The organism is Microbacterium schleiferi (genome assembly GCF_015565955.1).
In the GTDB taxonomy this organism is placed as follows: domain Bacteria; phylum Actinomycetota; class Actinomycetes; order Actinomycetales; family Microbacteriaceae; genus Microbacterium; species Microbacterium schleiferi_A.
In genome coordinates this window covers 2630235-3296665 of record NZ_CP064760.1, presented here as the reverse complement: position 1 = coordinate 3296665, position 666431 = coordinate 2630235, and the positions used below count along the sequence as shown (strand labels likewise).

General features: G+C 67.6%; 634 protein-coding genes, 8 tRNA genes, 46 pseudogenes and 1 riboswitch (1 of these 689 only partly in view). Of the genes and pseudogenes, 392 read left to right on the top strand and 296 right to left on the bottom strand.

Going from position 1 to position 666431, the window contains the following annotated elements; genetic code table 11:
• The first annotated feature begins 206 nt into the window (after nt 1-206).
• The 9 genes from rpmH (at nt 207) to IT882_RS16075 (ending at nt 5831) form a co-directional block, all read left to right on the top strand.
• A complete protein-coding gene (gene rpmH, locus IT882_RS16115; protein ID WP_195692642.1) occupies nt 207-344 on the top strand; it encodes a 50S ribosomal protein L34 in 138 nt (45 codons plus the stop codon).
• Nucleotides 345-351: 7 nt separating this feature from the next.
• Nucleotides 352-687, top strand: coding sequence for a ribonuclease P protein component (gene rnpA / locus IT882_RS16110; RefSeq protein WP_195692641.1), 336 nt, complete (start codon nt 352-354; stop codon nt 685-687).
• Complete coding sequence (gene yidD, locus IT882_RS16105; protein WP_195692640.1) at nt 684-1034, top strand: membrane protein insertion efficiency factor YidD; 351 nt, start codon at nt 684-686, stop codon at nt 1032-1034. The genes rnpA and yidD overlap by 4 nt, the downstream gene beginning before the upstream one ends.
• A gap of 6 nt (nt 1035-1040) precedes the next feature.
• Nucleotides 1041-2192: a membrane protein insertase YidC gene (yidC, locus tag IT882_RS16100; protein WP_418887798.1), complete on the top strand. Its 1152-nt coding sequence runs from the start codon at nt 1041-1043 to the stop codon at nt 2190-2192.
• Between the two features lie 16 nt (nt 2193-2208).
• Nucleotides 2209-2721 (top strand): protein jag, encoded by a 513-nt coding sequence (locus IT882_RS16095; protein WP_195692638.1) that lies wholly within the window; start codon nt 2209-2211, stop codon nt 2719-2721.
• Nucleotides 2722-2745: 24 nt separating this feature from the next.
• Complete coding sequence (gene rsmG / locus IT882_RS16090; RefSeq protein ID WP_195692637.1) at nt 2746-3372, top strand: 16S rRNA (guanine(527)-N(7))-methyltransferase RsmG; 627 nt, start codon at nt 2746-2748, stop codon at nt 3370-3372.
• A gap of 132 nt (nt 3373-3504) precedes the next feature.
• On the top strand, nt 3505-4473 hold the full coding sequence (locus IT882_RS16085; RefSeq protein ID WP_324253899.1) for a ParA family protein: 969 nt from the start codon (nt 3505-3507) through the stop codon (nt 4471-4473).
• A complete protein-coding gene (locus IT882_RS16080) occupies nt 4473-5402 on the top strand; it encodes a ParB/RepB/Spo0J family partition protein (protein WP_195692636.1) in 930 nt (309 codons plus the stop codon). The genes IT882_RS16085 and IT882_RS16080 overlap by 1 nt, the downstream gene beginning before the upstream one ends.
• A gap of 48 nt (nt 5403-5450) precedes the next feature.
• The gene (locus IT882_RS16075) at nt 5451-5831 is read left to right on the top strand and encodes a tryptophan synthase subunit alpha (RefSeq protein WP_195692635.1); all 381 of its coding nucleotides are present in this window, start codon (nt 5451-5453) and stop codon (nt 5829-5831) included.
• Nucleotides 5832-5927: 96 nt separating this feature from the next.
• On the opposite strand, the gene trxA is transcribed toward IT882_RS16075, so the two are convergent.
• The 4 genes and pseudogenes from trxA to IT882_RS16055 all read right to left on the bottom strand — a co-directional run bounded on the left by trxA (nt 5928) and on the right by IT882_RS16055 (nt 11175).
• Nucleotides 5928-6251 carry a thioredoxin gene (gene trxA / locus IT882_RS16070; protein WP_195692634.1) on the bottom strand — a complete coding sequence of 108 codons (324 nt, stop codon included), beginning with the start codon at nt 6249-6251 and terminating at the stop codon, nt 5928-5930.
• Between the two features lie 75 nt (nt 6252-6326).
• A pseudogene (gene trxB, locus IT882_RS16065) lies at nt 6327-7309 on the bottom strand (thioredoxin-disulfide reductase).
• Nucleotides 7310-7399: 90 nt separating this feature from the next.
• A complete protein-coding gene (gene murJ / locus IT882_RS16060; RefSeq protein WP_195692633.1) occupies nt 7400-8998 on the bottom strand; it encodes a murein biosynthesis integral membrane protein MurJ in 1599 nt (532 codons plus the stop codon).
• Complete coding sequence (locus IT882_RS16055) at nt 8995-11175, bottom strand: DUF6049 family protein (RefSeq protein ID WP_195692632.1); 2181 nt, start codon at nt 11173-11175, stop codon at nt 8995-8997. The genes murJ and IT882_RS16055 overlap by 4 nt, the downstream gene beginning before the upstream one ends.
• 105 nt (nt 11176-11280) lie before the next feature.
• Between IT882_RS16055 and IT882_RS16050 the strand changes: the two genes are divergently transcribed.
• Both IT882_RS16050 and IT882_RS16045 read left to right on the top strand, forming a co-directional pair.
• The gene (locus tag IT882_RS16050; protein ID WP_195694473.1) at nt 11281-12825 is read left to right on the top strand and encodes a DUF7059 domain-containing protein; all 1545 of its coding nucleotides are present in this window, start codon (nt 11281-11283) and stop codon (nt 12823-12825) included.
• Nucleotides 12826-13255: 430 nt separating this feature from the next.
• Nucleotides 13256-14697, top strand: a pseudogene (locus IT882_RS16045) (CCA tRNA nucleotidyltransferase).
• Nucleotides 14698-14773: 76 nt separating this feature from the next.
• Here IT882_RS16045 and IT882_RS16040 read toward each other — a convergent pair.
• Nucleotides 14774-15808, bottom strand: a complete 1035-nt coding sequence (locus IT882_RS16040; RefSeq protein ID WP_195692631.1) for an NAD(P)-dependent alcohol dehydrogenase — start codon at nt 15806-15808, stop codon at nt 14774-14776.
• Between the two features lie 133 nt (nt 15809-15941).
• Nucleotides 15942-16934, bottom strand: a complete 993-nt coding sequence (gene cofD, locus IT882_RS16035; protein ID WP_195692630.1) for a 2-phospho-L-lactate transferase — start codon at nt 16932-16934, stop codon at nt 15942-15944.
• A 106-nt stretch (nt 16935-17040) separates the two neighbouring features.
• Between cofD and IT882_RS16030 the strand changes: the two genes are divergently transcribed.
• From IT882_RS16030 to IT882_RS16020, 3 genes are all read left to right on the top strand, one after another.
• Nucleotides 17041-18411, top strand: coding sequence for a GAF domain-containing protein (locus tag IT882_RS16030; RefSeq protein ID WP_195692629.1), 1371 nt, complete (start codon nt 17041-17043; stop codon nt 18409-18411).
• A gap of 151 nt (nt 18412-18562) precedes the next feature.
• Nucleotides 18563-20113 carry an aldehyde dehydrogenase family protein gene (locus IT882_RS16025; RefSeq protein ID WP_195692628.1) on the top strand — a complete coding sequence of 517 codons (1551 nt, stop codon included), beginning with the start codon at nt 18563-18565 and terminating at the stop codon, nt 20111-20113.
• Nucleotides 20114-20272: 159 nt separating this feature from the next.
• Complete coding sequence (locus IT882_RS16020) at nt 20273-20662, top strand: DUF779 domain-containing protein (RefSeq protein WP_195692627.1); 390 nt, start codon at nt 20273-20275, stop codon at nt 20660-20662.
• Between the two features lie 12 nt (nt 20663-20674).
• On the opposite strand, the gene IT882_RS16015 is transcribed toward IT882_RS16020, so the two are convergent.
• Nucleotides 20675-21193 carry a hypothetical protein gene (locus IT882_RS16015; RefSeq protein ID WP_195692626.1) on the bottom strand — a complete coding sequence of 173 codons (519 nt, stop codon included), beginning with the start codon at nt 21191-21193 and terminating at the stop codon, nt 20675-20677.
• A 72-nt stretch (nt 21194-21265) separates the two neighbouring features.
• On the opposite strand from IT882_RS16015, the gene IT882_RS16010 reads away from it, so the two are divergent.
• From IT882_RS16010 to rplI, 5 genes are all read left to right on the top strand, one after another.
• Nucleotides 21266-21925 (top strand): TMEM175 family protein, encoded by a 660-nt coding sequence (locus IT882_RS16010; protein WP_195692625.1) that lies wholly within the window; start codon nt 21266-21268, stop codon nt 21923-21925.
• Nucleotides 21926-22129: 204 nt separating this feature from the next.
• Entirely contained in the window at nt 22130-22507 is a 378-nt protein-coding gene (rpsF, locus tag IT882_RS16005; RefSeq protein WP_229382419.1) for a 30S ribosomal protein S6, read from the top strand.
• Between the two features lie 5 nt (nt 22508-22512).
• Nucleotides 22513-23010: a single-stranded DNA-binding protein gene (locus IT882_RS16000; protein WP_195692623.1), complete on the top strand. Its 498-nt coding sequence runs from the start codon at nt 22513-22515 to the stop codon at nt 23008-23010.
• Nucleotides 23011-23055: 45 nt separating this feature from the next.
• Nucleotides 23056-23310 carry a 30S ribosomal protein S18 gene (gene rpsR, locus IT882_RS15995; protein ID WP_195692622.1) on the top strand — a complete coding sequence of 85 codons (255 nt, stop codon included), beginning with the start codon at nt 23056-23058 and terminating at the stop codon, nt 23308-23310.
• Nucleotides 23311-23319: 9 nt separating this feature from the next.
• A complete protein-coding gene (gene rplI / locus IT882_RS15990) occupies nt 23320-23772 on the top strand; it encodes a 50S ribosomal protein L9 (protein WP_195692621.1) in 453 nt (150 codons plus the stop codon).
• A 67-nt stretch (nt 23773-23839) separates the two neighbouring features.
• Here rplI and IT882_RS15985 read toward each other — a convergent pair whose 3' ends face one another.
• Together IT882_RS15985 and IT882_RS15980 are read right to left on the bottom strand one after the other, a co-directional pair.
• Nucleotides 23840-25156, bottom strand: coding sequence for a hypothetical protein (locus IT882_RS15985; RefSeq protein ID WP_195692620.1), 1317 nt, complete (start codon nt 25154-25156; stop codon nt 23840-23842).
• Between the two features lie 87 nt (nt 25157-25243).
• Nucleotides 25244-26290, bottom strand: coding sequence for a hypothetical protein (locus IT882_RS15980; protein ID WP_195692619.1), 1047 nt, complete (start codon nt 26288-26290; stop codon nt 25244-25246).
• Nucleotides 26291-26837: 547 nt separating this feature from the next.
• Between IT882_RS15980 and dnaB the strand changes: the two genes are divergently transcribed.
• From dnaB to IT882_RS15950, 6 genes are all read left to right on the top strand, one after another.
• Entirely contained in the window at nt 26838-28211 is a 1374-nt protein-coding gene (gene dnaB / locus IT882_RS15975; RefSeq protein ID WP_195692618.1) for a replicative DNA helicase, read from the top strand.
• Nucleotides 28212-28540: 329 nt separating this feature from the next.
• Nucleotides 28541-29497: a hypothetical protein gene (locus IT882_RS15970; RefSeq protein ID WP_005054599.1), complete on the top strand. Its 957-nt coding sequence runs from the start codon at nt 28541-28543 to the stop codon at nt 29495-29497.
• A gap of 2 nt (nt 29498-29499) precedes the next feature.
• Nucleotides 29500-30006, top strand: a complete 507-nt coding sequence (locus IT882_RS15965; RefSeq protein ID WP_005054597.1) for a hypothetical protein — start codon at nt 29500-29502, stop codon at nt 30004-30006.
• 13 nt (nt 30007-30019) lie between these two features.
• On the top strand, nt 30020-31309 hold the full coding sequence (locus tag IT882_RS15960) for a ThiF family adenylyltransferase (RefSeq protein ID WP_005054595.1): 1290 nt from the start codon (nt 30020-30022) through the stop codon (nt 31307-31309).
• A complete protein-coding gene (locus tag IT882_RS15955) occupies nt 31306-31827 on the top strand; it encodes a Mov34/MPN/PAD-1 family protein (protein ID WP_052323164.1) in 522 nt (173 codons plus the stop codon). Before IT882_RS15960 ends, IT882_RS15955 begins: the two co-directional genes overlap by 4 nt.
• 165 nt (nt 31828-31992) lie before the next feature.
• Entirely contained in the window at nt 31993-32724 is a 732-nt protein-coding gene (locus tag IT882_RS15950) for a DUF6602 domain-containing protein (RefSeq protein WP_005054591.1), read from the top strand.
• Here the strand turns inward: IT882_RS15950 and IT882_RS15945 are convergent.
• Nucleotides 32721-33044, bottom strand: coding sequence for a hypothetical protein (locus tag IT882_RS15945; RefSeq protein ID WP_005054589.1), 324 nt, complete (start codon nt 33042-33044; stop codon nt 32721-32723). The genes IT882_RS15950 and IT882_RS15945 overlap by 4 nt on opposite strands.
• Nucleotides 33045-33376: 332 nt before the next feature.
• On the opposite strand from IT882_RS15945, the gene IT882_RS15940 reads away from it, so the two are divergent.
• Genes IT882_RS15940 through IT882_RS15925 form a run of 4 tightly spaced genes read left to right on the top strand, consistent with a single transcriptional unit; the run spans nt 33377 to nt 39703 of the window.
• Entirely contained in the window at nt 33377-34096 is a 720-nt protein-coding gene (locus IT882_RS15940) for a TnsA-like heteromeric transposase endonuclease subunit (RefSeq protein WP_005055286.1), read from the top strand.
• 56 nt (nt 34097-34152) lie between these two features.
• Nucleotides 34153-36306, top strand: a complete 2154-nt coding sequence (locus tag IT882_RS15935) for a DDE-type integrase/transposase/recombinase (RefSeq protein WP_005055284.1) — start codon at nt 34153-34155, stop codon at nt 36304-36306.
• Nucleotides 36303-37463 carry a TniB family NTP-binding protein gene (locus IT882_RS15930; RefSeq protein WP_005055282.1) on the top strand — a complete coding sequence of 387 codons (1161 nt, stop codon included), beginning with the start codon at nt 36303-36305 and terminating at the stop codon, nt 37461-37463. Before IT882_RS15935 ends, IT882_RS15930 begins: the two co-directional genes overlap by 4 nt.
• Entirely contained in the window at nt 37460-39703 is a 2244-nt protein-coding gene (locus IT882_RS15925) for a TniQ family protein (RefSeq protein WP_101305218.1), read from the top strand. Before IT882_RS15930 ends, IT882_RS15925 begins: the two co-directional genes overlap by 4 nt.
• Before the next feature lie 631 nt (nt 39704-40334).
• Here IT882_RS15925 and IT882_RS15920 read toward each other — a convergent pair.
• Together IT882_RS15920 and IT882_RS15915 are read right to left on the bottom strand one after the other, a co-directional pair.
• The gene (locus IT882_RS15920) at nt 40335-41141 is read right to left on the bottom strand and encodes a metallophosphoesterase (RefSeq protein ID WP_005054963.1); all 807 of its coding nucleotides are present in this window, start codon (nt 41139-41141) and stop codon (nt 40335-40337) included.
• An 80-nt stretch (nt 41142-41221) separates the two neighbouring features.
• Nucleotides 41222-41683: a hypothetical protein gene (locus IT882_RS15915; protein WP_005054965.1), complete on the bottom strand. Its 462-nt coding sequence runs from the start codon at nt 41681-41683 to the stop codon at nt 41222-41224.
• A 517-nt stretch (nt 41684-42200) separates the two neighbouring features.
• On the opposite strand from IT882_RS15915, the pseudogene IT882_RS16805 reads away from it, so the two are divergent.
• From IT882_RS16805 to IT882_RS15895, 5 genes and pseudogenes are all read left to right on the top strand, one after another.
• Nucleotides 42201-42345: pseudogene (locus tag IT882_RS16805) on the top strand (translation initiation factor IF-2 N-terminal domain-containing protein); the annotation flags it as partial.
• Nucleotides 42346-42485: 140 nt separating this feature from the next.
• Nucleotides 42486-44012, top strand: coding sequence for an AAA family ATPase (locus tag IT882_RS15910; protein WP_005054967.1), 1527 nt, complete (start codon nt 42486-42488; stop codon nt 44010-44012).
• A 500-nt stretch (nt 44013-44512) separates the two neighbouring features.
• Complete coding sequence (locus tag IT882_RS16800) at nt 44513-45112, top strand: hypothetical protein (protein ID WP_229382191.1); 600 nt, start codon at nt 44513-44515, stop codon at nt 45110-45112.
• 216 nt (nt 45113-45328) lie between these two features.
• Entirely contained in the window at nt 45329-46525 is a 1197-nt protein-coding gene (locus IT882_RS15900; RefSeq protein ID WP_165801300.1) for a hypothetical protein, read from the top strand.
• Complete coding sequence (locus tag IT882_RS15895; protein WP_005054973.1) at nt 46488-47744, top strand: hypothetical protein; 1257 nt, start codon at nt 46488-46490, stop codon at nt 47742-47744. The genes IT882_RS15900 and IT882_RS15895 overlap by 38 nt, the downstream gene beginning before the upstream one ends.
• 305 nt (nt 47745-48049) lie before the next feature.
• Here the strand turns inward: IT882_RS15895 and IT882_RS15890 are convergent, their stop codons facing one another.
• Nucleotides 48050-48484: a hypothetical protein gene (locus tag IT882_RS15890; protein WP_101305219.1), complete on the bottom strand. Its 435-nt coding sequence runs from the start codon at nt 48482-48484 to the stop codon at nt 48050-48052.
• 557 nt (nt 48485-49041) lie between these two features.
• Between IT882_RS15890 and IT882_RS15885 the strand changes: the two genes are divergently transcribed.
• From IT882_RS15885 to IT882_RS15870, 4 genes are all read left to right on the top strand, one after another.
• Nucleotides 49042-49878, top strand: a complete 837-nt coding sequence (locus IT882_RS15885) for an alpha/beta hydrolase (RefSeq protein ID WP_229382190.1) — start codon at nt 49042-49044, stop codon at nt 49876-49878.
• 44 nt (nt 49879-49922) lie between these two features.
• A complete protein-coding gene (locus tag IT882_RS15880; protein WP_195692615.1) occupies nt 49923-51536 on the top strand; it encodes a flavin-containing monooxygenase in 1614 nt (537 codons plus the stop codon).
• Nucleotides 51537-51586: 50 nt separating this feature from the next.
• A complete protein-coding gene (locus tag IT882_RS15875) occupies nt 51587-52042 on the top strand; it encodes an acyl-CoA thioesterase (RefSeq protein ID WP_229382189.1) in 456 nt (151 codons plus the stop codon).
• A 69-nt stretch (nt 52043-52111) separates the two neighbouring features.
• Nucleotides 52112-53827, top strand: coding sequence for a sigma-54-dependent Fis family transcriptional regulator (locus IT882_RS15870; RefSeq protein WP_135950163.1), 1716 nt, complete (start codon nt 52112-52114; stop codon nt 53825-53827).
• Between the two features lie 81 nt (nt 53828-53908).
• On the opposite strand, the gene IT882_RS15865 is transcribed toward IT882_RS15870, so the two are convergent.
• On the bottom strand, nt 53909-55279 hold the full coding sequence (locus tag IT882_RS15865; RefSeq protein ID WP_135950162.1) for an NAD-dependent succinate-semialdehyde dehydrogenase: 1371 nt from the start codon (nt 55277-55279) through the stop codon (nt 53909-53911).
• A gap of 212 nt (nt 55280-55491) precedes the next feature.
• On the opposite strand from IT882_RS15865, the gene IT882_RS15860 reads away from it, so the two are divergent.
• Nucleotides 55492-56244 carry an enoyl-CoA hydratase/isomerase family protein gene (locus tag IT882_RS15860; protein ID WP_135950161.1) on the top strand — a complete coding sequence of 251 codons (753 nt, stop codon included), beginning with the start codon at nt 55492-55494 and terminating at the stop codon, nt 56242-56244.
• Nucleotides 56241-57089 carry a 3-hydroxyacyl-CoA dehydrogenase family protein gene (locus IT882_RS15855; RefSeq protein ID WP_005054991.1) on the top strand — a complete coding sequence of 283 codons (849 nt, stop codon included), beginning with the start codon at nt 56241-56243 and terminating at the stop codon, nt 57087-57089. The genes IT882_RS15860 and IT882_RS15855 overlap by 4 nt, the downstream gene beginning before the upstream one ends.
• Before the next feature lie 28 nt (nt 57090-57117).
• On the opposite strand, the gene IT882_RS15850 is transcribed toward IT882_RS15855, so the two are convergent.
• From IT882_RS15850 to IT882_RS15835, 4 genes are all read right to left on the bottom strand, one after another.
• Nucleotides 57118-58140, bottom strand: coding sequence for an alcohol dehydrogenase (locus IT882_RS15850; RefSeq protein WP_228179553.1), 1023 nt, complete (start codon nt 58138-58140; stop codon nt 57118-57120).
• 281 nt (nt 58141-58421) lie between these two features.
• The gene (locus IT882_RS15845; RefSeq protein ID WP_135950160.1) at nt 58422-59828 is read right to left on the bottom strand and encodes an IS1380 family transposase; all 1407 of its coding nucleotides are present in this window, start codon (nt 59826-59828) and stop codon (nt 58422-58424) included.
• Between the two features lie 121 nt (nt 59829-59949).
• A complete protein-coding gene (locus tag IT882_RS15840; RefSeq protein ID WP_135950159.1) occupies nt 59950-60849 on the bottom strand; it encodes a LysR family transcriptional regulator in 900 nt (299 codons plus the stop codon).
• Nucleotides 60850-60945: 96 nt separating this feature from the next.
• Nucleotides 60946-61701, bottom strand: coding sequence for an SDR family NAD(P)-dependent oxidoreductase (locus IT882_RS15835; RefSeq protein ID WP_135950158.1), 756 nt, complete (start codon nt 61699-61701; stop codon nt 60946-60948).
• A gap of 130 nt (nt 61702-61831) precedes the next feature.
• On the opposite strand from IT882_RS15835, the pseudogene IT882_RS15830 reads away from it, so the two are divergent.
• The 14 genes and pseudogenes from IT882_RS15830 to IT882_RS15765 all read left to right on the top strand — a co-directional run bounded on the left by IT882_RS15830 (nt 61832) and on the right by IT882_RS15765 (nt 73280).
• Nucleotides 61832-63174: pseudogene (locus tag IT882_RS15830) on the top strand (CaiB/BaiF CoA transferase family protein).
• A gap of 3 nt (nt 63175-63177) precedes the next feature.
• Entirely contained in the window at nt 63178-64380 is a 1203-nt protein-coding gene (locus IT882_RS15825; RefSeq protein WP_135950157.1) for an acyl-CoA dehydrogenase family protein, read from the top strand.
• Nucleotides 64381-64410: 30 nt separating this feature from the next.
• Nucleotides 64411-65586: a thiolase family protein gene (locus IT882_RS15820; RefSeq protein WP_005055005.1), complete on the top strand. Its 1176-nt coding sequence runs from the start codon at nt 64411-64413 to the stop codon at nt 65584-65586.
• A gap of 578 nt (nt 65587-66164) precedes the next feature.
• On the top strand, nt 66165-67034 hold the full coding sequence (locus tag IT882_RS15815; protein WP_195692614.1) for an AfsR/SARP family transcriptional regulator: 870 nt from the start codon (nt 66165-66167) through the stop codon (nt 67032-67034).
• Nucleotides 67035-67037: 3 nt separating this feature from the next.
• Complete coding sequence (locus IT882_RS15810) at nt 67038-67640, top strand: A24 family peptidase (protein ID WP_195692613.1); 603 nt, start codon at nt 67038-67040, stop codon at nt 67638-67640.
• Between the two features lie 111 nt (nt 67641-67751).
• A complete protein-coding gene (locus tag IT882_RS15805; RefSeq protein WP_195692612.1) occupies nt 67752-68507 on the top strand; it encodes a hypothetical protein in 756 nt (251 codons plus the stop codon).
• The gene (locus IT882_RS15800; RefSeq protein WP_195692611.1) at nt 68501-69001 is read left to right on the top strand and encodes a hypothetical protein; all 501 of its coding nucleotides are present in this window, start codon (nt 68501-68503) and stop codon (nt 68999-69001) included. The genes IT882_RS15805 and IT882_RS15800 overlap by 7 nt, the downstream gene beginning before the upstream one ends.
• Before the next feature lie 19 nt (nt 69002-69020).
• Nucleotides 69021-69899, top strand: a complete 879-nt coding sequence (locus tag IT882_RS15795) for a hypothetical protein (protein ID WP_195692610.1) — start codon at nt 69021-69023, stop codon at nt 69897-69899.
• A gap of 45 nt (nt 69900-69944) precedes the next feature.
• Nucleotides 69945-71009 carry a PDDEXK nuclease domain-containing protein gene (locus tag IT882_RS15790; protein WP_195692609.1) on the top strand — a complete coding sequence of 355 codons (1065 nt, stop codon included), beginning with the start codon at nt 69945-69947 and terminating at the stop codon, nt 71007-71009.
• 276 nt (nt 71010-71285) lie between these two features.
• Nucleotides 71286-71564, top strand: a complete 279-nt coding sequence (locus IT882_RS15785) for a hypothetical protein (protein ID WP_062635317.1) — start codon at nt 71286-71288, stop codon at nt 71562-71564.
• The gene (locus IT882_RS15780; RefSeq protein ID WP_195692608.1) at nt 71561-71926 is read left to right on the top strand and encodes a hypothetical protein; all 366 of its coding nucleotides are present in this window, start codon (nt 71561-71563) and stop codon (nt 71924-71926) included. The genes IT882_RS15785 and IT882_RS15780 overlap by 4 nt, the downstream gene beginning before the upstream one ends.
• Nucleotides 71923-72075, top strand: a complete 153-nt coding sequence (locus tag IT882_RS15775; RefSeq protein WP_195692607.1) for a hypothetical protein — start codon at nt 71923-71925, stop codon at nt 72073-72075. The genes IT882_RS15780 and IT882_RS15775 overlap by 4 nt, the downstream gene beginning before the upstream one ends.
• 9 nt (nt 72076-72084) lie before the next feature.
• The gene (locus IT882_RS15770; RefSeq protein ID WP_195692606.1) at nt 72085-72231 is read left to right on the top strand and encodes a hypothetical protein; all 147 of its coding nucleotides are present in this window, start codon (nt 72085-72087) and stop codon (nt 72229-72231) included.
• Between the two features lie 2 nt (nt 72232-72233).
• Nucleotides 72234-73280, top strand: a complete 1047-nt coding sequence (locus tag IT882_RS15765) for a hypothetical protein (protein ID WP_195692605.1) — start codon at nt 72234-72236, stop codon at nt 73278-73280.
• Between the two features lie 482 nt (nt 73281-73762).
• Here IT882_RS15765 and IT882_RS15760 read toward each other — a convergent pair whose 3' ends face one another.
• The 3 genes from IT882_RS15760 to IT882_RS15750 are packed head-to-tail and all read right to left on the bottom strand — an operon-like array spanning nt 73763 to nt 75623.
• Nucleotides 73763-73945, bottom strand: coding sequence for a hypothetical protein (locus tag IT882_RS15760; protein ID WP_133177950.1), 183 nt, complete (start codon nt 73943-73945; stop codon nt 73763-73765).
• Nucleotides 73942-75147 carry a type II CAAX prenyl endopeptidase Rce1 family protein gene (locus IT882_RS15755; protein WP_165801280.1) on the bottom strand — a complete coding sequence of 402 codons (1206 nt, stop codon included), beginning with the start codon at nt 75145-75147 and terminating at the stop codon, nt 73942-73944. The genes IT882_RS15760 and IT882_RS15755 overlap by 4 nt, the downstream gene beginning before the upstream one ends.
• 8 nt (nt 75148-75155) lie before the next feature.
• On the bottom strand, nt 75156-75623 hold the full coding sequence (locus tag IT882_RS15750) for a DUF6326 family protein (RefSeq protein ID WP_195692604.1): 468 nt from the start codon (nt 75621-75623) through the stop codon (nt 75156-75158).
• An 86-nt stretch (nt 75624-75709) separates the two neighbouring features.
• Between IT882_RS15750 and IT882_RS15745 the strand changes: the two genes are divergently transcribed.
• The 5 genes from IT882_RS15745 (at nt 75710) to IT882_RS15725 (ending at nt 80057) form a co-directional block, all read left to right on the top strand.
• On the top strand, nt 75710-76366 hold the full coding sequence (locus IT882_RS15745; protein WP_195692603.1) for a TetR/AcrR family transcriptional regulator C-terminal domain-containing protein: 657 nt from the start codon (nt 75710-75712) through the stop codon (nt 76364-76366).
• Nucleotides 76367-76728: 362 nt separating this feature from the next.
• On the top strand, nt 76729-77931 hold the full coding sequence (locus IT882_RS15740; RefSeq protein ID WP_195692602.1) for an acyl-CoA dehydrogenase family protein: 1203 nt from the start codon (nt 76729-76731) through the stop codon (nt 77929-77931).
• A gap of 32 nt (nt 77932-77963) precedes the next feature.
• Nucleotides 77964-78539 (top strand): flavin reductase family protein, encoded by a 576-nt coding sequence (locus IT882_RS15735; RefSeq protein ID WP_228179300.1) that lies wholly within the window; start codon nt 77964-77966, stop codon nt 78537-78539.
• A 55-nt stretch (nt 78540-78594) separates the two neighbouring features.
• Nucleotides 78595-78981, top strand: a complete 387-nt coding sequence (locus tag IT882_RS15730; RefSeq protein WP_195692601.1) for a RidA family protein — start codon at nt 78595-78597, stop codon at nt 78979-78981.
• A gap of 146 nt (nt 78982-79127) precedes the next feature.
• Nucleotides 79128-80057, top strand: a complete 930-nt coding sequence (locus IT882_RS15725) for an alpha/beta hydrolase (protein ID WP_195692600.1) — start codon at nt 79128-79130, stop codon at nt 80055-80057.
• A 232-nt stretch (nt 80058-80289) separates the two neighbouring features.
• On the opposite strand, the gene IT882_RS15720 is transcribed toward IT882_RS15725, so the two are convergent.
• On the bottom strand, nt 80290-81120 hold the full coding sequence (locus IT882_RS15720) for a helix-turn-helix transcriptional regulator (protein ID WP_195692599.1): 831 nt from the start codon (nt 81118-81120) through the stop codon (nt 80290-80292).
• Between the two features lie 269 nt (nt 81121-81389).
• Here IT882_RS15720 and IT882_RS15710 point away from each other — a divergent pair.
• The 4 genes and pseudogenes from IT882_RS15710 (at nt 81390) to IT882_RS15695 (ending at nt 84786) form a co-directional block, all read left to right on the top strand.
• A protein-coding gene (locus IT882_RS15710) for an IS3 family transposase (RefSeq protein WP_370428832.1) occupies nt 81390-82786 on the top strand; the annotation gives its coding sequence in 2 pieces (ribosomal slippage) (nt 81390-81726 and nt 81726-82786; 1398 coding nt in all).
• Nucleotides 82787-82877: 91 nt separating this feature from the next.
• A complete protein-coding gene (locus IT882_RS15705) occupies nt 82878-83681 on the top strand; it encodes a polysaccharide deacetylase family protein (RefSeq protein WP_203225534.1) in 804 nt (267 codons plus the stop codon).
• A pseudogene (locus IT882_RS15700) lies at nt 83678-84238 on the top strand (isochorismatase family protein); the annotation flags it as partial. The gene IT882_RS15705 and the pseudogene IT882_RS15700, both read left to right, overlap by 4 nt.
• A gap of 155 nt (nt 84239-84393) precedes the next feature.
• Nucleotides 84394-84786, top strand: coding sequence for an SDR family oxidoreductase (locus tag IT882_RS15695; RefSeq protein WP_005050794.1), 393 nt, complete (start codon nt 84394-84396; stop codon nt 84784-84786).
• An 85-nt stretch (nt 84787-84871) separates the two neighbouring features.
• On the opposite strand, the gene IT882_RS15690 is transcribed toward IT882_RS15695, so the two are convergent.
• A complete protein-coding gene (locus tag IT882_RS15690; RefSeq protein WP_082157159.1) occupies nt 84872-85315 on the bottom strand; it encodes an SDR family NAD(P)-dependent oxidoreductase in 444 nt (147 codons plus the stop codon).
• Here IT882_RS15690 and IT882_RS15685 point away from each other — a divergent pair.
• A complete protein-coding gene (locus IT882_RS15685) occupies nt 85243-85461 on the top strand; it encodes an Lsr2 dimerization domain-containing protein (RefSeq protein ID WP_082157160.1) in 219 nt (72 codons plus the stop codon). The two genes, IT882_RS15690 and IT882_RS15685, sit on opposite strands and share 73 nt — an antisense overlap.
• 5 nt (nt 85462-85466) lie before the next feature.
• Here the strand turns inward: IT882_RS15685 and IT882_RS17000 are convergent, their stop codons facing one another.
• The 3 genes from IT882_RS17000 to IT882_RS15670 are packed head-to-tail and all read right to left on the bottom strand — an operon-like array spanning nt 85467 to nt 87176.
• Complete coding sequence (locus tag IT882_RS17000; protein ID WP_324253952.1) at nt 85467-85964, bottom strand: nucleotidyl transferase AbiEii/AbiGii toxin family protein; 498 nt, start codon at nt 85962-85964, stop codon at nt 85467-85469.
• Entirely contained in the window at nt 85925-86524 is a 600-nt protein-coding gene (locus IT882_RS16995; RefSeq protein ID WP_195692598.1) for a nucleotidyl transferase AbiEii/AbiGii toxin family protein, read from the bottom strand. The genes IT882_RS17000 and IT882_RS16995 overlap by 40 nt, the downstream gene beginning before the upstream one ends.
• Nucleotides 86517-87176, bottom strand: coding sequence for a type IV toxin-antitoxin system AbiEi family antitoxin domain-containing protein (locus tag IT882_RS15670; RefSeq protein WP_005050774.1), 660 nt, complete (start codon nt 87174-87176; stop codon nt 86517-86519). Before IT882_RS15670 ends, IT882_RS16995 begins: the two co-directional genes overlap by 8 nt.
• A 568-nt stretch (nt 87177-87744) precedes the next feature.
• Here IT882_RS15670 and IT882_RS15665 point away from each other — a divergent pair.
• The 4 genes from IT882_RS15665 (at nt 87745) to IT882_RS15650 (ending at nt 89982) form a co-directional block, all read left to right on the top strand.
• Nucleotides 87745-88212 carry a hypothetical protein gene (locus IT882_RS15665; RefSeq protein ID WP_195692597.1) on the top strand — a complete coding sequence of 156 codons (468 nt, stop codon included), beginning with the start codon at nt 87745-87747 and terminating at the stop codon, nt 88210-88212.
• Nucleotides 88212-88463 (top strand): hypothetical protein, encoded by a 252-nt coding sequence (locus IT882_RS15660; protein ID WP_005050769.1) that lies wholly within the window; start codon nt 88212-88214, stop codon nt 88461-88463. Before IT882_RS15665 ends, IT882_RS15660 begins: the two co-directional genes overlap by 1 nt.
• Nucleotides 88464-88756: 293 nt before the next feature.
• Nucleotides 88757-89233 (top strand): hypothetical protein, encoded by a 477-nt coding sequence (locus IT882_RS15655; protein ID WP_005050765.1) that lies wholly within the window; start codon nt 88757-88759, stop codon nt 89231-89233.
• Entirely contained in the window at nt 89230-89982 is a 753-nt protein-coding gene (locus tag IT882_RS15650; RefSeq protein ID WP_005050763.1) for an HNH endonuclease family protein, read from the top strand. The genes IT882_RS15655 and IT882_RS15650 overlap by 4 nt, the downstream gene beginning before the upstream one ends.
• Nucleotides 89983-89987: 5 nt before the next feature.
• On the opposite strand, the gene IT882_RS15645 is transcribed toward IT882_RS15650, so the two are convergent.
• Nucleotides 89988-90521 carry a helix-turn-helix transcriptional regulator gene (locus IT882_RS15645; RefSeq protein ID WP_005050761.1) on the bottom strand — a complete coding sequence of 178 codons (534 nt, stop codon included), beginning with the start codon at nt 90519-90521 and terminating at the stop codon, nt 89988-89990.
• A gap of 93 nt (nt 90522-90614) precedes the next feature.
• Here IT882_RS15645 and IT882_RS15640 point away from each other — a divergent pair, with 93 nt between their 5' ends.
• From IT882_RS15640 to IT882_RS15620, 5 genes are all read left to right on the top strand, one after another.
• Nucleotides 90615-90851 carry a hypothetical protein gene (locus IT882_RS15640; RefSeq protein WP_043340519.1) on the top strand — a complete coding sequence of 79 codons (237 nt, stop codon included), beginning with the start codon at nt 90615-90617 and terminating at the stop codon, nt 90849-90851.
• 100 nt (nt 90852-90951) lie between these two features.
• Nucleotides 90952-92580, top strand: coding sequence for a hypothetical protein (locus IT882_RS15635; protein ID WP_005050756.1), 1629 nt, complete (start codon nt 90952-90954; stop codon nt 92578-92580).
• Entirely contained in the window at nt 92580-93404 is an 825-nt protein-coding gene (locus IT882_RS15630) for a hypothetical protein (protein ID WP_047801722.1), read from the top strand. The genes IT882_RS15635 and IT882_RS15630 overlap by 1 nt, the downstream gene beginning before the upstream one ends.
• Nucleotides 93379-93801, top strand: coding sequence for a hypothetical protein (locus IT882_RS15625; protein WP_195692596.1), 423 nt, complete (start codon nt 93379-93381; stop codon nt 93799-93801). The genes IT882_RS15630 and IT882_RS15625 overlap by 26 nt, the downstream gene beginning before the upstream one ends.
• A gap of 35 nt (nt 93802-93836) precedes the next feature.
• Nucleotides 93837-94262: a hypothetical protein gene (locus tag IT882_RS15620; protein WP_005050749.1), complete on the top strand. Its 426-nt coding sequence runs from the start codon at nt 93837-93839 to the stop codon at nt 94260-94262.
• A 268-nt stretch (nt 94263-94530) separates the two neighbouring features.
• On the opposite strand, the gene IT882_RS15615 is transcribed toward IT882_RS15620, so the two are convergent.
• On the bottom strand, nt 94531-95664 hold the full coding sequence (locus IT882_RS15615) for an SAM-dependent methyltransferase (RefSeq protein ID WP_005050747.1): 1134 nt from the start codon (nt 95662-95664) through the stop codon (nt 94531-94533).
• 322 nt (nt 95665-95986) lie between these two features.
• Between IT882_RS15615 and IT882_RS17445 the strand changes: the two genes are divergently transcribed.
• Nucleotides 95987-96394: an AMP-binding enzyme gene (locus tag IT882_RS17445; RefSeq protein ID WP_005050745.1), complete on the top strand. Its 408-nt coding sequence runs from the start codon at nt 95987-95989 to the stop codon at nt 96392-96394.
• On the opposite strand, the gene IT882_RS15605 is transcribed toward IT882_RS17445, so the two are convergent.
• Nucleotides 96315-96869 (bottom strand): hypothetical protein, encoded by a 555-nt coding sequence (locus tag IT882_RS15605; RefSeq protein ID WP_005050743.1) that lies wholly within the window; start codon nt 96867-96869, stop codon nt 96315-96317. The genes IT882_RS17445 and IT882_RS15605 overlap by 80 nt on opposite strands.
• A gap of 569 nt (nt 96870-97438) precedes the next feature.
• Nucleotides 97439-97678, bottom strand: a complete 240-nt coding sequence (locus IT882_RS15600; RefSeq protein ID WP_194384079.1) for a hypothetical protein — start codon at nt 97676-97678, stop codon at nt 97439-97441.
• Between the two features lie 88 nt (nt 97679-97766).
• Between IT882_RS15600 and IT882_RS15595 the strand changes: the two genes are divergently transcribed.
• The gene (locus IT882_RS15595; RefSeq protein ID WP_039712028.1) at nt 97767-98549 is read left to right on the top strand and encodes an IclR family transcriptional regulator; all 783 of its coding nucleotides are present in this window, start codon (nt 97767-97769) and stop codon (nt 98547-98549) included.
• A gap of 99 nt (nt 98550-98648) precedes the next feature.
• Here IT882_RS15595 and IT882_RS15590 read toward each other — a convergent pair whose 3' ends face one another.
• The 7 genes and pseudogenes from IT882_RS15590 to IT882_RS15560 form a co-directional block, all read right to left on the bottom strand.
• Nucleotides 98649-99488: an aldo/keto reductase gene (locus tag IT882_RS15590; RefSeq protein ID WP_005050739.1), complete on the bottom strand. Its 840-nt coding sequence runs from the start codon at nt 99486-99488 to the stop codon at nt 98649-98651.
• Nucleotides 99485-100219, bottom strand: a complete 735-nt coding sequence (locus IT882_RS16990) for an FAD-dependent oxidoreductase (protein WP_267490532.1) — start codon at nt 100217-100219, stop codon at nt 99485-99487. Before IT882_RS16990 ends, IT882_RS15590 begins: the two co-directional genes overlap by 4 nt.
• Before the next feature lie 104 nt (nt 100220-100323).
• Nucleotides 100324-100722: pseudogene (locus IT882_RS17440) on the bottom strand (FAD-dependent oxidoreductase); the annotation flags it as partial.
• Nucleotide 100723: 1 nt separating this feature from the next.
• A complete protein-coding gene (locus IT882_RS15575; protein ID WP_005050734.1) occupies nt 100724-100918 on the bottom strand; it encodes a ferredoxin in 195 nt (64 codons plus the stop codon).
• 14 nt (nt 100919-100932) lie between these two features.
• Nucleotides 100933-101247 carry a hypothetical protein gene (locus tag IT882_RS15570; protein ID WP_005050731.1) on the bottom strand — a complete coding sequence of 105 codons (315 nt, stop codon included), beginning with the start codon at nt 101245-101247 and terminating at the stop codon, nt 100933-100935.
• Nucleotides 101244-101834 carry a 3-phenylpropionate/cinnamic acid dioxygenase subunit beta gene (locus tag IT882_RS15565; protein WP_100226817.1) on the bottom strand — a complete coding sequence of 197 codons (591 nt, stop codon included), beginning with the start codon at nt 101832-101834 and terminating at the stop codon, nt 101244-101246. Before IT882_RS15565 ends, IT882_RS15570 begins: the two co-directional genes overlap by 4 nt.
• Nucleotides 101834-103228 (bottom strand): aromatic-ring-hydroxylating dioxygenase subunit alpha, encoded by a 1395-nt coding sequence (locus IT882_RS15560; protein WP_005050729.1) that lies wholly within the window; start codon nt 103226-103228, stop codon nt 101834-101836. Before IT882_RS15560 ends, IT882_RS15565 begins: the two co-directional genes overlap by 1 nt.
• A gap of 145 nt (nt 103229-103373) precedes the next feature.
• On the opposite strand from IT882_RS15560, the gene IT882_RS15555 reads away from it, so the two are divergent.
• On the top strand, nt 103374-104102 hold the full coding sequence (locus IT882_RS15555; RefSeq protein ID WP_005050727.1) for a class II aldolase/adducin family protein: 729 nt from the start codon (nt 103374-103376) through the stop codon (nt 104100-104102).
• Between the two features lie 51 nt (nt 104103-104153).
• Here the strand turns inward: IT882_RS15555 and IT882_RS17435 are convergent, their stop codons facing one another.
• From IT882_RS17435 to IT882_RS16780, 4 genes are all read right to left on the bottom strand, one after another.
• Entirely contained in the window at nt 104154-104366 is a 213-nt protein-coding gene (locus IT882_RS17435) for a hypothetical protein (protein WP_195692593.1), read from the bottom strand.
• Nucleotides 104366-105013, bottom strand: coding sequence for an alpha/beta fold hydrolase (locus IT882_RS17430; RefSeq protein ID WP_418887762.1), 648 nt, complete (start codon nt 105011-105013; stop codon nt 104366-104368). The genes IT882_RS17435 and IT882_RS17430 overlap by 1 nt, the downstream gene beginning before the upstream one ends.
• 49 nt (nt 105014-105062) lie before the next feature.
• A complete protein-coding gene (locus IT882_RS15540; RefSeq protein WP_005050723.1) occupies nt 105063-105776 on the bottom strand; it encodes an alpha/beta fold hydrolase in 714 nt (237 codons plus the stop codon).
• Between the two features lie 420 nt (nt 105777-106196).
• Nucleotides 106197-106376, bottom strand: coding sequence for a LysE family transporter (locus tag IT882_RS16780; protein WP_005050722.1), 180 nt, complete (start codon nt 106374-106376; stop codon nt 106197-106199).
• A 483-nt stretch (nt 106377-106859) separates the two neighbouring features.
• Here IT882_RS16780 and IT882_RS15530 point away from each other — a divergent pair, with 483 nt between their 5' ends.
• Together IT882_RS15530 and IT882_RS15525 are read left to right on the top strand one after the other, a co-directional pair.
• A complete protein-coding gene (locus IT882_RS15530; RefSeq protein WP_195692591.1) occupies nt 106860-108485 on the top strand; it encodes a hypothetical protein in 1626 nt (541 codons plus the stop codon).
• The gene (locus IT882_RS15525) at nt 108386-109009 is read left to right on the top strand and encodes a hypothetical protein (RefSeq protein ID WP_418887761.1); all 624 of its coding nucleotides are present in this window, start codon (nt 108386-108388) and stop codon (nt 109007-109009) included. Before IT882_RS15530 ends, IT882_RS15525 begins: the two co-directional genes overlap by 100 nt.
• Before the next feature lie 96 nt (nt 109010-109105).
• Here the strand turns inward: IT882_RS15525 and IT882_RS15520 are convergent.
• Nucleotides 109106-110511 (bottom strand): annotated as a pseudogene (locus tag IT882_RS15520) (IS1380 family transposase).
• A gap of 485 nt (nt 110512-110996) precedes the next feature.
• Here IT882_RS15520 and IT882_RS15515 point away from each other — a divergent pair.
• Nucleotides 110997-112013: a mechanosensitive ion channel family protein gene (locus IT882_RS15515; protein WP_195692589.1), complete on the top strand. Its 1017-nt coding sequence runs from the start codon at nt 110997-110999 to the stop codon at nt 112011-112013.
• Between the two features lie 202 nt (nt 112014-112215).
• Here the strand turns inward: IT882_RS15515 and IT882_RS15510 are convergent, their stop codons facing one another.
• Both IT882_RS15510 and IT882_RS15505 read right to left on the bottom strand, forming a co-directional pair.
• Entirely contained in the window at nt 112216-113622 is a 1407-nt protein-coding gene (locus IT882_RS15510) for an IS1380 family transposase (protein WP_135950160.1), read from the bottom strand.
• Between the two features lie 120 nt (nt 113623-113742).
• Nucleotides 113743-114420 (bottom strand): formate/nitrite transporter family protein, encoded by a 678-nt coding sequence (locus IT882_RS15505; protein ID WP_324253951.1) that lies wholly within the window; start codon nt 114418-114420, stop codon nt 113743-113745.
• Between the two features lie 404 nt (nt 114421-114824).
• Here IT882_RS15505 and IT882_RS15500 point away from each other — a divergent pair, with 404 nt between their 5' ends.
• The 7 genes from IT882_RS15500 to IT882_RS15470 all read left to right on the top strand — a co-directional run bounded on the left by IT882_RS15500 (nt 114825) and on the right by IT882_RS15470 (nt 121771).
• The gene (locus IT882_RS15500; protein ID WP_195692588.1) at nt 114825-115868 is read left to right on the top strand and encodes a TerC family protein; all 1044 of its coding nucleotides are present in this window, start codon (nt 114825-114827) and stop codon (nt 115866-115868) included.
• 106 nt (nt 115869-115974) lie between these two features.
• A complete protein-coding gene (locus IT882_RS15495) occupies nt 115975-117243 on the top strand; it encodes a hemolysin family protein (RefSeq protein ID WP_195692587.1) in 1269 nt (422 codons plus the stop codon).
• A gap of 144 nt (nt 117244-117387) precedes the next feature.
• Nucleotides 117388-117858: a hypothetical protein gene (locus tag IT882_RS15490; RefSeq protein ID WP_195692586.1), complete on the top strand. Its 471-nt coding sequence runs from the start codon at nt 117388-117390 to the stop codon at nt 117856-117858.
• Between the two features lie 24 nt (nt 117859-117882).
• Nucleotides 117883-118644 (top strand): L,D-transpeptidase, encoded by a 762-nt coding sequence (locus IT882_RS15485; RefSeq protein WP_195692585.1) that lies wholly within the window; start codon nt 117883-117885, stop codon nt 118642-118644.
• Between the two features lie 18 nt (nt 118645-118662).
• Nucleotides 118663-120252: an RNA polymerase sigma factor gene (locus IT882_RS15480; protein WP_195692584.1), complete on the top strand. Its 1590-nt coding sequence runs from the start codon at nt 118663-118665 to the stop codon at nt 120250-120252.
• An 88-nt stretch (nt 120253-120340) separates the two neighbouring features.
• Nucleotides 120341-121084 carry an alpha/beta fold hydrolase gene (locus IT882_RS15475; RefSeq protein WP_195692583.1) on the top strand — a complete coding sequence of 248 codons (744 nt, stop codon included), beginning with the start codon at nt 120341-120343 and terminating at the stop codon, nt 121082-121084.
• 33 nt (nt 121085-121117) lie between these two features.
• Entirely contained in the window at nt 121118-121771 is a 654-nt protein-coding gene (locus tag IT882_RS15470) for a hypothetical protein (protein WP_195692582.1), read from the top strand.
• On the opposite strand, the gene IT882_RS15465 is transcribed toward IT882_RS15470, so the two are convergent.
• Complete coding sequence (locus tag IT882_RS15465) at nt 121768-122673, bottom strand: LysR family transcriptional regulator (protein ID WP_195692581.1); 906 nt, start codon at nt 122671-122673, stop codon at nt 121768-121770. The genes IT882_RS15470 and IT882_RS15465 overlap by 4 nt on opposite strands.
• A gap of 131 nt (nt 122674-122804) precedes the next feature.
• Between IT882_RS15465 and IT882_RS15460 the strand changes: the two genes are divergently transcribed.
• The 9 genes and pseudogenes from IT882_RS15460 to IT882_RS15425 all read left to right on the top strand — a co-directional run bounded on the left by IT882_RS15460 (nt 122805) and on the right by IT882_RS15425 (nt 129537).
• Nucleotides 122805-123833 carry an amidohydrolase family protein gene (locus IT882_RS15460; protein WP_195692580.1) on the top strand — a complete coding sequence of 343 codons (1029 nt, stop codon included), beginning with the start codon at nt 122805-122807 and terminating at the stop codon, nt 123831-123833.
• A gap of 10 nt (nt 123834-123843) precedes the next feature.
• Nucleotides 123844-124536: a 4-carboxy-4-hydroxy-2-oxoadipate aldolase/oxaloacetate decarboxylase gene (ligK, locus tag IT882_RS15455; RefSeq protein WP_195692579.1), complete on the top strand. Its 693-nt coding sequence runs from the start codon at nt 123844-123846 to the stop codon at nt 124534-124536.
• Between the two features lie 2 nt (nt 124537-124538).
• Nucleotides 124539-125183 (top strand): annotated as a pseudogene (locus tag IT882_RS17425) (amidohydrolase family protein); the annotation flags it as partial.
• A gap of 2 nt (nt 125184-125185) precedes the next feature.
• Nucleotides 125186-125473 carry an amidohydrolase family protein gene (locus IT882_RS17420; protein WP_418887797.1) on the top strand — a complete coding sequence of 96 codons (288 nt, stop codon included), beginning with the start codon at nt 125186-125188 and terminating at the stop codon, nt 125471-125473.
• 2 nt (nt 125474-125475) lie between these two features.
• Nucleotides 125476-125847, top strand: a complete 372-nt coding sequence (gene ligA / locus IT882_RS15445; RefSeq protein WP_195692578.1) for a protocatechuate 4,5-dioxygenase subunit alpha — start codon at nt 125476-125478, stop codon at nt 125845-125847.
• Nucleotides 125844-126833, top strand: a complete 990-nt coding sequence (locus IT882_RS15440) for a class III extradiol dioxygenase subunit beta (RefSeq protein ID WP_229382187.1) — start codon at nt 125844-125846, stop codon at nt 126831-126833. The genes ligA and IT882_RS15440 overlap by 4 nt, the downstream gene beginning before the upstream one ends.
• Nucleotides 126834-126905: 72 nt before the next feature.
• Complete coding sequence (locus IT882_RS15435; RefSeq protein WP_195692577.1) at nt 126906-127862, top strand: Gfo/Idh/MocA family oxidoreductase; 957 nt, start codon at nt 126906-126908, stop codon at nt 127860-127862.
• Nucleotides 127859-128833 carry an aldo/keto reductase gene (locus IT882_RS15430; RefSeq protein WP_195692576.1) on the top strand — a complete coding sequence of 325 codons (975 nt, stop codon included), beginning with the start codon at nt 127859-127861 and terminating at the stop codon, nt 128831-128833. Before IT882_RS15435 ends, IT882_RS15430 begins: the two co-directional genes overlap by 4 nt.
• Nucleotides 128830-129537, top strand: a complete 708-nt coding sequence (locus tag IT882_RS15425) for a substrate-binding domain-containing protein (RefSeq protein WP_229382186.1) — start codon at nt 128830-128832, stop codon at nt 129535-129537. The genes IT882_RS15430 and IT882_RS15425 overlap by 4 nt, the downstream gene beginning before the upstream one ends.
• A 28-nt stretch (nt 129538-129565) precedes the next feature.
• Here the strand turns inward: IT882_RS15425 and IT882_RS15420 are convergent, their stop codons facing one another.
• The 3 genes from IT882_RS15420 to IT882_RS15415 are packed head-to-tail and all read right to left on the bottom strand — an operon-like array spanning nt 129566 to nt 131272.
• Nucleotides 129566-130405 (bottom strand): FAD-dependent oxidoreductase, encoded by an 840-nt coding sequence (locus tag IT882_RS15420; RefSeq protein ID WP_324253897.1) that lies wholly within the window; start codon nt 130403-130405, stop codon nt 129566-129568.
• Nucleotides 130375-130857, bottom strand: coding sequence for an FAD-dependent oxidoreductase (locus IT882_RS17210; RefSeq protein WP_324253896.1), 483 nt, complete (start codon nt 130855-130857; stop codon nt 130375-130377). The genes IT882_RS15420 and IT882_RS17210 overlap by 31 nt, the downstream gene beginning before the upstream one ends.
• Nucleotides 130858-130882: 25 nt before the next feature.
• A complete protein-coding gene (locus tag IT882_RS15415) occupies nt 130883-131272 on the bottom strand; it encodes a TIGR03618 family F420-dependent PPOX class oxidoreductase (protein ID WP_195692575.1) in 390 nt (129 codons plus the stop codon).
• Between the two features lie 61 nt (nt 131273-131333).
• Between IT882_RS15415 and IT882_RS15410 the strand changes: the two genes are divergently transcribed.
• Nucleotides 131334-131741 (top strand): helix-turn-helix transcriptional regulator, encoded by a 408-nt coding sequence (locus IT882_RS15410; RefSeq protein WP_195692574.1) that lies wholly within the window; start codon nt 131334-131336, stop codon nt 131739-131741.
• Here IT882_RS15410 and IT882_RS15405 read toward each other — a convergent pair.
• Entirely contained in the window at nt 131719-132687 is a 969-nt protein-coding gene (locus IT882_RS15405) for a squalene cyclase (RefSeq protein ID WP_195692573.1), read from the bottom strand. The genes IT882_RS15410 and IT882_RS15405 overlap by 23 nt on opposite strands.
• 106 nt (nt 132688-132793) lie before the next feature.
• Here IT882_RS15405 and IT882_RS15400 point away from each other — a divergent pair, with 106 nt between their 5' ends.
• The 4 genes from IT882_RS15400 (at nt 132794) to IT882_RS15385 (ending at nt 135431) form a co-directional block, all read left to right on the top strand.
• A complete protein-coding gene (locus tag IT882_RS15400) occupies nt 132794-133207 on the top strand; it encodes a VOC family protein (protein WP_195692572.1) in 414 nt (137 codons plus the stop codon).
• Nucleotides 133208-133354: 147 nt separating this feature from the next.
• Nucleotides 133355-134158: an alpha/beta fold hydrolase gene (locus IT882_RS15395; protein WP_195692571.1), complete on the top strand. Its 804-nt coding sequence runs from the start codon at nt 133355-133357 to the stop codon at nt 134156-134158.
• A gap of 71 nt (nt 134159-134229) precedes the next feature.
• Nucleotides 134230-134607 carry a hypothetical protein gene (locus IT882_RS15390; RefSeq protein ID WP_195692570.1) on the top strand — a complete coding sequence of 126 codons (378 nt, stop codon included), beginning with the start codon at nt 134230-134232 and terminating at the stop codon, nt 134605-134607.
• A gap of 38 nt (nt 134608-134645) precedes the next feature.
• Nucleotides 134646-135431: a dienelactone hydrolase family protein gene (locus tag IT882_RS15385; RefSeq protein ID WP_229382185.1), complete on the top strand. Its 786-nt coding sequence runs from the start codon at nt 134646-134648 to the stop codon at nt 135429-135431.
• 10 nt (nt 135432-135441) lie between these two features.
• On the opposite strand, the gene IT882_RS15380 is transcribed toward IT882_RS15385, so the two are convergent.
• Nucleotides 135442-135891 carry a hypothetical protein gene (locus IT882_RS15380; RefSeq protein WP_195692568.1) on the bottom strand — a complete coding sequence of 150 codons (450 nt, stop codon included), beginning with the start codon at nt 135889-135891 and terminating at the stop codon, nt 135442-135444.
• A gap of 51 nt (nt 135892-135942) precedes the next feature.
• Nucleotides 135943-136398 (bottom strand): GNAT family N-acetyltransferase, encoded by a 456-nt coding sequence (locus tag IT882_RS15375; protein WP_195692567.1) that lies wholly within the window; start codon nt 136396-136398, stop codon nt 135943-135945.
• A gap of 71 nt (nt 136399-136469) precedes the next feature.
• On the opposite strand from IT882_RS15375, the gene IT882_RS15370 reads away from it, so the two are divergent.
• The 3 genes from IT882_RS15370 to IT882_RS15360 all read left to right on the top strand — a co-directional run bounded on the left by IT882_RS15370 (nt 136470) and on the right by IT882_RS15360 (nt 138559).
• Nucleotides 136470-137465, top strand: a complete 996-nt coding sequence (locus tag IT882_RS15370) for an aldo/keto reductase (protein ID WP_195692566.1) — start codon at nt 136470-136472, stop codon at nt 137463-137465.
• A gap of 90 nt (nt 137466-137555) precedes the next feature.
• A complete protein-coding gene (locus IT882_RS15365; protein WP_195692565.1) occupies nt 137556-138209 on the top strand; it encodes an acyl-CoA synthetase in 654 nt (217 codons plus the stop codon).
• A complete protein-coding gene (locus IT882_RS15360) occupies nt 138206-138559 on the top strand; it encodes an amino acid transporter (RefSeq protein WP_195692564.1) in 354 nt (117 codons plus the stop codon). The genes IT882_RS15365 and IT882_RS15360 overlap by 4 nt, the downstream gene beginning before the upstream one ends.
• 17 nt (nt 138560-138576) lie before the next feature.
• Here the strand turns inward: IT882_RS15360 and purB are convergent, their stop codons facing one another.
• Both purB and IT882_RS15350 read right to left on the bottom strand, forming a co-directional pair.
• Nucleotides 138577-139986 (bottom strand): adenylosuccinate lyase, encoded by a 1410-nt coding sequence (gene purB, locus IT882_RS15355; protein ID WP_229382184.1) that lies wholly within the window; start codon nt 139984-139986, stop codon nt 138577-138579.
• A gap of 55 nt (nt 139987-140041) precedes the next feature.
• A complete protein-coding gene (locus IT882_RS15350) occupies nt 140042-140548 on the bottom strand; it encodes a low molecular weight protein-tyrosine-phosphatase (protein ID WP_195692563.1) in 507 nt (168 codons plus the stop codon).
• Nucleotides 140549-140574: 26 nt separating this feature from the next.
• Between IT882_RS15350 and IT882_RS15345 the strand changes: the two genes are divergently transcribed.
• From IT882_RS15345 to IT882_RS15335, 3 genes are read left to right on the top strand one after another with little or no spacing between them, the layout of a single operon-like run.
• On the top strand, nt 140575-140982 hold the full coding sequence (locus IT882_RS15345) for a hypothetical protein (RefSeq protein ID WP_195692562.1): 408 nt from the start codon (nt 140575-140577) through the stop codon (nt 140980-140982).
• Nucleotides 140979-141680 carry a hypothetical protein gene (locus tag IT882_RS15340; RefSeq protein WP_195692561.1) on the top strand — a complete coding sequence of 234 codons (702 nt, stop codon included), beginning with the start codon at nt 140979-140981 and terminating at the stop codon, nt 141678-141680. The genes IT882_RS15345 and IT882_RS15340 overlap by 4 nt, the downstream gene beginning before the upstream one ends.
• Nucleotides 141668-142381, top strand: coding sequence for an alpha/beta hydrolase (locus IT882_RS15335; protein WP_195692560.1), 714 nt, complete (start codon nt 141668-141670; stop codon nt 142379-142381). The genes IT882_RS15340 and IT882_RS15335 overlap by 13 nt, the downstream gene beginning before the upstream one ends.
• A gap of 5 nt (nt 142382-142386) precedes the next feature.
• Here IT882_RS15335 and IT882_RS15330 read toward each other — a convergent pair whose 3' ends face one another.
• Nucleotides 142387-142782 carry a phage holin family protein gene (locus tag IT882_RS15330; RefSeq protein WP_195692559.1) on the bottom strand — a complete coding sequence of 132 codons (396 nt, stop codon included), beginning with the start codon at nt 142780-142782 and terminating at the stop codon, nt 142387-142389.
• 57 nt (nt 142783-142839) lie between these two features.
• Here IT882_RS15330 and IT882_RS15325 point away from each other — a divergent pair, with 57 nt between their 5' ends.
• From IT882_RS15325 to IT882_RS15245, 17 genes are all read left to right on the top strand, one after another.
• Complete coding sequence (locus IT882_RS15325; protein WP_195692558.1) at nt 142840-143943, top strand: histidinol-phosphate transaminase; 1104 nt, start codon at nt 142840-142842, stop codon at nt 143941-143943.
• A gap of 10 nt (nt 143944-143953) precedes the next feature.
• Entirely contained in the window at nt 143954-145084 is a 1131-nt protein-coding gene (locus tag IT882_RS15320; protein WP_195692557.1) for a thiamine pyrophosphate-dependent enzyme, read from the top strand.
• 62 nt (nt 145085-145146) lie between these two features.
• Nucleotides 145147-146112 carry an alpha-ketoacid dehydrogenase subunit beta gene (locus IT882_RS15315; protein WP_195694463.1) on the top strand — a complete coding sequence of 322 codons (966 nt, stop codon included), beginning with the start codon at nt 145147-145149 and terminating at the stop codon, nt 146110-146112.
• A 99-nt stretch (nt 146113-146211) separates the two neighbouring features.
• A complete protein-coding gene (locus IT882_RS15310) occupies nt 146212-147588 on the top strand; it encodes a dihydrolipoamide acetyltransferase family protein (protein WP_195692556.1) in 1377 nt (458 codons plus the stop codon).
• A gap of 79 nt (nt 147589-147667) precedes the next feature.
• Complete coding sequence (locus IT882_RS15305; protein ID WP_195692555.1) at nt 147668-148687, top strand: metal ABC transporter solute-binding protein, Zn/Mn family; 1020 nt, start codon at nt 147668-147670, stop codon at nt 148685-148687.
• Nucleotides 148684-149532: a metal ABC transporter ATP-binding protein gene (locus IT882_RS15300; protein WP_195692554.1), complete on the top strand. Its 849-nt coding sequence runs from the start codon at nt 148684-148686 to the stop codon at nt 149530-149532. The genes IT882_RS15305 and IT882_RS15300 overlap by 4 nt, the downstream gene beginning before the upstream one ends.
• Nucleotides 149529-150395 carry a metal ABC transporter permease gene (locus IT882_RS15295; protein ID WP_195692553.1) on the top strand — a complete coding sequence of 289 codons (867 nt, stop codon included), beginning with the start codon at nt 149529-149531 and terminating at the stop codon, nt 150393-150395. Before IT882_RS15300 ends, IT882_RS15295 begins: the two co-directional genes overlap by 4 nt.
• A 54-nt stretch (nt 150396-150449) precedes the next feature.
• On the top strand, nt 150450-150875 hold the full coding sequence (locus IT882_RS15290) for a Fur family transcriptional regulator (RefSeq protein ID WP_195692552.1): 426 nt from the start codon (nt 150450-150452) through the stop codon (nt 150873-150875).
• Nucleotides 150865-151899: a permease gene (locus tag IT882_RS15285; RefSeq protein WP_418887760.1), complete on the top strand. Its 1035-nt coding sequence runs from the start codon at nt 150865-150867 to the stop codon at nt 151897-151899. Before IT882_RS15290 ends, IT882_RS15285 begins: the two co-directional genes overlap by 11 nt.
• Complete coding sequence (locus tag IT882_RS15280) at nt 151892-152707, top strand: TIGR03943 family putative permease subunit (protein WP_195692550.1); 816 nt, start codon at nt 151892-151894, stop codon at nt 152705-152707. Before IT882_RS15285 ends, IT882_RS15280 begins: the two co-directional genes overlap by 8 nt.
• Nucleotides 152697-154151: a hypothetical protein gene (locus IT882_RS15275; RefSeq protein WP_195692549.1), complete on the top strand. Its 1455-nt coding sequence runs from the start codon at nt 152697-152699 to the stop codon at nt 154149-154151. Before IT882_RS15280 ends, IT882_RS15275 begins: the two co-directional genes overlap by 11 nt.
• Nucleotides 154121-154858: a DNA-3-methyladenine glycosylase gene (locus IT882_RS15270; protein WP_418887759.1), complete on the top strand. Its 738-nt coding sequence runs from the start codon at nt 154121-154123 to the stop codon at nt 154856-154858. The genes IT882_RS15275 and IT882_RS15270 overlap by 31 nt, the downstream gene beginning before the upstream one ends.
• A 141-nt stretch (nt 154859-154999) precedes the next feature.
• Nucleotides 155000-155236, top strand: a complete 237-nt coding sequence (gene rpmB, locus IT882_RS15265; RefSeq protein WP_195692548.1) for a 50S ribosomal protein L28 — start codon at nt 155000-155002, stop codon at nt 155234-155236.
• Nucleotides 155236-155406: a 50S ribosomal protein L33 gene (gene rpmG, locus IT882_RS15260; protein ID WP_195692547.1), complete on the top strand. Its 171-nt coding sequence runs from the start codon at nt 155236-155238 to the stop codon at nt 155404-155406. The genes rpmB and rpmG overlap by 1 nt, the downstream gene beginning before the upstream one ends.
• Before the next feature lie 2 nt (nt 155407-155408).
• Nucleotides 155409-155714, top strand: a complete 306-nt coding sequence (gene rpsN / locus IT882_RS15255) for a 30S ribosomal protein S14 (protein WP_195692546.1) — start codon at nt 155409-155411, stop codon at nt 155712-155714.
• Nucleotides 155715-156089: 375 nt separating this feature from the next.
• The gene (locus IT882_RS15250) at nt 156090-156377 is read left to right on the top strand and encodes an HU family DNA-binding protein (RefSeq protein ID WP_195692545.1); all 288 of its coding nucleotides are present in this window, start codon (nt 156090-156092) and stop codon (nt 156375-156377) included.
• Between the two features lie 74 nt (nt 156378-156451).
• Nucleotides 156452-158428 carry a bifunctional copper resistance protein CopD/cytochrome c oxidase assembly protein gene (locus IT882_RS15245; RefSeq protein WP_195692544.1) on the top strand — a complete coding sequence of 659 codons (1977 nt, stop codon included), beginning with the start codon at nt 156452-156454 and terminating at the stop codon, nt 158426-158428.
• A 12-nt stretch (nt 158429-158440) separates the two neighbouring features.
• Here IT882_RS15245 and IT882_RS15240 read toward each other — a convergent pair whose 3' ends face one another.
• Nucleotides 158441-159553, bottom strand: coding sequence for a hypothetical protein (locus IT882_RS15240; protein WP_229382183.1), 1113 nt, complete (start codon nt 159551-159553; stop codon nt 158441-158443).
• Between the two features lie 68 nt (nt 159554-159621).
• On the opposite strand from IT882_RS15240, the pseudogene IT882_RS15235 reads away from it, so the two are divergent.
• Nucleotides 159622-160997: pseudogene (locus IT882_RS15235) on the top strand (ATP-dependent DNA helicase).
• Nucleotides 160998-161004: 7 nt separating this feature from the next.
• On the opposite strand, the gene IT882_RS15230 reads toward IT882_RS15235, so the two are convergent.
• Both IT882_RS15230 and IT882_RS15225 read right to left on the bottom strand, forming a co-directional pair.
• Nucleotides 161005-161670, bottom strand: coding sequence for a heme oxygenase (biliverdin-producing) (locus IT882_RS15230; protein ID WP_195692543.1), 666 nt, complete (start codon nt 161668-161670; stop codon nt 161005-161007).
• A gap of 73 nt (nt 161671-161743) precedes the next feature.
• The gene (locus IT882_RS15225) at nt 161744-162052 is read right to left on the bottom strand and encodes a DUF2470 domain-containing protein (RefSeq protein ID WP_195692542.1); all 309 of its coding nucleotides are present in this window, start codon (nt 162050-162052) and stop codon (nt 161744-161746) included.
• 124 nt (nt 162053-162176) lie between these two features.
• Here IT882_RS15225 and IT882_RS15220 point away from each other — a divergent pair, with 124 nt between their 5' ends.
• Nucleotides 162177-163424, top strand: a complete 1248-nt coding sequence (locus IT882_RS15220) for a serine hydrolase domain-containing protein (protein ID WP_229382181.1) — start codon at nt 162177-162179, stop codon at nt 163422-163424.
• A 64-nt stretch (nt 163425-163488) separates the two neighbouring features.
• On the top strand, nt 163489-164352 hold the full coding sequence (locus IT882_RS15215) for an EamA family transporter (RefSeq protein WP_195694457.1): 864 nt from the start codon (nt 163489-163491) through the stop codon (nt 164350-164352).
• 21 nt (nt 164353-164373) lie between these two features.
• Here the strand turns inward: IT882_RS15215 and IT882_RS15210 are convergent, their stop codons facing one another.
• A complete protein-coding gene (locus IT882_RS15210) occupies nt 164374-165342 on the bottom strand; it encodes a nucleoside hydrolase (RefSeq protein WP_195692540.1) in 969 nt (322 codons plus the stop codon).
• 123 nt (nt 165343-165465) lie between these two features.
• On the opposite strand from IT882_RS15210, the gene IT882_RS15205 reads away from it, so the two are divergent.
• A complete protein-coding gene (locus tag IT882_RS15205; RefSeq protein WP_195692539.1) occupies nt 165466-166302 on the top strand; it encodes a PfkB family carbohydrate kinase in 837 nt (278 codons plus the stop codon).
• 3 nt (nt 166303-166305) lie between these two features.
• On the opposite strand, the gene IT882_RS15200 is transcribed toward IT882_RS15205, so the two are convergent.
• Genes IT882_RS15200 through IT882_RS15190 form a run of 3 tightly spaced genes read right to left on the bottom strand, consistent with a single transcriptional unit; the run spans nt 166306 to nt 168779 of the window.
• Complete coding sequence (locus IT882_RS15200; protein ID WP_195692538.1) at nt 166306-167103, bottom strand: ABC transporter permease subunit; 798 nt, start codon at nt 167101-167103, stop codon at nt 166306-166308.
• A complete protein-coding gene (locus tag IT882_RS15195; RefSeq protein WP_195692537.1) occupies nt 167103-168041 on the bottom strand; it encodes an ABC transporter ATP-binding protein in 939 nt (312 codons plus the stop codon). Before IT882_RS15195 ends, IT882_RS15200 begins: the two co-directional genes overlap by 1 nt.
• Nucleotides 168042-168086: 45 nt before the next feature.
• Nucleotides 168087-168779 carry a TetR/AcrR family transcriptional regulator gene (locus IT882_RS15190; protein WP_195692536.1) on the bottom strand — a complete coding sequence of 231 codons (693 nt, stop codon included), beginning with the start codon at nt 168777-168779 and terminating at the stop codon, nt 168087-168089.
• Nucleotides 168780-168979: 200 nt separating this feature from the next.
• On the opposite strand from IT882_RS15190, the gene IT882_RS15185 reads away from it, so the two are divergent.
• A complete protein-coding gene (locus tag IT882_RS15185) occupies nt 168980-169174 on the top strand; it encodes a hypothetical protein (protein WP_195692535.1) in 195 nt (64 codons plus the stop codon).
• Nucleotides 169175-169543: 369 nt separating this feature from the next.
• Nucleotides 169544-170950: an IS1380 family transposase gene (locus tag IT882_RS15180; protein WP_135950160.1), complete on the top strand. Its 1407-nt coding sequence runs from the start codon at nt 169544-169546 to the stop codon at nt 170948-170950.
• 96 nt (nt 170951-171046) lie between these two features.
• Here IT882_RS15180 and IT882_RS15175 read toward each other — a convergent pair whose 3' ends face one another.
• From IT882_RS15175 to IT882_RS15145, 7 genes are all read right to left on the bottom strand, one after another.
• A complete protein-coding gene (locus tag IT882_RS15175; protein ID WP_195692534.1) occupies nt 171047-171358 on the bottom strand; it encodes a hypothetical protein in 312 nt (103 codons plus the stop codon).
• Nucleotides 171359-172266: 908 nt separating this feature from the next.
• Nucleotides 172267-172950, bottom strand: coding sequence for a hypothetical protein (locus IT882_RS15170; RefSeq protein WP_195692533.1), 684 nt, complete (start codon nt 172948-172950; stop codon nt 172267-172269).
• Entirely contained in the window at nt 172947-173348 is a 402-nt protein-coding gene (locus IT882_RS15165; RefSeq protein WP_195692532.1) for a hypothetical protein, read from the bottom strand. The genes IT882_RS15170 and IT882_RS15165 overlap by 4 nt, the downstream gene beginning before the upstream one ends.
• On the bottom strand, nt 173345-173572 hold the full coding sequence (locus IT882_RS15160) for a hypothetical protein (protein WP_195692531.1): 228 nt from the start codon (nt 173570-173572) through the stop codon (nt 173345-173347). Before IT882_RS15160 ends, IT882_RS15165 begins: the two co-directional genes overlap by 4 nt.
• 3 nt (nt 173573-173575) lie before the next feature.
• Nucleotides 173576-174028 carry a helix-turn-helix domain-containing protein gene (locus tag IT882_RS15155; protein ID WP_195692530.1) on the bottom strand — a complete coding sequence of 151 codons (453 nt, stop codon included), beginning with the start codon at nt 174026-174028 and terminating at the stop codon, nt 173576-173578.
• Nucleotides 174029-174211: 183 nt separating this feature from the next.
• Nucleotides 174212-174760, bottom strand: a complete 549-nt coding sequence (locus tag IT882_RS17415) for a helix-turn-helix domain-containing protein (RefSeq protein ID WP_195692529.1) — start codon at nt 174758-174760, stop codon at nt 174212-174214.
• Nucleotides 174761-174894: 134 nt separating this feature from the next.
• Entirely contained in the window at nt 174895-175149 is a 255-nt protein-coding gene (locus IT882_RS15145) for a hypothetical protein (RefSeq protein ID WP_195692528.1), read from the bottom strand.
• Between the two features lie 321 nt (nt 175150-175470).
• Here IT882_RS15145 and IT882_RS15140 point away from each other — a divergent pair, with 321 nt between their 5' ends.
• Nucleotides 175471-176670 carry a tyrosine-type recombinase/integrase gene (locus IT882_RS15140; RefSeq protein WP_195692527.1) on the top strand — a complete coding sequence of 400 codons (1200 nt, stop codon included), beginning with the start codon at nt 175471-175473 and terminating at the stop codon, nt 176668-176670.
• Nucleotides 176671-176686: 16 nt separating this feature from the next.
• On the opposite strand, the gene IT882_RS15135 is transcribed toward IT882_RS15140, so the two are convergent.
• Nucleotides 176687-176760: transfer RNA gene (locus tag IT882_RS15135), tRNA-Gly, on the bottom strand.
• 60 nt (nt 176761-176820) lie between these two features.
• Between IT882_RS15135 and dcd the strand changes: the two genes are divergently transcribed.
• Nucleotides 176821-177426 carry a dCTP deaminase gene (gene dcd / locus IT882_RS15130; protein ID WP_195692526.1) on the top strand — a complete coding sequence of 202 codons (606 nt, stop codon included), beginning with the start codon at nt 176821-176823 and terminating at the stop codon, nt 177424-177426.
• 69 nt (nt 177427-177495) lie between these two features.
• Here dcd and IT882_RS15125 read toward each other — a convergent pair whose 3' ends face one another.
• Nucleotides 177496-178236 (bottom strand): hypothetical protein, encoded by a 741-nt coding sequence (locus IT882_RS15125; protein WP_195692525.1) that lies wholly within the window; start codon nt 178234-178236, stop codon nt 177496-177498.
• A gap of 365 nt (nt 178237-178601) precedes the next feature.
• Here IT882_RS15125 and IT882_RS15120 point away from each other — a divergent pair, with 365 nt between their 5' ends.
• Nucleotides 178602-178964, top strand: coding sequence for a MarR family winged helix-turn-helix transcriptional regulator (locus tag IT882_RS15120; RefSeq protein ID WP_229382180.1), 363 nt, complete (start codon nt 178602-178604; stop codon nt 178962-178964).
• A 404-nt stretch (nt 178965-179368) separates the two neighbouring features.
• Here the strand turns inward: IT882_RS15120 and IT882_RS15115 are convergent, their stop codons facing one another.
• Both IT882_RS15115 and IT882_RS16770 read right to left on the bottom strand, forming a co-directional pair.
• Nucleotides 179369-180484 (bottom strand): MFS transporter, encoded by a 1116-nt coding sequence (locus IT882_RS15115; RefSeq protein ID WP_229382179.1) that lies wholly within the window; start codon nt 180482-180484, stop codon nt 179369-179371.
• Entirely contained in the window at nt 180457-180822 is a 366-nt protein-coding gene (locus IT882_RS16770; protein ID WP_229382178.1) for a hypothetical protein, read from the bottom strand. The genes IT882_RS15115 and IT882_RS16770 overlap by 28 nt, the downstream gene beginning before the upstream one ends.
• 62 nt (nt 180823-180884) lie before the next feature.
• Between IT882_RS16770 and IT882_RS15110 the strand changes: the two genes are divergently transcribed.
• Genes IT882_RS15110 through IT882_RS15100 form a run of 3 tightly spaced genes read left to right on the top strand, consistent with a single transcriptional unit; the run spans nt 180885 to nt 183218 of the window.
• Nucleotides 180885-181373 (top strand): cation:proton antiporter regulatory subunit, encoded by a 489-nt coding sequence (locus IT882_RS15110; RefSeq protein WP_195692524.1) that lies wholly within the window; start codon nt 180885-180887, stop codon nt 181371-181373.
• Between the two features lie 3 nt (nt 181374-181376).
• A complete protein-coding gene (locus IT882_RS15105) occupies nt 181377-182585 on the top strand; it encodes a cation:proton antiporter (RefSeq protein ID WP_195692523.1) in 1209 nt (402 codons plus the stop codon).
• 15 nt (nt 182586-182600) lie between these two features.
• Nucleotides 182601-183218: a hypothetical protein gene (locus IT882_RS15100; protein ID WP_195692522.1), complete on the top strand. Its 618-nt coding sequence runs from the start codon at nt 182601-182603 to the stop codon at nt 183216-183218.
• A gap of 91 nt (nt 183219-183309) precedes the next feature.
• Here the strand turns inward: IT882_RS15100 and IT882_RS15095 are convergent, their stop codons facing one another.
• Entirely contained in the window at nt 183310-183876 is a 567-nt protein-coding gene (locus IT882_RS15095; protein ID WP_195692521.1) for a GNAT family N-acetyltransferase, read from the bottom strand.
• A gap of 176 nt (nt 183877-184052) precedes the next feature.
• On the opposite strand from IT882_RS15095, the gene dnaK reads away from it, so the two are divergent.
• The 5 genes and pseudogenes from dnaK to IT882_RS15070 all read left to right on the top strand — a co-directional run bounded on the left by dnaK (nt 184053) and on the right by IT882_RS15070 (nt 189168).
• Complete coding sequence (gene dnaK / locus IT882_RS15090) at nt 184053-185921, top strand: molecular chaperone DnaK (protein ID WP_195692520.1); 1869 nt, start codon at nt 184053-184055, stop codon at nt 185919-185921.
• Between the two features lie 11 nt (nt 185922-185932).
• A complete protein-coding gene (locus IT882_RS15085; RefSeq protein WP_195692519.1) occupies nt 185933-186568 on the top strand; it encodes a nucleotide exchange factor GrpE in 636 nt (211 codons plus the stop codon).
• Nucleotides 186569-186583: 15 nt separating this feature from the next.
• Nucleotides 186584-187575 (top strand): annotated as a pseudogene (locus tag IT882_RS15080) (DnaJ C-terminal domain-containing protein).
• Between the two features lie 20 nt (nt 187576-187595).
• On the top strand, nt 187596-188060 hold the full coding sequence (locus tag IT882_RS15075; RefSeq protein ID WP_195692518.1) for a heat shock protein transcriptional repressor HspR: 465 nt from the start codon (nt 187596-187598) through the stop codon (nt 188058-188060).
• 31 nt (nt 188061-188091) lie between these two features.
• Nucleotides 188092-189168: a DUF998 domain-containing protein gene (locus IT882_RS15070; protein WP_195692517.1), complete on the top strand. Its 1077-nt coding sequence runs from the start codon at nt 188092-188094 to the stop codon at nt 189166-189168.
• Here the strand turns inward: IT882_RS15070 and IT882_RS15065 are convergent.
• Both IT882_RS15065 and IT882_RS15060 read right to left on the bottom strand, forming a co-directional pair.
• Complete coding sequence (locus IT882_RS15065) at nt 189155-190438, bottom strand: ion channel protein (RefSeq protein WP_195692516.1); 1284 nt, start codon at nt 190436-190438, stop codon at nt 189155-189157. The genes IT882_RS15070 and IT882_RS15065 overlap by 14 nt on opposite strands.
• 10 nt (nt 190439-190448) lie before the next feature.
• Entirely contained in the window at nt 190449-192155 is a 1707-nt protein-coding gene (locus IT882_RS15060; RefSeq protein ID WP_229382177.1) for a SulP family inorganic anion transporter, read from the bottom strand.
• Between the two features lie 126 nt (nt 192156-192281).
• Between IT882_RS15060 and IT882_RS15055 the strand changes: the two genes are divergently transcribed.
• The 3 genes from IT882_RS15055 (at nt 192282) to IT882_RS15045 (ending at nt 194735) form a co-directional block, all read left to right on the top strand.
• The gene (locus tag IT882_RS15055; RefSeq protein ID WP_195692515.1) at nt 192282-192656 is read left to right on the top strand and encodes an SHOCT domain-containing protein; all 375 of its coding nucleotides are present in this window, start codon (nt 192282-192284) and stop codon (nt 192654-192656) included.
• A gap of 122 nt (nt 192657-192778) precedes the next feature.
• Nucleotides 192779-193537, top strand: a complete 759-nt coding sequence (locus IT882_RS15050) for a potassium channel family protein (protein ID WP_195692514.1) — start codon at nt 192779-192781, stop codon at nt 193535-193537.
• A gap of 37 nt (nt 193538-193574) precedes the next feature.
• Entirely contained in the window at nt 193575-194735 is a 1161-nt protein-coding gene (locus tag IT882_RS15045) for an AI-2E family transporter (protein ID WP_229382176.1), read from the top strand.
• A gap of 2 nt (nt 194736-194737) precedes the next feature.
• Here the strand turns inward: IT882_RS15045 and IT882_RS15040 are convergent, their stop codons facing one another.
• Genes IT882_RS15040 through IT882_RS15030 form a run of 3 tightly spaced genes read right to left on the bottom strand, consistent with a single transcriptional unit; the run spans nt 194738 to nt 196117 of the window.
• A complete protein-coding gene (locus tag IT882_RS15040) occupies nt 194738-195079 on the bottom strand; it encodes an SHOCT domain-containing protein (RefSeq protein ID WP_195692513.1) in 342 nt (113 codons plus the stop codon).
• A gap of 17 nt (nt 195080-195096) precedes the next feature.
• Nucleotides 195097-195525, bottom strand: coding sequence for a DUF6325 family protein (locus tag IT882_RS15035; RefSeq protein ID WP_195692512.1), 429 nt, complete (start codon nt 195523-195525; stop codon nt 195097-195099).
• A 43-nt stretch (nt 195526-195568) separates the two neighbouring features.
• Nucleotides 195569-196117, bottom strand: a complete 549-nt coding sequence (locus IT882_RS15030) for a GAP family protein (RefSeq protein ID WP_229382175.1) — start codon at nt 196115-196117, stop codon at nt 195569-195571.
• Nucleotides 196118-196483: 366 nt separating this feature from the next.
• Here IT882_RS15030 and IT882_RS15025 point away from each other — a divergent pair, with 366 nt between their 5' ends.
• From IT882_RS15025 to IT882_RS15015, 4 genes are read left to right on the top strand one after another with little or no spacing between them, the layout of a single operon-like run.
• A complete protein-coding gene (locus IT882_RS15025) occupies nt 196484-197572 on the top strand; it encodes an AI-2E family transporter (RefSeq protein ID WP_195692511.1) in 1089 nt (362 codons plus the stop codon).
• Nucleotides 197573-197628: 56 nt separating this feature from the next.
• Nucleotides 197629-197871, top strand: coding sequence for a hypothetical protein (locus tag IT882_RS16765; protein ID WP_229382174.1), 243 nt, complete (start codon nt 197629-197631; stop codon nt 197869-197871).
• On the top strand, nt 197811-200036 hold the full coding sequence (locus tag IT882_RS15020) for an arylsulfatase (RefSeq protein ID WP_324253950.1): 2226 nt from the start codon (nt 197811-197813) through the stop codon (nt 200034-200036). The genes IT882_RS16765 and IT882_RS15020 overlap by 61 nt, the downstream gene beginning before the upstream one ends.
• Before the next feature lie 11 nt (nt 200037-200047).
• Nucleotides 200048-200560, top strand: coding sequence for a hypothetical protein (locus IT882_RS15015; protein ID WP_195692510.1), 513 nt, complete (start codon nt 200048-200050; stop codon nt 200558-200560).
• Here IT882_RS15015 and IT882_RS17205 read toward each other — a convergent pair.
• Both IT882_RS17205 and IT882_RS15005 read right to left on the bottom strand, forming a co-directional pair.
• Nucleotides 200538-202361: a helix-turn-helix transcriptional regulator gene (locus tag IT882_RS17205; protein ID WP_324253895.1), complete on the bottom strand. Its 1824-nt coding sequence runs from the start codon at nt 202359-202361 to the stop codon at nt 200538-200540. The two genes, IT882_RS15015 and IT882_RS17205, sit on opposite strands and share 23 nt — an antisense overlap.
• Nucleotides 202358-202588 carry a hypothetical protein gene (locus IT882_RS15005; protein ID WP_195692509.1) on the bottom strand — a complete coding sequence of 77 codons (231 nt, stop codon included), beginning with the start codon at nt 202586-202588 and terminating at the stop codon, nt 202358-202360. Before IT882_RS15005 ends, IT882_RS17205 begins: the two co-directional genes overlap by 4 nt.
• A 130-nt stretch (nt 202589-202718) precedes the next feature.
• Between IT882_RS15005 and IT882_RS15000 the strand changes: the two are divergent.
• The 4 genes and pseudogenes from IT882_RS15000 to IT882_RS14985 all read left to right on the top strand — a co-directional run bounded on the left by IT882_RS15000 (nt 202719) and on the right by IT882_RS14985 (nt 207164).
• Nucleotides 202719-203992 (top strand): annotated as a pseudogene (locus tag IT882_RS15000) (glycosyltransferase).
• 2 nt (nt 203993-203994) lie between these two features.
• Complete coding sequence (locus tag IT882_RS14995; RefSeq protein WP_195692508.1) at nt 203995-205194, top strand: glycosyltransferase; 1200 nt, start codon at nt 203995-203997, stop codon at nt 205192-205194.
• Between the two features lie 239 nt (nt 205195-205433).
• The gene (locus IT882_RS14990) at nt 205434-206411 is read left to right on the top strand and encodes a GlxA family transcriptional regulator (protein ID WP_229382173.1); all 978 of its coding nucleotides are present in this window, start codon (nt 205434-205436) and stop codon (nt 206409-206411) included.
• 75 nt (nt 206412-206486) lie between these two features.
• Nucleotides 206487-207164, top strand: a complete 678-nt coding sequence (locus IT882_RS14985) for a hypothetical protein (RefSeq protein ID WP_195692507.1) — start codon at nt 206487-206489, stop codon at nt 207162-207164.
• A gap of 37 nt (nt 207165-207201) precedes the next feature.
• Here IT882_RS14985 and IT882_RS14980 read toward each other — a convergent pair whose 3' ends face one another.
• On the bottom strand, nt 207202-208437 hold the full coding sequence (locus tag IT882_RS14980; RefSeq protein ID WP_195692506.1) for a DUF2254 domain-containing protein: 1236 nt from the start codon (nt 208435-208437) through the stop codon (nt 207202-207204).
• A gap of 166 nt (nt 208438-208603) precedes the next feature.
• Here IT882_RS14980 and IT882_RS14975 point away from each other — a divergent pair, with 166 nt between their 5' ends.
• Complete coding sequence (locus IT882_RS14975) at nt 208604-210817, top strand: ATP-dependent Clp protease ATP-binding subunit (protein WP_195692505.1); 2214 nt, start codon at nt 208604-208606, stop codon at nt 210815-210817.
• Between the two features lie 66 nt (nt 210818-210883).
• On the opposite strand, the gene IT882_RS14970 is transcribed toward IT882_RS14975, so the two are convergent.
• Together IT882_RS14970 and IT882_RS14965 are read right to left on the bottom strand one after the other, a co-directional pair.
• Complete coding sequence (locus IT882_RS14970; RefSeq protein WP_195692504.1) at nt 210884-211450, bottom strand: nitroreductase family protein; 567 nt, start codon at nt 211448-211450, stop codon at nt 210884-210886.
• Nucleotides 211451-211537: 87 nt separating this feature from the next.
• Complete coding sequence (locus IT882_RS14965; RefSeq protein WP_195692503.1) at nt 211538-212365, bottom strand: LLM class F420-dependent oxidoreductase; 828 nt, start codon at nt 212363-212365, stop codon at nt 211538-211540.
• A 119-nt stretch (nt 212366-212484) separates the two neighbouring features.
• On the opposite strand from IT882_RS14965, the gene rraA reads away from it, so the two are divergent.
• Entirely contained in the window at nt 212485-212952 is a 468-nt protein-coding gene (gene rraA, locus IT882_RS14960) for a ribonuclease E activity regulator RraA (RefSeq protein ID WP_195692502.1), read from the top strand.
• Between the two features lie 29 nt (nt 212953-212981).
• On the opposite strand, the gene IT882_RS14955 is transcribed toward rraA, so the two are convergent.
• A complete protein-coding gene (locus IT882_RS14955) occupies nt 212982-214355 on the bottom strand; it encodes a glucose-6-phosphate dehydrogenase (RefSeq protein ID WP_195692501.1) in 1374 nt (457 codons plus the stop codon).
• Nucleotides 214356-214488: 133 nt separating this feature from the next.
• On the opposite strand from IT882_RS14955, the gene IT882_RS14950 reads away from it, so the two are divergent.
• The gene (locus tag IT882_RS14950) at nt 214489-216282 is read left to right on the top strand and encodes a glycoside hydrolase family 15 protein (protein ID WP_195692500.1); all 1794 of its coding nucleotides are present in this window, start codon (nt 214489-214491) and stop codon (nt 216280-216282) included.
• A gap of 2 nt (nt 216283-216284) precedes the next feature.
• Here the strand turns inward: IT882_RS14950 and IT882_RS14945 are convergent, their stop codons facing one another.
• The 5 genes and pseudogenes from IT882_RS14945 to IT882_RS14925 form a co-directional block, all read right to left on the bottom strand.
• The gene (locus IT882_RS14945) at nt 216285-216797 is read right to left on the bottom strand and encodes a nitroreductase/quinone reductase family protein (RefSeq protein WP_195692499.1); all 513 of its coding nucleotides are present in this window, start codon (nt 216795-216797) and stop codon (nt 216285-216287) included.
• A gap of 84 nt (nt 216798-216881) precedes the next feature.
• Nucleotides 216882-217985: an ABC transporter permease gene (locus IT882_RS14940; RefSeq protein ID WP_195692498.1), complete on the bottom strand. Its 1104-nt coding sequence runs from the start codon at nt 217983-217985 to the stop codon at nt 216882-216884.
• A pseudogene (locus IT882_RS14935) lies at nt 217982-218865 on the bottom strand (ABC transporter ATP-binding protein). Before IT882_RS14935 ends, IT882_RS14940 begins: the two are co-directional and overlap by 4 nt.
• A 104-nt stretch (nt 218866-218969) precedes the next feature.
• Entirely contained in the window at nt 218970-219611 is a 642-nt protein-coding gene (locus IT882_RS14930; RefSeq protein WP_195692497.1) for a response regulator, read from the bottom strand.
• Complete coding sequence (locus IT882_RS14925; protein WP_418887758.1) at nt 219608-220858, bottom strand: sensor histidine kinase; 1251 nt, start codon at nt 220856-220858, stop codon at nt 219608-219610. The genes IT882_RS14930 and IT882_RS14925 overlap by 4 nt, the downstream gene beginning before the upstream one ends.
• A gap of 185 nt (nt 220859-221043) precedes the next feature.
• Between IT882_RS14925 and IT882_RS14920 the strand changes: the two genes are divergently transcribed.
• Entirely contained in the window at nt 221044-221907 is an 864-nt protein-coding gene (locus IT882_RS14920; protein WP_229382172.1) for a UbiA family prenyltransferase, read from the top strand.
• Here the strand turns inward: IT882_RS14920 and IT882_RS14915 are convergent.
• From IT882_RS14915 to IT882_RS14900, 4 genes are read right to left on the bottom strand one after another with little or no spacing between them, the layout of a single operon-like run.
• Nucleotides 221888-223051 (bottom strand): FAD-dependent oxidoreductase, encoded by a 1164-nt coding sequence (locus tag IT882_RS14915; protein ID WP_195692496.1) that lies wholly within the window; start codon nt 223049-223051, stop codon nt 221888-221890. The two genes, IT882_RS14920 and IT882_RS14915, sit on opposite strands and share 20 nt — an antisense overlap.
• A 3-nt stretch (nt 223052-223054) precedes the next feature.
• Complete coding sequence (locus IT882_RS14910; RefSeq protein ID WP_229382171.1) at nt 223055-223771, bottom strand: methyltransferase domain-containing protein; 717 nt, start codon at nt 223769-223771, stop codon at nt 223055-223057.
• The gene (locus tag IT882_RS14905) at nt 223758-224921 is read right to left on the bottom strand and encodes a type III polyketide synthase (protein WP_195692495.1); all 1164 of its coding nucleotides are present in this window, start codon (nt 224919-224921) and stop codon (nt 223758-223760) included. The genes IT882_RS14910 and IT882_RS14905 overlap by 14 nt, the downstream gene beginning before the upstream one ends.
• Nucleotides 224922-224960: 39 nt before the next feature.
• Complete coding sequence (locus IT882_RS14900; protein ID WP_195692494.1) at nt 224961-225821, bottom strand: exodeoxyribonuclease III; 861 nt, start codon at nt 225819-225821, stop codon at nt 224961-224963.
• Nucleotides 225822-226186: 365 nt separating this feature from the next.
• Between IT882_RS14900 and IT882_RS14895 the strand changes: the two genes are divergently transcribed.
• Nucleotides 226187-226603 (top strand): hypothetical protein, encoded by a 417-nt coding sequence (locus tag IT882_RS14895; RefSeq protein WP_229382170.1) that lies wholly within the window; start codon nt 226187-226189, stop codon nt 226601-226603.
• A 111-nt stretch (nt 226604-226714) separates the two neighbouring features.
• Here the strand turns inward: IT882_RS14895 and pntB are convergent, their stop codons facing one another.
• Both pntB and IT882_RS14885 read right to left on the bottom strand, forming a co-directional pair.
• Nucleotides 226715-228124, bottom strand: coding sequence for a Re/Si-specific NAD(P)(+) transhydrogenase subunit beta (pntB, locus tag IT882_RS14890; RefSeq protein WP_195692493.1), 1410 nt, complete (start codon nt 228122-228124; stop codon nt 226715-226717).
• Entirely contained in the window at nt 228121-229659 is a 1539-nt protein-coding gene (locus tag IT882_RS14885) for a Re/Si-specific NAD(P)(+) transhydrogenase subunit alpha (protein WP_195692492.1), read from the bottom strand. Before IT882_RS14885 ends, pntB begins: the two co-directional genes overlap by 4 nt.
• Nucleotides 229660-229851: 192 nt before the next feature.
• On the opposite strand from IT882_RS14885, the gene pyrE reads away from it, so the two are divergent.
• Complete coding sequence (gene pyrE, locus IT882_RS14880) at nt 229852-230445, top strand: orotate phosphoribosyltransferase (protein ID WP_195692491.1); 594 nt, start codon at nt 229852-229854, stop codon at nt 230443-230445.
• 128 nt (nt 230446-230573) lie between these two features.
• Here pyrE and IT882_RS14875 read toward each other — a convergent pair whose 3' ends face one another.
• Together IT882_RS14875 and IT882_RS14870 are read right to left on the bottom strand one after the other, a co-directional pair.
• Entirely contained in the window at nt 230574-231146 is a 573-nt protein-coding gene (locus IT882_RS14875; RefSeq protein WP_195692490.1) for a YdeI/OmpD-associated family protein, read from the bottom strand.
• Nucleotides 231146-231954, bottom strand: a pseudogene (locus tag IT882_RS14870) (HAD-IIA family hydrolase). Before IT882_RS14870 ends, IT882_RS14875 begins: the two are co-directional and overlap by 1 nt.
• A 42-nt stretch (nt 231955-231996) precedes the next feature.
• On the opposite strand from IT882_RS14870, the gene IT882_RS14865 reads away from it, so the two are divergent.
• Entirely contained in the window at nt 231997-232944 is a 948-nt protein-coding gene (locus tag IT882_RS14865) for an SDR family NAD(P)-dependent oxidoreductase (protein WP_195692489.1), read from the top strand.
• A 31-nt stretch (nt 232945-232975) separates the two neighbouring features.
• Here the strand turns inward: IT882_RS14865 and IT882_RS14860 are convergent, their stop codons facing one another.
• Together IT882_RS14860 and IT882_RS14855 are read right to left on the bottom strand one after the other, a co-directional pair.
• Nucleotides 232976-233611, bottom strand: coding sequence for a metal-dependent transcriptional regulator (locus IT882_RS14860; protein WP_195692488.1), 636 nt, complete (start codon nt 233609-233611; stop codon nt 232976-232978).
• Nucleotides 233612-233646: 35 nt separating this feature from the next.
• Nucleotides 233647-234960, bottom strand: coding sequence for an Nramp family divalent metal transporter (locus tag IT882_RS14855; RefSeq protein ID WP_195692487.1), 1314 nt, complete (start codon nt 234958-234960; stop codon nt 233647-233649).
• 115 nt (nt 234961-235075) lie between these two features.
• Between IT882_RS14855 and IT882_RS14850 the strand changes: the two genes are divergently transcribed.
• Both IT882_RS14850 and IT882_RS14845 read left to right on the top strand, forming a co-directional pair.
• Nucleotides 235076-235714: a TrmH family RNA methyltransferase gene (locus IT882_RS14850; RefSeq protein ID WP_229382169.1), complete on the top strand. Its 639-nt coding sequence runs from the start codon at nt 235076-235078 to the stop codon at nt 235712-235714.
• Nucleotides 235715-236001: 287 nt separating this feature from the next.
• Entirely contained in the window at nt 236002-236493 is a 492-nt protein-coding gene (locus IT882_RS14845) for an FBP domain-containing protein (RefSeq protein ID WP_195692485.1), read from the top strand.
• Nucleotides 236494-236509: 16 nt separating this feature from the next.
• Here the strand turns inward: IT882_RS14845 and IT882_RS14840 are convergent, their stop codons facing one another.
• A complete protein-coding gene (locus IT882_RS14840) occupies nt 236510-237238 on the bottom strand; it encodes a pyridoxamine 5'-phosphate oxidase family protein (protein WP_195692484.1) in 729 nt (242 codons plus the stop codon).
• Complete coding sequence (locus IT882_RS14835; protein ID WP_195692483.1) at nt 237235-238578, bottom strand: MATE family efflux transporter; 1344 nt, start codon at nt 238576-238578, stop codon at nt 237235-237237. The genes IT882_RS14840 and IT882_RS14835 overlap by 4 nt, the downstream gene beginning before the upstream one ends.
• 226 nt (nt 238579-238804) lie before the next feature.
• On the opposite strand from IT882_RS14835, the gene IT882_RS14830 reads away from it, so the two are divergent.
• A complete protein-coding gene (locus IT882_RS14830; protein WP_195692482.1) occupies nt 238805-240166 on the top strand; it encodes a ClC family H(+)/Cl(-) exchange transporter in 1362 nt (453 codons plus the stop codon).
• Between the two features lie 23 nt (nt 240167-240189).
• Nucleotides 240190-242154: a M13 family metallopeptidase gene (locus IT882_RS14825; protein ID WP_195692481.1), complete on the top strand. Its 1965-nt coding sequence runs from the start codon at nt 240190-240192 to the stop codon at nt 242152-242154.
• Nucleotides 242155-242261: 107 nt separating this feature from the next.
• Here IT882_RS14825 and IT882_RS16755 read toward each other — a convergent pair whose 3' ends face one another.
• The gene (locus IT882_RS16755; protein WP_229382168.1) at nt 242262-242480 is read right to left on the bottom strand and encodes a hypothetical protein; all 219 of its coding nucleotides are present in this window, start codon (nt 242478-242480) and stop codon (nt 242262-242264) included.
• On the opposite strand from IT882_RS16755, the gene IT882_RS14820 reads away from it, so the two are divergent.
• Complete coding sequence (locus IT882_RS14820; protein WP_324253949.1) at nt 242397-243104, top strand: serine hydrolase; 708 nt, start codon at nt 242397-242399, stop codon at nt 243102-243104. The two genes, IT882_RS16755 and IT882_RS14820, sit on opposite strands and share 84 nt — an antisense overlap.
• Nucleotides 243105-243129: 25 nt before the next feature.
• Here IT882_RS14820 and IT882_RS14815 read toward each other — a convergent pair whose 3' ends face one another.
• From IT882_RS14815 to IT882_RS14785, 7 genes and pseudogenes are all read right to left on the bottom strand, one after another.
• A complete protein-coding gene (locus IT882_RS14815) occupies nt 243130-243723 on the bottom strand; it encodes a PadR family transcriptional regulator (RefSeq protein ID WP_195692480.1) in 594 nt (197 codons plus the stop codon).
• Between the two features lie 133 nt (nt 243724-243856).
• Nucleotides 243857-245269, bottom strand: a complete 1413-nt coding sequence (gene ligM / locus IT882_RS14810) for a vanillate/3-O-methylgallate O-demethylase (protein ID WP_195692479.1) — start codon at nt 245267-245269, stop codon at nt 243857-243859.
• A 34-nt stretch (nt 245270-245303) separates the two neighbouring features.
• The gene (gene purU, locus IT882_RS14805) at nt 245304-246176 is read right to left on the bottom strand and encodes a formyltetrahydrofolate deformylase (protein ID WP_195692478.1); all 873 of its coding nucleotides are present in this window, start codon (nt 246174-246176) and stop codon (nt 245304-245306) included.
• Between the two features lie 19 nt (nt 246177-246195).
• Nucleotides 246196-247071 carry a methylenetetrahydrofolate reductase gene (locus tag IT882_RS14800; protein ID WP_195692477.1) on the bottom strand — a complete coding sequence of 292 codons (876 nt, stop codon included), beginning with the start codon at nt 247069-247071 and terminating at the stop codon, nt 246196-246198.
• 146 nt (nt 247072-247217) lie between these two features.
• Nucleotides 247218-247727, bottom strand: coding sequence for a MarR family winged helix-turn-helix transcriptional regulator (locus IT882_RS14795; RefSeq protein ID WP_195692476.1), 510 nt, complete (start codon nt 247725-247727; stop codon nt 247218-247220).
• A gap of 243 nt (nt 247728-247970) precedes the next feature.
• Nucleotides 247971-249375 (bottom strand): annotated as a pseudogene (locus tag IT882_RS14790) (IS1380 family transposase).
• Nucleotides 249376-249496: 121 nt separating this feature from the next.
• Nucleotides 249497-250993 (bottom strand): aldehyde dehydrogenase family protein, encoded by a 1497-nt coding sequence (locus IT882_RS14785; protein ID WP_195692475.1) that lies wholly within the window; start codon nt 250991-250993, stop codon nt 249497-249499.
• A gap of 336 nt (nt 250994-251329) precedes the next feature.
• Here IT882_RS14785 and IT882_RS14780 point away from each other — a divergent pair, with 336 nt between their 5' ends.
• The 9 genes and pseudogenes from IT882_RS14780 (at nt 251330) to IT882_RS14740 (ending at nt 261274) form a co-directional block, all read left to right on the top strand.
• Entirely contained in the window at nt 251330-252205 is an 876-nt protein-coding gene (locus IT882_RS14780; protein ID WP_195692474.1) for a transketolase, read from the top strand.
• On the top strand, nt 252205-253167 hold the full coding sequence (locus tag IT882_RS14775) for a transketolase family protein (RefSeq protein WP_195692473.1): 963 nt from the start codon (nt 252205-252207) through the stop codon (nt 253165-253167). The genes IT882_RS14780 and IT882_RS14775 overlap by 1 nt, the downstream gene beginning before the upstream one ends.
• Nucleotides 253168-253215: 48 nt before the next feature.
• Complete coding sequence (locus IT882_RS14770; protein WP_195692472.1) at nt 253216-254277, top strand: zinc-dependent alcohol dehydrogenase; 1062 nt, start codon at nt 253216-253218, stop codon at nt 254275-254277.
• Entirely contained in the window at nt 254274-255812 is a 1539-nt protein-coding gene (locus IT882_RS14765; RefSeq protein WP_195692471.1) for a sugar ABC transporter ATP-binding protein, read from the top strand. The genes IT882_RS14770 and IT882_RS14765 overlap by 4 nt, the downstream gene beginning before the upstream one ends.
• Before the next feature lie 106 nt (nt 255813-255918).
• Nucleotides 255919-256803, top strand: a complete 885-nt coding sequence (locus IT882_RS14760; protein ID WP_195692470.1) for an ABC transporter permease — start codon at nt 255919-255921, stop codon at nt 256801-256803.
• 117 nt (nt 256804-256920) lie between these two features.
• Nucleotides 256921-257907, top strand: a complete 987-nt coding sequence (locus IT882_RS14755) for a sugar ABC transporter substrate-binding protein (RefSeq protein ID WP_195692469.1) — start codon at nt 256921-256923, stop codon at nt 257905-257907.
• A 106-nt stretch (nt 257908-258013) separates the two neighbouring features.
• Nucleotides 258014-258783: pseudogene (locus tag IT882_RS14750) on the top strand (SDR family NAD(P)-dependent oxidoreductase).
• 10 nt (nt 258784-258793) lie between these two features.
• Nucleotides 258794-259720 carry a sugar phosphate isomerase/epimerase family protein gene (locus tag IT882_RS14745; protein ID WP_195692468.1) on the top strand — a complete coding sequence of 309 codons (927 nt, stop codon included), beginning with the start codon at nt 258794-258796 and terminating at the stop codon, nt 259718-259720.
• A 69-nt stretch (nt 259721-259789) separates the two neighbouring features.
• Nucleotides 259790-261274 carry an aldehyde dehydrogenase family protein gene (locus IT882_RS14740; RefSeq protein ID WP_195692467.1) on the top strand — a complete coding sequence of 495 codons (1485 nt, stop codon included), beginning with the start codon at nt 259790-259792 and terminating at the stop codon, nt 261272-261274.
• A 27-nt stretch (nt 261275-261301) separates the two neighbouring features.
• Here the strand turns inward: IT882_RS14740 and IT882_RS14735 are convergent, their stop codons facing one another.
• From IT882_RS14735 to IT882_RS14710, 6 genes and pseudogenes are all read right to left on the bottom strand, one after another.
• Nucleotides 261302-262513, bottom strand: coding sequence for a CynX/NimT family MFS transporter (locus IT882_RS14735; RefSeq protein WP_229382166.1), 1212 nt, complete (start codon nt 262511-262513; stop codon nt 261302-261304).
• Nucleotides 262514-262564: 51 nt separating this feature from the next.
• Complete coding sequence (menE, locus tag IT882_RS14730; RefSeq protein WP_195692466.1) at nt 262565-264088, bottom strand: o-succinylbenzoate--CoA ligase; 1524 nt, start codon at nt 264086-264088, stop codon at nt 262565-262567.
• 79 nt (nt 264089-264167) lie between these two features.
• Entirely contained in the window at nt 264168-264620 is a 453-nt protein-coding gene (locus IT882_RS14725) for a MaoC family dehydratase (RefSeq protein WP_195692465.1), read from the bottom strand.
• A pseudogene (locus IT882_RS14720) lies at nt 264617-265434 on the bottom strand (amidohydrolase family protein). Before IT882_RS14720 ends, IT882_RS14725 begins: the two are co-directional and overlap by 4 nt.
• A 104-nt stretch (nt 265435-265538) precedes the next feature.
• A complete protein-coding gene (locus tag IT882_RS14715) occupies nt 265539-266456 on the bottom strand; it encodes an SDR family oxidoreductase (protein WP_195692464.1) in 918 nt (305 codons plus the stop codon).
• A 111-nt stretch (nt 266457-266567) separates the two neighbouring features.
• On the bottom strand, nt 266568-267734 hold the full coding sequence (locus IT882_RS14710) for an acyl-CoA dehydrogenase family protein (RefSeq protein WP_195692463.1): 1167 nt from the start codon (nt 267732-267734) through the stop codon (nt 266568-266570).
• Nucleotides 267735-267813: 79 nt separating this feature from the next.
• On the opposite strand from IT882_RS14710, the gene IT882_RS14705 reads away from it, so the two are divergent.
• Nucleotides 267814-268314, top strand: a complete 501-nt coding sequence (locus IT882_RS14705; protein ID WP_229382165.1) for a MarR family winged helix-turn-helix transcriptional regulator — start codon at nt 267814-267816, stop codon at nt 268312-268314.
• 15 nt (nt 268315-268329) lie between these two features.
• Here the strand turns inward: IT882_RS14705 and IT882_RS14700 are convergent, their stop codons facing one another.
• Together IT882_RS14700 and IT882_RS14695 are read right to left on the bottom strand one after the other, a co-directional pair.
• A complete protein-coding gene (locus tag IT882_RS14700) occupies nt 268330-269505 on the bottom strand; it encodes a 4-hydroxybenzoate 3-monooxygenase (RefSeq protein ID WP_195692461.1) in 1176 nt (391 codons plus the stop codon).
• Between the two features lie 96 nt (nt 269506-269601).
• Nucleotides 269602-270354 carry an IclR family transcriptional regulator gene (locus tag IT882_RS14695; RefSeq protein WP_195692460.1) on the bottom strand — a complete coding sequence of 251 codons (753 nt, stop codon included), beginning with the start codon at nt 270352-270354 and terminating at the stop codon, nt 269602-269604.
• A gap of 111 nt (nt 270355-270465) precedes the next feature.
• Between IT882_RS14695 and IT882_RS14690 the strand changes: the two genes are divergently transcribed.
• Entirely contained in the window at nt 270466-271380 is a 915-nt protein-coding gene (locus IT882_RS14690) for an NADP-dependent oxidoreductase (protein WP_195692459.1), read from the top strand.
• A gap of 14 nt (nt 271381-271394) precedes the next feature.
• On the opposite strand, the gene IT882_RS14685 is transcribed toward IT882_RS14690, so the two are convergent.
• The 4 genes from IT882_RS14685 to IT882_RS14670 form a co-directional block, all read right to left on the bottom strand.
• Entirely contained in the window at nt 271395-272771 is a 1377-nt protein-coding gene (locus IT882_RS14685; protein ID WP_195692458.1) for an NADP-dependent succinic semialdehyde dehydrogenase, read from the bottom strand.
• An 85-nt stretch (nt 272772-272856) separates the two neighbouring features.
• Entirely contained in the window at nt 272857-273735 is an 879-nt protein-coding gene (gene purU / locus IT882_RS14680; RefSeq protein ID WP_195692457.1) for a formyltetrahydrofolate deformylase, read from the bottom strand.
• Nucleotides 273736-273758: 23 nt separating this feature from the next.
• Nucleotides 273759-274724: a peptide synthetase gene (locus tag IT882_RS14675; RefSeq protein ID WP_195692456.1), complete on the bottom strand. Its 966-nt coding sequence runs from the start codon at nt 274722-274724 to the stop codon at nt 273759-273761.
• Nucleotides 274721-275008: a hypothetical protein gene (locus IT882_RS14670; RefSeq protein WP_195692455.1), complete on the bottom strand. Its 288-nt coding sequence runs from the start codon at nt 275006-275008 to the stop codon at nt 274721-274723. Before IT882_RS14670 ends, IT882_RS14675 begins: the two co-directional genes overlap by 4 nt.
• A 109-nt stretch (nt 275009-275117) precedes the next feature.
• Between IT882_RS14670 and IT882_RS14665 the strand changes: the two genes are divergently transcribed.
• The 7 genes and pseudogenes from IT882_RS14665 to IT882_RS14640 all read left to right on the top strand — a co-directional run bounded on the left by IT882_RS14665 (nt 275118) and on the right by IT882_RS14640 (nt 280327).
• Nucleotides 275118-275951, top strand: a complete 834-nt coding sequence (locus IT882_RS14665; protein WP_195692454.1) for an alpha/beta fold hydrolase — start codon at nt 275118-275120, stop codon at nt 275949-275951.
• Nucleotides 275948-276658: a GNAT family N-acetyltransferase gene (locus tag IT882_RS14660; RefSeq protein ID WP_195692453.1), complete on the top strand. Its 711-nt coding sequence runs from the start codon at nt 275948-275950 to the stop codon at nt 276656-276658. Before IT882_RS14665 ends, IT882_RS14660 begins: the two co-directional genes overlap by 4 nt.
• Before the next feature lie 124 nt (nt 276659-276782).
• A complete protein-coding gene (gene menC, locus IT882_RS14655; protein WP_195692452.1) occupies nt 276783-277916 on the top strand; it encodes an o-succinylbenzoate synthase in 1134 nt (377 codons plus the stop codon).
• Nucleotides 277913-278806 carry a hypothetical protein gene (locus IT882_RS14650; protein WP_195692451.1) on the top strand — a complete coding sequence of 298 codons (894 nt, stop codon included), beginning with the start codon at nt 277913-277915 and terminating at the stop codon, nt 278804-278806. The genes menC and IT882_RS14650 overlap by 4 nt, the downstream gene beginning before the upstream one ends.
• 42 nt (nt 278807-278848) lie before the next feature.
• Nucleotides 278849-279058, top strand: a pseudogene (locus IT882_RS16980) (LLM class flavin-dependent oxidoreductase); the annotation flags it as partial.
• 89 nt (nt 279059-279147) lie between these two features.
• Nucleotides 279148-279714 (top strand): LLM class flavin-dependent oxidoreductase, encoded by a 567-nt coding sequence (locus tag IT882_RS14645; RefSeq protein ID WP_267490531.1) that lies wholly within the window; start codon nt 279148-279150, stop codon nt 279712-279714.
• A 166-nt stretch (nt 279715-279880) separates the two neighbouring features.
• Nucleotides 279881-280327, top strand: coding sequence for a hypothetical protein (locus tag IT882_RS14640; RefSeq protein ID WP_195692450.1), 447 nt, complete (start codon nt 279881-279883; stop codon nt 280325-280327).
• Between the two features lie 25 nt (nt 280328-280352).
• Here the strand turns inward: IT882_RS14640 and IT882_RS14635 are convergent, their stop codons facing one another.
• On the bottom strand, nt 280353-282971 hold the full coding sequence (locus IT882_RS14635) for an MMPL family transporter (RefSeq protein WP_195692449.1): 2619 nt from the start codon (nt 282969-282971) through the stop codon (nt 280353-280355).
• Between the two features lie 129 nt (nt 282972-283100).
• Between IT882_RS14635 and IT882_RS14630 the strand changes: the two genes are divergently transcribed.
• The 4 genes from IT882_RS14630 (at nt 283101) to IT882_RS14615 (ending at nt 287136) form a co-directional block, all read left to right on the top strand.
• Nucleotides 283101-283682 carry a TetR/AcrR family transcriptional regulator gene (locus IT882_RS14630; protein ID WP_195692448.1) on the top strand — a complete coding sequence of 194 codons (582 nt, stop codon included), beginning with the start codon at nt 283101-283103 and terminating at the stop codon, nt 283680-283682.
• 101 nt (nt 283683-283783) lie between these two features.
• Entirely contained in the window at nt 283784-285169 is a 1386-nt protein-coding gene (locus tag IT882_RS14625; protein ID WP_195692447.1) for a glycine--tRNA ligase, read from the top strand.
• A 141-nt stretch (nt 285170-285310) separates the two neighbouring features.
• The gene (locus IT882_RS14620) at nt 285311-286321 is read left to right on the top strand and encodes an ATP-binding cassette domain-containing protein (RefSeq protein WP_195692446.1); all 1011 of its coding nucleotides are present in this window, start codon (nt 285311-285313) and stop codon (nt 286319-286321) included.
• Nucleotides 286318-287136, top strand: coding sequence for an ABC transporter permease (locus IT882_RS14615; RefSeq protein ID WP_195692445.1), 819 nt, complete (start codon nt 286318-286320; stop codon nt 287134-287136). Before IT882_RS14620 ends, IT882_RS14615 begins: the two co-directional genes overlap by 4 nt.
• 12 nt (nt 287137-287148) lie before the next feature.
• Here the strand turns inward: IT882_RS14615 and IT882_RS14610 are convergent, their stop codons facing one another.
• Together IT882_RS14610 and IT882_RS14605 are read right to left on the bottom strand one after the other, a co-directional pair.
• Complete coding sequence (locus tag IT882_RS14610; RefSeq protein ID WP_195692444.1) at nt 287149-289410, bottom strand: ATP-binding protein; 2262 nt, start codon at nt 289408-289410, stop codon at nt 287149-287151.
• A gap of 621 nt (nt 289411-290031) precedes the next feature.
• Nucleotides 290032-290598, bottom strand: a complete 567-nt coding sequence (locus IT882_RS14605; RefSeq protein ID WP_195692443.1) for an HhH-GPD-type base excision DNA repair protein — start codon at nt 290596-290598, stop codon at nt 290032-290034.
• Nucleotides 290599-290657: 59 nt separating this feature from the next.
• On the opposite strand from IT882_RS14605, the gene IT882_RS14600 reads away from it, so the two are divergent.
• The 5 genes and pseudogenes from IT882_RS14600 to IT882_RS14580 all read left to right on the top strand — a co-directional run bounded on the left by IT882_RS14600 (nt 290658) and on the right by IT882_RS14580 (nt 294180).
• Nucleotides 290658-292130 carry a protoporphyrinogen/coproporphyrinogen oxidase gene (locus IT882_RS14600; RefSeq protein ID WP_195692442.1) on the top strand — a complete coding sequence of 491 codons (1473 nt, stop codon included), beginning with the start codon at nt 290658-290660 and terminating at the stop codon, nt 292128-292130.
• Nucleotides 292127-292513, top strand: coding sequence for a hypothetical protein (locus IT882_RS14595; RefSeq protein WP_195692441.1), 387 nt, complete (start codon nt 292127-292129; stop codon nt 292511-292513). Before IT882_RS14600 ends, IT882_RS14595 begins: the two co-directional genes overlap by 4 nt.
• A 1-nt stretch (nt 292514) precedes the next feature.
• Complete coding sequence (locus IT882_RS14590; RefSeq protein ID WP_195692440.1) at nt 292515-292916, top strand: phage holin family protein; 402 nt, start codon at nt 292515-292517, stop codon at nt 292914-292916.
• Nucleotides 292906-293181, top strand: coding sequence for a hypothetical protein (locus IT882_RS14585; protein ID WP_195692439.1), 276 nt, complete (start codon nt 292906-292908; stop codon nt 293179-293181). The genes IT882_RS14590 and IT882_RS14585 overlap by 11 nt, the downstream gene beginning before the upstream one ends.
• A 199-nt stretch (nt 293182-293380) precedes the next feature.
• Nucleotides 293381-294180, top strand: a pseudogene (locus IT882_RS14580) (uroporphyrinogen-III synthase).
• On the opposite strand, the gene cofC reads toward IT882_RS14580, so the two are convergent.
• Genes cofC through cofG form a run of 4 tightly spaced genes read right to left on the bottom strand, consistent with a single transcriptional unit; the run spans nt 294153 to nt 299669 of the window.
• Nucleotides 294153-294809 (bottom strand): 2-phospho-L-lactate guanylyltransferase, encoded by a 657-nt coding sequence (cofC, locus tag IT882_RS14575; RefSeq protein WP_195692438.1) that lies wholly within the window; start codon nt 294807-294809, stop codon nt 294153-294155. The pseudogene IT882_RS14580 and the gene cofC overlap by 28 nt on opposite strands.
• Entirely contained in the window at nt 294806-295819 is a 1014-nt protein-coding gene (gene fgd, locus IT882_RS14570) for a glucose-6-phosphate dehydrogenase (coenzyme-F420) (protein WP_195692437.1), read from the bottom strand. The genes cofC and fgd overlap by 4 nt, the downstream gene beginning before the upstream one ends.
• Nucleotides 295816-297288 carry a flavin-containing monooxygenase gene (locus IT882_RS14565; RefSeq protein ID WP_195692436.1) on the bottom strand — a complete coding sequence of 491 codons (1473 nt, stop codon included), beginning with the start codon at nt 297286-297288 and terminating at the stop codon, nt 295816-295818. The genes fgd and IT882_RS14565 overlap by 4 nt, the downstream gene beginning before the upstream one ends.
• Nucleotides 297285-299669: a 7,8-didemethyl-8-hydroxy-5-deazariboflavin synthase CofG gene (gene cofG / locus IT882_RS14560; RefSeq protein ID WP_229382164.1), complete on the bottom strand. Its 2385-nt coding sequence runs from the start codon at nt 299667-299669 to the stop codon at nt 297285-297287. The genes IT882_RS14565 and cofG overlap by 4 nt, the downstream gene beginning before the upstream one ends.
• Before the next feature lie 104 nt (nt 299670-299773).
• Here cofG and IT882_RS14555 point away from each other — a divergent pair, with 104 nt between their 5' ends.
• Entirely contained in the window at nt 299774-300163 is a 390-nt protein-coding gene (locus tag IT882_RS14555) for a hypothetical protein (RefSeq protein ID WP_195692435.1), read from the top strand.
• Here IT882_RS14555 and IT882_RS14550 read toward each other — a convergent pair.
• Both IT882_RS14550 and IT882_RS14545 read right to left on the bottom strand, forming a co-directional pair.
• Nucleotides 300156-300974, bottom strand: a complete 819-nt coding sequence (locus tag IT882_RS14550) for an ABC transporter permease (RefSeq protein WP_195692434.1) — start codon at nt 300972-300974, stop codon at nt 300156-300158. The two genes, IT882_RS14555 and IT882_RS14550, sit on opposite strands and share 8 nt — an antisense overlap.
• Nucleotides 300971-302023, bottom strand: a complete 1053-nt coding sequence (locus tag IT882_RS14545; RefSeq protein ID WP_195692433.1) for an ABC transporter ATP-binding protein — start codon at nt 302021-302023, stop codon at nt 300971-300973. Before IT882_RS14545 ends, IT882_RS14550 begins: the two co-directional genes overlap by 4 nt.
• A gap of 226 nt (nt 302024-302249) precedes the next feature.
• On the opposite strand from IT882_RS14545, the pseudogene IT882_RS17195 reads away from it, so the two are divergent.
• A pseudogene (locus IT882_RS17195) lies at nt 302250-303199 on the top strand (enoyl-CoA hydratase/isomerase family protein).
• Nucleotides 303200-303244: 45 nt separating this feature from the next.
• Here the strand turns inward: IT882_RS17195 and IT882_RS14535 are convergent.
• Complete coding sequence (locus tag IT882_RS14535; protein WP_195692432.1) at nt 303245-304675, bottom strand: D-alanyl-D-alanine carboxypeptidase family protein; 1431 nt, start codon at nt 304673-304675, stop codon at nt 303245-303247.
• Nucleotides 304676-304713: 38 nt separating this feature from the next.
• A riboswitch (TPP riboswitch) is annotated at nt 304714-304824 on the top strand.
• Here IT882_RS14535 and IT882_RS14530 point away from each other — a divergent pair.
• The 4 genes and pseudogenes from IT882_RS14530 (at nt 304816) to IT882_RS14515 (ending at nt 308778) form a co-directional block, all read left to right on the top strand.
• Nucleotides 304816-305436 carry an ECF transporter S component gene (locus tag IT882_RS14530; RefSeq protein ID WP_195692431.1) on the top strand — a complete coding sequence of 207 codons (621 nt, stop codon included), beginning with the start codon at nt 304816-304818 and terminating at the stop codon, nt 305434-305436. Its footprint overlaps the riboswitch before it by 9 nt.
• 103 nt (nt 305437-305539) lie before the next feature.
• Nucleotides 305540-306912 (top strand): annotated as a pseudogene (locus IT882_RS14525) (ABC transporter ATP-binding protein).
• The gene (locus IT882_RS14520) at nt 306909-307694 is read left to right on the top strand and encodes an energy-coupling factor transporter transmembrane component T family protein (RefSeq protein ID WP_195692430.1); all 786 of its coding nucleotides are present in this window, start codon (nt 306909-306911) and stop codon (nt 307692-307694) included. Before IT882_RS14525 ends, IT882_RS14520 begins: the two are co-directional and overlap by 4 nt.
• Before the next feature lie 319 nt (nt 307695-308013).
• The gene (locus IT882_RS14515; RefSeq protein WP_195692429.1) at nt 308014-308778 is read left to right on the top strand and encodes an SDR family NAD(P)-dependent oxidoreductase; all 765 of its coding nucleotides are present in this window, start codon (nt 308014-308016) and stop codon (nt 308776-308778) included.
• Between the two features lie 5 nt (nt 308779-308783).
• Here the strand turns inward: IT882_RS14515 and IT882_RS14510 are convergent, their stop codons facing one another.
• Both IT882_RS14510 and IT882_RS14505 read right to left on the bottom strand, forming a co-directional pair.
• Entirely contained in the window at nt 308784-309230 is a 447-nt protein-coding gene (locus IT882_RS14510) for a hypothetical protein (protein WP_195692428.1), read from the bottom strand.
• The gene (locus IT882_RS14505) at nt 309158-310234 is read right to left on the bottom strand and encodes an LssY C-terminal domain-containing protein (RefSeq protein ID WP_195692427.1); all 1077 of its coding nucleotides are present in this window, start codon (nt 310232-310234) and stop codon (nt 309158-309160) included. The genes IT882_RS14510 and IT882_RS14505 overlap by 73 nt, the downstream gene beginning before the upstream one ends.
• Nucleotides 310235-310428: 194 nt before the next feature.
• Here IT882_RS14505 and IT882_RS14500 point away from each other — a divergent pair, with 194 nt between their 5' ends.
• A complete protein-coding gene (locus IT882_RS14500) occupies nt 310429-311244 on the top strand; it encodes an enoyl-CoA hydratase/isomerase family protein (RefSeq protein WP_195692426.1) in 816 nt (271 codons plus the stop codon).
• Nucleotides 311241-312079, top strand: a pseudogene (locus IT882_RS14495) (SDR family oxidoreductase). Before IT882_RS14500 ends, IT882_RS14495 begins: the two are co-directional and overlap by 4 nt.
• A gap of 34 nt (nt 312080-312113) precedes the next feature.
• Here IT882_RS14495 and IT882_RS14490 read toward each other — a convergent pair.
• On the bottom strand, nt 312114-312590 hold the full coding sequence (locus IT882_RS14490) for a GNAT family N-acetyltransferase (protein ID WP_195692425.1): 477 nt from the start codon (nt 312588-312590) through the stop codon (nt 312114-312116).
• An 85-nt stretch (nt 312591-312675) separates the two neighbouring features.
• Here IT882_RS14490 and rlmN point away from each other — a divergent pair, with 85 nt between their 5' ends.
• A complete protein-coding gene (rlmN, locus tag IT882_RS14485) occupies nt 312676-313950 on the top strand; it encodes a 23S rRNA (adenine(2503)-C(2))-methyltransferase RlmN (RefSeq protein ID WP_195692424.1) in 1275 nt (424 codons plus the stop codon).
• A gap of 7 nt (nt 313951-313957) precedes the next feature.
• Here the strand turns inward: rlmN and IT882_RS14480 are convergent, their stop codons facing one another.
• Entirely contained in the window at nt 313958-315406 is a 1449-nt protein-coding gene (locus tag IT882_RS14480; RefSeq protein WP_195692423.1) for a carboxylesterase/lipase family protein, read from the bottom strand.
• Nucleotides 315407-315474: 68 nt separating this feature from the next.
• Here IT882_RS14480 and IT882_RS14475 point away from each other — a divergent pair, with 68 nt between their 5' ends.
• On the top strand, nt 315475-316485 hold the full coding sequence (locus IT882_RS14475) for an aldo/keto reductase family protein (RefSeq protein WP_195692422.1): 1011 nt from the start codon (nt 315475-315477) through the stop codon (nt 316483-316485).
• Here IT882_RS14475 and IT882_RS14470 read toward each other — a convergent pair.
• Complete coding sequence (locus tag IT882_RS14470) at nt 316482-318017, bottom strand: carboxylesterase/lipase family protein (RefSeq protein WP_195692421.1); 1536 nt, start codon at nt 318015-318017, stop codon at nt 316482-316484. The two genes, IT882_RS14475 and IT882_RS14470, sit on opposite strands and share 4 nt — an antisense overlap.
• Before the next feature lie 114 nt (nt 318018-318131).
• Here IT882_RS14470 and IT882_RS14465 point away from each other — a divergent pair, with 114 nt between their 5' ends.
• Both IT882_RS14465 and IT882_RS14460 read left to right on the top strand, forming a co-directional pair.
• Entirely contained in the window at nt 318132-320096 is a 1965-nt protein-coding gene (locus IT882_RS14465) for an ABC1 kinase family protein (RefSeq protein ID WP_195692420.1), read from the top strand.
• Nucleotides 320096-320584: an NUDIX domain-containing protein gene (locus tag IT882_RS14460; protein WP_195692419.1), complete on the top strand. Its 489-nt coding sequence runs from the start codon at nt 320096-320098 to the stop codon at nt 320582-320584. The genes IT882_RS14465 and IT882_RS14460 overlap by 1 nt, the downstream gene beginning before the upstream one ends.
• Here the strand turns inward: IT882_RS14460 and IT882_RS14455 are convergent.
• Together IT882_RS14455 and IT882_RS14450 are read right to left on the bottom strand one after the other, a co-directional pair.
• Nucleotides 320577-321398, bottom strand: a complete 822-nt coding sequence (locus IT882_RS14455; protein ID WP_195692418.1) for a hypothetical protein — start codon at nt 321396-321398, stop codon at nt 320577-320579. The genes IT882_RS14460 and IT882_RS14455 overlap by 8 nt on opposite strands.
• 55 nt (nt 321399-321453) lie before the next feature.
• Nucleotides 321454-322293, bottom strand: a complete 840-nt coding sequence (locus tag IT882_RS14450; RefSeq protein ID WP_195692417.1) for a hypothetical protein — start codon at nt 322291-322293, stop codon at nt 321454-321456.
• A 129-nt stretch (nt 322294-322422) separates the two neighbouring features.
• On the opposite strand from IT882_RS14450, the gene IT882_RS14445 reads away from it, so the two are divergent.
• From IT882_RS14445 to IT882_RS14385, 13 genes and pseudogenes are all read left to right on the top strand, one after another.
• Nucleotides 322423-322797, top strand: a complete 375-nt coding sequence (locus IT882_RS14445; protein WP_195692416.1) for a VOC family protein — start codon at nt 322423-322425, stop codon at nt 322795-322797.
• 94 nt (nt 322798-322891) lie between these two features.
• On the top strand, nt 322892-323542 hold the full coding sequence (locus IT882_RS14440) for a GntR family transcriptional regulator (RefSeq protein WP_195692415.1): 651 nt from the start codon (nt 322892-322894) through the stop codon (nt 323540-323542).
• Complete coding sequence (locus tag IT882_RS14435) at nt 323539-325065, top strand: MmgE/PrpD family protein (protein ID WP_195692414.1); 1527 nt, start codon at nt 323539-323541, stop codon at nt 325063-325065. Before IT882_RS14440 ends, IT882_RS14435 begins: the two co-directional genes overlap by 4 nt.
• Nucleotides 325065-325979 carry a methylisocitrate lyase gene (gene prpB / locus IT882_RS14430; protein WP_195692413.1) on the top strand — a complete coding sequence of 305 codons (915 nt, stop codon included), beginning with the start codon at nt 325065-325067 and terminating at the stop codon, nt 325977-325979. Before IT882_RS14435 ends, prpB begins: the two co-directional genes overlap by 1 nt.
• 2 nt (nt 325980-325981) lie before the next feature.
• The gene (locus IT882_RS14425) at nt 325982-327172 is read left to right on the top strand and encodes a bifunctional 2-methylcitrate synthase/citrate synthase (RefSeq protein ID WP_195692412.1); all 1191 of its coding nucleotides are present in this window, start codon (nt 325982-325984) and stop codon (nt 327170-327172) included.
• Nucleotides 327169-328344 carry a thiolase family protein gene (locus IT882_RS14420; RefSeq protein ID WP_195692411.1) on the top strand — a complete coding sequence of 392 codons (1176 nt, stop codon included), beginning with the start codon at nt 327169-327171 and terminating at the stop codon, nt 328342-328344. Before IT882_RS14425 ends, IT882_RS14420 begins: the two co-directional genes overlap by 4 nt.
• A gap of 98 nt (nt 328345-328442) precedes the next feature.
• The gene (locus tag IT882_RS14415; RefSeq protein WP_195692410.1) at nt 328443-329231 is read left to right on the top strand and encodes an enoyl-CoA hydratase-related protein; all 789 of its coding nucleotides are present in this window, start codon (nt 328443-328445) and stop codon (nt 329229-329231) included.
• A gap of 45 nt (nt 329232-329276) precedes the next feature.
• The gene (locus IT882_RS14410) at nt 329277-330053 is read left to right on the top strand and encodes an electron transfer flavoprotein subunit beta/FixA family protein (RefSeq protein WP_195692409.1); all 777 of its coding nucleotides are present in this window, start codon (nt 329277-329279) and stop codon (nt 330051-330053) included.
• Nucleotides 330054-330063: 10 nt separating this feature from the next.
• The gene (locus IT882_RS14405) at nt 330064-331044 is read left to right on the top strand and encodes an electron transfer flavoprotein subunit alpha/FixB family protein (protein ID WP_195692408.1); all 981 of its coding nucleotides are present in this window, start codon (nt 330064-330066) and stop codon (nt 331042-331044) included.
• Nucleotides 331045-331048: 4 nt separating this feature from the next.
• A complete protein-coding gene (locus IT882_RS14400) occupies nt 331049-332797 on the top strand; it encodes a cytochrome b/b6 domain-containing protein (RefSeq protein ID WP_195692407.1) in 1749 nt (582 codons plus the stop codon).
• Between the two features lie 129 nt (nt 332798-332926).
• On the top strand, nt 332927-334192 hold the full coding sequence (locus IT882_RS14395) for a sensor histidine kinase (protein WP_195692406.1): 1266 nt from the start codon (nt 332927-332929) through the stop codon (nt 334190-334192).
• Nucleotides 334180-334856: pseudogene (locus IT882_RS14390) on the top strand (LuxR C-terminal-related transcriptional regulator). Before IT882_RS14395 ends, IT882_RS14390 begins: the two are co-directional and overlap by 13 nt.
• On the top strand, nt 334853-335719 hold the full coding sequence (locus tag IT882_RS14385) for a hypothetical protein (protein ID WP_195692405.1): 867 nt from the start codon (nt 334853-334855) through the stop codon (nt 335717-335719). Before IT882_RS14390 ends, IT882_RS14385 begins: the two are co-directional and overlap by 4 nt.
• 34 nt (nt 335720-335753) lie before the next feature.
• On the opposite strand, the gene cofE is transcribed toward IT882_RS14385, so the two are convergent.
• Entirely contained in the window at nt 335754-336545 is a 792-nt protein-coding gene (cofE, locus tag IT882_RS14380; protein ID WP_195694434.1) for a coenzyme F420-0:L-glutamate ligase, read from the bottom strand.
• A gap of 55 nt (nt 336546-336600) precedes the next feature.
• The gene (locus IT882_RS14375) at nt 336601-337107 is read right to left on the bottom strand and encodes a GNAT family N-acetyltransferase (RefSeq protein WP_195692404.1); all 507 of its coding nucleotides are present in this window, start codon (nt 337105-337107) and stop codon (nt 336601-336603) included.
• A gap of 131 nt (nt 337108-337238) precedes the next feature.
• Between IT882_RS14375 and IT882_RS14370 the strand changes: the two genes are divergently transcribed.
• On the top strand, nt 337239-337799 hold the full coding sequence (locus IT882_RS14370; RefSeq protein WP_195692403.1) for an acyl-CoA thioesterase: 561 nt from the start codon (nt 337239-337241) through the stop codon (nt 337797-337799).
• 523 nt (nt 337800-338322) lie between these two features.
• Complete coding sequence (locus IT882_RS14365; RefSeq protein ID WP_229382163.1) at nt 338323-341859, top strand: bifunctional proline dehydrogenase/L-glutamate gamma-semialdehyde dehydrogenase; 3537 nt, start codon at nt 338323-338325, stop codon at nt 341857-341859.
• A gap of 107 nt (nt 341860-341966) precedes the next feature.
• On the opposite strand, the gene IT882_RS14360 is transcribed toward IT882_RS14365, so the two are convergent.
• Nucleotides 341967-342707 (bottom strand): YidC/Oxa1 family membrane protein insertase, encoded by a 741-nt coding sequence (locus IT882_RS14360; RefSeq protein WP_195692402.1) that lies wholly within the window; start codon nt 342705-342707, stop codon nt 341967-341969.
• Between the two features lie 126 nt (nt 342708-342833).
• Nucleotides 342834-343106 carry a DUF6412 domain-containing protein gene (locus IT882_RS14355; RefSeq protein WP_195692401.1) on the bottom strand — a complete coding sequence of 91 codons (273 nt, stop codon included), beginning with the start codon at nt 343104-343106 and terminating at the stop codon, nt 342834-342836.
• Nucleotides 343107-343300: 194 nt separating this feature from the next.
• Here IT882_RS14355 and IT882_RS14350 point away from each other — a divergent pair, with 194 nt between their 5' ends.
• The 6 genes and pseudogenes from IT882_RS14350 to rocD all read left to right on the top strand — a co-directional run bounded on the left by IT882_RS14350 (nt 343301) and on the right by rocD (nt 348893).
• On the top strand, nt 343301-344548 hold the full coding sequence (locus IT882_RS14350) for an FAD-binding protein (RefSeq protein ID WP_195692400.1): 1248 nt from the start codon (nt 343301-343303) through the stop codon (nt 344546-344548).
• A gap of 214 nt (nt 344549-344762) precedes the next feature.
• Nucleotides 344763-345197 carry a hypothetical protein gene (locus tag IT882_RS14345; protein ID WP_195692399.1) on the top strand — a complete coding sequence of 145 codons (435 nt, stop codon included), beginning with the start codon at nt 344763-344765 and terminating at the stop codon, nt 345195-345197.
• Entirely contained in the window at nt 345197-345433 is a 237-nt protein-coding gene (locus tag IT882_RS14340; protein WP_195692398.1) for a helix-turn-helix transcriptional regulator, read from the top strand. Before IT882_RS14345 ends, IT882_RS14340 begins: the two co-directional genes overlap by 1 nt.
• Nucleotides 345434-345463: 30 nt before the next feature.
• Nucleotides 345464-346495, top strand: coding sequence for an NAD(P)-dependent alcohol dehydrogenase (locus IT882_RS14335; protein ID WP_229382162.1), 1032 nt, complete (start codon nt 345464-345466; stop codon nt 346493-346495).
• A 288-nt stretch (nt 346496-346783) separates the two neighbouring features.
• Nucleotides 346784-347671: a dimethylargininase gene (gene ddaH, locus IT882_RS14330; RefSeq protein WP_229382161.1), complete on the top strand. Its 888-nt coding sequence runs from the start codon at nt 346784-346786 to the stop codon at nt 347669-347671.
• A pseudogene (rocD, locus tag IT882_RS14325) lies at nt 347668-348893 on the top strand (ornithine--oxo-acid transaminase). Before ddaH ends, rocD begins: the two are co-directional and overlap by 4 nt.
• A 142-nt stretch (nt 348894-349035) precedes the next feature.
• Here the strand turns inward: rocD and IT882_RS14320 are convergent.
• The gene (locus IT882_RS14320; protein WP_195692397.1) at nt 349036-350598 is read right to left on the bottom strand and encodes a molybdopterin-dependent oxidoreductase; all 1563 of its coding nucleotides are present in this window, start codon (nt 350596-350598) and stop codon (nt 349036-349038) included.
• Nucleotides 350599-350698: 100 nt separating this feature from the next.
• Here IT882_RS14320 and IT882_RS14315 point away from each other — a divergent pair, with 100 nt between their 5' ends.
• Genes IT882_RS14315 through IT882_RS14305 form a run of 3 tightly spaced genes read left to right on the top strand, consistent with a single transcriptional unit; the run spans nt 350699 to nt 354143 of the window.
• Nucleotides 350699-352375 carry a circularly permuted type 2 ATP-grasp protein gene (locus IT882_RS14315; RefSeq protein WP_195692396.1) on the top strand — a complete coding sequence of 559 codons (1677 nt, stop codon included), beginning with the start codon at nt 350699-350701 and terminating at the stop codon, nt 352373-352375.
• On the top strand, nt 352369-353301 hold the full coding sequence (locus tag IT882_RS14310) for an alpha-E domain-containing protein (protein WP_195692395.1): 933 nt from the start codon (nt 352369-352371) through the stop codon (nt 353299-353301). Before IT882_RS14315 ends, IT882_RS14310 begins: the two co-directional genes overlap by 7 nt.
• Nucleotides 353298-354143 carry a transglutaminase family protein gene (locus tag IT882_RS14305; protein WP_195692394.1) on the top strand — a complete coding sequence of 282 codons (846 nt, stop codon included), beginning with the start codon at nt 353298-353300 and terminating at the stop codon, nt 354141-354143. Before IT882_RS14310 ends, IT882_RS14305 begins: the two co-directional genes overlap by 4 nt.
• 22 nt (nt 354144-354165) lie before the next feature.
• On the opposite strand, the gene IT882_RS14300 is transcribed toward IT882_RS14305, so the two are convergent.
• Nucleotides 354166-355659 (bottom strand): MFS transporter, encoded by a 1494-nt coding sequence (locus IT882_RS14300; protein WP_229382160.1) that lies wholly within the window; start codon nt 355657-355659, stop codon nt 354166-354168.
• Between the two features lie 109 nt (nt 355660-355768).
• Here IT882_RS14300 and IT882_RS14295 point away from each other — a divergent pair, with 109 nt between their 5' ends.
• Nucleotides 355769-356410, top strand: coding sequence for a TetR/AcrR family transcriptional regulator (locus IT882_RS14295; protein WP_195692392.1), 642 nt, complete (start codon nt 355769-355771; stop codon nt 356408-356410).
• 47 nt (nt 356411-356457) lie between these two features.
• Here the strand turns inward: IT882_RS14295 and budA are convergent, their stop codons facing one another.
• Nucleotides 356458-357174: an acetolactate decarboxylase gene (gene budA, locus IT882_RS14290; protein ID WP_195692391.1), complete on the bottom strand. Its 717-nt coding sequence runs from the start codon at nt 357172-357174 to the stop codon at nt 356458-356460.
• A 140-nt stretch (nt 357175-357314) separates the two neighbouring features.
• On the opposite strand from budA, the gene IT882_RS14285 reads away from it, so the two are divergent.
• Both IT882_RS14285 and IT882_RS14280 read left to right on the top strand, forming a co-directional pair.
• Complete coding sequence (locus tag IT882_RS14285; RefSeq protein ID WP_195692390.1) at nt 357315-358139, top strand: class II aldolase/adducin family protein; 825 nt, start codon at nt 357315-357317, stop codon at nt 358137-358139.
• A 32-nt stretch (nt 358140-358171) separates the two neighbouring features.
• Nucleotides 358172-359302, top strand: a complete 1131-nt coding sequence (locus IT882_RS14280) for a glycerate kinase (RefSeq protein ID WP_195692389.1) — start codon at nt 358172-358174, stop codon at nt 359300-359302.
• 26 nt (nt 359303-359328) lie between these two features.
• On the opposite strand, the gene IT882_RS14275 is transcribed toward IT882_RS14280, so the two are convergent.
• The gene (locus IT882_RS14275; protein WP_195694426.1) at nt 359329-360606 is read right to left on the bottom strand and encodes an MFS transporter; all 1278 of its coding nucleotides are present in this window, start codon (nt 360604-360606) and stop codon (nt 359329-359331) included.
• Nucleotides 360607-360611: 5 nt separating this feature from the next.
• Nucleotides 360612-361061, bottom strand: a complete 450-nt coding sequence (locus IT882_RS14270; RefSeq protein WP_229382158.1) for a MarR family winged helix-turn-helix transcriptional regulator — start codon at nt 361059-361061, stop codon at nt 360612-360614.
• Between the two features lie 111 nt (nt 361062-361172).
• Between IT882_RS14270 and IT882_RS14265 the strand changes: the two genes are divergently transcribed.
• Entirely contained in the window at nt 361173-362627 is a 1455-nt protein-coding gene (locus tag IT882_RS14265) for an MFS transporter (RefSeq protein ID WP_195692387.1), read from the top strand.
• 55 nt (nt 362628-362682) lie between these two features.
• Here the strand turns inward: IT882_RS14265 and IT882_RS14260 are convergent, their stop codons facing one another.
• Nucleotides 362683-364284 carry a DHA2 family efflux MFS transporter permease subunit gene (locus IT882_RS14260; protein ID WP_195692386.1) on the bottom strand — a complete coding sequence of 534 codons (1602 nt, stop codon included), beginning with the start codon at nt 364282-364284 and terminating at the stop codon, nt 362683-362685.
• A 79-nt stretch (nt 364285-364363) separates the two neighbouring features.
• Between IT882_RS14260 and IT882_RS14255 the strand changes: the two genes are divergently transcribed.
• The 4 genes and pseudogenes from IT882_RS14255 (at nt 364364) to IT882_RS14240 (ending at nt 368167) form a co-directional block, all read left to right on the top strand.
• Entirely contained in the window at nt 364364-365212 is an 849-nt protein-coding gene (locus IT882_RS14255; RefSeq protein ID WP_195692385.1) for an alpha/beta fold hydrolase, read from the top strand.
• 43 nt (nt 365213-365255) lie between these two features.
• Nucleotides 365256-366305 carry a lipoate--protein ligase family protein gene (locus IT882_RS14250; protein WP_195692384.1) on the top strand — a complete coding sequence of 350 codons (1050 nt, stop codon included), beginning with the start codon at nt 365256-365258 and terminating at the stop codon, nt 366303-366305.
• Nucleotides 366306-366340: 35 nt separating this feature from the next.
• Nucleotides 366341-367147 carry a DNA-methyltransferase gene (locus IT882_RS14245; RefSeq protein WP_195694424.1) on the top strand — a complete coding sequence of 269 codons (807 nt, stop codon included), beginning with the start codon at nt 366341-366343 and terminating at the stop codon, nt 367145-367147.
• 34 nt (nt 367148-367181) lie between these two features.
• A pseudogene (locus IT882_RS14240) lies at nt 367182-368167 on the top strand (LLM class F420-dependent oxidoreductase).
• Nucleotides 368168-368203: 36 nt separating this feature from the next.
• Here the strand turns inward: IT882_RS14240 and IT882_RS14235 are convergent.
• Nucleotides 368204-369694: a carboxylesterase/lipase family protein gene (locus IT882_RS14235; RefSeq protein ID WP_195692383.1), complete on the bottom strand. Its 1491-nt coding sequence runs from the start codon at nt 369692-369694 to the stop codon at nt 368204-368206.
• Complete coding sequence (locus tag IT882_RS14230) at nt 369691-370320, bottom strand: TetR/AcrR family transcriptional regulator (RefSeq protein ID WP_195692382.1); 630 nt, start codon at nt 370318-370320, stop codon at nt 369691-369693. The genes IT882_RS14235 and IT882_RS14230 overlap by 4 nt, the downstream gene beginning before the upstream one ends.
• A gap of 246 nt (nt 370321-370566) precedes the next feature.
• Here IT882_RS14230 and IT882_RS14225 point away from each other — a divergent pair, with 246 nt between their 5' ends.
• Both IT882_RS14225 and IT882_RS14220 read left to right on the top strand, forming a co-directional pair.
• Nucleotides 370567-371751, top strand: a complete 1185-nt coding sequence (locus tag IT882_RS14225) for an MFS transporter (RefSeq protein WP_229382157.1) — start codon at nt 370567-370569, stop codon at nt 371749-371751.
• A gap of 60 nt (nt 371752-371811) precedes the next feature.
• Nucleotides 371812-374093 (top strand): annotated as a pseudogene (locus IT882_RS14220) (glycoside hydrolase family 3 C-terminal domain-containing protein).
• 751 nt (nt 374094-374844) lie between these two features.
• Here the strand turns inward: IT882_RS14220 and galK are convergent.
• Together galK and galT are read right to left on the bottom strand one after the other, a co-directional pair.
• Nucleotides 374845-375990 (bottom strand): galactokinase, encoded by a 1146-nt coding sequence (gene galK / locus IT882_RS14215; protein ID WP_195694422.1) that lies wholly within the window; start codon nt 375988-375990, stop codon nt 374845-374847.
• Nucleotides 375991-376034: 44 nt separating this feature from the next.
• Nucleotides 376035-377198 (bottom strand): galactose-1-phosphate uridylyltransferase, encoded by a 1164-nt coding sequence (gene galT, locus IT882_RS14210; RefSeq protein ID WP_195692381.1) that lies wholly within the window; start codon nt 377196-377198, stop codon nt 376035-376037.
• Nucleotides 377199-377247: 49 nt separating this feature from the next.
• Here galT and IT882_RS14205 point away from each other — a divergent pair, with 49 nt between their 5' ends.
• A complete protein-coding gene (locus IT882_RS14205; protein ID WP_229382156.1) occupies nt 377248-378255 on the top strand; it encodes a LacI family DNA-binding transcriptional regulator in 1008 nt (335 codons plus the stop codon).
• Between the two features lie 27 nt (nt 378256-378282).
• Here IT882_RS14205 and galE read toward each other — a convergent pair whose 3' ends face one another.
• The 6 genes from galE to IT882_RS14175 all read right to left on the bottom strand — a co-directional run bounded on the left by galE (nt 378283) and on the right by IT882_RS14175 (nt 385860).
• Entirely contained in the window at nt 378283-379260 is a 978-nt protein-coding gene (gene galE, locus IT882_RS14200) for a UDP-glucose 4-epimerase GalE (protein ID WP_195692380.1), read from the bottom strand.
• A 25-nt stretch (nt 379261-379285) separates the two neighbouring features.
• Nucleotides 379286-381016: a glycoside hydrolase family 35 protein gene (locus IT882_RS14195; RefSeq protein WP_195692379.1), complete on the bottom strand. Its 1731-nt coding sequence runs from the start codon at nt 381014-381016 to the stop codon at nt 379286-379288.
• Nucleotides 381013-382554 (bottom strand): alpha-N-arabinofuranosidase, encoded by a 1542-nt coding sequence (locus IT882_RS14190; RefSeq protein ID WP_195692378.1) that lies wholly within the window; start codon nt 382552-382554, stop codon nt 381013-381015. The genes IT882_RS14195 and IT882_RS14190 overlap by 4 nt, the downstream gene beginning before the upstream one ends.
• A 78-nt stretch (nt 382555-382632) precedes the next feature.
• Entirely contained in the window at nt 382633-383976 is a 1344-nt protein-coding gene (locus IT882_RS14185) for an ABC transporter substrate-binding protein (protein WP_195692377.1), read from the bottom strand.
• 85 nt (nt 383977-384061) lie between these two features.
• Nucleotides 384062-384940, bottom strand: a complete 879-nt coding sequence (locus IT882_RS14180; protein ID WP_195692376.1) for a carbohydrate ABC transporter permease — start codon at nt 384938-384940, stop codon at nt 384062-384064.
• A complete protein-coding gene (locus IT882_RS14175; protein WP_195692375.1) occupies nt 384940-385860 on the bottom strand; it encodes a carbohydrate ABC transporter permease in 921 nt (306 codons plus the stop codon). The genes IT882_RS14180 and IT882_RS14175 overlap by 1 nt, the downstream gene beginning before the upstream one ends.
• Nucleotides 385861-386095: 235 nt before the next feature.
• On the opposite strand from IT882_RS14175, the gene IT882_RS16745 reads away from it, so the two are divergent.
• Both IT882_RS16745 and IT882_RS14170 read left to right on the top strand, forming a co-directional pair.
• Entirely contained in the window at nt 386096-386422 is a 327-nt protein-coding gene (locus IT882_RS16745) for a LacI family DNA-binding transcriptional regulator (protein ID WP_229382155.1), read from the top strand.
• Nucleotides 386423-386442: 20 nt separating this feature from the next.
• The gene (locus IT882_RS14170; protein ID WP_229382154.1) at nt 386443-387087 is read left to right on the top strand and encodes a substrate-binding domain-containing protein; all 645 of its coding nucleotides are present in this window, start codon (nt 386443-386445) and stop codon (nt 387085-387087) included.
• A 26-nt stretch (nt 387088-387113) separates the two neighbouring features.
• Here IT882_RS14170 and IT882_RS14165 read toward each other — a convergent pair whose 3' ends face one another.
• Nucleotides 387114-388130: a LacI family DNA-binding transcriptional regulator gene (locus IT882_RS14165; RefSeq protein WP_195692374.1), complete on the bottom strand. Its 1017-nt coding sequence runs from the start codon at nt 388128-388130 to the stop codon at nt 387114-387116.
• On the bottom strand, nt 388123-389670 hold the full coding sequence (locus tag IT882_RS14160; protein ID WP_195692373.1) for a sugar ABC transporter ATP-binding protein: 1548 nt from the start codon (nt 389668-389670) through the stop codon (nt 388123-388125). The genes IT882_RS14165 and IT882_RS14160 overlap by 8 nt, the downstream gene beginning before the upstream one ends.
• 281 nt (nt 389671-389951) lie before the next feature.
• Between IT882_RS14160 and IT882_RS14155 the strand changes: the two genes are divergently transcribed.
• The 5 genes and pseudogenes from IT882_RS14155 to IT882_RS17190 form a co-directional block, all read left to right on the top strand.
• Nucleotides 389952-390950: an ABC transporter substrate-binding protein gene (locus tag IT882_RS14155; RefSeq protein WP_195692372.1), complete on the top strand. Its 999-nt coding sequence runs from the start codon at nt 389952-389954 to the stop codon at nt 390948-390950.
• 134 nt (nt 390951-391084) lie between these two features.
• A pseudogene (locus IT882_RS14150) lies at nt 391085-392703 on the top strand (sugar ABC transporter ATP-binding protein).
• The gene (locus IT882_RS14145; RefSeq protein WP_195692371.1) at nt 392700-393791 is read left to right on the top strand and encodes an ABC transporter permease; all 1092 of its coding nucleotides are present in this window, start codon (nt 392700-392702) and stop codon (nt 393789-393791) included. The pseudogene IT882_RS14150 and the gene IT882_RS14145 overlap by 4 nt, the downstream one beginning before the upstream one ends.
• The gene (locus tag IT882_RS14140) at nt 393788-394834 is read left to right on the top strand and encodes an ABC transporter permease (RefSeq protein ID WP_195692370.1); all 1047 of its coding nucleotides are present in this window, start codon (nt 393788-393790) and stop codon (nt 394832-394834) included. Before IT882_RS14145 ends, IT882_RS14140 begins: the two co-directional genes overlap by 4 nt.
• Nucleotides 394835-394889: 55 nt before the next feature.
• Nucleotides 394890-395786: pseudogene (locus IT882_RS17190) on the top strand (FUSC family protein); the annotation flags it as partial.
• A 181-nt stretch (nt 395787-395967) separates the two neighbouring features.
• On the opposite strand, the gene pgm reads toward IT882_RS17190, so the two are convergent.
• On the bottom strand, nt 395968-397608 hold the full coding sequence (gene pgm / locus IT882_RS14135) for a phosphoglucomutase (alpha-D-glucose-1,6-bisphosphate-dependent) (RefSeq protein ID WP_195692369.1): 1641 nt from the start codon (nt 397606-397608) through the stop codon (nt 395968-395970).
• A 97-nt stretch (nt 397609-397705) separates the two neighbouring features.
• On the opposite strand from pgm, the gene pheA reads away from it, so the two are divergent.
• Together pheA and IT882_RS14125 are read left to right on the top strand one after the other, a co-directional pair.
• Nucleotides 397706-398662 carry a prephenate dehydratase gene (gene pheA, locus IT882_RS14130; protein ID WP_229382153.1) on the top strand — a complete coding sequence of 319 codons (957 nt, stop codon included), beginning with the start codon at nt 397706-397708 and terminating at the stop codon, nt 398660-398662.
• An 8-nt stretch (nt 398663-398670) separates the two neighbouring features.
• A complete protein-coding gene (locus IT882_RS14125; RefSeq protein ID WP_195692367.1) occupies nt 398671-399072 on the top strand; it encodes a hypothetical protein in 402 nt (133 codons plus the stop codon).
• Here the strand turns inward: IT882_RS14125 and IT882_RS14120 are convergent.
• Nucleotides 399056-400423, bottom strand: coding sequence for a cryptochrome/photolyase family protein (locus IT882_RS14120; protein ID WP_195692366.1), 1368 nt, complete (start codon nt 400421-400423; stop codon nt 399056-399058). The genes IT882_RS14125 and IT882_RS14120 overlap by 17 nt on opposite strands.
• Before the next feature lie 116 nt (nt 400424-400539).
• On the opposite strand from IT882_RS14120, the gene IT882_RS14115 reads away from it, so the two are divergent.
• Nucleotides 400540-401823 (top strand): serine hydrolase domain-containing protein, encoded by a 1284-nt coding sequence (locus tag IT882_RS14115; protein WP_195692365.1) that lies wholly within the window; start codon nt 400540-400542, stop codon nt 401821-401823.
• Nucleotides 401824-401913: 90 nt separating this feature from the next.
• Here the strand turns inward: IT882_RS14115 and IT882_RS14110 are convergent, their stop codons facing one another.
• The 4 genes from IT882_RS14110 to IT882_RS14095 are packed head-to-tail and all read right to left on the bottom strand — an operon-like array spanning nt 401914 to nt 406010.
• Nucleotides 401914-402963, bottom strand: coding sequence for an LLM class flavin-dependent oxidoreductase (locus IT882_RS14110; RefSeq protein ID WP_195692364.1), 1050 nt, complete (start codon nt 402961-402963; stop codon nt 401914-401916).
• 42 nt (nt 402964-403005) lie between these two features.
• Nucleotides 403006-404367, bottom strand: a complete 1362-nt coding sequence (locus IT882_RS14105) for an HNH endonuclease (protein ID WP_195692363.1) — start codon at nt 404365-404367, stop codon at nt 403006-403008.
• Nucleotides 404368-404370: 3 nt separating this feature from the next.
• A complete protein-coding gene (locus IT882_RS14100; RefSeq protein ID WP_229382152.1) occupies nt 404371-404907 on the bottom strand; it encodes a GNAT family N-acetyltransferase in 537 nt (178 codons plus the stop codon).
• Between the two features lie 20 nt (nt 404908-404927).
• Nucleotides 404928-406010, bottom strand: coding sequence for a diacylglycerol/lipid kinase family protein (locus IT882_RS14095; protein WP_195692361.1), 1083 nt, complete (start codon nt 406008-406010; stop codon nt 404928-404930).
• A 235-nt stretch (nt 406011-406245) separates the two neighbouring features.
• On the opposite strand from IT882_RS14095, the gene serS reads away from it, so the two are divergent.
• The 3 genes from serS (at nt 406246) to IT882_RS14080 (ending at nt 408580) form a co-directional block, all read left to right on the top strand.
• Nucleotides 406246-407511: a serine--tRNA ligase gene (gene serS / locus IT882_RS14090; RefSeq protein ID WP_195692360.1), complete on the top strand. Its 1266-nt coding sequence runs from the start codon at nt 406246-406248 to the stop codon at nt 407509-407511.
• Nucleotides 407508-408416: an HAD family hydrolase gene (locus tag IT882_RS14085; protein WP_195692359.1), complete on the top strand. Its 909-nt coding sequence runs from the start codon at nt 407508-407510 to the stop codon at nt 408414-408416. Before serS ends, IT882_RS14085 begins: the two co-directional genes overlap by 4 nt.
• A 76-nt stretch (nt 408417-408492) precedes the next feature.
• A tRNA-Ser gene (locus IT882_RS14080) sits at nt 408493-408580 on the top strand.
• Between the two features lie 193 nt (nt 408581-408773).
• Here IT882_RS14080 and IT882_RS14075 read toward each other — a convergent pair.
• Nucleotides 408774-410864, bottom strand: coding sequence for a DUF4012 domain-containing protein (locus IT882_RS14075; RefSeq protein WP_195692358.1), 2091 nt, complete (start codon nt 410862-410864; stop codon nt 408774-408776).
• 301 nt (nt 410865-411165) lie between these two features.
• Here IT882_RS14075 and IT882_RS14070 point away from each other — a divergent pair, with 301 nt between their 5' ends.
• Together IT882_RS14070 and IT882_RS14065 are read left to right on the top strand one after the other, a co-directional pair.
• Nucleotides 411166-412452 carry an LCP family protein gene (locus IT882_RS14070; protein WP_229382151.1) on the top strand — a complete coding sequence of 429 codons (1287 nt, stop codon included), beginning with the start codon at nt 411166-411168 and terminating at the stop codon, nt 412450-412452.
• 76 nt (nt 412453-412528) lie between these two features.
• Nucleotides 412529-412620, top strand: a tRNA-Ser gene (locus IT882_RS14065).
• A 64-nt stretch (nt 412621-412684) separates the two neighbouring features.
• On the opposite strand, the gene IT882_RS14060 is transcribed toward IT882_RS14065, so the two are convergent.
• Nucleotides 412685-412996, bottom strand: coding sequence for a DUF222 domain-containing protein (locus IT882_RS14060; protein WP_195692357.1), 312 nt, complete (start codon nt 412994-412996; stop codon nt 412685-412687).
• Between the two features lie 81 nt (nt 412997-413077).
• Here IT882_RS14060 and IT882_RS14055 point away from each other — a divergent pair.
• From IT882_RS14055 to IT882_RS14045, 3 genes and pseudogenes are all read left to right on the top strand, one after another.
• Nucleotides 413078-414069: pseudogene (locus IT882_RS14055) on the top strand (epimerase).
• Complete coding sequence (locus IT882_RS14050; protein ID WP_195692356.1) at nt 414059-414733, top strand: TetR/AcrR family transcriptional regulator; 675 nt, start codon at nt 414059-414061, stop codon at nt 414731-414733. Before IT882_RS14055 ends, IT882_RS14050 begins: the two are co-directional and overlap by 11 nt.
• Nucleotides 414734-414791: 58 nt before the next feature.
• The gene (locus tag IT882_RS14045) at nt 414792-416057 is read left to right on the top strand and encodes a MalY/PatB family protein (protein ID WP_229382150.1); all 1266 of its coding nucleotides are present in this window, start codon (nt 414792-414794) and stop codon (nt 416055-416057) included.
• Here IT882_RS14045 and IT882_RS14040 read toward each other — a convergent pair.
• The 10 genes from IT882_RS14040 to IT882_RS14000 all read right to left on the bottom strand — a co-directional run bounded on the left by IT882_RS14040 (nt 415957) and on the right by IT882_RS14000 (nt 424663).
• Complete coding sequence (locus IT882_RS14040; RefSeq protein ID WP_229382149.1) at nt 415957-416673, bottom strand: glycosyltransferase; 717 nt, start codon at nt 416671-416673, stop codon at nt 415957-415959. The two genes, IT882_RS14045 and IT882_RS14040, sit on opposite strands and share 101 nt — an antisense overlap.
• Complete coding sequence (locus IT882_RS14035; RefSeq protein ID WP_229382148.1) at nt 416670-418034, bottom strand: bifunctional PIG-L family deacetylase/class I SAM-dependent methyltransferase; 1365 nt, start codon at nt 418032-418034, stop codon at nt 416670-416672. The genes IT882_RS14040 and IT882_RS14035 overlap by 4 nt, the downstream gene beginning before the upstream one ends.
• Nucleotides 418031-419065, bottom strand: a complete 1035-nt coding sequence (locus IT882_RS14030) for an acyl-CoA dehydrogenase (RefSeq protein ID WP_229382147.1) — start codon at nt 419063-419065, stop codon at nt 418031-418033. The genes IT882_RS14035 and IT882_RS14030 overlap by 4 nt, the downstream gene beginning before the upstream one ends.
• 53 nt (nt 419066-419118) lie before the next feature.
• Nucleotides 419119-419289, bottom strand: coding sequence for a CsbD family protein (locus IT882_RS14025; protein WP_195692353.1), 171 nt, complete (start codon nt 419287-419289; stop codon nt 419119-419121).
• A 90-nt stretch (nt 419290-419379) separates the two neighbouring features.
• The gene (gene ppsA, locus IT882_RS14020; protein ID WP_195692352.1) at nt 419380-421776 is read right to left on the bottom strand and encodes a phosphoenolpyruvate synthase; all 2397 of its coding nucleotides are present in this window, start codon (nt 421774-421776) and stop codon (nt 419380-419382) included.
• Between the two features lie 38 nt (nt 421777-421814).
• Nucleotides 421815-422651, bottom strand: coding sequence for a pyruvate, water dikinase regulatory protein (locus IT882_RS14015; protein WP_195692351.1), 837 nt, complete (start codon nt 422649-422651; stop codon nt 421815-421817).
• 117 nt (nt 422652-422768) lie between these two features.
• A complete protein-coding gene (locus IT882_RS17410; protein WP_418887757.1) occupies nt 422769-422987 on the bottom strand; it encodes a flavin reductase family protein in 219 nt (72 codons plus the stop codon).
• Complete coding sequence (locus IT882_RS14010; protein ID WP_418887756.1) at nt 422936-423292, bottom strand: flavin reductase family protein; 357 nt, start codon at nt 423290-423292, stop codon at nt 422936-422938. The genes IT882_RS17410 and IT882_RS14010 overlap by 52 nt, the downstream gene beginning before the upstream one ends.
• Nucleotides 423293-423318: 26 nt before the next feature.
• A complete protein-coding gene (locus IT882_RS14005; protein ID WP_195692350.1) occupies nt 423319-423858 on the bottom strand; it encodes an NADPH-dependent FMN reductase in 540 nt (179 codons plus the stop codon).
• Between the two features lie 229 nt (nt 423859-424087).
• Nucleotides 424088-424663: a hypothetical protein gene (locus IT882_RS14000; RefSeq protein ID WP_195692349.1), complete on the bottom strand. Its 576-nt coding sequence runs from the start codon at nt 424661-424663 to the stop codon at nt 424088-424090.
• Between IT882_RS14000 and IT882_RS13995 the strand changes: the two genes are divergently transcribed.
• Nucleotides 424652-425341 (top strand): Pr6Pr family membrane protein, encoded by a 690-nt coding sequence (locus tag IT882_RS13995; protein WP_195692348.1) that lies wholly within the window; start codon nt 424652-424654, stop codon nt 425339-425341. The genes IT882_RS14000 and IT882_RS13995 overlap by 12 nt on opposite strands.
• 15 nt (nt 425342-425356) lie before the next feature.
• Nucleotides 425357-426055 carry a PhzF family phenazine biosynthesis protein gene (locus IT882_RS13990; RefSeq protein WP_229382146.1) on the top strand — a complete coding sequence of 233 codons (699 nt, stop codon included), beginning with the start codon at nt 425357-425359 and terminating at the stop codon, nt 426053-426055.
• 26 nt (nt 426056-426081) lie between these two features.
• Here IT882_RS13990 and IT882_RS13985 read toward each other — a convergent pair whose 3' ends face one another.
• Entirely contained in the window at nt 426082-426669 is a 588-nt protein-coding gene (locus tag IT882_RS13985) for a TetR/AcrR family transcriptional regulator (protein ID WP_195692347.1), read from the bottom strand.
• A gap of 212 nt (nt 426670-426881) precedes the next feature.
• Between IT882_RS13985 and IT882_RS13980 the strand changes: the two genes are divergently transcribed.
• Nucleotides 426882-427940, top strand: coding sequence for a hypothetical protein (locus IT882_RS13980; protein WP_195692346.1), 1059 nt, complete (start codon nt 426882-426884; stop codon nt 427938-427940).
• A 3-nt stretch (nt 427941-427943) separates the two neighbouring features.
• Here IT882_RS13980 and dacB read toward each other — a convergent pair whose 3' ends face one another.
• Nucleotides 427944-429506 carry a D-alanyl-D-alanine carboxypeptidase/D-alanyl-D-alanine-endopeptidase gene (gene dacB / locus IT882_RS13975; RefSeq protein WP_195692345.1) on the bottom strand — a complete coding sequence of 521 codons (1563 nt, stop codon included), beginning with the start codon at nt 429504-429506 and terminating at the stop codon, nt 427944-427946.
• Nucleotides 429507-429625: 119 nt separating this feature from the next.
• Here dacB and IT882_RS13970 point away from each other — a divergent pair, with 119 nt between their 5' ends.
• From IT882_RS13970 to IT882_RS13925, 10 genes are all read left to right on the top strand, one after another.
• Complete coding sequence (locus tag IT882_RS13970) at nt 429626-431485, top strand: ABC transporter ATP-binding protein (RefSeq protein WP_195694412.1); 1860 nt, start codon at nt 429626-429628, stop codon at nt 431483-431485.
• A 115-nt stretch (nt 431486-431600) separates the two neighbouring features.
• Complete coding sequence (locus tag IT882_RS13965) at nt 431601-431819, top strand: hypothetical protein (RefSeq protein WP_195692344.1); 219 nt, start codon at nt 431601-431603, stop codon at nt 431817-431819.
• A 52-nt stretch (nt 431820-431871) separates the two neighbouring features.
• Complete coding sequence (locus IT882_RS13960; RefSeq protein WP_195692343.1) at nt 431872-432879, top strand: LacI family DNA-binding transcriptional regulator; 1008 nt, start codon at nt 431872-431874, stop codon at nt 432877-432879.
• Nucleotides 432880-433004: 125 nt separating this feature from the next.
• Nucleotides 433005-433700, top strand: coding sequence for an L-ribulose-5-phosphate 4-epimerase (locus tag IT882_RS13955; protein ID WP_195692342.1), 696 nt, complete (start codon nt 433005-433007; stop codon nt 433698-433700).
• On the top strand, nt 433697-435310 hold the full coding sequence (locus tag IT882_RS13950; protein WP_195692341.1) for a xylulokinase: 1614 nt from the start codon (nt 433697-433699) through the stop codon (nt 435308-435310). The genes IT882_RS13955 and IT882_RS13950 overlap by 4 nt, the downstream gene beginning before the upstream one ends.
• 28 nt (nt 435311-435338) lie before the next feature.
• Complete coding sequence (gene araA, locus IT882_RS13945; RefSeq protein WP_195692340.1) at nt 435339-436841, top strand: L-arabinose isomerase; 1503 nt, start codon at nt 435339-435341, stop codon at nt 436839-436841.
• Between the two features lie 71 nt (nt 436842-436912).
• On the top strand, nt 436913-437875 hold the full coding sequence (locus tag IT882_RS13940) for an aldose 1-epimerase family protein (protein WP_195692339.1): 963 nt from the start codon (nt 436913-436915) through the stop codon (nt 437873-437875).
• Between the two features lie 44 nt (nt 437876-437919).
• On the top strand, nt 437920-438297 hold the full coding sequence (locus IT882_RS13935; RefSeq protein WP_195692338.1) for a DUF5684 domain-containing protein: 378 nt from the start codon (nt 437920-437922) through the stop codon (nt 438295-438297).
• A 66-nt stretch (nt 438298-438363) separates the two neighbouring features.
• A complete protein-coding gene (locus tag IT882_RS13930) occupies nt 438364-438984 on the top strand; it encodes an asparagine synthase (protein WP_195692337.1) in 621 nt (206 codons plus the stop codon).
• A gap of 88 nt (nt 438985-439072) precedes the next feature.
• Nucleotides 439073-439145 (top strand) — tRNA-Arg (locus IT882_RS13925).
• A 76-nt stretch (nt 439146-439221) separates the two neighbouring features.
• Here the strand turns inward: IT882_RS13925 and IT882_RS13920 are convergent.
• Nucleotides 439222-440064: a siderophore-interacting protein gene (locus IT882_RS13920; protein ID WP_229382145.1), complete on the bottom strand. Its 843-nt coding sequence runs from the start codon at nt 440062-440064 to the stop codon at nt 439222-439224.
• Between the two features lie 149 nt (nt 440065-440213).
• Nucleotides 440214-441025, bottom strand: a pseudogene (locus IT882_RS13915) (formylglycine-generating enzyme family protein).
• 294 nt (nt 441026-441319) lie between these two features.
• Between IT882_RS13915 and IT882_RS13910 the strand changes: the two are divergent.
• The 4 genes from IT882_RS13910 (at nt 441320) to IT882_RS13895 (ending at nt 445577) form a co-directional block, all read left to right on the top strand.
• Nucleotides 441320-442498: a CaiB/BaiF CoA transferase family protein gene (locus IT882_RS13910; RefSeq protein ID WP_195692336.1), complete on the top strand. Its 1179-nt coding sequence runs from the start codon at nt 441320-441322 to the stop codon at nt 442496-442498.
• The gene (locus tag IT882_RS13905) at nt 442485-443660 is read left to right on the top strand and encodes an acyl-CoA dehydrogenase family protein (RefSeq protein ID WP_195692335.1); all 1176 of its coding nucleotides are present in this window, start codon (nt 442485-442487) and stop codon (nt 443658-443660) included. The genes IT882_RS13910 and IT882_RS13905 overlap by 14 nt, the downstream gene beginning before the upstream one ends.
• A 167-nt stretch (nt 443661-443827) precedes the next feature.
• Nucleotides 443828-444289, top strand: coding sequence for an Hsp20/alpha crystallin family protein (locus tag IT882_RS13900; protein ID WP_195692334.1), 462 nt, complete (start codon nt 443828-443830; stop codon nt 444287-444289).
• Between the two features lie 262 nt (nt 444290-444551).
• Entirely contained in the window at nt 444552-445577 is a 1026-nt protein-coding gene (locus tag IT882_RS13895; protein ID WP_195692333.1) for a DUF2804 domain-containing protein, read from the top strand.
• Nucleotides 445578-445732: 155 nt separating this feature from the next.
• On the opposite strand, the gene IT882_RS13890 is transcribed toward IT882_RS13895, so the two are convergent.
• Entirely contained in the window at nt 445733-446176 is a 444-nt protein-coding gene (locus tag IT882_RS13890; RefSeq protein ID WP_195692332.1) for a MarR family winged helix-turn-helix transcriptional regulator, read from the bottom strand.
• A gap of 43 nt (nt 446177-446219) precedes the next feature.
• Here IT882_RS13890 and IT882_RS17185 point away from each other — a divergent pair, with 43 nt between their 5' ends.
• The 6 genes from IT882_RS17185 to IT882_RS13865 all read left to right on the top strand — a co-directional run bounded on the left by IT882_RS17185 (nt 446220) and on the right by IT882_RS13865 (nt 451726).
• Nucleotides 446220-447497: a DUF2207 domain-containing protein gene (locus tag IT882_RS17185; RefSeq protein ID WP_324253893.1), complete on the top strand. Its 1278-nt coding sequence runs from the start codon at nt 446220-446222 to the stop codon at nt 447495-447497.
• On the top strand, nt 447494-448057 hold the full coding sequence (locus IT882_RS17180; RefSeq protein ID WP_418887755.1) for a hypothetical protein: 564 nt from the start codon (nt 447494-447496) through the stop codon (nt 448055-448057). Before IT882_RS17185 ends, IT882_RS17180 begins: the two co-directional genes overlap by 4 nt.
• Nucleotides 448058-448115: 58 nt before the next feature.
• On the top strand, nt 448116-448574 hold the full coding sequence (locus IT882_RS16735; protein ID WP_324253946.1) for a MarR family transcriptional regulator: 459 nt from the start codon (nt 448116-448118) through the stop codon (nt 448572-448574).
• 62 nt (nt 448575-448636) lie between these two features.
• Complete coding sequence (locus IT882_RS13875; RefSeq protein WP_195692331.1) at nt 448637-449059, top strand: organic hydroperoxide resistance protein; 423 nt, start codon at nt 448637-448639, stop codon at nt 449057-449059.
• A 171-nt stretch (nt 449060-449230) separates the two neighbouring features.
• Entirely contained in the window at nt 449231-450451 is a 1221-nt protein-coding gene (locus IT882_RS13870; RefSeq protein WP_195692330.1) for an MFS transporter, read from the top strand.
• A 408-nt stretch (nt 450452-450859) separates the two neighbouring features.
• Nucleotides 450860-451726, top strand: a complete 867-nt coding sequence (locus IT882_RS13865) for a phospholipase (protein WP_195692329.1) — start codon at nt 450860-450862, stop codon at nt 451724-451726.
• Nucleotides 451727-451957: 231 nt separating this feature from the next.
• Here the strand turns inward: IT882_RS13865 and IT882_RS13860 are convergent, their stop codons facing one another.
• Entirely contained in the window at nt 451958-452257 is a 300-nt protein-coding gene (locus IT882_RS13860; RefSeq protein ID WP_195692328.1) for a YrhK family protein, read from the bottom strand.
• Nucleotides 452258-452388: 131 nt separating this feature from the next.
• On the opposite strand from IT882_RS13860, the pseudogene IT882_RS13855 reads away from it, so the two are divergent.
• A pseudogene (locus IT882_RS13855) lies at nt 452389-454106 on the top strand (long-chain-fatty-acid--CoA ligase).
• On the opposite strand, the gene IT882_RS13850 reads toward IT882_RS13855, so the two are convergent.
• A complete protein-coding gene (locus IT882_RS13850; RefSeq protein WP_229382144.1) occupies nt 454093-454752 on the bottom strand; it encodes an amino acid deaminase in 660 nt (219 codons plus the stop codon). The pseudogene IT882_RS13855 and the gene IT882_RS13850 sit on opposite strands and share 14 nt — an antisense overlap.
• Before the next feature lie 139 nt (nt 454753-454891).
• Here IT882_RS13850 and IT882_RS13845 point away from each other — a divergent pair, with 139 nt between their 5' ends.
• From IT882_RS13845 to IT882_RS13815, 7 genes are all read left to right on the top strand, one after another.
• A complete protein-coding gene (locus IT882_RS13845; protein WP_229382143.1) occupies nt 454892-455482 on the top strand; it encodes a hypothetical protein in 591 nt (196 codons plus the stop codon).
• A 108-nt stretch (nt 455483-455590) separates the two neighbouring features.
• On the top strand, nt 455591-456604 hold the full coding sequence (gene phnD / locus IT882_RS13840; RefSeq protein WP_195692327.1) for a phosphate/phosphite/phosphonate ABC transporter substrate-binding protein: 1014 nt from the start codon (nt 455591-455593) through the stop codon (nt 456602-456604).
• A gap of 89 nt (nt 456605-456693) precedes the next feature.
• A complete protein-coding gene (phnC, locus tag IT882_RS13835) occupies nt 456694-457485 on the top strand; it encodes a phosphonate ABC transporter ATP-binding protein (protein ID WP_195692326.1) in 792 nt (263 codons plus the stop codon).
• Complete coding sequence (phnE, locus tag IT882_RS13830) at nt 457482-458291, top strand: phosphonate ABC transporter, permease protein PhnE (protein WP_195692325.1); 810 nt, start codon at nt 457482-457484, stop codon at nt 458289-458291. The genes phnC and phnE (IT882_RS13830) overlap by 4 nt, the downstream gene beginning before the upstream one ends.
• Nucleotides 458292-458299: 8 nt before the next feature.
• Nucleotides 458300-459160, top strand: a complete 861-nt coding sequence (gene phnE, locus IT882_RS13825; protein ID WP_229382141.1) for a phosphonate ABC transporter, permease protein PhnE — start codon at nt 458300-458302, stop codon at nt 459158-459160.
• Nucleotides 459141-459998 carry a MurR/RpiR family transcriptional regulator gene (locus IT882_RS13820; RefSeq protein ID WP_195692323.1) on the top strand — a complete coding sequence of 286 codons (858 nt, stop codon included), beginning with the start codon at nt 459141-459143 and terminating at the stop codon, nt 459996-459998. The genes phnE (IT882_RS13825) and IT882_RS13820 overlap by 20 nt, the downstream gene beginning before the upstream one ends.
• Before the next feature lie 143 nt (nt 459999-460141).
• On the top strand, nt 460142-461188 hold the full coding sequence (locus IT882_RS13815) for an isopenicillin N synthase family dioxygenase (RefSeq protein ID WP_195692322.1): 1047 nt from the start codon (nt 460142-460144) through the stop codon (nt 461186-461188).
• Here IT882_RS13815 and IT882_RS16730 read toward each other — a convergent pair.
• Nucleotides 461182-461846: pseudogene (locus IT882_RS16730) on the bottom strand (TetR/AcrR family transcriptional regulator). The gene IT882_RS13815 and the pseudogene IT882_RS16730 overlap by 7 nt on opposite strands.
• A gap of 100 nt (nt 461847-461946) precedes the next feature.
• Here IT882_RS16730 and IT882_RS13800 point away from each other — a divergent pair.
• The gene (locus tag IT882_RS13800) at nt 461947-462933 is read left to right on the top strand and encodes an NAD(P)-dependent alcohol dehydrogenase (protein WP_195692320.1); all 987 of its coding nucleotides are present in this window, start codon (nt 461947-461949) and stop codon (nt 462931-462933) included.
• 54 nt (nt 462934-462987) lie between these two features.
• Nucleotides 462988-463812, top strand: a complete 825-nt coding sequence (locus IT882_RS13795) for a formate/nitrite transporter family protein (RefSeq protein ID WP_195692319.1) — start codon at nt 462988-462990, stop codon at nt 463810-463812.
• Here the strand turns inward: IT882_RS13795 and IT882_RS13790 are convergent.
• Complete coding sequence (locus tag IT882_RS13790; RefSeq protein WP_195692318.1) at nt 463781-464146, bottom strand: DUF2834 domain-containing protein; 366 nt, start codon at nt 464144-464146, stop codon at nt 463781-463783. The genes IT882_RS13795 and IT882_RS13790 overlap by 32 nt on opposite strands.
• Before the next feature lie 193 nt (nt 464147-464339).
• On the opposite strand from IT882_RS13790, the gene IT882_RS13785 reads away from it, so the two are divergent.
• The 3 genes from IT882_RS13785 (at nt 464340) to IT882_RS13775 (ending at nt 466417) form a co-directional block, all read left to right on the top strand.
• Complete coding sequence (locus IT882_RS13785; protein WP_324253892.1) at nt 464340-465197, top strand: Cof-type HAD-IIB family hydrolase; 858 nt, start codon at nt 464340-464342, stop codon at nt 465195-465197.
• 38 nt (nt 465198-465235) lie between these two features.
• Nucleotides 465236-466069 (top strand): aldo/keto reductase, encoded by an 834-nt coding sequence (locus IT882_RS13780; protein ID WP_195692317.1) that lies wholly within the window; start codon nt 465236-465238, stop codon nt 466067-466069.
• Between the two features lie 114 nt (nt 466070-466183).
• Nucleotides 466184-466417: a hypothetical protein gene (locus tag IT882_RS13775; RefSeq protein ID WP_195692316.1), complete on the top strand. Its 234-nt coding sequence runs from the start codon at nt 466184-466186 to the stop codon at nt 466415-466417.
• 14 nt (nt 466418-466431) lie between these two features.
• On the opposite strand, the gene IT882_RS13770 is transcribed toward IT882_RS13775, so the two are convergent.
• Nucleotides 466432-467382, bottom strand: a complete 951-nt coding sequence (locus tag IT882_RS13770; RefSeq protein WP_195692315.1) for a DNA-3-methyladenine glycosylase family protein — start codon at nt 467380-467382, stop codon at nt 466432-466434.
• 66 nt (nt 467383-467448) lie between these two features.
• Nucleotides 467449-468138 carry a winged helix-turn-helix domain-containing protein gene (locus tag IT882_RS13765; RefSeq protein WP_195692314.1) on the bottom strand — a complete coding sequence of 230 codons (690 nt, stop codon included), beginning with the start codon at nt 468136-468138 and terminating at the stop codon, nt 467449-467451.
• A gap of 524 nt (nt 468139-468662) precedes the next feature.
• Between IT882_RS13765 and IT882_RS13760 the strand changes: the two genes are divergently transcribed.
• From IT882_RS13760 to IT882_RS13710, 11 genes and pseudogenes are all read left to right on the top strand, one after another.
• The gene (locus tag IT882_RS13760) at nt 468663-469712 is read left to right on the top strand and encodes a LacI family DNA-binding transcriptional regulator (RefSeq protein ID WP_195692313.1); all 1050 of its coding nucleotides are present in this window, start codon (nt 468663-468665) and stop codon (nt 469710-469712) included.
• Between the two features lie 124 nt (nt 469713-469836).
• Nucleotides 469837-471153 (top strand): ABC transporter substrate-binding protein, encoded by a 1317-nt coding sequence (locus IT882_RS13755; protein WP_195692312.1) that lies wholly within the window; start codon nt 469837-469839, stop codon nt 471151-471153.
• Nucleotides 471154-471243: 90 nt separating this feature from the next.
• A complete protein-coding gene (locus tag IT882_RS13750) occupies nt 471244-472221 on the top strand; it encodes a carbohydrate ABC transporter permease (RefSeq protein WP_195692311.1) in 978 nt (325 codons plus the stop codon).
• On the top strand, nt 472221-473120 hold the full coding sequence (locus tag IT882_RS13745; protein ID WP_195692310.1) for a carbohydrate ABC transporter permease: 900 nt from the start codon (nt 472221-472223) through the stop codon (nt 473118-473120). The genes IT882_RS13750 and IT882_RS13745 overlap by 1 nt, the downstream gene beginning before the upstream one ends.
• Nucleotides 473120-475359, top strand: a pseudogene (gene yicI, locus IT882_RS13740) (alpha-xylosidase). The gene IT882_RS13745 and the pseudogene yicI overlap by 1 nt, the downstream one beginning before the upstream one ends.
• A gap of 17 nt (nt 475360-475376) precedes the next feature.
• Nucleotides 475377-476804: a GH1 family beta-glucosidase gene (locus IT882_RS13735; RefSeq protein ID WP_195692308.1), complete on the top strand. Its 1428-nt coding sequence runs from the start codon at nt 475377-475379 to the stop codon at nt 476802-476804.
• A gap of 65 nt (nt 476805-476869) precedes the next feature.
• Entirely contained in the window at nt 476870-477163 is a 294-nt protein-coding gene (locus IT882_RS13730; RefSeq protein ID WP_195692307.1) for a GNAT family N-acetyltransferase, read from the top strand.
• Between the two features lie 183 nt (nt 477164-477346).
• Nucleotides 477347-478441: a LacI family DNA-binding transcriptional regulator gene (locus IT882_RS13725; RefSeq protein ID WP_195692306.1), complete on the top strand. Its 1095-nt coding sequence runs from the start codon at nt 477347-477349 to the stop codon at nt 478439-478441.
• Nucleotides 478442-478482: 41 nt separating this feature from the next.
• Entirely contained in the window at nt 478483-479637 is a 1155-nt protein-coding gene (locus IT882_RS13720; protein WP_195692305.1) for an exonuclease SbcCD subunit D, read from the top strand.
• On the top strand, nt 479634-482612 hold the full coding sequence (locus IT882_RS13715; RefSeq protein ID WP_195692304.1) for an AAA family ATPase: 2979 nt from the start codon (nt 479634-479636) through the stop codon (nt 482610-482612). The genes IT882_RS13720 and IT882_RS13715 overlap by 4 nt, the downstream gene beginning before the upstream one ends.
• Nucleotides 482613-482669: 57 nt before the next feature.
• Nucleotides 482670-484196, top strand: coding sequence for an MFS transporter (locus IT882_RS13710; RefSeq protein WP_195692303.1), 1527 nt, complete (start codon nt 482670-482672; stop codon nt 484194-484196).
• A gap of 41 nt (nt 484197-484237) precedes the next feature.
• On the opposite strand, the gene IT882_RS13705 is transcribed toward IT882_RS13710, so the two are convergent.
• Nucleotides 484238-484795 (bottom strand): nucleoside phosphorylase, encoded by a 558-nt coding sequence (locus tag IT882_RS13705; RefSeq protein ID WP_195692302.1) that lies wholly within the window; start codon nt 484793-484795, stop codon nt 484238-484240.
• Between the two features lie 82 nt (nt 484796-484877).
• Between IT882_RS13705 and IT882_RS13700 the strand changes: the two genes are divergently transcribed.
• Entirely contained in the window at nt 484878-485471 is a 594-nt protein-coding gene (locus IT882_RS13700; RefSeq protein ID WP_229382140.1) for a hypothetical protein, read from the top strand.
• Nucleotides 485472-485475: 4 nt separating this feature from the next.
• Here the strand turns inward: IT882_RS13700 and IT882_RS13695 are convergent, their stop codons facing one another.
• Nucleotides 485476-487542 carry an NAD(+) synthase gene (locus IT882_RS13695; RefSeq protein WP_195694404.1) on the bottom strand — a complete coding sequence of 689 codons (2067 nt, stop codon included), beginning with the start codon at nt 487540-487542 and terminating at the stop codon, nt 485476-485478.
• A gap of 152 nt (nt 487543-487694) precedes the next feature.
• On the opposite strand from IT882_RS13695, the pseudogene IT882_RS13690 reads away from it, so the two are divergent.
• Nucleotides 487695-491275, top strand: a pseudogene (locus IT882_RS13690) (TM0106 family RecB-like putative nuclease).
• 27 nt (nt 491276-491302) lie between these two features.
• Here the strand turns inward: IT882_RS13690 and upp are convergent.
• Nucleotides 491303-491935, bottom strand: a complete 633-nt coding sequence (gene upp / locus IT882_RS13685) for a uracil phosphoribosyltransferase (RefSeq protein ID WP_195692300.1) — start codon at nt 491933-491935, stop codon at nt 491303-491305.
• Between the two features lie 29 nt (nt 491936-491964).
• Between upp and IT882_RS13680 the strand changes: the two genes are divergently transcribed.
• On the top strand, nt 491965-492432 hold the full coding sequence (locus IT882_RS13680) for a nucleoside deaminase (protein ID WP_324253891.1): 468 nt from the start codon (nt 491965-491967) through the stop codon (nt 492430-492432).
• A gap of 142 nt (nt 492433-492574) precedes the next feature.
• Here the strand turns inward: IT882_RS13680 and IT882_RS13675 are convergent, their stop codons facing one another.
• The 3 genes and pseudogenes from IT882_RS13675 to IT882_RS13665 all read right to left on the bottom strand — a co-directional run bounded on the left by IT882_RS13675 (nt 492575) and on the right by IT882_RS13665 (nt 495651).
• Nucleotides 492575-493504: an LLM class F420-dependent oxidoreductase gene (locus IT882_RS13675; protein WP_195692299.1), complete on the bottom strand. Its 930-nt coding sequence runs from the start codon at nt 493502-493504 to the stop codon at nt 492575-492577.
• An 11-nt stretch (nt 493505-493515) separates the two neighbouring features.
• Nucleotides 493516-494499, bottom strand: a complete 984-nt coding sequence (locus IT882_RS13670) for a cation diffusion facilitator family transporter (protein WP_195692298.1) — start codon at nt 494497-494499, stop codon at nt 493516-493518.
• A 40-nt stretch (nt 494500-494539) separates the two neighbouring features.
• Nucleotides 494540-495651 (bottom strand): annotated as a pseudogene (locus tag IT882_RS13665) (alpha/beta fold hydrolase).
• 159 nt (nt 495652-495810) lie between these two features.
• On the opposite strand from IT882_RS13665, the pseudogene proC reads away from it, so the two are divergent.
• From proC to IT882_RS13650, 3 genes and pseudogenes are all read left to right on the top strand, one after another.
• Nucleotides 495811-496646 (top strand): annotated as a pseudogene (gene proC / locus IT882_RS13660) (pyrroline-5-carboxylate reductase).
• 211 nt (nt 496647-496857) lie between these two features.
• Nucleotides 496858-498206, top strand: a pseudogene (locus tag IT882_RS13655) (TrkH family potassium uptake protein).
• Nucleotides 498199-498894 carry a potassium channel family protein gene (locus tag IT882_RS13650; protein ID WP_229382138.1) on the top strand — a complete coding sequence of 232 codons (696 nt, stop codon included), beginning with the start codon at nt 498199-498201 and terminating at the stop codon, nt 498892-498894. The pseudogene IT882_RS13655 and the gene IT882_RS13650 overlap by 8 nt, the downstream one beginning before the upstream one ends.
• Nucleotides 498895-498993: 99 nt before the next feature.
• Here IT882_RS13650 and IT882_RS13645 read toward each other — a convergent pair whose 3' ends face one another.
• Both IT882_RS13645 and IT882_RS13640 read right to left on the bottom strand, forming a co-directional pair.
• The gene (locus IT882_RS13645; protein ID WP_195692296.1) at nt 498994-499665 is read right to left on the bottom strand and encodes a potassium channel family protein; all 672 of its coding nucleotides are present in this window, start codon (nt 499663-499665) and stop codon (nt 498994-498996) included.
• A complete protein-coding gene (locus tag IT882_RS13640; protein ID WP_195692295.1) occupies nt 499658-501094 on the bottom strand; it encodes a TrkH family potassium uptake protein in 1437 nt (478 codons plus the stop codon). The genes IT882_RS13645 and IT882_RS13640 overlap by 8 nt, the downstream gene beginning before the upstream one ends.
• Before the next feature lie 92 nt (nt 501095-501186).
• Between IT882_RS13640 and IT882_RS13635 the strand changes: the two genes are divergently transcribed.
• The 3 genes from IT882_RS13635 to IT882_RS13625 all read left to right on the top strand — a co-directional run bounded on the left by IT882_RS13635 (nt 501187) and on the right by IT882_RS13625 (nt 502088).
• Nucleotides 501187-501594: an ArsR/SmtB family transcription factor gene (locus tag IT882_RS13635; protein ID WP_195692294.1), complete on the top strand. Its 408-nt coding sequence runs from the start codon at nt 501187-501189 to the stop codon at nt 501592-501594.
• Between the two features lie 111 nt (nt 501595-501705).
• On the top strand, nt 501706-501897 hold the full coding sequence (locus IT882_RS13630; RefSeq protein ID WP_195692293.1) for a helix-turn-helix domain-containing protein: 192 nt from the start codon (nt 501706-501708) through the stop codon (nt 501895-501897).
• A gap of 92 nt (nt 501898-501989) precedes the next feature.
• Nucleotides 501990-502088 (top strand): 30S ribosomal protein bS22, encoded by a 99-nt coding sequence (locus tag IT882_RS13625; RefSeq protein WP_003792170.1) that lies wholly within the window; start codon nt 501990-501992, stop codon nt 502086-502088.
• Between the two features lie 161 nt (nt 502089-502249).
• Here the strand turns inward: IT882_RS13625 and IT882_RS13620 are convergent, their stop codons facing one another.
• Complete coding sequence (locus IT882_RS13620; RefSeq protein ID WP_195692292.1) at nt 502250-503545, bottom strand: mechanosensitive ion channel family protein; 1296 nt, start codon at nt 503543-503545, stop codon at nt 502250-502252.
• A gap of 113 nt (nt 503546-503658) precedes the next feature.
• Between IT882_RS13620 and IT882_RS13615 the strand changes: the two genes are divergently transcribed.
• Together IT882_RS13615 and IT882_RS13610 are read left to right on the top strand one after the other, a co-directional pair.
• On the top strand, nt 503659-503949 hold the full coding sequence (locus IT882_RS13615) for a glutaredoxin family protein (RefSeq protein WP_195692291.1): 291 nt from the start codon (nt 503659-503661) through the stop codon (nt 503947-503949).
• Nucleotides 503946-504248: a Dabb family protein gene (locus IT882_RS13610; RefSeq protein WP_195692290.1), complete on the top strand. Its 303-nt coding sequence runs from the start codon at nt 503946-503948 to the stop codon at nt 504246-504248. The genes IT882_RS13615 and IT882_RS13610 overlap by 4 nt, the downstream gene beginning before the upstream one ends.
• A 19-nt stretch (nt 504249-504267) precedes the next feature.
• On the opposite strand, the gene IT882_RS16975 is transcribed toward IT882_RS13610, so the two are convergent.
• From IT882_RS16975 to aspS, 3 genes are all read right to left on the bottom strand, one after another.
• Nucleotides 504268-504786 carry a tyrosine-protein phosphatase gene (locus IT882_RS16975; protein WP_195692289.1) on the bottom strand — a complete coding sequence of 173 codons (519 nt, stop codon included), beginning with the start codon at nt 504784-504786 and terminating at the stop codon, nt 504268-504270.
• Nucleotides 504768-505085, bottom strand: a complete 318-nt coding sequence (locus IT882_RS16970; RefSeq protein ID WP_195692288.1) for a tyrosine-protein phosphatase — start codon at nt 505083-505085, stop codon at nt 504768-504770. Before IT882_RS16970 ends, IT882_RS16975 begins: the two co-directional genes overlap by 19 nt.
• Before the next feature lie 87 nt (nt 505086-505172).
• Nucleotides 505173-506516 (bottom strand): aspartate--tRNA(Asn) ligase, encoded by a 1344-nt coding sequence (gene aspS / locus IT882_RS13595; protein WP_195692287.1) that lies wholly within the window; start codon nt 506514-506516, stop codon nt 505173-505175.
• Nucleotides 506517-506573: 57 nt separating this feature from the next.
• Here aspS and IT882_RS13590 point away from each other — a divergent pair, with 57 nt between their 5' ends.
• The 7 genes and pseudogenes from IT882_RS13590 to ccsB all read left to right on the top strand — a co-directional run bounded on the left by IT882_RS13590 (nt 506574) and on the right by ccsB (nt 512637).
• Entirely contained in the window at nt 506574-507074 is a 501-nt protein-coding gene (locus IT882_RS13590) for a DUF6264 family protein (protein ID WP_195692286.1), read from the top strand.
• 126 nt (nt 507075-507200) lie between these two features.
• A complete protein-coding gene (locus IT882_RS13585) occupies nt 507201-507809 on the top strand; it encodes a DedA family protein (protein ID WP_195694400.1) in 609 nt (202 codons plus the stop codon).
• A gap of 52 nt (nt 507810-507861) precedes the next feature.
• Entirely contained in the window at nt 507862-508491 is a 630-nt protein-coding gene (locus IT882_RS13580) for a histidine phosphatase family protein (protein ID WP_195692285.1), read from the top strand.
• Nucleotide 508492: 1 nt separating this feature from the next.
• Nucleotides 508493-509113, top strand: a complete 621-nt coding sequence (locus tag IT882_RS13575; RefSeq protein WP_195692284.1) for a TlpA family protein disulfide reductase — start codon at nt 508493-508495, stop codon at nt 509111-509113.
• Nucleotides 509110-509787 (top strand): annotated as a pseudogene (locus tag IT882_RS16720) (cytochrome c biogenesis CcdA family protein); the annotation flags it as partial. The gene IT882_RS13575 and the pseudogene IT882_RS16720, both read left to right, overlap by 4 nt.
• Before the next feature lie 57 nt (nt 509788-509844).
• Entirely contained in the window at nt 509845-511572 is a 1728-nt protein-coding gene (resB, locus tag IT882_RS13570) for a cytochrome c biogenesis protein ResB (protein ID WP_229382409.1), read from the top strand.
• 9 nt (nt 511573-511581) lie between these two features.
• Nucleotides 511582-512637: a c-type cytochrome biogenesis protein CcsB gene (ccsB, locus tag IT882_RS13565; RefSeq protein WP_195692282.1), complete on the top strand. Its 1056-nt coding sequence runs from the start codon at nt 511582-511584 to the stop codon at nt 512635-512637.
• A gap of 189 nt (nt 512638-512826) precedes the next feature.
• On the opposite strand, the gene IT882_RS13560 is transcribed toward ccsB, so the two are convergent.
• The gene (locus tag IT882_RS13560; protein ID WP_195692281.1) at nt 512827-514911 is read right to left on the bottom strand and encodes a YhgE/Pip family protein; all 2085 of its coding nucleotides are present in this window, start codon (nt 514909-514911) and stop codon (nt 512827-512829) included.
• Nucleotides 514908-517784, bottom strand: a complete 2877-nt coding sequence (locus IT882_RS13555) for an MMPL family transporter (RefSeq protein ID WP_195692280.1) — start codon at nt 517782-517784, stop codon at nt 514908-514910. Before IT882_RS13555 ends, IT882_RS13560 begins: the two co-directional genes overlap by 4 nt.
• Nucleotides 517785-517922: 138 nt before the next feature.
• On the opposite strand from IT882_RS13555, the gene IT882_RS13550 reads away from it, so the two are divergent.
• The gene (locus IT882_RS13550; protein WP_229382137.1) at nt 517923-518594 is read left to right on the top strand and encodes a TetR/AcrR family transcriptional regulator; all 672 of its coding nucleotides are present in this window, start codon (nt 517923-517925) and stop codon (nt 518592-518594) included.
• Between the two features lie 19 nt (nt 518595-518613).
• Here IT882_RS13550 and IT882_RS13545 read toward each other — a convergent pair whose 3' ends face one another.
• Nucleotides 518614-519624: an o-succinylbenzoate synthase gene (locus IT882_RS13545; RefSeq protein WP_195692279.1), complete on the bottom strand. Its 1011-nt coding sequence runs from the start codon at nt 519622-519624 to the stop codon at nt 518614-518616.
• Between the two features lie 81 nt (nt 519625-519705).
• Between IT882_RS13545 and IT882_RS13540 the strand changes: the two genes are divergently transcribed.
• Nucleotides 519706-520509, top strand: coding sequence for an LLM class F420-dependent oxidoreductase (locus tag IT882_RS13540; RefSeq protein ID WP_195692278.1), 804 nt, complete (start codon nt 519706-519708; stop codon nt 520507-520509).
• Nucleotides 520510-520515: 6 nt separating this feature from the next.
• On the opposite strand, the gene IT882_RS13535 is transcribed toward IT882_RS13540, so the two are convergent.
• Entirely contained in the window at nt 520516-520923 is a 408-nt protein-coding gene (locus IT882_RS13535) for a glucose-6-phosphate dehydrogenase (protein ID WP_195692277.1), read from the bottom strand.
• Nucleotides 520924-521048: 125 nt separating this feature from the next.
• On the opposite strand from IT882_RS13535, the gene IT882_RS13530 reads away from it, so the two are divergent.
• From IT882_RS13530 to IT882_RS13520, 4 genes are read left to right on the top strand one after another with little or no spacing between them, the layout of a single operon-like run.
• Nucleotides 521049-521951 (top strand): 1,4-dihydroxy-2-naphthoyl-CoA synthase, encoded by a 903-nt coding sequence (locus IT882_RS13530; protein WP_195692276.1) that lies wholly within the window; start codon nt 521049-521051, stop codon nt 521949-521951.
• A gap of 22 nt (nt 521952-521973) precedes the next feature.
• On the top strand, nt 521974-522774 hold the full coding sequence (locus IT882_RS17175; RefSeq protein WP_324253890.1) for an AMP-binding protein: 801 nt from the start codon (nt 521974-521976) through the stop codon (nt 522772-522774).
• Nucleotides 522771-523112 carry a class I adenylate-forming enzyme family protein gene (locus IT882_RS17170; RefSeq protein WP_324253889.1) on the top strand — a complete coding sequence of 114 codons (342 nt, stop codon included), beginning with the start codon at nt 522771-522773 and terminating at the stop codon, nt 523110-523112. Before IT882_RS17175 ends, IT882_RS17170 begins: the two co-directional genes overlap by 4 nt.
• Before the next feature lie 11 nt (nt 523113-523123).
• A complete protein-coding gene (locus IT882_RS13520) occupies nt 523124-524104 on the top strand; it encodes a 1,4-dihydroxy-2-naphthoate polyprenyltransferase (protein ID WP_195692275.1) in 981 nt (326 codons plus the stop codon).
• Here IT882_RS13520 and IT882_RS13515 read toward each other — a convergent pair.
• On the bottom strand, nt 524051-524398 hold the full coding sequence (locus tag IT882_RS13515) for a DUF4229 domain-containing protein (protein WP_195692274.1): 348 nt from the start codon (nt 524396-524398) through the stop codon (nt 524051-524053). The genes IT882_RS13520 and IT882_RS13515 overlap by 54 nt on opposite strands.
• An 85-nt stretch (nt 524399-524483) precedes the next feature.
• Between IT882_RS13515 and IT882_RS13510 the strand changes: the two genes are divergently transcribed.
• From IT882_RS13510 to mgtE, 4 genes are read left to right on the top strand one after another with little or no spacing between them, the layout of a single operon-like run.
• Complete coding sequence (locus tag IT882_RS13510) at nt 524484-524912, top strand: PLD nuclease N-terminal domain-containing protein (protein ID WP_229382136.1); 429 nt, start codon at nt 524484-524486, stop codon at nt 524910-524912.
• On the top strand, nt 524881-526734 hold the full coding sequence (menD, locus tag IT882_RS13505) for a 2-succinyl-5-enolpyruvyl-6-hydroxy-3-cyclohexene-1-carboxylic-acid synthase (protein WP_195694394.1): 1854 nt from the start codon (nt 524881-524883) through the stop codon (nt 526732-526734). Before IT882_RS13510 ends, menD begins: the two co-directional genes overlap by 32 nt.
• Before the next feature lie 27 nt (nt 526735-526761).
• Entirely contained in the window at nt 526762-527625 is an 864-nt protein-coding gene (locus tag IT882_RS13500) for a PPK2 family polyphosphate kinase (protein WP_195692273.1), read from the top strand.
• Nucleotides 527626-527667: 42 nt separating this feature from the next.
• Complete coding sequence (gene mgtE / locus IT882_RS13495; protein ID WP_195692272.1) at nt 527668-529017, top strand: magnesium transporter; 1350 nt, start codon at nt 527668-527670, stop codon at nt 529015-529017.
• Nucleotides 529018-529032: 15 nt separating this feature from the next.
• On the opposite strand, the gene IT882_RS13490 is transcribed toward mgtE, so the two are convergent.
• Nucleotides 529033-530319, bottom strand: coding sequence for an isochorismate synthase (locus IT882_RS13490; RefSeq protein WP_195692271.1), 1287 nt, complete (start codon nt 530317-530319; stop codon nt 529033-529035).
• Between the two features lie 22 nt (nt 530320-530341).
• Between IT882_RS13490 and IT882_RS13485 the strand changes: the two genes are divergently transcribed.
• The 8 genes from IT882_RS13485 to IT882_RS13450 all read left to right on the top strand — a co-directional run bounded on the left by IT882_RS13485 (nt 530342) and on the right by IT882_RS13450 (nt 537866).
• Nucleotides 530342-530914, top strand: a complete 573-nt coding sequence (locus IT882_RS13485; RefSeq protein WP_195692270.1) for a hypothetical protein — start codon at nt 530342-530344, stop codon at nt 530912-530914.
• Between the two features lie 9 nt (nt 530915-530923).
• The gene (locus IT882_RS13480; protein ID WP_195692269.1) at nt 530924-531658 is read left to right on the top strand and encodes a demethylmenaquinone methyltransferase; all 735 of its coding nucleotides are present in this window, start codon (nt 530924-530926) and stop codon (nt 531656-531658) included.
• Between the two features lie 18 nt (nt 531659-531676).
• On the top strand, nt 531677-532732 hold the full coding sequence (locus IT882_RS13475; RefSeq protein WP_195692268.1) for a polyprenyl synthetase family protein: 1056 nt from the start codon (nt 531677-531679) through the stop codon (nt 532730-532732).
• A 57-nt stretch (nt 532733-532789) separates the two neighbouring features.
• Nucleotides 532790-534163 (top strand): FAD-dependent oxidoreductase, encoded by a 1374-nt coding sequence (locus IT882_RS13470; RefSeq protein WP_195692267.1) that lies wholly within the window; start codon nt 532790-532792, stop codon nt 534161-534163.
• Nucleotides 534160-535362: a multidrug effflux MFS transporter gene (locus IT882_RS13465; protein ID WP_195692266.1), complete on the top strand. Its 1203-nt coding sequence runs from the start codon at nt 534160-534162 to the stop codon at nt 535360-535362. The genes IT882_RS13470 and IT882_RS13465 overlap by 4 nt, the downstream gene beginning before the upstream one ends.
• A gap of 95 nt (nt 535363-535457) precedes the next feature.
• Complete coding sequence (locus tag IT882_RS13460; RefSeq protein WP_195692265.1) at nt 535458-536039, top strand: hypothetical protein; 582 nt, start codon at nt 535458-535460, stop codon at nt 536037-536039.
• A 33-nt stretch (nt 536040-536072) separates the two neighbouring features.
• Nucleotides 536073-537047 carry an alpha/beta hydrolase gene (locus IT882_RS13455; protein WP_195692264.1) on the top strand — a complete coding sequence of 325 codons (975 nt, stop codon included), beginning with the start codon at nt 536073-536075 and terminating at the stop codon, nt 537045-537047.
• 54 nt (nt 537048-537101) lie between these two features.
• A complete protein-coding gene (locus tag IT882_RS13450; protein WP_229382134.1) occupies nt 537102-537866 on the top strand; it encodes a type I restriction-modification system subunit M N-terminal domain-containing protein in 765 nt (254 codons plus the stop codon).
• A gap of 538 nt (nt 537867-538404) precedes the next feature.
• Here the strand turns inward: IT882_RS13450 and IT882_RS17165 are convergent.
• From IT882_RS17165 to IT882_RS13430, 4 genes and pseudogenes are all read right to left on the bottom strand, one after another.
• Nucleotides 538405-538671: pseudogene (locus IT882_RS17165) on the bottom strand (TOPRIM nucleotidyl transferase/hydrolase domain-containing protein); the annotation flags it as partial.
• Nucleotides 538672-539606: 935 nt separating this feature from the next.
• Nucleotides 539607-542996, bottom strand: coding sequence for a DUF499 domain-containing protein (locus tag IT882_RS13440; protein WP_195692263.1), 3390 nt, complete (start codon nt 542994-542996; stop codon nt 539607-539609).
• Nucleotides 542997-543001: 5 nt separating this feature from the next.
• Nucleotides 543002-545788 carry a DUF1156 domain-containing protein gene (locus IT882_RS13435; protein ID WP_228177893.1) on the bottom strand — a complete coding sequence of 929 codons (2787 nt, stop codon included), beginning with the start codon at nt 545786-545788 and terminating at the stop codon, nt 543002-543004.
• A gap of 44 nt (nt 545789-545832) precedes the next feature.
• Nucleotides 545833-547833 carry a helicase-related protein gene (locus IT882_RS13430; protein ID WP_195694482.1) on the bottom strand — a complete coding sequence of 667 codons (2001 nt, stop codon included), beginning with the start codon at nt 547831-547833 and terminating at the stop codon, nt 545833-545835.
• 63 nt (nt 547834-547896) lie between these two features.
• Between IT882_RS13430 and IT882_RS13425 the strand changes: the two genes are divergently transcribed.
• On the top strand, nt 547897-549504 hold the full coding sequence (locus IT882_RS13425) for a recombinase family protein (RefSeq protein ID WP_024476692.1): 1608 nt from the start codon (nt 547897-547899) through the stop codon (nt 549502-549504).
• 230 nt (nt 549505-549734) lie between these two features.
• Here the strand turns inward: IT882_RS13425 and IT882_RS13420 are convergent, their stop codons facing one another.
• The 6 genes from IT882_RS13420 to IT882_RS13400 all read right to left on the bottom strand — a co-directional run bounded on the left by IT882_RS13420 (nt 549735) and on the right by IT882_RS13400 (nt 555428).
• Complete coding sequence (locus IT882_RS13420) at nt 549735-550703, bottom strand: IS481 family transposase (RefSeq protein ID WP_101852925.1); 969 nt, start codon at nt 550701-550703, stop codon at nt 549735-549737.
• Nucleotides 550704-551385: 682 nt separating this feature from the next.
• Nucleotides 551386-552039: a helix-turn-helix transcriptional regulator gene (locus IT882_RS13415; RefSeq protein ID WP_175987534.1), complete on the bottom strand. Its 654-nt coding sequence runs from the start codon at nt 552037-552039 to the stop codon at nt 551386-551388.
• 581 nt (nt 552040-552620) lie between these two features.
• On the bottom strand, nt 552621-553475 hold the full coding sequence (locus tag IT882_RS13410) for a helix-turn-helix transcriptional regulator (protein ID WP_024476689.1): 855 nt from the start codon (nt 553473-553475) through the stop codon (nt 552621-552623).
• 49 nt (nt 553476-553524) lie between these two features.
• Complete coding sequence (locus tag IT882_RS13405; RefSeq protein WP_024476688.1) at nt 553525-554214, bottom strand: NAD(P)-dependent oxidoreductase; 690 nt, start codon at nt 554212-554214, stop codon at nt 553525-553527.
• Entirely contained in the window at nt 554211-554438 is a 228-nt protein-coding gene (locus IT882_RS16715; protein WP_197425747.1) for a hypothetical protein, read from the bottom strand. The genes IT882_RS13405 and IT882_RS16715 overlap by 4 nt, the downstream gene beginning before the upstream one ends.
• A 30-nt stretch (nt 554439-554468) precedes the next feature.
• On the bottom strand, nt 554469-555428 hold the full coding sequence (locus IT882_RS13400) for an MFS transporter (RefSeq protein ID WP_199732620.1): 960 nt from the start codon (nt 555426-555428) through the stop codon (nt 554469-554471).
• Nucleotides 555429-555533: 105 nt separating this feature from the next.
• Between IT882_RS13400 and IT882_RS16710 the strand changes: the two genes are divergently transcribed.
• From IT882_RS16710 to IT882_RS13370, 8 genes and pseudogenes are all read left to right on the top strand, one after another.
• Nucleotides 555534-555731: a helix-turn-helix domain-containing protein gene (locus IT882_RS16710; protein ID WP_229382133.1), complete on the top strand. Its 198-nt coding sequence runs from the start codon at nt 555534-555536 to the stop codon at nt 555729-555731.
• Between the two features lie 8 nt (nt 555732-555739).
• Nucleotides 555740-556117, top strand: coding sequence for a hypothetical protein (locus tag IT882_RS16705; protein ID WP_229382132.1), 378 nt, complete (start codon nt 555740-555742; stop codon nt 556115-556117).
• Nucleotides 556118-556344: 227 nt separating this feature from the next.
• On the top strand, nt 556345-559800 hold the full coding sequence (gene mobF, locus IT882_RS13390) for a MobF family relaxase (RefSeq protein ID WP_024476686.1): 3456 nt from the start codon (nt 556345-556347) through the stop codon (nt 559798-559800).
• A 103-nt stretch (nt 559801-559903) separates the two neighbouring features.
• Nucleotides 559904-560140, top strand: coding sequence for an addiction module protein (locus IT882_RS13385; protein ID WP_024476685.1), 237 nt, complete (start codon nt 559904-559906; stop codon nt 560138-560140).
• Nucleotides 560137-560454, top strand: a complete 318-nt coding sequence (locus tag IT882_RS13380) for a type II toxin-antitoxin system RelE/ParE family toxin (RefSeq protein WP_024476684.1) — start codon at nt 560137-560139, stop codon at nt 560452-560454. Before IT882_RS13385 ends, IT882_RS13380 begins: the two co-directional genes overlap by 4 nt.
• Nucleotides 560346-560678, top strand: a pseudogene (locus IT882_RS17160) (relaxase domain-containing protein); the annotation flags it as partial. The gene IT882_RS13380 and the pseudogene IT882_RS17160, both read left to right, overlap by 109 nt.
• Before the next feature lie 15 nt (nt 560679-560693).
• A complete protein-coding gene (locus IT882_RS16695) occupies nt 560694-560924 on the top strand; it encodes a hypothetical protein (RefSeq protein WP_082734078.1) in 231 nt (76 codons plus the stop codon).
• Nucleotides 560925-561046: 122 nt separating this feature from the next.
• Nucleotides 561047-562453, top strand: coding sequence for an IS1380 family transposase (locus IT882_RS13370; protein WP_195692261.1), 1407 nt, complete (start codon nt 561047-561049; stop codon nt 562451-562453).
• A 352-nt stretch (nt 562454-562805) separates the two neighbouring features.
• Here the strand turns inward: IT882_RS13370 and IT882_RS17155 are convergent.
• Nucleotides 562806-562937, bottom strand: a pseudogene (locus tag IT882_RS17155) (hypothetical protein); the annotation flags it as partial.
• A 46-nt stretch (nt 562938-562983) separates the two neighbouring features.
• Entirely contained in the window at nt 562984-563433 is a 450-nt protein-coding gene (locus IT882_RS13360) for an aldo/keto reductase (protein WP_024476682.1), read from the bottom strand.
• On the opposite strand from IT882_RS13360, the gene IT882_RS13355 reads away from it, so the two are divergent.
• From IT882_RS13355 to IT882_RS16960, 4 genes are all read left to right on the top strand, one after another.
• Nucleotides 563315-563764 carry an IclR family transcriptional regulator gene (locus tag IT882_RS13355; RefSeq protein WP_084423838.1) on the top strand — a complete coding sequence of 150 codons (450 nt, stop codon included), beginning with the start codon at nt 563315-563317 and terminating at the stop codon, nt 563762-563764. The two genes, IT882_RS13360 and IT882_RS13355, sit on opposite strands and share 119 nt — an antisense overlap.
• 161 nt (nt 563765-563925) lie before the next feature.
• Nucleotides 563926-564648 (top strand): alpha/beta fold hydrolase, encoded by a 723-nt coding sequence (locus tag IT882_RS13350; RefSeq protein ID WP_005054944.1) that lies wholly within the window; start codon nt 563926-563928, stop codon nt 564646-564648.
• Nucleotides 564649-564664: 16 nt separating this feature from the next.
• On the top strand, nt 564665-565579 hold the full coding sequence (locus IT882_RS13345) for an alpha/beta fold hydrolase (RefSeq protein ID WP_195692260.1): 915 nt from the start codon (nt 564665-564667) through the stop codon (nt 565577-565579).
• An 899-nt stretch (nt 565580-566478) separates the two neighbouring features.
• Nucleotides 566479-566601 carry a hypothetical protein gene (locus IT882_RS16960; protein ID WP_267189609.1) on the top strand — a complete coding sequence of 41 codons (123 nt, stop codon included), beginning with the start codon at nt 566479-566481 and terminating at the stop codon, nt 566599-566601.
• A gap of 14 nt (nt 566602-566615) precedes the next feature.
• On the opposite strand, the gene IT882_RS13340 is transcribed toward IT882_RS16960, so the two are convergent.
• Nucleotides 566616-566966 carry a winged helix-turn-helix transcriptional regulator gene (locus tag IT882_RS13340; RefSeq protein WP_024476679.1) on the bottom strand — a complete coding sequence of 117 codons (351 nt, stop codon included), beginning with the start codon at nt 566964-566966 and terminating at the stop codon, nt 566616-566618.
• A 71-nt stretch (nt 566967-567037) separates the two neighbouring features.
• On the opposite strand from IT882_RS13340, the gene IT882_RS13335 reads away from it, so the two are divergent.
• On the top strand, nt 567038-568045 hold the full coding sequence (locus IT882_RS13335; protein WP_024476678.1) for a zinc-binding alcohol dehydrogenase family protein: 1008 nt from the start codon (nt 567038-567040) through the stop codon (nt 568043-568045).
• 767 nt (nt 568046-568812) lie between these two features.
• On the opposite strand, the pseudogene IT882_RS16690 reads toward IT882_RS13335, so the two are convergent.
• The 6 genes and pseudogenes from IT882_RS16690 to IT882_RS13305 all read right to left on the bottom strand — a co-directional run.
• Nucleotides 568813-569400 (bottom strand): annotated as a pseudogene (locus IT882_RS16690) (DEAD/DEAH box helicase); the annotation flags it as partial.
• 367 nt (nt 569401-569767) lie between these two features.
• Nucleotides 569768-569950: a helix-turn-helix domain-containing protein gene (locus tag IT882_RS13325; protein ID WP_036294314.1), complete on the bottom strand. Its 183-nt coding sequence runs from the start codon at nt 569948-569950 to the stop codon at nt 569768-569770.
• A 48-nt stretch (nt 569951-569998) separates the two neighbouring features.
• On the bottom strand, nt 569999-570808 hold the full coding sequence (locus IT882_RS13320) for a hypothetical protein (protein WP_195692259.1): 810 nt from the start codon (nt 570806-570808) through the stop codon (nt 569999-570001).
• Nucleotides 570801-571208: a hypothetical protein gene (locus tag IT882_RS13315; protein WP_195692258.1), complete on the bottom strand. Its 408-nt coding sequence runs from the start codon at nt 571206-571208 to the stop codon at nt 570801-570803. The genes IT882_RS13320 and IT882_RS13315 overlap by 8 nt, the downstream gene beginning before the upstream one ends.
• Nucleotides 571209-571255: 47 nt before the next feature.
• Nucleotides 571256-571636 carry a hypothetical protein gene (locus tag IT882_RS13310; protein WP_195692257.1) on the bottom strand — a complete coding sequence of 127 codons (381 nt, stop codon included), beginning with the start codon at nt 571634-571636 and terminating at the stop codon, nt 571256-571258.
• Between the two features lie 72 nt (nt 571637-571708).
• Entirely contained in the window at nt 571709-571990 is a 282-nt protein-coding gene (locus IT882_RS13305) for a helix-turn-helix domain-containing protein (RefSeq protein ID WP_036295200.1), read from the bottom strand.
• A gap of 213 nt (nt 571991-572203) precedes the next feature.
• Between IT882_RS13305 and IT882_RS13300 the strand changes: the two genes are divergently transcribed.
• Complete coding sequence (locus IT882_RS13300; protein ID WP_036295197.1) at nt 572204-572845, top strand: NYN domain-containing protein; 642 nt, start codon at nt 572204-572206, stop codon at nt 572843-572845.
• A gap of 21 nt (nt 572846-572866) precedes the next feature.
• On the opposite strand, the gene IT882_RS13295 is transcribed toward IT882_RS13300, so the two are convergent.
• Genes IT882_RS13295 through IT882_RS13280 form a run of 4 tightly spaced genes read right to left on the bottom strand, consistent with a single transcriptional unit; the run spans nt 572867 to nt 578604 of the window.
• The gene (locus IT882_RS13295) at nt 572867-573283 is read right to left on the bottom strand and encodes a hypothetical protein (protein WP_195692256.1); all 417 of its coding nucleotides are present in this window, start codon (nt 573281-573283) and stop codon (nt 572867-572869) included.
• Complete coding sequence (locus tag IT882_RS13290) at nt 573276-575381, bottom strand: hypothetical protein (RefSeq protein ID WP_195692255.1); 2106 nt, start codon at nt 575379-575381, stop codon at nt 573276-573278. Before IT882_RS13290 ends, IT882_RS13295 begins: the two co-directional genes overlap by 8 nt.
• Nucleotides 575378-577192: a hypothetical protein gene (locus IT882_RS13285; protein ID WP_195692254.1), complete on the bottom strand. Its 1815-nt coding sequence runs from the start codon at nt 577190-577192 to the stop codon at nt 575378-575380. Before IT882_RS13285 ends, IT882_RS13290 begins: the two co-directional genes overlap by 4 nt.
• On the bottom strand, nt 577189-578604 hold the full coding sequence (locus IT882_RS13280) for a tyrosine-type recombinase/integrase (RefSeq protein WP_195692253.1): 1416 nt from the start codon (nt 578602-578604) through the stop codon (nt 577189-577191). Before IT882_RS13280 ends, IT882_RS13285 begins: the two co-directional genes overlap by 4 nt.
• 81 nt (nt 578605-578685) lie before the next feature.
• Between IT882_RS13280 and IT882_RS16955 the strand changes: the two are divergent.
• The 5 genes and pseudogenes from IT882_RS16955 to IT882_RS13260 all read left to right on the top strand — a co-directional run bounded on the left by IT882_RS16955 (nt 578686) and on the right by IT882_RS13260 (nt 581397).
• Nucleotides 578686-579269 (top strand): annotated as a pseudogene (locus IT882_RS16955) (HsdM family class I SAM-dependent methyltransferase).
• Complete coding sequence (locus IT882_RS16945; RefSeq protein ID WP_267490526.1) at nt 579236-579556, top strand: hypothetical protein; 321 nt, start codon at nt 579236-579238, stop codon at nt 579554-579556. Before IT882_RS16955 ends, IT882_RS16945 begins: the two are co-directional and overlap by 34 nt.
• The gene (locus tag IT882_RS13270) at nt 579553-580650 is read left to right on the top strand and encodes a restriction endonuclease subunit S (RefSeq protein ID WP_195692252.1); all 1098 of its coding nucleotides are present in this window, start codon (nt 579553-579555) and stop codon (nt 580648-580650) included. Before IT882_RS16945 ends, IT882_RS13270 begins: the two co-directional genes overlap by 4 nt.
• Before the next feature lie 94 nt (nt 580651-580744).
• Nucleotides 580745-581017: a hypothetical protein gene (locus tag IT882_RS13265; protein WP_195692251.1), complete on the top strand. Its 273-nt coding sequence runs from the start codon at nt 580745-580747 to the stop codon at nt 581015-581017.
• Nucleotides 581014-581397 (top strand): PIN domain-containing protein, encoded by a 384-nt coding sequence (locus IT882_RS13260; protein ID WP_195692250.1) that lies wholly within the window; start codon nt 581014-581016, stop codon nt 581395-581397. Before IT882_RS13265 ends, IT882_RS13260 begins: the two co-directional genes overlap by 4 nt.
• 73 nt (nt 581398-581470) lie before the next feature.
• On the opposite strand, the gene IT882_RS13255 is transcribed toward IT882_RS13260, so the two are convergent.
• Nucleotides 581471-581905: a hypothetical protein gene (locus tag IT882_RS13255; RefSeq protein ID WP_195692249.1), complete on the bottom strand. Its 435-nt coding sequence runs from the start codon at nt 581903-581905 to the stop codon at nt 581471-581473.
• 103 nt (nt 581906-582008) lie between these two features.
• Entirely contained in the window at nt 582009-582881 is an 873-nt protein-coding gene (locus IT882_RS13250; protein WP_195692248.1) for an Ltp family lipoprotein, read from the bottom strand.
• 148 nt (nt 582882-583029) lie between these two features.
• Between IT882_RS13250 and IT882_RS13245 the strand changes: the two genes are divergently transcribed.
• The 3 genes from IT882_RS13245 to IT882_RS16680 are packed head-to-tail and all read left to right on the top strand — an operon-like array spanning nt 583030 to nt 587828.
• The gene (locus IT882_RS13245) at nt 583030-584379 is read left to right on the top strand and encodes an HNH endonuclease (protein WP_229382130.1); all 1350 of its coding nucleotides are present in this window, start codon (nt 583030-583032) and stop codon (nt 584377-584379) included.
• 60 nt (nt 584380-584439) lie between these two features.
• The gene (locus IT882_RS16685) at nt 584440-586101 is read left to right on the top strand and encodes a DEAD/DEAH box helicase family protein (protein ID WP_229382129.1); all 1662 of its coding nucleotides are present in this window, start codon (nt 584440-584442) and stop codon (nt 586099-586101) included.
• Complete coding sequence (locus tag IT882_RS16680; RefSeq protein ID WP_229382128.1) at nt 586098-587828, top strand: type I restriction-modification enzyme R subunit C-terminal domain-containing protein; 1731 nt, start codon at nt 586098-586100, stop codon at nt 587826-587828. The genes IT882_RS16685 and IT882_RS16680 overlap by 4 nt, the downstream gene beginning before the upstream one ends.
• A 26-nt stretch (nt 587829-587854) precedes the next feature.
• Here IT882_RS16680 and IT882_RS13235 read toward each other — a convergent pair whose 3' ends face one another.
• The 12 genes from IT882_RS13235 to IT882_RS13180 all read right to left on the bottom strand — a co-directional run bounded on the left by IT882_RS13235 (nt 587855) and on the right by IT882_RS13180 (nt 593069).
• Nucleotides 587855-588346 (bottom strand): YajQ family cyclic di-GMP-binding protein, encoded by a 492-nt coding sequence (locus IT882_RS13235; RefSeq protein WP_195692246.1) that lies wholly within the window; start codon nt 588344-588346, stop codon nt 587855-587857.
• 77 nt (nt 588347-588423) lie between these two features.
• The gene (locus IT882_RS13230; protein ID WP_195692245.1) at nt 588424-588636 is read right to left on the bottom strand and encodes a hypothetical protein; all 213 of its coding nucleotides are present in this window, start codon (nt 588634-588636) and stop codon (nt 588424-588426) included.
• Nucleotides 588637-588688: 52 nt separating this feature from the next.
• Nucleotides 588689-588937, bottom strand: coding sequence for a hypothetical protein (locus tag IT882_RS13225; RefSeq protein ID WP_195692244.1), 249 nt, complete (start codon nt 588935-588937; stop codon nt 588689-588691).
• A gap of 89 nt (nt 588938-589026) precedes the next feature.
• Nucleotides 589027-589755 carry a DUF2786 domain-containing protein gene (locus tag IT882_RS13220; RefSeq protein ID WP_195692243.1) on the bottom strand — a complete coding sequence of 243 codons (729 nt, stop codon included), beginning with the start codon at nt 589753-589755 and terminating at the stop codon, nt 589027-589029.
• On the bottom strand, nt 589752-589943 hold the full coding sequence (locus IT882_RS13215) for a hypothetical protein (RefSeq protein ID WP_195692242.1): 192 nt from the start codon (nt 589941-589943) through the stop codon (nt 589752-589754). Before IT882_RS13215 ends, IT882_RS13220 begins: the two co-directional genes overlap by 4 nt.
• 14 nt (nt 589944-589957) lie before the next feature.
• A complete protein-coding gene (locus tag IT882_RS13210) occupies nt 589958-590179 on the bottom strand; it encodes a hypothetical protein (protein ID WP_195692241.1) in 222 nt (73 codons plus the stop codon).
• Nucleotides 590180-590267: 88 nt separating this feature from the next.
• Entirely contained in the window at nt 590268-590735 is a 468-nt protein-coding gene (locus tag IT882_RS13205; protein ID WP_195692240.1) for a hypothetical protein, read from the bottom strand.
• Nucleotides 590732-590995 (bottom strand): hypothetical protein, encoded by a 264-nt coding sequence (locus IT882_RS13200; protein ID WP_195692239.1) that lies wholly within the window; start codon nt 590993-590995, stop codon nt 590732-590734. Before IT882_RS13200 ends, IT882_RS13205 begins: the two co-directional genes overlap by 4 nt.
• A gap of 357 nt (nt 590996-591352) precedes the next feature.
• Nucleotides 591353-591559 carry a hypothetical protein gene (locus tag IT882_RS13195; RefSeq protein WP_195692238.1) on the bottom strand — a complete coding sequence of 69 codons (207 nt, stop codon included), beginning with the start codon at nt 591557-591559 and terminating at the stop codon, nt 591353-591355.
• Nucleotides 591560-591677: 118 nt separating this feature from the next.
• Nucleotides 591678-591896 (bottom strand): hypothetical protein, encoded by a 219-nt coding sequence (locus tag IT882_RS13190; RefSeq protein WP_195692237.1) that lies wholly within the window; start codon nt 591894-591896, stop codon nt 591678-591680.
• A complete protein-coding gene (locus IT882_RS13185) occupies nt 591893-592042 on the bottom strand; it encodes a hypothetical protein (protein WP_195692236.1) in 150 nt (49 codons plus the stop codon). Before IT882_RS13185 ends, IT882_RS13190 begins: the two co-directional genes overlap by 4 nt.
• A gap of 58 nt (nt 592043-592100) precedes the next feature.
• Complete coding sequence (locus tag IT882_RS13180; protein ID WP_195692235.1) at nt 592101-593069, bottom strand: DUF932 domain-containing protein; 969 nt, start codon at nt 593067-593069, stop codon at nt 592101-592103.
• Nucleotides 593070-593459: 390 nt separating this feature from the next.
• On the opposite strand from IT882_RS13180, the gene IT882_RS13170 reads away from it, so the two are divergent.
• The gene (locus tag IT882_RS13170; protein ID WP_195692233.1) at nt 593460-593894 is read left to right on the top strand and encodes a helix-turn-helix domain-containing protein; all 435 of its coding nucleotides are present in this window, start codon (nt 593460-593462) and stop codon (nt 593892-593894) included.
• Nucleotides 593895-593981: 87 nt separating this feature from the next.
• Here IT882_RS13170 and IT882_RS13165 read toward each other — a convergent pair whose 3' ends face one another.
• The 42 genes from IT882_RS13165 to IT882_RS12960 all read right to left on the bottom strand — a co-directional run bounded on the left by IT882_RS13165 (nt 593982) and on the right by IT882_RS12960 (nt 626733).
• Nucleotides 593982-594416: a hypothetical protein gene (locus tag IT882_RS13165; RefSeq protein ID WP_195692232.1), complete on the bottom strand. Its 435-nt coding sequence runs from the start codon at nt 594414-594416 to the stop codon at nt 593982-593984.
• Entirely contained in the window at nt 594413-594949 is a 537-nt protein-coding gene (locus IT882_RS13160) for a hypothetical protein (protein ID WP_195692231.1), read from the bottom strand. Before IT882_RS13160 ends, IT882_RS13165 begins: the two co-directional genes overlap by 4 nt.
• Nucleotides 594950-595467: 518 nt before the next feature.
• Nucleotides 595468-597897 carry a glycosyl hydrolase family 18 protein gene (locus IT882_RS13155; RefSeq protein ID WP_195692230.1) on the bottom strand — a complete coding sequence of 810 codons (2430 nt, stop codon included), beginning with the start codon at nt 597895-597897 and terminating at the stop codon, nt 595468-595470.
• Nucleotides 597898-597907: 10 nt separating this feature from the next.
• Nucleotides 597908-598378, bottom strand: coding sequence for a hypothetical protein (locus tag IT882_RS13150; RefSeq protein ID WP_195692229.1), 471 nt, complete (start codon nt 598376-598378; stop codon nt 597908-597910).
• A 181-nt stretch (nt 598379-598559) separates the two neighbouring features.
• Nucleotides 598560-601196, bottom strand: coding sequence for a phage tail protein (locus IT882_RS13145; protein ID WP_195692228.1), 2637 nt, complete (start codon nt 601194-601196; stop codon nt 598560-598562).
• 3 nt (nt 601197-601199) lie between these two features.
• Complete coding sequence (locus IT882_RS13140) at nt 601200-601976, bottom strand: phage tail domain-containing protein (protein WP_195692227.1); 777 nt, start codon at nt 601974-601976, stop codon at nt 601200-601202.
• On the bottom strand, nt 601973-604201 hold the full coding sequence (locus tag IT882_RS13135; RefSeq protein WP_195692226.1) for a phage tail tape measure protein: 2229 nt from the start codon (nt 604199-604201) through the stop codon (nt 601973-601975). The genes IT882_RS13140 and IT882_RS13135 overlap by 4 nt, the downstream gene beginning before the upstream one ends.
• Nucleotides 604202-604204: 3 nt before the next feature.
• Nucleotides 604205-604510 (bottom strand): hypothetical protein, encoded by a 306-nt coding sequence (locus IT882_RS13130; protein ID WP_195692225.1) that lies wholly within the window; start codon nt 604508-604510, stop codon nt 604205-604207.
• Nucleotides 604511-604569: 59 nt separating this feature from the next.
• The gene (locus tag IT882_RS13125) at nt 604570-604872 is read right to left on the bottom strand and encodes a hypothetical protein (protein ID WP_195692224.1); all 303 of its coding nucleotides are present in this window, start codon (nt 604870-604872) and stop codon (nt 604570-604572) included.
• A 100-nt stretch (nt 604873-604972) separates the two neighbouring features.
• A complete protein-coding gene (locus IT882_RS13120; RefSeq protein ID WP_195692223.1) occupies nt 604973-605560 on the bottom strand; it encodes a hypothetical protein in 588 nt (195 codons plus the stop codon).
• 64 nt (nt 605561-605624) lie between these two features.
• Entirely contained in the window at nt 605625-606020 is a 396-nt protein-coding gene (locus tag IT882_RS13115; protein WP_195692222.1) for a hypothetical protein, read from the bottom strand.
• A gap of 3 nt (nt 606021-606023) precedes the next feature.
• The gene (locus IT882_RS13110; RefSeq protein ID WP_229382127.1) at nt 606024-606287 is read right to left on the bottom strand and encodes a hypothetical protein; all 264 of its coding nucleotides are present in this window, start codon (nt 606285-606287) and stop codon (nt 606024-606026) included.
• Nucleotides 606275-606583 (bottom strand): hypothetical protein, encoded by a 309-nt coding sequence (locus tag IT882_RS13105; RefSeq protein ID WP_195692220.1) that lies wholly within the window; start codon nt 606581-606583, stop codon nt 606275-606277. The genes IT882_RS13110 and IT882_RS13105 overlap by 13 nt, the downstream gene beginning before the upstream one ends.
• 29 nt (nt 606584-606612) lie before the next feature.
• Nucleotides 606613-607167: a hypothetical protein gene (locus IT882_RS13100; protein WP_195692219.1), complete on the bottom strand. Its 555-nt coding sequence runs from the start codon at nt 607165-607167 to the stop codon at nt 606613-606615.
• A gap of 12 nt (nt 607168-607179) precedes the next feature.
• Nucleotides 607180-607533, bottom strand: coding sequence for a hypothetical protein (locus IT882_RS13095; RefSeq protein ID WP_195692218.1), 354 nt, complete (start codon nt 607531-607533; stop codon nt 607180-607182).
• A gap of 72 nt (nt 607534-607605) precedes the next feature.
• A complete protein-coding gene (locus tag IT882_RS13090; protein ID WP_195692217.1) occupies nt 607606-608829 on the bottom strand; it encodes a phage major capsid protein in 1224 nt (407 codons plus the stop codon).
• Between the two features lie 80 nt (nt 608830-608909).
• Nucleotides 608910-609677, bottom strand: coding sequence for an HK97 family phage prohead protease (locus IT882_RS13085; RefSeq protein WP_195692216.1), 768 nt, complete (start codon nt 609675-609677; stop codon nt 608910-608912).
• A gap of 12 nt (nt 609678-609689) precedes the next feature.
• Entirely contained in the window at nt 609690-611765 is a 2076-nt protein-coding gene (locus IT882_RS13080) for a phage portal protein (protein WP_229382126.1), read from the bottom strand.
• A gap of 15 nt (nt 611766-611780) precedes the next feature.
• The gene (locus IT882_RS13075; RefSeq protein WP_195692215.1) at nt 611781-613220 is read right to left on the bottom strand and encodes a terminase; all 1440 of its coding nucleotides are present in this window, start codon (nt 613218-613220) and stop codon (nt 611781-611783) included.
• Nucleotides 613221-613305: 85 nt separating this feature from the next.
• Nucleotides 613306-613905, bottom strand: coding sequence for a terminase small subunit (locus IT882_RS13070; protein WP_195692214.1), 600 nt, complete (start codon nt 613903-613905; stop codon nt 613306-613308).
• Between the two features lie 11 nt (nt 613906-613916).
• Complete coding sequence (locus IT882_RS13065) at nt 613917-615440, bottom strand: pyridoxal-phosphate dependent enzyme (protein WP_229382125.1); 1524 nt, start codon at nt 615438-615440, stop codon at nt 613917-613919.
• Nucleotides 615365-616231: a ParB N-terminal domain-containing protein gene (locus IT882_RS13060; RefSeq protein WP_195692212.1), complete on the bottom strand. Its 867-nt coding sequence runs from the start codon at nt 616229-616231 to the stop codon at nt 615365-615367. Before IT882_RS13060 ends, IT882_RS13065 begins: the two co-directional genes overlap by 76 nt.
• Nucleotides 616232-616528: 297 nt before the next feature.
• The gene (locus tag IT882_RS13055; RefSeq protein ID WP_195692211.1) at nt 616529-616831 is read right to left on the bottom strand and encodes a hypothetical protein; all 303 of its coding nucleotides are present in this window, start codon (nt 616829-616831) and stop codon (nt 616529-616531) included.
• A 99-nt stretch (nt 616832-616930) separates the two neighbouring features.
• The gene (locus IT882_RS13050) at nt 616931-617458 is read right to left on the bottom strand and encodes a hypothetical protein (RefSeq protein WP_195692210.1); all 528 of its coding nucleotides are present in this window, start codon (nt 617456-617458) and stop codon (nt 616931-616933) included.
• Nucleotides 617459-617492: 34 nt separating this feature from the next.
• Nucleotides 617493-617563: transfer RNA gene (locus IT882_RS13045), tRNA-Gln, on the bottom strand.
• A 52-nt stretch (nt 617564-617615) separates the two neighbouring features.
• Entirely contained in the window at nt 617616-617996 is a 381-nt protein-coding gene (locus tag IT882_RS13040; RefSeq protein ID WP_195692209.1) for a hypothetical protein, read from the bottom strand.
• An 82-nt stretch (nt 617997-618078) separates the two neighbouring features.
• Complete coding sequence (locus IT882_RS13035; RefSeq protein ID WP_195692208.1) at nt 618079-618486, bottom strand: hypothetical protein; 408 nt, start codon at nt 618484-618486, stop codon at nt 618079-618081.
• A gap of 125 nt (nt 618487-618611) precedes the next feature.
• Nucleotides 618612-619046, bottom strand: a complete 435-nt coding sequence (locus IT882_RS13030) for a hypothetical protein (protein WP_195692207.1) — start codon at nt 619044-619046, stop codon at nt 618612-618614.
• Between the two features lie 42 nt (nt 619047-619088).
• The gene (locus IT882_RS17405) at nt 619089-619373 is read right to left on the bottom strand and encodes an HNH endonuclease signature motif containing protein (RefSeq protein WP_195692206.1); all 285 of its coding nucleotides are present in this window, start codon (nt 619371-619373) and stop codon (nt 619089-619091) included.
• Nucleotides 619374-619585: 212 nt separating this feature from the next.
• Nucleotides 619586-619825, bottom strand: a complete 240-nt coding sequence (locus tag IT882_RS13020) for a hypothetical protein (protein ID WP_195692205.1) — start codon at nt 619823-619825, stop codon at nt 619586-619588.
• 309 nt (nt 619826-620134) lie between these two features.
• Complete coding sequence (locus IT882_RS13015) at nt 620135-620653, bottom strand: hypothetical protein (RefSeq protein ID WP_195692204.1); 519 nt, start codon at nt 620651-620653, stop codon at nt 620135-620137.
• A 385-nt stretch (nt 620654-621038) separates the two neighbouring features.
• Nucleotides 621039-621509: a single-stranded DNA-binding protein gene (locus IT882_RS13010; RefSeq protein ID WP_195692203.1), complete on the bottom strand. Its 471-nt coding sequence runs from the start codon at nt 621507-621509 to the stop codon at nt 621039-621041.
• 1 nt (nt 621510) lies between these two features.
• Nucleotides 621511-621750, bottom strand: a complete 240-nt coding sequence (locus IT882_RS13005) for a hypothetical protein (protein ID WP_195692202.1) — start codon at nt 621748-621750, stop codon at nt 621511-621513.
• On the bottom strand, nt 621731-622366 hold the full coding sequence (locus IT882_RS13000) for a hypothetical protein (RefSeq protein ID WP_195692201.1): 636 nt from the start codon (nt 622364-622366) through the stop codon (nt 621731-621733). Before IT882_RS13000 ends, IT882_RS13005 begins: the two co-directional genes overlap by 20 nt.
• A gap of 351 nt (nt 622367-622717) precedes the next feature.
• Nucleotides 622718-623110: a hypothetical protein gene (locus IT882_RS12995; RefSeq protein WP_195692200.1), complete on the bottom strand. Its 393-nt coding sequence runs from the start codon at nt 623108-623110 to the stop codon at nt 622718-622720.
• On the bottom strand, nt 623103-623507 hold the full coding sequence (locus tag IT882_RS12990; protein WP_195692199.1) for a hypothetical protein: 405 nt from the start codon (nt 623505-623507) through the stop codon (nt 623103-623105). The genes IT882_RS12995 and IT882_RS12990 overlap by 8 nt, the downstream gene beginning before the upstream one ends.
• Nucleotides 623504-624187: a hypothetical protein gene (locus tag IT882_RS12985; protein WP_229382124.1), complete on the bottom strand. Its 684-nt coding sequence runs from the start codon at nt 624185-624187 to the stop codon at nt 623504-623506. Before IT882_RS12985 ends, IT882_RS12990 begins: the two co-directional genes overlap by 4 nt.
• Nucleotides 624184-624882, bottom strand: a complete 699-nt coding sequence (locus IT882_RS12980; protein ID WP_195692198.1) for an ERF family protein — start codon at nt 624880-624882, stop codon at nt 624184-624186. The genes IT882_RS12985 and IT882_RS12980 overlap by 4 nt, the downstream gene beginning before the upstream one ends.
• A gap of 3 nt (nt 624883-624885) precedes the next feature.
• Nucleotides 624886-625806, bottom strand: coding sequence for a YqaJ viral recombinase family protein (locus IT882_RS12975; protein ID WP_195692197.1), 921 nt, complete (start codon nt 625804-625806; stop codon nt 624886-624888).
• Nucleotides 625803-626255 carry a hypothetical protein gene (locus tag IT882_RS12970; RefSeq protein WP_195692196.1) on the bottom strand — a complete coding sequence of 151 codons (453 nt, stop codon included), beginning with the start codon at nt 626253-626255 and terminating at the stop codon, nt 625803-625805. Before IT882_RS12970 ends, IT882_RS12975 begins: the two co-directional genes overlap by 4 nt.
• Nucleotides 626252-626425, bottom strand: coding sequence for a hypothetical protein (locus tag IT882_RS12965; protein WP_195692195.1), 174 nt, complete (start codon nt 626423-626425; stop codon nt 626252-626254). Before IT882_RS12965 ends, IT882_RS12970 begins: the two co-directional genes overlap by 4 nt.
• On the bottom strand, nt 626422-626733 hold the full coding sequence (locus tag IT882_RS12960) for a hypothetical protein (RefSeq protein ID WP_195692194.1): 312 nt from the start codon (nt 626731-626733) through the stop codon (nt 626422-626424). The genes IT882_RS12965 and IT882_RS12960 overlap by 4 nt, the downstream gene beginning before the upstream one ends.
• Nucleotides 626734-627246: 513 nt before the next feature.
• On the opposite strand from IT882_RS12960, the pseudogene IT882_RS12955 reads away from it, so the two are divergent.
• The 11 genes and pseudogenes from IT882_RS12955 to IT882_RS12910 all read left to right on the top strand — a co-directional run.
• Nucleotides 627247-627516, top strand: a pseudogene (locus IT882_RS12955) (helix-turn-helix domain-containing protein); the annotation flags it as partial.
• Between the two features lie 94 nt (nt 627517-627610).
• Nucleotides 627611-627973, top strand: coding sequence for a hypothetical protein (locus IT882_RS12950; RefSeq protein WP_195692193.1), 363 nt, complete (start codon nt 627611-627613; stop codon nt 627971-627973).
• The gene (locus IT882_RS12945; protein ID WP_195692192.1) at nt 627970-629445 is read left to right on the top strand and encodes a recombinase family protein; all 1476 of its coding nucleotides are present in this window, start codon (nt 627970-627972) and stop codon (nt 629443-629445) included. Before IT882_RS12950 ends, IT882_RS12945 begins: the two co-directional genes overlap by 4 nt.
• Nucleotides 629446-629728: 283 nt before the next feature.
• Nucleotides 629729-630964: a sugar ABC transporter substrate-binding protein gene (locus tag IT882_RS12940; protein WP_195692191.1), complete on the top strand. Its 1236-nt coding sequence runs from the start codon at nt 629729-629731 to the stop codon at nt 630962-630964.
• Between the two features lie 72 nt (nt 630965-631036).
• Nucleotides 631037-632659 (top strand): ABC transporter permease subunit, encoded by a 1623-nt coding sequence (locus IT882_RS12935; protein ID WP_195692190.1) that lies wholly within the window; start codon nt 631037-631039, stop codon nt 632657-632659.
• A gap of 1 nt (nt 632660) precedes the next feature.
• Nucleotides 632661-633650: a sugar ABC transporter permease gene (locus tag IT882_RS12930; RefSeq protein WP_195692189.1), complete on the top strand. Its 990-nt coding sequence runs from the start codon at nt 632661-632663 to the stop codon at nt 633648-633650.
• A 3-nt stretch (nt 633651-633653) separates the two neighbouring features.
• Nucleotides 633654-635153, top strand: a complete 1500-nt coding sequence (locus tag IT882_RS12925; RefSeq protein WP_195692188.1) for an alpha-amylase — start codon at nt 633654-633656, stop codon at nt 635151-635153.
• A gap of 751 nt (nt 635154-635904) precedes the next feature.
• Nucleotides 635905-636693 (top strand): annotated as a pseudogene (locus IT882_RS16675) (alpha-amylase family glycosyl hydrolase); the annotation flags it as partial.
• Nucleotides 636694-637161 (top strand): DUF3459 domain-containing protein, encoded by a 468-nt coding sequence (locus IT882_RS16670; RefSeq protein WP_324253945.1) that lies wholly within the window; start codon nt 636694-636696, stop codon nt 637159-637161.
• A gap of 19 nt (nt 637162-637180) precedes the next feature.
• A complete protein-coding gene (locus IT882_RS12915; protein ID WP_195692187.1) occupies nt 637181-637681 on the top strand; it encodes an FBP domain-containing protein in 501 nt (166 codons plus the stop codon).
• Nucleotides 637678-638589, top strand: coding sequence for a carbohydrate kinase family protein (locus tag IT882_RS12910; RefSeq protein WP_195692186.1), 912 nt, complete (start codon nt 637678-637680; stop codon nt 638587-638589). The genes IT882_RS12915 and IT882_RS12910 overlap by 4 nt, the downstream gene beginning before the upstream one ends.
• 277 nt (nt 638590-638866) lie before the next feature.
• Here the strand turns inward: IT882_RS12910 and IT882_RS12905 are convergent.
• Nucleotides 638867-638948 (bottom strand) — tRNA-Tyr (locus IT882_RS12905).
• 196 nt (nt 638949-639144) lie between these two features.
• On the opposite strand from IT882_RS12905, the gene IT882_RS12900 reads away from it, so the two are divergent.
• Both IT882_RS12900 and IT882_RS12895 read left to right on the top strand, forming a co-directional pair.
• Nucleotides 639145-640233 (top strand): hypothetical protein, encoded by a 1089-nt coding sequence (locus IT882_RS12900; RefSeq protein WP_195692185.1) that lies wholly within the window; start codon nt 639145-639147, stop codon nt 640231-640233.
• 20 nt (nt 640234-640253) lie between these two features.
• Nucleotides 640254-641054: an inositol monophosphatase family protein gene (locus tag IT882_RS12895; RefSeq protein WP_195692184.1), complete on the top strand. Its 801-nt coding sequence runs from the start codon at nt 640254-640256 to the stop codon at nt 641052-641054.
• A gap of 90 nt (nt 641055-641144) precedes the next feature.
• On the opposite strand, the gene IT882_RS12890 is transcribed toward IT882_RS12895, so the two are convergent.
• Nucleotides 641145-641324: a hypothetical protein gene (locus IT882_RS12890; RefSeq protein WP_195692183.1), complete on the bottom strand. Its 180-nt coding sequence runs from the start codon at nt 641322-641324 to the stop codon at nt 641145-641147.
• Nucleotides 641325-641386: 62 nt separating this feature from the next.
• Between IT882_RS12890 and IT882_RS12885 the strand changes: the two genes are divergently transcribed.
• The 3 genes from IT882_RS12885 to IT882_RS12875 all read left to right on the top strand — a co-directional run bounded on the left by IT882_RS12885 (nt 641387) and on the right by IT882_RS12875 (nt 643059).
• Nucleotides 641387-642805: a M23 family metallopeptidase gene (locus IT882_RS12885; protein ID WP_229382122.1), complete on the top strand. Its 1419-nt coding sequence runs from the start codon at nt 641387-641389 to the stop codon at nt 642803-642805.
• 73 nt (nt 642806-642878) lie between these two features.
• Nucleotides 642879-642950 (top strand) — tRNA-Thr (locus tag IT882_RS12880).
• Nucleotides 642951-642985: 35 nt separating this feature from the next.
• Nucleotides 642986-643059, top strand: a tRNA-Met gene (locus tag IT882_RS12875).
• A 358-nt stretch (nt 643060-643417) separates the two neighbouring features.
• On the opposite strand, the gene IT882_RS12870 is transcribed toward IT882_RS12875, so the two are convergent.
• The 3 genes from IT882_RS12870 to IT882_RS12860 form a co-directional block, all read right to left on the bottom strand.
• Nucleotides 643418-643954 carry a hypothetical protein gene (locus tag IT882_RS12870; RefSeq protein WP_195692181.1) on the bottom strand — a complete coding sequence of 179 codons (537 nt, stop codon included), beginning with the start codon at nt 643952-643954 and terminating at the stop codon, nt 643418-643420.
• A gap of 27 nt (nt 643955-643981) precedes the next feature.
• Complete coding sequence (locus tag IT882_RS12865) at nt 643982-644638, bottom strand: hypothetical protein (protein ID WP_195692180.1); 657 nt, start codon at nt 644636-644638, stop codon at nt 643982-643984.
• A 145-nt stretch (nt 644639-644783) separates the two neighbouring features.
• Entirely contained in the window at nt 644784-645371 is a 588-nt protein-coding gene (locus IT882_RS12860) for a Dps family protein (protein ID WP_195692179.1), read from the bottom strand.
• Nucleotides 645372-645506: 135 nt separating this feature from the next.
• On the opposite strand from IT882_RS12860, the gene IT882_RS12855 reads away from it, so the two are divergent.
• The 4 genes and pseudogenes from IT882_RS12855 to IT882_RS12840 all read left to right on the top strand — a co-directional run bounded on the left by IT882_RS12855 (nt 645507) and on the right by IT882_RS12840 (nt 648297).
• Nucleotides 645507-645872, top strand: coding sequence for a hypothetical protein (locus tag IT882_RS12855; RefSeq protein WP_195692178.1), 366 nt, complete (start codon nt 645507-645509; stop codon nt 645870-645872).
• Nucleotides 645873-645931: 59 nt separating this feature from the next.
• The gene (locus IT882_RS12850; protein ID WP_195692177.1) at nt 645932-646693 is read left to right on the top strand and encodes a DUF2510 domain-containing protein; all 762 of its coding nucleotides are present in this window, start codon (nt 645932-645934) and stop codon (nt 646691-646693) included.
• 84 nt (nt 646694-646777) lie between these two features.
• A pseudogene (locus IT882_RS12845) lies at nt 646778-647574 on the top strand (sulfite exporter TauE/SafE family protein).
• Nucleotides 647575-647601: 27 nt separating this feature from the next.
• Complete coding sequence (locus IT882_RS12840) at nt 647602-648297, top strand: hypothetical protein (RefSeq protein ID WP_195692176.1); 696 nt, start codon at nt 647602-647604, stop codon at nt 648295-648297.
• Nucleotides 648298-648306: 9 nt separating this feature from the next.
• Here the strand turns inward: IT882_RS12840 and IT882_RS12835 are convergent, their stop codons facing one another.
• The gene (locus IT882_RS12835; protein ID WP_195692175.1) at nt 648307-649611 is read right to left on the bottom strand and encodes a nucleotide disphospho-sugar-binding domain-containing protein; all 1305 of its coding nucleotides are present in this window, start codon (nt 649609-649611) and stop codon (nt 648307-648309) included.
• A complete protein-coding gene (locus IT882_RS12830) occupies nt 649608-651761 on the bottom strand; it encodes a glycosyltransferase (protein ID WP_195692174.1) in 2154 nt (717 codons plus the stop codon). The genes IT882_RS12835 and IT882_RS12830 overlap by 4 nt, the downstream gene beginning before the upstream one ends.
• Nucleotides 651762-651911: 150 nt before the next feature.
• Here IT882_RS12830 and IT882_RS12825 point away from each other — a divergent pair, with 150 nt between their 5' ends.
• The 4 genes from IT882_RS12825 to IT882_RS12810 are packed head-to-tail and all read left to right on the top strand — an operon-like array spanning nt 651912 to nt 655181.
• Nucleotides 651912-653099: a polysaccharide pyruvyl transferase family protein gene (locus IT882_RS12825; RefSeq protein ID WP_195692173.1), complete on the top strand. Its 1188-nt coding sequence runs from the start codon at nt 651912-651914 to the stop codon at nt 653097-653099.
• Between the two features lie 59 nt (nt 653100-653158).
• Entirely contained in the window at nt 653159-653608 is a 450-nt protein-coding gene (locus tag IT882_RS12820) for an FAS1-like dehydratase domain-containing protein (RefSeq protein ID WP_195692172.1), read from the top strand.
• A complete protein-coding gene (locus tag IT882_RS12815) occupies nt 653605-654030 on the top strand; it encodes a MaoC/PaaZ C-terminal domain-containing protein (RefSeq protein ID WP_195692171.1) in 426 nt (141 codons plus the stop codon). Before IT882_RS12820 ends, IT882_RS12815 begins: the two co-directional genes overlap by 4 nt.
• A complete protein-coding gene (locus IT882_RS12810; protein WP_195692170.1) occupies nt 654030-655181 on the top strand; it encodes a UDP-N-acetylmuramate dehydrogenase in 1152 nt (383 codons plus the stop codon). Before IT882_RS12815 ends, IT882_RS12810 begins: the two co-directional genes overlap by 1 nt.
• Nucleotides 655182-655352: 171 nt before the next feature.
• Here the strand turns inward: IT882_RS12810 and IT882_RS12805 are convergent, their stop codons facing one another.
• The gene (locus tag IT882_RS12805; protein WP_195692169.1) at nt 655353-656552 is read right to left on the bottom strand and encodes a pyridoxal phosphate-dependent aminotransferase; all 1200 of its coding nucleotides are present in this window, start codon (nt 656550-656552) and stop codon (nt 655353-655355) included.
• 148 nt (nt 656553-656700) lie between these two features.
• On the opposite strand from IT882_RS12805, the gene IT882_RS12800 reads away from it, so the two are divergent.
• The 5 genes from IT882_RS12800 to IT882_RS12780 all read left to right on the top strand — a co-directional run bounded on the left by IT882_RS12800 (nt 656701) and on the right by IT882_RS12780 (nt 662178).
• Nucleotides 656701-657597, top strand: a complete 897-nt coding sequence (locus tag IT882_RS12800) for an ABC transporter ATP-binding protein (protein ID WP_195692168.1) — start codon at nt 656701-656703, stop codon at nt 657595-657597.
• A complete protein-coding gene (locus tag IT882_RS12795; protein ID WP_195692167.1) occupies nt 657594-658439 on the top strand; it encodes an ABC transporter permease in 846 nt (281 codons plus the stop codon). The genes IT882_RS12800 and IT882_RS12795 overlap by 4 nt, the downstream gene beginning before the upstream one ends.
• A gap of 39 nt (nt 658440-658478) precedes the next feature.
• Nucleotides 658479-659645, top strand: a complete 1167-nt coding sequence (locus IT882_RS12790) for a sensor histidine kinase (protein WP_195692166.1) — start codon at nt 658479-658481, stop codon at nt 659643-659645.
• Entirely contained in the window at nt 659642-660265 is a 624-nt protein-coding gene (locus IT882_RS12785) for a response regulator (RefSeq protein ID WP_195692165.1), read from the top strand. Before IT882_RS12790 ends, IT882_RS12785 begins: the two co-directional genes overlap by 4 nt.
• 191 nt (nt 660266-660456) lie before the next feature.
• On the top strand, nt 660457-662178 hold the full coding sequence (locus IT882_RS12780; protein WP_195692164.1) for an acyl-CoA dehydrogenase: 1722 nt from the start codon (nt 660457-660459) through the stop codon (nt 662176-662178).
• Between the two features lie 129 nt (nt 662179-662307).
• Here IT882_RS12780 and IT882_RS12775 read toward each other — a convergent pair whose 3' ends face one another.
• Nucleotides 662308-663903, bottom strand: a complete 1596-nt coding sequence (locus IT882_RS12775) for an isocitrate lyase (protein ID WP_195692163.1) — start codon at nt 663901-663903, stop codon at nt 662308-662310.
• Nucleotides 663904-663946: 43 nt separating this feature from the next.
• The gene (aceB, locus tag IT882_RS12770) at nt 663947-665599 is read right to left on the bottom strand and encodes a malate synthase A (protein ID WP_195694384.1); all 1653 of its coding nucleotides are present in this window, start codon (nt 665597-665599) and stop codon (nt 663947-663949) included.
• A 248-nt stretch (nt 665600-665847) separates the two neighbouring features.
• Between aceB and IT882_RS12765 the strand changes: the two are divergent.
• Nucleotides 665848-666431, top strand: a pseudogene (locus tag IT882_RS12765) (helix-turn-helix domain-containing protein); it runs 876 nt beyond the window's last position.

The window sequence follows — 666431 nt, the reverse complement described above, 5'->3', positions numbered from 1 at the left end:
TCAGCGCAAAATCAACTGTAGAGCGTTGCGCGTGTCGGCTCCAGACGGTGGATGACGCTGGGGATAATGTACCTTCGCACCGGCTTGGTTTGAGTTCGTGCGCTCCGCGACGTACGCTTAGTCGGTTGACTTGTGCCCTCGTGGCCGTCCCCGATTCATCGTCCCGGTGTGAGCATCCCGGCGACACCACATCCGGAAGTGATCTCATGAGCAAGCGTACGTTCCAGCCCAACAACCGCCGCCGCGCCAAGAAGCACGGTTTCCGCGCTCGCATGCGCACCCGCGCCGGCCGTGCCATCCTGGCGGCTCGTCGCGCCAAGGGTCGCAGCGAACTCTCGGCCTGACCTCACAGTGCTTGCGCGCGCCCACCGGATCACCCGGGGCGCGGACTATCGTTCCGTCGTCCGCCGGGGCCGCCGGTGTGTGGCTGCGCACGTCATGAGTTATACGACGGTATCGGCGGATGCCGGCCCGTCGCGCTTTGGTTTCATCGTGAGCAAGCAGGTCGGTTCGGCAGTCACCCGCAATACGGTGCGGCGTCGGCTGAAGGCGATCAGCGCAGGACTCGTTGACGAGATCCGCCCGGGATCCCAGGTCGTCATCCGGGCCCTTCCCGCCGCGGCGGAGGCACCGTACGACATCCTCGCGGGTGAGCTCACGCGCTGCCTCACGGGAGAACGGCGATGAGCGAGCTTCCCTCGTACGCCCTCGGTCACGCTCACCTGGACTCCGCCGATGTCGCGCGCGCACTGCCGCTCGCGCCGCGCAACGCGGTTCTCGCCCTCCTGCATGGGTACCGTGCGACCATCTCTCACCTTTATGGCGACGTGTGCCGGTACTATCCGTCGTGTTCGGCATATGCGGTGGGCGCGGTGCAACAGCACGGTGCTCTCAAGGGCGCGGCCCTCGCGGCAGCACGGCTGGGCAGGTGCCATCCGTGGGCAAAGGGTGGCGTCGATGACGTTCCGCCCCACGAGCACTTCCGATTCGATCTCACCCGGCACGGGTTCGTCGTGCCACGCAGAAAGGACTGATCCTTGCTGGATCTCCTCGCCAGTGCGACACCGTCACCGACCCCGACAGCTGCGGGCGGCGGCGGCTTCGACCTTTTCGGCATCATCCTGTGGCCGCTGAAGTGGGTCGTTGAACTCGTCCTCGTCTTCTGGCACTGGCTGTTCACCTCGATCGGACTGCCCCCGGCCGACGGCATCACCTGGGTGCTGTCGATCGTCGGCCTGGTGGTCGTGGTTCGTGCCGCGCTGATCCCGCTGTTCGTCAAGCAGATCAAGTCGCAGCGCAAGATGATGGAGATCGCTCCCGAGCTCCGCAAGATCCAGGACAAGTACCGCGGCAAGAAGGATCAGCTCTCGCGGGAAGCCATGAGTCGCGAGACCATGGCGCTCTATAAGAAGCACGGCACGAGCCCCGTCTCCGGATGTCTTCCGCTCCTGGTTCAGATGCCCGTGTTCTTCTCGCTCTATTCGGTGCTGAGCGGTGTGAAGGTCAACGCCGAACTGGGACTGGGTGGCGTGGGCGTACTGAGCCCTGAGTTGACCAAGCAGTTCTATGACGCGTCACTCTTCGGGGTCGCGTCCCTGCACGAGACGCTGATCGACGCCTGGAACACCGGTAACACTCCCGCCGTGGCTATCCTAGTCGTCCTCGTCGTCCTGATGATCGCGTCGCAGTTCTTCACCCAGCTGCAGATCATCTCGAAGAACCTCTCCCCCGAGGCCAAGACCGGCCAGGCGTACCAGATGCAGCGGATCATGCTGTGGGTCCTGCCGTTCGCCTTCGTGTTCTCGGGCGTGTTCTTCCCGCTCGGCGTCGTGCTCTACTGGTTCACGAGCAACATCTGGACGATGGTTCAGCAGTTCATCGTCATCCGGGAAATGCCGACCCCCGGCTCTGAGGCGGCGAAGCAGCGCGAGGAGCGCCTCGCGCGCAAGGGCAAGGCGATCGACTCCAGTGGCAAGGTCGTCCCGATGGACAAGTACCTCGCCGAGCAGCAGCGACTGCTGGAGGAAGCGGAGAAGGCCAAGTCTCAGGCCCCCAAGCGCGAGCAGCCGATGAGTAAGCAGCGTGCGAAGAAGCAAGGTCAGCGCCCGAGTGGTGCTGCGAACCCTCGGCCTCCGCGCCCCCAGGGAAGTACCGGCGGTGGCTCGTCCCCGTCCCCAGAATCGAACAAGTAGAAGAGCGAGTGTGGAGATGACCACGACCCCTGACACCGCCTCCTCGCGGGCAGAAGCGACCATCGAAGAGTTGGAACAAGAAGGCGACGCCGCCGCCGACTTCCTTGAAGGACTCCTCGACATCGCTGACATCGACGGCGACCTCGCGCTGGATGTCCGCAACGGTCGCGCCTACGTGTCGATCGAGCAGGATGACGCCGACCGCTCGGGTGGGCTGTCCTCACTCTCGGACCCGACGACGGTGCAGGCCCTGCAGGAACTGACCCGCATTGCGGTGCAGAACAGCACGGGCCGCTTCTCGCGCCTGATTCTGGATATCGGCGGTTCGCGAGACACGCGCCAGCGGGAGCTTGATGCTCTGGTCGATCGGGCTGTCGCTCGCCTCGACGAAGGAGCATCGCAAGCCTCCCTGCCGGCCATGTCGAGCTATGAGCGCAAGCTCATCCACGACCTGGTCGCCGAGCGCGGCCTGGTGTCGGAGTCCTACGGCGAAGGTGCCGATCGACACACGGTGATCCGACGCGCCTGAGTGCGCGTTTCACGTGAAACATCGATGACCACCCTCGAGGCCGAGCCGGCCGCAGCCGCATCGCTCTTCGGTGACCGGATCGACCGGGCCCGAGCCTTCACCGCAGCATTGGCTGCGGAGGGTGAGACCCGCGGGCTGATCGGTCCGTTGGAGCTGCCGCGCCTGTGGAGGCGCCATATTCTCAACAGCGCGATCGCCGCTCCCCTCTTCGACGGTCATGCTGCTGACATCGGTTCCGGCGCAGGCCTCCCGGGGATCGTGCTCGCGATCGCCAGGCCCGATGTCGCATGGACCTTGGTGGAGCCGATGGAGCGCCGCGTCGCCTGGCTCACGGAGCAGGCGGACGCGCTGGAGCTTCGAAACGTGACCGTCGTCCGCGCTCGCGCCGAAGAATGGGTGCCCGCGGCATCCGTGGATATCGTCACCGCACGTGCGGTGAGCGCGCTTCGGACACTGATCCCGATGACGGCTCCCCTCGTTCGTCCGGGCGGCTCGCTCGTACTCTTCAAGGGGCGCGGCGCTGAGGCGGAGATTGACGCCGCGCAGAAGCAGATCCGGAAGTTCACGCTCTCGGATCTCGAGGTGCTCACGCTCGGTGAGGGTGTGCTGGATGAGACGACGCGTGTCGTTCGAGCTGTCGTCGGTGGCTGACTCGGCAGACACGGCGTTGCCGAGCGCGACCATGTTTCACGTGAAACAGTGTCCGGCGCCGGAACACCCGGGGGTCGCGTCGCATGCCGCGAATAGAGTAGAGAAGCCCACGACCCGATCGGAGCGTTTCACGTGAAACACGACGAGGATCCCGCGACGGACTCGTTCTACGACACCCCTCTGGCGCGCGAACTCGCTGATCTCACTGCACGGCGACGAGCGCTCGAGGCGATCCCCCTGCAGTACGAGGGCAGGCGCCGCGTCTTCACGGTGTCGAACCAGAAGGGCGGTGTGGGCAAGACGACCTCGACGGTCAACCTGGCTGCCGCCTTCGCGCACATGGGTGCGACAGTTCTCGTCGTCGACCTGGACCCGCAGGGCAATGCATCCACCGCCCTGAGCATCCCTCACAACGCGGAGACCCCGAGCGTGTACGACGTTCTCGTTGACGAGCGGCCCCTGTTTGAGGTGGTGCAGCACAGTCCCGAGTCGCCGCGGCTCTTCTGTGCTCCCAGCACGATCCACCTCGCGGGCGCGGAGATCGAACTCGTCTCTCTCGTTGCCCGTGAACGTCGCCTGCGGACCGCGCTCGAGAAGTACTTGTCGACCGAGGGCGCGGACATCGATATCGTGCTCGTCGACTGCCCGCCCTCGCTCGGTCTGCTCACGATCAACGCGTTTACCGCCGCCGACGAGGTGCTCATACCGATTCAGTGCGAGTACTACGCCCTCGAGGGACTCAGCCAGCTGATGGGCACCGTGTCGATGATCCAGAAGCACCTCAACCCGACTCTGTCTCTCTCGACGATTCTGCTCACCATGTATGACGGCCGCACACGGCTGTCGCAGCAGGTCGCCGACGAAGTACGCGCCCACTTCCCCGACCAAGTGCTCGCGACGGTGATTCCGAGGTCGGTGCGCATCTCGGAAGCGCCGAGCTTCGGGCAGACGGTGATCGCTTACGATGGGCAGTCGGTAGGAGCGGTGGCTTACCGTGAGGCCGCCGTCGAGATCGTCCGCCGCGACGAGCACCGCGACGACGAGAACACGGATGCCGGGCTATCGGCACCGACGACGGAAGCTGAAGAGAGAGAGCCCTGATGGCCAAGAGAACCGGACTGGGGCGGGGTATTGGCGCCCTCATTCCCACCGCCGACCAGGGCGAGAGTCGTCCTGTCGACGTGTTCTTCCCCGAGGCGCAAGCCGTCGAGGAGCTTGTCGCGGTGCCGGGGGCTCGGCTGATTCAGATCGACCCGAACACGATTGTTCCCAACCCCCGGCAGCCGCGGACGAACTTCGACCCGGACGAACTCGCTGAGCTCGTCCACAGCGTGCGCGAGTTCGGCGTGCTCCAGCCGGTCGTGGTCCGCGACCGGGGCGACGGAACGTACGAGCTCATCATGGGCGAGCGACGGACTCGGGCGTCTCGCGAGGCTGGGCTCGACTCGATCCCGGCGATCGTGCGGGACACGGCCGACGAGCACCTGCTTCGTGACGCTCTGCTCGAGAATCTGCACCGCTCGCAGCTCAATCCCCTCGAAGAGGCGTCGGCCTACCAGCAGTTGCTCGAGGATTTCGGCATCACCCAGGAGGAGCTTGCGGGACGGATCGGGCGCTCCCGGCCCCAGATCAGCAACACCATCCGCCTCCTCAAGCTGCCGATTCCCGTGCAGCAGCGCGTGGCAGCGGGAGTCATCAGCGCCGGGCATGCCCGCGCGATCCTGTCGGTCGACGGCGACGACGCGATGGCGCGGCTTGCTGACAAGATCGTGAACGAAGACCTCTCTGTGCGTGAGGCCGAAGCAGCCGCGAAGGGTGCAGCATCGGCGGGTCGCAAGCCCGTGAAGCCCCAGGCCGGCGGCCGTCGGGGTCAGCTCGATGACCTGGCAGAGAGGCTCGGTGACCGACTCGACACCCGCGTCAAGATCACGCTGGCGGCAAAGAAAGGCCAGATCAGCATAGATTTTGCGAGCATTCAAGATCTGAACCGGATCCTTGCCGAACTCGGCGTGGAGGGCTTCGGCTCCTGATCATCCACATCCGGGCGACGAGGGCTCACAGCGACGTACGCTGGAAGCATGACGCGCGAGAATTCGGCCCCGACCCGGCGGGCAAGTCTCGAGCTTCTGCGCGCTGAGGCCGCGGACGAGCTCTCGGTTCTGGTCGAAGAGCGGTTGCGGGCGGGCGAAGACCCGTGGGAGTTCATGGATGACTTGCCCACCGTGGACGAGCTCGTGGTCCTGATGCTGCGAGCTGAGAACGTCCTCACGACGGGATTGCCCTCCACCGGCATCCGGCACTACCGGCTGCTACGGCAGATTGCGCTCGACTACCCGCCGCTGACCCGCGCCGTCTGGCGCCTGCTCGGTTCGGCGCGGCATCGCACGTGGGATTCGCTGCTCCCCGACGTGCCCTGGCGCCTTCTGTGGTGGCCGCAGGTGCGTCACCGCTCCGGCTGAGTCGTGAGATTAAGCGCGACGCCGCCCAGACAGCCAGAAACGACACGGATGCCGCGGCCCGTGAGGGAACCGCGGCATCCGTGTCGAGGACGGGAATCAGCCGATGAACTCGGCGAGATCCTGTTCTAGAGCGTACTTCGGCTTCGCGCCGATGATGGTCGTCTTGACCTCACCGCCCTGGAACACCTTCATCGCGGGGATGGAGGTGATCTGGTACTTCATCGCGAGGTCGGGGTTCTCGTCGACGTTGAGCTTGAGGATCGTGATCTTGTCGGGGTGCTCGGACTGAATCTCATCCAGCACGGGCGCGACCATGCGGCACGGGCCGCACCAGGCCGCCCAGAAGTCGACAAGAACGGGGCCATCGGCCTGCAGGACATCCTGGTCCCACGTCGCCGAGGTGGTGGCAGCGGCAGTCATGTGTTCTCCTTCGTCAAAGCGTTCACTGGTGAAAACGTGATTAGGGGCGCGATTGTTCCGACAGAGCCGACCGGCTCAGGCCATCGCTTGGTCGGGGACGTCGACGGGCTCGTCTGGCAGCGGGTCGGTGGCGTCGTCGAGGAGGGCGGCGAGGTAGTGCTCGACGTCCAGGGCAGCGACCGCTCCCGATCCGGCAGCGGTGACGGCCTGGCGGTAGGTCGGGTCGATCACGTCGCCGGCTGCGAAGACACCCGGCACCGACGTGCGAGAAGAGCGGCCCTCAAGCTGAATCGTGCCCTCGTCGGTGAGGTCGAGGACCCCGTGGACGAGGTGCGTCCGCGGGTCGTGACCGATCGCCACGAAGATTCCGTCCAGTTCGAGCTCGGAGGTCTCACCGGTAACCGTGTCACGCAGTGTGGCGCCGGCGACCTGGTCGCCCCCGGTGATGTCGATGATTTCGCTGTTGAGGATGAACTCGATCTTCTCGTTCGAGAACGCACGATCCTGCATGATCTTGGACGCACGCAGTTCGTCGCGACGGTGGATGACGTAGACCTTCGACGCGAACTTGGTGAGGAACGTCGCCTCTTCCATGGCGGAGTCGCCGCCGCCGACCACGGCGATCGTCCGCTCGCGGAAGAAGAATCCGTCGCAGGTCGCGCAGTACGACACCCCGCGGCCCGAGAAGGTCTTCTCGCCCTCGATGCCGAGCTTGCGGGGGCAGAACCGGTCGCGAAGATCACCGCGTGAGCCTCGTGCACCGCGCCCGACCCGAGGGTGACAGACTTCACGGGACCGTCGAGCGACGCCGACACCACGTCGTCGTACACGATCTCAGAACCGAATTTTTCGGCCTGGGCCTGCATTTTTGCCATCAGGTCGGGGCCCATGATCCCGTCGGGGAAGCCGGGGAAGTTCTCGACCTCGGTGGTGTTCATGAGTTCACCGCCAGCCTCGACCGAGCTGGCGATGACGAGCGGCTGGTGTCCACCACGGGCCGCATAGATGGCTGCGGTGTACCCGGCAGGGCCGGACCCGATGATGATGACGTTGCGCATGAGCGACCCTTCGTTGCGGTTCCGGATGCTTCAACACATGCTAGCCGCGCAGCATTCCCCGAACACGGGGGCGTCCAGGCAGCGAAACACTTACCGCCGCGAGATCAGCCTGCGGACTGTCTGCCACGCTGTCGCCAGTTCGGGAACGCGCAGCAACGCAAGGATGCCGACATAGACCGCCAACGCCACGATGCCGATCAGCGCTGAACCCAGGGCGCCCGTGAGTTGGCTTTCGACCATCCAGCCGGTGTCGGCGCCGGAGAGCAGGTAGACGCCCCAGCCCACGATTCCGGCGGGCACGGCGGCGGCGGCAAAGAGCGCAAGCGACGGCATCCAGCGGCGTATGCCGATGCGCGAGAGGCGGCGGCGCAGGAACCAGGTCGCGAGGGCGAGTTGCACACACACCGCGAGGGATTGGCCGAGCGCGATTCCGGCGGTCACGAACGCGGTGGGCAGGTTCAGCGCGAGCGCCGCCGTGATCATGACGATGCCGGCCTGCACGAGGGTGAATAGGAACGGCGTTCGCGTGTCGTTGTAGGCGTAGAAGACGCGCCCGATGATGAACAGGACGGTCTGGGGGATGAGCCCGATGAGGAATGCCAGGAGCACCCAGGATGCGTCGACCGCGCCGTCGGCGGTCGTGGTGAAGATGCGGGAGGCGGGGACGGCCGCCGCGGCCAGGACCGCTGTCGAAATCACCATGAACAGGCCGAGAAGGCGGATGCTGCGCGCAATGTCGGCGCGCACGTCTTCGTCGCGGCCCGCGGCGGCGTGCTCGCTCAGCTGGGTGAAGTAGGTGGTGCCGATGGACAGCACGAACACCGAGAAGGGCAGCATGTACAGGAGCCAGGCGTTGGCGGCGACGGTGGCGGCTGGCGCCTCACCGGACACGACCGACATGACCTGGCTCTGGACGATTCCGGCGATCTGGCCGACGACCACCATGAGGAAGGTCCAGCCGGCCAGGCGACCGATGTTGCGCAGGCCGACGCCTCGCCACGCGAAGTCGGGACGCAGGTGGAGTCCCGAGCGCACCCAGAAGACCATCAGCACGACGGCCTGGACCACGATGCCGAGCGTGGCGGTGCCGGCGAGCAGGGCGATCATCGTCGGCGTCCAGTCAGTGACCTCGGTGACGGGGCCGCCGAAGATCGCGATGAAGGCGCCGAAACCCGCGATCGAGACGATGTTGTTCGCGATCGGTGCCCAGGTGAACGGTCCATACACGCGCCGGGCGTTGAGGATCTCGCCCAGCAGGGCGTAGAGCCCGTAGAAGAGCAGTTGCGGGATGCACCAGTAGGCGAAGGCTGTCGCGAGAGCGAACTGTTCGGGCGTGAACTGCGACGCGTACAGCTGCACGAGCAGCGGAGCGGCGATCGTGCCGATCGCGGTGGTGACGACGAGGGCTACCGTGCCGAGGGTGAAGAGCTTGGAGATGAACGCGCGTCCGCCGTCGGCGTGCGAGGCAGCCTGCACGATCTGCGGCACGACGACCGCTGTCAGCAGGCCTGTCGAGATGATCGCGTAGAGGTTGTTCGGCAGCTGGTTGGCGACCGTGAATGCGTCAGCTGCCCGACTTCCCACCGCTCCGACTGCCGCCACCAGCACGACAGAGCGAAGGAAGCCGGTGAGCCGCGACACGAGCGTGCCCGCGGCAATGAGGGTGCTCGCACGTCCGATAGAACTCACGACTGCTCCTTCGGCGGCTCGGTGGTGTCGGCATCCGTCGTGGTGTCGGGACCCGCGGTCTCGGGCTCTTCGGCCTCGGGGCGGCGTCTGATCCGGCGCACGGTGCGCACGGCGCCCAGGAGCAGGAACGCCGCCGCGAGCACCGATAGGACGATGAGACCGATCGTCTCCCAGTCGGCGCGAACGTTGACTTCGAGCGACTGCTCGGGTCCGATGCGCACACCCGTCGGGCTCGTGAGCGAGAGGTCCACCTCGACGGTGCCGCTACCGACGCGCGCCTTCACCGGGAGCGAGGCTCGAGTGCTCTGCTCCGGACCGATCTCGACGGGGATGTCCTCCGCGACCTCGAGGCGCAGATCGTCGCTGTGCGCATGCAGGGTCACGGTGACCGGGTAGGGCAGGTCGTTGCGGATGCCGACCGGAATCTCGGCGTCGGCGGCCACGAGCTGGATCGGGCTGGGGGGCAGGATCCCGACAGCCGAGAGGGTCGTCTGCGTCGCAGCAGCATGGGTGTCGAGAGCCTCAGCCCAGGCGGCATCCTGTCCGGTCCAGCCGAGGCTCAGCAGCTGCAGGATCTCTGCCCGCTCGACGCCCGTCAGCAGCGTCGGGTCGGCGATGACGCTGGCGAAGGTCTCGATGCGCTGTTCACCGTCCAGCAGTCGCGGCACCGCGTCGACCCGTGCCGTGGCCAGCGCCTCATCGCTGATCGACACCTCGCCCGGCTCGCCGCTGATGACGGTGCCGAGGGCGAGAGGCCGGGCGCCGGGAAAGGTCTGCGCCGCATCGATAGCCGCACGCAGCGCGACCGCGGTCCTGTCCGGGTTGCGATCGAGCGCGACGATCGTCGCGCCCCCGGTCGCGGGGAGTGCCTCGAGGGCGGATGCTTCGGCCAGCGCTGCCGAGCGGTCAAGGGCGTCGGGAGCATCGGCAGCCCTCGACAGCGCTGCACTCAGGTCGGCATCCGTCACCAGGAGGCCCGCTTCCCCGGCGCGCGCGCGGGCGGGAGGCGTCGGGGTCGCGATCGCGGTCGTCGCGGTGATCGTGAGAGTGCCGCCGGCGCCGAGGGCTGACAGGACGTCTGCCGTGACAGACTCGGGCCACCAGAGGGCCGTGGTCGCGCCGACGTCCATGAGTTCGTCGAGCGTCGGGAGCCCGGATGCGTCATCCGTGTCGGAATTCGAGGGCGTTGCAGTACCGGTGGGGGTGGGGGTCGGTGCGGGGTCGTCGCCCGCGAAGCCTGTCGGGTCGATGTAGGCGGCCAGCGACGTCGGCGCCAGGGGCGGGACGACGCCGGCGGCGACCTGAGCCGCCGGGTCAGCGTCGCCGAACTGCAGCGCGAATCGGTCGTTGGGGAGTGCCTCGAAGCGCGTGAGCCAGTCGCGGGCCGTGGCCGGTGCGGTGGTGCCGAGCACGCGGATCGCGGCGAGGATCGCGGGATCGACCGCGATGATCGCGTCAGTTCCCTGAACACCGGTCAGTGCCGCCGTCAACGAGCCGTCCTGGGCGGTGAGCCCGGCGAGGTCGTCTGTGCTGAGCAGCCCGCGCCCGGTCGGTGGCGCCGTGATGGGCACGATGACGGCGACGTCCGTCGTCGCCGCGGTGGGGATGACGAAGACGGATGCCGACTGCAGCGTGCGCCCCGCTGCCGTCACGGTCGTCAGAACGGGGTACACGCCCGGAGCGCGGTCGGTGAGGACGGGATCGCTCGCGGGAACGCGAACGATCGCGCTCGCCCGCTCGTCGGCCGCTGCCGGATCCAGCGACGCGGTACCGACGACCGTCGGGGCACGGTCCTCGGCCGGGGAAGCGAGCCAGTCGTCGATGTCTGACCGCGTGGCGAGCGGGTCGGTGCCCACCGAGACGGTCGCCTGGGTCGCCGGTAGTGCCGTGGTTCCTGCAGTGAGACCGATCGAGATGGCGAGGGAGTCGCCGGGCGAGACCACGCCGCCGGCAAGAGGCGCAGCCACCACCTGCGGGTCCGAGGCAGTGGGGCTCGGGCTCGGTGTCGTTGTCGCGGCGGCCGGGGCGACACCCGTGACACCGGCGCCGGCGGCCACGAGCACCGCGATCGCGAGGGTGGCTGACGCGCGCCGAACCAGTCCCGCAAGACCGCTCCAGCGGCGCGGCGCAGCGGTGCCGGGGGGCACGGATGCGGAGAGTGGGGTGGGCGCGGTCATGTCGTGTCGCGGGACGACCGCTGATCGTGCGGATCCCGCGGGAATTCTACGGTCCGCGCCTCGGAGCATCCCGCAGGCCGTCCGCGCTTGAATGGATCCGTGACGATGCCCCTTCATCCAGACCCCGCGATCTGTGCTTCCCTCGCGTCCGACCTGACCGCTGCCGGGTTCACGGCCCCGGCGCTCCGGAGCGCGTGGGGACCCGTCGGCGATGCCGCGATCGGGCGGGGGCTTCGGGGCCCCGCCGTGCGTGCGCTGTCGCACCGCGACGATGCCCTGGCGACCCTCGCTCGTCTGCTGGGTCTGGGGATGCCTCAGGCGGTCGCGGCCGTGGAGGCCGCGCTCCCGCGTACGGGTGTGGCGGGGCTCGTCTCGCTCGGCCTGGCCACGATGGAGGGCGACACCGTCGTGCCTGCGGCGCTGGTGCGCCCGCAGGAATGGGGCGGCGCGTCGGATGCCGACGACGGCGAGTGGTGGATCGCGAGTGATCTCGACGAAGCGGCCCTCGAGGGCGCGCTGCCGACCGACCACGTGCTCGGCGTCGGAGGGGCCTCGCTGACTCTCGCCTCCCTGCAGCTACCCACGCCCGCGCGACGCGTGCTGGACCTCGGCACCGGGTGCGGCATCCAGGCCCTTCGCGCGCGCCTGTACGCCGATGAGGTCGTCGCGACCGACATCTCGCTGCGCGCCCTCGGGTTCGCGCGTCTCACGGCGCTCCTCAACGGTGTCGAGGGCGTCGAGGTGCGCAGCGGGAGCCTGTTCGACCCGGTGGCGGGCGAGCGTTTCGATCGCGTCGTGTCCAATCCGCCCTTCGTCATCACCCCCCGCGGCACGACGGCTGAGGGGGCGGCTGCGCCGGCGTACGAGTACCGCGACGGCGGCGCAGTCGGCGACGATCTCGTGCGCCAGGTCGTGACCGGCGTCGCGGACGTGCTCACGGACGGCGGCGTCGCGCAGTTCCTGGGCAACTGGGAGTACCGCGAAGACCGTGACGGGCTTGAACGGGTGCGGGAGTGGGTGGCTGCGGCATCCGTCTCGATGGATGCGTGGATTATCGAGCGCGAGGTGCTCAGCCCGCTCGAGTATGCGCAGCTGTGGGTGCGGGACGGTGGAACGCAACCGGGCTCACCCGAGTACGCCGCGCTGATCGACCTGTGGCTTCAGGACTTCGAGGAGCGCGGGGTCACCGGCATCGGATTCGGGTACGTTCTGCTGCGCCGACCGGCGCCGGGCACCACGGCACTCTCGCGCTACGAGCGCGTGACCTCGTCAGCGCCGCAGGAGGGCCTCGGCGCGGACCTTGCCCGAGCCCTCGCGGTGCACGATGTGCTGGGTGCGCGAGACGATGCGGGGCTCGCGGCGTCCGTTCTCACCACCCCGTCCGACGTCACCGAAGCGCGTCACTTCGTGCCCGGGGCCGAGGATCCCACCGTCATCGAACTGCGCCAGGGCCGAGGGTTCGGACGGACCCTCACCGTTGACCCCGGACTTGCGGCGCTGGTCGGTGCGTGCGACGGCGACCTTCCGGTCGGGGTGCTCATCGATGCGATCGCTCAGCTGCTCGAGGTGGATGCCGCGGCCCTTCGCGCCGACCTCCTGCCCCGCGTGCGCGAGCTCGCGTTCCTCGGCTTCCTCGATCCCGTCGCCTGACCCGCGGAACGGCCCATCCGCCCGACACTGGCCTCGGGTCTCGCCAGAGCCGGCGCCAGCCGGCGAAGGCAGGTTCCGACGTTGAGGTGCCGAACGGCGGATGCGCCCAGATGCTGGGAGCGGAGCGGGGTACGGGTCAGGGGGCTGGCACCGGGTCTGGCGGGAGCCGGCGCAGCCGGCGAGGGCGGCGTGTCCTGGCCTCGAGGTGCGGAGTGAGGCATCCGCTCGAGAGCTGGGAGCGGAGCGGGGTGGGGGTCAGGGGGCTGGCACCGGGTCTGGCGGGAGCCGGCAAAGCCGGCGAGGGCATGTCCCCCTGACCCGCACCCCGCTCCGCGGACCCCAAGACGGTGCAGCGGACCAACAGGACAACCCCGCGCAGCGAACTGACCTCAGCTCGGGAACGCCGAAAGGCCGACGGTAGGCTCGATCCATGCTGAACATGGCTGAGGGTGTCGCGCGCCTGGGCTCTCTCGCCACCTCCCCCGTCGTGGCAACGGTTGCGGCGGCATTCGAGCAGGCGGGCTTCGAACTGGCCATCGTCGGCGGGCCCGTGCGCGACGCGCTGCTCGGCCGGAGCACGCACGACCTCGACTTCACGACGAACGCGCGGCCCGACGACATCCTGCGCATTGTGGCTCCGCTGAGCACCGCGCACTGGGACATCGGGCGGGAGTTCGGCACGATCGGAGCGCGGATCGCGCTTCCCGGTGGCGGTGCCGAACAGGTCGAGATCACGACGTACCGGGCCGACAGCTATGACGGCGTGACGCGTAAGCCGACTGTCGAGTTCGGCGAGACTCTCGAGGGCGATCTCGTGCGTCGCGACTTCACCGTCAACGCCATGGCGTTGCGGGTCCCGTCTCAGAAGCTCGTGGATCCCGCGGGCGGGGTCGAGGATCTTCTCGCGCAGCGGCTGCGGACTCCCGCCGACCCTGACGTGAGCTTCGGGGATGATCCGCTTCGGATGCTGCGCGCCGCCCGATTCGCGTCGCAGTTGTCGTTCGAGGTCGATGCCGACACGATCTCGGCCATGCACCGGCTGCGTGAGAGCCTGCAGATCGTGAGCGCCGAGCGCATTCACAGCGAGCTCGTGCGGCTCATGCAGACCGAGGATCCCTTGCGCGGCATCCGTCTGCTGGTCGAGACGGGCCTCATGGAGCAGTTCCTGCCCGAGGTTCCGGCGCTGCGTCTCGAGATCGACGAGCACCACCACCACAAGGACGTCTACGAGCACTCGTTGACGGTCGTTCGGCAGGCCATCGAGCTCGAACACGAGCGGCATCCGGATGCCGGGCCCGACGTTCCGCTGCGACTGGCGGCGCTGCTGCACGACATCGGCAAGCCGGCGACGCGTCGGCTCGAGCCGGGCGGCGGAGTCACGTTCCACCACCACGACATCAAGGGTGCGCGGATGGCGCGCAAGCGCCTCAAGGAGCTGCGGTTCGACGCGGCGACGATCGATACCGTCACGACGCTCATCGAGCTGCACCTGCGGTTCTTCGGGTACGCCGAGGGTGCGTGGACCGATTCCGCCGTCCGGCGATATGTGCGGGATGCCGGTGACGAACTCGAGCGTTTGCACATCCTGACCCGCGCCGATGTGACGACCCGCAACAAGCGGAAGGCATCGCGCCTGGCATCCGCGTACGACGACATCGAGCGCCGCATCGCGGAGCTTGCGGCGCAGGAAGAACTCAACGCGATGCGCCCCGAGCTCGACGGGAACCGCATCCAGGAGGTGCTCGGCATCCGTCCCGGCCGGGAGGTCGGTGAGGCGTACCGGTTCCTGCTCGATCTGCGGCTGGATGAGGGGGTGCTCGGGAGGCCGAGGCCGAGCGGCGCCTGAAGCAGTGGTGGGCCGCCCGAGCCTGAACCCCGAGGCTCGACTGTCACAAACCGCTGCGCCCGATCGCCGGAACGCGCGGTCTGTGACAGTCGAATAGGGTGACTACGGCACGATCACGGCGCGGCCTTGCACGGCGCCGTCGTGCAGTCGCTGATAGGCCTCGACCGCCTGGTCGAAGCCGTACCGCTCGACGTGCACGCCGATCGCGCCCGCGCGCGCCAGGTCCAGCACCTCGAGCAGCTCCGGTCGCGTCCCCCAGTAGGGAGCGCGAACAGCGGCGCCGTAGGGGGTCGAGAAGAAGCCGGTCGGCAGCGTTCCGCCGCCGATGCCGACGATGTGGATGAACCCGTCGGCGGCGATGGTCTCGCGGGCCAGATCGATCGTGGGTTGGATGCCGACGAAGTCGAATACCGCCACAGCACCCTCCCCGCCGGTCAGTTCGCGGATGCGTGCCACGGCGTCGTCGTCGGAGCGGAGCGTGTGATGGGCGCCGACTTTACGGGCAAGCTCCAGCTTGTCGTCAGAGACGTCGGCGGCGATCACGGTCGCGGCTGTCGTGGCGCGAAGGATCTGGATCCCGAGGTGGCCGAGGCCCCCGACTCCGATCACGACTGCCGTCGTTCCGGGGGTGAGCTTGTCTCGGGCCGCGGCGATCGCGTGGTAGGGCGTGAGTCCGGCATCCGTGAGCGACGCCGACTCGACCGGGTCGAGATCGCCGAGGGGAGCCAGGTGTCGCTTGTCGTCGACGATGACGTATTCGGCCATCGCCCCCGGCGCGCCCAGGCCCGGAGGGGCGATTCCCATCTCGGCCGCGTGCGGGCAGTAGTTCTCCTTGCCCTGTGCGCAGGCGTGACAGACGCCGCATCCCCAGGGCCCGTAGATCGCGTAGCGCTCGCCAACCTGCACGCCGTCGACGCCGTCGCCGAGCTTCTCGACCTCGCCGACTCCCTCGTGTCCGAGGGTCAACGGAAGCGGGTAGACGTACTGGTCCTCGGGCAGATCCATCAGGAACCAGTCCGAGTGACAGAGGCCTGCGGCGAGCACCTTGAGTCGGATCTCCCCGGGTCCCGGTTCGGGTACGTCGATGTCAACGACCTCGGGGCCTTTGCCGATCTCGCGGTATTGCACAGCTTTCATCGGGTCCTCCTTGTGGTGCGTGGTCGGGGCGGCGGGTTCCACCCAACCATCGCCACCATCGCTCACATCGCCGAGGAAAGCCACCCTCTTGACGTGTGGCCGCTGACCACTCAACCTGCGACCAGCGGCAGCCTCAGCGCACGTCGCGGGCCAGGGCGATCGCGTTGCCGGCGAGAGCGGCGGAGGTGTCGGCATCCCGCATCCACAGCGGAACCGCGCGGGTCAGGATGCCGTCCTGGGTGAGTCCATCAACGGATGCCGCGTCTTCCTCCGCGAGGAGCCAGCCATCCAGTACGCCATCTGCGCCGCGAGCAGCATAGTGTCGGGCGATGGCTGCGGCATCCGTCTCGACCCCGATAGCGGTGAGGCACGCGTCGGCCATGCCGCGCACGACCCTCCCGCCGATGACGGGCGCGACTCCCACGACAGGAGCGGACGTCGCGCGAACCGCGTCGCGCAGGCCGGGGATGCCGAGGATCGGTCCGATGGAGACGACGGGGTTTGACGGAGCGATCAGGACGACGTCGGCATCCGCGATCGCCTCGAGGGCTTCCGGGGAGGGCTGTGCCGTCTCGATCCCGGCGTTCTCGAAGCGCACGGCCGGGATGCCGGCGCGGTGCCTCGTCCACCATTCCTGAAAGTGCATGCGCTGGCCATCGGTGGTGTGCACGTGGGTGTCGACCTCGTCCTCGGTCGCGGGAATGAGCGTCGCCCCGAGCGGCCAGCGCTCCCCGAGTCGCCGGTAGACCTCGCTCAGCGGCACCCCGGCCCGCAGCCACGCGGTGCGGGCGATGTGCACGCCGAGGTCGAGATCACCGAGCGTGAACCAGGAGGGCGTCACGCCCCACGCCTGGAGCTCTGCCGCGACCCGCTCCGTCTCCTCGCGCCGGCCCCACCCGCGCTCCGTGTCGTTCTGACCGCTCAGTGAATACAGCAGTGAGTCGTGGTCAGGCGCGATCCGCAGTCCCGCGAGCCACCAGTCATCGCCCGTGTTCACGACCACACGGATGTCGTGAGCTGCATCCTCGGCAAGGCTCTGCGCTGCGGCATCCCGACGTGCCCATTCGCGCACGCCACTCACAAAGCGCGCGCCGCCGACACCACCTGAGAGCACCGTGATCCGCACGGGGCAACGCTACCCGGCGACAGCGCGCGCCGCCGCGCCTACACTGGAGCGCACCGGCGCGGGCAGACACTCGCGCCGATCACGATCAGCGCCGATCGGAGTCCGCATGCCCTCGCCGTGGTCCCCGGGGTCGGGTTCCACCCCCGACTCTTCGAGGCTGATCATCGAGCGCGCCCGCGAGGAGTTCGTGCTCGGCAACGACGGCGATGCGCGGGTCGCCGATGTGCGAGGGGTCGTGCGGGAGAGTTGGCGCCGCTCGCGTGAGGGGCGTGTGGGTGTCGAGGGCCTTCCGCCGCTGGCCCTGAGCGCCGAGGAACTCGAGCTGCTGCGGGCACAGCATCCGCTCGGGTCGGTCATGGACATGATCCGGGGGCTGCTGATCCCCGGTGCCGCCGAGGATTCCGGCGTCATCGTCGCCGTCGGGGATGCAGCCGGGCGACTGCTCTGGGTCGAGGGCGACCGCACGCTGCGCTCCTTGACCGGCGACATGGGGTTCGTCCCCGGGGCTGATTGGTCAGAGACGGCGGTCGGCACGGCAGCGCCGGGAACCGCGCTCGCCCTGGATCGATCCGTCCAGATCCGCGGCGCGGAGCACTTCAACCGGCTCGTTCAGCCGTGGTCGTGCACCGCGGCGCCCGTGCACGACCCCGAGACCCGCCGGCTCCTGGGCGTCATCGACGTGACCGGCGACGATCCGGCGGCATCCGCTCAGGCCCAGCTCCTGGTCGACGCGACGGCCCGCGCCGTGGAGGGAGAGTTGCTGCTCGCGCGCCTGCGGGAACGGGCGGCCGCCCCGCGCACGGCAGCGACGGCGGACCGGGCGGATGCCGACACGCCTCAGCCCCGTCGCATGCGGCCGGCCTCGGCATCCGTCGTCGCGACCCTGCGGGTGCTGGGCCGTGACCGCGCTCTCCTGGAGACCCTCGCAGACGGACACCTGCGAGTGAGCGAGCTCACCACCCGCCATGCCGAGATCCTGCTGTGCCTCGCCACCCACCGCCAGGGCGTCTCAGCCGACCTCCTCGGCGAGCTCGTGTACGGCGACCCGGAGGCCAGCACGACGCTGCGCGCCGAGATGGTGCGGCTGCGCAAGATCCTCGAGCGGGTCGCGCCCTCGCTCGCCCCCGAGTCCCGGCCCTACCGGCTCACGACACCGCTGGAAACCGACGCGCACCAGGTGCTCTCGCTGCTCGACCGCGGCGCGCATCGGGTCGCGCTCGCCGCCTACCGTGGCGACGTGCTTCCAGACTCGACGGCGCCGGGCGTGGAGGAGTTCCGCGACACGGTGCGGGTCACGCTGCGGGAGGCCCTGGTGGCCGAGGCGAGCCTGGACGTGCTGCTCGCGTTCGCTGACACGGATGCTGGAGCCGACGACGTCGAGGTGCTGCGGCTGTGTCTGTCAATGCTCCCGGCGCGGTCGCCGAAGCGGGCGGGGCTGGTCGCGCGGATCGAACTCCTCGAGCGCGCCGAGCCCTAACGCCGGAGCCCCCCGCCCAGGCGTGAGTGCGGCATCCGTTTCACGTGCAACGGATGCCGCGAGCCAGGCTGCAACGGAATGCAACCTTGCCTCACCTACCGTCGACCCATCGCGACGACGGCCGTCGCGACGCAGTCGAAGGAGACTCAGCATGACCATCGTCGAAGAAGGCGTTTCGAGCGTCTATGCCGCGCCAGGCGAGCGCGGCTCCGTCGCCACCTACCGTCCCCGCTATGGCCACTACATCGGCGGCGAGTTCGTCGAACCGCTCAAGGGCCAGTACTTCGAGAACATCACCCCCGTCACCGGCAAGCCCTTCTGCGAGGTCGGCCGCGGCACCGTCGAAGACATCGACCGGGCCGTGGATGTCGCGTGGAAGGCGTTCCAGAGCTGGAAGCGGACCACCCCCGCCGAGCGCGCGAACATCCTCAACAAGATCGCCGACCGTATGGAGGCGAACCTCGAGGCGATCGCGGTCGCTGAGACGTGGGAGAACGGCAAGCCCGTCCGCGAGACGCTGGCCGCCGACATCCCGCTCGCGATCGATCACTTCCGCTACTTCGCCGGCGTGCTGCGCGCTCAGGAGGGCTCGCTCAGCCAGATCGACGAAGACACCGTTGCGTACCATTTCAATGAGCCGCTCGGTGTGGTCGGCCAGATCATTCCCTGGAACTTCCCGATCCTCATGGCGACGTGGAAGCTCGCACCGGCGCTTGCCGCCGGCAACTGCGTCGTCCTCAAGCCCGCCGAGCAGACGCCCGCATCGATCCTGTTCCTGTTCGATCTCATCGGTGATCTGCTGCCGGCGGGTGTCGTGAACATCGTCAACGGCTTCGGGATCGAGGCCGGCGCCCCGCTCGCGCAGCACAAGGGCATCCGCAAGGTCGCGTTCACGGGCGAGACCACGACCGGGCGCCTCATCATGCAGTACGCGTCGCAGAACCTCATCCCGGTCACGCTCGAACTCGGGGGCAAGAGCGCGAACGTCTTCTTCGAGGATGTCGCCCGCGAACGCCACGACGACTACTACGACAAGGCACTCGAGGGCTTCACGTTCTTCGCCCTCAACCAGGGCGAGGTCTGCACCTGCCCGTCGCGGGCCCTCATCCAGCGCTCCATCTACGACCAGTTCCTCGGCGACGGACTCGAGCGGGTCGGCAAGATCATCCAGGGCAACCCGCTGGATCCGGCCACCATGATCGGCGCGCAGGCATCCAACGACCAGCTCGAGAAGATTCTGTCGTACATCCAGATCGGCAAGGACGGCGGCGCGAAGCTCCTCGCCGGGGGCGAGCGCGTCGACCTCGGCGGCGACCTGTCGGGCGGGTACTACGTCGCACCGACGGTATTCGAGGGCACGAACGACATGCGGATCTTCCAGGAGGAGATCTTCGGTCCGGTGGTGTCGGTCACGTCCTTCGACGGGTTCGATGACGCCATCCACATCGCCAACGACACGCTCTACGGCCTGGGCGCCGGAGTGTGGAGCCGGTCCGGTGACACCGCCTACCGGGCGGGCCGGGCAATCGAGGCCGGACGCGTCTGGACGAACACGTACCACCAGTACCCGGCGCACGCCGCGTTCGGTGGCTACAAGCAGTCGGGCATCGGCCGCGAGAACCACCTGAAGATGCTCGATCACTACCAGCAGACCAAGAACCTGCTGGTCTCGTACGCCGAAGGCCCGATGGGCTTCTTCTAAACCGGCGTCGTGGGGCGGCATCCGTCACGGGTGCCGCCCCCACACCCCCGCCGGCGAAGCATCGTGAAACGGAACCTGGCGCGATGGACGGGCGAACGTCTCGCGCGCCAGGTTCCGTCTCACGGATGACGTCGGCGGGGAGACAGGGAGAGGGAGAGCATGGTCAGTGTTGGAACCTATGGACGGGTTGCGGTCACCGAGGACGCCGCCGCGCTGTTGCGCGAACTCGCGGGGCAGCACGGCCCGCTCATGTTCCACCAGTCGGGCGGATGCTGCGACGGCAGCGCCCCCATGTGCTACCCGGTCGGGATGTTCATGACCGGGCCGAGCGACGTGAAACTCGGCACGCTCGAGGTCGAGGGAATCGATCCGATCGAGTTCTTCATGTCGGAGTCTCAGTTCGAGTACTGGAAGTACACGCACCTCACGGTGGACGTGGTGCCCGGCCGCGGCGCGGGGTTCAGCGTCGAAAGTCCCACCGGCAAGCGCTTCATCATCCGATCCCGGATGCTGAACGACGCCGAACTCGAGTACTTCGGGCTCAGCTGAACTCGCGTGCGGTCAGTGGTCCTCGTGCTCGTTGGCCGCAAGGAGGTCGAGCACCAAACGGTCACCGGTGGATGCCGGAGAGAGTCGTGACAGGCTCCCGTGGAGCCGCACGAACGTGTTCGATTCCGGATCCTTCAGGGTGAATGCAACGAATGATCCGGTCTTGCTGACGACGAATTGGGTGGCGGCGCGCGGGAAGCTCGCGTACTCGGATCTGAGCTCGCCCCCCGTATCGCGGTTGAGGACATGAATGTGGTCGGCGGTGATCGCAACGATGACCTCGGGGGTCGCACCCGCCGCCTTCGCGGCCTTCTTGGCGCCCATTGCCATGCCGATGACGGCGCCTACGGCATCAACGATGAGATTGTCGCTCAGGAAGATCGACGTATCCATCATGGCGTCACCGCCTCTGCGCGCGGCAGCCACCGTGAGCTCTCCGAGGCTGAAATAGCCCGCGGCGATCACGACCTCGTCGTTTCCGAGAATCGTTGACGCTTCACCCAGAAGCGCGTCTTCGTTGTACCTGTTCATCGACATCCCCCGGATCGGTCGTTCTGCCGAGGGTATCGAACGCCACGACCTGGCTCCCGGTAGGTTGTCGCCATGACCGAACCGCAGCGCGAGGATGCCGGGAAGGCTGTGGATGACGAGCTGCCGTCCGCCGAACGTCTCAAGGCGTTCACCGACGCGGTCGTTGCCATCGCCATGACGCTGCTGATCCTGCCCCTGATGGACAGCGTCAGCAGTGCGGAGCAGCCTACTGCCGGTGCGTGGATCGTGGCGGAATGGCCGAACCTGTTGACGTTCCTTCTGAGCTTCGTGCTCATCGCGGAGTTCTGGCTCAGTCACCACCGGATCTTCGCCCGCGTCGAACGCGTCGATGAGCGCCTCATCTGGCTCACGGTGCTGTGGATGCTCACCATCGTGTGGCTGCCGGTCGCGACGGCGATCACGGGAACTTTCGAACCCGACCCCATCCAGACCGTGCTCTATGTCGGATCGCTGACCCTGACGAGCCTCGTCCTCACGCTCACGCGGGTCTACGTGCTACGCCATCCGCGCCTCCACAACGAGAAGCCCGAGCGCCTTCGCGAGGGCATCACGGTGGGGATCATCCTGACGATCCTGTTCGCGACGGCGATGGTGCTCATGCTCCTGTTCCCCCAGGTCGGTTACTTCTGGTTGTTCGGCCTCTTCCTGGCGCGCCCCGTTCGCCACCTCATCAGACGAATTTCCGGTCGAGCGCCGCAACCGCGCAGCTGACCGGGCGGCGGGCGATCGGCGACGAAACCCGCTGTTGGGCGCCGGATGCCGCATCCGATACACTGTGAAGGTTGTCCTGTGCGACTTCCGACCCGGAAGCTCGCGAGGACACGTGCACACACCCTCCTGCTGCCGGGAAATGCCCGACAGCCGTTCTAGTCCGAAGGAGGTGGGTCAGTGACGCACACACACCAGTACGAACTCATGGTGATCATCAACCCTGAGATCGACGAGCGCCAGGTCCCCACGACCCTCGACAAGTTCCTCGCAGTCATCACCAACGATGGTGGCTCGATCGACAGTGTCGACGTCTGGGGTAAGCGCCGGCTCGCATACGAGATCCAGAAGAAGAACGAGGGCATCTACGCCGTCGTCAACTTCACCTCGACCAGCGACGCCGCGCAGGAGCTCGACCGTCAGCTCAAGCTGAACGAGCAGATCATGCGCACCAAGGTGCTTCGCGCCGAAGAGGCCATTGCGATGGTCGCGTCGGAGGCCAAGCGCTCCGAGGAGAAGGCTGCTCGCAAGGCTGCCGCTCCCGCCCGCGCCCGCCGCACCGAGACCGCAGACGCGAAGGCCTGACGATCATGGCCGGCGAAACCGTCATCACCGTTGTGGGTAACCTCACGGCTGACCCCGAACTGCGGTACACGCAGAACGGGCTTCCGGTCGCGAACTTCACGATCGCATCCACGCCGCGCACTTTCGACCGTCAGGCCAACGAGTGGAAGGACGGCGAAGCGCTGTTCCTCCGCGCAAGCGTTTGGCGCGACTTCGCTGAGCACGTCGCCGGCTCGCTGACCAAGGGATCCCGCGTCATCGCGACCGGGCGCCTCAAGCAGCGCAGCTACCAGGACCGCGAAGGCAACAACCGCACCGCTATCGAGCTGGAGGTCGACGAGATCGGCCCGTCGCTGCGCTACGCGACCGCTCAGGTCACCCGCGCCGCGAGTAGCGGTGGTGGCGGCGGTGGCGGTGGCCAGTCCCGCGGTCAGGTTGCCGACGAGCCCTGGTCCACTCCCGGTTCCTCGAACGCCGATGCCTGGGCTGCCCCCGGCACCTACGGCGACGACACTCCGTTTTAAGCACCACGGATGCCGCGGCATCCGTTTCACACGTAAGGAAAACCCATGGCTGGAAAGTCAAGCGGCGATCGCCGCAAGCCGCGCAAGGGCGGCAAGCCGGTCGCTCCGGCGAAGGCAATCCGGGTCGGCGTCATCGACTACAAGGATGTCGCCACCCTCCGCAAGTTCATCTCGGAGCGCGGGAAGATCCGCGCCCGTCGTATCACCGGGGTCTCGGTGCAGGAGCAGCGTCTGATCGCCCGCGCGATCAAGAACGCGCGCGAAATGGCGCTCCTGCCCTACGCCGGCGCTGGCCGCTAAGGAGTCCCCATGTCGAAGCTCATTCTCACGAACGAGGTCGCCGGGCTCGGTAGCGCCGGTGATGTTGTCGAGGTCAAGGACGGGTACGCCCGTAACTACCTCATCCCGCAGGGATTCGCCGTGGCGTGGAGTCGCGGTGGCGAGAAGCAGGTCACCTCGATCCGCGCCGCTCGCGAAGCCCGCGCGATCCACGACCACGAAGAGGCCGTGGCGTTGAAGAACACCCTCGAGTCGAACAAGGTCAAGCTCGCCATCAAGGCAGGCTCCGAAGGCCGTCTGTTCGGTTCGGTCAAGCCAGCGGATGTCGCAGACGCCGTCAAGGCTGCCGGTTTCGGTGACCTCGACAAGCGCAAGATCCACATCACGTCGCCGATCAAGTCGGTCGGCGAGCACGAGGCCACGATCCGTCTTCGCGACGACGTGACCGCCGTGATCACGCTGCAGGTTGTCGCCGCGAAGTAATCGCGCGATAGTCCTCCGCAGGGGCGGATGCCGCAGACCCAGAGTCTGCAGCATCCGCCCTTCTGCGTCAGCGGCGAGCCGCGCGACGGCTTGCCAGGAGCGCGGCGAGGCCGGCGATGAGCGCGGCTGCCGGGATGCCCCACAGCGGAGCGGTCCCGCCGGTGCTGGCAAGGCCCGTCACGCTCAGGGCCGCGGCCTGACCGCCACCGGTCGTCCCGCTGCCACCGGTTCCCGGAGTTCCCGGCTGACCGGGGTCAACGGGGTTGCCAGGGTCGCCGGGGTCGCCGGGGTTGCCGGGGTTACCGGGGTCACCAGGGTTACCGGGGCCGGCCGGGGTGGTGGACCCGCCCGTCTCCGAATCGCCGACGACCGAAACGGCGTTCCCACCCAGGGTTACCGGGATAGACAGCGGAAGCGCGACCTGCGTTCCGCCGAGGATCCCGCCCTGCCCCGAGGTCATCGGGGTGCCGGAACTGGTCCCGGCGGGTGCGGTGGTGTCGGCATCCGTGCTCGTGCTGTCTCCGAGGACGGAGATGGCGTTGCCGCCGGCCGTCACCGGGGCGGCGACGGGGGCGATCGCCTGGGTGCCGCCGAGGATGCCGTCGTTGCCGGTGGTTTCCGGCTCGCCCGGGTCACTGGTGCCGGCGGTGTCCGCGGGTGCGGTGGTGTCGGCGTCCGTGCTCTCGCTGTCACCGAGGACGGAGATGGCGTTGCCGCCAACCGTCACGGGGACAGCGACCGGTGCGATCACTTGAGTGCCCCCGAGGGTTGCGTCAGCACCCGAGGTTTCCGGTGCGCCCGGGTCACTGGTGCCACCGGTGCCGGTGGGTGCAGTGGTGTCGGCATCCGTGCTCTCGCTGTCACCGAGAACCGAGATGGCGTTGCCGCCGACCGTCACCGGAACCGTCGCGTCAACGAGGCCCTGAGTGCCGCCGAGGATGCCGTCCTCGCCGGAGGTCTGCGGGTTCACCGCGACCTCGGGCTCGGCCGGCTCCGCGGGGGCGCTGGTTGCGGATGTGCTGTCACTGTCACCGACGACCGAGATGGCGTTGCCGCCCACGGTGACCGGGACCGTGACGGACACGATGCCCTGCGTCCCCGACGCTGCGCCGTCGCTTCCGTCGGTGCTCGCCTCGGAGGTCTCGCCCGAAGCGTTACCGCTGGGGGCCGACGCCGCTGCGTCGTTGGTCGAGGAATCCCCGAGAACCGAGATGGCGTTGCCGCCGACCGTTATGGGCACCTCGATGCTCGGCAGGATCTGGGTTCCTGAGAGCAGACCGTCGTCGCCGTCGGTTTCGGCGGCCTGGGCCATCCCGGCCCCGGCGAGGGCGATTCCGCCCCCGACGACCACTCCGAGGAGTGCTCGCTTGATGAATGTACGCATGAGAAATTTCTCCTGATCGATGAGTGGGGAACGCGTGCCGGATGGCGCGCGCGGTCGTCTGCCGCGTGGGACGCGGCACGACCCCCGTCAATCAGGAGAGACGTCAGTGGCGTAAGTGGGCGGTGCCGGGACGGCATCCGACGACGCGGATATCGTGGTGCCGGCGTGCAGGGTTAGTGCGGCGTCGCCGGGAAGGGCGGCGTGAAGCGCGCCCGGGCCGGTGCCGGCCGAACCGGTTCCGAGGCTGCACGAGCCAGGAGGAGCGAGCGGACCGCCCGGCGGCGCGCCAGCGCGTGGCGAGTCGCCCACGTCGATGCCCGAGGCCGTGCTCAGCACGGGTGGGCTCGTCAGCGACACACCACGGGTCCCGTGGTGGCCGTCGGAAGCCTGTTTCAGGGAGGTCGACGCCGGCGCGACGGATGCTGCGCTTACGGCATCCGTGTCGCCGTCGGGATCGGGGCGGATGTCGGGCAGGGGGCGTGCCTCATCGGCCGCGGGAACAATGATCTGCACGACGCTATCGAGAACGCCGGTTGGCACCTCGGGGAGCGTGATCGCGGAGCTCGAGGAGTCTCCGACGACAGCCTGGAGAGTGGCATCGAGGCTGGTCGACACGCTCGCGACGGCGTCGTTGATCGACGGGGGCACGACCACGTCGACGACAGCGCCGACGGCGGGAATCCCCGATACGCCGGACACCACGGCATCGGTCACTGAGCTGACGGGATCTGCCTCCACGATCTGGTGGACGGCGTCAACCGCGGCATCCGTCGTGGCCTCGACGTGGTCGACGGTCGTCTGCGCGACCTCAGAAGCACCCTCCACGACGGACGGAACGGGTGCGACGACAGGGGCGGGCACGACGGCCTGCACAACCTCCGTGACGGGCGCGGCTGTCTCCGCCGCTTTCTCGACGACATCGCTGGCGGCGGTGTCGAGATCACCGACGGCTGAACTGACGGCGTCGGTGACAGTTGTCACGGCGCCCAGCAGCCCGCCGCCCTCCGCGTCATCCTCGGCCGCGCTCGCGGCGGTTGCGCCCGCGAGGGAGATCGCGAAGCCGGCGATGAGCGAGGCGCCGCTGAGCAGGAGCGCGCGACGGAGCGCGGCTAGCCGGTGGTGCTGCTCATCCATCGTTCACCCCCGCTCGCGGTCGTGTCGGTTTCGGACTCACCTTGGGCCGGGATCATACGCCGATGAGCGGCGCCCGCAACCCCCCTTGCCTGCGCGCGGGCGTTCGGTTTCTCTCGTCTCCACTTGCACCTTTGCGGTGCGCCTGGTAGGCAAAATGCCCGCCGCTTGTACACAGTGAAGCGCGAAAAAGCGAACCTTCAATCCCAGGTTCAACCACAACCTTGTCCACAGTCTGTGGGAAAGAGAAAAGGCTGATCAAGGGGATATTCAGGCTCAACAATCCGTGTTTCCCAAGCCTTTGTCCACAGGCAGTTCTCACAAGCGCAGCGGCGTTTCCCGCATCTTCTCCACAAAGTTATCCACAGGCTGTGTTGCGGGTGTCGGAACCCATCCCTAGCGTGGTCGTGCCCGGTGGGGAGGCGATCCGGATTCAGCGTGGAAGACCGGTTCGTCGCACGGCGGGAGCGGTGTGTCGCGGCGCTCGCTACGTCGGTCATCCGGCGGCAGCAGAACAGCGACTCACATCACAGATAGCGGAGGGGGATACATGTCGATTGCGGACATTTCGGAGGATCGGCTCGGCGGACCCCGCGAGCACGAGCGCACTCCGCCGCACGACATCCTCGCTGAGCAGAGCGCGCTCGGCGGCATGCTGTTGTCGAAGGATGCCGTCGCCGACGTCATCGAGACTCTCCGCGGCGCGGATTTCTACATCCCCAAGCACGAGCTGATCTTCGAGGCGATCCTCACGCTCTATTCGCACGGCGAGCCGACCGATGTCATCACCGTCACCGACGAACTCATCAAGACCGGTGAGTTGCAGCGCGCTGGCGGCGCCGACTACCTCCACACGCTCACCTCGATCGTGCCGACTGCGGCCAATGCGGCCTACTACGCGTCGATCGTCGCCGAGCGCGCCCTCCTGCGGCGCCTCGTCGAGGCGGGCACCCGCATCGTGCAGATGGGCTACGCGGGGCAGGGTGAAGCTGTCGACCTCGTCAACTCCGCTCAGGCCGAGATCTACTCGGTGACCGGCGCCGAGACTGCCGAAGACTACGTGCCGCTCGAGATCGCTGTGGATGCCGCACTCGAAGAGATCGAGGCGGCCCGGGGCCGCGACGGCAAGATGACCGGCATCCCGACCGGCTTCCAGGGCCTGGACCAGCTCACCAACGGTTTGCACCCCGGACAGATGATCATCATCGCTGCCCGACCCGCGATGGGTAAGTCGACGCTCGCCCTCGACTTCGCCCGAGCCTCGGCGATCAAGAACAACATGCCGACGATCTTCTTCTCGCTCGAAATGGGCCGTAGCGAGATCGCGATGCGCCTCATGAGCGCCGAGGGCGCCGTGCCGCTGCAGAACATGCGCAAGGGCACGCTCGACTCCCGCGACTGGACGACGATCGCCGCCACCCGCGGCCGGATCAATGAGGCGCCGCTGTACATCGACGACAGCCCCAACATGACGCTCGTCGAGATCCGTGCGAAGTGCCGCCGCCTCAAGCAGCGAGCCGGTCTGAAGATGGTCGTGATCGACTACCTGCAGCTGATGACCAGCGGCAAGCGCGTCGAGTCCCGCCAGCAGGAAGTGTCCGAGTTCTCCCGAGCCCTCAAGCTCCTCGCCAAGGAGCTCGGCGTTCCCGTCGTCGCCCTGTCGCAGCTGAACCGTGGCCCCGAGCAGCGCTCCGACAAGAAGCCGGCGCTGTCCGACCTCCGTGAGTCGGGATCGATCGAGCAGGATGCCGACATGGTCGTGCTTCTGCATCGCGAGGCCGCCTACGAGAAGGACTCACCGCGCGCGGGCGAGGCTGACTTGATCGTCGCCAAGCACCGTAACGGCCCGACCGACACCATCACCGTGGCCTTCCAGGGTCACTACTCGCGCTTCGCCGACATGGCCCCCGGCGACTTCGGGTAGATGTAGGTTCCACGTGAAGATGGCCGTTTCTGTGTCAACTTGGCCCGCACTTGGCCATTCGGCCAAGTGCGGTGGATGGATTTGGCATCGACGTGATCGGGCGGCTCATCTCCGTCGACCCGGTGTAGGTTCTCGGCGAAGATGGCGGATTCTCAGATGAAGTGGCGGACAAATGGCGGATCCGCCATGTTCCTGAGAACGCTGCATGTAGTCGGACGTGAGGGCGCCGAGTATGCGGGACGAGAGACGGCGACTCTTCCGCAAGATGTCCGAGGTCGGCCGTACGCTGAATCAGCGCCCGCACCCGGGCCGCTGGGGAGAGGTGCTCCATGACGGTTCTCGAGTCTTTCGCTACCCTGCAGTCGGTTGTCGACGCGGATGTGAAGGTCGTGCAGATTGCCCGTGACCGTCGCGACACCTTCACGTCCGCGTTGCTGACCGCGCCGGATGTGAAGGTGGTGTGGGGGTCGGGTTCGCTCGCCCGCAGCACCCAGCTGCAGCCGGTGCATGATGTGGATCTCGTGGTCGAGTTCGATCAGGACGAGCACCCGGACTGGGGCGAGGACGGGGGCTCTGCCGAAGAGGCGATCGAGCGTTGCCATGATCTGGTGAACGATCTCCTCTCCGTGTCCCACGGATCGCGCGCGCAGCTGGTGCGCCTGATCCGCACCGCCGACCGCAATCGCGCCGCGAAGTGTTTCGTCGATCCGCCGGAGCAGGACAACGCGTTCACTGTCGATGTGATGCCAGCGTTGCGACGTCCGGACGGGATCCTGATCCCGTTCAAGAAGGAGGAGCGCTGGTCGCTCGCAGACCCTGAGTACCTCATCAACGAGGTCGCACGGCGGCAGCAGGACTGGTCGTTGTTTCGCCCGCTGGTCCGGGTCCTCAAGTACTGGTCGCGTCAGCATGAAGATGTGACCGGCACGGTCAAGTCGCTCGTGATGGAGGTTCTCGCGTTGGACTGCCTGTCGGTGAGCAACAACCGACCCGAGGCGTTGAAGAACTTCTTCGTCAACGCCTCGACGCACTCCTTGCGCGTTGAAGATCCCGCGGAGCTCTCCGGGTTGATCCAGCCGAGTCTGGACGTGGCCGGTCTGCGCAGGTCCCTAGAGGATGCAGCAGCTGACGCCGTCGCGGCGCTTCGGGCCGTCGCCTCCAATGATCAGCCGGCCGCGACACGTCACTGGCAGTCCGTCTTCGGGACTGCGTTCCCGCTCGTACTGCCTCCCGGTGGAGCGGGAGAGACTGGGCCGCGTCCGGTTCGCGATTCCCCGCAGGGCTGACCTTGATCCTCCGCAGCTGGTGGGAGGATGACCCGGGTCGTCTCGCGCAGGAGATCGACGACATCGGTTCGGTGGCCCCCGCCCTCGAGTGGACGCCCGAAGGTGCCGGTCACTTCAGCGGCGCACTCCCGGTATGGCCATTCACACGACCCGAACCAGCCGGGCTGTCAAACCTCGTCGACCAGCCGCTGCGCGCGCGGGTCGCGTACGGGCACGGCTTCCCCGCGGTCCCACCAATCCTCTACCCTTTGGAACCGCAGCCCGACGTCACCCTGCGAAGCTTCACCCAGTACCACGTGCTCCCCAATGGCGGCCTCTGCCTGCTCCGTGATGCCGACCAGTGGGACCTCTTCTCGCGGACCAGCGATCTGATCCTGAAAGCGTCGGGATGGATGATCGAGTTCGCCCTGTTTCAGCGCGGCAAGATCCCGAACATGACAGTCAACGGCATCGTCACCGACGAGCAACTCGATCACTTGATCACCGCGACCGCGGAAGAGACAGCGTGACCGAGCACAGCGCATGAGTGGCGAGAACTGGCTGGTGCTGTTGCCCACCGAAGCGATGGAGGTCATCGACAAGTCGTACGCGTGGGGCAATCTCACCTGCCGTCTGTCCGCACCGGACAAGGCCGCCATAGTCGTCGCCCTCTCGAACGAAGACTCGGACCTCGTCCATCTCACGGAGGATCCCGACCACTTCCTCACGGTCGCCGACTTCAATCGCGTCGGCCACTGGTACCGAGTGCCGGCGGACGCCGCGTTTTGCGCGTACCTTCTCACCCACCAACACGCGACAATGCCCTTCGACGCCTTCCAGACCCTCGTCCCGCAGGCGATCGCACCGCTTCCCGGCCAATGGCACATCGCCGTGACCTTCTGTCCCGACCCTCCGGAGATCCGCGATGGGGAACGGCTTCCGGCCTGGTCGGCGTGGACGATCTCGAACGACACCGTCCGCCCCATTTCTTTGGACATCCAGGACGGAACCCAGCATGTGACCGCCCTTGGAAGCCTCTGGCCAACCAGCCTCCTCTCGACCTCGCGGGCGCTCCTGCTAGGCGCCGGCAGCATCGGAGGAGCCGCAGCCGAAGCACTCGCAAGCTACGGAGTTGGCCACATCGACCTGGTCGATCCTGACAAGATCCTCTTCCACAACGTTCCCCGGCACGTCCTCGCTGCCGCGAGCGTTGGAATGTCCAAAGTGGATGGATTAAAGGCATCCCTGAACAGGCAGTGGCCGGAAAGCAACATCAGCCCATGGCCCATCGACCTCACCGCCAACGCCAACATCACCCGACCCCTGATTGACGCCGCCGACATCATCATCTGCACCGTCGACGGAGTCGAACCCCGACGCGTCGCAAACTACCTTGCACGCCGTGCGGGCAAACCGATTGTGTTCGCCTGCGTCCTCGCCGACGGCAGATACGGAGAGATTCTGCGCATCCGTGCACTGCCCGAGGTCGGATGCCTCGACTGTCAGCGTCGATACATGCGCGACAACGGAATGATCGATCCCGAACCGAGCCTGGACCGAGGCTACGGGGACGGCACCCGACACAACCCGATGACCGCAATAGGTGGAGACCTTCACCTCGTTGGGAGCATCGCAGCGAAAGTCGCCGTCGCGACTCTCTTGCAAAACGCCGGTGAAGTCGATCAGACCCTCACCGATGACAACCTCGTCATCGCCCTCCGCCCATCACCCGGCTACGCCGCCCCCTTCGATGCGCGACGAGCACTCCACCCGCACTGGTCCTCCGCGACGCCCCCTTACCCGGACTGCCCCGCATGCCATCGCCACCCGTGAGCTGGACCGTCGGTATCACCCAGGGTGCGCTCACATCGATCAGAACGATCATCGCGAGAAGCGACCCCACGCTCGAAACCGGCGGTGCACTCTTCGGACACGAAAACGCCCTCGTCATTACATCCGCCTCCGCACCCGGTCCGAACGCCGTCCACCAACCCGGCTACTTCCTCCGTGACCTCGAATACACCCAACTCGCCGCGGACCGCGCCCACAAGGTCGACCGCTCACAATGGATCGGAGAATGGCACACCCATCCCAACGGTCCGCCAGAACCCAGCCCGCTGGATCTCAACACCTACATCTCCCACCTCGTCGACTTGGAACTTCGCTTCCATCGATTCATCGCGCTTATTGGGTCACCGAATCCCCGCCCGCACCTGAGCGTATGGGTGCTCGCGCAATCGCCAGACGGCATCGAACTCCACCGTGCCGCGCTCGCACTCACAGCAACCGATCAGGGCTCGCGGAACCAGATGCCACCCGGCGAAGCCACTGAAGTCCAACATCGAAGTTGAGGTTTCACCAGTACCGGCCGCTGCCCACATCATTGCTGACCGCTATGCGCGACGGGTAGAACTACGTCGTGGACCTACACAAAGCGCGTGGCGTCCGAACACGAACATTCGACACCATCCCCGCGGGCGATCTCCCAGCCGCGTCCATTGAAAGCGAGACCACCCATGTCCGAACCGTTCGACCTTGCCAAGGCATATACGGCGAAGCAGGACCACATGCTCACAGGGCTGGGGCTCATGCCGCAGTTCACAGATCATCCCGGCACCAAGGGTGACGCCACCGAGGAGCAATGGGTCAGCGTGCTCCGGGAGTTTCTTCCCCAGCGATACGGGGTCGGGCCAATCTTCGCAATCGACTCCCTCGGGCAACAGAGCGGACAGATCGACATTGCGATCTTCGATCGACAGTACTCGCCCCTTTTTTTCGAGCAGGGCGACGTCCGCTTCGTGCCGGTCGAGAGCTTGTACGCCGTTTGTGAGGTGAAGCCCAGAATGAACAAGGAGAACCTCGACTACGCCCGGGACAAGGTCGCCAGCGTTCGCCGACTTCACCGCACCTCAGCGGAGATCCGGCATGCAGGCGGTACGTATCCAGCTCAGGATCCGGAAGCCAAGCCGATCCTGGGTGTCTTTCTCAGCACGGATCTTGATTGGGGAGATATCCGCGGTGCTGCAGCTGTGGGCTCGATCACCGAGCCTCAGCCCACGGGGCTCGATCTCGGCATTGCTGTCCGAGGAGGCGCCTTCGATCAGACTGACGGGGTCGCGTACTCCCCAGGAGGACAGGAACTGATCTGGTTCGCGACGCGTCTGTATCGCGCACTTTCCCGGCTGGGAACAGCTCTAGCAATCGATCTGGATGCCTATTACGTTCCGCTGCAGTCCCCAGGCAGTTAGGAAGCCGTGCGCTCGGCCGATGCGGCTTCCCGGTCGGCGGCGTAGCGTCGCGCGGCTTCCCACCAGTAGTTGTCACGGATCCGGTAGAGCAGGGTCCGCTCTCCGGGCACGCGTCCGACGAACTCAAGGAAGTGTGCGTCGCGGAGCTTGTGGATCAGTGGGTGGACGATGCTCCCCAACAGTCCAGTCGCTTCGACGATCTGCTTGGGAGAGAAGGTGTCGCCTTCGAGGGCGGCGATCTCTATGACGACAGCGTTCATGTAGCTGTTGCCGAAGAACAGCCGCGACTCCGCTGGTGCGATCGGCTCCACTATCGTCATGCCCCGAGTTTCGCATACGTCACCGACGTCCGGCACGTGCGCGAGGTGATTCCGAGGCGACTTCCTTCCCGGTGTTGTCTATCTGACGTACACAACTTGATTCTGGTCGTTTCGAGAGTACAGTGAATGTGACATTCACTAGAACGTACGTCACGTAGTACGTAATTGACCGATTCGCAAGAGCAACTCGGTATGACGTGTGTTACGTATTCGTGGTGGTTTCGTGCATGGATGCACGCGTGTGTGGGCGCCCATGATGGCGACATGTTCACAAACCGCCGGACCGCAGGGGCTGGTTCGTTTCCGTTGTCGTACCAGGGAGCGTCGGGGCTGTGACCGGGCTGGCGTCGACGGTTCAGATTCGCAGGTCAGACGATCACGTCGATGTCATCGCCTTGAATGATGTTCGTCTTCGTCAGTTCGATACCGCGGTGCCGTGGCGGGAGTTTCGTTGGTACCGCAAGCAGCGACACTTCTCCGGCTCGTACTGGTCGGCGACGATGGAGGCCCCGGTGGGGTACGAGTCGCGGTTGGAGTATGTGAACCTGCTGCTGGCCGACTTCGACCCGCGGGTGGTGTGGATCCTCTCGCAGCCGTTTCTGCTCGACGGCGATGATCGCGGCACGCGCCGCAAGCACGTCCCGGATTACCTGTTCGTCCACGCCGATGAGTCGGGGTGCGTGGTTGATGTGAAGCCGGCTGAGAAGTTGTCACGCCCGAAAGTGCGCGATTCTCTGGGATGGTCGCGGCGCGTGATCGAGGGGCACGGCTGGGAGTACCGGGTGCAATCCGAGCCCGATCCTGTCGTGCTGGCGAACGTGCGGTTCCTCGCCGGGTATAGGCGGCGCTTCCAGTTCCTCGAGTCCGAAGTCGATGGCGCAGCAGAGTTGCTATCCACTCCGGTCACATTCGGCGAAGCGGTGCGAGCTGTCACGGCGATCACTGCCGATCCGCGATTGGCTCGGTCCGTTGTGTTGCACCTGATGTGGACGCGGCGCCTGCACACGGACCTCACCCGCGTGCTCGACATCACCAGCCTCCTGGAGACATGAGTGTCGAGCGCGACGATCCACACACCCGCAGATCAACGAGAAGGGAAACGCGTCCGATGAAGAACACCTGGAAGGTCAGCCCGGGGGCCCAGATTGCCTACGACGGAAAGATGTGCACGGTCGCGGAGATCGGTGATGGCGCCGTCATCGTCCGCACCGCGGATGGGCGCACTCGCCGTCTCCGCATGATCGATGTGCTGCAACCGGAGTCGGAAGGCGGCAGAGTGCACGTGCCAGGCAGGGTGGGCGACGACGAGCAGACGCAACCTTTGATGCTTGTCTGGTCGGACGCAACCCAGTCCGCTCAGGCGGGTGCTCACCATCGGGCGGATCACGTCCGTGAGGTGCTCACGGGATACCGGTCGGGCAGTCGTGAGGTCGCCCGAGAGGGCGAGCCACGACTGGAGTACCACCCGCAACGGCCGCTCCGAGAGCGACAGAAGGCCAAGGCCAAAGAGCTCGACATAGGCCTACGGACCCTGGAGCGATGGGTCTCCCGGTATCGAGACACCGGGGAAGCGGGTCTCATCGATACCCGGATGTCACGGACGGGTGCGGCACTGACAAACTTCGACCCGCGGTGGGTTGACGCCGCGCGAACGATACTCGATGAGCAGGACGATCAGTCCAAGGTGCAGAAGAAGATCATCCTCGCCCGGATCCGCGCACGCATCGAGAGACTTCACGGCCCCGACGTCGTCACATTCCCGTCCACCGCCAGCGCATACCGGGGCTTGGACGAGCTCACCCGCGGACGAGGCACTTTCGCGGGTTCCACGAAGGCAAAGAGATCGATCGCGAACCGGCCCGCCGCTCCCTACGGACGGTTGACCGCGTCACGTCCCGGTGAGTTCGTACTTCTTGACACCACCCCACTGAATGTGTTCGCCGTCGCTCCGGTGACGGGCAAGTGGGTCTGCGCGGACCTCACGGTCGCGATCGATCTCTACTCACGGTGCATTCTCGGGCTGCGCTTGACGCCAGGATCGACCAAGTCCATCGACGTGTCCGGTGTTCTCGTCGAAGCGATGCTGCCGTTCGACCTACCGGGCAGTTGGGATACCGCCGCTCGTGTCCCGTATCACGGCGTGCCTGACACGGTGCTCGTCGACCCCACCCGAACCGATGTCGCCCGTTTCACACGCGCCGGCATCTTGCCCGAGACGATCGTCGTGGACCACGGTCGCCCTTTCCTCTCCGAGCATGTCACCACCGCGTGCGCCCGACTGGGCATATCAATCCAGCCAGCCCGTATCTACCAGCCCACCGACAAGAGCCCGGTGGAGCGCTTCTTTCGCACTCTCGACTCTCTCCTGCAGGAGCTCCCCGGCTACAAGGGTGCGGACGTGTCGGGTCGTGGGGACGATGTTGAGGGTGAGGCGGTGTATACGGTTCCGCAGTTGGAGCAGATCATCCGCGAGTGGATCGCGACGGTCTATCACCTCCGCCCGCATGAGTCGCTCGCCGATCCCAGCCTCCCGGGTGTGAAGTTGAGTCCGGCGCAGAAGTATGACCAGGGGCTCGCTGTCGCGGGTTCGCTGCGGATGCCGACGGACCGGAATGTGCTGTTGGAGCTGCTGCCGGTGGTGAAGCGTCAGTTCAACCACTATGGGGTGGAGATTCACAATCTTCGCTACACGGGGGATTCGGTGGCGAAGTACCGCAACCGGGCCCGGTCGATCCACCGGGACACGGGCACGGAGTGGCCGTTCGTGGTGAACCCGGACGACCTGACGAAGATCTACTTCCACGACCCGGAGGATCACACCTGGCACACCCTGGAGTGGGAGCACAAGGACGCGTTCGACACCCCGTTCAGTTTGGACGCGTTGGAGTATGCGAAGAAGATTGCGATCCGGCAGGGCCGCCCCTCGCAGGTCGATGATGTTGCCGCGCAGTTGCTCGAGGACTGGGGCGCGGGCCGAGGGTTGACACCGTCGGAGCGGCGGATGAGCGCCCGGATGGCGGCCCGCCTGGATGAGAAGAACCCCGATCCGGAAGGGGTGTGGTCGTTGCGGACGGTGCAACGGATGCTGGACGCAGAACTCACGGCCGGGTCGGACCTGGCGACGGAGCTGACCGGCGGGGTGAGGGATCCGAGGACACGGGTCGATGTGCCGGAGACCGGAGATGATGACGACGAGGACGACATCGACGAGCCCACCATCCGTGGCGACTACCGCTTCGAGCCGATGGAGATGCTCCGATGACAACCACCCAGCCCCAGCCGCAGGCGGGAGCACGGCAGCGGAGCCTGTCCACCTACGAGGGGTGGAACGACTTCGCAGAACGCCCAGCCCGGACCCGTCCGGACACCCTCACGCTGAAGCGGCTGGCGGCGCTATCCACGCAGGAGCGTGTCGGGTATGACTTGGCGCGGCGTCAGTGGCACGCGAACATCCTGCTGCGCACCCGACAGGTGCAGGAGATCGAGTTGCAACTCGGCGACATCCTGGACTCGAACCTGCAAGACGCCGACCGGGTGAAGTCAGCGGCGGCGATCGACGCGCCGCCGGCGCTCGGGAAGTCCACGGTGGTGAACAACTTCGGTCGAGTGTTCCACCAGCAGCGGATCGCGGAGGCCGGGGAGTGGCTGGATCAGGACCGGGACGTGCGGCACCTGCCGGTGTGTCATGTGACGTTGACGGGCCGGCCGACGATCAAGGGTCTGCACATGATGATCCTCGGGTTCTACGCCCACCCCGCCACCGCCGGGATCCTGCACCGCTCGATGGCGGGTAGAGATCTTGCCCGGGCAGCCGCGGAGTGCATCGAACGCCACGACACGCGCCTGGTGATCGTTGATGATCTCCACTTCCTGCGGATGAATACCCGTGACGGGGTAGAGGTCGCGAACCAGTTGAAGTGGCTCTCGAATGAATACAACGCCACGTTCCTGTTCGCCGGTGTCGCCCTCCGCAAGCGGGGACTCGTCGGGGAGGGCCAGACCGGCGAAGGCGCAGCAATGGCGCAGACCTTCCGACGGTGGACAGTCCTCAGCCTGGAACCTTTCACCCTCGCCCACAAACGCGGCCGCGATGAATGGGACCGGCTGCTGTTCGGCATCGACCAGGCCCTCGTGCTGACCGACGGGAGAGACGGGATGCTCGTCGACCTCTCGCGGTACCTGTTCGCCCGCACGACCGGGAACATCGGGTCGCTGATGGACCTGATCCGCCGCGGCGCATCGCGCGCAATCCGCACCGGCAGGGAACGCATCGATCGGGAGCTGCTCGATGATATTCGCATCGACGAGGGCGCCGAGACGGAACGTCGTGAGCTGGAGGCGAAGCTGGAACGGCAGCTTCGAAGCCAGAGAGCGGGCCGCCGCCGAAAGACCCAGGGTGGCGAGGTGGCAGCCGCATGACCGGCAAGGCCGCGACGCGTTCCGACGAGGTGCGGGTGCTGCCGTTTCGGGTGCGGCCACTGCCGGATGAGCCGTTCGATTCCTGGCTGGAGAAGATGGCGGCCACCTATGGGGCGACGATGAACGAGATGGCATGCGCGCTCGGTCTCATCGAGCAGGAGAAGGGTTTGGCTGTATCGGCGACCGCGTGGATGGCGGACAAGTGGGCCACAACCCTCACCGAGGAGCAGGCTGCCCGGCTTGAGGCTTCCACGGGCATCCCTGCCGATCAGTTTCACGAGATGACGAGGATGCGCTTCGCCCGTCACGCGATCCGCTATACCCGGCAGGGTCGGATCAGCGCGCAATGCCCGGCTGCAGGGACCGCGGGACGATACTGCCCGGAATGCCTGGTCGATTCGGGTGGACGGTGGCGGATGTCGTGGCAGTTCCCGTTCGGGTTCGCCTGTGCCCGCCACCGCCGCCTTCTCGTGGATCGGTGCCAGACCTGTGATCTTCCTGCCCGACACCGCGCTCACCCGCTCGCACTTGTTCCCGTTCCCGGGCGTTGCCACAATCCCGTGCGGGGTCCGGGGAGGGGTCCGCAGGCCAACCGGTGTCGCGCGGACCTCACCGAGGACCGGACCCGCACGCCGGTGCCGCAGGCGGTGCTGGATGCGCAACGGGCGATGATGCGCATCGTCTCCACCGGTCAGGCGCAGTTCGGGATCTATGCTGATGCACCGCAGCCGGCCGTGCCTGTGTTGGAAGACATTCGGCTACTGTCCCGCACCGCGCGGGACGCAATCGTCGGCGGTCACAGCATCGACGCGAGCCCGCTGGGCCGGGAGCTCATTGGGCTGTTCGAGATGAGCGAGGACTGGACGAGGGCGATCCGGGCGCGACCAGACTCTGCCGTCGGGGCCGCTGTCGGCACCACCCTCGGTCACCGCGCACTGACCAATCCGGCCGCGATCATCTCCCTGCTGCAGGGGCGGCTGGCGCACAGCACGTCGTACACCGCGCACACACCACAACTACAGACCCTGATCGCGGCCGCGCTGGGTCGCCGCCGCCGCCCCACCGTGTTTCTGCAGTCCGCACCGCCGTCGGGCGTCAGCCCGGAAGAGCGAGCACGGAAAGTGCCGGCACAGTTGTGGGGGGACTGGATCGCCCAGTACGCCCCACTGCGGGTCGACAACGAGATCGCCGCGTCCGCGCTGGCAGCAGCGGTCGTGTTTACCGGCACGAGGCTCACACACTCCGCCGCGCTCGCGCTGCTCGATCCGCACGCACCGTCACGGCAGGTGACGCACGTGATGCGTGAGCTGGGCCGCAGCACTCACCACGTGACGACCCTGCACGCGGTCCTCCGCCTGGCAGCTCTATTGGACACGCAAGACGTGCCCATCGACTACGCCCGCCGCCGCCACCTCGACTACACCGATCTCCTGCCCGAATCACAGTGGGGGCAGCTCTGCCGGGACGCGGGCGTGTCCCCAGGGAGCGGACGACGCTGGGAGTTGGCGCGCGCAGCCCTGTACCAAGAACTCTCCGGGAACCCGCTGCGTGCGATGCCTACGGCGTGGCACACGACCAGGGCGAGCCCGCCCGCCGTAGCCCGCTTCGTAGAGGAGCTCCCGCCGGCGGTGCGGGCGGCGCTCGATCAGATCGCCGCAGAGTTCCTCGTCGCCAACGGCATTCAGGAGCCCGTCACCTGGACACCCGAACCCACCCCTCAGCTCCCGGAAGTCGGACCCCAGATCGCGCCGTCGTGGCCGCCCATCCGGCCGGCACGAGCGACAGCGACAGAAGCCATGCCACCAGACCGGCTGACGCAGGTGTACGCGGCGGGAGCTTCCACCTACACGATCGCCGCAGACACGAGGGTGTCTCGGCAGACAGTGGGTCGCATTCTCGCCGACGCGGGCACCCGGACTCGAAGGGGACGACCCCGCACCTTCGACCTCGACCCCCGTTGGCTCCGCGATCACTATGAAACGAAGCACTGGACCATCGCACAGATCGCGCAGCTCGCCGGCTGTAGCGAGATGACCATCAACCGGCATTTGCATAGCGCCGGCATCCCGGTCCGCCCACGCGGGGCGCGCATCAACGGGTCTACCTCGGACGCAGGCAGGCAACGATCTGACCCGCCCGCCCCGCGGGGCCCATCACAGGCTCACGGACTCCGTCGCAGCACTCCCGTCGAGCCATCGACGAATACTCGAATTCCAGACACGCGAAGGACGTCGGCATGACGCAGAAGAAACGAACTTCCAGTCGGCTGCGGCACGACGCGCGGGAACGCGTGAAGGTGACAGGAGAGAAGTACACCACGGCGCTGAAGGCAGTCATGGATGCGGGTTCATCCAGCAGCCGAGCTGGAGGACGAGATCAGGGCGAGGAGCCTGCGGGTCCCGCCGACACGCAACGCGCACCCGACGACACCCGTGACCGGAGCTGAGTCCGGGGTGGGATCTCTGCGATGACGGTCGAGGGCAAGGAATGCGTGGTGTCGGCCGACTCAGGCCGGGAGGACAAGCCGTGGTCGGCACCTCACCTCGCGCCGCTGTTCATTGAACTCACCGCTGACGAGACGGCGCCGGTGTGGGCGCGTCGCGCTGTGACATTCCTCCATCGCTACGCCCGCGAACACGGCCAATCCCCGACCTTCCGGGAAGTATTCCCGGAGCTCGCGTCGCACGATCTCAGCGCCGCGGAGCATCAGGCTGCCTGGACGTCGTCGTCGCCGCGGTACCTGACGATGGTGCACTGGCAGCGTTGTGGATGGATCCGCTTCCGACGAGAACCGCGGACCCTCCGATCCGGCCCCGCGGCAGGCGAACTGTTCATACCGTCGCCCGCGCCGAAAGCGCGTCCGAGGCAGTCCTAAGCCTTGGCGGTGTTCCCGGGGGAGTCGGGGTGGGAAGAGTAGAGCGCGCCGAGGAGTTCCTCCAGCGCGACGCGCAGTTCGTTGTAGCCCATCGTGTAGAACATCGCGTCGGAGTTCGAGGTTTCGGTGGCGTCGAGGTTGGCGAGGAGTTGACGGGCTTCACGGACCGCCACATCGAGCCACGGCTCGACATCCGGTAGGCCCCGGACCCACTCGTCGATGACGGTGAACGGGATGGGCGCGTATGCGTGGGCGTCGACGCCGACGTGGAACTGGTGCCCATTCGGGCCGTGGTCGCGTGCGTGCGTGTGACCGTGCAACAGCGGGATCCCATCGTCCCAGCGGGGCCGGTGCGACGTGTGTCGGTCCGACTCCTGCGAGTCGCCCTTGTACGGGTAGTGGGATGCGAGGATCCGGTAGCCGTGCCGGGTGCCTTCGATGACCTCCGGCAGAATCGTCCACCCGGCCGCCTCGTAGAGCGGCGCGAACCGTTCGATCGCCTTCCTGGACTGTGTCGCTGGTGAGACCCGGTCATGGTTCCCGGGGACGAGGTACCGGTGACCGTTCAGCTGCGCGGTGAGGGTGATCGATTCCTCGATCGGCCCGAGCGCGACATCCCCGAGATGTAGCACCACATCTGTCGGGGCGACCGTCTCGTTCCAGCGGCGGATGAGCTCGGTGTTCATCTCGTTGACGGTGGTGAATGGACGGTCCGCGAGTTCGCTGATCCGGGCGTGGCTGAAGTGGGTGTCCGCGGTGACGTAGTCGACTCGGTCGAAGTCGAACCACGGATACTCACTCACGGCTAACGCTCCTCGCATGTGACGGATGTCTAGCAGAATCTAGCGGTGTCTAGCGTTTCGGTAGACACCGCTAGATGTTCCTAGAGTTCGTCGAGATCGATCCCGAATTTCCGGGCGAGATCGGAGCGCGCCACCTCCGCACTGTCGGCGGGACGCTCCCGGGCGATACGGGCGATTTCCTCGTCTTCCGCCGCATCCTCCGTGGCGGCGACCGCTGCCAGCTCATCGATCAGGACAAGAACGGGTGTGCCGTCGGCGGTCGCGCGGCGGCGGATCTCGGCGGCGGCATGGCCGAGGGTGTACATCCGCTCCCACGGGTGCTCGCCGTGGCGAGCGATGGCCACGGTGTCGCGGGTGTAGCTGCGCTCATCGCCTGGGACGAGCCACCGTTCGGTGCCGTCCGAGGCGAGGAAGAAGTCGACGTAGCAGTTCCCACACGGCATCCGGTAGACCCCGGGCTCGGTGGGGGCAGAGTCGGTGCTACGCGCGATCATGTCGCGGATGATCCGCCCCCAGTCCGTGTTGCCGTCAGAGTGTGACATCGGCCAGACCCTTCGTTTGGCGAACGGAGTAGTCTCTCACACCGGTGAATTTGTGTCCACTGATTGGGTCAGAGCCTGTTCGAGTCGAGTGGTTGCTCTCGCTCAGGAAGTCTCGCCCGTCGTGAGATGCTCGCCTCATGGCATCGCACACTTCAAGCGGCTGAAAGCGGCCCCAGAAGACCTCATCGACATCCAGCGCTGCGTGACGTTCGTCGCGGGCATGGGCCTGGACCCCGTTTGGCCCGAGGCCCAGCAAGGCCTAGCAGCCGGTGGAAGGCCATTTCACTCGACGCGCTGGACCGATCACAACTCAATGGGTAGCCCACCCGAGGCACATGAACGTGCTGCTCAAGGCGCGCCGCCTCGGTGGGACGGCGGACGGCGACTGATATATCGAGCCGTGTCATCGCAGCCGGTGTCTGCAGCATGCAACAGACTGATCTGGCAACCCGGCTTCGCCGGTAATGCACAGCCCCTGGCAGACACAGCGGGCCAAGTGACCACGAGCGGAGAACAGATGGCGAAGATGCGAGTGCACGAGCTCGCCGCCGAACTGGGAGTCGACGCAAAGGCCGTCTTGGTCCGTCTGCGAGAACTTGGTGAGTTCGTCAAGAGCCCGTCTTCATCGATAGAAGCTCCAGTTGCTCGCAAGGTGAGGGCGTCGTTCGGTGCCCGACCCCCTCGACCCGGTTCGCCTCGGCCATCGCCGATGCGACGTGAGCACGTAGACCCGCATGTCGATCGGCCGGGATTCGATCCGACCGCACCATCCACTCGACAGTTCGGCTGGCGATCGGGCGCTGTGGCGGCGCCCCAGCACCCAGACCTGCTGGCAAACGTCGAGCGCGTTCGATACAAGTACCCGGTCCTGCGTGACCACATCGACGCTCTGCGAAGTCTTGGCTCCCAGGTGGTCTACGCGGGGTTCTGCCGTCAGGATGGCTTCAGGGACTGCGCGATCGTCCATGTGCGATTCAGTGGAGCGATCGAGGCCGGGTTTGGGTTTACCCGCGAGGTGATGATCTTCTACAGTCCGCATGAGGATCTCCAGGGCCGGACCTTCCAGGCTGCGGCCCGCGAGCTCGGTGGCGCCGATCGTTCCATCACTCCGGACATCTTCTTCATGTGGTCGCCCGATCGGCGTCTACAGATCAAACTGAACGACTGGTCGCGCCCCGCGAAACTAGCGATCCCGCTCTTGATTGACGACGAAGACGAACTCTCGCTAATTACCCTTCTTCGCGACTACATCTATGCCCGAGACCTCTTCTACATGACGACTCCCGTGTATGGCGCGAGCTTCTTCGGCCGCAGGACACTGCTGCAGTCGATGCGTGACGACGTGTTCAACCAGCGAGTCACAGGCGTCTTCGGACTGCGGAAGTCGGGCAAGACGAGCATCCTCATGCAGCTTAAGGAGGAGTTGCAAGAGGACAAAGTGGTGACCGTCCTCATGGACCTGGAGGCCTTCCCCTCTCCGCCGGAAGACCCCACCGACGACATCGTCAGCGATCTGCGTCGACGACTGATTGCTGAACTCAAAGCTCACAAGCTGCGCACCCAAGAGCTTTCGCAGCTGCAGGAACGCCCGAGCATCCTCGACCTGAAGAACGCTCTCCAGGCGATACTCAAGCATCTCCACAAAGACGGGCATAGGATCCTGCTCCTCCTGGACGAGATCGAGTACTTGACCCCAGCGGATCGCATCGATATCGCTGAAGGCGACATGCCACGCATTGCGCAGCTGCTATCGGCCCTCAGGAGCATCGTGCAGGAGTCTGAGAACTTCACCTTCGTGCTGTCCGGCCTTACAAGCGCCATCGTTGAAGGTGGACGACTGTATGGTCGACCGAATCCCCTCTTCTCTTGGGCGAAGGCCGTGTACGTGAAGCCGCTGGAGCGAGAAGAGGCGGACGATCTCGCGAGCACCGTCGGCGGCAAGATGGGCATCCAGATCGAACCTGGTGCGCTCGAGGCACTCCACGAGGCGTCCGGTGGTCACGCCTATCTGTATCGAAATCTGAGCTCAGCCGTCGTGCAGCACCTTCCGACCGACGTCTTCCAACGTACGATGACTCGCGCTTCCGTGCTCACAGAACTTGATGATTGGAAGAGTCGCGTCCAAGGCAACATTGAGGAGATGGTCCAACACGTCAAGCGCTACTACGCGAACGAGGCCGTCATGCTGGACGTGCTGATGGACAGTGCAGCCGACTTCAAGGAACTCGCATCCAGCGAGCACGTCGCAGTTCGTCGACTGAAGGACCTGGGTCTGATTCACGAACAGGACGGCGAGTTCGAAGTCAGCGTGATCCTGGAGCTCGTATGAGCGCGACCGACTACTCCGACTGGATACTGGGCGTTCACCGAAAAGCGGAGCAACTCCGCGTCGTGTTCCTGCAGCTGGGCTCGAGCAACGAGCCAGCCCGCCGCGCTCTGGGGGCTTCGCAGGTGAACGTGACGCGCGTCCGGGACTACTTGCAGCCAGATGGCCCACTTACCACCGGAACAGTCGTGATCGACGGGATGGAGTCGCTCACGATGCAGAGTGAGGCCACTCAGATGGGTGCGCTACGCGAGCGCGTCTTCAGCGACGTCGAGGCCGGCGGCAGGGTCATCCTCCTCTCCCGGGCGCCTCGGATTGCTTTCCCTCCAGTGGTCGGGAGTTCGCTCCTTGACGACGCCAGCCTGGCGCATGCTCCGGTCGTCAAGAGCACAGGCGCTCACGAGTGGCCAACGTGCGTTGAAGACGGCGCCTCCCCGGCCGACGTACTGTGCCGGGCGCTGACAGAACTCGGTATGGACCTGGCTGCGTCTCTCGATCGTGTCGTGTACGAGAGCCTGCTGATTGGCCAGAGCGCGCTGGGCCTGCTCAACGCGAGGGAGCTTGAGGCGCTGGATGGTTCCAGCCTTACAGCGCCCGACGGTGCGACTCGGACATGGAATTTTCCGAAGCATCTCGGACCGCTCAAGAAGGCGCTCGACGAGGTTCTCGCGGATGCCCTCGATCCTCAGCAGCAGCTTGCCGAGGTGAGTTCGGGACTCTGGAAGATCGAGCGGATCATCCGACGCGAAGTGCGTCGGCGCGCAATCGCCGCATGGGCGGAGAACTGGCGCACGCAGTGCCTGAACGGCGACCTTCCGGAAAAAGTGCTCGAGCGAGCGAGCGAATCGGCATACATGGGCGCCACGTCGGTCAAGCAATTGCGCGACCCTCTCGAATGGCTCTCACTCGGGGAGTTGCTCCAACTAAAGGACCGTTCCCAGATCGGCGACTTGGGGTTGAGCGCCGCTCACTGGCGACAGTTCAGCGCGCAGATCATGCCGATTCGGAATCGTCTGGCACACATGCGCAGTCTTCGGCCCGAGGACGCCGCCGACGTCGTCAAATGGCAGCGAGTGCTCGAAATGCGATTCCCCACAAATTGAGACGAGCGCACTGCGAGGAGCGTACGCCCGATCAGTAGGCTCATCTCGGTAGCGGGTGAGGAGATTCGAATGGCGGAGAGCACCACTGCCGATCTGGACGTCAACAGGTCCGACCGGCGACTCGGGCGCGCTGTGACGCGGGTTCATCAAGCCTCGCGCACAATCGACCCGGCTCTGAGACCCAGACTCGAGTCACTACTTCACGCAGGCGAAGCGATGGACTTCGTCGCCCGCATCCATGGATTCTCCGACCCCTTGAGTGCATCCGCCCTCGAGTCTTTCGCCGTCCAGGCAGGAATTGGAAGGCAATCACTTCACTCGACCGTGCTGCCGGCGCTGAAGGCTGCCAATGTTGCAGACTTCGCGCTGGACACACAAGGCGTTGTAATCGAGGTGCAGGAGTTTCTGGGCGTAACCGGGAACCTCATCGAACAGTCCTACCGCGTTCTACAGCAGCTCAACCCGACCATCGATGAGATCGTAACGCTGCACTCGATCGAAGTCGCATCGTTCGCCCCGTTGACGACCACCCAACATCTCGACCAACTCCACCGACGAGGATTCAACGACCAAGTCAGCGAAACCGGTCTGAACCTTGCACTGGCGACAGGCCTTACAAAGCGCGTCAACTCCGTCGATCTCGCCGAGGACGTAATTTATAGCCCTTACGTGTGGGAGTCAGGACAGATTGAGATCGCGTCGTTCCTCCGTGGCCTTCCCCCGGGCGAGCGCGACGCGCTTCTCGGCATATGTGAACAGGCAGCGCAACACCCCGGCCTCGCACTTCCACTCCTCGCGCAACCGACCCCCGGCGTGTTCGGCGCAGCACAGAAGGTCGGACTCGTCCAGGCCGCCACCGTCAAGTCGACGGGAGGATCCGGAGCGCAGACATATGTCTTTTCACCTACTCTCGAGTCGGAGGACGACCGGCTCACAACCACCGAGGCGCTGAATCAGCGCAAGCTTTTTGTCGCCCACATGCTCTTCGGGCATGAACGAGCGGAACGTAGCGGCGGTCGAATACACGATCCTGTGGTCCTCGTGCGGGCGCTCCTAAACCGCGGGAGCGTTGGGCCTGCGAGCAACATCAGCACCGACTACCACCTGCTTGAGGCGCACGGCATCGTTCGCGTCCGTGAAACGGACCACGGCCGGGCATACCTCGAACTTGTGAAGGAGGAGATCGTCGAAGGCGGGCTCGCGTGGCTTCAGAACTCATCAACGTCCGCAGGAACGACGGACCCGACGGTGAACCTCCTCCGAGCTCCAGGCGAGTTCACCAACCCAGAGCAAACACGTGCGGGCGCGGGCGACCTCGGAGCCGCTGACGAGATCGCGAGATCAGCGATCCTCGAGCTGAGAAAGGAACTGCAACGTGCCACCCGTCAAGACCGACCCGCTAACCCCCGGTGATCGACTCGAATGCCGCGTAGGCCAAGTGTGGTTCTGGGAGGGGTACTTCACTCGGGTAGGCATCGACCTCATCAGCTACTACGGCGCGGAACTCATCCAAGTCACCGACCTGGATCTACTCGCCATCGGGCTTGGTCCCGGGCTCGAGAGTCACCGGACCATTGGCGAGTCCAAGAGCGGGACGGGGAAGAGCGCGCCGAAACCACTCGACCGTATTGTGTGGCTACGCGGACTGCAAGAGTTGGTAGGCGCAGAGCGAGCGGAACTGACTGTTGCCTCGAGCGTGACGCCCAGAACCCGGGAGCTGGGCCGCCATTCCCGCGTCAGCGTCGAATCGATCAACGACCTCCAGGCGCGAGAGGCCGCACTTAATCTCTCGAAACTCACAGATCTTGGGGCCCACGGACCCAACGCCCTGCTTCTGCGGCGCACAGTCAAAGTAGTCAGCAAGGACGATCCCACGCTCGGACCTGCGTTCAAGTTCCTCACTTCCACCGTGTGGTTTCTAGATCCGTTCGCTGCACTGAAGCAGAGCCTGGGTCTACTTGAGACGCTTTGCCAGCGCTGGACGCCCGGCGTCAAGGATGACGAACAGCTCGCGGTACGGTGGCTCATTTCAGAGACCCTCAGTATCTGGGTACTCAACCTCGTAACGATCGTGGGATTTGTCCGCCCGATGGATCCGAGTGCATTCACAAGTTTTCTTCGCGAACGCCTCGCAGACGGAGTTGTGCCCGCTCAGCGCATGCGCCAGTTGTCGCGCGACTTCGACAAGTTCATCAGTGGACTGCTCGCGGCGGCGAAGGCCTCGCCCGAGGTGCGGACTGAGGCCATGGGCGCGTTTGAGCCCTCACCGCCGGAGTGGGCTGACTCTGCTGCAGAACTCGCAATCCGGCTAGGCCGTCAGCCCGCGCTCCGAGACTTGCCTCGACAGTTTGATCTCGTCGTTCACGAGCGGCTAGCTCGTGGGCGAGACATCTCAGAAGCTGCGGGGGCTCAGCTTCGACTCAATGATCCGGCGGCAAGATCAAGCGTGAGCCTCATTGCAGCGTTCCTGCGAAGCTTTGGCTCTCTGAAGGACGACATCAGCGAGCTTCTAATCGCAGGGTTCGGTAAGCCGGCGCAGGCGCCGCCCGAGCCTGCACCCCAGCAAGAGATCGAAGCGACTGCTCTCACACTGCCCGGCCTCGACGCCGCTGACAGCGTTGCCGAGGACTGACTGGCGTGGGGCTGTAGGGATTCGCCATTCCCCACGGAATCCTGAGCCTTCGGCCACTGCCAACTACCGGGGATTCCCGGCATCCTCGGCCATTTCCAACGGGAACCTACACGTCGTCGAGGTCGTCGTTGCAGTGAGCTTCCGATGGTCGGCGACATGCGCGGGTTCGTCGCGGGGGCCTTCGATCTCGAACCCGCAGACACCGCAGCTATGCAGCCCGATGCCGTCGACGTCGTCCGAGGGGATGTACATCGTGGTGGGCTCTTCGCACATCAAGCAGCGCATGGTGTCTCCGTTCGTGATTGTCAGGTGATCGGTTGGACGGTGGCGGAGTATCCGCGGTGGGAGCCCCAGGCCGCGGCGATGCGGTCGGCAATGTCGCGGTCCTCGCCGAGGTATGGCCGGTATCTCTTGCCGCGAGGGTCGGTGATCACGACCTGGACGACGCCGGCGGGCTCGCGCACGGTGACCCTGGCGGCGGGGATCGGATATGCCTGGACGCGACCGGCGATGATGAAAGTCGGGTACAGGTCGCGTGCGAGCTCCGGGGCACGGAACACGTCGTGAACCCACGCCGTGATGGCGAGCGCGCCGGCGGGGCTGAACCCGATGAGGCGGGCGGGGAGTTGCTCGAGCCCGGCGCGGACGAAGTAGTGCTCGTCGACGAGGATCGGCGTCGGCGGGAGCAGGGTTTGCTCGTCGTGGGCGGGGTAGATGGTGAGGCTGGTGCGGCTGTTCATGAGGCGCTCGTTCATGCGGTGCGGCGGATGCCGGCGGCGATGATGTGGGCCTTGGTGGGCCGGGAGTAGAAGCCGAAGCTGTCGTCGTCGTCGGAAGCGGAGACGGTGGCGGTGAGTAGATCTTCGCCGTCCGGCGTGTGCTGCCGTCGCTCTCCGTGGAGATGGAATCCCGGCTGTCGGTCTCGTCCTGGCGACGGTCTTCACGCAGAGCGGCTGGGTCGGAGCAATGGCGGTGACCGCCGCGACTCTCGTCGTGGCGGCGCTGATCGTCTGGCACCGTGCCCGATCCGGTCTCGTTCGTGCGCTGGATCCTGATCATGCCGTGCGCCGGAGCCGATCTCTGTCGTGGTCACCGGGCAACCCGGGTGAGCTGTTCCAAATCGGCACAGCGCTGTGGCGGAATCCTCCCTGAGAGTAGAGCTCATCCACCGAGTGGTCGCCTCGTTCCTGCAGGCGCCGAGCATCAACGAAGGAGTTATGCGATGTCCTCGTCATCCACCGCGACCGCAGTCGTCCCGAGCGCCCTGCGTGATCTGTATCTGGGCTGGTCCGAGCTCATGGCCACCCACGAGCTGGACATGCGGCTGTTCCGCAGCATCTTCGATGAATGGCACCAGCCGACCATCGAACCGGAAAATGTCACCTACAAGGAGGAGACGGTCGGCGGCGTGCCCGGCATCTGGGCGTTCCCGGCCGGAGCCGATCGCTCCAAGGTCCTCCTCTACACGCACGGCGGCGGGTTCGCCGTCGGCTCTGCGGCCAGCCACCGGAAGCTCGCCGCGCACGTCGCGAAGGCGGCCGGGGTAACAGCGTTCGTGCTGGACTACCGTCGCGCGCCCGAGCACCCGCACCCCGCCCAGGTAGACGACGGGGTCGCGGCGTTCGAGGCCCTGCTGGAGCGGGGGGTCCACCCCGAGGACGTCACCACCATCGGCGACTCGGCGGGAGGCAATCTCGCCATCGCCATCCCGTTGGCGTTGAAGGCGAAGGGACGGCCGCTGCCCGGGCACGTCATCGCGTTCTCCCCGTGGCTGGACATGGAGAACCGCGGCGCGACGCTGGTCACCAACGATGCGACCGACGCGCTGATCTCCGTGCCGCTCCTGGAGGGCATGATCGCCGGCGTGCTGGGGGAGACCACCAGCCCGTCGGCGCCGCTCGCGAACCCGCTCTACGCGGATTTCACCGGGTTCCCCCCGCTGTACGTCAACGCCGGTTCGGTCGAGTCGTTGGTCGACAATGCCATCCGCGTGGCAGAGCGCGCCAAGGGCGCCGGCGTTGACGTCACCCTGCATGTCGCCGAAGGACAGCAGCACGTCTACCCGTTCCTGGCTGGCCGCGACGCGGACGTCGACGCGGAGCTTGCGGCGATCGGCCAGTGGCTTCGCCACTGACCTGCAGCACCCCCACCCACCTCATTCAACGAAGGAGTTGCACCATGACATCCACACAGACCACGGACCTCGACGCGATCGTCGTCGGCGCCGGATTCGGCGGCATCTACCAGCTGCACACACTGCGCGACAAGCTCGGCCTGCGCGTCCGCGGGTTCGAGAAGGGCGCCGGCATCGGAGGCACCTGGTACTGGAACCGGTACCCCGGCGCCATGTCCGACACGGAGAGCCCCTTCTACCGATACTCGTTCGATGACGAACTGCTGCAGGAGTGGGACTGGGCCCGAAAGTACATCGACCAGCCCGACATCCTCCGCTACCTTGAGACCGTCGTCGACCGGTACGACCTCCGCAAGGACTTCCAGCTGAACACCGAAGTCACGTCGATCGTCTTCGACGAAGCCACCAACACCTGGACGGTCGGCACCTCCGCCGGAGAATCCTTCACGGCCCGATACGTGGTGACGGCGCTGGGACTGCTCGCAGCAACCAACATCCCCGACATCCCCGGGATCGACTCGTTCGAAGGCCGCCTCGTGCACACCGCGGAGTGGCCGGACGACCTGTCGATCGAGGGCAAGCGGGTGGGCGTCATCGGCACCGGCTCGACCGGAACCCAGTTCATCGTCGCCGCAGCCAAGCAGGTGTCGCACCTGACCGTGTTCCAGCGTTCCGCGCAATACAGCGTCCCCTCCGGCAACGGACCGGTCGAGCCGGGAGAGGTGGAGAACTACAAGTCCCGGTTCCCGGAGATCTGGGAGCAGGTCCGCAACTCGGGCGTCGCGTTCGGGTTCGAGGAGTCCACCGTCGCGGCCACCGATGTCGACGAGGCCGAGCGGGAGCGCGTGTTCCAGGCGGCATGGGACCGAGGCAACGGATTCTATTTCATGTTCGGCACGTTCAACGACATCGCCATCAACCCGGAGTCGAACGAGGCAGCCGCTGCGTTCATCCGCCGCAAGATCGCTGAGACGGTCAAGGATCCGGAGACGGCGCGACTGCTCACCCCGACCCAGCCGTATGCGAAGCGGCCGCTGTGCAACCAGGGCTACTACGACGTGTACAACCAGGACAACGTGAAGCTGGTGTCGATCAAGGAGAACCCAATCGTCGAGATCACCCCACGAGGGGTGAAGACCGCGGACGGCGTGGAGCACGAGCTGGATGTGCTCGTGCTGGCTACCGGGTTCGACGCGGTCGACGGCAACTACCGCCGCATCGACATCCGCGGGCGCGGAGGGGTGAGCGTCGACGAGCACTGGGCCGACGCCCCGACCAGCTTCCTCGGCATCATGACGGCCGGATTCCCGAACATGTTCATGATCCTCGGCCCCAACGGGCCGTTCACCAACCTGGTGCCCAGCATCGAGGCGCAGGTCGAGTTCATCACGACCCTGGTCACCGAGGCGGAGCGGAGAGGCGGGCTCATCGAGGTGTCGCAGCAGGTCGAGGACGAATGGACCGAGACCTGCACGACGATCGCGAACTACACGCTGTTCCCCAAGACCGACTCGTGGATCTTCGGGGCGAACATCCCCGGCAAGAAGCACGCCGTGATGTTCTACCTCGGCGGCCTAGGCGCCTACCGCGGCCTCCTCTCGGAGATCCAGGCGAAGGACTTCGAAGGATTCAGCATCGGACAGCCCATCCCGGCCTGATCGACGGTAACCGTAGGCCGGGAGTGTGCTTCCCGGCCTACGGTCGTCCTATGAGCGACAACATGTCAGCAGACGTCACATTCCGGTCACGCCGCTGGGTCCGTCCCGAGGACCTGAACGCGCACGGCACCCTGTTCGGCGGCAGCCTGCTGCGCTGGATCGATGAAGAGGCCGCGATCTACGCCATCATCCAGCTCGGAAACTCCCGGGCGGTCACCAAGTACATCTCCGAGATCGACTTCGTCAGTTCCGCGCGACAAGGCGATCTGATCGAGATGGGACTGCGCGCCACCGCGTTCGGGCGCACCTCCCTCACGATGCGCGCCGAGGTGCGCAACATGATCACTCGTGAACGCATTCTCACGATCGAGAAGATCGTCTTCGTCGGCCTCGATGACCACGGCCAGCCCATTCCTCACGGCTACACCGACATCACCTACGAACGCGACCGGCTTCCCCACCACCATGGACTCATGCGCACAGAGGATAGATCCACAGCGGATTAGGTATTGGCGGGTTCCAATAGGGAGGCGGATACTGGGTGTGACCACTTGCAGTGACGCGAGGTCCCAGCTATGTCCATCGACACCTATTCCGCCGCGAGCGTGCGGCAGGCTCGTGAACGCCTTCTCGAAGCTGGCGTCGGCGCGCACGGTCTCACTCCCCGAACACTGAACGTCCCCCCGGTGATCGAGCGCAGTTGGCGTCGCTCGATCACCACCGGTGGCGGCTGCGATCCGACTGCGACTCCTGCTTACCACCCGTTCTCCGAACTGGCGGGACGCTTCCAGGACACCGCTGAGACCGTCCTGGCGCGATGGGCGGAATCACTCGCTGACATGCGTGTCGCGCTGCTGGTCAGCGACCGATCCGGACGGATCCTCGCCCGAAAGGTAGGCGACCCGAGCCACGCGAGACGGCTCGACAAGGTGTCCGCCGCCGAAGGATTCGAATTCTCGGAGTCCGCGCTGGGCACGAACGGACTCGGAACGGCGATGGAGGAAAGATCCGCAGTGTTCGTGCGCGGCGCCGAGCACGTCAACGACCGGCTGCAGACCCTAGCCTGCGCCGGCGCCCCCATCCACGACCCCCTCTCGCAGCGTGTCATCGGCTCGCTCGCCCTCGCCTCTCCAGTCGGGGCATCCCATCCCGCGATGCTCGCGATCGCGAAGCAGGCCGCTCGTGACCTCCAGGACGCGCTCCTGAACACCGCACCGCTGGAGTTGCAGGCGCTGCTGGCCCGGTTCGCGGGCGGCACCGCCGGCCACCGCGTGCTGGCCATCGGTCGAGGAGGCGTGCTCGCCTCGACGGGCGCGTTGCCGATGCTCTCGGCCGAGCGGCACGTGACGCTGTGGGACGAGTTGCAGGCTCACCATTGGCAGGGGGATGTCGCATCCGTCCTGCTCGCGGGTCGGCCGAGCACTGCCCGCCGCATCGTGAATCGGGCAGGCGAGAGCATCTACCTCGTTGAACTGCCCGAGGACGAGCCGACCGCAGCGCCGGAACCCACCCGACTCTCCCGCCTTGCCGCGCACCTCGACGTGCTCGGTCGCACCAGCGGGTGCATCGCGATCCACGGTCCCCGCGACAGCGGGAAGACGCTTCTCGCCCAGCTCTGGCTGCGCGAACGCGACCGCCACGACCCGGTCGTCATCGACGCCCCGGCGCTTCGGGAACCGGGGGCCGTGGTCACGGCGGTGCAGGCGCTGAGCACAGGCACGTCGGTGGTCGTCCGCAGCGTCGAGTCTTTGACCGACGCTGACTTCCCGGTCCTGCAGCAATTGGCCGGCGCGGCAGATCCCGTCCGGTCCGCCCGGGTGGTGTTCTGTGTCGCAGACGACCTGACTGGCGTCGTCTTCAGTTTCCTGGGCCGCCTGGGGCCGCGACTCGACCTCCCAGCGCTGCGCGATGACCCAGACCGTGTCATCGGCCTGGCCGTGAGACTCGCTCAGGAGCACTCGGTGACACTGAGCCCTGCTCTGCTGCAGGCGCTTTCCCGGTGGGACTGGCCTGGTGGCGCCTCGGAGCTGCGGGTTCTGATTGCCGCGATGGTGGCGTACCGCCCCGTCGGCACCGTCCTGGACGTCGACCTTCTGCCCGTCGAGATGCGCACACGTGCCCGCCAGCTGCGCGGCATCGCCGCATCCGAGTACCGGGCGATCGATGCGGCGCTGCGGGAGGCGGACGGAAACCGTTCGCGTGCAGCGGAGATCCTCGGTATCGGGCGCACGACGCTGTACCGGAAACTGCGCGCGTACGGTCTCGACGGGCAGAACACCCTGATCTCCTGAAAACAGCGCCCCGCCTGCCGACCAGGGAGGCCTGGATTCGCAGTTGCGTACTCGGCGCGGCGGAGGCGTTACGCGGGGATATCAGGCGGGGGTTCGGATGAGCTTCTTGTTCGCGAACTCGTCCATGCCGTACCGGGCGAGCTCGCGTCCGATGCCGGAGCGCTTCACGCCGCCGAAGGGGAGGTCCGGTGCGCTGCGGCTGGTGCTGTTGATCCACACCATCCCGACCTCCAGTTCGCGGGCGATCTGCGCGGCCGCCAGAGGGTCCTGCGTGAAGACGCTGCTGGACAGCCCGAAGGGCGATTCGTTGGCCAGGGCGACCGCGGCCTGCGGGGAGGGCACCCGGTACACGACCGCGGTCGGTCCGAACAGCTCCTCCTCGTAGGCTCGCATCGGCGGGGTGACCCCGGTGAGCACGCTGGGCGGGTAGAAGGCGCCCTCTCGGCGTGCACCGGGGGCGATGTGCAGGGTGGCGCCCTTGGCGACCGCGTCCTCGACGAGCTCCTCGAGCTCCTTGCCGGCATCCGCGGACGCCAGCGGGCCGAGGAACGTGTCGGGGTCCGTGGGGTCGTCGGGGGTGATCTTCGTGATCGCGTCGATGAACTTCCGGGAGAACTCGTCGTAGACGGCATCCACGACGATGAACCGCTTGGATGCCGTGCACGCCTGGCCGCCGTTGGCGATGCGGCCGCGCACGCCGGCTGCCACGGCCGCGTCGACGTCAGCATCCTCCAGGACGATGAACGGGTCCGAGCCGCCCAGCTCGAGGACGACCTTCTTCATATGCCTGCCGGCCACCTCGCCGACAGCCGAGCCCGCCTTCTCGGAGCCGGTCAGCGACACCCCTTGCACGCGCGGGTCGGCGATGATGCCGGCGATCTGGCGGCTGTCTACGAACGCGTTGATGTACGCGTCGGCCGGAAGCCCGGCATCGTGGAGCACGCGTTCGATGGCGAGGGCGGACTGCGGGCAGTTGCGGGCGTGTTTGAGGATGATCGTGTTGCCCAGTGCGAGGTTGGGGGCGACAAACCGGGCCACCTGGTAGTACGGGTAGTTCCACGGCATGATCCCCAACAGCGGCCCGATCGGCTCGGTGCGGACGAGCGCTTCCCCTCCGCCGACGATGTCGAGGGTCTCGTCGGTGAGAAACGCTTCGGCGTGGTCGGCGTAGTACTGGTAGATCGAGGCGACCAGCTCGACTTCCCCGCGGGCCTGCGTGACGGGTTTGCCGACCTCGAGGGTCAGCAGCGCGCTCAGTTCATCGATGCGGTCCCGGTGCAGTTGCGCCGCGCGTGCCAGGATCCCCGTCCGTTCGGCGAGCGGCAGCTCCCGGTACCTGCGGTAGGCCGTGTGCGAGCGGGCGACGATGTCGGCCACGTCCGCATCGCCGATCACGGGGTACTCGGCGACCGTCTGGCCGGTGGCTGGGTTGATGGTCCGGTATGCACCCATCGTGGTCTCCTCGCTTCATTGCTGTCGTGCGTCTCTCGGGCCACGCCCGCCCAGATCGGCGGTCGTCTGGCGCGGTACTGCCCACTCAGCCTGTCGCGCCGTGGCCGAGTTCGTCCAATACCGATCCCGGCCGAGATTGATGACGATGGCGCATCAGATGTACGTGGATCGGGTATTGGACGCGCATTGATCGGTGATGGGAGGCTGGGACGGTGACCACTCTGATACTCCGCGAGGGCGCGGACCGGCTTCACGTCGAACTGAACCGTCCTGACGTGCGAAACGCGATCAACGACGACATGGTCGACGAACTTCACGCGGTATGCACGAGCCTGGAGCGAGAGCCCCGCATCCTGATTCTCACCGGAACCTCCACGCCCGAACGGGGTGTGTTCGCGGCTGGCGCAGACATCCGGCAGCTGCTCGAGCGCGGCCGTGACGAAGCGCTGGCCGGCATCAACTCCGGGCTGTTCACCCGTATCGCGCGGCTGCCTATGCCGGTGATCGCCGCGGTCGACGGGTTCGCGATCGGGGGCGGTGCGGAACTCGCGTACGCGGCCGACATCCGGATCGCGTCCACCCGCGCCGTGTTCGGCAACCCCGAGACGGCGATCGGAATCCTGGCCGCGGCCGGGGCGACCTGGCGGCTCGCCGAGCTGGTGGGGGAGCCGCTGGCCAAGGAGATCCTGTTCACGGGGCGCCGGCTGGACGCCGAGGAGGCGCTGCGGTGTGGGTTGGTGGCCTCGGTGCATGAACCCGACCAGTTAGCGGCCGCGGCGGATACCGTCGCCGATCGGATCGCTGGCCAGGATCCGCTCGCCCTCCGCCTCTCGAAGCGCGTGCTCGCTGCGCCGCGGGACGCCCACCCCCTTGTCGACGAACTCGCGCAGGCGATCCTGTTCGAGTCGGACGCCAAGACGCAGCTGATGACCCGATTCCTCAACCGTTCTCAGGAGACCCGATGATCACTGTTCCCTCCACCGTCGGCGTGATCGGGGGCGGCCGCATGGGCGCCGGTATCGCGCAAGTGTTCGCTCAGGCGGGCGCCCAGGTCACCGTGATCGAACGTGACCCGGCGGCGGCGGGCGCGGCCGCCGCGCGGTTGGCCGATGGGATCCGCAAGGCCGCGGAGCGGGATGCCTCGGTCGACGTCGACGCAATCGCCGGCCGCGTCGCGGCCAGCGCCGACTACGAGGCGCTGCGGAATGCCGAGCTCGTGATCGAAGCTGTCCCAGAGACATTCGCACTCAAGGTCGAGGCGATGCAGAGAGCAGAGGGGATCGTGGAGGAGTCGGCGTGGCTGGCCACGAATACCTCATCGTTGTCGGTGACAAGGCTCGCGGCGCAGCTGGCGAGGCCGGAGCGCGTGTGCGGACTGCACTTCTTCAATCCGGTGCCGCCCTCGTCACTCGTCGAGATCGTGCTGACGCCGTCGACCGACCCGGACCTGCGGCAACGGGCGGAGCAGTGGGTGACATCGCTGGGGAAGACCCCGATCGTCGTCAACGACGCGCCCGGCTTCGCGAGCTCCCGCCTGGGCGCGGCAATCGCGCTGGAAGCGATGCGGATGCTCGAAGAGGGGGTGGCCAGCGCTGAGGACATCGACACGGCGATGGTGCTGGGATACCGTCACGCGACAGGTCCGTTGCGCACCTCCGATCTTGTCGGGCTGGACGTGCGTCTCGGGATCGCCGAATACCTCTATGAGACGCTCGGCGAGCGGTTCGCCCCGCCGCAGATCCTCCGCGACAAGGTCGCGGCCGGGGAGCTGGGACGCAAGACGGGACGCGGCTTCTTCGACTACGCGTGAGTCGTGGCCGGCTGGACGCCCGGCGCGGTCACGCGCTGAGCACGATCCGGCCGGGCACGCCGCCCGCGGCGAGCCGGTCCAGCGCATCCTGCACCGCCGTCGCAGACAACTCCCCGTCGATGATCGGGAGATGCGGGAGCGCGCCGCGCCGCGCGAGCCCGACGAGCTCCTCGAGCTCGCCGAGGGACCCGACGAAGCTTCCGCGGATGGTGATGATCTTCAGAGTGAGCAACGCGGTGGGGATGACCAGCTCTCCGCCGAACAGCCCGACCTGAACCATCGTTCCGCCCTTGCGGAGCGCGGCGAACGCAGCGGGAGCTGTTGTGGAGTTGTTGACGAAGTCCACGATCGCCGCGACCGGCCCACCGGCGCCGGCGACGATGGCGGCGGCAAGGTCTTCCTGGCGGGCGGAGATCGTCGTGGTCGCTCCGAGCTGCCGCGCCAGTTCCAGATTGCGCTCCTGCAGGTCCACCGCGAGGACTGCTTCGTGGCCGAGCGCGCGCAGCGTGGCGATCGCCATCAACCCGACACCGCCGGCGCCTATCACCACGACCGGATCGGACGCGGTGGCCGGAAGGGCCTTGCGCGCGGCACTGTAGGCGGTCAGGCCGGAGCAGGCGAGAGTTGCGGCCCACCGCTCTTCGATCCCGGTGACGTCGAGGAGGTAACGGGGGTGCGGGACGAGGATAAACTCGGCATACCCGCCGTGGCGGGCGACGCCGAGGTTACGGGGCGAGGGGCACAGGTTCTCGTGACCTGCCTGGCATGCGTCGCAGGAGCCGTCGCCGATCCATGGGTAGACAAGGCGATGCTCACCCGGCGAGACCCCGTCGGCGTCGGGGCCGGCCGCTTCGACGACGCCGACGACCTCATGGCCGAGGACAAGCGGGTAGGTGACGCCCCGGTCGATCAGATTCAGACGCCCCCGGCTGCCGAGATCGTAGTACCCCTCACGCAGGTGCATGTCGGTGTGGCACACCCCGGACCGAACCACGCGCAGGAGGATTTCGGTGCCTTCGGGGGTCGGGGTCGGCAATTCCACATCGGTCACCGTGTGATCGTCTTGGAAGATCGCGAATGCGTGCATGGTTGTCCTCGCCGTTGATATACGCACAGTGGACTCCACGCTTCCACTTCGTTCTGATTCTCTCCAATACCAAATGGCAGGCGGATTGATACCTGGCGACCCTTAGCCTCGATCCACCGATGAGCCGTGGGTGTGCCGGGGCGGCATGATCGGGGCGCGGTGACGCGTCGAGGGCAGGGTTGAGTTCCGGGCGTCGCATCCCGGTCGTCCACTTGGTCCTCGGTCGTGCCGCGTTGCGGCGATGGTCAGGTGGTCACCGTTGGCGGTGGCGCGTGCGTGGCTGTGAAGAGCCGGTCGAACGCGGTCTGCCATGGCCAGGCCTCGGGCAGGTGCAGCGTGATTCGGCGCGCGGAGCGCGCCAGCCGTGCGGGGACGTGGATCAGGGTGCGGCGGATCGTCGCGGTCGTTGCTCTCGCGAGCCGTCCCGCTCGGTCGGCGACGAGACCGGCAGCGCGGGTGAGGTTGAATGCGATCACGGCGATGACGAGCCAGGCGCTGTTCGCGGTGAACACCCCGGAGGGCAGGTGCGCGAGCGGCCCCGCTTTGAGGTCGGCGTGGACCTGCTCGATGATCGCGTGACCGCGGTGGGTCTTGTCCGCGGCCACCGTGTCCATCACCTCCTTCGCTGTGGTGGTGAAGAACGCGTGATGCCGGTAGACGTCGAACAGGGTCGGCTGCTCCACCTGTCTCGGGTTCAGATCGGGGATGCGCCGCACCACCAACCGTCCGGCGACCTGTTCCGCCTTCTTCCTCGAGCGGAACGCGGTGAACGGGACCTCGGCGACCTCGGCTTTGGAGATCAGCTGCCCGGTGGTCTCGTCACGGATCGCGTCGGTGTACTCGATCATCTCCCACGCATCATCCGGGATGGTCGCGATCGCGGCCTTCACCGCCGGGTCCATCCTCACGGTCACCGACACGTCGGCGCCCGCCTTGATCGCGGTGCCGACGGTCGCGTGTCCGTAGAACGCGGAGTCCGCCCGCAGCAACGGCCTGGCCCCGGTCGCGGCGCGGGTGCGGCGCAGGGTGGCGAGAGCATCGCCGACGATCCGCGCGGCCCCCTTCGGGGACCCGGTCTTCCCCTGCCGCAACCGCTGGGCCAGGATCACCGGCGCCGACGAGGTGGTCGATGCCGTGGCGAGGAGGGCGTTCAGCCCCCGGACGCCGGAGTACCCGAAACCGGCGCCCTGCTTCTGGTATCCGTGGACCTCGATGATGGTGTCGTCCAGATCCACCATCACCCGCTCGCCATCGCCTGCTCGGAGCAGCGGCGCGTCGACAGCGAGATTCGCGAACACCCGGGAGGCGACGGCGTCGAGCTGGCGGACGTGTCCGAACCGGAACTCCCGCAGGAACGACCCGAGCGTCGACGGCGCATACGTCCGGTCGAACAACCGGCCCATTCCGCCATGGCGGAGCAGGTTCATGTCGTCGATCGAGTCCGCCCCGGCGAGCATGCCCGCGACCAGTGCCATCACCTTCGCACCCGCGTTGGCGCCCTTATCCGTCGGGACGCTCAACCGCTCACGCGCGAGCTCGTCCAACCCCGCGGAACGCGCCAGGCGGAGCATCGGCACCAGCCCCGCGGCCGACACGAGATTCGGATCATCGAACACCGCAGACACTGCGGCGGGGGCGTGCTTGAATTGCATCTACGAGATGCCTCTCCGACCAGACGAACAGAACCCTAAGCAAGCTCTATTCTTCCTGATCAGAGGGGCATTTCTACGTCACGACGCTCGCTCAACGCCCCGTCCATCGGTGGATCGAGGCTTAGTCCTGCGGCGTCGGGAGGACGGATTCGGACAACCGGAGCACGGCGTGCAAGGCACGGTCGTCGCTGTCGCGCAGCCACGCCATCCGCAGCTCGACAGGTGCGACGTCGTCGGTCAGGCGCAGGAAGCGCAAGTGCGGGTCGGCGATGCTGTCGATCACCGAGGACAGGGTCAATGAGCAGCCGATCTCGGCGGAGACGAGGGACATCAGCGTCCACGAGTCCGGTGCGTGCTGGACGACATCGGCGTTGAACCCGGCGGCTCTACTCATCTGTCGCAGCCGCTCCAGCAGCAACGTGCCGGTCTGCGGTTGGAGCGACACGAACGGCTCACCCTCGAACTGCGCGATCGACACGGCACCGGCGTCGGCTAGACGGTGGGTCTCCGGGACGGCGATGACGAGTTCCTCGACAGCGATCACGCGGGTGCGCACGGCGGCGGGAATGTGGTCCCACCTGCCGAGGGCGATGTCGATGTCGCCGCGGGTGAGCAGCTGCATCGCCGGTTGGGCGAAGTGCTGACTGAGCAGCTCGAGGTGGATGCCTGGGTGGTTCTGGTTGACTGCTCGGGCGAGCAATCCGACCATCACGTTGGAGGACGCACCCGCGTACGCCAGACGGACGTGACCGATCTCGCCCGTCCCGGCTGCGCGGGCGACCCTGCTCACCCGGTCCAGCGCGTCCAGGACCTCCTGGGCGGGGGCGACGAGGGCCTCGCCCACCGAGGTCAGCGTTACCTTGCGGGTGCTCCGCTCGAACAGCCGCGCACCCAACTCCCGCTCCAGCTGCTGGATGCCGCGGCTGATCGGCGGCTGCGCCATATGCAGGCGCTCGGCTGCCCGTCCGAAGTGCAGTTCCTCGGCGACGGCGAGGAAGGTGCGCAGCTGCTGCAGATCCATCCAGGGATTATTGCATAATCCGTACCGATGGAAGGTGGATTGGCATACAAGTCTGGATGAGTCGGCCGGGGTCGCGCAGACCCCGGCCGACCGAGATCACTGCGCGGTATAGCCGCCATCCACGACATACTCGGCGCCGGTGACGAAGGAAGCCTCGTCCGAGGCGAGGAAGAGTACGACGTTCGAGACTTCCTCGGGCTGGCCGGGCCGGTCGAGGATCGTCGTGGACAGCACGGCTTTCGTCGACTCCGGCGTCGCCAGCAGCCCCGTGGTCATGGGGGTGGCGATGACACCGGGATGCACAGAGTTCACCCGGATGCCGTACTTGGCCAGGTCCACCGCGCTGGCCTTGGTCAGCAGCCGGACGGCGCCCTTTGACGCCTCGTACGCGGCGGCGCTCGGTGCGCCGATGATGCCGTAGATCGACGAGATGTTCACGATCGATCCCCCGCCTGCGCGGACCAGAGCAGGCACCGCGGCCTTGGTGCCGAGGAAGACACCCTTGGCGTTGATGCGGAAGATGAGGTCCCACTCCTCCTCTGTGGTCTCCTCGACGGGCTTGAGGATGAGCACCCCCGCGTTGTTGACCAGAATGTCGAGCCGGCCGAAACGCTGCTCGGCTTCTGCCACGATCTCGTCCCACCTCGCCGCGATCGCGACATCCTGCTCCAGCCCCACGACCGTCCCGCCGTCACGGTTCGCTTCGGCGACGGTGTGCTCGAGCCCGGCCGAGTCGACGTCGGTGGCGAGGACGCTCGCCCCTTCCTGGGCGAGGCGGCGCACATGTGCGCGCCCCATCCCGTTCGCCGCGCCGGTGACGATCGCGACCTTGCCTGCAAGCCTGCTACCCATGGGTTCTCCTTAGCCTCATTGCTGATCACGCCCAGGCGCGGGCCGCTCCCGGCCCCATCGCCTCGACACCACCAGGGTGGCGTCGAAATGGGGAGCCTCGAGTGTGCCGTTCTGGAACAGCCCTCGTTTCATGAGATTAGAGCATCAATACGTGCCTGATCAGGTATTGGACGGACATAAACGGCTGCTGGGAGTCTGGACGAACACGACGACTGAGGTGTTCCCGATGATGAAGAGCTCGCTCCCGGATGGCCGGACGGTGCAGGACGTGGCCGGTGGTCCTTTCGAGGGTCTCCTGGTCGCGGATTTCGGCCGGGTACTCGCTGGCCCCTACTGCACGATGCTGCTCGCGGACCTCGGGGCGACGGTCATCAAGGTGGAGAGTCCGCTAGGGACGAGACACGCAGCTACCGGCCACCGGAGTACCGAGGCGAGTCGACCTACTTCCTCTCCATTAACAGGAACAAGCAGTCTGTGGTGCTGGACTTCCGCAACCCCGATGACCTTGTCCTCGCACAGCGTCTCGCGGCCCGAGCCGATGTGGTCACAGAGAACTTCAAACCCGGCGGGCTCCGGCGATTCGGCTTGGACTACGAGTCCGTCAAGCGGGAGAACCCCAGTGTGATCTATGCGTCGATCACCGGCTTCGGTACCGCGGGAGGCGCGGGGCTCGCCGGCTACGACCTGCTCGCACAGGCGCTGTCTGGACTGATGAGCGTGACCGGCGCGCCGAACACGGAAGGGTTCCGCGCGGGCGTCGCGGTGTTCGATGTGATCACCGGGTTGCACACGTGCATCGCGATCACCTCCGCCCTTTACCACCGACAGCGCTCGGGAGAGGGACAGCACGTCGAACTGAACCTGCTGTCCTCCGCATTGTCGGGCATGGTCAACCAGACCGGCGGGTTTCTGCTGAGCGGGCAGTCTCCGACCCGGATGGGCAATGACCACCCCAGTATCTACCCCTACGCACCGTTTCGCACCCATGACGGGGAACTGGTGCTCGCGATCGGCAACGACGCGCAGTTCGCTACGTTCTGCGACGCCATCGGGCTGCCGCAGCTGGCCGCAGACACTCGCTTCGCGTCCAACGCAGACCGCAGCGCGCACCGAGACGCCCTGCGCCCGCTGCTGACAGCGCGGCTGGTCACCAAGACCGCATGGGAGTGGTTCGACATCTTCAGCCCGTTGCAGGTCCCGTGTGCGCCGGTCCTGGATGTCCGTGGAGGCGTCGAGTTCGCTGCGAAGATCGGCCTGGAGCCCAGCGTCGCGGCCGGCACCGGCGACCACGCGGTGCCCACCATTCGCAACCCCATAACGTTCTCCCGCACCCCCGCGAGTTACCGCGCCGCGCCTCCTGCACTCGACCAGGATGGCGAGGCGGTCCGACGGTGGCTGCAAGTCGCGGAAGACGATGAAGACCACGTCGGCGATCGGGTTACCGTCCCGGCGATTCGGAAAGAGGGACGCTGAGAGATGACGATCACGAAGGCGGCACATCCGGTGGATACGGACTTTTATCAGATCGGTGATCTTCTCGGCGACGACGACCGCAATCTCATCACACGTGTGCGCGGATTCGTGGATTCCGAGGTCCTGCCAGTTATCAACGAGTACTGGGAGTTAGCGGACTTCCCTTACCAGATCCTCCCCGCACTGGGCGAGCTGGGAATCGTGGGCACCGCGATCCAGGGCTACGGCTGTCCGGGACTGACCCGACTGCAGACCGGCCTCGTCGCGATGGAACTGTCTCGTGGAGACGGGAGTGTGAACACGCTCAATGCCGTGCACTCGGGACTTGCGATGGGCAGCATCGCGTTGCTCGGCGACGACGAGCAGAAGCAGCGCTGGCTGCCCGAAATGGCAGCCCTCCGCAAGCTCGGCGCGTTCGCGCTGACCGAGCCCGATCACGGCTCCGACTCCGTCGCCCTGGAGACCACTGCCCGCCGCGACGGGAGCGCGTATGTCATAGACGGTGCCAAACGGTGGATCGGGCTCGGACACGTTGCGGACCTCGTCATCATCTGGGCCCGCGACACAGCGGATGCCAAAGTGAAGGCATTCGTGCTCGAGAAAGGCGCTGACGGACAGTATCCCGAGGGGTACTCTGCGGAGGCGATCACCGGGAAGATCGCTAAGCGCGCGATCCAGCAGGCGCACATCGAGATCTCCGGACTGAGGATCCCTGCCGGGAACAAGCTGGCGAAGTCGACCTCATTCCGTGACGTCTCCGCGATCCTCAACCGCACCCGCAGCACCGTCGCGTGGGAGGCGCTCGGGCACGCTCTCGCCGCGTACGAGGCAGCGGCGGTCTACGTCCAGGAACGTGTCCAGTTCGGCAAGCCCATCGCCAGCTTCCAGCTGGTGCAGAACAAGCTGGCCAACATGCTCGCCGATCTCACCGCGATGCAGTTGCTCTGCTTCCGCACAGCCACTCTGCAGGATGAAGGGCGACTGACGAACGAACAGGCCTCGCTCGCGAAGATGTTCACCGGCCAGCACGCGCGTGCACTCTGCCGGGATGCCCGCGACCTCCTCGGCGGCAACGGACTCCTTCTGGAGAACCACGTCGCCCGCCACCTCACCGACATGGAAGTCGTCCACACATATGAGGGGACCGACTTCATCCAGTCGCTCATCATCGGCCGCCAGATCACCGGAATATCGGCGTTCGCCTGACCCTCGGCCGACCACGGAAGGGAGCCCGCCATGACCGCGAGCTTTGTCTACGATGCTGTCCGCACCCCCTTCGGGCGGGCGGGTGGCGCGCTCAGCGGCATCCGGCCCGACGATCTCGCCGCAGTCGTCATGAAGGCGACCGTCGCGCGCATGGGCCTCGACCCCGCGCGCATCGATGACGTGATCTTCGGCGATGCGAACCAAGCAGGAGAGGACAACCGCGACGTCGCCCGTTTCGGGGCGCTGCTGGCAGGCTTCCCCACCAGTGTCACCGGCGTGACCGTCAACCGACTCTGCTCGTCGTCGCTGGAAGCGGTGATCCAGGCCGCCCGCGCTGTCGAGACCGGCGACGCCGGTCTCGTGCTCGCCGGCGGAGTGGAGTCGATGAGCCGGGCGCCGTTCATCGTGGAGAAGTCGCCGAGGCCGTGGCCGGCGGTCGGTAACCAGACACTGTGGAACACCTCCATCGGGTGGCGGATGACCAACCCGAAGCTGCCGAAGCAGTGGACCATCTCCAATGGAGAATCGGCGGAGAAGATCGCCCGAGAGTGGGGAATCTCCCGAGATGCCCAGGACGAGTTCGCCGTGCGCTCTCACCGGCTGGCAGCTAAAGCGTGGGCTGACGGGGTCTACGATGGCGAGATCGTGCACGTGCCAGGGGCCGACCTGGCACGCGACGAGGGCATCCGGGACGACACTTCCGTGGACAAGCTCGCCGGGCTTACTCCGCTGTTCGCGCGCGACGGCGAAGGCACCGTCACCGCCGGCAACTCCTCGCCGATCAACGACGGCGCTTCCGCCGTTCTGATCGCCGCGGAGGGTGCGCTGCCCGGCGAGCCACTCGCGCGGATTGCGGGACGCGGGGCGCATGGCGTCGATCCGCATCTGTTCCCGATCGCGCCGATCGAGGCGGCGAACAAGGCGCTCGCACGCGCCGGCCGGTCCTGGGCCGATGTCGACGTGGTCGAGCTCAACGAGGCGTTCGCTTCACAGTCGCTCGCATGCGTCGCCGGGTGGCCTGAACTTGATCCTGAGCGGGTCAACATCCACGGCGGAGCGCTGGCCATCGGCCATCCGCTGGGCGCTTCGGGGGGCCGCATTCTCGGGCATGCCGCGCATGAGCTTGCGCGACGCGGAGGCGGCGTCGCCGTCGTGGCGATCTGCATCGGCGTGGGTCAAGGCCTCGCCGTCGTGCTGGAACGGTGACAGTGAGACCGCGAGCATCCGTTCGTGGTGGGGTCATTGGCAGTCCCAGAGTCAACCGAAGCTTCAGCATTCCCCTCCGACGTTCTTCCTCGACGGTGAGATGCTCGAGCTCGGCCAGCTGCAGTGACCTCCAGCGCTCTCGCCGCCGTGACAGGCCGCTGACCAGACAGGGTCGGCGCGTCAGAGAGCGGTGTAGGAATCCGCCATTTCCCGTGGAATCCTGAGTCCGGGACCACCGCCAACTAGCGTGGAATCCCTGGGGTTATCCGCCATCTCGAGCGGGAACCTACAGTGATCTGGCCGGCGTGCGCGGGTGCGCGATCCTCGTCAGTGGGGCCGAGCCCTTCCCAGAGGTCGGGGCGGTTCTCGTGGATCCAGGCGCAGATGGTGGCCCAGTCCGCGACGCCGGACGGGTACTGGTTGGTGGTTGCCATGGTGTCCTCCCGGATCGTTGGTTAGTGAATGTGACATTCACAGCCTAGGGAGGGGGTCGGACATCGCACGGGGACATCGCGACTGCGTCGCTGGGGGCGACGGAGTCGCCGCCGCCCCCAGCTGGCTAGTGCATCTGTTTGGCGATGCCGGCGTATGCGGCCGATCACGACCTGGTCGACGTCGATGCCGCGGCAGGGCAGGATGAGGCTCTCGCGGCGGTCACCCCGCTGCACCGTGGCCCGTACCTGCAGATGCTCGGCCCGGTGGAGGTCCGCGGTGCGCGTGGCGAGGCGCCGGTGAACCCGAACACCGCCGCCCAATGGCGGTCCGCAGTGCGCCGCGGAACCGAGCTCGTCGCGTTCCTATCGGTGAACCCGAACGCCTCGGCCGAGCAAGTGCACTCCGTGTTCTGGCCCGGCCAGGTCGCCACCGGCAAGAAAGCCAACGACGACCGCAACGGCCTCCTGTCGAAGACGCGCCGCTGGCTCGGCCAGAACGACGCCGGCGAGCTCTACGTGCCACTCATCACGACCGGCGAGTACCGGCTGCATGAAGATGTCCGATCCGACTGGCAGGACTTCCTCGGTCTCGTCGGCGACGAGATCTCCGACACAGCCACGGATCGGCTGCTGGCTGCGCTCGAGCTCGTCAAGGGACAACCGATCAGTGGCGTCCCCGACAAGCGTTACGTGTTCGCCGACCGGCTCCGCAACGAGATGATCGCCGCGATCGGTGACGTCGCCCACGAGGTCTCCACGCGCAGTCTGAGCACCGGCAAGGTCCGCCACGCGAGGCTCGCGTCAGCGATCGGACGCATGGTCGACCCCGTCAACGAAGTCTTCTGGCGAGACGGACTGCGCGCCGAGCACCAGGCCGGCGACCACGCCGGCGTCGAGCGTCTCATCACGCAGCTCGAGCAGAGCCTTGCCGCCGTCGACGAGGACTACGAGCCCGAGCCCGAGACACAGACCCTGATCGCGCAGCTGCGACAGCGGCACGCGATCGCCAGCTGATCCATGACTACGACTCGTGAAGCCCCCCAGGGCGTGCGCGCGCGACGATTCCCGACGTTGCGGTACCCGCTCGCCGCCGTGGGGGGTTTCGCGCTGTCAGCGGCCGTCACAGCGCCTCTGAGCGCCGATCTGCGGCTCACGGTGGGCAGTTGGAGCATGATCGCCGTCTACGCCGTCTACGGGGCGTTCCTGACGCGCACGGACCTGCGGGAGCGTCGCCTGCCCGACACGCTCACCCTGACGCTCGCGGCGATCCTCGCCGGCGCCGTCCTGGCCCTCGCTCTCACCGCCGGCGCAGTCGGTCCCGCGATCGCCGCGATCAGCGGCGGCATCGGACTCGCAATCCTGCTGGCCGCGATCGGCCTGGCCGGGCAAGTCGGATTCGGGGATGTCAAGCTCGCGCTCAGCGTCGGACTGCTCACCGGATGGCACACCTGGTACTTCCCGTTCCTGGCGCTCGCGCTCGCCTACGTGATCGCGTTCCCGCACGCGATCATCGCAGCGGTGCGACGCAGCCGCGAGCATGACAGCACGGATCTCCCGTTCGGGCCGTACCTACTCGCCGCCGGCGCGATCGTCGCGATCGTCGCGATCGTTCCCTCGTGATCGGTCTGGACGGATGCACCGCGACCACCAGAGGCCGCGTCAAGCACTCATGAACCCGAAAGGCAGCTTGTGAAAACACGGACCCGCACCTGGCGTCTCACCCTGTCGGCGGTGACCGCGGCACTCATAACCGTCAGCTCTCTCCTCGTTGCAACACCGGCGCAAGCTGCAGGCTCGTTCTCTCTGAACAATGGCCATTTCTTCGTCGCTCCGTCTGTCGTCTACCCAGGGTTGATCGCACCCGTCAGCGTGGGCCTGGGCAACAACTCGAACGCCAGCGCAGCCACCGTCACCATCACCTTCGGTATCTTGTGCAACTCCCCAGGTCGGCCAGGTGCGGAAAGCTCAGCGCAGACCATCGTCATCCCGCCGGATCCGTCGCGCCCTGCGGGAGGAAGCCAGCTAACTCGGGTAGCAACGACGGTCGCCGTCCCCACCGCCTGCACCAAACCGACCGGGCCAATTCCGCTCTCACAAGACGGCTACTTCTGGGTCAAGATGACCCAGACCGGGATGCCGGACCAGCTGAAGATGGTTCCGATCTGGGTCGGGAAGCCGTTCACCGCAGCCAACTTCCGCGAGAACCTAGCCACCCTCACCAAGCAGAACAATCCCGACTATCAGGCCCACCATCAGCTGCCGCAGATGTATCGTGCCACGTTCGAGCAGGCAGGCCTGGTGATCGACGACCCGCGATACGGGCTCTGGTGGTGCTCGAAGGCAGGGGTTCCCACCAACCACTCGAGCCAAGCAGCGAACTACAACGCGAAATGGGAGCAGTTCTTCGCGACCACAGCGAGCCCATCCCAAGACGAGATATTGACTTACATGAAGTCACTCGTCGGCTTGTACGTCTACACATGCTGAACTCGGTCCTCATTCAGGCCCCTTCACGCCGGGGCTACGCCTGGGTAAACGTCAAGTCCTCGCCCCGTCTGAGTCCCGTCGACCGATCGGAGATGCTTCGCGCGCTCCAATGGGGACGGCTAGACGAGCTTCCGGCGGAGCCCCGGTTCGCTCGCCAGAACAAGGGTCGGAAGTTCGGAGACCTCCTCTGGACGACTGGCCCCACGAAGATCGCCAGCGCGCGATTCGTGAGCGTCCTCGACGAATCGCGCGCCACGGGTTACTCCACGTTCCCGGTGGAGGTCGAGAACCCGCCTGGCATCGTCCTGCCGCGGTATCACGGGCTCGTGGTGTTCGGGCGCCCCGGCGACGACTGCTTTTCCATCATGCCGGCGGAGCAGCATTGGAAGTTCGGCATAACCGGCGCCCTCCTGCGCGACCTGCGAGCTGCGGGAGCCGACGACTTCGAGATACTGGAAGACTCCTCAGCCAGCGCAGCTTCCTTGCCCCGTTAGCCTCCCCCAGGACGAGTGAGTGTCGGACGAGTACTACAGTGCCGAAGGGGAGTACCTTCGGCGCGCGCTGGATCGCAGGCACGCGCACCGCGAGGTCGCGGCCGCGGGCTGGTGGGGGCGCAGGCGCGCACGGGAACGGCTCCGCGAGCTCGAGGAGAGCGACGGCCTCGACGCGGCCGCGCAACGGTGGGCGCGCGAGATGCTGCGCACCGAGATCGCGAATGCCTGGGCGCGGACCTCCCGGCACGCCAACGAGTGGCACCCGCGACTACTCGAGCAGCTCCCCGGCCTCGCCGAGGAAGCCGCGGCCGAGGCAGTACTGCAAGCCGGTGACGACGAGCAACTCCACATACATCTCACCGCGGCGGCCGCGGAACAGATCGCGCGCGAGAACGTCGACCGGGTCAAGGCCGTCGTCAACGACCCCACGATCTACCTGCTGCGCACCACGACGCCTGATGGTGACCCAATGACCGTGCTGCAGCACGCCGCCAGCGGTCTCCGCGCACGGTTCGCCGTCGACCCCGTTGACGGGTTCGGTGACGTGTTCTCCAAGTCCTACGACATCCCCTCAATCAACCCCGACAACCCGCGTGACGACGGCAACCGCTGGGAGCTGTACGCCGGGCTGGGCCTCGGCCGACGCCTGTACCTCGCCGCGGGCGAGCTCCACCCGCACATCCGCTGGCGCGCCGGCATCCAGAGCCCCTACGCGGCGCCGCTGCGCACCAGGCTTCACAACGCCGATCCGTACCACTGGGCAGGGCACTGCACCTGGTGCAACGAGCGACGGATCATCTGGCGTGAAGCCGAGCCGGCAGAGTTCAGCGAGCACCCGATCACTCCGGCGCCGGCAGCGATCGAACCCCGTCTCGTCGAAGTCACGACAGGGGAGTAGCCCCGGTCGCCAGCGAGGTCCGCGGCCGCGGATACGCTTTCGATCATGGCATCCGGCGAGATCGAGCACCCAGACGGGTACGACCGCGTCCTCGCAGACCTCAAAGCCCGCGTGCGTGCGGCGCAGCGCAGCGCCCAACGTGCCGTGCAGAACGAGATGGTGGGGCTCTACTGGACCATCGGCAAGACGATCCTCGAACAGCAGCAGCAGGCCGGCTGGGGCGCCAAGGTCGTCACTCGCCTGGCTGAGGATCTGCGCACCGAGTTCACCGACACGACCGGATTCAACCGCCGCAACCTGCTCTACATGAGGGCCTTTGCGGCGGCGTGGCCATCAAATGTGCCACAGGCTGTGGCACAACTTCCGTGGGGGCACGTCAGGCTCCTCCTCGACAGGCTCGATGACCCGGAGGAGCGAGAGTGGTACGCGGTCGAATCCACCGCGAACGGGTGGACGAGGGCCGTGCTCGAGCACCAGATCATGAACCAGCTGCGCCCACGCATCGGCGCTGCGCCGACGAACTTCGATGCTCAGCTCGAGCCAGCTGACGCAGCCCAGGCCCAGGGCATGGTCAGAGACCCATTCGTGTTCGACTTTCTCGGGCTCAGCCGCGGCATCGCGGAACGCGACCTCGAGCAAGCACTCATGGACCGCATCGTCGACACGCTGCGCGAGCTCGGCCCGGGCTTCACCTTCGCCGGACGCCAGATGAGATTCGACGTCGACGGCGACGAGTACGTTCTGGATCTCCTGTTCTTCCACACCATCCAGCTGCGCTACGTGGTCGTCGAGCTCAAGATCGGGCGGTTCGAGCCTGAGTACGCCGGCAAGCTCGGCTTCTATGTCGCTCTCGTCGACGAGCGACTCCGTCAGCCTGCTCACGCTCCAACTGTCGGGATCCTGCTGTGCACGGGGAAGAACGAATCGGTGGTCCGCTACGCGCTTCGTGGGACGACTCAGCCGATGGCGATCTCCACGTACACCTACGATTCGCTGCCCACAGCCGAGCAAGAGGCGCTCCCTGACGCCGATCAGCTCACCCATGCACTGGGTGCCCTCGTTGAGCTCACCGAGCCCGAGGATGCCGCCAACCAACCCGAAAGCCTCTAGCCGCGGCCCAGAACATCCGGGATCACCCGCCGTAGAGGCTCGCCCCTACAAACACCGGGGAGCGGCAACGCGCGGCAGGGAGGCCTCACCGCCGCACACCACGCACACCAGAACGCCGGGGCGATCGCGCATCACTACGCCGCAGCAGTGCGGCTGAACGCCGATCGCCAATCCGTCGTCGACCATTCCGCGACGCTACGCCTCCGGCCCGATCGCGCGGGCCATCTCTCCACAGATGACCTTTCCTGGGTCTAAGTTTTGTGGCACAATACCTGTATGGGGATCGAGTGGCCGAAGTCAGCTGACAAGCACGACATTCCCCACGCCGATGCGCTCTACGCCATGCAGAACGCGATCTACACGAGCACCAAGGTCAAGATCAACGAGGGCGACTCCCGCAACCAGCGTCGCGTCTTCGTCGGCCCGCAACACGCGCAGACCGATCGGCTGATCGAAGTGCTCATTGAACTCAAGCCCGGCGGCAACTTCGTCGTCTATCACGTCATGCCGCTGGGCGCCTACTACCGCCGACAGATGGAGGAGGAGAACGGATGACCCTCAGCAAGAAGGACCAGGAGCGCTACGCAGCGCTCGCCGCGCTCGAGGAACAGCCCACCGGCACGTCGACGCCGGGGGAGAGCGCCCACGGGGCGGACGCCGCAGCCATCGGGCAGCAGATGCTTCTCGACGCCCTCGGAAGCACGCAGGCCGTCGCACGCGCGGTGGGAGGACGACCCCGCGTGGGGGGAACGGCCGCCGGCGCTGGCTCGTCCCCGACGATCCGCACCCGCGTCACCCCGACCCGCAAGCGCGAGGTCGATCAGCTGCGTGCGCAGCTGGGGATGAAGAGCGACTCCGACGTCGTCCGAGCCGCGCTCGACGAGTACGTGCAACGGCACCTACAGGCCAGCGCATGACCACGGAGCGAGGTTGGGCAGAGACGCCCGGTGGTGCGCTGCTGGGCAGCCTCATCGCCGACGCCTTCGCCCGCGCCTCACAGCACGACGACGAGCCAGCGCACAGCCCCGACGCCCCATCGCCGTCCAACGTCAGAGACCACCACTAAGGTCCGCACATGCGCGTCATCGGAACCATTCGCAGCACCGCCACCGAACGCATCACCGTCGAGGCTGATAGCTACCAGGAGGCTCGCGAGCTGCTCGAGGCGCAAGTCCCCGAAGGCCACGAGCTCATCGTCATCCGCACGGATACCGACACTTGACCATGGACGCACTCGCCACCGATCCGATCCCCGCAGCTCACGCGCGAGGCGCCTGGGCCGCGGGGATCGAGCCCTTGCGCGAAGCATTCCCCCTCCATGCCGACAAGCTCATCCGAGCGATCGCCTACTCGCACATCGAGCCCCTCCCCACCCCGATCTTCATCGTCGGCGGAACACGCCTCACGAGGGAAGCCCTCGCGAATGCACTCGCTGAGCTCGCCGGCGAGATCGAACGACCGCACATAGACCCGCCCACGCTCAACGGGATTCGCCGTGCCGTAACACCTGGCAGGCCGCTCGTCCTCGACGAGGTACCGCAGACCAGTCCCCGGTCGACCTTGAGCATGCTCGACGAGATCGAGATCGAGTCCTTCGTCTCGTTCTCGACCACACTCAGCGACGCTTCCGCTCTCATCGTCGCCAGCTCGCAGACCATCCAGCCACTCAGCGCCGGACGCTCCATCACGATCGAGTTGCCCCAGCGTCCCCGCAGTCTTCGACCGCTTCGCGCCATGGAGAGCGAACCGGCAGCCGCCGGCCGACGCATCATCGCGAGCTACCTGCAACAGAGCACACGCCACCTGGACCTCAACGAGCACGCGATCAATATCGCTCGCCATCCCGACTACGACAAGCCCCGCCGCCTCGACGCAGCGTTCTACCTCGGCGATACGATCCTGCGCACCCTCGGGCTCGACACCCTCGCTACCCCGGCGACCTCATGGCTCAGCCCCGACGATCAGATCGTCTGGGCTCTACGCGATGCCGTCAGGTATCTCCTCGCCAACGGCGGAGAGCTCACCGACAACGCCAGCGACAGCAAGGAGTGGGTGATCGGGCGCACCGATCGCGACTACCTATACATCCGCCCGACTGAGGCGCTGCCATTCATCCGCGCCGCACACGGCGACCCAACTCTCAGCACGAAAGCGATCACCGCGGCGCTGCGGCGCCTGCACCTGATCACATCCAAGACCGGAACCGTGACCGTGCGGATCGGCGGGGAACCCACCCGCGTCTGGAAGATCCCCACCGACCGCGAGATCTGACGCGACACGCCGACAGACCGGCCCCGTGTCGAACGCGCAGGGCGCCGGCACGTCGTTGCATTCGATGCGATGGCAACGCCCATCCGACATCTCCCCTGTCGGTAACGCGGTGGGATGACACTGGATGTCACGCGTAACGGGCATGCGTTGAGAGCATCGAGCCGCCCTTGTCGTGACACTTTCCCGAGACGCCTTGCTCGAACTCGAGTCGGGCGTAGAGCGACCCGCGTCCGACGCGCTTTATAGACCTGGCTTTGAGTGGTTCGTCGACGACGGTCACTTCGATCCGCTCTTTGCCCGCGGGCGATGTGAAGGAATCCGGGGAGAGCGAAGACGCCGCGGAGGGCGCCGTGGGCCGAGGAAGGCGCCGCAGACGACGTCAACGCCGGGGATGCGGCCGAAGACGAGGAGGAGAATGCCGCGGAGGCGGATGTCGAGGCAGCGGCCGCGGCCGCGGATGTTGTCTCGCGAGGGGCCCGACGTCAGGTTGTCTCGTTGGTCATTGCCGCGTCGATTCGCTGAATGAAGTCGTTCGCCCACTCTGCCGCAAGTGATGCCATCGGGATCGCCGCAGCGGCCCAGATCCCCAGCACCTGCCGCACCGTGTACTGGAGATCGGAGTTGCTCGCAGTGGGTGGAGGAGTTGTTTCAGCGTAAGTAGTCACAGTGCCACCGCTTCCTCGTCGTTCACAACCTCGGCGCTGCCCGCGACGACCTGCCAGCGGCCCCCGACGATCGCCCACGAACGGCGATAGGTCATCGTCGCCTCCGCGAAGCGCCCGCGGTCGACAACGTGAACGCGTGATCTCGACACTGTGCTTCCCTTCCCTTTCTGCTGGTCCGTCGTTCGGTGCGTCTCGTCGATCTGCAGAAACCTCAGTGCTCCGGACGCGTGTGCGTGCAGATCGGCTGCGCGATCGACCACCGAACCGTCGGGCAGGCGGAAACGCAGATCCTCGGCAAGCAAAGCGCGCAGGGCGTCGACATCGCTCGTGCGCAGCGCTTCCAGCAGCGCATCCTCGGTTTCGTCGAGGCTGCGCCCGGTGACGTCTCGCGCGGGTGCGATAAGGAGGCGCCTTCGAAGAGCGAGCATCCCCGCCGCCGCGCCCACCCACGCCGCCCAGCCGAGAGCCTTATACACCCAGAACGCTGGATCGGGAAGTTGCGTCGCGGGTGTGACGAAGGCGGTCGACGCGAAGACGAGGACGGAATTGACCAGTGCATGGCCCCATGCAGCCGGCCACGCGCTCCCGGAAAGCTCGCGCCCGGCGCCGAGGACGAGTGAGGCCACCAAGAGGTCGACCGTCGTTCCGAGCACGGTTCGCCAGGACAGGTCCCCCTGAGCGCCGTATGCGACGAGCAGTGGGAGATGCCAGGCCGCCCAGACGGCACCGACAGCGAGGGCGGTCCACCAGAACCCACGATTCCCTCGGACGCGGGTCCAGAGGAATCCCCGCCAGCCGAACTCCTCACCTGTTGCGGAGAGGAAGGCGAGCAGCGCCACGGGGAGAACAAGCAAAGCGGTTTCGCCGAGGGCGGGATCGGGTGACCACGAGACGACGCCCACGGCGACGCCCACAACGATCTGCGCCGCGGCGACAACGAGGATGGCGGCCGTGGTGAGCCCGATGACAATCCAGGTGCGTGCCCCGCCGAAGGGTGAGGCGCGCCACAAGCTTCGTAGGGCTCGGCTGCCGCGCACGGGTCTGACCGCAAGAATGACCGCAAGTGCGGGAATCCACTGCGCAAGAGGCGTGGCAACCCCCAGGTAGTCGGCATCGACGCCGAGCAGCGCCGGGAGGCACAGCAGCAGGACAGCGCTGAAGGTGATGGTGAGGAACGTGCGCGCTTGTCGTGAGCGGGTCACTCGCGGGCTCACCCTCGCGCGTCCCGGGAGGTTCGGGCTGCCGCGAGGTCTCGCGCCGCGACCAGTGGAGTGTCCTTCCATCGGACCGCGACGGCGATGACCCCTGCGAGGAGTGCGAGCTCGATGCCGCTGGCAACGAGGTAGTAGCTCCACTCGCCGATCGCAGCGCCGATGATCGTGAGGGCGAACACTGCCGCGACCACGATTTGCATCAACCGATTGACCGTGCGCGGGATCAGTACCGACGCGGCGATCATCAGTGAGGGCACTGCGACGTACAGAACGATGCCCAACATGAAGGCTTCGTTGATGGTGAATACGAAAGCGCGTCCTGCCTCGATCTGCTCTCGGAGGTCAGCGCGGTAGAACGCGAAGATGTCGACGAACGCGACGAGGAACATGACGCTCGTCCAGAGCGCGGCGAGCCGGACTCTCGGGTCGAGCGGCCGGAACGGGGAAGAAGGATCGACGATCATGCGGGCTCCCAGCGATAAAACTTACACATGTAAGACTTGCCGCCCGATCCTACTCTTACGACCGTAAGTTACGCAAAGATGTCACAGTGAGCCGACGAGGGACCCTGACAAGGGAACGCGTGATCGCCGCGGCGGCTGCCGTCGCCGACCGGTCCGGTCTCGCTGGTGTCTCGATGCGCAGCGTGGGCGGCGAGCTCGGAGTCGAGGGCATGTCGCTCTATCACCACGTATCGAGCAAAGACGCTCTCCTCGACGCGCTCGCCGAATGGGCCATCGCCAAGATCGATCTTCCTCCGCCAGATGCGCCATGGCGAGAGGCAATGGAAACGCGCGCTCGATCCGCCCGCGCCGTATTCGTCGCACACCCGTGGTCGATCGCGATGATCGAATCACGGCCTGCGCCGAGCGCGGCCCTGCTGACTCATCACGACAGGGTCCTCGGATGGCTCTTCGCCGCCGGCTTCACCGCTCCACTGGCGACGCTCGCTTTTTCAACCGTGGACGCCTTCGTTTACGGCTTTGCGCTCAGTGAGACCAATCTCCCGTTCCAGCCCAACCCGGGCGCAGAAGCTGACTTCGCGGCAACCGTCTCACCCGACCCGGGCGCCTACCCGAACCTCTCACGGTCGCTGACCGAACTGCTGAGCAGCGGCGACTACACCTATCCGAGCGAATTCGACAACGGCCTCACCCTCATCCTCGACGCCATCCAGGCTCAGCTCGACGCCACCCGAGTCGCATAGGACCGCCGGAGAGGGGCCGTCAGGGATCGTTTCAGTTGTGGGCACGGCGTGGGCACGGAATTCGTCTCGCCTCGGTCACCCACTCGACTGCCGCGTCGCGCCCGTTCACATGCAGTGTTCTGTTTGCGCGATCCTCACGCGCCTGATTGGACCGGCGCACCGTGTCCGGCCTTCCGACGACATCATGTCTGGCCATCTCGCCTCCGAGGGTGTCCCTCGCGCATTCGCCGAGCGGACGCACCTGATCAGCGGCCCACCCCTGAATGGGGGTGATGACGTCGCTGCACTCCCTCGATGATGAGCGAGCAGGCAATGAGTTGGAGATTGTCAGCGACCAGTGTCGACCACGAAGGAGTCACTTGATGTCAGACGCAGGTATTCGGCCCGAAGTTGCCGCTGTTATCGACCGCATTGATGACATGCGTGCGGCGCTTGCGGCTGGAGGTAGGGCCGGCGAGGACTTGCGGCGGATCCCCGACGAGATGTTCTCTGCCGTCGCGAAGACCGGCGCATTCAGCGTTTCCGCCCCGACCAAGTTCGGCGGTCTTGCGGCAAACACGCGGGAGTGCAACGCCGTGGCGCGGGCGATCGGACGGGGCGACGGCGGCACGGCATGGGTTTGCGGAATCTTGGACTCGGGCGCCTGGGTTCTGAGCCTCATGAGCGAGCAGGCGCAGCAGGATGTCTGGGGCGGGGAGGGCGGTGTGGATTCCTTCATATCGATCGTTCTCGCGACGACATCCGACACGGAGCAGGTGCCCGGCGGGCTCAAAGTCACCGGCCGATGGGCGTACGGGACCGGGAGCCGTCACGCAGGTTGGTCGCTGCTCGGCATCCCTCTGAAGAATGACGCGGGGGAAGTGGTCGATGCTGGCCTCGCGCTGATCCCGACCACTGACCTGACGTTGGAGGACAACTGGTTCGTCGCTGGGATGAAGTCAACCGGCAGCGTCATCCAAGTAGCCGAGAACGTCTTCGTCCCAGACCATCGCATCTTGCCGCTCACTGCCGCCGTCGACGGCCAACACCTTGGCGACAATCCCGAACAGACCTACCAGACGGTGTTCGTTCCGTCGCTGTTCATGAAGCTGGTTGGACCCCAGCTTGGGATGGGCCGCGCGGCACTCGATTTTGTGATCGCGAAGGCGGACACGAAGGCCATCGCCTACACCGGCTATGAGAAGCAATCAGACTCCGCCTCCTTCCAGGTACAGATCGCGAAGGCCGCGCTCCAGTTGGACGCAGCCGAACGGGTGGCGGAGGAGGTGGCGGATCAGATCTACGATGCCGCCGAGCGAGGCTACTATGCGCCGTATGCCGAGCGGATCGAGATGCGCGCGAAGGCCGGGTGGGTGGTCGAGACCATCACCACCATGATCCACGAACTGATGACCGCGCACGGGTCTGCGGGCTTCGCTGAAGCGTCCGTTCTCCAGCGCATATGGCGGGATCAGGCAACGGCGAGTCGCCATGGACACACCCTCGGGATGAGTGGGTACGAAGCATACGGAAAGGTGCTGTGCGGACGCGAAGAGGAAGCACGATTCGTGCTTCCGATCGTCTAATCGGCGCGCGGACCCAGCGAGAAGGACAATCGATGTCCCGAGAACGAGCCGATCAGAACATCTCCGCGGAGGAGTTCACCTACGCCTTTCGCCACCACCCCGCCGGGGTTGCAATTGTCACCGCCGACGCAGGTGACGGACCGGTAGCGATGACCGTCAGTTCGGTAGCCTCCGTCTCGATCGATCCGCCAACGCTGGTCTTCTCCGCCTCGGCGCGCTCGTCGAGCACCCCCACCATCGCGCGCGCCGAGACCCTGATCGTGCACATGCTGGCGTCGGACCAGGTTCAGCTTGCCAAACTGGGCGCTCGCAGCGGAGCTGAGCGCTTTGGTGAAGACATCGAATGGGACAGGCTCCCATCGGGGGAACCATACTACCCGCGAGCCAACTCGTGGATACGGGGACGAGTCGCGGACCGGTTCGAAGTGAGGGACGCCACGCTCGTCGTCGTAGAAGCCATCGGGGCAAGTCCACGTAGGGCGGACGGACCGTGCCAGGAGCCGAACCCGCTCGTGTACCACAACCGAAAATGGTTCGTGCTCGACAGAAAGTCGATGCTGCCCGAATCGCTGGTTCCGTTCTACGTCGTATATGGCCGTGGAGACTAGGCGATCCGCGCTACCCAAGATCGAGCCCATTCGACCGCATCCAAAGGAGAAATGAATGGCGAACGGAAGAATTGCGCATACGAGAGCGCCCGTCGTACCTGGCATCTCGGACAGTGTCCGAGTAACCGCAGGTGACCTTCTCTTCATCTCCGGCCAGGTCGGATTCGAAGCGGACGGTTCGGTCCCCAGCGATTTCGTTCGCGCCATCGAGCTCACCTATGCAGAACTCGAGCGCGCACTCGCGGCAGGCGGAGCGACCTACGAAGACCTCGTTCGCGTGAACGTCTACATCACACAGCTCGATCAAGACAAGCTCGCCATGTGGCGCCGGACTCGAAACGCAATTGTGCAAGTGGCCGAGCCCTCAGCGAGCACCGTCATCGGTGTGCACTCGTTGTACAACGGAGCAACAATCGAGATCGACGCGATCGCGGCGGTCTAGCCATAGGTGCGCACTGCCGAATCTCACCCAACAGCAAACTCACCCGCCGCCGGGGTATCCGGCGAACACAAGCCCTGCTATTCAGGGGAAAACCTGCTAGCATCGGTTGTCATGATTTGCCGACTCGCGCAAATGAAGGAGACACAATGACAGTGCACCCTGATGCCAGAAGGTTCCTCGACATCGTCGCAGGCTCACCGCCGGCGGACACTCAGACAGTTGAACAGAACCGCGCCGACCTCAGCAACGCGCTCCCACTCACAGGTGCGACAACGGAACTTCCATATGTCGAGGACACGACGATTGCCGGCGTTCCCGTGCGGCTGTACAGCGCTACCCCTGTGGAGCATGACGCGCCAGCCGTGATCTACTTCCATGGCGGAGGCTGGGTTATCGGCGATCTCGAAATCGCAGATACGACCGCACGCGACCTGGCGAAGTACTCAGGTGCCCTCGTAGTCAGCGTTGACTACCGAAAGGCGCCGGAGGCGCCATTCCCCGCCGCGATTCAGGATGCTCTCGCGGTAACTGAGGCCGTGCTTCGTGGAGACTCTGCGCTGCCGATAGACGTCTCGCGCGTCGCCGTCGCGGGAGACAGCGCCGGCGGCACTCTCGCAGCAGTCACTGCGCAGCAGCTTCGAGGGCACCAACCCGCGCTCGTGCACCAGGCGCTGATCTACCCCACGACCGAGCTATCGACTGACCTCACCGGAAGCTTCGAGGAGTTCGCGGAAGGTTACTACCTCACGGTCCGCGATATCGAGTACTGCTACTCGACATACGCAGGCGAAAACCGGCGCGATGTGTTGGCGTCGCCGGGCTTGAACCCAGATCTGAGCAACCTCCCCGACGCGACAGTGATCACAGGGGGGTGTGACCCGTTGCGGGACCAGGCCGAGGCCTACGCACAGGCAATGGCGGAGGCAGGCAACACGGTAACTTCAGTCCGATTCAACGGGTTGGTTCACCCCTTCTTCTACTTGGCGGGAGTCATCGATGGCGCCAACAGCGCGCGCCGATTCGTCGGTGTGCAGCTTCAGGCCGCGCTCATGGCCTCCCTCGTGAAGACGGGATGAACAAGCCGCGGGTCGGTGGCAATGTCGGAGTTCGAAAGGCGCTACCGCGCAAGCCGCAGGGAGCCGATCAGCACGACGGTGCGAGCACGCCCTGATCGCGCCAGGATGAAGGAGCGAACCCCCAGCGTCGGCGATCGCTGGGGGTTCGCTCTTGTTGCACCGGGCCGGCGTGGGCCGGGCCAGCAGGTGGTCCAGTCCCTCCGCCGTGGCGAGATGCACCGAAGTAGTCCGCTTAGGGGAGTTCGCCGATTGCCCGGGCGAGCGCGACGGCTTGCGTGCGATTGTGCGCGGACAGTCTGTGCATGATCGACCGCAGATAGCTCTTGACCGTCTCTGCCTCGATTCCGAGGCGGTCCGCGATCTCCTTGTTCGTGTAGCCCACCGCAACGAGGGAGAGCACGTCGATCTCACGGGGAGACAACACGCGTGAGCGATGGACTGCCTGCCCGCCTGACAGACCGTGCGAGATTCGCGCGAGGCGAACGCGTAGATCGCGGTCATCGGTTTCGCGGGCAAGAGCACGCAGTTCCGCATAAGCGGCGCTGACCGCCGCCCGGTCGGGATCGGCCGGTGAGGAACGCGCCGCTTCCGTGATCGTCGCAGCCTCAAGAGTGCGTAGTTGCCGGGCGACCTCGTCGGCGACGGCGATATCGAACTCGACCCTGCGAGCGATCTCGCGCACTCCACGCAAGACGGACGAGCCCAGTTCCGCTGGCACACGGAGTGCCCCGTACAGCATTGCCCGCACCGTTCCGTTGACGACAACGGGCACTACGACGATGGATCGCAAGCGCTCAGCAGCGACGGCGTGGTCGTACTCGTGGGTGATGCTGGGTTCCGATAGGTAGTCGGCGACGGCCGCGATCTTCGCCCCGCGCAGCGCTTTGCCTCCAAGTCCGTGCCCGGCACGAATCACGAGCCCGTTGAGCGCGCGACTCGCGTTTCCCACAGACTCGTTGATCACCATCCGTGTGCCGTTCGCGGAGACCTCGCCCCCGAAGGCGATAGGCAATCCGGTCTCGCGCCGCATCGACGCGAGGGATGACGATAGGACGGATTCCACTCTGAATACTCCCGTTCTCTACTGCGGTCAACTGTCACAGTTTTGAGATCGGTAATCCACCCCTGTATGGGGGTGATGAGGTCGCGAGAGTCCGTCGATGATGTGCGAATGAGCAATGAAGCACTCATCTCTTACGCGTCCGGCACCGGCACCTCACCTTTGCTCGGGCAGACGATCGGGGTACCCCTGTGCGTCAGGATGGGGTGAGACACCAGCACTGCTGACCTTCGCACTGCACGGGGCGAGAACGGACCAATACTGAGATGACGATGACGGTTGCTGACGTCGGCACCGATGATGGGGCTATGGCTCCTCGTGCTGACCGGCCCAAGAGGCGGACGTTCACCGCCGAGTTCAAAGCGGCGATCCTGGCCGAGTACGACGCCGCGGACCGCTCTGGGCGTGGGGAGATCCTGCGCCGGGAGGGCCTGTACACCTCCCACATCATCGAGTGGCGCAAGGCCGCGGCCGCCGGCTCGCTGTCCGGGCTGGGCAGCAAGCCGCGGGACCGGCGCGAGCGGGAGCTGCAGGCGCTACGGGCCCGGGCGGAGAAGGCCGAGGCCGAGCTGGCCAAGACCAGGGCGGCGCTGGACCTGATGGGAAAAGCACACGCGCTCTTGGAGACGCTCTCCGAGAGCGCGGACAAGCCGCCGCGGTCGCCGCGGTGATCAACCCGGCCGTCGACGGGCTGGCCGAGCACGTCGGCACCGCGGCTGCGTGCGCGCTGCTGGGTCGCTCCCGCGCCAGTCACTACCGGGCCAAGAACCCGCCACCGCCACGTCCACGGACACCGCGGCCGGCACCGGCGAACAAGCTGTCCGCCGCCGAGCGGGCCCACGTGCTGGCCGTGTTGACCAGCCAGCGGTTCGCGGACAAGTCGGTCGCCCAGGTCTGGGCCACGCTGCTGGACGAGGGCACCTACCTGTGCTCGATGTCCACGATGCACCGGATCCTGCGCGAGCACGACATGGCCGGGGAACGGCGCCGGCAGGCGAGCCACCCGCCCCGGACCCGGCCCGAGCTCGTCGCGACGGCGCCGGGGCAGGTGTGGAGTTGGGACATCACAAAGCTCAAGGGGCCGGAGCGGGGCGTGTACTACGACCTGTACGTCGTGCTCGACATCTTCTCCAGGTTCGTCGTGGGCTGGACCATCGCGGCCCGCGAGGACGCCGAGATCGCCAAGAACCTGCTCGAGCACGCCATGGGCATCCATGGCGTGCCGGAGGCGATCCACGCCGACCGCGGGACCTCGATGACCTCCAAACCGGTCGCTCAGCTGCTCGTCGACCTCGGGGTGGCCAGGTCGCACTCCCGCCCGCACGTGTCGAACGACAACCCTTACAGCGAGGCGGCGTTCAAGACGCTGAAGTACGCCCCGGTCTTCCCCGAGCGCTTCGGGTCCCTGGCCGACGCCGGCGCGTTCGCCGAGCAGTTCTTCGCCTACTACAACCACGAGCACCGCCACTGCGGGATCGGGCTGCACACCCCCGCCAGCGTCCACTTCGGCACCGCCGGGCAGGTCCGCGCCCAGCGCCAGGCCACCCTGGACGCGGCCTACGCCGCCCGTCCCGAGCGCTTCGGCCACCGCCGACCCCAGGCGCCCAAGCTGCCCGAGGCCGCCTGGATCAACCAGCCCTCACAGGAGGCCCTCATACAGACCGCCTGACGGAATCTGTCTCACCCGCCTTGACACTTTCCGCTTCGATTACAGCCCGATCACGGAGCGACCGACGATTTCGTGGCCGAATGGGGCCCGAGTGGCGTTCTATGTCGGGCTGAACATCGAGCACTATCAGATCGACAAGCCCTCCACGAGCATCTTCGGCGGTACCGCGATGCTGCAGCCGGATCCACTCAATTACGGCTGGCGCGATTACGGTCCGCGGGTAGGCCTGTGGCGGATGATCGAGAGCCTCGACCGACATGGAGTGCCCGCAAGTGTGCTTCTCAACTCCGACGTTTGTCGGCACTACCCCCAGATTCTCGAGGCAGGCCGGCAACGCGGCTGGGCGTGGCTCGCGCATGGCCGCGACAATTCCACCTTCCAAGCTGGAATGGGTGCTGACACGGAGCGCGCCTACCTTCAAGACGTGACGGATACAATCGCCTCCGCCACCGGAGTACGGCCGCGGGGCTGGCTTGGCCCGGCGCTCACAGAGACGTTCGAGACGCCGCGGATCCTTCGGGAGCTGGGGTATGACTACGTCCTGGACTGGACGAACGACGATCAGCCGTATCCGCTGAACGTCGACGGGATGTTCAGCGTTCCCTACACGATAGAACTCAACGATGTGACGATGTTCGTGAGTAAGAGCTATACCGGCCCGCAGTTCCTGGAAGCGGTGATCGACCAGTTCGATCAGCTCTATTCAGACTCCGAGCACTCGGGTCGCGTCATGTCGCTGCCGTTGCACCCGTTCATCGTCGGCCAGCCGTTCCGCCACCGCTACCTTGATCGGGCCCTCGAGCACATCACGTCTCACGATGGTGTCTGGGTGACGACGAGCGATGCCATCGCGGCGCACTATCAGTCGACGGGGAACAGGAGAGCCGATTCGTGACGAATACGGAGCTGATCGATGAGTACGCACGGCTGCGCGACGAGTTCAAGGCCAAGGGATTGGGCGGCCGGATCGGCTACGGCGAGAAGCCGGCGCTGCTGATCGTCGACTTGATCACCGGATTCACGGACAGCCGTTCGCCCCTGTCAGGCGAACTGGAGTCACAGCTGGCCGCCACCAATGCCTTACTCGTCCCCGCCCGTGAACTCGAGATCCCCATCTTCTTCTCGACGGTCGCGTACGACACCGAATTGCAGGAGGCGGGGCTCTGGATCAAGAAGATCCCGTCCAACCACCTGTTGGTGGAGGGCAGCGAATGGGTGGAGGTCGACAGCAGGCTGGGCCAGCTGCCCCACGAGATGACCCTGGTGAAGAAGTACGCATCCTGCTTCTTCGGAACTGATCTCGCCGCACGCTTGATCTCACGGGGTGTCGACACCATCATCATCGTCGGCTGCACCACCAGTGGGTGCGTGCGCGCCTCGGCGGTTGACGCCTGCTCCTACGGCTTCCACACCATCGTCGTCGAAGAGGCAGTCGGCGACCGGGCAGCCCTTCCGCACCTGGCCAGCCTCTTTGACATCGACGCGAAGTACGGCGATGTCGTCAGCCTCGACGACGCACGTGCTTACCTGCGGGGCTTGCGCAACAGAACGATTGACTGCAGTAACGCCGTGGGGCCAACTTCCTCTGTGCGGAATATTGAACCGGCGTGCAGGCCGAGATCCCGCAGATGCTGGCGCAGGGCGGCGGATCCATCATCAACACCGCCTCGTCCCTCGGGCAGGTCGCCATCGCCCACCAGTCCGCCTACGTCACGTCGAAGCACGGCGTCATCGGCCTCACCCGAGCCGCCGCGGTGGAGTACTCCGACAAAGGCATCCGCGTGAACGCAGTGCTGCCCGGGGTGATCCAGACGCCAATGATAGACGCGCTGGAGGAGACCTACCCCGGCTTCAAGGACGCGCTGCTGACGAAGCACCCGATCGGCCGACTCGGCACGCCGCACGACATCGCCGAGATGGTCGCGTGGCTCGGTTCCGACGCGGCCGCCTTCGCGACCGGCGCGCAGTTCGCCGTCGACGGCGGGTACCTCGCGATTTAGACGAGGTGGCCACGACGGACGGGAGGCACGGTGTCAGCTGACACCGTGCCTCACGTCCGTCACCGGTCGCGCCGCGACCCGCGTGTCAGCCGTTCTTCGCGGCCAGTCGGTCCGTCTCGCTGTCGTTCCGCCACCCGGCGGTCGCGCCGCCGTCGACGCTGTAGTTCTGTCCGGTCACCCAAGAGGACTCGTCGGAGGCCAGGTAGAGCGGCATGTACGCGATGTCCTCGCCCGTGCCGGGGCGTTGAATGAGCGCGTTGCCGACCTGCCAGGCCTTGCCCTCCGCATCCACCGCCTTGTCCGTCGCCGGGGTGCTGACGAAGCCAGGCGAGATCGAGTTCGCGCGGACGCCGTAGCGGGCGCCCTCCGCAGCGAGCGACTTCGTCATCGCGATGACGCCGCCCTTCGCGGTGGTGTGCGCGACCTGGCGAGCGGCTCGATCCCGCGACCTTCGCGATCGACGGAAAGCAACTCGAGATCGATCTCGAGTTCGAGGCCTGGGCCAAGAGCGCGCGCCGCATCGGCGCAGCCACCCGGCGTCCGGCGAGGACGTCGCGGGGCGGACGGGCCGATCTCAACACGGTGCGTGAATGGGCCAGTCAGAACGGACACCAGGTCAGCGATCGCGGCAGGGTTCCCGCGTCCATCCTCGAGGCGTACGACGCGGCGCACTGACGCGGTCACTCCTGGGCTGAGCCGCGCGCTGCGCGCCAGTGCTCCGTGACGGGATAACCGGAGCGCACGTGCGCGCGCACGTGGACCTCCCCCGAAGGGGATCCGCTGCCGCCCGGCTCCGGCGGCGGAGGGTTCTGTGTCCAGCCTGAGCCAGGGACCCAGACCGTCCCCGGTTGCACGGGCGCGTCGGCGAGCGCGGGATCGATCAGCTGACGCGCGAGAGCCACGGCCTCACCCAGATCGGTGATCCCGCCGGCTGAGGGCGTGCCGGCCGCGAGCACCCGGTAGGGACCGTCCCAACCGTCCGGGACCGTGAACGTAGTGAACGAGTCGAGCTTTGACAGTGCACGCTTCGCGTCGATGGCCATCTGCAGCTCGCGCAGGTCGACGCGCTGCGTGCGTGCAATGGTGACGATGTCCACCAGGTCTTTCGCGCGGCTGCTGGGGCGGCCGTTGTAGGTGCTCATCGTCGCAGTGACCTTCTCCGCGACCTGATCGGAGATCGGGAACAGCCGGTAGGGGTGCGACGGGACCGGCCGCCCCAGCTGCAGCCGCGTCGACGGCTCGATCGTCTCGACGCGGCCGACCGGGGAGGGCCGACGACCACGTCGATGGGGATGTCGGAGATCCTCCGGCCGGTGTTCGCGTCCAGACATGTGAACACCAGGCGCCGGGTCGCGACACCCGGCTGGTTCTCTCCTCGCCCGGTCGCACGGGCACGGGTGAGCTGGAACCGCACATGGTCGCCGAGATCACGCGCGGCTGCCTGCTCGAGCGCCTGCTGCGCGGCATCCAGATCGGCGGCGCCGGTCGAGGCCAGATCCAGGTCTTTCGTCGACCGTGACTTCGGCACCCGGGCGAGCATCGCCGTGCCGCCCTTGAGCAGCCACTCGGACTCTTCCCCCTCCGCAAAGACCCGGCTGAGGAAACGATCGTGCTGTGCCTGCACGATCTGCGCATTCACATCCAGCGCGCTCGCGCCGTCACCGGCTGCCTTCGTCGCGGCCGCCTTGATCGCCTGCGCAAGCCCCGTCCAGTCTTTGTAGCCGTCGGGCTCAGGCATCGGCCGGCACCACCGCGTCGACGCCCGCAAGAGCGAGCAGATCAGCCGCGAGCGCGGCACCCGAGGGGTACTTGTTGGGCTTGGCCAGCGGCTCCAGATACTCGGTCAGGCGGGCGGGGGAGAGCAGCTTTCCCGCGTCCGCGGCGTCGGCGAGCGCATCGGCGACGAGGGAGCGGTCGACCCACTGCTCGATCAGGTCGGCGATCGTGCGCTCGACGCTCATGGTCGGCATCCCGTCGACGGAGACCACCTCGGTGGGCGCGAGCTCGCGGGTGCGGAGCCGCACCCCGTCCAGGCGGGTACCGCGGCGGGTGGGAACGACGAACTCGAGTGGCCCGGGGAACCAGTCGCCGATGCCATGCAGCTGCGCGGCCGTCTGGCCTGCGGCGACGACGGGCGGGACGCCGGTGTCTGTGCGGGGACGGTCGGCGCCGCCGAGGGCGAGCCAGGTCGCGAGGATCGCCTCCTGCTCGTGCTCTGGCGCGCCGGCGAGGCGGTAGACGCCGCGCGCGACGCGGATGAGCGCGCCGCTGTTGGCGAGGCGCGTCAGGGTCGGGCGCGCCACGCCAGCCTCGAGCGCCTGGGCGGTGGTCACCAGGCCCCAACGCTGTGACGCGAGCTCGCCCAGACGAGCGAAAGTTGATCCTGCCATGCGCACAGTGTAGCGAGAAACCGCAACAAACGTTGTAGCTCGTTCAGATTGTCGACTTCGAGCCTCTGGGGCCACCCCTTAGCAGTGAGGGGGTTCCAAACCCTCGGGAACGGGTTATATTCGGGAATATAACCATCTGTGAGGAGGAGAAGATGCGGACCCACACCTGCCCGCCGGACCACAAGCACGGGCTGACCTCCACCTGCTACGTCGTCCACCTCTGCGGGTGCCGCGCCTGCATGGACGGCAACGCGCGCCGCCGCCGCGACCGCTACCGTCTCCTGGCCTACGGGCGATACCAGGACGCGCACCAACCCATCGAGCCGATCCGGCAGCACCTGCAGGCACTGGTCGACACCGGGATGATCCCCGAACGGATCGCCATCAGCGCCGGCGTCGGCGGCGCCACGGTCCGTCGCCTGCTCAACAGCGAGACGGCACGGTTCGTCACCGGCGCCACCGCCCGCAAACTCCTCGCAGTCACCCCCGACAGCAGCACTCTCGCCGCGCAGGGCCGAGTCAACGGCCGCGGCACCCGCCGGCGCCTCCAGGCTCTGGCCGCGATCGGATGGAACCACCACGAGATCGCACGCCGACTCGGCTACCCGCGCTGGAAGGTCAACAAGGCACTCGAAGGCGCCTACGTGGACATCCGTGTCCACGACGACATCGCCGCGCTCTACGACGAGCTCTGGGACCAGCAGCCCCCACCCACACCCGAGCGCAGCGGGTCGGCCGCTCCTACGCACTCACGGTCGCACGCCGGCACGGCTGGCTGCCGCCGCTGGCCTGGGACGACATCGACACCGACCCGGCACCGCCCACAGCCGGGCAGGAACCCCTGCTCGACGAGATCGCGATCGAGCTCGCTCTCGCCGGCCAGAACGTCCGCCTCACCCGAGACGAGCGCCTCGAAGCCACCCGACGCGGGACCGAACGCGGACTCAGCCTCACCCAGCTCAGCGACCTGCTCGGCGTCGACGTCCGCACCATCGACCGCGACCGTGACGACCTCGGACTCCGGCAGGCCGCCTGATGAGCAAGACGCTCGACATCCTCGAAGCCGCCCTGCACGGCACCACCGCCGGCTACCTGGCCGGATGCCGCAGCAAGGGAGGATGCCCGAACCACGGCAACCGCCAGCTGCTCACCTGCACCGAAGCGGCCCGCGCCCGCCGCCACTACTTCTCGCTCGCCTCGCTCGAGGAGACCGAGCCGATCACCCGGCAGATGCTCCGCGACGCCAAGAACAGCCCCTTCGCACCGAAAGAAGCCGCAGATGTCTGACCAGCCGAACACCTTCACCATCGACTCCACCAAAGAGGGAGAGTGGCTGCGGGTCGTCCGCGCGCTCGGCGGCCATCGCTGGGCCCTGTCGCTGCGCTTCAACCCCCTCCCGCTGACTCAGCGAGGCGCCCGGCACACCCGGCCAACGCGGCAGCCCACACCCCACGCGGCAGCAGGCCACGGGCCGAACGCGAGACTGCACCTGCCCAGCTGCGCGATCTCCCCCAGCTCGGCAACGGCCGCGGCGCCCACCTCAAGCAGATCCCCCACCTGGGCCGAACCGAGGAGCACTGATGACCGACATCGCCGTGCGCCTCCAGGAAGCCATGACCATCCAGACCGGCACACCCGTCACCGTCCGATGGAGCTTCCGCGAGTTCGCGCTCAACTGCACCCGCCGCGACGGCCGCCCCCTCACCCAACGGATGCACAGGCTCTTCCAGACGCTGCTCAACCGTGAAGCGCTCCGCGAGCTCACTCCAGGAGAAGACCCAACGATGGGATCCCGCGCAACCCTCATCGAGATCATCGACGACCTCGCCGTCAGCGCCGACCACCAAGGCGCCCGCGCGGCCGCGCTCGCCGAGGTCCTCCTCAGTGCCGGCATGTTCCACCTCGGCGACCAGCTCCGCCGCCAGAGCCACGCACTCTCAGAGCTCGACGCCGACGACGAAACCCTCGAGGTCATCGACGAGGCACGCACCCAGATCGCCCGAACCATACTGCTGCTCGACCAAGCCGACACCGCACAGGCAAAGGAGCGCAGATGAACCGACGCACCCGCCGCGCCAGCACAGCCCTCGCCGCGGTCGCAGCTCTCGCGCTCGGCTTCGGCGCCCACCAGCTGGGCATCACCTCCTGGATCGACACATGGACGCGCCCGCAGGCACCCGCCCCGGACCCGACCTACGACTACACCGCGCTCGCCGCAGTCGCGCAGGAGCTGCCGCTGATCGATCCCACCGAGGAGATTCCCGAGTATCGCCGCGCCACGTTCGGCGAGCGCTGGATCGACATCGAGGGAAACGGCTGCGATCAGCGAGACGATCTCCTCGCCGTCCAGCTGCAGGACGTCGTCCGTGACGGTTGCACGGTGCTCTCCGGCGTGCTCGACCCCGATCCGTACACGGGCACACGCATTGAGTTCGAGCACGACCGGATCGCCGCCCCTGGAGCCCCGGGAAGCTCCGGCGTCCAGATCGACCACATCGTCAGCCTTTCGGCGGCGCACGCCGGGGGCGCGTGGGCGTGGACCGAGCAGCAGCGCATTCAGTTCGCCAACTCGTTCGACAACATCGTCGCCGTCGATGGCAACACGAATGCGGCCAAGAACGACCACGGGCCAGCCCTGTGGCTGCCATCGAACGCCGACTACGTGTGCACCTACGTCGCCCGCTACACGGAGATCGTCGACACCTGGCACCTCGCGGTCGACGAAGCCGACCGCGGTGCGCTCGTGGACACGCTCTCAACCTGCGCTGCCCAGCAAGCCAGCGACGAGAGCGGGAGCATGTCGTGAAGCCGCTACGAACCCGCGTGGGATCTCGCCGCGCGCGCCTGACGCTTGGCCGCGCGAGCGCGGTCTACGACCTCGTTCGCATCCGTCGTGTCGACACCGAGGGTGCGCCTGATCACCTCGAGCTCGGCGTCGGTCCAGCGGGTGCGCCCTCGCATCCGCTCACCGAACGTGACGACGTTCAAGCCGAGCAGGTCGATCAGAGCCGCCTGCGTGGGAACCTCGGGCGCCCCCGCCCCGTCCGCGATCGCCGCCCGCAACCGCTCCGCGAAAGCCGCATCGCGCGCCAGTCCCGGCATCAGTCGCGGCCGGCGGCCGCGCTGCGAGGGCGCCCTGCGCGCGCGCTCCTGCGCGAATGCGTCGATCGCGGCCTCGTCGTAGAGCGGGGAGTTGCCTTCTATGGCAACCGGCTCGGGGAGCAGAGGACCCTCCTGGCCGGCTCTGCGCAGCTTGTTGCTGATGGAGCGCATCTTGTAGACCGCGACGACGGACACGCCGAGCTTCTCGGCGACGTCCGCCGTGGTGAGGTGCCGTCCGGTCATCAGCGCTCCTCTCAGCTGGATGAATATAACCACTTTCGCGGTTACGGCGCGCCGCGGCAACCAGACCCAACTTGGTTGGGGATGCTGGGGCGCATGGCTAACAAGGACGCGGACGCCATCCGTGAGGAGCTCCGTCGCATCGGCCAGCAGCTCGCGCAAGCGGACGAGCTGCGCGAACGCCGCGGCAAAGTCGTCGACGAGGCGCGCGCGGCCGAGCTGACCCAGCGAGAGATCGCCCTCCTGCTGGGGATGACCGAGGAAGGGCTGCGGAAGGCGCAGAAGTCCTACCACGGACGCGGGCGCTCTTACGGCGGCCGCCTCGCGTCCTAGCGACCCCGCCAGACCTTCATGGAGCGCCCGTCGACTGCGAAATCTGATTGCAATTTTCAAGTACTCTTGACTAATATAACCTGACGAATGAGGGGGTGAGATGGACGAGCTGAACTACCGACCCAAGCCGTGGACGCCGAAGGACGTGCCCACGATCTGGGTCGACCAGACCACCGGGCAAGGCGTCACCGACGCCGGCACGCCCGTTCGCCCCGTCATCGGCGAGCGCCGCAAGAACCCCAACCTGACGGACCTGCTCGACACGGCTGCCTCGTACGGCGCTAACCGCATCATGCTGACCGGGAAGCGCCCCGAGCCTGCGCCTGGCGTGCGGCACTGGCTGTACGTCCAGACCCCGAACTGGAAGCCCGGAGCCCACTGGGTCAACAACGGCCCGCCCACCGGTCGGTTCGAGCACGCGGTCACCGGCTTCAAGATCGAAGTCCGCACCGCGGAGGAGTGGTTCGGCGACGGGCCGCTGACCCCTGCCCAGGCTCGTCTGGCCTGGAACGTCACCGCGTCGATCATTCGCCACGCCGACGAGAACGCGCGCCTGTTCAACAGCCCTGCCGCCACCGGAACGAACCTGTGGGCGCTGTCGCTGCCGAAGAACATCAACCCCGTGCCGGTCGAAGACGACATCGCCCAGGAGATCCACTTCACCTCGGGCCTGCACCACTACGACCACCTGGTCGCGGGGGAGTCGTTCGCCAAGCACGAGGACTGCGTCCCGCTGATCGACCCGGCCAAGACGAAGAAGATCAGCGAGTTCGCCTACGTCGACGGCCGGTTCATGTTCGCCGGCGTCGGGCGCGAGCTCGGTATCGGCCCCGCGATCCGGCTGAACCAGGCCGCCGCGTACGAGCTGCTCGAGCAAGACCCCTACGCGCGCGCCCGCTTCCACGTGCGGTTCCGCGTCCCTCAGGGCTGGAACCACGTTGGCCTGCTCGGTGTGAAGCACCTGGACGTTCGCGAAGGCTGGTTCTATCCGAACCGGCCCGGAGCGGTGCACGACACCTGGGCCGACGGCAGCGAGATCCACGTCGCCCTCAAGCACGGGTGGGAGATCCGCCCTCACGAGGCCGTGGTGTTCCGCAAGGCCAAGCCTCTAGACACCTTCACCGAGCGCATGACGCGCGCCCGCGAGCGAGTCCAGCTGCAGGACGAGATGCACCCGGACCTGCGCCGCGCTGTGCTCGCCGCGCTGCGGAACATCATGCTGCACTCGATCGGTGCATTCGCCGCCGCGGGCCGCGACGAGACCCGCGTCGCCGCGTCGCCCGATGACGTCCCGCCCGAGTACAGGGCCAAGATGCTGCGACAGGGCAACCTCTGGATCTATCGCATCCCGTCGCGCCCGAACGACCGCACCCGAAGCTTCTACCACCCGGAGCTCGCCGCCCAGGTCTGGGGTCGCGCACGCGCTCGCGTCCTCCACGGCCCCAGCTCCCTCGGCGGCTACACCTCCGGTGCTCTCACGGTCGACCCCTCGACGCTCATCGGCATCCAGGGTGATGCGATCTACACGACCAAGCTGCCGGCGTGGTCCCTGCCGGACCGGTTCATCGGCGGCGGCGACGACGGCAAGACCGGGCGCCTGCGCCTGCAGGGCTACCTCAACGGATCCTTCATCACGCCGGAGACGCTGCGGCAGCGTGACGCGCTGAAAGCACGTGCCGAGCGGGCCGGCATCGCCAAGGCGCTCGAGCAGGCAGAGGAGAAGGGCTGATGGCTGACCAGCAGCGCACCGCCCAAGACCTCATCCGCGATCTGCGGCGCAAGGGCATCAGCACGGCCGAGATCGCCGAGGAGCTGCACCGCTCGCCTCGAATGGTCCGCAAGATCCTCAACGGCGAAACCAGCGGCGCCCTCTACCGCCAGGCGCTCCAGGAGCTCGCTGACACCGGACGCCTCACCCACGTCCCGCCGCGGCGCCGGCGCAAGGACGGCTCGATCGCCCCCGTGCGAGGCAAGGCCGGCGCCAAGCCCGTCATCCCCGAAGACCTCAGCGGCACCTACGTTGAGGGTCGCCAGGGTGGTCGGCTGCGCGTCGACGTGGCATACGCCACCGGGGGCGACCGGTACATCGAGATGCGCATCCCCAAGGGCCGCACCGCGAAGGGCCGCGAGCAGGCGAACGCCGAACTGATCAAGCAGGTCCGCAACGCCGCCAAGGGCCAGTCCCACGACAAGCAGAAGCAGATCACCGCCCACCTGACCTTCTCCAACGGCCGCGTGATGGAGGTCAACTCGTACAACGCCTCGACGATGCTCAAGCGCATCCACGAGAACGGCGGCGACGCCCTCGGCTGGTTCCGCGAAGAGTCGAAGAACCGATACGTGAACCTCGACACCAGCCGCGACACCATCACCGGCGTCACCCTCAACGTCGTCAGCACGGCCAAGACGACCGAGTACCAGAGGCAGGCCGAGCGCGGCCGCACTCGCCGCCCCCGCTCGCTGTCGCCGGCGGAGCTCATCAGCATGGAAGAGAAGCGGCGCATCGAGGAGCGCCGCGCTCGCCGCCGTGGAAACCGAGGAGGTGGTCAGTGACCATGGCCGCCCCGAAGAAGCCCACAGCTGCAGCGAAGCCCCGCGCACGCAAGGCCGCGCCCCCGCTGAGGAAGTCACCAGCGACGTCGACCAGGCAGCGACGTCCGAAGCACCCGCACGCGCACCTCGCGCAAGCCAGAAGCCGGCAGCGGCGAGCGCGACGCCTCCTGAGTCGGCCGAGGCGGAGACGCCACCGCCGGCGAAGAAGAAGCGGGGGCCCTACAACGTCGTCTACGTCCAGAAGAAGCCCGTCTCGATCCGTCTCCCCGACGACGCGCTTGAACTGATGGACTGGGCCAAGCAGGATGCAGCCAGCCGCGGCGACCGCCTCACCAAGGACGAGATCGTCACCGTTGCGCTTCGCGCCTACTGGGGCCGCAAACGGCGCCGCGGGTAATGACCGTCTCCTGAGCTGCTGGCAGGGAAGTCGAGATGAGTGAAACTAACGGGCCGGCCGAGTTGCCGGTCTACTCGATCGCCGAGGCATTCGTGAAGCGATCCGGAATGTATATCGGGCAGCCCGTCACGTTCGAGCGAGTGCACACGTTCCTGCTCGGTTTCGAAACGGCGATGTTGTACGTTCGCGACGAGCTCGCGCGCGATCGCAATGCGTTTCAGCCCGTGGGCGTGCTCGGTCAGTTCCGGGAGCAGCTGCGATCCGAGGGGCGGCTCAGGTGGGACTCCTGGTCCCTGACGATCGTGGCGGAAGCGATCGGCTGGACTGGCGACGAGCCTCCGGCGATCGACGATCTGACCGAAGAGCAGCACCTCGAGGCAGTCCGGGACCTTCTCCCGTTGCTCGAGAAGGTCTTTGCCCTCCCCGCGGAGCTTGTCACCTCGCTCCGTGACTCCGCCTGAGAAGGGTAGGCACCCCACCGCTGTCGGTGTGTCGTCCCGCCCATCGAGTTCGAGAACGCGTTCTATGCTGTGCGGCGATGATCAACCTGACCGCCACCGTCCCGCTTGGACCGCTGACAGAACTTGTCGGACGATCCCTCTCGGCGACTGGGAGATGGGTCAACTCATCCGGTAGCGCCTACCTGTCATATCCATCACTCAGAGGATCCTGACCCGGACGAACGATCGCAGTCGCTCGAGGGCAAAGGACCCGTGCGGATGTCGCGCGTCACACCTCGACCTCGAACGGCAACTTTCGCAGTGTCGTCGCGGAAATCCCGGTGCTCTTGTACATCCGGGCGTGGGCGTACTGGATCTCCGGCAGCAGATCGATGCGGCCGATCGCCTCCAGCATGATCTCGTCGGCCTGACCGGTGAGATGACGCAGTTCGGGGATCGCGTACCCGCCCACGTACTTCCCGGAGTTGAGATCCCAGGAGCGCACGGCCGGCAGCGCCTCCTCGATCCTCTCGCCGAGCTCCACCAGAGCATCGAACGTGTCCTGCCCGTAAGCGTGCGGGGAGAATGGGATCTGCGACATCGTGCCCTTGGTGACGTTGAAGCAGTCGCCCGTGAACGTCCACCACAGGAACGCCAGCCGCGACGCCGCGATCGCGCTGGCCGCGAGCTGGTCCTTCCGGTTCTGAACGAACAGCTTCCCCTCGTTGAGGGGCACCGTGGCGTGCGTGGTCTTGTCGTAGGTGACCGGCGGCACCGTGTACGTGCTCAGGAAGTACGTGGCGGTCTTCTTGAAACCGACGGAGTAGTCGCTCACACGGACAAGCGGCGTCGAGGAGATCGTGCCCTTCGCAAGCAGCGTGTCGATCAGCTCGAACATCGCGTCGCTGCTGGCGCGCATCCAGTTCGGGGTCCGCGAGCCGGCGGGCCGAAGCGAATACCGCAGTGTCGCCATCAGATGCGGACGGAACGCCTCGATCCAGCTGTGGGTGAGCGTCGTGTGCAGCTCGGAGACGCTGCCATACCCGGCGGCGGTGATGATCGTGCTGCGCACCTTCACCTGGAACAGGGCAGCCGGGCGTTCCTGGAAGGTGCTCACCCAGATCGCATCGAACCGCCGCTCGTAGAACTTCCGCAGTGACTCGTCGCGATCGGCGAACTGGCTGCGGATGGGAACGATCAGGCTGAGCCGGCCATCCGGGCGCGTGATCTGCGCCGAGCGCTCGCAGCAGGAGGCGTAGATGTCGTCGACGTTGTCTGTCTCGAAGCCGGTGATGCGGTAGCTGAGCTCGCGCCGGTTGACGTAGGGTGGGTTGCCGATGACGACGTCGAAGCCGCCCTGATTGGGGTGTGACACGTCGCCCCGCACCGGCAAGAAGCGCGGCCCGTACAATGTCCAGCGCATCGAAAAACACCCCGCGACCTTCCGACTACCTCCGGACGTCTTCGAGTACATCAACCAGGCACGCGACGAAGCCGCGGCCCGTGGTGATCGCCTCACCAAAGACGAAGCGATCACCATGGCAGTCCGCGCGTTCTGGGGCGGCAAGCGCCAGCGCCGCCGCTGATCACCACACCGACATAACCGACGAAAAGAACTCTGGAGGCATCTGATGAGCCGTCGATCTATGCTCGAGCAGGAAACCGATCCGCTACACCCCGCGCGGATGCTACCGCGCACCTGAGACGAACGCGCGGTCCTTCACCGAGGATGGCTACATCTCGACATGATCAACCGAGGCAGCGAGAAGATTTCGTGCGAAGAGGTGGAGGACCTCGTCTACCGCTATGACAGCTTCGATCTAGCGGCCGCCGTCGCGATGCTCGACCCCGTGTTCAGCGAGCGGGTATGCGTCTACGTGAGTCTCAAGGAGGGCGGCCCGCTCGGGCTCGAACGGATCCGCGCCGCCATGGAGTCCGCCGGGGTGGCTAAGCATAAGCACCCCGAGCGGCTGATCGCCGTCGACGACATGCCCCTCACCAAGGTAGGCAAGATTGACAAGAGGGAGCGGAGAGGGCTTTGCCCGCCGCGACAGCGCCTAATGGGGCAGACGCTCAGCGCCCGCGCCGCCACGCGAGCCAGTGGCGGATGCTCTCCTCGAGCGCGTGCAATAGAGGCAACATCACCCAGATGACGCACGCGACGGTCAGTGGCGTCGTACATAGGATCTGGAGGTACGGCGGCAGGCCGGTCAGGAGCGGAGCGATGAAGTAGGCGTTGAACATGGCAGGCGGTACCAGCGCGATCCACACTAAAATCGCCGTCCACCACCGCGGGCGCGCGGGACCGGCCGTCGGGATTGCACCGGTGAGGGCGTCCGGAGTCAGTGGACGGGCCTGCCCGATCGTGAGCGGCACGGCCTGTTGCAGGTGCGCCTGCCGCTCCTTACTGTCCTCCCACCGGATGAGGTCATGGGGGGAAGCGAACGTGATCTCGACGACAACCTGGCGCCGGTGCCGTTCCGAGACTCGGACCTTCGACTCCCGGTAGCCGGGGAACGACTGGGCCCGGCCGGTGAAACCATGCGCCCACTCGGTGAGATCGTCCAGCCGCCCGGGGACGGCTGTGCGCGCCACCCGAGCCGTGACCGTGAGGTTATCTGGTTGCATGGTGTCCTCCCGGGGCAGAGGAAGCCCCGTCTCCCAGCGTATTGCGCCGATGACGCGGCACTGAACAGCTTCCGACCATCGGGGTCCGGATCAATAGCGCGAAATAGTGCTCTTCCGAGCAGTGGAGTGTCACCGCCACTGCCGCCTCACGCAGGATGGAAAGTTGAAAGACCTGGATCGACGGGGAGGTCATTTGCACGAGGCGTTTCGCTTGCTGCGGGAAGAAAGGCTCAAACGAGGCCGATACCATCGCCGAGCGACGGTGTATCACCCGGACGTAGAAGAGGTCGACCAGCTCTACGGTGTCCGGCTTCAGCTGGAGTCCTTAGGCGCGCGCCGGACGGTGGACGGATGCTGCGCTCCGAGATCGGCGCTTCGCGCGAGTACGGGACGCTAATGGATGCGGCGCTGGCAGTCGGTGACATGGGCGCCTGGCTGGTGGCGCACCACGCGTTCCTCCGCTGCTGCGTCGCGCGTGCAGACATCCCGTTGGGGCGGGTAGTGGACTCCTACCCGGAACGCTGCTTACACATCTATCAGTTGTGGCACCCGCAGTCGTTCGCCATCGCTCATCGCGAGTACGAGGCCGTCCTCGAGTCGATCGTCAGGCGTCCGACGCCCAGGGGATCGATCTGTCGCCGCTGGCGACCCACGAGTTCGCCTTCGACGATGCCGCCGCCGCCTTCGAGCAGTCCCGCGACGCGTCCAGCAGCCTGAAGGTCCTGCTCCGACCGTAGAGCGCCTGGGCCGTCGGGGCCGTCACAGGGAGCCACGCGGGCGGCGTGGGGTGGCACGGGCTGCAGTGGCACCGCGGAGACGATCCTCCCGCCTGTCGGGTCGGCATCGGAGCGCGCGGTGCAGGAGGAGCGCGCCCACGTTGCAAGTAAGCTTTCTGCCGTGCAGAATCGACAGCTCGGGTCGCCGGGCGATCCACCCCAGTATCCGATCGAGTCGGTCGACAACGCGCTGAAGCTGATCCTGCTGCTGGGTGAGGAGCACGAGCTGCGGCTCACGGACGCCGGTGCCCTCCTCGGGGTGGCGACCTCGACCGCGCACCGACTTCTCGCGATGCTGGCATGGCGCGGCTTCGTGCGGCAGAACCCGGTGACCAAGGCTTACGGCCCTGGCCCGGCGCTGACGACGGTGGCCTTCTCGGTGCTGCGCAGGATGGATGTCCCGAGACTGGCGCAGCCGATCCTCGAGGACCTCAGCGCCGCCCTCGGTGAGACCTGCCACCTGGGCACGCTCGAGGGCAACCATGTCCGATTCCTCGCCGTTGCCGAGCCCGATGTGGCCGTGCGCGTGGTTTCGAGACTGGGCAAGACCCTGCCGGCGCATTGCACCTCGACCGGCAAGGCGCTGCTTGCCGAGCTGAGCGACGAGCAGCTCTTCCGGCTGTACCCGGACGAGCAGCTCGAGATCGTCACACCGAACTCCATACGTTCCCGAGACGAACTCGTCGCCGAACTGGTTCGGACACGACTGGACGGTTATGCCGTGAATCGGCAGGAAAGCGAGGACGGCGTGGCGAGCGTCGCGGTCCCGGTCCACGTCTCGTCGGGACTGCGACTGGCGATCAACGCCTCCGCGCCCGTGCAGCGGTTACCGCCGGGCAAGGTCAAGTCCCTAGCGCGGTCACTGCAGGACGCCGCGATCCGCCTCGCCGAACTGTTGGGGTGAACCGGCCCGGGTCGTCGTAGCGCCCATGGATGCGCTGCGCACGCGAACACGCCGCTGATGAGCGTGGCTGCGGGAGCGACCGACCCGCCGCCGTGGGCCTCAGTGCCCGTTGGCCGGATCGTCCGGGTCGCGGGCGGCTTCTTCGCCTTGATCCAGCCCACTCAGCGTCGCCATATCCTCCGAGCTGAGCGTGAAATCGAAGACGTCGATGTTCTGCGCGAGATGCTTCTCATCGCCGGCGCGCGGGACGGGAACGATCCCTTCCTCGATGTGCCAGCGCAGTAGGACCTGTGCGGGCGACTTGTCATACTTCGACGCGATCGCGGTCACCGCGGGATCGGACAGCAGGGCTCCTCCGCGTCCGAGCGGGCTCCACGCCTCGGTCAGGATGCCGTGAGCGCGCTGGAAGCTGCGCTGTTCGACACGGGCGATGTCGACGCTGAGCTGGATCTGATCGACGTCGGGGACGACACCGGTCGCGTCGACGACGCGCTGAAGGTGGTGAGACTTGAAGTTGGAGACGCCGATCGCCTTCACTCGTCCCTCTTCGAGCAGTCTCACCAGACCCTTCCACGCTTCGACGTATCGGTCGAGGGCCGGAACCGGCCAATGGATCAGGAACAGATCGAGGTAGTCGACGCGAAGGGTCTTCAGCGATCGGTCGTACGCGCGCTGCACTCCCTCGACGCTGTGGTCCTCCTTGTTGAACTTGCTCGTGATGAAGACCTCGTCACGAGGGATGCCCGATGCACGCAGACCGGCACCGACGGCCTCCTCATTCGCGTACTTGTACGCCGTATCGAACAGGCGGTAACCGTAGCCGACCGCCTTCTCGACCATCGTTGCGCACTCGTCTCCCGTGAGTGGCCACGTGCCCACCCCGATTCGCGGGATGCGGTGACCGTGCAGGAGGGGGAGGGTGGTGTCGTCAGCTCTCATCGGGCGGCCGCCTTCGCCGGAGCCGTGCTCGAGGGCTCGAGGAGGGCGCGCAGCCGATGTATCAGCTCGTCCGCCTTCGCTCGCGAGGCGACCGAGCGGCGGGCGTCGACGAGGGCACGCGGCCAGTTCACGATGACGGCACCTTCGGCCTGCCCTTGGCTCTCGCCGTACACGACGGCGAAGCGGTCCTGCGCAGGGTCGCCCACCATCGTCCAGTGATCAGATCCGGTATGCCCGACGATCTGGATCTTCCAGTCGTACTGGTCGCTCCAGACATACTCGGTCGTGTCGTAGTCCTCGCAATCATCAGGGTGGACGATGTTGTGTGCGACGACGCGAGCCTGATCAACGGCATTGGTCCAATGTTCGAGGCGCAGCGAGACGTTGCGCGACGCACTCGCCCAACGTGCGATATCGCCGACGGCAAAGATCTCAGGATGCCCGATGGCCCGCAGCCCAGAGTCGCAGGTCACCCCGTTGTCGAGTTCGATGCCGGAACCCTCGAGCCACTCTGTGTTGACCACAGCTCCGATACCGACGAGAGCTGCATCGGCCTCGATGATCTCGCCGCCATCGAGCACCACGCGCACCCCGTCTGCCGTCTGTTCGACGCCTTCGACTGTCCTTCCGAAGTACTCCTCGACGCCCTCCTGGGCATACTTGCGGCTGAAGATCTGGCCGACTTCGGCATTGAGCACCCGCGACATCGGCGCCGGGAACGGGTCAACCATGCTGACCCGTACGCCCGCCGTGATCGCCGTTGCGGCAGCCTCCCCCCGATGAAGCCTGCGCCGATGACCACAAGGTGCCGCGCTGTGGCCAGCTCATCCCGCAAGCGCTCGGCATCGCCGCTGGTACGCAGCAAGTGAATATGCTCACCTTCACCCCACGGAGAGCGACGGGCGCGTGACCCGGTGGCGATCACGAGTGTGTCGTATGAGACGGCTGTACCGTCCTCGAGCGTCACAACCTGGCCTTCGAGGTTGAGGGATGCCGCGGGCGTGCCGAAGATTGAGATGGCTCCGATCCCCCGCGTCTCGTGCTCGGAGAGAAGCTCGATCTCGTGTCGCGCCGTCTCACCGGTGAGGTACTTCTTCGAGAGCGGAGGTTTGTCGTAGGTGGGATGGCGTTCCTGGTCAATCAGGACGATCTCGCCCTCGAATCCCTCGCTTCGAAGGGCTTGGGCGGTCTTGAGCCCACCAACAGAGGCGCCGACGATGACGACCCGCGACACGTCAGTCCTCCACAACCAAGGCGGAGACGGGGCAGCTGCGCGCCGCCTCCTCTACTCGCTTGCGGTCACTGTCGGGCAGGTCCTCGCGCAGAACGATCACTAGGGCGTCGTCATCTAGGTCGAAGTAGTCGCCCGCGGCGACAACGCAATTGGCGTAGCCCTGGCAGGCGCTGCGGTCGGCGATGATCCGTGCCATCGGTCTCTCCTTTTCTACTGCGGTCGCATTTCGGGAAACATCGGCTGGTCAGGCCGCGCGATCATCTCGGAGAACGTCTGCGTGGTCTGCCAGGTCAGGGCCTCGAGTTCCATGGGGTCGATCGCGATCCACTGGCCAGTTTTCGGGGCGTCGATCAGTAGCCTCGTGCCGTTGTGAGTTTCCACGCGGCGCACTTCGATCTCCGAAAACTCGTTGGCGATGACGAGCGGCTCTCCGACGGTGCGGGCAATAAGACGCTCGCGCTCCGCCGCCGCAGCCGCCGCGGCATCACGATCGACGTCGGCACCCTCCCAGTCGAGGCCGCTCACAGGAAGATCGCCAGGTTCTGGGTGCGGAGCACCGACTCGTCCACCATGATCACCCGACGTGCCAACTGCAGGTCGTCACCGACGCGACGCAATACGTCCTCGCGGTGAGCGGAGATGATTGACGGCTCGTTGACGTCTCCCCGGCTGCGGAACAGCAGGACGGCGGAGTCGACGATGAGCTCGTCCTCGACCGAGGACAGGAACACGCGCACGTTCGTCACGTAGTGACGCAGGCGTGAGGGAGGGTCCTCCGTCCAAGCGTGTTCAGTCAGGAATCGCGCGACCCGGCGGCTGAGCGAGTACTTATTCTCGTCCCAGTGCGACATCCCCCTCGCCGTCGTGAAGGAAGACCCGAGAGCCGTCGTCTGACGCACCGGCATGATGTAGTGAATATCCTCTGTAAGCGTCTCAAGCCAGTGCTCGTACCGTTGCTCGTCGAGGGTGTAAGCCTCTTCAATCAACCAACGATGCGCCTCGAGATGCAGTTCGTCGGAGAACAGTAGGGACCGCCCGACTCGATCGGCGCGCGTGGCGTGGGCGCCGAGAGGCGATTGCTCGGATATCTGGACACCGGTCTCGGTGTTCATCATGCGGGTGCCTCCCCGTTGTTGGTGATGCCTGTACCGATGCTCGCGACCTGCACCTCGACTTCGTCATCGGTGTCGAGGTAGTCGGCCCAGCGATCGAGCAGATGACGCTGGTTGTACTCGCCGTAACCAACGTGCGCGACGCCTGGACCGGCGAACTGTTCAGGCGTCAGCGCAGCGACGACCGGAGTGTCGTCTTTGAGAGTCCCCATCCGACTGTTGAGCAGGAGCCGTCGAGCCATCGAACCCTTGGCAGTCGTGGTCAGCGAGACCCAGTTCTCGACATCGTCCTGCTCGAACATTCCCGTGCTACCGAAGCACATAAGGTAGGCCTTGTACGAGAGCTCCTTGAACTCCTCCGGCGCCTCGGCATCGACCGCGAACCAGGAGTAGACCTCCGTCTCGTTCTCGCTAATGGGCTGCCACGAACGGATCGAGATGAAGGGCAGCACGTCGTCCCCGTCCTCCACCTTCGGCCAGTTGTGCACGAAACTCATGTTCGGGAAGAGCGATGCCGCTGAGATCATAAACCCGTCACGGCCAATCACATCGAGCTGCTCAGGCGACCATTGCTCCTTCATCCGCTCGATCATCGCGTCGGGATATCCGACGTAGCGCAGCCGCTCCTCGAGGCTGCCCGGCGGGAGCTTGTAGGTCGTGCCGCCGCCGTTGCCGGCCCAGTACGTGTTGCCGTCCTTGCGCTTCTCCGCCTTCGGCTCACGGAACAACCCGATCTCGACGACCGAGGTGTGGGTCTGGGGCGTGTGATACATGTCGCCGGCGAAGTTCTCGGCGCCGATCTTCCAGTTCGCGTTGACGCGCCACCGCTGCGGGCCACGCAGCTCGATGCCCTTGGCGCTCTGCCCGGTGTAGTAGTCGAGGTAGAACGCGAAGTCGCCGATGTATTCCCGCAGGGTCGGCGCGTTCGGGTCCATGCTGATGAAGATCAGACCGTTGTATGTGTCCAGGTTCGGCGCCGGGAGCAGTCGTGCACCCTTCTTGTTGAACCCTGCCTCACCCCCGTAGGCCTCCTCGTGGAACGGGAGGCCCATAATCCGGCCGTCGTTGCGGTATGACCACCCGTGGTAGGGGCAACGGAAGTGGGAGGCGTTGCCGACCTCGGCGCGGCACACCTGCATCCCGCGGTGCAGGCACATGTTGAAGTGCGCCCGAATCTCACCACTCTCATCGCGCACGACGATAAACGAGTCGTCGAGCACATGCCGCACCACGTAGTCACCGGGCTGAGGGATCTCGGATTCATGTCCGACGAAAATCCACGCGCGGCTGAAGAGCTTGCTCTTCTCCTGCTCGAAGATCTCCTCGTCGTTATAGATGTGCGCCGGGATCATGCCGCGCCGCACGTCCTCGAAGATCGTCGTCTTGCTCGCCATTGGGTCGCTGCTTCCTGATGTCAGAGTCCTATTCCGCGCCTTGAAGATGATGTCGGTCGAGACCGGTTTTCTTTAAGACAGAATCTGATTCTGCTAGATTTTCCAGGAATTCGCAATCGGAGATCACGCCTCGAAGGAGAAGTGGATGATGAACGACTACGTCGACGAACGCATGCTCGTCGCCAATGCTTGCCGCGTGCTCGCGGTCCGGGGGCTCGTGGACGACATCCTCGGGCACGTCAGCCTGCGGGTCGACGACGACACCGTCCTCATCCGAGCCCGCGGACCGCAGGAGCGGGGGCTGCGGTTCACCACCGCCGACGACATCCTCGCCGTGCCCCTTGAGGGATCGTTCGAGCTCGCCGGCGGGTACCGGGCGCCGAACGAGCTGTCTCTGCATCTTGAGCTGCTGCGCCGCAATCCTGCGGCTCGATCCGTCGTCCACGCGCATCCGCCGGCTGTCGTCGCGTTCTCGCTGACCGGACGGACGTTGCTACCGATTGTCGGTGCCTTCAACATCCCCGCTATGCGGATGGCGCGCGGCGGCATCCCCGCGCACCCCTCGTCTGCGCTGATCCGCAACCACGCACGCGCGACGGCCATGGCGGACGATTTCGGCACGCGGCCGGTCGGCATCCTGCGCGGTCACGGCCTCACGGCCGTCGGCGAGAGCGTCCCGCAGGCCGTCATCCGCGCGATCAATGTCGACAGCCTGGCTCGCGTGCACCTCGCCGTTCTGCAGGCAGGGGCCGAGCCTATGCCGATCGATGACGACGATCTCGCCGACCTGCCCGACCTGGGTGACGCATTCAACGACGGGCATCTCTGGCGATTCCTGCTGCAGGAACTTGCTGAGCAACGGCTCCTGCTGTAGTCGGGCCATCACAGATGTCCGGAGCCCGGGTCGCGATCAACTGCACCATCCTCACCGCCGCAGGCGCACATTTGGACCGAGCCACTCCGTCACCAGGGTGAGTACCGCATCGCTGTTCGACTCCTGCATCAGCATGTGGCCGTTGCCAGCCACGTTCGCTGCCGTCAACGCGACGAACCTGACATCGCCGCCTCGCTCGGCGAGCCAGTCAGCAGTCGCGCGGTCCGACTCGATCGGATGATCGGTGTCGTGGGTACCGACCATCACGAGGGTCGGTAGGCCGTCCAACTCCCTGTCGCCGATATGGACCTGCGCACCGCGGACGTTCTGCCGCTCGAGGAGGAGCCCGGCTGGGATTGGCACCAGCTGCGAACGGAGCTCGTCCAGGTGACCGGGTGGGAACTGCTCGCTTGCACCGACCAGCTTCGCCTCGATGAACTCTGGTCCGGGATGCCACCAGCCGCGACGGGGAAGCCTCCAGGTGAGCGGGCGTCCCTGGACGACGATGTGATCGGCGTCCTCTTCCAGCACGGCGGGCTCGGGCTGGATGTCCCCGGGGGAGCGGGTGCCAGCGCGACTAGGGCGATCAGTGAATCCCGATGGTGGAAAGCGACCCGATAGCCGAAAGCGGCGGACATGGAGTGGACCACGAGGACGACCGGGCCGCCGAGCGCAGCGATTAGCTCGACGATCGCGCCGGCGACCGCCGCCCCATCCAGCCGCGTGTCGGGGTCCCATGCGCCGCCAGCCGACAACCCAGGCCACGTCATCACGACCGCGCGGTATCCGGCTTCGGCGAGACGGGGTGCCCACCCGGGTCGCCCGCCGATCGCTCGACTCCAGCCACCGGGGCCCACCCCCCGCCGTGAACGAGCAGCACCGTCGCACGGGCGGGGCCGCCGGGCAGCCATTCGGCGTAAGCGACGGTCCCAGCGGAAGTCGCGAAAGAGCGAAACGTCGTCACGACATAACGGAGACGATGGCTGCTGCCAGCTCCACCGGGCGCGTCAACATGGCCTGATGGCTCCCCGGCGAGCTCGCGGTCGTCGGGTTCGTGAGCCGGTCTGCTGATGCGCGGTACAACTCCTGCGGCACAGCCCGATCCTCTTGCAGGAAGATGTAGCCGCTCGGCACGTCACCGGTGCCGGCCGTCCGAAGACGGATCGGCTCGTCGAGCCAACCGCCAGGCGACGGCACCAGACGAGGCTCGACCTGCGCGTGAAGCTCCTCCGATCCGTCCTGCAAGAAAGCCGTCATGAATAGCTGCGGCGGGATCGGCACGCTCTGGTCGGGCGAGGACGCGGCTGTGCCACGGGCGAAATTCGCCAACTCGGCGGGGAGGATCGCATTGATCGACTCGCCGTCGGCGAGTACCCACGCGTCGATGAAGATCGCCTGCTCCACCTGCTCCGGCATCGCCTCAGCTACGAGTTGGATGAGCGGGCCGCCGCCACTGTGGCCGACTACGACGAACCGGTCCCACCCCTTGTCGGCGATCCGGCCGATGAGATTGTCCGCCATGGTCGAGAGCGTGACACCTGCACGGTCGTCGTTGTCACCGTGACCCTGCAAGGTTGGGGCCCATACCTCGTGGCCTGCCTTCGTGAGCTCAGCGACAACGCCGTCCCACGCCCAACCACCCTGCCAACCTCCATGAACCAAGACGATGCGCATTCTGGAACTCCTTTGTTCACCGACGGCGGGTTCCGTCGGATGGAATCCCACTCTACCTAGCAGAATCTGTGCAGAACAACAGTCCTGTTCAATCCCTTCAGAAAGGGTCATTCGTACTCGTCGAGCTTCCGGAGGACGGTCTATCTGAGCGGCGTCTCACGGAGGTCCTGCAGCATGATCGCCCGGTTCAGGGGCGAGATGCATTGCGGGACCTCTCTGGCCAGCGTGACCGCCACTGCGCCGAGCGGGGTGCCGGATCCATGTGAGTCGCGTCGACACGAATCCGGAGATTGTGCCGGCGCCCAGCACGATGAGGGAGTTGACGATCATCCTGACGATGATCTGAACTCCGCCGAGAACGAATCCCTGAGCGGTCGTGTTTCCCTGCCCGTGATCTATGAACTGCGGGATGATCGCGAGTTACATGACAGCGGCCTTGGGGTTGAGCAGGTTGGTGACGAGCCCCATCCGGAACAGCTTCGACCGGGAGTCGCGCGCGTGGGATTGTGTCTCGAATAGCCCGTTGCCGCCGGGGCGCAGGGTTGCGGACGCCAGCCACGCGAGATAGAGCACTCCAGCGGCTGTCCCGGTCCAGCTCACCTTGACAGGGCTCTCAGGGGTGAGTGCTCGACCGGACGATCCCCCGCGGACTCGCCATGGAGCCACGGCCAAGGAATGCGGAGATCGAGGACGCCGGTCGCGCTGAGCAACACCGGGATGAGGAGAAGAGTGAGCCGCCCCGTCGGCGATCGCCCTCGCCTCTGAACGGCGCGGCTGCTCACTCGTTAACACACTCTAGGTCGATCTGCCTGCCGCAAGCGGGCATCTGAGTTGAGTCGGACCAACTGTAGGAAAATGCCATTTCGCGTGGAATCCTGGCCCTGAAACCGTTGCCAACTACCGTGGAATCGCGAGGGGTTCATGCCATCTCGAGCGGGAACCTACAGTAGGTGGAGGTTCCGGTTGGAGTTGTCCATTTCGCAGATGAAATGTCCACGGGATGTCCATCGAGACACTTCGGTCGCCGGGCTCACTCCATAACGCTCAGGGCCGTCGTGTTTGGATGGCGGCATGAGGCGGTGGATGGAGCGAGTGATCGGGGCGCCCGGCTCCGCGTCGTTCCGGGGCTTTCGTCGAGTCGTCTCTGCGGCGAACGAGAGCCGGCAGTGGGCTGACGATCTCAATGACGTCGAGTTGTCACGCGCCGCGCGGGAGGCACTGATCTCCCCTGGTCGTGGTGCTGTGGTCGAGCCGACCGCTGAGCTGTTAGCGGTCCTCCGCACGGCTGCCCTGCGCGCGCTCGGGCAGGAGCCGTTCGATGAGCAGTTGCTGGCGGCTTGCGCGTTGGCAGCGGGAAACGCGGTCGAGATGGACACCGGTGAAGGGAAGACTCTCGCTGGCGCCCTCGCCGCGGCAGCTTTCGTCGTCGCGGGTCGCCGGGTGCATGTGCTGTCGGTGAACGACTACCTGGCGGAACGCGATGCCGCGTGGATGCGTCCGCTGTTCGAGCTCCTCGGCATCCGTGTCGGCTGGGTCGGTCAGCACACGCCGCCGTCGACGCGCGCTGAGATGTACCGATGCGACGTCGTCTACGCGCCGGTCAGCGAGGTCGGGTACGACGTGCTCCGGGACCGATTCGCGACGGCCGAAGCAGACCGGGTGCATCCGGTGCTGGATGTCGCGATTGTCGACGAGGCCGATGCCGTGATGATCGATGAGGCGATGTCACCGCTCGTTCTTGCCGGAACGTCCCCGGACACCCCCGGAGACTTCACACTGGCTAACGCCTTGGTGCAGGAACTCGACATCGATGTGCACTACGTCGTCGATGCCGACCAAGCCACTGTCTCGCTGACCGACGCCGGCCTCGATCTCCTAGAAAACAGGCTCGGCGGCGTGAACCTCTATGACGCCGCACACACGGCGACACTCACACGGCTCAACCTCGCCCTCCACGCTCGCGTTCTCGTTCGTCGCGATGTCGACTACTTGGTCGTCGACGACGCGATCAAACTCATCAACGCCGCGAGAGGTCGTGTCGCGCACCAGCAACGGTGGCCAGACGGACTGCACGCAGCGGTCGAGGCCAAGGAGCAGCTCACCGTCTCTTCGCCGGGCATCGTTCTCGATACGGTCACGGTGCAGGATCTCTTGCGCCGCTACCTGACCCTGTCGGGCATGAGCGGAACAGTCGTCGTTGTCGCAGAGGAACTCGCCGAGTTCTACTCGCTGCGCTCCGGTCGAGTCGAGCGGCGGCTACCCAACCAGCGGGTAGACGCGCCGCAGCGTGTCCTCCTCGACGATCACGCTCGGATGGATGCCGTGATGGTTGAGATCCGGGAGCGTCATCGCGAAGGGCAGCCGGTGCTCGTGGGCACGCAGAGCGTCGCCCAGTCTGAGCAGTACGCGACCGTGCTTGCCGAGGCGGGAATCGACGCTCAGGTGCTCAACGCCCGCAATGACTCGCGCGAGGCCGCGGTCATCGCCGCGGCCGGGGGGTTCGGGGCGGTCACGATCTCCACCCAGATGTCAGGGCGTGGCACAGATATCCGCCTTGGGGGCGTCGATGAGCACGGTCATCGAGCCGTCGCGGCGAGCGGGGCCTGGCGGTGCTGCAGATTGGCCGGTATCCGTCCAGCCGTCTCGATGCGCAACTGCGCGGCCGTTCAGGCAGGCAGGGCGATCCCGGCGCGACTCTCACGTTCGTGAGCACTACCGATGAACTCGTACAGGCCAACGCTCCCGACCACGTGCTCGAGAAGATCCGACGAGGAGGGCCGCAACTTGACCAGGCCACGCTCAGACCTATCGTCGACCAGGCGCAGCGGATCGCCGAGGGCATCCGACGCGACCGCCACCGTGATACCTGGGACTTCAACCGCGCGATCGCTCGCCAGCGCGACACCGTCCTTGCCGAGCGAGACGAGGTGATGAACGGTGACCATGCCACAGTCGAGGTCACTCGACGCATCCCGCAGGAGATCGACCGCCTTGCCTCGGCATCGTCGCCCTCGACCGTTGCCAGTCTCGCCCGCGACGTCGCTCTGTGGTGCCTCGATGAGCAATGGTGCGACCACCTTGCTCTCCTGACCGAGATCCGCGACGGAATCCACCTGCAGGCCCTCGCCGGCGTCAACCCGCGCGACGAGTTCCACCGCATCGCGCTGCGCGAGTTCCACGGGTTCTTTAGCCTCGATCCACCGATGAGCCGTGGGTGTGCCGGGGCGGCATGATCGGGGCGCGGTGACGCGTCGAGGGCAGGGTTGAGTTCCGGGCGTCGCATCCCGGTCGTCCACTTGGTCCTCGGTCGTGCCGCGTTGCGGCGATGGTCAGGTGGTCACCGTTGGCGGTGGCGCGTGCGTGGCTGTGAAGAGCCGGTCGAACGCGGTCTGCCATGGCCAGGCCTCGGGCAGGTGCAGCGTGATTCGGCGCGCGGAGCGCGCCAGCCGTGCGGGGACGTGGATCAGGGTGCGGCGGATCGTCGCGGTCGTTGCTCTCGCGAGCCGTCCCGCTCGGTCGGCGACGAGACCGGCAGCGCGGGTGAGGTTGAATGCGATCACGGCGATGACGAGCCAGGCGCTGTTCGCGGTGAACACCCCGGAGGGCAGGTGCGCGAGCGGCCCCGCTTTGAGGTCGGCGTGGACCTGCTCGATGATCGCGTGACCGCGGTGGGTCTTGTCCGCGGCCACCGTGTCCATCACCTCCTTCGCTGTGGTGGTGAAGAACGCGTGATGCCGGTAGACGTCGAACAGGGTCGGCTGCTCCACCTGTCTCGGGTTCAGATCGGGGATGCGCCGCACCACCAACCGTCCGGCGACCTGTTCCGCCTTCTTCCTCGAGCGGAACGCGGTGAACGGGACCTCGGCGACCTCGGCTTTGGAGATCAGCTGCCCGGTGGTCTCGTCACGGATCGCGTCGGTGTACTCGATCATCTCCCACGCATCATCCGGGATGGTCGCGATCGCGGCCTTCACCGCCGGGTCCATCCTCACGGTCACCGACACGTCGGCGCCCGCCTTGATCGCGGTGCCGACGGTCGCGTGTCCGTAGAACGCGGAGTCCGCCCGCAGCAACGGCCTGGCCCCGGTCGCGGCGCGGGTGCGGCGCAGGGTGGCGAGAGCATCGCCGACGATCCGCGCGGCCCCCTTCGGGGACCCGGTCTTCCCCTGCCGCAACCGCTGGGCCAGGATCACCGGCGCCGACGAGGTGGTCGATGCCGTGGCGAGGAGGGCGTTCAGCCCCGGACGCCGGAGTACCCGAAACCGGCGCCCTGCTTCTGGTATCCGTGGACCTCGATGATGGTGTCGTCCAGATCCACCATCACCCGCTCGCCATCGCCTGCTCGGAGCAGCGGCGCGTCGACAGCGAGATTCGCGAACACCCGGGAGGCGACGGCGTCGAGCTGGCGGACGTGTCCGAACCGGAACTCCCGCAGGAACGACCCGAGCGTCGACGGCGCATACGTCCGGTCGAACAACCGGCCCATTCCGCCATGGCGGAGCAGGTTCATGTCGTCGATCGAGTCCGCCCCGGCGAGCATGCCCGCGACCAGTGCCATCACCTTCGCACCCGCGTTGGCGCCCTTATCCGTCGGGACGCTCAACCGCTCACGCGCGAGCTCGTCCAACCCCGCGGAACGCGCCAGGCGGAGCATCGGCACCAGCCCCGCGGCCGACACGAGATTCGGATCATCGAACACCGCAGACACTGCGGCGGGGGCGTGCTTGAATTGCATCTACGAGATGCCTCTCCGACCAGACGAACAGAACCCTAAGCAAGCTCTATTCTTCCTGATCAGAGGGGCATTTCTACGTCACGACGCTCGCTCAACGCCCCGTCCATCGGTGGATCGAGGTTTAGTGCCGCCTACGACCGCGCCGCCGACATCATTCGCGAAGTCACACCTGCACAGGTGGGGCAGGACATCACTGTGCTGGGGCTTCGCCGCCCATCAGCCACCTGGACCTACATGACCAGCGACAACCCGCTCGGAAGCCCGATGGACCGCGCCGCTCGAGCAGCCGGCAAATGGATGCGGACCCGCGTGTACCGGATCGAATAGCTCAGCGGGCCACCCGTCGAATGCGCTCGCGATGCAAAGCGTGCTCGATGTCTACTCGGCTCCTCGTTTCCGCCACGGTCGCCTCGCATCGGTGACGGTCTGTGACGCACCGGCGGGGCCAGCTCGTGGTCGGTCGTCGTCTGTGGTGAGGTGAGAAAATGCCAGACGTCAACGCGGAGGTCGTCGAGATCCTCGACAACACGTATGCGTGGTCCGACCTGATCACCGCCGCGATCATCGCGTTCGTCGCGATCATCGCAGCCATCGTGCTGCGACGATTGATCGTGCGCTACTCCCGGCGCAAGGACACGGCACACACCGCCACCTGGTACACGCTCTCGCGCCTGGTGACCTACACGGTCCTGACGGTCGGGTTCTTTCTCGTCATCTCTGAGCTGGGTGTTCCGCTGAGCGAGTTCACCCTCCTCGCCGGTGCGCTTGGCGTGGGACTCGGGTTCGGCCTGCAGTCCCTCGTCGCGAACTTCGTCGCGGGAATTGTGCTGCTGCTGGACAAGTCACTTAAGGTCGGTGACTTCGTCGAACTCGAATCGGGTGCGACCGGGCAGGTGCGCGACATCCGGATGCGTGCAACGACCATCGTTACCAACGACAACATCGACGTCATCGTCCCGAACTCCGAGTTCGTCACAGGCCGGGTCGTCAACTGGACGCACCGCGAGGTACGCCGCCGCGTACGCATCCCCTTCGGCGTTGCGTACGGTACCGACAAGGAGTTGGTGAAGAGGGCTGCGCTCGAAGCGGCGGAGGCGGTGCCGTTCACACTCGACCTCGAAGGTCCCTTACGCCCGCAGGTGTGGTTGAGCGAGTTCGGCGACAGCGCACTGGGATTCGAACTCGTCGTCTGGCTCAATCCCGAAGCCACCATGAAGCCGGTCGCTGTCACAGCCGCCTACAACTGGGCTTTGCATACTGCGCTCCAGCGTCACAGCATCGAGATCCCGTTCCCGCAGCGAGATGTGCACGTTCGAACCCTGTTCGGGTTGTCGGGAGAAGACGCTCGCGACGCGCTTCGGCTGGAGAAGCACGACCTCGACGAGGGAGCGTCGCCTGCAGCACCGGCGACCGGAGACAACGATGCCATTTCCGATGTCAGCGGAGAGGCTGGGTACGCACCGGAACGCGCCGATCATGCCCGCCCGCGCGAGGACGGGTGAGTCGTCGAACGGGGCGGGATAGAGACCGCGAGACAGCCTCCCCCGCAGGGTCGCGGGCCTAAGCCTCGATCCACCGATGAGCCGTGGGTGTGCCGGGGCGGCATGATCGGGGCGCGGTGACGCGTCGAGGGCAGGGTTGAGTTCCGGGCGTCGCATCCCGGTCGTCCACTTGGTCCTCGGTCGTGCCGCGTTGCGGCGATGGTCAGGTGGTCACCGTTGGCGGTGGCGCGTGCGTGGCTGTGAAGAGCCGGTCGAACGCGGTCTGCCATGGCCAGGCCTCGGGCAGGTGCAGCGTGATTCGGCGCGCGGAGCGCGCCAGCCGTGCGGGGACGTGGATCAGGGTGCGGCGGATCGTCGCGGTCGTTGCTCTCGCGAGCCGTCCCGCTCGGTCGGCGACGAGACCGGCAGCGCGGGTGAGGTTGAATGCGATCACGGCGATGACGAGCCAGGCGCTGTTCGCGGTGAACACCCCGGAGGGCAGGTGCGCGAGCGGCCCCGCTTTGAGGTCGGCGTGGACCTGCTCGATGATCGCGTGACCGCGGTGGGTCTTGTCCGCGGCCACCGTGTCCATCACCTCCTTCGCTGTGGTGGTGAAGAACGCGTGATGCCGGTAGACGTCGAACAGGGTCGGCTGCTCCACCTGTCTCGGGTTCAGATCGGGGATGCGCCGCACCACCAACCGTCCGGCGACCTGTTCCGCCTTCTTCCTCGAGCGGAACGCGGTGAACGGGACCTCGGCGACCTCGGCTTTGGAGATCAGCTGCCCGGTGGTCTCGTCACGGATCGCGTCGGTGTACTCGATCATCTCCCACGCATCATCCGGGATGGTCGCGATCGCGGCCTTCACCGCCGGGTCCATCCTCACGGTCACCGACACGTCGGCGCCCGCCTTGATCGCGGTGCCGACGGTCGCGTGTCCGTAGAACGCGGAGTCCGCCCGCAGCAACGGCCTGGCCCCGGTCGCGGCGCGGGTGCGGCGCAGGGTGGCGAGAGCATCGCCGACGATCCGCGCGGCCCCCTTCGGGGACCCGGTCTTCCCCTGCCGCAACCGCTGGGCCAGGATCACCGGCGCCGACGAGGTGGTCGATGCCGTGGCGAGGAGGGCGTTCAGCCCCCGGACGCCGGAGTACCCGAAACCGGCGCCCTGCTTCTGGTATCCGTGGACCTCGATGATGGTGTCGTCCAGATCCACCATCACCCGCTCGCCATCGCCTGCTCGGAGCAGCGGCGCGTCGACAGCGAGATTCGCGAACACCCGGGAGGCGACGGCGTCGAGCTGGCGGACGTGTCCGAACCGGAACTCCCGCAGGAACGACCCGAGCGTCGACGGCGCATACGTCCGGTCGAACAACCGGCCCATTCCGCCATGGCGGAGCAGGTTCATGTCGTCGATCGAGTCCGCCCCGGCGAGCATGCCCGCGACCAGTGCCATCACCTTCGCACCCGCGTTGGCGCCCTTATCCGTCGGGACGCTCAACCGCTCACGCGCGAGCTCGTCCAACCCCGCGGAACGCGCCAGGCGGAGCATCGGCACCAGCCCCGCGGCCGACACGAGATTCGGATCATCGAACACCGCAGACACTGCGGCGGGGGCGTGCTTGAATTGCATCTACGAGATGCCTCTCCGACCAGACGAACAGAACCCTAAGCAAGCTCTATTCTTCCTGATCAGAGGGGCATTTCTACGTCACGACGCTCGCTCAACGCCCCGTCCATCGGTGGATCGAGGCTAAGCTCTCCCGGCGTTCCTGTGGCGTCGAAGCTCGAACAGCTCCCCGGTTCGCACGATGCGCAGCACGGTGACCAGCAGGAGGCCGCCGATCAGGTTCAACAGAAGCACCGGCAGGAACCAGAGCAGCCAATCCAGATACGTGATCGGAGCTCCGCTGATGATCGCCCCGAAGGCGAACAGCGAATCCAGGATGGAGTGGAACAGCTGGAAGCCGGCGAGCACGAAGCCGCCCGCAACAGCCGCCGCGATCTTCGCGGGCACGGACTCGGTGCCCGTCTGCATCCTCGTCATGAGAGTGATGACGGCACCGCCGAGAATCGCGAGAGCAGCGAATTCGAGACTGAGGGGGGCATCGATGAAGTGCTGAGCGGTCTCGGCGAGGACCGGGTGCCAGTCGGGAAAGGCGAAGACGATGATGGCCATGATCAGCCAGCCGCCGAGCAGATTGGCGAGCAGCGTACCGCCCCAGAGCTTGGCGAGCTCGACTCCGGTGCCTTCCCGAGCGACCAGGGCGGCGATCGGCATCAGGAAGTTCTCGGTGAAGAGCTCGCTGTGTGCCAGCAGAAGCGCGACGAGCCCGATGCTAAATCCGAGGCCCGCCAGCAGCTGATCCCCTGTCTCGTAGAGGATGCCGAGGTAGACGAGCACGCCGATCCCGACCTCGATCCCGCCCAGGAATCCGGTGACGAGCGTCGCGCGAAACGTCCGGTGCAGCCGCTCAGCCCCTCGCCGACGACCTCTTCGAACTCGATCTCGATCTCTTCTTCGACGGGCTGGTCATTGGAGCCGTCCCGGCGCCGTTGCTCGGCCCGCGCCTCGCGCGAATCGCTCATGGGGCCATCCTCGCAGTCGCCGGGGGCAGAAGGGCGGCCGCAACAGATTCCCGATCTCCCAGCCCCTTCTCAGAAATAGGAACTGCGATTCCGGTATCGTCGCGCGTAACCAAGGGGAGTACTCCACCACGGTTGGCTCGTCATTACGGATGCGGACGAACGCATTCCGGGCCGCCGGTTCCCGTTCCGGGGATGGAGAAGACCTTGGCGTAGATCTGATCATCAACGCCAAGGCAGGAGTCCCTTGTGAACGTCACCCTGACGGTCTGGCTCATCACGATCGCGGTCACGATCGCGTTCTTCGTGTACGAGTTCTATGCGCATGTGCGCAAGCCCCATGAGCCGACCCTGGGCGAATCCGCCCGGTGGTCGGCGTTCTACATCGGGCTTGCCCTGCTGTTCGGTGTGGGAATCGGGATCGTCTCGGGATGGGACTTCGGCGGCGAGTACTTCGCCGGCTACCTGACCGAAAAGGCTCTGTCGATCGACAACCTCTTCGTCTTCCTCATCGTCATGACCGGCTTCGCGGTGCCGAAGATCTACCAGCAGAAGGTGCTGATGATCGGCATCGTCATCGCCCTCATCATGCGCGGCATCTTCATCGCCGTCGGCGCTGCCCTGATCGAGAACTTCTCCTGGGTCTTCTGGATCTTCGGCGGTTTGCTGCTCTACCTCGCCTACCGGCAGGCGTTCAGCCACGGCGAGTCCGACCCCGCCAACGGCAAGTTCATGCGGTTCATGCGCCGCATCCTGCCGGTGAGCGACGAGTACAACGGTGACAAACTGACGGTGAAGAAGGACGGACGCCGCTTCGTCACCCCGATGCTCCTCGTCATCATCGCGATCGGGTTCGTTGACCTCATCTTCGCGGTTGACTCGATCCCCGCGATCTACGGGCTCACGCAGGAGGCGTACATCGTCTTCACCGCAAACGCCTTCGCCCTCATGGGCCTTCGCCAGCTCTACTTCCTCATCGGCGGGCTGCTGGAGCGCCTGGTCTACCTCGCACAGGGCCTCGCCGTCATCCTCGCCTTCATCGGGGTGAAGCTGCTCATCCACGCCCTTCACAAGAACGAGCTGCCGTTCCTCAACGGCGGAGAGCCGATCACCGTGATTCCCGAGATCCCGATCTGGGTGTCGCTGCTGTTCATCGCGGGCACGATCGCGGTGGCCACGGTCGCGAGCCTGGCGAAGACCCGCAAAGACAGCCGCGCCAGCGCGATCGCCGAGAAGGCGAGCGACGAGGATGCCGCCGCCGATGCGATCACCGACGCGCGGGAGCGCCCGTGACCGCAACGCGAACGGCCGCGGGTGCCGATGCCCTCGGTGACAGACGCAGCGCCTGGGTGACCCCGGGCGGCAACCGGGAGACCGCGCACGGCGGGGTGACCCGCTGATGGGCGAACTGTGGTGGAACATCGCGCTTGTCGTGGTGTTCGTGCTCATCGGTGGCGTGTTCGCCGCGACCGAGATGGCCCTCGTGACGCTTCGCGAGAGTCAACTCAACGCGATCGCCGCGCGCGGCAAGCGGGGAGCGAGGGTCGCGGCGCTTGCCCGCAACCCGAACACGTTCCTGTCTGCGGTGCAGATCGGGGTCACCGTCGCCGGCTTTGCCTCGGCGGCGTACGGCGCAGCATCCATCGCCCCGTCGGTGACGCCGTTGCTGACCGCTCTCGGCTTCGCGGAGCCGGTCGCTGCGACGGTCGCGGCGATCGGGTTGACCCTCGCGATCGCGTACCTCTCGCTCGTGCTGGGCGAACTCGTTCCCAAGCGACTCGCGATCCAGCGCAACGCGCAATTCGCGTACGCCGTCGCGCCGGTGCTGGACGGGTTCGCCGTGCTGATGCGTCCCGTCATCTGGCTGCTGTCGGTGTCGACGAATGCGCTCGTACGGCTGCTCGGCGGCGACCCGAACAAGACCGCCGACGAGCTCAGCGACGAAGAGATCCGTGACATCGTCACCTCCCACCAGGGCCTGCCCGAAGACGAGCGCCGCATCCTCGACGACGTCCTGTCGCTCCGGGGCCGACAAGTGAGCGAGGTCATGCGCCCACGGCCCGAGGTCGTCGCCCTGGATGACGGAACCAGCGTCGGCGAGGCGATCGAACGGGTGCGCGACCTGCCCTACTCCCGGTACCCGGTCGCCGATACCTCGATCGACGACATCATCGGATTCGTCCACGTACGAGACCTCTTCGACGCGGCAGCCGACGACGGTGCGCAACCGGTCACGGCCCTGGCGCGGGAGATTCCGTACGTGCCGGCTACCGCACGCGTTCTTCCGACGCTCACAAGTCTGCGAGCGCGCGGCCACCACATCGCTGTCGTCGTCGATGAGTACGGCGGAACCGATGGGATCGTCACGCTTGAGGATCTCGTCGAAGAGGTCGTGGGTGAGATCTTCGACGAATACGACACCACCGAGAATCCGATGGTCGGCAGCGACACGATCGAGGGCCGCCTCAATCTCCAAGAGTTCGAGGAACGCACCGGCATCGAGCTGCCGCGCGGCAGCTCCGACACGGTAGCCGGATACGTGATCGAGCAGCTGGGGCGCCTCGCGATCGTGGGCGACACGGTCGACATCCCCGGGGCGACCCTTCAGGTCACTGCGCTGGATCGACGACGGATCGCGACCGTGCGTATCGTGCGCGTTGACCCGTGATGCCGTACCGGTGACCTCCACTGGAACGGAAACCACCTCCGGGAAAAAAGTCGAGCACAACCTGTAAGAGCGTCGCCCGTCGATCGTCAGGACTGGGGAATGGGAGCGGAAGAGCCGCCCCCGTCACCCCGTAAGGAGACGATCATGGACCTCACTTCTCACCTCACCGTCGGCTCGGGCGCCGCGCTCGCCGTCGCGCTGATCGCCGGAGTCGCGGCGCCAGCTGTCGCGGTTCCGGCAGAGGCCGCCGCGCTGACGGCATCCGGCTCGGCGCGACACGCGATCGACGACCTCGACGGCGACCTCGCCCCGAAGCCCAAGGTCACCGTGACCGCTGACGCTTCGTGCGGCACCGCAGCCGGAATCGCCTACGTGATCACGACGCACAACGCCCCGGTCACCGCGACCGGCGTCGAGTTCCAATGGATGGACGAGAACGGCGCGACGAGCCAGAGCCTCGCCCAGACCGGGACCGTCCCCTCGGGCGAGGGACTGTTCGACGTGCGTGCCCTCCTCCACACCACCACCGGGTTCTACGCATCCGACTGGCAGGAGGTCGTCATCGACTGCGACAACGATCTGCCGCTGCGGGCCAACCCGGACTTCACGGGCTGAGCGCCGCAGCGAGAGGAGACGGACATGGACATCGCACGCATCCGGCACCGCCTCGCGCTGGTGCTCGTCCTCGCTCTCGGGTCCGCCGTGCTCGCCGGTTGCGGCGAGCCGGCGGGTCCGGCCCCCGCGCCGCCCGCGACTGCGGAGCCCGCGATGACGCTGGCCTCGCCCGATGCCGCGGCGGGACCCGCCACCGTGGCTCGCCTGCACGAAGCGACTGACGTCTTCGACGCGCCCCGCGGCTCCGTTCAGCGGTCCCTGGCCGCCGCAACCGACTTCGGATCACAGACAGTGCTGCTGATCACGCGCGTCGGAGCGGGCGAGGATGCCGGATGGCTCGAGGTGCTGCTCCCGGGCAGGCCCAACGGAACCCTCGGCTGGATCCGTTCCGATGCGGTGGAGGTGCGCGAGGTCGCGCTCGAGGTGCGGGTGGACCTCGCGGCGCGCACGCTCACGCTGCGGGAGGGCGAGGAGGTCGTGTGGAGCACGCCGACGGCGATCGGCGATCCCGACCACCCCACGCCCACGGGTCGCTTCTACGTCACCGACAAACTGGAAACCGGCGACCCCGACGGCGGCTACGGCCCCTACGCGCTGGGCCTGTCGGCCTACTCCGACGTGCTCACCGAGTTCGCCGGGGGAGACGGTCAGGTCGGCATCCACGGCACGAACGTGCCGAGCAGCATCGGCCAGGCGGTCTCCCACGGGTGCCTGCGCATCGACAACGGGCTTGTTGCCGAACTGGCAGCTCTGCTACCCCTGGGAACACCGGTGATGATCTCGTGACGACGGAAAGGTACCCGTGTGGACGGTCAGGCACGACCGGAGACGGAGCGAGACGCGCGGCTGGTCGAAGCCGTTCGCGAAGGCCACAAGGATGCCTTCGCGCAGCTCGTCGAAGCATGGTTCGACCGGTGCTGGGAGGTGTCGTGGCGGATCCTGCGCGACCGCGACCGGGCCGCCGAGGTCACGCAGGACGTCATGCTCGCCGCCTGGCAGAAGCTCGACACGCTCACCGCCCCCGGGTCGTTCGGCGGGTGGGTGCTGCGGATGTCTCGCAATAGGTCGCTGGATCGGCTCGCCCACGAACAGCGGATGCTCCCCACCGATGAGGAGTGGATGCTCGAGCCGGCCGACACGGCGGCGAGCCTGGGCGATCCGGAGCAGGAGGCGCAGCGGCGCGAGGCGCACGACCTGGTGTGGCATGCCGCCGCCGCCCTCGGTGAGCGGGATGCGAGCATCCTGGATCTTCACCTTCGACACGGCCTGGAAGCCAAGGACCTCGCGGACGAGCTAGGGATCGAACCGAACGCGGCCAATCAGGCGCTGCACCGGATGCGGGGCCGGCTGGGAACGGCCATTCGCGCCCGGCTCCTCTGGCACCGGGGGTCGCCCCGGTGCACCGAGCTGGCGGCGGAGCTTGCCGCCGCGCGGATCGAGGAATTCGGGCCACAGCTCGTTCGCGTGATCGATCGGCACGCGAAGGCGTGCGACGCGTGCGCGCGGCAGCAACGCACCCTCACCAGCCCGGTTGCCCTCTTTGCGGCGGTACCGCTCGTCGCGGTGGCGCCATCCCTGCGGGCCGCGAGCGCTCAGGCCCTCGCCGCCCAGGGCGTCCCGGTGCCGTCGTCGTGGGCCGCAGGTTCCGGCGGAGCTCACAGCGTGGATGCCCCGAGCGTGGATGCCCCGAGCGTGGATGCCCCGAGCGTGGATGCCCCGAGCGCGGATGCACACAGTGCGGGCCCACCGCCGAGCCCCGGGTCTTCGAACGGCGGGGCGCCGAAGACGGATGCCGCCGCATCCGGGGCCGCTGACGCGATGCAATCCGAGGCGACGAGCCCCCTGACAGGCGCGCGTCGTGCCACCCGCGGCCGCACGCTCTCGCGCGGAGCCATCGCGCTCATCGTGGTGGCGGCGGTGCTGCTGCTCGCAGGAGGCATCGCCGCGGTTTCGCTGGGACTCGGCGCGGCATCCACACCCGCGACGACAGCCACGCCAACGCCAACGCCACCGTCGATGACCCCAACGCCAACGCCTCCACCCACTCCCCGGCCCACCCCGACGCCGAGCGCAACACCGACCACGTCGGTACCGACGGACCCACCCGAGAAAGAACCGCCCCCGGCCCTCCCTGTGCCGACGGTCGAGGTCAGTGCCGGCTGGGTCGGCGTGGCCGGTTGTCCGACGGAGACGCCCTTCCTGTACCGCATCCGATGGTCGACGACCGACGCCGATGCCGTGCGACTGTCGGGGACCTGGGGCAGCGACGAGGTCGCGCTCTCCGGCGAGGCTGAGCGATGCGGCGAGATGACCGCGCAGTTCACCCTCACGGCAACGGGTCCCGGCGGTGAGACGATCGCGACCGTCGACGCGGAGGCGACCCCCGCGGCGTAGTCCTTTCGGTGGCCGAGTCCACGCGATTGTGATCGCGCTGATAGCCTCCACACGTCCGCAGCGTCGCCGCGACGAAAGGAATTCCGCAATGCCCACCCCTGCCCCGAGTCTCGTCCTGGTCCACGGCGCATGGGGCGGCGGATGGGTCTGGCGCCGCGTGCTGGGCCCCCTGCGCGACGCCGGCTTCGAGGTTCACACCGTGACTCTGACCGGTGATGGCGAGCGTGCACATCTGCGCCGACCCGACATCGACCTGCACACCCACATCGCCGACGTCCTCGGGCTGGTCGAGATGGAAGAGCTCGAGCGGGTCGTGCTGGTCGGGCACAGCTACGGCGGGATGGTGGTCACCGGAGCGGCGGTCGAGCTCCAGCAGCAGCATCCGGGCGTGCTCGCCGGCCTCGTCTACGTCGACGCCATGTTCCCCCAACCGGGTGACGGATGGGGCGTCGCCCACCCGCCCGAGGTTGCTGCCGCGCGCCTGGCCGCCGCGGCCGAACACGACAACGCCCTGCCGGCTCCGAACGCCGAAGCGGGTTTCGACCTGAGCCCCGAGGATGCCGCGTGGCTCAATCGACGCCACGTGCCGCATCCGTTCGGCATGTACCGCCAGCCCCTCGACTACGACGCCGCGCTGCTCGAGTCCGTGCCGCGCCTGTTCGTCGACTGCACGGATCCTGCCTACCCGACGATCGAACCCGTGCGCCGGCTGGTGCGGCAGGAACCGGGGTGGCAGGTCGTCGAGATCCCGACCGGCCACTTCCCCATGGTCACGACCCCGCTCGAGCTGGTCGCCCACGTGCGCGGCTTCGCCGAAGCCCTCCCCGGCTGAGCGCCGGTAGCGGCAGCGGAGCACAATAGGACCATGAGCGAACCACAGCCGAGCCTCGACACCTCCTGGGTGCGGCTGGATGCGGCATCCGTCGCCGACCTCCTCGCCGATACCGACGCGCGCTGGTGGCTCTCGGGTGGAAGCGCCTACGACCAGTGGCGCGGCGAGCCGCTGCGGGAGCGCGATCGCACGACGATCAGCACCGTCTACAACCAGCTCGACGCCCTCGTCGATGCGCTTCCCGACGGGATGAGCGCGTGGGCGAAGGTCGGCGATGATCTCACCCTGTGGTCCGACCTGCCCGACGGCGCCGACATCCCCGCGGCGTGGATCTTCGATGCGGCGATGGATGCGTGGGTGTTGCAGGTCAACCTCGAGGACGGGACGGCAGACCGCTGGGTCTACCGCCGCGACCCTCGCCTGCAGCTGCCGTGGGACAAGGCAGTGCTCGAGATCGACGGCGTGCCGACCGGCGCCCCCGAAGTGCAGCTGGTGTGGAAAGCGCTGCGGCCCTACCCGGAGGACGAAGCGGACAAGGATGTCATCCTGCCCGCCCTTCCCGAAGAGGCTCGAACGTGGTGGGAGAAGGCGATCCTGTCGATCCACCCGCACTCCACCTGGTCGATCCACGTCCGCAGCCCCTTCGCCCCCGCCAAGGCGAGCTGGAACCGGACGCGCCGGGGCTAGATCTCAGTCCCCGGTTCGACGACGGCACCGTGAACCAGCCGGCGGAACCACCGCTGCGCCGGCGTGAGGCTCGACTCGCGCCGTGTGAAGATCGCCACCGGTGTGCTCTGGCCCGGCCACGGCAGGTCGGCGATCCGTAGCGCCGGGAACCAGCCGCAGAACACCTCCGCGACATGACGCGGGAGGAACGTGACCAGGTCGGTGTCTTGCAGCACGGCGGGGAGGGTGCCGTACTCCTCGACCGTGAGCGCCACCTGCGGCATGAGGCCGTGCTCGAGCAGCAGCTGGAGCGGGTAGGTGTGCCCGCCGCGGGAGGAGACGCGCACGAACCCCCGGCCGGCGAACATGTCAGGACCCAGGGGCGGGAGTGGATGCCGCCGCGAGGTGAGGGCGACGTACTCCACGGCACGCACGGGCGTGCGCCACAGCCGCGACGCATCCATCAGGGCAACCGTGATCGCGAGGTCCAGGTGCCCGCGCACGAGCTCTTCCTCCACCTCGTCGGCATCCAACCGTTTCACCGCGAGGCGCGCGGTGGATCGCTCTCGGGCCAGGGCCGCCATGATCGGCGGCAGAAATGTCTGCTCACCGATGGAGGTCAGTCCGAGGGAGAGTTCACCGGTGAAGGCTGAGGGATCGAAGGTGGCAGTGTCGCTCACCGTCGACTCGATCTGTGCGAGCGCCTCGTGCAGCGGGCCGAACAGCTGGGTGGCGCGTGTCGTGGGCACCATGACGTGACCTTCGCGGCGGAAGAGGTCGTCGCCGAAGCGCTCTCGAAGCCGCGCGAGCGTGTAGCTCACGGTGGGTTGCGTGACATGGAGAAACTCGGCAGTGGCCGTCAGGCTGCGCAGCTCGTAGAGCACGACGAAGGTGCGCAACTGGTTCAGATCCGGGATAGCCATGCATTGACTCCATCTATGGAGAACGACTCTGGAATCTATTGGACCATATGAATGCCTCGACTTACTCTCGAGACAGGGACATCCCCCGGCAGTGACAGCACCCCCCAATCCAGTGACAAGGACGACACTCGGTGATCATCGACATCCACGGCCACTACACCACGGCACCGGCCCAACTCGGGGCGTGGCGTGACCTGCAGATCGCCTTCGCGAACGGTCAGGCTGAGGCGCCCGACCCCGCGGCTCTCCACATCAGTGACGACGACATCCGCGAGACCATCGAGGCCAACCAGCTGAAGCTCATGAACGAGCGCGGTTCAGACCTCACGGTCTTCAGCCCGCGCGCGTCGTTCATGGCTCACCACATCGGCGACCTCGCCGTCAGCCAGACCTGGGCGCGCATCTGCAACGACCTCGTGGCCCGGGTCAGCGAGCTCTTCCCCGACCGCTTCATCATCGGCGCGATGCTGCCCCAGTCGCCGGGCGAGGACCCGGCGACCTCGGTGCCCGAGCTCGTCCGGGCCGTCGAAGAGCTCGGCGCCGTCGAGATCAACCTCAACCCCGACCCCTCCGGGGGGCTCTGGACCGCTCCAGCCCTCACAGATCGCTCGTGGTATCCGATCTACGAGAAGCTCGTCGAGTACGAGATCCCCGCGATGATCCACGTCTCCACGTCGTGCAAGCCGCAGTTCCACACGACGGGTGACCACTACCTCGGTGCCGACACGACAGCATTCATGCAGCTACTCAAGGGTGACCTGTTCCGCGACTTCCCCGACCTGAAGTTCGTCATCCCCCACGGCGGCGGCGCAGTTCCCTACCACTGGGGTCGGTTCCGCGGACTCGCGATGGCGCTCGGCAAGCCCGAGCTCGAAGAGCACCTGCTGAACAACGTGTTCTTCGACACGTGCGTCTACCACCAGCCCGGCATCAACCTGCTGACCGAGGTCATCCCGACCGAGAACATCCTGTTCGCGAGCGAGATGATCGGCGCCGTGCGCGACATCGACCCGCGCACCGGCCACTACTTCGACGACACCAAGCGGTACGTCGACGGCACCCCGAACCTGACGGATGCCGAACGCGACCTCGTCTTCGAGGGCAACGCCCGCCGCGTTTACCCGCGACTGCACCGGGCGCTGACCGCACAGGGCAAGTGAGAGGACCATCATGCGACTGAACAACCTCGGCATCGTCCGCACGAAGATCGACCGGCCCGACCCCGCCGACGTCGCCCGCCTCTCGCAGTTCGGCGTCGCGACGATCCACGAGGCGATGGGTCGTGTGGGGCTGCTGCGTCCCTACATCCGTCCCGCCTACACCGGCGCGAAGCTGTGCGGACCGGCCGTCACGGTGCTGCTGCAGCCCGGCGACAACTGGATGTTCCACGTCGCCGCCGAGCAGGTGCAGGAGGGCGACGTGATCGTCGCCGGCTGCACGACAGAGTCCGAGGACGGGTTCTTCGGTGAGCTCCTCGCCACCTCCCTTACCGCCCGCGGATGCAAGGGCCTGGTCATCGACGGCGGTGTCCGCGACGTCGCCGACCTCGAAAAGATGGACTTCCCCGTCTTCTCCCGCGCCATCAACTCCAAGGGCACCGTCAAGGCGACCCTCGGGTCGGTCAACGTCGATGTCGTCGTCGCGAACGCTGTGGTGCACCCCGGTGATGTCGTCGTCGCGGATGTCGATGGCGTCGTGGTCGTTCCCCGTGAGCTGGTCGGCGCGGTAGCCGATGCCAGCCAGAAGCGCGAAGACAACGAAGAGGCCAAGCGCCAGAAGTTCCGCGAAGGCGTGCTGGGCCTGGACATCTATGGCATGCGCGAGCCGCTTGCCGCCGCCGGCCTCGAGTACGTGGAGGACTGACGATGGCTCACGGCGACACGAGCGGGGGGTTCGAGAAGACCCCCGGATGGCTCGACTGGTACGACGGCCCGTCGACCCCGACGTTCCAGGTGCCCGAGGGTGCCGTGGATGCCCACTGCCACGTCTTCGGTCCCGGGGAGCAGTTCCCGTATGCCCCCGAGCGCAAGTACACGCCCTGCGACGCATCCGCCGACCAGCTCTTTGCCCTGCGCGACCAGCTCGGGTTCGACCGGAACGTCATTGTGCAGGCCACGTGCCACGGAGCCGACAACCGGGCCCTTGTCGACGCGCTGCGACGCGCTGACGGCCGCGCTCGCGGTGTCGCCACGGTGCGGCGCGATGTGACAGCCGAGCAGCTTGCCGACCTGCACGAGGCTGGCGTGCGCGGGGTGCGGTTCAACTTCGTCAAGCGACTCGTCGACCGCGTGCCGACCGACTCGCTGCACGAGATCGTCGAGAAGATCGCGCCGCTGGGGTGGCACGTCGTCATCTACTTCGAGGCCGAGGACCTGCCCGACCTCTACGACTTCTTCTCGAGCATTCCCACTGACGTCGTCGTCGACCACATGGGCCGGCCCGACGTCAGCAAGGATCCCAATGGTCCCGAGTTCGATCTCTTCCTGCGCTTCATGCGCGAGAACCCGAACGTGTGGACCAAGGTGTCGTGCCCGGAGCGGCTGAGTATCACCGGCCCCGAGCTCTCGACGGCGAACAGCACGCCTACACCGATGTCGTGCCGTTTGCCCGACGCGTGGTTGAGGAGTTCCCCGACCGCGTGCTGTGGGGGACCGATTGGCCCCACCCCAACCTCAAAGACCACATGCCCGATGACGGCTTGCTGGTCGACTACATCCCCCAGATCGCCACGACCCCCGAGCTGCAGCGGAAGCTGCTGGTCGAGAACCCGCGGCGACTCTACTGGCCAGAAGGAGACTGACCATGGCACTCGACAAGCCCTACAAGAACGTCCCCGGGACGATCATCTTCGACGCGGAGCAGGCCCGGAAGGGCTACCAGATCAACCAGCTCTGCATGTCGTTCATGAAGCCTGAGAACCGCGAGCGGTACCTCGCCGACCGCGAGGCCTACCTCGACGAGTGGCAGCTGACCCCCAAGGCGCGCCAGGCGATCCTCGACCTCGACCTGAACGCTGCCATGGCAGAGGGCGGGAACATCTACTTCCTCGCCAAGCTCGGCGCCACGCACGGTCTGAGCTTCCAGCAGATGGCCGGCTCGATGACCGGCATGAGCGAGGCCGCCTACCGCGACATGATGATCTCGGGCGGCCGCCGCCCGAGGGCAACCGCATGAAGGACCTCGACGGCTGGACGCCGCCGCAGCCCGGCGAGAAGGCCGAGACCATGCGGCCGAACGCTCCCGCCAAGCTGACCTCGGCGCTGTACACGTCCCACGTGCCGGCGATCGGTGCCGCGATGGACCTCGGCAAGACCGAAGAGCCGTACTGGAAGAAGGTCTTCGACGGCTACACCTGGACGCGGAAGTGGGCCAAGGAGAACACGCCGGATGTCGTCATCCTGGTCTACAACGACCACGCCACGGCGTTCGACTCCTCGCTGATCCCCACGTTCGTGCTCGGCACGGGCGCGGAATACCCCGTCGCCGACGAGGGCTACGGCCCCCGCCCGGTGCCGGACGTCAAGGGATACCCCGAGTTCGCCGCGCACCTGGCCCAGTCGGTCATCCAGGATGACTTCGACCTGACCCTCGTGAACGAGATGGTCGTCGACCACGGCCTCACCGTGCCGCTCTCGCTCGTCTACGACCAGGTCGAGGAATGGCCCGTGAAGGTCATCCCGCTCGCGGTCAACGTCGTGCAGTACCCGGTGCCCTCGGGTCGCCGGTGCTACGAGCTCGGCAAGGCTCTGCGTCGCGCTATCGACAAGTGGGACGGCCCCGAGCTGAACGTCCAGATCTGGGGCACCGGCGGCATGAGCCACCAGCTCCAGGGCCCCCGCGCCGGGCTCATCAACCAGGAGTGGGACAACGCGTTCCTCGACATGCTGATCTCGGACCCGCTGGGTCTGACCGAGTGGCCGCACATCGACTACGTCGACGAGGCCGGTTCGGAAGGCATCGAGCTGGTGATGTGGCTCATCGCCCGCGGTGCGATGGACGATCAGTTCGGTGGCGGCGCGCCCGAGGTGAACCACCGGTTCTACCACGTGCCCGCCTCCAACACCGCGGTCGGTCACCTCGTGATCACCAACCCTGTCGCTGCCCCCACCGAGGCTGCCGACACGGAGGACGAGAAGGTACCCGTCGGCGCGACCGCCTGACCACAGACCCGCTCCGTGGGGATCGATCGCGCGGTCCCCACGGGGCGCACCACGTTCGAAGAAGGAGTGCGAATGAGCAGTGACAAGGTCCGGATCGCCGTCGTGGGTGCCGCAGGCGCCTTCGGCATGAAGCACCTCGACGGCCTGGCGAACATCCCCGACGCCGAGGTGACCGTCGTCAGCGGAACCAAACCCGAACCGACCCAGGCTGTCGCCGACAAGTACGGTGTGCCGACAGCCGTCGTCGGATACGACGCCGTGCTCGAACGCGACGACGTGGATGCCGTCATCCTCGCCACCCCTACCGGCCTGCACGCCTCGCAGACGCAGGCGGCGCTTGCGGCCGGAAAGCACGTTCAGGTCGAGATCCCCCTCGCCGACTCCCTCGCGGATGCCGAAGCCACGCTCGCGGCGGCCGAAGCATCCGACCGCGTCACGATGGTGGGTCACACGCGGCGCTTCAACCCGTCGCACCAGTGGGTGCATCAGAAGATCACCGCGGGCGACTTCGCCGTCCAGCAGATGGACGTGCAGACCTTCTTCTTCCGTCGCACGAACACCAACGCGAAGGGCGAGCCGCGGTCGTGGACCGACCACCTGCTGTGGCACCACGCAGCGCACACCGTCGACCTGTTCGCCTACCAGACCGGTCGCATCGTGCAAGCCAACGCCATCCAGGGTCCGATCCACCCCGAGCTCGGCATCGCGATGGACATGTCGATCCAGCTCAAAGCCGAGACGGGAGCGATCTGCACCCTCTCGCTCTCGTTCAACAACGACGGGCCCTTCGGAACGTTCTTCCGCTACATCGGCGACACGGGCACCTATATCGCTCGCTATGACGACCTCGTCAACGGCAAGGAAGAGCCGATCGACGTGTCGCAGGTTACCGTCAGCATGAACGGCATCGAGCTGCAGGACCGCGAGTTCGTCGCCGCGATCCGTGAGGGCCGCGAACCCAACTCGTCGGTCCGGCAGGTGTTCGACTGCTACCGCGTGCTCGGCATGCTGGAGGAGCAGCTCGCATGAACCTGCCCCGGTACGGGCTCGGATGCATGTCGCTCAGCCACGCGTACGGGGTCGCGCCACCGCCCGAGGAGGGCCTTCGGCTGCTGCAGACCGCGCTCGATGAGGGCGTCCGCTTCCTCGACACCGCGACGCTCTACGGCGGCGGGCGCAACGAGGAGCTCGTCGGTGCGGCCATCGCCGGCCGACGCGACGAGGTCGTGCTCGCCAGTAAGGGCGGCATGGCGATGGTCGACGGCGTGCGGGTCATCGACGGACGCCCCGAGACCCTGCGGCATCAGGTCGACGCATCCCTCCGCCGGCTCGGCGTCGACCACATCGACCTGTACTACCTGCACCGGTGGGACAAGTCGGTCCCGATCGCCGAGAGCGTCGCCGCGCTCGCCGAAGCCGTCGATGCCGGCAAGATCGGCGCGATCGGCCTGTCAGAGGTCTCCGTCGCGCGCCTCCGGGAAGCGCAGCAGGTCGCGCCGATCGCTGCCGTGCAGAACGAGTACTCGCTGTGGACCCGCAACGCCGAGCTCGGCATGCTCGAGGCGACGAAAGCTGACGGCGTCGCGCTCGTGGCCTTCTCGCCGGTCGCGCGAGGATTCCTCGCCGACGCCGTCCGCAACCCCGACGACCTCGTTGCGAAAGACATCCGCCGGGCGATGCCGCGGTTCCAGCCCCCGCACTGGGAGGCCAATGCCGCACTTCTTCCCGCGTGGCGAGACCTCGCCGCCGAGGCGGGAGTGAGCCCCGCCCAGCTCGCGTTGGCGTGGGTCTCGTCCCGCGGCGGCAACGTCGTGCCGATTCCCGGGACGACGAACCTCGACCACCTGCGTGAGATCATCGCCGTCGCCGACCTGGTGATCGCGCCCGACATCCTGGAGCGCGCAGGGCAGCTCATCGACACCCCGTCCGTGTCGGGCCCGCGGTACTCCTCGCAGAACACCGCCGAAGTGGACGCCGAGACCTTCGAGGATGCCGCGTGAAGGCGATCTCGTCCATGGCGACGCGACTGCTGCTCGCCGACCTGATGACAGCTGCCGCTGAGGCAGGGCTGGGCGAGGTCGAGACCGAGTCCGTCGGCGGGGTCGATGCCGCCGAGCGCGTCGCGGCGGGCGAGGAGTTCGACCTCGTCTTCCTCGCCGACGGTGCTCTTGCGAAACTTGCTGACGGCGGTCACGTCACACCGGCATCCGTCACCCCGCTCGTGCTGTCCCAGGTCGCCGTGGCGGTTCCGTCGGACGCGGATACTCCCGCCGCCGCGACCACCGACCCCGCATTCGAGAGTGTCGCGGGCGTTCGGGATGCCATCCGCGCGGCGACGAAGATCGGATACTCGACAGGTCCCAGCGGCACGGCTCTGGTGCGGATGCTCGAGGACTGGGGCCTGACCGCCGAGGTTGGCGGTCGGCTGGTGCAGGCCCGTCCGGGTATCCCGGTTGCTCAGCTGCTCGCCGATGGCGAGGTGGATCTCGGCTTTCAGCAGCTGAGTGAACTCGTCGGGCGACCGGGCGTCACCGTGCTGGGCGTCATGCCGCAGGGCTGCGCGATTGACACGGTGTTCTCGGGCGCGGTCGCGACGACATCGGCGGAGCCCGATGCTGCCGCTGTGATTCTGTCCTTCCTGGGCACCGATGCCGCGCGCGACATCGCTCGATCGCACAGCTTCGCGGTGCCCCCGACGCGCTAGCCCGCGGGTCGGCTGTGCGCGCGCAGCCTCAGGTGCCCGCGTCGGCGAGCAGAGCGCGGGCGACGCGGTTCCCCGACACCAGTGCGCCCTGGATCGACGCGGTGTCGCGATGGTCGCCGGCGACGTACACACGCTCCGACAGGCGTGCCGTCGAGACGGGACGAAGCGGCGCCGACTGCACGGGCAGAGCGTGCGGGATGTCGTCGCGGCGCAGCAGGCGCCAGTCTGAGACATCCGCGCCCCAGATGTGCGTCAGGTGGCGCCGCACGTCGCTCTCGGCCGGTCCGGCAGCGTGCTCTTTCCGCGCCACGGGAGGGAGCAGACAGGTCGCCTCGACCAGGTGCATGCCAGCCGGCGCATACGACGGAGCGCTGTGCGAGATGACTGCCGTATTCACGAGAGGTCCGCTTCGGGTGCCGTCGACGGCGAGCATCCCGGATGTCGAAGGCGCAGCATCCGTCGCGAACCACCACGTCTGCAACCCGTGAGTCTCGGGCACCGGCACCGGAACCAGCTCCGATGCCGCCTCCGGTCCGACGGCGACCATCGCCCCCAGCGCGGTGACGGGATCAGAGCCCGCGACGGCCACCTCGACCCCGGTGGGAGTGTCGCGCAGGCCGGTCACGCGCCGATGCATCTCGATGCTCACCCCGAGGGTTCGGGCGTACGCGGCAAGCTGCTCGGGAAGGGCCTGGATGCCGCGCTCGGGCAGGCCTGGGCGCCCCAGCGCGAACATGCGGACGAGCAGCCGGACGAAGGCGTCGGATGTGTCGAACTCCCCGTCCGCGAGCACGCCCGACAGGAACGGCTCGAGCACCTCCGAACGCAGCGGACCCGTCAATCCGGCTCGATCCCACGCGTCATGCACGGGACGATCCCGCCCTGCGATCGCCCGGCGGATCGCGCGGCGCGGAGCCAGCAGGCCCGATGCGGCCCAGCGTGCGAGGGAGGCAGCATCCCGGGGGAGAGAAGGCCGCTGCGCAGGGTCGCGGGAACGAGCGACGGATGCCGACGAGGATCTGCCAGCGTCACGAGGCCTGTCTCGCGGCGTACCTGCACTCCGACCGGGAAGGGCTTCAGGCGCAGGGCCTGCACGTCGACCCAGCGCCGCACGGCGGGGTATGCGGGGTTGAGCACCTGGAACCCACGATCGAGCAGGAAGCCGTCAACGACGTCAGTGCGCTGCCGGCCGCCGACCCCGTCCGCGGCTTCCAGAACGACGACGTCACGCCCGGCGTGGCCCAGCGTGATCGCCGCCCGGAGCCCCGCGAGCCCGGCACCGACGATGACGACGTCGTGCTGGGCCCGTGCCATGCTCATCCTCCGGATCGTGGGTGTGTCGAGGCTACGGCGCGATGAGCCCCGCCGAGCCCATGATCTTCTCGGGCCGCAGCTCGATCGCGACCCGCTGCGGATTGGGCTGGGGTTGCCGATAGCGCGCTGCGTAGAGTTCCACGGCGCGTGCAACGGCATCCGGATCGCGCGACACCGTCGCATGCCCGGCGATACTCAGCCACTGCGGGCCGGCGATCTGTGCCACCGTGGCTCGTCCGTCCCGTTCGATGTTGCGGACCTTCTGGCTGCCGTCCATCGTGATGATCCGCACGAGGCCATCCGCGAAGGTGAATCCGACGGCGACGACGTGCAGCAGGCCCGAGGGCGCGAGCGTCGACAGCGTCGCGAGGTGGTAGTCCGTGACGAAGCGCAGCCCGTCTGGGGTGAGAGCCGTGGTCATGCCCTCGATCTTGCCGCACTCGCGTCGACAGTGCGCGCCACCCCGTGTGAGACTCGTCGGCATGCCGCCGAATCCCGACGATCTTCGCGATCTCGTGCTTCTGCGCCGCGTTCGCGACCGCATCGATCGCGAGTATGCCGCGCCCCTGGATGTCGAGGAGCTCGCCCGGGGCGCGCACATGTCGCCCGGACACCTCAGTCGAAAGTTCAAGGCGGCGTTCGGGGAGAGCCCGTACTCGTATCTCATGACCCGACGTATCGAGCGCGCGATGACGCTGCTGCGACGGGGAGATCTGAGTGTCACGGAAGTGTGCCTCGCGGTGGGGTGCGCGTCTCTCGGTACCTTCAGCACCCGGTTCACCGAGCTTGTCGGCATGCCGCCGAGCGTCTATCGGGCACGCGCCGAACACGACGCGGCGGCCCTGATTCCCTGTGTCGCGAAACAGGTCACGCGGCCGATTCGCCGCTGACCGCGGCATCCCAGCGCTGCAGAACGCGCAGCGCGAGGAAGGTCACCCACTTCGACGGTTCGCCGGGTTCGACATCCAGGGGGAACCAGACCGCGCCCTCGAGCTTCTCGCCCTGCAGCCATCGCCCGTCCGGTTGCCGGGCATCCCGCACTCGTTCGATGGTCTCGGCGATTCGGGGGTCGGGGCGGATGCCGTCGTGCACCGCCGCCTCGGTGAAATAGTCAACGGCCTTGAGGGCGGTGTGCGGGTGGCGGTACGGGTACATCAGCAGATCAGCCCACGATCCCACCGGCTCGCCCGTCGACGACCGGTAGCGCAGCCGCCGCTCGAGCAGATACTCCTCGCCGCGATGGCGGACGTCGGTCAGGGTGTCATCACCCGTGAGCTGCTCGTATGCCAGGATGCCGCGCACGGCGTTGATCGTGGAATGGAACGACGACCGCGTCGACCCTTCGACCCACTCGCAGTTCCATCCACCATCGGGCAGCATCTTCGTCGCCAAGAACTCGACGATCGGCGAGACGTCAGCCCCCAGCCACGCGCCGTTGGCGAGAGTCATCGCATTGATGCAGACGTCAGTTTCGCCATCCCAGTACGGCAGGTCGTCGTACTCCCACCGAGCGTTCTCACGCAGCTTCTCTGCCGTGCCGGCCAGGGCCGCGGCATCCAGTCCCCACTCGCGAAGCGTTGTGAGTGTCCAGGTCGTCGCGGTCCAGGGCTGTCCGGAACCCTCCCCCGTGTAGCCCGCCGGAAAGTACGCTCCTCCGGCCCACTGCCCATCGGCATCCTGCACCGCGAGCAGCCTCGCAGCGTCACCGTCGTGTGCCATGCTCGCGCGCGTCTCGCGCCACTCCTGCTCGGGTGCTCCGAGCAGATCGCGTTGCACCTGCCAGCGCAGTGTGGGGTCGGAGTCGAGCAGCCACTGCTCGAGTTCGTCGCGATTCATGCCCGAAGGCTATGTCAGGTCGCCGACACGCGACAGTGCGCTTCGAGCACCACGTCGAGCAGGAATCAAGAAGCGCGAGACGGATGCCGGGACTACCGTGAGCGGTATGGAGACCACGATCCACTCGAGCTTTCTTCCTCACCTCGACCCTGAGGACTCGCTCGCCTTCTATCGGGACGTTCTCGGGTACGAGGTTCGGCTCGATGTCGGCTATGAGGACATGCGCTGGATCACGGTGGGGCCGGCAGGACAGCCCGATACCGCGATCGTGCTGCATCCGCCGGCTGCGACCCCGGGTCTGACCGATCAGGAGCGCACGACGCTGCTTGAGCTGATCACCAAAGGCTCATACTTCGGGATCAACCTCGCGACCCGTGACCTTGACGCGACCTTCGCGGCACTCGAGACAGCTGGCGCCGAGATCGTGCAGGAACCGATCGACCAGGCCTACGGCCTGCGCGACTGTGCGGTGCGTGATCCCGCCGGCAACCTCATCCGCATTCAGCAGCTCACCGACTGACGCTGCACGCTGCGCGCCTGGGTCGGTCCCTCCTCCGGGCATCCGTTGACCGCACGTGCCGAGATCCGACTCGATAATCTCGTCGACGACGCGCCGTGATCTCGGCATCCATCCCGCACGGGGGCTCCCCGACGCGAGAATGGGCGCATGGATGCCGCACCGCGCCCGCTAACCGAGATGCCCGACCCGCAGTACGTCATGGTGGGCGAGGGGTACCGTATCGCCACCTACTCCTGGGGTGATCCGGATGCCGAGACGGTCCTTGCGGTCCATGGATTCTCGTCGAGCTGCCGCGACAACTGGGTGAACACGGGCTGGGTGCGCGACCTCACCCGCGCCGGATTCCGCGTCCTCGGTGTCGATCAGCGCGGGCACGGGGCGAGCGACAAGCCACACGACCGCCGCGCGTATGAGATGCGTTCGTTCATCGACGACCTCGCGACGGTGCTCGACACGTACCTCATCGACTCCGCTCGGTATCTCGGCTACTCCCTCGGTGCTCGCGTCGGGTGGCAGCTGGCCGTCGACCGCCCGCAGCTGGTGACCCGTGCGGTCCTCGGCGGCATCCCCGATGGCACGCCGCTGGCCCGCCTCCAGCTCGATCAGGCCAAGGCCTATGTCGCCGAGGGCACTCCGGTCACCGACAAGGTCACCAACAACTACGTGACGCTGGCCGAGCGGGTGCCCGGGAACGACCTCTCAGCTCTCGTCGCGCTCGCCGAGGGAATGCGCTTCGGTGAGGCCGGGGACCCCGATCCTGCCCGGCCTCCGCAGCAGCCGGTGTTGTTCGCGACGGGCAGCGAGGACGCGATCCTCCCGCGCTCCCGCCGCCTCGCCGACGCGACACCGAACAGCACGTTCGTCGAGATTCCCGACCGCCATCACTTCAACACTCCGGGATCCCGAGACTTCCGCGCCGCCGGCCTGGAGTTCTTCAGCGCGGCCAGCTGACGGCATCCGGCGTGCGCCTCCGGGCGGGCGGTCGCAACGGCACATCCGGCACCCGGCACGCTGGTCGGTGGATGCCTCGGCCCGGCGTGTTGTCTACGATCCGCGCCGTTGCGACCGGCTCGTCCATCGCGTCATGCCGTCCCGCGTTCGTTGTGGCGGCATCCGGCATCCAGCGCGCGCGTGGTCGCAACGGCGCATCCGATACCCGACACGCCGGTCGGTGGATGCCTCGGCCCGGCGTGTCGACGACGATCCGCGCCGTTGCGACCGGCTCGTCCATCTCGTCATGCCGTCCCGCGTTCGTTGTGGCGGCATCCGGCATCCAGCGCGCGGGCGGTCGCAACGGCGCATCCGGCACCCGGCACGCCGGCGGTGGATGCCTCGGCCCGGCGTGTCGTCGACGATCCGCGCCGTTGCGACCGGGCCAGTCGCGCGGGATGAGGCGCTGATGCGTCCGCCCCGGGGATAGGGGTGATTGACTGGGCGCGTGAGTGAGCTTCTCGCGCAGTGGCGGGTCACCCCCTTCGAACACGACGGGGTCAGCCATGACGTCTACTACCGTGGCGACGGGCCGGGGGTCATCCTCGTGCCGGAGCTCCCTGGTGCCACTCCCGAGGTGATCGCGCTGGGCGAGCGACTGGTCGCGGCAGGCTTCCGCGTCGCGCTCCCGTCGGTGATCGGAACCCCGGGGCGCCCCGTCAGCGGCGGATACATCGCCGGGTCGGCGCTGCGGATGTGCGTCTCACGGGAGTTTGCCGCGTTCGCCCGCCGGGCCGACCGGCCGATCGCCCGCTACCTCCGTGCACTCGCGCGCCAGCTGCACGCCGAGTGCGGCGGGCCCGGCGTCGGCGTGATCGGGATGTGCTTCTCGGGCGGATTCGCCCTCGCGGCAGCAGCGGATGACAGCGTGCTGGCTCCGGTCGTGTCCCAGCCGGCCATGCCGCCTCCCGTCGGCGCAGGACGGTCGGCGACGGGCCTGAGCGTCATCGAGGAGGCCGCCGTCAGTCGCCGCGCCGCCGACGGCCTGTGCGCCCTCGGCCTTCGGTTCACACAGGACCGCAGCGTCCCGGCCGAGCGGTTCGCCGCCTTCGAGCGCCTCCTCGGCGAGGGGTGGCGGGCGTTCGAGATCGATTCCTCACCCGGCAACGCGGACGGCATCCCGACGAACGCGCACTCGGTGCTGACGGATGCCTCGGCCGAGGTCCCGGGCCACCCGACCTATCGCGCGAACGAGCTGCTGGTTGATTTCCTGCGCGAGCGACTGACCGTCTGAATCGCTGCCGTCAGACCGTGAGTTCGATGGTGCCCTCGTGGGGCCCGCCGCACTGCTCGGATCCTCCAACGCGCTCCCACTCCGGCGACACCGTGGCCTCGGCCAGGACGGCGCCATCGGACGCGAGCGCCCGAACGGTGACGGGGTCGGGGGTCGCCATACCGAGGGCGAAGCTCCAGGTGTCGCCATCGCGGTCGACATAGTGCCAGAGGCCGGATGACCCTGCCGCGTTGTCGTGGGGCCCGGTGACACAGGTCTCGCCGTCACAGACCTCGAGAGAGGTGACCGCGGTGGCATCGCTGTCGAGGGTCACGCTCACGTGGTTGATCCAGCCGATGGCGGGGCACGCCTGCATCGGAACCAGACCGCCGCTGCACCCGCTCAGCGCCAGGGTGGCAGCAGACGTGGCCCCCACAAGCGCAACCAGCCGTCGCACCGTCGATCGCATCGGCCGCCTCACGTGCCGGATTCTAGCTCCGGCACTGCTCGCAGCACCGCGACCACCCTGACCTCAGCTCCCGGCTCCCGGGCGGCGCATCGGCACGTGCGGGATGTCATCCTCGGAGAACGCCGGGCCCGAGACCTCAAACCCGAACCGGGCGTACCAGTCCGCGAGCTGGGACTGTGCGTCCAGCACGATCGGCCATCCGGGTGCCCGCTCGTCGCAGCGGGCCACGGCGCGACGCATGAGCTCTGCCGCGATGCCGCGGCCGCGCGCTGCAGCATCCGTCGCAACCCGCCCGATGCGCATCTGGGCGCCCTCCTGCAGGACCCGCAGCGTCGAGATCACCTCGTCCCCGTCGCTTGCCCACATCAGCTCCGCGCCCGGCTCGATGTCGCGCCCGTCGAGTTCCGGGTAGGCGGCGCGCTGCTCGACGACGAAGACCCGAAGCCGAAGCCACAGCATCCGGTAGAGCGTCTCGGACGCGACTTCTGCGGCGGCGGCGCGGTGGTAGGTGACGGGCATGGCCATACCCTAGAGCCTTCCGCGGACGCAGCCGCGGCCCGAGCGTCGGCGGTCGATGGCACCATGGATGCATGCAGCAGCGCCCCCTTGGAAGAACCGGCCGAAACGTCTCAGCGATCGGCCTCGGCACGTGGCAGCTCGGAGCCGATTGGGGGACGGTCGACGAGGATGCTGCGCTTGCCGTGCTCGCGGCATCCGCCGACGCCGGGGTGACCCTCTTCGACACCGCCGATGTCTACGGTGACGGTCGCTCGGAGTCGCTCATCGGACAGTTCCTCGCATCGCGACCCGATCACGGCATCACCGTCGCGACGAAGATGGGGCGACGCGTCGACCAGTTGCGCGAGAACTACACGGAAGAGGCTTTCCGCGGCTGGACCGAGCGGTCTCGCGAGAACCTCGGCGTCGACACCCTGGACCTGGTGCAGCTCCACTGCCCACCCACCGACGTCATCGCCGCAGACGAGCTGTTCGATGCGCTCGACCGCCTGGTCGAGGACGGCCTCATCCAGGCGTACGGTGTGTCGGTCGAGACGTGCGAGCAGGCGCTCGCGGCCATCGCGCGTCCCGGGGTCACGAACGTGCAGATCATCCTCAACCCGTTCCGTCTGAAGCCGCTTGATGAGGTCTTGCCGGCGGCCGCCGCAGCGCAGGTCGGAATCTTCGCGCGCGTGCCGTTGGCCTCCGGTCTCCTGTCGGGCAAGTACACGACGGCGACGACGTTCGCGAGCGACGACCACCGCTCGTACAACCGCCAGGGTGAAGCCTTCGACCGGGGCGAGACGTTCTCGGGCGTTGACTTCGAGGTCGGGATCGCCGCGGCATCCGCGTTGGCGGCTGCCCTGCCCGAGGGCGTCTCACTTCCGGCCGCGAGCCTTGCCTGGATCGCCGCACAGCCCGGCGTCACCTCCGTCATCCCCGGCGCGCGGACACCCCAGCAGGCTGAGGCCAACGCGGCGGCGGGGCGCCTGCTCGAACCCGGCGCCTTCGATCTCGAGGGCTTCGATGAGGCGGTTCACGCCGTGTACGACCGCTACCTGCGCGAGGCGATCCACCCGCTCTGGTGAACCCGTTTTCCCGCGCGCGCGAGGGAACCCGGTGACCGGGCAGCCCGCGGCCGCCGATGAGGCGCGCCGCGGCGAATAGACTTGAGAGTTGTGACCAGCGCTGCACCCATCCGCACCCTCGAGGTGAGGCATCTCCAGCTGGCGCGAGCGTTCTTCGCCGCGCTGGCGGCGCTCATGATCACGTTCTCCCCCGATCACTCCGCCGCCGTGGGTCTCGCGGTGTTCAGCGGCTTTGCGATAGCGACGGGCCTCGTGTGGTTTGCCGCGGTCTGGCTGGTCTTCCCGAAGGGCGACCGGTGGGCAGCTGTGCTGCTGGGCATCCTCGCTGTTCTCGCGGGAATGGCAACCGGGATGCCGGGTCTGCGCACCGACACGATGTTCTTCGTCGTCGTGATCGCCTGGTCCGTGCTCAGCGGGATCGTCGAGATGGTCGCGGGGCTGCGGGCTCGCCGACTGTCGAGGCTGCCGCGTTCCCAGAGCCGGGACGCGATCTTCGTCGGCATCCTCAGCATCCTGCTCGCTGTGGGCGTGCTCGCCGTTCCGGTGCAGTACGCGCTGAGCTACACCATCGAAGAGGCAGGGCAGACCTTCACCCTGACCGGAATCACCATCGCCGTCGGCATCTTCGGTGGCTACGCGGCGATCGTTGCCGTGTACCTCGGCATCGCCGCGTTCTCGCCACGTCCGACGGATGCCGGGGCCGCCGCGCCCCTCGCCGAGACCCCGGCGGAGAGGAAGCCATGACCGACAAGCCCTCGCGCCGCGAGATCATGCGCCCCGTACAGCTTCTGGGGCTCGCCTTCGCGGCTGCCCTCTTCGCGGGGATCGTGACCCTCGTCTCGATGGGGTTCTTCCAGCAGATCCCCGCCGAAGACGTGCAGAACGCTCTCGTCGTCGCGGGAATCATTGCGGGAGTGACCTTCGTCGTCACCCTCGTCGTGGTGGCGCTCCTGCTGCTGGTGATCGACCCCGCCGATGTCACCAAGACCATCGACCGGCCGGTGCTGCTCGATGAGGAACCCGAGAGTGGCGAGGCGTCGGCGACGACGCCCGACGACCGCGAGAACGGCGGCGCGTCGGCGCCGACCGCGTAGCGCTCCGCAGCGCTCGCTCAGTCGATCTCGGAAACGAGGATCGACGCGAGACCCGTGTACGACGCGGGAGTGAGCGCCAGCAGGCGTTCCTTCGCGGCATCCCCGATGTCGAGACCGCGCACGAACTCCGCAAGCTCGGTAGCTCCGACGCGGCGGCCCCGCGTGAGGTCCTTCAGCAGCGCGTAGGGGTCGCTGATCTGCGAGCGACCCGCGACGATCTCGGCGCGCACCACGGTCTGGATCGCCTCGGCCAGCACCTCCCAGTTGCTCTCGAGGTCGGCATCCAGCGCGCGCTGGGCGAGCGAGATCTCGGTCAGTCCCCGCGCCAGATTGTCGAGGGCGAGCAGCGAGTGACCCAGCGCGACGCCGATGTTGCGCTGCGTCGTCGAGTCGGTGAGATCGCGCTGCAGTCGCGATGTGACGAGGGTTTGCGCCAGGGTCGCCAGCAGCCCGCCCGAGATCTCGAGGTTCGCTTCGGCGTTCTCGAAACGGATCGGGTTGATCTTGTGCGGCATCGTCGAAGATCCGGTCGCGCCCGCGACGGGAATCTGCGAGAAGTACCCGAGGGAGATGTAGGTCCAGACATCGGTCGCGAGGTTGTGCAGGATGCCGCCAGCGTGCCGGATCCGGTCGTAGAGCTCGACCTGCCAGTCGTGGGATTCGATCTGGGTGGTCAGGACGTTGAACCCGATCCCGAGCGACTCGATGAACTCTCGCGAGAGTGCCGGCCAGTCGGTGTCGGGCTCTGCCGCGAGGTGGGCCGACCAGGTTCCCGTCGCGCCCGAGAACTTCGCAAGAAACTCGGATGCCGCGATCTGCCGTTCGACGCGTTCGAGCCGCCACACGAAGACGGCGAACTCCTTGCCCATCGTCGTGGGGGTCGCCGGCTGCCCGTGCGTGCGGGAGAGCATCGGTGCGTCTCGGTGCTCGCGGGCGATGGCTCCGAGCCGATCGATCACGACGCGCAGCCGGGGCAGCCAGACCTGGGTCACAGCGCGCTGGACGGTGAGCGCGTAGGAAGCGGAGTTGATGTCTTCGCTCGTGCACGCGAAGTGAGTGAGCTCCGCGATCTGGTCGAGTCCGAGCTCGGCGAGCCGGTCGCGCACCAGGTACTCGACGGCCTTCACATCGTGGCGGGTGACAGCTTCCTTCTCGGCGAGCCACGCGATCTCGTCAGCGCCGAAGCCGCGGTACAGCGCGCGCAGGCGCTCTTTCTGAGCCTCGTCGAGCGGTGCCGTACCGAACAGCGACCGGTCGGTGAGGGCGATGAGCCATTCGACTTCGACCTCGACGCGGGCGCGGTTCAGGCCCGCCTCGGAGAGGTAGTCGCTCAGGGGCGCCACCGCGGCGCGGTACCGCCCGTCCAGCGGGCTCAGCGGCTGGTCGCCGAAACGCGCGGTGTCGTGCTCGCGGGGCAGGGAGGTCACGGTACTCCTGTCGGATCTGCGGTCCGGGCTCCCGTTGCGCCGGGCGGTGATCGCCTCAGGGCGCGGGACGAAGCGCCGGTTCCAGCTGGCGGAAGAGTGCGCGGCTGGCGCTCTCGATCATACCGAGCACCTCGTCGAACATCGCCTCGTGGGCGTAGTAAGGGTCGGGCACGTCGAGGGTCGGGGCTGAAGCGTCGAACGACAGGAGGAGGGCGATCTTGTCGGCATCCGTGTCGGAGTGCGCCCAGCCCCGCAGGATGCGCTCGTGGCTGCGGTCGAGAGCAACGACGAGGTCGCTGCGCGAGAAGTCGGCCATCCCGAACTGGCGGGCTCGGTGCCGGGCGCCGTCGTATCCGCGGCGGGACAGCGCGTCGAGGGTCCGTTCGTCGGCGCGCTCGCCGACGTGCCAGTCGCCTGTGCCGGCGCTGGTGGACACGACGCGGTCGCCCACGCCTGCGCTGTCGGCCAGGGCACGGAAGACGACCTCGGCCATGGGCGACCGGCAGATGTTGCCGGTACAGACGAAGACGACGCGAAACGGCTCGACGGCGTTCGCAGTCATGCGTTCATTCATACCCCTCTTGCTCGGTGAGCGCATCCGTTCGTCGCCTCCTCCCCCGACTCATGATCTGGCCGAACCGTCGACATTACGTCACGGATGCCGCCTCCCGCACGCGTGCCGTCGATCACCGTGGAGGAATGGATGGGCTGTGCGCGGTGCCGGCAGCGGGCGCCGTGCGCGCGCAGCTCGCGGCGCTCGCGTCGTGGGCTGACGACCTCGCTGCCGAAGCGGAGTCCATCGCGCGGGTCAGTGGCTGGGAGACTCCGGCTCTCGCGGAGTTTCAGACCGAGATGGCGCAGCTCGCGGCGGCTCTGCGCGGCCTGCGGGAGCGAGCGCTCGACCTGCGCGCAGACGTCGGATCTCCCGCGCCGGGCGCGGTCGCCGGCAGCTTCGCGGGCTTCGGCGCCGGATGGGTCGCGGAAGGAGCCGGGTGAGCGATCTGGAGATCCGCAGCGGCGGCGCCATCGCGGTCGACACCGAGCAGCTGCGATCTGTCGCCGGCCGTCTGCGGGAGTTCGGCATCCGCGTCGGTGAGCTTGCGGACCGCGCAAGATGGGTGGCGACGGATGCCGCTGCCGCCGCGACCGGCTTCGGCGTCGATCTCGAAGCGCGGTGGCTCGCGACGGGCGCCGAACGGGTCGCAGAGCAGCCGACCGCGCTCGCCGCAGCACTCGACGCGCTCGCTGCCGCGTATGAGCTCATCGACCTGCGCGTACAGCAGGCGGCGGCGGCAGCGGCGGGTGATGCCGATGCCGCGCGGGTGATCGAGGCGCGGATGGCGTTGCTGCAGCAGGAGTATCCGGATGCCACCTCCACCGCCGACGCTGCCATCGACGCGTGGCGGCGCGACGGGCCGCTCGAGATGGCTCGACAGGTGGCGGCAGCGACCTGGTGGATTCCCGGCATGGCTCTCCCGCTCGCGGTGGGCTCCGGCGTGCTCTGGAGCGGCGTGTCGGTCGCGGGGCTTGGCCGGATGTCGCGGGCACCGACACCGTCGGGGGACCGGCCGCGGATGCGGTCACCAGTGGGCCGGCCGCGACGGTCGCGGGACACCGCGGCGGAACCCGGCATCCGTCGGCACCTCCCCCGTCCGCGCCGCTCTCGCCGGCCCCGACAGCCGTGCGCGCCGTAGCGCCGGCACCGGCATCCGGTCCCGTGACGGGGCTGGCCGACGCCGCCCGGCGCGTCCCCGGCGCCACCGAGGCGCGCGTGCGTGTCGAGCGGTACGTGATGCCGGGCGGCGGATCCCAGGCCGCCGTCTATGTCGCCGGTACACAGGCCGTCTCTGGCGGTGCCGGTGACCCGTTCGACATGCGCTCGAACCTCGAGCTGTACACCGGTGAGCGCTCGGCGTCCCTCGCGGCCGTCGAGCTTGCCCTCCGGGAAGCGGGGGTCGGGCCGGGCGAGCCCGTTCACGTGTTCGGGCACTCGCAGGGCGCGATGCTCGCCTCCGCGCTCGCGCTGGAGGGCACCTACGACGTCCAGACCCTCGTCACCTACGGCTCACCTGTCGAGGCAGCAGTCCCCGAGAGCGTGCTCAGTGTCGGCATCCGTCACGTCGATGACCCCGTGGCGGGGCTCGCCGGCGGCGGTCACGCCGAGACGGTCGGGGCGCCAGGCAGTTTCATCGCGGAGCGGGTCGCGGATCCGGCCGGAGGCGTGCACGACCTGACTCTCGCAGCGCACGGCATCGAGCGATACGCCGAGACGGCAGCCATGGTGGATGCGTCACACGACCCGCGGGCCGCGGCGCTGCGGGAGCTATGGACCACGCTCGGCGCAGCCGAACGCGTCGAGGTCACCGAGTACGCCGCCGATCGCGGGGGCGGATGACCGGCTCAGTCGTTGTTGCGGCGGGGCCGGAGGAGGATGCCGATGAGCCAGTTGATGACCGAGATCAGCAGGGCCGCGACCACGCCCCACCAGAAGTCTTCGACCCGCAGACCCCAGTCCCACCACTGCGTGAACCATGCCGTCAGCCACAGCAGGAAGCCGTTGATCACGAGCGAGATCAGGCCCAGCGTCAGGATGTAGATCGGGAACGCGAGCACCTTGATCACGGTGCCGATGATCGTGTTCACGAGCGCGAAGATGAGCGCCACCAGCAGGAGGGTCAACACCAACTGCAGCGTCTCTCCCGGGGCGAACGGGATGACGGTGACCCCCAGGGCGGGGATCAGGGTGACGATCCAGATCGAGAACGCGTTCACGACGATGCGGACGAGAAAGCTCATGCCCGCAGTCTTTCACGAGGGTACAGACCCGTAACAGCCCGGTCGTACACTCACAGAGTGAGCGAACCCGACCCGATCCCCGTTCGCGTGCGGCCCGCGATCGCGGCCCTGCCTGCCTACAAGCAGGGCCGACAGGCGGCTCCCGACGCGTTCAAGCTGTCGAGCAACGAGAACCCGTACGACCCGCTTCCGGGCGTGGTCGACGCCCTCCGCGCAGTGACCGCGGTCAACCGGTACCCCGACGCGAGCGCGGCGCGGTTGCGCGAACGGCTCGCCGCCGACTACGGCGTCAGCCCCGACGCTGTCCACATCGGCGCGGGAAGCGTCTCGCTCATCGCCCAGCTCATCTCGGCGACGGCGGGTCCCGGTGACGAGGTCATCTACGCCTGGCGCTCCTTCGAGGCGTACCCGTCGCTGGTGGAGGTCTCGGGCGCGGCATCCGTGCGCATCCCGCTGACCGAGGATGCCCGGCACGATCTGGCGGCGATGGCGGATGCGATCACCGATCGCACGCGCACCATCCTGGTGTGCAGCCCCAACAACCCGACGGGCCCGGTCATCACGCAGCCTGAGTTCGACGACTTCGTCACGCGGGTTCCCCGGGACGTGTTGATCGTGCTCGACGAGGCGTACGCCGAGTTCGTCACCTCCCCGGATGCCGTGGACGGGCTCCGGGTGCTGCAGGCGGGGCATCCGAATGTCGTCGTGCTGCGCACCTTCTCCAAGGCGTACGGTCTGGCGGGGCTTCGCGTCGGTTACGGCATCGGACACCCGCGCGTGCTGGATGCCGCGCGCAGCACCGCCATCCCGCTCTCGGTCACCGCTCACGCCGAAGAGGCAGCCCTCGCGAGCCTTGACGCGCGAGCCGAACTGCTCGAGCGGGTCGCGGAGATCACGGCGCGGCGCGACACGCTCGCGGCGGGCCTGCGCGACCAGGGATGGCGCGTCCCCGACGCCCAGGGGAACTTCGTCTGGCTTGCCACCGGACCCGACACGCTGGCCGTCGCGGATGCGTTCCACGACGGCGGAATCGTCGTCCGGCCGTTTGCGGGTGAAGGCGTGCGCATATCCGTCGGAGAGCATGAGTCTGTGGACAGAGTGCTACGGATCGCGGGTTCCGTTGTAGAGGACCTCCCGGAAGGGCACCCCGCACGCGGGTAGCGTAGGGACCGTGACTCAGCCAGAAGAACCTGAGCTCGTCCGCATTCTCGCCGCTGACGGCTCCCTCGCGCCCAATCCGGCGGCAGAGCCCTACCTCGATCTCGTGAACGGGCTCGCCGACTCGGACCTCGAGATGCTGTACCGCGACATGGTCGTCATCCGTGCCATCGACCGGCAGGCGACCAACCTCCAGCGGCAGGGGCAGCTGGCGCTGTGGCCGCCGAGTCTCGGGCAGGAGGCAGCACAAGTCGGTTCGGCCCGCGCTGCCCGTGCGCAGGATCACCTCTTCCCCTCCTACCGCGAGCACGTGGTGACCCGCATCCGCGGCGTCGACCCGATCGGCATCATCAAGCTGATGCGCGGACTCTCGCACGGCGGGTGGAACCCGACCGACCCCGCGAACGGCAACACTCACATCTACACGCTCGTGCTCGGCGCCCAGACGCTGCACGCAACGGGCTACGGCATGGGTCTGGTCTTCGACGGGCGCTGCGGTACCGGCGACCTCGATCGCGACGAAGCCGTCATCGTCTATTACGGCGACGGCGCGTCCAGCCAGGGTGATGTGCACGAGGCGATGGTCTTCGCCGCCAGCTATCGCACGCCCGAGGTGTTCTTCCTGCAGAACAACCAGTGGGCGATCTCGGTCCCCGTGGCAACGCAGTCGCGCTCGCCGCTCGTGCGCCGCGGCGAGGGGTACGGGATGCCGAGCATCCGGATCGACGGCAACGACGTGCTCGCCAGCTACGCCGTGACCCGCCGGGCGCTCGATGAGGCGCGCAGCGGTGAGGGACCCCGCGCGATCGAGGCGATGACGTATCGGGTCGGTGCTCACACCACCAGCGACGACCCCACCAAGTACCGCACCTCCGAAGAGGAGCAGTCGTGGGCACAGCGTGACCCGATCGCCCGGATGCGGGCTTTCCTCGAGCACCGCGGCGCTCCCTTCACGCTCTTCGACGAGGTGGATGCCGAAGGTGCTGCCGCCGCCGACGATCTGCGCGTCCGCACGAACGAGCTCGGCGGGCTGGAGCGCGACTCGATGTTCGCTCACGTCTACACCGACCCGCACCCACTCATGGACGAGCAGCGTCGGTGGCTCGCCGAGTACGAGGCATCCTTCGAGGGAGGCACCCGATGACCACCGTCTCGACCTCCACGGGCCAGGCAGCCGCCACCGCGACGGCTCCGGCATCCGGGCCCATGCCTCTCGGCCGCGCGCTGAACGCCGGGATGCGACAGGCCCTTGCCACCAACGACCGCGTCCTGCTCATGGGCGAAGACATCGGGCGGCTCGGCGGGGTGTTCCGGGTCACCGAGGGACTGCAGGCCGAGTTCGGCGAGCAGCGCGTGCTCGACACTCCCCTCGCGGAGTCGGGCATCGTCGGCACCGCGATCGGCCTGGCGATGGCCGGATTCCGCCCGGTGTGTGAGATCCAGTTCGACGGATTTGTCTTCCCCGCGTTCGACCAGATCACCTCGCAGCTGGCCAAGATGACCAACCGCCTCGATGGCGCGGTACCGATGCCCGTCGTCATCCGCATCCCCTACGGCGGGCACATCGGCGCGATCGAGCACCACCAGGAAAGCCCCGAGGCGTACTTCACCCACACGCCGGGACTGCGGGTCGTGAGCCCCGCGACGGCGGGTGACGCGTACTGGATGATTCAGGAAGCGATCGCGTCGAACGATCCGGTGATCTTCCTCGAGCCCAAGAGCGCGTACTGGCAGAAGGGCGAGGTCGATACGACGGCCCCGGCCCTGCCGCTCCACGCTTCCCGTGTCGTTCGTCGCGGCACCGACGTGACCCTCGTCGGCCACGGCGCGATGGTCGGCACCCTGCTGCAGGCTGCGGCTCTCGCCGAGTCCGAGGGGACCAGCTGCGAGGTCGTCGACCTGCGGTCGCTCTCTCCGGTCGACTACGGGCCCATCCTCGATTCGGTCCGGCGCACGGGCCGCATGGTCTATGCCCAGGAGGCCCCGGGCTTCACGAGCCTCGGCAGCGAGGTCGCGGCGACCGTCACCGAGCGCGCGTTCTTCTCGCTCGAGGCACCCGTGCTGCGCGTGTCGGCGTTCGACACGCCGTTCCCGCCCGCCAAGCTCGAGGGCACCTACCTCCCGGATGCCGATCGCATCCTCGAAGCCGTCGACCGCGCCCTCGCCTACTGACACCCCATGGCCCGAACTCCTGCAATTTCGCGGCCTCGGCGGCGATACTGAAGCGCAGACCCCAGAGATGCAGGAGTTAGCGCATCCGAAAGGACCGAGATGAGCACGCAGACCTTCGTTCTCCCCGACGTGGGTGAGGGCCTGACCGAGGCCGAGATCGTCACCTGGAAGGTCGCCCCCGGCGATCCCGTCCAGGTCAACGACGTGCTCGTCGAGATCGAAACCGCCAAGTCGCTTGTCGAACTGCCATCCCCGTTCACCGGCACGGTCGGCGAGACGCTCGTCGAAGAGGGGGTCACCGTCGCCGTCGGCACCCCGATCGTGACGATCCAGACCGCTCCCGCCGCTGCTGCTCCGCTGTCACAGACTGACGCTCCCGGCGCCGGTGACGCGCCGTCTGAGACAGCGGAAGGCGGTTCTGAGGGCGGCGGCGCCGTGCTTGTCGGATACGGGACGGGCGGTGCCGTCACCTCGCGCCGCCGTAAGCCGGCGGAGCGACCGGTGACGGCATCCGTCGGTGTCATCGCCAAGCCTCCGATCCGCAAGCTCGCCCGCGACCTCGGGGTGGATCTCGCCGCCGTCACGCCCTCCGGCGAGGCAGGCGAGGTCACGCGTGAGGATGTCGTGAAGCACGCCTCGCAGGCGAGCGTCTTCCGCAACATCGAGACACCGGACTGGCCCGAGGTTCGGGAAGAAACCATCACGGTCTCGCCGGCTGCGGCACCCGCGGCCCCCGCTCCGAACGGCGTCGCGTCGCCCTTCGCGCAAGCGGCCAGTCGGGTCGAGTCGATCCCCGTCAAGGGCGTGCGCAAGGCCACCTCGACGGCGATGGTGCAGTCGGCCTATTCCGCACCTCACGTGTCGGTGTGGACGGATGTCGACGCGACCCGCACGATGGAGCTCGTCAAGCGGCTGAAAGCCTCCCCCGACTTCGCCGACGTCAAGGTCTCGCCGCTGCTCATCATGGCGCGCGCCGTCATCTGGGCGGTGCGCCGGACACCGATGGTCAACGCCGCGTGGGTGGATGCCGAAGATGGCGCCCAGATCAGCGTGCGCCACTACGTCAACCTCGGAATCGCTGCCGCGACCCCCCGCGGCCTTCTCGTCCCGAACATCAAGGACGCGCAGGACCTGAACATGCGCGAACTCGCGCGGGGGCTCGAGAAGCTCACCCTCACGGCGCGTGAAGGCAAGACGACCCCGGCTGACCAGCAGGGCGGGACGATCACGATCACCAACATCGGGGTGTTCGGGATGGATGCCGGAACCCCCATCATCAACCCCGGAGAGTCGGGCATCGTCGCGATGGGCACTATCCGGCAGAAGCCGTGGGTCGTCGACGGCGAGGTGCGCCCGCGCTACGTCACGACGGTCTCGGGGTCATTCGATCACCGCGTCATCGACGGCGACGGCATGAGCCGCTTCATCGCCGACGTCGCCTCGATCCTCGAAGAACCCGCCCTCCTGCTGGACTGACAGGCCGTCCCGCGCCGGCGGGTGAGCGAGGTCCGCTCGCATTTTGATAATGATTCTCACCGCGGTTATCATTGTCGACATGACAACCCGACGACTTTCCACTCTGCTCGCGCTCGGCGCGGCATCCGCCCTCACCCTCACGGCCTGCGCCGGCACGGGCGGGGCACCGGAGACATCCGCTCCGGCCGAAGCCACCATCGACGTCGTCGCGTCAACCAACGTCTACGGTCAGATCGCCGAAGAGATCGGCGGCGACGCCGTCACGGTGACCTCCATCATCGACTCGTCCGCGCAGGACCCGCATGAGTTCGAGCCCACGGCTCAGGACCAGCTGATCGTGTCGGAGGCCGACCTCATCATCGAAAACGGTGGCGGCTACGACGCGTTCATGGACGCGATGATCGAGGCCAGCGGCACCACCGCGCCGGTGATCACCGCTGCGACCTTCAACCACGACTACCCGAGTGAGGATGCCGCGGCGGACGGCCACGCAGAAGAAGAGGGTCACGACCACGCCGAGGAAGAGGGTCACGACCACGCCGACGAGGACGGTCACGACCACGCTCACATCGAGGGGTTCAACGAGCACGTCTGGTACGACCCGCACACGATGGAACACCTCGCTGAAGCGATCGCCGACGAGCTCTCCACGCTCGACCCCGCCAACGCCGAGCTGTTCGAGACCAACGCCGCAGCCTTCATCGACCAGATCGCCGGGCTGGAAGCATCCCTCGACGAGATCGCCGCAGCTCACGCAGGCACCGGCGTGTTCGTGACCGAGCCCGTTCCGGTCTACCTGATCGTGGCCGCTGGGCTGGAGAACCTCACCCCCGAAGCGTTCAGTGAGGCCGTCGAGGAGGGACAGGATGTCCCGCCCGCGACGCTCCTCGAGTCGCTCAACATCGTGGAGGACGGTTCTGTCTCGGTCGTCATCGTGAACGCGCAGACCGGTGGCGCTGAGACCACGCAGATCATCGATGCCGCGACCGCGCAGTCAATCCCGGTGCTGGAGTTCACGGAGACCCTCCCGGAGGGCCAGACTTACATCTCGTGGATGCAGCAGAACATCGCGGAGCTCTCGGACGCGCTCGGCGCGTGAGCCCAGACGCGACCCCGCACGCCCAGCCGCCGCTCCGCATCCGCGGAGCGGCGCTGCGCCGTGGCGAGCGGGAACTGTGGTCGGGCCTCGACCTTGATGTCGCGCCCGGCGAGTTCATCGCCGTCCTCGGGCCCAGTGGCTCCGGCAAGACAACGCTGCTGCGCGCCATCCTCGGTCTCGAGCACCTGAGCGCCGGAACGATCGAGACAGGGGGCCGGCGGGTCGAGCGGCGGGGGAACCGTCACATCGGATACGTGCCCCAGCAGCGCCCACTCCCGCCCGAGACCGCGCTGCGCGGTCGGGACCTCGTGACCCTCGGCGTCACCGGCCACAAGTTCGGCTTCAGCCTTCCCACTCGACGCGATCGTGAACGCATCGATGCGCTGGTGGCGGATGTCGGTGCCGAAGCATTTGCCGACCGGCCCGTGGGCGAGCTCTCGGGTGGTGAACAGCAGCGGTTGCGCATCGGACAGGCGATTGCCGACGACCCCGACCTGCTGCTGTGCGATGAGCCGCTGACAAGTCTCGATCTTGCCAACCAGCAGGCGATCGTGGCGCTCATCGACCGGCACCGCCGGGATCGTGGCACCGGGGTGCTCTTCGTCACACACGACATCAACCCGGTCTTGGACGTCGTCGACCGCATTCTCTACATCGCGGGCGGCCGGTTCACGCTCGGAAAGCCCGACGAGGTTCTCGAGACGAGCGTTCTCAGTGACCTCTACGGCGCTCCCGTCGCCGTGCTGCGGGCCGGCGGCCGTCTCGTGGTCGTCGGCGCACCGGATGCCGAAGTCGCGCATCACCACCATCACGATGACGACGAAAACGGCGGGGTGCGGGCATGAACTGGTCTGACATCGCCGATGCCATGTTCGGTGGCATCGCCGATTACGGGGCGATCCTCGCCCTCGTGTCCAACTCGGTCATCGCCGGCGCCGTCCTCGGCCTCGTCGGCGGCCTCGTCGGCGTCTTCGTCATGCAGCGCGACATGGCCTTCGCGGTGCACGGCATCAGCGAGCTCTCCTTCGCAGGAGCCGCGTTCGCCCTGCTCATCGGCTGGGATGTCGTCACCGGATCGATCGTGGGGTCGGTCATCGCCGCCGGACTCATCGGGTGGCTGGGCGCGCGAGCCCGGGACCGCAACTCGTTCATCGGCGTGCTGATGCCGTTCGGGCTGGGCCTGGGCATCCTCTTCCTCTCGCTCTACAGCGGCCGCAGTGCGAACCGCTTCAGTCTGCTCACCGGCCAGATCGTGTCGGTGCAGAACGCGCAGCTGGGCTGGTTGATCGCCATCAGCATCGTCGTGTTGCTGGGGCTGCTCTTCATCTGGCGGCCGCTGCGCTTCGACTCCCTCGACCCGCAGTCCGCGGCAGCCCGTGGCGTTCCCGTCACCGCCGTCTCGCTCGGGTTCATGCTGCTTCTGGGACTCATCGTCGCCGTCGCGATCCACATCATCGGGGCGCTCCTGGTGATGGCGCTGCTCGTGACCCCCGCGGCGGCTGCCATGCGGATCGCATCCGGGCCCTGGAGCGTTCCGTTGCTGGCAGCGGGATTCGGCTTCGTGTCGGCGGTCGGCGGCATCCTGCTGGCCATCGCCGGCACCCTGCCGGTGAGCCCGTACATCACCACGATCTCGTTCCTGATCTACCTCGTCTGCCGCCTCGTCGGGGGGCGGCGCGGTCGGGTGACCCGGGAGCGCCTGGCGTGAGATGCCCCGCCCACTCCCAGCGCGCGCCGAAGCTGGGTCGATAGACTCCCGGCCATGGCGCAACGCAATACCTGGCAACGCGAGCGCGTGCGCACGGCGCTCGGCGACGCGCCGGGTTTCATCAGCGCTCAGGCGCTTCATGCCGTGCTTCGCAACGAAGACACCGGCATCGGCCTGGCGACGGTCTACCGCGCCCTCGCGAGCCTCGCTGACGAGGGATCGGCCGACACGCTGCACGGGCCCGACGGTGAGAGCCTCTACCGTGCGTGCGAGAGTTCGGGACACCACCACCACCTGATCTGCCGCTCGTGCGGCGCAACCGTGGAGATTGCGGCGACCCCCGTGGAGCAGTGGGCCCGCTCGGTGGCTGAACAGCACGGCTACACGGATGCCGAACACGTCGTCGACATCTTCGGACTCTGCCCCGCGTGCACGGCACGCGTTCGCGCGGCGGCCGGCGACGGGAACCGTGCGCGCTGACGCGCCGCCGACCGTGCGCCTCCGTGCCGGGGGCTCGAGCCCGCGCACCCGCGCGGCTGTCGGCGTCGGAATCGGCATCCTCTTCATCGCGCTGCTCGTGGCGATCGACGCCCTGGCGCCGTCGCTGTTCGCCTCGCCGCTGTCGACGCGCGCCCAGGACGGGCTGACCCTCTCGATCAGCGTCCTCATCGAGTCGCTGCCGTTCGTCGTGCTCGGCGTGCTGCTGTCGATCGTGGTGCAGGTGTGGATCCCGCCGGGCGTCCTCGAACGCTGGATGCCACGCACGCCGTGGCTGCGCCGAGGCGTGCTCTCGCTGCTGGGGATGTTCATCCCCGTCTGCGAGTGCGGGAACGTCCCGTTCGCGCGCGGCCTGCTGATGCGCGGGTTCACCGTGCCCGAGACCCTGACCTTCCTGATCGCAGCACCGATCGTGAACCCCATCGTGATCATCACGACGCACCAGGCTTTCGGGTTCAGCGACGGCATCCTGGTCGCCCGCCTCGTGGGCGGGTTTCTCATCGCGAACCTTCTCGGATGGCTCTACAGCCGGCATCCGAGTCCCGACGCCCTGCTCACCGACCGGTTCCGCGACACGTGTGAGCTCGTGACCCACGAGCCGGGCGGCAAGGGACGCCGCAGTCTCGCGCAGCTGGTCGTCGAACTGCGCGCCGTCATGCCGGCGCTCATCATCGGTTCCGCGATCGCGGGGGCGGTCCAAGTCCTCGTGCCGCGCGACCTGCTGCTGGCGATCGGATCGAACCCCGCTCTGTCGATCGTCGCCATGATCGCGCTGGCGATGGTCGTCTCGATCTGTTCCAACGTCGACTCGTTCTTCGCGCTGTCGTTCGCGTCGACCTTCACACCCGGCTCGATCGTCGCGTTCCTGCTCGTGGGGCCCCTCGTGGACGTGAAGATGCTCGCCCTGCTGCGCACGACCTTCACGACCCGGACCCTCGTCGGAATCGTCGTGGTCGTGGTGCTGTCGGCCTTCGCGATGGGGACGGTGGTGAATCTCCTTGCCTAGAATCGGCTCCCTCGGAACCCGCTGGCTCGGTGTCGGGCTCGCCGCGGTGCTCGCGGTGCTCACCCTCGGACTCGCCGTCACGGGGCGACTCTCGCTCTACATCAATCCCGACTCGGCATGGTTCGCGATCGGGATGTCGCTCGTCGTGGTCATCGGCGCCGTCGCATCTTTCGCCCTCCCGTTGGGTGCCGAGCAAGATCACGGTCACGACCACGGCGACGCACCATCGACACCCCACCCGGATGCCGACCACGGCGCCACGACGCCGCGACGCGCCGCGCACGGTGACGCGCACACCCGGCATCCCGTCGCGCTCGCCGGGACCGTCGTCGCTGGCGTCCTCGCCAGCGCCGTCGTGCTCGTCGCCCTCGCGCTCGCGCCATCCTCCCTGTCTCCGCAGTTCGCGTCGACGAGCACCTCGACCGCGCCGGTGCTCTTCGGCGGTCGTGATGTCGTCACCCTCGCCTCCACGGGTGACACCGCCGAATTCGGGGTCGGCGAGTGGGCGACGGTGTTCGCGACGGCGACAGACCCGGCATCCTTCGACGGCGATGCCGTCACCCTCACCGGCTTCGTCTCGACGGGAGATGCCGGAGCGAGCTTCCTGCTGTCGCGGTTTGTCATCACCCACTGCGTCATCGACGCGCAATTGGCGGCAGTGCCGATCTCCTGGGGCGGCACGGCGGCGCCCGACGGTGAGTGGGCGACAGTGACAGGCACGGTGCGCTCGGACTCCGACGGGCGCCTGCACATCGCCGCCGAGTCGGTCGAGACGGTTCCCGAGCCCGAGGATCCCTATGAGTACTGACGCCGGTCGACGCCGTGACGGCGCGGCTCCGTCGCGTCGGCAGCGAGCAACGAGAAGACGCCTGCGCGGGTTCGTCCTGGGCTTTGTCGGGGTCGCCGCAGCACTCGGGCTGGTCGGTGCGCTCGGAGCCGCGGCCACGGTGCTCATGGGTCCGCGCGTGACCGCGGTGCAGGTCGATCCTGCCGCAGCGATCTCGGCATCCGGGTCCAGGCTCATCGTCACGACCTCGCAGTCGCTGGCGGACGTGGACCCCGCGTCCGTGACCGTGACCCCCGCGACCCCCTTCGACATCGACACGTCGGGTCGCAGCATCGGCGTGCGCTTCACGGTCCCCCTGGATGCCGATACCGAATACACCGTCAGGATCGATGAGGTGACCGGCGTCTCCGGCGGACCGGCGTCCACGATCACCGAATCGTTCCGAACGCCGCCCAGCGAGGTCTTCCTGCTGCAGCGCGGCACAGCCGACGGCGACACGATCTTTCGCACCGACCTCACCGGGGAGGCCGCCGTCGCGGTGTTCGCCCACCCCCACATCGAGGACTATCGCGCGACCCGCAATCACCTGGTCGTACTCATCGAAGAAGACGGCGAGAGCGCGCTCGTCATGACCGATCTCGACGGGCAGAACCCCGTCGACCTGACCATGCCAGGCACCGGGTACGTCGCGGGCCTGCAGACAGCCGATCGGGGCGAACGGATCGGGTACCTGTTCACCTCGTCCACCGTCGGGACGGGCTCGGGCGATGAGTCAGCGCTGTACACGACATCCCTCGATACCCCGACCGCTGACCCCGCGAAGGTCGTCGTCGCGGGCGCTGACGAGCGGATCGCGCAGTGGTCCTTCGTGCCCGACACCGACAGCGTGCTGCTCGTCGCCTTCGACGGGACCCTGCTGCTGACCGCGCCCGACGGATCGGCGCCGACGGCCCTCGGGTCTGCGCTCGCGATCGATGGGATCGCCCCGGGCACCGCCCAGGCGATCGTCGAGCGTATCGATGGGCTCTTCATCCTGGATCTGCTGACGGGTGAGGAGACACCGCTGGATGTCGGGACAGACCCGGCGGTGATCGGCAGCGTCATGCCCCTGCCGCGCGGCGGAACGCTGCGCACCACGTTCCCGATCGCGGGCAGCGGCCTGCCGACCGGTGCGACATCGGTCGTCATGGTTGATGACACCGGAGCGTCGACGGAGGTCTTCGCGGCGCCCGACACCGACGCCGTCCTGCAGACGTGCGTATCGCCGAGCGGTCAATACGCGGCGATGCTCGTGGCGCCCGACCTGGCATCCAACCCGTACGACACGTACCAACTCCCCCTCCCCGCTACCGTGGAGACCCATATCGTCGCCCTGCCGAGCGACACCGACGCCGAGGCCCACGAGCTCGTGGCGCTCTCTGGGTCCTCGATCTCGTGGTGCCGCCAGTCGGTGTCGTGGCGGTGACGGGCACCGGCGGGCTTCGGCCTGCCACGCGCAACGACCTTGCCGCGCTGCCGCTCGAGGTGGCGCCGACCCTCCTGGGTGCGCACCTTGTCGTCGCCGCGGAGGGTGAGACCGTCGTCGCCCGCATCACCGAGGTCGAGGCGTACCACGGTGCTGGCACCGGCGAGGTTCCCGACCCGGGGTCGCACGCGCGGACCGGTCGCAGCGCCCGCAACGCGACGATGTGGGGCGAGCCGGGCCACCTGTACGTGTACCTCAGCCACGGCATCCATTCGTGTGTGAATGTCGTCTGCGCACCGGCGGGGGTCGCAGGCGGGGTCCTGCTGCGGGCCGCGGAGATCGTCGAGGGCGAGCAGGTAGCTGTGCGGCGCCGATTCCCTGCGGGGGAGCCCAGGCCATCCCGGGATCTGGCACGCGGCCCCGGCCGCCTCGGGCAGAGCCTCGCTCTTCGCCACCGCGATCACGACGGCATCGACGCGGTCGGAGGGGCCGTTCAGGCTGGTGCGGTCGCGCGGTTGCTTGTGCGCGAGCGTCCGTTGGAGCACGTGGCGACGGGACCGCGGGTCGGGGTCGCGGGGCTGGCCGGTACGGATGCCTTTCCCTGGCGCTTCTGGATCCGCGGTGATCCCACGGTCTCGGCGTTCCGCTGGGGTCGGGGCGCGGCGGCGGCCGCGAGCGGGGCGCGCAAGCCTGCCGTGCTAGACTGACTCTTTGTCTGCGCGCACTCCAGCGCGTAGTTCGTGCCCTTCCCTCATCATCCGGCCGGAGACGGTCTGATCAGAGCTGGGTGCAGACAAGGGATCTTGGGTGGCACCGTCCGGTGTCACGGTACAGAAGGAGACATCACTATGGCCGCAGTGTGCCAGGTGACTGGAGCGGTTCCCGGCTTCGGTCACAACATCTCGCACTCGCACCGCCGGACGAAGCGCCGCTTCGACCCGAACGTGCAGAAGAAGACCTACTACGTACCCTCGCTCGGTCGTAAGGTCACCCTGAACGTGTCCGCCAAGGGCATCAAGGTGATCGACGTGCGCGGCATCGAGTCGGTCGTGAAGGACCTGATCGCGAAGGGTGTGAAGCTCTAATGGCGAAGAAGTCCCAGGACGTTCGTCCGATCATCAAGCTGCGTTCGACCGCCGGCACGGGCTACACCTACGTGACGCGCAAGAACCGCCGCAACAACCCTGACCGCATCGTGCTCAAGAAGTACGACCCGGTCATCCGCAAGCACGTCGAATTCCGAGAGGAGCGCTGATCATGGCAAAGAAGAGCAAGATCGCGCGCAACAACCAGCGCCAGGCGGTCGTGGACCGCTACGCCGCCAAGCGTCTCGAACTCAAGAAGCAGCTCGTGGACCCGAACGCGACCGATGAGCAGCGCGAAGCCGCTCGCGTCGGCCTGCAGAAGCTCCCCCGCAACGCGTCGCCGGTGCGTCTGCGCAGCCGTGACGCGATCGACGGTCGCCCCCGCGGTGTGCTGACGAAGTTCGGCATCTCGCGTGTGCGTTTCCGTGACATGGCACACCGTGGCGAGCTGCCCGGCGTGACCAAGTCGAGCTGGTAAACGAGCCCGCGAACAAGCAAGGTCGAGCTGGTAAGCCAGCCCGCGAACAAGCACTGTCGAGCTGGTAAGCCAGCCCGCAAGCAAGCACTGTCGAGCTGGTAAGCCAGCCCGCAAACGCCTCAGGCCCGGCATCCTCACGGATGTCGGGCCTGACGCGTCCCCTGCTCTCGGCATCCCGGACACAGTCACGGGAGTCACACGCGTCACTTCCGTGACGCGACACGCCGCGAAACGGACGCTGAAGGCCGCGAAATCCGCGGAATTCCGGGGTTCGTGGGTATATTCGAGGGCGGTCGGCAAGAGACCAGCCGAGAGCCACCAGCTTTCGGTCCATGCACGAGGGCGGGGACTTCACCGCCTTGGAGGACAACCACAATGGCTGAAAAGTCCATCACCAAGACCGAGCTCGTCGCGAGCATCGCGAGCGCGACCGGTCAGAGCCAGGCCACCGTTTCGGGCGTCGTCGACGCGCTGTTCACCACTGTCGCCGAGGCCGTCGCCAAGGGCAGCAAGGTCTCGATCCCGGGCTGGGTCTCGTTCGAGCAGGTCGCCACCTCCGCTCGCACGGGCCGCAACCCGCAGACCGGCGAGGAGATCAAGATCCCCGCGGGCAAGCGCGTCAAGGTCTCGGCCGGCGCCAAGCTCAAGGCTGCTGCCAAGTAAGACCCATCGTCTTCACCTCGAAAGGGGAGCGTCCGTCCGCGGATGCTCCCCTTTCGCGCGCGTAGGCTGAGGGGATGGATTCCCGCCTGCTGCGGGCGGTCGGCCCGGCGACGCTCGTGACGGTCGCCGTCGTCGTGATGGTGGCCGCTCTCGCGTACGGCGGAGGCGCGGCGCCGCTGGTGATCGCCGATGCCGGGCCTGTCGTCCGATGGGGTCTACCGGCCGCGACGCTCATCTTCAACCTCGCTGCGGCCGGGCTGCTCGGGTCGCTCGTCCTGGCCCTGTTCGCGCTGAAGGCGGGCGACAAGGCCTTCGATGTCGCGCTGGATGTGGCATCCGTCTCGGCAGCTGTCTTCACCGTCGCAGCCGGGGTCACCGGATTCCTCACCTTCATCGACGCGTTCAACGCCCAGGTGACGCTCGGTCCGGAGTTCGGCTCCCAGTTCGGCAGGTTTCTGACGGAGACCGAACTCGGCAGCGCGTGGCTGCTCACGACGGTCTTCGGCGCGCTTCTGACCGTGCTCACTTTCGCGGTCCGCTCCTGGACTGCCACGTTCCTCGTCGCTCTTCTCGCGATCGCGGCCCTCGTCCCGGTGGGGACGCAGGGCCACTCGGGCGAGGAGGCCAATCACAACGCCGCGGTGATGGCGACAGTGCTCCACGTCGAGGGCGCTGCCTTGTGGCTTGGCGGACTGCTGTTGATGATCGTCATCCGCCCCCTGCTGCCGATTGACCGGATGACGACGGTGTTGCGCCGGTACTCGACGGTGGCGATCGTGGCCTTCGTCGTGGTCGCGGCATCCGGGTACGTCCGCGGCGTGATCGGGGTCGTGACCTGGGAGGCGATGCTCTCGCCGTATGGCGCCATCCTGGCCGTCAAGATCGTCGCACTGGTCGCGATGGGTCTTCTCGGGGCGTGGTACCGGCTCCGGCTCATCGACCGGCTGCGCGAGATCCGCGCATCCCGCTTCTTCTGGTGGCTGATCCTCGCCGAGATCGGCTTCATGGGCATCGCCAGCGGCGCGGCGGTGGCGCTTGCCCGCACGCCTCCCCCGGTCGATACCTCTCTGCCCGAACTGCGAACGCCCGCGGAGTTTCTCACGGGCGCAGCGCTGCCTCCCGAGCTCACGCCGTGGCAGTGGGTGTCAGCGTGGGAGATCGACCTGCTGTGGGCGCTGGGGTGTGCCTTCGCCGCGTTCTTCTATCTCGCGGGTGTCTGGCGCCTTCGCGCTCGCGGCGACCGGTGGCCCGTCTACCGCACCATCCTGTTCCTTGCCGGACTTGCCACGCTTGCCTGGATCACCAACGGCGCGCACAACGTCTATCAGGAGTACCTCTTCAGCGTGCACATGTTCGGGCACATGGCGTTGACGATGGGGATTCCGTTGCTGCTTGTGGCGGGCGCTCCGGTCACGCTCGCGCTCCGGACGATCCGCAAGCGGGATGACGGCACGCGCGGTGGCCGCGAGTGGATCCTCTGGGCCCTCCACACGCCGTTTGCGAAGGTCGTCACCAATCCGTTCTTCGCCGCGGCCAACTTCGTGCTCTCGCTCTGGCTCTTCTACTACACCGATCTGTTCCGCTGGAGCCTGTACGACCACCTCGGGCACGAGTGGATGATCTTCCACTTCCTGCTCACGGGCTATCTGTTCGTGCTGTCGTTGATCGGCATCGACCCGGTGCCCTACCGCCTTCCCTACCCGTTCCGACTGCTCATCCTGATCGGTGTCATGGCGATGCACGCGTTCTTCGGCGTCGCGATCATGATGAACAGCGGGCTGATGATCGCCGAGTGGTTCGGCGCAATGGGTCGAACGTGGGGGGCGACGCCGCTCGAGGATCAGTACATCGGCGGGGGCATCGCCTGGTCGATCGGAGAGATCCCCACCCTCATCCTTGCGGTCACGGTTGCCATTCAGTGGAGCCGCAGCGACGAGCGCACCCAGCGCCGCGAGGATCGGCAGGCCGATCGCACGGCGGATGCCGAACTCGACGAGTACAACGCGCGTCTGGCTCAGCTCGCCGAGCGTGACGCGCGCGTGGGCCGCTGACGAGAGTCCGCGTCACCCGAGGAGGATCGACGCCGTTCCGTCGGGGAGGATGTCGATCGTCCCCGTGACCACGAAGGGGACATCGACGCTCACATCGCTCACGCTTCCGTCGAAAAGCGACCGCACGCGAAGCTCGATGTGCGCCATGGCGGCCGACTCCGCGATACGCCACCCGGCGCCGTCGGCGACGAGCGAAACCGTCGGGTCCTGCACGATCGACCACGTCGGCAGGGTCACGATGCGGTCTGTCAGCTCGAACCCGAACGGGCAGGCGGTCGGCTGCAGCACCTGCTGCTGCGTGCATTCCTCGAGGAAGGCATCCACTTTGTCTTGCACGAGCGTGATGAACTCCTCGGATGCCGTCGCCGTGACCGTCACAGGGACACTCGTGAACGGGACGTCAGAGAGCATCGCGACACCCGGCGAGGTCGCGGTGGGGGTGTCGACGGTGACGGAGTAGATTCCGGGCGAGAAGACCAGCAGCGGAATCGATGCCGACAGATCCGCCGCGGCGCCATCGGGGGAGACTTGACGTTTATCCACCGTGAAGCCGTTCACGGCGAACTCCGCGGACCCGTTGACAGTGAGATCCATCACCGTGATGGGACTTTGCGCGAACTCCCATCGCGGGAAGATCCCGATCATGCCGTCCTGCATCACCGAGAAGGTCGTGGATGCTTCGTGGCCGCCCGCAGTGTAGGCGAGGGTGACCGCGACGGTGTCGCCGGTGCTTGTTTCGGACACGACGCGGATGTCGCTGAGCGTGCCCAGGGCACTGGCGCGCAGGAAGTCCTCGGAGGCGTTTGCCGGGAGGCCGGCAGCCTCGAGGTCTGCCGAGGAGACGGCGACTCCCGGCACGGCGAGCGCACGTGTGGCGTCGCCGTCGGCGAGCAGGTTCGCGTAGCGGACGACGAACGCCGACGGGCTGTAGAACTGCGTGTAGAGCGTCGCTCCTGCCGCGATGAATGCCGCGAGCAGCAGCACGCCGACCACCGACAAGACGACGAGGTCGCCGGCCAGAGAGCGACGCGCATCCCGCCGGCCGCGACGAGACGCGCGGGGTGCCGAGCCCATCGTGGGCGCGCTGGCAGCACTGCCCGACGCCTTCTCCCCCGCGGTGCTCACGGCACCAGTCTAGAAACGACGCGCTGTGAGGATGCCCTGCCACGGCGTGGCCTGGGTAGCATGGCCCGGTGCAGGCGCCCGAACTCTCCGCAGAGCAAGAGGCGCTGTTCCGGCTGATCGAAGACACGCGCGATCATGTCTTCGTGACCGGACGCGCCGGAACGGGCAAGTCCACCCTGCTTCAGCACCTCTCGTACCGGACGAGCAAACAGATCGCCGTGTGCGCGCCCACCGGGGTGGCAGCTCTCAACGTCGAAGGCCAGACGATCCATTCGCTCCTGCGGTTGCCGATCGGTCTGATCGCGGATGCCGATCTTGAACACCCGGAGGCCACCCGCAAGCTGCTCAACGCCATCGACACGCTCGTGATCGATGAGATCTCGATGGTCAACGCCGATGTCATGGACGCCATCGACCGTTCCCTGCGGCAAGCCCGCGGGCGGCGCGCCGAGCCCTTTGGGGGCGTGCAGATCGTCATGTTCGGGGATCCCTACCAACTGGCGCCCGTCCCGCCACGTCACGGCGACGAGCAGCGCTACATCCGTGACCACTACCGGTCGTTCTGGTTCTTCGACGCGCGCGTCTGGGCCGGATCGGATGCCGCGCTCCCGGGGTCGGAGGGGTCGTCTCTGCTCGATCTGGGTCGGTATGGCGCGGCGCTGCAGATCCGTGAGCTTGCCGAGATCCACCGGCAGTCCGATCCGGAGTTCCGGCGGATGCTGGGCGCTGTCCGCCACGGCCGGGTCACCGCCGATATCGCTCAGGTTCTCAACGACACGGGCGCCCGGACGCCGCCGGTCGGCGGTGCTGACGAGCCTCCCATCATCACGCTGGCAACGCGCAACGACATCGTCACTCGCATCAACCGCGCGCACCTTGACGCCTTGTCGGGGGCGACCCAGACTGCCCATGCCGAGATCAGTGGCGACTTCGGTCGGGGGATGCCGCCTACCCCGCCGACGCGGAGTTGCAGCTGAAGGTCGGCGCGCAGGTCATGTTCCTGCGCAACGACGTCTCGACCTTCGGTCAGCCCCCGCGGTGGGTCAACGGCACGATCGGGACCGTGACACGCATCGCGGGCGGCGCCGTGCGCGTCGAGGTCGACGGTGAGCAGATGGATGTCGAGCCTGCCGTCTGGGAGAGATTTCGCTACGCGTACAACGCGTCGACGAGGTCGATCTCTCGTGAGATCGTGGCGGAGTTCACGCAGTTCCCGCTGCGGCTGGCGTGGGCGGTGACGATCCACAAGTCGCAGGGCAAGACGTATGAGCGCGCCATCATCGATCTGGGTTCGGGGGCTTTCGCACCCGGCCAGACCTACGTCGCGCTGAGCAGGCTGACCTCGCTCGAGGGTCTCTACCTGTCCCGGCCGCTGCGGCCGCGAGACATCCAGGTCGACCCCGATGTGCAGCGGTTCATGGCTGCCGTGCGCGGACGCGCCTGAGGGCGGCTCAGGCGATCTCGGCGATACGTCCGGTCGACTTGGCTTCGGCAAGGTCGATGAAGACGTCGGTATTGAACTGGTAGGCCCGCAGCACCTCGTCGATGACCCGCTCCTGCTCGTCGGCATCCCAGGGCGCGGCATCCAGCTGCGCGCGGTAGACATCCTTGAAGGCGCGCGGGTCGGCGATGTCGTCGAAGATGTAGAACCCGATGCCGTTGGTCTCGAAGCCGAACTGTCGGGCCATGAGTTTGCCGATGAACTGGCCACCTGAGAGGTCGCCGAGGTAGCGCGTGTAGTGGTGGGCGACGAACCCGCCGGCCCAGGTCGAGCCGATCTCGTTGATCCGGTCGATGTAGCGCTGCGTGCTCGGCAGCGGGACGATCCTGTCGCGCCACTCGGGGCCGATCAGAAATGCGAGGTCCGCTTCCAGCGCCGGGATGCGGGTGAGCTTGTCGCTGATGAACGGGGCGGCGACGGGGTCGTGGCGCATGACGTCAGCGGCTCGCTCGATCGCGTCGTACATGAACCAGTGCTGAGCGACCAGGGCGATGTAGTCCTCGCGCGTGCCCTCACCCTTCACGAGATCGTTCATGAAGCCGGCGTGCTCGCTACCCGAGTGGGCGCCGCTGGAGCGCTCGCGCAGTGCCGTGGAGAACGGAGTCACGGGTGTCATGGCACCAGTGTACCTTCAGGTAAGCAGAACCTGACAAGACCAAAGTCCCGGGAGTTCGCTACCCCGTCGCGGCTCAATCGTGAGGGCGCTTGGCCACTCCGAGACGTTCGCAGGCCGCGTCATAGAGCTTCACGATCTCGGCCCGGATCTGCGGCCGCTCGGTGATGCCACCCCCGGGCCAGGCCACCGCCACGGCGACCGTCGAGCCGTCGGCGAGCTCGGCATTCCACACTCCGCCGTCGCCGTCAAGATCCGACATGGTCGCGCTCACGGCATCCGCCTGCCCGAAGGCTCGGACGATGAGGAGATTGTCGCCGCCGTGATCGCCGTTCATGTGGGCAAGCACACCGGCGCGGATGCTGTCGTCGAAGCGATACGTCATGCTCACAGCGTAGGGGCCGTGATCTTGGTGTGATGTTGATGTGTTTGAATGCTGGATGCACGGACAACGGGGGTTGGGTATGGGTGCGACAATCCTCAGGCGGCGCTGGAGCACGGTCGGAATCGTGACGGTTGCCCTCGCGGCGATGCTCGTTGGGTGCGCTCCCACGGAGTCTGTCGAGATCGATGTGCCGGCACAGGTCGAGGGAGATTTCCCCACCGAGACGCAGGCGCAGCTGGATGCCGCCCTCAATGAAGCGATGGCGGCGACCGGTTCCTCGGGCGCCATCGTCGGCGTGTGGGCGCCGTGGAGCGGCTCGTGGGTCGAGGGTGTCGGAACGCAGTCTCCGAAAAGCTCCCAGTCGGTCACCGCCGACATGGAGTTTCGTGCGGCGCGTGTGACGCGGGCGATGACGTGCGACGTGCTCTACGAGCTCGTCGAGCGAGAGGTCGTCGCCCTCGATGACCTCGTCTCGGACTACGTCGGCGGCGCCTCGGGGCTGGAAGACGTGACACTCGGCGAGTTGTGTGACAGTTCGTCGGGCATCGGCGCATCGGCGCCGTCGCTCTGGAACGAATGGGTCAAGACTCCGAACCGCGAATGGCCCCCGCTCGAGCTGGCAGCGTACGGCATGGGTCGGGAGCGAACCACGGAACCCGGTGACGCTTTTGTCGACTCGGATGCCGGGTATTTCCTGCTCGGCGTCGCGCTCGAATCGGCGACTGCGACGTCACTGCCCGACCTGATCGAGCAGTACGTCACCGAGCCCCTCGGCCTCGAATCCACGTGGCTACCCGGCTCTGCGCCCGCGACGCCCTCGGGTGACACGGGGACCCCCTCGCTGCAGGGCAACAACTCCCTGCCGGGCGAAGACGGGCAGCTGCTGTGTGCAGACCCCGTCGAGATCACCGAGCTGTCGGCGAGCATCGGCTTTGCCGACTCGGGCGCGGTGTCGACGATCACCGATCTCGGGCGGTATGCGCAGGCGCTTGCCACCGGTGCCCTCTTGGGAGAGGACCAGACCCGCTTCGACAGTCCTCGGGCGGCCTACGCGGGCGCGCCGACCTGGTACACCTACGACGGCGGGGCATTCACCGCCGGGGGACTGATCGGCCAGCACGGCGCGATGCCCGGATACATCACGGCAGCGTACGCCGACCCCGACACGGGACTCACTGTCGCCGTCGTCCTCAACAACTCCGCGGCTCCCGCCGGGCTTGCGGCGAACCTCGCCTGGGAGCTTGCGGCGATCGCCTCGAAGGCCCCGGCGGCGGCCGGTGAGACGGCGCCGGCGGCAGGCCTGCCCTGGACGGCTGAGCAGCAGGGCGAGACCATTCGCGGCGCGGCGGTCTGCCCGCTGCCCGAGCCGTGATCTCGGGCGCGGGGTGAGCGCGCCGCGCGCCGCCCTCGTGTCGTCGCCGCCCATCGCGGTGGGGATGGTCGTGACGGGGCTGGTGTGCCAAGAGCTGGGCGCATCCCTCGCCGTTCTGCTCTTCCCCGCCCTCGGGCCCCTCGGCATCGTGTTCCTGCGCCTGGGGTTCTCGGCTGTCATCCTCATGGTCATCGCGCGGCCCCGCGTGCGCAGTCACACCCCGACGGCCTGGCGATCGGTCATCGGGTTCGGGCTCGTTCTTGCCCTCATGAACGGTCTGTTCTACCTCGCGCTCGAACGGCTTCCGCTCGGCGTCACCGTGACGATCGAAGTGCTCGGGCCACTCGTGCTCTCGGTGATCGCCGCTCGTCGTGCCAGCGCGTGGCTGTGGGCCGGCCTCGCGCTTGTCGGGGTCGTTGCGCTGGCCGGCGGCGGATGGGATCGGTTGGATCCGATCGGGGTGCTGTTCGCCCTGGGCGCGGCATCCAGCTGGGCGCTGTACATCCTGGCCTCCGCGCGCGTGGGCCGGGAGTTTCCACGCCTGGACGGGTTGGCGCTTGCGATGGTGGTGGGAGCGCTCGCTGCCTTGCCAGCGGGTCTGGTCGCTGCGGGCGGAGCCCTCGTGCGCATCGACCTGCTTGCTCTCGGCGCCGCCGTCGCCGTGCTCTCATCGACGATTCCGTACGCGCTGGAGCTGCTCGCGCTGCGGCGACTGGCGGCATCCGCGTTCGCGATTTTGATGAGTCTCGCTCCCGCGACCGCGACGCTTGCCGGCTGGTTGCTGCTCGGACAGGCCATGACCTGGCTCGAGGTCGCCGGCATCGCGCTGGTCATCGCGGCGAGCATGGGTGCGGTGCGCACCGCATCCGCCCGCCCGGCGACAGGCGCCGTCAGCACCGGTCCGGAGCCCGCTGAGCCTCTGCCGTGAGCCGGCGCCCCGCGCCGTGGACTACGGCGTGGTCGATGCGCCCAGAATCGTGGACACGAGGTGCTCGGTGAGCGTGTCGGCTCCCTCGAAGAGCACGCGGGTTCGCACGCCCTCGTGATCGCGGGGTCCGAGGCGCTGCCCGCGCATGTCGACGACCGTTGATCCGCGAGAAGGCCCGTCGGTCGTGTCGATGACAACCGGTACCCGGAGGCTTCGACCGATGCCCGGCGCCCCGAGCGCGGCCATCGCCGCCAGCGGGTCATGCAGAGGGCTCAGCCGCTCGCCGAACTGCGGAACATAGAAGTCCAGGTAGTGGTCGAGGATCTCGCCGACCGCGCGGGCGAACGGATCGGCGGAAGACAGCAGAAGCTCCCGGTCGTCGTCGGTGAGGATGTGGTTCATCGTCACATCCAGCGGCACGAAGGTGACGTCCCAGTCGGCGCGCGCGAGGGCATCAGCCGCCGCCGGGTCATTGAAGATGTTCGCCTCCGCCGCGGGAGTGCTGTTCCCGGGAACAAGGGCCGCGCCACCCATCGCCGTGACACCCGAGATCCTCGAGGGCAGCGTCGGGTCACGCTGAAGGGCGATCGCGATGTTGGTCACGGGGCCGATGGTGAGGATGTGCAGCGAGCCCGCGTGGGTGTGGGAGAGATCGAGGAGAAGGTCTGCCGCGTCCCGCGTGTCCGGTGAGGCGCTCGAACCCGGCAGGATGACTCCGCCGATGCCGTTGTCGCCGTGCACGTGAGGTGCTCCGCCGCCGTACGGGTGGGTGAGGTGGTCGTGGGCGCCCACCGCGACGGGGATGTGGGGGGAGCCTGCCAGCGCCAGCAGGTCGAGGGTGTTGCGAGCCGCCTGTGCGGCATCCGTGTTGCCGCTGACCGTGCCGATGCCGACGAGCTCTGCGGCGGGCGAGCGCAGCAGGTACGCGAGGGCGACGGTGTCGTCGATGCCGGTGTCGCAGTCGAGGTAAAGCGGAAGAGGCGCAGTCATGTCGCTCCCGGGGGTGAGGTGAGCGGACGGCGGTGTCCGGGGCGCGTCGCGCACCCCTTCGGTTATATCGCGCGCGGCGCTCTCGGTCGTAGCCGCGGTGACGGTGCGTGATGGAATATCGGCATGACATCCCGAGGTCTGGGCCCGCTCTGCGTGGTCGGAAGCATCAACGTCGACGTCTCGGTCGCGGTGGGGGAGCTCCCGATTCCGGGCGAGACCGTGCGGGGCGCGGGTCCCGTCCGCGACGCCGGCGGCAAGGGGGCGAATCAGGCCGCCGCAGCCGCGCGGTTGGGTGCGGCGGTTCGGATGCTCGGCGCCGTCGGAGACGACGCGGACGGCCGGGTCATGGTCGAGAACCTTCGACGCGCGGGGGTGGACACGTCGGGGATCCGCGTGGTCGCGGAGCCGACGGGAACGGCGCTGATCACGGTGGATGCCACGGGTGAGAACACGATCGTCGTCTGTGCCGGCGCCAACGACGCCGTCGAGGGCGTCGGGCCGTTCGCACCGGACGAGGCGGTGCTCGCGCAACTGGAGATTCCCTCTGACGCGGTCGAGGCCCTCGCGGCATCCGTCCCGGGGTTCTTCGCGCTCAACGCGGCTCCCGCTCGCGAGGTTCCGGCATCCGTGCTGCGGCGTGCGGATCTGGTGATCGTCAACGACGCCGAATTCGCGGCGCTGCCGGCGGTGGGGGCGGCGCGCCTGGTCGTGGTCACCCACGGGGCGCGCGGGGCGTCGCTGTGGCGAGACGGCCAGCGTGTTCTCACCGCGCCGTCGCCAGGTGTCGAGGCCGTGAGCGCCGTCGGTGCCGGCGACGCGTTCAGCGCGGCGATCACGCTGGCCGTGCACGCCGGGTGGCCCGATGAGGTCGCGCTGGCTGCCGCGTGCGCGGTGGGCGCCGACGCAGTCACCCACGCCGGCGCTCAGCCGCCCCTGTGTCCGCTCGGCGACTACCGCTGACGATCAGCCAGTGATGTCGCGGGCGCGCAGCGCGAAAGCTGCGGCGCCGGCGAAGACGATTGCGGTTCCCCACACCGCCGCGATGCCCCAGCTGAAGCCCGACTCGAGCGGCGTCTGGCTGTAGGCCCACGCGTAGGGCGAAAGCCGCTCAACCCACGCGAGGTCCTCGGATTGGTTCGCGACCGCCTGCAGCGCGTATCCGTAGACGGCGAGTCCGGCTCCTGCCGCCACCCCGGCGACCCGGCGCCCGGTGACGGCGCCGGCCACCAGCGCGGCGGCCGCGGACAGCGCCCCGAGCCCCGTGAGCGCGACCGTCGCAGCGATGATCCCGGAGGCCTCCAGCCCCAGCTCCGAGGGGCCGTTGAGGATGCCGACCACCACGCCGATGACAATGCCGAGCGCGACGAGCTTCACGAGGATCGCGAGTGCGCTTTCGAGGACGTATGCGACGCGGCCGATGCCGTGTGCCAGGTCAAGCTCGAGGCGACCGTTCTCTTCGGCTCCTCCGCTCGCACTCGCGCCCCACGCTGTCGTCGCGATGACGATCAGGGCGAAGCCGATGAGGCCGAAGAACGTCGCTTGCGCGTAGCCCGAACCGGTGCCGATCTGGTTGTAGCCGAGTGCGTCCACGAGTTCCGGGGGCAGCGTTGCGATGATCTCTTCGAGCGAGCCGTTGCTCCCGAACGACGGAAACAGGGGAAGGTACAACGCGAGGGCTGCCGTGAGGCCGAGCGCCCACGCCAGGAGCCCGCGCCACGAATCCCGGAGGCTTCGCACCGCGACGGGAAGGAGGCGGCTCATCATTCGCCTCCTGTCGGGGAGGCGGCAGGTCGGGACGGGCCGTACAGGCGCAGCACCGATTCCTCCAGGTCCGGCTCCTCGATCAGCAGCTCGGCCACATGGAAGCGCGCCAGAGCCTTCACGAGCGGATCGACGTCTCCCTCGATCGTGGAGTGCACGATCACCCGATCATCCTGCGCGCGGATCTCGGGGGCTGCGGTCGGTGACAGCGGCGCGAGTGCGCTGCGGACCGCGTCCGGGTCGGCATCCGTCATGACAGCACGCACGCGCCGCACGGCACCCAGCCGGAGCTCGTCGACAGCGCCCGCGGCAACCACCCGACCCTCGCTGAGCACCGCGACCTCATCGGCAGCCTGTTGGATCTCGCTGAGCACATGCGAGCTCAGCAGCACGGTCTGTCCGTTCTGGCGCGCCTCATGCACGAGGTTCAGGAACTCGCGCTGCACGAGCGGATCGAGCCCGCTCGTCGGCTCATCGAGGATCAGCAGCGGCGGCTCGTGCATGAACGCCTGGATAAGTCCGAGCTTCTGCTTGTTGCCTTTCGAGAGGGTGCGGACGGGGCGGGTGAGGTCGCACGAGAGGCGCTCGGCCAACTCGTTGACCTGACTGGGCCGCACGGGCCCCGACACGCTCGCGTAGAAGTCGAGGAGCCGTCGCCCGGTTGTCCGCCCCTCCATCCGCAACTCGCCGGGAACGTAGCCGATGCGGCGGCGGAGGGCTGCGCCGCCGGTTCGCGGGTCGGTTCCCAACACGCGGGCGGTGCCGCTGGTCGGGCGGATGATGTCGACCAGCATCCGGAGCGTCGTGGTCTTTCCGGCCCCGTTGGGGCCGATGAGGCCGAACACCGTGCCCGGTGCTACCGAGAGGGTGAGGCCGTGGAGGGCGGTTTGCCGCCCGTACTGCTTGCGCAGGTCGTTCAGTTCGATGGCAGGGGTCATCCCCTGCTCCTTTCGTCGGGGAAGTCTGAGTCTGGATGCCGAGGATCAGACCGCGCGCGGCGGGTCGGGATCCTGGTGCGGATCGTTCTCACCCTTGCCCGAGGGCGGGCCGATCGGCCGCGACAGCGCGTCCTGCGCGGCGGTGAGAAGCCGGTCATCGGTGTAGAGGCCGTGCGTGTAGAACTCGAGGAGCGGCACCGTGAGACGACGAAGCAGCGTCTCGGTCAGTCCGTCCTCGCCGAGGCTCCGCGCGAGCTGGCGACGCAGCAGCACGGTAGCCAGCCCGTAGATGGTCACGGCGGTGACCGTTACGTCCATGTCGGACTGTGGACGCAGCATCCCGGCTTCCGCCTGCTGTTCGAGCAGGTCGCGCGTGGCACCCGCCAGCGCGTCGAAGAGCTCGTCGGCCGCCGACGTGTCTGAGGTCAGCATCCGTGCCATGTAGTCCAGCAGCGGCAGATAGCGCTCGCGGTCGGTCATGGCCTCGCGCATCATCGCGGAAGCGCCGCCACCCGCGAGGCGACTCTTGTCGGTCACGAGTGACTCCACGACGTGGGCATCGCAGGCTTCGCGGAGTCCCTCTTTGGATCCGAAGTGGTGGACGATCAGTGCCGCACTCACTCCCGCGCGCTGCGCGATGTCGCGCAGACCCACCCCGTCGAACCCGCGCTCGGCGAAGCTCGCGATGGCGGCATCGCGGATCCGCTCACGGGTGGAGGGGTCCGGTGCTGCGCGCATGACAGCAGACTAAACAGCTGTTTAATGCCTCGTCAAGGGTGTTCGCCGGACCGCGCGTCCGTGCGGTGCGCTGACGGATGCGGTGCGAACTATGACTGGTCGGAGCCGATCGTGCAAGCCCCTCGAGTGGATGCTCAAGCTCGCCTACCCTCGGAACGGTCGCGACACGATGTCGCGCTCTGCAGACGGAAGGAGACCCCATGGGATTCATGGACGATGCGAAAAAGAACGTCGCTGAGGCTGCGGAGAACACTGCCGAAGCGGTTCAAGAGGGCGTCGAGCGCACCAAGGACAAGGCTGAGGAGATGTCGGCGGACGCCGACGTCAAGAAGGCAGAAGCCGAACGCGACGCCATCAAGGCACGCAACGACGTCAAGGAAGCAGCCCGCGACTGACGTCCCCTGAACCCGAAGGCCCGCGCAGAGTACTGCGTGGGCCTTCGATGCTTTCAGAGGGAGGTCGCGTCTGTCGGACGGTACGGCTGCTGTCGGATGCCCGCGGCGACGACGTCCGACAGAAGCCGCCCACTCCGATGCGCGAGTCTAGAGATCGCTGAAGTCGTTGCCGAGTTGAAGACGTGAGACCGTGCCATCTGAAATCACCACGAGTATGAACTCCTCACCGCGCTCACCTGGCCGGCTAAGCCTCGATCCACCGATGGACGGGGCGTTGAGCGAGCGTCGTGACGTAGAAATGCCCCTCTGATCAGGAAGAATAGAGCTTGCTTAGGGTTCTGTTCGTCTGGTCGGAGAGGCATCTCGTAGATGCAATTCAAGCACGCCCCCGCCGCAGTGTCTGCGGTGTTCGATGATCCGAATCTCGTGTCGGCCGCGGGGCTGGTGCCGATGCTCCGCCTGGCGCGTTCCGCGGGGTTGGACGAGCTCGCGCGTGAGCGGTTGAGCGTCCCGACGGATAAGGGCGCCAACGCGGGTGCGAAGGTGATGGCACTGGTCGCGGGCATGCTCGCCGGGGCGGACTCGATCGACGACATGAACCTGCTCCGCCATGGCGGAATGGGCCGGTTGTTCGACCGGACGTATGCGCCGTCGACGCTCGGGTCGTTCCTGCGGGAGTTCCGGTTCGGACACGTCCGCCAGCTCGACGCCGTCGCCTCCCGGGTGTTCGCGAATCTCGCTGTCGACGCGCCGCTGCTCCGAGCAGGCGATGGCGAGCGGGTGATGGTGGATCTGGACGACACCATCATCGAGGTCCACGGATACCAGAAGCAGGGCGCCGGTTTCGGGTACTCCGGCGTCCGGGGGCTGAACGCCCTCCTCGCCACGGCATCGACCACCTCGTCGGCGCCGGTGATCCTGGCCCAGCGGTTGCGGCAGGGGAAGACCGGGTCCCCGAAGGGGGCCGCGCGGATCGTCGGCGATGCTCTCGCCACCCTGCGCCGCACCCGCGCCGCGACCGGGGCCAGGCCGTTGCTGCGGGCGGACTCCGCGTTCTACGGACACGCGACCGTCGGCACCGCGATCAAGGCGGGCGCCGACGTGTCGGTGACCGTGAGGATGGACCCGGCGGTGAAGGCCGCGATCGCGACCATCCCGGATGATGCGTGGGAGATGATCGAGTACACCGACGCGATCCGTGACGAGACCACCGGGCAGCTGATCTCCAAAGCCGAGGTCGCCGAGGTCCCGTTCACCGCGTTCCGCTCGAGGAAGAAGGCGGAACAGGTCGCCGGACGGTTGGTGGTGCGGCGCATCCCCGATCTGAACCCGAGACAGGTGGAGCAGCCGACCCTGTTCGACGTCTACCGGCATCACGCGTTCTTCACCACCACAGCGAAGGAGGTGATGGACACGGTGGCCGCGGACAAGACCCACCGCGGTCACGCGATCATCGAGCAGGTCCACGCCGACCTCAAAGCGGGGCCGCTCGCGCACCTGCCCTCCGGGGTGTTCACCGCGAACAGCGCCTGGCTCGTCATCGCCGTGATCGCATTCAACCTCACCCGCGCTGCCGGTCTCGTCGCCGACCGAGCGGGACGGCTCGCGAGAGCAACGACCGCGACGATCCGCCGCACCCTGATCCACGTCCCCGCACGGCTGGCGCGCTCCGCGCGCCGAATCACGCTGCACCTGCCCGAGGCCTGGCCATGGCAGACCGCGTTCGACCGGCTCTTCACAGCCACGCACGCGCCACCGCCAACGGTGACCACCTGACCATCGCCGCAACGCGGCACGACCGAGGACCAAGTGGACGACCGGGATGCGACGCCCGGAACTCAACCCTGCCCTCGACGCGTCACCGCGCCCCGATCATGCCGCCCCGGCACACCCACGGCTCATCGGTGGATCGAGGCTAAGCGAGTCAGTGTCGGGAACAGTGCGCGCCTCCAGGCCGAGTTGGTCGAACGACCCGTCACCGTCCTCATCCCACACCTCACGTGGATCAAGAGCGTCGACGCGCTCCCTGCTTACCCCGACGGCTATGCCGTCGTGTGTGGATACTGGGATGCCCCCGAGGGAGGGAGACGTGATCGCCGTTGGCGCCCAGGTCGAGTCGTCAAAGACGATGAACGACGCACCGTCCCAGCTGTAGCGGTGGGCGACGACAGTGCCCCACCCCACCAATCTTCAACATCCTCAATCTGGGGATCCGCGCCGGTGAGCTGAGTGAGGAAGGAAGTCATCGGCTCCGCCTCAAACGCAACCGTTCCCTCGTCGCCATCGATCGTGTATTCAAGTCCGTCGAGCGTGAACACAATTGAGTCGGGCTGGTCCGGAGATCGAACGGGTTCGGATGTTGACTCGGGCGAGATCGGTGTTTCATTTGGGGCGGAGGCGGGGCTGCCTGACTGGCAGGCGCTGAGCAGGAGCGCAGCGGCGGCAATTGCGAGACCTGCGAGCGGGCGCATGCCCCGAGCGTAACGCTCCAGAGTCTGGCGCCGCACGTGGGGCTATTGGAGGGGCTGACGGGAAATCGTCCCCACCGCCACTCCACACGGCACTGCGTGCCGCGCGGAGCCTCCAGCGGCGTGGGCCCACCCGCAGGCAGGTCGGTTCCTACGGCACTCACAAGTATGGCCCGCTGCACCGCCTGCGGCGGCACATCGGGCAATTGGAGGGGCTGACGGGAATCGAACCCGCGCTGTCTGCTTGGGAAGCAGGGAGCAGGCCATGAGTGAGGGCCCGGATTACCGCGTGATACTGCGGAGGCGGGCCCTCCTCCATGCCACCCCGTGATAGCGAGTTATGGCACGTGATAGCCCCTAGTGGCACGAATCTGGCACGGCCTGAGCCCCTCATGCGAGGCATTGGCGATGCCAGGCTGTTGCATCTTCGGGCCCCTCTGGGCTGTGGATAGAGATTCGAGGCTGGAGCACCACCAGGAGCCGTGAGAGCCGCACAGAGCGACGAACGGGCACAGGGTGGGGGGAGAGGGCCTGGACGGTGTGAAAGTCGCTCAGACGGGCGCACACGGCGCGAGGGGCGGACCAGCCGGGTAGGCCAGCCCGCCCCTCGGCGGTGATCGGTGGTCAGGCGTCCACCGGGGTCGCCGCGAGCGACTCCACGAGCCGCGGGATCGAACCCGACTCAGGGGCCGGTGCGGCAAGAGCGTCACCGTCCATCAGGAGGTCGAACGCTTCCGCGTCCGCCTCACGGAGGAGCACGAGCCCGTCGAACGGAATCTCACCCGTCGCCGCGAGGCCCTCCAGGATGGTGCGCCACGCGACGGCGGGGGCGTTCGTGCGCTCGATGGCGGCGATGCGCTCGGCGGCGGGGTCCACCTGCACGAGCCGATCCCACACCGCGCCCTGGATGAACTCCACGACCGTCTCGGGCTGGGAGTCCTCCAGGACCTCGGGCATCGTCTCCAGCGCGTCGAGGATTGCGGCGAGGCGCACACGGTCGGCGTCCCGGATGATGCTCGGGAGGTCACGCCCGGCGTCGAGGAGCGCGCGCACCTTCGACCACTGGTGAGCCTGGAGCGCGATGTCGTCGGCACCCTTCGGCGCGAGCGCGTCGAGGATGGGCTGGCGGTCGGGCGCGGTCGGTGCGACCGGCATGGCGGCGGTGATGCGTCCACGGATCGCATCGACCTCCCGGCGCTGGCGGGCGCGGAGCCCCTCCGGCGTCAGGTGCGGGTCGAGGGAGAGTGCCGTGGCGAGGAGGTCGGCACGAGCCTGGACGGTGGACTGAATGAGCGTCGCGGTGTTCACGAGCGCCCCCTTTCATCGGTGTTGGTGCTCACCACGTGAGCGATTCGACCCACCTGCAGGTGGGAGGTCATGCGGCCGAGGCGGATGCATCCCCGGCATGTGCCCTTGGAGTCGGTGCCCCAGAGGAATCGGACATGCCCGTGCGGGCAGAGCGTCCAGTTGCCGCCGTGGTCCCGCTGGGCGTTGTGCCGGGTGCACGCGGGACCGTAGGCGTCGAGGTCCGTGCTGATCCGCACCGGCTTGCCGTGCGAGTTGATGACGATGTGCGTCGGGTGATCGAGGAGCGCCCAGCCCGACGATGGCCGGTCGCAGTCGGGGTGAGAGCAGGGGAGGCCAACGGCGGAGCCACGCTCTCGCTTCAGCGCGTAGTGCACCTGGTCATACGATGGTGCGCTCATCGCGGCCCCCTCTCGGCGCGGAGGGCCTCCAGACGGGCCTCTGCTCGCTGTGCGCGGTGACGCTGGGCCGCGGCCTCCGCGCTGAGCGCACCCGTGTAGGCCGTGATGGTCGAGCGCACCGGCTCGGGCAGGGCGGTGAGCGCGCTCCGGTACGGCAGGAACGCGGCCTTGGCGCGAGCGCGGGCGAGGTCTACGTCGCTCGGTCGGGGGGCGCTGTGCACCACGGGTCAGCCCTCCCCGTTCACGAGCCGGTCGAGGAGGCTCCCCACCTGCTCCAGGCCCGCCGTGTGCGCCGCATCGAGGTTGAGGAGCCGCGCGCGGCGCTCCATCACCTTCAGGCACCCCTCCGCGGCCCGCACATCGCCCGCAACTGCGGCGGGGAACAGCCCGCGGAAGATCGCATCGAGCCGGTCGAGTTCGAGCAGACGCAGTTCGTTCGCCTCCTCACGCGGGATCGCCGCGAGGGCGTGGCTCAGCCACGTGTAAACGGTGCGGGGGTGCACCTTCAGGTGCGCGGCGATGACCTCGACGGAGATGCCCGCACGGCGCATCTGGAGCGCCTTCGCCTTGCGGGTCGCACGGGCGACGCGGGCGGGAACGCCCTTCGGTGCGGGCCGGTCCCCGAGGAGGTATTCCGCGGCGAGGTCGGCGGTGGCCGGGTCGTGCTGTGGGGTGCTCATCTCGCACCCTCCTCTCTGTCGTTACGGAGGCCGCACCCGCAGTAGCCGGATACGGGGTCGAAGACGTGCCGATGCGCTGATGCGCGAGCACGTGAGGTCGGAGGCGGCTGGCGTCGTTGCTCATCCGGCACGCTGAACGCTGGGAGGAGAGCCGAGAGGCGAGCCTGACCATCCGCATTCACGTCATCCGCTCCATCCCCCTCTGGGGGGTGCCGCGCGAAGCGCGGTGGGGGTAGATGTGTCTACTTCCTGTGTGTTCTTCACTGTGTCTACTTCGCTACCCACAGTGAGGAGCCTGAGCACCCCACCATGAGGAGCCTGGGCGTCACCATGAGGAGCCTGGCCCTCGGGCGATCCGGCCTCAGGCTCCCCACGGTGAGGAGCCTGAGCGCGTCGGCGTTCGGACTTCGACAGTGGGCGGTCGGGCTTCGGAGGGAGGCTCGGGCGTTCGACCACGCGATAGACCGTCGCCTGGTGCTGGCGACCCGGCTCAGCAACTTCGAGGAGGCCCACCTGCACGAGACGCTTCACCGCACGCGCCGCCGTGCTCTCGCTCGTGCCCGTCTCATGCGCGATGGTCGGGTAGGACGGCCAGGCAAGTCCATCTGCATCCGCACGCGACCGCACAGCGACGTAGACGAAGCCCTCGGCGGCGGTCAGTCCGAGTGCGGGCACGGCGTGGCGGGTGAGCCAGTCCGGGATGCGCGCGAAGCCGTCTCTCGTCTCGGTCATCGCTCACCCTCAGCAACTGCGGCGAGCGCGAACGCGGCCAGGTGCGCGTCGAAGCGGTCGAGCGCGGCGAGCATCGAGACGAACGGCTCCGAGGTCTGCTGTGTCGTGTCCATCAGGGTCACCCTCCGGACGGCTCAGTGAGTGAGCGCGACGGGCGCGAGCGGCACGTCGTACCCGAGTGAGCGCAGGAGCGGGATCGTCAGCACTCGGATGGATCGCCCGCGCACGTCAGCATCGACGCGACCCTCGCGCACGTCCTCGTAGGCCTTCGGTCGGCTCCGGTCCGCCAGGAGGGCGTACTCCTCGACCGTGATGGTGGGGACCGGGTGAGCGAGCAGGCGCGCTGTGAGAGCGGCGCGCTCCTCGGTCTTGTCGATTCGTGCGGGCATCGGGTGGACCTCCTCGGGGTCGCGTAGATAGGTGCGTCCCCGGGTCCTTCCCGGTGGGTTGGCGTCGAGCGTGTCTGGCTCCGGCCCTCCTGGTCTGTCGTGCTGACCATTGCCTCAATCCTATACCCGCTGGCACGCGCTGTCCCGCGCTAGAATGGATAGAAACCGCAGATCAGGTGACATTTTGTCACCCCGGCCAGGAGCGAGGAACACGAGATGAGCGGCGCAAAACAGAAAGCGAACCGGGCATCGTTCGGCAATGTCAGAAAGTTGCCGTCCGGGCGTTTCCAGGCCCGATACCCCGACCCTGCGGGCCGATCCATGACCGCGCCCAGCACCTTCGAGACGAAGCGCGACGCCCTCGACTACCTCGCCGGAATCCGCGCCGACCGGATGCGAGGCACCTACCGTGACCACCGCGCCGGAGACGCGCCGTTCGGGCCCTACGCGATGGAGTGGGTCGCGAACGGCGGTTCACGGGGCAGACTCGCGCCGAAGACGCGCGCGAACAACGAGGACCTCCTCGCCGGGCTCCTCTCGCCGCTCCACGATCACGCGCTCTCGTCCATCACGCCCGCCGTCGTGCGCTCCTGGTACAGCCGGGCGCGCAAGGACCTCGCGGCCACGCTGAAGCGGCGCGCGGAGGAGGCGCGGCGCAAGGTGGTGGAGGCGGCGAAGCGGCGCGGCGTGGAGCCCCCGGAGGCCCCGCCCATCCCCACGGGTGAATCGCGGCTCCGGCAGGCGTATACCCTCCTGCGCTCCATCCTCCAGACCGCCGTGCGTGACGGGCTGATCGGGTCGAACCCCTGCCAGATCGTCGGTGCCGGGTCCGTGGCTCACCCGGAGCGCCCGCTGATGACGCCCGAGGCGCTCGCCGCCATCGTCAACGCCATGCCGGAGCAGTGGACGCTCCCCGTCCGCGTGATGTTCGGCGCTCACCTGCGCGTCGGTGAACTCGTGGCGCTCCAGCGCGGCGACTACGCCGATGGGGTGCTCAGGGTGGAGCGGCAGACGATCAGGGTGCGGGGTGAGTTCATCACGACGGCCACCAAGACGGGCAACGCGCGCTCGGTGGCGCTTCCTCCCCGCATCGCCGCCGAGGTAGAGGCGCACCTTGCGGCGACCTCCGGGTTTGGCAAGTCGCCGCTGTTCCCTCGCGCCGATGGGGAGGCGATCACGGGGAACGCGCTCGGGCAGGCGTGGCGCAAGGCGGCGCGGAGCATCGGCCTGGGGCAGTTCCACGTGCACGACGTGAGGCACGCGGGGCTGACGATGGCGGCGCAGGGTGGCGCTACGACGCGCGAACTCATGGCCCGCGCCGGGCACTCCACGGCGCGGGCGGCGCTCATCTACCAGCACGCCGCGGAGGAGAGGAACGTCGCCATCGCGGCGACCCTCGACACCCTCGCTGGGGCGGCTCTGGAGGCCCGTCCTTCGAGCGTTACTGGCACGGGGATGGCACGAACGGGCCTGGAGGCGGTCATCCGGCTCGAACTCACGGCCGATGGATTGCCGGTCTGACCTGGGGATAATCCTGTGGAGGGGCTGACGGGAATCGAACCCGCGCTGTCTGCTTGGGAAGCAGAAGTTCTGCCATTGAACTACAGCCCCGTGCGCCGAGGCGCCCCGCCAGCATAGCAAGGGGCGCGCGAGGGGTCGTAGGCTGGGCTCGTGCTGCTCTCGGACCGCGACATCCGCCACGAAGTTTCCACTGGGCGGGTCGCGCTCGACCCGTGGGATGCCGAGATGGTGCAGCCCTCGAGCGTCGACGTTCGCCTCGATCGGTACTTCCGGCTGTTCGATAACCACAAGTACCCGTTCATCGATCCGGCCGTCGACCAGCCCGACCTCACCCGGCTCATCGAGGTAGCGCCCGACGAGCCGTTCATCCTGCATCCCGGAGAGTTCGCTCTGGGCGCGACGTTCGAACAGGTGACTCTTCCCGACGACATCGCCGCTCGGCTGGAGGGAAAGTCATCCCTCGGGCGACTCGGCCTCCTCACGCACTCGACAGCCGGATTCATCGATCCCGGTTTCTCGGGCCACGTCACGCTGGAGCTGTCGAACGTCGCAACGCTGCCGATCACGCTGTGGCCGGGGATGAAGATCGGTCAGCTGTGCTTCTTCCGGCTCTCCTCGCCCGCTGAAAACCCCTACGGCTCTGGCCCGTACGGCAACCGCTATCAGGGTCAGCGGGGTCCGACAGCGTCGCGCTCGCACCAGAACTTTCACCGCACGGATGTCGGAACGCGATCCGCAGGATCACCCGGCGCCTAGTCATCCGTTCTCGGGCTGACTGCTTCGGCCACGCCCGTGACCGAAGCAGCTGAGTGAGATCGATTCGCGTCAGCTCGCCGCGGAATCGCGACCGCGCGCGTAGCCGGCGTCGAAACCTCGCTCGTAGGCACGCTCGCGGCGCCCGTGGCCGCCGGGACTGCCGTGCCCGTGACCGCCGTGGCCGTGACCGCGCCCGTGGCCGTGGCCACGTCCGAAACCTTGGCCGTCGTGGCACGGACGCGCATCGTCGACGTCAGCCTCGAACCCCCGCCCGAAGCCCGGGCGGAAGCCGGGTCCGAAACCTGGGCGGAAGCCTGGACCGAAGCCAGGCCCGAACGGACCACCGCGGCGCGAGCGCCCGAACCGACCAAACCCGGTGGGTGAGTTGAGGTCGTCGACCTCGTCCCCGCCGAGTTCCCGAGCGATCGCCTGCAGCGACGCGACAGTGGTCGCGTAGTCCTCGGGCGAGACGGCGCCGGAGACGCGCTCGCGAATTCCGGACACGATCTCGGCGAGACGTTCCTTCATTTCGCGGCCGGCGTCGGTGAGTGTCCACTCGCCCGATCCGGTCTGTTCGATCCATCCGCGCTCCTCGAGCCGGCGCATCCGCTTGCCGCGGGGTACGCGTGCCCAGGCGTGCGTCCCGTCGACGACGTTCAGCAGCATCCAGTCACGCCGATCAGCGCCGGACTCGGCGAGGCGGTCGTCGAACTCGCGGGTGATCAGGGCGTCGACCAGGCGCAGCCACGAGCCGAGCGGGCGGTCGTCGGCGGGGGAGGTGTTGTCGTTGGGTGGTTGTTGCGCGTTCATGGTGAATCCTCTCTGGCGGGCGGGGCCCGCGGGGTTCCGGGACGCTCGATCGGCGTCGCGGTCGGAAGTGCATGCTCTGTAGCATGTAGTTGTATGGTGACATGTATTCGGTATCCATGTCAACTCGCATGTAAATTGGAAGGATGCCGAACTCGCCCTCCGACCCCATCGATCAGATCGCGGCGGCGCTGGTTCGCCTGCGCGGGCGGGGTGGGCCGCGCGGATGGATGCCCCCGGGGCCGCACGGCTCGCACGATCACTCCTCCCAGGACGAGGGGGGTCACGGCGGTCGGCGGCACCACCGCGGCGGTCCTGGCTTCGGTCCGCCAGGAGGCTGGGGGCCGTGGGCGGGACCGATGGGGCCGATGGCACAGCGCGGCGCCGCCCGCATCTCGGGACCGGCACGGATGCGCGTGCTCGAGGTGCTGGCATCCAGCGATCATCCGCTCACTGTGAGCGAGCTCGGCGAGGCGATCGGCGTCGATCAGCCCCGTGCGTCACGCCTGGTGCAGCAGGGCGTCGAGTTCGGACTCGTGCGTCGAGAGGCCGATCCCGACGACGCCCGACGCACGCGGATCGTCCTCACCGAGAAGGGTGAGACCTTCGTCCGCGGCTTTCGTGATCAGCGCCGCGACGCGATCACGACGGCTCTGGCATCCTTCTCGGATGCCGAACGCGCCGACCTTGCCCACCTGCTGACCAAGCTGGCCGACGCCTGGCCGACCTGACTCAAGCTGCTGCAACGCCGCTGCCCGCGCCGGGCTGACCTCACCGAGGTAGGACGAATCACCGGCGTAGGACGGATGCTGCCCGCATCGTCCTGCCTGCCGGATTTCTCCTACATCCGCGACGCTGGCGCCGCCCGCAGGCCACCTTCGCGCTGACCTCACCGGGGTAGGACCAATCACCGGCGTAGGACGGATGCTGCGCACATCGTCCTACCTCGCGGATGGGGCCTACATCCGCGACGCCGGGCGCGACCCTCTGATGTCCTCGGCTACTCAGGCGCCGCGCTCAGACCGCCTCCGCGCTGACCGCACCGGGGTAGGACGAGTCGCCGAGGTAGGACGGATGCCGTCTGCATCGTCCTACCTCGCGGAATTCGCCTACCTCGGCGACCCGGGCGCGGGGCTCAGATGGTCGAGCGCTTGGGCAGCCGCACGAACAGCAGCAGGATGAGGCCGAGCAGCAGCACCAGTCCGATGCCGAGAACCCCGAAGATCGTCGAGCCGAAGGCCGCGATGAATACTGTCCACATCAGCGGGGACAGGAAGCTCGCAACGCGCCCGGTGGTGGCGTACAGGCCGAAGATCTCGCCCTGCATCCCGGTCGGCGTAACGCGGGCGAGCAGGGAGCGGCTCGCGGCCTGCGCCGGGCCGACCATGGCGGAGAGGATGAGGCCTCCGATCCAGAAGATGACGGCACCCAGATCGTGGAACGCGAACACCACGAACGCCATGAGCACGAGCGTCGTGAGCGCGACGACGATGACGGCCTTCGCGCCGAACCTGTCGTCGAAACGCCCCGCGATGATCGTTGACAGACCCGCCACGACATTGGCGGCAATCGCGAACAGGATGACGTCGGTCGGCCCGAACCCGAAGGCGACGGCCGCGAGCACACCGCCGAACGCGAAGACACCGGCGAGGCCGTCGCGGTAGACGGCGCTCGCGGCGAGGAACCAGAACGTGGGTCGGTGCTCCCGGAACAGGCGAGCGATGTCCTTGACGAGCACAACGTAGCTGCGGAAAAACCCCACGCTCTGACCCGGAGCAGTGGGCGCGGGCTCGGGCACATTCCGGAAGAGCGGGATCGAGAACAGGATCGTCCACACCCCGCATCCGACGGCGATGAGGCGGTACGCGAGCCCGTCGGAGGTGTCCATCCCGAACCAGTCGGCGAAGGTGAGCGCGACCACGATCACGAGCGCGACGATTCCGCCGATGTACCCCATGCCCCAGCCGAGGCCGCTGACCTTGCCGACGGTCTTCGGGGTCGAGACCTGCACGAGCAGGGCGTTGTAGTTGACCCCCGCGATCTCCGAGATCACCGCACCGATCGCCAGAACCGCGGCGCCGTACCAGAAGAAGACCGGCTGGGCGTAGACGAAGAAGAGCGCGAACTGCACCAGCGCGAGCAGCATCGTGAACACGAACAGCCACCGCTTCTTGCTTCCGCGGCGGTCAGCTTGCTGGCCGAGGACGGGCGCGAGAAACAGGATCAGCAGCCCCGCGATAGTGGTGACCAAGCCGTACCCGCTGGTGAGATCGGCGAGCGCCCCCTCTTTGACCGCGGACGTGTCGGGCAGCGCCGCGATGTCGGGGGCAGGAAGCTGTCGGAGACGAGGTAGAGGGCGGCGAAGACGAACGTCAGGATGACGGAGTTGAACGGCTGGGTGGCCCAGTCCCAGAACGCCCACGAAATGACCTGCTTGCGGGGTATTTCGCGTTCCTCTGTCGAGTCCTGGAACAGCACCGCAACGCTCTCGAGAGCATCGGTGTCGGTGGTGGGCGGAGGCGTCGGTACTGCGCTCGGGTCGGATGCCGAGGCCCGGGGACGGCGGAGTTCGGGCTCACTGTCGCTCATTCGCCATACGCTAGGGCCCCAGAGTGAACGTTGGGTAGCCCTTTTGGTGCGAAGATGGGCGCATGCCCGTTCACGTGGAGCGCGCCGAACTGCCCGGTATCGGCATCCGTCACGACATTCTCACCGACGATGGTCGGCGTCTGTCGGTGGTCAACTTCCGCGACGGTGGGCGCGAGATCGCGATCTCGGATGAGGACGACCCCGACCGTTGCGGTGACACGCTCGCGTTGACGGATGACGAGGCCACGGCCCTGTCGGAAGTGCTCGGTGGGTCGGTGATCCTGACGCAACTGGCGGGACTGCAGGAGGCGTTCGCCGGCCTGCAGATGGAGAAGATTCCCGTGCGGGCAGATTCCCCGTACGTCGGGCGCCCCCTCGGGGACACGAAAGCGCGCACTCTCACGCGCTGCTCGATCGTGGCTATCGTGCGGGAGTCGGGTGTCATCCCGGCGCCCGAGCCCTCCGACGCGTTGCGCGCCGGGGACACCCTCGTCGTCGTCGGTACCCGTGAGGGCCTTGAGCACCTGGTCCGGATCCTGAACGGCGCCTGATCGATGCATGATGGCGCGCTGCTCTTTCTTGAGATCGGCGCGCTGCTGTTTGGCATTGCGCTGCTGGGTCGCCTCGCGGGGCGCATCGGGATCTCACCGATTCCCCTGATCCTGCTGGGCGGGCTCGCCTTCGGCGAGGGCGGCATTCTGCCGATCTCGCAGGGCGAGGAGTTCATCGAGGTCGGCGCCGAGATCGGCGTCATCCTGCTGCTGGTGATGCTCGGTCTCGAGTACAACGCCAAAGAGCTGATGGGCAGCCTCAATCGTTCGCGGGTGGCCGGCGGATTCGACATGGCCCTGAACGCGATTCCCGGCGCCATCGCCGGTTTCGTCCTCGGGTGGGGACCGGTGGGCGCCCTCGTGCTGGCCGGGATCACGTGGATCTCCTCATCCGGCGTCGTCGCGAAGCTCCTGCAAGACCTCGGGCGCCTCCCCAACCGGGAGACGCCGACGATCCTCTCGATCCTCGTGATCGAAGACCTGGCCATGGCGTTCTACCTGCCCGTCCTGACCGCCGTCCTCATCGGCATGGATCTTGCCGCCGGCGCGATCAGCGTGACGATCGCCCTCGCGGCAGTGCTGCTCATCCTCTGGGTCGCGCTCCGGCACGGACCGCTCGTCTCCAAGCTCGTCTGGTCCAAGCGCGCGGATGTGCTGCTGCTGTCGGTGCTGGGGCTCACGCTGATCGTCGCCGGACTTGCCGCCGAGGCCAACGTGTCGGCCGCGGTCGGGGCGTTCCTGGTCGGGATCGCGATCTCGGGTCCCGCCGCGGAACACGCGACGCAGGTCCTCACCCCGCTTCGTGACCTGTTCGCGGCGGTGTTCTTCTTGTTCTTCGGACTGTCGACCAACCCCGCCGACCTTCCGCCGGTTCTCGTCCCCGCGCTCATCCTCGCGATCGTCACGATGGCCACGAAGGTGCTCACCGGGTACCTCGCGGCACGCAAAGCCGGCATCGCCGAACCCGGTCGCTGGCGCGCTGGATTCGCCCTCACGCCACGCGGAGAGTTCTCGATCGTCATCGCGGGGCTCGCCGTGTCAGCCGGCGCTGACCGATCGCTGGCCGCGCTCGCCACGGCATACGTGCTCATCACCATCGTCATCGGTCCGCTCCTGGCTCGTCTTCCCGACACCGAGCGCTTCGATCGCTGGGCCAAGGGCAGGCAGAAGGCGCGACGGATGCGGCAGCGAGCGGCGGCGGCCGAGGCCTGACGGTACGGTGTGCACATGATGACGCCAGCGTCAGCCGACGAGCCCCGCGATGATGGCCGATCGGGGAGCGCGCACGATGGCCTCGAGGCCGCCCCCGAGGGTGGTTCGTCGATGCAGCGGCGGTATGACCGGCTCTTCAACACCGGTGGGCACCGTGCGGTCGGCGCCTATCTTCGAGAGCGGATCTACGCCACCTTCACGGGCTTGGCGATCGTGCTCGTGGTTGCCGGTTCCGATCATGAGGACGCCGACCACGCACTGCTCGCGCTGTTGTTCGGCGTGCTCGGTATCACGATCGCGGGGCTGGTGTCAGACATGGTCTCGCACCTCGCGGTGGAAGGTGAGTTTCCCCACGGCGCAGACTGGGTCGTGCTCATACGTGTCGCGGGCGGCGGCCTATCGACGGTTGTCGTGCCGGGCGGTCTGATGCTGCTCGGCTGGCTCGAGATCATCGACCTGTCCACGGCGATAAGCGCCGCCGCGATCGTCTACATCGCCACCCTCGGCCTGATCGGCTGGCTCGCCGTGCGTCGCTCGCACGCACGGTGGTGGGAGCGGGCAGTCGCTCTCGGCATCCTGATCGGACTCGGGTTTCTCGTGATCGCGCTGCAGACCCTCGCCAAGCTCGTGTGAGCTGCCTTCGCGCTCCAACTCCTGCAAAAGGGAGGGCAGTCACGGCGCGTAGCCCGCGTCGCTGCAATTTGCAGGAGTTGGAGCGCGCAGCTTACGCGCGTGCCCGTCGATAGTCCTGCTCGAGGATCGCGAAGATGGCGGTGTCGACCCACTCGCCCTTGAGCCAGAGGTTCTCGCGTAAGTGGGCCTCCTGACGCATGCCGAGCCGCTGGCACACGGCCGCAGAGGCGTCATTGCGCGGATCGAGCTCCGCGGTCACGCGATGCATGCCGAGGTCGTCGAACGCGAGGCGGAGGAACATCGCAGCGGCTTCGGTCGCGTACCCCTTGCCCCGCTCGGATGCCGACAGCAGCCACCCGATCTCGGCAGTGCGGTCGTCGGTGCTGGCCAGGCGGAAGTAGAGCGTCCCGACAAGCCGACCATCGGCATCGCGGATGGCCGGCTGTACGTAATCGCCGGCCTTCTCGAGGCTGTCGCGGGCGCCGTCGCGAGCGATGGCGTCCGCGACCTGCTCCCGCGACCGAGCCTCGTACATCATGTAGCGCACGATCGACGCGTCTCCCTGGATGGTGCTCAGCGCATCGAGGTCATCGGCGCGCAGCAGATCCAGGGTCACGCGTTCGCCGAGCAGCGGGGCGAAGCGCCAGGGAAGGTTCACGCGATCATTATCGTTCCTGCAAACTTGATATGACTCGACTCAGGTTCAGTTGACAGGCGTTGAGGGGATCGCTACGCTTGAGCCATCGCGACTCAACCTCGTGCGTAGCCGCTCGGGAAGCCGCGAGTCGACTTTTCAACCGGAACATCGCTTCCACGCAAAACAAGGAGAATCAGATGCCACGTGCAGTGGGAATCGACCTCGGAACCACCAACTCCGTCGTCAGCGTCCTCGAGGGCGGCGAGCCCAAGGTCATCGCCAACGCCGAGGGCTTCCGTACCACCCCCTCGGTGGTTGCCTTCACGAAGGATGGCGAGGTGCTCGTCGGCGAGACCGCGAAGCGCCAGGCCGTCACCAACGTCGACCGCACCGTCTCGTCGGTCAAGCGCCACATGGGCACCGACTGGACCTTCGATGTCGACGGCAAGAAGTACACGCCGCAGGAGATCTCGGCCCGTATCCTCGCCAAGCTCAAGCACGACGCCGAGCAGTACCTCGGCGACTCGGTGACGGATGCCGTCATCACCGTTCCCGCGTACTTCAACGACGCCGAGCGTCAGGCCACGAAGGAAGCCGGCGAGATCGCAGGCCTCAACGTCCTGCGCATCATCAATGAGCCGACCGCTGCCGCGCTGGCCTATGGCCTCGACCGCGGCAAGGAGGATGAGCTCATCCTCGTCTTCGACCTCGGTGGTGGAACCTTCGATGTCTCCCTGCTCGAGGTGGGCAAGGACGATGACTTCTCGACGATCCAGGTGCGCTCGACCGCCGGTGACAACCGCCTCGGTGGCGACGACTGGGACCAGCGCGTCGTCGACTACCTGATCAAGCAGTTCAAGGACACGACAGGTGTGGATGTCTCGGGCGACAAGATCGCCCTGCAGCGTCTCAAGGAGGCTGCGGAACAGGCCAAGAAGGAGCTGTCGAGCTCGGCATCGACGAGCGTGAACCTGCCCTACCTGTCGCTGACCGAGAACGGCCCGGTGTCGCTGTCCGAGACGATCACCCGCGCGAAGTTCGAGGACCTCACCAAGGACCTGCTCGACCGCACCAAGAAGCCGTTCGAGGACGTCATCCGCGAAGCCGGCATCAAGGTTGACGACATCGACCATGTCGTGCTCGTCGGCGGATCGACCCGTATGCCCGCCGTGGGCGACCTGGTCAAGAAGGAGACCGGCGGCAAGGAGCCCAACAAGGGCGTCAACCCGGATGAGGTCGTCGCCGTCGGCGCCGCCCTGCAGGCCGGCGTCCTCAAGGGCGAGCGCAAGGATGTGCTGCTGATCGATGTCACCCCGCTGAGCCTCGGTATCGAGACCAAGGGCGGCATCATGACCAAGCTCATCGAGCGCAACACGGCGATCCCGACCAAGCGCAGCGAGACCTTCACGACCGCCGACGACAACCAGCCGTCGGTCGCGATCCAGGTCTTCCAGGGCGAGCGCGAGTTCACGCGCGACAACAAGCCGCTGGGCACGTTCGAGCTCACCGGTATCGCTCCGGCGCCGCGCGGCATCCCGCAGGTCGAGGTGACCTTCGACATCGACGCGAACGGCATCGTGCACGTGTCCGCCAAGGACAAGGGCACGGGCAAGGAGCAGTCGATGACGATCACCGGTGGCTCGTCGCTGCCGAAGGACGACATCGAGCGCATGGTTCGCGAGGCCGAGGAGCACGCCGCGGAAGACAAGAAGCGTCGTGAGTCCGCCGAGACCCGCAACCAGGCAGAGACCCTCTCGTACTCGATCGAGAAGCTCATCAAGGACAACGAGGACAAGCTGCCCGACGACGTCAAGACCTCGGTGCAGGCCGATGTCGATGCGCTCAAGACGGCGCTGGCCGGCGACGATGACGACGCGGTGAAGACCGCGTTCGACAAGCTGAACCAGAGCCAGTCGCAGCTGGGTGAAGCCATCTACCAGGCAGGGCAAGCCGCGGGCGAGAACCCCGACCCGGCCGCCAGCGAGCCGGGCTCGGGCGACGTGCCCAACCCCGACGAGGATGTCATCGACGCCGAGGTCGTCGAGGACGAAGACGACAAGAAGTAAGCGAAGAAATCATGGCACGCAAGGACGACGAAGAGCCCACCCCTTCGGAGAAGGACTCCGGAGTCGGACCTGATGGCGCTGCTGACGATGCGGCAACGCCGGGACCGGAGGACACCTCCGCCGGTCCCGGCGGCGCCGGCGCTGAGCAGGACGACCTCACGGTCGACGACATCCTCGGCGCCGCGCAGTCGGCGGATGCCGCAGCCGCGGAGGATGTCGTACTCGCTGACCTGGAGTCGGCGCTGCTGACAGACCTCAAGCGGTTGCAGGCCGAGTACGCGAACTATCGCCGCCGCACGGAGGAACAGCGGGAGATCGAGATCGAGCGCGCCCAGGGCGCGGTCGCGAAGGGGCTTATCCCTGTGCTCGATGACCTCGACCGCGCCGACAAGCACGGGGATCTCGAGGAGGGCACGCCCTTCTCGGCGATCGCGGACAAGATCCGTACCGTCGCCGAGCGGCTCGGTGTCACCTCCTACGGCGAAGCCGGCGAGGTGTTCGACCCGCAGCAGCACGAGGCGATCTTCCAGCAGCCCACCCCCGGGGCTACCGAAACCACGATCCTCGAGGTCGTGGAGGTCGGCTATCGTCTCGGGACGATTGAGCTTCGCCCCGCGAAGGTCGTCGTCGCCGTGCCGGCTGAGTAGCACGGAGGACAATCGATGGCCAGTCAAGACTGGTTCGACAAGGACTTCTACACGGTCCTCGGGGTCTCGAAGGATGTCTCCGCAGCGGACCTGAAGAAGACATACCGCAAACTCGCCCGCCAGTATCACCCCGACTCCAACGCCGGCGACGCCTCGGCCGAAGCCCGGTTCAAGGAGATCAGCGAGGCGTATGCGGTGCTCTCGGATCCTGAGCAGCGCGAGGAGTACGACCAGATCCGCGCTATGGGTTCCGGCGCCCGCTTCACAGCGGGCGGCCAGGGCGCGGGCGGGTTCGAGGACGTCTTCAGCAGGTTCGGACAGAGCCGGGGCGGATACAGCTACGAGAGCGCCGACTTCGACGACATCTTCTCGATGTTCGGTCAAGGGGGCGGAACCTCGTTCGGCTCGGGCAGGTTCGGGCAGCCCTCCGGAGGTTTCCGCGGCTACGGAGGACCGACGCGTGGGGCCGACGTGACCGCCCGCACGACGATCGATTTCGTCACCGCCACCAAGGGCGAGACGATCACGCTGCAATCCGAGGATGGCCACCCGTTCAAGGTGAAGATCCCCGCGGGTGTCGCCGACGGCCAGAAGATCCGGCTGCGTGGTCGCGGCCGTCCCTCCCCGGACGGTGGTGAGAACGGCGATATCGTCGTCCAGGTCTCCGTGCGTCCGCACCCGGTGTTCACGCGCGACGGCCTGAATCTGCGCGTCGTCGTCCCCGTGACCTACACCGAAGCGGTGTTCGGCGCGACGATCGAGGTTCCCACCCTCGGGGGCGACCCGGTCAAGCTGCGGGTCGCCCCCGGCACCCCTCGGGACGGGTCCTGCGCGTCAAGGGCCGCGGTGTGCAGACGCAGAAGGGAACGGGTGATCTCCTCGCCGAAGTGCAGATCGCCGTCCCCACCCATGTCGATGGTGCAGCCCGTGAGGCGCTCGAGAAGTACCGCGAGGTTGAACCGAAAGAGAACCCGCGCGCCGAACTGCTCGCCCGCGCGGCCACCTGACCCGGATCAAGGACACCCGGATGCCTGAACACGAGATCGACGACGAGGCCCCGATCCTGGCGATCGCGGCAGCCGCCGAGCTCGCCGGCATGCATCCGCAGACCCTGCGCCAATACGACCGGCTGGGCCTGGTCGTGCCGGCGCGCACACAGGGCGGGTCGCGCCGGTACTCGTTGCGCCACGTCGACCAGCTTCGCGAGATCGCGCGGCTGTCTGGGGAGGGAATGAGCCTTCCTGGCATCGCCCGCATCCTGGAGCTCGAGAACCGCGTTCGCGAGCTGCACACACGGGTTCGCGACCTCGAAGCGCGGGTCGAAGCCGAGCTGGCGAACCGACCCGGAGCGCGCGTTTTCGCGGCGGGACCGGGCGGGTCGGTCATCACCCTTCGGCACGGACGCCGGGTCCGCCGCGCTACGGAGATCGTGCTGTGGCGCCCCCGTCATGCCCTGCCACCGGCATCCGACACCACCGAGGACGACGACTGATCCGCTGACGGCGCTGCGCTACTCTCATGCCGTGACCGAGACCACACCGGCTCCCGCCGACACCCGCCGCGCTCACCGACTCGTCGCTGCCGAGAGTTCGGGACCCGCCGAGGAGCGAACGCTCGAGTCCCTGGGCCTGGGCGTCGGGACGGTCGCCTTCGTTGTCATCGTGCTCGTTGCGCTCGCCGTCTTCCGCTTCGAGGGCGCTCCGATCTCGGGCCCGGGCTCGCTTGGCGAGTTCTCGGCCATTGCCTCTGCTGTTGCCGGAATCCTCGCCTTCGCCGTCGGGCGCTACGTCATGCACCGCCGTGAGGGAGGACCGACTCCGAGGGTCCTGGACTATCTCGACGTCGCCGCGCTCGCCTTTGCCCACGGGATCATCGCGCTGCTTTCGTGGACCCTGCTCGCTGTCATCCTCGAGGACGCCTTCATCGGTGCCGAAGTCTTCGCCCTGCCGTTGCTGGCGCTCTCGGGCACAGCGGCGGCGATGACCGCCTACATCGTCTTCTACTCGGCGACGCACATGGACCTGCCGTTGCTCGCGGTCGTCCTGGCCGTGTTCCTCGCGGAGGGGGTGCTGGCAGCGATGCTCACCGCGAGCGACCCCTACTGGTGGAAAGACAACCTGTCCGCGCTCGGGATGACGAACGATGTGTCGGCGATGACGTTCAACCTGACCCTCATCGTCGCGGGATTCATCGTCACGACCCTCGCGCGCTACACCACCCGAGGAATCCCCACCTCACACGCCCACGGCATCCGGTGGGTTCGCCTGTGCCTCATCCTCGTCGGCGTCTTTCTCGCGTGCGTCGGGCTGTTCCCCGTCAACGACTTCTTCTGGGTGCACACCGGCTTCGCCTCCGGGATGGCTGTCGTGTTCGGGGTTCTCGTCATCCGGTTGCCTGCCTGGATCCCCGGGATCGCGCGGCCCTTCGTCGCGCTTGGCTGGCTGTTCATCGCGGTCATCGTCGTACTCGCGGTGTTCTTCGCGGTCCAGTACTACACCCTCACTGCCGTCGAACTCGTGGCAGGCATCCTGGTCTTCTCGTGGATCATCCTGTTCATCCGCAACGCGGCCGCGCTGGAGACCGACGTCAGGACGTCGTGACCGCAGCCGGCTGGTGATCCTCAATGATCATCTCCGGTGCCCGCGCGACCACGAGCCAGGTCGGCAAGATCGCGACGCACATGATCGGGAGGATGCCGATATCGCCGACCATCGCGACGGCGACGAACAGCGCGATCCAGCCATCGCGCGCGATCGCGAGGGTGAAGCCGAGGACGCCGCCGGCCAGCGCCAGTCCGAAGGGGATCGAGGGGACGAGGGCGTGTGCGACCATCCCGAAGGCGACGCCGAGGAAGATGGCGGGAAAGACCCGGCCGCCGCGGAAGCCGAAGGATGCCGCAACGACGAGCGCCGCAAGTTTGATTCCGACGATGGCCAGGAGGGTCGCCCACCCGATCGAGCCGTTGAGGGCGACCAGTTGAGCGCTTTGCTCAAGCCCCTTGAAGAGCGTGAGCGGACCCCCGAGCGCCCCGAGGCCACCGAGAATCAGACCACCAGCGAGGCTCAGGAGGAGCGGATTCGGCATCCGCCGACGCAGGAACGGATGCAGGGCCTTGAACGCGATGATCCCGACCAGGGCGACAGCGGCGCCGACAGCGGCGATCACGGAGGCCGAGACAAGATCGATCGCCCGGGGGTCGGTGTAGGGAGCGATGCTGCCGATCGCGCCCAGTCCGCCGCCCAGAACGAGTGCCGTGACCGTTCCAGTGGCAGCGGAGACGAGGGGTAGGAACAGCTTGTCCCACAGCGCACCGCCGCCAGAGGCGAGGGCGCCGGTGAACACGAGCGCCGCAGCGACGGGCGTGCCGAACAGGGCGCCGATCGTGCCGGCGGCGGTGAGGATGACGACGAGTTGCACCGGAATCGCGGGCCACAGGCGGGTGACGATCCACACCGCCAGGGCCGTGTTGATCGCAATGATCGGGCTCTCGGGTCCGAGGCTCACGCCACCGATGAGGGTCAGGAGGACGGCGACCACGATGCTCGGGACGACGCGCGCCGGCTGCGGCGGTGCGATGAGCTCGACTGTCGCAGAGTCCTGCCCGCCGTGACCGGGCATCTTCCACACGACCACGCCGACCAGGAAACCGGTGAGCGCGAGGACGCCGAAGATCCACCACGGTGAATCGCCGCTCGCGCCGACCGACGCCGGCAGCGCATCCCACACCCAGTACGCGCCCACGTGCGCGACCTCGTCGAGCGCCCACAGCATGACACCTGACAGGATGCCGATGAGAGCGGCGGGAATCGACAGTGCAATGAGCGTGCGAGAACTGCTCGCGAAGGCCCACGGGTTCGGAGGGGAATCCATGACGCTCACCCTAGGGGGAGGTCTCGCCCGCGGGCGACGACGCGTCCGGGGTGGTCGCGCTCGGCCCCTCCGACGGGCCCGCGGCCGAGAGGGAGTCAGCGGCCTCGCGATTGGTCGCGAACACGAGCTCACCCGCGATGATCCCGAGCCGGCCCAGACGCGGCAGGAGGTGCTCTCTCGGTCGGCTGAAGGCGAGGCGGATGCCGCGCTCGGTCAACCAGCCCCGTAGACCCGTCAGCGCCTCGGCAGCCGTCACATCGGCATCCGTGACCGACTCGAGGTCGATCACCACGTGGTGCACGGGAGCATCGGCGGCCTCGACGCTTGCCTTGACCGCGCCGACGAAGCTTGCCGCGTTCGCGAAGAACAGCGGCGCCGAGAGCCGAAGGATCAGCACGCCGGGAGCTGTCAGTGTGCCCGGCCCGGCAGTCTCCAGGATCGCCCCGCCGTCCTCACCCGCGGCGAGGACGTCCACCGGGGCCGCGGCTGCGCGCCGCGTCACAGTGATGAGGGCAAGCACGAACGCCACGGCGATCCCGGCGATCGTGCCGACCAGGAGCGTGACGGCGAAGCAGACGGCGGCGACGACGAACTCGCCGCGCTCGACGCGCCAGAGCCTGGTCAGCTCACGAATCCCCAGCAGCGGCAGGATGGCGACGGCGACGACCGCGCCGATAGCAGGAGAGGGGATCAGCGCGAGGGCAGAAGTGCCGAACAGCAGCAACAGGAGAGTGCCGGCCGCCGTGACGATCGACGGTAGCTGCGATCGGGCTCCGGCTTGCTCCATCGCGGCGCTGCGCGAGGTCGACGAACCGATGGCGAAGCTCCCGCTCGCGCCCGCCGCGATGTTCGTGAGACCGAAGGCGAGGAGATCGCGATTGGGCTCTGTGCGATACCGGTGCCGCTCACCGTACGAGCGCGACAGCAGCAGGCCTTCGGCGACGGTGACCAGTGTGAGGGCGAGCGCCGACGGGACCAGAGCGATCCAGGTTCCCCAGTCCAGGATCGGCCACGTCACGCTGGGCATGCCGCCGGTCACCTCCCCGAGCACATCGACCCCGGCCTGGTCGGCGCCGGTGATCGCGACGACGGCTGTCGACACCACGATCACGACGAGCGCCCAGGGGGCGACGCGGACCCAGCGCCTGCCCACCAGCAGGATCATCAGGGAGCCCACCGAGATGCACAGGGCCCAGACGTTTGTCTGGGGAAGCCCCGTGGCCAGCTGCCCGAGCTTTTCGAGGAACTCTGACCCGGATTCGATCGGAACCCCCAGCATCTTCGCGATCTGTGAGACCAGGATGTCGAGGGCAAGCCCCGCGACGAAGCCGACGAGGATCGGCGCCGAGAGGAAGTTCGCGAGGAACCCGAGCCGGAAGACCGCCATCACGACGAAGGCGATACCCGAGATGATTGCCTGCGCCATCGCCATGACCAGGTACTGATCGGAGCCGGCGACCGCCAGCCCTCCGACCGACGACGCCACCAGAGCCGCAGCCGCGGCATCCGGGGACGCGACGACGTGACGCGATGAGGTGACTGCGACGAAGATGATCGTCGGCACTATCAGCGCGTAGAGTCCGGCGGTCGGCGGCAGCCCCGCGATCTGGGCGTACCCGATGTTCAGCGGCACGGCGATCGCGAGCAGGGTCACTCCCGCGAGGAGGTCTCGGCCGACGGAGCGGGCGGTGAGGCCGGCGAGGGGTCTGATGGTCACGTCGCGAGAGTTTATGAGCGGGCGCCCCTGCGCGATTCACCCGAGAAGGGTGATGTGTCCCCCGCCCGCCGGCCCGAAGGTTGTTCGGGCGCGATCGTCGCGCCGACCATGGAAGGACCCCACCCGATGAACTTTTGGGAATTCATCATCTGGATGCTGTGGGCGTACGTGTTCGTCGCCTATCTGTTCCTGCTCTTCTCGATCCTCGCCGACCTCGTACGCGACCAGAATCTGGGCGGCTGGGCCAAGGCTGTCTGGATCATCTTCCTCATCTTCGTGCCCATCCTCACTGCGCTGATCTATCTGATCGCCCGCGGGAAGGGGATGGCTCAGCGAGGCATCGCGCAGGCCGAGGCTGCGCGGCGGGAGACCGACGACTACATCCGGGCAACGGCCGGCACGAGCACGACCGACGAGATCGCCAAGGCCGCGCAGCTGCGCGAGGCCGGCACGATCACGGCGGAAGAGTTCGAGAAGATCAAGGCGAAGGCCCTCGCCTGAGCTCCGTCCGGCGGCGTCCCGCGGCATCCGCGCCCCGTTGGCGTGGTTCTGCTCCGGTGGCGCCGCCGGACTTGCGGCTCGTCCACCCCGGACCATGCCGTGAGCCTCACTACTCTCGGACCATGACCGAAGAACGCTGGCAAAGACTGACCTACTGGCCGCTGGTCGTCGCATCCCTCGCATTCATCGTCGCCTACTCGTGGCAGGTGATCGCCAATCTCCAGGGCCCCGAGTATGCCGGCATGCGCACCGTCATGGCAGCGACCTGGGTGGTCTTCGCCATCGACTACCTCGTTCGGTTGGGCCTGGCCCCCAAGAAGGGTCCCTGGTTTCGGGGACACCTCTTCGATCTTGCCGTGGTGGTCCTGCCGGTTCTCAAACCTCTGCGTCTGGTTCGCGCGATCACCGAGATCCAGAAGATGTCCAAGGGCGATCAGCTCCGCACACAGGCCGCGATCCTTGCGGGCGGCACCGTCGCCATCCTCATCTGGATCTGCTCGTTGGCGGTCTTGGACGTCGAGCGCCCCGCGCCCGGCGCGAACATCCTCAACTTCGGCGACGCCATCTGGTGGGCCTTCGTCACTGTCACAACTGTCGGCTACGGCGACCTGTATCCGATCACCGCGTGGGGGCGGATCGTCGCCGTGGTCCTGATGTCCGTGGGCATCGGCGTCGTCGGGGTGGTCACTGCCACCACGGCGTCGTGGTTCGTGGAGCGTGCGGCGACCCTCGCAGGAAACGATGATCAGGAGGCTGCCACGCGAGGGCAGGTGCGGAGCCTCGCCCGTCAGCTGGAGACCGTGGCCAAGGCGCTGCCGAAGGATGCCGAGAAGGTGCTGCCTCGGCACAAAGAGGCGGAACCCCCGCACCCCTCCGCGTGACGGCCGGTTCCGAGGATCGGCGCGGTAGCCTGGCGCCGTGAGTTCCACCCCGCCGTCCGCAGCCCCGTCGGCCCCGTCCCCGATGCTGCGAGTGCTGGTCGGCCTGGCGGCGGCGGTCGTCGTGCTCGTGGGCCTCTCCTGGGCTCGGGAGATCGTCGGTCCGCTCGCTCTCGCGGCGGTCATCGTGATCATCTGCCATCCGTTGCAGGGTCTGCTGCGCCGGCGCGGCTGGCCCATGTGGACGGCCACGACAGCCGTCATCCTGCTCGCGTACGTGATCCTCACCACGATGGCGCTGCTTCTGTGGTTCGCGGGAACCCAGTTCGCGCGCCTGGTCGTCGACTATCTCGCGCAGCTCCGAGCGACCGTCGACGGAATCGAGCAGTGGCTCGCTGACATGGGCTGGGACGGGCGGGCCGCCGACACCGTGGCATCCTTCCTCGAGCCCTCGCGCTTGCTGGGCGTGGCAACCTCGGTGTCGGGCATGGTGGTCGGGGTCGCGATCGGGCTCTTCTTCGTGCTCGCCTACGTCATCTTCATGGCCGCCGACGCTGCGCGCTACAACCGGCTGCGCACCGTCTTCGGCGCCTCCGTCGACGGCACGCTCGCGAGGGTGCGCACCTTCACGGTGGGAACCCGTCGCTATTACATCGTCAACGCCATCTTCGGCGCCATCGTTGCCGTCATCGACGGCATCGCCCTCGCGGCGATCGGGGTGCCGGCGCCGGTGGTGTGGGCGATCCTGGCATTCGTCACCAACTTCATCCCCAACATCGGGTTCGTCCTCGGCCTCATTCCTCCCGCCGTGCTGGCCCTGGTTGTGGGAGGCTGGCCGCTCTTTCTTGCCGTGATCGCGATCTACAGCGTCGTGAATGTCGTGCTGCAGGTGCTCGTCCAGCCCAAGTTCGTCGCGGATGCCGTGAGCTTGAGCCTCACGCTCAGCTTCTTCTCGGTCATCTTCTGGACCTTCGTGATCGGTCCCCTCGGCGCCATCCTCTCGATCCCGCTCACCCTGCTCGTGCGGGCGTTGATCCTCGAGGCGGATCCTGATGCGCGCGTGCTGCGGTGGCTCAGCGGTGACCGAGATGCTGCGCCGGTCAGGGAACCCGAAGAAGCCCCCAGCGGCGATGATGCCGCCCATACAGACGACGGGCCGCCGACCGAGTCCTCAGACTCCGCCGGCGACCCTTCGGACTGAGCTCAGGCGAGAAGCTTGGCCTTCGCTGCGGCGAACTCGTCGTCGGAGAGCACTCCTGCGTCCTTGAGTGCCGCGAGCTTCTGCAGTTCCGCGACGACATCGACGGCGGGAGCCGCGGGCGCCGGGGGAGCTGCAGCAGCCTGAGCGGCGACAGCCTGCTGGGCAGCCTGCTGCATCGCAGCCTGCTGCTGAGCCGCCTGGTACTGCTCCTGCTCGTACTGGGCCTGTGCCTTCTTCTGCTGGTTGCTCGACATCGCGCCCGACACCGCAGTGGCGGTGCCCGCAACGACGGCGGTGCGTGCGGCGAGGCCGATGAGGCCGGGACGGCCGACTCGTCTGATCATGGTGGGTCTCCTCTTTCTCAGGCCTGTTCGGCCAGGTCCATGACGGCGTTGACAATGGGGGCAGGGATGCGCTCGGCGCTCAGAACGACACCGCCCGAGGCGGCGAGTCGGTCGGCGAGGCGGCGAGCGTAGAGGAGCTCGAGAGCGACGATCGCCGCAGACGAACCCGGCTCGACGAGCTCGACGAGCTCGGCGATGTCCTCGTCGCCGGTGATGCCGATTTCGGCAAGCTCGATGTCGCCGAAGCCGTACTCCTCGGTCTGGTCCTCGATCTCGATGACCTCGACATCTCCCGACTCCGACTTCGACACGATCACGAAGTCGAGGAGACGGACGAGGCCGCCTTCCAGGAGTTCCGCGAGGGCGGCGATGGTGTCAGGGCTCGGGCGGTCGCCGTCGAAACCGACGAGGTACAGCTCGACCGGTCCGTAGCGGAACTCAGTCATGGTGGGTCCTTTCGGGTGGATGTGACAGAGGCGGAGGAACAAGTCAAAAAAAGGCGATGCCCTTGGATAGCACGACGACCCCAAGAATGAGCAGGACAAACCCCATGATGACGGCATTCTCGCGTTCGAGCCACGTACGCAGCGCGTGGAGGGGCTGGTGCGCCCGGTCACCGGCGATGAGGACGCCGACGATGGGGACGAGGATCGTCGAGGCTGCCACGAGGACGTACACCGTGATGACGACCACCGCGTCGCCGACACGCACGCCGGAGGTGCCCAGGGCGATCCCCGCTGCCGCACCGAGCAGGAGATTCTTCGGGTTTACGGCGGCCAGCAGTACCCCGAGGCCAAGGGCGTCCCAGAATCCCAGACGGTCGACCGCACGCATCCACGACGGAAGTCCGGCACTCGCGCCTCGCGCCCGCGCGTGCGAACGGAACTGGCGAGCCGCGAAAGCCACCAGCAGGACCCCGATCACGATGTGGATGATTCCCTGGACGGGACGGGTTCCCCCGACGACCGGGGTGGGGATGACGGCTGCCACCACGAGAAAGAGCACGACAAGGGTGAGGATGCCGAGTACCCAGCCCACCGCGAAACCGGCGCCCGCCGTGCGGGCCCGGGGGAGAGCAGCAGAAGGATCGCGGCGATGACGGGGACCGGGCTGATGGCGATACCCACGGCGAACGGAAGCACCGCGCCGATCGCGTCTCCCATGCTTCTCTCCCGGGGTGCCGTCGACGCATCCGTTCTGCGTCGTCGTGAGTGAGTGGTCCGGGATCACCATAAGGCCCCGGTAGCCCGTGGCGAAGCGCGCGGGCACCCAGAAATGCGCCGCAGCCCCGTTCTCGGCGGGGGCAGGAGCCAACTTCACCCGGATGGGGTGATGTCGCCAGCACCGTGCCCGCGCCATTCTTGGCTCGTCCGGTCGACCGGACGCTGCCATGAAGGAGTACGGGTGACACCCGAGGAGCAACCGCCGCAACGCACGCGCGCGTCCCTGACCAGCCCCCTGACGCTGGGCTTCGCCCTCGCCATCGGCGTGCTGATCGCCGTTGCCCTGGCCACGGCGCTCGTGGGCGTCTCGACGGTCATTCTCTCGATCGTGCTGGCTCTGTTCTTGGCGCTCGGGCTCGACCCGCTGGTGTCCCGCATCGAGCGCGCCGGGATCGCACGCGGCTGGGGCATCGCGATCGTGTTCACCGCGTTCGCGGTGGTTGTCGCTCTCGTCATCTGGCTCATCGTGCCGCGGGTCATCCAGCAGCTCGTGGAGTTCGTGCAGGCCGTGCCCGCCGCGATGGCGGCCCTCGCCTCCCAGGACTGGTTCGTCACCGCGATGGACGCGCTGGGCGCCAACCCCGACGCTGTCGCCGAGGGGGTTGCGCAGTTCTTCAGCGACCCAGAACGCCTGCTCGCACTGACCGGCGGCGTGGTGGCGACAGGCTTCGGGGTGATCGGGGGCATCTCCAGCACGATCGTCATCGTTGCGCTGACCCTCTACATGCTTGCGTCGATCGAGGGGATGAAGTCAGCCTTCTACCGCTTCACGCCTGCCTACGGGCGGTCCACCGTCATCCGTCTCACCGAGACGATCACCGGCTCCATGGGTGGATTCGTGATGACCATGGCTGTGCTCGGGGCGCTCAACGCGACCCTGGTGATGCTCTTGCACGTCGTGCTCCGGCTCCCGTTCCCCGCCCTCATGGGAGTGATCGCGTTCTTCCTGACGCTGATCCCCGTCGTCGGATCGGTCCTGTTCTGGGTTGTCGGCTCTGTCGTGGCGCTGTTCACCGATCCCGTCGCGGCGCTGATCTTCGCGGTCCTGTACCTCGTCTACATGCAAGTCGAGTCATACGTCCTCACGCCGCGCCTCATGGGCAAGTCGATCGCCGTCCCCGGCATCCTGGTTCTCATCGGGGCGATGGTCGGCGCCGCTCTCCTGGGCCTTCTCGGGGCTCTGGTCGCAGTCCCGGTGGTGGCCGCGATCACCCTCATCGTGCGCGAAGTCGTCTTCGTACGCCAAGACGCCCGTACCGTCCGACTCTGAGGATGTGACCCCGTGACTCGAATCGACCGCACACCTGACCCGACAGGGAGAGAGCTATGAGCGCTGCGACACCCGACCGTTCCCACCTTCCGATCCCCGAGCAGAGCTTCGGCGGCGTCGCAGGGCGCACCGTCGCCGAGTCCACACCCGACTGGGCGATCACGGCAGAGGTCGAGGCGCCCGAAGGCGCACCCAACGTCCTGCTGATCCTCATCGACGACGCCGGGTTCGGCCAGGCATCCACGTTCGGGGGCCGATCCAGACGCCCACGCTTGACAGGCTCGCTCAGGACGGCCTGACCTACACGGGGCTGCACACCGCGGCCCTCTGCTCGCCGACGCGCGCGGCCTTGCTGACGGGGCGCAACCATCACCGCGTCGGCTTCGGCACCGTCGGTGAGCTACCCGGTCCCTTCCCGGGCTACTCCGGAGTACTCCCGCGCGATTGCGCTCCGTTCCCCCGCATCCTGCGCGACAACGGCTACTCGACTGCTGTCATCGGCAAGTGGCACCTCACCCCGAGCCGCACCCAGGGTGCGGCGGGCCCTTTCGACCGGTGGCCGCGCGGGTGGGGCTTCGACTACTTCTGGGGCTTCCTGGGAGGAGAGTCCGGTCAGTACGACCCGATGATCTACGAGAACGAGTCGGTCGAGCAGGCGTACGGGGGTCCGACCGACCGCGACTACTACCTGCCCACGGCACTGACCGACAAGGCGATCGAGTGGCTGCACGGCGTTCGCGCGCACAAGACCGACAAGCCGTGGCTCATGTACTACTCGACGGGCACGGCACACGCACCGCACCACGTCCCCGATGAGTGGACCGAGCCGTACCGCGGGATGTTCGACGATGGATGGGATGCCTATCGCGAGCGTACGTTCGCGCGGCAGCTCGAACTCGGGATCATCCCCGAGGGTACCGAGCTGACCGCCCGCGACGATGCGTTCCCGGCGTGGGAGTCCCTGACGGATGCCGAACGTCGCCTCTACGCGCGTCAGATGGAGGTCTACGCGGGCTTCCAAGCCAACGCCGACCACAACGTGGGTCGACTCATCGACGAGATCGAGCGGATGGGCGAGCTCGACAACACGCTCGTGATCTATATCTGGGGCGACAACGGTGCCTCGATGGAGGGCACGCTGACGGGCTCGTTCAACGAGCTGACGATGCAGAACGGCATCCCCCTCACCTCCGAGCAGCAGCTCGGTCTGATCGACGCGCACGGGGGCCTCGAGGCCTGGGGTGGGCCCGACAGCGCGCCGCACTGCTCCGCCGCGTGGGCCTGGGCGGGAAACACGCCATTCCAGTGGGGCAAGCAGGTCGCTTCCCACCTCGGCGGCACGCGCAACCCCATGGTCGTGCACTGGCCCGGCGGGATCAGGGCCGACGGGGACGTCCGGGCCCAGTTCACGCATGTCAACGACATCGGCCCGACGATCCTCGATGTCGCGGGGATCCCGGTTCCAAACACGGTGGACGGCATCCCGCAGGCGCCGATGGCGGGCACGAGCTTTGCCTACTCGTTCCCCTCTGCTGAGGCACCCGAGCAGCACACGCAGCAGTATTTCGAGATCTACGGGAACCGTGGAATGTACCGCGACGGCTGGTGGGCTGCCTCGATGCTGCCCCGGATCCCCTGGGATGCGACGCCGGCGACGATCCGCCGATTCGCGCCGGGCGTGTTCGACCCGGATGCGCTCTCATGGCAGCTCTACTACCTGCCCGACGATTTCTCGCAGTCCCGTGACCTCGCGACCGAACACCCGGAGAAGGTCGCGGAACTGGCAGAGCTGTGGTGGCAGGAAGCGGAGAAGAACCTCGCGCTTCCGATGCTCGGCGGGATGGCGGCATTCTTCGGGATGGTGCCGCCGCTGCAGACCCAGACCCGCTGGACCTACTGGGGCACCGACGTTCAGAACATCCCGGCGGGCATCATGCCGCCGATCCTGAACCGCTCATATTCCATCACGGTCGAGGCGACCATTTCCGACGCGGATGCCGAGGGTGTGCTCCTGGCAGCCTTCGACCACCTCGGCGGCTTCGCCCTCTTCGTCCAGGACGGCCTTCTGCGGCATACCTACTCGTTCATGGGGGTCGAGACCTACCGGCACGTCGCCGACGAGGCGCTGCCGACCGGGGAGGTCACCATCGTGCTGGACGTCGAGGCGGATGCCGCGGTCATGGCCCCGGCCTGCACCGTCACCCTCTCGGTCAATGGCGTGAGCATTGGCGGGGGCCGCATGGAACGCACCGTGCCGATCATGTTCAACGCCTACTCGGGCCTCGACATCGGGCGCGACAACGGCGAGGTCGTCGACCCCTCCTACGCGCACCTCGCGCCGTTCCCGTTCTCCGGCACGATTCATCGGATCGATGTCGACGTGCGCCGCCCGGGTGAGGTCGCGGATGCCTCGATCCACCACGCGGAGACCGCGGGGCTTCACGCCCGTCACATCGAATCCTGAGAGGAGCCACGGTGGAGCTGGACGACGCTGCCGAGACCGCGCAGGCCTCGGGCCCGATGCCGGTGCGCGAAGCGTCGTCGATAGCGATCGGACTCGTCGTCAGTGGGTCGGTGATCGCCGCCGCCGCCGGTCAGCAGCCACCGTTGCTGGCGCTGTGCGTCGGCATCGTCGGCTCCGTCGTGGTCTACTGGCTCGCCGGGGTCTACGCGGCGACACTGGCGTCCGGCATCCGCAGCGGCCAGAGAATCTTCCGAGGTGCGCTGCAGATTGCGGGACGATCGTGGCCGGTGCCCGCGTCGTCGTTCCTCCCGGTCAGTGCGCTCATCATCGCGAGCGCGCTGGGGGCTGACATCGGGGCTGCGGCGACGATCGCGCTGCTCGTCTCCATCGCCGTGCTCTTCGCATACGGCTACCTTGCGGGCCGCGCCGCGGGGCTATCTCGCAGCGGGCGGCTGTGGAGCGCCCTGGTCGGAGCGGCGTTGGGCGTGGGTCTCCTGGTACTCAAAGGTGTGGTCGGTCACTGAGCTGGATGAGGCCGACATGGTCGGGGAGGGGAACGCCCTGACCGGCGCCGGCGTCGAAGAGGCCAAGGCCAGTCGCGATCGATACGGCCTCTGTGCGGGACCGCGCCCCGAGCTTTCGGTACACCGACGCCACGTGCGACTTGACCGTGTTGCGGGAGACGAACAGTCGACGCCCGATGTCTTCGTACGACAGGTGGGTACTCAGGTAGGGCAGCACGCGCCGCTCGGCAGCGGTGATCACGTACCGAGCCGGCTCGGCCACCGGGCGGTCCGGAAGCAGATGCTGGGCGTCGCGCAGGCGACCGGCGAGTTCTTCGGCCTCCCACCGCACGACGTGCGCGAGTTCGTCCTCGCCGAGAATCTCGGCAGCTTCCCCCAGACTCACACGAAGCTGAATGCCCAGCCACGGGAGGGTCGGGCCGACGATCGGCCGCATTCCGGCCGCGCGGCGAAGGTCTGCCAGCGCGCCGTCGCGATCACCAGCCTTCGCGCGAACCTGAGCGCGCAGCGCGAAAGCCAGTCCGGAGTGCGGATAGACCGACCACTGCTCGTCCGCGGCCAGTGCAACCGCTGCGTCGACGAGGGCGGGGGCGCGGGGGTCATCGCGCTTGACGGCGAGGCACGCGCGTTCGGCTACCGCAAGCATCTCGGCGGGGGGAACGCCGACCTTTCGAGCCTCGTGGGCGGCTTCGTCGAGCAGGGAGATCGCGTCGTCATCGTTCGCCATCGCCGCCGCGATCCCGGCGAGCATGAGCGCCGGGGTGCGCCAGAGGCTCTGTCTCGACACGATCGCCACAGCACGATCCGAGTCATCGCGCATCTGGCGCAGGCCCGATCGGCTCAGGTGTGCGCGGAGCGTGAGAAAGGCCACCTCATCATCGGCATCCGAGAACCCGTCGCGCGTCCACAGGGTCTCGGCGGCGTCGGTCCACTCGTTGGCGCAGAACACGTCAGCGGTCATGACGCCCGCGTAGGCGAGCATGGTGGCAAGGCTGGGGCTGGTGACGTCTTCCGTGCCGAGAGCATGGATGAATCCAACGAGCTCGAACAGTCGGCCGCTGGAGAACATCGGGATCAGCTCCGCGCGGAGGGTCGGCAGGGCCGCGGTGGGCTGGCCCGCCCGAATGTAGAGGGAGACCGCCTCGAGTGCGCGTTCGGGATCGCGCTGGGCCCAGTCGGCTCCGCGAGCCAGGCGGGCGCGGAACGCGGTCGGGTCCGCCGCCTCGGCGTCATGGGCGAGCGACTGGCGCACCAGCGGCACCCACGCGTACCGCTGGGAACGTCGGTCTACGCGATGGAGGAACCAGGGCCCGCCCGTCAGGCTGGTGAACATCGGCTCATCCATGCCAGCCACTTCGCGCGCGAGGTCGGCGTCAACGACCTCGAACCCGGCCAGTGCGCGCAGGGCGGCGAGAGTCTCGGCATCCGCGTCCGCGAGTGCATCGTGCCGCAGGTAGTCGCTGACGAGTCGGTCTCGTCCATCGAAGCCCCGAGGGTCCGCGCCCTCCCGCCAGGCCAGCGCCGCAAGTCGAACCCCAGCAGGCCAGCCCGCGGTCAGCTCTCGCAGCGACGTGAGAGCCGCGGGATCGAGATCTGGAAGGGTTTCCGCGATCTCGGCGTCGTTCATGGCGAGCGCGACAGCATCGATCTCGGTGAGGGTGCGCCGCATGCGGGCGCGCACGAGCGCGTCGGGAGGAACCGAACGACCGGATAGCACGAGGCGTGCATCGGGAAGAAGGGGGATGTCGAGAAGCTCCGCGAGGCGTTCGGCAGGACCGTCGTGGATGTCGTCGACGATCACTGCCGTCGGGGGGATGCCTCGGGGTGGAGGGTCTCACGGATGCGATCCATGGCGGGCCCGGCGAGATCGGCGCCGCGGACGCGTATCGTCTCGTGCTCCCGCGTGAGATCCCACTGGTCGAGCAGCACTGTCTTGCCGTATCCCGCAGGTGCGGTCAACACCACCCTGCCGGGCGCGATGTCGAGGATCTCAAGGAGGTGTGGGCGGGCGACGAGAACGGAGTCCACGCCGGGCCTCCTTCCTCATCGAGTGGGCGTCGTGTCGAACAGCGGAATTGTATGCCCACGGACCATGGCGTCGGTCAGCGGGGCTCGATGGAGCGCCTCCCGAGCCCGCTCGGGTCGCTCAGGTACAGTTATGACGCCGCATCCCGCGGTGCGACCGCCGTTCAGCAAAGGCAGCCCTTCTGTGACTTCCCTCGACGCGTCCGACGGCTCGCCGACCGGCGACCATACCGGTGGCGACGGCCGCCTCACCGTGCTCATCGGTGCCGACACGTTCTTTCCCGACGTCAATGGCGCTGCGCGCTTCGCCGAGCGTCTTGCCGCCGGGCTCGTCGCGCGCGGACACGACGTTCACGTCATGGCCCGAGCAAGACGTGGGCCCAGCACGGTGTCTTCCACGAGGTGATCGAGGGTCAGGAGATGACCGTTCACCGCATCCACTCGTACCGCTGGTACCCGCACGACTGGCTGAGGTTCGTGTGGCCGTGGCGCGCCAAGCACTATGCCCGCATCGTGCTGGATGAGGTGAAGCCGGACGTCGTCCACATCCAGTCACACATCGTGATCGGTCGCGCGCTGACGCGAATCGCGCACGATCGGGGGATCCCGGTCGTCGCGACAAACCACGTCATGCCCGAGAACATCCTCGACTACTCGGCGATGCCGAAGTCGTGGAACAACACGATCATCCGGTGGGCGTGGGCCGACGCGAACCGCACGTTCCAGCTCACGCGCGTGATCACGACGCCGACGCGCCGCGCCGCCGACTATCTCGAACGCGCGACGGGCATCGTGGGGGTCATCCCCATCTCCTGCGGCATCGACATGCACAACTACACCCCTGACCTGACGGCCCGTCCGGACAAGCGGGTGCTGTTCGTCGGTCGGTTGACCAACGAGAAGCAGATCGATGTGCTTTTGCGTGCGATGACGAAGCTCGATCCCGCGCTGGGAGCGACGCTCGACGTCGTCGGAGGTGGCGACCAGCGCAAGAGCCTGGAAGCACTTGCTACCGAGCTGGATCTCGCCGACCGCGTCACCTTCCACGGACATGCCTCGGAAGAGGAGCTTCGAGAGCTCTACACGCGGGCGACGGTCTTCGCGATCGCCTCGATCGCCGAGCTCCAGTCGATCGCGACGATGGAGGCGATGGCTTCGGGGCTGCCGATCGTCGCTGCCAACGCGGTGGCTCTCCCGCACCTGGTGCATGACGGCGAGAACGGATACCTCTTCACACCGGGCGATGTCGATGAACTCGCGGCGCGTCTGACCGATGTGCTGACCGCTGAGCCCGAGGAGCGGCGACGGATGCAGCAGGCCTCCCTCGAGGCCGTCGCGATCCACGACATCAGTCGCACACTCGACACCTTCGAAGCGCTGTACCGCGGCGAGCCCGTCCCGGAGTAGCGATGCATGTCGTGATGTTCGGCGATCAGCATGCCGAAACGCTCGGCGGCGCACAGGTGTCGATGCGCCTGCAGCGCCGGTTTCTCGAGAAGGCCGGCCACACCGTCACGATCGTCGCGCCGCGCCGTCACGGACCCCGCGCGGGCGTGCGCGCAGATGACCCGGGATACGCCGATCTACCCTCCATCCCGGTGACCCTGGACCGCGAGTATGCGATGACCTGGCCGAGCGCGCGCGCCGACCGCGCCGTCGATGCCGTGCTGGCGGGGCGACCACCCGTCGACATCGTGCACGTGCAGGGCGATTTCTGGGGAGCATTCCTCGGCCTGCGCTTTGCTCGCCGCCACGACCTTCCCGTGGTGTTCACGTTCCACAACCGCGTAGATGTCGGCATCCATGCCATCGCTCCGTTCCCCGACCTGGTCCTGCGGGTCCTGAACCGTTGGGGTCGTCGAGCGCTGTCCGAGCCCACCGGTGCGCGGGCCGACGGCTGGTCCTACCTCCGGATGCTGGCTTCGTCGGCGGATGCTGTGACGGCGCCGTCAGCCCATTTCGCGCGTCGCCTGGAGGCCCATCGCGTCGCCGCTCACGTGGATGTGGTCTGGAACGGGATCGATGACGACGAGCTGGCGGCTGCCCTCGCCGCTCCGCGGACACGTTCCGATTCCCGGCGTCCTCGCCTCGTGTGGGTCGGGCGGATGAGTCCCGAGAAGCGGCTGCTTCCGTTTCTCGAGGCAGTGGTGGCGTCGGAGATCGATGCCGACATCGAGGTGATCGGTAACGGCGCGCAGCGCGCAGCTGCCCAGCGGGTGGCCGAGCGTGCACGCGCGTCGGTGTTCTTCCTCGGGTCGCTTCCCTACCGTGAGACGCTTCGGCGGATCCGTTCAGCCGATGCCCTCGTGCAGACCTCGATCGGATTCGAGACGCAGGGGATGACCATCTTCGAGGCCGCGACACTCGGGACGCCCTCGATTGTGTGCGACCCAGACCTCGTCGCGGAGCTGGGCTCCGGCGCCTGGCCGGTTCCGGACGACTCGACGCCGGCGCTCGCCGGCGTCCTGCGGGCAGCTGTCGCCGACATCCGCGATGGTGCTGCGCCCGTGCCCGACGCCTCGATCGCCGACCGGTTCCGACAGTCGTCTCGAACCGCGGCGATGCTCGCGGTGTACGAGACGGCGCGCACGAGGCACGCCGAGCGCTGAAACGCGGCGGCACGTCCTCACGGAAGGCGGCGAGCGTCGGTCGGCTGGCGACGAAACCCGTCGCTCCGGACGACGCGGATCGTGGCGACGGCACCCCACACGGCGAGGCCGGAAAGAAGAAGCAGAACAATCATGTCTGAAAAGCTATGATCAACTCATTACCGCCACGAGTGGCGGAATGACCATCATTCGTAGGATTCATGCCACCTCTCCGGTGGGCTGACAAGAATCGAGCGCTCATGATCCGTACCGTCGCCACCGTCGTACAGCCGGGCTTCGCGCCCTTCGAGTTCGGCCTGGCCTGTGAGGCTTTCGGTCTCGACCGCTCCGGCGACGGCATCCGGGGCTTCGATTTCCGCATCGTCGCGGCAGAGCCCGGCCTCGTGCCGAGCAACCTGGGCTTTTCGATCACGGTCGACGAAGACCTGGCGTTTGCCGAGACCGCCGACCTCGTCATCGTCACGCCGGTGCCGCGGGAGAGATGGCAGGACGCCGATCCTCGCGTGTCCGCTGTCGTGCGACATGCGGCAGAGCGTGGTGCGTGGCTGCTGAGCGTCTGCAGTGGCTCGTTCGTGCTGGCCGCGGCGGGCGTGCTGGACGGCCGACGCGCGACGACGCACTGGATGTACGCCGACACCATGGTTCGGATGTATCCGCAGATCGACGTCGACCCTGATGTCCTGTATGTGCAGGACAACCGGATCATCACGAGCGCCGGAACGGCCGCGGGGCTGGATGCCTGCCTCCACCTGTTGCGTCAAGAGCTCGGCGCGGAGGCGACGAACCGCATCGCCCGGAGGATGGTCGTTGCGCCACAGCGTGACGGCGGGCAGGCGCAGTTCATCGACAAGCCGCTGCCGGTAGCCGCCTCTCATTCCCTGGCGCCTGTCACCGACTGGATGCTGGAGAACCTGCGCGCCGATCTGTCCGTCGACCAGCTCGCGGCGCGGGCGCACATGTCGCCGCGCACCTTCGCGCGGCGCTTCAAGGCGGACCTCGGAGCAACGCCGGCGGCGTGGCTTGCGCGCCAGCGGATCATCCACGCGCAGCGGCTGCTCGAGCGCACCGACCTGGGCCTTGACCGCATCGCGTGGGAGAGCGGGTTCGGGTCTGCGGCGGTGCTGCGCCAGAACTTCGTGCGTGTGTTGGGGATCACCCCCACCGCGTACCGGTCCCGGTTCCCGTCGGTGTCGGAGGATCTCGCCCCGACCGGTTAGGCGCCGAGACGGCGGCCAGGCAACGATCGGGCCACGGCGCCGGGGGAGGAGTCCTGCCTCCGATACACTCTGGCCATGTCGAGGGGTGGGGGACAGATGGCGGCGTCGCGGATGTCGGTGTGGGCTGGCGTGGCTGCGCTGAGCATTGCCCTGGTCGGGTGCACCCCGTCGGGGGATCCTGACCCGACGCCGTCGGCGTCGGACACAGCGTCGACGGAGCCGTCGCCGGATGCCACCTCAGACGGCCCCCCCATGACCGAACCACCGGCTGACGAGATCGACCTCGACGCTCTCGCGTGCACCGACCTGCTCGACGTCGCCGTCGCGCAGGCGCAGTTCGGCCCGGACGCCCAGTTCATCGCTCAGCTCGATCCCGGTGAGCTCACCGGGATCATGGCGGGGCCGGTCGCCGAGACCGCCTTGACGGAGGCGACCCAGACGATCGGCTGCATCTGGGGGATTCCCCAGAGCGACGGTGCCTTCACGGTCGTGGTTGCCGCTCTGCCGCAGACATCCCGCGACACGCTCACGACCGCGCTCGGATCGAGCGTCTTCACGGGCTCACTCCTCGGAACCTCGCCCGCCTACACCTGGGAACGCGACGATGCCCTCGGAGTCTTCACAACCGTCTACGCCTTCGCGTCCCCGCTCTGGGTGACCGTCACGGGCGCGGGGACGACGAGTTCGCAGACCGAGATCACCGGGGATGTGCTCGATCATCTGCGTGCGCTGTACCCCGGCCTCGGCGACTGAGTGCGGCCACCGAGCCTCAGCGGGGTGCTGCCTGCCGCTATCTGCGCGGCGCGTTCGACGCTGCCCGGCGCAGGGCCACCGCATCTGCGCGGCAGAGTAAGCGCTGGGCTCGCGAGCGAGCGTCAGCCGCGGCATCCGTGAACGCGCGGGAGCGCGACGGGCCGGCGATGTCTGCCAGCGAGGCCAGGGTCTTCTGCAGCCGGATGCCGACCTCCACCATTCCGGCTCCGTCGCGGGCGATCGGGCGAAACGCATCCTCGACGAGGTCGGGAAGGGTGACCGGCTCGACGGTGAGATGGCTGTAGGGGACATCGGCATCGGCATCGGCTTGCAGCATGTTCTCAAAGACGCGACCGAGGGCGCCGAGGACATCGATGGCGGTGCCCGGGTCGTTCGTCGACGGTGAGAGCGCCCGACTGGCGATCTCGGAGAGGGCGATCATCCCGAGTCGTGGGTCTTGGTCGTAGCTGCGGTGGGCTTCGATGTGAAATGCGCTCGCGACCTTTGACCGGGTTTCGTCATCGGTCGTGCCGGCAACCAGCGCGAGTGGGGTAGCCGTGTCGACGACCGTTCCCGGCAGCGCGCGGACATGGATCGTGAGATCGCGCTCCTCGGCCATCGCTTCGAGGCGGGCGAGGTCGATGTGGGTCACGTATCCCGCGCGCTGCGGGCGCACCGAGGCCCCGGTGATCGATCGCGGATCCTGGCGGCGAGCACCGAGGCTCGGACGATTCGCGTACTGGGCCGTCGTGCGGTGAGCCGCGGCCTCGACGCGGTCGATGATGTCCGACATCCGCCCGAAGGATCCGAGATGCGAGATCCACCGCAGGAGCACGACCACGACGATCGCGATGACGACGAGTGTGCCGACGAAGAGGATCGCCTGGCCCTGGTCGCCGTAGTACCCGGTCGAGAGGGCGATGATGCCGACCATCGAGAAGACGAACGCCCCGATGAAGGTCGACAGAACGTTCTGCGACGTGGGGTCGGCGACCAGGAGCTGCGTCGCCCGGGGCGTCGCGACCCGCGACGCGGAGCTGTAGGCGGTGACCATTGCGGTGAGCGAGAAGGTCGTCACCGCGAGCATCGAGCTCGCCAGGATTTGCAGAATCTCGTCGACAGAGCCTTGGCCGAGGTTGACGGTCAGATCGGGAAGAAACGGCTCGAGGAAGCCGGCGGCGAGCGCCAAGAGGACGGCAGCGAGGCTGAACAGCGAGGCACGGAACCACACCGCTCGCGCCATCTGAGCGAGAAAGACCCGCAGGTTCGTCATCGTCGGCTCCGCATGAGAACCCACGCTATCCCGACTCAGGCCCCCGGTCGAAGCACTTCCCGAATCGGCAGCGCGGTGATAAACTTGAGTCACACAGGCTCAAGTTTGAGCCCACGCAGATTTCGGCGGGAGGGACCGCCACTCACGTCGCCGCACAGGAGGCATCATGCAGACCACACCGATGGCCGACCAGGACGAGCAACAGAGCGCGCTCGAACAGTTCGGCATCAACCTCACCGATCGCGCCCGGCAGGGCAAGCTCGATCCCGTCATCGGACGGGATGCCGAGATTCGGCGTATCAGTCAGGTGCTGACGCGCCGTACCAAGAACAACCCCGTCCTCATCGGCGAGCCCGGGGTCGGCAAGACCGCTGTCGTCGAGGGGCTCGCGCAGCGGATCGTCGCCGGCGACGTCGCCGAGAGCCTGCGAGGCAAGGAGCTCATCGCCCTCGACATCTCGGCGCTGGTCGCCGGCGCGATGTACCGCGGGCAGTTCGAAGACCGCCTCAAGAAGGTGCTGAAAGAGATCACCGACTCCGAAGGCCAGATCATCACCTTCATCGACGAGCTCCACGTCCTCATGGGCGCGGGAGGCGGCGAAGGATCGGTGGCGGCATCCAACATGCTCAAGCCGATGCTCGCTCGCGGCGAGTTGCACATGATCGGCGCCACGACGCTCAACGAGTATCGCGAGTTCATCGAGAAGGATGCTGCGCTCGAGCGCCGCTTCCAGCAGGTGTACGTGGGCGAACCCAACGTCGAAGACACCGTCGCGATCCTCCGCGGGCTCAAGGAGCGGTACGAGGCGCACCACAAGGTCGCGATCTCGGACAGCGCACTGATCGCCGCGGCCGCGCTGTCCCACCGCTACATCCCGAGCCGTCAGTTGCCCGACAAGGCGATCGACCTGATCGACGAAGCGGCCTCGCGGCTGCGCATGGAGATCGACTCCGCGCCACTGGAGATCGATGAGCTGCGCCGGCACGTCGACCGTCTCAAGCTCGAAGAGCTTGCGTTGAAGAAAGAGAAGGACGCCGCGTCGCAGGAGCGTCTCGAGAAGCTGCGTGCAGACCTGAAGAGCGAGCAGGACAAGCTCTCGGAACTGCAGGCGAAGTGGGAGACCGAGCGATCGATCCTCAACCGCGTGGGCGAGCTCAAGACCCGACTGGATGCCGCACGCATCGAGGCCGAGCGCGCGCAGCGCGAAGGCGACCTCGAACGTGCCTCGCGACTGCTGTACGCCGAGATCCCGGCACTCGAGCGCGGCATCATCGAGGCCGAGAGCATGGAGCCCAGCGAAGACCGGATGGTCAACGAGCAGGTCACCGAGGAGGACATTGCCGCGGTGATCGCCGGATGGACCGGGATCCCGGTCGGGCGGTTGCTGCAGGGCGAGAGCGAGAAGCTCGTGCACCTGGAGGCCGAACTCGGGAAGCGCCTCATCGGGCAGAAGGAGGCAGTGAAGGCCGTCGCGGATGCCGTGCGCCGATCCCGCGCCGGAATCAGCGACCCCAACCGGCCGACGGGGTCCTTCCTGTTCCTCGGCCCGACCGGGGTCGGAAAGACCGAGCTGGCCAAGGCGCTCGCCGCGTTCCTGTTCGATGACGAGCACGCGATGGTCCGCATCGACATGTCGGAGTACGGCGAGAAGCACTCCGTCTCGCGGCTCGTCGGTGCACCTCCGGGGTACGTCGGCTACGAGCAGGGCGGCCAGCTGACGGAGGCTGTTCGGCGGCGTCCGTACAGCGTGGTTCTTCTCGACGAGGTTGAGAAGGCGCATCCGGAAGTCTTCGATGTTCTGTTGCAGGTGATGGATGACGGGCGGCTGACCGACGGTCAGGGCCGGACGGTGGACTTCACCAACGTCATCCTGATTCTGACCTCGAACCTCGGATCGCCGATCCTCATCGACCCGACGATTCCGCTGGATCAGAAGCGCGCTCAGGTGCTCGCCCTGGTGCGACAGGCCTTCAAGCCGGAGTTCGTGAACCGGCTCGATGACATCGTCATCTTCCAGGCGCTCTCGCAGGACGACCTCGCTCAGATCGTCGAGCTGACTGTCGACCACCTCCAGCGCCGGCTCCACGAACGCCGGCTCACGCTCGCGGTCACTCCTGACGCACGCGGCTGGCTGGCCGAACGCGGCTACGACCCGGTGTTCGGTGCGCGTCCGCTGCGCCGACTCATCCAGTCCGAGATTCAGGATCGTCTCGCGATGGCGTTGCTCTCGGGCGGCGTGCGTGACGGCGACCTCGTGCGTGTGGATGTCGCTGTCGACGGCGACTCGCTGGTGCTGACCAGCGACGGACCGGCGGCAGCGCCGGCACCGCGTCCGGGAGAGGACGACGACATCATCGAAGCCGAGCTGATGGAGGACTGAAACGCGGCACACGCGGGGCCCGAGGTCAGAAACGACCTCGGGCCCCGCGTATGCCGTCGTGTGAGGTCAGGCGTCGACGAGAACAGTTTCCGGAAGCGGCCGGCGGATACGCGGCGCGGTCTCGCGTTCGCGGACCGCATCCTCCGCGGCGTCGAGATCGCCCAGGTGCCCGACGGCCATGACGGTGAGCGGTCGGACGGTGTCGGGCAGTGAGAACGCGCCAGCGATTGCGGCGCGGTCGAACCCGCCCATCTGGTGGGTCATCAGGCCGTCGGCATGTGCCTGCACCGTGAAGTGGGCCGCTGCCTGCCCCGCGTCATACTCGGCCCAAGGCAACTCCACGCCGTCGTGCTCGGTGTCAGCAAGGAAGACCACGAGAGCGCCGGCGTTGACGGCCCAGACCTGGTTGAACCCGGTGAGGGAGGCCGAGATCTGCTCGAAGGCATCAGAGCCGCGTCGCGCGACAATCATCCGCCAGGGTTGCGTGTTCGCTGCCGAGGGTGCCCAGCGCGCCGCCTCGAGAGCTGCGGACAGCGCCGACTCGTCGATGGGTCGTTGCGCATCGAACACGCGCGTGCTGCGGCGGTTCGCGAGGACGTCGATCAGAGCGGTGGACGGGGCGATGGTGGTCATGATCTCTCCCGGTGGTGAGGAATGAGGGAACGGACCCCGTCGTCCTTTCTCGTCAACACCGCATAGCGCTCGGTATTCCCGGAGTCGTCAGGCTCCGTTCATCCGGTCTCGCCACGCCAGCAGCGGCTCTACCGGCGAGAGGTCGTAGTCCGGCCCGTCGATCGACGGGATGATGAACCGCACCCCCAACGGGTACAGCCGGTCCAGACTGTTCTCCTCCAGCAGCGGTCCGAATCCGCGGGGAGTGAAACCCGTCGCGATCTCGATGTCGCCCGGGTCTCGCCCGACGCGTGCGCACCACTCGTGGAGCACGTCGAGCTTGTGGGGGATCTTCTCGATCGGGGTGAACGTGTGCCAGATCGACGCGTGTTCGGCCACGAGGCGCAGCGTCTTCTGCTCGCCCTGCCCGCCGATGAGGATCGGGATCGGGCGGGTGGGAGCGGGGTTCAACAGATCCCAGCGGCGACGGATGCGGCCAAGGTCATCGCGCAGATCGTTCAGACGCGATCCCACGGTGCCGAACTCGTAGCCGTACTCCACGTAGTCCTTCTCCGCCCAGCCCGACCCGGTTCCGAAGATGAGCCTGCCGGTGCCGCCCTTCGCGCTGATGTGGTCGACGGTGCGGGCCATGTCGGCCTGCAGATCCGGGTTCCGGTACGAGTTGCAGTTGACCAAGGGCCCGAACTCCACGCGCTCGGTGAGCTCGGCGATCGAGGCGAGCATCGTCCACGCCTCGTAGTGCTCAGCATCCAGCGGCTCGGTGAGGGGGAAGAAGTGATCCCAGTTGAAGATCGCGTCGACTCCCATGTCTTCGGCGCGAAGGATGGCATCGCGAATCTGCGTGTACGACGCGTGCTGCGGTGCAAGCTGCACGCCGACGCGCGCGGGACGATGGTCTGCGGGATGAGTCGTCATCCTTCGAGTATCGTCCGCGCTCATCCTCCGGGGGCGGTCCTTGCGCGACTCGGAAGTCCACGCGATCTTTCCGCAGACCGATACGCCGCCGCCGCAGCACTGCCGGATAGCGTCAGAGCATGACCATCGCGACCGCTGACCTGTTCGACGAGCGTGGCGACGAGCTCGACTCGCTCGGCATCCAGCTGCAGGACATCGGTGGTCGGACCGCCTTCGACGGGCCGATCCGCACGGTGCGCTGCCACCGCGACAACGCCCTGGTGAAGGCGACCCTCGCAACGCCGGGAGAGGGCGCCGTGCTCGTTGTCGACGGCGGCGGGTCCCTGGAGTCGGCTTTGGTCGGAGACCTCATCGCGGCATCCGCTGTCGCTGCCGGCTGGAGCGGGGTCATCGTCTATGGTGCGATCCGCGACCGGGAGGCGATCGGCGGGCTCGACCTCGGCGTCAAGGCGCTCGGTTCCAACCCCCGCAAGAGCGCCAAGGACGGCGTGGGAGAAGTGGATGTCGCCGTCGAGATCGGCGGTGTCGCGTTCGCGCCGGGCAAGCACGTCTGGGCGGATGCCGACGGGGTCCTGGTCGAACGGTAACTCGATCCGTCGCTCAGGCTTCCCCAGCGTCAATAGTCGTGGTCGGGCCAGCCGTCCGGACCGTGCGAGCCCGCCGCGTAATCCTGCAGCGGGACATCGTCAGCTGCCCACGCGTCGAGCACAGGCTGCACGATGCGCCAGCACTGCTCGGCGGCATCGCCGCGCACCGACAGCGTCGGGTCGCCGTCGAGGATCTCGGAGAGCACTTCGGCGTACGCCAGGAGCGCGCCCTCGCCGAGGTCGGCACTGAGCTTGGCCCAGGTGAGCGCGAACGGGTCGTCGGCGCCGTTCACGTTCAGCCCCAGCGACATGCGGTCGGGTCCCAGCGTGAACCGCAACCGCGAACCGTGCGTGGCTCCTGTGAACCCGTCCGGCAGGTGGCGGACCGGGCGGAAGCGGATCAGGATCTCCTTGACCGGGTCGCCGACGGCCTTACCGGAGCGGAGGGTGATCGGCACGCCCGCCCAGCGGTTGTTGCGCACCTCGAATACGACCTCCGCGAGGGTTTCGGTCTCGCGATCAGGCACGACCCCCGGTTCGTCCACGTAGTCGGGGAGGTCTCGCCCATCGATCGACCCTGACGTGTAGCGGCCGCGGCGCGAGGACCCGACCGGGTCATCGTCCCAGACATGCGTGGCCAGCAGCGCCGACGTCGTTGCGCCGCGCAGATCTTGCTCGCCGAGAGTTGCGGGAGGCTCCATCGTCACCAGTGCCATCAACTGCAACAGGTGGCTCTGGATCATGTCGCGGAGCGCGCCGGCCTTGTCGTAATACCCGGCGCGGCCCTCGAGCCCCAACTTCTCGTCGTACGTGATGTCGATCGACTCGATGTGCTCCGCCGACCACACCGGTTCCAGGATGCGGTTCGCGAACCGCGCGCCGATGATGTTCAGCGACATCGACCGACCGAGGAAGTGGTCGACGCGGAACACCTGGCTCTCGGGCACGAGCACCGCGAGCTTCTCGTTCAGCTCGTGGGCACTGGCCGCATTCGTCCCGAAGGGCTTCTCGAGAGCGAGGATGAGGCCGTCGGGCAGGTCAACGGACGAGAGCGACTCGCAGGCCTTGGCGGCGATCGCGGGCGGGACGGCGAAGTAGAGCGCGATGCGCCCCTGTGTTTCCGACAGCAGGGAGCTGAGGTCGTCGGGAGCGGTGATGTCGGCCTTCGTGTACGTCGTTTCGGCGACCTTGTCGAAGGCATCCTCGGCATCCACCGACGCGAAGGCTGTGCGGACGGTCTCACGCCACTGGTCGTCGCTCCACTCATCCATCCCCGCACCGCGAAGGCGCACGCGGCGCTGGGGCTGACGGGACAGCAGCTGGCCGAGAGCGGGGAGCAGCAATCGGGAAGTGAGATCTCCCGATGCGCCGAGGATCATGAGCGTCGTCGTCTGGTCGGCCATGTCGCCACCCTATCCAGGCTGTGTGTCCGGCGGACAGACGCGTCGGGAAATCCCCGGGACCCCCGGTGCGCGGATGAGGCAGGTGACGGGGGCCCGTGCGGCGAATCGCCTGCTCGACTGTCAGAATCGGGACATGGCTGCGCCCATTGAGGATTATGCGATCTTGAGTAACTGCCGCACGGCGGCGCTCGTTACCACCGACGGGAGTATCGACTGGCTGTGCCTGCCGCGCTACGACTCGCCGTCGATCTTCGGAGCGCTCTTGGGCGATGAGAACCACGGGCACTGGAGCCTGCGCGCGTCCGACCCCGAGGCCAGCGTCTCTCGCCGGTACGACGGCGACACCTTCATCCTCGTCACCCGGTGGGAAACGGCTACCGGCGTCGCCGAGGTGCATGAGTTCATGCCCATCGACGGCGGAAGCGTCGAGCTGGTGCGCCGGGTCATCGGCGTCAGCGGAGAGGTCGAGTTCACGAGCGAACTGCGCTTGCGACTGGACTATGCGCGGTCGCTGCCCTGGGTTCGCCAGGTGGGCAGCCACGTCACTCCGGCGCTCCTGGCGATCGCCGGGCCCGATGCGATCCTGGTGCGCGGGGTCGAGATGAATGCCACCGACCATGCACACCGCGGGACCTTCACGGTCCGTGAGGGCGCCGGCGTCGACCTCAACCTGACGTGGTTCCCCTCGCATCTCGACACGCCCGAACCGGTCGATGTCGATCGGATGCTGGAGCACACCCGCGTGTGGTGGCAGGACTGGGCGGGGCGCGTCGACCACGACGGCCCCTTCGAGGGCGAGGTGGTTCGCTCGCTCCTGGTCCTGCGTGCGCTCACTCACGAAGACACCGGCGGAATCGTGGCGGCGGCGACCACCTCGCTTCCCGAAGACTTCGGGGGCGAGCGCAACTGGGACTACCGCTACGTGTGGCTCCGTGACGCAGCCCTCACGATCGAAGCTCTCATCTCGCACGGCTTCCTGCGGGTGACAGCCCGATGGCGCCAGTGGCTGCTTCGCGCCATCGCCGGCGACCCGAAGGACCTGCAGATCATGTACGGCCTCGCCGGCGAGCGTGACCTTCTCGAGCGCGAGCTCACCTCCCTCCCCGGGTATGAGGGTGCCTCGCCGGTCCGGATCGGCAATGGAGCCTCCAGCCAATACCAGGGCGATGTCATCGGCGAGGTGATGGTCGCCCTCGAGGCGGCGCGTGTGGCCGGCGTCGAAGAGACCGACTTCTCGTGGGCGTTGCAGCGGGCGTTGCTCGCCTTCGCCGAACGGCACTTCCACAAGCCCGACAACGGCATCTGGGAGATCCGTGGCGAGCCGCAGATGTTCACCCATTCGCGGGCGATGATCTGGGCCGCCTTCGACCGCGGCGTCCGTGCCGTGCGTGAGTACGGGCTACCCGGAAAGGCCGAGAAATGGGAGCGGCTCCGCGATCAGATCCGCGATGAAATCCAGGAGCACGGCTACGACGAGAAGCGCGGCCACTACGTCCAGCACTACGGCTCGACAGAAGTCGATGCCTCCCTGCTGCTGCTCGCGCAGGTCGGCTTTGTCGAGCACGACGATCCGCGGATGCTCGGGACCGTCGCCGAGATGGAGCGGACGCTCATGTCGAACGGCTTGTTGCACCGGTACCGGACCTCGAGCGGCGTGGATGGACTTACCGGCACCGAGCATCCGTTCCTCGCCTGCTCGTTCTGGCTTGTGGAGCAGTACGCGAACAGCGGTCGGATCGATGACGCCACCGCGCTCATGACGCGATTGTGCGGCTTTGCCAACGACGTCGGGCTCCTGTCCGAGGAGTACGACGTTCAGGGCGGCCGCCAGGCGGGTAACACCCCGCAGGCGCTCTCGCACCTCGCGCTCGTCCGCGCCGCTGACGCGCTGGCCGGTCACCACGGCCGGGCCGCCGACCGAGAATAGCGTCAGGCTGGAGCCGTGGGCTCCGGATCGATGACGCCGGCATCCCGCATCCGTACCGCGTGCTCGACGCGGAACAGTGACATGAGCCCCGCCTGATCGGCGGCGAGCGCGGTCTCACCGATCGGGACGATCTCGAGCTGATCGACGCGGTGGCGGCGACCATCGATCCGCAGCACGGCCTCGCCTGCCGCTACCGCGTTCTTGGCCCACGCGGTCTCGGGTCCGTAGACCAGCGCCACGCACCAGCCTTCCGCATCCGGGACCGGCGAGATCGGAGTCTCGTACGGGGTTCCCGAACGGCGGCCGACAGTTTCGAGCACGGCAGTTCGCTGTCCGGGGGTGCCCGCTGTCTTGAGGACGTTCGGGTTCAGGACGTCGCGCTGGAGCCTCGTGAACCGGCGGATGAAGCGCTTATCGCGTCTGCGCAGCAGCACGACGAGCGTGGCGAAGGCCGCGGTCAGCACGGCGGCGAGCACGCCGAGCGCGGTGAGGACGATTCCGGTGGCGCGTGTCATGAGGACTCCATCGGTCGGATTGTCGTGACACTCACGCTACCGGCGTCGGTCCCGCTCCGGTAGCGGAGCGGGACCACCCGGCGGTCACGGGGTCTTGAGCGCTTCGCGCCAGGACACGCGCGCGCCCATTCGCAGGATCGACCTCTCGTAGATGGTCGCGGCCAGCACGATCGCGCCGATACAGGTCGCGATCAGAATGGCCAGGGACAGGATCGGCTCCCACCACTGCGCATCCCCGAGGTACAGCCGCAGCGGCATGCCCACCGGCGCCGAGAACGGCACATACGACATCACGGTGAGGACGACGGGGTTGTCGTTGAAGAAGATCACGAGGAAGTACGGCGCCATGATGAGCATCGTCAGCGGCGCGGTCGTCGAACCGATGTCTTCCATGCGCGAGACGAGCGAGCCGGCTGCTGCGAACAGCGCGGCCAGCAGCACGAACCCGAAGAGGAAGAAGATCGCGAACCAGGCGATCGGGCCGCCCAGGCCCTGGAGCACCTCGCTCTGGCCGGTGACGATCAGACCCACCACGGCTATCGTCGCCAAGAGCAGGATCTGGGCCATCGCGAGGATGGTGTTGCCGATGATTTTGCCCGCCAGCAGGGAGCGGGCCGGCATCGCCGACAGGAGCAGCTCGACGACGCGCGTCTGCTTCTCTTCGACGACGCTTTGCGCGATCGTGCCGCCGAACAAGGACGCCGCCAGGAGGAAGACGATCCCGAAACCGAGGGAGACGAAGTACCGCAGCGCGAAGTCCACGGTCGCGGGGTCGAGGAGCTCGACCGACGGCGTCACCGACAGTCCCATCAGCAACGCGGTCGGCGGCGAGTCCTCAGCGATGATGACCAGTCCGGTCGGCGAGGACGGGTCATCGACAACCGCGGCACGGACTTCTCCGCTGCGCACGAGGGCTTCGGCGGCATCCTGGTCGGCGACCTGGGTCACCTCGATACCGGCGACCTTCTCGACCGCCGCGGATGTCGAGGAGGTGACGGCGACCTGAGTCGCAGACGGGTTGCCGGCGGAGAATCCCCCCCAGATGACGGCAGCGAGCGCGATCAGCAGGGTGATGGCGGTCGAGATCACGAAGGCTCGGCTGCGGAGCTTGGAGCCCACCTCCCGCTCGGCGACGAGCCAGACGTTCTGGAACCCCCGGGGAGCGGATGTCGGAGTGGCGGTGTTCACTGGATGACCTCCTTGAAGATCTGGGCGAGCGTCGGGCGAACGGGGGCGAAGCTGTCGATGCTGGCCTCCCGTGCCGCGCGCTGCAGCACGCGCTGGGCGGCGGCGTCATCCGCCGCATCGAACAGCGCGTTTCCGCCGTCGAACTCGACGACCGTGATGCCCGGCTCGGCGCGAAGCCAGCCCAGATCGCCCGCGCTGCGCAGGTGGTAGCGGTGCCCGGAGTGCTGTTGCCGAAGATGTTCGCTGCTGCCGGCGGCGCGGATTTCGCCCCCGGCGATGATGACGATGTCGTCGCACAGACGCTCGACCACATCGAGCTGGTGCGAGGAGAACAGCACCGACACCCCCGCCGCCGCCCGGCGGTGCAGGACATCGGCGACGACATCGACCGCGAGCGGGTCAAGGCCCGAGAAGGGTTCGTCGAGGATGAGCACGTCGGGTTCGTGTACGAGCGCCGCCGCGATCTGCGCCCGCTGCTGGTTACCCAGCGAGAGCTTCTCGACGGTGTCATCCAGGCGCTCGCCGAGTCCGAGCTGTTCGAGGAGAGCCGTCGCCCGGGCCTGAGCCTCGTTCTTGTCGAAGCCGTGCAGGCGAGCGAGGTACGTGATGTGCTCGTCGACCTTCATCTTCGGATACAGCCCACGCTCTTCGGGCATGTACCCGAAGCGGCGCCGGTCCGCCGGGGTCAGCGCCGCGCCATTGAAGGTGACCGTCCCCTCATCCTTGGCGAGCACCCCAGGACGATGCGCATCGTCGTGGTCTTCCCCGCGCCGTTTCCGCCGACAAAGCCCGTCAGGCGGCCGGGCCTGACGGTGAACGACAGATCGTTCAGAACGCGGTGCGCGCCATAACTCTTGGTCACATGCGACAGCTCGAGCATGCTGCTCCTCTCACTCGGTTCTCCCAGGTTAGGAATGATGCGGGCTTTGCCGCATCCGCCCCGGGACGGGTTCTGCGAATCCCCCTCGTGGGGGAGAGCTTCGCTCAGGCCAGGCCGTGGCGGTACGCGTAGACGACGGCAGCGACCCGGTCACGGACGCCGAGCTTGAGCAGAACATTGGAGACGTGGGTCTTCACCGTCGCCTCCCCGATGACCAGGGTCGCCGCGATCTCGGCATTGCTCATCGCCTGCGCCATGAGACGCAGGACCTCCGACTCGCGCTCGGTGAGATCTGTCACCGGCGGGGTCGGCGCCGGCGCGGTCGCCGCGAATCGAGCGATGACCCGGCGGGTCACCTCGGGAGCCAACAGCGCATCGCCGGCTGCCGCGACCCGCACCGCGGACTGGAGCTCCTCGGGCGCCGCGTTCTTGAGCAGAAAGCCGCTCGCGCCCGCCTCCAGGGCCTCAAAAAGGTAGTCATCCCGATCGAAGGTTGTCACGATGACAACGGCGCACGCGAGCGCAGGGTCGGCGACGATCTGGCGGGTTGCGGCAAGCCCTCCGATGCCGGGCATCTGCACGTCCATGCAGATCACGTCGGGCGCGAGCTCGGATGCCGCCCGCACCGCCTCCTCCCCGGTGGCAGCCTCCCCGATGACCTCCAGGTCGGGGGCGCTATCGAGAATGAGGCGGAATCCGGCGCGCATGAGCGCATGATCATCGACCAGCAGGACGCGGATGCTCATGAGCGGACCGCTTCCTGGCGGGGCACCGAGAGGCGCACCCGGAACCCCCCTTCACGGCGCGGGGAGATCTCGATCGATCCGCCCGAGGCCGCTGCTCGCTCGCGCATGCCGATCAGCCCCAGCCCGTTCTGGTACGTCAGCGCCGATCTCCCCGAATTCACGACCTCGACCTCGAGAGCGTCGGGCAGGTAGCGCACGCGAACGTCAGCTTCGGCATCCGGCCCGCCGTGACGGCGCGCGTTCGTGAGGGCCTCCTGCGCGATCCGGAACGCGTTGACCTGCACCGTGGGCGCCACCGGGGCCGGGTCGCCCACGATCGTCAGCGTCGTCGGGAGCCCGTTCTCCTGCGCGTGCGCGACCAGGGCCGCCAGCCCATCGAGTCCGACTGTCGAGGCGTCGCTCGGATCGTCGTCGACGGGGGTGCGAAGGGTCTCCAGGAGTTGACGCAGCTCGACGAGCGCGTCGCGTGCTGCCTGCTCGATGTCGACCAGCGCGCGACGGGCAGCATCCGGATCGGTGTCCCACACCGTTCGCGCCGCGCCCGCCTGCACCCCCATGGCCGAGACGTGGTGGGCGACGACGTCGTGCAGTTCCCGTGCGATGCGGACGCGGTCCAGCGCTACGGCCTGCGCCGCCGTCGTCTCGCGCTCGCGCTCGAGCTCGACGGTGCGTTCGGCGAGGATCTCGCGCTGTCGACGCGCCTCATAGGTCCGGTTGCCGAAGTAGTAGGCCCCGCCGAAGAAGGCGACGTTGACGAGGACCTGCATGAGCATGAACGCGACATAGGGCGAGAAGAGGCCAGCCCGGGAGAGGCCCTCGTCGGTGGGGGCGGTGGCGTCGATGAACATGGTCACGAGCAGCCACGCGAACATCCCGACGATGATCACCGTGCGCACGATGAAGGCCCGGCGCCGATCATCGACCCACGCTCCGACCGTATAGAAGGCGATGAACACGGCGACGTTACCCACGTAGAGCTCGGGGATACGCGCCATCATGCCGAGGAAGAACGCGACCGACACGGCGACCGCGACCGTGCCGGGCAGCCGTCTGCGCCACGCCAGCGGGGCTGTCAGCCCGAACGCGTAGAGGAGTGCGACCCGCAGGTCGATCTCGGTCTGGCTGTAGATGCCGGCCACGGCGCCGAGGGCGGTGCTCAGCACAGCCGTGACGAACATGGCGGCCGCCAGCCAGATATCGCCCCGGACCGGAACCCACCACGGGGCGGCGCGCGTCGGATCACTCACCCACCCACGCTACGTCGCCCCCACGCCCCGCCACATCCGTCTCACGGGGAGTCCGTCTCGGGCCACGGTGGTCCCGATCGCAGGATCAGATGCGTCGGCTAGGGGTGCTGGAGGCAGCCAGGCTGGTTTGATCCTGCGTTCGGTCCGCCGTGGAGTGGCAGGAGTGGCCGCGTACTGTGAGACACGTGGCAGACGGGACGACCCGGGTGGGAACGACATCCCTCGCGACGCGAGCGCGCGCGCTGGTGGCGTGCTCGCATCCGGGGCCGACGGCCGTCGTCACGATCCTTGCCGGGCTGCTCGCGGTCGCCGCCGGCATCGGCGCAGACCGCGTGGCTCTGACGGCAGCGGCCGTGCTGCTGGGGCAGCTGTCGGTCGGCTGGTCCAACGACGCCATTGATGCCCGACGCGACATCGCGACCGGGCGCCGCGACAAGCCGATCGCGGCGGGCTCGATCTCGCGGGTCGCCGTGGGCACCGCGGCCGGTGTCTCGCTCGCGCTCGCCCTGGTCCTCTCCGCTGTCATCGGCTGGCAGTTCTGCCTTGCGCACGGCGTTGCCCTCGCCTCGGCGTGGGCCTACAACGCGTGGCTGAAGTCGTCACCGGCGTCGGTGGTCCCGTTCGCCATCAGCTTCGGCATCCTGCCCTCGCTCGCGACCCTGGCAGCCCCCGTGCCCGTCGTGGCGCCGTGGTGGCAGAGCGTCGCCGGCGCGCTGCTGGGCATCGCGGTTCACCTCACCAACGTGCTTCCCGATCTGGAAGACGACGAAGCAACGGGCGTGCGCGGCCTTGGCCACCGACTGGGTGCCACGCCGAGCGCGATCGTGGCATTTGTGGCCGTCATCGCGGGGACCGTCGTCGTCGTCATCGGCTCGGCAGGGACGACGCCGGTCGTCGTGGCGCTCGTCGCATCGGTGAGCGTCCTGGCGTGCGCCGCCGCGGGACTGGTGCGAGCGCTGCGCCGACCCGACCGCGTCGTCTTCCGGCTGGTCATGGCGGCGGGCCTGATCCTTGCCGCGCAGCTGGTCGTCACCGCGTTTGCGGCGTGAGGTCGGGTGCTCCGGCGTCGGGATCGAACCCCATTCCGTAGGCCCGTGCGAGAACCCGCGCGGGTGCGAGCCGGATGCCTGCTTCCCGCGTCGCGGCACCGAGACGGCCGTGCCCGCGTCCGGCGAGCGTGTTGATCGCCGCTATACGGGCCGCGACGCGAGCGGCAGCTCGTCGCCGACGCTCCCACGCGGCAAGTTCGGCAGGCGGCTCCCCGGCCCGGTCCCACGCGGCGAGCAGCGGCGCGAGTGTCGCGGCGTCGATGAGCCCCAGATTCAGTCCCTGACCGCCGATGGGGCTCACCTCGTGTGCGGCGTCGCCGATCGCGAGGACCCGGCCGCGATGCATCCGACGAACGACGAAGCGGCCCACGCCGAAGCTCGTCGCCGTCGTGATCGCGTCGCCCGGTGAACCGGCTCGGCGGGCGAGGGCGTCGCGCAGGTCAGCGGCGTCATCCGTCTGGCTCTCGGCGGTCGCCGGGCGACGCCAGGCCACGTACCTCCGAAGCCCGCCCGGGAGCGGAAACGACTCGAGCACGCCGTCAGGATGCAGATGGACGATGGCCCGCGGCCCTTCGTCGGTGTCGTCGCGGACATCGGCCATGACGTAGCCGTCGGGGTAGGCGTGGCGCTCGCCGTCGCGGGTGAGACGGCTGATCTCGCGCGAGCGTGAGCCCGCGGCGATCACGACGACATCTGCCTCAATGTCTCCCCGGTCGGTGACCACGCGACACGACGATCCGGTGTCAACCACGTCGATCACGCGGATCCCGCGCTCTGGAGATGCCGCGCCGTGAGAGCTGGCGGTTGCCGCGATCGCGGCCTCGGTCGCGGCCTGCGGAAGGGTAGCCACGAACGGGAAGGATGCGAGGGAGCCGGTGTGTACCGCATCGAACCGGATCGTCGTCGCCGTCTTCCCGCCGACTCTCGCCTCCCCCTCTCGCACCCGCAGGCACGCGGCGAGGATGCGATCGGTGACCCCGGAGGCAGACATCGCCGAGAGGGCGGCGGAATGGATGCCGATGGCACGCGATCCGGCACCGGGCGCCTCCCGAGATTCGAGCGTGGCATGTTCCACGCCGAGACGGGCGAGCTCGCCACCCAGGAGTGCGCCCACGGGGCCGGCGCCGACAATCACGACACGCATGGGTCAGGCCCTGGCGGTGGTGAGGGACTGACGAGTGGCGAGAACGCGGAACGGGGCAGGCGCCGTCACCGTCCATCCCGGCGGAACCTCGTGCTGGAGCTCGGCGACGGTGTAGGAGCGGCGGATCGAGCGGAGTCCGTCGGTGAAGAGGAAGGTCCCGGGTGTGACCGGCAGGATTCCGACGCCGTAGAGACTCCACGCCGTCCTGCTCCGCGCGATGTCGTTGTGCAGCACGAGCTCTGCTCCTAGCGCATCGGTGTGCGCGAACAGCTCGTGTAGCTGGTCGCGGGTGAGGTGGTGAAGGACGTGGTTGGAGACGACGACATCGAACGTTTCGCCCGCCTCGACGAGGTCAGCGGCGTACGCGCCGCGGAAGGACACGCCGGGCTCTGACGGACGCGACGTCGCGATAGACAGGCACCGGGGATCGGGGTCGATTCCGCACACCTCCACCGCGAAGCCGTCTGCGCGGGCGCGTCGCGCGAGGGTCAGGCTGACATCGCCGCCACCGCAGCCCACGTCCAGGATCCGGGTGGGTCGTGCGCGCGGATCATTCGCCCGCGCGCGCAGGTAGGGACGCAAGCGCGATCGGTAGATCGTGCCCCACCCCGACACTGCCCTGTTGACCAGGCCGAACCGGCGCACCGTGCGCAGCAGCGTCCGCTCGTCGCAGTGCGGATCATCCATCAGTTCGCGAAGATCCTCCTCACGAACGCGCACTGTGCTCCGCTCTCTCGATCGCGCTGGGCACTGACGCGTCGGGCTGGCGCGCGGCGATGACCGCTGTTGCGCTCTCGACGGCCAGCCCGGGACCGAACGCTGTGACGAGCACCCGCTCGCCGATTGCCGCCGTGGGGTCGCCGAGCAGATCGGCCAGGATGAACAGCACCGTGGCCGACGACATGTTGCCGTAGTCGCGCAGGATCGACCGCGAGCGGTGCAGGGCTGACTCATCGAGCTCCATCGCCTGCTCGAACTTGTCCAGGATGCTGCGCCCGCCCGGGTGGACCACCCACTGATCGATGGCGCCCACGCGATCGATCACGGGCGCGAGCGCTGCACGCACCTCTCGCCCGACGATGCGGGGGACGTTGCCGGTGAGGGTCATCTCGAAGCCGTGATCGCCGATGATCCAGGCCATGTCCTTCTCGCCATCCGTCGTCAGGGCCGTGGCGAAGCCCGTCAGCTCCAGAGATCGGGACGGCGCTGGTCCTCCGCCGGGTCCCGGGGTCCGGGCGGTCACGATTGCCGCCGCGGCACCGTCGGCGAAGACAGCGGATGCGACGATCTGATCGGGGTCCGGCGATGACCTCATGTGGATCGAGCACACCTCGGTGCACGACACCAAGACCGTCGCGGTGGGGTCGCTGAGGCAGATCCGCCAGGCCGAACGCAGTGCGGGGATCGCTGCAGCGCATCCCATGAAACCGATGTGCTCGCGCTCGACGGTCGGGTCGAGCCCGAGGTCTCGGACGAGGCGGTACTCGGGTCCGGGGGCATAGAAGCCGGTGCAGCTGGCGGTGACCACGTGGGTGATCTCGCCCGGTTGCACCCCGGCGTTGTGCAGGGCGCGACGCGCTGCGGTCTCGGACAGCTTCGGCGCGTCGCGCGCATAGAGCTCGTTGCGGGTGGCCGTCCCCGGAGCGCGGATGACACGGCTCTCCGGATCCAGGAAGGTCCCGCCGCCACCGGCGAAGTCTTCGATGACCGTGTGGCGCCGCTCAATCGCCGAGTTGTCGTATGCGGCACGGATGAGTCGGGCTGTGAGCGGCGCGAGATCCGGCTCCGCGAGGAAGAGGTCGCGTACCTGGCTCTGCGCAAGCGCACACTCGGGTACCGCGGTCCCGATGCCGATGAGCTGGACTGCCATGCACTCACCCTAGGCGCCGGGTACAGCTCTGGGCCTGCCTCAGCCGAAGATCATCGGGCGGTCGTCGTCATCCTCGGGAGCGTCGGGAACCAGCCGGGCGCGGTCCAGGTCAACGACAACCGGCACGTGATCGCTCGGGGCCTCGCCTTTGCGCTCGTTGCGGTGGATCGCGGCATCCGTCACGGCATCCGCGAGAGCGCGGGAGCCGAGGACGAAGTCGATCCGCAGCCCCTCATTGCGCGGGAACCGCAGCTGCTTGTAATCCCAGTACGTGAAGCCTGACGGAACGAGGGGCCGCACGACATCGCTCAGGCCCGCCTGCTCGAGGGCTGCAAACGCTTCGCGCTCGGGCGGGGAGACGTGCGTCGAGACCCCTTCGACGATCGTGGGGTCGCCGTTGTCGGCATCCGTCGGGGCGATGTTGAAGTCGCCGACCAGGGCGAGCGGCAGGTCGGGGGTTTCTGCGAGGGTTTGGGCCGTGTACTCACGCAGCGCCTTGAGCCAGTGGAGCTTGTAGACGTAGTGGGGGTCATCGAGGCCGCGACCATTGGGAACGTAGAGACTCCAGACGCGCACCCCGTCGATCGTCGCACCGATCGCGCGGGCCTCCTGCGGAGCATCCGGGCCCTCGTGTCCTTTCGCGAACCCGGGCATCCCGGGGAAGGCTGTCTCGACCTCCGTCGGTCGCGAGCGGGACGCGATCGCGACACCGTTCCACTGCGAGAACCCGTGTGCCTCGACGTGGAAGCCGGCCTGTTCGAACTGCTCGAAGGGGAACTGTTCGACTTTGCATTTGATCTCTTGCATCGCCAGGACGTCGATGTCTTCACGGACCGCGAAGTCGACGATCCGGTCGACCCGGGCGCGGACGGAGTTCACGTTCCAGGTGGCAAGGCGCATGAAACCCAGCCTAGAGTCGCCAGCCGACGTGCCTTGCTGCCCCTGGTGGCAGTGCCTCACGCGAGGGGGCGCAACACGCCGTGTGCGGCGGTGAGGATGCGGCGTGTTGCGACCCCTCGGCGACGAGCGCAGGGTGCTGACCGGCCGGCCGGTGTGTGCGGTCGGGTGCGGGGCTAACTCAGCAATCCCGCGGGGATAGCCGGGCTCGAGCGGCCCGGGAGATTGCTCCGGAGGCCGAGTTTGCGGAGTTAGCTTCACCGCGACGCGGACAGTGCGGCCGAATCGACCCGGACGCCGGCACCGCGGCGGAATTGACCCGGCGCCGCCCAGAGCCCGGATGCACATCGCGGCGTAGCGTGCGTCGCATGGTGGGCTCACGGTGGGTTGGGGTGTCGTTGCAGGTCGTGGCCTGGTTCAATCTGGCTTCTGCAGTGGTGGGCATGGCCGGTCTCACCCTCGGATTCATGCCCATTCCGACGGAGTGGATCGAGGGGTCCGTCTTCACGTCGTACGTCTGGCCTGGCGTCATCCTCGGGGTCGTCGTCGGCGGATCGCAGGCCCTCGCCCTGGCCGCACAGTATGGCCGGTACCGTCTGGCCGCGGGCCTGCACGCCGCGGCGGGCCCGATCATGATGATCTGGATCTTCGTGGAGATTGCCATCATGCTCGTCTGGTCGCCGCTCCACGGCATCTACTTCGCCACCGGTCTGGTGCAGACCACACTCGCGGTACTCGCGCTCGGCGCCTGGCCGCATCCGTTCTTGACTCGCAACTCGCGCTGACTTCGCTGCCAAGCTCACGCGCGCGAGGGGTCGTAACACGCCGTGCGCGGCCGCGACGATGCGGCGTGTTGCGACCCCTCGGCAAAGAGTTCGCGAAAGCGGATGCTGCGCCTAGAGCTCGCGGAGGATCTGCTCGACCTTGTCCTTGGCGTCGCCGAAGAGCATCTGGGCGTTGTCGCGGAAGAACAGGGGGTTCTGCACGCCGGCATACCCTGACGCCATCGATCGCTTGAAGACGATCACGTTGTCGGCCTCCCAGACCCGCAGCACCGGCATCCCGGCGATGGGGCTTCCCGGGTCTTCGGCCGCCGCGGGGTTGACGGTGTCGTTCGCGCCGATGACAAGGACGACAGCAGTGTCGGCGAAGTCGTCGTTGATCTCATCCATCTCGAACACGATGTCGTAGGGCACCTTGGCTTCTGCCAGCAACACGTTCATGTGCCCGGGGAGGCGCCCGGCGACCGGGTGGATGCCGAACCTGACGTCCACACCGCGTTCGCGCAGCTTCGCGGTCAGTTCGGCGACGGGGTACTGGGCCTGGGCGACCGCCATGCCGTACCCCGGCGTGATGATGACCCGGTCGGCGTCGGCGAGGAGCTCCGCCGCGCCGGTCACGTCGATCTCGCGGTGTTCGCCGGCCTCGTCATCCGTCTGCCGCGGCGCTTCGATACCGAAGCCTCCCGCGATCACCGAGATGAACGAGCGGTTCATGGCGCGGCACATGATGTACGACAGGTAGGCGCCCGAAGACCCGACGAGTGCGCCGGTGACGATGAGCAAGTCGTTGCTGAGGATGAAGCCCGCCGCCGCAGCAGCCCAGCCCGAGTAGCTGTTGAGCATCGAGACGACGACAGGCATATCGCCGCCACCGATGGAGGCCACGAGGTGCCAGCCGAGCAGGAGCGCGAGGACTGTCACGACGATCAGCAGCCACAGGTCGGGGGTGATGACGTACCAGACGGTGAGCCCGACGAACGCGACCAGCGCGCCGAGATTGAGGGCGTTCTTACCCGGCAGCATGAGCGGCTTGGATGAGATCCGGGCCGAGAGCTTGAGGAACGCGACGATCGATCCCGTGAACGTCACGGCGCCGATGAAGACCCCGATGAACACCTCGGCGTGATGGATGCCGAGGAGCGCCTCATCCATATGACCGGGATCGAGGGCGCCGTTCCATCCGACGATGACCGCGGCGAGTCCGACGAAGCTGTGCAGCAGGGCGATGAGTTCGGGCATCCCCGTCATCTCGACGACCCGCGCCCGCCAGAGGCCGATCGAGCCGCCGACGAGAACGGCGATGACCAGCAGCGTGAGTCCGATCGTGGCCTGAGGCTGCCCCCACAGCTGCTCGACGGTGAGCCAGATCGTCGCGGCGATCGCGATGACCATGCCGCCGATGCCAAAGAGCACACCGCGGCGGGCGGTCTCGTGCTTGCTGAGCCCGTGCAGGCTCAGGATGAACAGCAGCGCGGCGACGAGGTAGGCCGCGGTGGCCACGGATGCGGCGATCGACGCGCTCATCGGTCAGTACCTTTCGAGAACATCGCGAGCATTCTCCGGGTCACGGCGAAGCCTCCGAAGATGTTGATGCTGGCCAGCAGGACGGCGATCGCCGCGAGGATCTGGACGACCAGCACGCCCGATGCCAACTGGAGCATCGCGCCGACCACGATGATGCCCGAGATGGCATTTGTGACGCTCATGAGGGGCGTGTGAAGAGCGTGGTGGACCTTTCCGATCACGAAGAAGCCGATGATGATCGACAACACCAGAACGGTGAAGTGCTGGGGGATCGGCGGTGGTGCCGTTGCGGTGACCGCGAACAGCAGCAGCGCCGCGGCCCCGAGCAGTACCGGTGTGCGCCACGCGGGCGCCATCTTGGGTTCGGGCTTCGCCGGGGGCTCGGCAGCCACCGGCTTCGGCGCTGCCGAAACCTGCACCGGAGGCGGGGGCCAGGTCGACTCACCATCACGGACGACGGTGACGCCGCGCTGCACGATGTCGTCGAAGTCGATCGCCAGCTGCCCGTCCTTGCCGGGGGTCAGCAGAGCGATGAGGTTGTAGACGTTCGTGGAGTACAGCTGCGATGACTGGGCGGGGAGCCTGCCCGCGAGATCCGTGTAGCCGAGGATCGTGACGCCGTTCTCGGTCACGACGCGCTCGCCGGCCACCGACCCCTCGACATTGCCGCCCTGTACTGCCGCCATGTCGACGATGACGCTGCCCGGTTTCATCTGGGCGACGTCGGATGCCGTGATCAGCCGCGGTGCGGCCCGACCCGGGATGAGCGCGGTGGTGATGATGATGTCGACGTCCGCTGCCTGCTCGGTGTAGATCTCGGCGGCGCGGCGGTCATAGGCCTCGCTGGTTGCCTTCGCGTAGCCGTCGGAGGACTCCATGACCTCGTCGACCTCGACGGGGAGGTACTCGCCGCCGACCGACGTGACCTGATCGGCGACCTCGGGTCGCGGGTCGGTGGCGCGGACGATCGCGCCGAGGCTCGCGGCTGTACCGATCGCGGCCAGTCCCGCCACGCCCGCGCCGGCGACCAGCACCTTCGCCGGCGGGACCTTTCCCGCGGCGGTCACCTGCCCCGTGAAGAATCGGCCGAACTCGTGCGCGGCTTCGACGACAGCCCGGTAGCCCGAGATGTTCGCCATCGAGCTGAGCACGTCCATCGACTGCGCCCGAGATATACGCGGCACGGCATCCAGCGAGAGTGCCGTGATGCCGCGCGTCGCGAGGGACTCCCGGATCTCGGGTCGGAACGCCGGGGCCAGCATCCCGATCACCGTCGCCCCGTCGCGCAGCAGAGCCACGTCCTCCGCCCCCGGCGCGGTCACGGTCGCGACGATGTCCGCTCCCCACGCGCCAGCGCGATCGGTGACCTCGGCGCCGGCATCCACGTACGCAGCATCGGGGAACGCGGATGCCGCGCCCGCGCCCGCCTCGACCGCGACCTCGTACCCGAGGGCGAGCAGCCGGACGACGGTGGGCGGGGTGAGGGCGATGCGGGTTTCGCCGCCTCGCTCCGCGACGATGCCGATGCGGGTCATGTGCGCACTCCCTTGCTTCCTGCGTGCGGGTTCCGCGAACGGGCCGACTCTATCGGCGGGCCCGACGCAGCTTCGGGACCATCGTCCTCGGCGATGAGGTGAGGTCCGAGCTACACCAATCTAGGAGCCGTCGCCATACGTCGCCGGCATATGTCTCGGAAACATCGGCCGTTCTTTCCTTAGACTCGGGTCGTGACCGCTTCCTCCACGCCCGAACTCGAAGCCGACCGCCAAGCCCTCATCGCCTTGATCGGCGCGGAAGCGGTCTTCCACGGGGACTTCACGCTCTCCAGCGGCAAGAAGGCCTCGTACTACGTCGACATGCGCAAGCTCACGCTCGATCACCGGGCAGCACCCGCGATCGGGCGGATCATGCTCGACCTCGTGCGCACGGGCCTCGGGACGGATGCCGACACCGTCGTCGCGGTCGGTGGCCTCACCCTCGGCGCCGACCCGATCGCGAACGCCGTCATGCACGCGTCGGTCGGGACGGAGCATCCGCTCGACGCGTTCGTCGTCCGCAAGGAGCCCAAGGACCACGGTCGCGGCCGCCAGGTCGAGGGGGCGGACGTCGTCGGCAAGCGCGTCGTCGTGCTCGAGGACACCTCGACGACGGGTCAGTCGGCGCTCAAGGCTGTCGAGGCGCTGCGCCGCGAGGGCGCCGAGCCGGTAGCTGTCGCGGTGATCGTCGATCGCAAGACCGGCGCTCAGCAGGCGATCGAGGATGCGGGACTGACCTGGCTCGCCGCGATCGACCTCGACGATCTGGGACTGCAGCCCCAGTAACCCACCGAGTCGGCGTCAGTCGTCGTCCCGTCCTCCGCGGCTGCGCCACCACTGCCACACGGCCACAACGAGCGCGCCGCTGATGATGACCAGTGAGGTCCAGAGCAGCAGCGACTGTTCGACCTCGTTCACGGTCGTCTCCCTTCCGCGGCGCCTGCGACGATCTTCGCGATCCGTGCCGCGCGGGTCTCGGGACGCTTGGCAAGCGCGATCTGCTGCAGTCCGTACTTGCGGGCAGACAGCGAAAACCCGTCCCAGTTCGCGCGCGCGGTCGGGTTGGCATCCAGGGCCGCGATCAGGTCCGGAGGGTCGATTCCCGCCTCGGCCCCGTCGAGCACCGACCACGAACCGTTCGCCTTGGCGAGCGCGATCGCCCGGATGCCGGCCTCGGCCAGGAGCCCCTCAGCCTCGAGGATCGCGACGCGGGCCTTGTTCGTCGCGGCCCATCCGCTGGCGGGCCTGCGCGGCGTGAACCAGAGCCCGCCGCGCACCTCGTCGAAGGAGCGCGCAGGCCCGTCGATCCAGCCGAAGCACAGCGCCTGGCGGATGGCATCCTCGTACTCGACGACCTGCAGGCCCGACCCCGGGCGTGCCCGCACGAGCCACGCACCCTTTGAGGTCGCGTGGTTGTCTTCGAGCCAGGCGCGCCAGGTTGCGGCATCCGGGACTTCGATGCGCTCGCCGTCGTCGACGAATCCCATCAGAGGTTCTCCGGGAACTCCGACTCCCGCGGCTCGGCGGGCAGCAAATCGGCGATCGAGGTCAGGATCTCGTCGGGTCGGAAGGGGTAGCGCTCGATCTCGGCCGGGTCGCTGATCCCGGTCAGGACGAGCACCGTGTGAAGGCCCGCTTCGATGCCCGCAACGATGTCGGTGTCCATCCGGTCGCCGATCATCCCGGTGGACTCGGAGTGCGCGCCGATGCGGTTCAGTGCTGAGCGGAACATCATCGGGTTCGGCTTGCCGACGACGTACGGCTCTTTGCCGGTGGCTTTCGTGATGAGGGCCGTGATGGCCCCGGTTGCAGGAAGGACTCCCTCCGCGGAGGGGCCGGTCGCGTCGGGGTTCGTCGCGATGAATCTCGCGCCGCCGGCGATCGCGCGGATGGCCTTTGTGATGGCCTCGAACGAGTAGTTGCGCGTCTCGCCGACCACGACGTAGTCGGGATCGTTCTCGGTCATGATGAAGCCGGCCTCGTGGAGGGCCGTGGTCAGGCCAGCCTCCCCGATCACGAACGCGGATGCTCCGGGGGCCTGCCCGCGCAAGAAGTCAGCGGTCGCCAGCGCCGAGGTCCAGATCGCCTCTTCGGGAACGACGAGGCCGGATGCCCGCAGCCTGGCGCTGAGGTCGCGCGGCGTGAAGATCGAGTTGTTCGTCAGCACGAGGAAGGGAACTCCCTGCTCGCGCCATCGCTCGATCACGTCCGCCGCCCCGGGACGGGGATGTTCTCGTGGACGAGCACGCCGTCCATGTCGGTGAGCCAGCATTCCACGTCTGCTCGGGTCCGCATGGCCACAGCGTATCCCGCCCCGAGAGGTCTAGTGTCGATCACGTGGCGCGTAGGCGGTGGGACCCCGAGTCGCTGCCCGACCTGTCCGGGCAGTCGTACCTCGTCACGGGCTCCAACGCCGGTCTCGGGTACTTCGCGAGCGAGCAACTGGCCCGCGCCGGAGCACATGTGATCATGTCGGGGCGCAATCCCAAGCGACTCTCCGCCGCGCGGGCGACCCTTGCCGGCCGCGTTCCGGATGCCGATATCGAATCTCTCATCATCGACACCGCCAAGCAGGGCTCGATCCGTTCGGCCGCGGCATCCTTGCGGACCCGGGGGCCGCTGGACGGCGTCCTTCTCAACGCCGGCATCGTGCACCCTCCCCGGCGTCGCGAGACGACCTCCGAGGGGGCCGAGGTCGTGGTGGCCACCAACGCGCTCGGACACTTCGCGCTTGCTGGCGAGTTGCTGGTTCCGCTGGCCCGTTCGGGTGGACGAATGGTGTGGCTCGGGAGTATGTCGATCTCGCTCACGCCCTACGATCCGGTCGACCTCCAGCTGACCGAGGAGTACTCGGGGTGGCGCGCCTACGTGCAGTCGAAGGTCGTGACAACCGCCCTCGGGCTTGAAGCCGATCGTCGCCTCCGCGAGCACGGCGTGCCCGTCGACAGTGTCGTCGTGCACCCGGGATACTCGACCAGCGGTCGTACTCCGGGCCTTCACGGGGTGAATCAACCGAGCAAGATCACCCGGTTCGTCGACAACCTGCAGACGCCTTTCACCCAGTCCAAGGAACACGGGGCGTGGCCGCTCGTGCGGGCGCTGGTCGACCCGTCGATCTCGGGAGGACAGATCTGGGGACCGCGCTACATCGTCAAGGGTGATCCGCGGCGGTCGCGCCTTCCGCGGATCGTGCGCGACCCCGAGCGCCTCGCGCGTATCTGGGAAGCCTGCGAAGCGGCAACGCGGACCCGCTGGCCGTTCGGCGCGGCATCCGTCGCCCGCTGACGGGTCGCGACTGAACCTCCCGCGCGAGGGGTCAGGCGGTCAGCCAAATGGCGTCGGGCGCTGTTGCCGGCAGCGTCACGTCGCGGCCGTCGACGTCGACGAGCTCCGGGCCGCGGACACAGATGACGGTGCCCACGTCGATGGATGCCGCATCCAGCGACTCCAGGAGTCCGGGAATGCGGTCCGAGACGCGGAGCACGCGCCCGCAGTGTCCGGGGGGAGCATCGGCGAGCACGACGAACGGCTCCCGCGATACCGCGCCCTCGACATCCGGAATCGCGTCGCCGTGGGGGTCGAACCGGGGGAATCCGAGGCGTTCGTCGATCCCGGCGAGCAGGCGGTCGCTGATGGCGTGTTCGAGAACCTCGGCCTCTTCGTGGACCTCGGCCCAGGTGTAGCCGAACTCGCGCACGAGCCAGGTCTCGATGAGGCGGTGACGACGGATGACGGCAGCGGCGCGGCGCTCGCCGGATGCCGTGAGCGAGATCGGCCCGTAGGGGCGATGCGTGACGAGCCCCTGTGCCGCGAGCTTGCGGACCATCTCGGTCACGCTCGAGGGCGCGAGCCCGAGTTCGGCGGCGAGCTGCGAGGGGGTGATCCGCTCGGTCTGCCACTCGGTGTGGTGGTAGACCGTCTTCAGGTAGTCGTCGATGGCCGGTGAGGGCATGCCGAAACCCTACCCGGGGGTACCGGCTCGCCCGATCACGCGCCAGTGAAAACGAGCCACAACAGCACGAGGTTCAGCGTGATCAGCAGCCCCGCTGACACGATGCCGAGGATGGTCGTGGCGGGGCGATTCCGGAAGGCGCCGAGCACGCCGCGGCGCGCGGTGAGCCACACGAGCGGAACGAGGGCGAACGGGATCCCGAAGGAGAGCACCACTTGGCTGAGGACCAGAGCGACGGTCGGGTCCACACCGAGCCCGAGGATCAGCAGAGCCGGAATGAGCGTGACAAGACGCCGAACCACGAGCGGTACCCGGATGCGCAGCAGGCCGCTCATGACCTCGGCACCCGCATAGGCACCCACGGCGGTCGAGGCCAGTCCGCTCGCGAGCAGGCCGACCGCGAACAGTGTCGCGATGATCGGGCCGAGCCCGTCCCGGAGCGCCGCATATGCGCCCTCGAGTGAGTCGGTGCCGGGCACCCCGGCGAGGTTCGCGGCAGCCAGCAGCAGGATGCAGAGGTTGACGGTGCCCGCGATGATCATGGCGATCGTGACATCCCAGCGCGTCGCGGTGAGAAGTCGCCGCGTCGAGACCCCGCGACCGGTCTCGAGATCGGCAGCGGCCGAGCCCGGGGTGAACGGCGGAGCCGTCGCTGTCGGGGTGAACCGGTCACGGCTGAGTGCCGAGTGCGCGTAGATCGCGTGCGGCATGACTGTCGCGCCGAGAATGGATGCTGCCAGCAGCACCGACCCGGCATCCTCGAAGCGAGGAACGAGGCCCGAGGCGATGCCCGCCGGGTCGGGCGGCGCGACGAAAACGCCGGCTGTGAAACCGACCGCGATGAGAACCACCAGCCCGATGATGACGATTTCGAACGGCCTGGCCCCGCGCCGCGACTGGATGATCAGCAGGCCGAGGGAGACGACCCCGGTGATGACCCCGCCCCACAGCAGCGGGATGCCGAACAGCAGGTTCAGTGCCACGGCACCGCCGATGATCTCGGCGACATCGGTGGCCATCGCCACGAGTTCGGCCTGAAGCCAGTACAGGCGCCGGCCCCATGTGCCGCGGATCCTGCTCCCGAGTGCCTGAGGCAGGCTCTCGCCCGTGACGACGCCGAGCTTCGCTGACAGGTACTGGATGAGCCACGCCATGACGTTGGCGACGACGACGACCCACACCAGCAGATACCCGTAGCGCGCGCCGGCTGTCATATTGCTCGCGACGTTGCCGGGGTCCAGGTACGCGACGCCTGCCACCATCGCCGGACCGAGCAGCCACACCAGCCGGGGAGCGCGCACACGCATCGACACCGCGGGAGTGGGCACGGCGGGGGGCGTCTTCGGCATACCGAAAACTCTAGCGATATTTCGGGCAGCCGAAAACACTCGACACGGGCGCGCCCGAGTGACCTGCCTGACCGGAATGGCGGTGGTCCTGCGACTGTCGGATAGATTGCTCGACGTGCACGACGAGACCGAGCCCGGCAGCGAGCCGGAGCTGTCGCACGGCGTCGGGCCGTGGCCTGGCGGGCCCGCGAACTGGCCCGATGACCCGCGCCTGGATCCCGAGCTCCTTGCCGAGGGAGACCGCCGCAACGTCGTTGACCGGTACCGCTACTGGCGGATGGACGCGATCGTGGCTGACCTCGACGAGAAGCGGCATCCGTTTCACGTCGCGATCGAGAACTGGCAGCACGATCTCAACATCGGCTCCATCGTCCGCAGCGCCAACGCGTTCCTCGCCGCCGAGGTGCACATCATCGGGCGCCGTCGCTGGAACAAGCGCGGCGCGATGGTCACCGACCGCTATCAGCACGTGCGCCACCACGAGGATGTCGCGGCGTTCGCCGCCTGGGCGGATGCCGCGGGACTGCCGGTGATCGCGGTCGACAACGTCGAGGGTTCGCGTCCGCTCCCGCTCGCAGACCTGCCGCAGGCCTGCGTGCTGCTGTTCGGGCAGGAAGGTCCGGGCCTGTCGGACGAGGCGCTGGCCGCGGCATCCGGCAGCGTCGAGATCGCGCAGTACGGCTCGACCCGCTCGATCAACGCCGCGGCGGCAGCGGCAGTCGTGATGTACGAGTGGTGTCGCCGGTGGGCCTAAGCCGCGAGGGGCGCCGCCGCCGACCCGGTCGAGCGGCGTAGACTGCCGGACGTGAACGGACAGACGACGCCTGCGGGTGGCTGGAGGATGTCGACGCGCTCTGCGTCGGCGGGCACGACGGCCTGAGGCCGCGCTCCCTCCCGGCGGGCTTCTCGCCCGCACCGACTGCCTCGCAGCCGGAATACCCCTTCCCGCGACGTGCTGAGCGATCCTCGTCGGTTCTGGCTTGTGACCAGTTCCGGTTCGAGACATTCGCTGCGCCGTCACCTCTTCCGAAAGGCACGCATATGCGTCCGCTCACCGATGCCCAGATTCGGGCGTCCTTCCTCAACGCCTCGCGCAGCGAGCGCAAGAACCTCATCCTTCCCACCGACCTGGAATCCCGGGACTGGGAGTCGCTGGACTATCTCGGATTCCGCGATCCGAAGCTTCCGAAGCTCGCATCGGTCATCGTGGAACTCGACGACGAACCGGTCGGCATCCTCCTGCGGCAGACGGATGCCCGGCCCCGCAGCAGGCCGCAATGCTCCTGGTGCAACGACATCCAACTCCCCAACGATGTCGTGATGTTCGCTGCCAAGCGCGCCGGCGATGCCGGTCGCCGCGGCGATACGGTCGGCATCCTGGTCTGCGAGAACTTCGAGTGCTCGGTCAACGTGCGAAAGCTCCCGCCCTCGGCCTACCTCGGGTTCGACCGTGAGGCGGCGCGGGATCGTCGAATCGCGGCCCTGCGGTCGCAGGTGACCGATTTCGCGCGCGCCGTGCGGGACGGGACGTAGGCCCGGTCGGGCCCGCTCAGGGCTGCATGAGCTCGCGCAGCCGGGCCTCCCGCTCGTCAGCGAGCTCGCCGAGCCTGCGTGTGAAGGCGGTGACGGATGCCGCATCTGCAGCGCCCGTCGCGCGGGTCACCGGTGAACCGACCGGTGAGCCCGCGCGGACGGCCAGCGGGACGACCCCCGCCCAGACGGTGTGATCTTCGCCGTCATCCTCGGTGTCGCCGACGCCGTCGAAGCGGACCTTGATGCTTGCCTGATCGAGCGGGACCTGCAGCACCTGCGTCGCGCGAACCTCCTTGCGCGTCATCTCCCGCACCTCGGCGCGCCGGCCGGGCATGAGGTGGTCGGAGACCTGCCACAGCGCCTGATCGCGCAGGTCTTCGGGAACAACCCGCGCGTTTCCGAACACGACGGCGCTGCGATAGTTCGCCGAGCTCTCGAATGTGGATGCCGCGAAGACGAGTCCATCGACGTGCGTGACCGTGACCGAGACCGGCATCCCGTCGCCGCCGGCATCCAGGAACAGCCCACCGCCGGTCGACCCGTGCAACAGCAGAACGGGTCCCTCACCGAGATCACCGACGCCGTAGAGGTAGGGGAGCACGATCGGCATCCCGTCGCGGACGAACCCCACGTGGGCGACGAGGCCTTCGGTGAGGATCTCGCGCAGCATCTCGGCATCCGTGCTCTGCCGGTGCGGTTTGCGCCGCACCTGAAGCGACGGGGAGGAGGGGCTCTCGGGCGTCATACGTTGAGGGTAGAGCCGAGCCACGCGTGGCCGCGCAATCGCCAGCCGAGCGTCGCGGCGCGAGCGAGCATGTAGACGCCGAAGAACGCGACGGCAAGCCACGCCAGACCCGCCGCTCCGCCCGGATGGAAGACCGCGACGAGCGCGAGCGCGGGAAGGAAGGGCACGAGGTTCAGCGCGCCGGCGATCGCGAGGTACCGCGCGTCGCCCGCGCCGATGAGCACGCCGTCCCAGACGAAGACGATCCCGCACAGGGGTTGGGCGACGGCGAGCACGAGCAGAGCGGGCTGCACGATCGCGGCAAGCTCCGAGTCGCCGGTGAAGAGAATACCGATGACCCCGGATGCCGCAGCGACCCCCGCCCCGACGACGATGCCGAACCACAGCCCCCACGCGCTCGTTCGCTGGAGGACCTTGCGCACCCGGGCGTGGTCCTCTTCGCCGAGGGACTTTCCGATGAGCGCTTGGGCCGCGATCGCGAGGGCGTCGAGGGCGAACGCCGCCGCCGAGAAGATCGTGTACGCGACCTGCCAGCCGGCCAGTTCCTCCGTGCCCAGGCCCGTCGCGACAGCGACGGTGGTCAGCAGCGCGATCCGCAGCGACACCGTCCGCAGGAACAGCCAACCGCCCGTGCGGGCCGAGCCGCGTACGCCGCGGGCCGACGGGCGGACCTGCGCCGAATGCCGGCGCGCCAGGCGGCCGATGACGCCGACGTAGGCGACGACCATGCCCCACTGGGCGAGCACCGTCCCGACCGCCGAGCCGGCGATTCCCCATCCGAGGCCGTAGATGAACAGCGCGTTCAGTGCCGCGTTCGCGCCGAAGCCCGCGGCCGCGATCCACAGCGGTGTGACGGTGTCTTGCATTCCCCGCAGCAGTCCGGTCGCGGCGAACACGATGAGCATCGCGGGCAGACCCCACATCGAGATCTGGAGGTAAGTCACGGCATCGGCGGCGACCTGTTCCGAGGCGCCGAAGAGAGAGACAAGCGGCGGTGTCGCGAGCGACCCGGCCAGAGCCAGGAGTGCGCCGAGCCCGAGCGCGAGCCAGAGTCCGTCGATTCCCACCGAGACCGCCGACCGCGCGTCGCCGGCACCGAAGCGGCGCGCGACGGCCGGCGTCGTCGAATACGCGAGGAAGACCATGAGCCCGACGATCGTCTGCAGGATCGCCGACGCTATGCCCAGGGCAGCCAGTGGCACGGTGCCGAGGTGTCCGACCAGCGCCGAATCGACGATCAGGAACAGCGGCTCGGCCATGAGCGCACCCAGTGCCGGCACCGCGAGCCGCAGGATGTCGCGGTTCAGCGACGAGGGGGCCCCGGCGGGTCGAGAGTGCACGAGCCGAGCCTAGGGTTCGACGCCACGTCACCGGATGATGCGCGCCGCACTCGCCCCGTGACATCCCTCGCTGCACCCCTATCGGGGCCGGGCTCGCTTCGCTGTTCGTGTGCCGCGACACGCGGTGGGCGGCATCCGTCGCCCGCGACGTGCGGCAAACGAGCGGTGTGGATGCCACGATGGCTGTGCAGGAAGGGTGCCGCGGGGTGCCCGGGCAGGAGCGGAGATGGCGGGCAACACGTCGTCGGTGAAGACTCCGGATGGCGGCAGCGGCGCTGCGCGGCAGATCGCGATCCTCATGCTGCTCGCCGCGGTCGCGGGGCTCGGGGTGGGACTGCTCGGTGGGGCGTTCCGCTGGTGCATCGACCAGGCCGAGCACCTGCGCATCCAGGTCTTCGCGTTCGCCCACGACCAGCCCGGATGGGGATGGGTGATCGCGATCGCCGTCACCGGGATCGGCGCGACGTTGGCTGCGCTTCTCGTGAAATGGGTGCCGCAGGCGGCGGGGAGCGGCATCCAGTACGTCGAGGCGGTCGAACGCGGCGAAGAGCCCCCGAGCGCGCTGGGGGTGCTCGTGGCCAAGTTCGTCGGCGGCGTGCTCTCGATCGGGTCCGGAATGGTGCTCGGTCGCGAAGGTCCGACGGTCCACATCGGCGCGGTGCTCGGCGCCGAGGCGGCACGCCGAAGCCGCAGGCCCGCCGCGGATGCCCGCACCCTTCATTCCGCACTGTCGGGCGCGGGCCTTGCCGTTGCCTTCAATGCGCCCCTCGGCGGGTCCCTCTTCGTCATCGAAGAAGTCGCCCAGTCGGTGCGGGCGCGCATCGTGCTTCCGACCTTGACGGGCGTTGCGGTAGCTGTGGCCACGGCGTGGATCGTCGTCGGCAACGCGCCGATCTTCGACGTGAAGCCGGTGCCGCCGCCCGACCTCGCGCAGGTCGGGGTTTTCGCCGTCTTCGGCTTACTGACGGGCGTCCTCGGTGCCGGTTACAACCGACTCATCCTCGGCTTCCTGACCGCCGCGCGAGCAGCGCGCCGCGTCCCGCCGGTCGCCCAGGCGGCGATCATCGGCGGTGCCGTCGGCCTTCTGCTGTTCTTCGATCCGCTCGGTGCCGGCGGTGGTGACCCGATCTCGCAGGGGCTGCTCCAGGGCGACTCCCTCATCCCCCTCGTGCTCGCCGCGACCCTCGTCATCCGGTTCTTGGCGGGGCCCCTCTCCTACGCCGCCGGAACCCCCGGGGGTCTGTTCGCGCCGCTCCTCGCGATCGGTGCGCTGTGGGGAGCGCTGTGCGGATCGCTTGCCAAGCTGGTTCTGCCGGAGATCGCCGATACGACGGTCGTCGTGTTCGTGCTCGTCGGCATGACCTCGATGTTTGCCGCCACGATCCGCGCGCCGCTCACCGGAATCGCGGTCGTGGTCGAGATGACAGCCGTCGCGACCGTGCTCGCGCCGATGCTGGCGGCATCCGTGTGTGCGATCCTCGTCGCCGCGGCACTGCGCACGCGCCCCATCTACGAAGACCTCCGCGAACGGATGCTGCATCCACCCGCTGTTCGCCCGGTGTTCCCGTCGCGCAGGGATCGCGCATAGCCGACGTGCTTATTCTGGAGGACATGACCGACGCGACCGTCTCTGGCCTCCCGCTGGAAGAGCTTTCTGCCGACATCCGCCCGCAAGACGACCTCTTCCGCCACGTCAACGGCGCGTGGCTGGATCGGACGGAGATTCCGGACGACAAGGCTCGCTGGGGGTCGTTCCACCTCATCGCCGAGCAGGCCGAGAAGGATGTGCGCGCGATCATCGAGGAGAGCACGGATGCCGAGCCCGGCACCGAGACCCGCAAGATCGGCGATCTGTACACGAGCTTCATGGACACCGAGCGCATCGCGGCGCTCGGGGCGACGCCGATCGCCAGTCAGCTCGCGGCCGTCGACGCGATCTCATCGATTCCCGAGCTGTTGACGACGCTCGGTTCTCTCGAGCGCGATGGCGTGTCGGGGCTGTTCGGCCTCTACGTCGAGCCGGACCCCGGAAACCCTGAGCGTTATGTTCCCTTCATCGTGCAGGGCGGGCTGTCGCTTCCCGACGAGAGCTACTACCGGCTCGAGAACTTCGATGAGACACGCCGCGAGTTCCGTGCGCACATCGAACGGATGCTGACCCTCGCCGGCGTGACGGACGCCGCAACGGATGCCGACCGCATCGTTGCCCTCGAGACCGAGCTCGCCTCGCACCACTGGGACAACGTGCGCAGTCGGGATGCTGTGGCAACGTACAACCTGCGGACGTGGACGCAGGTTCTGGAGATGGCCGGTCTCGACCTCGCGCCGTGGCTGTCGGCGCTGGCTCCCGGGAAGGAGACGGCCTTCGACGAGGTCGTCGTCTACCAGCCGAGCTTCATCGAGTCGCTCGGCGGCCTGCTGAGTGCCGGGCGACTGGAGGACTGGAAGGCGTGGCTGCGATTCGCCGTCATCCGGGGAGCTGCCCCGCTGCTGTCGGACGAGTTCATCGCCGAGAACTTCAGCTTCTACGGGACCCAGCTCACGGGTGTGCCGACGATCCGGGAGCGCTGGAAGCGCGGGGTCAGCCTCGTCGAAGGCGCGATGGGCGAAGCCGTCGGCCGCGTCTACGTCGAGCGACACTTTCCGCCCGCCGCGAAGGACGCGATGGACGAACTGGTCGCGAACCTCATCGAGGCGTATCGGCGCAGCATCCGTGCCCTCGAATGGATGAGCCCCGAGACGCGGGAACGCGCCCTGGCCAAGCTCGACGCCTTCACCCCGAAGATCGGGTACCCGGTGACGTGGAAGGACTACTCCGCGCTCGAGATCGACGCCACTGATCTCGTCGGCAACGCACGCCGCTCGCACCGGGTCGAGCACGACCGTCAACTCGCGAAGGTGGGGCAGCCGATCGACCGTGACGAGTGGTTCATGACGCCACAGACCGTCAACGCGTATTACAACCCGCTGATGAACGAGATCGTCTTCCCCGCGGCGATCCTGCAGTACCCGTTCTTCGACGTGGACCGCGACCCTGCCGCGAACTATGGCGGCATCGGAGCGGTGATCGGCCACGAGATCGGTCACGGCTTCGACGACCAGGGGAGCCGCTTCGACGGCGACGGTTCGCTACGGGACTGGTGGACAGAAGACGATCGCGCGGCCTTCGAGCAGCGCACCAAGAGTCTGATCGAGCAGTACGACGCGCTCACCCCGCGCGGCCTCGACGAGAAACACCACGTCAACGGCGCCCTCACGATCGGTGAGAACATCGGCGACCTCGGCGGCCTCGGCATCGCGATCAAGGCGTACGAGATCTCCCTCGACGGTGAACCGGCACCGGTCATCGACGGATACACCGGCATCCAGCGCCTCCTGCTGAGCTGGGGTCAGATCTGGCAGCAGAAGGGCCGAGATGCCGAGACCATCCGGCTGCTCACGATCGACCCGCATTCGCCGAACGAGTTCCGCTGCAATCAGATCGTGCGCAACGTGGATGCCTTCTATGACGCCTTCGAGGTGACCGAGGCTGACGAGCTGTGGCTCGACCCCGCCGAGCGCGTCACCATCTGGTGAGGTTGATCACCTAGAATCCCCCCACCCGAACACGGGAAGGATCCCACGGTGGGCACACCACCCCGCACGTCGCGCGCGGATCATCGCGCGGATTCGCGACGGTCACGTCAGGCGTCTGGCCGCGCGCCTTCCTTCGCCGCGACGATGCACGCGCTCGAAGAGATCGCGAGCACCGGCGGCCGCGTCTCGGTGTGCGTCACCGATCTTGATCGCGGGTCAGACCTCGTGCTGGGGATGCCTTCATCACCCTCCCGGTCGCTCAGCTCGGCATCGTTCCGCTGCTGGTCGAGACCTCGGCGGCGCTGGAGGCGGGCCGACTGGATCATACGGAGACGGTTTCGCGTCCACCCCGGGAGCAGCACATCTCGGCTGGGCTCTGGCGCCACTTTGCGACCGAGGACCTCGCGGTGTGCGATCTGGCTGTGCTGACGGCTGCGGCAGCGGATCCGCTCGCGACCAATGCGCTCATCGACCTCGTGGGACTGGACCCCGTGCGAGAGCGGATTCAGCACCTCGGACTCACCCGAACTGCGCTGCTCGACCGTGTTCGCGAAGACCGGGGGCCCGATGATGCTCCTCACCTCGCGCTATCCACGACCCGCGAGCTCACGTCGTTGTTCTCGGCGCTCGCGAACGGTCGAGCGGTGTCGGCGTCGGTGAGCGCGCAGGTCATCGGCTGGCTTGCACTGAACACGGACCTCGGCCTGGCCGCCGGCGCGACAGGCCTCGATCCCCTGGCCCACGGGGGCAGCGCCGACCAGTTGCTGCTGGTGAACAAGACCGGACGCGACCGCGGCATCCGGGCTGAAGCGGGGGTTCTTGCCGGGACGCGAGCAGGAGTCGCCTACGCGATGATCGTTCAGTTCGCGGAAGAGACCCCGCTTGACCGGCTTCGCGTGCACGACGCGTTCCGTGTCCTGGGAGCCGATCTCATGGAGGCCGTGCACTGAGTCGCGCACCGAGACGCGACGGCGCTCACTCGCTGGGGTCGAGCTTGTCGACCAGCGCCAGACCGCGCTGGGCCCAGGCGATCTCACCCTTCGCGCGCTCGACGAGTCCCTCGTAGGTGAAGTGCTTGTACGCGACGATGCGTTCGTGTTCGTCGACAGGGGAGGCCTTCAGACGGCGCTCGAGCATGGGGTTTGGGGGATCGATGAGATCGATCTTGCGGATCTCGCCCTCCCACTGGGCCAGTTCGCCCTCCCACTGTTCGATGTGGCGGAGGAAGAACGCCCGCGCAGCATCCGGTGATGCCGACTCCAAGTACGCGGCGCGCAAGTGGGCAGGGTCGCGTACGCGCTGGTACTCGAGAGGTGAAGCCATCCAGTCGAGGAACGCCTGGTTTCCGGCATCCGTGACGTGATACATGCGACGAGTGCCGCGCTCGCCGCGCGCCTGCTCCTCGGCCTCGACCAGGCCGTCGGCTTCCATCTTGCGCAGCTCGGGATAGATCTGCGAGTCCGGCGCATGCCAGACGTGGCCGACGGACTGGGTGAACTGCTTTGCCAGCTCGTACCCCGACAGCGGTCCGACCCGCAACAGCGCGAGCAGCGCGTAGCGAAGGCTCATCGGGCCACTCCTTCCGGTCGAATCCGCTCCCGTGATGCTACCGATACGCCGCGAGACTGCCTCCGCGCCGCGAGACAGCGTGTTGCGTGTGCTGTCTCGCGGGCAGGATGCAGTCTCGCGGGTTACGGGCTGATCAGTCGTTCTGGTAGCCGGTGCGCCATCCGCCCTGGTAGGTCTGGCGGGCGACGGTCGAGTACGGCACGGGGCTGACGACGACGCGCACGTCGGTCTGCTCGTGCGGCTCGACGGAGGCCTTCTTCGAGCCACCGTTCGGCTCGCCCCAGACCACGCGCAGCTCGGTGCCCTCGGGGACATCGGGCGACACGGTGGCCAGCGACAGGCCGCGGCGCTCGTTCGAGGAGTAGCCGGTGAACATCGAGTAGCCGACGACCGTGCCATCGGCATCCACGACGGCGTCGTAGTTGGCCGAGCCGTAGTTGGCCAGCGGCAGGTCGAAGAACTTGTAGTTCGGGCCGTCGACGTTCAGCAGCGACGTCCAGACCTTGCCGAGGTCGTCGGCGTTCCACGCGAGGGTGACCTTCTTGCGCTGCGCGGCGGGGTCCATCTTCTCGAGCGCGTCGCGACCGATGAAGTCATGGTCGAACTTCACGAACGAGCCGTAGCCCAGCTCCCAGGGGGTCAGGTAGTAGTCCTCGATGTTCTCGGACACGAAGGATCCGGCTAGGGTGCCGGTGGCCTCGTACGAGTTCGCCGGCAGCCAGTTGCGGTACGCCTGCTCTTCGGCGCCGGTGTAGATGGCGGGAAGCGGCGAGGGGATCCAGCCCGACTCGAGCGTGTTCGACGGGTAGGCGCGCGAGCCCACGGGCAGCAGCCCGAACTCGGCGCCGGCCTCGACGATGATGTCGCGGATCTTGTGGTGATCGGCGTAGGGTCCCCAGATCTCGAGGCCCGGGGCGCCGGCCATACCGTGACGGAGAGTGCGGACGTTCATGCCGCCGATCTTCATCTCCGACATGTTGAAGAAGCCGAGCTTCTCGAGCGGACCGCCGTTGAGCTTCTCGATCACGGCCCAGGCGTTGGGGCCCTGGATCTGGAAGCGGTAGTACTTGCGTGCGACCGCGTCACCGTAGGGGCGCGAGTTCGAGCGACGGTCGACCTCGACATCGAGGTTCGCGTAGCCGCCGGTCTCGCCGTGGAACATGAGCCAGTTCGACGCGGGGGCGCGACCGACGTACACGTACTCGTCCTCGGCCTCGCGGAAGAGGATGCCGTCGCCGATCACGTGGCCCGACGCGGTCGTGGGGACGTACTGCTTGGCCTTGTTGACGGGGAATTTCGCGACCGAGTTGATCGCGGTGTCGGAGATCAGCTTGATGGCATCCGAGCCCTTCAGGAACACGTTGTCCATGTGGTGCGACTGGTCGTAGAGCACGGCGGTGTCACGCCACGCCTTCTGCTCCTTGATCCAGTTGGTGAAGTCGGCGGGGACGACCGGGTAGATGTACGAGCCGATCTGGGAGTTGCGCAGCAACTCGACGGGCGAGCCCGCCGCGTCGATGACCTGCTGCAGATTCTGAGGTGCCACGATGAACCTTTCTATGGGGTGGTGATGGTCGGAGTTAGAAGACGACGGTGTGGTTGCCGTTGCGGATGACGCGGTCTTGCGCGTGCCAAAGCACGGCGCGCGAGAGCACGGCCCGCTCGACGTCGGCGCCGCGGCGCTGCAGGTCGGCGGCGGAGTCGGCGTGGGTCACGCGCACGACGTCCTGCTCGATGATGGGGCCCTCGTCGAGGTCCTTCGTCACGTAGTGGCTGGTCGCGCCGATGAGCTTCACGCCACGTTCCTTGGCCTTGCGGTAGGGCCCCGCGCCGATGAAGGCGGGCAGGAACGAGTGGTGGATGTTGATGACCGGGACGGCGACATCCTGGATGAAGTTGTCGCTGAGGATCTGCATGTAGCGGGCGAGAACGACGAAGTCGACGTTCCCCGAGAGCAGCTTCACGATCTCGGCTTCGGCGGCCGACTTGTCGGGCCCCTGCGAAGGCACGTGGAAGAACGGGATTCCGAAGCTCCGGACGTCCTCGACCATGTTGGTGTGATTCGAGATCACCATGGGGATCGACACCGGAAGCTCGCCGCGGCGGTGGCGCCACAGCAGATCCAGCAGGCAGTGGTCGGATGTCGAGGCCAGCACCGCCATCCGCTTCGGGATCGACTGGTCTGTCAGGCGCCAGGTCATCCCGTACGGCTTGAGGGTCTCGGCGATGTCGCTCTCGATCTCGTCGAACGCCGCCGTCAGCTCCGGCCGGTGGAAGACGACGCGCTGGAAGAACGCGCCCCCCTCGGGGTTGTCGGAGTACTGATCCAGGCTCACGATGTTCGCCTTGTGGCGGGTGATCAGTCCCGTGACCGCTGCCACGAGGCCGGGCTGATCGGGCCCGTGGACGATGAGGCAGGCGTGATCGCGCAGCGCTTCGTTGTGTACCGTCATGGCGTCAGATCCTTCCCGGTCACTTGGCGATGAAGTCGCGAGCCCACGTCGCCGTAGCCTCGAGGCCACCGAACGTGTACATGTGCAGCTTTACCGCACCGACCGAGGGGTCGGCGTCGAACATGCCAGCCAGGTCGGTGACGAACGTGTCGGGACCGGCCGAACCCATGAGGTTGGTCAGCGAGAAGCCGTACTTCTTGACGATCATCGCGTTGGCGCCCACACCGAAACGGGAGGCGAACGAGATGAGGCGCTTGATGCCGGCGGGACCGGGGGTGCCCAGGCGGATCTGCGTGTCGATGCCCCGGTCGCGAACTCCCTTGATCCAGGCCATCACCGGATCGGTGTCGAAGCTGAACTGCGTCAGGATGACGGCGTCCAGTCCGGCATCCTTCAGCGCGGCGGACTTGTCCTCGAGGTGCTGCCACAGCACGTCGGTGGCGATGTCGGGGTGGCCCTCGGGGTAGCCGGCGATCGACACCTCCTTCACGCCATACTGCTGCAGCACGCCAGAGCGGATCATGGTGAGCGCGTCCGGGTAGGGCCCCTCGGGCGTGGCCGGGTCGCCGCCGACGGCGAACACGTGCTCGGTCGCGCCGATCTCGGCGAGGGCACTGAGGAACTCTTCGAGCTGAGCCTGGGATGCGATGCGGCGCGCGGAGATGTGGGGGACGGGGACGAACCCGAGCTCCTTGACGGCCTTGGCCGCCGAAACCCGCATCGGCAGGTCTTCGTTGCCGAGGAAGGTGACGTTGACCTTCGTGCCGGCAGGGATGAGAGAGGCGGCTTCGGTCAGGCCGACGACATCCTTCTCCTTGCCGGTGATCTCAAGCGAGTAGCCCTCGACGAGGCGCTTGGCCGATTCGGTCGACGTCGATGTTTTGGGGTTGGCCATGGCGAGGGGTCCTTTCCGCTGCCAGGAGTGCGTCATTGCAGTATGCGCCGATTTTACCTATGGGCATAGGCAATGTCTAGAGGCAAGCAGAGGAGGAGGGGAGATCCGGCGAATTCTCGGATCTCCCCTCCTCCTTGCGTACGTGATCAGCGTGCTTGGCTTGCCGCGGTTTCGTTCTCGAGGATCTGAAGTTCCCGCGCGTCGACCAGCATCCGCTGCAGCAGCGTGTTGAGGCTCGTGATCTCATCCGGGGTGAGGTGTGCCAGAACGATGTCCTGGCCCCTCATCGAGATCGGCAGCATGTCGTCGTGCATCTGCACACCCTCGGTGGTCAGATACATGGGCCGGGACCCCCGGGGTCCATCCATCAGGACGATCAGGCCGCGACCCACGAGCGTGTTCACGCTCTTGGAGACCACGGCCTTGTTGACCCCGATGAACTCCGACACTTCCGTCGCCGAGAATCCGGGGTTCAGTGCGAGGACAGAGATCACACGCCAATCGTTCGTGCCGAGTCCGAATCGGCGGCGCAGCTCGTTCGACTCGCGCCACACGAGCGCATTCGAGAGCAATGCAAGCAGGCGCGGTGTGAAGTTATCGGGGTCGACGGTGTGCTGCAGCGGTTCCCACTGGATGCGTTGATCGAGCCGGTCCATGTGGTCCTTCGCGCGTCGGGGATCTGATGTGAGTGACAGTAGTGGACGATCGGGGCCGGGCGAGAGAATGTGCCCGACCCCGATCTGAGAGAAGTGGCCCTTAGCCTCGATCCACCGATGAGCCGTGGGTGTGCCGGGGCGGCATGATCGGGGCGCGGTGACGCGTCGAGGGCAGGGTTGAGTTCCGGGCGTCGCATCCCGGTCGTCCACTTGGTCCTCGGTCGTGCCGCGTTGCGGCGATGGTCAGGTGGTCACCGTTGGCGGTGGCGCGTGCGTGGCTGTGAAGAGCCGGTCGAACGCGGTCTGCCATGGCCAGGCCTCGGGCAGGTGCAGCGTGATTCGGCGCGCGGAGCGCGCCAGCCGTGCGGGGACGTGGATCAGGGTGCGGCGGATCGTCGCGGTCGTTGCTCTCGCGAGCCGTCCCGCTCGGTCGGCGACGAGACCGGCAGCGCGGGTGAGGTTGAATGCGATCACGGCGATGACGAGCCAGGCGCTGTTCGCGGTGAACACCCGGAGGGCAGGTGCGCGAGCGGCCCCGCTTTGAGGTCGGCGTGGACCTGCTCGATGATCGCGTGACCGCGGTGGGTCTTGTCCGCGGCCACCGTGTCCATCACCTCCTTCGCTGTGGTGGTGAAGAACGCGTGATGCCGGTAGACGTCGAACAGGGTCGGCTGCTCCACCTGTCTCGGGTTCAGATCGGGGATGCGCCGCACCACCAACCGTCCGGCGACCTGTTCCGCCTTCTTCCTCGAGCGGAACGCGGTGAACGGGACCTCGGCGACCTCGGCTTTGGAGATCAGCTGCCCGGTGGTCTCGTCACGGATCGCGTCGGTGTACTCGATCATCTCCCACGCATCATCCGGGATGGTCGCGATCGCGGCCTTCACCGCCGGGTCCATCCTCACGGTCACCGACACGTCGGCGCCCGCCTTGATCGCGGTGCCGACGGTCGCGTGTCCGTAGAACGCGGAGTCCGCCCGCAGCAACGGCCTGGCCCCGGTCGCGGCGCGGGTGCGGCGCAGGGTGGCGAGAGCATCGCCGACGATCCGCGCGGCCCCCTTCGGGGACCCGGTCTTCCCCTGCCGCAACCGCTGGGCCAGGATCACCGGCGCCGACGAGGTGGTCGATGCCGTGGCGAGGAGGGCGTTCAGCCCCGGACGCCGGAGTACCCGAAACCGGCGCCCTGCTTCTGGTATCCGTGGACCTCGATGATGGTGTCGTCCAGATCCACCATCACCCGCTCGCCATCGCCTGCTCGGAGCAGCGGCGCGTCGACAGCGAGATTCGCGAACACCCGGGAGGCGACGGCGTCGAGCTGGCGGACGTGTCCGAACCGGAACTCCCGCAGGAACGACCCGAGCGTCGACGGCGCATACGTCCGGTCGAACAACCGGCCCATTCCGCCATGGCGGAGCAGGTTCATGTCGTCGATCGAGTCCGCCCCGGCGAGCATGCCCGCGACCAGTGCCATCACCTTCGCACCCGCGTTGGCGCCCTTATCCGTCGGGACGCTCAACCGCTCACGCGCGAGCTCGTCCAACCCCGCGGAACGCGCCAGGCGGAGCATCGGCACCAGCCCCGCGGCCGACACGAGATTCGGATCATCGAACACCGCAGACACTGCGGCGGGGGCGTGCTTGAATTGCATCTACGAGATGCCTCTCCGACCAGACGAACAGAACCCTAAGCAAGCTCTATTCTTCCTGATCAGAGGGGCATTTCTACGTCACGACGCTCGCTCAACGCCCCGTCCATCGGTGGATCGAGGCTTAGTGAGCCATCGCCGCGAGTGCTTCCGGGTCGATGAAAGCGATGGAGCGGGTGTCTTGGAAGGCGCGGACGCCTTCGATACCCTGCTCGCGTCCGATGCCGGACTGCTTCATGCCGCCGAAGGGTGCGCGCAGGTCGAGGCGGGTGGCGCCGTGGTCGTTGACCCAGACGTACCCGCACTCGAGTGCGCCGCCGACGCGCTTGGCGGCCTCGGGGCTGTCGGTCCACACCGACCCGCACAGGCCCGCCCAGGTGTCGTTGGCCATGCGGATGGCTTCCTCTTCGGTGTCGAAGGGGAGGACGGGGATCACGGGGCCGAACTGTTCCATGGTGACCACACGCAGGTTCGGGTCGGGGTCGACCACGATCGCGGGGCGCATGAAGTTGCCGCCGGCCAGGTCCCCGCCGGGGAGCTGTCCGAATTCGCGGACGTCGGCGCCGGCCTCCTTGGCTTCCTGGATGAGTTCTTCCACGAACGCCTTCTGCGCCGAGGAGTGCAGCGGCCCCATGGTGGTGCCCTCGTCCAGCCCGTACCCGATGACAGCCTTCTCCAGACGTGCGGACAGGCCGGCGACGACCTCGTCCATCCGGGAGCGGTGCACGTAGACGCGCTTCGCGTTCATGCAGATCTGCCCGGTGGTGTCGTAGATGGCCGCGTAGAGGCGGTCCAGGTGGGTGTCGTCGATGACGGCGTCTTCGAGGACGATCGCCGCGTCGTTGCCGCCGAGCTCCAGGGTGACCCGGGTCAGGGTCTTGGAGGCCATCTCCATCATCCGCTTCCCGCCGTTTACCGAACCGGTGAAGCAAACCTTCGCGATGTCGGTGTTCTGGATCAGCCCCGACATGTTCTCGTCCTTGCCGGTGACGATGTTCAGCACCCCGGGCGGGAGCTTCTCGGCCACCCGCTGCACGAGCTTCGCGGTGGCAAGAGGCGCCGTCAGCGGGGGCTTGACGATCGCGGTGTTCCCCGCCAGCAGCGCGTGGGGGAGGGCTGCGCCCAGGATCGCGATCGGCCAGTTGAAGGGCACGATGATCGTGGTCACACCCAACGGCTGGTAAGCCACGGTCGTGTCCACCGGGATCGCTCCGGGCACCGCCGGGAGGGTGTGGTCGGTGTCGACCTCGTCAGCGAGCATCAGCGCCAGGTTCCAGCGGATCTCGAACACCAAAGCGTCAACCCACGCTTCGAACCGGACCTTGCCGTTTTCCTGCGAGAGGATCGCCGCGTCCTCGTCACGGTCATCCGCGATCCCCGCGATCGCCTCAGCCATCAACCGGGCACGCTCTTTCGCGCCCAGAGCCGCCCACGCCGGGAAAGCCTCCTTCGCCGCGGTCACCGCGTCCGCGACATCCTGCTGCGAAGCAGCCGCAGCCTCACCGACCACAACACCCGGCTTGCCCGGGTCCGCGATCTTCAGCGTCTCATCGGTGAACCGCTCGGTCCCCCCGATAAACAATCCGGTCCGTACACCAGCCTGCGTCAACGTGTCAGACATCCTGCACCTCTCTGTGTGTTGTCTTCCCTGATTCGGATGCCGCAGCACCCGCCCCGCGCCGGGCGGCGCGCGAGTCCATTGTCCTGCGCCCACGATCGTCGGGACCCGTTTCCGGCCCGAATCGACGTGTGCACCCTCAGCGAGCCCTCCGAAGAGCGCGGCGTCTGGTGCCTGGTGGCGCTGAATCGAGTTTAGGTGCATTCCTGTTTACTTGTAAATGAGTTTGTGTTAGCGTCACTCGCGTCGCTCCGGTTGAGCCGGTGGCGACACCCGAACGAGAGTCGATGATGACCCCCGCGGTCCGTCGCTCTCCTGTCATCGATGAGGAGGCATGTGATGGGTCGAACGTCCCCTGTAGCGCAGGAGCGTCGGAGCGTCGAGGAACTCGAGGATCTCGCTTTCGAGCTTCGGCAGAAGCTCCTGAACCTGTGTGGCACGTACGAGGGAGCGGTGCACATCGGCGGTGATCTGTCGTCCGCCGACATCTTCACCGCGCTGTTCGAGTACGGACTGAATGTCGACCCCACCAACCTCGCCAACCCCACCCGCGATCGGTTCGTCCTCAGCAAGGGGCACGCAGCGGTGGCCATGTACATCGCCATGGCGATCAAGGGCTTCTTCTCCTACGACGGCATCGTGGACACGTACGGCCAGCTCGACAGCGCCTACGGCATGCACCCGTGCAAGGTGCAGCTTCCCGGCGTCGAGGCATCCACCGGGTCCCTCGGTCACGGTCTTCCGCTCGCCGTCGGAATGGCGATGGGCGCGCGTGGTCGCGGCGCCACGCATCGTGTCGTGACGTTGATGGGTGACGGCGAGACGGGCGAAGGCTCGGTCTGGGAGTCGGCGCTCGTCGCGAGCTCGAACAAGCTCGGCAACCTGGTCGCCGTCATCGACCGCAACCGTCAGCTCATGACGAGCTTCGATGAGGAGCGGGTCACGCTGGAGCCCTACACCGACAAGTGGGCGGCATTCGGATGGAACGTCATCCACGTCGACGGACACGACATGCGGGCCCTCGTCGAGGCGATCGACAGCCTCCCTCCCACCGACAGTGACAAGCCGACCGTCATCGTCGCCGAGACCGTCAAGGGGAAGGGCGTCGACTTCATGGAGCACAACCTCGCCTGGCACGCCGGCTCGCTCGGTGCCGCAGACCTGGAGCGCGCGCTCGCCGCTTTGGAAGCAACCCGCACGAAGGAGAACGTCTGATGCCTGTCACCTTCACCTTCGGTGAGTTCCTCGGAGCCCGATCGGTCATCGGATCGACCCTCGCCGAGCTCGGTGAGACCCACGAGAACCTCTGGGTCGTCACCCCCGACATCGGCGCGACGCTCGTCGAGTTCCGCGACAAGTACCCCGAGCGCTTCCTCGATGTGGGTCTCGCCGAGCAGTCCAGCGTCGGCATCGCCGCGGGTCTTGCCTACGACGGAAACATCCCCGTCGTCTCCGGGATGCTCCCGTTCCTGAGTATGCGCGCGCTCGAGCAGATCCGCACCGACGTCTGCTACCCGAACCTCCCGGTCAAGATCATCGGCACCCACGGCGGGCTTGTCGGCAACGGCGGCTCGACCCACTACGCCGTCGAGGACCTCGCCCTCATGTGCGCGCTGACGAACATGACTGTCACCTCGATCGGTGACCCGCTCATGGTCGGCGAGATCCTGCGCCAGTCCATGGCGATGCAGGGACCTCTCTATATCCGTCTGGCCGTCGGCAAGAAAGACAAGGTGCTCTACGAGCCCGGTCAACACGACATCCGGATCGGCAAGGGCATCGTCGCGCGCCAAGGCACGGATGTCACCCTGTTCACCCACGGGACAACGGTCGCCCAGGCGCTGGATGCGGCCGACGAGCTCGAGCGCGAGGGCGCCTCCGTGCGCGTCGTGGACATGTTCACGCTTAAGCCGATCGACGCTGACCTGATCGCGCAGTGCGCCGAGGAGACCGGCGGCCGCTTCGTCGTGCTCGAAGATCACCTCGCCTATGGCGGACTCGCCTCGCGTGTTGCCGATGTCGTGGCCGACCGCGGCATCCATCTGACGGCCTTCGAGCGCCTGGGCATCCCGCAGGTCTACGCCGGCTTCGGTGAGGATGAGCAACTGCGCGACAAGCACGGGTACGGCCTCTCGGCGACGGTGTCGGCCCTGCGCCGCGCGCTCGCTGCCGGGTAGCAGGCAAGCAGCCCATCACCCCCTGTCATTTACTCACCGGAGAGACGAATGAAGACCGTAGCCGTCACCCGCATCGGGAGCCTGCGCGACCCCGACGAGAAAGCTCGCGGCCGCGTCGAGGTTGTCGACTTCCCCGAGCAGCCGCTCGGCCCCGAGGACGTCCGCGTGCGGGTCGCCTACTCCGCTATCTGCGGCTCGGACCCGCACCTGGCGGAGGGCTACTTCGGCACTGATGTCCCGATCGGCCTCGGCCACGAGCTGTCCGGCGTCGTCGAGGCCCTCGGTGACCGCGCGCACCGCAACGGGCTGCAGGTCGGTGACCGGGTAGCCGGCAACTTCCTGCGCTTCTGTGGAACATGCCGCCCCTGCCAAGAGGGCAAGCAGCAGTTCTGCGAGCACATCCAGGAGTACAACCGGCCCGGGATGGCCGAGACCATCACGTGGCACGAGTCCCAGCTCTACAAGCTCCCCGACTACGTTTCGCTCCTGAAGGGATGCCTCCTCGAGCCGACCTCGGTCGCGGTACGCATCGCCGACAAGACTCGTGTTCGCGTCGGTGATCGGGTTGCGATCGTGGGTGGCGGACCCATCGGTCAGCTCACGCTGCAGGTCATGCGGATGTACGGCGCGACCTCGCTCACGATGATCGAGCCGATCGCCGAGCGTCGCGAGATGGCTACGCGCCACGGCGCTGAGTTCGTCATCGATCCGGTCAGCGAGGATCAGTTCGCCCGAACGGATGAGATCACCGATGGCCGAGGCTACGACGTCGTGATCGATGCCTCCGGCTCGACGCGCGCCGTGAAAGGCATCCTCGATATTGCCGCCAAGGGAGGGACCGTCGTCTACGGCGCGATGTACCCCGCGCAGTTCGAGATGCCGCTGAACCTGTCGGACTACCTGTACCTGAAGGAGCTCACGCTCACCGGCGTGTTCGTCTCGCCCTACGCTTTCCCGAGGGCGCTGCAGATCCTGCCGCATCTGGACGTGGACGAGCTGACGGCAGCGGTCTTCGATCTGGATGACGCGTCCGAGGCTTTCGCGGTTCATGTCAGCGGTGCGCATCCGAAGGTCGTCATCCGCTGCAACCGCTTCGAGGAGTCCCAATGACCGACGTGACGGGTTCGCAGGAGCAGGCGAAGGAAGAGGTCACCGCAGCGCTCTCGGCAACCGAGATCGTGAAGCGGTTCGATGGCGTCCACGCGCTGGAGAACGCGCGGTTCTCGGTTCGTCCGGGGGAGATCCACGCGCTCCTCGGCGAGAACGGCGCGGGCAAGTCCACGCTCATCAAGATCCTGACCGGGGTCTATCAGCCCGACTCCGGGACGATCTACCGTTCTGGATCGCCGGTTCGGTTCGAGAACGTCCGCGAAGCCAATCACCAGGGTGTGGTCGCGCTCTACCAAGAGCTCTCGATCATTCCGACTCTCAGCGTCGCCGAGAACATTCTGCTCGGCGAAAAGAGCCCGAGCCGTGCAGGCATCGTGCAGTGGCGGACTCTGAAGCAGCAGGCGCGAGCGCAGCTGGACGGGATGAACCAGCGGAACATCTCGGTCGACGCCCTCGCCGCCGACCTCTCCCCGGTCCAGCAGACGATGGTCGCCTTTGCGCGGGCCCTCGCCTTGGATGCCAAGGTGCTCATTCTGGATGAGCCCACCGCATCCCTGACCGACACGGAGATCGTCGAGCTGTTCACGGTGCTGCGTGCACTGCGAGCGCGCGGCGTCGCGATCGTCTATGTCTCACACCGCCTCGAGGAGGTCTTCGAGCTGTGCGATCGCCTCACGATCATGCGGAACGGGACGACCATCGTCACCAAGGCCGTGGCTGACACCCACATCGACGAGGTCATCTCTCTCATGGTCGGCCGCAACGCCAATGAGCTCTACCCGGCCCGCGGTACGGCAACGGATGAGGTCGCTCTGACCGTGTCTGGGGTCAATGGGCGCCGCGTGAAGAACGTGTCCCTCGTAGCCCGCAAGGGTGAGGTCCTGGGCATCGGCGGTCTCGCCGGTTCGGGGCGCAGCGAGTTGCTGCGCATTCTCGCCGGAGCCCAGAAGCATGTAAACGGTGAGATCACCGTCGGCGAGGTCACCCTTCCCGCATCGCCTGGCGTCGGCCGGGCGCTGGCCGAAGGCATCGCCCTTGTTCCGGAGGAACGCCGCAGTCAGGGCGTTATTCTCGGCGCCTCGATTCAAGACAACATCGCCGCAGCCAACCTCCCGACCGTCAGCTCGGGCGGTGTCGTGTCGGGCGCGAAGATCTCCACGATCACCAAGCGCGGTATCGCGGATCTGAAGATCAAGACGCGGGGTCCGCGGCAATACGTCGGTGAGCTCTCCGGCGGCAACCAGCAGAAGGTCGTCCTCGCCAAGATGCTGGCTCGCAAGCCGAAGGTGCTCCTCATGGACGAGCCCACACGCGGCATCGACGTCGGCACAAAGGCGGAGATCTACCGTCTGATCCGGCAGCTGGCCGCGGAGGGAACGGCGATCATCGCGATCAGCTCCGAACTGCCGGAGCTGATCGGAATGAGCGATCGGATCATCATCATGCACGAAGGCGAGATTTCGGGAGAAGTCGCGGCCGACAAGGCCGACGAAGAACTGCTCCTCTCCTACTGCTACGGGAAGACAGAGAAATGACATCCAACGGCGAACAGAAGGCTCCGACCACGACCTCGGTGATGGTCGGACACGCGTCAAACCTCGGGAACAGACTCCTTCAGGGGGCACCATCGCCGCCCTGATCGTGCTCGTCCTCTTCTTCTTCCTCATGCGTCCCGACGTCTTCTTGTCGTTCGTGAACGTGAGGAACATCCTCTACCAGGTCTCGATCCTCGCGATCATCGCCGGCGCCCAGACCGTCGTGATGGTCGTCGGTGACTTTGACCTCTCGGTTGGCGCGACCTCAGCCCTCGCGGGCGCGACGGCTGCTGCCTGCATGCTCGGCGGGATGCCTATCCCCGCCGCCATCGCGCTGGGGCTCATCATCGGCGCCCTCATCGGGCTGGTCAACGGTCTCTTCGTGGCCTACCTCAATCTGCAACCGTTCATCGTGACGCTGGCGGTGATGACGTCGGTGGTCGGCCTGGCATTCATCGTCACGCAAGGCACGACGCTGTTCAACTTCTCGCCCGACTTCAACGCGCTTGGTCAGGGCAGGCTGTTCGAGATCCCTCTCCCGGTGTATTTCGCCGTCGTGATCTGCCTGATCCTGTGGCTCGTGCTTCGCTACACGAAGCTGGGACGCGAGTGGCACGCGATCGGCGGCATCGTGGAAGTCTCGCGGTTGTCGGGTATCAACGTGCAGCGCTCGCGCATGCTGGCCTTCGTCATCGCGGGCTTCGTCTCGGCGATCGGCGGCATCCTGTTGGCTGCCCGACTGGGCAGCGCGAGTGCCGTCCAGGGCGAGGACAACATGATGTTCTCGGTGGCGGCGGTGTTCCTCGGCATGACCGTCATCCGTTCGGGTGCGGCAAACCTCGGCGGCACGATCATCGGCGTCGTCATCATCGGCGTCATGAGCAACGGCCTGAACATCCTCGGCGTCAACGGATACGTCCAGCAGGTCGTGACCGGCATCATCATCATCGCCGCGGTGACCCTGTCGTCCATCAAGCATCGCGAGCGGTGACGCACCGCTTCGAGATCCCGGGCGCGTGACCTACGCGCCCTCAGACTCCGAGTCCCGACTCGGGTCCCCTTCGGGGGAAGCACAAGAGAAAACGCAATGACACAAAGGAGTAAACACGTGCGTACTTCCATCAAGGCATTCGCCGCCGCAACCGCGGTTACGGCGCTCGCTCTCGCCGGCTGTTCGTCCGGCGGCGGAGACAACGGCGGAGGCGACAGCAACGACCCTCCCCGCGTCGTCGCCTTCACCTCCGGAAACCAGACGCCGATCGGTGCATGGTGGGTCAAGGATGTCGAGGCCACTGCTGAAGAACTCGGCTGGGACCTGACCATGATCCAGGGTGACTTCGACTTCCAGAAGATGAACCCCGCCGTTGAGAGCGCCATCGGTCAGGGTACCGACGTCGTCTTCGACGGATTCACCGACATCGCGTCGATCGCCTCGATCTCCACGGCCGCCAAGGACGCCGGTGTCCCCATGTTCGCCGTCGACTCCGGTACGGAGCCCAACGACGCATTCGCGCTGAACATCACGGCCGACCAGCAGGGCATCGTCGACCAGACGATGGGCGCAATCTCCGACGCGATCGGCGGCCTCGAGGGCAAGACGATCATGGTGATCGGCCACGACCCTCACGCCGGCATCCGGATGCGCTCCGGCCTGGCAGCTGAGGCCGTCGAGGCCGCAGGCGCGACTCTCGCCGGCGGCGAGATCCAGCAGGTCGTCTCGCCCGCCACGGGTCGCACCGAGGCGCTCGCCCTGGTCGCCGACTACCTGACCGCCAACCCCAACGGGCTGGACGCCGTGTGGGTCGGCTGGGATGACGCCGCACTCGGCGCCGTGCAGGCCGTGTCCGAGGCCGGCGCGTCCGCCGTCGTCACCGGTTGCGACGCCACCAGCGAGGCGCTCGCCGCGATCGAGGCTGGCACGATGCTCGCGACGGTCGAGCAGCCCTGGCCGATGGTCAACGCATCGGTCGTTGACGCCATCGTCGCCTACCTGGACAGCGGCGCGATGCCGAGCTCGAACTTCGAGGCGGTCGCTACGACGCTCGTCACGAAGGCCAACGCCGCCGACATCACCCCGTCGGACAAGCTCGGCTGATCCACTGAAACCCCGGTGGGGGCGGGAACGCTGCGGCCCCGCCCCCACCGGCACCACGTTCTTCTCGCGGCTGGGCCGCACACCACGACAACAGAAAGACATCACCATGCGTTTGGCAGGCAAGGTCGCCCTCATCACCGGCGGCGCCAGCGGTATCGGGCTGGCCACGGTCAACAAGTTCATCGCCGAGGGCGCCAAGGTCGCCGTCGCCGACATCAACGCTCAGCGCGCCCAGGAGGTTGTGGACACACTGCCCGAGGGCTCGGCTGTCGCCGTCGGTGTCAACGTCTCCGTCTTCGAAGAGGTCGAGGCGGCGGTGCAGAGCACGGTCGACGCGTTCGGCAAGCTCGATGTCATCTTCAACAACGCCGGCATCGCCGGCGGCAAGCCCCTCCTGGATCACGATCCCGCGGTGGACTACCACCCGATGATCCGTGTCGACCAGGACGGCGTCTACTACGGCATCCTCGCGGCAGGCCGTCAGTTCAAGAAGCAGGGCACCGGCGGAGTCATCATCTCCACCTCGTCGATCTACGGGGAGCAGGCCGCCGAGCTCGCCTTCAGCTACAGCGCCGCGAAGGCCGCCGTGATCTCCTTCACCCGATCGGCCGCGTACGAGCTCGCTGAGTACGGCGTCCGTGCGGTCGCGATCACCCCGGACGGGTCGGAACCGCCATCATCAACCAGTTCTCCGATGAGCTGAAGTCCCTCTTCGCTTCCGAGCAGATGCGCAACAAGATGACCGAACCGGAGGAGATCGCGAACGTCGTCGCATTCCTCGCCTCCGACGAAGCCAACGTCATCAACGGCACCGTCGTCCACGTCGACGACGGCTACTCGGCCTTCAAGCAGCGGTTCGAGCTGCCCACCTTCTAGAGCGATGGTCATGGATCTCGACGTCAGCTGCCACATCAACGCCCTGGTCGACGGGCCCGACTCGCCGCTGACGCCCCAGGCCCTCCGGCGTGCGGCAGAAGCCGGCTACCGGCGCATCGTGCTGGCGCCGTTCGACCCCGCCGCAACAGACCTCGCCTCCCTGCGGCGTCTATTCGACGACGCAGGGCTGACTCCGATCCCGATCGCCGGGCAAGCGCCCGGTGCCGATGTGTCGTCGGCGGATGCTGACGAACGTCGTGCCGGAGAAGCGGCGCTGTATGCCATGGTCGATGCGACGGCGGCGCTCGGCGGCGATCAGCTCAACGGTGTCCCCTACGGTGTGTTCGGGCATCCGATGGCTCCGATCGACGCCGCGTCACGCGAACGTTCCGCGACATCCGTGGGGAAGGTCGCCGACTACGCTCACGAGCATGGCATCACGATGACCTTCGAGGTGGTGAACCGCTACGAGACGGCGATGGTGAACACCGCCGCGCAGGCGATGGAGTACGCGGAGCTCAGCGGTTCCGACCACCTCCGCATCCACCTCGATTCGTTCCATATGGCCGTCGAAGAGGCCGATGCCGCGCAGGCGATCCGCACCGCCTTGCCGCGGCTCGCGTACCTCGAGCTCGGTCAATCGGGCCGAGGGCTGCTGTCGACCGGCGCCGTCAACATCCCCGGGCTCGTTCAGGGCGCGCTCGACGACGGGTACGAAGGACGGTGGGGAGTCGAGGCGTTCTCGCGCTCGATCCTTCCCGAGGTCGTCGCCGACATGCTGGCAATCTGGCGAGAGCCCTACACGGATGGGGGGTCGCTGGCCGAAGATGCCATGCGAGTCATTCGTGCGGGATGGGCGTCAAGCAGCGTCGGGCGTCGCGCTCAGCGGCTCGCTCGCGGTGCGAGCGACACCGGCAGCATCATTCGTCCCGCTTGAAGTCATGCTCGGCACGGCGCCGAGTACCGTCACTTGAATCAGTACCGTCACTCGAATCACGGAGGAACCATGACGATCACGCAAGACACTGACGTTCTGATCGATCCGGCGGTCTTCGCCGGCAAGATCTACCTCGATGGCGAGTGGGTGGCCGGGGAGGGTGGCCAGATCGACTCGATCGCGCCCGCTACGGGTGAGGTCCTCGCCGCGGTCGGCATGGCCGGCCCCGGGGACGTCGCGCGAGCTGCCGCATCGGCTGCTGCCGCGCAGAAGGAATGGGCGGCCATGCCGCATCCGGCGCGCGCGGCCGTGCTGCGCAAGGCGGGCATGCTCTGGGAGCAGTACGCCGACGAGGTCGGCAGCTGGAACGTGCGCGAGGTCGGCGCGATCCCGCCGCTTGCCGGTTTCGCGCTTCACGTCACGGCTGCCGAGTGCTACGAGGCATCGGCGTTGCCTTCGGCGCCCAAGGGTGCAGTGCTCTCCAGTGAGGAGCCGCGCCTGTCCATGACCGAGCAGGTGCCCGTCGGGGTGGTCGGGGTGATCTCACCGTTCAACGTGCCGCTGATCCTCGGCATCCGTGCCGTTGCCCCGGCTCTCGCGCTCGGCAACGCCGTCCTGCTCAAGCCGGACCCCCGCACCGTGATCACCGGCGGTGTCTCCTTCGTTCGCATCTTCGAGGAGGCGGGGCTGCCCAAGGGTCTCCTCCAGCTGGTGCCGGGCGGTGCGGATGTCGGTCAGGCGATGATCGAAGATCCTCGCGTCCGGGTGATCGCTTTCACGGGTTCGACGCGCGCTGGCCGCATTGTCGGTGAGCAGGCGGGCCGCAACCTCAAGCGCGCGCACCTCGAGCTCGGTGGGAACTCGGCCTTCATCATTCGGCACGACGCCGACATCGATCAGGCGGTGAACCTCGCCACGTGGGGCTCGTTCCTGCACCAGGGGCAGATCTGCATGACCGTCGGCCGGCACATCGTGCACGAGAGCGTCTTCGACGAGTATGTCGACAAGCTCGCTGCGAAGGCCGAGTCGATGCACGTCGGCGATCCCGCCGCGGGCCAGGTCCACCTCGGGCCGCTCATCGATGAGGTCCAGCGTGATCGCGTGCACGCGCTCGTGATGGATGCTGTCGCAGGTGGCGCCGAGCTTCGGGCTGGCGGGACCTACGAGGACCTGTTCTACCGTCCGACCGTTCTGGCTAACACCCCGGCCGACGCCCCCGCCTACTGCGAGGAGGTCTTCGGGCCTGTTGCGTCCGTCGTGAAGTTCTCGACCGACGAGGAGGCTGTCGCGCTCGCGTCGGCGACCGACTACGGCCTGTCGCTGGGCATTGTCACCAAGGATGCTCTGGCCGGATGGGACCTCGCGCAGCAGATCCCGACGGGCATCGTGCACATCAACGATCAGACCGTCAACGACGAGGCGAACACGCCGTTCGGCGGCACCGGTGCGTCCGGCACCGGCTCCCGCCACGGTGGCGTCCAGGCCAACATCGACGCGTTCACCGAGACCCGGTGGATCACGATGCGCCGTGAGCCCGGCCAGTACCCGCTCTGACCGGGTGAGCTACGTCCTCGAGTCCGCTCAGCGCGGCTCGAGGACGTAGCGTTCGCGACCTGCGGCAAGGCCCGCCCAGCCCTGGCCGATCAGGATCGCCACGACCAGCAGGAGCGGCAGCAGCCACGCATCCGTCGCGCTGTGAAGCGCGCCGAACAGCACCGGACCCGCCGCCGCCATGAGATAACCGACCGACTGCGCCATGCCCGAGAGCGCGCTCGCACCATGATGGTCGCGGGCGCGTTGGGCCATGAGAGTGAGGGAGACGCCGAGCGAGGCGCCCGAGGCGGGGCCGAGGACGATGACCCAACCGAGGATCGCGTCGGGAGCGGCGATGAGCCCGGTCAGTCCTACCAGGGCGATCACCGGGAGGACGGCGGGTACCCACCGGGCAGCGCCGCCCCGGAGCGCGATGGGCACTGCGACGGCGCCGACCAAGGCGCCCATCTGATAGATCATGACGTCGATCCCCGCGGTGACCGCGCTGCGGCCGGTGGACACGGCGATCGTCGCCAGCCAGGTCACGAGGATGTAGAACGTGGCTGACTGGAATCCCATGTAGGCGGCGACGACCCACGCGGTTCGGTCTCTCCAAATGCCCCGCGACTGCCCCGCTGTGCCGGCGGGCGCTGCCTGGTCCCGGCGCCCACGCATCGCGACGAGCCAGATCACGATTGCCACGGGAAGCAGGATGCCGCCCGTGATGAGCAGCGACAGGCGCCATCCGTCCGCGCCCGTGACTCCGGCGCCCCACTCGGACACGGGCACCGCAACGCCGGATGCCACTGCGCCCGCGCCGCCGAGCAGCGCGGTGTAGACGGCCATCATCGCGGGGACCCGCGCGGGGAACTCGCGCTTGATGACAGCGGGCATGAGCACGTTGGCGATCGCGAGCGCGACGCCGATCACCGCAGTGCCGATCCAGAGGCTTGCCGCGGGGCCCGGCACCGAGCGCACGAGGGTGCCCACCGTGAGCAACGCCAGAGACCCGAGCACGACGCGGCTCATCCCGAATCGCTGGCTCATGCCCGAGGCGAACGGCGAGACGAGCGCCCATGTCGCCAGAGGAATGGAGGCCAGCAGGCCCAGGGCACTCGGTCCGAGCCCCGTATCGGCACCGATCTGTTCCAGCAGCGGGCCGACCGAGGTGATCGTGGGCCGCATATTGACGGCGACCAGACACACCGCGACGACGAGGGCGACGCGGGCGTGTGGCATCGGTGCGCGGTCATCGCCCATAGAGTTCGGACTATACCTCAGCGCATAGGTATTCGTCGGGCGATGAGACCGTCAGCCGGTGCCGAACCGCGCGCGAAGGTCTGCCTTGCGGATCTTCCCCGACGCGGTCCGGGGGAGCTCATCGACGACGACGACGTTCTTGGGCAGCTTGTAGCGCGCGAGCTTACGGTCTAGGTGGGCGCGGACCGTCTCGGTGTCGAGCTCGACGCCATCCTTCACCGTGATGATCGCCCAGGGGACTTCGCCCCACTGGTCATCCGGGATGCCGACGACGCCGACACCGGTGACACCCTCGATGTTCGAAATGTGATTCTCGACCTCGGCCGGGTAGATGTTCTCGCCGCCCGAGATGATCATGTCCTTGAGCCGGTCGGAGATGTAGAGGTACCCGTCACGGTCGAGGTAGCCGAGGTCGCCGGAGCGAAACCAGCCGTCGGCGGTGAACGCCTTCGCGGTCGCTTCCGGGAGGTTCAGGTAACCGGCGAAAACGTTGGGGCCAGACACCTCGATCTCGCCGACCGTACCGCGGGGAACCATGACGCCGTTCTCGTCGGCGATGCGGATCTCGGTGAAGAAATGGGGCAGTCCGACGCTGCCCTGTTTCGCGCGCGTCATCGTGGGAGAGAGGGACGTCGCGCCGGGCGAAGTCTCGGTCATTCCGTAGCCCTGTGAAAACGACAACCCCCGCGTTTCATAGGCATCGAGAATCCGAGTCGGCACGGCCGAGCCACCGCACGTCAGCTTTGCGAGGCTCGACAGGTCGGCGCTCTCCCAGTCGGGATGATCGGCCATCATCTGGTACGTCGTGGGAACGCCGCTGAGCATCGTCACGCGATATTCCTGAATGAGAGCGAGTGCCCGCCCCGGCTCGAAACCCTTCTCAAGCACCATCGTCCCGCCCTTGAGCAGGACCGGCAGCGCCCCCATCCCGAGCGCGGCAACGTGGAACAACGGAGAGATCATCAGGGCGACATCGGTCGAGACCACGTCGTAGTCGACGACGCAGTTGATCGCCGTCCAGATCAGATTGCCGTGCGTGAGAACAGCGCCCTTGGGCTTCCCGGTCGTGCCCGAGGTGTAGATGATCGCTGCCGGATCGTTGTGGCCCACCGCGGCATCCGCGTGCCCGAACGGTGTGCCGCGCAGCAGCGGGGAGAGTCCGGGTCGCTCGGGCGTGCCCTCACCGGTCGGGATCACGTGGCTGATGTGCGCCGCGGCGATGCCGTCAACAGCCCGCTCGTGCAGGGCCGGGTCGATGATGAGGGCGCGCGCTCCGGAGTCCGTGAGCACGTGGGTCACCTCGGGCGGTGCAAGTCGGGTGTTGACGGGCACGAAGATCGCACCGAGTTGCGCGCACGCGAACATGACCGACAGGAATTCGGGGCTGTTCTCACCGAGAAAGGCGACCGGGTCGCCGATCCCGATGCCGCGGCGGCCGAGCACAGCGGAGATGCGGTCGGTATCATCGGCCAGCTCACGATAGGTCGTGCTCTGGCCGTCGAAGATCAGTGCGGTTTTGTCGGGAGTCTTCTGGCGCCGGGTGGTCATCCATGCGCCAAGGCCGTGGTTGTGCATCGGAGTTCTCTTCTTCGAGGGGGTGGATTCGTCGGTGAATCAGTCGATGCGGATGCGGGGAGCGTGTCCCCGCATCCGGTCAGGCGTAGAGGCGCTGCAGGCTCCGCAGCGCGACGGCAGGCTTGGTGCCACCCTCGATCTCGATCGTTCCGTCGACGACGAGCTGGATGCCGCCGCCGACCTCGGTCACCTCGGCGATCGTGGCGGTCAGGCGGACCCGGGAGCCGGCGGGAACCGGAGAGACGAAACGCACCTTGTCGAGACCGTAGTTGACCTTGGTGCCGGCCCCCTGAACGTCCAGCAGATCGACCCACATGGGGATGAACAGCGAGAGCGTGAGGAAGCCGTGCGCGATCGGGCCGCCGAACGGACCATCCTTCGCCCGTTCCGGGTCGACGTGAATCCACTGCTGGTCATCAGTGGCATCCGCGAACGTGTTGATGCGGTCCTGCGTGATCTCGAACCAGTCGGAGTACCCGAGGTCGGTACCCACGAGGGTGTGCAGATCGGCGAACGCAACGGTGGTCGTCATGGTGTCTCCTTGGGTGATGCGGGTGGGTCAGGCCGGGGCGTGAGGCCCAGCAGCCGGGCTGCGTTGTTCTTGAGGATGCCGGGCATGACCTCGGGCTTGAGAGCGGTCTTCTCGGCGTCCCCGAACCAACGCTCCGCCGTGAGCAGCGGGAAATCGGTCCCGAACAGGACGCGGTCTTTCAGGTATGAGTTCGCGGCGCGAACCAGGCTCTCGGGGAAATACTTGGGGCTCCAGCCCGACAGATCGATCCACGTGTTGTGCTTGTGGGTAGCGACCGAGAGCGCCTCATCCTGCCACGGCACCGAGGGGTGGGCCATGATGATCTGGAGCCGGGGAAGTCGGCGGCCACGCCGTCGAGCAGCATCGGGTTGGACAGGCCGAGACGGAAGCCATGACCTCCCGGCATCCCCGCACCGATACCGGTCTGGCCGGTGTGGAACAGGGCGACCACGCCGGCATCCTCGAGCACGGAGTACAGGGGCGCGTAGGCGGTGTCGCTCGGGTCGAAGCCCTGCACCGTGGGGTGGAACTTGAACCCGCGCACGCCGTAGTCCTCGATCAGGCGCCGTGCCATATCGACGGCGGCAGCACCCTTGCGGGGGTCAACTGAGCCAAACGGGATCAGGACATCGTTGTTGCGCGCCGCGCCCTCGGCGATCTCGACGCTCGAGATGGGCGGATGTCCGAGGGCTGACTCGGAGTCGACGGTGAAGACGACAGCTGCCATCGACCGCTCGCGGTAGTACTGAGCTATCGAGTCAAGGTCGGGTCGTGGTCCGTCGGTGCGGAAGTACTTCGAAGCCGCCTCGGCCAGGTCATCCGGCAGGGAGGAGTGGCCGTGCTCGTCGATTTCGATGTGCACGTGCACATCGATTGCTTTCAGCGCATCGACATCGATCGCCGGCTCGTAGCGGGTTGTCACCGCTGCAGCTCCTCCGGAAGCGGCGGGAAGGACTCGCCGACGGACTGCAACTGTGCGTCGAACAGCTCGTGCGCCTCGGCCTGCAGAGCCTCGGTGCTCCAGCCGCCCTCGTGGTAGGCCGTGACAACCGGCTCGGGGTGCGACCACAACTGGATGCGGTCGCCACCTACTCCGATCGCCTGACCCGTGATGTGGGCGGCGTCGTCAGAGGCGAGGTAGGCGATGACGCCCGCGACATCCTCAGAGGTTCCGAATCCGAGGTCGTGCCGGAAGAACGCGGGCATCGCTTCGCCGCGCTCGGATGCTTCCACCGCTGCGGCGAAGTAGGGGATCGTCGAGGTCATGGCTGTGGCTGCGACGGGAATGACGGCGTTGGCCGTGATGCCCGCCTTCTTGAGCTCGAGGGCCCAGGTGCGCACCATGCCGACGATGCCGGCCTTGGCGGCGGCGTAGTTGGTCTGCCCGAAGTTTCCGCGCTGGCCGGTGGGTGACCCGATGCAGATGATGCGACCGGGCTTGCCGGCCTCGCGCAGGTGCGTGGCGACTTCCCGGACGCACGTGAAGGTGCCGCGCAGGTGAACGCCGATGACGGTGTCGAAGTCGTCGTCGGTCATCTTCCACAGCGTCTTATCGCGCAGGACGCCCGCGTTGGTGACGAGGATGTCGACACCGCCGAAGGTCTCCACGGCGGCGGCGAGCAGCTTCTGTGCTGTCTCGGTCGGTCCGACCGGCGCGACGACGGCGGTTGCGCGACCGCCCTCGGATTCGATCGTGGCCACGGCGTCGGCGGCGGCCTGCTCATCGACATCGTTGATGACGACCGCTGCGCCCTGTCGGGCGAGCTCCTGAGCGTAGGCGAGGCCCAGGCCTCGGCCCGATCCGGTGACAATGGCGACTTTGCCCTGCAGCGACATGGCGCTCCCTTGCTTCTCGAGGCACTCTCGGCTGTGGCCGAATGCGCCTAGTCAATCCGATTTCATTGCAATAGTCAACGATTGATGTTTGCCAGCGTGAGTCGAGATGTCTCAATCGCGCGTGAGTCGACGGCCGATGATCTCCTTCATGATCTCGGTCGTTCCGCCGTAGATCGTTGCGACGCGTGAGTCCAGATAGTCGTGCGCGACGGGGTACTCGCGGGTGTAGCCGTAGCCGCCGTGCAGTTGAAGGGCGCGGTCGATGACCTGCTGGTGAAGCTCGGTCACCCACCACTTCGCCATGGCGGCAGTCACCTCATCGAGCTGGCCCTGGGCGGCATCCAGGATGCAGCGATCGACGAACACCTGCGCGATCTCGATCTGGGTCGCAAGCTCCGCCAGATAGAAGCGGTTCGCCTGAAAGTCCGCGATCCGCTGACCGAATGCCGTGCGCTGCTTGGCGTAGGCGAGTGCCTGGTCGAAGGTCGCGCGCATCCGGGCCATCGAGGTCACCGTGATGTGCAGGCGCTCGATGGGCAGATTGTGGCGCAGCTGTCCCCAGCCGTCACCGGGCTGTCCGAGCACGTTCGCCCGCGGCACCCGAACATCGGCGAACGAGAGCTCGGCGGTGTCTTGTGCACCGAGCCCGATCTTCTTGAGGGGGCCGCTGCGGGTGAAGCCGGGCATGCCGTCCTCGACCACTAGGAGGCTGAACCCGTCGCGGCCCGCCGCCGGATCCGTGCGAGCGACGACGATGACGAAGTCGGCGAGCAACCCGTTGGAGATGAACGTCTTCGATCCCGTGAGCACGAAGTCGTCACCGTCGGGTCGTGCGGATGTCGAGATGGATGCCAGGTCTGACCCGGTTCCGGGCTCGGTCATCGCGATGGCGCCGATCTTCTCGCCCGCCACGAGAGGGCTCAGCCAGCGGTCCTGCTGCTCTTCGGAGCCGAAGGCGATCAGATACGGCGCGATGAGGTCGTTGATACCGCACAGTGACATGGAAACGGCTGTCGCGCCGGCGGCGGCGAGTTCCTCGATCATGACCGCGTTGTAGCGAAAGTCGTCGACGTCTCCGCCGCCGTTGCGGGCCGGCGCCGAGATTCCCAGCAGGCCGGTCGCTCCCGCTTTCGCGAAGAGGCTCCGATCGACGCGTCCCGCTTCGGTCCACGCTTCCAGGTGCGGCGATACCTCGCGCTGGACGAAACGGCGCACGGTGTCGCGGAAGTCATCGTGGGACTCGTCGAAGATCGTGCGGGGGACGGCGACGCTGCTCATGGTGAGGATTGTGTCCACCCTCGGTGATCGTTGTCAAGTTCAACGATTGTGTTCGGCAGCGAATTGCTACAATCGCCGGGTGTCCACCGCAAACGATCAGGCACGGGCGACAGAACCCTCTGCCCGCTCGGAACGATTGTGGCGCACGACAGTCGGAGACGACCTGGCGTTCCTGCTCGCGCGCGCCAACGCGGTCTCGGTTTCGCGCGTCAACGCCGCCCTCCAGGCTGTCGATCTGCGTGTGCGTGCGTACTCGGTCTTGGCGATCGCCGTCAACGACGCGCGTCCGTCGCAGCGTGAGCTCTCCGAATTCTTGCGCCTGGATCCGAGCCAGATCGTGGCGCTCATCGACGAGCTGCAGTCCCGCGGACTCGTCGAGCGCGAGCCCGACCCGAACGACCGCCGCGCCAATGTCGTTGTCGCCACCACGGCTGGGCGCGAGCTGCTTGCCCAGGCCCAGGAGCTTGCGCGACAGGTCGAGAGCGAAATGTTCGGAGCCCTCGACGGTTCCGAACGCGAAGCCCTCGCGCACGCGCTGCGCGTGATGGCGGGGGCTGTTGGGGATGATCCCCAACGCTGAGCAACCCAGCCTTCGTTACGCGAACGCCCAGCCGGTGTAGGCCTCTGCGAGATAGGTCCGGCCTGCCTCGGATTCGACGACGGAGCGCAGCTCGCCAATCTGGCGGCGGCGATCGAACTCGGAGGCCTCCGGCGTGAGGTGCAACATGTTCGTCATCCACCACGAGAAGTGTTGCGCCTTCCAGATGCGCTTCAGCGCCGTCTCGGCGTAGCGATCCAGGAGGCGCTCGTCGCCCTCGTTCAGGAGGGCACCGAGGGCCCGGTCCAGCAGGACGACGTCGGCGACGGCGAGGTTCATGCCCTTCGCGCCCGTGGGCGGGACGGTGTGGGCGGCGTCGCCGACGAGGGCGGCACGACCTCGGCGCAGCTCATAGGAGACGAAGCTGCGGAACCGAAGCACGTCACGCTGGAAGATCGGCCCCTCCTGGAGCGTCGTTCCGGGAACGCACGACTGCAGCGTGTCCCAGATCTCGGCTTCGCTCATCGCGTTCGGGTCGGTCTCGGGGTCGCACTGGAAGTACATGCGCTGCACGGTTGCGCTGCGCTGGCTGATGAGCGCGAAACCGTGGGGGGAGTTGCTGTAGATGAGCTCCTCCGAGCTCGGCGGCGCTTCGCACAGGATGCCGAACCATGCGAACGGGTACTCGCGGAAGTGTCCGCCCGTCGACGATCCGGTGACGGCGGCGCGGACCAGGCTTCGTGAGCCGTCACCGCCGACGATGAAGTCAGCCTCGATCTCCAGTGGCGACCCGTCTGGGTTCGTCGCGAAGACGCGGGGCCGGTCGGTCTCGATGTCGTCGACGCGGTCAACGGTGACGCCGAACCGAAGGTCCTGCCCTGCGGCCAACCGAACCTCGATGAGGTCGATGAGCACTTCGTGTTGCGGGAAGAGCCAGACGCTGCGACCCGTGAGCGCGGGGAAATCGATGCGGTGCCCCTCGCCCTCGAATCGCAGCTCGATGCCGTCGTGGCGATTTCCGACGGTCTTCACGCGCGGGGAGGCGCCGGTCTGGTCGAGCAGTTCGACGGTGGGGTGCTCGAGAATGCCGGCGCGGATCGTCTTCTCGATCTCTTCGCGGGTGCGCTGATCGACGACGACGGACTCGATTCCGCGCGCGGCGAGAAGGTGCGACAGCAGGAGGCCGGCGGGGCCGGCGCCGACGATGGCTACCTGGGTGCGGACGGTTGACATGGCGTCTCCTTCGACGAATGTGGGACTTCGCCGAGTCTGCGGCATCCATTCCACCCCGCGGCAATATTCCCATTCAATGGGCAATTGGCGGAGCCGTCAGAGGCGCTGGCGTCGCAGATCGCGCTCCGTCGCGGCGGCAGCATCTCGAAGCGCCGCGACGGCTGGTTCCGGGTCGGCGCCGCGCGGAAGCACGACCGAGAGGGCGGCGACGACCTCTCCCTCATAGCGCAGAGGAACTGCCACGCCCGTCGAGACGGACTGGATGGAGCCTGGAGCGATCGCCACACCGTCGCGTTTGATCCCCGCGATCACCCGTTCGAGTGCCCGAGCATCGGTCACGGTCTCAGGAGACACGGCGCGCAGTGGGCTGGTGAGGACGCTGGACCGCACACCGGCGGGCGCAAAGGCAAGAAGAACGAGCCCCGATGATGACGCGTGCAGCGGGAGGCGGCCGGCGATGCGGGTGATGTTGGCCCCGGCATCCGGGTGCGAGAGACGTTCGATGAACAGGGCCTCGTCCTTCTCGCGGACCGCGAGCTGGGTGTGCTCGCGGATCGCCGCCTGAACGGTCTCCATGTGTGGGAGCGCCGCGGTGCGCAGCCGCAGCGCCGAGGACCCGCGCAGCGCGAGCTCCCACAGCCGCATGCCGAGGCGCACCTGCGCGTCCTCGTCGCGATCGAGTAGCCCCGCCGCGATGAGGTCGTCGACGATCCGGTGGGCACTGGAGGAGGGCAGCCCCGATCGTCGCCCGATCTCGGATGCCGACTGCACCGTGCGTTCGGAGGTGAAGGTCTCCAAAACGCGCACGATCCGCTCGGTCATTGAGTCACCCGTCGGCGAGTTCGCCATGCTCACAGCTTGGCACGCGCGCCAGCCGCACAGCGGCCCAGGCTGGCCGTGCGTCCGCGGAAACCTCCCGCGCGCGGCCCGCAGCCGGATCGGCCTCGCTACGCTCGAGACATGAGCCGTGCAGCGATGTACAACGAGGCCGGAGGGCCCGAAGTCCTGTTCGTCAGCGAGGTCGAGGAGCCCTCGCCCGGCGCGGGAAAGGTGCTGGTCGCCGTCGAGGCCGCGGGACTGAACCCCTACGACGCGAAGGCTCGGAGCGGTGTCATCCCCGCCGATGCACCCTTCCCTCGACGTATCGGCGGCGACTTCGCCGGCTCTGTCATCGCCGTCGGAGAGGGCGCCTCCTACACTGACGGCGCGCCCGTCTCTGTCGGGGACGCCGTCATGGGCCGCGCCGCCGGGGCTGTCGCCGAGCAGGTCATCGCGCGTGCTGCCGAGATCGCCCAACGGCCCGAGGCGCTCGCGGTCGAGGTGGCCGGCGGCCTGCACGTCGCCGGACTCACCGCGGTCTCATGTCTCGCGACCGTTCCGGTCGGCGAGGGCGATGTCGTGCTGGTCGGCGGCGCCAGCGGAGCTGTCGGGCTCGTGGCGTCGCAGCTCGCGATCGCGCGCGGAGCGCGAGTGATCGGGTCCGCATCCGCCGCCAACCACGACTTCCTGCGCTCACTCGGCGTCGAGCCCGTCGAATACGGTGAGGGTCTCGCCGACCGGGTGCGGGAACTCGGCGCGGTCACCGCCGTCATGGACTGTCACGGCCGCGATGCGCTCGATGCCGGAATCGACCTCGGCGTGCCGGTCGACCGGATGGTGGCGATCGCCGCCTACGCAGCGCTCGATGAACTCGGCGTGCACAACGTCGAGCGCGACGCCCGCACTCCCGAGAACCTGCGTGCCCTCGCCGAAGACATCGCCGCCGGCAGGATCGTCTTCCCCGTCGTGGCGACCTACCCGCTCGACGCGGTGGTCGAAGCGTTCCAGGCGCTCGAGTCCTCACACGAGCCGGGCAAGATCGTCATCCTCCCCTAACGCGGACGCCGAGCTCAGGCGCGCCAGACCGTCTTCAGGTTCATGAACTCGCGGATGCCGGCGGCAGCAAGCTCTCGCCCGACGCCGGAGTTCTTGATGCCGCCGAACGGCAGCTCCGGGTGCGAGACTGTCATGCCGTTGACGAACACGGCGCCGGCGTCGAGGCGGTCGATGAACCAGTCGATCTCGTCGTCGTCGGTGCTCCACAGGGAGGACGAGAGTCCGAAGGTTGTCGCGTTCGCGATCTCGGCCGCCTCCTCGCGAGACTCCACGCGGTACACCGTCGCCACGGGGCCGAAGGCCTCCTCCTGGAATAGGCGCATGTCCCGCGTGATGCAGGCAAGGATCGTCGGCGGGTAGAACCAGCCCGCGCGGTCCGGAACCGAGCCCCCGGTCAAGACCTCCGCGCCGCGCTCGATCGCATCGTCGACGAGCTCAGCGAGTTCGTCCCGCCCGCTCTCCGTGGCAACCGGGCCGACGTCGGTCCCCTCGTCGAGAGGATCGCCGACACGCAGCGCCGCGGTCTTCTCGACGAACCGCGACACGAACTCGTCGTAGACATCGGTGTGCACGATGAACCGCTTGGCGGCGATGCAGGACTGACCGTTGTTTTGATTGCGTGCCGTCACCGCCACCGATGCTGCGGCATCCAGGTCTGCCGTCGGCATGACCAGGAACGGGTCTGACCCCCCGAGCTCGAGGACGACGTGCTTGACCTCGCTGCCGGCGATCGAGGCCAGTGAGCGGCCGGCGGGCTCGGAGCCGGTGAGCGTTGCCGCGACGACCCGCGGGTCGCGCATGACCCGCTCCACGCCGGACGCCGGGATGAGCAGGGAGTGGAACGCTCCGACGGGGAATCCCGCGCGCTCGAACAGCGTGTCGAGGTAGAGGGCGGAGCGCGGAACGTTCGAGGCGTGCTTGAGCAGGCCGGTGTTGCCGGCCATGAGCGCCGGAGAAGCGAAGCGCATCACCTGCCACAGCGGGTAGTTCCACGGCATGACCGCCAGCACGACACCGAGAGGCGCATACCGTGTGCCCGCCGCCGAGGCCTTCACCGAGGACGGGTCGGCGAGAGTTTCGGAGGCGAGGAAGTCCTCGGCGTTGTCGGCGTAGAACCGGCATCCGCGGGCGCACTTGAGAACCTCCGCCCGCGACTGTGCGAGGGGGCGTCCCATCTCGACCGTGATCGTGCGCGCCAGCTCCTCGGCATCGGCCTCAAGAAGCTCAGCAGCCCGGCGCATCCACGCTGCGCGCTGTGCGAACGTCGTGTTGCGAAGGGCGACGAACGCCGACTGTGCGGCGGCGATGCGCCGCTCGACCTCCACCTCGTCGTGAGGGTCGAAGGTCTCGACGACCTCGCCGGTCGCAGGATTTGTCACTGCAATGGCCATAGGGTGCCTCTTCCTCGAGATGTCAGACCCCGCGAGCCTATCCGGCGCCGCCATACGCCGACAATTCAACGCGCGCGCGGGGTGCTCAGAAGACGATCGTGTGGTTTCCGTGACGGATGACGCGGTCTTGCGCGTGCCAGAGCACGGCGCGTGAGAGCACGGCGCGTTCGACATCCGCGCCGCGTCGCTCGAGGTCGAACGCGGTGTCGGCGTGCGTGACTCGCACGATGTCCTGCTCGATGATCGGTCCCTCGTCGAGGTCGGTCGTCACGTAGTGCGAGGTGGCCCCGATGAGCTTCACGCCTCGCGTCTTGGCCTGGCGGTACGGCTGGGCGCCGATGAAGGCGGGAAGGAACGAGTGGTGGATGTTGATCACCGGAACCCGCACGCGCTCCAGGAAGTCGGCGCTGAGGATCTGCATGTAGCGGGCGAGCACGACGACGTCGACATCCGCGTCCGCCAGAACCTCGAGGATGCGTGCTTCGCTCGCGCTCTTGTCGGGCCCCGGGACCGAAGGGACGTGTACGAACGGGATGCCGAAGCCGGCGACGTCAGCTTCGGCATCCGTGTGATTGGAGATGACGACCGGGATCTCGACGGGTAGCTCACCACGGCGGTGACGCCACAGCAGATCGAGGAGGCAGTGGTCCTGCTTGGAGGCGAGGATCGCCATCCGCTTGGGAGTCGACTGGTCGGTGATCGACCAGTCGAGGTCGAAGCCGGTACCGAGAGTCCGATCGAGGTCGACCTCGATCGCAGGCATGGCCTCGCGCAGACCGGGCCGATGGAACACGACCCGCTGAAAGTAGGCGCCGCCCGCAGGATTGTCGGAGTACTGATCGAACTGCACGATGTTCGCACCCTGCCGGGTGATGAGAGCTGACACCGCCGCGACGATGCCCGGCGAGTCCGTGCCGTGAACGATGAGGCAGGCGTGATCGACGGGCAGCTGTGCGGCAGGCATGGATCGATTCTGCCCGACCCTCGTCACGCCCCGATCGTGTCGCGTAGGCCGCCGTACACGGCATCGAGCCAGGCGCCGACGTTTCGGCGGGCTTCCGGGGTGTCGGGGTACCGGCAGCGCAGGTGCAGGCCCGCGTCGTTCGCGATGAACCAGATCATGACGCCGTCGGTACGGACGACCGCAGAGACGTACTGGATGTCGCGCAGCCGCCCGGGGGCGATCGGGAGCCTGCCGGTGTCAAGCCACGAGACAGCGAACATTCCGGGGGTGGCCGGCATCCCGCCGTACGGAGCGAGGATCGGGCCCAACGGGTGCGAACCCAGGCCGATCGCTTCCTTGACGGCGCGAGCGCACGCCGCCGGCGCCGGGTCGGAGGACTCGATGACCGCGTTCGTGATGAACCAGCCGACGGCGTCGTGCCACTGCGGGTCGTGCCGGCTGTGCACGGGAAACACGGCGCGCAGCGGCTGGTCCCCCATCGCCAGGCTCACGCGGGTCATGACCGACACGGCCAGCGCGATCGCTCGAACCCCGGCAGCGGCGGCGCGCTCGCAGAAGGCCTCGAACTCGCCGCCGTCGAACACATCGCGAACATCGACGATCTCGGATCGCGCTGCGGCGACATCGCCCAGGGTCAGGGGGAACAGCGGCATCTGGCCGCCTTCGGCATCCAGGATCTCGGCCCACCGGGTCGTGATGTCTTCCGGCGCCGGGGGGCGGGAGGCAAGCTCGGCGGAGTGGTCGGCGAACGCCCGTGCCGCAGGCAGCGCCGCGCCCGGTGCGCGGTCCTCGCGCGCGTCGTCGATGACCTCGGCGAGGTCCCGAGCGAGCACCAGAAGGGACCACATGTCGACGTGGGCGTGGTCGGAGGCGATCACGATCGTCGGGTCGGCACCGCCGCCCGGTTCGATCAGGCACAGCCGATGAGATGGGGTGGCGAACGGGCGGCATCCGTCATCGAGCACCTCGCGCAGCACTTCGCGCGTCAAACGCTCAGGGGAGCCGGATGCGTCACCCACCGGCCGACGCCGAGCCGCGCCGGTCGCACCCGCACCGTGCCGTCCTCGCCGCGGTCGAAGACGGTACTGAGCGTGCCGTGCCGGTCGACGACCGTCGCCCAGGCGTCAGCGATCTCGTCGGGAGCTGCGGGCGTGCGCAGGCGGAACGAGATCGCCATCCAGGAGCCGGGGCGGTCACCCTCTGCGACGTGCCGCCCCTGGTCGAACGACAGCGTCAGCGGCTCCGCGTCGGGCAGAACCTCGGCGGGAAACACGAGGCTGCGGACTCGGCCGGGGGCAGCGTCATTCGGGCGACATTTGTCAAGCGCATCGCGCGTAGTCTAGGCGGCAACCGTTTCGCATAGAGGACGCCCGGGAGGGCACGTGAGCACGCTGCGGATTCGAGGCGCCACACTCGACTTCGATGTGACCGGTGACGACGGTCCGTTGGTCGTCCAACTGCACGGCCTCATGTCGAGCCGTACCCGCGACAGTCACCTCGGCCTCGATCTCGGTCGGGCGCTGCGTGGTCACCGCATCCTGCGCCTCGATGCGCGGGGGCACGGCGGCTCCACGGGAACCGACGATCCCTCCCACTACTCCTGGGAGAACCTCGCCGACGACCTCCTGGCGGTGCTGGATGCCGTCGCTCCCGGCGAAGCGGTCCACGGTGTCGGTCCGTCGATGGGGACGGGCACGATGCTGCACGCGGCCCTCAAGGATCCGGTGCGGTTTGCGAGCCTGACGCTGATGGTTCCACCGACGGCGTGGGGCACGAGGCGCGCGCAGGCGGAGGCCTACCGCACGAACGCGGAACTCATCGAACGGCACGGTGTCGAGGCGTTCGTGAAGCTTGGCTCGACCACGCCCGTCCCGCCCGCCCTGGCCGAGGCCCCCGAGTCGCTCCCCGCCGTGGCTGAGTCGCTCTTGCCGACGGTGCTGCGCGGTGCCGCGACGGCAGATCTGCCCCCGAAGGACGATCTGGCACGGATCGACGCGCCGACACTCATCCTGGCCTGGACCGGCGATCCCACGCATCCCCTGCGCACCGCGACGCGCCTCAACGAGCTCCTGCCGAACAGTCGGCTCGTCGTCGCACGCACGCCGTACGGGGTCATGGCCTGGCCGGGGCTGTTCGCCGAGCACGTCATCACCGCGGGCGTGGAACTCACCCCAACCGGGTCGATCCCCGTCGTCTCCGAATCGAGGGCCTCGTGACAAGCGCCGAATCAGTTCAGCTGAGCATCCGTGAACTGGACACCGTCGCCGATGTCTTCGAGGCCTCCGCCGTCCTGTCCGAGGTGTGGGGCGGCGATCGCACCGGCATGCCGCCGAACCTGCTGCGTGCCCTCGCCCACTCCGGCAATTACGCGGTCGGGCTGTTCGAGGGCGATCGCATGGTGGGGGCATCCGTCGCATTCTTCGCCGAACCCGCGGCGCGGTCGATGCACTCCCACATCACGGGGGTCCTGCCGGGTGCGCGGGATCAGGGGTTCGGACGGTTGCTGAAACAGCACCAGCGCGAGTGGGGGCTGCGCCACGGGATCGGGCATGTGACCTGGACCTTCGATCCGCTCGTGTCGCGAAACGCCCACTTCAACCTCGCCGTCCTCGGCGCGCGCGTCACTGAGTACCTCGTGGACCACTACGGCGCGATGGATGACGGCGTGAACCGCGGCGACGAGTCGGACCGGCTGATGGTCTCGTGGGCGTTGGCAGCACCGCCGGCACCCACCCCGACGGATGCCGAGGTCCGGGCCTCCGTCGCGATTCCGCGCGACATCGAAGCGTTGCGGCGTCGGGAACCGGACGCCGCGGCTATCGAGCGCCGCCGCGTTCGCGACGCCTTGCTGACACACCTGAGGGCGGGCCGCCGCATCGGCGGCTTCGACGAGCGACGCGGCTACCTCATCGCCGACGCCTGAGCGTTCCCCTTCCTGACACGTCGATCCGGTGCCGGTGGGCGGCGCGCGAGCGGATTGTCGTCGCCGGATCGAATTCTCGTCCCTCGAGGAGGAGAGCGCCGCGGGTCGGGGCTAGCCTTGCCGCATGCCGATCGCCCACGCCGCCGCACCGGTCACCCTCGAGGGAATCGAGGTGCGCGTGCTGCACCTGCCGCTCGTCTCGCCATTTACGACATCCTTCGGCACCGAGACGGTGCGTGAAGTCATCGTCGTCCGTGCGCTGACCGCGGAGGGGGAAGGCTGGGGCGAGATCGTCACCCAGGAATCTCCGCTGTACTCGAGCGAGTACACGCAGGGCGCGTGGGACGTGGCGCTGCGCTTCTTGATCCCCGCTCTCCTGGACCGCCACACCCTCGCCCCCGAAGTGGTCGCCTCGGCTCTCGAGCCCTTCGTCGGGCACCGGATGGCCAAGGCCGGCCTTGAGCTCGCCGTCCTGGATGCCGCACTGCGTGCCGAGAACCGGCCGTTGGGCGAGTACCTCGGCGCAGCCCGTGACCGTGTGCCCTCCGGCGTGAGCGTCGGCATCCAGCGCGACCCCGCCGCCCTCGTCGATGTCGTCGCCGGATACCTCGACGAGGGGTACGCGCGGATCAAGATCAAGATCAAGCCCGGTCGCGACATCGCCGACACCGCCGCCGTCCGGGATGCCTTCGGCGACATCCCGCTGCAGGTCGACGCGAACTCCGCGTACACCCTCGCGGACGCCGACACCCTGGCCGAGCTCGACCGGTTCGACCTGTTGCTGATCGAACAGCCCCTGCAGGAAGACGACCTCGTCGACCACGCGACCCTCGCCGCGCGGCTGCGCACCCCGGTGTGCCTGGACGAGTCGATCGTGTCGTCCAAGGCGGCGCTCGACGCGCTCGCGCTGGGCTCGGCATCCGTCATCAACATCAAGGCCGGGCGCGTCGGCGGCTACCTCGAGGCCGTGCGCATCCACGATCTGTGTCGGAACGCGGGAGTTCCGGTGTGGTGCGGCGGGATGCTCGAGACCGGGATCGGTCGTGCCGCCAACGCCGCCCTCGCCGCGCTCCCCGGTTTCACACTGCCCGGCGATGTGTCGGCATCCTCCCGGTTCTACGATCGCGACATCGTGACCGAGCCTGCCGTCCTCGAGGACGGTCACGTCCGCGTTCCCACCGGCCCGGGATTGGGCGTCGAGATCGATCCGGTCGCGCTGGAGGACATGACCGTCGCCTGCGAGGTTCTCCGGCGGTGAGCGGCATCACCGACGCGACCGTCCACCGGCGCCGCCTCGGTGCTGTGGTGCTGGTTGTCGCGTTGGCAATGAGCGCCCCCGCGTGCGCCTCGACAGCGCAGCCTCCCACCGGGGAACTCCCCGACGGCGTGAGTGTCCGGCTCGTGCAACAGCGCTCCGATGTCGCGGTGCACCAGGCGCAGGTGGAGATCACCAACGGCACGGACTCGCCGATGAGTGTGGACGATCTCTCCGTTTCGGATCCGCGGTTCGCCACGGATGCCGCGCGCGTGCTGCACCGGACGAGCCTCATCGCTCCCGGCAGCACGGTCGGCATCCGCATCCAGCTCCCCGATCCCGCATGCGGTGTGCCGGATGACGGGAGCTCGACGGTGGAGTTCGCGTGGCGCATCGACGAGCGCGCGGGACTCGCGCGGACGGAGCTTCCCGACGCGCTCGGGTTCCTGCCGGCGATGCACGCGAGGGAGTGCGTCGCCGATGCCCTCGGCGAGGCCGCCGCTGTCTCGTTCACCGGATTCGAGGCGGGCGCGGGTGACCGTGTCGGCGTCCTGACGCTGGGGATCGTGCCGACCGGAGTCGGTGGTGCAACCATCCACGCCATCCGGCAGACCAACCTCCTCGGCTTCGGCGCCGAGGGAACAGGTCCGGATGCCGCACTGCCGCTGGACGTCGATCTGGCCGCCGGAGATCGCGCCGCCCGTGAGGTGGCGATCGCGCTCGAGCCGTTCCGCTGCGACGCCCATGCGGTGCAGGAAGACAAGCGGGGCACGATCTTCACGGTGGACGTGACGGTTGCGGGTGGTGACGGACAGATCGAACTGGCGGCGTCGCCGGACATGCGCGCCGAGATCCTGAACGCGGTGGCCGAGTACTGCGGGTTCGGCTCCTAGCCAGGTGCTCGGTGTGTCCCGGGTTCGCTCTAGCGTGGGTCTATGCGCTCGCTCGGTGTCGTCTTCGAACCCGCCTTTCCGCCCGAACGTCTCCGTGAGGTAGCCCGCTCCGTCGAGGACGCGGGAGTGCCCGAACTGTGGCTGTGGGAGGACTGCTTTCGCGAGTCGGGCATCGCGTCGGCATCTGCGGCGCTCGCGGCCACGACAGGGCTGACCGTCGGCATCGGCGTGCTGCCGATGCCGCTACGTAACGTCGCGCTGACCGCCATGGAGCTCGCGACACTCTCGCGGTTGTTCCCGGGTCGCATCATCGGGGCGTCGGTCATGGCGTGCAGAGCTGGATGGCGCAGGTCGGCGCGCGTCGTGCGTCCCCGCTCACACTCATGGCGGAGTATCTGCCGACGCTGCGAGCGCTCCTTGCCGGCGAAAGCGTCACGATCGATGGGCGGTACGTCCACCTGGACGACGTGGCCCTGGACTGGCCGCCGACCGTCGCCGTTCCGGTCTTTGCCGCCGCCGAAGGCCCCAAGACCCTGGACCGTGCCGGGGCACTCGCGGATGGAACGGTCATTCCGTCCGGCTGGAGTCCGAACCGTCTTCGAGACGCTGCGCTGCGTGTGCGCGCGGCAGCGGGAGAGCGCGCCGAGACCCACCCGGTCGTGGTGTACCTGCCGACCCGATTCGCCGACGATGCACCGGCGCCCGAGGATGCTGCCACACGCGAGCGCGCGAGTGGCAGCGTCGTCGACGTGGCCGAGACTGTCGAGGCCTTCTACGCCGCGGGCGCGACCACCGTTGTACTCCAGCCCCACACTGACGAAGACGACCTCATCGGGTTCTCTCATCGCTCGGGCGAGGTCGCCCGGATGCTGCGCATTGCGCCGACCCGAGAACCGCGCGCTCGGTGAGACCCGTGCCGCCGGGCACTCCCGTTCGAGTGCGGGCTCGGGAGGGCTCGGAGGCCGCGTTATCGCGACCTCTTGCGGCGCGCTGAGCGGGTCGCCACACTCAAGGGTGGGAAGCCGATCATCGTCGGTGTTCGCGACGCCGTGCATTCCCAGGGGAGGAAGATCAATGAAGACCCGAATCGCCGCTGCCGCGCTCACACTCGGCGTCGGCGCCATCGCTCTCACCGGATGCGTGAACCCGGTCGAGCAGCTCATCAACAACACCGTCGAAGATGTCGTCGAAGGTGCCACTGGCGTCGATATCGACGCGGGCGCCGGAGCCAGTGTCCCCGATGGATTCCCTGCAGACATCCCGCTGCCATCAGGCTCGCCCCTGGTCGCACTCGCTGTCGACGGCGGATACACCGTCACCTACACGCTCCCGAGCGCCGCCGACGGGGAGGCTGTCATCGAGCAGCTCAAATCCCGATACACGACCGATTCCGAGTCCGACTTCGGCGGGATGAAGATCTGGTCGTTCACGGGCACCGACTACACCGTCGGAGTCACGCTCCTCGAGCAGGAGGACGGCACGGCGCAGTTGCTCTACGTCGTCGCGCCGCTCACGCCGTAGCCTCTCGCGCTCCCGGCAGCGACCGTTACAGGTCGCCGCGCTCTCGCAGCTCGCGCCGCGTCAGCGCGTGCTCTGTCGCGCCCTCGGCCTGGTCGGCATCCTCCTCATCTGCCCACGGCGCGTGATGCGCGCGCTCGAGTTTTGCGCCCTCCACGTCGACATTGGGCAGGATGCGGTCGAGCCAGCGCGGCAGCCACCAGGCCGACCGTCCCAGCAGGTGCATGAGCGCCGGCATCAGCAGCATCCGCACGACGAAGGCATCCAGCAGCACACCGAACGCGAGGCCGAAACCGATCGAGCGGATCATCGTCGACTCGGCGAAGATGAACCCGCCGAACACCGACACCATGATCAGGCCCGCGGCCGTCACCACCGCACGTCCTGCACGCAGGCCCCGCATGACGGCCACCCGCGCGGGTGCGCCGTGCACGTACGCCTCGCGCATGCCGGATGAGAGGAACAGCTGGTAGTCCATCGCGAGTCCGAACAGGATGCCGACCAGGAGCACCGGCAGGAAGCTGAGGATCGGACCGGTGCTGTGGATGCCGAAGATCTCGGCTCCCCAGCCCCACTGGAACACCGCGACCGTCGCGCCATACGTGCCAAACAGCGACAGGATGAACCCGCCCGTGGCGATCAGCGGCACCAGGAGCGAGCGGAACACCACGATCATGATCAGCAGCGACAGCCCGACCACGACGCTGATGTACAGCGGCAGCACGCCGGCGATGTTCTCGGAGATGTCGATGTTGATCGCCGCCTGACCGGCGACGCCGAGCGCGTACTCGCCGTCGACCGGCGGGAGAGCACGCAGATCCCGGACGACCTGTTCGGTCGATGCGGCACTAGGCCCGTCGGTCGGAACAACCTGGAACGCCGCGAGCGTGCCATCGTCGGAGACCGCGATCGGCGCGACCGCGACGACGCCGTCGACGCTTGAGAGCGCCGTGGCGACATCCAGCTGCGCCTGCAACTGCGCCGTCTCATCGAGATCGCCGGGCAAAGCTGCCGTGACCAGGAGGGTGCTGTTGGCGCCGGGGCCGAACGCGTCGGCGGTCAGTATGTACGCCTGGTACGCGGGCGAGTCCTCCGGCTCGCTCGAGCCGTCAGGCAGGCCCACCCGCATCGACAGCGCGGGGATCGCGATGACCAGCAGCGCCACGATGGCGCCGACCGCGGAGATCACGGCCCGCCACGTCGGCATCGCGCGAGCGCTGGTGTCGGCGTGGTGCACGGTCCCGATGCGCGCGCGAGCACGACGGGTGAGGACGCGCAGCTTCACCAGACTCAGGAGGGCAGGTGTCAACGTGACGGCGATGAGGACGGCGACGAGGACGGCGAACGCGCCGACGGTGCCCATGAGGCCGAGGAAGGGGATGCCGGTGATGTTCAGTGCGAGCAGAGCGATGATCACCGTCGATCCCGCGAACGTCACCGCGTTGCCGGCGGTGCCGTTGGCCAGGCCGATCGACTCGCGGAGCTCGGCACCCTCCATGAGCTGCTTGCGGTGCCGGTTGATGATGAACAGCGAGTAGTCGATGCCGACGGCAAGGCCCAGCATGATCCCGAGCACCGGGGTCACCGACGACATGTCCAGGACACTCGACAGTGACAGCGATGCCAGGACGGCGATCCCGACACCCACCAGTGCTGTTACGAGCGGAAGCCCCGCCGCCACGACGGTGCCGAGCATGACGAGAAGGACGATGCCGGCGATGACGACGCCCACGATTTCGCCGATGCCGACGAGGCTCGGCAGAGACTGGGCCAGCGTCGACGAGTACGCCACCTGCACCCCGTCGATCGGGTGGTCGGCGACGTAGTCGGTCACGCCCTCCCTGGCGGTGGCATCCAGTTCCAGCAGCGGAACGTCGAAGGCGACGTTCAGGAGCGCCGTTGCACCGTCTGCCGACACCACACCGATTCCCTGGGAGAGATCCAGGAGTTCGCTACCGAGTTCGAGCTGTTCGGCGTTCGCCGTCAGTTCCTCGCGGCTCGCGTCGAGCTCGGCCTGCTTGGTGGCGATATCGGTGCGCGCTGCTTCCAGCTGCGCGCGTTGGGCATCCAGCTGGGCCTGCTGCTGGTCCAGCGCGGCAATCTGCGCGGCCGGAGCGCCTGCTGCTTCGGCCTGCTGCCGGGCAGCGTCGAGTTGCTGCTGCGCGGCATCGAGCTGGCTCTGCCCGCTCTCAACCTGAGCCAGCGCGGCATCCAGCTGTGACTGTCCGTCATCGAGCTGGGCGCGCCCGGACTCGATCTGAGACCGTCCATCGGCGAGCTGCTGTTCCCGGTCGGCGCGCTGCTGCTCGGCATCGAAGGGATCGACGACGCGCGCGACGTGCGGCAGGTCCCGGATGCCGGCGGCGAGGTCGGCGACCTCCGCGCGCTGCTGGTCGGTGAAAGGCTCCCCGTCCTCGGTGTGCAACACGATCTGTCCCGACGCTCCCGCATAGTCGGGCAGCTGCTGCGAGAGCTCGTCGATCACCTCACCGGATGCTGTTCCGGGAACGTCGAAGCTCGTGGCGAGGGTGCCGAAACCCACGGCGAAGGCCCCTCCCGCGAGACCGAGCACGGCAACCCACCCGACGATCACGATCCACGCGCGGCGGGCGGAGGCTTTGCCGAGCCGGTACAGCAGTTCAGCCATGAGGACCTTTCGAGGCAGGATGCAGGGAGGAACGACGCACAGCATACGATACGTTGCGTATTGAAACCTGAATCGAGGATGACAGTGACGGACCGACGAGGGGGTGCACCCCGCAGTGAGGCGGCGCGCGTGGCGATTCTGAGCGCGACGGCGCGGCTGTTCGTGAAGAAGGGCTTCTCGCAGCTGAGCATCGAGGGAATCGCGGCCGAGGCCGGCGTCGGCAAACAGACCATCTACCGCTGGTGGCCGACCAAGAGCGACCTCGTCGCCGAGGCTCTCATCGAAGGCATGCTCATGCCCGGGCATCTCGAACCGCGCTTCGCCGGCACGCTCCGCGACGATCTCGTGCACTGGATGCTCCGCGTGCTGGCGTTCGTCGACGATCCGCAGTACGACGAGATGCTCAAGTCCCTGCTGGCGGCGGGCGCGACCAATCCCGCGATCGGCGCGCAGATCCGAGACCGGCTGGGTGCGGATGCCGGGCTCGCGTATCGCCTCGAGAACGGCGCGGCAGAGGCTGGACTCGGGCGTCGCATCGAGAAGGGTATTGCGGCGGGCGAGCTCGCGGCCGATGCGCCGATCTCATCGATCATCGAGCTCCTGACCGGGGCTGTCGTGCTGCGGGTGGTGGCGCGTTCGGCCGCCGATGAGGGCGAGGCTGAGCGGCTCGTCGACGTGGTGCTCGGCCGGTACGCTCCGCCTGCACGCTGACCGCCGCGGCTTCACCTCGCTGCTCAGTAGAATTGGGGGAATCGGCATCGCCGGTTTCGCGCGATCTGCGCACCCGCCCCACAACGACCATTGGAGCCACCGTGGCCGAGCAGTCCCGCCTTGACAAAGTGATCGCCCTCGCCCGCCATCGCGGGTTCGTCTTCCAAGCGGGCGAGATCTACGGCGGCTCCCGCTCCGCCTGGGATTACGGTCCCCTCGGGACTGAGCTCAAGGAGAACATCCGTCGCCAGTGGTGGCAGACCTTCGTGCGCGGCCGTGGCGACATGGTGGGCCTTGACTCCTCGATCATCTTGCCCAAGCGCGTGTGGGAGGCATCCGGCCACGTCGCGACGTTCACCGACCCCCTCGTCGAGTGCCTGCAGTGCCACAAGCGGTTCCGTGCAGACAACCTCGTCGAGGACTTCGAGGCCCGCAAGGGGCGGGTCGCCGAGAACGGTCTCGCCGACGTTCCCTGCCCCAACTGCGGCACGAAGGGCCAGTACACCGAACCCCGCGCGTTCTCCGGTCTCGTGAAGACCTATCTCGGTGTCGTCGACGACGAGTCAGGTCTGTATTACCTCCGCCCCGAGACCGCTCAGGGCATTTTCGTGAACTTCACGAACGTGCTTACCGCGAGCCGCAAGAAGCCGCCGTTCGGGATCGGTCAGGTCGGAAAGGCGTTCCGAAACGAGATCACCCCGGGGAACTTCATCTTCCGTACCCGCGAGTTCGAGCAGATGGAGATCGAGTACTTCACGCCTCCCGCCGAGGCGCCCGAGTGGTTCGATCACTGGGTCGAGGCGTGCTGGAACTGGTTCACTGACCTCGGCATCGACCCCGACAACATGCGGCGCTTCGATGTTCCCGAAGACGACCGCGCGCACTACTCGGCAGGCACGATCGACGTCGAGTACCGCTTCGGTTTCCCGGGCAAGGAGTGGGGCGAGCTCATGGGGGTCGCCAACCGCACCGACTACGACCTGAAGAGCCATGCCGAGGCATCCGGACAGAGCCTGACCTACTTCGACCAAGCCTCGGGTGAGAAGTACACCCCGTATGTCATCGAGCCCTCGTTCGGTCTGACGCGCGCAATGATGGCCTTCCTCGTCGATGCCTATCGCGAAGAAGAGGTGCCCAACGCCAAGGGTGGCACCGATACCCGCACCGTCTTGCGGCTTGACCCGCGTCTGGCTCCCGTCAAGGTCGCCGTCCTGCCGCTCTCGCGCAACGAGGCACTCTCGCCGCTCGCGCGAGGCCTCGCCGATCGCCTCCGCGGTCACTGGGCCGTCGACTTCGACGATGCCGGCGCGATCGGCCGTCGCTACCGCCGACAAGACGAGATCGGCACGCCCCTGTGCGTCACGGTCGACTTCGACTCCCTCGACGACGACGCTGTCACGGTTCGTGACCGCGACACGATGGCCCAGGAGCGCGTGCCGCTGGCGAACCTGGACGCCTACCTCGGCGAGCGCCTCGTCGGCGCCTGACCTGTTCGATCACTCACCTGTCAGTGGCTGTCAGTTGCTGACAGCCGCCGGTGTCGCCGTGACAGCGGCAGTGCCCGCGTGACAGCGGCATGACGGTGGGGTACCTGCACTGTGGGATCAGCCACAGAAAGGCAGATACCCATGACAGACACCAGAGTTGCCGTCGAGGCGCGCGGCCTCGTGAAGTCGTTCGGCACGAATCGCGCCGTCGACGGCGTTGACCTCACCGTCGAAGCGGGCACCGTCTACGGGGTCCTCGGACCCAACGGTGCCGGCAAGACCACGACGATCAGCATGCTCGCCACGCTCTTGCGCCCTGACGGTGGTCAGGCAGAGATCTTCGGTCACGACGTCGTCGCAGAGGCGCACATCGTTCGCCAGCTCATCGGCCTCACGGGACAGTTCGCCTCGGTGGACGAGAAGCTCTCGGCCACCGAGAACCTCATGATCTTCTCCCGTCTCCTCGGACTTTCCCGGGCCGATGCGCGAAAGCGATCAAAGGAACTCCTGGAGAGGTTCGGGCTGACGGATGCCGCCACGCGCCCCCTCGCAAAGTTCTCGGGCGGGATGCGGCGACGGCTTGACCTCGCGGCTTCGCTCATCGCCCAGCCGCCGCTCATCTTCCTCGATGAGCCCACGACGGGCCTGGACCCCCGCACGCGCGGCCAGATGTGGGACACGATCCGGGACCTCGTTTCCTCCGGGTCCACCGTGCTGCTGACGACGCAGTACCTCGACGAGGCTGATCAACTCGCCGACCGCATCGCCGTCATTGACCACGGCACCGTCGTTGCGGAGGGTACGGCCCAGCAGCTGAAAGCATCCGTTGGCCAAGCCTCGCTCATCATGCGCCTCCGCGACGGGTCCGACATCGCCCTGGCCCGGGAGGTCGTCCAGCGCTCTCTCGGGGTCGAGGCTGTCGTCTCGCCCGAGGCTGGTCGCATGACGGTGCCGATGAGCGATCCCGATCGGGTCACCGACCTGCTCGTCGCCTTCCGCGCTGACGGGCTGCACCTCACCGAGTTCAGCGTGCAGCAGCCGACCCTCGACGAGGTCTTCCTCGCGATCACCGGCAAGGGCATTCCCGAAGAAGACGTCGCGGCCCACGAAGCTGCCGTCGCAGAGAACGAAAGAGAAGGAGTCCGCGCATGAGCACGATCACTCACCCGGCGCTTGCCTCCCGCGGAGATCTCCGCAATCACGCGGGTGTCGGGCAGACGCTGCGCAACACCGTCACGATGGCCGCGCGGAGCCTGATGAAGATTCGTCGCACCCCCGAGCAGCTCATCGACGTCACGCTCCAGCCGGTGCTGTTCACCGTGATGTTCGCGTTCTTGTTCGGTGGTGCGATCTCGGGAAGCATCGAGGACTATCTGCCGATCCTCATCCCCGGCATCCTCATGCAGACGGTGATCATCGCCTCGGTGACCACCGGGGTGCAGCTGCGTGAAGACATGGACAAGGGCGTGTTCGATCGGTTCCGCTCGCTCCCGATCGCCCGGATCTCGCCCCTGTCGGGGGCGCTGCTGGCCGATACCGTGCGCTACGCGCTGGCGACGACGATCACGTTCGCCACCGGGTATGCGATCGGATTCCGCGCCGCCGCCGGACCCTGGTCGCTCGTGGCCGCCGGCCTCCTGATGATCGTGACGGCCTGGTCGATCAGCTGGATCTTCGCGCTGTTCGGTGTGACCGCGCGCTCGGCATCCGCGGTGCAGGGGATCTCGTTCCTGGTCCTGTTCCCGTTGACGTTCCTCTCGAACGCCTTCGTGCCGGTGGATACCCTCCCGGACTGGATGAAGTGGCTCGCTGACAACAACCCGCTCTCGCACCTGGTCACTGCCGTGCGCGGCATCGTGAACGACGGAACCTTCGGTGCGGACGGCTGGATCACACTGGTGAGCGCCGCCGTCATCGTCGCGATCTTCGCGCCGCTGACCGTCCGGGCATACATGCGCCGCGCCTGAGCGGGCCGCGCCTCACTCCAGGAGCGTCCGCAGCTCCCGCAGTGCAGGGGCGTCGGGATCCACCGTGATCGCCGGCGCCCCGTGCCTGCGCAGGTCGGCGCGCAGGCGCACCAGGACTGGGTCGGTGTCGTCCGTCGCCCCGCGGAGGGAGTCGGATGCCGCCAACGCCCACGCGGCTCGCTCGGGGTCGCCGCTCGCGGCGTACCACTGCGCGACGGCAGCGATGACCTGCGCGAGTACCGGCCGGTCGCCGATGCGTTCCGCAGACGGCATGGCCAGGAAGAGAGCCTCGCGCGCCTCCGCGACGCGCTCCAGCAGCAGCAGCGCCTGCGCTCGCCGCACGTGCGCGAGAACCGTGAGCTGCTCCGGAAACGGCCGGGGTGGTTCGGCCGGCGCCTGATCCAACGCCTCCAGGGCTGCCTCGCCGTTCGCGTCCGCGATCTCCACCCACGAGCGGATGTGGGCGATTTGGAACCGTGTGCGGTCGCCGCCGTCGGCATCCGAGATGCGGGCGAGCTCTTCCACCCGGGCGCGAGCCTCGGGGATTCGGCCCAGCCGAGTGAGAATCGTGATCGCTTGAGAACGCTGCTGGATGAGATCCCACGCGGAGGCCAGACCCTCCATCCCCGCGGTCGCGTCATCGAGAACCGCCAGCGCCTCATCCAGGTCACCTCGGAGCATGAGCCACTCCGAGCGCAACTGGCTCATCATCGCGATGGCCCACGGATCTCCCGTGCGGTGCACGGCCGGCAGCGCCCGGGCCGTCGCGTTCCCGAGAGTGACGAGGTCGCCCTCGTTCTCGGCCGCCGCGGCTCGAAGACCGTCCAGGATCGCCACGCTCCACTCCGGCGCACCCGTGAGTGAGGCTGGATCGATGGCGATGAGGCCCCGTGACCAGGGCGTCCAGCCCGTGGACTGCTTCACCGTGCGGACGAGACCGGGAAGCAGTGCGGCTGCCACGACGCTCATATCCGACGGATGCTGCGCCGCGGCCGCCGCGATCCGCTCCGCCGTGGGCAGGAGGTCGCGAAGATCAGAGGCATCCGTATCGACACGAAGGGCCTCGAACACCTGCAGGATGAGTGCCGCGGCCCCCACAATCACCTGTGGTTCCGAGGCGAGGTCGGTCGCGCCGCCGCCAAAGTTCGCGAGCGCCGCGCCCAGCTCTGGAACCCGTTCCCGCAGGAGCCATACCCAGAGCTGGCCGCGCGTCAAGAGCACGCCCACATCGAGGGCTCCGGTGGCTGCGCACCACCGGGCGGCAGCCACGAGGTTGTCTTCGTTTGCATCGAACCAGGCGACGGCCTCTCGCACCCGTGGTCCGCGAGTCAGCGCGTCATACGTCAGTGCACGCTGCGCCATCACCTCGGCATGGCGGCGGCGGGCGGCATCCTCGCGTCCTGCCTCGCGCAGGACTCGCATCCCGTACTCGCGCACGGTCTCCAGCATCCGGTACCGACCGTCCACACGGTGCAGGAGCGAGCGGTCCAGGAGGGCGTCGATGTCAGCGCGCGTGATCTCGAACGACTGCGTCACTTCCTCGAGGTCGTCGACGCCGATCCCATCGGCAAAGACGGATGCCGCCAGGGTCGCCTCGCGCTCGCCGGGCGAGAGGGTCTCCCAGCTCCAGTCGATGAGCGCCCGCAGTGTTTGGTGTCGGCGGTCAATGCCGCGCGCCGTGCTCTGCAGGAGGGCGAAGCGGTCGTCCAGGCCCTCTTCGATCTCGGCAATCGTGAGGGTGCGGGCCTTCGAGGCGGCCAGCTCGATCGCGAGGGGTAGCCCGTCCAGGCGTGCGACGATGCGCGCTGCCGCAGCGGCTTCGTCGGCGACGGGTTCGGAGCCGCGGGCGGCTCGGATGCGGCGGGCGAACAGCTCCCGTGCGTCGTCAGTCGGGAGCGGCCCCACCTCGACGAAGGCTTCACCGGGGACACCGAGGGGTTCTCGACTCGTGGCGAGGACCCGCACACCCGGAAGGGCACGGAGGATCTCTATGGCGACGTCGGCCGGTTCGCCCGCCAGATGCTCGCAGTTGTCGAGCACGACAAGCACCTCGCGCCCGCTCAGGGCGACCAATGACCTTTCGCGTGCGGTGGTGGGCGCAGTGTTCACGTCGCTGACGCGCATCCGTCGCCCGAGCGCCCCGTCGAGGGCATTCCACACGTCGCCGCGCGCCACCGGAGCCAGTTCGACCAGCAGGGCCCCCGGCCACGCTCGCGCCGCTTCCACGGCGAGCGTCGTCTTCCCCGCTCCACCGGGCCCGAGCACAGTGACCATGCGCTCGGTTGAGAGCTGGTGGGCGATGAGCTCGAGCTCCTGAGCGCGTCCAACGATCGAGGTGAGGGGGCGGGGAGGGTCCCGTCCAGGGCTGCTGACGTCGCGGCGCCGTGGTCCCGCAGCCGGAGCGCCAGAGCGCGGTCATCGTCGAGGTCTTGGCGGACCCAGGCGAAGGCGTCCGAGGGTATCCATGGATCGCCGATCCACAGGTCCAGTGCTCGCTGCGCGAGGGCAGCCGAGGTCACCGGGTCGGCGCGGCGGGCGTTCTCGACCAGATCCTGGAAGTGCGTGAGATCGACGGCGTCGCGGGGCACCGCGAGGCGGTAGCCGCCCGGTGCAGCCAGGAGGACCCCGTCGGGCAGCTCGCGTCGCACGCGCGAAGCCAACGACTGCAGCGAGGCACGGGGATCCTCGGGGAGATCCTGGCCCCAGACATCCTCGGCGAGCGCTCGATACGAGACGGTGCTGCCGGCATCGATCGCGAGCCGGAACAGGAGTGCCTCCTGCCCGCGTCCGCGCACGACGACGGGACCGTCGTCGGTCTCGACGGCGAATCCGCCGAAGAACGTCACGCGCACCTTCACACCCTAGGACGCGCGGTCGCCCGAGGAGTCGCCGCCATCAGCCCTTCGCGGCGGCCTTCATCGCCTTCTTGTGCTCGCGGACCTTCGCGAGTGACTCCGGGCTCGTGATGTCGGCGACGCTCCGGAAGGCGCCGTCCTCGCCATAGGGAGCTGATGCCTCGCGCCATCCGTCGCCGTCGAATCCGTACTGCTTGCCCAGCAGGGCGAGGAATATCTTCGCCTTCTGCTCGCCGAAGCCCGGGAGCTTCTTCAGCCGGCGCAGGACCTCGGCGCCGTCGGGGTCGCCGCTCGTCCAGATCGCGGCTGCGTCGTCATCCCACTCGGTCGCGACGGCGTCGCAGAGCGACTGCACGCGTCCCGCCATCGATCCGGGAAAGCGGTGCACGGCGGGGCTTTCGCGGAAGACCTCGACCAGTTTCTCGGGATCGTAGGTGGCGAGGGTGGATGCCGAGAGCTCACCGGTGCGCTCCTGGATCTTCTTCGGGCCTGTGAAAGCCGTCTCCATCGCGATCTGCTGATCCAGCAGCATCCCGATCAGCAGGGCCAGCGGGTCATCCGACAGCAGGCGATCGGCGGCGTCGTCGCCCGTGATGTGCAGCTCCATGGCACCAGTGTTCCATGGGCGGTCGCCGTCGACACAGGCGGATGCGGGAGGATGGAGAAATGGCCGAATCCGCGTTCGAGAAGCTCGTCGCCCACGCGCGGTCGGAACACGTCGTCGTCGTCGGCGGCGGTATCTCGGGCCTGGTTGCTGCGCTCGACTGCGCGAAGATCGGAATGCGGGTGACCGTGCTCGAGGCATCCGACCGTCTCGGGGGCGCCGTGGCGGCCGCCGAGGTCGCGGGCTGTGAGGTTGCACTGGGCGCTACCGGGTGGTCGACGCGCGGCGGCGCCGTGGACGAGCTCGTCGACGAGCTCGGACTAGCGGGCGAGGTCGTCGAGCCGGTCACTACGGATGTCTGGGTGTCGACGCCGACGGGGGTGCTGCCCTTTCCCCCCGAGACCGTTGCGGGAATTCCCGCCAACCCGTGGGACCCGACGGTGCGCCGCATCATCGGCTGGGGAGGGACGTGGCGTGCGTATCTCGACCGGCTGCGGCCTCCGCTCACGATCGGGCAGGAGCATGACTTCGGAGCGCTCGTGCGTCGCCGGATGGGAACGGCTGTTCACCAACGACTCGTCGCCCCGCTCACTCGCGGACGCTACGGTCTCGATCCGAGCGCTGTCGATGTCAGCGCGATCGCCCCGGGTCTGAGTTCGGCCCTGACGCGCACGGGCTCGCTTGCCGGCGCAGCCGGAGAGCTCAGTGCTGCGGCCGCTGAGAGCGATGAGCCACCGATCCGCGGGTTGGCCGGCGGTATGACGCGCCTCGTGGACACTCTCGCGGCTCGACTGCGCGACTACGACGTCACCGTCAGGACCGCGGCTCGGGTATCCGGGCTTGCTGCCGCGGGCGACACCTGGACGGTGACCGTCGACGCGGATGAGGATGCCGGTGAGCTGTCAGCGGATGCCGTGATCCTTGCCACGGGAGCCGCAGAGGCCGCTCGCCTCGCGCCGCTGAGCGTCCCGGAGATGCTCACGCGTGAGCTTGTTCAGGACGTCGTCACCCTTGTGGCCTCGGCGCCGCCAGCCGAAGAGCCCCGCACCACCGTGTTCGCCGTTGACTCCGACACGGCACCGGTCGTCGCCTCTGACGAAACTGCCCGGTGGGGTGCGGCAGGCTCGGGTGTGCGGATCGCTCGCGTCACGTACGGCGACGGTGACACCGCAGGCCCGCTCGCGGCGCTTTCTGACGATGTCGCGTGCGAGCGAGCTGCGCGTGACGCCGAGGCGATGCTCGGGTTCCCGGCCAGTGAGATCGTCGGCGCCCGGCGAGACCGCTGGGTGCAGCCGCCCAGCGCTGTCCTGCGCGGGCGCGACGAGGCAGTGGAAACAGTGCGGAGGCGGGTGGAGCGGATCCGCGGTCTCGGCCTGGTGGGGGCGTGGGTCGCCGGTCCGGGTCTCGCGCGCGTCATCGCGCGCGCACGCGAGGAGGCTGAGCGGCTCCGTGTCAACCTCCTGTGGGGTGTTCATGCCGATGGCGTTACGCTGGAACCAGACCACCCGCTCGACAAGCGTGAGGAGACCCCATGAGGGGCAAAGCAGGACTCGTCGTCGGACTCGCCGTGGGCTACGTGCTCGGGTCGCGTGCCGGTCGGCAGAGATACGAGCAGATCAAGTCGCAGGCGCTGAAGGTCTGGAACCTCGAGCCGGTGCAAAAGCAGGTGGGCAAGGCCAAGGACTTCGCGAAGTCCAGCGCGATGGCGCTGCCGAGCACACTCTGGGACTCGGCAGTCAAGGTCACGAAGGCGGCGACCTCGAAGGGCACGGCCGGCGAGCGCCTCGACGCCGCCGTGCAGGCAGGCAAGGAATCTGTGGATGCCGTGAGCACCACCGCAGACACGTCGGCCGAGGCGGTCAAGCAGGCTGCCGACGAGGCAATGGACGACATTGCCAAGGCCGCCGGCAAGGAGTGACATGGCCGCCCCTCGAGAATTCCGCGATCGGGCCAATGACTCCCTCCTGACGCTGCTCGGCGAAGTTCCTGAACTCATCCGGAACCTCATCGTTGCCGAAGTCGAGGCTGCCAAGGCCTGGGTGCGGCAGGCGGGCAAGGACGCCGGGATCGGCGTCGTGCTGTTCCTCGTCGCACTGTTCGTGCTGTTCTGGTCTCTTCCGGTGTTCGGCACGTTCGTCATCGCCGGGCTCTCGTCCTGGTGGCCGGTGTGGCTGTCAGCACTCGTGGTGTTCGCTGCCCTGCTCGTCGTGACGATGCTTTTCGCGCTGCTCGGCGTGCTCAGGTTCCGCAAACTCACCCGTAGGCGCAACCCCGCCAGCGCCGTCGCCCAAGACATCAAGGAGATCCGCGATGAGCTCTGAGATCGGCGTTCCCCGCACAGCCGTGGACCTGTCTCTCACGGACCCGGTCGAGAAGGCTCGGGCTGAATTGAAGGCGGCACTAGCCGCCATCGAAGACAAGTCCAACGTTCCCCGGCAGCTCTCGAAGGCCACGGATCGCGCTGTTGTGAAACTGCGCCGCTTCTCGCGGGAGCACCCCGTCGCGACCGTCACTCTTGCCGTCGTGAAGGCGGCGGCTGTGGGCGCTCTGGTGTGGTGGGGCGTCAACTCGTACGTCAACAAGTAGCGCCGCAGCAACCACGAGGTGACCATCTCGTGACCTTCTGCCCGCGACATTGCGCGAGCGAGGGGCTATGCTCGGACAACAGGCAGCGCGATGATGCGGAGGCTGCCGACGACGTGGGTGACACCGTTTGCTACCCGAGGTGACACGTCGGTCGGCTGCTCGAACGTCGGGCGGTCGACTCCGCATCGATGAGTCGATCATGAACCGAGCACCGTCAGAGACCGCCGCCAAGCCACTGGCCGGGTGGCGTGTTCTGGTCCCCCGAGGAGGCCCCTGGGGTGACTCCGTCGCCGCAACCTTGCGTCGGCAAGGGGCCGTTCCCGTCATCGCGCCGCTGATCAACTTCGCGCCCACGACGGACCACACCGAACTCGAATCTGCCCTGGCCGCACTGGCCGAGGGTTCGTTCGACTGGGTCACGCTCACCAGCGCGACCACGGTGGATGTGCTCTATGCGTACCGCGCCGTCATCCCCCGCAGACGAAGGTCGCCGCCGTCGGCGAAACGACAGCGGCGGCGCTCCAGGCCGTCGGATATCGGGTCGATCTGGTTCCCGAGCTCGACAACTCGGCAGCCGGGCTCGCCGAGGAGATGATCGCGCTGGAGCCCGAACCGCGCGACATCCTCACCCTCCGCAGCGAGACGGCCAAGCCCGTGTTGACCGGCAGGCTCACCGACGCCGGACATCGGGTGCGCAGCGTCGTCGCCTATCGCACGGTGGGCGTGCCGGTCACAGAGCGGATCGCCCACGATGTGCGCAGCGGCCGCATCAACGCGATTCTCATCACGAGCGGCTCCGTCGCCGAGCAGGTCCGCGAGCAGTTCCCGCAGATTCCGCCCTCGACGGTGATGGCGGCGATCGGGCCGCGTACTGCCACCGACGCTCAGGCCGCGGGGTTGACGGTGGACGGAGTCGCTGACCGCCAAACCGTGGAGGCCCTCATCGAGGTCGTCGCTCGGTTCCCGCTGCTTTACGCGACAGACGAAGCGGCACCCTGACCGGAGCTCGACGCCACAAGCGCAGCGGTCCGGATGCCGAGGCCCAGTTGTGCGGCTTGGTGAAGCTGGTCGAGAGTGTCGACGTCGCGGCGCACGCTCCAGACGGCGGGCCCCGCTGACGTGGTGCCGAGATCGGGTGTGAGATCGACGAACCCTGCCGCGCGGTGCCGGGCGAAAGAACCGTCCCCGAACAGGGGGTAGATCTCACCGGCCGTTGTCCGGGCGATGAGGGTCGTGCCAGTCCCCTCCGCATCCGGTACAGCCGCAGCCTGGTGCCGTGATGCGGCGTCGAGGACGGCGTCGAGATCCGCGGCGCGAAGCGCGGGAAGGTCGCCGAGCATCGCTGCGCGCGGGGCTACAGCATCCGTGACAGCGAGCCCCGCCCGCACGGCGTCGTTGAGACCGCTGCCAGGGTCGGCGACGACGAGGCAGTCGTGCGCGACCGCGTCAGCGATCTCGGCGTCCGCGGTCACGACGATGACCTGAGATACGGCACGGCACGCGTGGGTTGCGGCGATTGTGTCCAGTCCGATGGCGCGGGCAAGCGACTCGCGGTCGACCCCCGGCACCGCGAGGCGGCTCTTGCCCCCGCCCCCGCGCACCGGGATGACGATGCTCCAGCCGGTCACGGGTCCAGACGTTCGCGAAGCCGGGGCAGGATGTCGCGGCTGTAGCGCTCGATGAACGCCGCCTGGTCGTGCCCGGGGTCGTGGAACACGAGGTGTCGGAAGCCGCGCTGGGCGACCTCAACGATGCGATCGACGTGTTCGTCGGGGTCGGACGAGACGATGAACCGCTTGGCTACCCGCTCGATCGGCAACTCCGCCGCGCGTCGCTGCATCTCGATGGGGTCATGGATGCCGACCTTTTCGTCGGGGCTGAGCGCGAGGGGTGCCCAGAACCGGGTGCGTTCGAGTGCCTCATCGGGATCGGGGTCGTAGGAGACCTTCACCTCGATGAGCGTGTCGATGTCGTCGCGCGTGCGGCCCGCCTTCTCGAGGCCTTCATCGAGCGCGGGGAGCAGCGTTTCGGTGTAGAGGGCGGGATCCTTGCCGCTGGTCGTGATGAATCCATCGGCGATGCGGCCGGCGAGACGCGTCGCCGCCGGTCCTGCCGCGCCGATGTACACGGGCACGGGGGTTTCCGGGCGGTCGTAGATCGTGGCATCGCGCACCTGCCAGAACTCGCCCTCATAGGTGACGCGTTCGCCGGTCCACAGCTTGTCGAGGAGCGTCAACGCCTCCTTGAGGCGCCGGAAGCGCTCGGGCGGCTCCGGCCAGGGGATACCGAGGGTCACCTCGTTGAGGGATTCGCCTGTTCCCACCCCCAGGATGACCCGTCCCGGGTACATCACGCCGAGCGTCGCGAACGCCTGGGCGACCACACCGGGGTGGTAGCGGAAGGTGGGTGTCAGAACCGAGGTTCCGAGAAGGATCCGGGACGTGCGGGCACCCACGGCGCCGAGCCACGGGATCGCCGCCGGGGCATGCCCGCCCTCGTGCATCCACGGCTGCAGGTGGTCGGAGACGAAGACCGAGTCGAAGCCCGCGTCCTCGGCATCCACGGCGAAGTCAGCGAGCTCGTTCGGTCCGAACTGTTCGGCGGATGCCTTGTATCCCAGGCGGATGGGGATCGTCATGGCGTGGTGCTCCTTTCGGTAGCGGGTTCAGCCAGGAATTCGCTGCCATCGGCCCCGCGCAGCTGGTCGCGAAACTGGGCCACGGTGCCCGGCCACAGCAGCGTGAGACGGCCTGAGCGCTCATCGACGTACCAGTTGCGGCATCCGCCGGCGACCCACGCGGTGTCGCGTGAGCGCCGCACGATCATGCCGGTGTATGCCTGCTCGACGGCCGGGTCGGGGCGCAGGGTCGCAGTGGCAGGGGCAGCGGCGATCGTTCGCGCGGCATACGCGGCCTGCTCCTCGAGCATGAGGATGGACGAGTTGTGGCCGAGGGAAGCGTTGGGGCCATTGAGGATGAACAGGTTCGGGAACCCGCTGACGACCGTGGATAGCGCCGATGACATGCCGGTTGCCCAGTGCTCATCGAGAGAGATGCCGTGCTCGCCCGTGACGAGATCGGCGTAGGGCTGGCGTGTCGCGCTGAACCCGGTGGCAAGCACGATGGCGTCCGCGGCGTATCGTCGCCCACTCGCGGCGACGAGCGTGTCGCCGTCTGCACGGGCGAGTGCCGAGGGCTCGAGCGTCACGGCATCCGAGGCTACGGCGGGGTAGAAGTCATCCGAGAGCAGCACGCGCTTGCAGCCGAACGCGTAGTCGGGGGTGAGCCACTCCCGCAGGGTCGGGTCCGATACCTGGGCGTGCAGATGCGCCAGGGCCTGGTCGGTTGCGGCAGCTGCGGCGGCGGCATCGCCCGCCCGGGATGCGTGACGTGCTTCGCCCTCCCGGAACAGATCGTCGCGCAGCGCGGCGAGCACCTCGGGCTGGGAGGCGAAGCGGGTACGCTCGGCATCCGTGTACGTCCTGCCGCCGCGGGGAAGCACCCACGGCGCCGAGCGCTGGAACAGGGTGACGGCTGCGCCCCGGCGAGCGAGCTCGGGAACGAGCTGCACACCGCTGGCACCGGTGCCGACGACGGCGACGCGTGTGCCGGCGAGCTCAAGGCTCGGATCCCACCGCGCGGAGTGAACGACCGGGCCGGGGAATGTCGCGAGACCGTGGACGTCCGGCACCGCTGGCTCGGTGAGTCTCCCGCACGCGAGGATCAGCATCCGCGCCCGGAGCGCGCCGCCGGTTGTCTGTAGCTCCCACCCGCCGTCGTGCCAGCGGGCTTGGTGCAGGGCGGTGTCGAACCTGATGCTGCGGTCGATTCCCGCCACCGCGGCGACCCGCCGGAGGTAGGCCTGAATCTCGGTTCCCGGCGCGAACTCCCGTGACCAGTGCGGCCAGGGATGGCGCGCGAGAGCGTAGAGGTGAGCCGGCACATCGCAGGCGACACCGGGGTAGGTGTTCTCACGCCAGGTGCCGCCCACATCGCTGGCTCGCTCGAGGATCACGACGTCGGTCACCCCGGCCGCCTCGAGCTCCATCGCGGCGGCCAGGCCCGCGAAGCCCGCGCCGACGATGACGACCTCGTACTCGGGTGTCATCGCATCTCCCGCGTGCGGTTGCCGGCAGCGTCGTGAGCGCGCGGCGGGGTGGGGCGGGCATCCCGGTAGTCGGTGGTGCGCTGCCGGAGGGGTCGCAGCAGGTGCCGGGCGATGCGCTCGGCCTCGGGCAGCGGCAGTTCGCGCCCGTGCTCCACGCCGGCACGCGGGAGGATGCGGCCATCGAGCAGCGTGCCGCCGAGGTCGTCGGCGCCCGAGCGCAGAAGCACCGGAATGGTTGCCGCGTCCAGGCGCGGCCACGGCACCTGAATGTGCGCGATCGCTCCCGACAGCAGCAGTCGCGACACGGCGACCATCGCCCGATGCTCGTCGATCGGTGACCTGCCTTCGACGAGCGGAACTCCGAAGCCCGGGAGCGGGATCGGGACGAACTCGGTGAACCCGCCAGTCTCCAGCTGCAGGCTGCGCAGCGTGCGCAGGTGCGAGATCCGGTCGGCGGCGGACTCTACGTGGCCGTAGAACAGCACGGATGTCGAGCGCAGCCCCGCCGCATGCGCGGCGCGGATCGCGGCGAGCCAGTCCGCGATGGGGATGTCGGTGGGAGCGACCCGCTCGCGGATGCCGTCATCCAGAACCTTGACGCCCGTTCCCGGCACGGTGTCCACACCCGCATCCCGCAGCGCGCGGTAGGCCTCGTCGATCGAGAGTCCGCTGCGGGTCGCGAAGTCCCAGGCATCTTGCGGGCGGAAGGCGTGCAGGTGCAGCGTGGGCGCGGCATCCTTGACCGCGCGCGCGAGGCCGAGGTAGGCATCCGCATCGGTCGGGATGACGCCCTGCACGCAGAGTTCGCTGGCCCCGAGGTCGGCGGCATCCCGGGCGATCTCGGCAACCTCGGTCAGTGTGAAGGTGTCGCGGTCGGGGCCCTCGACGCGGACGCTGGCGCGTAGTCCCGTCGTGGTCAGGTTGCGGTTGACGACGACGCTGATCGCCTCGCCGACCGTGTAGCGTCGCACGTCGTCTGCTGCGCTGGTGAGCGCGTCGAGGTCTGCGCCGGTCGCCGTCAGCAGCCGCGCCCAGTCCTCGTCGGCGAGCGATGCGGGGTCGGTCGCGGCGTCTGTCGCCAGAGCCGCGACCGAGCTGGCTCGCGAGCGGCGTGCCGCGCTCGCTGTGGAGGGCGTGGCGAGCGTCGGCGCTGCCAGTCCGGAGACCGGGTCGGCGAGGGCTGCTACCGCAGCGTGCAACTCCGGAGCGATCCAGGTCGCTGCGGCGTGCACGTACTCGGGGTGGGCGGTCAGGCGCTCGCGCAGTTCGAATCCGAGCTCGGCTGTACGCGCCGCCAGATCGTCGAGGTGCGGCCACGGGCGCTCGGGATTCACGTGGTCTGCGGTGACCGGTGAGACGCCGCCCCAGTCATCCGCGCCGGCACGCACCAGAAGCGCGAACTCGGTCGGGTCGCTGAGGTTCGGCGGCACCTGGATGCGCGCGTTCGCGCCCATTGCCAGGCGCGCTGCGGCCACGGCTGCGGTGTACTCCTCGAGGTCGGCATCGGCCGCATCGCGCATTGCCGTGCCGGGCTTCGCGCGGAAGTTCTGCACGATGATCTCCTGCAGGTGCCCGTACCGGCGCTGTGCGTCCCGCAGCGCGAGAAGAGACTCGGCCCGGTCGGTGATCGTCTCACCGATTCCCACGAGGATGCCGGTGGTGAACGGAATGCGGTGGATGCCGGCATCCTCGATAACCCGAAGCCGGAGGTCGGGATCCTTGTCGGGGGAGCCGTAGTGCACCTGTCCCGGGGTCTCGAACAGGTCGCGGGATGTCGTCTCGAGCATCATGCCCATCGACGGCCCGAACGGGCGCAGGCGCTGGAGTTCGTCGGCACTCATGACGCCGGGGTTCAGATGCGCGAGCATGCCTGTCTCGGTCGTGATGAGGTTCGCGACGTACGCGACATAGTCGAGGGTCGAGGCGAAACCGTGCTCGTCGAGCCAGCGGCGAGCCTCGGGCCACCGCTCCTCGGGGCGATCACCGAGCGTGAGGAGCGCCTCTTTGCAGCCTTGGCGCTGTCCGGCCCGGGCGACGGCGAGCACCTGTTCCGGGCTCATGAACACCGGCTTTCCAGCGCGCTGCAGCTGCCCCGGGGTGTCGACGAAAACGCAATAGTGGCAGCGGTCGCGGCACAGGGTCGTGATGGGGACGAACACTTTGCGGGAGTACGTGAAGACGCCCGGGCGCCCAGCCTCGCGCAGGCCGCGGTCGCGCAACGCGCCGGCGACCTCGAGAACGGCATCCAGCTCCGGACCCCGCGCGCTGAGCACCGCGACCAGATCGTCGCGGCTGAGGTCGTCGCCCGCATCGGCTCGTGAGAGGGCATCGTCGAGGCTCACGGCAGCGGGGCGAGTCGGTGTTCGGTTGAGCGTGCCCACCACCCCAGTGTCGCACCGTCGCCGGGGTGATCGGCCTGAGGATCGTTGCGGGCTTGTAAGCAAACTCCCCGTGACCGGGTGGGCGGCGCTGGCAGACTAGCTTCATGGTGACGCTCCTGCTCGACTCCTCCCATCTGGAGGTGACGTTGTCAGGATCGGAACGTCTGCTTGCATTCCGTCGGCAGAATGTAGAGATCCCGCGCAGCACGATAACGAAGGTTCAACTCACCGACGACGTGTGGACCTGGCTTCGCGGGGTGCCGAGCCCCGGGACGCACGTGCGCGGCGTCATCGCGATGGGCACCTGGAAGTCGGCCGGCAGCGAGGACTTCGTCGTCGTGCGCGGACGGCGGCCCGGCGTCGTCATCGACCTGGAGGGGCATCAGGACTATCAGCGCATCGTCCTGACGACGCGCCACGGCCTGGCGCTCATCCAAGCGCTACGCCTGGACGTCGACGGTCCCGCCGAAGACGTCGCCGACCTCGTCAGCTGACGTCGCGACGCCAGTTGAGCGCGTAGCCGAGAACGAGCAGGACGAGCGCGTACGCCAGAAGGACGGCGCCGCCGGCCCACCATTCGAGTCCGCTCGTGCTGGTTCCCGCGCCCGCCATCTGGAAGATGCTGGCGCCGACCAGGGCATCGCTTGCCGCGCCCGGCAGGTAGGTGGTGACGGTGTCCAGTCCCTCCACGAACGCCCCCGCCGTGCGCGCGATGGGTTCGAGGAACTGGGTGAAGACGAGCACTCCCACGACCGCCGCTACCTGGTTGCGAACGAGAGCACCGACCCCGATTCCGACGATCACCCAGATCGTCAGTGCGATCACGACGCGTCCGATCAGTGCCCAGGTGGAGCTGACTCCCAGATCAGGGGCGATGCCGAACACCGCGAGAACCCCGGCGGCCGGCGCGACCGATGACAGTACTCCGACGACCCCGAAGCCCACGCCGACGACAGCGCCGGCCACGATCTTCGCCCACAGGACAGTTCCGCGACGTGGCGTGGCGAGGAACGTCGCCGTCAACGTCTTGTGCCGGAACTCGCTCGTGACGATGAGGGTGCCCAGGATGAGCGGGATGACGTATCCGACGCTCGCCGCCAGCGAATAGAGCAGGGGCGCGACGCCCTCGGCCGGGACCGGTGCGCCGTCGCCGGGAAGAGCTCCGCTGCTGACGGCCCCGAACACGAACGCGAGCGCGCCTGCGGTGGAGGCGATGTAGAGCACGAGCACGAGCCCCAGGACCCACCACAGGGATGTCGAGAAGAGCTTCGTGAACTCCGACCGGGTAACGGTGGCGACGGTCATCGGTTCGCCCCTTCCTCGTCGTCGACTCTCGGTTCAGGGTCCTCGTCCGGGGCGGTGTGCTCGGCGGGTTCTGCTGGTTCGACAGCTTCGCCTGCTACCGGGCTGGCATCCACTGGCGGTGCCTGCTGCGGATCATCCGTCAGCAGCCGCGGTGGCCTGGTCCCGTTGACGTACTCGAGGAAGATCTCTTCCAAGGCCGGGCCCCGGTCGGTCAGCGCCGACAGGGCGATGCCAGCGGATGCGGCGATCGCCCCGACGCGGGTAGCGTCGAGGCCCTGCACCTGGATGCCGGTGCGCAGCTGTTCGAGCGGAACGCCCGCGCCCTCCAGCGCTGCGACAAGCGCGCCGCGGTCGGGGGCGTCGACAAGCGTGACAGGGACCTCCTGGTAGGCCAGGTCAGCCAGCGACCCCTCGAATACGAGGCGGCCGCCCGAGATGATGAGTGCAGCATCCACCGTCTGCTGCACCTCGGCGAGCAGATGAGACGACACGAGGATCGTCCGGCCCTCGGCCGACAGCGTCCGCAGGAACGACCGCATCCATCGGATGCCCTCAGGATCGAGCCCGTTCGTCGGCTCGTCGAGCACGAGGACTCCCGGATCGCCGAGCAGCGCGAATGCGACCCCGAGTCGCTGGCGCATTCCAAGCGAGTAGCCGCCGACCTTGCGCCCCGCCGCCTGCGTGAGCCCGACCAGTTCCAGCACCTCGTCGACCCGTGAGCGGGGGATGCCGGCGGCCTGCGCGTACACGGTCAGATGGGCTGCGCCGGTGCGGCCGGGGTGAAAGCCGGTCGCCTCGAGGACCGCGCCGACCGTACGCAGCGGATGAGCGAGTTCGTCGTAGCGGCGACCGCCGATGGTTGCCGAGCCCGAGGTCGGGCGGATGAGGCCGAGCAGCATCCGGAGCGTCGTGGTCTTGCCGGCGCCGTTGGGTCCGAGAAACGCCGTGATGCGTCCGGGCTGAACACGACACGTGAGATCCGCGACCGCCGAAATCGTCCCGAAGCGCTTGGTGAGCCCCGAGAACTCCAGAACCTGTCCATCGGGCATGAAAAGCGCCTCCCTGGGTGTGGGTTGCGCACCAGTCTGGCCGACGGGGCTCCCGCCGATGCGGCACCACGCCCGGGGACGGTCGAAGACCCCCCTTCGTGGTGGTGCGGCTCGCTAACGTGGAGTCGTGGATACGGCACCGACAACGGTTGAGATCGAGCAGCGCGGCGAGATCGGCATTCTGACACTGCAACGCCCGCGCGCGCTGAACGCCCTCGACCTCGGGATGGTCCAGGCGCTCACTGCCGCGCTCGATCGCTGGGAAGGGGATGAGCGCATCCGGGCCGTGGTGCTCCGCGGCGGCGGCGACCGCGGATTCTGTGCCGGGGGCGACGTTCGCGGCCTCTACGAGACGCTCATCGGCGATCATCCGGAGCACGTCGACGCCTTCTTCCGCGCCGAGTACGCCCTCAATGCCCGGATCGCCGAGTATCGGCATCCGATCGTCGCGTTCGCCGACGGGATCACGATGGGCGGGGGATCGGCCTGGCCGGGCACGCGTCGCACCGCCTGGTCACCGAGCGCTCGATGCTGGCGATGCCGGAGACACGAATCGGCTTCACGCCGGATGTCGGCGGAACGTGGCTCCTCGGTCGGGCTCCCGGGCGGGTCGGTGAGTACCTGGCCCTCACCGGCAACACCGTCGGCGCGGCGGACGCCATCGAGGCGGGGCTGGCCGACTGGCACGTGCCGAGCGGGCGGCTCGAAGACCTGCTCTCGGATCTGGTGGACGGGACTGATCTCAACGACGCGATTCACGCCGTCGCAACCGACCCGGCGCCCGGGAAACTCAGCGTGGCGCGGGACTGGATCGATGCGGTATTCGCGCAGCCCACGGTGGCTGACATCGTCTCGGCACTGCAGGCGCGGACCGAGGATGCCGCGAGTGAGACTGCCGCACATCTCGCGACACTTCCGCCCACGGCGCTCGCGGTCACGCTCGAGGCACTGCGACGCGCGCGCGCCCTCCCCGACCTGCGCGCCGTGTTGGCGCAGGAGTACGGGCTCGTCCTGTGGTTCGGGATCACCCAGCCGGACCTCGTCGAAGGGATTCGCGCGCAGCTGGTCGACAAAGACCGCTCCCCGCGCTGGAACCCAGCCACGCGCGACGAGCTTCCCGCAGACCTTCTCGATCGGGCCTTCTCGTTCACACCGCCCACGCCGCTCTGGAGCTGAGACAGCTCCGCAACACGCCGTGCGCCACCGTGGTGCGCGCAGCGATCAGTCGATGAGGCCGAACAGCTGCAGGGGGTGAGTCAGTCGCCACCACGGAGAGGGTTGCTCGATTTCTGCGGCCAACGCAGCCTCGACGGTGGTCGAGCTCACGGGGCCGGTGAGGGTGAAGGTGCCCGCCGGCGATCCGGCTTCCCAATCGTCGACGGCGAGCGTGGAGGACGAACTCGACGCCGCGCCATTCCACAGCACGACCGTGGCATCCGTCGTGGTGCGGATCTCCGGCGTCGATCCCCACGCGGTCTGCACACCCCCGATGACGGCTCCGGCCGGGATCACGTACGGGGTCGTCAGCTCCGCCTCGAGCTGGGCCAGCAACGCCCGGGCTGAGCTGTCACGCTGCTCGTCGGTTGGCTGGGCCAGGACCGTCGCGTAGGTGCGGACCGTCGTGTCGCCGATGGTGAGGTCTCTCGCGGTAGCAAGGTCGTCAACCTCACGGCCGTTCACGAAGAGCGACCCTGTCTTGATACCGACGACGCCGGGATCTGCCAGCAGATCGTTGGTGTTCGTGACCTCGCCGGCGCCGGGCAGGTCCACCATCGGTGTCGCGACGATTTCGGCGATGACGGGATTTTCGAGCGCCTTGCGGCCAAGCGCGATCACGCCGGCGGGGGTGCCGACGTTGTCGGAGTCGATACCTGAGGGTTCCACGACGGTGATACCGCTGATCCCGTGTGTTCTCAGCCAGTCGGCCGCGGCGCTCTCGAACACCTCGTCCGTCGGCCAGAACTGGTCAGCCAAGCGTGCGGCGTAGTTGTTGGCCGAGCCGATCAGCAGCCCCTGCAGCATCTGGTACTCGGTCAGGGAACCGCCGACAGGAACGTCCAGGGCCGATTCGCCGCGCGCCCGGTAGTTCCAGTACGTCGACCGATCGCGCGAGCTGAACGCATACTCCGGGCCGGTCTCGCCCAGGGCGAGTGGCTGGCGGTCGAGCACCATGAGCGCGGTCACGAGCTTGGTGATGCTCGCCAGCGGCGCCTCATCCGTCGTCGAGGCCACGGTTCCGTCGGGAGCTGTCGACTCGAACCCGTCGACGGCCACCGCCGCCGATCCCTCCGCGGGCCACGCCGGGGCAGCAAGGGATGCCGTCATCGGCGGGACGTCGACCGACTGCGTCGTCGGCATGACCGCGGTCAACGGCCACAGCAACGTGACGGCGGCATAGGCGGCAACGACGGCGAGGACGATGAGAGTCGGGCCGATGACCGTCCCGCGCAGCAGCGATCGGCGCGGCATTCCGTCGAGGAGGTCGCCGGGATCCGTGTCATCGTGCGCCCGGCGTGTAGCCGGCGAGGTCGCGGGGCGGGCCCACTGCAGGGCTGCGGTATCGGTGCGCTCCACGGCGTCACCCACGGCCGGACTCGATGCCGGGTCGGCGTCGGTCGGGTCGGGGGCGGTCGGCGCCTCCGTGTCAGTCATCCCGCCCAGATTATCCGCACCCGGCGCGTATACTCGGCAGCACGAACCACGGGAGTCCGGTGTGCCGGGCTGAGAGGAAGCGAATCCACGCTTCGACCGTCGAACCTGATCTGGGTCATGCCAGCGCAGGAAGGAGAACAATGTCTGTTTCGTCGTCCACCCCCACCACGACCACGCGTCGGTTCCGGTGGCGGATCGTCGACATCGTCGTCGCCAGCGTCATCGGCGTGGCATCCGGCCTGATCTTCCTGGCCTGGAATGTCGGCTACGTCGGCCCGGGCACGCTGCTCGAGCCGCTGCTCCCGGGCCTGCAGGGCCTGCTCGACGGGCCCTGGCTGTTCGCCGGGGTTCTCGGCGCGCTCGTCATCCGCAAGCCCGGCGCGGCGATCTACACGGAGGTACTCGCCGCTGTTGTTTCGGCTCTCGTCGGTAACCAGTGGGGTGGGTTTCTGACCTTCGAGGCGGGCTTCGTGCAGGGCCTCGGCGCCGAGATCGTGTTCCTGATCTTCGCCTACCGAGTCTGGAGGCTGCCGGTCGCCATCCTCGCCGGTGCCGGTGCTGCCCTGGCCGGCGGCATCAATAATCTGATCCTCTGGTTCGCGGGCGCCGACGTGACCTTCACGATCGTGTACCTCATCAGCACCGTCATCTCGGGGGCGGTGATCGCGGGTCTGCTCTCGTGGCTGCTGGTGCGCGCACTCGCCGCGACGGGCGCCCTCGATGCCTTCCCCGCCGGGCGCGAGGTCCGGCAGCGCGTCTGACGTGGCGGCACAGTCGTCTCGCGCGCAACGCCCGGCCGCCTCACCCGTCGCCGTTCACCTCGACGGCTGGGGGTGGCGCCACGGCAGTCGGCGTGCGTGGGCGTTGCGCGGCATCGACCTGCGGATCGATCCCGGCGAGCGCGTCTTGCTGCTCGGAGCGTCGGGGTCGGGCAAGTCCACGCTCGTTCGCGGAGTAGCCGGTGTGCTCGGCGGTGACGAGGGCGAGAGCGAAGGATCGATCAGCTTGGACGGTGCGGCGCCGAGCGCGGCACGCGGTAGTGCGGGCCTCGTTCTGCAGGACCCCGACTCGCAGGTGGTGCTCGCCCGCGTGGGAGATGAGGTCGCCTTCGGGTGCGAAAACCTTGGCGTTCCCCGCGAGGAGATCTGGCCTCGGGTCCGTGAGGCCCTCGACCTGGTCGGACTCGACGTTCCGCTGGATCACTCCACCAGCGCGCTCTCGGGCGGGCAGAAGCAACGCCTGGCGCTCGCCGCGATCGTTGCCATGCGGCCGGGCCTCATCATCCTTGACGAACCGACCGCCAACCTCGATCCCGACGGCATTGAGCAGGTGCGCGACGCCGTCGCCCGGGTGGTCGAGGGCAGGGGAGCGACCCTCGTCGTGGTCGAGCACCGGGTCGCGGCCTGGGCTCCCCTCGTCGATCGCGTCGTCGTCCTGGCCGAGGGCGGCGTCGTCGCCGACGGATCACCGGAGGCGGTGCTGCGAGATCGGGGCGCGCAACTGGCCGCGGCCGGCGTCTGGGTGCCCGGTCATCGACCTGCGTGGCCACCCCGGCCGTCGCGCTCTCGAGGACCCGTTCTCGAGTCGACCGACGAGCTGGTTATCGCGCGCGTGCCAGGCAGACCCCTCGCCGAGGTGCCGCGCCTGGCGGTGGCCGAAGGGGTCGCGACAGCGATCACGGGGCCCAACGGTGTCGGCAAGTCCACGCTGGGCTTGACCCTTGCCGGGCTGATCCCCCCGCTGCGGGGACTGTCGTCGCTTCCCCAGAGCTCGCGGCCGGTCAGCGCGGGCATCCTCACCAGTGGCCCTCGCGCGCCCTGCTGACTCGGCTCGGCATGGTGTTCCAGGACCCCGAGCATCAGCTGCTCGCGCGGACCGTGCGGGGCGAGCTGGAAGTCGGGCCGCGCGCGCTGGGCCTTGCGGAGTCCGAGCTCGGCGTGCGGGTCGATGAGCTGCTGCACCGTCTGCGGCTTGACCGGCTCGCCGAGGCCAACCCCTACACGCTCTCAGGGGGCGAAAAGCGGCGGCTGACGGTCGCCGCCGCTCTTGCGACCCGGCCCCGGGTGCTCGTGCTCGACGAACCCACCTTCGGCCAGGATGCACGCACGTGGGCCGAACTCGTCGCTTTGCTCGCGCGGGTGCGCGACGAGGGCTCGGCGATCGTCGCCATCACGCACGATCTCGACGTCGCCGAGGCGCTGGATGCCGACCGACTCGTCCTGGGAGGGCCGTCGTGATCGACATCCTGACTGCCGCTCCCTCGCGAGTCACGCAGCTCAACCCGGTTGCGAAGCTCCTCGCGATCGTCGTGCTCACGGTTCCGCTCGTGCTGACCCTGGATGCCGTGTCGGCGGGGGTCGCGCTGGCGATCGAGCTCGCGCTGTTTCCGTTCGCGGGTCTGGGGTGGCGTCAGTTCTGGCGCCGCACGTGGATCGTCTGGCTGCTTGCGCCCCTGACGGGCGTGACGATCGCCCTGTATGGCCAGGCGAGTGGCCTGATCTACGCGGAGTGGTTCGTGGTGCGCATCAGTGAGGGCTCGCTCACCCTCGCCCTGGCAACCATGCTTCGGGTTCTCGCGATCGCCCTGCCGTCGGTCGTCCTGTTCGCCGCTGTCGACCCGACCGATCTGGCAGACGGGCTCGCGCAGGTGCTTCGGCTACCCGCCCGTTTCGTTCTCGGGGGGCTCGCGGGTCTCCGGATGGTGGGGCTCTTCGTCGACGACTGGCGCGCCCTGGAGCTTGCGCGCCGATCCCGCGGTGTCGCGGATCGCGGCCGCATCCGGCGCTTCGTGGGGATGGCGTTCGCGTTGCTGGTGCTCTCCATCCGTCGCGGCACGAAGCTTGCGGTGGCGATGGAAGCTCGCGGCTTCGGGGCACCCGGTCCCCGCACGTGGGCGCGGGAGTCTCGGGTCGGCCCCGCCGAGTGGCTGCTCGTTCTGCTGGGCGCGGTCATCGCTGCGGTAGCCGTGGGGGCTGCCGTCGCCACCGGCTCCTGGAACTTCATCCTCGGCCCGTCCTGAGGCTGGGCTCGGCCTGACCCGGCCGTGGCCGCGGTCGTGGCTAACTCCTCAAAGCTGGGCTTTGGGGTCGGTCATCCGGGTCGATCGGCCCGATGGTAGGCCCGAGATTGAGGAGTTAGCCACGGGCGGTCTGGGCGACGGTGTGGCAGAGTCCGCGCTGCGATCCCGCCCGCGCGAGGTGGCTAACTCCTCAATGCTGGGCTTTGGCGCCGCCATCCGGGTCGATCCGCCTGGTGGTAGGTCCGAGATTGAGGAGTTAGCGACGCACGGTCGGGGCGGGCGGTGAGTAGCCTGGGGCCGGACATCGAAGGAGAGTCGAATGAACATCAGCGGTGCAGCAGCACTCGTCACCGGCGGAGCGAGTGGTTTGGGGTTGGCGACGGCAGAGCGGCTCGCAGCAGCCGGCGCGCGAGTCACGATCGTCGATCTGCCCGGGTCGGCAGGCGAAGACGTTGCTGAGCGACTCGGCGGTACCTTCGCTGCCGCCGACGTGACGGATGCTGGCGCCGTGCGCGGCGCGGTCGCAATGGCGGCGGCATCCGGGCCTCTTCGGGTCGTGGTCAACTGCGCCGGGATCGGCACGCCGGCCAAGGTGCTCGATCGGGATGGCGAACCCGCATCGATCGAGGCCTTCGAACGGATCGTTCGCATCAACCTCATCGGCACCTATACGGTTCTCGCGCAGGCAGCGGCAGCCATCGCCCGTACGGACCCGGATGCCGAGTCCGGCGACCGTGGCGTGATCATCAACACCGCCAGCGTCGCCGCGTTCGACGGCCAGATCGGGCAGCCCGGGTACGCCGCGAGCAAGGGCGGCGTACACGCCATGACACTGCCCGTCGCGCGGGAGCTGGCCCGTCATGCCATCCGCGTCGTCACAATCGCGCCGGGAATCATGGAGACGCCGATGCTCGCGGGTCTGCCGCAGGCGGCGCAGGATTCCCTGGGGCAGCAGGTGCCGTATCCGGCCCGACTGGGACGACCGCAGGAGTACGCGGAACTCGTCATGGGCATCGTGGCAAACGGCTACCTCAACGGTGAGACGATCCGCCTCGACGGAGCGATCCGGATGGCGCCGCGCTAACCGAATCAGCGGGAGCGCCGCCGTTCGCGCCGCCGTGAGTACGCGGCGGCGCTGCGGCTGGAGAGCGCGAGCAGGATCAGCACGTCGAGTCCGACCGCGAGAAGCGAGGTCCGTAGCGTGATCTCCTCCTCCCGCAGGAACCACGTCGTGAACGCCGTGGAGATGGAGACGACCGCGAAGACCATGACGGTCAGGCGCGCCCAGTTTCGGCCCCACCACAGCGAGAGCACCACGCTCAACTGCACGACGAGGCTGACGCCCATGAGCGCAATCACGATCCACAGGGCGAACTGTTCCTCTTGCGCCGTGAGAACGTCATCGCCGAGCACGAGGTCCGCGCTGTCCATCACGTCGGGCCACTCCAGCCACAGTCCGACGATCAGGAGGATGCCGGCGAGCACGCGGAGCAGCAGCAGAAGCGTGCCCGCCGTGATCGTGGCGGGTCGGCGCATCCCGGGTCCCCGTTGAGGGGGGCGAACAGGGATGCCGGAGGCTCGAAGGCGGCGCGCTTGCGTGGCAGGTCCTGTCGCTGCTCGGTCGCCATAGCTGCAGCGACCGCAGCGGTATCCCGCACGCTCGACTCCGGGAGCCCGACCGTCTCCGTGTCCGTTGCCGCGTCGGTTGCCGCAGCGGCGGCCGCCGCGACCTCCACGGGTCGTAGATCAAGGATCGGCAGGTCGCCATCGGTTCGGATCGAGTCGCCGCCGCCGTTTCGCGAGTGGTAGCTCGTGGAGAAGTCCTCGATCACCGCGACGCGGATGCCGGGGTCTGCTGCCAGGAGCGAACTGACGATGTGGTCGCGCTCGACATCCGTGTCGGCGTCGATGCGGTGCGTCACCTGGAGTGTGAACAGCGACAACCCGACTGAGCTGTCGAAGGTACCGGCGGCGAGCCACTCGACGCGGCGGCCGCCCGGGAGCGGCCAGTCATCGGGGCATCGCCAGAACCGAACGTGGTGACGCTGCGCGGGATTGCCGTCGACCTCCTGCTGGTAGGCGAAGTCCTGCATCCGGCCGAAGAGGAACAGGGGGCTCACGGGCGCCCGGTGGTAGCTGCGTCGGCTGATCGTCGAGGTCACGATCCGGATGGATGACCGCAGGGTGACAGGGTCGGCGAGGGTCCAGCCGGCGCGCTGCAGTGCCTCGTGGATGGCAGCCTCCTCGCCCATGAAGGCGAGGTTGACGGGGTCTCCGAGCAGACCGTCGCTGGTTCGGGTGCGCCCGATGAAATAGCCGGGCACGTAAATCGTGGTGAGGATGCGGTGAATGCGGGGCAGCACAAGGTAGGCCAGGAGCACCCAGAACGCGATCGCGACGAGAAGTCCCCACCACCCGACCCGGAACGACTCGGTGAAGCTCAGATAGGCCAGCCACAGCGCCGAGACGCCGGCGAACACAAAGAAGAACCAGTCCAGCGCGACTCCGATGGAGTAGCTGCGACGCCGTTCTCCGTCCACGCCGCCACACTACCGCCGGTGACGCCGAAGGTCCGTCTCGGTCAGTACTCTCTGCTGTCACCGTCGAATGGGACGCAGTGTCAGCAAGCATGGGACGCGGACTCGCGCCTGATGCCGGCGGGAGTAGAGTGACGGGAGGTTTCAACGGGGAACGCCGTCTGGCCGCACCCTCACCACGCAGAAGAGAGGCCGAGATGAGCGATTCCATCCTGGTCGAGGTCGACGACGGCCTCGCTCACGTGACGTTGAACCGTCCGGCACGTCTGAACGCCGTCGACTTCGAGATGGGTCGCCGGTGGCGGGACGTGGCTGTCGAACTCACGGGTGACCCGACAGTGACGGCGATTCTGCTGGATGCCGCGGGCCCCGCGTTCTGCGCTGGCGGAGACGTTGTTGCGATGTCAGAAGCGGACCCCGGCGACGGAAGCGCCGGGGAGGCCGTCACGGGCATGGCGAGGGTCATCCACGAGGGGATCCTCACCCTGGTGTGCTCGTCGACCCCGATTGTCGCCTCCGTCCAGGGCGCTGTCGCCGGTGGTGGACTCGGCTTGATGCTGTGCGCCGACTACATCGTCGCGTCCGAATCCGCACGGTTCGTGAGCAAGTACGCCAACATCGGCCTCACGCCTGACCTCGGCGTCTCGACGCTGCTCCCCGCGGCGATCGGCCAGCGTCGGGCGCTCGAACTCCTGCTGCAGGACCGCACCCTCACCGCCGCCGAGGCCCTCGACTGGGGTCTCGTGAACGAGGTGCTTCCGGCCGACGGTGTTGCCGCGCGCGCCCGCGAGGTTGCCGACTTCTGGCAGTCGGGCGCCGTGGCGGCCTTCGGTGAAGCCAAGCGGCTTGTGCGTCTCGGCGCGTGGCGTGGCTTCGCGCAAAACCTCGAAGACGAGGCCCAGACGATCGGGGAGCGCTTCGGCACCTACGACGCGCGGACGCGAATCGCCGCGTTTGCCGCGGCCTCCCGTACCCCGAAATCCCCCACCGCCACCGGAAAGGACCCCGCGTGACCGAGAAGAAGCTCGCCGGAAAGACTGTTCTGCTCTCGGGTGGGAGCCGAGGAATCGGGCTTGCTATCGCCCTGCGGTGTGCGGCGGATGGGGCGAACATCGCGATTCTTGCCAAGACCGACACCCCGCACCCGAAGCTCGAGGGCACCGTTCACACCGCCGCCGAGGCTATTGAGGCGGCAGGCGGGACTGCGCTGCCGATCGTCGGGGATGTCCGCAACGACGACGACATCACCGCGGCCGTCCTCAAGACCCAGGGCGAGTTCGGGGGGATCGACGTCGTCGTGAACAACGCGAGCGTCATCGACCTGTCGGGTTCGCTCGATCTTTCCGCCAAGAAGTACGACCTCATGCAGGGTGTCAATGTGCGCGGCACCTTCATGCTCTCTCGCGCGGCGGTGCCGATCTTGCGCGAGGCGGAGAACCCCCACATCCTGTCGCTGTCGCCGCCGCTGAACCTCTCCCCGCGCTGGCTGGGGGCCACACCGGCTACACGCTGGCGAAGTACGGCATGACGATGGCCACCCTCGGTATCGGCGCAGAGTTCGCACGCGCCGGCATTGCGGCCAACACCCTCTGGCCGCGCACGACGATCGCGACGGCAGCCGTCCAGTTCGCGCTCGGGGGCGATCAGATGATGAAGGTCAGCCGCACGCCCGAGATCTACGCGGATGCGGCGTACGAGGTGATCACGAAACCCTCACGCGAGTACACCGGCCAGACGCTGATCGTCGAGGACGTGCTCGAGGCGGCGGGGGTGACCGACTTCTCGCGGTACGCGGCTGTCCCTGGAACGCCCGACGACCAGCTCTTCCCCGACATCTTCCTGGACTGACCGGAGGATCCGGCGACGGATCAGCGGCCTGCGGCTACGCGAGCGTCTTGCGCAGGAACACCTGCTCGATGCCGTCGTCGCCGGGCACGCGTTCGCTTTCGACGTATCCCTCGCGCTCGTAGAGTCGCAGGTTCGCCTCCGACAGTGATCCGGTGAACAACTCGGCGACGGTTGCCCCGGCATCCGTGCCCCGGCGCTCGACGGCGGTCAGGAGTGCCGTGCCAAGGCCCTCGCCCTGCTGGTCGGGGGCGATGGCGAGTCGCCCGATGAGTAGCAGGTCGCCATCGCGCTGTGCCCGGACAGCGCCGACGATCCGGCCGCTGCGCACCGCGACGCAGCCCAGGTTCTCGACGAGTTCGGCGGTGATCTCGTCGAGGGTCTGGGTCAGCGGTGGCATGTGCGGGGTGCCGTAGATGAGAGCCTCCTGCACGAACGCCGCGCGCTGCAGGGTCAACACCTCACCCGCGTCATCGGTCGTGATCGGTCGGATCGTGAGGTCGTCGGGGGCCACGACCTCACGCTAGCGTCCGCAGGTCGTGGCGGGCGGGGGTTGACACTCCACGGGCTCACAGCATCCGCTCGCATACCCTGGACTCATGGCACGCGCGCTTCCTCCCACGTCTTCCGGTGCGCCGCAGCCGCGCCCAGCTACAGCGCCCGCCGCCCCTGGGGCGCCGCAGGTGCGCCCAGCTACCGAAGGGTGGCAGCAGAAGAAGGATGCCGAGGGTCGGCCCCTGCTGCAGTTCGCGAGCCCCAAGCGCGGCAAGCCTCCCGAGCACCTGGCCGATCTCACGCCCGAGCAGCGCATCGAGAAGGCGAAGGAGCTGGGTCTGCCCGGCTTTCGTGCCGGTCAGATCGAGCGCCACTACCTGACGCGCTGGACGAGCGATCCCGCCGAGATGACCGATCTGCCGGCATCCGGTCGTGAGGAACTCGTCGCGGGGCTGCTCCCGCCGCTGCTGACCGAAGTGCGTCGCCTCGACACCGACAAGGGCGACACGATCAAGTTCCTCTGGAAGCTGCACGATGGCGCTCTCGTCGAGTCCGTGCTGATGCGCTATCCGGGGCGGATCACCCTGTGCGTCTCGAGTCAGGCGGGATGCGGCATGAACTGCCCGTTCTGCGCGACCGGCCAGGCGGGCCTGACGCGCAACATGTCGGCTGCCGAGATCGTGGACCAGGTGGTGCGCGCCAATCAGGTGATCGCCCGGGGTGAGCTCGGTGGCAAGCGCAGCACCGACCAGTCACTCGAGCGCGTCTCCAACATCGTGTTCATGGGGATGGGGGAGCCGCTGGCCAACTACGCCCGGGTGATGCAGGCCGTCCGCGTGATGACCGACAAGAAGCACGGCATGGGCATGAGCGCTCGCGGTATCACCGTCTCGACAGTCGGCCTGGTTCCTGCGATCACGAAGCTTGCCGCCGAAGACATCCCGGTCACCTTCGCGCTGTCATTGCACGCCCCTGACGATGAACTGCGGGACGAACTCATTCCCGTGAACTCCCGCTGGAAGGTCGACGAGGCGCTGGATGCCGCCCGCGGCTACTTCGAGCGGACCGGCCGGCGCGTGTCGATCGAGTACGCGCTCATCAAAGACATGAACGACCACCCGTGGCGAGCTGATCTGCTCGCGCAGAAGCTGAACGCGCGCGGGCGTGGCTGGGTGCACGTCAACCCGATTCCGCTCAACCCGACGCCGGGCTCGATCTGGACGGCATCCGAACCGGGCGTGCAGTACGAGTTCGTGCGCCGACTGAATGCTGCCGGCATCCCGACGACCCTGCGGGACACGCGCGGCACCGAGATCGACGGAGCCTGCGGGCAGCTGGTCGCGACCGAGGACGACCGGGCCGCCGCATCCGCGTCCTGATCCGGGCTCAGGATGCCGGTCTGAACGCGTCGACGGCCTCGGCGCGCGGCAGCGGCATCGTCCGCGAGTCGACATCGAAGACGCGCACGCGGCGTCCGGGCGCAAACGGCTCCCACCCTGGCGCGCCGTCGCGGATCATCCGCACCCATGCATCGTGCATCTCGCGGGCGAGCGGTCGCGGCGCCGCATCCCCCGCTATCCGGACGCTGTCGGGGTTCTCGAGCCCATCGAAGACGAACCCGAGTTCGAGGGCGTGTCCGGCGCCCAGGCCATCAATCGGGCTCTGCCAGGCGAATTCGTAGGCGAAGGTCGGCGATGTGCGGCGATCAGCCACCTGGGTCATCGGCGCGCGCAGCATCGCATCGGTGAGGGCCTGTCCGAGTCGAGCGCCGGTGCCGGCATCCGGGAAGTCGGCCCGGTAGGCCCGGACTGCCCCGCGGGGAATCCGTAGGGCGAGATGCCCGAGCCGGGCCTGCCAGGGGGTGATCTTCGCGAGCGCGTCGGGGGTGAACCAGAGCCGGTACTCGTCGGTGTTGGTGCCGATGAGGAGGGGTGCGGTGGCGGTGGCCAACGCCGTCCGTGGGGCCTCGGGGAGGCTCGCGGGATCCCGGGCCAGGAGGAACCCGGGCGCTCCCCGCAACGGTGAGCTACCCGCGGCCTGCGCCGTCCGTGCCGCGAGAAGCTCGGCCGGTGACAGCGCGGCGAACGCCTCGCGCGTCGCAGGCACGCCGAGCCGCTTGGCGAGTGCGCGGGTGACGCGTCCGGCTCGCTTCGGGTCGGCAGCATCGAGCGGGCCGGATTCGATGATCGCGCCGGCGATCAACGGTCTGGTGTCGGGACGCGAGACGAGCGCGGCAGCGAGGGCGCCGCCGGCCGACTCGCCCATGACCGTGATGCGCGACGGGTCGCCGCCGAAGGCCGCGATCTCGGCGTGCGTCCACCGCAGCGCCGCAGCGACGTCCTCGAGGCCGAGATTGCGGGGGGCATCGTCGAGCACCGAAAAGCCCTCGGACCCGAGGCGGTAGTTAGCCGAGACGAAGACGACGCCGTCCCGGGCGAAGCTAGTCCCGTCGTACCCGGTGATCGAGCTTCCGCCGCGCTCGAACGCGCCGCCGTGGATCCACAGCACGACAGGCAGCGGCTCGGATGTCGATTCCGTCGCGCTCGCCGGGGCCCAGACGTTGGCAGTGAGGATGTCTTCGTCGGTGCCGTCGCTGGTCAGGCTCGGGAGCAGCTGGCCGGTCCTGCCGCGGTACGGCGTCTGGGGTGCCGCGGGACCGAACTGTGTCGCCTCACGCACCCCGGTCCAGGCATCCGGTGTCACCGGCAGCTGGAACCGCCGCGGACCGAACGGCGCGGCTGCGTACGGGATGCCCAGAAAGCGGCTGATGCCGTCGGTGACGCTCCCACGAAGCGTCCCGCTGCTGATCGTCGCCTCGACTGCTTCGATGCCCATCCCCTCAGCGTAGGACGGTCTGGGCGAACGCCGGCCCGTCCGTTGCGGCTCGGCGATAGCGTGGAGTAATGGTCAACTATCGCTACCTCGGCAACAGCGGCTTCAAAGTCACGGAAATCACCTACGGCAACTGGATCACGCATGGCTCGCAGGTCGAGAACGACGCAGCGATCGCCACCGTCCACCGCGCGCTGGAGCTCGGGATCACGAGTTTCGACACCGCAGACGTCTACGCCAACACGGTAGCCGAGCAGGTGCTCGGTGAGGCGTTGAAGGGGCAGCGACGCGAGTCGCTGGAGATCTTCACGAAGGTCTACTGGCCGGTTGGGCCGCACGGCGCCAACGACGTCGGGCTCTCCCGCAAGCACATCCTGGACGGCATCAACGGTTCGCTGCAGCGGCTCGGTACTGACTACGTCGACCTGTACCAGGCGCACCGGTACGACTATGAGACCCCGCTGGAAGAGACGATGCAGGCCTTCGCCGACGTCGTCCGCCAGGGCAAGGCGCTGTACATCGGTGTGAGTGAGTGGACGGCTGAGCAGCTGCGGGCTGGCCACGCGCTCGCGAAGGATCTCGGCATCCAACTCGTCTCGAACCAGCCCCAGTACTCCGCGCTGTGGCGCGTCATCGAGGGCAAGGTCGTTCCGACCTCGGAGGAGCTCGGGATCTCGCAGATCGTCTGGTCGCCGATGGCGCAGGGTGTGCTCAGCGGCAAGTACCTGCCGGGTCAGCCCGCGCCCGCCGGCTCGCGGGCGACGGATGAGAAGAGCGGTGCCGGCTTCATCAAGCGGTTCATGACGGATGAGGTGCTCGGCGCTGTGCAGAAGCTGCATCCGGTCGCCGAGCAGGCGGGGCTCACGCTGCCCCAGCTCGCGATCGCGTGGGTGCTGCAGAATCCGAACGTGTCGGCCGCCCTCGTGGGCGCGTCGCGTCCCGAGCAGCTCGATGACACCGTCAAGGCGTCGGGCGTCACGCTGGATGCCGACACGATGGCAGCCATTGACGCCGCCCTCGGCTCGGTCGCCGAGACCGACCCGGCGCTCACGGAAGAGTCCTCGCCGAAGTCGCGACCCTAGGGGAAGGCGAGAACTTCGTCTCCCCAGCCGGTGCGCAGTTCGTGATCGAGGTCGGGTACCACGCGGTCCTCGGCCTCGATCACGAGCGTGGCGCGGGCGTCCGTGTCGAACGGGGGCCACTCCGCGGCGGCATCGGCGTTCGGTTCCTCGCCCTTCGCGAACGCGGTCCAGCGTTGCTGCATCCGTGCCGAGATCCGTTCGGCTGTGTGTCGGCCGCCGAGCCGGAAGCTGATGTCATGTGCTCGCCGCCCGAAGGTTCCCCAGACGTAGGGTAGTTCGGTAGCGTGCGTCGCGCCGATCCGGAGCAGGTGGAGCATCGGGGTGGCGTGGTCGAACCGGTAGAGCCACACCGGCGCAATCCGTGAGTGTCCCTCGGCGGCCCAGAGCGTCGGCATTCGGAACCCGATGTCGCGGGCGATGCCGAGGCCCACGGTGTGGTGCCGAACACCGTCGTAGGCCGACAGCACCTGCGCCATCGAGGGCAGGTCGATGCCGGGCCGTTCGGTGCCCAGCTCGGCGAGCATCTGCTCGATCTGCTCCTCGCGGACGGGCATGAGCGGCGACTTCATCATTCGGAAGAGGGAAGCCTCGTCCTTGTTGGTGCCGATCAGCAGCGGTACCGGCAGCGCGCGTCCTTCGGCCAGGACTGTTGCGGGCGCCTCGGGCAGCAGGTCGCCGTCGACCACGGGTCCGAAGGCGATGGTGCCCGGATGTTGCGCCGGAACCTGCGCGAACACGGTCATCCCGGCCTCGACGATCGTGTCGACCGGCAGCGCGCGCAGGTCGGCTGGATCGGGGTTGCCGACTGCCTCCAGGAACAGGTCGGTGACGGACGCGGCGCGCGCCGCGTCGTACACGCTCGACACCGGCGAGGATTCGGCGATCGCCCGCGAGAAGAGTCCCGCCGCGCTCGGGACCGCGAGCAGCGTGGTCACAAGGCCCGCGCCGGCGGATTCACCGAAGACCGTCACGCGCTCGGGGTCGCCCCCGAAAGCCGCGATGTTGCGCTGAACCCACCGCAGGGCGAGCAGGACGTCTTTGAGGGCGAGGTTGCCGTCGAACGGATGCTCCGGGCTGGCCTTGCTCGACAGGTCGAGAAACCCGAGTGCGCCGATGCGGTAGTTGATCGTGACCACCACGACGCCGTGCCCGGCGAGGGCTTCGCCGTCGTAGACGGGCTGGCTGCTGGAGCCGAATGTGTATGCCCCGCCGTGCAGCCACACCATGACCGGTGCGGGAGTGTCCGCATCCGCCCCGCTCCAGACGTTCAGGAAGAGGCAGTCCTCGTCGAAGATGGGGTCCGGTCCGAGATCCATCGCGGGGTTTGCCTTCTGCGGCGCTGCGGGACCGAAGCTCGTCACCTCGGCCTTCACTCCGGCATCCAGCGGATCGGCCGGCACGGGGTCGCGCCATCGGGCATCGCCGGTCGGAGCCTGTGCGTACCGGATGCCGCGCCAGACGCGCATTCCGCCGGGCAGTTCCTCCCCGGCGAAGCGCCCGGCAGGTGCGGTGGCGACGGTGGTCTTGTCCATGGGGCCTCCGGTTCGGGTGAAGCGCGCGTCGCGAGACAGCGTAGACGGTGGAATTAAGCGCGCGGATCAGAGCTCCCTGGTGCGCGCGAATGGCGCGCCTGACACAATCGGGTCATGCCGATCTGGCTCGCGGTTCTCCTCCTCACGGTCGCCTTCGCCGCTGTATCGGCGTGGATCAGCAGGCGCCTCCTCGATGCGCAGATCGGGTGGATCCGGGCGCTCGTGACCGCGACCGTGGTGTTTCTCGGTTCGCTCCCGCTCACGGTGTGGGTGTTCGAACAGGCCGACATCATCGACGGTGACCGGGTTGTCGTCGAAAGCCCGATCGTGCTGGCCTTCGTTGCCCTCGTTCTCGGCTGGATGTTCGCGGTCGTCGTGATTGTCCTCGTCACCCTGGAGTTCCTCTGGCCGAGCCGGCCCCTCGGAAACCCCGTCACGATCGTCCGGGATGCGTTCCGCCGACGAGATCGCGCCCGCCGGTACGCGCAAATCGTCGCCATCGCCTCGCGTCACGGCCTGGGGATGTACCGCGGACGATCGGATGCCGCGCGCGACGCGCTCCCGCAGGCCTTGGTCTCTGCCCTGGCTGAGGCGGGCGTCACGTTCGTGAAGCTCGGGCAGGTGCTCTCGACGCGTGAGGATGTGCTCCCGCGCGACCTGATCGAGGCGCTGTCGACGCTGCAGATGGACTCGACTCCGATTCCCTGGCCCGAGGCCGAAGCGGCGATTCGTGCTGAGCTGGGGCGGCCGATCGCCGAGGTGTTCGCGGCTATCGAGACCGAGCCGATGGCGGCGGCATCTGTTGCGCAGGTGCACGCCGCGACACTCGTGTCGGGTGAGCGCGTGGTCGTGAAGATCCAGCGGCCTTCTGCACGTGCCCAGGTGACGACAGACCTCGACATCCTCGAGCGGCTCGCGCGGGATGCCGAACGCCGCACCACGTGGGCTGCCGACTACGGCGCCGTGGCGCTGGTCACCGAGTTCTCCCGAGCCCTCACCGAAGAACTCGACTACCGCGTCGAGGTGGCAAACACCGAGATGCTGCGCGGAGCGATCGCGAAGACGCACGCGATGCCCCTCCGTGTCCCCGGCGTCTTCACGGAGCTGTGCACGCAGCAGATGATCGTCCAGGAGCGGATCGACGGGGTGCCGTTCGGCAAGCTGCCTCCTGACGCGTTGGAGCCGACAGCTGCCCGGGAGCTTGTCGACGGGGTCCTGGATGCCGTGTTCGAGCAGATCGCGGTGCGCGGGGTGTTCCACGCCGACCTACATCCTGGCAACCTGATTCTCTGCGACGACGGCGAGGTCGCCCTGATCGACTTCGGCGCGGTCGGTCTGCTGGAGGCCAGCATGCGGCGCCTTCTCGTGCCGCTGCTGACGGCGATCGCTGCCGACGACGATCAGGCGGCCACCGACATCGTGCTCCTGCTGTGCGAGCCCGACCCGGCTGGCGTGGATCAGACGTCTTTGCAACGAGACGTCGGCGCCATCATCACGCGCGTTCGCAATGCCCCTGCGGGTGAGGACGTGTTCCGGCTTCTGCTCGACACCCTCCGCCACCACCGGCTGGCGATGCCGCCGTCTCTGCTCTTGGTGTTCCGCACGCTCGGCTCGCTCGAGGGGAGCCTGCGGCGGGTCGTTCCGGGATACGACATGGTCGGTCAGGCGCTCACCCGCGCCCCGCACTTCGCGCGCAGCATGCTGTCGCTGCGCACTGCTGCTCTGTCAGCGCAGACCCAGTTCGCGGTCGCGGTGGAGCAGGTGCGCAGGGCACCGCGGCGGCTGGAGAACATCTCGCGTTCGCTCGAGCAGGGCACCTTCTCGGTGCGGCTCCGCTCGTTCGAGGGTGCGGGCGAGCGGCGGTGGATCGAGGGGCTGCTCGGGCAGGTCACCAGCACGCTCGTTGGAGTGACCCTGCTGGCGACCGGTATCGCCCTCGCGATCTCGTCGGGCGGGCCCCACCTGACCGACGATGTTGCGCTGTTCCCGTTCCTCGGCAGCGTCATCGGCCTGGGAGGGCTGCTGCTGCTCGTGCGGAGCCTTCGCGCGGCGCTCCGACGGCGTGACGGCACCGGCTGATGCCGGTCACGAGCGCGGGCCTCCTGGCCTACCGCCCGACGGCTGACGATGCGGCACGGTTCGAGGTGCTCATCGCCCACATGGGCGGCCCGTTCTGGCAGCGCAAGGATGCCGGTGCCTGGACGATCCCGAAGGGCGAATACAACGCTGCGGAGGAGTCGCCGCTCGAGGCCGCACGGCGGGAATTTCGGGAGGAGCTCGGGATCGACCCGCCGGACGGCCCTGTGATCGACCTGGGGTCCTTCGCGGCATCCCGCAAGTCGATTACCGTCTTCGCGGTTGACGGGTCCGCGCTGGACATCTCGCGCCCGGTCTTCGGCGAGTTCGAGCTCGAATGGCCGCCCCGGTCGGGGAGGATGGCGAGCTTTCCTGAGGTCGACCGCATCGCATGGATGCCGCTCGACGTCGCTGCCGCGAAGCTCACGGCGTCGCAGCGCCCCGCGCTGACCTCACTTGCTGCGGTGCCCGGCGGTCGCGGCGTCAGCTGACCGGGCGCCCGGGTGCGGAGTCGATGAAGACGCCGACGCGGTCGTCCTGCAAGACGAACTGCAGCGCGGCCCCTTCGCCGAAGCGTTCGCGCGCCTCTGCGGGCGAACCCGCGTGGATCGGCACCGACGCAGCCGGAGGGAATGCCCCGGCGCCGCATCCGTAGTACGTCGGCCCGTTCGGGAAGCCCGACTCCTCGTCAACGTTCTCACTGCTGAAAGCCACCAGGCACTCACTGTCGATGTCGTCGGTCGAGTTCACGACCGTCATCAGCGTGTAGCCCGCGAACTGGAACGCCGTCGACGGTGTTTCAGGGTCCCCTGAGAAGGGCGGTAGATCCACGGACTGAACGGCGTCGAGAGCTGCGATCTGCCTCGCTCCCGAGCCCTCTGAAATCACGGGGATCGACGCGAAGCCCCACGTGACGGATCCCGCGAGCGCCGCTGCGGCCAGGACCGAAGCGCCCCAGAAGACACGAGCGAGCGGCGGTACGCGGGTCAGGGGCGACCACGGCGCACGCTCACCTGAACGGCTCCCGCGGTCGTCGCTGCTGGGGGCTGCCGCGCTCGAAGACTCCGTGCCATCGGTGCTGGGCGCCGTGGACGCAGACGACGTGGCGCCCTCTCCGTCGACGGGTGTTGCCGGCGGCGCGTCGCCGACTCCACCGCTGCGCTCCGGTGCCCGCTGCTCACTCCGCAGCTGCTCCTCGAGCTCCTGCAGTCGGTCGTACGCGACCGGGTCGCGCAGGATATCGGCGTCGGGGCCGTAGGCTCGCGCCCGAAGTGCTCGCAGCTCAGCGGCGGCATCGTCGTTCATCGCTTCATGCTCGCATGACCTCTTGATCGGGGCCGTGTCGTGTGCGACCCGAGCGCTACGTCGCGGCCACGCCGCCATCCCAGAAGACACCGACCCGGTCATCCTGCAGAACGAACTGCAGCGCTCCGCCCTCGGGGAACTGCTCGCGCAGTTCGTCCGGTACGGAATTATCGAGCACGATCTCGAACGTCGCGGGGAAAGCGCCGGTGCGGCATCCGTAGTAGAGCGGACCGTTGACTCCTTGGCCGTCGGCCGTCACATTCTCTGCGTCAACGGCGAGGAGACACTCGCCGTCACCGAGGAACGCGCTGCTCGCTGACGAGTGCACGATCAGAAGCCCGTAGTACTCGTAGGCGATGGCCTGCTCCGACGCCGTGCCGAAAAACCCCTCGGGTATCTCGACGTCGTCGTCGACCTCGAGAGTGGCAACCTGGCGGGCGCCGGTCGCCTGAGAGATGACGGGAATCGACGCAAGACCCCACACGATGGACGCCGTCAGAGCAACGGACGCAGCGATCGTGACCGCGACGATGGAGGTCGCGACGGGCGGCAGCCGGGAGGTGAGCATGTGCACCACCGCCCACATCCGCGAGGTTGCGGGATCGTCGGCTTCCGTCGCATCGGTGGCGGATGGCGCGCCGGTCGGTGGGGGCGCGGGAGTCACGTTACCGTCGAGCGCGGACGGGTTGCTTGATCGACTCCAACGCCGATCCTCTTCGACGGAGGGGCTCGCTGCAGAAGCGCTAGGCCGCTGCCTCGCCTCCCGCTCGGCGCGAAGCTGAGCTTCGAGTTCCGCCAACCGTGCGCTGGCGGTGGGATCATCGGGGAGGTCGGCGTCGGGACCGTATGCGCGGGCGCGGAGCCGTCTCAGTTCGGCTGCCGATGCGTCGTCCATCGCCTCATCGTCGCACGGCCCGCTCCGAGCATCCGGCGCGAGAAGGGGCCTTGTCGCTACCCGGGAGAGACGGTCAGACTGACACCGTCGGGCGGATGCCAGCGGCATGCGCTCATGGAGGAGGACGACATGGCTCATGGGGATATCACGCACATCGACATCCCGGTCACTGATCTGGCTGCAGCAACGCAGTTCTACGAGCGGCTCTTCGGATGGGAGATTCGCGAGGCGCCCGGTTTCGAGGGCTACCCAATGTGGCACGCGCCGAATCAGATCAGCGGCGGCGGACTAGCGCCGCGCAGCGAGGGCTTTACGCAACCGCGCTCGTACGTCGAAGTGGATTCGATCGACGAGACCATCGCGGCGGCAACGGATGCCGGTGGCGCAGTCTTGATGTCGAAGCAGCCGATCGACGACGCGAGCTGGTGGGCGGTCATCAGCGACCCCGATGGCAACGTCATCGGCCTGTACGAGGGAGCACCGGGCACCGCGGATGCCCCATAGTCGACCTTCTTTGTATACTGAGAAGCGCCCAAACTTCCCATTTACACACTCATAGGCGATTTGTGTATACATGAGGGCGGCGAAAGGAGGGCGGATGCGAGCGAGTGATCGTGCCTACCGAACGCTCCTGGCCGAGATCCAGGAGGGCGTGCTCCCCGCGGGCGCCGTCCTCGGTGAGGTCGAGCAGGCAGCGCGCCTCGGGGTGAGCAGGACTCCGTTGCGCGAAGCGCTCGCGCGACTGGCTGCAGACGGACTGGTCGTCCAGCAGTCGCCCCGCGTGACCGTCGTCTCGGACGTTGATGCCGACGACATCCGCGCGCTCTTCGAGTTCCGCCGCGCCCTCGAAGAAGCCGCGGCGCGCCTCGCGGCAACACGGGCCGACCCGGCGGAGTTCGCGGCGCTCGCCGACGAGTTCGACAGCACCTCGTTGCGGGGTGAGGGCCGTGAGCACTACTACGACCTGATCGAGCGCTTCGACGCCGCCCTCGACGCGGCGGTCGACAACGCGTACCTGAGTGCGGCCCTCCGCACCATCCGCACCCACCTCGTGCGCGTCCGCCGCCTCGCCCGCGAGAACCCAGCGCGGCTTTCCGCTTCCGTCGGCGAGCACGCGGTGATCGCGCATGCGATCGCCGCCAAGGACGCCGACCTTGCCGCCCACGCGACACACGTCCACCTCCACAACGCCCTCACCAGCATCCTCGCCTCTCTCGCCGAGGCCCGCACCGAATCCGGAGCAGCATGACCATCACGCATCACGTCCGTGTCCACCGCAGTGACGAGAACCTCGCCCGCGAGGGCCAGCTCGCCTGGCAGATCGCCGAGGTCGCCGCCGACCCCGTGGCGGTCGAGGCCGCGGTCGTCGACATGATCATCAACCGCGTCATCGACAACGCGTCGGTTGCTGCGGCATCCCTCACCCGCCGGCCCGTGAGCGCAGCCCGCCAGCAGGCGCTGGACCACGCGGTCTCGGTGAGCGGCGGCGGGTCCACCGTCTTCGGCTGCGCGAACGAGCGGCGCACGAGCCCCGAGTGGGCAGCGTGGGCCAACGGCGTTGCGGTGCGCGAGCTCGACTATCACGACACGTTCCTCGCTGCCGAGTACTCACACCCCGGTGACAACATCCCGCCGATCCTCGCCGTCGCCCAGCACGTCGGGGCCGACGGGGCTGCGCTCGTGCGGGGAATCGCCACGGGCTACGAGATTCAGATGGACCTCGTGCGGGCCATCTCCCTCCACAAGCACAAGATCGACCATGTCGCCCACCTCGGCCCGTCGGCGGCTGCCGGCATCGGCACGCTCCTGGGCCTTCCCGCAGAGACGATCTATCAGGCCGTCGGGCAGGCGTTGCACACGACCACCGCGACCCGCCAGTCGCGCAAGGGCGAGATCTCGACCTGGAAGGCGCACGCCCCCGCCTTCGCCGGAAAGATGGCAGTCGAAGCTGTCGACAGGGCGATGCGCGGCGAGACCAGCCCGAGCCCCATCTACGAGGGTGAAGATGGCGTGATCGCCTGGATGCTCGATGGCAAGGATGCCTCCTACGACGTGCCCCTGCCGGGCCCGGGCGAACCCAAGCGCGCGATCCTCGACTCGTACACGAAGGAGCACTCCGCCGAGTACCAGGCGCAGGCGTGGATCGACCTGGCCCGCAAGCTCGGCGCCGAGCGTCCGGAGCTGCGCGACCCCGCGAACATTGCGACCATCGTGCTGCACACGAGCCACCACACGCACTACGTCATCGGCTCGGGCGCGAATGACCCGCAGAAGTACGACCCCACGGCATCCCGCGAGACCCTCGACCACTCGATTCCGTACATCTTCGCGGTCGCTCTGCAAGACGGTGCGTGGCACCACGTCGACTCGTACCTCCCCGAGCGCGCGGCCCGGCCCGACACGGTCGAGCTGTGGCACAAGATCACGACGGCCGAGGATGCCGAGTGGACGCGCCGCTACCACTCCGAAGACCCCGACGAGAAGGCCTTCGGCGGCCGCGTCGAGATCACCCTCGCCGACGGGTCGACGATCGTCGACGAGATCGCGGTCGCTGACGCGCACCCGTTGGGGGCGCGGCCCTTCGCGCGCGAGGACTACATCCGTAAGTTCCGACTGCTGGCCGAGCCGGTGCTCACTCCCGAAGAGATCGAGCGATTCCTCGCGCTCGCCCAGCGCCTTCCGGAGCTCTCGGCCGACGAGGTCGGGCAGCTCAATATCGTCGCGAGGCCCGGTGTTCTCGCTTCCGCTCCGGCACCCAAGGGGCTGTTCTGATGCTCTACAGTCAGACATCCGCCGGTGAGAAGCGCCGCCTGCTCCGTGAGCGTCTCGCGTCCGGTGAGCTGCTGCAGTTCCCGGGCGCCTTCAACCCGCTCTCGGCACGCCTCATCGAGCGTAAGGACTTCGACGGCGTCTACATCTCGGGCGCCGTGCTCGCCGCTGATCTGGGGCTTCCCGACATCGGGCTGACGACGCTCACCGAGGTGGCCGGCCGCGGGCAGCAGATCGCCCGGATGACCGAGCTTCCCGCCATCATCGACGCCGACACCGGGTTCGGTGAGCCGATGAACGTTGCCCGCACCATCCAGACGCTCGAGGACGCGGGGCTCGCAGGCACCCATATCGAGGATCAGATCAATCCCAAGCGGTGCGGTCACCTCGACGGAAAGGCCGTCGTCGACACGGATACGGCGACCAAACGCATCCGCGCCGCCGTCGACGCCCGCCGAGACGAGAACTTCTTGATCATGGCCCGCACCGACATCCGTGCCGTGGAGGGGCTGGATGCGGCGATCGACCGCGCCAAGGCCCTCGTGGATGCCGGAGCCGACGCGATCTTCCCGGAGGCGATGCGCGATCTCGGCGAGTTCGAACGGATGCGTGCCGCGCTGGATGTGCCGGTCCTGGCGAACATGACCGAGTTCGGCAAGAGCGAGCTGTTCTCCACCGAGCAGTTGCGCTCGGCGGGGATCAACATCGTCATCTGGCCCGTCTCGCTGCTGCGGATCGCGATGGGCGCTGCGGGTCGCGCGCTCGACGAGCTGACCACCCAGGGGCACCTGCGTGACAAGCTCGACGAGATGCAGCATCGCGCCGAGCTATACGACCTCATCGACTACGAGCAGTACAACCACTTCGACACGAGCATCTACAACTTCAGCGTCTCAACACCCATCACGAAGGAGTGAGCATGGCCGAGCCTGACATCAAGAAGGGGCTTGCGGGCGTCGTTGTCGACTACACCGCTGTCAGCAAGGTGAACCCCGACACCAACAGCTTGCTCTACCGCGGCTATCCCGTGCAGGAGCTCGCCGCGACCCAGCCGGTCGAGGCTGTCGCGCACCTGCTGTGGACGGGCGAGCTACCCTCCGAGGACCAGCTCTCGACCCTCCGCAGAACAGAGCGTGAGAACCGCGCGCTGCAGCCCGACGTCAAGGCCGCGATCGACCTCATCCCCCTGGATGCCCATCCGATGGACGAGGTGCGCACCGCCGTCAGCGTCATCGGGGCGCGGGAGACGCGCGGGACCCTCAACGTCATGGATGCCGTCGGCACCCCGCAAGAGAACCTCGAGCGCAGCATCCGCCTGTTCGGTGAACTGCCCGCGATCGTCGCCTACTCCCAGCGCCGCCGCCGCGGACTCGAGCCCGTCGAGGCGCGCGACGATCTGGACTACGCCGCGAACTTCCTCTGGCTCACGTTCGGCGAAGAGGCTGACGAGGTCGTCGTCGACGCGTTCAACCGGTCGATGATCCTCTACGCCGAGCACTCGTTCAACGCCTCGACGTTCACGGCGCGGGTCATCACCTCGACCCTCAGCGACCTGTACTCCGCCGTCGTCGGAGCGATCGGTGCGCTCAAAGGCCCCCTGCACGGCGGGGCGAACGAAGCGGTGCTCCACATCTTCGACGAGATCGGCTCGGCCGAGAACGTCACGCCGTGGCTGGACACCGCGCTCGCCGAAAAGCGCAAGATCATGGGCTTTGGCCACCGGGTCTACAAGCGCGGTGACTCCCGCGTCCCCACCATGAAGGCGGCGCTGGACACCCTGGTCGCGCACTACGACCGGCCCGACGTTGCGGCGCTCTACGACGCGCTCGAGTCGGAGTTTGTCGCGCGGAAGGGCATCTACCCGAACCTCGACTATCCGTCGGGTCCCGCCTACAACCTCATCGGGTTCGACACGCTGACCTTCACCCCCCTGTTCGTCGCCGCGAGGGTGGTGGGCTGGACCGCTCACATCATGGAGCAGCAGGCTTCGAACGCCCTCATCCGCCCACTGTCCGCTTACAACGGGCCCGACGAACGCCACATCGAGGGCTACGTGCCCGACACGTCGGCCATCGACGTGCAGGAGCGCCCGGAGGAGGCCGCCGAGTGACTAACGCCGTCATCGTCGACGTCGTCAGGACGCCCTCCGGTCGCGGCAAGCCCGGAGGTGCGCTTTCGGGCGTGCATCCGGTCGACCTCGCCGCCACGACGCTGACGGCGCTGCTCGAGCGCAACGGCCTGGAGTCGCGTCAGATCGATGATGTCCTGATGGGGTGCGTGAGTCAGGTCGGCGACCAGACCGGCAACGTCGCTCGGCAGGCGGTTCTCGCGGCCGGGTTCGACCACACGGTGCCGGCGGTGTCGATCGATCGACAGTGTGGGTCGAGCCAGCAGGCGGCGCACTTCGCCGCGCAGGGAGTGATCGCGGGCGCGTATGACATTGTCATTGCGGCGGGCGTGGAGTCGATGAGCCGGGTGCCCCTGGGCTCTGCGGGGCGAGGCGGCCTGGATGCCGAGGGCATCCAGCGACGCTACCCGGAGGGGCTGGTGAACCAGGGCGTCTCGGCCGAGCTGATCGCTGCTCGCTGGGGCCTCGAGCGTGAAGAGCTCGATGCCTACGCCGCGCAGTCCCACGAGCGTGCCGCCGACGCCGCCGCACAGGGCAGGTTCGCCGCGGACCTCCTGGCGGTGGAAACGCCACACGGTGCCGTCACCGTTGACGAGACGATCCGCCCCGGCACGACCACCGAGCAGTTGGCGGGACTGGCTCCCGCGTTTCGCACCGACGAGCTTGCCGAGCGCTTCCCGGACCTCGATTGGCGCGTCACAGCCGGCAACTCGTCACCGCTCACGGATGCTGCCTCGGCCGCCCTCATCATGAGCGAGGAACGCGCCGCAGCGCTGGGGCTTACCCCTCGCGCCCGGTTCCATGCCTTCGCCGTCGTCGGCGACGACCCCGTCATGATGCTCACGGCGCCGATTCCCGCGACCCGCCGCATCCTGGAACGTGCCGGACTGTCCATCGACGATCTCGACGCGTATGAGGTCAACGAAGCGTTCGCATCGGTACCGCTGGCGTGGCAGAGCGAACTGCACGCCGACCCGACCAAGCTCAATCCGTGGGGCGGCGCGCTCGCGCTCGGTCACGCGGTCGGCGCCTCGGGCACGAGGCTTCTCGGGACCCTCCTCGCCGTCCTCGAGCACACCGGCGGTCGATACGGATTGCAGACGATGTGCGAGGGCGGCGGGATGGCGAACGCCACCATCATCGAACGGCTGTAGCCCACCTACAACCGGTTGGAAGCCCGGTCGGGGATTCGAAAGGATCGTCCCGGGTCACCCGCAGAAACCGCCGAGGTTCGGCGGAGAGGAGCACAGACATGACAGAGTTCACCGGCGAGTTCGAGACGATCCTGGTCGAGACGCGGGGGCGTGTCGGCTGGATCCAACTCAACCGTCCCGAGGCGCTCAACGCGCTGAACTCGACCCTCGCTACCGAGCTCGGCGCCGCCGTGACCGCGTTCGATGCCGATGAGCAGATCGGCTGCATCGTGCTCACCGGCTCGGAGCGTGCGTTCGCCGCGGGCGCCGACATCAAGGAGATGGCGGATAAGTCCGTCCGCGACATGTCGATCTCGAGCCCGTTCGTGGGTCTGGAAGCCCTCGCCCGGGCACGCACGCCGATCATCGCGGCTGTCTCGGGCTTCGCGCTCGGCGGCGGCTGCGAGCTCGCGATGAGCTGTGACGTCATCCTCGCCGCTGACACCGCGAAGTTCGGGCAGCCCGAGATCACCCTCGGTGTCATTCCGGGCATCGGCGGCACCCAGCGACTGACGCGCGCCATCGGCTACTACAAGGCGGCGGAGCTCGTTCTCACGGGCCGGATGATGGGCGCAGAGGAAGCCGAGCGTGCGGGCCTCGTCTCCCGTGTCGTCCCTGCCGCGGACCTCGCCGACGAGGCGATGGCGGTGGCGGAGTCGATTGCCGGCAAGTCGCTTCCGGTCGCGTTTGCCGCGAAGGAGGCGCTGCGCGCATCGCAGGAGAGCGGCCTGGCGGAGGGTCTGCGGTTCGAGAAGCAGGCCTTCGTCTCGCTGTTTGCTCTGGACGACCAGAAAGAGGGGATGGCGGCCTTCCGCGAGAAGCGCGCCCCCCACTTCACCGGCCGCTGACCGGTACAGCCCGACCATAGACTTCATGCAAGAAGGAGGAGCGCGATGAGGATTCTCGTCCTGGTGAAAGAGGTTCCCGACACCTGGGGGGACCGTGTCCTGAATCTCGAGACGGGGCTGGCCGACCGTGGTGCCAGCGACGCCGTCATCGATGAGATCGGTGAGCGGTCACTCGAAGTCGCACTCTCCTACGCTGACGCGAACCCCGGCACCGAGGTCGTCGTGGTCATGATGGCGCCGGAGTCGGCATCCGGTTCGGTACGCAAGGCACTCGCGATGGGGGCAGCATCAGCTGTCCACGTCGTCGACGACGCGTTGCTGGGTGCCGACCTGGGGCTCAGCGCACAGGTGCTGGCCGCCGCCATCTCGCGGGCCGGGTTCGACCTCGTGATCACCGGAAACCAGTCCACTGACGGTTCCGGCGGGGTCATGGCATCGATGCTCGCGGAGCTGCTCGATGTGCCCAGCATCACGAGCATGAACAGCGTCGCGATCACGGAGTCCGAGGTGTCGGGTGAGCGGTCGGTCGACGGCGGGTCGATGACGGCATCCGCCGCGCTTCCCGCCGTGATCTCGATCACCGAGCGGCTGCCCGATGCGCGGTTCCCGAACTTCAAGGGCATCATGGCGGCCAAGAAGAAGCCGGTCGACACCGTGTCGCTCGCGGATCTCGCCGTCGCTGCCGATGACCCGAATGCGGCTCGGTCGATCATGATCGCGGTGGCGCAGAAGCCGCCGCGTGCTGCAGGTGTGAAGGTCGTGGATGAGGGCGACGCGGGCGTGCAGCTCGCCGAGTTCCTGATCTCGAACCGGTTGGTCTAAGGGGCAGATGATGGTGGATGTTGCAGCTGATGCTGTTCTGGTCGTTCTCGATGTCACACCCGGTGGTGCGCTCGCGCCGAGCGCGGCGGGTTTGCTCGGTGCTGCGGCCGGTGTCGGAACTCCGGTCGCGCTGATCGTCGGCGAGCACGCAGAGACTCTCGCGCCCACGGCCGCAGAATTGGGTGCCGCGCTGGTGCTCACTGCCACGCCCGAAGGTCTGGGTCAGTCGCTGGGAGTCCCAGCGACTGACGCGGTGGCTGCCGCTGCGGCGCTCGTGAACCCGGATGCCGTGCTGCTGTCCCACTCGATCGAGTCGCGCGAGACCGCCGGACGCTACGCGGCCCGGTCGCGCTCGGCACTGTGCGTTGACGCGGTCGGGGTGACCCGCGACGACGAGGGCATCGTGGCACACCACTCGGTCTACGGCGGTGCCTATAACGTCGAGGCTGCCGCGACGTTCGGTGCCCCGGTCATCACGGTGCGCCAGGGCTCGATCGATGCGCGGGCCGAGGCTCAGCCGCTTGTCGCCGAGAAGCTCGAGGTGGCGGCATCCGGTCGCAAGGCCGCGACCATCGGGTCGGTCGAAGAGGTCGTGGTGACCTCGGCGCGGCCCGAGCTGCGAGGCGCGGCGAAGGTCGTCTCGGGCGGGCGTGGGCTCGGGTCCGAGGAGAAGTTCGTGCTCGTCGAGCAGCTCGCCGACGTGCTGGGAGCCGCGGTGGGTGCTTCGCGCGCCGCGGTCGATGCCGGGTACATCGCGCAGTCGGCGCAGGTCGGACAGACCGGCGTCTCTGTCGCACCGCAACTGTATGTCGCGCTCGGCATTTCGGGAGCGATCCAGCACAAGGCAGGCATGCAGACAGCCAAGACGATCGTGGCGATCAACAAGGATGCGGATGCCCCGATCTTCGAGATCGCCGATTTCGGCGTCGTCGGAGACCTGTTCACCGTCGTCCCGCAGCTGATCGAGACGCTGCAGGCGAAGAAGGCCTGACCCGATGGCGACCTACGGGCGCACCCTGCGTCGCGGACTGCCCCGCACTCCCGGCGGCGACCCCTGGCCTCCCGCCGGGGAAGCCCCGGGCGCAGCAGCTGCGGCATCCGTGTCTTCCGAGGAGGCGCCGGCCGCGGCATCCGTGGCTGCCGAGGCCGCCTCACTCGAGAGCGTCAGTTCGGCGCAACCGCGGCGGGAAGACGCGCAGCACTCGACCGAGACTGTAGCGCCAGCGGCGACGGCTGCCGCACCCGCTGCGTCGGAAGCGCGCGCGGTGCGCCGCGGCCTGCCCCGCGTTCCCGGCGGCGAGCCCTGGCCCCCGGCATCCGTGGCTGCCGCAGCCGCACCAGGCGCATCCGCAGCCGCACCAGGCGCATCCGCAGCCGCATCGTCACCTGAGGGCGGCACGTCGGTGCAGGCGCTGCGGGAAGATGCGCAGCAGTCGTACGAATCTGCAGCACACACGGGCGCGGCCGCAGGCGGCGCTCCGGTGACCGATGCCGCGTCCGTCGGGTCGGCAGCGAGTGCCGCGGCCCCCGCAACGGGCCGGTCTTCGCGCACCGTGCGCCGCGGGCTCCCTCGCGTCCCCGGTGGCGAGCCGTGGCCGACGGCCGAGATGGCCGCGGCGATCGCAGCATCCGGTGCCGACGTTCACTCGCCGCAAAACCCTAGCGTCGACGACGGCGCCCGGCCTGTTGCAGCAAACGAACACAGCGCGGATGCCGCACCCGCCGAGACTTCCGTCGCCGAGCGCCCTGCGTATGACGTCAGCGTGCCGTTGCCGTTCACACCGACGGTCTGGGAGGGGGCGTCAGCTCGGACCCGCACGGCGCCGCGGCCGGAGCCAGCTCGCAGGGGCCCGTTCACGAAAGCGCAGTGGGCCGGTGTCGTCATCGTCGGCGGCCTGGGGGTGCTCTTCGCCGCGGGAATGGCAGTGCTCGCGGTGCGTTGGCTGCTCTCCCTCGAGGGGCTGCAGGACTTCCTCACGACCTACCCGGGCGAGTATCACCTGCCCGAGGGGGCGCCGGTCGGTTTCCCGGCGTGGCTGGGCTGGCAGCACTTCTTCAACGTGTTCCTGATGGTGCTGATCATCCGATCGGGACTCACGATCCGCACCGAGAAGCGCCCGAGCGTGTTCTGGGCGCCGCGGAACAAACCCAAGGGCAAAGTGAGTCTCACGATCTGGTTCCACCAGGCCCTCGACATCCTGTGGATCGTCAACGGACTCATCTTCATCGTGTTGCTGTTTGTCACGGGTCAGTGGATGCGGATCGTCCCGACGTCGTGGGAGGTCTTCCCGAACGCGCTCTCGGCCGCTTTGCAGTACGTCTCGCTGGACTGGCCGACCGAGAACGGCTGGGTCAACTACAACTCCCTGCAGCAGCTCGCATACTTCACGACGGTGTTCCTCGCTGCGCCGCTGGCGATCATCACCGGCGTGCGGATGAGTGGGATCTGGCCGAAGAATGCGAAGAGGCTGAACAAGGTCTACCCGGTCGAATGGGCACGGAAGGTGCACTTCCCGGTGATGCTGTACTTCGTCGCGTTCATCATCGTCCACGTCATCCTGGTCTTCGCCACCGGGGCTCTGCGCAACCTGAACCACATGTACGCGGCCACCGACGCCGACAACTGGGTCGGGTTCTGGCTGTTCGTGCTCTCGCTGGTCGTGATCGCGGCGGCTTGGGTTGCCGCGCGTCCCCTGGTGCTGGCCCCGATCGCGCGCCTGTTCGGGACGGTGTCGAGCCGCTAAGAGCGCTGACTCCGCACGGCGTCTGTCAGCGGGGTCCGGTGCGCCCGGCCAGATCTGGGGGGTTATCCCCAGCGATTCGACCGGCTGGCAGGGACGCGAGAAACGCACCCTGGAACCTACCGTGGAGGCATGACGACAACGTATTCGCCGCCACGGCCCGTTGCGACACCGGCGCGGATGGCGGGCGCGATCGCCCAGCTTGCGGCGCTCGGTGTTATCGGCCCCGGGGTGTTCGCCATTCTCATGACGCTCCTGGGTCTCGGGGTCGGGCTTCTACCCGTCATCGGAATCGGGCTCGTGTTCCTGGTGGCCCTCGTCTACGCGCTGTTCGCGCTCAGCTGGCTCGAGAATGCCCGGATCGACGGGCTCTACCGTTTCGGGCTGCCTCCGCGACGCCCGCGACGCAGCCCGAAGCCCGGGTTCGGTGGCTTCCTCCACACGATCTGGTTGCAGTTCATCGACCCCGGCATGTGGCGCGCGGTCGCCAACGGCGCGATCGCCACGATCCTCGGCTGGGTCGTGCTGAGCCTGGTGGGAGTGACCGCCTCGGGTGTCGCGCTCGCCTTCTCGCCGCTGTATGCCGGCCAGGCGGATGCCGTGAGGCTCGGCAGTACGTGGATCGACGTCTCGACGGCCTGGGCGGTGCCGGTGGGCATCGTGGTCTCGCTTGTCGCGGTGGCAACGATCGTGGGCCTCGCCTTCCTGCACGGAGTGCTGGCCCGCGCGATCATGATCCCCTCCCGGGAGGCGCTGCTGGCAGAGCAGGCCCGACAGTCGCAGGCTCAGCGGGCAGGCGCCGTGCGCGCCGCGGACGTCGAGCGCACCCGCATCGAACGCGACCTCCACGACGGCGTCCAGCCCCGCCTCGTGTCGGTCGGGATGACTCTCGGTCTCGCGCAGCAGAAGATCGACTCTGATCCCGCGGCCGCGAAGGAGCTCATCGCCGAGGCTCACACCTCGACGAAGGCGGCGATCACGGAACTGCGGCAGCTGGCTCGCGGCATCCACACCTCCGTCCTCGACGATCGCGGCCTCGACGCTGCACTGTCGGCTCTCGCCGCCCGGTCACCTGTGCCGGTGACCCTCGACGTGCGGATCACCGAGCGCTGCGCGCCGACGGCCGAGGCCGCTGCCTACTTCGTCATCGCGGAAGCGCTGACCAACGCCGCCAAGCACTCACGGGCAACGGAAGCTCGCGTGCTGGTCCGCCAGCGCGACGGCGGGATTCTGTGGGCCCGTGTCGAAGACAACGGCATCGGCGGCGCCCGGGTCATCCCGGGTGGTGGCCTCGACGGGATCTCCAACCGGGCACTGGGCGCCGGCGGGACATTCACCGTCGACAGCCCCGTCGGCGGCCCGACGACAGTGGAGGTGAGCCTGCCATGCGCATCGTGATCTGTGAAGACTCCGTCCTGTTGCGCGAGGGGCTGGTCCGCCTGCTCGAGGATGCCGGCCACGAGGTGGTCGCCGCCCTCGGCGACACCGAGGGTCTGACCGAAGCGGTCGCGGACCTCGATCCCCAGCTCTGCATCCTGGATGTGCGCCTCCCCCGACCCGGACCGATGAAGGCATCCGTGCCGCCGTCAGCCTTCGCGCCTCCCGCCCCGATCTTCCCGTCCTGGTGCTCTCCCAGTACGTGGAGGAGCGCTACGCGAGCGATCTCATCGCCGGGCGGGGCGGGGCCCTCGGCTACCTGCTGAAGGACCGCGTCGCTGACGTGGCCGAGTTCCTGGAGTCGGTTGACTCCATCGCCGCGGGCGCCACGGTCTTCGACCCCGAGGTTGTCGCGCAGCTGCTCGGCAGACGGGCGCGTGACGAACGGATGCGTCGCCTCACCGATCGGGAGGCCACCGTGCTCGCCCTGATCGCCGAAGGCAAATCGAATCAGGCCATCGGGCGCACCCTCCACATCAGCGAGGGCAGTGTCGAAAAGCACATCACGGCGGTCTTCCAGAAGCTCGAGCTCGAGCAGGACGACTCCGGCAACCGGCGAGTGCTCGCTGCCCTCGCCCACATCGCTCACGGCGGGATGCCGCCGAAGACGGGAGAACTCTCATGACCACCGACCTCACCCCGCCGCCGTCCGCCCCGGCACCGCCGGCGGGACCGGACTCTCCCGGTCCCGAGTCTCCGGGCACCCGCGGATCCTCGACCGTCATCGCCGTGCTGGTGATCGTCCTGGGCGCACTGATCGTGTTCGGCACCATCATCGGGGCTGTGTTCAGCACCATCCGCGCCGCCGCTGTTTCGACCGATTCGCGGGCCGTCGCCGTTTCCGGTGTCGACACGCTCTCGATCGAACTCAACGCGGGGTCGCTGACGGTCGAGTACGCGGATGTCGACGAGGCTGAGCTCGAGGTCACCGCGCCGTTCGGCGGCGATCGGTGGAGCCTCGAACGTGACGGTGACACACTCACGGTTTCCTCGCCGCGCTGGGAGTGGGGCATGGGCTGGGTCTTCGGTGGCAGCGGCAGCGCTGTCCTCCTCCTCCCCGACGACCTCGAGGGACTGGATGCTGAGCTGCAGATGGCCGCGGGTTCCTTCCACGCCGACGGTGAGTTCGGCGCGGTCGGCCTCTCGGTCGGTGCCGGCGAGGTGGATCTGGCGGGCGCAGCCGAGGATCTCACCATCGATCTCTCGGCGGGCCGCGCAACGCTCGAACTTGCCGACGTCGACACCGCCGACCTCACGGTCAGCGCGGGATCGATGGACGCCGCCTTGACCGGATCGCAGCCCAGCGACATCCGCGCCGAAGTCAGCGCAGGTTCTCTGAATCTCGTCGTACCCGAGGGCAGCTACGACGTGACCTCCGACGTGTCAGCGGGGAACTTCCGAAACAGCGTCGGCAGCGATCCCGGTGCCGACAGCACGATCTCGGTCAACCTGTCGGCAGGGCAGGTGTCGTTGCGCTCGGCGCGCTGACCCGAGTGAATCGATCGGACCGGAGGGGCAGAGCTCAGTGCTCTGCCCCTCCGCCGTTCGCGTCAGCTGCGGCCTGGTCAGCGCGTCCCCGCGCGTATCCGTCCGCGTAGGACTCGGCAGCGCCGGTGTGGAACATGTCGTTCTCACGCGCCCGGACGATCGAGCGCGCTCCGGGAAGGTCGAGCGATCCGACGAGGTCGCTCCGGCCGCGCACAACCGCGACCGGCGTCTGTCCGGTCTTTCCTTTGACGAGGTCAGCGGCGGCGGCGAGCTCGTCCGCGACGCACGGCATCGTCACGACGAGGGGGCGGCCCTCGGCATCCGTGCCGCCGCGGAGGTCTTCGAACACCCGGATGCCTGCCGCGCCGATCGCCGTGTCGGTCTGACCCTCACGCCACGCACGCCCGAGCGTGTCGCTGATGATGACGCCGAGCTCGAGTCCGGTTGCCGTCCGCAGGCCCGCCGCCAGCGCACGGGCCGACGCATCCGGATCGCGGGGGAGCAGCAGCACCGTGCCCTCGGGAGTGTTGGACGCATCGACGCCCGCGGCCGCGGCGATGATGCCGAGACGGTTCTCGACGATGCGGGTGGCATGACCGGACGTCGAAACCCGCGTCGCGACGACCCGCACCGTCTCGGCGGTGATCGCGTCCTCACGGTCGGTGGCGGCGACGAACCGTCCCTCGGCCTTCGAGACGATCTTCGAGGTGACCACGAGGATGTCGCCGTCAGCGAGCGAGCCTCCAGCCGCGCTGGCGATCACCGCGACGAGGTCATCGCCGGCGACGATCTCGGGAATGCCGTCGAACGCCCAGATCTGCAGCATGGTCACCGACTGTCCGGTCGCGCCGACCTGTCACGGTCGGCGCAGCGGGGACTGGTCACCGGACGAAGCGAACCTCGGTCAGCGTCTCACCGAGGAACGCCTCATCATGGGTCTCCCCGTCGAGGGCGAAGCCGTTGCGCGCATAGAACCGGTGGGCGCGGGGGTTGTCTGCCGCGACCCACAGGTAGACGCCCTCGCCCTCGTCGATGGCGGCATCGAAGAGCTGCTGACCGACGCCGGTGCCGTGGTAGCGATGAAGAAGATAGATGAAGTAGAGCTCCCGCTCCCGCGGGGCGTCCTCGTCGCGTGCCGGCCCGGAGCCGACGAACCCGATGATCTCGCCGTCGACGAGCGCCGCACTCATGCGGTACTCCTCGCCCTGCTCTGCCCAGTGCGTCCACAGTTCCGCGAGTCTCTTCGGTGAGACGTTCTCCAGAGCTGCCTTGCTGATGAGGTGGTCGTAGGTTTCGTGCCAGCACGTCGCGTGGACGCGCCCAAGCTCCTGCGCGTCGACATCACGCACGGGTCTGACGATAACGTCCGTCTGCGTTTCGGCGTTCATGGCCAGACTCTACGCGGGCGATCACGGGGAGAGAAATCGGCGCAAAAGCGGGCCGGATGCGGCGGGGCGGCGCTGTGGGAATCCCACAACCGGGTGCCTTAGCGGCGCGTTGTCCCCTAGCATCGCCCCTCGTGAACGTGATGTGGCGAACCATGCTGGTGATCTGGCGAGCGCGATGGCGCAAGCGCCGCGAGGGCCTGGTCTCCCCGACCGGCGTTGCGCGGATTCGGCTGACGACGTTGCCGACCGACATCGACATCCTGCGGCACATGAACAATGGCCGGTACCTATCGCTGTTCGATCTCGGACGCTGGGATCTGCTGGTGCGCTCGGGTCTGCTCGACGCCATGCGGGAACAGGGCTGGTACGCGGTCGTCTCGAGTGAGACGATCTCGTTTCGCAAGTCGCTTCAGCTCTGGCAGCGCTTCGACATCGAGTCGCGCTTCATCGGTCACGATGACAAGGCGCTCTATCTGGAGCACCGGGCGGTCGTGAACGGCGAGATCTTCGCACGCGCGATCATCCGCTCGCGGATGCTCAAGCGCGCCGGCGGGACGGTCAGCCACGACGAGTTCTTCGCCGCCGTGGGACGCCCCGATGACACCCCGGACGTCTCGTCCTGGATCCACGACTGGGCGGCGGCATCCGCCCTGCCGCCCACCAAGGCCGCGGCTCCGAGCGTCTGGGCCTGACCCGTCTCGAGACCGCGTGCTGCCCCGTCGGTAACTCCGCAATCCCGGGGGTTATGGCCGGGACGACCGGGCGGTTCGGTCCGCTTCGGCGCTGATCGGAGGAGTTAGCGACAGCAGCCAACTCCCTGTGCCGTGGATCAGCGTGACCGCGCCGCGGGCCGGTGGCCGCTGCCGGATGTCGCTAACTCCTCAATCTCGCGCGTGAGGGGCGGTTTCGGGGCGCGGCGGGGCCCCAATCGGCGCGGATGTGAGGAGTTAGCTGCACGCCGGGCGCCGCCCCGGATGGCCGTCCGGCGCAACCTCGACGGCCCGCTCGCCGGACGTAGGCTGATCGCATGCACGAGACCCCGAAACGGCGCCATCCGCGCCGTCGGGCGACCTGGCGCAGCGCGCGATCGATCTCGCCGCACGCTGGGTCGCCGAAGCCGCCGAGTTCCCCGCGGATGCCTCGGCCCAGCGCCTGGCCGGCGTCCTGAAGGATCCGAACGGACTCCCGTTCACCATCGGCTTCGTCGACGGTGTCATGCGCCCGGAGAGCCTCACCGCCGCGGCATCCACCCTTTCTCGCATAGCGCCGCTCGCGCCGGACTTCCTTCCCTGGTACCTGCGCGGCGCGGTGAAGGTGGGCGGCGCGGTGGCGCCCGTGCTCCCGGCGCCGGTCGTGCCGATCGCGCGGCGGGCGCTGCGCGAGATGGTCTCGCACCTCGTTGTCGACGCCCGCCCTGACAAGCTCGGTCCCGCGATCGCGACGCTCCGGGAGAGCGGCGCCAGACTGAATCTCAACCTGCTGGGCGAGGCAGTCCTCGGTGAGCGCGAGGCGCTGCGCCGACTCGAGGGCATCCACGACCTCATCCGTCGCCCCGACGTCGACTATGTGTCGGTGAAGGTCTCGGCGATCGCGAGCCACATCTCGATGTGGGCCTTCGACGAACTCGTAGATGCCGTCGTCGAGCGCCTCATGCCGCTGTACCTCACCGCCGCGGCGGGGCTCCCCGAGAACGGCGGTCGCACCTTCATCAATCTCGACATGGAGGAGTACCGCGACCTCGACCTGACGATCGCGGTATTCACCCGCATCCTCGAAGATGAGCGGCTGCGCGATCTCGAGGCGGGGATCGTGCTACAGGCCTATCTGCCCGATGCCCTCCCGGCGCTGCAGGAGCTCACGGCCTGGGCGCGTCAGCGGGTCGCGGACGGCGGCGCTCGGATCAAGATCCGGCTGGTCAAGGGCGCGAACCTCGCGATGGAGCGGGTCGACGCGATCATGCACGACTGGTCGCTGGCGACCTACGATCGCAAGGTCGATGCGGACGCCAACTACCTGCGCTGCCTCGACGAAGCGCTGCAGCCCGAGAACACGGATGCCGTGCGGCTCGGCGTCGCAGGCCACAACCTCTTCGATATCGCGTACGCCTGGCTGCTTGCGGGCGAGCGGGCGGTGCGCGAAGACATCGAGATCGAGATGCTCTTGGGCATGGCCCAGGGGCAGGTCGCGGCGATCTCACGCGAGGTGGGACACGTCCTCCTGTATGTCCCGGTCGTACACCCGCAGGAGTTCGACGTCGCGATCAGCTATCTCGTCCGACGGCTCGAGGAGAACGCGTCGAGCGAGAATTTCCTGTCGGCGGCATTCGATCTCGCCGACGATCCTGCGCTGTTCGACCGGGAGCGCGACCGCTTCCTGGCCTCGCTCGACCGCGCCGCCGACCCGACGCTTCCGGTCGGACCAAACCGTCGGCAGAACCGGGCAGAGGAAGAAGCCGCCGAGGGGAATGCCGAGCAGCGCATCCTGCGTGATGCCCCGCCGCCTCAGGCCGGGGGGCTGACGCAGGCGGTGCTCGGGATCGCGAGTTCTGCGGCATCCGACGATGGCATCGCCCGGTTCGGGGGTGTCGAGTACGTCGAGACGGCGATCTACTCCGCGACGGAGTCCGACGGGGTCGCCGCGGGCGCGCCTGGTTTCCGCAATGCGCGCGACACGGATCCTGCGCTCCCGGCCAACCGCGAGTGGGCCAGCCACGCGCTCGAGCGCATGGCTGTCTCGACGGCGGGGGATGCCACGATCGAGGCGGCCCGGGTCACGGATGCCGAAAGTCTCGAACAGGTCGTCACCGGTGTCCGCGGCGCGGCGCAGCGGTGGGGCGCGATGCCGGCTGCCGACCGATCGGTGGTGCTGCAGGCGGCGGCGCGGGCGCTGGAGGCCCGGCGCAGCGAACTCATCGAGGTCGCTGGATCCGAGACTGGCAAGGTCTTCGCCGAGGCGGATGTTGAGGTCAGCGAGGCTGTCGACTTCGCGAACTACTACGCCGCGACGGCGCGCGAACTCGATCGGGTCAGCGGTGCGATCTTCGTGCCCGCGCGCCTCACGGTGGTCACTCCTCCCTGGAACTTCCCCATCGCGATCCCGGCGGGCGGCGTGCTGGCTGCGCTCGCGGCAGGCTCGGGTGTGATCGCCAAACCCGCGCCGCAGGCGAGGCGCTGCGCGGCGGTGGTCGCCGAGGCCCTGTGGGAGGCCGGCGTCCCGCGTGACGTGCTCGCGCTGGTCGACATCGACGAGGGGACGCTCGGGCAGCAGCTGCTCTCGCACCCGGATGTCGATCGTGTCATCCTGACCGGGTCTTTCGACACCGCGGCCCTGTTCCGGTCCTGGCGCCCGGACCTGCCGCTGCTTGCCGAGACGAGCGGCAAGAACGCGATGGTCATCACGCCATCGGCAGATCTTGACCTGGCAGCATCCGACCTCATCAAGAGCGCCTTCGGGCACGCGGGGCAGAAGTGCTCCGCGGCGTCGCTGGCGATTCTCGTCGGCCCGGTCGGGCGCTCGGAGCGCTTCGCGCGTCAACTCGTGGATGCTGCGACCTCGCTGCGCGTCGGACCGCCGACCGATCCGCGCTCGGAGATGGGCCCGGTGATCGAACCGCCTCGCGGCAAGCTGGAGTGGGCTCTGACGACGCTCGACGAGGGCGAGCAGTGGCTCGTCACACCCGAACCGCTGGATGTCGGGCCTGAGTATGCCGGCCGGTTCTTCCGTCCCGGCATCCGTGTCGGGGTGCAACCGGGTTCGCGCGTGCACCTCGAGGAATTCTTCGGACCCGTGCTCGGGATCATGCACGCGGCCTCCCTCGCGCACGCGATTGAGCTGCAGAACGCCGTTGAGTACGGGCTCACGGCGGGCCTGTACACCCAGAACCCCGACGACCTCGCGATGTGGCTCGACCGCGTCGAGGCCGGCAATCTCTACGTGAACCGCGGGATCACGGGAGCGATCGTGCAGCGGCAGCCGTTCGGCGGGTGGAAGCGCTCGTCGGTCGGTCCCGGCACGAAGGCGGGTGGTCCGAACTACCTCATCGGCCTCGGCAGGTGGCGGGGAACGGATGCCGGCGCCCCGTCGTCGACGCTGCACCTGCGCGGTCTCGATTCACGCATCACGACCGTGATCGAAGCCGCCCAGGCCTCGCTGGACTACCCCGCGTTCGAGTGGCTCCGTCGCGCTGCCCTCTCTGACGCGGTCGCCTGGAACGAGGAGTTCGGTCGCGTCACCGATGTCTCACGGCTCGGTGTCGAGCGGAACCTCTTCCGCTACCGGCCTGTCGAGGTCGCGATCCGGGCGACGGGGGATGCGACGTGGCAGGCGCTGCTGCGCGTCATCCTCGCCGGCATCCGCACCGGGTCGGCGACCACCGTCAGCTCACCGGTCGGGCTGCCCGCTGCTGTTCGGCGTGCGCTCAGCGATCAGGACGTGACCGTGTTCGTCGAGACCGAGGACGAGTGGCTCGACCGCGTTGCCCGACCCGAGCAGGATGTCGCGGATGCCGTTGCCGGCGAGCCCCGACCGACCCGCCCGCCGCGGGTGCGCCTGGTCGGTGGGGCGGACGCCGTTGCGGCGCTGCATTCCGCACTCGCCGAGGCTGTCGGTGGGGACCCGGATGTCGCGATCTACGACAACGAGGTGACCACGGCCGGCCGCATCGAGCTGTTGCCGTTCCTTCACGAGCAGTCGATCACGATCACCGCCCACCGCTTCGGCAACCCGGATGACTGGTCCGAGGGAGTGATCTAGCCGCGAGGTCACAACGGCGCAGATTCTGCCCGACGCGCCGAGCTCGGCATCCGTTGCGCGGCGCGTCGAGTTCGACGTGCGCCGTTGCGCCCACCACCTGACGGGGCTCACGCGAGGGGGTAGATCCGCCGCAGGATCCAGCGCTGCCCGAGCGTCCAGGTGACGGTGACGGCGAGGTATATGGCCGCGGCCAGCGGCACGAACGCCGCGAACACGACAGTGAGGTAGGGCAGGAAGCCCAGCACTCGCTGTACTCCGCCGGATGCGAGCGGTGAGGAATCCGGTTCCGGGGGAATCGCCGGGCGGAAGACGCGCCGTGTGACCTCGGCGACAACCGCCATCAGCACGATCAGGATGCCGAACACGACGGCCACCTCCACCGACAGCTCGCCCAACGAGCCGACGAGTCTCGCGCCCAGCGGTACGCCGAGGAGCTCTTCGGTCAGCAGGTCGTTCGGGTGTCCGGCGACCGTGGGGTGGAGGAAGACGGCGTAGATCAGGCCGACGATCGGAGCCTGGATCAGGGCGGGCAGGATGCCCGCGAGCGGCGACGTCTTTTCGTCGCGATACAACTGCATCATCTCGCGCTGCATCCGTTCCGGGTTCTTTCGGAACCGCCTCTGAATCTCGCGCAGACGAGGAGCCAGGCGCGTACGCACCTGCTCGGATCGGGCCTGGGATATCCCGGTAGGGATGAGTGCGGCGCGAACGAGGAGGGTGATGACAGCAATTGCGAGAGCGGCCGACGCCGCTCCCGCAAGAGGGGTGAGAAGGTCGGACACGCCCATCAGAACGCGGTAGGCGGTGTCGAGAAGGGCGGTCAGAGGAGGGAAGGCGAACAGGTCCACGGCGGACTCCCGATGGGTCGATGACGGATGCGGGTGCGTCTGGCCGCATGGTCATCGAACGTCAGGGCTCACCCCGTCACGGATGGATGCGTGAACTCGGGAGGAAGCGGGACGACCGGGCGCGGCCTATGCCGCACGGCCCGGGGCCCGCGGGCGGGCGTGGCCCGCGGCATCCGGATCGCTCTGCTCGACGAGGGCGGAGCGGTCGATTTCGCCGGCCGCGCGGGCCAGCTGCTGCTGCGCAGAGGCGGGGCGTGTCACCGAGTGGAGGGCGAGAATGGCGAGCGCCACAGTCACGACGACAGCCACGGCGAGCGTGGCGGTGGTGGCGTCGGTGAGGGCCAGCAGCCCCAGCGTCGAGAGGATGAGGGCGAACAGCGCTCCGGTTGCGTTACGCATCCATCGGCCTCCTCTCGCCAGTCACACGGTAACACCGGGGGCTCGACGTTCGGCGGGCACGGCGGGCGAAACGGCGCAGAGTTTGCGCGACGCGCCGGTGTCGGCATCCGTGCGTCGGCGTGTCGCCTGAACCGTGCGCCGTTGCGTCGAGCCGCGGGGCCTCCGCCGAGGCATCCGCGTGCTGGAATAGGGGCATGGTCGAGACGAACTGGGCGGGCAATCTCACATATCGAGCGGCGGAGCTCCGCAAACCAGAGAGTCTCGGCGAGCTGGCCGATGTCATCACCGCGAGCCCGCGCGTGCGGGCGCTCGGCAGCCGACACTCATTCAGCCCGATCGCTGACACCGAGGGCACGCTCGTCTCGCTGGCACAGATGCCGCGAGAGATCGAGATCGACACGGGTGCGGCGACCGCTCGCGTCTCGGCGGGACTGCGCTACGGCGATCTCGTGCCGGCTCTGGACGCCGCGGGTTTCGCCCTGGCCAATCTCGCGTCGCTGCCGCACATCTCCGTTGCCGGTGCTGTGCAGACCGGCACGCACGGATCTGGTGACCGGATCGGCTCGCTCGCCACGCAGGTCGTCGGTCTCGACCTCATGACTGCCGATGGCGAGGTCCGGATGCTGCGCCGCGGCGAGCCGGACTTCGACGGGGCCGTCGTGGCGCTCGGGGCGCTCGGAGTTGTCACGCATCTCACGCTCCAGATCGAGCCGACGTACGAGATCGCGCAGACGGTTTACGAGGGCGCCGAGTGGGACGAGGTCCTCCCGCGGTTCGATGGTGTCACCGGTGCGGGTGACAGCGTCAGTCTGTTCACGACGTGGCAGGATGCCGGGGCGATCGATCAGGTCTGGGTCAAGGCGCGTCCGGGTCGCGCGCACGCCGATGCCGTCCGAGCGGCGGGTGGCCGGGAGGCTGATGGGCCGCGGCATCCGGTTCCGGGTGTCGCACCGGAGCCGTGCACGGTGCAGGGCGGAATGCCTGGACCGTGGCACTCGCGGCTTCCGCACTTCCGGCTCGAGTTCACCCCGTCGGCGGGTGCGGAGTTGCAAAGCGAATACCTCATCGACCGGCGCGATATCGCCGCCGCTGTCGAGGCGCTCCGCGGCCTGGCATCGAAGATCGCCCCGCTCCTGTACGTGTGCGAAGTGCGCACGATGGCAGCCGATGATCTCTGGCTCAGTCCGGCGTTCGGGCGTGAGACGGTCGGGCTTCACTTCACGTGGCGACCCGACTCCGCAGGCGTCGAGGCGCTCCTGCCGAGGATCGAAGAAGCCCTGCCCGCGTCGGCGCGGCCCCATAGCGGCAAGGTGTTCACGATGGATGCCGACAGCATCCGCCGCCGCTACCCGCGGTGGGACGAGTTCGCGGCGCTGCGGGAACGGATGGACCCGCGGGGACGATTCACGAACGACTATCTCGCGCGCCTCGGCCTCGGCTGAACCGCGAGGGTGGCCAGCCCGGGGCGTGGCGCTCGGGTCAGACGCCGCGGCTTCTGTCAGATCCGTGGGACGAATCGCTCCGACCGGCGCGTCGGCATCCGGCTGCCCCCGACGAACAATCCACGACATGTAAAGAAAACTTGACATGGCTGGCGGCGCCGCCGTACGCTCGAGATGTCAAAGATTCTATACATTCGAGCGTCGAGGAGTCGACATGGGATACGTGGAACGAAATACCTGGTCTCAGCTGATCGCGAGCGCTGCGGGGACCGTCGTGTACCTCGCGCTGGTGCTGCCCCAGCTGTGGAGCACGCCCGTCGGCCAGATCGCGTGGCAGTGGCCGATGGTCTGGACGATCCTCGGGGCCATCGCGGCCTCGATCGTGATCAGCATCCTGTGGGGAATCGGCGCGGGCATGCGCGACCCCGATGAGGAGCACCGCGCCGACCAACGCGACCGAGAGATCGAGCACCTCGGCGACCGTGTCGGTCAGGCCTTCCTGGTCATCGGAGGACTCGCTGCGCTCACTCTTGCCATGGTGCAGGCCGAGTGGTTCTGGATCGGAAATGCGGTCTTCTTCGGGTTCTTCCTCTCGGCCTTCGTCGGCGGCATCGCCCGCATCGTTGTCTACCGCCGCGGGATGCCGTGATGGTCAAGCCGACGAGGATCACCAACACCATCCGCGCAACGCGTGAGACGGCCGGGATGACGCAGGCCGAGGTCGCACGCCGAATCGGCGTCACCCGCCAGACGCTCATCGCAATCGAGCAGGGCAAGTACTCACCATCTCTCGAGCTCGCCTTCCAGCTCTCGCGGCTCTTCGGAGTCGCGATCGACGACCTCTTCCAGTACCCGGCGGATGCCGACGCATCTGCGGGCGCCTGACCCGGCGACCACCGAAACGGACGTGAACCCATGACCGACAACGAGCCAGAGGTCGGAATGCGCGACCCCGACCTGCCGACCACGATGGCCGCGTGGCACCAGCACCGCTACGGCGGACCCGACGTCGTCGAACCCGCACGACTGCCGGTGCCCGTTCCCCGGCCGACGGACCTCCTCGTGCGGGTGCGCGCGTGCGGCATCCACGCCGGGGATGCGCGCCTGATGCGCGGCGACCCCTACCTCGTACGACTCGCGTTCGGCATCCGTCGCCCGCGGACTGCCGTTCGGGGGATGGATGTCGCAGGCACCGTCGTCGCCGTCGGTTCCGGGGTCACGGCCTTGAGCCCCGGAGATGAGGTCGTGGCCGAGATCGGTGTCGGCGGGGGCCTGGCCGAGTACGCGATCATCCCCGCCGCCCGCGCCGTGGCCCGGCCCGACCACGTGCCGGCTCAGCTCGCCGCCGCGCTGCCTGTTTCGGGCGGAACCGCAGTACAGGCCCTGGATGCCGCCAGCGTCGGATCCGGAAGCCGCGTCCTGGTCATCGGTGCGGCGGGCGGTTTCGGCACCTTCGCCGTCCAACTTGCCGCCCAGCGCGGAGCCGACGTGTGGGCGCTAGCCGGAGAACGTGCGCTCGACCTCGTGACTGGCCTCGGAGCTGCCCACACGTTCGACTACCGGCAGGTGCAGCCGGGCTCTCCCGAGCTTCCCGCGGCGTCCTTCGATGCCGTGATCGACATTGCCGGCACGGCGCCGCTCTCGACCCTTCGCGCTCTGCTGCGGGACGGTGGCACGGTGGTCCTCGTGTCAGGCAACGGCGGACCGGTGCTCGGCCCGATGGAACGGATGCTCAGAGCCGTCTTCGTGTCACGCCGGCGCCGCCGAATCCGCTCCCTCGCTGCCACCGCGAAGCCCGAGATCCTGACGCAGTTGCTGGAGCTCACCGGTCAGAGCGGCATCCACCCCGTGATCGAGCAGACCTACCCGTTCGCCGCGGCGCGGGATGCTCTCGCGCACGTGGACGCCGGACACGCCGTCGGCAAGGTGGTCGTGACGGTCGAATAGCGCTCTCGCGCCGTGGCTATCTCCTCAATTCCGCGTTGGACTTGCTAGGTCCAGCCCCCGAACTGCATCGAGTGGGTCAACAGTGAGGAGTTAGCCCCGGTTGATTCGCCGCCCCCGTCGACGGATCGGACGCGGTCCGGATGCAGGCGCGGTCGCCGTCGCCCGCGACCTCGGCCGATCGCAATGATCGTGCGAGAATAGAGCCCGGCGTGCCCGTGTCGCCGGCATCTTTCTGCTCCGCCGGGCCTCTGGACAGCGTCCGCCAGCCGCACTCTCCAGGAGAACGACGTGACGACTACGACGCCCGCCCCCGCCGCATCACCCGCCCGCACCGCTCACCGCCGCCGGTACCTCATGTGCCGCCCCGAGCACTTCACGGTCAGCTACACGATCAACCCGTGGATGGAGCCGGCCAAGCCCACCGACACCGCCAAGGCTGTCGCGCAGTGGCAGGCGCTCTATGACACCTATGTCGAACTCGGCCACGAGGTTGAGCTCATCGACCCCGCCGAAGGGCTGCCCGATATGGTCTACACGGCCAACGGCGGCTTCGTGATCGACGGGGTCGCGTATGCGCCGAAGTTCCGCTTCGCTGAGCGTGCTGGCGAAGAGCGCCACTTCATCGACTGGTTCCGGGCCGCAGGGTTCGACACGATCGTCCCCGAAGAGGTCAACGAGGGCGAGGGTGACTTTTTGCTGGCCGGCGATGTCATCCTGGCCGGCACCGGGTTCCGCTCGACCGGCGACAGCCACCGTGAGGTCGGCGAGGTCTTCGGCAGGGAGGTCGTGTCGCTGACGCTCACCGACCCGCGCTTCTACCACCTCGACACCGCGATCTCGGTGCTCGATCCGGTCGTCGGGGCGGCCAAGGGCGGGCCGGATGCCGCGAACATCGCCTACCTTCCGGGCGCCTTCAATGAGGCCAGCCAGCAGATTCTCGCGGAGCGTTTCCCCGACGCCATCCGCGTCTCGGATGCCGATGGTGCCGTCTTCGGTCTGAACTCCGCGAGCGACGGCTACAACGTCTTCATCTCGCCGCGCGCCACCGGATTCGAAGCTCAGTTGCGCGAACGGGGCTACAACCCGGTGCTCATCGACCTGTCCGAGCTGCTGCTCGGCGGCGGCGGCATCAAGTGCTGCACGCTGGAGCTGCGCGCAAAGCAGGCTTCGTCATGAGCGCCGAAGGGACCTCGGTCGACGCCACGACGCTCGAGATCATCCGGGCAGAAGAGGAGCACCTCGCCCACAACTATCACCCCCTGCCGGTCGTGATCTCTCGCGGCGAGGGCGTGTGGGTGACGGATGTCGAGGGCAAGCGCTACCTCGACCTGCTGTCGGCGTATTCCGCGCTGAACTTCGGGCACGGGCATCCGGCCCTCCTGGCGGTGGCTCGGCAACAGCTGGAGCGGCTGACGCTCACGAGCCGCGCGTACCACAACGACAAGCTCGGGACCTTTGCCGCGGCGCTCGCCGACCTTGCCGGTAAGGACATGGTGCTGCCCATGAACACCGGCGCTGAGGCCGTCGAGACCGGTATCAAGGTGGCTCGGGCGTGGGGCTACCGCGTCAAGGGAATCGGGGCGGATGCCGCACGCGTGATCGTCGCGGGCGGGAACTTCCACGGCCGTACGATCACGATCGTCGGGTTCTCCGACGACCCCGCCGCGCGGGACGCCTTCGGGCCCTACAGCGGCGGGTTCGCGCAGGTTCCGTTCGGTGACGCCGCCGCCATCGAGGCAGCGATCGATGAGAACACGGCTGCCGTCCTTCTCGAGCCGATCCAGGGTGAGGCCGGCGTCATCGTGCCGCCCGAGGGATACCTGCGGGCGGTTCGTGAGATCTGCGATCGGCACAACGTGCTGCTCATCGCCGACGAGATCCAGTCCGGGCTCGGACGTGTGGGGGAGACCTTTGCGTGCGATCGCGAGGGAGTCGTCCCCGACATCTATCTGCTCGGTAAAGCGCTCGGTGGCGGCATCCTGCCCCTGTCGGCGGTCGTCGCGAACGCCGACGTGCTCGGCGTCATCCGTCCCGGCGAGCACGGCTCGACGTTCGGGGCAATCCGCTCGCCGCAGCAATCGGCGAACGGGTTGTCGAGATGCTCTCGACGGGGGAGTTCCAGGAACGCGCCCGCGCACTCGGGGAGCACCTGGAGATGCGCCTCGCCGACCTGGTCGGGCACGGGGTCACCGCCGTGCGGGTCGCGGGACTGTGGGCCGGCATCGACATCGCTCCCGAGGTCGGTACCGGGCGCGAGGTGGCCGAGCGTCTCCTGGCCCGCGGCGTTCTCGTCAAGGACACGCACGGCCAGACCATCCGGATCGCGCCGCCCCTGGTCATCCGTGCCACCGAGATCGACTGGGCGATCGAGCAGCTGAAACTCGTCCTCGCCGCCTGATCGCCCCGGGCACCGACCCTCTCCTGAGGCGCGAACCCACAGCATCGTGCCCACACCCACAGGTTCTGGTGCTCGGAAGGTGTGGGCTCGGTGCGAAGGGTGTGGGTTCGGCGGAAAGTGAGTGGCCGGATGCCGCGCGGGGTCAGGAGACGTTGGCGATGATCGTGTGCCAGCCGGTGGCGCCGTTGGGGGCCGGGGGAGCCTGATCGGAGGTCTGCGTCTCGCCGTCAACGTTGGTGGCGCGGCAGCGGATGGTGTGCTGGCCGGGATCGGTGGCATCCCACGGGATGCTCCACTGCACCCAGGTGTCGTCCGAGATCGCTGTCGCAAGCTCCGCCTGCTGCCAGGGTCCGTCGTCGATCTTCACCTCGACGCCCGCGACCCCGACGTGCTGCTGCCAGGCCACCCCGGCGATGACGGTCTCCCCGACGGGCAGGGTGACGCCTGAGCGGGGGACGTCGATGCGCGACTGCAGCTTGATCGGACCGAGCGCCGACCAGCCTCGCGGTGTCCAATAGCCCTCGGCCTGATCGAACCGGGTGACCTCCAGATCAACGACCCACTTCGTCGCCGACACGTAGCCGTACAGGCCCGGAACGACCATCCGCACGGGAAAGCCGTGCTCCGGCGGGAGCGGCTCACCGTTCATGCCGATCGCCAGGATAGCGTCGCGATCATCGGTGAGGGCCTCAAGCGGCGTCCCAGCCGTGAAGCCGTCGACCGAGGTCGACAGCACCATGTCGGCATCCGCCGTCGGACGCGCCCGCGCGAGCAGCTCCCGGAGGGGGCAGCCGAGCCACACGGCGTTGCCGATCAGGTCGCCGCCGACGTTGTTCGACACGCAGGTGAGTGTTGTCGTGCTCTCCTCCAGCGGCAAGGCCAGGAGCTCGTCCCAGGTGAGTTCGACCTCTTCCTCGACCATCCCGTGGATCCGGAGTCGCCAGCTCGCCGGGTCGACCTGCGGCACCACGAGCGCGGTATCGATGCGGTAGAACTCAGCGTTCGGCGTGATGAGGGGCGAGATCCCGGGGATGTCGAGCTCGGCGCCCGCGGGAATCGGCGGCACGGTCGTGGCCGGCGCCGGAAGCTTCAGGGCCTCGCGCACCGTCGTCACCGCCCGTGCGCCGCCCCGAGCGATGTTCCCGGCAACAGCGGCGATGACACCGACGGCGGTTGCGCCGCCCATCCACGCGAGTGCCTGGCGGCGGCTCGGGCGGGTATCGGCATCCGCATCGACCTCCCCGGCCTCGGACGCGACGCGACGGCGCAGCATCCGAACGAGGTAGTGGAGCGTCACGACGGAGACGGCGCCCGCGATCACCGAGGGGAGCCAGGCGATCCCGCTGGCGTCGCTGCGCGTGAGGGCGACAACAGCGCCCACGACACCGAAAGCGCCGAGGATGACAAGGCCCCACGGCGGCTTCCGCAGCTGCAGGATGCCGGCAAGACCCGCCAACAGAATCAGGACGATGCCGATGCCGGTGAGCAACGCGATCTTGTCGTTGGTGCCGAATAGGGCGATCGCCAAATCCTTGCCCCAGGGCGGTGCGGCGTCGATGATCGCCCCGCCGATGACGGCGAAAGGGCTGGATGCGGGAGCGAACAGCGCCGCTGCCAGTTCTCCCAATCCCGCACCGAGGATCGCCGCGGCGGCTCCTGCAAGAGCGGCGACGGCGGTGTCTTGCTTGCGTCGGGTGTCACCCACGTCCCCGAGGCTAATGGCGTTCTGAGGGGTGGGGGCCCGTCTGTAAGGAATCCGAAAGATGGAAACATCCGTGCAACACGGCCGCGACTAGGCTCGTGACATGGGTGACCTGTTCGACGGATACGGCTCCACCGCATCGACGCGGAAGACCTCGTCGGGCGTCCCGCCGTTCGATGAAATGTTCGCGTCCGCTCCAGCGATGGACGGCTCTGCCGAGTCGCGCCGCGCGTACCGGGAGCTGTATCAGGCGCTCGCGCAGATGACGCAGGAAGAGCTGCGCGGACGCACCGAGTCGCTCGCGAGCTCGTACCTCGCTCAGGGCGTCACTTTCGACTTCGCGGGCGAAGAACGCCCGTTCCCCCTGGATGCCGTGCCTCGCGTCATCACCTACGACGAGTGGTCTCGCGTAGAGGCGGGAGTCTCGCAGCGCGTGCGCGCGCTGGAAGCGTTCCTCGATGATGCCTACGGTCGTCAGCACTGCGTCCGCGATGGTGTGCTTCCCGCGGCGCTGATCGCATCATCGCAGTACTACTACCGGCAAGCGGCCGGCATCCACAGTGCGAACGGGGTCCGCATCCAGGTCTCGGGGATCGATCTGATCCGCGACGAGCACGGCGAGATGCGCGTGCTCGAAGACAATGTGCGCGTGCCGTCCGGGGTCAGCTACGTCATCTCGAACCGGCGGGTGATGGCCCAGACGCTGCCCGAGCTGTTCGTCTCGATGCGCGTGCGCCCCGTTGGCGACTACCCCAACAAGCTGCTGGCGGCGCTGCGAGCGTCGGCGCCCCCCGGCATCGAGGACCCGAACGTCGTCGTCCTCACGCCCGGTGTCTACAACTCGGCGTACTTCGAGCACACGCTGCTGGCCCGGCTCATGGGCGTCGAACTCGTCGAGGGCCGCGACCTCGTTTGTGCCGGCGGCAAGGTCTTCATGCGCACCACCCGCGGTCCGCAACGCGTCGATGTCATCTACCGTCGCGTCGACGACGATTTTCTCGATCCGCTGCAGTTCCGCGCGGACTCCATGCTCGGCGCGCCGGGACTGCTGCTGGCGGCGCGCCTCGGCAACGTCACGATCGCCAACGCTGTCGGCAACGGGGTCGCTGATGACAAGCTGCTGTACACCTACGTTCCCGACCTCATCCGGTACTACCTTGCGGAAGAACCGATCCTCAAGAACGTCGACACGTGGCGGCTGGAGGATCCGAACGCGCTCGAAGAGGTGCTCGATCGCCTCGACGAGCTCGTGATCAAACCCGTCGACGGCTCGGGAGGCAAGGGCCTCGTCGTCGGCCCGGATGCGTCCCCCGCCGAACTCGACAAGCTCCGCAAACGGCTGCTGGCCGACCCGCGCGGATGGATCGCGCAGCCGGTCGTCATGCTCTCGACGATCCCGACTCTCGTGGAAGACGGCGTCCGCCCCCGGCACGCCGATCTGCGTCCCTTCGCCGTGAACAACGGCGACGAAGTCTGGGTTCTCCCGGGCGGGTTGACGCGCGTCGCGCTCCCCGAGGGGCAACTCGTGGTCAACTCGAGCCAGGGCGGCGGGTCGAAAGACACGTGGATCGTCGGCGGCGACGCACCGCCGCACGTCGAGTACGGGCAGGGGCAGGGGCTTGCCGGCCTGGTCGCGGATCAGGCGTCGGTGACCGAGGCGATCCCGATCATCTATCCCGAGCAGACCCAGCCGACGCACTCGCCCCAGGACCGGGCTGCGACGCACTCCGGGCAGCAGGAGCAGCAACAGCAGCAGGCCGAGGACGGTGCATCATGCTGAGCCGCATTGCCGAGAGCCTCTTCTGGATCGGACGCTACATCGAGCGCTCCGACGGAACAGCGCGCATCCTCGACGTGCACTTGCAGCTGCTGCTCGAAGACCCGTGGATCGACGAAGACACCGCGTGCCGCTCACTCCTGAACGTCATGGGTTCACTTCCGCCGGATGGGCCCGAGCTCGTCGGCCGCGAGGACGTTCTGCAGCGGCTCGCTGTGGACCGGATGAACCCGTCGAGCATCGCGTATTCGGTCACGTCGGCCCGCGAGAACGCCAGGCGGGCTCGGGAGATCGTCTCCACCGAACTCTGGGAGTGCCTGAACGCGACCAACTCTCGGATGCCGCGGCGCCTCCAGTCCGATAAGGTGCACGAGTTCTTCCAGTGGGCCCGCGAGCGCGCTGCGCTCGCCGTCGGGATCGTCGACTCCTCGACCAGCCGCGACGAGGCGTGGCAGTTCTTCACGCTCGGTCGCAGCATCGAACGCGCTGACATGACGGCGCGGCTGCTCGCGACGAGGTCACTGACGGAGGTATCGGGCCCGTCGTGGACCACGATTCTGCGTTCGTGCGGCGCCTATGAGGCCTATCTCCGGACCTACCGGGGCATTCCCAGCGCGCGGAACGCCGCGGAGTTCCTGCTCCTGGACCGCCTGTTTCCGCGGTCCATCATCTACTCCATCCAACAAGCGGAGGGCTGCATGTCGGCGATCGACCCGCGCGCTGACCGCGTCGGGCACTCCAACAATGTGCTGCGAGCCCTGGGCCGCATCCGCAACGATCTCGAGTACAAGCCCGTCGCCGACATCCTCAGCGACCTTCCCGACGAGATGGAACGCGTGCAGGTCGTCACCCGTGAGGCGTCGGAAGCGATCCGTCAGCGCTTCTTCCCGACGCAGGCCGAGCCCAGCTGGATCGGAGAGATCTCATGAAGCGCCTGCGCATCGAGCACCAGACCGCGTTCGCCTACCAGGGGGATGTCTCGGCGTCGTACAACGAGGCGCGGATGCTGCCCGGTTCCACCGACAGTCAGTTCGTGTTGAGTGCGTCCCTGGACATCGAACCGTCGACGTCGGTCAATCAGTACGTCGACTATTTCGGCACGCGCGTGACCTCGTTCGACATCCTGTCGCCGCACGCGGCACTGACCCTCACGGCACGCTCGCTGGTCGAGGTGCGCCCGCGCCCGCTCGAGCACACCGAGATCACGTGGGAGCAGCTGCAGCGGGAGGCGGCTCGGTCGGTGGAGATCGTCGAGCAACTGGGGCAGACGGCGCGCACGAAGCCGCACCCTGAGGTGGCTGAGATCGCCCGGTCGATCGCCGCGCAGCACGACCAGCCGGGGCAGGCCGCCCACGCGATCGCGATGGCGATCGGGGATGCGGTCGAGTACGTGCACGGGGTGACAGGGGTGCACTCCACCGGGGCCGAGGCGTGGGAAGCGCGCAAGGGCGTCTGCCAGGACATCGCGCACATCGCCCTCGGAGCTCTGCGCGAGGTCGGCATCCCGGCCCGCTACGTGTCCGGATACCTGCATCCGATAGCCAACGCAGAAGTCGGCGTCCCCGTCGAGGGCGAGTCGCACGCGTGGGTCGAGTGGTTCTCGGGATCGTGGGAGGGCTTCGACCCGACCAACAACACCGAGATCGGCGACCGTCACGTCCTGGTCGGGCGAGGCCGTGATTACAACGACGTGCCTCCCGTACGCGGCGTCTACGCCGGTCCGTTCAAGAGCGACATGTCGGTGAAGGTGACGATCACCCGCGAGGCGTGAGCCCGCGGCCCTCGCGGCCGGATCAGTGCGCGAGGGCGGGGGCGTCTGCCGTCTCGCTGTGGAAGGCGCTCGCGACCGAGAACCGCTTGCGCCGGAACAGGACCGCCGCGATGATCGCGCCCGCCGTGAAGAACGCGGCACTCCACCAGTACGCGACCGTGTAGCTGTGCACCGCCGCGTCGGCGAGCACGGCTTTGGATGCCGGCTGGTTGGCGGCGACGTAGTCGGTCAGTGCCGTTGCGGCCAGGGTGTTCAGGAGTGCCGTGCCGATCGAGCCGCCGACCTGCTGGCTCGTGTTGACCATGGCGGAGGAAACGCCGGCGTATCGGCGGTCCACCCCGAGCGTTGCTGTCTGGATCGCGGCGGGCATGATCGTGCCCATGCCGAAGCCGAGGACGAGGAGGGCGGGAAGGGCATCGAAGTAGCTGCTGTCGACATCGAGACGTGTGAACAAGACCATTGCCGCGGCAGCCAGCAGCATCCCGGTAGGGACGAGGATCTTCGGGCCCAGGCGTGGCAGTAGCAGGTTCGTGCTCAGCTGCGCGGCGATGACGAGCATGACGATCATCGGGAGGAAGGCGACGCCGGTCTGCATCGGCGTGTAGGCCAGCGACAGCTGGAAGTAGTAGGTCACGAATAGGAACACGCCGAACATGCCGGCACCCGTGATCATGACCGACAGGAAAGACGCGCCGCGGTTGCGGTCGACGACAACGGGAAGCGGCAGCAGCGGATGCTTGGTCGCGCGCTGCCAGAACACGAACCCGACCAGCAGCACGCCGGACGCGAGGAGCGACCCCCACGTCATCGGTGCATCCCACCCATCGGACTCGGCGCGGGAGAACCCGAAGACCAGGGCGAACAGACCCGCGGAAGCCAGCAGGGTGCCCGGAATATCGAGCTGCGGGCGGGGGCCCTGGCGGGGCGCTGTCGAAACGAACACCAGGGCCAGCACGAAAGCGATCGCCGCGAAGACGACGTTGATCGTGAGGTTCCACCGCCAGTCGAACTGCTCGGTGAGGAAGCCGCCGAGCAGCAGCCCCACGGCGCCTCCCGCGCCGGCGATAGCGCCGAAGACACCGAACGCGCGAGATCGCTCACGCGGGATCGTGAAGGTCGTCGTCAGCACGGCCAGGGCGGTGGGTGCCAGCAGCGCCGCGAAGGCGCCCTGCAGAGCGCGAGCGGCAACGAGCATCTCGAACGAGACGGAGAGTCCACCCAGGAGCGACGCTGCCGCGAAACCGACCAGTCCGATCAGGAAGGCGAGCTTGCGGCCGATCAGGTCGGACAGGCGTCCGCCGAGCAGGAGGAGGCTGCCGAACGCGAGGGAGTACGCGGTCACGACCCATTGGCGGTCACCGTCGGAGAAGCCGAGGTCGGCTTGCGCGGCGGGAAGCGCAATATTCACCACTGTCGCATCGAGCACGACCATGAGCTGGGCGATGGCTACGGTGCCCAGCGTCCACCAGCGGCGAGTCGCGGGTGTCGTCGGGGAAGCGAGATCAGGAGTCGTCACGGCGTCAGCGTATACGAAACTGACTAGTATCGGAAATGAACGGTTCCTGAAGTAGACTGAGCCGGCCCGGGATCCACGGAACGCGACGGACCCGAGCGCAAGGAGTGTGATGGATTCGCAGGCGACGACGACGTCGGTCGAGGCCGCGCCGCGCCTGGGGCGGCCCCGCGACGCGTCGCGCGACGCTGACATCCTCGAGGCGACGATCGCTGTTCTGGCCGAGCACGGCTTCGACGGTATGACGATCGACATGGTCGCGGCGAGAGCAGGGGCTGGCAAGGCCACGGTCTATCGGCGGTGGCCGTCCAAGGCTGACCTCGTCATCGATGCGGTTGCCTGCATGAAGCGGCGTGATCTCGACCCCGACGACCTTCCGGATACCGGCAGCCTGCGTGGCGATCTCGTGGCACTGATCCGCGCTCCCTCGATCGAGGATGCCGAACTCAAGACTCACGTCATGGGAGGCATCCTGTCGCTGGTCTCCCGAGATCCCGAGCTCGCACACGCCGCCTTTGCCGCGATCCTGGAGCCGCGCATCGCCGTCAATCGGGCGCTGCTGGAACGGGCGCGCGACCGCGGCGAGACTCGCCCCGACATCGATGTGGAGGCGCTGGCCTCCCTGACGCCGGCGATGGTCTCGTTTCGCACGCTCGCGCAGCGGCTCCCGGTCACGCGGGAGTTTCTCATCCACGTGCTGGACGAAGTGTTGCTGCCCGCCGCCGGGATCACACCGACCGATCCGGCCTCATGACCTTCTGCACTCGGGTGCGGGCGACCGACGCCTGGCGCTGATCCTCGTCAAGACTCGGCTTTGTCGACCTGCTCGCGGAGGTCGTCGGGGTCGAGGTTTGCCCGGGCGAACTCGGGGGTGCGGGGGAGTTCCAGGTGCAGATCCGTCCCCACGCACACCTCCACGCGGCCGCGCAGCATGACGTGATCGAGGACGTGCCCGCCGCTGCGGCGGTCATCGAGCAGCACATGCGCGTGATAGCCGGGCACGGACAGACCTTCTTCGAATGCCGGCGTTCGAAACCCCACGACAGTGCCGGAGACATCGGTGAACTCCGTCACCTTCTGCTCGGCCGTTGCCTCCACGAGAGGGCGGTACGGTTGCCGCTGCACGTGAACGGCCCGCACCGTCATCCGCTCGTAGACGCCGTCAACGCGCACCGCATACATGTAGTTCGCCGAACCGAGCTTCTCGTCGATGAGTGCGGTGACTTCTGCCCGGGTGTGCCGACCCGTGATCTCGAAGCTCAGGTGCGGCTCGAAATGCGTCACGACGGCATAGGGCACACCCTCGCCATCGCCTGCTACCGTCGCCGTGCCGTCGTCGCGGATGCGGTAGCAGGTGTCATCGAGAAGGATGAGCTCGCCGTCGAGGCCCTCGAAGGTGCCGATCCCGAAGTTGCCGCGACCGCGAAGGCTGCCGACCGTTGTCTCGCCGTCGTAGACGCCGTCGAGCAGCGCCGCGATGACGCTCGTCTGGTGGATGGTGTGGCGCGCGGTGGTCACGCCTCGAGGCTATCGGCGCGGGGCGCTGCGGGCACGCGGTGTGGCGCGCTCGGGTCTTAGGTCCCTGGTTCCCAGTTGCAGGAGGCGGCAGGATTGAAACGATTCAGCGCGCAGGGAGCGCGCTGTCGTGTGGAGAGATCATGAGTGAGCACAGCATCCGACCGGGCCTGGGAGACATCCTCGAGAGCATGGGAGAGGCAGGCGCGAGAATCAACGCGATCGATGCTTCCGAAGCGGGCGCCGGCAACATCTCGGTCTTCCTGGGGTGGGACACCGAGGTGCGGCGGCGTTTCCCGCTGCGTCAGGAGATCGAGCTCCCGGTACCCGCTCCCGCGCTCTCGGGCGGGACGCTGCTCGTGACCGGATCGGGCCGGCGTCTGCGTCAGATCCAGGCCGACCCCGAAGCCAGCGTCGGTGCGCTCAAGATCGCCGAGGATGGCATCCACGCCACACTGTGGAGCTCGCCGCGGCGCCTCTTTGAGAGGCTCACGAGCGAGCTCAATTCCCACCTCGGCGTCCATCAAGACCATGTCGCCCGGCGCGGCGTCGACTTCCACGCGGTCGTGCATGCCCAGCCGCCGCATCTGACGTATCTCTCGCACATCCCCGCCTATCGCGACGACGAGACGATGAACCGCCGGCTGCTGCGGTGGGAACCGGAATCGATCGTCGCGCTCTCTCAGGGCATCCGTGTGCTCCCCTTCCTCGTGCCCGGTTCTGCCGAGATGATGGCTGCCAACGTCGCGGCGCTGCGCCTCAGTGACATCTCGCTGTGGAGCAAGCACGGCGTCATGGCTCGATCGGATCTGTCGGTCACCCGCGCTGTCGACCGTGTCGAGTATGCCGAGACCGGTGCGCGCTATGAGTACATGAACCTCGCCGCGGGCGGGGTGGGTGAGGGACTGCTGCGGGAGGAGATTCAGGCAGTGGCCGAGGCCTTCACCGTCGACTCGCCGTGGGTGTGACCCGGGCTCCCGTGCCCCGCTAGAGTCGCGGCGTGAGTGGGCCTCAGCGTGTGGTGATCGCACCCGACAGCTTCAAGGGGTCGCTCGCGGCTCCGGAGGTTGCCGGCGCGATCGCGCGGGGGTGGCAGCGGGAGGCCCCGGACGACGAGATCGTGCAGCGGCCGCTGGCCGATGGGGGCGAGGGGACCCTCGACGCGTTCCTCGCCGCGATCCCCGGGGCCCAGCGGCGACGCATCCGTGTCACCGGCGCAGACGGACAGCCCAGCGACGGCTCGTGGGTGTGGCTGCCGCCCGGTGCTGAGACGCCTGGCGGTACGGGAGTCGTGGAGCTCGCGTCAGCGTGCGGTATCGAGACGCTCGGCGGCAGGCTTCGCCCGTGGGATGCCGGAACCGAGGGGCTCGGCGAGGCGATCTGCGCGGCCCTGGACTCGGGTGTCACGCGCCTGATCGTCGGGCTCGGGTCGAGCGCCTCCTCCGACGGCGGCGCCGGGATGCTGCGCGCGCTGGGTGCCGGAACCCGGGACGCGCGCGGGCTCCCGGTCGCGCCCGGCCTGCGCGGACTCCGCGAGGTCGCCGAGGTCGATCTCTCGGGCCTGAGGTCCGCGCCCAGCGGCGGAGTGATCGTGCTCGCCGACGTCGACAATCCGCTGTGCGGCCCGCGTGGGGCAGCTGCCGTCTTCGGTCCGCAGAAGGGTCTGCTGCAGGCTGAGATTGCCGACGCGGATGCCTCGCTTGCCGCGTGGGCGCGGCATATCCCGGCACCGGCTGACGCACCGGGTGCCGGCGCGGCGGGAGGGACCGGTTTCGCTCTGCGCGCCTGGGGCGGCGAGATCGAATCGGGCGCCGCATACGTCGCCGAGGTCGTCGGGCTCTCCGCCCTCCTCACGGCCGACACGATCGTGGTGACCGGTGAAGGCGCGTATGACGCCGGGACCGCGTCGGGAAAGGCGCCGCAGGTCGTCATCCAGCTTGCCCGCAGCGCGGGCGCTCGCGCCGCGCTCGTGGCAGGCCGTATCGATCCGGGCGCCGAGCTGAGCGACCTGGCAGCTGCGGTCTCACTGACTGAGCTCGCGAGAGGTGCGGCATCCGCCCTGGCCGCTCCCCGGCACTACCTCGAGCTCGCGGGGCAGGCGCTTGCGCGTCAGCTCTCGGCATCCCGGTGACGCGTCCGACGGGGCGTTGAGTTCCGCTACCGGCCCGGGCTCTGCGTGATCGGCTGCGTCACGATGCTGAGCGGTCTCGTCTCATCCAGGCGCAGACGTAGCCGGGTGCCGCGGTGCAGTCGCCCCGACCAGACGAGCCACGTGATCGCGATTCCCGCGGCGATGAGGGCGGCGAGCGTACCGAGCTGGATGGCGACGCGGGGCCCGAGCTCGTCGGCGACCCATCCGACGATCGGTGCTCCCACCGGCGTGCCGCCGAGCAGAATCGCAACATAGATCGCCAGAACCCGGCCGCGAAGATGGGCATCCGTCGTCGCCTGCACATAGCCGTTGGCCGTCGAGAGGATCGTCACCACCGTGAATCCGGTGAAGACGAGTGTCAGGGCGTAGAGCGCGTAGGTCGGCATGACCGACGAGACCGCCGAAGCGACGGCGAATCCGAGCACCCCGGCGATCATGACGCGAACGCGCGCGCGGTCGCGCCGGGCTGCGAGGAGGGCGCCGGTGAGCGAGCCGATCGCGAGAACCGAGTTCAGCAGGCCGAAGCCGTCAGCGCCCGCCCCGAACTCGAGCGCCATCGTGGATGCGTAGATCGGGAAGTTCATGCCGAACGCGCCGACCAGGAAGACGACGATGAAGACCACGATCAGGTCGGGCCGCTGGGCAACGTATCGGAACCCGTCCGCCAGCCGGGAGCGTCCGTGGGTGACCGCTCGCGGAGTGAGCTCGCTCCGGCGCATCGCCAGGAGCGCACCGATCGTGGCGAGGAAGGTGAGCGCATTGACGAGGAACATCCACCCGGTCCCGACCAGGACGATGAACACCCCGGCGACGGCTGGTCCGATCATCCGGGCGCCGTTGAAGGATGCCGAATTCAGCGCGACGGCGTTGCTCGTGTTCTCTCTCGTGACGAGGTCAGACACGAACGCCTGGCGTGCCGGGTTGTCGAATGCGGCGACAAGCCCCAAGCCGAGCGCGAAGGCGTACATGAGCGGGAGTGTCATCAGGCCCGCGAGGATGAGGCTGCCGATGGTCGCTGCGAGTACGAGGAACGCGGACTGCGTGACCAGCAGGATGTGTCGGCGATCGAACCGGTCTGTCGCCCACCCCGTGACTCCCACCAGAAGCAGAGGTGGTCCGAACTGCAGTGCCATCGTGAGCCCCACGGCCCCCGCATCGCCGTCGGTGAGCTGGGTGAGGACTACCCAGCTCTGCGCGGTGGACTGCATCCACGCGCCGATGTTGGACACGAGCGCGCCGATGAACCAGATGCGGTAATTGAAGACGCCGAGGGAACGGAACATCGTGCTCATTGCGCCGCCAAGCGTTGCAGGACGGCTGCCGCTGCCGTGAGCGTCGCCCGCTCCTGCTCGGTGATGTCTGCGAGCACCGTCTCGACCCACGCATCGCGCCGGCGGGTCGTCTCGTCGACGACGGCACGCCCGTCATCCGTGATCGTGATGACGACCTTTCGGCCATCGTTGTCGTCGGCTGACCGCTCGACGTATCCGGTGTCTTGCAGGCAATTGACCGTGCGGTTCATGGATGGCGGCGAGACCCGTTCGCGTTCCGCAAGCTCGCCGAGGGTGCGCGGACCGTTCAGGTAGAGGTCCGCGAGAACCGCGAACTGCCCGTCGCTCATCGAGTCGATGGAACGTTCGGTTCGCATCCGTCGCGCGAACCGAAACACGCCCATGCGCAACTGCGACGCGTCGCCTGCAAGGGGGTGGGAATCGGGCGGCGAGTCGGGTTCGTTCATGAGATCTTTAGCATAGCTCATTAGTCATGCTAAAGACTGAGCGGTGCAGGTTCTCCCACCGTTCACCACGACGTCTCCTTATGGGAAGCGAGCCTGGCCACAATGGGGGCCATGTCAGCGCGTGGGATGGCCCGGCACCTCGATAGCCTGCGTTTCGGCGCCACCCACCGAAAGGTGTGGATCCTCTCCGCCCTGGGGATCATGCTCGATGGCTTCGACTTCTTCATCATGGGAGTCGCGATCCCCCTCATCGTCGCGAAGTGGAACATCTCTCCGCTGGAGACCGGCATGGTCTCGAGCGCGGCGATCGTCGGCGCGATCGTGGGAGCGTCGGTCATGGGCCGGATCTCGGATCGGATCGGCCGGAAGCTCGCGTTCCGCATCGACCTCGGCATGTTCGTTGTCTTCGCGTTCGCGTCGGCACTCGCCCCCGACATCTGGTGGCTCATCCTCTTCCGGTTCCTGCTGGGGATCGGCGTCGGGGCTGACTATCCGATCTCGTCGAGTTATGTGGCCGAGATCTCACCGCGACGCCTGCGATCGAGGCTCCTGATCGGGGCCTTCAGCTTTCAAGCGGTGGGCCAACTGCTCGGCGCGCTCGTTGGTCTGCTCGTGCTCTCGCTTGACCCTGTTCCGGATGCGTGGAGATGGATGCTCGCCTTCGGCGTCATCCCGGCGCTCATCATCGTCATCCTGCGGCGCAGTGTCCCCGAGAGTCCGATGTGGCTCGCATCGGTGCGCAGGTACGACGAGGCTATTGACTCGGTCACGCAGTTCACCGGACGCACGCTGACGATCGACGAGGTCCGCGAGATCTCCGAAGAGGGAGCGGTCGCTGGCGTGGTCCGACCCACCGAGGCGCGCGTGACCAGGGCCGAGCAGAAGCAGCTCTTCTCGAAGGGTGTGCGGGGCACGACGGCGCTGACGGCGATCCCGTGGTTCTTCATGGACATCGCGACCTACGGCGTCGGGGTCTTCACGCCGACGATCCTTGCGGCGCTGGCCCTATCGTCGTCGGCGAACACGCAGTTCATCGCCGATGACATCACCTCCACGGAGGGCGCGGCGTTCCTCGACATCTTCCTCGTGGTCGGGTTCGCTGCCGCAATTCTCCTCGTCAGGAAACTCGGGCTCATCGTGATGCAGGTGACGGGCTTCATCGTGATGGGCGTGGGGCTCGTCGTGCTCGGGATCACCGGCTTCCTGCCCCAGGACTCGCCGCTCCAACTCGCCCTGGTCTTCTCGGCGTTCGCGGCGTTCAATCTCTTCATGAATGCGGGTCCGAACTCGACGACGTTCGCGCTTCCCGCAGTTGCTTTCCGCACTGAGAATCGAGGGGCGGGCGCGGGGCTTGCCGCTGCCGCAGGCAAGACGGGAGCTGCCGTGGGCACCTTCTTCTTCCCGATCATGCAGGCAGACCTCGGGCTGTTCCCGACCCTGGTGATCATCGCCGCTGGCTGCCTGACCGCCGCGGCGGTCACCGTCGCGTTCCGCGCTCGTGCCCGCGCAGGCGTCGAGGGCGACGGTGACGCGCGCACGATCCCGGTCGATCCCGTACGAGGCTGAGGCCACCGTCGGGCCAAACGTCGCGCCGAGAACGTCGCGTGTCGGGCGCTCTTGCTTACCCCGCGGCGGTCTTCGGTGCTTCCTCGGTGTCATCGCTCCCGGCCCGGCGGGACGGCAGGGCGAGTGTTGCCATCAGCCCCACGGCGAGGAATCCGGCTGCGGTGAAGGCGGCGTAGCGAGTGCCGTCCGAGAAGGCAGCCTTCGCGGCATCCGCGGCGGCAGCCGTCGCCGGCGACTGTTCGAGCTGCGCGATCGCGCCGCCGGCGCTCTGGACGACGGCCGTTACGATCTTGTCTGACTGATCGCTCGGGACACCCTGGTCGGCAAGACTCGAGGTGAGGATTCCGGCGGTGCTCGTGAACAGGACAGTGCCGAGGATCGCAATCCCCAGCGCCGAACCGATCTGACGCGCGGTGGATTGCGTGCCCGATCCTTGGCCGCTGCGTTCGACGGGGACGTCCACGAGAATGACGCCGGTCAGCTGGGCCGTGGCAAGACCGACGCCGAACCCGTAGACGAACAGCGCCGGGATGAGCCATCCCCACGTGGCATCCGGGGCGATGACGAGCCCGACCCACACGACGCCGATGATCTCGGCGGCAAGACCCACGCGAACGACCCACACCGCGGGGATGCGCGAGCTCGCAGCAGCGGCCGCGCCGCTGGCGACGAACGAGCCGCCCGCGAGGGCGAGGAGGATGAGACCCGTTTGCAGCGCGTCGAATCCGAGCACGAACTGCAACCACAGCGGCAGCGACAGGATGATGCCGAACTCGCCGAGCGAGACGAGCATGGCCGCAATATTGCCGTTTCGGAATGTGCCGATGCGGAAGAGGCTGAACGAGAGTAGCGAGACGCGACCCGTGCGTTCCCGATGGATACCCCAGGTGATGAAGCCGATCGCTCCGAGGATGGCGATGAGGAAGGCGATGGGAACCGGGGACAGCGCCCACGGCCACGTCCAGGACCCAATGACGAAGTCGCCGTCGGTTGCCCACCACCCGAGGGTGCGCCCCTCGATGAGGCCGAACACGAGCGCACCGAACGTGATGAACGAGAGTGCCCCGCCAATGATGTCGATCGAGCGCGTGTTCTCGTCGCGCGACTCGGCGACCGTCAACAGCACGCCGATGACGATGAGGATGCCGAGGGGGATGTTGATGCCGAACGCCCAGCGCCACGAGAACGCCGTCGTGAGCCATCCGCCCAGCAGCGGCCCGACCGCCGCCATGCCGCCGATCGTCGAGCCCCAGACGGCGAAGGCGATCCCTCGCTCCCGACCGCGGAAGGTGGCGTTGATCAGCGACAGCGTCGTCGGCAGGATCATGGCGCCGCCGACGCCCTGCACCAGGCGCGCGAGGATCAGCAGATCACCGGTGGGCGCGAAGGCCGCCGCGATCGAGGAGACGACGAAGATCACGACACCGAGGAGCATGATGCGTCGTCGCCCGAATCGGTCTGCCAACGATCCGAACACCAGCAGCAGCGAGGCGAACACGAGGGTGTAGGCCTCCTGCACCCACTGCACCTGCGTGGAGGTGATCCCGAGGTCATCGACGATGGCTGGGATTGCGACGTTGACGATGGTGGAGTCGACGATGATGAGCGAGACGGCGATGCTGATGAACACCAGGCCGAGCCAGCGACGATTCTGCATATCGCTAGCTTATCTAGCTAAATTCTCGCCGCAAGAGGCATCTCGCATCAGCCTGCGTTCGGCTCGCTAAGCTTCCGGCATGCCCGAGTACACCGACGTGCACGGTGTCGAGATCGTCTACGACCTCGTCACCCCCGTGACCACTCCCCGCGGCGTCATCCATCTGTTGCACGGGGTGGGTGAGCACGCCGGACGCTATGGCGCGCTGATCAGCGCGCTGGCGGATGCCGGGTTCATCGTCTACGCCGATGACCATCGCGGTCACGGCCGTACGGGCATGCGCCAGCACGGGAGCAGCGAGCACCTCGGGCGGCTCGGCCCCGGTGGTTTGCGCGCGACGATCGACGCGGTCTGGCAGCTGAGCGAGATGGCCAGGGCGGAGCATCCGGACCTCCCCTTCCTGCTGCTCGGTCACTCGTGGGGATCCTTCCTCGCGCAGATCCTCGTGAACCGCCATGCGGAGGAGATCGACGGCCTCATCCTGAGCGGCTCGGCGTTGCGGTGGCCGGGTTCACTGAATTCTGGGGATCTGAACGCGCCGTGGCAGGGCCCCGAGGCCACCGGCATGGAGTGGCTCTCGACCGACCCGGCAGTTGCCGACGAATTTGTTGCCGACCCGTTGACGACCACGACCCCACTCGCGAAACTGTTCGGCCACCTCGACACGCTGCGCCTGATCGGCAAGCCGGGTCGTCAGCTCGAGAACGATGTCCCGACCCTCATCATGGTCGGGCGTGAGGACACCGTCGGTGGCCCGCGCAGCAATCACCGGCTCGCGGACGCGTACCGGACGCGCTCGGGCTTCACCGACGTCACGACCCTGGTCTACCCCGGTGCGCGGCACGAGATCTTCAACGAGGTCCAGCAAGCTGAAGTGCGCGCCGACCTGCTCGCCTGGCTGGATGCCCGCTTCCCCGCGCGGGACTGACGGAGCGCGCCTGCCGTGTGCGCCGCCCTCCTAGGCTGGTCCCATGCACGCTGAGTACAAGGTCCCGGGCGGCAAGCTCGTCGTTGTCGATCTCGATGTCGAAGCGGGGCGCTTGGCGAACGTGCGGCTCGCGGGAGATTTCTTCCTCGAGCCCGACGATGCCCTCGTCGCGATCGATGCGGCGGTGACGGGCCTCCCCGCCGAAGCCGATGTCGCCACGATCGCCGCCGCCGTGCGCGCCGCCCTCCCCGAGGGAGCCCAGCTGCTGGGATTCACGCCCGAGGCCGTGGGGACGGTGGTGCGGCGGGCGCTGGTGACGGCATCCGGGTGGAAGGACTTCTCATGGCAGGTCGTGCACGATCGCCCGGTGTCGCCACGGATGAATCTCGCGCTCGATGAGGTGCTCACGACTCGCGTGGGGGACGGGCGCCGGATGCCGACCCTGCGACTGTGGGAATGGAACGAGTCGGCAGTCGTGATCGGGTCGTTCCAGTCGTTCCGCAACGAGGTCGACCCGGAGGGCGCTCGCCGCCACGGCTACGACATCGTGCGGCGCATCTCGGGCGGCGGGGCGATGCTCATGGGAGCCGATGCGATCATCACCTACTCGCTGTCGGTGCCGGCCTCGCTCGTGGCAGGCATGACGTTCGCGGATTCCTACGCCTTCCTCGACGACTGGGTGTTGGAGGCCCTGCGCTCCCTCGGTATCGACGCGACCTACCAGCCACTCAACGACATCGCGAGCCCGGAGGGCAAGATCGGCGGGGCGGCGCAGAAGCGCCTCGCCAACGGCGGTGTGCTGCACCACGCGACGCTCAGCTACGACATGGACGGCGAGGTTCTCACCGACGTGCTGCGGATCGGGCGCGAGAAACTCAGCGACAAGGGAACGGTCTCGGCTGCCAAGCGCGTCGACCCCCTGCGCCGCCAGACGGGCCTGCCGCGCGAGAGCATCATCCAGGCGTTCGCCGACACGTTCGCGTCTCGGTACGGGGCGGAGCCCGGACACATCACCGACGAGGAATACGCCGAAGCCGAGGCGCTTGTCGCATCGAAGTTCGCCACCGACGCGTGGCTGCACCGGGTGCCGTGACCGTCACCATCCATCACGGCGACAACCTGTCGGTGATGCGCGGGCTGCCGGATGCGTCGTTCGGCCTGATCTACCTCGACCCGCCGTTCAACACCGGCCGCGTGCGTGAGCGGGCCGTCGAGTCGGCGGGCGCGCCCGGGGAGATTCCCCTGCCGGGATCGGTCACCCGGCGCGGCTTCCACGGCCGCGACTACGAGCGTCTCCGGGGAGACCTGCGAGTCTACGACGACCGGTTCGACGACTACTGGGGCTTCCTCGAGCCGCGCCTCCTCGAGGCCTGGCGGCTGCTCGCGGCAGACGGCACGCTGTATCTTCACCTGGACTACCGCGAAGCGCACTACGCGAAGGTGCTGCTGGATGCCGCATTCGGCCGCGACCACTTTCTCAACGAGCTCATCTGGTCGTACGACTACGGTGCAAAGACCCGCAAGCGCTGGCCCACCAAACACGACACGATCCTGGTCTACGTGAAGGACCCGGCACGCTACTGGTTCGATTCGGATGCCGTCGATCGCGAGCCCTACATGGCACCGGGGCTGGTCACTCCCGAGAAGGCGGCCCGAGGCAAGCTCCCGACTGACGTGTGGTGGCACACGATCGTCCCGACCACCGGACGGGAGAAGACGGGGTATCCGACGCAGAAGCCCGAGGGTGTCCTGCGGCGGATCGTGCAGGCATCCTCGCGCGTGGGTGGCGCGGTGCTCGACCCGTTCGCCGGGTCGGGCACGACGGGCGCCGTTGCCCAGGCGCTCGGGCGGGACGCGGTTCTCATCGACAGCAACCCGGAGGCCATCGCGGTCATGCGCACCCGGATGCCGAACGCAGCCATCGTCGAAAACTGACCCTGCTCCGCAGGCGCGACCCTAGGCTGGCGCTATGCGATTCGGAATCTTCATCCCCCAAGGCTGGCGGCTCGACCTCGTGGGCATCGACCCCGCGCAGCAGTGGGAAGCGATGAACGGTCTGGCGCAGCGTGCGGACACCGGCCCGTGGGAGTCGCTGTGGGTGTACGACCACTTTCACACGGTGCCGGTGCCCACCGACGAGGCGACGCACGAAGCGTGGACACTCATGGCGGCCTTTGCCGCCTCGACCAGCCGCATCCGGCTCGGGCAGATGTGCACCTGCATGGGCTACCGGAACCCCGCGTACCTCGCCAAGGTTGCCGCGACCGTCGATCTCATCTCCGGGGCCGTGCCGAGATGGGGATCGGCGGCGGCTGGTATGAGCACGAGTGGCGCGCGTACGGCTACGGATTCCCCGAGGTGCGTGACCGCCTCGCGATGCTGCGCGAGGGCGTCGACATCATGCACCAGGCCTGGACCACAGGCCAGGCGACGCTTGACGGAAAGTACTACCAGGTCGACGGTGCCCTCGTGCATCCGCAACCCCTGCAGGACGAGGGCATCCCGTTCTGGATCGCCGGAGGCGGCGAGAAAGTCACGCTGAAGGTTGCCGCAAAGTACGCGTCGTACACGAACTTCGCGGGCAGCATCGAGGAATTCGACCACAAGCGCTCGGTGTTGCACGAGCACTGCGCCGCGCTCGGTCGTGACCCCGGCGAGATCACCCAGTCCTCGAACGTCAACACCATCGTCGGCGCGACCGAAGCCGAGGCCGACGAGCGTCTGCGTCTCGTCCTCGATCGTCTGGCCCCGATCGTCGGCGACGAGCGTCTCGCCGCGATCGAGGCCGACTACCGGGGGTCGCTGGGCTTCGGAACGCCCGAGCAGATCGTCGAGCGTCTGACGGAGCGGGTCGACCACGGACTCGGTTATGCCATCCACTACTTTCCCGAAGCGGCATACGACAGCTCCGGGATCGAGTTGTTCGAGCGCGAGGTCATTCCGGCGCTCGCCTAAGCCCCGCCGCCCGCAGGGGGCGACGCAACAACGAGGTCAGAGCAGCGACCGGAGGCTGCGGTAACCGTCCGCGACGTCCCCTGGCCCCGTGTCGTCGAAGACGCGCGTGCGTCCCGGCTCATCCGACCATGGCGCCCATCCGGGAGCGCCGTCGCGAACGAACGCTGACGCGGCGCCGTGGACAGCATCCGCCAACGACGGGGGAGGATTCTCGCCGGTGAGCGCGTCGACCCGATCCCGGTCGAGAACGTCGAACCAGAACGGCACATCGACGCAATGGCAGGCCCAGCCGATCCGTGTCGATGCCCACGAGAAGCGGTACACCCACGTCGGTGCTGTACCGCGCGCTGCCGCCACCTGCGCGACGCCGCTGCGGAAGACCTTGTCAGACACATAGCGGCCGAGCAGAGCGGCAGTGCCGAGCCGGTGCTGCTGCGCGTTGTCGGCAAGATAGGCCCGCCGCGTCGGCCGATCCACGCCGAGGATGGCGAGGGCGAGGGCGGCGGGCACGAACCGGAACCTGGCGCGCGCATCATCGGTGATCATCGTGAACTCGTCGTCGGTCGCCCCGACGACGAGGGGCTTGTCGGCCCCGATTCCCGCCGCGATCGACTCGGGCGTCGCGGTCGGCAGCAGGTCGCCGTCGATCATCGGCCCCCAGGGCAGGCCGTCGTCGAGCAGGGTCCGGATGCCGGACAGGCGCGATCCGCCCCGCTCGCTGACCTTCTGCTGCAGCCCGATCAGCACATCCGGATCGACCGTGGCGAATCCGTCACGTGTGGCCGGAACCCCGGCGAGGTCCGCGAGCTGTGTCGCGACGCTCCAAGCGCGTTCGCGTGAAACGTCGCCCAGCGCGGGGGAGAGCGCCCACACCCGGTGGAAGAGATGCTGTGCCGCCGGCATCCCCAGAAGGGTGAGCACCGCCCCGCCGCCAGCCGACTGCCCGGCGATGGTGACGGCATCCGGGTTGCCGCCGAAGGCGGTGATCTCGCGCTGTACCCAGTCGAGCGCGGCGAGCCAGTCGCGCACGCCACGGTTGCTCGGGGCGCCATCGATGAGACCGAATCCGTCAAAGCCGAGCCGGTACGAGACGGTGACCGTCACGAGTCCGTCGCGTGCGAAGGACTCACCGTCGTACCACGGGCTCGCGGGCGACCCCGAGACGTACCCGCCCCCGTGGATGTAGACCAGCACGGGAAGACGTGCAGCGCTGTCGCCGGGACGCGGCGTGAACACGTTGACGTTCAGGGTCGCCTCGCCGGGCACCGACGGCTCGGGAATGAGGGTGACCTCGGCGACCGGTCCGCGCTGCGGCGTCGCCCCGAACGTCGTCGCCTCGCGGATGCCGGTCCACGGTTCGACGGGAACCGGCGCCGCGAACCTCAGGCCACCGACGGGCGGCTGGGCGAACGGGATGCCGAGGAACGCGGCAGAGCGATCCGCATCTGTTCCCCGCCACAGGCCCCGGACCGTACCGCTGCTCGTCGCGACGATCGGGGCGTCACCCTGGCGCGCAGAGTCGCTCATACCGCGCCCTCGCGCTGCGCCTGGTCGGGTGCTGATTCGGAGGCGGGGATAAGGACGGCCATGAGGTGATCCAGTGTCGCGGCCATGTCGACGGTAGGGTCCAAGAGCCACTGCAATTGGAGCCCGTCCGAGACTGCCTGAAGCACGCGCGTGAGAACCTCGGGCGGCAAGACTGGAGCTGCGTCATCCTGGCCGGCAAGATTCCGCTCGATCAGTGTGCGGAAGTTCTCACCGCGTTCCAGGAAGTACTCGTGAGCTGGATGGTCCGGATGGGCGGCTTCGACCGCCAGCCGTGAGAAGAGCTCGACGAGGCCCGGCACATCGGCGTTGTGGCGGACGACGCGCACGAAACTCGCCCGTGCATGGACCGGGCCCGGGTCGGTCTCTTCTCGCAGGAGCCCGAAGTGAGCGCGGTCGTGCTCATCGCGCTTGCGCAGCACCTCGGTGAACAGTTCCTCTTTGCTATCGAAGTAGTGCAGGAGGCCGGCCTGGCTCAGGCCGACGGCCTCGGCGATCCGCTTGACGCTCGCGCCGTCGTAGCCTTCGGTGGCAATGACCTCTAGCGCACGCTCGAGAATCTCTTCGCGCTTGGCGACGCCTTTTGCGTATGAGCCTCGTCGTGCCATGAGACGAGTGTGCCGAACAATGCTTGTTATTCAAAACCTAGTACCGTATGGTTTTCGCAGGTCCGCCGTCGATCCTCCTGTTCCTCCGAAGGATGCCTGCCATGACAACGCCGTCTGAAGTGCCACCGAGCCCCGCCGATCCCGCGATCGTCGCGGCGTCCGCGCCCATGACCAAGAACACGTTTGTGGCCTCGGCATCCGGGACCGACGACCCGCCGCCCCCCCATCAAGGGACTGCGCCGGCTGATGTGGTGGATCATCCCGGCCAACCTCGGGATCTTCATGCTGTGGGGTGCGATCCCCGGCATCCTGCTGCCGCAGCAGATCACGGTCCTGTTCGGTGAAGCCGACAAGGTCGCAAACCTCGCGATTGCCACCACGGTCGGCGCCTTCGCGGCGATGATCGCCCAGCCGATCGCCGGTCAGATCTCGGACCGTACCCGCACCCGATTCGGTCGTCGCGCGCCATGGATGATGATCGGCGCGCTCGCCGGTTCCCTCGCGCTCGCGGGACTGGCGTTCGCGAACACGTTCATCGGCGTCGTCATCGCGTGGACGCTCGTGCAGATCAGTTTCAACTTTGCACAGGGTCCGCTGTCGGCGGTGATGCCAGACCGCGTACCCGTCGCCCGGCGCGGTACGTTTGCTGCGCTGACGGGGATCGGACTCATGGTCGGCGCCCTCGGCGGCTTCACTCTGGGCTCGCTCTTCTACAACAGCGTCACCGTCGGTTACCTCGTGTTCGCCGTGCTCGCTCTGGTGATGCTGAGCCTGTTCGTACTGTTCAACCCCGACTACTCCAGCCGCGACATCCAGCCCGAACCCTTCAAGCTCGGCGACTTCCTCCGCACGTACTGGGTGAACCCGGCGGAACACCCCGACTTCTTCTGGGCCTTCACAGGTCGCCTCCTGCTTTACACCGGCTACTTCGCGGTCACCGGATACCAGCTCTACCTCTTGACCGACTATTTCGGCGTCGAGTCACCAGAAACGATCATCCCGGTTCTCGGGCTCTTGAGCTTCGCCGGCATCCTGATCTCGACCCTGGTGGCGGGACCTCTGTCCGACCGGATCGCGCGCCGCAAACCCTTCGTCTTCGCCTCGGCCGCGGTCGTGAGTCTTGCCTTCCTTCTGCCGTGGCTCTGGCACGACCTCATGGCGTGGTTCATCATGACCTTCATCGCCGGCCTGGGCTTCGGCATGTTCCAGGCCGTTGACACAGCGCTCATCAGCCAAGTGCTTCCCTCGGCGAAGTCCTTCGCGAAAGACCTCGGCGTCGTGAACATCGCCGCGACGCTCCCACAGACGCTTGCACCAGCCATTGCCGGTGCGATCGTGCTGACCGTCGGGTACCAGGGATTGTTCCCGGTTGCGATCGTGCTGGGCATCCTCGGCGCGCTCGCGGTGTGGCCGATCCGTTCCGTCAACTAGCTTCGTGCCTAGGCAGGCGCGCCCTGCCCGGGCACGGTTCATCCCCGCGAAAGGAAACCCATGACTGACAACAACCGCGGCGGAGTCGATGCGACAGTCGCCGACCTGACCCTCGAAGAGAAGGCGTCGCTGACCAGCGGCCTGAACTTCTGGCACACCAAACCGATCGAGCGCGCCGGCATCCCCTCGATCATGGTCACCGACGGCCCCCACGGTCTGCGCAAGCAGGCCGGATCAGGCGATCACCTCGGCGTCGGCTCCTCTGTTCCCGCGACCTGCTTCCCGCCGGCGGTGGGGCTCGGCTCGTCGTGGGATGTCGACCTGTTCGAACGGGTCGGGCAGGCTCTCGGTGCCGAAGCATCGATCGAGAACGTTGCCGTGGTTCTCGGACCGGGCGTCAACATCAAGCGGTCCCCCCTCTGCGGGCGCAATTTCGAGTACTTCTCGGAGGACCCGATCGTCTCGGGAACTCTCGGCGCGGCGTTTGTCAGGGGCGTCCAATCGTAGGGCGTCGGCACATCGCTCAAGCACTTCGCGGCCAACAACCAAGAGACCGACCGGATGCGGGCGAGCTCCGACATCGATCCCCGCCCGCTGCGTGAGATCTACCTCCGCAGCTTCCAGCGGGTCGTCGAGGATGCCCAGCCCTGGACGGTGATGTGCTCCTACAACAGGATCAACGGTGTCTATGCCTCGGAGGATCCGTGGCTGCTCACCCGCGTGCTGCGCGACCAGTGGGGCTTCGAGGGGCTCGTCGTCTCGGATTGGGGTGCGGTCAACGAGCGCGTGACGGGTCTGCCCGCGGGGCTCGACCTCGAGATGCCGTCCTCGAACGGTCGCACGGATGCCGAACTTGTCGCCGCGGTGCAGGCCGGTGAGCTCGACGAGTCGGCGCTGGATGTCGCAGCGGGACGCGTCATCGACCTGGTCCGCAAGGCGCAGGCCGGCGCGGGCACGGTCGCGGGCCCGCTCGATGTCGATGCCCACCACGCGCTTGCCCGCGAGGCGGCGGGCCGCTCGATCGTGCTCCTGAAGAACGAGGGTGGCATCCTGCCGATCGCGAAGGATGCCTCGCTGGCCGTCATCGGTGCGTTCGCCGAGAAGCCGCGCTACCAGGGGCGGGCTCGTCGCTGATCAACCCGACCCGGCTCGACACGGCGATCGACGAGATCCGTGCACTCGCGACCGGCGAGGTCGCCTACGCGCCCGGATTCTCGCTCGCTGCCGACGTCGACCCGAGCGAGTCGGCGCGGCTGCGCGACGAGGCCGTGGTGGCGGCATCCGCTGCCGAGGTCGTGGTGCTGTTTCTCGGCCTCCCGGCTCGGCTGGAATCCGAGGGGTACGACCGGGACGACATCCATCTGCCGGCGGAACAGCTCGCGGTGCTCGAAGCCGTGCGCGCCGCGAACCCGAACGTTGTCGTCGTGCTTTCCAACGGCGGGGTTGTCGCTCTGCCCTTCGCGGGCGATGTTCCGGCCATCCTCGAGGGCTGGCTGCTCGGCCAGGCTGGCGGCGGCGCGACCGCTGACGTGCTCTTCGGCGACATCAACCCATCAGCCAAGCTCACCGAGACGATCCCGGTGCGACTGTCGGACACCCCCGCGTATCTGGACTTCCCGGGTGAGTTCGGTCACGTCCGCTACGGCGAGGGGCTGTTCGTCGGGTACCGCTGGTACGACGCGCGGGGCCTCGAGGTCGCCTACCCGTTCGGCCACGGCCTCTCGTACACGACGTTTGCCTACGCGGATGCCGCGGCTCGCGTCACCGACAGCGGCGACCTCGAGGTGGTCGTCACGGTGACCAACACGGGGCAGCGTGACGGCCGGGAGGTCGTTCAGGTCTACACGTCGCTGCCCGAGTCGACGGTGCAGCGGCCGGTTCGCGAGCTCACGGGCTTCGCGTCCGTTGCCCTGGCTGCTGGCGAATCACGAACGGTCGTGATTCCGGTTCGCCGAGCCGACCTCGCCTACTGGGACATCCGCGTCGACGGATGGGTCGTCGAGGGTGGTGCCTACACGGTCGAGATCGGCGCCTCCAGCCGTGACATCCGGGGCTCCGCGACCGTCGAGGTTGCGGGCGATCCGGTGACGATCCCCTTGACCCGCGAGTCCTCCCTTGCCGAGGTGATCGCGCATCCGGTTGTCGGCGAGATGGTCCAGGGCGCCCTTCAGCAGATGATGGCGGGCATGGACGGTCTCGAATCGGTGATGCCCGAGGGCGTCTCGATGGACAAGATGATGCTGTCCCTCCCCATCGGTCGAATGTCGATGATGGCTGGCGACCAGGTGAGCCCCGAGATGATCGACGGCCTCATCGCCATGGCCAACGCCCCGCAGCAGTAGAGCCGGGCTGCCCGCGCCCTAGCCCTCTCCATCTCGCTCTCGCTCGCCCTCGGGGAGGTAGGAGTAATCGCGAGGGTAGGACGATCTGTGCTGCATTCGTCCTACCTCGGTGATTTGTCCTCCCTCCGCGAGGGCGCGCGGTGGCGAGGTGGCGCGGATGCCGGAGGGACAGGGCCACCGGCGTCGCGAGGGGAGAAGAGGTCGAGGGGGCAGGAGAGATCCCGAGGGTAGGAGAAATCCCGAGGGCAAGAGAGATCCCGAGGGTAGGAAAAATCGCGAGGGTAGGACCAACCGCCGCGCAATTGTCCTCCCTCCGTGATTTCTCCTACCTCGGGAAGGTGACGAGGGGCCGTGGACGCCGGATGCGGTGGGGCGCTGGGTCTCGCGAGGGTAGGAGTAATCGCGAGGGTAGGACGACGGGCAGGGCAAGCGTCCTCCCTCGGTGTTTTGTCCTACCTCCGCGAGGGCGCGCGGTGGCGCGGTTGCGCGGATGCCGGAGAGGGCGGCGCTGGACGTGAGGAGGGGCTCCAAAGATAGGAGAGGTCGAGGGGTAGGAGAGGTCGGGGGGCAGGAGAGATCCCGATGGTAGGAGCAATCGCGAGGGTAGGACGAATCGTCGCGCGATTATCCTCCTTCGGTGATTTTTCCTACTTCGGGAAGGTGGTGCTACTTCGGGAAGGTGGTGCTGGGGCGGTGGCGGAGCCAGTGGCGGTGGCGCTGGCGGTGGCGGGGAGAGGGGGCTCCGGTGCGATCAGGATGTCTCGTCGCGGTGGGCGCCGGCAGAGGGCTGCACCGTGAAGATGCGTGGGGCGCGGAAGCCGGATGCCGAGAACGCGGCGGTCACGGCATCCGTCACCGCGTGCAGCCGGTCGCGAGGGACGAGCGCGATCGCGGCACCACCGAAACCGCCGCCGGTCATCCGCGCCCCGATGGCGCCGCCCGACATCGCCGCCTCGACCGCTGTGTCGAGCTCGGGGACCGAGATCTCGAAGTCGTCGCGCATCGAGGCGTGGGATGCCAGGAGCAGATCACCGATTGCGCGGGGTCCGCTCTCACGCAACACGCGCACCGTGTCGAGCACTCGCGCATTCTCGGTCACGACGTGACGAACGCGCCGGAAGGTCACCTCATCCATGACGGATGCCGCGCGCCCGAGATCGTCCACAGACACATCGCGCAGCGCCGCCGCGCCCATCGCCGCAGCACCCTGCTCGCAGGATGCGCGGCGCTCGCGGTACCCGCCCGTGGAGTGCGCGTGGGTGACGAGCGTGTCGATCACCAGCACCTCGAGGTCGGCGGCCTCCAGCCCCAACGGCACCACCTCGGTCTCCAGCGTGCGGCAGTCCAGGAACACCGCCGCGTCGGTCTCGCCGAGCATCGAGGCGGTCTGGTCCATGATCCCTGTGGGTGCGCCGACGGCATCGTTCTCGGCGGTTCGGCCCACGCGCGCGAGGTCTTTCGCGCTGAGATCGGCTTCCCACAGGTCGTTCAGGGCCACGGCGACGGCGCATTCGATCGCGGCGGATGACGACAGTCCGGCACCGACGGGGACCGCGGAGGCGATCGCGAGGTCGAGGCCGTACGGCGTCACGGCGTCACCGGCTGCGCGCAGCAGTGCCCACGCGACCCCGAGCGGGTAGGTCGTCCATTCGGGCACGGATGTCGGTGCGGGCGCGGCGAACAGGGCGTCGAGGTCGGCGATCGGCACGGTTGCCTCGCTGGCGTCGAAGCTCGAGCGAACGCGCAGCACGCCGTCGCCGCGGGGCGCGACAGCCACTGCCGTGCGCGCATCGATAGCGAACGGGAGGACGAAGCCGTCGTTGTAGTCGGTGTGCTCGCCGATGAGGTTCACCCGGCCCGGCGCCGACCAGACCCCGAGAGGCGCAGCATCCGTCATCTCGGCCAGCAGGGCGCGGGCTACGGCCCCGGCGGTCGGCGCGGTCACAGCTGAACCCCCTCGATGGAATCGCGGAGGCGCTCGGCAGCAGCCTCGGGCGGGATGTCGCCGATCCAGGCGCCCATTGCCGCTTCGGACCCGGCGAGGAACTTCAGCTTGTCGGCAGCCCGCCGGGGCGAGGTGATCTCCAGGTGCATCCGGACGGTGTCGCGCGAGGCGCTCACGGGTGCCTGGTGCCAGGCCGCGATATAGGGCGTCGGCGTGTCATAGAGCGCGTCGATGCCGCGCAGGAGGCGCAGGTATACGCGGGCCAGCTCGTCGCGCTCGGCATCCGTTGTCTCGGCGAAATCGGGCACGTGACGGTGCGGCATGAGGTGGAGCTCGATCGGCCAGCGCGCGGCGAACGGGACGTAGGCGGTCCAGTGCTCTCCGGCGAGGATGACGCGGCTGCCCTCGCGCTCGAAGTTGAGCACGCGCTGCATCAGGTCGGGTGACGTGCACGAGATGTTCTCGATCAGTCGGCGAGTGCGGGGCGTGACATAGGGATAGGCGTAGATCTGTCCGTGCGGGTGGGGCAGGGTCACGCCGATGGCTTCACCGCGGTTTTCGAACGGGAACACCTGCTCGACACCCGGGAGCGCCGAGAGGGCCGCCGTGCGGTCGGCCCAGGCTTCGATCACGGTCCGCGAGCGGGTCACCGACTGGGTTCCGAACGAACCGGTGTGCTCCGGGCTGAAACACACGACCTCGCAGCGTCCCACAGACGTCCGCACGCTGCCCAGACCGAGGGCGTCGAGATCGTCGAGACCGCGGGGCGGGTTCGGCGCCTCAGGGGCGTCGCCGTGTGCCTCGGCCAGGGCAGGACCGAACGACGGGGATCGGTTCTCAAAGACCGCGACGTCGTAGCGCGAGGGGATCTCCGAGGGGTTGGTCGGTGTCTGCGGAGATAGGGGGTCGAGTTCTGCCGGGGGAAGGAAGGCGCGGTTCTGGCGCGCGGCGGCAATCGAAATCCAGTCGCCGGTCAGGATGTCCTGCCGCATCGTCGCCGTTGCCGGTCGCGGATCGAGCGCGCGCTGATCGATGCCGCGATCGGCGCCGAGCGTCGTGTCGGGATCGTCGTAGTAGAAGAGGTCTCGTCCGTCGGCCAGCGTCGTGTCGCGTCTGACGACACCTCCGCCGAGGGTGATCGGTTCCCGAAGCGTGTTCACGATAACACGCTACTGGTCGGCCGTGATATCGTCAACATTGGAGGGCTCAATGACCCAGCAACGACGCGCATCCATGGCCGATGTCGCAGAACTGGCCGGCGTGTCAACACAGACCGTGTCGCGGGTTGTCAACGGCAGCCCGAGGGTCGACCCGGCGACGCGCAGCCGTGTCGAGGCGGCGATGGCGACGGCCGGGTATCGGGTACACCGGGCCGCCCGAGCGCTCCGCACCGGTCGTACCGGAGTGGTCGGCGCGGTGGTGTCGACCCTCGCGACGGTCGGCAACTCGATGCTGCTCGAGGCTGTCGTCGACGAGGCGTCTGTGCGGGGATATGCCGTCGCGGTCGCGCGCATCGGGGAGGGTGGCCCGGCCGAAGCGTTCGAGCGGCTGCGCGACCAGGGCGTTGACGGAGCAATCGTCGTCAACGAGGCATCCGCTCTTCTTCGTCAGACCGAGCTGCCTACAGACCTGCGCCTGGCAGTCGTCGATTCGCCGCCGGACGACCGCTACGCGGGTGTCGAGACCGCTCATGCCGCCGGCTCAGCAGCTGCGACCGCGCACCTTCGCGACCTCGGGCATCGGGTGATCGCGCACGTCGCGGGGCCCGCGTCGTCCTACGCTGCAGCCGAACGTGAGCGCGGGTGGCGCGAGACGCTCGGTGCCGCGGACCTGGATCCGGGCCCGCTGCTGCGCGGCACGTGGGACTCAGCATCGGGCTACCGGGCGGGCCTGGAGCTGTTGGCGAATCTCGACGTCAGCGATCCCGTGACGGCAATCGTCGTCGCGAACGACCAGATGGCCCTCGGCGTCCTGCGAGCGGCATCCGAACTCGGCATCCTCGTGCCCGACCAGCTGAGCGTCGTCGGGTTCGACGATGTGGCGGATGCCGCCAACTTCACTCCCGCACTCACGACGGTGCGTCAGCGATTCGACCTTCTGGGCCAACGCGCCGTCGCCGCTGTCCTCGACGGGGCGGAGGCTGGATCGCGCGACGTCATCGAGGCTCCGCTGATTGTTCGCGGAAGCAGCGCGGCGCCGTTCGTGCAGCCGGCCTGAGCGCTTCCGAGCTCGTTCTCGCGGCGCCTAGAGTGCGCGGCGGCGCGCTTCCCAGCCGGTGCGCACCATCTCGTCGATCGAGTAGCGCATCTGCCAGTCCAGGTCGCGGGCGGCGAGTTCTCCGGTTGCGACGATCCGGTCAGGATCGCCCGGACGCCGTGGCCCGATCTCGGGGGTGAAGGCGATTCCGGTGACGCGGGCCATGGCATCCATGATCTCCCGCACCGACAGGCCGTTCTGCGAGCCGAGGTTGTAGGCAGCCTCGATCGGCTCGCCCGCGACCAGACGCTGTGCGGCGGCGACGTGGGCGGCGGCGATGTCGCCGACGTGAACGTAGTCGCGCACGTTCGTGCCGTCGGGTGTGTCGTAGTCGTCGCCGTTGATACGCGGCGTCTCCCCGGCGATGAGCTTTTCGAACACGATCGGGAAGAGGTTGTGCGGGCTCGTGTCGTACACCGTCGGGTCAGCGGAACCGACCACGTTGAAGTACCGCAACGATGTGTGTCGTAGCGGCGCATCGGTGTCGGCCGTCGCCCGCGCCTGGTCGGCGATCAGCCACTCACCGATGAGCTTGGACTCGCCGTATGGGGAGGCGGGGCGCTTGGGAAGGTTTTCGACCACGAGGGGAACATCGGGCGTGCCGTAGACGGCAGCGCTGGATGAGAACACGATGTTCGTCACACCGGTCTCTGCCATCGCCTCCAGCACGATCCGGGTGCCCTCGACGTTCTGGTGATAGGTGTGCAGCGGCCGGGTGACCGAGACGCCGGCGTACTTGAAGCCCGCGACGTGGATGACGCCCTCGACCGCGTGGTCGCCCAGTGTCTGCTCGAGCAGTTCACGGTCCAGGATGGAGCCGCGGACGAAGGGCACTCCCTCGGGAACGAAGCCGTCGTGTCCGCTGGAGAGGTCGTCGATGACGACCGGGGCGATGCCCGCGGCCGACAGCGCGCGGACGACGTGGGCACCGATGTATCCGGCACCGCCGGTGACAAGCCAGCTCATGGCTTCCATCCTGTCAGGTTGGGGATCACTCCTCGGTCGGGCCGAGGAGTGCAGAGGGAACGAAGCGCGCGGTCGCGGCGCTCGCGGCATCCAGCGTGAGGATGACGATGTCGTTGCTTCCGGCGCGTGTCACGGGTCCCGGAACGTAGAGCGTGCGCTGGGGTCCTGCGCTCCAGAAACGGCCGAGGAAAAAGCCGTTGACGAAAGCGAAGCCCTTGCCGAATTCAGCAGTGTCGAGGAAGAGGCCGGACTGCGCGTCGAGGTCGAACGAGCCGCGCATGATCTCGCGCCCGCCGATACCTGCCGTGCTCGCGCCGGCTGCCACCTCGACAGCACGCTCGAGGTGCACGGGGTGCGTGGTCCAGTCGGTCAGCTCGGCGCCGTCGAGCTGCACCCCGCCGATGAGTCCCTTGGGCTCGCCGAGACGGATGTCGTAGTTGACGCGGCCCTGGTCTTCGACCGTGATCTCCAGCACGTCTCCGTCAGGAAGATGCAGCGTCGTTTCGTGCAGGGTGCGAGAGAGACGCCCGACTTCGACACCGTCCACACGCACCCACGCGAGATCGCGCACCTGGCCGATGGTCAGCCGCCCACCGCGACCATCGGGGAGGGTCGTTCGGTACTGGACGATCGCGCCGACGTGGGCGAGATCATCGAAACTCACGAGCCCCGGCGCGGGCTCGCCGAGACCTGCCGGAACCCAATCGCCCGCACGCGTCAGGTCGACATCGAACGCCGGGGCCAGGGCTGCCGCAGCCGGCACCTCGGCGGGAACCTCGGCGTAGCGGGCGATGACCTCGCGGAAGGCGTGGAACTTCTCGGTGGGGTGGCCCGCTTCATCCAGCGGAGCGTCGTAGTCGTACGACGTGACGATCGGGTCGTATCGTCCCTTGTCGTTGGCCCCGTTGGTCGTGCCGAAGTTCGTGCCGCCGTGGAACATGTAGATGTTGACCGAAGCCCCCGCGGCCAGGAGGTCCTCGAGCTCGGCGGCCGAGGCTGCGGCATCCGTCGTGTGGTGCACGCTGCCCCACCAGTCGAACCACCCGTCCCAGAACTCCGAGCACATGAGGGGCCCGGTGGGCTGGTGTTCGCGGAGCGTTGCGAGGCGCTCGGTTGCCTTGGAGCCGAACGACCCCGTGCGATGCAGGGTCGGCAGGCTGCCGTTTCGGAGCATGTCGGGCATCGGCTGATCGACGGTTGTGAGGGGCACCGTGATGCCGGCACTCTCGGTCACCCGCACCAGTTCTTCGAGGTAGGCGGTGTCGGACCCATAGGCGCCGTACTCGTTCTCGATCTGGACCAGGATGACGTTGCCGCCCTGATCGATCTGGCGAGGTGCGACGATTTCGTAGACGCGCTGCAGGTACTCGGTGACCGCCGCCACGTACTGCGGTTCGCTGCGGCGCAGCCCGATCCCCGGCGTGTTGGTGAGCCACACCGGCAGTCCACCGTTGTGCCATTCGGCGCAGATGTAGGGACCGGGGCGAACGATCGCGTACATCTCCTCGGCGGCGACGGCGTCCAGGAACGCGCCGAGGTCGTTCCAGCCGGTCGCGTCCCACTGCCCGTGGTGCGGCTCGTGGGCGTTCCACGCGACGTACGTCTCAATCGTGTTCAGACCCATGAGGCGCGCCTTGCGGATGCGGTCGGCCCAGTGATCGGGGTGGATGCGGAAGTAGTGCAGGGCTCCGGCGAGGATGCGGAAGGGGGCGCCGTCGAGAAGGAAGTCGTTCTCGCCGATGGCGAAGCGGGTCACAGTGCGTCTCCTGCTACTGAGTCGAGTGCTGCTGAGTCGAGCTCGACACGCACGCATGCCCAACTGACGGGGGGAAGGGTGAGTGTGTGGATGCCCGAGCTGCTCTCGACCTCGACCTCACGGGGCGCGACCAGTTCGGCATCCGGACCGTTCGTCGTGCGCACGTCGCCGTCGGCGCCAGCAAGCACGTGAGCGGAGATGACGCGGCCCGGTGCGGTGAAGCTCACGGTGTGGGCGTCAGTGAGGCTGCGGTTCACGGCGAACAGCGCGAGCCGGTTCTCGTCGATCGTGGCCACACTCGCGATGCTCGGAACGCTGCCGTAGCGGGCGGTCTCGAGGACTTCCGCGTCGATACCGGGAAGGATGACCCGACCGCGGGCGTGATGGGCGGCATCCGCGAACGGGAAGTAGGTCGGCTGACGCCACGCTGCCCCGCCCGGCTCGCAGCGGATGGGCGCGATGACGTTGACCAGCTGCGCGAGGTTGGCCATCGAGACCCGGTCGGCGTGCGAGATCAAGGAAATCAGGAGGGATCCGACGACGACGGCATCCAGCGCCGTGTACTCGTCCTCGATGAGGCGCGGAGCCTCGGGCCAGCCGCCGGTGAAGACGGCGGGCTTGTCGACCTCGTTCCAGCGGGTCTGGTTCCAGACGTTCCACTCGTCGACGCTGATGCCGATGGGGCGGGCGATGCCGTGCTCGGCGCGGACGTCGTCGATGATGCCGGCGACCTCGTCGAGGTAGGCATCCAGCCCGACGCTGGAGGCGAGGAAGCTCGCGGGATCCCCGGGCTCTTCCTCGTAGTAGGCGTGCACGGAGATGTGGTCGACGAGGTCTGCGGTGTGGGCGAGCACGGTGCGCTCCCACGTTCCGAAGGTCGGCATCTCGTGGTTGGAGCTGCCGGCGACGACGAGTTCGATATCCGGGTCGATGAAGCGCATGAGACGTGCCGTCTCGGCGGCGATCCGGCCGTATTCGTCTGCGGTCTTGTGCCCGATCTGCCAGGGGCCGTCCATCTCGTTGCCCAGGCACCAGACCCGGATGCCGAAGGGTTCCTCGCGTCCGTTGGTGCGTCGCTGGTCACTGAGCGCGGTACCGGAGGGGTGGTTGGCGTACTCGAGCAGGTCTGCTGCCTCTGCCGGGCCGCGGGTGCCGAGGTTCACGGCCTCCATGAGTTCGAGGCCGACCGTCTCTGCCCAGTCGGCGAACTCGTGGAGCCCGACAGCGTTGCTCTCGGTGCTGTGCCACGCCGCATCGAGACGGCGGGGGCGGTTCTCACGCGGGCCGACGCCGTCTTCCCAGCGGTAACCCGAGACGAAGTTGCCGCCGGGGTAGCGCACGATCGTGGCGCCCAGTCCCCGAACGAGCTCGCGAACGTCGCCGCGGAAGCCGGTGGCGTCGGCGGTGGAGTGTGTGGGTTCGTAGATGCCCTCGTAGACGCAGCGTCCCATGTGCTCGACGAACGTCCCGAAGATGCGGGGGGAGACTGTCGCGCCCGCGGCCGAGAGGTCGAGGGAGATCGTCGCCGAGCGGGTCATGCGGAGGGCCTTTCGAAGATGCGCGGTGGGGGCGGATCGTGGAGGATGCCGCCCCCACCGCGCGGGGGTGTTCGGGTGTTACTTGTTGACCGTGAAGCCCTGGTCGTTGCCGTAGCTGACCAGCTGGTCCTGCCAGGCCTGCAGGCCGGCGTTCAGGTCGCTCTGTGACTGGTAGGACTGACCGACCGTGTCACCGAAGATGCTGTTCGCGTACACCTGGTAGGGCAGGTACTGCCAGCCCGTGAGCACGTCTGCCGCGGCCTGCGTCAGCACCTGGTTGATCTGCTGCCCACCGAAGTACTCCGACTCCTGGTCGACGAACGCGGGGTCGCTCAGCTGCGCCGTCGTCGAGGGGAACCCGCCGCTCTCAGCGAAGATCTGCAGGCTCTCGGGGTCGTTGTTGAGCCACTTCAGGAACGCTGCGGCCAGGGCCGGGTTCGCGCTCTGCTTGGTGACAGCCTGGCCGCCGCCGCCGTTCTCGGCGCTGACAGCGCTGCCGTCGTAGCTGGGCATCGGGGCAACACGCCAGTCACCGGCACCGTCGGGCACCGAGGACTCGAGCACGCCGGGCATCCAGGCGCCGATCACGAGCGACGCGATCGTGCCATCGCCCAGGCCCGTGAACCACTCGTCGCTCCACGCCGGGATGTCGGCGAGCAGACCGTTCTCGAGCAGCTGGTTCCACATGTCGGCGAACTGCGTCGAGCCCGCGTCCTGCAGGTCGATGGTGATGTTCGTGCTATCGGTGGTCTGGAACGGCTGGCCGCCGGCCTGCCAGATCATGCTGGTGGTGAAGCCCGAGTCGCCGGTGTCGGCGGCGATGAACTTGGTGGGATCAGCGGCGTTCAGCGCCTGTCCCGCAGCGATGAACTCATCCCACGTCGTCGGCACCTCGATGCCGAACTGGTCGTAGACGGTCTTGTTGTAGAACAGGGCCATGGGGCCGGAGTCCTGCGGCAGACCGTAGATCTTGCCGTCGAAGTCGACGGAGCCCCACGGGCCCGCGCTGTAGTCGCTTTCGAGGTCGCCGAAGCCGTAAGGGGCCAGATCCAGGAGCGAGTCCGAGAGGGCGAACTGCGGGAAGGCGTAGTACTCGATCTGCACGACGTCGGGGGCGCCCGAGCCCGCCTTGATGGCGTTCTGCAGCTTCGTGTATTCCTCGGTGTTGGTGCCCGCGTTGACGAGGTTCACGGTCACGTTCGGGTACTTCGCCTCGAACGCGGCGACCTGTGCCTCAGCCGAGGGCGTCCAGCTCCAGTACGTGATCTCGCCGCCAGCTTCGAGGGCCGCCTCGAGGTCGTCAGCCGAGCCGCTGCCGCCGCCGTTGTCGCTGGACGAGCACGCGGCCAGCGAGCCTCCCGCGAGCAGGATGGCGGTCACTGCGACGCCTGCGCGGCGCAGAACCGATGCCTTGATTGTCATGAGAGTTCCTCACTTCGTTGTCGATGAACCCGGTGCAGGACGCGCCGGTGAGGGGTGGGATTTCGTCGGAGCAATGGCCCTCATCTCATTGCTTGACGCTTCCGGCGCTCAGCCCCGACTGCCAGAACCGCTGCAGCACGAGGAAAGCGACGACGATGGGGATGATCGACAGCACGGAGCCGGTGATCACCAGGTTGTAGATCGGCTGAGCGCCGACGCCGATAGCCTGCGCGTTCCACTGGTTGAGCCCGACCGTGAGGGGGTACCAGGTCGGATCGCTCAGCATGATCAACGGCAGGAAGTAGTTGTTCCACGTCGCGACGACGGCAAACAGCGCGACCGTCACGATCCCCGGGGTCAGCAGTCGGATGGAGATCGTGAAGAACGTGCGGAACTCGCCGGCGCCGTCCATCCGAGCTGCCTCGAGAAGCTCCGTGGGGACGGCATCGGTCGCGTACACCCAGATCAGGTACAGACCGAAGGGGCTGATGAGGGAGGGGATGATGATCGCCCACGGGGTGTTGGTCAGGCCCAGCTGGCTGAACATGAGGAACGTGGGGACGGCGAGAGCCGTGCCGGGCACCGCGATCGCGCCGAGGACGATCGCGAAGACCGCCCGACGGCCACGGAACCGGTACTTGGCCATGCCGTAGCCGGCCATGGTCGCCAGGATCGTCGCGCCCCCGGCACCGACGACCACGTACAGCAGCGTGTTGCCGAGCCAGCGCAGGAAGATGCCGTCGTTGTACGTCAGTGTCTGGACGATGTTGTCCCACAGGGCGAAGTCATCCGAGAACCACAGTCCGAACGTCGTGAACAGGTCGGCCTGCGTCTTGGTCGCGTTGATGAGCAACCAGAACAGCGGGAGAAGGGTGTAGATCAGGTACACACCCATCACGAGGGTGAGGATGAGCGAGCGTCGCGCGTGCGTCGGCGACGTGCGGGCCAGTGCCGGGGCGGCCATCAGCGGATCTCCTGTCGGCTGCCGCGGAGCTGCACGACGTAGGCGATGATCGCGGTGATCAGGCCCATGATGATCGCGATGGTCGCGGCGTAGTTGTACTGCTGTCCTGCGAAGGACAGGTTGTAGGCGTACATGTTCGGCGTGAAGTACGTCGTGATGACGTTGGGGGCCAGCGGCTTCAGGATGTTCGGTTCGTTGAACAGCTGGAAGCTACCGATGATCGAGAATATCGTCGCGATGACGATCGCACCGCGCACCGCCGGGATCTTGATCGAGAAGATCTGGCGCCAGGCTCCCGCTCCGTCGATGGATGCGGCTTCATAGAGCTCGCCGGGGATGGTCTTGAGTGCCGAGTAGAAGATCAGCATGTTGTAGCCGACGAACTCCCACGTGACGATGTTGCCGATCGACAGCAGGATCCACTGCGGCGAGAAGGGCTCCAGGACCTGCCCGCCGAGCAGGTCGTTGATGTTCGAGGTCAACCCGAACTGGTCCCCGTAGATGTATCCCCACATGAGAACGGCGACCACAGCGGGAACGGCGTACGGCAGGAAGATGACGATGCGGTAGAAGCCGGATGCGTGCAGACGTGCACTGTCGATCGCGAGAGCCGCCGCCAGAGCCAGGACGAGCATGATCGGCACCTGGACGATCAGGAACAGGAAGACGCGGCCGAACCCGCTCCAGAATTGGGGGTCGGTGAACGCCGTGACGTAGTTTGAGAGGCCGACGAACGCGTTGCCGCCGACGAGCTGGTCGCGGAACAAGCTGAGGTAGAGCGAGTACGCCAGCGGTGCGAGAAAGACCAGTGCGAAGACGATTGCGAAGGGAGCGACGAAGAGCCATCCGCGTTGCTCTGTTCGCGACTGCGTTTTGCCTGGCCGGCGTACGCGCGGCGGCTGTGCGCTGATGGTCGCCATTGTCCGTTGCCTCTTCCGTGAGCCCCAGAGTTCGGGAGTGATATCCGGGGTGCTGCTGCTGATTGATCTCTGCACGAGGATTCGCGGAGTGGCGAAAGCCCATGTTTACGTCAACATAACCCGACCGGGCTAGGATGTCAACGTCAACATTGGAGTGGGGCACATGGCTGAAGCGGAGCCGTCGGGTGGGCGGCACAGCGAGGTGGCGCGCGGGCTTCGGCGTCGGGAGACGTCCATGGCAGATGTCGCGCGGCGCGCCGGCGTGTCCGGCCAAACGGTCTCTCGCGTCGCGAATGGTCGCGACAACGTCGACCCGATCACGCGTGATCGCGTCATTGCTGCGATGCGAGAACTGGGCTACCGGCCCAACAGCGCTGCTCGCGCTCTGCGGTCGGGCCGCTTCCGCAGCATCGGCGTCATCATGTTCTCGCTCTCGTCCTACGGCAACATGCGCACCCTCGACGCGATCGCTTCGGAAGCGTCAGGTGCCGGCTACTCTCTCGCTCTCATCCCCTGGACTCGGCGACGCAGTCGGACGTCTCGGGGGCATTCGATCGCCTGAGTGAGCACGCTGTCGACGGTGTGATCATCCTCATCGAGACCCACGAGCTCGACGAGGCCGAGATTGCCCTCCCGACCGGGCTGCCTGTCGTTGTCGTCGACTCCAGTGCCCGGTATTCCTACCCGGTCGTCGACACCGATCAGGCGCAGGGTGCGACCCTCGCCACGGAGCACCTGCTCGACCTCGGTCATGAGACCGTGTGGCACATCTCGGGCCCGCGCGAATCGTATTCCGCCGAGCGCCGACGCACGGCCTGGATGCGTGTCCTGCAGGAGCGCGGTGCGCCCGTGCCGGAGGCGCTCGTCGGCGACTGGACCGCCGAATCGGGCCACGAGCTCGGCCGCCACCTTGCGGCGCAGCGCGAGGCGACTGCCGTCTTCGTCGCGAACGACCACATGGCGCTGGGCGTCATGCGGGCCTTCCACGAGGTCGGTCGTAGCGTGCCGTCGGACCTCAGCATCGTCGGATTCGACGATGTCCCCGAAGCGGCGAACTTCTGGCCGCCGCTGACCACGATTCGGCAGCGTTTCGACCGGGTGGGCGAGTCGGCGATGCGCTCGCTCATCGCCGAGATCGAGGGGGAGAGCCCCTCGGGGCGCGAGCTCGTCCCCACGACGCTCATCGTGCGCAGCAGCACAACCGCGCCCGCTCACGCCCCGGCCTGACGTCGGCGCCTGCGGCGCCGCACGAGTCAGCGCCCCGGGGGAGCGGTCGAGCCGCGCAGCACCAGCCGTGTAGGAAGCGGGGTGTCCTCGGTGATCGAGTCGGGCTCCTCGATGGCGACGAGGACCTTCTGCATGATGAGCTCCCCGAGCGCGGCGAAGTCCTGGCGCACCGTCGTGAGGGGAGGGAACAAGTAGCCGGCCTCGGGGACGTCATCGAACCCGACGATCGAGATGTCTTCGGGCACGCGCAGGCCTCTCTCGCGCAGCGCCGAGAGGAGGCCGATCGACATTTGGTCGTTTGCGACGAAGATCGCGCTGCCCGGTGTTAGCTCCAGTTCTGTTCCGATGCGGTATCCGTCTGCTGCCGACCAGTCGCCGTGAACGGGGTCGGCGGTCACGAGCCGGTGTGCGGCGAGCTCGTCACGCCAGCCCCGGATACGCTCGACGGCATCAGCGGCGGTCGCCGGTCCCGCGACGTGCAGGATCTGCGTGTGACCGATCTCGGCCAGGTGCCGCACCGCTTGCCGGGCGCCGCGGTACTGGTCGATGGAGACAATGTGGCTGTCTCTGCGCGCAGACGATGCCGCCGCGACGACGGGGATGCTCAGATCCAGCGAGCGAACAACATCCAGGCCCGCCACATCGGCGATGATCAGGACGATCGCGTCGACGCGCTGGCGCAGCAGGCTCTCGACTGCCGCGCGGACGCTCGCTCCGCCCGCGTCGAGGGAGCTGACGGTCTCGACGCTGTAGCGGGCTCGCCGCGCCGCGAGGTTGAAGTGGAGGCCGACGGAGGTCGGGCCGTAGTCCGAGACGCCGGGGACGACGAGCCCGATCGTGCGGGTGCGGCGCGTCACGAGCGCTCGGGCGGCGGGAGATGGGCTGTAGCGCAGCTGCGCGATCGCGCGTTCGACGCGTTCCCGCGTCGCCGGGCGGACGTTGGGCAGGTCGTTCAGGACGCGCGAGACCGTCTGGTGGGACACGCCCGCGAGCTTGGCCACGTCGAAGATGTTCGCCGACCGTGGACCCTTGTCTTCAGACATCCGCGCTCCCCTCGGCGAGCACCTCGCGTACCGGTGTCGCCTGGGCGATCAGAGCGAGCAGAGCATCGATCGTGAGCTGGTCAGCCGGGACGGTCTCGAGGATCTCACCGTCGCGCAGCACTGCGACGCGGTCCGAGACCCGCAGGACCTCCTCCAGCTCGGCCGAGATGAACACCAGGGACAGCCCGTTGTCGGCGAGCTCTCCGACGAGCTTCTGGATGTCGACCTTCGTGCCGACGTCGATGCCGCGGGTCGGTTCGTCCAGCACCAGGAGGCGCGGCGAGAGCGCCAGCAGGCGGGCCAGCACGACCTTCTGCTGGTTGCCTCCCGACAGTGTGCCCACAGGGCGGTCGGGGTCGGCGGGGCGGATGCCGAGCGCGTCGATCCAGCTCAGCGCGAGCTCTCGCCGGTGCGCGGTACTCATGCGCCGCAGGACGCCGCGCTGCGCCTGCAGCGCCAGCGCGATGTTGTCTTCGATACTCAGCCCCGCGATGATGCCCTCTGCGCGGCGATTCTCGGACGAGTACACGACCCCCAGGCGGATGCCCTGGTGGGGGTCTGCGAGGCGCGTGCGCTTGCCGTCAAGCTCGACTACCCCGGAGCCGAGTCGGTCGACTCCCGTCAGGGCGCGGGCCAGCTCGGTGCGACCGGAGCCGAGCAGGCCGGCCATCCCGAGGACATCCCCTTCGTAAATGGTGATGTCGGCGTCGCGGATGCGCGGGGCGACGGTGACGCCGGATGCTTCGAGGAGGGGTGGGCGCGCGTCCTCGGGCTCGGGGACCCGCTGGCGTTCGCCGATGTCGCTGATCGAGCGCCCGAGCATCTTGGCGACGAGGTCGACGCGGAGCAGTTCCCGTGTCAGGTACTCGCCGACGACGTGACCTTCGCGCAGCACCGTGATGCGGTCGCAGATCTCGTAGACCTGGTCGAGGAAGTGCGACACGAACAGAATCGCAACGCCGCGCTCTTTGAGGTCACGAATGACACGGAACAGCTCGGCGACATCGTCGAGGTCGAGACTCGAGGTGGGTTCATCGAGAACGAGGACTTTGACGTCGGTGGCGATGGCGCGGGCGATGGCCACCAGCTGCTGCACCGCGAGGGAGTGGGTGCCGAGCATCGACGACGGGTCCAGGTCGAGGCCCAACTCTGCCAAGACGTCCCGAGCTTGGCTTCGCATCCGCGACCAGTCCATGCCGCCCCACCGGCGCGGCTCCTGACCGAGGAGAACGTTCTCGGCGACGCTGAGGTTCGGGAGCAGATCGATCTCCTGATAGACCGCGCTGATACCGGCGGCGCGGGCTGCCTGAGGAGAGCTGAATCTCACGCTGCCGCCGCCCACCCGCACGACACCCGACTCGGCGGAGAGGGCTCCGGTGAGCAGCTTGATGAGGGTCGACTTGCCGGCGCCGTTCTCTCCCATGAGCGAGTGCACCTCGCCGGCGAACATCCGGAAGTCGACGTGGTCGAGAGCGAGGTCGGAGCCGAAGCGCACACATGCGCCCTCCACCTCGACCACGGGTGCGACATCGACCGCCATGGTCCTATCATGCCGGTGCCTCCGCGACTCGCGACGAACGCGACGCCTGCGCAGACCTCGGAGCGCGTCGCTGTGTGGCGCTTCCGCGACTGCCTGAGCATCTGTGAGCGATCACTACTCAGAATGTTAACGATCACGAACGGGACACAGATTCCGTAAAAAGGGTTGCGCACATCAAATGTGAGCGTGCACAATTCCAGATAGCCGCACGGGTGTCCCTTCCCGAGCGTGACTCCGGTTCCGACCACGTTGGTCGACCGTCTCAAGGAGGAGAGAGCAAAATGGCACACAGAAAGCGCATTCTGGGAGCACTCGGGGTAGCCGCCGTGGGAGTCCTGGCGTTGGGCCTTGCAGGCTGCGCCAGCGGGGACTCGGGGTCGGACTCGGGTTCGGGCGGGGATGAGATGACGACCGTCGGGTTCGTCGCGGTCGGCCCCGAGGGTGCTTGGCGTCAGGCGAACGAGCAGAACGTCCAGGACACCTTCACCGAGGCCGCGGGTTTCGACCTGAAGTACGCGCCCGCCACCAACCTCGACCAGAAGTCGCAGATCGACGCGTTCACGTCGTTCGTCGACGAAGGTGTCGACGTGATCCTTCTCTCGGCCACGGAAGCATCGGGCTGGGAGGACTCGCTCAAGCGCGCGCAGGAAGCAGAGATCCCCGTGATCCTGCTCGACCGCGGCATCGAGCCCAACGACACGAGCCTTTACGTCACCCGCATCGCGCCCGACAACGTCGAGGTCGCGAAGGAAGTCGGCGAGTGGGCGAAGGCTGAGTTCCCCGACGGCGGCAACTACGTCGTTCTCGAGGGCCCTGCCGGTGTGGGCGTCGTCAACGAGCGCAACAAGGGCTTCGACGAGGGCGTCGCTGGCTCGTCGCTCAATCTCGTCGATGCGCAGACGGCTAACTGGTCGGCCGAAGAGGGCAAGAGTGTCATGGAGACGATGCTCAAGGCCAACAACAACGACATCCAGTTCGTGTTCGCGCAGAACGACGAGATGGGCCTCGGTGCCGCTCAGGCCGTCGAAGAGGCGGGTCTGACCCCCGGTGTCGACGTGAAGATCGCGACCATCGACGGGACGAAGGCCGCCATGGAGGCACTTGCCGACGGAACGCTCAGCTACGTGCACGAGTACAACCCGCTGTTCGGCCCCACCGCGCTCGAGGTCGTCGAGAAGACGCTCGCCGGCGAAACGGTGGAGTCCTACATCATCGTCCCGAGCGAGGCGTTCGATTCGCCCGAGGCGGCCCAGGCCGTGCTCGCCGACCGCAAGTACTGATCGCCATCGACTGATCAGCCCTCGGGCGGTTCGTGTCACCGTCGGCGCGGGTGTGGGGTTTGTTCCCGCACCCGCGCCGACCGACCGAACGACAACCGCGCGTAGGCCGCAACGCGCCACACGAAAGAACGATGATGACCGAATCCCAGCCGATCGTCGAGATGCGCAGTATCTCCATCGAGTTCCCGGGGTGAAAGCCCTCGACGATGTCGCGTTCCGCCTGTTCCCCGGCGAGGTGCACTCGCTGATGGGAGAGAACGGTGCCGGCAAGTCGACCCTGATCAAGGCCTTGACCGGCGTCTACCGCATCGACTCGGGCTCGATCGTCGTCGCAGGCACACCCAGCGAGTTCCACAACACCGCCGATGCGCAGGCCGCGGGAATCTCCACGGTGTACCAGGAGGTCAACCTCTGCGGCAACCTCACGATCGGTGAGAACGTGATGCTCGGCCACGAGACGCGCGGCCCGTTCGGCGTCGACTGGAAGGCCACCCACAAAGAAGCGCAGCGCGCGCTTAAGCGGCTGGGCCTGGAGAACCTCGACACGCGGATGCAGCTGTCCCGCCTCTCCATCGCGATGCAGCAGCTCGTGGCTATCAGCCGCGCGATGGCTGTCAACGCCAAGGTCCTCATCCTCGACGAGCCGACCTCGAGCCTGGACGCGAAAGAGGTTGAGGGCCTCTTCGCCGTCATCCGCTCACTTCGCGACCAGGGCGTTGCGATCCTGTTCGTTTCGCACTTCCTCGATCAGGTCTACGCGATCAGCGACCGTCTCACGGTTTTGCGCAACGGCCGCTACGAGGGCGAATACCTCACCGCAGAGCTTCCCCGCGCCGAGCTGATCTCGCTCATGATCGGCAAGGACTTCTCGACGCTCTCGGCACACGGCGGTGGACGCCGCTCCGACGACGCCGACGAGCGCGAGCCGCTGCTCACGGCATCCGGTTTCGGCCGCAAAGGCGTGATCGCACCCACCGACCTCGACATCCGCAAGGGCGAAGTCGTCGGCTTCGCCGGTCTGCTGGGATCCGGACGGACAGAGCTCGCGCGCCTGCTTTATGGCGCCGACCGCGCTGACACCGGCGAGCTCGAGATGCACGGTGCCGCGGTCGAGATCAAGTCACCGGTCGACGGTCTCGCGCGTCGCGTGGCCTACTCGACCGAGAACCGACGCGACGAAGGAATCGTGGGCGATCTCACCGTGCGGGAGAACCTCATCCTCACCGTGCAAGCCAAGCGCGGGTGGGCACGCCCGCTGCCACGCAAGGAGCAGGACGAGATCGTCGCTCGTTACATGAGCGCGTTGAACGTGCGGCCCGCGAACCCCGAAGCGCTGATCCGCAACCTGTCCGGCGGAAACCAGCAGAAGGTCCTGCTCGGCCGATGGCTCGCGAGCAAACCCGAACTGCTGATTCTGGACGAACCCACGCGCGGGATCGACGTCGGAGCCAAGGCTGAGATCCAGAATGTGGTGATCGACCTCGCCGACGAAGGGATGGCCGTCGTGTTCATCTCGTCCGAAGTCGAAGAGGTCGTCCGGTTGAGCGATCGCATCGTGGTCTTGAAGGATCGCAAGAAGATCGATGAACTGGTCAATAGCCCCGACATCACCGCCGAACGGGTGATCCAGATCATCGCCGAGCACGGCGAGAATGCGGTCGACGAGGAAGGAGAGCAGTGGCGCATGCCCGACCAGTCGGCTGCTGAATCTCGCACGAACGAATCCGTGGCATCCGAAGGGGTCCAGTCATGAGTTCCACCGATCGCTCTGCATCGTCGCGGATGCGTGACCTGCTGCGCCAGCCCGCCTTCTGGGGCGCCGTGGCCATCGTGGTCCTCCTCGTGCTCAACACGATCAAGGACCCGTCCTATCTCTCTGTCACCGTGAGTCCCACGACGGGCTACCTCGTCGGCAACGTGATCGACATCCTGCGCGCCTCGGCCCCCATCCTGATGATCGCGGTCGGGATGACGCTCGTCATCGCCACCGGAGGCATCGACCTGTCGGTCGGCTCTGTCATGGCGGTCGGCGGCGCGGTATCGATGCAGTTCCTCAGCGCCATGGGCGACTCGACATCCGTGGGAACGGCGCTGGCCGCGATCGGTCTGTCGATTCTCATCACCGCTGTGCTCGGTTTGATCAACGGCGCGCTCGTCGCCTACGTCGGGCTGCAGCCGTTCATCAGCACCCTCGTGATGATGCTCGCCGCGCGAGGTATCGCAAAGGTCATCACGGGTGGTCAGAACACGGCTGCCCAAAGCGAACCCTTCCGCTGGATGGTCAACGGGTACGTGTTCGGCGTGCCCGTGGTCTTCCTGCTGGCGATCGCGATCGTCGTGGTCGTCGCGCTCGTTGTTCGTCGGACCGCTCTCGGGCTCATGATCGAAGCCATCGGGATCAACCCGAAGGCGAGCCGGATGGCGGGCATCCGTCCTCGGGGCCTGCTGCTCACGGTCTACATCCTCAGCGGCGCGCTCGCCGGAATCGCCGGAATGTTCTCGGTGGGCACCGTCATGACGGTGGACGTCTCCCAGACCGGCTACCTCATGGAACTCGACGCGATCCTCGCCGTCGTGATCGGCGGCACATCTCTTGCCGGCGGAAAGTTCTCGCTGGGTGGCGCGGTTGTCGGGGCGCTGCTGATCGCGACGCTCGATAAGACCGTGTTGTTCCTGGGCATCTCTTCGTCTGCCACGCCGGCATTCAAGGCTGCGGTCATCGTGCTGCTGTGCCTCGCGCAGTCGCAGCGTGTGCGGAGCTGGTTTGCGCGGCGCCGGTCCGCGCCACCACCGGCATCCATCGCCACATCTGAGCCCGTGCGAGAGGGGGTCGCAGCATGAGCGTCATCAACGCGTCAGCGCCCACCGAAGCGCCGGTTCAGCGCGCCAGCCTGTGGACCCGCGTCCGGCGCGCGGCCACGAGCAACCCGTCAACGCTGCCGACCGCAGCATCGCTCGTGATCTTCATCGCGATGATCGTCTACGGCGAGGTCGCGTACGGCAACATCGTGCAGTTCAGCACGCTGTCCAACCTGCTCGTCAACAACGCCCACCTCATCGTTGTCGCGGTCGGGATGACCTTCGTCATCCTCACCGGGGGTATCGACCTGTCGGTGGGGTCGGTGATCGCGTTCTCCAGCGTCGCGGGCGTGATGCTCGCAAACTCCGGCTGGAACGCCGGGGTCGTCCTGGTGGTCATGGTGCTCTCGGGAACGGCGTTCGGGTTGCTTGCCGGCATCCTCATCCAGTACTTCGGGGTGCAGCCCTTCATCGCCACGTTGGCGATGATGTTCCTCGCGCGGGGACTCGCCTCGATGCTCAGCACGGAGCCCCAGCGGCTCGCTGACGACTCGCCGATCCGGTGGCTCGGCACCCAGTTCAAGGTGATCGACGGCCCCAAGGTCAACGACCTCGTGATCACGCCCGGCGTGATCATCATGATCCTGATCGTGGCCATCGCGGTGTTCGTCCTGCACCGCACCCGCACCGGCCGCACCGTCTACGCGATCGGCGGCTCCGAGCAGTCCGCCCAGCTCATGGGACTTGCTGCCTTCCGGACCAAGCTGCTCGTGTATGTGATCAGCGGCACGCTGTCGGGGGTCGCCGCCGTGATCTACACCTCCCGGCTCGGCATCGCCCAGAACATCACGGGTATCGGTTGGGAGCTCATCGCGATCGCCGCTGTCGTGATCGGTGGCACACTGCTCACCGGCGGGTACGGGTACGTCCTCGGATCGGTCGTGGGAGCGCTCGTGCTCGGCCTCATGACGGTGCTGATCACCCGCGACGGCGGCATCCCGCCCGAGATGACCACCATCATCACCGGCGGTGTGCTTCTGATCTTCGTGCTGTTGCAACGGCTCGTGACGACCAAGCGCGAGTGACGGTGCTGGGTGGGCTCGTACCTCGGCGAGCCCACCCAGCCTCTACGATGTGGCCATGCGGGAGCTGTGGTCGAGTCTGTTTCGCCTCGACCCGCTGACGGCTCCGGCGTGGCCCCGCGCGGTTCGCGCCGCGATAGCTCTCGGGTTGCCCGTGGCGATCGCGGCCCTGCTGGGCGTTCCGCACCTCGGCTACACCGCCGCTGTCGGTTCGTTCGCGGCACTCTACGGCGGGACGCTGCCGGCGAGAGAGCGCGCCAAGGCTGTCCCGTTCGTCGCCGCGGGTCTCATCGCCGCCGCAGCCCTCGGCGTCGCGGTGGGGTGGTCGCGTCCATTGACGGTGCTTGGGCTTGCCCTGGTCGCGATCATCGCGGCAGTTCTGGTCTACGGGTTCTCGGTCGGGCCGCCGGGCGTCATGTTCTTCGTGCTCGTCTACGGGATGTTCGCGCACGTCCGCGCCCTCACCTCCGCGCAGGCCGCGATCGAGGGACTGCTCGCCCTGCTCGTCGGATCTGTCCTCACCTACGTGATCGCGATCATGCCGCTGTTCGAGAAGGCTCCGGATGCTCCGACGAGGGCGCTCGGCGACATCCTTCCCCGGTCGGGGTGGGATGACGCGGCTCGGCTCCTGCTGGAGCGCACTGTCGTCGTCGCCGTCATCGGCTCGGTGGCGGGGCTCGTCGTCGATCCGGTGCGGGCCTACTGGATCGTCGCTGCTGGTGTGGCAGTGGTCGGGATTTCGGTGGCGCGGACCGCGACCGTCAACCGCGGCATCCATCGCATGATCGGCACCGTCCTCGGCGCCGGCGTGTACCTGCTGCTCGTCCTCGTCCCGTGGGTGCCGCTGGCGATAGCCGCGCTCCTGGCCGCGCTGCAGCTCGGGATCGAACTGGTCATCGCGCGTAACTACGCGCTCGCGCTCATCCTGATCACGCCGCTGGTCCTCGTTTTGACGGGGGCCGCCGCGGGGAGTTCGGCACTGTCGCGATCGCCGGCGAACGGGTCGTCGACACGATCGTCGGCTCCGCGCTGGCCGTCGCGGTCACGTTCGTGCCGCTCCCGCTGTTCCGTCGGCGGCGCGGCGAAGCTGCCTGAGCATCGTCCGGCGACGGTGCCAGCGTCTGCGCGGCGGAGGGCTAGGAACCCAGGGCTGCCGACACGACGGCGCGTGCCTGCTCCTGCACCTCGCGCAGGTGCTCCTCGCCCTTCAGCGACTCGGCGTAGAGCTTGTACACGTCCTCCGTGCCCGACGGTCGCGCTGCAAACCAGGCGCTCTCGGTCTGCACCTTGAGCCCGCCGATGGCAGCGCCGTTGCCGGGAGCGTGCGAGAGCTTGGCCGTGATCTGTTCGCCCGCCAGCTCCGTCGCGGTCACCGACTCAGGGGAGAGCTTCGACAGCGTCGCCTTCTGCGCGGGCGTGGCCGGGGCGTCGACACGCTGGTAGGCGGATGAGCCGAACTGGGCTTCCAGCTCGGCGTAGCGCTGCGAGGGCGTCTTGCCCGTGACGGCGAGGATCTCGGCTGCCAGCAGGCACAGCAGGATGCCGTCCTTGTCGGTCGTCCAGACCGAGCCATCCGTCCGAAGGAACGACGCACCGGCCGACTCCTCGCCGCCGAAGGCTACCGATCCGTCGAGCAGCCCCGGGACGAACCACTTGAATCCGACGGGCACCTCGTACAGGTCGCGGCCGAGCGCGGCGACGACGCGGTCGATGATCATCGACGACACGAGGGTCTTGCCGACCGCAGCATCCTCGGGCCAGCCGTCCCGGTGCGAGAACAGGTAGTCGATCGCGACGGCGAGGTAGTGGTTGGGGTTCATGAGCCCGGCATCCGGGGTCACGATGCCGTGCCGGTCGGCGTCAGCGTCGTTTCCGGTGAGGATGTCGAACTCGTGGCGCCGGGCGACGAGGGATGCCATCGCGGAGGGCGAGGAAGGATCCATCCGGATCTTCTCGTCCCAGTCGAGCGTCATGAACCGCCAGGTCGGGTCGACGTCGGGGTTCACGACCGTGAGGTCGAGGCCGTAGACCTCGGCGATGAGCGCCCAGTACTCGACGGATGCGCCACCCAGCGGGTCGGCGCCGATCCGGATGCCCGCGCGCGCGATGGCGTCGACATCGATGATGTTCGTCAGGTCACGCACGTAGGCGTCGCGGAAGTCGTAGGAGCCGATGCGCTCGCCGTCCATGTCGGCGAAGCGAACCCGTTTGACGCCCTCGAGTCCGTCGGCGATGAGTTCGTTGGCGCGGTTCGCGATCCACCCGGTCGCATCGGTGTCGGCGGGGCCGCCGTGGGGCGGGTTGTACTTGAAGCCACCGTCGCGGGGCGGGTTGTGTGAGGGCGTGACGACGATGCCGTCGGCACGTGTCGGGTCGTCGGCGGCCTTGCCCCGGTTGTAGGTCAGGATCGCGTGGCTGAGCGCCGGCGTCGGTACCCAGGAGTCGCGGGAATCAACGCGCACACCGACGCCGTTCGCGACCAGCACCTCGATTGCGCTGCGCTCGGCGGGCCGGGAGAGCCCGTGAGTGTCGCGGCCGAGGAAGAGGGGGCCGGCGATCCCGTTCGCGGTGCGGTAGTCGACGATCGCCTGCGTCGTGGCGAGGATGTGGACCTCGTTGAAGCTCGTCGAGAGCGACGAGCCGCGGTGGCCGCTCGTTCCGAACGCGACGCGCTGCTCTGCAACGCTGGGATCGGGAACCCGTTCGTAGTACGCGGCGATCAGTTCGTCGATGTCGATGAGGTCGGATTCTTCGGCGGGCAGACCTGCGCGGCTCATGAACCCAGTCTGTCACCCGCGCGGGCGCACGCAATGCCCGCACGGTACGAGGTTCGCGTCTGGGCGTGGCCGAGTGGCAGGTCTAGGCTGGTGTGCCGTGAGCGATGAGCCCGAAGCGAACCGCAGGACCTACAGCTATCTCGGACCAGCGGGGACCTTTACCGAAGCGGCCCTGGCGCAGGTGCCGGAGGCGCGGGGGCAGAACTGGCGCCCTGTCCGCAATGTCGGCGAGGCGCTCGCCGACGTCGTCGAGGGTCGCTCGGATGCGGCGATGATCGCGATCGAGAACTCGGTCGACGGCGGGGTGTCGACAGCGCAGGATGCTCTCGCGACGATGCCGGGCCTTCGCATCGTCGGTGAGTATCTCGTCCCGGTGGAGTTCGTGCTGGTCGGGCGCCCCGGCACCCGGCTCGAGGATGTGTCGCTGGTTGCCGCGCACCCCGTGGCGTACGCCCAGTGCCTGCGGTGGCTCACGGCAACCCTCCCCGCCCACGCGCACATCCCGGCCGCCTCGAACGTCGCGAGTGCCGTCGGACTGATCGACGGCACCTCGGATGCTGATGCCGCGATCGCCGCTCCCGGCATCCTGGAGCACCTCGACGTCGAGCTGCTGGCCGAGGGGATCGGCGACAACGCTGAGGCGGTGACGCGGTTCGTGCTGGTGAGTCGAACCGTCGCTCCGCCCGAGCCGACCGGTGCCGACAAGACCTCGCTCATCGCGGAGCTGCCCGATGATCACCCCGGGGCGCTGCTGGAGATGCTCGAGCAGTTCGCCACGCGGGGGATCAACCTGAGCCTGCTCGCCTCCCGGCCGATCGGGGATGCGCTGGGCCGCTACCGATTCGTCATCGACGCTGACGGCCACATCAAGGACGAGCGCATGGCTGACGCGCTCCTGGGGCTTCGGCGTTTCAGCCCCAAGGTGATCTTCTTGGGCTCCTACCCCCGCGCCGACCATGCGATCGTGCGCTACCCCGACCGGTATTCCGACGACGTCTTCGTCGAGGCCCGCGACTGGTTGCGCGGCCTCCTGTCGGGCGAGCCCGACCGCTGAACCCGGCCATGGACATCCTGGTGACGGTCGCGGCGCTGGTCGCTGTCGTTCTGCTGGTCGTTCTTGTGGGGTTTCAGGTCGCGCTCGCGGCCGGAGTCCCGTGGGGGAAAGCCGCGTACGGGGGAGCATCCGCGACTATCGAGCCGCGGCTTCGGATCGCGAGCGGCGTCGCGGCGGTGATCTGGGCGCTGGTCGCCTGGTTCTTCCTGGCTCTTGCGATCCCTGCCATCCCGGGCCCGGTGCCCGAGTCGTGGCAGATCGTGGTGCTGTGGGTGCTCGTGGGCCTGTTCGCGATCGCCACCGCGATGAATGCGATCTCGCGCAGCCGTATCGAGCGCGCCATCTGGACGCCGGTGTCGGCTGTTCTTGTGGTGTGCGCGGTGGTCGTCGTGCTCAGCGCGCGTTCTTGACGGTCTCGTAGGCGGCTAGGGCCGCATCCCGCGTGGCCTTCAGATCCACGATCGGCACGGGCGCATCGCCCGCGTACTCGGGAGCCCAGCGGTGCACATACGTGCCGTCCGGGTCGAACTTGGCGGCCTGGAGCTCGGGATTGAAGATGCGGAAGTACGGTGCAGCGTCGGCGCCCGAGCCCGCAACCCACTGCCAGCTGAAGGGGTTCGAGGCGGCATCCGCGTCGACCAGGGTGTCCCAGAACCACTGTTCGCCCTTGCGCCAGTCGATCATGAGGTTCTTCGTGAGGAAGGATGCCGTCACCATGCGCACACGGTTGTGCATCGTGCCGGTGTGCCAGAGTTCGCGCATCCCGGCATCCACGAGCGCAACGCCGGTGCGCCCGTGCTGCCAGGCCTCCAGCCGCGCCGGATTCAGTCGCGGCCAGGGGAACGCGTCGAACTCGGAGCGCCAGTTCTTGGTCGCAAGCTCGGGGAAATGGAACAGGATGTGCCACGCGAACTCGCGCCAGCCGACCTCGGCGAGAAACTTCTGGGCCGCGGCAGCGTGCTGCCCCTCTGCGTGGCGGGCCCGGGTCTGGTGCCAGAGCTCGTGCGGGCTGATCTCGCCCCACCGGAGGTGCGGTGAGAGGCGGGAGGTGACGGCTCGGTCGGGGCGGTCGCGCTCTGCCGCGTAGTCGGGGAGGTCGTCGGCGAGGAATGCTTCGAGGCGAGCGTGGGCTGGTGCTTCGCCGGGCTCCCAGTTCTCACGCAGACCTGCCGCCCAGTCGGGCTGGGTCGGCAGCAGCCGCCAGTCACGCAGGTCGTCGCTGTCGACGCCGGGGCGGGCGCCACGGGCATCGGTGGGCGCGGGAAGCGGCTCGCGCGGCTCCGGCAGGGCCATGCAGGCCTTCCAGAACGGGGTGAACACGCCATAGGGCGTGCCCGAGCCGGTGCGGACGGTCCACGGTTCGAACAGCAGGTTCGCGCCGAACGAGCGCACCTCGAGGCCCGCATCCCGCAGCTCGGACTTCAGCTGGGCGTCGATATCGCGGTCGGGGAGCGCGTAGCGCCGGTTCCAGTAGATCGCGTCGGCGTCGGTCTCGGCGACGAGCTGTCGGATCACTTCGCCGGCGGCGCCTCGTCGCAGTATGAGGGTGATGCCGAGCTCACTCAGGGCGCTGGCCAGGGCGCTGAGGCTGTGGTGCAGCCACCAGCGGCTGGCTGCGCCGAGAGGGCGGATGCCGGGCGTGTGTTCGTCGAGGACGAAGACCGCGACGATCGGCTCACCCCGCTGCACTGCTTCGTGAAGTGCGGGATTGTCACCGATCCGCAGGTCGTCTCGAAACCAGACGATCGTGCGAGAGGTCACGTTGGGATGTTAGTGCCCGCTGATACCCCGAGGGCGGTTGCTCCACATCTGGGCAGGGTAGGTTCTCGTACCGTGGCGGGCCCGACCCCGACGGATCCGCCGCGGAAGGAGCCCTGATGAGCCCCGCCCGATCAGTTCTGCCCGACCGCGTGACGCCCTCGCGTCGCAGCTCCGCTCGCCACGGGCGTCCGCTGCTGCTGGCGCCCGTGCTCGCCGCAGCTCTGCTCGTTTCGGGGTGCGTCGGGACCGATGCCGACGACCGATCCGCCGGTGTCGCGGGGACGGATGCCGACATCATCCGCGCCGCCGTCGAGTCGTCGATGGAGCAGGTCGGTGCGCGAGCGGCGATCGTGCGCGTCATGCGCGGCGACGAGGTCCTGCTGACCGAGGCGTGGGGTGAGTCGATGACCGGTGTGCCCGCGACGGTCGATATGCACTTCCGCAACGGTGCGGTCGCGATTCCGCAGGTGGCGACTGTCCTTCTCCAGCTGGTCGATGAGGGCGTCGTGAGTCTCGATGACCGTCTCTCGTCCTGGCTTCCGGACGTGCCCTATGCGGACGAGGTGGAACTCGGTCAGCTCGCGCAGATGACGTCGGGCTATCCCGACTACCTCTGGAGCGACGAGTTTCGCGACGCATTCTCTGCCGATCCGTTCCGGCAGTGGGAGCCGGACGAACTGATCGCGCTGGCGACCGCGCAGCCGCAGGTGTACGCCCCCGGAACCAACTGGAACTACTCCCACACCAACTACGTGATTCTTGGCCTCGCACTCGAGGAGATCACCGGCACGCCGCTTGATGAACTCATCCGCGACCGCATCCTCGATCCGCTCGGGATGACGCAGACCGACGACCCGGGAACACCCGAACTGCTGAGCCCGCCGCTTCATGCGTACACCGAAGAGCGGCGCACGGATCTGGGCATCGAGCCGGGCATCCCCTTCATCGAGGAGTCGACGTCGTGGAACCCGTCATGGACGCTGGCCCGGGGCGCGATTCAGAACACCGACATCACCGACATGGCTACCGTCATCCGGGCGATCGGACGGGGAGATCTGCTCAGCGAGGAAAGCCACGAGCTGCAGGTGGCGCCGACGCTTCGGGGCACCACGACACCGGTTGAGGGATGCCCGACGTGTTTCGTGCAGAGCGAGGGCTACACGTTCGGGTACGGCATCGTGCTCACCGGCGATTGGTTGATGCAGAACCCGCTGTTCCATGGGTACGCGGGGGTCGCGGCGTATCTCCCCGCCGAGGACCTCACGATCGCGATCGCCGCGACCTACGGGCCTGACGCGTTCGACGAGGACGGCGAGCCGCGCGGGAACATTGCGATGCCTCTGTTCGCGAAGCTGGCCGAGACGCTCGCCCCCGATCATCCGGTGCCGTCGCGTTCGTAATCTCGTCCGCGCCGGGCGGGCCCCGTGCAGTGCCCGCGTGCGGATGGCTTCGGAGCGCGCGCGGGCCGTCAGGCTCCGGCGTGCGGTCGGTCAGGCTGCCGCGGCGAGGCGTTCGAGGGTGCGCAGCCGCGCGGGTGCGGCATCCATCGGGTCGGCCTCGTGGGCCGCGGCGACGGGCGAGATCATGACCTCGTCGACCTCCCAGCGTGACGCGACCGCGCGCAGACGTTCCGTCACCGCGTCGGCGGTGCCGATGAACCAGCGCTCCGCTGCCCACGACGCAAGCGGTGCTGCCAGAGCGTCGGATGCCTCGGCGGCTTGCGCCTGCTCCACGGTTTCGAGCGCGGTCAGGGGGCGCCCACCGCGGAGCCGCGCCATCATCCGCAGCTGCGGGAGAGCGAGGGCGTCGGCGTCGGCATCCGTGTCACCGACGACGACGTTCGCCGTGAGGAAGGTGCGCGGGACGTCGCCCTCGGCCGCCGGACGGAACTGCGAGCGGTACAGGCTGAGCGAGCGCTCGAGCCCGTCGCCCGAGAAGTGGTTCGCGAAGACGTAGGGAAGCCCCATGGATGCCGCCAGCTGCGCCGAGTAGTCGCTCGAGCCCAGCAGCCAGAGTTCGGGGGACGCGGTCGCGGCGGGGGTTGCGTGAACGGCGTACTCCTGGCCGGAAGTGAATCGCAGGCTCGCGCCGTCGGGGGACGACAGGGCGAGGATGTCGCGGATGTTGTCGGGGAAGCGCTCGACGTCGCTCGTGGTGCCCGACTGCCGCAGCAGTTGTGTGATGACCGGGTCGCTGCCGGGAGCGCGACCGATGCCGAGGTCGATGCGTCCGGGGGCGATCGCCTCGAGGGCGGCGAACTGTTCGGCGACGACGAGCGGCGAGTGGTTGGGGAGCATGACACCGCCCGAACCGAGCCGGATGCGCGACGTGCGCGCCGCTGCCGCAGCGACCAAGACGGGAGGGGTCGTCGACGCCACAGCTGGCATGTTGTGGTGTTCGGCGAACCAGTAGCGCCGGTACCCCAGCCGGTCGGCGGCGTCGGCCAGCCCGAGCGATGCGGTGATCGCCTGGGCGCTGGTCTGGCCGGTGCGAACCGGGACGAGGTCGAGGATGGAGAGGGCAAGCGGTGCGTCGGACATCGTTCCATCCAACGCCGGGTAGCTCGATCCCATTCCGGTGGGTCAGAAAGGTGCCGGTTCACCGGGCTCGTCTGGCGTGAAGTGCACGGAGACGGGCGGTGGATGGTCGGCGTAGACCCGGCCCGTGGGCGAGGTGAACTGAAGGATGCCGCCGTCGAGTTGCTGCACCTGCCAGGCCGTGAACTGCTTCATCGAATGATGTCGCTGACAGAAATGGCAGAGATTCCCGTGCTCGGTCTTGCCGCCCTTGGCGTAGTCGTCGTTGTGGTCGACCTCGCAGCGGATGGCCGGAATGCGGCATCCGAGCGTCCGACAGTGTTGATCCCGGGCCCGAAGCCAGCGGTTCAGCGCCGCGGGTCGCGCGTAGCCATCGGCCGCTAGAACCGTGCCGCTGATGGGGTGGGTGACCAGCCGCTCCCACCAGGTGGCGCCGGCGGCGAGTTCTCGCGCCGTTTCGGGATCGATGGGGGAGTAGCCCACGAGGTCCGCGGGCCCTGCGGTGTCGGTGTCGGTCAGGGCGAGCGCGGGAACGACGACCTGCACCTTCGCGCGGATCGCACCGAGCGGGCCCGGTCCGTCTCCGGCGGCAGGGTCGACAACAGGCGAGCCAGCGAGCAGCAGCTGTGCGAACAGATCGGCGCGGATCTGATCCATCGTGCGGGTATCGCCGGTAAAGATGTTGCCCCGAGCGTCGAGCCCATCCTCGGTGCAATCTGGACCGGGTCGTGAATCGATGATCGCGTGTGCCATCTGGGTCAGCCGGTCGTCGATGCCGACAGCAATCACCGTCGGCACCGGCGCGCAGACCTCGCTCATTCCGTCTGACAACGGCCTGATCCGCACGGTGCGCGCCTCGCGGGCTTCCTGGTGGCGCTCCTGGGTGGTGCGTGGGTGCATGCGCTCGGCGAGGATCATGACGGAGGCGCGAATCCGGTTGGCCGAGTCGGTCAGGCATCGCTCGGTGGCGAGCCGGTCGAACTCGGCGCGCATGTCGAGCGGAAGAGGGGCGCCAGCTTCGACGACGAGACGGACATGCTGCCGGGTGATCGCAGCGGTCTCGCGTGCCGCCAGCAGGGTGGGGTAATCCTCGACAAGCTGAACGGCGTCATTGATCTGGCGTTGCATTGACCTGTCACTAACGCGCGAGGCAGCTCCCAGCTCGAGCGCGATCGACCGCAGTGCCATGTCGTGCGCGCGCACTGTGGCTGTCTGCCCGGCGGCCTGTTTGCGCGCCAGCTGTCCGGCGCGCGCGAGCACGCGAACGCGTGCCACTTCTTCGCGTGCTGCCCGAGCCTCGACATCCTCGAAGTCGGAGAGGATCTGGCACAGGGCGCCGAGGTCGGCATCCGTGTACCCGATCACCGGCCCGATTGACCGGTCATCCCTACCAACATTCGAAGACATGTTCTAATGATGACAGGTGCCTCCGACATTGCTCGGGGCAGTCGGATCTGTCCGCATCAGCGCTCGTCGAGGCGCGGTCGGGGAGGAAAGGGTGACCGATCTGCGCGCGGGCTTCATGTCGTAGGTGACCCACGGGGTAGCCGTGGCGTGGGTGTCATATACCGAGCGTGCTGACGCGTTGTCTGCCGCGGTAATCCACCGCACAACGCTCGCGCCCTCCGCGGCGGCGCGTTCCGCGGCGTCCCGCAGCAGGGCGGATGCCGCGCCGTGTCCGCGTGCCTCCGGCGCGGTGAAGAGGTCGTCAAGATACAGGCCCATGGTTGCTGTCGACGGACGAGCGAACCACCGCAGGTTTGCCAGCGCAATCGGTTGATCGTTGTCGTCGACGGCGACGAGCCCGATGAATCCGTGTTGCCTGTCTCTGACCCAGAGCCACGTCGTTGCCACGGCGTCCGTGTCCTCGGGCAGCAGGTAGAACGATCGATAGCCCGAGTAGAGACGCTTCCACGCGTCTTCGTCCTCGCGTTCAACCGGGCGCACGTGCACAGTCATACCGTCGCCTACGTGCCGGTGATGTCGTGGCCGGCGGGAATCGCGATGACGAGACCCTTCTGTTCGACGCGGCACTCGATCCGTACTGCTTCACCGAACTCGTCGCCGTCCAGCTGCACGGGCTGCGCTGCCTCGGGCATGATCTCGACGGTTGCGCCGCGGGAGTAGACGATGGCGTTGTCGGCGGTGCGCAGCTTCAGCAGAGCCTGGGTGCGGTGTAGTCGCCGCCGCAGGAATCCGTTGATCCAGGCGACCCGCCGCCAGACGAAGAACCATCCGAAGAACCCCTTCGGTTGGATGACGGCGACATCCAACTGGCCGTCCGCGACGGAGGCCTCGGGAATGAGTGTGAGTCCAGCGGGCAGGGACCCGCAGTTCGCGAACAGCACGCTCTGGACTCGCGCGGTTCGCATCCGCTGTCCCGATACCTCATACAGGATGCGGAATGGCTTCGCGGTCCAGAGGGACCGAGCAGCTCCGTCGACGTACGCGATCCAGCCCAGGCGCTTCTTCAGGTCGCTGTTCGTGTTCGCGATCATCGCGGCATCCATACCCATGCCGCCCATGACGACGAACGCGTGCTCGTGGCGGGACCCGTCGGCGCGCCGGAGCTCGGCCATCCCGACGTCGATCGTTTCGTGATCGCCCGAGAACGTCGCCGTCACCATCGCATCGGGCGGCGACAGCGGCAGCTGCAGGTTGCGTGCGAGAAGGTTTCCGGTTCCCGACGGCACGATCGTCAGGGGCACGCCGGTTCCCGTCAGGGCCTCGGCGACGGCGCGCACGGTGCCATCCCCGCCCGCGACCAGCACCGCATCCGCTCCCGCGTCCAGCGCCTCGCGGGTCGCGAGCTGACCGAGGTCGTCGACGGTCGTCTCGAAGAACAGGGGAGTGCCCCAGCCTGCAGCGGCTGATTCGCGCTCGACCGAGGCGCGGATGGCATCCTGATCGACCTTGATGGGGTTGTAGACCAGCGCCGCGCGCTTGGTGTCCCCCGGCTGTGCCTCGTGGCCAGCAGAATCGACCGGCGAATCGGTGCCAGGGTCGTTGGTCGACGCGGCTTCCTCATCGGATGCGGAAGCGTGCGTCATGCACACACGATAACGCTCCGGACTGGGGGAGCCCGGTGCCCCGGACCGAAGCCCCGGACCGAACGCAGGATCAACTGGCTACCAGGGCCCTGCGCGGGGGCCGGATGCCGTTCTCGTCCTGCGTTCGGGCCACGACACGGGACGTGGAAACCGCCGCAGGACGCGAGCAGACGCCGAGGTTGGCGCACGGTCGGACCCGCGGAGCCCGATCAGGGCGCTGTGACAGACTTATCGGGTGATCGATCCTGTGCTGCTTCGTGAAAACCCTGAGCTGGTCAAGCGCTCGCAGGAAGCTCGCGGGCACTCGTCTGAGACCGTGGATGCCGCCCTCGACGCCGACCGAGAGCGCCGCGCCGCGATCACGGCTTTCGAGGAACTCCGGGCCGCGCAAAACGCCCACGGCAAGAGGGTTGCGCAGGCGCCGAAGGATGAGAAGGCCGCCCTCGTCGCCGAGGCCAAGGAGCTGAGCGAGCGGGTCAAGCAGGCCCAGCAGCGAGTCACCGTCGCCGAAGAGGCTGCCGACGCAGCCCTCTCACGCATCGAGAACATCGTCATCGACGGGGTACCGGCCGGCGGCGAGGCGAACTTCGTTACGCTCCGCACGCATGGTGAGGTGCCCACGTTCGACTTCACACCCCGCGATCACCTCGAGATCGGCGAGATCCTCGGTGCGATCGACATGGAGCGCGGCACGAAGGTGTCGGGCAGCCGCTTCTACTTCCTCACCGGCATCGGTGCGCGCCTCGAGATCGCGATCATGAACCTCGCTCTCGACCGCGCCCTGCAGGCCGGCTTCACTCCCGTCATCCCCCCGACGCTCGTGCGCCCCGAGGTGATGCGCGGCACCGGCTTCCTGGGGGAGCACGCCGACGAGATCTACCACCTCGACGACGATGATCTCTACCTCGTCGGTACGAGCGAGGTTCCGCTCGCCGGTTACCACATGGACGAGATCATCGATTTCGCCAAGGGCCCGAAGCGTTACGCCGGCTGGTCGACCTGCTACCGCCGCGAAGCGGGTTCCTACGGGAAAGACACCCGCGGCATCATCCGCGTTCATCAGTTCAACAAGCTAGAGATGTTCGTCTACACGAATCTCGAGGACGCCGAAGCAGAGCACCTCCGGCTCGTCGAGATGCAGGAGCGGATGCTGCAAGACCTCGGCCTTGCCTATCGCGTCATCGATGTTGCGGCCGGCGATCTCGGTTCCAGCGCCGCCCGGAAGTACGACGTCGAGGCTTGGGTTCCGACTCAGGATGCCTACCGTGAGCTCACCAGCACGAGTAACTGCACGACCTTCCAGGCGCGTCGGCTCGACATCCGGCACCGTCCCGACGGGGGGAAGACACAGCACGTGGCGACGCTCAACGGGACGCTCGCGACCACGCGCTGGATCGTCGCACTGCTCGAGACGCACCAGCGCGAGGACGGATCGGTGACGGTTCCCGAGGTGCTGCGCCCGTACCTCGGCGGGCTGGAGATTCTGGAGCCGGTCGCGTGACGGATGCCGGGGTGCCGCCCGCCGGCGAGCTCGAAGCGGTTCCCGAAGAGGATGCCGCCGAGATCGTCGAGGAACTCGCCGACGAGACCGAGCGCCACCCGCGGAGGACGTCGCGGCTGCTCATCGCCCTCGACATCGACGGCACGGTTCTGCTCGAAGACGAGACGCTCAGCCCCGGCGTCGTGGAGGCCGTGGAGCACGCACGTCGCGCCGGGCACGAGGTCATGCTCGCAACAGGTCGGTCGTGGTCGAGCACCCGCGGGGTGGTTCGCGTCCTCGAGATCGAACCCGACTACGTCGTCTGCTCGAACGGCACCGTCATCCTCAAGAAGGTCGAGGGTGACGAGGTGCTCTACGAGCAGGTGCATACCGAGACCTTCGACGCGACTGAGGTCGTCACTCTGCTGCGCGAGCATCTGCCCGACGCGAAGTACATGGTCGAGCTCGAAGATGGCAGCCGCCTGTACACCGAGGAACTCGACGACTGGAACCTTCTCGGCGCCCGCCGCGTCGCGTTCGACGAACTCACCCGTGAACCGGTGTGCCGCGTTGTCGTCGTCTCACCCGATCACGCCGAGGGGGACTTCGTCGACCTCGTCGCGCAGGTCGGCCTCAACGAGGTCTCGTACGCGATCGGATGGACCGCCTGGCTCGACATCGCCCCGCCGGGAATCGACAAATCCACGGCGCTGGAGATGGTGCGCGGGTGGCTCGGCTTCGACCCGCACGAGGTTCTCGTGATCGGCGATGGCCGCAACGACCTCGGCATGTTCGCGTGGGCGCTCGAGCACGGCGGTCGTGCGATCGCGATGGCGCAGGGCCCCCAGGAGGTCCTCGACGCCGCGGGCGAGATCACGGCATCCGTTCACGAGGGCGGCGTCGCAGCCATCCTTCGCGCGCTCTGACCCTCGCGCGGGAACCTCACCGAGGCTGTCGGATAGAGTGGACGCCGTTCGATGGATGCCGTGCACGGCATCGTCGGGAGGGTTGTCCGAGCGGCCGATGGACCTGGTCTTGAAAACCAGTGGGCAGCAATGTCCCGTGGGTTCGAATCCCACACCCTCCGCCATCGGAAGAGGCGTCGCCCGAAGGGCGGCGCCTCTTCCGATTCTTGAGCGCGGCGGGTTCGAACCCTTGGGTTGGGCCCACGCCGCCCGAGGCTCCGCGCGCCGCGTAGCGGCGTGTGGAGTGGCGGTGGGGAGAATCCCACGCCCTCCGCCCGATTCTCGGGTGCGGCGGGTTCGCGCGATGCGCCGGTGGACTCAGCCGATCTTCGTCAGGGAGATGTTGGTCGATCCCTCGGGGCTGGCGAACAAGCTCGCGCAGTTCGCGTCGACCGTGACCTGCGTGTCGTTCGCGCCCGGCGTGTGACGCAGCTGCAGCGGTCCGAGTGGCCCGTCGGGGAGCTGAACCTCGTACGAGATCGTGCGCGACTTGCCCATCGGCAGCAGCAGGGTGCGGCTCAGCCCTTCGTTCCCGTGGTCGGTTCCCGAGCGATCGTGGAACGCGCCATCCTGCCAATCGCCCCGCTTTGGATCGGTCCAGAGGATCTCCCCACCGGGCGGCGCGAAGAACAGGACGTCGAGCATCATCGTGCGTGGGTCGATCCCGCGGTTCGCGTTGCGAAGCCCGAGCGTGTACTCGCTCTTGATGTCTTTGGTGATGCTGTTGTGCAGGTTCATTGTGACGGTGATGGTGCGCTCGTCGACGTTGCAGGTGGCGTGCTGATCGTAGGTCAGGTGATAGTTCAGTTTGCCGATGGAGTAGTCGTTGAAATAGATGCCGAGCTGGGTGGCATCCGTGTTGTCTTCCCGCAGCGACGCGTCGAGGCCGTACTCGGTTGCGAATGCTTCCAGGCTGGGGTCCGCGAACCACATCTGAATGCGACCTTCGCCCGCGCTGCGCACGAGCTGGTCCCACATGGCGCTGAATTCCCAGTTGCCGCTGGTGAGGGCGCTGAACATCTTCGAGGTCACCTCGTTGAAGAACGCATCCATTGCGGCGTTGTCGGCGCCGTAGCGCTCGTACGGTTCGCTCATGAGCAGCGACGCCGTGTTCTCGGCCGTGACCTGCTCTCCCGAATCGAGGGTGAGGGGCCCGGTCGCCTCGATGAGGTGGGCAAGCACGATGGGATCGATCGAGATCGCACCGTCGAATTCCGGCAGGTCCTCCCATTCGCGTGTCGCCTGGAAGAGGTCGACCGCGCGCGGGAATTCCGGCGTCATCGTGAAGTTCGAGGACCAGTTGTTGAGTTCCGGGGGGTAGAGCGACCGAACGCTGCGAGGGAACGTGATCAACGACCCGTTCTCGGTGTCGAAGCCCAGCGACGGAAGCCGCGAGTACATGAGGTCGACGCCATTGTCTTGACCCACGAGCTCGGCCTGGCCATTGTCGACCTTGAGGATGAGCCAGTGGGCGACACCGCCGCCGGTCGCCCGGATCTCGGCGGGTGTCTGGATCATGACCTGGTAAAGCATCGGCCCATTAGCACCGGCGGCGTGCAGGAGGGCCGGGAGGTTCTCTTGCGCAACCTTGAGGATCGGCACCGCCTGGTCGAGCAGCCCGACCATCTCATCCATCGGCTCGTAGACGGCGGGCAAGACATCCGTACGGTCCATGCTTGCCGCGATGGTCGAGGCTTCTTCGAAGGAGGAGATGACGGTTGGCAACACCGTCTCGGCTTCGAGGAACGGTTGCAGGTTGATCCCGAGGCTTCCCTCGGCCCGCTGCTGGTCGACGTTCGCGGCAGCGACCATGTTCACGACGGGTGGGATCGACTGGCTAGCGATCGCGTTCACTGCCTCGGCGACAGTACGAACGGCGAGCACATTGTTGCCGATCCGGGGGAGCGTGGATGCCAGATCCCACAGCGGTCCGTTAGCGGTCTCGGAGGCGCGCTGTGTGCGCGCTACGACCTCATCGCCCGCCTGCTGCAGGCTGTCGACGTTACCCGACACCGCGGCCTCGGCGAGCCCGCCCAGTTGTGACTTGACGGTTTCGAGGTCGTCACGGACCTCGAGGACCTGCAGCGCGAAGACGCCTCCGAGGATGACGGTTCCGACGACGATCAGACCGAGAGGGCTGAGCGCGATCCAGAAGGTGCGCCATCCACGGCGCCTGCGCGACGCTCCCGACTCCGGCGCGGCGTGGCGGGCGAGCGGTCGCGCGGGGGCCCGTCGCTTTCGCGCCTCGCGACGGGTCATCGGGGTGACGGATGACGCACTCGACCGAGTTCGCGGTGCGACGGCCGGCGAATCCGACGAGCGACCCGCGCTCAGGGCAGGCTCACTGTGGGAGGAGGGCTCGCCTGCCGGGACGGAATCGGCCTGCCGGTCGCCGTCAACGGTGGTCACGGCGCCGATGTTACCGGGGACACATTGCGTGAAAGCCGAGCGCAAGCCGTGAAACCCGAACGAGAATGGCGGCCCGCGCGCGCGGTCCACCCCGCTCGGTCAGCGAGCCCACAGTGCGCGCACAGCGGGCATGGCATAACCTACCTTTCTTAAGGCATCCGTTCTTCGGCTGCGCCAGCATTCGACGTCCTCCAGCTCAACAACCCGTTACCGGATCGCGTCGTGGCGTACTCGAGGTGCAGCCTCGCGCAGCGCACTCCTCTGTTCACGTGAGCTGTGACGGTCGTCGAGAGGGAACTTTGTGAGCAAGACAGCACCGCAGCGCGGCCGTCGTACGGTGGCCCGTCATGGGGCGCTGAGGTCGCCGCATCCGTTCTCGGTCTTCATGAAGGCGCTCGGCATCGCGGTCGCCGTCGTCCTCGTCTCGGGAACCGGTGTTGCCGCGTACACCGTGTACGACCTCGCCTCCAGCTACGCGACCGAGAACACGGTCGAACTCGAAGAGCAGGTCGTCGTTCCACCCGACATCGGGGCGATCGAGGGTGGCGTCAATCTCTTCGTCGCGGGCACGGATGCCTGCGAGCCGGAGTTCGCAGCCATCTTCGGTGACCGCTGCTCAGGCGCCGACTCCGAGGGCGAGCTCAACGACGTCAACATGCTTGTGCACATCTCGGATGCTCCGCGCCGGGTGACAGTCATCTCGTTCCCTCGCGACCTCATGATCCCGATTCCCTCGTGCGACCGGGGTGACGGGTCGACGTCATCCGCGATGAGTAAGCAGCCCCTGAACTCCGCGTTCTATGCGGGCGGTGGCGCGGACGGCGGCGGCCTGTCGTGCGTCGTCAAGACCATTTCGCAGTTGAGCGGTCAGAGCATCCCCTTCGCAGCCAAGGTCACGTGGGGTGGCGTCATCAACATCACGGATGCCATCGGCGGTGTGGACGTGTGTGTCCAAGGCGGCATCAGCGACCCTCTCGCCGGCCTCTTTCTGCCCGACGGCATCTCCACCGTGTCGGGCACGCAGGCGCTCGCGTTCCTCCGTACCCGCAAGGGCGTCGGTGACGGCTCGGACCTGGGCCGGATCAGCAACCAGCAGCAGTACATGTCGAGCCTTGCGAAGAAGCTCGTGAGCGAGAACGTGCTCTCGGACCCTTCCACTCTCTATCGCCTCGCAACCGTCGCGATCGACAACATTACGAAGAGCTCGAGTCTCACGAACCCGTTGACGCTTGTGCAGATCGCGCTCGCGATCAAGGACGTGCCGTTCTCAGACATCGTCTTCGTTCAGTACCCCGTCAACGGCGACCCCGACGACCCGAACAAGGTCGTGCCGAACTACGCTGCCGCCGATCAACTGTGGGCAGCACTCGAAGCGAACGCCCCGATCGAGCTCACTGGCAAGGCCGGTGCGAACGGGAGCGTTGTCGATGTGACGCCGACCGAAGAGCCGGCTCCCGAGCCCACTACCGATCCGAACGCCACGGCCGCGCCCACAGAAGCCCCGGCTCAGGACGCCGCGGTGCTCCCGAACTCGATCAGCGGCTCGACGGCAGCGCAGACCACCTGCTCGGTCGGAAACCTCGGCTGACGGCATCCATTCGTCGCGTCGGACCGCAGCGGTTAGTATTGACGAGGTCATCCGCCCGATTCGGTCGCGGATGCCTGGAGACGTCGCATAGTCAGGCCTAGTGCACCACCCTGCTAAGGTGGAGTCCCCTCACGGGGACCGAGGGTTCAAATCCCTCCGTCTCCGCCAGAGAAATACCCGATGAGGCCGCGTATACGTCGCGTCTAGCGTGCGTTTCAACCACGACGCGAGATCATCGGCCGCGTCGTGCGGTCAGGGCCTCCTCGAGCCGGTCGACGAGCAGGATGAAGGCATCAGCGCCACGCTGCTCTTCGGTACGTTTGCTCCGCGTTCTGCCGGGCAGGAAGCTGCGCATATCGTCGGCGCGCAGCTCGGCCGTAATCCGTCCGAGCGCGTGTATCAGAGCCGCGCCGCTATCGCCTCCCAGTTTGCCTCCGAACCTGGTCATGCCGTCGGCTTCTTCGGAGTTCTCCATGAGGCTCATGATCGCTTCCAGGAGCAATTCGGCGGGTTCGCCTTCCACAAGGACATCGCTGATCGTCATGACGGCACGCTATGTCGCGCCACCGACAGTCATCGCGTATCGCATTTCTGAACATGTTCAGAAATGCGATACCTTCGACCCATGGATACGGATCAGCAGCCCGTGGCAGTGATCGCCGGCGGCAGTGGCTTCGTCGGACGCGCCGTCGCCAAAGCTCTCGCCGAAGACGGCTACGTGATCCGCCAAGTCGGACGAACCGCTCCGGTTCGGTGGGAGGATGCCGCAGCCCTGGCGCGCGCGGTCGATGGCGCGGATGTCGTCATCAACCTGGCGGGTACGTCGGTGAACTGCCGCTACACAGATCGCAATCGCACAGACATCCTGAATTCCCGGGTCGAGACGACGCGAGCGCTTCGGGAGGCGATCGCGACGGCAGAGCGCCCCCGCGGGTCTGGATGAACGCATCCACGGCGACCATCTACCGTCACTCCACCGACCGCCCGAACACCGAAGCAGACGGCGAGATCGGCTCCGGATTCTCGGTCGATGTCGCGACGTCGTGGGAGCGTGAGTTCTTCGCCGGCTCGCTTCCCAACACACGCCGGGTTGCGCTGCGAATGGCGATCGTCATCGGCGACGGCCCGGCCACCCGGATGCTGCTCAACCTGGCGCGCTGGGGCCTCGGCGGCACGCAGTTCGATGGGTGGTGTCCGCCGCACCACCGCTACCGGGGCATTGGAGAACACCCGACCGGCCCGGCGCGGGCGCCCCGGTGCCGCACCCGCGGACGGCAGAAGTTCAGCTGGGTTCACATCGACGATGTCGTTGCGGCCATGCGCTTCATCCGTGATGAGCCGCGCCTGTCGGGTCCCGTGAACATCGCCTCGCCACACCCGAGTGACAACCACACGCTCATGCGCACCCTGCGCGGCGTGGTCGGCGCGCCAGTCGGACTACCGGCGCAGCGCTGGATGCTGGAGGCCGGAATGTGGATGCTGCGCACCGAGCCCGAACTCGTCCTGAAGAGCCGGTGGGTTCTGCCGCAGGCCCTCGGCGATGCCGGCTTCAGGTTCGGACATCCCGACCTGCGAGCAGCGCTCGTCGAGGCGAAGGAGACGATCGATGTCGGCTGAGGTTCAACCCACGAAGGGGGACCGCACGCGCGAGCGCATCCGCTCCGTGGCGCTGCGATCGTTTCGCGAGAACGGATACGACGCGACCACAATCCGCGGGCTCGCTGACGAACTAAGGATGTCGGTGGGGGCCACGAACTACCACTTCGCCTCGAAGAACCACCTCATCCAGGAGCTCTATCTCGACGTGCAGGAGCAGCATCGGGCCGCAGCTCAACCCCTTCTCGCCGACACGACCGACCTGATCGAGCGCCTCCGGATCGTGTTCGAGACCGGGCTCGATCAGCTCGAGCCGTATCACGCGCACGCGGGGGAGTTCCTCTCGGCGGCAGTCTCACCCCGGTCGCCCATCAATCCGCTGTCCGCCGAATCGGCCCCAGCCTTCGCGATCGTCGAAGGGCTCTTCGCCGAGGCGATCGATGGCGCAGCCGCGACGAGGCTGGCCGTCGATGTTCGTGAGCGGATGCCGGATGCGCTGGTACTCGCGCACCTTCTGCTCGCGCTGTTCTGGGTCTACGACACCTCCGAGGGGCGTCGGCGCACGAGGCTCCTGCTCGACAGGTCGCTCAAGCTGCTTTCGGCTGTGCTGCCGCTTGCCCGCCTGCCAGTCGTTCGCGGCGCGGTGGCGGAGATGCTCGCCCTCGTCGGCAGCATCCGCGCCTGAGGGCGGGCGTCGGCGGCGCGAGCTATCGTGGGAGCGGCCACGAGCAGGAAGAGCGCGTATGACCGACTTCGCCCGGCGCATAGACGCCATCACGATCGAGCAGCTTCGCGCCACGGGCGCGACGAAATGGTCGGCCACGGATGGCTCGATCGGCGCCTTCGTCGCCGAGATGGATTTCGGTGTCGACCCCGCCATTACCGCCGCCCTCCATGCGGCCGTCGATGAGGGTGCCTTCGGGTACATGCCGCAGCGCATCGCCGCGGACCTGTCTGACGCGACAGCCGGGTTCCTCGAGCGCCGCTACGGCTGGAGCGTGCCGGCCAGCGACGTGTGGGGCATCCCGGATGTCATCATGGGGCTCGAACTCGCGATGGAGCACTGCTCGGAGCCGGGATCCAAGATCATCGTCCCCACTCCGTCCTATATGCCGTTCCTCATGGTGCCGCCGATGCGCGGACGCGAGGTCATCGAGATGCCGCTCGCCGTGCGCGACGGACGCTACGAGTTCGACCTCGACGCGCTGCAGCGGGCGTTCGATGAGGGCGGGAATCTCCTGCTGCTGTGCAACCCCTACAACCCGGTCGGCCGCGTGTTCTCCAAAGAAGAACTGCTCGGGATCGCCGAGGTCGTCGACCGCAATGGTGGGCGGGTTTTCTCGGATGAGATCTGGGCGCCGCTGGTCTTCTCGGGCGCCACCCATATCCCCTACGCGACGGTCACACCCGCCGCAGCCGAGCACACGATCACAGCCATGAGCGCTTCGAAAGCGTGGAACCTCCCCGGCCTGAAGTGCGCTGAACTCGTTCTCACGAGCGACCGCGATCGCGAGACGTGGGAGCGGATCGGCCGGTTCTCGGGCCACGGCACCAGCAACCTCGGTGCTATCGCCAACGCTGTCGCCTTCCGCAGCGGCGACGCGTGGCTTGCCGATCTCGTGCCCTACCTCGAAGGGAACCGCGACCGGCTCCTTTCACTCCTCGCGGAGCACCTGCCGGGGCGTGGATGCCGAAACCCGAGGGCACCTACGTCGGGTGGGTCGATTTCCGCGGCGCCGGTATCGACGACCTGCCGGCCGAGTACTTCGCGCGAGAAGCCTCCGTCACCCTCACGGAGGGAACGATGTGCGGCCAGGCCGGCGCCGGGTTCGCGCGGCTCATCTTCGCGACCCCCGCGCCCGTGCTCGAGGAGATCGTTCGCCGGCTCGCCGCGGCGGTGCCGACGCGCTAGACCGGCTCGGGGGCGGCCGAGGTCAGAGCGCGATGCTGGTCTCGGAGGTACGCCGCATAGCCGCCGGGAGTGCGTCCGACGAATCGACCCGAGGTGAGGACTTCGGCCGCATCGCTGGCGACGAGGTGCGCGCCTGACGCGCGGCAGCGGTCGACCAGCATCACGTCTTCGTGTTCCGGGGCGTCGCTGAAGCCACCCGCGGCACGATAGACATCCGCCCGCAGGCCGAGGTTCGCTCCGTGCACATGTCCGTTGGGCTTACCGCGCGTGTGCGTGTCGAGCCACATCTCCCGGTGCTGCGGGGTGAGATCGGCGAAGTCTGGCCGAACGGTACCGATGACGAGATCAGCGCCCTCGCGAGCAAGGCCGAGCTGCACCGTGAGCCAGTTCGCTGGCACGACTGAATCGGCGTCGGTGTTGGCGATCCAGGTCCGCCGGTCTATGGCAGGCGCGAGGCTTCTGAGCGCAGCGGCGACCCCGACAGATCGGGCAACGCCGACAGATCCCGCCTTGATTTCGACGACGGGGAACGGATGCTGCCGCGCGACTGACGCCGACCCGTCAGTGCTCGCGTCGATGACAACGAACACCGCGCACGGTACCCGGACGCGCGAGACGGCGGCTTCCACGGAGTGCAGGCACCGGGAAAGGAGCTGCTCCTCGTTGTGGACGGGGACGACGACGGCAAGCGCCCTGATGCTGGAGCCGATCACACCAAACCCTCCCGTGCGGCCACCGACTCGGAATCCGCGCGGCCGAAGATCTCGAGCACGAAGTCGTCCTCCTCGTGGAGGGCGATCGTGCGCCATCCGGGAACGCGCCGCAACGTGTGGTGGACGCGATCGCCGGTTGACGGGTACTCCGCCACCGGATGCCGCCAGTGGCATGCCACGAGGATGCCGTCGTCGGCGAGCGCCCCATCGATTCGACCGATGAGCGTTTCCAGGTCGGCCGGGTCGAAGTAGTAGCCGACCTCGGAGAGGACGACAGCGTCGAAGTCCCCCGTGGGCCACTCCCCGGGCACATGGGCGCGTGAGACGGTGACGTGGTCGGCCGGTGCCAGCCGGTGCCGGGCGCGATCAACGGCAGCGGCTGATGCATCCACGGCGACGACCCGGTCGGATCGAGCAGCTAGCGGTGCAGTCAGCAGCCCCGTGGCGCATCCGATCTCAAGAACGCTGCCCAGGCGCCGGGTCGGCAGGGCAGCAAGGAGGATGCCGCGTTTGCGTTCCTCGTACCATCGCGTTTCGAATCCCCAGGGGTCGTCATGGCGGGCGTAGAAGTCCTCGAAGAACGCCGCCCGCAGTGTCGCGGAGTCCTCTGGCTCTTCCGAGAGGAAGATCTCGCGGTCGCGGGTGAAGTGAGCGAGAAGTCGCGGCGGAACGATGGCCTCGTCGCCCGTCCCGCTGGAGAGGGCCTCGACCTGAGACGAATGCGCGCGCAGGGCGGCGGCCTTATGCGTCAGCTCGTCCTCGCTCAGCGGCACAGCGAGCGCCCGATCCCAGGGAACGACCTCGGGATCTGCCCAGTGCCACAGCCAGATCGGGTATCCGAGATGTCGCACGCCGCGGGGTGAGGCGGCACTGCTCACGGCGCGGGCTGCCGCCCGGTGATCGCGATGGCCATCTCCTGACCAGGGGGCGACCACGAGCGTGCGTGTGGGGGCGGCATCCGTCGCATTGAGGACCGCGGCGACGGCCGCTTCGACGAGACCCGCGTGTGCGTCGAGCTTGCCATCGGGTATCGACAGGAACTGCACGCGCGCGGCCGGCGCCAGAACGGAGAGCGCGTCGATGACCTCGAGCCGCCGCCGAGCGCGGAGCGCCTCGGGGGTGTGGGTGGGAGAACCAGGATGCGACGCCTCACCATCGCTGGCGATGATGACGCTCACGCGCCCGCCTTGGCTGGCGACGCGGCGCATGATACCCCCGGCGCCGAGTGTTTCATCGTCGGGGTGGGCGGCGACGACGATGAGGTCGGCGGGGAGGGGCTCCACCAGTGGCGTGGAGTGCAGACGCGGGTCGGCGAGCCACCGCTCCTCGGGCGTGCCCTCCTCGAGGTGGCTGAAGCTCACCACGCGGCGCCCTGTCGGGCGGCCTCGCGACCGATGCGCGCCACATCGCGGAGCCCATGGTGTTGCTGCAGGTAGAGGTGGAGGTCGGCGCTGTTGCGGGCAAACTGCTCGTCACGGGTCAGGGGACCGGGGCCCAGCGCCGCGGCGGCTTCGGCAAGGGTGAGCGTAGCGGCATCCGCCACGACGGCGCGCAGGCGTTCACTCACCGCACGCTCGCCTACCCGCCTCGACCGCCCGTCATCCACGAGGTCCGCAGCTTCAGCGAGCACGGCGCGCGCCGACCAGAGTGCGGTGTCGACCTTTCCGAGGTGGACGAGCGAGAGCTGGTCGGCGTTCGCCGACTGCGCCGGTGCCAGCAGTCGCTGCGCGATCCTGGTCGCCGCGCCCCACCAGCAGGCCGCGACCGACATCCCGCCCCAGGCAAACCCCGGCCGCTCCAGGTACCAGCCTGCCTCGCCGACCGGCTCTCCAGGGGCGTCATCGAAGTCGACGGGCGCACTCACGACCTGCGCGAGCCCGCGTGCCGCCCACGGCCCCGCATGGGGACGAACGCCGTCCGCGCGGAGGTCGACAGCGAACAGGCGGCGCCGCCCGTCATCCAGCGTTGCCGTGACGAGAGCCCGGGAGAGGTGTGACGCGAGCGAGCACCACGGCTTGGTGCCTCGAAGCCTCCATCCGGTGCGCGATTGCTCAGCACGCAGGCGGTGGTCGGGGCTTTCGGCGGCGAAGACTCCCCAGGTGTCATGCGGGCTGCGGAGCTCAGACCGCTCAGCTTGCGCCAGAATCGTCAGCGCGTCCAGGTGCGGTTCCAGGATGCGCGCGGCGGCGACGTCGACCGCGGCGGTCGAAGCGAGGAGTTCCCAGAGTTCGGTCGTCCGCCCCTCGCCGACCGGCGGCGCCCACTCTCCGACCGCCACGCACCAGGCGAGGGTCGGATCCACGTCCGTGCCGAACCCGTCGATCTCGGCTGCCGCACTGACGGCGCCGCGCACGGATACGCTCGCGGCGGCCGGGTCGGGGCGAAGTGACACAACCGATGGGGCCTGTCCGCGTGGACAGGCCCCATCGGTTGATCGCGGCAGCGTCAGGACAGTGCGTCCTTCGTCTTCTCGCCAGCCTGCTTGAGGTCGGCCTTGGCCTGGTCGGCCTTGCCCTCTGCCTCGAGCTCCTCGTTGTCGGTGGCGTCGCCGACACCTTCCTTGGCCTTGCCCTTGAGTTCTTCTGCCGAGTTCTTGATCTTGTCGTCGAGTCCCACGATGCGTCTCCTCTGTCCGTGTGGATGAGAGGCCACGGTAGGCGCACCTCCGCTGCGCGGAGAGGGGGTTGCCCTTTTCGTGCGATCGCGTTACGGAGTGACGGTCGAGGTGTTCGTGGGCGCTTCTGCGGCCAACCGCATCCAGGTCTCGACGACCGTGTCGGGGTTCAGCGAGATCGACTCCACGCCCTGCTCGAGCAGCCACTCGGCAAGGTCCGGATGATCGCTCGGTCCCTGACCGCAGATCCCCACGTATTTGCCCTGTGCGCGGCACGCCTGGATCGCCATCGACATGAGCTGCAACACGGCAGGATCGCGCTCGTCGAAGGTGTTCGCGACGAGCGCGCTGTCGCGGTCGAGGCCCAGGGTGAGCTGCGTCATGTCGTTCGAGCCGATCGAGAAGCCATCGAAGAACTCCAGGTACTGGTCGGCGAGAAGAGCGTTCGTGGGCAGCTCACACATCATGATGACCTTGAGGTCGTTGACGCCGCGGCGCAGGCCGTTCTCGGCGAGCATCTCGACGACAGCGTGCCCCTCGCCGACGGTCCGCACGAACGGGATCATGACCTGGACGTTCGTGAATCCCATCTCGTCGCGGACGTACCGCAGGGCTTCGCACTCCATGTCGAAGCACGCGCGGAAGTCGGGGGAGATGTAGCGCGAGGCGCCCCGGTAGCCGATCATCGGGTTCTCTTCGTGGGGTTCGTAAATCTCCCCACCGATGAGGTTTGCGTACTCGTTGGACTTGAAGTCACTCATCCGTACGATCACCGGCTCGGGGGCGAAGGCCGCCGCAATCATCGAGATGCCTTCGGCCACGCGCTGCACGAAGAAGTCCCGCGGCGACGGATAGGCCGCGACCCGCTCGTCGATCTCGGTCCGCAGCCCGGCGGGAAGGTCCTGCTCCAGCAGGGCGCGGGGATGGATGCCGATCTGGCGGTTGATGATGAACTCGAGCCGCGCGAGACCGACGCCGCGGTGAGGGAGCCGCGAGAACGAGAACGCCTGGTCGGGGGTGCCGACGTTCATCATGATCTTGACGGGAAGCTCGGGCATCCGATCGAGGTGCGTCTCCTCTTCGGCGAACTCGAGCGCACCCTCATAGACGAAGCCCGTGTCGCCCTCGGCGCAGGAAACCGTCACGTCCTGCCCCTCCTGGAGCACGCGCGTCGCGTCGCCGGCGCCGACAACAGCGGGGATGCCGAGCTCGCGCGCAATGATCGCCGCGTGGCAGGTTCTCCCGCCGCGGTTGGTCACGATCGCTGACGCCCTCTTCATGATCGGCTCCCAGTCGGGATCGGTCATGTCCGCGACGAGCACGTCGCCGGGGCGGAAGGACCCCATCTCGGCGATGTCGCGGAGAACCCGTACGGGGCCGGCCCCGATGCGCTGCCCGATCGCTCGGCCGGCGGCGAGGACTGTTCCGCGTTCGTGGAGCCGGAATCGACGGATCACATTCGCCGATGCCCGCGAGACGACGGTCTCGGGTCGGGCCTGCAGGATGTACAAGCGTCCATCGACACCGTCTTTGCCCCACTCGATGTCCATTGCGCGGCCGTAGTGCTCTTCGATGACGAGGGCCTGGCGGGCAAGCTCTTCGAGCTCCGCATCCGTGAGCGAGAACCGGATGCGGTCGGCCGGCGGCACATCGACGAAGGCGGTGCTGGCACCGGCCTCGCGGCTATCGGTGTACCGCATCGCGATCGCCTTCTCGCCCACGGAGCGCTTGAGGACCGCCGGGCGCCCGGCGCGGAGAGCCGGCTTGGAAACGTAGAACTCGTCGGGGTTGACGGCGCCCTGCACGACAGCTTCGCCGAGGCCGTAGGAACTCGTGATGAACACTGCCTGATCGAACCCCGACTCGGTGTCGACGGTGAACATGACGCCCGCGGCGCCGACGTCCGAGCGCACCATGCGCTGCACACCGGCCGACAGCGCAACCTCCGTGTGGTCGAAACCCTGGTGAACGCGGTAGGCAATCGCGCGGTCGTTGTAGAGCGAGGCGAAGACTCGGCGGATCGCGGTGAGGATGTTCTCGATCCCGCCGATGTTCAGGAACGTCTCCTGCTGCCCCGCGAAGGAAGCGTCGGGCAGGTCCTCCGCGGTCGCGGACGAGCGGACCGCCCAGGTGGCAGCATCCGGCTCGACATCGTCCTGCAGCAGGCGGTCGTAGGCGGCGCGGATGTCGCGCTCGAGGTCTGCGGGCAGCGGATGCCGCTCGATGCGGGCGCGGATCTCGCCGCCGATGCGCGTCAGTTCGGCAACGTCGTCCGTATCGAGGTCGCGAACGAGCGCGGCGATCTGGTCCCCGAGGCCGTCGTGGTCGAGGAAGCGCCGATAGGCCTCGGCGGTGGTGGCGAACCCGCCGGGAACCCGCACGCCCAGCGCGGACAGGTGCGAAACCATCTCGCCGAGCGAGGCGTTCTTGCCGCCGACCGCGGGTAGGTCGCTCATGCCGATCTCGTCGAACCAGAGGACGTTCTTCATGGGTACTCCTTTGTGAGGGGGCGGGGCGTGACGGATGGTCAGGCGCGAAGCTTCAGGGTCTGCAGGATGATGGCCGACATCTCTTCGACGCTCTTGGTCGAGGAATTCAGGAACGGGACCCGGGTGCGCCGGTACAGCTCTTCGGCGCGACGCAGCTCGAGAGTGCACTGCGCGAGGCTCGCGTAGCGGGAGTCCGGTCGCCGCTCGTGGCGCACCTGACTCAGCCGGAGGGGGGTCGTGGTGAGCCCGTAGCAGCGGTCGGCGTAGGGGGCGACCAGTCGGGGGAGACCGTCGGTGGGGAAGTCTTCGTCGGTGAGGGGGTAATTGGCGACCAAGAGGCCGTACTGCAGCGCGAGATACATCGTCGTCGGGGTCTTGCCGCAGCGCGAGGGCGCGATGATGATGACGTCGGCGAACTCCAAGGCCCGCGAACTCTGACCGTCGTCGTGCTCGATGGCGTACTCGACGGCGCGCATGCGGGCGAAGTAGGCCTCGGTGTCGCCGACGGTGTGGAACTGCCCCAGCTGCTCGGATGCCGTCGTGCCGAGTGTTTGCTCGAGTTCGGTGAGGTGGCCGCCGAGCAAGTCGATGCGTGGCGCCGGTGCCGTGTCGAGCACACGCCCGACAGCGGCGTTCTTCATGGTCGAGAAGACGATGGGCGCGAGGCCCGCGGCATCCGCGGCGGTGATCGTCTGCACCACCGCGGTAGCGGCTTCGGCGGTGTCGATGAAGGGAATCGTGTGACGCTCGAACCGGAAGCCGGGGAAGTTCGCCAGGAGGGCGTTGCCCAGGGTTTCGGCGGTGATGCCGGTGCTATCCGAGATGAAGAACACTGCCCGTTTCGGGCGCGCGTGGTCGCTCAGGGCCGGATGCATGCCTCGAGGCTAGGGAGATCCTGCGGCGTTTTCCGCCTCATACGGATGCAAGATCTCGCATTCTTTCGCTGGCCATAAACATGCGTGGCACCGACGAGTGCCACACGGCCCGCCCCGTCACCCGGCGAGCTGATCGAGATCCCGCAGATGGCGATAGGAGCCCTTGAAATACAGCAGCGGCTCGTGGCGGTGCCACTCCGGCGGGCTCATCGCGACGACCTTGCCGATCACGATGAGGTGGTCGCCTGCTTCGTGCTCGGCCCACGCCTCGCAGTCCACCCACATCAGGGTGTCGGCGATGATCGGATTGCCGGACTCGGCTGCCGACCACGACACCCCGCCCACTTGTCGGTGCCGCTGCGCGCGAACTGGTTCGCGATCGTGTGCTGGTTGTGGGCGAGGATGTTCACGGCGAATCGGCCGGTGGCGGCGATCCGAGGGTAGGTCGTCGAGGTCTTCATGACGCTGAACGAAATCAGCGGCGGGTCGATCGACACCGAGAAGAACGACTGACAGGTGAACCCGATCGGTTGACCGTCGTCGATGCCCGAGACGATCGTGATTCCTGACGCGTAGTGACCGAGCGTGTCACGGAACTGACGGGGAGAGAACGGCACATCGGGTGCCGAGTATTGCGACATGGGTCTTCCTTCTTTTCGCCGTCGGTTCAGGATGCCGGGACGCCGGCGCGAAGGGCGCTGGCTAGGGATGCGACTCGTCGGATGTTGCCGGCATACTCCGCAACAGCCGCGTCCAGGATCTCGTCCACCCGATCCAGCTGAGTGAGGGAGAGATAGAACCCGCGTCCGGGAACTGTCGCTCCGAGCTCCACCAGGAGGGGGGAGAGGGTGAACGTAGGCCCCATAGCGTGTGTGAAGTCGGCGCCGGTGTGCACCGGTATCGCTGTGACGCCCGCGAGGCCGTTCGCCGGATACCGGTCGAGGAATGCCTTGAGCAGCCCGGTGTAGGTGGCTTTGTAGGTCGGGGACGCGAAGACCGCGAGGTCGCTTTCGGCCACGAGCGCGTTCAGCGACGCCATCGTCTCGGACGGCCACGCGAAGATATCGCTCGTATAGTCGGCCAGGTCGATCACCTGCGCCTCGAACGACCCCGGCTCGAGGAGCTTGTCGACCAGGAGTTCCGCGATCTTGCGGGTGCGCGATGCCGGTTTGGGGTTCCCCACGACGACTGCGACTTTGAGTGACATGACTCTCTCACTTCCATACCGATGAACAGGAAGGGATGAGTCGCCGCACCACACCGCGAGAGGGACGTGGAGCGAACGACATCTCCACACGCCCCGGGGTCTTGTGGCCCAGTGCGCCCGCAACGGCTTACGCTGCACATCCATTGTGCACACGATCGTGTTTCCGTCGCGTAAACGGTGCCTCAGAGAGTCAGGGTGTGCTCACAGCTTTCGGCGAACGGCTAGCGCCTCACAAATCTGCGCAGTGGCGCGTCAGCCAGATCGTCAGCTCGTCGGCCGCGGAATCGATGACCCCGCGAAACGGTGGTGGTGTCACCGCGGGCTCGGGGGTCGGGCTCTTCCCGGGTGTGGTGGTGGCCGCGGGTGACGGCTCCGCCGTCGGTGTGGCAACAGCGGTGGCATCCGGAGCGGGCAGGTCGCGAATGGCATCCGCGACCGAGCGATACGTGGAGCGGAGCACGACCGGAGCGAGTTCTCGCATCTCCGCGAGTTCGGTGAGGATCGCCTCCGCACCGTCGCTGCCGAGCCCGACCTCGACGGTACCCCCGATCGTCTGGAGTGTGATCAGATCGTCAGCGATCGCCGTGCACGCCTGAGAGAGGCTCTCATAGCCCCCGGGCCCCGAGGTCGGTGTTGGTATCGCCGCCGGGCTGCTCACCGTGGGTGAAGGAGTGGGTGCAGATCCGCTGCATCCGGCGAGCAGCGCAACCACGGCCAAGGCAGCCAGTCCTGCGACGGCGCGCGTAGGCTCGTTGACGTGCGCGGGCGGATGCCGACTGAGGAAGCGTCTGACGTGCGCAGTCATCCGGCATCCTCACCCCTGCTGCAGCTCGGGGTGCGCATCCTCGTTATCGCGCTGCGGTCGGCTGCGCTCGTCACGACAGCCTGGGCGCTCATCTCGCGCGCCGACTGCGTCTTCGCTACCACCTGTCGAGCCACCAATCTGCTCAGCTACTTCACTATCCAATCGAACATCGCATTTGTTCTGCTGACTACCCTCCTGATCATCTGGATGTCGATCGGTCGGCCTGAGACACCCTGGCTGACGACGATCCGAGCGATCGTGACAAGCTACCTCGTCATCTCCGGAGTGACCTTCGCCATCCTGATGGAGACGGCGGGTCTGGGAGAGTTCGCGTTTCTCGTGCCGTTCTCGTCGAAAGTGCTCCACTTCGTCGTCCCGGTGTACGCCGTCATCGACTTCGCACTGTTCCCGGGGCGGCGGCGCGTGCCGCTGCACCGCGCCTTCTGGGCTCTGCTCTACCCGCTCGCCTACAGCATTCTCACCGCCATACGAGGCAGCTCGCTGAACTGGTATCCCTACGTCTTCTTCGATCCGGAGTGGGTCGGAGGGTACGCAGGAGTCCTCGCGTACGCCGCCGTGCTCGCGGCAGCTCTCGTCGCTGTCGCGGCAGCGCTCATCCTCGTGACGCGATTGCCGACACCTGCCACCGCGTCCCGGTCGGCCTCCGAGCGGGGCTGACCGCGGGGGAGCGGCGTGCAAGACTGGCCTGTCATGGGCACCCTCGCAACCGTCGTGAACGTTTTCGTCGACGAGGCGGGAGAGCACGGCAATCCGCTCGGCATCGTCTGGGCGTCGAAGGCCACTCGCGGCCGGGAACAGGACATCGCCGCAGACCTCGGGTTCAGCGAGACCGTCTTCATCGACGAGGTCGACGGGCGCACCGTCCGAGCGCGGATCTTCACTCCCAAGCAGGAGTTGCGCTTCGCCGGACACCCGACGGTGGGTCTTGCCGCCTGGCTCCGCGCGTCGGGTGACGACATCCGTCATGTCGCCGTCCCCGCCGGCTCGGCGCGGGTGCGTGCGGAGGGCGAGATCACCTGGATCAGCGCCGAGGTCGACTGGGCGCCGGAGTTCGAGCTGGAACAACTCGACTCACCCGCCGAGGTCGACGCTGTCGATCCGGATGCCTACACCGAGGGCATGCACTACGTCTGGGCGTGGCTCGACGAGGAAGAGGGGCGCGTGCGGACGAGGATGTTCGCCCCGGGTCTCGGGATCCGCACCGACGAGGCAACCGGGTCGGCAGCGATCCGGTTGACCGCCGCACTGGGCCGTGACCTGCAGATCGAGCAGGGGGCGGGCTCAAGACTCGTCACGCATCGCCGCAATCTTGGCCGTGAGGTCGAGATCGGCGGCCGCACGACCGAGGGCCGCGACGTCGAGCTCGCCTGAGTTCTCGCGAGTCGGCGGCCGGTTGCTCAGTCGTGGAGGATCAGCATCGGAACTGCGCGGAGGAACGCGTCTTCGTCGAACCCGTCGAGCAGGACCCGCTGCAGCACGAATCCCGGGATGAGGCTGAGAAGGACCGGGGCAGTCGCGGTGCTCCACGCCGCGGGGTCGGGGATGCGGCCTGGCTGCGTGAGTGCCCACGCGAGCAGGCTCTGACGGACAGTCGCGCGCAGGCGGCCGAGTGTCGATTCGATCAGTCGGCGCATGCCGGGATCGACGCTGGCTTCTGCCCAGATCTGGAGGAGGACATCCATCGGCATCTGGGTGCGGACGCCGCGGATCAGCGTAAGCGCGATCTCGGCGGGCGAAAGCGGATGGTCGCGCGCCGCACTCTCCACGTCGGCGCGGCGTTCCTCCAACAGCCGTGAGGCGACAGCGAGAACCAGGTCTTGTTTGCTCGCGAAGTATCCGTAGATGGCGCCGGCTGACAGTCCGGACTCGGTGATGATGTCGGCCATCGATGTGCGCTGATAGCCCGATCGTGAGAAGCAGCGCAGCGCCGCATCGAGGATCTCGGCTCGACGGGCATCGCGTCGAGCATCGCTGATCTTCGGCATCTGCCCTCCTCGCCCGCCCCGCTTCAGAGGGGTCTTGCCAGGATAATCGGTGCTGCTCATAATAAAGAACGAACATTCGTTTTAGGAGGATCGATGACTCATTCAGCCCCGGCACCCGGCAGCGGACAGTCCGCTCTGACCCCCTGGTCGCGTGCGCTCGGAGTAGCCGTGGCCCTGTCGCTGGTTGTCGGGGTGATCCTTCTGCTGTTCGCGTGGCCGGCCGTCACCGCCGCCCACAGAACCTCCCGGTCGGGGTCGTCGGCGACGACGCGCAGGTCACGCAGGTCGAAGCGACAGTCTCCGAAAAGGCGGATGGTGCGGTCGTGCTCACGCGCTACGACTCACGTGATGACGCCGTGACGGCGATCGAGCAACGGGAGAGCTACGGCGCGATCGTGCTGGGTCCCAGCTCGACACCCGAAGTACTGACGGCAAGCGCGGCGAACCCGACTGTTGCCCAGATGCTTGACGAGCTTGGACAAGGCATGCAGGCGGCCATTGACGAGCAGATTCGCGCGGCCGTCGAGTCCCAGATCGCCGCCGCGCAGCAGGAAGCCGCCGCCCGCGTGCAGTCGCTTGTCGAGGCTGTGAGAAGTGGGCAGGTTCCGCAGATCCCCGAGTCCGGACCCTCCGCGCCTGTGCAGATCCCTGCCGTGACGGTCACCGTCACCGACATCGTGCCCTTCGCCGCGTCCGACCCGAGGGGTGCCGGGCTGGGTGTGGCGCTGTTTCCCCTCGTCCTCGGCGGGCTCGCCGTGGGAATCGTCTCGACGCTCGTCGTCCGAGGCAGCGCGGTCAGACGCGTGACGACGGTCGTCGTTGCGTCAGTCGGCGCCGGTCTCGTGCTCGCCGGCATCCTGCAGGCAGCGTTCGGCGCCCTTCAGGGCAGCTTCTGGCTCAACGCTGCGGCATGCGCCGCGACCATCGCGGCAATCGCGGCAACCGTGACCGGGTTCGCAGGGCTGCTGGGACCCGCAGGTGTTGGCGTCGGTGCTGTCTTCACGATGCTCATTGCCAATCCGCTCTCCGCCGCGGCGGTTCCTGTCGAGTTCCTCCTGCAGCCGTGGGGCGCGATCGGCCAGTGGCTGCCGCCGGGGGCAGCGGCGACGCTTCTGCGGTCGCTGTCGTACTTCCCGGATGCGGCAACGGCGCAACAGTGGATCGTGCTGCTCGTGTGGGCTGCGGGCGGGCTTGCGCTGACTCTCGTCGACCTTCCAGCGCGGCGACTGCGGGCGGGCCAGTCAGTGGCCGAGCACCCACTGACTGTCTAGGCATCAGTAGAGCTGGAACAGCTGCGAAGCGATCGAGCCGAGGTCGGTGTTGGCCTGGATGACGGCCTGCACCTCGTCGATCGGTACGTCGTTGACGAACACCGCGAAGGCGAGGCGCCGACCGGATGCGGCATCCAGATACCCCGCGAGCGCCTTCGTCTCCAGAAGGTACGGCGTGTCGGTTCCCGGGCCCACGAGGGTGCCCGTCTTGGCGTGCGCGGAACCGATCGCCGGGTCCCCGTCGGGCAGGACGTTCGCGAGCGATCCATCGACACCGAGGATCGGGGTGGAGTCGAGGAAGGTTGCGAAGTACGGGGCGTTCGTGAGGAACGCGAGGTAGGCGGTCATTGCCGCCGGCGTGATGCGGTTTCCCGGCAGACCCTGCCCATCGGTGATCGCCACGTCATCAGGGCTGAGCCCGGCAGCCTCGAGAACGGTCATCTGCTGAGCGAGGCCGGCCGCCAGAGTCCGCTCACCCGCGTGAGCTGCCAAGAGGAGAGGCAGTTGATTTGCCCCCAGGTTGTGGCTGACCTTATTGATCAGTCGTGCGGTCTCCGAGAACGGCGGCGAGGTGAACGCCGCGACCGGAGCAATACCGTCGAGTTCGGCGGTCGGAGGAATCTCGCCCGTACTCGGTGACCGTGGGTCTGCCGCGACGGCGACGCCTGCCCGGGCGAGCGCTTCGATGAACAGGGTCCGAGCCCACGCTGCAGGGTCGGGCACCTGATAGGTCTGAACGACGGGCTCGGTCTCCAGCGGGATGGTGCCCGTGACGGTCAGGATGCCGTCACTCTCGGTGATCGTGACGTCGAGCCCGCTCTCGGCATCCGCTGTGCTCACCCGGTTATCGAGGGAGTAGGCCGCGGTCTGGGGTCTCCAGCTCGCGGTCGCGGGGTCGCCGATCGCCGCGCCGGGGGTGAGCACGATGTCGACGAGGTTGTCGTTGACCACGATGGGAGAGATGGGTACGCCGTCCAGAACCACGGCGTCCCAGAGCCGGTCATCGACGAGGACCTCTCCCTCGACGGAGCGGATCCCGGCTGCCGCGACCTGCCGCGCCAGAGTATCCAGACCCGCCAGCGGATCCTCGGGTGTGAGAGTCGCGAGGCCGGGGAGGACGTTTGCGTCGTAGTGGTCGAAGATCGGCACATCGAGCGTGCCGTCGGCCATTGTCCGGCCCCCGAGGGTGAGGTCTCCCGAGCCGCGCAGGATGAGATCGCCATCGAGGACGCCGTCGGTCACATCGCCGACGGCGATGACCGGGGTGGTGAATGTCGCGTCCGCGCCTAGAACGTCGAGGGCCGCCGTCACGGACAGGATCTTCGCTGTCGACCCGGTGAGGAACTGCTCGTCGGGATTGAGAGCGATGAGCGTCTCGCCGCTGTCGATGTCGATCACCGACATCCCCCACCGACCGTCCTCGTATGCGGGCTGGTCCATGATCGCCGCGATTGACGGGGGGACCTCGGGGTCCACGACCGGTGGCGCGACGGTGCAGGAGATCAGCGCCGCTGAGGCGCCGCCGATCGCCGCGACGGTCACCGTTCGTCGGGTGCGACGGAGCATGGGAGGGAGTCTAGCGACGCTCCCCGCGCCAGCCCCGGCCCTCGGGGTGTTCCGGAGCGGTACCATTTACATGTACTAAGACATGGAAAGCGTCGAACGGGAGAACGCGGATGAGCATGATGCGCGGAGGCTTCGGCGGCGGGCTCACCCGAGGAGCCGACGAGCGAACGCAGCGCGAGCGCAACGCGGAAGCGCCACACATCCCGCACCTGGGTCGGCGCATCGTGGCCCTGTTCTCGCCCTACCGCGGCAGGCTGAGCATCACGGCGGTTCTCGTCATCCTGAGCGCGGCGCTCGGCGTGATTCCCGCGCTCCTGGTCGAGCAGGTCTTCGATCTCGCACTATTCCCGGCCTCCGGCGGGCCCAACATTCCGCTGCTGATCGAACTCGTCGCGCTGATGATCGGGCTGTTCGTGGCTTCCGCGGGCCTGAACGTCCTGCAGACGTGGCTCACCTCGTCGGTGGGCAACCGTGTCACGGGAGACCTGCGGGTGCGGCTGTTTCGGCACCTGCAGTCGATGGAACTCGCCTTCTTCACGCGAACGAAGACCGGCGTCATCCAATCCCGCCTCCAGAACGACGTGGGCGGGGTCGCGAGCGTCTTGACCAATACGTTCACCTCGATCCTCGGCAATGGCGTCACCGTTATCGCCTCGCTGGTGGCGATGGTCATCATCGATTGGCGCCTGACGCTGGTGGCCGTCGTGATGCTGCCCGTGCTCGTGGTGATCCAGCGCCGCGTGGGCCAGGTGCGCGCTCGGATCGCGGCGCAGACCCAGGAGTCGCTGTCCACGCTCACCGCGATGACCCAGGAATCGCTCTCGGTCTCGGGCATCATGCTCACGAGCTCGTTCAACCGCTCGGAGTATGAGACCGGGCGCTATGCCGACGAGACCAGCCGTCAGGTCTCCCTGCAGATCCGGCAGGCCATGAGCGGACAGGGGTTCTTTGCCGTTGTCGGCGTCATCATGTCGGCTGTTCCGGCCATCATCTACCTGCTCGCGGGCATCTTCATCACCGGTGGCGTCGACATCACAGCTGGCGCGATCGTCGCCTTCACGGCAGTGCAAGGGCGGCTGCTCTTCCCGCTCATGGCGCTCATGCGGGTGGCCCTCGATCTGCAGACGTCGATGGCGCTGTTCGCCCGCATCTTCGAGTACCTCGACCTTGAGCCCGCGATCGTCGACGCGCCGGACGCGATCGAGGTCGCGGATGCTCCCGGACCGGTCGGTCGCATCGAGTTCCGTGACGTCTCGTTCCGCTATCCCGGGGCCGGTGAGGATGCCGCGACCTTGCACGATGTCTCCTTCGTCGCCGAGCCCGGCCAGCACATCGCGTTCGTCGGCTCCAGCGGCGCGGGCAAGACGACGATCCTCTACCTCGCGCCCCGGATGTACGAGGCCTCGTCGGGTGCCGTGCTGTTCGCCGGCGCCGATGTCCGGGATCTTCGCCGCCCCTCCCTCCTCGACAGCATCGGCATCGTCTCGCAGGAGACCTATCTCTTCCACGCATCCATTCGCGACAACCTGCTCTACGCCAAGCCGGATGCCACGACTGACGAGCTCGAGCAGGCGTGCCGCGGTGCGCATATTCATCATGTGATCGAGTCCTTTCCCGACGGCTACGACACGGTCGTCGGCGAACGCGGCTATCGCCTGTCGGGCGGCGAGAAGCAGCGGATCGCGATCGCCCGGGTACTGCTGAAGAACCCGCCGGTTCTCCTCCTGGATGAGGCAACCAGTGCGCTGGACACGGTGTCGGAACGCACCGTGCAGCAGGCGCTGGATACGGCTGCGCGGGGGCGCACGACCCTGACGATCGCTCACCGCATCTCCACGATCGTCGGGGCCGACGTCATCCATGTCGTGGAGTCCGGCCGCATTGTCGAGAGCGGTACCCACGCGGACCTGCTCGCGGCTGGGGGAGCGTACGCGCGATTGGTCGCTCACCAGCAGGAGAACGCGCTCTCGTCGATCTGATGCCTCCTCGCGTGGCCGAGCCCGGGCCGCGACCCTGTTGCCGCCGCGGGCACGCGCTGGGATGCTGATACGGCGCGCGTTCGCCGACGGGCGTCTCGCCGATGGAGGGAGAACCATGGCTGGCAGGTTCGATCTGAACACGACCACGCTCGGGCAGTTGCTGGATGATCCCGAGGCGCGAGCGGTCATCGACGAGCTGGTCCCCGAGCTCCCGAACCATCCGATGGTCGGGATGGCCAAGGGGATGCCGGTTGCCACGGTGCTCTCGTTCGCCGGCGGCCAGATCGATCCCGACGTGCTCGCACAGCTGAAGGCGCGTATCACCGCTCTCTGAGCGCGCGGCGACCGTCCTCGGGCGGCACGGCGCGGCAGTACGCTGAGGGCCCATGAGCGATGTCACCCGTCCGGCCCGACCGGCCGGTGTTCGGGAGGTCGCCCGCTTGGCCGGGGTCTCGACCCAGACGGTCTCCCGGGTCATCAACAACTACCCGAACATCCGTCCCGAGACGCGGACGCGGGTGGTCGAGGCGATGCGTGCGCTCGATTACCGCGTCAACAACGCCGCACGCGCGCTGGGAACGGCATCCACGCGCACCATCGGGGTCATCGCCACGGATGCCACACTGTACGGCCCGACGGTGGGAATCGCCGCGCTCGCCGAAGCCGCACGGGAGGCGGGCCTGTGGATCGCTACGGCGTACGCGGACGCCGGCGATCCGGCCGCGATCGACGGCGCGATCGCTCACGTCCTCGCCCAGGGCATCGACGGGCTCGTGCTCGTCGCTCCGCACGCGCGGATGGTGTCGGTGCTGCGCGAACGAGAGCTGGGGGTCCCGGTTGCCGCGCTCCACGCTGATGACGGGGCGCGCGCGCAACGCGAGGGCGCGGCGTTGGCGACGGCGCACGTGGTCGAGCTGGGGCACCGGCAGATCGCACGCCTCGGCGGGCCGGTCGATTGGCTTGAAGATGCAGCGCGCGCGCAGGGGACCGCTGCCGCGCTCGACGCCGCGGGACTCTCCGTGGTGCACCAGTGGCGGGGAGACTGGTCGGCTCGCTCTGGCGCAGCGCTGGCGCCCGAGGTCGCCGAAGCGGTGCGGGTGGGGGAGCTGACGGCAATCCTGGCAGCGAACGATCAGATGGCGCTGGGTCTGATGGCGGGGCTCGCTGAGAACGGCATCCGTGTTCCCGACGACCTGAGCGTTGTGGGCTTCGATGACAATCCGGATGCTGCGTTCTATGCGCCCGCGCTCACGAGTGTGCGCGTCGACGTTCTCGGCGACGCCCGTCGCTGTGTCGCCGAGGTTCTGGGTGAGGTGGCTTCCGGTGAGGCGTCAGCGCCGGCCGCCCCGCCGCAGCTGATGGTTCGCGCCTCGAGCGCTCCCCTCTCGCGCTGAGGCCGTGCGCTGATCCTCCCCAAGCCACCCAGGTGGCGAATCCGAAGTGTTACCGGTAACATTCGAGGCGTGCCCGGTCGGTGCAGACAAGCGCGGCGACGAGGGTGTCTCGGAAGGAATCATCGATGACCGAACTCGAGGATGCCATCGCGCGGGTCCGCGCCGATGTCGCCCAGCTGCACTCCGAACTGGTCCGTTACGGCTTGATCGTCTGGACCGGCGGCAACGTGTCGGGCCGGGTTCCCGGCGCCGACCTGTTCGTCATCAAACCCTCGGGGGTCTCGTACGACGATCTCGCCCCCGAGAACATGATCCTCTGCGACCTCGACGGCACCGTGGTGCCTGGTAGCGAGGGCAGCGACAGGTCGCCCTCCAGCGATACGGCAGCGCACGCGTACGTCTACCGCCACATGCCCGACGTCGGCGGAGTCGTCCACACACACTCGACCTACGCCGTCGCGTGGTCGGCGCGCGGCGAAGAGATCCCCTGCGTCATCACGGCGATGGCCGACGAGTTCGGCGGCCCCATCCCCGTGGGCCCGTTCGCGATCATCGGCGACGACTCGATCGGCCGGGGCATCGTCGAGACCCTGCGCGATCACCGCTCCCGCGGCCTACTGATGCAGAACCACGGGCCGTTCACGATCGGCTCGAGCGCGAAGGATGCCGTCAAGGCCGCCGTCATGCTCGAAGACGTCGCACGCACGGTGCATATCGCGCGGCAGGCGGGGCCGCTCATCCCGATTCCGCAGGAGGCAATCGACAGCCTCTACAACCGCTACCAGAACGTGTACGGCCAGTCGACGGATGATCGCCGATGAGCGCCCTGAGCACTGACGAAGGCCGCGAGGCGATCACCTCGGGGCGGGCGAGCCTCGGGATCGAGCTCGGTTCGACCCGCATCAAGGCGTGCCTGGTCGCCGAGGACGGACACGTGCTCGCTGTCGGTAGTCACGAGTGGGAGAACAGCTTCGTCGATCGGATGTGGACCTACCCGCTCGACGAGGTGTGGTCGGGTATCCAGGCCGCCTACGCGGCTCTCGGCATCCGGGTGCGGCACGCGTACGGGATCGCCATCGAGTCCGTCACCGGCATCGGCATCTCGGCCATGATGCACGGATACTTGGCCTTCGACGCACAGGGCGAGCTGCTGGTGCCCTTCCGGACGTGGCGCAACACCACGACCGGTGCTGCCGCTGCCGAGCTCAGCGATCTGTTCGGGGTGAACATTCCGCTGCGCTGGTCGATCGCGCACTACCGGCAGGCGATGCTGGATGCCGAACCACACGTCCGCGAGGTCCACCACCTCACGACGCTTGCCGGCTTCGTCCACACGGCCCTGACCGGTCAGCGGGTTCTCGGTGTCGGCGATGCGTCGGGCATGTTCCCGATCGATCCCGCCACCGGTAGCTACGACGCCGACCTCGTCGCACGCTTCGATGCCCTCGCGGCGGATGCCGCACCGCGTCCCCTCCTCGAGGTGCTCCCCGCCGTGCTGTCGGCCGGGGCCGACGCTGGGGAGCTCACCGCCGACGGGGCGGCTCTCCTCGATCCGTCCGGCGTGCTCAAGCCTGGCGCGCTGTTCTGCCCTCCCGAAGGCGACGCGGGTACCGGCATGGTGGCCACGAACGCTGTCGCTCCGCGCACCGGCAATGTCAGCGCGGGCACGAGCATCTTCGCGATGGTTGTGCTCGAGCGAGCCCTGGGTGCTGCGCACGATGAACTCGATATCGTCACGACCCCTGCGGGCGATCCCGTCGCGATGGTGCACTGCAACAACGGGGCCTCGGAACTTGCCGCCTGGGTGGCAGTCTTCCAGCGCTTCGCCGATCTCATCGGCTCACCGCTTCCCCCGGATTCGGTGTACGAGACCCTGTTCGCCGAGGCTCTCACTGCCGACGCTGATGCCGGTGGCATCCTCTCGTACAACCAGCTCTCGGGTGAGCCGATCGCCGGGCTCGATGAGGGGCGACCGATGGTCATCCGGACGCCCGACAGCCAGCTGACCCTCGCGAACCTTCTGCGCTCGCAGCTGGCGGGGGTGTTCGCGACGCTGAGCCTGGGCATGAAGGTGCTCGGCGATGAGGGCGTCGAAGTCGACCGGATGCTGGCACACGGCGGCATCTTCCGCACCGCTGGCGTCGCCCAGCGCGTGCTCTCCTCTGCCCTCGACGTCGCCGTGTCGGTGGAGCGCCACGCCTCCGAGGGCGGCGCATGGGGGATCGCTGTTCTGGCCGCCTACACCGCAGCCCGCCACGCGGGGCAGACCGATGCTTCGCTGGCCGCGTATCTCGAAGCCGTCGTCTTCGCCGACGCGGAGTTCGCCACCGTCGAACCCGACCCTGCCGAGGTCGCCGGGTACGCCTCCTACCTCGACCGCTATCGCGCAGGCCTCGCCGCCGAGCGAGCCGCCGTCACCGCCCTCTCCTAGCCCTCACCCTCATCGAAGAAGGACCCTCATGACTTCCCTCAACACGTTCGCCACCCGCGAGGTCTGGTTCGTCACCGGCAGCCAGAACCTCTACGGCGAAGAGACCCTCCGTCAGGTAGCCGAGCAGTCTCAAGCCGTCGTCGCTGGGCTTTCCGAGCTCCCCATCCGCGTCGTCTGGAAGCCCGTGCTCAAGGATGCCGACAGCATCCGTCGCCTCGCCCTCGACGTGAACGCGCGGGACGAGGTCATCGGGATCATCGCCTGGATGCACACCTTCAGCCCCGCCAAGATGTGGATCGGCGGCCTCGACGCGCTGCAGAAGCCGCTGCTGCACCTGCACACGCAGGCCAACGTCGAACTGCCGTGGAGCGAGATCGACTTCGACTTCATGAACCTCAACCAGGCCGCCCACGGCGACCGGGAGTTCGGGTACATCCAGACACGCCTGGGCGTGCCGCGAAAGACCGTCGTCGGTCACGTGTCCAACCCCGCCGTGCGGGGCCAGATCGAGACGTGGCAGCGCGCCGCCGCGGGCCTTGCCGCGGTCCGCTCGCTCAAGCTCGCTCGCTTCGGCGACAACATGCGTTATGTCGCCGTCACCGAGGGCGACAAGACCGAAGCCGAGATCCGCTTCGGTGTGCAGGTGAACACGTGGGGCGTCAACGAGCTCGCGGATGCCGTCGCGGCGGCATCCGATGAGCAGGTCGATGCCCTCATCGCCGAGTACGAGGAGCTCTACGAGATCGTTCCCGAGCTGCGTCGCGGCGGTGAGCGCCACCAGTCGCTGCGCGATGGCGCGGCGATCGAGGTGGGACTGCGCTCCTTCCTCGAAGCTGGCGGCTTCGGCGCCTTTACGACGAGCTTCGAAGACCTTGGTGCGCTCAAGCAGCTGCCTGGGCTCGCCGTCCAGCGCCTTATGGCCGAGGGCTACGGCTTCGGCGCCGAGGGCGACTGGAAGACCGCGATCCTCGTGCACGTCGCGAACGTCATGGGCGAGGGCCTGCCCGGCGGCGCGAGCCTCATGGAGGACTACACCTACGACCTCGTGCCCGGCGACGAGAAGATCCTCGGCGCCCACATGCTCGAAGTCGCGCCGACCCTCTCGAGCCAGAAGGCCAGCCTCGAGATCCACCCGCTCGGCATAGGCGGCAAGGACGACCCGGTACGCCTGGTCTTCACCGCCGACCCCGGCTCTGCCGTCGTCGTGGCGATGAGCGACATGCGCGACAGGTTCCGCCTCGTCGCCAACGTCGTCGAGAACGTCTCCGCTCCCGACCTGCCGAACCTTCCCGTGGGACGAGCGGTGTGGAAGCCCGCTCCGGACTTCGCGACATCGGCGGCGTGCTGGCTGACGGCGGGCGCCGCGCACCACACCGTGATGTCGACGGCCGTGGGCATCGAGGTCTTCCGCGACTTCGCCGAACTCGCCGAAACCGAGCTTCTCGTCATCGACGAAGACACCACGGTGCGCGGGTTCCAGAAAGAGGTTCGCTGGAACCAGGCGTACTACCGCCTCGCCCAAGGCCTGTGAACGGCGCGGGGTCTGTGAACGACCGCGACTCCTCGGCGGCGGTGGCACTGGAGGTCAGGCAGACTGGCGGTATGAACGATGAGTCTGCGTCCGTCATCCCTGCCTCTGGTGTGCAGCACACCATCACGGCGGGTGACTACGAAGCGACGATCGCAAGCGTGGGTGCGACGCTTCGCAGCCTGCGGTATCGCGGCCGCGACCTGGTCGTGCCGTTCGAGGCCGACATCGTGCGCCCGTTCTTTCGCGGCGCGACCCTCGCGCCCTGGCCCAATCGGATCGTTGACGGCCGCTACACGTTCCGCGGACGGCAGTACGACGTGGCCCTGACAGAACCGGGCCGAGGTCAGGCCCTGCACGGACTCGCGTCCTGGCTGGACTTCGCCCCGGTCGAGACGGCCGAGAGCTGGGTGACGCTCGGCGCCACGATCCAGCCGCAGCAGGGGTACCCCTGGCGCATCCGTGTGGAGACGACTTTCGCGCTCGGCGCGGACGGGCTGACCCAGCGGGTGAAGGCGACCAACCTGAGTCGCGATTTCGCGCCGTGGGGCACGGGACCGCATCCGTACCTTGTCGCACCCGGCGCGCTCGATGACTGGACGTTCACGCTTCCCGCCGCGCAGGTGCTCACCGTCACCCCCGATCGGCTCTCACCCGTCGGACTCCAGCCGGTCACCGCGGATGCCGAACGCTTCGACTTCCGCGAATCCCGCACCATCGGCACCGTCATGATCGACCACGCCTACACCGACCTGGTCCGCGACCGCGACGGGCTCGTGACGACGCGGGTGGCCGATGCGCAGGGTGTCGGCGCGGCGATCACCTGGGATTCGCGCTGCCCGTGGGTCCAGATTCACACGGCCGACCAGCCAGCAGGTCCGGGAGCTCCCGGTCACCGCGCGGGCTTGGCCGTGGAACCGATGACGTGTGCCCCGGATGCCTTCAACGACGACAGCTACCCGTTCGACACGGGACTCGGGGTGATCGCGCCCGGCGATTCTCACAAGGCGTCGTGGCGGATCTCCGCACTTTCCTGAGAGTTAGCTGGAAGCGCGGAGTGGTTTCGCTCTAGGCTGTGGCCATGCTTACGACCTCCATCACCGACCAGGCCAGCCTTTCGTCCGTCTGGACGTCCTCGATCATCGGCCTGGTGATCTATGTCATCGTCGTCGTCGCCCTGTGGCGCGTCTTCACGAAAGCGGGATGGCCCGGCATCCTGGCGATCATTCCGATCGTGAACATGTTCATCCTCGTGAAGGTCGCGGGGTACTCCGCATGGCTCGGTCTTCTGTATTTCGTTCCGATCGCCAACCTGATCCTCGCCATCATCGTCGCCGTCAAGGTGGGGGCGAACTTCGGGAAGGGCGGGGCCTTCTCGTTCTTCCTGCTGTTTCTCCTGCCCTTCATCGGCTACCTCATCCTCGGCTTCGGCGACGCCCGGTACGCGAAGACCGCCTGATCCTCAGGCCGCCGCGCGCGTCCCGCTCACGCCACCGCCCGATACCCTCTATCGAGGAGGTGGCGGATGGGCAGGACGGCCGATGCTGTCGCCGAGGGCGTCATCATCGCTATCGCCGCGGCACGTCTGAGCATCCGCAACCGGATCCTCGTCGACGCGATCCGCAACGACAGCGCCTTCTCGTTCGATGCCTTGAAGCCGTTTGCGCGGCAGACGCTCGAAGCGCTCGCCGACGAACAGTCGGCTGCGGCCGACCGCGCCCGAGCCGATTGGCGTCGGGCGTGGGGAAAGCAGTCCGACCCGAGTGGCACCCACGACTACCGGGGCCGTGACTCACGGAATCTGCGCCGCCGAGCGCGCCAGTACACCGGAGTCGCGAAAGAACTCCGCGAGCGCGCAACCGACGAGGCAGGTCTCGAGCACCTGATCGAGCAGGCGCGCGATGCCGCGTGGGGTGATGTCGAGGCGAACCTCGAACGGCGCCTCATCGTCGAGGGGATGCGACCCGACCTCGACCCCGACTACGCGACGATGCGCGGGGCGCGAATGCAGTCGATCCGCCTGATCGACCTTCCGCGGCTTGCTTCGCACCAGCGGCGACTGAGCACGCCAGCGGCGACGGCGCAGATCGTCGATGTCGACGAGGTGAGCCGCTCGTCGGACGGCGAGAACCCCACCGATACGTGAGCCGCTCCGAGGTGCGCGACGATTCGCTGTCTCGGGTGTTCGTGGGGTAATCTGGACGCTGGTTTGCTCGCGGAAACGCGCTGACCATGCGCCTGTAGCTCAATGGATAGAGCATCTGACTACGGATCAGAAGGTTGGGGGTTCGAGTCCCTCCAGGCGCACACTGTGTTGAGACAGTAACGAAAGTCCCCGGGCCATCAGGCTCGGGGACTTTCGTGTTTCGTGTTCCGGTGTCTTCTACCCGGGGCTGGCTTTCCCGTGTCGCCAGTACCCCTGGAAAGTGACGTCTGCTTTCGGTACGCCGAGCTCGTTGACCAGAAAGCGTCGAGCCCCCGTGGCGAGGCCGCTCTCGCCGGCCACGTAAGAATACGAGGGGTTCGTGGCGGGGAGGCTCGCGGTGGTGATCGTCCGCAGCGCGAGCTGCCCGGGGATCGCCTCGTTGTCTTCTCGCGGCAGCCAGTGAATGCTGACACCCTCGGGGCGGGGAACCTCGCGGACATCCTCCGCGTGCGGCACCTCGAGGAACACCCGCGCGCGCAGATCAGCCGGGGCCCGATCGATGATGGCGAGAATAGCGGGCAGCGCGCTCTCATCGCCGACGAGTAGCTGCCACCCCTCCGAGGACGGCGGCTGGTAGGTGATCCCTTCGTCGAGGATGCCGACCGGTTCACCCGGTTTCACACGGGATGCCCACCCGGATGCGGGGGAGGAGTCCCCGTGCGCGACGAATTCGATGTCGAGTTCGTGCAGGTCGGGACGGAAGGCGCGGGCGGTGTAGAGGCGCACATGGGGTCTGGTCTGAGCGGACATCATGAACCACTGAGCCATCCAGCCGTCATTCGACCAGGTCGGGAGGCGCAGCGAGTCCTGACCGGGCCGACGGAAGAAGAACCGGAACATCTGGTCCCAGCCGATGTAGTCGTAGGCCTCGAAGTCCGGACTGCCGATCGTGACGCCGATCATCGTCGGGCTGATGCGCGTGACACGACGGACCTCCGCGGCGATCAGCTGCCTGTGCCTCGGAGCCCGACGGGATGGTGGCTTGCGGCGCTCGCGGTTCGAGGTCGACACCTCGCTCACAGGTCGGCCTCCGTCGGAGTGGCGTCACTGGCCATCGGCATCCTCCTTGGCTGTCGCGAGCGTCCGCTCGGCACGCCCGATCGGCTTGGTAAGGCAAGGATAACCTAAGTCACATGCGGAGGAGAGGGACGGCTTCCCTCGACGCCCGGTCAGAGTCCGACGGTACGGAAGCCCGCATTGCCCATTGAGGAGTCCGGAGTGTTCTGCGACCGCGCCGCGTTGCGGTAGCGATTGCAGTACGAGATATGGCAGAGGTAGCTCCCCCGCGCAGGATGCGGGAGCTACCGCGATCGGGGCCCTGAGGGTCGGCATCCGTCGAGCGGGCGTAGTACCCGGGATCGAACCAGTCCGCGCACCACTCCCACACGTTGCCGACGGGCTGCCAGAGCCCGTAGCCGTTCGGTTCGAAGGTGCGCACGGGTGCGGTGGTGAGAAAGCCGTCCTCGAGGGTGTTGATGCCTGGAAACTCGCCCTGCCAGATGTTGATGCGCCAGGCGCCGTCGGCATCCGGTTCGTCGTCTCCCCACGGATATTTCTTGCTGTCGAGTCCGCCGCGGGCCGCGTACTCCCACTCGGCCTCGGTCGGCAGTCGCCGCCCCGCCCACGCGCAGTAGGCCATCGCGTCGTTCCAGGAGACGTGGACCACGGGGTGATCACCCAGCGCGTCGATCGTCGAGTTCCTGCCTCCCGGATGCCGCCAGTCGGCGCCGCGGACCCCGAACCACCACGGTGTTGCGTCGGGCTGTCCCATGATGTCGCTTTCGGGCGCCTCGAGCGCCAGATGGAAGACAGCCGAGAATCCGAAGGTCTCGGCTTCGGTGAGGTAGCCGGTCTCGTCGACGAAGCGGGCGAAGTCATCGTTGGTGACGCTCGTCGTATCGATCTCGAACGCGCTGATCGACACCTCGTGTTGCGGGGTCTCGCCGTCGCCCCGATTGGCGTCGCTCGACGAGTCGCCCATCGTGAAGGTGCCGGCGGGAATGGCCGCCTGGGCGATCCGGTGACGGCCCGCAGCAGGGGCGGCGTGCGGCGTAGGCAGCTGCGTCTGGCCCAGCGAGAGAAACTGTGACCTCCCGGGTGCTCCGCAGGTGCAGTGCGAGCCGCATCCCGCCGAAGGTTCAGACGCTGCCTGCGTGTCATCCACGGGTCCAGGCTACTGCCGGCCTCGCCAGATCCCCGGTGCAATCCGGTACCTCAGAGCCTGCGTCCCGCTCGCTAGGGTTGAGGCATCCTCAGTGCGGAGAGCGAGAGCCGGATGCATGACCCGATGCCTCTGGACGGCGTGATCGTCGCCGACTTCAGTCGTGTGCTCGCCGGCCCCCTGGCGGCGTCGACACTTGCCGATCTCGGCGCCGATGTCATCAAGGTCGAGCGAGCGGGTTTGGGCGACGACACTCGCCGGTGGGGACCGCCCTGGACCGAGAACTCGACCTCGTATTTCGAGTCGGCCAATCGCGGGAAGCGATCGGTCGCTTTCGATCTCGACGACCCTGCCGACCTTCGTCGGGCGCAACAGCTCGCGGCGCGCGCGGACGTCCTGATCGAGAACTTCCTCCCCGGCACCCTCACCCGCTTCGGGCTGGACTATGAGAGTCTGCAGCCCGCGAACCCCGGGCTGATCTACGCCTCCGTCACCGGCTTCGGCGGGGGCCCAGGAGCGCGCCTGCCGGGCTACGACTTTCTCATCCAGGCTCAAGGCGGCCTCATGGACATCACTGGTCCGGTGGGTGAGCCCGCCAAGGTCGGCGTCGCGATCGTCGATGTCCTCGCCGCCAAAGACCTCGCAACCGCCGTGCTCGCCGCTCTCTACGAGCGCGGCCGCAGTGGCAGGGGTCAGCGGGTCGAGATCGCGCTTCTCACGAGCCTGCAGGCGGCACTGGTCAATCAGGCGTCTGCTCTGCACGCGACCGGCAGTACTCCGCGGTCGCTGGGCAATCGGCATCCGTCGATCGCGCCGTACGAGACGGTGAAGACCGGGGAGGGTGCGCTCGCGCTCGCCGTGGGAAACGACGCGCAGTTCGCGCGGCTGTGCGCGGTGCTCGGGGCGCCAGGGCTCAGTGCGGATCCCCGGTTCGCAACGAACGGACAGCGGGTCGCGCACCGCGATGCGCTCATCGACGAGCTGGAGCGGCGTCTTCAGGCGGACTCTGCATCCGCGTGGGCCGATCGCCTCATGGATGCCGGAGTGCCGGCCGGGACGATCGGCACCGTGGCTGACGGCTTTGCGCTCGCCGAGCGTCTCGGGCTTTCGCCGGTGGTGGAGGTCGACGGTGGCACGGCGCAGACGAGATCGCCTCTGCGGTTGTCGCGGACCCCGATCACCGAGTACCGGCGTCCACCACACCTCGATGAGCACGGCGAGGAGATCCGCCGCTGGCTCGACGCCGACATCGCCGCCGGCGACCCTGAAGGAGAGACCCATGGCATCCCTTGACGCCCTCATTGATATCGCCGATGTCGATGCGCTGCTGACCGATGACGAGCGCGCGACCCGCGACGCCGTGCGCGACCTCGTGGAACGGCGGGTGACGCCCTACGTCGCCGACTGGTTCGAGCGCGGTGAGATCGATGATCTCCGCGGCCTCGCGAAGGATCTCGGACAGCTCGGCGTGTTGGGTATGCACCTGGAGGGATACGGGTGTGCCGGCATGTCGGCGACCGAGTACGGTCTCGCGTGTCTCGAACTCGAAGCCGCCGACTCCGGCATCCGCTCGCTCGTCTCGGTGCAGGGGTCGCTGGCGATGTTCGCGATCTGGCGGTGGGGGAGCGAGGAGCAGAAGACTCGCTGGCTCCCGGGGATGGCGGCGGGAGAGCTCATCGGATGCTTCGGGCTGACCGAACCGGATGCCGGATCAGACCCCGCGAGCATGCGCACCCGCGCGCGCCGCGACGGCACCGACTGGATCCTCGAGGGTCGCAAGATGTGGATCACGAACGGATCGGTCGCGGACGTGGCGATCGTGTGGGCCCAGACTGATGACGGCATCCGAGGCTTCGTCGTACCGACGGATACCCCCGGATTCTCGGCGCCACAGATCCATCACAAGCTGTCCCTGCGCGCGTCCGTCACCTCTGAGCTCGTCCTCGATGGTGTGCGCCTACCGGCGGACGCTGTCCTCCCCGAGGTCGTCGGTCTCAAGGGTCCGCTCAGCTGCCTGAACGAGGCGCGCTACGGGATCGTGTGGGGAGCGCTCGGCGCGGCGCGGTCGGCGCTGACGGCGGCGCTTGCCTACGCCCGCGAGCGCACACAGTTCGGGCGTCCGATCGGCGGCTTCCAGCTCACGCAGCAGAAGCTCGTCGACAGCATGCTGGAGTATGAAAAGGGACTTCTGCTCGCGGTGCACCTGGGGCGACGGAAGGATGCCGGCATCCTCACGCCCGATCAGGTGAGCCTCGGAAAGCTCAACAACGTGCGCGAGGCTCTGGAGATCTGCCGCACCGCGCGCACCGTGCTCGGCGCCAACGGCATCTCGCTGGAGTACCCCGTCATCCGGCACGCCGCGAACCTGGAGTCGGTGCTCACCTACGAGGGAACCGTCGAGATGCACACGCTCGTCCTCGGGCAGGCTCTGACCGGAATCTCGGCGTTCCGCTGAGGGCACCGGAACTCGATCGCTGTTCGCTGACAGCGAGGCTTTCGCGCGCCCACTGAGCTGGCACTCGATGGGGGAGAGTGCTAATCTGAACCTAGTTGAGTCAGAGTGACTCAACTTTCAGAACTCGGTCGGATGCGGCATCCGACCCCGCTCGCAAAGGAGACGAGATGGCAACCTATGACCCGCTCCGCGACATGGAGCGATTCGCGAACGCACTCTTCGACGGCAACCGGCGTGGACCGCGCCAGATGCCGATGGACCTCTACCGGGACGGCAACCACTACGTGGTCTCCGCTGACCTGCCTGGCATCGACCCGGGCTCGGTCGACGTGGATGTCGACGGCCAGTTGCTGACCATCCGCGCCGAGCGCACCCTGCGGTCGCAGGACGGCGTCAAGTGGATCACCCGTGAGCGCGAGGCCGGCAGCTTCCTGCGCCAGTTGAGCCTCGGACAGGGCATCGACACCGACGGCATTGCTGCGAGCTACGCGAACGGCGTGCTGACGGTGACGATTCCGGTGAGCCCAAAGGCTCAGCCCCGCAAGATCGAGATCGCGACCGACTCAGCCTCGACGATCCGCGTCGACGAGGCATCCACCGAGGTCCAGGAGGCCGGCGCCAGCGCCTGACCTTCCTTCGTGCAACGGCCCCGACTCTTTCCGAGTCGGGGGCCGTTCTGTTCGCCACCGACCGGCTCCCGCACCCGTCACCGCCCCGCTGCTGGGCCGATCGCAGGATCAACGCCACTCTGGGCCCCGGCAGCTGCGTCCCGGGCTGGTTCAGCCTGCAATCGGTACGGCATGCGCGGGCGCGTCCTGGATCTAGGCTGAGGGTGCTGTGCCGGCGGCTGCCGGCTCGCAGTGCTCCCCATCACGCCGAGGTGCCGTGTCGATGCAGACCAGATTCCCCCAACAAGGCGACGGTGACGAGCTCACCGCTCCCGTGTCCTTGACGCTCCCGGGCGGCCGGCTCAATCCCGCCGCGATCGGATGGGCGCGCCAGCCGCTCGTGGATACGGCAGGCATCGGAGGTCGCGGGTCGTGGGGGCGCAACAAGCGCTGGGAATACTGGAACGTGATGACCCCTCGCTACATCGTGGGCATCACGGTGTCGTCGTTGGACTATGCAGCCGTGCACGAGGTCTGGGTGTTCGACCGCCGCACCGAGGAACCCGTTCACGAATCAGTGACGCTCCTGCCCGCCCGGGGTGTTGTCCTCCCGCCCTCGCTCGGCGGCGGTCCGGTGTCAGCGCGCGCCAAGAACCTCGAGATCGACATCGTCGACGAGGGCGACGGTGAACGGATGCGCGTGACGATCCCGCGCGTCACGATCGACGTCGTCGCAGACATGCCCGCTCGCCATGAACGGTTGGCCGTCGTGGTGCCCTGGAGCGAGCGACGCTTTCAATACACGGTCAAGGATGTCGCGCGACCCGCTCGGGGCACGATCGTCGTCGACGGCGAAGCGTATGAGCTTCCCGACGGTGCGTCATGGGCTGTTCTCGACCACGGCCGCGGCAGGTGGCCCTACGACATCACGTGGAACTGGGGCGCGGGGTCCGGAACGAGTGGCGGCGCGGTGATCGGCATCCAGGTCGGCGGCCGCTGGACCGACGGAACCGGAGCGACCGAGAACGCCTTCTTCGTCGATGGACGGATGCACAAGATCCATGACGATCTGGTCTGGGAGTACGACCAGTCGAACTTCCTGCTCCCCTGGTCAGTGCACGGCGGCGGCCTGGAGGCGCAGTTTGCGCCCTTCTACGATCGCGTGTCCCGCACGGACCTCGGGGTCATCTCGGCGCACACAGACCAGTGCTTCGGCGTCTGGTGGGGTACTTTCGTGACCTTGACAGACGAGCGGATTGCGTTCGAGGGCATCGAAGGGTGGGCTGAACACGTCCACAACCGTTGGTAGAACGCTCCCAGAATGCGACTGCCCGGGCCGATTGCAGGATGAGGTAGCCCCGGGACCCACGAGAGAGCCGACAAGCCCGGATTCATCCTGCGATCGGCACGTCTAGCCCGGCAGACGAAACGGAATCGGATTGCGGCGCAGTCCGGATGCGCGCGTCAGCAGTCTGACGCGCGTGGCCCGCGAAGCTTCGCGGTGAGGGTGCGAAGCTGTTCGAGCTCGCTGTCGCTGAGCGTCGACATCCGCTCCGCGATCGAGCGGCCGTGGGTTGCCGCGACCTTGCGGAAGAGGCTCGCGCCCTGGTCCGTCGCGGAAACGATCGCGCCCCGACCGTCGTCGGGGTCTGAGCACTTCGTCAACAGTCCCGAGGCGACCATGCGATCGACGAGGCGAGAAACGCTCGGCTGGCTGATCAGCATGTTGGCGGTGACATCGCGCAGGCGAGCAGACATTCCCGGCGCGCGGGTGACGGTGAGTAGAACGTCGTACTCGGCTTGCGTGAGCTCGCCGACGACGAAGTCGCCGCTGATCTCGTTGAGGACCTCGTGCTGCGCGCGGAACAGGCTCTCCCAGGCATCGATCGCCAGTCGCCGGTCCGTCATGCACACCAGAGTACGACCACACCGGCGCCCCTAGGCTGATCTCATGGCAGCCCGGATTCTGGTGCGGCGGACCGTGGGCACTGTCGCGGCCGTCACTGTAGCCCTTCTCGCGCTCGCCGCCTGCTCGGTGAGCTTCTCGTTCGGCGACACGGCGGCCGCGGTATCGACCGACGTCAACGACTTCGTCTTCGAGAGCATGGATGCCGACTACACGCTCGGCCGCGCAGATGACGGAACCAGCACGATGACCGTCGTCGAGACATTCGTCGCGGTCTTCCCGGAGTACGACCAGAACCGGGGGATGCGACGCATCCTGCCCGACACGTACCTGGGCGCACCGCTGCATCCGCAGCTCGTGTCGATCACCGACGCGGCCGGAAACCCGCGGCCCGCGGAGGTCGAGAGCGAGGACGGCGTCTACGCCATGACCTCACGCGCGGACGATTACGTCCACGGCGCACAGACGTACGTCTTCACCTACACCCTCGAGAACGTCACGCGCTTCTTCGACGACACCGGGGTGGACGAACTGTACTGGGACGTCAACGGCGTCGACTGGACCCAACCCTTCGGATCGGTCTCGGTGACCCTGCACGTGCCGGCAGAGCTCGCCCCCGCGCTCACGGGGGCGGAGGCCTGCTACGTCGGCGAGGGCGGCGCCGCCGACCAGTGCCCGATCGCCTCGACGACGGATGCCGACGGTGGTGTGACGGTGCGGGCATCTGCCACCGATCTGCAGCCGTATGAAACGGTCACGATTGCCGTCGCGTTCCGCGCCGGCACCTTCACGACCTTCGACAGCTCGTACTTTGCCTCCCCCTTCGGCTGGCTCCAGCTGCTCGCGTTTCTCGGTGTGATCGGTTCCCTCGTCTGGGCGATCGTCTTCCGGGTCAGGATGCTGCGCGACGAGCCGGGCCGGCCCACGATCATCGCCGAATACACCCCGCCGCCGCACATCGACGCGCTCGAGAGCGCCGTGCTGCTGGGGAAGACGACCAAGGCGATCCCGGCCGAGGTGCTCGAGCAGGCCGTCGTCGGCAGCATCCGGATCGAGGAAGCCGGCCGCAAGCTCTTCGGTGGCCTGAAGCTCAAGGCTGTGCTTCTTGATCCTTCGCGCGCGGACGGGGACGGCCTGTTGCTGCTGCAGGGCCTGTTCCCGCAGATGGCGCGCGGGAGGAATACGAGTTCGGGTCGAACGATACGCGGCTGTCGACAGCTGCCCGCCGCATCATCAAGGCAGCTGAGCGGGAACTTGACAGCCGAGGACTTCGGCGCGCGGTCCCCGGCGGCGCGCGGTTCTGGCCAACGTTCGCGTCGATGATCTTCGGCATCCTGACGATCGCGTTCGGGGTCCTGGCGCTGGTCGCGTTCGTCGACGCGGCCATTGCGGTCCTCCTGATGATCCCTGCGTTCGTCATGATCTTCGTGGTCGCGGGTCTGGTTTCTCGCAAGCCGCTGACCGCAGCGGGTGCGGAGACCCGCGATCACCTCAAGGGCCTGCAGGAGTTCATCGAGTGGGCCGAGGCCGACCGGATCCGGATGCTGCAGTCACCGCAGGGCGCCGAGCGGATCGCTGTGGACGACAGCGGCACACGCGTGGATCCTGCCAACCCGCGCCAGATGCTGCGCATCTACGAGACGCTGCTGCCGTACGCCGTTGTCTTCGGCCAGGAGGAGGAATGGGCTGAACACCTCGCCGTGCTCTACGACCAGACCGGCGTCCCCGGGTGGTACGTCGGGACGGCGGGGTTCAACGCAGCCGCGTTCTCCTCGGGGATCTCCACGCTCTCAACGACCACGACCGCGTCCACGTCGGGTGGTTCCAGCGGGGGCGGCAGCGCCGGCGGTGGCGGCGGCGGAGGAGGCGGTGGCGGGGTCTAACCCGCCGCATCCGTATTCGGTTGTGCACAATTTAATTGTGTGCAATGCTTCTGAAGTGATGACCGGCGAGAAGAGCTCAGAACGCGCGCTCGACAGGATGCTGTGCTTCTCGCTCTACGCAGCGAGCCGGGCGACGACGCAGGCCTATCGACGTGTTCTCAAGCCGTGGGGGCTGACCTACCCGCAGTACCTGGTGCTGATCGAGCTGTGGGAGAGCCAGCCGCGGACCGTCAGTGAACTCGGCGACGACCTCATGCTCGACTCGGGCACCCTGTCACCGCTGCTCGGACGCCTCGAGTCCCTCGGCTACCTTTCTCGCTCCCGGTCGGTGGCGGATGCCCGTGTCGTGACGATCCACCTCACCGACAGCGGCCGCGATCTCCAGGCCGAGCTCGCCCACATTCCGGGTGAGATCGCGCGATGCATGGCGATCCCGCCTGCCGGAGCTGCGGCGCTGATCGCTGAGCTTCGCGACTACACCGCAGGCCTTCAGGCCAGCACCCCGGCACACGACTGACGCGTCGCGCGGCCCGTGCGCGCCGATCACCCGCAACAGACCCCAACAGAAGGAGACCCCTCATGGATATCGTCTACACCGCCGAGGCCCTCGCAACCGGAGACGGTCGCAACGGTCATGTCGCGACGATCGACGGCCTGCTGGATGCTGACGTGCGGGTGCCGAAAGAGATGGGCGGATCTGGGGACGCACTGAACCCGGAGCTGTTGTTCGCTGCCGGCTACGCGGCCTGCTTCCACAGCGCCCTGCTGAGCGTCGCGCGCCGCGAAAAGGTCCAGCTGCACGACACGAGTGTGGGTGCGCGGGTCGGTATCGGCTCAAACGGGCAGGGCGGATTCGGCCTTGCTGTCGAGCTCGAGGTCGTCATCCCCGATGTGCCGGCCGAGCAGGCGCAGGCGCTCGCAGACGCCGCCCACCAGGTGTGCCCGTATTCGAACGCCACCCGAGGCAACATCGAGGTCACGGTGCGCGTCGTCGAGGACTGAATTTCTCGGAACACCAGACGGGCCGGTCGGAGAGGCTTCCGACCGGCCCGTCACCGTTGGTGCGGCTCACTGAGCGTCATCGCCCGCTGATAGAGTCCGTGCCACAACAGTTCATCAGCGGGCGGGCGACGCCATCCGGGTCGGGGGATGCGTCGGAAAGTGACTCCGTCAGTGACTGATCCGTCGTCGGGGCGTTCCGCCCTCGCCGCCTACCGTGCTCTGCCCTCTCTCGCGGGCTGGGGTTACCTCATTGCGACATCGTTGGGGCGCCTCCCGGTCTCGATGGTGCCGCTCGCCATCCTGACCCTCGCTACCTCGGCCACGGGCTCCATCGCCGTCGGCGGAATCGCGGCCGCCGCGACGGCGCTCGGCGAGGCGATCGGGGCGCCCGTCGGCGGTGCGCTCTCTGATCGATGGGGTCAGCGCCGCGTGCTCATGATCGGCGTCGTGACAAATGTCGCATTCGCCGTGGCGTTCGTTCTTGCTATCGGGCACGTGCCCGACGGGGTCGCTGTCGTGCTCGCCGGTGTCACGGGCCTCTCCCTGCCGCAGGTCGGGCCTCTCTCGCGAGTCCGGTGGCTGGCGATGTCGCGCGAAGACGTCTCGGCGGCCTTTGCTTTTGAGGGTGTCGTCGACGAGGTCGTCTACATCATCGGTCCGGCGCTGGTCGGCATCGTTGCTGTCGTGTTCTCCCCGCAGATCTCGCTCCTGGCGGCCGCCGCGCTGATCGCCGTGTTCGTGACGCAGTTCGCCCTCCACCGCAGCGCAGCACTGGTATCGCGCCGGGATGAGAAGTCGGATGCCGACGTCGTCGGAGCCGCCGATAGCGGACGTGGTCGCTCGGCAATGGCGGCTCTCGTTCTGGCGGGCATGCTCGCGATGGGAGTGTTCTTCGGCGCGAGCCAGGCGGGGCTCACGGCGTTCGCGCGCGCGGAGGGTGTGCCGGATGCGGGTGCGCTGTTCTATGCGGTCATGGCTGTCGGGTCAGCGGTCACGACCATGGCGATGGTCGCGCTCCCGCCCTCCATCGGACCGTGGATGCGATGGATCGGTGCAGCCGTCGGCATGGCGCTCGGCGCCGTCGGGATGGCTCTTGCCCCGACCGTCCTCATCCTTCTGGTCTTCGCGGTCTTCGCGGGCGCCTTTCAGGGGCCCGCACTGCTCACGCTCTATGGCGTCGCAGGATCCATCGCCGAACGCGGCCGGGCGGGTGTTCTCATGACGCTCACCGGCAGCGGTGTTGTCGTGGGCGTCGGCATCGGCACCGCGGTCGGCGGCGCTGGTGCGTCGGTCGGGGGCGCCGCAGCCGCGTTCAGCCTCGTCGTTGCGGCATCCGTTTTGCTTGCCCTGCTCGGCGCTACCGCGCGGCTCGTCCGTCGCGATCGACGGTGACATCGAGGCGTCGTTCAGGCACAAGTAAGGGCCGGTCGGAGAGGCTTCCGACCGGCCCTTGTCCCTTGCACCAAGAGTGTCCTGCAATCACATGTCGGTAGCTGCCACAGCAAAACAACTACCGTGCAAGCACTCTATAACGGTGAGGTAACGGAAGGGAAGACCTCGCCGTTATCTTTTTGTGATTCATAGCTGGCGCACGGTCCGGTCAGCGTTCGTGGAGGTTTCGTTCAGGAACAGAGCCCAGACTCGGACACTTGTGTGCCGTCCCGAGGCACTTCTCTTCCGGGCCCACTGGTGCTGCCCGCTCGATTCTCCGATCAGGAAGCCACTGAATTCGTGCGTCTACGCTCATCCTCAACGAACCCTGCCTCCCGCCCCCGTACTCGGGCCCTCGCCGCAACAGCCATGGGTCTGACTCTGCTGTTGGGCGCCTCGTCGACTGCCGCGTTCGCGCAGACCCCCGCCGCCGCTCCGACGGCTCGCAGCGAAGCGCCTCCGCTTCCGGCGTCGATCCAGACCCAGGCGGCCACTGTCGAGTCCCTGACCTCGGATGCCGAGGAGGCGCTCGCAGCTGCGGCAGCGCTCGTCGCTGATGCTGATGCGCTGAACGCCGAGGTCGCGGCATCCGGACTCCCCGTCGAGGCTCCGACGGAGGTGTCGGTCTCGGCCGTGGACACGGCAACTGCCGACCTCGATGGCCTGGACCTGCTGCCGATCGTGCTGCTTCCCTCGCTGACCACGGCGGTCACGGATGCCGTCACTGCCGCTCAGGCTGACGTCGACGCGCTGCGCGAGCGGCTTGCAGCGGCTGTCGCCGCCGAGGAAGCTCGTCGCGCCGCGGAAGAGGCGGCCGCCAAGGCAGCCGCCGAAGAAGCTGCCCGCGTCGCTGCCGAAGAGGCACGGCGCGCCGCCGCAGCGGCGGCACCCGCGGTCTCGGGTCCGGTGGCCTCCACCGGCGACAACTCGCCCGGGGCCGCGCAGGCCGCGGCCCGCGACATCATGGCGTCACAGTATGGCTGGGGCGACGGGGAGTTCTCGTGCCTCGTGTCTCTGTGGAACAAGGAGTCCGGCTGGAACTACGCCGCCTACAACTCCTCCAGCGGCGCGGCAGGAATCCCGCAGGCGCTGCCGGGAAGCAAGATGGCCTCCGCCGGCGGTGACTGGGCATCCAACGCCGTCACGCAGGTGCGCTGGGGACTCGGATACATTGCGGGCCGCTACGGATCGCCGTGCAACGCGTGGGGACACTCCCAGTCCGTCGGCTGGTACTAAGTCGCGAGGGCACAAGTAAGGGCCGGTCGGAGAGGCTTCCGACCGGCCCTTGTCCCTTGCACCAAGAGTGTCCTGCAATCACATGTCGGTAGCTGCCACAGCAAAACAACTACCGTGCAAGCACTCTATAACGGTGAGGTAACGGAAGGGAAGACCTCGCCGTTATCTTTTTGTGATGAATTTTGCATCCGGGCGAGAGCGCGCGGTGGTGGGTCTGTCGCTCGGCTCGCCTCAGTAGTCTCCGCCGTGGTCGGTCCGGTCCGCGGAGTCGAAGCGCTGGAGATGAATGCGACGAGCCAGGCGGATGCTCGGACGGATGAGTAACTGCGCGCTGCCGACGATGAAGAAGCACGTCCCTACTGTCGTCGTGGACGGCCAGAGGAACAGGACGCTGCCCACGACGAACATCACGCCGATGAGGAAGTCATTGGTGATGCTCAGCGTCTCGTATCGATTGCGGATGACGAGCTCATCGTGCCCGATTCGAAGGTCGAGGTCGGAGGACTGCTGATTGGTGGAGTCGGCGGACATCGCGCCATCGTGCCAGAGGACATCCGGGCTCGCGAATCGCCGTCGCACTGGCACGATCCGGCCTGACGTATGCCCGGAGAGGCGTACGCCCCTCCGTAGACTGGCGCGCGCCGCCAATCAGGAACGAGACGATGAGCATCCCGACCCCGTCCGAACAGTCCTCGCCGCTGGCGCACCGCCCCTGGCTCTCCGCCTACGCCGAGGGTGTGCCCGCCGAGATCGATCCGGTCGAGCAGACACTCGTCGACCTGCTCTCGGCATCCGTCGCTCGCTACCGCACGGATGTGGCGCTGGAGTTCTTCGGCAGAACGACCACCTACGCCGAGCTCGGCGAGCAGGTCGAGCGCGTCGCGAACGGGCTCCGCAAGCAGGGCGTCGTCGCCGGTGACCGGGTGGCCCTCGTGCTGCCGAACTGCCCGCAGCACGTCGTGGCCTTCTACGCGATCCTGCGCCTGGGCGCCATCGTGGTCGAGCACAATCCGCTGTACACAGCGCGGGAGCTGCGCCATCAGTTCGAGGTGCACGGCGCCGTGGCGGCGATCGTCTGGGACAAGGTTGCCGACACGATCGCCGAGATGCCTGCCGATGTGCGCCCGCGCACGATCGTCTCGGTGCGGATGCCGGACGCGCTGCCTCTCGGCAAGCGGCTCGCGCTGAAGCTCCCCGTGCCCGCAGCCCGCGAGACCCGCACCGCAATGACAGCCACCCCGAAGGCGAAGAAGCTCGTGGCGTGGAAGACTCTCGTCGGCGCCCGCCGCCTGCCGAAGAAAACACCCACCCCACGGCTCGACGACACGGCGCTCCTGCAGCTGACCAGTGGCACGACCGGCACGCCCAAGGCGGCGATCCTCTCCCACCGCAATCTGCGTTCGAACGCCGCGCAGGGACGCGCCTGGGTTCCGGGTCTGAAGGAAGGCGCCGAGACCTTCTACGCGGTGCTTCCGCTCTTCCACGCATACGGCCTCACGCTGTGTCTCACGTTTGCCGTTTCGATCGGGGCGCGCATCGTGCTGTTCCCCCGGTTTGACGTGGATGCGGTCGTCACCGCCGCCAAGCACTCACCCCCGACGTTCCTTCCCGCCGTTCCGCCGGTCTACGACGCCCTCGCTCGAGCTGCAGCCCACCGGCGCATCGATCTGCGCAGCATCCGGTTTGCCATCTCGGGAGCCATGAGCCTGCCGATTCCGACCGTCACGCGGTGGGAGGATGCCAGCGACGGTCTCCTCGTCGAGGGATACGGCATGACCGAATCCTCGCCTGTTGCGCTGGGCAATCCGATCGGGCCCACCCGACGACCCGGCACGGTCGGGGTGCCCTTCCCGAGCACCGACATCCGGGTCGTCGACCCCGACAACCCGACCGTCGATCGCGCCATCGGGGAAGCGGGTGAGCTCCTCATCCGTGGACCGCAGGTGTTCCAGGGCTATTGGGATCGTCCCGACGAGACCGCCGCGGTCCTGCTTCCGGGGGCTGGCTACGCACGGGCGACATCGTGACGGTCGCGGAAGACGGCTTCGTCACCGTCATCGACCGGGTCAAAGAGCTCATCATCACGGGCGGCTTCAACGTGAGCCCGACCGAGGTCGAGCAGGTGCTCGTGCTGCACCCGGATGTCGAGGCGGCAGCCGTCGTCGGTATCCCGCGCTCGTCGGGGGGTGAGGATGTCGTGGCTGCCGTCGTGCTGCGCGAGGGCGCACACTTCGATGCAACGGGGCTCCGCGACTTCGTGCGTCCCCACCTCGCGGCCTACAAGGTCCCCAAGCGCATCGTCGAGGTGCCGGACCTCCCGCGCTCGCAGATCGGGAAGGTGCTGCGCCGCTCGGTGCGCGAGAGCCTCAGCTCGCGCTGAGATCGGCGCTCGGAGGGGCGGCGTTCCAGCGAAGGCGGGGTTCGCCACCGTCCAGATCCGCGAGGAATGCCGCTGCATCCGCGACGGGAAACAGCGTGACGATGCGCCTGCCCGTCGAGGCGGTCTCCAGCGCGTAGGCCAGCGCGGCAGGACCCTGCCGGGCGGTCAGTGCGATCTGCGACACGACGTCGCCGAGCTCTTCCGTGCGACAGAGGTGGTGCTCGAGCACCGTCGTCGCGGCTGCCGTGACCCGCTCGAGAAGGGTGCGGTTGCTCGCCCACGGGACGAAGTCGTCCGGCGGCAGGCCGCAGAGGCGCGCCAGGTCACCGGTCATCCAGCGGTCACGCTTGCGTCCGAAGGGCGTCATGACGGGGGAGAGGAGGTAGCCGTACACGTGCATCAGGCCGGCGTTTCCGACCGGCCAGCGCGCAGCCAACTTCGCCCGCTCGTTGAGCGCGCGAAACAGAGCGATGCTCACGACGGGCCGGTGAACGAGCTCATCGATCACCGAGGAGGCGCCCCATGATGCGAATCGTCCCGCGGCTGCGTCAGCATCGATGGCTTCTCCGAGCCACGCCACGCTCTCCAGCGCTGCGTGTGGATCGCGAGCGGCACGGGCGGATGCAGCATCCAACGCGTCCGGCACGCCTCCAGCGTAGACGGGTGCCTCAGCTCAGTGGGCTCCGGATTTCACGTGTTGTTTACCTGATGTGGCCGTTGCGTCCACAACCAACTGTCAGCATGGACGCAACGTCCCCGGATGAGGCGGACGGGAAAGCAGAGCAGTGACACCGACAATCGTGTTCGATTTCGACGGGACCCTCGCCCTCGGGGCCGGCCCTATCCTCGCGTATGCGCGGGCGGCCGCGCGGCGCGCGGATGACCCAGCCTTTTTCGACAGGGCCGTGGCCGCGCTCGCGGCATTCGAAGCGGGCGAGGCTGCCTACCGTGACGGCTACGATGCGGTCGGCTCGCTGGCTGTGGAAGCAGGCATCGACGCGAGTGTCCTCGATGAGTCCTATTCGGCATCGCGTGCTGTGCTCGGCTCGGCGGACGCGCCAGTTGTCGCCCCCGCTGGTCTCGCACCGTTCCTGGCCCGGGTCGGACGGCACGCGCAGATCCTGCTCGCCACGAACGCGCCGAGCGACAGCATCCTGCCGCTGCTGACCGCCTGGGACGTTGCTGACACCTTCGACGGGCTGCACTTCGCTGTCGGCAAGCCCGAGGGCCTGCGACCGATCCTTGCGCGCGCGCTCGAGGGGGACCCGTCCTCTCCGTGGGCGACATCGTCGACCTCGACCTCGTGCCCGCGATGGAACTCGGCGCCGACACGGCACTCGTCGGCGCAACCTCCGCACGCTCGAGCGCGCCCGTGACCATGCGCGGCGCGACTCTCTCCGACCTGTACTCCGATATCGAAGCCTGGGCCGCGACCGCGGCATCCAGTCCCTCCCGCACCACCCCACTCGAAAGGCACTCCTGACATGCGCAAGTCCCTGATGTTCACGGGCATCGCGGCCATTGCCGCCCTCGCCCTTGCCGGCTGTTCTGCGGACTCCGACCCCGCGGCGTCGGGCTCGGCTGATACCGCCTGGCCCGAGTCGATCACGATCTCGCTCGTTCCCTCCGTCGAGGGTGAAGACCTCGCCGAGGCGCTCGACCCGCTCACGGCCTACCTCTCCGACAACCTTGGCATCGAGGTCAACGGGGTCGTGGCCACCGACTATGCCGCGACCGTGGAAGCGCTGGGCTCGGACCAGGCGCAGGTGATCATCACCGACGCCGGCTCGCTCTACAACGCCATGGAGCGGTACGACGCCCAGCTCATTCTGCGTGACGTGCGCTTCGGCGCAACCTCGTACGCCTCCGTCGCGTACACGAACAACCCTGACAAGTACTGCGCCGAGGCGCCGGAGATGTCGACGTATGCTGCGAGCGGCATCGAGCTGTCGTACTGCAACGGCATCGAGGAGGCCGGCGAGACCGCCACCGGTCAGGGACCTGCGGCACTGGATGCGCTCACGAAGATCGACGACGGTACGAAGGTGGCGCTGCAGGCTGCGACCTCCCCCGCCGGCTACCAGTACCCTGTCGTCGCTATGCGCGAGGCCGGTATCGACACCGACACGGGGATCACGCAGATCCCGGTCGAGGGCAACAACAACGCCGTCCTCGCCGTGTACAACGGTGATGCTGAGGTCGGCTTCGCCTACTGGGATGCGCGCACGACCGTCGCCGAGGAGGCCCCGGACATCGCCGACAAGGTCGTGGCCTTCGCCTACACCGACATGATCCCCAACGGTGGTGTCGCCGTCTCGAACACGCTCCCGGCAGATCTCGTGGCTCAGCTCACCGAACTCATGGACGGCTACGCTGACTCGTCCGAGGAGGCGAAGGACGTCATGTTCGACCTGGTCGGACTTTCGGACTGGACCGACCAGACCGCGCCCGAGCAGATCACCCGCTACGGCGAGATCCTCGCCCAGTTCCAGAACTGACCGAGCCCGCGAGGTTCACCAAGGAGTCGGTGCATGCACACTGATCCGCAGCGCGCGGAGGCCGGGGCCACCCCTCGGCCTCCGCGCCCGTGCTCGTCCCCGCCCCCTCGGCCTGGGGGATTAGCCTCGACGATGTCTCGGTGGTCTATCCCAACGGGACGCGCGCCCTCAGTGGCGTGAGCCTCGACGTTGCCGCGGGTGAGATGGTGTCGATCGTCGGGCTGTCAGGCTCGGGCAAGTCCACGCTCATCCGCGCGATCAACGGCCTCGTCCCGGCCACGAGCGGAACCATCACCGTCGGCCCCACTGTCGTCACGGGATTGCGTGGACGGCAGCTGCGGCGCCTGCGGGGGCACATCGGCATGATCTTCCAGGGGTTCAATCTCGCGGATCGCGCGAGTGTCTACCGCAACGTGCTTGTCGGTCGCTTTTCGCACACACCGACCTACCGCACGCTTCTGGGCCTCACGACGTCCGCTGATCGGGAGCTCGCGCTGCGCTCGCTCGATTCCGTCGGGATGCTCGAGAAGGTGTGGACCCGGGCCGGCCAACTCTCCGGCGGTCAGAAGCAGCGGGTGGCGATTGCTCGCGCCCTCACGCAGCAGCCGAGCATCATGCTCGCTGACGAACCGGTCGCAAGTCTTGATCCCCCCACGGCCCATGCCGTCATGGACGACCTTCGCCGTGTCAACGTCGAGGACGGCCTCACGGTGTTGGTCAACATCCATCTGATGGATCTGGCGCGTCAGTACACCACGCGAATGATCGGCCTGCGCGCCGGTGAGCTCGTCTACGACGGCCTCGCCGCCGACGCCACGGATGCCGACTTCGAGCAGATCTATGGGCGCCCGATCCAGCCGGTGGATCGGCTCGATCGATGAGCGAGACGGTCGCGCACTACACGTTGCCGCCGCGTCCGCGAACGAGAGGTCGCGTCGCTCTGATCGTGCTCGCTGTCGCCGGGTTCACCGTCCTCACGTGCGTCCCTGCGATCGGTGGGATCGACCTGGACTTCGGGGCCATCATCCGCAATTGGTCAAACGGCTCCAGCATTCTCGTCCAGTTCTTGCAGCCGGACTTCTCGTTCCTGCCGCGCACGATCGAGCCCATGCTCGAAACGCTCCAGATGGCGCTGGTTGGAGCCTTCTTCGCGGCGCTGATCTCGGTGCCGCTCACGCTCTGGGCGGCCGCGCCGACGAATCCGAATGCGATCTCGCGCCGCCTCGTCCGGGCTGTGATCAACGTCGTCCGCGCGGTCCCCGATCTCGTCTATGCCACGGTGCTCGTCGCGATGATCGGGGTGGGCGTCCTGCCGGGCGTGATCACCCTGTTCCTTTTCGACATCGGGATCGTGGTCAAGCTCGTCTCGGAGGCGATCGACTCTGCCGACCACCACTACATGGAGGCGGGGCGCGCCGCGGGGGGAACACAGAACCAGATCAACCGCGTCACCGCGCTCCCACAGACCTGGCCGCTGTTTGCCAACCAGTGGCTGTACACCCTCGAACTCAACGTCCGCATCTCGGCGATCCTCGGCATCGTCGGGGCTGGCGGTATCGGCCGGCTTCTCGACGAGAGGCGCGCCTTCTACGCGTACGACGACGTCTCGGTGATCGTGCTCGAGATCCTCGTCGTCGTCATCCTCATCGAAGTGTTCTCGAACTACCTGAGACGGCGTCTGATATGAGCACGTCGGTGTCTGCCCGCGAGCTGGGGCTCGCGCTTCCCCCGCGCCCGTCGCGCCTCGCACCGACGCTCACGGCGGTGGTCGTCGGGGTGATCGTTCTGTGGGCGACCGCCGGACTACCGATCGACTGGAGCGACGTCGGCGCGATCCCCGGTGAGCTCCTTCACTACGGCACGCTGATGTTCGCCGACCCCAACTGGGAGAAGCTCCCGCGAGCCCTCTTCGAGACGTGGCGGTCGATCTCGATGGCCTGGATCGGTGCGATTCTGTGCGTGCTGGTGTCGATCCCGCTCGGGATGCTGGCAGCGCGGGGCGTGGGGCCGGTCTGGCTCCGGTTGCCCCTGCGCGGCTTGTTCGCCGTCATCCGGGCCCTGCCCGAAGTGATCATCGCCCTGCTTCTACTCACCGTCACCGGGCTGACACCGTTCACAGGTGCACTGGCCCTGGGCATCGCCGGAATCGGCACGCAGGGAAAATGGGTCTACGAGACCATCGAGTCGGTACAGGAAGGCGCCTCCGAGGCCGTGCGTGCGGCCGGGGGCGGCACGGCAGAAGTCACCCGATGGGCGCTGTGGCCGGCTGCGGCTCCCGCCCTGATGTCGTTCGCGCTGTATCGCTTCGAGATCAACATCCGTACCTCTGCCGTGCTCGGCCTCGTCGGCGCTGGCGGGATCGGAAGCATGCTGGCCAACTACACCAACTTCCGGCAATGGGATACCGTCGGAATGCTGTTGATCGTGGTGGTCGTTGCCACCATGACGATCGACGCGATCTCGGGAGCGATACGCCGGCGGATCACGCAGGGGGCCCGGATGCGCGGAGCCAGACGATCCTCGAAAGGACGCCAGGATGTGGTCGGGATCCGCTGACGCGCCTCCTTCGACGCGGATCGCGATGCTCGCACCGTCGCTGCAGCCGACCGAGCGACGCGTCGCGGAGTCGATCGTGGCGGACGTTGAAGCAGCGATCGAACGGACTGCCCAGGAGGTCGCCGATCTGGTTGGGGTGGGGCGCGCGAGCGTCATCCGCACCGCCCAGTCTCTCGGCTACGAGGGATACCCGCAGTTGCGGGTCGCACTCGCACGCGAAGTCTCGCTCACGGGCACAGCGGCAACCGGGACGGACGGCACGATGCTCGGAGCCCTGCGGGGAGCCGTCGATCGCTTCGCCGCGCGGCTGCCTCACACGGTCTCGGCACTCACCGAGGCCGAGCTCGATGCGTTCGTCACCGAGATCGACGGAGCCCAGCGCCTGCTCGTGGCGGCGAACGGACTGTCGTCACCGCTCGGAATCGACCTCGCGATGCGACTGACCTCGGCGGGCCGGCCGGCCGAGTACATGCCCGACACTCTCGGCCAGCAGATCGCCGCCAAGCATCTGGGGCGCGGTTCCGCATGCCTGGTCGTCTCAGGGTCGGGGGCAAACCGTGCGTCGTTGGATGTTGTCACCGAAGCACGCGCGAGCGGCGCCCGGGTACTCGCGATCACCTCGTTTCCTCGCTCACCGGTGGCGGAGGCAGCGGATGTCGCTCTCATCGTGGCTCCCGTGAACGATTCCTTCCACGATGAGCTGGTGCATACCTCCCGCGCGGCGCTCATGCTCGTGACGGAGTCTGTCGTGGGGTTGCTCGTCGCGCGCCGGGGCGACAGCGCCCGTGCCGCTCAGGCGGCAACGCTCTCGGTCCTCAGTCGCTCGCTCTCGGAGTAGCGGCGCTCGCGCTGAGGTCTTCTCCGCCGCGTGTAACGCGGGCGAAACGGCCCGGGCGTATCGTCACCGGCAACGCTCATGAAAGCGAAAGCCCGCACCCGCGGGTGAGTGGAAAGCGTGAAGCGGCTCAAGAAGGAGTTGCCATGACATTCCAGGTCCCCCTCGTGGACATCACCCCTTACGTGGCAGGTGGCACGGCCGCGGCCCAGGCGGAGGTCGCTCGCCGTATCGACGACGCGTGCCGCACGGTCGGGTTCATCCAGATCACCGGCCACGGGATCCCCGACGCGATCACGCACGGGCTCACCGACGCGATGGATGCCTTCTTCGCGCTCGATCTTGAGGCGAAGAAGGCCTACCGCACCCCACCCAAGATCAACCGCGGGTACAGTCCGCCGAAGTCGGAGTCGCTGAGCCTCAGCCTCGGGGTCGAGCAGGCCAGCCGCATGAACGACTTCTTCGAGGCGTTCAATGTCGGCGCATCCGCCGCGTCGTATCCGCACATGGCGGAGTTGCCGCAGCCCGACTATGCCGACAACGTGTGGCCCACCGTCGACGGATTCCAGGAGCAGGTGGAGGCGTATTTCACCGAGGCCGGCCGCGTCGCCCGCGTCATGACGCGGATCTTCGCGGATGCCCTGGGCCTGGATCCGGAGTTCTTCGCCTCCCGCACCGATCACTCGCTCGATGTGCTGCGGATGAACAACTATGCCCTGCCGCCCGGAACGGATGTGACCCTCGATGGCGACCTCATCGGCATGGGGGAGCACACCGACTACGGGATCGTCACCATCTTGTGGGCGGACCAGGTCAAGGGCCTCCAGGTGCTCGGTGCCGATGGTTCCTGGAACGATGTCGCCCCCGCCGATGATGCGCTGCTGATCAACCTCGGCGACGTCACGGCGCGCTGGACGAACGAGCGGTGGATGTCGACACTGCACCGTGTGAAGCCGCCGGTGATCGACGGGACGATCGAGCGGCGACGGTCTGCTGCCTTCTTCCACGACGGAAACGTCGACGCGCTCATCCAGACGCTGCCCTCGTGCGTCGATGCGGAGCATCCCGACCTCTACGAGCCGGTCACCGTCGGTGAGCACATCGCGGCCAAGCTCGCGGGATCTCGCGCCGGGGTACGCAACGACTCCGCTGCCCGCGAGTCGGCACGCGTCCTCGCGAGCCAGCGCTACTGAGGACCGGTCGTACGCAGACGCGCATCGAGGCCGTCCAGGAGAAGGGTCAGTCCGAAATCGAACCCCGATCCCTGGTCGGTTCCGTGAAGGTGGATGTGCTCGATGAGGTGGGTGTGCTCGACCTGCTCGAGGTATGCCAGCGCGGCGTCACGTCGTTCGCGCTCAGCGGCGGCATCCATCGGTGCGAAATCCAGGGCCTGCGTCACGTAGCCCTGGATGTACGCCTCGAGAACGTGGTGGGCGTGGAAGGCCTGCTCGGGGTGAAGCCGGCGCGGCGGAGGTGTCCCAGCGACGCGTCGAGGTACGCCATCCGCGCCGGCCCGCCGCTGGTCGCGCGGATGCGGTTCGCCCAGGGGTGGTGTAGCAGGGTCGCGAACGCCGATCGCGCCGTCCGTCTGACCGCGGTACGCCAGTCCTGGGCGTCCGCGGTCAGCGTGACCTCTGCCCAGACGAGATCCACGATCCCATCGATGACGGCCTGCTTCGACGGGAGATGGTGGTACAGCGACATCGCTTCGACACCGAGTCTGGCGCCCAGTGACCGCATGGTCAGTGCGTCAAGGCCGTCGGCGTCGACGAGCTCGAGCGCTGCCGCCAGGATGCTCTGCCGTGTGAGCGGTCGGCGGAGCTGATCCGGTTCCCCCTCAGCTGGAGACATCCGTCGCTCCTCGCGTGACTTGACGAACTTACGTTGTAAGACTAGCGTCACCCGTGACCATACAACGTAAGGCTGCTGGTGGCGGCCGAGGAGGACCGACATGCGTGCCATCCGTCGCACCCGTTACGGCGGGCCGGAGACTCTGCAGATCGAGGACATCGAGGATGAGCCGTTGGAGCCGGGGCGTGTGCGGCTGCGGGTCGCGGCCGCATCGCTGAACCCCTTCGAGTGGCATCACATGCGAGGACTGCCGTGGCTCATGCGTCCGACATCGGGCTGGCGGCATCCGCGCAACCCCGGTCTGGGGGTGGATGTCGCGGGCATCGTCACGGAGGTCGGCACCGATGTCTCGGAGTTCAGGGTCGGTGACGCTGTCTTCGGTCCGGCACGCGGCTCGCTGGCGGAGGCTGCCACGGCGCGTGCGGAGTATCTCGCGCCGATCCCGGCGGGCGTGACTCCCGCTGAGGCGGCAGCGGTGCCGCTTGCCGGTCTGACGGCGCTGCAGGCTCTGCGAGACAAGGGGCAACTGGAGGCGGGCGGCCGCGTATTGATCCTCGGTGCCGCGGGCGGCGTGGGGCACTACGCCGTTCAGCTTGCGCGCTCCCTCGGTGTCGGTCGGGTCGTTGCCAGTTGCAGTGGGCGCAACGCGGAGTGGATCGCGGATCTCGGCGCCGATCGTGTCCTGGACTATACGCGCGGCGAGGTCAACGACATCGGCGAGCGGTTCGACGTCATCATCGATATCGCGGGCGGCGCGCGAATCGCGTACCTGCGGAGCCTGCTCGCACCGGGCGGGTCGCTGGTCCTCGTCGGCGGCCCGGGTGACGGACGGCTGCTGGGCCCCGCGACGCGCGTCTTCGCGGGCCTTCTCACCAGCCGTTTCCGCCCGGAGCGGGTTGTGGGGATCAATACGACGTGGTCCGGGGCCGACATGGCGATCCTTGGCGCGATGCTCGGCGACGGCCGCGTACGCAGCGTCATCTATCAAGAAGTAGGTCTTGACGGGGTCCCCGCGGCGATTGCGGAACTCGAGAGAGGCCATGTTCCCGGCAAAATCGTCGTGCGTCCCGAGGTGTCGTGGTTGTAGTTCGTGGGGACCTTCGGCCCCATTGTGGTCTGACCACAGGAGTATCGTGCCGGTGTGCGCACGATCGAAGACACTCTCGAGCTCCAGGCCGATGCGGCGATCCACAAGATCGAGGGAATGCGGCATCCGCTGCGCTTCACGATCTCGGGAATGCTTGCTGGCGCTTATGTGGGGATCGCCGTCGTGCTCATGCTCAATGCGGCAGGTCCCCTCGCGGAGGCCGGGGACGGCTGGGCCAAGCTCGTGAGCGGACTCGTGTTCGGCGTCGCCCTCACGCTCGTCGTCTTCGCCGGCGCCGAGCTCGTTACGTCCTCGATGATGACGCTGACGCAGGGCACGCTCATGCGCGCGACGGCATCCGGTCCCGCAGCCGGGGCGCTCGGGTTCACGTTCGTGGCGAACCTGCTCGGGGCCGCGGTCTTCGGTGTCCTCGTGGCCGTCGCGGGGGTACTGCACGCCAATCCGGCGGCGGGCGCCATGCTCGAGGCGATGCTGGATGCCAAGGCTCACGAGTCCCCGCTCGAACTGTTCGTGCGCGGCATCCTCTGCAATGTTCTGGTGTGCTTGGCCATCTGGATGGTGGCCCGATCGAACTCTGACGGCCCGAAGTTCGCCGTCATCTTCTGGGCGCTCCTCGCCTTCATCACCTCGGGCTTCGAGCACGTCGTGGCGAACATGACGACCTTCACGCTGGGTCTTGCCACGGGTGTGCCGAGCGCGACCTGGCTGTCGTTCGGGACGAACATGCTCTGGGTCGGGCTCGGCAACCTCGTGGGCGGCGCGGTCGTCGTCGGGCTCGCTTACTGGGTCATCGGCGGCTCACCACGCTGGCCCCAGACCCACGCGCTCACCCCTGAGGAGGCACGGGCGTCGGCGTGACGGATGCCTTCAGTTGCGTCATCCGTCGCTGGCGCAGGGCGAGAAACAGCGGGAAGGTGAAGGCGAACGCTGTGAGGCCCGAGCCGAGGATGTAGAGCCAGGCGAAGCGCATGCCGAGTCGCCGCGCCTCGACGACGATGAACACGCACCCGGCTACCGCGACGACGAGCAGATCCACCGTGATCGACGAGACCGCCGGGCCGCTCGTGACGAGGTCGCCGATGAAATCACGCAGCTGGATGATCGCAAGGACATTGAAGTACCAGGTACCCGCGAGGCCCGCGACGGCCAACGCGAGATAGGTGACGGCGAGGGGGCTCCAGTGGCGGCTCATGCCTCGATCCTCGCGCGTTGCGCAGCATCCGTCAGATTTTCTTTCTCCGACCGTGTCGATCTTTCCGAGCCGCTGAATCGGGGAGCGCTCTGGCCGCGTTCGACCGTGCGCGCCTGCTTGCGACGAATCCGGTGGAGATCGCCCACCTCGAGCGACGCGTCGCCCGGGTGCGAGCCTCAGGCAGGATGGGGGAGTGACCGATGACTCCTTGCAGGGATCCCCGACCGCCCCGATCGACCTGGACGTGCTCGCCGGCCGGGGGAAAGAGATCCGCCTGATCGCGGTCGACATGGATGGCACTCTGCTCGACAGCGACGGAAAGGTGCCGCCCGCGCTGTGGCCTCTGCTCGACCGGCTCGCGGACGCGGGCATCGCCTTCGCGCCCGCCAGCGGTAGGCAGCACGCCACCCTGCGGCGCGAGTTCGGTGACCACGGCGACGACCTCGTCTTCATCGCCGAGAACGGCACGTTCGTCACGCGCGGCGACGAGGAGCTGAGCTCCGATGTCATGGACCGCGCGTTCGTCGATGGTCTCGTTCGCGACATCCGTGGCTTCACCCACGACGTCGGCGTCGTGCTGTGCGGCAAGGCCTCGGCCTACATCGAACGAACCGATGACGCCTTCCGCAGCCAGGCCGAGAAGTACTACGCCCGCCTCACGGATGTTGCGGACCTGACTGCCGTGGACGACGAGATCCTCAAGGTCGCGGTCTTCGACGTCGAGGACGGCGAGAAGAACACCGCACCCGCACTGGAGCGGCACCGCCTGACCCATCAGGTCGTGGTGTCAGGGCACCACTGGGTCGATGTCATGAACCAGGGTGTCTCGAAGGGCAAGGCGCTCCGCGCCATCCAGGACCTCCTGGACGTGACCCCCGAGCAGACAGCCGTGTTCGGGGACTACCTCAACGATCTCGACATGATGGATGCCGCAGACTTCTCGTTCGCGATGGCCAACGCGCATCCGGATGTCGCAGCGGCCGCCCGCTACCGAGCGCCGTCCAACGCCGATCACGGCGTCATCCGGGTCCTGGAGCGCCTTCTGGACTGACGGCCCTGGCCGCCGGCGAGGCGGGGCAGGATGGAACCATGATCTCCATCCCGACTGTGACCCTGGCCGACGGCGTGAGCTTCCCGCAGCTGGGCTTCGGCACCTACGGTCTTCGCGGTGCTGACGGCACGGATGCCATTGTCTCGGCGATCCAGGCTGGATACCGGCTCCTGGACTCCGCCGTGAACTATGAGAACGAGAGCGAGGTGGGTGAGGCAGTCCGCCGCAGCGGACTGGACCGTGACGAGCTGATCGTTACGACGAAGATCCCGGGCCGCGACCACGGGTACGACGAGGCGCGCCGCAGCGCGCGCGAGTCCCTCGACCGCCTCGGTCTTGAGCGTATCGATCTGCATCTGATCCACTGGCCGAACCCGAGCGTCGACAAGTACGTCGACACGTGGCGCGCGATGATCGACCTCCGAAGCGAGGGTCTCGTGCGGTCGATCGGGGTGTCGAACTTCACCGAGGCGATGCTCGATCGCCTCCAGGCCGAGACGGGTGTGATGCCCGTCGTGAACCAGGTCGAACTGCACCCCTACTTCCCGCAGGGGGCGTTGCGTGCCTACCACGAGGAGCACGGCATCCGCACCGAGAGCTGGAGTCCGCTCGCGCGCCGCAGCGAACTGCTGAACGAACAGGTGATCACCGACCTCGCGGCCGAGCTGGGCGTCAGCCCGACACAGGTTGTGCTGCGGTGGCACGTGCAGCTCGGGTCGACGCCCATCCCGAAGTCGGGTCACGCCGGCCGCCAGCGCGAGAACGCTGATGTGTTCGCGTTCGCGCTGACCAATGAGCAGGTCGCGGCGATCTCGGCGCTCGAGCGCGGACGCCTCTGGGACGGCGATCCCACCACACACGAAGAGATGTGAGAGCGCCGTCGCACGACGCAGTGACCTGTCAAGACCCTCGCACCCGGCGAGAGGTCGCGACAGGCTGACTCGTACCTGCCACGCAGACCGCGTGGGACGGCGAAAGGAAGCGACATGACCGACAGTGCCCGCGATCCCCTCGAAGAAGCCGACACCGTCGAGCAGATTGCGCCCATCGAAGGAGCGGAGCCCACAGTCGATCCGCAACGGTCGTCCGATGACGGCTCGGCCGAGGATGCCGCAGTCGACATCGACCCCGACATCCAGCCCGAAACACAGGGGGACGATCCCCTCCGTGCCGATCTGGGCGACACCGGGCAGGGGGATCTCGCGCCCGAGGACGGCTGACCGGCGCGACTCGCTCAGCGGGAGCGGTGATCCTCGGGATGCAGGCGCGGACCGCGCCGCGGCTCCCGGGGTCCGGCGGCGGTCACCAGTCGGATGACGCGCTGCCGGTGGCCCGTCCACGGGGAGAGCAGCTCAAGCATCCCGTCGTCGTCCGTGCGCGAGCCGGTCAGGGCGTATCCGACCTCGTGCGCGAGGTGGTAGTCGCCGACACTCACGGCATCCGGATCCCCGAGCGCCTTGATGCGTGTTTCGGCAGCGGTCCACGGTCCGATTCCGGGCTGGGACAGCAGGATCCGATCGATCTGCTCGGCATCCGTTGCCGCCAGGATGCCGCGGACCAGCGATGCCCCGCGCTCGGCCACGCGGGTGATCGTGCGTGCCTGCGGCGGCTCGAGTCCGGCACGGTGCCAGTCCCACGACGGGATGCGCCGCCAGCCATCGATCGTCGGCGGAGCGAACATCGCCCGGGGCGTCGGACCCGGCGCGGGTGTGCCATGCCAGGCCACGAGTCGTCGCCATGCGGCGAACGCCTGGAGCCCCGTGATCTTCTGCTCGACGATGGAGCTGGCGAGGGCATCGAACACGAGATCGGTGCGGCCGAGGCGGAGCCCGGGGTTCCGGTGCGCGAGATGGGCGATGAGTGGATGCCGAGTCGCATCGAATCCGGTTGCATCGTCGGTGTCGCCGCACAGCGCGGGAGCCTGCTCGAGCGCCCACTCGGCGCCCTCGCCCCACGCCGCGATGCGTACGGTTCCGTCGGAGGTGCCGCGCAGCGCGACTGTCGCGACACCGTTCGGGGTGCGCGCCGCTCGCCAGATGACCGGGCCGTCGACGGTCATGGTCGGGTCGTTCGCGCCGCGCCGCTGGAACACCACCGTGGCCCGCAGATCCAGCGGATGCCGCGGCCGATAGACGGTCTCGAGCGCCGCCGCGCAAGCGGTGGGTGTCGGCGCGAGCGAGGTCATGCGATCACGATACGTGCGCGCCGCGACATCGGGTCTTCCCGCGCCGCTCCGGTCGCCGAGGCTGACCTAGAACCGGTCGGGCGAGGGGGTGCCGTGGCCGTAGCGGATGACGACGTCGGCGTGCCTGTCGAAGCGGTACCCGACGCCGCGCACGGTGCGCACGATGTCCTCGTAGCGGCCGAGCTTGGAGCGCAGCCGACGGACGTGCACATCGATCGTGCGCTCGCCCGGTACCTCGCCGTCCTCGGCGCTCTGCCAGAGCGAGCCGACCAACTCAGACCGCTCGATCGTGCGGCCCTCGCGCAGGACGAGGTACTGGAGCAGTTCGAACTCGGTGAACGTGAACGGAGCTGTCTCGCCGTCGATCACAACGCGCTTGCGCGAGATGTCGAAGACGACTCCCCGTGCCGAGCGGTCGGTGTCTTCGGGTTCCGATGCCACCGTGAGGGCTGCGACGGCAGAAGGCTCACGCAGCGCGCGGCGCACGACATCGACGTCGCGACCGCCGGCGCCGCGAGGTGCGAGCGCGACGGTGGCGTAGGTTTCGGCATCCGGTGCGAGCTCGGCCAGCGTGCGGCGCAGAGCATCGACGAGAACCGGGAGAGAGACGCCGGCAGCGGCAGCCTTGGCCTCATCGAGTCCGACGTAGAGGGCGAAGCCGCGCGGGCTGCGGGCCGCGGGTTCGTCGACGATCGGGGGCACGGCGTGCAGGTGACGTGCGGGAGCGGGGCGGGTGAGGAGAGCGGTGTTCGACATGGGGATGATGGTCCTTGCGAGGGCCCGGATGGTTCGGGCAGAAGTGTGCTGCGGTGACCTGACGGTCGGTGTCGAGCGCGGTTCGGATGGGCGCGCTCTGCGAGAGGGCTGAGGGGCAGTGCGATCTGGATCGCAGAACGAGCCCCGCTGAGGTGTCGTCAGCGACACATTCGACAACACATGACTGAGCGGCCGGCCATCATCATGCCGGCAGTTCCGTTCGCCTCCCAGGCGGACAGGACATGCGCATTGTCAGTCATGCGGCCGATTATGACCGACCGTGTCGAAGCGCGTCAAATCACGCTCATTGCGGCGGAAAAGGCTGACATCTCGGGGGCAATCTGCTCAGTGGGGTGGGCGGATGATGGGCACTTCGCCTGCCGCCCCGCATTGGATCACAACCGGGTCACGGTTTGTTGTCGCTGAAGACAAAAGGGTTGCGAGGGATGCGCAGGTGTGCGTACTATCGCCGTCGAAGCGTTTAGCGAAGCGCTTCGCTAAACCGACTGGACAGTGAGGTCGCCATGGCGAAGATCGACGAGGTGGCAGCAGCTGCCGGCGTATCGATCTCGACAGTGTCGTATGCGCTGAGTGGCAAACGCCCGGTGTCGCCCGCGACCCGCAAGCGCATCGAAGCCGCCGTTGCGAAGCTGGGCTACAGCCCGAACGCGGGCGCGCGGATGCTGGCGGGGCGCCGCACGAACATCTTCGCGCTGACTGAGCCACTGCGCACCGATACCCATGTGCCGACCCATATGGCTTTCGTCTTAGCAACGGCGGTGGCTGCGCGCCAGCATGACTACGACATCCTGTTGCTGACCGAAGAGCAAGCCGTCTCGGGGATGAACCGTGTTGCCTCCACGGGCCTGGCCGATGCCATCCTCGTGCTGGATGTCGCCCCCGATGACGAGCGGGTGGCGCTCGCGCGAAACCTTGCCACACCTACGGTGTTCATCGGTGTTCCGGACGATCACGAGGGTCTCGTCTGCGTCGACCTGGACTTCGAGGCGGCTGCCCGTATCGCCGTCGACAAACTTGCGGCCCTCGGGCACACCCGCATCGGCATGCTCGGGATGACGGAGACCGCCTATGAGAAGTCGAACTTCCCGCCGCGCGTGCGGGCTGCGTATGAGAAGCGCGCTGCGGAGCTCGGTGTCCAGACGTTCTTCCGCGCGAGCGGGCATGCGCAAACGGACCGCAATGGGTGCCGCACGGCCGTGTCAGATTTGCTGGCCGCCGGCGTTACAGCGTTGATTCTGCATTCGAACGAGGATGCGCACGCCATCGTGCTGAGTGAGCTGGATCAGCGCGGGGTGAGCGTGCCCTACGGGCTGTCTCTGATCTCCGTCGGTAACAGCTTCGACATCGACACGCTGGCGCGGCCGATCGACGCCCTGCCACTCATCCCCGCCGAATCCTGCAATCGCGCTGTCGAGCTCGCGCTCGAAAGCCTCGATGAGGGGCATCGGGAACCAGGGCTCCACCTTCTCCCTCCCACATATCTGTCCCGCGGCTCGATCGGGCCGTGGGTCGGATCGCCGAACGACAAGCCGGGAGCTCTCGCCGCGATGTGACGCCACGATCGACGGTCATCGTGCATGCCCATTGTCGAAGCGCTTCGATACTTTCCCTCCACAACTACACAGCCCCTCCGAAACCACCTGACCGACGACGGTCACCAAGAAAGGAGTGCCACCGATGGCACGCTTTACCCGCACCACACAGCGAGCACTGGTCGCCGCGAGCGCGATGACCGTTGCCGCTCTCGCCCTGGCCGGATGCTCTGGCTCCGGTTCCTCGGACGCCGAAAGCGGCGACACCCTCGTCCTCTGGCACTACGAGGGTGAAGACAGCGCCATGGGCAAGGCCTGGGACGCTGCAATCGAGACCTTCAAGGAGGAAAACCCCGACGTCACGGTGGAGTTCGAGGCCAAGGGCTTCGAGCAGATCCGCTCGACGGCCAGCCAGGTGCTGAACTCCGATGAGGCCCCGGATGTCATGGAATATAACAAGGGCAACGCGACGGCGGGTCTCCTGGCAAGCCAGGGGCTGCTCACCGACTTGAACGACGCGGTCGCCGAGTACGGCTGGGGTGACCTCCTCGCGCCGGCGCTGCAGACGACGGCCAAGTACAGCCCCGACGGTGTCATGGGTGGAGACACCTGGTACGGCATCCCGAACTACGGCGAGTTCGTGACGGTCTTCTACAACGAGGACATGTTCGCGGATGCCGGGCTCGAGGTCCCGACGACCTACGACGAGTTCATCGACGTGCTCGATGCGTTCGTCGCCGAGGGCATTACCCCGCTGGCCGAGGCCGGCGCCGAGTACCCCCTCGGTCAGCTCTGGTACCAGCTTGCCCTGAGCCAGGCGGATCGCCAGTGGGTCGACGACTACCAGCTCTACGCGAACCCCGTCGACTGGCAGGGTGAGCAGATCTCCTACGCGACAGAGACGCTCAAGCAGTACATCGACGCCGGATACATCTCGGCGGATGTCGCGGGGATGAAGGCTGAGGACGCCGGAACCGCGTTCATCGCCGGGCAGTACCCGATCTTCGTTTCGGGCAGCTGGTGGTACGGCCGATTCCTCAGCGAGATCAGCGACTTCCAGCTCGGCCTGTTCCCCTTCCCGGGCTCTGACCTCAGCCTCGGATCGTCGGGCAACCTCTGGGTCGTGCCGGAGAACGCGAAGAACAAGGAACTCGCTTACGAATTCATCGACATCACGATGCGCCCCGAGATCCAGGCGATCATCGGAAACAACGGTGGACTCCCGGTCGCGGCGAACGAGTCCGACATCACCGACGAGGCGAGCCTGCAGCTGATCTCGGCGTTCAACGCGATCAACGCGCAGGACGGCCTTGCCTTCTACCCTGACTGGCCGACGCCGACCTTCTACGACGCGATCGTCGCGAACCTGCAGGAGCTGGCCAACGGTACGGCAACGCCCGAGCAGGTGCAGACCTCGCTCGGTGACGAGTACGACTCGTACGCCTCGCAGTACTGGGAGTAACCCGGTCACGGTGGGGGCGGCACGGCCGTCCCCACCGCCCCACACCCTGGCCGGGAGCCCCGGCCCCGCATCCACCCGAGGAATCGGAACATGACCGCAGTACCCTTCGTCCGGCCTGCCAAGGCCAAGCGGCTCCCGCCCGAGGAACCCCTGATCCCGCAGCGCGGCGGTCGCGGCACCGGCGGCTACTGGCTGTACCTCCTGCCAGGGCTCGTCCTGCTGACTGTCGTGGTGATCATCCCGCTGGTGTGGAATCTGTACCTGACCTTCACCGAGTGGCGGGGGATCAAGCCGCCGATCTGGATCGGCCTGGACAACTGGGCTGCGCTCATGCAAGACCAGAAGTTCTGGACCTCGTTCGGCAACAGCATCTGGATGATCGTCGCGATGGTTATCGTCCCCACCGCCATCGGTTTGCTCTTGGCTGCGGTGCTCTTCGATCTCGTCGGCCGCAAGTTCGGCGGTCGGTTGGCGAGTTTCCTGCGCGCGACCTACTACCTGCCGCAGATCCTTCCCGTCGCGGTGGCTGGCATCGTCATCGGGTGGATTCTGCGCCCCCAGGATGGCGCCCTCAACACCATCCTCGAGAACATCGGACTCGGGTTTCTCGCTCACAACTGGCTCGGCAGCCCCGATACGGCTCTCCCGAGCATCATGGTTGTCCTGATCTGGGTGCAGATCGGGTACCCGGTCGTGATCTTCATGGCTGCGCTTCAACGCGTCGACCCCGAGCTCTACGAGGCAGCCGAGCTCGACGGTGCCAACTGGTTCCAGCGCTTCCGCGCGATCACTGTCAGCATCATCCGTCCCGAGATCTACGTGGTGACTCTCACGACCACGATCGCCGCGCTGAAGGTCTTCGGCCCCGTCTACGTCCTGACCCGCGGCGGCCCCGGAACCTCGACGATCGTTCCCGCGTACTACGCCTATACCGAGTTCTTCCAGGCACAGCAGGTCGGATACGGCGCGACGATCGCCACCGCACTCACTCTTGTCATCGGCGTCATCGCCGTCATCTTCATCCGCGCACAGACCGCGTCGGAGCGCAAGGAAAGGGCGGGGCTGTGATGGCGACCGCGACAGCGATCACCCCCGGGAGCACCCGGACCGAGAAGACCCCGCAGCGCCGCCGCGGCGGGATGAACAAGCCCCGCGGGATCGACTGGCTGATGGTCGCGTTCGTGGTGGTCGGCGCCATCCTGGTCGTCGCGCCGTTTTACCTGATCATCGTCAACTCGTTCAAGTCGCCAGCCGAGTACTCCAACTCGGGACCGCTGTCGATTCCCACCGAGTTCTACGTCGATGGCCTCGTCGCGTTCTGGGAGCGCGTGAACTTCCCCGAGAAGCTCTGGAACTCGTTCTTCATCTCAGGAACCGTCGCAGTACTGGCCGTGCTGATCTCGGTTCTCAACGCGTTCGCGATCGGAATCGGGCGTATCCGCGGGCGCAGCTGGATCGTGCTGCTGTTCCTGCTTGCGAATCTGCTCCCGCAGGAGGCGCTGCTCTACCCGCTGTACTACATGGCCAAAGGCGTGGGGCTCTACAACACCGTCTGGTCGGTGATCATCATCTTCACCGTCATCCAGGCGGCGTTCGGCACGTACCTGCTGGCATCCGTCTATGGCACGTTCCCGAAGGAAGTGCTCGAGGCTGCGGCCATGGACGGTGCGACCCGCTGGCAGATCCTCTGGCGAGTCGTGTTCCCGATCAGCCGGCCGACCCTGTCGGTACTGCTCATCTTCTTCTTCATCTGGACGTGGAACGAGTTCCTGATCCCGCTGACGTTCTTGGTTTCCAACGCGACCCAGACGGTCCCGGTAGCGATCAGCGTGCTGCAGGGCGACCGGCTCATGGACGTCACCACCACGAGTGCCTCCGCCTTGCTGGGCATCGTGCCGACACTCCTCTTCTTCCTCATCTTCCAGCGCACCCTCACTCGCGGCATCACGGCAGGAGCAGTCAAGTAATGAGATTCACCGACGGGTTCTGGCAGGTCCGCCCCGGCGTCACTGCCCTGTACGCGCAGGAAGCGTATGACATCTGGGAGCGCTCGCACCCGAGCGACGGTGCGGCCCTGCAGATCACTGCGCCGACCGCGCGCATCATGAAGCGGGGCGACGTCCTGAACCGGCCGACGCTCACCGTGACGCTCTCCTCTCCGCTCGAGGGTGTCATTCGCGTACGGATCGCCCACCACGAGGGTGGGCGCTGGCACGGCGGATTCGCCCTGCCGGGTGCCGTCTCGGGGGCCGGCGAGACGATGGTGACGGATGCCGACGGCATCCTCTCATCCGGGCCGCTCACCGCCCGCGTCACCCAGGGCGCGCCCTGGTCGCTCGCGTTCGAGCTCGACGGCACGACCGTCACGACCAGCGGACACAAGTCGGCAGGCTACATCCGGCTCGCGGCGGATGCCGATGTTCACCACGGTGTCGCCGGCAACGCACGCTCGGGACTCGCCGCACCGGCATCCGACACCTATGTTCACGAGCAGCTCGACCTCGGTGTCGGGGAGCTCATCTATGGCCTCGGGGAGCGATTCGGTTCGCTCGTCAAGAACGGGCAGAGCGTCGAGATCTGGAACGCCGACGGAGGAACCTCGAGCGAGCAGGCCTACAAGAACGTGCCGTTCTACCTCTCCAACCGTGGCTACGGGGTTCTCGTCAACGATCCCGGGCACGTGTCGTACGAGGTCGGCTCCGAGGCCGTCGAGCGGGTGCAGTTCTCGGTCCCGGGCGAGGTGCTGGAGTACTTCGTCATCGCAGGTCCCACGCCGGCACAGGTGATCGAGCGGTACACCGCCTTGACCGGCCGACCCGCCAGAGTTCCGTCGTGGTCGTACGGACTCTGGTTGTCGACGTCGTTCACGACCGACTACGACGAGCAGACCGTGACCTCCTTCATCGACGAGATGGCAGCGCGCGAGCTTCCCGTATCGGTCTTCCACTTCGACTGCTTCTGGATGCGCGAGTTCAACTGGTGCGACTTCGAGTGGGATCCGCGCGTCTTCCCCGACCCCGACGGGATGCTCGCACGCCTCCACGAGAAGGATCTCCGCGTCTGCGTGTGGATCAACCCCTACATCGCGCAGCGCTCGCCGCTGTTTGCTGAGGCCGCCGAGCAGGGGTACCTCGTCACCCGGCCCGATGGCTCGGTGTGGCAGTGGGACCTGTGGCAGGCGGGCATGGGACTGGTCGACTTCACGAATCCCGATGCGAAGGCATGGTTCCAGGGCAAGCTCCGGCGCTTGGTCGACCAGGGCGTGGATGCCTTCAAGACCGACTTCGGCGAGCGCATCCCGCTCGGGGTCACCTACGCCGACGGATCCGACGACCAGCGGATGCACAACCTGTACACGCAGCTCTACAACGAGGCAGTGTACGACGTGCTCGTCGAGGCCCGGGGACCGGGCGAGGCAGTGCTGTTCGCCCGGTCTGCCACAACCGGCGGCCAGTCGATGCCGGTGCACTGGGGCGGCGATTCGACCTCGACATTCACCTCGATGGCCGAGACGCTCCGCGGCGGCCTCTCGCTGGCGATGAGCGGCTTCGCGTTCTGGAGTCACGACATCGGCGGGTTCGAGGGCACACCCGACCCGGCGGTCTTCAAGCGGTGGACGGCCTTCGGCCTCCTGAGCTCACACTCCCGATTCCACGGATCGGAGTCCTACCGGGTGCCGTGGGCCTTCGACGAGGAAGCCGTCGAGATCACGCGCCTGTTCACCCGGCTCAAGATGCGGCTCATGCCCTACCTGTTCCAGGTCGGTCAGGATGCTGCAGTCACGGGCATGCCCGTCATGCGGCCGATGGCTCTGGCCTTCCCGGGAGACCCCGCGGTCGAGTACCTCGACCGGCAATACATGCTGGGCCCCGACATCCTGGTCGCCCCCGTCTTCACCGCATCCGGTGAGGTGACCTTCTACCTTCCACCGGGTACCTGGACGCACTTGCTGACGGGCGAGCGCGTCGAGGGCGGCGCGTGGCGCACGGGGGTCCACGGCTTCGACAGTCTGCCGGTGTATGTGCGCCCCGGCGCCGTGCTCCCCTGGGGTGCGCGCGATGACCGCCCCGACTACGACTATCTCGACGGACTCGCGATGCGTGTCTTCCCGGGGGAGAGGGGATTGCTAGCGTCACGGTGACCACCCCCGACGGGCAGGTCGAGACGTTCGAGGTCGACCGCGCCGCGGTCACCGAAGAGCGATGAGGGAAAGTGAGAACGCAATGACCGGATCGCCCGACTACCGTGACTCCGGCCTGGTGTTTCCCGACGACTTCACCTTCGGCTCGGCGACGGCCTCGTACCAGGTCGAGGGCGCGTTCGATGAGGATGGCCGCGGCCCCTCGATCTGGGACACCTTCAGCAAGACGCCGGGCAAGGTCTGGAACGGCGACACCGGAGATGTCGCGTGCGACCACTACCACCGGTGGGAGAGCGATCTCGACCTCATGGCCGAGCTGGGCCTCGACGCCTACCGGTTCTCGATCGCGTGGCCCCGCATCGTGCCGACCGGCCGAGGTGCGGTGAACCAGGCAGGACTCGATTTCTACTCGCGACTCATCGACGGTCTTCGTGCGCGGGACATCAAGCCGGTCGCGACGCTGTACCACTGGGATCTGCCGCAGCCGCTCGAGGATGCCGGCGGCTGGGCGAACCGCGCGACCGTTGACGCGTTCGAGGAATACGCGCGGATCGTGGGCGCCGCCTTCGGTGACCGGGTGCACACCTGGACAACGCTGAACGAACCGTGGTGCTCCGCCTACCTCGGCTACGGGCAGGGCGGTCACGCCCCGGGCCGGCACGAGCCGGCAGCCGCGCTCGCGGCAGTCCATCACCTGAACCTCGCGCACGGGCGAGCCGTGCAGGCGCTGCGGGCGACCTCCACCGGCGACCCGCAGTACTCCGTCACGCTCAACTTCCACGTGCTTCGGGGTGAGGGTGACGGCGCTGCCGAAGCGATGCGCCGCATCGACGCCCTCGCGAACCGCGCCTTCACGGGACCCATGCTGCGGGGGGCATATCCCGCTGACCTGCTCGAGGACACGGCATCCGTGACTGACTGGTCGTTCGTGCAGGACGGGGATCTTGCCGACATCCATCAGCCGATCGACGTGCTGGGCGTCAACTACTACTCGACGGCGACAGTCCGGATATGGGACGGGATCTCGCCGAAACAGCAGAACGACGGCCACAAGGGAGCAGCAGGCGGCACTGCGTGGCCCGGCAGCGACCAGCTCGTCGAGTTCGTCGAGCAGCCCGGCCCGTATACGGCGATGGGATGGAACATCGCCCCCGAGGGCCTGGAAGAACTGCTCATGTCGCTGCACGAGCAGTTCCCCGAGCAGGCACTCATGGTGACCGAGAACGGCGCGGCCTTCGATGACACGGTCGCCGCCGACGGGTCAGTACCCGACCCAGAGCGGCTCGACTACCTTCGCCGGCACTTCACCGCCGCGCATCGGGCGATGGCCCGGGGCGTCGACCTGCGCGGATATTTCGTGTGGTCGCTGCTGGACAACTTTGAATGGGGGTACGGCTACGCGAAGCGGTTCGGGATCGTGCGCGTCGACTTCGACACGCTCGAGCGCACCGTCAAAGACAGTGGCCGCTGGTACCAGCGGTTGGTCGCGACGCACCAGCTTCCCGCATAACGGCGGGCCCCGTCATCCATCGCAACAGCGGCGCCACCGTGGGAGCGCGAGCGTAGGCTGGAGAGATGAGCGAGACACGGTTCGCCGACCAGAAGGATGCCTCCCGCTACACCCTGCACGTGGGAGATGACCTGGTCAGCGCGCTGGACTACAACGATGACGGGCGCTCGGTCGCCCTCACCCGAGCCTTCACACCGCCGCCGTTCCGCGGCAAGGGCTACGCGGCTGAGATCGTCGCACGCGCTGTCGCGGAACTCGAGGAGCGCGGTGACCGCGAGATCATCCCCGTGTGCTGGTACGTCGCGGAGTGGTTCGACCGGCACCCCGAGCACGCCGGCATCCTCAAAGCCCGCGCCTGAGCATCCGCGTCAGCCAGACACTGGCGCAGGAAAAGCTGGCGCAAGAGGCCGCATCGTCGAGAAGAGTCGACGTCTTGCGCCAACTGTTCCGACGGATGCGGCGATGTGCGCCAGCTTGCTGGCCACGCCTCCGTGAGGCGCGACCGCCGCGCTCTAGGATGCTGCGAACGAAGGAGGAACGCCGTGAAGTCGAAGCGCGTCACCCTCGCCGACGTTGCCGCTGCCGCCGGCGTCTCCCGAACAACCGCCTCGCTCGTGCTGTCCGACCGGGGGGACGAGCTGCGTATCTCGGAGGCGGCGCAGCAGCGCGTGCGCCGGGTGGCAGCGGAACTTGCCTATCGGCCGAACATCCTGTCCTCGGCGCTGCGTCGCGGATCGAGTCGGACGATCGGATTCGTCTCCGACACGGTGGCGACCTCGCAGCTGGCCGGCGACCTCATCAAGGGCGCGCTCGAACATGCCCACCGCAACGGCTACATGCTCTTCATCGGTGAGACCGAAGGTGCTGCCGACGAGGAGCGGCGCCTCGTGCAGGGCATGATCGACCGCCAGGTCGACGGGCTCATCATCGCATCGATGTTCACGCGCGTACGGGCCGTGCCCGCGGGAGTCGACCCCCGCAGCGTCGTGCTGCTGAACGCTCTGCCCGAAGACAGCGCCATGGGTACGGTTCCCTCGATCGTTCCCGACGAGTACTCCGCTGGGCGCGCAGCTGTCGACGTGCTCCGCGCAGCGGGGCACTCCCGCATCCATCTCGTCGGCGCAGGTCCCGATCGGGGCGATGTTCCGGTGCAGACCGTCGCGGGGTCCGAGCGGTTGCGCGGCATCCTTGACGCCCTGGCCGAAGACGGACTGGAGCCGGCCAGTGCGCGGCTGTGCTCGGTGTGGTTGCCCGAGGACGGGTGGTCAGCTACCCGGTCGCTGCTGGAAACGGGCGTGCGCGGGGAAGCGATCATCACGTTCAATGACCGCCTGGCGTTCGGTGCCTATCAGGCGATCCACGAGGCCGGGCTCTCGATCCCGGGTGACTTCTCGATCGTCTCGTTCGATGACCATCAGCTCGCCAGTTGGCTGCGGCCGCGCCTGACGACGTTCGCGCTACCGCATTACGAGCTGGGCGCGCTCGCGCTGCAGGTGCTGCTGGAAGGGGACGCCTCCGACGCGGAGAGCATCCGGCGGGTGCCGATGCCGCTGCGGCTGCGGGAGTCGGTGGCGGCTCCCGGACGAGGGACGACTGAAGCAGCGTCCTCATCGCGCCAGACCGCGGCATCCCCGTGAGCCTCAGGGAGGATGTCGCAGGCTCGCCGTAGCGTGAAGGCATGCGCATTCTCCACACCTCCGACTGGCACATCGGGAGGACCTTCCACGGCCACTCGACGCTGCCGGCGCTGCGCGAGGTGCTTGCCGCGCTCGTCGAGCAGGTCCGGGAGAATGCCGTCGATCTCGTCATCGTGGCCGGCGACGTTTTTGACTCGTCGACGCCGCCCGCCGAGTGCTACACGCTGCTCACCGACACGCTCTCGGCGCTTGCCGACACGGGCGCCGCCGTCGTCGTGACCAGCGGCAACCACGACTCGGCTGCGCGGTTGGGATTCCAGTCCGCCCTGCTGCGCTCCGGCATCCACGTTCTCACCGACCCGGCGACGGTGGATACGCCGATCACCCTGACCGACGCGCACGGACCGGTCCACGTCTACGGCATCCCGTACCTCGAACCGGCGCTGCTGCGACGGACCTGGCCCGGCGAACGGCTGCGTACGCAGCACGACGCGATCGCGCACGCGATGCGGCTCATTCGGGCCGACCTCGCTGCGCGGGGCGGCCGTTCGATCGTCGTTTCTCACTGTTTCGCCGCGGGTGTCGAGCCCACGCCGGGGCTTGAGCGAGACATCCAGCAGGGCGGACTCGATGTCGTTCCCCTCGCCGAGTTCGAGGGCATCGACTACGTCGCCCTCGGGCACATCCACGGGCGGCAGCAGCTCGCACCCGCGGTGCGTTACGCGGGTGCGCCCGTGCACTACAGCTTCGGTGAGGCCGACAAGCCGCGCGGCTCCTGGCTTGTCGACCTCTCGGCATCCGGTGAGGCGTCGGTGACCTGGCTCGATCTCCCGATTCCGCGCCGCCTGCTCACGATCCGCGGGACGCTCGAGGAGCTGTGCTCCGCGGCCGACCACGAGCACGCTCGGGATGCGTGGGTGCGAGCCGAGTACACGGATGCGACGCCGCAGCGCGATCCGCTGCGACGACTGCAAGAGCGCTTCCCGTTCTGCGCGGCGGTCGTGCACGCCCCGGCGCACGCAGGCGAGCGCGACGGACGCACCTACGCCCACCGCGTGCGGACGGCCCGAACCGATGGTGAGCTCATCGACGCCTTCCTGGCCCATGTCCGCGAGGGTGAGGGTGCGACGGATGCCGAGACCGCGCTCATCGCCGAGGTGATCGAGGGTCGCACTGTCGCGGAGGCCCTCGCGTGAGGATCCACCGGGTCCAGATCGAGGGATTCGGCCCCTTCCGCGAGCGGCAGGATGTCGATCTCGACGCCCTCGCTCCCTCCGGTGTGTTCGTCATCGCCGGGCGAACCGGGGCGGGCAAGTCCAGCATCCTCGATGCCATCTGCTTCGCCCTCTACGGCACCGTGCCGCGCTACGACGGCGTCGAACGGCGTCTGCGCAGTGACCATTGCGCACCCGATGACCCGACCCAGGTCGCGGTGGAATTCAGCACCGGCGCCGACCGCTGGCGCATCACACGGTCGCCGGATTACGAGCGCCCCAAGCGCCGCGGCACCGGTATGACCGTCGTTGCGGCCGACGCGCTGCTGGAACGGCTCGAACCGGACGCGGCGGGCGCAGAGCAGTGGGTCGGGTACGCGGCAGGACCGCGAGATGTGGGCCACGCGATCGATGAGGTGGTGGGACTGTCGCACCAGCAGTTCCTGCAGGTGATCCTTCTCGCCCAGAACCGCTTCTCGCAGTTTCTGCTGGCGGGCAACGCCGATCGGCAGCGGGTGCTGCGAACACTGTTCGGCACGCAGATCTATGAGGACTACGAGAAGCGACTCGACGAGCGCCGACGCGAGTCTGAGCGGGAACAGGAGCGGGACGCCTCGCAGCTGCAGCGCCTGCAGAGTGACCTCGAGACTCTCGGGCGGGAGGCGGGGTGGCTGCTTTCCGAGGAGGCAGTGGACCTCGAGCGACTGGCTGCCCGGGGTGGCTACGACCTCCAGACCCGCGCTGACACCGTCGAGCGAGACGACGCTGCGCTGGCTGCCGCGGAGGCCGAGCACACCCGCGTGCGCGAACTGCGCGAGCAGCAACAGCGCCGGGTGAGCGCGCGCGAGCATCTGGCGGCGCTCGAGCTCGAATCCGAGGCGCTGGGGCCCGACAGGGCGCGCCTTGAGCGGGCTCGCGCTGCTGAGCCGCTGCGCGCTGCGATTGAGCAGGTCATCCGTGCCCGCGCCGAGGCCGAGGCGACCCGCGCGAGCGAAGCCTCCGTTCTCGCCGATGCGCCGGCGGGCGTGGACACCGCCCTCGATGTCGATGAGCTGCTGGCTGCGGCGCAGACGCTGACGGGCGATATCGCGCGCTGGCAGGATGCCGAGGACGCCGAGCAGCAGCTCACGACAGACCGCGCCGACCTGACCCGAACCACGACCGAGGCCGAGGCCGTCCGTGCCGTTGTCGCGGTGACCCGCGATGTGCTCGCCCACGCCGACCAGGAGCGCGGGCAGCTCGGCGACGAGATCGAGCGGCTCTCCACCGCCGCAGCGGGCCTCGATGGGGCCCGGGCCGAGAGAGCTGACATCTCGGCGCGCCTGGTCGCTGCGCGGGAAGCCGAAGCGGCGGCGGCCGAGCTCGCTGCGGCGAACGCCGATCGGCTGGAAGCCTCGCGCGGCGTGGAAGAGGCCGTGGCCGCGTGGGGACTGCTCATGCGGCGGCGCCTGTCAGGGTTCGCGGCCGAGCTTGCCGCCGACCTCACCGACGAAGCCCCGTGCCCGGTGTGCGGCTCGCTCGATCACCCCGCGCCCGCGCCGAGCACCCATGATCCCGTCACGGATGCCGTCCTTGCCGCCGCCGAAGACGCGCGCGACCGCGCCCTGACCGCGGACCGGGAAAGCGCCGCGCGCCACGCCGACGTCACGGCTCGCGTCGAGGCTGCGCGCGCCCGGGCGCGCGGCTCGGTCGAGGAGCTCCAGACGAGCGAACGCGACATCCACGCCCGGCTGGAGCGCGCCGAGCAGGCAGACGAGGCGCTCACTCAGGCCCGCCGCCTGCGCGCCGAGCTGGAAGCCCGTGAGCACGAGCTGCGGCGCGAGCTGGACGAGGCTACCGCGCGGCTGGCAGAGTTCGATACCGCGCGCGCCGTACTCACCGGCCGCATCGCCCAGGCCGACGGCGCCGTGTCCGCCGCACGCGGTTCCTTCCCCACCGTCCACGCGCGGATTGCCGACGCCGACGCGCGGCGCCGCGCCGCGCAACAGCTCGCCGAGGCTCGGCGCGCTCGCCAGGTCGCCGCCGAGCGGCTCCGCGGGGCCGAACTCGACCTCGACGCGGCTGTGGCGGCGTCCTCGTTCCCGGATGCCGACTCTGCAGGCGCCGCGCTGCTCACGCCCACCCAGCTCGAAGACGTTTCGTCGCGGCTGAGCGACCACGACGCTGCGAAGCGGATCGCGAAGGAGCGGCTGCTCGAGCTCGAACTGCAGCTCGCCGATGCTCCCGACGAGCTCGTCGACACCGACGCGTCTCTGCGCGCGGCGACGCGTGCTCGGGAGACGTGGCAGCGCAGTGTCGCCGAGCTCGCGGCCGTCCGCGAGCGAGTCGCGCGCTTCGGTGACCTGCGCACGGCGATCGAGACCCTCGATCGCGAGGGCGAGGAGAGGCGCGAGCGGCACCAGATGCTCGTCCGGCTGGCCGACACCCTCGCGGGACGCGCACCGAACACGATGCGCATGACGCTCGAGACGTTCGTCTTGGCCGCCGAGCTGGAAGAGATCGTCGCGGCAGCGAACCTCCGCCTCGCCGACATGTCCGACGGGCGCTACCGCCTCGAGCACACCGACGCTCTCGCGCGACGAGGCGCCGCGTCAGGTCTCGGGCTGCACGTCCATGACGCCTATACGGGGCGAACCCGCCCACCCCAGTCACTGTCGGGCGGCGAGACCTTTCTTGCCTCCCTCGCCCTTGCTCTCGGCCTGGCAGAAGTCGTCACAAGCCGCGCGGGCGGCATCCGACTCGACACGCTCTTCATCGACGAGGGGTTCGGGTCGCTGGATGCCGAGACCCTCGAGCTGGCCCTGCGAACCCTCGACGACCTGCGGTCGGGCGGGCGGACGATCGGCGTCATCAGCCACGTCGAGGCCATGAAAGAGCAGCTTCCGATTGGCATCTTCGTCGAGGCAACGCCCCACGGATCCAGCGTCATCACCGAGGCTGCACCGAGTCTGCTCTGACCACGCGCCGTGCCCCGAGCGGGCCTTCGCCCCGCCGACGGGGCATACCCTGGCAGAGTGAGTGCGGATCCCGGGACAACGTCGCAGCCGCAGACCACCGACATCCAGCTCAGCAATCCCGCCCGGTGGCGAGCGTTCGGGGTCGCGGCCGCCGTCGCCGCCATTACGATCCTCGACCTCTCAAAAGTCAACGTCGCGCTGCCCTCGATCGAGCAGGCACTGGGCGCGGGTTCCACCGAACTGCAGCTGATCGTGTCGGGCTACGTGCTGACCTTCGGGCTGTTCCTCGTGCCGATGGGGCGCCTGGGCGACCAGCGATCACGGCGAGCGCTGTTCCTGGTGGGACTCGTGCTGTTCACGCTCGCGAGCCTCGCGTGTGCGCTGGCCCCGAACATCGTCGTTCTCATGGTCTTCCGCCTGGTGCAGGGGGTGGCCGCCGGCATCCAGATGCCCCAGGTTCTCGGACTGATCCAGCAGATCTTCCAGGGCGCCGAGCGGGGGCGCGCGTTCGGTCTGTTCGGTGCGACGATCGGGCTTGCGACAGCGTTCGGTCCGACTCTCGGCGGGCTCATGATCGCTCTGGGCGGGCCGGAGGACGGCTGGCGCTGGATCTTCTGGATGAACGTTCCCTTGGGGATCGCCGCGATCGCCGCAGCGGTCTGGGTCTTGCCGACCACCCGGGTCCACACGGGGCGCCGCATCGCGCTCGACCCCGTCGGCGTGATCCTGTTCGGGATCACGGTGCTCGCGTTGATGTGGCCGTTCCTGTTCACGACCGGGTCACCCGACGACGACCCGCGCCGGTGGTGGTTGCTGACCGTGTTCCTGCTGTTCGCGGGACTCTTCTTCGCGTGGGAGCGGCGCTACGCCGCCCAGGGGCACGCCCCACTGATCCCGTTCTCGCTGTTTCGCATCGGGTCCTACCGCAATGGCACTCTCCTGGCGACCTCGTACTTCGCTGCCCTTCCCGCACTGTTCCTGCTGACCACCCTGTATCTGCAGACCGGGCTCGAGCTCGAACCCGTCTTTGCCGGCATGGTCACGATCGGGTTCGCCATCCCCAGTGCGATCGCCTCGTGGGTCGGCGGCAACCTCGTGACGCGCATCGGTCGACCGCTCGTGGTCGGCGGACTCATCATGGTCCTGGTGTCTGCCATCGGGCTGGTTCTCGTCGCCGTCTTCGCCACGCCAGCTCTGACCCCCTGGCTGATGGGGACCGTGATGATCATCGGGGGCCTCGGCGGCGGGCTCGTGATCTCGCCGAACCAGACCCTCGCCCTCGCGGATGTCCCGGTGTCTTCGGGAGGGTTGGCCGGCTCGGTGGGCCAGCTCGGCCAGCGAATCGGCACCGCCGTCGGTACCGCCGTCGCCCTCGCGCTCTTCTACGCCACGATCTACCGCGAGACTGGCACCCGGGACTCCCTCGCCGTGTACCACGACGCCTATCTGATCGGGATGTCCTCGGTCGCCGTCTTCATCGCGCTGTCGTTCATCGTCTCGATGATCGACCTGTCCCGTCGCCGAGCCGCCGCCCGGGATGCCGACGCCGACGAGGCCGAGCAGCGCCGCGCCGGCCCCACATGATCATCCCGTCGTGAGGGCGGCCCTCGCGCACCAGCCCGGTTCTAGAGGTCGTAGTCGCGGCGCACGCGCTCCAGCAGCAGCACGCTACAGGCATCCGTCGTCTCGCCCCAGTCGCTGTGCGCGCCATCCTGAGCACGATCCGACACGGCCTTGAGAACACGAATCGGCACGTCGTACTGCTGCGCGACCCAGGCGTACGCGTACACCTCCATGTCCACGAGCGTCGCGCCGAGGTCGCGGATGCCTGCCGCCGTGTCGGCGTCGTCGACGAAGTGGTCGCCGGTGGCGATCGTGTGGCCGCGTCCGCCGAACGAGAGCATTGCCGGCAGCGAGACGTGCTGCCCCACGACGCGATCGAGGTCGGTGACGTCGTGCTGGATGGCGGCGGTGACCTCGTGCACGGTGGCCTCGACATCCTCATGGATCGCGCCGGCGGTTCCGACCACGACGATCTCGTCGTAGCTGCGCCGTTCGAGCGCGCGAGTGAGCGCGTGGGTCGCTTGGAGCTTGCCGGGACCGGTCACCAGACGGTCGAAACCGGGCAGCTCATCGGGGAAGGCAACCAGTTCGCGGTCGAGGGCTGCAACCAGAAGTCTCATACCTCCATTTTTACCTGGCGAGCCGAGCTGGATCCGTTCACCCGGAGCGGGAAGGATGGGGGGTGACGAACGGAGGACGCGAGTGAAGTCTGTGGTGCTGGAAACCCCCGACGGGATCGACGTGAGACTCGGGTGGGACCCCTCGATGAGTGAGCACGAGCGCAAGCGTGCGCTCGCCAAGGAGTTGGTCGCCGCCAAACTCAAGCTCGACCCGAAAGACGTCAGGGTCGAACGGGAGGCGCCGGCCCAGTTCGGGTTCCACACGCAACTGTTCGCGAGCGTCGAGGGCACGGAGCTGTCGCTGCAGATTCGCAACGCCAGTTTCCGTGCGGCCACGGTTGTCGCCCTCACCGATCGGCCCTACACGATCGGTCTCGACATCCGCGACCTGCACCCCGACACCGCGACGATCCACGAGATGCAGCGGCACTCCCACCTGTTCGACGAGTCCAACATCCTGAACCTCATCGACCACTGGACGCGCGTGCAGGCCGTGCGCGAAGCCGATGGCCGCGGCGCGCGTGTCGTGCCGGACGTGGTCAAGCTCGATGCGACCCGGCAGCGCGGGTGGGTGCCTGACCGCAAGGCGCAGTACACGATCCTCGATCTGTCCCGGGACGGCTTCGTCGTCACTCTCGCCTTCGCCGACGCCGAGGACGCCCGCACCCCCGTGTGAGGGATCAGGCGTCGGATGCCGGGCCGAGCGCGGCATCCAGCTCGGCGAGCCAGACCCGGGCGTTGCCGTCCGAGGGGGCGCGCCAGTCGCCGCGGGGCGAGAGGGATCCGGCCGGCGAGACCTTGGGTCCGTTCGGGATCGCCGAGCGCTTGAACTGCGCGAACCCGAAGAAGCGCTGCAGGAACACCCGCAGCCAGCGCACGACGGTATCGCGGTCGTAGGCGTACTGCTCGTCGACCGGGAAGCCGGGGGGCCAGGCGCCGGCATCCGCGTCGCGCCATGCCCGCTCGGCGAGGAAGGCGATCTTCGAGGGCCGGATGCCGTAGCGCACGACGTGGAACAGGGTGAAGTCGTGCAGGGCGTACGGGCCGATGCGATCCTGCGTCGACTGGATGTTGCCGTCTTCGTCCGCCGGGACAAGCTCGGGGCTGATCTCCGTGTCGAGGACGGATTGCAGCACGGCGGTTGCTTCGGGGCTGAGAGCAGCGGCGCCCTGATCCTCGCCGTGCGCGATGACCCAGCGGATGAGGTGCTGGATCAGCGTCTTGGGGACCCCGGTATTGACGGCGTAGTGGCTCATGTGATCGCCGACGCCGTACGTCGCCCACCCGAGTGCGAGCTCCGACATGTCGGAGGTCCCGACGACGATGCCGCTGTTCTGGTTCGCCAGGCGGAACAGCAGATCGGTGCGGACGCCCGCCTGCACGTTCTCGAACGTGACGTCGTACACGGGCTCGCCCTGACTGAAAGCATGCCCGATGCTCTGCAGGATCTCGGTTGCCGTGGGGCGGATGTCGATCGTCTCGATGGATGCGCCGATGGCCGTCGCGAGCGCTACCGCGTTGGACCGGGTGTGGTCGCTGGTCGCGAAGCCGGGAAGGGTGTAGGCCAGGATGTCGGACCGCGGCCTCCCCATCCGGTCCATGGCGCGGGCGATCACCAGGAGGGCATGGGTGGAGTCCAGTCCGCCGCTCACGCCGATGACGGGCTTCGGGCCGCCGATCGCCCGCATCCGCTGCACGAGACCCTCGACCTGGATGTTGAAGGCCTCATAGCAATCCTGCGCGAGGCGGGCAGGGTCATCGGGCACGAACGGGAACCGATCGAGTCGGCGGCGAAGCCCGACATCCGTCGCCGGGGGATCGAGGACGAACTCGACCGTCAGAAACTCGTCCCGGGGAAGGGCGCCGCGGTTGTCGTCGAATGTTCCCTGGCGGATGCGGTCCTGGCGGAGCCGGTCGAGATCGACATCGGCGATGCTGCGGCGCGGACCGTCGGGAAAGCGCTCGGTCTCATCGAGCAGCGTGCCGGCTTCGTAGATCATGGTCTGCCCGTCCCACGACACGTCGTTCGTGGATTCGCCGGGGCCCGCTGCCGCGTAGACGTAGGCGCTCAGGCAGCGCAGCGACTGGGACTGCACGAGGACGCGGCGGTCGTCGGCTCGGGCGATCGTGATGGGGCTCCCCGACAGGTTGGCGATCACGCTCGCGCCCGCGAGCGCCGCACGGGAAGACGGCGGCACGGGCACCCACATGTCTTCGCAGACCTCGACGTGCAGCACGAGGCCATCGACATCGCGAGCCTCGAAGAGAAGGTTCGTCCCGATGACGGTCTCGAGCGCGCCGATCCGGATCGCCTCGCCCGACCACTCCTCGCCCGGTGCGTACCAGCGCCGTTCGTAGAACTCGCGGTAGGTCGGCAGGTAGGCCTTGGGGACGACGCCGAGGATCTCCCCGCGGTGGATGACGACCGCGCAGTTGTAGAGCCGGTTGCGGTGATGCAGCGGGGCGCCGACCACGAGCACCGGGAACAGGTCGACGGATGCCGCCACGATCCGCTCGATGGCGCTGACGACCCCGTCCAGAAGCGCGTCCTGCATCACGAGGTCGTCGATGGCATACCCCGACAGGCAGAGCTCGGGAAAGACCGCGACGGCGACGGCATCCGTGTCGCACTCCCGCGCCGCGGCGAGCACCGCGTCGGCGTTCGTGGCGGGGTCGGCGACGGCGACGGGAATCGTGCACGCTGCAACGCGCGCGAATCCGTGACGGTACGCGCTCTCGAACGGCATGCTCGTGCTCACGGTCCCAGTCTCGCACTTCGCGTGTGCGCGCGCCCAGAAGCGTCGTGCCGCGCGGTGGCAGCGCAGGACCGCAGCGCGGGACCGCACGTCGACTGGGTCGTGTCGGATGCCCCGGCTATCGTCGGGAGCGGAAAGGCATCATGCGATACATCGAGAGCGAGCACCGGTTCGTCTGGAGTGCAAGCGACCTCAAAGCCGCTGCCGAGTGCGAGTTCGCCTGGGTTCGAGCCGTCGACGCGAAGCTCGGTCGGGTCGATCCGGTCGAGGATCCGGTCGATCTCACCCTGGAGCGGGCGGGACGGCTCGGTGACGCGCACGAACGCCGCACTCTCGCTGCCTACCGGGAGCAGTTCGGCGACGCCGTGCTCGAGATCCCCGAGACCTCCTCCTCGGATGCCGACGCTCTCGCTCGCGCCGTGGAGCTGACAGGCGACGCGCTGCGCGCTGACGGGGCAGTCGTGATCTACCAGGCGACCTTCGCCGATGAGGAGTTCGTCGGCTTCGCGGACTTCCTCCTGCGCGGCACCGACGGACGCTGGGTCGTGCAGGACACGAAGCTCGCCCGCCACGCGCGAGTCACAGCCCTCATGCAGCTTGCGGCATACGTGGACCGGCTCGACCGGCTAGGGGTGCCGCGCTCGGATGAGGTGCAATTGCTCCTCGGTGACGGATCGACCAGTACCCACCGTGTCGACGACCTCCTGCCCGTCTATGCGCTGCGACGCCAGCGCCTGCGTGCCCTCCTCACAGACCGGCTCGAAGCATCCGACCCGATTGCGTGGGATGATCCGCGCGGCGAGCTGGGTGTCGTTGCATGCGGCAGGTGCCCGACGTGCGAGCTCGAGGTCGTTGCGACCCGGGATCTGCTCCTGGTCGCCGGCATCCGTCCGGTCCAGCGAGAACGGATGCAGGCTGCCGGCATCCGCACGATCGATGACCTGGCCGCGGCCAGCGTGGCACCCCCGGGAATGAACCCCGACACCTTCGCGATGCTGCGCACCCAGGCGCGACTGCAACTGCGGACAGCCGCCGGCGTCGGTGCCTTCGGTTCATCCGCCGCCGGTGCCGCCGCCGAGCACGCCGTCACCGCGACGCCCGACGCGCCGCCGTTCGAGGTCGTCGCTCCGGCTGCCCTGGCCGCCTTGCCACGGCCTGACCACGGCGATCTCTTCTTCGATTTCGAGGGAGACCCGCTGTATACCGAAGCGGTCGATGGTGATGAGCGCGGTCGCGACCAGACGATTTCCTGGGGGCTGGACTATCTGTTCGGGTGGGTCGATGACCGCGAGCAGTACAGCGCGCTGTGGGCGCACTCCTTCGACGATGAGCGCGCCGCGCTCGAGACGTTTCTCGACATGGTCGCGCTGCGCCGTCGCGCGCACCCCGACATGCACATCTACCACTACGCGCCCTACGAGCCCACGCACCTGCTGCAGATGGCGGCCCGCTACGGGGTCCGCGAAGCCGAGGTCGATCGCCTGCTGCGCGACGGGGTGTTCGTCGATCTCTACCCCGTCGTCCGGCGGGCTCTGCGTGTCGGGTCACGCTCGTACTCGATCAAGAAGCTCGAGCCGCTGTACATGGGTGCCGAGGTCCGCACGAGCGACGTGCAGCGGGGCGATGACTCCATCGTGCGGTACGTCGAGGCCAGGGCACTCGCCGAGGAGGGCGACGAGGGTGCCGCCCAGAGCATCCTCGACGACATCGCCGACTACAACCGCTACGACTGCGTGTCGACGCGCCGGCTCCGGGATTGGCTCGTCGACCGCGCGCGCGAGACCGGTCGGCGTCCGGCCGCTAACCCTGAGCCGACCGAGAGCGGATACGAGCCCTCGCCGCAGGCCACGACGCTGCTGCGTCTGGCGAGCGAGACGGCTGAGGAGGCGGATGCGCAGGCGCTGCGCCTTGCTGCCGCGGCAATCGATTACTACCCGCGCGAGGCCAAGTCGTTCTGGGCTACCCATTTTCTGCGACTTCGCGAACCGATGTCGCTGTGGGAAGACACACGAGATGTCGTTGCGGTCGACGCCACACGCTCCCGCATCCGTGAAGACTGGCACCGACCAGAAGGCTCGCGATCGGACAGGCGCGTCGTCGAAGTGCGCGGCGAACTCGCGCCCGGCACGCGGTTGCGACCCGGCGCTGATCCGTTCGCGATCTACGAACTGCCCGCTCCCTTCCCCGTCGATGCGTCGCCGCGGTGGATTCACGCCGATCATCGGGTGAGCGTCCTCGAGGAGCTCGAGGACGGCGTGGTGATCGAAGAGCGCGCGGTCGAGGGCTTCACCTGGCAGGAGCTGCCGATCGCGCTGACGCCCGCCGCGCCGCCCCGTGCCGCCAACCAGCAGACGGCGATCGACGCGTGGGCCGCGTCTGTCATCGACGCGCACCCGGGATTCCCGCAGGACCCGGCATCCGACATCCTTCGCCGGCTCCCCGCCCGACTCCTCCCTGACGCTCCGATGTCGACGGAGTCTGCCGCGAGCGATGACGTCGACGCCCTCGTCAGGGCCGTCCTTCGGCTCGACCACAGCGCGCTGTCGGTGCAGGGCCCGCCGGGTACCGGCAAGACCTACGTCGGTTCGCACGTGATCGAGCGGCTCGTCACCGAGCACGGATTCCGCGTGGGGGTCGTGGCTCAATCGCACGCGGTCGTCGAACACATGCTCGGGCGCGTGATCGCCGCGGGTGTGCCTGCCTCCCGGGTCGCGAAGGCGCCGAAGGATGCCGACGCCGACGTCCCCTTCACGGTGATCCCCAAGAACGGGATCCCGGCGTTCGCTGCCGAGAACGTGGCAGCGGGTTTCGTCGTCGGCGGGACGGCGTGGGACTTCAGCCACGAGGGCCGTGTGCCACGGGGAGTCTTGACCTCCTCGTCATCGACGAGGCCGGGCAGTTCTCGCTCGCGTCGACGATCGCGGTCTCGCTCGCCTCTCCGCGGCTGCTGCTCATCGGTGACCCGCAGCAGCTTCCGCAGGTGAGTCAGGGCACGCATCCGGAGCCGGTCGACACGTCGGCGCTCGGATGGATCATGGACGGTGAAGATGTCATCGCGCCGAGCTTCGGGCGCTTCCTCGCAGCATCACGACGGATGCATCCCGCGGTCACCGCGCCCGTCTCCACCCTCTCGTACCGCGGCGCGCTGCGCGCACACCCCAGCACAGCGCTGCGGCACCTCGACGGAGTATCGGCCGGCGTCGTGCCGGTGCCGGTGCGTCACCGCGGGCGGGCTACCCAGTCGCCGGAAGAAGCCGAGGCCGTCGTTGCGATCGTGCGCGATCTCGTCGGGCGTGCGTGGACGGATATCGCGGACGACGACGGAAATGGCGGCATGACCGTGGCCGGTTCCCGACCGCTGCGGGCCTCCGACATCATCGTCGTGACGCCGTACAACGCCCAGCAGGTGCTCGTCGAGTCAGCCCTGTCGGCCGCAGGTTTTCCCGAGGTTCCCGTCGGGACCGTCGACCGCTTTCAGGGGCAGGAGGCGGCCGTCGCGATCGTCTCCCTCGCGGCATCCTCGGGGCGCGACGCGCCGCGAGGACTGGAGTTCCTGCTGCTTCGCAACCGCCTCAACGTCGCCATCTCGCGGGCGATGCACACCGCGTACATCGTCTTTTCACCGGGGGTGCTCGACGACCTCCCGCGTACGCCGGAGGGTGTCGCTCGCCTCAGCGGATTCGCGCGATTGGTCGGCGCGCTTCCGCCCGAGACGACTCGCTAGTTCGGGCGGCGGCTCGCGCCCGCCTGCTCAGACTGTGCCGTAGAGGCGATCGCCGGCGTCGCCGAGTCCGGGCACGATGTAGCCGCGCTCGTTGAGGCGCTCGTCCATCGCACCCAGCACCAGCGTCACGTCGCGACCATCCACCTGCTTCTCGATCGCGGCAACACCCTCGGGCGCACCAAGGAGGCAGATCGCGGTGACGTCCTGCGCACCGCGGTCGAAGAGGAACTCGATCGCCATGCCGAGCGAGCCGCCGGTTGCCAGCATGGGGTCCAGCACGAAGCACTGCCGATCGCTCAGGTCCGCGGGCAGGCGCTCGGCGTAGGTCGTGGGCTCGAGGGTCTCTTCATTGCGCACCATGCCGAGGAACCCGACCTCGGCGGTGGGGAGCAGCTTGACCATCCCGTCGAGCATGCCGAGGCCCGCGCGCAGGATGGGGACCACGATCGGGCGCGGTTCGCTGATCTTGACGCCGGTCGTCTCGGTCACGGGGGTGTGGATGGTGATCTCTGAGACCCGGACGTTGCGGGTTGCCTCGTAGGCCAGGAGAGTCACGAGCTCTTCGGTCAGCTGCCGGAAGACCGGTGAGGTCGTCCGCTTGTCCCGCAGGACGGTGAGCTTGTGCGTGATGAGCGGGTGATCGGCAACGTGCAAGCGCATACGCCTCAGAGTAGTCCTAGGCTCGTGCCGTGACCCATGCCGACACCGACCGTTTGGCGATGAGTCGCGCGCTCCAGCTGGCACAAGAGGCCGGGGCAGCGGGCGAGGTCCCCGTCGGCGCCGTCATCCTCGACGAGACGGGCGCGGTCATCGGCGCAGGCCGCAACCTCCGTGAGGCGACAACCGATCCGACAGCCCACGCCGAGATCATCGCGATGCGCGAGGCGGCCCGGGTTAGGGGCTCCTGGAATCTCGAGGGATGCACCCTCGTCGTGACCCTCGAGCCGTGTCTCATGTGCGCCGGCGCCCTCCTGCAGGCTCATATCTCCCGGCTGGTGTTCGGCGCCTGGGACGACAAGGCGGGAGCCGCCGGCTCGCTCTACGATGTCGTGCGCGATCGTCGGCTGCCGGTTCGCGCGGAGGTCATCGGCGGCGTCGAGGCTGACGCCGCCGCATCCGTACTGCGCGACTTCTTCGCCGACCGCCGCGAGTCCTGACACCCGGCCCGGTGATACCCGTTCGGCGTCGCTAACTCCTCAATCCCGGTCCGGATCGAGCCTGTCGCCGGCCAGAATCCGGTGACAAGCGTCGATCGTGAGGAGTTAGCGACGGCGGGGAGACGCAGGGGAGACGCGCGAGCTACCGGGGAAGCTGGGGAAGGATGCTGGCTCCGAGCTCATCGAGCTGGTCGAGGTCGGTCAGATTCACCTGCTGGAAGTAGATGCGGGTGGCGCCGAGCGCGGCCAGGCGCTCGACCTTGGGAACGATCTCGTCCGGACCGCCGAAGAACATCGCAGCGCTCTCGTCGCCGGACCTCTGCTGGCCGATCGCCGCGAGGCGCCGGTTCAGGCTCGCATCGTCGTGACCGACCACCGTCGGGAGGGCCACCGATAGCGTGAGGGATGCCGGGTCCCGCCCCGCCTCGACGCACGCCTGACGAACGCGGTCGAAGGCCTCGGCAACCCGATCCTCGGGCTGGAAGCCGATGTTGAACTCGGTGGCAAACCGCGCCGCCAGCGCGGGTGTGCGCCGCGGGCCACCACCGCCGATGATGATCGGAACCGGCTGCTGCACGGGCTTGGGAAGTGCCGGTGAGTCAGTCAGCCGGTAGGCGCGGCCCTCGTGCTGGAACGCCTCGCCCTCGCGGGTCTGCCACAGTCCCGTGATCACCTCAAGCTGCTCTTCGAACAGGTCGAATCGCCGCCCGGGAAACGGGATGCCGTAGGCCTCGTGCTCGCGCTCGAACCATCCGGCCCCGAGGCCGAGCTCAGCGCGTCCGCCTGACATCTCATCGACCTGCGCGACCTGGATCGCGAGGATCCCGGGGTGGCGGAAGGTCACGGGGGAGACGAGAGTACCCAGGCGCACCCGCTCTGTCTCGCGAGCTAGTCCCGCAAGAGTCGTCCAGGCATCCGTGGGACCGGGAAGCGGGTCACCCTCGCCCATGGCGAGGTAGTGATCAGACCGGAACCAGCCGTCGAACCCGAGCCGCTCTGCCGCTTGCGCGCTTGCCAGCTGCTGCGTATACGAGAAGCCCTGCTGCGGTTCGGTGAAGATGCAGTATTCCATGTCGGCCTCCCTCAGGGACGAGCATCGGTGCGGTCGGATGCCGAGACCTCGGCCGTCACGGCATCCGAAGCCGGATCGGTCGGGGCGTGGTAGATGTCGGGCTCGAAATAGATGACACGGGCGATGGGGACGACCTCCCGGATGCGGGCCTCGATGGCATCGATGTCGGTGGCGACCTCGCCGAGCGTCTTGTCGGAGGTGAACCCGAGCTTGCCGGCGACCATGAGCTCGTCGGGGCCGAGATAGAGCGTCTTCAGGTGGATGACGCGCTCGATCTCGTCGCCGCTGTCGATCGCGGCGACGATGCGGTCCCGGTCGGCGCGTGTGGCGCCCTCGCCGACGAGCAGGCTCTTGGTTTCGATGCCGAGCGTGATCGCGACCAGGATCAGCAGCGTGCCGATCATGAGGGTGCCGATGGCATCGAAGACGGGGTTACCCGTCAGCCACGTCATGCCCACTCCGAACAGGGCGAAGACGAGGCCCGTCAGCGCCGCGACGTCCTCGAGCAGAACGACCGGCAGCTCCGGCGCCTTCGCATGGCGCACGAACGAGACCCACGACTGCCCTTTGGCGCGCACGAGGTTGCTCTCATGCACGGCAGTTCGCAGCGAATACGACTCCAGGCCGATCGCAATGAACAGGACGAGGACGGGCAACCACACGTTCTCGAGCTCGTGGGGATGCGTGAGTTTGTCGACGCCCTCGTAGATCGAGAACAGCCCGCCGACCGAGAACAGGATGATCGAGACGACGAAGGCGTACACGTAGCGCTCGCGGCCGTAGCCGAACGGATGCTCGGCATCCGCCGCGCGCCGCGACTGCCGCCCGCCCAGCAGAAGCAGCAGCTGGTTGCCCGAATCGGCGACCGAGTGGATCGCCTCGGCGAGCATCGATGCGGATCCGGAGAAGAACCACGCCGCGAACTTCGACAGCGCGATCCCCATGTTCGCGAGGAACGCCGCAATGATGGCGCGGTTACCGCCCGATGCACTCATGCGCGAGAGTCTAGGCCCGTCTCGGGGCCGGCCGAGACGGTCAGTCGGCGGAGCGCAGGATGATCGTCTCGGTCGCGGGAAGCGACGTCGGAGGCTGCCCGATGTAGCCGATGACCTGCAGCAGCGCGTGGCGGAATTCGACGGGGCGCTCGAGGTGCGGCGAATGCCCCACACCCTCCAGGCTCAGCTCTTCGACATGCCCGCCCGCGGCCGCGTAGGCCTCGAGCACGTCACGAGTCTGCGAGACCATCTGCTGCGCCGGAGCGACATCCTCGCCCGGCCACCCCGGGATGATGCCGAGAGCGCCGAGGTGGTTCAGGTCGTAGAACGAGGCATCCGACACGATCGCATCGGCCGTGCCGTGCACCCAGAGGATCGGCGGCTTGGTTTCGAGCTCGACGATCGACGAGGTGTTGAAGTACTGGGGCACCATCGTGTTGAGCACGCCCATCGTGCCCGCGGCAAACCCGGGCCAGTTCTCGCTCGGCACGCCGTCACCGGGATAGTTTCCCGTTGCGGTCGAGGTGGTGAGCATCGATTCGACCCAGACGTCCTCGTGCTCGCTGCTGTAGCCCGGGGCAACGTAGCCGGAGCGGAAGACACTGCGGGGGAGGTCTGTGCCTCGTCGCTGGTGTCGCCGGCGGTGAGCCGCTCGACGAAGTCCGGGTTTCCGCCGCCGCCACCCGTGCCGGCGTCGTCGTCGGTGAGGCGGGTGCCGTCACGTCGAGTGCCGCCGAACCCGTAGGGAGAGACCGGTGCCTGAAGCGTGAGGCTCAGGACGGGATGGTCGAGTGCGTACTGCATCACGACGCCACCGCCCATGGACCAGCCGACGAAGTGGGCGGTCGGGATGCCGAGAGCCTCCATCGCCGCGAACACGTCATCGCTGAAGTCGCGGACACCGCGGGTGGCATCCACCGGGAGGTTCTCGGTTCCGCCGAAGCCGCGCAGATCGATCGCGATGACGCGAAGGTCGGACGGCAGATCCTGCATGGTCTCCTGCCAGAACAGCGCCGACGAGACGTTCCCGTGCACGAACACGATGGTGCGATCGGCGGGCGTCGCCGGGTCGTCATCGGTGCGCTCGAGGATGTTCACGGCGAGGCGGGGAGTGTCGATCGTGCGGGAGGCGATGCCGTCGAAAAGCGTCATAGCGGATCCTTGGTTCTCGAGTGGCTCTGGTTCTGGAGTGACCCAGGCCGGCGCGGCGCGTCCGATGCGCCGACTCCTCCGACGATAGCCCGCCCCCACCCCGGGAGGGGAGACGCCGAGCGTGAAAATTGGCAGAAGTTGCGCGCCTAGGATGGCGCCATGGCATCGCACGCACCCTCCCTCGTCGTCGCCGTCCTCGGAGCAGGTTCGATGGGAGGCGCGATCGCCCGCGGCGTCGCCGCATCCGGGTCGGCAGATGTCATCGCCACCAACCGGTCGGGACAGAAGGCGGCTCTCCTCGCCGACATCCCCGGTATCCGCAGCTACGCGCTTGACGAGTACCCCGAGCGCAATCGGATGTCGGCTGCGGAAGCCGATGTCGTTCTCGTCGGGGTCAAACCCGCGATGGTTCCCGACCTGCTCCGTGAGATCGCCCCAGCGCTGCGCCCCGACGCGATCGTCGTCAGTCTTGCGGCGGGTGTGACGACGGCGACGTACGAGGCGCTCCTGCCGGATGGCGTCGCCGTGCTGCGATCCATGCCGAACACGCCGGCTCTGGTCGGTCGCGCCGTCACGGGCCTCGCGGCGGGATCTCGCGCCAGCGCCGAGGATCGTGCGACGGTGCGGGGGCTGTTCGAGACCGTCGGTGTCGTCGTTGACCTCGACGAGGAGCAGATCGACGCCCTCGGCACGATCTCCGGGTCCGGGCCCGCCTACGTGTACCTCCTCATCGAGGAACTCGCCCGTGCCGCCGAGCACAAGGGCTTCACGCCCGACCAGGCGCGCCTTCTCGTCGAGCAGACGTTCGTGGGAGCGTGTGCGCTGTTGGAGGCATCCGGGAGGACCCGAGGGAACTGCGCCGGCAGGTCACGAGCCCGAAGGGCACGACCGAGCGGGCGATCGCTGTGCTCCAAGACGCCGATCTCAGTGCACTGTTCGGGCGGGCGACGGATGCGGCGCTCGCCCGGTCGCGCGAGCTCGCTGCCGGCTCCTGACGCTGCTGTCCCACGCGAGGGGTCGCAACACGCCGCACGCGCGCACGACGCAGCGGCGTGTTGCGACCCCTCACGCACGAGGTGACTCGCTGGCTCGGCAAACCGATCGATGGTGGCGGCGTGGAGGCGTATGCTTCTCGATCGTGATTGCGTCTCGATCGTGACTGCGTGGTGACATGACGGTCTCCCCTTCAGAGGCGGGCGCGCAGCGATGAGGACGCCCGGACGACGCGGCTGGTGGCGACCCCACCCCGCGCAGGTGATCGTGTTCGGCTTCGCCGGTGCCGTTCTTGCGGGAACAGTGCTCCTTTTCCTCCCGATCTCGGCGGCTGACGGTCGCGGCACACGCTTCGTGGATGCGCTGTTCACCGCGACGTCGGCGGTGTGCGTCACCGGCCTCACGGTCCTTGACACGGCCACGCACTGGAGCGGCTTCGGGCTCGTTGTCATCATGCTGCTCATTCAGCTCGGCGGCCTCGGGATCATGATCTTCGCGTCCCTCGTCGGTTTGCTCGTCGCCCGCCGGTTCAGCGTGCGGGCGCGGATGACGGCAGCAGCCGAAGCGGGGGCACTCTCGACCCGCGACGTGAAGGGTCTCGTACGCGGCATCGTGCTCATGTCGCTCGCGATCGAGGCCGTTGTCTTCGTCTTCCTGTTTCCGCGGTTCCTGTTCCACTACGGGTACGGCATCGGTGAGGCTGCCTGGCACGCCCTGTTCCATGCGGTCTCGTCGTTCAACAACGCCGGATTCGCCCTCTACAGCGACAACCTCATCCCGTTCGCCGCCGACCCGTTCATCGTGTTGCCGATCTGCGGCGCGGTGATCCTGGGCGGTCTGGGCTTTCCGGTCCTTCTCCAACTGCGCAAGGAGTTCCGCAAGCCGCTGCACTGGAGCATGAACACGCGCGTCATGCTGTGGGGCACGGCGGTGCTGCTGGTGGCCGGAACCGTGTACATCACGGTTCTCGAGTGGTCCAACGAGGGCACCTTCGGCACGTATCCGCCGGCCGATCGCGTGTTGATGGGCTTCTTCCACTCGGTGCAGACCCGAACGGCAGGCTTCAACTCGGTCGACATCGGCCTGATGCACGACGAGACCTGGCTCGGGATGGACGTGCTGATGTTCATCGGGGCGGTCCGGCCGGCACCGCCGGCGGGATCAAAGTCACGACGTTCGCTGTGCTGTTCTTCATCATGTGGACGGAGCTGCGCGGTGAGGCTGCCGTCAACGTCTTCGGCAAGCGCCTGTCGCGGGCCGTTCACCGGCAGGCGATCACCGTCGTCCTCGTCGCTCTCGGTGCCGTGATGATCGCGACGATCACCCTCATGATCATGACCGGACGGGGTCTGGATGAGATCCTCTTCGAGGTCGTCTCCGCGTTCGCTACGGTCGGACTGAGCACCGGCATCACGGCTGACCTGCCACCGGGCGGCGATATCGTCCTCGTCATCCTCATGTTCCTCGGCCGGCTCGGTCCGCTCACCCTCGGCTCGGCGCTCGCGCTGCGTGAACGCCGCATCCTGTATGAACTCCCCAAGGAAAGGCCCGCCATTGGCTAGGTTCGCGCTCTTCGCCGACTCCTCGCGACGCATCGCCGAGGCGGACTCCGTCGCGGTGATCGGGCTCGGTCGCTTCGGCAGCTCCCTGGCCAAAGAGCTCATGGCAGCCGGCACCGAGGTGCTCGGGATCGACACCGACGAAGACCTCGTGCAGTCCCACAACGGCGAGCTGACGCAGGTCGTGCGTGCCGACTCAACGAAAGAGGAAGTGTTGCGTCAGCTCGCGGTCGATGAGTTCGACCGCGTCGTGATCGCCATCGGCCAGGACCTCAAGGCATCCATCCTCACGGCATCCCTGCTCATCCAGCTGAAGGTTCCCGTCATCTGGGCCAAGGCCGTCGACGACCAGCACGGTCGTATCCTTGAGCAGCTCGGCGTGCACCGGGTGATCTATCCCGAGAAGGACATGGGGCGGCGCGTGGCCCACCTCGTTCGCGGCGCCGCCAAGGACTACCTCGAGATCGAGCCCGGATACTCGCTTGCCAAGATCACGACCCCCGACCTCATCGTCGGAACACCGCTCGGCCAGACGACGCTCCGCCGCAAGCACGGTGTCACCGTGACCGCCTTCAAGCACGCCGACGAGACCTGGATGAACGCCGACAACGAGACGGTGCTGGGTCACGGCGACAGCATCCTGATCGTCGGTCCCACCGATCGCGTCGAGGCCTTCGCCCAACTGCGCTGACGCTGGGCCCTCACGCGAGGGGTCGCAACACGCCGCTTGCTCGCGCCTGGATGCGGCGTGTTGCGACCCCTCGCGCACGAGGTGAGCCTGAGGAGCGGACTACCGGTCGAGGGCGGCGAAGCGCTCGATGTCGCTGTTGGTGCCCGACACGATGATGAGGTCGTGATTGGTCACCACGGTGTTCGCCTCGGCGTAGCGGAACGGCTTGCCGGGGCTTTTGACGCCGACGACGGTGACGTTGTACTTCGAGCGCACACCCGACTCGTTCAGGCCAACGCCGCGGATGAACTTCGGCGGGTACATCTTGGCGAGCACGAAGTCGTCGTCGAAGCGGATGAAGTCCAGCATCCGTCCGCTCACGAGGTGAGCGACGCGCTCGCCGGCTTCGCGTTCGGGGTAGATGACATGGTTGGCGCCCACACGCGCGAGGATCTTGCCGTGCGACTGCGACACCGCCTTCGCCCAGATCTGCGGCACCTTCAGATCCACGAGGTTCGCGGTGATCAGCACTGACGCTTCGATCGAGGAACCGACCGCGACAACCGCGACCTGGAACTCCTGCGCGCCGATCTGCTTGAGCGCATCGATGTTGCGCGCGTCGGCCTGCACGGTGTGCGTGACACGCTCCGACCACTTCTGCACGAGCTCGAGACTCTCGTCGATCGCGAGGACTTCGCGCTCGAGACGGTCAAGTTCCCCGGCGCAGGCGGCGCCGAACCGTCCGAGTCCGATGACGAGGACGGGGGAGTCGCTCCGGATGCGCTCAACCAACGATGGGCCTTTCCACGGGCAGCGAATACAGCTGCGAACGGGATGTCGCGGCCACGGCCGCGGCGAGTGTCACTGTACCAACGCGCCCCATGACGATCGTCACGGCGAGGACGTATTTGGCCGACTCCGGCAGGGTCTCGGTCAACCCGGTCGAGAGACCAACCGTCGCGAAGCCCGAGATGACATCGAACAGGACCGAGGCGACATCCGCCTTCGTGATCTGCAGGATGATGACGGTGGAGACCGCGACGATCGTCGATCCCCACGCGAGCACCGAGAGCGCGACGCGAAGGACGTCGCTCGGGATGCGGCGGCGGAAGACCTGCGTGGAGTTGCGGCCCTTTGCCTCGGACCACACAGCGAGGGCGATGACGGCGAGGGTCGTGACCTTGATCCCGCCGGCGGTGGAGGCCGATCCGCCGCCGACGAACATGAGCATCATCGCCACGATCTGGCTCGACCCGTTCAGCTCCGACATGTTCAGGACGGAGAATCCGCCCGAGCGCGTCATCGCCGAGAGGAAGAACGACTGCATCGTCGTGTCTGCGGCGTCGAGGCTGCCGAGAGTTGCCGGGTTGTTGAACTCCAACCCCAGGAAGACGAGCCCGCCGAGCACGAACAGGGTCGTCGTCGTGATGAGCGTGAGTTTGGTGTGCAGCGGCCAGCGCCTGATGTGCCACAGTTCGCGGCGCAGCGCGAAGATGACGGGGAAGCCGATCGATCCGAGGAAGACCCCGCCCATCAGCACCGTGAGGACCCAGTAGTTGTCGGCGAAGGCGCCGACTCCCTCAACGTTGGGAGTGAATCCCGTATTGGTGAACGCCATCGCCGCGTAGAACGGTGCCTCCCAGAGGGCGACGTTCCACTCGATGCCCGAAGCCAGCATCCCGGGGTACAACAGGATGGCGACGACGAGCTCGATCACGAGTGTTGACAGGGCGACGACGCGCAGCAGGGCGCCGATATCTCCCAGGCGAACCGTCTGGCTCTCGTTGACGGGTCCGCCGTGGCTGCGTAGCGGGTTCGTGTCGCCGGCTGCGAGCAGCTTCGCGCGCAGACCGAGTCGCCGCGAAATCACCAGACCGAGGATCGATGCCAGGGTCAGCACGCCCATGGCGCCGATCTGGACGCCGATGAAGATGAGGACGTGACCGAACGGCGACCATTGGGTGGCCATGTTCACCGTGGCCAGGCCCGTCACGCAGATCGTGGAAACGGCCGTGAACAGGGCATCCGCGAAGCGCGTCACCTGACCGGTTGCCGAGGCGATCGGCAGCGAGAAGAGCCCCGTGAAGATGAGAATCAGGCCGACGAATACGAAGATCGCGAACCGCGACGGCGAGTTCTGCGCAACGGTACGAAACAGTTCGAACAGGCGGTGACCGAGGGTGCGCAGGGGATGCGGCGTTGCACGCACGCCTTCGGACATCCCCACCCTCCCTGGTGTTGTGCTCGGTGACTTGCTCGGCCGGATCGCTTCCTCATGCTACTGCCGGCCGCGGGCGCGACTACCCTAAACACATGGCGGACATCTTCGACGTGATCGCGGACGGTACCCGGCGCGACATCCTGCGGCTCTTGCTGGAGCGCGAGTCCGAGTCCGACTCGGGCACGAGCGTGTCCCAGATCGTGAGTGAACTCGGCGTGAGTCAACCCACGGTCTCCAAGCATCTCAAGGTGCTCCGGGATGCCCATCTCGTGTCCGTTCGAGAGGAAGGGCAGCACCGCTACTACAGCCTGTCGCCCGAGCCTCTCGATGAAGTCGACGATTGGCTGGTGCCTTTCCTCACAACCGAGGACGACCTCGAGATCGAGCTGCCGGTGGCTTTGTCTGACTCGGCGGCGCACGCCGCCGAAGCGGTGGGCCGGGCGGCGGCATCCGCTCGCTACGCCGTTGCCAACGCCTGGCGGAAGCTCCCCGGCCGCTAACCACTCACGTCACAGAAGTCACACCGGTTTACACGCGTCTCGCGCAGGCTCTAGAGTGTTCGCTACCGCCGGTCGGTCGCGCCGGTCGGCTGGGTGTGGAAAGGGGAAGCCATGGCAGAGCTGCCAGATGTGCGCTTCCTGACCGTCGCGGAGGTCGCAGACCTGATGCGGGTCTCGAAGATGACCGTCTATCGGCTGGTGCACAGCGGTGAGTTGCCGGCGGTGCGTTTCGGACGCAGCTACCGTGTGCCCGAGTCGGCGGTGACAGCTGCCCTTCAGCGTCCCATCGCCGACGTCGGCTAGACTGATCCGAGGCATTTTTCCATTCATGCCCGTTCCCGGGCGAGAACGCACGCCGCGTTCGACGCCCAGACCCCGACATTGTGAGGTTCTCCGTGGGTTCTGTCATCAAGAAGCGCCGCAAGCGCATGGCGAAGAAGAAGCACCGCAAGCTGCTTCGCAAGACTCGCCACCAGCGCCGCAACAAGAAGTAAGTTGCGGCAGCCACACCAAGCGCCTGTCCTCTGGACGGGCGCTTCGTGTTTGTGTGGGCGCCACTGACGGCATCCAGGTCCCCGCATCGCGCGCGCGGAGGAAGGCGTTCTCACCGAGGTAGGACAGTGTGGGCTGAATCGTCCTACCTCACTGATTTCTCCTACTTCGGTGACTCCTGGCGAGTGTCTTCCGTGTCGCCCTCGGCGTCATCCGAGCCGTCGTCTTGGACCGGGATGGCGTTCGTGTACTGCGCCGCCCGTGCGTCTCCTTGTGCGCTTCCCGAGAACAGGCCCTCGACCGCGCCGGTGTTCGTGTCCTCGGCTTCGGTGGCCTCGGCCGGCTGCGTGACCAGAATCCGCTGCACCGGGAGCGCGTCGGGGTTGGTGCGGCGCACCCAGGCGACCATCTCTTCGCGTACGAGGCAGCGCAGGTCGAACAGCGTTCCCGCGTTGGCGGCGGTGACCAGGATGCGTACCCGCACCAATCCGCCGGTAGCTTCGGTCACCTGCAGCACCGCCGTGCGCCCGTCCCACAGAGCGGTCTCCCCGACAACGCGCTGCAGATGTTCGCGCATGCGTGCGGTGGAGATGCGCCAATCCACGTCGAGCTCGACAGCTCCCAGCAGTTCGCTGCCCTTGCGCGTCCAGTTCTCGAACGGCGTGGTCGTGAAGTACGTGCACGGCAGGATGAGGCGGCGGTCATCCCACAGGTCGAGCACGACGTAGCTCAGGGTGATCTCGCCCACGCGACCCCACTGGCCATCGGCGACGATGACGTCATCGACCCGCAGTGCCTCGCTGAAGACCAATTGGATGCCGGCGAACATGTTTGCGAGCACGGACTGTGCTGCAAGGCCCGCGACGATGGAGGCGATACCGGCGGACGCCAGGACGCTGGCGCCGAACGCCTGGATCGAGGGGAAGGTCAGCAGCGCTGCACCGATCGCCAGGATGACGATGATGACCACTGCGACGCGTCTGAGGATGAGGACCTGGGTGCGGATGCGTCGAGCGACCCGGTTGTCGGGCACGTCGATCCGGTAGTGGCCGAGGGCCATTTCGGTCGCGAATCGCACGAGTTCGATCAGGAGCCATGCCGCCGCGGCGATGGAGCCGATGGCCGCGGCGCGGTCGATGACGGCATCCCACGCGGCATTGTCGGCGGCATCCCCACCGGCAAGCCCCAGGGGGAAGTAGCGATCGACCGCGATCCACAGGGCGATGATCAGGATGATCGTGCGAAACGGCCGCCGCGCGTAGCGCACGAAGCTCTGCCCCCACGAGCGTCGGCGGAGTGCGAGCTTCACGATCCCCGAGACGATCATGGTCAGCACGAGCGCGGCGACGATGGCGACGACCACCGCGATCGCGAATGTCAGCCAGGGGCCGAGGGTCGCTGTCGTCGCGTCGACAACGTCGGGGGTGCTCTGCCACTCGTTCAGGCGCAGGTCACGCATCGGTTCTCCCTTCGGGCATTCCCCCACGCTACGGGGCGCAGGTGGTGGGCCCCCAAACCGAGAGCGAGGGACACAGGAGGCTCGGAGGATTAGCGTCCACCTACGATGGGACCGTGACGACAGTGACCCTCATCGGCCGCGACGGCTGCCATCTCTGTGACGTCGCGCGCGGAGTGATCGACCACGTTCTCGCCGAACTTCCCGAGGAGCAGGCTGACGCGGTGACCGTCGAGGAGTTTTCGATCGATGATGACCCGGCGTTGTCGGAGCTGTGGTGGGAGAAGATCCCTGTCGTGCTGATCGACGGCGACCTCCACGCCCACTGGCGTCTGGACGCCGCACGGTTGAGCACGGCGCTGCGCCACGCGGATGCCGCGTCGCGAACCTCGGAGGTGTCGCGATGACCCTGCGCCATGTCGTGATGTGGACGATGGCTGCCGGCGATGCAACCACGCGCGCGGAGCACGCAGCCGAGGTTGCGCGGCGACTGAACGCTCTGGTCGGGGTCGTTCCCGAGATTCGGGCTCTGTCGGCAGGCGCGAACAGCGAGTATCCAGATGTCAACGCGGATGTCGTCCTCATCATGGATGTCGATGACCTCGACTCCCTGGAGGCGTACCAGGTGCATCCGGCCCACGAAGAGGTTGCGGGCTACATCCGCAGCGTCGTGGCCTCGCGTCACGCCGTCGACTTCGTCATCTAGCCGCGGCGGCTCTGCGAGCTCAGGTGAGCCGGCGCCGGAGGGCGTCGAGTTCGGCATCCGTGAGTCCGCCCGAACGCAGGTAGTGTGCGGCGCCGCCGTGATGAGCGTCGACCCATTCCAGTGCCGTGATGATCGCGGCGGGCGGGGTCGCGGCGACGAGGTCGTCCAGCGCAGGGGTGCGCGGGAGGCCCATGGCCTGGAGCATCCCGAACATGCGCTCGGTCCACGGGCCGGCGAGGTTGCGCTCCGAGGCCGCGTAGTCGTCGACGATCGCTGCTCGTTCGACACCGACGGCCTCGAGAATCAGGGCGATCGCGACGCCGGTGCGATCCTTGCCCGCCGTGCAGTGCACGAGAACTGCTCCCTCGGACACGGCGACCCTGCGTGCGGTTTCCGCGAAAGCGCTGGCGCCGTGTTCGAGCATCGAGATGTACAGATCCGACAGGGAGGGGATCTGGGCCAGCGCCGTCTCGATGGCGCGCGATGTCGCCTCGGGGTCATCCGCCTGCGATGCCGACTTCAGCACCTCCTGCGCCATCCCGCCATCGCCCCCTCGAGCACCCCGAGCTGCACGGTCTGCAGGTGCCGCGATGCAGGAAGCCGGTCCGGCGCCATCTGCTGCTCCATCGCGGTCCGAAAGTCGACGACGACCTCGATGTCGGTCGCGGCCAACTGCTCGAGTCCGAGAGGGGTCAGAGCGCTGAGGGCATCCGATCGGTACAGCACGCCGGTGCGCGTGTCGTCGCCAGAGGCGAGGGGCAGGCCACCGATGTCGCGGAAGTTGTACGTCCCGTCGGGGATGAGGGAAGGAAGATCGGATGCCGAAGCCGCGGTCATGCTCCCAGCGTAGGCGTGACTCTACGAGCCAAAGGCCCCGCGTCCGGTGACGGATGCGGGGCCTTCTGGGTGCGAGACGGTGGGGGCTCAGGGAGCCAGGCGGGTGGGACCGCGGAAGAGGAACGTGACCTCGCGGATCGACGATTCGCCCAGCAGCAGCATGAGCAGGCGTGCGAGGCCCATGCCGAACCCGCCGTGCGGCGGAACGCCGTAGCGGAAGAAGTCGAGGTAGTGCTCCAGCCCCGCGACATCCAGACCCTTCTCCGTCGCCTGCGCCTCGAGAACCTCGACGCGGTGCTCGCGCTGCGCGCCGGTGGTGATCTCGGTGCCGCGGTAGAGCAGGTCGTAGCTCTTGGTCATCCCGGTCTCGGGATCGCGCATGTGGTAGAACGGGCGGATCTCGGGGTGGTAGTCGGTGACGAAGACGAAGTCGTGGTCGTACGTCTCCTTCACGTAGGCCGACAGCTGCCGCTCGCCCTCGGGATCGAGGTCGCCGTCGGCGCGGGGGATCTCGTAGCCGCGGGAGGCGACGATCTCGCGGGCCTCAGCCAGCGGAATGCGCGGGAACGGCAGGGCCGGAACCGTGACCTCGAGCCCGAAGAGCTCCTCGATCTCCGCCCCGTGCTTGTCTTTGACGGCCTGGATCGCGGTCTGGAGCAGTTCCTCCTGCATCCGGGCGACGTCCTCGTGGGAGTCGACCCAGCTGATCTCGGCATCGATCGAGGTGAACTCGGTCGCATGGCGGCTCGTGAAGCTGGGGTCTGCGCGGAACGCGTCGGCGATCTCGAACACCTTGCCAAAGCCCGCGGCCTGCGCCATCTGCTTAAAGTGCTGCGGGCTCTGCGCGAGGTACGCGGTCTGGTCGCCGAAGTACTCGAGGGAGAACAGCTCGGCGCGCGACTCTGCCGGGCTCGACATGAGCTTGGGGGAGTGGATCTCGATGTAGTCGCGCTCGATCCAGTACGTGCGCATCGCGTGCTCGAGGGTCGTCTGCACGCGGAAGATGAGGTTGTTGCGGGCTTGACGCAGGTCGATGAAGCGCCAGTCCATCCGCTTGTCGAGCCCGCTGTCGGCGGCGATCGGCGTCTCGGGGTCGGATGCGGCAGCGATCTCGAGCGCGCCGATCTTGATCTCCACGCCGCCGAGCTTCACGCGCTCGTCGTGCTTGAGTTCGCCCGTGACGGTCAAGAACGTGCCGGTCGACATCGCCGAGATCGTCTCGGTCAGGGCGAGCGCCGCGCGCGCAGCATCGTCGGCATCCTCCGCCAGCTCGCGGGTGGCAGGATTGACCAGCTGCACCGCGCCGGTCTCATCGCGCAAGATGACGAACTGCACCTTCTTCTGATCGCGCACCGTCTCGACCCATCCGGAAACGGAGACGGCGCCCGCGGGCAGATGCTTCAGCTGGTTCACCAGGACGCGTTCACTCACGAGCGCCCAGTCTACGGGCCCGTGCGGTGGTAACCCCCAGCGCCCTAGGATGGGCCCGTGACCGACCCGAAAGATCCCGTCTTCCGCATGGATCCCAGCACGTTCCGCGTGCAGGATCCGCCGCGGGCCGAGCACGCTGAGGTGCCGGGTGAGACGGATGCCGTTCCCGATGCGCCCGAGGGCGACGCGTCAGAGTCCGCGGCGCCGGTGGCTCCGCGGCCACGCAAGGCCCGACGCCCCATCCGATGGGCGGATCTGATCGTCTCGATCGTGCTGATCCTCCTGCTGGCCGGGGTAGCCGTGACGGCATCCGTCTTCGGCGCTTTCCTCTCGTTCGCCTCGGACTCGTGCGGGGCTACCGGGTGCAACTTCGCCGTCATGAGCACCGGCATCTGGTTTGCCGTCCTCTCGCCGTGGGTCGTCTTCCTCGTCGCGCTCGCCGGCACCATCGTCATGATCGTGCTGCGCCGGATCGCGTTCTGGATTCCGCTCACGGCCTTCGTTCTCATCGTCGCCCTCTGGCTGGTCGGTGCCGTCCTGGTCTGGGCCGGTACCTAACGAGGCGCGGCGCACACAGCCTCCGCCCAGGCCTTCGTAACCTGGCCCCCGTACCGTGGCGGCGTGCACACCCCGACACCAGACGGCTCCTGGCTGACGCAACTCGTCGACTGGTCGGTCTCGCTGATGGAGATCATCGGACCGGCAGGTGCCGGTCTCGCGATCGCGCTCGAGAACATCTTCCCGCCGCTACCGAGTGAGGTCATCCTCCCGATGGCGGGTCTGTCAGCCAGCCGTGGGTCGTTCTCGCTCGCCGAGGCGCTCATCTGGACGACGCTCGGCTCACTCGCGGGAGCCTTCCTGCTCTACGGGATCGGAGCGTGGCTCGGTGTCGACCGGCTTCGCGCGATCGCGGCGAAGGTTCCGCTGCTGCGTCCCGACGACATCGACCGCACCGTCGCGTGGTTTCACCGTCACGGCGGCAAGGCGGTCTTCTTCGGTCGGATGGTGCCGATCTTCCGCAGTCTGATCTCGATCCCGGCGGGGGTCACTCGGATGCCGCTGTGGAAGTTCGGTCTGCTGACGGTTGCCGGGAGCGCCCTGTGGAACACCATCTTCGTTCTTGCCGGATTCCTGCTGGGCGAGGCGTGGCCTGTCATCGAACGGTACGCGGAGATCTTGCAGTACGTCGTGATCGCCGCGGTCGTGGTCGGTGTCGCCTGGTTCCTCGTCGTCCGGATCCGTGCGCTGCTGGCAGCCCGCCGTGCGAACGATCCCGAACCGTCTGCCGACTGAGCAGCTGGCGCTCTCAGCCCGCGCAAAGACAACCCCCACGTAGACTGGGAACGTGCCCGCTGACCGTGTCCATCTCGTGCGTCACGGGGAGGTCTTCAACCCGAATCGGGTCCTGTACGGACGGCTCCCCGGGTACGGCCTGAGCGAAGACGGGCGCCAGATGGCCCAGCAGGCTGCAGCCTGGATCAGTGGGCTCGAGCGCCCACTGTCCGCACTCATCGTCTCCCCGCTCCAGCGCGCCCAGGAATCGGCGCAGCCCTTCATCGACCGGTTCGGCCTGCGCGCCACGACCGACGAACGGGTCATCGAGCCGACCAATGTCTTCGAAGGCAAGCGGATGAAGCGGGCCCTCATGAACCCGCTGAACTGGCGCTACCTCGCCCGTCCCGCGGTGCCCAGCTGGGGCGAGCCCTACGCGCAGGTTGTCGCCCGCATGGATGCGGCGATGACGGATGCCTGGGGCGAGGCCGACGACGGCGATGTCGTCATCGTCTCCCACCAGCTACCGATCTGGGTCACCCACCTTGCGGTGGCAGGCCTGCCGACCCAGCATGATCCGCGGCACCGCCGCTGCGCCCTCTCGAGCGTGACGAGCTTCGAGCGCTCCGGGGACGGATGGGTCGAGGTTGACTACGTCGAGCCCGCTGCGGCATCCGGCGCTATCGATGTCGGGGCGGTGTGACATGACGATCCGACGCGGCCGCAGGGCGGCATCCGTTGCCCTCGCGCTCACCGGCGCCCTCGCGCTGGGCGGCGCGCTCGCGGGGTGCACATCCGATCCGCTCGCCGAGCAGTACCGCGCCGGCGACAACAAGGGCTTCATTGCCGCGAACGGAATGGAAGCGGTCGGGATTCCCGCCGACCAACGCTCTGAGCCTCTCAACTTCTCGGGCGTCACCGACACAGGCGAAACCGTGACGAGCGAGGACTATCGGGGCCAGGTGCTCGTCGTGAACCTCTGGTACGCCAACTGTGCGCCGTGCATCGTCGAGGCCCCCGAACTCGAGGCTGCCTACGAGGAGGTGGGAGGGCCGGATGTCGCGTTCCTCGGCCTCAACACCTCCGATCAAGCGCCGACTGCACGATCGTTTGCCGAAGACAACGGCATCAGCTATCCGAGCCTCATCTCGGTCGGCGACCGCGAGCTCAAGCTCGCTTTTGCGGAAGCTACTCCCCTGAACGCGACACCCGTCACGCTCGTCATCGACCAGGAAGGCCGCGTCGCGGCACGCGTCATCGGCGCCCTCTCGAGCTCGTCGATCCTCACGACCCTCGTGAAGGAAACGCTCGCGGAGAACGGATGAACGTCGGCGAGCTGATCGGAGGGGGAGCCCTCTGGGTGGCCGTTCCGATCGCGCTGGCGGCGGGCCTCCTGTCCTTCCTGTCGCCGTGCGTCCTGCCCCTCGTTCCCGGCTACCTCGGGTTCATCGGCGGATCAGTCACGTCGGCCCGCACTGCTGACGGGATGCCGGTCCCGAGCCGCGGCCGGCTGCTGGGGGGAGTGGCCCTGTTCATCGCCGGCTTCACGGTCGTGTTCATGGCGATCACGATCCTCGGCGGTGCGCTCGGACAGTTCTTCATCCGCTACGGCGACCTCATCACCCGCATCCTCGGTGGTGTGATCATTCTCCTCGGCCTCGTTTTCATCGGCCTGTTCGGGTTCGCGCAGCGCACGATCAAACCGCAGGTGCGCGGGAACGTCGGCCTGATCGGGGCCCCGCTGCTGGGCCTTGCGCTCGGCCTCGGGTGGGCTCCCTGCATCGGCCCGACACTCGCCGCGATCACGTCGCTGTCGTGGAACCTCGGCGACCCCGGACGGGCGGCCATCTTGGGCCTCACCTACTCGCTCGGACTCGGCATCCCGTTCGTGTTGCTGGCACTGGGTCTGGGCTGGGCGACCACGGCCGTCACGTTCCTGCGCCGCCACATTCGCGCCATCAACATCATCGGCGGCATCCTTCTCGTGCTGCTCGGAATCCTCATGCTCACCGGCGTCTGGACGACGCTCATGATCTCGCTGCAGGGGTGCTCATCAATGTCCCCCTCCCGCTCTGATGACGCTGTCGTCGATCCCCTTCGCCCCGCGGATCACGCCGATGCTGCGGATGCCGCAACGGATGCCGCGTCGTCCGACGGCGGGGTGAACTCCCCGGCGCTCGGGCCCGTGGGGTGGGCGCGGTGGGGGTGGCGCCAGCTCACGAGCATGCGCACGGCACTCCTGCTGCTTCTGCTGTTGGCCATCGCCGCGATCCCGGGATCGCTGGTGCCGCAGCGCAGTGCCGACCCGAACGGCGTCACGCAGTACTACACCGACAACCCCGATCTCGCGCCGATCCTCGACGGACTGCAACTGTTCGACGTCTACACGTCGGCCTGGTTCTCGGCGATCTACATCCTGCTGTTCATCTCGCTCATCGGATGCGTCATCCCGCGCACGCAGCACCACTGGAAGGCGTTGCGCGCACGCCCGCCCCGCACTCCCGCCCGACTCGAGCGGCTCTCCACCCACCGCGAGACCCTGGTCGAGGGAGCCGATGCCGATCCCGCTGCCTACGCGGAGAGTGCCGTCGCCCTCGCCGAGCAGCAGCTGCGCCGCAGCGGGTACCGCACCGAGCGCTACGACACCGAGCGTCCCCGCGGCGCGAGCTTCAGCGTCTCGGCCGAGCGCGGGTACCTGAAAGAGACCGGGAACCTCATCTTCCACGGCGCCCTCGTCGGGGTTCTTATCGCGGTCGGTGTTGGGGGAGGCTTCACCTACACGGGGCAGACGGTCATCATCCAAGGGGATACCTTCACGAACGCCCTCGTGGACTATTCGTCGTTCAACCCCGGCCGCTTCGTCGACGAGAACGCGCTCGTCCCGTACGCGCTGACCCTCGACCAGTTCGACGTCAGCTACGTCGCACCCGACGAGAGTGGGGCGGGGCAGGCCGGCGATTTCGTCGCTCGTCTGACAACGCAGCGCGCCGGAGAGGAAGCGACGACGGGTGAGGTGCGGGTCAACCAGCCGCTCGATGTCGCCGGCGATCGGATCTTCCTCATGGGCAACGGGTACGCGCCGACCGTCACGGTCCGCGGTCCCGACGGAGAGGTCGCGTTCTCGGCATCCGTGCCCTTCCTTCCGCAGGATCGGAACCTCACGTCCCTCGGTGTGGTGAAGGTGCCCGACGGGCTACCCGAGCAGCTCGGACTCATCGGATTCTTCTATCCGACCGTCGCTGAGCTCGAGAGCGGCGCTCTCACCTCGGGATGGCCCGCCCTGGTCTACCCGGAGCTCACGTTCAACGTGTTCGAGGGTGATCTCGGCATCGACGGCGGCATCCCCCGATCGGTGTACGCGTTGGACACCACCGATATGACCCGGCTCACCGGCGGAGATACCGGCGTCGACTCGATTCGACTCATCCCGGGAGAAACCGCCGAGATCCCCGGCGGACGCGGAACGATCACGTTTGAAGACGACTCGGCTCTCACTCCCGCGGGGGAGCCGGTCAAGCGGTTCGTCTCGCTGTCGATCCACCGGGATGCCGCAGCAACGTGGGTCCTGCTATTTGCCTCGATCTCTGTCGCGGGCCTGCTCGCTGCCTTGTTCATCCCCCGCCGCCGCGTGTGGGTGAAGGCGACAGTGCAGGGCGCCAACGTCCGGATCGAGTACGCGGGACTTGCCCGCGGAGAAGACCCGACGCTGGCGGCCACCGTGGAGCGATTCGCCAGGGACCATGGTGCAGCTCTCGCGGACCGCAGCGCCGGCGCGCCCACGTAAACTGACACCATGCCCGTCGATTCAGCGCTGTCTCTCGAGTCGGTCTCTTTCCTCCTCGTGTGGACAGCAATCGCGATCTACGCGCTCGCCTTCATCGCGTACGTCGTTGACCTCTCGCGCCGGTCTGCGGTGGCTGTCGACCGCTCGGCTCAGCGTCAGCTCGTCTCGGTCGGTGCCGGGGAGGTCGGGTCAGCGGATGCCGCCTCCGCCGTCGACGAGCTTCGCGCCGAAGGGCAGGCCGCTGAGGACAACCTCAACGCCGCGCCCGGTCGCCGCACCCGCCTGCTGTGGGCGCGTATCGGCACGAGCCTGACGTGGCTTGCCTTCCTGTTCCACGTCGGCGGTGTCATCACGCGCGGGATCGTCGCTGGACACGTTCCCTGGTCGAACATGTACGAGTTCGCTTTGACGGGAACGGTGCTGATCGTCGCCGTCTACCTCGGGGTGCTCTTCCGCTACGACCTGCGCTTCCTCGGCTCGCTCATCACGGGCATGGTCGTGCTGATGCTCGGTGGCGCATCGCTGCCGTTCACCTTCTACGTCGAGGTCGTGCCGCTGGCCGACCCGCTCAAGAGCGTCTGGCTCGTCATCCACGTCTTCGTCGCGTCGCTGGCAACCGCGCTGTTCGCGATCGCGTTCGGCCTCTCGGTGCTGCAACTCATGCAGTCGCGTCGCGAGCAGCGGGCGATCGCCGCCGTCGGTACCGGCGCGACTGCCCGGTCCGGCCCCGGTTTCCTGCGGACTCTTCCCGGCTCCGAGGCCCTCGAATCCCTCGCCTACCGCTTCGCGATCATGGGCTTCGTCTTCTGGACCTTCACCCTGATCGCGGGCTCGATTTGGGCCAACGACGCCTGGGGTCGGTACTGGGGCTTTGACACGAAGGAAGTCTGGACCTTCGTGATCTGGGTCCTCTATGCCGGATACATCCACGCCCGCGCGACGCGCGGCTGGCGCGGTTCTCGCTCAGCGTGGCTCTCGATCGTCGGGTTCACCGCCGTCATCTTCAACTTCACGATCGTGAATATGTTCTTCAAGGGCCTGCACGCCTACAGCGGCCTGAGCTGAGATTCTGGCCCTCGCGCTACCTCACCCCGCGTGAGGCCCGGCTTGCCGAACATCCATGGGTGAGTCCGCGCCGGCTTCGGCGCCGGAGGCGACATGCCCTCGCCGGCTGCGTCGGCTCCCGCCAGACCCGGTGCCAGCCCCTCCAGCACCGAGCCAGCGCTCTCCGGGCGCGGTCAGGTCGGTAGCGGGCTAGCCGGTAGCCGGGGAGGCGAGGATGGCGCGGGCTGTCGTGGTCCGTCGTGCGGCAACAGCGAGGATCGTCGCGACGAAGGCGAGGCCGCCCCAGATCACGAGCCCCGCGATCCCCGCGCCCACGCCGCCCGAGCCGGTGAGGGCACCGAGCATCGCGTTGTAGGCCGGAGAGATGGGCAGGACCGCGTCGATCGCCGTCAGCACACCGGGGACCGTGGAAACGATTCCGGTTGCGACAGCGAGCACCCCGATGAGCGCCGCGACCCAGCGGCCTGCGCCGCCGAAGACGGCCACGAGTGCCTGGTTCACGGCCGCGAAGGCGACCCCGGCCAGGATGCTGACACCGGCGAAGATCGACCAGTCTCCCCAGTCATATCCCGCGGAGATCTGGACGATGCCCGCCACGAGCAGACCCTGAACGGCACCGATCGCCGCGGCGGGCACAAACGAGCGCAGGGCGAGAAGGGGCGAGGCCGCGCGGGAGGCGAGGGTGCGGGCGGGGAAGGCCCGGAGCACGACGAACGAGCCGAGCGCGCCGAACCACAGCGCGAGCGCCGTCAACAGTGGAATCGCGGATGCTCCGAACAGGTCGGAGCCAACGCCCTCCGCCGCCACGGGGTCGGCGACGACCTCCGCGAGGCTCGCGGCCTCGGCATCCGTGTACGACGGGAGCTGCTCGACCGCCGTGTGGAGTCCGTCCGCGAGGGAGGTCGTGCCATCGGCGAGCTGTGTCAGCCCGTCGCTCAGAGTCGTGGCGCCGGTAGCTGACTGGGTGGCGCCGCTCGCCCATGCGTCAGTGCCGTTCGCCCACTGCGACACTCCCGCTGCGAGAGTGGAAGTCTGCGACGAGATCGTCGACGCGCCGCCTGCCAGGCTGCCGACACCGGCTGCGGACTGTTGGACACCGCTGGCCACCCCGGCGATACCCGCCGACAGCTGCGTCGCGCCGTCGGCTAGGGCGGTGACTTGAGCAGGAAGCTCGTTGATCTGCGCGAGTCCGGTGGCGATCTGCTGCGAGTTGTCGAGGATGTTGTCGATGGTCGGCAGTGCCGCCGTAGCGTCGTCGGCGACCTGCTGCAGGGCATCGCACACGTTCGCAGGCAGGCTCTGCGCATAGCAATCCGCCGCGATCTGCTGCAACTGCGCGGCCCGGGCGGCGGCATCATCCTTCAGCTGAGTGCTGTTGTCGGCGACCTCCTGCGCGGCATCGATCACGGACTGCGGCACGCTGATGCCCTGGACCTGATCGGCGAACTGTTGCAAGCCTCCCGCGATCTGCTGGCTCGGGGCGACCAGAGCGTTAGCTCCGCCGGCGAGTTGGTTCAGCCCCGCGGACGCTTCGTTGGCGCCTGCCGCCCAGGTCGCCTGGCCGCCGGCAAGCTGACTCGCGCCGTCGGCGATGCCGTACGCAGCCGACGAGAGCTGACCGGCGCCGGAGGAGAGCTGCTGCAGCCCGCTCGCGAGCTCCGCGGACCCGTCCGCTGACTGCTGGATGCCGTCGGCGAGCTGATCAGCGCCGCCCGCTGCCTCGCCGAGCTGGTCGCCGAGGGTCGTGAACCCGAGGAAGACGTTCTCGAGGTACTGGGTCGAGATCTGCTCCCCGGTCAGAGTCGCCGCGGTCGAGGTGATCTGAGCGGTGATGGCGTCATCGACGATGAGGCTGTCGGGCGCCGTCGTCACCTCGATCGTTGCCTGCTCGGGGGTTTCGCCCGGCCGTGTAGAGGTCGCTGCGGCGGAGAAGTTCTCGGGAATCGTGACGACCGCCGCGTACGTGCCGTCGGCAAGGCCCGCCGCGGCGTCGTCCGCGTTCGAGATGGTCCAGGTGAGGTTGCCGTCGGCATCCCCCGAGCCCTCGACGAGCCCGGCCGAGAGCTGGCGCCCCAGCGGAACGTACTGGCCGTTGATCGTGACCGGTTCGTCCTCGTTCACGATCGCGGCGTTCATCGTGTCCAGTCGCGTAGTCGGGTTGTACAGGGCGACCACGAGGATGCCGCCGATGACGGCCGGTAGCAGGATGACGCCGAGAATCGTGAGCCACGTGATGGGCTTGCGGCTCCGGGCGCGTTCGACTGACATACTCATGCGTGCTCCTCCGCGGGCGCGGGAACTGTCGTTTCGTATCGCGAGCTCAGCGTGAGCGAGCTCACACCGATGCGGCGGGCCTCGGTCATCAGCGCGAGGGCGGTGTCCTCACGCTGCGTCGAGGCGAGGATCGTCAGGGGCGAGGTCCCATCGCCCGTACGCTCGCGGCGTGCGAGAGCGGCGTCACGCAGGAGCGCTGCGGCCTGGTCGCGCATCGCTTCGCTCTCGAGCCTGTCGAGGCCATCGATCACGACGACCTGGGCGGGCCCGCGCAGCGGGTGGGAGAGTTCCGCGATCGGATCATCGGCATCCGCGAGGAGGGCTACCCCGACGTGCGAACGCACCCAGGCGGCGCGCTCGGGCAGCAGGTGGCCTGCCACACGGAGCCGGCCCCCCGTCGGCGCCAGGCGCCCGGCGATGGCCAGCAGGAAGGCGCGTGTTGCTCGCGGGTCACCGTCGACGAGCACGGTATCGCCGAACTCCACGCGGGTGCTCACGCCCGAGAAGACGTCGGTATCGCCTCCGTGTCGTCTGCCGAACGCGTGCAGCGCGAGGTCCTCGGCAACGACCGCGGCTGTCGTGTTCGGCTCCGGCCAATTCCGCAGCGAGAGCTCTCGCTCCACGGCTTCGCCTTCGATGTCGAAGTGCGGAAGCACGCGATGCATCCACCGCGGCATCCACCACGCGTGCTGTCCGAGCAGCGCCATGACGGCGGGGACGAGCGTCATGCGCACGAGGAACGCGTCGATCGCGATGCCCGCCGCAAGCCCCAGCGCAATGGGTTTGATGTTGATATCGCCTTCGGGCACGAACGCGGCGAACACCGCGAACATGATGACTGCGGCGGCGGTGACCACACGAGCGGATGCCGTGAAACCGGATCTGACGGCACTGATGGCGGTCGCTCGGTCGGCGCGTCCGCCGCGAGCACGTCGCAGGTGGACGTAGTCCTCCCGCATTCGGGAGACGAGGAAGACCTCGTAGTCCATCGCGAGGCCGAAGAGCACACCCATGAGGATGATCGGCATAAAGCTGATGACCGGCCCGGTCTTGGACACGTGGAGGGCATCGGCGAACACGCCCCACTCGAAGACGAGAGCGACGATCCCGAACGCGGCGGCGACCGAGAGGAGGTAGCCGGCGGCAGCCTTGATGGGAACCCAGATCGACCGGAACACGATCGTCAGCAGCACGAGGGAGAGGCCCACGACGAAGATGCCGAACGGCAGGAGTGCGCCGCCCAGGCGATCGGAAATGTCGATGGCGATCGCCGTGAACCCGGTGACCTTCAGGTCGACGCCGTATTCGTCGAGAAGTCGATCGTGCTGGGCGCGCAGTTCTCGGACGAGGTCGGCGGTGGCGGGATCGTCGGGCGCGGTCTCCGGAACGATCTGCACGATTCCGGTGTCGGCGGTGCGGTTGGGGGTCGCCAGCGCTACCTCTTTCACGCCCGGGATCGTCGCGATGTCGTCGCCGAGATCCTGCATGAGGGTGACCGGGTCGGTCGAGGTGACGATCGTGCCGGTCATGATCAGCGGCCCGTTGGCACCGGGACCGAAGTGCTCGGCCACCAGGTCGTAGCTCTGCCGCGCCTCGTTGTCTTCGGGCAGCATCCCGGCGTTGGGGAGAGCCAGCGCGAGGCTGCCGGCGGGGATCGCGAGAGCTCCGAGAAGCGCCACGACCGACACCGTGGTGACGATCGGATGCCGGGTGACAAGCTTCACCCACGGGTTCGTCTTCTTCCCCGCCGCCACCGTGGAAGCGGATGCGGCGCCGTCGCTGTCGGCACGGGCCGTCACCTCCGCAGCAGCGCCTCGGTCGCGTCGCCGGGCGCGCGGCTTCCGCCGAGGCCACCCGGCAACGCGGCCCTTGACGAAGCCGAGGAAGGCGGGTGTCAGCGTCACGGCGATCGCGACGGCTATCGCCACGGCCACGGATGCCGCGATCCCCATGGTGGTCAAGAACGGGATGTTGGCAAACGAGAGGCCGATCAGTGCGATGAGTACCGTTGCGCCGGCGAAGACGACAGCCGAGCCCGCTGTTCCGGTCGCGCGCGCTGCGGCCTCTTCGGGGTCGACGCCCTCTCGGACGGCATCCTGCTGACGGGAGATGATGAACAGGGCGTAGTCGATACCGACCGCGAGCCCGAGCATGAGCGCGAGCATCGGGGTCGTCGACGAGATGGTCGCGAAGGCTGTCGAAACGAAGATCAGTGCCATCGACAAGCCGACGCCCAGGATCGCCGTGATGAGGGGGAGTCCCGCCACGACGAACGACCGGAACGTGACGATGAGCACGACCAGCGCGAGGAGAACACCGAACAGCTCGACGATCGACAGGGTGGGCAGGGACTGCGAGAACAGATCGCCGCCGAGAGCTACCGTCGTGCCCGCGGGGAGCTCTGCTTGGAGAGCATCCGTGATCTCGAACAGCTGGTCTTTCGTCTCGTCCGAGACCGAGGAGGCTTGACCTTCGAACTGGAAGCGGACGAGTGCGGCCGATCCGTCATCGGAGATCAGGCCCGAGATTGACTCGTCGTAGGGGTCGCTGACGGCCAGGACTCCGTCGATGCCCTCGATCTCGTCGATCGTCTGCGCGATGTCGTCGGGGAAGGGAGCGTCTTCGACCGTCATCCCCTCGGGCGCGACGACGATGAACTGCGCGCTCGTTCCCGAGACCTCGGGGAAGGTGCGCTGAAGCTCTTCGAGGCCTGCTTCGGACTCGGTGCCGGGGATCGAGAAGGTGTTGTCGGTTCCCTGCTGAAAGAGCACGGCTCCGCCGCCGGCGAGGATCAGCACGAGAAGCCAGGACGCCAGCACCCGCCACGGATGCCGGTACGCCCATCGTCCGAGGGCATACAGAGCGGTGGACACGGGTCTTCCTCCGGGGTCGTCGGGTGGAGAATTGTCGATACACCGGTGTATCCGATACGTATGTGTATCGTAGGCGATTGCGGCGAGACTGAAGCTGAACACGGGGTGTGAGCCCGTGACCGAGAAGAGGATGTGATCGTGCCCTCAGACGAGGCATCCGCTCGTCGCTTCCTGGAAGCGATCGACGGCATCGTGCCCGAGGAAGCGCGAGGGCGGGAGCGCACGAAAGCGCGGCTCATGCGGGCTGCGTACGAGGTGTTCGCCGAGTCCGGCCTCGACGGCGCGTCGGTCGAGGACATCTGCGAGCGCGCGGGTTTCACGCGCGGTGCGTTCTACTCCAATTTCTCCACGAAGGACGAGCTGTTCTTCGAACTCGTGCGGGCCGTCACCGACCGCAAACTCGAGGCGGTCTCGGCGCGCGTCGACGGACTGCGTGCTCAGGATGCGGCGCTTACGCCCACGGAGCTCGTTCAGAACGTCCTGGAAGGCACGGTCGAGGGGCTCTTGGACGTCGTGCTCATGAGCGAGATCCGGTTGCGCGCCATGCGCGATGACGAGACGGCGCAGGCCTACCTCGCATGGGAGGAGAGTCTCATCGACCGGGTTCGGCGGATGATCGAAGATCTCGCGAGTTCGTACAACCTTCGGCTGCGGCTTCCCCCTCGTGATTTCGCTCGCCTCGTGCTCACGGTCTGGGAAGACGCGCTGATCAGCGCGGCGATTGAACGGCGCGACTATGACCAGTTGCGGGTGCGAGCAGAGTCGCGCACGCAGCAGCTCGCGATCGCTCTCGTCGACCCGGCATCCTGACCGGTCCGAGACCCTCGCGTCAGACGGATGCCGCCAGCAGCGCGTGGCACCGCGTGAGGCGCTCCTCCCACCACCGTCGCCGAGCGGCGGGCGCGGCATACGCGTTCACGGCGGACTCATCGACCTCGGGCCGGCCGACAGGGATCGTGCCGTGCTCCGGTCGCAGCGGCTGCGTCGTGACGTCGGCAGCCAGAAGTGCAGCGGTACCTAACCCGCAGTCGTAGTCGAGGTCGGGGAGGGCTGCAGCGAGGGCCGCGCCCATCGCCAGTCCCACTGACGTGTCGAGTGCGCTCGAGACGACCACTGGGAGCCCCGCCTCGGCGACGAGGGTCAGGGCGCGGTGGATGCCGCCCAGCGGCTGCGCTTTGATGACGAGCAGGTCGGCCGCGCCGGCGCGCGCGACAGCGAGGGGATCATCGGCCTTGCGCACGCTCTCGTCGGCGGCGACCGGCACTCCCATGTAGCGGATGCGGCGCCGCAACTCCCGCAGCTCGTCGAGGCTCGTGCAGGGCTGTTCGACGTATTCCAGATCGAACTCCGCGAGAGCGTGGATGGCGTGCTCTGCCTCGTCGAGGTTCCACGCTCCATTCGCGTCGACACGGATGCGGCCGAGCGGCCCCATCGCTTCGCGCACGGCGCGCACGCGGGCGACATCATCGGCGAGTGTCCCGCCGGACTCGGCGACCTTGACCTTGACAGTGCGGCATCCATCGAATCGCGCCAGCACCGCGGCCACGGCATCCGGTGCGACGGCCGGGACCGTCGCGTTCACCCGGATCTCGCGGCGGCGGGCTACCGGTGTGCTGTGCCAGCCGAAGTCGATTGCGGCGGCCAGCCACGCGCTCGCCTCCCCATCGTCGTATTCCACGAAGGGCGAGAACTCGGTCCACCCTGCCGGTCCGCGCAGCAGCATCGCTTCGCGGTGCTCGACGCCGCGAAACCTCGTGACCAGTGGCAGCGATACGACGTGCGCGCTCTCGCGCAGGTCCTCCAGCGGCGGAAGGAGCGGCACGTGCACAGCGGCGTCCATGTCCTCATCCTGCCTGCCTTGAGCTCCGATGACCTCCCGCCGCGCGGATCCCACGGCCTGCGGTGTCCGTAGGCTGGCGGCATGCCACTTCTCGAGACTCCCGTGCGGATCGGCGTGCAGGTCCGTCCGCAACACGTCAGCTACGCACAGATTCGCGACGCCGTTCTCTGGTTGGAGGACTTCGGCGTCGACATCGCCTTCAACTGGGATCACTTCTACCCCCTGTCCGGTGACCCGGATGGCGCGCACTTCGAGTCGTGGACGATGCTCGGCGCCTGGGCGGAGCAGACCGAGCGCATCGAGTTCGGGGCGCTGGTGAACTGCAACAGCTACCGCAACGCCGACCTGCAGGCCGACATGGCCCGGACGGTGGATCACATCAGCGCCAAGGGCGGCGCTGCGGGACGGTTCATCTTCGGGACCGGATCGGGCTGGTTCGAGAAGGACTACGAGCAGTACGGCTATGAGTTCGGCACCGCCGGCTCACGACTCGATGACCTCGCCGAGAGCATGCGGCGCATCGAAGCGCGGTGGGACGTGCTCAATCCCGCACCGACCCGCAAGATTCCGGTGATGATCGGCGGGGCCGGTGAGCAGAAGACGCTGCGTCTCGTGGCTCGCCACGCTGACATCTGGCACAGCTTCGTGAAGCCGGATGCCGTGACACACAAGCTCGGTGTGCTCGAGGAGTGGGCGCAGAAGGAGCAGCGCGACCTGTCGACCCTGACGGTCTCGAACGAGATCGGTGCGCGGGAGACCGATGAGGTGGAGGCGCTCTACGACGCCGGGGTGCGGCTGTTCACGCTCGGCTTGGATGGCCCGGAATGGAACTTCGACACCGTCAAGCGGTGGGTCTCGTGGCGCGACGCGAAGAACGCCGCGTGAGCCCGATCAGCTGACGCGCTCGCCGCAGACGCCGCAGATTCCGCTCGCGGGAACTTCGACGAAGCAGTCTCCGCAGACGGCGGCGACCCGCTCGGGCACCGCCGGGGTTGCGCGTGTCGCGCGGGGAGCGCGGGGCGCGGAACTCTTGCGCGACCGCGCGGGACCCGTGGAAGAGACGGCGGGAGGCGGCGGTGCGATCGCGGGCCGGTGCTCGCGGCAGTACAGCCGGACGAAACCCGCGTGGTTGTTCGGATGACGGTGCTTGACCGCCCACAGCTCCGTGCGCTCACGAGGGGGAGTGTCGGCGGGGCAGCGGGCGCATCGACTCGCGTCGCCGGGCATCGCCTCCGAGGCGAGCACCGGGGTCTCAAACGGGAGAGCATCCCGCCAGTCGGACGACGTCCTGATCTGCATCCGTGTTTCTCCTACCGGTCGGCCTTCCAGGCTACCCGCGGAAGCTGTGGCGAAAGCGGACGGGGGCTGACCGCCCGGCGAACGGCTGCTGACGGCATCCTCGACCGCCCGCGTAGGCTGGTGCCGTGAGCGTCTCCGAGCTGTTCGACACGGATGCCTGGGTCCCCGCACCCGGTTCCGAGGGGTATACCGACATCACCTCGCATGTCTCGCCCGACGGGCGGATCGCGCGCATCGCGTTCGACCGGCCCAAGGTGCGCAACGCCTTTCGTCCCCACACCGTCGACGAGCTCTACCGCGCGCTCGACATCGCCCGGCAGGACGCGAAGATCGGCGTCGTGCTGCTGACGGGCAACGGTCCGAGCCCGAAGGACGGCGGCTGGGCGTTCTGCTCGGGTGGTGACCAACGCATCCGGGGTCGCGATGGCTACACCTACGCCGCCGATGACGCGACAGTACCCGACCCGGCCCGCTCGGGACGCCTCCACATCCTCGAGGTGCAGCGCCTCATCCGGTTCATGCCGAAGGTCGTCATCGCGGTGATCCCGGGGTGGGCGGCTGGCGGCGGCCATTCGCTGCACGTCGTGTGCGACCTGTCTATCGCGAGCCGCGAGCACGGGCGTTTCAAGCAGACGGATGCCGATGTTGGCTCGTTCGATGCGGGCTACGGGTCCGCGTATTTCGCGCGGCAGATCGGCCAGAAGTTCGCGCGCGAGGTGTTCTTCCTCGCTGAGGAGTATTCGGCTCAGCGCGCGTATGAGATGGGTGCGGTCAACCGCGTCGTCGACCACGCCGACCTCGAGCGGGAGGCGATCGCGATGGCGCGCACGATCCTCACGAAGTCGCCGACCGCAATCCGGATGCTGAAGTTCGCGTTCAACGCGGTCGATGACGGCATGGTCGGGCAGCAGGTGTTCGCGGGGGAGGCGACCCGACTCGCGTACGGCACCGACGAGGCCGTTGAGGGGCGTGATTCCTTCCTGCAGAAGCGCGATCCCGACTGGTCGCCCTACCCGTGGCACTACTGATCGGCCCGTCGGACACCCGGTCGTGACGAACCGATCGCAGGATGACACGCCGGCGGAGGCGACCCGGCGGCTGATCCGGCTGAGTTCAGCCTGCAAACGGGACACGGATGCGCTCATGACCGCGTTGCGCGAGGCGCTCGCCGAGCCCCCAGGAGGAGACCAAGAGCCGGCGGTGATCGTCGAGACTTCGGGATCCTCCGGCTACCCGAAAGCCGTCGTCCTCCCGATCTCGTCCCTGCGCGCGAGCGCCGAGGCAACGGCGGCCCGCATCGGCGCCGGAAGCTGGGTGCTCGCGCTCGAACAGGCCTACGTCGCCGGGCTCCAGGTGCTCGTGCGCAGCATCCTCGCGGGAACGGACCCGGTCGTCATCCCCGCCTCGTTCACGGCCGCCGAGTTTGTCGTGGCGGCGGCGAGAATCGACGAACCGCGCTACACCTCGCTCGTGCCGGCTCAGCTTGCCCGGCTGCTGGATGCCGCTGATGACACCGCGGTCGCCGAGTGCCTGCGGGGGTTTGCCGCGATCCTCGTCGGTGGGCAGGCGTTGCCGGCCACCGAGGCAGACCGTGCCGCCGCTCTCGGCATCCGGATCGTGCGGACGTACGGGTCGAGCGAGACCAGCGGCGGGTGCGTGTACGACGGCGTTCCGCTCCCCGGGTGGCGGTGCGGATCGTGGACGGGGAGGTGCAGATCTCGGGCCCGGTCCTCGCGAGCGGATACCTCGACGACGACGCGCGAACCGCGCAGGCTTTCGTCACGGATGCCGCCGGCTCCCGCTGGTACCGGACCGGCGACGTCGGCACGTTCGACGGTGTCCTCCGGGTGACCGGGCGTCGCGACAACGTGATCGTCAGCGGCGGCATCAATGTGTCTCTTGACCGGGTCGAACGCGTCATACGAACCGTGCCCGGGCTTGAGGCCGCTGTCGTGATTCCGGTCGAGGATGCCCGCTGGGGAGAGGCATCCGTCGTCGTGATCGAACGGGATGCGGGCTCGGCCGCCGCGCCGGTGAATGACGCGTTCGCCGAGGCGCGTCGCCGTGTCGAACGGGAGATCGGAGTGGCGGCGCGACCCCGGGAGCTCGTCACGCTCACCCGGATGCCGCTCCTGGCCTCGGGCAAGCCTGACCGGATGCTGCTCCGCGAGCAGATCACGACGCCCTAGGATTGCTCCCCGTGGCAGCACCATCCAAGAAGAAACGCTCGCGGTCTCGCACGAAGCCGCACCCGGGGTCGACAAACCACCCGCGCCGGGACCACCGCTCGCCGGTTGCCCAGACCAAGCCCGCGACCCTCCGCGACTGGATCGGCGCGGCCCGTCTGCGGACTCTTCCGCTGGCTGTCACGCCGATCCTCATCGGTTCGGGCGCCGCGCTCCTGATCGAGCGCCCGCTGCACTGGGTCATCGCGCTCGCGTGCCTGGTCGTCGCCGTCGGGCTCCAGATCGGCGTGAACTACGCGAACGACTACAGCGACGGCATCCGCGGCACCGACGCCTACCGTGTGGGGCCTGCCCGGTTGACCGGCGCCGGGAAAGCGAAGCCGCGCACGGTTCTGATCGTCGCGCTCGTCTTCTTCGCGATCGCGGGAGCGGCGGGCCTGGCCATCACGATCCGGACCGAGCAGTGGTGGCTCATCGCGGTCGGGGCCGCCTGTATCCTCGCCGCCTGGTTCTACACCGGCGGCAAGCGCCCCTACGGCTATGCCGGACTGGGGGAGCTCTTCGTCTTCATCTTCTTCGGCCTTGTCGCCACCCTCGGCACAACCTGGGTGCAGGTTCTCGCGCTGCCGCAGGAGGCCTGGTTCGGGGCCGTCGGTGCGGGCCTGCTCGCGTGCGCCGTGCTCCTGGCGAACAACCTGCGTGACATCGACCAGGACCGCGTCGCAGGCAAGCGCACGCTCACGGTCGTGATCGGCCGTCGCGCGACACAGGTCCTTTTCACGGTGTTCGTGCTCGTCCCATTCGGGATCGCGGGCTATCTCGCGTTCTTCTACCCGATCGCGTGGTTGACAGCGATGGCGTTGCTGCTGGCGCTGCCGGCGATTCTCATCGTGTGGACCTACCGCCAGCCGCGCGAGCTCGTGATCGCGCTCGCGCTGACGTCAGGAACGTCGCTCGCCTTCGGAGCTTTCCTCTTCTGGGCCTTCGCCGGCTGACACAGCAGCGTCCTGCTCCGGGCCCTCCGCGGGGGAACCTCCGAACGCAGAATCCTCGACCTGCTCGTCGGTCGGGTCCGCGCGGCGTGCCCGGCGTTCGGCGAGCGACGCTGACACCTCGTCGAGCGGTCGACGCAGGAACAGCACCGACAGGCTCAGGCCGATCAGTGCCGCGAAGATCGCCGACAGCCAGTAGAACTCCCGGCCGATGGGAAGCAGCATCAGGATGCCGAAGGGAACAAGGAAGAACAGGATGCGCAGCACCGTGTACAGCCAGAAGGAACGCGCGTTCACCCCTCCATCGTAGGCGTCGGGACCTGTGCCGCCGTCCGGGCACGGTCAGGGGCTGCCCAGCCCTGGGCCGCGGAACCGACCTAGGATGGGGGATGTGCCCCGCGTGCTGTTGATTCTGGCGTTGGTGGCGACCGCGTTCTGGGTCTACACCATCGTCGATTGTGCTGTGCAGCCGCCGACCCGGCACCGCGGAGTGAGCAAGCCGCTGTGGATCGTCATCGTGTTGCTGCTCCCCGTGATCGGTGGAGTGCTCTGGCTGCTTGTCGGCCGGGCGCGACGGGCGCGGGTGCAGGCCACCCGCGCACCGGATGACGACCCGGAGTTCCTGGGGCGCATCGGCTCCATCTCCGACCAGGACGAGCGCATTCGTCGGCTCGAAGAAGAGCTTGCGCTGCTGGATGCCGAAGAGGCGCTGAGCGCCCCGACGGATGATGACGACGCGGCCGATCACGAAGCGGCATCCACCCCCCGTGATGACGACGATGAGCCCCGCGGGACCCGCGGCGCCGCGTGACGGACATCCGGTGAACGACCCGAACGGCGGGGGCACCCGTTCGCCCGCGACCGATGCTGCCGCAGCCCTGCTTGACCAGCTGATCGCGCGGGGCGTCCGCGACATCGTGCTCAGCCCCGGCTCGCGCTCTCAGGCTCTCGCGCTCGCGGCTGCCGACGCCGAGGAGCGAGGGCTTCTGCGACTGCACGTTCGCATCGATGAGCGGGTCGCCGGCTTCACCGCCCTCGGTATCGGCCGAGAGACGCGGATGCCCGCCGCGGTGGTCTGCACCTCCGGCACGGCGGTCGCAAACCTCGCGCCCGCCGTCCTCGAGGCTCACCATTCCGGCGTGCCGCTGCTGCTGCTGACTGCTGACCGGCCGCCGGAGCTGCGGGGCGTCGGTGCCAACCAGACGACCCGCCAGGCAGGGATTTTCGCCCCGAACACGCGGTTCGATCTCGATGTGCCGACCCCGACCGAGATCGATGACACCGGAGACAGCGACCAGTCGGTGACGCTGCGGGAGATCGCCGACCGAGCCGTGAGTGCGGCGCTCGGCGACGAGGTTCGTCCCGCCGGCCCCGTCCACCTCAATCTTCCGTTCCGTGAGCCGCTGGCCGGGACCCTGCCGCCCTGGTGGTCAGCGGATGCCGGCGACGACGGTGACCGGGCGGATGCGACAGCCAACGACGAGCAGTCGGGCGCGCTCTACCAGGGCGGTGGGGGCATCGGGGATGCCGACGACGTGGTTGTGACCGACGAGGCGACGCACGTCCTCGCGCGCGGCATCCGCACGATCGTGGTCGCCGGCGAGGGGGCTGGCGCCCGTGCCGAGGCCCTCGCATGGGACGGCGGATGGCCTCTGATCGCGGAGATCGTCAGCGGGGCGCGGTTCGGGCGGCATCTCGTGTCCTCCTACCGCGAACTCCTCCGTGTGCCGGAACTGAGCGAGCCGATCGAGCGCGTCATCGTGCTCGGGCATCCCACCCTCGCGCGGGAGACCATCGCGCTGCTGTCTCGCGACGACGTCGAGGTGATCGCGCTGCGGGGACCGGGAGAGACCGTGAACCTCAATGGCGCGACAGCGGCGGTGTCGGCCCTTGCCGCGGCCCCCGTGGCAGAGGCGACGGCGGAGGCGATCGCGGCCGACCGTGCGTGGCTGGGAGCGTGGATGCGCGCATCGCGCGAGGCATCCGTGGATCTGTCGGCGCCCGCCCCCGATGCGGCGGCTCTCGCTTCGGTCGACCCGCAGGTGCGGTTGGGGGCGATCTCGGCAGAGCTCGCGGTCGTGCGACACAAACTCGACCGGGCATCCCTCGTCGATGCGGTGTGGCGGGCGACGTGGCCCCACGATCGCCTCGTGTTCGGCTCCTCCCGTCTCGTGCGGGTCGCCGATGCGGTGCTCCCGGGCAAGAAAGTCGCCGTGCACGCCAACCGGGGACTGGCCGGGATCGACGGGACGGTGGCGACGGCGCTCGGTGTCGCCATCGCCAGCCAGGCCGAAGGTGCCCCGGGCGTCACTCGGGTGCTGCTGGGCGATCTCGCGCTGCTCCACGACGTGGGTTCGCTGCTGCTGGCACCGGGGGAGACGGCGCCGCGCATTCAGGTGATCGTCGGTAACGACTCCGGCGGCACGATCTTCGATGGCCTCGAAGTGGCGGCGCTCGGATCTCCGGCGCAGCGTGACCGCGTGCTCTACACGCCCCAGAACGTCGACATCGCAGCGCTGGCAGCGGCCTACGGATGGACCTACGCGCGAGTCGACACCAGGATCGGACTGGATCAGGCGTTGACGGCACCAATTGCCGGTCCGCACCTGATCGAAGTGCCGCTCCCGCGCTGAGGCCTGTGCCGGGTCCATGATGGACGGGTGACCGCGAAAAGTCAGACCTCCTGGACCGGCGACGTTGCCGGACTCCTGCGAGTCGGGGAAGATTTCGTGCTGTCGGGTGTGGACCCGAGCGCGACTCCCGGCTACGGCAGTGACAAGAAGCAGGCAGCCCAGGACCTCGCATCCGGCATTGCCGAGCTCGACCTGCTGCAAGAGAAGCTCTTCGCGCAGAGCAGGGTGGGCGCGACGAACGCGGCTGTCCTGCTCGTGCTGCAAGGGATGGACTCCTCGGGCAAGGGCGGCATCGTCCGCCACGTCGTCGGGTCGGTCGATCCGCAGGGCGTGTCGCTCGCATCCTTCGGTGCGCCGACCGACGAGGAACGCGCCCAGGACTTCCTCTGGCGCATCCAACGCAAGCTCCCGCGCCCGGGCCGGATCGGGGTGTTCGATCGTTCGCACTACGAGGACGTGCTCATCGGGCGCGTCCGGGATCTCGCGGATTCCGACGAGATCGAACGCCGGTACGGGGCGATCAATGAGTTCGAGCGGGAGGTCGCGGCATCCGGCACCCGCATCGTGAAGGTCATGCTGCACATCTCGTATGCCGAGCAGAAAGCGCGGCTCATGGAGCGGCTGGACCGGCCCGAGAAGCACTGGAAGTTCACGCCGAGTGACGTCGAGGAACGCACGCGTTGGCCGTACTACATGGCCGCCTACCAGACGGTCTTCGAACGAACCTCGACCGAACACGCGCCGTGGTACGTCGTGCCCGCTGACCGCAAGTGGTACGCCCGGCTGGCGGTTCAGCACCTGCTGCTCGAGGCGCTGGAGGACATCGATCCGCGGTGGCCGAGCGCCGGCTACGACGTCGCGCTCGAGCGCGAGCGCCTCGCCGCGACCTGACGGTTAACCCTCACGCTGCACCCGTCTGCAAGGATGCGGCACATGGATGACGAGTTCGAGGGATTCCTGCAGACGGTGACACCTCTCTTGCGCGATCGCAAACTCGACGAGCTGCGCTCGCTGCTGGCCGAGCAAGATGCCGCCGAGATCGCGCAGCTTCTGGAGCGCGAGGATGCCCGCGATCGTGCGGTGCTGTACCGGCTGCTGCGCCGCGATCAGGCGCTGGAGGCGTTCGAACTGCTCGATCCGGGCATGCGCGCAGAGCTCATCGGCGGTCTTCGGGAGGAGGACGTCTCGAAGGTCTTCGAGGAGCTCGACCCCGACGATCGTGCGCAGCTGATCGACGAACTGCCCGCCGGTGTCGCGCGCCAGCTTATGCGCGGCCTCTCGCCCGCCGAACGCGAGTTGACCGCGCCCATGCTCGGCTACCCGAAGAACAGCGTCGGGCGTTTCATGAGCACCGAGTACGTTCGGCTCTCCCCGCAGCTGACGGTCGGTGATGCGCTGAGCCACGTGCGTCACCGCGGGATGGATGCCGAGACCGTCTACATGCTCCCGGTCACCTCGCCTCACCGCCGCGTTCTCGGGGTCGTGGGGTTGCGCGACCTCGTCATGGGCCGGCCCGACGTGAGCGTGGCAGAGCTCATGGGCGAGGCGCGGATTGCCCGGGCGACGGATGCCGCGGAAGCCGCCGCTCGGTCGCTCGTCGACTCGGGTCTACTCGCGATGCCGATCGTCGACAGCCAGGATCGGCTCCTCGGCATCCTGACCGTCGATGATGCTGCCCGCATTCTGGAGGAAGCCGAAGACGAGGATGCCGCGCGCCAGGGCGCATCCGAGCCACTCGGGCGTCCCTACCTCACGACCCCGGTGCTGCGCATCGTGCGTGCGCGCGTGGTGTGGCTGCTGGTCCTCGCCGTCTCGGCACTGCTGACGGTGCAGGTGCTGGGGATCTTCGAGGCAACGCTCGAACAGGTGGTCACTCTCGCCCTGTTCATCCCCTTGCTGACCGGCACGGCCGGGAACACCGGATCGCAGGCGGCGACGACCGTCACCCGTGCGCTGGCCATGGGGGAGGTGCGAAAACGGGATGCCCTCACGGTGATGTGGCGGGAGGTGCGCGTCGGCGCGATCCTCGGCGGCCTTCTCGGCGTCCTCGGCTTCGCCTTGGCGAGCATCGTCTTCGATCCGGCGCTGGGCGCCATCGTCGGCCTCACGCTGCTGTTCATCTGCACGCTGGCGGCGACGGTGGGGGGTCTCATGCCGATCCTCGCGATGGCGGTGCGTGCCGACCCGGCGGTGTTCAGCACGCCGTTCATTTCCACCTTCTGCGACGCGACGAGCCTCATCATCTACTTCGTCGTCGCCACCTGGATTCTGCAGCTGAGCTGACGCCGCGAGAACGGCTCAGGCGAGGGCGTCGACGATGGGCCGGAACTTCACCCGGGTCTCGAGAAGTTCGGTCTCGGGGTCGCTGGCCGCAACGATGCCTGCTCCCGCGTGGGCGACCACGGGGATCGTGTCGCTGTATGCCGCGGCGTAGCGTTGCGGCTCGGCGCCGACCTGTGCGCATCGCAGGGCGATCGCCCACTCGCCGTCGCCGCGGGCATCGATCCACCCCACGGGGCCGGCGTAGCGTCCGCGGTCGAACGGCTCGAGGCGGCGGATCACCTCGAGGGCTGCATCCGTCGGGGTACCCGCGACGGCAGCGGTCGGGTGCAGCACGCGGACGAGGTCGAGCGCGGAGGCGCCGTTCGACAGCCGTCCCGAGACGTCGGTGGCGAGGTGCCAGAGATTCGGGAGCTCGAGCAGGTGCGGTTCGCCGGGCGCGACCAGGTCGCGGGTGAGGGGGGCCAGCGCCTCCACGACGCTCGTGACCGCGAACCGGTGCTCGTCGAGGTCTTTGCGGCTGGCCTCGAGCGCGTGCGCGGCCGCGGCATCCTCGCCGGCATCCGCGCCGCGCGGGGTCGTCCCGGCGAGCACGCGCGCTGTCACCGTGCCGTGGTCGACGGTGATGAGGGTTTCCGGGCTCGCGCCGATCAGGCCGTCGACGGCGAAGGTCCAGGTGTCGGGGTAGCTGGTAGCGAGGGCGCGCACGAGGCGCCGCAGATCCGCACCGGCCGGGATCGTGCCGACGAGGTCCCGGGCGAGCACGACCTTCTCGACCTCGCCCGCGGCGATCGCCTCGACGCCGGCGCGCACGGCCTGCTGGTACGCATCCGGCAGCAGCAGACCCGGTCCGAGGGTCGCCGACCAGTGAGGGCCGTACGGTTCCGGTGACGGGGCGGCACTCTCGGCATCCGCCTCGCCCTCGCGGCGGATCGTGGTGGTCCAGGCGCGGCCCGCGTGGACCCCGGTGATCGTGCTCGGCACGACCAGGTACGGGCGGGTGGTGGATTCAGGGTCGAACCCGAGCGCTCCGAATCCGACGAGGCCGGTGCCGGGCAGTTCCAGGGGATCGGACACGCGAGCATCCGCGGCGATCTCGCGCCAGACCTCGGCGAGCGGGGTCGACATCGGGGGCGCACCCCGTCCGCCCATCTGGATGACCGGCCGCCCGCTGCCGACGATGCCTTCGCCGCGACGCAACCACGCGAGCGGGTTCCGCGGGTCGGTCAGCACGAGCAGGTCGTCGACCGGCTCGATCTCCTTGGTCTCGACCACCAACGGTGGGAGACGAAGCGAGCGGGTCACCTCACCAGCCTAGACTTCCGGCGTGGATGCGGATCGACGCGGGCGCCCGGCGCCCGGCACGGTGACTCAGTTCCGGTGGCGCAAATGGGACGGCGGCGTTCACTGGGTCCACGACTGCGTCTACCTCGGTCACGACCAGTGGGGTGAGTGGTTCGGGCAGCCGGCGGGATGGCGCAGCATCCGTCCCGGCCGAAACGTCGTGACCGCGGGCCCGAACGTCACCCTCATGCCTCCCAGCGGCGAGTACGCGCTGACGGTCAACGACGCACCGTCGCGCACGCGCATCTACATCGACCTGGGGTGGGACATCGGGTGGTCCCAGACAGCGCGTGGTGTGGCCGAAGGCATCGACATGGACCTGGATGTCGTGCGGGCGCTCGATGAGCGCGGGATCTGGATCGATGATCGCGACGAATGGGACGAACACCGCGTCCACTACGGCTATCCGAGCGATGTCGTGGAACGACTCGAGGCGCTCGCGGTCGATCTCGAGCGGCGGGTGCGCGCAGCGGAGGCGCCCTTCGACGACGCGACGGCGGATGGCTGGCTCGGCCGCCTCGCCGCGCTCGGGCTCGCTCCGCGAGCGGCGTCCTAGACTCGACGGGTGAGTTCCGACCAGTCGCATCGTGCAGATCTCCAGAAGGACCCGGCCCGCGTCAGCGGGATGTTCGACGAGGTCGCGGCGGGCTACGACCGGACGAACACGATCCTGAGCGTCGGCAACGACCGCCTGTGGCGCGTTGCGACCACTCGCGCCCTGTCGCCGCGCCCGGGTCAGCGGATCCTCGACCTCGCGGCCGGAACCGGCACCTCCAGCGTCGCGATCGCGCGGACCGGCGCGGAGGTCGTCGCGGCGGACTTCTCGCCCGGGATGATCGCCGAGGGGCAGCGTCGCCACGCCGAGGTCCCCGGCGTGAGCTTCGTCGAAGCCGACGCGACAGACCTTCCGTTCGAGGACGAGGAGTTCGACGCTGTCACGATCTCCTTCGGGCTGAGAAACGTCCAGGATGCCGACGCCGGCCTCCGCGAGATGCTGCGGGTGACCAAGCCCGGTGGGCGCCTCGTGATCTGCGAGTTCTCCCACCCGACATCCCCTGCCGTCGCCTCCCTCTATCGGTTCTACAACGACCACATCCTTCCGCCGATCGCGCGGCTCGTGAGCTCCAACGGCGACGCCTATGACTACCTGAACGAGTCGATCCGGGCGTGGCCCGACCAGCCGACCCTGGCCGGACGCATCCGGGCCGCCGGGTGGACCGACGTGGCGTGGCGCAACCTCACGCTCGGAGTCGTCGCCCTGCACCGGGCCCGTAAGCCCGTCGGGGATGGTGGCGCGTAGCCCCGGTAGGCTTGTCCCGTGACCCCTTCCGCGTCGAGCTCCCGAATCGCGAGCCAGCTGGGTCTCGCGGAACGGATCTTCGCGGGCCCCCGTGCGCGCCGTCTCATCGACGGCGTTGAAGCCGGGCTGGACCGGGTCGATGCGAATCTGGAGCGAGAGCTGCACGTCTCCGACGCGCTGGCCGACGCAACGAGCCGCTACCTGTTCGACGCCGGGGGCAAGCGGGTGCGCCCCATGCTCGCCTTGCTGACCGCACACCTCGGCAGCGGCGTCACAGACGACGTCGTTGAAGCCGCCACAGCCCTCGAGCTGACCCACCTCGGTTCGCTCTACCACGATGACGTCATGGATGACGCTGACAAGCGTCGCGGCGTTCCGAGTGCTCATTCGGTCTGGGGGAACAACGTCGCCATCCTCACCGGCGATCTTCTCTTCGCTCGCGCGAGTCAGATCATGGCGCGCTTGGGGGAGGGGGCCATCCGGTTGCAGGCCAACACGTTCGAGCGGCTCGTCCTGGGGCAGATGCACGAGACTGTCGGGCCGACCGATGCCGATGACCGTGTGAATTTCTACCTGCAGGTCCTTGCTGACAAGACCGGCTCGCTGATCGCTGCAGCCGCCAAGTCCGGCGTCATCTTCAGCAACGCTCCCCGCGAGTACGAGGAGCCGGTGCGTGTCTTCGGCGAGGCCGCCGGTGTCGCCTTCCAGCTGCTCGATGACGTCATCGACCTGTCAGCCGACCCTGACGAGACCGGCAAGGTGCCGGGAACCGACCTGCGGGCCGGTGTTCCGACAATGCCCTACCTTCTTCTTGCGCGCCGTGACGAACCCGATGCGCGAGCCCTTCGCGAGCGTATCGACGACGGCGTGGCCCGGATCGCCGAGGGTGAGGACTCGGCGCTCCTCGATGAGCCGCTGGCGATGTTGCGTGCTGACAGGTCCACGGGTGAGACCGTCGACCTCGCCAACGCGTGGTCGCGCGATGCCATTGCTGCTCTCGACCCCATCCCCGACGGCCCGGTGCGCGAGGCACTTACGAGGTTCGCCCAAGCCGTCGCCGACCGCTCGAGCTGAGGCGGTTCCGGCGCGGTCGCGCCGAATCATCGTGCTCTCGCGTCCCGAAAGGAACTCATGACCACTCTGAGGTTGGCCATCGTCGGTGCAGGCCCGGCGGGTATCTACGCCGCCGATATCCTGCTGAAGGCGGAGCGCTCGTTCGACGTGTCGATCGACCTGTTCGAGCACCTTCCCGCCCCGTACGGTCTCGTTCGGTACGGCGTCGCGCCCGACCACCCGCGCATCAAGGGCGTCATCACGGCTCTTCGCGAGGTGCTCGACCGCGGCGACATCCGGATCTTCGGCAACGTCGAGTTCGGCCGCGACATCACGCTCGATGACCTCAAACGCCACTACAACGCCGTCATCTTCGCTACCGGCGCCGTCCGCGACGCGACCCTCGACATCCCGGGGATCGATGCGGAGGGCTCCTACGGAGCTGCCGACTTCGTCAGCTGGTTCGATGGCCACCCCGACGTGCCCCGCACGTGGCCGCTGACCGCGCAGTCGGTCGCGGTCGTCGGCAACGGAAACGTCGCTCTCGACGTCACGCGTATCCTCGCGAAGCACGCCGATGATCTGCTGCCGACCGAGATCCCGGCGAACGTCTACGAGGGGCTCAAGGCCTCGCCCGTGACCGACGTCCACGTCTTCGGGCGCCGCGGACCCGCACAGGTCAAGTTCACGCCCCTCGAGCTTCGTGAGTTGGGGGAGCTGCGGGATGTCGACATGGTCGTCTATGACGAGGACTTCGACTACGACGAGGCATCCCGGACGGCGATCGAGAGCAACAAGCAGGTCAAGGTGATCGACCGTGTGCTGCAGGAATGGCGCACCCGGCCGGGCGTGAACAACGCGGGCGGCACGGCATCCCGGCGCCTGCATCTGCACTTCTGGGCGCGGCCCGTCGAGGTGAAGGTGGATGACGAGGGTCACGTGTCCGGGTTCGTGTACGAGCGCACGCGCCCCGATGGGGTGGGTGGAGTCACCGGAACCGGCGAACTCCGCGAGGTCCCCGTGCAGGCCGTCTACCGCGCCGTCGGGTACTTCGGTTCCCCGCTTCCCGAGGTGCCCTTCGACGAGCGTCACGGCGTGATCCCCAACCACGAGGGTCAAGTTCTGCACGCCGACTCGAACGAACTCGTGCCGGGAATGTACGCGACCGGATGGATCAAGCGCGGCCCCGTCGGCCTCATCGGCCACACCAAGTCCGACGCGATGGAGACCGTTCGCCACCTGATCAACGGCCAGGGCTCCTGGTGGCAGCCGGAGGATCCGTCCGAGGACGCCATCCCCGCACTCCTGGCCGAGCGCGGGGTGCAGTGGACTGACCTCGACGGGTGGCACCGTCTCGATCAGCACGAGATCGGACTCGGTGAGCCTGAGGGGCGCGCACGCATCAAGGTCGTGCCGCGCGACGAGATGGTCTCCATCTCTCGGGGCGAGTGAGTTCCGCGCGGCGGCTGTCGCCGGGGCTCATTGCTGCCCTCGGCTTCGTCGCCGCGGTCGGTCCGTTCGCGACCGACATGTACCTGGCTTCGTTCACAGACATCGCCAGCGACCTCGGGGTCGACGCCGCCGCCGTCCAGCTCACGCTGACGTCGTTTCTCGTGGGCATCGCATCCGGCCAGCTGGTGCTGGGCCCCTGGTCCGACCGTGTCGGGCGGCGACCGATCCTGCTTGCCGGGGGCGTTGTCTTCGCGATCTCGAGCATCGCGATCGTCTTCGCGCCCACGATCGCGATCTTCGTCATCCTGCGTTTCGTCCAGGGTTTCTCCGGCTCCGCGGGCATGGTGCTGGCCCGCACGGTCGCCGTGGATCTGAGCCCCAAAGAAACTGCGGTGCGCGCGCTCAGTTTGATCGTGGTCGTCGTCGGGGTGGCTCCGCTGATCGCGCCGCCGATCGGTGGGCTCCTGAGCGAGGCGATCGGTTGGCGTGGAGTGATGGCGGCTCTTGCCGCCGTCGCGGTGGCGATGCTCGCCGTATCGTTCTGGGTCGTTCCCGAGTCTCTCCCGCCCGAGCATCGTCACACTGCCGGGCTGTCCGAGACCTTCCGGTCCTTCGGCAGCCTTCTCACGGATCGAGGCTTCCCGCTGTACACGGCGTCGTTCGCCCTGACCTTCGGTGCGATCATGGCGTACGTGTCGGCGTCGCCGTTCGTCGGTCAGGTCGTCCTCGGCATGACTCCGGCGATGTACTCGTTCTCCTTCGCAGTGTCAGCGGGTGGTGTCATCGTGTCGAACGTGGTGAATGCGCGCGTTGCCGTGCGGTTCGGCCCCAGACGGATGCTCGCCGTGGGACTGGGCCTGACCACCGGCGCTGCCGCGTTGTTGCTGGTGCTCACTCTCAGCGCAGCGCTCTCGGTGGCTGGGTTTGTGACGTGCGCATTCTTCCTGACCCTCGGCCTCGGGTTCACCATGTCCAATGCGAGCGCTCTCGGGCTTGCTCGGGCCGATCGCGCTCGGGGGTCGGGGTCCGCGATCATGGGCACCACGCAGTTCCTCGTGGGCGCCATCGCCTCACCCCTCGTGGGACTCGCGGGTGAGGATACCGCGGTGCCGATGGCGGTGGTCATCGCGACGACGATGGCGCTGTCGCTGGTGTTCGGCGTCCTTGCGCTGCGGCTGACCCGGCGCGGCCGCCGCTGAGCGGTCCGGTGTACGAAAGCCTGTCGTGCTCTACATTGATGTGATCCAGAGTGCACGGGCGAGGTGGTCGCCCCGCAACATATGAGGGAGTCGCCATGTTCCGGTCCCGTCTTGTCCCCGCCGTCGCTGCTGTCGGCATCCTGCTGCTCGCCGGCTGCGCGCCGACGCCCGCGCCGTCGTCCACGCCGAGCTCTGAAGCCAGTGAGAGTGAAACTCCCAGCGCCGAGCCGACGCAAGAACCGCAGTCGTTCGTCGCGAATGTTCCCACGGACTGCGCAGCTGTCGGCACGGCAGCGAGTCGGGCCGACACCGTCGACCAGCTCAACCTCCAGGGGGACGGCGTCGATTTCGTCCGCCCGGTTCCCGAGGGTTCCACGCTCCTGCTCGGCTGCGACTGGTTCGCGGGCGACGCGACAGGCGTGCTCTTGCTGATCAGCGAAGTGGACCCTGCGGCCGCTGAGGCGTACGTCGCGACTCTTCCCGACCAGGGCTACACCTGCGTCACGGGGGATGCCGGCAACCCCGTGTGCCAGATGGTCACCCCCGATTCCCAGTACCCCGTCGACACCGTTGAGACGATCACGAGCCGCGAGGACATCTGGATCTATTCGTCGGCGACGAACATCGATGCCGACATGCTGCTCAGCGATCTGAACGTGCAGATCTGGGGCAACTGACGCGGGGATCGCGGGCGGCGATAGTCTCGGCTCGTGGGAGAAGCGTGGCTTCCTGATCTGCTCGGCGGGCGCTTTGAGCAGCGTACGCTGAGCCTGGGCAGCGACGACGAGGGCGAGGTCGTCGCGACGCTTGTGCGGCTCCTTCCCGCGTGGCCTGCCCCGTGGACGGGGTCACTCCGGGACGTCGACGTCCTCTACGTTCACGGATGGTCGGATTACTTCTTCCAGACGGGGCTCGCGCAGTGGTGGGCTGACCGGGGTGCACGGTTCTACGCGCTCGACCTGCGCAAGTACGGCCGGAGCCTGCGCCCGGGCCAGACTCCGGGGTATGTCTCGTCGCTGGCCGAGTACGACGCAGACATCGCTGCCGCACTGTCGGCCATGGGTCGCGACGAGCACACGCGCCGGCGCCTCGTGCTCGTGGGCCACTCCACGGGAGGCCTCACGCTCTCGCTCTGGGCTGCGCGGCATCCGGGGGTCGCATCGGCTCTCGTGCTCAATAGCCCGTGGCTGGAGTTCCAGGCCGGCGCGTGGGGGCGGGAGGCCCTCTCTCCGCTCGTGGCAGCCCGCGCTCGGTGGGATCCGATGGGCATGCATCCGGTCGTCGACCTCGGCTTCTATACGCGGGCGCAGCGGGAGGTCGGGACCCTGCCAGACGCTCCAGAGGGATGGCGGCCTGAGCGCGGATTTCCCACCACGCCGGGGTGGCTCAAGGCCGTGCTCGACGGCCACGAGACCGTTGCGGGCGGCATCGAGGTGGGATGCCCCGCGCTCGTCATGCTGTCGCAGCGGTCGAGCTCGCCGCTGGTGTGGCGGCCTGACATGCTCGAGACCGATTCCGTTCTCGTCATCGACGACATCGCCCGGGCTGCGACGCGGTTGGGCCGTCTCGTCACGATCGCGAGAATCGACGGCGCGCTCCACGACGTGTTCCTCTCCCGCGCAGCCGCACGGGACGAGGCCTACCGTGCGCTGGGGGAGTGGTTGCTGTCTCCGGCACTTCGGTAGGTGTCAGCGAGCTCCATTAGCGTGGAGGGGTTGCGCGGATCGAGGGGACACAGTGTGGTCACGGGTGAGCTGAAGCGTCAGGTCGACAAGGTCTGGGATGCCTTCTGGTCGGGCGGCATCGCCAATCCCGTCGAGGTCATCGAGCAGATCACGTATCTGCTGTTCATCCGGCGTCTCGACGATCTGCAGCTCCTTGCCGAGAAGAAGGCCGCCCGCTTCGGCGAGGAGGTCGAGAACCCGGTCTTTCCCGACGGCTACGACAGCGACCTGCCGAGCCGCCGGCCATATCGCGATCTGCGGTGGAGCGTGTTCACGAACTTCGCGCCCGCCGAGATGTTCGATGTCGTGTCTGAGCATGTCTTCCCATGGCTGCGCCGACTCGGCGCTGAAGGCTCGAGCTACACGCGCAACATGCGCGATGCCCGGTTCACGCTCCCGACCCCGGCGCTGCTGACGAAGGTCGTCGATCTGCTGCACGAGATTCCGATGGAAGATCGCGACACCAAGGGCGACATCTACGAGTACATGCTCTCGAAGCTCGCCACCAGCGGCACGAACGGGCAGTTCCGCACGGCCCGGCACATCATCAAGCTCATGGTCGACCTGCAGCGTCCGCGCCCCGACGACCTCATCATCGACCCCGCGTTTATGCGCAAGTCGGATGTCTCAAGAGACATCCAAGCGCCGGTCAGGCTGGTGCTTGGAGGTTCAAGTCGGTCGCTCTGCTCTCCCGTGAGAACTCGAGCCACCACCCTGCGAAGGCAGCCGGCGCAATCACTTCCAGCCTGTGCACGCCTTCGCCAACCGGAAGGACCTTGACGAGGCGCGCGTCAGCCTGCGCGGATGTTCCGACCGGCGAACCAAACTGGGCCGATGGGTCCTCTCTGAGGGCTTCCATGATCGAGTGCGCGACTCTTTCCACGGCCACTGCGAGAAGCGTTTCAACGTCGCCATGGAGGTCAAGCTCGTAGGCGGACCACACCGCGGCGGGGTCGAGGTCACAGGTCACCGAGGCTGCGGCACGTGCCTCAGCGACGCCCTTGCGATCGATAGCTAGAACCTGCTCCAACGTGCCTTGCGGATGCGCCCACACCCCGTGGTCCGCAAGCAAAGTGAGGAGCCGCGCCTTTCGGATGCCCTCCGCAGTCGACTCGTCATCGAGACCGGCCAACCAAGCTCCCCTCGATGCGGGATCGCTCGGAACCTTAGCCTCATCCGCTTTGCGGATTAGGGGACGCAGCACCGTTGAGATCCGACCGGGGCTCTCGGCGAACGTCTCCGTGATTGCACTTGAGAGCCCCGGCAGTGAGTCGAGGGTGCGCTGCATCTCGGGGTCGAACAGCGCGTCAAGATCACACACCGCGCGTACGTCCAAGCCCAGCTTCGTGCAGATCTCCAGCCATAACGCCACACCGCCGCTCCCGCCGCAGTCGACGAGATCTGTCTGCGCGACCACTTCCGCCGACGCGACGCGTGTAAGAGTTGTAGACATCGCGGCGACATCCGTCACACCCTCGAGCAGAACAGGTCGGGGCGAGAACACGATGTCGCTTACCAGTTGTGGATTCTGTGCGAGCGAAGCCTCCACGCGGTCCGCTTGCACATCCAAGACGCTCTCGCTCATCCGGCGCGGCGGCGATCCGGCGCCGAAGACCCAAATCGACGCCAAGTCGCTGGCGAGTCGTGGCCGCAAGAAGCTCGGCTCGTGTGTGACTACGATCGCGGATCGTCCCGACTGCTCGCATTCTCTGTTCAGCTCGGCGAGCCACAGCCTGGCCATGGAGGGGTGCAGGTGGAGTTCCGCCTCATCGACAACAAGCAACCGCCAGTCATCTCGATAGACCGCGGCGAGGAGGACCACCAGCTCGCGAAGACCGTGACCCTCGTCTCGAAGCAACGAGTACTCGACTGATCCCATGCGCACGTACGGGTCTAGGAATCCGGCTGTTTCGCGCAGTTCGATGGATCGCCCGAGAGCGCGACGGGTGAAAGCTGCAACGCGTAGCAGGACCTCTGGCTCCTCACGAAGCGCATAGAGCTCAGTGGTCGCGAGACCAGCGAGCCTTGCCATCTCGAGGATCTGTCGGCGTTCTTCCTCGCCGATTGGGACGCCGCGGTACTCGGTGGGTGTTGAACCCCAGCCGTGGTTAACAACGTTCATCAACCCGACCAGGCGATCGGTTGTCAGGATCCGCTCGCCTGTGGCCAAGGCGATCGCGCGAGCGGCCTTTGACTTTCCGCTGCCATTTCGCCCGACGAAGTACTGGACTGGGTGCGACCAGTCCGAGATCTCGATGAATTCGTGCTCAGAGCCAACCGAGTCGATCCCAAAGACGCCAGCTCGTCTGATGGTGACCGAGTCGGGGAACTTGTCACCATCAGTCGGCATTCGACTGATGGACGTCACCTTGAGCGGAGGGTCCCAGGTGTGGATGGCGAGGAACTGATCTGCAGCTTCCCGCTCACTGCCCGCGTCAACCTGCTGACGGTCGATACTGCCACCATTCGGCGCTACCGCCGACACGAGGAATCGGGTCATTGATCGTGTCCAGACTCTGGTCAGTTCTCGAAACCGGAGCTCGGGTCGAACTTGAGAACGCGCGCGTTCTCGGAGATCGTGCGCACTTCGCCTTCGTCGAATCCGTCGCTCTTGCTGGCCTGGATGTCGATGGTGATCTCGAGCTTGGCGCCGGCGCCGGCGAGGCGGTCGATGATTTCGCGAGTCACGTTTCCGATGTCGCGCGAGTACCGGTCGGGGTCGACCTTCACGGAGCCGAAGTAGCGGCTCGGGCGTCGCGGCGCGGAGCTCTCTTCGTTCGATCCCTCCTCGTCTGCTTCGTCATCGATCAAGACGACGTCCACCGGGCCGACCTCGGCGGCGCCGTCCTCTGCTGCGCGCCGGGCGGCTTCTCGAGCGGCGGCGGCACGATCTGCAGAGGCCTGTTCGTCGGCCTTGTTCCAGTCCACGAGGAGCGTGCTGTCGGTCACCTGGAGCGCGGCGTTCTGCGCAGGCGGCACGATCAGTCCGCGGTAGCGACTGGCCTCAGTGTCCTTCGCTGACGCGATCGCGAACTTCTCGCCGTCGACGAGGACCGAGTTGAGCGAGCGTTCGATCGCGGAGTCGAGCGTCTCCCTCTTGACGAGGCGCGGCAGGTAGACGTAGCGCGTGAAGTAGCCCCACAACTCGCCAACGCTGATCTCGCCCTTGTCGCGCCACAGCTGCCCAAGCTCCTGATGGAGGGTCGCTCCGAGGATCGGCGCACCCAGCTCGGTCACAAGCTGATCGTCGCGGGACAGCTTTGCGGCGACGCGCTCGGCAAGCGAGCGGCCGCTCGAGTCCGGCACCTTGTCGGTGATCAGCTCGAACGGCTTGGTGGCGTCGAACTGCTCGGGGTAGACCGCCCACACGAAGGTGTCGCGGATTCGATCCGAGACGGTCCGATCCAGGCGCGTGACCCAGTCGTCGGTCTGCTTGCGCTGCTGTACCGACAGGTTGAGGCTCTCGCTGGTCGCCTGCACGCGCTTCCACGCGAGATAGCTGCGAGCAGCGGCCTCCAGGCTCTCCAGCTCGCTCTTATCGGCCACCAGGAACACGAGAGTGTTGCGGTGCACGCGCTGGCTGGCGCCCTTGGTCTCGATCGCCTCGCGCACCCACTGGTGGGCTGAGGAGTTGGCACCGTCGGACTTCCGCCGCGAGTGGCGCGGGTGGACGATCACCAGGCGCGCGTCTTCGAGGTCGGGGATGTCGGCGCTGGATGCCGGCGCGACGTGAACTCGATCGAAGACACCGCGCGCACGTTCCTCGCTGCGAAGTCGCTCGGTGATCTCGTTCCACACGGTCTCGACGTCTTCGCGGAGTCGCTCGGCATAGTCGTTCGCAGTCTTCGTCACCGACGGCTGAGTGTCGAACCAATAGTGGCCCTGTTCCTCGTAGAAGTACGTCGACCGCTGCGCGAGCAGCTCGATCGCACTGCCGAAGTTGCCGAGCGTGTCACCGGGCGCCGCGGTTCCGAGCCAGACGTACTGCTTATCCAAGCCTTTCCGCGACGCCTTGATCCTCGGGGCAGCTCCCATGAAGATCGTTCGCGCGATCCGCTGCGTCACGAACCGCTGGCCCAGATTGGGGCGGTCGAGGTCGATCTGTTGCGCCATCGACCCCGGACCGTCGATGTCCGAGTCGATGATCGGCTTCCACTGGTCCTCGAGATACTGAGTGAGGTCGGTGTTGACCGTCGTCGCTTCCAGCGGCACGTTGCCGGGGAGGATCAGCGGGGACGTGTCGTTCGAAGCCCACAGCTCGTGCACGATGGACGACACGAGCTTGAGCACGCCGCGGGTGCGCTGGAACCGTTCCAACGTTGACCAGTCCTCGTAGAGGCGATCCAGCAGCTCGGGGTGCAGCGGGTACGACGCGCGAATGCGCTGCTCGTAGTCGTCACTCGGTGCCGCGGCATCCCGGGGGAATAAGGCGGTGTTGCTCCGATAAAGAGTGACGAAGCTGCGAGCTACGGCGGAGATCGTGGTCAAGCCCTCAGCGTTCGGCGCCTGGAAGATCCGGCGGCGGACGATCTCGAACGACTCGTCCTTGCTCGACGGTCGCCACTGGTCGGCGACCCGGCGGATCACGTTCTGCAGGCGCTCCAGCGCAAGCTGGCCGTTGGCGCCACCGATCTCGATGTCGCTACCGCTACCCGCATCACCGGTATCAGATGCCGGGATCGAGACGACGAGCATCGCGCCGGGCACTGACCGCACGACCTCCGTCAACGACTGCGCGAACGTGAACTGTGTCTCGAACGAGCCTGACGGAAGCTCCTTGTCCGTGACGAGCTGCCGGGCGTACGCGACCCACTCGTCGATCAGGATCAGCGCCGGCGAGTACTTCGCGATCAGCGTCCGCAGCGCTTCACCGGGGTTCGTCCCAGCACGGTCATCGTCTGCGATGAGGTCGTACGCCGCGCGGCCGCCGAGCTGCCACGCGAGCTCGCCCCAGAGCGTGCGCACCTCGGTCCCGTCGTCCTTAATGAGAGGTGATCCCGCCTTCAAGTACGTGCCGACGAGCGCGACGCGCTTCACGCCCAGCGCCGCAAGATCCGGGTTTCCGGTCTCGGCGATGAGCTCCTGCAGCTCCTGCGGGAAGTCCTTTGCGGGGGTGCCGCTGAAGAGGTGGTAGAGAGCGAGCATCGAGTGCGTCTTGCCACCACCGAAGTTGGTCTGCAGGTTGACGACCGGACTCGCGTTGCCGTCCCCGCCGCCCACGCGTCGGAGCGCGCGCGACAGCAGATCCCGCAGACCCTCTGTGAGGTAGGTGCGGGTAAAGAACTCGACCGGGTCGCCATACTCGGGGCTCGTCGCCTGACCGGTTCGCACGAGATGCAGGTCGGCAGCGAACTCGGATGCCGTGAACTCGCCGCGTGCCACATCATCGTGCGGGCGGATAACCTCGCGCCACGGCCGCAACCCCGAACCCGGGTCGAGCGTCACTGCCGTCCGCTTGACCTGCTTACGCGTCTGATCCTCGAAGACCGTGCGCTGTAGGTCGACCCGGAGCTTACGGACGTCCTCGGCCGAGTCCACCGCTCCAACGGCATGAAGCAGTCGCTCGATCGTGTCGAGCGCGCGCGCCGCGTCATCAGAACTGAACGGCTCGTTGTGCGCCCACAGATTTCGCGTCTCGCGGAGCTCTGAGCCGAAACCCTGCTGCGCACGCGACAGCACGTCCTTGAACCGGTAGCCCTGCTCGGTGATCGCGCGAAGCTGCACCTGCACATCATGCTTAGTCAGCGTTCGGGCTAGTCCACCCCGGCGCTGCGCGTCTTCTTGTGCCCACGCGGCAGGCCAATCCGACGTACCGTAGGCTGCGGTCATCACTTCATCGACGGAATCGAGCAGACCCTCCGACAACAGGTCGAAGGCCTTTCCCACGCGATCACGGTTGTTCATCGCCATCGAGCTCAGTCCCCATCCTCATCGAAGTCGAACGCCTGCTGAACGGCCCGCGGCGTACCGGCGTGCTTTCGCGCCTGCTCGTTCACGTCACCCCACGCACTCACCAGCCCGTTGAAGAGAATCGCGTCTTTGGTGTCGCGCTTCTTCTCGGCCTCGTGGAATAGCAGGAATCCCAACTCCTTCACCGCGTCGAGATTCACCCGCGTCTGAACTGAAGGAAGCAGGGAAGCGACCTGATCGGCTCCGTGCTTTGCCATCACCGCCGCAAGGCGAACCGTCGCCTCCCACACGCTGACGCGCTCGTCGGCGCTCACGTCCCATGCGCCTTCAAGCTGGGTCGGCGAGAGAAGTCGCGCCTTCCCGCCCTTTGCCTCGAAGATGCCCCCGCGCTCAAGCGCTCCGATCGACGTATCGGAAGAGCGCGCAAGCTGGTCAGCAATGCCGGAGTTCTCCTGGGTCCAGCCGTATTGGCGATACCACTTGACTGCGAACCGAGTGTCGGGATCGAAGTCCGACTCTTGCTCGCCGATTACTTCGTCCAGCGTGGCGTTTACGAGCAGGAGTGCGTCCTTCACACTCATGTCGGAGCCATCCGCCTCCCGCACCCGCGAGTACCGGGAGAACACGGATATGCCGGGTCCAATTGCCGCCTGCGCGAGATCGACGGGTGCAATCGCGCCCTGCATCAACGTGCGTAGCGCCTCTGGGAGCTCCGCCTTCAGTGCGGCCACGAACGCTCGTCGGGTCGTCGTAGGCGCATCGCTCGGGCGGGGGCGACAAGCCAGGACAATCGAAGAGGCCAGGGCGTTGGCATTTGAACCGATTAGCCTTCCGCTCATCTCGGTTCGCATGGGCCACGTCGCGGTTATCTCCCACCCAGAGTCAATGAGACCGTCCAGTAGCGTGTGCCAGCCGGTAGAGGAGGTCCCCTCGGCGTTGGCCTCCTGTTGCTTGTACGCGTAATAGACAGTCAGCGGGACATTCGGGTCTGCGCCCTCGCGGACTCGGGCAAAGACCGAGTTGAAGCCCTCGATGAAGAACTTCTCCGCTCCTGCTTTGCCATCATGTCGGTACGGATTAGCGACAAGCTCCTCGAACTTCGGAGTGAGCATAGTCCCAACCGTCTTCGAGTGGATCGTTGAAAGAGATCGTCGCAGCCAGACGTAAAAGAAGTCCGATAGGTCCGAGTAACCGATGTTGTCGTAGTAGGGCGGGTCGGTGGAGATGACGGCGCCCGAGTAGTCACGTGTCGAGGCATCCGCCTGACGTGCGGTGCTTCGACGTCCCGCCGGGAGACGGTCGATGGCGTCGGCCATTCCATCGATCTGGGTTATGAACCCTCCAGACCATGTCGAAAACACATTCGCCTCTGCGTAGTCCCACGCCATGGGAATGGCCTGACGAGAGAACACGTTTCGGATCTTCTGGAGACTGCTGTCCCAGCCGCAACTTGATGACGAGGCGTTGGTTTCTCGGCTGACCGCCAGCGCGAGATACGTTGCGACGGCATCTGCATAAGCCTCCGCGCCAGTCCCTCCATTCTCGAGTCGGTCGCCCTTCGGGAGACCCGCGGCAAGCGCGTCGTCGCGGACCTTCTCGCGGGCGTCCGCGACGAGATCACTCAGCGTGGTCAGCGCAACGAGCTGCCTATTGGTGAAGAGGTCGGAGAACTTCGTCAATCCATAGGCCGGTGGCGAAAACCAACGGGGGTTCGTTGGTACGTCGGCATCGATAGATGAATCCGGACGATCGACCGCCGCGGCCGCGGCCTGCTCTGCAGTGGGCGATAGGTAGAGTCGGCCGCGCGCGCCCTCCGCCACTACGGCTATGAGGTGTGCTCCAAGCTCGCCCCGCTTCCCCGCTTCGCGGACGTAGTCATACGTGAAGGGTGTGCCATCAGCAACCGAGCGGGCGCCTTTCCCGTGCTTGATGGTGCCGTCGTCATCACCCTTCGGGCCGTTGGCGTCATTGTGCACCTCGTAGTGGATCTTTCTGCCGACAACCCGGGCTTCGATCCACGCCTCGCTACCCTTCTTCTTGTTCAGCCACCAGGAGCGAACCAACGGAACCTCGATTGGGTTTGCCGGATTCGGGCTATTGACGGTGCGGGCCCAGATCCAGGCAATGACAGTGTGCTGCGTACCGTCTGGTCCGGTGACCTTGGGGTAAAGATGCCCGATGGTCCGCTCGGCTTGGTCTCGCATCCAGTTGCCGTACGCGCGAACATCCTCCGCCAATCCCTCGGAGCGGCCCCACGCATTGCGGGTCCCAGCAGCGCCTGGATGGACAGGTGGTCGGCCGGCGAAGGTCGGCGGAATCTCGATGAGCGCCTTGTTGATGAGGACCGCGACGGGGTTTAGGTCGCTCGCGTGCGCTTCGAGCCCCAGCCGCTGCGCTTCGAGTGGAATGGCCCCACCGCCGGCGAACGGGTCCAGGACGGAGGGTAGCTTGCCATCGTTGCTCTTGCGGATTTCCGCTCTCGCCTGGGCAAGAAGCGCATCATCATTGCTGTTCTCCCAGATGATCAGCCGCTCGAGCAGTCGATGCAGTCGTGCACGCTCCGCGTCCTGCGCATCGACTGTGGGGAACTCTTCCGGACGAGACGCAGGGTCGTCGACCAGCTGGGCGAAGAGAACGGCGCGTGCGACCGAAATAGGGCGGCGCGCCCAGTAAAGGTGCACCATCAGAGGTAGCCCTTTGCGGATCGACTTTTTCTCACGAGCGGCGGCGAAGTTGATGGCTTCGAGCGGCAGAGACGTCTCGATGAGCTTCTTCTTGGGTGCTGCGTTCACTGATGCATCTCTCGTGGGTCCGTTAGTCGTGTCGCCTGAATCTGTCATCGCGGTGGGCCTCCGCGATCCCAGTAGTCGTGCCATTCCTCGTTGTACGACCGTGTTGTCGCGGACGGCTCAATGTGGGTAAACGCGTCCATGACATAGCGAAGTCGGTCCCGCTTCTCGCCGTCCGGCGACACGAGGACGAGGGCGAGTCGGTGACGGTCGCCCTGCGTCTGCGCGAACGTGACCTCGTTCGTCGTGATGGTGAAGGTGTCGGACCCCTCGATCCGCCCCTTCACCTCGATGTAGTGAATGCGCCCGTCGGGATCGAAGGACTGGATGTCGTATCCGGGATTGTTCCTGGGCATCTCGTGGGGCGTGCGGCCGAGTGCGCGTTCGGTAGCGAGAACGGCTTCGACGGCTCGGCGTTCGACGAGCTCGGTGTTGCGCGCGAAGGTCTGAGGCGCGGCATCCTCGTCGCCAGGCGACAGTCGTTTGCTCGGCACGACGAGTGCTGACCCGCGGACAACGGCGGGAAGTGCGACGAGTTGCGTGCTCTCGTCGAGGGCGCGGAGCCGCTTGTCGAGTCGTTCGTCGAGCTGGCGGGCTCGCTGGAGCGCGGCGTCGGCGCGGAGGCGGCCTATGGTGCCGGAGCGTTCGAGCGCTTCGAGGCGATTGTGCTCGCGGTCCCAATGGTTGATCTCGGCCAGGAGGCGTTCCTTGACCTGCACGCGGGTGCGGTCGACATCCACGGCTATCCGCGCGGCGAGTTCGTCCATGCGAGGTGCGAGTCCGTCTCGATACGCCCACGTCCGGATAGAGCGTTCATGGTCGCTGTTTGCCCACTCGTCCGCGAGGACCTCGGCGATTGCCGCAGCCTCACCCGCGTGTGGTGCGTCGTAGTCGAGGTAGGGCGGCGCAGCAGCGAGCGTGACAGCCCCCGTGGTGTCGAGGACGGGGTAGTCGAAGTGGTGCGACACGGTGTCGGCATCGGTGGTGGCGTTCTGGATGCGCTGCTCGACGGCATACAGCAGTGCAGTGTGCTCGGATTGCTGTTCACGGCGATCGACGAACACGGTTCCTCGTTTGAGCACGGGCCCGAGGTCTTCGATCGTGAGTTCGATGACCGCTTGGAGGAGCGGGTGGCCGGGGGCGAGAAGTGCCGCCTGTGTCTGATTCTCGGGGCGAACGTGTGCAGTCTCGAACGTGGCTCGTTCGTACCGCTCCGGCACAGGTGCCCACCGGTTGAGTCGGCGTGCCGTGTCGATGACGCGCTGTGGTATCCGCGTGATCTCGTATCGGCCCTTCTCGCGCCGACGGATACGGCCACCGAGGCGTTCGAAGGCGGGGAGGAAGAACGCCGCGATGTATCCGGGCTGCAGGCGTCGCTCGCGGGCCTTCTCCATCCGCTCACGGATCTCTTCGAGATTGAGCGAGGAGTACATCTCGGGGTGCAAGGCTCGTTCAGCGACCATGGTGTCGAGCCCGTGGGCGACGCTCGCGTCGATGACTCGGTCGAGCTCGGCCTTGCGTTCCGGCTCGTCGCCGTACCGGATCGCCTCGATCAGCAGTTCACGGAGCGACTTCTCCTGGAAAGCATCCGCGTCGCCGAGAACGTTGAACAGGTTGCCGTTGTACGCGATCGACATCTGGTCGATCTTCGACAGCAACCGCGTGAACACGTCCCCCTCGCGTGTGTCCTTCGCGACCATGTTCCACAAGTGGCACACTTCCCGCTGGCCGATGCGGTGGATGCGGCCGAAACGCTGCTCGATCCGGTTCGGGTTCCACGGCAGGTCGTAATTGACCATGAGGTGCGCCCGCTGCAGGTTGAGGCCTTCGCCCGCGGCATCCGTCGCCAGGAGCACGACGGTGTTGCGGTCGTAGGTGAACTGCTCGCGCGCCGCCTTGCGGTCTTCGCGGCGCGTGCCGCCGTGAATCGTGATGACCGACTCCGGGCGACCCAGCTGCGTCGTGATCTTCTGCCGCAGGTAGTCAAGGGTGTCCTTGTGCTCGGTGAAGATGATGATCTTGCGCGGTTCGCCCGAGTCGTCGTGCACGAGTAGCCGAGGTTCTGTAAACGCACCTACCTCTCGATGAGAGCTAGGAAGGCGGTGGCTGAGATGAGCCACGATCAGCAGGAACGAACCGCAGGCAATGAGCCGAACGACCAGGCGACGGCGCAGGCGTCGCCGTCGTTGCGGGCGGTGGTGTATGTGCGGATCAGTGATGATCCCGAGGGCACCGAGCGCGGTGTTGACCGGCAGGAAGCTGACTGCCGGGCGTATGCGGCAGCGCACGGGTGGGAAGTCGCCCAGGTGTACCGGGAGAACGACACGTCGGCGTTCAAGCAGCGCACGATCACACTCCCGACGGGTGAGCGGGTGCGGCGCGTGGTGCGCCCGGAGTTCCGCGCGATGTTGAAGCACCTCAGCGAGCAGCGCGCCGGGGTGATGATCGCCTACGACCTGGATCGGGCGGTGCGCGACCCGAGAGACTTGGAAGACCTGATCGACGCCAAGGTACTCAACGGCTTCAGCGTCCGCTCCGTGACCGGCTCGCTGAGGTTGGATACGGATTCTGATGTGGCGATGGCGCGGGTGCTGGTCGCGATGGCGAACAAGTCCTCAGCCGACACCGCCCGCCGTGTCGCTCGGGCGGCGAAGCAGCAGGCCATCGAGGGCACTTGGCATGGTGGGCAGGTGCCGTTCGGCTACCGCGCCGAGAACCACACGCTCGTGATCGACCCCGAGGCTGCCGAGTTGGTGCGGGAAGCCGCGCGGCGGGTGCTGGCCGGAGAGACGTTGTACCGGATTCTCACCGACTGGAACCGGCGGGGTATCCGTACGACGCACGGGTGCCGGTGGTCGGATCGGACACTCAAACTGGTGCTGCGCAACCCCTCGATCAAGGGGGTACGGGAGTATCGACCGTTGTTGCCGGACGGCACCCGGTCGAAAACCTCCCTGATGCAGACGACCGCCGCGTGGCCCGCGATCTTGGACGAGGACACCTGGCAGCAGGTCTCCGATGTGCTCGATGCCCGCAAGCAGGCCCGAAACTTCCATCAGCCCGGCAGTGGGGCGGCGAAACGGCTGTATCCGTTCTCGGGTCTGATCCGCTGCTCGACCTGCGGACGCGCCATGCTGCATCGCGGCCAGGTGTATCAGTGTGTGCAACAGGTGCCGGGCGGGTGCAACCGCTCGATCCGTTCCGGCGACCTCACCAAACTCGTGGAGGAAGCCGTGCTCGCGACGTTCGAGCAGATCACCCTCAACCCCGCCAAGCGCCAGTCTCCGGGCGCGGATCAGGCCGCACGAGTGGGGCTTGCCGCGACGCTCGATGCCGACCGGGAACGCCTCGCCCGGCTCGATGATGACTACTACGACGGGTTGATCGACAAGTCGATGTGGGTGCGGCAACGCTCACGGATCGCCGAACGCATCGAACGCACCCGCCGCGAGTACGCCGCCACGGTGCCGGAGCACACTGGCCCGTCGATTGATATGACGACCGTCGCACAGGAGTGGGCCGACCGTACCCCGATGTGGCAGCACCAGGCCGCCAGTCTCGTCCTTGAAGCCGTCCTCGTTCACGCCCTGCCCAGGGGGATGAACGGCGCGACACCGGCGAGGCGGCGCAATGAGACCGTCGAAGCGTTTCATGCCCGCCGTGAGGTGTACCGGGCGGGGATTCTCGCACATCGGGTCGAGTTCGTCTGGCGCGCCTAACGCCCCCGCGCCTTCGGCAGGCCGCAGAGGGCTTGCAGTTGCTCACGCACCCGTGGGTCAGCGATGACCGGAGGCAGGCCCTGCGCTGCGCGGCTCTCCCGCGCGAGGCGTGCGCCGAGTGGTTCGGGGGCATCGGTCGAGGCTGGTTCGGGCGTGGTTGTGGTGGTCTGCGTCGAGGTATCCATGTAGACAGGTACGACAGGCAAACCACAACATCTAGTTGTACGGGGTCAGGACGTTGGTTGCAGTCGGCTGATCGGGGGGTTGCCTCCGAGGGCTGAGTGGCGTCGTCCAGTGTTGTAGTGCTCGAGCCAGGGGTCAAGTGCTGCGGTGCGGTCGTCGTTCGAGGTGAACGGTTGCCGGTAGGCCCATTCGGTTTGCAGGGTCCGGTTGAACCTCTCCACCTTGCCGTTCTGCCACGGGCAGTGCGGTTTGATGAACTTCTGCCGGATGCCGTGCGCGCCGCAGACGCCGCGCAGCGACCATCGGTAGGCCCAGGCGTTGTCGGTGATCAGCCGCTCGATGCGGGGGATGCCGTGCGCGGCGAAGTAGCCGATGGCGCGTTCGAGGAACGCGGCGCAGGTCGGGCCCTTCTCGTCGGGGAGGACCTCGGAGTATGCGAGCCGGGAGTGGTCGTCGACGACGGAGTGCACGTAGTCGTAGCCGACGACGGTCTGTTTCCGGGCGGCTGTGGAGCCCATCGCTCTGCCGTGCGCCTTCCACCCGCCGCCGTCGGGGATGCGACCGAGCTTCTTCACGTCCATGTGCACCAGCTCGCCGGGCTGCTCGCGTTCATAGCGGACCGCTGTGGTCTTCGACGCGCGGATCCGCTCCCCGGTCATCGGGTCCAGATCGACCAGACGAGGCAGCCCGGACCGGGCGATGATGCGCGACACCGTCCGCGCCGGCACCCCGGTGCGGGCCGCGACCTCGTCACGGCCGACTCGTTCCTTCTTCCGGATCGCGACCACCGCCGCGGCCCTGGCATCGGGGGTGCGGTTGGCGACGTGGTGAGGCCGCGAGGAGCGATCGTAGAGACCGGCTTCACCCTCGGCGCGGTAGCGGTCCAGCCACCGCTTCACGCAGCGTCGGGACACGCCCATTGCCGCGGCGATATGCGCCTGCTTCCACCCGGCACCGGCACGATGGACGATGAGCAGCCTGCCGTGCACGGTCAAGCGGGCATTACGGTGGGACACGAGAACCTCCGAGTTCGTGAAGACGTCAGACATCTCCACTAAGCCCGGAGGTTCTCCCCTTTCACAAGACCGGAAACGCCACCAACCTCATGGCCGGGTACATCTAGTACCTGGCATCGAGTTGAGGTACTATATGCAGACTTATCCACAGGGAGCTACCTGCGACCGACCCCAAACGGGGTATGTCACGGGGGTGCCGATTCGGTACCCTCGTGAACCGGCTCAACGGTGCCGCAAATTTTGCGGCACCGTTCGCGCCCGTGACGGCCAGCCGAGCGGAGCGAAAGCGCAGGTCCGACGGTGGTGGCGATTCGACACCACCGTGAACGGTCGCGGTGAGGTCGCAGCGGATGCGGCTTGGTTCGCGGGGGCAACGGCGAAACTCCTGGTCGGACGGTGGTGCCAATTTGCCACCACCGTCACGAGAACCACAACGAGCAGCACAGCGGGCCGAGGTCGCAGGCTGGACGGTGTGGGAAATTTTCCCCGACCGTCGCCCCGCGAGTGTGGTGCCGCCGATTCGACGGAACCACCCCGGCCGGGAGTAAAAGCCCTGGTCGCACGGTTCCGGCAATTTGCCGGAACCGTCACCCCCACCCCGACATGCAGGCGCGCCGGAGCGTATCGCGGTCGCGTGGTGGCGGTGCTCATCGTCGGGTTCCTCCGGTCGTGTGGGCAGGTGTCAGTAGGTAGGTGCGCACCCGTTCCCACGGGAGTCGTCGGCGCGTGCGGTGGCGATGCCGACGCCCGGCCCCGCCCGGCTCGCGGACGGTGGGCCGTAGCGCCGGTACTCGATGGGGGTCACGCCCATGTAGCGGCGGAAGATGCGCGAGGCTTGCCCGCAGTGGTGGCACCAGCCGACCCGTTCGGTGATCGTGCCGATGAGCAGATCGGTTTCGCGGATCAGGCGCGCCATCTCCTGTACGCGCAGGATCGACAGGTACACCGGCGGCGTCACCCCGAACGAGTCCTTGAACACCCGATTGAGCTGACTCGGCGACAGGCAGGCGTGCGCGTCCAGTTCGGTGAGCGGCCACTGCCTGGCGATGTTGCTCTGCATGAGCGCCGCCGTGCGCATAATCTCGCGGCGCACCGGCTTGAACTCCCGCCACCGGGGAGGCGCGACCCGCACGGCCCGCTGCCGAGAGGTCAGCGGCGGCACCTCCACCGGCGCGTGACGAACCAGCGGCGCGATGGCGGCGAGCACCGTGAACAGCAGCGCATACGCACGGAAGTAGCCGCGCGGCGATTGGTCTTCGCCGGTGAGTGTGGCGAGTTCATCGAGGATCGGCCCGAGCCGTTCGGCCTGCGATTCTCCGACGCGCAGCACCTGCACCGGATCGGGATACAGGTGAGTTGCGAGGTCGCGTGCGGCTTCGCCGTCCGCGAGCACGTCGAGGTGCTGCCAGAACAACTGCTCGACCAGTAATCGGTATCCACTGCCACTGTCCTCACCGTGACGGTGCCCTCGGGTTCGTACCCGAACTCGACGTTCGGGGCGACCAGCACCACATCACCCACCGACGCCGACCCGCCCGCATCGGCATCGGCATCGGCATCGGTGAGGATGATCGAGCCGTCGCGCACGACCACGAAGCGCACACAGTCATAGGCGGTCGCCGCCAATATGCGACGGTGACGGATGCTGGTGACATAGACGCAACTCCACGGCTCGACCGGCTGCACTATCGCGGGGTGCGGCGACTGCGGCGTCCTTGTAGGCTCATGACCGGTCGGCGTGGTCGCCGGGCGTTCGAGTAGCAGCGACATGACGACCTCCCTTCTCTGACCACCCCCGAGCAACCAGGGGGAAGAACCGGCCTACCAAGCACCGGCGGTCGCGGCGAAGCAGGAGACGAGCAGGCCGGGCGTTTCCCGGTCACTCCGGCACTTTGCCGGGCAGCGCGACCGGCTCGGTCATGGGAGGTCGGTCATGAGCGGGCGCATGTCTCGGTAGCGGCTCGGTGTCACTCCGGTGTGCGCTGTGGATGCTTCTACCGCGCGCGACCGGCTCCGCCACCCCACCCGCTGCCCGGTGGCGGTGACGGTGATGTTCGTCTCGCGTAGGAGCCGCGCCATCTCTTGCACGCGGAGCATCACCAGGTAGGCGGTCGGGGTCTTCCCGAACGTGTCCGTGAACACGCGCACCAGGTGCTTCGGAGAGAGCCGCACCAGGGCTGCCAGTTCCGCGAGCGTCCACGGGTGCGTGATCCGGCTGTGCAGCGCGTCGCGCACCAGCATCGCCTCACGACGCAACGGTTCAGGCACCCGACTTCGAGCGGAGAACGGGCGAGCGCGGGCACGTTGCAGCCGGGTCAGCCGCACCGTCGAGACGCGGATGCACGGCGCGATCACATCGGTGATGAGGAACCAGAGCGCCTGCATCCGATGGAACCGTTCCAGGTACTTGCCCTCGACGGTGAGGGCGACCAGCTCGTCCAGCCACGGCAACAACCGCCCGGCTCGATCCCGGCCCAGGTGCAGTACCTGGGCAGGTTCGGTGTACACCTTTCCCGCGAAGTCGTGGGCGTCGAGGCGGTCGTGCAAGATCGCGGAGTGTTGCCAGAAGAACTGATCCAGCGCCATGTCGGTGTCGATGTAGACCGTCGTATAGGTGACCCGCCCCTCGGGTTCGACGCCGAACAGCACGCTCGGCCCCAGCAGCACCGCGTCGCCAAAGCTGACGGGTTGCTGTCCGAACTCGCTGAACACGATGGCCGTGCCGTCACGGATCACAACGAGCCGGACAACGTTGTACGCCGCCAGGCCCACAGGTCGATGCGTCGTCCGTGTCCGAGCCGACAACGGCGGGGAGATGCGCCTATCCACTCATCGGGTGCTTTTCTGTCAGTTCACTGGGCCATGCGATGAGTTGCGTGCGAGTGTCGTCCTTGGTGGAAGTCTCCGCGACTGCCGCTCCGAAGTCGGCATAACTGATCGCTTGTCGGGTGAACGCAGTCTCGTCTGTGGAAGGGGAGACTCGTTCCCAGCGTGCTGTCGTCGGCCCCTCCGGTTCGTAGACGGGCGGCGGGATCAGATACGCCCATTCTGATCCTGCGTTGCCCGCTTCGAGGTGGTCGCGCAGCATGGCGTGTGCTCTCCCGCGCGGCAGTGTGGGTTCTGGGAACCGGGGGTCTTGCCAGAACCGTCTGTCTCCAGGGAGTCGGAGTGCTCCTGCTCCGCCGACCGTGACGATCCGGGCCGGAGCGCCGTTGGCCTTGGTGCTTGCCTCGATGAGTCGATCATGTACGGCCACGAGTTCGGTCGGGGCGATGTCCTCACGCAGTCGGATCGCGTTCATGACGACGTCGATGCCGTGCATTGCTTGCGTGAGACTGGCGTTCTCAGCGATGTTCACGACCGTGGAGGTCAGCGATGCAGCAGTCTTGGCGAGCCGCGTGGTGTCTGCCGGATCGCGCAGCGCAGCGGTCGCCTCGATGCCTGCGGGGAGATGAGCGAGGATGGCGGCTCCGGTGCGCCCGGTCGCGCCGAGAATCAGGATGCGAGTCATACAGGTACCTCCGAAGCGGGCGTGCGGGTGAGTCGGGCGAACCCGGTGAGGCTGGCGACGGCGAGCACCATGAGCGCGGCGAGACTGACGAGCAGGATCGGGAAGTCCAAGCCCAGGTAGGCAGTGAGTGGGCCGACGCTGGCACCGAGGAACAGCACGAATCCGTTGAGCGCCATCCCACCGGCCCGGTTCGGGGCGGCGGTCTCGCCGAACAGGGTGATCATCGCGGGCACCGCGAGCGCGACCCCAGTGACTCACACGAGACTCGCCAGCGCCGTGCCCGCGAGGGATGCCGAGAGTGCGGCTTCGATCAGCAGCCCAATCGCGGCGAGGGCGAACCCGGCACGTGCAACCCCCGCGCCGCCGAGACGCTTCGCAATAGCGCCCGCGAAGAGGGAGGCGAACATGCCCGGCAGCCCGACGAGGCGGAGCCAGATCACCTGCGATGAGTCCAGGCAGAGGTCGGTCAGGTGCGGGCCGAGGCCGGTGTACATGCCGACGAACGACAACAGCAGCGTTAGGTGCGCGAGGCTCAGTAGCAGCACCGAGGGGCGTGTGGCGACCCTCCCGACTACGGCGAAGCGACGCACCAGGCTCGCATCGTCTCTGCGACTGTGCGGCTCGGTGACGAGCACGGCGACGCCGATCATGCCGAGGCCGAGCATGATGCCGGAGAGGATGAACACCCACTGCCAGCCCAACGTCAGGCTGAGCGCGGAGGCGAGTACTTGGCCTGCGATCCCGGCAACGAGGAATGCCGTCGACATGGCCCCGATCGCCGTTGCCCGACGCTTCAGCGGGGTCGCTTCGGCCAGATACGCGAGCGCAACCGGCGCGAAACTCGACGCCATCACCCCCTGCACCCCGCGCAGCGCAGCAAGCATCGGCACCGTGGAGGCGAAGCCGCAGGCGATGGTCGCGACGGTGAGATACACCAGGCCGATGAGCATGATCCGCTTCCGCCCGTACTGATCGGCCAACGGCCCCCAGATCAGGAACCCGACCGCATAGCACACGCTGAACACCGTCGAGAGCGCGAACGTCACATCAGAGCCGAGTTCCGCACCGATCGGGGCGATCAGCGGGATTGCCGCGTACAACTGCGTGAGCACCAGCAGCGCCGTGACCACGAGCAGCACGACCACGCCGTTCCCTGCCGGGTGCTCGCGCGCCTCGCCTGCTCCCGCTATCTGTTCCGTCGAGTTCGCAGACACCACCACTCCAAATCCAACGTTTCCGTTGGATTTGACTGTAGTAGGCTAACCGCGAAGACGCAACGTGAGCGTTGGGTTTACCGCACGAGACGGGAGGTGGGAACGATGGGCTGGGATGTTGAGGGCAGGAAGCGCCGCATCCTCGACGCGGCGGTGGCCGAGTTCGCCGCGCACGGGCCGCACGGCACGACCATCGAGCGCATCGCCAAGGCCGCCGGGGTGAACAAGGAGCGCGTCTACACGCACTTCGGGGCAAGGACAGACTTTTCGCCACCGTACTGCGCGAGGAACTGGCGAAGGTAGCCCGCGACGTGCCCGTCGAATCATTCGCAACCGAGGACGTGGGCGACTACGCCGGGCGCGTCTACGACTACCACCGCGAGCACCCCGAACTCGGCAGGCTCATGCGCTGGGAAGGGCTCGTCTTCGACACCGAAGTACCCGACGAGGCCGAGCGGCGCGAATACTACGGATACAAAGTCGCCGCCATGACCGACGGACAGGCCAAGGGCACAGTAACGAGCGACCTCGACGCCGACCACCTGATGTTCCTCGTGCTCTCACTCGCCGGATGGTGGTCAGCGGTACCGCAGGTCGCCCGCATGATCACCGGAGCCGAGAGCGACGCCGAACACGCACGCCGCCGTGCCTCCGTCGTCACCGCTGCCCGAAGACTCATCGGGCAGTAATCAGGTCACGAAGTTCGCCGAGAAGACTAGTCACTTCATCGAACCGAACTCCGAAAGTTCCCTCGAACTTTGTGACGCCAACTCTTGCCAGCGACACTCTGTGCGACGCTCTCGCGCTGACGCTCGGCTCCATCAGTCATCTGCCCCCTATCTCAGTGAGGCACGTATTTTACGGCGGGGCCGTAGTGCGCACCTCTCTCACGAGACGACTCGTGAGGGAGGCCAGAGTGAAGGGTGGAGTGAAGCTGTTCCACGGCAGCGGTGCTGCCGCGCGCGCCTATGTCGAGGCCGACCGCTCCCGCGCTGACGAGTACTACCTCGGCGCAGACCAGGCCGTGGCCGAGTACGCCGTGATCGACGCGACCGGCGAGGTCACCGCTGCTCGGTCGCTGTCGGCGGATGAGTACGAAGCCTGGGTCGATTGGGTGAACCCGGACACCGGGGAGTCGATGGGTACCCCGCGCAAGCCGGGCAAGGTGCGTCGGGGGTCGCCGTTGTTCGCGGAGATGACGATCAACGCGCCGAAGAGCCTGTCGGTCGCCGCCGCACTCCACCCGGACGTGTCCGAGGCGTTGGACGCGACGCAGCGGGATGCGGCGCGGGAGATTCAGCACTTCCTTGGTCAGCATTCGGTCACGTTGGCGGGGCCGCGCGGCGCGCAGGAGGTGCTGCCGGTCGAGCACATGCAGACCGTCGCGATCACGCACAAGACGAGTCGTGCGGGTGATCCGCACCGGCATATCCATTTCCAGATTGGCACGAGGGTGTGGGCGGGCGGGAAGTGGCGGGCGCTGACCACGGCGGCGTTGTTCCAGCAGCAGGGCGCGATCCGTGCTCTCGGTACGGCGGTGATCGCCGCGCACCCCCAGCTCGCCGCCACGCTCTCCGAGCATGGCCTGACCCTCGACCCCGTAAGCGGTGAGGTTGTGGAGTTGGAGCCGTTCAACGCCGTCATGTCGAAGCGGTCGGCGCAGATCAGACGCAACCTGGAACGCATGGAGGCCGAGTGGCAAGCGAAGCATCCCGGCGAGACGCCCGGCCCGGTGTTGACCGCTCGGATGCAGGACGCGGCGTGGGCGTTCCAGCGGCCCGGCAAGAAACCGGCGGACTTGAAGAACGAGCAGTGGTGGCAGCAGGAACTCCGAGACGCCGGCTACCACCCCGAGAGCTTGCAGCACCCCGACACCGTTGCGCCGGCATCGCTGGATGACCTCAGCGTGCAACAGGTCGCCAGTCGTGCGCTGGATCGCTGCGCGGCGGCTGCATCGACCTGGACACCGCACACCGTGCGAGAGCACGTCACCCGCATCACCACCGAGGCAGGCGTGCAAGCGACCCCGGCGGAGTTGCGCGAGTTCATCGACCTCGCCACCGGACTCGCCGCCTCGGATTGTTTCTCGGTGCTGCCGCCGGGCATGGTGCAACCCGAGCACGTCGCCCACCTCACCAGCCTTGGCGTCGTCGCCGCCGAGACCGCACTCCGCGACCAACTCACCGCCGCGACGCCGGAACGGGAGCCGAAGCACCCCGACGTGACCGACGCTGCGCAAGCCGCCGGACTCGACACCGGGCAGACCGTGGCCGCCGCTGCCGTCGCCTCGACCAACCCGCTCGTGATTGTCGAGGGCGCGGCGGGCGCAGGCAAGACCACCATGCTCGGCGTCGCCATCGAGGTTGCAGCCGAGCACGGGCGATCCTCGCGGGTGGTTGCGCCGACGTTGCGTGCGGCGCAGGTCGCCCACGAAGAACTCGGCGTGCCCGCAACCTCCGTCGCGGCGCTCGTGTATGCGCATGGGTGGCGGTGGAACGAGGACGGCGTATGGACACGCCTCGCACCCGGCGACACCGACCCTGCAACCGGGAACATCTACACCGGCCCACCAAACGACGCCGTGCTGTCGCGGGGTGAGCGGGTGATCGTGGACGAAGCGGGGATGCTCGACCAGGACACCGCCCTCGCTCTGCTGACCGTCACCGCCGAGGCAGGCGCGTCGGTCGCGTTCGTGGGCGACCGGGCGCAGCTCCCGGCGGTCGGGCGCGGCGGGGTGCTCGACATGGCCGCCCAGATTCGTGGCCGTACCTACGACATGACCGAACTCCACAGGTTCACCGATGCCGAGTATGCGGCGTTGACGTTGGTCATGCGTGACCGGGAGCACCCCGGCGACGTGTTCGACCGACTCGCCACGATGGGCCTCGTGACCTTGCATGCCGACGAGGAAGCGGCCCGCGAGCACATCACCGCCCACGCCCACGACGGCGAAGCGATCACCGTCGCCACCAACGACGAGGCCACCGAGCTGAACGAGCACATCCGCGCCGGGCGGGTCGAGCGCGGCGAGGTCGACGACACTATGACGACGACCGGCAGCGACGGGCTGAGCATCGGCGCTGGCGACCTGATCCAGACCCGGAAGAACAGCAGCGACCTCGGCGTGGCAAACCGGCAGCAATGGATCGTGCAGCATGTGACCGACGAGGGCAGCGTCTACGCCCGCGAAGTCAGCGGCGGAGGCAAGCACAGCCGCACCGTCGCCCTCCCCGCCGAGTACGTGAGCGAGTGGGCGCACCTGTCGTATGCCGCGACCGCCTACGGCGTCCAAGGCGCAACCGTCGATGCCTCCCACACGGCCTTGTCGGAGGCGACGAGCGCGGCAGGCGTCTACGTCGGCATGACGAGAGGCCGCCAACAGAACCAACTCCACGTCGTCGCCGCTGATATGGCGGATGCGCGGGCGCGGTTCGTTGAGGCGATGGAACGCGACCCGGCAGACCGTGGCCTCGACCACGCCACCGCCCAAGCCATCGACGCCGTGCAAGGCCTCGTCAGCGATGGCCCCGTGCAGCTCATCACCGAAGAACTCGCCCGCCTCACCGCCGAAGCCGAACGAGCCGAACGTGCGGCGGAACGCTGGGAGCAGACCGCTGCCAGGTTCGACGCCCAGCGCGCAACACACAAGACCGAGGACGACGAGCACGCCGACGTGCTCCGCCACGCCGAGGACGAGGCGGCGCGCATCCGTGCCGAAATCGCGGAACCGTTGACGGTGCAGGCCGAGGCAGACGGCACCACCTATCTCGATGCTGTCGAGCGCGAGGCCGCCGCAAGCAGCCGACTCGCCACCGTCGGCAGGCTCGGCAGGCGCAAGGCCCGCGCGGAGCACCGCCAGACGAGCGAGCACACCCGGACGGTTCGGGCACGGGTGCGCGAAACATGGGGCGAACCACCCCGCACCACCGACACCCTGCCCGAGTGGGCGGCACGACAGGCCGAGCGTCGCGCCGAGGCCGATCCCCGCGTGATCGACGCCGCCCAGCACGTCGAGGCCGCGCGAGCCGACCGTGACGAGTTGCGGCAGCGGCACGAGCAGGAACGCCGGGCGTTGCTGGTCAGCGAGTACGGGCCGCAGGCGGTGATGCGCCACCGGGTCGGGATGCGACTGCCGAACCCAGCACAGCAAGCAGGACAGGCGCACCAGCAAGCCACCGCGCTCCGAGCCGAGGCCGACTACCTCCGCGCGCTACCGATCCGCGACGCCGCCGCACGGATCGAAACCACCCGCGCCGAGCACGAAGCAAGGCAGCAAGCACTCGCCGAACGCGAACGGCAACTCCGCGAGCCGACCGAACGCGACCCGCGGCGCAACGACCCGCGACATGACGGGCCAGCACGCGGCCTATGAGCATCAGCAGCACGTCGCGTCGGCGTGACGTTCACAGCAGCCCCGCAACCCGAGCCACAGACGCCCAGCGCGATTGTCGGCCGTTCGACGTACACTTGAATACATGACACCCGACACCGCAACTCTGATCCGAGACGGCCTCGCGCTCGACGCCGATCAGCGCGCGGTCGTCGCTAACGCCCTGCTCGAAAGCCTCCATGATGCAGACGACGAGAGCGAGGTCGATGCAGCCTGGCGTGCCGAGGCTACCCGGCGACTGGCCGAGGTGCGTGAGGGTGCGGTCGATCTGGTGGATGCCGACGAGCACTACGAGCGTTTGCGCGCCTTGCTCACCGCATGACCTTGGCCCAGCGAGAGCACCCCGAGGCCGTCGCGGAGTTCGACGCCGCCGTGCGCTGGTACGAAGACCAGGAGCCAGGGATCGGCCTTGCGCTCATCGACCGAGCAAGGCAAGCCCGGAAAGACCTCGACCAATGGCCGAACGCCGCCCCACCATTCACGACCGCTGACGATGGCACCGTGATCCGCAGCAAGGCCGTTCGCGGATACCCGTACCGCATCGTCTACACGGTGGAGCCGGACACGATCCTGATCCTCGCCTACGCCCACGAGCGCCGCGAACCCGGCTACTGGCTCCACCGGCTGAACGACTGAACAGCACGCCGCCGGGCTCATGGCTCGGATCGGGTCTCGCGTACATTTCTGGCGCCGTCGAACCCGGTGGTGAGGTCAGCGAGGAGCAGCTCCGCCGTCTCATGGGGCACGGCCAGGACCCCAACACGAGCGAACAGTTGGGTCGTCCGTACCGCCGATTCGCAAGCACTGCCGAGCGAGTTGCCCGTCGGCTTGAGAAGCTTCCCGAGACCCTCGCTCCCGCTGATAGGGGTGCACAGGTGGCGTTGATCGAGGCGGAAGAGGCAGGGAAACCGACGGGTGTGTTCGGCGAAGTCGGTGAGGCGGGCGAGGTTCTGTCGGGTCTTGACGGCGAGGTAGCGGCCGTTGACTTTCCGGTCTTCGTTGATCTCAAGCAGGGCTTCGGCGGCATGCTGGCGGACGTAGGGGTCTTCGGCGTCGTCGGCGGCGATCTGTGGCCCAGACTTCGCGAATTCGGGCAGGGGTACTAAGCCTTGATCCACCGATGAGCCGTGGGGTTGAGCGGGCGCGGTGACGCAGAAATGCCCCTCTGATCAGGAAGAATAGTGATTGTCTAGACCGCTGTTCGACCGATCCGAGAGGCATCTCGTAGGTGCAATTCAAGCATGCTCCCGCTGCTGTGTCAGCGATGTTCGATGATCCGAATCTCGTGTCGGCCGCGGGTCTGGTCCCGATGCTCCGCCTCGCCCGTTCCGTGGGCCTCGACGAGCTCGCGCAGTCGAGGTTGAGCGTCCCGACGGACAGGGGCGCGAACGCCGGGTCGAAGGTGATGGCGCTGGTGGCGGGGATGCTCGCCGGTGCGGACTCGATCGACGACATGAACCTGCTCCGTCACGGCGGGATGGGGCGATTGTTCGATCGGACGTATGCGCCGTCGACGTTGGGCTCGTTCCTGCGCGAGTTCCGTTTCGGGCATGTCCGCCAGCTCGATGCCGTCGCTTCCCGGACTCTGGTGAACCTCGCCTCGGCCGCACCGCTGCTGCAGGTTCGGGGCGGTGAGCGGGTGATGGTGGATCTGGACGACACGATCGTCGAGGTCCACGGATACAAGAAGCAGGGCGCCTCGTTCGGGTACTCCGGCGTCCGCGGACTCAACGCACTCCTTGCGACGGCGTCGACGACCTCGTCAGCACCGGTGATCCTGGGTCAGCGGCTCCGGCAGGGGAAGACCGGCTCCCCGAAAGGCGCCGCCAGGATCGTCGGTGACGTCCTCGCAACCCTCCGCCGCATGAACATCGGGAGCAGTGTCCGGCCGCTGCTGCGGGCCGACTCCGCGTTCTATGGGCACGGCACCGTTGGCACCGCGATCAAGTCCGGCGCGGACGTATCTGTCACGGTCCGGATGGACCCTGCGGTGAAGACAGCGATCTCGTCGATCCCCGAGGACGGGTGGGAGACGATCGAGTATCCGAACGCGATCCGTGACGAGGCCACCGGGCGGTGGATCTCGAAAGCCGAAGTCGCCGAAGTGCCCTTCGTCGCGTTCCGCTCCCGGAAGATCGCCGAACGGGTCGAAGGACGTCTCGTGGTGCGGCGCATCCCGGACCTGAACCCGAACAAGGTGGAGCAGCCGACCTTGTTCGACGTCTACCGGCACCACGCGTTCTTCACCACCACCGACAAGCAGACGATGGGCACCGTCGCGGCGGACAAGACCCACCGTGCCCACGCGATCATCGAACAGGTCCACGCCGATCTGAAGGGCGGACCGCTCGCTCACCTTCCGTCCGGGGTGTTCACCGCGAACAGCGCCTGGCTCGTGCTCGCGGTGATCGCGTTCAACCTCACCCGCACCGCCGGACTCATCTCCGACCGCGCCGGGCGGCTCGCCAGAGCGACAACCGCGACGATCCGCCGCACCCTCATCACTGTCCCGGCACGCCTCGCACGATCCGCCCGGCGCATCACCATGCACCTGCCCGCGGCCTGGCCCTGGCAGGCCGCGTTCGATCGCCTGTTCACGGCCACCCACGCCCCACCACACGTCAGCACGAACTGACCACCGCCGCGACGACGGCCCGACCGAGAACACAGTGGACGACCGGGATGCGACGCCCGGAACACAACCCTGCCCGCGGCCGGTCAAAGCCGCATCCATCAAGTCGAGCCCCTCGCCCAAGGCTCATCGGTGGATCGAGGCTAAAGCCCACCCCCTGTTCCCGATCGGGCACACTGCAGAACTTACTCTCTCCCTCGCCGCCATCTGCAGTGCACGCGACTTCGCGATGGTTTGGACGCGGCTGTCGAGCGAGCCGAAGGTGAGGCGAGCAAGGCAGATCGCGCCTACGTTCGAGCCATCACCTTCGCCGCCGGTCAGTTGCTTCGCGCAGTCGCCGAAGTCCACCGGGCAAGCCTGGCGAGCCGTATTCGTCGGCGGTCTCGAGGCAGCGGTCGTGTGTGCAGCGCATGATGGCGGAGAGCCGGTCCTGCGTGTAGTCGAATGTCCAGGAGCCGCGCGAGGCGTTCTGCTGCGTCTCCAGAGCGCGCTGAATTTACCAGATCGGTGACGATTTTGGTGTTCTTGGTGGACTAATGACCGTTCTCGGGCAGGTCAGAGTCCCGCGCGGCGGCTTCGCCGTTGTCGAGGGACGCAAGCGTGGCCATCTGGTCGGTGCTAAGGCGGAAGTCGAAGACCGAGAGGTTCTCGACCAGGCGTTTGGGGTCTGACGATCTCGGCACCGGCACGAGGCCCTGCTGCACGTGCCAGCGGAGCACCACCTGTGCCGCCGTTCGTCCGACGTCCGCCGCGATCTGCACGATCGTCGGGTTCTCCCGCAGCTCGGGCCCGCGGCCGAGCGGGCTCCAGCTCTCGGTCACGATACCGAGCACCTCGTGCGCGCGTCGAGGAACGGTACGGGCGATGTCGGGGCTGAGCTGGATCTGGTTCACGTCGGGCACGACCCCGGTCGCGGAACCGACGACGGCGGTGCGAGTCGCTTCACGGTTGGGCAAGGAGATGCCGGCCCATTGCACCTCCACGGGAAAGGTTCTCCTGGCGCAGCTCCCGCGAGAACAATTGGACCGTCTCTACCCCGACGAGCAACTCTCACAGGTGACTCCGCAGTCGATCCGTACCAAGACCGAGCTCCTCGCACAACTGGATCTTGTCGCGAAGCAGGGCTATGCAACGAACCGGGAGGAGAGCGAGGAGGGCGTGGCCTCGGTGGCCGTGGCCGTTCCCTCGGCGAGCGGGCTGCGGTTGGCGATCAACGCATCTGCCCCGGTGTTCCGCTTGCCTCCCCGCAAGGTGAAGACCCTCGTCGCACTCCTCGATGAGGCAGCCGTACGTCTGGCCGACCTGACCTCCTGAAGGCTCGTCGTCTCTTTCCCCTGCGACCTGGTGCAGGGGTCGTTCGGCGCGTTCTGAAGAGAGCTCGAGCCATGCTGGACTGTTGGCGCCGCGCAAGCTATTGTGTCTTCTAGTTAGGAACAAGTTCTGCTCAGCAGATAAATATGCGAAGAGGATGATCAATGCAGATCGTACTGGTGCACGGCGGATGGGTAGGCGGCTGGGTGTGGGACGGCGTCGCCGACGAATTGCGCAGAATGGGGCACGAGGTGATCGCGCCGACGCTGCGCGGTCTCGAAGACGGTGACGTGGACCGCTCCGGCGTCACGATGAGCATGATGGCGCGCGATCTGATCGATCAGGTAAGAGAGCTCACCCAGCTCGACATCGTGCTCGTCGGTCATAGCGGCGGAGGTCCGCTCATCCAACTCGTCGCTGAGGCGATGCCCGAGCGCATCGGCCGGGTCGTCTTCGTCGACGCCTGGGTGCTGCGCGACGGCGAGACCATTAACGACGTGCTCCCCGATCCGTTGGTCGCAGCGACGAAGGCGCTTGCGAGTCAGTCCGACGACAACACCATCGTCATGCCGCCTGAGCTCTGGGCCGCGTCTATGCAGGACATGTCCCCGTTCGAGCAGCAGCAGCTCGCCGCGCTCGAGCCGAGGCTCGTCCCAGCGCCGGCAGGCTGGTCCGATGAGCCGATCCGCCTCGACCGGTTCTGGGCGAGCAGCATCCCGTCAAGTTATGTGTTCCTCGCTCAGGACCAGGCCGTTCCCGCTGAGATCTACCAGGCCGCGGCCGGGCGGCTTGATAGTCCGCGCACGATCGAGATCGACGGAAGCCATTTGGTGATGCTCACGCATCCGGAGAGGCTCGCACGGGCCCTCGACGCCGTCATTGCCTAACAGGCCTGGGGAAGCTATGGATTCGATTTCACGCCCAGACGACGTCGCGCCGATCTCGTACACCGAACTGGCGCCGTCGGGTGCGCCTGCTCGGTGGATCGTCCTCGTGCACGGGGGTGGTGCCTCGAACGAGTACTATCTCGAGACGCCCGACGGCCGACAGGGCTGGGCGGCACGATTCGTATCGCTTGGCTACGGTGTGCTGGTGGTGGACTGGCTGGGGTTGTCCTATGAGGCGGCCCAACACGTCGATGATCGTGCGGCGTCTGCGCGGCTGGACTATGAGAGCGTGTGCCGAGGGATGGGCGTGTTCCTCTCTGGTCTCGGCCGGAACGTCGTGCTGGTCGTGCACTCGATGGCAGGTCCGATTGGCTTCCGCCTCCTAGAGACGCATGGCGATCTCATCGACGGGCTCGTAGCCGTCGCTCCGGGCCCGCCTGGAAATATACAGGCGGTGCCCGAGATCGTGAGGGAGTCCGACCAGGAGGTCTCCATCCGTGGAGCGGCCATCGACTGGACCATCCCGAAGATGGGTTTCTGGGAACCCACAAGCGCCTTCGTGAACGACAAGGCCATCGGACCCAGCCGGCGGTTCCCCCGCGAGTGCATCGAGGTGTTCCGCCGCACCCTTCGGCCGATCCCGGCCCGGATGCTTTATCAGCGTCAGAACATCGGTGGGAGCCAAATGAGGATCGGGCCGACCGACGCGTTCACGAACAAGCCGATTCTCGTCTTCACGGGTGGAGCCGATACCGACCACCCCTCGCAGCTGGATCAGGACATCGTGGCCTGGCTCACCGATCAGGGCGCCGCCGTCACCTTCTGGTCGTCCGAACTGCCTCTTCTCGCTGGGAACGGCCACTCGCTGATGGTCGAAGACAATAGCGACGAGATCGCTGACGAGATCGCGCGGTGGATCACGGCGCTCTGACTCGCCACCGTATCGTCCCGGCCATTATTTCAGCCGACCCGACGTCCCCAACAGCGGAGGAGAACGCCAGTCGTTTCCTTCGTGTCACTCGAGGGAACGCTGTGCCAGCTCGTTGCCGACTACGACTTGGTCGATCGGGCCCTTGCTCGAACTCCTCATTTCATACGTCTGGCGATGGACTCAAGGGAGATGTTCGCCGACGGCCGCGTGCAACTCCAGGTCATCGGTGGACAGCTGAGGCGTCTGCCACGACGCATCGAGACGATCGGTTCGCAGCTCGAACGGAACGTTCGGGCTGAGCATAAGGATGTTCCGAGACCTCCAGGAACGCGGATGGATCGGTTCGTTGGTCGGGGAGCTGACGACCACCCTGGTTGGCGTGGCGCTTATCGTCGCTGCGGTGCTACTTTCGGTCTCGGGGGTGGCCCCCAGCTCGCCCCGACGTCGCACTCCTACCGTTCCTAGGGGCGGGGTGGTCGGCCTCGCGGGCAGGCTCCTCGTGCTGAGGCCGCTGCGCACCTCCTTGATGCGCACCACGCTGATCGCCGGATCCTGGCAAACTATCCCGCGACGCGAATTCGCAGGGGGTGTCGGCGCGACTTTCGATCGACGTACAGTGCCGTCCGTTAACAAACGATCGGTTCGTGCGACCGAACTGTCGAACGCCTGTGCATCGCTGCGGCGAGTTCCTCATGGCGCAGTACCTGGGTTTCGCTTCCGGAAGAAGATTTCACGAACCCCAGCGACACGGTGTTGCGGTGACGTTCGACGAAAGAGAAGAAGGATGGCCCGGCGAATCCCAATCGCGCGAAGTCTCGCCTTCGAAATGACAGAAGCGCTCCTGTGCTCGCGCGTCGGTTACTTCGCACCTTCTAGGTGTGACGTTATCAATTAGGGTGATGACGACCGGTGACGGGTACCGGTACCTGCTGAACTCTGTCGTGTCCGGTGACGGCGACCGCGACGCCTCGTCTGTGTTGACGCGGTATTACGCGGAGGCCGGGACTCCTGGCTCGATGTAGCGCCGAGGGGGTCGCTACTGGTCGGTTCCGACGTTGTGTTCAACCCAGTCGCGCAGATGCTTCAACGGGGCGGCTGCGCTGTGTCCGAGGTCAGTAAGTTCGTACTCCACGCGAGCGGGAACCTCGGGGTAGACGGTGCGAGTGAGCAGGCCGTGGTCTTCGAGACGCTTGAGGGTCTGGGACAGCACCTTGGGGCTGACGCCTTCCAAGCGTCGTTTGAGTTGCCCGTTGCGTTGCGGCCCGTCTTCGAGCGCACCGATGGCCAGGGCGCTCCACTTGTTGGCGAGCAGGTCGAGCATGTCGCGGCACGGACACATGGCCGCGTACACGTCGTTCCGGTCGCACTCATCCACGGTCTGACTCATACGTTCATGGTATCCGATGGGTACTAGGTTGCCTTGACGGTAACCAGTAGGTCTGGGGAACCATAATTGGCATGACGGCTACGACTGCGATCGGATACGAGAAGAACCTCCCCGCCACCGACCCCGAGGCGCTGACCGCCCGCGAGGTCGAGGTGCCCGAACTTGGACCGCATGACTTGTTGGTCGAGGTCGAGGCGGTCTCGGTGAACCCGGTCGATGTGAAACTGCGGGAAGGCGCTCCTGCGAACGGGTTCAAGGTGCTCGGCTTCGACGCCGCCGGTACGGTGCGCGAGGTCGGCTCAGCGGTGACGCTGTTCGCTCCGGGTGACGAGGTGTACTACGCGGGCAGCATCGACCGGCCAGGTACGAACCAGCGCCTGCATGTTGTGGATGAGCGGATTACGGGGCGCAAGCCGCAGGTGCTGTCGTTTGCCGACGCTGCTGCGCTGCCGCTGACGGCGATCACCGCCTGGGAGACCCTGTTCGAGCGGCTCGCCCTTACCGAGGACTCGACCGGCACCCTGCTGGTGATCGGCGCGACCGGCGGAGTCGGATCGATCATGCTGGCACTGGCCGACGCGCTCCTGCCGAACGTCACCGTGATCGCCACCGCCTCCGACGATGAACGCTCCGCCTGGGTGCGCAACCTGGGCGCGGAGCATGTGGTGAACCACCGCGACGACCTGGCTGAGCAGGTGCTCGCCGTCGCGCAGGATGGCGTGGACTGGCTGTTCACCGCGCATTCCGCGGGGCAGATCGAAACCTATGCGCGGATCGTTCGAGCGTTCGGGCATATTGTCGCCATTGACGACGGTCCGCGCGACGTGTTCCCGCTCAAGGGCAAGAGCATCGCTTGGCACTGGGAACTGATGTTCACCCGCCCGCTCAGGCAGACCCCGGACATGATTGAACAGCACCAGCTCCTGAACACTGTCGCTGACCTTGTAGATCAGGGCCGCATCCGCACCACGGCCACAACGACACTCGCGCCGATCTCACCGACCACACTCCGCGAGGCGCACGAGTTGGTCGAGAACGGCCGCACAGTCGGCAAGGTCACCGTCCACAGATGGGAGTAGACTGAAACCGCGCGCACGCGCATGTTCACAGGCGAGTGCGTTTGCAGAACCTCGGCTAGCTGGTCGTCGAGGATCGTGCGCAGCTCCACCCACTTCTTGTCGTCATCCAGCAACCGGACGCGGCGCGCGACGCGGATGAGGTCTTCGAGGATCGCGATCTCAGCGCGGAGTTCACCGATCGACTCGGCCGCAGTGGCAAGGTCGACCACCTGGTCGACACGGGCCTCGAACTGTGCTCGTTCTTCTTCGGAGATTTCTTCATCGAGGTCATCGAACTCGTCGGGGTTGAAGCTTGGCGCCGAAGCGGAGGCGTCCTCGAAGTCGAGTGCGACGCGGCCGGTTGACCACTCGTCAATAGACGCAGTCATGGAGGTGCTGTAGCGGGCCTCGTCGGTCGCGCGCTGCCATTCCCGCAGACGGGTCTCGAGTCGCACTTGGCGTCGCTCGAGCGATCGGAGGATCGCCTCCGGACTTGAGGCGAGGCGTCGCTGCAGCACGGTGAGCGCGAACCCCACGTTGTTGCCGCGCTTCTTGTCGCCCGCCTGCGCGAGCCGTTCCGCACGACCCATCTCGGTGCGCACGTAGCCGGTCACCAGCTCATATAGCTCACGCTCGGGGTCGCTCAGCTCGTACTCGACCGTGTACGCGCGACGCTCGGGGAACAGAGGCTTGCCCTCGAAGGTGAGGAGCTCTTCCTTCACCATGCGCCGCATCAGGCCGCGCGTGTCAGTGCGGTGCACGCCGGCGCGGAACTGGCCCTCGAACCGGTCGCGGTCCAGCAAGGACATGAACAGCTGGAAGTCTTCTTCCTTGCCTGCGTGCGGGGTCGCGGTCATGAGGAGGAAGTTGTGCGCGGTCTCGGCGAGCAGCCGCCCCAACCGGAACCGCTTCGTCTCGTCGACTTGACCCGCCCATGACGAGTAGTGCGCGGACATGCGATGCGCCTCATCGACGACGACAGCGTCCCAGGTGACGTCGGAGAGCTGCTCGATCAGGTCATCGCTGCGGGAGAGTTGGTCCATCCGTGCGATGAGGAACGGGTGCTCGTCGAACACATTGCGGCCCTGCGCGTCGTCGACCATCTGACGGTTGAAGATCTCGAACGAGAGGTCGAATTTCTGCGACAGCTCTTCCCGCCACTGCTCCACGAGGCCGCCGGGCGCGACGATGAGCGCTCGTTCGCAGTCGGCGCGGAGGATGAGCTCCTTGAGGTAGAGGCCGGCCATGATCGTCTTGCCCGCGCCGGGGTCATCAGCGAGGAGGAACCGCAGCGGGATTCGCGGGAGGAGTTCCTCGTACACTGCGCGGATCTGATGCGGCAACGGATCGACGTCCGAGCTATTCACCGCCGCCATCGGGTCGTAGAGCGCGGCGTACTTGATGCGGAGCGCCTCGGCCGCGAGGCGGAACTCATCAGGGTCGCCGTCGAACGCGGGCGCGTTACCCAGCTCCGTGACTAGTTCGAGCTTGCCGGCATCGAGCTCGGTGATGGTGCGTTCGCCGGTCCGACCCGAGTCATCGCGGAAGAAGATCTCGACGAGCGCGTCGTCCAGCGGTGTCACGCCGACGAGTGTCACCGGCTGCCCGGGCAGGACACCGCGCAGGCGTTGCCCGGCGCGCAGCGATGCCAGCGTCACCGCAGGTGCGTCCACGTGGTTCCTCCCCTGGAAAATGGCAAGTCGATCAGGATACGTCGTGCCGCCGACATCGCGGCCGACTGGGTCAGTCCGGAGATCCTGCGTCCCCTCTGCGTACCCAGTCGTCGACCTCGCTCGCCTGGAACTTCCACAGACGCCCGACCTTGTGCGCCGGCATCCCCTTGTCGGAGATCCAGGCGTAGATCGTGTCCTTGGTCACGCCCAAGTGCTCAGCGATGTCGTCGGCAGAGAGCCACGGCTCGGACATTCACGCCCCCATGCGGATTGAACCGGATTTATCCGGGTATGGCCGATCCTATCGGGACCCCTTGCCCTCGTCGCCATTAAGGTGCCCGACTTCGTCAACGGCCGCCAGCAGCTCTTCGAGGTGCATGTGAATTTCGTCGTACGCCTGCATGAAGAACATCAAGTCCATGTTGAGTGGGGGCGTATCGTCCAGGTCGGCGAGGACCTCTCGAGCCTCGCGGACCGCTGTCTGCAGCCGAGTCTCGATTCCCGGCAGGCTCAGGATCCAGCCGTCGATCACGCTGAACGGGACTGGTGAGAAGTCGTGGGCGTCGACGCCGACGTGGAACTGATGCCCATTCGGGCCATGGTCCCGTGCGTGGGTGTGCCCGTGGATGAGCGGGATGCCGTCGTCCCAGCGCGGGCGATGCGAAGTGTGTCGATCCTGTTCCTGGCTGTCGCCGGCGTAGGGGTAGTGCGAAGCGATGATCCGGTACCCGCGGCGGGTGCCCTCGACGACCTCTGGGAGGATCTCCCAGCCCGCCGCTTCGTACATGGGCAGGAATCGCTCGATCGCCCGTTTCGACTGCGTCGCGGGCGAGACACGATCGTGGTTGCCGGGGACGAGGAGTCGGCGTCCGTGCAGGTGTGCGGTGAGCGGAAGGGATTCAGCGATCGCTCCGAGCGCGAGATCTCCCAGGTGCAGCACGACGGAGTCAGGAGCGACAACGTCGTTCCACCGGCCAATCAGCGCGGCATCCATCTCCGCGACGGTTGAGAAGGGACGGTCGGCGAGCTCGCTGATGCGGGCATGACTGAAGTGGGTGTCAGAGGTCACGAAGTCGACTTGGTCGAAGTCGAACCAGGGGTACTCACGCATCGCCAGGATCCGGGGCGTCGGGATCCATCTCGAAGGCGCGAAGCAGCGTTCGTTCGAGGTCGCTGACCGGCTCCGGCGGCATCCCAGCGATCTCGTCACGCAGCTGACCGAGAGCGGCCTCGATTGCGGTCCGATGCTCGTCGCGCCAGGCGCGAACGCTCGGATCGCGGAGGACTCCGTCGTCACGACTGCCCGGATAGTCGAGCAGGAGCTCGGTCTCGATCGCCGACGCCATTGCGCGTGCATCGACTGCGCTGGTCATGCGGAGAATCGAGAGGTGGGTCGCGGCGTCCGAGCCCGACACCTCGACGAGGTAGCGCTGGATATCGCCATCCTCGCCGTGCGTGGTCGCGACGAGCGAGACCGTGACCGTACGGCCTGCGATTGAGATCTCGCGCATGCTTCCTCCTCGACGTAGAACCGGCCAACCTATCAGGCGGTGATGGATCAGTCAGTCTCCGGCTCGGGATAGATTCGTCCCGGCCGTACGACGTCGTCGTGTCCGGGGATGAAGGCGATCGCGCCCAGTCGGGTCCAGTAGCTGATCAGCCAGCGCTGGATGAGCTCGGTCTGTTCACGGCGTTCGAGGAGTGTCCGTCCCGGGTCTTCGATGACGTCGTCCCACGCGATGCTCGTGAACATCGCGTTCAAGAGTTCGGCGCACGACGGCCCAGTGCCATGTGTGTCCCACCATGCGATCGTCAGCCTGCCGGCTTGGGCTGCGGTGCTGGATCCGGCGGGCTCCTCGATCGTTCCGATCAGGGCGGTGAGGTAGGGATCTTCCACCGCCATGACGAACGACTCCTGGTTGAGTTCCGCAGCGCCCATACAGTGCAGAATGCCATACAGATTAGGCCTCTCCTGGTAGTCGCGGGCTGTCACCCGCAACGCCGAAGTGCCTCAGCGGATCGTGAGGTCGGGCGTCACGCTGGGCAAGAGGTCGGTGAGCTGAACGTCGAGCACCTGAGCTACCGCCAGCAGAGTCTTGACGGTCGGATTCGCGGGAGTTCCGGGCTTCGACTCACCCTTCTCGAGCTTCTGGTACGTGTAGCGGCTCAGGTTGGACTCGTACGCCACACGGTCCTGGCTGTATCCGACACGCGCTCGTTCCCGCTGGATGTTCTGGCCGAGCTCGCGAGCGTAGTGGTCCCACGCATCAGGCGAGGTCGCGGGGGAAGGCACCCATCAAGCGTCACGAGTAGGCCTCTGCAGTAAGGCCTAATCTGTATGGCAATCTCGATGGCTCGACAACCCGGCTCGGACACAAAGACGCCCTCCACGAGGGAGGGCGTCGGGCCACGGTTGGGATGAACAACCGGGCGGGGTGTATCCACACTATACACACGATCGCTGGTAGGAAGGTGATCACCTCGTGCACCGATTTGGAGTCGTCTGTTGTCAGCCTCACCCGTTCCTGGACCGCCGCACGAGCGCCTCATCGTCTACATCGACGGCTTCAACTTCTATCACGGCATGCACGACAAGTTCGGACGCTCGACGCTCTGGATCGACTTCGTCGCACTCGCGCAGAGCCTGCGCCCACGCAGCCACATCGTCGCGGTGAAGTACTTCACCGCACCTGTGCTGGGCGATGCGGGCGCGGCCAGTCGTCAGGCCTACCATCAGGCAGCCGTCGCTGCGCGTCACACCAACGTCTTCAGCGTCACGCAGGGCCGATATCAAGCGAAGACCGTGACGTGCTTCAACTGTCGCGCAACGCGTACGGTGCACGAGGAGAAGGAGACCGACGTCAACATCGCCGTTGCTCTTGTGGGCGACGCCGCTGCGAACGCGATGGACTCGGCACTGATCATCAGCGCCGACAGCGATCTTGCGCCCGCGGTCAGGGCGGCCAAACAATTCCGCCCGCACATGTTCATCGGCGCCGCCTTCCCACCCAAGCGGTTCTCGAGCGAACTCAAGCAGCTGATGCCCGCGTCGTCGCAGATCGGTCGCGACAAGATCCGCCAGGCTCTTCTGCCCGAGAGCTTCACCGTCGGCGCGACCACGTACACCCGACCTCCGAAGTGGCGATGACACGAGCAGCAGCAGCGCCCGTCATCCCCGGCGTGAGTCCGCGTTCGGGCGCTTCATCGGAGTGACGTTGTGGCTCGGGTCATCGCCACGCAGCAACTGGTTCTCGACGTGCAGCTCGGCGATGGCGGTCGCGGCGATCGTCAGCTGTGCTTCGAGGCTGCTCACTCGCTCGCGGAGCTGTTTGATCTGGGCTGCACGATCGGCCAGCGAGCTTCGCAACGACTCGATCTCACGATCTCGCGGCTGGGACCCGTCGACGCGACGTGCCCACTCATCCATGACCGCAGTCGCACGGTTCATGGTGGCGCGGCTGACGCCAGCTTCGCGATAGAGGTTCTCCTTGATGAGGCGTCCGTCGGTGCGGATCGCCGCGCCGGTGAGCAGGCGCTCCATCGCGTCGCGCAGTCGGCGTTCGGTCGCGGCAGAGATCTCAGGCATCCGTGAACTTCCTCGTGATACGGCGAACGTCTTCAAGTTCTGTCTCGAGTTGTTCGCGATTGTGTGGTGCCATCTTTCGGTCGCGCAGCTTCGCGACGAGGTCGCGTTCCTCCGCGATCCAGATCGGCGCGTGCTCCTCGGTGACGACGGAATTGCCGCAGGCGGTGGGTTGGCAGCGATTAGGCATGACGCCTCCTGCGGCCGCTTCGGCGGGCAGCCCCTTCAAGCACGCCGCCTGCTCAGGGATGCCGAGGCAGTGGTTGACGGTTCCCCATCGGAGCGTGCTGAAGCGATCGCGCAGGAGTGCGCGCAGTGTGCGCTCGTCGCCGACTTTGACCTCGTTGCTTGCGACGGCCTCGACCTTCTCGAGCTCGTCTCGGAAGCGCTGTGCGCCTGCGCCTGCGAGCCTCATCTCGTGGTCTTGGTGAGAAGACCAGGCGCCGACCAACCGTGACGCGACAGCTTCCTGAAGCTCATGCTCGAACTCCGCGGCCCACTCCGGCGTCTCGCTCGCGTACCCGGAGGTCGTGCCGTTCGCGACGGCGCGTCGCGCTGCGTGCTTGAGCTGGATGCCGAGGGCGATCTCGCCGTCTGGCTGTTGCGCGGTGATCACGGCCATCGTCCGCCGGAACATGTGCGGTGCAAGCTGGAACGCGGGGATCGGTTCGAGACCGGCATCCGCGGATTGACCATTGAGCTGAGAGATGAACTGCTTCAGCTCGCTGTGACGATCGAACCGACCTGCTCCGTCGTGCGCTCGATGTTCACGTCGAACAGAGCTGAAGACGTCGTCGCCGAGAGCAAGTCGTTCCGCGACGGCGATTGCTTGCGCAACGGGTTCGATGATCCACCAGTTGCGTCGCTGGGTCCCACGCCGACCCTTCCGGAGCTGGGAGGTGACGGCGGGCGCCCCGTACGAAGTGGTGAGCGCTCCCTTCTTGATGCTCAGCAGTTCCGAGTCGCGCATCATCGTGAGAGCCGCGCAGAAGACGTAGCACGCGTTGCGGAGGAGCTTCAGTTGGACTCGGATCGTCGCCGGGTCGAATCCGTCGATCCACGGACCGACGGATCCATCGGCGCGTTCGATCGCCGTCGCTTTTGTGGCGAGCCCACCGCGCGCGGTCGCGAGCGTGCCGGAGCCGATCGCGTCGACGATGTCCTGACGTCGGCGGAGGACGTCAGGACGGTCCAACTCGGAGAACATCTGCTTGCTGTGCCCATCGGAGACGAGCAAGGAAAGAAGTGTCCAGTGGATCTCGCCCTCGCGGAATCTGCCGTACGTCATCCGATGCAGGGGCACCCGATTTCCGGGCGTTACGATCCATCGCGCGAGCGTGTCCTCGGGGTGTCGTACCTTCACGCGCTCGGCTTTGGGGCGGTCGAGCGCCGACCATTCCGCGGCGGCCGCAAAGATGTCGTGCGAGAACACGTTGATGTACTGCCAACACGCCCGCAGGAGCGGCCACCACACCTGCGGTGGAATCACCGGCGTGCTCAGCTCGGCGCTGGACTTCTGCCCGCTGAGCGCGATCGTGTGGAGATCTCCCCATGGACGGAATGGGATGCCTCCGCCAGAGAGGACTGCCGCGTAGGTGTGCAGTTCGCGAACAGCATCGACTGCTTGTCGCGTTCTGGAGGGGATCCCCATCGTCTTGACCTCAGTGAGGAAGCCGTCGAGGTGCGACTGATGGAGATCACGGAGTGGAGTGTCAGGGAGGTTGTCGGCGTACCACGCGGCGAACCGCTTCAGGCCCTCGAGCTTGGAACGGATCGTCTTCACATGGGCGGGCGTTGCTCGCAGATAGATCATCTGCCCGCGCAGCACGGGATGCACAGGGTTGAGAAGTGCCATTGCGAGTTCGCGAGCACGAAGGTTCCACTCACCGATGAACGAGTCGAACAACAGCACCGCGGAATGGCGGCCCGCAGCAGGGTTCCACCCCAGGGCGCTGAGGTCCCAGCGATCCTCATCTCCGAAGAAGGGGATGGGGAAGTCATGTTCGAGGTGTCGATCTGAGATGACCGCCGTGTCGCTCGCCCAGTAGTCGCTCGCGAACAGCGACACCGGCTCGGCAGAGTACTCGCGATCGACGCTCACAGGTGGACTCCTCTCTGGGTGAGCGGCACATGGACAGAGGCGGTCTCGCACGCCGTCCGCGCGTTCTCGATCTCCGTCGGGGAGAACTCGTGGAGGATGCGTTCGACGTTGACCAACTGCTGACCGTGTACCGCCGCGAACTGGGCCGGGGGCATCTCGTTCTCGTGACCGCGGAGAATCTCTCGGTACGCGAGGACTCGCGGCAGGTGATCTGCGAACACGATCGCGTTCGGGCACGCGAAGCACATCGATGGCCGATGCTCGCAGAGCCGCCCCGCCGGCGTGAAGGGCGATTCGTACGGTGACGTGCACTGAGTCACGTTGATTCCCTGGTCAGTGGCGCTCGAGGCCAACTCGGCGGCTGCGGCAGCACCCAGGTCGCCTGCTGCGTCGTCGACGGTGCTGGCCGCAGCACGAACGAAGACCGGCCCTCGTACTCGATCGAACACCTGACTCTGCGCCGCGTTGACTGCGTTGCCGGCCAGAACATGCACGGTTGTCGACTGCGCGTAATGGCGTTGGTAGACAGCGATGCTGTGGTCGTCTCCCGCCGCGGCGTCAGCGCTGCGGAGCACTGCTGCACGAACACTCTTCACTGTCTTGCGTAGCCGGCGGGAATCGTATGGCTTTGATATCTCGGGCGAGATCGCCATCAGAAGCGACGTGAAGGGGCGGCGCGAGAATGACTCCTGGCGCGCGACGAGATGCCTGGACGCGGTGCGCTGCACGGTGATGAACAAGGCGTCCGCGTCGGAGCCGCCCACCTCCTTTGCCTCCTCCCGAGCTGCCTCGGTGACAGCGATCAGGCGAAGTATGAGATCCCCTGCTCTCCACCCGGTGCCATCGCGAGACCCGGTGATCGCGCATCGCACGGTTCGAGTTCGGTGGGCTCGCGCCTTGTGGAGCCGTACGCGGACCGAGTCTGTCGTGTGCTCGATGTCTGTGAGTCGAACGTCCGACCACTCTTCCGGCGCCGCACCACTCTCCAACTGCAGGAGTGTGCGAAACGCAACGAGGTCCTCGCTGGACGGATAGAGGTGGGTCAGTAGTCGTCGCGTGATCCGGCCGGCATTGGCGCGGACCGGTGACTGTTCGAGCGCGAAGTCGTCGTGGAGGTCGTCGAGCACACCCGATGCGCACGCGCGGAGGACATCAGCCTCGATCGATGCTCCGGGACGTCGTCCGAGATGGCGAATGCCCCACAGGACATCGGCGCTTCGTTCCCACCCTGTGCTTCGGGGATCGTCTGCGCTGGCGAGCAGCCGACGTCCGACTGCCAGACGAGCCTCCAATTCGCGGATTCGGGCGCGGCAGGCGTTGCGAATCGCGAGTCGCTCCGCGTTCGAGAACTCATCGAGCGGCGTGGAGTCGCCGCCCTGGTGCAGCACGTGCGCCTGCGCCCAACGGAGCGTGGCGTCGCTGACGTCACGACCGTTCGCTGCGTGGACGCGGACGAGAGCGCGGATCTGTCTGCCGTACTTGTACGGGATCGCGCTCTCTGGCGGGTAGTTGCCGGCCAACGCGGATTCCCACGCGTGCAACGCGTCGATGAGGGCGAGTCCCGGCGTTGCGAGACTCACAGTTCGCGGGCAAGCGTCAGGTAGACCGCGCAGAAGGCTCATCAGCGCCCGGCGGTACTGATACGCGGTGCCGTCGGTGTGACCCATGGCTCGACGCATGTCGATCAGCGCGTCCGCGAGCTCAGCCGCAAGGACGGGGTGTGCGAAGTCGAGCGGGGCGAGTGTTCCATCGACGTTCGCGGTCGGAAGAACGAACAGCATCTGCCGCGGGGTGAGGTCGATGTTCGTCACGCGACGTTCCGATCAGCGAGGACTGCGTCCGCGTATGTCATGCCCTCGTCGCTCCAGCTCTCGAATACGTCCTGGATGAGCGCATCGGTGTCCTCGATGTAGCGCAGGTAGACCATGGTCGTCGCCGGGTTCGAGTGCCCCAGCAGCCGCTGCACTGTAAGTCGCGGGTTGATGGCGATGTGCTCGGAGATCGTGGCTGGTCCCACGTTGCCTGCCCGTCGCTCCGCCTCGCGGGCCAGCGCCACATCGGTCAGCGATTTCAGGAGCACGACAGCGAAAGTGTGGCGCAGATCGTGCGGAGTGATCCGTGCACGGCGACCGCCCATCTCGTCCTGAGCGAGCCTCAGAGCACGCCCGCTTGCAGCCTCGAACGTCGCGTGCCATTGCCTGCGGCTGATCGGCAAACCGCCTCGACCGACGAACAGCCCCAGCGCCTCCATCCCGTGGTCCCGCTCGATGACGGCAATTCGTCGCAGGTGCGGAGGCAGCTGGTGCAGCCGCCATCTCGATCGCCGCCCATTCACCCGGCCTCGCAGGATGCCTGCCGACACGTCGATCTCGTCGACGACGAACAGCTCGGAGCGGCGTCGCCAGAGGGAGGCAGCTGACGCGCGGACGACCGCTCGGCGCTCCGTCTGCCGGTAGAGATCGACCGCCCGAAGCGTCGTGAGGGGGACGTGGACGCGTCGACGCTTCTGGTACTTCGCGCACGCCTCGAGCAAGACGGAGATGCCGGTGCCCGTCGGCGGCGGGACTTCAGCGTCGAGCAGTGTGGAGAACTCACCGAGGCGCATCCCCGTCGTCACGGCCAGCTGCGCGCCCGCCTTTGAACGCAGGCTCGTTGTGCCCCGCCAACTCTCGTCCAGATCGCCCGCGGCGGTTCGTCCGCCGAGACCGACGTCGAGGAACGTGCGCCACTGCGCCTGCGTCAGCGGCCGAATGTCGGGCTCGCTCCTCCAACGCATCCGGAGCGGCGACGACCTTCCGATGGTGATCCACGGTTCGCGCTGGATCTGCCCGGTCTGAGTGAGCAGCTGATAGATCCCGCGTATCACGACCACGTCGCGTCGCCACGTCGCCGGCGACACCGGGCGCTCGGAGCCGCTCAGCCGCCATTCGCGGAACGCGACGATGTCGTCGCTCGACGCATGGATCACGTCGGTCTGTCGCGTGGCGAGGAACGACGCAAACCGCCTGGCGTCGTATGCGTACGCGCGCAGCGTCGCCGGGTCTGTCGACGCTGCGACGATCCGGAAGTACGTCAACCACGGCTCAACCGGCCGCCACCGATCGTCAAGAAGGATCGGCATCCCCTCGGGGAGCGAACGGGTGCGCGAGTAGATGTCGCTGGCGCGCGCGTCGAAGTCGGTTGAGGGGGCGAGTTGGTGGTCGACGAAACGCAGATACATCATGCTCCGGGGGTGCAGTCGGGTGGGTCGTTGAGACACTGACCGAACGTACACATAACTGCCGTCGGAACCGCGGGGTTCCTCGTGGCTGCCGAGGAGTACCTGCGCAAGCATCACCCCGAGCTGTGGGCGGATGCCGGCAGTCGCGCCCACTTCAACGGGCCGATGTTCACCGGCTACGACTCCGATGCCGCCATGGCCCGCATCGCGAGCATGAACATGCTGCTGCACGGCGTCGAGAACCCGACGATCGAGCGTGCCGACGCGCTCTCTGAGGGGCATCCGGGCGATGACCGCTACACGCTCGTGCTCGCCAACCCGCCGTTTGCCGGGTCGCTCGATCAAGAGACCGTCTCGAAGGATCTGCAGAAGCTCGTCAAGACCCGCAAGACCGAACTGCTCTTCCTCGTGCTCATGATCCGGATGCTGCGCAACGGTGGGCGCGCCGCGGTCATCGTGCCCGAGGGGTGCTGTTCGGGTCGAGCAACGCGCACAAGGCGGTGCGCAAGCTGCTGATCGATGACCACAAACTGGATGCCGTCATCAAGCTCCCGTCGGGCACCTTCAAGCCCTACACGGGGTCTCGACCGCCATCCTGCTGTTCACGAAGACCTCGTCGGGCGGCACCGACCGGGTGTGGTTCTACGACGTGCGCGCCGACGGCATGACCCTCGACGACAAGCGCACCCCCATCGAGGCGAACGACCTTCCCGACGTGCTGGCCCGGTGGCAGAACCTGGATGCCGAGGCCGCGCGAGTGCGCACCGACCAGAGCTTCTTCGTACCGAAGCAAGAGATCGTCGACAACGGCTACGACCTGAGCCTCAACCGCTATAAGGAGATCGAGATCGAGGAGGTCGAGCACCGGTCACCGGTGGAGATCCTCGACGAACTCGATGCGCTTGAGGTCGAGATTCAGGACGGCCTCAAGCGCCTCCGGGAGATGCTCGCGTGACGTGGGAGACCGTGCCCTTCGACGAAGCGTTCGCTGATGTCACGTCGGCCAGTCCCCGCATTAAGCAGAGCGAGTTCGCCGCCACAGGTCTCTTTCCTGTTCGTGACCAAGGCGAAGAGGATGTAGCTGGATATTGGAGCGACGAATCGTTCGCAACAAGAGTTACGCGTCCTCTGATTCTGTTCGGCGACCACACGAGGCGAGTGAAGTACGCCGAGCAGGACTTCGTTGTCGGGGCTGACGGGGTCAAGGTCCTGGAGCCTGCTCCGAGCCTGGATCCGCGTTTCGCGTTTCATTGGATGTGTTCGGTTCGGGTGCCAAGCGCTGGCTACTCGCGTCACTTCAAGTTCCTCAAGTATTACCGCGTCCCCCTCCCGCCTCTCCCCGAGCAGCGCCGCATCGCCGCAATCCTCGACGAGGCCGATGCTGTCCGAGTGCTGGCGGGAGCCCAGGAGAGCAAGCTGCGTGAACTTCTCGATTCGTTCTTCGACTCTGTCGCCGGAGCACCTGGTCGGCGGTCCGTGACGGTCGGGGATCTCGTCGAATCCTCCCAGTACGGAACATCTGCGAAGGCGGGCGAGTCTGGTCAGTTTCCGATCCTGCGCATGGGGAACGTCACCAACGATGGCCGCATAGACCTTACGAACATGAAGTTCATCGATATCGATGAGTCCGATCACGCCCGCTACCTCGTTCACCGCGGCGATCTTCTCTTCAATCGCACGAACAGTGCAGATCTCGTCGGAAAGACGGCGGTATATCGCGAAGCCGAACCTCGCGCATTCGCCGGCTATCTCGTTCGCTTGCGACCCAAGTCCCTTGAACTCGGCGAGTATGTCGCCGGTTACCTCAACTCGCGTCACGGAAAACTGACGCTGAGGAAGATGGCAAAGAGCATTGTCGGTATGGCGAATATCAACGCGCGCGAGGCTCTATCGATCCGACTCCCCGAACCCGACTCGGCGACCCTCACGAGCCTTCTTGATCTCCGGCAGCGCGTGGAGGCGGAGCGCGAGCGGCTCGGCACGCGTCGCCGCTGGACTGACGAACTCTTCGCATCCCTCCAGCACCGAGCGTTCCGCGGCGAGCTGTGACCTGCTCCGCGGGGCTGTGAGGGTCGTCGCCTGACCCTTGATTCTGATGCCCCAGTCTTGCAGAATAGCTCTGTTCGAGAGAAATAGAGCTGAAATGTCTGACTCAGAGCTGAACGAGCCGCAGGTTCCCATCAGTGTGTTCAAGGCGAACCCGATCGCGTACGCGACGACGGGTGCTGTGGTGATGGTGCATAACAAGCCGCGGCTGCGTGTCGTGCCTATCGCTGCCGATCCTGACGCGACCCTCGCCGAGGTCAAGGCGCGGTTGCGCGTGCTCAATGCCCTCATTGACCAGGCGGATGCCGATGATGAGCGTCGTGCGCTCGCGGCTGAGCGTGACGCTGACATTCTTGAGGATGCGCAGTGACGGGGCTTCTCGACACGAGTGTGCTCATCGGTCCGATACCCGCGGCCGTCATTGAGGGCATCGAACGGTACGTAGCGCCGTACCTCGTGCGGGCCGAGCTTCTTCGCGGTCAACGCCGATTCGAGTTGTCGCCGAACATGCGCCAGCGCGCGGCGGCGCGAGCGCAGTTGATCGCGGCGCTGGACGATCTACACGGGTTCTGGCGACCCTTCGGGTCCGCGGAGTCCGACGCATATGCTCAGCTGCGCGCCTCGAGCGAGCAAGCCGTGCAGTCCAAAGATGCCATCATTGCAGCGCACGCGATCGCTGCGGGCCAGACGCTCGTCACCGCAGACCGCGGTTTCACCAGATTCCAGGGCCTCGAGGTCGACCTCATCTGACGGTGGCTCGACCGCCGAGCTGCATCCAGTGGGACGGGTGTGGATGCCGGCGCGCGACATCCACACCCGGACATTACTCGACGATCTCGAAGATGATGTCGAGCCCGTCGTCGGGGTGATAGCTCCAGCTGGCCGAGATGTCGTCCCACTCTCCCGATTGACGTCCATCGAGCGATCGCGTGGAATACATGAGCTCCTTCACCGATGCCGGCGCTCCGACAGCGTCGATGATGCAGTCCAGGTCGCTGAACGAGACGTCGCCGCTGCCGAGGTCCTCGCCTTCGCCGTCGACGATCATCGTCCTACCCTGATCGGCGATCTCGACAACGCCGTCCAGGTTGCACTGGTTGGCAGCATCCGAGAAGAACTCGCTCTTCGCTTGCTCGGCGGCTTCGGCCATCGCAGCGTCATCGGCGCGCTGCGCAGCACCGATGACAACCGCCGTCACAGCGGAGCCGGCGGCGGCACCGACCAGCAGCGAGACGACACCGACCACGATCGGTACCACCCACCTGCTGCCTGCAGGTGCGGGTCTTGCCGCGGTTGGCGGCGGTGTCTCGGGCGGGGCCAAGGGTTGTTCGTTGATGTTCGACATGCGTTCTCCCTAGCCCTCAGTAGCCGACGGCCGTCAGGGCGTACTCGGCCTGCTCGGGCGTGAACTGTTCGCCGTATTCGCTCGTGAGCTGCTCGTACAGGCCCTGTCGCGAGAACGACGTGAAGTCCAGGTATGACTGCGCGGACTCGGCGGCCTCGGCGTTCCAGTCCACCAGACCGTTCTGCTCGAGATGGGCGATGGCAAACTCGGCATCCGCGGCCTCGAATCCCTCGCCGTACTCGCTCGTGAGCTGCTCGAACAGGCCCGCGCGTGAGAAAGCTGTGAAGTCCAGGTACGACTGCGCAGACCTGATCGCGTTCTGCTGACCGAGCGTCAGCTGCGGCTTCTCCTCCAGGGTCAGGACGACCGTCGCACCTTCCTCGATCTCGGTGCCCTCGGCGACATCCTGCGCGATCACCGGCATCGATTCGTCGCCGTCGGTCGCGACACGGATGCCGAGGGTCTCGAGAACAGTGCGGGCTGTCGCGCCATCCATGCCGACGACGTTCGGCACGATGATCAGCACCTGTTCGGCCTCGGTGGTGGCGGCCGCCTGCTCGGTCGTGCGCACCGATGCGGCGGGTGCAGCATCCGAGGTTGATCGCCCGCCTCCCAGCGCGCTGCCGATCCCACCGATGACGATCAGACCGACGACGACTGCGGCCGGGATGATGACCGCCTTGCGTGTGTACCACGGCCGCTTCGAGGGGGCGGGGACGGCGGCATCCACAGGGGCGGCGGCATCTGTTGCGCCGGGCTGGCGCACCAGGTCGGTGCGCCAGGTGGAACCATCCCAGTACATTTCGGCGCCGGGCGCGGCCTCGGCGCCCGGATGCGGGTACCAGCCTGCCGGAGTGGACGATGATGTGGTGTTGCTGTTCTCATCCATGAGAACACCCTTCGGGTCGGATTAGGCGCGCACCCCCGGCGCGCGCCACCGGCCGGTGGCCAGTGGAACAGGACATACCACCCCTCCGACATTGCGCGCGGCGACACCGGCCGGATCAATGTCGGAACCCCCTCGTAGTGTCGGGGGTATGGATGAGGTTGGCATGGGCGAGTCGGGGCAGTGGCCCGAGGCTCAGGATGCTGACGCGTTCCTGCATGAGAGCGATGTGCGTGAGTGGGATGCCGAGGTCGGGTGGGTTCCGCCGCGTCCGGATGCTGTTGCCCTGGTGCTGGAGGCTGCTGACCTTGAGGCGGTGTTCGCTGCGCAGCGGTTTGCGCGGGTCGATGACCTGCGTCTGGAAGCGCTGGATGATGTCACCCGGTATGGGGGCGGGTCTCGGGAGCTGGTGATGCGGTCCCTGCGGTTGGAGCTCGCTGCAGCGTTGCGGGTCACGGAGAACGCTGCGGGGATGATGCTCGCCCGCGCCGAATCCCTCGTCCACTCCTACCCGGCCGTGTTGGAGTCGCTCTCGCGTGCGGGGGTGACGGTTCGTCACGCGGAGATCCTCGTCGATGACCTCGACGTGCTCCAACCCGATGTCGCGGCGGGCCTGGTGGGGCGGGCGTTGGAGCTCGCGGAATCGTTGCCGGTGGGGTCATTCCGGCGGGCGCTGCGGCGGTTGATTGACCGGGAAACCGCCCCGAGCCTGACGGAACGCCACGAAGCCGCGGTGCGGACCCGTCGGATCATGGTGGAACCTGCGGGGGATTCGATGTCGTGGGTGCACGCGTTGGTCCCGTCGGTGGAAGCCCACGCGATCTACGGGCGGGTCACCCAGAAAGCGGTGGTGATCCGTGACCACGACCGCGGCACCACCCGCGGCGGGCAGTCGGGGGATGGGTCGGAACGGTCGTTGGATGAGATCCGCGCTGACGTGTTCTGCGACCTCCTCATCGACGGAACCGTTCCCCAACACCCGGAGCAGGCGCGGGGCATCCGCGCGACCGTGGTGGTGACCGTCCCCGCCCTGGCCCTCCTCGGTACGGAGGGGGTTACTGATCCTGCGGAAGTCGAAGGCGTCGGTCCGATCCCCATCGAACGGGCCCGGGAACTCGCCGGTAACGCGTCGGGGTGGATGCGGGTGCTCACCCACCCCGAAACCGGGGCCGTCATCAGCGTCGGGCGCACACGGTATCGGCCACCCCCGGAGCTGGCGAAACTGGTGAAGTGGCGGGCTGACCGGTGCATGAGCCCAGGATGCGGGAAACCGGCGTCGCAGTGTCAGATCGACCATAACGTTGCGTGGGCTGACGGCGGGGAGACATCCGTGACCAACACGGCACCGTTATGCCAAGGCCACCACGCCGTGAGACATCACGGCGGGTGGCAGATCACCCACCTCGACGACGGGTCGCTCGAATGGGTATCCCCGCACGGGCGCCGGTATGTCGTGAAACCGGAACGACACCTCCCCACCTTCTACCCCACCGCCGCCTGACGGTCCCAGTAGCATCGGCTCAAGGGGTCGGTCGGCGACTCCTGACAGAGGAGCCGTTCGGTGGGGAACTTCGACTTCGTCGCGCAGGCCTGGCCGCAGGTCGGCAACGCTGCCGCGCGCGCCGAAGCCTATCTGCGGGCCGACCCGAGAGCCTCCGCCACCTACGCTCGACGCGCTGCCGAGCTCTTCACTGCCTGGGTCTACTCCGCAGAGAACCTCGATCGCCCCTACGACGACACCTTCGCCAACCTGACCGCGCAGAGGTCGTTCCGGGACACCGTCGGCGAATCGATCTGCGGCAGCCTCAGGATCATCCGTCTCGTCGGCAATGACGCCGTCCACAAGGATGACGAAATGCCCCTCGCGCGGGCGCGTGGATCACTCGAACAGCTTCACCGGGTGTGCCTCTGGCTCCAGCACTGCTACGGCGACCCGGCAGCACCGCAACCCGAGCCGTTCACCTTCGACCGCGTTCCGCCGGCACCGGAGGCCGTCGTGCGACAAGCACGCAGCGAACTCCTCAAGATCCAAGCCGAGTTCGATGACGCTCGTGCGCAACTGAGCGCAGCTGCGGCCCTCGGCGCGACGGCGCAGGCCCACATTGAGGAGTTGCGCGCAGAAATCGCGAGGCTCAAGGCCGAGAACTCCGAACGCAACATTGCCCACAACATCGCCGACCCGACCGACGCGACCGAGGCCCAGACCCGCGAGCAGCTCATCGATCTGCTGCTCCACGAAGCAGGATGGCCCCTGGATGAAGCCCGCGACCGGGAATGGCCGGTCACAGGTATCCCGAGCCCCTCGGGCGCAGGCAAAGTCGACTACGTGCTGTGGGGCGATGACGGCAAGCCGCTTGCGGTCGTCGAAGCGAAACGCACCTCGAAGAGCGCGAAGGAGGGGCGTGAGCAAGCCCGCCTGTACGCAGATGCGCTCGAACGCGACACCGGCCAGCGCCCCCTCATCTTCTACACGAACGGGTACGACACCTGGTACTGGGACGACCGGCGCTATCCTCCGCGCAAGGCCGCAGGATTCCTCACGAAAGACGAACTGACGCTGGCCGTCCAGCGGCGGACGACGCTCAAACCACTTGACACCATCGCGGTTGACCGAGGGATCGTTGAGCGGTCGTACCAACTGCGCGCCATTCGTGCTGTGAGCGACACCTTTGAGAACAAGCGCCGCCGGGCGCTGCTCGTCATGGCCACCGGTACGGGCAAGACGCGAACGGTGATCGCTCTCGTCGACGTGCTCCAGCGCGCGAACTGGGTCAAACGCGTGCTCTTTCTCGCCGACCGCACTGCCCTTGTGAACCAGGCCGTCGGTGCGTTCAAGGCGCACCTCCCCGACAGTGCCCCGGTGAACCTGCTCACCGACCGCGACAGCGAGGGCCGCGTCTTCGTCTCTACGTATGCGACGGTGATGAACCTCATCGATGCGGGAGACGACGATCTGCGCCGCTTCGGCCCCGGCTACTTCGATCTCATCGTGGTCGACGAGGCACACCGGTCGATCTACAACCGGTATGGCGAGATCTTCGAGTACTTCGACGCACTTGTCGTCGGTCTCACCGCGACACCCCGAGCCGACATCGACCACAACACCTATCGGCTCTTTGAACTCGACGACGGCGTACCCACCGACGCCTACGAGCTCGACGACGCGATCGCGGGTGGCTTCCTCGTCCCCCGAAAGCTCGCGTCATCGATCTCGGATTCATGACTCGCGGGATCCGGTACGCCGACCTCAGTGCCGAGGAACGTGAGCAGTGGGACGCACTCGAATGGCAAGACGGCGATATCCCCGATGAGGTGGACGCTGCCGTGATGAACCGCTGGTTGTTCAACGAAGACACCGTCGACAAAGTCCTCGAGATCCTCTTCGACGAAGGGCGCTACGTTCAGGGTGGCGATGTGCTCGGCAAGACGATCGTCTTCGCGAAGAACCAGAAGCACGCCGAGTTCATTCAAGAACGCTTCGACGCCAACTTCCCCGAGCATCGTGGCCAGACGGCAGCGATCATCACGCACGCCTCCGGCCCATACGTCCAGGACCTCCTCGACAGGTTCTCGACGCCGGGGACGAAGCCCGACATCGCGATCTCGGTCGACATGCTCGACACCGGAATCGACATCCCCGACGTGGTCAACCTCGTCTTCTTCAAGCCCGTCCACTCGCAAACCAAGTATTGGCAGATGGTCGGACGCGGCACTCGCCTCCGCCCCGACCTGTACGGCCCTGGGCAGCCGAAGACCGACTTCATCATCTTCGACGTGTGCGGCAACATCGAGTACTTCAACGCCGACATCCCCGAGGTCGCCGGTCGCCGAACGGCATCCGTCTCCGAGCGCTCGTTCCTCGTGCGCTTGCAACTGCTCGCCTTGCTCGCGGGGAGAGATGACACGGATGCGGAGTCCCTTCGCGCGACGCTCGCTTCGCGCCTACACACCGCCGTGGGCGGCATGAACCGCGAGAACTTCCTGGTGCGCAGGCGCCTCCGCACGGTGGACCGCTTCGCGTCGGTCACGGCCTGGGATCACTTCTCTGTCAGTGACGTGGACGCCGCATCCGAGCTCGCGGGGCTGCCGACGGCATCCGAGACCGACACCGACGAAGCAGCAAGACGGTTCGATCTGCTGCTGCTCGACGCGCAAGTGGCCGTCGCTGCCGGGCACCCCGTACCGACGACGATTGCGAGCCGCGCGATAGACCTCGCGCGCAGTCTCGGCGACCGGCGCGGGATTCCGGCGGTGGATGCACAGGCGAGCCTCATCGCGGCAATCAGTGAACCGGAGTGGTGGACGGCTGCCACCCTGTCGCAACTCGAGATCGTGCGGACTCACCTTCGGACCCTCGTGCGCTTGATCGATGCCGAAGGCCAACGCCCGATCTACACGGACTTCATCGACACGATCGTTCAACGGCGTGACGTCGACATCGCGCGCGTCATGCCGGGCCTGAACCGCCGCGCATTCCGCGAGAAGATCCTGGGCTTCCTCGACGAGCATCGCGACAACCTCGCGCTGCGAAAGCTGCGTACGGGACGCGAACTCACGTCCGTCGATCTCGCCGAACTCGAGGCGATCCTTGTCAGCGCCGGGGGAGTGGATTCCGAACAGCTGCGCTCGCAAGCCGACGAGGCCCGTGGACTGGGCCGCCTCATCCGCTCGATCGTCGGCCTCGACCGCTCTGCTGCCGAAGCTGCGCTCGGCGACTTCGTCTCCGCATCCGGGTTCACGCATCGCCAGCACGTGTTCGTCGACCTCATCGTCGAGCAACTGACGATCGCCGGATATCTCGACCCGCGCCGTCTCTACGAAGACCCGTTCACAGGAATCGCTCCGGAGGGTCCGGATGCGCTGTTCACGGACACGCAAGTCACCGACCTGATCGAGCGTCTGCGTCAGATCGACGAATCAGCCGAACCCCGCGACTCGGCGACCGCCTGAGCTGACGCCCCGAGGCGTTGGGCGGGCTACCGGTAGTTGACGAACTGGAGGTCGACGTCGAGGTCTGCGGCCTTGAGGATCCGGATGACTTCCTGCAGGTCGTCGCGGCTCTTGGACTGCACCCGAAGCTCGTCGCCCTGGATCTGCGACTTCACCGACTTCGGTGCCTCGTCGCGGATGATCTTGCCGATCTTCTTCGCGTTCTCTTGCGAGATCCCGTCCTTCAGGCTCGAGACGATGCGGTACTCCTTGCCGCTGGCCGTGGGCTCGCCCGTCTCGAGGCTCTTCAGTGAGATGCCTCGCTTGATCAGCTTCGTCTGGAAGACGTCAAGAACGGCCTTGGCGCGCTCCTCGGAGTTGGCCTTGATGAGGATCTGCTCACCGCTCCACGCAATCGAGGCGTCAGTCCCCTTGAAGTCGTAGCGCTGCTCGACCTCTTTTCGCGCCTGATTGAGGGCGTTGTCGGCCTCCTGGTGGTCGACCTTGCTCACGATGTCCATAGATGAAAGATCGCCCATGTTTGACATCGTCCCCCATCGGGGGCCGACACGGCAAACCGCCCCGACTGTTCGCCGGGGCGGTTTGCCGTCGTGAGCTAGAGCGACGTGAAGCGCTCGATCGTCTCGGTGAGGTCGTCGGCCGTCGCCGTTGATGCGCGGAGCAGCGCTGTTTCGGGCGAGAATATGAATCCCGCGTACGCGATCCGGATTGTGTCATTCCGGGGGTCGTACGAGCCGGTCAAGCCAGCGGGGTGCGTGTTCACGATGTCGAGCAGACGGTCTGCGTTGGTCTCGAATGCGTTCTTCATCTCTAGCTCCTTCAGGGGGCGGCGGGTCTGGACGGACCCGCCGCGGTGGGCATCAGTAGTTGGCGGGGTTCGGGAGGTAGTCGGCAGCGAATCCGCGGCTGTCGCCGTCTTCCCATGCGTCGGCGTACCAGCGGCCTTCGCGGCTGTTCGCCCACTCGAAGAGCACAACCTCCGGCAGGCCGAGCGCGAGCACCATTCCGTCGGCGGCGGCACGGTTCTCCGGCGAGAGGTTGTCGCGGCCCGCGATGTAGCCGAAGCCAATCCAGCGCGAGTCCTCTTTGAAGGTGTCGAAGATGTTCATGTCTAGCTCCCTAACGTGTGTACCGCTTACAGGTACTTACGTTACGTGGGTCAGCCACGGGTCGCAACTCGCGCCGACGCCCGAGTTCGTCAGCCCGTGAGCCCCCGCCCCTGCGTCAGCGACCGGCCGCCGAGCTGGGCCTCGCGGCCGCGCCGGTAGCCGTCCACGAGCGCCCGGTCATCACGCTTCCTTCCGCGCTCGCGCGCCTGCGGCACGTCCTGAGCATCGACCGCGGCATCCACGCGCGAGCGGCGCGAGGAGAGCACCAGCTCCGTCCCCGACCCCGCAGCGCTGACGGCCTCCTCGCGCGCCTCACGGATCACCGCGGCGGCCCCGACGCCGAACCCTTCGATCATCGAGCGCCGGGCCTGCCTCTTCTCCCAGTCGGTTGCCCTGTTGTAGATGCTGCGGCCGTCGCTCTTCCACCAGACCGCAAGCGCGACCATCGCCTGAATCTCCAGCGACCGGACCAGCGTCTCGACGCTCCGCACGTCGGACTCGTATCCAACGATGAACAGCGTCGCGCGGCCCTCGTTGAGCGCCTGGAGCGGTCGGAGTGAGCCGTGTGCCCACACGACCGCCGCGCCCATCTCGAACAGCGCGCGAGCGTACGTGCCCCTGAACGTGACGCTCGACTCGATGATCCGCTCTCCAGCCTCACCGCGAGCGCGCATCCTCTCATCGACGTGGGCCTGCTCGATGCCGTACTTCACCATGAGGCGCTGCGCGTGCTCCGTGAGTGCCTTCGCCTCCTCGGTCGATGTGCTCTCAGCCTTCGCGAGCAGACGCGCGATCGTTTCCAGCTTCCTGTCGTTCACGCTTCCGACACCTCCCACGACGTCACCGCGTACTCGCTGTCGCCGTCAGCGCCGATGCCGGACACGCTGCCCTCGTCGGCTCCTTCCAGCCACTCCTGAATCTGCTCCGCCATTTCGTCGCGCGATGCGAACTTGCCGCTCTCGCGCTCGACCTCCACCTCGACGGTGAACGAGAACTTGTGTGCCATGTCTACCCTCCAGGTCAGGCGAAGATGTCGATGTTGCCGTTCTCGCTGACGGCAATGATGATCGAGTCGACCTGATCGACAGGCCGGGACCGATGCCACTCGCTGTCGACCATCGGGAAGGACAGCCATTCGCGGACGCGAGCCTCGGCCCGGCGCACGCGAGCGACGATGTTCGTCGCATCCGAAGACTCCGCGGCGAGCGCGTACAGCGCCTCGGGGATCGAGAGGTTCTCCATATTCCTAGCTCCTATTCGTACGTACCGCTTACAGGTACTTACGTTACGTGGGTCGGCTACGGGTCGCAACTCGTGTGTTTCGCGCTGCCTACGCGAGTCGATAGACGAACCGGCGACGCGCCGGATCGATCCCCGCGCGCGCGTACTCCGCCGTCCCGGGAGGTCCGCCGATCGCGCCCTCCGCCGTCCCGGGAGGTCCGTCGATCGCGCCCTCCGGCAACATCTTCCACCGGAGCGGGGGAAACGCGCCGCCCGGCCCGTCTCGACGCGGGAGAGCGGCAACCAGGCCGTCCTGCGGCCCGCCCCAGAACTCGACTCCGAGGCCCGGGTCCGGCGACCATACGGCGTTCACCACGACCCCGCCGAGGCCCTCAAGCTCGCTCTGCCACACGAACACGTCGTCCGGGTGCACCTCGCACTCGTCTTCTGCCTTCTGCACGAGTGCGGCCGTGAGCGCGCTCGCCGCATACTCAGTCACGTCGCCACTCGCCGCCGCCGCGGCGAGCGATTCGAGCGACAGTGCGACGCGACCGCAGATCGCCTTGTCAACGATCACTCGGCCCGCCCCTGCCGCCGCGCTTCCGTCGCCGCCTCGGTCGACCGCCCGGGGCGCGACTCGATCCACTGCCGGATTTTCGCCTCGCGCCACACGGGCGAGCGTCCGAACACGTTGTCCGGCTCCGGCATGTCCCACGGCTTTGCCGTCCCCTCGCGTCGAGCCCGAACCGCCCGCTTGTGATAGACCTGCGCAGAGTTCACCTGCACGCCGAGCAACTCGGCTATCGCCGCGAGGTCCAGGAAATCCTCATCGCCCACGCGGACGACCCTACCTTCCCGCTTTGCAGCCCTCGGGTTCATGACGGATCACCCGATTCGTGGACGATACTCTCGTGCGCCTCGATGTCGGCCCAGGCCTCACGTTGGGTCGCTCGGGGCTGGGCGCTCACTACCTCGTCGCACGATCCGCAGAAGCCCTCATGCATCGAGACGATGCGGGTCAGCGTGCGGCTCATGACGGATCACCCGGTTCGGGTGCCCGGCCACCGGCCCACTTTTCGCCGCAGTCGTCGCAGACGTGCAGCCCCTTGTGGAACGCGGGCTCGCCGCACACGCACGGGTTGTCGGCGTCCTGCTCCTCGCCGTGCGGCCACCCGAGCCGGTAGCACCGGTCCCTCATGACGGATCGCCCGATTCCTGCTCAGCGTCGTGCATCGCCTTCAGTTGCTTGGCCATCTGGTAGAAGAGCTTCGCCCCGGTCAGCTTGTCGAGCTTCATGCCCTTGATCTCGCTGACGATCTGACCATCAGGCGACTCGCGGAAGATCACGATGCCGAGCGCGTCCCGCCCGTCTACAACCTCCATGCCGATATCAGCGCTCATTTCTCCTCCTGGGTACGGTTCGGTTGGTTCTTGGGCACGCACTCGGCATGCAGGATGTAGCCGTTCCAAGACGTGCGCTCTTCGGGACGCATGTAGGCCCCACACCGCTCGCACCGCATCAGCTACTCCCGTCCGTTTGATCTGTGTGCACCCACGGATGCAGTGCGCCCGTGACGACGCACCGAGGGCCGTCCTCGGGCTTGCCCTCGCACCTCGGGCACATGCGGCGGATCGCAATGAGGTACACGTCGCGTAGCTCGTCGCTGGCAGTGCCGTCCTCGACGTCCCACTGCAAGCGGTCCGCGATCTCGGCCAGGATCATCTCCGCGTCCATCACGCGCTCACATCTGCGAGCGCTTCGCAGCCGCCGTAGAAGACCGGACCGACCGGATGTCCCCACTCGCGCCCACACCCCTGACAGGTTTCGCCCGCCCACTTGGTGACGCGGTCGCACTCGTAGCAGAAGTCGGTGTCGTCAGCCATGCTGTCTCCTCTCTGTGAGCCCGGGGCGGTGACGCCCCGGGCTCGCTTGTCGTTCGCGTCAGCCGACGAGGGCGAACGCTGCCGCCTTCAGCCGCTCGGCCGCGCCGTCGAACGACCGCGTGGCGCGAGCCCGCGCGACGTCGCGGCCGCGGACCGGCGCAACATGGTCGATGAACTCGGTCACGGTCTGGTAGGCCCCCCACTTCGTCCCGCGGATGCCGTCGAGCGTGTCGCTCGACCGATAGAGGTCCATGAGCCCGTCGCGGTTCGCGAGCGCCTTCTTCGACGCCTTGTCCTCATCGCGGACCCCGAACAGCTCCGCCGCGTAGGCGTCGAACGCGCCGACAGTCATCGGCGTGGCGAGCAGCCGCTCCGCCTCCAGCTCGAACGCCTCCACGTACTTGTAGGTGAGCCCGAGCGCTTCGCGAGCCTCGGAGAGTGCGCGGCCAGCGCCGGACGTGTGACGGATCGAGAACTTCGACTTCGCGCCGCGGAGCGCCGCTGACTGCATGTTCGTGCAGGACACCCGTACGGGCGTCACGGCGAACTTGAACGACGACGATCCGTCGTGGCTGTTGAAGGCGACAAGGTGCAGGCCGACCGCATCTTTCCCGCCGACCATGATGTCCTCGGGGAGCCGCATCGTCATGAACGTGCGCTTTCCACCGTGCGATGCTCCGGCCGCCTCCCACTTCGCGTCGGCCGTGTCGAGCACTGCGTCGAGCAGCTCGGCGTGAGCCTCGTTCTGGATCGGGGTGTAGGTTCCGCCGACGACGCCGATGTACTCGGTCCCGCCGGTCTGGGGGTTCGTCCGCACGGTCGCGTAGCGGTCCGCGACGTCGCGCCGCGCGCCGTCCCACGCCGGGGAGTCATCTTCGAAGAAGAGCGGCACCTTGCGGACATTCCAGCCCGCGAGGTCGGACTCCTTCATTGCGTCGATGCTGCCGCGAACGCCTTCGAGGCGAGTCCCGAGCACGTCCCATGCAGGACGGCGAGTGGCGGCGGGGGCGATTTCGATGGTGGACATTTCTAGCTCCGTTCGTGGTGAGTACCGGTTATAGGTACTTACGTTAGGGGTGTTCGAGTGAGGTTGCAACTCCAGAAGCCTCCTTTCTTTAGCGCAAGCATCCACTTAGCTTCGAATTACCGAGACGCAAGCGATTGGGGATACGATGCACAAGGAACTGAAGAAGATCGCGAAGGCACTAGAGGCCCAAGGGTTTGACCTGGAGGTGACCAGCCGCGGGCACCTCATCGTCAGCCGTGACGGCCAGAAGATCACTACCTTCGCGGGCACGCCGAGCGACGGCCGCTCCTGGAAGAACTCACTCGCCTATGCGAGACGCGCGGGGTTCATTTGGCCGAGGTAGGCAAGACGGGGGCCGGGCGGACCGGCCCCCAGATAAGAGGAGACACGATGGAGCACTACACCGCTGAGGTCGAGGCCGCGCGCCGCGGGCGCATGACGCCCGAGCAGGTCGACCGCTACATGGACGCGCTCGCTGCCTACTCTCCGACCCTGGCCGAGACGCCGCGCGGCAACTTCGCCGCCCGTCTCACCATCCCCGCCGACAGCATCAGGCAGGCCGCACAGACCGCGCTCGCCGTCGCCGAGGACGCGCTCGGTGACATCATCCGGCTCGACCTCATGACCGAGGAGGAGGCCGACGCGCGGGAGGGCGACCAGCGCGTGCCCGACCTTATCGGCGTCACCGCCGCCGCCGCGATTCTCGACGTCTCCCCGCAGCGTATCCGGCAGATGATCGAAGAAGGAAAGCTCGCCGCGCACCGCATCGGCGATCGCGCGTACGCGATCGTCAAGTCTGAGGTCCTCGCGAAGTCACGCGCGTAGAACGACGAAAAAGCGCCCCGCGCACCGGCCCGAGAAAGGGCGGGTGCGCGGGGCGCATTCGTTTCTTGCATTGCCGGACGTCGGCATTCAGGGTTCGAGGCGCGGGTTCAGGGTCTGGCGCGCGTCGCTCGGCGCAGCATCCGTGGTCTGCACATTCACGACCGCGAGGAACGACGACACGACCGTCAGCGCCACCGTGAGCAGGCCGAGCCAGTACTCCACCACGTCGGCCCCGAAGAGCCCGAATCCGACGCCAGCAGCGCCAGCAGCGGCCGCTGCGCCGTAGATCAGGCCGCGCCCAACAGTCGAGAACCATCGCGCCTTCCCGGACGACGAGAGGAGCGACAGCGACAGGAGGCCCTGCACGAGGGCGAGCAGCGACCCGATGAGCCCGACAACCACCTCCTCCTGGTTCCCGTTCAGCCACCCCGCAGCGACGGCAAAGGCCGCCAGCGTGCCGAGTGCGGCATGAAGCGCCTGCCGACGGTCATCCGTGAGCCAGGCGCGGAGATTTGCGATCATGTGTCCTCCTCCATATCTGCGCTGGGATCCAGCCCCAGCGCGGTCTCTATCCGCGCCATCCGATGCGCGAGCAGTTTTGTTGTTGCGTTGGTCGTGCTCAGGTCGTCCCGGAGCGTCGACCCGGAGTTCGGCCGGGTCTCTTTCAGCACCTCATCGACGGTCCGGCTGAGGCGCTCGTGGTACTCGTCGTGGCGTTTGTTCACCGTCCGCTGCTCGGCCATGAACTCCGGCAGGCCGGAGAACTTCTCCGCCAGCTCTGCGACACGCACGACGGACTTCGCGCCTCGCACGAAGAGCCGCCATCCCTTCTTCCAGACGAACCAGAGCGCGAACGCGATACCGGCGAGCCACACGATCGCCTGATAGACCGACACCGACTCCAGCCACTCGCGCAGCGGATCGGGCATGTCGTTCGGGTCGACCGGGGCGGCGGCGGTGAACAGCATCACCGCGCCGGGCAGCGCGCCTAGAACGAGGAGCGCGGTCAGGGCCGCCCACGCGGGGCGGTCCTGACCTTTGCGTTCCCCGACCACGGCCTACGCCCGCCACTGAGGCGACGCGATCCAGTTCGCCGCCTCAGCCCGGTTCCATGCGGCGTGTGTGCCGTCACCGAACCACGAGTCGATCTGCCCGGTGTAGCCCCAACGCTGGCGAAGCCATTCCTGGGTCGCTGCGGCCGTGTTGTCGCCGAAGTCGCCGTCTACCCTCAGGTTGTGACCGAGCGCCTCGCGCGCGTATCCGAGGCGATTCAGGAACCGCTGAAGCGCCGCGATCATGACGGGGCCGGGAGTGTTGTTTCCCCGGTAGCCGTCGTACCGGCGGAGCATCGCCGCGATCCCGTTCCAGTTCCAGCCCTTCACGACGACGCCAGGGTCCGGGCGGGAGGATGTCTGCACCGCCGCGGCGGGCGTGCCCCCGTATGCGCCGACGGTGACGGCGTGGTTCTCGTGGTGCCAGCCCTCCGAGTCGGGGACGCCCCACCCGCCCCAGGTGAACCCATAGGGCGCAGCGACCTCCTGCCAGATGTGCCAGCGCTCCGTTCCCTTACGGGTCAGCCCGTAGTCCTGGCCGGTGTCGCGGAGGTCGAGCGCGCGGGGGCCGGAGGGGCCGATTTCGCAGTGCGAGGACTCGCTGGGCTTTGCCCACTTGACGCTCGTGCGCCCCGCGAGCATGTCCTCGTATCCCGCCCGCTGCTCTTCCTCCGTTCGGACGCCTGACGTGACCTTGACGTCGAGGCCGGTACGTTCCTTGAATGCCGCCGCGGCCTGCCGGTAGGCGGCGGCGACGTTCTTCTCGACCCGCTGGCCGTCGATGATGTCGTACTCGAAACCCATGATGAGTTCCCCTTTCTGTTGGTTTGTGACCCGGCGGTCGGGTCAGGAGTTGATGCGTTTCGTTTCCGTCGACAGCTCGCCCCGGCCAGCCGGTCCCAGGTCCGCATGTCTTCTTGCCCGAGCGTCCACAGCCCGAGGCCTTGGAGGCCGTAGTCGAAGAGCGCCCGGTCCCGCCAATGCGCGACCGTCTCGGCGTCGGACCAGTACGCGACGACCGCACCGTCCCGGTTCACCGCGAGCACCCGGCCGAACCACACGTCGTGATCCGTCGCCGTGACCCGCACCGCTGCCGGTACGTCCGCGGACAGCGGCGCGTCGACCCAGTGCTCGTGCGCCCAGTCGAGCGAGTAGCCGTCGGAGCGTGTCTCCCACTCATCGACGTCTGCGTTCGGCCGGAACCTGTTCGCCGCGTCCCACGTCACGTCGGACCGGGGGACGCGGCCGAGGAGCGCAGACGAGCCGCCCACGCTGACCTCCACGGCTTCCCGCGGCTGATACCACCAGCCGTCGCCGACGTAGACCCGATCGACCCAGAGCCCCGACTGCGATACCACCGCGGCGGTGCCACCCGAAGGCGTCACCGCCGCCGACAGCACCAGCGGCAGCTCCGAAGTGTCGTACAGGGCGAAGTAGACGCGAGCGGTGTTCTCCCGCACGCGGAGCCCGAGCACGAACCGGCCCGTCCCCGCAGCCGCATCGACCGGCCGGGCCGTAGCCCAGCCCGACGCGATGATCGTCGCGCCCTCCTTCAGGCGAATCTCACCCGACGGATGCACCTCGGCAGTGATGCCTCGGACGGTCACTCCCGACCAGCCGTATCCGCCGACGAACTGGCCGCGCACCTGCATGTAGAGCGCATCGTCGGTGAAGTCGTGCGCGAGGTCGAGCTGGCCCACCCCGCGGTACTGCGAGTACCCCGTCTCGGCGTCCTCCCAGTACCCCCAGGAGCCGGACGCGACGTCGTAGAACAGCGCCAGGGTCCCCGCCGTCGATGCCGAGTCATCGAGGATGGTCGCGGCCACGGGATAGCGCCGCAGAATCTCCGCGGTGATCGTGAACCCGACCTTCGGCCCTACCCGGTTCCCGTCCTGGTCAACCACCTTCCGGGGATGCAGCGTGTACGTTGCCCCCGATCCGCCCGCCGAATTGTCGACCACGGCCCAGTACGGCTCGCCCGCCGCGAGGCCGTATCGCGCCCAGTAGGGCCGCCCGGCATACTCTGCGGCCGTCACCCCGGCAGAGGACCCGGCATCCCAGTCCGGCGCATCCCGCCAGTCATAGACCCCCAGGAATCCCCATGCCGACCCCGACTCGGGCTCGCGGAACGCGAGCCAACCGATCCTGTCGTGCATCCCGGACCCTTCCGGGTTTGCGTCGTTGCCGTCGATCGCTCGATACCCGGTGAAGAACTGCCAAGCCGCGTAATAGGTCCCCGACGCGCCTCGATAGGTCTTGCCGAGCGCGGCCGGGTAGTTGTGGATGTCCCAGAAATACGAATAGAGCGGGACGCCCATCCGAACCTTCGCCGGGTCCACCTGCGACGTCACCCAGTCGTATACGTCCTCCATCCAGTAGCCCGGGGAGACCGGGCCGGGAGCGGAGCCGGACCACGCGAAGTCGTAGGACATGATCGTCAGGTGGTCGAGAATCTGTCCGAGCTGCTTGTACCTCACCCAGTTCTCGCCGCCGACCGAGCCCGTCGCCGTTAGTGGCGGAAGAGCGGCCGCGCACTCCAGCCCCCGCTCGTGGCAGAGCCCGGCGACGCGACGAAAGAGGTCCTCGGCCGGTAGCGCGTTGTACGCCTCGCCGCCGCGCTCCAAGTCGATGTCGACTCCTGACAGCCACGGGTACTCATCCAGCGCGGCGGAGAGGCCCGCCAGCAGCGCATCCTGCGCCGACCTGCTATCGAGTAGTGACTGGAAGATCGACTGCACGCCGTCGTTACGGAACGCGAGCCAGAACCGGAGATGCGGCCACTTCTCCCGGTAGGGATCGAGCAGCGCCGGGTCGAAGTCCTCACTCAAGGTTCCCGTCGCGTCGACATGCCAGCCGAAGATCGACACGTCGGTGATCCGATCGCCGTAGTGCTCCAGCGCGGCCCGCACGCGATCCGTCCAGAGCAGCCCGACCCACACCCATACCCTCACGGGGCACCCCCTAGTACCTGTCCGCCCACTCGACCGTCAAGTGAGTAGGCGATTCGACGTCCACGCGCGCCTGGAGGTCGGACCGTTCAGCCACGACCGGCACACGCCCCCAGCCCTGTGTCGTGGTTCCGGCCTCGCCGTCGGCTACAGCCGTGCCAGCGACAGCGCCGAACCGGAGCGATCCGACCCGCACGTTCCCCTCGGCCGTCACCGTCACTCGAGTAGGAGATGCCCGTTCCGGGTTGCCGAGCGCGATGATCGAGTCGGATCGCGGCAGCACGCCGTTTCGGTACTCCCGAGCGCCGGGCCGCGTCATGATGTCGGCCGGGTGCGGGACGACGCCCGTCGGCTCCTTCGGCTGAATCTGAATGTCGGTGACGTCGACCGCCACCCCTTCCGGCAGGTCCTCACTGCGGATATGCACCGCGATAGCCTCCACGCGCCCGGCGAATGCCGGGATGCGCGCGACGACCCGAGTCATGTCACACCTGCCGACCACGGGAGTTCCGTGGTGTGCGGCAGCCACCCCGACGACGAGCCGCCCGGCTGAAGCATGATGTCCGTAACGTCCACCGCCGCAGCCGGGTCGGCCACCTCGACTCGGAGTGTTACCCGCGCGACCCGCTTCTGTACTCGAAACGTGCCCTGCACAGCACCACCCCCTATGCGAGTTCCACCGGAATCGAGTCGGATGATCCGTCCTCGTAGAACACCGTCGCGATCGCCTGAATGTTCGGCACCACCCCCGCCTCCGACACATCCACCCGCATCGACAGCGCGTAGGTATCGCGGTTGTCCGGGGCGACCGTCTGTTCGATCCACCGGACGCCGGAGCCCTCGAATCGGGCCGCGTAGTCGCCCGTGCCCTTGCCGTCCACGACCGTCACACCCGACGCCGCCCAGTGAGCGAGCCCCGAGTCAAACCGGGCATTCTTCAGGAGGTTGTAAGGCACGAGGTCGAACGTGGAGAACCCCGCCCCCGTCGTGAACGCCGACTCGGCAGCCGCCTCCGAAGAGCCCAGCTCCCGCAGCTTGCCCGACAGTGTGATCTTCGACGCCCACGGGCGCGCGACGTCGTGCCGAACCTTCACGATCCGCTGCGTCTCCCGGATGCCGAGTTCCGCATCAATGACGGTCACAATGTCGCCGACGTCGAACGCATCTACCTCCTGCCCCGTGATGTGAGACAGGTCCGCCACCGTGAACTCGTACGAGAACGACGGCTTCGACCGCGCCGCGAGCGTTGCCTGAGCCATCGCCAGCATCGTGTACGGCGAGGTGCCCGACGCGAAGTCGTACACCGCCTCCCGCACCTCTGACGTCCAGGTGTAGTCCTCGACGTATGGCGATCCGCCGTTGACGTCCGCGATCGTCACGCCGTCCGCGTTGCGCGCGGTTATTCGCGTCACGAGCGACGTCGTGTCCTCTACCCTCTTCGACCCGGAGAGTCCGCGCCCGTAGAGGAACGCGACGCCGTTATCCCGCCCGGACTGCACCACGAGCGATACCGTCTTGGCCGCCGAATCAAACAGCAGATCGCCGCCGTGGTTCCTCTGGATCGCCCGCAGGCGCGCGAGCGGTGATGCCTGCTCCGCCGAGTAGGTGCGGCGCGTCGTCACCGTAACCGCGCCGATCGTCCAGCCCGTGCCTTCGAGCGCCTCCTCCATCGCGGCACCCGCCGTTGTCTGGAGGTAGTCGCTCGCGGGCACCTGCCCCGCGTAGGCGAGGTCATAGAACTCCGCCTCGCAGTACGCGCGCACAGCCGGGGCTCGACCCTCGCGCGACGTTGTGACACGCCGCACCCGGTATCGTTCGCCTGCGAGCTCCACCCTCCTCTCGGACTGCACCGCGCCGACCTTGCGGTGGGATGCCGGGAGCTTGAACTCCAGCGTGTGCTCGCCGTTGTTCTCCTTCACGACCTCGGCCGACAGGGGGTCGATGATCGCCTCGGACGGCCCATCGCCGTCCCACATCACGATCGGTGTGTGCGGATACTGCGGCGGCGGCGGAGGCGACCACGGGGCCGGAGAAACCGTCAGCACGAACGAGCGCGACGCGATCCGGTCGTACTCGTCACGCAGCGTGACCGTGACCGTGATTTCCCCCGCAGCCCACCCGGGCGCGAGTGTCAGCACGTCGTCCGCGATCGTCGCCGCAATGCCAGGTGCGGCCACCGTCCACTCGGGAGCCCCGTGGTACGTCGCCGTCAGCGGAATATCGACCTCCCCCTGCTGCTCCACCGACTGCGCCGCGATGGGCGCGAGTGTGGGCGAGGGCGGGAGCAGGTCGAGCCCCGTGAACGTATCCCCGGCCGTCAGTGGGACGTCCCACCGCAGCAGGCCCGCGAACGTCGCCGGGAGCGCGCCCGTTGACCACGTTTCGCCATCGTCGTCGGACCAGAACGGGATCGCACCGGCCACCGATGGCTCCGGCGCTTCGGTCCAGGACACCTGCTCTGCGCCAAGCACGAGCGTGTAGTCCTCACCGGCAGTCACCGCGCCGTCCGTGACTGCTAGGTTCCCCACAGCCGCGACGTCGGCACCGCGGGACCACACGCCCCGCGCGAGCGCCTCCACGAACCCCGACAGATCGAACGACGCCGACGGGTGCGCGACGAGCACCTCGTCGGCAAACCCGCCGGTGTAGTACCCCGCGGTCTGGAGCGAGAACACGTCAAGGTCCCGCACGCATGCCGCGTTCGGCGCACCCGACAGGGCGCGGGCCGGGCCGATGAAGTACCGGCCGGTCGACCGCTCCACCGACACGAGTTGCGACGTCTGCGCATCCATGTCGACGTACTGCCCAAGCCACACATGATCGGTCGAGCCGACCCATGCCGGGTCCTCGTACTGGTCAAGCACGGACGACCCCGAGCCGTCATAAACACCGTGGCGGAACCGGCCGTTCGTGTATGTGGACAGGTAGATCAGCGGGTTCGATCCGCCCCGCGTCGACAGAAGCGGGTTGAAGGTCATCGTGTAGTTCTGCTGCACCCACAGGCCGACGAGCAGCCGCCCGGACGACGGCCACAGCCCGGGGAAGTACGGGAGCGTCACCCGCTCCTGTTCGGACCCCGGATTGATCCGGTTGAACGCGAGGTCCTTCCCGTGCCGCCCCGGCTCATTGAGCGCCGATGTGGTCGCCCAGTTGATGTTGCTCTCCCACACATGACTTGGGTCCACCGAGTCGGGGAAGTTGTTGTTCGCGTCGCGCTCCTCGAACCGCTGCAACGCGACCGGCCCGAGGCCCGGCCACGACAGCGGAATCTCGCCCGACCACAGGAATCGGTTGTCCCACATGCGTTACTGCCTCCGAGAGTTGGCGAACAGCGCGCACCGACTCACGGTGCCCGTCGTCGCGACGTTGAATGGGGTCGCCACCGACGGCCACAGCTCGGGCCGATCCAGCGTCGACATCCCGCGGACCACAGAGGCGTCTTTCGCGCCCCCCGTCCACAGTCCGAAGTCGAACAGGTCCCAATCGAGCCGGAGTACCTGCCCGCTCGCGAGAGGACCAGCGACGACACACTCGACGTCGCCGAGCGTGACCGTCACGTCGTCGCCCTCCGCGAGCACCCCCTCGATTTCGACCGTGGGGTACGAGCGCGCGTTGCCCTTCGTGCGGGAGATGACGCGCGAGCCGGGGGATGTGTACTCCCAACTTTCATCGACGGCCAGCCGCCCGTAAGCCTCTAGCGCTGAGAAGCGCACGGTCGCACGGAACTTGAACCCGGCCGCCGCATCCCAGGTGACCCGAGCCCACGGGATACGCGCCGCCAGGATCGCCTTCCAGCGCCAGTCGGGCGCAGCATCGAACGTGAGCCACTGCTCGCCCTTCGCCGGGTCGACCGCGGCCGCGAACGCATCCCGCTTCCCCGCCGCATCGTCGGGAGACGAACCCTCCAGCACAACGTCGAAATCGAACGTCGCGCCGGAGCGGGTCGTCCCGCCGAGAATGCGACCGTCGGTGCCGACCGCCTCCAGGGTTTCCAGAGACAGGCCGTCCACCGACGGGAGGGACACGAGGGTCGCGATCAGCCCGAGGCTGTCCGTGTCGAACGAACCGAATACGAAACTCACTCGACCACCGCTCCCTCAAGGTTCACGTTGCCCTTCGCGCGTTCCGCACGCTGCGCGCGCTCCCACAGCTCCTGAGCAACTTCCTCCACGCGGTCGTCGGAATCGACCGTCATGTTCTCGACCTGCACGAGCGGCCCCTGCACGGTCATCCCGCGCGAGCCGCTGCCGTCCAGGCCCTCCTCCAGCGCCCGATTCATCAGGCCCGTGTCGACCACAGATTCGGGCCGACCAGCCTCCGCGAGCACCGCGAGCGTCCCGCCCGAACGGGGGAGGACCGTTGCGCCAGCGGCGAGCATCGGAATCCGCGGGAGGGAGAGCCCCCACGTCTGGCCGCCCACGAAAGGCACCCAATCCGGGATGGTGACCGACAGGCGATTCAGCGCCCCGATGGCACCGTTTACCAGGCCGATGATTCCGTTGATCGGAGCCTTCACGATCGACACGATTCCGTTGAAGGCGTTCGCGATTGTGTCGCGCACGCCCGTGAAGACAGAGCCGAAAACGGACCCGACATTCCGCACGACGCCGACCAGTCCGTCCCAGATTCCCCGGAAGAAGGACCCGACCCCCTCCCAGACGCCGGTCCACCACGAGACGATCGCGTTGACGACCGCCATGATGGTGTCCCGCACGTTCGCTATCGCGTCGGATACCCAGCCGACGATGTTCCCCCAGGCCTCGGAGATGATTCGGCCGGCCTCGGCCCAGATCGCGTCCCAGTTCTGGATCAGGAACACGATGATGTCGATCAGCCAGCCGATATAGAACTGCCACAGGCCTTGCGCGAACGCTACGATCCCGTCCCACATGGACGAGAAGAACTCTCCCGCCGCGGCCCATGCGTCGTTCCACCAGGACACGAACCCGTCGATGACGCCGCTGATCCAGTCGATGAATCCCGACCAGATATCGGATATCCACGCGACTACGACATCCCAGTTCATGACCAGCGCGACGACGGCTGCGATCAGCGCGACGATCGCCAGGATGATCCATGTGACGGGGTTTGCCAGGAGCGCGATCGTGGAGGCCCAGATAGATGCCGTCCACGCGACCATTGCCGCCACCAGCGTCACGCCGATAACGCCCGCGATGATGCCGATCGCGACAGTGTTCTCGGACACCCAATCGCCGAGCGCCTGAAGCGTCGGCATAGCCGTCTTCAGCCCGTCCGAGATGGCTGTGAACAGGGATGTCGCGAGCGGCTCGATGGCCGTCATCGCCGTGTTCATCGTGACCTGCCAGCGTTCCGAGAAGCTCATCGTCTCCTCGCCGACGCCGAGGATCGTGTCGCCCGAGACGCCCGCAGCGGCGGTCAGATTGTCGAGGTTCAGCACCCCGTCCTGGATTGCCTTCACGAACTGCGATGCGCCGCGCGTGCCGAATATCTGGCCGGACAGATTCAGGGCCGACGCGGTGTCCCCGGCGTCGATGTAGCCCTGCATCTCGTCCACGACGCGGCGGAACGTCTGGGACGGTTCCTCGCCGGACTTGGCGAGGGTCGTCAGCGATCGTGTGAGTGAAGCCGCGACCTGCTGCGAGTTCAGGCCCGCCTTGTCGAGCGAGCCCATGAGCGCGATCGAGTCCTCGAAGCTGAAGCCGAGGTTCGTCAGCGCCGGAGCCGCGAGCTGCACGCCATTCGCGAGTTCGTTCATCCCGACGCCCGTAGCCTGGCTCGCGCGGAATAGCGCATCCATTCCGCCCGCTACCTGTTCGTTCGTCAGCCCGAAGGCCTTGAACGCCGCCGACGCGGTGTTCACGTCCACAGCGGTGCCCATAAGCCGCCCGGCTTCCAGCACCTGAGAGGCGACCGTCGTCAGGTCATCCCCGGTCAGGCCGAGCCGGGTATTCAGGTCGGCGACCGTCGTACCGATGTCCTCGAACTCGCGCGGCACCTGAGCGCCGACGTCCTTCACGACGTCGAGCAGCCCATCCAGCGCGTCGCCCTGAGCGCCCGTCCCGGCGCGCACCGTATCGGTCACGGTGTCGAACGTCTTGCCGACGTCGTAGAGCCCAGCGAAGGCACCCGTCAGGGCCGCGCCGATAGCTACCGCACCGACAGCGGCCTTGAACTTCGTCCCGAAGCCGGTCCCCGCAGCGGTGCCCTTCTTCTCAGCCGCAGCGACCCCTGGGGTGAGCGCCTCCATGATGGAGTCGGTAGCGCCCTCCATCGTGGGGACAAGCTTCACCCACGCGGTCGCGAGTTCGACACCGTTCGTAGACACGAGTCACCTCCGCTTCCTTTTCTTCGAGTTCCACCAGTCGTTGAACTTGCTGATCGGGATCGCGTCGCGCCCGAACTGGTGACCCTTCGGCTTCTCCCACGGGCGGGGGAACCGCTTCGGCTTCGGCGCGCTCTTCTTGCCCGCCCTCTGCCAGTTCGCGAACTGAAGCGTGTCCACGAGCACGGCGAGCAACTGGTCCGTCACAGACCAGTGCTCGCCGTGTATCGCCCGCGACGTCGCCGTATCCGCGTCCCTCTGGAACCGACGCACCATCACCCACAGATCGCGCCAGGAGTAGACGACCCCCACGTCCGCGAGCCGCCACCCGCGGTCCAGCAGGTCAGCCTCGATGGCCTCCGCGTGCTGGTCTAGGAGTTCGCAGAGGCCGAAGATTCCCCCAGGGCGATCCCGGCGTCCTTCTGCCAGTCAGCGACCAGCTCTTTCACGTACTTCACCGGCACGTCGATCAGCGCCTCGCCGAGCCCAGGCGCGAGGTCATCGAGTACCGCGTAGATGCCGCCCTCACGGGAGTCGGATGTCTGGAACGCTTCGACCTGACGGCCGGTCAGGTATTCGGCCTTCGGGATCGTGAACACCTTGCCTTCAGGCGTCGTGATGTCGAACTTGTCCTGGTCGATCGACTTCTTCCAGTCGGGAATCTGATAGCCCATAGGGGACCTCCGTTGTGTGATGTGAGATGGGTCGGGGGAAGGTAGGGAACAGCGGGCGGGGACGGTCCCCGACGGCCCGCCCGCTGGCTTGTGGGCCGGGTTAGGCCCCGGCCGAGACCACGCCGTCGTCCGTGTAGATGTAGATCGACTTGCCGCTGGAATCGGGGTACGAGGAGAGCGTCACGGGGAGCGTCACCGCGCCAGATGCGGACAGCGGAATCTCGCCCCGGTCCGTGATCTGGCCGTGCGGAACGAACACGACGATGCGGCGGTCTCCGTCCTTGACCTTGAAGTACCAGGACTTGATCGGCCGGACCGTGCCCGCGATGGCCGCGCGCACCTGCGTGCCGTGCGCCGCGGTCGCCTCACTGACCTCCACGTTGTCGTCGCCCATGTAGTTCTTCAGCGCGCCGACCGACAGCTCAAGATGCGTCCACGCGATCGTGCCGTCGAACTCGGTGAGAATCCGCCGGATCACGTTCAGCGCCCAGTCGCGGATTGTCTCGGTCGACTCCGTGGGCGTGATGGTCACGCCGTCCTCGTTCACGTACCCGGACTCGTCCAGGCCCGTGAAGTCGAAGTCATCGATCGTTTCGGGGATGACGTCGGTCTCCTCCCCGGTCAGGATCGCCCCGGTGGTCGCCTGATCCGGCGACCCGACGAATACGTTCTTGCTGTTCACGCTCATGCGTGTCTGCCCCTTTCAGGCGTGACGAAACACCGCCCCGGCCGGGGCGGTGCGATTGGGGGAACTAGACCGCAGCCCTTCGGAGGTCCGCGGTCACCGTCGCCGTGAACCGGAACATGTCTGGCACCGACGGCATCGGAAGATTGGTGGGGAGAGAGACGACGCGCACGCCGTAACAAGTGACGCCGCCGATGCTCCCCGAGCGCCCGGCGGCCTGAAGATGAGCGAGCGCGAGCGCGCACAGCTCCCGCGCCCGGCCCTCGCGGATCGCGAACCCTTCGACCACGAGCGTCGGTGAGTCGGTCACGAGGTCGCGCCCGATGCCGCCGACGGCGAGTACGCGCACGAACTCGTCGCCGCGCGGCCGAGGGATGCGTGTCCCGACATGCACCGAGAGGCGCGCCGCCAGTTCGGTGACAGTCGCCGCCTCATCGTCTGCGGGGACCAGTACCTCAGCCATCCGTCACCTCCCCGCATCCACCGCGCGCGTCAGTGCCCGATCCTCGGCCTCGGCGAGCCGCGCCTCCGTTGTAGCGGCACGTACGAATGCCACCGCGCGGTCGCTGTTGCGCGTCACGTCGACCTCGAACCCCTCGCCCGCGGCCGCCGCGATCCGCTGCCCGCGCTGTTCGAGGTCCGCGGATACCTTCGCATCGGTCAGCAGTGCCACGACACCGGCCGAGTTGATCTTGACCCGTACAGATTGCTTCGCCATCAGCCCTCCCATGCCGCCAGAGCAGCCACCGTGTGCGATGTGCGGGCCGTTGCGCCCATCTGGCGGCCCACACCGCCCGTGACCTCGTGCAGCACGCCATAGAGGCGCACACGGTCGGTGGCGCGCAGGTCCGCGTCGAGAGGGCCGCGGATCGTGTACGCGATCGAGTCGCCGTCGCGGTTCTGCGTGTCCTTCGAGCCCGCGCCGACGTCGACAGCCCAGCCCTCCGACTCCCGCTCGACAGCATTCGCCCAGTCCCACGCCTCGTTGCCCCGTCCGTCATCCACGCGCGGGGCGCGAACGATCACGATCTTGTGCCGAGCTACGGCCCCGCGGATCACGGGAGCCGCCCAATCCGGTATTCGATCAGGCGGCGGCCGCGTGTCGACTCCGGGTCGATTCCGCCGCCCGCGCCCTCGAACTGGATAGAAACCGCCCCGGCCTGTTCGCGCGTCTGGCCGAGTGCGGTCCCGAGCGCGGCCGCGGCGAGTTCCAGCGTTGCTGACTTCACCGACTGCGGCACCTCGGCAAACCCGGCGGTGTACTTCACCCGGACAGCGCGCCCGTAGAGGTTCGTCCACCCTGTCGCCGGGTCGAACTCAACCTCATCCTCGATCTGCTCCGGCGTCCACGCCTCGCCGTCGATGACCACCTCTGTGATCCCCGTTATTTCCATCGCTGGTAGCCACACGTCGTCGGCAAACCCGCCGAACCGCACGTAGTCCTTCTCCAGTACCGGCGAGATGTGCCACCGGCAGAAGGAGCGGATGTCGTTCGTCGCCGCGAGCAGCTCCGACGCGAGGTACGGGTGAGTGGCCGCGCTGATTTCGCCCTGCGAGCGTTTCTCCATGTCCTCCACCGAGGCGAACGGTTCTGTTGCGTTGATCGGCACGGCCACTCTCCCTTACAGGTCCGACGCGTCCGGGTCGGTCGCGTCCTCGGTGTCGTCCGCGGCTTCGGTGTCCTTCGACTCCTCGGTCTCGTCCGCGGCTTCGGTGTCCTTCGATTCCTCGGTCTCGTCCGCGGCTTCGGTGTCCTTCGATTCTTCGGCGTCGGCCTTCGCGGCCGCTTTGTTCGCGGGCTTTGCCGCCGCCTTGTTCGCGGGCTTTGCCGCCGCCTTGGCCGCGGGCTTTGCCGCCGCCTTGGCCGTTGCCTCGGTCAGCTCGTGGGTCTTTCTCATCCGGTCCGCATCTGCCTTGTCGAGCTGGATGTGGTGCTCGATGCCGCCGATGTTGACGGCGTAGTTCTTCAGTGCCATGTCAGGCCCTCCTCGATTTGTTGGGGAGCAGCCCGGCCCGAGGTGTCACCCCGGGCCGGGCACTCGCGTGGCTCAGGGCTGGTACTCCGACAGGTCGACCTTCACGAACGCGGCCGGGTACTTCACCTGAAGACCGACGCGCTCGCGGACGCGAACGGTGATCTTGTCGTTGGTGAAGTCGTCCTCGTGCGAGTTGGTCGACTCGACCCGGACACCGCCCTTGCGGAACACCTTCGCGGCCGCGGAGAACGCGCCGACCACCGGCTCGCCCAGCGGGACCGCGGAGGTGACCACCGTGCGGAGGCCCCAGACGGGCGGCTGCACGACGATCCCGCCGGGTCCGTACTGCCCGGAGAAGTAGCCGCCGCCGTAGTACTGCCCGTTGCCGTCCTTGTTCAGGCGCAGCTCCTCGTAGTCGAGCGGGTGGATCACGAGCGCGTCGGCGGTGAAGCCGGTCGCCGTGTTCACCCGGCCGATGGCCTTGAACAGGATGTCGGCCTTGCTGTCGTCCTCGCCGCGCGCGAGCGTCTGCACGCCCGAGCGGTTGCGGATGCCGAGGAGGTTCGACCCCGTGCCGTCGCCGGAGAGAAGCTGCGCCTCTTCCTTCGACGCGAGGTCGTACAGCGCGGTCGAGTTGATTTCCGACACCACATAGTCGAGGTCCTCGGCCATGTCGTCGGTCATCTTGAACCAGCCCGCGACCTCGCCGAGGGCGTCGGTCTTCCACGTCGGGTCGCCGACGTGCATCTGCGGCTTCTGGCCGCCCTCGCCGACCGTGCCGGTGCCGCCTTCGAGCGCGCCGTATACCGGGTAGGTGATGGCGGTGCCCGACACGGAGCCGGAGCCGAGGAGGTCCGCGACGACCAGGCGCTCGCGCTTCGGGAGCACGAACGAACGGTCGACGTCGGTCACGAGCGGACCGAATGCCCCTTCGTGGCCGCCGACGGCCTGCGTGTCGGTGGCCGCCTTGAACTCGGGCGTGTGGATCGTGCCCGGCTCCTTCAGCGACCGCTTGCCGAGGTGCTTGACGAAGTGCGCGCCGAGCGACTTCGCGGGAACATCCGCGGGGTCGTCGTCGGTCGACTCCTCCTCCGACTTCAGGCCACCGATGCGGGCGACGAGAGCCGCGGACTTCTCCGAGCGCTCGATCTTGCTCTTGATTTCGGCCGCCTCATTCGCCTTCTCTTCGAGGAGGGTCATCTCCTCGTCGGTCAGGTCGCGCTCGGCCGCCTTCGCGCCGTTCACGATCGCGGTCATGGACTTCTGAAGCTGCTTGAGCCGCTCCTTCAGGTTCACGGCGGAACCCCTTCCTGCCCGTTCCCGGGCACTAAAAAAGCCCCTCCCCGATAGGGGAGAGGCGTTGATGGATGACCGACTCAGAGAGCCTGAGTCAGCCAGTGGTTCGCCAGTGCCTGACGGGTCGGGTTGGGCGCGAACTCCTCCGACTTGGCCTTATCGGGCTCCTCGTCGTTGGTCCGAGCGTTACCGCCGGTCTTCTCCTGGTCGTTGCCCGTCCCCGTCTGGGACAGGACGCTCTTGATCGAGGCGACGGATGCCGAGAGCGCCTCGACGGCCTCCCGTAGCGTCTCCTCGTTCTTGGCCGAGAGGACTCGGCCAGCTTTCAGGCCGACGGCGAGCGCGTCGACCGCGGACTTGACGGCGACGACCGATGTGTCCCGATTCGCGCCGACCGGCACGAAAGAGAACTCGAACACGTCGAGGTCGCGCAGTTCGTTCGCCTTCGTGCCGTCCTCCAGCACGACCGGCCCTTCATCGAGCACGTCGTACGCGAACGACAGCTCCCGGATTCGGCCGGACTTGACGAGCCGGTAGACCTTCGCGGCCGTCGGGTCGTCCATGTCGAACGCGCCCTTGACGCGCCAGCCGTGGTCGTCCTCGCTCTCCTCGATCGCCGCGGCGATGTTGAGGTGCGGGTCATCCATCCGGTGCCCGTACAGGCCGGAGAGGGTGATGCCCGCCTCCTTGCGCTTCGCGATGCCCGACGCGAACGCGCCCTTCGCGACCACATCGCCGTACGTATCCGGCGTGCGTGTGAATGTGGACGGGTAGACGATGAACTCGCCCTCCGCGAGCCCGTCCGCCTCGCCGGTCTTGAACCGCACGGGGAGGCTCTTGATCTTCATGCTTGGCTCCTCTCAGCCGAAGGTCACTTCGACGTCGCAGGTGCACCCCGCGACGCCATCTGCGCCGAGCACCGGGTCGCCCGGCCACTTGGCTCCGTTGCTGAACACGTCGTCAACGCCGACGGTCTCGCCATCCATCGCGGCGTGCTCCGGGCGGGGATTCCCGGATGTCACAATCCACGTTTTCGTCGCGCCGCCGTTCTGCTTCCCGGCCTCGACCGTCGCGAACGTGGCGAACGTCGTTACGAGCGTGGCTGCGATCGTCGCCGTCCGGGACCCCTCAGCCACATCGAACACATGCCCCGGATCGGTCACGCCGTCCGGCCCGTCACCGTCGAGGATCGCCTGCACCTGTTCGCGCGTCGTCGCGTTGATCGCCCCAGCCCGTGACTTCGCGACTTCGGACAGGAACGCCTCGGTGCGAGAAACGTCGTAGTCGTCCTCCGACAGCCCCACCCGCTCCAGCGCCGCCCGAGCTACCTCGACCGTCGTGTTCAGCGCGAGCGCGAGCAGATCAACCGACAGCTCGTCGTTCCACCGCTCCTCGTCCCACCACTCGCTCGACTTCGCGCCCAGGCGTGAGAGCACGGACTTGCGCTGCCGAGCGAAGAACGCCGCCACGACCTCATCGGCCTTCTGCACGTAGGTCGGCGGAGCCATCTCCTTCGCCCGGACGGTGACGCGCTCACCTTCTCGGACCTCGCGCAGCTCGCCGATGTCCTCGACCGCTTTACCGGACGACAACTCCCGCAGGATGTCGCCGACCTGATCCGGATGCGACTCGGAGAGCTTCAACAGCATGTCGAGCGCGCCCTTGGTGATCGCAGGCCCCGACCGCTCGTTCTGAGTGCCGGAGTCCCGCGGGGACGCCTGACCGCCCGTGAGCACGTTCAGTGGCACGACGAGCGTGTCCCCGCCTTCGACCGCCGGGAGATTCCGCAGCGCCCGGACCTCGTTCCGCGTCATCCACGGAGCCCCCGCCGACGTCGACAGGATCGCCGCCTGCTCCTCGAAGTCGCCCTGAAGCTTCTCCTCGATGTTGAACTCCACATAGGCCGACGCGCTCTCCGCGATCCGCGGGACCAGGAACGTGTTGATCCGGTCCTCGATCATCGCGAGCAGCGGGCCGAGCGTCTCGGAGTACAGCATCTTGCGGAACTCCTTCGTGTTCGAGAAGTTCGCGTTATCGAGGATGCCGACCATGACCGGGTTTACGTGGTAGACCGCCGCGACCGTGGCGAGCGCGAGCTTCGCGACCTCGGCCCACTCCTCCTCGCGGGCGTTGAAGCGCATCTGCTTCAGCTCCATGCCGTCTTCGAGGATCGGCGTGCCGCCCGCCTTCTTGCCGGTGCGGCCGGTCCAGCGGTTCTTCCAGTCGCGCGCGAACCGTTCGCGCGCCGCATCAGACCACGCCGCATCCTTCGGCCGAGTGATGACGGAGCCGACGCGGCCGCCGTTCTGCCAGACCTGCTCGCGGTAGGACCACGCCTGCACCTGCTCAGCGAGTATTTGCTTCAGCGTGTGGATCGGCGACGCCCCGTGCTTCGGGCGGCCCGGGTTCCACCCGTGGAACACCACCATGTCCTTCGCCGCGATCCGCGTTTCCTCGCCCGCGGCGGACACGACGACATACTTCGCCGGAGCGAACGACGTCCCGCCGGAGTGCCCCGTCACCCAGGACGGCGGAATCGGCTGAATAGCCCAGCCCGACGGCCGGTCGACGTCCTCGTATACGAACCAGTACGCGACGTCGTAGAGGCCGAGGTCCGATGCGAGCGACTCGATCAGCTCGTATTGCGTCATCGACTCGTTCGGGTACTTCAGGAGCAGCGCCAGCGGGTCGTCCTGGAGTCGCCGACGGTCAGCATCGCTCACGCGCTCGTACGCCTTGAGCCCGAGATGCGCGACGTTCCGCGCGACGAACGACAGCACGATCCGCAGATGCGGCTGCGTGCGGTATAGCTCCTCGGGCGTGAGCCCAAGGATCATCTCGCGGAATGTCGGGCCGAGCCAATCAGCGCCGACCGGGTAGCCGTCGCGAGCATTGTCCCGCCCGAGCAGAGCAGCGATCGCGTCACGGATGGCCATACGGCCCCCTCTCGTTTAGTCGAGGACCGTCAGTCCCCCTTGCTCGTAGGCCGACACGAATGTCGGCCCCGGGTTCGTCATCAGCAGCCCGACAGCCGCGATTGCGGCCATGAGCGGCGAGGCGTCGGCAGGCGAGCCCTTGCGGTCAATCACCCACCCGTCGCCGAGCGGGCGAATGTCCGCTGTTGTGGCCGCGATATCGAGCACGGGCTGACCGCCGTGTGTCAGCTTCACCACGCCGTCGTCGGCAACCCCAGAGCGGATTAGGTCGTAGAACGTCCCGTGCCAGCCCGCGAGGTTCGGCCCTTCCCAGGCAGTCGGGTCGAGCCCGGCCTCCAGAAACGAGTCCCACAGCGAGGACACGGGAGCGCCGCGGCGCTGCATGGCGATGTGCGTCGGCGGGATTCGCCGCTTCGAGGACGTCAGCCAGGGGAGCACCCAGTCGGGTCCCGAGCGCTGCGCGGCGATTTCGACGCGCGGCCGCCCCTCCGTGTCCCAGAATGCGATAGCGACATACACCATGTCGCGCCCGTGACTCATGTCGACGCCGTAGCAGGCGGGACGCGACTCGTCTCGACGCACGCCGCGAGCAGCGCGGTCCTCCTTCGTGTCGAGCGCCGCGCTCCACGACCCGGCGGGGAACGGCCCGAGCCCGGCCATGTTCACGAACTGGCACATCACCTCCGTGCGGAATACCCACTCCGGGTCCGTGGAGGCCGCCGCGGCGATCGAGCGCTCATCGACGGTGTGGCCGAGCGACGGGTTCGCCTCAGCCCACCCATCGCGATCCCACACGCTGCGGCCGGGGGCCGCCGACCACTCGAAGAGGCCCAGCGATTCCTCTCCGGCGTCCTCGCCCAGCGGCGGCAGGTCCACCATCCCATCGGTGCCGTCGGGATACCCGAGCGCGCGATGGGCCAGCGACCGGAGATGCCGCAGCACTACGGACGACAGGTCTCCAGCGTTCGACGCCGCCCACACCTGCGACTGCGGCCGCGCCATCGTTGTCTTCGTGACCGCCGACCACGCGAGCCAGTTCTGGTGCTCGCGCAGCTCGTCCAGCAGCACGAGGTCGCCGGACAGGCCACGGCCGCCGCGGCGGGATGCCGCCGCCACCTTGTAGCGCTCCCCGGTCGTCAGGCGCAGCGCCTTCTTCCCGTTGGTTCGGTCCACGCTCTCGATGTACTCGGCCAGCTCCGGCACCGACTCGGCTAGTTCGACCGCGCCGCGCCACTGCTCCTCCGCGATGTCGAGCGACTGCGCCGTCCCGATCACGAGCGGTGCACCATCCACGAACATGCGCCATAGCGTCAGCACCTGCATCAGCGTGGACTTGCCGTTCTGTCGCGCGACAAGGAGCACCACCGTCTTGAAGCGGTAGGTCCCGTCCTCGTTCAGTTCGAGCGCATGTATCAGCAGCCACTTCTGCCACGGCAGCAGGACGATCGAGAGCACGACTTCCGCGAACTCGATCGCCGCATACCCGTGCGACGTGCGGCGCGTCAGCCGCCGCTTGGGCGGCGTGAATACGCGAGCTTTCTCATGCCCGAGCCGTCTTCGCGGCCGTGCGGAGCGCGTGGAGCGTCGCGCGCTTGTTGTTGCCGTCGCCACTCGCCTCCTCCGCCCGTTTCTTCAGTTCTTCCCGCGCCGCCGGAGTCGCGCCCAGCTTCTCCAGGCCGTTCCAGAGGTGGGGGAGCAGGTACATCGCCTTCGTTGCCTCGAAAGACGTCCCGAAAGCGACCGCGTGGTCAATCTGTCGGGCCGCCTGGCGCACCGTCGCGATCAGCGCCGCATCGGCGGGCTCCGTCTCGATGGCCGCGAGCGTCTCCTCAACGGCCGACGTGATGCCATCGCGCACCCGCTCCGGCTCGCCCAGGAGGCGTGCGCGGGCGTCCTCCAGGCGCAGCACCCGGTCGATCGCCTCGGGCTCGCCTTTCACAGCCCGGGGCCACACGCCTGACAGCATCCGGTCCAGCCGAGAGAACGCGAGCGCGCGCTCCTGCTCCAGGTCGATGTCGGCCGGTGCCTCGGCGAGCGCCTCAGCGACCGCCTCGCGCACCTCCGACTCTTCGGCCTTCACCGCCGCAGCGATCGACGCGAACGACAGGCCGCGTCGGCGGCCTTCGAGCGCCTGCTGCACCTGCTCCGGCGTCATTCCTCGCCGTCCTTCTCGACCTCGCGGACCGCGGCGAACGACACAGGGCCGAGCCGGTCGGCCGCGGCCTTGCGGGAGCCCTTGACGTACACGAGCACCTCCTGGTGGACGCGGGCGAGCGTGCGGGAGCCGCGGAATCCGCGGGCCGCGCGCATCGCAGCGGAGCCGACCGGCGTGAGCAGGACGGCGTCGTTCACGAGCGCCATGCCGGCCGCCTCGCACGCCTGCGACATGCAGCGCCGCATATCGAGAATGTGGCCCTTCTTGTCACGGACGGAGCCGACAACGAACACGGCGAACGAGTCGTCGCGGAGCACGCGCCCCACCTGCGCGACCGTTCGCGCCATAGCGGCATCGAACTCGGCCGGTGACAGATTCGACAGGTCGCGCGGGTCGTCCGAGTACGACTCGAGGTCGTAATACGGAGGACAACCGAGCGCCATATCGAACGACTCGCCCTCGACGTCGGCCAGCGCGATCGTGCTGTCACCCTCGATCCACGTCGGGTCGATCCACTCCGCCGACGAGCGCACCGCGGACCCACGGATGCCGACGACCCACAGCAGGTCGCCGTCGCGGAGGAACGGCAGCGTCTTAGCTTCGTAGATCGGGTCCAGCGACAGCGGCCCGAGCTTCGTCTCCGGCGCGTGGTCGTGGTAGTCGAGGCCGGACGGCACCAGCTCCACCATTTCCCGCCAGTCGGCGGGCGCGTACTTGTCGAGACGTTGCTCCGGGTCCGCGCCGACCATCACGCCGAGGACCGGCACATCGCGTCCCGAGCGCCGGAGTCCCCACAGCACGCCCGCGAGCGACATGCCCGAGCCGACCGGGATCACGATCCGTTCGACGTCGGCAGGCAGGTTCTCCACCTGTCGCGACGTCAGGTCGACCGCTACGGGCGTTTCCATGCCGAACGGCACCTCGACGGCGTCGTCGCGTTCCGCGGCCGCCTCGCGGGCGCGTGCGACGATGACGTTGTTGTGTCCGGCCTTGTGTTGCACGATCCGCGCCCCGGCCGCCTGCGCAGCCGACAGCTCGGGGGTGAACGCGCCCTCCGGCACATGCGCCTCCGCCTCAAGGCCGAGAGCAGCCGCGACGTCGGCGACGATCGCGACCTGCGGCGATTGCCGCGATCCAGCGGTGACGAGTACGCGAGCGCCCGCCTCCTTCGCGCGCATCGCGATATCGAGGCAGGAGCGGACCTTGCCGCCGCGCGACTCGCCGACGACGAAGGTGTCATCGCGCTTCACGTACAGCGCGCCGACGCGATCCACGGGAGTCAGATGCCACTCGTCCGTCGGGTAGGCCGGAGGCTCGCTGAACGCGATATCGAACGACTCGTCCGGCAGGGCTCCGAGCGCCTCAGCGACCGGGCCAGCGACCCACGTCGCCGAGCCGTCACCGTCCGCGAGCTGCGCCGCCACCGCGTCACGCACAACCGGCATCATCGCCTCGTTCGCCTCGATCTGTTCCGCCCGCAACTCGATCCCGAAGTACTCCCGCCCCATCGCCGCCGACACGACGCCGCGAACAGCGCCACCCGCCCACGGGTCGAGGACGCGAGAGCCGGGGCCGAGTACCAGGCGAGCAGCACCTCCGCGAGCGCCGGGTCGAATACCGATGTGCCCCCGCCGATATCGCGCAACTGCTCCTTGCAGGTCTTCAGGATTTCGTCGTCGGACAGCGATCGACCGGCTGCCGCCTCCGCCGCGTTCTTCACGTTGTACCAGTTGATGAATCGGGCCTGCGGCGAGTCGTAGACCAGCGCCTCCTCGCGCCCCTCCTCGGAGCGCAGCCCCGCATCCATCCACGCCTTCTTCCGCTCCTGCCATTCGCCTCCCCGGGCCGACAGGACGGTCAGCGGAGGCGTACCGAACTCTGAGGCGAGACTCGTCCTCGGAGCGGCGTCCACCGGGCCTGCGAACATCCGCTCCAGGTCCTCCTCTGAGTACCCGGTGCCGGTGAGGTCACCCGCGTCGCCGAGCACGTCGCGCAGCAGGTCGTCGTCGTAGTCGCCGAGGTCCGCGAGGCGGTTATCAGCGAGGACGATCTGCGCCGCCTCCTCGTCCGGGACGTCGACCGTCACCACGTCGATCGCCTCCCACGAGAGGGTGCGCGCCGCGAGGTAGGTGTGGTTCCCAGCGAGGATTTCCATCGCTCGTCCGGTGTATGTTCCGGCGTTCACGACGAGCGGCTTGTACTGCCCTCGCACCTGCAACGACGTGGCTATCGCCTCGACGTTCCCGCGTCGAGGGTTCTTGTAGTAGGGCGTGAGGTCCGCGAGAGGGACCGTCGACACTGCGAGAGACATGGGGGTCCAATCAGATCGGGGGAGTTGCAATACCGCTAATCGGCCGCGTGCGGCCGCGTGAGCGCCGACCCCCCCACTTCGACACGACCATCCCGGCCCGCCGCCGTTCGGCGATCGTGAAGGAACGGGATCGTGCAGCCGCGTGCGGCCGCGTGAGCGCCTTGACTCCCGTCTGGCAGGAGCGGCAGCCGCTGAAGGCTCGCGCGCGCGTGTGCGCGTGTGCGTGCGCGCGCGAGGGGGGTAGTCAGCCGGGGGGAGACAAATAGCTGCCGGACGAGGGGATCGTGGGTTTCGGTTCTAGCGATCCGAACGCCCCTCCCCGGCCGGTGCGCTCCAGTGGCGGATGCAGGCGCGGCAGGTGCCGTCCTTGGGGATGCGGTGCTCATGCACCTCGCCGAACGGGACAGCGGGCGACAGGCCGAGGGTGCGCGTCTCCGTCATGGTGAAGCGTCCACCCTCGGTGATGAGCTGCGGCTCATGGACATGCACGAGCACACCCCAGCCGCGCGGGTCGGTGAGCATCTCCTCGCATGCCGCTTCGAGTCGTTCCGCCCAAGCCTCGGCAGCGGAGCGGGCGACGTCGGTCAGTGTGTCAGCCATCGCAGGAACCTCCTCAGGGGTCGGTGAACGACCCGACCTCTTTCGGCTCGCCATCCCCGACGCGGAGGAGCACGCCGACCTCCATGAGCACGGCGGCCATCACTCGGCCCCCTCGTGGTGGACGATCGAGCCGTGCTCGGATGCGGCGAGCGCGGGCAGGATGTCGGTCAGGTCCTCATCGGCGACGTCGCGGTCGACGTACAGGACGTCGGCGGACATGCCGCGGCCGCCCTTGCTGTTCAGGCCGACGGGAACGAGCAGCCCACCATTGGGGAAGCGCACGCGCTCGTTGCCGTTGGAGCGGGTGATCCGCGCCGCGTCGGTAACGTGCGGGAGCGCCGCGTTCCACAACTCGACAGCACGCTTGCGGGTGCGCGCGACGATGAGCGCGCGGTAGCCGGTGCTGGCCTTCGCGGCCAGGCGCGCCAGGCCGACGGGCTCGGCGGGGCCAGCGATTGCGGCGCTGGCGTCGCCGAGCGCTTCGTCAGAGATCGTCCAGGTGCCGGTATCTCCGTCGATGACGTAGTGGCCGTCCGGGTGGGCGTTGCGGCTGAGCTTCCGCATGTCGTCGGGGATGAGGTATCGCTTGCCAGCGAGCGGACCTCCGTTGAGCGTGACTTTGCGCATGGTGCAGCTCCTTCGAATGTGGGTGGTTGGCGCGCTCCCTCGCGAGGATTCGAACCTCGATCGCCCGATCCAGAGTCGGGAGTCTTGCCGTTAGACGACGGGGGAAAGAGCAGCGGCCCCACCCTCGGGAGTGAGGGCAGGGCCGCTGCGGTGTGGCTTACGGGGATGCTGTGGTGGCCTCCTGCTGCGCGATCCACGCCTCGAAGCGAGCGCGGGACTCGGGGGTCCGGGATTCGGCGATATCGCTGAGCACCTGCACGGCGAGGTCGGCCCCGTTCAGTTCGCCCGGCGCAGTCGGCTCCGGGAGGCGCACGAGCGCGTCCGCGAGGGTCGCGTGCGCGACCGGCTCGGCCCGCGACTGTGACTCGCACGACGGGCAGATAATGACGTCGGTGGAGCTGATCGAGTAGGGCGGTTCGGCACCGAGGATGCCGACCGAGACGACGTCATAGGCGGTGCCGGGACAGGCCGAGCAGGGGCGCTCGCCGAGCGTGAACTGCAACTCGGCGGTTTCGAAATTCATAGCGAGCATGACCATGAGAGGTCTCCTTGGGGTGGTGGGGGAACGGGAGCGGCCCCGCCCCTGCAAGTAGAGGGACGGGGCCGCTTGGAGTGCGACGTCAGAACGTGACGTGGAACTTCGCCGTCATCCACGGCGAGTACCCGGTGACGTCGGACAGCGTGCTCCCGGCGATCCGCCACCGGCTGACGTCCGTGGTGAAGCTGTAGTTGCCCGCGTACGGGATCATGCCGCAGCCGACGTAGCCGGTATCGACCCCCCAGTACTTGCGGACGATGCCCGCGGCCTTCACCTGCCCCGCGGAAGCGCCGGAACGCGCGTACAGACCGACGAACATCTCCACCCACTCGAACTGGTGCTCGATGCGGCCACCGGCCATGTCGGAGTAGTCGAGGGTGATGTCCTCGAAACGGGCGTGGAGCTGACCCGCGGTGAACCACCGCTGCGTGCCGTACGTCGTCCGGACGTTCGGGTTCTGGTTCAGGTAGAGCGGCGAGTAAGAGCCCATAGGGGTTCCTTTCGGGTTGCCCGGCGCGCTCCGAGGCAGGATGCCGCGGCCGCTATCCGAGGACGAGGGAATGACAAAGGCCCGCCCTCCCTAGCGGGAGAGCGGGCCTTTGTCAGGAAAGCTGGTTACGGGCGCAAGTCGAGCACGTCGCCGGGATGAATCTCAGCGAGGTCGCCGCCGTTGCGCGGGCCGAGCGTGGCGTAGTCGATGCAGAGCCTTTCGCCGATCGCGACCGGGTGGTCGTTGGCCGCGACGACGTAGGACGTCGGCACGCCGTCTGCGAGCACGACATCGCCAGCAGCGCCATAGCGCGACCCCTGGTCGACCGGCACGGCGTCGAGGCCCATGCGCGGGCAGGCGGCCTCGGGGGTGACGACAGGCTCGGGGGTGACGACAGGCTCGGCGGCGACGACCGGCTCGGCGGCGACAGCAGCGACGTCGGATGTCTCCGGTGAGGCTACCTCGCCGATAGCGCTCGCCACGGCAGGTGCCGCAAGAGCGACGAGAGCGACGACGACGGCCCCGGATACGGCGGCTGCGATCTTCTGGGAGCGGTTCATTCTGCGCACGTTACGCGGCCTGTTCGAAGCTTGCAATCCGGCTCACCACTCTTCGGAGTGATCCCCCAGCGCTGGGCCAACTGTTGACGCGCCCTTCGCTCGGTTGCACCGCGAATGGGACGGTCGGCAGTTCGAAGGGACCAAGAGTAGGTGAGGGTGGGTCTTTCGGGGCTTTACGTGGTCGAGTTCGAGAGCTTCCTTGTCTCCGAACGGCAGGGAGTAGTCGATCGGCTGCCCGCATATCCAGCAAGGCGCGTTGTTGCGCCGCCAGACCTCGCGCAGCTCGCGCAGCAGTGCGCGATACGCGGCCGTGCTCAGATCGCTCATCGGCACCCCCGGCGGTGAGGTGGGGGCGGGCGGGCGCACCCAACCCCGCCCGCCCCGGAGCCGCGAGGCGGAGTGTTCCACGGCACCACCACAGGACCGATACTCGACGCCGCACGGCAGACATGATGAAAGCCCCGCCACCGGAGCTAGGTGGTGGCGGGGCTTTCGTGGACAGACTGCGCCATCCAATAAAAGGAATCGTGCCATCTACGTCAACTAGGCGCAACCCGACTCGCCGTCGAGCCATCTTCCCGATGCCGCGGGTTCCCCATCATGGTCGCGATCGCGACGGGGGCGATCTTCTCCATGTCGACCAGGGACCGCCGGACACCGGGCATCCGGTAAATCACCGTCACCCCCTCTGCCTCCAGCTTCTGCGCGTAGCGCCACACGGACCGCTGCGACTTCCCTGAGCGTTCCGCCGCCACCGCGACCGTGACCAGCTCCGTCATGCCCTCTTGCCCTCCTCCTCGATGTGCCGCTCGCCGAGCTTGCACGAGTGTTCATGATTCGCCGCCACCCGCCGCCACCCGCACGGGCATGCGGCGTACACGACATTGCCGGGCAGGAACTCCGTGTGCGGAAAGTGCGGCGACGGCGTTGTCTGCCTCTGCTCGCTCACACGACCACCCCCAGCAGCAGCCACCCGACAAACGCGCCTACGCCGACCGCGAGCGCGGCCCATGCAGCGATCGCTGCGACGATGACGATGAGAGCCGTTTCCGTCCTTGCCCTGTGCGCCGGGCCGCGCCGATTGCCGTTCACGCGGTAGCCGCCTTCGCCTCTATCTCCTCGCGGTACGTCTGGAGGTCGTACTCCACGAGCGCCGGATGAAACACCGCCCCACATGCGGGGTTCCGGCACTTCACCGTGATCGGTTCCAGATACGTCAGCGGAGGGCGGCGCTCCAGCGACCGCATCCCGCAGTCACGGCACACGGCGTAGGCGACCGCGTGCCGCTCCTCCGCGAACGGGAACTTGCGCAGCGCGACCTGCGCCGCCCGGTAGTAGGCGACCGCGAGCCGCGCCGTGTGCTCCAGCGCGAGCAGCCGATCATCCGCCCGGATCGCCGCGACGCACGTCTCTACCTTCGCCGCGACGCCCTCCACGGTGTCGTGCACGCCGAGATGGTACGGGTCGAGCCGGTCGACCGGCCCGGCCTCGTCGGCGCGGAACGCGACCTCACGGAGCGCGGCCCACACGACATCCGCCTCCATCCATGACGGGGGCAGCGGGATCGACGGCCCCGGCTTCGTGCGCACCTTCGGCCCATCGTCCACCGGCCCTCGCTTCACCGACCGGAGATGTGTCACGAGGTCGACCGCGTGCCCGACAGCCGCCTCGAACCGTTCGGCGCACGAAGCGCACAGCAGGCCTACGGCCGCGGGCTGAGGCAGACAGCCGGTGCACGCCGTCGCGCGCCCCCCGGTGATCTGGATGCCACGGCATGTCGACAGATGCTCATCGTGAACGCGGCACCCTCCCCGCCCGCTCCATGTCGTCACACACGGGAGTGCTATCATTCTGCACCTCCGTCGTTCGTGTGGCACACGCACCCCTTCCGGTCCGTGTGCCCGTAGGGCGTCCAGCAGCAGGTCCGGGAGCACCGCGAGACGTGGAGACGCGGCAATGTCTCCGGCGCGAAGTTCGGCGTCAGCAGGCGCATCAGAACGGCGTCTCGTCGCCGTAGGTGGACGCCGGAGCCCACGAGTCATCTGAGCCCGGCTGGCTGGCATCCCACGACCCCGAGCCGCCCGCGCCCTCTCCGCTGCGTGCTGCGCGGGTTACCTGAGCTGTCGCGTACCGCAGCGACGGGCCGATGTCGTGGACCTCCAGCTCGATCGCGGTGCGGTTGTTGCCCTCGCGGTCCTGGTAGCTGCGCTGCTTGAGCTGCCCGGTCGCGACGACCCGTGCGCCCTTGGTCAGCGAGCCCGCGACGTGCTCGGCGAAGTCACGCCAGACACTCGCGCGGAGGAACAGCGCATCGCCGTCCTTCCACTCGTTCGCCTGACGGTCGAAAGTGCGCGGCGTCGATGCGATCGTGAAGTTCGCGACCGGAAGCCCGTTCTGCGTGTACCGCAGCTCGGGATCAGCAGTCAGGTTGCCGACGACAGTGATGATGGTTTCTCCGGCCATGTCAGGCCTTCCCTTCTTCGTTCTTCGGTAGCTCTCGGATGAGCTGCCGGTACTTCTTGGTTCGGTCCATGTACCTGCGTGTCGCGGCGGCCCAGGCGGGGACAATCAGCACCTCTCGCTGCACGCGCGCCCGGCGGCGCGGGTTCCCCTGGAGGTCTGCAAGCCACACCGCGAATGCCTCGTCGCTTGCCTTCCACCCGAGCGGCCGTCCTGTGGGGATGTCAGAACGGCTCGTCGTCATCCGCTGCCGCCTCGTACCGCTCCACCTGCTCCGAGTAACGCCGCTCTGCCAGCCACCTGTCGTGACGCCGACGGGCGGTCCCGCACGGCCCGCAGTCCGCGAATCGGCCGTTCGGGTGCTCGGGGCATCCGATGGGGGGTGCATCCATCAGCAGCGGCCGAGCCGGGACGCGCCCACGCTCCTGCTCCGCCTCCCACGCGGCCCATGCGCTCGCCCGCTCTTCCCGCTCCCGCTCTTCCCGCTCCCGCGCGCCCCCCACAGCCACGAAAGTTCCTGAATGTTCCATATCCGGGGGAGGAGGCGCTGTCGACGGCCGGGGCCGCTGCGTCACGAGCGGGGACGACAGTTCCATCCATCCGCGGCCGCCCGACTGATACAGCGTCACGAATCCCGCCTCGTCCAGCTCCAGCAGATGCGTCTCGATCACGTCCGAGGTCATCGTCGGGTCGCCCGGGTACAGCGCGCCCGCGATCAGGTCCGGCCGAATTTCCAGCCGCCCCTCGTCGTCCGCGATCCCCCACAGACCCATCCCGGTCAAACGCGCCTCCTTCGACGCGCGCAGCAGGCCCGGGTGCGTCCACTGATCGGGCCGAATCGCCCGCTGCCTTCTCCTCATCGGCGTTCCATCCCTGGTCATTTCCGCGAGCGAATCCTTCGATGCAGAGGTCGATCGCGAGCTGTAAGTGGTAGTCGTCCACGAGGAAGCACTCAGAGAACCCGCGCCCCATGAAGAGCAAGCCCTCCGCCTCCTCGGGCCGCCGGAATGCGCGCGGGAACCACCGCGCGAGCGTGGCGAGCGCCTCCCGCTCCCACGTCGCATCCGTCCCACGCGCGAGGATCACGATCCGTCCGCCGGATCGCGCCATCATCTGCACGCGGTTGAACTTCCACGCGCGACCGACTTTGAGTACGCCGTGCTCCGGCCAGTAGACGACGTACGTCATCGCATACCGCGGCATAGTGCCCATCAGATGTAGCTCCCATCCGGGCCGTAGACGGCGAGCTTCATTGCCACCGCGACCTCGCGCGGAATTTCGGCCCGCCACGGTCCCTCGTCCGTGATGACGTACCAGCGATCTGTGGCGGCGTGGTAGTAGGGCACCCGCGCGGGGTCCTTGACTCCCCGCGGCACCTTCCAGCCGTTCAGCAGCGCGAGCGTCTGGAGGTCGCCCTCGAACCGCATATTGCAGATCGCGCACGCGGCGAGGCCGTCAGCGAAGCCCGGCCGGGTGGGGTTACCGCCCATGCCCGACGCGCGGCGATGCTGGAACGTCAGCGGCCCCTGCGCCCCGCATGAGACGCACGCCTCCCCATCCCGCTCGATGACGCCGCGGCGCACCTTCGGAGTCGGGTCAGCCACCGCGCACCTCGCGATCTACGGTCTTCCCGACGTTCATCAGCTCGAAGTGCCGACGATTCACGGACGCCTGCGTGCGCTTCGCGTAGTCCACGACGACCTCGGCCTGCTCCGCCTTCCGGCGGTCCTCGCGCGCCTCATAGGTCGCCCGGTCGCGGGCGCGAGAGAGAGACATCCCGCGCTCCTGGTACTCATCTATCAGCCGAGCGCGGCGAGCATCGGCGTCGACCCGGGCATTCGCGGCCGCCTCCGAGAGGTTCGCGATCGTGCCGTTCATTTCGCGCGACAGCATCGACAGATGGTGCAGGAGCCGCGCGATCGCGAGGGGGTCTGTCGCTGACTGCTCGATCAGCGCCTCGGCGCGGTCGCGCTGTTCGGCGAAAGCGTCCTCGGCGCTCACGAGTTACGTCCCTCGGAGTGGCTATCGAAGAGGATGTTCGGCTGCACCAGCGCGCGGGCCGTGCGGTCCCTGTTCTCGACCAGCACGGGTCGCAGCCGTTCCCCCTCGGTTGCGCGAGGCGTCCAGAACCGCAGCGGTTCGGAGCGGTGCGACCGCAGTGCGCCGAGGTCGCCGAGGAACTCGGGATTCAGCCCGACGACCTCGTTCAGCTCGCCCTCCGCGTCAGCGCCAGTGCCCTCGAACAGCCGTCCGACGGGCGGGAACTTGCCCATCACGGCCGAGCCCTGCCGGGTCATCTCGTCCAGGCCGTCAGCGATCGTCACGCGGATCAGTCCCGCGTGCGCTACCGAGCTAGGCGGGGCCGACGGGTCAGCCGCGGTCCACCCGATCGTCACCCGCGCGTAGACCGACTTCCGGTACGGGCGGGCGGCGGCCGCCACCCAGTCCAACTGTCGGCGCGACATCAGGAACTCGCCCTCGGCGCTGGTCTCGGCCGGGGCGTTCGCCTCGTGGACGCGGTAGCGGTCGGTCGCCGTCAGCCGCACAGAGCCCTTCGAGACCGTCCACAGCACGGCGCAGAGCACGGGTGTCACGTCATCGCGGGAGGCGGCAAGGAGCGCGACGCGCGACGCCCAGAGAAGGTCCGGGACGTGCATCTTCAGCTCGTTCAGGGCGCTCACTTCACCGCTCCCTCGTCCTCGGCGGGAGCCGATTCGGTGGCGGTGGCTTCTTCGGCGAGCTTCCGCTCGTGCCCGATCGCCGCCACGGCGTCGAGCACTGCCTTGCTGGCACCAGCGGAGCGCGCCGCCTGCCACACACGCTCGACGCCCGCGCGAGTCGTCTCAGCCTTCGCCTCCTCCTCGAAGTGGCGACCTTTCTCCGCGTCCTCCTCGGCCTGCGTCTTGCTGGCCCGAGCTTCCGCGGCCTGAGCAGCCGCCGAGGCGTCGTCGTAGCCGCCAGGAGCGACGCCAGTCAGCATCCCGATCAGGTAGCGGCGCGCGAGCGTAATCTCGCCCCCGGCGTCCTGCGGTCCGACCTGAGTCGGGTCCTGGATAGGCCAAACTGCGACCCGGATGCCGCCCTCTTCGTGCTCCAGCGCTGCGCGCAGCGTGAACTTCCCGTCGCTGTACTCGGTCCCGCACGAGAAGGTGAGGCCGTGCCGCCCGAGCAGCGGCAGCGTCACCCCGTTCACGTCCGAGAGGTCCGCGTAACCGACCGTCTGGAATCCGCCGTCCGCAGTAGGAACGTGGACTTCCCGGCCCTTGCCGATGCTCGGCAGTTCGCTCTGGAACGCGGCGAGCGCCGCGATCAACGTCGGGTGCGAGACTCGCGCCAGCTCCGGGGCGGAGGTCGTGTTCTCCTTGGTGTCAGCCATGTTCTAGCTCCGTTCGGTGATGGTGACGCGGGGCCGCGTCTTCGTGGTGGTCATGAACCGCGCGTGCGCGGCGGGGTATCGGGCCTTGAACGCCGCACTGTCGAACCGGCGGGAAGTCGACGGCTCCCCTGTCCAGGTCACGTTTGCCTCAGAGCCCTCGAACTTCACCGGTTCGCCGAGTCCTTCGAGGAACTCGCGCACCTTGCTCTCTGCGGCCGCCAGCGTCGCCGCAGCCGAGTCAGCGGCAGCCTTCGCCTGCACCCTCTCGGTCAGCAGCCGGTCCAGGGGCAGGAGTCGATCGGGGATCGCGTCGAACGACCCGGCGCGCCACAGCGCGACCTGCTCGCGCGCCTTCTCGATGTCGGCGAGGACCGAGGAGCGGGCGATCGTGAACACCTTCGGCTCCATGTAGAGCGGCACTCCGTCGACGTGGGGCTCGAACACGAACCGGCACAGCTCAGCGCCCGTGACAAAGAACTGCCATACGACCTGCCAGAAGTAGCGCCGCGGGACGTCCTGCCACTCGTCCCAGTCCTTCACGGTCGTCTTGAACTCGCCGAACTCGCGAGCCACGAGGCCCTCGCCGTCCGCCTCTGTGACCGCGCCGAGCGCGTCAGGCGTCGCGAGGTCGAGCGCGTAGTCGCCGTCGTTCTTCTCGACGCGGCCGAGGAGCGCAGTCGACGGTTCGAGTCCGAACTCGGCCTTCGCCCACGCGGCGATCACGGGCTCCCGCTCGCGGCCGTGCTGCGTGCTCGCGTTCCCCCGCCACGACGAGCCGGTCTCCTTCTCCTTGCGGAGCGATGCCCAGCCCTGAGCGCCGCCTCCGGCGATACGGGCCGCGTCGGTGGCCGACACGCCCAGCCCGCGGGCAGCGAGCCATCCGGCCCGGTCCTTGCCGTCGTGCACGACGAGATAGCCGCTCACAGCTCGACCTCGACATCCAGCTCGGCGAGCGCCCGCAGCTCCGCCGTCGGGCGCGCCTCCGCATCCCAGACGACCAGGAACATGCCCGGTGCCTTGTGGTGGCCGCGCGCGTATGCGATCACCGGCATCGGCTTCTCCATGAACTCCGGCGTGTCGTCTCTCGCGACCCCGGCATCCACGAGCCCGTCGGCGAGCGCCTTCAGCGTCGGGACCACGTTGTCCGCGTCTCGGCGGTGCCGAGACGTCACGAGCCACACAAGCTGCACGCAAGGGCGGTCCATGACCGGCATCCCGAGGTTCGCCGCGAGCGTCCGCGCCTTATCGCGGACCTGACGAGTGACCTTCGCCTTCACCTGCTTGTGCAGGCGCTGGTTCAGCGTCAGGGGCGGGACGGCCCACCGAAGGTCGAGCACGTACGTGCCCGAGTCGATGTGATGCAGGTGGCTCACCGGTCACCTCCCGGCCGGTAGCAGGAGGCGACGAACGCGAGCGCGCAGAGCAGGGCGAGCAGCGCGAAACCGTTCCAACTGCCGGACGCGACTGCTGCCCCGGCGAATACGGAGGCGGCGAAGAGCAGGACGGCCTGCAAGATGCCGCGGGGGATGGCGGGGAGCGTCATTCGGCCGCCTCCCAGATGGTCGAAGCCGGGCCGGTTCCCCAGCCGGACGTCCGGCCCGTCGAGCGAACGCGGCCTTCCTTCTTCAGCTCGGACCGGCGCTTGCGCACGCCGTCGACCTGCGTTGCGGGCCAGCCATTCCGGATGTGCCGCGCGAAGTACTCGTGCGTGATCTGCTGATCAGTGAGCGGTCCGACGTTCTGGAGAATCCAGAGGATCGCTTTCTTCTGCGCCTCCCTCTTCTCTCGCGCCGGGACCGCGCGGTGGCTGGTAGCCGGATCGGTCCTGCGAGCAAGTTTCGTGGTGGTCATCTCGCTAGCTCCTTCAGTTAGGCCGCGTCGGTGACGGCGCGGGCGTCGATCTGTTCGATGACGTCGAGGACCGCGGCGGCCGCCAGGTCCAGCGCCTCGTCGCGAGTCACCGCAGGTCCTCGGGATAGATGAGGAACGCGTCAGCATGGACGCCGAGAGCGCGCATGAGCCCGACGATCACGGCCCCGGACGCCTTCGGGGACTGGCGCGCCCTCGTGAAGAGCGACTGGTGGGGGCTCGGGCGCGCCGGGTCAGCTCCGCGTCGTTGGCAATGCCCGCGGCTTCCATCAGCGCAGACACCCGCTCCCAGTCGATGCGCAGGCAATCATTCGTGGTGGCTTGCATATCTGCACACTAGAGTGCGGTTTACGGAAACCGCAAGCTTTGGTTCGGCGGGTTGCGGCTTCGCACACCCGGCCACAGATTGCAGGTTTGCGCGAACGCAAGTATCTTTCTTGCTATGACAAGCCAGTGGGGTGAGTACCTCGCCCATATAGGGGCGGGGTCACCGGTCGCGAGATTGCCCGTCGCGTCGGCGTCCCGGAGTCGAAGGTTTCCTACTGGAAATCGGGTGCAAGGATGCCCTCGATTGCCGAGTGCATTCAGGTAGCACGCGCCTTCGGGCGACCCCCGCTGGAAGGTCTCGTCGGAGCGGGATACCTCGAACCCGACGAGATTGCGGATCAGGTCGTCTTGCGGCCCGGCGGCCTGTCAGACGTTTCCGACGTCGAACTTGCCGACGAGCTTCTTCGTAGGACGCTTGCCCGAGACGCGCTCCAGTAATCACTGCGGGCGCGTTGATTCCTCCGGGGGGAGCAATATGGAGGCCGGACAGATGTCGCCGTCGCCCGCCATAGCACAGGGGGGACTTACCCAAATGGACGGCCGAAACTTCGATCCACACCGCGTCGCCGCGGATGCCGGCATCGTGGTCAGCCACGCTGACACCTACGTGACCCACTACCGGCCCGAGACCCGCGAGATACTCGTCCAGCGCGACCTGCCGCCAGCGGACGAACGCTTCGTGGTTACGTGCACTCTCGCAACCGCGCTCCACCCAGATATGAGCGACGGTGAGTTGTTCGAATGGGTGGCATCCCGACTCGTTCCGCAGCGCGACCTCCTCGCGCTTGTCGGCGCGGGAGCACCCCTCCCCTTGGCGGCTCGCGCGCTTCAAGTTCCCCTCGCGTTCCTCGCGAGTGTCACCTCCCGCATTTACGCAGAGCGAGCAGCAGCGTGAGTGCGCTGCTCGCGCATCTCCGGCCGCGGCCCGAGCGCGCGCGGGCCGTCGTGTATCTTCGGCAGTCGACCTATCGCGAGGAGTCGATCAGCCTCGACGTTCAGGAACAGGCCTGCCGCGCCTACTGTGATCGGCAGGGCTACGAGATCGTTTCGATCGAGCGCGACCCGGGCATCAGCGGACGGACATGGGCGCGCGCTGGCGTTCAGGCAGCAATGGGCGCGCTCGAAACCGACCGCGCCGACGTGATCGTTCTCTGGCGCTGGTCCCGGCTCTCTCGCTCGCGCCGCGACTGGGCGCTCGCCGCTGACCGCGCGGACCTCGCTGGTGGCCGTATCGAGTCAGCCACCGAGCCCAACGATCAGACCGCCGCCGGTCGATTTGCCCGCGGAGTCATGACGGAACTCGCAGCCTTCGAGTCCGAGCGCATCGGCGAGCAGTGGAAGGAGGCTCGAGAGTTCCGCGTCGCACGCGGTCTCCCGAGCACGGGCGGCCCGCGGTTCGGCTACAGAGAGGTGGGCGGCCAGTACTTGCCGGACCCTGAAACCGGCCCCCTCCTCGCAGACCTCTACCGCCGATATCTCGGCGGGCAGGGGAGCGGGCACCTCACGCGCCACCTGAACGACCTGGGCGTCCCGCACGGGCGTACGGGCGGCCCGTGGCGTTATCAGGACGTGTTGCGGATCCTCGACGCCGGGTTCGGGGCAGGGCTTCTCGTCAAGTCCGGCCCGCACGCGCCAGTGTGGGATCGCGAGTTCCGTCAGGGCGCACACGAGCCCGTCATCGACCGTGCGACGTGGGAGGCCTACCTCGCGGCACGCGAAGAGCGCCGCCGCGTACGAGTACAGCCCGGGGCATCGTTCCTCTCTGGACTGCTGCGTTGCGTCGACTGCGGCGGGCCGATGCACCACAACGCGGCGAAAGACGGGCGGGTCTACCTGTGCTCACGCGGGAGCACGACCACCAACCATCGCATCGTCAGCGTTCGCGCGCACCGGGTAGAGGCCGAAGTCGAGGCGTGGGTCCTGGCCCTCGCCACCGACCTCGCCCCACGCCTCGCGGCACAGCAGCGCTCAGACAAGAGAGTCGCCGCGGCAGACATGACCGCGAGGCGCGCCGAGCAGCAGATCAAACGCGCAGAGGAGCGGATGCTAACCCTCAGCCTCCGCCTCGCCGACGGCACGATCACCGACACGGCATATCGCCAGGCGGCCGCCGCGATCGACGCCGAGCGCGAGGACGCCGAGCGCCGACGTCGCGCCGCAACCTCGAACCCTGTGCGGGCAGCAGCCCCGCAGTCGCTTCCCGCCAATCTCGCCGCCGTGTGGCCCGCGGCAACGCCCGATCAGCGCAACCTCATCGTCCGGCCGCTCATCGAACGCATCGACGTCCGGCCCGCGGCGCATCGTGGGGACCGTGCGCGCCGCTGGACGATCGTTACGTCCTGGGGCGATGTAGTCGACCCTGCCTAGCGCGCCACGCCCACAGCGCGGCGTTTCGCGCTCGCACCACGGCTATCCTTCATCGTTGTCGAACGATGAATCAGCCATGGGGGAATTCTACGACCCGCCCGCGATGGAAGCGTTTCCATACTGTTCAGAGTCACGAACTGGTATCGATCCGGGAGCTCGCACTCGCGCCAATCATCGATGGGTGTTACAAATGTAAGCGCTTGCAGAACCCGCGAGCACACAGGTTCGACGCGGAACACTCGCGGCGGCCGATCACATCAGCACTCAAGAGAGGCACACACCAATGAAGGTGAACATGAGGAGCGTCGTCGCCCTTGGCGCGATCGCTGCGATTTCATCTCTGACCCTCGCCGGTTGCGCGGGCAGCTCAGACAGTGGCGAGACCACGGCTCCGGACATGTCCGGCTCCATCACCGTGTGGGTCGACGCCGACCGTGCGGACGTCCTCGAGGCAGCCGCGGCCGACTTCACCGAGCAGACCGGTGTCGAGGTCACGCTCGTCCAGAAGGAGTTCGGCGAGATCCGCGACCAGTTCGTGCAGCAGGTTCCCACGGGCGAAGGCCCCGACATCGCGGTGGGTGCTCACGACTGGCTCGGCACCCTCGTGACCAACGGCGTCGTCGCCCCGGTCGAGCTCGGTGACAAGTCGGGCGACTTCGAGGATGTCGCCATCAACGCGTGGGCCTATGACGGTCAGACCTACGCCGTCCCCTACGCGATCGAGAACATCGCCCTCATCCGCAACACGGACCTCGTTTCCGAGGCTGCGACCGACTACAACGACATGATCGCCAAGGGCCAGGCCGCAGGAACCGAGTACCCGTTCCTCGTGGGCCTCGACCCTGAGGCTGCCGACCCGTACCACCTCTACCCCTTCCAGACGTCGTTCGGCGCCCCCGTCTTCGGCCAGAACGCCGACGGCAGCTACAACGCCGACGACCTCCAGATCGGCAACGAGGGTGGCATCGAGTTCGCGAACTGGCTGGGTGAGCAGGGCGCCGCTGGCATCCTGAACACCAACATCACCGGTGACCTGGCACTCGAGAACTTCACGTCGGGCAAGTCTCCGTTCTTCCTGACCGGCCCGTGGAACGTTCCGGCGATCGAAGAGGCGGGCATCAACTTCTCCGTTGACGCGATCCCCTCGGCCGGTGGCCAGGACGCACAGCCGTTCGCTGGTGTGCAGGGCTTCTTCCTGAGCTCCGAGAGCGAGAACACCCTCGCGGCCAACGAGTTCCTCGTGAACTACATCGGCAGCGAAGACGTGCAGATGGCCCTCTACGAGGTCGGTGGCCGCGCTCCCGCGCTGACCGCTGCCTTCGACCAGGTCGAGGCTAGCGACCCGGTCGTCGCGGGCTTCGGACAGGTTGGCGCCAACGCCGTGCCGATGCCGAGCATCCCCGAGATGGGTTCGGTCTGGCAGTACTGGGGGGTGACCGAGGCTGCGATCATCAACGGCGGCGACGCGCCGGCGCTGTGGACGCAGATGGCGGCCGACGTCCAGGCTGCGATCGAGTAATCCGAGTCACGCGGGTGGGGTGGTGCGCACGCGCCACCCCACCTCGTAGCCTGCTCAGGAAGAGGGATGAGGATGTCTGCTCCGACCACTGAGAGCCGCGACCCAGCGGCCGACCCGCAGCGCGTGAAGAGATCCGCGCGCGCTCGCCGGATCGCCGATGCCGCCGGTGTCGGCTGGAAGGTTCTTCTGCTGAAGATCATCGCGATGGCGATCATCGACGCGCTCGCACTGTATTCGGTGCTGGTGCTCATGCAGAGCGAACAGTGGATCCCGATCGTGGTGATCCTTCTGGTCACCGGATTCGCGAACTACATCTACTTCAGCCGTGGCAACCTCCCCGCGAAGTACCTCATCCCGGGCCTGATCTTCCTCTTCGTCTTCCAGATCTTCGCTGCCGGCTACACCGCCTACGTCGCTTTCACGAACTACGGCACCGGCCACAACAGCGACAAAGAGAGCGCGGTCAACGCGCTGCTCCTGCAGGCGCAGGAACGCGTCCCCGACTCTCCCGCCTACAAGCTCACGATCGTCGAGCGTCTCGGCGAGCTCTCGTTCCTGGTCACCGACCCTGACGGGACGGTCGAGATCGGAAACGACAACACCCCGCTCGAGCCTGTCGAGAACGCCCAGATGGACGGCGGCAAGGCCGTCGGCCTCGACGGCTACAACAGCTTCAGCTTCTCCGAGATCGTCGCCAACCAGCAGGAGATCGCCGCAATGGCGGTCCCGATCAGCGATGATCCCAACGACGGGGCGCTGCGCACCCCGGACGGTTCCAGCGCGTACGTGTACCTGTCGAAGCTCGTCTACGACGAGCAGGCCGGAACGATGACCGATACCCGAACGGGAACGGTCTACTACGACATCGGCACGGGAGCATTCACCGCCGAGGACGGCACCGAACTTCTCCCCGGCTGGCAGATCTTCGTCGGCTTCGACAACTTCACCCGAGCCTTCACGGAAGAGTCCATCCGCGGACCGTTCTTCTCGGTGCTCATCTGGACGTTCGCCTTCGCCTTCCTCTCCGTGGCGACGACCTTCGTGCTCGGGCTGTTCCTCGCGATCGTCTTCAACGACCCCCGGATGAAGTCCAAGAAGTACTACCGGGTGCTCATGATCCTCCCGTACGCCTTCCCGGGGTTCCTCTCGGCGCTGGTGTGGGCCGGAATGATGAACCAGGAGTTCGGCTTCATCAACGTCGTGCTGTTCGGCGGGGCAGACATCCCGTGGCTCACGAACGAGTGGCTCGCCAAGTTCAGCATCCTTCTGGTGAACCTCTGGCTCGGGTTCCCCTACATGTTCCTCATCAGCACGGGGGCGCTGCAGTCGATTCCGGATGACCTGCAGGAAGCTGCCCGGGTTGACGGCGCCAACGCGTGGCAGGTGTTCCGTTCCATCAAATTCCCCCTGCTGCTCGTGGCCGTAGCCCCGCTGTTGATCGCATCCTTTGCCTACAACTTCAACAACTTCAGCCTTATCTACATGCTCACCGGTGGTGGGCCGCGGGATGCGACAGCGGGCGTCAACGTCGGCGCTACCGACATCCTCATCACGATGGTCTACAAGGTCGCCTTCGTCGGGTCGACGGCCGACTACGGTCTGGCAAGCGCCTTCTCGATCATCATCTTCCTCATCGTCGGCACGATCTCGATCGTCGCGTTCCGACGGACCAAGGCACTCGAGGAGTTGAACTGACATGAGCGACTTCCGTCCCGGCGCCCCTGCCGCCAAGGGCCTTCTCGACAAGGTCGCCGACGAAGACACCGACATCACCTCCAGCCGTCGCGGCGGCGGGGGAGCCGGCATCCCCGGGGGAGCACCCGCACCGCGGCGGCCGTTCCGCCGCTACTTCCGCGAGACCGGATGGCGCCACCTCATCGGGATCGTCGTGGGCATCTTCGCGATCTTCCCGCTGCTGTACGTCCTGTCGGCATCCTTCAACCCCAACGGCACCCTGCTGACGGCCAACGGTCTGTTCCAGCGCGTGAGTTTCGACAGCTACGTGTCGCTGTTCACGAGCGCGCAGCATCCGTACGGCGCGTGGTTCCTCAACACCCTCATCATCGGGCTGATCACCGCCGCGGGAACCGTGTTCCTCGGTGCGCTCGCGGCGTATTCGTTTTCGCGCATGCGTTTCACCGGGCGCCGCTTCGGGCTCACGACCCTCCTGGTCGTGCAGATGTTCCCGCAGCTGCTCGCGGTCGTCGCCATCTTCCTGCTGATGGTCGCGATCGGCGACATCTTCCCGGCGATCGGTCTGAACTCCCAGATCGGGCTCATCATGGTCTACCTCGGTGGCGCCCTCGGGGTGAACACCTACCTCATGTACGGGTTCTTCAACACGGTTCCGTCATCGATCGATGAGGCCGCCAAGATTGACGGCGCAGGCCACGCGCGCATCTTCTTCACGATCATCCTGCGGCTGGTCGCGCCGATCCTCGCCGTGGTCGGGCTGCTGTCGTTCATCGGAACCTCGAGCGAGTTCGTGCTCGCAAGCGTCATCCTGATCGACCCCGACAAGCAGACCCTCGCCGTCGGGCTCTACAAGTTCATCTCTGACGAGTTCTCCAAGAACTGGTCGGTCTTCGCCGCCGGGGCCGTGCTGGCCGCAATCCTGCCGGTCGCGCTGTTCCTCTCGTTGCAGCGCTACATCGTCGGTGGACTGACCGCGGGAAGCGTGAAGTAACGGATGCCGGGCCTTCGTGCCCGCGGTCGTGGGGTCCTCGCGGCCCTCACCGCCGCGGTGCTTCTGCTCGCCGGGTGCACGCAAGCCTCGATCGAGGTTCCCGAGCCCGCGGCGCCGGATGTCGGCATCCAGCTGTTCCAACTCCCGTGGACCTCCGTCGCGCAGGAGTGCGAATCGACCCTGGCGCCCGCGGGGATCGCGTGGGTGCTGCTCTCGCCGGCCCAAGAGCACATCGACGTGGATGAGTGGTGGGCCTCCTACCAGCCGGTCAGCTACCAGATCGAGTCGCGCCTGGGCACCCGAGCCGAGTTCGCCGACATGATGCAGCGGTGCACCGCTGCGGGTGTCGAGGTGATCGCGGATGCCGTCATCAACCACATGACGGGGCAGGACGCGCCGGGCATCGGATATGCCGGCAGCTCCTACGCGCACTACGAGTACCCCGGCATCTACGACGAGTCGGACTTTCACCACTGCGGGCTCACCGCAGGCGACGACATCCAGCTTTATAAGAACCGCGAGCAGGTGCAGACCTGCGAGCTCGTAAACCTCGCCGATCTCGACACGGCGAACCCCGACGTGCAGGCGACCATCGTCGCCTACCTCGACGACCTGCTCTCGCTCGGAGTCTCGGGCTTTCGCATCGATGCTGCCAAGCACATTCCCGCAGACGATGTCGAAGCGATCGTGTCGCAGCTGCCCGAGGGCACGAGGATCATGAGCGAGGTCATCCGCGGGGCGGGCGAGCCTATTGCCCCCGAGGAGTACTCGGCTTTCGGTGAGGTCTTCGAGTTCACCTACGCCCGCGAGCTGACGCCGCCGCTCGAAAACGGTGTGTTCGCCGATCCGGTGCTCAGCGACGATCGGCCCCAGCAGGTGCCCTCGGATGCGGCGATCGTCTTCGTCGACAACCACGACACCGAGCGCGGCGAAGCGAACGTGACGGCGAGGGACCCCGAGCTGTACGTGATCGCCAACGCACTGATGCTCGCCGACGACTACGGCACTCCGGTGCTCTTCTCCGGGTACGCCTTCAGCGACCGCGACGCGGGGGCGCCGACGGATGCCGACGGTCGCGTCCTCGACGCCACGTGCGTCAACGCGAGCGGCCCGGCCGAGGACCTCGCCGACGGCGACCGGACCTGCGTCCAGAGCTGGCCCGCCATCGCCGGGATGCTCGAGTTCCGTGCGATGGCCGCCGGCACGCCCCGGATGCCGGGAGTCGACGAGGGGGATGCCTACGGGTTCGAGCGGGAGGGCCGCGGCGTGGTCGCCGTGAACGTCGGCGACGACGTGCAGCGCCTGGAGGTTCCCACCACGATGCCCGACGGTGCGTATTGTGATGTCGTCTCCGGGGTGCCGGAGCAGCCGGCGACGGCGGATGCGCCGGACGTGAGTATGCCGTCTCGAATGGCGTCGCCACGTTCGACCTGGACCCGCACGCCGCTGCCGCCATCCATCTCGGCTCGAGACGGTGACCGCCAGATCCGACTCCACAACTGAACAACAACCTGAGGGCTCTGTCATGGCCGCGGCCGTGCAACCACGATTCCCCGACCGACGGCGCGTGCGCCGACCCTTCGAAACGGACCGATCATGACCCTGCCTGCCCTCCTCCCGCACCACGACGGATCCCCCTGCACGTCTCCACGCAGACGCCCGGACTCGGCGAGGTGGTGCGCGTCCGCCTCCGTGTTCCCGCCTCCTACCCGCCGCTGCGGGCCGTCCGGACCCTGTCGAACCCCGATCACGAACCGGCCTGGACCGAGGCGACCGAGATCGGGAGCGCCGACGGCTGGACGTGGTGGGAAGCGCCGATCGTCGTCCGCAACCGCCGGCACGGGTACCGGTGGCTTCTCGTGCACGAGTCCGGTCGCGTCCACTGGCTCAACCAAGCCGGTCTGTCAGACCTCGAAACCCGCGACGCCGACGACTTCGCCCTGGTCGCCCACCCAGCACCGCCCGCGTGGATGTACGACGCGGTCATGTACCAGGTGTTTCCCGACCGGTTCGCTCGCTCCGCAACCGCGGACCAGCACCCCACTCCCGATTGGGCCATTCCCGCCGCGTGGGACGAGGCCGTCGACCCCGTGATGCCGGGGCGCTCGCAGCAGTTCTACGGCGGCGACCTCGACGGCATCCGTGAGCACCTCGACCACCTCGTGGGCCTCGGCGTGAACCTGCTCTACCTCACCCCTTCTTCCCCGCTGCCTCGAACCATCGCTACGACGCGTCGAGCTTCACGAGCGTCGATCCGCTGCTGGGTGGCGATGAGGCCCTCGTACGGCTGGTCGAGGCTGCGCATGACCGCGGCATCCGTGTCATCGGTGACCTCACCACCAACCACTCCGGCGATCGTCACGAGTGGTTCCAGGCGGCCCTGGGTAATCCCGAAGCGCCCGAGGGCGAGTTCTACTACTTCACGGATGCCGGGCACACCCGCTACGAGTCCTGGCTCGGCACCCCGACCCTGCCGAAGTTCAATTGGGCATCCGCGGAGCTGCGTCGCCGGTTCGTCGAGGGAGGCGATTCGGTCGTCGCGCAGTGGCTGAAGCCGCCGTTCTCGCTGGACGGCTGGCGCATCGATGTCGCGAACATGACGGGACGCCTCGGTGACGTCGACCTGAACGCCGAGGTGCGACAGATCACCCGTCAGACGATGATCGAGGCCAACCCTGACACCGTCCTCATCGCCGAGATCACCAACGACGCGTCGAGCGATCTCACCGGCGACGGCTGGCACGGCGCCATGACCTACCCCTCGTTCGCGCGGCCCCTGTGGGCGTGGCTGTGCGAACCGACCGGCGAGCCCTACTACTCCGGCGAGGGGGAGAAGCGGACCGAGCCGTGGTTCTTCGGGCAGCCGATCGGCGGCATCCCGCGGTACGACGCGACGCAGTTCGTCGGGGCGGTCACTCGCTTCACGGCGGGCATTCCGTGGCGCGTGCGGCTGGGAAACATGCAGACCCTCGACAGCCATGACACCGCGCGGTTCGCGACCAACGCGCCGGCAGAGGTCATCCCGCTAGCCGTGGGCCTGTCGATGACACTGCCCGGGATGCCGGTGCTGTTCGCCGGTGATGAGTTCGGCCTCGTCGGTGCGGACGGCGAGGCGAGCCGCACCCCGATGCCGTGGGGCACCGAGACAGATCCCGCCGTCGCCGCGCGCTTGGGGCTCTACCGGGAGCTGATCGCGCTTCGGCGCCAGCATCCTGCGCTCGCGACAGGCGGTTTGCGGTGGGTTCACGTCGACGAGAACACCGTCGTGTTCGTGCGCGAGAGCGCAGACGAGTCGGTCCTCGTGCTCGTGACCACGACGGATGCCGACCTCACGCTTCCCTCCGCCGCCGTGCTCGGCGCCGACCGGGCGATCGCGCTCGTCGGGGATGCGACGCTCGCGGCAGCGTCGGACGGTGCCGTCCTCATCGCGGCTGAGGGCCCGGCGTTCGCTGCCTGGGTGCTGCCAGGCGTCAGTGCTCCGACGGGAGACAGTGAGGCTCCGGCTTCATAGGATGTCGGGAGGAGGTGGCATGCGCCCGCTCACCGAAGAGGAACTTCGTGCATCGTTTGTCAACGCGGCACCCGATGAGCTTCGCGTCATCGAGGTTCCGCTGAGTGCTCGAACGACCGACTGGTACCACTTCGACTTTCTCGCCTGGCGCGACCCCGAGTTCCGGGGCCGCGGATACCTGGTGGCCGAGGTCGAGGGAGAGCCGCGGGGAGTCGTGCTCCGGGCATCCGAGAGCTCGTCGCGCTCGCGGGCGGCGATGTGCAACCTGTGCCACACGATGCAGCCCGGCAATCAGGTCTCACTCTTCACCGCACGTCGCGCCGGCGATGCCGGAGCCCACGGTGACAGCGTCGGCACCTACATCTGCAGCGACCTCTCCTGCCATGACAACGTTCGCCTTGCCGCCCCGCTCGCGCCCAGCGAGGTGCGCGGCAGCGTCGACCTGAAGATCGATGGGACACGGCGCCGCACCGAGGCTTTCGTTGCGCGCGTCCTCGAGAACGGAGAAGCCCCGGCATGAGTTCGGTGGTGGTGATTGGCGACGCGCTGATCGATGAACTACGCGATGACACCGGCGTTCGCGAATTCGTGGGCGGCGCTGCACTGAACGTGGCGGTCGGGCTGTCACGTCTCGGCGTGCCGACGACGTTGATCGCGATGGTCGGCGACGACGACGCCGGTGCGAAGATCCGTGCCTACCTCGCCGACTACGGTGTGAAGCTGCTGGCGTCCCCCTCCGCGCTCGGCAGTTCGCGAGCCGTGAGCGTGCGCGTCGATGGCGAACCGACCTATGTCTTCAACGAGGCTGCGCAGGCGCGGCGGCTGGAGTTCGACCCCGCCCAGCGGGCAGCGATCGCGGATGCCGACCGCATCGTCGTCAGCTGCTATCCGTTCGATGACGTCGAGCAGACGGCACAGCTCATCGATGCCGTCGGCGAGGCATCCTCGCGGCTGGTCATCGACCCCAACCCCCGCACGGGCATGATGACGGACCTGGATGAGTTTCGACGCGGCTTCGAGGCACTGGCACGCGGTGCCGGTGCGGTGAAGATCGGTGATGACGACGCAACGCTGCTCTACACGTCGGACCTGGATGCCGCGGCGGCGCGGATGCGGGAGCTCGGCGTGCCGACGGTGCTGGCAACGCGCGGCTCTGCGGGAGCAACACTGATCACCGACCCGGCGTCGGTGACCAAGCCCGTCTCGTCGCTGCCGGGAGACGTCATCGACACGATGGGCGCCGGGGATGCATCCCTCGCCGCGCTCGTGGCGGGCATGGTGCAGCGCGATCCGACGACCGCCGACGAGTGGGCCGACGTCCTCGGCACTGCGATGGACATCGCCGCAGCAACGTGCCGCTTCCACGGCGCGCTGCTGCGCACCCCGGACGCGCTCACCGGCGGCGACATGGACCGCATCGGCACCTGAGGCCTGCTCCCAGCCCGCTCGGGCTCGGAGCGTCGGGCGGCGTGGGCCCACCCGGCGGCTCGAACCCGCAGTGCTCAGAAATGTTTAAGGGCCCCCGCTTCGCGAGAGCCCTTGAACATTTTGTGGCAGGTGAGGGATTCGTCCCCACCGCCCCTCCACGCGCTGCTGCGCAGCGCGCGGAGCCTCGGGCGGCGTGGGCCCACCCGGGGGTTCGAACCCGTAGTGCTCGATCAACGAATAACGGGCCCCGCTTTCGCGAGACCCGTTATTCGTTGAGTGGCAGGTGAGGGATTCGAACCCCCGAAGGCTATGCCGGCTGATTTACAGTCAGATCCCTTTGGCCGCTTGGGTAACCTGCCGAATGCGCACCCGCCCAGCTTGTACAGTCGACCGGAGGCGCGACTAGCAATATTACAGCGAGTGACGGGCTGTCAGAAATCGCCTCCTCCTACCCGCGCGCCGCGGCCAGATCGTCCACAATCGGGGCGAACCGGGGGGTTTGGATCTAAGGCTCGCGTGCGAGGATGACAGCGACATCGATCCTCGGGAGGATTCATGACCACCCCGTCGTCCGACGCACCCACACCGCACGTCCCGTCGCCCCCTCCGGCTGCCGGAACGGACGAACAGTCCTTCGCGACGCGGTCCCCCTACGCGCGCGCAGCGATCTGGGTTGCGATCGGTGCGCTCGTCGCCGCAGCCCTCATCTGCGTCGTCTGGGTCCTCGTCGGTCCGCAGACCGGCTCGATTGTCCGTGCGTTCATCACCGTGCTGCTGTTCGCCGGTTTCGCGGGGATCGCCATCATGGAAGCGCGGCTTGCCCCGCGCCGTCCTGCGTGGTTCGCCATCGCCAGCATCGCCACGTGGGTTGTCGCGCTCCTGGCCGGCATCATCTTGATCTGGATGCCCGAGCCCTGGTCGTTCTACGGGTGGGATTTCGTCGGACCCGGACGGTTCCTCCGCTTCCTCCTGGTCGTCCTCGTGCTCCAGCTCGCCCTCCTGCATGCCCGGTTCTTCCTTCGGGCTGCCCTGCGGCACGTCACGCCCATCAACCGCATCCTCGCCCCCGTCACGGTGGGGCTGGTCGCGCTCCTCGCACTGCTCCTGCTACTGCCGCTGATCTTCAGCGACTGGATCTTCTTCGCGGAGTTCTACTGGCGGATCGTCGTTGCCGTCGTCATCCTGGCCGCCGTCGGCACGGCGCTCGTACCCCTCGTGAATCTGCTGTTCGCGCCCCGTCCCGTCGGTGTGGCCCCGGTCGCCACGACGTCGGCGCCCTCCGCACCCGCTGCCAGCGCTGAACAAGACCTGCTCCCGTGGCCGATGTACATCGACGGCGTGACACCCCTGCCGATGCTGCCCGATGGCTCGCCGGACTGGAACGCGTACTACACGGGTCACCCCACGCCCGGCGCGCAGATCTTCGCTCCGGTGTCGCCGCCGCCCGCCCCGGCTGCGCCTGCTCCGGCCGCGCCTGGAAGTGCTGCCGGAGCCCCCGACGCTGCACCGCCCGCACCTGCGAGTGCTGAAGCTGCGCCCGAGGCACCGGCCACGGTCGAGCCGGACGTGAGCGCCGACCCCGCAGTCGAGTCGTCCCCGGAGAGCGACGCTGACGATCCCGCGGAGCCGCCGCGCCAGTCGTGATCGGACGCTAGCGTGAAGGGGTGACTGACGCCGACCCGCGAGAACTCGAGAACATCGCCATCGACCTTGCCCGCGAGGCAGGGCAGCTGGCGCGCGAGCGTCGCAGCGCGGGCGTCTCGATCGCGGCTACCAAGTCCGCGCTCGCAGACATCGTCACCGAGGCTGACCGCGAGGTCGAGGCCCTCATCCGCTCCAGGCTCCGCGAGCTTCGACCGACGGACGGTTTTCTCGGTGAAGAATCGGATGCCGACCCCGGAAGCAGCGGCACCACCTGGGTCGTGGATCCGATCGATGGGACGGTCAACTACGCCTACGGCATCCCGTTCTATGCCGTGAGCATTGCGGCCGTGCAGGGAACGTCCGACCCGCAGACGTGGACCGCGCTGGCCGGCGCCGTGTATGTGCCGTCGCTGGACGAGATGTTCCATGCGGCCCAGGGCGCGGGGGCCTGGCTCGGCGACCGGCGACTTCACGTCGAGGCTGAGGTCTCCGCCGCGGGTGCGCTGCTGGCAACCGGCTTCGGATACGACCCCGCCACCCACGCGGGTGACCTGGGTCGGGTTGCCCGCGTCATGCCGATAGCCCGAGACATCAGACGGATGGGCGCAGCATCCATCGACCTGTGCTCGGTGGCCGCCGGCCGCGTCGACGGCTACTTCGAGCGAGGGCTCAAACCCTGGGATCACGCCGCCGCGGCGCTCATCGTGACAGAAGCCGGCGGACGCTTCGCACTTCTGCCCGCGGATGACACCGGTCGCGTTCTGGTGATCGCCGCGGTCCCCGGCGTCTTCGATCGACTGTTGACCCTCGCGCAACCCTGACAACGGATCTGCGGATACCACTGTGGAATCCGCAGAATGGGGATCGTCCATGGCTTTCTCAGGCGCGACCAGGTAGCGTTTACCGTATCGTTACCTTCTTTGCGCATCCGGGAAACCGGGGCAGAGCAGGCTGAGTACCCTTCGAACACCCGTGTCGTACCCGACGACCGAGAGCGAGATCCGTGACCCCCGATACCCCTGCGCCTGACGCAGCGCCAACGCGCCGCTCCAGTCGCACGACTCCCACGCCTGTGCAGGCGTCGGAGTCATCGGGTTCTTCTCGAGCGGAGTTGCGCCGCGGTCGTCGCCTCGACAACCCGGTGTCTGCCCCCGTGACGACAGGCCCGCACGACGCTGAGGTTTCGGCCGGTGAGCTCGCTCCGCGGCCGGCAGGGCTACGGTCACGCCTCCACAATGTGCCGCTCACGGATACCGAAGCCGAGGCGCTCTCGGGAGCGGGAATCGACTCTGCCCGGCAGCCCGACCAGACCGTCGTCGCCGCAGAGGGCGTCGCCACCGAAGTCCCCTTGACCCGTCGCGCCCGCCGTGCCGGTACCGCGCCCGCCGCCCCGGCATCCGAGGCCGCCCCGGCACCCGAGCCTGTTGTGGCGGACCAGGTGCTTGGGTTCGTCTCGGTCGACGAGGCTCCCCACAACGACGCGGCGGCGATCGCGCCGACGGATGATGTCGATGAGACTCCCGTCGAAGATGTCGCTCCCGTGGCAGACGCCCCGGAGCCACCCGCCGCGGAGGAGTCACCCCGCGCGGAGGAACTGCCTGTCGCGGATGAGCCGCAGATGCCGGCGAGCGAGTCCGCGCGTGACCTGTTTGAGGAAGTCGTCCGCACCTTCGGAGTGACGGGGGAGACCGCGACACTCGCTCGGGAAACATCCACCACGGCGGATGCGCCGGCAGACGCCGAGGCGCAGCCCGCGGCATCCGAGCACGTTGCTCGCCGTCGCCCCCGCACCGGGTCCGTGCGCAAGTTCGCTGCCACGTCCTTCTCGGTCGGAGTCATGGGAATCGTCGGCTTGCTCGCCGTGGGAATGACGACGCCCGTCGAGGCCGTCGCAGCCGTCGGCGGGGGCGAGGGGCCCACCGCGTCGATCGTCGCGCTCGGCGATGTTGAGCCGACCGCCTCGCCCGAGGAAGACATTCAGGCCTACGTTGCGCCGGCGGAGGCAGCCACAGCGACTCTGAGCCGCGAGGAAGGCTATTCGGCTGTCTCGATGGCCGAGCTGGCTGTCGAAGCGGGCGTGCGCGAGGTCGCGTCGACCTACGTCAACAACGCCTCGGCAGCCGTGCAATACCCCTTCGCGGTCGGTGTGCCGATCAGTTCTCCCTACGGGATGCGGTGGGGCCGGATGCACGAGGGTGTTGACTTCGCACCCGGTGGCCAGGGCGCTGAGATTCACGCAGTGGCCGACGGGATCGTCCGCATCGCGACCGAGGCTGGCGGCGCCTACGGCGTACATGTCGTGATCGACAGCATCGTGGACGGCGAACTGGTTTCGACGAACTACGCGCACATGCAGTACGGCTCGCTCCGGGTCCAGGCGGGGCAGGTCATCAAGCTCGGTGACGTCGTTGGAACTGTGGGGACGACGGGCCACTCCACCGGCCCTCACCTGCACTTCGAGGTGTTGCTGAATGGCAAGACTCCGACGGAGCCGATGGCCTGGTTGGCAGCCCACAACGTTCCCTCGACGGTCGTCACGGTGCCCGAGGCGCCGGTCACTGTCGACCAGTGATCACGGCCGCTGTCGATTCTCTCGGATCACAGCGCTCTGATATTCTCTTCTAGTTGCCCGCACGTCGGGCTTCGCCCCGATAGCTCAGTGGCAGAGCACTTCCATGGTAAGGAAGGGGTCGTCAGTTCAATCCTGACTCGGGGCTCGCAGCATCCATATCGTGACCGACGGATGCCGTGCGGCAGGGTAGCTCAGTTGGTGAGAGCGCACGACTCATAATCGTGAGGTCGCGGGTTCAAGCCCCGCTCCTGCTACGACGAAAGAGGCCCCTCGTGGGCCTCTTTCGTCGTTCCGGGGTGGGTGGGTGAAGCCGTCACCCGCGGGTGGGCCCACGCCGCCCGTGGCTCCGCGCGCTGCGGAGCGGCGCGTGGACTGGCGGTGGGGACAAGCCCCGCTCCTGCTACAGATCAAGACCCCCGGATTCCCGGGGCTTTGTCGTATCCGGATAGGGCCGCTCGATCGGCGATGACGCGGGTTGTGCCGGTTGAGACGTCGAGAACAGCCACGCTGGCCCGTCGCGGCCCCGTCGAGGTACACTTGAAGCACGGCGGGCAGTAGCCCTCGGAGCCTGGCAGTCTTCCGGACGGTATGACGAGCCAGGCTCACGTGTTTCTACAGCCGGGTGACTCGGGACTCAACGATCGCATTGACGCGACGGATCCAGTCGCCGCCGTTCGAGTAGCACCAGGCGACGGCATCACTCGCCCAGAGCAGCGGATGCTCGTGCGGCGCGACATGCCGGTACTGCATATCTGGTGATCCTGCGCGGCGGATCACATCGGCGATCAGTCGGCGGTCGGCACGCTCGAGGGACTCGTCTCGTTCGATGATCAGCTGTGCCACACCAGTGCGGGCGGCTTCCTCAGCGAGTGCGCCGAGGGACAGTGGCCGCGCTTCCTTGTCTGACCGCTCCTTGACAACCCACACGGACACGCGTACCTCGAGAGCGCAAATGCGCGAGAGGATCTGGCGGCGTCGACTGTCGCTCTCACTCTTGAAGTGGATGCGTCGCTGACCCGGCTTGAGGAGATCGCGCAGCGCCCGTTCGGATGCCTGAACGTCACCGATTGCAGTGGCAGTAGCAACGATGTAGTAGCCGCGGGCCTTCGACTCATCGACGTATACGCGGTCAGCGGGCTGGAAGGTCACTTCTCCACCGTAGGCGGGACCGCAGACTCATCCCGGAAGCCAAGCAACGCCGCTGCAGCAAAAGACCCGCGTTTCAGGTACAAATGCTGTTTCAAGCGGGCCACCTGCGATATAGAGGAGGACCGCGGCCATGCCCTGCTGCTCATCGAGAGTGGAGTGATTGACTCGGCCGGAGACTGGCTGGGATCCGCCGCGTGGTCTGCGCTCGATGCCGAGCCGCACGAAGTTCTGTCTGACGTTGTTGTAGCTGGCGTCGAGGTAGCTGGCGATGGCGGCGATCGAGAAGCCGTACCGGTAGAGGGCGGCGGCTTGCTCGACGTGTTCCGGGGCGAGTGGCTGGCGGCGCATCTCGACACCTCGGTCGCGGAGTAGTCGAAGCAATCCGCCCTTCGAGATGCCGTACTCGGCGCACAGTGATGGAGTCGTCGCTCCGGCTCTGCACTTCTCCGCGATCTCGGCGCAGGTTTCCGGGCTCAGGCGCCGCGAGAGGCGGTGTGGTGGCGGTGGTGGCTTCGCTGCTGGATCTGGCATTCGTGCTGCGGCTGCCGCCAGCTTGCTGAGTTCCGTCGCCTGCGGCGGGAGAAGAAGTGAATTGTTGGAGTAGCCGTTTAACGGCTCTACGAAGAAAGAGGCCCCGCTGAGGGCCTCTTTCTTCGTTCCGGGGCGGGTGGTTGGAGCGGTCACGCGCGGGTGGGCCCACGCCGCCGGAGGCTCCGCGCGCTGCGAAGCGGCGCGTGGAGGGGCGGTGGGGACAAGCCCCGCTCCTGCTACGACGAACGAAAACACCCTGCGACACCGGAGATCGATGGCGCGGGGTGTTCCGTCGGGGTCAGCGGCCCTGCGGGGTGCGGCGCTCGGCGCTGACCATCCAGGCGAACTGTTCCATCTGGCCAAGAACCTCGTGCAGGATGTCGGCACTGGTGGGGTCTTCGTCATCGACCTCGTCGTGCACCTCACGGCAAGTCGCGACTACGGCCTCGAGGCGTTCGGTGATCAGGTCGACGACCTCGTCCGTGTCGACCTCGCCGTGCGGGAACTCGGGAAGTGACGTGGTCTCGGCGATCGTGTCGCTGCGGCCGTCGGGCAGAGCGTGGAGCGCACGCATCCGCTCGGCGACGACATCCGAGAGGCTGCGAGCGGCGTCGATGATCTCGTCGAGCTGCAGGTGGGTGTCGCGGAAGTTCCGTCCCACGACGTTCCAATGCGCCTGCTTGCCCTGAAGTGACAGCTCGAGAAGGTCGACGAGCACCCGCTGCAGGCTCTCGCTCAGCTGCTTCGAGGCGTGGAATCCGCTCTCCGCGTTCTGCTCGTTGGTGAGCTTGGCCCCAGCGCCGCCCTTCGCTGCCTTGCGGGCGTTGCGGGGCGCTCCGGAGGCGGAGCTCTTCGTCTTCGTCAGTGTGTCGGACTGCGTTGCCATCGGTGTTCCTTTCGACGTTGCGTCGGACGGCACTGTAATCGTCCGCCTCCGCCGCCGCCCGCCCTTGTCAGCTGCGCCGACGGGTGCTACTGAAGGCACCTGTGCGGCAAGCAGGGTGCGCTCTAGACTGCGCTCGTGACCGAATCCGTTTCGCCCGCATCGCCGCCCGCGCCAGCCACCCGCCGCATCCCCATCCTCGGGATCATCGCGTTCGCCGTGGCCATGGTCGCTCTCCTGCCCTCCCTCGGAGTCTTCCTGTACGGATTCCTGCCCGACATGTCGGCGGCCTGGTGGCTGCTGATCCTCACCTTGCCGTTCGCCATCCTCGTCGGGGCGATCGCGCTGGTGCTCGGGATCATCGCGCTGATCCTCGACATCCGTGCGCGGCGGGTGCTCGCGTGGTCGATCGTGTCCGTCATCCTCTCCCTGATCCTTGTCGTCGCGCCGCTGTGGCTGATCACGGGCGGCTTCACCGCCGGCGATTACCTCGCGAGCTACTGACCGCTGCGCCCTCGCGCATAGGCTGAAGGCGACCCCTGAACGACGAGGAACGAGAGCGGATGTCGGCGATTGCCCCCGGCTGGTACGACGACGGCCACGGCGCCCTGAGATGGTGGGACGGCCAGCAGTGGACCGAGCACGTGCAGCCGCATCCGAACGGCATGCCCGATCCGTGGCAACGTCCCCGCTCGACGCCCGTGCCCGAACGGTCCCAGCAGTCACCTGACGCGACCGGCGAGCCCGCTCCGCCCGACGGTGCTCCCGCGCCCGGCGGTGCCCCGTCGGGGATCTTCGTTGCCGCTACCGCGCCCCAGCGCAGCCAGACCTGGATCGTGTGGGTCATCGTCGGAGTGGTGATGCTCGTCGTCGTCGCGCTCGCCGCCATCTTCATCCCGCTGGCGATCCTCGGCTTCGGAAGGGTCGATGCCGCGGCCGTCGTCGAGCCGACGAACGACGCCGAGCGCGGCGCCGTCGACGCCGTCTACGAGTTCGACGAAGCGTGGCAAACCGCAGACTGCGACCTCTTCCTCGGCGTCACGACCGAGCGCCTGCGCGAGATCGTGCAGATCAAGGACTGCGGCACGTTCACGGGTCAATCCGACGCCTTCACCGAGTGGTACTCGGACTACGAGATCGTCGTGACCGACATCCGTGGCCCGGGATATGAGTACACGGTCGCCACGCAAGAGAGCTACATCGCCCACTTCGACCAGGCGGGCGAGCCGATCGAACCGGGCGTGCGGGAGGTCGTCGAGTACGAGTACACGCTGGTCCCGGATGACGACGGCTGGGCCGTCTACGACCTCGTCAGCGTCGAGTAACGCCGCCCCTGCTGGCGCCAGAGCGACCACGCCAGACGAGTAGGCTGGCACGGCCGGCGTTCCGGCGCCGACGAAAGCGAGCACATGACCACGACACCTCAGCCGCGCACCGCGCGCTTCTACATCGTCGCGATTGTGGTGGGCTTGGCTGCGGGCCTCTTGTCGGGTTTGTTCGGTGTCGGCGGCGGAACGGTCATCGTACCGGCGCTCGTCTTCTTCCTGGGCTTCAACCAGCGCCTTGCGGCGGGCACCTCGCTCGCGGCGATCGTTCCCACGGCGACGGTCGGCGTCATCTCCTACGCGACCACCGGTTCGGTGTCGTGGATCGCCGCGCTCATCCTTGCGGCTGGAGCGATCGTCGGTGCGCAGATCGGTACGTGGCTGCTTCAGCGCCTGCCGCTGCCGGTGCTGCGCTGGGGCTTCGTCGGGTTCCTCGTGCTGGTGATCATCAGCCTCTACCTCGTGATTCCGTCGCGGGATGCCGAGATTGAGTTCACGATCCTCTCCACGATCGGTCTGGTCATCCTCGGCCTCATCACCGGCATCCTGGCGGGGCTCCTCGGTGTGGGCGGCGGGATCGTGGTCGTGCCCGTCCTCATCATCCTGTTCGGGGCGAGCGACCTCGAAGCCAAGGGCACGTCGCTGCTGATGATGATCCCGACGGCAGTGTCGGGCACCGTGGGAAACCTCCGCCGCAAGAACGTGGATCTGAAAGCGGCGATTGCCATCGGCCTTGCGGCGTGTACGACGACGGCGCTGGGGCGTGGATCGCGACGCTCGTCGACCCGTTCGTCGGCAACGTCCTGTTCTCGATCTTCGTCGCCTTCATCGCCATCCAGATGGCGCTGCGGGCGATCCGCGCCCAGCGGTCGGGTTCCTGACTCTCGCCACGGCCTCATGATGGGGGAGTGGATTCTCTCTCTCCCGACGATGTCCTGCCCGCCGCGCGTATCGTGCTGCCCTGGCGTCCAGCGCCCTCACGACTCGACGCGTTCGAGCGCGTCACCGCCTGGTACCGCGAGAATCTCCCCGAACTGCCGCTGACCACGGTCGACACGGGAGATGTACCGTTCGTGCTTGCCGCATGCCGGAACCGGGCGATGGCGGAGGCGGAGCCCGACGAGGTCGTCGTCATCGGCGATGCCGACACGATCCCCGAGGTTGGGCCGGTGCGTGAGGCGATCAGGGGCGCCGCCACGAGCGGTGTCGTCCACCTGCCGTACACGGAGTACCGGTGGCTTGGCGCCACGGGGTCAGCCGACTACGCGCGGGGCGTCCCGCTCGTCGACTGCACTGTCGAGCAGTTCGTTTCGGGGGCGTGTTCGGGCGTGTACATCGCGACGCCGCGCACCTGGAAGCGGCACGGCGGACAGGATGCCGGGTTCCGCGGGTGGGGGTTCGAGGACGCTGCCTGGAACCTTGCCCATCAGACCCTGCTCGGCGAGCCGCCGCGCCGTCACGAGGGTCGCGTCTACGCGCTTCACCACGTCGGCGAGGTTCGTGCGGGTGAGGGATACGAGGCCAATGCTGCGCGGATGCAGCAATACCGTGACGCCGCGGGCGACCGCACTGCCATGGCGGCGCTTATCGGTCTCTCTGGCTAGGGGCTGAGCCTAGGCCGGTCCAGCGCCGGTGAGTGCCCGGTAGGCCCGCTCGGGGCCGGGGTCGGTGCGCTGGTCGGCGCTGATCGCTGACAGGGTGCCTCGGCCCGTCCAGGCCGGATCGAGGAGCTCCGAAAGTGCCCGGGCGAGATCCTCGACGCCCGCCGCATTCGGGTCGAGCGCGCGTCCCGCATTCTCGCGCTCGATCGCTGCCGCCCCCGCGAACTGGTCGGTCGAGAACGGCAGCACGAGCAGGGGCACGCCCGCTCCGACGGCTTCGGTCACGGAGTTGTTGCCGCCGTGGGTGACGGCGGCGGTGGCGTGATCGAGCAGCCGCACCTGCGGCAGGTACTCGCGGACCAGCCAGCTCTGCGGGAGCGGCCCCAGCTCGGCCGCGTCCGTGGCGCCGGTCGAGATGGCGGCGCGGATGCCGATGCGGCGAAGTGCCTCGGCGACGCGTGCGAGCACGTCACCGCGAACGGACAGGAAGCTGCCGAAGCTCACATAGACGAACGGCTCGCCCGCAGCGAGCCACGCGGCTACCTCATCGTCTTCCGGTTCGGCGCGTCGGGTAGAACCGAGGAACACGTGCGGCGGAAGCACGCGTCCGTCGGTTCGGGCGAGCTCACCGGGATAGTTGTAGAGCACGCGCTCGCCGTGGGCCGCGAACGCGTCCTCGACGCCGGGCGCGTTCGAGTCGAGACGGGCGGCGACCTCGTTCCACTGCGCCGTGAATCTCTCGGAGACTTCGACGCAGACATCCCGCAGCGCCCGCTGTTCGTCCGTCGTCGGGGCGAAGGCGGCCGGCCACGCGGGCGGGAAGCCGTACACCTCGCCGGCCACCGGCAGGGCGCTCGGGTGGCCGAGCACGACATCGCCATACGAGATCCCAGCGGTGTGGAGCGCGAGCCGTGCGCTGAAGGCGAGGTGATCGACCAGGATCGCGTCGGGTGCGACATCCTCGATCACCGCGAGGGTCGCGCACGCACGATCCTCGGGCTGCCACATGAGGTCGGTCAGTCGTTCCCGGGCCTGATAGAGAAGCGTCGGGATCATGCCGTGGCGTGTCGCGTCGAAGAAGCCTTCCAGCGACGCCGCTTCCTCGGCCTGCTGCTGCGCCGTGCGGATGATGCCCGCATTCGCGCCGCGACCGAGGGGCAGATCGACCCGCCGGTACCCGAAGCGTTGCACGATGGGGTCCGTCGCAGGGCCCGTCGCCACGACAACCTCCTCGCCGCGCTCGCGCCACGCGGTTGCGAGGGTTGCCAGGGGGAGCAGGTGCGATGCGTAGTCGGGACTGATGACGAGCAGTGTCATGCCGCGCCCGCCGCCCGCACGAGTTCCGCTTCCTGCTCGGCGACCCGCCGATAGACCGGCGCGAGGGCTGCAGCCATCGCCTGGATCGTGAAGCGCTCGGCGACCATCGCCCGGGCTCGCTCAGCGATCGCCGGGTCTGCCAGCGCCGCTCGGTCGAGCGCTCGGTGTGTCGCCTCCTCCAGCGCCTGGGTGTCCCACGTGGCGGTGAGAAAGCCGGTGTCCTGATCGGCGACGTAGGTCGCCGGTCCGCCGCCATCGGGCGCGACGACGACGAGCCCGGTCGCGAGCGCCTCCAAGAGGGCAATCCCGAACTCTTCTTTGATGCTCGCGCACACGTAGACTCCGCAGCCCGCGACACTGCCGGGGATGCCGAGCCGTGCCGCCGCCACCCAGCGTGCGGCGACGTCATTCGGACGGTGTCCGGCGAGGATGAGGCCGCGTGCTGCGCGCTCGGTGGCAGGGACCGCCAGCTCGAGGCGATCCATCTGCTCCCGCTCATCCAGCGACGGGTTGTCGAGATCGCCGCCGATGATCAGCAGATTCGCGCGCTCGCTGAGGCTGCTGCCAGCCCACGTCTCGGCGAGGGTTGCCATCCCTTTCACGCGGTGCATGCGACCGACGCTGACAATCAGCGGCAGATCGCGGCGATCGGGGGCCAATTCGCCGACGAGCTCGACGAGCTCGACCAGCGCGGGATCGGCATCCGTCGCGCCGCCGGAAACGAGCGCGACCGATCGATCGACGACCTCCAGATCCACGCCCTCGGCGACGATCGTGTGCCGGTCGGGGACACTGTCGATGTCGATGCCCACGAGCGCGCGTATGTCGTCGGCGAGATTCGGGCGAGGAAACAGCACGCTGTGCGAGGCGGACCCCGCGAGCGAACGCACCAGGCTCGTGCGGAACCAGAAGTGCTCGGCGAGGTCGGTCTCACCGAAGTTCTCGCGCGTGAGCGTGCCGGCCCGGTCCAGCGACTGGATGACGCCGTGCGGATCGGGCGCGAGCGTGAAGACCGTCGGGATGCCGAGCTCGCGCGCGACGTCGGCAGCGGCGAGCGATCCGACATCTGCCATCCGCAGGTGCAGCACGTCGATGTGGCCGGCAGAGCGAAGCAGCCGACGGATGCCGCGCCGCGCCCGGACGCGCAACGGCCACGCTGCGGCCGACGGCATGGGACGCTCCGCGAGCGGAACATGCCCGTAGAGGTGCCCGCTCTCCAACGATGCGACATCGAGCAGGTCCGATGTGGCCTGCGCGATCGACCCCCGAGAGAGGGTGAGGACGCGTTCCACGACACCATGCTCGTGGGTCAGCGCGTCACCCAAGCGCACCAGCAGGGTAGCAATTCCGCCGTTGTCGCCCGAGCCCGCGGCGCTGAGCGACGGGTCGATGTCGGCGTGCAGGAACAGCTGCGCGATAGTGAGACCGCTGGGGGCCTCACCGGGAGCGGGTACCCGAGCCGGCTCCAGGTCAATGACCGCGAGGCGCGCGTGGTCCGAGAGGTCTCCACCGGCGGCGACGAGGTCCTCAAGCATCCGCCGTACGCCCGGCTCACCTGCGCGTTGACCCAGGGCAGCGACCGCAGCCTCGCGAACACCGGGATGCTCCGCGCCGTCACGAGCGATCGTCAGGAGCGTTCGCGTCGCGGAGGACTGGCGCACGAGGCCCAGCGTCTCGACCAGCCGTGCCCGGCCCGCGGCATCCGTCGCGCCTGCCGAGACCGCCAGCACCGACTCGAGGGCGACTGCCAGCACATCGCCCGCGGCCACCGACCACTTCTCGAGCGTGTGCTGCGCCAGCATCCCCGTGAACCCACCGCGCCGGACCAGGGCGATCAAGCGCGCGATCGCAGAGAACCGTGGCAGCCCCTGGCCGAGCGCCCACGCCGCGTGTTCGTGGATGAAGGGTCGGGGGTCGTCCAGAAGCGAGACCAGACGCGACGCGGCCTGTTCGTCGAACATCTCTGACAGGGCGTGCACCGCGGCAATCGCCGCGATATCGTCACCACCCGCCAGCGCTGCCGACAGCACGCGCAGGGTGCGCACCCCGGGATCGCGGCCCGCCTCGAAGGCGAGATCGTCGGCGGCGCGCAGCGCTTCGACGATCGTTGAAGCACCGGTGCCCCGGTCCATCGCTGCTTGAATCCCCATGGCGGACCTCTCTTGACCTGTCCCGGCACCGCCACCCGGACACCGTGATCGTACTGCCGTCGGGCGACCGTTGTGACTCGTCGCCCGTAGGGTTGACAACGCCACCGATCCGTGGCGTCTTCCCCCATCCGTGCAGTGCAGGAGATAGCGGTGTCCGTTCTCATCATCGGTGACGTTGGCGTGCTCGACGGCATGTTCCACATCGGCGACGAGGCGATGTTCGAGGTCGCCGTGGACGAGCTCGTCCAGCGCGGCCTCGCACCGGTTGGCGTGAGCTCGAATCCGACCGAAACCGCGGCGCGTTACGGCATCCCCGCGGTGGGGCGCCTCGGGTTCGCGGGGCTCGATCGCGCCCAGTCCGCCCGGCGCGCCGAGCACCTGCTCGCGGTCGGCGCAGGAATGGCCGAGCTCGAACCCGATGACCCGGCGCGGGAGGTTCTCGCGGCCCTGGACGGTGCGCGGATGCTCGTCAACGCCGGCGGCGGCAATCTCGCGACACGCTGGCACAGCCATGTGTTCGAGCGGAGCACCCTGGCGCGTCTAGCCCGGCTGAGAGGCCTGCCCGTCGTCGTCACGGGCCAGACGCTCGGCCCCGACCTCGATCTGCCCGACGACCAGATCGTGGCACGGATGCTGCGCGAGGCAGCCCTCGTGGGCGTCCGCGAGCCCGACACGGCAGCCCTGGTGGCGTCCTGGGGGCTGGCGGCGACACTCACCGTCGACGACGCGTCGTTCCTGGGTTTCGGGGAGGGCGATGCCGCAGGCGCAGAGGCGGCTCGTGCAGGAGTCGTTGTGAGCCTGTCAGGGTGGTTCGCAGGAAGGCCCGCTGACGAGGTCGAGCAGCACATCGCCGCGCTCGCGGATGCTGCGGCACGAACCGTCGGACCGGTGGCATTTCACGCACACTTCGGGCCGCTCGATCCCGCCGCACCGGCACGGGGCGACGCCGCGCTTCACGAGAGGATCCGGCAGCGGATGTCGGAGCCCTCGACCGTCATCCCGACCGGCACCTCCCGCGATGCGGCAGCGCTCGTGCGCGGGGCCGACCTGCTCATCACTGGCCGCTACCACCCCGCCGTCTTCGCGGCGCCGGCCGGCACTCCCGTGCTCGCGCTCTCGGCCGACCGCTACACCCGTATCAAGCTCGGCGGAGCCCTGGGGCACTGGGGTCAGACCGGCGTTCTCGATCTCGACGATCTGCCCGAGGCCCCCCAGCGGCTCACGACGCTTCTGGCCGACTCCACCGCCATCCGCGACGAGGCGGCAGCCCGCGGGCCCCGGCTGCGGGCAGCATCGCGCGCGTGGTGGGACCGAGTGGCGGCCTCCGCCCACAACTGACCTGTCGGCAGAAGACCTCCATCCCGGGACGGTCCGCCCTCGCTCGGTAGGATGGACTGGTGCCTGTGAACCCTGAACTGGTCGGGCGGGAGTTCCCGCCGACCGCCCCGTATCTGGTGGGACGCGAGAAGGTCCGGGAGTTCGCGCGAGCCGTGTTCGCTGGCGACCCTCAGCACACCGACCCCGACGCCGCGCGCGCCCTCGGGTACGCCGATGTCGTGGCCCCGCCGACCTTCGCGATGGTTATTCAAGACCTCACGCTGCAGCAGCTTCTCGCCGAGCCCGACTCCGGAATCGAGCTGCACCGACTCATCCACGCTGAGCAGCGCTTCGCCTACGCGCGTCCGATCGTCGCGGGCGACAAACTGGTCGCGACACTCGCGATCACGCAGGTGCGTCCGTTCGGCAAGGGCGCGATGGTCACGAGCGAGGCCACCATCACGGATGCCGATGACGCGCACGTCGTCACGGCGACCTCCGTGCTGCTGGTGGGAGGAGACGAGGAATGAGCGCGCACACCATCGACTCGGCCGAGCTCGCCGTGGGTGACATCGTCGCCGAGCGCACGGTGCACCTGACCCGTGAGTCTCTCGTGCGCTACGCGGGAGCATCCGGGGACTTCAATCCGATCCACTACCGCGATGACGTTGCGGCGTCGGTCGGGCTTCCCGGCGTTCTCGCGCACGGGATGCTCACGATGGGCCTGGCCGTCGAGACCGTCGTGCCCTGGCTCGGCGATGCCGGCCGCATCCTCGACTACGGTGTGCGCTTCACGCGGCCCGTGGTCGTCGACCCGGATGCCGGCGCCGACGTGGGCATCCGAGCGAAGGTGATCACGATCGACGACGACGCGATCACGATCGAGTTGAGCGTGACCGCCGCGGACACGGCAGTGCTGGGCAAGGCACGCCTGCGCGCCCGCCGAGGCTGATGCCCGAGGTCACGCCCAGGCCCCTGTCGAGCCTGACAACGCTTCGCACCGGCGGTGAACCCGCGCGGATGTGGGACGCGCACGATCGCGATGACCTCATCGCGGCGCTTCGTGCGGTCTGGGCAACGGGCGAGCCCTGGTTCGTCCTCGGGGGCGGGTCGAACCTTCTCGTCGGAGACGAGCCGTTTGAGGGCGCCGTGATCCGCATCCTGACCCGCGGCATCGAGCGGCTCCCCGCCCCGGCGCCGCAGGTTGCGCGCCTGCGCGTCCAAGCCGGCCACGACTGGGACGAGCTCGTCGCGTACACCGTGGCCGAGGGCCTCTCGGGCATCGCTGCGATGTCGGGCATTCCCGGAACCGTGGGTGCCGCACCCGTTCAGAACATCGGCGCCTACGGTCAGGAGATCGTGCAGACGCTCGTCGAGGTCGAACTGATCGATGAGAGCACCGGCGAGGTCTCGACCGTTCCCGCCGCCGACCTCGGCCTCGGCTTCCGCACGTCCGTCCTCAAGCATCACCACGGCTCCGAGCCGATCCGCCGTGCCGTCATCCTCTCTGTCACGCTCGACCTGCTCGAGGTAGGCCCGGCGCCGCGGCGGCTGCGCGGTGCACAGTTGCGGCAGGCGCTCGGCCTCGGTGACGAGGACGCTGTCACGTTGCAGTGGGTACGCGATCACGTCCTGGCGACCCGGGCCCGCAAAGGCATGGTGCTCGACGACGCCGATCCCGACACGTACAGTGCGGGCTCGTTCTTCCAGAACGCCGTGGTCTCGGCATCCGTCGCTCGAACGCTACCGCCGGAGTGCCCGCGGTGGCCCGTGCGGCCCGACGGGCTCGACGTGCCTGCCGATCCGGTGCGGATCATCCCGCTCGAGTCCTTCGACGGATATATCCCGCCCGCCGACACAACCGAGCCGGATGTCAAGGTCAGCGCCGCATGGCTCATCGAGCACTCCGGCATCCGCAAGGGCTTCCATCTGCCGCGCTCGCGTGCCGCACTCTCCAGCAAGCACGCGCTCGCTCTCACCAACCACGCCGGCGCGACAGCCGCCGAGATCGCCGAGCTCGCGCGCTTCATTCAGGGCCGGGTGCAGGCCGAGTTCGGGCTCATCCTGCAGCCTGAACCCGTGCTCGTCGACGTCGATCTCTAGGCCTGCCCGGCTGCTCCTCGCCCGGGAGCTTTCGACGCAACGCCGTGTCGGTGCCGTCGCAACGGCGCATCGATTCTCTGACACCCCGGTGTATGGCGCCTCTGCCCGGGGTGTCGGGCAAAGGATGCGCCGTTACGCCCACGCAGGCGGGCCGGCGGGAGCGGCCGCTGCCTAGGAGAACAGATCCTGCATCCGGCGCAGGCCCTCGAGGAGGGCGTCGTCGCCGAGCGCGTACGACATCCGCAGGTAGCCGCTCGGACCGAAAGCCTCGCCGGGCACGACAGCGACTTCGATCTGGTCGAGGACGAGGTCGGCCAGTTCGAGCGACGTCTCCACGCGGATGCCGCGCCACTCGCGTCCGAGCAGGCCGCGCACGTCCGGGTACGCGTAGAACGCCCCAAGCGGAGTCGGAACTGTCACGCCGGGAATCTTCGCGAGTTCCGCAACGATGACGCGACGGCGGCGGTCGAAGGCTTCGCGCATCCGCTCGGCCTCGTCCTGCGGCCCGGTGAGCGCCGCGATCGCGGCCCGCTGCGCAATGTTGTTGACGTTGCTCGTCAGGTGCGACTGCAGGTTCGCGGCGAGCTTCATGGCATCGGCGGGACCGACCATCCAGCCCACGCGCCACCCCGTCATGGCGTACGTCTTGGCAACGCCGTTGACGAGGATCGTCTGCTGCGCGAGCTCGGGGACGGCCTCGACGATCGAGACCGCACGGGCGCCGTCGTAGACGAGGTGCTGGTAGATCTCATCCGTGATGACCCAGATCCCGTGGGCGAGGGCCCACTCACCGATCGCGCGGGTCTCTTCCTCCGTATAGACCGAGCCGGTCGGGTTCGACGGCGACACGAAGACCAGGGTGGTCGTCCGGTCGGTGCGCGCGGCCTCGAGCTGTTCGACGGTGACCTTGTAGTCCTGGTCAGCCCCGGCGAACACCTCGACCGGGATGCCGTCGGCGAGCTGAATCGCTTCGGGATATGTGGTCCAGTACGGCGCCGGCAGGAGCACCTCGTCGCCCGGGTTCACAACGGTCTGGAAGGCCTGGTAGACCGCCTGCTTGCCGCCGTTGGTGACGATCACCTGCGAGGGCGCAACCTCCAGCGCTGAGTCGCGCCGGGTCTTGTCTGCGATCGCCTGACGCAGGTCCGGGAGGCCCGCGGCGGGCGTGTACCGGAAGTTCTTGGGGTCGTGGAGCGCGTCGGCAGCGGCATCCACGACGAACTGCGGCGTCGGGAAGTCCGGCTCGCCCGCGGCGTAGCTGATGACGGGCCGCCCCGCGGCCTGAAGCGCCTTCGCCTTCGCATCGACTTTCAGGGTCGCGGACTCGGCGATGGCGGATAGTTTGCGAGACAGGGGAGTGCGGTCGGTCACGAGAACACATCGTAGTCGGGGGTCGTGATCCTCGCCCGAGTGTGCGCCGTGTTCCATCCGGGGGTCTGCAGGCATCCACCGAATGGGGGATGCCGGCCCCGCCCAATGGCCGCTGGTGCGGGAGTGGTTGACACGGAACGCTGGAGGCATGGAAAACGATGCGGTGCGGGTGCGGAACCTGCGCAAGACCTACGGATCACGAGCAGCCGTCGATGACGTCTCGTTCGAGATCTCGGCGGGAGAGACGTTCGCTCTGCTCGGTCCCAACGGGGCTGGTAAGTCGACGACCGTCGAGATTCTCGAGGGATACCGGCGACGCACGAGCGGCGAGGTCGACGTTCTCGGCGTCGACCCCAACCACGGCGGCCTGGATTGGAAGTCCCGACTCGGCATCGTGCTGCAGTCCACGGGTAACGCTGCCACGTTCACGGTGCGGGAGCAGCTGCGCCAGTTCGCGGGCTACTACCCGCGTGCCCGTGACGTCGAAGAGGTCATCGCCGCCGTCGGCCTGCAAGAGAAGGCGAACACACGCATCGCGAAGCTCTCGGGCGGCCAGCAGCGCCGCGTCGATGTCGCTCTCGGGATCATCGGTTCGCCCGAGCTGCTCTTTCTCGATGAGCCCACGACCGGGTTCGACCCGCAAGCACGCCGCGAATTCTGGGCCCTCATCAAGCGTCTTCAGAACGACGGCACAACCATCCTGCTCACCACGCACTACCTCGATGAGGCCGCTCAGTTGGCCGATCGTGTCGCGGTGATCGACCGTGGGCGGCTGCAGGCGATCGGCCCCGTCGCGACGTTCGGGGGAGACCAGGCGCGCATGCCGGTGGTCTCCTGGACCGAGGCTGGCACGCGCTACCAGGAGCGGGTCGCGCGACCGGCAGAATTCGTTCGCGCACTGGTCGAGCGTCTCGGCGGCGAGCCGGAGGACGTGGAGATCCGCCGTCCGAGCTTGGAAGACATTTACCTGGAGATGGTCACCGAGGCTGCAGACGAGTCCGTCGTGCCCAGCGCGGCGGCAACAGACACGGAGGTATCGGCATGAGCACTGTGGTTATGGCCCGTCGCGGAGCGCCGGCGAACCTCATCACGCAAGGAGTCCGGCGCGTCGGCTACGAGATTCGCGGGTACACACGGTCGTTCGAGACCGTCTTCTTCACGTTCCTGTTTCCGATCCTCATGCTCGGACTCTTCAGCGTCGTCTTCGGCGGTGACGGAGCGACCAGCTATGGGCCGGGACTCCCCGCGATCCCCGCTGTGCAGATGTACCTGCCGGGGCTGCTGGCCGCGGGCGTGCTGCTCTCGGGGCTCCAGAATCTCGCGATCGACATTGCGCTGGAACGCCACGACGGCACCCTCAAGCGCCTCGGCGGAACACCCCTGGCGCCGGTCAGCTACTTCATCGGCAAGATCGGCCAGGTTCTTGCGACGGCCATCGCTCAGGTCATCGCGCTCCTGCTCTTCGCCGTGTTCGTACTGGGGGCGACTCTGCCCGACACCGTGGATGCGTGGATGACGTTCGCCTGGGTGTTCCTCCTCGGGCTGTCCACGTCGGCGCTGCTGGGCATCGCGATCTCGGCGATCCCGCGGTCAACGCGTGGCGCCTCGGCGGTCGTCATCCCGGTGGTCCTCATCCTGCAGTTCATCTCCGGTGTGTACATGTTCTTCTGGCTGCTGCCCGAGTGGCTGCAGAACGTCGCGAATCTGCTCCCGCTCGCGTGGATGGCCAAGGGTATGCGTGCCGTGTTCCTCCCGCCCGAGTACGCCGCGCTCGAGCAGAACGGGCAGTGGGATCTGGGGATGACGGCGATCGTGCTGGCGATCTGGCTCGTGGTTGGACTCGTGCTCAGTCGCGTCACCTTCCGCTGGATTCGCCGCGACGCGTAGCCTGACAACGGTCAACCGGATCAGGGAGAGAGCGCGGCGATGACCGAGAAAAAGTGGTGGGATCTTGCCGTTCCCCTCTTCTCGGCTCTCATCGCCGCGCTCGTGGTCTTTGCGATCGACGGTGTCGGGAGCCCCGATGGTGTTATCGCCGCCGGGAGCGCCGCCGTCTTCGTCGTCGCCTACTTCCTCTGGGGGCGCGCTCTCCTCGCCACGTTCTCTCGGCCACGTGCGATCGCCTTTTTCGCGACAATGACGGTGAGCTTGGCAGTAGCCGTGGCGGCGTCGCCCTTCATGGCGATCATGCAAACGCTCGCGTACCCGCTGGCGTGGGTGACAACCCGCAGCCGCCGAGGAGGAATCGCGGGTTCGGTCCTCATCGGAGCCAGCGTGTTCATTGGGTTCGCAGCGCCCGCGGGGTTCGATGCGGGAGGACTTCTATCGGGCCTGGTCTCCGGCGGACTCTCCGTGATCTTCGCGTGCGCCCTGGGACTGTGGATCACGAGCATCGCCGAGTACGGCGCGGAACGAGCGCAGCTGCTGACCGAGCTCACCGCCGCGCAAGGCGAACTCGCCACGCTGAACCACGAGCGCGGGGTCGCGGCCGAGCGCGAGCGCGTTTCCCGAGACATCCACGACACCCTTGCTCAAACACTCGCGGGGCTGGTCCTGCTCAGTGAGCGCGCCAGCAGACAGTCGCGTGAAGGTGATGTGGTTGCCGCGACCGCGAGTATCGCCACCGTCGAGCAGACCGCTCGCGAGGCTCTGGCAGAAGCGCGGGCTCTCGTCGCGCAGACAGCTGCCGTTCCCGCCGACGATGCGCTCGCCGCAGCGATCGAACGGCTTGCGGAGAGGTTCCGGCGCGAGGCCGATTTGGTGATCACTCTCGAGATTTCAGAGACGATCGCCCTCGACCGGGAAGCGCAGGTGGTGTTGCTGCGATGTCTGCAGGAGGCCCTCGCTAACGTGCGAAAGCACGCGGAGGCTTCAACGGTCTCCGTCGTGGTGGGTGAGGATGAAGGCTTCGTCGTTCTGCACGTCAGTGATGATGGCGTCGGATTCGATCCCGATGCGCCCCGGTCAGGGTTCGGTCTCGACGGAATGCTCGATCGCGTCGCGCTCGCGGGGGGAAGTGTCGAGATCGACGCGAAGGAGAACAAGGGCGTGGTCGTCTCCGTGCGGCTGCCGAGAGAGGGATTCGGCGCATGATTCGACTGCTGATCGCCGACGACCACCCCGTCGTCCGCGCCGGTCTCGCGGGGCTGTTCGCCGATGAGGAAGGCTTCGAGGTTGTCGGTGAGGCCATCGACGGAGCCGCCGCGATCGATATCGCCGCGAAGGAGCGGCCGGACGTGGTGCTCATGGACCTGCGAATGCCCGTGCTGGACGGGGTGGCCGCCACCGCTCGGATCGTGGCGTTGGACGCGCCCGCGCCCCGGGTCCTGATCCTCACGACCTATGAGAGCGACGACCAGATCCTCGCGGCCATCGAGGCAGGCGCGGCGGGCTACCTCCTCAAGGCGGCGCCCCAAGACGAGATCGTGGCGGGCATCCGCTCGGTTGCAGCGGGGCAGACGGCGCTCTCGCCGGCGGTCGCGGCCCGGCTCGTGTCACGGATGCGGGAACCCGCGGCATCCGTGACTCTGACGCCGCGCGAGATCGAGGTGTTGCGGCTCGTGGCCCGGGGGCGCAGCAACAAACTCATCGGTGCCGATCTCGGAATCGGCGAGTCGACAGTGAAGACCCACCTGCTCAAGGTCTTCGAGAAGCTCGAGGTGGCCGACCGCACGCACGCCGTGACCGTGGCCATGGAGCGCGGCATTCTCTAGCGCCCCTGCACCCTTCCGGCGAACCCACACCCATCGGCGCGAACCCACAGGTTTCGCGCGCCGATAGGTGTGGGTTCGGCATGGAAGGTGTGGGTTCGGCAGAGGAGAGGGATGGCGCCGGTAGCAGGGATGAAACGGAGTGTCACGTATGATGATCCTCAGTTTCATTTCTCCATGAAAGCGAGTTCGTCATGGCTGACACCTCCGCCTACGTCCCTCCCGTCGATGACTATGCGTTTCTGTTCGCTGAGGCGTTCGGCGAGGACGTCGTTGCCCGTGCCACCGGCGGTGCGCTGTCGGCAGAGGATGCCGTCGACGCGCTGGCAGCGGCGGGTGAGCTGGCATCCGAGGTGCTCGCGCCACTGAACATGTCGGGTGACCGCGAGGGGGTGACGGTCATCGACGGCCAGGCGAAGACCCCGGCCGGCTTCCCCGAGGCGTACCGTGCCGTCGTCGAGGCGGGCTGGATCACCGCCGAGGCCCCCGAGTCCGCCGGTGGCGATGGGCTCCCCGCCCTCGTTCAGGCGGGGCTCGGCGAGATGTGGAACGCTGCCAACACCTCGTTCGCCCTCTGTAGTGCGCTCACCACCGGCGCGATCCACGCGCTGGATGCCTACGCCTCCGACGAGCTGCGCGAGCAATACCTGACCAAGCTCGTCAGCGGCGAGTGGACCGGCACCATGAACCTCACCGAGCCGCAGGCGGGCACCGACCTCGGGGCGATCCGCACGATGGCCACGCCCAACGATGACGGCACCTGGTCGTTGAAGGGTCAGAAGATCTTCATCACGTGGGGCGATCACGACGTTGCAGACAACATCGTGCACCTCGTGCTTGCGCGCACCCCGGATGCCCCCGCAGGGGCGAAGGGCATTTCGCTGTTCGTTGCGCCGAAGTTCCTCCCCGACGCGTCAGGGGCGCCGGGGGAGCGCAACGCCATCACGACTGTTTCGGTCGAGCACAAGCTCGGCATCCACGGCAGCCCGACCTGCGTCCTGGACTACGACGGCGCAACCGGCTTCCTCGTCGGAGAACTCCACGGGGGACTGGCCGGAATGTTCGTCATGATGAACTCCGCGCGCGTGGGCATGGGGCTGCAGGCTACCGGCATCAGCGACCGTGCCTACCAGCGCTCGCGGGCGTATGCCGAGGAGCGCATGCAGGGTTCCGTCCTGGATCGCCCAGACGGAACCCCGATCGCCGAGCACCCCGATGTGCGCCGCCTGCTGCTGTCGATGTCGAGCGAGATCAGCGCCATGCGCGCACTCGGCGTCTACGTTGGCGACCTCTTCGATCGCGCGGAGGATGCCGACGGCATCCGTCTTGCCGAGCTGTTCGTCCCGATCTTCAAGGGGTGGACGACCGAGGAGGCGCTACGGATCACGTCGGATGCGATCCAGGTGCACGGCGGCATGGGCTTCATCGAGGAATCCGGAGCGCCCCAGCACTACCGCGACGCCCGCATCATGCCGATCTACGAGGGCACGACCGCGATCCAGTCCAACGATCTCATCGGCCGCAAGGTCATCCGTGACGGCGGAGCGACAGTCGCCCGCGTGCTCGACGAGGTCGCCGAGGCCACCGCCGCGCTCGAGGGACTCGACCACCCGGTCGCGGCGCGCACCGCAGAGCGCCTCGAACGCGCCCGCGTGGCGGCCGAGGCGGCCACGGCACAGCTGATCGCGTTCGGGATGACCCGCGACGCATATGCCGTGAGCGTCCCGTACCTCATGCTCCTCGGGTTCGTCGCCGGCGGGTTGATGCACGCGCGGATGCTCGCTGCCACGCTCGCTCACGAGACTCAGACGGATGCCGACGCCCGCCGCATCCGTGATGCCGACGCGTATGGCGCGCATCACCTGTCGCGCGTCGCGGGGCTCGCCGACGTCGTTGCCGCCGGCGAGATCGGCTGACGAGCCCGCGCAGAGCTCACTGGTTGGCACGTGCGCGGAGTGGGAGCGCGGCACCGCCTGAGTGCTCGCGCGCCGACATGACGGATGCCCCGGACGGCGTCGTCCGGGGCATCCGTGTCTGGTCGATGATCAGCTGAACTGGTTCATCGTGTTCTGCTGACCGCCGGCCTTCAGGGCGGCATCGCCGGCGAAGTACTCCTTGTGGTTGTCGCCGATGTCGCTGCCTGCCATGTTCTGGTGCTTGACGGTGGCGATGCCCTCGCGGATCTCGCGGCGCTGCACACCTCGCACGTAGGCGAGCATTCCCTCGTCGCCGAAGTACCCCTTGGCCAGGTCATCGGTCGACAGGGCAGCCGTGTGGTAGGTCGGCAGGGTGATGAGGTGGTGGAAGATCCCGGCCCGGGCAGACCCGTCGCGCTGGAACGTGCGGATCTTCTCGTCGGCCAGGCGTGCGAGCTCGGTGCCGTCGTACTCCACGCTCATGAGGTCTGACCGGTCGTAGGCCGAGACATCCTTCCCCTCCGCGGCGAGCGTGTCGTAGGCCTGCTGACGGAAGTTGAGCGTCCAGTTGAACGACGGGCTGTTGTTGTAGACGAGCTTCGCGTTCGGGATCTCCTCCCGAATCGCGTCGACCATCCCCGCGATCTGCTCCACGTGCGGCTTCTCGGTCTCGATCCACAGCAGGTCGGCGCCGTTTCGCAGCGACGTGATGCAGTCCAGCACGCAGCGCTGTTCACCGGTGCCGGAACGGAACTGGTAGAGGTTGCTGGGCAGACGCTTGGGTCGCAGCAGCTTCCCGTCCCGCTTGATGATGACATCCCCGTTGCCGAGCTCGGCCTCCGAGATCTCCTCGACATCCAGGAAGGAGTTGTACTGGTCACCGAGATCGCCCGGCTGGTGGGTGACGGCGAGCTTCTGCGTCAGCCCCGCGCCGAGCGAGTCGGTGCGGGCGACGATGATGCCGTTGTCGATTCCGAGCTCGAGGAAGGCGTAGCGCACCGCGGTGAGCTTGGCGATGAAGTCCTCGTGCGGAACCGTCACCTTGCCGTCCTGGTGGCCGCACTGCTTCTCATCCGAGACCTGGTTCTCGATCTGGATGGCGCAGGCGCCGGCCTCGATCATCTTCTTGGCCAGCAGATACGTGGCCTCGGGGTTTCCGAAGCCGGCATCGATGTCGGCGATGATCGGCACGACGTGGGTCTCGTACGTGTCGATCTGCGACTGGATGAACTCGGCTGCCGTCTCGTCGCCTGCGGCGCGGGCTGCGTCGAGCTTCGTGAACAGCAGATCGAGCTCGCGGGCATCGGCCTGGCGCAGGAACGTGTACAGCTCTTCGATGAGGGCCGGCACCGCCGTCTTCTCATGCATCGACTGATCGGGCAGGGGCCCGAACTCCGAGCGGAGAGCTGCGACCATCCACCCCGAGAGGTAGAGGTAGCGCTTGTTCGTGCTCTTGAGGTGCTTCTTGATCGAGATCAGCTTCTGCTGGCCGATGAAGCCGTGCCAGACACCGAGTGACTGGGTGTACAGCGAGGAATCGGCGTCGTACTCGGCCATATCGCGGCGCATGATGTCGGCGGTGTACTGCGCGATCTCCAGCCCCGTACGGAAGCGGTTCTGGGCCCGCATCCGTGCGACGGACTCGGGGCTGATGGCATCCCAGCTGGAGCCGTGCTGCTGCTTGAGGTCCTGGATGGCGGCGATGTCGTCCTGGTAGGCGGTCATGTCCTGTCCTTTTCGTGGGGTGACGGGCGGCTCGTCGAGCCGGTCAGTCGGTCTCCGTCAGGAAACGTGCGTAGGCGGGGAGAGTGAGGAAGGCCGGGAACTCCTGGCCGAGGGCGACGTCGCGGAAGATCGTGGCGGCGTCATCGAAGCGGTCACCCTCCGATCTCTCGACCTCGTCGAGCACCTGAGTGATCAGGCCCTCGACGTAGTCCCGGGTGATCGGCGTGCCCTCTTCGGTCGAGCGGTCCTGGTGGATCCACTGCCAGATCTGCGAGCGGCTGATCTCGGCGGTCGCGGCATCCTCCATGAGGTTGTCGATCGCGACGGCGCCCAGGCCCCGCAGCCACGCCTCGATGTAGCGGATGGCCACCGAGACGTTGCCGTAGACACCGGCGGCGGTGATCGGCCGGCCGATGTGCACGTCGATGAGGTCGGCGGCGCGCACCCTCACGTCGGGACGCTGGCGGTCCACCTGGTTGGGGCGGTCGCCGAGCACGGCGTCGAACTCGGCCCGCGCAACGGGGATGAGGTCGGGGTGGGCCACCCACGTGCCGTCGAAACCGTCACCGGCTTCGCGCTTCTTGTCGGCTGCCACCTTCTCGAAGGCGCGCTCGGTCACCTCGGGGTCGCGGCGGTTGGGGATGAACGCGCTCATCCCGCCGATCGCGAAGGCGCCGCGCTTGTGGCAGGTCTTCACGAGCAACTCGGTGTATGCCCGCATGAACGGCACCGTCATCGTCACCTCGCTGCGGTCGGGCAGCACAAAGCGTGCGCCACGGCCCCGGTAGTTCTTGATGATCGAGAAGATGTAGTCCCAGCGGCCGGCGTTGAGCCCGGCGATGTGGTCGCGCATCTCGAAGAGGATCTCCTCCATCTCGAACGCGGCCGGCAGCGTCTCGATCAGCACCGTCGCGCGGATCGTCCCGTGCGGGATGCCGATGTACTGCTCGCTGAAGGTGAAGATGTCGTCCCAGAGCTTGGCTTCTTCGCTGGACTCGAGCTTGGCGATGTAGAAGTACGGACCCACCCCGTTCTCGATCAGCTGCTGTGCGTTGTGGAAGAAGTACAGGCCGAAGTCCACGAGCGACCCGGAGGCATCCATCGCGCGTCCCGTGCGGTCGGTGTAGCGCAGGTGCTTCTCGATGAGGTGCCAGCCGCGCGGGCGCATCACGATCGTCGGGGTCTGTTCGGCGGTGACCGCGTAGCTCTTGCCTTCGGAACTCGTGAACTGCAGCTGGCCGCGGATGGCGTCAAACAGGCTCAGCTGTCCTTCGATGACGTTCTTCCAGGTGGGGCTCGTGGCGTCTTCCTGGTCGGCCAGCCACACCTTCGCACCGGAGTTGAGCGCGTTGATGGTCATCTTCGGGTCAGTGGGCCCCGTGATCTCGACACGGCGGTCTTCGAGACCGGGGCCGGCGCCGGCAACCTGCCACTCACTGTCGTCACGGATGTGAGCCGTGTCGTCGCGGAACTGGGGGTCGTGGCCGTTGCCGATCTCGAAGCGGCGACGCATCCGGTCGGCGAGCCGGTCGTGGCGACGGGCGGAGAAGCGGGAGTGGAGGGCGGTGAGGAAGGCGAGCGCGTCGGGCGTGAGGATCTCGTCGTAGCGCTCGCGGATCGGCCCGGTGACCTCGATCTGGGGCGCGCGAGCTGCGGTGGCAGTCGGCCGCGAAACCGGCGTCGAGCGGGTGGGCATCGGAGTGGTGGTGGAGGGAGTCATGGCGCGTCCTTCCTGGGCGAGCGAGTAGTGGTCGAGGATGCTCCGTCCGGCGGGTGCTCCGGTGCGGGGTCTCCGTGATCCGCGTCCTGGTCAGTAGCGGGTCCTGAACACCACTGTGCGTGAAGTTTGAGACCGAAGCTGGCCATTTGGGCTGTGAAGATTGATCAATATTCTGCTGATGTGACAGAATCGCGGCCATGACCGAGCTGCGTGTGCCCGAAGAGATGACAGAGTTCGGCGGTGTCCCTGACGACGATGCCGTCGATACCCTCACGATCGGGCGCCGCATCCGGCAGGTGCGGACCCAGCGCGGGATGACTCTCGATGATCTCGCCGCGGCCGTGGGCCGGGCCCCGAGCCAGCTCTCGATGATCGAGAACGGGCGGCGCGAGCCCAAACTCACCCTCCTGCAGGCGATCGCGCGGGCTCTGGGGACAACTCTCGAGGTGCTGCTGGAGGCCGCGCCGCTCGACGAGCGATCCAGCATGGAGGTCTCGCTCGAACGAGCTATGCGCGGCTCGACGTTCCAGGCGCTGGGGATCGCGCCGTTCCGGATCGGCCGCGGCGTTCCCGACGAGGTGCTGACCGCGATGCTGTCGCTCCACGCAGAGATCGAGCGCCTCCGGGACGAGCGTGCGGCGACGCCCGAGGTGGCCCGCCGGGCGAACCTGTCGCTGCGCCGGCTCATGACCGGTCAGAACAACTACTTCGCCGACCTCGAGTCGCACGCGCGTGATCTACTGGCCGCCGTCGGGCACACGGGCGGCCCACTCACGCAGCGCACGGCATCCGATATCGCGGCGCACCT

Coding starts and splice junctions, on each gene's coding strand:
- rpmH (WP_195692642.1), top strand. CDS start 207: ATGAGCAAGCGTACGTTCCAGCCCAACAACCGCCGCCGCGCCAAGAAG.
- yidD (WP_195692640.1), top strand. CDS start 684: ATGAGCGAGCTTCCCTCGTACGCCCTCGGTCACGCTCACCTGGACTCC.
- IT882_RS16095 (WP_195692638.1), top strand. CDS start 2,209: ATGACCACGACCCCTGACACCGCCTCCTCGCGGGCAGAAGCGACCATC.
- rsmG (WP_195692637.1), top strand. CDS start 2,746: ATGACCACCCTCGAGGCCGAGCCGGCCGCAGCCGCATCGCTCTTCGGT.
- IT882_RS16080 (WP_195692636.1), top strand. CDS start 4,473: ATGGCCAAGAGAACCGGACTGGGGCGGGGTATTGGCGCCCTCATTCCC.
- IT882_RS16075 (WP_195692635.1), top strand. CDS start 5,451: ATGACGCGCGAGAATTCGGCCCCGACCCGGCGGGCAAGTCTCGAGCTT.
- trxA (WP_195692634.1), bottom strand. CDS start 6,251: ATGACTGCCGCTGCCACCACCTCGGCGACGTGGGACCAGGATGTCCTG.
- IT882_RS16055 (WP_195692632.1), bottom strand. CDS start 11,175: ATGACCGCGCCCACCCCACTCTCCGCATCCGTGCCCCCCGGCACCGCT.
- IT882_RS16050 (WP_195694473.1), top strand. CDS start 11,281: ATGCCCCTTCATCCAGACCCCGCGATCTGTGCTTCCCTCGCGTCCGAC.
- IT882_RS16040 (WP_195692631.1), bottom strand. CDS start 15,808: ATGAAAGCTGTGCAATACCGCGAGATCGGCAAAGGCCCCGAGGTCGTT.
- IT882_RS16030 (WP_195692629.1), top strand. CDS start 17,041: ATGCCCTCGCCGTGGTCCCCGGGGTCGGGTTCCACCCCCGACTCTTCG.
- IT882_RS16025 (WP_195692628.1), top strand. CDS start 18,563: ATGACCATCGTCGAAGAAGGCGTTTCGAGCGTCTATGCCGCGCCAGGC.
- IT882_RS16020 (WP_195692627.1), top strand. CDS start 20,273: ATGGTCAGTGTTGGAACCTATGGACGGGTTGCGGTCACCGAGGACGCC.
- IT882_RS16015 (WP_195692626.1), bottom strand. CDS start 21,193: ATGAACAGGTACAACGAAGACGCGCTTCTGGGTGAAGCGTCAACGATT.
- IT882_RS16010 (WP_195692625.1), top strand. CDS start 21,266: ATGACCGAACCGCAGCGCGAGGATGCCGGGAAGGCTGTGGATGACGAG.
- rpsF (WP_229382419.1), top strand. CDS start 22,130: ATGGTGATCATCAACCCTGAGATCGACGAGCGCCAGGTCCCCACGACC.
- IT882_RS16000 (WP_195692623.1), top strand. CDS start 22,513: ATGGCCGGCGAAACCGTCATCACCGTTGTGGGTAACCTCACGGCTGAC.
- rpsR (WP_195692622.1), top strand. CDS start 23,056: ATGGCTGGAAAGTCAAGCGGCGATCGCCGCAAGCCGCGCAAGGGCGGC.
- rplI (WP_195692621.1), top strand. CDS start 23,320: ATGTCGAAGCTCATTCTCACGAACGAGGTCGCCGGGCTCGGTAGCGCC.
- IT882_RS15985 (WP_195692620.1), bottom strand. CDS start 25,156: ATGCGTACATTCATCAAGCGAGCACTCCTCGGAGTGGTCGTCGGGGGC.
- IT882_RS15980 (WP_195692619.1), bottom strand. CDS start 26,290: ATGGATGAGCAGCACCACCGGCTAGCCGCGCTCCGTCGCGCGCTCCTG.
- dnaB (WP_195692618.1), top strand. CDS start 26,838: ATGTCGATTGCGGACATTTCGGAGGATCGGCTCGGCGGACCCCGCGAG.
- IT882_RS15970 (WP_005054599.1), top strand. CDS start 28,541: ATGACGGTTCTCGAGTCTTTCGCTACCCTGCAGTCGGTTGTCGACGCG.
- IT882_RS15960 (WP_005054595.1), top strand. CDS start 30,020: ATGAGTGGCGAGAACTGGCTGGTGCTGTTGCCCACCGAAGCGATGGAG.
- IT882_RS15950 (WP_005054591.1), top strand. CDS start 31,993: ATGTCCGAACCGTTCGACCTTGCCAAGGCATATACGGCGAAGCAGGAC.
- IT882_RS15945 (WP_005054589.1), bottom strand. CDS start 33,044: ATGACGATAGTGGAGCCGATCGCACCAGCGGAGTCGCGGCTGTTCTTC.
- IT882_RS15935 (WP_005055284.1), top strand. CDS start 34,153: ATGAAGAACACCTGGAAGGTCAGCCCGGGGGCCCAGATTGCCTACGAC.
- IT882_RS15930 (WP_005055282.1), top strand. CDS start 36,303: ATGACAACCACCCAGCCCCAGCCGCAGGCGGGAGCACGGCAGCGGAGC.
- IT882_RS15925 (WP_101305218.1), top strand. CDS start 37,460: ATGACCGGCAAGGCCGCGACGCGTTCCGACGAGGTGCGGGTGCTGCCG.
- IT882_RS15915 (WP_005054965.1), bottom strand. CDS start 41,683: ATGTCACACTCTGACGGCAACACGGACTGGGGGCGGATCATCCGCGAC.
- IT882_RS15900 (WP_165801300.1), top strand. CDS start 45,329: ATGGACTTCGTCGCCCGCATCCATGGATTCTCCGACCCCTTGAGTGCA.
- IT882_RS15890 (WP_101305219.1), bottom strand. CDS start 48,484: ATGAACAGCCGCACCAGCCTCACCATCTACCCCGCCCACGACGAGCAA.
- IT882_RS15885 (WP_229382190.1), top strand. CDS start 49,042: ATGGCCACCCACGAGCTGGACATGCGGCTGTTCCGCAGCATCTTCGAT.
- IT882_RS15880 (WP_195692615.1), top strand. CDS start 49,923: ATGACATCCACACAGACCACGGACCTCGACGCGATCGTCGTCGGCGCC.
- IT882_RS15875 (WP_229382189.1), top strand. CDS start 51,587: ATGAGCGACAACATGTCAGCAGACGTCACATTCCGGTCACGCCGCTGG.
- IT882_RS15870 (WP_135950163.1), top strand. CDS start 52,112: ATGTCCATCGACACCTATTCCGCCGCGAGCGTGCGGCAGGCTCGTGAA.
- IT882_RS15865 (WP_135950162.1), bottom strand. CDS start 55,279: ATGGGTGCATACCGGACCATCAACCCAGCCACCGGCCAGACGGTCGCC.
- IT882_RS15855 (WP_005054991.1), top strand. CDS start 56,241: ATGATCACTGTTCCCTCCACCGTCGGCGTGATCGGGGGCGGCCGCATG.
- IT882_RS15845 (WP_135950160.1), bottom strand. CDS start 59,828: ATGCAATTCAAGCACGCCCCCGCCGCAGTGTCTGCGGTGTTCGATGAT.
- IT882_RS15840 (WP_135950159.1), bottom strand. CDS start 60,849: ATGGATCTGCAGCAGCTGCGCACCTTCCTCGCCGTCGCCGAGGAACTG.
- IT882_RS15835 (WP_135950158.1), bottom strand. CDS start 61,701: ATGGGTAGCAGGCTTGCAGGCAAGGTCGCGATCGTCACCGGCGCGGCG.
- IT882_RS15825 (WP_135950157.1), top strand. CDS start 63,178: ATGACGATCACGAAGGCGGCACATCCGGTGGATACGGACTTTTATCAG.
- IT882_RS15820 (WP_005055005.1), top strand. CDS start 64,411: ATGACCGCGAGCTTTGTCTACGATGCTGTCCGCACCCCCTTCGGGCGG.
- IT882_RS15815 (WP_195692614.1), top strand. CDS start 66,165: ATGCCGGCGTATGCGGCCGATCACGACCTGGTCGACGTCGATGCCGCG.
- IT882_RS15810 (WP_195692613.1), top strand. CDS start 67,038: ATGACTACGACTCGTGAAGCCCCCCAGGGCGTGCGCGCGCGACGATTC.
- IT882_RS15800 (WP_195692611.1), top strand. CDS start 68,501: ATGCTGAACTCGGTCCTCATTCAGGCCCCTTCACGCCGGGGCTACGCC.
- IT882_RS15790 (WP_195692609.1), top strand. CDS start 69,945: ATGGCATCCGGCGAGATCGAGCACCCAGACGGGTACGACCGCGTCCTC.
- IT882_RS15785 (WP_062635317.1), top strand. CDS start 71,286: ATGGGGATCGAGTGGCCGAAGTCAGCTGACAAGCACGACATTCCCCAC.
- IT882_RS15780 (WP_195692608.1), top strand. CDS start 71,561: ATGACCCTCAGCAAGAAGGACCAGGAGCGCTACGCAGCGCTCGCCGCG.
- IT882_RS15775 (WP_195692607.1), top strand. CDS start 71,923: ATGACCACGGAGCGAGGTTGGGCAGAGACGCCCGGTGGTGCGCTGCTG.
- IT882_RS15770 (WP_195692606.1), top strand. CDS start 72,085: ATGCGCGTCATCGGAACCATTCGCAGCACCGCCACCGAACGCATCACC.
- IT882_RS15765 (WP_195692605.1), top strand. CDS start 72,234: ATGGACGCACTCGCCACCGATCCGATCCCCGCAGCTCACGCGCGAGGC.
- IT882_RS15750 (WP_195692604.1), bottom strand. CDS start 75,623: ATGATCGTCGATCCTTCTTCCCCGTTCCGGCCGCTCGACCCGAGAGTC.
- IT882_RS15740 (WP_195692602.1), top strand. CDS start 76,729: ATGTCAGACGCAGGTATTCGGCCCGAAGTTGCCGCTGTTATCGACCGC.
- IT882_RS15735 (WP_228179300.1), top strand. CDS start 77,964: ATGTCCCGAGAACGAGCCGATCAGAACATCTCCGCGGAGGAGTTCACC.
- IT882_RS15730 (WP_195692601.1), top strand. CDS start 78,595: ATGGCGAACGGAAGAATTGCGCATACGAGAGCGCCCGTCGTACCTGGC.
- IT882_RS15725 (WP_195692600.1), top strand. CDS start 79,128: ATGACAGTGCACCCTGATGCCAGAAGGTTCCTCGACATCGTCGCAGGC.
- IT882_RS16995 (WP_195692598.1), bottom strand. CDS start 86,524: ATGCCTGAGCCCGACGGCTACAAAGACTGGACGGGGCTTGCGCAGGCG.
- IT882_RS15670 (WP_005050774.1), bottom strand. CDS start 87,176: ATGGCAGGATCAACTTTCGCTCGTCTGGGCGAGCTCGCGTCACAGCGT.
- IT882_RS15665 (WP_195692597.1), top strand. CDS start 87,745: ATGGAACCACCACGAGATCGCACGCCGACTCGGCTACCCGCGCTGGAA.
- IT882_RS15660 (WP_005050769.1), top strand. CDS start 88,212: ATGAGCAAGACGCTCGACATCCTCGAAGCCGCCCTGCACGGCACCACC.
- IT882_RS15655 (WP_005050765.1), top strand. CDS start 88,757: ATGACCGACATCGCCGTGCGCCTCCAGGAAGCCATGACCATCCAGACC.
- IT882_RS15650 (WP_005050763.1), top strand. CDS start 89,230: ATGAACCGACGCACCCGCCGCGCCAGCACAGCCCTCGCCGCGGTCGCA.
- IT882_RS15645 (WP_005050761.1), bottom strand. CDS start 90,521: ATGACCGGACGGCACCTCACCACGGCGGACGTCGCCGAGAAGCTCGGC.
- IT882_RS15640 (WP_043340519.1), top strand. CDS start 90,615: ATGGCTAACAAGGACGCGGACGCCATCCGTGAGGAGCTCCGTCGCATC.
- IT882_RS15635 (WP_005050756.1), top strand. CDS start 90,952: ATGGACGAGCTGAACTACCGACCCAAGCCGTGGACGCCGAAGGACGTG.
- IT882_RS15630 (WP_047801722.1), top strand. CDS start 92,580: ATGGCTGACCAGCAGCGCACCGCCCAAGACCTCATCCGCGATCTGCGG.
- IT882_RS15620 (WP_005050749.1), top strand. CDS start 93,837: ATGAGTGAAACTAACGGGCCGGCCGAGTTGCCGGTCTACTCGATCGCC.
- IT882_RS15615 (WP_005050747.1), bottom strand. CDS start 95,664: ATGCGCTGGACATTGTACGGGCCGCGCTTCTTGCCGGTGCGGGGCGAC.
- IT882_RS17445 (WP_005050745.1), top strand. CDS start 95,987: ATGATCAACCGAGGCAGCGAGAAGATTTCGTGCGAAGAGGTGGAGGAC.
- IT882_RS15605 (WP_005050743.1), bottom strand. CDS start 96,869: ATGCAACCAGATAACCTCACGGTCACGGCTCGGGTGGCGCGCACAGCC.
- IT882_RS15590 (WP_005050739.1), bottom strand. CDS start 99,488: ATGAGAGCTGACGACACCACCCTCCCCCTCCTGCACGGTCACCGCATC.
- IT882_RS16990 (WP_267490532.1), bottom strand. CDS start 100,219: ATGGTTGACCCGTTCCCGGCGCCGATGTCGCGGGTGCTCAATGCCGAA.
- IT882_RS15575 (WP_005050734.1), bottom strand. CDS start 100,918: ATGGCACGGATCATCGCCGACCGCAGCGCCTGCCAGGGCTACGCCAAT.
- IT882_RS15565 (WP_100226817.1), bottom strand. CDS start 101,834: ATGAACACCGAGACCGGTGTCCAGATATCCGAGCAATCGCCTCTCGGC.
- IT882_RS15560 (WP_005050729.1), bottom strand. CDS start 103,228: ATGGCGAGCAAGACGACGATCTTCGAGGACGTGCGGCGCGGCATGATC.
- IT882_RS15555 (WP_005050727.1), top strand. CDS start 103,374: ATGATGAACGACTACGTCGACGAACGCATGCTCGTCGCCAATGCTTGC.
- IT882_RS17435 (WP_195692593.1), bottom strand. CDS start 104,366: ATGGTCGGTACCCACGACACCGATCATCCGATCGAGTCGGACCGCGCG.
- IT882_RS17430 (WP_418887762.1), bottom strand. CDS start 105,013: ATGGCTGCCCGGCGGCCCCGCCCGTGCGACGGTGCTGCTCGTTCACGG.
- IT882_RS15540 (WP_005050723.1), bottom strand. CDS start 105,776: ATGCGCATCGTCTTGGTTCATGGAGGTTGGCAGGGTGGTTGGGCGTGG.
- IT882_RS15530 (WP_195692591.1), top strand. CDS start 106,860: ATGGAGCGAGTGATCGGGGCGCCCGGCTCCGCGTCGTTCCGGGGCTTT.
- IT882_RS15515 (WP_195692589.1), top strand. CDS start 110,997: ATGCCAGACGTCAACGCGGAGGTCGTCGAGATCCTCGACAACACGTAT.
- IT882_RS15510 (WP_135950160.1), bottom strand. CDS start 113,622: ATGCAATTCAAGCACGCCCCCGCCGCAGTGTCTGCGGTGTTCGATGAT.
- IT882_RS15495 (WP_195692587.1), top strand. CDS start 115,975: ATGGGCGAACTGTGGTGGAACATCGCGCTTGTCGTGGTGTTCGTGCTC.
- IT882_RS15490 (WP_195692586.1), top strand. CDS start 117,388: ATGGACCTCACTTCTCACCTCACCGTCGGCTCGGGCGCCGCGCTCGCC.
- IT882_RS15485 (WP_195692585.1), top strand. CDS start 117,883: ATGGACATCGCACGCATCCGGCACCGCCTCGCGCTGGTGCTCGTCCTC.
- IT882_RS15475 (WP_195692583.1), top strand. CDS start 120,341: ATGCCCACCCCTGCCCCGAGTCTCGTCCTGGTCCACGGCGCATGGGGC.
- IT882_RS15470 (WP_195692582.1), top strand. CDS start 121,118: ATGAGCGAACCACAGCCGAGCCTCGACACCTCCTGGGTGCGGCTGGAT.
- IT882_RS15465 (WP_195692581.1), bottom strand. CDS start 122,673: ATGGCTATCCCGGATCTGAACCAGTTGCGCACCTTCGTCGTGCTCTAC.
- ligK (WP_195692579.1), top strand. CDS start 123,844: ATGCGACTGAACAACCTCGGCATCGTCCGCACGAAGATCGACCGGCCC.
- ligA (WP_195692578.1), top strand. CDS start 125,476: ATGGCACTCGACAAGCCCTACAAGAACGTCCCCGGGACGATCATCTTC.
- IT882_RS15440 (WP_229382187.1), top strand. CDS start 125,844: ATGAAGGACCTCGACGGCTGGACGCCGCCGCAGCCCGGCGAGAAGGCC.
- IT882_RS15435 (WP_195692577.1), top strand. CDS start 126,906: ATGAGCAGTGACAAGGTCCGGATCGCCGTCGTGGGTGCCGCAGGCGCC.
- IT882_RS15430 (WP_195692576.1), top strand. CDS start 127,859: ATGAACCTGCCCCGGTACGGGCTCGGATGCATGTCGCTCAGCCACGCG.
- IT882_RS17210 (WP_324253896.1), bottom strand. CDS start 130,857: ATGAGCATGGCACGGGCCCAGCACGACGTCGTCATCGTCGGTGCCGGG.
- IT882_RS15415 (WP_195692575.1), bottom strand. CDS start 131,272: ATGACCACGGCTCTCACCCCAGACGGGCTGCGCTTCGTCACGGACTAC.
- IT882_RS15410 (WP_195692574.1), top strand. CDS start 131,334: ATGCCGCCGAATCCCGACGATCTTCGCGATCTCGTGCTTCTGCGCCGC.
- IT882_RS15405 (WP_195692573.1), bottom strand. CDS start 132,687: ATGAATCGCGACGAACTCGAGCAGTGGCTGCTCGACTCCGACCCCACA.
- IT882_RS15400 (WP_195692572.1), top strand. CDS start 132,794: ATGGAGACCACGATCCACTCGAGCTTTCTTCCTCACCTCGACCCTGAG.
- IT882_RS15395 (WP_195692571.1), top strand. CDS start 133,355: ATGGATGCCGCACCGCGCCCGCTAACCGAGATGCCCGACCCGCAGTAC.
- IT882_RS15390 (WP_195692570.1), top strand. CDS start 134,230: ATGCCTCGGCCCGGCGTGTTGTCTACGATCCGCGCCGTTGCGACCGGC.
- IT882_RS15375 (WP_195692567.1), bottom strand. CDS start 136,398: ATGCCCGTCACCTACCACCGCGCCGCCGCCGCAGAAGTCGCGTCCGAG.
- IT882_RS15370 (WP_195692566.1), top strand. CDS start 136,470: ATGCAGCAGCGCCCCCTTGGAAGAACCGGCCGAAACGTCTCAGCGATC.
- IT882_RS15360 (WP_195692564.1), top strand. CDS start 138,206: ATGACCGACAAGCCCTCGCGCCGCGAGATCATGCGCCCCGTACAGCTT.
- IT882_RS15350 (WP_195692563.1), bottom strand. CDS start 140,548: ATGACTGCGAACGCCGTCGAGCCGTTTCGCGTCGTCTTCGTCTGTACC.
- IT882_RS15330 (WP_195692559.1), bottom strand. CDS start 142,782: ATGAGCTTTCTCGTCCGCATCGTCGTGAACGCGTTCTCGATCTGGATC.
- IT882_RS15315 (WP_195694463.1), top strand. CDS start 145,147: ATGCCTCTCGGCCGCGCGCTGAACGCCGGGATGCGACAGGCCCTTGCC.
- IT882_RS15310 (WP_195692556.1), top strand. CDS start 146,212: ATGAGCACGCAGACCTTCGTTCTCCCCGACGTGGGTGAGGGCCTGACC.
- IT882_RS15305 (WP_195692555.1), top strand. CDS start 147,668: ATGACAACCCGACGACTTTCCACTCTGCTCGCGCTCGGCGCGGCATCC.
- IT882_RS15295 (WP_195692553.1), top strand. CDS start 149,529: ATGAACTGGTCTGACATCGCCGATGCCATGTTCGGTGGCATCGCCGAT.
- IT882_RS15290 (WP_195692552.1), top strand. CDS start 150,450: ATGGCGCAACGCAATACCTGGCAACGCGAGCGCGTGCGCACGGCGCTC.
- IT882_RS15275 (WP_195692549.1), top strand. CDS start 152,697: ATGAGTACTGACGCCGGTCGACGCCGTGACGGCGCGGCTCCGTCGCGT.
- rpmB (WP_195692548.1), top strand. CDS start 155,000: ATGGCCGCAGTGTGCCAGGTGACTGGAGCGGTTCCCGGCTTCGGTCAC.
- rpmG (WP_195692547.1), top strand. CDS start 155,236: ATGGCGAAGAAGTCCCAGGACGTTCGTCCGATCATCAAGCTGCGTTCG.
- rpsN (WP_195692546.1), top strand. CDS start 155,409: ATGGCAAAGAAGAGCAAGATCGCGCGCAACAACCAGCGCCAGGCGGTC.
- IT882_RS15250 (WP_195692545.1), top strand. CDS start 156,090: ATGGCTGAAAAGTCCATCACCAAGACCGAGCTCGTCGCGAGCATCGCG.
- IT882_RS15245 (WP_195692544.1), top strand. CDS start 156,452: ATGGATTCCCGCCTGCTGCGGGCGGTCGGCCCGGCGACGCTCGTGACG.
- IT882_RS15230 (WP_195692543.1), bottom strand. CDS start 161,670: ATGACACCCGTGACTCCGTTCTCCACGGCACTGCGCGAGCGCTCCAGC.
- IT882_RS15225 (WP_195692542.1), bottom strand. CDS start 162,052: ATGACGTATCGCTTCGACGACAGCATCCGCGCCGGTGTGCTTGCCCAC.
- IT882_RS15215 (WP_195694457.1), top strand. CDS start 163,489: ATGGTCGTGACGGGGCTGGTGTGCCAAGAGCTGGGCGCATCCCTCGCC.
- IT882_RS15210 (WP_195692540.1), bottom strand. CDS start 165,342: ATGACTGCGCCTCTTCCGCTTTACCTCGACTGCGACACCGGCATCGAC.
- IT882_RS15205 (WP_195692539.1), top strand. CDS start 165,466: ATGACATCCCGAGGTCTGGGCCCGCTCTGCGTGGTCGGAAGCATCAAC.
- IT882_RS15200 (WP_195692538.1), bottom strand. CDS start 167,103: ATGAGCCGCCTCCTTCCCGTCGCGGTGCGAAGCCTCCGGGATTCGTGG.
- IT882_RS15195 (WP_195692537.1), bottom strand. CDS start 168,041: ATGACCCCTGCCATCGAACTGAACGACCTGCGCAAGCAGTACGGGCGG.
- IT882_RS15190 (WP_195692536.1), bottom strand. CDS start 168,779: ATGCGCGCAGCACCGGACCCCTCCACCCGTGAGCGGATCCGCGATGCC.
- IT882_RS15185 (WP_195692535.1), top strand. CDS start 168,980: ATGGGATTCATGGACGATGCGAAAAAGAACGTCGCTGAGGCTGCGGAG.
- IT882_RS15180 (WP_135950160.1), top strand. CDS start 169,544: ATGCAATTCAAGCACGCCCCCGCCGCAGTGTCTGCGGTGTTCGATGAT.
- IT882_RS15165 (WP_195692532.1), bottom strand. CDS start 173,348: ATGAGCGCACCATCGTATGACCAGGTGCACTACGCGCTGAAGCGAGAG.
- IT882_RS15155 (WP_195692530.1), bottom strand. CDS start 174,028: ATGAGCACCCCACAGCACGACCCGGCCACCGCCGACCTCGCCGCGGAA.
- IT882_RS17415 (WP_195692529.1), bottom strand. CDS start 174,760: ATGACCGAGACGAGAGACGGCTTCGCGCGCATCCCGGACTGGCTCACC.
- IT882_RS15145 (WP_195692528.1), bottom strand. CDS start 175,149: ATGCCCGCACGAATCGACAAGACCGAGGAGCGCGCCGCTCTCACAGCG.
- IT882_RS15140 (WP_195692527.1), top strand. CDS start 175,471: ATGACCGCGCCCAGCACCTTCGAGACGAAGCGCGACGCCCTCGACTAC.
- IT882_RS15125 (WP_195692525.1), bottom strand. CDS start 178,236: ATGAACGCGCAACAACCACCCAACGACAACACCTCCCCCGCCGACGAC.
- IT882_RS15120 (WP_229382180.1), top strand. CDS start 178,602: ATGGCACAGCGCGGCGCCGCCCGCATCTCGGGACCGGCACGGATGCGC.
- IT882_RS16770 (WP_229382178.1), bottom strand. CDS start 180,822: ATGAGCGACAGTGAGCCCGAACTCCGCCGTCCCCGGGCCTCGGCATCC.
- IT882_RS15110 (WP_195692524.1), top strand. CDS start 180,885: ATGCCCGTTCACGTGGAGCGCGCCGAACTGCCCGGTATCGGCATCCGT.
- IT882_RS15105 (WP_195692523.1), top strand. CDS start 181,377: ATGCATGATGGCGCGCTGCTCTTTCTTGAGATCGGCGCGCTGCTGTTT.
- IT882_RS15100 (WP_195692522.1), top strand. CDS start 182,601: ATGATGACGCCAGCGTCAGCCGACGAGCCCCGCGATGATGGCCGATCG.
- dnaK (WP_195692520.1), top strand. CDS start 184,053: ATGCCACGTGCAGTGGGAATCGACCTCGGAACCACCAACTCCGTCGTC.
- IT882_RS15085 (WP_195692519.1), top strand. CDS start 185,933: ATGGCACGCAAGGACGACGAAGAGCCCACCCCTTCGGAGAAGGACTCC.
- IT882_RS15075 (WP_195692518.1), top strand. CDS start 187,596: ATGCCTGAACACGAGATCGACGACGAGGCCCCGATCCTGGCGATCGCG.
- IT882_RS15065 (WP_195692516.1), bottom strand. CDS start 190,438: ATGGATTCCCCTCCGAACCCGTGGGCCTTCGCGAGCAGTTCTCGCACG.
- IT882_RS15055 (WP_195692515.1), top strand. CDS start 192,282: ATGAACTTTTGGGAATTCATCATCTGGATGCTGTGGGCGTACGTGTTC.
- IT882_RS15050 (WP_195692514.1), top strand. CDS start 192,779: ATGACCGAAGAACGCTGGCAAAGACTGACCTACTGGCCGCTGGTCGTC.
- IT882_RS15040 (WP_195692513.1), bottom strand. CDS start 195,079: ATGATCAGACGAGTCGGCCGTCCCGGCCTCATCGGCCTCGCCGCACGC.
- IT882_RS15035 (WP_195692512.1), bottom strand. CDS start 195,525: ATGACTGAGTTCCGCTACGGACCGGTCGAGCTGTACCTCGTCGGTTTC.
- IT882_RS16765 (WP_229382174.1), top strand. CDS start 197,629: ATGAGCGCTGCGACACCCGACCGTTCCCACCTTCCGATCCCCGAGCAG.
- IT882_RS14995 (WP_195692508.1), top strand. CDS start 203,995: ATGCATGTCGTGATGTTCGGCGATCAGCATGCCGAAACGCTCGGCGGC.
- IT882_RS14990 (WP_229382173.1), top strand. CDS start 205,434: ATGATCCGTACCGTCGCCACCGTCGTACAGCCGGGCTTCGCGCCCTTC.
- IT882_RS14985 (WP_195692507.1), top strand. CDS start 206,487: ATGTCGAGGGGTGGGGGACAGATGGCGGCGTCGCGGATGTCGGTGTGG.
- IT882_RS14980 (WP_195692506.1), bottom strand. CDS start 208,437: ATGACGAACCTGCGGGTCTTTCTCGCTCAGATGGCGCGAGCGGTGTGG.
- IT882_RS14975 (WP_195692505.1), top strand. CDS start 208,604: ATGCAGACCACACCGATGGCCGACCAGGACGAGCAACAGAGCGCGCTC.
- IT882_RS14970 (WP_195692504.1), bottom strand. CDS start 211,450: ATGACCACCATCGCCCCGTCCACCGCTCTGATCGACGTCCTCGCGAAC.
- IT882_RS14965 (WP_195692503.1), bottom strand. CDS start 212,365: ATGACGACTCATCCCGCAGACCATCGTCCCGCGCGCGTCGGCGTGCAG.
- rraA (WP_195692502.1), top strand. CDS start 212,485: ATGACCATCGCGACCGCTGACCTGTTCGACGAGCGTGGCGACGAGCTC.
- IT882_RS14955 (WP_195692501.1), bottom strand. CDS start 214,355: ATGGCCGACCAGACGACGACGCTCATGATCCTCGGCGCATCGGGAGAT.
- IT882_RS14950 (WP_195692500.1), top strand. CDS start 214,489: ATGGCTGCGCCCATTGAGGATTATGCGATCTTGAGTAACTGCCGCACG.
- IT882_RS14945 (WP_195692499.1), bottom strand. CDS start 216,797: ATGACACGCGCCACCGGAATCGTCCTCACCGCGCTCGGCGTGCTCGCC.
- IT882_RS14930 (WP_195692497.1), bottom strand. CDS start 219,611: ATGAGCATCCGCGTCCTGCTGGTCGATGATCATGCGCTCATGCGCGCC.
- IT882_RS14915 (WP_195692496.1), bottom strand. CDS start 223,051: ATGCGTGTCGTGATTGTCGGCGCCGGCCCCGTGGGCGCACTCCTGGGT.
- IT882_RS14905 (WP_195692495.1), bottom strand. CDS start 224,921: ATGGCAGTCCAGCTCATCGGCATCGGGACCGCGGTACCCGAGTGTGCG.
- IT882_RS14900 (WP_195692494.1), bottom strand. CDS start 225,821: ATGCGCCTTGCCACCTGGAACGTGAACTCCGTCCGCGCCCGGGTCGAC.
- IT882_RS14895 (WP_229382170.1), top strand. CDS start 226,187: ATGGTGGGCTCACGGTGGGTTGGGGTGTCGTTGCAGGTCGTGGCCTGG.
- pntB (WP_195692493.1), bottom strand. CDS start 228,124: ATGAGCGCGTCGATCGCCGCATCCGTGGCCACCGCGGCCTACCTCGTC.
- IT882_RS14885 (WP_195692492.1), bottom strand. CDS start 229,659: ATGACCCGCATCGGCATCGTCGCGGAGCGAGGCGGCGAAACCCGCATC.
- IT882_RS14875 (WP_195692490.1), bottom strand. CDS start 231,146: ATGGGATTCGTCGACGACGGCGAGCGCATCGAAGTCCCGGATGCCGCA.
- IT882_RS14860 (WP_195692488.1), bottom strand. CDS start 233,611: ATGCCCTCACCGGCCATCGACGACTACCTGAAGACGGTCTACCACCAC.
- IT882_RS14855 (WP_195692487.1), bottom strand. CDS start 234,960: ATGCCGAAGACGCCCCCCGCCGTGCCCACTCCCGCGGTGTCGATGCGT.
- IT882_RS14845 (WP_195692485.1), top strand. CDS start 236,002: ATGCGTCCGCTCACCGATGCCCAGATTCGGGCGTCCTTCCTCAACGCC.
- IT882_RS14840 (WP_195692484.1), bottom strand. CDS start 237,238: ATGACGCCCGAGAGCCCCTCCTCCCCGTCGCTTCAGGTGCGGCGCAAA.
- IT882_RS14830 (WP_195692482.1), top strand. CDS start 238,805: ATGGCGGGCAACACGTCGTCGGTGAAGACTCCGGATGGCGGCAGCGGC.
- IT882_RS14825 (WP_195692481.1), top strand. CDS start 240,190: ATGACCGACGCGACCGTCTCTGGCCTCCCGCTGGAAGAGCTTTCTGCC.
- IT882_RS16755 (WP_229382168.1), bottom strand. CDS start 242,480: ATGATCCAGTCGGCCCGCCTCCAGCGCCGCCGAGGTCTCGACCAGCAG.
- IT882_RS14815 (WP_195692480.1), bottom strand. CDS start 243,723: ATGAGCCTTCGCTACGCGCTGCTCGCGCTGTTGCGGGTCGGACCGCTG.
- purU (WP_195692478.1), bottom strand. CDS start 246,176: ATGACGGTACACAACGAAGCGCTGCGCGATCACGCCTGCCTCATCGTC.
- IT882_RS14800 (WP_195692477.1), bottom strand. CDS start 247,071: ATGGCCAACCCCAAAACATCGACGTCGACCGAATCGGCCAAGCGCCTC.
- IT882_RS14795 (WP_195692476.1), bottom strand. CDS start 247,727: ATGGACCGGCTCGATCAACGCATCCAGTGGGAACCGCTGCAGCACACC.
- IT882_RS14785 (WP_195692475.1), bottom strand. CDS start 250,993: ATGTCTGACACGTTGACGCAGGCTGGTGTACGGACCGGATTGTTTATC.
- IT882_RS14780 (WP_195692474.1), top strand. CDS start 251,330: ATGGGTCGAACGTCCCCTGTAGCGCAGGAGCGTCGGAGCGTCGAGGAA.
- IT882_RS14775 (WP_195692473.1), top strand. CDS start 252,205: ATGCCTGTCACCTTCACCTTCGGTGAGTTCCTCGGAGCCCGATCGGTC.
- IT882_RS14770 (WP_195692472.1), top strand. CDS start 253,216: ATGAAGACCGTAGCCGTCACCCGCATCGGGAGCCTGCGCGACCCCGAC.
- IT882_RS14765 (WP_195692471.1), top strand. CDS start 254,274: ATGACCGACGTGACGGGTTCGCAGGAGCAGGCGAAGGAAGAGGTCACC.
- IT882_RS14745 (WP_195692468.1), top strand. CDS start 258,794: ATGGATCTCGACGTCAGCTGCCACATCAACGCCCTGGTCGACGGGCCC.
- IT882_RS14740 (WP_195692467.1), top strand. CDS start 259,790: ATGACGATCACGCAAGACACTGACGTTCTGATCGATCCGGCGGTCTTC.
- IT882_RS14735 (WP_229382166.1), bottom strand. CDS start 262,513: ATGGGCGATGACCGCGCACCGATGCCACACGCCCGCGTCGCCCTCGTC.
- menE (WP_195692466.1), bottom strand. CDS start 264,088: ATGCACAACCACGGCCTTGGCGCATGGATGACCACCCGGCGCCAGAAG.
- IT882_RS14725 (WP_195692465.1), bottom strand. CDS start 264,620: ATGACGACCACCGTTGCGTTCGCCGATCTGCACACCCTCGTGGGTACC.
- IT882_RS14715 (WP_195692464.1), bottom strand. CDS start 266,456: ATGTCGCTGCAGGGCAAAGTCGCCATTGTCACCGGATCGGGCCGAGGC.
- IT882_RS14710 (WP_195692463.1), bottom strand. CDS start 267,734: ATGAGCAGCGTCGCCGTCCCCCGCACGATCTTCGACGAGTCCCACGAT.
- IT882_RS14700 (WP_195692461.1), bottom strand. CDS start 269,505: ATGTCAACCGTCCGCACCCAGGTAGCCATCGTCGGCGCCGGCCCCGCC.
- IT882_RS14695 (WP_195692460.1), bottom strand. CDS start 270,354: ATGGCGAACTCGCCGACGGGTGACTCAATGACCGAGCGGATCGTGCGC.
- IT882_RS14690 (WP_195692459.1), top strand. CDS start 270,466: ATGAGCCGTGCAGCGATGTACAACGAGGCCGGAGGGCCCGAAGTCCTG.
- IT882_RS14685 (WP_195692458.1), bottom strand. CDS start 272,771: ATGGCCATTGCAGTGACAAATCCTGCGACCGGCGAGGTCGTCGAGACC.
- purU (WP_195692457.1), bottom strand. CDS start 273,735: ATGCCTGCCGCACAGCTGCCCGTCGATCACGCCTGCCTCATCGTTCAC.
- menC (WP_195692452.1), top strand. CDS start 276,783: ATGCCGATCGCCCACGCCGCCGCACCGGTCACCCTCGAGGGAATCGAG.
- IT882_RS14645 (WP_267490531.1), top strand. CDS start 279,148: ATGGCGCAGGTCGGCGCGCGTCGTGCGTCCCCGCTCACACTCATGGCG.
- IT882_RS14640 (WP_195692450.1), top strand. CDS start 279,881: ATGAAGACCCGAATCGCCGCTGCCGCGCTCACACTCGGCGTCGGCGCC.
- IT882_RS14635 (WP_195692449.1), bottom strand. CDS start 282,971: ATGGCTGAACTGCTGTACCGGCTCGGCAAAGCCTCCGCCCGCCGCGCG.
- IT882_RS14620 (WP_195692446.1), top strand. CDS start 285,311: ATGACAGACACCAGAGTTGCCGTCGAGGCGCGCGGCCTCGTGAAGTCG.
- IT882_RS14615 (WP_195692445.1), top strand. CDS start 286,318: ATGAGCACGATCACTCACCCGGCGCTTGCCTCCCGCGGAGATCTCCGC.
- IT882_RS14610 (WP_195692444.1), bottom strand. CDS start 289,410: ATGGTCACTGTGCTCGGGCCCGGTGGAGCGGGGAAGACGACGCTCGCC.
- IT882_RS14605 (WP_195692443.1), bottom strand. CDS start 290,598: ATGGAGCTGCACATCACGGGCGACGACGCCGCCGATCGCCTGCTGTCG.
- IT882_RS14600 (WP_195692442.1), top strand. CDS start 290,658: ATGGCCGAATCCGCGTTCGAGAAGCTCGTCGCCCACGCGCGGTCGGAA.
- IT882_RS14595 (WP_195692441.1), top strand. CDS start 292,127: ATGAGGGGCAAAGCAGGACTCGTCGTCGGACTCGCCGTGGGCTACGTG.
- IT882_RS14590 (WP_195692440.1), top strand. CDS start 292,515: ATGGCCGCCCCTCGAGAATTCCGCGATCGGGCCAATGACTCCCTCCTG.
- IT882_RS14585 (WP_195692439.1), top strand. CDS start 292,906: ATGAGCTCTGAGATCGGCGTTCCCCGCACAGCCGTGGACCTGTCTCTC.
- fgd (WP_195692437.1), bottom strand. CDS start 295,819: ATGACGATCCCCATCCGCCTGGGATACAAGGCATCCGCCGAACAGTTC.
- IT882_RS14565 (WP_195692436.1), bottom strand. CDS start 297,288: ATGACACCCGAGTACGAGGTCGTCATCGTCGGCGCGGGCTTCGCGGGC.
- IT882_RS14555 (WP_195692435.1), top strand. CDS start 299,774: ATGGTGACGCTCCTGCTCGACTCCTCCCATCTGGAGGTGACGTTGTCA.
- IT882_RS14550 (WP_195692434.1), bottom strand. CDS start 300,974: ATGACCGTCGCCACCGTTACCCGGTCGGAGTTCACGAAGCTCTTCTCG.
- IT882_RS14545 (WP_195692433.1), bottom strand. CDS start 302,023: ATGCCCGATGGACAGGTTCTGGAGTTCTCGGGGCTCACCAAGCGCTTC.
- IT882_RS14535 (WP_195692432.1), bottom strand. CDS start 304,675: ATGACTGACACGGAGGCGCCGACCGCCCCCGACCCGACCGACGCCGAC.
- IT882_RS14530 (WP_195692431.1), top strand. CDS start 304,816: ATGTCTGTTTCGTCGTCCACCCCCACCACGACCACGCGTCGGTTCCGG.
- IT882_RS14515 (WP_195692429.1), top strand. CDS start 308,014: ATGAACATCAGCGGTGCAGCAGCACTCGTCACCGGCGGAGCGAGTGGT.
- IT882_RS14510 (WP_195692428.1), bottom strand. CDS start 309,230: ATGCGCCGACCCGCCACGATCACGGCGGGCACGCTTCTGCTGCTGCTC.
- IT882_RS14500 (WP_195692426.1), top strand. CDS start 310,429: ATGAGCGATTCCATCCTGGTCGAGGTCGACGACGGCCTCGCTCACGTG.
- rlmN (WP_195692424.1), top strand. CDS start 312,676: ATGGCACGCGCGCTTCCTCCCACGTCTTCCGGTGCGCCGCAGCCGCGC.
- IT882_RS14480 (WP_195692423.1), bottom strand. CDS start 315,406: ATGGGCATCGAAGCAGTCGAGGCGACGATCAGCAGCGGGACGCTTCGT.
- IT882_RS14475 (WP_195692422.1), top strand. CDS start 315,475: ATGGTCAACTATCGCTACCTCGGCAACAGCGGCTTCAAAGTCACGGAA.
- IT882_RS14470 (WP_195692421.1), bottom strand. CDS start 318,017: ATGGACAAGACCACCGTCGCCACCGCACCTGCCGGGCGCTTCGCCGGG.
- IT882_RS14465 (WP_195692420.1), top strand. CDS start 318,132: ATGCCGATCTGGCTCGCGGTTCTCCTCCTCACGGTCGCCTTCGCCGCT.
- IT882_RS14460 (WP_195692419.1), top strand. CDS start 320,096: ATGCCGGTCACGAGCGCGGGCCTCCTGGCCTACCGCCCGACGGCTGAC.
- IT882_RS14455 (WP_195692418.1), bottom strand. CDS start 321,398: ATGAACGACGATGCCGCCGCTGAGCTGCGAGCACTTCGGGCGCGAGCC.
- IT882_RS14450 (WP_195692417.1), bottom strand. CDS start 322,293: ATGGACGACGCATCGGCAGCCGAACTGAGACGGCTCCGCGCCCGCGCA.
- IT882_RS14445 (WP_195692416.1), top strand. CDS start 322,423: ATGGCTCATGGGGATATCACGCACATCGACATCCCGGTCACTGATCTG.
- IT882_RS14440 (WP_195692415.1), top strand. CDS start 322,892: ATGCGAGCGAGTGATCGTGCCTACCGAACGCTCCTGGCCGAGATCCAG.
- IT882_RS14435 (WP_195692414.1), top strand. CDS start 323,539: ATGACCATCACGCATCACGTCCGTGTCCACCGCAGTGACGAGAACCTC.
- prpB (WP_195692413.1), top strand. CDS start 325,065: ATGCTCTACAGTCAGACATCCGCCGGTGAGAAGCGCCGCCTGCTCCGT.
- IT882_RS14425 (WP_195692412.1), top strand. CDS start 325,982: ATGGCCGAGCCTGACATCAAGAAGGGGCTTGCGGGCGTCGTTGTCGAC.
- IT882_RS14415 (WP_195692410.1), top strand. CDS start 328,443: ATGACAGAGTTCACCGGCGAGTTCGAGACGATCCTGGTCGAGACGCGG.
- IT882_RS14410 (WP_195692409.1), top strand. CDS start 329,277: ATGAGGATTCTCGTCCTGGTGAAAGAGGTTCCCGACACCTGGGGGGAC.
- IT882_RS14405 (WP_195692408.1), top strand. CDS start 330,064: ATGGTGGATGTTGCAGCTGATGCTGTTCTGGTCGTTCTCGATGTCACA.
- IT882_RS14400 (WP_195692407.1), top strand. CDS start 331,049: ATGGCGACCTACGGGCGCACCCTGCGTCGCGGACTGCCCCGCACTCCC.
- IT882_RS14395 (WP_195692406.1), top strand. CDS start 332,927: ATGACGACAACGTATTCGCCGCCACGGCCCGTTGCGACACCGGCGCGG.
- IT882_RS14385 (WP_195692405.1), top strand. CDS start 334,853: ATGACCACCGACCTCACCCCGCCGCCGTCCGCCCCGGCACCGCCGGCG.
- cofE (WP_195694434.1), bottom strand. CDS start 336,545: ATGCTGCAGATCTGGGCGTTCGACGGCATTCCCGAGATCGTCGCCGGC.
- IT882_RS14375 (WP_195692404.1), bottom strand. CDS start 337,107: ATGAACGCCGAAACGCAGACGGACGTTATCGTCAGACCCGTGCGTGAT.
- IT882_RS14365 (WP_229382163.1), top strand. CDS start 338,323: ATGCGCCCGGAGAGCCTCACCGCCGCGGCATCCACCCTTTCTCGCATA.
- IT882_RS14355 (WP_195692401.1), bottom strand. CDS start 343,106: ATGCGTAACGCAACCGGAGCGCTGTTCGCCCTCATCCTCTCGACGCTG.
- IT882_RS14350 (WP_195692400.1), top strand. CDS start 343,301: ATGGTCGAGACGAACTGGGCGGGCAATCTCACATATCGAGCGGCGGAG.
- IT882_RS14345 (WP_195692399.1), top strand. CDS start 344,763: ATGGGATACGTGGAACGAAATACCTGGTCTCAGCTGATCGCGAGCGCT.
- IT882_RS14340 (WP_195692398.1), top strand. CDS start 345,197: ATGGTCAAGCCGACGAGGATCACCAACACCATCCGCGCAACGCGTGAG.
- IT882_RS14335 (WP_229382162.1), top strand. CDS start 345,464: ATGACCGACAACGAGCCAGAGGTCGGAATGCGCGACCCCGACCTGCCG.
- IT882_RS14315 (WP_195692396.1), top strand. CDS start 350,699: ATGGGTGACCTGTTCGACGGATACGGCTCCACCGCATCGACGCGGAAG.
- IT882_RS14310 (WP_195692395.1), top strand. CDS start 352,369: ATGCTGAGCCGCATTGCCGAGAGCCTCTTCTGGATCGGACGCTACATC.
- IT882_RS14305 (WP_195692394.1), top strand. CDS start 353,298: ATGAAGCGCCTGCGCATCGAGCACCAGACCGCGTTCGCCTACCAGGGG.
- IT882_RS14295 (WP_195692392.1), top strand. CDS start 355,769: ATGGATTCGCAGGCGACGACGACGTCGGTCGAGGCCGCGCCGCGCCTG.
- IT882_RS14285 (WP_195692390.1), top strand. CDS start 357,315: ATGAGTGAGCACAGCATCCGACCGGGCCTGGGAGACATCCTCGAGAGC.
- IT882_RS14275 (WP_195694426.1), bottom strand. CDS start 360,606: ATGTTCCGTTCCCTCGGCGTCTTCAATTACCGCATCTGGTTCATCGGC.
- IT882_RS14270 (WP_229382158.1), bottom strand. CDS start 361,061: ATGAACGAACCCGACTCGCCGCCCGATTCCCACCCCCTTGCAGGCGAC.
- IT882_RS14265 (WP_195692387.1), top strand. CDS start 361,173: ATGTCAGCGCGTGGGATGGCCCGGCACCTCGATAGCCTGCGTTTCGGC.
- IT882_RS14260 (WP_195692386.1), bottom strand. CDS start 364,284: ATGCAGAATCGTCGCTGGCTCGGCCTGGTGTTCATCAGCATCGCCGTC.
- IT882_RS14255 (WP_195692385.1), top strand. CDS start 364,364: ATGCCCGAGTACACCGACGTGCACGGTGTCGAGATCGTCTACGACCTC.
- IT882_RS14250 (WP_195692384.1), top strand. CDS start 365,256: ATGCACGCTGAGTACAAGGTCCCGGGCGGCAAGCTCGTCGTTGTCGAT.
- IT882_RS14245 (WP_195694424.1), top strand. CDS start 366,341: ATGCGCGGGCTGCCGGATGCGTCGTTCGGCCTGATCTACCTCGACCCG.
- IT882_RS14235 (WP_195692383.1), bottom strand. CDS start 369,694: ATGAGCGACTCTGCGCGCCAGGGTGACGCCCCGATCGTCGCGACGAGC.
- IT882_RS14230 (WP_195692382.1), bottom strand. CDS start 370,320: ATGGCACGACGAGGCTCATACGCAAAAGGCGTCGCCAAGCGCGAAGAG.
- IT882_RS14225 (WP_229382157.1), top strand. CDS start 370,567: ATGTGGTGGATCATCCCGGCCAACCTCGGGATCTTCATGCTGTGGGGT.
- galK (WP_195694422.1), bottom strand. CDS start 375,990: ATGACGGATGCTGCGCCTCTCGGGGTCTGGTCGGCGCCGGGCCGGGTG.
- IT882_RS14205 (WP_229382156.1), top strand. CDS start 377,248: ATGACCCAGCAACGACGCGCATCCATGGCCGATGTCGCAGAACTGGCC.
- galE (WP_195692380.1), bottom strand. CDS start 379,260: ATGAGCTGGCTTGTCACCGGCGGTGCCGGATACATCGGTGCCCACGTC.
- IT882_RS14190 (WP_195692378.1), bottom strand. CDS start 382,554: ATGACCCGCTCGGCGACGATCTCCCTCGACCTCTCGGCCGCGGGCGCG.
- IT882_RS14185 (WP_195692377.1), bottom strand. CDS start 383,976: ATGACAATCAAGGCATCGGTTCTGCGCCGCGCAGGCGTCGCAGTGACC.
- IT882_RS14180 (WP_195692376.1), bottom strand. CDS start 384,940: ATGGCCGCCCCGGCACTGGCCCGCACGTCGCCGACGCACGCGCGACGC.
- IT882_RS14175 (WP_195692375.1), bottom strand. CDS start 385,860: ATGGCGACCATCAGCGCACAGCCGCCGCGCGTACGCCGGCCAGGCAAA.
- IT882_RS16745 (WP_229382155.1), top strand. CDS start 386,096: ATGGCAGATGTCGCGCGGCGCGCCGGCGTGTCCGGCCAAACGGTCTCT.
- IT882_RS14165 (WP_195692374.1), bottom strand. CDS start 388,130: ATGTCTGAAGACAAGGGTCCACGGTCGGCGAACATCTTCGACGTGGCC.
- IT882_RS14160 (WP_195692373.1), bottom strand. CDS start 389,670: ATGGCGGTCGATGTCGCACCCGTGGTCGAGGTGGAGGGCGCATGTGTG.
- IT882_RS14155 (WP_195692372.1), top strand. CDS start 389,952: ATGGCACACAGAAAGCGCATTCTGGGAGCACTCGGGGTAGCCGCCGTG.
- IT882_RS14145 (WP_195692371.1), top strand. CDS start 392,700: ATGAGTTCCACCGATCGCTCTGCATCGTCGCGGATGCGTGACCTGCTG.
- IT882_RS14140 (WP_195692370.1), top strand. CDS start 393,788: ATGAGCGTCATCAACGCGTCAGCGCCCACCGAAGCGCCGGTTCAGCGC.
- pgm (WP_195692369.1), bottom strand. CDS start 397,608: ATGAGCCGCGCAGGTCTGCCCGCCGAAGAATCCGACCTCATCGACATC.
- IT882_RS14125 (WP_195692367.1), top strand. CDS start 398,671: ATGGACATCCTGGTGACGGTCGCGGCGCTGGTCGCTGTCGTTCTGCTG.
- IT882_RS14115 (WP_195692365.1), top strand. CDS start 400,540: ATGAGCCCCGCCCGATCAGTTCTGCCCGACCGCGTGACGCCCTCGCGT.
- IT882_RS14110 (WP_195692364.1), bottom strand. CDS start 402,963: ATGTCCGACGCACCGCTTGCCCTCTCCATCCTCGACCTCGTCCCGGTT.
- IT882_RS14105 (WP_195692363.1), bottom strand. CDS start 404,367: ATGTCTTCGAATGTTGGTAGGGATGACCGGTCAATCGGGCCGGTGATC.
- IT882_RS14095 (WP_195692361.1), bottom strand. CDS start 406,010: ATGACGCACGCTTCCGCATCCGATGAGGAAGCCGCGTCGACCAACGAC.
- IT882_RS14060 (WP_195692357.1), bottom strand. CDS start 412,996: ATGACGATCAGCGATGTCCTTGTGGAAGGCGAACCCGCCGAATTGCTC.
- IT882_RS14050 (WP_195692356.1), top strand. CDS start 414,059: ATGTCGGCTGAGGTTCAACCCACGAAGGGGGACCGCACGCGCGAGCGC.
- IT882_RS14045 (WP_229382150.1), top strand. CDS start 414,792: ATGACCGACTTCGCCCGGCGCATAGACGCCATCACGATCGAGCAGCTT.
- ppsA (WP_195692352.1), bottom strand. CDS start 421,776: ATGAAGAACGTCCTCTGGTTCGACGAGATCGGCATGAGCGACCTACCC.
- IT882_RS14015 (WP_195692351.1), bottom strand. CDS start 422,651: ATGCATCCGGCCCTGAGCGACCACGCGCGCCCGAAACGGGCAGTGTTC.
- IT882_RS14010 (WP_418887756.1), bottom strand. CDS start 423,292: ATGTCGCAATACTCGGCACCCGATGTGCCGTTCTCTCCCCGTCAGTTC.
- IT882_RS14005 (WP_195692350.1), bottom strand. CDS start 423,858: ATGTCACTCAAAGTCGCAGTCGTCGTGGGGAACCCCAAACCGGCATCG.
- IT882_RS14000 (WP_195692349.1), bottom strand. CDS start 424,663: ATGACTGCGCACGTCAGACGCTTCCTCAGTCGGCATCCGCCCGCGCAC.
- IT882_RS13985 (WP_195692347.1), bottom strand. CDS start 426,669: ATGCCGAAGATCAGCGATGCTCGACGCGATGCCCGTCGAGCCGAGATC.
- dacB (WP_195692345.1), bottom strand. CDS start 429,506: ATGCTCCGTCGCACCCGACGAACGGTGACCGTCGCGGCGATCGGCGGC.
- IT882_RS13970 (WP_195694412.1), top strand. CDS start 429,626: ATGCGCGGAGGCTTCGGCGGCGGGCTCACCCGAGGAGCCGACGAGCGA.
- IT882_RS13965 (WP_195692344.1), top strand. CDS start 431,601: ATGGCTGGCAGGTTCGATCTGAACACGACCACGCTCGGGCAGTTGCTG.
- IT882_RS13960 (WP_195692343.1), top strand. CDS start 431,872: ATGAGCGATGTCACCCGTCCGGCCCGACCGGCCGGTGTTCGGGAGGTC.
- IT882_RS13955 (WP_195692342.1), top strand. CDS start 433,005: ATGACCGAACTCGAGGATGCCATCGCGCGGGTCCGCGCCGATGTCGCC.
- IT882_RS13950 (WP_195692341.1), top strand. CDS start 433,697: ATGAGCGCCCTGAGCACTGACGAAGGCCGCGAGGCGATCACCTCGGGG.
- araA (WP_195692340.1), top strand. CDS start 435,339: ATGACTTCCCTCAACACGTTCGCCACCCGCGAGGTCTGGTTCGTCACC.
- IT882_RS13940 (WP_195692339.1), top strand. CDS start 436,913: ATGAACGATGAGTCTGCGTCCGTCATCCCTGCCTCTGGTGTGCAGCAC.
- IT882_RS13935 (WP_195692338.1), top strand. CDS start 437,920: ATGCTTACGACCTCCATCACCGACCAGGCCAGCCTTTCGTCCGTCTGG.
- IT882_RS13930 (WP_195692337.1), top strand. CDS start 438,364: ATGGGCAGGACGGCCGATGCTGTCGCCGAGGGCGTCATCATCGCTATC.
- IT882_RS13910 (WP_195692336.1), top strand. CDS start 441,320: ATGCATGACCCGATGCCTCTGGACGGCGTGATCGTCGCCGACTTCAGT.
- IT882_RS13905 (WP_195692335.1), top strand. CDS start 442,485: ATGGCATCCCTTGACGCCCTCATTGATATCGCCGATGTCGATGCGCTG.
- IT882_RS13900 (WP_195692334.1), top strand. CDS start 443,828: ATGGCAACCTATGACCCGCTCCGCGACATGGAGCGATTCGCGAACGCA.
- IT882_RS13895 (WP_195692333.1), top strand. CDS start 444,552: ATGCAGACCAGATTCCCCCAACAAGGCGACGGTGACGAGCTCACCGCT.
- IT882_RS13890 (WP_195692332.1), bottom strand. CDS start 446,176: ATGACGGACCGGCGACTGGCGATCGATGCCTGGGAGAGCCTGTTCCGC.
- IT882_RS17185 (WP_324253893.1), top strand. CDS start 446,220: ATGGCAGCCCGGATTCTGGTGCGGCGGACCGTGGGCACTGTCGCGGCC.
- IT882_RS17180 (WP_418887755.1), top strand. CDS start 447,494: ATGATCTTCGGCATCCTGACGATCGCGTTCGGGGTCCTGGCGCTGGTC.
- IT882_RS16735 (WP_324253946.1), top strand. CDS start 448,116: ATGACCGGCGAGAAGAGCTCAGAACGCGCGCTCGACAGGATGCTGTGC.
- IT882_RS13875 (WP_195692331.1), top strand. CDS start 448,637: ATGGATATCGTCTACACCGCCGAGGCCCTCGCAACCGGAGACGGTCGC.
- IT882_RS13865 (WP_195692329.1), top strand. CDS start 450,860: ATGGGTCTGACTCTGCTGTTGGGCGCCTCGTCGACTGCCGCGTTCGCG.
- IT882_RS13860 (WP_195692328.1), bottom strand. CDS start 452,257: ATGTCCGCCGACTCCACCAATCAGCAGTCCTCCGACCTCGACCTTCGA.
- phnD (WP_195692327.1), top strand. CDS start 455,591: ATGCGCAAGTCCCTGATGTTCACGGGCATCGCGGCCATTGCCGCCCTC.
- phnE (WP_195692325.1), top strand. CDS start 457,482: ATGAGCGAGACGGTCGCGCACTACACGTTGCCGCCGCGTCCGCGAACG.
- IT882_RS13820 (WP_195692323.1), top strand. CDS start 459,141: ATGTGGTCGGGATCCGCTGACGCGCCTCCTTCGACGCGGATCGCGATG.
- IT882_RS13815 (WP_195692322.1), top strand. CDS start 460,142: ATGACATTCCAGGTCCCCCTCGTGGACATCACCCCTTACGTGGCAGGT.
- IT882_RS13800 (WP_195692320.1), top strand. CDS start 461,947: ATGCGTGCCATCCGTCGCACCCGTTACGGCGGGCCGGAGACTCTGCAG.
- IT882_RS13790 (WP_195692318.1), bottom strand. CDS start 464,146: ATGAGCCGCCACTGGAGCCCCCTCGCCGTCACCTATCTCGCGTTGGCC.
- IT882_RS13780 (WP_195692317.1), top strand. CDS start 465,236: ATGATCTCCATCCCGACTGTGACCCTGGCCGACGGCGTGAGCTTCCCG.
- IT882_RS13775 (WP_195692316.1), top strand. CDS start 466,184: ATGACCGACAGTGCCCGCGATCCCCTCGAAGAAGCCGACACCGTCGAG.
- IT882_RS13770 (WP_195692315.1), bottom strand. CDS start 467,382: ATGACCTCGCTCGCGCCGACACCCACCGCTTGCGCGGCGGCGCTCGAG.
- IT882_RS13765 (WP_195692314.1), bottom strand. CDS start 468,138: ATGTCGAACACCGCTCTCCTCACCCGCCCCGCTCCCGCACGTCACCTG.
- IT882_RS13760 (WP_195692313.1), top strand. CDS start 468,663: ATGGCGAAGATCGACGAGGTGGCAGCAGCTGCCGGCGTATCGATCTCG.
- IT882_RS13755 (WP_195692312.1), top strand. CDS start 469,837: ATGGCACGCTTTACCCGCACCACACAGCGAGCACTGGTCGCCGCGAGC.
- IT882_RS13750 (WP_195692311.1), top strand. CDS start 471,244: ATGACCGCAGTACCCTTCGTCCGGCCTGCCAAGGCCAAGCGGCTCCCG.
- IT882_RS13745 (WP_195692310.1), top strand. CDS start 472,221: ATGGCGACCGCGACAGCGATCACCCCCGGGAGCACCCGGACCGAGAAG.
- IT882_RS13735 (WP_195692308.1), top strand. CDS start 475,377: ATGACCGGATCGCCCGACTACCGTGACTCCGGCCTGGTGTTTCCCGAC.
- IT882_RS13730 (WP_195692307.1), top strand. CDS start 476,870: ATGAGCGAGACACGGTTCGCCGACCAGAAGGATGCCTCCCGCTACACC.
- IT882_RS13720 (WP_195692305.1), top strand. CDS start 478,483: ATGCGCATTCTCCACACCTCCGACTGGCACATCGGGAGGACCTTCCAC.
- IT882_RS13705 (WP_195692302.1), bottom strand. CDS start 484,795: ATGAGACTTCTGGTTGCAGCCCTCGACCGCGAACTGGTTGCCTTCCCC.
- IT882_RS13695 (WP_195694404.1), bottom strand. CDS start 487,542: ATGCCGTTCGAGAGCGCGTACCGTCACGGATTCGCGCGCGTTGCAGCG.
- upp (WP_195692300.1), bottom strand. CDS start 491,935: ATGCGCTTGCACGTTGCCGATCACCCGCTCATCACGCACAAGCTCACC.
- IT882_RS13675 (WP_195692299.1), bottom strand. CDS start 493,504: ATGGAATACTGCATCTTCACCGAACCGCAGCAGGGCTTCTCGTATACG.
- IT882_RS13670 (WP_195692298.1), bottom strand. CDS start 494,499: ATGAGTGCATCGGGCGGTAACCGCGCCATCATTGCGGCGTTCCTCGCG.
- IT882_RS13640 (WP_195692295.1), bottom strand. CDS start 501,094: ATGTCCGAAGGCGTGCGTGCAACGCCGCATCCCCTGCGCACCCTCGGT.
- IT882_RS13635 (WP_195692294.1), top strand. CDS start 501,187: ATGGCGGACATCTTCGACGTGATCGCGGACGGTACCCGGCGCGACATC.
- IT882_RS13630 (WP_195692293.1), top strand. CDS start 501,706: ATGGCAGAGCTGCCAGATGTGCGCTTCCTGACCGTCGCGGAGGTCGCA.
- IT882_RS13620 (WP_195692292.1), bottom strand. CDS start 503,545: ATGCGTGACCTGCGCCTGAACGAGTGGCAGAGCACCCCCGACGTTGTC.
- IT882_RS13610 (WP_195692290.1), top strand. CDS start 503,946: ATGACCCTGCGCCATGTCGTGATGTGGACGATGGCTGCCGGCGATGCA.
- IT882_RS16975 (WP_195692289.1), bottom strand. CDS start 504,786: ATGGCGCAGGAGGTGCTGAAGTCGGCATCGCAGGCGGATGACCCCGAG.
- IT882_RS16970 (WP_195692288.1), bottom strand. CDS start 505,085: ATGACCGCGGCTTCGGCATCCGATCTTCCTTCCCTCATCCCCGACGGG.
- IT882_RS13585 (WP_195694400.1), top strand. CDS start 507,201: ATGGAGATCATCGGACCGGCAGGTGCCGGTCTCGCGATCGCGCTCGAG.
- IT882_RS13575 (WP_195692284.1), top strand. CDS start 508,493: ATGACGATCCGACGCGGCCGCAGGGCGGCATCCGTTGCCCTCGCGCTC.
- resB (WP_229382409.1), top strand. CDS start 509,845: ATGTCCCCCTCCCGCTCTGATGACGCTGTCGTCGATCCCCTTCGCCCC.
- ccsB (WP_195692282.1), top strand. CDS start 511,582: ATGCCCGTCGATTCAGCGCTGTCTCTCGAGTCGGTCTCTTTCCTCCTC.
- IT882_RS13560 (WP_195692281.1), bottom strand. CDS start 514,911: ATGAGTATGTCAGTCGAACGCGCCCGGAGCCGCAAGCCCATCACGTGG.
- IT882_RS13545 (WP_195692279.1), bottom strand. CDS start 519,624: ATGGACGCCGCTGTGCACGTGCCGCTCCTTCCGCCGCTGGAGGACCTG.
- IT882_RS13540 (WP_195692278.1), top strand. CDS start 519,706: ATGCCACTTCTCGAGACTCCCGTGCGGATCGGCGTGCAGGTCCGTCCG.
- IT882_RS13535 (WP_195692277.1), bottom strand. CDS start 520,923: ATGCAGATCAGGACGTCGTCCGACTGGCGGGATGCTCTCCCGTTTGAG.
- IT882_RS13510 (WP_229382136.1), top strand. CDS start 524,484: ATGGGGGATGTGCCCCGCGTGCTGTTGATTCTGGCGTTGGTGGCGACC.
- menD (WP_195694394.1), top strand. CDS start 524,881: ATGAGCCCCGCGGGACCCGCGGCGCCGCGTGACGGACATCCGGTGAAC.
- mgtE (WP_195692272.1), top strand. CDS start 527,668: ATGGATGACGAGTTCGAGGGATTCCTGCAGACGGTGACACCTCTCTTG.
- IT882_RS13470 (WP_195692267.1), top strand. CDS start 532,790: ATGACCACTCTGAGGTTGGCCATCGTCGGTGCAGGCCCGGCGGGTATC.
- IT882_RS13460 (WP_195692265.1), top strand. CDS start 535,458: ATGTTCCGGTCCCGTCTTGTCCCCGCCGTCGCTGCTGTCGGCATCCTG.
- IT882_RS13440 (WP_195692263.1), bottom strand. CDS start 542,996: ATGGCGATGAACAACCGTGATCGCGTGGGAAAGGCCTTCGACCTGTTG.
- IT882_RS13425 (WP_024476692.1), top strand. CDS start 547,897: ATGAGCCACGATCAGCAGGAACGAACCGCAGGCAATGAGCCGAACGAC.
- IT882_RS13405 (WP_024476688.1), bottom strand. CDS start 554,214: ATGACTCGCATCCTGATTCTCGGCGCGACCGGGCGCACCGGAGCCGCC.
- IT882_RS16715 (WP_197425747.1), bottom strand. CDS start 554,438: ATGATCACCCTGTTCGGCGAGACCGCCGCCCCGAACCGGGCCGGTGGG.
- IT882_RS16710 (WP_229382133.1), top strand. CDS start 555,534: ATGGGCTGGGATGTTGAGGGCAGGAAGCGCCGCATCCTCGACGCGGCG.
- IT882_RS13385 (WP_024476685.1), top strand. CDS start 559,904: ATGACACCCGACACCGCAACTCTGATCCGAGACGGCCTCGCGCTCGAC.
- IT882_RS13380 (WP_024476684.1), top strand. CDS start 560,137: ATGACCTTGGCCCAGCGAGAGCACCCCGAGGCCGTCGCGGAGTTCGAC.
- IT882_RS13355 (WP_084423838.1), top strand. CDS start 563,315: ATGTCGGGGCTGAGCTGGATCTGGTTCACGTCGGGCACGACCCCGGTC.
- IT882_RS13350 (WP_005054944.1), top strand. CDS start 563,926: ATGCAGATCGTACTGGTGCACGGCGGATGGGTAGGCGGCTGGGTGTGG.
- IT882_RS13345 (WP_195692260.1), top strand. CDS start 564,665: ATGGATTCGATTTCACGCCCAGACGACGTCGCGCCGATCTCGTACACC.
- IT882_RS16960 (WP_267189609.1), top strand. CDS start 566,479: ATGACGACCGGTGACGGGTACCGGTACCTGCTGAACTCTGTCGTGTCC.
- IT882_RS13340 (WP_024476679.1), bottom strand. CDS start 566,966: ATGAGTCAGACCGTGGATGAGTGCGACCGGAACGACGTGTACGCGGCC.
- IT882_RS13335 (WP_024476678.1), top strand. CDS start 567,038: ATGACGGCTACGACTGCGATCGGATACGAGAAGAACCTCCCCGCCACC.
- IT882_RS13325 (WP_036294314.1), bottom strand. CDS start 569,950: ATGTCCGAGCCGTGGCTCTCTGCCGACGACATCGCTGAGCACTTGGGC.
- IT882_RS13320 (WP_195692259.1), bottom strand. CDS start 570,808: ATGCGTGAGTACCCCTGGTTCGACTTCGACCAAGTCGACTTCGTGACC.
- IT882_RS13315 (WP_195692258.1), bottom strand. CDS start 571,208: ATGCGCGAGATCTCAATCGCAGGCCGTACGGTCACGGTCTCGCTCGTC.
- IT882_RS13310 (WP_195692257.1), bottom strand. CDS start 571,636: ATGGGCGCTGCGGAACTCAACCAGGAGTCGTTCGTCATGGCGGTGGAA.
- IT882_RS13295 (WP_195692256.1), bottom strand. CDS start 573,283: ATGCCTGAGATCTCTGCCGCGACCGAACGCCGACTGCGCGACGCGATG.
- IT882_RS13280 (WP_195692253.1), bottom strand. CDS start 578,604: ATGATGTATCTGCGTTTCGTCGACCACCAACTCGCCCCCTCAACCGAC.
- IT882_RS13265 (WP_195692251.1), top strand. CDS start 580,745: ATGTCTGACTCAGAGCTGAACGAGCCGCAGGTTCCCATCAGTGTGTTC.
- IT882_RS13250 (WP_195692248.1), bottom strand. CDS start 582,881: ATGGATGAGAACAGCAACACCACATCATCGTCCACTCCGGCAGGCTGG.
- IT882_RS13245 (WP_229382130.1), top strand. CDS start 583,030: ATGGATGAGGTTGGCATGGGCGAGTCGGGGCAGTGGCCCGAGGCTCAG.
- IT882_RS16680 (WP_229382128.1), top strand. CDS start 586,098: ATGACTCGCGGGATCCGGTACGCCGACCTCAGTGCCGAGGAACGTGAG.
- IT882_RS13235 (WP_195692246.1), bottom strand. CDS start 588,346: ATGGGCGATCTTTCATCTATGGACATCGTGAGCAAGGTCGACCACCAG.
- IT882_RS13230 (WP_195692245.1), bottom strand. CDS start 588,636: ATGAAGAACGCATTCGAGACCAACGCAGACCGTCTGCTCGACATCGTG.
- IT882_RS13225 (WP_195692244.1), bottom strand. CDS start 588,937: ATGAACATCTTCGACACCTTCAAAGAGGACTCGCGCTGGATTGGCTTC.
- IT882_RS13215 (WP_195692242.1), bottom strand. CDS start 589,943: ATGGCACACAAGTTCTCGTTCACCGTCGAGGTGGAGGTCGAGCGCGAG.
- IT882_RS13210 (WP_195692241.1), bottom strand. CDS start 590,179: ATGGAGAACCTCTCGATCCCCGAGGCGCTGTACGCGCTCGCCGCGGAG.
- IT882_RS13195 (WP_195692238.1), bottom strand. CDS start 591,559: ATGAGCGCTGATATCGGCATGGAGGTTGTAGACGGGCGGGACGCGCTC.
- IT882_RS13185 (WP_195692236.1), bottom strand. CDS start 592,042: ATGGCTGACGACACCGACTTCTGCTACGAGTGCGACCGCGTCACCAAG.
- IT882_RS13180 (WP_195692235.1), bottom strand. CDS start 593,069: ATGTCCACCATCGAAATCGCCCCCGCCGCCACTCGCCGTCCTGCATGG.
- IT882_RS13170 (WP_195692233.1), top strand. CDS start 593,460: ATGGAGCACTACACCGCTGAGGTCGAGGCCGCGCGCCGCGGGCGCATG.
- IT882_RS13165 (WP_195692232.1), bottom strand. CDS start 594,416: ATGATCGCAAATCTCCGCGCCTGGCTCACGGATGACCGTCGGCAGGCG.
- IT882_RS13150 (WP_195692229.1), bottom strand. CDS start 598,378: ATGACTCGGGTCGTCGCGCGCATCCCGGCATTCGCCGGGCGCGTGGAG.
- IT882_RS13145 (WP_195692228.1), bottom strand. CDS start 601,196: ATGTGGGACAACCGATTCCTGTGGTCGGGCGAGATTCCGCTGTCGTGG.
- IT882_RS13125 (WP_195692224.1), bottom strand. CDS start 604,872: ATGGGCTATCAGATTCCCGACTGGAAGAAGTCGATCGACCAGGACAAG.
- IT882_RS13120 (WP_195692223.1), bottom strand. CDS start 605,560: ATGAGCGTGAACAGCAAGAACGTATTCGTCGGGTCGCCGGATCAGGCG.
- IT882_RS13115 (WP_195692222.1), bottom strand. CDS start 606,020: ATGGCTGAGGTACTGGTCCCCGCAGACGATGAGGCGGCGACTGTCACC.
- IT882_RS13110 (WP_229382127.1), bottom strand. CDS start 606,287: ATGGGAGGGCTGATGGCGAAGCAATCTGTACGGGTCAAGATCAACTCG.
- IT882_RS13095 (WP_195692218.1), bottom strand. CDS start 607,533: ATGGCACTGAAGAACTACGCCGTCAACATCGGCGGCATCGAGCACCAC.
- IT882_RS13085 (WP_195692216.1), bottom strand. CDS start 609,677: ATGAAGATCAAGAGCCTCCCCGTGCGGTTCAAGACCGGCGAGGCGGAC.
- IT882_RS13080 (WP_229382126.1), bottom strand. CDS start 611,765: ATGGCCATCCGTGACGCGATCGCTGCTCTGCTCGGGCGGGACAATGCT.
- IT882_RS13060 (WP_195692212.1), bottom strand. CDS start 616,231: ATGTCTCTCGCAGTGTCGACGGTCCCTCTCGCGGACCTCACGCCCTAC.
- IT882_RS13055 (WP_195692211.1), bottom strand. CDS start 616,831: ATGGCTGACACACTGACCGACGTCGCCCGCTCCGCTGCCGAGGCTTGG.
- IT882_RS13050 (WP_195692210.1), bottom strand. CDS start 617,458: ATGCGCAAAGTCACGCTCAACGGAGGTCCGCTCGCTGGCAAGCGATAC.
- IT882_RS13040 (WP_195692209.1), bottom strand. CDS start 617,996: ATGGTCATGCTCGCTATGAATTTCGAAACCGCCGAGTTGCAGTTCACG.
- IT882_RS13035 (WP_195692208.1), bottom strand. CDS start 618,486: ATGGGCTCTTACTCGCCGCTCTACCTGAACCAGAACCCGAACGTCCGG.
- IT882_RS13030 (WP_195692207.1), bottom strand. CDS start 619,046: ATGAACCGCTCCCAGAAGATCGCAGCCGCCGTATCCGGGGCCGTCGTC.
- IT882_RS17405 (WP_195692206.1), bottom strand. CDS start 619,373: ATGAGCGATCTGAGCACGGCCGCGTATCGCGCACTGCTGCGCGAGCTG.
- IT882_RS13020 (WP_195692205.1), bottom strand. CDS start 619,825: ATGACGGAGCTGGTCACGGTCGCGGTGGCGGCGGAACGCTCAGGGAAG.
- IT882_RS13010 (WP_195692203.1), bottom strand. CDS start 621,509: ATGGCCGGAGAAACCATCATCACTGTCGTCGGCAACCTGACTGCTGAT.
- IT882_RS13005 (WP_195692202.1), bottom strand. CDS start 621,750: ATGACGACGAGCCGTTCTGACATCCCCACAGGACGGCCGCTCGGGTGG.
- IT882_RS13000 (WP_195692201.1), bottom strand. CDS start 622,366: ATGAGGAGAAGGCAGCGGGCGATTCGGCCCGATCAGTGGACGCACCCG.
- IT882_RS12980 (WP_195692198.1), bottom strand. CDS start 624,882: ATGGCTGACACCAAGGAGAACACGACCTCCGCCCCGGAGCTGGCGCGA.
- IT882_RS12965 (WP_195692195.1), bottom strand. CDS start 626,425: ATGACGCTCCCCGCCATCCCCCGCGGCATCTTGCAGGCCGTCCTGCTC.
- IT882_RS12960 (WP_195692194.1), bottom strand. CDS start 626,733: ATGACCACCACGAAACTTGCTCGCAGGACCGATCCGGCTACCAGCCAC.
- IT882_RS12950 (WP_195692193.1), top strand. CDS start 627,611: ATGGACGGCCGAAACTTCGATCCACACCGCGTCGCCGCGGATGCCGGC.
- IT882_RS12940 (WP_195692191.1), top strand. CDS start 629,729: ATGAAGGTGAACATGAGGAGCGTCGTCGCCCTTGGCGCGATCGCTGCG.
- IT882_RS12935 (WP_195692190.1), top strand. CDS start 631,037: ATGTCTGCTCCGACCACTGAGAGCCGCGACCCAGCGGCCGACCCGCAG.
- IT882_RS12930 (WP_195692189.1), top strand. CDS start 632,661: ATGAGCGACTTCCGTCCCGGCGCCCCTGCCGCCAAGGGCCTTCTCGAC.
- IT882_RS12925 (WP_195692188.1), top strand. CDS start 633,654: ATGCCGGGCCTTCGTGCCCGCGGTCGTGGGGTCCTCGCGGCCCTCACC.
- IT882_RS16670 (WP_324253945.1), top strand. CDS start 636,694: ATGACACTGCCCGGGATGCCGGTGCTGTTCGCCGGTGATGAGTTCGGC.
- IT882_RS12915 (WP_195692187.1), top strand. CDS start 637,181: ATGCGCCCGCTCACCGAAGAGGAACTTCGTGCATCGTTTGTCAACGCG.
- IT882_RS12910 (WP_195692186.1), top strand. CDS start 637,678: ATGAGTTCGGTGGTGGTGATTGGCGACGCGCTGATCGATGAACTACGC.
- IT882_RS12900 (WP_195692185.1), top strand. CDS start 639,145: ATGACCACCCCGTCGTCCGACGCACCCACACCGCACGTCCCGTCGCCC.
- IT882_RS12890 (WP_195692183.1), bottom strand. CDS start 641,324: ATGACTCCGACGCCTGCACAGGCGTGGGAGTCGTGCGACTGGAGCGGC.
- IT882_RS12860 (WP_195692179.1), bottom strand. CDS start 645,371: ATGGCAACGCAGTCCGACACACTGACGAAGACGAAGAGCTCCGCCTCC.
- IT882_RS12850 (WP_195692177.1), top strand. CDS start 645,932: ATGTCGGCGATTGCCCCCGGCTGGTACGACGACGGCCACGGCGCCCTG.
- IT882_RS12835 (WP_195692175.1), bottom strand. CDS start 649,611: ATGACACTGCTCGTCATCAGTCCCGACTACGCATCGCACCTGCTCCCC.
- IT882_RS12830 (WP_195692174.1), bottom strand. CDS start 651,761: ATGGGGATTCAAGCAGCGATGGACCGGGGCACCGGTGCTTCAACGATC.
- IT882_RS12815 (WP_195692171.1), top strand. CDS start 653,605: ATGAGCGCGCACACCATCGACTCGGCCGAGCTCGCCGTGGGTGACATC.
- IT882_RS12810 (WP_195692170.1), top strand. CDS start 654,030: ATGCCCGAGGTCACGCCCAGGCCCCTGTCGAGCCTGACAACGCTTCGC.
- IT882_RS12800 (WP_195692168.1), top strand. CDS start 656,701: ATGGAAAACGATGCGGTGCGGGTGCGGAACCTGCGCAAGACCTACGGA.
- IT882_RS12795 (WP_195692167.1), top strand. CDS start 657,594: ATGAGCACTGTGGTTATGGCCCGTCGCGGAGCGCCGGCGAACCTCATC.
- IT882_RS12790 (WP_195692166.1), top strand. CDS start 658,479: ATGACCGAGAAAAAGTGGTGGGATCTTGCCGTTCCCCTCTTCTCGGCT.
- IT882_RS12785 (WP_195692165.1), top strand. CDS start 659,642: ATGATTCGACTGCTGATCGCCGACGACCACCCCGTCGTCCGCGCCGGT.
- IT882_RS12780 (WP_195692164.1), top strand. CDS start 660,457: ATGGCTGACACCTCCGCCTACGTCCCTCCCGTCGATGACTATGCGTTT.
- IT882_RS12775 (WP_195692163.1), bottom strand. CDS start 663,903: ATGACCGCCTACCAGGACGACATCGCCGCCATCCAGGACCTCAAGCAG.
- aceB (WP_195694384.1), bottom strand. CDS start 665,599: ATGCCCACCCGCTCGACGCCGGTTTCGCGGCCGACTGCCACCGCAGCT.